Source organism: Pseudarthrobacter sp. SSS035 (genome assembly GCF_023273875.1).
GTDB lineage: Bacteria > Actinomycetota > Actinomycetes > Actinomycetales > Micrococcaceae > Arthrobacter.
This window is the reverse complement of the sequence record NZ_CP096882.1, coordinates 3306896-4229641: the sequence shown is the minus strand read 5'-3', so window position 1 is coordinate 4229641 and position 922746 is coordinate 3306896. Positions and strand designations below refer to the sequence as shown.

At 64.9% G+C, this 922746-nt stretch carries 838 protein-coding genes, 16 tRNA genes, 2 other RNA genes, 14 pseudogenes and 5 riboswitches (2 of these 875 only partly in view); of the genes and pseudogenes, 300 read left to right on the top strand and 570 right to left on the bottom strand.

Annotated features, from left to right (window positions below):
• Positions 1-295, top strand: the 3' portion of a protein-coding gene (locus MUN23_RS19610; protein WP_248760536.1) for a DUF3054 domain-containing protein. 101 nt of this gene lie to the left of the window's left edge; the window shows 295 of its 396 coding nt (coding positions 102-396); its start codon lies beyond the left edge, outside the window; it ends in the stop codon at positions 293-295.
• Positions 296-415: 120 nt separating this feature from the next.
• Positions 416-697 (top strand): Lrp/AsnC family transcriptional regulator, encoded by a 282-nt coding sequence (locus tag MUN23_RS19605; RefSeq protein WP_058932444.1) that lies wholly within the window; start codon positions 416-418, stop codon positions 695-697.
• A gap of 68 nt (positions 698-765) precedes the next feature.
• Here MUN23_RS19605 and trpD read toward each other — a convergent pair whose 3' ends face one another.
• On the bottom strand, positions 766-1824 hold the full coding sequence (gene trpD, locus MUN23_RS19600; protein ID WP_248760535.1) for an anthranilate phosphoribosyltransferase: 1059 nt from the start codon (positions 1822-1824) through the stop codon (positions 766-768).
• 111 nt (positions 1825-1935) lie between these two features.
• Here trpD and MUN23_RS19595 point away from each other — a divergent pair, with 111 nt between their 5' ends.
• From MUN23_RS19595 to MUN23_RS19580, 4 genes are all read left to right on the top strand, one after another.
• Entirely contained in the window at positions 1936-2610 is a 675-nt protein-coding gene (locus tag MUN23_RS19595; RefSeq protein ID WP_240484251.1) for a heme-copper oxidase subunit III, read from the top strand.
• Positions 2611-2697: 87 nt separating this feature from the next.
• Positions 2698-3486 carry a cytochrome c gene (locus tag MUN23_RS19590; protein WP_248760534.1) on the top strand — a complete coding sequence of 263 codons (789 nt, stop codon included), beginning with the start codon at positions 2698-2700 and terminating at the stop codon, positions 3484-3486.
• A 99-nt stretch (positions 3487-3585) separates the two neighbouring features.
• The gene (locus MUN23_RS19585; protein ID WP_248760533.1) at positions 3586-4656 is read left to right on the top strand and encodes a ubiquinol-cytochrome c reductase iron-sulfur subunit; all 1071 of its coding nucleotides are present in this window, start codon (positions 3586-3588) and stop codon (positions 4654-4656) included.
• A complete protein-coding gene (locus MUN23_RS19580; protein WP_248760532.1) occupies positions 4634-6310 on the top strand; it encodes a ubiquinol-cytochrome c reductase cytochrome b subunit in 1677 nt (558 codons plus the stop codon). Before MUN23_RS19585 ends, MUN23_RS19580 begins: the two co-directional genes overlap by 23 nt.
• 99 nt (positions 6311-6409) lie before the next feature.
• Here MUN23_RS19580 and MUN23_RS19575 read toward each other — a convergent pair.
• A pseudogene (locus MUN23_RS19575) lies at positions 6410-7202 on the bottom strand (GntR family transcriptional regulator).
• Positions 7203-7387: 185 nt separating this feature from the next.
• Here MUN23_RS19575 and MUN23_RS19570 point away from each other — a divergent pair.
• Entirely contained in the window at positions 7388-7681 is a 294-nt protein-coding gene (locus MUN23_RS19570) for an HPr family phosphocarrier protein (RefSeq protein WP_248760531.1), read from the top strand.
• A gap of 143 nt (positions 7682-7824) precedes the next feature.
• Here MUN23_RS19570 and MUN23_RS19565 read toward each other — a convergent pair whose 3' ends face one another.
• The 5 genes from MUN23_RS19565 to MUN23_RS19545 all read right to left on the bottom strand — a co-directional run bounded on the left by MUN23_RS19565 (position 7825) and on the right by MUN23_RS19545 (position 13040).
• On the bottom strand, positions 7825-8226 hold the full coding sequence (locus tag MUN23_RS19565; RefSeq protein ID WP_056340077.1) for a cytochrome c oxidase subunit 4: 402 nt from the start codon (positions 8224-8226) through the stop codon (positions 7825-7827).
• On the bottom strand, positions 8223-9950 hold the full coding sequence (gene ctaD / locus MUN23_RS19560; RefSeq protein ID WP_058932435.1) for a cytochrome c oxidase subunit I: 1728 nt from the start codon (positions 9948-9950) through the stop codon (positions 8223-8225). The genes MUN23_RS19565 and ctaD overlap by 4 nt, the downstream gene beginning before the upstream one ends.
• 10 nt (positions 9951-9960) lie before the next feature.
• The gene (gene coxB / locus MUN23_RS19555; RefSeq protein ID WP_058932434.1) at positions 9961-10833 is read right to left on the bottom strand and encodes a cytochrome c oxidase subunit II; all 873 of its coding nucleotides are present in this window, start codon (positions 10831-10833) and stop codon (positions 9961-9963) included.
• Between the two features lie 187 nt (positions 10834-11020).
• A complete protein-coding gene (locus MUN23_RS19550) occupies positions 11021-11410 on the bottom strand; it encodes an iron-sulfur cluster assembly accessory protein (RefSeq protein ID WP_056340087.1) in 390 nt (129 codons plus the stop codon).
• Between the two features lie 184 nt (positions 11411-11594).
• The gene (locus MUN23_RS19545) at positions 11595-13040 is read right to left on the bottom strand and encodes a dipeptidase (RefSeq protein ID WP_248760530.1); all 1446 of its coding nucleotides are present in this window, start codon (positions 13038-13040) and stop codon (positions 11595-11597) included.
• A gap of 54 nt (positions 13041-13094) precedes the next feature.
• Here MUN23_RS19545 and MUN23_RS19540 point away from each other — a divergent pair, with 54 nt between their 5' ends.
• Complete coding sequence (locus MUN23_RS19540; RefSeq protein WP_058932432.1) at positions 13095-13697, top strand: DUF3043 domain-containing protein; 603 nt, start codon at positions 13095-13097, stop codon at positions 13695-13697.
• A gap of 86 nt (positions 13698-13783) precedes the next feature.
• Here the strand turns inward: MUN23_RS19540 and MUN23_RS19535 are convergent, their stop codons facing one another.
• Entirely contained in the window at positions 13784-14857 is a 1074-nt protein-coding gene (locus MUN23_RS19535) for a quinone-dependent dihydroorotate dehydrogenase (RefSeq protein WP_248760529.1), read from the bottom strand.
• Between the two features lie 75 nt (positions 14858-14932).
• On the opposite strand from MUN23_RS19535, the gene MUN23_RS19530 reads away from it, so the two are divergent.
• Positions 14933-15943 (top strand): alpha/beta hydrolase, encoded by a 1011-nt coding sequence (locus MUN23_RS19530; protein WP_248760528.1) that lies wholly within the window; start codon positions 14933-14935, stop codon positions 15941-15943.
• On the opposite strand, the gene MUN23_RS19525 is transcribed toward MUN23_RS19530, so the two are convergent.
• The 3 genes from MUN23_RS19525 to leuA form a co-directional block, all read right to left on the bottom strand.
• On the bottom strand, positions 15898-16728 hold the full coding sequence (locus tag MUN23_RS19525; protein WP_248760527.1) for an isoprenyl transferase: 831 nt from the start codon (positions 16726-16728) through the stop codon (positions 15898-15900). The two genes, MUN23_RS19530 and MUN23_RS19525, sit on opposite strands and share 46 nt — an antisense overlap.
• A gap of 2 nt (positions 16729-16730) precedes the next feature.
• Positions 16731-17483, bottom strand: coding sequence for a DNA repair protein RecO (recO, locus tag MUN23_RS19520; RefSeq protein WP_056340103.1), 753 nt, complete (start codon positions 17481-17483; stop codon positions 16731-16733).
• An 84-nt stretch (positions 17484-17567) separates the two neighbouring features.
• A complete protein-coding gene (gene leuA / locus MUN23_RS19515; protein WP_248760526.1) occupies positions 17568-19307 on the bottom strand; it encodes a 2-isopropylmalate synthase in 1740 nt (579 codons plus the stop codon).
• A 254-nt stretch (positions 19308-19561) separates the two neighbouring features.
• Between leuA and MUN23_RS19510 the strand changes: the two genes are divergently transcribed.
• On the top strand, positions 19562-21514 hold the full coding sequence (locus tag MUN23_RS19510) for a M13 family metallopeptidase (RefSeq protein WP_248760525.1): 1953 nt from the start codon (positions 19562-19564) through the stop codon (positions 21512-21514).
• A gap of 87 nt (positions 21515-21601) precedes the next feature.
• On the opposite strand, the gene MUN23_RS19505 is transcribed toward MUN23_RS19510, so the two are convergent.
• The 5 genes from MUN23_RS19505 to MUN23_RS19485 all read right to left on the bottom strand — a co-directional run bounded on the left by MUN23_RS19505 (position 21602) and on the right by MUN23_RS19485 (position 27116).
• The gene (locus MUN23_RS19505; protein ID WP_248760524.1) at positions 21602-23176 is read right to left on the bottom strand and encodes an LCP family protein; all 1575 of its coding nucleotides are present in this window, start codon (positions 23174-23176) and stop codon (positions 21602-21604) included.
• Between the two features lie 98 nt (positions 23177-23274).
• Positions 23275-24249: a GTPase Era gene (gene era / locus MUN23_RS19500; RefSeq protein ID WP_248760523.1), complete on the bottom strand. Its 975-nt coding sequence runs from the start codon at positions 24247-24249 to the stop codon at positions 23275-23277.
• Positions 24233-25564 carry a hemolysin family protein gene (locus MUN23_RS19495; RefSeq protein WP_248760522.1) on the bottom strand — a complete coding sequence of 444 codons (1332 nt, stop codon included), beginning with the start codon at positions 25562-25564 and terminating at the stop codon, positions 24233-24235. Before MUN23_RS19495 ends, era begins: the two co-directional genes overlap by 17 nt.
• Entirely contained in the window at positions 25561-26034 is a 474-nt protein-coding gene (gene ybeY / locus MUN23_RS19490; protein WP_141140661.1) for an rRNA maturation RNase YbeY, read from the bottom strand. The genes MUN23_RS19495 and ybeY overlap by 4 nt, the downstream gene beginning before the upstream one ends.
• Complete coding sequence (locus MUN23_RS19485; protein ID WP_248760518.1) at positions 26031-27116, bottom strand: PhoH family protein; 1086 nt, start codon at positions 27114-27116, stop codon at positions 26031-26033. Before MUN23_RS19485 ends, ybeY begins: the two co-directional genes overlap by 4 nt.
• 368 nt (positions 27117-27484) lie before the next feature.
• Between MUN23_RS19485 and MUN23_RS19480 the strand changes: the two genes are divergently transcribed.
• Positions 27485-28441, top strand: a complete 957-nt coding sequence (locus MUN23_RS19480) for a GerMN domain-containing protein (RefSeq protein WP_371875940.1) — start codon at positions 27485-27487, stop codon at positions 28439-28441.
• A 21-nt stretch (positions 28442-28462) separates the two neighbouring features.
• Here MUN23_RS19480 and MUN23_RS19475 read toward each other — a convergent pair whose 3' ends face one another.
• The 3 genes from MUN23_RS19475 to hrcA form a co-directional block, all read right to left on the bottom strand.
• Positions 28463-29245: a 16S rRNA (uracil(1498)-N(3))-methyltransferase gene (locus tag MUN23_RS19475; RefSeq protein WP_248760517.1), complete on the bottom strand. Its 783-nt coding sequence runs from the start codon at positions 29243-29245 to the stop codon at positions 28463-28465.
• A gap of 2 nt (positions 29246-29247) precedes the next feature.
• Positions 29248-30375 carry a molecular chaperone DnaJ gene (dnaJ, locus tag MUN23_RS19470; RefSeq protein ID WP_248760516.1) on the bottom strand — a complete coding sequence of 376 codons (1128 nt, stop codon included), beginning with the start codon at positions 30373-30375 and terminating at the stop codon, positions 29248-29250.
• 77 nt (positions 30376-30452) lie between these two features.
• Positions 30453-31466 (bottom strand): heat-inducible transcriptional repressor HrcA, encoded by a 1014-nt coding sequence (gene hrcA / locus MUN23_RS19465; RefSeq protein ID WP_056340133.1) that lies wholly within the window; start codon positions 31464-31466, stop codon positions 30453-30455.
• Between the two features lie 147 nt (positions 31467-31613).
• Between hrcA and MUN23_RS19460 the strand changes: the two genes are divergently transcribed.
• Positions 31614-32462 (top strand): DUF3097 domain-containing protein, encoded by an 849-nt coding sequence (locus MUN23_RS19460; protein WP_248760514.1) that lies wholly within the window; start codon positions 31614-31616, stop codon positions 32460-32462.
• Between the two features lie 128 nt (positions 32463-32590).
• Positions 32591-33010: a DUF4870 domain-containing protein gene (locus MUN23_RS19455; protein ID WP_248760512.1), complete on the top strand. Its 420-nt coding sequence runs from the start codon at positions 32591-32593 to the stop codon at positions 33008-33010.
• Between the two features lie 127 nt (positions 33011-33137).
• Here the strand turns inward: MUN23_RS19455 and hemW are convergent, their stop codons facing one another.
• Together hemW and lepA are read right to left on the bottom strand one after the other, a co-directional pair.
• A complete protein-coding gene (gene hemW, locus MUN23_RS19450; protein WP_248760510.1) occupies positions 33138-34367 on the bottom strand; it encodes a radical SAM family heme chaperone HemW in 1230 nt (409 codons plus the stop codon).
• Positions 34368-34403: 36 nt separating this feature from the next.
• A complete protein-coding gene (gene lepA, locus MUN23_RS19445; RefSeq protein WP_248760508.1) occupies positions 34404-36257 on the bottom strand; it encodes a translation elongation factor 4 in 1854 nt (617 codons plus the stop codon).
• Positions 36258-36418: 161 nt separating this feature from the next.
• Between lepA and MUN23_RS19440 the strand changes: the two genes are divergently transcribed.
• Together MUN23_RS19440 and rpsT are read left to right on the top strand one after the other, a co-directional pair.
• Positions 36419-36958, top strand: a complete 540-nt coding sequence (locus tag MUN23_RS19440) for a type II toxin-antitoxin system PemK/MazF family toxin (protein WP_248760507.1) — start codon at positions 36419-36421, stop codon at positions 36956-36958.
• A 168-nt stretch (positions 36959-37126) separates the two neighbouring features.
• On the top strand, positions 37127-37387 hold the full coding sequence (gene rpsT, locus MUN23_RS19435; RefSeq protein ID WP_056340153.1) for a 30S ribosomal protein S20: 261 nt from the start codon (positions 37127-37129) through the stop codon (positions 37385-37387).
• A 120-nt stretch (positions 37388-37507) separates the two neighbouring features.
• Here rpsT and holA read toward each other — a convergent pair whose 3' ends face one another.
• The 3 genes from holA to MUN23_RS19420 are packed head-to-tail and all read right to left on the bottom strand — an operon-like array spanning position 37508 to position 41344.
• The gene (gene holA, locus MUN23_RS19430; protein ID WP_248760505.1) at positions 37508-38524 is read right to left on the bottom strand and encodes a DNA polymerase III subunit delta; all 1017 of its coding nucleotides are present in this window, start codon (positions 38522-38524) and stop codon (positions 37508-37510) included.
• Positions 38458-40455: a ComEC/Rec2 family competence protein gene (locus tag MUN23_RS19425; RefSeq protein WP_248760503.1), complete on the bottom strand. Its 1998-nt coding sequence runs from the start codon at positions 40453-40455 to the stop codon at positions 38458-38460. The genes holA and MUN23_RS19425 overlap by 67 nt, the downstream gene beginning before the upstream one ends.
• Before the next feature lies 1 nt (position 40456).
• Positions 40457-41344, bottom strand: a complete 888-nt coding sequence (locus tag MUN23_RS19420; RefSeq protein WP_248760501.1) for a ComEA family DNA-binding protein — start codon at positions 41342-41344, stop codon at positions 40457-40459.
• Between the two features lie 204 nt (positions 41345-41548).
• Between MUN23_RS19420 and MUN23_RS19415 the strand changes: the two genes are divergently transcribed.
• Complete coding sequence (locus MUN23_RS19415) at positions 41549-41971, top strand: nuclear transport factor 2 family protein (protein ID WP_248760500.1); 423 nt, start codon at positions 41549-41551, stop codon at positions 41969-41971.
• 84 nt (positions 41972-42055) lie between these two features.
• Here the strand turns inward: MUN23_RS19415 and MUN23_RS19410 are convergent, their stop codons facing one another.
• Together MUN23_RS19410 and leuS are read right to left on the bottom strand one after the other, a co-directional pair.
• Positions 42056-43081, bottom strand: a complete 1026-nt coding sequence (locus MUN23_RS19410; protein ID WP_248760498.1) for a DegV family protein — start codon at positions 43079-43081, stop codon at positions 42056-42058.
• Between the two features lie 57 nt (positions 43082-43138).
• Entirely contained in the window at positions 43139-45670 is a 2532-nt protein-coding gene (leuS, locus tag MUN23_RS19405; RefSeq protein ID WP_248760497.1) for a leucine--tRNA ligase, read from the bottom strand.
• A gap of 603 nt (positions 45671-46273) precedes the next feature.
• On the opposite strand from leuS, the gene MUN23_RS19400 reads away from it, so the two are divergent.
• From MUN23_RS19400 to MUN23_RS19385, 4 genes are read left to right on the top strand one after another with little or no spacing between them, the layout of a single operon-like run.
• Entirely contained in the window at positions 46274-49447 is a 3174-nt protein-coding gene (locus tag MUN23_RS19400) for an efflux RND transporter permease subunit (RefSeq protein WP_248760495.1), read from the top strand.
• A complete protein-coding gene (locus MUN23_RS19395) occupies positions 49444-49899 on the top strand; it encodes a hypothetical protein (protein ID WP_248760494.1) in 456 nt (151 codons plus the stop codon). Before MUN23_RS19400 ends, MUN23_RS19395 begins: the two co-directional genes overlap by 4 nt.
• Position 49900: 1 nt before the next feature.
• Positions 49901-53044, top strand: a complete 3144-nt coding sequence (locus MUN23_RS19390; RefSeq protein ID WP_256468653.1) for an efflux RND transporter permease subunit — start codon at positions 49901-49903, stop codon at positions 53042-53044.
• A 33-nt stretch (positions 53045-53077) separates the two neighbouring features.
• On the top strand, positions 53078-53980 hold the full coding sequence (locus tag MUN23_RS19385) for a hypothetical protein (RefSeq protein ID WP_248760490.1): 903 nt from the start codon (positions 53078-53080) through the stop codon (positions 53978-53980).
• Between the two features lie 78 nt (positions 53981-54058).
• Here the strand turns inward: MUN23_RS19385 and glpK are convergent, their stop codons facing one another.
• The 3 genes from glpK to MUN23_RS19370 all read right to left on the bottom strand — a co-directional run bounded on the left by glpK (position 54059) and on the right by MUN23_RS19370 (position 58291).
• The gene (gene glpK / locus MUN23_RS19380; RefSeq protein WP_248760488.1) at positions 54059-55573 is read right to left on the bottom strand and encodes a glycerol kinase GlpK; all 1515 of its coding nucleotides are present in this window, start codon (positions 55571-55573) and stop codon (positions 54059-54061) included.
• A gap of 44 nt (positions 55574-55617) precedes the next feature.
• Complete coding sequence (locus MUN23_RS19375; protein WP_248764147.1) at positions 55618-56370, bottom strand: MIP/aquaporin family protein; 753 nt, start codon at positions 56368-56370, stop codon at positions 55618-55620.
• Positions 56371-56464: 94 nt separating this feature from the next.
• The gene (locus MUN23_RS19370; RefSeq protein ID WP_371875939.1) at positions 56465-58291 is read right to left on the bottom strand and encodes a glycerol-3-phosphate dehydrogenase/oxidase; all 1827 of its coding nucleotides are present in this window, start codon (positions 58289-58291) and stop codon (positions 56465-56467) included.
• 123 nt (positions 58292-58414) lie between these two features.
• On the opposite strand from MUN23_RS19370, the gene MUN23_RS19365 reads away from it, so the two are divergent.
• The 4 genes from MUN23_RS19365 to MUN23_RS19350 are packed head-to-tail and all read left to right on the top strand — an operon-like array spanning position 58415 to position 62283.
• Positions 58415-59389: a sugar-binding transcriptional regulator gene (locus MUN23_RS19365; protein ID WP_248760486.1), complete on the top strand. Its 975-nt coding sequence runs from the start codon at positions 58415-58417 to the stop codon at positions 59387-59389.
• 10 nt (positions 59390-59399) lie between these two features.
• Positions 59400-60269, top strand: a complete 870-nt coding sequence (locus MUN23_RS19360; RefSeq protein WP_104060716.1) for an aldo/keto reductase — start codon at positions 59400-59402, stop codon at positions 60267-60269.
• Between the two features lie 11 nt (positions 60270-60280).
• A complete protein-coding gene (locus MUN23_RS19355) occupies positions 60281-61210 on the top strand; it encodes an alpha/beta fold hydrolase (protein ID WP_248760484.1) in 930 nt (309 codons plus the stop codon).
• Positions 61207-62283 (top strand): glycosyltransferase family 1 protein, encoded by a 1077-nt coding sequence (locus MUN23_RS19350; protein WP_248760482.1) that lies wholly within the window; start codon positions 61207-61209, stop codon positions 62281-62283. The genes MUN23_RS19355 and MUN23_RS19350 overlap by 4 nt, the downstream gene beginning before the upstream one ends.
• Positions 62284-62306: 23 nt before the next feature.
• On the opposite strand, the pseudogene MUN23_RS19345 reads toward MUN23_RS19350, so the two are convergent.
• The 13 genes and pseudogenes from MUN23_RS19345 to pyrR form a co-directional block, all read right to left on the bottom strand.
• Positions 62307-64461 (bottom strand): annotated as a pseudogene (locus MUN23_RS19345) (primosomal protein N').
• Between the two features lie 11 nt (positions 64462-64472).
• Complete coding sequence (metK, locus tag MUN23_RS19340; RefSeq protein ID WP_141140716.1) at positions 64473-65708, bottom strand: methionine adenosyltransferase; 1236 nt, start codon at positions 65706-65708, stop codon at positions 64473-64475.
• A gap of 78 nt (positions 65709-65786) precedes the next feature.
• Complete coding sequence (gene coaBC, locus MUN23_RS19335; protein WP_248760480.1) at positions 65787-67037, bottom strand: bifunctional phosphopantothenoylcysteine decarboxylase/phosphopantothenate--cysteine ligase CoaBC; 1251 nt, start codon at positions 67035-67037, stop codon at positions 65787-65789.
• 29 nt (positions 67038-67066) lie between these two features.
• Complete coding sequence (rpoZ, locus tag MUN23_RS19330; RefSeq protein ID WP_248760479.1) at positions 67067-67327, bottom strand: DNA-directed RNA polymerase subunit omega; 261 nt, start codon at positions 67325-67327, stop codon at positions 67067-67069.
• Positions 67328-67363: 36 nt separating this feature from the next.
• On the bottom strand, positions 67364-67939 hold the full coding sequence (gmk, locus tag MUN23_RS19325; RefSeq protein WP_248760478.1) for a guanylate kinase: 576 nt from the start codon (positions 67937-67939) through the stop codon (positions 67364-67366).
• 47 nt (positions 67940-67986) lie between these two features.
• A complete protein-coding gene (gene mihF / locus MUN23_RS19320; protein WP_168223552.1) occupies positions 67987-68304 on the bottom strand; it encodes an integration host factor, actinobacterial type in 318 nt (105 codons plus the stop codon).
• Positions 68305-68415: 111 nt separating this feature from the next.
• Positions 68416-69282, bottom strand: a complete 867-nt coding sequence (gene pyrF / locus MUN23_RS19315; RefSeq protein ID WP_248760477.1) for an orotidine-5'-phosphate decarboxylase — start codon at positions 69280-69282, stop codon at positions 68416-68418.
• Entirely contained in the window at positions 69275-72619 is a 3345-nt protein-coding gene (gene carB / locus MUN23_RS19310) for a carbamoyl-phosphate synthase large subunit (RefSeq protein ID WP_248760476.1), read from the bottom strand. The genes pyrF and carB overlap by 8 nt, the downstream gene beginning before the upstream one ends.
• Positions 72619-73866, bottom strand: a complete 1248-nt coding sequence (gene carA / locus MUN23_RS19305) for a glutamine-hydrolyzing carbamoyl-phosphate synthase small subunit (protein WP_371875938.1) — start codon at positions 73864-73866, stop codon at positions 72619-72621. Before carA ends, carB begins: the two co-directional genes overlap by 1 nt.
• 37 nt (positions 73867-73903) lie before the next feature.
• Positions 73904-74434, bottom strand: coding sequence for a hypothetical protein (locus MUN23_RS19300; protein ID WP_248760475.1), 531 nt, complete (start codon positions 74432-74434; stop codon positions 73904-73906).
• Complete coding sequence (locus tag MUN23_RS19295; protein ID WP_248760474.1) at positions 74434-75780, bottom strand: dihydroorotase; 1347 nt, start codon at positions 75778-75780, stop codon at positions 74434-74436. Before MUN23_RS19295 ends, MUN23_RS19300 begins: the two co-directional genes overlap by 1 nt.
• Positions 75780-76850 carry an aspartate carbamoyltransferase catalytic subunit gene (locus MUN23_RS19290; protein WP_248760472.1) on the bottom strand — a complete coding sequence of 357 codons (1071 nt, stop codon included), beginning with the start codon at positions 76848-76850 and terminating at the stop codon, positions 75780-75782. The genes MUN23_RS19295 and MUN23_RS19290 overlap by 1 nt, the downstream gene beginning before the upstream one ends.
• Positions 76847-77434 carry a bifunctional pyr operon transcriptional regulator/uracil phosphoribosyltransferase PyrR gene (gene pyrR / locus MUN23_RS19285; protein ID WP_056340241.1) on the bottom strand — a complete coding sequence of 196 codons (588 nt, stop codon included), beginning with the start codon at positions 77432-77434 and terminating at the stop codon, positions 76847-76849. Before pyrR ends, MUN23_RS19290 begins: the two co-directional genes overlap by 4 nt.
• A gap of 100 nt (positions 77435-77534) precedes the next feature.
• On the opposite strand from pyrR, the gene MUN23_RS19280 reads away from it, so the two are divergent.
• Positions 77535-78797, top strand: coding sequence for a PrsW family intramembrane metalloprotease (locus MUN23_RS19280; protein ID WP_248760470.1), 1263 nt, complete (start codon positions 77535-77537; stop codon positions 78795-78797).
• Positions 78798-78822: 25 nt separating this feature from the next.
• Here the strand turns inward: MUN23_RS19280 and MUN23_RS19275 are convergent, their stop codons facing one another.
• The 22 genes from MUN23_RS19275 to MUN23_RS19170 form a co-directional block, all read right to left on the bottom strand.
• Positions 78823-79668: a triose-phosphate isomerase family protein gene (locus MUN23_RS19275; RefSeq protein WP_248760468.1), complete on the bottom strand. Its 846-nt coding sequence runs from the start codon at positions 79666-79668 to the stop codon at positions 78823-78825.
• A gap of 6 nt (positions 79669-79674) precedes the next feature.
• Positions 79675-81033, bottom strand: a complete 1359-nt coding sequence (locus tag MUN23_RS19270; protein WP_248760466.1) for an MFS transporter — start codon at positions 81031-81033, stop codon at positions 79675-79677.
• 156 nt (positions 81034-81189) lie between these two features.
• Positions 81190-81957, bottom strand: coding sequence for an SDR family NAD(P)-dependent oxidoreductase (locus tag MUN23_RS19265; protein WP_058932366.1), 768 nt, complete (start codon positions 81955-81957; stop codon positions 81190-81192).
• 11 nt (positions 81958-81968) lie between these two features.
• The gene (locus tag MUN23_RS19260; RefSeq protein WP_248760464.1) at positions 81969-82937 is read right to left on the bottom strand and encodes a 3-hydroxyacyl-CoA dehydrogenase family protein; all 969 of its coding nucleotides are present in this window, start codon (positions 82935-82937) and stop codon (positions 81969-81971) included.
• 2 nt (positions 82938-82939) lie between these two features.
• Positions 82940-83422, bottom strand: coding sequence for a ribose-5-phosphate isomerase (locus MUN23_RS19255; protein WP_248760462.1), 483 nt, complete (start codon positions 83420-83422; stop codon positions 82940-82942).
• A complete protein-coding gene (locus tag MUN23_RS19250; RefSeq protein ID WP_248760460.1) occupies positions 83419-85209 on the bottom strand; it encodes a dihydroxyacetone kinase family protein in 1791 nt (596 codons plus the stop codon). Before MUN23_RS19250 ends, MUN23_RS19255 begins: the two co-directional genes overlap by 4 nt.
• Positions 85210-85217: 8 nt before the next feature.
• Positions 85218-86219 carry a sugar phosphate isomerase/epimerase gene (locus MUN23_RS19245; RefSeq protein WP_248760458.1) on the bottom strand — a complete coding sequence of 334 codons (1002 nt, stop codon included), beginning with the start codon at positions 86217-86219 and terminating at the stop codon, positions 85218-85220.
• Positions 86220-86316: 97 nt separating this feature from the next.
• Positions 86317-87051 carry a GntR family transcriptional regulator gene (locus MUN23_RS19240; protein WP_248760457.1) on the bottom strand — a complete coding sequence of 245 codons (735 nt, stop codon included), beginning with the start codon at positions 87049-87051 and terminating at the stop codon, positions 86317-86319.
• 126 nt (positions 87052-87177) lie between these two features.
• Positions 87178-87588 (bottom strand): transcription antitermination factor NusB, encoded by a 411-nt coding sequence (gene nusB / locus MUN23_RS19235; RefSeq protein WP_056340263.1) that lies wholly within the window; start codon positions 87586-87588, stop codon positions 87178-87180.
• A complete protein-coding gene (efp, locus tag MUN23_RS19230) occupies positions 87588-88151 on the bottom strand; it encodes an elongation factor P (RefSeq protein WP_056340266.1) in 564 nt (187 codons plus the stop codon). Before efp ends, nusB begins: the two co-directional genes overlap by 1 nt.
• Positions 88152-88328: 177 nt before the next feature.
• Positions 88329-88847: a tetratricopeptide repeat protein gene (locus MUN23_RS19225; RefSeq protein WP_248760456.1), complete on the bottom strand. Its 519-nt coding sequence runs from the start codon at positions 88845-88847 to the stop codon at positions 88329-88331.
• On the bottom strand, positions 88847-89938 hold the full coding sequence (gene aroB / locus MUN23_RS19220; RefSeq protein ID WP_248760455.1) for a 3-dehydroquinate synthase: 1092 nt from the start codon (positions 89936-89938) through the stop codon (positions 88847-88849). The genes MUN23_RS19225 and aroB overlap by 1 nt, the downstream gene beginning before the upstream one ends.
• On the bottom strand, positions 89935-90504 hold the full coding sequence (locus MUN23_RS19215; protein WP_256468651.1) for a shikimate kinase: 570 nt from the start codon (positions 90502-90504) through the stop codon (positions 89935-89937). Before MUN23_RS19215 ends, aroB begins: the two co-directional genes overlap by 4 nt.
• On the bottom strand, positions 90504-91703 hold the full coding sequence (gene aroC / locus MUN23_RS19210) for a chorismate synthase (protein ID WP_058932358.1): 1200 nt from the start codon (positions 91701-91703) through the stop codon (positions 90504-90506). Before aroC ends, MUN23_RS19215 begins: the two co-directional genes overlap by 1 nt.
• 26 nt (positions 91704-91729) lie before the next feature.
• The gene (locus MUN23_RS19205) at positions 91730-92590 is read right to left on the bottom strand and encodes a shikimate dehydrogenase (RefSeq protein ID WP_248760453.1); all 861 of its coding nucleotides are present in this window, start codon (positions 92588-92590) and stop codon (positions 91730-91732) included.
• Positions 92587-94239: an endolytic transglycosylase MltG gene (gene mltG / locus MUN23_RS19200; RefSeq protein ID WP_248760452.1), complete on the bottom strand. Its 1653-nt coding sequence runs from the start codon at positions 94237-94239 to the stop codon at positions 92587-92589. The genes MUN23_RS19205 and mltG overlap by 4 nt, the downstream gene beginning before the upstream one ends.
• Positions 94223-94834 carry a Holliday junction resolvase RuvX gene (gene ruvX / locus MUN23_RS19195; RefSeq protein ID WP_248760451.1) on the bottom strand — a complete coding sequence of 204 codons (612 nt, stop codon included), beginning with the start codon at positions 94832-94834 and terminating at the stop codon, positions 94223-94225. The genes mltG and ruvX overlap by 17 nt, the downstream gene beginning before the upstream one ends.
• Before the next feature lie 7 nt (positions 94835-94841).
• Entirely contained in the window at positions 94842-97520 is a 2679-nt protein-coding gene (gene alaS / locus MUN23_RS19190) for an alanine--tRNA ligase (RefSeq protein WP_248760450.1), read from the bottom strand.
• Positions 97521-97637: 117 nt separating this feature from the next.
• Complete coding sequence (locus MUN23_RS19185; protein WP_248760449.1) at positions 97638-97868, bottom strand: DUF6167 family protein; 231 nt, start codon at positions 97866-97868, stop codon at positions 97638-97640.
• 17 nt (positions 97869-97885) lie between these two features.
• Positions 97886-98260 (bottom strand): DUF948 domain-containing protein, encoded by a 375-nt coding sequence (locus MUN23_RS19180; RefSeq protein ID WP_248760447.1) that lies wholly within the window; start codon positions 98258-98260, stop codon positions 97886-97888.
• A gap of 145 nt (positions 98261-98405) precedes the next feature.
• Positions 98406-99032, bottom strand: coding sequence for a 30S ribosomal protein S4 (gene rpsD / locus MUN23_RS19175; RefSeq protein WP_058932352.1), 627 nt, complete (start codon positions 99030-99032; stop codon positions 98406-98408).
• Positions 99033-99320: 288 nt separating this feature from the next.
• A complete protein-coding gene (locus MUN23_RS19170; RefSeq protein WP_248760445.1) occupies positions 99321-100721 on the bottom strand; it encodes a replication-associated recombination protein A in 1401 nt (466 codons plus the stop codon).
• 75 nt (positions 100722-100796) lie between these two features.
• On the opposite strand from MUN23_RS19170, the gene MUN23_RS19165 reads away from it, so the two are divergent.
• Positions 100797-101471 (top strand): acVLRF1 family peptidyl-tRNA hydrolase, encoded by a 675-nt coding sequence (locus MUN23_RS19165; RefSeq protein ID WP_248760443.1) that lies wholly within the window; start codon positions 100797-100799, stop codon positions 101469-101471.
• A gap of 63 nt (positions 101472-101534) precedes the next feature.
• Here MUN23_RS19165 and MUN23_RS19160 read toward each other — a convergent pair.
• Together MUN23_RS19160 and aspS are read right to left on the bottom strand one after the other, a co-directional pair.
• Positions 101535-102390 (bottom strand): annotated as a pseudogene (locus tag MUN23_RS19160) (GNAT family N-acetyltransferase).
• A gap of 69 nt (positions 102391-102459) precedes the next feature.
• Positions 102460-104247, bottom strand: coding sequence for an aspartate--tRNA ligase (gene aspS, locus MUN23_RS19155; protein WP_248760441.1), 1788 nt, complete (start codon positions 104245-104247; stop codon positions 102460-102462).
• Between the two features lie 109 nt (positions 104248-104356).
• Between aspS and MUN23_RS19150 the strand changes: the two genes are divergently transcribed.
• A complete protein-coding gene (locus MUN23_RS19150; RefSeq protein WP_248760440.1) occupies positions 104357-105613 on the top strand; it encodes an APC family permease in 1257 nt (418 codons plus the stop codon).
• 133 nt (positions 105614-105746) lie between these two features.
• Here MUN23_RS19150 and hisS read toward each other — a convergent pair whose 3' ends face one another.
• Positions 105747-107132: a histidine--tRNA ligase gene (hisS, locus tag MUN23_RS19145; RefSeq protein ID WP_248760438.1), complete on the bottom strand. Its 1386-nt coding sequence runs from the start codon at positions 107130-107132 to the stop codon at positions 105747-105749.
• Between the two features lie 232 nt (positions 107133-107364).
• On the opposite strand from hisS, the gene MUN23_RS19140 reads away from it, so the two are divergent.
• Both MUN23_RS19140 and MUN23_RS19135 read left to right on the top strand, forming a co-directional pair.
• The gene (locus tag MUN23_RS19140) at positions 107365-108165 is read left to right on the top strand and encodes a peptidylprolyl isomerase (protein ID WP_248760436.1); all 801 of its coding nucleotides are present in this window, start codon (positions 107365-107367) and stop codon (positions 108163-108165) included.
• A 67-nt stretch (positions 108166-108232) separates the two neighbouring features.
• Positions 108233-109879, top strand: coding sequence for a DUF349 domain-containing protein (locus tag MUN23_RS19135; RefSeq protein WP_248760434.1), 1647 nt, complete (start codon positions 108233-108235; stop codon positions 109877-109879).
• Between the two features lie 691 nt (positions 109880-110570).
• Here MUN23_RS19135 and MUN23_RS19125 read toward each other — a convergent pair.
• From MUN23_RS19125 to pdxT, 9 genes are all read right to left on the bottom strand, one after another.
• Positions 110571-112964, bottom strand: coding sequence for a bifunctional (p)ppGpp synthetase/guanosine-3',5'-bis(diphosphate) 3'-pyrophosphohydrolase (locus MUN23_RS19125; protein ID WP_305886571.1), 2394 nt, complete (start codon positions 112962-112964; stop codon positions 110571-110573).
• Between the two features lie 137 nt (positions 112965-113101).
• Positions 113102-114124, bottom strand: a complete 1023-nt coding sequence (gene secF / locus MUN23_RS19120) for a protein translocase subunit SecF (protein WP_248760431.1) — start codon at positions 114122-114124, stop codon at positions 113102-113104.
• Positions 114124-115881: a protein translocase subunit SecD gene (secD, locus tag MUN23_RS19115; protein ID WP_248760430.1), complete on the bottom strand. Its 1758-nt coding sequence runs from the start codon at positions 115879-115881 to the stop codon at positions 114124-114126. The genes secF and secD overlap by 1 nt, the downstream gene beginning before the upstream one ends.
• Positions 115882-115992: 111 nt before the next feature.
• A complete protein-coding gene (yajC, locus tag MUN23_RS19110) occupies positions 115993-116382 on the bottom strand; it encodes a preprotein translocase subunit YajC (protein WP_056340327.1) in 390 nt (129 codons plus the stop codon).
• 182 nt (positions 116383-116564) lie between these two features.
• A complete protein-coding gene (ruvB, locus tag MUN23_RS19105) occupies positions 116565-117653 on the bottom strand; it encodes a Holliday junction branch migration DNA helicase RuvB (RefSeq protein ID WP_248760429.1) in 1089 nt (362 codons plus the stop codon).
• The gene (gene ruvA / locus MUN23_RS19100; RefSeq protein ID WP_141140748.1) at positions 117646-118290 is read right to left on the bottom strand and encodes a Holliday junction branch migration protein RuvA; all 645 of its coding nucleotides are present in this window, start codon (positions 118288-118290) and stop codon (positions 117646-117648) included. The genes ruvB and ruvA overlap by 8 nt, the downstream gene beginning before the upstream one ends.
• Before the next feature lie 90 nt (positions 118291-118380).
• The gene (gene ruvC, locus MUN23_RS19095) at positions 118381-118959 is read right to left on the bottom strand and encodes a crossover junction endodeoxyribonuclease RuvC (RefSeq protein ID WP_056340336.1); all 579 of its coding nucleotides are present in this window, start codon (positions 118957-118959) and stop codon (positions 118381-118383) included.
• A gap of 35 nt (positions 118960-118994) precedes the next feature.
• Entirely contained in the window at positions 118995-119750 is a 756-nt protein-coding gene (locus MUN23_RS19090) for a YebC/PmpR family DNA-binding transcriptional regulator (RefSeq protein ID WP_058932337.1), read from the bottom strand.
• Positions 119751-119753: 3 nt separating this feature from the next.
• Positions 119754-120464 carry a pyridoxal 5'-phosphate synthase glutaminase subunit PdxT gene (gene pdxT / locus MUN23_RS19085; RefSeq protein ID WP_248760428.1) on the bottom strand — a complete coding sequence of 237 codons (711 nt, stop codon included), beginning with the start codon at positions 120462-120464 and terminating at the stop codon, positions 119754-119756.
• A gap of 90 nt (positions 120465-120554) precedes the next feature.
• On the opposite strand from pdxT, the gene MUN23_RS19080 reads away from it, so the two are divergent.
• The gene (locus MUN23_RS19080) at positions 120555-121847 is read left to right on the top strand and encodes a Mur ligase family protein (protein ID WP_248760427.1); all 1293 of its coding nucleotides are present in this window, start codon (positions 120555-120557) and stop codon (positions 121845-121847) included.
• Positions 121844-122611: a type 1 glutamine amidotransferase gene (locus MUN23_RS19075; RefSeq protein ID WP_248760426.1), complete on the top strand. Its 768-nt coding sequence runs from the start codon at positions 121844-121846 to the stop codon at positions 122609-122611. Before MUN23_RS19080 ends, MUN23_RS19075 begins: the two co-directional genes overlap by 4 nt.
• A 36-nt stretch (positions 122612-122647) precedes the next feature.
• Here the strand turns inward: MUN23_RS19075 and MUN23_RS19070 are convergent, their stop codons facing one another.
• A complete protein-coding gene (locus tag MUN23_RS19070) occupies positions 122648-123919 on the bottom strand; it encodes a CapA family protein (protein ID WP_248760425.1) in 1272 nt (423 codons plus the stop codon).
• Positions 123920-124003: 84 nt separating this feature from the next.
• Here MUN23_RS19070 and MUN23_RS19065 point away from each other — a divergent pair, with 84 nt between their 5' ends.
• Positions 124004-126016 (top strand): M3 family metallopeptidase, encoded by a 2013-nt coding sequence (locus MUN23_RS19065; protein ID WP_248760424.1) that lies wholly within the window; start codon positions 124004-124006, stop codon positions 126014-126016.
• A gap of 228 nt (positions 126017-126244) precedes the next feature.
• On the opposite strand, the gene pdxS is transcribed toward MUN23_RS19065, so the two are convergent.
• The 6 genes from pdxS to MUN23_RS19035 form a co-directional block, all read right to left on the bottom strand.
• Complete coding sequence (pdxS, locus tag MUN23_RS19060) at positions 126245-127171, bottom strand: pyridoxal 5'-phosphate synthase lyase subunit PdxS (RefSeq protein WP_058932332.1); 927 nt, start codon at positions 127169-127171, stop codon at positions 126245-126247.
• Positions 127172-127312: 141 nt separating this feature from the next.
• Positions 127313-127936, bottom strand: coding sequence for a phosphatidylinositol phosphate synthase (gene pgsA, locus MUN23_RS19055; RefSeq protein WP_248760422.1), 624 nt, complete (start codon positions 127934-127936; stop codon positions 127313-127315).
• Positions 127926-128513 carry an HIT domain-containing protein gene (locus MUN23_RS19050; protein ID WP_248760420.1) on the bottom strand — a complete coding sequence of 196 codons (588 nt, stop codon included), beginning with the start codon at positions 128511-128513 and terminating at the stop codon, positions 127926-127928. The genes pgsA and MUN23_RS19050 overlap by 11 nt, the downstream gene beginning before the upstream one ends.
• A gap of 20 nt (positions 128514-128533) precedes the next feature.
• Positions 128534-130543 (bottom strand): threonine--tRNA ligase, encoded by a 2010-nt coding sequence (gene thrS, locus MUN23_RS19045; protein WP_058932330.1) that lies wholly within the window; start codon positions 130541-130543, stop codon positions 128534-128536.
• Positions 130544-130659: 116 nt separating this feature from the next.
• Positions 130660-134148: a DNA polymerase III subunit alpha gene (locus MUN23_RS19040; protein WP_248760418.1), complete on the bottom strand. Its 3489-nt coding sequence runs from the start codon at positions 134146-134148 to the stop codon at positions 130660-130662.
• Entirely contained in the window at positions 134145-134480 is a 336-nt protein-coding gene (locus tag MUN23_RS19035) for a DUF6504 family protein (RefSeq protein ID WP_248760416.1), read from the bottom strand. The genes MUN23_RS19040 and MUN23_RS19035 overlap by 4 nt, the downstream gene beginning before the upstream one ends.
• A gap of 154 nt (positions 134481-134634) precedes the next feature.
• On the opposite strand from MUN23_RS19035, the gene MUN23_RS19030 reads away from it, so the two are divergent.
• Entirely contained in the window at positions 134635-135024 is a 390-nt protein-coding gene (locus MUN23_RS19030; RefSeq protein WP_056340376.1) for a hypothetical protein, read from the top strand.
• Positions 135025-135114: 90 nt separating this feature from the next.
• Here MUN23_RS19030 and MUN23_RS19025 read toward each other — a convergent pair whose 3' ends face one another.
• Entirely contained in the window at positions 135115-135435 is a 321-nt protein-coding gene (locus MUN23_RS19025) for a chorismate mutase (protein ID WP_058933088.1), read from the bottom strand.
• A gap of 19 nt (positions 135436-135454) precedes the next feature.
• Here MUN23_RS19025 and MUN23_RS19020 point away from each other — a divergent pair, with 19 nt between their 5' ends.
• A complete protein-coding gene (locus MUN23_RS19020) occupies positions 135455-135877 on the top strand; it encodes a VOC family protein (RefSeq protein WP_058932327.1) in 423 nt (140 codons plus the stop codon).
• Positions 135878-135901: 24 nt separating this feature from the next.
• Here the strand turns inward: MUN23_RS19020 and MUN23_RS19015 are convergent, their stop codons facing one another.
• Positions 135902-136633, bottom strand: coding sequence for an SOS response-associated peptidase (locus MUN23_RS19015; RefSeq protein WP_248764144.1), 732 nt, complete (start codon positions 136631-136633; stop codon positions 135902-135904).
• A 148-nt stretch (positions 136634-136781) separates the two neighbouring features.
• Between MUN23_RS19015 and MUN23_RS19010 the strand changes: the two genes are divergently transcribed.
• The 3 genes from MUN23_RS19010 (at position 136782) to MUN23_RS19000 (ending at position 138846) form a co-directional block, all read left to right on the top strand.
• Positions 136782-137039, top strand: coding sequence for a mycoredoxin (locus MUN23_RS19010; protein ID WP_056340387.1), 258 nt, complete (start codon positions 136782-136784; stop codon positions 137037-137039).
• Positions 137040-137122: 83 nt separating this feature from the next.
• Entirely contained in the window at positions 137123-138208 is a 1086-nt protein-coding gene (locus tag MUN23_RS19005; protein WP_056340389.1) for an S-(hydroxymethyl)mycothiol dehydrogenase, read from the top strand.
• Positions 138205-138846, top strand: coding sequence for an MBL fold metallo-hydrolase (locus MUN23_RS19000; protein WP_248760414.1), 642 nt, complete (start codon positions 138205-138207; stop codon positions 138844-138846). Before MUN23_RS19005 ends, MUN23_RS19000 begins: the two co-directional genes overlap by 4 nt.
• A 28-nt stretch (positions 138847-138874) precedes the next feature.
• Here MUN23_RS19000 and MUN23_RS18995 read toward each other — a convergent pair whose 3' ends face one another.
• Positions 138875-139666: a biotin/lipoate A/B protein ligase family protein gene (locus MUN23_RS18995; RefSeq protein WP_371875937.1), complete on the bottom strand. Its 792-nt coding sequence runs from the start codon at positions 139664-139666 to the stop codon at positions 138875-138877.
• On the opposite strand from MUN23_RS18995, the gene MUN23_RS18990 reads away from it, so the two are divergent.
• The 3 genes from MUN23_RS18990 to MUN23_RS18980 all read left to right on the top strand — a co-directional run bounded on the left by MUN23_RS18990 (position 139659) and on the right by MUN23_RS18980 (position 142563).
• On the top strand, positions 139659-140048 hold the full coding sequence (locus MUN23_RS18990; protein WP_111907731.1) for a DUF2177 family protein: 390 nt from the start codon (positions 139659-139661) through the stop codon (positions 140046-140048). The two genes, MUN23_RS18995 and MUN23_RS18990, sit on opposite strands and share 8 nt — an antisense overlap.
• A 93-nt stretch (positions 140049-140141) precedes the next feature.
• Positions 140142-140846, top strand: a complete 705-nt coding sequence (locus tag MUN23_RS18985; protein WP_248764142.1) for an endonuclease/exonuclease/phosphatase family protein — start codon at positions 140142-140144, stop codon at positions 140844-140846.
• 22 nt (positions 140847-140868) lie between these two features.
• Entirely contained in the window at positions 140869-142563 is a 1695-nt protein-coding gene (locus MUN23_RS18980; protein ID WP_248760412.1) for a SulP family inorganic anion transporter, read from the top strand.
• Between the two features lie 67 nt (positions 142564-142630).
• On the opposite strand, the gene MUN23_RS18975 is transcribed toward MUN23_RS18980, so the two are convergent.
• The 8 genes from MUN23_RS18975 to MUN23_RS18940 form a co-directional block, all read right to left on the bottom strand.
• Positions 142631-143434 (bottom strand): thioesterase family protein, encoded by an 804-nt coding sequence (locus MUN23_RS18975; RefSeq protein ID WP_248764141.1) that lies wholly within the window; start codon positions 143432-143434, stop codon positions 142631-142633.
• A gap of 30 nt (positions 143435-143464) precedes the next feature.
• Positions 143465-143977 carry a DedA family protein gene (locus MUN23_RS18970; protein ID WP_248760411.1) on the bottom strand — a complete coding sequence of 171 codons (513 nt, stop codon included), beginning with the start codon at positions 143975-143977 and terminating at the stop codon, positions 143465-143467.
• Between the two features lie 3 nt (positions 143978-143980).
• A complete protein-coding gene (locus MUN23_RS18965) occupies positions 143981-144649 on the bottom strand; it encodes a heme oxygenase (biliverdin-producing) (protein WP_248760410.1) in 669 nt (222 codons plus the stop codon).
• Positions 144650-144711: 62 nt separating this feature from the next.
• On the bottom strand, positions 144712-145236 hold the full coding sequence (locus MUN23_RS18960; protein ID WP_248760409.1) for an NUDIX domain-containing protein: 525 nt from the start codon (positions 145234-145236) through the stop codon (positions 144712-144714).
• A 54-nt stretch (positions 145237-145290) separates the two neighbouring features.
• The gene (locus MUN23_RS18955; RefSeq protein WP_248760408.1) at positions 145291-145491 is read right to left on the bottom strand and encodes a DUF1918 domain-containing protein; all 201 of its coding nucleotides are present in this window, start codon (positions 145489-145491) and stop codon (positions 145291-145293) included.
• A gap of 53 nt (positions 145492-145544) precedes the next feature.
• Complete coding sequence (locus MUN23_RS18950) at positions 145545-146105, bottom strand: DNA alkylation repair protein (protein ID WP_248760407.1); 561 nt, start codon at positions 146103-146105, stop codon at positions 145545-145547.
• 69 nt (positions 146106-146174) lie between these two features.
• Entirely contained in the window at positions 146175-146537 is a 363-nt protein-coding gene (locus MUN23_RS18945) for a TraR/DksA C4-type zinc finger protein (RefSeq protein ID WP_248760406.1), read from the bottom strand.
• Between the two features lie 39 nt (positions 146538-146576).
• Entirely contained in the window at positions 146577-147869 is a 1293-nt protein-coding gene (locus MUN23_RS18940; RefSeq protein WP_248760405.1) for a lytic transglycosylase domain-containing protein, read from the bottom strand.
• 212 nt (positions 147870-148081) lie between these two features.
• A riboswitch (cyclic di-AMP (ydaO/yuaA leader) is annotated at positions 148082-148253 on the top strand.
• A gap of 3 nt (positions 148254-148256) precedes the next feature.
• Between MUN23_RS18940 and MUN23_RS18935 the strand changes: the two genes are divergently transcribed.
• Positions 148257-149108, top strand: coding sequence for a LysM peptidoglycan-binding domain-containing protein (locus tag MUN23_RS18935; protein WP_248760404.1), 852 nt, complete (start codon positions 148257-148259; stop codon positions 149106-149108).
• A 69-nt stretch (positions 149109-149177) separates the two neighbouring features.
• On the opposite strand, the gene MUN23_RS18930 is transcribed toward MUN23_RS18935, so the two are convergent.
• From MUN23_RS18930 to ribA, 4 genes are all read right to left on the bottom strand, one after another.
• Positions 149178-150641 carry a YdiU family protein gene (locus MUN23_RS18930; RefSeq protein WP_248760403.1) on the bottom strand — a complete coding sequence of 488 codons (1464 nt, stop codon included), beginning with the start codon at positions 150639-150641 and terminating at the stop codon, positions 149178-149180.
• 9 nt (positions 150642-150650) lie between these two features.
• The gene (locus tag MUN23_RS18925) at positions 150651-150887 is read right to left on the bottom strand and encodes a hypothetical protein (RefSeq protein ID WP_248760402.1); all 237 of its coding nucleotides are present in this window, start codon (positions 150885-150887) and stop codon (positions 150651-150653) included.
• A 148-nt stretch (positions 150888-151035) separates the two neighbouring features.
• The gene (locus tag MUN23_RS18920) at positions 151036-152007 is read right to left on the bottom strand and encodes a dienelactone hydrolase family protein (protein ID WP_248760400.1); all 972 of its coding nucleotides are present in this window, start codon (positions 152005-152007) and stop codon (positions 151036-151038) included.
• A gap of 73 nt (positions 152008-152080) precedes the next feature.
• Positions 152081-153943 (bottom strand): GTP cyclohydrolase II RibA, encoded by a 1863-nt coding sequence (gene ribA / locus MUN23_RS18915; protein ID WP_248760398.1) that lies wholly within the window; start codon positions 153941-153943, stop codon positions 152081-152083.
• 138 nt (positions 153944-154081) lie between these two features.
• On the opposite strand from ribA, the gene MUN23_RS18910 reads away from it, so the two are divergent.
• Positions 154082-154579: a MarR family winged helix-turn-helix transcriptional regulator gene (locus MUN23_RS18910; protein ID WP_248760397.1), complete on the top strand. Its 498-nt coding sequence runs from the start codon at positions 154082-154084 to the stop codon at positions 154577-154579.
• 99 nt (positions 154580-154678) lie between these two features.
• Here MUN23_RS18910 and MUN23_RS18905 read toward each other — a convergent pair whose 3' ends face one another.
• The 12 genes from MUN23_RS18905 to MUN23_RS18850 form a co-directional block, all read right to left on the bottom strand.
• The gene (locus MUN23_RS18905) at positions 154679-154954 is read right to left on the bottom strand and encodes a type II toxin-antitoxin system RelE/ParE family toxin (protein ID WP_248760396.1); all 276 of its coding nucleotides are present in this window, start codon (positions 154952-154954) and stop codon (positions 154679-154681) included.
• Positions 154951-155232, bottom strand: coding sequence for a type II toxin-antitoxin system Phd/YefM family antitoxin (locus MUN23_RS18900; protein ID WP_248760395.1), 282 nt, complete (start codon positions 155230-155232; stop codon positions 154951-154953). Before MUN23_RS18900 ends, MUN23_RS18905 begins: the two co-directional genes overlap by 4 nt.
• A gap of 91 nt (positions 155233-155323) precedes the next feature.
• Positions 155324-157111 (bottom strand): FAD-dependent oxidoreductase, encoded by a 1788-nt coding sequence (locus MUN23_RS18895; protein ID WP_248760394.1) that lies wholly within the window; start codon positions 157109-157111, stop codon positions 155324-155326.
• A 13-nt stretch (positions 157112-157124) separates the two neighbouring features.
• The gene (locus MUN23_RS18890) at positions 157125-157964 is read right to left on the bottom strand and encodes an aldo/keto reductase (protein ID WP_248760393.1); all 840 of its coding nucleotides are present in this window, start codon (positions 157962-157964) and stop codon (positions 157125-157127) included.
• The gene (locus MUN23_RS18885) at positions 157961-158830 is read right to left on the bottom strand and encodes a sugar phosphate isomerase/epimerase (protein ID WP_248760392.1); all 870 of its coding nucleotides are present in this window, start codon (positions 158828-158830) and stop codon (positions 157961-157963) included. The genes MUN23_RS18890 and MUN23_RS18885 overlap by 4 nt, the downstream gene beginning before the upstream one ends.
• On the bottom strand, positions 158827-160896 hold the full coding sequence (locus MUN23_RS18880; protein ID WP_248760391.1) for an FAD-dependent oxidoreductase: 2070 nt from the start codon (positions 160894-160896) through the stop codon (positions 158827-158829). Before MUN23_RS18880 ends, MUN23_RS18885 begins: the two co-directional genes overlap by 4 nt.
• A 9-nt stretch (positions 160897-160905) precedes the next feature.
• Positions 160906-162030, bottom strand: coding sequence for a Gfo/Idh/MocA family protein (locus MUN23_RS18875; protein ID WP_248760389.1), 1125 nt, complete (start codon positions 162028-162030; stop codon positions 160906-160908).
• 46 nt (positions 162031-162076) lie between these two features.
• Complete coding sequence (locus MUN23_RS18870; protein ID WP_248760387.1) at positions 162077-162820, bottom strand: SDR family NAD(P)-dependent oxidoreductase; 744 nt, start codon at positions 162818-162820, stop codon at positions 162077-162079.
• Between the two features lie 8 nt (positions 162821-162828).
• Positions 162829-163749 (bottom strand): shikimate dehydrogenase, encoded by a 921-nt coding sequence (locus tag MUN23_RS18865; protein ID WP_248760386.1) that lies wholly within the window; start codon positions 163747-163749, stop codon positions 162829-162831.
• Positions 163746-165131 (bottom strand): MFS transporter, encoded by a 1386-nt coding sequence (locus MUN23_RS18860; protein WP_248760384.1) that lies wholly within the window; start codon positions 165129-165131, stop codon positions 163746-163748. The genes MUN23_RS18865 and MUN23_RS18860 overlap by 4 nt, the downstream gene beginning before the upstream one ends.
• 167 nt (positions 165132-165298) lie before the next feature.
• The gene (locus MUN23_RS18855) at positions 165299-166201 is read right to left on the bottom strand and encodes a LysR substrate-binding domain-containing protein (protein ID WP_248760382.1); all 903 of its coding nucleotides are present in this window, start codon (positions 166199-166201) and stop codon (positions 165299-165301) included.
• A gap of 67 nt (positions 166202-166268) precedes the next feature.
• Positions 166269-167162 (bottom strand): ribonuclease Z, encoded by an 894-nt coding sequence (locus tag MUN23_RS18850; RefSeq protein ID WP_248760381.1) that lies wholly within the window; start codon positions 167160-167162, stop codon positions 166269-166271.
• A gap of 56 nt (positions 167163-167218) precedes the next feature.
• Here MUN23_RS18850 and MUN23_RS18845 point away from each other — a divergent pair, with 56 nt between their 5' ends.
• On the top strand, positions 167219-168283 hold the full coding sequence (locus MUN23_RS18845) for an FAD-dependent oxidoreductase (RefSeq protein ID WP_248760379.1): 1065 nt from the start codon (positions 167219-167221) through the stop codon (positions 168281-168283).
• Positions 168284-168289: 6 nt separating this feature from the next.
• Here the strand turns inward: MUN23_RS18845 and MUN23_RS18840 are convergent, their stop codons facing one another.
• The 6 genes from MUN23_RS18840 to MUN23_RS18815 all read right to left on the bottom strand — a co-directional run bounded on the left by MUN23_RS18840 (position 168290) and on the right by MUN23_RS18815 (position 174122).
• Positions 168290-168427 (bottom strand): hypothetical protein, encoded by a 138-nt coding sequence (locus tag MUN23_RS18840; RefSeq protein ID WP_248760377.1) that lies wholly within the window; start codon positions 168425-168427, stop codon positions 168290-168292.
• 350 nt (positions 168428-168777) lie between these two features.
• Complete coding sequence (locus MUN23_RS18835) at positions 168778-169941, bottom strand: zinc-binding dehydrogenase (RefSeq protein WP_248760376.1); 1164 nt, start codon at positions 169939-169941, stop codon at positions 168778-168780.
• Between the two features lie 70 nt (positions 169942-170011).
• Positions 170012-171583 (bottom strand): phosphonate ABC transporter, permease protein PhnE, encoded by a 1572-nt coding sequence (gene phnE, locus MUN23_RS18830; RefSeq protein WP_248760375.1) that lies wholly within the window; start codon positions 171581-171583, stop codon positions 170012-170014.
• Entirely contained in the window at positions 171580-172401 is an 822-nt protein-coding gene (gene phnC, locus MUN23_RS18825; RefSeq protein ID WP_248760374.1) for a phosphonate ABC transporter ATP-binding protein, read from the bottom strand. The genes phnE and phnC overlap by 4 nt, the downstream gene beginning before the upstream one ends.
• Positions 172401-173351, bottom strand: a complete 951-nt coding sequence (locus MUN23_RS18820; RefSeq protein WP_248760372.1) for a phosphate/phosphite/phosphonate ABC transporter substrate-binding protein — start codon at positions 173349-173351, stop codon at positions 172401-172403. The genes phnC and MUN23_RS18820 overlap by 1 nt, the downstream gene beginning before the upstream one ends.
• 99 nt (positions 173352-173450) lie before the next feature.
• Positions 173451-174122 carry a phosphonatase-like hydrolase gene (locus MUN23_RS18815; RefSeq protein ID WP_248760371.1) on the bottom strand — a complete coding sequence of 224 codons (672 nt, stop codon included), beginning with the start codon at positions 174120-174122 and terminating at the stop codon, positions 173451-173453.
• A gap of 159 nt (positions 174123-174281) precedes the next feature.
• Between MUN23_RS18815 and MUN23_RS18810 the strand changes: the two genes are divergently transcribed.
• The 5 genes from MUN23_RS18810 (at position 174282) to MUN23_RS18790 (ending at position 177862) form a co-directional block, all read left to right on the top strand.
• A complete protein-coding gene (locus MUN23_RS18810) occupies positions 174282-174998 on the top strand; it encodes a GntR family transcriptional regulator (protein ID WP_248760369.1) in 717 nt (238 codons plus the stop codon).
• Positions 174992-176140 carry an alpha-D-ribose 1-methylphosphonate 5-triphosphate diphosphatase gene (locus MUN23_RS18805; RefSeq protein WP_248760367.1) on the top strand — a complete coding sequence of 383 codons (1149 nt, stop codon included), beginning with the start codon at positions 174992-174994 and terminating at the stop codon, positions 176138-176140. The genes MUN23_RS18810 and MUN23_RS18805 overlap by 7 nt, the downstream gene beginning before the upstream one ends.
• A 244-nt stretch (positions 176141-176384) precedes the next feature.
• Complete coding sequence (locus MUN23_RS18800) at positions 176385-177248, top strand: SDR family NAD(P)-dependent oxidoreductase (RefSeq protein WP_248760365.1); 864 nt, start codon at positions 176385-176387, stop codon at positions 177246-177248.
• On the top strand, positions 177245-177517 hold the full coding sequence (locus MUN23_RS18795) for a hypothetical protein (RefSeq protein WP_248760364.1): 273 nt from the start codon (positions 177245-177247) through the stop codon (positions 177515-177517). The genes MUN23_RS18800 and MUN23_RS18795 overlap by 4 nt, the downstream gene beginning before the upstream one ends.
• Positions 177518-177541: 24 nt before the next feature.
• Positions 177542-177862, top strand: a complete 321-nt coding sequence (locus tag MUN23_RS18790) for a GyrI-like domain-containing protein (RefSeq protein ID WP_248760362.1) — start codon at positions 177542-177544, stop codon at positions 177860-177862.
• Positions 177863-177936: 74 nt separating this feature from the next.
• Here MUN23_RS18790 and MUN23_RS18785 read toward each other — a convergent pair whose 3' ends face one another.
• The 3 genes from MUN23_RS18785 to MUN23_RS18775 all read right to left on the bottom strand — a co-directional run bounded on the left by MUN23_RS18785 (position 177937) and on the right by MUN23_RS18775 (position 180478).
• Positions 177937-178545 carry a TetR/AcrR family transcriptional regulator gene (locus tag MUN23_RS18785; protein WP_248760360.1) on the bottom strand — a complete coding sequence of 203 codons (609 nt, stop codon included), beginning with the start codon at positions 178543-178545 and terminating at the stop codon, positions 177937-177939.
• Positions 178542-179591, bottom strand: coding sequence for a saccharopine dehydrogenase (locus tag MUN23_RS18780; RefSeq protein ID WP_248760358.1), 1050 nt, complete (start codon positions 179589-179591; stop codon positions 178542-178544). Before MUN23_RS18780 ends, MUN23_RS18785 begins: the two co-directional genes overlap by 4 nt.
• Positions 179592-179659: 68 nt before the next feature.
• Positions 179660-180478: a CPBP family intramembrane glutamic endopeptidase gene (locus MUN23_RS18775; protein WP_248760356.1), complete on the bottom strand. Its 819-nt coding sequence runs from the start codon at positions 180476-180478 to the stop codon at positions 179660-179662.
• 205 nt (positions 180479-180683) lie between these two features.
• On the opposite strand from MUN23_RS18775, the gene MUN23_RS18770 reads away from it, so the two are divergent.
• Together MUN23_RS18770 and MUN23_RS18765 are read left to right on the top strand one after the other, a co-directional pair.
• Positions 180684-181154 (top strand): DUF4383 domain-containing protein, encoded by a 471-nt coding sequence (locus MUN23_RS18770; RefSeq protein WP_248760355.1) that lies wholly within the window; start codon positions 180684-180686, stop codon positions 181152-181154.
• 147 nt (positions 181155-181301) lie between these two features.
• Positions 181302-182831 (top strand): FAD-dependent oxidoreductase, encoded by a 1530-nt coding sequence (locus MUN23_RS18765; RefSeq protein WP_248760354.1) that lies wholly within the window; start codon positions 181302-181304, stop codon positions 182829-182831.
• Between the two features lie 7 nt (positions 182832-182838).
• On the opposite strand, the gene MUN23_RS18760 is transcribed toward MUN23_RS18765, so the two are convergent.
• Together MUN23_RS18760 and MUN23_RS18755 are read right to left on the bottom strand one after the other, a co-directional pair.
• The gene (locus MUN23_RS18760; protein ID WP_248760352.1) at positions 182839-183240 is read right to left on the bottom strand and encodes a hypothetical protein; all 402 of its coding nucleotides are present in this window, start codon (positions 183238-183240) and stop codon (positions 182839-182841) included.
• Positions 183237-183620, bottom strand: a complete 384-nt coding sequence (locus MUN23_RS18755) for a cupredoxin domain-containing protein (protein WP_248760350.1) — start codon at positions 183618-183620, stop codon at positions 183237-183239. Before MUN23_RS18755 ends, MUN23_RS18760 begins: the two co-directional genes overlap by 4 nt.
• A gap of 149 nt (positions 183621-183769) precedes the next feature.
• On the opposite strand from MUN23_RS18755, the gene MUN23_RS18750 reads away from it, so the two are divergent.
• The gene (locus tag MUN23_RS18750; RefSeq protein WP_248760348.1) at positions 183770-184615 is read left to right on the top strand and encodes a YhcG family protein; all 846 of its coding nucleotides are present in this window, start codon (positions 183770-183772) and stop codon (positions 184613-184615) included.
• Positions 184616-184664: 49 nt separating this feature from the next.
• Here the strand turns inward: MUN23_RS18750 and MUN23_RS18745 are convergent, their stop codons facing one another.
• The gene (locus MUN23_RS18745; protein WP_248760347.1) at positions 184665-185687 is read right to left on the bottom strand and encodes a site-specific integrase; all 1023 of its coding nucleotides are present in this window, start codon (positions 185685-185687) and stop codon (positions 184665-184667) included.
• Positions 185688-185763: 76 nt separating this feature from the next.
• Complete coding sequence (locus MUN23_RS18740; protein ID WP_248760345.1) at positions 185764-186435, bottom strand: hypothetical protein; 672 nt, start codon at positions 186433-186435, stop codon at positions 185764-185766.
• A 537-nt stretch (positions 186436-186972) separates the two neighbouring features.
• Here MUN23_RS18740 and MUN23_RS18735 point away from each other — a divergent pair.
• From MUN23_RS18735 to MUN23_RS18720, 4 genes are all read left to right on the top strand, one after another.
• Positions 186973-188646 carry a Mu transposase C-terminal domain-containing protein gene (locus MUN23_RS18735; RefSeq protein ID WP_371875936.1) on the top strand — a complete coding sequence of 558 codons (1674 nt, stop codon included), beginning with the start codon at positions 186973-186975 and terminating at the stop codon, positions 188644-188646.
• Between the two features lie 2 nt (positions 188647-188648).
• Positions 188649-189557 carry a TniB family NTP-binding protein gene (locus MUN23_RS18730; RefSeq protein WP_248764139.1) on the top strand — a complete coding sequence of 303 codons (909 nt, stop codon included), beginning with the start codon at positions 188649-188651 and terminating at the stop codon, positions 189555-189557.
• A complete protein-coding gene (locus tag MUN23_RS18725; protein ID WP_248760343.1) occupies positions 189554-190756 on the top strand; it encodes a TniQ family protein in 1203 nt (400 codons plus the stop codon). The genes MUN23_RS18730 and MUN23_RS18725 overlap by 4 nt, the downstream gene beginning before the upstream one ends.
• 102 nt (positions 190757-190858) lie before the next feature.
• The gene (locus tag MUN23_RS18720) at positions 190859-191485 is read left to right on the top strand and encodes a recombinase family protein (RefSeq protein WP_248760341.1); all 627 of its coding nucleotides are present in this window, start codon (positions 190859-190861) and stop codon (positions 191483-191485) included.
• Between the two features lie 182 nt (positions 191486-191667).
• Here the strand turns inward: MUN23_RS18720 and MUN23_RS18715 are convergent, their stop codons facing one another.
• Positions 191668-192234: a hypothetical protein gene (locus MUN23_RS18715; RefSeq protein ID WP_248760339.1), complete on the bottom strand. Its 567-nt coding sequence runs from the start codon at positions 192232-192234 to the stop codon at positions 191668-191670.
• A gap of 387 nt (positions 192235-192621) precedes the next feature.
• Positions 192622-196527: an RHS repeat domain-containing protein gene (locus MUN23_RS18710; protein ID WP_248760336.1), complete on the bottom strand. Its 3906-nt coding sequence runs from the start codon at positions 196525-196527 to the stop codon at positions 192622-192624.
• Positions 196528-197350: 823 nt separating this feature from the next.
• On the opposite strand from MUN23_RS18710, the gene MUN23_RS18705 reads away from it, so the two are divergent.
• On the top strand, positions 197351-198517 hold the full coding sequence (locus MUN23_RS18705) for a protein kinase family protein (protein WP_248760334.1): 1167 nt from the start codon (positions 197351-197353) through the stop codon (positions 198515-198517).
• Positions 198518-198713: 196 nt separating this feature from the next.
• On the opposite strand, the gene MUN23_RS18700 is transcribed toward MUN23_RS18705, so the two are convergent.
• From MUN23_RS18700 to MUN23_RS18690, 3 genes are all read right to left on the bottom strand, one after another.
• Complete coding sequence (locus MUN23_RS18700; RefSeq protein ID WP_155855702.1) at positions 198714-198890, bottom strand: hypothetical protein; 177 nt, start codon at positions 198888-198890, stop codon at positions 198714-198716.
• A gap of 383 nt (positions 198891-199273) precedes the next feature.
• Positions 199274-201823, bottom strand: coding sequence for a tetratricopeptide repeat protein (locus MUN23_RS18695; protein ID WP_248760332.1), 2550 nt, complete (start codon positions 201821-201823; stop codon positions 199274-199276).
• 16 nt (positions 201824-201839) lie between these two features.
• On the bottom strand, positions 201840-202277 hold the full coding sequence (locus MUN23_RS18690; protein ID WP_248760330.1) for a trypco2 family protein: 438 nt from the start codon (positions 202275-202277) through the stop codon (positions 201840-201842).
• A gap of 477 nt (positions 202278-202754) precedes the next feature.
• Between MUN23_RS18690 and MUN23_RS18685 the strand changes: the two genes are divergently transcribed.
• Positions 202755-203531, top strand: a complete 777-nt coding sequence (locus MUN23_RS18685) for a DUF2510 domain-containing protein (RefSeq protein WP_248760328.1) — start codon at positions 202755-202757, stop codon at positions 203529-203531.
• Positions 203532-204240: 709 nt separating this feature from the next.
• On the opposite strand, the gene istB is transcribed toward MUN23_RS18685, so the two are convergent.
• Both istB and istA read right to left on the bottom strand, forming a co-directional pair.
• Positions 204241-204999, bottom strand: a complete 759-nt coding sequence (gene istB / locus MUN23_RS18680) for an IS21-like element helper ATPase IstB (protein ID WP_248760326.1) — start codon at positions 204997-204999, stop codon at positions 204241-204243.
• Positions 204996-206240 (bottom strand): IS21 family transposase, encoded by a 1245-nt coding sequence (gene istA / locus MUN23_RS18675; RefSeq protein WP_248760325.1) that lies wholly within the window; start codon positions 206238-206240, stop codon positions 204996-204998. Before istA ends, istB begins: the two co-directional genes overlap by 4 nt.
• Before the next feature lie 103 nt (positions 206241-206343).
• Between istA and MUN23_RS18670 the strand changes: the two genes are divergently transcribed.
• Positions 206344-207717, top strand: a complete 1374-nt coding sequence (locus tag MUN23_RS18670) for a beta-propeller fold lactonase family protein (protein ID WP_248760324.1) — start codon at positions 206344-206346, stop codon at positions 207715-207717.
• Between the two features lie 376 nt (positions 207718-208093).
• Positions 208094-208360 (top strand): annotated as a pseudogene (locus MUN23_RS18665) (PDDEXK nuclease domain-containing protein); the annotation flags it as partial.
• A gap of 26 nt (positions 208361-208386) precedes the next feature.
• On the opposite strand, the gene MUN23_RS18660 reads toward MUN23_RS18665, so the two are convergent.
• Complete coding sequence (locus tag MUN23_RS18660; RefSeq protein ID WP_248760322.1) at positions 208387-209124, bottom strand: VOC family protein; 738 nt, start codon at positions 209122-209124, stop codon at positions 208387-208389.
• Positions 209125-209313: 189 nt separating this feature from the next.
• Here MUN23_RS18660 and MUN23_RS18655 point away from each other — a divergent pair, with 189 nt between their 5' ends.
• Positions 209314-210528, top strand: a complete 1215-nt coding sequence (locus tag MUN23_RS18655) for an aminotransferase class I/II-fold pyridoxal phosphate-dependent enzyme (protein WP_248760321.1) — start codon at positions 209314-209316, stop codon at positions 210526-210528.
• Positions 210529-210595: 67 nt separating this feature from the next.
• Here the strand turns inward: MUN23_RS18655 and MUN23_RS18650 are convergent, their stop codons facing one another.
• The 10 genes from MUN23_RS18650 to MUN23_RS18605 form a co-directional block, all read right to left on the bottom strand.
• Positions 210596-210895 (bottom strand): DUF4352 domain-containing protein, encoded by a 300-nt coding sequence (locus tag MUN23_RS18650; protein ID WP_248760320.1) that lies wholly within the window; start codon positions 210893-210895, stop codon positions 210596-210598.
• 303 nt (positions 210896-211198) lie between these two features.
• Positions 211199-211603 (bottom strand): hypothetical protein, encoded by a 405-nt coding sequence (locus tag MUN23_RS18645; RefSeq protein ID WP_248760319.1) that lies wholly within the window; start codon positions 211601-211603, stop codon positions 211199-211201.
• 488 nt (positions 211604-212091) lie between these two features.
• A complete protein-coding gene (locus MUN23_RS18640; protein ID WP_248760317.1) occupies positions 212092-212565 on the bottom strand; it encodes a hypothetical protein in 474 nt (157 codons plus the stop codon).
• Positions 212566-213250: 685 nt separating this feature from the next.
• Positions 213251-214225, bottom strand: a complete 975-nt coding sequence (gene nrdF, locus MUN23_RS18635) for a class 1b ribonucleoside-diphosphate reductase subunit beta (RefSeq protein ID WP_024368367.1) — start codon at positions 214223-214225, stop codon at positions 213251-213253.
• Positions 214226-214321: 96 nt separating this feature from the next.
• Complete coding sequence (gene nrdE, locus MUN23_RS18630) at positions 214322-216442, bottom strand: class 1b ribonucleoside-diphosphate reductase subunit alpha (RefSeq protein WP_248764138.1); 2121 nt, start codon at positions 216440-216442, stop codon at positions 214322-214324.
• Between the two features lie 53 nt (positions 216443-216495).
• Positions 216496-216969 carry a class Ib ribonucleoside-diphosphate reductase assembly flavoprotein NrdI gene (gene nrdI, locus MUN23_RS18625; RefSeq protein ID WP_200950610.1) on the bottom strand — a complete coding sequence of 158 codons (474 nt, stop codon included), beginning with the start codon at positions 216967-216969 and terminating at the stop codon, positions 216496-216498.
• A gap of 56 nt (positions 216970-217025) precedes the next feature.
• A complete protein-coding gene (gene nrdH, locus MUN23_RS18620; protein WP_013601222.1) occupies positions 217026-217271 on the bottom strand; it encodes a glutaredoxin-like protein NrdH in 246 nt (81 codons plus the stop codon).
• A 353-nt stretch (positions 217272-217624) separates the two neighbouring features.
• The gene (locus MUN23_RS18615; RefSeq protein ID WP_248760315.1) at positions 217625-218998 is read right to left on the bottom strand and encodes a class I SAM-dependent methyltransferase; all 1374 of its coding nucleotides are present in this window, start codon (positions 218996-218998) and stop codon (positions 217625-217627) included.
• The gene (locus MUN23_RS18610; RefSeq protein ID WP_248760313.1) at positions 218995-219726 is read right to left on the bottom strand and encodes a DUF1365 domain-containing protein; all 732 of its coding nucleotides are present in this window, start codon (positions 219724-219726) and stop codon (positions 218995-218997) included. Before MUN23_RS18610 ends, MUN23_RS18615 begins: the two co-directional genes overlap by 4 nt.
• Entirely contained in the window at positions 219723-221105 is a 1383-nt protein-coding gene (locus MUN23_RS18605; protein ID WP_248760312.1) for an NAD(P)/FAD-dependent oxidoreductase, read from the bottom strand. The genes MUN23_RS18610 and MUN23_RS18605 overlap by 4 nt, the downstream gene beginning before the upstream one ends.
• Before the next feature lie 180 nt (positions 221106-221285).
• On the opposite strand from MUN23_RS18605, the gene MUN23_RS18600 reads away from it, so the two are divergent.
• On the top strand, positions 221286-222203 hold the full coding sequence (locus tag MUN23_RS18600) for a LysR family transcriptional regulator (protein WP_141140796.1): 918 nt from the start codon (positions 221286-221288) through the stop codon (positions 222201-222203).
• Between the two features lie 45 nt (positions 222204-222248).
• Positions 222249-222755, top strand: coding sequence for a DUF2004 domain-containing protein (locus MUN23_RS18595; protein WP_056341533.1), 507 nt, complete (start codon positions 222249-222251; stop codon positions 222753-222755).
• Positions 222756-222876: 121 nt separating this feature from the next.
• Here MUN23_RS18595 and metE read toward each other — a convergent pair whose 3' ends face one another.
• The 8 genes and pseudogenes from metE to MUN23_RS18555 all read right to left on the bottom strand — a co-directional run bounded on the left by metE (position 222877) and on the right by MUN23_RS18555 (position 231869).
• Entirely contained in the window at positions 222877-225216 is a 2340-nt protein-coding gene (gene metE / locus MUN23_RS18590; protein WP_248760311.1) for a 5-methyltetrahydropteroyltriglutamate--homocysteine S-methyltransferase, read from the bottom strand.
• Between the two features lie 56 nt (positions 225217-225272).
• Positions 225273-226238, bottom strand: a complete 966-nt coding sequence (locus tag MUN23_RS18585; RefSeq protein WP_248760310.1) for a methylenetetrahydrofolate reductase — start codon at positions 226236-226238, stop codon at positions 225273-225275.
• A 376-nt stretch (positions 226239-226614) separates the two neighbouring features.
• A complete protein-coding gene (locus MUN23_RS18580; RefSeq protein ID WP_371876045.1) occupies positions 226615-227274 on the bottom strand; it encodes a hypothetical protein in 660 nt (219 codons plus the stop codon).
• Between the two features lie 179 nt (positions 227275-227453).
• On the bottom strand, positions 227454-228479 hold the full coding sequence (locus MUN23_RS18575; protein WP_248760308.1) for a VWA domain-containing protein: 1026 nt from the start codon (positions 228477-228479) through the stop codon (positions 227454-227456).
• On the bottom strand, positions 228476-229519 hold the full coding sequence (locus MUN23_RS18570; RefSeq protein ID WP_248760306.1) for a VWA domain-containing protein: 1044 nt from the start codon (positions 229517-229519) through the stop codon (positions 228476-228478). The genes MUN23_RS18575 and MUN23_RS18570 overlap by 4 nt, the downstream gene beginning before the upstream one ends.
• Complete coding sequence (locus MUN23_RS18565; RefSeq protein WP_248760304.1) at positions 229510-229980, bottom strand: hypothetical protein; 471 nt, start codon at positions 229978-229980, stop codon at positions 229510-229512. Before MUN23_RS18565 ends, MUN23_RS18570 begins: the two co-directional genes overlap by 10 nt.
• A pseudogene (locus MUN23_RS18560) lies at positions 229970-230854 on the bottom strand (DUF58 domain-containing protein). The gene MUN23_RS18565 and the pseudogene MUN23_RS18560 overlap by 11 nt, the downstream one beginning before the upstream one ends.
• A gap of 7 nt (positions 230855-230861) precedes the next feature.
• A complete protein-coding gene (locus MUN23_RS18555) occupies positions 230862-231869 on the bottom strand; it encodes a MoxR family ATPase (protein WP_248760302.1) in 1008 nt (335 codons plus the stop codon).
• A 155-nt stretch (positions 231870-232024) separates the two neighbouring features.
• Between MUN23_RS18555 and MUN23_RS18550 the strand changes: the two genes are divergently transcribed.
• On the top strand, positions 232025-232228 hold the full coding sequence (locus MUN23_RS18550; protein WP_056341538.1) for a hypothetical protein: 204 nt from the start codon (positions 232025-232027) through the stop codon (positions 232226-232228).
• A gap of 19 nt (positions 232229-232247) precedes the next feature.
• Here the strand turns inward: MUN23_RS18550 and MUN23_RS18545 are convergent, their stop codons facing one another.
• The 8 genes from MUN23_RS18545 to MUN23_RS18510 form a co-directional block, all read right to left on the bottom strand.
• Positions 232248-232667, bottom strand: coding sequence for a hypothetical protein (locus MUN23_RS18545; RefSeq protein ID WP_248760300.1), 420 nt, complete (start codon positions 232665-232667; stop codon positions 232248-232250).
• Positions 232668-232686: 19 nt separating this feature from the next.
• Positions 232687-233571 (bottom strand): carbohydrate ABC transporter permease, encoded by an 885-nt coding sequence (locus MUN23_RS18540; RefSeq protein WP_371875935.1) that lies wholly within the window; start codon positions 233569-233571, stop codon positions 232687-232689.
• Positions 233568-234485: a carbohydrate ABC transporter permease gene (locus MUN23_RS18535; protein WP_248760298.1), complete on the bottom strand. Its 918-nt coding sequence runs from the start codon at positions 234483-234485 to the stop codon at positions 233568-233570. Before MUN23_RS18535 ends, MUN23_RS18540 begins: the two co-directional genes overlap by 4 nt.
• A gap of 3 nt (positions 234486-234488) precedes the next feature.
• The gene (locus tag MUN23_RS18530) at positions 234489-235838 is read right to left on the bottom strand and encodes an extracellular solute-binding protein (protein WP_248760296.1); all 1350 of its coding nucleotides are present in this window, start codon (positions 235836-235838) and stop codon (positions 234489-234491) included.
• Between the two features lie 120 nt (positions 235839-235958).
• Positions 235959-237161, bottom strand: coding sequence for an ROK family transcriptional regulator (locus tag MUN23_RS18525; protein ID WP_248760294.1), 1203 nt, complete (start codon positions 237159-237161; stop codon positions 235959-235961).
• Between the two features lie 181 nt (positions 237162-237342).
• Positions 237343-238503: a methyltransferase gene (locus tag MUN23_RS18520; RefSeq protein WP_248760292.1), complete on the bottom strand. Its 1161-nt coding sequence runs from the start codon at positions 238501-238503 to the stop codon at positions 237343-237345.
• Between the two features lie 17 nt (positions 238504-238520).
• Complete coding sequence (locus MUN23_RS18515) at positions 238521-239600, bottom strand: FAD-dependent oxidoreductase (protein ID WP_248760291.1); 1080 nt, start codon at positions 239598-239600, stop codon at positions 238521-238523.
• A gap of 18 nt (positions 239601-239618) precedes the next feature.
• Positions 239619-239972, bottom strand: a complete 354-nt coding sequence (locus MUN23_RS18510; RefSeq protein WP_082575780.1) for a zinc ribbon domain-containing protein YjdM — start codon at positions 239970-239972, stop codon at positions 239619-239621.
• A gap of 84 nt (positions 239973-240056) precedes the next feature.
• On the opposite strand from MUN23_RS18510, the gene MUN23_RS18505 reads away from it, so the two are divergent.
• Positions 240057-241376 (top strand): cyclopropane-fatty-acyl-phospholipid synthase family protein, encoded by a 1320-nt coding sequence (locus MUN23_RS18505; protein ID WP_248760289.1) that lies wholly within the window; start codon positions 240057-240059, stop codon positions 241374-241376.
• A 103-nt stretch (positions 241377-241479) separates the two neighbouring features.
• On the opposite strand, the gene MUN23_RS18500 is transcribed toward MUN23_RS18505, so the two are convergent.
• The 13 genes from MUN23_RS18500 to MUN23_RS18440 all read right to left on the bottom strand — a co-directional run bounded on the left by MUN23_RS18500 (position 241480) and on the right by MUN23_RS18440 (position 254791).
• Positions 241480-241555 (bottom strand) — tRNA-Ala (locus tag MUN23_RS18500).
• Between the two features lie 153 nt (positions 241556-241708).
• Positions 241709-241781 (bottom strand) — tRNA-Ala (locus MUN23_RS18495).
• Between the two features lie 100 nt (positions 241782-241881).
• Complete coding sequence (gene rsfS, locus MUN23_RS18490) at positions 241882-242283, bottom strand: ribosome silencing factor (protein WP_058932218.1); 402 nt, start codon at positions 242281-242283, stop codon at positions 241882-241884.
• A 47-nt stretch (positions 242284-242330) separates the two neighbouring features.
• Positions 242331-243599, bottom strand: a complete 1269-nt coding sequence (locus tag MUN23_RS18485; RefSeq protein WP_248760287.1) for a hypothetical protein — start codon at positions 243597-243599, stop codon at positions 242331-242333.
• A gap of 7 nt (positions 243600-243606) precedes the next feature.
• A complete protein-coding gene (gene nadD / locus MUN23_RS18480; protein WP_256468649.1) occupies positions 243607-244338 on the bottom strand; it encodes a nicotinate-nucleotide adenylyltransferase in 732 nt (243 codons plus the stop codon).
• Positions 244277-244507 carry a hypothetical protein gene (locus MUN23_RS18475; RefSeq protein WP_056340536.1) on the bottom strand — a complete coding sequence of 77 codons (231 nt, stop codon included), beginning with the start codon at positions 244505-244507 and terminating at the stop codon, positions 244277-244279. Before MUN23_RS18475 ends, nadD begins: the two co-directional genes overlap by 62 nt.
• A gap of 75 nt (positions 244508-244582) precedes the next feature.
• On the bottom strand, positions 244583-245947 hold the full coding sequence (locus tag MUN23_RS18470) for a glutamate-5-semialdehyde dehydrogenase (protein ID WP_248760285.1): 1365 nt from the start codon (positions 245945-245947) through the stop codon (positions 244583-244585).
• Between the two features lie 26 nt (positions 245948-245973).
• Complete coding sequence (gene proB, locus MUN23_RS18465) at positions 245974-247125, bottom strand: glutamate 5-kinase (protein ID WP_248760284.1); 1152 nt, start codon at positions 247123-247125, stop codon at positions 245974-245976.
• The gene (gene obgE, locus MUN23_RS18460) at positions 247115-248704 is read right to left on the bottom strand and encodes a GTPase ObgE (protein WP_248760283.1); all 1590 of its coding nucleotides are present in this window, start codon (positions 248702-248704) and stop codon (positions 247115-247117) included. The genes proB and obgE overlap by 11 nt, the downstream gene beginning before the upstream one ends.
• Positions 248705-248820: 116 nt before the next feature.
• Positions 248821-249084: a 50S ribosomal protein L27 gene (rpmA, locus tag MUN23_RS18455; RefSeq protein ID WP_056340543.1), complete on the bottom strand. Its 264-nt coding sequence runs from the start codon at positions 249082-249084 to the stop codon at positions 248821-248823.
• Positions 249085-249145: 61 nt separating this feature from the next.
• Positions 249146-249454 carry a 50S ribosomal protein L21 gene (gene rplU, locus MUN23_RS18450; RefSeq protein WP_018773353.1) on the bottom strand — a complete coding sequence of 103 codons (309 nt, stop codon included), beginning with the start codon at positions 249452-249454 and terminating at the stop codon, positions 249146-249148.
• 272 nt (positions 249455-249726) lie between these two features.
• The gene (gene thiD, locus MUN23_RS18445) at positions 249727-251325 is read right to left on the bottom strand and encodes a bifunctional hydroxymethylpyrimidine kinase/phosphomethylpyrimidine kinase (RefSeq protein ID WP_248760282.1); all 1599 of its coding nucleotides are present in this window, start codon (positions 251323-251325) and stop codon (positions 249727-249729) included.
• A riboswitch (TPP riboswitch) is annotated at positions 251308-251405 on the bottom strand. Its footprint overlaps the gene before it by 18 nt.
• A 101-nt stretch (positions 251406-251506) precedes the next feature.
• Positions 251507-254791, bottom strand: coding sequence for an Rne/Rng family ribonuclease (locus MUN23_RS18440; RefSeq protein ID WP_248760281.1), 3285 nt, complete (start codon positions 254789-254791; stop codon positions 251507-251509).
• Between the two features lie 454 nt (positions 254792-255245).
• Here MUN23_RS18440 and MUN23_RS18435 point away from each other — a divergent pair, with 454 nt between their 5' ends.
• Entirely contained in the window at positions 255246-255920 is a 675-nt protein-coding gene (locus tag MUN23_RS18435) for a vitamin K epoxide reductase family protein (RefSeq protein ID WP_248760280.1), read from the top strand.
• Positions 255921-256059: 139 nt separating this feature from the next.
• Here MUN23_RS18435 and ndk read toward each other — a convergent pair whose 3' ends face one another.
• The 5 genes from ndk to MUN23_RS18410 all read right to left on the bottom strand — a co-directional run bounded on the left by ndk (position 256060) and on the right by MUN23_RS18410 (position 263142).
• Positions 256060-256479, bottom strand: a complete 420-nt coding sequence (gene ndk, locus MUN23_RS18430) for a nucleoside-diphosphate kinase (RefSeq protein ID WP_248760279.1) — start codon at positions 256477-256479, stop codon at positions 256060-256062.
• A gap of 38 nt (positions 256480-256517) precedes the next feature.
• Positions 256518-256964, bottom strand: coding sequence for a DUF4233 domain-containing protein (locus tag MUN23_RS18425; RefSeq protein ID WP_248760278.1), 447 nt, complete (start codon positions 256962-256964; stop codon positions 256518-256520).
• 2 nt (positions 256965-256966) lie between these two features.
• Positions 256967-258325: a folylpolyglutamate synthase/dihydrofolate synthase family protein gene (locus MUN23_RS18420; protein ID WP_248760276.1), complete on the bottom strand. Its 1359-nt coding sequence runs from the start codon at positions 258323-258325 to the stop codon at positions 256967-256969.
• A 3-nt stretch (positions 258326-258328) separates the two neighbouring features.
• Positions 258329-261691 carry an isoleucine--tRNA ligase gene (gene ileS, locus MUN23_RS18415; RefSeq protein ID WP_248760275.1) on the bottom strand — a complete coding sequence of 1121 codons (3363 nt, stop codon included), beginning with the start codon at positions 261689-261691 and terminating at the stop codon, positions 258329-258331.
• A gap of 398 nt (positions 261692-262089) precedes the next feature.
• Positions 262090-263142, bottom strand: a complete 1053-nt coding sequence (locus MUN23_RS18410) for a glycerophosphodiester phosphodiesterase (RefSeq protein ID WP_248760273.1) — start codon at positions 263140-263142, stop codon at positions 262090-262092.
• Between the two features lie 214 nt (positions 263143-263356).
• On the opposite strand from MUN23_RS18410, the gene MUN23_RS18405 reads away from it, so the two are divergent.
• Positions 263357-264361, top strand: a complete 1005-nt coding sequence (locus MUN23_RS18405; RefSeq protein WP_248760271.1) for an endonuclease/exonuclease/phosphatase family protein — start codon at positions 263357-263359, stop codon at positions 264359-264361.
• Here the strand turns inward: MUN23_RS18405 and MUN23_RS18400 are convergent.
• Entirely contained in the window at positions 264358-265116 is a 759-nt protein-coding gene (locus MUN23_RS18400; protein ID WP_248760270.1) for an SDR family oxidoreductase, read from the bottom strand. The genes MUN23_RS18405 and MUN23_RS18400 overlap by 4 nt on opposite strands.
• 82 nt (positions 265117-265198) lie before the next feature.
• Here MUN23_RS18400 and valS point away from each other — a divergent pair, with 82 nt between their 5' ends.
• The gene (gene valS, locus MUN23_RS18395; RefSeq protein WP_248760268.1) at positions 265199-267817 is read left to right on the top strand and encodes a valine--tRNA ligase; all 2619 of its coding nucleotides are present in this window, start codon (positions 265199-265201) and stop codon (positions 267815-267817) included.
• A 343-nt stretch (positions 267818-268160) separates the two neighbouring features.
• Here the strand turns inward: valS and MUN23_RS18390 are convergent, their stop codons facing one another.
• From MUN23_RS18390 to MUN23_RS18365, 6 genes are all read right to left on the bottom strand, one after another.
• Positions 268161-268775 (bottom strand): DsbA family protein, encoded by a 615-nt coding sequence (locus MUN23_RS18390; protein WP_248760266.1) that lies wholly within the window; start codon positions 268773-268775, stop codon positions 268161-268163.
• Positions 268776-268843: 68 nt separating this feature from the next.
• Positions 268844-270124 (bottom strand): ATP-dependent Clp protease ATP-binding subunit ClpX, encoded by a 1281-nt coding sequence (gene clpX / locus MUN23_RS18385; RefSeq protein ID WP_056340575.1) that lies wholly within the window; start codon positions 270122-270124, stop codon positions 268844-268846.
• Between the two features lie 179 nt (positions 270125-270303).
• The gene (locus MUN23_RS18380; RefSeq protein WP_056340578.1) at positions 270304-270963 is read right to left on the bottom strand and encodes an ATP-dependent Clp protease proteolytic subunit; all 660 of its coding nucleotides are present in this window, start codon (positions 270961-270963) and stop codon (positions 270304-270306) included.
• 36 nt (positions 270964-270999) lie between these two features.
• A complete protein-coding gene (locus MUN23_RS18375) occupies positions 271000-271623 on the bottom strand; it encodes an ATP-dependent Clp protease proteolytic subunit (RefSeq protein ID WP_248764136.1) in 624 nt (207 codons plus the stop codon).
• Positions 271624-271847: 224 nt separating this feature from the next.
• Entirely contained in the window at positions 271848-273239 is a 1392-nt protein-coding gene (tig, locus tag MUN23_RS18370; protein ID WP_248760264.1) for a trigger factor, read from the bottom strand.
• An 85-nt stretch (positions 273240-273324) separates the two neighbouring features.
• Positions 273325-273399 (bottom strand) — tRNA-Pro (locus MUN23_RS18365).
• Between the two features lie 148 nt (positions 273400-273547).
• Between MUN23_RS18365 and MUN23_RS18360 the strand changes: the two genes are divergently transcribed.
• Positions 273548-273621: transfer RNA gene (locus tag MUN23_RS18360), tRNA-Gly, on the top strand.
• A 74-nt stretch (positions 273622-273695) separates the two neighbouring features.
• Here the strand turns inward: MUN23_RS18360 and MUN23_RS18355 are convergent.
• The 3 genes from MUN23_RS18355 to MUN23_RS18345 form a co-directional block, all read right to left on the bottom strand.
• Complete coding sequence (locus MUN23_RS18355; protein WP_248760262.1) at positions 273696-274616, bottom strand: Fpg/Nei family DNA glycosylase; 921 nt, start codon at positions 274614-274616, stop codon at positions 273696-273698.
• The gene (locus MUN23_RS18350) at positions 274616-275110 is read right to left on the bottom strand and encodes a ribose-5-phosphate isomerase (RefSeq protein WP_248760260.1); all 495 of its coding nucleotides are present in this window, start codon (positions 275108-275110) and stop codon (positions 274616-274618) included. The genes MUN23_RS18355 and MUN23_RS18350 overlap by 1 nt, the downstream gene beginning before the upstream one ends.
• 77 nt (positions 275111-275187) lie before the next feature.
• Positions 275188-276204, bottom strand: coding sequence for a hypothetical protein (locus MUN23_RS18345; RefSeq protein WP_248760258.1), 1017 nt, complete (start codon positions 276202-276204; stop codon positions 275188-275190).
• A 110-nt stretch (positions 276205-276314) separates the two neighbouring features.
• Between MUN23_RS18345 and pepN the strand changes: the two genes are divergently transcribed.
• Together pepN and MUN23_RS18335 are read left to right on the top strand one after the other, a co-directional pair.
• Positions 276315-278882, top strand: a complete 2568-nt coding sequence (pepN, locus tag MUN23_RS18340; RefSeq protein WP_248760256.1) for an aminopeptidase N — start codon at positions 276315-276317, stop codon at positions 278880-278882.
• A gap of 9 nt (positions 278883-278891) precedes the next feature.
• A complete protein-coding gene (locus MUN23_RS18335) occupies positions 278892-279365 on the top strand; it encodes an OsmC family protein (RefSeq protein WP_248760254.1) in 474 nt (157 codons plus the stop codon).
• Positions 279366-279391: 26 nt separating this feature from the next.
• Here MUN23_RS18335 and MUN23_RS18330 read toward each other — a convergent pair whose 3' ends face one another.
• Positions 279392-280384: an epimerase gene (locus MUN23_RS18330; protein WP_248760253.1), complete on the bottom strand. Its 993-nt coding sequence runs from the start codon at positions 280382-280384 to the stop codon at positions 279392-279394.
• A gap of 122 nt (positions 280385-280506) precedes the next feature.
• Between MUN23_RS18330 and MUN23_RS18325 the strand changes: the two genes are divergently transcribed.
• Together MUN23_RS18325 and MUN23_RS18320 are read left to right on the top strand one after the other, a co-directional pair.
• Positions 280507-281199, top strand: coding sequence for a mechanosensitive ion channel family protein (locus MUN23_RS18325; protein WP_248760251.1), 693 nt, complete (start codon positions 280507-280509; stop codon positions 281197-281199).
• 4 nt (positions 281200-281203) lie between these two features.
• On the top strand, positions 281204-281656 hold the full coding sequence (locus MUN23_RS18320; protein ID WP_305886570.1) for a globin: 453 nt from the start codon (positions 281204-281206) through the stop codon (positions 281654-281656).
• 52 nt (positions 281657-281708) lie between these two features.
• Here the strand turns inward: MUN23_RS18320 and MUN23_RS18315 are convergent, their stop codons facing one another.
• Positions 281709-282365: a hypothetical protein gene (locus MUN23_RS18315; protein WP_248760249.1), complete on the bottom strand. Its 657-nt coding sequence runs from the start codon at positions 282363-282365 to the stop codon at positions 281709-281711.
• A 63-nt stretch (positions 282366-282428) separates the two neighbouring features.
• Between MUN23_RS18315 and MUN23_RS18310 the strand changes: the two genes are divergently transcribed.
• Positions 282429-283409 (top strand): acyl-CoA thioesterase II, encoded by a 981-nt coding sequence (locus MUN23_RS18310; RefSeq protein ID WP_248760247.1) that lies wholly within the window; start codon positions 282429-282431, stop codon positions 283407-283409.
• 103 nt (positions 283410-283512) lie between these two features.
• Here the strand turns inward: MUN23_RS18310 and ettA are convergent, their stop codons facing one another.
• The 3 genes from ettA to MUN23_RS18295 all read right to left on the bottom strand — a co-directional run bounded on the left by ettA (position 283513) and on the right by MUN23_RS18295 (position 286507).
• Entirely contained in the window at positions 283513-285195 is a 1683-nt protein-coding gene (ettA, locus tag MUN23_RS18305; RefSeq protein WP_058932192.1) for an energy-dependent translational throttle protein EttA, read from the bottom strand.
• Between the two features lie 46 nt (positions 285196-285241).
• Positions 285242-285817, bottom strand: coding sequence for a hypothetical protein (locus tag MUN23_RS18300; RefSeq protein ID WP_248760245.1), 576 nt, complete (start codon positions 285815-285817; stop codon positions 285242-285244).
• A 108-nt stretch (positions 285818-285925) separates the two neighbouring features.
• Positions 285926-286507 (bottom strand): single-stranded DNA-binding protein, encoded by a 582-nt coding sequence (locus MUN23_RS18295; RefSeq protein WP_248764134.1) that lies wholly within the window; start codon positions 286505-286507, stop codon positions 285926-285928.
• 214 nt (positions 286508-286721) lie between these two features.
• On the opposite strand from MUN23_RS18295, the gene MUN23_RS18290 reads away from it, so the two are divergent.
• A tRNA-Arg gene (locus MUN23_RS18290) sits at positions 286722-286797 on the top strand.
• Between the two features lie 94 nt (positions 286798-286891).
• Here the strand turns inward: MUN23_RS18290 and MUN23_RS18285 are convergent.
• Together MUN23_RS18285 and MUN23_RS18280 are read right to left on the bottom strand one after the other, a co-directional pair.
• The gene (locus tag MUN23_RS18285) at positions 286892-287803 is read right to left on the bottom strand and encodes a site-specific integrase (protein ID WP_248760243.1); all 912 of its coding nucleotides are present in this window, start codon (positions 287801-287803) and stop codon (positions 286892-286894) included.
• A gap of 268 nt (positions 287804-288071) precedes the next feature.
• Complete coding sequence (locus MUN23_RS18280; RefSeq protein ID WP_248760241.1) at positions 288072-288434, bottom strand: hypothetical protein; 363 nt, start codon at positions 288432-288434, stop codon at positions 288072-288074.
• A 381-nt stretch (positions 288435-288815) separates the two neighbouring features.
• On the opposite strand from MUN23_RS18280, the gene MUN23_RS18275 reads away from it, so the two are divergent.
• The 13 genes from MUN23_RS18275 (at position 288816) to MUN23_RS18220 (ending at position 296499) form a co-directional block, all read left to right on the top strand.
• Positions 288816-289052 carry an AlpA family transcriptional regulator gene (locus tag MUN23_RS18275; protein ID WP_248760239.1) on the top strand — a complete coding sequence of 79 codons (237 nt, stop codon included), beginning with the start codon at positions 288816-288818 and terminating at the stop codon, positions 289050-289052.
• Positions 289010-289201 (top strand): hypothetical protein, encoded by a 192-nt coding sequence (locus tag MUN23_RS18270; protein ID WP_248764187.1) that lies wholly within the window; start codon positions 289010-289012, stop codon positions 289199-289201. The genes MUN23_RS18275 and MUN23_RS18270 overlap by 43 nt, the downstream gene beginning before the upstream one ends.
• A gap of 171 nt (positions 289202-289372) precedes the next feature.
• Positions 289373-289810, top strand: coding sequence for a hypothetical protein (locus MUN23_RS18265; RefSeq protein ID WP_248760238.1), 438 nt, complete (start codon positions 289373-289375; stop codon positions 289808-289810).
• Positions 289810-289932 (top strand): hypothetical protein, encoded by a 123-nt coding sequence (locus tag MUN23_RS23500; protein WP_256468646.1) that lies wholly within the window; start codon positions 289810-289812, stop codon positions 289930-289932. Before MUN23_RS18265 ends, MUN23_RS23500 begins: the two co-directional genes overlap by 1 nt.
• A 30-nt stretch (positions 289933-289962) precedes the next feature.
• Positions 289963-290658 carry a hypothetical protein gene (locus tag MUN23_RS18260; protein WP_248760236.1) on the top strand — a complete coding sequence of 232 codons (696 nt, stop codon included), beginning with the start codon at positions 289963-289965 and terminating at the stop codon, positions 290656-290658.
• Positions 290655-290837: a hypothetical protein gene (locus tag MUN23_RS18255; protein ID WP_248760234.1), complete on the top strand. Its 183-nt coding sequence runs from the start codon at positions 290655-290657 to the stop codon at positions 290835-290837. The genes MUN23_RS18260 and MUN23_RS18255 overlap by 4 nt, the downstream gene beginning before the upstream one ends.
• Positions 290834-291091, top strand: a complete 258-nt coding sequence (locus MUN23_RS18250) for a hypothetical protein (protein WP_248760232.1) — start codon at positions 290834-290836, stop codon at positions 291089-291091. Before MUN23_RS18255 ends, MUN23_RS18250 begins: the two co-directional genes overlap by 4 nt.
• Positions 291092-291283 carry a hypothetical protein gene (locus MUN23_RS18245; RefSeq protein WP_248760230.1) on the top strand — a complete coding sequence of 64 codons (192 nt, stop codon included), beginning with the start codon at positions 291092-291094 and terminating at the stop codon, positions 291281-291283.
• A gap of 9 nt (positions 291284-291292) precedes the next feature.
• Positions 291293-291517 carry a hypothetical protein gene (locus MUN23_RS18240; RefSeq protein ID WP_248760228.1) on the top strand — a complete coding sequence of 75 codons (225 nt, stop codon included), beginning with the start codon at positions 291293-291295 and terminating at the stop codon, positions 291515-291517.
• Positions 291518-291530: 13 nt separating this feature from the next.
• Complete coding sequence (locus tag MUN23_RS18235) at positions 291531-292373, top strand: hypothetical protein (RefSeq protein ID WP_248760226.1); 843 nt, start codon at positions 291531-291533, stop codon at positions 292371-292373.
• A gap of 2 nt (positions 292374-292375) precedes the next feature.
• Positions 292376-292546: a hypothetical protein gene (locus MUN23_RS18230; RefSeq protein WP_248760224.1), complete on the top strand. Its 171-nt coding sequence runs from the start codon at positions 292376-292378 to the stop codon at positions 292544-292546.
• Between the two features lie 183 nt (positions 292547-292729).
• The gene (locus MUN23_RS18225; protein ID WP_248760222.1) at positions 292730-293104 is read left to right on the top strand and encodes a hypothetical protein; all 375 of its coding nucleotides are present in this window, start codon (positions 292730-292732) and stop codon (positions 293102-293104) included.
• A 338-nt stretch (positions 293105-293442) separates the two neighbouring features.
• Complete coding sequence (locus tag MUN23_RS18220; RefSeq protein WP_248760220.1) at positions 293443-296499, top strand: phage tail tape measure protein; 3057 nt, start codon at positions 293443-293445, stop codon at positions 296497-296499.
• Positions 296500-296559: 60 nt separating this feature from the next.
• Here the strand turns inward: MUN23_RS18220 and MUN23_RS18215 are convergent, their stop codons facing one another.
• Positions 296560-296802 carry a hypothetical protein gene (locus MUN23_RS18215; protein ID WP_248760218.1) on the bottom strand — a complete coding sequence of 81 codons (243 nt, stop codon included), beginning with the start codon at positions 296800-296802 and terminating at the stop codon, positions 296560-296562.
• Positions 296803-297164: 362 nt separating this feature from the next.
• Here MUN23_RS18215 and MUN23_RS18210 point away from each other — a divergent pair, with 362 nt between their 5' ends.
• Positions 297165-297503 carry a hypothetical protein gene (locus MUN23_RS18210; protein WP_248760216.1) on the top strand — a complete coding sequence of 113 codons (339 nt, stop codon included), beginning with the start codon at positions 297165-297167 and terminating at the stop codon, positions 297501-297503.
• Between the two features lie 70 nt (positions 297504-297573).
• On the opposite strand, the gene MUN23_RS18205 is transcribed toward MUN23_RS18210, so the two are convergent.
• Positions 297574-297813 (bottom strand): hypothetical protein, encoded by a 240-nt coding sequence (locus tag MUN23_RS18205; RefSeq protein ID WP_248760214.1) that lies wholly within the window; start codon positions 297811-297813, stop codon positions 297574-297576.
• Positions 297814-297909: 96 nt separating this feature from the next.
• Between MUN23_RS18205 and MUN23_RS23695 the strand changes: the two genes are divergently transcribed.
• Complete coding sequence (locus tag MUN23_RS23695; RefSeq protein WP_371875934.1) at positions 297910-298143, top strand: helix-turn-helix domain-containing protein; 234 nt, start codon at positions 297910-297912, stop codon at positions 298141-298143.
• A 12-nt stretch (positions 298144-298155) separates the two neighbouring features.
• On the opposite strand, the gene MUN23_RS18200 is transcribed toward MUN23_RS23695, so the two are convergent.
• The 4 genes from MUN23_RS18200 to MUN23_RS18185 form a co-directional block, all read right to left on the bottom strand.
• A complete protein-coding gene (locus MUN23_RS18200; RefSeq protein WP_248760212.1) occupies positions 298156-298437 on the bottom strand; it encodes a hypothetical protein in 282 nt (93 codons plus the stop codon).
• Between the two features lie 327 nt (positions 298438-298764).
• Positions 298765-299622, bottom strand: a complete 858-nt coding sequence (locus tag MUN23_RS18195; RefSeq protein WP_248760210.1) for a sugar phosphate isomerase/epimerase — start codon at positions 299620-299622, stop codon at positions 298765-298767.
• Positions 299619-300833: a dihydrodipicolinate synthase family protein gene (locus MUN23_RS18190; protein ID WP_248760208.1), complete on the bottom strand. Its 1215-nt coding sequence runs from the start codon at positions 300831-300833 to the stop codon at positions 299619-299621. Before MUN23_RS18190 ends, MUN23_RS18195 begins: the two co-directional genes overlap by 4 nt.
• Positions 300833-302002, bottom strand: a complete 1170-nt coding sequence (locus MUN23_RS18185; RefSeq protein WP_248760206.1) for a Gfo/Idh/MocA family protein — start codon at positions 302000-302002, stop codon at positions 300833-300835. The genes MUN23_RS18190 and MUN23_RS18185 overlap by 1 nt, the downstream gene beginning before the upstream one ends.
• A 178-nt stretch (positions 302003-302180) precedes the next feature.
• Between MUN23_RS18185 and MUN23_RS18180 the strand changes: the two genes are divergently transcribed.
• Both MUN23_RS18180 and MUN23_RS18175 read left to right on the top strand, forming a co-directional pair.
• The gene (locus MUN23_RS18180) at positions 302181-303269 is read left to right on the top strand and encodes a LacI family DNA-binding transcriptional regulator (RefSeq protein ID WP_248760204.1); all 1089 of its coding nucleotides are present in this window, start codon (positions 302181-302183) and stop codon (positions 303267-303269) included.
• Positions 303270-303274: 5 nt separating this feature from the next.
• Positions 303275-303910: a GNAT family N-acetyltransferase gene (locus MUN23_RS18175; RefSeq protein ID WP_248760203.1), complete on the top strand. Its 636-nt coding sequence runs from the start codon at positions 303275-303277 to the stop codon at positions 303908-303910.
• Here MUN23_RS18175 and map (MUN23_RS18170) read toward each other — a convergent pair.
• Positions 303897-304664 carry a type I methionyl aminopeptidase gene (gene map / locus MUN23_RS18170; RefSeq protein ID WP_248760201.1) on the bottom strand — a complete coding sequence of 256 codons (768 nt, stop codon included), beginning with the start codon at positions 304662-304664 and terminating at the stop codon, positions 303897-303899. The genes MUN23_RS18175 and map (MUN23_RS18170) overlap by 14 nt on opposite strands.
• Before the next feature lie 140 nt (positions 304665-304804).
• Here map (MUN23_RS18170) and MUN23_RS18165 point away from each other — a divergent pair, with 140 nt between their 5' ends.
• Positions 304805-305566, top strand: a complete 762-nt coding sequence (locus MUN23_RS18165; RefSeq protein WP_248764133.1) for a DNA alkylation repair protein — start codon at positions 304805-304807, stop codon at positions 305564-305566.
• A gap of 15 nt (positions 305567-305581) precedes the next feature.
• Here the strand turns inward: MUN23_RS18165 and mptB are convergent, their stop codons facing one another.
• Positions 305582-307138, bottom strand: a complete 1557-nt coding sequence (mptB, locus tag MUN23_RS18160) for a polyprenol phosphomannose-dependent alpha 1,6 mannosyltransferase MptB (RefSeq protein ID WP_248760199.1) — start codon at positions 307136-307138, stop codon at positions 305582-305584.
• 161 nt (positions 307139-307299) lie between these two features.
• Between mptB and orn the strand changes: the two genes are divergently transcribed.
• The 3 genes from orn (at position 307300) to def (ending at position 308823) form a co-directional block, all read left to right on the top strand.
• Positions 307300-307932 carry an oligoribonuclease gene (gene orn / locus MUN23_RS18155; protein WP_082575783.1) on the top strand — a complete coding sequence of 211 codons (633 nt, stop codon included), beginning with the start codon at positions 307300-307302 and terminating at the stop codon, positions 307930-307932.
• A 129-nt stretch (positions 307933-308061) separates the two neighbouring features.
• Positions 308062-308134, top strand: a tRNA-His gene (locus MUN23_RS18150).
• Between the two features lie 116 nt (positions 308135-308250).
• On the top strand, positions 308251-308823 hold the full coding sequence (gene def, locus MUN23_RS18145) for a peptide deformylase (RefSeq protein WP_248760198.1): 573 nt from the start codon (positions 308251-308253) through the stop codon (positions 308821-308823).
• Between the two features lie 9 nt (positions 308824-308832).
• Here def and MUN23_RS18140 read toward each other — a convergent pair whose 3' ends face one another.
• The 4 genes from MUN23_RS18140 to rnpB all read right to left on the bottom strand — a co-directional run bounded on the left by MUN23_RS18140 (position 308833) and on the right by rnpB (position 312170).
• Complete coding sequence (locus MUN23_RS18140) at positions 308833-309630, bottom strand: HNH endonuclease family protein (protein WP_248760196.1); 798 nt, start codon at positions 309628-309630, stop codon at positions 308833-308835.
• Positions 309631-309755: 125 nt separating this feature from the next.
• Positions 309756-309959: a hypothetical protein gene (locus MUN23_RS18135; RefSeq protein ID WP_248760194.1), complete on the bottom strand. Its 204-nt coding sequence runs from the start codon at positions 309957-309959 to the stop codon at positions 309756-309758.
• Positions 309960-310036: 77 nt separating this feature from the next.
• Complete coding sequence (locus MUN23_RS18130) at positions 310037-311515, bottom strand: glyceraldehyde-3-phosphate dehydrogenase (RefSeq protein ID WP_256468645.1); 1479 nt, start codon at positions 311513-311515, stop codon at positions 310037-310039.
• A 268-nt stretch (positions 311516-311783) separates the two neighbouring features.
• Positions 311784-312170, bottom strand: an RNA gene (gene rnpB, locus MUN23_RS18125) — RNase P RNA component class A.
• A gap of 56 nt (positions 312171-312226) precedes the next feature.
• Between rnpB and MUN23_RS18120 the strand changes: the two genes are divergently transcribed.
• Complete coding sequence (locus MUN23_RS18120; protein ID WP_248760192.1) at positions 312227-312991, top strand: YaaA family protein; 765 nt, start codon at positions 312227-312229, stop codon at positions 312989-312991.
• 60 nt (positions 312992-313051) lie between these two features.
• Here the strand turns inward: MUN23_RS18120 and MUN23_RS18115 are convergent, their stop codons facing one another.
• On the bottom strand, positions 313052-313807 hold the full coding sequence (locus tag MUN23_RS18115) for a zinc ribbon domain-containing protein (protein ID WP_248760190.1): 756 nt from the start codon (positions 313805-313807) through the stop codon (positions 313052-313054).
• A 376-nt stretch (positions 313808-314183) separates the two neighbouring features.
• Here MUN23_RS18115 and MUN23_RS18110 point away from each other — a divergent pair, with 376 nt between their 5' ends.
• The gene (locus MUN23_RS18110; RefSeq protein ID WP_248760188.1) at positions 314184-315290 is read left to right on the top strand and encodes an IS110 family transposase; all 1107 of its coding nucleotides are present in this window, start codon (positions 314184-314186) and stop codon (positions 315288-315290) included.
• Positions 315291-315677: 387 nt separating this feature from the next.
• Here MUN23_RS18110 and MUN23_RS18105 read toward each other — a convergent pair whose 3' ends face one another.
• Positions 315678-316601 (bottom strand): Nif3-like dinuclear metal center hexameric protein, encoded by a 924-nt coding sequence (locus MUN23_RS18105; protein WP_058932139.1) that lies wholly within the window; start codon positions 316599-316601, stop codon positions 315678-315680.
• A 99-nt stretch (positions 316602-316700) separates the two neighbouring features.
• On the opposite strand from MUN23_RS18105, the gene msrA reads away from it, so the two are divergent.
• The 3 genes from msrA (at position 316701) to epsC (ending at position 318850) form a co-directional block, all read left to right on the top strand.
• Positions 316701-317225 carry a peptide-methionine (S)-S-oxide reductase MsrA gene (gene msrA, locus MUN23_RS18100; RefSeq protein WP_248760186.1) on the top strand — a complete coding sequence of 175 codons (525 nt, stop codon included), beginning with the start codon at positions 316701-316703 and terminating at the stop codon, positions 317223-317225.
• Between the two features lie 65 nt (positions 317226-317290).
• Positions 317291-318226, top strand: coding sequence for a cysteine synthase A (cysK, locus tag MUN23_RS18095; RefSeq protein ID WP_058932137.1), 936 nt, complete (start codon positions 317291-317293; stop codon positions 318224-318226).
• Between the two features lie 39 nt (positions 318227-318265).
• On the top strand, positions 318266-318850 hold the full coding sequence (gene epsC, locus MUN23_RS18090; RefSeq protein WP_058932136.1) for a serine O-acetyltransferase EpsC: 585 nt from the start codon (positions 318266-318268) through the stop codon (positions 318848-318850).
• Between the two features lie 16 nt (positions 318851-318866).
• Here the strand turns inward: epsC and MUN23_RS18085 are convergent, their stop codons facing one another.
• Positions 318867-319700 carry an oxidoreductase gene (locus tag MUN23_RS18085; RefSeq protein ID WP_248760185.1) on the bottom strand — a complete coding sequence of 278 codons (834 nt, stop codon included), beginning with the start codon at positions 319698-319700 and terminating at the stop codon, positions 318867-318869.
• A gap of 124 nt (positions 319701-319824) precedes the next feature.
• A complete protein-coding gene (gene gndA, locus MUN23_RS18080) occupies positions 319825-321261 on the bottom strand; it encodes an NADP-dependent phosphogluconate dehydrogenase (RefSeq protein ID WP_104060870.1) in 1437 nt (478 codons plus the stop codon).
• Between the two features lie 172 nt (positions 321262-321433).
• On the opposite strand from gndA, the gene MUN23_RS18075 reads away from it, so the two are divergent.
• Positions 321434-322162 (top strand): FadR/GntR family transcriptional regulator, encoded by a 729-nt coding sequence (locus tag MUN23_RS18075; protein WP_248760184.1) that lies wholly within the window; start codon positions 321434-321436, stop codon positions 322160-322162.
• 25 nt (positions 322163-322187) lie between these two features.
• Here the strand turns inward: MUN23_RS18075 and MUN23_RS18070 are convergent.
• From MUN23_RS18070 to MUN23_RS18055, 4 genes and pseudogenes are all read right to left on the bottom strand, one after another.
• Positions 322188-323259 (bottom strand): annotated as a pseudogene (locus MUN23_RS18070) (IS110 family transposase).
• 361 nt (positions 323260-323620) lie between these two features.
• Complete coding sequence (locus tag MUN23_RS18065) at positions 323621-324709, bottom strand: L-idonate 5-dehydrogenase (protein ID WP_248760183.1); 1089 nt, start codon at positions 324707-324709, stop codon at positions 323621-323623.
• Complete coding sequence (locus MUN23_RS18060; RefSeq protein ID WP_248760182.1) at positions 324709-325479, bottom strand: SDR family oxidoreductase; 771 nt, start codon at positions 325477-325479, stop codon at positions 324709-324711. The genes MUN23_RS18065 and MUN23_RS18060 overlap by 1 nt, the downstream gene beginning before the upstream one ends.
• Complete coding sequence (locus MUN23_RS18055) at positions 325476-326420, bottom strand: NAD(P)-dependent oxidoreductase (protein WP_248760181.1); 945 nt, start codon at positions 326418-326420, stop codon at positions 325476-325478. The genes MUN23_RS18060 and MUN23_RS18055 overlap by 4 nt, the downstream gene beginning before the upstream one ends.
• 73 nt (positions 326421-326493) lie before the next feature.
• Between MUN23_RS18055 and MUN23_RS18050 the strand changes: the two genes are divergently transcribed.
• On the top strand, positions 326494-327558 hold the full coding sequence (locus MUN23_RS18050) for a D-2-hydroxyacid dehydrogenase (RefSeq protein ID WP_371875933.1): 1065 nt from the start codon (positions 326494-326496) through the stop codon (positions 327556-327558).
• A gap of 215 nt (positions 327559-327773) precedes the next feature.
• Here the strand turns inward: MUN23_RS18050 and MUN23_RS18045 are convergent, their stop codons facing one another.
• From MUN23_RS18045 to MUN23_RS18015, 7 genes are all read right to left on the bottom strand, one after another.
• Positions 327774-329090 carry an MFS transporter gene (locus tag MUN23_RS18045; protein WP_248764131.1) on the bottom strand — a complete coding sequence of 439 codons (1317 nt, stop codon included), beginning with the start codon at positions 329088-329090 and terminating at the stop codon, positions 327774-327776.
• A gap of 215 nt (positions 329091-329305) precedes the next feature.
• Complete coding sequence (locus MUN23_RS18040) at positions 329306-330103, bottom strand: IclR family transcriptional regulator (RefSeq protein WP_104061272.1); 798 nt, start codon at positions 330101-330103, stop codon at positions 329306-329308.
• Between the two features lie 265 nt (positions 330104-330368).
• Positions 330369-330659 (bottom strand): hypothetical protein, encoded by a 291-nt coding sequence (locus MUN23_RS18035; RefSeq protein WP_248760179.1) that lies wholly within the window; start codon positions 330657-330659, stop codon positions 330369-330371.
• A 126-nt stretch (positions 330660-330785) separates the two neighbouring features.
• A tRNA-Val gene (locus MUN23_RS18030) sits at positions 330786-330861 on the bottom strand.
• Positions 330862-330961: 100 nt separating this feature from the next.
• Positions 330962-331882 carry an NAD-dependent protein deacetylase gene (locus tag MUN23_RS18025; protein WP_248760177.1) on the bottom strand — a complete coding sequence of 307 codons (921 nt, stop codon included), beginning with the start codon at positions 331880-331882 and terminating at the stop codon, positions 330962-330964.
• Between the two features lie 6 nt (positions 331883-331888).
• A complete protein-coding gene (locus MUN23_RS18020; RefSeq protein ID WP_058932125.1) occupies positions 331889-332383 on the bottom strand; it encodes a peroxiredoxin in 495 nt (164 codons plus the stop codon).
• The gene (locus tag MUN23_RS18015; RefSeq protein ID WP_248760175.1) at positions 332380-332799 is read right to left on the bottom strand and encodes a DUF3052 domain-containing protein; all 420 of its coding nucleotides are present in this window, start codon (positions 332797-332799) and stop codon (positions 332380-332382) included. Before MUN23_RS18015 ends, MUN23_RS18020 begins: the two co-directional genes overlap by 4 nt.
• Before the next feature lie 398 nt (positions 332800-333197).
• Here MUN23_RS18015 and aceE point away from each other — a divergent pair, with 398 nt between their 5' ends.
• The 6 genes from aceE (at position 333198) to MUN23_RS17985 (ending at position 341187) form a co-directional block, all read left to right on the top strand.
• Positions 333198-335966, top strand: a complete 2769-nt coding sequence (aceE, locus tag MUN23_RS18010; protein ID WP_248760173.1) for a pyruvate dehydrogenase (acetyl-transferring), homodimeric type — start codon at positions 333198-333200, stop codon at positions 335964-335966.
• Positions 335967-336150: 184 nt separating this feature from the next.
• The gene (locus tag MUN23_RS18005) at positions 336151-337395 is read left to right on the top strand and encodes a CdaR family transcriptional regulator (protein ID WP_056349053.1); all 1245 of its coding nucleotides are present in this window, start codon (positions 336151-336153) and stop codon (positions 337393-337395) included.
• Positions 337396-337483: 88 nt separating this feature from the next.
• Positions 337484-338413, top strand: coding sequence for an ACP S-malonyltransferase (locus tag MUN23_RS18000; RefSeq protein WP_248760171.1), 930 nt, complete (start codon positions 337484-337486; stop codon positions 338411-338413).
• Positions 338410-339471 carry a beta-ketoacyl-ACP synthase III gene (locus MUN23_RS17995; protein WP_248760169.1) on the top strand — a complete coding sequence of 354 codons (1062 nt, stop codon included), beginning with the start codon at positions 338410-338412 and terminating at the stop codon, positions 339469-339471. Before MUN23_RS18000 ends, MUN23_RS17995 begins: the two co-directional genes overlap by 4 nt.
• Before the next feature lie 81 nt (positions 339472-339552).
• Positions 339553-339798, top strand: a complete 246-nt coding sequence (locus MUN23_RS17990) for an acyl carrier protein (RefSeq protein WP_009359314.1) — start codon at positions 339553-339555, stop codon at positions 339796-339798.
• Between the two features lie 153 nt (positions 339799-339951).
• Positions 339952-341187, top strand: a complete 1236-nt coding sequence (locus tag MUN23_RS17985; RefSeq protein ID WP_248760167.1) for a beta-ketoacyl synthase — start codon at positions 339952-339954, stop codon at positions 341185-341187.
• 154 nt (positions 341188-341341) lie between these two features.
• Here MUN23_RS17985 and MUN23_RS17980 read toward each other — a convergent pair whose 3' ends face one another.
• From MUN23_RS17980 to MUN23_RS17905, 16 genes are all read right to left on the bottom strand, one after another.
• Positions 341342-341845 carry a DUF3145 domain-containing protein gene (locus tag MUN23_RS17980; protein ID WP_056349065.1) on the bottom strand — a complete coding sequence of 168 codons (504 nt, stop codon included), beginning with the start codon at positions 341843-341845 and terminating at the stop codon, positions 341342-341344.
• Positions 341846-342119: 274 nt separating this feature from the next.
• Complete coding sequence (locus MUN23_RS17975; protein WP_248760166.1) at positions 342120-343046, bottom strand: tyrosine recombinase XerC; 927 nt, start codon at positions 343044-343046, stop codon at positions 342120-342122.
• Between the two features lie 50 nt (positions 343047-343096).
• Entirely contained in the window at positions 343097-344281 is a 1185-nt protein-coding gene (gene dprA, locus MUN23_RS17970; protein WP_248760164.1) for a DNA-processing protein DprA, read from the bottom strand.
• Between the two features lie 14 nt (positions 344282-344295).
• Positions 344296-345840, bottom strand: a complete 1545-nt coding sequence (locus tag MUN23_RS17965) for a YifB family Mg chelatase-like AAA ATPase (RefSeq protein ID WP_248760162.1) — start codon at positions 345838-345840, stop codon at positions 344296-344298.
• Positions 345841-346197 carry a YraN family protein gene (locus MUN23_RS17960; RefSeq protein ID WP_111909355.1) on the bottom strand — a complete coding sequence of 119 codons (357 nt, stop codon included), beginning with the start codon at positions 346195-346197 and terminating at the stop codon, positions 345841-345843. It lies immediately after the preceding gene.
• Positions 346198-346319: 122 nt separating this feature from the next.
• Positions 346320-346646: a DUF2469 domain-containing protein gene (locus MUN23_RS17955; protein ID WP_056349080.1), complete on the bottom strand. Its 327-nt coding sequence runs from the start codon at positions 346644-346646 to the stop codon at positions 346320-346322.
• Between the two features lie 94 nt (positions 346647-346740).
• On the bottom strand, positions 346741-347469 hold the full coding sequence (locus MUN23_RS17950) for a ribonuclease HII (protein WP_371876044.1): 729 nt from the start codon (positions 347467-347469) through the stop codon (positions 346741-346743).
• A gap of 11 nt (positions 347470-347480) precedes the next feature.
• Positions 347481-348332 (bottom strand): signal peptidase I, encoded by an 852-nt coding sequence (gene lepB, locus MUN23_RS17945; RefSeq protein WP_248760160.1) that lies wholly within the window; start codon positions 348330-348332, stop codon positions 347481-347483.
• Positions 348333-349010, bottom strand: coding sequence for a signal peptidase I (lepB, locus tag MUN23_RS17940; protein WP_248760158.1), 678 nt, complete (start codon positions 349008-349010; stop codon positions 348333-348335).
• A gap of 84 nt (positions 349011-349094) precedes the next feature.
• Positions 349095-349454: a 50S ribosomal protein L19 gene (gene rplS / locus MUN23_RS17935; RefSeq protein WP_056349088.1), complete on the bottom strand. Its 360-nt coding sequence runs from the start codon at positions 349452-349454 to the stop codon at positions 349095-349097.
• 243 nt (positions 349455-349697) lie between these two features.
• Positions 349698-350573 carry a tRNA (guanosine(37)-N1)-methyltransferase TrmD gene (gene trmD, locus MUN23_RS17930; protein WP_248760156.1) on the bottom strand — a complete coding sequence of 292 codons (876 nt, stop codon included), beginning with the start codon at positions 350571-350573 and terminating at the stop codon, positions 349698-349700.
• A complete protein-coding gene (gene rimM, locus MUN23_RS17925) occupies positions 350574-351119 on the bottom strand; it encodes a ribosome maturation factor RimM (protein WP_248764129.1) in 546 nt (181 codons plus the stop codon).
• Positions 351120-351231: 112 nt separating this feature from the next.
• The gene (locus MUN23_RS17920; protein ID WP_056349097.1) at positions 351232-351474 is read right to left on the bottom strand and encodes an RNA-binding protein; all 243 of its coding nucleotides are present in this window, start codon (positions 351472-351474) and stop codon (positions 351232-351234) included.
• 1 nt (position 351475) lies between these two features.
• Positions 351476-351892, bottom strand: a complete 417-nt coding sequence (gene rpsP / locus MUN23_RS17915) for a 30S ribosomal protein S16 (protein WP_056349101.1) — start codon at positions 351890-351892, stop codon at positions 351476-351478.
• A gap of 212 nt (positions 351893-352104) precedes the next feature.
• Positions 352105-352542: a hypothetical protein gene (locus tag MUN23_RS17910; protein WP_248760155.1), complete on the bottom strand. Its 438-nt coding sequence runs from the start codon at positions 352540-352542 to the stop codon at positions 352105-352107.
• A gap of 113 nt (positions 352543-352655) precedes the next feature.
• The gene (locus MUN23_RS17905) at positions 352656-353531 is read right to left on the bottom strand and encodes a VOC family protein (RefSeq protein ID WP_248760153.1); all 876 of its coding nucleotides are present in this window, start codon (positions 353529-353531) and stop codon (positions 352656-352658) included.
• A 155-nt stretch (positions 353532-353686) separates the two neighbouring features.
• A riboswitch (TPP riboswitch) is annotated at positions 353687-353794 on the top strand.
• Positions 353795-353833: 39 nt separating this feature from the next.
• Between MUN23_RS17905 and thiC the strand changes: the two genes are divergently transcribed.
• On the top strand, positions 353834-355603 hold the full coding sequence (thiC, locus tag MUN23_RS17900) for a phosphomethylpyrimidine synthase ThiC (RefSeq protein WP_305886569.1): 1770 nt from the start codon (positions 353834-353836) through the stop codon (positions 355601-355603).
• A 4-nt stretch (positions 355604-355607) separates the two neighbouring features.
• Here the strand turns inward: thiC and MUN23_RS17895 are convergent, their stop codons facing one another.
• Positions 355608-356342: an alpha/beta hydrolase gene (locus MUN23_RS17895; RefSeq protein WP_248760151.1), complete on the bottom strand. Its 735-nt coding sequence runs from the start codon at positions 356340-356342 to the stop codon at positions 355608-355610.
• Between the two features lie 103 nt (positions 356343-356445).
• The gene (ffh, locus tag MUN23_RS17890; RefSeq protein ID WP_056349117.1) at positions 356446-358026 is read right to left on the bottom strand and encodes a signal recognition particle protein; all 1581 of its coding nucleotides are present in this window, start codon (positions 358024-358026) and stop codon (positions 356446-356448) included.
• A gap of 88 nt (positions 358027-358114) precedes the next feature.
• Here ffh and MUN23_RS17885 point away from each other — a divergent pair, with 88 nt between their 5' ends.
• Positions 358115-359518 (top strand): glucose-6-phosphate dehydrogenase, encoded by a 1404-nt coding sequence (locus MUN23_RS17885; protein ID WP_248760149.1) that lies wholly within the window; start codon positions 358115-358117, stop codon positions 359516-359518.
• A 129-nt stretch (positions 359519-359647) separates the two neighbouring features.
• On the opposite strand, the gene MUN23_RS17880 is transcribed toward MUN23_RS17885, so the two are convergent.
• Entirely contained in the window at positions 359648-359986 is a 339-nt protein-coding gene (locus MUN23_RS17880) for a P-II family nitrogen regulator (RefSeq protein ID WP_056349123.1), read from the bottom strand.
• Entirely contained in the window at positions 359983-361332 is a 1350-nt protein-coding gene (locus MUN23_RS17875) for an ammonium transporter (protein ID WP_248760147.1), read from the bottom strand. The genes MUN23_RS17880 and MUN23_RS17875 overlap by 4 nt, the downstream gene beginning before the upstream one ends.
• A 226-nt stretch (positions 361333-361558) precedes the next feature.
• On the opposite strand from MUN23_RS17875, the gene MUN23_RS17870 reads away from it, so the two are divergent.
• Entirely contained in the window at positions 361559-362800 is a 1242-nt protein-coding gene (locus tag MUN23_RS17870) for an MFS transporter (RefSeq protein WP_248760145.1), read from the top strand.
• An 87-nt stretch (positions 362801-362887) separates the two neighbouring features.
• Here MUN23_RS17870 and ftsY read toward each other — a convergent pair whose 3' ends face one another.
• The 7 genes from ftsY to coaD form a co-directional block, all read right to left on the bottom strand.
• The gene (gene ftsY / locus MUN23_RS17865; protein WP_248760143.1) at positions 362888-364096 is read right to left on the bottom strand and encodes a signal recognition particle-docking protein FtsY; all 1209 of its coding nucleotides are present in this window, start codon (positions 364094-364096) and stop codon (positions 362888-362890) included.
• Between the two features lie 55 nt (positions 364097-364151).
• Positions 364152-367742 carry a chromosome segregation protein SMC gene (smc, locus tag MUN23_RS17860; RefSeq protein WP_248760141.1) on the bottom strand — a complete coding sequence of 1197 codons (3591 nt, stop codon included), beginning with the start codon at positions 367740-367742 and terminating at the stop codon, positions 364152-364154.
• A 141-nt stretch (positions 367743-367883) separates the two neighbouring features.
• Positions 367884-368831 carry a bifunctional DNA-formamidopyrimidine glycosylase/DNA-(apurinic or apyrimidinic site) lyase gene (mutM, locus tag MUN23_RS17855; RefSeq protein ID WP_248760140.1) on the bottom strand — a complete coding sequence of 316 codons (948 nt, stop codon included), beginning with the start codon at positions 368829-368831 and terminating at the stop codon, positions 367884-367886.
• A gap of 8 nt (positions 368832-368839) precedes the next feature.
• Entirely contained in the window at positions 368840-369580 is a 741-nt protein-coding gene (gene rnc / locus MUN23_RS17850) for a ribonuclease III (RefSeq protein WP_248764127.1), read from the bottom strand.
• Positions 369581-369601: 21 nt separating this feature from the next.
• Entirely contained in the window at positions 369602-369805 is a 204-nt protein-coding gene (gene rpmF, locus MUN23_RS17845; protein WP_160671781.1) for a 50S ribosomal protein L32, read from the bottom strand.
• A 36-nt stretch (positions 369806-369841) separates the two neighbouring features.
• Positions 369842-370366 carry a DUF177 domain-containing protein gene (locus tag MUN23_RS17840; RefSeq protein ID WP_082576166.1) on the bottom strand — a complete coding sequence of 175 codons (525 nt, stop codon included), beginning with the start codon at positions 370364-370366 and terminating at the stop codon, positions 369842-369844.
• Positions 370367-370502: 136 nt separating this feature from the next.
• A complete protein-coding gene (gene coaD, locus MUN23_RS17835) occupies positions 370503-371003 on the bottom strand; it encodes a pantetheine-phosphate adenylyltransferase (RefSeq protein WP_248760138.1) in 501 nt (166 codons plus the stop codon).
• 43 nt (positions 371004-371046) lie between these two features.
• On the opposite strand from coaD, the gene MUN23_RS17830 reads away from it, so the two are divergent.
• Positions 371047-372276: an aminotransferase class I/II-fold pyridoxal phosphate-dependent enzyme gene (locus tag MUN23_RS17830; protein ID WP_248760136.1), complete on the top strand. Its 1230-nt coding sequence runs from the start codon at positions 371047-371049 to the stop codon at positions 372274-372276.
• Complete coding sequence (locus MUN23_RS17825; protein WP_248760134.1) at positions 372276-373064, top strand: spermidine synthase; 789 nt, start codon at positions 372276-372278, stop codon at positions 373062-373064. The genes MUN23_RS17830 and MUN23_RS17825 overlap by 1 nt, the downstream gene beginning before the upstream one ends.
• A 40-nt stretch (positions 373065-373104) precedes the next feature.
• Here MUN23_RS17825 and rsmD read toward each other — a convergent pair whose 3' ends face one another.
• Genes rsmD through thiL form a run of 4 tightly spaced genes read right to left on the bottom strand, consistent with a single transcriptional unit; the run spans position 373105 to position 378083 of the window.
• Positions 373105-373728, bottom strand: coding sequence for a 16S rRNA (guanine(966)-N(2))-methyltransferase RsmD (gene rsmD / locus MUN23_RS17820; RefSeq protein WP_248760132.1), 624 nt, complete (start codon positions 373726-373728; stop codon positions 373105-373107).
• A gap of 9 nt (positions 373729-373737) precedes the next feature.
• Positions 373738-376020 (bottom strand): ATP-dependent DNA helicase RecG, encoded by a 2283-nt coding sequence (locus MUN23_RS17815; RefSeq protein WP_248760130.1) that lies wholly within the window; start codon positions 376018-376020, stop codon positions 373738-373740.
• On the bottom strand, positions 376010-377020 hold the full coding sequence (locus tag MUN23_RS17810) for a DAK2 domain-containing protein (RefSeq protein WP_248760128.1): 1011 nt from the start codon (positions 377018-377020) through the stop codon (positions 376010-376012). The genes MUN23_RS17815 and MUN23_RS17810 overlap by 11 nt, the downstream gene beginning before the upstream one ends.
• Positions 377021-377042: 22 nt before the next feature.
• Positions 377043-378083: a thiamine-phosphate kinase gene (gene thiL / locus MUN23_RS17805; RefSeq protein WP_256468644.1), complete on the bottom strand. Its 1041-nt coding sequence runs from the start codon at positions 378081-378083 to the stop codon at positions 377043-377045.
• Positions 378084-378205: 122 nt separating this feature from the next.
• Between thiL and MUN23_RS17800 the strand changes: the two genes are divergently transcribed.
• Positions 378206-378709, top strand: a complete 504-nt coding sequence (locus tag MUN23_RS17800; RefSeq protein WP_248760126.1) for a DUF3515 family protein — start codon at positions 378206-378208, stop codon at positions 378707-378709.
• Positions 378710-378741: 32 nt separating this feature from the next.
• Here the strand turns inward: MUN23_RS17800 and MUN23_RS17795 are convergent, their stop codons facing one another.
• The 6 genes from MUN23_RS17795 to leuC all read right to left on the bottom strand — a co-directional run bounded on the left by MUN23_RS17795 (position 378742) and on the right by leuC (position 385270).
• Positions 378742-379890, bottom strand: coding sequence for a D-alanine--D-alanine ligase family protein (locus tag MUN23_RS17795; RefSeq protein ID WP_248760124.1), 1149 nt, complete (start codon positions 379888-379890; stop codon positions 378742-378744).
• A 2-nt stretch (positions 379891-379892) separates the two neighbouring features.
• Positions 379893-380942 (bottom strand): NAD(P)H-dependent glycerol-3-phosphate dehydrogenase, encoded by a 1050-nt coding sequence (locus MUN23_RS17790; RefSeq protein WP_248760123.1) that lies wholly within the window; start codon positions 380940-380942, stop codon positions 379893-379895.
• On the bottom strand, positions 380942-381709 hold the full coding sequence (locus MUN23_RS17785; RefSeq protein WP_248760122.1) for a 1-acyl-sn-glycerol-3-phosphate acyltransferase: 768 nt from the start codon (positions 381707-381709) through the stop codon (positions 380942-380944). The genes MUN23_RS17790 and MUN23_RS17785 overlap by 1 nt, the downstream gene beginning before the upstream one ends.
• Before the next feature lie 10 nt (positions 381710-381719).
• Complete coding sequence (gene murA / locus MUN23_RS17780) at positions 381720-383045, bottom strand: UDP-N-acetylglucosamine 1-carboxyvinyltransferase (RefSeq protein WP_056349177.1); 1326 nt, start codon at positions 383043-383045, stop codon at positions 381720-381722.
• Positions 383046-383203: 158 nt separating this feature from the next.
• Complete coding sequence (leuD, locus tag MUN23_RS17775; protein ID WP_248760121.1) at positions 383204-383806, bottom strand: 3-isopropylmalate dehydratase small subunit; 603 nt, start codon at positions 383804-383806, stop codon at positions 383204-383206.
• 9 nt (positions 383807-383815) lie between these two features.
• Entirely contained in the window at positions 383816-385270 is a 1455-nt protein-coding gene (leuC, locus tag MUN23_RS17770) for a 3-isopropylmalate dehydratase large subunit (RefSeq protein ID WP_248760120.1), read from the bottom strand.
• 113 nt (positions 385271-385383) lie between these two features.
• Between leuC and MUN23_RS17765 the strand changes: the two genes are divergently transcribed.
• The gene (locus MUN23_RS17765; protein WP_058932091.1) at positions 385384-386103 is read left to right on the top strand and encodes an IclR family transcriptional regulator; all 720 of its coding nucleotides are present in this window, start codon (positions 385384-385386) and stop codon (positions 386101-386103) included.
• Between the two features lie 47 nt (positions 386104-386150).
• On the top strand, positions 386151-386690 hold the full coding sequence (locus MUN23_RS17760; RefSeq protein WP_248760119.1) for a DUF1697 domain-containing protein: 540 nt from the start codon (positions 386151-386153) through the stop codon (positions 386688-386690).
• A 5-nt stretch (positions 386691-386695) separates the two neighbouring features.
• On the opposite strand, the gene MUN23_RS17755 is transcribed toward MUN23_RS17760, so the two are convergent.
• The 4 genes from MUN23_RS17755 to MUN23_RS17740 form a co-directional block, all read right to left on the bottom strand.
• Entirely contained in the window at positions 386696-388312 is a 1617-nt protein-coding gene (locus tag MUN23_RS17755) for a GTPase (protein ID WP_248760118.1), read from the bottom strand.
• Positions 388309-390024: a dynamin family protein gene (locus MUN23_RS17750; protein WP_248760116.1), complete on the bottom strand. Its 1716-nt coding sequence runs from the start codon at positions 390022-390024 to the stop codon at positions 388309-388311. The genes MUN23_RS17755 and MUN23_RS17750 overlap by 4 nt, the downstream gene beginning before the upstream one ends.
• Before the next feature lie 216 nt (positions 390025-390240).
• Positions 390241-390316 (bottom strand) — tRNA-Glu (locus tag MUN23_RS17745).
• A 144-nt stretch (positions 390317-390460) separates the two neighbouring features.
• Positions 390461-390532: transfer RNA gene (locus MUN23_RS17740), tRNA-Gln, on the bottom strand.
• 296 nt (positions 390533-390828) lie between these two features.
• Between MUN23_RS17740 and MUN23_RS17735 the strand changes: the two genes are divergently transcribed.
• A complete protein-coding gene (locus MUN23_RS17735; protein ID WP_248760114.1) occupies positions 390829-392223 on the top strand; it encodes a hypothetical protein in 1395 nt (464 codons plus the stop codon).
• An 8-nt stretch (positions 392224-392231) separates the two neighbouring features.
• On the opposite strand, the gene MUN23_RS17730 is transcribed toward MUN23_RS17735, so the two are convergent.
• Genes MUN23_RS17730 through MUN23_RS17715 form a run of 4 tightly spaced genes read right to left on the bottom strand, consistent with a single transcriptional unit; the run spans position 392232 to position 396131 of the window.
• The gene (locus MUN23_RS17730; RefSeq protein WP_248760112.1) at positions 392232-392969 is read right to left on the bottom strand and encodes an HAD family hydrolase; all 738 of its coding nucleotides are present in this window, start codon (positions 392967-392969) and stop codon (positions 392232-392234) included.
• Positions 392969-394483, bottom strand: a complete 1515-nt coding sequence (gene gltX, locus MUN23_RS17725; protein WP_248760111.1) for a glutamate--tRNA ligase — start codon at positions 394481-394483, stop codon at positions 392969-392971. Before gltX ends, MUN23_RS17730 begins: the two co-directional genes overlap by 1 nt.
• 20 nt (positions 394484-394503) lie before the next feature.
• Complete coding sequence (locus MUN23_RS17720; protein ID WP_058932084.1) at positions 394504-395280, bottom strand: fumarylacetoacetate hydrolase family protein; 777 nt, start codon at positions 395278-395280, stop codon at positions 394504-394506.
• 56 nt (positions 395281-395336) lie between these two features.
• On the bottom strand, positions 395337-396131 hold the full coding sequence (locus MUN23_RS17715; RefSeq protein WP_248760109.1) for an MBL fold metallo-hydrolase: 795 nt from the start codon (positions 396129-396131) through the stop codon (positions 395337-395339).
• A gap of 96 nt (positions 396132-396227) precedes the next feature.
• Between MUN23_RS17715 and MUN23_RS17710 the strand changes: the two genes are divergently transcribed.
• Positions 396228-396830, top strand: coding sequence for a hypothetical protein (locus MUN23_RS17710; protein ID WP_248760107.1), 603 nt, complete (start codon positions 396228-396230; stop codon positions 396828-396830).
• Positions 396831-396951: 121 nt separating this feature from the next.
• Here the strand turns inward: MUN23_RS17710 and MUN23_RS17705 are convergent, their stop codons facing one another.
• The 3 genes from MUN23_RS17705 to MUN23_RS23690 all read right to left on the bottom strand — a co-directional run bounded on the left by MUN23_RS17705 (position 396952) and on the right by MUN23_RS23690 (position 399617).
• A complete protein-coding gene (locus MUN23_RS17705) occupies positions 396952-398064 on the bottom strand; it encodes a branched-chain amino acid aminotransferase (protein ID WP_248760105.1) in 1113 nt (370 codons plus the stop codon).
• A 112-nt stretch (positions 398065-398176) separates the two neighbouring features.
• The gene (locus MUN23_RS17700; RefSeq protein ID WP_248760103.1) at positions 398177-399229 is read right to left on the bottom strand and encodes a 3-isopropylmalate dehydrogenase; all 1053 of its coding nucleotides are present in this window, start codon (positions 399227-399229) and stop codon (positions 398177-398179) included.
• Between the two features lie 43 nt (positions 399230-399272).
• A complete protein-coding gene (locus tag MUN23_RS23690; protein ID WP_371875932.1) occupies positions 399273-399617 on the bottom strand; it encodes a class F sortase in 345 nt (114 codons plus the stop codon).
• A 26-nt stretch (positions 399618-399643) separates the two neighbouring features.
• Between MUN23_RS23690 and MUN23_RS23685 the strand changes: the two genes are divergently transcribed.
• A complete protein-coding gene (locus MUN23_RS23685; protein ID WP_371875931.1) occupies positions 399644-399886 on the top strand; it encodes a hypothetical protein in 243 nt (80 codons plus the stop codon).
• A gap of 183 nt (positions 399887-400069) precedes the next feature.
• Here MUN23_RS23685 and MUN23_RS17690 read toward each other — a convergent pair whose 3' ends face one another.
• The 9 genes from MUN23_RS17690 to ilvD all read right to left on the bottom strand — a co-directional run bounded on the left by MUN23_RS17690 (position 400070) and on the right by ilvD (position 413879).
• A complete protein-coding gene (locus tag MUN23_RS17690) occupies positions 400070-400900 on the bottom strand; it encodes a hypothetical protein (protein ID WP_248760101.1) in 831 nt (276 codons plus the stop codon).
• A gap of 269 nt (positions 400901-401169) precedes the next feature.
• Positions 401170-402729 carry a methionine--tRNA ligase gene (gene metG, locus MUN23_RS17685; RefSeq protein WP_248760099.1) on the bottom strand — a complete coding sequence of 520 codons (1560 nt, stop codon included), beginning with the start codon at positions 402727-402729 and terminating at the stop codon, positions 401170-401172.
• A 34-nt stretch (positions 402730-402763) separates the two neighbouring features.
• Complete coding sequence (locus MUN23_RS17680; RefSeq protein ID WP_056349225.1) at positions 402764-403519, bottom strand: ABC transporter ATP-binding protein; 756 nt, start codon at positions 403517-403519, stop codon at positions 402764-402766.
• Positions 403516-406311: an ABC transporter permease gene (locus MUN23_RS17675; protein ID WP_248760097.1), complete on the bottom strand. Its 2796-nt coding sequence runs from the start codon at positions 406309-406311 to the stop codon at positions 403516-403518. Before MUN23_RS17675 ends, MUN23_RS17680 begins: the two co-directional genes overlap by 4 nt.
• 204 nt (positions 406312-406515) lie before the next feature.
• Positions 406516-408105 (bottom strand): phosphoglycerate dehydrogenase, encoded by a 1590-nt coding sequence (gene serA, locus MUN23_RS17670; RefSeq protein ID WP_056349234.1) that lies wholly within the window; start codon positions 408103-408105, stop codon positions 406516-406518.
• A 125-nt stretch (positions 408106-408230) separates the two neighbouring features.
• The gene (gene ilvC, locus MUN23_RS17665) at positions 408231-409256 is read right to left on the bottom strand and encodes a ketol-acid reductoisomerase (protein WP_058932075.1); all 1026 of its coding nucleotides are present in this window, start codon (positions 409254-409256) and stop codon (positions 408231-408233) included.
• 100 nt (positions 409257-409356) lie between these two features.
• Positions 409357-409869, bottom strand: a complete 513-nt coding sequence (ilvN, locus tag MUN23_RS17660; RefSeq protein ID WP_011692379.1) for an acetolactate synthase small subunit — start codon at positions 409867-409869, stop codon at positions 409357-409359.
• A 2-nt stretch (positions 409870-409871) separates the two neighbouring features.
• Positions 409872-411779, bottom strand: a complete 1908-nt coding sequence (locus tag MUN23_RS17655; protein WP_248760095.1) for an acetolactate synthase large subunit — start codon at positions 411777-411779, stop codon at positions 409872-409874.
• A gap of 378 nt (positions 411780-412157) precedes the next feature.
• Positions 412158-413879: a dihydroxy-acid dehydratase gene (gene ilvD, locus MUN23_RS17650; protein WP_248760093.1), complete on the bottom strand. Its 1722-nt coding sequence runs from the start codon at positions 413877-413879 to the stop codon at positions 412158-412160.
• 208 nt (positions 413880-414087) lie between these two features.
• On the opposite strand from ilvD, the gene MUN23_RS17645 reads away from it, so the two are divergent.
• The 3 genes from MUN23_RS17645 to MUN23_RS17635 all read left to right on the top strand — a co-directional run bounded on the left by MUN23_RS17645 (position 414088) and on the right by MUN23_RS17635 (position 416659).
• Positions 414088-415326 carry a hypothetical protein gene (locus tag MUN23_RS17645; RefSeq protein WP_248760092.1) on the top strand — a complete coding sequence of 413 codons (1239 nt, stop codon included), beginning with the start codon at positions 414088-414090 and terminating at the stop codon, positions 415324-415326.
• Entirely contained in the window at positions 415280-416467 is a 1188-nt protein-coding gene (locus MUN23_RS17640; protein ID WP_248760091.1) for a PQQ-dependent sugar dehydrogenase, read from the top strand. The genes MUN23_RS17645 and MUN23_RS17640 overlap by 47 nt, the downstream gene beginning before the upstream one ends.
• A 116-nt stretch (positions 416468-416583) precedes the next feature.
• Positions 416584-416659, top strand: a tRNA-Lys gene (locus MUN23_RS17635).
• Between the two features lie 271 nt (positions 416660-416930).
• Here MUN23_RS17635 and MUN23_RS17630 read toward each other — a convergent pair.
• The 3 genes from MUN23_RS17630 to MUN23_RS17625 all read right to left on the bottom strand — a co-directional run bounded on the left by MUN23_RS17630 (position 416931) and on the right by MUN23_RS17625 (position 419402).
• A complete protein-coding gene (locus MUN23_RS17630; RefSeq protein ID WP_248760090.1) occupies positions 416931-418619 on the bottom strand; it encodes a family 16 glycosylhydrolase in 1689 nt (562 codons plus the stop codon).
• Positions 418620-418658: 39 nt separating this feature from the next.
• Positions 418659-418787 carry a hypothetical protein gene (locus MUN23_RS23495; protein WP_256468641.1) on the bottom strand — a complete coding sequence of 43 codons (129 nt, stop codon included), beginning with the start codon at positions 418785-418787 and terminating at the stop codon, positions 418659-418661.
• 159 nt (positions 418788-418946) lie between these two features.
• Positions 418947-419402, bottom strand: coding sequence for a MarR family winged helix-turn-helix transcriptional regulator (locus tag MUN23_RS17625; protein ID WP_058932071.1), 456 nt, complete (start codon positions 419400-419402; stop codon positions 418947-418949).
• A 95-nt stretch (positions 419403-419497) separates the two neighbouring features.
• On the opposite strand from MUN23_RS17625, the gene bcp reads away from it, so the two are divergent.
• The 8 genes from bcp to MUN23_RS17585 all read left to right on the top strand — a co-directional run bounded on the left by bcp (position 419498) and on the right by MUN23_RS17585 (position 429567).
• Positions 419498-419971, top strand: a complete 474-nt coding sequence (bcp, locus tag MUN23_RS17620; RefSeq protein WP_248760089.1) for a thioredoxin-dependent thiol peroxidase — start codon at positions 419498-419500, stop codon at positions 419969-419971.
• A gap of 160 nt (positions 419972-420131) precedes the next feature.
• Positions 420132-420213 (top strand) — tRNA-Leu (locus tag MUN23_RS17615).
• 261 nt (positions 420214-420474) lie between these two features.
• Positions 420475-421146 (top strand): fasciclin domain-containing protein, encoded by a 672-nt coding sequence (locus tag MUN23_RS17610; RefSeq protein ID WP_248760088.1) that lies wholly within the window; start codon positions 420475-420477, stop codon positions 421144-421146.
• Between the two features lie 196 nt (positions 421147-421342).
• Entirely contained in the window at positions 421343-422965 is a 1623-nt protein-coding gene (locus MUN23_RS17605; protein WP_371876043.1) for an ABC transporter substrate-binding protein, read from the top strand.
• A 79-nt stretch (positions 422966-423044) separates the two neighbouring features.
• Positions 423045-424547, top strand: a complete 1503-nt coding sequence (locus tag MUN23_RS17600; protein WP_248760084.1) for a malate:quinone oxidoreductase — start codon at positions 423045-423047, stop codon at positions 424545-424547.
• Positions 424548-424626: 79 nt separating this feature from the next.
• Positions 424627-427875 carry an efflux RND transporter permease subunit gene (locus MUN23_RS17595; protein WP_248760082.1) on the top strand — a complete coding sequence of 1083 codons (3249 nt, stop codon included), beginning with the start codon at positions 424627-424629 and terminating at the stop codon, positions 427873-427875.
• Between the two features lie 112 nt (positions 427876-427987).
• Positions 427988-429097 carry an LLM class flavin-dependent oxidoreductase gene (locus tag MUN23_RS17590; protein WP_248760079.1) on the top strand — a complete coding sequence of 370 codons (1110 nt, stop codon included), beginning with the start codon at positions 427988-427990 and terminating at the stop codon, positions 429095-429097.
• Positions 429097-429567, top strand: a complete 471-nt coding sequence (locus MUN23_RS17585; RefSeq protein WP_248760077.1) for a MarR family winged helix-turn-helix transcriptional regulator — start codon at positions 429097-429099, stop codon at positions 429565-429567. Before MUN23_RS17590 ends, MUN23_RS17585 begins: the two co-directional genes overlap by 1 nt.
• Positions 429568-429629: 62 nt before the next feature.
• Here MUN23_RS17585 and MUN23_RS17580 read toward each other — a convergent pair whose 3' ends face one another.
• Positions 429630-430436 carry a transglutaminase family protein gene (locus MUN23_RS17580; RefSeq protein WP_248760075.1) on the bottom strand — a complete coding sequence of 269 codons (807 nt, stop codon included), beginning with the start codon at positions 430434-430436 and terminating at the stop codon, positions 429630-429632.
• 70 nt (positions 430437-430506) lie between these two features.
• A complete protein-coding gene (locus tag MUN23_RS17575; RefSeq protein WP_248760073.1) occupies positions 430507-431316 on the bottom strand; it encodes a hypothetical protein in 810 nt (269 codons plus the stop codon).
• Between the two features lie 94 nt (positions 431317-431410).
• Between MUN23_RS17575 and MUN23_RS17570 the strand changes: the two genes are divergently transcribed.
• The 3 genes from MUN23_RS17570 to MUN23_RS17560 are packed head-to-tail and all read left to right on the top strand — an operon-like array spanning position 431411 to position 433478.
• Complete coding sequence (locus MUN23_RS17570) at positions 431411-432073, top strand: DUF1684 domain-containing protein (protein ID WP_248760072.1); 663 nt, start codon at positions 431411-431413, stop codon at positions 432071-432073.
• Positions 432074-432120: 47 nt separating this feature from the next.
• The gene (locus MUN23_RS17565; RefSeq protein ID WP_248760070.1) at positions 432121-432969 is read left to right on the top strand and encodes a fumarylacetoacetate hydrolase family protein; all 849 of its coding nucleotides are present in this window, start codon (positions 432121-432123) and stop codon (positions 432967-432969) included.
• Between the two features lie 17 nt (positions 432970-432986).
• The gene (locus MUN23_RS17560; protein ID WP_248760068.1) at positions 432987-433478 is read left to right on the top strand and encodes a GtrA family protein; all 492 of its coding nucleotides are present in this window, start codon (positions 432987-432989) and stop codon (positions 433476-433478) included.
• Positions 433479-433556: 78 nt separating this feature from the next.
• Here MUN23_RS17560 and MUN23_RS17555 read toward each other — a convergent pair whose 3' ends face one another.
• From MUN23_RS17555 to MUN23_RS17530, 6 genes are all read right to left on the bottom strand, one after another.
• Positions 433557-434714, bottom strand: coding sequence for a cysteine desulfurase family protein (locus MUN23_RS17555; protein WP_248760066.1), 1158 nt, complete (start codon positions 434712-434714; stop codon positions 433557-433559).
• 7 nt (positions 434715-434721) lie between these two features.
• Positions 434722-435594: a carboxylating nicotinate-nucleotide diphosphorylase gene (nadC, locus tag MUN23_RS17550; RefSeq protein WP_248760064.1), complete on the bottom strand. Its 873-nt coding sequence runs from the start codon at positions 435592-435594 to the stop codon at positions 434722-434724.
• Entirely contained in the window at positions 435587-437395 is a 1809-nt protein-coding gene (locus tag MUN23_RS17545; protein ID WP_248760062.1) for an L-aspartate oxidase, read from the bottom strand. The genes nadC and MUN23_RS17545 overlap by 8 nt, the downstream gene beginning before the upstream one ends.
• Positions 437396-437448: 53 nt before the next feature.
• Positions 437449-438771, bottom strand: a complete 1323-nt coding sequence (gene nadA, locus MUN23_RS17540) for a quinolinate synthase NadA (RefSeq protein ID WP_248760060.1) — start codon at positions 438769-438771, stop codon at positions 437449-437451.
• On the bottom strand, positions 438768-439478 hold the full coding sequence (locus MUN23_RS17535; protein WP_248764125.1) for an NUDIX domain-containing protein: 711 nt from the start codon (positions 439476-439478) through the stop codon (positions 438768-438770). Before MUN23_RS17535 ends, nadA begins: the two co-directional genes overlap by 4 nt.
• A gap of 157 nt (positions 439479-439635) precedes the next feature.
• On the bottom strand, positions 439636-440115 hold the full coding sequence (locus tag MUN23_RS17530) for an Lrp/AsnC family transcriptional regulator (protein ID WP_248760058.1): 480 nt from the start codon (positions 440113-440115) through the stop codon (positions 439636-439638).
• A gap of 174 nt (positions 440116-440289) precedes the next feature.
• On the opposite strand from MUN23_RS17530, the gene MUN23_RS17525 reads away from it, so the two are divergent.
• The 5 genes and pseudogenes from MUN23_RS17525 to MUN23_RS17505 all read left to right on the top strand — a co-directional run bounded on the left by MUN23_RS17525 (position 440290) and on the right by MUN23_RS17505 (position 444136).
• Positions 440290-441669 (top strand): amino acid permease, encoded by a 1380-nt coding sequence (locus MUN23_RS17525; RefSeq protein WP_248760057.1) that lies wholly within the window; start codon positions 440290-440292, stop codon positions 441667-441669.
• Positions 441670-441697: 28 nt separating this feature from the next.
• Positions 441698-441898: pseudogene (locus MUN23_RS17520) on the top strand (biotin/lipoyl-containing protein); the annotation flags it as partial.
• 4 nt (positions 441899-441902) lie between these two features.
• Positions 441903-442730 (top strand): alpha/beta fold hydrolase, encoded by an 828-nt coding sequence (locus tag MUN23_RS17515; protein ID WP_248760055.1) that lies wholly within the window; start codon positions 441903-441905, stop codon positions 442728-442730.
• Between the two features lie 358 nt (positions 442731-443088).
• A complete protein-coding gene (locus MUN23_RS17510) occupies positions 443089-443397 on the top strand; it encodes a serine hydrolase (RefSeq protein WP_248760054.1) in 309 nt (102 codons plus the stop codon).
• Positions 443398-443488: 91 nt separating this feature from the next.
• Entirely contained in the window at positions 443489-444136 is a 648-nt protein-coding gene (locus MUN23_RS17505) for a phosphoribosyltransferase (RefSeq protein WP_248760053.1), read from the top strand.
• An 86-nt stretch (positions 444137-444222) separates the two neighbouring features.
• On the opposite strand, the gene MUN23_RS17500 is transcribed toward MUN23_RS17505, so the two are convergent.
• Positions 444223-445557, bottom strand: a complete 1335-nt coding sequence (locus MUN23_RS17500) for an MFS transporter (protein ID WP_248760052.1) — start codon at positions 445555-445557, stop codon at positions 444223-444225.
• A 302-nt stretch (positions 445558-445859) separates the two neighbouring features.
• Between MUN23_RS17500 and MUN23_RS17495 the strand changes: the two genes are divergently transcribed.
• Positions 445860-446585: an IclR family transcriptional regulator gene (locus MUN23_RS17495; protein ID WP_248760050.1), complete on the top strand. Its 726-nt coding sequence runs from the start codon at positions 445860-445862 to the stop codon at positions 446583-446585.
• A 43-nt stretch (positions 446586-446628) separates the two neighbouring features.
• Here MUN23_RS17495 and MUN23_RS17490 read toward each other — a convergent pair whose 3' ends face one another.
• From MUN23_RS17490 to MUN23_RS17475, 4 genes are all read right to left on the bottom strand, one after another.
• Entirely contained in the window at positions 446629-447918 is a 1290-nt protein-coding gene (locus MUN23_RS17490) for an MFS transporter (protein WP_248764124.1), read from the bottom strand.
• Positions 447919-448045: 127 nt separating this feature from the next.
• Complete coding sequence (locus tag MUN23_RS17485) at positions 448046-451123, bottom strand: AAA family ATPase (protein WP_248760048.1); 3078 nt, start codon at positions 451121-451123, stop codon at positions 448046-448048.
• Positions 451120-452301 carry an exonuclease SbcCD subunit D gene (locus MUN23_RS17480; protein ID WP_248760046.1) on the bottom strand — a complete coding sequence of 394 codons (1182 nt, stop codon included), beginning with the start codon at positions 452299-452301 and terminating at the stop codon, positions 451120-451122. Before MUN23_RS17480 ends, MUN23_RS17485 begins: the two co-directional genes overlap by 4 nt.
• A gap of 71 nt (positions 452302-452372) precedes the next feature.
• A complete protein-coding gene (locus MUN23_RS17475) occupies positions 452373-453371 on the bottom strand; it encodes an MIP/aquaporin family protein (RefSeq protein WP_248760044.1) in 999 nt (332 codons plus the stop codon).
• 142 nt (positions 453372-453513) lie between these two features.
• On the opposite strand from MUN23_RS17475, the gene MUN23_RS17470 reads away from it, so the two are divergent.
• The gene (locus MUN23_RS17470) at positions 453514-454596 is read left to right on the top strand and encodes an ADP-ribosylglycohydrolase family protein (RefSeq protein WP_248760042.1); all 1083 of its coding nucleotides are present in this window, start codon (positions 453514-453516) and stop codon (positions 454594-454596) included.
• On the opposite strand, the gene MUN23_RS17465 is transcribed toward MUN23_RS17470, so the two are convergent.
• The 5 genes from MUN23_RS17465 to MUN23_RS17445 form a co-directional block, all read right to left on the bottom strand.
• Entirely contained in the window at positions 454583-455101 is a 519-nt protein-coding gene (locus MUN23_RS17465; RefSeq protein ID WP_248760040.1) for a DUF4395 domain-containing protein, read from the bottom strand. The genes MUN23_RS17470 and MUN23_RS17465 overlap by 14 nt on opposite strands.
• 66 nt (positions 455102-455167) lie before the next feature.
• Positions 455168-456160: an exonuclease domain-containing protein gene (locus MUN23_RS17460; RefSeq protein WP_248760038.1), complete on the bottom strand. Its 993-nt coding sequence runs from the start codon at positions 456158-456160 to the stop codon at positions 455168-455170.
• Positions 456161-456248: 88 nt separating this feature from the next.
• Positions 456249-456935, bottom strand: coding sequence for a hypothetical protein (locus MUN23_RS17455; protein ID WP_248760036.1), 687 nt, complete (start codon positions 456933-456935; stop codon positions 456249-456251).
• A complete protein-coding gene (locus MUN23_RS17450; protein ID WP_248760034.1) occupies positions 456932-457864 on the bottom strand; it encodes an ABC transporter ATP-binding protein in 933 nt (310 codons plus the stop codon). The genes MUN23_RS17455 and MUN23_RS17450 overlap by 4 nt, the downstream gene beginning before the upstream one ends.
• Positions 457861-458262, bottom strand: coding sequence for a GntR family transcriptional regulator (locus MUN23_RS17445; protein ID WP_248760032.1), 402 nt, complete (start codon positions 458260-458262; stop codon positions 457861-457863). Before MUN23_RS17445 ends, MUN23_RS17450 begins: the two co-directional genes overlap by 4 nt.
• A 124-nt stretch (positions 458263-458386) precedes the next feature.
• Here MUN23_RS17445 and MUN23_RS17440 point away from each other — a divergent pair, with 124 nt between their 5' ends.
• Positions 458387-459160, top strand: coding sequence for a DedA family protein (locus MUN23_RS17440; protein ID WP_104061292.1), 774 nt, complete (start codon positions 458387-458389; stop codon positions 459158-459160).
• Between the two features lie 105 nt (positions 459161-459265).
• On the opposite strand, the gene rdgB is transcribed toward MUN23_RS17440, so the two are convergent.
• Complete coding sequence (gene rdgB, locus MUN23_RS17435; protein ID WP_248760030.1) at positions 459266-459928, bottom strand: RdgB/HAM1 family non-canonical purine NTP pyrophosphatase; 663 nt, start codon at positions 459926-459928, stop codon at positions 459266-459268.
• A gap of 11 nt (positions 459929-459939) precedes the next feature.
• Positions 459940-460698: a ribonuclease PH gene (rph, locus tag MUN23_RS17430; protein ID WP_058932038.1), complete on the bottom strand. Its 759-nt coding sequence runs from the start codon at positions 460696-460698 to the stop codon at positions 459940-459942.
• Positions 460699-460782: 84 nt separating this feature from the next.
• Here rph and MUN23_RS17425 point away from each other — a divergent pair, with 84 nt between their 5' ends.
• Positions 460783-461280 carry a group II truncated hemoglobin gene (locus tag MUN23_RS17425; protein WP_248760029.1) on the top strand — a complete coding sequence of 166 codons (498 nt, stop codon included), beginning with the start codon at positions 460783-460785 and terminating at the stop codon, positions 461278-461280.
• On the opposite strand, the gene MUN23_RS17420 is transcribed toward MUN23_RS17425, so the two are convergent.
• The 4 genes from MUN23_RS17420 to clpS all read right to left on the bottom strand — a co-directional run bounded on the left by MUN23_RS17420 (position 461277) and on the right by clpS (position 464159).
• Positions 461277-462074 carry an MBL fold metallo-hydrolase gene (locus MUN23_RS17420; protein ID WP_248760028.1) on the bottom strand — a complete coding sequence of 266 codons (798 nt, stop codon included), beginning with the start codon at positions 462072-462074 and terminating at the stop codon, positions 461277-461279. The two genes, MUN23_RS17425 and MUN23_RS17420, sit on opposite strands and share 4 nt — an antisense overlap.
• Positions 462071-463138, bottom strand: a complete 1068-nt coding sequence (gene murI, locus MUN23_RS17415; protein WP_248760027.1) for a glutamate racemase — start codon at positions 463136-463138, stop codon at positions 462071-462073. Before murI ends, MUN23_RS17420 begins: the two co-directional genes overlap by 4 nt.
• A gap of 69 nt (positions 463139-463207) precedes the next feature.
• Positions 463208-463774 (bottom strand): DUF2017 domain-containing protein, encoded by a 567-nt coding sequence (locus MUN23_RS17410; RefSeq protein ID WP_248760026.1) that lies wholly within the window; start codon positions 463772-463774, stop codon positions 463208-463210.
• Positions 463767-464159, bottom strand: a complete 393-nt coding sequence (gene clpS / locus MUN23_RS17405; RefSeq protein ID WP_248760025.1) for an ATP-dependent Clp protease adapter ClpS — start codon at positions 464157-464159, stop codon at positions 463767-463769. Before clpS ends, MUN23_RS17410 begins: the two co-directional genes overlap by 8 nt.
• A gap of 155 nt (positions 464160-464314) precedes the next feature.
• Here clpS and MUN23_RS17400 point away from each other — a divergent pair, with 155 nt between their 5' ends.
• Positions 464315-465643 carry a nicotinate phosphoribosyltransferase gene (locus tag MUN23_RS17400; protein ID WP_248760024.1) on the top strand — a complete coding sequence of 443 codons (1329 nt, stop codon included), beginning with the start codon at positions 464315-464317 and terminating at the stop codon, positions 465641-465643.
• Positions 465643-466275 (top strand): isochorismatase family protein, encoded by a 633-nt coding sequence (locus MUN23_RS17395; protein WP_248760022.1) that lies wholly within the window; start codon positions 465643-465645, stop codon positions 466273-466275. The genes MUN23_RS17400 and MUN23_RS17395 overlap by 1 nt, the downstream gene beginning before the upstream one ends.
• Before the next feature lie 3 nt (positions 466276-466278).
• On the opposite strand, the gene MUN23_RS17390 is transcribed toward MUN23_RS17395, so the two are convergent.
• The 8 genes from MUN23_RS17390 to MUN23_RS17355 form a co-directional block, all read right to left on the bottom strand.
• Entirely contained in the window at positions 466279-468063 is a 1785-nt protein-coding gene (locus MUN23_RS17390; protein ID WP_248760020.1) for a DEAD/DEAH box helicase, read from the bottom strand.
• The gene (locus MUN23_RS17385; protein WP_248760018.1) at positions 468063-468404 is read right to left on the bottom strand and encodes a DUF3039 domain-containing protein; all 342 of its coding nucleotides are present in this window, start codon (positions 468402-468404) and stop codon (positions 468063-468065) included. The genes MUN23_RS17390 and MUN23_RS17385 overlap by 1 nt, the downstream gene beginning before the upstream one ends.
• A gap of 122 nt (positions 468405-468526) precedes the next feature.
• Positions 468527-469309 carry a glucosamine-6-phosphate deaminase gene (nagB, locus tag MUN23_RS17380; RefSeq protein ID WP_248760016.1) on the bottom strand — a complete coding sequence of 261 codons (783 nt, stop codon included), beginning with the start codon at positions 469307-469309 and terminating at the stop codon, positions 468527-468529.
• Between the two features lie 44 nt (positions 469310-469353).
• A complete protein-coding gene (locus tag MUN23_RS17375) occupies positions 469354-470925 on the bottom strand; it encodes a transporter (RefSeq protein WP_248760014.1) in 1572 nt (523 codons plus the stop codon).
• Complete coding sequence (locus tag MUN23_RS17370) at positions 470907-471713, bottom strand: ABC transporter ATP-binding protein (RefSeq protein ID WP_248760012.1); 807 nt, start codon at positions 471711-471713, stop codon at positions 470907-470909. Before MUN23_RS17370 ends, MUN23_RS17375 begins: the two co-directional genes overlap by 19 nt.
• A gap of 72 nt (positions 471714-471785) precedes the next feature.
• Positions 471786-472883: an NADH:flavin oxidoreductase/NADH oxidase gene (locus MUN23_RS17365; RefSeq protein WP_248760010.1), complete on the bottom strand. Its 1098-nt coding sequence runs from the start codon at positions 472881-472883 to the stop codon at positions 471786-471788.
• Positions 472883-473890 carry a tetratricopeptide repeat protein gene (locus MUN23_RS17360; protein ID WP_248760008.1) on the bottom strand — a complete coding sequence of 336 codons (1008 nt, stop codon included), beginning with the start codon at positions 473888-473890 and terminating at the stop codon, positions 472883-472885. Before MUN23_RS17360 ends, MUN23_RS17365 begins: the two co-directional genes overlap by 1 nt.
• A 65-nt stretch (positions 473891-473955) precedes the next feature.
• Entirely contained in the window at positions 473956-475650 is a 1695-nt protein-coding gene (locus MUN23_RS17355) for a hypothetical protein (RefSeq protein ID WP_248760007.1), read from the bottom strand.
• A gap of 216 nt (positions 475651-475866) precedes the next feature.
• On the opposite strand from MUN23_RS17355, the gene MUN23_RS17350 reads away from it, so the two are divergent.
• A complete protein-coding gene (locus MUN23_RS17350; RefSeq protein ID WP_248760005.1) occupies positions 475867-477195 on the top strand; it encodes an AI-2E family transporter in 1329 nt (442 codons plus the stop codon).
• Positions 477196-477205: 10 nt separating this feature from the next.
• On the opposite strand, the gene MUN23_RS17345 is transcribed toward MUN23_RS17350, so the two are convergent.
• A complete protein-coding gene (locus MUN23_RS17345; RefSeq protein WP_248760003.1) occupies positions 477206-478006 on the bottom strand; it encodes an alpha/beta hydrolase in 801 nt (266 codons plus the stop codon).
• A gap of 98 nt (positions 478007-478104) precedes the next feature.
• Positions 478105-478461 carry an ATP/GTP-binding protein gene (locus MUN23_RS17340; protein WP_248760001.1) on the bottom strand — a complete coding sequence of 119 codons (357 nt, stop codon included), beginning with the start codon at positions 478459-478461 and terminating at the stop codon, positions 478105-478107.
• A gap of 37 nt (positions 478462-478498) precedes the next feature.
• Here MUN23_RS17340 and nucS point away from each other — a divergent pair, with 37 nt between their 5' ends.
• Both nucS and MUN23_RS17330 read left to right on the top strand, forming a co-directional pair.
• A complete protein-coding gene (nucS, locus tag MUN23_RS17335) occupies positions 478499-479194 on the top strand; it encodes an endonuclease NucS (protein WP_058933052.1) in 696 nt (231 codons plus the stop codon).
• 336 nt (positions 479195-479530) lie between these two features.
• Positions 479531-479734 carry a cold-shock protein gene (locus tag MUN23_RS17330; RefSeq protein WP_011692441.1) on the top strand — a complete coding sequence of 68 codons (204 nt, stop codon included), beginning with the start codon at positions 479531-479533 and terminating at the stop codon, positions 479732-479734.
• Here the strand turns inward: MUN23_RS17330 and MUN23_RS17325 are convergent.
• The 26 genes from MUN23_RS17325 to argS form a co-directional block, all read right to left on the bottom strand.
• On the bottom strand, positions 479731-479868 hold the full coding sequence (locus MUN23_RS17325; RefSeq protein WP_248759999.1) for a hypothetical protein: 138 nt from the start codon (positions 479866-479868) through the stop codon (positions 479731-479733). The two genes, MUN23_RS17330 and MUN23_RS17325, sit on opposite strands and share 4 nt — an antisense overlap.
• Positions 479869-479876: 8 nt before the next feature.
• A complete protein-coding gene (locus MUN23_RS17320; RefSeq protein ID WP_248759997.1) occupies positions 479877-482426 on the bottom strand; it encodes a bifunctional lysylphosphatidylglycerol flippase/synthetase MprF in 2550 nt (849 codons plus the stop codon).
• The gene (locus MUN23_RS17315) at positions 482423-483730 is read right to left on the bottom strand and encodes an alpha/beta hydrolase family protein (protein WP_248759996.1); all 1308 of its coding nucleotides are present in this window, start codon (positions 483728-483730) and stop codon (positions 482423-482425) included. Before MUN23_RS17315 ends, MUN23_RS17320 begins: the two co-directional genes overlap by 4 nt.
• Positions 483731-483734: 4 nt before the next feature.
• A complete protein-coding gene (locus MUN23_RS17310) occupies positions 483735-484166 on the bottom strand; it encodes a DUF2550 domain-containing protein (RefSeq protein WP_248759994.1) in 432 nt (143 codons plus the stop codon).
• 10 nt (positions 484167-484176) lie between these two features.
• Positions 484177-484461, bottom strand: a complete 285-nt coding sequence (locus MUN23_RS17305) for a F0F1 ATP synthase subunit epsilon (RefSeq protein ID WP_056349400.1) — start codon at positions 484459-484461, stop codon at positions 484177-484179.
• 1 nt (position 484462) lies between these two features.
• Complete coding sequence (gene atpD / locus MUN23_RS17300) at positions 484463-485917, bottom strand: F0F1 ATP synthase subunit beta (protein ID WP_141140965.1); 1455 nt, start codon at positions 485915-485917, stop codon at positions 484463-484465.
• Positions 485918-485998: 81 nt separating this feature from the next.
• Positions 485999-486892, bottom strand: a complete 894-nt coding sequence (locus tag MUN23_RS17295; protein WP_248759992.1) for a F0F1 ATP synthase subunit gamma — start codon at positions 486890-486892, stop codon at positions 485999-486001.
• A 74-nt stretch (positions 486893-486966) separates the two neighbouring features.
• Positions 486967-488604 (bottom strand): F0F1 ATP synthase subunit alpha, encoded by a 1638-nt coding sequence (gene atpA / locus MUN23_RS17290; RefSeq protein ID WP_248764123.1) that lies wholly within the window; start codon positions 488602-488604, stop codon positions 486967-486969.
• Positions 488605-488687: 83 nt separating this feature from the next.
• Complete coding sequence (locus MUN23_RS17285; protein ID WP_104061170.1) at positions 488688-489515, bottom strand: F0F1 ATP synthase subunit delta; 828 nt, start codon at positions 489513-489515, stop codon at positions 488688-488690.
• Positions 489515-490066 (bottom strand): F0F1 ATP synthase subunit B, encoded by a 552-nt coding sequence (locus tag MUN23_RS17280; protein WP_056349412.1) that lies wholly within the window; start codon positions 490064-490066, stop codon positions 489515-489517. Before MUN23_RS17280 ends, MUN23_RS17285 begins: the two co-directional genes overlap by 1 nt.
• 52 nt (positions 490067-490118) lie before the next feature.
• Positions 490119-490337, bottom strand: coding sequence for an ATP synthase F0 subunit C (atpE, locus tag MUN23_RS17275; protein ID WP_011775261.1), 219 nt, complete (start codon positions 490335-490337; stop codon positions 490119-490121).
• 80 nt (positions 490338-490417) lie between these two features.
• The gene (atpB, locus tag MUN23_RS17270; protein WP_141140967.1) at positions 490418-491218 is read right to left on the bottom strand and encodes a F0F1 ATP synthase subunit A; all 801 of its coding nucleotides are present in this window, start codon (positions 491216-491218) and stop codon (positions 490418-490420) included.
• A gap of 81 nt (positions 491219-491299) precedes the next feature.
• Positions 491300-491638, bottom strand: a complete 339-nt coding sequence (locus MUN23_RS17265; protein WP_058932011.1) for a hypothetical protein — start codon at positions 491636-491638, stop codon at positions 491300-491302.
• Positions 491631-492113 carry a hypothetical protein gene (locus MUN23_RS17260; protein ID WP_248759990.1) on the bottom strand — a complete coding sequence of 161 codons (483 nt, stop codon included), beginning with the start codon at positions 492111-492113 and terminating at the stop codon, positions 491631-491633. Before MUN23_RS17260 ends, MUN23_RS17265 begins: the two co-directional genes overlap by 8 nt.
• A 93-nt stretch (positions 492114-492206) precedes the next feature.
• Positions 492207-493319: an MraY family glycosyltransferase gene (locus tag MUN23_RS17255; protein WP_248759988.1), complete on the bottom strand. Its 1113-nt coding sequence runs from the start codon at positions 493317-493319 to the stop codon at positions 492207-492209.
• Positions 493316-494275: a glycosyltransferase family 2 protein gene (locus MUN23_RS17250; protein WP_248759986.1), complete on the bottom strand. Its 960-nt coding sequence runs from the start codon at positions 494273-494275 to the stop codon at positions 493316-493318. Before MUN23_RS17250 ends, MUN23_RS17255 begins: the two co-directional genes overlap by 4 nt.
• On the bottom strand, positions 494272-495045 hold the full coding sequence (locus MUN23_RS17245; protein WP_248759985.1) for a WecB/TagA/CpsF family glycosyltransferase: 774 nt from the start codon (positions 495043-495045) through the stop codon (positions 494272-494274). Before MUN23_RS17245 ends, MUN23_RS17250 begins: the two co-directional genes overlap by 4 nt.
• Positions 495042-495887: an L-threonylcarbamoyladenylate synthase gene (locus MUN23_RS17240; RefSeq protein WP_248759983.1), complete on the bottom strand. Its 846-nt coding sequence runs from the start codon at positions 495885-495887 to the stop codon at positions 495042-495044. The genes MUN23_RS17245 and MUN23_RS17240 overlap by 4 nt, the downstream gene beginning before the upstream one ends.
• A 15-nt stretch (positions 495888-495902) precedes the next feature.
• The gene (gene prmC / locus MUN23_RS17235; protein WP_248759981.1) at positions 495903-496772 is read right to left on the bottom strand and encodes a peptide chain release factor N(5)-glutamine methyltransferase; all 870 of its coding nucleotides are present in this window, start codon (positions 496770-496772) and stop codon (positions 495903-495905) included.
• 12 nt (positions 496773-496784) lie between these two features.
• Positions 496785-497858: a peptide chain release factor 1 gene (prfA, locus tag MUN23_RS17230; protein WP_058932004.1), complete on the bottom strand. Its 1074-nt coding sequence runs from the start codon at positions 497856-497858 to the stop codon at positions 496785-496787.
• A gap of 107 nt (positions 497859-497965) precedes the next feature.
• Positions 497966-500215 carry a transcription termination factor Rho gene (gene rho, locus MUN23_RS17225; RefSeq protein ID WP_248759980.1) on the bottom strand — a complete coding sequence of 750 codons (2250 nt, stop codon included), beginning with the start codon at positions 500213-500215 and terminating at the stop codon, positions 497966-497968.
• A 296-nt stretch (positions 500216-500511) separates the two neighbouring features.
• Positions 500512-501486, bottom strand: coding sequence for a homoserine kinase (gene thrB / locus MUN23_RS17220; protein WP_248759979.1), 975 nt, complete (start codon positions 501484-501486; stop codon positions 500512-500514).
• Between the two features lie 2 nt (positions 501487-501488).
• Positions 501489-502595, bottom strand: a complete 1107-nt coding sequence (thrC, locus tag MUN23_RS17215; RefSeq protein WP_141140976.1) for a threonine synthase — start codon at positions 502593-502595, stop codon at positions 501489-501491.
• Entirely contained in the window at positions 502596-503912 is a 1317-nt protein-coding gene (locus MUN23_RS17210) for a homoserine dehydrogenase (protein WP_248759978.1), read from the bottom strand.
• A complete protein-coding gene (lysA, locus tag MUN23_RS17205; RefSeq protein ID WP_248759977.1) occupies positions 503905-505407 on the bottom strand; it encodes a diaminopimelate decarboxylase in 1503 nt (500 codons plus the stop codon). The genes MUN23_RS17210 and lysA overlap by 8 nt, the downstream gene beginning before the upstream one ends.
• A gap of 5 nt (positions 505408-505412) precedes the next feature.
• Positions 505413-507062 (bottom strand): arginine--tRNA ligase, encoded by a 1650-nt coding sequence (gene argS, locus MUN23_RS17200; protein ID WP_248759976.1) that lies wholly within the window; start codon positions 507060-507062, stop codon positions 505413-505415.
• Between the two features lie 170 nt (positions 507063-507232).
• Here argS and MUN23_RS17195 point away from each other — a divergent pair, with 170 nt between their 5' ends.
• The 4 genes from MUN23_RS17195 (at position 507233) to MUN23_RS17180 (ending at position 510286) form a co-directional block, all read left to right on the top strand.
• Complete coding sequence (locus MUN23_RS17195) at positions 507233-507706, top strand: hypothetical protein (RefSeq protein ID WP_248759975.1); 474 nt, start codon at positions 507233-507235, stop codon at positions 507704-507706.
• 3 nt (positions 507707-507709) lie between these two features.
• Positions 507710-508576: an FAD:protein FMN transferase gene (locus MUN23_RS17190; protein ID WP_248759973.1), complete on the top strand. Its 867-nt coding sequence runs from the start codon at positions 507710-507712 to the stop codon at positions 508574-508576.
• Positions 508573-510135: a ferredoxin--NADP reductase gene (locus MUN23_RS17185; protein WP_248759971.1), complete on the top strand. Its 1563-nt coding sequence runs from the start codon at positions 508573-508575 to the stop codon at positions 510133-510135. Before MUN23_RS17190 ends, MUN23_RS17185 begins: the two co-directional genes overlap by 4 nt.
• Before the next feature lie 78 nt (positions 510136-510213).
• Positions 510214-510286 (top strand) — tRNA-Arg (locus MUN23_RS17180).
• 221 nt (positions 510287-510507) lie between these two features.
• Here the strand turns inward: MUN23_RS17180 and MUN23_RS17175 are convergent.
• Positions 510508-511911, bottom strand: a complete 1404-nt coding sequence (locus tag MUN23_RS17175) for an HNH endonuclease signature motif containing protein (protein WP_248759969.1) — start codon at positions 511909-511911, stop codon at positions 510508-510510.
• 224 nt (positions 511912-512135) lie between these two features.
• Between MUN23_RS17175 and MUN23_RS17170 the strand changes: the two genes are divergently transcribed.
• Entirely contained in the window at positions 512136-513194 is a 1059-nt protein-coding gene (locus tag MUN23_RS17170) for a M4 family metallopeptidase (RefSeq protein ID WP_248759967.1), read from the top strand.
• A gap of 59 nt (positions 513195-513253) precedes the next feature.
• Positions 513254-513577: a protealysin inhibitor emfourin gene (locus MUN23_RS17165; RefSeq protein ID WP_248759966.1), complete on the top strand. Its 324-nt coding sequence runs from the start codon at positions 513254-513256 to the stop codon at positions 513575-513577.
• A gap of 12 nt (positions 513578-513589) precedes the next feature.
• On the opposite strand, the gene MUN23_RS17160 is transcribed toward MUN23_RS17165, so the two are convergent.
• On the bottom strand, positions 513590-514558 hold the full coding sequence (locus MUN23_RS17160) for a GlxA family transcriptional regulator (RefSeq protein ID WP_248759964.1): 969 nt from the start codon (positions 514556-514558) through the stop codon (positions 513590-513592).
• Positions 514559-514639: 81 nt separating this feature from the next.
• Here MUN23_RS17160 and MUN23_RS17155 point away from each other — a divergent pair, with 81 nt between their 5' ends.
• Together MUN23_RS17155 and hrpA are read left to right on the top strand one after the other, a co-directional pair.
• A complete protein-coding gene (locus MUN23_RS17155) occupies positions 514640-514807 on the top strand; it encodes a hypothetical protein (protein ID WP_181037140.1) in 168 nt (55 codons plus the stop codon).
• 152 nt (positions 514808-514959) lie between these two features.
• The gene (gene hrpA / locus MUN23_RS17150; RefSeq protein ID WP_248759962.1) at positions 514960-518913 is read left to right on the top strand and encodes an ATP-dependent RNA helicase HrpA; all 3954 of its coding nucleotides are present in this window, start codon (positions 514960-514962) and stop codon (positions 518911-518913) included.
• A gap of 48 nt (positions 518914-518961) precedes the next feature.
• Here the strand turns inward: hrpA and MUN23_RS17145 are convergent, their stop codons facing one another.
• Genes MUN23_RS17145 through MUN23_RS17135 form a run of 3 tightly spaced genes read right to left on the bottom strand, consistent with a single transcriptional unit; the run spans position 518962 to position 521455 of the window.
• Complete coding sequence (locus MUN23_RS17145) at positions 518962-519390, bottom strand: HIT family protein (protein ID WP_248759960.1); 429 nt, start codon at positions 519388-519390, stop codon at positions 518962-518964.
• Entirely contained in the window at positions 519387-520571 is a 1185-nt protein-coding gene (locus tag MUN23_RS17140; RefSeq protein WP_305886568.1) for an NAD(P)-dependent alcohol dehydrogenase, read from the bottom strand. Before MUN23_RS17140 ends, MUN23_RS17145 begins: the two co-directional genes overlap by 4 nt.
• Positions 520568-521455: a sulfurtransferase gene (locus tag MUN23_RS17135; RefSeq protein WP_248759959.1), complete on the bottom strand. Its 888-nt coding sequence runs from the start codon at positions 521453-521455 to the stop codon at positions 520568-520570. Before MUN23_RS17135 ends, MUN23_RS17140 begins: the two co-directional genes overlap by 4 nt.
• A 93-nt stretch (positions 521456-521548) precedes the next feature.
• Here MUN23_RS17135 and MUN23_RS17130 point away from each other — a divergent pair, with 93 nt between their 5' ends.
• A complete protein-coding gene (locus MUN23_RS17130; protein ID WP_248759957.1) occupies positions 521549-522628 on the top strand; it encodes a PLP-dependent cysteine synthase family protein in 1080 nt (359 codons plus the stop codon).
• Between the two features lie 4 nt (positions 522629-522632).
• Here the strand turns inward: MUN23_RS17130 and MUN23_RS17125 are convergent, their stop codons facing one another.
• Entirely contained in the window at positions 522633-523289 is a 657-nt protein-coding gene (locus MUN23_RS17125) for an MBL fold metallo-hydrolase (RefSeq protein WP_141140991.1), read from the bottom strand.
• 110 nt (positions 523290-523399) lie between these two features.
• Between MUN23_RS17125 and MUN23_RS17120 the strand changes: the two genes are divergently transcribed.
• Positions 523400-523882 carry a Fur family transcriptional regulator gene (locus MUN23_RS17120; RefSeq protein ID WP_248764121.1) on the top strand — a complete coding sequence of 161 codons (483 nt, stop codon included), beginning with the start codon at positions 523400-523402 and terminating at the stop codon, positions 523880-523882.
• Between the two features lie 44 nt (positions 523883-523926).
• Here MUN23_RS17120 and MUN23_RS17115 read toward each other — a convergent pair whose 3' ends face one another.
• The 5 genes from MUN23_RS17115 to MUN23_RS17095 all read right to left on the bottom strand — a co-directional run bounded on the left by MUN23_RS17115 (position 523927) and on the right by MUN23_RS17095 (position 529132).
• Entirely contained in the window at positions 523927-524802 is an 876-nt protein-coding gene (locus MUN23_RS17115) for a metal ABC transporter permease (RefSeq protein ID WP_141140992.1), read from the bottom strand.
• Complete coding sequence (locus MUN23_RS17110; RefSeq protein ID WP_248759956.1) at positions 524802-525617, bottom strand: metal ABC transporter ATP-binding protein; 816 nt, start codon at positions 525615-525617, stop codon at positions 524802-524804. The genes MUN23_RS17115 and MUN23_RS17110 overlap by 1 nt, the downstream gene beginning before the upstream one ends.
• Positions 525614-526615: a metal ABC transporter solute-binding protein, Zn/Mn family gene (locus tag MUN23_RS17105; RefSeq protein WP_248759955.1), complete on the bottom strand. Its 1002-nt coding sequence runs from the start codon at positions 526613-526615 to the stop codon at positions 525614-525616. The genes MUN23_RS17110 and MUN23_RS17105 overlap by 4 nt, the downstream gene beginning before the upstream one ends.
• A gap of 115 nt (positions 526616-526730) precedes the next feature.
• Positions 526731-527801, bottom strand: a complete 1071-nt coding sequence (locus MUN23_RS17100) for a hemolysin family protein (protein ID WP_248759954.1) — start codon at positions 527799-527801, stop codon at positions 526731-526733.
• Positions 527798-529132 (bottom strand): hemolysin family protein, encoded by a 1335-nt coding sequence (locus tag MUN23_RS17095; RefSeq protein ID WP_248759953.1) that lies wholly within the window; start codon positions 529130-529132, stop codon positions 527798-527800. Before MUN23_RS17095 ends, MUN23_RS17100 begins: the two co-directional genes overlap by 4 nt.
• A gap of 500 nt (positions 529133-529632) precedes the next feature.
• Here MUN23_RS17095 and MUN23_RS17090 point away from each other — a divergent pair, with 500 nt between their 5' ends.
• The 5 genes from MUN23_RS17090 (at position 529633) to MUN23_RS23680 (ending at position 535937) form a co-directional block, all read left to right on the top strand.
• A complete protein-coding gene (locus MUN23_RS17090) occupies positions 529633-533433 on the top strand; it encodes a multifunctional oxoglutarate decarboxylase/oxoglutarate dehydrogenase thiamine pyrophosphate-binding subunit/dihydrolipoyllysine-residue succinyltransferase subunit (RefSeq protein WP_248759952.1) in 3801 nt (1266 codons plus the stop codon).
• Positions 533434-533554: 121 nt separating this feature from the next.
• Positions 533555-534154: a GDSL-type esterase/lipase family protein gene (locus MUN23_RS17085; protein WP_099093407.1), complete on the top strand. Its 600-nt coding sequence runs from the start codon at positions 533555-533557 to the stop codon at positions 534152-534154.
• 101 nt (positions 534155-534255) lie between these two features.
• Positions 534256-535098 (top strand): DUF4097 family beta strand repeat-containing protein, encoded by an 843-nt coding sequence (locus MUN23_RS17080; RefSeq protein ID WP_248759951.1) that lies wholly within the window; start codon positions 534256-534258, stop codon positions 535096-535098.
• Complete coding sequence (locus MUN23_RS17075) at positions 535098-535709, top strand: PadR family transcriptional regulator (RefSeq protein WP_104061139.1); 612 nt, start codon at positions 535098-535100, stop codon at positions 535707-535709. Before MUN23_RS17080 ends, MUN23_RS17075 begins: the two co-directional genes overlap by 1 nt.
• Positions 535710-535862: 153 nt before the next feature.
• Positions 535863-535937, top strand: coding sequence for a 50S ribosomal protein bL37 (locus MUN23_RS23680; protein WP_104061284.1), 75 nt, complete (start codon positions 535863-535865; stop codon positions 535935-535937).
• 165 nt (positions 535938-536102) lie between these two features.
• On the opposite strand, the gene rsrA is transcribed toward MUN23_RS23680, so the two are convergent.
• The gene (gene rsrA, locus MUN23_RS17070; protein ID WP_056343299.1) at positions 536103-536363 is read right to left on the bottom strand and encodes a mycothiol system anti-sigma-R factor; all 261 of its coding nucleotides are present in this window, start codon (positions 536361-536363) and stop codon (positions 536103-536105) included.
• The gene (locus MUN23_RS17065) at positions 536360-537169 is read right to left on the bottom strand and encodes a sigma-70 family RNA polymerase sigma factor (RefSeq protein ID WP_248759950.1); all 810 of its coding nucleotides are present in this window, start codon (positions 537167-537169) and stop codon (positions 536360-536362) included. The genes rsrA and MUN23_RS17065 overlap by 4 nt, the downstream gene beginning before the upstream one ends.
• A 316-nt stretch (positions 537170-537485) precedes the next feature.
• Here MUN23_RS17065 and MUN23_RS17060 point away from each other — a divergent pair, with 316 nt between their 5' ends.
• The 11 genes from MUN23_RS17060 (at position 537486) to MUN23_RS17010 (ending at position 546227) form a co-directional block, all read left to right on the top strand.
• Positions 537486-538022, top strand: a complete 537-nt coding sequence (locus tag MUN23_RS17060; protein WP_248759948.1) for a DoxX family protein — start codon at positions 537486-537488, stop codon at positions 538020-538022.
• 6 nt (positions 538023-538028) lie between these two features.
• The gene (aroA, locus tag MUN23_RS17055; protein WP_248759946.1) at positions 538029-539429 is read left to right on the top strand and encodes a 3-phosphoshikimate 1-carboxyvinyltransferase; all 1401 of its coding nucleotides are present in this window, start codon (positions 538029-538031) and stop codon (positions 539427-539429) included.
• Positions 539413-540528: a ribosome small subunit-dependent GTPase A gene (gene rsgA, locus MUN23_RS17050; RefSeq protein WP_248759944.1), complete on the top strand. Its 1116-nt coding sequence runs from the start codon at positions 539413-539415 to the stop codon at positions 540526-540528. The genes aroA and rsgA overlap by 17 nt, the downstream gene beginning before the upstream one ends.
• 52 nt (positions 540529-540580) lie before the next feature.
• On the top strand, positions 540581-541393 hold the full coding sequence (hisN, locus tag MUN23_RS17045; protein WP_058931973.1) for a histidinol-phosphatase: 813 nt from the start codon (positions 540581-540583) through the stop codon (positions 541391-541393).
• A gap of 159 nt (positions 541394-541552) precedes the next feature.
• A riboswitch (SAM riboswitch) is annotated at positions 541553-541666 on the top strand.
• Between the two features lie 35 nt (positions 541667-541701).
• A complete protein-coding gene (locus MUN23_RS17040) occupies positions 541702-543141 on the top strand; it encodes an aminotransferase class V-fold PLP-dependent enzyme (protein ID WP_248759943.1) in 1440 nt (479 codons plus the stop codon).
• 121 nt (positions 543142-543262) lie between these two features.
• Positions 543263-544021: a class I SAM-dependent methyltransferase gene (locus MUN23_RS17035; RefSeq protein WP_248759942.1), complete on the top strand. Its 759-nt coding sequence runs from the start codon at positions 543263-543265 to the stop codon at positions 544019-544021.
• A gap of 31 nt (positions 544022-544052) precedes the next feature.
• A complete protein-coding gene (locus MUN23_RS17030) occupies positions 544053-544766 on the top strand; it encodes a metal-dependent transcriptional regulator (protein WP_248759941.1) in 714 nt (237 codons plus the stop codon).
• The gene (locus MUN23_RS17025; protein WP_248759940.1) at positions 544767-545201 is read left to right on the top strand and encodes a CrcB family protein; all 435 of its coding nucleotides are present in this window, start codon (positions 544767-544769) and stop codon (positions 545199-545201) included.
• Positions 545198-545596 carry a CrcB family protein gene (locus tag MUN23_RS17020; protein WP_248759939.1) on the top strand — a complete coding sequence of 133 codons (399 nt, stop codon included), beginning with the start codon at positions 545198-545200 and terminating at the stop codon, positions 545594-545596. Before MUN23_RS17025 ends, MUN23_RS17020 begins: the two co-directional genes overlap by 4 nt.
• Before the next feature lie 43 nt (positions 545597-545639).
• Positions 545640-546008 carry a hypothetical protein gene (locus MUN23_RS17015; RefSeq protein WP_056343264.1) on the top strand — a complete coding sequence of 123 codons (369 nt, stop codon included), beginning with the start codon at positions 545640-545642 and terminating at the stop codon, positions 546006-546008.
• Positions 546009-546089: 81 nt separating this feature from the next.
• The gene (locus tag MUN23_RS17010) at positions 546090-546227 is read left to right on the top strand and encodes a hypothetical protein (protein WP_185260969.1); all 138 of its coding nucleotides are present in this window, start codon (positions 546090-546092) and stop codon (positions 546225-546227) included.
• Positions 546228-546231: 4 nt separating this feature from the next.
• Here MUN23_RS17010 and MUN23_RS17005 read toward each other — a convergent pair whose 3' ends face one another.
• From MUN23_RS17005 to MUN23_RS16940, 14 genes are all read right to left on the bottom strand, one after another.
• Complete coding sequence (locus MUN23_RS17005) at positions 546232-547209, bottom strand: S1C family serine protease (RefSeq protein ID WP_248759938.1); 978 nt, start codon at positions 547207-547209, stop codon at positions 546232-546234.
• A gap of 204 nt (positions 547210-547413) precedes the next feature.
• Positions 547414-547782, bottom strand: a transfer-messenger RNA (tmRNA) gene (gene ssrA, locus MUN23_RS17000).
• A gap of 87 nt (positions 547783-547869) precedes the next feature.
• Entirely contained in the window at positions 547870-548340 is a 471-nt protein-coding gene (gene smpB, locus MUN23_RS16995) for an SsrA-binding protein SmpB (RefSeq protein ID WP_056343258.1), read from the bottom strand.
• A gap of 87 nt (positions 548341-548427) precedes the next feature.
• Positions 548428-549834: a M23 family metallopeptidase gene (locus MUN23_RS16990; protein ID WP_248759936.1), complete on the bottom strand. Its 1407-nt coding sequence runs from the start codon at positions 549832-549834 to the stop codon at positions 548428-548430.
• A gap of 27 nt (positions 549835-549861) precedes the next feature.
• On the bottom strand, positions 549862-550776 hold the full coding sequence (gene ftsX, locus MUN23_RS16985; RefSeq protein ID WP_248759934.1) for a permease-like cell division protein FtsX: 915 nt from the start codon (positions 550774-550776) through the stop codon (positions 549862-549864).
• Positions 550773-551567, bottom strand: coding sequence for a cell division ATP-binding protein FtsE (gene ftsE, locus MUN23_RS16980; protein ID WP_248759932.1), 795 nt, complete (start codon positions 551565-551567; stop codon positions 550773-550775). The genes ftsX and ftsE overlap by 4 nt, the downstream gene beginning before the upstream one ends.
• A 175-nt stretch (positions 551568-551742) precedes the next feature.
• Positions 551743-552861, bottom strand: a complete 1119-nt coding sequence (prfB, locus tag MUN23_RS16975; RefSeq protein ID WP_058931963.1) for a peptide chain release factor 2 — start codon at positions 552859-552861, stop codon at positions 551743-551745.
• 63 nt (positions 552862-552924) lie between these two features.
• A complete protein-coding gene (locus MUN23_RS16970; protein ID WP_248764120.1) occupies positions 552925-553338 on the bottom strand; it encodes a pilus assembly protein TadG-related protein in 414 nt (137 codons plus the stop codon).
• Between the two features lie 64 nt (positions 553339-553402).
• Positions 553403-553795 carry a hypothetical protein gene (locus MUN23_RS16965; protein ID WP_371875930.1) on the bottom strand — a complete coding sequence of 131 codons (393 nt, stop codon included), beginning with the start codon at positions 553793-553795 and terminating at the stop codon, positions 553403-553405.
• Positions 553796-553886: 91 nt separating this feature from the next.
• On the bottom strand, positions 553887-554309 hold the full coding sequence (locus tag MUN23_RS16960; protein ID WP_248759930.1) for a TadE/TadG family type IV pilus assembly protein: 423 nt from the start codon (positions 554307-554309) through the stop codon (positions 553887-553889).
• 24 nt (positions 554310-554333) lie between these two features.
• Complete coding sequence (locus MUN23_RS16955; RefSeq protein ID WP_227008108.1) at positions 554334-554600, bottom strand: hypothetical protein; 267 nt, start codon at positions 554598-554600, stop codon at positions 554334-554336.
• Positions 554601-554681: 81 nt separating this feature from the next.
• Complete coding sequence (locus MUN23_RS16950; protein ID WP_248759928.1) at positions 554682-555623, bottom strand: type II secretion system F family protein; 942 nt, start codon at positions 555621-555623, stop codon at positions 554682-554684.
• Positions 555620-556474: a type II secretion system F family protein gene (locus tag MUN23_RS16945; RefSeq protein ID WP_248759926.1), complete on the bottom strand. Its 855-nt coding sequence runs from the start codon at positions 556472-556474 to the stop codon at positions 555620-555622. The genes MUN23_RS16950 and MUN23_RS16945 overlap by 4 nt, the downstream gene beginning before the upstream one ends.
• Entirely contained in the window at positions 556474-557697 is a 1224-nt protein-coding gene (locus MUN23_RS16940) for a CpaF family protein (protein ID WP_248759924.1), read from the bottom strand. The genes MUN23_RS16945 and MUN23_RS16940 overlap by 1 nt, the downstream gene beginning before the upstream one ends.
• A gap of 499 nt (positions 557698-558196) precedes the next feature.
• On the opposite strand from MUN23_RS16940, the gene MUN23_RS16935 reads away from it, so the two are divergent.
• Positions 558197-560113 carry a hypothetical protein gene (locus MUN23_RS16935; RefSeq protein ID WP_248759922.1) on the top strand — a complete coding sequence of 639 codons (1917 nt, stop codon included), beginning with the start codon at positions 558197-558199 and terminating at the stop codon, positions 560111-560113.
• Between the two features lie 9 nt (positions 560114-560122).
• Here the strand turns inward: MUN23_RS16935 and MUN23_RS16930 are convergent.
• The 6 genes and pseudogenes from MUN23_RS16930 to galE (MUN23_RS16905) all read right to left on the bottom strand — a co-directional run.
• A pseudogene (locus tag MUN23_RS16930) lies at positions 560123-560686 on the bottom strand (IS630 family transposase); the annotation flags it as partial.
• 88 nt (positions 560687-560774) lie between these two features.
• Complete coding sequence (locus MUN23_RS16925; protein WP_248759920.1) at positions 560775-561773, bottom strand: tyrosine-type recombinase/integrase; 999 nt, start codon at positions 561771-561773, stop codon at positions 560775-560777.
• A 1-nt stretch (position 561774) separates the two neighbouring features.
• Positions 561775-562752, bottom strand: coding sequence for a tyrosine-type recombinase/integrase (locus tag MUN23_RS16920; protein WP_248759918.1), 978 nt, complete (start codon positions 562750-562752; stop codon positions 561775-561777).
• Entirely contained in the window at positions 562742-563938 is a 1197-nt protein-coding gene (locus tag MUN23_RS16915; protein WP_248759916.1) for a tyrosine-type recombinase/integrase, read from the bottom strand. The genes MUN23_RS16920 and MUN23_RS16915 overlap by 11 nt, the downstream gene beginning before the upstream one ends.
• A gap of 159 nt (positions 563939-564097) precedes the next feature.
• Positions 564098-564631, bottom strand: a pseudogene (locus MUN23_RS16910) (IS630 family transposase); the annotation flags it as partial.
• Between the two features lie 205 nt (positions 564632-564836).
• The gene (galE, locus tag MUN23_RS16905) at positions 564837-565850 is read right to left on the bottom strand and encodes a UDP-glucose 4-epimerase GalE (protein ID WP_248759914.1); all 1014 of its coding nucleotides are present in this window, start codon (positions 565848-565850) and stop codon (positions 564837-564839) included.
• Between the two features lie 160 nt (positions 565851-566010).
• Between galE (MUN23_RS16905) and MUN23_RS16900 the strand changes: the two genes are divergently transcribed.
• The 5 genes from MUN23_RS16900 to MUN23_RS16880 all read left to right on the top strand — a co-directional run bounded on the left by MUN23_RS16900 (position 566011) and on the right by MUN23_RS16880 (position 572147).
• The gene (locus MUN23_RS16900) at positions 566011-567162 is read left to right on the top strand and encodes a glycosyltransferase family 1 protein (RefSeq protein WP_248759912.1); all 1152 of its coding nucleotides are present in this window, start codon (positions 566011-566013) and stop codon (positions 567160-567162) included.
• A gap of 88 nt (positions 567163-567250) precedes the next feature.
• On the top strand, positions 567251-568234 hold the full coding sequence (locus MUN23_RS16895; RefSeq protein ID WP_248759910.1) for a GDP-mannose 4,6-dehydratase: 984 nt from the start codon (positions 567251-567253) through the stop codon (positions 568232-568234).
• On the top strand, positions 568231-569238 hold the full coding sequence (locus tag MUN23_RS16890) for a GDP-mannose 4,6-dehydratase (protein ID WP_248759908.1): 1008 nt from the start codon (positions 568231-568233) through the stop codon (positions 569236-569238). Before MUN23_RS16895 ends, MUN23_RS16890 begins: the two co-directional genes overlap by 4 nt.
• Positions 569239-569521: 283 nt before the next feature.
• The gene (locus tag MUN23_RS16885) at positions 569522-569764 is read left to right on the top strand and encodes a hypothetical protein (RefSeq protein WP_248759907.1); all 243 of its coding nucleotides are present in this window, start codon (positions 569522-569524) and stop codon (positions 569762-569764) included.
• A 130-nt stretch (positions 569765-569894) separates the two neighbouring features.
• On the top strand, positions 569895-572147 hold the full coding sequence (locus MUN23_RS16880; RefSeq protein WP_248759905.1) for a GH25 family lysozyme: 2253 nt from the start codon (positions 569895-569897) through the stop codon (positions 572145-572147).
• 39 nt (positions 572148-572186) lie between these two features.
• Here the strand turns inward: MUN23_RS16880 and MUN23_RS16875 are convergent, their stop codons facing one another.
• On the bottom strand, positions 572187-573473 hold the full coding sequence (locus MUN23_RS16875) for a hypothetical protein (RefSeq protein WP_248759903.1): 1287 nt from the start codon (positions 573471-573473) through the stop codon (positions 572187-572189).
• Between the two features lie 158 nt (positions 573474-573631).
• Here MUN23_RS16875 and MUN23_RS16870 point away from each other — a divergent pair, with 158 nt between their 5' ends.
• The 3 genes and pseudogenes from MUN23_RS16870 to MUN23_RS16860 all read left to right on the top strand — a co-directional run.
• Complete coding sequence (locus tag MUN23_RS16870; protein WP_248759901.1) at positions 573632-574519, top strand: glycosyltransferase; 888 nt, start codon at positions 573632-573634, stop codon at positions 574517-574519.
• Positions 574520-574580: 61 nt separating this feature from the next.
• Positions 574581-575690 carry an NAD(P)-dependent oxidoreductase gene (locus MUN23_RS16865; protein ID WP_248759899.1) on the top strand — a complete coding sequence of 370 codons (1110 nt, stop codon included), beginning with the start codon at positions 574581-574583 and terminating at the stop codon, positions 575688-575690.
• Between the two features lie 531 nt (positions 575691-576221).
• Positions 576222-577069 (top strand): annotated as a pseudogene (locus MUN23_RS16860) (transposase); the annotation flags it as partial.
• A 140-nt stretch (positions 577070-577209) separates the two neighbouring features.
• Here the strand turns inward: MUN23_RS16860 and MUN23_RS16855 are convergent.
• The 5 genes from MUN23_RS16855 to rfbB form a co-directional block, all read right to left on the bottom strand.
• Entirely contained in the window at positions 577210-579408 is a 2199-nt protein-coding gene (locus MUN23_RS16855; protein ID WP_248759898.1) for an acyltransferase family protein, read from the bottom strand.
• Between the two features lie 223 nt (positions 579409-579631).
• Positions 579632-579979, bottom strand: a complete 348-nt coding sequence (locus tag MUN23_RS16850) for a DUF2304 domain-containing protein (RefSeq protein ID WP_248759897.1) — start codon at positions 579977-579979, stop codon at positions 579632-579634.
• Between the two features lie 32 nt (positions 579980-580011).
• Positions 580012-580677, bottom strand: coding sequence for a glycosyltransferase family 2 protein (locus tag MUN23_RS16845; protein WP_248759896.1), 666 nt, complete (start codon positions 580675-580677; stop codon positions 580012-580014).
• A gap of 119 nt (positions 580678-580796) precedes the next feature.
• The gene (locus MUN23_RS16840) at positions 580797-582203 is read right to left on the bottom strand and encodes a bifunctional dTDP-4-dehydrorhamnose 3,5-epimerase family protein/NAD(P)-dependent oxidoreductase (RefSeq protein WP_248759895.1); all 1407 of its coding nucleotides are present in this window, start codon (positions 582201-582203) and stop codon (positions 580797-580799) included.
• A gap of 4 nt (positions 582204-582207) precedes the next feature.
• Positions 582208-583206: a dTDP-glucose 4,6-dehydratase gene (gene rfbB / locus MUN23_RS16835; protein WP_248759894.1), complete on the bottom strand. Its 999-nt coding sequence runs from the start codon at positions 583204-583206 to the stop codon at positions 582208-582210.
• Positions 583207-583308: 102 nt separating this feature from the next.
• Here rfbB and rfbA point away from each other — a divergent pair, with 102 nt between their 5' ends.
• The 3 genes from rfbA to MUN23_RS16820 all read left to right on the top strand — a co-directional run bounded on the left by rfbA (position 583309) and on the right by MUN23_RS16820 (position 587407).
• The gene (rfbA, locus tag MUN23_RS16830; RefSeq protein ID WP_248759892.1) at positions 583309-584181 is read left to right on the top strand and encodes a glucose-1-phosphate thymidylyltransferase RfbA; all 873 of its coding nucleotides are present in this window, start codon (positions 583309-583311) and stop codon (positions 584179-584181) included.
• Between the two features lie 18 nt (positions 584182-584199).
• Positions 584200-586179 carry a DUF6541 family protein gene (locus MUN23_RS16825; protein ID WP_248759891.1) on the top strand — a complete coding sequence of 660 codons (1980 nt, stop codon included), beginning with the start codon at positions 584200-584202 and terminating at the stop codon, positions 586177-586179.
• Positions 586180-586276: 97 nt separating this feature from the next.
• A complete protein-coding gene (locus MUN23_RS16820; protein ID WP_248759890.1) occupies positions 586277-587407 on the top strand; it encodes a polysaccharide pyruvyl transferase family protein in 1131 nt (376 codons plus the stop codon).
• 471 nt (positions 587408-587878) lie between these two features.
• On the opposite strand, the gene MUN23_RS16815 is transcribed toward MUN23_RS16820, so the two are convergent.
• The 6 genes from MUN23_RS16815 to MUN23_RS16790 form a co-directional block, all read right to left on the bottom strand.
• On the bottom strand, positions 587879-588781 hold the full coding sequence (locus tag MUN23_RS16815; RefSeq protein ID WP_248759889.1) for a glycosyltransferase family 2 protein: 903 nt from the start codon (positions 588779-588781) through the stop codon (positions 587879-587881).
• Positions 588778-590406 (bottom strand): glycosyltransferase, encoded by a 1629-nt coding sequence (locus tag MUN23_RS16810; protein WP_248759888.1) that lies wholly within the window; start codon positions 590404-590406, stop codon positions 588778-588780. Before MUN23_RS16810 ends, MUN23_RS16815 begins: the two co-directional genes overlap by 4 nt.
• 42 nt (positions 590407-590448) lie before the next feature.
• A complete protein-coding gene (locus MUN23_RS16805; protein ID WP_248759887.1) occupies positions 590449-591177 on the bottom strand; it encodes an ABC transporter ATP-binding protein in 729 nt (242 codons plus the stop codon).
• Positions 591177-592043, bottom strand: a complete 867-nt coding sequence (locus MUN23_RS16800) for an ABC transporter permease (protein ID WP_248759886.1) — start codon at positions 592041-592043, stop codon at positions 591177-591179. The genes MUN23_RS16805 and MUN23_RS16800 overlap by 1 nt, the downstream gene beginning before the upstream one ends.
• Positions 592040-593227: a UDP-galactopyranose mutase gene (gene glf, locus MUN23_RS16795; protein ID WP_248759885.1), complete on the bottom strand. Its 1188-nt coding sequence runs from the start codon at positions 593225-593227 to the stop codon at positions 592040-592042. The genes MUN23_RS16800 and glf overlap by 4 nt, the downstream gene beginning before the upstream one ends.
• Before the next feature lie 129 nt (positions 593228-593356).
• Complete coding sequence (locus tag MUN23_RS16790; RefSeq protein WP_248759884.1) at positions 593357-593962, bottom strand: acyltransferase; 606 nt, start codon at positions 593960-593962, stop codon at positions 593357-593359.
• Positions 593963-594228: 266 nt separating this feature from the next.
• Between MUN23_RS16790 and MUN23_RS16785 the strand changes: the two genes are divergently transcribed.
• Entirely contained in the window at positions 594229-598233 is a 4005-nt protein-coding gene (locus MUN23_RS16785; RefSeq protein ID WP_248759883.1) for an FtsK/SpoIIIE domain-containing protein, read from the top strand.
• Positions 598234-598247: 14 nt separating this feature from the next.
• Here MUN23_RS16785 and MUN23_RS16780 read toward each other — a convergent pair whose 3' ends face one another.
• Positions 598248-598685 (bottom strand): hypothetical protein, encoded by a 438-nt coding sequence (locus MUN23_RS16780; protein ID WP_248759882.1) that lies wholly within the window; start codon positions 598683-598685, stop codon positions 598248-598250.
• A gap of 231 nt (positions 598686-598916) precedes the next feature.
• On the opposite strand from MUN23_RS16780, the gene MUN23_RS16775 reads away from it, so the two are divergent.
• A complete protein-coding gene (locus tag MUN23_RS16775; RefSeq protein WP_003804966.1) occupies positions 598917-599165 on the top strand; it encodes a WhiB family transcriptional regulator in 249 nt (82 codons plus the stop codon).
• A gap of 103 nt (positions 599166-599268) precedes the next feature.
• On the opposite strand, the gene MUN23_RS16770 is transcribed toward MUN23_RS16775, so the two are convergent.
• From MUN23_RS16770 to MUN23_RS16755, 4 genes are read right to left on the bottom strand one after another with little or no spacing between them, the layout of a single operon-like run.
• A complete protein-coding gene (locus MUN23_RS16770) occupies positions 599269-600738 on the bottom strand; it encodes a sensor histidine kinase (RefSeq protein WP_248759881.1) in 1470 nt (489 codons plus the stop codon).
• A gap of 28 nt (positions 600739-600766) precedes the next feature.
• Positions 600767-605620, bottom strand: coding sequence for an NAD-glutamate dehydrogenase (locus MUN23_RS16765; protein ID WP_248759880.1), 4854 nt, complete (start codon positions 605618-605620; stop codon positions 600767-600769).
• A gap of 57 nt (positions 605621-605677) precedes the next feature.
• Positions 605678-606985, bottom strand: coding sequence for a P-loop NTPase (locus MUN23_RS16760; RefSeq protein WP_248759879.1), 1308 nt, complete (start codon positions 606983-606985; stop codon positions 605678-605680).
• Positions 606982-607623 carry a hypothetical protein gene (locus MUN23_RS16755; RefSeq protein ID WP_248759878.1) on the bottom strand — a complete coding sequence of 214 codons (642 nt, stop codon included), beginning with the start codon at positions 607621-607623 and terminating at the stop codon, positions 606982-606984. Before MUN23_RS16755 ends, MUN23_RS16760 begins: the two co-directional genes overlap by 4 nt.
• 153 nt (positions 607624-607776) lie before the next feature.
• On the opposite strand from MUN23_RS16755, the gene MUN23_RS16750 reads away from it, so the two are divergent.
• Positions 607777-607992 carry a helix-turn-helix domain-containing protein gene (locus MUN23_RS16750; protein WP_104062208.1) on the top strand — a complete coding sequence of 72 codons (216 nt, stop codon included), beginning with the start codon at positions 607777-607779 and terminating at the stop codon, positions 607990-607992.
• 12 nt (positions 607993-608004) lie between these two features.
• Here MUN23_RS16750 and MUN23_RS16745 read toward each other — a convergent pair whose 3' ends face one another.
• Positions 608005-608577, bottom strand: coding sequence for a hypothetical protein (locus MUN23_RS16745; protein WP_248759877.1), 573 nt, complete (start codon positions 608575-608577; stop codon positions 608005-608007).
• A gap of 148 nt (positions 608578-608725) precedes the next feature.
• On the opposite strand from MUN23_RS16745, the gene MUN23_RS16740 reads away from it, so the two are divergent.
• Entirely contained in the window at positions 608726-609556 is an 831-nt protein-coding gene (locus MUN23_RS16740; RefSeq protein WP_248759876.1) for a LysM peptidoglycan-binding domain-containing protein, read from the top strand.
• Between the two features lie 43 nt (positions 609557-609599).
• Positions 609600-610067, top strand: coding sequence for an Rv3235 family protein (locus tag MUN23_RS16735; RefSeq protein WP_248759875.1), 468 nt, complete (start codon positions 609600-609602; stop codon positions 610065-610067).
• Positions 610068-610174: 107 nt separating this feature from the next.
• Here the strand turns inward: MUN23_RS16735 and secA are convergent, their stop codons facing one another.
• From secA to mtrA, 7 genes are all read right to left on the bottom strand, one after another.
• Positions 610175-612913: a preprotein translocase subunit SecA gene (gene secA, locus MUN23_RS16730; RefSeq protein WP_248759874.1), complete on the bottom strand. Its 2739-nt coding sequence runs from the start codon at positions 612911-612913 to the stop codon at positions 610175-610177.
• Positions 612914-612960: 47 nt separating this feature from the next.
• A complete protein-coding gene (locus MUN23_RS16725) occupies positions 612961-614226 on the bottom strand; it encodes a winged helix-turn-helix domain-containing protein (protein ID WP_248759873.1) in 1266 nt (421 codons plus the stop codon).
• 32 nt (positions 614227-614258) lie between these two features.
• Positions 614259-614984, bottom strand: coding sequence for a ribosome hibernation-promoting factor, HPF/YfiA family (hpf, locus tag MUN23_RS16720; protein ID WP_056343769.1), 726 nt, complete (start codon positions 614982-614984; stop codon positions 614259-614261).
• A 211-nt stretch (positions 614985-615195) separates the two neighbouring features.
• Positions 615196-616128 carry a ComF family protein gene (locus MUN23_RS16715; RefSeq protein ID WP_248759872.1) on the bottom strand — a complete coding sequence of 311 codons (933 nt, stop codon included), beginning with the start codon at positions 616126-616128 and terminating at the stop codon, positions 615196-615198.
• Between the two features lie 59 nt (positions 616129-616187).
• Positions 616188-617906 carry an LpqB family beta-propeller domain-containing protein gene (locus tag MUN23_RS16710; RefSeq protein WP_248759871.1) on the bottom strand — a complete coding sequence of 573 codons (1719 nt, stop codon included), beginning with the start codon at positions 617904-617906 and terminating at the stop codon, positions 616188-616190.
• Positions 617903-619654 carry an MtrAB system histidine kinase MtrB gene (gene mtrB / locus MUN23_RS16705; protein ID WP_371876042.1) on the bottom strand — a complete coding sequence of 584 codons (1752 nt, stop codon included), beginning with the start codon at positions 619652-619654 and terminating at the stop codon, positions 617903-617905. Before mtrB ends, MUN23_RS16710 begins: the two co-directional genes overlap by 4 nt.
• 145 nt (positions 619655-619799) lie before the next feature.
• A complete protein-coding gene (gene mtrA / locus MUN23_RS16700) occupies positions 619800-620474 on the bottom strand; it encodes an MtrAB system response regulator MtrA (RefSeq protein ID WP_056343773.1) in 675 nt (224 codons plus the stop codon).
• Positions 620475-620628: 154 nt separating this feature from the next.
• Here mtrA and MUN23_RS16695 point away from each other — a divergent pair, with 154 nt between their 5' ends.
• From MUN23_RS16695 to MUN23_RS16670, 6 genes are read left to right on the top strand one after another with little or no spacing between them, the layout of a single operon-like run.
• Entirely contained in the window at positions 620629-621900 is a 1272-nt protein-coding gene (locus MUN23_RS16695; RefSeq protein WP_248759870.1) for a hypothetical protein, read from the top strand.
• Positions 621890-622546 (top strand): DUF4129 domain-containing protein, encoded by a 657-nt coding sequence (locus MUN23_RS16690; RefSeq protein ID WP_248759869.1) that lies wholly within the window; start codon positions 621890-621892, stop codon positions 622544-622546. Before MUN23_RS16695 ends, MUN23_RS16690 begins: the two co-directional genes overlap by 11 nt.
• A 14-nt stretch (positions 622547-622560) precedes the next feature.
• Positions 622561-623814: a DUF4350 domain-containing protein gene (locus MUN23_RS16685; protein ID WP_248759867.1), complete on the top strand. Its 1254-nt coding sequence runs from the start codon at positions 622561-622563 to the stop codon at positions 623812-623814.
• On the top strand, positions 623811-624812 hold the full coding sequence (locus MUN23_RS16680; RefSeq protein WP_248759865.1) for a MoxR family ATPase: 1002 nt from the start codon (positions 623811-623813) through the stop codon (positions 624810-624812). The genes MUN23_RS16685 and MUN23_RS16680 overlap by 4 nt, the downstream gene beginning before the upstream one ends.
• Before the next feature lie 11 nt (positions 624813-624823).
• Positions 624824-626116 (top strand): DUF58 domain-containing protein, encoded by a 1293-nt coding sequence (locus tag MUN23_RS16675; protein WP_248759863.1) that lies wholly within the window; start codon positions 624824-624826, stop codon positions 626114-626116.
• Between the two features lie 41 nt (positions 626117-626157).
• Positions 626158-626871: a DUF4166 domain-containing protein gene (locus MUN23_RS16670; protein ID WP_248759861.1), complete on the top strand. Its 714-nt coding sequence runs from the start codon at positions 626158-626160 to the stop codon at positions 626869-626871.
• Between the two features lie 36 nt (positions 626872-626907).
• Here the strand turns inward: MUN23_RS16670 and MUN23_RS16665 are convergent, their stop codons facing one another.
• From MUN23_RS16665 to mnmA, 7 genes are all read right to left on the bottom strand, one after another.
• Complete coding sequence (locus MUN23_RS16665; RefSeq protein WP_248759859.1) at positions 626908-627918, bottom strand: hypothetical protein; 1011 nt, start codon at positions 627916-627918, stop codon at positions 626908-626910.
• The gene (locus tag MUN23_RS16660; protein WP_058931921.1) at positions 627909-628295 is read right to left on the bottom strand and encodes a chorismate mutase; all 387 of its coding nucleotides are present in this window, start codon (positions 628293-628295) and stop codon (positions 627909-627911) included. The genes MUN23_RS16665 and MUN23_RS16660 overlap by 10 nt, the downstream gene beginning before the upstream one ends.
• Positions 628296-628417: 122 nt before the next feature.
• Positions 628418-630133 carry an ABC transporter ATP-binding protein gene (locus MUN23_RS16655; protein ID WP_248759857.1) on the bottom strand — a complete coding sequence of 572 codons (1716 nt, stop codon included), beginning with the start codon at positions 630131-630133 and terminating at the stop codon, positions 628418-628420.
• The gene (locus MUN23_RS16650) at positions 630130-631143 is read right to left on the bottom strand and encodes an ABC transporter permease (protein ID WP_248759855.1); all 1014 of its coding nucleotides are present in this window, start codon (positions 631141-631143) and stop codon (positions 630130-630132) included. Before MUN23_RS16650 ends, MUN23_RS16655 begins: the two co-directional genes overlap by 4 nt.
• A complete protein-coding gene (locus tag MUN23_RS16645; protein WP_248759853.1) occupies positions 631143-632225 on the bottom strand; it encodes an ABC transporter permease in 1083 nt (360 codons plus the stop codon). Before MUN23_RS16645 ends, MUN23_RS16650 begins: the two co-directional genes overlap by 1 nt.
• Positions 632226-632318: 93 nt before the next feature.
• Entirely contained in the window at positions 632319-633959 is a 1641-nt protein-coding gene (locus MUN23_RS16640) for an ABC transporter substrate-binding protein (protein ID WP_248759852.1), read from the bottom strand.
• A 175-nt stretch (positions 633960-634134) separates the two neighbouring features.
• Positions 634135-635259 carry a tRNA 2-thiouridine(34) synthase MnmA gene (gene mnmA, locus MUN23_RS16635; protein WP_256468635.1) on the bottom strand — a complete coding sequence of 375 codons (1125 nt, stop codon included), beginning with the start codon at positions 635257-635259 and terminating at the stop codon, positions 634135-634137.
• Between the two features lie 208 nt (positions 635260-635467).
• On the opposite strand from mnmA, the gene MUN23_RS16630 reads away from it, so the two are divergent.
• Positions 635468-636739, top strand: a complete 1272-nt coding sequence (locus MUN23_RS16630; RefSeq protein ID WP_248759851.1) for an NAD(P)/FAD-dependent oxidoreductase — start codon at positions 635468-635470, stop codon at positions 636737-636739.
• On the opposite strand, the gene MUN23_RS16625 is transcribed toward MUN23_RS16630, so the two are convergent.
• Positions 636715-637947, bottom strand: a complete 1233-nt coding sequence (locus MUN23_RS16625; RefSeq protein ID WP_248759850.1) for a cysteine desulfurase family protein — start codon at positions 637945-637947, stop codon at positions 636715-636717. The genes MUN23_RS16630 and MUN23_RS16625 overlap by 25 nt on opposite strands.
• Positions 637948-638003: 56 nt before the next feature.
• Complete coding sequence (locus MUN23_RS16620) at positions 638004-638666, bottom strand: metalloregulator ArsR/SmtB family transcription factor (RefSeq protein WP_248759849.1); 663 nt, start codon at positions 638664-638666, stop codon at positions 638004-638006.
• Positions 638667-638755: 89 nt separating this feature from the next.
• Between MUN23_RS16620 and MUN23_RS16615 the strand changes: the two genes are divergently transcribed.
• On the top strand, positions 638756-639184 hold the full coding sequence (locus MUN23_RS16615) for a hypothetical protein (RefSeq protein WP_248759848.1): 429 nt from the start codon (positions 638756-638758) through the stop codon (positions 639182-639184).
• 9 nt (positions 639185-639193) lie between these two features.
• Here the strand turns inward: MUN23_RS16615 and MUN23_RS16610 are convergent, their stop codons facing one another.
• On the bottom strand, positions 639194-639814 hold the full coding sequence (locus MUN23_RS16610) for a hypothetical protein (RefSeq protein ID WP_248759847.1): 621 nt from the start codon (positions 639812-639814) through the stop codon (positions 639194-639196).
• 218 nt (positions 639815-640032) lie between these two features.
• Between MUN23_RS16610 and MUN23_RS16605 the strand changes: the two genes are divergently transcribed.
• From MUN23_RS16605 to MUN23_RS16590, 4 genes are all read left to right on the top strand, one after another.
• Complete coding sequence (locus MUN23_RS16605; protein ID WP_248759845.1) at positions 640033-640995, top strand: J domain-containing protein; 963 nt, start codon at positions 640033-640035, stop codon at positions 640993-640995.
• 66 nt (positions 640996-641061) lie between these two features.
• Positions 641062-641529, top strand: a complete 468-nt coding sequence (locus tag MUN23_RS16600; RefSeq protein WP_248759843.1) for a tRNA (cytidine(34)-2'-O)-methyltransferase — start codon at positions 641062-641064, stop codon at positions 641527-641529.
• A 189-nt stretch (positions 641530-641718) separates the two neighbouring features.
• A complete protein-coding gene (sigK, locus tag MUN23_RS16595; RefSeq protein ID WP_248759841.1) occupies positions 641719-642327 on the top strand; it encodes an ECF RNA polymerase sigma factor SigK in 609 nt (202 codons plus the stop codon).
• A 1-nt stretch (position 642328) separates the two neighbouring features.
• Positions 642329-643207 carry an anti-sigma factor domain-containing protein gene (locus tag MUN23_RS16590; protein WP_248759839.1) on the top strand — a complete coding sequence of 293 codons (879 nt, stop codon included), beginning with the start codon at positions 642329-642331 and terminating at the stop codon, positions 643205-643207.
• A 115-nt stretch (positions 643208-643322) separates the two neighbouring features.
• Here the strand turns inward: MUN23_RS16590 and MUN23_RS16585 are convergent, their stop codons facing one another.
• The 4 genes from MUN23_RS16585 to MUN23_RS16570 all read right to left on the bottom strand — a co-directional run bounded on the left by MUN23_RS16585 (position 643323) and on the right by MUN23_RS16570 (position 647708).
• On the bottom strand, positions 643323-644102 hold the full coding sequence (locus MUN23_RS16585) for a PIG-L deacetylase family protein (protein WP_248759837.1): 780 nt from the start codon (positions 644100-644102) through the stop codon (positions 643323-643325).
• A gap of 2 nt (positions 644103-644104) precedes the next feature.
• Positions 644105-645058 (bottom strand): electron transfer flavoprotein subunit alpha/FixB family protein, encoded by a 954-nt coding sequence (locus MUN23_RS16580; protein WP_248759835.1) that lies wholly within the window; start codon positions 645056-645058, stop codon positions 644105-644107.
• Positions 645059-645072: 14 nt separating this feature from the next.
• Positions 645073-645873, bottom strand: a complete 801-nt coding sequence (locus tag MUN23_RS16575) for an electron transfer flavoprotein subunit beta/FixA family protein (RefSeq protein ID WP_248764116.1) — start codon at positions 645871-645873, stop codon at positions 645073-645075.
• Positions 645874-646127: 254 nt separating this feature from the next.
• Positions 646128-647708 (bottom strand): S1C family serine protease, encoded by a 1581-nt coding sequence (locus MUN23_RS16570; protein ID WP_248759833.1) that lies wholly within the window; start codon positions 647706-647708, stop codon positions 646128-646130.
• 287 nt (positions 647709-647995) lie between these two features.
• Between MUN23_RS16570 and MUN23_RS16565 the strand changes: the two genes are divergently transcribed.
• The 3 genes from MUN23_RS16565 to MUN23_RS16555 all read left to right on the top strand — a co-directional run bounded on the left by MUN23_RS16565 (position 647996) and on the right by MUN23_RS16555 (position 652575).
• Positions 647996-650047 carry a TPM domain-containing protein gene (locus MUN23_RS16565; protein WP_248759831.1) on the top strand — a complete coding sequence of 684 codons (2052 nt, stop codon included), beginning with the start codon at positions 647996-647998 and terminating at the stop codon, positions 650045-650047.
• 112 nt (positions 650048-650159) lie between these two features.
• Positions 650160-650945 (top strand): PspA/IM30 family protein, encoded by a 786-nt coding sequence (locus MUN23_RS16560; protein ID WP_248759829.1) that lies wholly within the window; start codon positions 650160-650162, stop codon positions 650943-650945.
• A gap of 154 nt (positions 650946-651099) precedes the next feature.
• The gene (locus MUN23_RS16555; protein WP_248759827.1) at positions 651100-652575 is read left to right on the top strand and encodes a deoxyribodipyrimidine photo-lyase; all 1476 of its coding nucleotides are present in this window, start codon (positions 651100-651102) and stop codon (positions 652573-652575) included.
• On the opposite strand, the gene MUN23_RS16550 is transcribed toward MUN23_RS16555, so the two are convergent.
• The 5 genes from MUN23_RS16550 to MUN23_RS16530 form a co-directional block, all read right to left on the bottom strand.
• Complete coding sequence (locus tag MUN23_RS16550; RefSeq protein WP_248759825.1) at positions 652565-653497, bottom strand: cytochrome b/b6 domain-containing protein; 933 nt, start codon at positions 653495-653497, stop codon at positions 652565-652567. The two genes, MUN23_RS16555 and MUN23_RS16550, sit on opposite strands and share 11 nt — an antisense overlap.
• A gap of 130 nt (positions 653498-653627) precedes the next feature.
• Positions 653628-653704, bottom strand: a tRNA-Met gene (locus MUN23_RS16545).
• Between the two features lie 146 nt (positions 653705-653850).
• Positions 653851-653924 (bottom strand) — tRNA-Met (locus MUN23_RS16540).
• 81 nt (positions 653925-654005) lie between these two features.
• Entirely contained in the window at positions 654006-657017 is a 3012-nt protein-coding gene (locus tag MUN23_RS16535; protein ID WP_248759823.1) for a UPF0182 family protein, read from the bottom strand.
• 136 nt (positions 657018-657153) lie between these two features.
• Positions 657154-658347: a PDZ domain-containing protein gene (locus MUN23_RS16530; RefSeq protein WP_371875929.1), complete on the bottom strand. Its 1194-nt coding sequence runs from the start codon at positions 658345-658347 to the stop codon at positions 657154-657156.
• Positions 658348-658478: 131 nt separating this feature from the next.
• On the opposite strand from MUN23_RS16530, the gene MUN23_RS16525 reads away from it, so the two are divergent.
• Positions 658479-659900, top strand: coding sequence for a zinc-dependent metalloprotease (locus MUN23_RS16525; RefSeq protein ID WP_248759821.1), 1422 nt, complete (start codon positions 658479-658481; stop codon positions 659898-659900).
• A gap of 25 nt (positions 659901-659925) precedes the next feature.
• On the opposite strand, the gene MUN23_RS16520 is transcribed toward MUN23_RS16525, so the two are convergent.
• The 3 genes from MUN23_RS16520 to nudC all read right to left on the bottom strand — a co-directional run bounded on the left by MUN23_RS16520 (position 659926) and on the right by nudC (position 663760).
• Positions 659926-660537 (bottom strand): M48 family metallopeptidase, encoded by a 612-nt coding sequence (locus MUN23_RS16520; protein ID WP_248759819.1) that lies wholly within the window; start codon positions 660535-660537, stop codon positions 659926-659928.
• Positions 660534-662669, bottom strand: coding sequence for an ATP-dependent DNA helicase UvrD2 (locus MUN23_RS16515; protein WP_248759817.1), 2136 nt, complete (start codon positions 662667-662669; stop codon positions 660534-660536). The genes MUN23_RS16520 and MUN23_RS16515 overlap by 4 nt, the downstream gene beginning before the upstream one ends.
• A gap of 68 nt (positions 662670-662737) precedes the next feature.
• On the bottom strand, positions 662738-663760 hold the full coding sequence (gene nudC, locus MUN23_RS16510) for an NAD(+) diphosphatase (RefSeq protein WP_248759815.1): 1023 nt from the start codon (positions 663758-663760) through the stop codon (positions 662738-662740).
• Between the two features lie 169 nt (positions 663761-663929).
• Between nudC and MUN23_RS16505 the strand changes: the two genes are divergently transcribed.
• The gene (locus tag MUN23_RS16505; RefSeq protein ID WP_248759813.1) at positions 663930-665186 is read left to right on the top strand and encodes a macrolide 2'-phosphotransferase; all 1257 of its coding nucleotides are present in this window, start codon (positions 663930-663932) and stop codon (positions 665184-665186) included.
• A gap of 2 nt (positions 665187-665188) precedes the next feature.
• Here MUN23_RS16505 and MUN23_RS16500 read toward each other — a convergent pair whose 3' ends face one another.
• From MUN23_RS16500 to MUN23_RS16490, 3 genes and pseudogenes are all read right to left on the bottom strand, one after another.
• Complete coding sequence (locus MUN23_RS16500) at positions 665189-668749, bottom strand: ATP-dependent DNA helicase (protein WP_248759811.1); 3561 nt, start codon at positions 668747-668749, stop codon at positions 665189-665191.
• Positions 668746-672100, bottom strand: a pseudogene (locus tag MUN23_RS16495) (ATP-dependent helicase). Before MUN23_RS16495 ends, MUN23_RS16500 begins: the two are co-directional and overlap by 4 nt.
• Positions 672101-672108: 8 nt before the next feature.
• Complete coding sequence (locus MUN23_RS16490) at positions 672109-672525, bottom strand: MGMT family protein (RefSeq protein WP_058931890.1); 417 nt, start codon at positions 672523-672525, stop codon at positions 672109-672111.
• A gap of 63 nt (positions 672526-672588) precedes the next feature.
• On the opposite strand from MUN23_RS16490, the gene MUN23_RS16485 reads away from it, so the two are divergent.
• The 4 genes from MUN23_RS16485 to MUN23_RS16470 all read left to right on the top strand — a co-directional run bounded on the left by MUN23_RS16485 (position 672589) and on the right by MUN23_RS16470 (position 676053).
• The gene (locus tag MUN23_RS16485; protein ID WP_248759809.1) at positions 672589-673296 is read left to right on the top strand and encodes a 3'-5' exonuclease; all 708 of its coding nucleotides are present in this window, start codon (positions 672589-672591) and stop codon (positions 673294-673296) included.
• 305 nt (positions 673297-673601) lie between these two features.
• Entirely contained in the window at positions 673602-674537 is a 936-nt protein-coding gene (locus MUN23_RS16480; protein ID WP_248759807.1) for an ABC transporter substrate-binding protein, read from the top strand.
• 17 nt (positions 674538-674554) lie between these two features.
• A complete protein-coding gene (locus MUN23_RS16475) occupies positions 674555-675319 on the top strand; it encodes an amino acid ABC transporter permease (protein ID WP_056343886.1) in 765 nt (254 codons plus the stop codon).
• Positions 675316-676053: an amino acid ABC transporter ATP-binding protein gene (locus MUN23_RS16470; protein ID WP_248759805.1), complete on the top strand. Its 738-nt coding sequence runs from the start codon at positions 675316-675318 to the stop codon at positions 676051-676053. The genes MUN23_RS16475 and MUN23_RS16470 overlap by 4 nt, the downstream gene beginning before the upstream one ends.
• Before the next feature lie 153 nt (positions 676054-676206).
• Here the strand turns inward: MUN23_RS16470 and hemL are convergent, their stop codons facing one another.
• The 10 genes and pseudogenes from hemL to hemE form a co-directional block, all read right to left on the bottom strand.
• Positions 676207-677526 (bottom strand): glutamate-1-semialdehyde 2,1-aminomutase, encoded by a 1320-nt coding sequence (gene hemL / locus MUN23_RS16465; protein WP_248759803.1) that lies wholly within the window; start codon positions 677524-677526, stop codon positions 676207-676209.
• A gap of 94 nt (positions 677527-677620) precedes the next feature.
• Positions 677621-678739, bottom strand: coding sequence for an LLM class flavin-dependent oxidoreductase (locus MUN23_RS16460; RefSeq protein ID WP_248759802.1), 1119 nt, complete (start codon positions 678737-678739; stop codon positions 677621-677623).
• 73 nt (positions 678740-678812) lie between these two features.
• On the bottom strand, positions 678813-679793 hold the full coding sequence (gene hemB / locus MUN23_RS16455) for a porphobilinogen synthase (RefSeq protein WP_248759801.1): 981 nt from the start codon (positions 679791-679793) through the stop codon (positions 678813-678815).
• Positions 679790-680665: a uroporphyrinogen-III synthase gene (locus MUN23_RS16450; protein ID WP_248759800.1), complete on the bottom strand. Its 876-nt coding sequence runs from the start codon at positions 680663-680665 to the stop codon at positions 679790-679792. The genes hemB and MUN23_RS16450 overlap by 4 nt, the downstream gene beginning before the upstream one ends.
• Positions 680652-681635, bottom strand: coding sequence for a hydroxymethylbilane synthase (hemC, locus tag MUN23_RS16445; RefSeq protein ID WP_248759799.1), 984 nt, complete (start codon positions 681633-681635; stop codon positions 680652-680654). The genes MUN23_RS16450 and hemC overlap by 14 nt, the downstream gene beginning before the upstream one ends.
• Positions 681632-682898 (bottom strand): annotated as a pseudogene (locus MUN23_RS16440) (ferrochelatase). Before MUN23_RS16440 ends, hemC begins: the two are co-directional and overlap by 4 nt.
• Positions 682895-683596 (bottom strand): hydrogen peroxide-dependent heme synthase, encoded by a 702-nt coding sequence (gene hemQ / locus MUN23_RS16435; RefSeq protein ID WP_248759798.1) that lies wholly within the window; start codon positions 683594-683596, stop codon positions 682895-682897. Before hemQ ends, MUN23_RS16440 begins: the two are co-directional and overlap by 4 nt.
• A 121-nt stretch (positions 683597-683717) precedes the next feature.
• The gene (locus MUN23_RS16430; protein WP_248759796.1) at positions 683718-684515 is read right to left on the bottom strand and encodes a hypothetical protein; all 798 of its coding nucleotides are present in this window, start codon (positions 684513-684515) and stop codon (positions 683718-683720) included.
• A gap of 101 nt (positions 684516-684616) precedes the next feature.
• Positions 684617-686059 carry a protoporphyrinogen oxidase gene (hemG, locus tag MUN23_RS16425; RefSeq protein ID WP_371875928.1) on the bottom strand — a complete coding sequence of 481 codons (1443 nt, stop codon included), beginning with the start codon at positions 686057-686059 and terminating at the stop codon, positions 684617-684619.
• Between the two features lie 4 nt (positions 686060-686063).
• The gene (gene hemE / locus MUN23_RS16420; protein WP_248759791.1) at positions 686064-687182 is read right to left on the bottom strand and encodes a uroporphyrinogen decarboxylase; all 1119 of its coding nucleotides are present in this window, start codon (positions 687180-687182) and stop codon (positions 686064-686066) included.
• Positions 687183-687340: 158 nt separating this feature from the next.
• Between hemE and MUN23_RS16415 the strand changes: the two genes are divergently transcribed.
• Positions 687341-688654, top strand: a complete 1314-nt coding sequence (locus MUN23_RS16415) for a glutamyl-tRNA reductase (protein WP_141141076.1) — start codon at positions 687341-687343, stop codon at positions 688652-688654.
• A gap of 76 nt (positions 688655-688730) precedes the next feature.
• Here the strand turns inward: MUN23_RS16415 and MUN23_RS16410 are convergent, their stop codons facing one another.
• Both MUN23_RS16410 and moeB read right to left on the bottom strand, forming a co-directional pair.
• Positions 688731-689918 carry an IS30 family transposase gene (locus MUN23_RS16410; protein ID WP_371875902.1) on the bottom strand — a complete coding sequence of 396 codons (1188 nt, stop codon included), beginning with the start codon at positions 689916-689918 and terminating at the stop codon, positions 688731-688733.
• Positions 689919-690057: 139 nt separating this feature from the next.
• Positions 690058-691257, bottom strand: a complete 1200-nt coding sequence (gene moeB, locus MUN23_RS16405; protein WP_248759789.1) for a molybdopterin-synthase adenylyltransferase MoeB — start codon at positions 691255-691257, stop codon at positions 690058-690060.
• Between the two features lie 84 nt (positions 691258-691341).
• Here moeB and MUN23_RS16400 point away from each other — a divergent pair, with 84 nt between their 5' ends.
• The 3 genes from MUN23_RS16400 to MUN23_RS16390 are packed head-to-tail and all read left to right on the top strand — an operon-like array spanning position 691342 to position 692640.
• A complete protein-coding gene (locus MUN23_RS16400; RefSeq protein WP_248759787.1) occupies positions 691342-692007 on the top strand; it encodes a TetR/AcrR family transcriptional regulator in 666 nt (221 codons plus the stop codon).
• A gap of 51 nt (positions 692008-692058) precedes the next feature.
• Positions 692059-692283: a DUF3107 domain-containing protein gene (locus MUN23_RS16395; RefSeq protein WP_248759785.1), complete on the top strand. Its 225-nt coding sequence runs from the start codon at positions 692059-692061 to the stop codon at positions 692281-692283.
• A 54-nt stretch (positions 692284-692337) separates the two neighbouring features.
• Positions 692338-692640 carry a hypothetical protein gene (locus MUN23_RS16390; protein WP_104062155.1) on the top strand — a complete coding sequence of 101 codons (303 nt, stop codon included), beginning with the start codon at positions 692338-692340 and terminating at the stop codon, positions 692638-692640.
• Positions 692641-692717: 77 nt separating this feature from the next.
• Here MUN23_RS16390 and MUN23_RS16385 read toward each other — a convergent pair whose 3' ends face one another.
• The 4 genes from MUN23_RS16385 to thiO all read right to left on the bottom strand — a co-directional run bounded on the left by MUN23_RS16385 (position 692718) and on the right by thiO (position 695523).
• The gene (locus MUN23_RS16385; RefSeq protein ID WP_248759783.1) at positions 692718-693044 is read right to left on the bottom strand and encodes a 4a-hydroxytetrahydrobiopterin dehydratase; all 327 of its coding nucleotides are present in this window, start codon (positions 693042-693044) and stop codon (positions 692718-692720) included.
• A gap of 73 nt (positions 693045-693117) precedes the next feature.
• On the bottom strand, positions 693118-693933 hold the full coding sequence (locus MUN23_RS16380) for a thiazole synthase (RefSeq protein ID WP_256468633.1): 816 nt from the start codon (positions 693931-693933) through the stop codon (positions 693118-693120).
• A gap of 4 nt (positions 693934-693937) precedes the next feature.
• The gene (thiS, locus tag MUN23_RS16375; protein WP_058931870.1) at positions 693938-694174 is read right to left on the bottom strand and encodes a sulfur carrier protein ThiS; all 237 of its coding nucleotides are present in this window, start codon (positions 694172-694174) and stop codon (positions 693938-693940) included.
• Entirely contained in the window at positions 694171-695523 is a 1353-nt protein-coding gene (gene thiO, locus MUN23_RS16370) for a glycine oxidase ThiO (RefSeq protein WP_248759781.1), read from the bottom strand. The genes thiS and thiO overlap by 4 nt, the downstream gene beginning before the upstream one ends.
• A riboswitch (TPP riboswitch) is annotated at positions 695514-695634 on the bottom strand. Its footprint overlaps the gene before it by 10 nt.
• 27 nt (positions 695635-695661) lie before the next feature.
• Between thiO and thiE the strand changes: the two genes are divergently transcribed.
• The 4 genes from thiE (at position 695662) to MUN23_RS16350 (ending at position 700901) form a co-directional block, all read left to right on the top strand.
• Complete coding sequence (gene thiE / locus MUN23_RS16365) at positions 695662-696438, top strand: thiamine phosphate synthase (protein ID WP_248759779.1); 777 nt, start codon at positions 695662-695664, stop codon at positions 696436-696438.
• A 64-nt stretch (positions 696439-696502) separates the two neighbouring features.
• Entirely contained in the window at positions 696503-698032 is a 1530-nt protein-coding gene (locus tag MUN23_RS16360) for an RNB domain-containing ribonuclease (protein WP_248759777.1), read from the top strand.
• Positions 698033-698325: 293 nt separating this feature from the next.
• Positions 698326-700020 (top strand): DEAD/DEAH box helicase, encoded by a 1695-nt coding sequence (locus MUN23_RS16355; RefSeq protein WP_248759775.1) that lies wholly within the window; start codon positions 698326-698328, stop codon positions 700018-700020.
• Positions 700021-700028: 8 nt separating this feature from the next.
• On the top strand, positions 700029-700901 hold the full coding sequence (locus MUN23_RS16350) for a site-specific DNA-methyltransferase (RefSeq protein WP_248759774.1): 873 nt from the start codon (positions 700029-700031) through the stop codon (positions 700899-700901).
• Here MUN23_RS16350 and MUN23_RS16345 read toward each other — a convergent pair whose 3' ends face one another.
• Positions 700902-701750 (bottom strand): PHP domain-containing protein, encoded by an 849-nt coding sequence (locus MUN23_RS16345; RefSeq protein WP_248759773.1) that lies wholly within the window; start codon positions 701748-701750, stop codon positions 700902-700904. It abuts the gene before it with no gap.
• 71 nt (positions 701751-701821) lie between these two features.
• Here MUN23_RS16345 and MUN23_RS16340 point away from each other — a divergent pair, with 71 nt between their 5' ends.
• The 4 genes from MUN23_RS16340 to MUN23_RS16325 all read left to right on the top strand — a co-directional run bounded on the left by MUN23_RS16340 (position 701822) and on the right by MUN23_RS16325 (position 706923).
• Positions 701822-703420 carry an aminopeptidase P family protein gene (locus MUN23_RS16340; RefSeq protein ID WP_248759772.1) on the top strand — a complete coding sequence of 533 codons (1599 nt, stop codon included), beginning with the start codon at positions 701822-701824 and terminating at the stop codon, positions 703418-703420.
• A gap of 204 nt (positions 703421-703624) precedes the next feature.
• Positions 703625-704989, top strand: coding sequence for an ABC transporter substrate-binding protein (locus MUN23_RS16335; protein ID WP_248764113.1), 1365 nt, complete (start codon positions 703625-703627; stop codon positions 704987-704989).
• 33 nt (positions 704990-705022) lie between these two features.
• A complete protein-coding gene (locus tag MUN23_RS16330) occupies positions 705023-706009 on the top strand; it encodes a carbohydrate ABC transporter permease (RefSeq protein ID WP_248759771.1) in 987 nt (328 codons plus the stop codon).
• Positions 706006-706923: a carbohydrate ABC transporter permease gene (locus tag MUN23_RS16325; protein ID WP_248759770.1), complete on the top strand. Its 918-nt coding sequence runs from the start codon at positions 706006-706008 to the stop codon at positions 706921-706923. Before MUN23_RS16330 ends, MUN23_RS16325 begins: the two co-directional genes overlap by 4 nt.
• A 122-nt stretch (positions 706924-707045) precedes the next feature.
• On the opposite strand, the gene MUN23_RS16320 is transcribed toward MUN23_RS16325, so the two are convergent.
• Positions 707046-708032: a general stress protein gene (locus tag MUN23_RS16320; protein ID WP_248759769.1), complete on the bottom strand. Its 987-nt coding sequence runs from the start codon at positions 708030-708032 to the stop codon at positions 707046-707048.
• A gap of 77 nt (positions 708033-708109) precedes the next feature.
• On the opposite strand from MUN23_RS16320, the gene MUN23_RS16315 reads away from it, so the two are divergent.
• Genes MUN23_RS16315 through MUN23_RS16305 form a run of 3 tightly spaced genes read left to right on the top strand, consistent with a single transcriptional unit; the run spans position 708110 to position 711298 of the window.
• Positions 708110-709393, top strand: a complete 1284-nt coding sequence (locus tag MUN23_RS16315; protein WP_248759768.1) for a magnesium transporter MgtE N-terminal domain-containing protein — start codon at positions 708110-708112, stop codon at positions 709391-709393.
• Positions 709386-710159 carry a DUF1003 domain-containing protein gene (locus MUN23_RS16310; RefSeq protein ID WP_248759766.1) on the top strand — a complete coding sequence of 258 codons (774 nt, stop codon included), beginning with the start codon at positions 709386-709388 and terminating at the stop codon, positions 710157-710159. The genes MUN23_RS16315 and MUN23_RS16310 overlap by 8 nt, the downstream gene beginning before the upstream one ends.
• 11 nt (positions 710160-710170) lie before the next feature.
• Positions 710171-711298 (top strand): Mrp/NBP35 family ATP-binding protein, encoded by a 1128-nt coding sequence (locus MUN23_RS16305; protein ID WP_248759764.1) that lies wholly within the window; start codon positions 710171-710173, stop codon positions 711296-711298.
• A 32-nt stretch (positions 711299-711330) separates the two neighbouring features.
• Here the strand turns inward: MUN23_RS16305 and MUN23_RS16300 are convergent, their stop codons facing one another.
• From MUN23_RS16300 to sigE, 3 genes are all read right to left on the bottom strand, one after another.
• Positions 711331-711741, bottom strand: a complete 411-nt coding sequence (locus MUN23_RS16300; protein WP_248759762.1) for a Sec-independent protein translocase TatB — start codon at positions 711739-711741, stop codon at positions 711331-711333.
• Positions 711742-711810: 69 nt separating this feature from the next.
• Positions 711811-712704 carry an anti-sigma factor gene (locus MUN23_RS16295; protein ID WP_248759760.1) on the bottom strand — a complete coding sequence of 298 codons (894 nt, stop codon included), beginning with the start codon at positions 712702-712704 and terminating at the stop codon, positions 711811-711813.
• A gap of 8 nt (positions 712705-712712) precedes the next feature.
• A complete protein-coding gene (gene sigE / locus MUN23_RS16290; protein ID WP_248759758.1) occupies positions 712713-713330 on the bottom strand; it encodes an RNA polymerase sigma factor SigE in 618 nt (205 codons plus the stop codon).
• 227 nt (positions 713331-713557) lie between these two features.
• Between sigE and MUN23_RS16285 the strand changes: the two genes are divergently transcribed.
• On the top strand, positions 713558-714190 hold the full coding sequence (locus tag MUN23_RS16285; protein WP_056343985.1) for an O-methyltransferase: 633 nt from the start codon (positions 713558-713560) through the stop codon (positions 714188-714190).
• Positions 714191-714273: 83 nt separating this feature from the next.
• On the opposite strand, the gene MUN23_RS16280 is transcribed toward MUN23_RS16285, so the two are convergent.
• From MUN23_RS16280 to MUN23_RS16265, 4 genes are all read right to left on the bottom strand, one after another.
• Positions 714274-714456, bottom strand: coding sequence for a DUF3117 domain-containing protein (locus MUN23_RS16280; RefSeq protein ID WP_248759756.1), 183 nt, complete (start codon positions 714454-714456; stop codon positions 714274-714276).
• A gap of 235 nt (positions 714457-714691) precedes the next feature.
• On the bottom strand, positions 714692-715939 hold the full coding sequence (locus MUN23_RS16275; RefSeq protein ID WP_371875927.1) for a hypothetical protein: 1248 nt from the start codon (positions 715937-715939) through the stop codon (positions 714692-714694).
• Positions 715936-716334: a DivIVA domain-containing protein gene (locus MUN23_RS16270; protein ID WP_248759754.1), complete on the bottom strand. Its 399-nt coding sequence runs from the start codon at positions 716332-716334 to the stop codon at positions 715936-715938. Before MUN23_RS16270 ends, MUN23_RS16275 begins: the two co-directional genes overlap by 4 nt.
• 23 nt (positions 716335-716357) lie before the next feature.
• Entirely contained in the window at positions 716358-717140 is a 783-nt protein-coding gene (locus MUN23_RS16265) for a TIGR00730 family Rossman fold protein (RefSeq protein ID WP_056343990.1), read from the bottom strand.
• A gap of 117 nt (positions 717141-717257) precedes the next feature.
• Between MUN23_RS16265 and MUN23_RS16260 the strand changes: the two genes are divergently transcribed.
• The 4 genes from MUN23_RS16260 to MUN23_RS16245 all read left to right on the top strand — a co-directional run bounded on the left by MUN23_RS16260 (position 717258) and on the right by MUN23_RS16245 (position 720574).
• A complete protein-coding gene (locus MUN23_RS16260; protein WP_248759752.1) occupies positions 717258-718013 on the top strand; it encodes an amino acid ABC transporter ATP-binding protein in 756 nt (251 codons plus the stop codon).
• 73 nt (positions 718014-718086) lie between these two features.
• A complete protein-coding gene (locus tag MUN23_RS16255; RefSeq protein WP_248759750.1) occupies positions 718087-718974 on the top strand; it encodes a glutamate ABC transporter substrate-binding protein in 888 nt (295 codons plus the stop codon).
• 95 nt (positions 718975-719069) lie between these two features.
• On the top strand, positions 719070-719720 hold the full coding sequence (locus MUN23_RS16250; protein WP_056343998.1) for an amino acid ABC transporter permease: 651 nt from the start codon (positions 719070-719072) through the stop codon (positions 719718-719720).
• The gene (locus MUN23_RS16245; RefSeq protein WP_104062134.1) at positions 719717-720574 is read left to right on the top strand and encodes an amino acid ABC transporter permease; all 858 of its coding nucleotides are present in this window, start codon (positions 719717-719719) and stop codon (positions 720572-720574) included. The genes MUN23_RS16250 and MUN23_RS16245 overlap by 4 nt, the downstream gene beginning before the upstream one ends.
• A 65-nt stretch (positions 720575-720639) precedes the next feature.
• Here MUN23_RS16245 and dapE read toward each other — a convergent pair whose 3' ends face one another.
• Positions 720640-721776 (bottom strand): succinyl-diaminopimelate desuccinylase, encoded by a 1137-nt coding sequence (gene dapE / locus MUN23_RS16240; RefSeq protein ID WP_248759748.1) that lies wholly within the window; start codon positions 721774-721776, stop codon positions 720640-720642.
• 50 nt (positions 721777-721826) lie between these two features.
• On the opposite strand from dapE, the gene dapD reads away from it, so the two are divergent.
• Both dapD and MUN23_RS16230 read left to right on the top strand, forming a co-directional pair.
• Complete coding sequence (gene dapD, locus MUN23_RS16235; protein WP_248759746.1) at positions 721827-722867, top strand: 2,3,4,5-tetrahydropyridine-2,6-dicarboxylate N-succinyltransferase; 1041 nt, start codon at positions 721827-721829, stop codon at positions 722865-722867.
• Positions 722868-722874: 7 nt separating this feature from the next.
• Positions 722875-723732: a hypothetical protein gene (locus tag MUN23_RS16230; RefSeq protein ID WP_371875926.1), complete on the top strand. Its 858-nt coding sequence runs from the start codon at positions 722875-722877 to the stop codon at positions 723730-723732.
• A 54-nt stretch (positions 723733-723786) separates the two neighbouring features.
• On the opposite strand, the gene MUN23_RS16225 is transcribed toward MUN23_RS16230, so the two are convergent.
• On the bottom strand, positions 723787-724398 hold the full coding sequence (locus MUN23_RS16225; protein ID WP_248759742.1) for a hypothetical protein: 612 nt from the start codon (positions 724396-724398) through the stop codon (positions 723787-723789).
• Between the two features lie 94 nt (positions 724399-724492).
• Positions 724493-725104, bottom strand: a complete 612-nt coding sequence (locus MUN23_RS16220) for a TetR/AcrR family transcriptional regulator (RefSeq protein WP_248759740.1) — start codon at positions 725102-725104, stop codon at positions 724493-724495.
• Positions 725105-725168: 64 nt separating this feature from the next.
• Between MUN23_RS16220 and galE (MUN23_RS16215) the strand changes: the two genes are divergently transcribed.
• On the top strand, positions 725169-726182 hold the full coding sequence (gene galE / locus MUN23_RS16215) for a UDP-glucose 4-epimerase GalE (protein WP_248759738.1): 1014 nt from the start codon (positions 725169-725171) through the stop codon (positions 726180-726182).
• A 131-nt stretch (positions 726183-726313) separates the two neighbouring features.
• Here the strand turns inward: galE (MUN23_RS16215) and MUN23_RS16210 are convergent, their stop codons facing one another.
• From MUN23_RS16210 to fdxA, 3 genes are all read right to left on the bottom strand, one after another.
• Positions 726314-727597 (bottom strand): citrate synthase, encoded by a 1284-nt coding sequence (locus MUN23_RS16210; RefSeq protein WP_058931844.1) that lies wholly within the window; start codon positions 727595-727597, stop codon positions 726314-726316.
• A gap of 229 nt (positions 727598-727826) precedes the next feature.
• Positions 727827-728975, bottom strand: a complete 1149-nt coding sequence (gene dapC / locus MUN23_RS16205; RefSeq protein ID WP_256468632.1) for a succinyldiaminopimelate transaminase — start codon at positions 728973-728975, stop codon at positions 727827-727829.
• 13 nt (positions 728976-728988) lie between these two features.
• Entirely contained in the window at positions 728989-729315 is a 327-nt protein-coding gene (gene fdxA, locus MUN23_RS16200; RefSeq protein WP_056344030.1) for a ferredoxin, read from the bottom strand.
• 134 nt (positions 729316-729449) lie between these two features.
• On the opposite strand from fdxA, the gene MUN23_RS16195 reads away from it, so the two are divergent.
• Positions 729450-729695, top strand: a complete 246-nt coding sequence (locus MUN23_RS16195) for a hypothetical protein (protein ID WP_248759736.1) — start codon at positions 729450-729452, stop codon at positions 729693-729695.
• Between the two features lie 87 nt (positions 729696-729782).
• On the opposite strand, the gene typA is transcribed toward MUN23_RS16195, so the two are convergent.
• Positions 729783-731711: a translational GTPase TypA gene (gene typA / locus MUN23_RS16190; protein WP_248759734.1), complete on the bottom strand. Its 1929-nt coding sequence runs from the start codon at positions 731709-731711 to the stop codon at positions 729783-729785.
• A 270-nt stretch (positions 731712-731981) separates the two neighbouring features.
• Between typA and MUN23_RS16185 the strand changes: the two genes are divergently transcribed.
• Entirely contained in the window at positions 731982-732827 is an 846-nt protein-coding gene (locus MUN23_RS16185; protein WP_248759732.1) for an SGNH/GDSL hydrolase family protein, read from the top strand.
• 135 nt (positions 732828-732962) lie between these two features.
• On the opposite strand, the gene MUN23_RS16180 is transcribed toward MUN23_RS16185, so the two are convergent.
• The 5 genes from MUN23_RS16180 to MUN23_RS16160 form a co-directional block, all read right to left on the bottom strand.
• On the bottom strand, positions 732963-734669 hold the full coding sequence (locus tag MUN23_RS16180; RefSeq protein ID WP_248759730.1) for an ABC transporter ATP-binding protein: 1707 nt from the start codon (positions 734667-734669) through the stop codon (positions 732963-732965).
• A gap of 11 nt (positions 734670-734680) precedes the next feature.
• Positions 734681-735625, bottom strand: coding sequence for an ABC transporter permease (locus MUN23_RS16175; RefSeq protein ID WP_248759728.1), 945 nt, complete (start codon positions 735623-735625; stop codon positions 734681-734683).
• Positions 735615-736544: an ABC transporter permease gene (locus MUN23_RS16170; protein WP_248759726.1), complete on the bottom strand. Its 930-nt coding sequence runs from the start codon at positions 736542-736544 to the stop codon at positions 735615-735617. Before MUN23_RS16170 ends, MUN23_RS16175 begins: the two co-directional genes overlap by 11 nt.
• A gap of 125 nt (positions 736545-736669) precedes the next feature.
• Complete coding sequence (locus tag MUN23_RS16165) at positions 736670-738355, bottom strand: ABC transporter substrate-binding protein (RefSeq protein WP_248759724.1); 1686 nt, start codon at positions 738353-738355, stop codon at positions 736670-736672.
• A 278-nt stretch (positions 738356-738633) separates the two neighbouring features.
• Positions 738634-740397, bottom strand: a complete 1764-nt coding sequence (locus MUN23_RS16160; protein ID WP_248759722.1) for an ABC transporter family substrate-binding protein — start codon at positions 740395-740397, stop codon at positions 738634-738636.
• 131 nt (positions 740398-740528) lie between these two features.
• On the opposite strand from MUN23_RS16160, the pseudogene MUN23_RS16155 reads away from it, so the two are divergent.
• Positions 740529-740675: pseudogene (locus tag MUN23_RS16155) on the top strand (LLM class flavin-dependent oxidoreductase); the annotation flags it as partial.
• A gap of 1 nt (position 740676) precedes the next feature.
• On the opposite strand, the gene MUN23_RS16150 reads toward MUN23_RS16155, so the two are convergent.
• Complete coding sequence (locus MUN23_RS16150) at positions 740677-741195, bottom strand: DUF1877 family protein (protein ID WP_248759720.1); 519 nt, start codon at positions 741193-741195, stop codon at positions 740677-740679.
• A 226-nt stretch (positions 741196-741421) separates the two neighbouring features.
• Entirely contained in the window at positions 741422-742507 is a 1086-nt protein-coding gene (ychF, locus tag MUN23_RS16145; protein ID WP_248759718.1) for a redox-regulated ATPase YchF, read from the bottom strand.
• Positions 742508-742637: 130 nt separating this feature from the next.
• On the opposite strand from ychF, the gene MUN23_RS16140 reads away from it, so the two are divergent.
• Positions 742638-743846 carry a DNA recombination protein RmuC gene (locus MUN23_RS16140; protein WP_248759716.1) on the top strand — a complete coding sequence of 403 codons (1209 nt, stop codon included), beginning with the start codon at positions 742638-742640 and terminating at the stop codon, positions 743844-743846.
• A 16-nt stretch (positions 743847-743862) separates the two neighbouring features.
• Here MUN23_RS16140 and MUN23_RS16135 read toward each other — a convergent pair whose 3' ends face one another.
• Both MUN23_RS16135 and MUN23_RS16130 read right to left on the bottom strand, forming a co-directional pair.
• Complete coding sequence (locus tag MUN23_RS16135) at positions 743863-744942, bottom strand: 4-hydroxy-3-methylbut-2-enyl diphosphate reductase (protein WP_248759714.1); 1080 nt, start codon at positions 744940-744942, stop codon at positions 743863-743865.
• A 9-nt stretch (positions 744943-744951) separates the two neighbouring features.
• Positions 744952-745803: a hypothetical protein gene (locus MUN23_RS16130; RefSeq protein WP_248759712.1), complete on the bottom strand. Its 852-nt coding sequence runs from the start codon at positions 745801-745803 to the stop codon at positions 744952-744954.
• 203 nt (positions 745804-746006) lie between these two features.
• Between MUN23_RS16130 and xseA the strand changes: the two genes are divergently transcribed.
• Together xseA and MUN23_RS16120 are read left to right on the top strand one after the other, a co-directional pair.
• The gene (gene xseA / locus MUN23_RS16125) at positions 746007-747332 is read left to right on the top strand and encodes an exodeoxyribonuclease VII large subunit (protein WP_248759711.1); all 1326 of its coding nucleotides are present in this window, start codon (positions 746007-746009) and stop codon (positions 747330-747332) included.
• Positions 747313-747531: an exodeoxyribonuclease VII small subunit gene (locus MUN23_RS16120; protein ID WP_058931826.1), complete on the top strand. Its 219-nt coding sequence runs from the start codon at positions 747313-747315 to the stop codon at positions 747529-747531. Before xseA ends, MUN23_RS16120 begins: the two co-directional genes overlap by 20 nt.
• 133 nt (positions 747532-747664) lie before the next feature.
• Here MUN23_RS16120 and MUN23_RS16115 read toward each other — a convergent pair whose 3' ends face one another.
• From MUN23_RS16115 to MUN23_RS16090, 6 genes are all read right to left on the bottom strand, one after another.
• Positions 747665-748519 (bottom strand): polyphosphate kinase 2 family protein, encoded by an 855-nt coding sequence (locus MUN23_RS16115; protein ID WP_248759710.1) that lies wholly within the window; start codon positions 748517-748519, stop codon positions 747665-747667.
• Between the two features lie 49 nt (positions 748520-748568).
• On the bottom strand, positions 748569-749789 hold the full coding sequence (locus MUN23_RS16110; protein ID WP_058931824.1) for a pyridoxal phosphate-dependent aminotransferase: 1221 nt from the start codon (positions 749787-749789) through the stop codon (positions 748569-748571).
• A gap of 134 nt (positions 749790-749923) precedes the next feature.
• A complete protein-coding gene (locus MUN23_RS16105) occupies positions 749924-750877 on the bottom strand; it encodes an ABC transporter substrate-binding protein (RefSeq protein WP_248759709.1) in 954 nt (317 codons plus the stop codon).
• Entirely contained in the window at positions 750874-751620 is a 747-nt protein-coding gene (locus MUN23_RS16100) for an ABC transporter permease (RefSeq protein ID WP_248759708.1), read from the bottom strand. The genes MUN23_RS16105 and MUN23_RS16100 overlap by 4 nt, the downstream gene beginning before the upstream one ends.
• Positions 751620-752330 carry an ABC transporter permease gene (locus MUN23_RS16095; RefSeq protein ID WP_248759707.1) on the bottom strand — a complete coding sequence of 237 codons (711 nt, stop codon included), beginning with the start codon at positions 752328-752330 and terminating at the stop codon, positions 751620-751622. The genes MUN23_RS16100 and MUN23_RS16095 overlap by 1 nt, the downstream gene beginning before the upstream one ends.
• Positions 752330-753430 (bottom strand): ABC transporter ATP-binding protein, encoded by a 1101-nt coding sequence (locus MUN23_RS16090; RefSeq protein WP_305886567.1) that lies wholly within the window; start codon positions 753428-753430, stop codon positions 752330-752332. Before MUN23_RS16090 ends, MUN23_RS16095 begins: the two co-directional genes overlap by 1 nt.
• A gap of 230 nt (positions 753431-753660) precedes the next feature.
• Between MUN23_RS16090 and MUN23_RS16085 the strand changes: the two genes are divergently transcribed.
• Positions 753661-754701 carry a pirin family protein gene (locus MUN23_RS16085; protein WP_248759704.1) on the top strand — a complete coding sequence of 347 codons (1041 nt, stop codon included), beginning with the start codon at positions 753661-753663 and terminating at the stop codon, positions 754699-754701.
• Here MUN23_RS16085 and MUN23_RS16080 read toward each other — a convergent pair.
• Positions 754687-755664, bottom strand: a complete 978-nt coding sequence (locus MUN23_RS16080; RefSeq protein WP_371875925.1) for an N-acetylglucosamine kinase — start codon at positions 755662-755664, stop codon at positions 754687-754689. The two genes, MUN23_RS16085 and MUN23_RS16080, sit on opposite strands and share 15 nt — an antisense overlap.
• 78 nt (positions 755665-755742) lie before the next feature.
• Positions 755743-756729, bottom strand: coding sequence for a LysR substrate-binding domain-containing protein (locus MUN23_RS16075; RefSeq protein ID WP_248759702.1), 987 nt, complete (start codon positions 756727-756729; stop codon positions 755743-755745).
• Positions 756730-756820: 91 nt separating this feature from the next.
• Between MUN23_RS16075 and MUN23_RS16070 the strand changes: the two genes are divergently transcribed.
• Together MUN23_RS16070 and MUN23_RS16065 are read left to right on the top strand one after the other, a co-directional pair.
• A complete protein-coding gene (locus MUN23_RS16070) occupies positions 756821-758107 on the top strand; it encodes an MFS transporter (RefSeq protein WP_248759701.1) in 1287 nt (428 codons plus the stop codon).
• A gap of 121 nt (positions 758108-758228) precedes the next feature.
• Positions 758229-758732: an Lrp/AsnC family transcriptional regulator gene (locus MUN23_RS16065; protein ID WP_056344094.1), complete on the top strand. Its 504-nt coding sequence runs from the start codon at positions 758229-758231 to the stop codon at positions 758730-758732.
• Here MUN23_RS16065 and MUN23_RS16060 read toward each other — a convergent pair.
• Positions 758729-759973 carry an MFS transporter gene (locus MUN23_RS16060; protein WP_248759699.1) on the bottom strand — a complete coding sequence of 415 codons (1245 nt, stop codon included), beginning with the start codon at positions 759971-759973 and terminating at the stop codon, positions 758729-758731. The genes MUN23_RS16065 and MUN23_RS16060 overlap by 4 nt on opposite strands.
• Positions 759974-760140: 167 nt before the next feature.
• Here MUN23_RS16060 and MUN23_RS16055 point away from each other — a divergent pair, with 167 nt between their 5' ends.
• From MUN23_RS16055 to corA, 3 genes are read left to right on the top strand one after another with little or no spacing between them, the layout of a single operon-like run.
• Complete coding sequence (locus MUN23_RS16055) at positions 760141-760677, top strand: Lrp/AsnC family transcriptional regulator (protein WP_248759697.1); 537 nt, start codon at positions 760141-760143, stop codon at positions 760675-760677.
• Positions 760678-760686: 9 nt separating this feature from the next.
• Complete coding sequence (locus MUN23_RS16050; protein WP_248759695.1) at positions 760687-761112, top strand: DUF1761 domain-containing protein; 426 nt, start codon at positions 760687-760689, stop codon at positions 761110-761112.
• 1 nt (position 761113) lies between these two features.
• Positions 761114-762109, top strand: coding sequence for a magnesium/cobalt transporter CorA (gene corA, locus MUN23_RS16045; protein ID WP_248759694.1), 996 nt, complete (start codon positions 761114-761116; stop codon positions 762107-762109).
• A gap of 35 nt (positions 762110-762144) precedes the next feature.
• On the opposite strand, the gene MUN23_RS16040 is transcribed toward corA, so the two are convergent.
• From MUN23_RS16040 to galU, 5 genes are all read right to left on the bottom strand, one after another.
• Positions 762145-763740, bottom strand: a complete 1596-nt coding sequence (locus MUN23_RS16040; protein WP_248759693.1) for an ABC-F family ATP-binding cassette domain-containing protein — start codon at positions 763738-763740, stop codon at positions 762145-762147.
• Positions 763741-763811: 71 nt separating this feature from the next.
• Positions 763812-763884: transfer RNA gene (locus MUN23_RS16035), tRNA-Ala, on the bottom strand.
• Between the two features lie 138 nt (positions 763885-764022).
• Entirely contained in the window at positions 764023-764928 is a 906-nt protein-coding gene (locus MUN23_RS16030; RefSeq protein WP_248764109.1) for a hypothetical protein, read from the bottom strand.
• Positions 764929-765076: 148 nt separating this feature from the next.
• Positions 765077-765694, bottom strand: a complete 618-nt coding sequence (locus MUN23_RS16025) for a GNAT family N-acetyltransferase (protein ID WP_248759692.1) — start codon at positions 765692-765694, stop codon at positions 765077-765079.
• Positions 765695-765699: 5 nt separating this feature from the next.
• A complete protein-coding gene (gene galU, locus MUN23_RS16020; RefSeq protein WP_248759691.1) occupies positions 765700-766605 on the bottom strand; it encodes a UTP--glucose-1-phosphate uridylyltransferase GalU in 906 nt (301 codons plus the stop codon).
• Between the two features lie 107 nt (positions 766606-766712).
• On the opposite strand from galU, the gene MUN23_RS16015 reads away from it, so the two are divergent.
• From MUN23_RS16015 to cpaB, 3 genes are all read left to right on the top strand, one after another.
• Positions 766713-767333 carry a 5-formyltetrahydrofolate cyclo-ligase gene (locus tag MUN23_RS16015; protein ID WP_248759690.1) on the top strand — a complete coding sequence of 207 codons (621 nt, stop codon included), beginning with the start codon at positions 766713-766715 and terminating at the stop codon, positions 767331-767333.
• A 116-nt stretch (positions 767334-767449) separates the two neighbouring features.
• Positions 767450-767707, top strand: a complete 258-nt coding sequence (locus MUN23_RS16010; RefSeq protein ID WP_248759688.1) for an FmdB family zinc ribbon protein — start codon at positions 767450-767452, stop codon at positions 767705-767707.
• Positions 767708-767806: 99 nt separating this feature from the next.
• Positions 767807-768553 carry a Flp pilus assembly protein CpaB gene (cpaB, locus tag MUN23_RS16005; protein WP_248759686.1) on the top strand — a complete coding sequence of 249 codons (747 nt, stop codon included), beginning with the start codon at positions 767807-767809 and terminating at the stop codon, positions 768551-768553.
• A 19-nt stretch (positions 768554-768572) separates the two neighbouring features.
• On the opposite strand, the gene MUN23_RS16000 is transcribed toward cpaB, so the two are convergent.
• The 7 genes from MUN23_RS16000 to MUN23_RS15970 all read right to left on the bottom strand — a co-directional run bounded on the left by MUN23_RS16000 (position 768573) and on the right by MUN23_RS15970 (position 779507).
• A complete protein-coding gene (locus tag MUN23_RS16000) occupies positions 768573-772679 on the bottom strand; it encodes an AAA family ATPase (RefSeq protein WP_248759684.1) in 4107 nt (1368 codons plus the stop codon).
• A 129-nt stretch (positions 772680-772808) separates the two neighbouring features.
• Complete coding sequence (gene guaA, locus MUN23_RS15995) at positions 772809-774398, bottom strand: glutamine-hydrolyzing GMP synthase (RefSeq protein WP_248759682.1); 1590 nt, start codon at positions 774396-774398, stop codon at positions 772809-772811.
• A 100-nt stretch (positions 774399-774498) separates the two neighbouring features.
• Entirely contained in the window at positions 774499-774999 is a 501-nt protein-coding gene (locus MUN23_RS15990) for a DUF3817 domain-containing protein (RefSeq protein WP_248759680.1), read from the bottom strand.
• A complete protein-coding gene (locus MUN23_RS15985; protein ID WP_248759679.1) occupies positions 774996-775850 on the bottom strand; it encodes an SURF1 family protein in 855 nt (284 codons plus the stop codon). The genes MUN23_RS15990 and MUN23_RS15985 overlap by 4 nt, the downstream gene beginning before the upstream one ends.
• A gap of 119 nt (positions 775851-775969) precedes the next feature.
• The gene (locus tag MUN23_RS15980; RefSeq protein WP_058931803.1) at positions 775970-776458 is read right to left on the bottom strand and encodes a PTS sugar transporter subunit IIA; all 489 of its coding nucleotides are present in this window, start codon (positions 776456-776458) and stop codon (positions 775970-775972) included.
• A gap of 45 nt (positions 776459-776503) precedes the next feature.
• The gene (locus MUN23_RS15975) at positions 776504-778243 is read right to left on the bottom strand and encodes a glycerol-3-phosphate dehydrogenase/oxidase (protein ID WP_248759678.1); all 1740 of its coding nucleotides are present in this window, start codon (positions 778241-778243) and stop codon (positions 776504-776506) included.
• Positions 778244-778370: 127 nt separating this feature from the next.
• Positions 778371-779507 (bottom strand): GuaB3 family IMP dehydrogenase-related protein, encoded by a 1137-nt coding sequence (locus MUN23_RS15970; protein ID WP_248759677.1) that lies wholly within the window; start codon positions 779505-779507, stop codon positions 778371-778373.
• A gap of 125 nt (positions 779508-779632) precedes the next feature.
• On the opposite strand from MUN23_RS15970, the gene MUN23_RS15965 reads away from it, so the two are divergent.
• Complete coding sequence (locus MUN23_RS15965) at positions 779633-781618, top strand: S8 family peptidase (RefSeq protein ID WP_248759676.1); 1986 nt, start codon at positions 779633-779635, stop codon at positions 781616-781618.
• A gap of 94 nt (positions 781619-781712) precedes the next feature.
• Here MUN23_RS15965 and MUN23_RS15960 read toward each other — a convergent pair whose 3' ends face one another.
• The 3 genes from MUN23_RS15960 to MUN23_RS15950 form a co-directional block, all read right to left on the bottom strand.
• Positions 781713-783572 carry an ABC transporter ATP-binding protein gene (locus MUN23_RS15960; protein WP_248759675.1) on the bottom strand — a complete coding sequence of 620 codons (1860 nt, stop codon included), beginning with the start codon at positions 783570-783572 and terminating at the stop codon, positions 781713-781715.
• Between the two features lie 47 nt (positions 783573-783619).
• Complete coding sequence (guaB, locus tag MUN23_RS15955) at positions 783620-785131, bottom strand: IMP dehydrogenase (RefSeq protein ID WP_058931799.1); 1512 nt, start codon at positions 785129-785131, stop codon at positions 783620-783622.
• A gap of 222 nt (positions 785132-785353) precedes the next feature.
• On the bottom strand, positions 785354-787396 hold the full coding sequence (locus tag MUN23_RS15950) for an acyltransferase family protein (RefSeq protein WP_248764108.1): 2043 nt from the start codon (positions 787394-787396) through the stop codon (positions 785354-785356).
• Positions 787397-787573: 177 nt separating this feature from the next.
• Here MUN23_RS15950 and MUN23_RS15945 point away from each other — a divergent pair, with 177 nt between their 5' ends.
• Positions 787574-788542, top strand: a complete 969-nt coding sequence (locus MUN23_RS15945; RefSeq protein WP_248759674.1) for a DUF389 domain-containing protein — start codon at positions 787574-787576, stop codon at positions 788540-788542.
• Here the strand turns inward: MUN23_RS15945 and MUN23_RS15940 are convergent.
• The 4 genes from MUN23_RS15940 to MUN23_RS15925 all read right to left on the bottom strand — a co-directional run bounded on the left by MUN23_RS15940 (position 788511) and on the right by MUN23_RS15925 (position 793342).
• Positions 788511-789617 carry an NAD(P)/FAD-dependent oxidoreductase gene (locus MUN23_RS15940; protein WP_248759672.1) on the bottom strand — a complete coding sequence of 369 codons (1107 nt, stop codon included), beginning with the start codon at positions 789615-789617 and terminating at the stop codon, positions 788511-788513. The two genes, MUN23_RS15945 and MUN23_RS15940, sit on opposite strands and share 32 nt — an antisense overlap.
• On the bottom strand, positions 789614-789952 hold the full coding sequence (locus MUN23_RS15935) for a hypothetical protein (protein WP_248759670.1): 339 nt from the start codon (positions 789950-789952) through the stop codon (positions 789614-789616). Before MUN23_RS15935 ends, MUN23_RS15940 begins: the two co-directional genes overlap by 4 nt.
• A 110-nt stretch (positions 789953-790062) precedes the next feature.
• The gene (locus MUN23_RS15930) at positions 790063-791715 is read right to left on the bottom strand and encodes a helix-turn-helix transcriptional regulator (RefSeq protein ID WP_248759668.1); all 1653 of its coding nucleotides are present in this window, start codon (positions 791713-791715) and stop codon (positions 790063-790065) included.
• Positions 791716-791818: 103 nt separating this feature from the next.
• Entirely contained in the window at positions 791819-793342 is a 1524-nt protein-coding gene (locus tag MUN23_RS15925; protein ID WP_248759666.1) for an ATP-dependent DNA ligase, read from the bottom strand.
• 80 nt (positions 793343-793422) lie between these two features.
• Between MUN23_RS15925 and MUN23_RS15920 the strand changes: the two genes are divergently transcribed.
• Positions 793423-794025 (top strand): dihydrofolate reductase family protein, encoded by a 603-nt coding sequence (locus MUN23_RS15920; protein WP_248759664.1) that lies wholly within the window; start codon positions 793423-793425, stop codon positions 794023-794025.
• A 213-nt stretch (positions 794026-794238) separates the two neighbouring features.
• Here the strand turns inward: MUN23_RS15920 and groL are convergent, their stop codons facing one another.
• From groL to MUN23_RS15905, 3 genes are all read right to left on the bottom strand, one after another.
• Positions 794239-795849, bottom strand: coding sequence for a chaperonin GroEL (groL, locus tag MUN23_RS15915; protein WP_248759662.1), 1611 nt, complete (start codon positions 795847-795849; stop codon positions 794239-794241).
• Between the two features lie 77 nt (positions 795850-795926).
• Positions 795927-796223, bottom strand: coding sequence for a co-chaperone GroES (gene groES, locus MUN23_RS15910; RefSeq protein ID WP_018773735.1), 297 nt, complete (start codon positions 796221-796223; stop codon positions 795927-795929).
• 209 nt (positions 796224-796432) lie between these two features.
• On the bottom strand, positions 796433-796816 hold the full coding sequence (locus tag MUN23_RS15905; protein ID WP_248759661.1) for a hypothetical protein: 384 nt from the start codon (positions 796814-796816) through the stop codon (positions 796433-796435).
• 55 nt (positions 796817-796871) lie between these two features.
• Here MUN23_RS15905 and MUN23_RS15900 point away from each other — a divergent pair, with 55 nt between their 5' ends.
• Positions 796872-798101, top strand: a complete 1230-nt coding sequence (locus MUN23_RS15900) for a class I SAM-dependent methyltransferase (protein ID WP_248759660.1) — start codon at positions 796872-796874, stop codon at positions 798099-798101.
• A gap of 21 nt (positions 798102-798122) precedes the next feature.
• Here MUN23_RS15900 and MUN23_RS15895 read toward each other — a convergent pair whose 3' ends face one another.
• On the bottom strand, positions 798123-798941 hold the full coding sequence (locus tag MUN23_RS15895; protein WP_256468629.1) for a shikimate 5-dehydrogenase: 819 nt from the start codon (positions 798939-798941) through the stop codon (positions 798123-798125).
• Between the two features lie 50 nt (positions 798942-798991).
• Positions 798992-800443, bottom strand: coding sequence for a glycoside hydrolase family 3 N-terminal domain-containing protein (locus tag MUN23_RS15890; RefSeq protein WP_248764107.1), 1452 nt, complete (start codon positions 800441-800443; stop codon positions 798992-798994).
• Positions 800444-800784: 341 nt separating this feature from the next.
• On the opposite strand from MUN23_RS15890, the gene MUN23_RS15885 reads away from it, so the two are divergent.
• Positions 800785-801936 (top strand): glutamate--cysteine ligase, encoded by a 1152-nt coding sequence (locus MUN23_RS15885; protein WP_248759658.1) that lies wholly within the window; start codon positions 800785-800787, stop codon positions 801934-801936.
• Between the two features lie 90 nt (positions 801937-802026).
• On the opposite strand, the gene tsaD is transcribed toward MUN23_RS15885, so the two are convergent.
• The 6 genes from tsaD to MUN23_RS15855 form a co-directional block, all read right to left on the bottom strand.
• Complete coding sequence (gene tsaD, locus MUN23_RS15880) at positions 802027-803175, bottom strand: tRNA (adenosine(37)-N6)-threonylcarbamoyltransferase complex transferase subunit TsaD (protein ID WP_248759657.1); 1149 nt, start codon at positions 803173-803175, stop codon at positions 802027-802029.
• Positions 803172-803708, bottom strand: a complete 537-nt coding sequence (gene rimI / locus MUN23_RS15875; protein WP_248759656.1) for a ribosomal protein S18-alanine N-acetyltransferase — start codon at positions 803706-803708, stop codon at positions 803172-803174. The genes tsaD and rimI overlap by 4 nt, the downstream gene beginning before the upstream one ends.
• A gap of 2 nt (positions 803709-803710) precedes the next feature.
• Positions 803711-804382, bottom strand: coding sequence for a tRNA (adenosine(37)-N6)-threonylcarbamoyltransferase complex dimerization subunit type 1 TsaB (tsaB, locus tag MUN23_RS15870; RefSeq protein ID WP_248759654.1), 672 nt, complete (start codon positions 804380-804382; stop codon positions 803711-803713).
• Positions 804382-804984 (bottom strand): tRNA (adenosine(37)-N6)-threonylcarbamoyltransferase complex ATPase subunit type 1 TsaE, encoded by a 603-nt coding sequence (tsaE, locus tag MUN23_RS15865; RefSeq protein WP_248759652.1) that lies wholly within the window; start codon positions 804982-804984, stop codon positions 804382-804384. The genes tsaB and tsaE overlap by 1 nt, the downstream gene beginning before the upstream one ends.
• The gene (alr, locus tag MUN23_RS15860) at positions 804981-806231 is read right to left on the bottom strand and encodes an alanine racemase (protein ID WP_248759650.1); all 1251 of its coding nucleotides are present in this window, start codon (positions 806229-806231) and stop codon (positions 804981-804983) included. The genes tsaE and alr overlap by 4 nt, the downstream gene beginning before the upstream one ends.
• A gap of 78 nt (positions 806232-806309) precedes the next feature.
• The gene (locus MUN23_RS15855; RefSeq protein WP_248759648.1) at positions 806310-807401 is read right to left on the bottom strand and encodes a carbohydrate kinase family protein; all 1092 of its coding nucleotides are present in this window, start codon (positions 807399-807401) and stop codon (positions 806310-806312) included.
• A gap of 70 nt (positions 807402-807471) precedes the next feature.
• On the opposite strand from MUN23_RS15855, the gene MUN23_RS15850 reads away from it, so the two are divergent.
• Positions 807472-808902: a 6-phospho-beta-glucosidase gene (locus MUN23_RS15850; RefSeq protein WP_248759646.1), complete on the top strand. Its 1431-nt coding sequence runs from the start codon at positions 807472-807474 to the stop codon at positions 808900-808902.
• Here the strand turns inward: MUN23_RS15850 and MUN23_RS15845 are convergent.
• Positions 808899-809348 (bottom strand): GNAT family N-acetyltransferase, encoded by a 450-nt coding sequence (locus MUN23_RS15845; protein WP_248764106.1) that lies wholly within the window; start codon positions 809346-809348, stop codon positions 808899-808901. The genes MUN23_RS15850 and MUN23_RS15845 overlap by 4 nt on opposite strands.
• Positions 809349-809542: 194 nt before the next feature.
• Between MUN23_RS15845 and mshA the strand changes: the two genes are divergently transcribed.
• The 3 genes from mshA to MUN23_RS15830 all read left to right on the top strand — a co-directional run bounded on the left by mshA (position 809543) and on the right by MUN23_RS15830 (position 813581).
• Positions 809543-810808 (top strand): D-inositol-3-phosphate glycosyltransferase, encoded by a 1266-nt coding sequence (mshA, locus tag MUN23_RS15840; protein WP_248759644.1) that lies wholly within the window; start codon positions 809543-809545, stop codon positions 810806-810808.
• 53 nt (positions 810809-810861) lie between these two features.
• On the top strand, positions 810862-812544 hold the full coding sequence (locus tag MUN23_RS15835) for a formate--tetrahydrofolate ligase (RefSeq protein WP_248759642.1): 1683 nt from the start codon (positions 810862-810864) through the stop codon (positions 812542-812544).
• Positions 812545-812663: 119 nt separating this feature from the next.
• Positions 812664-813581 (top strand): DUF559 domain-containing protein, encoded by a 918-nt coding sequence (locus tag MUN23_RS15830; RefSeq protein WP_248759640.1) that lies wholly within the window; start codon positions 812664-812666, stop codon positions 813579-813581.
• A gap of 83 nt (positions 813582-813664) precedes the next feature.
• On the opposite strand, the gene MUN23_RS15825 is transcribed toward MUN23_RS15830, so the two are convergent.
• The 9 genes from MUN23_RS15825 to glmS all read right to left on the bottom strand — a co-directional run bounded on the left by MUN23_RS15825 (position 813665) and on the right by glmS (position 829347).
• Complete coding sequence (locus MUN23_RS15825; RefSeq protein WP_248759638.1) at positions 813665-814750, bottom strand: inositol-3-phosphate synthase; 1086 nt, start codon at positions 814748-814750, stop codon at positions 813665-813667.
• Positions 814751-814909: 159 nt separating this feature from the next.
• Positions 814910-815947 carry an L-glyceraldehyde 3-phosphate reductase gene (mgrA, locus tag MUN23_RS15820; protein WP_248759636.1) on the bottom strand — a complete coding sequence of 346 codons (1038 nt, stop codon included), beginning with the start codon at positions 815945-815947 and terminating at the stop codon, positions 814910-814912.
• Between the two features lie 82 nt (positions 815948-816029).
• Positions 816030-818738 carry a lipase family protein gene (locus tag MUN23_RS15815; RefSeq protein ID WP_248759634.1) on the bottom strand — a complete coding sequence of 903 codons (2709 nt, stop codon included), beginning with the start codon at positions 818736-818738 and terminating at the stop codon, positions 816030-816032.
• 128 nt (positions 818739-818866) lie between these two features.
• Positions 818867-820657 (bottom strand): malto-oligosyltrehalose trehalohydrolase, encoded by a 1791-nt coding sequence (gene treZ, locus MUN23_RS15810; protein WP_248759632.1) that lies wholly within the window; start codon positions 820655-820657, stop codon positions 818867-818869.
• Positions 820654-822996 carry a malto-oligosyltrehalose synthase gene (gene treY / locus MUN23_RS15805; RefSeq protein ID WP_248759630.1) on the bottom strand — a complete coding sequence of 781 codons (2343 nt, stop codon included), beginning with the start codon at positions 822994-822996 and terminating at the stop codon, positions 820654-820656. The genes treZ and treY overlap by 4 nt, the downstream gene beginning before the upstream one ends.
• Positions 822993-825248 (bottom strand): glycogen debranching protein GlgX, encoded by a 2256-nt coding sequence (gene glgX / locus MUN23_RS15800; protein ID WP_248759628.1) that lies wholly within the window; start codon positions 825246-825248, stop codon positions 822993-822995. Before glgX ends, treY begins: the two co-directional genes overlap by 4 nt.
• Before the next feature lie 72 nt (positions 825249-825320).
• Complete coding sequence (locus MUN23_RS15795; RefSeq protein ID WP_248759626.1) at positions 825321-826934, bottom strand: NAD(P)H-hydrate epimerase; 1614 nt, start codon at positions 826932-826934, stop codon at positions 825321-825323.
• Positions 826935-826971: 37 nt separating this feature from the next.
• Positions 826972-827319: a holo-ACP synthase gene (locus tag MUN23_RS15790; RefSeq protein ID WP_248759624.1), complete on the bottom strand. Its 348-nt coding sequence runs from the start codon at positions 827317-827319 to the stop codon at positions 826972-826974.
• Positions 827320-827454: 135 nt separating this feature from the next.
• Complete coding sequence (gene glmS / locus MUN23_RS15785) at positions 827455-829347, bottom strand: glutamine--fructose-6-phosphate transaminase (isomerizing) (protein WP_248759622.1); 1893 nt, start codon at positions 829345-829347, stop codon at positions 827455-827457.
• An 88-nt stretch (positions 829348-829435) separates the two neighbouring features.
• Between glmS and coaA the strand changes: the two genes are divergently transcribed.
• The 3 genes from coaA (at position 829436) to mscL (ending at position 831758) form a co-directional block, all read left to right on the top strand.
• On the top strand, positions 829436-830401 hold the full coding sequence (gene coaA, locus MUN23_RS15780; RefSeq protein WP_248759620.1) for a type I pantothenate kinase: 966 nt from the start codon (positions 829436-829438) through the stop codon (positions 830399-830401).
• A 5-nt stretch (positions 830402-830406) separates the two neighbouring features.
• A complete protein-coding gene (locus MUN23_RS15775) occupies positions 830407-831276 on the top strand; it encodes a D-alanyl-D-alanine carboxypeptidase family protein (RefSeq protein ID WP_248759618.1) in 870 nt (289 codons plus the stop codon).
• Positions 831277-831368: 92 nt separating this feature from the next.
• Positions 831369-831758, top strand: a complete 390-nt coding sequence (mscL, locus tag MUN23_RS15770; RefSeq protein ID WP_248759616.1) for a large conductance mechanosensitive channel protein MscL — start codon at positions 831369-831371, stop codon at positions 831756-831758.
• A gap of 65 nt (positions 831759-831823) precedes the next feature.
• Here mscL and glmM read toward each other — a convergent pair whose 3' ends face one another.
• Positions 831824-833185, bottom strand: coding sequence for a phosphoglucosamine mutase (glmM, locus tag MUN23_RS15765; RefSeq protein ID WP_248759613.1), 1362 nt, complete (start codon positions 833183-833185; stop codon positions 831824-831826).
• Between the two features lie 98 nt (positions 833186-833283).
• The gene (locus tag MUN23_RS15760) at positions 833284-835224 is read right to left on the bottom strand and encodes a DUF6541 family protein (RefSeq protein ID WP_248759611.1); all 1941 of its coding nucleotides are present in this window, start codon (positions 835222-835224) and stop codon (positions 833284-833286) included.
• Positions 835225-835313: 89 nt separating this feature from the next.
• Between MUN23_RS15760 and MUN23_RS15755 the strand changes: the two genes are divergently transcribed.
• The 4 genes and pseudogenes from MUN23_RS15755 to MUN23_RS15740 all read left to right on the top strand — a co-directional run.
• On the top strand, positions 835314-836552 hold the full coding sequence (locus MUN23_RS15755; RefSeq protein ID WP_248759609.1) for a bifunctional glycosyltransferase family 2/GtrA family protein: 1239 nt from the start codon (positions 835314-835316) through the stop codon (positions 836550-836552).
• Positions 836553-836686: 134 nt separating this feature from the next.
• A complete protein-coding gene (locus MUN23_RS15750; RefSeq protein WP_248759607.1) occupies positions 836687-838489 on the top strand; it encodes a glycosyltransferase family 39 protein in 1803 nt (600 codons plus the stop codon).
• Between the two features lie 436 nt (positions 838490-838925).
• Positions 838926-839801, top strand: a complete 876-nt coding sequence (locus MUN23_RS15745; protein WP_371875924.1) for an IS21 family transposase — start codon at positions 838926-838928, stop codon at positions 839799-839801.
• Positions 839788-840660 (top strand): annotated as a pseudogene (locus MUN23_RS15740) (IS110 family transposase); the annotation flags it as partial. The gene MUN23_RS15745 and the pseudogene MUN23_RS15740, both read left to right, overlap by 14 nt.
• A 66-nt stretch (positions 840661-840726) precedes the next feature.
• On the opposite strand, the gene MUN23_RS15735 reads toward MUN23_RS15740, so the two are convergent.
• Complete coding sequence (locus MUN23_RS15735; protein ID WP_248759606.1) at positions 840727-841863, bottom strand: acyltransferase; 1137 nt, start codon at positions 841861-841863, stop codon at positions 840727-840729.
• A gap of 370 nt (positions 841864-842233) precedes the next feature.
• Between MUN23_RS15735 and MUN23_RS15730 the strand changes: the two genes are divergently transcribed.
• A complete protein-coding gene (locus MUN23_RS15730) occupies positions 842234-843472 on the top strand; it encodes a bifunctional glycosyltransferase family 2/GtrA family protein (protein ID WP_248759605.1) in 1239 nt (412 codons plus the stop codon).
• 601 nt (positions 843473-844073) lie between these two features.
• Here the strand turns inward: MUN23_RS15730 and rpsI are convergent.
• Both rpsI and rplM read right to left on the bottom strand, forming a co-directional pair.
• Positions 844074-844580, bottom strand: a complete 507-nt coding sequence (rpsI, locus tag MUN23_RS15725; protein WP_056344277.1) for a 30S ribosomal protein S9 — start codon at positions 844578-844580, stop codon at positions 844074-844076.
• Positions 844581-844618: 38 nt separating this feature from the next.
• Positions 844619-845062 carry a 50S ribosomal protein L13 gene (gene rplM / locus MUN23_RS15720; RefSeq protein WP_058931751.1) on the bottom strand — a complete coding sequence of 148 codons (444 nt, stop codon included), beginning with the start codon at positions 845060-845062 and terminating at the stop codon, positions 844619-844621.
• A gap of 297 nt (positions 845063-845359) precedes the next feature.
• Here rplM and MUN23_RS15715 point away from each other — a divergent pair, with 297 nt between their 5' ends.
• The 19 genes from MUN23_RS15715 to MUN23_RS15625 all read left to right on the top strand — a co-directional run bounded on the left by MUN23_RS15715 (position 845360) and on the right by MUN23_RS15625 (position 861504).
• Positions 845360-846025, top strand: coding sequence for a prepilin peptidase (locus MUN23_RS15715; protein WP_248759604.1), 666 nt, complete (start codon positions 845360-845362; stop codon positions 846023-846025).
• Between the two features lie 277 nt (positions 846026-846302).
• A complete protein-coding gene (locus MUN23_RS15710; protein ID WP_248759603.1) occupies positions 846303-846494 on the top strand; it encodes a Flp family type IVb pilin in 192 nt (63 codons plus the stop codon).
• Between the two features lie 103 nt (positions 846495-846597).
• A complete protein-coding gene (locus MUN23_RS15705) occupies positions 846598-846792 on the top strand; it encodes a Flp family type IVb pilin (RefSeq protein WP_248759602.1) in 195 nt (64 codons plus the stop codon).
• Between the two features lie 92 nt (positions 846793-846884).
• Positions 846885-847292, top strand: coding sequence for a TadE/TadG family type IV pilus assembly protein (locus MUN23_RS15700; RefSeq protein WP_248759601.1), 408 nt, complete (start codon positions 846885-846887; stop codon positions 847290-847292).
• On the top strand, positions 847280-848323 hold the full coding sequence (locus tag MUN23_RS15695) for a pilus assembly protein TadG-related protein (protein WP_256468626.1): 1044 nt from the start codon (positions 847280-847282) through the stop codon (positions 848321-848323). The genes MUN23_RS15700 and MUN23_RS15695 overlap by 13 nt, the downstream gene beginning before the upstream one ends.
• Positions 848324-848371: 48 nt before the next feature.
• Entirely contained in the window at positions 848372-849100 is a 729-nt protein-coding gene (locus tag MUN23_RS15690; protein WP_248759599.1) for a Flp pilus assembly protein CpaB, read from the top strand.
• Entirely contained in the window at positions 849100-850299 is a 1200-nt protein-coding gene (locus tag MUN23_RS15685; protein WP_248759597.1) for an AAA family ATPase, read from the top strand. The genes MUN23_RS15690 and MUN23_RS15685 overlap by 1 nt, the downstream gene beginning before the upstream one ends.
• Positions 850296-851777 (top strand): CpaF family protein, encoded by a 1482-nt coding sequence (locus MUN23_RS15680; RefSeq protein ID WP_371875923.1) that lies wholly within the window; start codon positions 850296-850298, stop codon positions 851775-851777. The genes MUN23_RS15685 and MUN23_RS15680 overlap by 4 nt, the downstream gene beginning before the upstream one ends.
• A 248-nt stretch (positions 851778-852025) precedes the next feature.
• Positions 852026-852721: a type II secretion system F family protein gene (locus tag MUN23_RS15675; protein ID WP_248764103.1), complete on the top strand. Its 696-nt coding sequence runs from the start codon at positions 852026-852028 to the stop codon at positions 852719-852721.
• Positions 852722-852730: 9 nt separating this feature from the next.
• Positions 852731-853609 (top strand): type II secretion system F family protein, encoded by an 879-nt coding sequence (locus MUN23_RS15670; protein ID WP_248759596.1) that lies wholly within the window; start codon positions 852731-852733, stop codon positions 853607-853609.
• Positions 853610-853866: 257 nt separating this feature from the next.
• On the top strand, positions 853867-854058 hold the full coding sequence (locus MUN23_RS15665; RefSeq protein ID WP_248759595.1) for a Flp family type IVb pilin: 192 nt from the start codon (positions 853867-853869) through the stop codon (positions 854056-854058).
• A 155-nt stretch (positions 854059-854213) separates the two neighbouring features.
• Complete coding sequence (locus tag MUN23_RS15660; protein ID WP_248759594.1) at positions 854214-854588, top strand: TadE/TadG family type IV pilus assembly protein; 375 nt, start codon at positions 854214-854216, stop codon at positions 854586-854588.
• Entirely contained in the window at positions 854576-855616 is a 1041-nt protein-coding gene (locus tag MUN23_RS15655) for a TadE/TadG family type IV pilus assembly protein (protein ID WP_248759593.1), read from the top strand. Before MUN23_RS15660 ends, MUN23_RS15655 begins: the two co-directional genes overlap by 13 nt.
• Before the next feature lie 38 nt (positions 855617-855654).
• Entirely contained in the window at positions 855655-856413 is a 759-nt protein-coding gene (locus MUN23_RS15650) for a Flp pilus assembly protein CpaB (protein WP_248759592.1), read from the top strand.
• Positions 856410-857606, top strand: coding sequence for an AAA family ATPase (locus MUN23_RS15645; RefSeq protein WP_248759591.1), 1197 nt, complete (start codon positions 856410-856412; stop codon positions 857604-857606). The genes MUN23_RS15650 and MUN23_RS15645 overlap by 4 nt, the downstream gene beginning before the upstream one ends.
• Entirely contained in the window at positions 857606-859123 is a 1518-nt protein-coding gene (locus MUN23_RS15640) for a CpaF family protein (RefSeq protein WP_248759589.1), read from the top strand. Before MUN23_RS15645 ends, MUN23_RS15640 begins: the two co-directional genes overlap by 1 nt.
• Positions 859120-860055, top strand: a complete 936-nt coding sequence (locus tag MUN23_RS15635; protein ID WP_248759587.1) for a type II secretion system F family protein — start codon at positions 859120-859122, stop codon at positions 860053-860055. Before MUN23_RS15640 ends, MUN23_RS15635 begins: the two co-directional genes overlap by 4 nt.
• Positions 860056-860062: 7 nt before the next feature.
• The gene (locus tag MUN23_RS15630; RefSeq protein ID WP_248764102.1) at positions 860063-860947 is read left to right on the top strand and encodes a type II secretion system F family protein; all 885 of its coding nucleotides are present in this window, start codon (positions 860063-860065) and stop codon (positions 860945-860947) included.
• Positions 860948-861039: 92 nt separating this feature from the next.
• Positions 861040-861504 carry an Hpt domain-containing protein gene (locus MUN23_RS15625; protein WP_248759586.1) on the top strand — a complete coding sequence of 155 codons (465 nt, stop codon included), beginning with the start codon at positions 861040-861042 and terminating at the stop codon, positions 861502-861504.
• Between the two features lie 4 nt (positions 861505-861508).
• On the opposite strand, the gene MUN23_RS15620 is transcribed toward MUN23_RS15625, so the two are convergent.
• Positions 861509-862312, bottom strand: a complete 804-nt coding sequence (locus tag MUN23_RS15620; protein WP_248759585.1) for a response regulator transcription factor — start codon at positions 862310-862312, stop codon at positions 861509-861511.
• A 281-nt stretch (positions 862313-862593) separates the two neighbouring features.
• On the opposite strand from MUN23_RS15620, the gene MUN23_RS15615 reads away from it, so the two are divergent.
• From MUN23_RS15615 to MUN23_RS15600, 4 genes are all read left to right on the top strand, one after another.
• Entirely contained in the window at positions 862594-862914 is a 321-nt protein-coding gene (locus MUN23_RS15615) for a hypothetical protein (RefSeq protein ID WP_248759584.1), read from the top strand.
• An 18-nt stretch (positions 862915-862932) separates the two neighbouring features.
• Positions 862933-863826 carry a histidine kinase dimerization/phospho-acceptor domain-containing protein gene (locus MUN23_RS15610; RefSeq protein WP_248759583.1) on the top strand — a complete coding sequence of 298 codons (894 nt, stop codon included), beginning with the start codon at positions 862933-862935 and terminating at the stop codon, positions 863824-863826.
• On the top strand, positions 863775-864227 hold the full coding sequence (locus tag MUN23_RS15605; RefSeq protein ID WP_248759582.1) for a cell wall metabolism sensor histidine kinase WalK: 453 nt from the start codon (positions 863775-863777) through the stop codon (positions 864225-864227). The genes MUN23_RS15610 and MUN23_RS15605 overlap by 52 nt, the downstream gene beginning before the upstream one ends.
• Before the next feature lie 180 nt (positions 864228-864407).
• Entirely contained in the window at positions 864408-864701 is a 294-nt protein-coding gene (locus tag MUN23_RS15600) for a GIY-YIG nuclease family protein (RefSeq protein ID WP_371875921.1), read from the top strand.
• Positions 864702-864784: 83 nt separating this feature from the next.
• Here the strand turns inward: MUN23_RS15600 and MUN23_RS15595 are convergent, their stop codons facing one another.
• The 8 genes from MUN23_RS15595 to MUN23_RS15560 form a co-directional block, all read right to left on the bottom strand.
• Complete coding sequence (locus MUN23_RS15595; RefSeq protein WP_248759581.1) at positions 864785-865675, bottom strand: tRNA pseudouridine(38-40) synthase TruA; 891 nt, start codon at positions 865673-865675, stop codon at positions 864785-864787.
• Positions 865676-865707: 32 nt separating this feature from the next.
• Complete coding sequence (gene rplQ, locus MUN23_RS15590; protein WP_056344328.1) at positions 865708-866391, bottom strand: 50S ribosomal protein L17; 684 nt, start codon at positions 866389-866391, stop codon at positions 865708-865710.
• A gap of 77 nt (positions 866392-866468) precedes the next feature.
• A complete protein-coding gene (locus MUN23_RS15585) occupies positions 866469-867479 on the bottom strand; it encodes a DNA-directed RNA polymerase subunit alpha (RefSeq protein WP_056344331.1) in 1011 nt (336 codons plus the stop codon).
• Between the two features lie 132 nt (positions 867480-867611).
• Positions 867612-868013: a 30S ribosomal protein S11 gene (gene rpsK / locus MUN23_RS15580; protein WP_018769149.1), complete on the bottom strand. Its 402-nt coding sequence runs from the start codon at positions 868011-868013 to the stop codon at positions 867612-867614.
• A 51-nt stretch (positions 868014-868064) separates the two neighbouring features.
• Positions 868065-868439, bottom strand: a complete 375-nt coding sequence (rpsM, locus tag MUN23_RS15575) for a 30S ribosomal protein S13 (protein ID WP_028275004.1) — start codon at positions 868437-868439, stop codon at positions 868065-868067.
• A 176-nt stretch (positions 868440-868615) separates the two neighbouring features.
• Positions 868616-868729, bottom strand: a complete 114-nt coding sequence (rpmJ, locus tag MUN23_RS15570) for a 50S ribosomal protein L36 (protein WP_009358722.1) — start codon at positions 868727-868729, stop codon at positions 868616-868618.
• A gap of 69 nt (positions 868730-868798) precedes the next feature.
• On the bottom strand, positions 868799-869020 hold the full coding sequence (infA, locus tag MUN23_RS15565) for a translation initiation factor IF-1 (RefSeq protein WP_009358723.1): 222 nt from the start codon (positions 869018-869020) through the stop codon (positions 868799-868801).
• 179 nt (positions 869021-869199) lie between these two features.
• Entirely contained in the window at positions 869200-870183 is a 984-nt protein-coding gene (locus MUN23_RS15560; RefSeq protein ID WP_248759579.1) for a P1 family peptidase, read from the bottom strand.
• Positions 870184-870384: 201 nt separating this feature from the next.
• Between MUN23_RS15560 and MUN23_RS15555 the strand changes: the two genes are divergently transcribed.
• The 3 genes from MUN23_RS15555 (at position 870385) to MUN23_RS15545 (ending at position 873725) form a co-directional block, all read left to right on the top strand.
• Positions 870385-871365 (top strand): carbohydrate ABC transporter permease, encoded by a 981-nt coding sequence (locus MUN23_RS15555; protein ID WP_248759577.1) that lies wholly within the window; start codon positions 870385-870387, stop codon positions 871363-871365.
• On the top strand, positions 871362-872267 hold the full coding sequence (locus MUN23_RS15550) for a carbohydrate ABC transporter permease (protein ID WP_371875920.1): 906 nt from the start codon (positions 871362-871364) through the stop codon (positions 872265-872267). Before MUN23_RS15555 ends, MUN23_RS15550 begins: the two co-directional genes overlap by 4 nt.
• 111 nt (positions 872268-872378) lie before the next feature.
• Positions 872379-873725, top strand: a complete 1347-nt coding sequence (locus MUN23_RS15545; RefSeq protein ID WP_248759576.1) for an ABC transporter substrate-binding protein — start codon at positions 872379-872381, stop codon at positions 873723-873725.
• 64 nt (positions 873726-873789) lie between these two features.
• Here MUN23_RS15545 and map (MUN23_RS15540) read toward each other — a convergent pair whose 3' ends face one another.
• The 23 genes from map (MUN23_RS15540) to rpsJ all read right to left on the bottom strand — a co-directional run bounded on the left by map (MUN23_RS15540) (position 873790) and on the right by rpsJ (position 886870).
• The gene (map, locus tag MUN23_RS15540; protein WP_248764099.1) at positions 873790-874617 is read right to left on the bottom strand and encodes a type I methionyl aminopeptidase; all 828 of its coding nucleotides are present in this window, start codon (positions 874615-874617) and stop codon (positions 873790-873792) included.
• 71 nt (positions 874618-874688) lie between these two features.
• Positions 874689-875258: an adenylate kinase gene (locus tag MUN23_RS15535; protein WP_181037244.1), complete on the bottom strand. Its 570-nt coding sequence runs from the start codon at positions 875256-875258 to the stop codon at positions 874689-874691.
• Positions 875259-875263: 5 nt separating this feature from the next.
• Positions 875264-876574 carry a preprotein translocase subunit SecY gene (gene secY, locus MUN23_RS15530; protein WP_058931723.1) on the bottom strand — a complete coding sequence of 437 codons (1311 nt, stop codon included), beginning with the start codon at positions 876572-876574 and terminating at the stop codon, positions 875264-875266.
• Between the two features lie 219 nt (positions 876575-876793).
• Complete coding sequence (gene rplO / locus MUN23_RS15525; RefSeq protein WP_058931722.1) at positions 876794-877288, bottom strand: 50S ribosomal protein L15; 495 nt, start codon at positions 877286-877288, stop codon at positions 876794-876796.
• Positions 877289-877495 carry a 50S ribosomal protein L30 gene (gene rpmD, locus MUN23_RS15520; protein WP_056344352.1) on the bottom strand — a complete coding sequence of 69 codons (207 nt, stop codon included), beginning with the start codon at positions 877493-877495 and terminating at the stop codon, positions 877289-877291.
• 3 nt (positions 877496-877498) lie between these two features.
• Positions 877499-878236, bottom strand: a complete 738-nt coding sequence (rpsE, locus tag MUN23_RS15515) for a 30S ribosomal protein S5 (RefSeq protein ID WP_058931721.1) — start codon at positions 878234-878236, stop codon at positions 877499-877501.
• Positions 878233-878616, bottom strand: coding sequence for a 50S ribosomal protein L18 (gene rplR / locus MUN23_RS15510; protein ID WP_058931720.1), 384 nt, complete (start codon positions 878614-878616; stop codon positions 878233-878235). The genes rpsE and rplR overlap by 4 nt, the downstream gene beginning before the upstream one ends.
• Positions 878617-878618: 2 nt before the next feature.
• Positions 878619-879155, bottom strand: coding sequence for a 50S ribosomal protein L6 (gene rplF / locus MUN23_RS15505; RefSeq protein WP_056344361.1), 537 nt, complete (start codon positions 879153-879155; stop codon positions 878619-878621).
• 18 nt (positions 879156-879173) lie between these two features.
• Positions 879174-879572: a 30S ribosomal protein S8 gene (rpsH, locus tag MUN23_RS15500; protein ID WP_056344363.1), complete on the bottom strand. Its 399-nt coding sequence runs from the start codon at positions 879570-879572 to the stop codon at positions 879174-879176.
• Positions 879573-879651: 79 nt separating this feature from the next.
• Positions 879652-880233 (bottom strand): 50S ribosomal protein L5, encoded by a 582-nt coding sequence (gene rplE / locus MUN23_RS15495; RefSeq protein WP_056344366.1) that lies wholly within the window; start codon positions 880231-880233, stop codon positions 879652-879654.
• Entirely contained in the window at positions 880233-880592 is a 360-nt protein-coding gene (gene rplX, locus MUN23_RS15490) for a 50S ribosomal protein L24 (RefSeq protein ID WP_056344369.1), read from the bottom strand. Before rplX ends, rplE begins: the two co-directional genes overlap by 1 nt.
• Before the next feature lie 3 nt (positions 880593-880595).
• Positions 880596-880964, bottom strand: a complete 369-nt coding sequence (rplN, locus tag MUN23_RS15485; RefSeq protein ID WP_024366126.1) for a 50S ribosomal protein L14 — start codon at positions 880962-880964, stop codon at positions 880596-880598.
• Positions 880965-881499: 535 nt separating this feature from the next.
• On the bottom strand, positions 881500-881808 hold the full coding sequence (gene rpsQ, locus MUN23_RS15480) for a 30S ribosomal protein S17 (protein WP_056344371.1): 309 nt from the start codon (positions 881806-881808) through the stop codon (positions 881500-881502).
• Positions 881805-882134, bottom strand: coding sequence for a 50S ribosomal protein L29 (rpmC, locus tag MUN23_RS15475; RefSeq protein WP_058931719.1), 330 nt, complete (start codon positions 882132-882134; stop codon positions 881805-881807). Before rpmC ends, rpsQ begins: the two co-directional genes overlap by 4 nt.
• Before the next feature lie 2 nt (positions 882135-882136).
• A complete protein-coding gene (gene rplP / locus MUN23_RS15470) occupies positions 882137-882553 on the bottom strand; it encodes a 50S ribosomal protein L16 (protein WP_056344375.1) in 417 nt (138 codons plus the stop codon).
• Positions 882554-883396, bottom strand: a complete 843-nt coding sequence (gene rpsC / locus MUN23_RS15465; RefSeq protein ID WP_056344378.1) for a 30S ribosomal protein S3 — start codon at positions 883394-883396, stop codon at positions 882554-882556.
• Positions 883397-883762 (bottom strand): 50S ribosomal protein L22, encoded by a 366-nt coding sequence (gene rplV, locus MUN23_RS15460; protein WP_056344381.1) that lies wholly within the window; start codon positions 883760-883762, stop codon positions 883397-883399.
• A 38-nt stretch (positions 883763-883800) separates the two neighbouring features.
• Complete coding sequence (gene rpsS, locus MUN23_RS15455) at positions 883801-884082, bottom strand: 30S ribosomal protein S19 (protein ID WP_056344384.1); 282 nt, start codon at positions 884080-884082, stop codon at positions 883801-883803.
• A gap of 12 nt (positions 884083-884094) precedes the next feature.
• A complete protein-coding gene (rplB, locus tag MUN23_RS15450) occupies positions 884095-884934 on the bottom strand; it encodes a 50S ribosomal protein L2 (protein WP_056344386.1) in 840 nt (279 codons plus the stop codon).
• A 29-nt stretch (positions 884935-884963) separates the two neighbouring features.
• Positions 884964-885269: a 50S ribosomal protein L23 gene (rplW, locus tag MUN23_RS15445; protein ID WP_018773664.1), complete on the bottom strand. Its 306-nt coding sequence runs from the start codon at positions 885267-885269 to the stop codon at positions 884964-884966.
• Positions 885266-885889, bottom strand: a complete 624-nt coding sequence (rplD, locus tag MUN23_RS15440; protein ID WP_056344389.1) for a 50S ribosomal protein L4 — start codon at positions 885887-885889, stop codon at positions 885266-885268. Before rplD ends, rplW begins: the two co-directional genes overlap by 4 nt.
• A 4-nt stretch (positions 885890-885893) precedes the next feature.
• Positions 885894-886544: a 50S ribosomal protein L3 gene (rplC, locus tag MUN23_RS15435; protein ID WP_056344391.1), complete on the bottom strand. Its 651-nt coding sequence runs from the start codon at positions 886542-886544 to the stop codon at positions 885894-885896.
• A 17-nt stretch (positions 886545-886561) separates the two neighbouring features.
• Positions 886562-886870 (bottom strand): 30S ribosomal protein S10, encoded by a 309-nt coding sequence (gene rpsJ / locus MUN23_RS15430; protein ID WP_038464699.1) that lies wholly within the window; start codon positions 886868-886870, stop codon positions 886562-886564.
• Positions 886871-887304: 434 nt separating this feature from the next.
• Between rpsJ and MUN23_RS15425 the strand changes: the two genes are divergently transcribed.
• Positions 887305-888756 (top strand): GH1 family beta-glucosidase, encoded by a 1452-nt coding sequence (locus MUN23_RS15425; protein ID WP_248759575.1) that lies wholly within the window; start codon positions 887305-887307, stop codon positions 888754-888756.
• A gap of 42 nt (positions 888757-888798) precedes the next feature.
• Here MUN23_RS15425 and MUN23_RS23490 read toward each other — a convergent pair whose 3' ends face one another.
• The 9 genes from MUN23_RS23490 to MUN23_RS15385 form a co-directional block, all read right to left on the bottom strand.
• Positions 888799-888924, bottom strand: coding sequence for a hypothetical protein (locus tag MUN23_RS23490; RefSeq protein WP_256468624.1), 126 nt, complete (start codon positions 888922-888924; stop codon positions 888799-888801).
• Positions 888925-888954: 30 nt separating this feature from the next.
• A complete protein-coding gene (locus MUN23_RS15420) occupies positions 888955-893235 on the bottom strand; it encodes a hypothetical protein (protein ID WP_248759574.1) in 4281 nt (1426 codons plus the stop codon).
• A gap of 156 nt (positions 893236-893391) precedes the next feature.
• Entirely contained in the window at positions 893392-894582 is a 1191-nt protein-coding gene (gene tuf, locus MUN23_RS15415) for an elongation factor Tu (RefSeq protein WP_056344396.1), read from the bottom strand.
• Between the two features lie 244 nt (positions 894583-894826).
• Positions 894827-896941 carry an elongation factor G gene (gene fusA, locus MUN23_RS15410; RefSeq protein ID WP_058931715.1) on the bottom strand — a complete coding sequence of 705 codons (2115 nt, stop codon included), beginning with the start codon at positions 896939-896941 and terminating at the stop codon, positions 894827-894829.
• A 69-nt stretch (positions 896942-897010) separates the two neighbouring features.
• On the bottom strand, positions 897011-897481 hold the full coding sequence (rpsG, locus tag MUN23_RS15405) for a 30S ribosomal protein S7 (protein WP_011692813.1): 471 nt from the start codon (positions 897479-897481) through the stop codon (positions 897011-897013).
• A 1-nt stretch (position 897482) separates the two neighbouring features.
• On the bottom strand, positions 897483-897857 hold the full coding sequence (gene rpsL, locus MUN23_RS15400) for a 30S ribosomal protein S12 (RefSeq protein ID WP_011692814.1): 375 nt from the start codon (positions 897855-897857) through the stop codon (positions 897483-897485).
• 332 nt (positions 897858-898189) lie between these two features.
• Positions 898190-902089, bottom strand: coding sequence for a DNA-directed RNA polymerase subunit beta' (locus tag MUN23_RS15395; RefSeq protein ID WP_104062633.1), 3900 nt, complete (start codon positions 902087-902089; stop codon positions 898190-898192).
• A gap of 146 nt (positions 902090-902235) precedes the next feature.
• Positions 902236-905745: a DNA-directed RNA polymerase subunit beta gene (gene rpoB, locus MUN23_RS15390; RefSeq protein ID WP_058931713.1), complete on the bottom strand. Its 3510-nt coding sequence runs from the start codon at positions 905743-905745 to the stop codon at positions 902236-902238.
• 296 nt (positions 905746-906041) lie between these two features.
• A complete protein-coding gene (locus tag MUN23_RS15385) occupies positions 906042-906512 on the bottom strand; it encodes a hypothetical protein (RefSeq protein ID WP_248759573.1) in 471 nt (156 codons plus the stop codon).
• Positions 906513-906736: 224 nt separating this feature from the next.
• Between MUN23_RS15385 and MUN23_RS15380 the strand changes: the two genes are divergently transcribed.
• Positions 906737-907936: an acetyl-CoA C-acetyltransferase gene (locus MUN23_RS15380; protein WP_248759572.1), complete on the top strand. Its 1200-nt coding sequence runs from the start codon at positions 906737-906739 to the stop codon at positions 907934-907936.
• A gap of 16 nt (positions 907937-907952) precedes the next feature.
• The gene (locus tag MUN23_RS15375; RefSeq protein ID WP_248759571.1) at positions 907953-908450 is read left to right on the top strand and encodes an aminoacyl-tRNA deacylase; all 498 of its coding nucleotides are present in this window, start codon (positions 907953-907955) and stop codon (positions 908448-908450) included.
• Positions 908451-908584: 134 nt separating this feature from the next.
• On the opposite strand, the gene rplL is transcribed toward MUN23_RS15375, so the two are convergent.
• From rplL to MUN23_RS15330, 9 genes are all read right to left on the bottom strand, one after another.
• Positions 908585-908962 (bottom strand): 50S ribosomal protein L7/L12, encoded by a 378-nt coding sequence (rplL, locus tag MUN23_RS15370; RefSeq protein WP_160673147.1) that lies wholly within the window; start codon positions 908960-908962, stop codon positions 908585-908587.
• Positions 908963-909042: 80 nt separating this feature from the next.
• Positions 909043-909642, bottom strand: coding sequence for a 50S ribosomal protein L10 (rplJ, locus tag MUN23_RS15365; RefSeq protein ID WP_248759570.1), 600 nt, complete (start codon positions 909640-909642; stop codon positions 909043-909045).
• A gap of 296 nt (positions 909643-909938) precedes the next feature.
• Positions 909939-911057 (bottom strand): GNAT family N-acetyltransferase, encoded by a 1119-nt coding sequence (locus MUN23_RS15360; protein WP_248759569.1) that lies wholly within the window; start codon positions 911055-911057, stop codon positions 909939-909941.
• An 8-nt stretch (positions 911058-911065) separates the two neighbouring features.
• Positions 911066-912184, bottom strand: coding sequence for a GNAT family N-acetyltransferase (locus MUN23_RS15355; protein ID WP_248759568.1), 1119 nt, complete (start codon positions 912182-912184; stop codon positions 911066-911068).
• Between the two features lie 114 nt (positions 912185-912298).
• Positions 912299-913006: a 50S ribosomal protein L1 gene (gene rplA / locus MUN23_RS15350; RefSeq protein WP_058931708.1), complete on the bottom strand. Its 708-nt coding sequence runs from the start codon at positions 913004-913006 to the stop codon at positions 912299-912301.
• Positions 913007-913149: 143 nt separating this feature from the next.
• Positions 913150-913581: a 50S ribosomal protein L11 gene (gene rplK, locus MUN23_RS15345; protein WP_248759567.1), complete on the bottom strand. Its 432-nt coding sequence runs from the start codon at positions 913579-913581 to the stop codon at positions 913150-913152.
• A 130-nt stretch (positions 913582-913711) separates the two neighbouring features.
• A complete protein-coding gene (gene nusG, locus MUN23_RS15340; protein ID WP_248759565.1) occupies positions 913712-914563 on the bottom strand; it encodes a transcription termination/antitermination protein NusG in 852 nt (283 codons plus the stop codon).
• A gap of 116 nt (positions 914564-914679) precedes the next feature.
• A complete protein-coding gene (gene secE, locus MUN23_RS15335; RefSeq protein ID WP_056344431.1) occupies positions 914680-914964 on the bottom strand; it encodes a preprotein translocase subunit SecE in 285 nt (94 codons plus the stop codon).
• An 81-nt stretch (positions 914965-915045) separates the two neighbouring features.
• Positions 915046-915118 (bottom strand) — tRNA-Trp (locus MUN23_RS15330).
• A 274-nt stretch (positions 915119-915392) separates the two neighbouring features.
• Here MUN23_RS15330 and MUN23_RS15325 point away from each other — a divergent pair.
• The gene (locus MUN23_RS15325) at positions 915393-916610 is read left to right on the top strand and encodes a pyridoxal phosphate-dependent aminotransferase (RefSeq protein WP_248759563.1); all 1218 of its coding nucleotides are present in this window, start codon (positions 915393-915395) and stop codon (positions 916608-916610) included.
• Between the two features lie 83 nt (positions 916611-916693).
• Here MUN23_RS15325 and MUN23_RS15320 read toward each other — a convergent pair whose 3' ends face one another.
• The 3 genes from MUN23_RS15320 to MUN23_RS15310 all read right to left on the bottom strand — a co-directional run bounded on the left by MUN23_RS15320 (position 916694) and on the right by MUN23_RS15310 (position 920081).
• Positions 916694-917881 carry an IS30 family transposase gene (locus tag MUN23_RS15320; RefSeq protein ID WP_371875902.1) on the bottom strand — a complete coding sequence of 396 codons (1188 nt, stop codon included), beginning with the start codon at positions 917879-917881 and terminating at the stop codon, positions 916694-916696.
• Positions 917882-917967: 86 nt separating this feature from the next.
• Positions 917968-918666: a response regulator transcription factor gene (locus MUN23_RS15315; protein ID WP_305886566.1), complete on the bottom strand. Its 699-nt coding sequence runs from the start codon at positions 918664-918666 to the stop codon at positions 917968-917970.
• On the bottom strand, positions 918663-920081 hold the full coding sequence (locus MUN23_RS15310; protein WP_248759561.1) for an ATP-binding protein: 1419 nt from the start codon (positions 920079-920081) through the stop codon (positions 918663-918665). The genes MUN23_RS15315 and MUN23_RS15310 overlap by 4 nt, the downstream gene beginning before the upstream one ends.
• A 124-nt stretch (positions 920082-920205) precedes the next feature.
• Here MUN23_RS15310 and MUN23_RS15305 point away from each other — a divergent pair, with 124 nt between their 5' ends.
• The 4 genes from MUN23_RS15305 to MUN23_RS15290 all read left to right on the top strand — a co-directional run.
• Positions 920206-921747 carry a PspC domain-containing protein gene (locus MUN23_RS15305; protein WP_248759558.1) on the top strand — a complete coding sequence of 514 codons (1542 nt, stop codon included), beginning with the start codon at positions 920206-920208 and terminating at the stop codon, positions 921745-921747.
• A gap of 1 nt (position 921748) precedes the next feature.
• Entirely contained in the window at positions 921749-922033 is a 285-nt protein-coding gene (locus MUN23_RS15300) for a hypothetical protein (RefSeq protein WP_248759556.1), read from the top strand.
• Between the two features lie 3 nt (positions 922034-922036).
• The gene (locus MUN23_RS15295; RefSeq protein WP_248759554.1) at positions 922037-922288 is read left to right on the top strand and encodes a PspC domain-containing protein; all 252 of its coding nucleotides are present in this window, start codon (positions 922037-922039) and stop codon (positions 922286-922288) included.
• Positions 922289-922438: 150 nt separating this feature from the next.
• Positions 922439-922746, top strand: partial view of an ABC transporter ATP-binding protein gene (locus MUN23_RS15290; RefSeq protein WP_248759552.1) — the 5' end (the start) only. Its footprint extends 655 nt past the window's final position; the window shows 308 of its 963 coding nt (coding positions 1-308); the start codon lies at positions 922439-922441; the stop codon falls past the right edge of the window.

The following is a 922746-nucleotide window of genomic DNA, read 5'->3' as shown; positions in this document are numbered from 1 at the left end:
CAGGGATGCCCACCAGCGCGGCGACGTCGTCACCGGAGTGTTCCTCACCGCATGGCCGTTCCTGGCCGGGGCCGCCATCGCCTGGTTGGCGGGGCGGGCCTGGCAGCGTCCGCTGTCCATGGCAACCGGCGTCGTGATCTGGCTTGGCGCCGTTGCCGGCGGCATGATTCTAAGGGCCGTGACGGGACAGAGTGTGGTGGTGGCCTTCGTGGTTGTAGCGCTCTTGAGCCTGGGGCTGTTCCTGGTGGGCTACCGCGCACTTCTTGCGCTGGTACGCAGGCTTAGAAAGAGGTAATGTCGCCGCCGGCCACGCGTCCGGTCCACGCCTGTTGGACACGGCGCATGTAATAGGCTGGCATCACCACAGAGTCTTGCCGGGCACAGCTACGGCCAACAGATCCGGAAGGATTGAACAGTGATCACCGCATTCGTTCTGATCAAGACCGACGCCGCGCGCATCCCGGAAACCGCCGAGGAAATTTCCGCGATCCCAGGCATCAGCGAGGTCTATTCCGTCACAGGCGAATGGGACCTCATCGCCGTTGCCCGCGTCGCCCGGCACGAGGACCTGGCCGACGTCATTGCCGACAAGCTGTCAAAGGTGCCCGCGGTGGTTCACACCACCACACACATTGCCTTCCGTGCCTACTCGCAACACGATCTCGACGCGGCATTCTCTCTCGGCTTCGAACAGTAGGAACACTTCCCTGGAAACGACGCGGGCCCGGCTGTAAAGCCGGGCCCGCATCCTTTCCTGTACCTATATCAAGGCCGCGTCAGGGAAACCCACTTATCGAGGACCGCAGCGGCAGCACCGCTATCAATCGACTCTGCGGCCCGGGCAAGCGCCGAACGCATGCGGACCAGGAACGGGCCGTCGGACAACTCATCAAAAGCCACCAGCCCGGCGGCCGCATTAAGCAGCACCGCGTCCCGCGCTGCACCGCTCTTACCGGCCAGGACATCACGGACGACGGCGGCGTTCGCCTCTGCGTCCCCGCCACGGAGTTCCTCCACCGTCGCAGGACGGATGCCCAGCTCGGCCGGCTCAAAATTCAGCTCAGAGACAGCGCCGTCGCGGATTTCCCAAACGGTGGAGGGGCCCGTAGTAGTCAGCTCGTCCAGCCCGTCATTGCCACGGAAAACCAGCCCGCGGCTGCCCCGCTTCGCCAGGACGCCTGCAACCAGCGGAGCCATACGGGCATTCGCCACTCCCACCGCCGAGGCTTGCACCCGGGCAGGATTGGTCAGCGGGCCCAGGAAATTAAATGCGGTGGGGATGGCGAGCTCCCGGCGGGGCACGGCAGTGTGACGGAAAGACGGATGGAACACCTGCGCGAAGCAGAAAGTGATTCCAGCCTCCCCCGCGTTGCGTGCCACCTGGGCCACCGGGAGGTCGAGCCTGACCCCCAACGCCTCCAGCACATCAGCCGATCCGGAGGACGAAGACGCTGCACGGTTACCGTGCTTGACGACCTTCGCTCCGGCGCCCGCAGCAACAAGGGCGGACATGGTGGAAATGTTGACGGTATTGAGCTGGTCACCGCCCGTACCCACGATGTCCAGCTTCTGACCAGGAATATCGATGGGTGTTGCATGGCGCAGCATCGCGTCCACCAGGCCCGAGATTTCGTCCACGGTTTCGCCCTTGGCGCTGAGGGCAACCAGGAATCCGGCGATCTGCGCGGGGGTGGCCTCCCCGGACATGATTCTGTCCATAGCCCACGCGGTATTGTCCGCAGTGAGGTCAGTACCGTTGATAAGAGCCGAGATGAGCCGGGGCCAGGTGTTGCTGTCCGCCGGCGCGGTTGCCTGAGAAGTCACCTTCTGATGCTATCGAGCCACCCCGGACCTGACCAATGTGAACGTCGCCGGGAACTTTTCACGGTGATTTCGCGTCTTTGTAGAAAAAGTCCCCCGAAAAGGCGGTTCGCGTTGGGAACTACGGACTTTTATAGACATAATGTCTATGTGACATCTGCGACCCATGCCCCCAGTACCCCGGCGCACCCCACGCTGAACCGCCCCAATATGGTTTCTGTCGGAACCGTAGTCTGGCTGTCCAGTGAGTTGATGTTCTTCGCCGGTCTCTTCGCCATGTACTTCACGCTGCGCTCCACGAGCGGACAGATGTGGGCGGAAGAGACAGCCAAGCTCAACTTCCCCTTTGCGCTCGTCAACACGATCGTCCTCGTGGCCAGTTCCTTTACTTGCCAGATGGGCGTCTTCGCCGCCGAACGGCTGCAGCCCCGCAAAACAGGCGGCCCGTTCCAGTTCTCCCGCTGGGGCATGAACGAATGGTTCACGCTGACCTTCATCATGGGTGCGTTCTTCGTTGCCGGCCAGGCAACTGAATACGCAATGCTTGTTTCAGAGCACGTTTCGCTCTCATCCAACGCCTACGGCTCAGCGTTCTACATGACCACCGGCTTCCACGGCCTGCACGTTATCGGCGGCCTCATAGCTTTCCTCTTCATCATCGGGCGCTCGTTCGCAGCAAAGAAGTTCGGCCACTTCGAAGCAACCTCCGCGATCGTCACGTCTTACTACTGGCACTTTGTGGACGTTGTCTGGATCGGCCTCTTCCTGGTCATCTACGTACTGAAGTAGTCAAGCTTTGATTCCTTTTCTACAAGAGGCAGAATTTCAAGAAGCGGCTCACGGAGCCGGCGCACGATCGAATAAAGGAACCACCACGTGAAGGCTCTCTCGCAAAAGCGGCGTCACCCACTCGCAGTAATCGCGCTGCTACTGATGGGACTCCTCGTCACTGGTGGGCTGTACGCCGTTGCCACCACCGTCAACGAGGCCAAGGCATCCACCACCAGCTTCAGCGCCAATGACACCGCCGAGGGCGAAAAGCTCTTTGAAGCTAACTGCGCCACCTGCCACGGCATGGGCGCGAGCGGCAGCCAGGATGGCCCCTCGCTGGTTGGCGTCGGTGCCGCGTCCGTTGATTTCCAGGTCGGTACCGGCCGGATGCCCATGCAGATGAACGGCCCCCAGGCGTACAAGAAGCCCGCTCAGTTCAACGATGCCCAGACCCACCAGCTTTCAGCCTACGTAGCTTCCCTGGGAGCCGGCCCGGCGATTCCTGAAGAACACCTGCTTGATGAGCAGGGCGACGCCGCCAAGGGTGGTGAGCTCTTCCGCGTGAACTGCGCGATGTGCCACAACGCAGCAGCAGCCGGCGGTGCACTCACCCGTGGCAAGTTCGCTCCCGCCCTTGCCGATGTCTCCGGCAAGCACATCTACGAAGCGATGGTCACCGGACCGCAGAACATGCCCGTCTTCAGTGACACAAATGTCACCCCTGAGGGCAAGCGCGACATCGTCACCTTCCTGAAGCAGATCGAGGCCAACGGCTCCCCCGGTGGCGCTGACCTCGGCGCCCTCGGTCCCGTCTCTGAAGGCCTCTTCGTCTGGATTGCAGGCCTGGGTGTCATCATCGCCTTCACCATCTGGCTTACTTCCCGGACGTCTTAGGCGCAACGGGAATCTTAAGAACTTCTGCTGCCCAGTCAGCAGTTTGAAATTGAAAACTAACCCGGCAGACGCCGGGACGAGAGAAGGATGAGGCGAATTATGGGCAACCATAGTGACGGCAGTCCGAACCACTCGGGCACCGTAGCTACGGCTGGTCAGAATGAGGTGGAGAAGTTCCAGGATCCTGGAATTCCCCCGCACCGTTTGCGCCTGGCCGACACGGACCCGAAGGCCGCAAAGCGTGCAGAACGGCAGGTCGCCGTACTTTTCGGCGCGTCAGTTGTCGGCACCCTGATCTTCCTGGTGGCGTACTTCGCCATCGACTTGGGCGATGGCACAAGCATCGCCACCATACGGCTGCAGAACGCCCTGCTGGGCCTTGGCACCGCGTTTGCGATGCTCGGCATCGGCACCGGTATTGTGCACTGGGCCAAGGCCCTGATGCCGGACCATGAAGTCTCCGAAGAACGCCATCCCATCCGCACCGAAGAAGACCGCCTGGCGGCAGTCCGGATCGTGGATGACATCGTGGAGGAGACCGGCATCAAGCGCCGCCCGCTCATCCGCAACACCCTGCTCGGTGCTATGGCCCTGGCCCCGCTTCCCGCAATTGCGGTTTTCGGTGACCTCGGCCCCCGCCCCGACCGGGCGCTGGCCCACACCATGTGGGCACCGCAGGAAGGCAAGCTCAAGCGCCTCACCCGCGACCCCGACGGCACACCCATCAAGGCCTCTGACGTCACCATCGGGTCGGCTTTCCATGTTATTCCTGAGGGCCTGAACGAACTGCATGAAGGCAAGCTCAACGAAAAGGCCAAGGCAGTTGTACTGCTGATGCGCCTGGATCCCGCCTCGCTGAACCCCTCGGCGGGCCGCGAAGACTGGAGCTACAACGGTATCGTTGCTTACTCCAAGATCTGCACCCACGTCGGTTGCCCCGTTGCTCTGTACGAGCAGCAGACGCACCACCTGCTGTGCCCGTGCCACCAGTCCACTTTTGACCTCACGAACGAGTGCAAAGTGATCTTTGGCCCCGCCAGCCGGCCCCTCCCCCAGCTGCCGATTGCAGTGGACGCCGAGGGCTACCTGGTCGCAACCAGCGACTTCAATGAACCTGTAGGACCGAGTTACTGGGAGCGTGATGAGCATGAGCGCAGCATCAAGAGCTGAAGCCCCCGCCTTCGTCGCCAAGACTAAAGCCGGACGCATCACTGATTTTGTTGACGCGCGAGTTGGCGGATCAGGGATCCTGCGCGAATTCGGACGCAAGGTCTTCCCTGACCACTGGTCGTTTATGTTTGGCGAAGTAGCCCTCTACTCCTTCGTCATCCTCTTGCTTTCGGGCACCTTCCTGACCTTCTTTTTCGATCCGTCCATGGCGGAAACGCACTACGACGGGTCTTACCTGCCGTTGAAGAACGTCGAAATGTCCGTGGCGTACAGCACCTCGCTGGATATTTCCTTCGACGTCCGCGGTGGCCTGTTCATGCGCCAGGTGCACCACTGGGCTGCACTGCTTTTCGTAGCGTCGATCGCCGTCCACATGCTGCGCGTCTTCTTCACGGGCGCCTTCCGCAAACCGCGTGAAATGAACTGGGTTGTTGGCAGCGTCCTGCTGATCCTCGCCATGGCAGCCGGGTTCACTGGCTACTCACTCCCCGATGACCTGCTCTCCGGCAACGGCCTCCGGATCATCGACGGCGTTATCAAGTCCATCCCCGTGGTTGGAACCTACACTTCCTTCTTCCTCTTCGGCGGCGAGTTCCCGGGGACGGCTGTTATTGGCCGCCTTTACATGCTGCACATCCTGCTCGTACCCGCGCTCATCCTGTTGATGATCGTCCTGCACCTGTTCATGGTGGTTGTGCACAAGCACACCCAGTACCCCGGCCCGGGCCGCAACGACGGCAACGTTGTTGGCTACCCGCTCGGACCTGTGTACGCAGCCAAGGCCGGCGGCTTCTTCTTCATCGTCTTCGGTGTAATTGCCCTGATGGCTGGCTTCTTCACGATCAACCCGATCTGGAACTACGGCCCGTACGATCCCTCGCCGGTTTCTGCGGGCACCCAGCCTGACTGGTACATCGGGTTCGTTGACGGTGCACTGAGGCTTATGCCCGGTGTCATCGGTGATTTCCAGTTCGAGTACGTTGTCTTCGGCTACGTGCTGACGCTGAACGTCCTGTTGCCGGCCCTGGTGCCCGCAGGCATACTGTTCACGGTGATGTTCATGTACCCGTGGATCGAAAGCTGGATCACCAAGGACACCCGCGAACACCATGTCCTGGACCGTCCGCGGAACGCCCCCACGCGCACCGCCATCGGCGTTGCCGGCTTCGTCTGGTACTGCGTGATGTGGGCAGCCGCTGGTTCGGACCTCATCGCCACACACTTCCACGTGTCCTTGAATGATGTGACGTACTGGCTCCGCGCCCTGTTCTTCATCGGACCGGTCATCGCGTTTATGGTGGCCAAGCGGGTCGCCCTTGCCCTCCAGCGCAAGGACCGCGAAATCGCACTCCATGGCCGGGAGACCGGACGTATCGTCCGCCTGCCGCATGGCGAATTCATCGAGGTGCACGCGCCGCTGGATGAGTACAAGCGCTACAAGCTCGTCGGATTCGAGTCCCCCTCACCGCTGCCTGCGGTCCCCAACGACCACGGCATTGTGACGCGCAAGGAAAAGCAGCGTGCTTTCCTGTCAAAGTGGTTCTTCGAGGACCGTGTTGCGCCGGCGACGCCGGCAGAGCTGGAGGCCGCACACGGCCACCATGCCCACCCGGCAGTTGAGGCCGGCGAGGAAAGCAAGAGCCTCAGCCACTAACTCACAGCAGTTATGCTCCAACGGTAAAGGCCCGGTCCGCTTGGACCGGGCCTTTACCGTTGCTGGCTGCCGCCGCTGTCGTCAGCTGGCGGCCCGCTGTCAGTGGTTGCGGTAGCCCAGCGATTGGTTCCGGGCCGGCCTCGCACCTGGCCGCTGGAGGGGTACCCATAGCTTGTAGCGGTCGGCCCGGTAGTACGAAACTGAGTAGTCCACCATCGCCCGGGCAACAAAGGCGTGCCTCTGAATCTTGAGCAAGGGGGCACCGACGTCGACGTTGAGCAGGCGCGCCGTAGAGGGGGAAGCGGCCGTCGCCTCGATCATGTCCTCCCCCCACTCCATCACGAGGCCGAACTGCTCACTCAGAACGTTGTAGAGCGATGTTGGGGGGCTCGCCGTCCAAAAGACCCGGGACGCGCTGCGCCGGGATGAAGTTCTCGTCCACGCTCATCGGCTCACCGTCCGCCAGCAGCAGCCGACGGAACCGCACCAGCGGCGTCCCCTCCTCCACCTGCAGTTCGCGGGCCAGGAAGGCGCTGGCGCCGATCTGTTCAAAGCTCAGGACCTTGGCGGCCGGAACCATGCCGCGGCGTTGCATCTCTTCGCTGTACGAGGTGAGTTTCACCTGAAGATCCAGTTTGGGCTTCCGCACGAACGTGCCGAGGCCGACAACCCGCTCGAGGACTTCCTCGCCGACCAGGGCATCGATTGCCTGCCGGACAGTCATCCGGGCCAGCCCGAACCGCTGGGCAAGATCCCGTTCCGAGGGCAGGGCAGATCCGGGCGGACAGGAATCGCTGATGTAGGCCCGGAGGATCTCCCTGAGCTGGATATAGATGGCTGTCCCGCTGCTGCGGTCAATCTCGCCGGCAACGGCGCCGGCATCAGCAGCCACGGAGGTACGTCCTTGCTTCAGTTTTCACTATCCAAGCTTAAGGCAAGCAGCACCGCTGGACTAGACCAGTTCCGGCAACCGACCGGTCCCACTCCCCCGTTTCGTCGGGTGGCCATCCAGCCGGATATATTGGACAGGAAATTCAGCGATGACGGTGTGGGGTCCGTCAGGAGATCGGAGACCCTTTGCCAGTGCATAAGGCCGTTGTGTCAGCGTCAGTCGGCTTGCATGCCCGTCCCGCCGCAATGTTCGTCAGGGCAGTGACCGAAACCGGACTTCCTGTCACCATCCGCAAGGCCGGCATCCAGAGTGTCGACGCCCGCTCCCTCCTGGAAGTCATGATTGCCGACTTCCCCTTCGGCTGCGAAGTAGAGCTTTCAGTCCCCGAAGGCGCCCTCAGCGGCGCTGTCAGTCACCGCGACGCCGAGGCGGCCCTGCGGATGCTGGCGGAGCTCCTGGAGTCACAGGGCCCCAGCTAGCCCCTCCCAGGGGCCTATATACCCCGTGACTTCCCGCGCCAAATCGACGCGCCAACCGAATTGACAAGAACGACGTCGGGCCCCACCAGAAGGTGGGGCCCGACGTCGTAATTCATAAAATGTCTGCTGAAGCTCAGCGGCTCCTAGTGGGCGTGGTCCCCACGGCTGTACTCGAAGACCCAGCCGACGAGGGCTACGACTGCGAGGCCGGCTGCGATGAACAGGATCCACCAACCCACTGCCAGGCCCAGGAATCCACCCGCGCAGGCGAGGCCCAGGACCAGCGGCCACCAGCTCCAGGGGCTGAAGTGCCCCTGTTCGCCGGCGCCCTCGTGGATCTCGGCGTCATTGCGGTCCTCGGGACGCATTCCGACGCGCTTGCCGGTAAAGCCAAGGTATCCGCCGATCATTCCGGAGAGTCCGCCCACCAGGAGGATCCCGAGGGTTCCGACCCACTCATGCCAGTTGGTCAGGAAACCGTAGACCAGGGAAACCGGTACGAAGAAGAAGACTCCGGCTCCAAATATCCATGATTCGATTTTCACTTGGCGGTGTCCTTCTGGTCGGCGTTACCGAGCACCGCTGCTGCGGCTGCAGGCGATTCAACGGTATGTACCTGCGAGAGCTCCGGGTGGTGGAGATCCAAGGCGGGACGCTCCGAACGGATCCGGGGCAACGAGGTGAAGTTGTGGCGCGGCGGCGGGCAAGAGGTAGCCCACTCAAGCGACGCTCCGAAGCCCCAGGGATCGTCCACCTCAACGCGCTCAGAGCTGCGCCAGGTGATGTAGACGTTCCAGAAGAAGGGAATCAGGGACGCACCAAGCACAAACGAGGAGATGGTGGAGAACTGGTTCATCCAGGTGAAGTTGTCCTCCACCAGGTAGTCCGCGTAACGGCGGGGCATGCCTTCAACGCCCAGCCAGTGCTGGATCAGGAACGTGCCGTGGAAGCCCAGGAACAGCAGCCAGAAGTGGATCTTTCCGAGGCGTTCATTCAGCATCTTGCCGGTCCACTTGGGCCACCAGAAGTAGAAGCCTGCGAACATCGCAAACACCACGGTGCCGAACACCACGTAGTGGAAGTGCGCCACCACAAAGTAGGAGTCAGAAACGTGGAAGTCCAACGGCGGCGAAGCCAGGATGATGCCGGTCAGGCCACCGAAGAGGAACGTGATGAGGAAGCCGATGCTCCACAGCATGGGAGTCTCGAAGGTAATGGACCCCCGCCACATGGTGCCGATCCAGTTGAAGAACTTCACGCCGGTCGGGACCGCGATGAGCATGGTCATGAAGGCGAAGAACGGCAGCAGCACCGAACCGGTCACGTACATGTGGTGCGCCCACACGGTCACTGACAGGGCCGCAATGGCGATGGTGGCGTACACGAGGCCCTTGTAGCCGAAGATCGGTTTGCGGCTGAAGACCGGGAAGATCTCGGACACAATGCCGAAGAACGGCAGCGCAATGATGTACACCTCGGGGTGGCCGAAGAACCAGAACAGGTGCTGCCACAGGACCGCGCCGCCGTTCTCCGGATCGAAGATGTGGGCACCGAAACGGCGATCCGCGCCGAGCGCGAACAGTGCCGCAGCCAGCGGCGGGAAGGCCATCAGCACGAGGATGGACGTCACCAGGGCGTTCCAGGTGAAGATGGGCATCCGCCACATGGTCATGCCCGGAGCACGCATGCAGATGATGGTGGTGATGAAGTTGACCGCGCCCAGGATGGTGCCGAAGCCGGACAGCGCCAGGCCGAAGACCCACAGGTCACCACCGATGCCAGGGCTGAACGTCGTGTTGGACAGCGGCGCGTAAGCGAACCAGCCGAACGACGCCGCACCCTGCGGGGTGATGAAACCGGACACCGCGATGGTGGAGCCAAAGAGGAAGAACCAGAAGGCCAGTGCGTTCAGCCGCGGGAACGCGACGTCGGGGGCACCGATCTGCAGGGGCATGATGACGTTGGTGAAGCCGGCGAACAGCGGCGTCGCGAACATCAGAAGCATGACGGTGCCGTGCATCGTGAACAGCTGGTTGTACTGCTCTTTGGTCTGCAGGATCTGCATGCCCGGTTCGAACAGTTCAGCCCGGATGAGCAGAGCCATGACGCCGCCGAGGCAGAAGAACACAAACGACGCGATCAGGTACATGTACCCGATGGTCTTGTGGTCGGTGGAGGTGATCCAGTTGACGACGATGCGTCCCTTGGACTTAGGAACTACGGGAGCCTCAAGGGTTCCGGCAGGTGCGGTCTGGGTATAAGTAGCCACGTCGCTCCCCTTACTTAATTTCGTTCAGGTTCGGGTTGCGGTCATACTCTTCGCCGAGGAGTCCCGTGTTGCCATCTGCCTTGAGCTTGTCCATGTGAGCCTGGAATTCGGTCTCAGAGACAACCTTGACGCGGAACAGCATTTCAGAGTGGTACTCGCCGCAGAGCTCGGCGCACTTGCCGTCGTAGGTTCCCTCTTTAGTGGGCGTGAACCTGATGTAGTTGGTCTTGCCGGGGATCATGTCGCGCTTCTGCAGGAAGGCGGGAACCCAGAAAGAGTGGATGACATCGCGGGAGTTCAGTTCGAGGTCAACGGACTTTCCAACCGGCAGGTAGAGCGTCGGCAGCGCTTCCTTGTCGATGGTGTTGCCCGTAAGGTGTGCCTGGACTCCAGCTTCGTGGACATCCTCGGTTACGACCTCGCCGGACTTGTAGTTGAAGTCCCAGGCCCACTGCTTGCCGCGTACGTCAACAACGACGTCGGCCGGCTTGGAGCGGTCATCGATGGCCTGCTGGTCGCGGTCGGTGAAGTAGAAGAACACCAGGACCATGAACAGCGGGATGGTCAGGTAAAAGACCTCCAGCGGGAGATTAAAGCTGGTCTGCCGCGGGAAACCCGTGGTGCCCTTGCGGCGGCGGTAGGCGACAAGGCACCAAACGATCAAACCCCACGTGATGATGCCCACAACAAGGGCTGCAATCCATGAGTTGACCCAGAGGTCCATGATCCGGTCAGTGTGATTGGTGGTGCCACGCTCGGTGGGCAGCCACCCCTTCTCTACCTCTGGCGAACATCCAGTCAAAACCAACGCGCCGGCAACTGCCAAGCCTGAGATCGTAGTGATCGTTTTGCGTCGGCTGCCGGTTCGGTTCTGCGAACTCACAGACGGCCCTTCCTACTTGTTGCTGTTGCCCGGCCACCCAAGGGGCCGTCCGGGCACACTAAAAGTTTTACTACTCGGTGTAGAGCTTACCGCTCTGCCGGGCGTTTCGCCCACATGTCGGCGCCGTGCCTCCGTGCCGTTTTTGGCAGACGGAAAGCAGGCGCCGGCATCGGGCGAAAGAACCGGGTCAGTGGAAGGAATCACCACAGGCGCAGGAGCCACCGGCATTGGGGTTGTCGATGGTGAAGCCCTGCTTGGAGATGGTGTCCTCGAAATCGATGCTGGCACCGCTGAGGTACGGCACGCTCATCTTGTCCACCACAACTTCGACGCCGTCGTAGTCACGGACGGCGTCTCCGTCAAGGAGTCGCTCGTCGAAGTACAGCTGGTAGATGAGGCCGGAGCAGCCGCCGGGCTGGACGGCAACGCGGAGGCGGAGATCGGTCCGGCCTTCCTGCTCCAGGAGGCTGCGCACCTTGCCTGCTGCGACGTCGGTCAGTTTGACCTCATGTGCGGCCAGTTCATCGCTGGCAGCGCTGGTGGTCTCGGTGATGTTCTCGTTGGTTGCGGTGCTCATTTGGCCTACCTTAGGACGGTCCTGGCGGCCCCGCGTCAGCGGTGCCTGCCCCTACGGATACGGTACGGGCTATAGCTACATGCTACTTCGGTCAGCCCTGTAGCTCTAACTCCTGACGTAACCAAGCCTGTCCGCTGATTGTTCCCAACGGTGGAGGAATGCCGACATCAGAGGGACACGGGATTCAGGCCACGCCTTCTGCGTTAAGCCGGGCGAGCAGCAGCGCCTCGGCGACCACGGCGTTCTTGAAATCACCAATGTGAAGGGACTCGTTGGCACTGTGGGCACGGGAATCGGGATCCTCAACACCGGTCACGAGGATCTGGACGTCCGGATAGACGTCCATCAGGTCCGCAATAAACGGAATCGACCCGCCGATCCCCATCTCCACCGCCGGAACACCCCAGGCCTCCCCCAGCGCCCACATGGCGAACGTCGCCGCCTTGGAGGATGTATCAGCGAGGAACGACTTTCCGCTTTCCCCGGGAGTGAACACCACCTTTGCCCCAAAGGGCGCATTGGCCTGGACGTGGCGTTCAACGGCTTCCATCGCTGCCGCCGGATCCTGGCCGGGCGCCAGGCGCAGGCTGAACTTGGCACGCGCCCGCGGCAGGAGCGTGTTCGAGGCCACGTCCACGGCGGGCGCATCGAAGCCGATGATGGACAGCGCGGGCTTAGTCCACAGCCGTGCGGCGATGCTTCCGGTGCCGGCGAGCCGGACGCCGTCGAGAACGGAGGAATCAGCACGGTACTCCGCTTCGGTGAGCTCCACGCCGACGTTGTCATTCGATACGAGGCCTTCGATGGCCACGTTGCCGTCAGCGTCGTGGAGGGTGGCAATCAAACGGGACAGCAGGGTTGGCGCGTCCAGCACGGGTCCGCCGAACATGCCCGAGTGGACAGCATGCTCCAGCACCTGGACTTCAATGGTTCCGTCCACAAGGCCACGCAGGCTGGTGGTCAGGGCGGGTATGCCCACCTTCCAGTTGCTGGAGTCGGCCACCACGATCACATCGGCCCGCAGCAGTTCCCGGTGCGTTTCCAGGAAGGAACGGAAGGTAGGAGAACCGGCTTCCTCCTCACCTTCGAAGAAGAACGTCACGCCAAGGCCGAATTCCGTGCCCAGAACATCGGTCGCTGCGGCATAGGCCGCCACATGGGCCATGATCCCGGCCTTGTCGTCAGCAGCGCCACGGCCGTACAGCCTGCCGACGCGTTCGACGGCGGCGAAAGGCTCTGTTTCCCACAGCGCCGGGTCTCCGGGCGGCTGGACGTCGTGGTGGGCGTACAGCAGGATGGTCGGCTTCCCTTCCGCCGCCTGTCGGCGTGCGACGACGGCAGGGCCGCCGGGGGTGCCGTCGTCCTTGTTACTGCGCAGGACCTGGACATCCTCCACGCCGGCGGTGCGCATTAGTTCCGCTACGGCCTGCGCGCTGGCTTCCAAGGGCGCGGGATCGAAACTCGGCCAGGCGATGCCCGGAATGGCCACAAGTTCCTTGAGCCGGTCGAGGGTTGAGTCGAAGGAACCTGCAACGGACAGCCTGAGTCCGTCCGCGTCAATGGCCGGGGCAGGGTGTCCGGGGCCGGGGGTGTTGGCGTCGGACGGACTGGCTGCTGGAGTGGGAGTCATGGCGAACACAATACCCGCGCCGAATCTCCTTGGGCCGCAAGGTATTCTGTTCACGTGTTCGGACGTAAAAAGGAAGCGCCAACGGCGCAGCAATCAATAGACCAGCAGGCCGCTGAAGCGGCAGCCCGGCAGGATGCCGCGTTGGGCAAGGGTGCGCCCACGCCCAAGCGCAAAGCCCAGGAGGCTGCCCGCAAACGGCCCCTGGTGCCGGAGGACCGCAAGGCGTCCAAGGCCGCTGAGCGCCAGGCCATCCAGGACCAGCGCACAAAAATGCGCCAGGCGCTCGATACAGGTGATGAGAAATTCCTGCCTCTGCGCGACAAGGGTCCGCAGAAGCGTTATGCCCGCGACTACGTGGACGCGCGCTTCAGCCTGGGCGAATACCTGATGTTCGGCGCCCTGGTATTTGTCATCATTTCCCTCATTGTTCCGGCTTCCAGCGAACAGATGGTTTATGTCCTGGGCGGTTTTTGGGTGATGTTCCTGGCCGTGTTTGTGGATGTGTTCATTCTGTCCAGGCAGCTCCGCAAGAAGCTGACCGAGAAGTTCGGCGGGGTTGAGCGTGGCACGGTTTGGTACGGCTCGATGCGGTCCCTGCAGTTCCGCAAGCTGCGCCTGCCCAAGCCGCTCGTGAAGCGCGGCCAATACCCGTCCTGATGTGCAGGCCGGGTCAGACCCGGCAGCGCTCCTCCCTTAACAACAAAAACCCCGGTAGTCCAACCACCGGGGTTTTGTTGTCTGAGTCAACGGTTGCGTCGCGCTTTCGCCAGGTCGCGGTTGATCCGCGCCGCCCAGAACGGCCCCTCGTACAGGAACGCCGTGTAGCCCTGGACCAGCGTGGCCCCGGCATCCAGACGGTCCTGGACGTCCTTCGCCGTCTCGACGCCGCCGACGGCCACCAGCGTGATCGCGCCCCCGGTGGCCTCCTTGAGCCGGCGAAGGACTTCCAAGGAACGCTGCTTCAGCGGTGCCCCGGACAGGCCCCCGGCGCCGCATTCGACCACTTTCGCAGCCGGCGACGCCAGCCCCTCACGCCCGATCGTGGTGTTGGTGGCGATAATGCCATCCAGCTTAAGATCCAGGGCCAGCTTGGCGACGTCGTCGATGTCCTCATCGCTGAGGTCCGGTGCGATCTTGACCAGCAGCGGGACGTGCCGCCCTGCCGCTTTGTCCGCCTCGTCCCCCACCGCGGTCAGCAGCGGGCGGAGTGTCTGGACATCCTGGAGAAGGCGCAGCCCGGGCGTGTTGGGTGAGCTGACATTGACCACCAGGTAGTCCGCGGCCGGCGCCAGGCTCCGGGCGCTGATCAGGTAATCGGCCACGGCGTCGTCGAGTTCCACCACCTTGCTCTTGCCGATGTTAACCCCAATCACGGGCCGCACGTTAGGGTGCCTGCGCTGCAGGGCGGCGCGTGCCGCTTTGAGGCGCGGTTCGACGGCGGCCGCGCCATCGTTGTTGAACCCCATCCGGTTAATGACAGCCCGGTCCTCGATCAGCCTGAAAAGGCGCGGCTTCTCGTTGCCCGGCTGCGCCTGCCCGGTGATGGTCCCTACTTCGACATGGCCAAAGCCAAGTTCGGTGAGGGCCTCGACGCCGAATCCCTCCTTGTCGAAGCCGGCTGCGAGGCCGAACGGCGATGGGAAGGTCAGCCCGAAGGCAGAAGTCTGCAGGGAGGCCGCGGGTGCCGTGAACCGGTGCAGCAGCCGTCCTGCGCCGGAAGTATGGGCGAGCTTGATTCCCTTGAATCCGATCTTGTGGGCGCGTTCCGCGTCCATCCACGAAAAGGCCAGCCTGAAGAATGTCGGATATACGCGCATGGCTCTAGTTTTCCGTCTCGGACGGTCCAGACCAAACCGGGTCGCCATACATGCGGCTCCGGCTAGCATAAAGCCATGACGTGGCAGCCAGATATCCTCGGCGCTGGCTTCGAAGCCCGCACCTTCGAGGCAGGGGGCGAAGACGGCGTCCAGCGCACCGCCACGCTGGTGCGCTTCCGTCCGGCGAAGGAACCGGCAGCCACCCGCCGGCGCCGAACAGTGCTGTTCCTCCATGGTTGGAGCGACTACTTCTTCAATGTGGACCTGGCGCAGTTTTGGACACACAGCGGCTACGAGTTCTACGCCCTCGACATGCACAACCACGGCCGCAGCCTGCGCCCGGAAACGCCGGGCGGCTACGTGGCGAACCTGGCGGACTATGACGCCGAGATCGAAGCGGCCATCGCCATCATCCGGGCCGACACGCACACGCCGGAACTGGAAGCCAAGGCCTCCCTCACGCTGATGGGCCACTCCACCGGCGGCCTGGTGGCCGCCCTCTGGGTCAGCAACCACCCAGGAGCGGCCTCCCAGCTGGTGTTAAACAGTCCCTGGCTGGAGATGCACGGCAGCTCGCTGGTCCGCCGTGCTGCGTCCACGATGGTGGGACCCGTGGCGCGGTTCCGGCCGGAGGCTGTCCTGCGGCTGCCCGAGCGGGGGTTCTATTGGCGGACCATCAGCAGTTCAGCCGACGGCGAGTGGCCGCTTGACGACAGGTTCCGTCCGCCCATGGCATTTCCGCTCCGCGCGGGTTGGCTCAGCGCCGTCCTGGCCGGCCACACCAAGGTGGCCCGTGGCCTGGACATCGACATACCCATCCTGGTGCTGCTGTCCCGGGGAAGCGCCACCGGGCCGTTCTGGTCCGAGGAAATGCGGCGCACCGACGCGGTACTGGACGTCAACATCATCGCCCTCCGCGCCCTGACGCTGGGGCGCAGCGTCACGGTGGAACGGATCGACGGCGCGCTCCACGACGTCTTCCTCTCCCCTGCGAAAGTGCGGGCAGACGCCTACGCGCGGCTCGCCCGCTGGCTCCGGGGTTACGGTACGGCCGAACCCGGTGCGGCGTCGACGGCGCCGCCGTAGCGCCGGTCCCGCTGGGCGTAGATTTCGACGGCGTCCCACAGGGTCCGCCGGTCGACGTCGGGCCACAGCGTGTCCATAAAGACGAACTCGGCATACGCGGACTGCCAGAGCAGGAAATTGGAGAGCCGCTGCTCCCCGGAGCTCCGCAGGAACAGGTCCACGTCCGGCAGGTCCGGTTCGTCCAGGTACTTCTGGATGGTTTTCTCGGTGATGGCCCCGGGTTTGAGCCGGCCTGCGGCAACCTCGGCGGCGATAGCCGATACGGCGTCCGTGATTTCCGCCCGGCCGCCGTAATTAACACACATGTTCAACGTGCACGTGCTGTTGCCCGCGGTAAATTCCTCGGCCTCTTCCAGTTCGCGGATCACCGAGCCCCACAGCCTGGGACGCCGGCCCGACCACCGCACGCGGACACCCCAGTCGTCCAGCTGGTTCCGCTGCCTTCGTAGCACGTCCTTGTTAAAACCCATCAGGAAGCGGACCTCTTCGGGTGACCGGCGCCAGTTTTCGGTGGAAAACGCATAGACGCTCACGTATTCGATGCCTAGTTCGATAGCGCCCGCCATCACGTCCAGCAGGGCGGGCTCGCCGGCTTTGTGTCCCTCGATCCGCGGCAGGCCCCGCTGGTTGGCCCAACGGCCGTTGCCGTCCATCACAATGGCAACATGGCGGGGGATGAATTCTGCGGGGATCGCCGGGGCAACCGCGCCGGACGGGTGCGGATACGGTGCCACCACAGGGGTGGTCCGGTGCCGCGAAGGGCTCTTCTTTTTTCCCAAGGCCACTGTCAGCCACGCTCCACATGTTTGAGGGATTTCAGGACACGTTCAAGGTGCCATTGCAGGTATACGGCCACCAGCCCCGCAGCTTCCCGTCGGTGCGGCACGTCCGAGCCATCCGCCGTCGTCCAGTCCCCGGTCAGCAGGGCACCCAGGAGCACGACCGTCTCCGCGGCCGGCGCAGGCGAACCGGGTGGCCTGCAGTCCGCGCAGACCATACCGCCGAGCGGAGCCGAAAAGGCCGTATGCGGGCCGGGCCGGCCGCAGCGGGCGCAGTCGGTAAAACTCGGAGCCCAGCCGCCGGTGGAAAGGGCCCGCAGGAGATACGAATCCAGGATCAGTCCCGGCGCGTGCTCGGCCCGGGACAGCGAGGCCAGCGCCCCCACCAGCAGGTTGTACTGGGCGGTGCCGGCTTCGCCGTCGACGTCGGTCAGTTTTTCCGCAGTTTCGGTCATGGCAGCGGCAACGGTATACCGGCCATAATCTGCGGCGATGTTGCTGCCGTAGGCGCCCTTGGCAACAGCCTGCGTGACGATGTCCAGTGTCTTTCCGGAGACCAGCTGCAGGTCGGCAACCATAAACGGCTCCAGCCGCGCCCCAAACTTGCTGCTGGTCCGCCGCACACCCTTGGCGACGGCGCGGATCTGGCCGTGGTGCTTGGTCAGCAGCGTGATGATGCGGTCAGCCTCGCCCAGCTTGTGGGTGCGGAGCACCACGGCGTCATCCCGGTAGGACCGGGCAGCAAAGGATTGTTGGACCACGGTTAATCTTCGCACTGAGTTCCGGAAAGCCGGCAATGCCGGTGCGTTGCGCGCCGGGAATCCCGGCGCGCAACGTGTTCCGAATCAGGCCCGGGAATCCCGGATGGCACGGTTGACCGCGGAAATGACGGCCTTGAGCGAGGACATGCTGGTGTTGGCATCGATACCGACGCCCCACAGGACCCGCTCCCCCACGGCACACTCGACGTAAGCTGCGGCCATGGCGCTGCCGCCTTCCGACAGGGCATGCTCGCTGTAGTCCAGGACCCGGACATCGACGCCATCCTCGCGCAGGATGCTCAACAGCGCGGCGATGGGCCCGTTTCCGGTGCCCGTGCGACGGGCCTGGACACCGTCAACGGTGAGCGAGGCGTGCAGGGTCATCCCGCCGTCGTCATCGGTTTCGGTGCTGACAGAACCGAGTGAGTAACGGCCCCACTGGCCCTCCGCCTCGCTGGAGGGCAGGTACTCGTCCTGGAAGTGCTGCCACAACTGGGCGCCGCTGACTTCGCCGCCCACGGTATCGGTCTTCTTCTGGATCACGCCGGAGAATTCCATCTGGGCACGGCGCGGCAGGTCCAGGCTGTGTTCGTTCTTGAGCAGGTACGCCACGCCACCCTTGCCGGACTGCGAGTTGACGCGGATGACGGCCTCGTAGCTGCGGCCCAGGTCCTTGGGGTCAACGGGCAGGTACGGGACCTGCCAGGTGAAGTCCGCAACGTCCTTGCCGGCGGCGGCAGCATCCTTCTCGAGCGCTTCGAAGCCCTTCTTGATGGCGTCCTGGTGTGAGCCGGAGAAAGCGGTGAAGACGAGGTCGCCGCCGTAGGGGGAACGCTCGGCGACAGGGAGCTGGTTGCAGTACTCCACGGTGCGCCGGATCTCGTCGATGTCGGAGAAGTCGATCATGGGATCGATGCCCTGGACGAACATGTTCAGGCCCAGGGTGACGAGGTCCACGTTTCCGGTTCGCTCGCCGTTGCCGAACAGGCAGCCCTCAATCCGGTCCGCGCCGGCCAGGTACCCCAGTTCGGCGGCGGCCACGCCGGTACCCCGGTCATTATGCGGGTGCAGGGACAGGATGATGCCTTCACGCGGGTGCAGGTTCCGGCTCATCCACTCAATGGAATCGGCGTACACGTTCGGGGTGGCCATTTCCACGGTGGCAGGGAGGTTGATGATGACCTGGCTGTCGGCGGATGCCTCGAAAACGTCGGCGATGGCGTTGCAGACGCGGACGGCATAGTCCAGTTCAGTTCCGGTGAACGACTCCGGCGAGTATTCATAGGTGACGTGCGTGTCAACGAGGGTTTCCTCGTACTTCTTGCACAGTCTGGCGCCCTGGAGCGCGATGTCGAGGATGCCGTCCTGGTCCTGGTTGAACACCACACGGCGCTGCAGGACGGACGTTGAGTTGTACAGGTGGACAATCGCCTGCTTGGCGCCGACCAGGGACTCGTACGTCCGCTCGATCAGGTGCTCGCGGGCCTGGGTGAGGACCTGGATGGTGACATCGTCCGGAATGTGGTTACCGACGATGAGCTGGCGGACGAAGTCGAAATCGGTCTGCGAGGCAGAAGGGAAGCCGACTTCAATTTCCTTATAACCCATGCGGACCAGCAGATCGAACATCTTCATCTTGCGGGCAGGGCTCATCGGGTCGATCAGCGCCTGGTTGCCGTCACGCAGGTCCACGGCGCACCAGCGCGGGGCTTTGGTGATGACCTTGTCCGGCCACGTGCGGTCAGGCAGCTCAACGGTGATCTGATCCTGGAACGGACGGTAGCGGTGGGCTGGCATTCCGGAGGACTTCTGTGCGTTTCGCATTAGTATCGGGGCCTTTTCTGTGGTTCTTATCTGAAAGGTGGCCGGGCAACACAAACTCCGCGACGAGGGTGGGCCTTGCGCTAAATCGCGTCTGAGGCCTCGCCGCGGCAGCTAAGAAGAAGGAGCTCTGCGCGCACCATTTGAGGGTAGCACGCGTGCGTAAGATGAGAGAGCACCACCGTCCTTATCGTCCAACATGCAGACGCCGCGCCGGTGCCAGCGCCGGCCGCGGCACGTCACACGAAGGAGCATCTGTGCCCATCTCGGGGATCGACCTGTCCAACATTGACCACACCGTCAGGCCGCAGGATGACCTGTACCAGCACGTGAACGGGTCCTGGCTCAAGGCCACGGAAATTCCGGATGACCGGCCACTCGAGGGAACTTTCACCGCGCTGCGCGACGGAGCGGAGATCGCGGTCCGGGACATCATCGAGGAAGCAGCCGCCAAGGGTGAAGCCGCCAGCGGGATAGAACGAAAAGTGGGCGAGCTCTACAACAGCTTCATGGACGAAGCCACGGTGGAGGCCAAAGGCATGGAGCCCATCCGCGGGCGGCTTGGAGAGGTATTTGCCACCACCACGGTTGCTGATCTCGTGGCCCTGGCCGGGCGGCTGTTCCGGTCAGACGTGTCCGGGCTCTTCTACATCTACCCGGCTCCGGACGCTGGCAACCCGGACCGCATCCTGCTCTACACCGGCCAGGGCGGCCTGGGACTGCCGGACGAGTCCTACTACCGGGAAGAGAAGTTCGCCCCCATGGTCAAGGCCTATGGCGAGCATGCCAGGACCATGTTCACTCTGGCCGGAGTGGCAGATCCGGAGCCTGCGGCCGCGCGCGTCGTTGCGCTCGAAACCAGCCTGGCTTCCCACCACTGGGACAACGTCACCCTGCGCGACCCGCAGAAGACCTACAACCTCAAGTCCGCTGAGGAAGCGGCCACCCTGTTCCCGCTCCTTAACACCTGGTTCGAAGCTGCCGGGATCGACGCCGACAAGCGCAATGAGATCGTCGTAAGCACTCCGGACTTCTTCAGCGGGGCCGCCGGTCTGCTGGAGTCCGAACCGCTCTCCGTGTGGCAGGAGTGGCTGGCCCTGCGGGTCGTCAACGGCGCCGCGCCGTACCTGTCCTCCGAGTTCGTGGATGCCAATTTTGCCTTCTACGGAACAACGCTCAGCGGCACGCCCCGGAACAAGGACCGCTGGAAGCGCGCCGTCGCCGTCGTCGAAGCTGCACTCGGTGAGGCGGTTGGGCAGATTTACGTCTCGAAGCACTTCCCCGAAACCCACAAGGCCCGCATGCAGACCCTGGTGGCCAACCTGATCGAGGCCTACCGGCAGTCCATCACCGGTCTTGCCTGGATGGGTGAGGAGACAAAGGCCGAGGCGCTGCGGAAACTGGAGGCCTTCCGCCCCAAGATCGGCTACCCCGACAAGTGGATCGATTACTCCGCGGTGGAAATCGACCCGCTGGACCTTTTGGGGAATGTCGAGCGGGCCCACAATGCCGACGTCGACCGCCACCTGGATGAGGTGGGCAAACCGGTGGACCTTAACAAGTGGCTCATGACACCGCAGACGGTCAACGCGTACTATCACCCGATGCTCAACGAGATCGTCTTCCCGGCCGCTATCCTGCAGCCACCGTTCTTCACAGCCGACGCCGACGACGCCGTTAACTACGGTGGCATTGGAGCGGTGATCGGCCACGAGATCGGCCACGGTTTTGATGACCAGGGGTCGCAGTTCGACGGCGGCGGCGCGCTGCGGAACTGGTGGACCGACGAGGACCGGACGGCTTTTGAGAAGCTCACAGCCAAGCTGGTGGCACAGTACGACGAGTTGTCCCCGTATGCGGCGCCGGGGCACAACGTCAACGGCAAGCTGACGCTCGGGGAGAACATCGGCGACCTTGGTGGCCTGACCATCGCCTACAAGGCTTACCTGCTCAGCCTTGACGGCAAGGAACCGGAAGTGCTGGACGGACTGACGGGGCAGCAGCGGTTCTTCGCGTCCTGGGCAGCCGGCTGGCGGCAGGTGATCCGGTCGGAAGAGGCCATCAGGAGGCTCGCCACGGATCCCCACTCCCCCAACGAGTTCAGGACCAACGCCATCGCCAAGAACCTGGACGCCTTCCACCAGGCCTTTGGCGTGACCGACCAGGATGGCATGTGGATGCCGCAGGACGCTCGCGTCAGCATCTGGTAATCACCCTCCAGGGACACACAAAAGGCGGGGCCGTCTGGCCCCGCCTCTCGTGTGTCGACTGCGGTGCTGTCTTCTGTGGTACGGCCGTCAGTCCTGGACGATCAGCACAGGGTTGGCCTGCTGGCACACGGTATCGCCGGCTGTCTGGTTGACGATGTCCTCGGGCAGGGCGCCACCAGCACCGGCTCCGTAGGTTGCCCCGGTGGTGAAGTCAGTTCCAAGGTAGACCTGGACTCCGGCGACGCGGGGTGCCAGCTGGACCTGCGCGGCCGGGATCCCCAGCAGCGCAGCCACGTCAGCTGCGACGTCGGCGAATTCCGTACCGTAGTAGACGACGCTCTGCGCCACCGCCGTGGCTTCAAACGGCCCGGATTGGGTGAAGCCGCCGGTGATCAACGCCTGCACGATTTCCTGGGCGCGTCCCGGGACGCCGCTGCCGTTGGCCACGGTGACTGGTTGCAGGCCCTTGTCATACGGCGGCACCGCAGGGGCTGTTTCTGTTGGGGTGGCTGTTGTTTCCGTGGGCGCCGGGGACGGCGTGGTGGGTGCTGTCGGATCCGTGAGGTCCACGTCCTCGCGGAGGGCCGCAAAGAGCTGGGACCCTGCGGGCTCGGCAATCTGCAGGCGGTTGATGTCCGTGACTGCCGGCGTCGTGGGCACGGCCACAAACGCCACCTTGCTGATATCGATGTCCTTGAGCCGGCTACCGATACTCACGAGCGACGGCACGGAGGCCAGCCCCTCATCCACCGTGAGGTTCTTGGTCACAACATCGGCAATGGTCAGCATCTTAGAGGGGTCGGACAGTGTGCCGTCGTCCTTGATCTTGCGCGTGAGGGAGGACAGGAATCCCTGCTGTGCCCTGATCCGGCCCAGGTCGCCGCCGTCGGCAAAGGCATGACGGGTCCGCAGGAAGGCAAGGGCCATTTCGCCCTTGACGGCGGACGTACCCTTCGGCAGCCGCAGCCGGGAGTCAGGATCATAGACCGCGTCACTGATGCACACGTCAACGCCGCCCACCGTGTTGGAGAGTTCCTTCACGGCGGTGAAGTCCGCCATCATGAAGTGATCGATCTCCAGTCCAGTCAGTTTGTTGACCGTGTCCACGGCGCAGCCGATGCCGGCTTCATTCATGGCCTCGTTGATCATGACACCGCTGCGGGCAGGAAACGTCCGTTTGGTCTTCTGGTCGGTGCACTCCGGAATATCGACCAGCAAGTCCCGGGGGAAGCTGATGACGCTGACGCGCTTGTTGTCGGCCGATACGTCCATCAGCATCATGACGTCGGACTTGCCGTAACCTGTCGAGTCGTCCACAGCGCCGTACTCCGCGTTTGCGCCGTCCCTGGTATCCGAGCCCAGGATCAGGATCTGCATCCGCTCCGATTTGTCGGCCGATGGGTTCGCCACGCCACCGGCGTTCAGCGGGGCCGTGGTGATGTTCGACTGGAACCGCAAATACCAGTAGCCTGCGAAGCCTAGACCGCCGACCACCAGGATGGTGACCACCGCAGTGGTCACCTTCAGCCAGGCCGGCATCCGGCTCCTGGATCCGAGATGCCGGGCAACGCCGACGGCGGTAGCATCAGCGTGGCGGGACACCGGACCGGTCCCGGCTGACGCGTCAGCTCCGTACTCGCGATTGTCGCGGCCTCGCCCCATGTGTGGTGTACCTTCCTCGAAAAATTGAATCCGGCCTATTTTAGTTGCCCAGTCTGGGAACTTCCCGACGACCGGCCGGGTAAAGCAAAAAGTCAGCGTCAGAAGCCGAGCTTGACCAACTGCTTCGGGTCGCGCTGCCAGTCCTTGGCTACCTTCACATGCAGGTCAAGGTAGATGCGGGCACCGAGCAGCGCCTCGATCCCCTTGCGCGCATTGGTGCCGACTTCGCGGAGCCGTGCACCGCCCTTGCCGATGATGATGGCCTTCTGGGACGAACGTTCCACATAGAGATTAACCCGGACGTCGAGGAAAGGCCTGTCTTCGGGCCGGCCCTCACGCGGCACAATCTCATCGACGACGACGGCCAGGGAGTGGGGCAGTTCGTCGCGGACGCCTTCGAGGGCAGCTTCCCGGATGAGCTCGGCGATCATCACGGCTTCGGGTTCGTCCGTCAGGTGACCGTCCGGATAAAGGGGCGGCGACGCCGGCATGTGGCTGATCAGGACGTCTGCGAGGGTGTCCACCTGGAAGCCGTCGGTGGCGGAGACCGGGACGATGTCCTTCCAGCCGTCCTCGCCGATGACATCCCGGCCCAGTGCTGCGACGGCGAGCAACTGCTCGGTGAGCGCCTGCCGGTCCACGGTGTCCGCCTTGGTGACGATCGCGATGACCGGCTTGTTGCCGATGGCGGCGAGCTGGGCGGCGATGTACTTGTCGCCCGGGCCGATCTTCTCGTTGGCGGGCAGGCAGAAGCCGATCGCGTCGACCTCGGCGAGAGTGTCGGCGACGAGTTCGTTCAGCCGCTTTCCCAGCAGGGTCCGGGGGCGGTGCAGGCCCGGGGTATCCACCAGGATCAGCTGGGCGTCATCGCGGTGCACGATCCCCCGGATGGTGTGGCGCGTGGTCTGCGGCTTGGCGGAGGTGATCGCCACCTTCTGGCCCACCAGTGCGTTCGTCAGGGTTGATTTTCCCGCGTTAGGCCGCCCCACGAGGACCGCAAAGCCTGCCCTGTAGCCGCCGAAGTCGTTGGCGGCCGAATCCGGGTTGGCCGGACGATTACTTTTCTTGCTCACGTGGAACTCCCTGCTGGGTTGCTTTCGCCTCGTCGAGGAGGTCTTCAAGGTCAGTGTCTGCTTTTGGTACTGCTGAGGCAATGATGTGGCTGACGCGGTTGCGGCGGCCCTCGAGCCGTTCGGCGAGCAGCGAGATGCCGCCCACCTCCACGCGGCTGCCCACAATGGGAACGCGGCCCAGGGCCTTGGCCAGCAGCCCTCCCACAGTGTCAACCTCGTCGTCGTCGAGCTCTATGTCGAACAGTTCTCCGAGGTCGTCGATGCTCATCCGGGCGCTCACCCGGTAGGAACCGCCGCCCAGGGCCACGGCCTCGGCGCTTTCGGTGTCATACTCGTCCACGATTTCGCCGACAATTTCCTCGATGAGGTCCTCCAGGGTGACAAGGCCGGCCGTGCCACCGTATTCGTCGATCACGATGGCAACGTGTGTTGACTCCTTCTGCAGTTCCCGCAGCAGATCGCTCACCGGCTTGGACTCCGGGACGTACCGGACCTCCCGGGCCAGAGCTTCGACCGGGGGCTGTTCGTCGTCGGGTCCGAGCTCATGGAGTGTCGCCGCAACGTCCTTGAGGTACACGATTCCGAGGATCTGGTCGGTGTTGTCGCGGATCACCGGGATCCGTGAATAGCCCGACCGCAGGAACATTGACATGGCCCGCCTGAGGCTGGAGCCGGCGTCGATGCTGAGGATATCCGTCCGGGGCACCATCACGGCGCGCACCAGGGTGTCGCCGAAGTCAAAGACTGATTGGATCATTTCAGCTTCGGTGTCTTCGATCATGTCCGATTCGGATGCGCGGTCCACAAGTTCGCGGAATTCCTGTTCGCTGAAGAACGCGTCATCACCCGCCGGAGCGCCGGGAGCGGCGGCACTGCCCAGCGCCACGAGCCACCCCGGGATGGGTCCGAGGACCCACGTCAGGGACCTGATCAACGGTGCTGTGGAGCGGACGACGGCGGCCGAATGGAGCCTGCCGAGCTGCCGCGGGGAAACGCCGACGATGACGAAGCCGAGCAGGGCCATGATCCCGGTGGCGGCCAGCCCGGCCAGCCAGACGTTGTCCAGCAGGCTGTGGAGCAGGACGGCCACCGCTACGGCTGAAGCCATCTCGAACCAGACCCGCCAGAACCGCAAGGCCCGGATGTGCGCCACCGGCTGGGCCAGGATGCGCTTCATGGCGTTTCCGCGGCTTTTCAGCAGGGCGTCTTCGGCGTCATGCCGGGAAAGGAACGTGAACGCGGCCTCGGCTGCGGTCAAGAGTGCTGCGGTACCGAGGAACGCCAGGGCCATGCCGACAAGGAGCAGGGGCGTCACTGCGTGGTCTCGGCAGGTGCTTCTTTGCCGGTGAAGCCGGAAAGCAGCTGGCGCTGGAGGCCGAACATTTCTTCCTTTTCCTCTGGCTCTGCGTGGTCATAGCCGAGCAGGTGGAGGATCCCGTGAGTGGTCAGCAGCAGCATCTCATCCTGCAGGGAGTGCCCGGCGGTGACGGCCTGCACCTGTGCCACCTGGGGGCAGACGGCGATGTCACCGAGCATCCCTTGGGGAGTGGGCCGGTCCGGCGTGCCGGGGGTCAGCTCGTCCATGGGGACCGAGAGCACGTCGGTGGATCCCGGCTCGTCCATAAGCTCGATGTGGAGCTTTTCCATGGCGGGTTCATCCACCAGGAGAATAGAGAGTTCAGCCTGCGGGTGGATGTACAGCTGCTCAAAAACGTACCGGGACAGCGCCACGAGCTCCGCTTCATCAACCTGGATGCCGGATTCGTTGTTTACTTCAATGCTCACGCGCTTTCCCCCCGCTTTTCCCGGCTTACCGAGTGTTTTACTTTGTTCCGCTGGACATCATCCCAGAGACTGTAGGCACGCACGATGTCGCCCACAAGCCGGTGGCGGACCACGTCCGTGTCGTCCAGGAGGGTGAAGTTTACGTCCTCGATCCCCTGCAGGATCTCCTCCACGATCCGCAGCCCCGAGCGGGTGCCGAACGGCAGGTCCACCTGGGTGACGTCTCCTGTGACCACCATTTTGGACCCGAAACCCAAACGCGTGAGGAACATCTTCATCTGTTCAGGTGTGGTGTTCTGCGCTTCGTCCAGGATGATGAAGGCGTCGTTGAGCGTGCGCCCACGCATGTAAGCCAGCGGCGCCACTTCGATGGTCCCGGCGGCCATCAGGCGCGGGATGGACTCGGGGTCCATCATGTCGTGCAGCGCGTCGTACAGCGGGCGCAGATAGGGATCGATCTTGTCGCTCAGGGTGCCCGGCAGGAACCCGAGCCGCTCGCCGGCCTCGACTGCGGGCCGCGTCAGGATAATACGGCTGACTTCTTTCTGCTGCAGCGCCTGGACGGCCTTGGCCATCGCGAGGTACGTCTTACCCGTGCCTGCAGGGCCAATCCCGAAGATCACCGTGTTCGCATCAATCGCGTCCACGTAGTTCTTCTGGTTCAACGTCTTGGGCCGGATGGTCCTCCCGCGGCTGGAGAGGATGTCATGGGTGAGGACGTCCACAGGGTTCTGCAATGACTGGCTGCGGAGCAACGCGACGAGCTGGTGCAACACCGCGGGGCTGATGACTGTGCCACGGGCCACGAGGCCGCGCACTTCATGCAGCAGCCGCATGATGCGGGGAACTTCGGTGGCAGGGCCGCTGATGGACAGTTCGTTTCCGCGGACGTGGAAGTTAACGGACGGGAACTGCTCTTCGATGTAACGCAGGGCCTCGTCATGGCTGCCGAGCGATTGGACCATCTGATCGGAGTTGTCAAAGAGAACCACCTCCGTCCGGACACCGGGAAGTGAATGGGGGAATTCTCCGGCGGCGCGGTCAGTATTGAGCCGGCGCTTTCCGTTCGCTGATTCAGTCATGGTGCTGGCCCGCAGGCCCGTGGTCCCCTCCAGTTCGAAAATTAAGTGCGCCAGCTGCTGCGTGGGGGCTGTTGCCGAGCATGCAGGAGCCAGCGGAGTCCTTCCATCTTACGCCAGGAGGCACCTCCCGGCAGCGTCAGGCGGTCTCCGGCGAGGGTGCCCGTCACCGGCTTACTGCGGGACGGTTGGCGTCATTAGGTATCAACTTCATATCGGGCTCATATCGTTCCCGTTGCAGTTGGGCCGGCGGCCCGGATTCGGTCCTTTTGGCGGAGCTGGCTATGCGATGCTGGAAATCACAGCCGTCCGGGGACCGGCTCACGGGGCCCAGGCCTCGCCATTTCACAGCCGGAAAGGACAGGCCACGAGTGCCGGAAACAGCGACACCCCTCAGTGCCAGGCGCGTCGCGCCACGTTTTCGTCCGCAACGACTCCTGGGCCTGCTGCCAGCATTCCTCCTTCTCACCGGTTGTATCGCGGACCCCAGCCCTGAGCCCAACCTGATTGCAAACTCCAGCGCTGCCGCCACCGGCTCCCCCGGGGCACCTTCCACCAGCGCGCCCCTGGAAACTACACAGTCCTCGAATAAGGCACCGGTCTACTGGATTGGCCGAAGCAACAGCAACGTGTTCCTATACCGGGAGTTCCGGGACGTGCCGGAGCAGGAGAATCCAGTGACCCGCGCCCTGCGGGCCATGATGTCCGAGAAGCCGCTGGACCCGGATTTCTTCACGCCCTGGCAGGATCCCGAGAAACTCGCCTCGTCCATCTCCGGCAAGAACGTCATTACCGTCGACGTCTCGGAGGATGCCTTTAACAGCAACCTCGACGTCGACATGGCCGGCCGCGCCATTCAGCAGCTGGTCTTTACCGCTACAGCAGCGGCCGCGAGTTCCGGCCTGATCGATTCCGGCCAGCAGATCCAGGTCAGGATCCTGGTGGATAGCCACACCGATTACGTTGCCTTCGACCACGTCCAGCTTGGCGACCCCATGTCCCGAGCTGCCGGAATGGTGGCGCCCGTGTGGATCATCGATCCGCAGGAAGGGACTGACCTGGCCGGCGGAAGCGTCAAGATCACCGGCCGCAGCACCGTTCCGGGCGGTAAGCTCCGCTGGCAGATCCTGCGGGCCGAAGCGAACGGGAACAAGACGCCCTACCTGACCGGGGAGACCACTGCAGCTGCCGAAGCCGCCCAGACCGGAGTCTTTACGCTTGCCCTTAGCCTGTCCTCGGGGAACTACGAGCTCCGCGTTTCGCAAGTGGATGCGGCCGGCACCAGCCAGGAGCTGAACGTGGACACGCGGAACTTCAACGTCCGGTAACAGCCCGCGTAGCAGTCGGCCTCAGGATACCGGTGCTGTCCAGCGTCCCAGTACATCACTCGCCAGAACAACCGCTGCCGGTCCGGCTGTGGATGACCTCAGGACGTGGTGTCCCAAGAGCGCCGTCACGGCGCCGGCGTCGCAAAGCCGGGTGACTTCGCGGGGACTGATTCCGCCCTCCGGACCAACGATGAGCAGAATTTCCAGGGGTCTGGCGTCAGCTTGGGTGCCCTGCCATGATTCCAGGACAGACCGGAGCGGCCGGACCGCGTCTTCGTGCAGGATTACGGCCAGATCCGCTGCCGCCACGGCCGCCGCAAGGCCTGGCGTTTCGACGGCGGCGCGCACCTCGGGGATCCAGGCGCGGCGTGCCTGCTTGGCGGCGGCAGTGACCACGGACTGCCATTTTGCGTGGGCCTTGGCCGCGCGCTCACCCTTCCAGCGGACAATTGATCGCTCGGACTGCCAGGGAACTACGGCATCAATCCCGAGTTCGGTTGCCGTTTCCACGGCCAGTTCATCGCGGTCCCCCTTGGCCAGGGCCTGCACCAGCACGAGCCGGATGTCGGGCCGGCCCTCCACAACGAGGGCGGAGCATTCCACGGTGAGCTCCGCGGGCGACGCCGAGACAACAGTTCCCGTCAGCCGCCTTCCGGCGCCGTCGGCGATGTCCACTGCCTCTCCGGGAGATAGCCGTTTTACAGTCACGGCGTGGCGTGCCTCCGGCCCTTGAAGGACGAAACGGGCACCGGGCACCAGATCGTCCAGCGACCCGGCACCGCTGAAGAAAACGGGATTGCTCACCGCTACAGGTTACCGAACCGGTCCCGCAGCTTGGCAAAGACGCCACCGCTGGCAGCCAGTTTGCCTTCCGTGAACTGCTCGCCCCGCAGCTTCGCCAGCTGCCGCAGGAGATCCTCCTGCGCGGCATCCAGCTTGGCCGGCGTGTCCACCTGCAGATGGACCATCAGGTCCCCGCGGCCGTAACCGCGCAGGTGCGTCACGCCGAGTCCACGGAGCGTGATGATCTCCCCTGACTGCGTCCCTGCCTTGACGTCGATTTCCTGCAGCCCGTCAAAGGTTTCCAGTGACAGCTCGGTGCCCAGGGCGGCGGCAGTCATCGGGATGTGCAGCGTTGCGTGCAGGTCGTCACCGTCGCGTGCGTAGGTGGCGTCGTTGTTGACCCGGAGTTCCACGTACAGGTCCCCGGACGGTCCGCCGGCCGGGCCTGCTTCGCCCTGCCCGGAGAGCTGGATCCGGGTGCCCGTGGCAACACCGGCCGGCACCTTGATGGTGAGCGACCGCCGGCTGCGGATGCGGCCTTGGCCGCTGCATTCGTTGCAGGGGTCCTTGATGACCGTCCCGAAGCCTTCGCAACTGCCACACGGGGCCGCCGTCATGACCTGGCCCAGGATGGAGCGAACCGCGCGCTGGACCTGGCCGCTGCCGCCGCAGATATCGCAGCGCACAGGGTGGCTGCCTTCGCGGCAGCATGACCCGTTGCAGGTGGGGCAGGTGACGGCTGTGTCCACTTCGAGTTTCCGGTTGACGCCGAACACGGCATCGCGGAGTTCGATCCGTACACTGATCAGCGCGTCCTGGCCGCGGCGGACCCGGGAAGCGGGGCCGGAGGTGCCGCCTGCCCCGAAGAACGTGTCGAAAATGTCCTGGAACGCGAAGCCCTGGCCGGAGTATCCGCCGCCGCCGAACCCGTTGTCGGTGCCGTTCTCGTTGCCGGTGGTGTCATAGATCCGGCGCTTCTGCGGGTCCGAAAGTACCTCGTAGGCATGGGTCACGGCCTTGAAGCGGTCCGATGCATCGTCCCCGGGGTTCACGTCCGGGTGAAGAGTGCGGGCCAGCTTGCGGTAGGCCTTCTTGATCTCTTCCCCGGTGGCTTCCGGCGAGACTCCGAGGACGTCGTAGTGGCTGCTCAAAGTTCGTATCTCTTCCTTGTTGTACTGCCGGCAGCCGGGCTGCCGGCACTGCTCTTCGTGCCTGGACCGAGGTGCTGTTACGGACCCAGAATTCTTGAAAGGTAACGGGCTACTGCCCTGACGGCGGCCATGGTGGTGGGATAGTCCATCCGGGTGGGTCCGAGCACACCGATCTTGGCAGTGCTGTCTGGTCCGTAGCCCGTGGCCACCACGGAGGCTTCCGCGAGTCCGTCGTACGGGTTTTCACGCCCGATGCTGACTGCCACGCCCCTCGGATCCTGCGCCATGTCGCTCAGGAGGCGCAGCAGGACAACCTGCTCCTCAAGCGCTTCCAGGACCGGTCCGATACTGAGCGGAAAATCCACATTGGAGCGGGCGAGGTTCGCCGTTCCGGCCATGACCATGCGTTCCTCGCGGCTGCTGTGGGCGAGCGTTTCCAGCCCGTGGGCCAAGGCCTGGGCCGCCGCGCGCTGGCCCGGGCTGACGGACGAAACGACTCCCGGCAGCGAGGGGGTCAGCCGGCTCAGCGAGATGCCCGCGAGTGATCCGAGGAAGTGTGTCCGCAACGCGGCGATGGCGTCGTCGCCGAGGTCCTGGCCGACGTCGATCACGCGCTGTTCGACCTTGCCGGTGGTGGCGATGAGGACCACCAGGACCTGCCGGGGCGCGAGCAGGACGAATTCGATGTGGCGGATGGTGGCGCGGCTCAGATGCGGATACTGCACCACGGCGACCTGGTTGGTCAGCTGCGACAGCATCCTGACGGTCCTGTCCAGGACATCGTCCAGATCGTCTGCGCCCTCCAGCAGCGATTGGATTGCACGCCGTTCCGCATGGGAAAGCGGCTTTACCGCTGAAATCTGGTCCACAAACAGCCGATAGCCTTTGTCTGTGGGGATCCGTCCGGCGCTGGTGTGCGGGGCCGTGATCAGGCCGTCGTCTTCCAGGGCCGCCATGTCGTTGCGGATGGTGGCACTGGACACGCCGAGGTGGTGGCGTTCCACGAGCGCTTTTGAACCTACTGGCTCGCGGGAGTGCACATAGTCCTCCACGATGGCGCGCAGTACTTCGAGTTTGCGCGGCTCGCTCATACTCCACCTCCATCCGTGGTCACTACAGGGTTAGCACTCGACATGCCTAAGTGCTAACAGTCTAATATGAGTCACCCCGTTGTTAGCATTGGTACCGCTCCGGGCGAAATTCCGGGCCAGGATCTAGCGGCAAGGCGGAATCAATCCATGCAGTACCAGAACTGGGGTCCGCAGGAGATCACCGCGCCCGTGCGAAGCGAACTCCCTGAGGTCCCCGTGGAACGTGGCATGGTGCTCGAAGACGCCCAGTCAGGCTGGGTGGGGGCGGTGACCCGGGTGGAGAAGTCCGGTGGCATGCATGTGGTGGCCCTTGAAGACCGGCGCGGCAAGTCCCGGTCCTTCCGGCTGGGCTTCGGGTTCCTCCTGGAGGGGCAGCCCATCCGGCTCGTTCCGCCGGCGCCCAGGCAGGCCGCCCCCATCGTCGCCGGCCGTACCGCGTCCGGCTCAGTCCGCGTGGTTGGCCAGCGTGCCCAGGTGGCCAAGGCGAGCAGAATCTGGGTGGAGGGTAAACACGACGCCGAACTCGTGGAAAAAGTCTGGGGTGACGATCTCCGCGTGGAAGGCATCGTCGTCGAGCCTTTGCATGGCATTGATGACCTGGCGGGGGCGGTGGCCGCTTTCGGTCCCGGTCCGGGCCGCCGGCTGGGAGTCCTGGTGGACCACCTGGTGCCGGACTCGAAGGAGTCGCGCATCGCGGCTGCCGTGATGGCCTCCCCCGGCGCGGCCGGGAATGTCCTGATCGTCGGGCACCCTTACGTTGACGTGTGGCAGGCCATCCGGCCCGCTGTGCTGGGCATCGAACAGTGGCCGGTAGTGCCCCGCGGGCAGGACTGGAAGACCGGAATCCTGGCGGCGTTCGGCTGGCCGCACTCCACCAAGGAAGACATCGGGCTTGGCTGGCAAAAGCTGCTGGGCGCTGTCCGCAGCTACGCGGACCTGGAAGCATCACTGCTCGGGAGAGTGGAGGAAGTCATCGACTTCCTGACGGTGCCCTGACACCGGATCCGGCTCCTGGCGGCAGCATTTGGTGGCTGAACCAGTATTCTTGGTACTGCGGAGGCTGCAGTTGCTTCAGTCCGGCATTCTCCAACCCAGCACCATTGCACTTTCGAAGGAAGAAAACCGTGGCACAAAACGCACGCGAGCACCGGGACGACCACGGCGGCCAGGGCCGTTCCGAGTACCAGGGCGTGCCGGCGAATGCGCTGCCCCTGACGGCCAGCGAAGACCGCCAGTGGGCCACACTGGCACACTTCGGCGGGATCCTCGGCTGTGTTCCGTCACTGCTGATCTACCTGATTTTCCGTGAGCGCGGGCCGTTTACCGCCCAGGAATCGAAGGAAGCGCTGAACTTCAGCCTGCCGCCCACCATTGCGGCGCTGGTGGCCAATCTCCTGGTGTTCATTCCGGTGGTGGGAAATGTCTTCGCCGTCATCGCCACCCTGATCTGGATTGCCCTGACGTGCTTCTCCGTGGCCGCAGGCATCCATTGCAACAAGGGCCAGCCCCACCGTTACCAGTACAACCTGCGCTGGATCAAGTAGTCCCCACCCGCGCCCTAACCTCGCAAGTCCACACCGGCTCCCTGCACTCGCAAGCTCGTGCCGGGGCCCTCGCCGGAGCGGCTCCACGGCCAGGGAACCCGGCGGGCGTGGGCCCAGCACCCGCGGTTCAGTCCGGCAGGATCCTGCGGACCACGGCGTCGGCCAGCAGGCGGCCCTTCAGGGTCAGTACCAGCGTGCCGTTGAAGGCAGCCGGCGGCTCCACCAAGCCGTCGGCAATGAGCCCGGCCACGGCGTGACGGCCGTGGTCGCCCAGCGTTGACGTGGCCAGCCCCGACACGAGCCGGGCCTCAAGCATCACGCGCTCCACGTCGCGGGTTTCGGCGTCGAGGGTTTCCCGCCCGGCGGCCGGTGACAGGCCCTGAGCGAGCCGTCCGGCGTAGGCCGTGGGGTGCTTGACGTTCCACCACCGCACCCCGCCAACGTGTGAATGTGCACCAGGCCCGATGCCCCACCAGTCGTCCCCGCGCCAGTACGCGAGGTTGTGCCGGCATGCCTGCTCCGGCGTCCTGGACCAGTTGCTGACCTCATACCAGCTGAGGCCGGCAGCGCCGATCAGCTGGTCGGCGAGTTCGTATTTATCGGCGTGGTCGTCGTCGTCGATTCCCGGGACTTCACCACGGCGGATCTGGGCGGCCAGCTTGGTGCCGTCTTCCACGATCAACGCGTAGGCACTGATGTGGTCAGGCTGGTAGGAGAGGGCCGTCTCCAGGGAGAACCGCCAGTCCTCCAGGGACTCCCCCGGTGTCCCGTAGATCAGGTCCAGGCTCACGGCCAGTCCGGCATCGCGCGCCCACTGCACCACCTGCGGCACGCGGCTGGGCGTGTGCGTGCGGTCCAGGACCTTCAGGACATGGGGAACGGCAGACTGCATGCCAAAGGAAACCCGGGTGAAGCCGGCATCGGCCAGGACCTGAAGGGATGCCGGGGTGACCGAGTCCGGGTTTGCTTCGGTGGTCACTTCGGCGCCGGGTTCCAGGCCCCAGTGCCCGACGGCGGCCGTCAGGATCCGCGCGAGGTCTTCCGCAGGGAGCAGCGTGGGAGTGCCGCCGCCGAAGAAGACTGTGCTCAGCGGCCGGTCCGAGAGACCCGAGTTCCGCAGGACAGCGGCGGCAAAGTCGACTTCGGACACGGCCGTGGAGGCGTAGGCGTCCTGTGACGCTCCGCCGCCCAGCTCGGTGGCCGTGTAGGTGTTGAAGTCGCAGTATCCGCAACGAACAGCGCAGAACGGGATGTGCACGTACAGCCCGAAGGCCCGGTCCGCCGAACCGGCCACTGCCTGGGCGGGCAGCAGACCGTCCGACGGCGCGGGGTCGCCGAGCGGAAGAATGCTAGGCATTGCAGGGGCCTCCGGTGTTGCCGGCCACTGTCATCACTACTTCTTGGCCTTGTCCTTGGACTCGTCGGTGGTCAGCGCAGCGATGAAGGCTTCCTGGGGGACCTCAACGCGGCCCACCATCTTCATGCGCTTTTTGCCTTCCTTCTGCTTCTCCAGCAGCTTGCGCTTACGGGAAATGTCGCCGCCGTAGCACTTGGCCAGAACGTCCTTGCGGATGGCGCGGATGCTTTCCCGGGCGATGATCCTGGAGCCGATGGCAGCCTGGATGGGCACTTCGAACTGCTGGCGGGGAATGAGCTCGCGCAGTTTGCCGGTCATCATTACACCGTAGGCATAGGCCTTCTCGCGGTGCGTGATGGCGGAGAAGGCATCCACCTGTTCGCCCTGGAGCATGATGTCCACCTTGACCAGGTCGGCCACCTGCTCGCCGTCGGCCTTCCAGTCCAGCGAACCGTAGCCCCGGGTCTTGGATTTGAGGATGTCAAAGAAATCGAACACGATCTCAGCGAGTGGCAGCCGGTAGCGGATTTCGACCCTGTCCTCGGACAGGTAGTCCATGCCGCCAATAACGCCGCGGCGGCTCTGGCAAAGCTCCATGATGGCGCCCACGAACTCATTCGGCGCCAGGATGGTGGCAGCCACCATGGGCTCGCGGACCTCTGCGATCTTGCCGGAAGGGTATTCGCTGGGGTTGGTCACATGGACCACCTTCTTGTCCTCCAGCGTCACCTCGTACTCCACGTTAGGGGCGGTGGAGATCAGGTCGAGATTGTATTCGCGTTCGAGCCGCTCCCTGGTGATTTCCAGGTGGAGCAGGCCGAGGAAGCCGACGCGGAAGCCGAAGCCGAGCGCGGCCGACGTTTCGGGCTCGTACACCAGTGCGGCGTCGTTGAGCATCAGCTTTTCCAGCGCATCGCGGAGCACCGGGTAGTCCGTGCCGTCCAGCGGGTACAGGCCGGAGAAGACCATCGGCTTGGCATCGGCATAGCCGGGAAGGGAGGCCGTGGCAGGCTTGGCAAGGTTGGTGACGGTGTCGCCGACCTTGGACAGGCGGACGTCCTTCACACCGGTGATGAGGTAGCCCACTTCGCCAACCCCGAGACCCTTGGAGGGGGTGGGCTCCGGGGAGCTCACGCCGATCTCGAGGAGTTCGTGGGTGGCCCGGGTGGACATCATCTGGATGCGTTCACGAGGGTGGAGCATGCCGTCAACCACACGGACGTACGTAACCACACCGCGGTACGTGTCGTAGACCGAGTCAAAGATCATGGCGCGCGCGGGGGCGTTCGGGTCCCCCACGGGGGCCGGCAGATCGCGGACGATCTTGTCCAGCAGGACCTCGACGCCCATGCCGGTCTTGCCGGAGACGCGGAGCACGTCGTCGGGGTCGCCGCCGATCAGGCTGGCCAGTTCGGCCGCGTACTTCTCAGGCTGGGCTGCCGGCAGGTCGATCTTGTTCAGTACCGGGATGATGGTGAGGTTGTTTTCCATCGCCAGGTACAGGTTCGCGAGGGTCTGGGCCTCAATGCCCTGCGCCGCGTCAACGAGCAGTACTGCGCCTTCGCAGGCGGCCAGCGAACGGGAAACTTCGTAGGTGAAGTCCACGTGGCCGGGGGTGTCGATCATGTTCAGCGCGTAGCTGGTCCCGTCGAGTTCCCAGGGCATGCGGACCGCCTGGGACTTAATGGTGATACCGCGTTCGCGCTCAATGTCCATGCGATCCAGGTACTGGGCCTTCATATCGCGGGACTTAACCACCCCGGTGAACTGCAGCATGCGGTCAGCCAGGGTGGATTTACCGTGGTCAATGTGCGCGATGATGCAGAAGTTCCGAATGATGGCCGGATCAGTCGCGGCGGGCACCGGGGCGGTGCGGGCCATGGGAGACACGCAGGGTCCTTACTGTTGACATTCGTGCGACCCCGCCAGGACGCACCGAAGGCACCCTGCGGCTGGACCGCACATTTGGAACCTCCAGTCTCCCACGTCCGGGCGCATCGTATTGCATTCAGGTCAAACCCGGCACGGTGGCCCGGCGATAGTCTTGGCCCATGCCTATCAACCTCCGCTCCTTGGCCAACGCTGTCCGGAACTCCGTTAGGGTCCTGCAGAAGTTCCGTACCGGGGTAACCCGATCTGCCGGACCGCACACGCCTGCACCGGCGCGCCAGGCGGCGCCGGGCCCGCACGGCGTCTATCCTGGCGACTTTGCCGGCGCGGCGTCGATCCGGTACGCCCCGCAGCCCGACGGCAGTCCCGACCCCGGCGAGATTGTGTGGACCTGGGTGCCGTATGAGGAGGACCACACCCGGGGCAAAGACCGTCCGGTTCTGCTGGTGGGCAAGAGCGGACAGCACCTGCTGGGGGTAATGCTCACCAGCAGGGACCATGGCCATGCCGGCAACGGATCCGGAGAGTACGTGGACATCGGAACTGGCAGTTGGGACCGCCAGCAGCGGCCCAGCGAGGCGAACCTTAGACGGATCCTGCAGATCAGCCCGGACGCCATCCGGCGAGAAGGTGCAGTTCTGGACCGGAAACGCTTCGATCTGGTGGCTGCAGGCATACGGCGCCGACACGGCTGGAAATAGCCCGCCAAATGGCCAGCTTCCGGGGGGTCTGCTATTCTGTATAGCTGTGTGTCCGTGCAGGTCGACGGCCACTGATGGTTGGCCGCCATAGGTATCCCCACGCCGCTCAGTCAATGGCCAATCTGAAAGCCCTCTAGACCATTTCCGCATTAAAAAGAGAGTTCACACGTGGCTAATATCAAGTCCCAGAAGAAGCGCATCCTTACCAACGAGAAGGCTCGCCTGCGCAACAACGCAGTCAAGTCGGAGCTGAAGACGGCCATCCGCGCCGTCAACACCGCCGTTGAGTCCACCGACAAGGATGCAGCTGCCGCTGCCCTGCTTGTTGCCGGCCGCAAGCTGGACAAGGCTGTCAGCAAGGGTGTTCTGCACAAGAACAACGCAGCAAACCGCAAGTCGGCCATCTCCAAGAAGGTCAACGCGCTGTAAGGTTTCCAGTTCACCTGAACTGATGATTGTGGCCGGCACCCGATGGGTGCCGGCCACACATCTTTAAGCCGCCAGCGTCTCCGCGCCAGAGCCGCCTACCGCAGGCCCGATCAGCTGACGTCAGTGCCCTCGCACAGAGGTTGCGATGACGGTCACCGCATGTTCAACGGCATAGACGGGATCGCGCGAAAGGCCCTTGACCTGGGCATCGGCCTCGGCGGTGGCCTGGATGGAGCGGACCAGGCCCTCCGGGGTCCAGCGGCGCACATCGCGCTGGGCCTGCTCCACGAGCCAGGGCTGCATGCCCAGTTCCCGGGCGATCTGCGCCGGGGATCCCTGGGCGCCGGCAACTTTGGCCACCGTCCGCAGCTTGGCGGCCAGCGCCGCAACCAGCGGAACCGGATCAGCCCCGGTGGCCAGCGCGTGGCGAAGGGTGGACAGCGCCACTGGACCGTTTCCGGCCATGGCAGCGTCCGCGACCTTGAAGGCCGTGGCCTCAATCCGGCCACCGTAGTATCGGTCCACCAACTCCGGGGTCACTGCTCCAGTGGCATCCGCGATCAGCTGGCTGCACGCCGCCGCGAGCTCCGAAAGGTTAGCGCCGACGGCATTAACCAGCGTCTGCACGGCGTCCGTGCTGATCTTGCGTCCGGCGGCCCTGAATTCCGTTGCCACGAAAGTGGCCTTATCCGCATCCTTCTTCAGGGGCTGGCAGTCAACTACCGGCCAACCGCCGGCCTTGACGGCATCGAGGAGCTTCTTGCCACGGACTCCCCCGGCGTGGCGCAGGACGAGCACCGCATCCGGCTCCGGGCGGGCCAGATAGGTCAGTGCGTCGGCCAGGAAGGCATCGTTCATGCCTTCAACGCCTTCGACTTCGATCAGTTTGCGCTCGCCGAAGAGTGAGGGGCTGACTTGCATGGCGAGGGTCCCGGCTTCGTACGTGCCGGCCATGAGGCGGCTGACTTCCACGTCGGGAAACGCCGTCCGCACCTGGGCGCGGACATGGTCCATGGCACGGATGCCGAGGTATTCCTCCGGTCCGCCCACCAGGACGATTTCGGCAGGCGTCACGTCCCGCCAGGTGGCCGTGTTGGACGCCGGAGTCCTGGTACGTGTGGTCTGGGCTGCGGCCATGGTGGATTCCTCCCGGAAATTCTGGTGCAGTGTCTAAGCCTGCCACGGTGGGCCGCCGCCACCAAGCCGGGGCCACACCGGCCGGGCCCGCGCCGGTGCGGCCAGCACCGAGCCAACGTGGTCCCCAGGTGCCGTTCCAAGAGGTCCAACACCGATTCCGTCCGGGCGTGCAGTGCCAGGACCCACGGCAACACCTGACGCGGCCGGATGGTCAGCCACACACCGGCGAAGGTCAGCAGGGAGAGCAGCACCATGGTCAGGAGTCCGAACGGGCCCTCGGGCCAGGGCAGCGCAGCCCCGGGCAATCCTGCCGTGATCCGTGCGGTTCCTGCCACTCCGGCACTGAAAGTGCCTGCCACGGCGATCAGGACGGTGGCCGGCCACGGCGCGGCAACCACCAGCGGGACGGCAGCCGTTCCCAGCAATGTCACCGGTGCTACCAGCGGGGCTGCCATCAGGTTTGCAAGCAGCGAGTACGTGGAAAACTGGGGCTGCAGGAGCACAACCACCGGGCCGCACAGCAACTGCGCGGAGAGCGGGACGGCCCAGGCGGCGGCTGCCCAGCGTGGAATCACTGCCGGTGTCCAGTCAATCATCCGCCGGCCCAGAACGATGATGCCCAGGGTCGCGAGTACCGACAAGAGGAACCCAAAGCTGGTACCGAGGCCGGGGTCGGTCAGGAGCAGGCCCATCACCGCGAGGCAGAGGAAACTGAGTCCGCGGCCCGTCCGGCCGCCTGCCAGCGATGCCACGGCGATTGAACCCATCAGCGCGGCGCGCAGGACGCTGGCGTCCGGGCCCACGAGCACCACAAACATTGCCAGGCCGGTCAGCGCCAGTCCTGCCGCGGGCAGCCGGGGCAGGCGGAGGCTGCGTGCCGCGATCAGCAGCGCACCGAGGACCAGGCTGCAGTTGGCTCCGCTGACCGCGGTCAGGTGGGTCATGCCCACCGTTTTCATCGCCGCATTGAGCCCTTCGTCCAGGGCGCTGGTATCTCCGGTGACCATGCCCGGGAGGAGACCGGCCGGATCGGCGGCAAGGAAGGACGCAGCGGAGACATACCGAACGCGCAGGTCCTTCGCGACCAGCTGCCAGCCCGGGGCGTAGGCATCACCGACTCCGGCGCTGCTGCCGGTCCCGGAGCCGGCACGGGGTGGCAGCGAGGCTGACAGGACAGCGGTTTCCTGCTGGCCTGCGTCCGGTGCCTTCAGCTTGCCGGCGGTCCGGACCACCTGGCCGGGCACCAGGTCTCCCCAGCCCTTGCCGCCCATGACCACCACCGGGGCACGGGTGCGGATGACCCGGCTGCTGACGGTGACCTGCTCCGTCTGCGCCGTTACCGACCACCGTTGGGGCGGCCCCGAAGTTCCCGGAACCGTCATAGCCCGCGGGGATCCGGTGACTTCCAGGATGGCCACCACCGAGTTGCCGGCGGCTACAGCTTCGGCAAGCGGCCCGTCGTGGCGTTGCGACGAGGAGACGGCCGAATGGGCAGCGGCGGTCGCGGCCAACAGCAAGGCAACCGCAGTGGTTATATGAAAGCTCCGCCGGCCTGCCACCAGCGCCCGGCCGCGCGAGGCCCGGATCAACAGGCACGCGGCCATCAGGACCAAGCCGCAACAGAGCCCCACCAGAGCCACAGGGCTAAGCCAGACGCCGGCGACGGCGGCACTCCAGACGAGGATGGCGGGCAGTGCCAGCCTGACGTCGGTGCGCCGGCGCGGCGCGTCCATTGGTGCACTCGATGGCTCCTGGCCCCGGAGTTTCGTCCCGACGCGTTCACCCAGCCTGCGGACCTTCAGCCCCGCGGCCTGAACCCCGGCGGGCGTAGTCATGGCGGGCGCATCCACGGGTGCCGGGAGGGCTGCGGGAGCTCCCTGGCCCTGCACGGCTGAGTCAACAAAGCGGCTCCACGGGCTGCGCCTGGCCATCTCAGACGCCTACCAGGGGAAGGAGTGTCTCGAGCATCTTTGGACCCACGCCGTCCACGGCGTCGAGCTCCTCGATCGATGTAAACGGGCCGTGTTCCTTGCGCCAGTCCACGATCCGCTGCGCCAGCACGGGCCCAACCTTCGGCAGGGCGTCCAGTTCTTCGACGCCTGCTGTGTTGAGGTTGACCTTTCCTCCTTGTGACGCGGTCCCACCGCCGCCAGTCTCCTCCCCCGGTCCCCCGGGTGGGCCGGACGAACCGGCGGGGTTTTCTTCGCCGGCCTGGGGAACGTAGAGCTTCTGACCGTCCGCCAGCACGGCAGCAAGGTTGAGGCGGTTCAGGTCTGCTGTGGGCGTGCCTCCGCCTGCCGCGGTGACTGCTTCGTGAACCCGGCTGCCAGCTGGCAGCTGAACAATCCCCGGCACAGCGATGGCCCCGGCCACATGGATAATGACCGTGCCGGCCGGTGGACTTTCCGCGGGCAGTACAGGTGGCCCGGCCCCGTGGGGCTCCTGGCTTTGGGTTTCTTCCCCCGCGCTCAAGCCGCCCTGGGCAGAGATGTCAATCAGTGGCATGACTTCGGGCTGACCGGCGGCAACCTGTGACCAGAACCAGGCGCCGCCCAGCACCGCGACTGCGGCGATGAGCAGGGCGACCCGCGGGCCCACCCGCCATCTCAGCGCCGGTCCTGTCCTGCCTGTAGCGGCAGCGGACTCATCAGCAGCCCCCGAAACGGCGTCGTCACCGGACAGGTGAGTACCGCCGTCGTACTCAAAGACTTTTTCACCGTCGGTCAGCAGAAGCCCCGCGCCGACTCCCAGCGTGGACCGCAGCCGGTCCCGGGCATGCCGGGCCCCCTGGCGTACTGCTCCAGCGTCCCGGCGTGACATGCTCCCAACGCTAGGGATACAACGCCGCCGGTGACAGGCCGGGCCTGCCCTATGTGGAAACCGCTATGCGGAAACTGCGGGGAGCTCCTGCTCATGGGCAGCCACCGCCCGTTTGGAAGATTCAGGAGGCCGGTGACGGGCTGGGCATGGAGCCGCTAGGATTCGCTTAGCTTAGATGCCCCTATGAGTCAGAAGGCAGGACCAATGCAGCTTGACGAGGTCATCGACCAGTTTCATCAAGCGGTAAATCAGTTTGCTAAAGGCAATCCGGAACCCGCCAAGGCCATTTTCTCCCACAGCCGAGATGTGTCCCTTGCTAATCCCTGGGGCCCTCCGGTGGTTGGCTGGGAGCGAGTATCAGAGGCCCTCGACTCAGCGGCGGGGCGATTCAAAAATGGACGCGTCACGGCTTTTGATGCCCTCACCAAGCACGTCACTACCGATCTCGCCTGCTTCCTGGACATAGAACACTGGCAGGCCAAGGTGGGAGGAGCCGACAAAATATCGGCATTTGAGCTACGGGTTACGAGCATCTATCGCCTCGAAGGCGACACCTGGGCACTCGTGCACCGGCATGCAGACCCGATCACCACACCGCAGCCCCCCGACGCCGTCTTACGAAAATGATGCCCGGGAACCACACGATCCGAACGCACCCTGGCAGGAAAGCATCCCACCAATCTCAGGCCCGGCAGCGCGTAGGTGGAAACCCTATGTGGAAACCACGGGGAGCTCCGGCTCCGAGTTCCGCGCAGGCGGGCCGCTCTCCCCCACGATCACCGCGAGCACACCAAGTCCCGCGTGGGCTGCCAGGACGGCGGGCAAAGAGCTGATCTGGGCCGGCGGACAGCTTGGCAGGTCCGCGGACAGCCTGGCTGCCAAAGCTTCTGCCTCAGCCGGATTCCCGAAGTGGTGGACGGCGAGGCGGGCCTGGCCGCGAGGGCGCGACGCGGCGTCCGCTGCGGCCAGCTCCTCGAGCCGGGCAACAGCTTTTGCAGCCGATCTGACCTTTTCCAGCGGCACGATCTTTCCGTCGTCGACGGCAAGGATAGGTTTGATGGCGAACATGGTCCCCAGCAGCGACGCGGCCGCGCCGATCCGCCCGCCCCGGCGGAGCTGTTCCAGGCTGGGCACGTAGAAATAGACCTTGGTTCGCGCGAACTGCTCCGCCGCCGCGGCGGCTACTGCTGTGGCATCACGCCCTTCGGCGGCTGCTGCCACCGCGGCCTGCACACCCATGCCCAGGGCCATGCCCACAGTGCCGGAGTCGAGGATTACCACGGGGATGGTCACGCGGCTGGCCGCCAGCCGGGCCGCATCCGCGGTCCCGGACAAGCCACCGGAAATGTGGATGGAGACCACGCTTTCGTAACCCAGGCGTTCGGCGGCCAGGAAGACCTGTTCAAACTGTCCGGGTGACGGACGGGACGTCTTGACCGACGTTCCACTGGCGAGTGCCAGTGCAATGGTTTCGGTGATCTCGTCTTCGCCCTCACCGTAGATTTCCGCGCCCACCATAACAGGCATCGGGATGACGGTCAGGCGTCCGTCACCTGCACGGGCATGCACCCAGTCGGCCGGCAGAGCTGAGGCAGAATCGGTCACCACCGCGCTACGGACGACGACGGCAGGCGCCGCAGGGGCTGCGGTCAGTGGCGTGCCCTGGCGCGCCGCGGGTCGGAGGGCAGCCAAACGCTCCCGGAGCCAGAGCCACGCAGCGGCGTCACGGTCGGGCAAGGGTGCCTCCTGGTTTAGGGCCGGCCGCCGGTTGGGCCCGGCGGCCGGTGCCCCGGACTAGGCCGGGACGATGTTGACCAGTTTAGGCGCTCGCACGATCACCGTGCGGATGCCGCGGCCGTCGAGCGCGCGCTGGACGTTTTCGCTGGCCAGCGCCAGTTCCCGCAGTTCGTCCTCGCCGATCCCCGGCGAGACTTCGAGGCGGTCACGGACCTTGCCCTGGACCTGGACTACCGCGGTGACAGTGTCCTGGACCAGCAGTTCTTCGTCGTGCACCGGCCAGCCGGCGTTCGCTACGGACGCCGGGTGACCCAGCACGTTCCACATGTCTTCCGCGGTGTAGGGCGCGAAGAGGCTCAGGATGACGGCAACGGCTTCCGCCGCTTCACGGACGGCGGGATCGGCCCCGCCGGCGCCGGCAGCCGCATCTATGGTCTTGCGAGTCGCGTTGACCAGCTCCATCAGCTTGGCCACCACCACGTTGAACTTGTTGGTGTCCAGCAGTGCGGCGGCGTCAGCGATGGTGCGGTGCGTGACGGAGCGCAGTGCACGGTCACCGGCGGTCACATCGGCGCCAGGCTCGCTGGTGACGTCCTGGGCCAGGCGCCAGGCGCGGGCCAGGAACTTTGCGGAGCCCGACGGCGATACGTCCGCCCAGTCGACGTCGTCCTCCGGCGGGGAGGCGAAGATCATGGTCAGGCGCACAGCGTCCACGCCGAACTTGTCCAGCTGCTCGCTGAGGTCAACGCCGTTGCCCAGCGACTTGCTCATGGCCTTACCCCCGTTGAGGACCTGGCCCTGGTTCAGGAGCGCACTGAACGGTTCGTCAGCTTCGATCATGCCGAGGTCGTGAATGACCTTGGTAAAGAAGCGGGCGTACAGCAGGTGCAGGATGGCGTGCTCGACGCCGCCCACATACTGGCCCACGGGCATCCACTCGTTGATCTTCGCCGGATCGAACGGGCCTTCGGTGTACTGCGGTGAGACGAACCGCAGGAAGTACCAGGACGAATCCACAAACGTGTCCATGGTGTCGGTATCGCGCTTGGCCGGCCCGTGGCAGTTGGGGCACTCAACGTTGACCCATGCCTCGGCGGCGGCCAGCGGTGAGGTGCCCTTCGGGGACAGGTCCTCGCCGCGCAGGTCCGCCGGCAGCCGGACGGGCAGCTGCTCGTCCGGGACGGGAACCTCGCCACAGGCAGGGCAGTGGATGATGGGGATGGGCGTGCCCCAGAAGCGCTGGCGGCTCAGCAGCCAGTCGCGCAGGCGGAAGTTGACGAACTTCTCTCCGGTGCCCTGCTTTTCCAGGATCCCGATAGCGGCCGGGATGGCCTCCGCCTTCGGCAGACCATCGAGGACGCCCGAGTTGATGAGTGTGCCTTCGCCCGCGGTGGCCTTGCCGGAAACGGTGGGGTCCTCTTCACCGGTATCCAGCACGGCGCGGACTGGCAGGTCGAACGTCTTGGCGAAGTCGAGGTCGCGCTGATCGTGCGCCGGGACGGCCATGATGGCCCCGGTGCCGTAGTCCGCCAGGACGTAGTCAGCGGCCCAGACCGGCAGTTTTTCGCCGTTCAGCGGGTTGACGGCGTAGCGGCCGGTGAAGACACCGGTCTTTTCGCGTTCGGTGGACTGTCGTTCGATTTCGGTCAGCGCCTTGACCTGTTCGCGGTAGGCGTCCAGGGCCGCGGCGTGCTCTTCGGTGACGACTTCGACGGCGATCGGCGCGTCGGCGGCCACAACAAAGAACGTGGCACCGTACAGGGTGTCCGGGCGGGTGGTGAAGACGGTGACGTCCTTGGCGGGCTTGCCGCCGTCGGCTTCGATCACAAAGTTGACGTGGGCACCTTCGGAGCGGCCGATCCAGTTCTTCTGCATCGCCAGCACGCGCTCGGGCCAGTGGCCGCGCAGCTCGTCCATGTCATCGAGCAGGCGGTCAGCGTACTCGGTGATCTTGAAGTACCACTGGTTCAGGGACTTCTTGGTAACGGGCGTTCCGCAGCGTTCGCAGGCACCGTTGACCACCTGTTCGTTGGCCAGGACGGTCTGGTCCTTGGGGCACCAGTTGACCGGGGAATCCTTGCGGTACGCGAGGCCCTTCTCGTAGAAGCGCTTGAACAGCCACTGGGTCCAGCGGTAGTACTCGGGGTCCGAGGTGTGGACGCGCCGGGACCAGTCCGCGGAGATCGCGTAACGCTTGAACGACGCCGCCTGGGTGTCGATGTTGGCGTAGGTCCACTCGCTCGGGTGGGCATTGCGCTTGATGGCGGCGTTTTCCGCCGGCAGGCCGAAGGAGTCCCAGCCGATCGGGTGCAGGACGTCGAAGCCCTTTTGCCGCAGGTACCGGGCCACAACATCGCCCATGGCAAAAGCCTCGGCGTGGCCCATGTGCAGGTCACCCGAGGGGTACGGGAACATGTCCAGCACGTAGCGGCGTTCGCGGGAACCATCATCCACAGGTGTGAAAACCTTAAGGTCTTCCCACACCTGCGGCCACTTGGCCTCCATCGCCGCGAAGCTGTAGGCACCCTCTTCGGGTGTTTCCGCCGCCACTGCTGCTGTTCCGGTCTCTGTCTCCGGCTGAACGCTCACTGCTGCCCTCTTCTGTTCTGTTGTGGCATCGGTGCTGCCACAACGGTCTGATCCCCTCTGCTGCCGGCCCGGAAACATGCCCGGACACACAAAAGCCCCTCTCCATGGAGGGGCAGCCGCACGGCAATCCGGTTGTTTCCGGACACCGGGCGGCTAGCTAAGCAGAAGGATCGCACGCATAGGACTACTTTAGCCTACCCACTGCAGGTGGGCAGGCCCAGGCTAAGGGAACGCGCCAGTCCGGGCCGGGCCATGGGCAAGTGCGGGTGGTCGAGTGCCCCGAGGATTTCTCCAGTTCCAGACCGGCGAGATCCTCGTGGTCAGTGCCGGCACCGTCGAAGTGGACAGTGCCGACGGGCCCATTAGGTAGCCCCGGTCTCTTCGCCAAAGAGAACCCTGTACCAGGGTGGCTCAAGGGGGGTAGATTCCACCCTTGCCAAAGCGGCGCAATCGGGCCACAGTATTGTCAAGTCTGTGGGGAAACTAGACGGTCTCAGGTCGAGGAGCCTGACATGTATTCTTGGCGTCAATGTCCAGCACAACGATGTGATGGGCTGAAAATTCCGTCCATCACCCCTGCGAAGAACTAGCGAGGGACTGACCATGTTTGGCTGGGTTACCCGGTTCAGCATGCAGTTCCGAATCTTGGTCCTCGCCCTCGCTGCGGGCCTTATAACTTTTGGCGTCGTGAACGTTCCACATATGGCCGTGGACACCATGCCTGAGTTCGCCCCCGCACAGGTAGAGATCCAAACTGAGGCCCTAGGGCTCTCCGCTGTTGAAGTTGAACAGCTCATCACCGCACCGATGGAGGCAGACCTCCTCAACGGGGTCGCCTGGCTGGACGAGATCCGCTCGAAATCCGTCCCGGGGCTGTCGTCCATCGAACTGGTCTTCGAGCCCGGCACGGACCTCCTGCGCGCACGCCAGTTGGTCGCGGAAAGAATGACGCAGGCGCACGCGCTGCCAAACGTCTCATCGCCGCCGCTGATCATGCAGCCCATGTCATCCACCAGCCGCGTTCTGATGGTCAGGATGAACTCCAAGGAGCTCTCCGGCATTGAGATGTCGGTCCTGGCCAGATGGAAAATCAAGCCGCGGCTGATCGGTATCCCGGGCGTGGCGAACGTGTCCATCTGGGGCCAGCGCGAACAGCAGCTGCAGGTTGAGGTCACTCCGACGCAGCTCCGCGACAAAGGCATTACCCTTGAGCAGCTAATTAAGACCACGGGCAACGCCGTCTGGGTTTCGCCGTTGAGCTTCCTCGAGGCTTCGACGCCCGGGACCGGCGGTTTCGTGGAGTCGCCCAACCAGCGCCTTGGCATCCAGCACGTCCTTCCCATCCGCACGCCGGCCGACCTGGCCAAGGTCAGCGTGGAGGACACGGACCCGCAGTTGCTCCTGGGCGACATTGCCCAGGTCAAGGAAGACCACCAGCCGCTGATCGGTGACGCCGTTGGGGCGGACGCCGGCCTGATGCTGGTGATCGAGAAGTTCCCCGGCATCAGCGCCCTGGAGGTCACCCGTAGTGTTGAGGCGGCCCTTAAGGACATGGAGCCGGGCCTCACGGGCGTCCAGATCGATACTTCTGTCTTCAGGCCTGCGACCGGTGTTCAGGACTCCGTCAACAGCCTCGGCCTGGCGCTCCTGATCAGCCTGCTGATTGCGGTAGCCCTGTTTTGGCTGCTGTTCCGGTCCTGGCGGGTCGCCGTGATCGCACTCGTGGCCATCTCCACTACCGTCACGACAGCGGCGGTGGTGCTGTTCGCCCAAAACGCAACACTTAACATCACCGTCCTGATGGGAATTCTGCTCGGCACGTCCGTGATCGTGGGCGACATCGTGGAAGACGTCCAGGCCCACCGACGACAGCGCGCCGTCAGCGAGGCGACGGACGCCGAGGCTACCCCGAGGTCGCGCAGCAGCTACATCGTCCGCGGGGTCCGCACACCGCTGTTCCACGCATCGCTGATGATGGTGGTTGTCCTCGTTCCGACCCTCTTCGTGACCGGAGTAGGCGGCTCGTTTCTTTCGCCGCTTTTCTGGTCGTTGGCGCTGACGCTGACAGCCGCCCTGATCGTAGGCTTGTCCGTCACACCGGTACTGGCGTATTTCCTCCTTCCGTCCAAACCCGCGACCGACCGGGAACTTCCCGCCGTCGGACGGGGGAAGGCGTACTACGACCGCGCACTGGGCGGGGTCAACTCCCGGAAGCCACTGGCGATTGTGGCCATCGTGGTCGTGGGGATCCTTGGCGTCGCCGCCGGCTCGCAACTGGCAGGAAACCGGCCGCTCGTTCCCACCATGCCCGACCGGACCCTGTTGGTGCAGTGGGACACCATGGCCGGGACGTCCAATGACGAAGTCCGGCGGATCGCTGCCCTGGCCTCCGATGAACTCAGGGCCCTCCCGGGGGTTTCGGGCGTCGGCGGTCACGTGGGACGCGCCATCTCGGCGGATCAGGTGGTTGGCAACAGCTCTGCTGAGCTGTGGGTGTCGATCGCACGGGACGCGAACTTCAGCGAAACGGAGCGGGCGGTGCGGGACGTGGTCCAGGGCTACCCGGGCATCGCGCACAACGTGCTGAACTACTCGCAACAGACCGTCGGCGACATGCGCTCCAGCCTGGAGCCGGGATTCGCGGTCCGCGTCTACGGAACGGAAATGCCGGTGCTCCGTGAAAAGGCAGAAGAGGTCCGCCAGGCCCTCCAGAAGATTGACGGTGTGAACAACCCGACGATCGACGCTGCTGCCATGACCGCGATCGTAGAGGTCCAGGTCAATCTCGAGGCTGCCCAAAAGTTCGGCATCAAGCCCGGTGACGCGAGGCGCGCCGCTGCGACGCTGATGCAGGGCATCGTCGTCGGGAACCTCTTTGAGGAGCAGAAGGTGTTCGAAGTGGTTGTCCGCGGCGCGGTTGGCGTCCGGGATGACCTGACCAGCATCCGTGAGCTGCTCCTTGACGCTCCTAATGGCGGCCACGTCCAACTGGGCCAGGTCGCCGACGTTCGCATGGTCCCCAGCGAAGTTGTTATCCAGCACGATGCCACCTCGCGGCGGATCGACGTCGTGGCTGACGTCAGCGGACGCCCGCTGGCAGATATCCAGCGGGACATCGAAGCGGCTGTCAAGCAGATCCAGTTCCCGCTCGAACACCACGCCGAGATCCCCACGAAATACAGCCAGATGCAGGCCGCAGACACCCTGGTTCATGGACTCGGAATCGCGGCCATCCTGGCTGTGCTGCTTCTGCTTCAGACTGCAGTGCGGAGCTGGAAGCTTGCCCTCGCCGTCTTCCTGGCACTGCCGGCGGCGCTGGCGGGAGCAGCGGTCGCCGCATGGATCGGGGCGGAGTCCCTGTCCTGGCTGTCGCTGACGGCGTTTGCGGCCGTGGTGGCCATCGCTGCACGTAATGCGGCGCTCCTGTCCGCGCGTGTTGACGAACTCTGGCGGGAGTCCGGACAGATGTCACGCACTGACCTGGTCATGACGGCGGCCCGGGAACGGATATCGCCGATCCTGAAATCCGCCCTCATTACGTTCCTCGTGCTGATACCGCCCGCCTTCCTCGGCGGCGCGGTAGGCCAGACCCTGATCGTGCCCATGCTGCTGATCATAGCCGGCGGGCTCGTGACCACAACGCTCGTGGGGCTCTTTGTGCTCCCGCTGCTCACACTCTGGTTCGGTCCCCGCACCGAGCCGGAAGAGTGGTCAGAGGTCTACGAATCGGAAGTTCCAGTCACCCCTGTTATGCCGGAAAAGGTGGAAGTATCATGACCAGCAAAAGGACCCTGCGGCGCCTGCCAGTGGCGGCCGCTGCCTGCGCAGCACTGCTGTTTTCACTGCCCGCCTGTGCTCAACCCTCAGCCATGGCAGAAACCGCATCTGAAGCGGCTGCCAAGGTGGAAAAGAATGCCACCACCGGCATAGCACGCATCACGCTGAGCCAGCGGGCCATTGAACGGCTGGAGCTGCTCACTGATACGGTCAAGCCGGGTCCGGGGGGCGCAGGCGTCCTGTTCCCCTACGCAGCGCTGCTGTACGACGCGCAGGGGAAGACCTGGGTCTACATCAACGCCGAGCCACGGGTGTACGAGCGCCAGTCCGTCACGGTGACCAAAATCGAAGCGGGCGCGGTCACAGCCAGTGTCGGCCCAGCTGCTGGAACGCCTGTGGTGACAGTAGCCGCGGCTGAGTTGTTCGGCGCAGAGTTCGTTACGGGCAAATGACATGCGCCGGATAGTCGCGGCAAGCCTAAGGTTCAGATCGATCATCATTGCGATGGCGGCGGCGCTGATGATGGTGGGCGGCGCCCAGCTCAGCAGTGCCTCGGTGGACGTGTTCCCTGAATTCGCGCCGCCGAAAGTGGAGGTCCAGACAGCCTGCCTGGGACTTACCGCCGCTGAGGTGGAAGAACTTGTTTCGGTTCCCATGGAAGAAGCCTTCAACGGCATCGACGGCCTCCACCACATGCGGTCCAAGTCGGTACCGCAGCTGTCCTCGATTGTGATGGAATTCGAGAACGGCACGGATCTGCTCACCGCCCGACAGCTGGTGTCCGAGCGGATGGCGACGGTCATTCCGACGCTGCCCACCTGGGCGGCGCCGCCGGTCATGCTGCAGCCCCTGTCCTCCACCAGCCGGGTCATGAAGATCGGGCTGTCCTCGGACACCCGGTCCCTGATCGAGATGTCAATGATCTCCTACTGGAACATCAGGGCCCATCTGCTCCGCGTTCCCGGCGTGGCAAACGTGGCAATCTGGGGCGAACGTCTCCAGATGCTTCAGGTCCAGGCTGACCCGGCCAAGCTGGCCGCAAACAAGGTCAGCCTGGAAACCGTCATGAGCACCACCGCCAATGCCCTCGACGCCGGCCTGCTCCAGTATTCCTCCGGTGCCGTGATCGGCACCGGAGGTTCCCTGAACACACCCAGCCAGACAATTGGGATCAGGCACGTCCAGCCCATCACCACACCTGCGGACCTCGCGAAGGTGGCACTGGAGGATCGTGAGGGACAGCCCCCGCTCCAGCTGGGCGACGTGGCCAATGTGGTGGAGGACCACCAGCAGCTGATCGGTGACGCCGTCATTAACGGCGGACCGGGTCTGATGCTGATCGTGGAAAAACTGCCTTGGGGCAACACCCTCGAAGTGACAAAGGGGGTGGAAGAGGCCATGAAACAACTCGAGCCCGGCCTGACCGGAATCGCTGTGGACACGGCCATCTTCCGACCGGCAACCTTCATTGAGGAATCCCTCGACAACCTGGGCGTAGCCCTGCTGCTCGGATGTCTGCTGGTCATCCTGGTGTTGAGTGTCTTCCTCTTCCAGTGGCGGACGGCATTGGTCAGCGTTCTGGCCATCCCGTTGTCGCTGGTGGCGGCGGCCCTCGTGTTGTATTGGACCGGCGGCACGATCAATACCATGGTGCTTGCGGGGTTGGTGATTGCCGTCGGAGTGGTGGTGGACGATGCCATCATCGACGTCGAGAATATTGTCAGACGGCTCCGGCACCACCGGGCCAGTGGCGCCACCGGAAGCACCGCCAGGGTAGTGGTCAACGCATCGCTTGAGGTCCGCGGTCCTATTGTGTACGCCACGCTGATTATCGTCGCCGCCACGGTTCCGATCTTCTTCCTGGACGGGCTGACCGGGGCGTTCTTCCGTCCGCTGGCCACGTCCTACACCCTCGCGGTGGTCGCATCCATGCTCGTGGCGCTGACGGTCACGCCGGCAATGGCGTACATCGTCCTGCGAAATGCCAAGCTGGAGGACCGGGATCCGCCCGTGGTCAGGGTCCTGAAGCGTTGGTATGCCAACGCGCTCCGGCCCATTGTCCGCCGTCCTGTCCCCGGCTACCTGACCCTGGCAGCCGTGGGCGTCATCGGCATCGTAGCGGCGCCGCTGCTGGGCCAATCGTTGCTCCCGTCCTTCAAGGAGCGTGATTTCCTGATGCACTGGCTCACGCAGCCCGGCACGTCCAACGCCGAGGAAGTCCGCGTCAGCCAGCTGGCCTGCAAGGAACTCATGACCATCCCCGGAGTGAACAACTGCGGGTCCCACACCGGACAGGCATTCAACGCCGATGAGGTGGTGGGCGTCTACTTCGGTGAGAACTGGATCAGCGTCGACCCCGGGGTCGACTATGACCAAACCCTGGCAGCAGTGGCGGCGGTCGTGGACGGGTATCCCGGAATCCAACGGGACGTGCAGACGTATCTCAAGGAACGCATTCGCGAGGTACTCACCGGAACCGGTTACGCCGTCGTCGTCCGTGTGTACGGGGACGACCTTGCGACGCTGCGCCAGGAGGCTGACAAGATCAAAACCATTCTGGGCGGCATTGACGGAGCCATCGGCGCGAAGGTTGCCCTCCAGGCCAACATTCCGCAGATCGATGTGGAAGTGAACATGGACGCGGCGAACCGCTACGGGCTGAAGCCGGGCGATGTGCGGCGTGCCGCGGCGACCTTCGTTGCCGGTGAAGAGGTAGGCGACATTTACCGGGACGGGAAGGCCTACGACGTCCAGGTGTGGAGCCCGCCGGAGGCCCGGACGAGTGTCACGAACATTGAGAACCTTCCCCTCGATACGCCGAGCGGAGTCAAGATCCGGATGGCTGATGTCGCCACGATTTCGGTCAAGCCCACGCCCAACGTCATTGAGCGTTCGGAGGGATCCAGGCGCATCGATGTCAGTGCCAACGTTAAGGAAGGTGATCTGGCGAAGGTCGTGGAGAAGCTCAAGACCGATATGGAATCTGTTCAGTTCCCGGTCGGCTACAGCGCGGTTGTCCTCGGCGAATACGCCGAACGGCAGGCCGCAGCCCAACGGCTGCTGCTCTACTCCATTGGCGCGGTCATCGTCGTCTTCCTTCTCCTGCAGGCTGCCTTCAAGAGTTGGCGGCTGGCCACCCTGGCCATCCTGACCCTGCCGGTGGCGCTCGTGGGCGGGGTTATCGCCGCCCACCTCAGCGGCGGAATCCTGTCCCTCGGTTCGCTGGTGGGCTTCCTGACGCTCATGGGGATCGCGGCACGAAATGGCATCCTGCTCATCAACCACTGCCAGCACCTGGAGCAGTTTGAGGGGATGCCCTTCGGACCTGCGCTGGTGCTTCGGGGGGCTGCAGAGCGCTTGTCGCCGATCCTCATGACCACGCTGGCCACGGCTTTGGCTCTGGTACCGCTGGTGGTGATGGGGAACATCCCCGGCCACGAGATCGAGCATCCCATGGCAGTGGTGATCCTGGGCGGCCTCGTCACATCGACGCTGGTCAACCTGTTCATCGTCCCATCGCTGTACCTGCGATTCGCCAAAGGTGGCCGCGCCCACCGGCATCGGGCACATGAGCTCGAACCCGCGCCTTCGGTTTAGCTGGATCCGCCACGAGTAAGAAAGGAAGGCGAAATGGCTCTCCGGGCACGCCGGTTCACAGCATACGGGTCCGCATTACTGCTGGCCTTCGGATCGCTGACAGTGATGTCGGCAGGGACGGCGGCTGCCGCACCGCCGTCCCCGGAACTCTGCGGGCCCGGGTCCGCGATCAACTTTGACCGTTCGGATTTCCAGGCTTCCCCGCGGATCGATAACAAGTGGTTCCCGCTCAAGCCCGGCATGCAGTACACGACGACGGGGACCGTGACCTCCGCCGAAGGGACCAGCACACGCACCGTCGTGCATACAGTCACCGGGCTGACCAAGGTAATTGACGGCGTCAAGACCCGTGTCCTGTGGGACCGCGATTACTCGGACGGCGAACTGGTGGAATCCGAACTGGCCTTCTTTGCGCAGACTGGAAAGGGAACGGTCTGGCTATTCGGCGAATATCCGGAGGAATACGAAAACGGCGAGTTCGTTGGTGCGCCCAGCACTTTCATCAGCGGGCTTGCCAGGGCCCATGCCGGCATCGCCATGCAGGCCAGGCCCCGGACCGGCACGCCGGACTATGTCCAGGCCCATGCACCCAAGGTTGACTTCCTTGACTGCGGGACAGTGTTCAAGAAAAACCAGCACGTCTGCGTCCCGACTGGCTGCTACGACGATGTACTGGTGATCGATGAATACAACCCGCTGGAACCACCTGAGGCAGGCCACCAGCGGAAGTTCTACTCAGCCGGAACAGGGCTGGTGAAAGTCACCGCCGTCGGCGGTCCCGACCAGGAATTCATGGACCTGGTGAAAGTGAAGAAGCTGGGCGCCGCGCAGTTCGCGGCCGTCAACACCCAAGCGTTGGAACTGGATGGGCGGGCATACTCGGTCAGCAGAAGTGTCTATGCGAAGACACCGCCGGCTGAACTCGACGGACCCTGACCCGCACAAGACCAGGGAGGGCGGCACTCCTCGGGCCACCCTCCCTGCTCGTTGCTGTCCGGAGACCGGTTCGGAGTGCTAGCGCACGTCCTCGTCGACCCAATCCATGGACTTCGTCACGGCCTTCCTCCACAGGCGCAGCTGCCGGTCCTGCTCGGCCTGGTCCAGTTTCGGTTCCCACCTCTTGTCCTCGGACCAGTTGGACGAGAGTTCGCCGAGGTCCTTCCAGAAGCCGACGGCGAGGCCGGCTGCGTAGGCGGCGCCCAGTGCGGTGGTTTCCACTACCTTCGGCCGGATCACCGGAACGCCCAGGATGTCCGCCTGGAACTGCATCAGCGCGTCGTTGGCAACCATGCCGCCGTCGACCTTCAGTTCAGTGAGCGGAACGCCGGAATCCGCGTTGACCGCGTCCAGCACCTCGCGGGTCTGGAAGGCTGTGGCCTCCAGCGCCGCCCGGGCGATGTGGTTCTTGTTGACGAACCGGGTCAGGCCCACGATGGCGCCGCGGGCATCCGAACGCCAGTACGGGGCGAAGAGCCCCGAGAAGGCCGGAACAATATAGACGCCGCCGTTGTCCTCAACGGCCGCCGCCAGCGTTTCCACCTCCGGCGCGCTGCTGATCATGCCCAAATTGTCCCGGAGCCACTGAATCAGGGAACCGGTGACCGCAATGGAGCCTTCCAGCGCATAGTGCGTTGGGGCATCGCCGAGCTTGTACCCGACCGTGGTGAGCAGGCCGTTCTTCGAGTGAACAATCTCCTCGCCGGTATTGAAGATCAGGAAGCAGCCGGTGCCGTACGTGTTTTTGGCTTCACCGGCCTCGAACGCCGCCTGCCCGAACGTGGCGGCCTGCTGGTCACCCAGGATGCCTGACACGGGAACTTCGCGCAGCAGCTGGGAGGTGTGCACGGTGCCGTAGACCTCGGAGGAGGACTTGATGGCCGGCATCATGCTCAGTGGCACGCCGAAGATGCCCAGGATTTCCTCGTCCCAGGTCAGCGTGTCGAGGTCCATGAAAAGCGTTCGGGAGGCGTTGGTGACGTCGGTGACGTGCACACCGCCGTCCACGCCGCCGGTCAGGTTCCAGAGGACCCAGGCGTCGGTGTTGCCGAAGATCAGGTCACCGGCTTCCGCTTTGGCCCGCGCGCCGTCAACGTTGTCCAGGATCCACTTGATCTTTGTCCCTGAGAAATACGTTGCCAGCGGCAGCCCCACCTTCTGCTTGAACCGCTCCGGGCCGCCGTCCTTGGACAGCTCATCCACGATGTCCTGGGTCCGTGTGTCCTGCCAGACAATCGCGTTATAGACGGCCTCGCCGGTGGTCTTGTCCCAGACGACGGCGGTTTCGCGCTGATTGGTGATTCCGACGGCGGCGATATCGTGCCGGGTCAGGTTCGCCTTGGAGAGGGCGGAAGCAATCACCTCGCGGGTGTTGTTCCAGATCTCGGCAGGGTTGTGCTCTACCCAGCCCGCCTGCGGGAAGATCTGCTCGTGCTCCATCTGGCCCGAGGAAACGATGTTGCCGCTGTGGTCAAAGATGATGGCGCGGGAGCTGGTGGTGCCCTGGTCAATGGCGATGACGTATTGGTTCATGGTGACGTCCTTGTCTGTATTTTTGTGTGAGTTTGAAATGGTGACTAGCCGGCGATGGCAGGCATGATCGCGGGAACCCAGAAGGCCACCAGGCCGGCAAGGCTACCGCCGACCAACGGCCCTACGACGGGGATCCAGGAGTAGGCCCAGTCACTGGAACCCTTGCCCTTGATGGGCAGGATTGCGTGGGCGATGCGGGGCCCGAGGTCGCGGGCCGGATTAATGGCATAACCCGTGGGTCCACCCAGGGATACGCCGATGCCCACCACGAGCAGTGCCACCGCCAGCGGCCCAAGGCCCGAGGGCGTCCCGCCGAACGTCAGGATGACGAATACCAGGACAAACGTGCCGATGATCTCCGTGAGCAGGTTCCAGGGCGTGGAGCGGATGGCCGGACCGGTGGAAAACGTCGCCAGCTTGTTGGCTTCCACGGGTTCGGCATCGAAGTGCTGCTTGTATGCGACCCAGCAAAGGACAGCACCCAGGAAAGCGCCGAGCAGTTCACCGCCAAAGTAGGTGAAAGTTGAGGCCACATCTACCGGGACGCCGGGGGCATACTCCTTGCTCTGCTTGGCGAGTAGGCCCAGCGTGACAGCGGGATTGAGGTGGGCGCCGGATTTGGCGGCAACAAAAACACCCGCGAAGACGGCGATCCCCCACCCCCAGGTCACCATCAGGAACCCGCCGCTGTTGCCCTTTGTGCCCTTCAGGGCAACGTTGGCCACGACGCCGCAACCCAGCAGGGTGAGCATCGCCGTTCCGAAGACTTCGGAAAGAAAAACAATTCCAAGAGACATCATTGACTCCTCTATTTTCTATTGTGCGGTCCTTCGCGGGTTGAAGGACCGTTGAACCGGAGCGCTTTGACGCCCCGGCTGCAGCCTGGCCTGCCTAGGCCACCAGGCTGTGGATCTGCACGCCGTGGAAGCGCTCCAGCACCTCCCGTGCGCGTTGGATCTCGTCAGCCTTGGCGGCCGCGCCCCAGCCGAGCGGTGCGGAAAGGACTTCGGCCACCTCGACGAGGAGTTCACCGGTCACCAGGCCCCGGAAGGCAAGCGAGGTTCGCCGGACCAGGACATCGATGAGGTGCCCGATCTGCTCATTCCGGGCCATGAACTCCAGCTCACGGACGCTGAGTTCACGGGTGGAACGGAGCAGCCTGTCCGGGCCGGCATCAAGGTAGCGGATCACGTCGTCTGCCCTTGTGCCGTAGCGCGTCAGCAGGGCGGCGGAGCGGTCCGCGTCCCGGCCGGTGCCCATGTGTGCCTTGATCCATTTCTGGATCCCGGCATCGTCCTCGGGGAAGCCGGCCCCGCCTCCGATGGCGAGCTTCGCCGTCGAGACCTTCCGTTCCATCCCCAGCTCGGCGAGGACATCATTTGCCATGTGCTCGGCCAGAGCCCGGAAAGTGGTCCACTTACCGCCCACCAGGCTGAGTACGACGGCGGTTCCTGCGCCGGGTGCCCCGGCAGCCGGGGTGCGCCGTTCAATCCGGTAGTCGCGCGAGACAAACCCCGGCTGGGTGGCGTCGTGGCGTGGCAGCGGGCGGACGCCGGAGAACGTGTAGACGATCTGGTCACGCTGCACGGTGATGTCCGGGAAGACGTGGCCGATCAGGTTGAAGAAGTACTCGATCTCCTCCTCCGTGCACACTGCCTCCTGCGTCATGTCGGCAAGGACATCAGTGGTTCCCACCAGGACCCGGTCGCCCATGGGATAGATGAGGACGATCCGGCCGTCCGTGTGCTCAAAGAAGATCTCCCGGCCTTTGCAGGCCTCGAGCAGGACCGGGTGGTCCAGAACTATGTGCGATCCCTTAGTGCCGCCCATGAAGGCCGACGCCGCCCCCATGGCTTCGTTGGTCAGGTCCACCCAGGCGCCGGTGGTGTTGACAATGACGTCCGCGGTGAAATCAAACAGCTCGCCAGTCAGTTCGTCGCGGAGCTGGACCGTGGTGCCGGACTCTGTTGTGCCGGACTGCGTGGCAGCCCCGCCGAGCGAATGGAGTTCAAGGTAGTTGCTCGCCCGTGCTGTTGAGCTTTCCGGTCCGCCGCTGGCTTGCCCGGCTTTCTCGCCGTCCTGGAGCACATCGAGCGTAAGGCGCTCGGGGTTGTGGACCGAGGCGTCGAAGTAGGTGGCTGCGTATTTGATGCCCGGGTGCAGCTGCGGCAGTTCGGCGAGGGCACGCTTGCGTCCGCGGAACTGGTGGCGCGGCACGGAGCCGCCGTCCCGGGAGAACGAGTCGTACATGCTCAGCCCCAGTTTGATCAGGAAGGCGCCGCGCTCCTTGGGCTTGCCCTGCTGTTTGTGCGTGAGGAACCGCAACGGTGCGGACAGGACGCCTGAAAAGGTGCTGAAGATCGGGATGGTGGTCTGGAGTGGCTTCACGTAGTGCGGTGCGATCCGCAGGAGGCGGTTGCGTTCCACCACGGATTCGCGGACGAGGCGGAATTCCCCGTTTTCCAGGTATCGGATGCCGCCGTGAATCATATGGGAGGACGCACCGCTGGCACCCTGGCAGTAATCGCCACGCTCTACCAGGGCAACGTCCACTCCCTGCAGGGCGAGGTCACGGAAAGTTCCCACGCCGTTGATGCCTCCGCCGATGATCAATACCTTGGCATTCGGACGGTTCCGAAGTCCCTGCACCGATGCCCGCGGCACGGGGCTGTGGGCGGGCGTGGCTCCGCTGTGGCCGAATGAATCTTTGAGTCCCAACACTGCTCCCTGGGTTATTGGCGTGCCGGCATCCGCCGGACGCACCGTCGTTCTTCAACTATTGTTTGGAGTAATGGAAAATGGAGTCAAGCACTATGCACAAACGTGCAGAATGGAGTCAGAATGACGCCTTCCCGGCACTCAGATGCGCTGCGGGCTGCACAGATGTATTACCTCCAGGACCTGACGATGGACGCGATCGCCCGGGAATTGCGGACATCCCGGTCCACTGTTTCGAGGCTTCTGTCGGCGGCCAGGGACACTGGACTGGTCCAGATCCAGATCCGCAACCCGCTTGATACGGGCCCCGAACTCGAAAGCATGATCCGGCGCGAGTACAACGTGGACGTGCACGTTGTCCCGGTACTGGAGTCCTTGAACGAGGCGGAAACCCTGGACCGCGTGGCCATTCAGGCAGCCCGAACCATCGGCCCTTTGGTGGACTCCAATGCGATTATCGGTGTCGCGTGGGGTTCAACGATCAGTGCGGTCAGCAGGCACCTCACGCGCAAGATCACGCACGATACGGTTGTGGTCCAGTTGAACGGCGCCGGCAACATGCACACCACCGGTATCACCTACGCGAGTGACATCATGCGCCGCTTCGGAGGTGCCTACGGCGCACGCGTGGAGCAGTTCCCTGTTCCCGCGTTTTTTGACCATGCGGCTACCAAAACCGCCATGTGGAATGAGCGCAGTGTGCAGCGCATCCTGGACCTGCAGGCCCGGATGAGCATCGCGATCTTCGGCGTTGGGTCCGTGCACGCCGATTACCCGAGCCACGTCTATGCGGGTGGATACCTGGACGAGAGCGATCTCAAGATGCTGGCCCATTCAGATGTGGTGGGTGACGTGGCCACGGTCTTTTTCCGGCGTGACGGATCCTCTGACGGCATCGTCCTGAACGAACGCTCCACGGGTCCGGCGCTCGCCCAGCTGCGCCAGGTCCGGCGGCGGATCTGCGTGATTTCCGGGGCATCCAAGATCAACGGCCTGCGGGGCGCCCTCTCCGCCGGCCTTGCCACTGACCTGATCGTGGATGAAGCCACCGCGCGCCGCCTGGTGGGCTTTGGCGGTGTCGCCTGGCCCAATGGGTAAAGTCAATGCTATGAAAACCTCACCCCGGCTCAGCCTCAACAACGGTGTGCTGATCGACCAGTTGGGATTCGGGCTGTACAAAGTTCCGGCAGCGGAAGCATCCGGCCTGGTGGCCACGGCCCTCGGCACCGGATATCGCCACTTTGACACGGCAGCGATGTACGGCAACGAAACCGGCGTGGCGCGGGGGCTCGGCCCCGCCATGGATTCCGAAGGCAGAAGCGGCGGCTCCGGCGAATCCTCGCCCGGCCTGCGGCGCGAGGACGTATTTATCACCACGAAGGTCTGGAACGATGACCAGGGGTACGACTCAACCCTCCGTGCCTTCGATACCTCCATGGTCAACCTCGGCCTGGACTACGTGGACATGTACCTGATCCACTGGCCCTGCGCCAAGCGGGATCTGTTCACCGACACCTACCGCGCCCTCGAAACGTTGTACCGCGAAGGCAAAGTCCGCGCCATCGGTGTCTGCAACTTCCAGCCCGCGCACCTGGACCGGCTGCTCGAGAGCGCCGAAGTGGTGCCCGCCGTGAACCAGATTGAACTGCACCCGTGGCTCCAGCAGGCGGAGCTGAGGGACAAGCACCACGCCCTGGGCATCCGGACGGAAGCCTGGAGCCCCCTGGCGCGCGGACACGTTCTGTTGGATCCCGTGGTCCTGGCCCTGGCCGCCGAACACGGCAGGACAGCAGCCCAGATCATTCTTCGGTGGCACATCCAGCTGGGGAACATCGCCATTCCGAAGGCAAGCTCCGAATCCCGGATCCGGGAAAACCTGGACGTCTTCGGCTTTGAACTTTCAGACCGCGACATGGCAGCCCTTGCCGAGCTTGACCGCGGTCAGCGCACCGGGTCCCACCCCGACAACGTCAACTAGGACCGAGGGTCATGAAAACCGCCGATCAACAGCCATCCCCTGCGCCCTCCTTCTTCAGCGCCGGGCTGGCCGCCCGCACCCGGGCCGCCGACATCGTGATTAACGGCGGCACCGTGGCGTACTGGACTTACGAACCGATCCAGGCCACACCGGACACCCGCACCATCCTGGTCATTCATGGTTTCCGCGGCGATCACCACGGCCTGCTCCGGGTTGCAGACCAGTTGCCGGAAATGCGCATCATCATGCCGGACCTGCCGGGGTTCGGCAGCTCCGCCGCGTTTGTGTCCGGGAAACATTCGGTGGAGCAGTACGGCACTTTTGTCACCGACTTTATGGCGGCGCTCGGCCTCGGCCCGGACACCGTGCTGTTAGGGCACTCCTTCGGCTCGATCGTCGCCGCCCATTTTGTCGCCACCAACCCGGGTACCGTCACACCGCTGATCCTGATCAACCCCATCGCCGCGCCTGCCCTGGAAGGCCCCAAGGGCATCATGACCAAGCTGGCCGTCCTCTACTACCGGCTGGCGGCCCGGCTCCCCCGCCGGCTGGGACTGGCACTGCTGCGCAGTCCGCTGATTGTCAGGGTCATGAGCGAGGCCATGGCCAAGACGGCCGACACAGACCTGCGACGCTTCATCCACGGCCAGCACCATGCCTACTTCAGCGCTTTCGCGAACCGGGAAAGCCTCCTCGAATCGTTCACGGCCTCGGTCAGCGGCCATGTGGCCGAGGTTGCCGGGAAGCTGAGCCTGCCGGTGCTCCTGGTCGCCGGCGAAAAAGACGAGATTGCCACCCTGCCGGACCAGCACCGTCTCGCCGCGCTCCTCCCCGACGGCGTCCTCAAAGTCATTCCCGGCGTCGGCCACCTGATCCACTACGAAACGCCCGGCCCCGCCGCCGGCTTCATCCGCAGCTTCCTTAAGGACCACCCCGCGTGAAGATTGTCATCGATGCACGATTCACCCGGACCGATCATCACGACGGCATCAGCCGTTACGGGGCCAGCCTCATCGCCGCCACGGCAAAGGTGGCCGAGGTTTCCATGCTTATCAGCGACACGCGCCAACTGGCGCTGCTCCCGGATGTTCCGTACACATTGATCAACAGTCCGCTGTCCCCGCTGGAGCTGTTCGTGGCCCGCAGGATCAACCCGCTCGGCGCCGATGTTGTGGTGTGCCCCATGCAGACCATGGGCAGCTGGGGGCGCAAGTACGGCCTGGTCCTGACCCTGCACGACCTCATCTACTACGAGCACCCCGCTCCCCCGGGATTCCTGCCGGCACCCGTCCGCGTGCTCTGGCGGCTCTACCACAAGGCGTTCTGGCCGCAGCGCGTCCTCCTCAACCGGGCGGACACCGTGGCCACCATCAGCCGGACCACAGAAGCGCTCATGGCCAAGTACCGGCTCACCAAAAGGCCCGTGCGGATCATCAGCAACGCTCCGCAGCCCGCCCAGGAACCGCGTGATCCCGCCGCCGGGGCGGACCATTCGCTGGTGTACATGGGCTCGTTCATGCCCTACAAAAACGTTGAAACAATGGTGGCCGGCATGTCCGAGCTGCCGGATTTCACCCTGCACCTGCTGAGCAGGATCACCGCCGAGCGCCGGGCCGAGCTGGAGATCATGGTGCCGCCGGGTGCCACGGTGGTCTTCCACAACGGTGTCACCGATGACGAATATGCCGTCCTGCTCATGCGGGCCACCGCACTGGTGAGCCTCTCCCGCGCCGAAGGTTACGGTCTTCCGCTGGTGGAGGCCATGGCCCTCGGCACGCCGGTCATCGCCAGCGACATCCCGATTTTCCGCGAGGTGGGCGGCGACGCGGCAACCTACGTAGATCCCGCATCCCCGGCAGAGTTCGCCGCGGCCGTGCAGAAACTGCGGGACGACGCCCACTGGCAACAGGTGTCCCGCCGTTCCGTGGCACGTGCGCAGGAGTTCAGCTGGGACGAATCCGCGCAGCAGCTGGTGGACGTGGCCCACGACATCATGGCGCGGCGCAGCCGCTGACTGATGCCGCCAAAAGGAAGCCGCTAGAGGACGTCCACGCCGTCCAGCCTGACCTGGACCGGTTCCGTGGTCCTCTTGGCGGCGGCCGCAGCCTTTGTTGCACGTAACACCCGGGTGACAGTGGCTGCCTGCCCGTACGCGAAGAACAGCAGGGTCCGGGCGTCTTCCACGGCCCCCTGGGCACCCCCGGCTCCCCCGGCGGCCGCTGGACCGGTGAGGACCAGCGGAGCCGGTCCTGCGGTCCGCAGCGTCACGCCGGCGGCGGCCAGCTCCTTCTCCACGGTCCCGGAAAAATGTACGACGGCGGCCCGGGGGCCGGTGACCGAGGCAATCCTGACCGCCGGCGGCAGCTGGAGTTCCATCCGGAGTTCCAGCTCGCGCCTGGCGTACCCGGCCGGGTCCCACCGCAGCAACGCGCCAACAGCAACACTTTCCGTCGCGGTGATGACCACCAGTCCGCCGTCGGACGCCGGGCGCACCAAAGCCGCGGCGTTGAACCAGCGGCGCACCGTGTCTTCCCCGGCGCGAAGGTTCTCCCGGCGGAGCAGGGAGTCACCGTCCAGGAGCAGCGCCGCTGCGTAACCGCCCTCCGCCACGGGCTCGGCCCCGACGGTGGCCACCACCAAGGCCTTGGCGCTGCCAACGCCGGCCTTGATGTTGCCGCCCGAGGACGTAATGACGGTTTTTTCCGGGAAATGCCCTGCCCAGCTCTTCGGCTGTGCGCAGGACGCCGGTGGCGCCCTTACGGAGCTTGTGCCCCGCGCAATGGGCACACTGCCACTCCGGCGCCGGCGTGGAACACCAGCGGCATTGCGGGATCGCAGAGCTGCCGCTGGCTCCGGCCAGGGCAAGGGGACCTTGGCAGGCCTGGCACCGGGCAGGTTCGCGGCACGTCTCACAGACGAGCGACGGCGCGTAGCCGGCGCGTGCCACCTGCACCAGGACGGGCCCACGTTCCAGCCCGTCCTTGGCAGCCCGCCACGCGGCACCGGGAAGCCGCGCAACCAGGGCCAGGGGGTCGCGTTCCTGCTCGAAGCTGTCCGCCGTGTTCAGTACCCGGGGCACGGTCTGTCGTGCGAACGCCCGATCGGCCTCAACGGGCATGGCCCAGCCGGCCTCCACCAGCCGCTGGAGTTCCGTGCTCCTGGAATGACCGGCCATGAGGCAGGCTGTGCCTTCCTGGTCCGCGCGCAGCAGCAGCACGTCGCGGGCATGGGCGTACGGGGCACGCTGTTCGATGTGGAGGTCATCGCCGTCGTCCCAGCAGGCAACAAGGCCCAGATCCCGGACCGGGGCAAACGCTGCCGAGCGCGTGCCGATGGCTACGCGCGCGGACCCGGCAAGGAGGCGCAGGAAGTTCCGGTAGCGGGGGGTGGGGCCGTCGTCGGATGTCAGGCGGGCGATATCGTCGGCGGGCAGCACAGCCAGGAGCGCCTTTTCCAGCTGGTCCAGGTCCCGGTAGTCCGGCACCACCACTACGGCGCCGCGGCCGGAGGCACGGACTGCTGCCACGGCCGTTGCCATCAGGTGCGGCCAAGCTGCCGGGCCGAATCCCTGGAGCGGGTTGAAGACCGCCCGTGGAGATCCGCCGTCCCTCAGGTGGCGGACAAATGCCGGGCCGTTGCGGTACCCGGTCCAGTCTGCGTCAGTCCCGGCAGGGACGTCCGGGCCGGTCAAGGCCCCGGCGTCGGCGAGCGGATCCGGTGCCGCAGGCTCTGCTTCGGGGGGCGGGAGGAAGTCCTTCTCGAGCCTCGCCATGCGCGGAGGCACCGCGACGCGAAGGACGTCACTGACGGTCCCCGCATACCGGGCCGCGACTGCGGACACCAGATCCCGGACAGCCGGAGTCAGGACGACGACGGGAGAGACCACCTTCTGCAGGGGCACCAGGGTGTGGCCGGCGTCGGATTCTTCAGTCCGTTCAATGATGAACCCGGACAGGTCCTGGCCGTTGAAGCTGACCTTTACCCGGACGCCGGCCTGTGCGGCCCCGTCCAGTTCGGCCGGCACGCTGTAGTCGAAAGGCCGGTCCAGATGCGGCAGCGGCGTCTCCACGAGGACCCTGGCCACCGGAAGGTGCGCGGCCAGCGGGGGCCCGGACGGCCTGGCCTTCGCCGGGAAGCCCTGCAGCAGCGACAACTGGACGGCGCCGGGAGGGACAGACTCATCAGAGGCCATGGCGGACTGGCCTACGCGTTGAAGAAGGCCTTCAGGTCCTCCACCCGGTCCAGGCGCTCCCAGGTGAAGTCGGGATCGTCACGGCCAAAGTGTCCGTGCGCGGCGGTCTTCGCGTAGATGGGACGCTTGAGGTCCAGGGCATCGATGATGGCACGCGGGCGGAGGTCGAAGATCTCCGCGATGGCGGCGCTGATCCTGGCCGGGTCTACCGTCTCGGTGCCGAAAGTCTCGACGTACGTGCCCACGGGGCGGGCCTGGCCGATGGCGTAGGCAATCTGGATCTCGGCGCGCTTTGCCAGTCCGGCGGCCACGACGTTCTTGGCAACCCAGCGCATGGCGTAGGCAGCGGAACGGTCCACCTTGGAGGGGTCCTTGCCCGAGAAGGCGCCGCCGCCGTGGCGGGCCATGCCGCCGTAGGTGTCCACAATGATCTTGCGTCCGGTCAGGCCGGCGTCACCGACGGGCCCGCCGATGACAAACTCACCGGCCGGGTTCAGGATGTTGGCAGCCCGGGAAATGTCCAGGTTGGCTGCAGCCAGGACGGGCTTAATGACAAAGGCGGCGAGGTCCGCGCGCAGCCGGTCCAGGCTGGTGCCTGCGGCGTGCTGGCTGGAGATGACGACGGTTTCGACGGAAACCGGGACGTCCTTGTCGTAGCCGATGGTGACCTGGGTCTTGCCGTCGGGGCGGAGGTAGGACAGTTCCCCGGACTTGCGTACCTCGGTGAGGCGTTCGGACAGGCGGTGCGCGATCCAGATCGGCACCGGCATGTAGGACGGGGTTTCGTCGCTCGCGTACCCGAACATCAGGCCCTGGTCGCCGGCGCCCTGGAGGTCGTAGTCGTCCTCCTGGCGGCCTTCGCGGGCTTCGAGGGAGTTGAAGACACCCCCGGCGATGTCGTTGGACTGCTGTCCGATGGAGACGGACACGCCGCAGCGGGCACCGTCAAAACCGTTGGCCGAGGAGTCGTAGCCGATGCCGAGGATGGTTTCGCGGACGATCTGCGGGATTTCGACGTAGGCGTCGGTAGTGACCTCACCGGCAACGTGGACCAGGCCGGTGGTGGCCATGGTCTCCACGGCGACGCGGGACTCGGGGTCCGCGGCGAGCAGTGCATCCAGGATGGCGTCACTGATCTGGTCGCAGATCTTGTCCGGGTGGCCTTCAGTGACCGACTCGGACGTGAAGAGCCGGAGTGCGGAGGGCGTGGCCCCGTGGGTGTGGGGAATGTGCAGCGGTAAAGTCACTCAACTACCTTACTGGTTGGGAATCGGACGTCCGGCGGCGTGTGTCCCCGTGCTAAGGAAACGGTGCGTGGCTTTCGGTCAGGCGCGTGGCGAAACGTGGTTCAGCTCATAGCCGACCCGCGTGATGACGGCGGCCGAAACCTCTGTTTTGGTTCCGGCGGCCAGTTGTGGTTCGGCGCCGGAGCGGGCAAGGATGACTACCGAGTTGCTGTCCTGGCCAAAAACCTTGTCCGATCCCACATGATTGACCACCAGGAGGTCGCAGCCCTTGCGCTTGAGCTTTGCCTCCGCGTAGGTCAAGACGTCGCCCTGGCCGTCACCGGTCTCTGCTGCGAAGCCCACAATCAGCTGGCTGCGGCGGCTGGCCTCGTTTTCGGGAGCGTGGTCCCGGACCTCGACCAGTTCCTGGAGGATGTCCGGGTTCCGGACCAGGGAAATGACGGGGTCCGCGGTGTCATCACGTTTTTTGATTTTGGTCCCGGAGATCTCCGCGGGGCGGAAGTCCGCCACGGCCGCAGCCATGATCACGACGTCGGAATCCGCCGCGGCTGCCAGCATGGCCTCGCGCAACTCCAAGGCGGTCTCAACGGTCACCACGTCGACCCCGGCCGGCGCCGGGACCTCCATATGGGCGGCGACCAGGCGGACCGTGGCACCCGCGTTGCGGGCGGCGACGGCCAGCGCCACACCCTGCTTACCGGAGGACCGGTTGCCCAGGAAACGGACGGGGTCCAGCGGTTCCCGCGTTCCGCCTGCGCTGACTGTGACGGTCCGCCCGGCTAGCGGAAGCTGGTAATCGGACTGGCCCTGGGCGAGTGCCATGGCGGCGTCGAAAATGGCTTCGGGCTCAGGCAGGCGGCCCGGACCGGAGTCGGTGCCGGTGAGCCGGCCGCTGGCCGGTTCCAGGACGGCCACTCCCCTGCTCCGCAGCGTTTCAACGTTGGCGCGGGTGGCGGCGTGCTGCCACATCTCCGTGTGCATGGCGGGGGCAAAGAGTACCGGGCCGCTGGCCATGAGCAGCGTGTTGGTGAGGAGGTCGTTGGCTTGTCCGGTGGCCGCGCGCGCCAGCAGATCGGCCGTCGCGGGCGCCACCACGATGAGGTCGGCCTCATGGCCGAGCCTGACGTGGTTGACCTGGTGCACGTCGTCGAAGACGCTGTTGCTGACCGGGTTCCCGGAGAGGGCCTCCCACGTGGCGACACCCACAAAGCGGGTGGCTGCCTCAGTGGGAATCACCGTGACATTGTGGCCGGCTTCAGTAAAAAGCCGGAGGAGCGATGCGACCTTGTAGGCCGCAATCCCTCCCCCGACTCCGAGGACTATGCGCACGTGACCTCCGTCAACAGGGCAGTCTGAACTTACTCTGCGGGTTCGATCGGCGTGGAAACGAGCTTGCCTTCGTTGATTTCGCGCAGGGCGATGGACAGCGACTTCTCGTTCAGCTTGGTGTCGACCAGGGGGCCGACGTACTCGAACAGGCCCTCGTGCAGCTGGGCGTAGTAAGCGTTGATCTGACGTGCACGCTTGGCACCGAAGATCACCAGGCCGTACTTGGAATCAGCTGCCTGAAGCAGTGAGTCGATCGGCGGGTTGATGATGCCTTCAAGGTTCGTGGACACGAATTCTCCAAATTCTAACGGGCTGGCTGGTACCGGCTACTTGTGCGGGTGCGGGGTCAGCCCCATGAGTGAAACAAGCTCGTCCGCTGCCCGGCGAACGTCATCATTGATGACGGTGTGGTTAAACTCCGGTTCAGCGGCAAGTTCCAGTTTAGCTGTTTCCAGCCGTTGCTGCTGCTCCTGCTCGGTTTCCGTGCCGCGACCCACCAGGCGGCGGACCATTTCGTCCCAGCTGGGCGGTGCCAGGAACACAAACTGGGCGTCCGGAACGGCCTGCTTGACCTGGCGTGCACCCTGCAGATCGATCTCCAGCAGGACGGACCTGCCGGCGGCGATGGCCTCGTCCACGGAACTCCGCAGCGTGCCGTAGGTGTTCTGGCCGTGGACTACGGCCCATTCGAGGAACTCGCCGGCTGCAACGAGCGACTCGAACTCTTCCCTGGACTTGAAGAAGTAGTGGACGCCGTCCTGCTCACCGGGCCGCGGAGCGCGGGTGGTGGCCGATACGGAAAGCCAGACTTCGGGGTAGTTATCCCGGATGTAGGTGGACACGGTGCCTTTGCCAACAGCCGTCGGACCAGCGAGGACTGTCAGTCCCGGTTTCTTGCTCACGTATTCCTTTGCGGCGGAGTTTGGGTTCGGGCGCCCCTGGGAACGCCCTATTTCTCGTCTATAAAATCTACCAGCGCCTGGCGCTGGTGAATGCCCAGTCCGCGGAGCCGGCGGGACGCCGCTATGCCCAACTGCTCCATAATGGCTGCAGCCCTGACTTTTCCGATGCCCGGCAGGGCCTCCAACAGCTCCACCACCCGCATCCGGGCGAGGGCGTCATCCGCGGCGGCGGCACCGATAAGATCCGCTGCCGACGTCTTGCCGTTTTTGAGGCGCTCTTTGGCGGCCGCCCTGGCGGCCCGCGCGGCGGCCGCCTTGTTCAGGGCCGCCGCGCGTTCCGAAGGAGATAAGGGTCGCAGGCTCATGGAGGACACCCCCGGATTCATCGGCTGAGTCCAAGGCGACCGCCATTGGACTTGTCCTGAAACCTACCCCTTGGTGGGCGGCGAATCAATGGATGCCAGCATTGAGGGCGCCTATTTGCCGCGGAGCCCCTCAAGCGTGCGCAACGCAGCATCACGGAGACCCTGGGTCCCTGGACCGGCAGCCAGGATATCCCGGCTGGACGTCCCCAGGACCTGCGGGTACGCGGCACCGAAGGTCCGGCGCAGGTCTGCCGGTGTGGCCCCCTGGGCGCCCAGCCCGGGAGCCAGGATGGGCCCGCGGACCGCCGGCAGGTCCAGGTGCAGGTCAGTCAACGCTGACCCCACGGTGGCGCCGACGACGAGTCCAACGGACCCCAGGCTGCCGGCATAACGGCTGTTCTCTGCCGCTGCCGCCTCGACGATCCGCCGGGCCACGGAGTCGGCTCCGCCCACATGCTGAACGGAAGCCCCCTCCGGGTTGGAGGTCAACGCCAGGACAAATACGCCCCGGCCGTAGTCCGCTGCCAGGTCAAGGGCCGGGCGGAGCGACTCAAACCCCAGGTACGGGCTGAGGGTCACGGAGTCGGCTGCCAGGGACGAGCCGTCCCGCAGCCAGGCGTCCGCGTAGGCAGCCATCGTGGAGCCGATGTCCCCCCGCTTGGCGTCAGCAATGGTGAGCACCTGGCCATCGGCGGCGGCCAGCACTTCCTCCAGGACTGCCATCCCGGCCGAACCGTGGCGCTCGTAGAGCGCCACCTGCGGCTTCACCGCGGCAGCGAGCGAACCGACAGCCTCCAGGACCGTCAGCGAAAACCGCCTCAGCCCTGCGGCGTCGTCGGCCAGTCCCCAGTCCTTCAGGAGAGCCGGGTGCGGGTCAATGCCCACGCACAGCGGCCCGCGGGCCGCCATGGCCGCCCCGAGCCGGGAGCCGAAGGACTCCCGCGCGGGGCTTGATGGTGTGGAGGCGGCCTCAGGCATTCTGCGAAACCGCAGACTCGGCCGCCGCGTTCTCCGCAGCTGCCTTCTGGGACGCCACCAGGGCGGCGGCGTGCTCCTGCAGGCTGGTCACTGACCACTCGTAGGTGCGCATCGCCTCGATGGCCTGCACCGCCGCGTTGAACTCGGCCACCGTGGTGATGCAGGGGATGCCGATGGAGGTCGCGGCGGCGCGAAGGGCGTAACCGTCGCTGCGGGCTTCGCCGCCGGAGGGCGTGTTGAAGACCATGTCGATCTCGCCGGCGATAACGAGGTCTGCGATAGTGCCCTCACCTTCGGCACTGCTGCCCTCGGCGACCTTGCGGACCGTGCTGGCCTGGATGCCGTTGCGGCGCAGGACGTCGGCGGTGCCGCCGGTGGAGACGATCTCGAAGCCGAGGTCCGAGAGGCGCTTGACGGCCATGATGACCGCCCGCTTGTCCCGGTTGGCCACGGAGACAAAGATCTTGCCTTCGGTGGGCAGGGCGTTGTTGGCGGCTGCCTGGCTCTTGGCGAAGGCGGTGTCGAAGTGCTTGTCGATGCCCATGACTTCGCCGGTGGACCGCATTTCCGGGCCGAGCAGCGAGTCCACAACTTTGCCTTCCGGGGTGCGGAAGCGGCTGAACGGAAGGACGGCTTCCTTGACCGAGACCGGGGCGTCGAGCGGCAGGGTGGAGCCGTCACCGGTTTCCGGCAGCATCTTGTAGGCGGTCCGGAGCTGGTGGATGGTGACACCCGTGCCTATCAGCGCGGCAGCCTTCGCCATCTGGACGCCGGTCGCCTTGGAGACGAACGGCACAGTGCGGGAGGCCCGCGGGTTCGCTTCGAGCACGTAGAGAACGTCCGAGGCCAGCGCGAACTGGATGTTGATCAGGCCGCGGACGCCCACGCCCTCGGCGATGGCGCGGGTTGCCGTACGGACACGCTCGATCACGTTGTTGCCCAGGGTGATGGGAGGCAGGACACACGCGGAGTCGCCGGAGTGGATGCCGGCCTCCTCGATGTGTTCCATGATGCCGCCCAGGTACATGTCGGTGCCGTCGAAGAGCGCGTCGACGTCGATTTCGACGGCGTCCTCCAGGAACCGGTCGATCAGCACCGGGTGGTCCGGGGTGATTTCCGTGGCGTTGGCGATGTACCGGGAGAGGTTCGGCTCGTCGTAGACGATTTCCATGCCGCGGCCGCCGAGCACGTAGGACGGGCGGACCAGGACGGGGTAGCCGATCTCGTCGGCGATCTTCTTGGCGTCGTCGAAGGACACCGCCGTGCCGTTCTTCGGGGCGATCAGCCCGGCGTTGTCGAGCACGCGGGAGAATTCGCCGCGGTGCTCGGCGAGGTCGATCGCTTCCGGGGACGTGCCCAGGATGGGGACGCCGGCGTCGGCCAGCTGCTGCGCCAGCTTCAGCGGCGTCTGGCCGCCGAGCTGCACAAAGACACCCATCACGCCGCCGGTGCGTTCCTCGGCGGCGATGACCTCGAGGACGTCCTCCAGGGTCAGCGGCTCAAAGTAGAGGCGGGTGGAGACGTCGTAGTCGGTAGAGACCGTCTCCGGGTTGCAGTTGACCATCACGGTTTCGTAGCCGGCCTTGCGCAGCGCCATGGAGGCGTGGACGCAGGAGTAGTCGAACTCGATGCCCTGGCCGATGCGGTTGGGGCCGGAGCCGAGGATCAGGATGGAGGGCTTGGAGTGCAGCGCAATCTCGTCCTCCTCGTCGTAGGACGAGTAGTGGTACGGGGTGTAGGCGGCGAACTCGGCGGCGCAGGTATCCACGGTCTTGTAGACCGGACGGATCCCGAGGGCCTGCCGGACACCGCGGACCACGGCTTCGGAGTTGTGCGTGAGGGACCCGATCTGCTCGTCCGAGAAGCCGTGGCGCTTGGCGCGCTTGAGCATCTCCACGGTCAGGGCTCCGGCCTGGCGGATCTCGTGGGAGATCCCGTTGAGCAGCTGGAGCTGGTCCAGGTACCAGGGGTCGATCTTGGTGGCTTCGAACAGCTGTTCCACGGTGGCGCCGCCGAGCAGGGCGCGCTGGACCTGGTGCAGGCGTTCCGTGGTGGGCCGCTTGGACTTCTCGATCAGCTCCGCGACTTCCCATTCGGGGACGGAGCTGAAGTCCAGCTGCGAGCCCTTCTGTTCCAGGGAGCGCAGGGCCTTCTGCAGCGCTTCGGTGAAGTTGCGGCCCATGGCCATCGCTTCGCCCACGGACTTCATGGTGGTGGTGAGGGTGTCATCCGCAGCCGGGAACTTCTCGAAGGCGAAGCGCGGAACCTTGACCACCACGTAGTCCAGGGTGGGTTCGAAGGACGCCGGGGTCTTCTGCGTGATGTCGTTCGGGATCTCGTCCAGGGTGTAGCCGAGGGAGAGCTTGGTGGCGATCTTGGCGATGGCGAAGCCGGTGGCCTTGGATGCCAGGGCGGAGGAACGGGACACGCGCGGGTTCATTTCAATAACCACTACCCGGCCGGTGTCCGGCTCAATGGCGAACTGAATGTTGCAGCCGCCGGTGTCCACGCCCACCTCACGGATGACGGCGATGGAGATATCGCGCAGACGCTGGTATTCGCGGTCCGTCAGGGTCAGCGCCGGTGCCACGGTGATGGAGTCGCCGGTGTGCACGCCCACGGGGTCGAAGTTTTCGATGGAGCAGACCACCACGACATTGTCGTTTTTGTCGCGCATCATCTCAAGCTCGTATTCCTTCCAGCCGAGGATGCTCTCTTCGAGCAGCACCTCGGTGGTGGGGCTGTACTGCAGGCCCTGGCCCACGATGCGGCGCAGGTCGTTTTCGTTGTAGGCCAGGCCGGAGCCGAGGCCGCCCATGGTGAACGAGGGGCGGACCACCATCGGGTAGCCCAGGTCCTCGGCCGCGGCCAAAGCCTCGTCAATGGTGTGGATGATGTGGCTGCGGGCCGATTCGGCGCCGCAGCGTTCCACCACGCCCTTGAACTTTTCACGGTCCTCGCCAAGCTCGATGGCCGCGATGTTCGCGCCGATGAGCTCCACGTTGTACTTGGCCAGCACGCCGTTTTTGTCCAGCGCGATGGCCGTGTTCAGCGCGGTCTGGCCGCCCAGGGTGGGCAGGATGGCGTCCGGGCGCTCCTTGGCGATGATCTTCTCCACCACCTCGGGAGTGATGGGCTCGATGTAGGTGGCATCGGCGAACTCGGGGTCCGTCATGATGGTGGCCGGGTTCGAGTTCACCAGGATGACCCGCAGGCCCTCCTCCTTGAGGACACGCAGGGCCTGGGTGCCGGAGTAGTCGAACTCCGCGGCCTGGCCGATCACGATCGGGCCGGAACCGATGACCAGGACGCTCTTAAGGTCAGTTCTCTTGGGCATTACTTCTTGTCCTCAGTCTTGGAATCGGTGGTGTTCTCTGAGCCGGTTTTGGTGACGGCCATCAGGTCGATGAAACGGTCAAACAGGTAGGCGGCGTCGTGCGGGCCGGCTGCGGCTTCCGGGTGGTACTGCACCGAGAAGGCCGGGATGTCCAGGCACGCGAGGCCTTCGACGACGTCGTCGTTGAGGCTGATGTGGCTAACCTCAACGCGGCCGTAGCGCTCCTCGGGAGCCTGCGTGGCGCCGTCGAGCGGTGCGTCCACGGCGAAGCCGTGGTTCTGGGAGGTGATCTCCACTTTGCCGGTGCGGCGGTCCAGGACGGGCTGGTTGATGCCGCGGTGGCCGTAGGGGAGCTTGTAGGTGCCGAAGCCCAGGGCTCGTCCCAGGATCTGGTTGCCGAAGCAGATGCCGAAGTACGGCAGCTTCTCGTCCAGGACGGACCGGAGCAGCTTGACCTGGGCGTCTGCCGTGGCGGGGTCGCCCGGGCCGTTGGACATAAAGAAGCCGTCCGGGTTGACGGCCTTGACGTCCTCGAGGGTGGAGGTTGCCGGCAGGACATGGACGCGGACGCCGCGCTCGGCGAAGCGGATGGGCGTCATGGCCTTGATGCCGAGGTCGATCGCGGCAATGCTGAAGCGCGCCTCGCCGTCCCAGCCGTGGTCCTGGGGGTCCACCACATAGGCTTCGCTGACGCTGACTTCCTCGGCCAGACGGGCACCTTCCATCGGGGCGCTGGCCAGGACCGCGTCAACGAGTTCCTTGTCCGTGGCCTTGGCGGCCGCACCCGAGAAGATGCCGGCGCGCATGGTCTTGTGCTCACGCAGGTGGCGGGTGATGGCACGGGTGTCCACGCCCTGGATGCCGACAATCCCCTGCCCGATGAGCTCCTCGTCCAGGGAGCGTTCGGAGCGCCAGTTGGAGGGGCGGCGGGCGGCGTCGCGGACGATGTAGCCGGCCACCCAGATGCGGCGGGACTCGGCGTCCTCGCTGTTCACACCGGTGTTGCCGATGTGCGGCGCCGTCTGCACCACCAGCTGGCGGGCGTAGGAGGGGTCGGTGATGGTTTCCTGGTAGCCGGTCATGCCGGTGGCGAACACCGCTTCGCCCAGGGCCGTGCCCTGCGCGCCGTAGCTGGTGCCGCGGAACATGCGGCCGTCCTCCAGGACCAGCACCGCCGGTGTGGGAACTGTGGTGGAAAGGGCTGCTGGTGCCGCAGTCTCTGCTTTTGCTGTCGCTGTTTCTGTCACTACTGCTTCTGACACTTCGTTGGAGTCTGTCACTGTCTTACTTTCCACTCTGGGGATCCTGGGAATGTTCCTGGGGGGCGGCGGCGATCAATTGCTGAAGGGAGTCATAGAGGGCGTCCTTGTCGGCGGCCCGGCGGGTCCGGAAGCCCGTGTCGAGTTCGTGGGTCCCGAGGTCCCAGGTGAGGACCAGGAGCCCGTCCTTTTCCACGAACTTTCCGGCCATGCCGCTTTCCTGCCGGACGGCGGTCAGGCTGCCGGCCGGGATGTAGAGCGCCGGCGCACCGGTTCTGTCGAAGAGGACGCCATGCGGGTACACGCTGAGGACCGCATTGGTCCGGATGCCAAGCCGGTGTACCGCGATCCGGTCCAGCCAGTCTCCGGCGGTGGTGGACGCAACGTACTGGCCGTCGGCCCCGACGAGCGGCACGCCGGGCGCCTCTGGCACGTCGGGCAACCGGCCGACGTCGGCCTGCCGCCTGAGGCGGTTGCGCCAGCCTGCCCAGATCATCAGCAGGACGACGGCGATGACCGCGGCCGTGATGAGGCCGGTAAGGAGTTTGGTGTCCATCAGGAGGCGCCTGCCGCAGCCGGTTCGCGGTACGGCGTGTTGAGCTGGCCGTCCAGGACGGTGGGGTGGCCCTTGTAGAAGGTGGCCACCACCTTGCCCGGCAGCTCCAGGCCGGCGAACGGGGAGTTGCGGCCCATGGTTGCCATCTTGGCAGGGTCAACGGTCCAGCGGGCTGCGGGATCCACAAGGATGATGTTGGCGGGTTCGCCGGCGTCCAGGGGACGGCCCTGGTCCGTCACCCGGCCGATCTGCGCCGCGGCCGTGGAGGTCACCCTGGCAAAATCGGCCCAGGTCATGAGGCCGGTCTCGATCATGGTGTGCTGCACTACGGACAGAGCGGTTTCCAGCCCGGTCATGCCCATCGCGGCCTGCGCCCACTCGCATTCCTTGTGCTCGCTCGGGTGCGGGGCATGGTCGGTGCCCACCACGTCGATGGTCCCGTCAGCCAGGCCGGCGCGCAGCGCCTGCACGTCAGCATCGGTCCGCAGCGGCGGGTTGACCTTGTAGACGGGGTTGTAGCTGCGGACCAGGTCGTCGGTGAGCAGGAGGTGGTGCGGGGTGACCTCGGCGGTGACGTTGATGCCGCGTTCCTTGGCCCAGCGGATGATCTCCACGGAGCCGGCAGTGGAGACGTGGCAGACGTGCAGGCGGGAGTCAACGTGCTGCGCCAGCAGGACGTCACGGGCGATGATGCTCTCCTCGGCGACTGCCGGCCAGCCGGTGAGTCCGAGGACGGCGGAGACGGCGCCCTCGTTCATCTGGGCCCCGGCGGTAAGGCGGGGTTCCTGCGCGTGCTGGGCCACCACGCCGTCGAACGCTTTGACGTACTCCAGGGCGCGGCGCATCAGCACGGGATCGTGGACGCAGAGGCCGTCGTCGGAGAACATGCGGACCTGGGCACGGGAATCTGCCATGGCACCGAGTTCGGCGAGCTGCTCGCCGGCCAGGCCGACGGTCACGGCGCCGACGGGACGGACGTCCACCCAGCCGGCCGCGCGGCCCAGGCTGTGGACCTGTTCCACCACACCGGCCGTGTCCGCCACCGGGTTGCTGTTGGCCATGGCGTGGACCGCGGTGAAGCCGCCCAGTGCGGCGGCGCGGGTGCCGGTCTCGACGGTTTCGGCATCTTCGCGGCCGGGCTCGCGCAGGTGTGTGTGCACGTCCACCATGCCGGGCAGTGCCACCAGGCCGGCGGCTTCGATGACGGTGGCGCCGTCCGCGTCTTTGTGGGTGGCAGCGGCTGCGCCCCGGGCGGAGATGACGCCGTCACTGATGAGCAGGTCCTCGGCCCCGGCGCCCAGGATCGATGCACCGCGGATCAGGTAGGTTCCGTTGTTCTCTGCCATCAGTTGCTCTCCTTGGTGGAATGGGCGGCGTTTGAACGCGCTGCATTGGTGTGGGCTATGTTGGCGCGGGCTGTGTTGGTGGCCGCGCCCGCGGAGGCGGTTGGTTCGCGGGTATCCCCGGAGAGCAGCAGATAGAGGGTGGCCATCCGGACGGAGACGCCGTTGCGCACCTGTGCAAGCACGGTGGAACGGGGCGAGTCGGCGGCGGCGGAAGAAATCTCCAGGCCACGGTTCATGGGTCCGGGATGCATGATGATGGTGTCCTTCAGTCCCAGGCTATCCAGGGCCCGGAGCCGGTTGTCATCAAAGCCCCAGCGGCGCGAGTATTCGCGCGTGGAGGGGAAGAACGAGGCGTTCATCCGCTCACCCTGCACGCGCAGCATCATCACTGCGTCCACACCCTGCGCCAGGGTGTCATCCATGTCGTAGCTGACCTTGCACGGCCAGTGTTCGACGCCGATGGGCAGCAGGGTGGGTGGCGCCACGAGGGTGACTTCGGCGCCGAGCGTGCGGAGCAGCCAGACGTTGGAGCGGGCAACGCGGGAGTGCAGGACGTCCCCGGCGATGGCTACGCGCATGCCTTTGAGGTCTGCCCCGATGGACGAGGAGCCCGCCAGCTTTGACCAGTGCCGGCGCATGGTGAAGGAGTCCAGGAGGGCCTGCGTGGGGTGTTCGTGGGTGCCGTCGCCGGCGTTGATGACGGCGGCGTCGATCCAGTCCGTCGCGGCGAGCCGGTGCGGCGCGCCCGAGGCCCAGTGCCGGATCACGACGGCGTCCGCGCCCATGGCTGCAAGCGTCTGGGCTGTGTCCTTGAGGGATTCGCCCTTGGAGACGGAGGAGCCCTTCGCGGCGAAGTTGATGACGTCGGCGGACAGCCTCTTGGCGGCCGCTTCGAAGGAGATCCGCGTGCGGGTTGAGTCCTCGAAGAAGAGGTTCACCACGGTGCGGCCGCGGAGGGCCGGGAGCTTCTTGACTTCGCGGTCCCCGACGGCAGCCATTTCCTCGGCGGTGTCGAGGATGCGGATGGCGTTGGCCAGGCTGAGGTCTTCAGTGGAGAGGAGGTGTTTCACGCGCCGCCCTCGATAACCACTTCGTTGACAACGGAGCCGTCGGCGGCGGTGTCGGTTTCCTCAAGGCGGACCCGGACCTTCTCGGCGGACGAGGTGGGCAGGTTCTTGCCCACGTGGTCCGCCCTGATGGGCAGCTCACGGTGGCCGCGGTCGATCAGCACAGCCAGCCGGACGATCCGGGGACGGCCGAGGTCGATGATGGCGTCAAGGGCGGCACGGATGGTGCGGCCGGAGTACAGGACATCATCGATGAGCACCACAACCTTGTTATCGATTCCCGTGCGCGGGAGCTGTGTGGGGTACGGCGGCCTGGTGGGCTGGTGGGAAAGATCATCGCGGAACATGGTGACGTCCAGCTGCCCGACAATGGCCGTGGCGTCCACGGTGGGGTCCGCAGCCGCAATCTTGTGTGCGAGGCGGACGGCCAGCGGGTAGCCGCGGCGCGGAATGCCCAGCAGGACCAGGTCCTTGGACCCTTTGTTGGCCTCAAGGATCTCGTGGGCGATTCGAGTGAGTGCACGGTCAATGTCCGCCTGGTTGAGGACAACCCTGGCTGGAACCGGTGCGTTTGTGACAGAAGTCAAACTCTCGTCTCCCCTTTCCCCGCCTCTCGGGACGGAATTAAAAAAGGATCATTTGCGTTTCAAAATTACCACATCGGCAGGGGCATCATAGGCTTCCAGTATGTCCATGCACCCTCATCAGCCGGGTTCCGGCCAGGCCGGTGGGCCGGCCGGCCCACCGGATCCTTTCCCCACACAGGCGAACCCCAGCTGGATGGGCCGGGTTGAACCTGAGTACTACCGGCCCGCACCCGGATCCAACGCGGCCCAGCTGCCGCCGCTGGGGCCTCCACAGGCAACCCTGGCTGGCCGGCGGCCCGCAGGCCTCCTGGCACTCACGGTGGGCGGCGCCGCCCTTGTCTTCCTGAGCCTGTTCCTGGTGGTGCCGTTCCTAGTAGCCAACACCGGCGTGGGCGGGTTCCTGGCGGGGTTTGTGCTGTCACTGATCCCGCTGTCCGCGGTGCTCCTTGCGGTCTATCTGATCGACCGGTGGGAACCGGAACCCAAGCGGCTCCTGGTCTTCGCGTTCACCTGGGGAGCTGCGGTGTCCATCGCGGTCACGCTGCTCATCCAGCCGTTCTTTGCCCTGACCTTCCAGTTCAGCGAGGTGGCTGACTTCCAGACGTTTATGGCCACCGTCCAGGCGCCCGTGGTGGAGGAGTTCGCCAAGTCCCTGGGCCTGCTGCTGATCCTGCTGCTGGCGCGCAAACACTTCGACGGTCCGGTGGACGGCATAGTCTTCGCCTTCACCATCGCCGGCGGCTTCGCGTTCACCGAAAACATCCTCTACTTTGGACGGGCCATCGCCGAATCCGCCAACCCGGGAACGGATCTGGCCCAGATCTTCCTCCTCCGCGGCGTGATGTCACCCTTCGCCCATGCCATCTTCACGGGAACCACCGGCCTCATCATGGGTTTCGCCGCCCGCCGCTGGCACTCCGGAGCCTCGGTGCTGGCCTTTCTCATCGGACTGATCCCGGCGATGCTGCTGCATAACCGGTGGAACAGCATGGGCGCGGGGTTCCTGGCGGAATACATCCTGATCCAGGTGCCCATCTTTGTGCTGGCCGTTGTGGGCATCATCCTCCTCCGCGTCGCTGAAAACCGGCTCACCCGCCAACGGCTGATGGAATACTCCGCGGCTGGCTGGTTCAGCCCCGCCGAGGTGGAACTGCTGGCCACCCCGCGCGGCCGGCGGACCGCCCTGCAGTGGGCGGCCGGCTACCAACGCCGCCCGCAGATGAAGGCGTTCCTCCACGCTGCCACCCAGCTCGCCTTCATCCGGCAGCGCATCCTCAGCGGCCGCGACGTCCGGCTTCACCAGATGGAGGAGCAGCAGCAGCTGCAGCTGATTCTGTCCCTGCGCGCCGCCGTCGCGGGCTGACGTGGGCGCTGTTCGGTTCCTCCGGCTAGGTTCCCCGGAGAGCCTCCTGCAAAGCCGTCATTGACAGTGCCTCATCAAGGACTTTGCCGAAGTTCGCCGCATCGTGGGCGAACCGGCCCAGGAAGAGCCCGGAGACGCCGTCGAGCGCGGGCAGCAGCCCTGGCTTGGCCGACCCGCCATAGATAACTGGCGGGTCCCCCAACGCGTCGCCTGCCCCGTGCGAATGGGCGGCCAGCAGCGTCCGCAGTGAACGCACGACGGCGGCGACGTAGCCTGCGTCGGCGGGCTCCGTTGCTCCAATGGCCCAGACCGGTTCGTAGGCGATCATGAGCCGGGATGCCAAGTCCCAATCACCGCCGACCGCCTCGTCTATCTGCTGATGGACAAATGCCGCCGCTCCGCTGGCTCCGGTCCCGCTTTTTTCATTGCGTGTTTCCTCGCCCACGCACAGCAGCGGGGTGATGCCGGCGTCGTCGGCTGCCCTGACTTTCCGGGCGATCATGGTGTTGTCCTCGCCGAAGTGCCGCCGCCGTTCGGCATGGCCGATCTCCACGAGGCTTACCCCAAGCTCGGCCAGAAGCGACGGCGACACCTCACCTGTCCACGGTCCGTCCGCCCAGCCGCAGTTCTGGGCCCCCAGCAGAAGCGGTGATCCTGAGATGACGCCACCGGCGGCCGGAAGGACCGGGAAGGAAGGGATCACAAACGGGACCACCCGCCCGGCCGCAAGGGCCGGACGGGAGTCCACTTCATGCTGTATGCGGGCGAGCCAGTCCAGGCAGTCCCGGTATCCCATGTACATCTTGGTGCTGACGCCGATGTAGAGGATCTCCGGGGTGCCGCTCTGGTCAGCGCTGCTGCATTCAGTCATGGCCGGTCACTTGTTGTCGAGCAGATCGTCGGCCTTGTTGCGGAACCTCTTGGTGGCGTACATCATGATCGCCGCCACGAACGGAAGGACACCCAGGGCGTACACGCCCATGGTGCCGGTGTCCGATGCGGTGACCTGATTGACCGTGGTCCGCAGGATGGGGGCCACGAAACCGCCCAGGTTACCCAGCGAGTTGATCAGGCCGATGCCCGCAGCGGCCGCCGTTCCGGTGAGGAACGCCGTCGGGTAGGACCACGCGATGGGACCGATCGAGAGGAAGCTGCACACCGCCAAGGTGATGAAGATGATGCCCAGCGCCGGCAGGTGATTGGAGCCCGCCCAGGCGGAGCCGAAGATGCACAGGCCGGTGGAGATGAACAGGCCCGTGCCCCAAACGCGGCGGCGGACGATGGTGTTTGCCGCCTTGCCGATGAAGTAGCACGCGAAGATGCCGAAGAACCATGGGATGGCCGCTAGCAGGCCCACTTCGATGCCCACCTTCTGCCCGGTGAGCTGTGCCACCTGCTGCGGCAGATAGAACGTCACGCCGTAGACGGCGATCTGGAGGCAGAAGTAGATGGCGGTGAAGTACCAGACCTTGCGGTTCTTCATGGCGGCGACGACACCGCGGGGGCCGTCCTTTTCCTTGACCCCGTCCTCGAGGGCCATAACGTCCAGCAGCGCCTTCTTCTCGTCCTTGTCCAGGAATTTCGCGTCCTGCGGGGTATTGATGAGGAAGAAGTACGCCGCAATACCGGCGAGTACCGCCAGCATGCCTTCAACGAAGAACATGACCTGCCAGCCGGCAACGCCGGGAACCTGGTCGCCGATGTTGATGAGCCACCCCGACAGCGGGGCCCCCATCATCTGGGAGAACGGCTGGGCCAGGTAGAAGATGGCGAACATCTTGACGCGGACCTTGTTGGGGAACCAGGCCGCCAGGAACATGATGACGCCCGGGAACAGGCCGGCCTCGGTCACACCGAGCAGGAAGCGCAGGATGATGAAGGACGTCTCGCCCTGGACGAAAGCGAAGCAGGCGGAGACGATGCCCCACGTGATGGCGATGCGGGCCAGCCACATCTTGGCACCGAACTTGGTCAGCAGCAGGTTGGAAGGGATCTCGAACAAGGCGTAGCCGATGAAGAAGATGCCCGCGCCCAGGGCATACGCGCCGGCGGTGATGCCCCTGTCCACTTCCAGTGCTGCCTCGGCGAAGCCCACGTTGGTGCGGTCCAGGAATGCCACGACGTACAGGATGACGAGCATGGGCATCAGCCGGAAGGAGGCTTTGGAGATCGCAGATTTGAGGACCGGTGAATCCAGCAACTCCTTGGTGGCGTTTGTTCCAGTGGTGACAGTCATTCAAACTCCTCGTTGAGTAAGCAGGTGAGCAAATCAGTGGAAGGTGGAGCGATTAAAGCGAGAAGGCGATGAGTATTGCGCCGACCAGGCAGGCGAACACGCCCACGGCCAGGTAGATTCTGCGTTCCTTGGTCCAGGAGCCCATGGTGGTCCTTCCTAGTGCATGTAGAGTCCGCCATCCACGTTCAGCGTCTGGCCGGAGATGTATCCGGCGTCCTCGCTGATGAGGAAGGCGATGGCTGCTGCGATGTCGCGTGTGGAACCGACGCGGTTGACCACGAGGTCCTTGGTGAGTTCGTCTTTGCGTTCCTGGCTGAGGGTGCCGCCCATGATGTCCGTGTCGACGGGGCCGGGGGAAATGGCGTTCACCGTGATGTCGTACTCCCCCAGCTCGCGGGCGGTGGCGCGGGTCAGGCCGATGACCCCAGCCTTGGCCGCGGAGTACGGCGTTTTGGAGAAGGTGCCGCCGCCGCGTTGGGCGGACACTGAAGAGATGTTCACGATGCGTCCGATCCGGTTCTTCGCCATGGATTCAGCGACGCGGCGGGTGGCGTAATGGACACCGTTGAGGTTGATGCTCATAACGCGGTCCCATTCAGCGGCGTCCAGTTCAAGATACGGAACAGGTGAGCTGACGCCGGCCACGTTGGCCAGTGCGACGACCTGCGGCAGCTCTGCTTCGATCGAGTCGATGGCTGCGCGGACGGATGCTTCGTCGCCGATGTTGGCGCCGACGCCGTGGGCCTTCACGCCGTACTGCGCGGCGATTTCCTTGGCGGTGGCCTGGGACTGGGCGTCATCCAGGTCGATGATGCCGATGTTCCAGCCCTGGGCGGCAAGGTACCCGGCCGTGGCGCGGCCGATACCGCGTTCGGAGACGGCGCCGGTGATGATGGCGGTGCGTTCAGCGGGGAAAGTGGCCATGGAAATGCTCCTTAGTTGATGGGGGCCGGGCCGAGCTCGTCGATGAGCTTCTGCATGGCCACGTAGGCCCTGTTGCGGTAGGCGATGAGTTCCGGGGTGCGTTCGGCCGGGACGTTGAGGAAGCCGGCGCCGGTCTTGGTGCCGAGTTTGCCTGCTTCCACCAGGTCACTCAGGATCCTGGGCGTGGCGAAGCGTTCCGGGAACTCGGTCTGCAGTGACTTGTAGCAGAAGTTGTAGACGTCCAGGCCGGCCATGTCTGCGATGGCGAACGGACCGAAGAACGGCAGGCGGAAGCCGAAGGTGGTGCGGACCAGGGTGTCCACGTCCTCGGCGGTGGCGATTCCCTGCTCCACGAGCTGCGCGGCCTCGTGGAAGAGGGCGTACTGCAGGCGGTTCAGGACGAATCCGGTGACGTCCTTGACCACCGCGGTCTGCTTGTTGGCGGCATGGACCAGGTCCCGGACGGCACCGATGGTGGCGGCCGAAGTGCCGGCATGCGGGATGATTTCCACACCAGGGATGAACGGGGACGGGTTGGAGAAGTGCACGCCCAGGAACCGCTCCGGGTTGGCGACCGGCTCGGACAGCTCCGCGATGGAGATGGTTGACGTGTTGGAACCGATGACGGCGTCCGGCCGGGCGGCGGCGCTGATCCGCGCCAGCGTCTGGTGCTTGATGGCGATGACTTCGGGCACGGCTTCTTCGATGAAGTCGGCATCCGCCACGGCTTCCTCGATGTCCTTGGCCGCCCACAGATTCTGCTTGAGGATGGCCGTTGAACCCTCGGGGAACAGGCCGTCGGCGACGAACTGGTCCGATTCGGCCAGCAGCCGCTCATAGTTGTCCTGCGCCACCGCGGCGGAGACATCGGCCAGGGCAACCCGGGCTCCGCCCAGTGCCAGGACCTGGGCAATACCGCCACCCATGTATCCCGATCCGACGACGGCGATCTTGCGTGCGCTGTTGGGTGTTGTGGTCATGATCAGACTGCCTTCGTGTATTCGGGCTCATAGGAGCAGATGGCGTCGACCTTGTCGGCGGACGCTGAACTTTCATCAAAGCGGTACTCGAGCCACTCGCCCACGAGCTTCTTGGCGAGCTCCAGGCCGATGACCCGCTGGCCCAGCGTGAGGACCTGGGCGTTGTTGCTAAGGACGGAGCGCTCCACGGAATAGCTGTCGTGGGCCGTCACTGCACGGATTCCGGGTACCTTGTTGGCCGCGATGGCCACGCCCAGTCCCGTTCCGCAGATGAGGAGCGCGCGGTCCGCCTCGCCGTCCGCCACCTTGCGGGCGGCATTGACCGCGACGTGCGGGTAGGCGGTGGCATCGTTGGCCCCAACCCCGATGTCCAGCACGGAGGCAACGCGGCTGTCTGCCGTGAGCAGCGCCTTCAGTGCTTCCTTGTACTCGACGCCGGCCTCATCGTTGCCGATGACGATGCGCCAACCTGCGTGGGTGTTCATGTTGTTGCTCCTTTTTCGGCCGCGTAAGCCAGTTCAGAATGGACCAGCCCTGGCTCCGTGAAGTTTGGCTCCGCCAGGCCAGAGTGGATGTATGCGGCAATCCGTTCGGCGATCAGTCCAAAGGAGACCGCGCCGGGGTCAGGGTGCCCGAGGCTCTTTTCGGCCAGCGGACGGGCGCGGCCCTTGAGCGGGCGCAGTTCCGCCGTTTTCGCAGCCGCCGCCCTGGCAGCGGAGGCGGCAACGGTGAGGGCCTGGGCCAGTGTGGAGCCGCCGTCGAACTCCCCGAGGAACGCCTCCCGGAAAGGCAGGAGCGCGTCCACCATGGTCTTGTCGCCCGGCTCGGCCTTGCCGAGTTCAGTAATGGCGCCCACGAATGCGGTCACGGCGGCAATCGCGTCCTCATTGGTGTAGGTTTCCCGGCTGCCCAGGGCAAGTCCGGACGCGATGACCGCAGATCCCCACAGTGCGCCTGAGGTGCCGCCGGCCCGTTCGCTCCAGGCTTCGCCGGCTGCTTCAAGCACGCGTCCCACCGATGCGCCGGACGCTGCGGCCTGTGCCGCGGCGTCGGCTGCTGCCTCCACGCCGCGGCGCATGCCGATGCCGTGGTCGCCGTCGCCGGCTATGGCGTCCAGGTTGCCCAGTTCCTCTTCGTGTTCGACGACGACGTCCCGCACTTGGGCGAGCACGGCGGCTGCCAGCCGGCCCAGGTCCGCTGCTGCCGCCGTCGTTTCTTCCACGTCGCCGGCCACGGCGTCTTCCGGTCCGGTCAGCTGGCGGCGGGCACGCGGAGCCAGGTTGCCCTTGCGGTAGGCCGGTGAGTCTGCTGGCGCGGCCCAGTAGTGTTCGAGTTCCTCATCCAGCCAGAGCAGCGTGAGGGATAGCCCGGACATGTCCAGGCTCGTGACCAACTCGCCGCATTCCGGTTCCACCACGGTCAGTCCGGCGTTGACGAGGAGTTTCTCGATCTTGCCGAACAAAAGGAAAAGTTCGTCGTACTTGACGGTACCGAGGCCGTTGACGATGGCCACCACGCGGCTTCCGCGGTGATCCAGGGTGTCCGCGAGGAGGCGCGAGACCAGCAGTTCGGCGAGTTCGGACGCCGTCGGCATGGGATGTTCCGAGATGCCCGGTTCCCCGTGGATGCCCAGGCCCAGGGACATCTGGCCTTCGGGCACGTGGAAGAGCGGTTCGGCGGCGCCGGGCAGGGTGCAGCCGTCGAAGGCCACGCCCAGGGAACGAGTGCGGTCATTGGCCTTGATGGCGAGCCGTTCCACCTCGTCCAGGCTCAGGCCCGCTTCGGCGGCGGCGCCGGCAATCTTGAACACCGTGAGGTCGCCGGCGATGCCGCGGCGCTTGCCGATCTGGTCCAGTGGTGCACTGGCGATGTCGTCCGTGACGGTGACCGTGCGGGTCTCGATGCCTTCGGCGTTCAGGCGCAGCTGCGCCTGGCCGAAGTGCAGGACGTCGCCCGCGTAGTTGCCGTAGCTCAGCAGCACTCCCCCGCCGGCATTTGCCTCCTTGGCCACGCGGTAAATCTGCCCTGCGGCCGGTGAAGCGAACATGTTGCCGCAGGCGGAGGCTGTTGCCAGCCCCGGACCGACCAGGCCGGCGAAGGCCGGGTAGTGGCCGGAGCCGCCGCCGACGACGAGTGCGACCTGGCCGGCGGGCACCTCAGTCGAGCGGACCACACCGCCGTCCACGCGGGCAACGTATGCGCGGTTGGCAGCCACGAAGCCGTCAAGCGCCTCATCCGCGAAATCAGCGGGATTGTCAAAGATCTGCGTCATGGCTCTTCCTAGACTCCTGCCAGTTCCGCGGCGGGCTGTTGCCGCCCCTGTGACACCTGGCTCTGGCCCAGGGCGTAGCCGTCCCGCTTCGGCAGCACATGGCGGCGGAGGTATTCCTGGTTGCGTGCCGTAACGCTCAGGCCGTCCCCGCCGTAGTGCTCGGCGCAGATGATGCCCTGGTAGCCGGCGGCGAGTGCAACCTTGAAGGCTTCGCGGTAGTTGATGAGGCCGCTCTCCATCGGGGCGGGCATGGTGATGTAGCTGTCCCGCGCCACGTCCTCGTCCCGGATGTAGTTCTTCATGTGCCAGTAGTTCGAGTACGGCATGGTCTTGGCTACCATTTCGCGCCAGTCCTCGATGGGCCGGTGCAGCCGGATCAGGTTGCCGAGGTCCGGGTTGAGCCCAACATTGGCCAGGCCGATGTCCTGCACCAGCTGTACCGAGGAGTCCGCCGTGCCGAGGTAGGTATCCTCGTACATCTCCAGGGAGAGCAGGACGCCGGCGTCTGCTGCGTGCTTGCCCAGCTCACGGATGCGGGAGACTGCCTTGCCCCACACTTCCTTGTCCCCCACCGGGTCCTTGTAGCCCTCAACGGTCCAGAACCACAGCTGCTTCTGCTGCTCCGGGGTAATGGCCTGGTGCAGTCCGAAGGAGACTACTTCGCAGCCGAGCTCGGCGGCTGCGTCGATGGTCCGGTGGCTGTAGGCGAGGTTTTCGGCCCAGTCCGTCTCGTGGATCACGCTGCGGCGGATGGCGGAAATGACCGGGATCCCGATGCCCACATTCTCTGCGGTCTGCTTGAACTCGGCGAGCCGCTCTTTGCTCAGATCGCCGGGACGGACCCAGCTGTCGGTCAGGTCAGCGTTGGCGAAGCCGGCTTCCTTGACCTCGGTCAGGACTTCCGCCCAACTGGACGGGTCGGCGTCGTTGATCTGCGTGCCCTTGGCGTCTGTTCCCGGAAACTGCAGCAGTGCTGCGGTGATGGGCCAATTCTCAGCTGTGTAAGCCACGATGCTTCACTCCTTCACAATCCTCTTTCCTATAGGATCTACTATCAAAAAAGAGTTGTCAAGATCACATCACTGAGCGGCCCCACCCGGGCCGGGTTTAGCTTTCCGCGGCGTCGGCAATGGCCCGGGAACGGACCTTGCGGATGTGGTCCGCCATGGCTGCGGCTGCTTTGTCGGGATCGCCGGTAGTCACGGCAGCCAGGACTGCCTCGTGTTCCGCGATGGCGTAATCGGCATCCGTAATGCCAACGCCACCAAAGAGCCGGAACCGTTGGACCTGTCCCCCGAGGGCTGAGTAGGCGGCCTCCATAAACTGGTTCCCGGTTTGCCGCGCAATCAGCTGGTGGAACCGCTCGTCCGCCTCGAGGTAGTCCTTGAACTCGGCAAACGAAGGTCCCCGAGGTGCGGATTTCAGGTCCTCGACGGCCTTCCCGAGCTCGGCCAGGCCATGCTGGTTGATGCGTTCACAGGCCAGCCGGGCGTTGACGGGCTCGATTGCCAACCGCGCCTCCATCAGCTCCGCAAAATCCTCCTGCGTAAAAACGGGAGCCACGCGGTAGCCTTTCAGCGCCACCCTCCGGACCATTCCGGTGTGCTCAAGCCGTGCAAGGGCCTCGCGGACCGGAGTGGGAGAAACGTCCAGCTCGCGGGCCGTCCCGTCAATGCTGACGACGGCGCCGGGCGCCAGCCGGCCATCCATAAGGGAGGCCAGGAGCTCCGCGTAAACGTGGTCCGCCAGCACCTCGCGGCTGACCGCGCGGCCGGTCCTGCGGGGGCCGGTCCGGTCATCTGTACTGCTGCCGGCGCGGGGGCCTGTGGACGCGTTTTGCATAGTCAGATCCTATAGGAAGCGCCGGTCAGCGATCGTTTCCTGGGACGCAAAGAGCCCCGGCCAGGTGGACCTGGCCGGGGCTCTTCACGACGCCGTGCGCGGGCTCTTGGCCCGCGCCGTAACAGCTCAGGCCAAGAGGGAGGGCTTCAGCTGCTGCAGCCGGCCGAGGAGGCCGTTAATGAACGACGGCGATTCATCCGTTGAGAGCGTCTTGGACAGTGCCACTGCCTCACTGACCGCGACGCCGTCGGGAACGTCGTCGTTGTACAGCAGTTCCCAGGTGCCGATCCGCAGGATGATGCGGTCCACCGAAGGCATGCGTTCCAGGGTCCAGCCCTGGGAATAGGTCTCGAGGAACTCGTCGATGGCGGTCTGCTGGGAGACCACGCCCTCCACGATTTCCAAGGTGTACGGGTTCACGATCTGGTCGGTCAGTTCGCGCCGGGACCTGAGTACATCGAAGGCGGAAACCGAGCGCTGCTCAGCTTCGAAGAGGACATCCAGTGCCCTGTTACGGGCCTTACCGCGTGCGCTCACTACTCGCTGACCCGGCCGAGGTAGCTGCCGTCGCGAGTATCGACCTTGACCTTGGTGTTGTTCTCGACGAACAACGGAACCTGGATCTCGTAGCCGGTTTCCAGGGTTGCGGGCTTGGTGCCGGCTGAGGAGCGGTCGCCCTGCAGGCCAGGCTCGGTGTAGGTGATCTCGAGGACAACGCTGGGCGGAAGTTCGATGTAGAGCGGGTTGCCTTCGTGGATGGCGATGTTCACCATCTGGTTCTCCAGCATGAAGTTGGTGGCGTCGCCAACAGTGGCACCGGAGACGGTGAGCTGGTCGAAGTCCGAGGTGTCCATAAACACGAAGTCGGCACCGTCCTGGTACAGGTACTGGTAGTCCCGACGGTCAACCGTGGCGGTCTCGATCTTAAGGCCGGCGTTGAACGTCTTGTCTACAACTTTGCCAGACATCACGTTCCGCATCTTGGTCCGCACAAACGCGCCACCTTTGCCGGGCTTGACGTGCTGGAATTCAATGATGTTCCAGAGCTGGCCCTCGAGCTTCAGGACCGTTCCGTTCTTGATGTCGTTAGTGGTTGCCACTGGTATCCTCTGGTTTCTATCTGTCTGGTCAGTTGTCAGACGTTCTATGCCGGCCAGGCAAGCCGAACGGCCCGCCAGCGCGTGTTTATCAAAAATCCAAGAACCATTCTACCGGTAAAACCAGGGCGGCTTGCGTCCGGGCCTCCCGGCCACCCACCCCAGAACGTGACAGGCCTGTCAGCAGGCAAGATCCAGGACGTCGCGGGCCCGCTGAAGCGCCACGGTGGACGAGTAGATCTGTGCGGCATCAGCCGATTGTGCGACCCGAAGATCCAGCGCACGGGCAAAGGCTTCCACCGCGGCGGACGTGTGTCCGGCGGCGTATTGGGTCTTGCCCAGGTGTTGCAGGACCAGGGCTTCACGGTCAGTGCCTTGGAACTCCGCGAGCAGCTGCCGGAAAAGGTCAAGGGCACGGTCCGTACGGTGGGAGACGCGCAGCACCTCGGCCTCGAACGTGCGGAGCCGGAAGGACTCAGGGTCCTTGAAGCGGGCCTCTGCAAGCAGTTCGGCCGCCTCCGCAGCATGCCCCTCCACGATCAGGACGAAGATCTGGTCTGACGGGTCCGTGGACGCCGCCAGGGCCGCGCGGCAGGCGTCCTCGTTGATGATCTCCGGCAGCAGGGAGACCGGGTTGATCCGGATTCCGGGGAAGCCAGCCTCGGGCCAGTCGCTGGTGCCCGCCACGTTGCCCTGCATCAGGAGGCGATTTCCTGGTAGGCCGCGAAGAGCAGGGACGTGTCCGGGACATCCAGGATGCCCGGCTTGGCGATGCCGTCCAGGACCACAAAGCGCAGGAGGTCCCCGCGTGATTTCTTGTCGCGCCGCATGCCGTCCAGCAGCCCCTGCCAGCGGTCCCGCCGGTATGTGACCGGGAGGCCCAGTGTTTCCAGGATGCTGCGGTGGCGGTCGGCGTCCACGTCGCTGAGCCGGCCAACGCTGCGGGCAAGTTCAGCGGCGAACATCATGCCCACCGACACTGCCGCGCCGTGCCGCCAGGAGTACCGCTCCACCAGTTCAATGGCGTGCCCCAGGGTGTGGCCGTAGTTCAGGATTTCGCGGAGCCCGGATTCCTTGAGGTCTTCCGAAACCACTTTGGCCTTGACCGCGATGGCGCGTTCGATGAGTTCGCGCAGGGCGTCCGATCCGGGGTCGGTGGCCGCCGCCGGGTCCCTTTCCACCAGGTCAAGGATGGCCGGATCTGCGATGAAGCCGCACTTGATGACTTCAGCCATGCCGGAAATGATTTCATTCCTGGGCAACGTGTTCAGGGTGTCCAGGTCCACCAGCACGCCGGCCGGGGGGTGGAAGGAGCCCACCAGGTTCTTGCCCTCAGCCGTGTTGATGCCGGTCTTTCCACCCACGGAAGCATCCACCATGCCCAGCAGGCTGGTGGGCATGTGGATGACCTTCACGCCGCGGAGCCAGGTAGCCGCCACAAAACCGGCCAGGTCGGTGACGGCGCCGCCGCCCACTGCCACTATGGCGTCGGAGCGCGTGAAATCGTTCTGGCCCAGGACCTGCCAACAGAACGCGGCGACCTGGATATGCTTGCCTTCTTCGGCGTCCGGGATTTCCGCGGTCAGCGAGGTGAAACCCGCTGCAGCCAGCTCGTCGCGGACAGTGTCACCGGTGAGCCGCAACGCACGGGGATGGATGACCAGCACACGCCGGACCCGCTCCCCCAGCAACGCCGGAAGGTTCCCCAGCAGACCGCGGCCAACTACGACGTCGTAATTCTGCCCAGCGGATTCGCCGGTGACCTTGATGACTGTTGAATCAACGCTCAATTTTCAACTTCCTGTTTGGCGGCCGCGTAATCACGCAGCGCAACTTCGAGCCGGTGTCCCAGCTCGCTGACCGAGCCATGGCGGACATCCACCACGAGGTCGGCCAGCCGTTCGTAAACGGGTTTCCTGGTAACAAAGAGGGCGGACCATCGGGCCATGGCATCGCCGGCAAGCAGCGGCCGGCCCGAGTTCCGGGCGATGCGGACGGCCACGGTTTCCTCATCGCATTCGAGGTACACCACAGTGCAGCGGCCCAGGAGCTGCTGTGTGCCGGAATCCAGCACGGCGCCGCCACCCAAGGAAATCACGCTGGCCGCGCCTTCTGCATGCTCCACCGCGCTGGCAACGGTCCGGGCCTCGATCTCCCGGAACGCGTGCTCGCCTCGGCCGGCAAAAATGGAGGCGATGCTGCCATGGGCGTCCACGATCAGATTATCCGTATCGACGAAGGGCACGTCCAGCAGCTTGGCCAGCTCGTGGCCGATCGCGGACTTTCCCACTGCCATGGGTCCGATGAGGACAATGGGCCGGTTGCCAGGCACACCGGCCTTACGGCTCCCGGGCACTAGTGGCCGATCGAGTCCAGGGATGCCGGAATGTTGTCCAGGTAACCCTTGATGTTGCGGGCGGTCTCCGCCACGGAGTCACCGCCGAACTTTTCGGTGACGGCTTCCGCCAGAACCAGCGCGACCATCGCCTCGGCCACCACGCCGGCAGCCGGCACGGCACAGACGTCGGAGCGCTGGTGGTGCGCCTTGGCAGGCTCCCCCGTGCTGACGTCAACCGTGCGCAGGGCGCGGGGCACCGTGGCGATGGGCTTCATGGCCGCCCGCACGCGCAGGACGTCGCCGATGCTCATGCCGCCTTCAATGCCGCCGGCCCGGTTGCTGGTCCGGATGATCTTGCCGTCCGCGTCCTTGACGATCTCGTCGTGGGCCGCCGATCCGCGGCGCGCAGCTGTCAGGAAACCGTCGCCCACTTCGACGCCCTTGATGGCCTGGATGCCCATGAGGGCGGCGGCGAGCCGCGAATCAAGCCGGCGGTCCCAGTGGACGTAGCTTCCCAGTCCCGGCGGCAGTCCGTACGCGAGGACCTCCACCACACCGCCCAGGGTTTCGCCTTCCTTGTGGGCGGCGTCAACCTCTGCCACCATGGCATCGGAGGTCTCGCGGTCAAAGCAGCGCAAAGGATCGGCGTCGAGCGCAATCACGTTGGCCGGAACGGGCAGCGGACGGCCCTCGGGCACGGTCACGCTGGCGATGGAGACGGTATGGCTGACCAGTTCGATGCCGAGCGCCTTGAGGAACTGGGACGCCACGGTGCCCATGGCAACCCGCGTGGCGGTCTCCCGGGCGCTGGCGCGTTCCAGGACGGGGCGGGCCTCGGTGAACCCGTACTTTTGCATCCCGGTGAAGTCTGCGTGGCCCGGACGGGGCCGGGTCAGCGGTGCGTTGCGGGCCTGGTCGGCCAGGATTTCCGGATCCACCGGATCGGCAGCCATGATCTGCTCCCACTTGGGCCATTCGGTGTTGGCGACCTGGACGGCCACCGGACCGCCCTGGGTCAGCCCGTGGCGGACGCCGCCGAGAATGGTCACGACGTCCTGCTCGAACTTCATCCGGGCGCCCCGGCCGTAGCCAAGGCGGCGGCGTGCCAATGAATCGGCGATCTGCCCGCTGGTGAGTTCAACACCGGCGGGGACGCCTTCAATAATTCCCATCAGGGCCGGACCATGGGATTCACCGGCAGTCAACCAACGCAACATAATTTCCATCCTGCCACGTATGGCGGTCAGAACGCCCGTCGGGGAAGGCCGACTGAGTCGCACATCACATCTATGACAGACGCATTAACGTCGTCACCGCGGCCGGTGAACAGGCGTACCTGTTCCACCGCCTGGTACAACAACATTTCGAGTCCGGGCACCACAGCACCGCCGCCGGACTGCCACGCCGACGCAATCTGGCTGGGCCACGGATCATAGGCCACGTCCAGGAGGACACCGGGTGTTCCGGTTCCCAACGCGGCGATCTCCGCTGCCAGCCCGTCCGCTGCGCGCGGCGGGAGCGTGGAAATTACGACGTCGGCACTTGCGGTCGGAACGGCGGCTTCGGTCAGCGGCCGGACGACTATGGAAAGGCCTACTCCGGCCGCGGCGGCGCGTGCTTCGTCGGCCCGTGAGGTATCCCGGACGAACACCTGGGCGTGCTGCGTGCCCAGATCCTTCAGCGCGGCCACTGCGGCTGCGGCTGTACCGCCTCCGCCCAGCACCACGGCGGCGGGGCTGGCCGCTACTCCGGCGTTAAGGACAGCGTTGACGATGCCGGCGACGTCGGTGTTGTAGCCGATGCGCCTCACGGAGCCGAGGTCTTCCTCGAAGGCGACGGTGTTGACCACGCCCAGTGTCCGTGCCACGCCGCGGACTTCGTCCACTTCGGCAAACATGCCTGATTTCAGGGGCATGGTGACTGAGAGTCCACGCCAGCCCTGCTGCGTCCTGACCTGTTCCATAAAGGCGGGCAGAGCCTGCTCGGTCAGGTCCAGGGCCGTGTAGCCGATGTCCATCCCGAGTTTGCCGTACGCCGCCAGGTGCAGGGCCGGGGACTTGGAATGGCTGATCGGATGGCCCAGGACGGCGGCCCGGAGACTCATGTACAGCGGCCCACGTTGGCCTGGCACCAGGTGTTGTACTGGTCGACGTAGACGTTGTGTTCGTCGAGCGTCTTGGAGAACCTTGTCTCTTTCGTGTCCAGGTTGATGGTTACCCAGTACAGGTAGTCGTTGGTTTTGGGCTTCGCCGCCGCGTCGATGGCGGTTTTGCCCGGGGAACCGATGGGGCCCGGCGGCAGGCCGGGGTTGGCGTAGGTGTTGTAGAGGTTGGACTTGTCCTGGCGCTCTTCATCGGTGAAGTTGAAGCTCTTGGTGCCCAGCCCGTACGTCACGGCCGAATCCACCTGCAGGTAGCCGGAGGTCTGGTCATTCGGCTTGAGGCGGTTGTAGATGGCCCCGGCAACGTCGCCGTACTCAGCCTGTCCGCCTTCGGCCTGGACAATGCTCGCCACGATCACAGCTTCATACTGCTTCGCCGGATCGGTGATGCCCTGTGCCACAAGTTCGTCCGTGGTTACCTTCACCAGCGACTGGAGGATCTCCTTCGCCGGTGTGCCGAGCGGGAAGCGGTACTCCCCCGGAGCGAGGAAACCCTCAAGGTTTTTGGCGTTGGCTGGGAGCCCAAACTGTGCGGGAGCGTTGCTGAGCTCCTTCAGTTGCTGCAGCGACACACCGGAGCCCTCGGAGATGGCCTGCAGCGACTCGCCGACCCTGAGACCGGCACTCAAGGCGAAGTAGATGACCTTGCTCTTGTCGGTGCCGAGCAGGACGCTGACGGCGTCGGAATTCTTCATTTCCATCTTGAACGTGTAGTCCCCCGGCGACAGCGTTCCGCCGGACGAAGCAAAGGCCTGCAGGAAAGTGTCAGCGTTGGCCACAACTTTCCCGCTTTCCAGTTTGGTGGCCACGGAGCGGGTACCTTCACCGGGCTGGACCGAAACTATGACTTCGCCCGTGCCGGGGCCGGGGTAGTCGGCCGCCTTATCGTTTCCCAGCAGGGGCTTCAGGAACTGCGCGCCCACGGCGATCGCTGCCACGAAGACCACAAGAGTCAGGAACAGCGCCAGGAGTCGGCGCCGGCGCCGCACCTTCTTGGAGGGCTTTGCCACTACGGAACCCGTGGCTGCGCCGGCGAACAGGCTGGAGTCAGCATGGTGATCATCTGGAAAGTGGTCATCGACATGGTGATCATCAAGGTGGCCTGCATCGTGGTGTTCTTCGTCCGGATACTGGTGTCCGGCGTCATGTAGCGCTTCGTCAGGGTGGAGGTGCCCGGCGTCGTGCGCTTCATAAAAGTGCTGGTCGTCGGGGTGGTATTCCTGAACCTGGGCTTCGTCCGGCTGGTGGTCTGCGGCCGGACCGGCGTCCTGGATGGAAGGCGGCGTTTCCGGGGCTGTGGGGACAGCTGGCTGAGGCTCCGGATCCGGTTCAGGCGCCTGAACCGGTTCGGCCGCCTGGACCGGAACGGGGGCAGGCGCAGGAGCGGGGGCAGGCGCCGGAACGGGTGCAGCTTCGGGAACAGGAGCCGTGGCAGGTGCGGGCGCATCCTGCCCCGTTTCGTAGGCCTGCTCGGGAACCACATCGCTGCTTCCCGTGTGCTTCTCCAGGGCGCGGAGCTCTTTTCGGGTCAGCGGCCTGGCGCCATCGTTGCTCGTGGCGCCTGAGGCGTCGTCGTTATTGGACGGGCTCACTGTAGCCTTCCGTGTTCTGAGATCGGGTCATGCCTTCCGGGGCCGCGTGCTCGGGCTGGACTGCCGAACCTGCTCCGGATGGCCGAGTACGGGGCGGCGCGGTCACGCGGCTGCCAACGTCCGTTCCCCTGGCTTTTTGCATGTCGATGGCGTGCTGGAGGATGCCTGCCGCCGCGACCTGATCCACCACTTTACGGTGGTTCCGGCTGCTCATGCCAGCTTCGTGCAGGTTACGGTGCGCCGTAACACTGCTCAGGCGCTCGTCGACCAGGTTGACCGGAACATCCATTCCCCGGGCAACGAACTCCGCGACCAGCAGTTCGGCGTAGTCGGTGGCCATCCTGGCAGAGGCGTGTTCCTCGCCCTTCATGGTGCGTGGCAGCCCCACGAAGACCTGGACGGCGCCCAGTTCCCCAGCGAGGGACGCGATGACACGCACGTCGGAATTCTTCTTGACGTTGCGGTCCAGGGTCTTGTGCGGAGTGGCCAGGATTTCGTCCCGGTCGCAGAGGGCCACGCCCACGCGGACGGTGCCGACGTCTACCCCCAGTTTGATGCCCTGGGGGTAGACGGCGGCGCCAGCGGATTCTGTCACGGGTTCCCTAGCGCCGGGAGATGGCGTCCACAACGGCGGCCAGCGCCGGTGTGACCATGGCGGCGTCCGTGCCGCCACCTTGGGCGACGTCGTCCTTGCCGCCGCCGCCGCCGCCGAGGATTCCGGCCGCGAGCCGGACCAGGGCCCCGGCCTTCACGCCGGCTTCCCGGGCTGCCTCGTTGGTGGCCACCAGGATCATGGGCCGGTCATTGCTGACACCGGCCACTGCCACGGTGGATGCTGCCGAACCGAGGCGGTTGCGCAGGTCGAGGGCAAGGTTGCGGATGTCGTCAGCGCCGCCGATCTGGCCGGCGTCGTGTGCGATGACCTGGACGCCGGCTGCGTCCCGGGCTGTGCCCACGAGGTTTCCGGCCGCCGCGGCGATCTGTTCCTTGCGCAGGCGGTCGAGTTCCTTCTCCGTGGCCTTGAGCTTGTTCAGCGTGCTGGCGATTCTGTCGGCGAGCTGACCGGAAGGCACTTTGAGCATCTCGGTCAGTTCAGTCACCAGGGCGCGCTCGGCGGCCAGGTGACGGAAAGCATCCATGCCCACGAACGCCTCCACACGGCGGTTTCCTGAACCGACTGACTGCTCGCCGAGCAGCGACAGGCTGCCGATCAAGGACGTGTTGGCTACGTGCGTGCCGCCGCAGAGTTCCCGGGACCACGCGCCGTCGATCTCCACAACACGGACTTCGCTGCCGTAGTTTTCGCCGAAGAGCGCCATGGCGCCCAGCGCCTTGGCCTCTGCCAGGCCCATGACCTTCGTGTCCACGCGGAAGTTGTTGCGGATGGCGAGGTTGGAGACTTCCTCGATTTCCGAACGCGTGGCGGTGCTGAGGCCTTCGCCCCAGGCGAAGTCGAAGCGCAGGTAGCCGGCCTTGTTGTAGGAACCGCGCTGGGTGGCTTCGGGGCCGAGGACCTGGTGCAGTGCGGCATGGACGATGTGCGTGCCGGTGTGGGCCTGCTCGGCGGCGTGGCGCCGCTCGCGGTCCACGGCTGCGCGGACCAGTGAGTCGGAGCCGATCTCGCCTTCCCGGACGATTGCCTTGTGCACGCTCAGTCCCTTGATGGGGCGTTGGACGTCCAGGACCTCGACGACGAATCCGTCACCGGTGATGAGGCCGGTGTCAGCCGACTGGCCGCCTGCCTCAGCGTAGAACGGGGTCTCCGCCAGGACGAGTTCAATCTCGTCGCCGGTGGCGGCGTGCCCCACGTTCTGTCCGCGGCTGAGGATGCCCCGGACCCGGGACTCGCCATCCAGGTCGGTGTATCCGGTGAAGACAGTCTCGCCCTGGGCCAGCAGCTCCTGGAAGGCGCTGAGATCGGCGTGGCCGCCCTTCTTGCCCTTGGCGTCCGCCTGGGCACGCTGGCGCTGTTCGAGCATCAGGCGGCGGAATTCCGGCTCGTCGACCTTGAGTCCGGCTTCTTCCGCCATCTCCAGGGTGAGGTCGATCGGGAAGCCGTAGGTGTCGTGCAGGGCGAAGGCATCTGCACCGGACAGCGACGTGCCGGCGGCCTTGGACTCCGTGACGGCGTCTTCGAGGCGGGCGGTACCTGAAGCGATGGTGCGCAGGAAGGCCCGCTCTTCGGCGTAGGCGATCCGGCTGATGCGGTCAAAGTCCGTCGCGACGACGGGGTAGACGCCCTTCATGGCATCGCGTGAGGCGGGGAGCAGGTCCGGCAGGCAGGCCTTTTCGACGCCGAGCAGGCGCATGGAACGCACGGCGCGGCGGATCAGGCGGCGCAGGACGTAGCCGCGGCCCTCGTTGGACGGGGTTACGCCGTCGGCGATCAGCATAAGGGCTGAGCGGATGTGGTCACCGACAACGCGCATGCGGACGTCGTCCGTGTGGTGCGGATCCTCAGGTGTTTCGGCCGACGTGTACTCCCGGCCCGACAGCTCGGCAGCCCTGTCGATTACAGGCCGGACCTGGTCGGTCTCGTACATGTTCTCGACGCCCTGCAGGATCATCGCGAGGCGCTCCATGCCGAGGCCGGTATCGATGTTCTTTTTGGGCAGCTCGCCGACGACGTCGAAGTCGTCCTTGGAGCGGACGTTGTCGATCTGGTACTGCATAAACACCAGGTTCCAGATTTCAACGTAGCGGTTTTCGTCGGCGATGGGACCGCCCTCGACGCCGTAGGCAGGGCCCCGGTCGTAGTAGATCTCCGAGCAGGGCCCTGCCGGGCCCGGCTGGCCGGTGTGCCAGTAGTTGTCGGCCTTGCCCATGCGCTGGATGCGCTCGGACGGGACGCCGGTGTTCGTCAGCCACAGCTCCTTGGCTTCGTCGTCCTCTTCGTAGACCGTCACCCACAGCAGTTCCGGCGGCAGGCCGTAGCCGCCGTCGTCCACGCTCTTGGTGAGCAGCTCCCAGGCGTACTTGATGGCGTCTTCCTTGAAGTAATCACCGAAGGAGAAGTTGCCGCACATCTGGAAGAAGGTGCCGTGGCGGGCGGTCTTGCCCACCTCCTCGATATCACCGGTGCGGATGCATTTCTGAACGCTGGTGGCCCGGGCGAAAGGGGCCTCTTCGCGGGCAGTCAGGTAAGGGATGAACGGGACCATGCCGGCCACGGTGAACAGGAGGGAGGGGTCGCTGGAGACCAGCGAGGCGGAGGGAACCGCGGTGTGTCCTTTGCTAACAAAAAAGTCCACCCAGCGCTTTGTGATCTCCTGCGACTTCATGAGCTGATTACATACCCTTCTCGGTTCACGCGTTATGCCACGCATGACTTATTGATTCAGACGGCAGTGCCGGCAAGCGGCGGCTGCTGGTTTAATTCTCGCGCGTTTTTCCCGCGCTCAGCGGCGGGCTACGTCCTGGGAATCGACCCCGAGGGCGGCCCGCAGATCGGTCTCGCGCTCATGCATTCCGGCACGCACGGCATCGGCGAAGTCGTATACGCCGTCGGCCAGCCGGCCCACCGCGCGGTTCAGGCCCTCGGGCCCCAGGTTGGACTGGGCTTCGCTGATCTTGCGGAAAGCAATGACACCGATGGCCACGCCGATTCCCATCCAGACAAATCGTTTCATTTCAGTTCTCCGGTGGCTTAGCGGCTGCGGCGGCCGGGTGCGGGCTTCTTGCGGTTGGCCAGCGCTGAGCGCACGCCGTAGCTGAAGGCCGCCACCTTGATCAGCGGTGAGCCGACTGTCGCTGCAACGAGTGATGACAGTGCGGAAAGGTTTGCCGACGCATCCGAAACGTTGGAGGCGATGCCATCCACTTTCTTCAACTGCTGGTTGGTGGTGGTCACAGTCGCGGTGACTTCGTCCAGCAGGGGCGTGGCGCCATCGCTGAGGGAGCGGATGGAGGTCCGAATTTCCTCCAGCACACTGCCGAGCTTCAGGATGGGCACGGCGAGCAGCAGCACCAGGAGCGCGAACACCCCGGCTGCGATCAGGCCGGCAATATCGCCACCAGACATAGACGTTCATCTCCTTGAAACTGACGTGGATCTTTTACCTCCGCGCACGCTGCCTTGATGCGTTCCGCAGATGTCCCCCAAGTACCTTACATACAAAGAAGCCCGTGGCGCTTGCCACGGGCTTCTTTGGATACGCTGCTGGGATTTAGCGTGCGTAGAATTCGACGACGAGCTGCTCTTCGCAGGTTACGGGAACCTCGGAGCGCTTCGGGCGACGGACCAGGCGGGCTTGCAGGGCGTCAAGCTTGACGTCCAGGTAGGCCGGAACCTGGGGCAGGACGTCGCGGTGTGCGCCGGCTGCTGCAACCTGGAGCGGAACCATGGTTTCACTGCGGGTGTGGACGTGGACAAGCTGGCCTTCGCTGACGCGGAAGGACGGGCGGTCAACGCGGATGCCGTCAACCATGATGTGGCGGTGCACAACGAGCTGGCGGGCCTGGGCGATGGTGCGGGCGAAGCCGGCACGCAGCACGAGGGCGTCGAGACGCATTTCGAGCAGTTCGATCAGGTTTTCACCGGTCAGGCCCTTGGTGCGGCGGGCTTCTTCGAAGGCGCGGGTCATCTGGGCTTCGCGGATGCCGTACTGGGCGCGCAGACGCTGCTTTTCGCGCAGACGTACGGCGTAGTCGGAGTCCTGCTTCTTGCGGGCACGGCCATGCTCACCGGGGCCGTACGGGCGGCGCTCCATGTACTTGGCGGCCTTGGGGGTCAGAGCAATGCCGAGTGCACGCGAGAGGCGTGCTGTACGGCGAGCACGAGTGTTGTTAGCCACTTGTGTCCTTCCAATATCTGCGGTGTGTCAGTGTTACTGGCCTCCATAATGGAGAGCATCGGCCAACCGCTGCCTTTTGCTACTGGGCACAGGGCTACCCCAACGAAACAGCAGAAATACTGAAGGATGGGGAGATTGCGTCCGCGCCTTGCCAGACAACGAACAATCTTAGCAGGATTCGGCTGCATTCCCACACTCCGCCGGCTCCGGCCGCCGCTCCCCCGGTCACTCCCGTGGCGTCACTCCCGTCGCGTCACTGGCCGGGGCCCACTCCACCGACGACGCCGGTCAGTTGCCGCGGATGATCTTGCGCAGGCGTTCGAGGCGCACGGCGATGTCCCGTTCCGCGCCGTTGGCGGTGGGCTCGTAGTAGTCCCGACCCACCAGGTCATCCGGCGGGTACTGCTGGCTGGCTACCGAATGGGGGGCATCGTGGGCGTACTTGTAGCCGAGCCCGTGGCCCAGCTGCTTGGAGCCGGGGTAGTGCGCATCACGCAGGTGCGCCGGGATCCCGTTGCCCAAGCCGGCACGGACATCCGCGACGGCCTTGTTGATTCCCATGTACGCGGCATTGGATTTCGGCGCGGTGGCCAGATGCACCACGGCCTCGGCCAGGACGATCCGCCCCTCGGGCATGCCGATCAGCTGGACTGCCTGGGCGGCGGCGACCGCCGTCTGCAGCGCTGTGGGGTCCGCCATTCCCACGTCTTCCGCCGCGGAAATCACGATGCGCCGGGCAATGAACCTCGGGTCCTCCCCTGCCTCCAGCATTCTGGCCAGGTAGTGCAGTGCGGCGTCGACGTCGGAGCCTCGGACCGATTTGATGAAGGCGCTGGCGACGTCGTAGTGCTGGTCCCCGGCGCGGTCGTAGCGCACGGCGGCCACGTCGAGGGCGCGTTCGGTGTGCTTGAGTTCCACGGTGACCAGAGAGTCGGCAGCGGCGTCGTCCGCATCGCCGAAGGCCACGCCCGCTGCGGCTTCAAGGGCCGTCAGGGCGCGCCGGGCGTCGCCGCCCGCGAGCCGGACGAGGTGCGCCAGGGCCTCAGCGGTGAGCTCCACTTTTCCGTTCAGGCCGCGTTCGTCCGCCACGGCGCGCTGCAGGAGCCCTTCAATGTCCGCCTCCGTCAGCGGTTTCAGGGTGAGCAGGAGGGAGCGGGACAGCAGTGGCGAGACCACCGAGAAGGACGGGTTTTCCGTGGTTGCTGCTACGAGCACCACCCAGCGGTTTTCGACGCCGGGCAGCAGGGCATCCTGCTGGGCCTTGTTGAAGCGGTGGATCTCGTCAAGGAAAAGCACAGTGGTGGTCTTGTACAGGTCCCGCGCTGTCAGGGCTTCGTCCATAACCCGCCGGACGTCCTTGACGCCCGCGGTGATGGCGGACAGCTCCACGAACTTCCGCCCCTTGCCCTTGGCGATCACATGCGCCAGCGTGGTTTTTCCGGTCCCGGGCGGTCCCCAGAGGATCAGCGAGCTTGGGCCTGCGGGACCCAGGGCGTCGGTGCCGGCCGCCAGCTGCCGCAACGGTGATCCCTGCCCCAGCAGGTGCTGCTGGCCCACCACGTCATCCAGGGTGCGTGGCCGCATCCGCACGGCCAACGGACTGCGGGGCGCGGCGGTACGGCCGGACGACGACGGTTCGTCAGTGTCGTCGTCGTCATTGCCATGCCCTTGGGCGAAGAGATCATCCACATAGATAGGCTACTCATTAGTTCACTGCCCCACTTCCGTTCCTCCATTTCCGCCCGCCACCTAAGGGATCCCGCCATGAGCGCACGCAGTACCCCCGGCGTCGGCCGGCCGGGGTCCGTCAGGACCGCGTTTGTGCCCGGCGGACGCCTGGCCGGCTGGGCGGAACGCTTCGGTGCCTCGCACGGCGGCTTCCGGATCAGCGATGACGACGACGGCGTGCGGCTGCTGGCGGCCGACGGCACCACTGCGCTGCTTCAGGCTCCGTGGGCACCTGACGGACGGCCCGGACGCGGCGCTGATCCCCTGCAGCGCCTGGCCTCCGTCGCCGGCCAGCCCCGGACGGCTGGCCTGGTGCTTGTGCGGCGCGGCGGCTATGCGGTGGGTGTGGCCCGGGAAGGCATCCTGCTCGCGTCCAAGGCGGGGTCCCGCTACGTGCAGTCCCGCACCGCGGCCGGCGGCCAGTCCCAGCAGCGGTTCGCACGGCGCCGGGCCAACCAGGCTGATGAGCTGGTGGAGAAAGTGGCAGCCCACGCAGCCGCGGTCTTCGGTGGCCAACCGATCGAGTACCTGGCGCCCGGCGGGGACCGGACCCTTGCGGGGCTCGTCATGGACCAACCTGCCATGAAGCTGTATGCCTCAGTCCCCCGGCTGGACTTCCTGGATGTGCCTGATCCCAATGGCTCGGTGCTGCGGAAGGCCGCCGCGGATGTCTGCGCTGTCCGGATACAGGTCGCTGACGCACGGCCATAGTTATCCACAACCGGCCGTCGGTGACAAGCGCGGCCCGGCCAACAATCCGGATCTCCGGGCCCCTTAGCAGCCGGTCAAGTGCCGCTTGGGCCGTTCCTGCCGGTAGAGGTAGCGGCAGGCTTCCTGGAATCCTGCCTGGGCGTAGAGCTGCCGGGCCCCGGAGTTCGCTGCGGTGACCAGCAGCCAGTAGCCGGCCAGGTTGCGGGCGGCGCCTTCCTGCAGGAGGGCCTGCATGATCCGCAGGGCATGGCCGCGCCGCCGGGCGTCCGTTCGGGTGGCCATGCAGTAAAGCCCGCCCCAACTACTTGCCGATTCCCTGGTGGGAGGGAGAGCGAGCCGTCCGACGGCGGCGGGGACGCCGTCGTCGGACCTCACCAGGGCATAGAGCGACAGGCAGCCTGCAAGGATGCTGCGTGCGGTCTCGCGCTCGGCCGGGACGCCGCGGCCATCCACGCTCCACCACAGCTCAAGCCACTCATCGCTGGGGACGGTGGAAATCTCGACGACGGGTTGGGCCGCCGCAGTTTGAAGCACAGCAGGTTGGTCCATACTCTGCGGGTCCGCCACCTGCGCGCCGCTGCTCCGGCACATCACCAGCGTTTCGGATTTGGCGGGTGAAGCCTTCCCCGTCGAGGATGGCATTCAGTCCGGTGGAGCGGGGATCATCGAAGACCTGGAAAATCAGCGGCAGGCGCCGGCCGCGGTACCAGAGCCGCGCCGCACGCAAAGCCTCGTGCTGCCGGTGCATATCGCCCTCCGGCTCCCGCGGCCAGACGGAGTTGGCGCGCTGGGTCACGCCGGAGGCTGCGCGAAGCACCCAGCCGTCGGATTCCTCGCGGTCCGGGGCCGGCCAGGCGGCATCCATCAGCGCCTCAAGCCCAGGCAGGGCCAGGGCTGGTGCAGGACGTGAAACTGTCATGGCGTACCACTCTTCCAATGCGAAAGGCCCCCCGGTTTCCCGGGGAGCCCCTCGACTGCGGTGTTCAAATTACTCGGCCTTTTTGGGCTCTTCCGTTTTCGTTTGGGGCCTGAAGTCCACGCCGGCTTCCTTGCGCTGCTGCGCCGTGATCGGCGCGGGAGCCTGTGTCAGGGGGTCGTAACCGTTGCCCGTCTTCGGGAAGGCAATGACGTCGCGGATGGACTCAACGCCCGCCAGCAATGCCACCACACGGTCCCAGCCGAACGCGATGCCGCCGTGCGGAGGAGCGCCGAACTTGAAGCCTTCCAGCAGGAAGCCGAACTTGGTCTGGGCGTCTGCCTTGTCCAGCCCCATCAGTTCAAATACGCGTTCCTGGACGTCACGCTCGTGGATACGGATGGAGCCGCCGCCGATTTCATTGCCGTTGCAGACAATGTCGTAGGCGTAGGACAGGGCCGATTCCGGGTCCTTGTCGAACGTGTCCATGAACTCGGGCTTGGGCGAGGTGAAGGCGTGGTGGACGGCCGTCCACTTTCCGGCGCCAACAGCCACATCACCGGACGCCACCGCTGCGGCGGCCGGTTCGAACATGGGTGCGTCAACCACCCAGCAGAACGCCCAGGCGCTGGGGTCGATCAGGCCGGTGCGGTGGCCGATCTCCACGCGGGCAGCACCCAGGAGGGCGCGTGCCGCTGACTTCTCACCTGCGGCGAAGAAGATGCAGTCGCCCGGCTTGGCGCCCACGGCGTCGGCGAGGCCTGCACGCTCGGCCTCATTCAGGTTCTTGGCAACAGGGCCAGCCAGTTCGCCGTCTTCCTTGAAGAGGACGTAGGCCAGGCCCTTGTGGCCTCGCTGCTTGGCGAATTCCTGCCAGCCGTCCAGGGTGCGTCGCGGCTGGGAAGCGCCGCCGGGCATCACCACGGCGCCGACATACGGAGCCTTGAAGACGCCGAAGCCGGTGTCCTTGAAGAATTCGGTGAGCTCAGTCAGTTCCACGCCGAAGCGGAGATCGGGCTTGTCCGAGCCATAGCGCGCCATAGCGTCGGCGTACGTGATGCGCTGGATGGGCGTCGGGATCTCGACGTCGATCAGCTTCCACAGCGCCTTGACGATGTTTTCGCCCAGGGCAATGATGTCGTCCTGGTCCACGAAGCTGGCTTCGATGTCCAGCTGGGTGAATTCGGGCTGGCGGTCGGCGCGGAAGTCCTCGTCGCGGTAGCAGCGCGCGATCTGGTAGTACTTCTCGAAGCCGCCCACCTGCAGGAGCTGCTTGAAAAGCTGCGGGGACTGCGGCAGTGCGTACCAGGAACCCGGCGCCAGGCGGGCGGGGACCACGAAGTCGCGGGCGCCTTCCGGCGTCGAACGCGTCAGCGTGGGGGTCTCGATCTCGACAAAACCGTCCTGGTGGAGCAGTTCACGGGCAATCCGGTTGGCTTCGGAGCGCAGCCGGAGGTTACGGGCGGGGCCGGGGCGGCGCAGGTCGAGGTAGCGGTGCTTCAGGCGGGCTTCCTCACCGACCTCCACGTGCTCGTCGATCTGGAACGGCAGCGGATCGGAAGTGTTGAGGATAACAACCTTGTCCGCCATGACCTCAATGGCGCCGGTGGCCAGGGCGGGGTTCTCGTTGCCCTCCGGGCGCTTGGAGACGGTGCCGGTGATTTGCAGGACGTACTCGTTGCGCAGGCCGTGGAAGACCTCTTCCTCACGGACCACAACCTGGGCCACGCCGGACGCATCGCGCAGATCCACGAATGCAACACCACCGTGATCACGACGGCGGCCCACCCAGCCAGCCAGGGTTACGGTTTGTCCAATGTGCTCGGAGCGAAGGGATCCGAGGTCATGTGTGCGCAGCACAGCACGCCTTTCTGAAGACGACAGCAGGAAAACAAAAGATAAAACTGCATAGGATCGTTCCGGGAACAATCCCGTCTGAGTTTACCCGCTGGAAAGGCCCGCCTCCCCCATGCCCGAACACCAGCAGCTTCAACGCAGGCTGGGCGTGTTTGACGCCACGTCCATCGGCCTGGGCTCCATGCTCGGGGCCGGCGTTTTTGTGGTCTTCGCCCCCGCCGCGGGTCTGGCCGGAAATTTCCTGGTCCTGTCGGTCCTGATCGCGGGTGCCGTGGCCTACTGCAACGCGGTGGCCTCCGCGGAACTGGCTGCACGGTATCCGGCCAGCGGCGGAACGTACGTGTACGGCCGGAAGCGCCTGGGGGAATGGCCCGGTTTCCTGGCCGGCTGGGGATTTGTCAGCGGCAAGACGGCCTCCTGCGCCGCCATGGCGCTGACGTTCGGCCACTACGTGTCACCGGGCTACGCGGTGCCGGTTGCCATCGCTGCGGTGGTGGCGCTGACCGCTGTGAACCTGTTTGGCATTACCCGCACAGCACTCCTGACCAGGATCCTGCTATGTGTTGTCCTGGCCACCCTGGTGTTTGTTGCCGTTGCCGCGATCGTGGGGCCGCATCCAGCCGGCGGAACGTCCCTCGGGACGTCCGGCTCTGGCGGGGCCGGCGGAATCGAAGGAGTGCTGCCGGCCGCCGGCCTGATGTTCTTCGCCTTCGCAGGCTACGCGCGCATCGCCACCCTCGGAGAGGAAGTCAAGGACCCGGCCAGGACCATTCCGCGTGCCATCCTGGCGGCCCTCGCCGGCGCCTTCGTCATCTACCTGGCGTTGGCGCTGCTGCTCCAAAACCACTTGACCGAAGGCAAGCTGGCCGCCGCCACGGCCCCGCTGCTGGACGCTGTAGTGAATTCGCAGTTCGCCGCCGGTGCGCCGGTTGTCCAGGCCGGCGCGGCAGCGGCGTGCCTGGGCGCGTTGCTTGCGCTCATCACCGGAGTGGGCCGCACAACGTTGGCTATGGCGCGCGAACGCGATCTGCCGGCGCCCCTGGCCCGCGTGGGCGGCAAGCACACGGTGCCGTTCGTGGCAGAACTGGCGGTGGCCGCCGTCGTGATCTTCCTGATCCTGACCACTGACGTGATGACGGTGGTGGGGTTCTCCAGCTTCGGTGTGCTCATCTACTACGCGGTGACGAACGCCGCGGCGTACACCCTGGAGGAGCACCCGGCCCACGGCCCCCGGTGGCTCAATGTGGCCGGCTTCATCAGTTGCCTGCTGCTGGCTTTCACGCTGCCGCCCGCTTCAGTGCTGGGGATGGCCGCAGTCCTGGCCACCGGAGCGGCCGGCCGGTTCGTGGTGCTTCGGTTCCGCCGCTAGCTGCCGCCAGAGGCGCAAGCCGCGCCGTCGTGGGGCACTTTGGTGCACGAAACCAGAGAAAGAGACCCAGAATGCGGCGAGTCCGTGTCGAAGTGCCCCGTTTCGGCGCAGCTCGGCTCCCTCGCCGTCGGTGTCAGGCCGGCTGGGCTGCCGCCGCTGGCACCTGGACTGTTGTGACCTGGACGTTGAGGTCTTCCGACGGCGGCGTCCAGGTTGCGGGATCGGCGTCGGCCTGCTCGCCGGACCGGATGTCCTTGACCTGGTGCTTGCCGTCGTCGTCGGTGAACCAGACGAAGGGGATGCCGCGGCGGTCCGCGAATTTGATCTGCTTGCCGAACTTCTCGGCCTTGGCGGCCACTTCGGTGGCGATGCCCCGGCTGCGGAGCTGGGAGGCAACGTCCTGCGCGGCACCCCAACTCTCGTCAGTGGTGAGCGCCACCAGCACGGCGGTGGGCACCGAACGGGAAGCCTTGGCCAGGTCCTGGCTCAGGATGCGCGACACCAGCCTGGTCACGCCGATGGAGAGGCCGACGCCGGGAAACTTGCGGTTGCCCTTGCTCGCCAAGGCGTCGTAGCGGCCGCCGGAGCAGATGGAACCGAGCTGTTCGTGGCCCACCAGGACCGTCTCCACCACCGTGCCGGTGTAGTAATCCAGGCCGCGGGCGATGCTGAGATCGGCAACAACCTTGCCCGGCGCGCGCTGCACGGCGGCTTCGATCACCTGTTCCAGTTCATTGAGGCCCTCCTCGAGGAGGTCGTTCGTCACGCCGAGTGCGCGGACCTGGGCCACAAACGAGGTGTCCTCGGTACGGATTCCTGCCAGGTTCAGCGCTGCCTGCGCCTGGTCATCAGTAGCACCCAGTTCGGTCTTGAGCAGATCTGCGACCTTGGCTGCGCCGATCTTTTCCAGCTTGTCGATGCTGCGGAGCACGCCGGCGGTGTCATCCAGGCCGATGCCGCGGTAGAAGCCTTCGGCAAGCTTGCGGTTGTTGATCCGAAGGCGGAAGTCCGGAATCGGCAGTGCGCTCAAGGCTTCGGCAATGACCAGGGCAATCTCCACGTCATAGCGGAACGGCAGCTCGCCGTCACCCACCACATCGATGTCTGCCTGGGTGAATTCACGGGCCCGGCCTTCCTGCGGGCGTTCCCCGCGCCAGACTTTCTGGATCTGGTAGCGCCGGAACGGGAACGCGAGGTACCCGGCGTTCTCGACGACGTACCGCGCAAAAGGCACCGTGAGGTCGAAGTGCAGCGCGAGGGCATGGGGGTCCGCTTTGCCGGCCTTGCCCGCCTCGGAGGTGTCGGCGTCGTCGTCCTGAAGGCGGCTGAGGCCGTACACCTCCTTATCAATCTCACCCTTGCGCAGGAGCTGGGCCACGGTTTCCACGGCACGGGTCTCGATGGACGCGAAGCCGTGCAGCTCAAAAACCTTGCGAAGGGTGTCCAGCACGTGCAGCTCCACCAGCCGCTCCTCGGGAAGCCACTCGGGGAATCCGGACAGGGAGGCGGTGCGTGCCATGGTGGAAGTTCTCCTCTTGATGAAGGGTGCCTGGGACTTTGCCCGGCATTCCGCCCGAAACGGGCGGGGAACGGCGGCAGTCCGGCAACTCATGCATAAACTATGTGCGGCAGTCAGTTTATGCGTCATCCGCCGGCATCTCTAATACGGCGGCCGGCACCGCAACGCTGCCGGCAGACAACCGCCTCCGGATTCAGTTCCTACCGGACGCGGCCCGATACAAGGAGGACCATTGGCGGCCAGTTCACGCAGCGCCCGCGAAGCCAAACGGCGCATCCAGCAGATGGAGGCAAAGCGCGAGCTGCGGCGGGACCAGGAGAAACGCCGCAAGCGCGACAACCTCATCGCCGCCTGCGCCGGAACCGCCGCCGTCCTGCTCGCCGTCGTGCTTCAGTTCACTGCCTTTGCCGGCAATCCCACTGAACAGGAATTCGCCGCCGCGGAGGCTGGCCTGACCAGCCCAACCGACTCCCCCACGCCTTCCGCGCCCGCCACGAACGGCGCGAACATCCCGGCCCCGGACACTGCCGCCGGGAAGGTGTTCACCGGTGAACTGGCACTGAACGGGAACGTGCTCGGCGTCGAAATCGACGGTACCAAGGCACCCCAGGCTGCCGCGGTCTTCAAAGCACTGACGGACGAGGGCTTCTACAACGGCAGCGCGTGCCACCGGCTGACCACGGGCGAAACCTTCGGACTCCTGCAGTGCGGTGGCGCCACCGCTACTGCCGACCCCGAGTACACCTGGGGTCCCCTCGAAAACACGCCAGTAGACAACATCTACCCTGCGGGCACGATTGCCATCGCCCGGTCCGGCGACAACGCCTACGGTAACGGCAAGCAGTTCTTTGTGGTCTACAAAGACACGGTGATTCCCGCCGACTCGGCCGGGGGCTATACGGTGGTGGGCAAGGTGACTTCTGGAATGGAAGCAGTCAATGCCATTGCCGCCGCGGGAATCCAGCCCGGCTCCAGCGCATCAGACGGCGCACCTGTGCAACCAGTCACGATAGACTCGGTTTCTCTGAAGTAGGAAGCCAGGCCCTTACGGCCGCGGTGCAGTACGTGAGTATTTCCCTCCAAGCGAAAGACTTTTAGCGGTGACAGACAGTCAGAAATCCGACGAAACAGCAGCAGACCTGACCGAGGTAACGGCCCCCGTGGCTGACCAGGCAGACGCTGTCCAGGCGACCGCCGAACAGGCCACGGTTGACGAAACCGCGGCCGAAGCGGACGTGGATCCAGAGGGCGTGGCCGTCCAGGCCGAAGATGCCGAGGCCCCGGTGGCCCTGGCGGAACGTGCCGAGGTCCCGGCCGCACCGGTTGAAGAGAGTGCGGCCGGTGACGAGAGCGCGGCTGACGAAGCCCCGGCTCCGGCACCGGTGCCTGTTCCGGCAGCTCGACCCGCCCCGTCACCGGCAGCCTTCGCCGCCCGGCCCAAGCCGGCGGCAGCCGCACCTGTGGCAGCACCAGCTCCGGTCGCCTCCGCGACCTCGCTGGCGGAAGCCGCAAAGTGGGGCCGTGTCGAGGGTGACGGCCACGTATTCCTGACGATCGACGGCGACGAGCACCCGGTGGGCCAGTACCCCGGCGTCAGCAATGACGAAGCCCTTGCCTACTTCGCGAGGAAGCATGACGACATTGTTGCGCAGGTCCTGCTCCTGGAGCAGCGCATCAGCTCCAGGGCGCCCAGCACCGATATGCAGAAGACCGTCACGCACCTGCGCGAGCAGCTGGCGGAGCGGAACATGGTGGGAGACCTCCGTTCCACAGAAGCACGGCTCGACGCTGTTTCCGTGCAGATCGCAGAACTCGAAAAGGCAGAGAAGGCAGAACACGACGCCGTTCGCTCCGCCGAGCTCGCGGCCCGCGAGGCCATCGTGGCCGAAGCCGAAGAGATCTCGGGGCAGGATCCCGCACAGATCCAATGGAAGACCTCCAGCGCCCGGATGAACGATCTTTTTGAAAGCTGGAAGACAGCCCAGAAGGGCGGCATCCGGCTTGGCCGCAGCAACGAGGACGCCTTGTGGAAGCGGTTCCGTGCCGCCCGCACCGTCTTCGACCGTCACCGCCGCGCCTACTTCTCCCAGCTGGACAGCACCAACTCGGCCGCAAAATCGGCCAAGGAGAAGCTCATCACCGAAGCCGAGGCCCTGTCCTCGTCCACCGACTGGGGCTTTGCCGCCGGCGAATACCGCCGGCTCATGGATGAATGGAAGGCCTCACCGCGCGCCAGCCGCAAGGACGACGACGCCCTCTGGGCCCGTTTCCGTGCCGCCCAGGATGTGTTCTTCACGCACCGGCAGGCAGCCAACGAGGAGATCGACCAGGAATACGCTGCCAACCTCACGGTGAAGGAATCGCTCCTCGTCGAGGCGAACACCATCCTGCCGGTCAAGGACCTGGCCGCGGCCAAGAAGGCGCTCCAGTCTGTCCGGGACCGCTGGGAAGAAGCCGGCAAGGTGCCCCGCGCCGACATGGGCCGCATCGAAGCCGGCCTCCGCAAGGTGGAGGACGCTGTCCGCAACGCCGAAGAGGAAAACTGGCAGCGCTCCAACCCCGAGACGAAGGCCCGTACCAACAGCGCCCTGTCGCAGCTGGAAGCAGCCATTTCCGGCCTGCAGGACGATCTCGCCAAGGCCGAAAAAGCCGGCGACCAGCGCAAGATCAAGGGGGCCCGCGAAGCCCTCGAGGCGAGGCAGGCATGGTTGGACCAGATCCAGCGCTCGGCCAGCGAGCTTTCCTAGTCAGTAGTTTGTAGGACGCCTTTCGTCAGGCGCCTGTCGCAGGACGCATGGGCCCGGTCCCGGTTATCCACATAACCGGGGCCGGGCCTGTGCGCGTTAAGGGAAGACGCGGCAGGATGGGGGGATGGCCACCTCCCCACCACCCCAATACCCGGACCTGTATTCGCCGGGCAAGCCTTTCGCGTGGCCCGAACTCCAGTCGCTGGCAGCGGACGGTGTCCTGGCGCAGTTCCACCAGCGCGGCTTCACGTTGCCGGATGCTCCCGCGTCACCCCAGGTGCGGGCCAGAACGGTGGCCAACGCGGTTCCGGCGGCCGTCAGGCAACGCGTGGTGGCCGGGCGGATGACGGCGGCCTGGATCTACGGCTGTGCGGCTGAACCGGACCGGTTGGCCTTGCTTGTGGATGCGAAGCGGCGGATTTCGAGCCTCCGCAACACAAGGGGCTGCACGCTCCATGAAGTCCGGCTTGGGCCGTTCGACGTTGTCAGCATGGGCGGGCTGATGGTGTCGAGTCCACTGCGCACCGCCGTCGACATCGCCCTGCATGTCGACGCCCACCGGGCCTTGCCGGCGCTAGCGGGGTTGCTGGCCCGCCCGGAGCGGGACGTGCGGCTGCGCCTGCTGATCCTGGCCATTGAGGCCAGCCCGCGGGTCCCCCACAAACGGGCTGCACTGGAAAAACTGGCCCTGCTAGCTCCGGCGCTTGTTACCGGTGGTCCGGTAGACGTCGAACACGCCGTCGATGCGCCGCACGGCACTGAGAACGTGGCTGAGGTACTTGGGGTCGCCCATCTCGAAGGCGAACCTGGAGATGGCCACCCTGTCGGTGGAGGTGTTCACGCTTGCCGCCAGAATGTTGACGTGGTTCTCGGACAGGACACGCGTGACGTCGGAGAGCAGGGACTTCCGGTCCAGCGCCTCAACCTGGATCTCCACCAGGAAAACACTTGACTGGGTGGGTGCCCAGTCCACCTCGACAATCCTGTCGGGTTGGTCCCGGAGATCCGAAATGTTGGTGCAGTCCGTGCGGTGCACCGAAACCCCGGAGCCGCGGGTGACAAAACCGAGAATCGGATCCGGCGGAACGGGCGTGCAACAGCGCGCGAGCTTCACCCAGACATCGCCAACGCCGCGCACCACCACGCCGGAATCGGAGAACTTGGTTTTGGCCACCTGCGTGGGGATGCTGACTTCAGTGATGTCGTCGTCAGTGCTCTCGTTGCCGCCCAGGCTTTCAACGAGTTTCTCCATGACCGACTGCGCTGACGTATGACCGTCGCCCACGCCGGCGTAGAGGCCCGAGATGTCAAGGTACTTGAACTCTGCGGCTACCGCCGCGAGGGCCTCGTGCGTCATCAGGCGCTGCAGGGGCAGGTTCTGTTTGCGCATCGCCCGGGTCAGGAGTTCCTTGCCACGGTCGATTGCCTCTTCGCGGCGTTCCTTGCTGAACCACTGGCGGATCTTGTTCCGCGCACGCGCGCTCTTGACGAAATGCTGCCAGTCCTGGCTGGGGCCGGCGCCTTCCGCCTTCGAGGTGAAGATCTCCACCCAGTCGCCGTGGTTCAGCTCGCTGTTGAGCGGGACCAGCTTGCCGTTGACCCGTGCGCCGATGGTGCGGTGCCCCACCTCGGTGTGGACGGCGTACGCAAAATCCACCGGAGTCGATCCGGCGGGCAGTGCCATGACCTCACCCTTGGGGGTAAAGACAAAGACTTCGCGGGCGTTGATCTCAAACCGCAGCGAGTCCAGGAATTCTCCGGGATCGGACGTTTCCTGCTGCCAGTCCACCAGGGACCTCAGCCAGCCCATGTCACCGTCGCGGGGGCTGCCCGGCCCGACAGCCGTACGGCTGGGCTGATCCTTGTACTTCCAGTGGGCGGCGACACCGTACTCAGCACGGCGGTGCATTTCGTGGGTCCTGATCTGGATCTCCACGGGCTTGCCACCGGGTCCGATCACCGTGGTGTGCAGCGACTGGTACATATTGAACTTGGGCATGGCGATGTAGTCTTTGAACCGCCCCGGCAGCGGGTTCCAGCGCGAATGCATGGTGCCTAGGGCGGCGTAACAGTCCCGGACCGAATCGACGAGTACACGGACGCCCATGAGGTCGTTGATGTCGTCGAAATCCTTGTCCCGGACGATCATCTTCTGGTAGATCGAGTAATAGTGCTTCGGCCTGCCGGTAATGGTGGCCTTGATCCGGGCAGTACGGAGATCCTCAGTGATCTGGTCCCGGATGACGCCGAGGCTTTTCTCCCGTTCCGGGGTGCGGTCGCCCACCATGCGGACGATTTCCTCATAGACTTTTGGATACAGGGCCGCGAAGGACAGGTCCTCCAACTCCCATTTGATGGTGTTCATGCCCAGGCGGTGGGCCAGGGGCGCGAATATTTCCAGGGTTTCGCGGGCTTTTCGGGCCGATGACTCCGCGGAGACAAACCGCCAGGTCCGGGCGTTGTGGAGCCTGTCCGCGAGCTTGATCATCAGGACCCGGATGTCCTTGGCCATGGCCACAACCATCTTGCGGACGGTCTCTGACTGCGCGGCTTCACCAAAGCTGACTTTGTCCAGCTTGGTGACGCCGTCTACCAGCATGGCAACCTCTGGACCGAAGTCCCTTTTGAGGTCCGCCAGTGTGTAAGGGGTATCCTCGACCGTGTCGTGCAGCAGTGCCGCGGCGAGTGTGGTTCCGCTGAGGCCCAGCTCAGCGAGGATGGTTGCTACGGCCACGGGGTGGGTGATGTAGGGATCACCGCTCTTGCGCTTCTGCCCACGGTGGCTCTGCTCAGCCACCTCGAAGGCGCGCTGGATGAGATCAAAATCTTCTTTTGGGTTGTTCGCACGGACGGTACGCAGCAGCGGCTCAAGAATGGGCGAATAGGTTGCCGTGCCGCGGCCGGTCAGCCGGGCCAGGCGGGAGCGGGTTCGTTCGCGGCGTCCGGGAAATGTAGGGCGGGCGCCCGATTTGTCCACGGGAACAACTGGCGCCGGGCGTGCGGAAGCGGTCAGTCCGGTCTGAACCCCGTGTCCCGGACTGTTATCCCCGCCTGCCGTTGGCACCGACGCCGAACGTTCTTCCAATGAAGCACCCCTCACGACTGTTTAATTACCCCAGTCTATTCCCCCGCCAGTTCACTTATGTAACCGGCGCCTAAATGCGAAACGGACCGGGCGACGTCGGTATTCCGACACCGCCCGGCCCGCTTTGATGCAAAAGGTCAGGCCTCTGCGGGCTCAGCCGATTCTTCGGTCCGGGCGTTGTTGGCGGACCTGCGGTGTTCGACGCGTTTCGCCTGCTTCACAAGGTCAGGTTCTTTCTGGCGCAGCCAGGCATACATCGGGGCAGCGATGAATATGGTGGCCGCCGTACCGATCAGAATTCCGACGAACAGTGCCAGCGACAGGTCGCGCAGCGTGCCTGCCCCCAGGAGGCCGGCCCCGATGAACAGGATGGCACCGACCGGGAGGATGGCCACCATCATGGTGTTGATGGAACGCACCAGGGTCTGGTTGACGGCGAGGTTGACTTCCTCACCGAAAGTACGGCGCGTGGACGCATCGAGATCCGCGGTGTTCTCACGGATCTTGTCGAAGACCACCACCGTGTCATAGAGGGAGTAGCTGAGCACCGTCAGGAACCCAATGATGGCTGAGGGCGTCACCTCGAAGTCACTGAGGGCATACACGCCGGCGGTGATCATCATCGTCACCAGCATTCCAGCCATTGCAGACAGTGACATCTTCCAGGTCCGGAAGTACAGCGCCATCAGCACCGCGGCCAGGGCCACGAAGACGATCAGGCCAATCAGGGCCTGCTTGGTGACATCCGCGCCCCAGGTGGGTCCAATAAAGGTTGACGTCACCTCGTTGTTAGTGACGCCGTAGGCCGAGGTGAGGCCTTCCTTGATCCGGAGGGTCTCGTCATCCGTGAGCTTGTCCGTCTGGATCCGCATGGTGGTACCGGCGACATTGGCCACACGCGGAACGCTGCCGGCCACAACGTCTTCGACAACCTTTTCACCAAGGGCCGAGTCGGTGCTTTGCACGTTGGACACGGTGAACTCCGAACCGCCGCGGAATTCGATGCCAAGGTTGAAGCCACCCTTGGCAACCGGAATGAGGATGGACAGCGCCACTGCCACCGCGGCGATGATGAACCACAGTTTCTTGGCACCGACGAAGTTGTAGGAGCGCTTCCCGGTGTAGAGCTCGTTGCCGAAATTGGCGAAGCTGCTGGACATTACTTGTTCTCCTTGGCTGCGCTCTTGGAGGAGCCGGTGAGCTGCTCCTGCTTTTCCGCGAGGCGGCGTTCTGCGATGGTCATGCGTCGTTCAGCCTCGGCCGCCGCGCCGGTGTTCTTGGCGCGGACCACGGACGGCTTGGCCTCCGGCGTTCGCAGGCGCCCTGCACCACGGTAGAGCGGCACAACGCCCAGCCGCTTGGGGTCCAGGCCGGAGAGCGGGTGGCCCTCCCCGAAGAACTTGGTGCGCGCCAGGAGCCGCAGCGTCGGGTGCGTGAACATAAAGACCACTATGAGGTCGGCAATGGCTGTCAGACCCAGCGTGAAAGCGAACCCGCGGACGTTGCCGACGGCCACAAAGTAAAGCACCAACGCGGCCAGCAGGTTCACGGCCTTGGAGGCCAGGACAGTGCGCTTGGCCCGCTTCCAGCCGTTCTCCACCGCGGAGACCAATCCACGGCCTTCGCGGAGTTCATCGCGAATGCGTTCAAAGTAGACGATGAACGAGTCAGCGGTCTGGCCGATGGCGACGATGAGGCCGGCCACGCCGGCCAGGGAAAGCCGGTAGTTTTCGGTCCAGCCCAGGAGTGCGATGGCCAGATAAGTCAGGGCGCCGGCCACCACCAGCGATGCAATGGTCACCAGGCCCAAGGCCCGGTACTGGAAGAGTGAGTAGACCACCACCAGGAGCAAACCGATGATGCCTGCAAGGAGGCCCATGCGGAGCTGTTCGCCACCCAAGGTGGCGGAGATCTGCTGGTCGCTCTGGATCTCGAAGCTGATGGGCAGTGCACCAAAGCGAAGCTGGTCGGAAAGGACCTTGGCGGTCTGTTCGGTGAAGCCGCCGGTGATCTGCGGACGTCCGTCTGTGATGACCGCCAAGGAGCGCGGCGCGGAAATGACCTGGTCGTCGAGAACGATGGCGAACTGAGCCTTGGGGTCGTTGCCGGTCTCGCCGCCGGCTGCCACGTAGAACTGGTTCAGGCGTTCGGTGACCGACTTGAACTTGGCGGTGCCTTCGTCGTCGAACTGGATGTTGACGGCCCAGTCGTTGGTCACAGCGCCCTGCGCACCCTGCTGCAGCTGGAAGGAGGACGTGACAATGTTGCCGCCCTTGACCTCCACCGGACCCAGGATGTACTTGATGGCCGGCGTGGTCTCCGTTGCCGGTTCACAGGTAACCAGGGGTTTTGTCGGATCGGAGGCCTCCGGGCTCTCCGGCGCAGGATTGTTGCAGTCCATGGTTTCGAACTGCCGGTAGATGTCCGCGGTGATCCAGTTGATATCGCTGCCGTTGGCGGGCTCCGCCGTGGGCTTCGGAAGCTGGTCTTCGGGGGTGAGGGATTCCGTGGGAACGGGCGCGCCGTCGCCGTTCAGCAATACGGGACGGAAGTTCATGTCCGCGGAGGCCTGGATCAGGTCGCGGGTTTCCTTCGTGGGTGTACCCGGAAGGCTGACCACTACGTTGCGGCCGGACTGCGTGCTGATTTCCGCTTCGGCAACACCTGAACCATCCACACGTTGGCGGATGATGGCTACGGCCTGGTTGAGCTGCTCTTCATTGATGTCCGAACCGCCCTCAACCTTGGGCGCCAGGATCATCTGGGTGCCACCCTCGAGGTCCAGTGCCAGCTTGGGTGCCCAGCTTGCCTGTCCGGCGAGGTTGCCGCCGGCCAGGACGGCGGTCAGCACGGCGAGGACTACGCCGAGCCACACCAGTACCCTCAGGCCTGAGTTGTTAGGGCCAGTTCGTGCCATTGTCGATCTTTCTCTTATTTACGGAGGAACCACCGGCGGGAGCTATCTGTCCCACCGGCGGTTGTCCCCAGCCGTAGAGGTGTTGTAACGCGGGCTGCCGTACGGCGCGGACTAGTTGTCCTTCTTGCCTTCGTCGTTGAGGCGCTTCAGGGTCTCGTCCGGGGTTTCGGCGGATGCTGCCGGGGTGCCTGCTTCTTCAGTGGTGAGTGAGGAGGCGTCATCCGGGACGGCCGGAGTCTCGGCTTCGACGGGCGGCTCCACGATCTTGGTCACTGACTGGCGGTGGACGGTGGCCAGGTTCCCGGGGGAGAGTTCCAGGACAACCTTGTTCTCGGCGTCGTCCATGGAGACAATCCGACCAAAGAGTCCGAAGCTCGTCATAACCTCAACACCGGGCTCGAACTGGGACTGCAGCGTTGCCTGCTGCTCCTTGGTCTTCTTGTTGCGGCGGAACATCATGAAGATAAAGATTCCGAGCATTGCGAACAAGACGATGTTCATTGGATCCACAGGGAAGATTCCGTTCTGTACTGGCGTATCGGGTGTTTGGCAGCGTCCGCGTCGTTCCCCGTTGCAGAGAATCCTGCCTGGCAGGCAGCGGCTCCTCGGAGCCGTCGCGGGAACACAGACCCGAACGTGCCGGGTGTCATACCAGTCTAAAGGGAAAAGCTGGGAGGACAGTGCTATTGACCGTTCGGTGCCCATTCGGCCGCGGACTCGGCGCTGTCCGGGTCCGGTTCGAACAGATCAAGCGGCTCCTGCCCGAAAACTCCGGCCGGTACGGCGAAGCCCAGGTGGGTCCAGGCCGGAGCCATGGCGATGCGTCCCCTGGGCGTCCGGCCCAGCAGGCCTTCGCGCACCAGGAACGGTTCCGCCACCGTTTCCACGGTCTCGGTCTCCTCCCCCACCGCAATGGCCAGGGTGGAAAGTCCCACGGGTCCCCCGCCGAACTTCGTAATGAGGGCCTCCAGGACTGCCCGGTCCAGCCGGTCCAGGCCTCGCTTGTCCACTTCATACATGTCCAGGGCAGCGGAAGCGGCGCGGGCATCAATCTGCTCAATCCCATGCACGAGTGCCCAGTCCCGGACCCGGCGGAGCAGGCGGTTGGCAATACGCGGCGTACCGCGGGACCGGCCGGCAATTTCGCTGAATCCCGCGGAGTTGACCTTGAGGTCCAGCAGGCCGGCGGAGCGCCTGAGCACCAGTTCCAGCTCGGCCACGCTGTAGAACTCCAGATGCCCGGTGAACCCGAACCTGTCCCGGAGCGGTCCTGGCAGCAGACCGGCGCGCGTGGTGGCACCCACCAGGGTGAAGGGCGGGAGTTCCAACGGAATGGCGGTGGCCCCGGCGCCCTTGCCCACCACAATGTCCACCCGGAAATCTTCCATGGCCATGTAGAGCATTTCCTCTGCCGGCCTGGACATCCGGTGGATCTCGTCCAGGAACAGGACCTCCCCTTCGGAAAGGGAGGAAAGGATGGCGGCGAGGTCGCCGGCGTGCTGGATGGCCGGACCGCTGCTGATCCGCAGTGGCGCGTTCATTTCAGCGGCCACGATCATGGCCAGGGTCGTTTTGCCGAGGCCTGGAGGGCCGGAAAACAGTACGTGGTCCGCGCTGCGTCCCCGCATCCGGGAGGCCTGCAGGACCAGGGAGAGTTGCCGGCGTACCCGGTGCTGGCCCACGAAGTCATCCAGGTTCTTCGGCCGGAGGGCGGCTTCGATCACCCGTTCCTCGGGTTCCTCCCCCGCCGCCACCACCGAAGGCTCAGCCACGGCTGCCTACGCGGTTACCGGCCCGCGCACCATCCTGGCCCAGCCAGCGCAGCGTGGTCCGCAGGATCTCGGCCACATTGCCACGGAATTCCACCTCGGGATCGTCTGCAAGGGCCTTCTCGATGCTGGCACCGGCATCCTTTTCCGACCACCCGAGGCTGGTCATGGCCGCCACCACCTGGGGCTTCCAGGCCGCTTCGGCCGGAGTGGACACGCCGGCGGCACCTGCCGTTCCGTGGGGCACCAGCTTGCCGGCCAGTTCCAGCACAATCCGGCCGGCCACCTTGGGGCCGATGCCGGGCACCGTGGTGAACGTCTTGCTGTCACTCGTGTGCGCGGCAACCCTGATCGCTTCAGGCTCGTGCACGGCGAGCACCGCCAGCGCGAGCCGCGGACCTACGCCGCTGACGCTGAGCAGGACATCGAAGACCTCGCGTTCGTCGTCGGTGGCAAAACCGAACAGGGTGAGGGAATCCTCGCGCACGATCAGCGACGTGAAGAGCTTGCCTTCCTCGCCGGTTCGGAGGCGGCTGAGGGTCTGCGGCGTGGCGTTGACGCTCATGCCCGCCCCGTTGAGGTCGATCACGGCGGCGGAAAGGCCAACGTGCGCTACGGTTCCGCGAAGGAAACTGATCAAAGCCGGGCTCCTGGTGTACTGCCGGGCTCTTGGGGGTAGGACCGGCTATCCGAACATATCTACGAATACCCTAGCAAGCGCCCCGGACATTCAGCGTGCGCGGCGCGCTTTCGCCTCGGCATCGGCCCACGCGCGCTGGGCCGGCGTCAGCGACAGGCTGCCGGGGCCGGTGGTGGCCACCGCGGCTCCGCTGCCGGCTCGCCAGGCATGCGTGATGGCAAGGGCCAGGGCATCTGCAGCGTCCGCCGGCCGCGGCGGCGCGTCCAGCCTGAGGATTTTTGTGACGAGTTTGGTCACGGCTTCCTTGTTGGAGGTACCGCTGCCGGTCACCGCTGCTTTCACTTCCGACGGCGTATGCAGAGCCACCGGGATCCCGCGCCGGGCGGCGGCGGCAATCACCACACCGGAGGCCTGCGCCACGCCCATCACCGTACTGACGTTGAGCTGGGAAAAAACGCGTTCGACGGCGAGCACCTGGGGTTCATAGCGGTCCAGCCACTCGTCGATGGCCAAGGCAATAACCAGCAGGCGCTGGTCCAGGGTCTCCTCGGGAGAGGTACCCACCACTCCGACTGCCACCATTGTGGCGCGCCTGTTCCGCTCGACGTCGACCACGCCGATGCCGCACCGGGTGAGGCCCGGGTCAACGCCTAATACGCGAAGGGTCACCCTGGGACATCCGCCTTAGGCCACAAAGCGGAAAGTCACTCAGCTTCCAGGGCGGCCTGGACTTCGTCGCTGAGGTCGGCGTTGCTGTAAACGTTCTGGACGTCGTCGAGCTCTTCCAGGGCGTCCACGAGCTTCATGAACTTCTTGGCGGCATCGAGGTCCAGCGGCACCTGCATGGACGGCACAAACTCGGCCTCGTCGGTCTCGTACTCGATTCCGGCTTCCTTGAGGGCATCGCGGATGGCCTGGAGGTCGGTCGGTTCGGAGTGGATCTCGAAGCTTTCCCCGTTGTCCTTGACTTCCTCGGCTCCGGCGTCGAGGACGGCCATCAGGACGTCGTCCTCGCTCAGGCCGTTCTTCGGCAGCGAGACAACGCCCTTGCGGCTGAACAGGTAGCTGACCGAACCGGGATCGGCGATGGTGCCGCCGTTGCGGGAGATGGCCAGGCGGACCTCGGAGGCGGCGCGGTTCTTGTTGTCCGTGAGGCACTCGATCAGCAGCGCCGAACCCTGCGGTCCGCGGCATTCGTACATAATCTCGGTGTAGTCAACCACTTCGCCGGTGAGGCCGGCACCACGCTTGATGGCACGGTCGATGTTGTCGGCCGGAACGGAGGTCTTCTTGGCCTTGGTGACGGCGAGTTCCAGGCCCGGGTTGCCGGCGAGGTCCGGTCCGCCCATACGCGCGGCGACTTCGATGTTCTTGATCAGTTTGGCGAACGATTTTGCACGCCGGCTATCGAGGATGGCCTTCTTGTGCTTGGTAGTCGCCCATTTGGAGTGTCCTGACATGCTTTACGCGTCTCCTCTGATCATGCGGATAAAAAGTTCATGTACGCGTTTCTCCCCAGTCACTTCCGGGTGGAAGGAGGTGGCCAGCAGGTGGCCGGAACGCACTGCAACAATTCTAGCTGTCCCCGGCAGAGTCGCCGCGTGGGACGCGTGCTCAGGGTCTGCGGGCTCCACCTGGGCCAGTATCTCCACGCCGTCGCCGACGCGTTCCACCCAGGGGCCGCGGATGAACACGGCGTGTACTGGAGCCACACCGGATTCCGTGGCGCTGAAGTCCAGGCCCTTGAAATCCAGGTCCGTTTCGAACGACTCGCGCTGCCGGCCGAAGGCGTTGCGACGCACCGTGATGTCCAGGCCACCGAAGGTCTGCTGCGGGTGGCCGGCCAGGTCTGTGGCGGGATCGGCGATCTCGTCGGCGAGGAGGATCATGCCGGCACATGAACCGTAGACCGGCAGTCCGTCGCGGATCCGGTCCTTCAACGGTCCGGCCATCTCAAAGGCGCGGGCCAGCTTGTCGATGGCCGTGGATTCTCCGCCGGGAATGATGAGGCCGTCCAGGCCGTCCAGTTCGGAGGGGCGGCGGATTCCGACGCCGGCGGCACCCGCGGCTTCCACGGCCCGGAGGTGTTCGCGGAAGTCGCCCTGAAGCGCCAGGACGCCGATCCGGAGGCCCGAGCCCACGCGTGCAGAAGCAGCCGAAAGGGGGTTTGTCATCCAATCAGCATAATGTGCGCTGGTCCCGGGGCGGCGCCGGAAGCGCTTCCGGGAAGGGTTCTATGCCGTTGCTGGGATATATTACAGAGCATGCTTTACATCAGTGTTCCGCTCGGCAAGCTGGTCCGCCGGGTGTCCCGGCTCAGGGGCGGAGGGTCCGCGCTGCCCGGGCTGGTGGTCGAAAAAATCGATCCCGGCTTTATGCAGCGGACGCTCTCCACGCTCCCCCACGGCGTCGCCGTGGTGAGCGGAACCAACGGCAAAACCACCACCACCAAGATGGTGGTGGAACTCCTGGAAAGCCAGGGCCTGAAGGTCTTCACCAACCGCACCGGCAGCAATTTCACCCGCGGCGTGGCGGCCGCCCTGCTGGGCGAAGTGGACTGGCGCGGCAGGCTCAGGGCCGACGTCGCCGTGCTGGAGCTCGACGAAGCCCACGCCACGCATTTTGTGAACCGTGTTCCGCCGCGGTACAGCCTCCTGCTCAACGTCCTGCGTGACCAATTGGACCGGTTCGGGGAGATCGACAAAACGGCCCAGCTGCTGCAGCACATCGCCGACAAAACCACGGGAACAGTGGTCCTCAATCGGGAGGATCCGCGGGTGGCCCGCATCGCGGAAACCCTCACCGGCCAGGACGTCCAGTACTTCGGCCTGGACGATTCGCTCCTTAGCACCTTCCCCAACGACGACGACATGCGGGCAGCGCCCGGCAGCCCCGCCCCCGCAGCGCTCCCCCACAAGCCAGCGGCCGACGTCGTGCTCCGCAAAGTGGGGCCCGACACCGCCGATTTTGAGTACGACGGCGCCACGGTCACCACCGCGATGAAGCTCCGCGGCGTCTACAACATCTTTAACGCGGCTGCGGCGCTGACCCTGGCCCGCAGCATCTGTGGCGGCGGTGCCGCCACAGCCGACCACGCCACCCTGCTCACCGCGCTGTCCCAGGTGGAGCCGGCGTTCGGCCGCGGCGAAAGCCTCACGGTGGACGGCCAGCCCCTGGACCTTGTCCTGGTGAAGAACCCCAGCGGTTTCCGGCTGGGACTGAAGTCCTTCCCCGCGGGCGGTTACGCCACCATGATCGCCATCAACGACAATTACGCCGACGGCCGGGACATGTCCTGGCTCTGGGACGTGGAATTCGATTCGCTCCGCGACGGTGGCGTGGACCAGCTGACAGGTTCCCGCGCCTACGACATGGCGCTGCGGCTGCAGTATGACGACGTCCGGATTGGCGGGGTCCAGCCGGAGATCGCCCCCGCACTCGCCGCGTTCATCCGGGACGCCACGGGCAAACCGAAGCGGATCTTCTGCACCTACACAGCCATGCTGGCCATCCGCCGCGAGCTGTCCAAAATCACCACAGTGGAGGTGGTCTCATGACCGCTGAATCAACCGGCAGCGGGCCGGACGGCGTCGAACAGAATTCCAAGGGAACCATCCGGGTCCTGCAGCTCTACCCGCGGGACATGAATATCTACGGCGACTGGGGCAACGCCCTGGTGCTCAAGCAGCGGATCAGCTGGCACGGCTACACCCCGGAGCTGCTGGAGTACAACGTCGGTGACGAATTTCCCGCCGATGTTGACCTGATTGTCGGGGGCGGCGGCCAGGACAGCGGACAGCTGGTCATCAAGGACGACCTCCAGTCGCAGGCCGGCGTCCTCACGAAGCTGGCCGAGGACGGCGCACCCATGCTGGTGATCTGCGGGCTGTACCAGCTGTTCGGGCGCTTCTTCAAGACCCGGTTAGGCTCGGTCATACCGGGCATCGGTGTCCTGGACGTGGAGACACACGGCACGGACGAGCGCCTGATCGGCAACGTCCGGGTGGCCACCGAAGAGTTCGGCGAGGTGCTGGGATACGAGAACCACAGCGGGCAGACCACGCTGGGTGCGGGCGTCCGGCCGTTGGGGACCACCTCGAAAGGTACCGGCAACAACAGCAGCGACGGTCACGAGGGCGCACGCTACAAGAATGTGGTGGCCAGCTACCTGCACGGTTCGCTGCTGCCCAAGAACCCTGCCATCGCCGACTTCCTCATCAGGACCGCCGCCGAGCGTAAATACGGCACCTTCACGGCCGGCGCACCGGACGACCGCTACGCGGTGCTGGCCCGGGAGCACGCAACGCGCCGTCCGCGCTGAGTAGCGCTGCGCGGACGATTTCCCCGTCGAACTGTCTCAGGGATCCTTGGTGATCAGCAGTTCGTGCGCGCCGGCAGCAGCCGCGCCCATCGAGTCCACCACCGTGGCGGTCCTCACACTGGTAGCGGCGTCGGCCTCGGGAGTTGCACAGACGCCCTGCGGTGCGTCGGTTGCCACCGAGCACCAGCGGTACGGATCGCGGACAATCACCGAGGGGGCCCAGGCCAGGTCCGACGCCGTCCACTTGCCGGCTGCGTCCTGGCTGAACTGTGCCCGCACGAGCAGGCCCTCGTTGTTCACTACGTACCAGGGCGACAGTTCGGTGACTCCGTTGCCCAGGCCGTAGACGATCCAGGTTCCCTTGTAGTTTTCGATGGGCAGCACCGAGTGGGTGTGGTGGCCGTAGATCATGGTGAACTGGCCGCTGTCCACCAGGGCGTGGGCCACCTCCTGCTGCTGGGCGTTGGCTTCACTGGCATACTCGTCGCCGGCGTGCATGGCACCGAGCACGATGTCCGCGCCGAGCGCCCGTGCCTTCACGGCCTTGGCGATCATGGTGGGCGCGTCCAGCATGTCCACCTGCCAGTCGTATTCAGGGTATTGGCCGTTGAGCCCGTAGGTTCCCTGGATGATGGCAATCTTGGCGGCGGTGGTCTGCAGGATCAGGATTCCCTGCGACTCCGTCTGGGTGCGGTAGGAACCGGTGTGCTTCAGCCCCGCCGCATCCAGGGCGTCCAGGGTACGCAGTACTCCGTCCGTGCTTCGGTCGATCGTGTGGTTGCTCGCGGTGGTGCAGGCCTGGTACCCCACCGCCTTAGCGGCTGTGATGATCTGCGGCGGGACGTTGAATGACGGGTACGCGGAGAACGGGCCATCGGGCCCGGCCACGGGCGTTTCCTGGTGGCAGATAGCGAGGTCGCTGGCGTGGATGTACTTTCGTTGGCCTTCGAGGAGCGGGGTGAAGTCCAGCCCTGGTTTGCCTGCTGCGGAGGCATCGTCGCGGGCTTGTTGCCAGAGCTGGGTGTGGACCAGCATGTCGCCGGTCACGACGACGGACGTGCACCGCAGCGTGGGGCAGGCCGGCCCCGCGCCGGGGGTGGGAGTGGGCGTCGGGGTGGGGGTCGCCGTCGGGCTTGGCTGCCTTGTCCCGCCGCCGGTACTCGAAGCTGCACCGGAGGACGGAACAGTCTGTTCGGCGACCAGGCCGCATCCTGCCAGCAACGCCGAGGCCAGGACGCCGGCGGACACCGCAGCAGCGGAACGAACAGCAACAGCGCGCACCGAAGCAGCGCCCAACCTTTTCCCCATAGGCGTCATTGTAGGTCTGGCCGCCGCGCAAATTCGGCAAAGCCGCGCGTTGAGAAGCATGCGCCAGTATGAAAGGTTAGCGTGATGACGAATCCCCTCCTCAGCGCCAGCGCCCTGCCCTATGGGCTGCCGCCTTTTGCCCGGATCAAACCATCCGATTACGCCGATGCCATCGACGCTGGCCTGGCGGAACATCTCCTGGAAATCCAGGCGATCGTGGACAACCCGGCGCCGGCGGACTTCGCGAACACGGCCCTGGCCATGGAGAAGTCCGGCCAACTGCTCCAGCGGGCGGCCGACTCCTTCTTTACCCTTGCCTCAGCCGACGCCTCAGAAGAAATCCGTGACCTGGAAACCGAACTCTCACCCCGCATTTCGGCGCATCAGGACGAGATCTACCTCAATCGGGCACTGTTCGACAGGTTCGCGGCGATTGACACCTCCGGGCATGACGGTGAGTCCGTCCGGCTCGTGGAGGAGTACGTGAAGGAGTTCCGCCAGTCCGGGATCCAGCTCGAAAAGCCGGGCCAGGAACGGCTGAAGGAAATCAACGCGGAGCTGTCCAGTCTGGGCACGGAGTTTGGACAGCGGGTCAAGGAAGCCATGAAATCGGCTGCCTTGCTGCTGGACACAGCAGCCGAACTGGCCGGCTTGCCGGCAGATGATGTCGCCAGCGCCGCTGAGGCGGCCCGCGCCGTTGGCCACGACGGAAAATTCCTGCTGACGCTGATCCAGCCCAGCAACCAACCTGCCCTGGCTGCCCTCGAAAACCGGGACGTCCGCCGTCGGCTGTTTGAAGCTTCCATCGGCCGGGGCAGTGACGGCGGCAGCCTGGACGTCCTGGAACTGGCCAGGTCGACGGCACGCCTGCGCGCTGAAAAGGCAGCCCTTCTGGGTTTCGCCAACTATGCCGAACTCGTGGTGGACCGCCAGACAGCCCGCGACTTTGACGCGGTCCAGTCCATGCTGACCAGGCTGGCCCCGGCGGCTGTGCGCAATGCCGACGCCGAGGCTGCGGCCCTGACCGAGGCGGCAGGGCATCCGCTGGAGGCCTGGGACTGGGCGTTTTACTCAGCCAAGGTGCGGCGGGAAAAGTACTCCGTGGACGAGCAGGCACTCCGCCCCTATTTCGAGCTGGAACGCGTCCTCCGGGACGGCGTCTTCTTTGCCGCCACATCCCTCTACGGCATCACGTTCCACGAACGCAAGGACCTCGCAGGCTACCACCCGGACGTCCGCGTCTGGGAAGTCCGGGACCAGGACGGCAGCGGACTGGGATTGTTCCTGGGAGACTACTACACCCGCGAATCCAAGAGGGGCGGCGCCTGGATGAACTCGCTGGTGGACCAGTCGGGCCTGCTGGGCACCCGGCCCGTGGTGATCAACAACCTCAACATCTCCAAGCCGCCGGCAGGCGAGCCCACTCTCCTGACGCTGGACGAGCTGCGCACCACTTTCCACGAGTTCGGACACGCACTCCACGGCTTGTTGTCGAACGTGACGTATCCGCGGTTCGCCGGGACTGCTGTCCCCCGTGACTTTGTGGAATACCCGTCGCAGGTCAACGAGATGTGGATCCTGTGGCCGGAGGTGCTTGCCAGTTATGCCCGGCACCACGCCACCGGCGAACCGCTTCCGCAGCAGGTGGTGGACAAGCTGAACGACTCACGGCTCTGGGGCGAAGGCTTCGGGACCACGGAATACCTCGGTGCTGCGCTGCTGGACCTGGCCTGGCATGTGCTGGACGAAACCGAAATCCCCGACGACGTCCTGGCGTTTGAGGCGAAGTCCCTCGCGGCCGCGGGCGTGGCTCATGCCCTGATCCCGCCGCGTTACCGCACCGGCTATTTCCAGCACATCTTCGCGGGGGCTGGCTATGCGGCCGGCTATTACTCGTACATCTGGAGTGAGGTGCTGGATGCCGAAACCGTGGACTGGTTCACCGAGAACGGCGGCATAACGCGCACCAACGGCGAACGCTTCCGCCAGGAGCTGCTCTCCCGCGGCAACAGCAGGGACCCGCTGGAATCCTTCCGCGCGCTCCGCGGCCGCGACGCCCGGCTGGAACCCCTGCTGAAACGCCGCGGCCTCGACTGACCCTCTCCCTTAAAAGAACGACGGCGGGTGGCCGCCTTCGAAAAGGTGGCCACCCGCCGTCGTGCAGAAGGTGCGCAAGGCGAGGGGCGGTGTTATCCGGCAGCGCGCGTAAAAGGGGCCCCGCGCCGCGAGCAGCTACTCAGCTGCCAACATCGCGCGGGGAATAGCGCGCCGAGGATGACGCCGTCCGGCGCCCCACAGCGCCGCCAGGCGCCCCAATAAAGCGAGTTACCAGCCGCGCTCGGAGAGGCGGTGCGGCTGCGGGATCTCGTCGACGTTGATGCCCACCATGGCTTCGCCGAGGCCGCGGGAGGCCTTGGCGATGACGTCGGGGTCATCGAAGAACGTGGTGGCCTTGACCACGGCAGCGGCGCGCTGGGCCGGGTTGCCGGACTTGAAGATGCCGGAACCGACGAACACGCCGTCGGCGCCGAGCTGCATCATCATCGCAGCGTCGGCCGGGGTGGCGATGCCGCCCGCGGTGAACAGCACCACGGGGAGCTTGCCGGCGGCGGCAACTTCCTTGACCAGTTCGTACGGGGCCTGCAGTTCCTTGGCCGCGACGTAGAGCTCGTCCTTGGGCAGGGCGGCAAGCTTGGCGATCTCGGCGCGGATCTGGCGCATGTGTCCGGTGGCGTTGGAGACGTCGCCGGTGCCGGCCTCACCCTTGGAACGGATCATGGCCGCGCCTTCGTTGATGCGGCGCAGCGCCTCACCAAGGTTCGTGGCGCCACAGACGAAGGGAACCTTGAAGTTCCACTTGTCGATGTGGTGGACGTAGTCGGCCGGGGTCAGGACCTCGGACTCGTCAATGTAGTCCACGCCCAACGACTGCAGGACCTGGGCCTCCACGAAGTGGCCGATCCGGGCCTTGGCCATGACCGGGACGGACACGGCTGCGATGATCTTGTCGATCATGTCCGGGTCCGACATGCGGGACACGCCGCCCTGGGCACGGATATCAGCCGGAACGCGTTCCAGCGCCATCACTGCAACGGCACCGGCGTCTTCGGCGATGCGGGCCTGTTCAACGTTGACGACGTCCATGATGACGCCGCCCTTGAGCATCTCAGCCATGCCGCGCTTGACGCGGTTGCTGCCCGTGACGCTGTTCGCGGACGAACCGGCTTCGCTGCTTACATCAGGTGTAGACACAAAAACCCCTATGGGTAGATAGATGATCTTCGCCGGGCGTGAGGGCGGCAAGAAACCGAAAGTACACGCACCGGGTTGCCGGATCCATTGACCGGGCAGTCACAATACTAGTCCCACGGCAGGCGGCGGGCTTAATCAGGCTTAATCCGAGGCGGCGGACTCCGCAAAGGCCTGGCGATGGACGGTGGCTACGCGCTGGATGATCGTGATGAGGCTGGCCAGGGCCAGGAGTCCAAGCGTCACCAGAAGAACCACCGGGGGCAATCCCAGGCCGGTAAATCCGGTGACCACCAGCACCGAAACCAGTCTCTCGGCGCGCTCCGCGATGCCCACATTCGCCGTGAAGCCAAGGGATTCGGCCTTGGACCGCGCATACGAGACCACCATGCCCAAAACGAGGCACAGCATGGCGGCGACGGCGATGGCGTATTCGTCGCCCCCGGTGAAGAACCAGATGGCCACACCCGCGAACAGTGCGCCGTCGGCGATCCTGTCCAGGGTGGAGTCCAGGAAGTTTCCCCAGCGGCCGCCGGTGTCCCGTAGCCGGGCCATAATGCCGTCAAGCACGTCCGAGAAAATGAACGCGGTAATGAACAGGGTCCCCCACCAGAGCTGGCCGAGGGGGTAGAAGACCAACGCACCCACCACCACGCCGGCGGTTCCGATGACCGTCACAGCATCAGGGGAAACCCCGATTTTCAGGAGCCAGCGCGCAAGCGGAGTGAAAAGCGCGGTGAAAAACCCGCGCGCATGCCTATTCAGCATCCGTCTCCCCGGGCCAGGCCTCTGCAACCTGCTGGCGGACTTCATCCAGGGTCTGCGTGATGGCCTTGGTCTGGGCAATGATGGGGAAGAAGTTGCCGTCCCCGCCCCAGCGCGGCACGATGTGCTGGTGCAGGTGCGCGGCGATTCCTGCCCCGCCCACTACGCCCTGGTTCATGCCGAGGTTGAACCCGCCCGGGTTCGCCACCTTGCGCAGGACCCGCATGGCCGTCTGGGTAATCTCCGCAAATTCCGCAGTCTCCTCCGCCGTCAGGTCCGTGTAGTCCGGGACATGCCGGTACGGGCAGACCAGGAGGTGCCCCGGATTGTAGGGAAACAGGTTGAGGACCACGTAACAGGTCTTCCCCCGGTAGACGATCAAGGCTTCCTCGTCAGTCCGGCTCGGACCCACGCAGAAGGGACAGTCGTTCTCGTTCTTGAACTGGTGCTGACCGCCCTTAATGTAGGCCATCCGGTGCGGAGTCCACAGGCGCTGGAAAGCATCCGGCACGCCCGCGAGCTCAAAGTCATCTGTCACGCCGGCATCCCCTGGATAGCCTGCGCCTGTGTTCTCCTGCACCGTGTTCTTATCCGTTTCCGCTAGCTGGTCCGGTTACGGACGGCTTCCGTGATCCGCTTGACGGCCTCGGCCACCGGGACGCCGTTGTCCTGGCTGCCGTCTCGGAAACGGAAGGACACCGCGCCGGCCTCAGCGTCGTCGCCGCCGGCGATCAGGACAAACGGGATCTTGTCCTTGCTGGCGGTGCGGATCTTCTTGGGGAACCTGTCCGAGGACGTATCCACCTCGGCACGGATGCCCGCCGCCTTGAGCTGGTCAACGACGTCGAACATGTACTCGTTGAACGTTTCGGCGACCGGGATGCCCACCACCTGCACGGGGGAAAGCCACGCGGGGAACGCGCCGGCGTAGTGCTCGGTGAGCACACCCATGAACCGCTCGATGGAACCGAAGAGCGCACGGTGGATCATCACAGGACGCTGGCGTGTGCCGTCGGCTGCCTGGAATTCCAGCTCGAAGCGTTCCGGGAGGTTGAAGTCCAGCTGGATGGTGGACATCTGCCAGGTTCGCCCGAGTGCATCCTTGGTCTGGACGGAGATCTTCGGGCCGTAGAAGGCCGCCCCGCCCGGATCCGCGACGAGTTCCAGGCCGGATTCCTCAGCCACTTCGGCGAGTGTCCGGGTGGCTTCTTCCCAGGCTGCGTCTTCGCCGACGTACTTCTCCGGGTCCTTGGTGGACAGCTCCAGGTAGAAGTCGTTCAGGCCGTAGTCCTTCAGCAGGTCGAGCACGAACTTCAGGGTCTTGGTGAGTTCGTCCTTCATCTGCTCGCGGGTGCAGTAGATGTGGGCGTCGTCCTGTGTCATGCCGCGGACCCGGGTCAGGCCGTGTACCACGCCGGACTTTTCGTACCGGTACACCGAACCGAATTCGAAGAGACGCAGGGGCAGTTCGCGGTAGGACCGTCCACGCGAGCGGAAGATCAGGTTGTGCATGGGGCAGTTCATCGGCTTCAGGTAGTAGTCCTGGCCGGGCTTGCGCACGGTGCCGTCCTCGTTGAGTTCCGCGTCCACGTGCATGGCCGGGAACATGCCCTCCTTGTACCAGTCCAGGTGGCCCGAGACTTCGTAGAGGTGGCCCTTGGTGATGTGGGGCGTGTAGACGAACTCGTAGCCAGCATCGACGTGGCGCTGGCGGGAGTAGTCCTCCATCTCCTTGCGGATGATGCCGCCCTTGGGGTGGAACACCGGCAGGCCGGAGCCCAGCTCGTCGGGGAAGGAGAACAGGTCAAGTTCGACGCCGAGCTTGCGGTGGTCGCGCCGCTCAGCCTCGGCGATGCGCTCCTGGTAGGCCTTGAGCGCGTCCTTGGTGGGCCAGGCGGTGCCGTAGATGCGCTGCAGCTGCTGGTTCTTCTGGTTGCCCAGCCAGTACGCGGAGGAGGACCGGGTCAGGGCGAAGGCGTTGGAGATGAGCTTGGTGTTGGGCAGGTGCGGGCCGCGGCAGAGGTCGCACCAGACCGTGGTGCCCTCTTTGCGCTCGACATTGTTGTAGATGGTGATGTCGCCGGCGCCGACCTCGACGTTGACGCCCTCGCCGGCTTCGGCGGCGTTGTTCTTCTTGCCCAGGAGTTCGAGCTTGTAGGGCTCGTTCTTCATGGCCTCGCGGGCCTCGTCCTCGCTGACCACGCGGCGGACGAACTTCTGGTTCTGGTTGACGATCTTGAGCATCATCTTCTCGAGGGTCTTGAGGTCCTCGGGGGTGAACGGTTCTGCGACGTCGAAGTCGAAGTAGAAGCCGTCGGTGATGTACGGGCCGATGCCCAGCTTGGCGTCCGGACGCAGCTGCTGCACGGCCTGGGCCATGACGTGGGCGGTGGAGTGGCGGAGGACGTCCAGGCCGTCCGGGGAATCGATGGTGACGCCCTCGATCTCGGCGCCCTCGGGCAGCTCCTGGTCCAGGTCCTTCAGCTCGCCGTTGACGCGGGCAACAACAACATCGCGGCGCTCAAAGAAGAGTTCCGCACCGGTTGTCCCGGTAGTCACCTTGGTCTCTTCGCCATCGACGATGAGGGTGATCTGCTGGGCATCTGACACGGGTGTCTCCTATTCAAAGTTTTAGGCTTCATAGCTTGCGGCGTACGGGGACCACAGCCAGCCATCGTCAATGCTATCGGTTTCCCGGGAGGCCGACCAACGGGACCCGCGGCCGCTCAGCCGCCCATTCCGGTAATCGCCAGGCTTCGGCTGATCCCGTCCAAAGGATGCGGCACATCGGTGTTCTCCACCCGATCCGCCGCGAACGGCAGGGATTCCACCCTACTCAGGTCCCAGGCCATACTGGCGCTCAGGCTGATTCCCCGGGGACCTGTCCGCCGGGTGGTGCCCCGGATCAGCAGCAGCCTGGTGCCGAACAGCAGCAGCCCCGCCTGTTCCTGGGCTTCATGGAAGAACACGGAATCGACGCAGCCGGTGCCGTCGTCGATGCTGATGAACACCACCCGCCGGCCGCCGCGCATGGGCGGCGTCTGGGTGGCGATGCGCACCCCGGCCACCAGCACCTCGGTGCCGTTGCGCAGGCTCAACAGTTTGTCTGCAGTGGTGACCCCCAGCCGGTCCAGCATGGGCCGGTGGCTGTCCATCAGGTGCCCGCTGACATCTATGGCCATCAGGTCCAGTTCTGACCGGACGTTTTCCACCAGGGTGGGCGCGGGAAGCCCGGGCTTGACGTTCCGCAGCTCCACGTCCCCCAGCGGCAGGGACAGCTGCCCGTCCATGATGTCGATGCCCTTCCGGGTACCGCCCGCGGCCTGGAGCTGTTGCAGGTGCTGGACGAGGTCCGCGCGGTTGGCGGCGCCTCCCGATTCACGGTGCAGGGAGTCAAAGGCACCCAGCTGGGCGAGCCTTTTGATGCTTGGCTTGCTCAGCCTGGACCGGGCACGGAGGTCAGCCAGGGAGTCGTAGGGCTGGCCGGCGACAATCCGCTTGAGCTCGGTCCCGGACAGGCCATAGATGCCGTTAAGGCTCAGCCTGATCGCCAGCTTGCCGGCGTCCTGCCCGTCCGTCACCCGTTCCACCCGGTACTCGGCCTGGCTGCGGTTGATGTCCAGCGGCAGGATGGGGATGCCCAGCCTGCGGGCCTCGGCAACCAGCAGCCGTTTGGGGTACATGCCGGGATCGTGTTCCCACAGCCCGGCCAGGAAAGCCTCGGGGTGGTGGGTCTTGAGCCACGCGGACTGGTAGGTGGGAACGGCAAATGCCGCACCGTGCGCCTTGCAGAAGCCGAAGCTGCCAAAGGCTTTCAGGGTCCCCCAGACCTTGTCCACTACTTCCGGGGTGTACCCCTTGATCCGGGCCTCCTTTCGGAAGAACTCTTCCACTTTCAGCTCGTGGACCTCGTTGCCGAGCGCCCGGCGGAACTCATCCGCGCGCGCCAGGCCGCAGCCGGTCATCACGTGGAAGGTTTTCAGGATCTGCTCATGGAAAACAGTGACCCCATGCGTTTCCTGCAGCACGGGTTTCAGGTCGGGGTGCGGGTAGACCTCCGGTGCGAAGCCGTGCCGGTGCTCCAGGAAAGGCCGCACCATGTCCGATTTCATGGGGCCTGGCCGGAACAGCGAAATGTCGATGATGAGGTCATTGAACTCACGCGGCGCCAGCTTGCCGATCAGCTCCCGCTGGCCGGGCGACTCGATCTGGAAGCAGCCCAGGGTGTGGGTGCTGCGGATCAGTTCGTAGGTTGGTTCATCATCCAGCGGCACGGCGTTGAGGTCGATGTGGCCGTTCTCGGCGATGTAGTCCGGCCCGGTCCCGTCAGGACCTGCAGGGTGGGCCCCTGCCGCCACCACTTCCGCTTTGGAAGGATGGATCCGGATGACTTCCCGGACGGCAAACGCCATCGCGCTCTGCATCCTGACCCCCAGGACATCAAGCTTGAGCATGCCCATGGGATCCATGTCGTGTTTATCGAACTGGCTCATGGGCAGCCCCAGTCCGCTGGGCTGCACCGGGGTCCGGTCAAGCAGCGTGGCATCGCCCAGGATCACCCCGCAAGGGTGCATGGAAATATGGCGGGGCAGCCGGTCCAGCCGTTCCGTAAGGTCCACCAGCAGGTCAAGCTGCTGGTTTTCGGCGAAGTCCCGTTGTTCCACCCGGCCGGCGAACTCCCGCAACTCAGGTTTCTCAACCAGGGCCTCACGGAATTTCCGGGCCGAAAAACGCCACAGCTGCTTGGCGATCTCACCGACGTCGTCATCGTCCATCCCCAGGGCCATCCCGGCGTCGCGGACGGCACCGCGGGCGCGGTACCCGTTCTGCATGCTCATCAGCGTGACGCGCTCGGAACCGAAGCGGTCAAAGATCCGCCGGTACACGTTGTGCCGTTCGGCGCTTTCGACATCGATGTCGATATCCGGCAACGTGGCCCGGTCCCGGGACAGGAAGCGTTCGAAGATCAGGTCGTGTTGCAGGGGGTCCACCTGGCTGACATCAATCAGGTAGTTGACCAGGCTGGAGGCCCCGGAACCGCGGGCGGCTGCCCTTACCCCCATGTCCATGATCATCCGGGAGACCTCCGCGACCGTGAGGAAATAAGAGGAAAACCCGAGGTTCCTGATGATTCCCAGCTCGTGCTCCAGCCGCGAGCGCATGTCCTTGTGGGCTGAGCCTGATATTCCGGGGAAACGCCTGCTGATCCCGGCCTCACAGCGCTGCACCAGTTCAACGTGCGGGTCCTGGCTGATGCCAATGACCGATGCCTCGGGGACCACCGGCTGCTTCCAGCCCATGTCAGTCACCGGGTCAATCCGGCAGAAGTCGGCGAGCGCCTCGGTCTGTGCCATCAGCTGTTTGAGGTCCGCTGCGCCATACCCTGCGGCGCGGATGATTTCCTTGCCGAGCTGAAGCATCTGCGCTGATGATTTGAGCCAGGCCTGCCCGTTGGGCTGGAGCAGCGGTTCGGCCGCGAGTTCGGGGAGGGACTTCAGCGTCCGGGCGGAGTCGAGTACGTCAGCTGTGGCGGCCCCGTCCTCCGCGCAGTAGCGGACCGCGTTGGTGAGCACGGCCGGTACGTGGTGTTCTTCCGCGAGTTTGAGCATACGTACTGCGTGGGCGGTGCTCAGGGGCGCTCCGGGGGCAGTGAGCTGGGAAACGACTTCCGCCACCAGGGTTCTGGGGGGCATGGCGTCCAGCCAGCTTTTGAAAAGGGTGCGCGGACGGAGGTAGCGCCGGCCGCTCATGGCCCGTCCGACGTCGGAATCCGGGCCGATCAGGACCGTCAGGACCGGTTTCAGGGTTTTGGGGTCGAGCGTGCGGGAGGCGAGTTCGGCGCGGGTGACCGCCACGGGCACCGCTCCCCCGGCTTTGCCGGAGGTGCGGGCATGGGCATCGGACACCAGCCGGCACAGTGCGCGGTAGCCCGCCCCGTTGTTGTGGCCGCGGGCGAGCACCACTACCCTGCCGGCGAGCTGGGTGCGGTGGTCGCCGTCGTCGTCGAAAACCGCAAGGTCCACCCCCACGATGGGGTCGATGCCGGCTTCCATGCAGGCTTTGAGGTGTTTGATGGTGCCGTAGAGGCCGTCCCGGTCCGTGCACGCGAGCGCGGTTGCGCCGTCTGCGGCGGCAACCTGGGCCAGTTCGTCGGGCCAGGCAACGCCATAGTGTGCGCTGAAGGCCGTGGAAACGTGAAGGTGGGAGAAGCTCATGCTGTTTGCGGCCGGAGGGCGTCGTGGATCCGCAGGAGCCTCCAGCGGCCGCTGCCGGCATGCCTGCTCAGGTCCAGGGTGAGCGGCTCCCCTGCATCCCGGGGGCCGGCACTCCGCGGGTCCGCCTGCACTTGGACGCGCCAGATTTCGTGGTCCACCAGCCCCGGCCCGCTGCCGAGCGGCGCACGGCGTTCCTCGGCCCACCACTGCCGGCGTTCATACCACCGGACGGGCTCGGCGCACACCGTGTAGTGCCGTCCGGCCCACTGGAGGTTCAGCGGCTGGCCGGCGGGGGTGCAGACGACGTCCACGGACTCGCTGAACATACCCATGGGCGCCTCCCGGAACTGAACGGAGCTGATGCAAAATGCTGATGCAAAAGCAAGGTATTCGAATACATGTTCGAATACCTTGAGTCTACGACGACGCTCCGACAAAACCTAGACAGGGGTGGACGGACGGGCAGCAGGGAGGCAGGATTGTGGCATGAGCACCAATGACGCACTCCTCAAGCACGTAAGCATCAAGGCCCAGGACGAAAAGCTCGTGGCAACCTTTGATATCGACGGCAACATACCGGGGGCAGGTGCGTACGTAGTGGGACTGGTGGCGGCGAGCCCTGATTACTCATCGCAAAGACGTTTGGGCATTGAGTTCATGAACGGGGAGGCCATTGCCTTCTACTCGTTCAGCCATGACCAGAGCGCCGAGGAAAACTATGACCTTGGCGGCGTGACGCACTCGGGCAGCACCATCACCGGCAACTTCCCCGTCGCGGCCGTCCATGGCCTGGGCAAGGGCCACATCATGTCGGCCTTCAGCGAGGCTGACGGCCGGGAGTTCCAGTCGGGCGTCGCCGTCGACGAAGCGCTCTAGGTCGACGAAACGCTCTAAGTCGACGAAACGCTCTAGGGAACACCGCGGCAGGTGCTGCCGGAACCGTGTCCGGACAGCACCTGCGCAGCGTCAGCTGCTTTCTCTGTGGACCTTCATTTCGAGTTTGATGAACCCCGAGATCATGGCCCGGTAAGTTGATTCCACAATGTCCGGATCAATGTCCTTCTTTTTCGCGGCGGCCCGGACATGCTCGATCACCCGTTCCACCCGGCCGGGGGCGCGGACTTCAGCGTCGTCCCCCTTCAGGGTTCCGGCGATCCGGATCAGGCGTTCACGCCGCGCAATGAGGGTGACAATCTGCTCGTCAACTTCGTCTACCGCAATCCGAACGGCAGCGAGCTGTTCTTTGTCGGCCAAAGCGTCCCTATCGTTTCCTTGAATTGTTGCCATCTTCTGACAGTATCGAAGCATGCAGCCCAGAGTCGACTTCATCTCACTAGGCGTTCGCAGTGTTGACGCCTCCCGCCGGTTCTACGCGGAGGGCCTCGGCTGGCCTGTCCACCGCGAGTTTCCCGGTGATGTGGTGTTCATCCAGGTCAACCACGGCCTCATCCTTTCCCTGTGGGACGCCGCGCAGATGCACGCCGAGGCGGGGGTAGGTGTCCCCGGCCCGGTCCCCTGCATCACGCTCAGCCACAACCTGCCCAGCACCGAGGCGGTGGACCGGGTCATGGCGGAAGCGGCATCGGCCGGGGCCACTATCGTCGCCGCGCCGGTCACCCAGCCCTGGGGCGGGTACAGCGGCTATTTCGCCGATCCGGACGGCTTCCGCTGGGAAGTTGCCTACAACCCCACGTGGACAGTGGACGACGCCGGCAAGGTCACCGTTTAGGGGCATGCCGCCCCGGGTGCCGGTTTAGAACAAGGCTTCCACCGGCCGGATCAGTTCCGGGGAGTTGTTGCGTACGTTGCCCACCTCGGTGCCGACCGAATCCACATGCCAGTCGGCCGCGACTTCCTTCACGTGGGCCCGGACCAGGTCCACGAGGAAGGCGGCGTCATCGATCTGCGGATCAAGCCACGACGCCATGGTTGCGCGGTCCATGGGCAGCGGCACCCGGTCATGCAACTCCGTGAGCTTGCCGAACACCGTGGACTCGGTACCCGGGGGCGGGGTGTCTGCGGTCAGGATGGAGGTGGACAGCATCCAGCGGCCGGGATCGCCCTCGGCCTTGGACGGATCCTTCCACCACTCGTACAGGCCCGCGAACACCAGCCCGCTGCTTTTCCCTGGGTGGACGTAGTAGGGCTGCTTGGCCTTCCCTGTCCCCTGCTTCCATTCGTAATACCCGTCGGCCGGCACAGCGCAGCGCCGTGACTTCACAGCCTTGCGGAAGGCGGGCTTCTCCAGCACAGTCTCGCTCCGGGCGTTGATCATCTTGGGGCCGATACCCGGATCCTTGGCCCAGGACGGAACCAGGCCCCAGCGGGCCACATGCAACTGGCGCACAGTGTTGTCCTCGATCAGCCGTTCCAGGACGATGGGCACGCCGTCCGTGGGCGCCACATTCCATGACGGGGGAAGGTGCACTTCCTCTTCCAGCTGGGCATCAAATTCTGCCAGCAGGTCACCCACGGCCCGGGCCATCACATAGCGTCCACACATGGCTCCAGCATGCCATCAGCGTTATGTACTGTCATCCGGCACCGCATCCGCCGGGCCAGCGCGGGGAATAGCCCGCCCCGGGTTACCGTTGACGGGAACGAAACCCCTCAACGATTATCAGGAGAACTCCGTGGACTTTACCCCCGAGAACGGCACCATCACCATGTTTTCCACCACCTGGTGCGGCTACTGCAACCGGCTCAAGAAGCAGCTGGACGCGCAGGGCATCGGCTACACGGAAATCAACATCGAAGAGGTGGAGGGCACAGCCGACCTCGTGGAGAAGCTCAACGGCGGCAACCGCACCGTCCCCACCGTGCTCTTCCCGGACGGCACCGCCGCCACCAACCCCTCCGCTGCCGAGGTAAAGAGCCGCCTCGCAGCCTGACCACGGCAGCTCATGTGGTAGACAGAACGGGACCAACATCCGTGTTGGTCCCGTTCTGTCTATCTGCATTGAGGGAGCCTTTCGTGGTCCATAAAGTCAAAGGTGTCGTAGCCCGCTCCAAAGGGGCCCCGGTCACTCTGGAGACCATCCTGGTCCCGGAACCGGGCCCGGGCGAGGCCCTGGTGGACATCATCACCAGCGGCGTCTGCCACACCGACCTGCACTACAAACTGGGCGGCATCAGCGATGACTTCCCGTTCCTCCTGGGCCACGAGGCCACCGGAGTGGTCAGCGCCGTGGGCCCCGACGTCACGGACGTCGCCCCGGGCGACCGCGTGGTGCTCAACTGGCGGGCCGTCTGCGGCAACTGCCGCGCGTGCAACCGCGGCCAGGCACAGTACTGCTTCAACACCCACAACGCCACCCAGAAGATGACGCTTGAGGACGGCACCGAACTGTCCGCCGCCCTGGGCATCGGCGCGTTCATCGAAAAGACCCTCGTGGCCGCCGGCCAGTGCACCAAGGTGGATCCCGACGCCGATGCTGCCGCCATCGGCCTGCTCGGCTGCGGCGTCATGGCCGGACTGGGCGCCGCCATCAACACCGGCGGCGTCAAGCGCGGCGATACGGTCGCCGTCATCGGCTGCGGCGGTGTGGGAGTGGCCGCCATCGCCGGCGCCGCGCTCGCCGGCGCAACCACCATCATCGCCGTCGACATCGACGCGAAAAAGCTGGACCGGGCCAAGGGCCTCGGCGCCACCCACACCGTGGACTCCTCCGCCACGGACCCGGTGGAGAAAATCCGGGAACTCACCGGCGGCTTCGGCGCTGACGTGGTGATTGACGCCGTCGGACGCCCCGAAACCTACAAGCAGGCGTTCTACGCCCGCGACCTCGCCGGCACCGTGGTGCTGGTGGGCGTCCCGACGCCGGAGATGACCCTGGAACTGCCACTGCTGGACGTCTTCGGCCGCGGCGGCTCGCTGAAGTCCTCCTGGTACGGTGACTGCCTGCCGTCCCGGGACTTCCCCATGCTGATCAGCCTCTACAAGCAGGGCAAGCTGGACCTGGATGCGTTCGTGACCGAGCGGATCACCATCGACCAGGTGGAGGAAGCGTTTGAGAAGATGCACTCCGGTTCCGTGCTGCGCTCGGTGGTGGAACTGTGAGCCTCCGGATCGAGCGGCTCGTCACGTCCGGGACATTCTCGCTCGACGGCGGCACCTGGGATGTGGACAACAACGTCTGGATCGTGGGCAACGATGAGGAATGCGTGGTGATCGACCCCGCGCACGACGCCAAGGCCGTTGCCGGCGCCGTCGGTGGCCGGAAGCTCAAGGCGATCCTGCTGACCCACGGCCACGACGACCACATCCGTTCAGTAGGTGACTTCTGGGACCTCGTCCAGGCCCCGATCCACCTCCACCGGGACGACTGGATGCTGTGGCACAGCGTCTTCCCTGACGTGGAACCCGATGTCGCCATCAAGCACGGCGACGTCATTGAGGTGGCGGGGGCCAGCCTGACGGCCCTGCACACGCCCGGGCACTCGCCCGGCTCGGTGTCCTTCCACCTGGCTGACGGGCCCGACGGCGAGGGCTCGCTCTTCAGCGGGGACACCCTGTTCCAGGGCGGCCCCGGCGCCACGGGCAGGTCTTACAGCGATTTCCCCACCATCATCGAGTCGATCCGGACGTGGCTGCTCCCGCTCCCGGCCGAAACGGTGGTCCGGACCGGCCACGGCGACAGCACCACCATCGGAGCCGAAGCCCCGCACCTGGACGAATGGATCGCCCGGGGCCACTAAGAGCCCCGGCCGGCCCGGCAAGCGCGGGCTACGCCTCCCGAGTATCCAAACCTGCATAGCTGCTGAAGTCGGCATGCTGGAGGGAGGCGTGGCCCGCGTACGCGGCAATAACGGCGTCTTCAACATCCTGGACCGTGAGGCCGGGCACCAGATCGTTGGCCGCGCCGGCGGTGGCCGGGTCCCAATCCAGGCCCAGGGCTGCATAGCTGTCCATCAGGACGCTGCGGATGGGGGCGGAATTTTCCACCACGATCACGGAACTGAACAGCCACCCGCCGCTCACCACGCGCTGCGCTGTGCCCACAAGTTTGATCCGGTGCGCCGGGTCGGCCGGGTGGGTGCCGTGAACGCTGAACTCCCCGGGGCAGTACTCCCCCGGAATTTCGCCAACCGCTGCCTGCACACCGACGTCCCGCAGGGACTGCGCCAGGAGCTCACCAAAGAAGCTGAACCGGCCCTTGGAACCGGCAATGGCGTCCGCATGGGGCATGACGTGGTCCACCACCAGCGTGCCCTCGTGGTAGGCGGCGGCGCGTCCGCCGGCCTTCCGCACCAGGGGTTCAAATCCGTGCTCGCGGCAGGCCCGGGCGGCCGCGTCGAAGCCGGGCAGGCGGGTATCCCGCTGGCCGAAGGCAACAGTGGGCGCGGGCCGGTACAGCCGCAGCGTGGGGCCGATCCTGCCGGTCTTCGCCTGGGTCAGCAGTTCGAGGCCGAATTCCAGGTCACGTGCGGCGCCGAGGGAATGATCCTGCCGCACCACAGTGAGCGTCCGGAGTCCCGCTTCGGCGTCCTGCATATTGCTAAGCTCCCTTATGGTCATATTGCAATTCCTTGTCGTCGCGGCTGCGTTCGCGGTCATCGACGCCGTCTGGCTCAAGCTCATGAACCCGTTCTACCGCAGCCACATCGGTGACCTGCTCGCAGACAAGCCACACTTAGGTTACGCCGTGGCTTTCTATGTCATGTACATAGCGGGGATTGTCTTCTTTGCGCTGCGGCCGGCGCTCGACGGCGGCAGCTGGCTGACCGCCGTCGGCTATGGGGCCGCCCTGGGCGCCTTTGCGTATGCGACGTACGACCTCACGAATGCCGCCACGCTCAAGACATGGCCGCTGCAGCTTATTGTCGTGGACATCCTGTGGGGTGCCGCCCTGACGGGCCTGTCCACCCTGGCTGGGTGGCTGGTGTTCCGCTCCACCTGACATCCAGCGGAGTATTACTGCACCGTCCCCCATCGGGTGGCTAAACTCAGGAACTGGGCCCACCCGCTACTCCTCAGAAGAGGTAATCCACTGATACGCGTCATTAGCTACAACCTCCGCAAGCACCAGGCCAGTGGGGAACTGGTTGATCTTGCCCAGAATTTCGGCGTCGATGCCCTGTGCCTCCAGGAGTGTGACACCTCGGACCTGCCTGACTCGCTGGGTCCGCTGCAGCTCGCCGACTCCACCAAGGGCAACCGCCTGGGGCTGGCCATCTACTACCGGCCCGACCGGTTCACTGCCCACGGCACCAAGACCTTCGCACTCAAGAAGTCCCTGCACGACATGGTCCTGGCGCCCGCCCATGAGCGCCTTATCGGCACGCGCGTGCGGGACAACGAGACCGATCACGAACTGGTTATCGCCTCGTTCCACGCCGCTCCGCTGACCGCCACCAACTCGCTGCGGCGCAACCAGATCCACGCGGCCCACGCGGAACTCCTGGGTATGGGCACCGGCCTCATGACTCTGATGGTGGGTGACTTCAACTACCCCTTCTTCACCAAGAACCTCAACGAACACATGAAGAACACCGGCTACGAACTCTCCCTCAGTGACCGCAGGACCTACACCCGCTACAAAGTATTCAAGGGCCACTTCGACTTTGCCACGTCCCTGGGACTGAACATCGAGAATGTAGAAACCCTGCCCCGTGGCGCCTCCGACCACCTGCCGATCCTGGTGACCGCCGAATATGGCCAGGATTCGACGCCGTTCCAGGAGCCCCCCGCGTCCTGATTTCACCAATTTGGAGGCCCGAGTGCGGCACGACTGGATCAACAAGGCGCTACCGGGCGTTGGTGTTGCGCGTGGCTACAAACGGTCGTGGCTGAAGTCGGACCTGGTGGCCGGGGCGGCCTTGAGCGCAGCCCTGGTGCCGGCAGGGATGGCGTACGCCGAGGCCAGCGGGCTTCCTGCGGTGAACGGGCTGTACGCCTCCGTGGTGCCCATGATCTTCTATGCCGTGTTCGGGCCATCCCGGGTTGTCATTGTGGGGCCCGATTCAGCGTTGGCACCCATGATCGCGGCCGCCATCCTTCCGCTGGCCGGGCGGGATCCGGAGCAGGCGGTGGCCATGGCCGGAGTGCTGGCCATCCTGATCGGCGTCTTCCTGATAGCCGGCCGGATCTTCAAGCTGGGGTTTGTGACGGGATTGCTATCCCGGCCTATCCGCGTCGGATACCTGAACGGCATCGCATTGGCCGTCACGGTAAGCCAGCTTCCGCGGTTGCTGGGGATCGATGTCTCCGCCGATGGCGTCCTTAACCGCCTGACAGCCGTGGCCGGGGCGGTCTTCAGCGGCGGTATCAATCCCGTCGCCCTGGCTGTGGGTGCGGGCAGCGTGGCCGTCATTGTCGCCGGCCGCTTTCTTCCGTGGAAGGTGCCGAGCGTCCTGTTCGCGGTGGCCGGCTCCATCGCCGCAGTGGCCGTACTGGGCCTGGCCGGACAGCTGCCCATAGTGGGCGCCCTGCCGCAGGGACTCCCGGCCCCTGCGCTGGGCGGAATTGGCATGGACGACGTCCTGGCATTAGTGGGCCCTGCAGCAGGCATCGCGCTGATCGCTTTTGCGGACACCTCCACCTTGTCCAAGAGCCTCGCCGCGCGCCGCGGCGTGAGGGTCAACGGCAACGAGGAAATGGGGGCCCTGGGCATCGCCAACGTGGCAACGGGGGTGCTGGGCGGCTTTCCGGTGTGCGGAAGTTCCTCCCGCACCCCGATTGTGCTCGACGCCGGTGCGAAGACGCAGCTCAGCGGGGTGGTGGCAGCCTTGCTCGTGGTCGTTTTTATGGTCGTCGCACCGGGGCTGACTGCTTTCCTTCCCACCGCCACGCTCGCGGCCGTGGTGATCGTGGCGGCGTCTTCGCTGGTTGACGTCAAGACGCTGGTGCGCCTCGTCAGGATGAGCCGGATGGAGGCCCTCCTCCTGGTGGTTACGTTCCTGGGCGTCGCCTTTGTGGGGGTCCTGCCGGGCATTGCCGTGGCCATTGGCCTGTCCCTGCTGGCCTTTGTCCAGCGCGCCTGGGATCCGTACCGCACCGAGCTGGCGAGCCTGGCGGACGTTCCGGGCTTCCATGACCTTGACCGGCATCCCGAAGGCCGGCGGGTGGAGGGGCTGGTGATTGCCCGTTTCGATGCGCCGCTGTTCTTTGCCAACGGGGACGTTTTCGCCGAGCACATCCACGGCCTGGTGGACGCCGCACCCTGGCCGGTGAAATGGGTCATCGTGGCAGCCGAGCCGATCACCGGCCTGGATACCACGGCGCTGGATGAGCTCATCCAGCTCGACGACGAGCTGGCGAAGGACGGCATCAGCATGGTCTTCGCGGAAATGAAGGGACCGATCAAGGACCGCCTGATCCGGTTCGGGGCCAGCGCACGGTTCACAGCCGACCATTTCTTCCCCACCCTGGACAACGCGGTGCACAGCTACAAAAGCGTGACCGGCGCCGACTAGTCACAAAGGTCAGGTTGTCACAAAAGGTCGGGTAGTCACAGCGGTCCGGTAGTCACTGGCAAGGCCGTCAGGTCCGGCGAAGCGTCAGGATCTGTTCGGCGCGGCCGAACGGGCCCTGAAGATCGTGCAGGACGGTGGACGTGAGGCCAATCCCGTCGGTTCCGAAGGTGACGGCGTTGTCCAAGCCAAGCCATTCGCCCTCGGGCCTGCGGTACATGTGGATCTGCAGGTCCAGGTTGGGGAAGGCATAGCTGTCCTTGCCCGGCGGGACCCTGGCTGCGATCCCGTTGGCTGTGTCAACGAGGCCCATCAGGCGGGCCAGGTCGCCGCTGTCGGCTTTATCCGTCAGGGGGTGCTGCGTGCGGAGCCAGACGATGCCGGCGCCGGGCCGGTGGCCCTCGGCCACGCGCATCTCCAGGGACCGGATGTAGCCGCCTGGCCAGATGGCAGGGCCGTCGAGCGGTTTGCATTCATCCGGTGCCGGGATGGCGGTGTCCTCGACCGCGGCAACCGCGGCCGTGTCGCCGGTGATCATCCGCCATGCGGTGGCGCGGATGGCCACCCGCCCGTTGGCTACCAGTTCTGCCTGCAGGAGCTCGATGGTCCGGCCGGGGCGGAGTGTGGTGGTTTCGATGTGGAACCCGCCACCCGGGATCAGGCCCAGGATCTCGTAGCTCAGCCGGGCCATACGCATGTCGGCGCGGGGCTCGTGGCGCTCCAGGCTGTCCGCCATCAGGCCGGAAGCCGGCGCCATGTGCTGTTCGTGCTCGTTCCAGGCCCCCTGGGCGTGGATGGTGGAGCGGAAGCGCCCGCCGCCGAGCGACTGGTAGTAGTAGTCACCGTCGGCCAGTTCCGGGAGTGCAGCAGTCAACATTGACCCTTTCGCTTGTTCGTGTGCGGCTCAGCCCACCCTATCCGCATTGCCCGCCTCCGCCTGCTCGGCAGCGCTCCCCCTCGGCTGGCGCCGCCGTCGTACCAGCAGCCACGCGATAAGTCCGGCGGCCGCGACGGCCAGCACGGCAATTCCCCACGGGGACCCGGCAGCCAGCGCCAGCCACGCCTCCACGGCCGCGAGCCCGATGGTGGCATAGATCAAGGCCCAGAGGATGGAACCGGCGACGGCGGCGGGAAGGTAGCGCCGCAGCGGCATCTTCGCAGCACCGGCGGCGAGGTTGACGGCCGTCTGCAGGCCGATGGTCAGGAACGAAAGAGTTACGGCGAACGGTCCCCACCGGCGAACGAGCGCCTTCGCCTGGCCGGCGCGCTGGCCGTTCCAGGACGACGCGAACCGCGTGTGTTCCATCCCGGCTGCCGCTCCCCGGCCGATCCAGTAGGTCGCATTCACGCGCAGCATAACAATGGCAAACAGGCTGGCCGCCGCCACGCCGAAGGGCAGATCCAGGAACTGGTCCATGGGTCAGGCCGCGGGCTGCGGTCGGGCCCCGACGGCGGACTGCAGGTCCGCGAAGATGTGGCCGTTGAGCCGGAAGGCGTGGGCGGCGTGCGCGAGCACCTGCTCGGCCCGGTCCTTGTCCAGCGCCAGGGCGTCCAGCCGGAGCCGGTAGCCGTCCTTGTACTGCTTCATTTTCCCGATACCGGGAAAGAGGTAAAAGTTCAGGCCGTCGTCCGGGATCCCGTAGTGCCGCTGGACCAGGCGGTGGATAATCTGCCCGCCCGACAGGTCCCCGAGCAGCCGGACGTAGTGGTTGGCGAGCATAAACTCGGCACTGTGGTGTTCGCGGATCCGGGTGGCGTAGGCCGTGGTGGCCGGGACGGTGACAATCCGGCCGTCCGCCAGCCGGTCCTGCCAGCCGGCACCGTAATGGAACGCCATGTCCGCCTCGAGGGCAGGCATGCGTTCCAGGGCGGGGTCCAGGCACCCTGCCAGCAGCGGATCAGAACCGTACTCGGACCGCGCCACCGATTCCATGGCACCGTACACCGTGTAGAGCTGGGCAGTGAGGGCAGCGACGGCGGCCGCGTCCAGCCTGCCCTCGAGCAGGTCGCCCATGAACGGGGACGACTCAGCCTCTTCGTGGGCCGCACTGGTGGACTGTTTGAGCAACACGGAGAGCGGGCCGGTCATGTTCTTCCTCACGCGCAGCAGGGGGTCGGAACACCATTATGGCGCACCGCACTTAGGCAACCCTAATCTCGCCCTTCCAGCATGCGCGATCGCAGGTCCGGCCAAGATTTTGCGAAACCGGGATGGAGCTCCTTTGCGTCCACCTCGTCCAACCGAACCCACTGGAGTTCGAGACTTTCCGGATCGCTGATCACGGGCTCAAAAGGCGCGGTCACCAGCACCACAACGGTGGTGTAGGACCAGTAGCCGAAGTCCAGCACAGACGTGAAGAGGACGCTCACGTCCGCGGCCGGTACCGCGGCTTCCTCGTGCGCCTCGCGGAGGGCCCCGGTGACTGCGTCCTCGCCCTGGTGCAATGCTCCGCCGGGCAGTCCCCAGGTACCACCGTTATGGCTCCACAGCGCGCGGTGCTGCAGGAGAACGCCCTTGCCGGGGTCATAAGCCAGCACGCCGGCGGCACCGAACCTGCCCCAGAACTTGCCGCGGCCGCCCTCGACCCAGGCGTCACCGGGATCCTGCGGACCGGTCCGGACCGGCGGAATCGTGAGGTTCGCGTCAGGGGACGTGGCAGCCAAGGAGTGATCCATTCCTCCAGTCTGACAGGTGCCCGGTGGCCCGGACGCGCAGCCGCCCGCGGCTCGTCAGCCGGCTTGTCCCCCGTGACCGCGGTCGACGGCGAAATCACTGCCGGGGTACATCACGGTTTCGTGTCCGTCGTCAAAGCGGACCAGGTAGGGCGGATGACCTTCCTGACCACGGACTTCCACGATTACCCCGTGCCGGTCCGAAGATCCGACGGTCTTCCCCCGGACAATGATCCTGTCGCCCTGCGCTGCCTCCATGGCAATCACCTCCAAGCCCCAGAGTACGACTCAAGGGGACCAGGGAACAGGGGTCAGCCGTGTCCCTGGTCGCGGTTCCCGGAAATGCGCTGCAGGTCAGGTCCCTGAGACGCGACGAGCCGGGCAGCATGGCGCAGCGCGTCGTCGGGGTCCTGGCGCCAGCGGGTGATAACGACGTCGGCGCGCTGGCGCCCGCTTTCGCCCAGTCCCTGCAGCAACGGAACCACAACGTCGGCAATCAGGGGGTCCACCAGCTCACCGGTCTGCGCGGTTCTGATGAAGCCCTCCAGCCGGGTCAGGTCAGAGTGGCGAAGGAGGGCAACCTTGGACTGCAGCAGCACCACGGCGGCGAGCCGCCTCTCATAGACCGGCCGCCTGCCAGGACCGGGCCGGCCCCAGAGGAGGGATGCCAAAGCGGTCACTTCATCGTGGCCAAGGTCCTTGAACTTCCTGCTGGCGTCGCGGACGGTGCCGCGTACGGCTCCTACGGACGATCCGTAGGAGCCTAGGACACCGCCCACCCGGGACTCCACGTCCTCCGCCCGGTACCAGGCGCCCTCATTCTGCAGGGTGGCGTCGATGAAGCCGGCAGCGTCCTGCACGCGCCCGCTCACTGCACCCTCCCGCTCACGGCACTGGAAGTCACGGCACTGGAGTTCACGACATCTGGGTTCATGGCGCCGCTACCGTCCCTGCCGGCCGGCCGCGGCGTGGAGGATGCAGAACGGCGTCGACGGGCGGGCTTCGAGCCGTCCCTCCGCGATGGGGTCCCCGCACACGGCGCACGTGCCGTACGTGCCCGCTGCAATCCGCGCCAGGGCCGCATCCACCTGGTCAAGTCCCGCGCTGCTCTGTTTCAGGAGCGCCGAGGCCTGCGATAGCTCGAACGCAATGGTGGAACCCTCGGGGTCGTGCTCGTCATCCACGTTGGAATCCTGGCGGGCGGCGTTGGCCGACGAAATGTCCTCACGGAGGGCGGGGAGGAGCGCGAGTTTCCGGGTGCGCTCTTCTTCCAGCAGAACCCGGAACCGTTCAAAATCGGGCATGGGAAAAGCCTAGTGGTTTGGCTGCCGTCCCCCCGCAGGTCAGTACCAGTTGTTGGCCACGGAATGGTTCCACGCGCCGCACGGTGACCCGTAGCGGTCAGCGATATACGACAGGCCCCAATTGACCTGGGTCCGGTAGCTCGTGAGCCAGTCGCTGCCAGCGCTGGCATACTTGCTGGCCGGCAGCGACTGGGCGATGCCGTATGCGCCCGAGTACGGGTTGGTGGCGGTGGTCAGCCAGTTCGACTCCTTGGTCCACAGCGACGCCAGGCACGGAAACTGATCCTGGCCCCAGCCGTAGGCGCCCAGCTGCCCGGCTGCGTAGTTCTTGGCGCCCGCGGGGTCGTTCACAGCGCCTCCCGGAACGGAAGGCACGACGACGACGGGCGGCGGGACCGGCGTCGGGCTCGGGACTGGAGGCGGGGCGGGCACTCCCGGTACAGCAGGTGGGGCCGGCGCCGGTTTCTGTGCAGCGGCAAGGGCCGCCGCCTTGGCTGCCGCCTCCGCCTGTTGGCGCGCCTGTTCCTGCGCCGCGGCCCGCTTGGCGGCCTGCGCCGTTTCATACGCGGCCAACGCCACCTGGCCCTGCCGGAACTCCCCCTCCACCGCAGCCGTGGTGCCCTTGAGGGAGGCCAGCTGCGCGGTCAGTTCCTGGCCGTGCTCCTGCTGCTCCGCGATCTGCCGGGACATGGCCTGCTGGGCGGATTGGGCGGCGTCGAGCTTGGTTCTGGCTTCGCTGGACAGGCGCTCGCGTTCGGCCCTGGCCGCCTGCTCCTGATCGGCCAGGGCACGCGAAATGCGTTCGGCGCCTGCGGATTTGTTGACCAGGGCCGCAGTCTTATCGCTGACGATCTGGACGATATTCAGGCCTTGAATGCTGTTGTTCTGTACGGCGTCGAGGGCAACGAAGAAACCCATGTTGGTTCCACCAGTCTTGTACGACTGGGCCGCCAGGGCGCCGATTTCCTTCTTGTACTGTCCCAGTTCGGCCGCGGCGCGTGCCGTCTGGGCCGTGAGTGCGTCCACCGTGGAAGTGGCGGCCTGAAGTGCCGCTTCGGCCTTGGCATACTCCGCGGCGGACGTTACGGCCGCATTGCCCAGCGTCTCTGCTTCAGCCTGAAGTCCGCCCAGCAGCCCATTGATCCTGGCGACTTCTGCCGCTTTGCCAGCCTCGCTTTTCTTGGCGTTCTGCACGTCCTGCCACGAGGGATACCCGCCGGGCGGCGCGTCGTCTGCGGCATGCGAGGGAAGCAGCGCAGCCGACCCCACCAGGGCGACCGCCAGCAGGCCGGCGAGGGCGGGCAGCCGCATTTTTTGAACAATCCGGGACATAGTTGGTGAGCTTACCGGGCATATACGGATTACGGGGCCTGACCTGCAACATCGTTACCGAGGAGGGAGGGAATCCGAGATGAAGCACGGGTGGATTTCACGCCTACATTCCGTTACCGGAATGTGACATTGTCGATAACCGGAAGTTATGGTCAAACGGTGGCCCGGCTCAAGCCGGGACATTCCCGCCAGTATGCCGAGCCCTGCCGCTGACCGGGATCCAGTCGCTTTCCAGCTGGCAGGGACGGGGGAACCACGTTTCCACGGCTTTTCGAAGCCTTGGGGTTAAGTCGGTATCGCTCCGTCCCGTGCGGCGGCGCTACCGGCCGGGTATCTCCGACCCGAACCCGACAGCTCACCCCGCAGGCATGGGAGAGGCGATCAACCGTGTCCAAGAATTCCGCTGCCGCACGCCATCGTGCGGTTCCTGCCCGCTCCACCGTCCTTATTGGCCTGTCTACTGCGGCCACAACACACCCCCTGACGTTTGGCCGGCCGGCCCTGGTGGCTATTGCTGCATCCGGCCTGCTGTTCAGCATTGGCGTCCCGGCTCAGGCCGGCGTCCACGGCCCGGACAACTCCGGGACTGCCAACACCCAGGTCCAAACCAGTGCGGCGGCAGCGGCTCCGGCCGCTGTTCCTCCGGCTTCCGCTGCAGCAGCCCCCGCCGCGGCCACCGTCCACACAGTCGTTTCGGGTGACACGCTGGGCCAGATTTCCGCCACCAACGGCGTCCCGCTCAACGACGTCCTTGCTGCCAATGGACTCTCGCTGACCAGCATCATCTACCCCGGCGACCAGATCCGGATCCCCGGTGCCGGCTACACCGCACCGGCTCCCGCGGCGAAGGCCGCGGCGGCGCCGGCCTCTCCCACCAACACCGGCATCCGGCTGGCGGCAACGTCCGCACCGGCGGCCCAGGCACCGGCCGGCTCGCTCGGCGGGGCCATCCTGGCTTCCGCCAACTCCCAGCTCGGCATACAGCAGGACTGCACCGCCATGGTGGAGAAGGCGCTGCGCTCGGTGGGTAAGAGCGTGGGCGACCTGGCTCCCGGCCAGTTCTTCCAGTACGGCGCGGTGGTGGGCACACCTGCCGCGGGGGATCTGGTCATCACGGCCGGCCATGTGGGCGTCTACGCCGGCAACGGCCAGGTTGTCAGTGGCGGGGTGGACGGTTTCAAAACCGAAGTGCACTCCATCAGCTGGCTCGCCGGAGCGTCCTTCGTCCGCGTAGCGTGATCCGACCATGCCCGACGGCCGCGGGCGGCACCCAGCCCCGCGCCGCCGTCGTCCATCCCTGGTGTTCGCTCAGGTCCCGCAGAAGGTCCGGTAGCTCCCGAAGTCCTCAGGGGCGGGGCCGGCGTAGCGTTCCAGCCCGGGGCGCTGCGTGTACGGATCGGCCAGGACGTCCACCAACCGGTTGAAGGGGTCCAGGTCGCCCGCAATAGCAGCATCCAGAGCCTCTTCAACCAGGTGGTTCCTGGGGATGTAGACGGGGTTGGCCCGGTCCATCAGGTCCGTGTCCGGCGCCAGGGCAAGCCACCGTGCGGCCCAGGCGTCGTAGGCGCCCGGGTCCGCAAACATGGACCGCGCAGTTTCCGGGGTTCCGCGGGCCGCCGAGCCGAGGCTCCGGAAGAAGGAGGTGTAATCCACCTTGCCTTCCTGGAGCAGCGCCAACACGCCGTCCACCAGGGGCGACGCGACGTCGTCGTGCGTGTCCGGGCGCAGCCCAAGCTTGGACTTCATGCCGGCTGACCAGGCAGCACTGTACAGCGTGCGGAAGGCGCCGAGGGATTCCACCGCGAGCGCCACGGCCTGGTCCTGGTCTTCATGGAGCAGGGGCAGGAGTGCCTCGGCAAGCCGGGTGAGATTCCATTCGGCGATGACCGGCTGGTTGGCGTAGGCGTAGCGTCCGTCCGCGTCGATGGAGCTGTAGACCGCGCCGGGGTTGAAGGCGTCCATAAACGCGCAGGGACCGTAGTCGATGGTCTCGCCGGAGATGGCCATGTTGTCGGTGTTCATCACGCCGTGGACGAAGCCCACCAGCATCCATTGCGCCACCAGGGACGCCTGCGCGGCTATGACCGCCTCGAAGAACGCGAGATAGGGCTTGCCGGCGAGCGCCGCGTCCGGGTAATGGCGGCTGATGGCATGATCGGCCAGACGGCGCAGAAGGTCCGTCTCGCCGTTGACGCGGGCGAACTGGAAGCTGCCGACGCGCAGGTGGCTGCTCGCCACCCGGGTGAGCACGGCACCGGGCAGCATGGTTTCGCGGCGGACGGGCCGGCCGGTGGCCACCACGGCGAGGGACCTCGTGGTGGGGATGCCCATGGCATGCATGGCTTCGCTGACGATGTACTCGCGCAGCATGGGACCGACGACGGCGAGACCGTCACCTGCGCGGGCGAACGGTGTCCGGCCGGAGCCCTTGAGGTGGATGTCCCGAAGCTGCCCGTGGATGTCCGTGACCTCACCCAGCAGGAGGGCCCGCCCGTCGCCGAGCAGGGGTGAGTAGCCGCCGAACTGGTGCCCGGCATAGGCCTGGGCCACCGGCGTGGCACCTTCAGGAATCTGGTTGCCGATCAGCAGCCGCGTCCCCTCGGGCGTCCGCAGCGAGGACGGGTCCAAGCCCAGCTCGGTGGCCAACGGCTCGTTCAGGACCAGCAGGTGCGGGTCAGGTGCTTCTTCCGCCTGCCAGGGAACCGCCAGCTCCTCGAGTTCGCGCGCGAAACGCCCGTCGAACGTGAGTGTCCATGGGATTGCAGTGCTCATGGTTCAAGCCTACCCGCGCCGGAGGCGGCGTCGACGGCGTAAAATTTTGGGTACCGGTTCATCACTGCTCAGGGCAGTGACGGTCATGGGAAGGTCGCGGTCCTTATGGTCAAAAATCCGTTCGGGCATCATCAGCGCGAGGACGTAAAGGCTGCTGACGCAGCTAAGCGAACCCACCGGACCTGGCTGCGGCGGGAGGATGCGGGTTTTGAGCACGGGCGGAGCAGCCTGTTCCTCGTGGCTCATGATCTTCCCCAGCCTCCCACTGTGACCTGCATCCAGGGACATGAGGTCCGGGACGGGGAAACCACGTGCGACCACGGGCATCCAATCGGGTGACGGCAGCGGCCCCGGGCCGCTCAGTATTGCCGGCCCCGGGCCGCTCAGTATTGCCTCAGACGTGCTGTCCGAACCAGGCGAGGGTGTCGTTCCAGGCAGCTGTGGCCTGGGTTTCGTTGTAGCGCTCGCCGGTGTCGTTGTGGAAGGCATGGTCCACGCCGGGGTAAACGGTGAGCTGATGCGTCACTGTGGTGGCGTCCAAGGCATCGCGGAGGGCCGGCATCGCGCCGGTGATCCGCTGGTCACGTTCTGCATAGACCCCGAACGCCGCCGCCTTGATGGCCGGCACCTTGTTCAGGTCCGGCGCCGGCCCATAGAACGCGGCGGTGGCCTTCAGCCCGGCCAGCTCGGTTGCCGCCTGCCAGGTGATGCCGCCGCCGAAACAGTACCCGTTCATGGCGATGCGTCCGGAGTCCACGAAGTCCTGTCCCTGGAGGTAGTCAAAGGCAGCGACTAAGTCAGCAACGTGGCGTTGGGCGCCGGCGCTGGTCAGTGCACCTGACACGGCGTCGGAGTCGAGGCTGGCCGTGCCTCCCTCCCTGCTCAGCAGGTCAAGGGCCAACGCGGCATACCCGGCCTTGGCAAAGCGGCGGGCAACGTCCTGGATGTGCGGGGTCAGGCCGCGGTTCTCGTGGCAGACCAGCACCGCCGGGCCTGCTGCACCCGATTCGGGCCGGGCGAGGTAACCGCTGATTTCGGTGTCGCCGGCAGTGAACCGGACGGTCGCCGTCGTAAGCCCCGCGGCGCCTTCCGGGACGGAGAGCGGGCTCTTGGCCCCCGGAACAGCCCCGGCAGAAGCTGTGCCGGTTCCCGCCGTCGTCGCTGAAGGGGTGGGCATGGGGTCGGTGCTGCGTGGGACTTCCTCGGGGGTGCATCCGACAAGCAGCATCGCGCCCGATGCCGCCGCCATGCTCCCCATGATGAACGCGACCCTGCGCGTGAAGGTGCGGTGCGTCATTTCACCGGCACGGTAGTCGTCGAAGAATTCCTCGATCAGGTACCGTTCAAACTTTCCAAGCTGGAGCATGGATGGCCTCCTCGAGTGAGGCTCATATCCTTCTCCGATGCGGGCCGTCCTGCAAGGGGCCCATGCCCCCTGGTCAGAACTGTTCGGCCGGGACGCTGAACCCAAGGTCCAGAAGTCCACGGCCCGCCTGTTCCAGGATCGGGTCCATGGTCAGCGAGGCGTGGTTGAGCAGCACGTTGACATCGCGCTGGATCCGCTGCAGGGGGTGCGTCAAGCGGTGCACGCTGCCGCCGGAGCCCGTCAGGATGAGGCGGACAGCCTCGGCGGACGCCACGCCGCTGAGACCAAGCGAAAGCCGGTACTGCGCCCGCTCCTCATCGGTGAAAGCGACAGGCCGGCGGTCGTACGAGGCGGCCACTACGCTCACCGCTTCCTGCCAGTGCAGCCGCGCGGTGGCCACGTGCCCGTAGGCCTGGGAGAACCGGGCCTGCGCGAGCGGCGAATCGGCCTGCCGCGCCTGCGTTGTCTGTTTGACCTTGCGCACCGTCATCAGGTCCTGGAACACCTCCAAGGCGTGCTCGGCGGCCCCCAAAGCAGCGGCCGGGGCAACCATGTTCAGGAATGTGGCCATGGGGATGTGGATGTTCGGATCCGGGTGGATGCGGCTGCCCGGGTTGTCCGCGGCTGCCAGGCGGTTCCACTCGAGGACGCGGTGCGCCGGGACAAAGAGGTTTTCCGCGCGGAGATCGTTGCTACCGGTCCCCCGCAGGCCTGCCGTGTGCCAGACATCCAGGAGTTCAAGATCGGACACCGGGACCAGGCACTGCACGCGGACATCGCCATGCTGTACGGCAAGAAGCGCCCACTCGGAGTGCATCACTCCGGAGGCGAAGCTCCAGCGGCCAGAGATGGCGAACCCGCCGGGAACCTCTTCCGCTTTACCGGGAGGGGCGCCGGTCGCGGCAGCCAAGGGGGCCGGCCCGTTGGCGAAGACCTCGTCCTGGGCTTCCTGCGGCCACCGTGCCAGCATCCACACATGCTCTACCAGGTGCCCGACGGCCCAGGCCGTGGAGACACATCCCTGGGCGAGGCGGCGGACCACTTCCACATAGGTTTCGAGGCCCATGCCGAAGCCGCCCACAGCTTTCGGCGCGAGCATCTGGAACACCCCCGCTGCCTTCAGCTCAGCCATGGTGGCTTCCGGGATGCGGCGGATCTCTTCGGTTTCCGCCGCCCGCTCCCGCAGCCGGGGAACGAGGGCATCCACCCTGGCCAGCAGCTCGTCATGGGAAGGAATGATCTCCGCGGGCACCGCGGGCAGAATCTCGGCCGGCAGCTCGATGGTGTGTGCCGTGTGGCTGCGCTTCGCGGCCAGGTAGCGGTGATTGGCCGCCGAGAGGTGGACACCGGTGGGGACCTGCTCCGAGACGACCACGCCGAGGGCCGTCAGCTGCCCCACTTTGTCCGGGTTGTTGGTGAGGAGGCGGATCCGGCCCGCGCCGAGCGCGCCGAGCATCTGGGCGGCGGCGCTGTAGTCCCGCTCGTCCTCGCCGCGTCCCAGGGCCACGTTGGCTTCGTAGGTATCCAGTCCCGTGTCCTGCAGGGCGTAGGCGTCCAGCTTTGAGTACAGGCCGATGCCGCGCCCTTCCTGGCGGAGGTACAGCAGGAAACCCCCGACGGCGGCAATCTCCTCGACTGCCTCGCGCAGCTGGGGTCCGCAGTCGCAACGCTCGCTGCCGAACACGTCCCCCGTAAGGCACTCACTGTGTAGCCGGACCAGCGGCGCTTTACCTTCCGGACCCTGGTCCAGGAGCGTCTGCTCCCATTCGCCGAGGGCAAGCAGCAGGTGCTCCTTACCGTCGGCCAGTCCATGGAACGTCATGATCTCGGCTGTGGCCGTGAAGCCGTCAGGGAAGCGCAGCGGGACGGTGACTTGGCTGCGGACGGCGGCCGGGTGTTCGAATGGCCGCGCGACGGTCTCGGTCATAACGGTCATCTGAGCTCCTCAGGAAGTCGGTTCAGTCCGGGAAGTACTTGAATGTTTAAGTAAATGTATCGTTCATTAGTTCACGATGCAAGTGATTTGACGGGTCACAAAACTTCATTCATGAAGTAACTGACCTAGACTTGCCCCATGGAAGATGCCAAGGAGCCCCGCTGGCTGAGCAGCGACGAACACGACGTCTGGCTGACTCTGGTGGGCGTGATGATGAAGCTGCCCGCCGCCCTGGACGCCCAGCTGCAGCAGGACGCCGGCCTGAGCCACTTCGAGTACATGGTCCTGGCCGGCCTGTCCGAGGCCCCGGCCCGTACACGCCGGATGAGCGACCTGGCCAGCTTCACCGAGTCGGGGCTCCCACGCCTGTCCCAGGTGGTGGGCCGTCTCGAGAAGCGGGGTTGGGTGCATCGCTCCACGGACGCTTCTGACAGGCGCATCACGCTTGCCACCCTGACCGACGAGGGGTGGGAGAAGGTCGCCCAGATAGCTCCGGGCCACGTGGAGGCCGTCCGCAGCCTCGTGTTCGATCCCCTCACTAAGGCGCAGTCGCGCCAGCTGGGCAGCATCGGCAAGCGCATCATGAGCGCCATTGACCCGCAGGACCGCTGCCTGCGCGAAAGCGCCCCACTCTGAGACGAGCAGGGCGCTTCCGGACGGCTAAGCGCGGCTACGCGCGGCTAAGCGCGGCTAAGCGCGGCTAAGCGTATACGGTCTTTTCAACCATCCACTACATCAGCCTGATCTGTAAGCGTCCCGACGGTGAGCAATCGCGACCACCTCGATCAAAAGGATGTCGTCAATGATCCGGTAGATAACTCTGTATTCGCCGCGTCTGGCTGAATAGAGGGGATACAGAGGCTCATGTAGCTGCTTGCCCAGCCGGCGAGGATTCTCGCAGAGCGCACCCGTGATGAACTCGAATGCTGCCGCTGCCACCTTTTCCGGCAGGTCATGTGTCAGTGCGCGCCGTGCAGATCTGGAAAACCGGACGTCATACCCGGTGCTCATTCTTTTCCGGCTGCAGGCCGCATGGCAGCCTTAACCTGCTCGGCGTCAAACGTGTCGCCACGTTCGAGATCATGGAGGCCTTGGCCGATCTCTTTCACAAGCTCCGCGTCAGAGAGAATGGCCAGCGTCTCCAACATCGCATCGTAGTCATCGGCGCCCAGCAGCACAGCCGCCCGCAGTCCGTTGCGAGTAATCTCGAACCGCTCGTGCGTCTTGGACGCCTGTTCCACAAGGCGCGAGAAATTTGATCTTGCTTCTGCCACCGGAAGGGTTGTCATGTACATAATTCTAGCGCACACGAACGCGGTACTACCTGGTCGCTGGAGGCTACACAGCCCGTCTTACGGCAGGGGCATGACTAGCCTGTAGTCATGCCGGGGCGTCGTTTGTCACCGTTCCGGATGCCGGGCTGCCGTCGTCCTCGTAGTGGGTGGCATTGGCGAGATCGCGGCCGGCGATGTATCCGAAAGTCAGGGCCGGGCCGAGATTGATTCCTCCGGCCGGGTAGTGGCCACCCATGACTGAGGCCTGGTCGTTGCCCGCGACGTAGAGGCCGCCGATGGGCTGGCCGGCCTTGTCCAGGACCCGTGCACGGGAATCTGCCGCAAGGCCCGCAAACGTGCCGAAGGATCCGGGGACGATTTTGACGGCGTAGTACGGACCCTTTTCAAGGGGCCGCAGCGATGGGTTCGGGGTGTTCGTCAGGTCCCCTCCGTAGCGGTTGAATTCACTGGCGCCGCGGTCAAACTCCGGGTCTATTCCCCTGCGGGCGTTTTCGTTGAACTCGGCGACGGTCGCGGCGAGGGCCTGGGTATCGATGCTGCACGCTGCGGCGAGTTCCTCAAGGGTGTTGCCCTTCTTGAGGTAGCCGGAGCGCAAGTAAGGAAACAGCGGCATCGGCAGCGGCTTGGCCATGCCCAACGGGAACTTGCGCACGAATGCGGCGTCGGCGATCTGCCAGGCCTCAACGAGCTCGCCCTCGGGGGTGGCTTTGATCAGGCCTTCGACGTAGTCGTAGTAGCCATTGGCTTCGTTGACGAAGCGCTTGCCGTCCCGGCGGACACCGATGCTGCCGGGTTTGGCACGGTCCATGATGTGCGGGAATGTGCCGGTGCGTCCGTTCCGGTACGGGACCAGGGAGACCGGGCACCAGGCGGCCGGGGACTCCACATCCGTGTCGAAGCGGGCGCCCACCTCCTGGGCCATGGTGATGCCGTCGCCGGTGGTTTCCTTCGGTGCGAGCGTCCAATGCTCACGCCCTGTGGGGGTCTTGGGGAACAGCGCCTTGCGGCGGCCGACGTCGTTGGGGAAACCGCCGGCGGCCAGGACGACGCCGCGGGAGGCGTTGATCTGCACGTCACCGTCCGGGGAACTTACGACGGCGCCGGTCACCTTGCCGGACTCGTCGGTGAGCAGGTGCTTGGCGGGGGTGGAGACGCGGATATCCACCCCCAGGTCATCGGCTGATTTGAGCAGCCGGCCGGTGAGCGCCGTCCCGTTGACCAGCTGCATGTTGCGGCGGTGCGTGATGAGGTCCAGGAGGTGGAGTCCCACGCGCCAGCCTGCGTGGAATATGCCTTGGATGTTGCCCTGGGAGGCGGAGAGGAACTTAGTGAGGTCCGGACCTGCCATGATGCCCATGCCCAGGAACGAGGTCTCGTAGAGCTGGTGGCGCATCTTGGCGCGGAGCTCGGGCTTGATCCGGCGCGCGTTGAACGGTTTGGGGCCCACTGAACGGTTCCCGGTACCCGCGCCCGGTGTGCTGCCGTAGATGTCTTTGATCTTGGCTCCGGGCACGAACTGCAGGCTGGTCTTTTCCTGGAAGAAGCTCACCATGTGCGGGACGGCTTCCAGGAAGGCGTCCACCCGGTCTTCCTGGTAGTGCCTGCCGAGGCGGTGACGCAGGTAGGTGCGGAAAAGCTCGCGGTCCTCGTTCACTCCCGCTGATTTTGCCAGCGGGTTTCCGGGGGTCCACGCCCACCCGCCGGACCACGACGTGGCACCGCCGCACACCTCGGCCTTTTCAACGACCACAACTTTCAGTCCGTGGTAGGCGGCGGTCACGGCGGCGGAGAGACCGCCGGCGCCGGAACCCACCACCAGGACGTCGCAGTCCACGCTCGGGCGTACGGATGAAGTATGTAAGGGTGCAGTCATTATCAGTGCTTTCTCAGTGGAAATAGGTGTCGGAATCCAGGCGAGGCGGCGCACCGGTTTCGAGTGCGTTAATCGCATCGAGTTGCGCCTGTGTCAGGGCAAAGCTGAAGACGTCCAGGTTTTCGCGTTGACGTTGCTGGTCCGCGGACTTGGGTATGGCCACACGGCCCTGCTGGACATGCCAGCGCAGCACGATCTGGGCCGGTGTTTTGCCCAGCTCCCTGGCGGGGCCGCTCACTGCCGGGTGTCCCAAGAAGCTGCCACTGCGGCCCAACGGGCTGTAGGCCGCCGTCAGGATCCCGTTCTCGCGGTGGTAGCCCAGCTGACCGGGCTGGCCGTGCTCGGGATCAACCTGGACCTGGTTCAGCGGGACGTCCAGGCCCGTGTCCTGGACAAGACGCAGGTGGGCAGGCTTGAAGTTTGACACACCCCAGGCCCGGATGGAGCCGTCGTCAACAAGTTCCTGAAGTCCTTCGCAGGCTTCAACGAAGCGACCCTGGGCGGGGTTGGGCCAATGGACCAGGAAGAGGTCCAGATAGTCAGTACCGAGCCGCTTCACGGCTTCACCGAAGGCATCGCGGACTCCGCGCTGGCTGTGCCACCCGGTGTTGAACTTGGTGGTGAGGAACAGCTGCCCGCGCTCGATCCCGCTGCGGCGGATCCCCTTCCCCACAGCGGCCTCGTTGGCGTAGTTCTCGGCCGTGTCGATATGCCGGTAGCCGCTGGCGATGGCCGAGGACACCGCCGCGGCCGCGTCTTCGCCTGTCAGAGGCCAGGTTCCCAAGCCGATGAACGGGATGCGCACACCAGGCGTCACTTCCGCCGTCGTGATCTCTTCCGCAATGCCGCTCATTTCGCCACCGCAGTGTGAAGGGTTCCTGGTTTCCGAAGCGTGCCGGCCTCCGCCAGCACAGCGTCCAGGCCGGATTTGAGCCGGCGCGCCCACCCGAGCTCGCCGAGTTCAGCCACTCGCCGGTCCGACGGCGTCTCCACACTTACCGGGAGACCGTCTGGAAGGGCTGCCACCACCTCCGCAAGCCCGAACTCGCCCTCGCCGGGGACCTCCCGTTCCGAGCGGGATTCGATGACGAGCGTTTCGCGGCTGGTTGGCCGTTCCGCCGGGCCGTCGCACAGCTGGAGCAGCGGCACAAGGTCTGCGTTGGCTCGCAGTTCTTCCCGCTGGCGAACAGGCCCGGCACCGTTGTAGCGGTTGAAATGCAGGGTGTCCACGACGATGTGGCAGCCGGCCTGGCGGGCGATGTCAGCTGCCTTTGCGATCGAAGCAACGGGCTGATAGGAGATCGCTTCGAGGGCGGGGGTGATTCCGAACTCGCGGCCGTCCTCAGACATCCGGGCCAGGGTGTGGACCAGCCGGGCGGCGTCCGGATCGGCTCCTGCCACAGTGAGGGAGCTGGCCTCCAAAGCCTGGCCGGCTTCCATCATCCGCAGCCAGGCCTCCCGCTGGTCGCTGCCGTCAAGCAGCAGGAATTCGATGTCCCGCACGGTCACGCCGGTGTCCCTCATCCGGACCAGGGTCTCCCGCAGCATCGGCGAACCTGGCTGAAGATCGTAGGGCCGTTCAGCGGGCGTCACCGGGCGGACACGGACGCCGATGAAGTCAAAGCCGGCTTCTGCCGCGATGCCCACGAGGTCCGGCGGGGCGGTGTTGAGCAGGGACAGCTGGGCCAGGCCCAGCGGCCGGCGGGCGTTGCGGGTCATAATGGTGCTCCGTTCAGGCTCAGTTCGTTGGTGTCGGCGGACACGGTCGCCAGCAGGGCGGCGATCCGCTGTGCTGCGTCGTAGCCGCTCTTTACGGCATTGGATGCGATGGCCGGCGTCTGGTCCACCACGGTGCCGGCAAGCGTCACCGGCACTCCGCCCGAGCGGCTCAGTTCCGCATCGCGGTCCGGTGCCGGAACAGAGCCATCCAGCGGCACCACGGAGCGCGAGACCAAGAGCGGTCCGGGTGCGTCAAGCCATTCGCCGGCCAGCGGAAGGCCTGGACCGCTGATCCGGACGCGGGCGCCGTCGTACTGCTCGATAGCGGAGCCCAGCCGGATCCGCACGCGGGGGTTGGCCTCAAGCCGGGGTACAGCCAGGATCTTGGCCCTGCGGCCGGATTCGGGGGCGATGACCTCCTGCGGGCCGACCAGCAGGACAGCCGTTCCGCGGTCCGCCAGGGTGTCAGCGACGCTCATGGCGACCGAATCGGCGCCCCAAATGGTCACGGATTCCGGCAGGTCTGCGTTGGTAGCCGCAACACCGTCGAGGACCTCCGGATGCGCAGCGAGCCAGTCGCGTACATCCAGGACGTTCGGTGACTCGTCGCCGGGGAACCCTGCAGCCGGGCGGAAACCGCCGGTGGCGAGCACGACGGCGTCTGCAGCGGTTTCGCGGACCAGCTCGCCGAGGTTGGTGGTGTCCACCGTTGTGTTCAGCCGGACGTCGATTCCGAGCCGGGCATTCTCCTCCGCCGACCATTCGGCGAAGCGGTGGAAGTCAGGGGTGGACTTCATCCGCTCCGCGAAGGCGAACTGACCGCCGGGGCGGGCGCCGCCGTCGAACACGGTCACCTGCGCCCCTGCTTCGGCAAGCTCGCGGGCGGCGGTGAGGCCGGCAGGCCCGGCGCCCACCACCACCACGCGGGCACCATCACGGACGGCGGGCGTGGGGACGGGGACACGGGAGCGCCCCACCGCCGGGTTGACGGTGCAGGTGACCTGGCCGATTCCCAGGTTGTCGATGCAGACGTTGCAGGCGATGCACGGGCGGTAGCGCTCGCCGTGCAGGACGCCGCCCACGAAAGCCGGGTCGGCGTGGATGGCGCGGGCCAGGCTGACGAAGTCGCAGGTTCCTTCGCTGAGGACCTCTTCAATGATGGCCGGGGAGTTCAGCCGGCCGGCCATGCCTATGGGAAGGCCGAACTGCCGGTAGGCCTGGGCGTAGCCGGCGAGGATGCCCGGCTTCCATTCGCCGGACTGCACGATCCACTCGCCGGCTTCGTAGCTGCCGGCGGAGAGGTCCAGGAAATCCAGGTGCTCCAAGCGGGCTTTGGCGATGATGGCCACCTGCTGTTCGGCGGAGATGCCGTCTTCAGGGCCCTCCACCACGGAGACGCGCATGCCCACAATGGTGTCCGGGACTGCGGCCCTTACGGCGTCGATAACCAGGTTCATGAAATGTTCCGGCGCAGCGAACTCGTCCGTGCGGTGGTTAGAAATGGGCGACATGAACTGGTGGATCAGGTAGCCGTGGGCGCCGTGGACATTGATGACGTCGAAGCCGGCGTCCACGGCCCGCCGGGCTGCCTGGGCGTAGGCTTCCACGAGCTCATGACACTCGTCGATGGTGAGTTCCCGGGGGACCTCTCCGCCGGCCACCGCACACGGCACCGGTGACGGCGCCAGGTTCTTGAAACCGGAGACGGCTGTTTGGGCGGTGCGCCCGCCATGGTTGAGTTCGACGGCGGCGAGCGCGCCTTCTGCGTGCAGGGCGTCGGTGAGTTTCCGCAGGCCCGGGATCATGGCATCGCTGTGCAGGCCCAGCTGGTGCGCGCGGCCCTTACCGTCGGCTCGGACATAGGTGGCCTCGGTGGTGACCATCCCGAGTCCGGCCTTGGCACGGGTGACGAGATAGTCAATGTACTGCTCGGTGATACGGCCATCCGTGGTGCCATAGTTGCGTTCCATGGGCGCGGAGGCGAGGCGGTTCCGGAGGGTCTTGGGGGTGCGGCCGTTCCGGCCCAGTGTGATTGGGCGGGCCGCGTAGGGTGTGTTCTGTTTCATGACGGTTCCTTAGCCCGCAACCTGTGCGAGGGGCAGTGTTCCTTCAGGCAGCCGGGCGAAACGGACCGGAATGCCCGTCCGGGACGATTCGTAGATGGCCAGCAGGATCCGCAGGGCCTTGGTGGCGTCCTGGCCCGTGATGGCTGGTACACCGCCGTCCCGGACTTGCTGGACAAAATCGCGGACCTGGGCGGTGTGGTGCGGGATGAGCTGGCCGTTGATGGTGGCCAGGTCCACGTTCGGCTGGAGTCCCTCGGGGTGGGCTGCCTCGGTGGTGATCGACCCGTCCACGGCCCACAGATCCACGCGTCCGTCGCTGCCTTCGGGGAACTCCGTGAGGGAGGCCGAGGCGCCGGTCTCCCCGGTGACGCGGAGCTGTACGCCGAGGCTTGGGGACACCGCCGTCGAGGCTTCCAGGGTGGCCATGGCGCCGGAGGCGAAGGTGATGACGGCTGTCGCTGAATCTTCCACTTCGATGTGCCGGCCATGCTTGTAGGTGTTGATTTTGCCGTAGACCTCGGCCACATCTCCCATGAACCACTGCAGCAGGTCGATGTAGTGGATGGCCTGGGTCATCAGTACCCCGCCGCCGTCGCTGGCCCACGTGCCGCGCCAGGCGTCCCGGGAGTAGTACTCGGGTTCGCGGTGCAGCATCACCGAACACTGGCCCATGATGGGTCGACCCAATGTCCCGTCGTCGATCGCCGCACGGATGCGCTGGGCGGCCGGCCAGAACCTGCGTTGGAAGAGAACGCCGAGCTTCACGGCCGCCTCGCCGCAGGCCTTCACCATGCGCTCCGCTGACGCCAGGTCGATCGAGATCGGTTTCTCACAGAGGACGTGGACACCGGCTGCTGCGGCCTGCAGCACCACGTCTTCGTGGGTGGGGTGCGGCGTGCAGACCGAGACAATGTCCAGGTCCAGGTCCAGGAGTTCCTGGACTGTCGTCACGGCGGCCGGGATCCCCCATGCCGCAGCGGTGGCACGGGCGCGGTCCGGGTCGATGTCGCAGACGCCCACGATTTCGAGGTCATCCAGTGCGTGGAATGCCTCCAGATGGTTGCGGGAGATCGCCCCGCATCCTGCGATTCCAACGCGGGGGGTACGGGTGGTGACGGATGATGAGGTGGTCATCGTAGAGGGCCATCTTTCTGATGCTGGTGGGAAGCAGTGGTGCGGGCTAGTAGGTGGCCCGGCCACCGGAAAGGTCGAAAACGAAGCCTGTTGTGTAGGAGGCGGCCGGCGAAATGATGAATTCGATGAGCGAGGCTGCTTCGGCGGGTGTCCCGAACCTGCCCATCGGGATCCTGGTGGCCTGCGCCGCCTGTTGTTCTGCCGGAACTTCGGCAAATAGCGGTGTCATCACGTTGCCCGGGGCGAGGGCGTTGACCGTGACGCCGGAGAGTGCGAACTCCTTGGCGAGTGACTTGACCAGGCCCAGAATGCCGGCCTTGCTGGCTGAGTACGCGGGCATGTTGACCACGCCTTCCTTACCCGCCGTCGACGAAATGTGGAGCAGGCGCCCGTAGCCCGCTTCGGCCATCCTCGGCAGAACGGCCTGGGAGACGATGAATGCCCCCGTCAGGTTGATCCTCATGATGCGTTCGAAATCTTCGACCGAGAGGGCAAGGGCCGAGGCCACCGGTCCAAGGATGCCCGCACAATTCACCACCGCGTCCAGCCCGCCCATTTCCTGCGCCGCTGCGGAAACGGCTGCAGCAACGGACACTGGGTCTGTGACGTCCATGGCGATTGATGACGTGCCCGGTTCCCCGGGCCAGCTGGCTGACGGCAGGTCCGCTCCGACGACGGCGGCGCCGGATGCCCTCAGGCGTTCCGCCGTCGCCCGCCCGATTCCGCTGGCTGCCCCGACAACGAGGCAGCGGGACTCGGCGACGGTGCCGGGTGATGTCTTTGGATTCATGGTTCTCCTCAACGGACGGCTTGCCCGGCTGCTTGGCGGAACGTGGTGAGCATGCGGTCGGCATCGGCGGAGATGCCGGTGAAGAGCTCGAATGCTGCGGCTGCCTGCCCCACCACCATTCGTCCACCGTCAAGTACGGCGCAGCCCCGTTCACGTGCGGCCGTGATCAGCCCGGTTTCGAGCGGCCGGTAGATCACGTCCGCCACCCAAAGCCTTGGGTGGATCAGGGCGGGATCCAGTGGAAGGCCGGGGTGGCCGGTCATGCCGACTGGCGTGGTGTTCACCAATCCATCGGCTTCCCCGATGCTCCCGGCGACAGAGTCTGTCCGTGTCGCCGACACCTCGCTGTCCGGAAAGTGTGGGGCCAGCCTGGCCGCGAGGCTTTCGGCGCGGGACGGTTCGATGTCTGCGATGACCAGGTGCTGGGCTCCGGCGCTGAGGAGCCCGAAGGCTACTGCCGCTCCGGCTCCTCCCGCACCGATCTGCACCACCGAGTTGGTCGCGGCGGACGGGAGTCCGGCCCGGAGGCCGCCGATGAAACCGGTGTGATCGGTGTTATGACCCACTGCTTTGCCGTCGCGGAACGTGATGGTGTTCACCGCGCCGAGGATGCGGGCATCCGGGGAGAGCTCGTCCAGTCCGTCCTGCACCAGTTGCTTGCTCGGGTGTGTGACGTTGAGACCGTCATATCCGAGGTCACCTGCATTCCGGACGAGTGCTGCGGACCTGTCGGCATGCTGGCCCAGGACGTCGAGGTCGATGACGCGGTAGGTGTAGGCCAAGCCCAGTCTGTCAGCCTCCGCTTCGTGGAGGCCTGGGGTGACTGAGCCGCCGATGCCCGCGCCGAGCAATCCGACAACGAACCGGTGACTCGTATCGCCCTCACGCGGCTGAAACGCCCACGTGTCCGCCAGGGTTTGCTGGCTCACGCCCGTGCCTTATCTGCAGTGGCAGGTGCAGTGCCATCTGACGGGACGGACGACGGCGCGTGGTGCCGTGGGTCGGATTTCTTCAGTCCCAGAAGGGCCGTCGGAGTCTTGAACGTCTCGGGTGCCATGAGCGCTGCGATCGCGGACACGGCGCAAGCCAGGGCCGCAAACGTTGCCACGGGAACCCAGTTGGCCTTGTCGCCACCGATCAGCAGCTCAGAAATCACCGGGGCGAATCCGGCCAGAAGCAGGCCGAACATGAGGCTGATGGCCATACCCGAGTAGCGGACCTTTACGGGGAATTGCTCCGGGAAGTAGGCGGGGTAGATGGAGTTTGAACCGGTGTAGGCAACACCGATCAGCAGAATCCCGGTGAAGAAGATCAGGGGAACGTCCGCGGCTGACAGGGCCGAGAAAAACACGTAGATCATCCCCATCTGAAGCACCAGGGCGGAGACGAAGACGGGTTTGCGGCCGATCCGGTCCGAAAGGATGCCCGCCAGCGGCCCCATGGCCACTGCGGCCAGGTTGGCTACCGCGATGACGGTCAGCATCAGTCCTTTTTCCACGCCGATGACGGAGGTGGCGTAGGAGAGCGCGAAGACGTTGATGATGGTGTTGATGATGGTGAACAGCGACATCGCTGTGACACGGATGACGGTGACCCAGTGGTGCCGGAACAGGGTGACAATCGGAATCTTGACCACTTCATCGTGCTCTTTGACTTCCGCGAACACCGGGGGCTCTTCGAGGAGCCGACGGAGCACAAAGGCGACGACGGTCACTACTGCGCTGGCAAGGAAGGGGATGCGCCAGCCCCAGGCAAGAAGCTGATCCTCGGGCATGGACGCCACAGGAATGAAGACGAGGGTGGACAGCACGATGCCGAACATGATGCCGCTCATGGTCCAGCTCGTGTAGAACGCACGCTTCCGGTCGGGTGCGTGCTCAAGGGTGAGGGAGCTTGAACCGGGCGATTCGCCGCCGGCTGACAGTCCCTGAAGAAGCCGAAGAAGGACAATAAGGATCGGCGCTGCCATTCCGACCTGGCTGTAGGTGGGCAGGCAGCCGATGAGGAAGGTTGACGTGCCCATCAGCAGGAGGGTGAGCAGTAGTACCTTCTTGCGGCCGAATTTGTCGCCGAGGTGGCCGCAGATCACGGCCCCGAGCGGACGGGCGATGTATGCGACGCCGACAGTTGCGAATGACAACAGCATCGCCGAAGGGCCAGGGGCGAAGAACAGCTTTCCGAAGATCAGCGCCGCCGCTGAGCCGAAGATGAAGAAGTCGTAGTACTCAAGTGCGCTGCCCACGAACCCCGAGACTGCTGCGATCTTCGCATTGTTTTTCGGGCGTTTTGGCGCCGATGTCGACACTGACATGGTGTTCCTCTCGTGTGACCGGGACCGTCGCGAGGCACCTTGCGCGGGCCATGCTGCGAAACGGTTCGCCGCGATGCGCGGCTTCTCCATCCAGTGTGGCTCTCATCACTTTGTTAGTCCACGACTAAAATGATCTATCACTATGCTGTTATTGGACTATATTGCGCTCATCTGTTGATAGCGGGAAAGATCTCTTCCACGACGGCGAGCACGGCCGCCAGCACGGCGGAGTCATTCTCGGAGGACCAGGCGATGGCGTGATTCATGTAGTGCTGCGGCTCATCCAGGGCCACGTACGTCGCGCCAGAGGGAATGATGCCCGCAATTCCGCTGCTCATCAGCGTGACGCCAACACCGGCGGCCACAAAGGTCAGAACCATGTATGGATCCGACATCTCCTGGACAATGCGGGGGCGGAATCCCGCTGCCATGCAGGATGCGAGCATCACTTCAGTCATCGAGGACGATCCGTCCGTTGGCGGCGAGATGAAGTCGTCACCCGCCAATGCCTGCAGGGGTATCGACTTCTCCTGCGCCAGCGGATGATCCAACGGGAGTACCGCCCCGATTTCCTCGCTGGCAACCAGCCGCGTCATGACCGTGGGCACCGGGGATTCGGGAAGGCCGACGAAAGCAAGGTCAAGCGTTCCGTTTGCGACGCTTGCCAACCCATCGGCTGTCCGCACCCTGCTGGTGAGGTCCAGCTTGATGTCGGGGTGCCGCCGCCGCACAGCGCGGGTGAGGGGCGGGAGAGTCAAATGGTTCACCGCACCGGAGAAGCCGATTCTGATGTTGCCCCGGATACCGGCAACCTCTGCCTGGGCGGCTTCGCGGGCCAGCCGCATCTCCTGGAGCACGCGGTACGCCCGCGGAAGGAGGGCGTACCCCGCCGGCGTAAGCGCCACGCTTCTGGTGTTGCGCTCAAAAAGCCGCGTCCCGAGGTCAGTCTCGAGCTTCCGGATCGTCTGGCTCAGCGGGGATTGTGACGTGTGCAGACGCAGCGCTGCGCGGCCAAAGTGGAGTTCTTCCGCAACCGCAACGAATGCTTCAAGCCATCGGATCTCAGTCATGTACTCAGAATGTACACTCTGATGTCCGAAACGTACGAGGCACCAGGGCAGGACGTCCTGACTTGGATTAGGACCAGTGCCGCCGTTTGGGAAAAGCGATCCGATCCAGGTCATTTGCCGCTACCACGGCCGCCTCGCCGGCACGGGCCCTGGCCTGGTGGGCGAGCGCCGTAACGTCGTCGCCGTACCGTGACGAGAAGTGTGTGAGGACAAGCGTTCCGACGGCGGCGCTGGCCGCCAACTCCCCCGCCTGCCCCGCAGTGAGGTGACGGTACTCCTTGGCGAGATCGGCGTCGTCGTCGCTGAAGGTGGACTCAGCCACGAGGAGATCGACGCCGTCGGCCAGTTCCTCGGCACCGGCACACAGTGCCGTGTCCATAACAAAGGCGAAGCGCTGGCCGGGACGGGGAACGCTTACGTCCTCCAGCCGTACGCCTGCCAGGCTTCCGTCGCGGTGCAGGCGCCCGACGGCCGGACCCGAAATGCCGGCCGCCGCCAGCCTTCCCGAAAGGAGACTGCGCCCATCGGGTTCAGTCAGCCTGTAGCCATAGGTCTCTATGCGGTGGCGCAGCGGCCGGACCTCAAGGCCGGGTGAGATCGTTCCCGCGCCACCATGCGGGTGAAGCTTCAGGTCAATCCCCGGCGTGCTGATGGCTACGAGCGCGCGGACCACATCCTCACCCGAGGCGGGATAGTGCAGATGGACCGGATGACTCACGCCGTCCAGAGCCATGCGCGACAGCACGCCGGGTAGCCCGAAGCAGTGGTCACCGTGCATGTGGGTGAGGCAAATGCGCGTAATCTGCGTGGCCGACACGCCGGCACGGATCATCTGCCGCTGGGTCCCTTCGCCGGGATCGAAAAGCAGGCCCTCGCCGTCCCAACGCAACAAGTACCCGTTCTGGTTGCGGGTCCGCGTCGGGACTTGGGAGGCTGTGCCGAGGACGACAACTTCACGCATGAGAGCAATCCTCGCAGGTCCGGCGGCTTGGGTGGGTGGGTCTGTACCCTTGAGGCGTGGGACATTCAGCGGTCATCATCGGTGCGGGCATCAGCGGCCTGAGCACAGCACGGGCCCTGAAGCGTCACGGCTGGTCAGTGACAGTTCTGGAGCAGGCCGCGGCCCTGCCGACGTCGGGCACCATGCTGGGCATGTGGCCGGCCGCCATGAAGGCCCTCGATGGTATTGGTGTTGACGCCTCGCGCCGCGCTGTCGGCTGGGCGCATATTGCTGCTGGCGCAGGAACCCGACTGTGGACGCCGGCGGGGCGGACATTGCTGACCGCTCCCGGGGGCGCCGACGTGAACCTGGTCTCCCGGCCTGCGTTGCTCGCCGCTCTTGCCCGGGACATCGACGTAAGCTTCAACACGCAGGTCATCGAGGCCGAACAGCTGGACGATGCGGAGCTGGTGGTCGGTGCAGACGGCACGTTCAGCCGCACCCGGCAGCGGATGTTCGGTGACCGGTTCCCCGCCCGTTCCCTTGGAGCCGTCGCCTGGCGGGGCACCGTCAAGGGCGCTGTGGCCGAATACGGCGAGACCTGGGCCCCCGGGGCACTGTTCGGCATCACGCCAGCAGGCCCTGATGCGACCAACTGGTATGCATGCATCCGCGCCGATCGGACGTTTGACGGACCGCACCTGCCCCACATAGTGAACCATTTCGGCACCTGGCACGGCGGGGTGCGGGAGCTGATCGGCAGGATCGAAAAGACTGCAGTCCTGCATCACGGACTCTTCGAGACGCCAAAGTTGCATTCGTTTGTCACCGGGAACACTGCGCTTGTGGGCGACGCCGCCCACGCAATGGCGCCCTTCCTTGGACGCGGGGCCTGCGAGGCCATCGTTGATGGGGCCACGCTGGGGCGGGCCGTGGCACAGGCCTCCTCTGTCGAGGCGGGTCTTGCCGTGTTCGACAAGGAGCGACGGGCGCGGACTCAGCGGCTCGTACCGGCCTCGCGCCTGATGGGCCAATTCGCCATGATGGATACCGGCTCAGGAATCCGCAACGCCGCAGTTGGTACCGTCGGGCGACTGGTGAAGCCCAGGCCACGGCGGGATCCCACGCTCCCCCGTCACTAGGGGGCGTCAGTTACGCGGGCGCATCAGCGGCAGATTCAGCACGGCATGCGTGGGCTGGCCTGCCGTCGGGCGGGCCGTTTCGGCGAGCCTGAAGAGAGCTGTGGGGCGGCCGGCGTCGCCCGCGGTCATCCGCCAGATCTTCATCGGGCACGCCTCGCACCAGTCGGCCCGGTATCAGCTCACCGCCCCGGACGGCCAGACCGAACGGCAGTCCTCGTCCGGGGTGATCGTCTCCGCAGGCACAGGCACAGGCGCCAAGGCGGGTGCGCATCGATTGCCCTCGAATGCTGAGGCCGCGCCTTGCCGGCACCGGCTGACCCCAGCTCGCCTGGTTTGTCCGGGAGGCCTGGCCCTCCTCGATCACCGGAGTCTCCTTGACCGAGGGTGGGCTGGAGGCGGGCGAAACGCTCCGGTTCACGGTGGCATCCGACCAGCTGATGGTCTTCGGTGACGGCATGGACCAGACCGGCTGACCGCATCCTGGGGCCAGGAAATCACGGTGAGGTTGGGCGAAAGGCCGCTGCGGCTGGTGGTGTAAGTCCCCCGGACTGTTCTGGTCCAGGCGGTGATGTTTGCTCTCGACCACGGCGAAGGAAAGGCGTGACCGATGTTCGCAGCCGGCCACCCCGGGAGGGTTTCATCAGGGAGCCCAGCTCCGAAAGCGGGCGGGGCTCTTCCACGAGCGAATCCCAGTCATGTGTGTTCCGGGTCTCGTCGAGGAAGTCCATGGCTTGTTGAAGGTGTATAGGTTCGTAGTTGTGCACGCCGGTCACGGTGAGGAGGGACCGGACCATGCGTTCTGGGTCCATCGCGACCGCTGGTCCGGGAGAAACCGAGCCTGCGAGCACCAACCGGCCGCCGGTATCGAGCGCGGCGAGCGCTGAAGCAACAGCGGATTGTGCGCCGGAGAGTTCCACGGCGACGTCGTATGCGCCGCTGCCAAGGTACTCACCCGTAGTCGTGGTCCGGGTGGCGCCGAACTTGCGGGCAAGCTCCAGGCGTTCGGGATTCAGATCGCGGACCTCAACCGATGCCGCGCCGCGGGAGCTGGCCACAGCGCAGGCGACGATCCCCAGCATCCCGGCGCCGCTGACCAGTACGCGCCGGCCTTTGGGAGTACCGGCCGCCTCGAGGACGGCTATGACCGTGGCTGTCGCACAGGCGGAAGGTGCCGCGGCCAGATCGGAAATTCCGTCCGGAACCGATACCAGAGTGATGCCGCGAGGCAGGTGGATGTGCGAAGCGTAGCCACCGGACAGGCCCCAGGCACCGTCCAGCGGTTCGTGGCCTGTCTTGAGCAGGGTGCGGCATTTCGCCGTCATCCCCGAGGCGCAGCGGTCGCATTCGCCGCAGGCAACGGTCACGCTCCAGACCACCCGGTCTCCCAGCGTGAGTTCCCTGCCGCGGTGGTCACGGACGCCGCCCGGTCCGGTGGCGACGATGGTGCCCACCGCTTCATGCCCGAGGATCCCGGGGAAGGGCCCGGGCCGTCGGCCGGAGACTGTGTGCATGTCCGAACCACAGACAGTCGCCAAGTCGATTCTGGCCAGTGCCTCGCTGGGGGCGAGTTCCGGTGCCGGCAGGTCCTGTGGCTCGAAGTCCTGTCCGCCGGTCCAGACCTGGGCGGAGACGGTCAGCGGACGTGTGTGCGTATCCATGCGGAAAGCCTTTCGATCGCGAAGACGATGACGAAAATGATCAGGATGATCGTTCCGGCCACGTCGAAGTTCAGGCGCGGATGGACTCCATCAGAAGGAAGCCGATTCCGCCGGCGCCGACGATGCCCAGCACCGTGGAGGTACGGATGTTGACGTCCAGCATGTACATCCAGTGACCAACCAGCTGCGGCAGGGACTGTGGAATGACGGCTGAGAACAACTGGTCCCACCAGCCGCCGCCCACGGACCGGACGGCCTCGATGGGACCGGAGGGGATCTCCTCAATGGAGTCCGCCACGAGCTTGCCGAGAAAGCCGATGGTGCCGACAGCGAGCGCCAGGGCACCGGCCATGGGTCCGAGCCCGATCGCCGCGACGAAGATGACTGCCAGGATCAGTTCCGGGATGGCGCGGACCACCAGCACCACCGCACGGGCCGCCCAGTACACCGGACGGGAGGGCGAGATGTTGCCGGCCGCGAGGATTCCCACGGGCACAGCCAGGATGGCGCCCAGCACCGTGGCCACCAGCCCGATGGCCAGCGTTTCCACCACCGCGGTGAACAGCACCGCCTCCACTCCATCGATCGACGGCGGGAGCAGGCGTCCGAAGACGGCGATGAGTTCGCCGCCGGATGCGATGGGCGCCAGCGGGTTGATGCGCAGGTGGACGAATGACCAGACGATCGCCCCGACAGTTGCCGCGCCCGTGGCCGTGCGGATGATCCGGTCGCGCGTCCACGGCGGCCGCACGGAGGACGACGCCGGTATGGCCCGGGGTGCCGGGCCGCTGCCCGAGGCGGGGTCCAACAAGGTCCGGCGCAGGCCGATTGCCACAACCTCCATGGCCGCGATGATCACCAGGATGATCAGCACGATCCCCATCGCGCTCTCGTACATCAGTCCGCGCAGGGCGTCCTGGAGCGCAAAGCCGATGCCGCCGGCGCCGACGAAGCCGAGCACCACGGAGGTGCGCAGGTTGATGTCCACGCGGTAGATGAAAGTGCCGATCCACGCGGGGATGACCTGCGGCAGGACACCGGTGACCAGCTCGCTCAGGCGGGCTGCTCCCGTGGCACGCACGGCCTCGCGGGGGCCTTCGTCGATCTGTTCGATGGCGTCCGCGAAGAGCTTGGCCATCATGCCGACCGAGTGCAGGGCCAGCGCCAGGACACCGGGCAAGACGCCGATGCCGAGGGCCCGGACAAAGAGGACAGCAAAGACCAGGTCCGGCACGGCGCGGCACATGGTGATGATCATGCGCGCCGCCCGCTGTACCAGCGGGTGGGGGCTGGTGTTGGCGGCTGCCAGGAACGCCAGCGGGATGGACAGCACGGTTGCCAGAACGGTACCGAGCAGAGCCATCATGAGCGTTTCGAGGAGGAGCTCGCCAATTCGCGGGGGATCGCTAACCTCTGGCGGAAGCATGCGTGCGATCAGGTTGGCCACGTCTTCGAAGCCGCCGCCGAGGGCGCGCAGGTCGAACTCGATGTGGTTGGCGCTGATGGCGGTCAGCGGGATGATCGTGGCAAACAGGATCCACAGGGTGAGTTTCTCGCGGGAGAAGGGGGGACAGAGCGACGGCGATGGACTCACCGCGGGCGGGTACGGCTCGAGCCTGGCGCGGGTGGCGGTCTTGTTCACTGCTCCGGTCCGTCCGTGCTCAATTCCGGGTCGATCTGCTTGTAGATGTTCAGAACCTGTTCGCGGTCCAGCTGGGAGGCGGCCTGGTCCATGACCTTTTCGCCATTGCGCAGGCCGATGATGCGGTGGGCCCAGTTCAGGGCTAGGTCCACCTGGTGCAGTGTGCACACGACGGTAATCCGGTTCTCCAAGCACACCTGGAAGAGCAGGTCCATAACGTTGGCCGCGTTCTCCGGGTCCAGCGACGCGACCGGTTCGTCGGCGAGGATGAGTTCAGGTTTTTGCATCAGCGCGCGGGCGATAGCCACGCGTTGCTGTTGGCCGCCGGAAAGCGAATCCGCACGCTGGAAGGCCAGCTCGCCCAGGCCGACGCGTTCGAGGTGGGTCAGCGCCTCGCGGCGCTGGGCCTTGGTGTAGCTCAGGACGCCGTAGCGCGGTCCGCGGATCCTGCCGGTGGCGCCGATCAGCACGTTTTCCAGGCAGCTCAGCCGGCCTACGAGGTTGAAGTGCTGGAAGATGAAGCCGACGCGGGAGCGCAGGGCACGAAGGCGGCGGTTGTGTGACTCGTGGACCGGTTCGTCCAGCACCGTGGCTTCGCCGCTGGTGATGGAGTGCAGGCCGTTCAGGCAGCGCAGGAGGGTGGACTTTCCGGATCCGGAGAGCCCCAGCAGCACTGTCAGTTCGCCCTTGGCGACTTCAAGGTCAACGCCCTTGAGAGCTTGGGAGGCACCGAAGCTTTTTCGCAGGTTCTTGGTGCGGATGGAGATTTCGCGTTCAGGTACGGCTATTGCCGCCCGGGCTGGACGGGCGTCAGTCACTATTCGCACTTTTCGGACTTCGTGGCCGCGCAGACATTGCGGATGCCGTCGTAGTCGGCGTCAGCGGCCGGGACAACGCCCCAGGCGTGTTCGCCGGTGATCAGGCACTCGGCGCCGGTGCAGTAGCCTTTGGACTCGAAGTAGTCGGCGTTGGCCTTCTCGGTGAAGAGGGCTGTCAGCTTCGTGGTGGTTTCCTCGCCGAGACTGTTGCGGGCGGCGAAGACGGAGCCCGGAATCATGTCGGAAGTCCACACGGACTTCAGCTCGCCGGCCTGGAGTTCGCCCTTGCCCGGCAGGGTTTTCTCCACCATGGACTGCATGGCGAAGCCCACTTCGCAGTCGCCGTTCTTTACGGAGAGTGCGGACGCATCGTGGCTGCCGGCGTAGATGGGCTTGAGTGCTGCGCTGATGTCCGATTCCTTGCCGCTGGTGGCAACACCGGCCTTGATGAGGCCTGAAGACGGGTAGAGGAATCCGGACGTGGAGCCCGGGTCAACGAAGCATGTGTCCTTGCCTGCGAAGTCCTCGATGCTGTCCACCGAGGTGTTGTTGCCCTGGGTGATGCCCAGGGAGTAGTAGCCGGCGGGCTGGCCCTTCTTGGCTGCCAGGGCACCCAGCGGCTTGATGTCGGCCTGGTTGGTGGTGGCGATGACGTAGGAGAACGGGCCGAGGAAGGCGATGTCCACGCGATCCGCGATCATGCCTTCAACGATGCCGGCATAGTCGCTTGCCTGCTGAAGCTTGACCTTGGAGCCGGTTTCCTCTTCCAGCATCTTGATCAGTGGCTCGTAGCTGCTGGAGAGGTCGCTGGAGTTTTCGTTGGGGATGACGCCGACAACGAGCTCGGAAGGGAACCCGCCGGCATTTACTTCCGGCGCGGCAGGGGCGCAAGCGGAGAGGAGGGCGATGCTGGCGAGGGCGGCAGCGGCAGCAAGGGATATGCGCTTCATGATAGGGAACCTGTTCTGGTGAGGGTGTGGGGTGGCGCGAAGGAGGGGCGGGCTGGCCGGAGGGGGCGGCCCACCCGGTCTTGATCGGCTGCTGGCGTCTTAACCGAGGAGGGCAGGCAGTTCCGTGACGGACTCCAGGATGTGGGTGTGAGGCATGACGGCGAGTTCCTCCCGGCTGTGGGCACCGGTCAGCACGCCCGCCACCACGGAGGCACCGGAACGGGTTCCAGCCAGGAGGTCGCTGGTGGTGTCGCCGGCAGCGGCGACTTCGCGGACATCCTCAATGCCGTGGCGGATCATGGCGGTAAGGATCATGTCCGGGGCCGGGCGGCCGCGTCCGGCGTCCGCAGGAGAGAGCGCGTCATCCACGAGTTCCTCCCAGCCCAGGGCGCCAATCAGGCTGTCCCGGGTCTCAGGCGAGAAGCCGGTGGTCAAGACGACCTTGATGCCCTTGGCCTTGAGTTCCTTGATGGTTTCCACGGCACCGGGCACGGCAGTGACGCCCACGGAGGCGATGCTGCGTCCGTAGGCTTCTTCGAACCTGCGGTTGGCCTCCGCGGCGGCTGCGGCGTCCCCGCCGAAGATTTCGGTGAAGACCTCGATCTTGCTCTGGCCCATGGTCTCGATGGCGTATTGGACTGCCTTGCGGTTCTGCTCGGAGCCGGGGACCAGACCCATTTCGGCAACGGCCGTTTCGAAGGCTTCCTGCACTACGCCGCCGTCCAGCACGGTGGTTCCGGCCATGTCGAGGCACACAAGTTTGATCATCATTTGCTCCTGGGGTTCGTCCTGCGATGTGCAGCTGTATCCAGCATGCAGGCGCAAATCGATATTTGTCTAGACAGATTAGGGTCGTTTGCCAAACGTTCATATAGCGTTTCAACCGCGGTTTCATAAGGGATTGCTGTCACATTCGGCTATCATTGAGGGATGCAAGATGAACCCACCTATCTCAAGTTGTCTCAACAGATACTTGAGACGTATTCCGAACTGCCCCCGCACCAGCCGCTCCCCTCCGAACACATTCTGGGGGCAGCCTTCGGTGTCAACCGGCAGACCATCCGGGCGGCGCTGGACGAGCTGGAGCGTCGCTGGCTGATCCGCCGCGTCAAGGGCAGTGGCACGTTCCGCACGCAGCGCTACGAGTACCGGATCGGCACCGACATTGCTCCCTCCTTCACGCAGACAGTCCGTGCGGCCGGCGGGGACCCGCGCACCCATAACAGCAAGCCTGTAACCCGCCCGGCAACGGCGCAGGAACGGGAAATCCTGAGCCTGCCTGCCAATGCACAGGTGACGGTGCTGGACCGTGTCCGCTTCATCGACGGCGCCCCCGTGAGTACGGCAACCTCGGCGTTGCCTTCCGCCCGCGTGCCCCGGCTGGCAGCCACACTCCAGGACGACAGCTCACTGGACCAGGTGCTCCGCCGGCACTACGGCTACATCCCCGTTCGGCAATGGAGCCAAAGCCGGCTCTCCTCCCCTCCGGCCGAAGTGGCCGAAGCGCTGGGTCTGCGCGGGCGCCCCCCGCAGATCCTGCTGCGCGGACTCGTGTCCTGCGCCGAAACAGGGGAAAAGCTGGAATACGTGGAAAGCTACCTGCGTCCGGACGTTTTCGACGTAGTGACAGAAGTGGGAAAGTGGTAGCACGGTACAGCTTGGGACATGTCCGGGCGGTGACTCCGGAGGGCATCCTGGAGGACCAGCTGATCAGCATCGCCGACGGCGTCATCCAGGAGGTGCGCCAACACCCTGCCGGCGTCACGGCGGATATCGACGGCCGCGGACGGCTGTGCCTGCCGGGCCTGGTGGACCTGCATAGCGATGCGCTGGCACGGGAATACCGGCCCCGGCCGGGCGCTTCCCTACCCGTTGAACTGGCCATCCAGTCGGCCGAAGGAAATCTCCTCGCTGCCGGGGTGACCACGGCGTTCCATGCGGTGTCATTTCAACTGAAGTCCGCCGTCGGGATTCCCATTGGTTCCCCCCGCGCGCCGGAAGTCCATACCGCTGTGACCCGCTACCCGGAACCGCGGATGGACCACCGTGTGCTTCACCGCCTGGATGTGCGCAGCCGCGGTGGCGTGGACATGTTCCGCGAACAGCTCAACGGGGAGCAGACCCCGCTTGTCTCCTACGAGGACCACACCCCTGGGCAGGGGCAATACCGCGACCGCACAGTGATGGAACGCTGGCTGCAGGATGCCCAGCACATGGACCAGCGGCGTGCAGCGGAGCATGTTGACCAGCTGATCGCCTCACGGGACGAGGAACTTCCCTTCCGCGAGGAAATTCTCGCCTGGCTTGGCGGGCTCGCTGCGGCGAAGTCCATCCGGCTCATGGGCCACGACGCCGTCACCCCGGCAGAGATCGACGAACTGGCCGCCCGGAACGCGTCCATAGCGGAATTTCCCACCACCATCGAGGCCGCCCTGCACGCAAAGCAGCTTGGCATTGACACGGTTGCCGGGGCACCGAATGTGCTGCTGGGCGGATCCCACTCCGGGAACGTCTCGGCACTGGATCTGGCACGCGCTGGCTGCCTGAATATCCTGGCCTCGGACTACCTGCCGTCCAGCTTGCTGGCAGCGGCCTTTGAAATTGCCAGGTTAGGGCACGCGTCCCTGCCCGCTGCCATCCGCATGATCAGCGCCAACCCGGCTGCCGCCGTCGGCCTCGATGACCGCGGAGTTCTGGAGGCTGGCAGGCGGGCTGACCTGGTGGTTTGCACCGACGCACATTCCGGCCCGCGTGTGGTTCGGACCTTCACAGCGTTGGAGAACCCATAGCGTCCAGCCAGTGGTTTTGGGAATGCCGAGGCCCGGGTCCAGGACCGTCAGGCTGCCGGCGAGCCTCGACGGGACCGTCTGACCGCGGCTCAGATGCTTGTTGCGCTGGCCATATCCACGAGTCTGGTCAATCCGCTGCACATGTGCTGTGCTGTTGACGAGGTGAGAAACAGCGCTGGAAGCCCCCTCGGTCTCCACGGCAACCACATCGGCACGACAAGGAAGGGCGTCAGGAGGCGAGGCGATGGCATCCATGGACGGAACCGTGGCACTGGTGACAGGCGCGGCTGGCGGCTTGGGAGGCGCTGTGGCATCCGGCCTTGCACGCGAGGGTGCCTTTGTGGTCGTGGTGGGGCGATCAACAACCCGGGCGAGCGAGGCGATGGCGGGCATCCGCCGGCACGTTCCGGGCGCCAAACTTGAGCCACTGGTCTGTGACCTCTCCGACCAGTCCTCGATCCATGCGGCGGCGGCCGACTTCCTGTCTCGCCACGACCGGCTCGACGTGCTGGTCAACACAGCAGGTGTGTTCCGCAAGGAGCGGGACGTGACCGTCGATGGGCTCGAACTGACCTTCGCCACGAATGTGATGGCGTACTTCCTGCTGACCAACCTGCTGCTGGAGGCGCTCACGCACCGCGCAGCCGCACCACCCAGCAATTCCCGCATCGTCAACATCGCGTCGCGGTATGGCAATGCCAGGCTGAACTTCGACGACCTCCAGACGGCAGGCGGCAAGTACAGCTACCTTCGCTCGACACCGCCCACAATGCTGGCCCGGGTTCTGCTCACGCAGGAGTTCGCTGAGCGCCTGCGCGGTTCAGGCGTGGCCGCCAATGCCGCCCATCCGGGACTGGTCAAGAACACGACGCTGCTGCAGGACGTCGGGGGCCCATTCCGCTGGATCACGAACACGTTCGGAGCACCGGCAGAAAAGGCGGCAGATACACCGCTCTGGCTCGCCACATCACGCGAAACAGCGGGAGTCTCCGGAAAGCTATGGGCCAAGCGCAAGGAACTCCCGACGCCCGGAATGGGAGCGGACCCCGAAGCCCGGAAGCGCTTGTGGGACGCATGCGCGCACCTGGCCGGGATGGGGGCCATGTGAAAGATGCAGACCTGCGGGCCAGGCTGACGGAGTTGTACCTGCCACCCGTCACCGATTTCGTCCTGGTGGACGTGCCAGAGATGCGATTCGTTATGGTCGACGGGCGAGGCGGGCCAGACAGTCCTGCGTTCGCAGACGCCATCAAGTGGTTGTATGCAGTCATCGACCCCATGAAGCCTTTCGCCAGAAAACAAATGGGCAAGCACTTCGTGGAACCACCGCTGGAAGGCCTTTGGTGGGCGGACGATATCCAGGACTTCATCCACTGAAACCGAGACAAACTGAACTGGCGGATGATGATCGTCTTTGAACCGGGCTGGCTGACGGCGGCGATGTTTGAGGATGCCGTGGATAAGGCGAAAGCAAGCATGGGTGAACCGCCGGCCAGCCTGCGGATCGAAAGCTTTCACGAAGGCCTGTGCGCCCAGATCATGCACGTGGGGCCGAACAGCGGGGAGGTGCCGACCCTTGCCAGGCTGCACAGTAAGTTCCTGCCCGCCCATGACCTGGTTCCAAACGGGAACCACCACGAGATCTACCTGGACGACCCCAAGCGAGTGGCTCCGGGGAAGCTAAGGACGGTGCTGCGCCAGCCAGTACGTCCATCGGGATAGGTTGCGGCAAGCTCAACAACCAACATCCCTACGGCCGAGATGACTTTGTTTGGCCTTCGGCTTGCGGAGCGGCTTCAGAAGCCGTGGACCAGCCATTGTGCTGTGCGGACCAGCTCGGCATCGGAACCCTCCGCACGGAGGCCACCGATGACCGAACGCGTCACAGCCGCGCCCTCAAAGAGACTAACCACGGTGCTGGCCACTGCGTTGCGCTGTAGTTCCCCGACTTCGGGCCTGGCGCGCCCCACAAGATCAGCTACATGCTCGGCGTACTGGGCATAAAAGGCCCTGACCACCGCGGCAATCTGCTCGTCTGCCGCGGCAATGGCCCAGACCTCAACGTGCATACCGACTCCGGCCGGATCCGAGTGTTCAGCCAGGAGCGCGGTAAACAACCGCTCCGAGTGCTGCCGCGTCAGCAGCTCGCCTGCGCCCGGACCGTCTCCGACGCCGATCCCGGACATTTCCTTGAGCCGTTGAAGTGAGCGCTTGAGCGAGCGATCAAGAACGGCCCGGATCAGGTCTGCCCTGGTCGGAAAATAGTGCTGCAGGTGACCGACCCGGACCCCCGCCGCGGCCGCAAAATCCCTCATTGCGGAGCCGGCGTTGCCTTTGGCGACCAGTACTTCCTCAGCGGCATCAAGGATCGTGGTCTGTCTGAGGGCGCCCTTGGTTCCGGTCATGACCGCAATATTGTCACACCGTGCAGCTCCAGTTCGGCGAGCATTTCGGCCAGGCGGGGAGTGCTCTCCGGGAAGCTGACGCCAGGCCGTGAGTCCTGATGCAGGACATTGCGCAGCCCGAGGAACCCACCGAGCGCGGTGAGGTGGGCTTGACCGAGCGGGTCCGAAATCAGGGCGGTTCGGGTACCTTTCCGTCCCTGAACATCAACGCGGACATGAGCGATGCCGCCCTTGCCCGGCGAGTACAGGAGTGAGCGCCTGACGGACGTCCAACGCCTTCCTCGGCCCCAGCGGAAGAGCCCCACCGCCTTAGCCGCCAAGAGGGCCGACGTCGATGCGTTGGAGCTGAAGCCGATGCGGGTGGCGGCGGTCCCGGCGCCGAGGGTCATGGGGAAGGTGAACTGTTCGGGAGTGTCCAGCCGTGCAACTTTCGTACGGTGTCCGGCAATATCCACCGAGCGGGTGTCGCTCAACGGGCTGACGATCACTGGCCTGCCATCTTTCCGGACCTCGAAGTCGTGCCCCAGCCGGTCCATAAAGTCCACGGAGTCCGCCCCGGCCCGGTCATTGGTGTCGTAGCGGATGGCAACATCGACCTGTTGTGCACCGTCCGCATCTTCCGCCAACGTTGCTGCAACGAGGCTGATCACGCCGCCCATCCATCCGGAGGACAGCAGTACCGGCGCAGTCGGGCCGAGCAGCGTTGCCTGCGTGGCAGCCTTGGTGAGGCGGCTCGTCCAGCGGGTGATGTCCACATAGGGGATTCCTGCGCTGACGGCGGCCCGCAGAACCCGGTCATCGGGATCGTTGACAACGCTGATGACGGCCCGCGCCGGGGCGGCGAAAGGCGCAGGGTCGTCGAGGTCCCACTTCCGCACAGCCACGTTGTGCTCTTCGGCAAGAGCGGCTCCGCCGTCGGGATTTCTACCAGTCAGGACAAGGGGCCACAGAGGCGCGGCGAGCCCGGTAAGGGCTGTTCCAACAGTGCCGTATCCACCCACGATCAGGACGGGACCGCCAGGTTGATGTTCAAGAAAGTCGTTCATAGAGAAAAAGTCTAGGTCATATGACCTAAAAAGCTAACACTTAGAAACCTCATCACACGGGGGCAGCCTCAATACAAGAAGATCGGCAGCCAGTCGCGGTTGTGCGCGTGCACGAGTGCGAGGAACAGCACAAAGTCGAAGACCAAGTGCACCGTCACAACATAGGTGAACGACTTGGTCAGCTTGAAGGTGTACCCCTGCAGCAGCGCAAACGGGAACGTAAGGAGCGGTCCCCAGGCCATGTAGCCGATCTCCCAGAGAAAGGACGAGAAGACCACTGCCTGCAGGATGTTGGCGAGCCAGTCCGGGAAGTACCGCCGCAGCAGGGTGAATGTGGTGCAGATGAAGAACAGCTCGTCCCAAATTCCAACCGCGTTGACGCCGAGAAACAGGCGCCAGAAGATGGCGGGGTCGGAGGCGTCCGGCCAGTTCTGATACACCCCGGTGCGGATCAGGTAGACCGGCAGGATGAGGTAGCCGAGGGCCACAACAGCAATCAGGTACAGCTTTGCGCTCAACGGCCATTTGCGGCCCGTGTTCACCGGAAACTTGATGATCCTCTCGCGGTAGGCGAAACGAGACACCAGCCACGGCACCAGCACGGCCAACGCGAGGGCACCACCCATGAGCGTCATGTGCGGGATGCTCAAATCAGCGTTCAGCGGAACCAGGCTGATGATCACCATTCCCGCCGCAATCAGCGCAAGGTGCCGTAGGAATTCGCGGTCGATGACTGCGGCCGTGACGAGGCTCAACGCAAGCACGCCGTAGCCCATGAGGTCATACTCGACGCCGAATAGCAGCACTCCGGACACCGAGAGCAGGACCGCTGGCACCAGTTTCCAGGTGAGCGCGGTACGGGGTGGTTCGGTCAAGATCGAAGTCACCCTACCAGCATGTCAGCGACGGCGACGTCTGGGAAAGATGGCCGCGGCGGTCAACGCCTGGGTGAGGCCCCCAGGGCACTGTTACCCCTGCCCACCCGCGGTTTTCCGGAGTACGATGTGGGCGTCGGCAGGATTCCTGCGACTCCTTGCCGCAAGGCCGGCTCTCCATCTGAAGAGCCGGCAACCAGCGCGAAAGGGAGACAAAATGACTACCGCGTCACACCCTGCCCAACACCACATGATGGGGTTGACACTTCACAACACCGCCATCGGTATCGGTGCAGTTTTCCTGCTGGTTGGAGTCCTCGGATTCATCCCGGGAATCACCACCAATTACGGCGCCATGACCTTCGCGGGACATGAGTCCGGGGCCATGCTCCTCGGCGTCTTCCAAGTGTCAGTGCTGCACAACATCGTGCATCTGCTGTTCGGTGTGGCTGGGATCGTTATGGCCCGGACAAACCCGATGGCCCGCTGGTACCTGCTCGGCGGCGGCATCGTGTACCTGGTCCTGTGGATCTACGGCCTGGTCATCGACATGAACGCGGCGGCCAACTTCGTCCCGTTCAACACTGCTGACAACTGGCTGCACCTGGTTCTGGGCCTCGGCATGATCGGCTTGGGCCTCTGGCTGGGCAGGGATGCCATGGAGAAGACGAAGGGAAGCACCTCATAACTCCACGGTGTGTGGGAAACCGACGACGGCGGCCGTCCCCCTGGGTACACAATCCTCGGGACGGTCGCCGTCAGTCCCTCGGCGTCGGCTGCTGCTGACGCAGCCTTAACACAGCCGAGAAGTACCGGGTGATCCTGAGGTGACGCAGTGAATGACTCATCGAACAGTGGACGGCCGGAAGGTGAACCCCGCTCCCTCTGGGTCGCTACCGCAGGAACCACCGATTATCCGGTCCTGCGGGGGGATCTGGAGGTGGACGTCGCGGTCATCGGGGCCGGCATCGCCGGGCTGACCGCAGCGTTGGCGCTCAAACGCACCGGCCGGACCGTCGCGATCATCGAGACCGCCCGCGTCGGAACCGGCGTCACCGGCCACACCACCGGCAAGGTCACCTCCCTTCACCGCCTTGCCTACACGGAACTTGCGCGCCGACACAGCAACGACACCGCGCGTGTCTACGGGGAAGCCAACCAGGCCGCAGTCGAACACGTCGCGCAACTCGTGGCCGCCGAAGCCATCGACTGCGACTTCCGCCGCGTCGCCAACTACACCTACGCCGAATCCGACGACGCGCTCGGCCGCGTGCGCGCCGAAGCCAGCCTTGCCGCCAGCCTCGGCCTGCCCGCCGCTTTCACCACCGACGTGCCGCTGCCCTTCCCGGTCAAGGGTGCGGTCCGATTCGACGGGCAGGCGCAAATCCATGCCGTGAAATACCTCCGGGGTCTCGCTCGCGCGGTCAACGGTGAGGGCAGCTTCGTCTATGAGCAGACCCGGGCGCAGCAGGTCCACGATGGTTCCCCGGCCGTCGTCGATACCGAACACGGCACCGTCCGGGCCCGCGGCATCATCGTCGCTACGAATGTGCCGTGGGGCGGCCAGGGCCTGTTCTACCTGCGGTCGCATCCGCACCGCTCCTACCTCGTCGCCGGATGCGTGGACACGCCACCCCTGGACGCCACGTTCATCAGCGCCGACGAACCGATGCGATCCATTCTGACCACCAGCGTCAACGGCACAAGCTACGTGCTCACCGGCGGCGAGGGCCACCGCGTGTCCGAGTCCGGCGACACAGCCGCGCGTTACCGCAGACTCGCCACCTTCGCCCACGACCGCCTCGGTGTGGACAAGATCGACTACCGTTGGTCAACACAGGACGGCATCCCGCTCGACGGGCTGCCCTACGCCGGACTCATGTCCCCCGCCGCCAAACACGTGTACGTGATCACCGGCCTGCGCAAATGGGGCCTGTCCAATGGAACCGCTGCCGCCCTCATTCTTGCCGACACCCTCAGCGGCCGGGAAAACCCCTGGGCCTCGGTGTTCAACAGCAACCGGTTCACCCCGGCAGCCAGCGCGAAACGGTTCGCGGAGGAAAACTTCAAAACCGTATCAGCTGTCGTGGCCAGCAAACTCCGCGGCCGGCCCGGCCACACGGAACTGTCGCCAGGTCAGGGGAACGTCATGACCGTCAACGGCGAGAGCACCGCCGTCTACAAAGACGCAGACGGGCAGGTCCACGCCGTCTCCGCCACGTGCACCCATCTGGGCTGCACCGTCGGCTTCAACGCCGCCGACGCCACCTGGGACTGCCCGTGCCACGGCTCCCGATTCTCCACCGACGGCACCGTCATCCAAGGACCCGCCGCCAAGAGCCTCCCACCCGCGCAGATGCCCTGATCCCCCGCTAGTTGCCGGACCGGCGTTTGGGGGCGGTACGCACCAGGCCCACAGCGGCCAAAAGCGCTCCGGCTCCCTCAGCCACGGCGCTGAGGGACTTCTCAAAAAACCACACCGGCTCATACATGGCAGGGAAGGGTCCGAAGGCCGGGATATCCACATACCGGTACAACACCACGGCCACGAATGCGCTCAGGGCCACCACAAGGGCCAGGGCAAAGGAGGCTCTGCTTCCTCGGAACAGAACCCACAGCGCCGACAGCACCGCCGCGGCCGATTCGAGATAGAACAAGTTTCCTTGTCCGATTCCGCCAGGCGAAGCCGCCTGGTAGCCGGGGGCCAGATAAATATGTACCCCGGCATCGATGAACAATGCCAGTGCCGTCAGTACCCTGAGTGTCATGTTCATTTAACTATCAGCGTCCCGCGCATATTGGGGTGATAGGTGCAGTAGTAGGGGTAGGAGCCGGGTGCCGATGGCGCCGTGAACGTGGCCGTCCCGCCGCTTCCGCGGACATCCACGTCAAATGCCTGGCCCTGGTCCGCGGTGACGGTATGGCCCGCTGAATCCATGTTGGTGACCGTGACAATTGTGCCCGGCGCAACGGTCAGCGGTGCGCCGTACTCGAAGTCCTTGATGGTGATAACAGGCGCTCCAGGGGTGACCGCTCCCGTCGTCGCTGTCCCCGGCCCGGGGGACGCCGCGGGACTTCCGGTGCCGGAGCCGCAACCGCCCAAAAGGAGCGCCGCCATCAGCAGCACTGTGGCCTTGGCCTGAAACGCTCTCACGGTGACCGTCCTCGACTCCGGAAACCAGGGCCGGCCAGGCCCTGCCTGTCCCTATTATTGTGCGCGCATCAGACGGAAATGGCGCCTGCGGTTCGGTGAAGGGGGCCGACGGCGGTGAATGTCAGTGCCCGCAGATAGGTTCAGGGGAAATGACAGCCACGAAAGGTACCGCTCCACATGTCGATGCCAGCATCGTTGAAACAGCACCCACGGCGTCCAGCATGCCGGATTGGTACCCGGACTTGCTGGCGTCCGTCACGGGCAAAGTCAGGGCTGGCCGTTCCAAGGCGATCGCCGCTGCGAACCAGGAAATGCTGCGCAGTTATCTGGCGATCGGGCCGGACATTCTGGAACGCCAAAGTCTCGAAGGCTGGGGCGCCCGAATCGTCGACCGGCTCTCAATTGATCTCAAGCGGCAGTTTCCCGAAGCAACCGGATTCTCGCCGCGAAACCTGAAGTACATGCGGGCCTTCGCTGAAACATGGCCTACCGAGGCAATTGTGCAAGCGCCGCTTGCACAATTGCCCTGGTACCACCACCTCGCGCTGATCCATAAGCTCAACGACCCCGAAACACGGCTCTGGTACGCAGCTGCCGCCGTCGAGAATGGCTGGTCTCGTGACGTACTGGCACACCATATCGAGTCGAAACTCCACGAACGCTCCGGCAAGGCGATCACCAACTTCAAAGCGACGTTGCCGCCGGCGGACTCGGATCTTGCCCAGCAATCATTCAAGGACCCCTACGTCTTCGACTTCGTGTCCATGACAGGCAGGCGGAATGAGCGTGAACTCGGCCACGGGTTTGCCTTTGTCGCCCGGCAAGTCCGGTTGACTATCGGCGCCGATGAGTTTTTCGCCGATCTGCTCTTCTATAACTTCAAGCTGCGTTGCTTCGTCGTGGTCGAGTTGAAAGCCACCGCCTTCAAGCCGGAGTATCTGGGTTATGCGCAGCGGAACGTTATGCCGAGGTCTTCGTTCGTGCTGGCGTGTTGACAGCAGTCGCTGAAGGGGTTCTTGGCATAACGCCCCGCTGTGGTGGGGGTCAGCGTCCGAGGTTGGTCAGCCAGGTGAGCATGTCCTTGTCTTGGTGCCACAGGGGCATGGCATCGGGCGGGGTGAGGTTGGTGAAGGCGCTCTGGAGTGCCCGTCGCTTCATCTCGCCGTCAATTCGGGCGTAGATCTCGGTGGTCTTCAGATCGGCGTGGCCGAGGATGTCTCGGATGTAGACGAGGTTGACTCCGGCTTGAAGCAAATGCCTCGCTTTGCTGTGCCTGAGGGTGTGTGGCGAAATCGTGTCCGGCAATGCCACGGGGTTGGCTAACCTCGCGGCGGCCACATGCTTATCGAGGATGTAGGCGATGCCGCTTCGGGTCATTTTCTTTCCGCCGCGGTTGGGGAACAGGTGCGGGGACCTGCTGGCGGGCCCGGTGAGACCAGCGCCGTCGGCGTAACGCTGAACTAGTGCGACTGTCGGAAGCATCAGCGGCACGATCCTGGTCTTACCGCCTTTGCCGGTGAGTTTGACCGTGGCGGGAGGATCGGTCCGCAGGTCACCGAGGGTCAGGTCGGCGATCTCCTGGACCCTGGCGCCGGTGTCGTAGATCAACGCCAGCAGCGCGAGGTCGCGTCGCCCGGCGGGTCTGGTGGTATCGGGCTGGTCGAGGATCAGCCGGATCCCGTCGAGCGAGAGGTGGCGGGGTGGGGCGGTGGTGGTCTTCTTCTTTGGTATCGCCAGGACACGCTGGTACTGCCCGATCCGCTCGACGTCCCGGGCTTGCAGGTAGCGGCAGAATGACCGGATTGCGGCCAGCCGCTGGTTGCGGGTCGTTGCGCCGCAGCCCCGCTCGGCCTCCAGCCAGGCCAGGAATCGTTCCACGAGGTCTTTCGTCAACAGGTCACACGTCATGCGCTCGGGGGTGATGTCCTCGCGGGTCTTGCAGTACCTGAGGAGCAAGGTGAATGTGTCTCGGTAGGACATGATTGTGTTCGTCGCTGCGCCCACCGCGCCGGGCAGGAACCGGGCAAGGAACTCGCTGAGGAAGTGCTGGAAGTTGTGCGTGGTCATTCGGGCTCGCCTCCTGGGATCACGCCCGAGGCGATGGCGCTCACGGCGGCGGTGATTTCGGGGAACATGTCCGGGATCAGGCGGACGTACTGTCCGGTTGCTGTGACCGAGGCGTGGCCGAGGTAGGTGGCCAGGCTCGGCAGTGCCCAGTAGACATCGGCGCCCTGTGCGCAGGACGCACACCGTGTCGCCCTGTGCGCAGGACGCACACCATGTTGTAGATCGTCGGCAGCTCGTAGACCGCCAAGCTCTCGACGAACCCGTGAACATGAACCGGCTCCAGCCCGGAAATGTCCTCCAGGCCAGCGTGGTCCAAGAACGCCGCCAACCTCTCTAGGTAGGTGCTCGAGTTACGGATGTGCGCCGACGACATGCCCTTCGCCGCCATGTTGGCCACATACGCCTGGAACGGGGCGGCGGCTGCGCCGCTGAACACGAAGTTCCGTCCAGGCTTGCGGAGCGTCAGGACGCCGGTCCGCTTGAAGTCGCTCAACAGGTAAATCGCCTTCATCCACCGATAGGAGGTCGCATCGCTCAGCGGGTGCGAGCGGATGTGGAGCACGTCCTCCAAGAAGTCCATGCCGTGCTTAACGCTGAAGGCACCCACAGGCATCGCTCCCGAGTGCCCGCACAGCTTGTCCCAAACGATGCGGTATTGCTTGATGACGGATGGCTTATAGTTCCGCCGCTCCATCTCAGCGATGATCGCCCCCACGAGATCGGCCACCGTGACAATCTGGTTCTCCATTGCAGCCCTCCAACCTTGAGTTGTGGCGCTTATGCGCCACCCTTCAAGGTTGGATCGTTATGCCAAGCCTTCACCACCAGGACCGCCGCCCCAGGACCAACGATCGCGTCGCCGCAGGCATACCTGGCTTGTCGGTGAGTCTCGGGGCGTTTGTCGCCGACTTTCAGGATCATCCCGATTTCGGAAAGATTGATGTTTTCAAGACCACACCGTTGTCAGCAAGTTCGAACGTTGCAGTTGTCGCACCCTCACCGGGCATTTCATCGTTCGGGGCAAACGTACATCGCACTCATGCGGATGCGCTTGCTCGAATGTCATTTTCCGAAGGCGAGTACACGAATGTCCGAAGTCCTGCTCACCGAGTGTTTTTGTCAACAGTGGTCAGCACGGAATTTCAGGAGACCTCAGCACAATCCGCCGGTCCGTACCGATAATCCTTGATTTCCTGCCGGTAGGGAGAGGATCGTTGGACGTGGCCCGGTACGTGAGGTCGCGGCGTCGCCCGTAATTAAGTCCGCTGCACGAGTAGGGACTGGCTTGGAACCGGAATCAACACCGATCAGTGGGCACGGTTTGCTGACCATGCCGGATGCGGTCTGGGAACTGGCACGCCGGCGGGCTGAAGTCATCGCGCCGTTGGCGGGGTTGAGCATCATCGGTAAACAGGCGGTCGACGAAGCTTCCCGGGAGCTGGGTATCTCCAGGCGGCATGTGTATCTGCTCATCAAACGCTACCGTGAGGGCAGCGGTGTGGTGACGGATGTTGCCCCCGGACACTCCAGCGGAGGCCAGGGCAAAGGCCGGTTGCCTGAACGCGTCGAGGCCGTGATTGACGAGCTGGTCCGTAAGCACTACCTGACGCGGCAAAAGCTTTCCCGGGCGGCGTTCTATCGCGAGGTCGTTCAGGCGTGCCGGACCCGGGAGCTTCCTGTGCCGGCGCTGAATACTGTCACTCGCAGGATCGTCCGGCTGCATCCGGTGGAGGTCAGGCGCAGCCGCGAGGGCAGGGACGCCATCCGGCCCTTGCAGTCGGCCGGCGGGAACGTGCCGGCCATCGTGGCGCCGTTGGACCAGGTGCAGATTGACCACACCGTGATTGATCTGATCGTCGTCGATGACCGGGACCGGCAGCCCATCGGCAGGCCCTACCTGACGGTTGCCATCGATGTTTACAGCCGGTGCCTTCTGGGAATGGTCGTGACCCTGGAGGCGCCGTCGTCGGTGTCGGTGGGCTTGTGCATCGCGCATATGGCCTGCGACAAGCGGCCCTGGCTGGAAACACTGGGCGTGGACGCGGCCTGGCCGATGAGCGGCAAACCCAGGGCATTGTTCCTGGACAACGCCGCGGAATTTAAGAGCGAAGCGTTGCGCCGCGGCTGCGAACAGCACGGCATCAGACTCAAATACCGGCCGCCGGGCCGCCCGCACTACGGCGGCATCGTGGAGCGCATTATCGGCACGGCCATGCAGCGGGTCCATGAACTGCCGGGCACGACCTTCTCCAACCCCGGCCAGCGCGGCGGGTACGATGCCGACAAAATGTCCGCCCTGACCTTGATAGAGCTGGAACGCTGGCTGACATTGGCAGTGGCCGGCTACCACGGCAGCATCCACGGATCCCTGAACCAGACACCGGCCGGGCGCTGGCATGAAGGGGTGGGAGAGTTCGGAGCGCAGCCTGTCGTTGCGCACCCCGCGGCGTTTCTCGTCGATTTCCTGCCGGTCATCCGGCGCAGAATCACCCGGACCGGTTTTGTCATCGACCATGTCCATTACTTCGCGAACGTGCTCAAGCCGTGGATTGCGCGGCGGGACCGGGAGGAAAAATTCATCATCCGGCGGGACCCGCGGGACATCAGCAGGGTCTGGGTGCTGGAACCGGAGGGAACGGCCTATGTGGAAGTGCCGTACCGCACGGTTTCCCATCCGGCGGTGACGTTGTGGGAACACCGGCAGGCGCTGGCGCGGCTGCGCCAGCAGGGACACGACCAGGTCAACGAGGAAGCACTGTTCCGCATGATCGATCAGATGCGCGAGATCACCGCCACGGCGCAACGGGCAACACGCAGATCACGCCGGGATCTGCAGCGGCGGCGCCACCTCCCTGCCTCCGGGACCGTGAAGGCCCCGGAGGCGCCACCGGATGAGATGCTCCCGCCCACGAATGACACCGCAGCAGCCCGTCCTTTTGACGAGGTCGAGCAGTGGTGAGCATCGATGACTACCCGCCGCCGGATCTGTCCCACCTCCAGCCCTGGGCCCAGGCCATGGCCCGCCTGCCGGCGGAGGAACGGATCCGGCACATCCGGGCTGACCGCTGGATCGGGTACCCCCGGGCGGTCCAGACCCTCACCCGGCTCGAAACACTCTATGACTGGCCCGGCAAACAGCGCATGCCCAACCTCCTGCTGATCGGACCGACGAACAACGGCAAGTCGATGATCATCGAACGGTTCCGCCGCCAGCACCCGCCACACTCCGCCGCGGACCAGGAACACATCCCCGTGCTGTGCGTCCAGATGCCCTCCGACCCTTCCATCCCGCGGTTCTACACGGCCGTGCTCGCCGCGCTCGGTGCGCCGACGGGACCGCGCCGGCGCGTAGCCGACCTGGAACAGCTCACCCTCGGCCTGCTGCGCCGCGTCGGTGTGCGGATTCTGGTGATTGACGAACTGCATAATGTGCTGGCCGGCCGGGCCGATGTCCGGCGCGAATTCCTGAACCTGCTGCGTTTCCTGGGAAACGAGCTGCGTATCCCGCTGGTGGGGGTCGGCACCCGCGAGGCCTATCTGGCCATCCGCTCCGATGACCAGCTCGAAAACCGGTTTGAGCCCATGACGCTGCCCTTGTGGGAGGCCAATGCAGACCTCTCGTCCCTGCTGGCCAGCTTCTCGTCCTCCTTCCCGTTGCGCATGCACTCGACTCTGGCGGCCGAGGACATGGCCCGCTACCTTCTCACCCGCAGCGAGGGAACCATCGGGGAGCTCGCATCGCTCCTGACGGAAGCGGCAGTTGCGGCGGTGGACAGCGGCGAGGAATCCATCAACCACCGGACGCTGACCCTGGCCGAATACGACGGTCCCAGTGTCCGGCGCCGGAAATTCGAACGCGAACTGCGGTGAGACCGCCGGAACGCTGGCCCCTGCACCCGGCACCTGCAGAGACGGAATCGCTGTCCTCCTGGCTGCGGCGGATCGCCGCCAGCTATGGCATGTATTCCTTCGAGCTGCTCGAGCACGGACTCGGCCACCGGGAACTCCCTGACCCTGAGCTGGATCTGGACCCGCCGACGCACCTGCTGGAAGAGCTCGCTAGGCGCAGCGGCCTTGACCAACCCCGCGTGGGCGCCATGACCATGACCGGATGGGTGCCATGGCTCTTCGACAGTCTCGTCCCTGCCCCCGGCGCCTACGAAACGTATGTGCACCAGTTCTCGGTGCTCCTGCCGCCGAAGCGGCGCAAAATCTACGCTCCGCGGAAGTGGCTGCCCTGGCTGCCGGGAACCGGGGTGCGGCGGGGATGCCCGGAGTGTCTGGAATCCAGTCCGGCGGTGCTGCTCTTCTGGCAGTTGCCGGTCATGGCCAGCTGCCCGGTACACGGGCGACGGCTCGAAACCTATGAAGGACATCCGGCCGACTACATTCTGTGGACAACACCCACCAACGATCAGCGGGTGCTTCCGGAGCCGCTGTCCCTCATGGACCGGCGCACCTGGCAGGCGATAACGACAGGATCCGTCGATCTGCCCCGGCATCCGGTTCATGCCGGCATCTGGTTCCGGCTGCTGCGGACCCTCCTGGACGAACTCACCACCGCCCAGGGTGGTTACGGGCGGCAATTGGACGACGTGCGTCGTGTCTGGGAACACTGCGGTCACCCGTTCCGGGCAGGCCTGTATACGTGGCAACCGTTCGAAACCCTCCACTGGACCGCCCAGCAACAGCTGCTCGAAGCAGCAGCCGTCGCGATGGAACTGATCGAAGCCGGCTCACTGACTGCTTTGGGCACCTCCGCCCACCTACTCCTGCCCGAACCCGCCTCCAATGTCGGCGACGGAACCCGGCCCGCCGCACCGACAGCAACGGCCGGTGATCAAAAGGAGCCGACTCTGGATGAGCTGTGGGACCGGGTAGTCGCAGCATTTGACGCCGCCGTAGAAGCTGCCAGAGAAGACCCGGAGACCGCCAAAAAACTCTACGACTTCGCGCTATATGGACTCGGCAATCGAGGGTCGGGCAACGGAATCCGGGAAGCCTTCACCGAGCTCAAGATCCCCCTCGATTTTCTGTCACATTCGGATAATGGCGACCCCTTTGCATGACTTAGTATAAGTAACGGGTTAAGTGACAGTTTTCAGGATCGTCCAGATTTCGGATCTGGGTGTCACTTAAACGAACGTATAAATGACAAAGGGGAACTGGCTGTGCTGGTCGGATATATGCGCGTCTCAAAAGCCGACGGATCCCAAGCCACAGACCTGCAGCGCGATGCCCTCTCGGCCGCCGGCATCGGCACCGACTCTCTCTACGATGAACGGGCCTCCGGAAAGAACGATGACCGGCCGCAATTGGCCGCCTGCCTCAAAGCCCTGCGCCATGGCGACACCTTGGTCGTCTGGAAGCTGGACCGGCTCGGCCGGGACCTGCGCCACCTGGTCAACATCGTCCACGACCTGACCGAACGCGGCATTGGGCTGAAAGTCCTTACCGGCCAGGGCGCCGCCATCGACACCACCACCGCCTCCGGCAAACTCGTCTTCGGAATCTTCGCAGCCCTCGCCGAATTCGAACGCGAACTCATCTCTGAACGGACCATGGCAGGCCTTGCCTCCGCCCGGGCCCGCGGCCGGAACGGCGGACGTCCTTACAAAATGACGGCCACCAAGGTCCGTCTTGCCATGGCCTCTATGGGTAAACCGGAAACCAAGATCGGAGACCTCTGCACCGAACTCGGCATCACACGCCAAACCCTCTACCGACACGTCTCACCAACCGGGGAACCGCGCCCCGACGGGCAAAAGCTGTTGTCACGCCAGCTCAACAAGAACTAACGCGAACGGACCCTTCTGCGGCTCAAGGAATCGCTCCGGCCCAGAGAAAGCGACATGGCTGCCTCGGTCAGACGTGGTCAGTCACCAAACGGTCCCTTCACTGCCGGTGTGAACAGGTAGACCTCAGCGCTTTCCCCCTGGCAGTACAGAACACAATCGTGCCGGATAGAGCGACAAGAGTCCTAGTCTCCACCGTTTCCGTCGTAGGTGTAGGTGGACGCGCCGACCGGGGGTGTGGCGCAGGCTGCGGCGCCTGAACCGGTCCAGCAAAGCTGGTCAGCAGCGTTGTAGGCGGAACGGATGGTTGCTGTCCCGGTCTTCGCTGCAGTGCGCCGGTTGCCGTTCGCATCGTAGGTCCAGGCTTCTGTTTCATCCCCGCTGACGGCTGAAGTGAGCCGTTTCATGGCATCGTAGCCGTAGGTGGTGACGGTCCCGGCCTCGGTGGTCACGGTCTTGCGCAGGGAACCGTCCCGGGCAGTCGTGGGATGAGTGGTGTAAGTGTAGGCGCGTTTGGCCAGGACGGCCGCGGACGTATTGACCGCGGTGATCGAGGTGATCCTGCCGGCCTTGTCGTAAACGGTCGTGTTCATGACCCCGTTCGGGTACGTGGTGCCAGTCCGGCGGTTGTTGTCGTCGGAGGTGAAACCGGTGCACTTGGTGGCGTTAGGAAAGCTCGGGGTAGCGGGGCAGGATCCGCCCGGTTCGGCCAGCGCGGTCAGCCGGTTGGCGGCGTCGTAGCGGTAGTTCACAACCGAAAGGAAGCATGTCTGACGGCTTGGGGCTGAAGCGTTCAAGGATAGCCATGCCCTCAAAACGAAGATGGAGGAAGCGGGCAGGAAAGATGGAACCGACAAACCGGCAGTGAAACGGTACGCATGGGCCGTAAAGATATTCGGGTGACCATTTCATTTGTCGGTTATTCCCGTTTTTGTCGGATCCAATATATCCCCTGGCCAATAAAGCCCAAGCCAAAGACTATGAAGCAGACGCCAAAGAACCAATCTGAACGCGAGATCGAAAGGACCGCGTTGATCAGAAACACAATCGCAATGGCGAAGAAGGCGATTGCGAAAATCCTCCGGCTTGATGGCCCCGGTATGACACCCATATTGCTCGTTTCTCTCAGGAGTAAAGGTCTAGTTGCAAGTCCTGTTGGCATTCACCCCGGTTATGATGATCCCGAGAAACGAACTCGCGAAGAAAAACGTGGGGGCGAGCAGGATTCCGCCTGTGGCAATGGTCGCCAGAATTGCGCCCGCGCCGAGAATGAACCCGAGTCCTGCTCCTGCAACGGCAAATGCTGCGAATCCACAATCAGCATGGGACAGTCCTGTGACGTCGGTGTTGTTGCAGGGGTTGGCGCCTGCGTAGAGGTAGCGGTTGGCTTCTTGTCCGGAGGGGTCGGGTTGGGTGAAGCGGCCGCGGGCGGGGTGGTAGTAGCGGGCGCCGAATTTGATGCGGTTGCTGGTGGTGTCGTTGTAGCCGCCGGCGTAGGTCCAGGGGTTGGTGGCTGCTTTGGTTCCGGTCGTACTGGTGGCTTGTCCCCAGGAGTCGTAGCCATAGGTGGCGGCTTTGGCTTGGGCGCTGTCGGTGAGCAGGATGACGGAGCCGAGGGCATCAGTCGTGTAGTAGTAGCTGGCACCGGAACTGTCGCGCATGCTGATTAGGTTACCGTCGGGGTCTCGGATAAACGAGGTTGCCCCGCCGGTCCTGGTTAGTTGCGTAATGCCCAGGGAGCCGTTGAGGAACGAGGTTGAGCCTGCGGTGAGGCGTTCATCGTTGCGTGTTCCGGCGTAGGTGTAGTTCGTCACGGTGGTGCCGTTCGTGCCGGAGGTGAATTGGTCGAACTCGTTGTACGTCAGGTTTGCGGCGGAGCCACCATCGGTGAAGTTGCCGTTCGCATCATATGCATAATTGGTGGCCCCGGCAGGCGGAGCCGAGCAGTTCCCGGAGGTGCTGGCGTACCAGCAGAGCTGGTCCGCGGCGTTGTACGCGGAATGGACGGTGGCGGTCCCGGACTTGGCGTCGGTGAGACGGTTGCCGTTGAGGTCGTACGTCCAGGATTCGGTGACCGCGCCGGTAACGGCGGATGTCAGACGCCTCACGGCGTCATAGCCGTAGGTCGTCACCTCGCCGGTCTCGGTCGTCATGGTCTTCCGCAGGGCGCCGTCCCGGACCGGGGCGGTGCCCCAGGTGGTGTGCGTGTAGGCGCGCTTGGCCAGGACGGCTGCGGCGGTGTTGGTCGCGGTGATGGAGGTGATTCTTCCGGAGTTGTCGTAGACCGTGGTGTTTTTCACGCCGTTCGGGTACATGGTCCCGGTGCGACGGTTGTTGTCGTCGTAGGTGAAGCCGGTGCATTTGGTGCTGTTCGGGAAGGCCGGGGTCGCGGGGCAGGAGCCGCCGGGTTCGGCCAGGGCGGTCAGCCGGTCGGCGTTGTCGTAGCGGTAGCCCACGGTGCCGGTCGGGTCGGTGAAGCTGGTGACGTTGGAGGCCGGATCGTAGGTCAGGGACGTGCTCACCCCGCCGATGGTCTTGGACGTCGGCCGGTTCTGCACGTCATAGGAGTGCGTGGTGGTGCCGGAGCCGTCAACAATTGTTTTGAGGTTGCCGTTGGCGTCATAGGTGTAGGTCATGCAGGTCGCCGGGACACAGGTCGCGCCGAAACGGGTCTGCAGCATCCGGTCGTTACCGTCGTATGAGTAGATGGCGATCTGGTTCTTCCCGTCCGTGCTGGTCGCGACCCGGCCCGCGGCATCGAACGTCCTGGTCGTGGCCCCGAGCGGGGCCGGGGGTGTGATGGTGGCCGGGTTCCGGGCCGCGTCGTAGGTGATGGAGGTTGTGTTTCCGTTCCCGTCGATGGTTTTGCAGAGCTGGCCGCGCCCCGCCCCGCAGGTGGTTCCTGCCGCGTCGCCCTGGTACCGGTTCACCTTCGTCCCTGCCCCGGCCGCCCCACCCGGAGTGACGGTCTGGTAGGGCCAGCCCAGCACGGTGTCGTAGGTGTAGGTGGTGACCTGGCCTTCACTGTCGGTAGAGGAGACGGGCTGGTATTCCAGCCAGTGCTCACCGGCGGTGGGGGCGGGGTAGGTGTAGGAGACCTGCTTGCCGGTCCCGCCCGTCGCCCCCGCAGGTGTGGTGATGTTATTCATGGTGTTGTTCGGGTTATAAGTCGCGGTGGACAGGTTGCCCAGATCATCCAGTCGGCTTAGTCGGTTGTCGTGGGCGTCGTAAATGTCTGTGGTGACGTTGCCCAGCGGGTCGGTGATCGAGGTGATCTGGCGGGCGCCGTTGTACTTGTAGGTTGCCACGCGCCCGGCAGTGTCCGTCAGCGTGGAGGTGGTCGCATCAACGCCGGCGAGGTTGTGGGTGGTGGAAAGGGACGGGTCCTGGACCCGGTCGGCCTGTTCGGCGACTTGGCCGCCGGTGGTTTCCCACCGCTCGGTCCAGCCCGTGGGCGGGTTGGTGGTGGGGTTGGAGCTGTCAAACCCGAGGCCGCCGATCAGCAGGCCGCCGTCGCTGGCGGTGGTGATGCTGCCGACGGTGATGCTGGTCGCCGCGTAAGTGTCGTCCACCGCTGTTGCGACGGTGCTGTCCAGCGGTGTGGAGGTGTTCACCCCGGTGTAGGCGGTGATCCCGCCGCCCCACTTCACGGACTTGCTCATCGTCCAGGTGTAGTTGGCCGGGTCAGAGGCGCCGACCACCCGGTAGTACGCAAAGACGCGGGCGCCGGTATCGTTCGAGCTGTTGATGCCCAAGGCGTCCACGATCGCGGTCCAGCCTGTCGGCACGGCGACGGTGGGGTTCCTGTCAGCGGTGAAGGAGGCGACCAACACATCCCCCGCCACCCGTCCTGCCGGTGCGGGAATGGAGACCGTGGTGGTGGCAGTATCGGTGGACGCGGTGCTGAAGCTCCGCGGGTTGATCCCCGGTGATGCTGCGGGTTTGAGTGCAGTCCGCCAGGCACCGGCGGCTTTGGCTGAGGTGCCTGCCCAGTTCCAGGTGGCGGTCCCGGTAGGTCCTGCGGTGGCTGAGGCGTAGATAATCTTGGCGGCTTTGCCGTTGGCGTCGTAGGAGAATTCGTTCCGCGTTCCCATGCCGTCACGGACGAGGGTGAGCTTGCCGTTGGTGTATCCCAGCCCGGTGGTGGTCCCGGTGGCGTCCGTGACCGACGCCATCCGCCCGTCGCTGCCATAGTCGATCGAGATGACCCGGTTAAGGGTCTGGTCGGTGATCTTGCTGGCCTGGCCGGTGTTATCAGCATCGTTGTACTCGAACAACACCTGACGACCTGTGAAGGTGGTGATCGTCGATAACCGCCCGTCTGCGTCGTAGTCGTAGACCGTCGCGCCATTGTTGGAGTGGGTACTGGCATAGCCGAGCCTGAAAACACCGCCGCCTATCTGGTCGTAGAAATTCATGTCGCCGGTATCGTTGAAACGCAGCCCCGCCTGCCAGGCACTGAGCCCGATGATCGTGGCGTTCAAACCAGGCGGCATCGTCCAACCACCGCCCGTCTTCGGCACAAACTTATAGGTACCGCCGTCAGATGCCGTGTAGGTCACCGAGTTATCCGTCCCCACCACGAGAGCGCTTTCGGATGTTCCTACCGACAAAGTGGGCCGATCATCGTTAATGCTGTTGTACCGCCAGGACACATCAATGTCCGGGTGCGCGTCCGCGCCCTCCAAGTGCAGCAGCTTGCCTGTGACCAGGATGTTTCCCGTCGTTGGGTTCCACTCCTGCCTGATGGTGTCGGTCAGTTTGTGGCTGACCATCCCGGCCGCGGACCGGGAACCGGACAGGACGCCATTCGGGCCCGTGGCAGGAGCCAGGCCGTCATCAACCAGCGGCAGGCTCAGCGCGACGCCGAGATTTGCCGGAGCAGCAGATGCCGGCTCCAGAGTCGTGGGGGCGAGGGTGAACGCCGCGTCGCCTGGTGGTCGGGTCGCTGTTGGGGTTTGTGATGCGTCGGCCGGGACAGCAAACCCGGTCAAAACCACGGCGGAGAGAACGAGACCGGACAGAAGAGACCGTGCTGCAGCCATGCTGCGCCCCCAATATTTGTGCTCCCCAGTGAGCCGCTTCGCGCCCCCCAGTGAGCACAGGATGATCATCAGCCCATCTGGAATGCTTAGGCAAGCGATTGGAGTAAATGATTTTCCAAACCAGCAGCAAATGTCGGCGCCTACCCTGCCCTTATACGTTCGGTATGACAAGCCAAGGAGCGTCGAACGCCCGGGCGCGAAGAGTCCGAGACACGGCAAGACCTGCCGAAACAATCCCCGGAAACAAGCGCTGATAGTTGCGGTCCGGCCGCACTGCTGCGCGGCTTCATGCCGCAACTCAATGGTGCCCAACAGGGCGCCCTGTGAAGTGCTCTACAGTTTTGTCAACAAGGGGACCGGACGGCGCCGGGGCCGGAAAACCCATCCGGATGCGCCGATCGCCGTTCCTCCCAATCAGCCCTCTGATACAGAGCCTTGGCACCGGGTGAAGATGCACCAGAGACCACGATATTCATCGTCAGAAAGGCTGGCCAGCCCGCGACCAAAGCCCTGACGGCAGCGTTTCAACCACTCTTCGCTGTAATTCCAGCCCAGACACGTGGGTTCAGTTGAGACTGCGACTTACCGCTAATGTGGGCTCAATTCAGATTGACATTCTCAGCGGGTGCAGACGACTTCTGATATTCCGTGCAGACGACTTCTGAAACTGACAACACGGCGGCGGACTTCCGCGGTACGGTGATCGACCGGCTTACGGGCGCAGCCTTTACCGAAGACTCAGTCCGAGGCAGCATCGGAAACATCGCCCCTATCTACCTGAGAATAGGTGGATAGCCTTTTCATCGATGGGGGAACCTTGGTAGTGCCAGCAGACGTTTTTCAAGACATACAAAACAAATACTCGGCGTACCCATACGATGACCGGTACGCCCGCTACTACCAAGATCAAAGGGAGGCGCTTCGCCCCGCCTTTGCCTACTTCCACGACAAGCTCAACACGCTTCTAGGTCACATGAACCACAAACGGGAGCGGGGAGGGCACTACAACGCTGATCAGAGCAGGGACCTTCTTGAAGTCATTCGTGATCTGGGACAGCTAAGGACGAACCTCAAGAGGGTCGATGTTGAGGTCAGTCTGAGCAAGACCTATGAAGATGCGCTCGAACGCTGCCGTACCTTTTTATCCCCCAGCGGGGGAAGCCCCATGCCCCCGGATTTCGAAGAGATACCCATCGAGGACTACGAGGCCATCCTTACTATTGCGGCAGACATCGTCCGCATCGAGAAGGCCGGCAAAGAGTATCCGCTGAGGCCCCTTGGGGAGGGTTCCTACGCGATTGTCTATAAGTACAAGGATCTTGAATACAAGATGCCCGTCGCCGTAAAGGTCGCCAAGAAGAGTCTCGCGGAGAAAGAGCTGGATAGGTTCAAGGCTGAGTATGACGTTCTGGCCGAACTCAGCTCCCCTTACGTGTTGGCTGTCTACGGATACAACGAAACCAGAATCAGCTATGCCATGGAGTTTTGCGACTACACCCTCGGAAAATACATCTCCATGAATAACGGCAACCCGAAGTTCGACTTCAGCAAGCGGCAACGTATCGCACAGCAGTTCCTGTTCGGCATCAGTTACCTTGCATACAAGAACGTCCTTCACAGGGACCTGAGCTATACGAACGTGCTCGTCAAGACCTACGACGCCGGAGTAGTTCAGGTGAAACTGTCAGATTTTGGTCTACACAAAACTCAAAGTTCCTTGCTCACCCGCACAGGGACCGAGATGAAAGGGACCATCCTTGACCCAACTCTCACGAGCTTTAAGGACTACACCCTCAGCAACGAGATTTATTCGGTGGGATTCATCCTCTCCTTCATCTTCACCGGAAAGGAGGCCCCACACGTGGCAGGTGCCAAACTAGGGGCGATTGTCCGGAAATGCACAGACCTGACCGTTGAAAATCGCTACACCGGAATCCAAGAAATAATCGATGCGGTGGCCGCGCTGGACAGGGACAGCTTCCTGGCATGAGCTGGCCTCAGGCGCCTCTCGGCCCCTAAACCGACCACGCTCTCCCCTTGCCCTGAGACTGGCCAAAAGAGACCGACGGGCCATGGTGTGAGCGTCCGCAAGAGGCGAGGAGACACCCTCGACAGGTGCTGCTGAAGGGGAGAGAGCGGCGGCCGGGGTTTCGTGCGTCCGGAACCCCTACCGTCATCCGGCACGATCACCACAAATAGGATTGGCTCACGTCGTAGCCCAGACCCTCGAGGTAGGTGTTGAGTTGCTGTTGAGCATCGGCACGGTTCCGGAAGCCGGCGAAACTGAATCCGCTCATGTCGGCATCCTCGGGAACCCGAAAAATCATGACGGTGCCGAAGGCTGGGACGCTGATGTGGGCCATGCCGGGAGTCCTACCTGTTCGGGTTGTAGCTGCTTGACCCATTGTAATCTGTGCCCTTTACAAAAGGGTTTGCTGTGGACAGCTCCGCTCGATGTCGTCGTTTTCGCGCTGCTTCGCGTCCTGGCTGCGTCCCGCAAGCCGATCCCCTTGGGGCTGCACCATGCGCCAAATAGCGCAGTGAAAACGCCGCCATTTACCGCTGAAATTCACAGAGCGATCGACTCCGGGATTCTCGATTCGATGTCCTCTCGGAATCCTTCGTATATCGAGAACGATATGCTCTGCCTGTCCGTGAACTGAAAAGTGAGTCGGTCACCTCCACGACGCCGGGCGAGACGGGGGCCAGTCCAGCCGGCACTGGTTCGCTGACCTTTGGAAGGACCCTATTGGGACGCGCGGTGGTTTAGCCGCTGTCGACGGCGCGCCCGCCTGGGCGATGACTGCTTTGCGAGCAGCGCGCCCAGGCGGGCCGCGATCTCGGCCCGGAAGGCCACCATCGCCCTGTCCGTGTTGCCCGGCTCCTCGAGCAGCGCCCCGAGGTCGACCGCGGCCAGCGGGGCGACGTCGGGGTGGCGGCTGTCGACTGCGGCCTGGTAGGCCGTGATCGCCCCGTCAAGGTCGCCCTGCTCCTCGAGGAGCATCCCCAGGAGGCCCGCAGCCAGCGGGGCTCGTTCGGGATGGCCGCTGTCGACTGCGGTCTGGTAGGCGGTGATTGCCCGGTTCGGGTTGCCCTGCGCCTCGAGCAGCATCCCCATGCGGACTGCAGCCCGCGGAGCGTAATCGGGGTGGCGGCTGTCGACTGCGGTCTGGTAGGCGGTGATTGCCCGGTCCGGGTTGCCCTGCGCCGCGAGCAGCCTCCCCAGACGGACTGCAGCCCACGGGGCGTGTTCGGGGTGGCCGCTTTCGATGGCGGTCTGGTAGGCGGTGATTGCCCGGTTCGGGTTGCCCTGCTCCTCGAGTAGCATCCCCAGGCGGACTGCAGCCCCCGAGGTGACCACGGTGTGGTAGCTGTCGAGGGCGGCCTGGTAGGCGGTGATCGCCCCGTCCGGGTTGCCCTGCTCCTCGAGTAGCATCCCTAGTCCGAGCGCAGCCACTGGGGCGACTCCGGGGTGGCCTCTGTCGATGCCGGCCCGATAGGCGGCGTTGGCGACGTCGTTAACACCGGACTGAGCGGCGGTGTAAGCCAGTATCGCGATTGTCGCGGGGGCTTCAGCAGTCGTGGCGTGGTCGAGTGCAGCGTTCCATATGAAGGGAGGGATCTCTTGTAAGGGGTGAGCGACCAGGTAGTTCTCTGCCTGCAGCCGACCCTCAGTGCGGGTGACGAGCATGGTCGCAGTGTCGGGTATGGGTGCCAGTACCCACTTGAGTGCTTTCTTGAAGTCTTTGTGTCGTCCCTCGGGGTCCCTGTTGTTCACGACCAAGGCGTCCTTCTTGGACAAGTAGCTGGGCCACAGTTCCTCGGCGAGTCGCTCGGGGATGCCCTCGGTGAGCCCGGTGCGGGCCCAGTCAATGATGGTGAACGCCACCGCCTTCCGGCTGAACGGGTCGGCGTGGGCGAGACGGTTTTGGAGTTCTTCGGCCGCGCCGAGGACCTCCCCCAGGGAAAGGCCGGCGGCGACCTTGTTCCGAATCACCGGCTCGACGCCGGCCAGTGCTTGCTGGTCCTGTTCGGACCATTCACCGGGCAGCGCGAACCGCTCGACGAGGGTGTTGTCATCGACCACCGCCCAGGCCGGTCGCAGCTCCGGGCGGTCCAGGAAACCGCTGAGCAACTCGGACCGCAGGGTGGCCACGACCACAAGCCCGGGACGGGTCTCGCAGTAGCGCAGCACACCAGCATCCAGGCCCGTAAGAAATGTGTTGAGGTCATCGAGCCACAGCACTGCACCTTCTGGTGGGGCCAGATCAACGACGTCACGTAGATCAGCTCCGGAGGTGGGAATCAACAGTGCACGGTTGGACAGGACGGGGTGGCTTCTCACGGCTTGCGCGCCGGTACGGGACTTACCGCTCATGGCATCACCAACGAGCAGCAGCATCCGCGGGTCGGTGCCGTCAACGCGGCGGTCCAAAGCAGCGGCCAGGTCCTCGTCGAGATCCCGGTGAACGAAGGGGTAGTAGGGGTCGCCGTGGGTGTCGACGTCAGTGCGAGCCCTCCGGGCGCCGAAGAGGCTCAGCTGCGGAACCTGCCCGACCCTGTAGGGGCGTCCGGCCCCGTCCCCCACTGCCAGTAACCGTCTCACCCTCGGCGCGTTAACTGCTTCAAGTACCGAGGGTGCATCAACCATGGCCAAGGCCGCGGCGAAGCCAGCGTCGCGGTCAGGGTCCGGCAGGGGGCGGACGTAGAGCCGCCGGTGTTGGCGGTCGTCATCGGCCTTGAGGACCACACCAACAAGCCGGCCGGTGGCCCGGTCGCGGACCACGGCCCCCGACATCCCCTCCCACAGCGCGTGGTCCTCGGGCACGCTGCCATCGACGTCCAACGGCATAAGCCCGGATATTGCGCCCCCGGCCGGCCGCAACACCCCGGGCACCTGCTCCGGGTGCGGGAAGTGTTCTTCGATGGTGGCGTCCGGGTAGCCGACGGCCTCAACGTCCAGCGGGGCCGTGCCCGGCTCGGCCAGGCGCGGACCGGTACCCGCACCCACGGCGGCTGTCCAGGCATTCATTTGTTGCTGGTCCACGGCCAGCAACGCCAGATCGCGGTCCTTGTCCTGCCACACCACGGTGCAGCCGAACCCCTCCGCCCCCGGCCTCGGGTCAGGCACCGCCAGGCAAAAGTCCACCGTGTGGTCAAGGTATGGAGCGACCACGTGCCGCGCCGTGAGCACGCCCCGGGTACCTACTGCCCACCCGGCCCCTCGTTCCCCCGCCCGGACCTTCACCAGCCGGGGCTCGATCAGTCTGGCTCCCTCACCCTCGTCGTCGGCCATGTTCGAGGTCGCTGTCTCAGCGGTCGGGTGGGGGCTCGATGTCGCGCGCCCCCCGCGGGGAACCATCTGGGTCCGTGGACTCAGACGATTCCGCCGGAACATCGCCGGTGCCTGTCACCCCTGCCCGGCGCGGCGGCGGTTCGGTGTCCAGGGCCGAGACATCGAACTTCCCGCCCGGAGAGCGGGTGTCCCGGGGCGTCAATACGACATGAACCGTTGTGGTGGATCCCCGTGAGCTCTCGCGGGAGAACTCACCCGAGCCGCCCACTCCCCATACCTTCAGATCCAGCCCGCCGCCGACACCCGTGGTCCGGGCGACCTCGACCGCCACATCCAGCTCGACCGAACCGACATCGAACCGCAGCGGATGATCGACATCGACTCCATGGACCCATTCCAGTTCACGCCGCACCAGCCAAATCAACTGCCCCAAAGTCGGCTGTTCCTCAGCCATCAACACCACCCGATCCCCGTCATGGCCCAAAAGCCGGCAAATTGCCCGCAACAGACAGTATCCTCCGGCGCATCCGCACAATCCAGAGCGGAGGACAGAGCGACGCTAGGCATCCGCGTCCGACACGGGCTCCTCCTCCGGGAGGCAACGGCAAACCGCCGAAGTGGTCACACCAGACCAATGCCCTGGTTTCTTGAGCCAACAGCAGAAGCAGATATTCCTTCGTTTGATGCCCCGTCGAGAAAGTGCCGCTCAAGGTTCGGCTAACGGGCACCCGAGGCGACACTTAGCGCCGCGAAAATGCCGCCATTTATCGCTGCGATTCACAATCGACGTGTGTTCAGGACCTGCTGTGGCATCGATTCTCGATTCAGACCGTTCTCGAAATCCTTCGTTTTTGAGAATTCGTCATCCGGTTTGTGCATAGGTCCTGCTCTCCGTTTGCTTGGCCACCATGCTGTGGAGCACGATGTGGACATGGACATCATCATGGAGGGCGCTGCAGACGAACTGAAGTTCCGTCTTGAAGGAGTAGGGGTGCCGAGGGCAATTGCCTTCTCGATCAGCCAAGTGGCTTACGTCGAGCCAAAAGCCCTCCCTCATTGGGTGCCCCATCCGATAGTCGGAGAAAAAGAAGTGAGATGGCTTGTTCGTAAGTTCGAGCCCGAGCTTCAGCGTGTGACAGGCTCTCAGGCTAAATCGGCCCAAGTAATGCTTCTCTGCGTGAAGATCTTCGGCCCGATCGGAGGTGAGGTTGTATTCGCATCGGGGTACCCCGGCGCGCCCACGTCCGCACGCGGCCACCAAGCGCATCCGTCAAGCCTGAATGGGGGACAGCCTCTGCATGAGTCCGAAAGGCCCCTAATGAATAACCCATCGGCAGGTTGGTACAAGGACACTGACAACCCATCACAACAGAGATGGTGGGACGGCAAAACTTGGACTCAGCACACCCAAGCGATCGGCGGCCTTAGCAACACCATCGACGCTGCTGCCGGAACGAGCGGCACGGTCGGACCATCGAACCCAGCAGCAACGACTGGATTCAGTCTTGGCATCGCCGCCTTCTTCCTATTTAACACACCCATCTTTGGACTGCTTCTGTCGCTTGCTGCGGCGGTGGTCTCGGGGATCGGCCTGTCGAAGCAGTCATCCGCCATGGCAAAGAAATTTCGGGTGTTCGGGATTGTCGGCCTGATCCTTGGCATTGTTTATACGCTGATGGCACTCCTTGCTCTAAGCGGCGCCCTTTAGGAGGGTCAAAAAGCTGCGGGGTTGCTTCCACCACCGAGTTAGGCGAAAATGACCCCGCCCACGACCAGGGGCGCCAATGTGACCAGCAATTACCCCTCAGGGTAGGGAGAATACGAGACCCTGAACGGGCGCACGTTCGTGCAGCGAAATTCTGAAAGTGACAGCAAAGGCTCGGCTTACGCGTAGAAGTGCTGCCACGTTGGCATTGAGTGCAGAGGACTTCGGATATTCCGTGCAGGCGTCTTCTGAAAATGACATCGAAGTCGGTTGCACGGTGAACGACCGGCTTACGGGCGGGTCGAACTAGCCAATCTCGGTTGATGAGACGGGTGTCAATTTCGGTCTGCAACTCGATACATGATGGCCGTGCTTCGTGAGCGACTAAAGCGCCATTAGATGGGCTGCCGCCGACTCTCTCGGACCTAAAGAAACAGGTAGTGCCACCCAACAGACAGGTACCGACTACTGGTGACCGTAGTTTTGCCTGGTCTATAAACTCCGGATTGAGCCGTTATTTCGGCCAACCCGTTATGGGGGTGCCTGCCGGCACCGGTTGGTCTCGGCGCCGCGCCGCGCCGAGACGATTTCCGTCCGTCAATGAAGGCAGGTCATCTTCCCCAACGGCGCACGAACGCGACACTACATGTTAACGCCAACCGAAAATAGGGCCATTAGTGCCAATTGAAAACGGGGCCACGGGGTTGTGGTTCTATTGTGCCGTACTGGCGGCGGGTTGGTGTTTCTTGAGCCGGTAGCTGTTGCCTTTGAGGCTGATGACCTCGGCGTGGTGGACGATCCGGTCGATCATGGCCGAGGCGATGGTCAGGTCTCCGAAGACGTCGCCCCAGCGGGCGAACGGGAGGTTCGACGTCAGAATCATGGACGCGTGTTCGTAGCGGCTCGAGACGAGCTGGAAGAACAGGTTCGCCGCGTCCTGATCGAACGGGATATAGCCGACTTCGTCGACCACCAGGAGACTGTAGCGGCGGAGTTTGACCAGTTCCTGGGCGAGTTTCCCGCGGGAGTGCGCCTCCTGGAGCCGGGCGACCCAGCCAGTGGCGGAGTCGAAGAGAACCCGGTGCCCGGCCTTGGCTGCCTTGATGCCAATGCCGACCGCGAGATGGGTTTTGCCGGTGCCGGGTGGCCCGAGGAGGACCACGTTTTTGGCCTCGGAGAGGAACACCCCGGTGCCCAGATGCGCGATGAGGTTCCGGTCCGCGGAGGGCTGGTGATCGAAGTTGAACTCCTTGAGGTCCTTGTGGGCCGGGAACCTCGCGGCCTTGATCCGCGTCGCCGCTCCCGAAGCTTCACGTTCGGAGACTTCCCGGGAGAGGACAGCGGCCAGGTACTCCTCATGGGACCAGCCGGCGTCCCTGGCCTGGTCCCCGAGCCGGCGGAACCCATCACTGATCCGCGGTGCGCGCAGGGCCCGGGCGTAGTACTCGATCTGTGACGGAGTCCCGGTCATGAGGCCACCTCCAGAAGGGGCGCCGGCTGCTGGCCGAGGTCGATGCCGAAGATCTCGTCGTAGGCGGCCAGATCCCGCACCTCCACGACTTCCTCGGGTTCGGGGCGGTGGACTCTTTGGGTCCGGAAGTCCCGGCGCATCACCGCCGCGCGGGCCACATGGACCGGATCGGTCACTACAAGATGCCGGGCCCACGCCCGGACGTGCGTGGCAATGATGACACCCTCGTGCGTGACCCACACGGTGTCCAGATCAGCGACGATATCCACGATCCGCCCAATGAATGAAGGGTCCACGGAATAGTCGTTGGAGAACACCCGCACGTAGTAATCCCGCGGCAGGCGCACCGCGTTCCGGAACACCGCCTCCGGGCTCACCGGCGGCAGCTCCCGCATCCTCTCCCGGTCCAGGACGATCAGCTCGTCCGGGCGGCCGTGGCGGGACCGCGAATACCGGTGATTGGCCTTGGGCAGCCAGTCCTCCAGCTGGCCGTTGAAGTCCGCCGGGGAGCGAAAGTCCCGGCCCGGCATGAAGCGTTGCCGGAAGAACCTGTTCATCCGCTCGACCATGCCCTTGGACTCCGGATCCCGCGGCGGAAGCAGCTTGATCTCCAACCCCAGGGAGCCTGCGAACGCGGCCACCGGCTCCGTCGGTTTGCGCCTGCCAATGCCGGACTCGTTGTCCCACAACAGCCGCGACGGAACCGCCTGCGCGTCCTGCAGCAGCGTCCACATTCCGCCCAAAAGATCCGGCGTCGTCCGCGACGGCAGCATCCGTGCCTGGATGAATCCCGAGAACGCCGAGGTCATCACCAGCACCGGCGGCGTGTCGGACTGGCCCGCACCGACCGGCAGCGGCTCGTGCGGGAACCAAAGATCGCACTGGACCTGGAACCCCGGCTCGTGGACCAAACGGTCGGCCGGGTCCGGCGGGGCGTATTCCGGCCGGATCGCGGCGACCTTCGCCCGGAACAACGACGCGGAACCGGACCAGCCCACCCGCTCCGCCAGCGTCGCGGCCGGCATCGTCGGCGTCTTCACCAAAAGCTCCCGCACCCTGGGAGCAAACGCATCAAAACTCGATACCCCGGATGCCCGCTGATACTTCGGTGCCCGGTCCGACTCCAGCGCCCGGTCCACCGTTCCGCGGGAAACCCCCACGATCCTGCCGATCTCACGCTTCGAGTGCTTGCCTGTCGAAAACAGGTGGCGTATCTCCGCCCAATCATCCAAATTGATCACCTTCCATAATGGTCGGTGGCCCTATTTTCAGTTGGCGTTCCTGGCCCTATTTTCGGCTGGCGTTAACACTACAGACTTCGCTTTCCACATGCAGGAGGACTTGATGCGGTTCTTAACAGGATTGTCCCGGCGGTACCAGGGGCGGCGTTCCGCCCCGGACATGAAACAACTGGGAGCCGGCACACGCCGGTTCCGCCGGGGTAGACCCGCTTCCCTCGGGTTCCGGCGGCGTGCGGCCATCATCAGCACGATCCTGACGGCGCTCATGCTGGTCGGCAATATCCCGGCAACCGCCGCGGCCACGGTGACCTCCACGATCCCGGTCGGGACGCAACCGTACGGTGTTGCGTTCACCGCGGACGGGTCGACAGCCTACGTCACCAACGCCGGCTCCTCCACGATGTCGGTCGTCGATGTGGCGTCGGGCACGGTGACCTCCACGATCGACGTCGGGGCTACCCCACGGGGTGTTGCGTTCACCCCGGACGGGTCGACAGCCTACGTCATCAACTCCGATTCCGACTCGGTGTCGGTCATCGATGTGGCGTCGGGCACGGTGACCCCCACTGAGCTTGGCAACCCTGCCTACTTTTCGACGCCGTACGGTGTTGCGTTCACCCCGGACGGGTCGACGGCGTACGTGACCAACTTCGGCGGTTCCAACACGGTGTCGGTCATCGATGTGGCGTCGAGCACGGTGACCTCCCAGATCCCGGTCGGGCCGCATCCGTTTGGTGTTGCGTTCACCCCGGACGGGTCGACCGCCTACGTCACCATCCCCGATTCCGACACGGTGTCGGTCGTCGATGTGGCGTCGAGCACGGTGACCTCCACGATCCCGGTCGGGCCGCATCCGTTTGGTGTTACGTTCACCCCGGACGGGTCGACAGCCTACGTCACCAACGCCAATTCCGACACGGTGTCGGTCATCGATGTGGCGTCGGGCACGGTGACCTCCACGATCCCGGTCGGGACGGCTCCGTACGGTGTTGCGGTCACCCCGGACGGGTCGACAGCCTACGTCACCAACTCCGGTTCCGACACGGTGTCGGTCATCGATGTGGCGTCGGGCACGGTGACCTCCACGATCCCGGTCGGGCCGGAACCGGTCGGTGTTGCGTTCACCCCGGACGGGTCGACAGCCTACGTCACCAATTACGGTTCCGACACGGTGTCGGTCATCACGGTGAACCCGGTACCCCCGGTGTTCACTGCGGACACACCCCCGACCAAAGCGACCACGCGTGCCGCCTACAGCTACACGTTCACCGCCACGGGTGACCCGGCCCCCACGTTCTACGTGTCCTCCGGTGCACTGCCCGCAGGGCTGAGCCTGGACTCCAGCACGGGGGTCCTTTCCGGGACCCCGACCAAGGCCGGCAAGGCAACGTTTACGGTGACCGCCACCAACGGCATCAGCCCCGACGCAGTCACCCCACGCATCACGATCACCGTGACCAAGGGCAAGGGCCGCTGAGCATGACGATGTCTGGTTTGACGAATCGTTCATGCATGTCTGAGGGGACGCTGATGATGGGGAGCTCAACTCCACTCGGTTCGCCGTCCGGTGAAGGATCCCTTATCGTGCGTCCCGCTCGAACTTGTATGGGTTCAACAGCGATCTTTGCTGACACCTTGTGATGTTGGCTCTCGCCGGCATTCGACGCTAGAACCGCTGCACAGGCGCTCCTGAAAGTCGGCGACAAACGCTCCTGAAACTCACCACCACAGCGGGGCGTTATGCCAAGAACCCCTTCAGCGACTGCTGTCAACACCCCAGCACGAACGAAGACCTCGGCATAACGTTCCGCTGCGCATAACCGGCGTTATGGCCAGCTGCGCATAACCTCGGTCAGATCAACATGTACATGTCCGCTGTTGACGACCTCCTGAGTCATGCTGACGACGAGCCGACCATCGGACTGCTGCTGTGCAAAACGAAGAACAACGTCGTGGCCGAGTACTCTCTGCGGGGCTTCTCGAAACCGATCGGCATCGCCGAATGGGAATCCGCCGTTGTGGCGTCCTTGCCAGAGGAATTCGCCGCCACGCTGCCCAGCATCAGCGAAATCGAAGCCGAGCTTTCGCAAGACTTTTCACCAGGAGATCCGGTGAATTAGCCGGAATCATCATGAAAGGCTCCATGTCAGCCCGGTGTGAGGACGCAGAACTCGTTGCCCTCCGGGTCGGCGAGGCACACCCATGGCACATCGCCCTGGCCGACGTCGGCGTCAGTGGCGCCCAGCGCCCGCAGCCTGGCCACTTCTGCCGCCTGATCATCACCTGGGTACGGCATCAGGTCGAGATGGGCACGGTTCCACACGGTCTCCTCGTTAGTCGTGCGAAGTAGTTCCAGATACGGCCCGACGCCCTTGGCCGAACGCAGCCTCGCATGATCGTCGTTCACCTCGTGCACGGTCCAGTCCGTGGCCTCGCCCCAGAACCGGGCCAGGGCCCGCGGATCCGCGCAGTTGACCACCACCGTGGCGATCGGCCCGGTGTCCCGGTAGATCGGTCGCGGCTCCAGTACACAGAACACATTGCCTTCCGGGTCGGCCAGGACTGTCCACGGCACATCACCCTGGCCCACGTCGGCGGGCGTCGCGCCGAGTTCCAACAGGCGCGCGACCAGCTCCGCGTGATGGGCCGCATTGGTGGTGGCCAGATCGAGGTGCGCGCGGTACCTCACCGTCTCGGGGTCCGGGACGGTGACGACATCGATGCAGACGGCGGCGGGGTCCGGCCATGCGAAGTCCACAGGTTCAACATTCGTCACACCGGGTCCCTCGCTGGAAACACCCCAGCCGAGCGCCTCCGCCCAAAACCGGCCCAGCGTTGAGTCATCCCGAGCCTTGAAATTCACCTGAACAAGTCGCAGCGCCATACCGCCCGACCCTATACCCAGGTATTACCCGATAAGGGAGGCACGCCCTAGATCGGTCGCTATCGCGGAGTCTTTACTCCAAGGCGTCGTCGAGTCAACAATGGCTCTTACTACGGCCTCCGCCGGCTTGGCAGGGCGCCGCCCATCCGACTGCCGCCCCACCGGGCTGCCGTACACAGGAGCGCTGACATGAACGATCCGACATCCATATCCCAGACAACCTCGGCGGTATCTGATCGCGCTGCACGGCTGGCGTCGATCCCCTCCTTTCAGCGGGTTAACGCCTATATCCGGGAGTACAGTGCCCGCGGGCACAGGCAGGTGCCGGGCTGCGACTTCACCCTCGGCAATCCGCACCAGATGCCGGCCGACCGCTACGTGAATACGCTGCGGGACGCGCTGGCTCCTCAGAATGATCAGTGGTTCGCCTACCAGACCAACGGCGAGGCCGGCCGGGAAGCAGCCGCTCAATCCCTTCACAGGCTTCTGAATGTGCCCTTCCGGACGGAGGATATTTACCTCACCACCGGCGGCTTCGCCGCCATTGCCCTTGCGCTGAAGACCGTCGCCGATCCCGGCGACGAGATCATTTACAGCCTGCCGCCCTGGTTCCTATACGAGCCGCTGATCCTTGAAGCCGGGCTCGTACCGGTGAAGGTGAAAATCAACACAACCACGTTCGACCTGGACCTCGACGCGATCGAGGCCGCCATCACGGAACGCACCCGGGTATTGATCGTCAACTCGCCCAACAATCCCACCGGGCGGATTTATCCCCCCGAATTGCTGGCCCGGCTGGCCGAATTGATGGAGGCGGCCTCGGCGAGGATTGGACGGCGGATTTACCTCATCTCGGACGAAGCCTACAACCGGATCGTTTTCGACGGCTTGCGATTCCACAGCCCTGTGGAGTTCTACCCGCACACGCTCCTGGCCTACTCCTACGGCAAGACCCATCTCTCCCCGGGCGAGCGCGTCGGCTACCTGGCGTTGCCGCCCACCATGCCGCAGCGGGATGAGATGGAGCCGGCGATCACCGGCCTGCAGGTGGCGATGGGCTGGGTGTATCCGAACGCCCTGCTGCAGCACGCGCTTCCCGAACTGGAGAGGTTCACCATCGACGTCGGCCAGTTGCAGCGGCGCCGGGACCGTCTCGTCGATGTGCTCGGCGGCATGGGGTACCTCGTCCGGCGGCCGGAGGGCACGTTCTACCTGTATGTCACGTCCCCCATTTCGGACGACGAGGCGTTCGCCACCTCACTTGCCCGCCGGGATGTCTTCGTGTTGCCGGGCGTGCTGTTCGAGACGCCTGGCTTCTTCCGGATCTCCCTGACAGCCAACGAGGACATGATCGAACGCAGCTTGCCGGCATTCGAAGCGGCGATGAAGGAAAGCCGCCCGTGATTCATGCTGAGGGAGTCCTGCCGGCTGTAGTCGACAGGACTCCCTCCGCGTCCCGCTGAAGTTCCGGTTACCCCGGGATCTGGATCCGCGCCGATTCCTGCATCAGCGGGTCGGAGATCATCACGGTCGCCGCCCCGGGCGCCATGTCGAACGCGATATACCCTCGGGACTTGTCGCCCGGCAGGACGTCACCGGAACCAAGCTGGTTATCGGCAAACATGCTGAGGTCAGCCTTGCGGCCGCTTTCATCCTTGGCTGAGAAGTAGAAGGGATTCGAGCTCGTCTTCCCCGCCTCGGTCTCCCACAGTACGTCCAGGAGCCGGTACGTTCCGTTCTGCGGCGGCGACGCAAACGCAGTCGTGGTCACCGTGTCCGTCCGCACGGCGGAGACGATCGTCAGCGCGCCCGATCCCGTAGCCGATCAGGACCATCGAGGCGAGGACGAGCAGGACCCACGCGATGTTCCCGGCCCACCGACTGCCAGCTTCAGACATGGCCTTCACCCCCTACCCTGAGCTTAGAGCGGACCGTAGCCGAAATTGCCGGATGGGTCCCGCGAGGGGTCCTTCCACGGCCGTCCGCAGTCCAGGGTCCGCGCCGAGCCGATGGTTCCTCTCCTTTGGGATTTTTCGTTCAGGAAGCCCTTCTGGACACCTACTTTTGACGGAGTTTAAGCCACTGCAGTTTGGGCGGGCCGTGCCCTCATCCACTCCGGCTCGTTACGAAGACTGAAAGCCAGGAGTATCCACGCTGCACCGAACAGAGCCGATGCTGCTGCCCCGAATGCGAGAGGGAGGAGGGCTAAGGCGAACATCAGCGGGCGAAGTAGCAGGGTGAACACACCGGAGACCCCAAGCAGAATCAACGCCGCACCCAGCAGTCCCTGTCGCCCGCGCGATACCCTTCCATCCAAGACAGTGATCAACCCGCCAAGAAGCATTGCGAGGCCCAGCAGAGGAGTGCCCAGAGCCAACCCAAGGGTCTTCAGCGGATCGAACAGGATCACCTGCCCTACCAAGGCCACCACTCCAAACAGCGAAGCCAGCACCCCAAGAAGTAGGGCAGCGCGTTTCATTCTGTTGCGCCTCGTGGACACAGTGCGAAGGAACGACATGGAAGCCCAGAGTGTCAGCAACAGGGCCAGAACCCCTGGCAGATTGTAGACCCAATATAGGTCGTTGCTCAGGATTGGGGAATAGCCGAGGTCTTCCCGCCACACAACGTCGGGGCCCTGCGGGGTCATGAAACGGAAATATCCGTAGACGATCCAGAGGACTCCCCCACCGACCATGACCCAAAGGACTACGGGTCCGCGGCCCAGTAGCCTGCTTACGCTATTTCCAGTAGGAGCATTCACTGCCGGCCTCCTGCATTGGATTACTTGAACTTGGGGCGAGTGGCCGGGGCTGACCTGCGTGCCCGTGAGGTTCAGCGGGATGTGGCTCTCTGGGTTCGCTTTGACAGGGAGACGTGGTCTGACAGTATCCAGAGCCACGCCCCGGCGGTCACCACTCCTATAACCAGGCCTCCCAAGAGACCAGTGACGACGCGCTCGGTTCGCCACTAAGCCCCAGAAACAAGGACACGGCTGAGCCACAGCCCGGCGGACCACGACAAGGCGGATGCTGCCAGCCAGGTGAGACCGTACCGTGCAGGCCAGCGAACCGCCCACCACTGCAGGCCCCCAATGACCAGTCCTCCCAAATTGAACATCACGGGCAGTGCGACGCTGTCGGGAAACGTGTCTCCTACGCCGTGGATGAGCCACAGCGCCAAAATACTTACTGCCGCCCAACGCCACGAGTTCGGGATGATCTTTCGCATCAGATACCTCTGACTTATACCCACCAGACTGCCGGTCCCGAGCCCATTGACAACGGCCCCGGCGATCCCTGCCCAGTTAAACGCTTCCCCATTGTTGGGCGGAAACGAGCCTGGAAAGTGGAAGATGAAGCCGGAAATGCCGTAGGCAACCATCGTGATCAGGAACCACGAAGCTGCATAAAGCCATGCTTTCCGAGCCGATACCGCTTCCACCTCGCGCCTCCTGCTGGCCGGTCCCGCAACCATTGTCGGCGTTGCCCGGAACTTGGCGCAAGGCTGTGCGGCTGACCCCTTCAGTGTCGCTAGGGGGGCAAACCGTAACGCCTGCCGCATCCTCAGCGCCCGTCCCAGAGCGGCCGTACGGCCGCTGAGCTCTGTCCGCACTCTTCTCACAGTTGCTACTCGATGGCCCACCTTTTCGCCACAGCTCCCCTAGTCTGTATCCAGTGGACGCAGCGGCCGTCCTGACGGGGACGTAGGGAGGAATGTCATCAGCCAGGAACAGATAGCCAACAAGTTTGAGGCAGCATGGAGCCGGCCGCTAAGTTGGGCGAGGAGACGATCTTTGCCCAACCGCCAGCCAAACTCCGGCCTCACACTTGCGGGCTTACACACAGGCCCCGTGCGCCAACAGATCTAGTCGACTTGTCATGATCAAGTTGGTTGACTATCTCCAGTAGCTGGCGGCTCCGCGAGTAGTACGGGGCCGCCAACCGGGCTGTGTCTTCACCATGCCAATCAACTTGTCACTTGGGCCATATTAATTGGCGCTCGCCAACTAACCTGTCACTTGTGCCAAGTATCTTGGCAACTCACACAACTACGATGAAAGTGGCCATCTAAGTTGGGAAATGGCCAAGTACCGTGGAACCTCACAGTCGGGGTCTCACAAGTGGTCCTAGAAGTCCCAGTCGTCATCCTCAGTGTTGACAGCCTTGCCGATGACATACGACGAACCGGACCCCGAGAAGAAGTCGTGGTTCTCGTCGGCGTTCGGGGACAGGGCCGAGAGGATGGCCGGGTTCACGTCGGTGACGGAAGCCGGGAACATGGCCTCGTAGCCCAGGTTCATCAGTGCTTTGTTGGCGTTGTAGTGCAGGAACTTCTTGACGTCCTCGGCCAGGCCAACGGAGTCATAGAGGTCGTGCGTGTACTGGACTTCGTTTTCGTACAGCTCGAAGAGCAGTTCGAACGTGTAGTCCTTGATCTCCTGCTTGCGCTCCTCGGACAGGCCCTCAAGGCCCTTCTGGAACTTGTAGCCGATGTAGTAGCCATGGACGGCTTCGTCGCGGATGATCAGGCGGATCAGGTCAGCCGTATTCGTCAGCTTGGCCCGTGAGGACCAGTACATGGGCAGGTAGAAGCCCGAGTAGAACAGGAAGGACTCCAGCAGCGTGGAGGCCACCTTGCGCTTCAGGGGATCGTCGCCCTGGTAGTAGTCCATGACGATCTGGGCCTTCTTCTGAAGGTTCACGTTCTCGGTGGACCAGCGGAATGCCTCGTCGATCTCCTTGGTGGAGGCCAGCGTGGAGAAGATCGAGGAGTAGCTCTTGGCGTGAACGGACTCCATGAACGCAATGTTCGTGTAGACGGCTTCCTCGTGCGGGGTGATCGCGTCCGGAATCAACGACACGGCGCCGACGGTGCCCTGGATGGTGTCCAGCAGCGTCAGGCCGGTGAATACGCGCATGGTGAGCTGCTGCTCGTCCGGGGTCAGTGTGGCCCACGACTGGACGTCGTTGGACAGCGGGATCTTCTCGGGCAGCCAGAAGTTGTTGACCAGGCGGTTCCAGACGTCTACGTCCTTATCGTCCTGGATGCGGTTCCAGTTGATCGCTTCGACGTGGCTAAGCAGCTTGACCTTCTCGGTCATGTCATCCCCTAAAAGTTGGGTTGTTCTTTGAAGTTAAGCGTACGACGGCGGGCGGGCGCCCGCCGTCGTACTGTCAAGATTTAGTTGAAGCTACAACTAAAGCATGCAAGAAACGCAGTTGTCCACCTCGGTTCCCTCCAGCGCGAGCTGGCGGAGACGGATGTAGTAGATGGTCTTGATGCCCTTCTTCCAGGCGTAGATCTGGGCCCGGTTGATGTCGCGCGTAGTGGCCGTGTCCTTGAAGAACAGCGTCAGGGACAGGCCCTGGTCCACGTGCTGGGTGGCGGCGGCATAGGTGTCGATGACCTTCTCGTAGCCGAGCTCGTACGCGTCCTGGTAGTACTCCAGGTTGTCGTTCGTCAGGTACGGCGCCGGGTAGTACACGCGGCCGAGCTTGCCTTCCTTGCGGATCTCGATCTTGGACGCCACCGGGTGGATCGAGGAGGTGGAGTTGTTGATGTAGGAGATCGAGCCTGTCGGCGGGACGGCCTGCAGGTTCTGGTTGTAGATGCCGTGCTCCATAACGGAGGCCTTCAGCTCGCGCCAGTCATCCTGGGTGGGGATGTGGATGTTCTTGAACAGCTCCGCGACCTTCTCGGTCTGCGGCACCCACTCCTGCTCCGTGTACTTGTCGAAGAACTCGCCCGAGGCGTACTTGGACTTCTCGAAACCGCCGAAGGTCTGTCCCGTCTGGATGGACAGCAGGTTGGAGGCGCGGACCGCGTGGTACACCACCGAGTAGAAGTAGATGTTGGTGAAGTCCAGGCCCTCTTCGGAACCGTAGTGGACCCGCTCGCGGGCCAGGTAGCCGTGCAGGTTCATCTGGCCCAGGCCGATGGCGTGGGACTGGTCGTTGCCGCGGGCGATGGACGGCACCGAGGTGATGTTGGACATGTCCGAGACCGCCGAGAGGGACCGGATGGCCGTCTCGATGGTCAGGCCGAAGTCCGGGCTGTCCATGGCCTTGGCGATGTTCAGCGAGCCCAGGTTGCAGGAGATGTCCTTGCCGGTCTGGTCGTAGGACAGGTCATCATGGTACGTGGTGGGCTGGGAAACCTGGAGGATCTCCGAGCACAGGTTGGACATGATGATCTTGCCGTCGATCGGGTTTTCCCGGTTCACGGTGTCCTCGAACATGATGTACGGGTAGCCGGATTCGAACTGGATCTCGGCGAGGGTCTGGAAGAACTCGCGCGCCTTGATCTTGGTCTTCTTGATCCGGGAATCGTCCACCATCTCGTAGTACTTCTCGGTGACCGAGACGTCGGAGAACGGCATGCCGTAGACGCGCTCGACGTCGTACGGGGAGAACAGGTACATGTCCTCGTCCTTCTTGGCCAGCTCGAACGTGATGTCCGGGATGACAACGCCCAGCGAGAGGGTCTTGATGCGGATCTTCTCATCCGCGTTCTCGCGCTTGGTGTCCAGGAAGCGGTAGATGTCCGGGTGGTGCGCGTGCAGGTACACCGCACCGGCACCCTGGCGGGCACCGAGCTGGTTGGCGTAGGAGAAGCTGTCCTCGAGGAGCTTCATCACGGGGATGACGCCGGAGGACTGGTTCTCGATCTGCTTGATCGGGGCGCCCACTTCGCGGATGTTGGTCAGCGCGAACGCCACACCGCCGCCGCGCTTGGACAGCTGCAGCGCCGAGTTGATGGACCGGCCGATCGATTCCATGTTGTCTTCGATGCGGAGCAGGAAGCAGGAGACCAGCTCGCCGCGCTGCTTCTTGCCGGCGTTCAGGAACGTGGGCGTGGCCGGCTGGAAGCGGCCTTCGATGATCTCGTCCACCATCTGCAGGGCGAGCTTCTCGTCGCCACGGGCCAGGTGCAGGGCCACCATGCAGACGCGGTCCTCGTAGCGTTCCAGGAATCGATTGCCGTCGAACGTCTTCAGCGTGTAGGACGTGTAGAACTTGAACGCGCCCAGGAAGGTCTCGAAGCGGAACTTCTTCTTGTACGCGCGGTTGTAGAGCTCGCGGATGAAGTTCATCGTGTACTGGTCGAGGGTTTCGCGCTCGTAGTACTGGTTCTTCACCAGGTAGTCGAGCTTCTCTTCCAGGTCATGGAAAAAGACGGTGTTGTTGTTCACGTGCTGCAGGAAGTACTGGTGTGCAGCCTCGCGGTCGGCCTCGAACTGGATCTCGCCGTTCGGACCGTACAGGTTCAGCATGGCGTTGAGCTCGTGATAGCCCAGGCCCTTATAGGCGGCCGGCATCTCGGGCTTTTCGACGGCGGCGCCTGCGCGGGTGCCCTGGCCTTCGGCCCTGGTTACTTCTGTGTCTGCGACAGTCGTGTCCAAAACGTGTCCAATCCATTGTGTACGCGGGCCACGTCTTCTGGCGTGCCCATTAGTTCAAATCTGTAAAGCCGGGGGACGTTGCACTTGGCGGCAATAATGTCCGCGGCCATGCAGTAGTTGTCCCCGAAGTTTGTGTTGCCTGCACCGATAACCCCACGGATCAGTTGCCTGTTCTGCGGGTCGTTCAGAAAGCGGATCACCTGCTTGGGCACGGAGCCCTCTCCCCCGGTGCCCCCGTACGTCGGCACAACCAGGACGTAAGGCCGGGTGGCGAGAAGGGGTGCATCCTTTGCATGGAGCGGGATCCGTGCCAGCTCACATCCGAGCTTCGCGACAAAGCGGCTGGTGTTCTCGGAGGTGGAGGAAAAGTAGATGAGCTGGCTCTGTGTGGTGACAGGCGCCAACGGGGCCACCTGGGCCCTGGCTACTGCCAGTGCTGACACGGGAGTCACCTCATGTGTGCGGATTGAAAGTTGCCGGCTGGCGAAAGTGTAGGGCCTTAGGCCACGGAGGAAACGGCAGACAGTGCCAGTTCCTCGATCTTGTCCGGGCGGAAGCCTGACCAGTGGTCCTGGTCCGTGACTACAACAGGTGCCTGCATGTAGCCCAGCGCCTTCAGGCGCTCAAGGGCCTCGGCGTCCTGGGAGATGTCAACGCTCTGGTAAGTGATGCCCTTTTTGTCCAGCGCACGGTAGGTTGCGTTGCACTGTACACACGCAGGTTTGGTGTAAACCGTAACGGTCATTGTCCCTGTCCCCTTTATCGAAATCTTCGCTCGTCTTTGTCCTGCCCAAGCTGTACGTCGATACTACATGTAGTGCAGACGGCTCTTCGGAACCCCAAGATGATGTATTACAAGTATGTCATTTAATGCACTTTTAATCCACAGGCAAGCGCCCTCAAAATGTCCGGAATCCCGCCGTTTTTGCGGACGAAATCCACACCCTGTGGAGTACTTAGCCACAATTAACCCCCCGCGTGTCGCGTGTTGGACGGCGTGTCGCGCCTAGTGGGCGGACCACTATATCTAGTGCCGGGCACGCAAAAGGGGCCCTGAAGATGCCTTCAGGACCCCTGCGACGTGATGAACCTAACCAGCTACAGCTGGGCCTCCCGGCGGTCCAGGACAATCTGCTGCACGTCCAGGTAGCCGGACTGGAAACCCGCCCGTGAATAGCACAGGTAGAACAGCCACATCCGCTGGAAAACGGCGTCGAACCCCAGCCCGCCCACCTCCTGCGAGCGCGCGATGAACTGTTCCTCCCAGAGGCGGAGGGTCGCGGCATAGTGATCGCCCAGGCCCATCCGCTCCCGCACACGGAGTGTGGTGTGCTGCTGGGTCACACTTTCGATGGCCCGCACGGACGGCAGGAAGCCACCGGGGAAGATGTACTTGTGCACCCAGGTGTACGCGTTGCGCGTGGCCAGCATGCGGCCGTGCGGCATGGTGATGGCCTGGATGGCCACCTTCCCGCCCGGGGCCAGCACGCGGTCGATGGTCTGGAAGTAGATGGGCCAGTACTCATAGCCAACCGCCTCGACCATTTCCACTGACACAACGGCATCGAACTCGCCTTCCACGGCGCGGTAGTCCTGCAGCGCCACGGTCACCTGGTCTGCGTAACCGGCGGCTGCAATCCGTTCCTGCGCCAGCGCCCGCTGCTCACTGGAGAGCGTCACGCTGTAGACAGTGGCACCGCGGGCTGCTGCCCGGAGGGCCAGCTCACCCCAGCCGGTGCCGATCTCCAGCAGCCGCGTGCCGGATCCGACGCCGGCCTTGTCCAGCAGCCTGTCGATCTTGGCTTGCTGGGCTTCCGCCAAGGCGTCCCACGGGACCGACTCCAGCGCACCATCGCTCAGCGGGAAGAGCGCCGAGGAGTAGCTCATGGTGGTGTCCAGGAAGTTGGAGAAGAGCTCGTTGGAGAGGTCGTAGTGCCGCGAGATGTTGCTGCGCGTGTTGTGCTCTTCGTTGCGTTCCTGCCGCGGCGTCCGCGGCAGGTACAGGGTCCGCAGCCTCTGCAGCGGTGCGGGGATCAGCGTGTCCACGGACGCGGCGAAGACCTCCAGCACCCCGGCGAGGTCTGATGCTTCCCAGTCCCCCGCCATAAAGGACTCGCCCAGCCCGATCAGGCCGTTGTCACCGATCCGCACTTCGAACGCTGCAGGCCTGAGCATGGTCATCACCGGTGCGTCCGGGCCACCGGTGCCCAGCACCGAACCGTCCGGGTAGGCAACGCGCAGGGGCAGCCGGCGTACGGCGGCCTTGAACAACAGGCCGGCGGCCTTGCCCGCCACGAGCGCTTTAGTGCCCGACGGCGCGTGGGCAACACCGGGCCACACTTCCGGATCGATGGTGGCCGGCGACGCCGGTACCCCGGCAGCGGTCCGTTCCGTCACCGGGTGCCGTACGGCTGACTTCGCGGCGGAGACCTCCGCAGTCGCGGCTGTTCCGTTTTCATCGGTCATGGTCATTGGACTGCCTCCTGTGGGGGGTGATGTGGTTTTTTGATGACTGGAAGGCGTCGCGCCCAGAGTTTGATGCCCTGGACCCGGATCAGCGCCGATACCAGCAGCGGCGCGGCCGGGACGGCAACGGCCGCTGCCAGGATGTTCCTGACGGTGGCCGGGCGCCGGTCCCCGTCCATGGTCGCGGCGAACGGCCGCTGCCCTTCCCGCTCCAGGACGATGGAGACGGACAGCCGCTGCTCCGGGGCGGGCAGCTTCATCCGGTACTGCCCGTCAACGTCATTGAACGGTGAAACGTAGAAGGCCTTGGGCACGCTGGCCCGTCCGGAAGGATCCGTTTCCAGGAGATAACAGTGGCGTTCGCCGTAGGTGTTGTGGACCTCGGCGATGACACACTGCAGCTCCCCGGACGTCCGGTAGCACCAGAAGAGGGTGAGCGGGTTGAAGACGTGGCCGAAAACCCGGGCGCTGGTCAGCATCCGGATGGCCCCGCCGTCGGGCTCTATCCCCCGGGTCCGCAGGAACCGTTCCACGTTGCTGCGGATGGCGGCGTCGGGATCACCCAGGTGGTCGGCGGCTCGGAAGACAGCCAGCGGCCGCATGAGCCGGGGCAGAACCGGGAGCCGGTCCACGTCCACAAACCAGCTGTAGCTCCGGTAGGTGAACGCATTCTTAAGCGGCGTCTGGCGCACGTGGGAAATGGACGTGCGGTAGATGGCTGCGGTTGAGCTCATGCGCCCTCCGAGGCAGAGAGCAGTTCGGGCTCGGGTGCCTGAGTAGCGGGCGTATCCCAAGTTCGTCCCAGGCTCGCGGCGGCACGGACACCGGCCAGGGCGCCGTCCTCGTGGAACCCCCAGCCCAGGTAGGCGCCGGCGTAGGCGATGCGGTCGTCACTCAGGGCCGCAATGCGCTGCTGTGCCCGCAAAGATTCGGGGGTGTACTGGGGGTGTTCGTAGACCAAATGGTCCAGCACCCGGTCCTCCGCGATGAGCTCGGACTCCCCCAGGCTCACCAGGTACGGCAGGCCATCGGCAGGCTCCAGGCGCTGCAGCCGGGTGAGGTCGTAGCTGACCAGGACCATGTCCGGGCGGGCTTCGCAGTCCGGGAGACGGTAGTTCCAGGACGCCCTGGCATTGTCCGCGGCGGGCAGGACGGCCGGGTCCCGGTGGAAAACGGTGTGGTTGACGGAGTACGGCATCTGCCCCAGGGCTTCCTTTTCGGCCGGCGTGGCGTCCGCGAGGAAGCCCAGGGCCTGGGCCGGGTGCGTGGCAATGACCACGGCCTCGAAATCCTCCACTCCGCGATCGGTGTCCACTTCCACGCCGAGGGCGTGGCGCCGGATAGCGGTGACCGGACTGCTAAGCCTGATGTCCGGGAGCGTGGCGGCCAACTTCTCCACGTACTGCCCCGAACCGCCGGTGACCGTCCGCCACTGCGGCGAACCCTTGACGCCCAGCATGCCGTGGTGGCCCAGGAACGTGAAAAGGTAGCGCGCCGGATAGGACAGTGCCGTGGTGGGATCGCACGACCACACCGCGCTGACCACCGGCGTCATGAAATGGGAGATGAAGTACTTGCTGAAGCGTTCCTTTGCCAGGAAGTCACCGAGGGTCAGCTCCGCGCCGCCCGCACCAGGGCCGGCGTCGGACGCTGGAGCTGACTCAATCAGAGCGCGGGCCCTGCGGTAGAAGCGCATGACCTCCAGCAGCATCAGCAGGTAGCGTCCGCGCAGCAGGCTGGACGGGCGGGCGATGATGCCACGACCGCCCCCGCGGGCCCCGGCGTACTCCAGGCCGCAGCCATCACAGCGGACGGACATGCTCATTTCGGAGTCCTGCGTCTCCACGCCCAGCTCGGCGAACAGCCGCAGCAGGGTGGGGTAGGTCCGCTCGTTGTGGACGATGAAGCCGGTGTCGATGCCGAGGACGGATCCATCCGGCTGCGCGACATTGTGGGTGTGGGCGTGGCCGCCCAGCCTGCTGTCCGTCTCGAAAAGGGTGACGTTGTCGTGCCGGTTCAGGACATACGCGGCCGTCAGGCCGGCCACTCCGCTGCCCACGACCGCGATGCGCCGTCCCTGCGGCTTGAAGGTCGAGTTCCCTGCCAAAGACACTGTTCTGCTCCCCTGCTCGGACTGCATGTGCGCTTGCTCGGTGCAAACTCTCTAGGGGCAGTTCGACGCCGTGGGGCCGGTGGATGACTGAGTTTGCCGTAAATCTTTGTGCCAGAATGAAGCGGGCGTTCCATCCCCGGCACACCGCAGTGCCAAGGCGGCCCTGACCGAAGGACAGCGTTGGTAAATCCCGTACATCTGAAGACCCTCCTGGAAGTTACCCGGCTGGGCTCGTTCGCTGCGGCAGCGGCACGCCTGGGCTACACGGCGTCGGCGGTTTCGCAACAGATGTCCGCCCTGGAACGCGAGACCGGCGTGGTCCTGTTCCAGCGTTCGGCCCGCAGCGTGGTCCCCACGGAAGCGGCAGAAGTGATGACCCGGCACGCCGCGAAGGTGCTGACGGACATCGAAGCCCTGATGGCGGCAGCCTCGAAGACGCACAGCAGCACCAGCCAGGAGCTCCGGCTGGGAATCTTCCCCAGCCTGGCAACCTACGTGCTTCCGCGCATCCTGAAGAATCCGGCGTGGAAGGACCTGGCCATCGACCTCAAAGTATCGGTGGCCGAACCGGCCCAGACCATCCAGGGACTGCGCACCGGCGGAGAGCTGGACGTGGCGCTCGTTTTCCAGGTGGGCCAGTCCGGGCTCGCCTGGCCGCACACCATTAACCGGCAGTGGATCGGCGATGACAACTTCCGGGTAGTGCTCCCCGCGGGCTGGGGGTTCCGCACGGACGCCAAGGTGGCCGCTGACCATCTGTCCGAGCTGCCCTGGATCATGCACCACCCCGGGAGCCCCGACGCCGTGGTGATCGAACGGCTCTTTGCCAGCTGCAACCTGCATCCGCGCGTGGTGGCCCACAGTGACGACTTCCATGCCAGCCTCGAAATGGCGGCCGCCGGACTGGGCGCGGCGCTGGTGCCCGAGCTCGCATTGCGGAACCGGCCGGCCGGCGTCGTAGTGCTGGACGTTCCCGAGATCAGGCTGGCCCGGAACGTGTTTGCCCTGCTCATCAACGAGAAGAAGACCGCCCGGGTGCAGCTGTTTGTGGACCTGCTCGCCGAGACGATGGCTGCTGCGGGGTCCTCAGGCAATTAGCCCGGAATGCTGGAAAGCGCGGCACTTGGGGTCTATGTTGAAGGTATGAACAGGGTAGCGAGCCAGCACTTTGGAGAAATCGAGCTCAACCACGGCAGGGATCACAACATCGCCGCCAAACATGAGCTGGGTGGCCAGGTACTGGAACTTGACCTGAACATCAACGCACACGACCACTTTGACGAAGCGGCCATGCACAAGGTGGACTACCGGTTGCGGTTCCTCCCCGAGCTGGTGGACGAGGTGCGGCAGATGATCGCCGAGGAGCTGGAGCAGGAAGGCACCAGCCCCCAGGAATACCTCCACTTCCACTGCAGCGCCCTCAAGGACGAGCACCTGCAGAAAGTCTTCGGCGTGGAGGAACGCAGCCAGCTCACCAACGACGTCTTCCTCAAAGCCCTCAAGCTCGGCCACGTGGGCATTTTCCCCGGCCAGCCCGAGCGCTACTTCGTCATGGACTTCACCCTGGGCTCACACTTCACGGACGAGGTCCTGGTGGTAGCCGCCGACGAAGACGGCGTGGTGGACGACGAAATCCTCTGGGAGTCCTGAACCCTTAACGCACGACGGCGGCCGGTCACCTTTCGGTGACCGGCCGCCGCTGTTTGCTCGCTTCTCAAGGTCCGGTGCGCTGAGCTCACCGGACCTTGAGCCTCTGCGAGCTCTCTTATGGTTACTTCGCGGACTCCAGCAGGCCGGCGCGGACCGTCTTGGTGGCCTTGACCAGGTTGCGCAGGGACTCTTCGGTCTCGGCGTAGCCGCGGGTCTTCAGGCCGCAGTCCGGGTTGACCCAGAGCTGGCGGGATGGGACGTGCTTGACGGCGGTGGCCAGGAGTTCAGTGACCTCCGCTTCGCCCGGAACACGCGGCGAGTGGATGTCGTAGACGCCCGGACCAACGCCGCGGCCGAAGCCGTGGGACTCGAGGTCGTGGACAACCTCCATGCGGGACCGTGCCGCTTCGATGGAGGTGACGTCTGCGTCGAGGCCGTCAATGGCGTCGATGATCACGCCGAACTCCGAGTAGCAGAGGTGGGTGTGGATCTGCGTGGCGTCGGCCGCACCGGCGGTGGCCAGGCGGAAGGAATCCACTGACCACTTCAGGTAGGTGGCGTGGTCGGCCTTGCGCAGCGGCAGGAGTTCGCGCAGTGCGGGCTCGTCCACCTGGATGACCTTGATGCCGGCAGCCTCGAGGTCCGCGATTTCGTCGCGGAGGGCCAGGCCAACCTGGTTGGCGGTCTCGCCCAGCGGCTGGTCGTCGCGGACGAAGGACCAGGCCAGGATGGTGACCGGACCGGTGAGCATGCCCTTCATGGGCTTGCTGGTCAGCGACTGGGCGTACTCGGCCCAGGCCACCGTGATGGGGGCGCTGCGGGTGACGTCGCCCCAGAGGATGGACGGGCGCGTGCAGCGTGAGCCGTAGGACTGGACCCAGCCGTGGACCGTGACGTCGAAGCCTTCGAGGTTCTCGGCGAAGTACTGGACCATGTCGTTGCGCTCAGGCTCGCCGTGCACCAGCACGTCGTAGCCGAGCTCTTCCTGCAGCTCAACAACGCGCTTGATCTCGTCCTTCATGAGCTGCTCGTACTGCTCGTTGGTGAGGGCGCCCTTGTTGTTGCGGGCACGCGCCGAGCGGATCTCGGACGTCTGCGGGAAGGAGCCGATGGTGGTGGTGGGCAGCGGCGGGAGGTGCAGTGCCTCTTCCTGGGCGGCTTCGCGGACCGTGTAGGCGGAGCGGCTGAAGTCCGCTGCGGTCAGGGCCTCGGTGCGGGCCCGGACGTCGTTGCGGCGGACGCCTTCGGCGATGGCGCGGGCTGCGATGATGGCGGATGCCTCGTCGATGGCTGCCTTGGCTGAGGCCGGGTCGGCCAGGTAGGACGCGAGCGTCTTGACCTCCACGGCCTTCTGGTCGGCGAACGCGAGCCAGCTGCGCAGCTCCTCGGAGAGCTGGCCTTCTTCGGTGACGTCGTGCGGGACGTGCTGGGTGGAGGTGGAGGTGCTGACGGCGATCCGGCCGGCGGCAGCCTTCAGTTCGTCCAGCTTGGCGGCGGCGACGGCGAGGTCGTTGCGCCAGATGTTGTGGCCGTCCACAACGCCGGCAACCAGGGTCTTGTTGCCCAGGCCGGCCAGGGCCGCTGCGGACGGGACCGCGCCCTTGAAGGCGTCGATGTGCAGGGCGTCGATGTTGGTGGCGGCAAGTGTGCCCAGCTGGCCATCGAGGGCGCCGTACGGGGTGGAGACAAGGATCTGCGGGCGCTTGGCCGCACCGGAGAGGACTTCGTAAGCGCGGGCAACGGCTGCTTCGATTTCGGCGGCCGGGGTGTCCTGGTCAACAACCAGGGCGGGCTCGTCCAGCTGGATCCAGCTGGCGCCTGCGGCGGCGAGCTTCTCGAGCAGCTGCACGTAGACCGGCAGGACGTCTTCGAGGCGGGACAGCGGAGCGAAGCCTGCGGGGGCTTCATCCGAAGCCTTGGAGAGCAGCAGGTAAGTGACCGGGCCAACGATGTACGGGCGGGTCTCGATGCCGTTGGCCAGGGCGAACTCGAATTCCTCAACGATGCGGTTGGAGGCGAGGGTGAACTCGGTCTCCGGACCAATCTCCGGAACGAGGTAGTGGTAGTTCGTGTCGAACCACTTGGTCATTTCCAGCGGCTGCTGGTCCTTGGTGCCACGGGCCAGGGTGAAGTAGCCGTCGATGTCGAGCTGGCCTTCGGCGTTGAGGAGCTTGCCGAAGCGGGCCGGGACAGCGCCGAGGTGGGCGGTGGCGTCCAGGACCTGGTCGTAGTAGGAGAACGTGCCCGGAACAGCGGCGGCTTCGGTGAGGCCCAGTTCCTGCAGGCGCTTGGCGATGGTCAGCTGGATGCCCTTGGCGGCGGTGTCCAGGGCAGCAGCGTCGATCTTGCCGGCCCAGTAGGCTTCGATGGCCTTCTTGAGCTCGCGGCGGCGGCCGATGCGCGGGTAGCCGAGGAGTGACGCGGCCGGGAACGGAGTGACAGGGGTGTTCTGTTCAGTCATGGGAGATTCCTTGAGTGTTAGTGGAAACTGTGAATGGTCTGGCGGATGTTGGAAGGTCAGCTGGCGAGCTGGCGCCGGAGGGTGGCGCTGCGGCGGCCCACTGAACGGGACTGGCGCGGAAGTGCCAGTTTGTCCAGCACCTCCAGCGCGCTCTGGTGTTCGTTGAAGGTGTAGATGTGGATGCCCGGCGCTCCGGCCTCGAGGGCCGCGTTGGCCAGGTCCACCGTGGCCCGGACCCCGATCCGAAGTCGTTCGGAATCAGTGTCCGCGGCGGCGAGCCGAGCCAGGAGTTCCGGTGCCGGTTCAACGCCGGTCAGTTCGCCGAGCCGTGTGACCCGGCGCAGGCTGGTGAGCGGCATAACGCCCGGGATGATGGGGATGGTGACCCCGGCCCGGCGTGCGCGGCTGATGAGGTTCGCGTACTGCTCGGTGTGGAAGAAGACCTGGGTGATGGCAAAGTCGGCGCCGGAGCGCTGCTTGGCGAGCAGCACCTCGACGTCGTGGGCTTCACTGGGTGATTCCGGGTGCCGGGTGGGGTACGCGGCGACGCCCACGGCGATCTTGCCTGCACACAGCAGGGCCGACCGCCGCTGTTCAACCCGCCGGATGAGCTCGATCAGGTCCTGCGCATACCGCAGTGACCCTGCGGCGAGCGGTGCACCGTCCTTGGGCTGGTCGCCCCGGAGGGCCAGGATGCCGCGGACCCCGGTGTCCAGGAGGTCGCCGATGATCTCCGCCAGTTCCTCCGGCGTGCTGCCCACGCAGGTGAGGTGGGCGAGGGGCCGGAGCGTGGATTCCAGGAGGAGCCGGTTGATGAGTTCGACGGCGGTGTCCCGGTTCGAGCCACTGGCACCGTACGTGACGGAGACGTAGTCCGGCTCGGTGGTTTCCAGTTCCCGGATGGTGGTCCAGAGCGACTCGGCCGCGGCCGGCGAGCGGGGCGGGAAGAGTTCGTACGAAAGCGCCACGGGGGCAGTCTCGGTGAGGTTCGGATGCGTTTCAATAAGGCTTGGCGGTGACATTTGCGTCCTTGGCTTTGGGCCATTGCCGGCTACCGGTCAGCAAATGTGACGGTGAAGCCGGGAATGAATTTGAGTTTGGGAACACGAAAAACTCCACAGGGACGCAGCCGCGACTGTTACGCCTGTAATGAAGTTGTCCGTGAGCAAATGTCAGGCCCACATGGGGGCACCCACACCCTCCACAATCGGAGGATCGCTGACACGTTACCTCGGTAACTTGTATAGAACTCTAGGAGCCCGCGGGGCACCCTTCAAGTCCGCCGCCGAATTAAGACGCAGCTTTACGGCGTGTTTCGCATTCGTGCAGAATTTTCTTCGCCATATTGGTCAACGGATTCATCGGGGCATACTGCAGACCCGCCGCTGCCTTGGCCTGTTACCAGGGCCGGTCAACACCCGGCCCGAAGCCATCGTCCCGGAGGTACTCGTCCCGCTCCTGCCCGGAATTCCGCTGGCTTTGGGCTTCCCTGGCGCTGTCCCTGAGCTGCTCAAGCTGGCTCTGCCGGCCCGGATCCGCCGGAAGTTCGCCCTGCCCAGGCTCTTCCGGCGGTTGCGGGGTGGTGTTGTCCGCAGCCGCTGCATCGGCCTTTTGCTGCAGCCGCTCCGCTGCCTGTTTCAGTTGCTCCCCCGCGCCGGATTCGGCGCCAGCATCAGCGCCGGCATCCGCTCCGGAGGCAAAGCAGCCCTCCGGAGCAGCCTCCACTACCGCAACGCCTTCGGCGAACAGCCGGGCCGCCGCCGTCGGATCTGCTGTTTTGGCCGCGGCGTCACCGAGGCGTTCGATGGTGAGGGCCAGGTTGACCCGGACGACGCACTCGTCGGTCGTGCCCGCCAGGGACAGTGCTTCCTCGAAGCGTTGGCGGGCGGCAGCGAAGTCCCCGGCGAGGAACAGGCCGTCCCCCTCGGCGAACGGCGCCTTGTGCGGTTCGATGAGATTGGCGGTCCGCAGTCCGGCGGCAGCATCCGCCACGCCGCCGGGGTCCCCGGCCGCGAAGGACCGGGCGGCAGTGTCGGCGAGAATGCCCACGCTGAGCATCTTCGCGGACAGGCACAGGACCAGGAGCGCGGGCAGCGCCGACCACCACAACAGCCGACGGCGGCGCTCCCGCCGGTCCCGCGAGGTAACCGGCGGTGCCGGTTCCTGGCGTGCCGGTTCCTGGCGTGCCGGTTACTGGCGTGCCGGTTCCTGGCGTGCCGGCGCGAGCGTTGGCCGCATCATGTTCGAACTCCTGCTCCGGGTCGGAGCTGCCGCAATTGGCGCAACACCAGGAATGTCTCGCGGAGGGCCAGCAGGAACGCTCCGGCGGCAAGGAGCCAGTAGAGCTCCGTCCGCCCGGCGACGCTTCCATCCGCCGGTGCCCGTTGGAAGTCCCCGGGATCAGCGGCCTGCATCATCGGCGCCACCGGGTCTCCGGCCGAACGGTGGACATACGGCACCCCCAGCTGACCGGCAATCCCTTGCAGGCGGCCTTCGTCGATGACCGATAAAGCATCCTTGCCGGTTCCGGATGACCGGTCCTGGATGTAGCCGGCGCCGGCGTCCTGCCCCGAACCCTGCCCCGTGTTTTCCTTCATCCGGCCGCCGGCCGCGGTGCCGTAGCCGAGCACCGCGCCGCCGTCCACCAGGCCGCCGTCGAGCCTGATCGCCGCCGGTGCCTTGGCGCTGGTCTGTTCACCGTCGCCCAGGTAGTAGACCAAGCGCGGCCGTTTTGGATGGCTGTCCCGCGCGGCGCGCAGCCGCTCCGCCAGCAACGTTCCGGCAGCGGTGACGCTGCTGCCCTTCGAAAATGCCGTGACCTGCGGCTGCAGGACGGACACGCTGGTGTCCAGGGCGGTGGCGTCGGTGGTGAGGGGCATCCGGACAATGGCGTTGCTGTCGAACGTCAGGAGCGAAAAGCGGGCCCCGGCCAGTTCACCCGCGATGGCCATGATGTCCTGCCGCACCCCGTCCAGCCGGGGCGAGCCGTCGCCGTAGTCTTCGGCCACGATGCTGCTGCTGGTGTCCACTACGAAGAAAACGTTGACATCCGCCGCCGCGGCTTCGGAGCCTCCGCCGGGAACACCCGGCCGGAGCGCCGCGGCCAGGAGCAGCAGCACGAGGGCGCTCCTGAACAGCCAGTCGCGGAGTGTACCGGCGGAGCGTGCCCGCGATGCCTGGACGAGACGCCAGACCAGAAACAGCACGGCGGCGGCGACGAGCGGGACCATAACCCACCAGGGCAGGATCGGTTGCAGTGTCATGGCCGGAGCCTCCACGAGGCGCCCGCCAGTACCAGGCCGGACAGGAGCGCCAGCGTGAGGGGCAGCTCGGGCCGGTCCGAGACCACGGCCCGGGGTGCACCCTTCATGGCCGTGGCTTCGGTCTCCTGCACGGACCGGACGATGTCCGCCACGGCCTCCGGGCTGTCCAGTTGGTGGTACGCCCCACCGCTGGCTTCGGCCGCTGTGCGCAACCTGGCTCCGGGCTGGCCGGGGCCGGGTCCGTAGTCAAAGTCGCCGGGGTTCAGGGCGTAAATGCGCACATCGCGCTCCTTGGCCAGGGCGGCCGCCTGTTCCAGGGTGAAGATGGGATCGCCGGACAGGTAGTTGTCCGTTGCCAGGACGATGGACCGCGAGCGCCGCTGACCGGCGTCTGAGTTGCCGGTGTCACTCGTGCCGGTCTCCGCTCTGCGGGCATCCGCGGCGCCGGTGTCCGGGAACCCGCTGACGCAGGATGCCAGGCCGTCGCCGATCAGCGACGATCCGCGGCCGTTCCAGGTGCCGTCCAGGAATCCCGCACTGCCGGGACTTCCCTCGAACGCGTCTTGGGCCAGCTGGAGTTGTTCCTGGACATACGCGTAGTCGTCGGTGAGTGGGAAGACCTGGACGGCGCTGCTGTCGAAGACGGTGAGGCCGATCCGTTCGCCGTCGAACTCCTTCGCCAGTTCGGCAAACACCTGCACCACAGCCGCGTCGGCGCTGCTCATGGAGCCCGACGTGTCCAGGCACAGCATGATGTCCCGGTTGCGTTGCTCCGGCTGGATGGTGGTCAGTTCCACCGGACGGGCCGCCGCGGCCACGGCAGATACCAGCAGGGTTGTGGCCGCGACGGCGGCTACGGCCAGCCATCGGCGGTGCCGGCGGAGGGCCGCCTGGTATTCGGGCAGCGCGGTAAGGCGGTCCGCATTGGCCACCGGCCGCCGTCGAACGTTTGCGTGGCGGTCCGGGCGGAAGGCGCGCCATCCTGCCAGGGCCGCGAGGACCAGCGCCGGAGGGATCAGCCACCAGAACATCAGATCCATTGCCGCACCGCCTGGCGGGCAGTCGCGGCCGATTGCGGGACCGGCGGCAGCGGTTCCAGGCCGAACTCGCCCGGGTAGATCTTGCGGACGGCCTCGGCCACTGGGGGCAGCGGGTGCCCGTGCAGCTCCGCAAGGGTCATCCTGGGGGCGTCGATGCCGGTGACGTCGCGGGCGAACCGGCGGACCAGGAGGCTCAGTTCCTGGTGCGACTCCCGTGCGGTCAGCAGCCCGGCGGCGGCGTCTGCCGTGACGGCGTCGATCCTTTGCAGGTAGGCCTCCTTGAGGCGTGCAAGGTCCGACGGCGGACTGAACCGGGGCGCCTGCTCCGTCACCTTCGGTTTGCGCGTGCTCAGGAAAACGAACGCGTACCAGCCCAGGACCGCTGCCAGTAGGGCGAGTCCGGTCCACAGCCACGCCTGGCTGTACTGGAGGGGTCCGTAGATGCCCGGGTCAGCCTGCACGCCGGTGCCTTTCCAGGAGGGCGAAGAGCTCCGTCATGACCGCACTGCTGCCGGTCACGTGGCCTTGGGTAATGCCAGCGCGGCGGAGCATGGCGTGCCGGGCCGCGTCCCGATCCTCTGTTGCCTTGGCATAGGCCGCCGCGACTGCCGGGGATGCTGCCAGGTGTGCTGGCAGCATCGACGAGTCTGCCACGCTGAAGGCGTCCTGGCCGGTGTTTCCTTCCCCGGCCAAGTCAGCGTCCCGGATGGTGAGCCAAAGGACCTCATGCTGGGCACGGAGCCGGCGGAGCAGCTGTTCGGTGTCGGGGCCGTCGGCACGTTCGTCGGACACCACAAACAGCAGGAACCGGCCCTTGACGTTGCGGGCCACGTATTCCAGCTGGTCCTCGACCCTGCTCGGGCCTGAGTCCAGGGAGGTGGATGAGTCAACCTCCCGCAGGAGCCGTTCCAGATGCGGCTCACCGGCTTTGGCGGGAATGGAGAGTGTCCCGTTGCGGTCGCCGCAGACCAGGCCCACTACGTCGCCGTGCCGGTGCGCCAGGTAGCCCACCACGCCGAGTGCCATCACTGCGATGTCCTTTTTGGTTTCGCCGTCGCGGGACTCTGCAGCCATTCCCCGGCCTGTATCGGCAATCAGCAGGACGGTCTGGCGCCGTACGGCGACTTACCGTTTAATGAGCGGCGATCCGAACCGGGCGGAAGCCTTCCAGTCGATGTCGCGGACATCGTCCCCGGGGATATAAGCGCGCAGGTCATCAAAGTCGAGGCTGCGGCCGCGGAAGACGGAACCGTATTCGCCGTCGAGCATGCCGCGGGCTTTCCGGTGGGCGAAGATGGCCATCTTCGCCTTCACGCGCTGCAGGAGACTGGTCACCGCTGCCTCAGGGAGTCTGGACGGAGGCCACGACCGCGTCGATGATCGTCTCCACCGGCACCTGCTCGGCAACGGCGTCGAACCCCAGGATGAGGCGGTGCCGGAGCACACGGTGGGCGAGGGACTTCACGTCCTCCGGGATCACGTGGTCCCTGCCGTTGAGAAGGGCCACTGCCCGGGCGGCCTGGCTGAAGGCAATGCTGGCGCGCGGGCTGGCGCCGAACTCGATGAAGCCGGCGAGCCGCCGGTCGATGTACTGCCCGGCGTTCCGGGTGACAAACACCAGGCCCACGATGTAGTTGATGACGGCCGGGTCGATATAGATGCGCTTCACCAGCTCCTGCACGCCGACGACGGCGTCCAGCGAGGCGGCGGCCGCAGGCTTCTGCGCCTCAGTGAAGACCCCGGCGTCGATCCGCCGGATGATCTCCGTTTCCTCGGCCGGCGTGGGGTAGTCCAGCACGTCCTTGAGCATAAAGCGGTCCATCTGCGCCTCCGGCAGCTGGTACGTGCCTTCCTGCTCGATCGGGTTCTGGGTGGCCAGCACCATAAACGGGGACGGCAGCCGGTATTCCTCTCCCCCGATGGAGGTCTGCCGCTCCTGCATGGCCTCCAGCATGGCGCTCTGGGTCTTGGCGCTGGAGCGGTTGATCTCATCAAGCAGGACGATGTTGGCGTGCACCGGCCCCAGCTGCGTGATGAAGGTGCCCTTGGCGGCGTCGTAGATCTGCGTGCCCACGATGTCGCTGGGCAGCAGGTCCGGTGTGCACTGGATCCGGCGGAACTCTGCGCTCACTGCTTCGGCCACGGTCTGGGCGGCGGTGGTCTTCGCCAGCCCCGGAACGCTTTCGAGCAGGATGTGCCCACCGGTCATCAGGCCCACCAGCAGGGATTCACGCAGCCGCGCCTGGCCCACTACCTTGGCATCGAAACTGCGGGAAATGTTCGCCACCACCTGCTGTGCACGGGCCAGTTCCGCCGGTTCGATTCGTGCGGGCGCACTGGTCTGAAGCAATGGATTTCCCCCTGATGGCTGGTGGTCTACGGATGTTAGCCCGGGTGTGCTGCCGTGCGGCTGCACTCCGTCCGCCATCCTATCCAAGACACCTCCCGGTCCGGCCGCAATGGGGACCCCTCCCCATCGCGGCTCTGCAGGTCTATCCTTTTGCCATGAGTGAGCTTCCAGCCAGTTACAAAGAGTTTCTCGCCGACAAGAGCGAGCGGTTCATCCTTGCAGTCAAGCCTGTCCTGCAGCAGTCCGCTGCCGACAAATCCCATGGTGTCCGGGTTACCTACAACGCGGGTCCCACCGGCCACCAGGCCCACCTCGATGACAGCATCCCCTTCGGCGTGGTGGTCGAGGACATCGACTGAGGTTCCGGCCGGCTTCGGGTCAGGAGGATTGCGGCTTACTTGACCTCCGGTACCCCCGGTACGGGAGCCCGCGGATGAGCGCGGCCACCGCTAACGGGAACGCCACGGCTGCTGCGAGGTGCCGGATAAGGCTGGTGGGCGCCATCAGCGCAGCACCGCCAACCAGGATGGCGGGTGCCGCCACACAGGCAGTAACCCAGTATGGGTGGCCTCGGACGGCCGACCAGACAGCGGCCGCGAGCGATGCTGCCGATCCCGCCAGGATATACAGGCTGCCGACCCTCAGGTCCTCAACAAGCCTAGGATTTGGCGTGAAGCCGAAAAACATGGCACGCCACAGCCCGATGCACATAAGGATGATGGACGCCACGATGAGCAGCGCCCAGAGCACCGTTCCGGGCCATCCGTGCCGCTTTGCCGCTGTTAGTTCTTGACTCATTGAAGCCCCTTCAATTTTGTTAGCCCTTGACCGCACCCGAGAGCGCGAAGGAGCTGCCGGCGCCCCTGGCCACGATGACATAGAGAGCCAGCACCGGGACTGAATACAGGATGGAGAAGGCGGCCAGCTGGCCGTACGCCACTGCGCCGTGCTGTCCGAAGAAGCTGAAGATCGACACCGCCGCCGGCTGCCGGGCTTCGGACAGGAGCAGGACGAAGGGGACGAAGAAGTTCCCCCAGGCCTGGATGAACACAAAAATGAACACCACGCCCAGCCCCTGCCGCATCAGGGGCAGGACGATGGTCCGCAGCGCCGTTAATCCTGACGCACCGTCCACCCAGGCCGCTTCCTCCAACGACACCGGAACGCCGTCCATGAAGTTTTTGGTCATCCAGATGGCCATGGGCAATGTGGTGGTGGCCATAAAAAAGATTGTGGCGGGCATCGAATCCAGCAGTTGAAGCTGCACAAACAACCCGTACACCGGCACCATGATGGCCGTGATGGGAAGGCAGGTTCCAAACAGGACGGTGTACATAAACGGCTTGTTGAACCTGGACTGGTAGCGGGACAGCGGGTAGGCGGCGAGGACTGCTGCCACGAGGTTCACGGCGGCCGTGCCGGCGGACAGCACCATGCTGTTCCAAAGCGGCTGGAACAGCAGCCCCGGTGTCATGATGGCGGCAAAGTTATCCAGGGAAACCCTGCCCGGAAGCCTTGCCTCGTGTCCGGCGGAGGCATCAAGGGACGCAAACACGAGCCAGAGCAGCGGCAGGACAAAGCAGGCGCCGATCAGGATCAGGGACACATCCGCCGGCATCCGGGCACGCTGCCGGGCACGGGAAACCGCGCCCGTCCCGGACCGCAGCTGCCCCCCGGTGGAGGTCCCCGCCGTCGTCGTCATGGTTTGCTCCCCCGCAGGAGCCGGACGTAGGCGGCGCCGAACACCACGCCAATGAGGATCAGCACCGACGCCACGGCCGTGCCGTAGCCGATGTCGCCGAACTTGAAGGCCTCCACGTACGCCAGCACGGGCAGCGTAGTGCTGGCGTTGGCGGGACCGCCCGCCGTCATCACCCAGATGAGCGTGAACACCGCCAGCGTCTGCAAGGTGATGAGCATGAGGTTGGTGGCGATACTGCCGCGGATCATGGGGATGGTGATGAAGGCCAGCCGCTGCCAGCCGCCGGCACCGTCCATCAGTGCGGCCTCCGTGACCTCACCGGGGATGTCATTAAGCGCGGCGCGGTAGACGAGCATGGAGAACGCCGTGCCACGCCAGATGTTGGCAAGCAGGATGGCGACCATCGGGAACGAGTACAGCCAGTCGGCCTGCCCGACCCCCAGCCCGCCCAGCAGCTGGTTCAGGGTCCCGTCCCGGCTGAAATAGGCGTAGGCGGCGAAGGCGGCCACGATCTCGGGGAGCACCCACGCAGCCACCACCGCAGTACCGACGACGGCGGCCACCGTCCGGCGGGCCCGCCGCATCAGCACCGCGAGGGTGAGCCCCAGCAGGTTCTGGCCCAGGATGGCAGAGCCGCCCACGAACAGGACAGTCAGGCCCAGCGAGAGCGGCAGCATGGGGTCCGACAGGAGCCTGGCGTAGTTGTCGAACCCGATCCAGCCGGGACTGCGGGCATTGCGGCCGGTCAGGGCTGCATTGGTGAATGACGCGTGGAAGGCCCACAGCACGGGACCGGCCAAAAACACGAGCAGGAGAACCACTGCCGGGAGCACGGGGAGCAGCCGTGCCTGGCGCCGGAGTCCGGAGTGACGCCGCCGGTGGCCGGACCGGTCACGCCTGAGGGAAACCGCCACAGGTTACTGGGCGACGGTCTTGGCCTCACCCACGATGCCCTTCACCGCCGTGTCATAGTCGGCGGCCGCCTGCTCCGGGGATTTCGCCCCGGTGATCACAGCTTCCGTGGCCTCCTGGACGGCCGCGGAGATCCGGGGGTAGTCGGCAGTGGCTGGCCGGTAATGCGTGACGGCCACAAGCTCGGACACGTCCTTCACAAACGGGTTGGCCGCCTGGTAGCCGGCGTCGGCGGCGACATCCTTCCGCACGGCGATCTGGGAGCTGGCGATGTTGAAGGCCAGGGAGTTCTTCTGGTTCAGGGCCGTGGCGAGGAACTCAAACGCGAGGTCTGGGTTTTTGGTCTCCGCCCCTACCGCCAGGGTCCAGCCGCCGGACATGCTGACGCCGCCGGGTGCCTGGCCGTTCTGGGTGGGGAACGCTGTGACGCCCATGTCCTGCCCGTACTCGGCCCATTCGTAACTGCCGCCCTTCTGCCAGAAGGACGGCGTATAGGAACCCTCAACAGTGGCTCCCATCTTGCCCTGCGGCAGCCATTCGCCGAAGACCTTCTTCCACACATTCGCGTCAAGGGCCTCCGCCGGGGAGACGGCCAGTTTTTCGTCGTAGAGGGTCTTGAGGAACGCCAACGAGTCGGTGAACCCCGGGGCACCGACTACCCACTTCTTGGCGTCGGCATCGTAGAGTTCGGAATCCGTTCCGTAGAGCAGTTCGTAGAAGCTCTGCATTACGGTGCCTTCGCCGGTGGCCTTGCCGGCGTACATGTTGAACGGCACCACAGAGGCGTCACTGGCCTTGATTTTCCGGGCGGTGTCCAGGATGTCCTGCCAGGTGCGGGGCTCCCACGGGACGCTGACGCCCGCGGCGGCGAGCACCTTCTTGTTGTACCAGATAGCTCGGGTGTCGGTGCCCAGCGGGACCGCGTATGTGCCGCCGTCGTCCCCCAGGCCGGCGGCCTTGGCGCCATCATCGAAGGTATCCCAGTCCTTCCACCCCTCGAGGTGGCTGTCAAGCTTCAGGAGGTACCCGGCGTCGACGTCGGAACGCACCTTGAAGGTGTCCTCATAGAAGATGTCCGGGGCGGTGGAGGGCGAACGGAGGGCGAGGGCAAGCTTGGTGCCGTAGTCGTCGTCGTTCGCCTGGATGGGCTCCAGGGCAACCGTGACGCCCTGGTTGGCGGCCTCAAACTCCTGCTTGGCCGACTGGAAGAGCGTGTCCAGGGCAGTGAAGGAATCGGTCTTTTGATAGACCACTTTCAGCGTTTTGGTCTCCGCTTCGGGGGCGGCGGGGGAACACGCCGTCAGCACGAAGCCCGCTGCAGCGATGAGTGAGGTGATTTTGAGGGCCCGGCGCATTGGTGCTCCATTCAGTCAATGGCTGCCGTCCCCTGTACCTGCGGGCCCCAGCCGCGGCGATATCCACATGCTAGACGGGGCTCCGGCCAGTGGCAAGGAGACCCCGTTCAGACGTCCGGTTCATACTTCCAGGAGAAGCCGCTGCGCCCGGGGCGCCAGTGTATGCTCCAGGACCAGGCAGGCAGCTCCAACGGCGCCGACGTCCTCACCGACTCCGGTGCCGACAACCTCGATGGTGTGGATCAGGCGGGCCGCACTGTTGGCGTCCACCAGCGCCGGGATCTTCTCCAGGTAGCGGTCAGCGATCCGGCTCCAGAAGGGCCCGCCGAACACAACCCGCTCCACATCCAGCGTGTTGGCGACCACGGAGACGGCCCGGGCCACCAGCACGGCTGACTTGTCGATGATCGCGAGGGCCTTGGCGTCGCCGGCATCGGCAAGGTCGCACAGCTGGGAGAAGCTCTGCTGCACTTCGGCTCCGCTGGTGTGCTTGCCGGAGCCGTCCAGGATGCCGGCGGCAACGGCCTCCGCCACGAGCACCTGCGGGATGGCTGAGGACTTCACGCAGCCGCGCAGTCCGCAGTCGCAGGCCGGGCCATCGGGGTCCACCACGATGTGGCCGATCTCGCCGGCGTTTCCTGACGTTCCACGGACCACCTCATCGTTGAGGACGATGCCGCAGCCGATACCGGTACCCATGTACATAAAGATGAAACTGCCCGAGCCGCTGGGCCCGCCGGCCCAGGTCTCGGCGACGGCGGCGCTGGTGACGTCCTTATCCACCAGGACGGAATAGCCGGTGGCTTTGGCCAGGGCGTCCCGAAGTTCCACGCGGTCCCAGCCCGGCAGCAGCGGCGGGTCCACCACGGTGCCGTTGTCCAGGTCGATGGGCCCCGGAGCGGCCAGGCCCAGGCCGGCGATCCGGCTGGTGTCCACGCCGGACTCGGCAACGAGCTGCTCGATCTCGGTGGCCATGGTGGACATAACGGCGGCAGGATCATTCCCGCCGGGTGTCTTAATCCGTGAATGCTGTACAACGGCGCCCACAAGATCGAGGACCACGAACGTGGTGACGGCGGGGTCCAGGTGGACGCCGATGGCATACATGCCGCCCGGGTTGAGGCGAAGCATGGTGCGCGGTTTGCCGGGGCCGCTGCCTTCTTTGCCGGCTTCGACGATCAGGTGCTGGTCCAGCAGGCGGCGGGAGATGTTGGAGATGGTCTGCGGCGAGAGCCCCACAATCTGGGCGAGCTCCACGCGGCTGAGCCCCCCGGATGACCGGCGGATGGCATCCAGGATGACCGTGAGGTTGAAGTCCCCCATGCGCGGAAGATTAGTCCCGCGCCGTGGCGCCGAGGACTGGCGAATTTCTGGCACGGTCTCCCCTAGGTTTTCGGCCGCGTATTCATGATGTCTGAATGGTACGTTACCTCCTGATCAACGCCCAGAGCCGGAGGTGGGGCCGCGCCGCGGCCGGAGGCGCCACCATGCCGTGCAGGCACGCCTATGGCCGCCGGGTGCTGACCGCCACCGTGAACTTTGGATTGCCGCCCCGAACAGTGGTGGGACCCACCAGCCGCTCCAGCGCCGGGAGGTACTGCAGGTGCCGGTTGAACACCGTCCACAGCTCACCGCCCGGCGCCAGGACCCTGGCTGCCGCCTCGAACAGTTTGATGCCCGCTCCGGCATGCACACTGGCGCCCAGGTGGAAGGGCGGATTCAGCAGGACCAGGTCGGCGCTTCCGTCCGGGAGGGTGCTCATGGCGTCATCCTGGAGGGCGGTAATCCGTTCCTCGAGGCCGTTGGCCTGAGCCGTAGCCCGGGCGGACGCGACGGCGGCGGCGGACCGGTCCGTGGCCGTGACCCTTGAGGCCGGGTTCTGGCGGGCGTACATGGCGGCGAGGATGCCGGTGCCACAGCCCAGATCGATGGCGTGCCCGGCTTCAGGCATCTCCGGCAGGAAGGTCAGGAGGAACCTGGTCCCGATGTCCAGTTTCGCCCCAGCAAAGACGGCACCGTGCGCAGCAACGTCCAGGTCCAGCTCGGCAAGGCGTTCGACGGCGGGACTCCACTCGTGCGTCTCAGTTTGCCGGGCGCCGCTGGCCAGGATGATCCGGGACTTCTGCCGCGCCAGCTGCGGCTGGACCGTCTCGAAGTGGCGTTCCAGGACCGCGTTCATTCCCAGGGACATGTGTTTGATCCGCCCGCCGGCGAGCAGCACCACCTCAGGGGCGGCATAACGCGCCACGGCGGCTGCGATTTCCTCAAGCTCCGCCAGCGTCCGCGGCAGTTGAAGCAGCACCAGCTCCGCGCCGGACAGCAGTTCCTCCCCCAGCGGCAATTGTTCGAACCCAGTGGCGTCAATGGCTCCGGGATCCGCCGCTGCAAGCCCCATAGCCGCAGCGTTGTTCCGCAGGGCGCGCTCCCCCGTGATGAGATCCTCATGCACACGGACCCGGCGGACCCCCATAGTGCCAAGCGCACCGAGCGTGAGAGCACCGTAGCGGTCGCCGATCACTGCCAGCCGGGTACCCGGTTCCGTGCGCACTGCGGCGGCTTCGAGCAGCAGCCGGTCCGTGGCGTCCCAGGCCTGGAGGTTCGGGGCTTCGACATCCGGGTGGCGCCGGAGCGTGCCGAAGATGTCCTCAAGGTTGTTCTGTGCCACTGGTTCCTGCCGTCTGTTCATGTACTGGTTGTTGATGCGGTTGATGCAAGCGCGGGCAGTTTGAGGATGGCGGTGACGGCCGCCCGGCCCGCCCTGTTGGCGCCGATGGTGGACGACGACGGCCCATACCCGACCAGATGGACGCGCGGCTCGATTGCCACCTGGGTCCCTTCCATGGCGATGCCGCCACCGGGTCCCCGGAGATGCAGCGGCGCCAGGTGTTCGAGCTCGGCACGGAATCCGGTGGCCCACAGAATGACGTCGGCACGGAGCAGGCTCCCGTCGGCGAGCCGGACGCCGTCGGGCTCTATGGCGGTGAACATGGGGCGACGGTCCAGCGCACCCCGTTGTGCTGCAGCCCTCAGCGCCGGGGTCCAGATGAGGCCGGTCACGGCCACCACGCTTTGCGGCGGGAGGCCCTGCCGCACGCGCTCCTCCACGAGGGCGACGGCGTTGTGGCCGGCCTGGGCGTCGAACGCGGCGTCACGCCAGTCCGGTTCCCGCCGGGTGAACCAGCTCGTGCTGGTCACCTGCGAGACCTCGTCCAACAGCCCGACGGCGGAAATTCCGCCTCCCACGACGATGACGTGCAGGCCGCGGAAATCCTCGGCGGAGACGTAATCGGCAACGTGCAGTTGCCGGCCCCGGAACGTGGCCCGGCCCGGGTAGATGGGCCAGAACGGCCGGGTCCACGTACCGGTTGCGTTGATGACCGCCTTCGCTGACCAGCCGCCGCCGTCGGTGCTGATCCGCAGGCGCCCCGCCGGATCGGCGTCTTCCCTGGCCACCGAGGTGACCTTGACCGGGCGCAGGACCTCAATCCCGAGGTCCCGCTCGTAGCCGGCGAAGTACCGGCTCAGGAACTCCGAGCTGGGTTCCGTGGGATCCACGTCAGGCTTCGCGATGCCGGGAAGGTCACTGATGCCGTTGACCGTGGCCATGACCAGGCTCTTCCAGCGGTGGCGCCAGGCGCCGCCCGGACCTTCCTCCGCGTCGAGGACCCTGTAGTCCAGCGCCCGGCGCTGCAGGTGGTAGGCGGCGGAGAGTCCCGCCTGGCCCGCGCCGATGACCACAACGTCGGTGGTTCCGTAGTCCATGCCCCTGACCGGTTCCGGCTAGACCTTTTTCACCACGGAGGATTTGAGCTGCATCGGCCCCACGCCGTCCACCTTGCAGTCGATGTCGTGATCGCCCACACCGTCCATGAGCCTGATCCCGCGGACTTTGGTGCCTACCTTGATGACACCGGAGCTGCCCTTGATTTTCAGGTCCTTGATCACAGTGACCGTGTCACCGTCGGCGAGGATGTTGCCCACTGCATCCTTGATGACCCTCGGCCCGGCCTCTGCCGTCGCCTCCGCCGCCTGGGCGGACCACTCGTGGCCGCATTCCGGGCAGACCAGGAGCGCACCCATCTCGTAGGTGTAGGCGCTGGAGCATTCGGGGCACGGTGGCAACGTCTCATTCACTCCCCCATGATAATCGCGCCGCTGCGCTGACAGGCGCGCGCCGGCGTCGTACTGTTGGGCCTAGGCGGACGAAAGGCGAGGACCATGAGAACAGAAAAAGGGGCAGCGTCGCTGCTGGCGAACGCACTGGGCATCGTCCTGGGGACGACGGAGATACCGCTGAGGCTGCGGGCGTGGGACGGGTCCGAGGCGGGGCCGCCCGACGCCCCGGTCCTCGAATTCAGGTCACGCCGCGCCCTGCGCCGGATCCTGTGGTCGCCGGGGCAGCTCGGGCTCAGCCGCGCCTACGTCGCCGGGGACATCGTCGCCCCCGGCGACATCTTTGCAGCCTTCACGGCGCTCAGCTCGGTGGGCAAGTTTTCCGAGCCCGGCCCCTTCCGGCCCCTGACTCCGCGTGAACTGGCCACGCTGGTCAGCACGGCGGTCCGGCTGGGCGCGCTGGGCCCCAACCCGGCTCCGCCGCCGGAGGAGGCCAAGGTCACGCGGAAGGGCCGGCTCCACACCCGGCAGCGCGACGCCGCGGCCATCTCGCACCATTACGACGTCGGCAACGACTTTTACGCCCTCGTGCTGGGACCCTCAATGGTTTACTCGTGCGCTGTGTGGGCGGATGGACCCGGCGGCGGCGGCACCCTTGCCAGCCGCGGTCTTCCGGCCGGACTGGATGACGCGCAGAAGGCCAAGCTGGATCTCGTCTGCCGGAAGCTTGGACTGAAGCCCGGGATGAGGGTACTGGACGTGGGGTGCGGCTGGGGCAGCTTCGCGTTGCACGCGGCGCAGCATTACGGCGTCTCGGTGGTGGGCGTGACACTCTCCACCGAACAGGCCGTGCTGGCGCGCAAACGTGCTGCCGACGCCGGGTTGACCGAAAACATCGACATCCGGGTCCAGGATTACCGGGATATCGCCGACGGGCCGTTCGACGCCATCAGCTCCATCGGCATGTCCGAACACGTGGGCCGGGAACAGACACCCCACTATGTCGATGTGCTGCACGGCCTGCTTCGTCCCGGCGGCCGGCTGCTAAACCACGCCATCTCCTGGAATGCCGGCCTCATCAAGCCCGACCCGGATTCGTTCATTCCGCGCTATGTCTTTCCGGACGGCCAGATGATCAGCCTGGGCGAGATGGTCAGCGCGCTGGAGACCGGCGGGTTCGAAGTGTTGGACGTGGAGGCCTTGCGCCAGCACTATGCCCTGACCTTGCGGGCGTGGGTGCGCAGGCTCGAAGAGAACTGGGACGAAGCCGTTCGGCTCACCAGCCTGGGCCGGGCGCGGGTGTGGCGGCTCTACATGGCCTCAAGTGCCCTGGGCTTTGAAACCGGGATCACGGGCGTCAACCAGATCCTCGTCCAGCGTGCCGGCGGGGACGGGCCGCCGCTGCGCCGGACTGACTGGGTCTAGGCGCTCACTACTCGGCGCCCACTTCTCCGGGCTCCCTGCTTGGGAGACAAAAAATGAGCCACCCGACCGGGTGGCTCATTTTTTTGCGGACCTGCGTCCTGTTTGGTGGAGCTGAGGGGACTCGAACCCCTGACCCCCTGCATGCCATGCAGGTGCGCTACCAGCTGCGCCACAGCCCCAAACTTATGCTCCTCCGCGGTTCAGACCGCCCGAAGCAACCTGATCAGCTTAATAGAAAACTGCGCGCGGCGCCAATCGGGAGGATCATTTTCCTGCAACTTCCTGCAACAAAAAAATCCGCCGGAATCTTTCGATTCCGGCGGATTATCCGGTGGAGCTGAGGGGACTCGAACCCCTGACCCCCTGCATGCCATGCAGGTGCGCTACCAGCTGCGCCACAGCCCCGGACCTTCGTTACTCCGCGGTCTCCCCGGAGCAACTCAAATATCTTAGACCAGCTTTTCCGAAAATTCCAAATCGGGCATATTCGGGCCGGCAAGGCCTGCTATTCGGAGTCGGAGGCCGCCGTTGCCTTGGCTGAAGTGTCCTCGCCCAGCTGCAGGTCAACCACCGGGCAGTCCTTCCACAGGCGCTCCAGGGCATAGAAAACGCGGTCCTCTTCATGCTGGACGTGGATGACGATGTCCGAGTAATCCAGCAGTACCCAGCGCCCGCCGGAGCGGCCTTCGCGGCGTACCGGACGGAGGTCCTGCTTGGAAAGTTCTTCTTCGATGCCGTCAACGATGGCGTTGACCTGGCGCTCGCTCGGCGCGGATGCGATGAGGAAGACGTCTGCCAGTGCCAGCCGTTCGCTGACGTCGAGCGCCACAATGTCGTGGGCAATCTTGTCCGCGGCTGCCTTGGCGGCTTGGCGGGCAATGGCGATGGATGAATCTGTTGCAGTCATGGGACTCCTTGTAGTTTTCTAAAGCTTCGTAAAAGGGCGTTGCCTGGTCAGCTGGAGATGCCGCTGACGATGAGGATAACGCCGGAAATAAGGGCCACAATCCCAAAAGCCAGGACGAGGACCTGCATAACCCTGAGCCGCTTCGCACGGGCCAGGCCGGCCGTTGCCGCATCCAGCGGCTCCAGCCCGTGTGCTGACCGTGCCGGGATGCGCGGCAGGTCATCGAACAGATCGTCCGGCTCCCCCATTGGTGTATCGGCCACGTGGGGCTGGACGGGGACGACGCGCTTCGGTGCCGCGGCGGCCCTGGCAGCAGCTTCCGCACGGGCGATCACCCGGGAACGGCCCGAAGCGGCCGCCTGCGCAGAACCTGCGGCCGGCTCTTTGGACGTAGTGGACGGCCGGCGGCCCTTGCCGCCAGGCCGGACCTTAGGTCCGGAATGGGTCGCCAACGGCACGTAGGAGGTCGCCGGGGGTTTCATCACAGGACGGTCGACGCCGGGTACCTGCACGAATTCCAGCGGCGTGACCATGGCCAGGTTGTCGGCGGTGGCCGGGCCCGTCTGGGGAACGGATTGGGTGGCCGCGGCCTGCGGATTGGAACCCTGCGTGGGTACTGATACTGGCTGTGCAGGGGCGGCCTGCTCGGCCAGCTTCCGCTTGGCCATCGCCCGGCGGTTCAGCACCGCCGCGCGTTCGGCCAAGGCGATCTGTTCCGCAAGGATGTCCGGATCCACTGCTTCGGGGTCCAGCGAGGCGATGTGTTCCATCTTGGCCAGCTGGTTCTTGGCCTGCTCGGCAATAAGCGTGCGGGCTGCGAGTGCCTGCTCCACGCTCATGCCAGCCGGAACACCTGCACCGTTCGCCGGCGCGGCGGGCCCGGCCATATCGGCGGATACAGCAGTGTCTTGACCTGGCTTCGCTTGACCCGGCCCGGATTGGCTCGGCGCGGATTGGCTTGGCAAAGGCTGCCCCATGGGAGCGGGAATGATGGGATTGGCCGACGTGACGGCCTGTTCCTTCAGTTGCTGGAGCCGCAACTGCCTGCGCGTGGGAGGGCCTCCTGCGGAAAGCTGGCCCTCTTTCTCCTCGAGTTCCTTGATGGCACGCAGCGCCGCGCGGTCGCGGGCCCGGATCTGCGAGGACCGCTGCGCTTGGGACTGCTCAGGGACGGAATCCACCGCGGCGTCAGCCGCGCGCCGTTGTTTTGAGGCAGGCGAAACCTGGCCCGGGCCGTTGGACCCGGGAGCCGGGTTCTCATCTCTGGCCTGCCGCATTTCTCGGCGGCTGCGGACGGGGGGCTTTTCCTGACTCATTGAGGACTCATTCAGTACTGGCTGGCTCGTCTGTTTCGGTAGTTCGGACGTCCTCGGGATCTGATCCCTCGGCGTACAGACCATATTTGGCGATGTATTGGACCACTCCGTCCGGCACGAGGTACCAGACGGGGTTGTTCCCGGCTACACGGACACGGCAGTCCGTGGACGAGATGGCCATGGCCGGCACCTCAAGGAGGCTGACGTCCTTGCGGCCCATGCCATCAAGCACATGTCCCGGCCGTGTCACACCGACAAAATGGGCCAGTGACCACAGCTCGTCGATGTCCTTCCAGGACAGAATCTGCGCCAGTGCATCCGCACCGGTAATGAAGAACAGATCCGCATCCGGACGTTGGGTCCGGAGATCCCGCAAGGTATCAATGGTATACGTGCGACCGGGCCGGTCGATATCCACCCTGCTGACAGTGAAGCGGGGGTTCGATGCCGTGGCGATCACCGTCATGAGGTAGCGGTGCTCAGGCTCACTGACCTGCTTGTGCGACTTTTGCCACGGCTGCCCGGTGGGGACAAAGACCACTTCATCCAGGCCGAACTTGGCGGCCACTTCGCTGGCTGCAACAAGGTGGCCGTGGTGGATGGGATCAAACGTCCCGCCCATCACGCCCAGCCGCAGCCGCCTTTGCGCACCGTCACGGTGCAGAACACGGGAAATTTCAGTGGCCTTGGCCGTGGTCGTGCTTGTTGGGGTGCTGGCGGTGCGGATCGGCGTGCTCATCCGTTACGGTGTGCCGGTTGCCCAGGTTCGAGTAGGAGAGCGTAACGAACATCATCACCAGCAGGATGGCGAAAATGGATACGCCGAACACCCACGGCTCAGCCCAGATCGGAGCGGGTGCGTGTTCTCCGCCTTCGGCAACGGTCATGGCGATCTGCTGGAGCAGCATTTTCTCCCCTAAGGTTCAAGGATGTGGCAGCGGATTGTCCCGCCGTTCCGGACTTCTGTCTATATTACCGCGTTGCTACCCGCGGACCTGGCCCTCGCCCTGCACGATCCACTTAGTGGTGGTGAGCTCAGTCAGTCCCATAGGGCCGCGGGCGTGCAGCTTCTGCGTGGAGATGCCAACCTCGGCACCGAGGCCCAACTCGCCGCCGTCGGTAAACCGCGTGGACGCGTTGACGATGACCGCAGCAGAGTCAACCTCGGCGATGAACCGCTCCGCGTTGGCCAGGTCGTTGGTGAGGATCGCTTCGGTGTGGCCCGTGGACCAGGTCCGGATGTGCTTGACGGCGTCATCCAGGCTGTCCACCATTGCGACGGCGAGGTCCAGGTCCATGTACTCGGTTCCCCAATCCTCATCCGTTGCCGGCACGGACTCAACAGATGAAGGCAGCGCCGCACGGATGCGCTCGTCGGCGTGGAGGGTGACCCCGGCGCCGCGCAGCGCGGCGGCGACGGCGGGCAGCACGGTGGACCGCGAATGGACCAGCAGCGTCTCCACGGTGTTGCAGACACTGGGCCGCTGGGTCTTGGCGTTCAGCAGGATCTCCACCGCCATGTCCTCGCTGGCGGATTCGTCGATGAAGATATGCACGTTGCCCTCGCCGGTCTCGATGACCGGCACGGCGGCGTTCAACACCACGGACTGGATCAGGTCCCGGCCCCCGCGCGGAATCAGGACATCAACCCGGCCGCGCGCCCGCATCAGCGCATTCGCGCCTTCCCGTCCGTACTGGTCCACTGTCTGCACGGCATCGGCGGGAAGTCCCACGCCGTCCAGTGCTTCGCGGAGAACGTGGACCAAGGCGTCGTTGGTGGCTGCAGCGGCGGTGCCGCCGCGGAGGATAACGGCGTTGCCGCTCTTGAGCGCGAGACCGGCGATGTCAACGGTGACGTTGGGCCGAGCCTCGTAAATGGCTGCGACGACACCCATGGGCACGTTGATTTGACGCAGGCGGAGACCGTTGGGCAGCGTCTGGCCGCGGACCACGTTGCCCACCGGGTCGGGCAGGTTGGCCAGGTTTTCCAGGGCGTCAACGAGCCCGGTAATGCGGGCGTCAGTAAGCGTCAGCCGGTCCAGCATGGCCGCCGAGGTGCCGTTGGCCTTGCCGGCGGCAACATCCTTGGCGTTGGCGGCAAGGATCTGGTCCTTCCGCGCCAGCAGGGCAGCTCCGATGGCGCGCAGGCCACGGTCCTTCAAGGCCCTGTTGGCACTTGCCATCCGGCGGGCCGCGTGCTTGGAACGGTCGGCGACGGCATGGACCGCCGCTTCGACGTCCTCGGCGGACAACGGAACGGCAGCTGATGCAGGCGCTTCCGGGGCAGCGGGAACAGCAGTGGTATCCTCGGAAATCGCAGCAGTGTTGTGAATCAGTGCCTCAGTCATGATCCAAGTTTAGGCGAGCCGCAGGCTCAGACCAGCACCAGGTCGTCAACGTGAACAACTTCACGGTCATATCCGCGGCCCAGCGCCTTGCCCAGCTCCTTGGTGGACCGTCCCAGCATCTGGGGCAGTTCCGCGGCGGAATAGTTGACGAGGCCGCGGGCAATGACGGTGCCGTCGGCACTGACGATTTCGACGGCGTCGCCCGCCTCAAAATCGCCGTCCACCGCGGAGATGCCGGCCGGAAGCAGCGAAGTGCGGCGGTGGCGCACTGCCTTGACGGCGCCGTCGTCGAGAATCAGCCTGCCATGCACGGAGGCAAGGTGCTCAAGCCAGAGCAGCCGGACCGGCTTGCGGGCGCCATTGACCTTGAACCAGGTGCCAACGTCCTCGCCGGCCAGGGCGGCGGCGGCGTTGGCGGTGGACGTGACCAGGGCATGGATCCCTGAACCGGCCGCGATGGTGGCGGCTTCCACTTTGGTGGTCATGCCGCCGGTTCCGACGCCGGCTTTGCCTGCCTTGCCGATGGTGACGCCGTCGAGGTCGTGCGGACCTTCCACGAGCGGAATCCGCTTGGCACCGTGCGACGGCGGACCGTCATAGAGGGAGTCGACGTCGGAGAGGAGCACCAGCGCGTCGGCGCGGACCAGGTGGGCCACCAGGGCCGCAAGGCGGTCGTTGTCACCGAAACGGATCTCGTGCGTCGCAACGGTGTCGTTTTCGTTGACCACCGGTACCACGCCAAGGTTGAGGAGCCGGTCCAGGGCACGGAAGGCGTTGGTGTGCTGGCTCCGGCGCATCAGGTCATCGGCGGTGAGCAGCACCTGGCTGACGGTTACGCCGTGGGCGCCGAACGCCTGGGTGTAACGGGCCATGAGCAGTCCCTGGCCCACGCTGGCCGCGGCCTGCTGCGTAGCCAGGTCACGCGGCCGCTTGGCGAGACCCAGCGGTGCCAGGCCGGCCGCGATCGCACCGGAAGACACCAGGATGATCTCGGTCCCGGAGTTCCGCTTGGCTGCCAGCGCATCGGCGAGGGCGGTCAGCGATTCTTCCGAGATGCCGCCCTTGATGCTGGTCAGCGACGATGAGCCGACCTTAACAACAATCCTGCGGGCATCCGAGAGCACACTACGGTCCGCGGCGCGCTTCCGCGGGACCGCGGAGACGGAGCTACTGGTCATCTTCTGCGCCCAGTCCACTCTCCTTGACCGGCTTGGCAGCGCGGCGGCCGCTGACCGATTCGGTCCAGATCCCGGCCTTGCGCTCGGCTTCGAGCTCGGCGCGGGCGGCGGCCTTGGCATCCTTGCGTTCCTGCTGCTCGTCACGCTTCTGGCCACGGGTGGGGCGGTCGCCGACGTCCGCGAAACGGATATCCGTGCCGCGCGGTGATGCGAGCATTTCGGCTCCGGCGCTCATGGTGGGCTCCCAGTCGAAGACAACGCCGTCATCTTCGCCGATCACGACTGCGTCGCCCGGCTTGGCGCCTTGCTTGAACAGTTCGTTTTCGACGCCGAGCTTGGCCAGGCGGTCGGCGAGGTAGCCGATGGCTTCCTCGTTGGTGAAGTCGGTCTGCTTGACCCAGCGGAGAGGCTTGTCGCCCAGTACGCGGAAGAGCGGTTCGAGGTTCTTTTCCTCGCGGCGGATCTTGAAGCCGGCTTCGTTGACGGCGCGGGGACGCAGGATGGGCGGCTGGACCTTGGGTGGGGCGGCCGCGAGGGCGGCACGGGCGGCCTGGACGATTTCCGCCATGGCGAAGCCCAGCTGGCGGAGACCCTCGTGGCTGGTGGCCGAGATCTCGAAGACCCGGTAGCCGCGTGACTCCAGTTCGGGGCGGACGAATCCAGCCATGTCCTTGCCGTCCGGGAGATCCACCTTGTTCAGGGCGACCAGGCGCGGACGGTGGTTCAGCGGAACCACTTCGCCGTCGGCACCCGCGAAGCTCATGTCTACGGAGTACTTTTCCAGTTCGGCCTCGATGATGGCCAGGTCTGCCAGCGGGTCGCGGTCCGATTCCAGCGTGCCGCAGTCGAGCACGTGTACCAGTGCGGCGCAACGCTCCACATGGCGCAGGAAGTGGTGGCCAAGGCCCTTGCCTTCGCTGGCGCCCTCGATGAGGCCCGGAACGTCTGCAATGGTGAAGCGGACATCGCCGGACTGGACAACACCCAGGTTCGGGATCAGCGTGGTGAAGGGGTAGTCGGCGATCTTGGGCCGCGCGGCGGACATGGCCGCGATCAGGCTGGATTTGCCGGCAGAGGGGAAACCAACAAGCGCAATGTCGGCGATGGACTTCAGTTCCAGCACAACGTCACGGGCGTCACCCTCGATGCCCAGCAGGGCGAAGCCCGGGGCACGGCGCTTCTGCGAGGACAGCGAAGCGTTACCCAGGCCGCCCTGGCCGCCGGCGGCCGCCACGTATTCTGCGCCTTCGCCGACCAGGTCTGCCAGGACGGTGCCGTCCTTGGCTTTGACCACGGTGCCGTCGGGCACGGGCAGGACGAGGGTCTCGCCATTCTTGCCGCCGCGCCAGTCGCCCATGCCGGACCCGCCGTTGGTGGCGTGGCGGTGCGGGGAGTGGTGGTAGTCGAGCAAGGTAGTGGTCTGGTGGTCAACGCGCAGGATGACGTTGCCGCCGTCGCCGCCGTTACCGCCGTCGGGCCCGCCCAGTGGGATGAACTTCTCCCGGTGGACGGAGACACAGCCGTGGCCGCCGGTACCGCCGGATACGTGCAGTACTACCCGGTCTACAAAGCTCGCCACGTGGATCTCCTCAGTGCTGTTTCCTGGACGCCCACGGGCGCCAAGACGATTGTAATGCGGTTAAAAGAATAGTGGAGCGGACCAAATGGCCCGCTCCACCGTTTCAGAACTATTTGTTACTCTGCAGCTGCAGCAGCAACGATGTTGACTACGCGGCGACCGCGGCGGGTGCCGAACTGGACGGCTCCCGGGGCCAGGGCGAACAGTGTGTCGTCGCCGCCACGGCCAACGCCGGCGCCCGGGTGGAAGTGGGTGCCACGCTGGCGGACGATGATCTCGCCTGCGGAAACTACCTGACCACCGAAGCGCTTGACGCCGAGGTACTGGGCGTTGGAGTCACGACCGTTGCGAGTGGAACTCGCGCCTTTTTTATGTGCCATTTGAAATGCCTGCCTTTAAATTCTGGGGAATCTGCTGAAGAACCTGAACAGTAACGAAGAGTTACTTGATACCCGTGATCTTGACCTTGGTCAATTCCTGACGGTGACCCTGGCGCTTCTTGTAACCGGTCTTGTTCTTGAACTTCTGGATGACGATCTTCGGACCACGGAGGTCTTCGAGGATCTCAGCCGTAACCGTTACCTTGGCCAGGTCCGCAGCAGCAGAGGTGACTTTGTCACCGTCTACCAGGAGCAGTGCGGGCAACTCAAAGGTGCTGCCGGCTCCACCGGGGACGCGGTTCAGGGTAACGAAGTCTCCAACGGAAACCTTCTCTTGGCGGCCGCCTGCGCGGACAATCGCGTACACCACTTGGGAACTCACTTCTCTCGACGTTTATTACTAAATTTGCGTGCTGAACCCGATTCCATATTTGGCTGGGTTCTCGCTGTGCCTCAACGCCGTGGGGTCGTAACCCAAGTGTTGGCGTAAGCACCGAAGATCTAGAATACGCTAATTTTGCCTTCGGCCGCAAATGAGGCTGGTTACGGTCGGTTGTCTGTGATAGGACCCACAAGCAGGTACTGCACTGACAATCCAAAACCGTGCCTGACTATCGTACAGGCCGAACGGGCCGCAGCCTGTCAGGAATGAATTCGCGGCGCGTCGAAGAATTCCACTTCGAACCGGCACGACTGCCTGAAAGCCACCAGCATCGCCGCCCGTTCATCCGCGGAAGCACTCCGGCCGGCGTCGTCAGCGAAGGCGATGGCGTCACGTGTGGCCTGGGCGAAATCCTCGTCAGCATAGGCCCGCAGCCAGTCGGCATAAGGATGTGCTGCCGGTGCACCCGCAGCCAGGAACTCCGAGTGGAGGGTCTGTCCCACTTCGGCATACAACCAGAAGCACGGCAGCACCGCCGCAACGAGGACCGCGTAGCTGCCGGAAGCCGAGGCCGCCAGCAGGTGGTCCACGTAGGACTTGGTGACAGGTCCCAGGACGGAGTCCACTGTCCTGGTGCTTAGCCACGTGCGGTGCAGTTCGGACTCGACCTCAAGGCACTGCTGGGCCGACTTTGCCCAGAACAGCTGGGCGGCTTCCGTGGGCGCCAGCGCACTGGCCCGGGCGAGGACCCGCGAATAGCCGTTGAGGTAGATGGCGTCCTGGGCGAGGTAATAGGCGAACTGTTCCTCAGCCAATGTGCCGGCCGCCAGGTCTCGGATGAAATCCAGTCCGTAGATGGCTGCAAGATCCGGCTCCGACGCCCGGCGCAGCGTCTCTGCGAATTCACCGGCTGCCGGAACCTGTTGCATGTGGTGGAAGTGGTTGATGGGGCCGTTGCCCCCGCCCACCTCAAGTTGGTCAGCGGCCTGCAGCGCGCCCACCAGCCAGGGCTTCACCTGCCGCAGTGCGGCTTCCCAGTCCCCCAGCCGGGCCTGAGCTGTGGCCATGGCCGACGACAGCGAGCAGCCGGTGCCGTGGCTGTTGCGCGTGGGGATCCTGTCCCCGCTCACTTCCACCACCTCCTGGGCGAGCAGCCCGGCAGCGTTGACCAGGGCATCCGGGCACGCGCCGCCGTCGAGATGGCCGCCCTTGACCAGGACGGTGGCACCGGTCGCGGCGGACAACCGCTGCCCCTGCCCGAGCGCGTCGTGCCAATCCCTCGCCTGCGGCTCCCCCACCAGGATGGCAAGTTCGGCCAGGTTGGGGGTAATCAGGTCCGCGAGCGGGAGCAGCTCCCTCAGGGCCGCCTCGGCAGACTCCTGCAGCAGCCGGTCGCCGCTCGTGGCCACCATCACCGGATCAAGAACGACGACGGCGGGACGCACCTTGTCCAGCCAGTCACGGACCACACCTATCACGGCAGCGTCGCCCAGCATGCCGATCTTGACCGCGTCGATGGTGATGTCATCGCTGATGGCATCGAGCTGCTGGCCCAGGAAGGACGCAGGCGGGACGTGAACCGCCTGGACCCCCTGGGTGTTTTGGACCGTCAGCGCGGTGATGGCCGCCATGCCGTAGCCGCCAAGGGCTGCAATGCTTTTGAGGTCGGCCTGGACGCCCGCGCCCCCTGAAGGGTCCGATCCGGCAATGGACAGCACCCGCGGAACGTCACGCAGCACCCGGACCGCAGAAGATCGGCCTGGTGCGGGCCGGACCCCAGCCCGGGTTGCCGGGGTTTCCGGCAGAGCCGCCGCGGGTGTTGCAGGAGGAAGGACAGAAGTTGAAGCCAAAGGAGACATCCCTTCGCCGGTGCTAACCGGACAGGTTCAACGGGTGTGGATCTCAGCCGGCTCTCTGCGCGGCACCCCGTGTCAGTCACCAGCCTAGCGTTCCTCGCGACTTAACGCCGGACGCCCGGACGCAGCCTGTGATTCACAGGCACGTCCGGGCGCCGTTGTATTGGCTTGCCCTACTGCTTGGTCAGAGCTCCGAGGCCGGAACTCCTACGCCCAGGATGATGGGCGCGTTGGCGGCAACCGGTTTGTCGGCCACAGGAGCCTTGACGGGCTCCGGCGACTTGGCGGCGTGGGTGTGTCCGGCGGCAGCCGCCGGAGCGGCTTCGTGATGCTCTACGGACGTGGCATTGGCTGCGCCCTGGGCACGGCTGGCACTCCGGTTCCGCCGGGGACGGCGGGCGCGGGGCTCCTCGGTGTGGTCGGAGTAATCCTTCTCCGCCGCGGCTGGCTGCTGCTGGCGGGCAGGTTCGGCCGCCCGGCTTTCAGTTGCCTGGACTGCCGGCGGCGTGCTTTCCGCTACAGGAGCCGGCTCACCAAGGTGGGCAAAGGCCTCCGCGAGGCGGTCAAGTGTCAGGGCAGGTGCGTGCGGCTGGTCATCGTGGTGCGCAACGAACGGAAGCACCACCTGCTCGCCGCCGAATGTCAGCACCGCGGCCGGGCGGCCGTTGGAGTCCGTTTCGGACTGCCCAACCGGAGCCGGCACCGGAGCCGCAGGCTGCCGGCCCGCGGCAGCTGATGCATGAGCCACCTCGTCGTCATGCAGATGCGCAGCGTGGGCTGCGGCCGCAATGTTCGCAAGCGCTGCCCGCGTGGCCTCCGCCTTCGCATGGCGCTCGGCATCGCTGGCTTCCGGGTGGACCGTGTGGATCTGCACCGGAGCTGCCGGTGCCGTTTCCAGCGGCTGGCCGCCCCGTCCGCGGCGGCGCTTCCGGTCAGTGCGGCCACCCGGCTGGCTGTCCGGGCGCTGGCTGTCAGTCCGCACGCTGTCAGTGCGCTGTGCTTCCGGGCGGCTGTCAACCCGCTGCACGTGATGCTCCGCGGCTACCGTGTTGGCGCGGCGGTGTTCCACGGGGTCGTCGTGGGTGACAATTCCGCGGCCCGCACAGGTTTCACACTGCTCGCCGAAGACCTCCAGGAGCCCGGTGCCCATGCGCTTACGCGTCATCTGCACGAGGCCCAGCGAGGTCACTTCGGCCACCTGGTGTTTGGTCCGGTCGCGGCCCAGGCATTCCACCATGCGACGCAGGACAAGGTCGCGGTTGGATTCGAGGACCATATCGATGAAGTCGATGACGATGATGCCGCCGATGTCGCGGAGCCGGAGCTGCCGGACCACTTCTTCAGCTGCCTCGAGGTTGTTCTTAGTGACGGTTTCCTCGAGGTTGCCGCCGCTGCCGGTGAACTTGCCGGTATTGACGTCCACCACGGTCATGGCCTCGGTGCGGTCAATGACCAGCGAGCCGCCCGAAGGCAGGAAGACCTTGCGTTCCAGGGCCTTGTGGATCTGCTCATCGATCCGCCACGCAGCGAAGATGTCCTGGTCCTTGGTCCACTTTTCCAGGCGGCCCACGAGGTCCGGTGCCACGTAGGTGACGTAGGCCTCGATGGTGTCCCAGGCCTCTTCACCGGAGACGATCAGCTTGGAGAAGTCCTCGTTGAAGACATCACGGACCACCTTGATGGTGAGGTCAGGTTCGCCGTAGAGCAGCTCCGGCGCGAGGATCTTGGTGGACGTGGACTGGCTTTCGATGCCCTCCCACTGCGCGCGCAGCCGGTTGATGTCGTGCGTGAGCTCCTCTTCCGAGGCGCCTTCGGCAGCGGTGCGGACGATGACGCCGGCGTGCTCCGGGAGGCGGTCCTTGAGGATGCGCTTGAGGCGGTTGCGCTCGACGTCGGGCAGTTTGCGGGAGATTCCGGTCATGGAGCCGCCGGGCACATAGACCAGGTAGCGGCCGGGCAGCGAGATCTGGCTGGTCAGGCGTGCACCCTTGTGGCCCACAGGATCCTTGGTGACCTGGACCAGGACGGTGTCGCCGGACTTGAGCGCGTTTTCGATCCGGCGCTGCTTGCCTTCGAGGTTAACGGCTTCCCAGTTCACTTCACCGGCGTACAGGACGGCGTTGCGGCCGCGTCCGATGTCAACAAACGCCGCTTCCATGGACGGCAGGACGTTCTGCACCTTGCCAAGGTAGACGTTGCCGATCAGGGAGTCCTGCTGGGTCTTGGAGACAAAATGCTCGGCCAGGACGCCGTCTTCGAGGACGCCGATCTGGATTCTGTCGTCGCGCTGACGGACGATCATCTGCCGGTCAACTGATTCGCGGCGGGCCAGGAACTCGGCCTCGGTGATGACGGTGCGGCGGCGGCCGGTGTCGCGGGATTCGCGGCGGCGCTGCTTCTTGGCTTCGAGGCGGGTGGAACCCTTGACAGACGTGACGCGGTTGTTGACCGGCGCTTCGGTCGCGGCGCGCGGCGCGCGGACACGGGTCACCGTGTTGGGCGGGTCGTCGCCTTCTCCTCCGGTCAGTTCCAGATCCTGGTCGCCACGGCGGCGGCGACGACGACGGCGGGACGTCACGCCCTCATCGGCCTGCCCGGCGGATTCCTCATCAGTTTCTTCGGCTGCGCCTTCGTCGCCTTCGTTATCACCGTCAGCATCGCTTTCGCCTGTGCGGCTGCGTCCACGGCGACCACGGCTGCGGCGCCTGCGGCGGCCGCTGGCGTCGTCCGCTTCGCCGTCTTCGGCGTCGTCCTCTTCCGGCTCTTCAACCACGGCAGCAACCGGCGCGGGGCGGACCACGGTGCTGAGGTCGGGGGCCTGGAAAAGCACCGATGTGGTGGACGCCGGCTCAAGGAACAGTGAACTGAACGGGCTGGCAGTCTCAGCAGCAGCGGCCGGAGCTTCAGCCGGGGCGGCGGCAGCGGTAACGGGCGCGGCCGTGGTGGCTGCCGGCGCCGCGGGCTCAACCGCGGCGGCTTCCTCAGCTTCAGGGGCCGGCGTTGCCGCTGCTTCAGGAGCTGCCTGCTCCTCGGGTGCTGTTGGTTCAGCGGCCGCGGGGGCGACGTCGGGAGCGGAAGTCTTGCGCGTGGCCACACGGCGGCGGCGGACGGGCTTGGTCTCGGCTGCGGCCTCAGGCGCTGCGGCTTCGGCGGCGGGCTCGACGGCGGCAGCCTCGGGAGCTACGGCGGTCTCGGTAACTACGGCGGCTGGTGCTTCCAGAACCTCGGCAGCGAAGGCCGGCAACGGTTCGGCAGTGGCCACGGCCTTACGTGCGCGGGTCCGTCGGACCGGCGTCTTGGGTTCCGGAGCGGTATCCGTCGTAGGCTCAGCTTCGGCGGCGTCATTCACCGGTACGGCTTCTGCGGCCTTCGGCACTGCCTTCCGACGTGTCCGGGTGGCCTTCTTGGGCGCTTCCACCGCTTCGGCTGCAGCTTCATCATTAACGGCTGGTGTTTGTTCGTTTTCCATATGTGGCAACACTCCTGCCCCTGACGTACCGCCACATCCGGCACCCATTGGGGCACATATTGTCAAAACCCGCAGGCGTTGACAGAAGTCAAGTGGATACTCCCAGGTTCGCACCGGCAGAGGGGTGCGGCAGCCCGTGGGAGCCGTCGGCTGTGTCCTGAAACCCGTTGTTCTACACGCCACAACCAGGTGCCGACCAATGGAATTGCGGGAAGCCGGATCAGAGAATCCGAAGCCTGCCCTGCTCATCATTGGCGGTCTTGAAACAAGCCACCGGACCGGAGTCCGAATGTGGGTCGGCCTCCAGCCATGTTCATTCTCTCACACCCGGGCTGAAAGACGGCGGAACCAAGGCCAGCGGATCGGCACGTGCGGGCGATTACTGAATGCTGCTTCCAGTCACCGGCGTTACAATCGGGGCAAGGAGCACCCGAAGCAAAGGACGCCACACACCATGCCCAGCATTTCCTCCCACGGCACCGACACGCCGGCTGCCTCCCCGCCGGCAGAGCGGCTGCCCGCTACATCCGGGACTATGCCGCCGATGGCGCGCAACCGGCCTTTTGGCTGGCTGCTCGTCATCACCGGAGTCATTGGCTGGCTGGCCTCGGGAACACTGGTCCTGGAAAAGCTCGCCGTCCTCGAGGATCCGAATCACGTAACGGCCTGCGACGTTAATCCGTGGATCTCCTGCGGCCAGGTCATGCAGACGTGGCAGAGCTCGGCGTTCGGGTTCCCCAACATGTTTATTGGCATCGTGGCGTTCGCCGTCATCATCACAGTGGGCATGGCCCTGCTCTCCGGCGCCACGTTCGCCCGCTGGTACTGGGCAGGGCTCCAGGCCGGCGTGACGCTGGGCTTCGCGTTTGTGGTGTGGCTCTGGTCCCAGGCACTCTACGACATCCATGTCCTCTGCCCGTTCTGCATGATTGTCTGGGCCGCGATGATCCCGCTCTTCGTCTGGGTGACCATCCGCAACGTCGTCCACGGCGTCATCCCCGTCCCCGCAGGTTCTGCACGTGTACTGGGCGAATCGGGCTGGATCATCACGGCGCTGCTGTACGTGGCGGTCATCGCCACCATCTTCTTCGCTTTCATCCAGGTGTTTGCCGGAACCTCGGGCTTCTAACGCGAGCCCCGCACAAAACGCACAGAAGGCGCGAACGGACAAGCGCGAACGGACACTTGAGGCCCCGGTTTCCCGGGGCCTCAAGTGTCCGTTCGCGCTGTGGACTCAAGTGTCCGTTCGCCCAGTTCGCGGGTGGACGTTAGTCCTGGAACCAGATCTTGATTTCGCGCTCGGCCGAGTCCACTGAGTCGGAGCCGTGGACCAGGTTCTGCTGGACCTTCAGGCCCCAGTCGCGGCCGAAATCGCCACGGATGGTGCCGGGAGCCGCAGTGGTGGGATCCGTAGTGCCGGCCAGGGACCGGAAGCCTTCAATGACGCGGTGGCCTTCGAAGATCGCGGCCACCATCGGTCCGCTGAGCATGAATTCAACGAGGGGCTCGTAGAACGGCTTGCCCAAGTGTTCTTCGTAGTGCTGCTCCAGCAGTTCCCGGCTGGCGTCAACCTTCTTCAGTTCGGCGAGGGTGTAGCCTTTGGCCTCAATACGGCCCAGGATGGCGCCGCTGAGGTTGCGGGCAACGCCGTCGGGCTTGATCAGTACCAGGGTGCGCTCAATGGTCATAGCTGCTCCAATGCGTAATGGGTGGTTTCGGGACAATTCTACGAGGCTTCCGGGGTGTCCCCGTGCGACGCGTTCCACTCGGACTGTTCGCGTTCGCGCTTTGCAGCTTCTGAATCGATCCGGATGCCGGTGCGGATTCCATACCACCAGGCCAGGCCGAACAGCGCGCCAACCAGGAACATCATGGGCTCGAGTGTGCCCGTCAGGATCAGCACAATCTGCAGGATCCAGCCCAGTCCCACGCCCCAGGGCTTGGACAGCACCGCGCAGGCCAGGATCATCACTACGCTCAGTGCGATGCCGATGCCCAGGATCAGCGCCGGCGGAAACTCGCCGCGCCTGAGTCCAAAGACGGCCAGCGTTGCGAAAAAGACCACAAACGCCTCAAGCAGCAGGACGGTGGAGGCAAACATCACCTTGGTGGACCGGCGCTTCTTGGGCATTCCCGGGCGCCATTCACGCTGCGCTTTGGTCAGCTTCGCCACGGCTAGGCCTCCGTCTTTCCGAGCAGGATCCGGGCTTCCGCCACCAGGGTGATGGACCCTGTCACCAGCACGCCGCCGGAGAGGTCGTCGCTGGCTTCGGCGCGTTCCACGGCCCATTCGAGGGCGTCGTCGAGCTTCTCGGCAATGTGGATGTTGTCTTCGCCGAAGCCCATTTCCACCGCCAGTTCAGCCAGTTCGGCCGCGGGTACCGCCCGCGGCGAGTTGGACTGGGTGAAGCAGTATTCCTGGGCGATCTCGCCCAGGGATTCCTTGAGCTGGCGCAGGATCTCTTCTGCGTCCTTCTCCTTCAGGACGCCCACTACCGGCACCAGCCGGGTGAAGCTGAAGGCCTCCTGGATGGCCTCGGCCGAGACCCTGATGCCGTCCGGGTTGTGGGCCGCGTCAACAATGATGGTGGGCGCCGTGCGGACAACCTCAAGGCGGCCCGGGGACGTGACGGATGCGAAGGCCTCCTGGAGCACCTCGGCGTCAAGTTCCTTCTCGCCGCCGAAGAAGGCCTCGAGGGCTGCCACTGCCACGGCTGCGTTCTGGGCCTGGTGAGCGCCGTGCAGCGGCAGCAGCAGTTCCGGGTACCGGCCGGCGATGCCCTGGATGCTCACCACCTGGCCGCCCACGGCAACCGTCCGGGATTCGACGCCGAACTCCACGCCTTCAAACCGGAACGGGACTCCCACGTCCTTGGCTTTCTCGAGCAGCACCTGCGCGGCATCAACGGGCTGCGAGGCACTGATGAGGTAACCACCGGGCTTGATGATGCCGGCCTTCTCGTACGCAATCTCCTCGGTGGTATCGCCCAGCAGGTCGGTGTGGTCCAGGGAAATGGGGGTGACCACGGAAACCAGGCCGTCGCCCACGTTGGTGGCATCGGTGATGCCGCCCAGGCCCACCTCGATCACGGCCACGTTGACCGGCTGGTCCGCGAAGATCGCGAAGCCCAGGATGGTCAGGCACTCGAAGTACGTGAGCCGGGGCTCCCCCGCAGCGGTAAGTTCGTCGTCGACGATCTGCAGGTACGGGCGGATCTCGTCCCAGATCCGGACAAACGTTTCGTCAGAGACAGGGTGGCCGTCGATGCTGATCCGCTCGGTGACCTTGGACAGGTGCGGGCTGGTGTAGCGGCCGGTACTCAGGCCGTGCGCGCGCAGCCCGGCCTCGATCATCCGGGCCGTGGAGGTCTTCCCGTTGGTGCCCGTCACATGGATGATCGGGAACGCCTTGTTGGGCTCCCCCAACACATCCATGGCCCGGAACAGCGGCGCAAGACGCGGCTCCATCTTGTTTTCCGGCGCACGCCCCAGCAGCTCGGCGTAGACACTTTCCACGGAGAATTCGTCAGTCATGGCTCAAGCCTCTACTTTTTCGACGCGGATACCGTAGTTCGAACCATCGCCGTTGGCGAACTCATGGTCCTCGACCAAGACGACATCCCTGAATCTTAACGCGACAGACAGCGTCTCCCGCTTGATCATTTCAGCGTGTGCCTTCGCAGCCTCAAGCTCCTGTCCCGAAAGTCCGGCAATAACACTGCTCACCCGATCGGATACATGGAATGCATTGTCCTTTCGAACCGCTTGAATAGACCTGATCATGTCCCTAGCCAGCCCTTCAGCAGCAAGTTCGGGCGTGACCTCGGTGTTGAGCACCACAAAGCCGCCGCCCGGCAGGACAGCTACCGAAGCCGATCCGCCGTCGGATTCTGCCACCACGGTCTCCAGGGTGTACTCCTGGGTTTCCAGCTCCAGGCCTCCGGCGATGACCACTCCGGCGTCGGAAACCGACCAGTCGCCGGACTTGGCGCCCTTGATGGCCTGCTGGACGTTCTTGCCCAGGCGCGGTCCCGCGGCGCGTGCGTTGACCACGAGCTTCTGCTCGATGCCGAACTCCTCCGGGGAGGCGCTCTCGGCGTCCAGCAGGCGCACGGAGCGCAGGTTCAGTTCATCGGCGACGACGGCGGCGAAGCCTCCCAGCGCATCCGCGCCGGGTGCCACCACGGTCAGTTCCTGCAGCGGCAGCCGCACGCGGAGGTTGGCGGCCTTGCGCAGCGAGGATCCGGTGGAGCAGATCTGCTGCACGCGGTCCATCGCTTCCACCAGCGACGCGTCGGCCGGGAACAGTTCCGCGTCCGGCCAGTCGGCCAGGTGCACGGAGCGTCCGCCGGTGAGGCCGCGCCAGATCTCCTCGGAGACCAGCGGAAGCAGCGACGCGGCCACGCGGGACACGGTCTCCAGCGCGGTGTACAGCGCGTCGAACGCGTCAGCGCTCTCGTCAAAGAAGCGCTGGCGGCTGCGGCGGACGTACCAGTTGGTGAGCATGTCCAGGTAGCTGCGCAGTTCATCGCACGCCCCGGAGATGTCGTAGCTGTCCAGCTGCGCGGTCATGTTGCGGACCAGGTCACCGGTGTTCGCCAGCAGGTACTGGTCCAGGGTGTCGGCGTACCCGTCGTAGCGGAGCTTCGCGTCGTAACCGGAACCGCCGCCCGCGGCGTTCGTGTACAGCGTGAAGAAGCTGTACACGTTCCACAGGGGCAGGATGACCTGGCGGACGCCGTCGCGGATTCCCTGTTCGGTGACCACCAGGTTGCCGCCGCGCAGGATGGGGCTGGACATCAGGAACCAGCGCATGGCGTCGGAGCCGTCACGGTCCAGGACCTCGGAGACGTCCGGGTAGTTTCGCAGGCTCTTGGACATCTTCTGCCCGTCCGAGCCCAGCACAATGCCGTGGCTGATCACGTTCCGGAAGGCCGGACGGTCAAACAGCGCCGTGGACAGGATGTGCAGCATGTAGAACCAGCCACGGGTCTGCCCGATGTACTCCACGATGAAGTCCGCCGGGTTGTGCGTGTCGAACCAGGCCTCGTTCTGGAACGGGTAATGCACCTGGCCGTACGGCATGGAGCCGGAGTCGAACCAGACGTCCAGGACGTCCTCGACGCGCCGCATCACGGACTGGCCCTCTTCGGGGGTCCGGGGATCGTCAGGGTTGGGGCGGGTCAGTTCGTCGATGAACGGGCGGTGCAGGTCCACCTGGCCGGCCTTGTTCAGCGGCAGGCGGCCGAAATCGGCCTCGATCTCGGCCAGGGAGCCGTAGACGTCGGTGCGCGGGAATTCCGGGTCGCTGGACTGCCACACCGGGATGGGGCTGCCCCAGTAGCGGTTGCGGCTGATGGACCAGTCGCGGGCGTTGGCCAGCCACTTGCCGAACTGGCCGTCCTTGACGTTGCCGGGGATCCAGTTGATGTCCTGGTTCAGTTCGGACATGCGGTCCTTGAACTTGGTGACCTCCACGTACCAGGAGGACACGGCGCGGTAGATCAGGGGGTTGCGGCAGCGCCAGCAGTGCGGGTAGCTGTGCTCGTAGCTGGCCTGGCGGACCAGGCGGCCCTGGGCGCGCAGCACCTGGGTGATGGGCTTGTTGGCCTCGAAGACCTGAAGGCCCACGATGTCGTGCAGGTCGCCGTGGCTGAACAGCGGCAGGAACTTGGCACCTTCGTCCACGGACAGGACCACCGGGATGCCGGCTTCTTCACAGACCTTCTGGTCGTCTTCACCATAGGCGGGCGCCTGATGGACGATGCCGGTGCCGTCGGTGGTGGTGACGTAGTCGGCCACGAGGAAGCGCCAGGCGTTCTGCGTCCCGTACTTTTCGTCGTCGCGGAAGTCGTTCCACAGCGGCTGGTAGGCCAGGCCCTCCAGGTCGGCGCCGGTGTGGGTTGACGTCACGGCAGCCTCGGCGGAGTCCGCATCCTCGTAGCCCAGGTCCTTGGCGTACGCGGCCAGCAGGTCCGCGGCCAGGAGGAAACTGCCGGTGACTGGCGCGTCCGGCGAAGCGGCCTTGACGCCGTTGGGTCCGGCGGGGAGCACGGCGTAGGTGATGGAAGGCCCGACGGCGAGCGCCAGGTTGGTGGGCAGCGTCCAGGGCGTGGTGGTCCAGGCGAGCGCCTGGACGCCGGCGAGCTGCTTCGACAGCGCCGACTCCCCTGCCGTGATGGGGAACGTCACCGTGACAGTCTGGTCCTGGCGGTTCTTGTAGACGTCGTCGTCCATGCGGAGCTCATGGTTGGACAGCGGCGTCTCGTCCTTCCAGCAGTAGGGCAGCACACGGTAGCCGTTGTACGTCAGGCCTTTTTCGTGCAGCTGCTTGAACGCCCACAGGACCGATTCCATGTATTCGACGTTGAGCGTCTTGTAATCGTTGTCGAAGTCCACCCAGCGGGCCTGGCGGGTGACGTAGCTCTTCCACTCATCGGCGTACTTCATCACGGAGGCACGGCAGGCGTCGTTGAACTTATCGATGCCCATGGCCTCGATCTGGGTCTTGTCCGTCATGCCCAGCTGTTTCATGGCTTCCAGTTCAGCCGGCAGTCCGTGGGTGTCCCAGCCGAAGCGGCGTTCAACGCGGCGGCCGCGCTGTGTCTGGTAGCGGCCCACGAGGTCCTTGGCGTACCCGGTCAGGAGGTGGCCGTAGTGCGGCAGGCCGTTGGCGAAGGGAGGGCCGTCGTAGAAGACGAATTCGTTGCTGCCGGGCTGCCCGCCGGGGGCGTCGGCGCTTCGCTGGTCGATGCTGGCCTGGAAAGTGCCGTCCTGGTCCCAGTACTTCAGGATGCGCTCTTCGATCTCCGGGAACTTCACGGAGGCGGAGACACCGGCGGCAGCGCCGCTCGAAACTGCGGCCGAAGGGGAGGCTGAGGCTTTGGGGTAATACGTCATTCTCGACATCCTGGGTTGAGCTGGTGAACCACTCAGCCGTTGCCGGATGGTTCCGTTCAGGATGCGAGGACGGCTCGTGTGCTGTCCTGGGACTGCACGCTTACCGCGGTACCACCTCACTTACCGGCACTCCACCATGCTCCGGGGGAAGCTTGTTGGTGCGCCGGCCGCTCATTACTGCTGTGACGGGCTTACCCGTCCGGTTCTACCGGCCCTGGCGCGTGCTGATCCTTGCGCCGGGGCGTTCTTCCGGAAGCTCACCGGTGATGGCCGGGTCAAAGCTGATACGACGATGTTACCGGAGAAGTCACTGCGTTTCACTGCACACTGCCTTGAAGTACAGCGCGGTCCGCCGGGCAGCGAAACGCAGTGACGGCGGCTGGGCGCCCGGGCCGGTACTAGAAGCCGCGCGGCAGTTTCATCCCGGCAGCAGCCATGACATCGCGGAGCCGGTCCGGGTAGTCGGTGATGATCCCGTCAACGCCGGTGTCGATCAGCGCCCGCATGGTGGGCTGGTCATCGACGGTCCACGGGATGACCTGCATCCCGGCAGCGTGCGCACGCTCCACCATGTCCGCGGTGACGTAGGGGACGTAGCCCGGATCCGTCACTTTGCCGTTCTGCGGGGTGCCGTGCACGGGAGAGACGGCGTCGAAGCCGAGGGAGGACGCTGCAGCGATGAGGTCGCCGCCAAAGTCGTCGGCGTCAATCCCGCCAAGCCACGGCGAGCTGCCCGGCTGCCCGGCCTGGAGGAAGTCCTTGTTGGTCAGGGCCACGGTGCGGATCTGCGGGTCGCGCTGCTGGACGAGGCGCAGGGAGCCCCAGTCGAAGCTCTGGATAGAGACGCGGCTCTGCATCTGGGCGGCGTTGATTTCCCGGAGGGCGACGTCGATGAACTGCTCGCGCGGGGCGGTTTCCGCCGGAGCGCCGGCTTCGACTTTCGTTTCAATGTTGAACTTCACCTGGCTGGCGCGGTGTGCGTCGGCGAGCTCAAAAACCTCGGCCAGAGTTGGCATCTTGGCGCCGGGAGACACCGTCTGGCCCGGGAACTGCGGCTGGGTGAGCGAACCGCAGTCCAGGCTTCGGACCTGTTCGAAGGTCAGGTCCTTGACGTACTTGCCCACGTAGGGGAACTGCGGATCGTTTGGCGTGACCGGCGCGGTATCGAGGCACTTCTTGTTGCTGATCTTGCGATCGTGCGTGATGACTTCGCGGCCGTCCTTGGTGATCTGGAGGTCAAGTTCCAGGGTGGACACGCCGGTCTCGAGGCCTTTGGCGAAAGACGCCAGGGTGGATTCGACGGTCAGGCCGAGTCCGCCGCGGTGGGCCTGTAGATCAAAATGGTTGTCCGTGCCGTTGGGGTTCGTGTCAGCGGCTTGGGCCTGGACCGAAGTAGTGAGGAGCAGGGCTGCGCTGAGTACGGCAGCGCCAAGCTTCATCGGGGTGCGCATAGGAAGGAATCTCCACTCTGGTGGTGTGCAGTTTGCGCCTGCTACAGTGCCGTCCTGCGGCCAACGCCAGGCCACAGCGGGCTGGCCGGAGTGCGGCTGGACGGTAAACGTTGGGCTTCATCGCAAAGCCGATCCAATCAACGGGCGACGCCAGGGCGGCGACTCCATAGACTCGTGCCATGACAGTCTCCCGGGCGATTTGTTCCGGTCCCTGATGGGCCATCGTGCACACCACGGCTGGCTGTGGTCTGCTGGCCTGGTTGCGGCACCTGTTGTGGTGGTGTCCTGGTTCCGCGCCGTCCAGGCGCCGTGGCCGCCGCTTGTGGTGCAGGTCGTGGCCTTTACACCGTGGCTGGCATTCCTCGCCGCGGCCGCGGTGTTGCTGGCACTGCCCAGCCGGCGTGCCTGGGCTATCCTGCCGGCGGCAATCCTGCTGATCGCACAGCTTATCTGGCTGTTCCCGCCGGAAGTGTTCCTGGCACGGCAGGGAGGGTACCCCCAGGTCCGTGGGCCGGATGCTCCAGCCGCGGCGAAGCTGACAGTCATGAACCTCAATGCCCGGCTCGGAGGTGCTGATAGCGCCGCCATCGTCCGGCTGGTCCAGGACCACCATGTTGACCTGCTGACCGTCCAGGAGCACAGCCTGGAGTTGGAGAAGCGGCTGGCGCGTGCAGACTTGGGCAGCGTGCTTCCCCACCGTGTGTCCCATCCCCGGAACGGAGCGGCCGGCAGCGCCGTCTACTCGTCTTTCCGGCTCAAGGAGATGGGACTGGTCCCTGACACAGCGTTCAGTATGCCGGTTGTCCGGCTTGAGACCAGTGACTCGGGCGCCGGCCTGACGGTCATCAATGTGCACACGCACGCGCCCGTGGACATTGCCGTTCATCAATGGCGAAGTGACCTTACAGCTGTGGCCCGGGCAAACAGCGGAGCCGGTCCGACGCTTCTGGCGGGCGATTTCAACGCGACATATGACCACTGGGAATTCCGCGCGATGCTGGAGGGGGCCGGCGGCAGCCGGAAACTGGTGGATGTTGCAACCGCGTTGGGCAGCCGGCTCATCCCCACCTGGCCGATGCGGGATTACAGCCTTCCCGGCGTGACGCTGGACCATTTGGTGACCAGCCCGGACATTTCAAGTTCGGGTTACTCGGTCCACCCGGTCAGCGGCACCGACCACGCTGCAGTGATCGCCACCCTGGAGATCCAGCTTCCCTAACGCTTGCGGATCAGCTTGTGGGTGGCCGCCTGCGCAACGGGCCGGATCACGATCTGGTCCAGGTTGACATGGTGCGGCGCGCTGACGGCGTAGCGCACTACGTCGGCGACGTCGGCTGCGGTCAGGGGCTTCTCCACGCCCTCGTAAACCTTCTCCGCGGCGTCCTGGTCACCAAAGCGGTTGAGCGCGAACTCTTCGGTGCGGACAAGGCCCGGGGCTACCTCGATGACGCGGATGTTGTGCTCCGCCTCTTCCAGCCGGAGGGCACCGGTCAGCGCGTGCTGGGCAGACTTGGCGGCGTTGTAGCCGCCGCCGCCCTCGTAGGCCACCAGTCCGGCGGTCGACGTCAGGTTCAGGACTGTTCCTTCGCCGTTGGCGCGGAGCATCGGCAGGAACGCCCGGGTGAGCTTCACTGTGCCGAGGACGTTGACCCGGAACATCCATTCCCAGTCCTCGGTGTTGGCCTCGCCCACCAGGTCAGCACCCCGGGCCCCGCCGGCGATGTTGATGAGCGTCCCCACGCCGCCGGCTTCGGTGACGCGGGCAAGGAGCCTGGCGACGTCGTCGTCCTCGGTGATGTCAGCGGGAATTCCGACGGCGCCTGTTTCGGCTTCCAGCGCGGCCAGCCGTTCGGCGCGGCGTGCCACAGCGAATACCGTCCAGCCTTCTTCCCGCAATGCCCGCACGGTCGCCTCGCCGATGCCGGTGCTGGCGCCGGTTACTACTGCTGCCTTGTTCAGTGAATCTTCAGTCATGGCACCACCCTAACGGCCCCGTCCGGTAGCAAGCTTGGGCCGATGTCGCCGGATGAAGTCCCGGCCATGAAACAATTGCCAGATGGCTGAAGACACTCAGGGTACAGACACGCCCTCCACCGCCCCTATCAACGTTCCGGACAAGCCCGCCCTTGAGGGGCTCGAAGCTGCCCTCACGCAGCGCTGGCTTGCCGAAGGGACCTACAAGTTCAACCCGGACACCACCCGGGAGCAGGTCTACTCGATCGACACTCCCCCACCCACCGCGTCCGGCTCCCTGCACGTGGGGCACATGTTCTCCTTCACGCAGACGGACGTGCTGGCCCGCTACCAGCGCATGATCGGCAAGAACGTTTTCTACCCGATGGGTTGGGATGACAACGGCCTGCCTACCGAGCGCCGCGTGCAGAACTACTACGGCGTGCGCTGCGATCCGGCCATCCCGTACGACGCCGGCTACCGTGCTCCGGCCGAGCCCGCCAAGAACCAGCGCGACTTCGACGTCGTCTCGCGCCGGAACTTCATCGAGCTGTGTGAAGAACTTGCCGTGGAGGACGAGAAGGTCTTCGAAAGCCTGTTCCAGCAGCTCGGACTTTCCGTGGACTGGCAGCTGACGTACCGGACCATCGACGACGCCTCCCGCGAAGTCTCCCAGCGCGCCTTCCTGGCCAACCTGGCAGCCGGCGACGCGTACATGGCGGAGGCACCAACCCTGTGGGACATCACCTTCCGCACGGCCGTGGCCCAGGCGGAACTCGAAGACCGCGAAGTTGCCGGCGCCTACTACCGCTACCCGTTCTTCACCGAAGACGGCGAAAAGATCTACGTCGAGACCACCCGTCCCGAACTGCTGGCAGCCTGCGCCGCCCTCGTTGCAAACCCCGACGACGAGCGGTACCAGCCGCTGTTCGGCAAGATGGTCACGTCCCCGGTCTTCGGTGTTGAGGTTGAGGTCAAGGCCCACCCGCTGGCCAAGGCGGACAAGGGCTCCGGCATCGCCATGGTGTGCACGTTCGGTGACCTCACCGACGTCACCTGGTGGCGGGAACTCCAGCTGCCCACCCGTGCCATCGTTGGCCGGGACGGCCGCATCGTCGGCGAAACCCCGGAATGGATCACCACCGATGCAGGGCGCACCGCGTACGAAGCCATTGCCGGCAAGACCGTCTTCAGCGCCAAGGAAGCAGTGGTGGAGCTCCTGGCCGCCGAAGATCTGATCGACGGCGAACCGAAGAAGATCATGCACCCGGTGAACTTCTACGAAAAGGGCGACAAGCCCCTCGAGGTTGTCACCTCACGCCAGTGGTACTACCGCAACGGCGGCCGCGACGAAGAGCGCCGCGCCCGCCTGATCGCGCGCGGCCACGAGATCGACTTCCACCCGGCCTTTATGCGGTCCCGCTTCGAGAACTGGATCTCCGGGCTGAACGGCGACTGGCTCGTGTCCCGCCAGCGCTTCTTCGGTGTGCCCATCCCCGTCTGGTACCCGCTGGACGCCGAGGGCAACCCGCGGTACGACGCCCCGATCGTGCCCCTGGACGAGCAGCTGCCGGTTGACCCCGCGGCCGATGCCGCACCGGGTTACGACGAAGCCCAGCGCGGCGTTCCCGGTGGCTTCGCCGGCGACGCCGACATCCTGGATACGTGGGCCACGTCCTCCCTGACGCCGCAGATTGTGGGCGGCTGGAGCCGGGACGAGGACCTCTTCGCCAAGGTCTTCCCGTTTGACCTGCGCCCCCAGGGCCACGACATCATCCGCACCTGGCTGTTCTCCTCGGTAGTCCAGGCTGATGCGCTGCAGCACGCCGCGCCGTGGAAGCATGCCGCCATCTCCGGCTGGATCCTGGACCCGGACCGGAAGAAGATGTCCAAGTCCAAGGGCAACGTGGTGGTTCCCACCGACGTGCTGGACGAATTCGGCTCCGACGCCGTCCGCTACTGGGCCACGTCCGCCAAGCTCGGCGCGGATACGGCGTACGAGATCGCGCAGATGAAGATCGGCCGCCGCCTGGCCATCAAGCTGCTGAACGCCTCAAAGTTCGTCCTGAACCTGGGTGCGACGGAGAATTCCGTGGTCTCCACCGATCTCTCGGTCCTGACCAACCCGTTGGATCGGGCGGTGCTGGCCCAGCTGGCCGAGGTGGTGCGCCAGTCCACCAAGGCGTTCGAGAACTACGACTACGCCCGGGCCCTGCAGATCACCGAGAGCTTCTTCTGGCAGTTCACGGACGATTATGTGGAGCTCATCAAGGACCGCGCCTACGGTGCCGCAGGCGACGCCGAGCAGGCCTCCGTGCTGGCAGCACTCGCCACCAGCCTGGACACGCTGCTGCGCCTGTTCGCCCCGTTCCTGCCCTTCGCCACCGAAGAGGTCTGGGGCTGGTGGCGGAACGGCTCCGTACACCGTGCACAGTGGCCCACCGCGGTGGACGTGGACGGCGACACCACCCTGCTTGCCACCGTTGGCACGGCCCTGAGCGGTGTCCGCAAGGCAAAGTCCGAGGCCAAGGTCAAGCAGCGCACCGAGGTCCTCTCCGCCACCATCACGGCGTCGGAATCCCTGACCACGCAACTGAAGGCCGGACTTGGCGACCTGAAGGCAGCCTCGAACGCCCGCGAACTGACCCTTGTGGCAGGCGACGGCGAACTGACCGTCAGCGACGTTGTGCTGGCCGCTCCGGAGGAACAGCCCAAGGCCTGACCGGATTTAGGCCTGTTTTTGGGCGGCAGCCCTGTTTTTGGGCAAAGGGGAAGCCCCATCAGCGTTTTGCCGTTGGTGGGGCTTCGACTTTTCGGCCATCCTGGTGACGTCTTTGATGGTCTGGCAGGATCCTTGGATCTTCAGGTCTTCCTACCTCGTCACTGGTAGCTTGTATCTGACTTTGCCGATGGCTGCGTCGGATACATATCACTGAATCTTTGGTTCCTGCGTCCCGCTTCTTTCGAAGTGGGTAAGAACCATTGTTGTCCCGACGGTTTGGATGCGCAAGAGCCCCGGACAAACTACATCAGAGTAGTTCGTCCGGGGCCCTTTGCTGTCTGCGTCAGTTGAATTCCGGGCGTTCGCTGCGGCTGCGCTTGATCTCGAAGAAATGCGGGTAGGAGGCAAGCGTGACGGTGGCATCCCACAGCTTGCCTGCCTGTTCGCCGCTCGGGATGCGGGTCAGCACGGGGCCGAAGAAAGCAGTTCCGTTGAAGGCCACAACCGGCGTGCCGACGTCCTGGCCCACCAGCGAGATGCCCTCCTCATGGCTGGCCCTCAGCTGGGTGTCGAAGGCGTCCGTGGCGGCAACGTCTGCCAGACCGGCCGGGAGTCCGCACTCCGCCAGTGCCTTGCTGATGACGACGCCGAAGTCCTTCTCCCCGCCCTGATGAATCAGTGTGCCCATGGCGTCGTAGAGCGGCTTCACCACGTGGTCGCCGTGCTGCTCCTGGGCCGCGATGATGACCCGGACCGGGCCCCATGCCTTGTCCATGAGCTCCCGATAGCCGGCGTCGAGTTCGCGCCCCTCGTTGAGGACGCCCAGGCTCATCACATGCCACACGGTCTCGATATCGCGGACGGCCTCAACCTCGCCGATCCAACGCGACGTGATCCAGGCGAACGGGCAGAGTGGATCAAACCAGAAGTCGGCCTGGTTGATGGTTGTTTCAGTCATGCGTGAGTCCTCTGTTCCTGGGCATGCGGGGATGGAAGGCGGAAGTGTCAGGCGGGGTGGCGGACGTGTCAGGCGGACTTGCGTCGCTTGGTCACGTGCGGAATGAGGGTTGGCTCGGCCTTGCTGAGGACAACGTCGGCGGTAATGACCACGCTGGCCACGTCTTCGCGGCTGGGGAGGTCGAACATGACCGGGAGCAGCACTTCCTCCATGATGGCGCGCAGGCCACGGGCACCGGTGCCACGCTCCAGGGCCTGGTCGGCGATGGCATTGAGGGCGTCGTCATCGAAGACGAGTTCCACGCCGTCGATCTGGAACATCTTCTGGTACTGCTTGACCAGCGCGTTCTTCGGCGTGGAGAGGATCTGGATGAGGGCGTCCCGGTCCAGGCTGGAGACCGTGGTGATCACGGGAAGGCGGCCGATGAATTCCGGGATCAGACCGAACTTCAGGAGGTCCTCGGGCATCACTTCACCGTAGGAGTCCACCTTGTTGCTGGCATCGTTGAGTGGGGCGCCGAAGCCAATGCCTTTGCGTCCGGAACGCGAACCGATGATCTCTTCCAGCCCGGCAAAGGCGCCCGCCACGATAAACAGCACGTTGGTGGTGTCGATCTGGATGAATTCCTGGTGGGGGTGCTTGCGTCCGCCCTGGGGCGGAACGGAGGCTACGGTTCCTTCGAGGATCTTCAGGAGGGCCTGCTGCACGCCCTCACCGGAGACGTCCCGGGTGATGGAGGGGTTCTCGCTCTTGCGCGAAATCTTGTCGATTTCGTCAATGTAGATGATGCCCTGTTCGGCCTTTTTGACGTCGTAATCGGCCGACTGGATGAGCTTGAGGAGGATGTTCTCCACGTCCTCACCCACATAGCCGGCTTCGGTGAGTGCCGTGGCGTCGGCAACAGCAAACGGAACATTCAACCGCCGCGCCAGGGTCTGGGCAAGGTAGGTTTTGCCGCAGCCGGTGGGACCGATCAGGAGGATGTTGGACTTGGCGATTTCGACGTCGTCGTGGTGGCCGCCCTCGGCGAGGCTGCCGCTCTTGGGGGCGTGGCCGGCCTGGATCCGCTTGTAGTGGTTGTAGACGGCGACGGCGAGGGAACGCTTGGCAGGTTCCTGGCCGATGACGTATTCCTGCAGGAAGTCGAAGATCTCGCGGGGCTTGGGCAGCTCGAAGCTTCCCAGATCGGCGACTTCCGCGAGCTCTTCCTCAATGATCTCATTGCAGAGCTCAATGCATTCGTCGCAGATATAGACACCAGGCCCGGCAATGAGCTTGCGCACCTGCTTCTGGCTCTTTCCGCAGAAAGAACACTTCAGCAGATCCGTGCTCTCGCCAATCCGAGCCATATGTGAACCCCTTAAGTATCTTGCTGCCAGGCAGCTGTGCACCGTTGCTGGAATCATGGCGGGCCTGGGAGGACCGGCCGTGACATCTTCCACTCTAGGTCACAATTGCGTCCAAGGGTGGAAAGCGAAGGCCGGTGCGGCCCAAATTACTGGACCGCACCGGCCGTCGAAGAGGCTGGCTACCTGGTGATTGCCTGCGGCTTCATCTTGCGGGAATCAAGCACCTGGTCAATGAGGCCGTAATCCAGGGCCTCGGCGGCGGTCAGGATCTTGTCACGCTCAATGTCGTTGTTGACCTGCTCCGGGGTGCGGCCCGAGTGGTGAGCCAGCGTGTCCTCAAGCCATGCGCGCATCCGCATAACTTCCGCGGCCTGGATCTCCAGGTCCGAGGCCTGTCCACCCTGGCCGCCGGAGAGGGCTGGCTGGTGGATCAGGACACGGGCGTTGGGCAGGGCCAGGCGCTTGCCCGGGGTGCCGGCAGCGAGGATCACGGCGGCGGCGCTGGCGGCCTGGCCGAGGCAGACGGTCTGGATCTCCGGCCGGATGTACGTCATGGTGTCGTAGATCGCGGTCATGGCCGTGAAGGAACCGCCCGGGGAGTTGATGTAGAGAGTGATGTCGCGGTCCGGGTCGGTGGACTCGAGCACCAGCAGCTGGGCCATGACGTCATCAGCGGAGGCGTCATCGATCTGGACGCCGAGGAAGATGATGCGGTCCTCGAACAGCTTCGTGTAGGGGTCCTGGCGCTTGAAGCCGTAAGGCGTGCGCTCTTCGAACTGGGGAAGGACGTAGCGGCTGGTCGGAAGATTACCGGCAGTCGATCCGAAGTTGTAAGTCATTTTGTTGCTCCTGATCTAAGTGTTCTAAGTGCCGGGTTACTTCTCGGAGGCTGACTCGCCGGAGGTGGCGTTGGCGGTTCCGCCGCCGCCTGAGACGGAACCGGCGTGGGCCGCGATCTTGTCGAAGAAGCCGTATTCGAGGGCTTCAGGCGCGGTGAACCACTTGTCACGGTCGTTGTCCTTGAGGATGGTATCCACGGACTGGCCGGTCTGATCCGCGGTCAGTTCGGCCATGACCTTCTTCATATGCAGGATCAGCTCGGCCTGGATCTTAATGTCCGAGGCCGTGCCGCCGATGCCGCCGGAGGGCTGGTGCATCAGGACCCGGGCGTTGGGGGTGGCGTAGCGCTTGCCCTTGGTGCCTGAGGAGAGCAGGAACTGGCCCATGGAGGCTGCCAGGCCGGTGGCGACTGTGACGACGTCGTTCGGGATGAACTGCATGGTGTCATAGATGGCCATGCCCGCGGTCACGGAGCCGCCGGGAGAGTTGATGTAAAGGTAGATGTCCTTTTCCGGGTTTTCGGCGGACAGGAGCAGCAGCTGCGAGCAGATGGCGTTGGCGTTGTCGTCACGCACCTCGGAGCCCAGCCAGATGATGCGCTCCTTCAGGAGGCGGTTGTAGATGTAGTTGTCCTGGCTGGCCGGATCTACAGTCGCCATCCGGGGGGCCTCTGCGTGCTGTGACATGTGTACTTACCTCTCGCTGGTGACGGTGACATCACTGAACTTCACTACTTGGACACTAACCGGTTTGGTGGCCGATTTGTTCGCGGGAATCGCGCTGTTCGCTGACGGCGCACGATCCCTACGACTGCCCGTTAACCGAGGCAGCCCCCGGACCAATAGGTCCGGGGGCTGCCTTCAGTCGCACTGCCAGGTGCGTGCTAGAACTTCACGGCTGCCGGGTCGTCACTCGGGGTGGCCTCGGTCTCGGCGTTGGTGTCTTCAGCAGCCTCAGCCTCAACGGCGGGAGCCTCTTCTTCGCCGCCGGGGCGGACGAAGTCGCTGAGGTCAACGGTCTTGCCGTCGGTGTCGGTCACGGTGGCCTGGCCCAGAACAACAGCCAGTGCCTTCCGGCGGCGGACCTCGGAAACCATCATGGGAACCTGGCCGCTCTGATCGATGATCTGGGCGAACTGGTTCGGGTCCATGCCGTACTGGCTGGCGGCGCTGACGATGTAGTCGATCAGCTCAGCCTGGCTGACGTTGACTTCTTCCTTTTCGGCAATGGCGTCAAGGATGACTTCGTTCTGGAAGGCGCGGGCGGTGTTGGCCTTGACCTCTTCGCGGTGCTCCTCGGTGTCGTGTTCGCCTTCACCGTGGCCGTTGCCCTCCTTGAAGTGGGCGTCGACCTGCTCTTCAACCACGGAGTCCGGAACCGGAACCGCAATGAGCTCAACGAGCTTGTCCAGGACCTTGTCGCGGGCCTCAACGCCCTGCTCAACAACCTTGGAGTCGGCGGCCTGCTTGGCCAGGTCCTCGCGGAGTTCGGCAAGAGTGTCGAACTCGGAGGCCAGCTGGGCGAAGTCGTCGTCGGCCTCGGGAAGCTCGCGCTCCTTGACGGCCTTGACAACAACCTTCACCTGGGCGGACTCACCGGCGTGGTCACCGCCCACCAGGGTGGTTTCGAAGATGGCGTCCTCGTCAACGCTGAGGCCGGTCACGGCCTCGTCCAGGCCCTCGAGCATGGTTTCGGTGCCCACCTGGTATGACAGGCCGGACGCGGAATCAACGTCGGCGCCGTCAATGGTGGCGGTGATGTCGATGGTCAGGAAGTCGCCATCGGCGGCCGGGCGGTCCACGGACTTCAGCGTGCCGAAGCGGCCGCGCAGTTCGTCCAGGGCCTTGTCAACGTCTTCGTCGGAGGATTCCGCTGCGGCTACCTCGACCTTGATGCCGGCGTAGTCCGGGAGTTCGATCTCCGGACGGATGTCGACCTCGGCGTGGAACTTCAGTTCCCCGTCCGTGGAGGTGGGGTCCGGAACTTCGGTGATCTCAACCTCGGGACGGCTCAGGGGGCGGATGCCGGATTCCTGGACTGCAGCCTGGTACCAGCCATTGAGGCCTTCGTTGATGGCCGTCTCCAGGACGTAGCCGCGGCCAACGCGCTGGTCGATCAGCTTGGACGGGACCTTGCCCTTACGGAAGCCAGGGACCTGGATCTGCGAAGCAACAGTCTTGTATGCCTCGTCGATGCTGGGCTTCAATTCCTCAAAAGGGACCTCAACATTGAGCTTGACCCGCGTGGGGGTGAGGTTCTCGACAGCGCTCTTCACGGTCTAAGTACTCCTGGGTTTGTGGGATGGGTTTCTGCAAACGCATTTTTCTGCCCGGGCCGCTTGCACGGCCCGAGCCGCAGAGTCGGGGTGACAGGATTTGAACCTGCGACTTCCTGCTCCCAAAGCAGGTGCTCTAGCCAAGCTGAGCTACACCCCGTAAGTGCACAGGCAAGTCTACGTTCATCCAGGCGTTCTTTGCACATTTGACACGTGGGGCATGAATTAGGTTTAGTTGTATCCGGCTTCAACAGCCAGCCCGAAGAAACGCAGAGCAGCCCGACGCAACAGCTGAGCTGTATTTTTCCGGGGACGTAGCTTAGTGGTAAAGCCTCAGTCTTCCAAACTGATGATGCGGGTTCGATTCCCGTCGTCCCCTCCACATAAAGCAGGGCCCCTCGCTGAGGGGCCCTGCTTTTTTGTTTGGCTGACTTGGAAGCTAGCTGACTTTGTTGGCTACTGCTGGCAGCCGGGGCACCAGTACAGCTTGCGGCCCACCATTTCAGTGATGGCCACCGGCACGGCACAGACCCGGCAGGGCTGCCCTTCGCGCTTGTACACAAAGTGGGCGTCGTCGCCCGTGGGCAGGAGCGCCCCCGGCTTCCGGTAATCCGGCTCCCAATACACCGGCGGTGTGGTGATGATCCGCCCGTCGCGGACGCCGTCGGCCATTACTGCGGCTGTGTCGTCCCACAACAGGCCGGCGGCGCTGCTGGAGAGTCCGGTACCCGGCAGCCATGGATCCAGCCGCTGCCGGAACAGCACTTCGGCCCGGTAGACATTCCCGACGCCGGCAATCACCTTCTGGTCCATCAGCAGCGCCGCGATGGACGTCTTGCGGGACAAAAGGCCCGTCACAAAGCGGGTCCTGTCCGCGTGATGGTTGTGCAGCGGATCCGGCCCCAGCCGGGCCAGGACGGCCCGGGCTTCTGCCTCGGTGATGGCCGCGCAGGTGGTGGCACCGCGGAGGTCCGCCCAGCCATGCTTGCTGACCAGCCGGACACGCACGGCGCCGCGGGGCTCGGGAGGTCCCGCGTACTCAACCAACCCGGCGTCGTCGGTAATTTCGGGGTCCTCGAAAACCTCGCGCTCCCCGATCTTCCGCGGGGCACCGATGCTGGAGGCCCCGCTGAAGGTCGCGTCGCCGCCGAAGTCCCAGGCCCCGTAGAGCCCCAGGTGGACGTGCAGCACCACGGCGTGGTCAAAATGCAGGAAGAGATGCTTGCCGTGGGCCCGTGAATCCGTCAGGACCTGGCCGTCCAGCAGGGCTGCGCCGGCAACGAACCGGCCCTGCGGGCTGCTCACGGACAGCGATTCCCCGGTAAAGACGTCCCCGAACTGTTGCGCCAGGCGGCGGACTGAATGCCCTTCGGGCACTACTCGATGACCTCGCCGGTGGTTTCGTAAGCCGCGATCTTGCCGATGCGGCGGACGTGCCTTTCGTCGTTGCTGAAGGGCTCAGCCAGGAACGCCTCGATCAGTTCAGTTGCTTCCTCGACAGTGTGCTGGCGGCCGCCCACGGCCACCACGTTGGCGTCGTTGTGTTCGCGTGCCAAAGTTGCGGTGGAGTGGTTCCAGGCGAGGGCTGCGCGGACCCCCTTGACCTTGTTGGCGGCGATCTGCTCACCGTTGCCCGAGCCGCCCAGGACGATGCCCAGGGCGTGGATTCCTGCCTGCTGGTCAGCGACGACGGCGAGCGCTGCGTTGATGCAGAAGGACGGGTAGTCGTCCAGGGCGTCGTATTCCTTGGGGCCGTGGTCCACCACGTCGTAGCCCTTGGCCGTGAGGTGGCTGACCAGGTGGGCGCTGAGTTCCATGCCTGCGTGGTCGGTGGCGATGTGTACCCGCGGGAAGGCAGGGGAAGAAGTCACAGCAGTATCCGTTCGTTTCGGCGCCGGGGCCAGCAGTGCTGGATCGGGCCAGGGTCAGATCTTCAGGGACAAGGTTACTAGGACTCAGACTCCGGCGCGTGTTCGCCGGACGTGCCACCGTGCGCCCTGGCAGCCACCCGTGTCAGGACTTCCGCCAGGCGGGCCGCGGATGCCGGGCTGCCGCCGCTGACCGCAAGGTTGCGCCCATCTGTTTGATGAACGACGACGGCGGGGCCGCTGCTGACCAGCATCGCGGCGGTGCCGCTGTGGTTGCGGTAGCCCCACCCGCCGTAGTCGGCGGCGCGGACGTCCGCGGCACTTGCGGTGGAGATCGCGGCCGCCGGCACATCCATGACCGGCAGCACGCCGGCCACCAGGACACGCAGGCCGCGGCGGTCGGCCTTGACGCGGGCGCAGAGGAAAGCAGCGGCCACCACGGCGAGGGCAGCCACCAGGGCCCCGAGCCAGGGCAGCGCCACAGCGATCAGCGCGGCCGGGAACAGGCTGGCCACCGCGATCATCACAAAGACGGAGCTGCGGGCGTGCACCCACATCCGGAACGTGTCCCCCGCAAGCTCCGGGTCAAGCTCGCGGGCGAGGGCCTGCTCCAGGGCCCGGTCATCGTCAAGCGACCACTGCCGGTCGGCCTTGAACACGAAGCCCATGATGACACCCAGCGACAATGCCGCCCCGCTGCCTAAGGCGAGGACCGTGAGATCCACCCGGGACTCCCGGGCGTCCGCGAGGCCGGCCTGCCCCACCAGCCCGGCCGCCAGGACGCTGGTGATGAACAGGCTCAGGAACAGTCCCGTCCCCATCATCATCCGGCGCATCACAGCGGGCCGGGACAGCGGTGCCGCCTGGAACATCACCAGCCAGCCTGAGGCGATGATAAGCAGCGCGCCGCCGCCCGCATAGGCCCCGAACGGGGCAAAGGAGGCGCCGCCGTCGGCCGTCCAGCTGATGGCTACGGGGTCCGGAAGATCGGGACGCAGCAAGAAGGCGCAGAACACAAAAGCCGCCGCCAGGACCACGGGGAAGCCGACGGCGAAGCGCAGTGCCTTGGTATCCACCGAATCCCGGAACTTTCCCATGCATTAACGCTACTCCCGCCGGAGGCCGTGACAGAATGACTTCACTGTGCCGGTGCAGGCCACCGCCCGCCGGCAACCGCAACCCCTTCTGGAGGCCCCACTTGCCAGGTATGAACCTGACTCGCGCCGAAGCCCGCGAGCGTGCCGCACTCATCAACGTTGACTCCTACGATGTCATCCTCGACCTGACCAGGGGCGGGAAGGTCTTCGGGACCACCACCACCGTGAAGTTCACGGCAGTGCCGGGTTCCACCACTTTCATCGACGCCGTAACCCACGCCGTGCACAGCATTACGCTCAACGGGCACGCCCTGGACCCTGCGGCAGTGTCCGACGGTATCCGGATCCAGTTGCCGGACCTGGCCGCGGCCAACGAGCTCACGGTGGTGGCCGACGCGCCGTACATGAACACCGGCGAAGGCCTGCACCGCTTTGTCGATCCGGTGGACCACGAGGTGTACCTGTACACGCAGTTCGAGGTTCCCGATTCGCGCCGGATGTTCGCGGTGTTTGAGCAGCCCGACCTCAAGGGCACCTTCAGGTTCACGGTCACGGCGCCGTCGCACTGGGATGTCATCTCCAACTCCCCCACCCCCGCCCCGGTGGAAGCCACACCAGGGGACGACGGCGGCGCCCGCTCGGTCTGGACGTTCGCCGCCACACCGCGCCTGTCTTCCTACGTCACCGCCCTGATCGCCGGCCCGTACCAGTCGGTCCGCAGCGAAGTGGCCAGTTCCGACGGCCGCGTGATCCCGCTGGGAGTTTTTGCCCGGAAGTCCCTGATGCAGTATCTCGACGCGGACAACATCTTTGACCTGACCCGCCAGGGCTTCGAATTCTTCGAGGCGCAGTTCGGCTTCCCGTACCCGTTCGAGAAGTACGACCAGCTTTTTGTGCCCGAGTTCAACGCGGGCGCCATGGAGAATGCCGGCGCGGTGACCATCCTGGAAGGCTACGTTTTCCGGAGCAAGGTGACCGGGGCCCAGATCGAGCGCCGGGCTATCACCGTGCTGCACGAACTCGCGCACATGTGGTTCGGCGACCTGGTGACGATGCGCTGGTGGAACGACCTCTGGCTCAACGAATCCTTCGCCGAATACATGTCGCACCTCGCGGCCGTGGAAAACACGTCCTTCACCAGCGCGTGGACCACTTTTGCCTCGGTGGAGAAGTCCTGGGCCTACCGCCAGGACCAGCTGCCCACCACTCACCCGATTTTCGCCGACATCAACGACCTCCAGGATGTGGAGGTCAACTTTGACGGCATCACCTACGCCAAGGGCGCCTCAGTCCTGCGCCAGCTGGTGGCCTGGGTGGGACCGGAACAGTTCATGGCCGGGGTCCGGGAGTATTTCGCGAAGCACGCCTGGCAGAACACCGAGCTGAGCGACCTCATGGTGGAGCTGGAGAAGGCCAGCGGCCGCGACCTGGACCAGTGGGGCCGCCTCTGGCTGGAGACCGCCGGCGTCAATACGCTCAAGCCGGAGCTCTCCGTGGACGGCTCCGGGACGCTGACGTCCTTCACCATCGTGCAGTCAGCCGTCGAGGAGTGGCCCACTATCCGTCCGCACCGGCTCGCCGTCGGGTTCTACAACCTGAACAGCGCAGGCAAGCTGGAGCGCGTGCACCGCGAGGAGCTCGACGTCGACGGTGAGCGCACCGAGGTGCCGGAGCTGGCGGGCCTGGCGCAGCCTGACCTGATCCTGGTCAACGACGACGACCTCGCCTACGCCAAGGTCCGGCTGGACGAGAAGTCCCTCGCCACGGCAACGGCGCACCTGAAGGACTTCAGCGAGAGCCTGCCGCGCACCCTGGTGTGGAACTCCGCCTGGGACGCTGCCCGCGATGGCGAGTCCCCGGCGCGCCGGTACGTGGAGCTGATCCTGGCCAACGTGGCCGCGGAATCGGATTCGTCGGTGATCCTGGTCCAGCTGCGCCAGCTGGCCACCACGCTGAACTTCTATGTGGCCGAGGAGCACCGCGAGGCCACAACGGTCACCGCCGTGGACACGCTGTGGGACCTGGCCAGTGCAGCCCTTGGCGGGTCCGACGCGCAGCTGCAGTTTGTGAAGTCGTTTGCCCTGCTGGCCGGCAGCCCGGGCCAGCAGGACACCGTCGCCGGACTCCTGGATGGCACGGCGACCTTGGATGGGCTGGCCGTGGACCAGGACCTCCGCTGGGAGCTGCTGGCATCCCTGGTGGCCGGTGGCAGGCGGGGCCAGGCACAGATCGACGCCGAACTGGAGCGCGACAACACCGCGAGCGGACAGAACGCCGCGGCGCTGGCCACGGCGGCCATCCCCACCGCCGAAGCCAAGGCCGCCGCGTGGGACTCGGTCGTGGTCACGGGAGAACTCTCCAATGCGCTCCAGGGCTCAGCGGTCTCAGGCTTTATGCGGGTGCTGGACCGTTCGCTGCTCGAGCCGTACGCGGAAAAGTACTTCGAGGCTGTTCCCGGGATCGTGGCGGACCGCACGCACGCACTCGCCCAGCAGATCGTCGTCGGGCTTTATCCGGCGCTGCTGACCACGCAGGCAACGGTTGACCGGACGGATGCTTTCCTCGCCGGTCTTCCGGCCGACAGCAGCGCCCTGCGCCGCATGATGCTGGAAAACCGGGACGGCGTGGCCCGGGCGTTGCGGGCACGCGCGGCCGACGTACTGCCGGGCGAAGCCTAGGCCGGCGCCGTGGGCCTGGGCGAGCACCACTATTCCCTGACCGTGCAGTGGACCGGCAACCTGGGCGACGGCACGTCGTCGTACCGGGGCTACTCACGGGACCACGACATCCGGATCCCCGGGCTGCCGGTCCTGCCCGGTTCCGCCGATCCGACGTTCCATGGGGACCGTGACCGCTACAACCCGGAGCAGCTGCTCCTGGCGGCGCTGGCGCAGTGCCACATGCTGTCGTTCCTGCATGTGGCGGTGAAGCACGGTGTGGTGGTGACCGACTATCAGGACGACGCCACCGGTGTTATGCGGCTGAACCGCGACGGCAGCGGACAGTTCGAGTCCGTCACGCTGAACCCGCGGGTGACCGTGGTGGACGCGGCCCATGTGGATCTGGCGGAACAGCTTCACCGCGAAGCCAACGCGGTCTGTTTCATCGCCCGGAGCGTCAACTTCCCCGTGCATCATTCACCCGTGACCGAGGTGGCCTGAGACCCAACTGGGTAGCTCGGCCGGACTCAGCGGCTTCGAACAAGCTCGTCTGCCAGCCGTGTTTCGGTGGCGGGTGTGAGCCCTGCCTTGCGGGGGCGGTCCAGGCCGCGGCGGCGTTCGTCCTCCAGGGTGGCCGCCAGGGTTTCCCGCCAGGGCCTTATTGCGAGCCCGGCGGCCCTGGCGGCGTGGTTGCTGCGGTTGCAGAACCCTTCGTGGCCGGGCGGCAGCCACAGCGGGAAGGAGTCCGGTCCGGCCCAATAGTCGATCCCGGACTCCAGGAGCCAATCCTCGGGAGCCTTGAGGACCTCGCCTTGGTACCCGGCCACCGTTGTGGCCGCCTCGATGTACTCGCCAAAGGGCACGTGGTCCCCCACAGCGTTCAGCGGCCCTGTCACCCCGCGCTCGACAGCATCGAGGACCCAGGCCGCGAGGTCCCGGACATCAATGACCTGCGTGGCGTGGCCGGCGATGGCCGGGACCACGGCCGGGGCGTTGTCCCTTGCAAACCTTGCGGGCCAGTAGCCGTACCGGTCCGTTCCGTCGCCGGGGCCCCCGATCAGGCCGGCGCGGCAGAGGTGCGCCCTGTCGCCCACGGCTTCCAGGGTGGCCTGTTCAATCGCTGACTTGGATTCCCCATAGTTCTCGGGAGTGGATTCCGTGCCGGCCGGCAAGGGGGCCAGGAGTGCGGCGTCCTCGGACGCTCCCGGCGTCGAAGGGTCTGCGTAGACGGAGCAGCTGGACACAAATGTCCAGTGGGCAGCCCTGTGGGCCAGGGCGGCCAGCGCCCCGTTGGCCAGGTCAGGATCGCGGGCCACGTCAATGACCGCATCCCACTCCCCTGCCACTTGTGCGTAGCTGTTCGCGCCGAGTGAACGGTCCGCTTTTACCCACCGGACACCGGCTGGCGGTTCCGTCGCGGATCCGCGAGCCAGGCACGTGACTGTGTGACCTGCGGAAACGGCTTGCCCGGCGATTTCAGATGAGAGAAAGGCGGTTCCGCCCAGAATGAGGATGCGCATGGGGCCACGCTACGACGCTAGGGTTGAAAGAGAATAGAGCCTTATGCCACGGGCGAACCTGTGCATGGGCCGACGTCATCCCCCGGCCGCCGCCGGTGATCCCCCCAAGGAGTTTTGCCTCTATGTTCAGCACGATGTCGATTACACCCCCGCCCCTCACCTCGCAGCCCGACGGTGTCAGCATCACGGGCATCGCAATTAGCCTTGGCGTCGGAATCGCTGTGTGGCTGGTGGCGACGTTCGTGATATCGCGGATCACCAAGCGCGTGGCTGCGGGTACCAATTTCTTCAAGAAACCGCACTTCAAGTGGGTTGCCCCCGCCCTGCGTGCCCTGGATCATGAGCGCCGAGTGCAGCGGGCGGAGACCATCGGTTCCCTGCTCAACAGCATCGTGGGAGTTCTGGTGGCCGTAATCACTACCATGTATGTGCTGCAGAACCTGAACATCAACATCGCTCCGCTGCTGACCAGCGTGGGAATCCTGGGTATCGCCATTGGTTTTGGCGCCCAGCAGCTGATCCGTGACTTCCTCGCCGGCATCTTCATCACGATTGAGGACCAGTACGGCATCGGCGACGTCATCGAAACCAGCGAAGTAGTGGGTGTGGTCGAGTCCATGGGGCTGCGCATCACCCGGGTCCGCTCGGAGGACGGCGCCATCTGGTACCTCCGTAATGGCGAGATCCTTCGCGTCGGCAACCGTTCGCAGGGCAAGTACGTGCCGGTGCCGGACGTGCCGGTCGCCGCGCAGGACACTGCCCTGAGTGCGCCCGCCACCGAGGCCAAAAAGACCGAGCAAAAGGCCGGAGAATAGAGACATGACCATACCCGCCGAGCCGCAGCAGCCACGCCAGCTTATGCAGAACGATCCCTTTAGCCAGCCCGGCTACACAGACAACTTCTACGACGCCGTGGGCGGACACGAGACGTTCGTCAAGCTGATCGATGTCTTTTACGACGGCGTCGCCACGGACCCGCTGTTGCGCCCGATGTACCCGGAGGAGGACCTCGAACCGGCCAAGCGGCGGTTCCTGATGTTCCTGGAGCAGTACTGGGGCGGCCCCACCACGTACGGCGAAGAACGCGGCCACCCGCGCCTGCGGATGCGCCACATACCGTTCCGGGTCACGCCGGAGGCCAAGGACCGCTGGCTGTCCCACATGCGGACCGCTGTCGATGCCCTGGAACTGCCACCCTTGTACGAGGGAACGCTCTGGGACTACATGGAACGCGCCGCGCTGTCCATGGTGAACAGCCCGTCGGAGGCCTGACGCGGCCTTCGGGCTTAGCGTATGGGCGCGTACGACGGCGGCTGGCCGGGTTTTAGAGGCCGCTGCCGGTGCGTGCCAGGACGTGACCGCGTGGACCACTGAGGCGGAACCAACGGCCCGCCCGGTACAGCTTCTGGTCCGCGTCTGCGAGGAATCCCAGGGTGAGGGCCGCGAAGGCGGCTCCTGCCGGAAGGCCGGAGTCATCAAGGGCCCGGCCCCACACAGCGGCGCGTGCGTTGTTGACGATCAGCGCCCCCGGCTGGGCGGGCATAATGCCCGCCACTTCGGTGATGCCGGCTTCGGCCGCGCGCCGGAGTTCGGCATCCGGCAACGCACCCACCAGTTCCCAGCCGGTGCGCGGTGCGCCGACGCCTGTCCACGATTCGGTGACGGTGGACGGCGGAACCGGCAGCTCGACGTCGTCCTCCCCTGCCCTGGCAAGCCGGTCAAGGACGGCTGAGAGCGACACCGTCACGTCAATCGCGGAAGGTTCCGCCAGCGCCATGGTCCGCAGGCCCAGGATGGTGGGGGTGGATTCGCCCAGCAGGCGGGGCCGCAGAATGCACACGTAGGCCGCGAGAACGGAACCTGCGGCCTGAAGCCGGATGGCGCCGTCGTCGACCGTCTTGGCACGGGTGGTGAATGTGCGCAGATCGGCGAGATCACGCGGATCGGCGAACCGGAAGGACTTCGTAAGTAGGTCAGACACATTAAGAACACTACCGGCTGAAGCTTGGTTGAGCAGCGGCGGGGCGACGTCTAGAGTCAATCCATGACTGAAGCCGAAACCGGACTGCTGGCGCCACCCAGCGGCGACCCCACCGAAACGCTCATCCATCTCCTTGACCTTGGTGAGCTTGAGGGCGCCCGGACGGATGAGGACATCTTCCTCGGCCCATCGCAGCAGCAGCCCCGGCAGCGTGTGTTCGGCGGCCAGGTGCTGGCCCAGTCGCTGGTCGCGTCCATGAAGACGGTGGACCCGGAACGGTTTGTCCATTCCATGCATGGCTATTTCCTCCGGCCCGGCGACGCCAACAAGCCCATCACGTTCGGTGTCCAGCGCCTGCGTGACGGCAGGTCCTTCTCGGCCCGGCGAGTTCACGCGTATCAGGAAGGCGTGCCCATCCTTTCGATGATCGCGTCCTTCCAGGACCTGGACGAAGGCCTCGACCACGAATCCAAGATGCCCGCCGGCATTCCCGATCCTGAGTCGCTGCCCAGCACGGCCGACCTGCTGGGCAAGTTCGACCACCCCATCGCCCAGCATTGGGCTTACGAGCGGCCCTTTGACATCAGGCACGTCGACCCGCCACTCTACGTTTCGGCCAAAGGCAAGAAGGAGGCCCGGAACGCCGTCTGGATGAAGACGTTCGGGCCCATGCCCGATGACTCAAACCTGCACCGGGCTGCCCTGGCCTACGCCAGCGACTACACGCTGCTGGAATCCATCCTGCGCCGCCACGGGCTGAGCTGGATCACGCCCGGCATGAGTGTCGCCAGCCTCGACCACGCCATGTGGTGGCACCGTCCCGCCCGGGTGGACGAATGGCTGCTCTACGTCCAGGAATCCCCCAGCGCCCAGGGAGCCCGCGGCCTCGCCACGGGCAAAATCTTCAACCGGGCCGGGCAGCACGTTGCCTCGGTGGCACAGGAGGGCATGGTCCGGGTTCCCACCGACCTGAAAAACAAAGTAGTTGGCGCGTTCCAGTCCAAAGTCCTGGAGCACCAGATCCGCAAGGCCGGGCGGAACTGAGGCTGAGCGGGCTGACTAAGCCCGGCTGGCAGAGCGGGCTGACTGGCTTCCGGCAGGCAGCAGAAAGGCCGGCACCCTGACGGGGTGCCGGCCTTCTTTGCGCTCAGTCGCGGGTGAGGCGGCGGTGCGTCACGCGGTGCGGCTTGGCCGCATCGGGTCCGAGCCGCTCTACCTTGTTCTCCTCGTAGGATTCGAAGTTGCCCTCGAACCAGTACCACTTGGCGGGGTTTTCCTCGTCGCCTTCGTAGGCCAGGATGTGTGTGGCCACCCGGTCCAGGAACCAGCGGTCGTGCGATACGACCACGGCGCAGCCGGGGAACTCCAGCAGCGCGTTTTCAAGGCTGCTGAGCGTTTCGACGTCGAGGTCGTTAGTGGGTTCGTCAAGGAGCAGTAGGTTGCCGCCCTGTTTGAGCGTCAGTGCAAGGTTGAGGCGGTTGCGCTCACCACCGGAGAGCACCCCGGCCTTCTTCTGCTGGTCCGGACCCTTGAAGCCGAAAGCGGCAACGTAGGCGCGGGACGGCATTTCGACCTGGCCCACCTGGATGTAATCGAGGCCGTCCGAAACAACTTCCCACAGGGTCTTGTTCGGGTCGATGCCGCCGCGGCTCTGGTCCGCGTAGGAGATCTTGACCGAATCGCCGATCTTCAGCTCGCCGCCGTCGAGCGGCTCCAGGCCGATGATGGTTTTGAACAGCGTGGACTTGCCCACGCCGTTGGGGCCGATGACACCGACGATGCCGTTGCGGGGAAGCGTGAAGGACAGGCCGTCGATCAGGGTGCGGTCGTCGAAGCCCTTCTGCAGGTTCCTGGCTTCCAGGACCAGCCCGCCCAGGCGCGGGCCCGGCGGGATCTGGATCTCTTCGAAGTCAAGCTTGCGCGTGCGGTCAGCCTCGGCAGCCATCTCCTCGTAGCGGGCCAGACGGGCCTTGGATTTCGTCTGGCGGCCCTTGGCGTTGGAGCGTACCCACTCAAGTTCCTCGGTGAGGCGCTTGGCCTGCTTGGCGTCCTTTTTGCCCTGGACTTCCAGGCGGGCCCGCTTCTTCTCCAGGTACGTGGAGTAGTTGCCTTCGTAGGGGTACAGGTGGCCGCGGTCAACCTCGGCGATCCATTCCGCCACGTGGTCAAGGAAGTACCGGTCGTGGGTGACGGCAAGGACTGCGCCGGCATAGCTGGAGAGGTGCTGTTCCAGCCACAGCACGCTCTCGGCGTCCAGGTGGTTGGTGGGCTCGTCCAGGAGCAGGAGGTCAGGCTTCTGCAGCAGGAGCTTGCAGAGGGCCACGCGGCGGCGCTCACCGCCGGAGAGCAGTGTCACGTCGGCGTCCGCGGGCGGGCAGCGGAGGGCGTCCATGGCCTGCTCGAGCTGGGAGTCGAGATCCCAGGCCTCAGCGGCGTCAATGGCCTCCTGCAGCTGACCCATTTCTTCGAGCAGGACGTCGAAGTCAGCGTCGGGGCTGGCCATTTCCTCGGAGATCTCGTTGAAGCGCTGGATCTTGCCGTAGATCTCGCCAACGCCTTCCTGGACGTTGCCCAGGACAGTCTTTTCCTCGTTCAGTGGCGGTTCCTGCAACAGGATCCCCACGGTGTAGCCGGGGCTCAGCCGGGCCTCACCGTTGGACGGGATGTCCAGTCCGGCCATGATCTTCAGGATGGTGGACTTACCGGCACCGTTCGGGCCTACGACACCGATTTTGGCGCCCGGGAAGAACGACATGCTTACGTTGTCAAGAATGAGTTTTTCGCCAACTGCCTTGCGGGCATTGGTCATTGTGTAGATAAATTCCGCCATGGTTCCAAATCTAGTGGGTTGGCGGGCTTAACTCACATTCGAGGCGTCAGGCAGCCGCTCCCACGAAACACTTGCCGCTGGCCAGGACCGGCAGAACGATAACGGTGACGTTGCCATCGCGGACCTGTCCCACCACGCAGTCGGTGCCCTGCAACACAGCGGCCTCAATGGCATCAGCTTCCAGCCCGGTAGGAGTCCGGCTCGCCGACACTTCGAGCGCCGGCGGGGAAATCCCGGCGCCGGTCAGGGCATCTGTCACCTGGGCTGTGGCTGGCTTTGGCGTCCCCGCCGCCAGCTTCCCCAGCGCATCCGTCACAGTCTGTTTCATCGCCACGATGTCCGGATCCTCTGCCGGGGACGTGGCGGCCGGCTGGGTGGAGCCCGTCGTGGCCAGTTCCGTCGGAGCGGCCACTTCCGAGGGGGTGGCCATTTCGCCGGGGGTGGCAGCGGCCTGTCCCGCTCCCGTTGGGGAGCCGCCGGTGCAGGCTGCAAGCGCAAGAACCATCAGGAGGCTTCCTGCGAGCGCAGCGGGCGCCCGTCCCGCACGGAGCCCAAACCGCCGGGAACGGGTGGTCCGGCTGGTGATTGGGGTTGCCTGCCGTTTGTCCGTCGCGCGATTCATGCCGCCATTCTTCCACGCGGCCAAGCCTGGGACGGAACGGTCCCGGCGCGGGCGGACTGCCGGCCCCGGGCCCGCCCGCGTCCCGTGCGGTATCCAGCGCCAGCACTTTCAGACGGTGGCTCCGGCGAGCTCGCCTGTTTCAGCGTCCACCGGAATGCGGTTGCCGTCTGCATCCTCGTGGAAGACTCCCAACGCTGCAGCGTCGTCGTCCGTGTGCTCCCCTTCTTCCGGGTCTCCGCCGTCCTCGTCAGGATCAGCGGGGCCGACGCCGCTGCCCTCCGCTGATGCCTCCTGCCCTGCCGCGCTGTTGTCTGAGACGAGGTGCAGTCCGGTGTCGCTGGTACGGATGTAGTTGGCCGAACCACGCTTGAGGTCGTGACCCACGGAATCCGCATCGATTTCGGCCGAATGGTAGACCCGGCCGTCTTTCTCCCAGCTGCGCAGCTTGAGCCGGCCAACGACGATGACGCACTGGCCCTTCTTGATGCTGCAGGCCATGTTCCCGGCAAGCTGACGGTAGCCCTGGACGTTGAACCAGTTGGTGTGGCTATCCACCCAGGTACTGGTGGCCCGGTCAAAACGCCGCGCCGTTGAACCGAGGCGGAACGAGGCGGTGCCAACGCCGCCCGGAGTTGTGGAGGTCTTGATATCCGTGGCAACGAAGCCCCGGAATGTTTGGTAGTCAGTCATCATCTTGTCCTGTCTCGAAAGGTAGCGCCTTAGCGGCAGAACCAGCTTCGCGCGGACGGCACCGGGCCGCGAGGGCCAACTTCGCGTATGTGCACAACCCTGCCTGAAACCGCGTTGTTGAGGACAAGACTCGGCAGCGGGCGGAGCTGACGCGGCCGCACGTCGGGGCAATGTAGACTTTTTATGCGCCGGATTTCTGGTCGTGGCGCCACGTGCCCCAGTAGCTCAGGGGATAGAGCAGCGGCCTTCTAATCCGCCGGTCGGGGGTTCGATTCCCTCCTGGGGCACCACCAAAAGAGGCTCTGACCTGCGGAAACGCAAGTTCAGAGCCTCTTCTGTTTTGTCCGGGCGAAGGCATATCCACCACTTACCCACCGCTTTGACTCAAGAGCCGCTACCGAACGCCTGCAGCAGGGCCGTCATGTCCGGCGCCTCGTGGGTCTTCTGCACATAGTGCCGGCTGGTGATTTGTTCGCTCGAGTGGCCAAGCTGGGCAGAAGCCGAGGCCATGCCCTCCGCATTGGCCAAGAGCGTGCCCACGGACTTGCGGAACGTGTGCGGCGTGACCCACTGAAAGCCGATATCGTCCCGTGCGGAGCGCCATTGCTTCCGGAAGTTCCCAGGATCCCTCAGCGTGCCTGTGGAGGACGGGAAGACCACGTCCCACGGGTTGGACACCAGCTGCTGCACCTGGCGGCGGAGGAGCATATCCACAGCAAAGGGAGGCAGGTAGTACCGCTGCCGTGAATTCGTCGACTTGGGATGCTCCTGAATGGTCATCCCCTGGCCCTGCACATAGATGACTGTGCCGGTGACCGTCAGCGTGGGACGCACGGACTTTAGGTCTACGTCCTTCCAACGGAGCGCCAGCGCTTCGCCGATGCGGGCTCCGGTAGCGAGCATCACATCGACGACGTCCAGCAGGTCGTTGGGACGCTTCCGGCCGCGGGCTGAGGAGTCAAGCTGCCATTGGCGAAGACCGGCCCGGAGCGCGGCCGCCTCATCCACAGTGAGGGCCCTGACTTCCTTGCGGTTAGTGGGGACCTTGGCGACGTCGCGCAGCGGGTTGGCGCCTACGGCACCGTGACGGGCAGCTAGGCCCAGCATGGCGGACAGGACCGTCTTGGCCAGCTTTGCCGTGGCGTTCCCGTGCTTGGCCGTCGTCGCCTTCAGGAACCTGTCCAAGCGGGAGACGGTGGCTTCCCGGATAGTCAGTCCCCCAACCCCGGGGCAGACGTAGGAGTCCAGGACCTCGCGGTATCTGCGCTGGGTGTTGATGGCCCTGTCCTGGTCCATGAACTCAAGCCACCAAATCTCAGCTAGACGGTTCAATCGGCTGTCCGGGGTTATGTCGTCCCCCGCCGGCATAGCGCGGTCTCTGAGCGCGGCGATAAGGGCCTGTTCAGCCTTAGACCCCCGGTCATTCTTCGAGACGGAGACGGCCCGGGCCTCAACCTTGCGTGTAACGCCATCAAAGTCCCGGAAACGTGCCATCGCCCGCCACACGCCGGGCGTTACCTCGTCCCTGCTGATCTTCCCCCAAGTGCCGATCTGCAGCGGCGGCCTAGGCATCCTTGTCGTTCCAATCCGTAGTGAGGACGTCCTTATCGCCAAACCACTTATCAAAATCAAATGGCTCTTCAAGCCCGCGCCGCAGCTCGTTCATTAGAAGATCGAGCACGGTACGGTCGCGCTCAAAAACCGTTGCCGCAGCCTTATACGCGCGTTCGAGTTCTTGCACTGCCGGATGCTCCCACAGATCGCCGGGAAGTTCCTTGTGCAGCACTGGCGGGCGGTGAGGTCTCGCAGCTTTCTGAAAGTCCAATTGCTCCCGGGCCGTTGCGGCAGTCAGAGGAAGTTCTCCATCTGCCCACGTCCAGACGTCATCCATGGGCGCCGCCAGATCCTTGGTTATCTGGATATCCACGGGCCCCAGGAAACGCTCGGAACCGAAGAGTAGGACGTTGGGCGTGACTCCGAGAACTACAGCAAGGGCCACCAAATCCGCGGCGTCCAAGCGTCGGGCCTCGTTCTCGATCCGGCTAAGCGCCGGTACGCCGATTGGCCGTCCAATATCGGCCAGGCGCCTACTCACGTCTGCGAGCTCAAGGCCCCGTGCCGTACGTATCCGGTGGACATTTTTAGCCGCTCGCCGGCCAGCCGGACCGAGCTCAATAGGTGCGTTTGCCATGATCGCAACTGTATTTCATTTTTTGTTTGACGTCCATCGTCACTGTGTGTAAAGCTTGGTCCATCGCCAACTTGCGATTATCAAAAGCGACTTGCAGAAACGGCAACTGGAGGAAAAATGAGAAGTGAAGTCCTTGAGGGGGTCAGGCCCGTGGATACACACGCCACTGCTCGGCACTTGAGCGTTCGCGAATTAGCCGAGCGGGAAGCGGTCCCCGTGGCAACTGTCTACGCGTGGCGGGCTTCCAATAAGGGCCCCCGAGCGATGCGCATCGGGAAATTCCTTCGCTACAGGCTGGACGATGTCCTGGCTTGGGAAGAAACGCAGTTGGACCCGCAGAAGGCCACAGCGTGATCACCCGGGCGGAACTGGACGCCGCGTTGGCAGTCGCATGGGATCGAGGTTACTGGCGCGGCACCAGCCACGAGGGCCCCTTGAACGGCGCCATCGTCGCGGCCCGGAACCCGTATCTGCAAACGTCCGATGCCGAGGCTGCAGAGTGAGCAGCTGCGGTTGCGAGTGGCTCGGAGATTGCGCCTGCGAAATCCGGGAAATACCGGTAACCACACCGGCGAAGGCGGCAAAGATCCGCCTCAAGAACATGGAAGGCAGCGGCGCTCCCGTCAAAGAATCCGCCACTGCCTCAGAACCCACCAACAACAAGGAGTAGGTCCATGCAGCATCGTATCAAAGCCCCCACCACAGTCGCAGAGCTCGGAGACTTGGCCGAATGGCTGGGCATGGACATTGTGGAGGTCTGGGACCTGCTCGACGACGCACTTGGCGAGAAGTGGTGGAAACACGGCTTAGGGGAAGTTACCTTCACCTTCAGCAGCGCCGTTGCCGCGCCGCCACAGGCGCCCACGCCACCCTCCGGCTACGTCCGGTCCAAGAAGGGCTCTGAGCGCTGGATCGGGGACGACATAGTGAAGGGGCCCTGGATCGTCACGCCGGTATGGAATGCGGCCACCAATACCCACACCATCGAGTTGTGGATGGCGAACCATAAGCGGCCGCGGTACGCGCAGCTGAGCCCTGCCGACGCATACGATCTCGCAGCGGACCTAATTGCCGCCGCCAAAACAGCGCAGACGGCCGGGGGCACCAACTAGTGCGCCGCGGGATACAGCTGACGGTCCGGGCAGTGTTCTGGACGCTGGTGACCTGCCTCCTGTACCTGGCCTATGCCCTGCCCACCAGCCTCGCCAAGCTCATATTCGGCTCGCCGGTCTGAGCCACGGAAACCACGAACGGAACCGCCTAAATGGGAGCCACGAACGTCGCCAAGGTCTTCGCCAATTGGAGGCACCTCAGCCACCGGGAGGCGCGCGCCCTGTTGTTTATGGCGAACATGGCTCTGGACGCCGACAAGCCGCCTGTGTACTTCGGTGGCTGGCAGGCCGTGGCATCCGCCCTGGGGCTCGACTGCGAAGGCAGACGGAAGAGCGCCGAAGAGGTCTATCGGAAGACTCTTGCCTCGCTGGGAACCGCCGGCGCTGTGGTTTCGAGTGGTCAAGCGAAGCTGGGAGTCAGGGCCGAATACGCCTTGGCACTGGATCCGGCGATGACTTTTGAGCCTGCGGGAACCGGCCGAAATATCAAGTGGATTCCTTTGCCTAGGACCGGGCGCCCCAACGAAACGTTGCCCCAGGTGCCCCAACAGAACGTTGCCCCACTACCCAACGAAACGTTGGGGCACGTGCCCCAACAAAACGTTGGCACCAGCCCCAACAAAACGTTGCCCCCTAGGAAAACTGAGGAACCACAGGGAGGAGTACTTGAGGAAAAACGGGGAGGAACACAAATCGCCAAAGCTTCGAGTCTCACCAACGCGCGAGCGAGCGAATTACACGAATTGGATGAAAGGCCTTCGATAGAGGATGAACGGTCCCGTCAACTAGCGGCCATGGAGCAGCGAGTCGCCGAATACGCAAAGAGCCAGGAACGGAAAGCCTCATGACCGCGAAGCTCTCCCGCCAGGACCTTCTAGACCTCTGCGAAATCTTCAAGGCCAAAGCCCTCGAAGAGCACGAGCTGTTCCGCAAATGGCGGGACCGGGCCATCGAAGCCGAAAGCCGCCTCGCAATCTACGAACCCGGTGAGAACTCCACCGCACCGACAGAAGAGAAAACACCATGAGGAATGCCAGGGGCGAAACGGTCAATGTACCAACGCACACCATCATCGAAACCATCCGCCGAGCCAAAATCACACACGCAATCGCGGTCAAGAACACCACCACAGGCCAGCCGGCCGGCGCCGCACTGTTCTCTCACGCACACCTCCGCATCGTCCTGGACCCAGACGAAGTGCAAGCCGTGACGGACATACTCACCATCGCCGAAATGGAAGCCATGTTCACCAACCAAGACAACCCCGAGGAGAACCAGTAAATGGGAAAGCAAGCACACGACCTGGGCAGGCAAAAGCGCCGATACCGGGCCCAACCCCAACAACAAGTCGCCGACGGAACCAGCCTCGCCAGGGACCTAGTCCGGCGGGGCCTAGCAACCCCGAACATCATGGACGCCCAAGGCGGGGCAGACCACCAGCGCCGGCCCCACAACACCAACCGCGGAAAGTAGACAGGCGCCATGGAGAAAGCTTTCAAGACCCGCCCCGACAAGTACGCCGACAACGTCGCCCGAGCATCGATGCTCCGCGCCGGGCCCGGACTCCTCGTCAGCCCGGACGGCAACACCGAACCCGCCGTAGTCCTGTTCAGCGGCAACGGATTCCAATATGCCCTGGACAACACACAGGCCTACCAGCTGGCCGACTCCATCGCCAGCATCCTCCAAACCAACCGCCAGCTCTAAGTAAGGAAAACGAATGACTTACATTCCCTCAGCTCCCCGATTCCACAGCCCGTCAGCACCGCTCCGCGCCGCGCTGTCAGCCCTCCCCGGCTACGACGAGCACGTGGCCGCCGTCGAAGCACTCAAAGCCCCGCACGCCGCGGCCGTCCGCGAACAGACGTTCGCAAAGACCGCCCTCGACAACATCGCTGGGGACCTGGCGGACGCCCTGCTAGGCACCCCAGACGACGCGCCGGCCGCCATCGAAGCCAGCACCACCCAAGCCACAGCAGCGGCAGACGCCGCCCGCACCACCGCCACAGCAGTCGAACTGATTGAAGCTACAGAGAAACAGCTCGGCATAGACCTCGACGACATCATCCGGAGCGGATACGACCGGATCCTCAAGCACCTGAACGGGATACTCCAGGACGACTACGCCAAGTCCCGGAAGCTCGGACTACGCGGCATCCACGACGCAGAGCAGGCCATCGAAGCGGGCAAGGCGGACGCGTGGTCAGCGATGCTCGAAATCCGCGCCAACATCTTCCACGTCCGGGCAGCACAGTCCAGCATCGTCGGACGGCTCGGCTCCCACGAAACAGTCCAGCGCATCAACACCTTCGGCCTGCTAGCCAACTACGCCGAGCTCTGGCCCGGATGGTTCGAAAGCCAGGCCGGTGCACGCTGGGGCCGCGAAGACATCACCCCGCCGTGGCCCACCATCCGCGGAGACATCGACCCCGCCGAACTCCACGCCTGGATCCTCGATACCCCAGACGCCGAACCATGGGTACCGACCTCCGCCGAACTCACAGCAGCAGTCAAGGCAGCAGAGCAGGCAGCCCGAGAAGACCTCGCCAAGCAGGACGCATAGCCATGGCGGACGACACCCAAGACCAGACCATCAGCGCATGGGACAAGGGCAAGGCGGAGGCAGCCAAGCGGTTCGGCAAAGACAAGCCAGCAGCTGACGCACCAGCAACCGGAGCAGCCGCCGGCATAGCCGAAGCCCGCCGCAGGTTCGGACAGACAGCCGAGCAGGCGTAACCCAGTGGCTAACAGCACAGGTCGGGTCCATCACAGGGCCCGGCCTGTGCACGCCATCCACCCACCGCACAGGGGGGTGGGGAGGGGGGGCTTTGGCACCCTCCCGTCAACCACCGCCGGTGAGGTCTCTAGATGATGCGCCAACCGCTCAACCTCAATTGAACGACGAAAGGAGGCCCGTGAATGGGTACTCAGAGGAACACGACGAAGCCGAACTCCAGGGCCTACCGGCCACAAGCGGCGGCCATCCGGGCGGCTCTTGTGGAGCTGCCCGCGGAGGGCTGTTTAGAGGACGTCCCGGACCTTCCAAGGTCCCGGGAGTGGACGGACATCGAAGAAGAGCGCTGGACGGAGCTCTGGGAATCCCCACAGGCCACCCAGTGGGACGACTCCTACCGGGGAACCGTTGCGCTCCTGGTTCAGTACGAATCCCGCCTCCTCACCGGCGATGGCGGATCCGCATGGGTCGCGCAAGAATGCCGATACGCGGCGGAGGCGCTGGGCCTCACTCCTAAGGCCATGGCGTCGCTGGGGTGGAGGATCGCCGATGGCAAGTAGCAGACGGGCGGCCAGGGCCTCCCGGCACGTCCCAGAGCAGCCGTCAGCGGAGACCGTTACCCGCCGCCGACGTACCGCTCACGACTCCTTGGGTTTCCAAGGCATCATCACGTGGGAGAACGGCGTACCCGTGAGGGTGTGGAACATGCACGGCGCTGCCATCGAAGGCCCCAAGGCGCAGGAATTTGTCCACGCTTTGAGCCTCCCCCCAATCCGCCAAACCGTCACAGAAACAGAGCCCCCGTGGTGAGGCCCGGACAGATAAATAGCAGTTCCCGAGAAGCCTGCACATGGCGGGCTTTTTTGTACCCAAAATCAGACAGAAAGTTGGTATTCCCATGGCTGAACGCTCCGTAGTTGTCCGGATCCGGGCCGAGCTCGGTGATTTCCGCAAGAACATGCAGGAAGCCTCGAAGGTCACCCAGGAGGTTGGGAAGACCGCAACGGAGACGGCTGCCAAGTCCTCAACGGCGCTGGGCCAGATGGTGCAGTCCGCCCAGCGGCACGAGGAAGCCTGGTCGAAGTCCGGCGGAGCCCTCCTCGGGTTCGGCGCTGCCGTCGCGATCGGCGTCGGCATGGCGATAAAGTCCTATGCCGAGTTCGACAAGGCCATGTCAGAGGTCAAAGCCGCGACACACGCCTCGGCTGGCGACTTGGAACTGCTGCGGGGCGCAGCGATCAATGCCGGCGCCGATACGGCATACTCGGCCCGTGAAGCTGCTGAAGCGATCACGGAGCTTTCCAAGGCTGGCGTGACCACGAAGGACATCCTGTCCGGTGGGCTTGACGGCGCCCTGTCGTTGGCCGCTGCTGGTTCGCTTGAGGTCGCTGACGCGGCGGAGCTGGCTGCCACGGCCATGGTCCAGTTCAAGCTCTCCGGTGACCAGATCCCGCACCTTGCGGACCTCCTCGCCGCTGGCGCCGGTAAAGCCCAAGGCTCCGTGCAAGACCTCGGCGCAGCCCTAAACCAGAGCGGCCTTATCGCCGCCTCCACGGGGCTGTCGATCGAGGAAACCACAGGCGGGCTCGCCGCCTTCGCATCAGCTGGGCTACTCGGGTCGGACGCCGGAACCAGCTTCAAGACCATGCTGCAGTCGCTTACGCCCAACTCGAAGGAAGCAGAAAAGGAGATGGCCAGGCTGGGGATCTCCGCTTATGACCAGCAGGGCAAGTTCATCGGCCTGTCGAAGTTCGCCGGTGTCCTACAGGACTCCATGCGTGGTGTGTCCGACGAGTCACGCAACGCGTCGATGAAAATCATCTTCGGCTCAGACGCTGTTCGCGCCGCCAACGTCCTGTACGAACAGGGCGCAAAAGGCATCGCTGATTGGACTGCCAAGGTCAACGATTCTGGCTACGCAGCCGCCACAGCTGCTATTAAGCAGGACAACCTTGCCGGGGACATCGAGAAGCTTGGCGGATCCCTCGATTCGGTGTTCCTCAAGTCAGGATCCGGAGCTAATGAAGTCCTCCGTTCACTGGCGCAGAGCGCCGAGCGCGTGATCGACGTTGTTGGCGGCATCCCTGGCCCGCTGCTGCAGACCGGGCTTGGCTTGGCTGCCGTGACTGGTGGCGCTGCACTGGTTGGTGGGGCTTTCCTCACGACCTTCCCCAAGATCCTCGAAACCAAACGGGCGTTCTCGGAGCTGGCTGAGTCCTCACCTAAGCTCGCTGGCGGGCTTGGAAAGGTAGCGAAAGCGGCCGGCATCGCGGCCGCGGCCGTCGTCGGTCTGCAGATTGTCGGGGGCATCGGCAAGACCATGTTCGGTCAGGCAGCCAAATCAACAGAGGACTATGCTCAGGCTCTCCTGACCATCGGGCAGGGGACAGAGGACCTTGACGCAGTTTTTAGGGACGGAGGGCTCGGCACCCAGATCAACGGCGTTGGTGACGCCCTGGCCCGCATGTCCCAAAAGGATGTGTTCGATGACCTCAGCATCTCCATTGGAGACTTCTTCAACTCTGGCTCCAAGCTGAACACCATGCGTGACAACATTCAGGGCCTCGATTCCACCCTGTCATCGATCAGCAAGAACGGCGGAGCGGGGAAGGCCGGCGACGCTTTCGCCAAGATCGCCGCAGAGGCAGACAACTCCGCAAAGGCCCAGGGCCGCATGGGCATGTCCACTGCGGACGTCTTGAAGCTCATGCCTCAGTACACGGATGCCCTCAAGGGTCAGGCAACCGCGCTTGGGGTCAAGCTGGAGCAGCACGAGCTTGAAGAGATGGCCCTGGGCAAGATCCCGGCACGATTGGCAGCCGTGCAGGCATCCAGTGAGGGGCAGGCTAAGGCAGCCGAGTACCAAGCCAAAATGACGGAAGAGGCGACCAAGAAGCTCGACGACATGGGCATCGGCGCAGAGGGCGCCGTGCTCTCCCTCTCGAAGCTGTTGGATGCGATGTTCAAGACCGGGCTTGTCACCCTGTCCGCACGGGACGCGGAGGCCGCGTATCAGGAGACGCTGGATGGGCTGAAGGTCAAAATCGATGAGGTCAAGGCCTCGCAGTCCGCCGGCAACGCGGTGCTCGATGCCGCCACTGGCTCGTTTGATTTGACGTCAGCGGCTGGCCGTGGCGCAAACGACGTGTTCGGGGAACTGGCGCAGAAAGCCATTGCCACCACCCAGGCAATGGCCAACAACAACGCGACGCAGGACGAACTGGGCGTGAAACTCGGCCAGACCTACACCTCGCTGTACGACACAGCGCGGGCGTTCGGTGCTTCGGAAACCAAGGCTGACGACCTTGCCCGTTCGGCGCTGTCGATCCCGAAAGACGTGCCAATTGCTGTGGCGATCCAGAACTACGCGGACACCATGGCGAAGGCGCAGGGCATCAAGACCGCCATTGATGGGATCAGGGGCAAGGAAGTCGACGTGGTCGTCAACCACATCAACCGGCAGGCTGATGGAGGTGGCTATGCGGATGACCCGTCTATGACGGCTCTTGCCCCAGGCAGCCTCAACCGCCGTGATGGTGGGCTGATCAACTTCGCCAAGGGTGGCCAGTACAAGGGCTACGCCATGGCGGGTTACGTCCGAGGTCCCGGCACCGGGACTTCAGATGAGATCAACGCCCGGCTGTCCAACGGTGAGTACGTCATCCGCGCCTCGAAGGTCGCCCAGTACGGAGTCAAAACCTTTGACGCCTACAACAACGGGTATGCGGCCCCGTCGAAGTCCCTCACGGGCGGGTACGGGCAGGCCCAGTCGTTTAGCGGATACAACGGCCAGGACTCGGCACTGGCCGTTGCAGCACCCGTGCACATGGGCGACACCTACGTGCAGAACCCCTTCACGGGGCAATACTTGCTGGCCCAGGTTGATCACAGAGCCTCGGAGGTCCTGGCCAAGGCTGACAGTATGTCTCAGCACATGCGGAAGGGCCGCCGCTAAGCCCAAACGAGAGCCCCCGCCAGGATCATTCCCGGCGGGGGCTCTTTGCGTTTGCGCGGCTTAGTGTTTGGCGGCCGGTGATGCTTCGGAGACCGTATCGGCTGAGACGGTCAACGCCACGGAAATGCGCTTTAGGTAGCCCACGCAGATGATGAGCAATCCGAGGATCCCGCCGCCGCCCAGGATGTAGCCATTTGTTGCGCCGTTGACCGAGCCCATAATGAAGAGCAGCACGCTCAGGAAGCAGAAGATAATGCCTGTTCCGATAAGAGTGTCGCCCGGAAGTTTTGCGCTTTTCCCCAATTTTATCCCCATACGCTGATCTAACCACGGAAATCGGCAAAAGCGGTAGGGCGACCCAGAATGTCGAACCGACCTAGTCGACCGGCCGGAAGTTGTCCAGCGTGGCTTTCATGGGGTTGGACATGGGGCATTCTTTGTTGCTGCAGCGGGAGGGTACTCGCTGCTTAGCGGCCGGGAGGCGGCGGCCGACTTTCAGTCCCCTCGGCTGCACGAACTTCACTTCAGCGACGGATCCGCATTCCTTGCACTGCTCCAGCATGTGGAGGCCACCTGTCTATTTGGTCTGGCCGAGTTGCCAGTTGTCCGGAGCCTAGCAAGGGGCACTGACAGTATCGTCCGGAGGCATCTCATGGCATGCTTTGATGAACGTCGCCATTTCGGAGGCGAATTACAAAGTTGGGGGAAATACCGTGGATCTTTCCGGGGCAATACATAACCGCAATCTTGTTGCATTTCACTACGATGGGCACCCGCGTGTGGTTATGCCGGCGGCATTTGGGCTCCATGCCACGACTGGCAATGAAATCTTGCGCGGCTATCAAGTCGACGGCACAAGTAATTCGCGTCCCGTTCCGTTTTGGCATCTCTTCCTGACCGAGAAGATGTCCGATCTGAAGATTTTGGATGGCCAGTTTAGCGAAAATCCACCGGATTACAGCCGAGATGACGAGCACATCGACCCGATTCACGCCCAGCTGTAAGAAAAGCCCCGGACCTATGTCAGGTGCCGGGGCAGCTGCTGACCGATATGCCTAGGCCAACAGTAGGTTCTTATTCCTCAACCGATTCGATCAGATCCAGGAACTCAGCGCGGAAGGTTCGGACCTCGCCCGTTTTGTCGTCGCAGATGTCGATGAGCTGTATGTTGAGCTCGCGCCCGATGGTCGCGAGACGGCCAACATTTCGGCTGCCGTTACTGCTGCTGACGCCGGTTCCGGTGTCGCCGGTTGCTTTGACTTTGTAGCGCTGGATCCTACGTTCAGGTGTAGTGAAAATCTGGACGTTTGGCATGGTCTTCCCCAATGGCTCAGTGGACGTGAACTCTCTCAGTCTGCCTTACGCGTCCGCGGGCCGGAGGCCAGGTACGCGTGGCGTATCGTCTACTGCATGAAAGTTCCTCCCATGCTGACGGTCGCGGAGCTAGCTGCGCGCTTGAACGTGTCCCCTGACACGGTCCGTCGCATGTGCAACTCTGGCCAGTGGCCGCACAGCAGGATCGGCCGGCTCTATCGCTTCACCGAAGAGCACTACCAAGCCATCATTGCCACGCCGGAGTCGCCGGAGATGATGCCACGGTCTCAGAGAGACAACATAGCTCGGCTCCTTCGAATGATCAGTTAGGCGGATGCCAGGTCAGGCGCCGGCGTACTTGGCGCCGAGCCCCGCCAACGCCTTCCCTGCTTCGATCGCCTGGGACGGCGTGAGCCCGCCCTTCGAGTAGTCTCCGATGGCTGGCTGGATCTCTAACTCGATACCGTCCTCGAAGGTGAACGTGGCTTCGATCATCCAGCCGTCGCCGGTCTCGGTTGGCCCTTGGAAGTGGGTGGGCGGGAGGTCTGGCATCACATCCAGCATCACATCGGGGACCGGGACGAAGCCGGCGGGAACGGTGGGGTGGGTGGCGGTGCTTTTCATGGTGAGGCCGTCCTGCTTGGAGATTGTTAACGGCCGCGAGTCTAACGGATCACCCACCGCTTACCCACCGGAAACAACCAATAATGACGAGAAACACCAGTCATGCCACCCCGCCATATGGGGCGGTTTCCCCCGGAATCTAGCGGATAACAAGCATGGATGAACAAGGACGAAAAGCAGCAACCCCTAATCCGCCGGTCGGGGGTTCGATTCCCTCCTGGGGCACAAGTTGTTGAGCCAGCACCTCCGTTACGGATGGGCCGGTCAGCAAAAAACACCCCGGTCAGCAGACCGGGGTGTTTTTCGTTTGTGTGACCATGCCGCCTCTCAGGTGTATGGCAGGACGAGTTCCGCGTAGCGCGCCTTGACGGTCTCCATGACAGCATCTCCGTCGGCGTCCCAGATCTCCTGGTTGAAGATTTCAACCTCGATGTCCCCGGTGTACCCGGCGTCCCTGACCCAGGTGCTGATGGTGGCGAAGTCGATCACGCCGTCGCCCATAAAACCCCGGGACAGCAGCGGATCGGCCGCTATGGGCATGTTGAAGTCACACACCTGGTAGGATGCGATGCGCCCTTCCCTGCCGGCACGTTCAATCTGGGCCTTCAGGTCCGGGTCCCACCAGACGTGGAAGGTGTCGACGGCGACGCCCACCGCGTGCGCATTAAACGGGGCTGCAAGATCCAAGGCCTGGCCCAGGGTCGAGATGACGGCACGGTCCGCTGCGTACATGGGGTGCAGGGGTTCGAGCACCAGCCGGATGCCGTTCTCGGTGGCGAACCGGACAAGATCGGCGAGGCGGTCGGCAACGCGCTGGCGGGCTGCCACCACATCCTTCTCCCCCGGCGCCAGGCCGCCGACCACCAGGAAGAGTTCCCTGGTGTCCAGCGCAGCGGCTTCGAGGACGGCCGCGCGGTTGTCCGCCAGGGCGGCGGCCTGGCCCTCGGCGTCGGCCGCTGTCAGGAAGCCGCCGCGGCACAGGGAGGAGACCCGGAGGCCCGCGTCCTTGATCAGCTTCGCGGCCTTGTCCAGCCCCGCTTCTTCAACCCTGTCGCGCCACGGGGCGATCGCGGGGATTCCGGCGCGGACACAGCCATCAACAACTTCGGCAAGCGTCAGCTTCTTGGTGGTGGCGCTGTTCAGGGAAAGCCGTGAAAAAGGGGACGGTTCTGAATTGGATGTCATACTCCCACTCCGTTGATGCGCAGGTAGTCGGACATCCGGAACGCGGCGAGCGCCGGGTCCTTCAGCAGCCCTGCCTGGTCGGCAAGTTCGAAGGTCTTGGCCAGGTGGCAGACGGAGCGGCCCGAATGCAGGCCGCCCACCATCTGGAACCCGGGCTGCTTGCCGTTAAGCCAGGACATAAAGGCGATCCCGGTCTTGTAGTAGAACGTGGGGGCGCTGAAGATGTGCTTGCCCAGCTCGCGCGTGGAATCCAGGATGGCGCGCGCCTCCTCAGCCTTGCCGGCGTCGTAGTTCTGCAGCGCAACCGAAGCCGCCGGGTAGATCGCAGCGAAGATGCCCAGCAGCGCGTCCGAGTGGTGGCTGCCGTCGCCGTCGATCAGTTCCGGGTAGTTGAAGTCGTCGCCGGTGTAGAGGCGGACGCCTTCCGGAAGGGCGGCGCGCAGGGCAACCTCATGCGCAGCGTCCAGCAGGGACACCTTCACGCCGTCCACCTTGTCCGCGTGCTCGCGGATCAGCGACAGGAACGTCTCTGTCGCGGCAGCGACGTCGTCCGAACCCCAGTATCCGGCCAGCGCGGGATCGAACATGGTCCCGAGCCAGTGCAGGATGACGGGCTGGTCCACTTCCTGCAGCAGCGTCGAATAGACGTGCAGGTAGTCGTCCGGGCCGTTGGCCACGCGGGCCAGCGCTCGGGAAGCCATCAGGATGATCTTGGGTCCGGCTTCACTGACGACGGCGATCTGCTCGCGGTAGGCGTCCAGGACGGCGGCAAGACCTGCCGTGCCGGTGGGCAGTGTGGCGAGCTCCAGCTGGTCGGTGCCGGCACCGCACGAGACCAGGTCGCGGACGGTCTTGCCGGCGGTAGCGGGGCCACCGGCGGTGACCACCGAAGCGGCCTCCACACCGGTGCGCTTGATGAGCTGCTGGGTTGCGGCCCAGTCCAGGCCCATGCCGCGCTGGGCGGTGTCCATGGCATCCGCAACACCCAGGCCGTAGGACCAGAGTTCGTGCCGGTACGCCAGGGTGGCGTCCCAGTCGAGGCTGGCCGGGGCACCTGGCGTGTTGTCCGCCAGGACCTCGGGAATGACGTGCGCGGCCGCGTACGCGCGGCGCGACGTGAGCGGGGCGGTGGGGCGTGCCCACGACACGCCGCCCTGGAGGCGGTACTCGCGGGTGCCGCCGTCGTGGGTGGGAAGGATCAGGGAAGTCATCAGAGCGTGATCTCCGGGATGTCGATGGTGCGGCGTTCGTCGTTGGACTGCAGGCCAAGCTCGGCGAGCTGGACGCCGCGGGCGGCGGACAGCAGGCCGAAGCGGTGCTCGCGGCCGGCCACCACGTCGCGCAGGAACTCTTCCCACTGCAGCTTGAAGCCGTTGTCCAGCTCGGCGTTGGCGGGAACTTCCTGCCACTGGCTGCGGAAGGATTCCGTGACGGGCAGGTCCGGGTTCCAGACGGGCTTGGGGGTGTGGGCACGCTGCTGGGCTACGCACTTGTTCAGGCCGGCAACGGCGGAACCATGCGTGCCGTCGATCTGGAATTCCACAAGCTCGTCGCGGTAGACGCGGACAGCCCAGGAGGAGTTGATCTGGCCGATGACCGGCTCGCCTGCCGGCGTTTCGAGTTCGAAGATGCCGTAGGAGGCGTCGTCGGCGGTGGCCCTGTACTCCTTGCCTGCCTCGTCCCAGCGGGCCGGGACGTGGGTGGCGGTCTTGGCGTTGACGCTCTTGACCTTGCCGATGATGCCTTCCAGGACGTAGTTCCAGTGGCAGAACATGTCCGTGGTCATGCCGCCGCCGTCTTCCTTGCGGTAGTTCCAGGACGGTCGTTGCGCTGCCTGGACGTCGCCTTCGAAGACCCAGTAGCCGAATTCGCCGCGGATGGAGAGGATGCGGCCGAAGAAGCCTTCGTCCACCAGACGGCGGAGCTTGACCAGGCCGGGGAGGTACAGCTTGTCGTGCACAACGCCGGCGGTGACGCCGGCTTCCTTGCCGATGCGGGCCAGCTCGATGGCTTCTTCCAGGGATTCCGCCGTGGGCTTCTCGGTGAAGATGTGCTTGCCAGCCAGCATGGCCTTCTTCAGCGTGGCGGCGCGGAGGCTCGTCATGGACGCATCAAAGATGATGTCCACCGAAGGATCATTGATCACGGAATCCAGGTCCGTGGTCCATTCGGCCACCTTGTGCAGTTCTGCCAGCTCGCGGATCTTGGCTTCATTGCGGCCGACCAGGATCGGCTCCACCTGGACCTTGGTACCGTCCTCCAGCGTGAAGCCCCCGGCGTCGCGGATGGGAAGGATGGAACGCAGCAGGTGCTGGCGGTAGCCCATCCGGCCGGTGATGCCGTTCATGGCGATACGGATCGTCTTTGTTTCGAAGCCCATGTGTCCTCCACGGTGAGTGAGCAGTGTTACTCAAGCTGAATTGGGAAAGCGCATTCCCACTGCGTCCATCATGCACCGCTCCCCTTCGGGTTGGCAAGCGCTTTCCCAAAGTATCCTCAAACTGCCATACTGAAAGCGGCGCTAACGGCGCTGAACGTCTGTATGAACGGGAGAAGTTGTGGCTGCAAGTACCCTCACCGAGGTGGCCCGGCTGGCGGGCGTGTCGCCGGCCACCGCCTCCCGCGTGCTGAACGGCTCCGCCCGGATACCCGGCAAGGATATTGCGGACCGGGTGCGCCAGGCTGCCGAATCCCTCGGCTACATTCCCAACGCCCAGGCGCAGGGGCTGGCCAAGTCCAGCTCCGGGCTGATCGGGCTGATCGTGCATGACATTGCCGATCCGTACTTCGCAGCCATTGCCCGCGGCGTCCAGGATGCCGCGAGGGAACAGCACAAGATGGTGCTGCTGGCCACCACTGAAGGCGCTCCGGACAGTGAGAAGGAAGCCGTGGCTGCCTTCGCCGCACGCCGCGCCGATTCCATCGTGATCGCAGGATCACGGACCTCCCGCACCGAGGACCGGGAAGGCAACACCGAACTCGCTGCGGAACTGGACCGCTACTGCCGCAACGGCGGCCACGTGGGCGTGATCGGCCACGGTATTGTGGGCGCCGCGGCAGCCGACGGCTACCACGTGGTGAGTGTGCCCAATGAGGAGCTCGCCGCGCAGCTCGCAGCTGAGCTGGCCGCGTCGCGGGAAGAAGACTTCGTGATCGTCGGCGGCCCGGAAGGGCTGTTCACCTCCGACGACCGGATCCGTGGGTTCCAGCGCGGCCTTGCCAGCGCCGGCCTGCCTGCCGCGGACGTCATCCGCACGGACTTCACCCGTGCGGGCGGCTTCGAGGCCGGCCTCGCCCTGGCTGCACGGATCACAGCGTCCCAACCCGGGACCGAGACAAAACGGCTCTGCATCTTTGCCGTCAACGACGTTATGGCCATCGGGGCCGCCGCCGCACTGCTCTCCCAGGGACTGCGGATCCCGCGCGACGCCGCCGTTGCCGGTTTCGACGATATTGAGACTCTGCGCGATTTCCGGCCGGCCCTCTCCACGGTGCACCTTCCCCTGGAGGAGATCGGACGGCAGGCCGCCAGCAGCGCAGCCGGCCCGTCCGCCGACGATGCCGGATCGCCCCCGATATCCGGCCAGGTCATACTCCGGCGCAGCACCGAGGTGGCACACCCGAGCAGCGCCGAGTCGGTGGCCTGACCAGCATGACGGACGGGCCCGCAACCGGCCTGACGACGGCCGCGGCGGAGTGGAACGGGGTCGAGCGGCTGTTCGGCCGACCCGGTGAGCCGTCCCGCTGCTGGTGCCGGTTCTTTGCCCTCACGGGTCCGGAGTACTCGGCGCTGGATCCGGCCGCCCGCAAGGCACAGTTGAAGGAAAAGTTCGACGGCGGCTCCCCCGCCCCCGGCGTCCTCGCCTTCGTCGACGGTCAGCCCGTGGGCTGGTGCGCCGTGGAGCCACGGACCTGTTATCCACGTGTGCTTCGCTCCCGCGTGCTTCGGCAAGCGGAGGAATCAGCGCCGCCCGATTCCGAAACAGCACCACCGGATGCGGCCGACAGCGTGTGGTCAGTGACCTGCTTCGTGGTCGCCGCCGGCCACCGCCGGAGCGGTGTGGCAGCCGCGCTGCTGCGCGCCGCCGTCGAGCATGCCCGGCTCAATGGTGCCGACGTTGTGGAAGGCTACCCGGTGGACCGCGAGCAGCGGCCCAAAGCGGGACCCGCAGACTTTTACCACGGCACGCTGAACCTCTTCCTGCGCGCCGGGTTCACCGTGGCCAGCAGCGGCGTCCCAGGGCGGGCCGTGGTGCGCCTGAGCCTCACAGGACCTAAGGGAGCGTAAGGATCAGCGGGCCATCGGCAGTGATGGCCACTGTGTGTTCGCTGTGGGCGGCCCGGCGGCCGTTGGCGGAACGCAGCGTCCATCCGTCGTCGTCCTGATAGTAGTCGTCCTTGCGGCCCAGGATCAGCATGGGCTCGATGGCCATGACCAGCCCGTCGGTGAGCTTGATCCCGCGCCCCGGCCTGCCGTCGTTGGGCACCGGCGGTTCGGCGTGCATGGTGCGGCCGATCCCGTGGCCGCCGTGGTCAGCCAGCAGACCGTAGCCCGCCCGCCGCGCGGCGCCGCCGATCGCGTAGGCAAGATCGCCCATTTTGTTGCCGATCCGGGCTGCCTCGATCCCGCGGGATAAGGCGGCATCCGTGGCATCAATGAGGGCCTGGTCCACAGGATCGGGTGTTCCCACAATGAAACTGACGGCCGCATCGCCGCACCAGCCCTCCAGGAATGCCCCGCAATCCACGCTGAGCAGGTCACCGTCCTGGAGTTTGTAGTCGTCGGGGATTCCGTGGACCACGGCGTCGTTCACACTTGTGCAGATCACGCCAGGAAACGGAACTGCGGCCCAGCGCGGGTGGTAGTCCAGGAAGGCCGGTGTGGCTCCCGCCGTGGCAATCGTCTCGGCGGCCAGCGCATCGAGGTCACGCAGGGTGACACCCACTCCGGCGGCCTCACGCACCGCCGCCAGCGTATTGGCCACCACCCGGCCGGCTTCGCGCATGAGGGCAATCTGCTCGGGAGTCTTGATCATGGACATGCAGGGAACCTCCGACGTCGGGTGGCACGGTTCACGGGAACGTGCAGTTTGTCTGGTCCCACTCTAGAGCCGTCCCGCTGAGGATGGACCGGCCGACATCCAGGCCGCCGGCACCTCGCTAAAGTTGCACCATGGACCGAATGCCGCCGAATGACGAATCGCTGGACACGGACGCACCGGTCACGGAGACTCCGAACCGCGAGTTGTTGGATGCCGTGCGCGCGGCGCTGCGGGAGCGGACGGACCCGGTGCGGGCCACTGGCGCGCAGGCGTATATGAAGTCCACTCTGCCGTCACTGGGCGTCAGAGTCCCGGAAGTCAGGCGGCTGGCGCTGGCCGCTGCTTCCGTCCATCCCGTTACGTCGGCGGGCCAGTTGCGGGCCACGGTGCTGGAACTCTGGCGCGGCTCCACTGTACGCGAGGAACGCTATGCGGCCATTGACCTGACAAGCCTCCGGTTGGTGGCCCGTGACCAGCTGATGCTCCCTGTCTATGAGGAGATCATCCGCACCGGCGCGTGGTGGGATTTCGTGGATGGGGTGTCGCATCGTATCGGCGGGCTTCTTCAGGCCCACCGGCCCATGATGACCGAACTCCTGCTGGCCTGGAGCACGGACCAGGACTTCTGGATCCGGCGGTCGGCCATCACCTCGCAGTTGAAGGCCAAGGCCAGCACGGACCAGGACCTGCTGCGGGCTGTCATTGAGCCGAATCTGGCGGACCCGGAGTTTTTCATCCGGAAGGCCATTGGCTGGGCGCTTCGTGAATACGCCAAAACGGACCCGGAGTGGGTACACGATTTCGTGGTGGAAAAGGGCACGCGGTTGAGTCCGCTGTCCCGGAAGGAAGCCTTGCGGCATCTGGAACAGGGCACGACGGCGGGAATCACCGGCGCCGGATAACCGCGCCTGCGGAGACTAGATAACGGGGCGTTCGGTCACCGGTTCGGCCGGCTTCCGGAAAAGCCTTTTGGTGTCCGGATCCATGAAGATCAGGTACATGGCAAAAAGCAGGCCGGTAATCGCCGCCGCGAAGCGGGCCAGGACCAGGGCAAGTCCGAGGTCCTCGGTCTGGAGGTAGGGAAATACCTCCAGCTGGTCAGAAATGGCGTAGATCATGAAGAACGACACGATGAAATACAGGGCCTTGACCTGCCAGTCATTGCGGATGCCTGTCACCGCGAACAGCGGGATGAGCCACACCACGTACCAGGCCTGGATCATCGGCGCCAGCACCACGATGGCCGCAAAGCCCAAGGTGAGGCGGCGGATCAGCCGCTCATGCTCACCCCTGAAGATCTGGAAGGCGACGATGCCTACGGCAAGTAGTTTGCCGGCGTCGAACACCCAGTCGGCGAGCGTCCACCCGTCGAGGCCGAAGGCGTTCGACACGGAAGCGACCATCAGCCCCACCAAGCCCACCGGCGCGTACCAAATGAAGAGGCTGCCAGGGGCGGACAGCCCATTGATCCAGCCGAAGCCGAACCCGTTGACGAGGCTCAGGCCGTACAGAATGGCCAGGCTCAGCCCTCCGGTCAGTCCCCAGAACAGGAATTTCCGCGGCCAGCCGGCGTTCTTGCCTGCCCAGATCAGGCCGATGAACGGCAGGAAAACGATGGTGATGGGCTTGACGGCGATGGAAAGGGTCACGAGGACTATGCCCAGCACCACGCGCCTGGTGGCCGCGTAGTACAGCCCGGCAAGGGCCAACCCGATCATGAGGGCATCGTTGTGGACGCTGGCGATGAAGTTGGTGAGGAACAGGGGGTTGGCCGCGGTGAGCCACAAGGCGCGGTGCGGATTGACGCCGTGAAGCTCGGCCAGCTTGGGCACGTAGATGACACAGAGGACCACACCAAACAGCGCCACGAGCCTGAAAAGCATCACGCTGGCCTCGGGCTGGACGTTGGTGGACCAGACCACAAACTGCTCGATCCACAGAAACAGCTGGCCGTACGGCACGGGAGCTTCAGTCCACTGTTTGTCGGCGCCAAGCTGGAAATAGTTGGACAACGCCGAAATGCCGTTCTCGTAGGGGTTGAACCCCTCCACCATCAGCCTGCCCTGACCAATGTAGGCGTACACGTCGCGGCTGAAGAGCGGGACGGTGAACATCAACGGCAGGCCCCATGCTGCGATGGCCTGCAGCGTTGCCTTTCGCGCCGCCGGCCCCCATACGCGGACCCGCTGGCCGAGCCTCAGCCAGGAGCGGACCAGGAGCATGCCGCCTACCGCAACCAGCACGATGGCCAGGGCAACGCCGATGGCCTCCGTCCGCATCCAGATAAAGATCGGTACGCGGCGGAGTTCGGAAACGGGGGCCAGCCAGCCGACGCCGAGGGATCCGAACACCATCAGGACCGAGCCGACAAGACCGGCAAGGATGGGGGACCTGGCGTTATCCACTTCTGCCGCAGCGGGCTCGGGGATCACGCTGGCCGCCATCTCCCCCGTTGCAGGCACAGGCGCCGTCATCTCAGGATCGTCCAATCTCTTTACACTCGGCGCTTCAGTCCCGCGGGCGGCGGTGGCCGCCCGGGCCGCGCAGACACTGCACAGCGGCAAAATCCTCGCCCCATGTACCCGAAATCCTAGCATCGGACGGTTGCGCCGGAGCTAAACGGTAGGCTGGTCCGGTGCCTATATCTAACGAACGCATCGTCTGGATCGACTGCGAAATGACCGGCCTGGACATCAAGAACGACGCCCTGATCGAGGTGGCGGCGCTGGTGACGGACTCAGAGCTCAACATTCTCGGCGACGGTGTGGACGTGGTGATCAAGCCCGAGGACGCTGCCCTCGCCCAGATGAACGACTTCGTGAGGGACATGCACACCCGGTCCGGGCTGCTCAAGGAACTGCCGCACGGCAAGACCATGGCCGAGGCCGAAGCCGCCGTGATGGAATACATCGAAAAGTGGGTGCCGGACCCGCGCAAGGCACCGCTGGGCGGCAACTCCGTGGGGACCGACCGCGTCTTCCTGTCCCGCGACATGCCGGCCGTTGTGGAGCACCTGCATTACCGCGTGATCGACGTGAGCACCATTAAGGAACTTTCCCGCCGCTGGTTCGCCCGGGCTTACTTCCAGTCCCCCGCCAAGAAGGGCGGCCACCGCGCCCTGGGTGACATCCAGGATTCCATCGACGAGCTCCGCTACTACCGCGAGGCGGTTTTCGTTCCGGCTCCGGGGCCTGACAGCGCCACGGCCCGCGAAGTCGCCCAGCGCATCACTGCCTCGCCGGGCACAGCAGGTATTCCGAAAGAGTAATCTGCGCCACGTTTGGCGGAAATTTTCGCAAAAACCCCAAAAGTGGCGCAAGCACCCTCAAACAGCAGGTAAGCTATTTGAGTTGCCTTTCCAGAGCACCGGACCACCGGGAAATCTGTGGGGCACATGGTGGGCTTAGCTCAGTTGGCAGAGCGCCTGGTTGTGGTCCAGGAGGTCGCGGGTTCAACCCCCGTAGCTCACCCTCATAGGGCGGCAGTAAAAGCCGTCCATTTGGAGGCCGTACCGGATATCCGGTACGGCCTCCATTTTTTTGCATAACCGCCGGCGCCACGCCGCACGCACGAAGGGCCGCCTGACATGACAGTTCTGCCAATCACCGTCTGGGGTGAACCGGTGCTGCACCGCCGCGCCGCCGAGGTGGAGGTTTTCGACGACGAACTGCGCACGCTGATCGCGGACATGTTTGAAACCAACGAGGCTGCCAACGGCGTGGGCCTGGCGGCGCCGCAGGTTGGTGTGGGCAAAAGAATCTTTGTGTACAAGTACGCCAATGACGACGGCGCTCCGCCCATCGGGGTCCTGGTAAACCCGGTACTGACCCTGTCCAAGATCTCTGGCGCGCTGCCGGACCCCGAGGAAGAGGAAGAGGGCTGCCTCTCCTTCCCCGGCGGCGCATACCCGCTCAAGCGTGCGGAGTGGGCGCGGGTGGAAGGATTTGACGGCCATGGGCAGCCGGTGGAGTTCGAAGCGACCGGCTGGTTCGCCCGGGTGATCCAGCACGAATACGACCACCTCGACGGAAAGCTCTACGTCAACCGGCTGATGGACCGCTATGCACGGAAGGCCATGAAACTGGCCAAGAAGAGCGGCTGGGGTGTGCCCGGCCTGACGTGGATGCCCGGCGTGGATCCGGACCCGTTCGGCCACTGAGCCGACGCATTACCTCGCCGTAATGGTTGGCTGCTCCGGGCAGGAGTCCAGGACGCGCTTCATCGCATCCTTCTCCGGCTGCGTGACGCACAGTCCATAGGATGCCTTCACCGAGATCTGGCGGGCCACGTAATGGCAGCGGATGTTCTTGTTCTTCGGCAGCCAGGTGGCGGCGTCGCTTGCGCTCTTCTGCTGATTTGCAGGACCGTCTGCGGCGATGAGGTTTATCGGATCGTTGGCCAGGCTCTGGCGCTGCTGCGGGGTCAGCCCCTGAGCGCCTTTCTGCCACGCGTCACTGAGCGCCACGACGTGATCGATCTGGATTTCCTTGCTGCTTTCCGGGCCACGCCGGAACTCCATGCGTTTGCCCGTGTACGGCTCATGGATGGACCCTGACACTACCTTGCATTTGGAACCCTCCGTGAAACCCACAGCGGTGAGGTCCCGGCGGAGGATGTCATTGCGGGTGTCGCAGCCGTTCCGGTCCACGTCCAGCCAGGCCTGGCCGAAGGCCTCCCGCTGGTAATTGTCCGTGGGAGCCCGTCCCTTGACGGAAAGCCGCTCGAGGGCGGTCAGGGCACTCCCCTGCGGTACAGCGTGCACCGGGATCACGGGCTTCATCCAGGTCCCGTCGAAAACAGGCGCCTCGCGGGGCCCGGCGATTGCCGGTTCTGCCGCAGCGAACTGGCCCGCGGTGAAAAACCACCCCGCGGAGCCCACTGCAGACAGGGCCAGCACCGCCACCAGAGCCCAGGCCTGTCTCGAGCGGCGGCGGGCACGGCGGTAGGCACGCCAGCTGACGGTCATGGGCAACCGGCTCTTCCGGAAATGTAATGCACCAGAAGAGCCTAGGCCACCCCACTGACACCCATGCGGTTATCCACAATGGGGAGGACGAGTGGCCCGGGTGATCCGCCTACTGCTATGGCCGGCTACTGCTCCCGGGCTACGCGGCGCAGGTCTTCTTCGGCAACCTTGAGGAGCCCTTCGAGCTGGCGCACGCGGTGGTCGCCGACGTCGCCGGAAGCCCGGGACGCGCGGGCCTGCTCCAGGAGCCTGATGGCTTCTTTGTGGTTGGCCTTGGCGACGTCGAGGGCGTGTTCAAGGGTGGTCTCGTGGAGAGTCTCGTTATCCATGCCACCAGTGTGGTCCCGATTCCCGGCTGATTCCAGCGAATCAGCCGGGAATATCGGGCAGCCAACCCGCAAACGGCCTAGACGGCGATTGCGGCCAAGGCAGCAGCGGCTTCCTTGGCGGGGAAGGACGGCGGGTTGACGCCGGCCATCTCTTCCATGACCCGGACTACCTGGCAGCTGTAGCCGAACTCGTTGTCGTACCAGACGTAGAGGATGACATTCTTGTCATTGGAGATCGTGGCGAGACCGTCCACGATGCCGGCACGGCGTGAGCCGACGAAGTCCGTGGAAACAACCTCCGGCGAATCGATGTAGTCGATCTGCTTGCGCAGGTCCGAATGCAAGGACATCTGGCGCAGGTAATCGTTCACCTCATCCTTGGTGGTTCCGTTTTCCAGGCTCAGGTTCAGGATCGCCAGCGAAACGTCCGGCGTGGGGACCCGGATGGAACTGCCCGTGAGCTTGCCCAGCAGTTCGGGCAGGGCCTTCGCCACAGCGGTGGCCGCTCCGGTTTCCGTGATGACCATGTTCAGCGCGGCGGAGCGGCCCCGGCGGTCGCCCTTGTGGAAGTTATCGATCAGGTTCTGGTCGTTAGTGAAGGAGTGGACCGTCTCCACGTGGCCGTGGACCACACCGAACTTGTCGTTGATGGCCTTCAAGACCGGGGTGATGGCGTTCGTGGTGCAGGACGCTGCGGACACGATCTGGTCCGTATCCTCGATGCTGCCGTGGTTGATGCCGTGCACGATGTTCTTCAACGCGCCTTTGCCCGGTGCGGTGAGGAGAACACGGGCAACACCCTTGCTCTGCAGGTGCTGGGACAGGCCCTCAGCGTCGCGCCAGCGGCCGGTGTTGTCCACAACGAGCGCATCCTTGATGCCGTAGGCGGTGTAGTCGATCGTGGCGGGGTTCTCCGAGTAGATGACCTGGACCTGGACACCGTTCGCGGTGATGGTGTTGGCGTCTTCGTCCACACGGATGGTTCCCTCGAAGGAGCCGTGGACGGAGTCGCGGCGCAGCAGGCTGGCGCGCTTGGTGAGGTCCTTGTCCGAGCCGCGGCGCACCACGATGGCGCGCAGGCGCAGGCCGTGGCCGCCGCCTGCCTTTTCGATGAGGAGGCGCGCCAGGAGGCGGCCGATCCGGCCAAAGCCGTACAGCACAACGTCGGTGCTGGTGCGGTCATCGCCGCCGCGCTTGCCCACTACCTCGGCAAGCTCGGTGCGGAGGAACTCTTCCAGGGTGGCGCCGTCGCCTTCTGCCTTGAACTTCTCTGCCAGGCGGGCGACGTCGATGGCCGCCGCACCAAGTTCCAGCTGAGCCAGGATGTTCAGCAGCGGTGCGGTCTCTTCGAGCAGGAGCTCGGTGTTGCTCATGCGGCGGGCGAAACGGTGCGCCTTGAGGATGTTCATGGTGGACTTGTTGATCAGGCTGCGGCCGTGAATGCTGGTCACCACGTTGTTTTCGCGGTACAGCCGGCCAATCACCGGAATCATGGCCTCGGCGAGAGCCTCCCGGCCCATCCACGTATCAAGACAAGAATCTGACGTCTGGCTCACAGAACTACCTTCCTCGGTTCAGCCGCATACGTCGTCGTACGCGGTTGGCGGCCACCTGATGTTGTCCAGGGGCTCTGGCACCGGCAGGATGCGGTCCATCCCGGGTGCCGTGGAGAAGCGTAAAGAAAAGCCACCGGCTGCGAACGCAGACCCGGCGGCAGAACTTCTACGTTCGCTCTCTATTCTAGGCTGGAGCAACACCGCGGACCGCCGCAACCGGCGTGAAATCACTCACATGCGGGGCAGGTCCGTGCCCGGCGGGTGGTGTTGGATGGGTTGACCGATACGCCGGGTTCTGTGCTCCCGTGCCGTTACCAGCGCGGGAGTAGCGGCCATCCATCTACGGACGCCGTTGCCGACGCCCTCCAGCGGCCTACCCGGACACTCGGGCGGGCAGCCCTCAAACGTGTCCTGTCTGGCCTTGCTCCGGGTGGGGTTTACCTAGCCTTCCCGGTCACCCGGGAAGCTGGTGGTCTCTTACACCACCGTTTCACCCTTACCTGCTGAGCCTCCGTTGCCGGAAGACGCAGGCGGTCTGTTCTCTGTGGCACTGGCCTGCGGGTTACCCCGAGTGGGCGTTACCCACCACCCTGCCCTGCGGAGCCCGGACGTTCCTCGAGCCACTTGCGTGACGCGCGGCCGCCTGGTCAACCCATCCGCAGCCAGTCTACCGCCGGAAGGGGGCACCGCCGTCGCCGGTAGGATCGTACGGTGCTGATTCTGCTTCCCCCCTCCGAAGGCAAAACCCCCGCAGTCCGCGGGTCCGCCGTCGACTGGCCGTCACTGAGCTTTCCGGAACTCAACACCTACCGGGCCAAGGTCCTGGAGGCGCTGGGGACGGTGAGTGCGCATGAGGATGCCCTCGCGCTGCTGGGCGTCGGCGCATCGCTGCAGGACGACGTCGAACGCAACACCCGGCTCCACGCCGAACCGGCGGCACCTGCGCACCAGATCTATTCTGGCGTTCTGTACGACGCACTCGGCTACAGAACGCTGACCCCGGCGCAGCGCCGGAAGGCCGATGTTTCGGTGCTGGTGATCTCGGCCCTGTGGGGTGCCATCCGCTTCGCCGACAGTGTGCCCGCCTACCGGCTGTCGATGGGAACGGCACTGCCCGACGTCGGCCGCCTCGCCTCGTTCTGGAAGCCGCAGATTTCGGAAGCCCTCGCGGAGTCCGTGTCCGGGCACCTGCTCGTGGACTGTCGCTCCAGCACGTATGCCGTGGCATGGGCACCGCCGCCGGATCAGACGGTGGCTGTCAACGTATTCACCGAGGTCAACGGTGTACGCAAGGTGGTCAGCCACTTCGCCAAGCACACTCGCGGCGAGCTGGCACGGCACCTGCTTGCCCGCCGCGGCAACGCCCCGCAGACCCCGGTACAGCTGCTGAAGGCCACACGCGAGAAATGGGACGCGGAGTTGGTTGACGGTTCAGCGCGGAAACCGCACGCCCTGAACATCATCCTTCCCAACTAGGTAGCAGCAGATGTCGTTATGGGCGCCCGTAACGACATCTGCTGCGACCTACTTGGACTGCTAGGCAGTTGGGGCGGGCGTGTTCCACTCGGCGGAGCGCACCAGGATGGCACCCGAATCCGGGCAGAACACAATGTCGTCTTCGGCGGCGGCCTTGATCTCGGCGAGGTCTCCGGGGCTCAGCTTCATTCCGGAGGCCTCGGAGGTTCCGTGGAACAACCGGGCGGCGCCCACTCCCCGCTTGGCCAGCGTCTTTTCGTAGACAGCCAGCATGCCGGCGTCGAGTCCCTCTGCGAATTCGGCACGCTTGCCGCGGACAACGGTCGCTTCAGCAGCCACTTCGGCCAGGGCTGCATCGAGTTCGGCGCGGATGCCGCCGAACGAACCCTGGACGTTGTCCACGATGAGCTGCTGGGCAGCCTGACGCTCGCGCAGCGAATCGAGGCGTTCCAGGACTTCCAGCTCCACGTCTTCAAGGTCGGAGCGGCGCTTGTTGAGGGAGGCAATGTCCTTTTGCAGGGCCACGAGGTCCTTTGACAGCCCCGTTCCGCTGTTGAGCCGGGTTTCGTCCCGTTCGATGCGGGAGGCGACCTGTTCGACGTCGGCCTCGGCGCGCTTCAGCTCGGCTTCGGCGTCATGGACGGCCATCTTGGCGGAGCCGAGTTCACCGTTGGCGACGGACAGGGCAGATTGCAGGTCCTCGATCCGGGGATCGGTTTCCAGGGCGCGGCGGCGGTTGGACAGGGACCTGAGTTTTGCGTCCAGCCCCTGCAGTTCGAGCAACTTCAACTGTTCCGCCGGTGCTGCCTTGGCCACTATTTACCTCCGCTAAATCCAATCCGGCCGAAGCCGGGCACCGTATCGGCGCTGTATAGACTCTAGACGATATGAAGTGAAGGGTGCAGGTTCCGCCCGTCCGGGGTCGGCCATTATCGCCGGGCGGCCCCGCAGCGCCGGCTTGAGTGTAGGTCGCGTCGTCTGTGGGGGTGGGTGGCGCTGCGGGGCCTGATTCCCGGCGGTCATGTTCTGCGTCCCGGACGGGCAGGGAGAGAGTGGGATTCAAGGCTGGTGGGGGCCGGGGCCTTCTGTTTCACAGGGGTCCGTGGGTTGCCATTGACAAGCTCCCTTGGCCTGACGGCTCCGCGGGGGTGCAATGGTAGTGCCACATGTGAAGTTTGGGAGGTCCCGGCTTATGTTTGAGCATACTTTCATCGGGCTGGATGTTCACGCGGTCAACGTTGTGGGCCATGCACTGAACCCGGCCACCGGGGAAATCAGCAACCACACGATGCCCGCTGACCCTGCCATGGTGCTGGAGTGGGTCCGCCGGTTCGCCCCGCCCGTCAAGGTCGTCTACGAATCGGGACCGACCGGGTTCGTCCTGGCCCGGTACCTGCGCGCGGCGGGCATCAACTGCGTGATTGCGGCGTCCTCGAAACTGCTTCGCGCACCGGGTGATCGGGTCAAGACCGACCGGCGGGATGCCCGGGTGTTGACTGAGATGCTCGCGGTCGGCTCGGTCACCGAGGTGCGGATCCCGGCCCCGGAGGAAGAAGCGCTCCGGGACCTGTCCCGGTTGCGTTCGGGCACGGCCAAGGACCTGGCGCACGCCCGCCAGCACGTGAACGCGATCCTGCTGCGCCACGGCATCCGCTACCCCAAGGACACCAGATGGACGAAGGAACACAGCCTCTGGCTGCACCGTCAACACTTTGAGGAACCGGCGCTGCAGTTCACCTACGAGGCCGATGTCGAGCAGGCCGAACTCCTCGCCGGGCACCTGAAACGCATCGACAAACAGGTGGCCACCACGGCCGCTGCATGCCGCTACGGCCCAGTGATCAACGCATTGATGTGCCTGCGTGGCATCAAGGTCACGACCGCGTTCGGGTTGGCCGTGGAGATCGGGGACTGGACCCGCTTCACCGGTTCGTCTATAGGCTCCTACCTCGGGCTCGTGCCCAGTGAGGAGTCCTCGGGCCAGTCCCGGCACCAGGGCCCGATCACGAAGGCCGGGAACACCTATGCCCGCAAGCTCCTCATCGAGGCCGCCTGGCAGCACCGGCGCCCGTACACCCGGCCTGGCGAACGGCTGATCCGCCAGCTCGATCTCGTCGCCCCGGCAACCCGGATCCGCGCCCTCGAAGGAAACCACCGGCTCCACCGCAAGTGGGAACACTTCGATGAACGGCACAAAATGCCGGTCAAGGCCAACACCGCGATCGCCCGCGAACTCGCGGGCTGGTGCTGGTCACTGGCCGCCCCGCTTCAACAGGGAGAACGCATGAACGCGGCCTGAAGACGTGCCCCCGGAACGTGGTGAGATGCCGCGGCAGCACACGGAACTAACTCGAGATCGCGCTATGAGCAGACGGGTTCAAACCGTCGCCGCTCGATTCTAGACACCGATAAGCTCCAGCCGAACAAATCGTCATGCGGTAACCAACCCGCGAATGTCAGCCTGACACTGCAGTCGAGAAAGACTCGCCAGCACCCAGACCACGACCTGCCGGCACACGATGAGCGGCCCCCGGAACCAAAAGCCTGGAGCCGCTCACCTCTGCCCCTTGACAACCGGACCTACATATCAGCGCCTGGCGTGCTCCCCTGCCTCGCTACGTCCCCACCGGCTCCCAAACCTCGCTGCGCTCGGTGTGGGCCCGGCGACGGACTTCGCACGCCAGGCTTAGCCAGGAGTCAGAATGAAGTCCCACGGATCGCTGTTGGTGGTGCTTACCTGGATCTCGACGTCGTGGCCCTGATCGGCGAGCACATTGCCCAGTGCCGACGCCGCGGCAGGCAGCCAGAGCCATTCGCTGGCGAAGTGCGAAACGTCAATCAGGTACGGCCGGCCGTTCACTGCCGCTTCGCGGGCTTCGGACGCCGGATGGTGCCGGAGGTCGGCGGTGACATAGACGTCGGCATTGTTGGCCCGCACCTCGTTGAACAGGGAATCCCCCGCCCCGCCGCACACGGCTATGCGCCGCACCAGCCCATCCTTATCCCCGGACACGCGGACTCCCCCGGCCACCGACGGCAGGATGCCGAACACCCTGGCTGCGAAATCGCCCAGGCTCATCACGTCCGCCAGATCACCCACGCGTCCGATGCCTTCCTCGGGCAGGCCGTTCGCGGCAACGGTCAGCGGGACGACGCCCTCCAGTCCCAGCGCATCAGCCAGGACGTCGGAAACGCCCCCGACGGCGGAATCACCGTTGGTGTGGACGGTCAGGAGCGCGGTGCCAGACTCGATGAGACGGTGGATGGCCTGCCCCTTGGCGGTGGTGGCGGCCACGGACGTGACGCCTTTGAGGAGCAGCGGGTGGTGGGTGATCAGGAGCTCGGCACCCCATTCCACGGCTTCCTCGATCACCGTGAGCGTGGGATCAACGGCGAACATCACCCTGGTCACGGGCGCTGACGGGTGGCCGGCCACGAGCCCTACTTCGTCCCAGTTTTCGGCCAGCGACTCGGGCCAGAGTTCCTCGACCGCCAGCAGAACCTGGCCCAGCGTGGGAGCAGCCGGACCATCCGCTGCAGCGTCCTCCCCGGTAAGGGTGCCGTCGTCGTGCTTGTCCGCATCTGTAACGCCGGTGTCTGCAGATTCCATAGTCTCAGTTTTACCCCATCGGGCCGTTTGCCCGGCATCTTTCAAAGTCTCGTAGGGTGGTCAGGGAATCATCCGGCGCGCTCAACCATTGAAGAGGTCATGAAAACTTTTGTTCTTGGCGGGGGCTGCTTCTGGTGCCTTGATGCTGTCTACCAGAAAACCAAGGGAGTCTCCTCGGTGATTTCCGGCTACACGGGTGGCCATGACCCCCGGCCTGACTACTACTCCGTCTGCGGCGGGACCACGGGCCATGCTGAGGTCGTGGCGGTCACTTTCGACGAGTCCGTCATCCCGCCCGAGGTCATCCTGGACATGTTCTTCGCGCTGCACGATCCCACCACGCTCAACCGCCAGGGCTACGACGTGGGCACGCAGTACCGCTCGTCCATGTTCTATGAGAACACCGAGGAGAAGATTCTCTTCGAGGAAGCCATCGAACGGAACCAGGCCCTGTGGTCGCACCCGATTGTGACCGAGGTCAGCCGGCTGCCACGGTTCCATGTGGCGGAAGACGTCCACCAGGACTATTACGCCAAGTATCCCGAGCAGGGCTACTGCCAGGTGATCATCAATCCGAAGCTCGCGAAGGCCAGGAAATATTACTCTGCATGGCTTAATGCTTAGCAGCGGCCGCTCAGCCATCGTTAGGCTGACCTCAGCATTCACTCTTGAGAGATAGGCATATCTACATGGCACGGATCTATGACGATGTAACGCAGCTGGTCGGCGGCACTCCGCTGGTCCGCCTGAACCGGCTCACCGAGGGCCTGGGCGCCACTGTGGCGGTCAAGCTGGAGTTCTACAACCCGGCCAACAGCGTCAAGGACCGCATCGGCGTAGCCATCGTTGACGCCGCCGAGAAGTCCGGCGCCCTCAAGCCCGGCGGCACCATTGTTGAAGGCACCTCCGGCAACACCGGCATCGCCCTGGCCATGGTGGGCGCTGCCCGCGGCTACAAGGTCATCCTGACCATGCCCGAGACCATGTCCACCGAACGCCGCGTTATGCTGCGGGCGTTCGGTGCCGAGATTGTGCTGACCCCGGGTTCCGAGGGCATGCGCGGCGCCGTGGAAAAGGCCCAGGAAATCGTTGCCAACACGGAGAACTCCATCTGGGCCCAGCAGTTCGCCAACGAGGCCAACCCTGAGATCCACCGCACCACCACCGCCGAGGAAATCTGGTCCGACACCGACGGCAAGGTGGACATCTTCGTCGCCGGCATCGGCACCGGCGGCACCGTCACCGGCGTCGGCCAGGTCCTGAAGGAACGCAATCCTGACGTCCAGATTGTGGCCATCGAGCCGAAGGACTCCGCCATCCTGAACGGCGGCGCTCCCGGGCCGCACAAGATCCAGGGCATCGGTGCGAACTTCATCCCGGAAATCCTGGACACCAACGTCTACGACGAAGTCCTGGACGCCACCCTGGAGGATTCCGTCCGCGTCGCCCGTGAACTCGGCGTCAAGGAAGGCATCCTCGGCGGCATCTCCTCCGGCGCCATCGTCTGGGGTGCCCTGGAACTGGCCAAGCGTCCGGAGAACGCCGGCAAGCTGATCGTGGCGGTTGTCTGCGACTTCGGTGAGCGTTACATCTCCACCGTGCTCTATGACGACATCCGCGGCTGATCAGTCCGTTGTCGCCCCGTTTCCTGTAGAAAGAACTTTGTGGGCTTTTTCGCAAGACTGAAGGAAGACCTCGACGCCGCCCGGTCACACGACCCGGCGGCTCGAGGTTCTTTTGAGAATTTTTTCGCCTATTCTGGGCTGCACGCCATCTGGATCCACCGGCTGACGCACCGCATGTGGCAGACCCCGGGGCTGCGGTTCCCGGCGCGACTGGTGTCGCAGCTGGGCCGCTTCCTGACCGGAATCGAGATCCATCCCGGCGCCACGATCGGCCGGCGCTTCTTTATCGACCACGGCATGGGTGTGGTCATCGGCGAGACCGCCGAAATCGGCGAAGACGTGATGATCTACCACGGTGTCACGTTGGGCGGCCGCTCCCTGGCCAAGGTCAAGCGCCACCCCACCATTGAGGACCGGGTCACCATCGGTGCCGGGGCCAAGATCCTGGGACCCATCACCATCGGCCGGGACAGCGCCGTGGGCGCCAACGCCGTGGTGGTCAAGGACGCGCCGCCGGAATCGATTGTCACCGGGGTGCCTGCCAAGTGGCGCCACCGCGATGCCCAGCGCGAAACCAAGCCCGCAGTGGATCCAGCCGAGTACGACATCGAATACCGGATCTGACCCTTCGCTGCAGCCTCTACCCGGCAACACGCTTCAGGACTGCCATGACCACCGCGTCATAGAGCCGGTCCGGCAGGACGCGCCGCAGGCCCAGAATGGCTGCCGCTCCCCTGCCCACCGGATACCGGGTCCGGGGACGCGCGGCCGTGGCCGCGTGCAGTACAGCCGCAGCAATCACCGCCGGCTGCGTTGACGTTTCCGGCCTGTCCGTGGACGCCAGGACATCCGCCATGTGCTTTGCCTGGGCAGCGTACGGCCCCTCGCCGCTGCTGGCCAGCAGCCCGTCAGCGGAAATCCGGCCCCATTCGCTGAGCGTACTTGCCGGTTCAATGATGGCGACGTCGATGCCGTGCGGCTTGAGTTCCAGCCGCAGTGCATCGCTCATGCCCTCCACGGCGAACTTCGTGGCGTGGTACCAGGCACCAAGGGGTTCGTAGAATTTTCCGCCGATGGACGAGATGTTGATGATCCTGCCCCGGCCCGCACTCCGCATGGCCGGCAGGACCAGCTGGGTCATTCTGGCAAGGCCAAAGACGTTCACTTCGAATTGGCGCCGGCCTTCGGCCAGATCCACGTCTTCCAGCGCCCCATAGGAGCCGTAGCCGGCGTTGTTGACCAGAACGTCTATCCGCCCGCGCTCTTCCAGGACACGGCCGACGGCGGCACGCATCGAATCGTCGTCCGTCACGTCCAGTGCCAGGACCTGGACGCCAAGCGCTTTCAGCGGCTCCATCCTGTCCACGCGGCGGGCGCCGGCGTAGACGATGAAGCCATGGCTGCTGAGCTTCTTCGCCGCCTCGAAGCCGATACCCGTGGAGGCTCCCGTAACAAATGCGACTGGCTTGGGCATTCTGACTCCTTGGATGGACGGACACCGCGGCTGCTGCGGGAAACGCCAACGGCCGGCAGCTCCCAGAATATCCGGGAAGTGCCGGCCGCAGGGCTTGCAGCTTGATGCAATCAGAGCATGGGGATCAGTGCGTGTCCACTGCTTCGATTTCGGACTTGTCCTCGCCCCACAGGGTGTGGAACGTGCCCTCGGCGTCAACACGGCCGTAGGTGTGCGCGCCGAAGAGGTCACGCTGGCCCTGGATCACTGCGGCCGGCAGACGCTTGCGGCGCAGGCCGTCGTAGTAGGCCAGCGACGAGGAGAAGACCGGCACGGGGATGCCGAGCTGGACGGCGGTGGAGACCACGCGGCGCCATGCGGGCAGGACCTCGGCGATGGCCTTCGTGAACGCCGGGGCGAACAGCAGGTTGGCCGGCTTGTCCTCGGCGGCGTAGGCGTTGGTGATTTCCTTGAGCAGCTCGGCACGGATGATGCAGCCGCCGCGCCACAGCGAAGCAATCTCGTCCAGCTTGAGGTCCCAGCCGTATTCCTTGGCTGCCGAGGTCAGCATGTCCAGGCCCTGGGCGTAGGAAACCAGCTTGGACGCGTACAGCGCCTGGCGGACGTCCTCAACAAAGGTGTCCGGAACGTCGACGGCGATTTCCTCACCGGCGAGCAATTCCTGGGCGATCTTGCGCTGTTCGGACTGCGATGACAGGGCGCGGGCGAAGACCGACTCGGCGATGCCCGATGTCGGGGAACCAAGCTCCAGCGCGGAGATGACCGTCCAGCGGCCGGTGCCCTTCTGGCCTGCTGCATCCACCACAACATCGACGAACGGCTTGCCGGTGCGGGTGTCAACGTGGCCCAGGACCTCGGCGGAGATTTCGATCAGGAAGGAGGCGAGCTCGCCCTTGTTCCATTCTTCGAAGATCTTGGCCTGGTCTGCGGGTTCGATGCCGGCGCCGGAGCGGAGGAGGTCGAAGGCTTCGCCGATGACCTGCATGTCGGCGTATTCAATGCCGTTGTGGACCATCTTGACGAAGTGGCCGGCCCCGTCGGTGCCGATCCAGGCGCAGCAGGGCTTGCCGTCGACGTGCGCAGAGATCTTTTCGAGCAGCGGGCCGAGGGCGTCGTAGGACTCCTTGGAACCACCGGGCATGATGGACGGGCCGTTCAGGGCACCTTCCTCACCGCCGGAGACGCCGATGCCGACGAAGTGCAGGTCCTTCTTCGCCAGCGCGGCTTCGCGGCGGCGGGTGTCCTCGTAGTGGGAGTTTCCGGCGTCGATGATGATGTCGCCGGCTTCCAGCAGGGGTTCAAGCTGCTCGATGACCGAGTCAACCGGCTTGCCGGCCTTGACCATGATCAGGACGCGGCGGGGCTTCTCCAGCGAGTCAACAAGTTCCTGCAGCGTCTCGGTACGGACGAAGTCGCCGTCCGTGCCGTGCTTTTCGAGCAGCGCGTCGGTCTTTTCGACGGACCTGTTGTGCAGGGCAACGGTGAAGCCGTTGCGGGCCAGGTTGCGGGCCAGGTTGGCGCCCATCACCGCAAGGCCGGTGACACCGATGTGTGCAGACATCAAAACTCCAATTTCGTTGTGCAATGGATGTGCAGATGGCTCCGCGTTCGCTGCGAAGCACGCTGTCACGAACCGATGGATCCTAATAAAGCATATATATTCAATCGGCTTGAGGGAAGCGGTGCCCACTTTGTGGAACGGGGCCAGTCAATCCCAGTTTAGGCTTGAGTCCATGTCGACCAGCCTGCACCACCGTGCCATCGAGAACCTTGGCACGCGGATCATCACGGGCGAGCTGCCCACCGGACACATCATGCTGGCCGAGCACCTTGAGGAAGAACTGCAGGTTTCGCGTTCCGTGGTCCGCGAGGCCGTGCGGGTCCTCCAGTCCCTGGGCCTCGTGGAAACCACGAAGCGGGTGGGGATCCGGGTGCTGCCGCCGAGCCGCTGGAACCCCTTCGATTCCCAGGTCATCCGCTGGCGGCTGTCCAGCGACGCCCGCGGCGCCCAGCTGCGGTCACTGATCGAACTGCGTTCCGCCGTCGAGCCCGCAGCTGCCGAGCTGGCCGCGAACAATGCCCCGGCGCAGCTCCGGCGTGAGCTGGTGGACATTGCCCATGCCCTGCGCGACGCCGGCCACTCCGGGGACGCGCAGAAGTTCCTGGAGCTGGACATCGCGTTTCACTCCGTCCTCCTCTCCGGATCGGGGAACGAAATGTTCGCCAACCTGATGGGGCAGGTGGCGGAGACGCTGACGGGGCGCACGGTCCACGGACTGATGCCGGACCACCCCCATGAGGGGGCGCTGCAGTGGCACGTCGATCTCGCCGAAGCGGTTGCCGCCGGGGACGCCGCCACCGCCCGGGCCGCTTCTGAACAGATCATGCGCCGCACGACCTCTCGGCTGTCCGGAACGTGGACGGACCAGCCCAGGGTGTTCATCCCGGTCCGCCGGGCTTAAGCGCGAAAGGATCCTTCTATGGTTGTCAAGCGTGGCCGGGGTCTGGGTTTGCGGCGTTGAGTATTCGGTAGATCCGTCGGGCGAGATAGCGTTTCAGGCACCGGCGGATCTCCTTTTTTGTTCGTCCTTCGGCTTGGCGTTTCTGGACGTAGTCGATGGTGGCGGGCTCGAAGGTCATCCGGCTCAGGGCGATGATGTGCAGGGCCTTGTTCAGGGTTCTGTCGCCCGCCGCGGTTGAGTCTGTGCCGGACGGTGTTCCCTGACGAGGCGTGGATAGGGCTGGCTCCGGCCAGGGACGCGAAGGCGGCCTCGGAATGGACGCGTCCCCGGTGGGACCAGACGCTCAGGCAGATGGCGGCCGTGACGGGACCGATCCCGGTCTCCTTGAGGAGGGGTGCGGCTTCGCTGATTTCGACCAGTCCGGTGATTTGGTCGTTGTTGGTTTTGATGTCCGCGTCGAGTTCGGTGATGTGTTTGGCCAGCCGGACTGCTTCGGCGCGGGCAACGGACTGAGCCAGCGGTTCTTCCCGGGCCCGCCAGCGGGAGGCTTCGGTGATCTGGGTTCCGGTCAAGGGTTTGCGCGCATCCAGGCCAAGGTCGTTGACCCGGAGCAGGGCGGTCAACGCGTTCACGCCCCGGGTACGGTCGGTGGTCATGGATTCCCGTGCGGTGACCAGGATCCGCAGGGCAGCTCGGACTCCTTCGTTCAGCCGTGGCTGGCGCAGTTGCTGCTCATCCAGGGGCAGGACGGCTGCGGCGATCCGGTGCGCGTCGAGCGGATCTGATTTGCCGACCCCGTGATGGGCTCGGGCATCCATGCGCGCGGCTTCGGCGACCGTGTAGCCGGCGGCGTCGACGGAACCGGCCAGCAGAGCGCCGTAGGAAGCAGCACCCTCGATCACCCACAAGGTCGCCAGATCAGCGCCGGTGCGGCGCGCGACCCAGGCGATTGCGCGGGTAATGCCGGCCCCGGTGGTGGGGAAGTCCCGGGTGGCGGTCAGCTCACCGGTGTTGCCGGTGATGATGGCGTAGACATGGTTCTTGGCGTGCGTATCGACGCCGACGACAAAAGGGCGGGAATGAGCAACGATAGTCATAGCGGTTCTGGCACCTTCCTCTATTCGCGGATATGGTCAGGGCCGTACACGGCCGGTACCAGTCCGGGTAGAGGTCACTTCGGAACAACACTGTGACGAGCCACGCCCCCAAAGAGGCGGACAACCTTCTGATCAAGTTACCGAGGTGGGCCGGGTGGTACCGGCCGCCAACCCCGCGGATGGACAGATCCATTCAAAGACACCCCTTGCAGGGCCAAACACTTAATGAGTCACATCCCACGGGGCTGAACGGCCAATACCCACTCTGCCAGCCAGTCCCAGACCAGCCACCACAATCCTCACAGACACTTAAGCCCCCTTGAGCGAGGACTCAAGCGTCCGTTCGCGGCCAAACACTCAGCTATTCCGGTTGGAAGTTGAGGAGGACTTTTCCTGATGCGGCGGAGTTTTTGGCGGTTTCGAAGGCTTCGAGTCCTTGGTTGAGGGGGTATTCGTGGGTGATGACGGGGCCGATGTGCAGGGTGCCGTCGGCGAGGGCGGTGATGACGTCGTCGATCTCGTTGTTGAAGCGGAAGGATCCGCGCAGGTCCAGTTCCCGGGTGATGGCCAAAGCGATCAGGACCGGCTGGGGTCCGGTGGGCAGCAGCCCGACCATGACCACGGTCCCGCCCCGCCCCGCGCCCTGAATGGCTGAGGCCAGGCCGTGGTGGCTGCCGGAGGACTCGATGACGACGTCGGCCTGCACGGCGGCGATCGCGTCCGTGTCCCCGGCCTGCAGGGTGCGATCCGCTCCGACGGCGGCGGCGATCTCCAACGGTTTGGCATGGACGTCGACGGCGGTGATCCGGGCCGCGCCGGCACGTTTAAGGACCGCGACGGCCAGCGCACCGATCGGCCCGGACCCGATCACCAGCACACTCTTGCCCGCCACATCCCCGGCCCGTCCGACGGCGTGCCAGGCCACGGCGCCCGGCTCGATCAGCGCCGCGGTCCGCAGATCCACGCCCGCCGGGAGCGCCCGCAGCATCCTCGCGGGCAGGTTCACGTACCGGGCGAACGCGCCGTCGGTATGCGGGAACCGCGCCGCACTGCCCAGATAGGTGCAGCCCGGGGACAGGTTGGGCCGGTCCGCCGGCCACCGCACCTCCCCCGCACCCGGGCCCGGGGTGGCCGGGTGGACCGCGACCGGGGTGCCCGCGGCCGGGCCGGTCCCGTCCGCCGCGGCCCGGACCACGGTCCCGGAAATCTCATGCCCCAGCACCATCGGCGCCTTCAGGACGGATTCGCCCGCCGCCCCGTGCAGCCAGTAATGCAGGTCCGACCCGCAGATCCCGCCGTAGGAAACCTCGACCACAGCCTCGTCCGCGGACGGTGCCGCCAGCGGGACCTCCTCGATCCGCAGATCCCCGGCCGCATGCGCCACCACCGCCGCACCCGACACCGGCAGAACTGTTGCTTCGGTCCCCTGAGCCACTGCTGAAGTGCCCATCAGACCACCACCGTCATTCCGCCGTCGATAAAGATCGTCTGCCCGTTGACAAAATCCGAACCGTCCGAGGCCAGCCACACCGCCGGGCCGGCCAGGTCCTGGACCGTGCCCCACCGGTGCGCCGGGGTCCGGCCCAGGATCCAGGCATTGAACTGCTCATCATCGACCAGATTCTGCGTCATCTCGGTATGGATGTAGCCGGGGGCGATCCCGTTGATCTGCAACCCGGACCCCGCCCACTCCGCCGTCATCGCCCGGGTCAGGTTCCGCAGCCCGCCCTTCGCCGCCACATACGGGGCAATCGTGGGCCGGGCCAGGTCCGTCTGCACCGAACAGATGTTGATGATCTTGCCCCTGCCCCGCGGGATCATGTGACGGGCCGCCTCACGCCCCACCAGGAACGCGCTCGTCAGATCCGTCCTGATCACCCGCTCCCAGTCCGCGACATCGAGCTCCAGCATCGGCACCCGGTGCTGGATCCCGGCGTTGTTCACCAGGATCTGCAGCGGCCCCACGTGCTCCTCCACCCACGAAATACCGCGGGCAGCCTCGGCATCACTCGTCACATCAAACGCGACACTATGGACCCGCCCGGGCGCGAAGTCCGCGGCCATCGCCGTCTCCGCCGCCTTCAACCGCTCCGCGTTGATTCCGTTCAGCACCACCGTCGCCCCGGCCACGGCCAACGCCCGCGCCAACGCGTTACCAATCCCCCGGCTCGAACCCGTCACCAGGGCAACCCGCCCCGTCAAATCAAAAAGTCCACTCATGGTGCAGCTGTCCCTTTCGTTGCGGCATCCGCAGGTTCCGAGCTAGTGGTGTTGTCACTCATGTTCGAAATGGCCTGGCGGACCACGGCAAGGTCCTGATCGCCAAGGCCCTGGCGCTTCAGTTCGGCGTAAAGCTCGACGCCGGCCGTCGCCATCGGCACGGCAGCGCCGGCGGCCAGGGCTGATTCGAGCACAAAGGACAGGTCCTTATGCATAAACTTCGCCGGGCCCGTTGGTGTGTAGTCCTTCCGGACCAGACGCGGTCCCACATTCTCCAGCACCCGGCTGCCCGCAAGGCCGCCGGCCAGGACGTCGAACAGCGCCGCCGGATCCATCCCGGAGCGCTCGGCGAGCTCGGCCGCTTCGGCGAGCGCCGCCGTCGTGGTTCCCACAATCAGCTGGTTGCAGGCCTTGGCGAGCGATCCTGCGCCCAGGGGGCCCATGTGCCTGACGGTGGTTCCCATCGCGCTGAAGAAGGGCCCGAGCCGCAGGAAGTCTTCGGCGGCACCGCCGGCCATGATGGCCAGGGTGCCGTCGGTGGCGCCCTTGGTTCCGCCGCTGACCGGGGCGTCCACCACGGTGGCGCGGCCGTGGCTTGCCTCGTGGACCCGTCGCCCGAAGGCCTTGACCTTCGCCGGTGAGACGGAGCTTGCGACCACCACGGCAGTGCCGGACTGCGGCGGATTCGCATCCCAGCTCGCCAGCAGCCCCGCCGAGGCCTCCTCGATGAAGGACAGGTCCGGGAGCATAAAGGCGATGACGGGAAGGTCCCGCAGGGATGTAACGTCGGGCGCGGAGTGGCCACCCTGCGCCACGAACTCCTGGAGGGGACCTTCGGATCTGTTCCAGGCGGTGACCGCCCAGCCGGCACGGACCAGATTCGCTGCCATGGGCAGCCCCATCAGCCCCAGGCCTACAAAGCCCGCTGTTCTGTCTTCCATATCTAGGCCTCGACTCACATCGTTGTGTGGTTAATGAAGGGAAATCTGTCCAATATCCTAGCCGCTATTCAGTATGATGAACACTATGACGACTCTAACCACCGTCGCGATCGCCGTCCCGCTCGAAGCAGAGCTGGTGGACCGCATCCGCGCCGTAGACCCCTCCGTAACCGTCCTCTATGAGCCGGACCTGCTTCCGCCCGAGCGTTTTCCGGCCGACCACTCCGGGGATCCGGACTTCAAACGCACTCCCGCGCAGGAGGAGGAGTACTGGGCCATGCTCAACAAGGCGCAGGTTCTGTACGGCCTGCCCAATGAGAGCCCCACGGGCCTGGCCCGCATCGCGCGCGAAAATCCGCGGCTCCAGTGGGTCCACGCCATGGCAGCCGGCGCCGGCGGTGCCGTCAAGGCTTCCGGGCTGGACCAGGAAACCCTCCTCAAATTCAAGGTGACCACCTCCGCCGGCGTCCACGCCCTGCCGCTGGCAGAATTCGCTGCCCTGGGAATCCTCAACGGCTTCAAGCGCAGCGCCGAGCTTGCCCAAAACCAGGCCGCCAAGGTGTGGCCCGAGCTTCGGACCCCCACCCGTCTGGTCAGCGGTTCCACGCTGGTGGTGACCGGCCTGGGCGAAATCGGTCTGGAGACCGCCCGGATCGCCCGCGCCCTGGGTATGACGGTCAGCGGCACCAAGCGGAATGTTGAGCCGATCGAAGGAATCGAGCAGGTTGCCGGCAACGACGGACTGACCGGGCTACTCGCCTCGGCGGACGCCGTCGTCAATACGCTGCCCGGCACGCCGTACACGGAGAAGCTGTTCAACCGTGCAGTGTTTGCCGCCATGAAGCCGGGAACAGTGTTTGTGAACGTGGGCCGCGGCACCGTGGTGGACGAGGACGCCCTGCTGGAGGCCCTGGACAAGGGCCAGGTCTCCTACGCCTGCCTTGATGTCTTTGCCGTGGAACCGCTCCCCCAGGACAGCCCGCTGTGGAACCACCCCAGGGTCATGGTGTCGCCGCATACCTCGGCGCTCAGTGCCGCGGAGAACCGCCTGATCGCGGAGCGCTTCAGCAGCAACCTGCGCACGTTCCTCGACGGCGGCGACCTCCCCCACCTCGTGGACCCGGTCCACTTCTACTAAGGAGCAGCCCTGGGCTCGCACCTCAGTGCCCCTGCCGCGGATCCTGGAAACAGGAATCCGCAGCAGGGGCTCTTTTGTGTCCGGCAGTTGTGTCCGCGTGCCGTCAGCGGCAAATCAGTTACGCATTCTTGCTGGGCGGCGCCCAAATAACGAGCGGCACGGAAATAGGCGGCCTCCCGATCAAGGGGAGGCCGCCAATTGCGCGGGTGGAGTGCCTAGCGTGCGTCCTCCACCAGGAGCAAGTCCCGGCCGTTGGTTTCCGGGGTGAAGAAGGTGGTGCCGAAGGAGATCAGCGCCAGGACCAGGGAGTAGATGGCGGGAACCAGCCAGGAATGGCCTGTCGCAGCCAGGATGGCAACACCGATCATGGGTGCGAATCCGCCGGCCAGGACGGCAGAGAGTTCACGGCTCAGCGCCACGCCGGTGAAGCGGTGCTGGGAGCCGAAGAGTTCCGGCAGCATGGCGCACTGCGGCCCGAGCATGGACTGCACGCCGAGTGAAATGCCCACCACCATGACCACCCAGACGAGGGTGACGTTGCCGAGCGTGACCAGGTAGAAGGCCGGCAGGGCGATGACGGCCTGGAAGAGGGCGCCGTAGCGGTATACAGGAACGCGTCCGAAGCGGTCGGAAAGGGCGCCGAAGGTGACCACCATGACTGCTGCGAATCCAGCGGCAATGAGGAGGCCGGTGGGGCCGATGAACTTGTCGCCGGCGAAGATCCCGGCGGGCATGCTGATGAAGGACACCAGGAGGGCGGAGTAAATGGAGGAGTTTCCGTTTTCACCCATCCGCAGACCGATGCCGATGAGCACGTTTTTCTTCGAGTGCTTCCAGATCTCCACGACGGGGTTCTTGGCCACGGCTTTGTGCTTTTCCAGTTCCTGGAACACCGGCGTTTCCTTGAGCCGGAGCCGGATGAAGACCGCGATGACAATCAGGATGACGCTCGCCAGGAACGGAACGCGCCACAGCCAGCCCTGCAGCACTTCCTTGTCGGCCAGTGCCATCAGGGCGAAGGTGCCCGCGCCGAGCAGGGTGCCCAGCTGGATGCCGACGAACGGCAGCGCGGCGAAGAATCCACGACGGCGGCGCGGGGCCACTTCTGAGATCAGGGTGGTGGCGCCTGCCTGCTCGGCGCCGGCGCCCAGGCCCTGAAGGATCCGAAGGGCCACCAGGAGCACTGCGCCGACCATTCCCGCCTGTTCAAAGGTGGGCAGGAGCCCGATGGCGAAGCTGGCCATGCCCATCAGGCCGATGGTCAGGATCAGGACCATCTTCCGGCCGAACCGGTCACCGATGTAGCCGAAGACGATGCCGCCGAACGGGCGGGCTGCGAAGCCCACACCATATGTGGCGAACGACGCGATCACGGCGCCGCTTTCCCCCAGCGGTGAGAAGAAGAGCGGCCCAAAGATCAAGGCCGAGGCGAGGCCGTAGATATAGAAGTCGTAGTACTCCAGTGCGGAGCCTACTGAGCTGGCAAGAGTTGCCCTTCGCAGCTGCTCCGGATCGACGGCGGCGCCGTCCATGTCAGTCTGCGGTGATTTAGTACGAGTTGTCACAAGAACTCCCTCAAAAACACTCCAGGCCCCCGTTGGCCTGGTGGGATAGCGAGGACACGCCGTGGTGTCGATCACTATATTGAACAGAGTACAGCAAGTTGAACACGCAGCAAGAGGTTGACGGATATTTTGTTCACAACCGGGGTGACGAACGTTAAATAGGGCCGCCAGAGCGGGGGCACTCAGCCCATAGGGTTGCCCAGGGACCGCGCCAGCTCGTTCAGTTCCTTGACCATCTGGGAACCCTGCTCCGCGGAGTATGTGGCCTTAAGTGCCGTGACTGACAAACCAAGGCTCGGGCCGTGGGCACCGCGCGTAGGCACGGCCACAGCCAGGCAGACCACTCCAGTAGTGGATTCCTCATCTTCGAACGCATAGCCCTGTTCACGGATGGTTGTGAGCTGTGCCTTCAATTCGGCCCCGGTGCGGAGGGACTTCGGGGTCAGCACCGGAAGTTGGGCGTCATCGGAAAACATTGCGTCGACGTCGTGGTCATGAAGGCGGGCAATCAGGGCCTTGCCCACGGCACACAGGGACACCGGCATCTTGTCGCCGATGTTGGAGGTCAGGCGGACCGCCGGATGACCCTCATAGCGGGCCAAATAGATCACGTTGGTTCCGTCCAGCATGGCTATGCGTACCGTCTCCCCGGAAAGGGTCGGCGCCTGCTCGCAGAACCGGTAGAACTCCTGTACTTCGTCGAGCCGGCTGAGATAGGCGGCGCCGAGTTCCACGAGCTTGCGGCCCAGCGTGAATTCGGCGCCCTGGCGGCTGATCAGCCGGGCTTCTTCCAACGCCAGCAACAGGTTGGAGGTGGACGACTTGGGGATCCCCAGCTCGCGGGCCAGGTCGCTCAGTGTCAGCCGCCCCGTCGCCGAGGCTGACAAGGCGTCCATGACGGCGGCGGCACGCGTGACCGCCGGCGCCGGCGATGTGCTCCCCAAACCCTCGGAGGAGCGGGAGGTGCGGGAATCGGCCATGATTCTCCTTCGATCGGCACGCCGGGGCGCTTCGCGTAGATGCGTTCAATCTGCTGAACAGTAACCATCATAATGGCTTAGCGGCGATTCAGGGCCCGGGCCAAGGCGCTGTCCACCGCGCCACGCACCCTGGTTCGCGTGGCATTTGTTTGTTTCAGGAAGTTCACGGTATATTCATTTCAGACCCTCCACCGCGGCATCCCCCAATAGTCGCGGTGGAGGGTTTTCCAATGCCTGAATGTTGCCGTGGCCTGGGCTGCCGGGTTCAGGCGACGTCCACCACGGATTCCCTCAGCCTCCAGTCGCCACCAAGGCCGTCGCGCTCCAGCACCATGGTGGTCAACGCGGACCGGGGATTGCGGCCCAGCCGCACCTGGACCTGCAAGACCTCAACGTCCACGCGGCCCAGACCTTTGGGCATACGCCGCTGCGCCTCCCACCAGCTCACACGCTCAAACCATCTCACTGCGTCGGCACCGACGGCCCATTCCCTGCCGTTGCTGACCACGGCCGTCGGGCTGCCGTCCTTGGCCGTCTTGACCACCACATATTCCATAGCGGGAACACTAGGGACAGCCACCGACAATATGGCGCCCTAGCGGTATTGAGCCAGCGGGGCCATCTCGGGGCAACAAAAACCCCGTTGTTCCCGGCCACTCGGGCCAGGAACAACGGGGTTTGGTGGTGGGTCCTACCGGGATCGAACCGATGACATCCACGGTGTAAACGTGGCGCTCTACCAGCTGAGCTAAAGACCCAAACTGCCGGTTTTTCGCACCTCAGCGCGTCAACCAACGAACATAAACTCTACCTGACGGGCGGGACGAAAAGCCAATCGACACGGTCGGCCCCGAACGGTCAAAGATCGGGGAGTTCGGCGGCGAGCCAGGTCAGTGCCTCGCTGACGCCGGCGTCGAGCTTGATGGTGGCGTACTGGTCGCCCCGGGTACCGCCCCTGTTGATGATCACCACAGGCTTGCCGTCCTTCGCCGCGTGACGGACGAACCGCAGTCCGCTCATCACGGTCAGCGATGAACCGGCAACAAGCAATGCCTCTGCACTGTCCACCATCGCGTAGGCGGCTTCTGCGCGTTCTTTGGGCACGTTCTCGCCGAAGTAGACAAAGTCGGGCTTGAGCATTCCGCCGCAGGCGGGGCAGGCAGCGACCACAAAACTGCTGATCAGAGCAATGTCCTCAACAGTGGCGTCGGCGTCGGGCGCCATTTCCACGAGGCCGGAAGTTGTGGCGCGCGCCAGGAAGCCGGGATTGAGTTCTTCGAGCACCTCCGACAGCAGGCGGCGGGTGTAGGTGCGATTGCAATCGAGGCAGGCCACCCGGTCATAACGGCCGTGGAGGTCAATGACATTCCGGCTGCCGGCGTCTTCATGCAGCCGGTCGACGTTCTGCGTGATCAACCCGGTGAGCAGGCCCCGCCGCTCAAGTTCTGCGGCCGCCGTGTGCCCAGGGTTTGGATCTGCGTGCCGCAAGTGGGACCAGCCGATATGGTTCCGCGCCCAATAGCGCTGGCGGTTGGCGCCGTCGCGCACAAACTCCTGGTACGTCATGGGCGAACGTGGCACGGCGTCCGGCCCCCGGTAATCCGGTATGCCCGAATCGGTGCTCAGCCCTGCGCCGGTCAGTAACGCCAGCCGCTTGCCGGACAAAAGCTCCCGGACGCGTTCAAGCCCCTGAAGGTCCGCACTGGACAGCGCGGCAGGGTCAGCGGCCGGCAGGCTGGCGAAGCCCGTCAGGCCGATGCCGTGCCGCTGCTGGTCCATGCGGCCTCAGGCCTGTTCCAGACCTGCCAGAGCATCCTGGTACTCGGCGAGCTCGCGGGCCTGCCCGCGCGGATTCACCACGACATAGCGGATTGTTCCTGCTGCATCGATGATGAACGTCCCGCGCCCAGCCATGCCGCTCTCCGGGTCGAAGACTCCATAGGCGGAAGCGACAGCGCCGTGCGGCCAGAAGTCGGCCAGAAGGTCAAAGCCGTAGCTTTCCTTCTCGGCATAAGCCCGCAGGCTGAACTTGCTGTCCACGGACACGGCCAGGACGGTGGCCCTGGCATCCTCGAACGCGGCCAGGTTGTCCCGGATTTCGCAGAGCTCGCCGGTACAGACACCCGAAAACGCAAACGGATAAAACACCAGCACAACGTTCTGCCCGCGGAAGGTGGATAACCGGACAGGTTCTCCGAACTGGTTTACCAGCTCAAAGTCCGGGGCAAGCTCCCCCACCGCCGGAACAGTCTGCCCGGCTACAGCAAGAGCTGCCGTCACTTGTTCTTCCTGCTGACCAGGCGGGTGGCACTCCAGTCCTTTGACACACCTGCCGAGGTGGTGAGGTGCAGGCCCGCAGTGGGCGCCGCTTCCTGGATTTCCGCCGGCGACACGTACCCGGTGCGCCCGGACTTTGGCGTCAACACCCAGACAACCCCGGTTTCACTCAGGGTGGTCAGGGAATCCATGAGGCTATCGACCAGATCCCCGTCGCCCTCCCGCCACCAAAAAATGACGGCGTCAACAACGTCGTGATCGTCCTCGTCCAGGAGCTCGGACCCTGTCAGGTCCTCAATATCATCACGTAAGTCGAAATCGACGTCGTCGTCGTAACCGAACTCCTGAATCAGATCCCCGTTTTTGAAACCCAATTTTTCCGCCACATTTACCGAAGTGGCGGCGTCGGCCTCGCTCACGTGTTCCTCCAATGCCTAATACATGCAATGCGCATAGTGATTTCCATTACTCCCAGCCAACACCCTTTGTGCCTGCGCTTCAAGCTGCCACCACCGCGATCCGCCATATTCTGCGTCACATCCGGCACCGTCAGCCTGCGTTGCAGCGGCTTTCGTCACACAACCAGTATGACGGCGAAATACAACAGGGGCGCCACAGACGCGGCTACGCATCGCGTTGGAGTCACAGCTAGAGTGACTGGTGACAACTATGCCTGCGGGGCGACCGCCTGGAACTCAATGGCAGACATAGGCGTGATAGGACCCTGCCCGGCGCACATGACCGGGCTGTTGTAACCGATACGTCGCACACGTCGCATTCATGCCGGACAGTCACCCTGCCCGGCATGTGGGCGCCGATGCATGCGCGCAAAGAGAGGTTGGACGTGGCTGCAGGAGAAGATACCTCCCATATCCTCAGCGGGTTGACAAACCAGCTGCCTGATCGTGATCCGGAAGAGACCGCCGAATGGGTTGAGTCCCTGGATGCGCTGATCAGGGAACAGGGCACGGAACGTGCCCAATACATCATGCGGAGCCTGCTGCAGCGCGCCGGCGCGCAGAGCGTCGGCGTGCCGATGGTGACCACCACGGACTACGTGAACACCATCCCGGTGGACCAGGAAGCTCCGTTCCCCGGCAACGAGGAATTCGAGCGCCGGTACCGGGCGTACATGCGCTGGAACGCCGCCATCATGGTGCACCGGTCCCAGCGGCCGAACATCGGCGTGGGCGGGCACATCTCCACCTACGCCGGCGCCGCCACCCTGTACGAGGTCGGCTTCAACCACTTCTTCCGCGGCAAGGACCACCCCGGCGGCGGTGACCAGGTCTTCTTCCAGGGCCACGCCTCCCCCGGCATGTACGCCCGCGCGTTCATGGAAGGCCGGCTCGCCGAGGAGGACCTGGACGGATTCCGGCAGGAAAAGTCCAAGGAAGGCCACGCGCTCTCCTCCTACCCGCACCCGCGCCTGATGCCGGACTTCTGGGAGTTCCCTACGGTCTCGATGGGCATCGGTCCCATGAACGCGATCTACCAGGCCCAGTCCAACCGGTACCTGCACAACCGCGGCCTCAAGGACACCTCGGACCAGCAGGTCTGGGCGTTCCTGGGCGACGGCGAAATGGACGAGCCCGAGTCCCGCGGCCTGCTCCAGCTCGCCGCGAATGAGAACCTGGACAACCTGAACTTTGTGATCAACTGCAACCTCCAGCGCCTGGACGGCCCCGTCCGCGGCAACGGCAAGATCATGCAGGAACTCGAAGCGTTCTTCCGTGGTGCGGGCTGGAACGTCATCAAGGTCGTCTGGGGCCGGGAGTGGGATGACCTGCTCACCAAGGACTCCGACGGCTCGCTCGTGAAGATCATGAACGAGACCCTGGACGGTGACTACCAGACCTACAAGGCAGAGTCCGGCGGGTTCGTCCGCGAGCACTTCTTCGGCAAGACCCCGCAGACCAAGGACATGGTCGCGGACCTCTCCGATGACGAGATCTGGAACCTCAAGCGCGGCGGCCACGACTACCGCAAGGTCTACGCCGCGTATAAGGCAGCCACCGAGTTCAAGGGCAAGCCCACGGTGATCCTGGCCAAAACGGTCAAGGGCTACGGACTGGGACCCCACTTCGAGGGCCGCAACGCGACCCACCAGATGAAAAAGCTCACCCTCGATGACCTGAAGAAGTTCCGCGACCACCTGCGGATCCCGGTCACCGACGAGCAGCTGGAGAAGGACCCGTACCAGCCCCCGTACTTCCACCCGGGCACAGATGCGCCGGAGATCCAGTACATGATGGAACGCCGCGCCCAGCTGGGCGGTTCTGTTCCTGAGCGCCGCTCCAAGCACCAGGAGATCGCCCTCCCGGAGGCAAAAACGTACGAGGTCGCCAAACGCGGTTCCGGCAAGCAGCAGGCAGCCACCACCATGGCGTTTGTCCGGCTCCTCAAGGACCTCATGCGGGACAAGAACTTCGGCAAGCACATCGCGCCGATCATCCCCGATGAGGCCCGCACGTTCGGCATGGATGCGTTCTTCCCCACGGCGAAGATCTACAACCCCAAGGGCCAGAACTACCTGTCCGTGGACCGGGACCTGGTCCTGGCGTACAAGGAATCGGCCCAGGGCCAGCTGATCCACCCCGGCATCAATGAGGCCGGAGCGGTCGCGGCGTTCACGGCCGCCGGCACGGCCTACGCCACCCACGGCGTACCGCTGATCCCGGTGTATGTGTTCTACTCCATGTTCGGTTTCCAGCGCACAGGCGACGCCTTCTGGGCCGCCGGGGACCAGATGGCCCGCGGGTTCATCATCGGCGCCACCGCCGGGCGGACCACGCTGACCGGCGAAGGCCTGCAGCACGCCGACGGCCACTCCCCGCTGCTGGCCTCCACGAACCCGGCAGTGGTCACGTACGACCCCGCCTACGGGTACGAGATGGGCCACATCATCCGGGACGGCATCGAGCGTATGTACGGGCCGGATTCGGCTGACCGGAACCTGATGTACTACATCACGGTCTACAACGAGCCCATCACGCAGCCCGCAGAACCCGAAGAGCTCGATGTGGAAGGTGTCCTCAAGGGCATCTACCTCCTGGCTCCGGCGAAGATCGACGGTCCCCGGACCCAGATCCTGGCCTCCGGCGTGTCGGTTCCCTGGGCCATCGAAGCCCAGCGGCTGCTCGCCGAGGACTGGGGCGTCTCCGCCGACGTCTGGTCCGTCACGTCCTGGAACGAACTGCGCCGCGACGGCATGGCCGCCGAGGAAGAGGCGTTCCTGAACCCGGGCAAGCCCGCCCGTGTTCCGTTTGTGACCCAGCAGCTTGCCGGTGCCACAGGACCCGTGGTTGCGGTCTCGGACTACATGAAGGCCGTCCCGGACCAGATCCGCCAGTTTGTGCCGAACGAGTTCGCCACGCTGGGTGCGGATGGCTTCGGCTTCTCCGACACCCGCGCAGCTGCCCGCCGCTTCTTCAAGAACGACATCCACTCCATCGTGGTCCGTTCCCTGGAACTGCTGGCGCGCCGCGGCGAAGTTGATGCCCAGGCCCCGGCCCAGGCAATCGAGAAGTACAAGCTGCACAACGTCAACGCCGGTTCCACCGGCAACGCGGGCGGCGAGTCCTGATGACCTCCCGCTGACCTGCTGTCAGCGGAAATGAACGATGACGGCGACCCTCACCGAAAAGGCGAGGGTCGCCGTCGTCGTCCCCCTGCCTTTCTGGACAGGAGGCAGCCTGTGATCCAGGTCCAACAACGTTGTAGCCTTTGCACAAATGGAGCTTGCCGGGCAGGCACCGTATGCTCGTAGGATGCCAGAGCCAACCACCCCGCCCGTGAAGCGCAAGCCGTCCTCGCGCAGCATGACACCGGAGAAATCCGAAACCCTGAAAAAGCTCCGGGCAAGCGTGGGCCAGCTCTCCACCACCACCCTTCGCCAGCTGGAAAAGTCGCTGCCGTGGTATTCGCGGCTCAGCTCCGACGAACGCTCGGCCCTGGGCATGGTGGCGCAAAACGGCATCGCGGCGTTTGTCACCTGGTATGAGCGGCCCAGCTCACCGTCGTGGATCCTCACCGACGTTTTTGGGACGGCCCCCACCGAGCTGACGCGCTCCATCAGCCTCCAGAAGGCGCTCCAGCTCATCCGCATCGTGGTGGAAGTGGTGGAAGACCAGGTGCCGGTCATCGCCCCGGAAGCTGACCAGCCCTCCCTCCGCGAGGCGGTGCTGCGGTACTCACGGGAAGTGGCCTTCGCGGCGGCAGACGTCTACGCGCGGGCGGCCGAGTCCCGCGGTTCCTGGGATACGCGGCTGGAAGCGCTGATCGTGGACGCCATCCTCCGTGGCGAAAACACGGACGCGCTGCGGTCCCGGATCGCCGCGCTGGGTTGGAAGGCACAGGAGAGGTTCACCGTGATGGTGGGCAATTCGCCGTCTGAACCCAGTGCCAGCTACGTCAGCGAACTGCGCCGACTGGCAGGCCGCTACGCCGAGGATGCGTTGGTGGGCATCCAGGGCGACCGGCTGATCCTGATCCTTGGCGGCGTCCAGGACCGCGAGACCGCATACCTGAAACTCAGCGAAATGTTCGCCCCCGGCCCGGTGGTCTACGGTCCGGAAGCCGGCTCCCTCCTGGAGGCCAGCGGCTCAGCGCAGTCTGCCTTTGCCGGCCTGACCGCGGCAAGGGCGTGGCCCGCCGCTCCCCGGCCCGTGGCCGCCGATGACCTGTTGCCGGAACGCGTCATCTCCGGTGACGAAGCGGCGCGCCGCTCCCTGGTGAAGAATATCTACCGTCCGCTGGTCGCCGCCTCCAACGGGCTGGTGGAGACCTTGGGCACCTACCTGGAGTTGGGCCATTCCCTAGAGGCGACTGCCCGCGAATTGTTTGTCCACGCCAACACCGTCAGGTACCGGCTCAAGCGCGTCTGCGACGTCACGGGCTGGGATCCGCTGCTCCCCCGGGAGGCGTTTGTGCTGCAGGCGGCGTTGGTTGTCGGGCGGCTGTCGGCGCCGCCAAAAGCCCCGGCGGAGCGTCATCCGGCGCGGAATCAGCCGTGAGTCGTTGTAGACTTCCTACAACCTGACCCCTTGAGCTTGGTGCAGTGAAACACCGCTGGATGACCCCGTAATTTGGAAAGCTGGATACGTGCTTGCAATAGTCTGCCCTGGACAGGGCTCACAGACCCCGGGTTTTCTGGCCCCTTGGCTGGAACTGCCTTCGGTAGCAGGCCATCTGGCCTCCCTCAGTGAGATCGCAGGCATCGACCTGACAGCCCACGGGACCACCTCTGACGAGGACACCATCAAGGACACCGCCGTTGCGCAGCCCCTGATTGTTGCCGCCGGGCTGGTGGCCGCAAAGTCGCTGTTCGACGTCGAACTCGGCACGCTTCCCGTGATCCTTGCCGGCCACTCCGTCGGTGAAATCACCGCCTCGGCCCTCGCCGGCGTGCTCACCGAGCAGGAAGCCATGACGTTCGTCCGTGAACGCGCCAACAGTATGGCCGCCGCCGCTGCCGTGACCCCCACCGGCATGAGTGCCGTGGTGGGCGGGGACCCTGCAGAGGTCCTGGCCGCCATCGTGGCTACCGGCGCGACACCGGCCAATGTCAATGGAGCGGGCCAGACCGTGGCAGCCGGAACCTTCGAACAGCTCAAGGCCCTGGCGGACAACCCGCCGGCGAAGGCGCGGGTCATCCCGCTGAAAGTGGCCGGGGCGTTCCACACCTCACACATGTCCCCTGCCGTGAGCGCCCTCGAGTCGCTCAAGCCGGGCCTCAAGCCGCAAAAGCCGCAGGTGCCCCTGCTGTCCAACTTTGACGGCCGGGAAGTGACCGACGGCGGCGCCGCCGTCGAGAGCCTCATCGCGCAGGTCTCCCGGCCGGTCCGCTGGGACCTCTGCATGGAAACCCTTGTGCAGCGCGGCGTCACCGGTGTCATTGAGCTGGCCCCGGCCGGCACCCTGGCCGGGCTCGCCAAGCGCGGCATGCCCGGCGTCAAGACCGTTGCAGTCAAAACCCCGGACGACCTCACGGCCGCACTGGCACTCTTCGCAGAACTGGAGGGAAATGCATGAGCGTTCCCACGCTGAAACAGGTTCCCGTAAACGAATACAGCCGCATCATCGGCCTCGGGGCATTCCGGCCTGACGTCATCGTCACCAACGACGATGTCTGCCAGTGGATTGATTCCTCGGACGAGTGGATCCGCCAGCGGACCGGCATCGTGACCCGGCACCGGGCCGCTGCCGACGTCAGCGTCATCGATATGGCCGAGGGCGCTGCCCGGGAGGCCCTGCAGCAGGCAGGCATCGAAGCCTCCCAGCTTGGTGCCGTCATCGTTTCCACCGTCACCCACCCGTACGCCACGCCGTCGGCTGCCGCCGCCCTGGCTGACCGCATCGGTGCGACGCCGGCTCCGGCCTTCGATATTTCGGCCGCCTGCGCCGGGTACTGCTACGGCATCGCCCAGGGTGATGCCTTGGTCCGCTCCGGCACGGCCACCTACGTGCTGGTGGTCGGTGCGGAGAAGCTCTCCGACGTCATCGACAACCGGGAACGTACCATTTCCTTCCTGCTGGGCGACGGCGCGGGCGCTGTTGTCATCGGGCCCTCGGACACCCCCGGCATCGGACCCTCGGTGTGGGGTTCGGACGGCAGTAAGTGGGACGCCATCGGCATGACGCGTTCCATCCTGGATGTCCGCGACCTCAGCATGGCCGCCCGCCAGTCCGACGAGCCCGGCGACTTTGCCCTGCTCGAAGAAGCGCAGGAGCTCTACCCCACACTCCGCCAGGACGGGCAGACCGTCTTCCGCTGGGCGGTCTGGGAAATGGCCAAGATGGCACAGCAGGCTTTGGAGGCCGCGGGCGTCAAGGCTGAAGACCTCGTTGCGTTCATCCCGCACCAGGCCAACATGCGGATCATCGACGAGATGGTCAAGAAACTGAATCTTCCTGAATCCGTCACCGTGGCCCGGGACATCGCTGATGCCGGAAACACCTCGGCGGCCTCCATCCCCCTTGCCACCCACCGCCTGCTCAAGGAAAACCCTGAGCTCAGCGGCGGCCTCGCACTCCAGATCGGCTTCGGCGCCGGGCTGGTCTTCGGTGCCCAGGTAATCGTCCTTCCTTAGGAACGCCCCATACAGGCCGCATCCGCGGACTGCACCGTTTCCGGCACCCCCTGCCGGCAATAACAAGAAAAGGAGCCATCAATGGCTAGCAACGAAGAGATCCTGGCCGGCTTGGCTGAAATCGTCAACGAAGAAACCGGCCTTGCCCCCGAGGCTGTGGAACTGGACAAGTCCTTCACCGAGGACCTGGACATCGACTCCATCTCCATGATGACCATCGTGGTCAACGCCGAAGAGAAGTTCGGCGTGCGTATCCCGGACGAAGAGGTCAAGAACCTCAAGACCGTGGGCGACGCCGTCAGCTTCATCGCAGGCGCACAGGCCTAGCCAAGGCTTCAGCCCCTTAAGGCTGACTGGACTGCCGGTCCGTGCCCAGGCCGGACCGGCAGTCCACCACATTTTTTCGGCAGCCAGCTGCCCCACACGCGGGACCCCGCCGGACAACCGGATACGGCCTGCCCACCGACAGAGAGTGATCCAATGACACGCAAAGTAGTCATTACCGGTCTGGGTGCCACCACGCCCATCGGCGGCGACGTACCCACCATGTGGAACAATGCGCTGAAGGGGGTCTCCGGTGCCCGCACGCTGGAAGACGAATGGGTCGCCAAGTACGAACTGCCTGTCCACTTCGCTGCCCGCTGCTCCACTCCGGCCCTGGAGGTCCTGAGCCGCGTTGAGGCCAAGCGGATGGACCCGTCCACCCAGTTCGGCGTCATCGCTTCGCGTGAAGCCTGGGCCGATTCCGGCATCACCGAGATTGACCCCGACCGCCTTGCGGTCGCCTTCGCCACCGGCATCGGCGGCGTCTGGACTCTGTTGGACGCGTGGGACACGCTGAAGGAAAAGGGTCCGCGCCGCGTCCTGCCCATGACGGTGCCCATGCTGATGCCCAACGGCGTCGCAGCAGCCGTCAGCCTTGACCTTGGCGCCCGTGCTGGCGCCCATACCCCCGTTTCGGCCTGCGCGTCGGGCACCGAGGCCCTTCACCTGGGCCTGGAGCTGATCCGCTCCGGCAAGGCCGACGTGGTGATGTGCGGCGGCGCCGAGGCGGCCATTCACCCCATGCCCCTGGCCGCGTTCTCGTCCATGCAGGCACTTTCCCGCCGCAACGATGACCCCCAGGGCGCCTCACGCCCGTACGATCTGGGCCGCGACGGCTTTGTGATGGGCGAAGGCGCCGGTGCGCTGGTGCTTGAGGCTGAGGAGCATGCCATTGCCCGCGGCGCCCGCATCTACGCCGAACTGGCCGGCACCTCAGTGACGGCCGACGCTTACCACATCACCGCCCCGGACCCGCAGGGCCTGGGTGCCACCCGCGCGCTGAAGGCAGCCATGTTCGACGGCCGGATCCAGGCCGAAGACGTTGTCCACGTCAACGCGCACGCCACCTCCACTCCCGTAGGTGACAAGCCCGAGTACACGGCGCTCCGCGCATCGCTGGGGAACCACATCGACAACGTTGCAGTGTCCGCCACCAAATCGCAAATGGGCCACCTTCTGGGCGCGTCCGGTGCCGTGGAGGCAGTACTCACCGTCCTGGCCGTGTACCACCGCAAGGCCCCGGTCACCATCAACCTCGAGAACCAGGACCCGGAGATCCCGCTCGACGTCGTCACGTCGGCGAGGAATCTGCCGGCAGGCGACATCGTGGCGCTGAGCAACTCGTTCGGCTTCGGCGGCCACAACGCCGTGATCGCTGTCCGCAGCATCTAGCAGCAGCGCGGGAACAGCAAGTACCGCAGACGAAGCAGAGGCCCCGCCATGTGGCGGGGCCTCTGCTTTTGCTATGGAGCGCCGCCTTCCGATCCGGCACGGCTTCTGCCGGGACAGCGGACAGGAAGTACGACGTCGTGATGTCCGACGGCGGTCAGCCCACCTGGTGCAGCCAGCGGACCGGTGCGCCCTCGGCTGCGTGGCGGAACGGCTCTAGTTCCTCGTCCCACGCCTCACCCAAGGCCAGGGAAAGCTCGTGGTACACGGCGGAGGGATCGCCGGCACCCGATTCGTAGGCGTAACGGATGCGGTCCTCTGAGACCATGATGTTGCCGTGGACGTCCGTTGTGGCGTGGAAGATTCCCAGTTCGGGGGTATGCGACCAGCGGCCGCCGTCAACTCCCTGGCTCGGCTCTTCAGTGACCTCGTAGCGAAGATGGGCCCAGCCGCGAAGTGAGGATGCCAGCAGCGATCCGGTGCCCGGGGTTCCTGTCCAGGAGAGCTCGGCGCGGAACATTCCGGGCGCGGCAGGCTGAGGGGTCCACTCTAGATCCGTCCGCTTATCCACGACGGATCCAATGGCCCACTCCACGTGCGGGCACAGTGCTGTAGGGGCTGAGTGAACAAACAGCACACCGCGGGTCATTGCAACAGACATTCCATCCTCCATAGCTGTAGGTACGTCTTCCCCAACGACCTCTGCCTGGATGAAACTGCCCGTTGCTGTGTGTTCCAGCGGCGGTGTTCCCTGACTGCTTATTAAGCTGTGTCCGGACTCACGGTAACGCACGAAGCGAAAGAGCTTCAAGCGAAACTTGAAAGTTGCCGGACGTGACTCTTATTGTGCCGTACGCCGCGTAATTACGCCAGTGCGATTCACCACCGGTGGCAGGGTCCGTGATTTGCCCGGCATGGGCGGGAATCCATGGCCCTCACGCCCGGGGATGGGCCTGCTGGTAGCTGCTGCGGAGCCGCTCAACCGACACATGCGTGTAGATCTGCGTGGTGGCGAGGCTGCTGTGGCCCAGGATTTCCTGGACCGCCCGGAGATCCGCGCCGCCATCGAGTAGGTGCGTTGCCGCACTATGCCTCAGTGCGTGCGGCCCGGTTGCCGATGTGTCCCCCAAAGCTTCGAAGAGCGCGTTCACCACAGTCCTGACCTGGCGCTGGTCAACGCGGTTTCCCCTGGCACCCAGGAAAAGAGCCGGTCCGCTGTGACCCGTCGCCAGGAGCGGCCTGGCCCTTCGGAGCCAGTCGTCGACGGCTACAGCGGCCGGGACGCCGTAGGGAACAGTCCGTTCCTTGTTGCCCTTGCCGACCACCCGAAGAGTCCGGCGGTCCGGGTTGAGATCGTCCACATCCAAGGCGGCCAATTCGCCCACCCGCAGCCCGGTGGCGTACAGGAGCTCGACCATGGCCCTGTTGCGCACCGGAACCGGTGAACCATCGGCTGCGGCTTCCGCCAGGCTGTTTAGCAGCCTGTTGAGTTGTTGGGACTGCAGCACCCCCGGCAGTGACTTTTCCGCTTTGGGAGCCCTGAGCCGCAAGGCAGGGTCCGTCTCGATGAGCTCCTCCCGCATGGCCCACGTGGTGAAGGAACGTGCTGTAGCCGATCTCCGGGCCAGAGTGGCCCGGGATATCCCGGCCTGGCTCTGCGCCCCCAGCCAGCGTCGGAGGGTGCCCAGCTCCAGTTCCGGCAGATCCGTGACGCCCTCGGAGGTGGCGTATTCCAGGAGGCTTCGAAGATCGGACAGGTATGCCCGAAGCGTATGCCCGGACCGGGCCCGCTCGGCCGTCAGGTATCTGCCGAAGTCTGCAAGTGCCTGCTCAAATGCCCGGGACAGTTCCTGATTCTGCACTGTTCCACTGTCCCAGAACTCCGCGGGAATCCCGTGCCGGACACAGGCAACTACGCTAATTCCTTGGCCCGTTTCCAGCCGCCCCTTTCTGAAGCTGCGAGCCCCAGCAGGCCCAGCCTGCCCAACCCGGCCCGCACGGAGTCCGCACTGAGGCCGGCAACTGCGCAGAGCTTGTCCACGGACGTGGTGGACCGCAGCGGCAGGGCGTCCAGAAGGATCAGATCCTCCAAGGTCAGTCCGTCATGGTCGGCCGCATGCGCTGTCCCGGGCGCCGCAAGCCCCACGCCGCTTGGGGATGCCAGTTCGGCGATCTCCGCGGCGTCAGTCACGCAGACAGCCCCGCCATCCCGGAGCAGCCGGTGGCAGCCGGCGGAGTTGGCGCTGTGCACGGACCCCGGCACAGCGCCCACCGCGCGGCCAAGCGTCTCCGCGTGGTGGGCCGTGTTCAGCGCACCGGACCGCCAGCGTGCTTCCACCACCACCGTCACAGCGGCCAAGGCCGCGATCAGCCTGTTCCGCTGGAGAAAGCGGTAGCGGGTGGGCGCCGACCCCGGCGGCACCTCGGCCAGCACCGCTCCCTGGTTGCAGACCGCCCTCAGGAGATCCTCGTTGCCGGACGGGTAGAACCGGTCCACACCACCAGCCATCACCGCGATGGTAGGCACCGCCGCTGATCCCCCTGCCAGTGCTGCCCGGTGCGCGTGGGCGTCGATGCCGTACGCGCCCCCGGAAACCACGGTGAAGCCCCGCTGAGCCAGGGAGTAGGCGAGGTCCCCGGTCACCGAGGCGCCGTAGCTGGTGCTGTCGCGGGACCCCACCAGCGCCACGCTCCGGGCCGGACCGGGAAGCTCCTGTTCCAGGCCCCGCCACCAAAGACAGATGGGCTCCTGCATCCCAAGGTCCCCGAGCTGGGCAGGCCACAGATCATCCGACGGGATAATCAGCCGGCCGCCAAGGCGTGCCATGGTGGCCAGGTCACGCTCGGGCGCCAGATCCGGAATGCGGGGAGCCCAGCGTTTGAGGGAGGCAGCCATCCCCGCCCAGCTGGTTCCGGCGCCGTTGTCCGCCAGCAGTCCGGTGATCTCCCGCTCCAGTGCCGGGCCGGCGTCCGCCTGGCCCGTGGCGATTTTCAAGGCGTCGGGTGCGCCGGCGGCCTGTACTAGGGCCAGTCCGGCCGCGTCCTGCGGTTCCATGAGCCGCGACAGGGCGGCCCGGGCGATCCGTTCGTTGTCCATGTGGTTTTCTTCCTTCACGCAGCTGCCGAGGCAGCCTGCCGGAGGCCAAGGGCCTGGCCGATGTCGTTGGTGTCGGGCATGTCGCGGTGCGACAGGTCCGCCAGGGTCCAGGCCAGCCGGAGAACCCGGTCATAGCCCCTGGCGGTCAGCACGCCCCGCTCCAGTGAGTGGTCCAGGATCCGCGTGGCGCCGGCCGGCAGCCGCAGGGCGCCGCGCAGAATCCGGCCGGGCACCTGCGAGTTCGTTTCCATTCCCAGCGGCCGCAGCCGTTCGGCCTGGCACCGGCGTGCGTCGCCTACCCTCCGTGCCACGGCGGCTGTGTCTTCTTCGGCGCCCGCCTGGCCGAAGTCTGCCAGTGACACGCGCTCCACCTGCAGCTGGATATCCACCCGGTCCAGCAGCGGACCGGACATCCTGGCCACGTAGCGGCGCCGCATCATGGGCGTGCACGTGCAGTCAAGGCCTTTTCCCGAAGCCTTGCCGCAGGGACAGGGATTGGCGGCAAGGACCAGCTGGAACCGGGCAGGGTAGGCTGCTGTTCCTGCCGAGCGGTGAATGACCAGCTCCCCGCTCTCCAGGGGCTGGCGGAGGGCGTCCAGGACGCGCCGTTCGTATTCCGGGGCCTCGTCCAGGAACAGGACACCGCGGTGCGCCCGCGACGCCGCACCCGGGCGCGGCAACCCCGATCCCCCGCCGATAATGGCGGCGGCTGTGGCCGAATGATGCGGGTTTTCGAACGGCGGCCGCCGCACAAGCTGAACGGCGGATGAGGGAAGGCCGCAGAGGGAATGGATGGCAGTGACTTCCATGGCCTCATTGTCGGCAAGGTCCGGCAGGAGACCGGGAAGTCTTTCGGCCAGCATGGTCTTGCCCGCACCCGGAGGTCCGGTCAGGAGCAGGTGGTGGGCCCCGGCAGCGGCCACCTCGAGTGCACGTCTCGCTTCGCCCTGGCCGGAGACGTCGGCCATGTCAGGAACAGCCTGGGCCCCCGGTTCGGAGTCCCCGTGACCGGCCTCGTCCTCCGGCTCGAAGTCCAGTGCGAGCTCTTGCGGGTCTGCACCGAAATCGAGCGCCAGCCGCGCCAGCGTGCGGTACCCCTTGACGTTGGCTCCGGGGACCAGCGATGCTTCGCCGAGGTTGGCGTGCGCGACCACCACGTCCGGATAGCCGGCCTGCACCGACGCCATCACTGCCGGCAGGATGCCGCGCACCGGCCGTAGCCGGCCATCCAACCCGAGTTCGGCGATGAAGACGGTCCGGCCGGTGGGCTTGATGTCATTTGCGGCCCTCAGGACGGCCATGGTCACGGCAAGGTCGAAGCCGGAACCGCGTTTGGGCAGCGACGCAGGGATGAGGTTGGCCGTGATCTTCCGCCGGCTCAGCGGGATTCCGGAATTTTTGGCCGCGGAACGTATGCGTTCCTTGGCCTCGTTGAGGGCGGCGTCCGGGAGGCCAAGGATCACGAATGCCGGCAGGGTCTGGCCAATGTCGGCTTCTACCTCGACGATGTACCCGTTCAATCCCACCAGCGCCACGGAGTAGGCCCGGCCCAGCGCCATCTACCCCACCCCCTTGAGGTGTTCCACCAGGGGTTCGCCGCCGCCGTCGTCCACCACGGCAATGACGTCCACGCGCCGTAGCGGCATCCGCAGCTCCCGGTCCCGACACCATGCCGAACCAAGCCGATGCAGCCGGGCGAGTTTGTCCGGCCCTACAGCTTCGAACGGGTGCCCGTAGTCCAGCGAACGGCGGGTTTTCACCTCTGCGATGACCAGGGCGTCGCCGTCCAGGGCCACAATGTCTATTTCACCTTCGGTGCAGCGCCAGTTGCGTTCCACCACCAGCATGCCGAGCGATTCAAGATAGCCGGCCGCGAGTTCCTCGCCGCGCCGGCCCAACAGGTCTTTGGATTTCATTTCTACCTCCGCAACCAGCCTGCCGTGGCAGGACAGCGGAGGACAGCCAGCTATTCGCGTATGTGGGCAACCCGGGAAACCCGCCCCATACAGCGGGGCTGTGGAGGAGCAGTGGGCCGGCGTCAGTTGCCGAGGTCAGCGTCCTTCGGCAGGGCGAGTTCCTCGTTGCGGGGCAGTTCTTCGACGTTGACATCCTTGAACGTCAGGACACGGACTGTCTTCACGAACCGTGCCGAACGGTACACATCCCACACCCAGGCATCCTGGAGCGTCAGATCGAAGTAGACCTCGCCGTCGGCGCTTCGGGCCTGCAGGTCAACGTGGTTTGCGAGGTAAAAGCGGCGTTCGGTCTCGACAACGTAACTGAAGAGCCCGACAACATCGCGGTATTCACGGTAGAGCTGCAGCTCCATGTCGGTTTCATAGTTTTCAAGATCCTCTGCACTCATGCTTCCATCTTGCACCATCCAGGGCGCCGCAGTCGCAGCGGTGCGCGCCGCATGAGCCCCACACCAGTACGGCAGGCACTGGAGCGGCACGGAATCAGAGTTCACCGCCCAGGAGGTTCCAACTTACCCGGTGGTGCGGTGTGGCTCCCACGGCGCGGAGCGCGTCCCGGTGAATTGCAGTGGCGTAGCCCTTGTTGACGTCCCAGCCAAACTCGGGGTATTCACTGTGCAGGCCGCGCATCTGCTCGTCGCGTTCCACTTTCGCAATCACGCTGGCTGCGGCCACGCTCAGGCACTGCATGTCCGCCTTGATCTTGGTGTGGACCGGGGCAAGGCACGCGAAATCCACGGGTGGCTCGTCAAACAGGGAAGGCTGCCCGGCGGGCGAGAGCCAGTTGTGGCTGCCATCGAGCAGCACCACATCCGGGCTGATGCCGGCCGCAAGGATGTCCTGCCAGGCGCGCGTACCGGCCAGCCGCAGCGCAGCAATGATGCCCAAAGCGTCGATCTCCCGGGCGGAAGCGTGCCCGACGGCGGACGCAACACTCCAGCGCCTGACCAGCGGTTCCAGCCGTTCCCGTTCGGCGGGGCTGAGGAGCTTGCTGTCCCGCACACCGGACAGGGGCTTCTGGGTATGGAGGTCTACGACGGCGATCCCGACGCTCACCGGTCCTGCCAGCGCCCCGCGGCCGACTTCGTCCACGCCGGCCAGGTAACGGGCGCCCTGCGCTTTGAACGTCCGCTCATGCCGGAGCGTCGGTGCTTTGGAGCGGACCCCGTCCGTCTGGCGGGCTGGAGCCTTGGACCCGGTGGCCGGTATCACTGCGGACACCCCTAGCCTCCCGCAGGCACGTTCCGGAAGACGGCCGGATAATTGTCAAGGACAGTGATCCGGTTCAGCGGCCATGCGATGACGGCGGCTTTGCCCTCTACGTCCACGAGGTCGACGAATCCGCCATTGGATTCCAGGTGCGAGCGCGAATCCGCGGAGTGATTCCGGTTATCGCCCATGACCCAGACCTTTCCTTCCGGAACAACGACGTCGAATGCACGGATCTGCGGTTCCTCAGCCCCGTTGACATAGGTTTCATCCATAGGAGATCCGTTGATGGTCAGTTTACCGCCGTCGTCGCAGCAGATCACTTTGTCACCGGGAAGCCCGATGACACGTTTGACGAGGTGCTGCTCGGAGTTGTCCGGCAGCAGTCCCACAAATGTCAGGCCGTCCTGGACCCAGGTGAAAGGTCCATTCGGTTCCTCCGGTGCGGTGCTCAGCCAGCCCTTGGTGTCACGGAAGACCACAACGTCGCCGCGTGAGAGGGAAAACGGCTCCGGAACCAGCAGGTTCACGAAGATGCGGTCGTTGACGTCCAGGGTGCTGACCATGGACTCGGACGGAATATAGAACGCGCGGAACAGGAACGTCTTGATCAGGAAGGACAGCACCACGGCGATCACCACTACCGTGGCAACCTCCTTCAGCCAGACAAAGAGCTGGCTGGGGGCGGCGGGCTCGGAAGTCGGTGCCGCGGATCGCCTACCGGACTGTGGCGCCGACGGGCTGCCATCCGCCACGCCGTCGGATGTGCCGTCGCCGGAAATCGCATTGGCGGACATACCGTCGGTGTCGGCACCGTGGGCGCCGTCGCGAGGCGGCTCAGGTGTCCGGGGATTGTTCTCGGGCATTTACTGTCCGTCCTCTGTTGTTGATCCTGCCGCTGGCGGCCGTAGTACTGCAGCAAATCTATCAAGTGGCCAAACGATCTGGACCGGCCTGCCGATGACACGGTCCATTGGCACCATGCCTCCGCCGGGCGCACCGAGCAGGCTGCGCGAATCAGCGGACGCCGAGCGGTGGTCACCGAGCAGCCAAAGTCTTCCGTCGGGCACCACGGCGCTGAAGACTTGCACGCTTGGGCTGTCTCCGTCGAACAGATACGGCTCGTTGAGTGCCCGGCCGTTGACGGTGATCTTTCCGTCGGCATCGCAGCAAACCACGGTGTCCCCCGGCATGCCGATGACACGTTTGACGTACGTGGTGTCACTGCCGGCCAGGCCTAGCCACTGCCCGGCCACTGCCAGGGAATCCACAAGGAGGCCCTTCCCACTGTGCAGGGGAGCAAAGGAACCCCTGCCGTCGAAGATCACAATGTCGCCCCGACGGATGGGTTCGGCATGGAAGTCTGTCCTGGAGACCAGGATGCGGTCCCCGTTCGCAAGGACCGGCTCCATGGATTCGGACGGTATGTAATAGACATCCAGCCACAGGGAACGGACCAGCCCGCTGATAGCCACGGCCAGGAGAACTGCCAGGGACGCAAAACGCCAGCCCATTCTTCTGGGCTGGCGTTTTGTCTGGTCCATGATCCGTATTCCTGGGGCGCTGTTGCGAAGGGCTCCGGCGCTGGCCTGGTGCGGCTGGGGCCTGCTTTGTAGGTCCCTGGGGACTTACTTCTTGGGCTGGAAGTCGCGCTTTTCCTTGATCTTCGCAGCCTTGCCGCGCAGGTCGCGCATGTAGTACAGCTTCGCGCGGCGCACGTCACCCTTGGAGACAACTTCGATCTTGTCAATGATCGGGGAGTGCACCGGGAAGGTACGCTCCACACCGACGCCGAAGGAGACCTTGCGGATGGTGAAGGTTTCGCGAAGACCGTCGCCGTGGCGGCCCAGGACGAAGCCCTGGAATACCTGGACACGGGAGTTCTTGCCTTCGATGATGTTCACGTGAACCTTGAGGGTGTCACCCGCGCGGAAGACAGGAACATCGGTGCGCAGCGAGGCTGCATCTACGGAATCGAGAATATGCATAATTGCACTCCTGGTGAACGCCACAGGTCATTCACTTTGGGTCACGGCGGGCAAGCCCGGAAGTACCGGAAATTACCGCCGAAAATTAAGTGGGGCCGGTTCCTTCACTGATTGAAGGTCCCGGGGTGTCCAGCTGTTGGTTGCGCTCCCCCTGTGGCAGGTGCGGACCCAGCAGACACAAAGACTAATTTTGCCACACTCGCGGGCCTACAGCCAATCGCCTTGGACCACAGACGCGCCGGTTCAGGTTGAGGCGTCGGTTCCGGTGTCCGTGCTGGTATCGGCCTGCCGTCGCGCCAGGAGGTGACCGTCGACGACGTCGTACCCGAGGTCGGCGAAAGCCGTCCGGTCGGCACGTGGCAGCTTCCCGGCGTCGAACGCTTCCAGCAGGTCCGGACGGCGTTCCGCCGTCCGCCGGTACTGCTCGTGGCGGCGCCACTGCGCGATCTTCCCGTGGTTGCCGCTCAGCAGCACTGCCGGGACATCCCGGTCCCGCCAGCTGGCGGGCTTGGTATACACGGGGTATTCCAGCAGCCCGTCCGAATGCGACTCCTCCACCAGGGAATCAGGGTTGCCCACAACGCCCGGCAGCAGCCTGCCGATGGCTTCGACCATGGCCAAAACGGCCACTTCGCCGCCGTTCAGCACATAGTCACCAAGGCTCATGGGGCGCACCGTGAAGTGCTCTTCCGCCCACTCGATGACACGCTCATCGATGCCCTCATAGCGGCCGCAGGCAAATACCAGCCGGTCCTCTTCTGCGAGCTCATGGGCCAGGGCCTGGTTGAAGCGCTCCCCTGCCGGCGACGGGACAATCAAAACCGGCTTGGCGGGCTCGGCCGCCGTGGCCCCGGCGCCCCCTGCGGCTTCACCGGCTCCGGCGACAGCAGCAGCTGCGGCAACGGCAGCCAACGCCTGCGCCCAAGGCTCAGGCTTCATCACCATGCCGGCGCCGCCGCCGTACGGGGTGTCGTCCACTGAGCGGTGCTTGTCGGTGGTGAAATCACGCAGGTCATGGACGCGCAGGTCCAAAAGGCCGTCCTGGCGGGCCTTGCCTATGAGCGAGAGCTCCAGGGGCGCCAGGTACTCCGGGAAGATACTGACGACGTCGATTCTCATCTACGCGTTTTCCTCCGCTTCACCGGGGCCGGCTTCGCCGTCGTTGACCTCAAAGAGACCCTCCGGTGGCGTCAGCAGAACGAAACCCTCGGCCACATTGACCTCCGGAACGATCTGCTCCACAAACGGGACAAGGATTTCCTTGCCGTCCGGCGTTTCAACCACGAGCAGGTCCTGGACGGGCAAGGTGTGCAGGGCGGCGATCTTGCCGACCACCTGCGACCCGACGCGCGCCTCGAGCCCTACCAGTTCGTGTTCGTACCAGCCTTCGTCGTCGTCCTCGTCCAGCTCTTCGGTTTCGATGAAAAGCTTGGCGCCGCGCAGGGTCTCTGCCTGGTTGCGGGTCTCGATTCCTTCGAATGCGAGCAGCAGGATGTCCTTGTTCCAGCGCGCACCCTCAACAATGAGCGGGCCAGCCGATGCAGGCTCCACCACAAACTCGGTACCGGGAACAAACCGGTCCCCCGGAGCGTCGGTCAGCACCTGGACCGTCACTTCGCCGCGGATTCCATGCGGTTTGCCGATTCGTGCCACCTGAAGCTGCATCTGTTCCTCTGTTTCGGTTGTGGATTCTCCACGGTCTTGTGGTGAAAGCACTCCGGCCCCTCCACCGTTGCTGGTGGAAGGGCCGGAGCAAAAAACTGATGTTGCCGAGCGCTTAGCGGCGGCGGTCGGTGTCGACGACGTCGACCCTGACCGGCTCGCCGTCTGCCAGTGCCGCCACAACGGTGCGCAATGCCCGTGCGGTGCGACCCTGGCGGCCGATCACCCGTCCCAGGTCATCCTGATGAACACGAACCTCGAGGGTGTCCCCGCGGCGGTTGTTCTTCGAGCTGACCTTGACATCTTCCGGCGAATCAACGATTCCCCGGACGAGGTGTTCGAGCGCTTCTGCCAGCAATCTACTCAGCCTCGGTGGTCTCTGCCTCGGCCGGGGCCTCGGCTGCGTCAGACTGCTTCGACTTCTTGGTGATGGCTTCCGGGATGATCACGGAACCCTTTTCCGGGGCAACAAAGGCAGCCTTCGGAGCTTTGGTCTTCAGGGTGCCTTCCTGGCCCGGCAGGCCCTTGAACTTCTGCCAGTCACCGGTGATCTTCAGGATCGCGGCAACCTGCTCGGACGGCTGTGCGCCGACGCCGAGCCAGTACTGGGCACGGTCCGTGTCCACCTCGATGTATGAGGGCTCTTCGGTGGGGTGGTACTTGCCGATCTCTTCGATGGCACGGCCGTCACGCTTGGAGCGTGCGTCCATGACGACGATGCGGTAGTACGGTGCGCGCATCTTGCCAAAGCGCTTAAGGCGAATCTTTACGGCCACTTTTGTGGTCACTCCTGTTTCAGAAAAGGGGTGAACCGACGTTCTGCACCCGTGGGGCGGGCCATACTTGAGGGTTCGAAGGACAGGATCCGGACGCGGAGAGAGGGGCCACGCAGATCGAGTACCTGTTTATTGTGCCAGATCAGCGTCCGGATTTCGACTTGACACGTCGGGATGGGGCAGCCGGGCGGACCCGGCGGGCCACGGCCGGCCTACGACGACCAGACATACACGCCGGTGCGTGCGGCGTCATCGACGGAGTTGGCAAGCTCAGCGAACTGCTGGACATACGTCCGGGCCTCGGCTGCGCCGAACGGCATGTCATCCTGGGCGGCCCACTTTTCAGCGACGTCGTCCAGGACATTGCCTTCGCCTTCAGTCTCGTAGCTGAGCAGGTCGGCGAGCGCACGCACCATGGCACGCGGGACCCCGAGGAGGGAATCACTGGCCACGTCAACCATGGCCAGTTCGTAGTCCGCGCCACCGGCGTGCACCGCAACGCCGGCAAGATCGCCAAGCTGCTCGATTTCGAAATCGCTGATTCCGGGAATCCGCAGGGCCTGGCCCGCCGGGGAGCCGCCTGCATCCAGGACGTCCGCCCGCTTCAGCGCGGCATCGTGAGTGGAAACAAAAATTTCAGTGAAGCCCATGGGAACAGCCCTCATTCCGTCGACGGTGCGGCCTGGAAGGGCAGCAGCAAGTGCCGCCCCGGCCGTTCAGAATCAGCCTAGTACAAGGCAGGCCGCACATTTGGCATCCGCACTCAGCGGACGGCGACACGGATATTGTTGCGCCACGGGTCCTCGAAGCGAAGCTCGGCGCCCGTGTGGTGCGAGGCCACACCGGCGACCTTCAGGCGGTCGGCGAGCGCTCCGACGTCATCCCCGGAAGGGACCTCGATGAGCACTTCACCGAGGCCCAGGGTGTCCTTGCGGGGACCGGCTCCGCGGCTGTTCCAGACGTTCATGGCCATGTGGTGGTGATACCGGCCCGCAGAGACAAACAGCGCCTGCCCGTGCCAGCCGGCGGTCTTTTCGAAGCCCAGCGTGCCCACGTAGAAATCGTGCGCTGACTGGACGTCGCCCACCTGGAGGTGGACGTGGCCCACTCCGGCTTCGCTGGCCCGCTGGCCGGCCACGGATTCCTGGGTCAGGTGCTGCTCGAGGAAGCGCTGCGGCGGCAGTGCCAGGCTGTCCATCACTACATCCTTCCCGTTCCAGGACCAGTTTTCGCGGGGCCTGTCCCAGTACAGTTCGATGCCGTTGCCTTCGGGGTCATTGAAGTAGAAGGCCTCGCTGACGAGGTGGTCGGCGCTGCCTGTGAAGGACCGGGGTTCGTACTGGGCGGCGGTGGCTACCGTGGCGGCCAGCGAAGCCTGGTCGTCAAACAGCAGTGCGGTGTGGAACAGCCCGGCCTCTCCCCTGCCAGGCAGATTCAAGGACGGGGCGGCCGCGAGATGGACCAGCGGGCGTTGAAGGCGGCCAAGATAGACGCCGCCGTCCTGTTCCGCGACGACCTCAAGGCCGAGCGCACGCTGGTAGTAGCCGGTCATCAGCTTCATGTCGCCCACCTTCAGCATCACGGTGCCCATGGAGAGGTCGGCGGGAAGGAGATCCCGGCTGGTGGCTTCTGCAGTCATTTGAACACTCCCGGTCCGTTGGCCTTCGGATGGAAGGCGGCTATGGCTCCAATTTACTTGAAGCTTCAATTTGATTCAAGTGGCGGAGCAGACAGATTGCGACCGCTTTCCCGTGATTGCTGTCACCAATCCACCCTCGGCCTGTGGTAGCTTCGACTTGACCACACGGGAGCCCTTGCAGGGGCTGAGATCGGGCTGACGCAGCCTGCGACCGTTGAACCTGTCCGGGTAATGCCGGCGAAGGAAGTGAGTATTCATTGAATACACAAGAAACACAGCTGATCCCTGCCCAAAATGCCGACGTGGATCAAACGCTCCAGCCTGAAACCCAGTCACTGAAGTCCCACTCGCTGGCGTTTATCCACGATGAGGCCACCGGGATCCGGGTTCCCGTGACCGAGATCGCCCTCGAACCGTCGCCAAACGGCGAGGCGAACGGGCCTTTCCGGACCTACCGCACGGCGGGACCGGGCAGCGATCCGGTGGTGGGCCTCAACCCGTTCCGCTCAGAGTGGATCGCCGCCCGCGGAGACACCGAGCCCTACAGCGGCCGGGAGCGGAACCTGCTCGACGACGGCAAGTCGGCCGTGCGCCGCGGCGCAGCCTCTGCGGAGTGGAAGGGCGCCCAGCCGGTGCCCCGCCGCGCCGTCGGCGGCCGGACCGTCACCCAGATGCACTACGCGCGGCAGGGCGTCATCACCCCCGAGATGCAGTTCATCGCCCTCCGTGAAAATTGCGACGTGGAACTGGTCCGCAACGAGGTGGCGGCCGGCCGGGCCATCATCCCCAACAACATCAACCACCCGGAATCCGAACCCATGATCATCGGCAAGGCCTTCCTGGTGAAGATCAATGCCAACATCGGCAACTCGGCCGTGACCAGCTCCATCGCCGAGGAAGTGGACAAACTCCAGTGGGCCACGCAGTGGGGAGCTGACACGGTGATGGACCTGTCCACCGGCGATGACATCCACACCACCCGGGAATGGCTCATCCGCAACTCTCCCGTGCCCATCGGTACGGTGCCCATCTACCAGGCGCTGGAGAAGGTCAACGGCGAGGCCAACGCCCTGACGTGGGAGATCTACCGGGACACGGTCATTGAGCAGTGCGAGCAGGGCGTGGACTACATGACCATCCACGCCGGCGTGCTGCTGCGTTACGTGCCGCTGACGGCCAACCGCGTCACCGGCATCGTCTCCCGGGGCGGCGCGATCATGGCCGGCTGGTGCCTGGCCCACCACCAGGAGAACTTCCTGTACACGCACTTCGACGAGTTGTGCCGGATCTTCGCCAAGTACGACGTCGCGTTCTCCCTGGGCGACGGACTGCGCCCGGGAGCGACGGCGGACGCCAACGACGCCGCCCAGTTCGCCGAGCTGGACACCCTGGCCGAACTGACCCAGCGGGCGTGGGAATTCGATGTGCAGGTCATGGTGGAAGGTCCCGGGCACGTCCCGTTCCATCTGGTGCGGGAGAATGTGGAACGCCAGCAGGAGCTCTGCAAGGGCGCCCCGTTCTACACCCTGGGGCCGCTGGTTACTGATATTGCCCCGGGCTATGACCACATCACGTCCGCCATCGGCGCCACGGAAATCGCCCGGTACGGCACGGCAATGCTTTGCTACGTCACGCCCAAGGAACACCTAGGCCTCCCGAACAAGGACGACGTGAAGACCGGTGTGATCACGTACAAGATCGCCGCCCACGCAGCAGACCTTGCCAAAGGCCACCCCGGCGCCCATGAACGGGATGATGCCCTGTCCAAGGCCAGGTTCGAGTTCCGCTGGCGCGACCAGTTCGCGCTGTCCCTGGACCCGGTCACGGCGGAGGCCTTCCATGACGAGACGCTGCCCGCCGAACCGGCCAAAACCGCCCACTTCTGCTCCATGTGCGGCCCGAAGTTCTGCTCCATGAAGATCAGCCAGGACATCAGGGACGAATACGGTTCCGCCGATTCGCAGGCGGCCATCGCCGAGGCCTACAGCGGGATGCGCGAAAAGAGTGCGGAGTTCCTGGCCGCCGGCGGCAAGGTCTACCTCCCCGAGCTTCGGACCCCGGCCGGGAGCTGACGGCTCAGGAAGCCTGAACCGAGCGTGACCTGCCGACGTCGGCGATGAAGGACCGGATGGCACGGTCACCTTCGGCAGAGTCCTGGGGCCGGTGTCCTCCCGCAGCGATGCGGTGCAGGGCACCGGTTTCCTGCAGATATCCGGCGATCTCCTCGTAGAGCGGTTCCCACCCACCCGTCAGGACCAGCGTGGGGACGCCCGGAACAATATGCAGCGGGGCCTCCCAGGACGGCGCCTGCAACCGGAGCCGGCGCGCCGACCGCTTTTCCTCCGGCGTGGCGGGCTCCTGCAGGTCCGCCGCGAACATTCGCCGCACGAACTCCCGCTGGAAGTCTTCATCGCTGAGCTGGTGCCGGACGTCGAACAGCGGTTGCATCAGGGCGCGGTGTGCGGCCGTGGCCGGCAGTTCGGCGGTCAGGGACAAACACGCCGGTTCTACCAGCGTGAGGGAAAACACCAGATCGGGGCGTTCGACGGCAGCCATCATGGCCGCAATCGCGCCCTCGGCGTGGGCAACAACATGGCCCCCGGCGGCCCCGCGACCGTCATCGGCAAGTGAGCGCAGGATGATGGCGGTATCTTCGGAGAACGAGGACTCCACGGGTTCAGCGACGGGATCAAAGCCGTGCCGCCGCAGGAACAGGGCGTCGTACGTCAGGGCCATTCCGTGCTGGCGGGGCCACGCCGCGGCACCGAACGGTCCGGCGCCGTGCACGAACACTACCCGCTGTTTGAACATGACCCAACCCTATTCCACGGCACCGACATCCCAATTGGGCAGCAGCCAGTGTCGTTATGAGTGCCCACAACGACGCCTGCTGCTACCCAGTCGGGAGCGGTGGTTACTTGCCGAGGAACTTGTCGAATCCCTTGGGCAGGTTCAGCTGCGACGGGTCGAAGTCGCCGCCCTGCTGGCCGAACGCTGCCCCCGTGGGGAGCGCCTTCGCTGCCCCGGCCCGCCGGGCCTCGGCGTCCTTCAGCTCCTGGGCAGCCTTGGCAGGGTTGCCTGAGCGGGCCTTCTTCTTCGGGGCGTTCTTGCCGCCCTTCCGCGCACCGCCGGGGCCGCCCATGCCAGGCATCCCGGGCATTCCGGGCATGCCGCCGCCCTGGGCCATCTTCTTCATCATCTTCTGGGCCTGGCCGAAGCGCTCCAGCAGGCCATTGACCTCGGAGACATGCACGCCGGAACCCCGGGCAATGCGTGCCCGGCGGGAGCCGTTGATGATCTTCGGGGCGACGCGTTCGTGCGGCGTCATGGAACGCACGATCGCTTCGACACGGTCGATCTCGCGCTCGTCAAAGTTCTCCAGCTGCTCGCGGATGTTCTGCGCGCCGGGCATCATCATGAGCATCTTCTTCATGGAGCCCATGTTGCGGATCTGCTGCATCTGGGAGAGGAAGTCATCCAGGGTGAAGTCTTCCTGGTCGGCGAATTTCTTCGCCATCCGGGCGGCTTCGTCCTTGTCCCAGTTCTTTTCGGCCTGCTCAATCAGGGTGAGGACGTCACCCATGTCCAGGATGCGGGAGGCCATGCGGTCCGGGTGGAACAGCTCAAAGTCATCCACGCCTTCGCCGGTGGAGGCGAACATAACCGGCTTGCCGGTGACCGACGCAACCGAGAGTGCGGCACCGCCGCGTGCGTCGCCGTCGAGCTTTGACAGCACGATTCCGGTGAAGTTCACACCCTCGTCAAACGCCACAGCCGTGTTCACGGCGTCCTGCCCGATCATGGCGTCGATCACGAACAGCACTTCATTGGGGACGATGGCGCGGCGGATCTCGCTCGCCTGCTCCATCATCTCGGCGTCAACACCGAGGCGCCCGGCGGTGTCAACAATCACGACGTCGTGCAGCTTCTGGCGCGCTTCCTCAACGCCGGCGCGGGCGACGGCGACCGGGTCACCGGCCGGGTGCTCCAGTTCCGAAGTGGCTCCGGGGTGCGGCGCGAAAACGGGCACGCCGGCGCGGTTGCCGACAACCTGGAGCTGGGTGACGGCATTGGGCCGTTGGAGATCACATGCCACCAGCAGGGGGCTGTGGCCTTGGGCCTTGAGCCATTTGGCGAGCTTGCCCGCCAGGGTGGTCTTACCGGCACCCTGGAGGCCGGCCAGCATGATGATGGTGGGACCGGTCTTGGCCAGGCGGATCCGGCGGGTCTCGCCACCGAGAATCTCAACGAGTTCCTCATTGACGATCTTGACGATCTGCTGGCTGGGGTTCAGCGCCCCCGATACCTCTGCCCCGAGGGCACGCTCGCGGACGCGGGCCGTAAACTCACGCACCACGGGCACGGCGACATCGGCATCCAGGAGGGCGCGGCGGATCTCCCGGACTGTGGCATCGACGTCGGCCTCAGTGAGGCGGCCCTTGCCACGGAGATTCTTGAAGGTTGCTGTCAACCGGTCAGAGAGTGAATTGAACACGCGCCGCGCACTTCTTTCAGTGGATTTACAGGGGGGACTCGACTATCTAGGGTACCAAGCCGGGCTTGCCGGATGGCATGCTGGCAGGGTGACCAGCCAAACAAGTGTAAAAACCCTGCTCATTCTGGGTGCCTCAGGCGATCTGACCGGCCGCCTCCTGCTCCCGGGACTGGCCCGGCTGGTGGCGAGCGGCCGCGCCGATGGCCTGGCCCTGGTGGGCGCCGGCTCCGATGCCTGGACGCCGGACCAGTGGCGGGCCAGGGTCCACGAGGCCTTTGCCCCCGCCGCGGAGGCCGCCGACACGGCTGGAAAAAAGGCCCTCACCGCCATGGCTAAGGCCACGGCTTACCACCAGCTTGATGTTACGGCGGACGGAGCCCTCGCGGCACTGTTGGCCGGACTGGAAGGCCCCACCGCGATCTATTTTGCGTTGCCTCCCCGTGTCAGCCAGCTGGCCTGCGAGTCGCTGCACAGTGACCAGGTTCCGGCCGGAACGCGGCTGGTCATGGAGAAGCCCTTCGGCTCGAGTGAAACCTCGGCCCGTTCCCTCAATCACACACTCGCCGCGCTGGTGCCGGAGGACCACATTCACCGGGTGGACCACTTCCTGGGCAAGGCGACGGTGCTCAACATCCTGGGCCTGCGCTTTGCGAACAATTTCCTGGAACCCGTCTGGAACCGCGAGCATGTGGAGAAGGTCGAGATCATCTTCGACGAGGACCTGGCACTGGAGGGAAGGGCGCGGTATTACGACAACGCCGGCGCCCTGCGTGACATGATCCAGAGCCACCTGCTGCAGATCATGGCCCTGATGGCCATTGAGCCGCCGGCCACCATCGGGGAGCGGGACCTCCGGGACGCCATCGCCGCCGTGCTCCGCGCCAGCAGCATCAGCGCGCCGTATGCGAACTCCACCCGCCGGGCCATCTATACGGCGGGTTCGATTGCCGGCCGGAGCGTCCCGGACTATGCGCAGGAAGAAGGGGTGGACGCAGCCCGCGGGACAGAGACCCTGGCGGAAGTCCGGGTGGACATCGACAACTGGCGCTGGAAGGGGGTCCCGTTCATCCTGCGGTCGGGCAAGGCCCTCGGGGTGAAACGCAAGGAAGCCGTGGTCACGTTCCGCCCTGTCCCGCATCTGCCGGCAGGATTCACCGGCGTGGACTCCCCCAACCAGCTGCGGATCGGGTTCGGACCGGATACCCTGGCGTTCGACGTCGACGTCAACGGCCCCGGCAGCATCTTCAGCCTGAGCCGGACAACGCTGAATGCGGAGCTCAGCGCTTCTGAGCTGCTGCCCTATGGCGAAGTGCTGGAGGGCGTCCTGAGCGGCGATCCGTTACTCTCGGTGCGCGGCGACACGGCGGAGGACTGCTGGCGGATTCTTGAGCCCGTGCTGAAGGCCTGGCAGCGGGGCACGGTGCCGCTGGAAAAGTACGACGCCGGTTCGGCCGGACCCGCCGGATGGCCGGGTTCCGCGCCGGCTGGCTAAGTGCTGGCTGGCTGAGCGGCGGCTCTGTAGGCCCCAACAAACAGAGCGGGCAGGGAGCCTTTTGAGGTTCCCTGCCCGCTCTGTCGTGTGGAACAGTCTGCTTTGCCGATCAATCAGCTTCCGGAACTGCTAGATGGCGGCGACGCCGCGTTCTCCCGTGCGGACCCTGACTGCTTCGAAGACGTCCACGGTCCAGACCTTGCCATCGCCCGCGCGGCCCGTGTTGGAGCTGGCGATGATGACGTCGAGGATGTCATCTGCCTGTTCGTCCGTGGCGAGGACTTCAACCCGGATCTTGGGCAGGAGGTCCACGTTGTATTCAGCCCCGCGGTAGACCTCTGTGTAACCTCGCTGGCGGCCGTAGCCGCTGGCCGCGCTGACCGTCAGCCCCTGGACGCCGTAGGACTCCAGGCCTTCCCGGATGGCTTCGAGCTTCTCCGGGCGGACGATAGCTGTGATCAGTTTCATGCTTCCACGCTTTCCTTGCCCGCTGCCGGTTCGGTCTTCTTGGCGCCGACTGCTCCGCCGTCAGTGGCCGTTCCCTTGCCCGTGATCAGTTCGTGGAGCGGCTGGAAGCTCCCGCCGTGGCCGCCCACTCCGAACTCGTACGCCGTCTCGGCGTGGAGGCTGAGGTCAACACCAACAACTTCCTGCTCCTGCGAGACGCGGAAGCCCATGGTCTTGTGGATGGCGTAGGCGATGATCGCCGTGAGGATTGCCGAGTACGCGATGGCGATGCCTGCCGCTGCGAGCTGGGCCCAAAGCTGGGCCGGACCGCCGCCGTAGAAGAGGCCGCCGCCCACACCGTCGGTGGGGAGTGCGATGAAGCCCAGGGCAACCGTTCCGATGACGCCGGAGACCAGGTGCACGCCCACAACATCCAGGGAGTCATCGAAGCCCCAGCGGAACTTGAGACCGACGGCCAGGGCCGAGGCGACACCGGCGATGACGCCGAGTCCCAGAGCGCCCACCGGGCTGACGTTGGCACAGGCCGGGGTGATGGCGACCAGGCCGGCAACCACACCGGAGGCAGCACCAAGTGAGGTGGGGTGGCCATCGCGGATGCGTTCGGTGACAAGCCAGCCGAGCATTGCCGCGGCCGGGGCTGCGAGGGTGTTGACCCAGATCAGGCCGCCCTGCTCAGCAGTGGTGGCCGCGCCGCCGTTGAAGCCGAACCAGCCGAACCACAGGATGGCTGCACCGAGCATCACAAACGGGATGTTGTGTGGGCGGTGGTTGGGGTCCTTGCCGAAGCCGCGGCGGTTGCCGATGATCAGGACCAGGACGAGGGCTGCCACACCGGCGTTGATGTGGACCACGGTGCCGCCGGCGAAGTCGATGGCCGGGCCGAGGGCCTGGCCAATGGCGCCTTCAGGGCCGAAGAGGCCGCCGCCCCAGACCATGTAGGCCAGGGGGCAGTAAACGAGGGTGACCCAGACGGGGACGAAGAGGGCCCAGGCGCCGAACTTGGCGCGGTCAGCGATCGCGCCGCTGATGAGGGCGACGGTGATGATGGCGAAGGTGGCGGCGTAGCCGACCTTGATGAGCCCGTCCGGTGTGGTGATGCCTTCAAGGCCGAAGGTGGCGAACGGGTTCCCGACGATTTGCAGGAAGCCCTCGCCGGAGCTCATCGAAGCGCCCCAGAGGACCCAGACCACGCCGACCATGCCGATGGAGATGAAGCTCATCATCATCATGTTCAGTGCAGCTTTGGCGCGCGTCATGCCGCCGTAGAAAAATGCCAGACCTGGTGTCATGAACAGCACGAGTGCTGCTGCCACCATGAGCCATACGTGACCTGCGGTAAGTTCCATGGTGCACGTCCTCCCTATGATCGATGCTGCGGAATGCTCCGCCTTACTAACGCCTTTTGCGTCCTGCATCGAGTCTGTCGCTGCAGTGTTTCGCCCGCAGAGGATTTACATTGCCGGCTTGTTACAACAACCTCCCGGAAGTAAATGGTGCATATCTGGCTTGTTACGGTTATGTTTCACCACTGCCGCCGGCCACTCGGCTGCCTACTTCGCAAGGAACCCGCCCATGACGGCACCATCACGCGTGAGCCGCGCCACAACGCGGATCTTGTCCGTTATCCGCCCGCAGAGGCCCACGCTTCCGCGCGACATCAAGGTGATGCTCGCTGCGGCGTTCCTGATTGCCCTCGGTTTTGGGCTGGTGGCACCGGTCTTGCCCCAGTTCGCCACCACTTTCGATGTCGGGGCCACAGCCGCCGCCGTGATCGTCAGCATCTTCGCCTTTATGCGGCTGGTGTTCGCGCCGGCAGGCGGGGCCCTGATTGGCCGATGGGGTGAGCGGCCCGTATATGTGGCGGGGCTGCTGATTGTGGCGGTATCAACGGCGGCGTGCGCTTTTGCCCAGGACTATTGGCAGCTGCTGGTCTTCCGGGGGCTCGGCGGCGTCGGCTCGGTGATGTTCACGGTGGCCTCCATGGCCCTTGTGGTGCGGCTGGCGCCGCCGGAAAGCCGGGGCAGGGTATCCGGCGCTTACGCGTCCGCGTTCCTGATCGGCAGCGTCCTGGGCCCGGTGATAGGCGGGCTGCTCGCCGGATTCGGCTTGCGGGTGCCGTTCCTTTGCTACGCCGCCGCGCTGATCCTTGCTGCCGCGGTGGTGCAGACCCAACTCAGCCACGCGCCGTCCGCGGACCGGTCCACAGTGGGCCGCGCCCCGGACATGCGCTTCGCCGAGGCCTGGGGAGTTGGTGTGTACCGCTCGGCGTTGCTGTCCAGCTTCGCCAACGGCTGGGCCACATTCGGTGTGCGGATGGCCACCGTCCCGCTGTTTGCCGTTGCTGCGCTGGGTGCCGGTCCCGAGGCCGCCGGTCTTGCGCTGGCCGTCTTCGCCGCGGGCAATGCCGCCGCACTGACGTTCTCCGGCCGGCTGGCGGACAGCCTGGGCAGGCGGCCGTTGATGGTCGTGGGGCTCCTGGTCGCCGGGCTCGCCACGGCCGCCATCGGCTTCACGTCCCACCTGGGCTGGTTCCTCGCCGCATCGGTTGTGGCCGGGGTGGGGTCCGGCCTGCTGGGACCTGCCCAGCAGGCCGCAGTCGCGGATGTCATTGGCAATGAGCGGTCCGGCGGGCGGGTCCTGGCGGCCTACCAGATGACCTCGGACGTCGGGGCCATTGCCGGACCGGTGCTGGTGGGCGTCCTGGCGGACCGGCTGGGCTACGGCTGGGCATTCGGCGTCACCGGCGGTGTGCTGGTGCTCGCGGCGGCCTGCTGGTCCGTGACGCACGAGCCGCTGAAACGCATCGAGGGGTGAGGTCCCGCTGCCAAAGCCTGCGCTTAGCGGCGGGAACTCACCCCTCGATGGTGTCGACCCGGTGTAGACCCGGTGTAGACCCGGTCCCTAGTTCAGCAGGGCGTCGACAAAGCTCTCAACTTCGAACGGAGCCAGGTCATCGGCGCCTTCGCCAAGACCGATCAGCTTGACCGGCACGCCGAGTGATTTCTGGATAGCCACCACGATGCCACCCTTGGCGGTCCCGTCCAGCTTGGTCAGGACGATGCCGGTGATGTTCACTACCTCGGAGAAAACGCGGGCCTGGTTCATGCCGTTCTGGCCGGTGGTGGCGTCCAGCACCAGCAGAACCTCATCCACCTCGGCCAGCTTCTCGATGACGCGCTTGACCTTGCCGAGTTCGTCCATGAGGCCGGTCTTGTTCTGCAGGCGGCCCGCCGTGTCAATCATGACAACGTCGACTTCCTGCTCAATGCCCGCCTTGACCGCCTCATAGGCGACGGACGCCGGGTCCGCGCCGTCGACGTCGGACTTCACGGTGGGAACACCCACACGCTGGCCCCACGTGGCCAACTGCTCCGCGGCTGCCGCGCGGAACGTGTCCGCCGCGCCCAGCAGGACGTCCTTGTCCTCGGCAACGAGCACGCGGGCGAGCTTGCCCACGGTGGTGGTCTTGCCCACGCCGTTGACGCCTACCACCAGCACGACGGCCGGCTTGTCCGCGTGCCGGTCGGTGCGCAGGGCGCGGTCCATCGTGGGATCCACGAGCTTGATCAGTTCCTCGCGGAGCAGTGCCTTGACCTGCTCAGGGGTCCTGGTGCCGAGCACTTTCACGCGCTCCCGCAGGGCGTCGACCAGCTGCATGGTGGGTTCAGTGCCGAGGTCGGCCAGCAGGAGGGTCTCCTCCACTTCGTCCCAGACGTGTTCATCGATCTTGTCGCTGGACAGCAACGCGAGCAGGCTCTTGCCGAGGATGTTGTTCGACCGGACCAGGCGCTCACGGAGGCGGGTCAGGCGGCCGACGACGGGAAGGGGCGTCTCAACCTGGATGGTTTCCAGGCCCGCGACGTCATCAGGTACATCGGTGACTTCGAGGTCTTCGAGGTCGACGCCGGCGGGAGCGTTCCGCTCGGCCGGAACCACCGCCGAGTCCTCGATCAGCGTTCCCGCGCCTTGCGAGGTGGCGGGATCGTTGGCGTCGCGCGTCCCGGGGTACTGGGTGATGTTCTTCCGCGTCTTCAACAGGACCGGGATCAGCCCGCCAATAACCGCCAGGGCAGCAACAATGGACAGAATAATGGGGAGGATGTCATTCACTCCCCTAGCTTCTCACAAACGCGGCAGGCGTTAGGGGCTGCCACCTGCGCGGACGCTAGACGTCGGCGCCCAGCCGCTGGCTGATGACGGTGGATACGCCGTCCCCGCGCATGGTGACGCCGTACAGCGCATCAGCCACTTCCATGGTCCGTTTTTGGTGGGTGATCACGATCAGCTGGCTGGATTCCCGGAGCTCTTCGAAGATGGTGATGAGCCGGCCGAGGTTGGTGTCGTCAAGGGCCGCTTCAACCTCGTCCATCACATAGAACGGCGAGGGGCGGGCTTTGAAGATAGCAACCAAAAGGGCGACGGCGGTCAGCGACCGTTCGCCTCCTGACAACAGTGAGAGGCGCTTGATTTTCTTGCCGGCAGGTCGCGCTTCGACTTCGATTCCGGTGGAGAGCATGTCCGAAGGGTCCGTCAGGACCAGCCGGCCTTCGCCGCCGGGAAAGAGGCGCTCAAACACGTGGACGAACTGGTCCCGGGTGTCCTCAAAGGCCTCGGTAAAGACCCTCTGGACGCGGTCATCCACTTCCTTGATGATGTCCAGCAGGTCCTTACGGCTGGACTTCAGGTCCTCCAACTGGGTGCTGAGGAACTGGTGGCGTTCCTCCAGGGCCGCAAACTCCTCCAGCGCCAGCGGGTTGACCTTGCCCAGGGCTGACAGGTCCCTCTCGGCTTTCCGGAGCCGCTTCTCCTGCTCCTCGCGGACAAAGGGCTTGCCTTCGGGGACCGGTGTGCCGTCGTCGTCCACGGGTGTCCGCAGTGCCGCCCATTTGTCCCCACTTTCCTCCGCGGGGACGGGCACGGGAACGTCGGGGCCGAAGTCCGCCACCAGCACGTCGGGGGTGATCCCGAGTTCCTCGATGGAACGTGTTTCCAGGGCTTCAATCCGTGCCCGCTGCTGGGCGCGGGCCAGTTCGTCCCGGTGAACCGAGTCGGTCAGCTCTGCCAGTTCGCGGGCCAGCGCATCATTGGTTGTCCGGGTCGCCAGCAGCGCACGGTCCCGCTCCTCCCGGTTCTCTTCGGCGAGGTCACGTTCATGCCGGGCCAGCTCAACAGAAACATCGATGAACCGGATTGCCAGCTCCACCGCAGCGGAGACGGCGGCCGCCCGTCGGGCCTGGATCCGACGGCGGCGCGCCCGTTCGGCTGCCTCTTCACGCGCCCGTCGTTCGGTGGCCGCTGCCCGCTCCAGCGAGAGAGCCCGGTTGCGGGTGGCGGTCAGCTGCTCTTCGGTGCTGCGCAGCGCGAGCCTCGCGTCCATCTCCGCAGCCCTGGCCAGAGATGCAGCCAATGCGAGCGCATCGCGCTGTTCGGTGGAGGGTTCCTCTTCGGCCGGCACCTCCTGCGCCGCAGCCAGCCGCGCCGCAACGGCGGCGAGCGCCTGTTCCTCGGTAACAACATTGGCCTCGGCCCTGGCCAGCGAAGTGGCCAGCCTGTCGCTTTCGCCGACGGCGCTGCGCAGGATGGAGTTCAGGTGGCCGAGCTTTTCGGCCACGGCCGCGAGCCGGGCGTCAGAATCGTGCAGGCGGCCCAGGGCAGCTTCTGCCCTCGTCCGGGCCGCGGCGCGCCGGACCTCGGCGCCGGCCAGGGCGAACCTGTTCCGTTCCAGATCCGCGGTGACACCGGCCAGCCGCGCCTCAGCGTCGTCCACGGCGGCCTGCACCTCCAGCAAGGACGGCGCCTTCGCCGAGCCTCCGGTCACTGTGAGGGCGGTAAACACGTCCCCGGCCCGGGTCACGGCTGTCAGGTCCGGGCGTTCGGCAACCAGCAGCCCCGCACCATCCAGGTCTTCAACAACTGCCACCCCGGTCAGGAGCGCGGCCACGGCGGGTGCGGTCACGCCCCCGCCGGATGCCAGGTCCACAGCCCAGCGTGCGCCTGCCGGCAAGGGTCCGCCCGTGCCGGAGTTTGCGTCCCGCATGGGCACAGCAGACGCCAGCAGCAGGGAAGCACGCCCCGCATCGTCGTCCTTCAGAAGTTGCACCACGACGGCGGCCACGGCTGGATCCCGGACCACTATCGCTTCGGAGGCGTCGCCCAGTGCCGCGGCAATAGCCGTCTCATAACCCGGCTGAATGGTGAGGCCCGAGGCAAGCGTGCCCACAACGCCATCCAGCCCGGAGTTGAGGGCGTGCGCCGCGCCGTCTTTTCGGTTAAGGCCGAGTTGCAGTGCGTCCCGTCGGGCCACGAGGGCGTCACGTTGGCGGACAGCTTCTCCCCCTGCGGAGGTCAGATCGGCAATGTCCTGGACGACGGCGTCGAGCTCTGCGCTGGCGTCCTCGTAGTCGGCGTCGAGGCTTTCCTCCCCCTCTTCGACCCCCGCCACCTGGGTTTCCAGGGCGGTGAACTCCGATTGGGCGCGGCGGCGGCGTTCCTGTCCGGCGGCGAGTGATTCCCGCAACCTGCCCAGTTCGGCCTGCGCTGATTCAACCCGCGATCTTGCCGCACCAACGGCTCCGGCAAGTTTCGCCAGGCCCTCGCGCCGGTCCGCTGCGGCCCGCAGGACGGCAGTGAGCCTTTTTTCCTCGGCAGACGCCTCAAGTTCGGCCCCGGTCTTCGCAGCCGTCGCTGAGTCCAGCGCGCTGCGCCGGTCCAGGATGTGGCGCTCCAGCTCCGTCAGCTCGTCCCGGACCCGGACGGCCTGCCGTTCCAGCTGTTCAGGATCCCTGCCCGAGTACGGTTCAGCGTCAACGGCGCCCAGCAGCCGTCCGCGTTCCTGGGCCAGTGAGCCCAGCGAACGGAGCCGTTCCCTGGAAGCGGAGAGCCGGTACCAGGTATCCCGCGCGGCGTTGAGCTTTGGCGTGGCCTCGGCGGCGAGCTGTTCCACAGCTGCCAGCTGGCGGCGCCCCTCCTCCAGCTGCTGCTCCACTACGGCACGGCGGGCCTTCAGCGCCGTTTCGTCAGCCACGTCCTGCTCGAGTGAACTCTGCTGCTGGACGAGGTCGTCGGCCAACAGCCGTGCGCGTGCGTCCCGGACATCGAACTGGACCCGCTGGGCGCGGCGCGCCACATCAGCCTGCTTGCCGAGTGGTGTGAGCTGGCGCCTGATCTCCCCTGTCAGGTCGCTCAGCCGTTGCAGGTTCGCCTGCATGGCCTCAAGCTTGCGGACCGTTTTTTCCTTGCGGCGGCGGTGCTTGAGGATCCCGGCCGCTTCCTCGATGAAGCCGCGGCGGTCCTCCGGAGTGGCGTGCAGGACCTTGTCCAGCTGCCCCTGGCCCACGATGACATGCATTTCGCGGCCCATACCGGAATCCGAGAGCAGTTCCTGGATGTCGAGCAGGCGGCAGCTGGCGCCGTTAATGGCGTATTCAGAGCCCCCGGTGCGAAAGAGGGTCCGCGAGATGGTGACCTCGCTGTATTCGATGGGCAGCGCCCCGTCAGCGTTGTCGATGGTCAGGGACACATGGGCCCGGCCCAGCGGCGGCCGCCCGGAAGTCCCGGCAAAAATGACGTCCTCCATTTTGCCGCCGCGGAGCGTTTTGGCCCCCTGCTCCCCCATCACCCAGGAGAGGGCGTCCACCACGTTGGACTTGCCGGAACCGTTCGGCCCCACCACTGCCGTGACTCCGGGCTCAAAATCGAAGGTCGTGGCCGACGCAAACGACTTGAACCCACGGACGGTAAGGCTTTTGAGGTGCAAGGTGTTTCTGGTCTCCTGAATGGCTGAAGCGGCTGCTTTGCTGCCCCAAATCTACTGCGTCCCTGCGGGTTTCCACGGATTTCCGGGTGTCTGTCCCTGCACCGGGCAGCGCCCGAACATGGCCGGCAGGGCGACGGCGGCCTACCACCGGCCGTTGCGCGGGCGCGGCTGACAGACCGGGCAGGTGTAGGACGATCGGTTCATGAACAGCTCGCGGCGGAGTATGGAGTTAATCCCGACGGCGGCGCAACGGCTGCAGGGTTTCCCTTCCCGCCCGTAGGCGTTCAGGGAGCGGTCGAAGTAACCAGAGGCCCCGTTGACGTTGACGTACAGCGAATCAAAGCTGGTACCGCCGGCGGCAAGTGCGTCCAGCATGACTTCGCGCGCGCTGGTGATGAGCCGTTCCGCGTCGCCGCGTCGCAGCGTATCGGTGGGCCTGGCGTAATGCAGTTTTGCCCGCCACAGGGACTCGTCGGCATAGATGTTGCCAATGCCCGATACGAGGCCCTGGTCCAACAGGGCGCGTTTGAGGCCCGTCTTGCGCTTCCGCAGCCGGCTGTAAAAAAGGTCAAAGGAAAACGCCGGGTCCAGGGGATCCCGGGCGATGTGGGAGGCTTCCTCGGCGATGAACGCAACGGGAGATTCCGCCTGGCCACCCGGGCCGCCGTCGTCCGTGGGAACCATGCCGGTGACGAACAATCCGCCGAAAATCCGCTGGTCCACAAACCGGAGCTGTTCAGGCATACCGGCCACGGGACTCAGGCGCAGCCTGACCTTGAGGTGTTTCTCGTCGGGCACGTCCGCGTCCTGCATCAGGAGCTGGCCGCTCATCCCGAGGTGGGCCATCAGTGCGACGGTCGGTGTGCCAGTGGCGCCGGGTGTCTCACTCAGCGGCATCCAGAGGAATTTTCCGCGGCGCACCACGTCCACAACCGTGGCACCCTGGAGGTTGCCCCTGAAATCCTCGGTGCCCAGGGTATGGCGGCGGAGGGAGCGAGGGTCCAGTACGTCCACGGATGTGATGGTCCGGCCGCGTACCCAACTCACGAGTCCGCGGCGGACTACTTCGACTTCAGGCAGTTCGGGCACGGCTCAGCCTAGACGCTGCGGGAGGACTCTGGTGATGCGTCCTCCGCTGCTGCGGCAGCCGCGGCTCCCGCTGTTGGGGAGAGTTGACGCCAGGCGTCCGCGGCAGCTTCCTGCTCCGCTTCCTTCTTGGAATGGCCTGATCCGTTGCCGTACGGTTTGCCACCGATGTTCAGGACAGCTGTGAAAGTACGGGCGTGGTCCGGCCCGGCCCCCTCAACGGCGTAGTAGATAGTGCCCATCTGCCGGCTGGCTGCCAGTTCCTGGATGCTGGTCTTCCAGTCCGTGCCGGCGCCGAGTGCGCCCGCATCCTTAAGGAGCGGCCCAATCAGGCGCATGACCAGCTGGCGGGCAGTCTCAATGTCGTTGGACACGTACGTGGCACCAATGAGTGCCTCCATGGTGTCCGCCAGGATGGAGGCCTTGTTCTTGCCCTCGGTGAGCTTTTCGCCCTGCCCCAGGTAGATATAGTCCCCGATGCCCAGGCTGCGGCCGATGCCGGCGAGGGCGCGCGTGCTGACAACCGCAGAGCGGCGTTTGGCGAGGTCGCCTTCGGGCAGTGTGGGGTTGTCCCGGTACAGGGCATCGGTCACGGAGAAGCCCAGGATGGAGTCGCCCAGGAATTCGAGCCGCTCGTTGGTGGGGATGCCGCCGTTTTCGTAGGCGTAAGAACGGTGTGTGAGAGCAAGACGAAGCGTCCCGGCGTCAATGGAGACACCGAGACGCTTCAGAAGCTCTTCAGTTGAAGACATCATGTCAGCCCAAGCGGCCGATTAGACGTCTGCTACCTTGCGGCCCTTGTACTCAAGGAACAGCGCGGTGCCAGCCGAGTCGGTAACGACCTTTGCCTGGTGCGGCAGGCTGTAGGTAACCTGGCCGTTTTCGACAGTCTTCACCAAGTGGGGGGCAGTTGCCTTCCACTGGGAGCGGCGGGAGCGGGTATTCGAGCGAGACATTTTCCGCTTCGGGACAGCCACGGCTAACTCATTTCTCTCTAGACAAACACGTACAAATCAGTTTTGCCGGTCAGGCTTAGCCAAGTCGGCTAGGGCGGCCCAGCGAGGATCTACGATCTCGTGGTGATGCCCCGGCTCGTCTTCCAGGCGGACTCCACATTCGGAGCAAAGGCCCTGGCAGTCTTCCCGGCACACCGGCTGGAACGGCAGCATGGTTACAACTGCGTCCCGCAACACCGGCTCAAGATCGATAACATCGCGCTCGACTCGATATTGCTCTTCTTCGTCTTCTTCGTCCGACAGCACAACGCCCTCGTAGAAGAAAAGTTCTTGCACATTGACCTCAAGGTCATACGCAAGGGGATCCAGGCATCTGCCGCATTCGCCTTTTACTTCGGCGACTGCGGTTCCTGATACCAGGATTCCTTCGTGTACGGCCTCAAGCCTCAGATCCAGCTCGATGTCCGAGCCTTCCTGAACGCCAATGAGTGCCACACCAAGATCACTTGGTGCGGGTACATGTTCCTTCAGTGTCCGCATGCTGCCCGGGCTGCGCCCGAGATCCTTGACGTCGAACGCCAAGGGCGAACTAGCATCTCGTTTAATGAGAACTCCTGTTGAACATATGACCGACGTACCATCTTAGCCTGAAGAACCGCAGGGACTCAAACCAGGCCTGCGAACCACAAGGCAGCGGACGTCGAAGTACCGGACTAGCCTACCCTCTTGGCGGCTGATCGGGCGCAGACCCGCCCGCGAGCAACCTTTTATGTACCGACCGGGGCACATAGTCGGACACGCTGCCACCCAGACTGGCCACCTCTTTGATCAGGGTGGATGACAAATGCAGGTAGTGCGCCTCCGCCGGCAGGAACACCGTTTCCACGCCGCTGAGCTGGCGGTTCATCGTGGCCATCGGTAGTTCGTAGTCGAAGTCTGAGGATGAGCGGAGACCTTTGACGATCGCGGAGACACCGCGCTGGCGGCAGTACTCGGCCAGGAGACCGTCGCCCACCGGTTCCACCACAATGCCTTTGAGGGATGCCAGGGTTTCGCGCGCCATATCCAGACGGTCCCCCAGGCTGAACATGTACTTCTTCGCATAGTTGGTCGAAACCGCCACGATCACCTCATCGAAGAGGCCGGCGGCACGGGCGATGACCTCGAGATGGCCGTTGTGAATGGGGTCAAAGGATCCGGGGCAGACAGCGCGTCTCATGCACCGAACCTACCGCATGGGACGGCCGGGATACCATGACTGGATGCATCCACCACGGGACCTTTCCATGCCCAGCGTGCCTGCCCCGTGGCAGCGCACCGCCTCAGGCGCCAATCTGCTGGGACCTGCCGGCCAACTGGGCGTCACCATCTTCGAGGAGATGACCACGCTGGCGGCGCAGACCGGCGCCATCAACCTCGGGCAGGGCTTTCCCGACGAGGACGGACCGCGGGAAATCAAGGCGGCAGCGATGGCCGCCATCGAGGCCGGGGCCAACCAGTACGCGCCCGGCAAGGGCATCCTGGAACTGCGTGAGGCCGTGGCTGCCCACCAGGAGCGGTTCTACGGGCTGGCCCCGGACCCGCACACAGAGGTCATCATCACTACCGGCGCCACAGAGGGGATCGCCGCAACGTTGCTGGCGTTCGTCGGCCCTGGCGATGAGGTGCTGACGTTCGAACCGTTTTATGACTCGTACGGCGCCGTCATCGGCCTGTCAGGCGCCACCCACGTCACCGCCCCGCTGCTGGCCCCCGACTTTTACCCGGACATGACGGCCATGGAGGCGGCCTTCACCGACCGCACGAGGGTGGTGCTGTTGAACAACCCGCACAATCCCACCGGCGCCGTCTTCCCCCGCCATGTTCTGCAGCGCGTCGTTGAGCTTGCCGCAAAGCATGACTGCCTCATCATCACCGACGAGGTGTACGAGCACCTCACCTTCGGCGCCAGGCACATTCCTGTCGCCACCCTGCCGGGTGCAGCGGAGCGGACGATCACCATCTCGTCCGCCGGAAAGACCTTCTCCTTCACTGGCTGGAAGATCGGTTGGCTGACCGGCCCGGACCATCTGGTGGCGGCTGTCCGGACGGTGAAGCAGTTCCTGACTTACAGCTCCGGGACACCGTTCCAGGCGGCCATTGCCGCCGGCCTGGCACTGCCGGATGAGTTTTACCAGGGCGTTGCGGCAACTCTCCAGAAAAAACGGGACATCCTCAGCGAAGGCCTTCGCGCCGCAGGATTCGACGTTTACACGCCGCAGGGAACCTATTTCGTCAACGTGGACACCGCACCCCTCGGCATTGGCGACTCCGTGGACCTGGCCCGCAGGCTGCCCGGGCTGGTGGGAGTGGCCGCGATCCCCGTCCCCGTCTTCTGCCACCCGGAGGGCGCGGAACGGACACGGAGCCTGCTCAGATTCGCGTTCTGCAAGAAAGTGGAGCTCCTCGAGGAAGCCGCCGCCAGGCTGGCGACCCTCAGCGGAAAGCTCTGATGGCGGAGCCCGGCGGCACACGTTCCACGCGGTTCCTGCGGACCACGGGACAGCACGCGTCCATCGAGCCCGATGCTTTCACCGACGGCGGCTACGTCCTGAGCATCGGCGGGGCCGAGCAGTCCCATGTTAACCTGGCGCATCCTGAGGAGATCTTCTACGAGTACCTGCGACGGATCGGCCACATTGTGGACCTCGCGGCTCCCGAAGGCCGGCCAATCACTGCGCTCCATCTTGGGGCCGGAGCCCTGACCCTTGCGCGCTACATCCAGGCGACGAGGCCCGGATCCGTCCAGTATGCGGTGGAGCTGGAACGCGAGCTCCTCGACTTTGTCCTGCAGCAACTCCCCCTGCCTGACGGTACCGAGCTGCACACTGTCATCGGCGATGCCCGCGACGCCCTGGCGGACCTGGACGCGGAACTTCTGTTCGACGTCGTGATCCTGGACATCTTTTCGGGTCCGGAAGCCCCGGCCCACATCGCCTCTGAGGAGTTCTACCAGGAGGCCCGTGCACGCCTTGCACCGGAAGGCTTGCTGATCGTCAACGTGGGCGATGAACCCGGCCTGACCCTGGTACGAAGCCAGGCCGCCGCCATGCGCCGCGCCATGACCGACGTGGCGGCCTTCGCCGAAACCGGGATGTTCGCGGGCCGCTACCCCGGCAACATCATCCTCGCCGGAACGCAAACGCCCTGGCCCGAAGCCTGGACAGCCGAATTGACGTCACGCGGCCCCCACCCCGCGGAGGTTCTCGCCGGCGTGGACCTGGATAAGCTGGCCGGCTGAGCCGCAGACTCCCCGCGTCCCAGGCGTCCCGGGCCAGGCCCTAAACCTGCTTCGCCGACTGCTCCTCAATAAAGACGTCCGGCGCGATGGCGTCCGGCACAAATGGCTCGGCGAACCAAAGCCGCGTTTCGCCGTACTTCTTCTCGGCAAACCGTTCCAGGCCGGCGGGCCAGAACGGCTCCGGTGAACGCGAGGACCGCTCCACCACTACCACGGCCGCCGGAGCCAGATGATCGGCGAGTTTGCCCAGCACCGCCGACAGGGCAGGGTCATCCAGCGGATAGGGCGGGTCCAGGAACACCAGGTCCCAGCTGGCCGTCTCCGCCGTGCGCTCCAGGAAGGACTCCACCTTGGACCGGTGGACCGTCACTGCCTTGCGGCCCAGCACGCCGTTGATCAGGTCCGCGTTGCGTTGGCACACGGAACTGGCCTTGGCATCGAATTCCACGAGGTCGACGGCCTCAGCGCCCCGGCTGCCGCTCTCCACGCCCAACGATCCGGACCCTGCGTACAGGTCCAGGACCCGGGCACCGGCAATGATCCCGAAGGCGTCGAGCCGGGAGAACAGTGCTTCCTTCACGCGGTCGGTAGTGGGCCTGGTCAGGGAGCCGGGGACGCTGACCAGGGGGGTCCCGCCTGCGGCGCCCGCGATGATGCGGCTCATGGCCGCCTCCTATCCGCGCTCAAGGAACGCCTCCTTCTCGGGGTTCAAGTACTCGTCAATGGCCTCCGCCAACCGCGGATGCCGCGCCAGGGCCGGATCCGAGCCCACAATTTCCTGGGCGTCCTGGCGCGCCTGCGCAATGATGTCCTCGTGTTCCAGCACGCGCAGCAGTTTCAGGGTGGAGCGGCCGCCGGACTGCGACGCGCCCAGGATGTCGCCCTCGCGGCGCAGCTTCAAATCCTCCTGCGACAGCTCGAAGCCGTCCGTGGTTGCCGCCACGGCATCGAGCCGGCGCCGGCTCGGGTGCCCGCGTTCGAGGTTGGTGACCAGCAGGCACGTACCGGGAAGCCCGCCACGGCCCACCCGGCCGCGCAGCTGGTGCAGCTGGGAAATGCCGAAGCGGTCGGCGTCGAGGATCACCATCAAGGTGGCGTTATGGACGTCGACGCCGACTTCGATAACGGTGGTGGAGACCAGGAGCTTGGTCCGGTTGGCGGTGAAGTCGGCCATCGCGGCGGACTTCACTGCGGTGTCCAAACGGCCGTGCATCGGCCCAAGGGGCACACCGGCCAGGGCCGGCACCTGCTGGAGATGTTCGACGACGGCCGTCACCGACGCGAGCTCCCGCCCACCGCCGTCGCCCGCCAGGTCAGCCGCGGAAGGTTCCGCTTCCCCCGGGCTGAAGTCGCCGTCGTCGTCCGTTCCGATCCTGGGGCACACCACGTACACCTGGTGCCCGGCGTCGATCTCCTCACGGGAACGGGACCAGATGCGGTCTGCCCAGCCGGGGTTCTCGGCGAGGCCCACCACATGCGTGGAAATCGGCGCCCGGCCGGCCGGGAGCTCGTCCAGGACGGACGTTTCGAGGTCGCCGAAGACCGTCATGGCCACCGTCCGCGGAATGGGCGTGGCCGTCATGACCAGCAGGTGCGGCGGTTTGTTGGCCTTTGACCTGAGGACGTCCCGCTGCTCCACACCGAACCGGTGCTGTTCGTCCACCACGATCAGGCCAAGGTCGTAGAACGCGACGTTGTCGCTGAGCAGCGCGTGCGTGCCGATCACAATCCCGGCGGCGCCGGATGCGGCGTCCAGCATGGCCCGTTTCCGGGCGCCGGTGGGCATGGAGCCGGTGAGGAGGGTGACCTGCACCGCCCCTTCGGCGAGGCTGCCCAGCAGCCCGTCCGCGGACAGCATCGGATCGCGGGACAGGGAGCCCAGGGTCCGCCGGATGGATTCGAAGTGCTGGGCGGCGAGGACCTCGGTGGGCGCCAGGAGGGCCGCCTGCCCGCCGGCATCCACTACCTGCAGCATGGCCCGCAGCGCGACGATGGTTTTGCCCGAGCCCACCTCACCCTGCAGCAGCCGGTTCATGGGGCTGTCCTGCGCCAGCTCCGTGGCCAGCGTTTTTCCGACGGCGGCCTGGCCGCCGGTGAGCGTGAAGGGCAGCTGCCTGTCGAACGCCGCCAGCAGCCCGTCCGTGGCCGGGCGCCGCGCCGTGGCTTCCTCGGCCGCAAGCTGGGCACGGCGCCGCGCCAAGGCCGCCTGCAGGACCAGGGCCTCCTGGTAGCGCAATCGCTCCTGGGCCTTCATCCAGTCAGCCTGCGATTCCGGCCTATGGATGAGCCGGTAGGCCTCGGCCACGGGAAGGAATTTCTCCCTGCGGGCCACCGCCTCCGGCAGCGGATCCGGCAGGGCATCCAGATCCACGGTTTCCAGGAGCGTGGAGATGACTTTCTGAATCGACCAGCTGGTGAGCTTTGCGGTGGCCGGATACACAGGGATCGGCATGGCGGCGAGCTTTTCGGGGTCCATGGCCGGCATGTCCGGGTCCTCGTCGAGGAGGTGGAAGTCCGGGTTGGTCAAGCCCAGGGACGCTCCGTAGCGCGTCACCTTGCCGGAGAACATCACGCGCCGGCCCGGCAGGAGCTGCGCCTGTGCCCGGTGTCCGCTAAAAAAGGTGATCTTGAGCGTGCCGTGCCCGCTGCCGGGGCCTACCGCGGAAAGGCGCGGACGGCCGTGGGAGGCGGCGTCGTCGGTGATCACAACGTCGGTGATGGAACCACGGCGCGTATGCATCTTGCGCGTGCTGTTGGAGAGCACGCGCGCAAAAAGCGTGACCTCTTCATCCAGCGGCAACTCGCTGATGGGCGTCAGTTCACCGCGGTTCAGGTAGCGGCGCGGGAAGTAGTTCAGGAGGCCGCCGACTGTGGCGATGCCCAGGTGCTTCTCAATGGCCGACGCTGACCGCTTTCCGATCAGGCGTTCCAGGCCCAGGTCCAGTTCAGCGCTCATGCCCACTGGAGTTCACCGGAGCTGGTTCGGGTTCGCGGGCCAGGGCGAGTTCGCTGACCGAAATGTCGCTGGGCTCGCCGAGGGAACGGATCAGGGCGACCGCGGGTGCGGCGTCGGGGACGTGGACATGGACGCGCCACCGGTAGCTGCCCTCAGCATCGGCCATACTGTCCACCTGGCTCATGATGACGGACTCGCCGACCTCGTCGAGCCGCTGGCGCAGCGTGGCCGCGCTGAGCGGCGAAAGGCTGATGGTGCACATGACCTCAACGCCGTCGTCAGCCGGCATATCAGCGTGGATGTGGGGGTCCTGGACGTCAAAGCCGTGCAGCCCATCGAGGAGTTCGCCCTGCAGCTCCTCGCCAAGAACGGCGGAGCGAAGGCAGTCAAGGATGAGCAGCATACCAACGCCCCCGGCATCGACCACATGCGCGGCTTCAAGGGCGGCAAGCTGGCTCTCGGTGCTGATAACTGCTCTCAGCGCGCCGTTGACGGCAGCATCGAGGGCTTTGCCGAGTGCCTGGTTGCTGTCGTCGCCGTTGTGCCCCGCGTCCACTGCCGCGGCGGCCCGGGCCGCGGCTTCCATCACCGAAAGCATGGTGCCTGGCACGGGGTCGCTCAACGCGGACCAGGCCCGGATCTGGGCACGGTTCAGCGCGGCGGCCAGAAGGGTTGACGTCAGGCGGGTGTGACCGGCCAGGGGTTCAGCCGCGGCGCAGAGAAAGACTGAGAAGAGGGTTCCGGAATTGCCGCGGGCCTGCTCCATCGCGGCCCTTCCGGCACGCGCCAGCACCGCTCCGACATCCGCCTGGCCGGCGTCAGCCGGGACTGCCGCGCCTTGGACCGCCGGGCCGCTGTGCAGGGCACGGGCGGCCGCCCGAACGGTGAGGTAAAGGTTGGTGCCGGTGTCACCGTCCGCCACGGGGAAGATGTTGATGGCATTGAGGCGGTCGCTGTGGTTGGCAATGGCGGTTTCAGCCTTGTCCAACCACCGCTTCATCGCTTGCGCGTTGGCGGCAACCTTAGTCTGCAAAGTGATCCCATCCCCCGGTGCCAACGGCGTGGCCCGCAATTGTGACGCCCGGAAGTGTGGCGCTTCCCAAGGCTTGTACTGAGCCTATCGCAGTGAATCCGGCAGGCAGCTGAACGCCGGCCGGGAATGTGGCCAGCAGCCCGTGGTCCTCTCCCCCGCCCAGCACCCAGGCCATGGGGTCAGCGCTGAGAAGGTCCGACGCCGGACGCAGGGCTTGCGCGAGAGGCTTCAACGCCGCGGGGTCAAGGTCAAGGACGACGCCGCTGGCGGCGGCGAGGCGGCCGCCGTCGCGCACCAGGCCGTCCGATATATCCAGCATGGCAGTGGCTCCGACTGACCTAGCCAGCGGCCCCGCGGACAGTGGCGGCCGTGGCCTGCACTGCACTTCCACGAGCGCCCATTGCGCGGGCGCCAGGGATTGCACAGCAACCTCTGCTTCCAGGAGCGCAAGCCCGGCCGCGGCCCGGCCCACCGTACCGGCCAGGGCCACAACGTCTCCGGCACGGGCCCCCGACCGCAGAACCGCGTTGCCGCCAGCCAACGAGCCCAGCACGGCGACCGTCACGGAGATTTCCCTGCCGCGGCCCAAATCGCCCCCCGCCACCGAACAGTCTGTTGCCCCGAGTTCCCGGATTCCCGCAGTCAGGCCGTCGGCCAGGTCCGCCACCCAGCTGACAGGGGTGTCGGGGGGCAGCGTCAGGCTCACCACCAGCGACGTGGCCACGCCGCCCATGGCGTTGATGTCGCTGAGGTTTTGGGCCGCCGCCTTCCAGCCGACGTCGAAGCCCGTGGTGCGGTACCCGTTGGGCCATTGGAGCCGGAAGTCCTGGTCCTGCACCTGGGTATCGATGCTGATTACTGTCCTGCCATCCGGAGCGGCGATAATGGCGGCGTCGTCGCCCGGGCCAAGCAGGGTTGCCGAACCGTGCGTTCCGGCCATTTCCAACCGCGGAAAGATCCGGGCCAGGAGTTCGGCTTCGGACAGCGCGGCGACAATCAGCGTTTCTTCAGTCAACGGAATTTCAGGCACGCCCCTACGCTACAGCGCGGCACCGACATTGCTGGTCCGCCCCTTGTTATGGAGGTCCCCGCGACGGGCTTCCGGTCCTTCCTGCGTCCCGCTCCATTCGGCGTCGACGCTAGGCTGGATGGATGCACAATCCCCGTTTTCCCTTGCCTGTCCGCGTGTCCGGAATCCTGCTGACCGCGGCCCTCACTGCAGCCGCTTTGTCCGCCTGTGCCCCGACTGTGGATGTCACCGCCGCAGGCGACGCGGCGAACCCGGCCTGCGCCCCGATGATGGTGGCCCTCCCGGACGCCATCGGCGATGCTGCCCGGCGGAAAACCAACAGCCAGGCCACCGCCGCCTGGGGGGACCCGTCTCAGGTGATCCTGCGCTGCGGCGTCAACGTTCCAGGCCCGACGACGGACCGGTGCGTGAGTGTCAACGGCATCGACTGGGTTATCAAGGAGGGCGATCCGGTGTGGACGCTGACTACCTTCGGCCGCGAACCCGCCACGGAAATCCTGATGGATCCGGAGAAGATCAGCTCCGCAACTGTCCTGGCGGATCTTTCCGCCTCAGCCGGAAAGATCCCGGCCAGCCGGAACTGCGTGGGTCAGGAAGACCTGCAGAACCTGCCCACCAGTAAATAGGTCTCGACAGGCTCAACCACCGGGCCGCCGCGTCAGCGGAGGCCGGTCTTCCGGTTCAAGGCCAGATGGATCAGCTCATCAATCAGGTCCGCGTAATTCAGGCCTGATGCTGCCCACATCTGCGGGTACATGCTCTTGGGCGTAAACCCGGGCATGGTGTTGATCTCGTTGATGATCAATTCGCCGTCGGGCGTATAGAAGAAGTCCACGCGGCTCAGGCCTTCCGCACCCACAGCGTCGAAGGCAGCTGCCGCGAGTTCCCGGACCCGCACGATGGCTTCCTCGGGAATGTCGGCGGGGCAGCTCAGCGCGGCGGCGTCGTCCTCAACATACTTCGCGTTGAAGTCGTAGAATTCGTGCGTTCCGGCGGCGACGGAAATTTCGCCCGGCATGGACGTCCGGGGGGAATCGGTCCCGCGTCCTTCCAAGACCGCACACTCAATCTCACGCCCTACGATGCCAGCCTCGATGACCAGTTTGAGGTCGTGGCGCCGGGCTTCCTCGACGGCGGCGTCGAGTCCCTCGAGCGAGTCCACTTTGGAGATCCCCATGGACGAACCCGCCCGCGCCGGCTTGACGAACACGGGAAAGCCGAGCTGGTCCACCTGCTTGCGGACGGCCTCCGCGTCCTTGACCCACTGACGGTCCGTGACGGCAATGTAGGGCCCCACGTGCAGCCCGGCGGCCTCGAACACAACCTTCATGTAGTGCTTGTCCATGCCCACAGCCGACGCAAGCACGCCGGCGCCGACGTAGCGCGTGTCGGACAGTTCCAGGAGCCCCTGGATGGTGCCGTCCTCGCCAAAGGGACCGTGGAGAAGGGGAAACACAACGTCCACCGTCCCGAGTTCCTGCGGTACCTGGTTCGGTGAGGCGACGATCAGCTGGTGCTCGCCGCCGATCTCGGCCAGTGTCACCGTTTCCGACGACGGCGGGACCTCCGGCAGCGACGACGCGGACAGCGACCACTGGGCTGTATCCCCGGCAGCCAGCACCCACTGCCCCGACTTGGCGATGCCGATGGGGATGACATCGTACTTGTCTTTGTTGATGGCGCCCAGAACGCCGGCGGCGGTCACGCAGCTCACGGCATGTTCGCTGGACCGGCCACCAAAAAGGACCGCGACGCGGGGTTTGGCCCGGGGGGCGGAGTCCGCTGCGGTCAGGTTATCGTCGGACATCGTCAGTAATCGCCTTCGGGTTTCAGGTCCCGGGCCAGCAGCAGCGGCCCCAGTTGGTCAACGGACAGTTTGCCGGCCAGGACGGCTACGACGGCGGCAGTGATGGGCATTTCGACGCCCAGTTTCCCCGCAAGTTCATGCACAGCCTGGCCGGATTTGATGCCTTCGGCTGTTTGTGTCATCTGCTGCGCCAACTGCTCAAGGGTAAGTCCCTGGCCCAGCATCCGGCCGGCCGTATGGTTTCGCGACAGAGGCGAGGAACACGTCGCCACCAGATCCCCCAGGCCCGCCAGCCCGGCCATGGTCCGCGCCTCGCCACCGAGGGCAAGGGCAAGCCTGGATGTTTCGGCCAAGCCCCGGGTGATCACGGAGGCCTTGGTGTTGTCCCCCATCTGTTTACCTTCACAGATGCCCACGGCCAGCGCTATGACGTTCTTGACGATGCCGCCAATTTCCACACCGACGACATCCGCCGTGGTGTACGGACGGAAGTACGGTGCGGTGCAGCTCCTCGCGATCCAGCCCGCGGTGGCCGCATCGGAACAGGCCACCACAGAAGCAGTCGGTTCCTCCCGGGCGATCTCCATGGCCAGGTTGGGACCGGAAACCACGGCAATGCGGTCCGCGGGAATCCCCAGTTCGTCGCTGATCACCTCACTCATCCGGGAGTCCGTGCCGAGCTCCAGGCCCTTCATCAGGGACACCACCACGGCGTCAGCGGCGATCAGCGGCTTCCATTCACGGAGCTGGAGTCGCAGTGACTGTGCAGGAACGGCCAGGACCACCAGGTCCGCGCCCGCCAGCACCTCGCTGACGTCTGTGGACGCTGTGATGCTGGGCGGCAGCTCTGTGTCCTTCAGGTACTGGACGTTCCGGTGCGTGCTGTTGATCTGCTCCACCACTTCGCTGCGCCGGCCCCAGATCCGGATGCTCCGCTGTTCCCCTGCTGCCCGAGCCGCATCGGCGAGGATCTTGGCGAATGTGGTACCCCAGGAACCGGCGCCCACGACGGCGACAGACCGGGCGGAACCCTGACGGCTTCCGTCAGCCATCAGATGGCATCCGCAGCGTCGTCAGGATTTTCCCGCACAACGAAGCGACCGTGCGTGGCTTGATTGTGTTTGGAAGGGTCCCAGCGTTCAGCGGGCGGCTCCTCCCCGCGGATGTCGGCCAGCAAACCGGTCACGGCATCCATGATCTTCTCGGTTGCCGCGGTCAGCGTTGCTTTGTCCAGTGGCCGGCCCATGAACTGGCTGAGGTCAACGGGCTTGCCCACCATCACCCTGGACGTCCTGCGCGGGAAAAGGTGGAACCGCTTCGCATAACGCGGGAACACCTCATGGGCGCCCCAGTGCGCGATCGGTACCACGGGAATGCCGCCTTCCAGGGCAAGGCGGGCAGCGCCGGTGTGGCCCTTCATCGGCCACAGCGCGGGATCGCGGGTGAGTGTGCCTTCGGGGTAGATGATGATGGCCCCGCCGTCCGCCACAATCTCCTGGGCGAGCTGCAGCGAGCGGTTCGCTCCCGCCGTCGAGCGTTCCACCGGGATCTGCCGGGTGGCCCGCAGGACCGCGCCCAGGACCGGAACCTTGAACAGCCCGGCCTTCGCCAGGAAGTGCGGGGCGCGCTTCTGGTTGTAGAGAATGTGCCCCACGATCAGCGGATCGATTTCCGTGCAATGGTTAGGCGCGGCAATAAACCCGCCGGCGGGGAGGTTCTCGAGGCCTTCCCACTTCTTGTTCATCATTGCGTTCAGCACCGTGCGCACTATGGCCGCGACCACAACGAATGTGGCCTGGCTCTTGGCCGTTTCCTTCACGTACCCACCGTTACTTTGTCGAGGTGATGTCGAAGTCGGCGCCGAGGCCGGACAGCTTTTCGGTGAAACGTTCGTAGCCGCGGTTGATGATGTCGATCCCGGTCACGCGCGACGTGCCCGAAGCGGCCAGCGCCGCGATCAGGTGGCTGAAGCCGCCACGCAGGTCCGGTACGTCGATGTCGGCGCCCTTGAGCTGGGTGGGACCGGAGATGACGGCGGAGTGGAGGAAGTTGCGCTGGCCGAAGCGGCACGGCACGCTGCCCAGGCACTCGCGGTGCACCTGGATGCTCGCGCCCATCCGGATGAGCGCGTCGGTGAAGCCGAACCTGTTTTCATAGACGGTCTCGTGGACGATCGACACGCCTTCGGCCTGGGTCAGTGCCACCACCAGCGGCTGCTGCCAGTCGGTCATAAAGCCGGGGTGCACATCCGTTTCCAGGACCAGCGGGTTGAGCTTGCCGCCCCGGTGGTAGAAGCGGATGCCGTCCTCGCCGATGTCCATGCCGCCGCCTACCTTCCGGTAGGTGTTCAGGAACGTCATCATGTCCCGCTGCGAGGCGCCTTCGACGAAGATGTCACCGCGGGTCACCAGTGCTGCCGAAGCCCACGACGCCGATTCGTTGCGGTCCGAGAGGGCACGGTGGTTGTAGCCGCCCAGGTCCCGGACGCCTTCAATGCGGATGGTCCGGTCGGTCTGGACGCTGATGATGGCGCCCATCTTCTGCAGCACTGCTATGAGGTCGATGATCTCGGGTTCCGTGGCAGCGCCGGAAAGCTCCGTGATCCCTTCGGCGCGGGTAGCGCTGAGCAGCACCTGCTCCGTGGCACCCACCGAGGGGTACGGCAGGTTGATCTTGGCGCCATGCAGGCCCTTGGGCGCAGAGATGTGAATGCCGCCCGGGCGCTTTTCCACCACGGCGCCGAACTGGCGGAGTACGTTCAGGTGGTAGTCGATGGGCCGGTCACCGATCTTGCAGCCGCCAAGGTCCGGAATGAAGGCCTCACCGATCGCATGGATCAGGGGTCCGCAGAGCAGGATGGGGATCCGCGAATCACCGGCGTGGGCATCGATCGCCGTGCTCGGGGCGGTTTTGGCCGCCTTCGGATCCAGGGTGAGGTCACCGCTGACGGGATCCTTGACCACCGTCACTCCGTGCAGCTGCAGGAGCGAGGTGACAACCTCGACGTCCTTGATCTCCGGAACGTTCCGCAACACCGACGGCTCGTTGCCCAGTAATGCTGCCACCATGGCCTTGGGAACAAGGTTTTTGGCCCCCCGGACGCTGACGCGGCCTGTAAGCGGGACTCCGCCGCGGATTGTCAGAACACTACTCATATACCGGTTTCCTTACGATTACTCGCCCCAAAATCCTTGCAAAGGCTCCAGCTAAGCATAGGAGGTTGCGTTACCGAACCGAAATACGGGCGCCGAAAGCCTCCGGCGCGGCGCCGTTCAGGCGGCTCCGTCCGGGGCGGGAAATTCCGCGCTCGCGCTCAGGAAAGGCGGGCCGGAAGCGTTGTGGGCATAAAGGCCGGACGGGTGGCCTCGAAGGCAGTGATGTCCTCTTCGTGCTGGAGTGTCAGGCCAATGTCGTCCAGGCCCTCCAGGAGGCGCCAGCGCGTGTAATCGTCGATTTCAAAGGGTGCCACGATGGTGCCGCAGATGACAGTTTTGGAGACGAGATCAACGGTGACTTCGGTGCCGGGAGCGTTCTCGAGCTCTTTCCAGATCAGCTCTATGTCGTCCTGGGCGAGCTCAGCGGCCAGCAGACCCTGCTTGCCGGAGTTGCCGCGGAAAATATCAGCGAAACGTGAAGACAGGACGGTCTTGAAACCATAGTCCTTCAGCGCCCAGACGGCGTGTTCACGGGACGAACCGGTGCCGAAATCCGGGCCCGCCACCAGGACGGAGCCGGCGTTGAACGGCGCCTGGTTCAGGATGAAGGCCGGGTCCTTGCGCCAGGCGGAGAACAGTGCGTCCTCGAAGCCGGTTCGGGTGATCCGCTTGAGGTAGACCGCGGGGATGATCTGGTCCGTGTCAACGTTGCTCTGGCGCAGCGGCACGCCGATGCCGGTGTGGGTGGTGAACTTTTCCATGGCGGCCTCCTAGGCTGCGTCGGTGCGGATGGCGGCGGATTCGGGAGCCGGATCGAGGTCCGACGGCGAACTCAGGGTGCCACGGATGGCCGTGGCCGCTGCCACCACCGGCGATACCAGGTGGGTGCGGCCGCCCTTGCCCTGACGGCCTTCGAAGTTTCGGTTGGACGTCGAGGCGCAACGCTCCCCCACCTCCAGCTGGTCCGGGTTCATGCCCAGGCACATCGAGCAGCCGGCGAAGCGCCACTCGGCGCCGAAGTCCTTGAAGACCTTGTCCAGCCCTTCGGCCTCTGCTTCCAGCCGCACGCGGGCCGAACCGGGCACCACCAGCATCCGGATGTTGGGGTCCTTCCGGCGCCCGCGGATGATGTCCGCAGCGGCCCGGAGGTCCTCCATGCGCGAGTTGGTGCAGGAGCCCAGGAAGACCGTGTCCACTCGGATGTCTTTCATGGGCGTACCGGCGGTCAGTCCCATGTACTGCAGGGCGCGTTCGGCGGCAGCCTTGGCGTTTTCGTCGCCGAAGTCCTCCGGGGACGGGACCCTGGCGGAAAGCGAAACACCCTGCCCTGGGTTTGTGCCCCAGGTGACGAACGGCTCCAGCGTGTCGGCGTCCAGGGCCACCTCGACGTCGAACGTGGCGTCGTCGTCGGTCCTCAGCGTGTTCCAGTACTCGACGGCGGCATCCCATTCGGCGCCCTGTGGGGCGTGCGGGCGGCCATTCATGTAGTCGTAGGTGATCTGGTCCGGGGCCACCAGGCCGGCGCGGGCGCCGGCTTCGATGGACATGTTGCAGATGGTCATGCGGGCTTCCATGGACAGCGCGCGGATGGCGGAACCGCGGTATTCCAGGACGTAGCCCTGGCCTCCGCCGGTGCCGATCTTGGCAATCACGGCCAGGATGATGTCCTTGGCGGTAACGCCCGGGCGCAGCGTGCCTTCGACGTTGATGGCCATGGTTTTGAACGGCTTCAGGGACAGCGTCTGGGTGGCCATGACGTGCTCCACTTCGGACGTACCGATGCCCATGGCCAGGGCACCGAACGCGCCATGGGTGGACGTGTGGGAGTCACCGCAGACAACGGTCATGCCAGGCTGTGTGAGGCCAAGCTGCGGGCCAACCACGTGCACAATGCCCTGTTCCGCGTCGCCGAGCGAGTGCAGGCGGACGCCGAACTCTGCGCAGTTGTTGCGCAGCGTCTGGATCTGCGTGCGGCTGGTGAGATCGGCAATGGGCTTGTCGATGTCCAGCGTGGGAGTGTTGTGGTCCTCCGTGGCGATGGTGAGGTCCGGCCGGCGCAGCTTGCGGCCCGCCAGGCGCAGGCCCTCGAAGGCCTGCGGAGAGGTCACCTCATGGACAAGGTGAAGGTCAATGAAGAGGAGGTCGGGCTGGCCATTGGCTCCTTCGCCCTCGCCTTTGCGCACCACATGTGCGTCCCAGACTTTCTCGGCCAGTGTCTTTGCCACGGCCATCTCCCTTCACTGCTGTTTGGCTGTTTGGTTCCACTGAACCAGCAGGGCTGCATTTTGTGCCAGCCCAAAGATTTGCATCTCAGATAATGAGACGGCAATATCATTACATGGACAATTCTAGTGGAGTCGGTGTCATTGATAAAGCGGCCCATGTGCTTGATGCATTGGAGGCCGGCCCCACCACGCTGGCACAGCTGGTGGCCGCCACGGGCCTGGCCCGGCCCACCGTGCACAGGCTCGCCCTGGCCCTGATCCATCACCGGCTTGTAAGCCGCGACATCCAGGGCCGGTTTGTCCTCGGCAGCCGCCTGGTGGAGCTGGCCTCCGCCGCCGGCGAGGACCGTCTCATCGCTTCCGCCGGGCCGGTCCTGATGCAGCTGCGCGACGCCACCGGCGAAAGCTCCCAGATCTTCCGCCGCCAGGGCGAATGGCGTATTTGTGTCGCCTCCGCAGAACGCCCCATCGGCCTGCGCGACACCATCCCCGTCGGCACCAAGCTTTCCATGAAGGCCGGCTCCGCCGCCCAGGTGCTGCTGGCCTGGGAAGACCACGACCGGCTTCTCGAGGGCCTGCAGGCCGCCCGTTTCACGCCCACCGTGCTGGCAGGCGTACGACGGCGGGGCTGGGGACAGAGCCTCGGCGAACGCGAGCCCGGGGTCGCCTCAGTCTCGGCACCGGTCCGGGGACCGTCCGGACGCGTGATCGCCGCGGTCTCGATCTCCGGCCCCATCGAGCGGCTCACCCGCCAGCCGGGCCGCCTCCACGCCGAGGTGGTCTGCAACGCCGCGCGGATACTCACTGAGGCCCTGCGCAAGGGCAACGACTGAAGGCTCGCCCCCGTCCAGGCCTGGCTGCCCCCGGCTAGGCTGTCGGCATGAACAGGTACGCAGTCTTCCTCCGCGGGATAAATGTCGGCGGGATCAACATCAAGATGGCGGACCTCAAGACTGCGCTTGCAGCGCAGGGGTTCGCGGACGTCAAGACACTGCTGGCCAGCGGCAATGTGGTGCTTGCCAGCGCCGAGGATCCTGCCGCGGTCAAGCAGACGTTTGAAAAGTGCCTGCGTGACGCCTTCGGCTACGACGCCTGGGTGGTTGTCCTCACGGCACGGCGGGTCTCCGAACTCGTGGCGGCCTGCCCGTATCCGGCGGACGACAAGGCAACGCACACCTACATCACGCTGGCATCGGACACCGCCATGCTCGATGAGCTTGAAGCCGCCAGCGCAGCCTTTGAAGGTACCCAGCAGAAACGCCTCGGCCCGGAGGCATTGGCCTGGCTGGCTCCGGCCGGCGGGACACTGGACAGCCCGTTCAGCAAGATTTCGTCCAAGGCCAGGTTCAAGGCAACCACTACCACCCGGAACCTGCGGACGCTGATCAAGGTCAGGGACGCCGCACCCGCACTGGCGTAACTACCTTAGTTTCCGCCCGCAACCTTCAGTGCGGCGTTGAAGGACGCGAGCCTGCTGACCTCAATTTCAACCGGCTCCACCACGAAGTCCCGGGCAACCTCGCCCACCGCTGCCCGCAGCCGTTTCCTGGCCCGGGCTGCGCGCGCCCTCGCGGCTCCTGACCCAATGAATTTTCCAGTCAGCGCCAGGAAAATCCCCAGCACCACGCCGCCGCCAATCAACAGCGTCGGCACCGGCCAGCCCTCCACCTTGGGAACCTCGGGGACGGGCAGCTGGAGATATCCGAGCCCTGCCAGCCCACCCAGCCAGCCCAGGCCGCCCAGGACTGTCAGCAGCGCGAGCCACTGGACCACGTTAAACATGCCCCACCACCAGGACTTCCGGGACGCCATCAGGTCCGTGCCTGCGATGGCCTGGTCCAAGGCATCCGGCAACGCCTCCCGCCCTTCCCGGGCAGCACCCCTGATCGCGGCACGCCACGGTCCGGGTGCGCCCGCACTCGCCGCGTCCGCAAACTCACGGACGGCAGCATCCGTCCGGGCGCGTTCCGGGGCGCCAGCGGCCGGGAGCGAGGTCCGGTTAAGTTGGGACGGTGAAGAACTTCTCAGATTGAGCCGGCGGAGCGGATCCGGCCGGAACCGCACCAGCCACCGCGTCACCGGCCAGCCCGTGCGGCGCGTCGACTCGATGCGGTAGGACCGGGCGACTGCGTCCACCACCACGGGCATGTTGGCGGCCGTTGCCAGCTCATCGGTAAGGCGGGTTTTCGACGCCGGCCTGACACCGGCGGCTTCCCCGGCACCGGCGGCTTCCCGGAGCTGCCCGGAGGCCCGCGAAACATCCGCGGCAAGCCGCTGCGAAAGTGCCTGGCGCTGCACCACAACACCGCGGATCGCGCCCCGGACCTTGTCCACGCCGGTGCCCTTCAGGGCGGATGCGCCCAGGACCTGCACTTTGCCCAGCCCGTCGCGGGCAAGGATCCCTTTCAAGGACTCCAGCACAGGCTGCACGTCCCGTTCGGGCAAGCGGTCCACCTGGTTGAGGACCACCAGGGTCACGGCGCCATGGGCGGACAGGGGCGCCAGGAAATCGTTGTGGACCGCCGCATCGGCGTACTTTTGCGGATCCAGGACCCAGACCAGGACATCAACCAGGCCGACCATGCGCTCCACGATCTCGCGGTTCGCGGCCCTGGTGGAATCGAAGTCCGGCAGGTCCAGCAGGATCAGCCCCGTGCCCTCGTCCGCGAAGCCTGCCACTGGCTCCGCATGGTGGCGGTTGCCCACCTCGAGCCAGTCCAGCAACGGCTCACTGCCGTCCGCTCCCCAGACACCAGCCAAAGGTTCCGATGTTGTGGGCCGGCGGGCGGCCGCCGTCGCGATTTCAGCGCCGCTGACCGCGTTGAAGAGTGACGATTTTCCGCTGCCGGTGGCACCGAAGAACCCAACAACGGTGTGATCAGCCGACAGTGACCGCCGGGAGCTCGCGCGTTCGAGGAGCTTGTACACCTCCTCGAGTGCAGCATCCGGCAAGACGCCTTCGGCGAGTTCGCGGGCATCATTGAGGGCTTCGAGCCTGCGGTCCAGCTGCGACGCTTCGCGGGCTACGCTGTGGCGGCTCATGCGTTGTCCGTCAGTCGGGCCAGGGCAGCGGCGTGGTCGGTCAGGATCCGGCCGGTGTCCGCGCCGCCCTCCGGCAGGCGTTGGAGGAATTTCTGCTGCTCTGCCTGCAGCAGCCGCTGGCAACGGGCATGGAGGTCATCCCGCGCAGTCTGCGCCAGCCGGCGGACCGCGTCTTCGCCGAACACTGCCTCGAGCAGTTTCTGGCCGACGACGGCGGTCCCGCCCGCCACGCCGATCTCCAGCCCGGTGAGGCCGGCGGTCATGGAAAACACCACGATCATCAGGGCTGCACCCAGCCCGTTAATCCCGAAGGAAAGCCATCTGGCCTGCGTCCGCTTGCCCTGCCCTTCCGTGCGGATCAGTTCCATCAGGCCGGCCTGCCAGGCCCGGATCTCCGCAGCGGCCACCTCGGCGAAACCTTGGCTGGTGCCGGACAGATCGTCTGTGCCCAGGAGCTCGCGGCCGGCCGGGTCCGAGCGCCAGCGCTGGTCAGTTTCTTCGCCGGCGTTGGCGGACTCGTCCAGGATGACGGCCTGCAGCCCTGTTTCGATGGCGGCCTCAACCCGGACGGCCGGCGTTGGCTCGCCCCGGAAGAACGCTCCCACGCGGTCCCGCAGCCGTCCGATGTTCTGTTCCAGCGCCCGGAAGAACTCCCCGGTTCCGACGAAGTCCTGCCAGCGCGCCAGGACTTCCCCGCGAAGGAGGGCGCCGTCTTTTGTTGCATCCAGGATCCGGGTTCCGGCATCGCGATAGGCAGCCTCAGCGTCTGACCGGAGCGTGGCTGCGGCACGCTCCTGCCCCTGGACCGCGTGCGCCACGGCGCGGACCCGCCCGGCCAGCGCCTTCACCGTCCCGTTGAGGGTCCGGCGGGCAATGTCGGACCGTCCCGCGGCGTCGGCTGCCAGTTCCTGCAGCCAGCGCCGCAGCGGCTCCACGACACTCGATGGCAGCATGCCAAGACTGTCCAGGTCAGCCTCCGGCACAATGAACAGTCCGGCTTCGCCGAGGCCTTCCTTCTGCAGCATGGCGCGGAGATCGGCGCTGACTTCGGCTTCCGCCTCTGCCGGTACACGATCCAGGACCACGGCCACCAAGATGTCCCGCGAGGACGCGTCCAGGAGCAGCTTCCACGGGACCGCGTCTGCATAACGGTTGGCGGTGGTCACAAAAACCCAAAGGTCTGCTGCGGCCAGCAATTGACCGGCGAGCCTGCGGTTGTCGTCGGATATGGAGTCGACGTCGGGGGCGTCCAGCAGCGCGATCCCCTGCGGGACGGCCTGGTCCGCCACCAGCACCAGGGAGGAAATGGCCTCCGCGTCCGGCGTTGCGCCGGCCCGGCTGGCCGGGACAGGTTCCGTGGAGACGGTGCCCCGGATCCGGTTGAGCGTGGGCAGCACACGGTGGCCTTCGAACCAGCCGGCATCGGCCGGGTGGTGCAGCAGAATGGGTTGCCGGGTGGTGGGCCTGATGGCGCCGGAGCGGGTGACCGGGTGCCCTACCAGGGCGTTGACCAGTGTTGACTTGCCGGCACCTGTGGAACCCCCGACGACGGCAAGCAGCGGTGCGTCCAGGCTCCGGTACCGCGGCAGGATGTAATCGTCCAACTGGGAGACGGCGTTCCGCGTGTCCTGGCGTGCCTGTTCCACGTCCGCAAGGGCAAGCGGCAACGACACCGCGGAGAGATCCTGACGCACCGCCTCAAGCAAGGCCACGGCTGGCTCCGACGCCGCGTCGGGCCGGCCCGGCTGCGTTCTCGGTGCGCGCTTAGGCGGCGGAGGCTGCGTGGGACGAGGCCCGTCTGAGGAGGTCACAGGATCATCATGCCAGCTGTGCCGGCTTTTCCACCGGGCCCCGGTTTTGTCCTATAACCCGCAGCGCAGCCTCCACAACGAAAAAACGGCCCCGGGCTGATGCCCGGGGCCGTTCGTTGGTGACCCCAGCGGGATTCGAACCCGCGTTACCGCCGTGAGAGGGCAGCGTACTAGGCCGCTATACGATGGGGCCGCGTACTTCCAGGAAGTTTTCACTTCCAACCGGCGCCAGGCCGGTTTTGCTAAGTGAGTATTTCATACACTCAGCGCGCGTTTCAAATCGGCGAACCGATCTGAAACCACTGATTTGCCGCGGTTAGCCTGCGACCAAACAGAGCTGGGATACCAGGACTCGAACCTAGAATGACGGTACCAGAAACCGTAGTGTTGCCAATTACACCATATCCCAATGATACTTTCGGGCCGGAGTTTCGGGCTTCAAGCCGCGCTCCGTGCGCCTCAGCACGAGAAATTACTTTACCCGAGACTTTGGGCTGGCACAAATCGGCGCCGAAGTCCCGAGCTCCGGACCCCTTGCCAGATCACCCGGAATAAGTTTACTCTCGGTAAGTTACCCGAGAGTAACCACCCTCTGCCTTCGCTGCAGGCGCTTCGGAATTTTGGTTTTGCGTCCGGACTGCCGCCCCTGGTTCAGGTGGGTGGCCGGCAGCTTTCACTGCCGGCAAACCGTCGAGAGGACCCTCCGTGACACAAAGTCGTGCCGCCGCGCCCACCAAGACCCGAACCCGGGCACAGCAGCTCTCCATCGCCGCCCTGGCCCTGATGCTTATTGCGTTGCTTGGGTTTTACACCCTCGTCACCGGAAAGATCACTGACGGATCGGCCAAACTCCTGGACGGGGCGGGGCAGGCTTCGGCCGGCGCTGAAAAGCTCAGGGACGGCGCCGGTCAGCTGGCGGCCGGCGCGGGCATGGCGGACACCGGGGCCGGCAAGCTCTCTTCCGGCGCCGACAAAGTCTTCCTGGGTGTCAGCGAGAAGCTGGCCCCGGGCGCTGAAAAACTGCAGACCGGTGCAGACAAGCTCGCTGAGGGCGCGGTCAAGATCGAAACTGACGTCAACAACAAGCTCGCGCCGGGTGTCTACAAAGTGGACGATGGCGCCCGGAAGCTCGCGGCCGGCGCCACCCAGCTCGCCGCGGCACTGACGCCTACGGCCGCCGGAAACGCCGAGAACAACCTGGCGGACGGCGCGACTGCGCTGAATGCGGGTGCGGGCCGCCTGTCCTCCGGAACCGGCGAGCTGGCCGCCGGAACGGCCCAGCTGAAAGGCTACCGGGGAGCGAACAACTCACCCGAGGCAGGCACCGGCACGGCGGCCTTGGCACAGGCCCTTGAGCTGCTGGAAGCGGCAGCGTCGGACCCGATTCAGGGGCTGGTTCCACTGGCCGTTGTCAAGGACAAGATCGCCAAGATCACCGCTGGAGCCCACAAGCTCGACGCCGGGGCGCAGCAACTGCAGGCCGGTGCCGGGAAACTCAATGAAGGAGCGGCACAGCTGCACACGGGAACAGGGCGCCTCACCGCTGGCTTCGCCACGCTGGGTGAAAGGCTCAACAGCCGTGATCCCAACAACCCCGGCGTTGTGCTGGGTACCGAACTGCTGGCCGCCGGAACGTCCCAGATCCGCACCGGCATGGATGGCGTGCCTGGCAATGCCGACCGCCCGGGCCTGGTCAAAGCCGTCGCCAAGATCACCGAGGGCAGCTCACGCCTGGCGGACGGCACGATGGCGTTGAATGCCGGGATCAAGGGCGATCCGGCCGATCCCTCAAACCCCGGCCTGCTCCACGGCTCCCAGGCACTGGCTGCGGGCGCTTCGGAGCTGGCCACCGGCAACACCAAGCTGGCCTCGGGATCGACAGAGCTGGCCACCGGTGCCGAGAAACTTGCTGATGGCAATGCCCGGATTGCGGATGGCACGGACACCCTGTACACCAGCGCAGCAGCCATCTCGCCCACCAGCATGGTGGGGACGTCGGATACCGCCGTTGCCCTCTGCCTGGTTGCTGTGCTGGTGCTCGGATCAGCGAGCATCTACCTGGTGCTGTGGAACAGGCGAAGGCTGCAGTCTGCGGAGTAAGCGGCCGGTCAGCCCAGCAGCTGTGACAGCGAGGTGATCTTGTGACCGGTGAAATCCGGGGCAGGCTCCCCCACCCTGTTGAGCCACACGCCTATCAGGCCCGCCGCCGTCGAACCGTCTGCGTCCAGCATTCTGTTGTCCCCAACGTAGAGCGTCTCCTCCGGGGCAGTCCCCAGCAGGCGGACACCTTCGAGGTAGATGGCCGGCTCGGGCTTGGCAACGCCTACCGTGTCTGTGCCAACGAGGCGGCGGACGCGTTCCAGGCCGGCGCCGTCGAGCTTGGCCCGCTGGTAGTCGTGCACGTTGTTACTGACGGCACCGTAGGGGATGCCGGCAGCGTCCAGCAGGTCCAGAAGCGGCAGCACGTCCTCAAAGGCACGCACATACGTGGGCTGCAGCCGGCCGTAGGCCGAGAGCCACCCGTGCGCTTCTTCGCCGTCGGCAAGTTCCACTCCGAAGTGCCCCAGGGCGGCGCGTCCCCGCAGCAGGCGCTGGTCGTTGAAGGTCAGCTCCCCTGCCAGGTACCGGTCGTAGTAGTGCGTGGTCTCGTGCGTGAAGATCCTGCCGAAACGCTCCCACCCGGTCTGGTCCAGACCGGGCAGGAGGTGCTCGCTGACCTCACGCAGGGCGGTGGTCATGGCGTATTCGAGGTCCACCAGGGTGTCGTCGATGTCGAAGAGGACGCCCCGGATGGACCCGAAACGTGTGCTCAGGACTCCGTCAGCCGTGGTGCCGGTGGTAGGCATCAGCCGCGGAAGGTGCGGAGCCGGCTCAGGGACGAGCCCTTGCCCAGGATCACCATGGATTCGAAGAGCGGCGGCGAGATCCGGCGCCCGGAGATGGCCGTGCGGACAGGACCGAAGGCCAGCCGCGGCTTCAGCCCGAGGTCCTCCACGAGTGCCTGCTTCAGGGCCGTCTGGATTTCCTCCGGGTTCCAGTCCTGAATGGGCTCAAGGGCCGCCAGTGCGGCGTCAAGTACTTCGGTCAGGTTGGCGGGCAGGCCCTTGCGGGCGTCGTCTGCGACGTCGATCGCGTCGTCGGCCTTGAAGAGGAAGGCGAGCATTTCGGGGGCCTCCCCCAGCAGGGTGATCCGCTCCTGGACGAGGGGTGCGGCCTCGGTGAGGATCTCTTCCTCCCGGTCCGTGAGGATCTCTCCTACCAGGTCCGCGGCCCGGAGGTACGGCACCAGGCGCGCGCGGAAATCGGCGGCCTCAAGCAGCCGGACGTGCGTGCCGTTGATGGCCTCTGCCTTCTTCAGGTCAAACCGTGCCGGGTTGGCCAGCACATCGTGGATATCGAAGTGCTCCACCAACTGCTTGACGGTGAAAATGTCTTCGTCGGCGCTCAGGGACCAGCCCAGAAGGGACAGGTAGTTCAGCAGGCCCTCGGGGATGAAGCCGCGTTCGCGGTGCAGGAACAGGCTGGATTCGGGATCCCGCTTGGAGAGCTTCTTGTTGCCCTGGCCCATGACGTAGGGCAGGTGGCCGAACTCCGGCATGTACTCGGCCACGCCAATGGCGTAGAGGGCACGGTACAGGGCGATCTGGCGGGGCGTGGAGCTGAGCAAGTCTTCGCCGCGCAGCACGTGGGTGATTCCCATCAGGGCATCGTCCACTGGGTTTACCAGCGTGTACAGCGGCGCGCCGTTGGCGCGGACCACCGCGAAGTCCGGCACGGAACCGGCCTTGAACGTGATCTCGCCGCGGACCAGGTCCTTGAACGTGAGGTCCTCGTCCGGCATCCGCAGGCGCAGCACGGCCTGGCGGCCTTCTGCCTTGTACTGGGCCAGCTGTTCCTCGGTGATGTGCCGGTCAAACCCGTCATAGCCCAGCTTGGGGTCGCGGGACGCCGCACGGTGGCGGGCTTCGATTTCAGCCGGTGTGGAGTAGGACTCGTAAATGTGGCCGCCGGCCTTCAGCCGCGCGATGACGTCCTGGTAGATGTCGCTGCGCTGGGACTGCCGGTACGGCTCGTGCGGGCCGCCCATTTCGACGCCTTCGTCCCAGGTGATGCCCAGCCACTTGAGCGCGTCAAGCAGCTGGTGGTAGCTTTCCTCGCTGTCCCGCGCCGAGTCCGTGTCCTCGATGCGGAAGACCAGGGTTCCCTTGGTGTGCCGGGCGTAGGCCCAGTTGAACAGCGCCGTGCGGATCAGGCCGACGTGCGGGGTGCCCGTGGGTGACGGGCAGAACCGCACCCGGACCGGGGTTTCGGCAGTGACGGACGGGATGGCGGCAGGGTTCAGCGCGGAGGCAGTAGTCATAGTGGTTCCAACTTTACCCGTCAGCGGCGGACCACCGGGTTGGACAGGCGGCCGATGCCCTCGATCTCAACGTCGTAGCGGTCCCCCGCGGTGACGAGGTCGACGCCGGCGGGCGTGCCTGTCATGATGACGTCCCCGGGCAGCAGGGTGAAGGCCTGGGACACGATGGAAACGATTTCGCGGACGCCGCGGATCATCTGGCTGGTGCTGCCGTCCTGGCGCAGTTCGCCGTTGAGCCAGCCCTTGATGGCCAGGTCTTCGGTGTCCAGCTCGGTCTCGATCCAGGGTCCGAGGGGTGCAGACGTGTCGAAGCCCTTGGCCCGGGCCCACTGCAGGTCCGTTTTTTGGACGTCGCGGGCGGTGAGGTCGTTGCCGCAGGTGTAGCCGAAGATGACGTCGTCGACGCGGTCTTCGGGGACGTCCTTGCAGATCCGGCCGATGACCACGCACAGCTCGGCCTCGAACGAAACTTCGTCGGAGAACTCCGGCAGCACGATGGGGTCACCCGGGCCGATGACCGAGGTGTTCGGCTTCAGGAATAGCAGCGGCTGCTGCGGGACTTCGTTGCCCAGCTCGGCGGCGTGCTCGGCGAAGTTGCGGCCCACACCGATCACTTTGCTGCGGGGAATGATCGGCGCCAGGAGCCGGACGTCTTCGAGCTTGTGCTTGACGTGGGTACGCTCCACCCCGTTGAAGAAGGGGTCGCCGTTAATGACAGTGATTTCCTCACTGCCGGGCTCGCCTTCAACAACGCCGTAGAGGGGATCAGAATCGACTACAAACCTGGCAATACGCATGGTTGCTAGCCTACCGTCTTGAGCCGGCGCCCCTGCCTTTGCGTCACGTGGTGTGGTCAGGCGCCGGAGAGCCCACGGAGGTAGTCGAGCTGCGCGGCCACCGACATTTCGGCTGCCCGCCGGACGGAAGGGTCGACGTCGGCGTACACGGCGTCTACCACGTCAACCACTGTCGCGTCCCGGCCAACCCGGACGAGTGCCGCGCGGATCTGCGCCAGCCTCTCGTGCCGGTGGTCGCGGTAGGCGCGGGTGATGGCCTCCAGGGAGGGCAGCACCGGACCGTGCGCCGGCAGGACCGTGGCGGGGCCAAGGGCTTCGAGCCTGTCGAGGGACTCGAGGTAGTCCCCCAGCATTCCGTCCGGGTAGTCCAACATGGTGGTGCCGCGCCCCAGGATGGTGTCGCCGGTCAGCACGGAACCGTGCGGGCCGTCGTCGGGAAGGTGCAAGCAGATGGAATCCGAGGTGTGGCCCGGCGTGGCCAGGACCTGGAGCGTCACTCCTGCCGCCCGGATGGTTTCGCCGTCCTGCAGCGGCTCGCCGCCGTGGCAGTGCCGGGGATCGGCCGCACGGACCGGGGCTCCGGTGAGCTCATGGAGCCGCAGGGAGCCCGCAGTGTGGTCGGCGTGCCGGTGGGTGACCAGGATGAGTTCCACGGGGCCTGCGTCCGCGAGCCGGCGGAGGTGGCCGTCGTCCGCGGGGCCCGGATCCACCACCACGGATGCGCTGGCCCCGGGGGCGGAGATAACGTACGAATTGGTGCCGTCCAGGCTCATGGGCCCCGGGTTGGGCGCCAGGATGAAGGCCGTCAGTGGGCTGCAGGTATGGAGAGAGCCGCTCGAGGTGGAGTTCACTGCACCATCTTCGCATCCGACCTGCACGGAATAACCGTACCCCCGGGACGGGTTGTGGCTGGTGAACCCACCGCCCAGAGAGAGCAGCCTGGCACCATGAGCACTTCACCCACCATCTCGTTGTCCGAACTGTTGTCCGGCGCCGACGCCGCGGGCCACGACCACGGATTGACGGAGAAGAACAGCGGCCTGCAGCACATCCACAACCACGCGACGGGCACCATTGTCTGGTTCCCCACATGGCAGAAGTTCCGTGAGACCACCGATTGGCGCGAGGCGGTGGACGGTGTCGCCGAGGATTTCCGGTCACATATCGAAGACGTCGACGAATGGGCGGCCACGTTCCTGGCTGAAGATCTGGCCATACTCCTGGAGCGCGCTGCTGCCTCCGGCGACGCAAACGTTTTTGTCCAGGACAATCTCACGCACCACCTGACCCGGACCTGGGCTATTGCCGACGCCGTTGCCGAGGCAACAGGGAAGGACCTGCCCACTGGCGGCACCAAACAGACCATCTTTGCTGACTACCCCTACGACGTTTACGCCCAGGACGGCGGTGCCTTCGCCACCGCACTCTGGAACGACGTCATCGATGCCCGCCGCAACCGGGCGCTGGCCGACGAAGCGGCGCGGAAGGCGCTGAAGCCGGTCTCGCGCAAGGCCCTCAAGAACGCTGCCCGGAAGGCCGCCCGCCGCTGAGGGTGCGGCTTCCTTTCTACGGAAGACGAAGTTAACGGACGACGGCGGCTGCCCGGCACTGTGTCGAACTGCCCACAGTGCCGGCCAACCGCCGTCGTTTGTTTCTTACGTGCGTTGCTGCCTAGGCCAGTCGGGTCAGCCAGCCGTGGGTATCCGCCACGGTTCCGGTCTGGATGCCGAGGAGCTGTTCGCGGATGGCCATGGTGGTCTCCCCCGCCTTCGCGTCCTCGGAGCCGATGAATTCGGTGGTGTCCTTGAGGACACCGATCGGGGTGATCACCGCTGCGGTGCCGCAGGCGAAGACCTCGGCGATCTCACCGGAGGCCACGCCGTCGCGCCATTCGTCCAGGGTGATCTTGCGCTCCGTCACTTCACGGCCCATGTCCTTGGCCACCTGGATGACGGACATTCTGGTGATGCCTTCCAGGATGGTTCCACTCAGCGCGGGCGTCACCAGCGAGCCGTCCTTCATCACGAAGAACACGTTCATGCCGCCGAGTTCCTCTACGGCATTGTCATTGAAGTGGTCCAGGAACAGCACCTGCTTGCAGCCGTTGGCTTCGGCTTCCTGCTGGGCGATCAGGGAGGCGGCGTAGTTGCCGCCGCACTTGGCCGCACCGGTGCCGCCGCGGCCTGCGCGGGCGTACTCGCGGGAGATCCAGATGGACACGGGCTTGAGCTCGCCGCCGAAGTAGTTGCCGGCGGGCGATGCGATCACCCGGAAGGACACCTCCCGCGCTGCCCGGACACCCAGGAACGCCTCGGTGGCGATCATGAACGGGCGCAGGTACAGGGCCTCGCCGTCACCGGCGGGAACCCATTCCTTGTCCGCCTGCACCAGTTCCCGGATGGCGCCGAGGAAGTATTCCTCGGGCAGTTCCGGGAGTGCGAGGCGTCGGGCCGACTTGTTCAGGCGGGCCGCGTTGGCCTCCGGACGGAAGGTCCAGATTGAGCCGTCAGCGTGGCGGTATGCCTTAAGGCCTTCGAAGATCTCCTGGCCGTAGTGCAGCACCGCGGCAGACGGGTCCAGGGAGATGGGTCCGTAGGCCTCAACGCGCGCGTTGTGCCAGCCACCCTCGCCTTGCTCGTCGACGCTGTAGTCGACGACGGCGGTGTGGTCGGTGAAGTAGTTGCCAAATCCCGGGTTGGCCAGGATGGCTGCACGCTCTTCAGCTGGCTTCGGGGTTGCCGAGAGCTGCTGGTTAAATTCGACGCCATGGGCGGTCTGAGTCATGGTTCCTCCACGATCGGCTGCCTTCTGAATGTGGTTCAGCACTGAACCGCAGGGCAGCATTTGGTGATTCGAAACTAGCTTACGCCGGTTAACCGAGTCTCAAGAGCATGGTTTAGAGCGCTGCGGCGATGGCGTCCCCGACGGCGCTGGTACTGCGGGCGCCGCCGTCGCGGGTTTCGACGTCGGCGATCACCGCAGCTTCGATCCTGCGGGCCGCGGCGGTGTAGCCGAGGTGGTCCAGCAGGAGCACCGCCGACAGGATGGCCGCGGTGGGATCTGCCTTCTGCTGTCCGGCGATGTCCGGGGCCGAACCGTGGACCGGTTCAAACATGGACGGGGCGGTGCGGTCCATGTTGATGTTGCCCGACGCCGCCAGCCCGATGCCGCCGGTGATGGCTGCAGCGAGGTCAGTGAGGATGTCGCCGAAGAGGTTGTCGGTGACAATGACATCGAAGCGTGAGGGGTCGGTGACCATAAAGATGGTGGCCGCATCAACGTGCAGGTAATCGTGGGTGACCTCGGGGAATTCCCGGGCCACTGCCTCGACGGTGCGCTTCCACAGGTGGCCGGCGTAGACGAGAACGTTGTGCTTGTGCACCAGGGTCACATGCTTGCGTTCCCGGGCGCTGGCGCGGCGGAAGGCATCGCGGACAACGCGCTCCACGCCATATGCCGTGTTCAGTGAGACCTCGGTGGCCACCTCGTGGGGTGTGCCGGTGCGAAGCGAGCCGCCGTTGCCCACATATGGGCCCTCGGTTCCCTCACGGACGACGATAAAATCGATGGTGCCGGGATTGGCCAGCGGGCTCCCCACTGTTCCGTACAGCCGCGACGGCCGCAGGTTGACGTAGTGGTCCAGGCTGAAGCGGAGCTTGAGCAGCATTTCCCGCTCGATGATGCCGGACGGAATCCGGGTGTCGCCGGGGGCGGCACCGACAGCACCGAAGAGGATCGCGTCCCGTGTACGCAGGTCGGCGAGGACCTCATCCGGAAGGGTCTCGCCGGTGGCCAGCCAGTGCTCGGCACCGAGCCGGTAGTGGGTCTGCTCGAGGACAACGCCTTCAGCGGCGACAGCCTTCTCGAGGACCTTCAGTGCCTCGGCAATGACCTCTGGGCCAATGCCGTCACCGGGAATGACAGCGAGATTGATCGTGGATGCGCTCATGCTCCAAGAATATTTAGATCATCCGCATGCCGGACAATCAGTCTCATTTACTGAGACGGAGGCGTGGGTCCTCCGGTGAGGCCACCACCACCACGTTGGTGCCCCAGGCATCACCCGTATAGCAGGAAATCAGGACCAGCCTGTTGGGTGCCACCTGCCAGATGGGGCTGTCTTTGAGCCCGGATTTTTCGTAGGTAGTCACTGAATCCACCAGGTAGGCCACTTCGCCCGTGGCTGTGGCCACGGTCAGCCTGTCACCTGCCGCCGTGTGGGTACTCAGCCGGTTGAACGGCGCATCCCGGTCCGTCCAGCTGTGCCCGGCGATGTACGTGGTGTTGACCGAGCCCGCGCCGGGGGCGCCGTAGGGCGACAGCCAGTAGCCGTCCATGGTGGGGGGGCGGCACGATGGTCTGGGTGGCCTGGTCCTCGCCGGTGGGTTCGAGCGGATGGACCACCACATCGATGTCTGCGGCCGGGTACACCAGCCGCCGCGGCGGCGACGCTGCCGGACCGGCCGGGACCGGGTCTCCGGTGTCAGTGGAGGGTGTGGGGGTGGACGGCGCTGGGACCTGGGTGGTCGGCTGCACAGCAACCCCGGTCACGGTCGGCGACGGTCCCGGCCCGGCCAGGAAGGGCAGAAATGCGAACGCCAGGTAGGCCAGCACGCCGCAAAGCACCACGAAGACGATGCTTTTGGTGGTAAAGAGCCTTCGATCGCTGTCCATGGTTACCCCGCTTGTGAGTCGGATTTGCCTGGTTTGCCGGCAGGCGCCGTGCCCTTGCGGCCACGGCGCCTGCCGGTGATTCAAACAGCGCCCCTGCGGGCGCCAGCAGCCGGCGTTATTCCTTCCGGGGCCGGGATACGGTACCGCTGGCTGCCAGGGTCCTGCGGGCAGCCACTCCCGCTGCAGCGAGCAACATCACGACGATGCCAGCGGCCCAGGGGGCGATGGCAACGTCAGTCGAACCTGCCATTGCAGTCTGGACATTGAAGCCAGGGTTGTTGGCAGCTACGGCACCTTGACCACCCGCCGGCGCACCCACAACAGCACCTCTGGGAGTTTCGCCCGGCGTCACCGGAGTAACAGCAGGCGGGACCACCGGAGGAACAACAGGCGGCACTACTGGCGGCACGGTCGTGGGAACGCAGTTGTTGTAGTAAGTAGCCTGCCCCTGAGCCGTCCAGTTCTGGCCTGCAGGCAGCACGTTGCCGTTGTTCGGCGGGATGATGTCTTCAGTGTGCTGGTGGTTGGCGTTGGCGTGGCCGTTGAGCCCCTGCAGGGCGATCGTATTCGACTCGTACGGGTTCTTGTCCGAGCCGGTGGCGTGGCAGATGGTGATCTTGTGATCGCCGTTGCCGTTACCATTGCCGTTACCCTCGCCTGGTGCGGCGCAGCCTGCATTCCAGATACTGGCCTTGTCAAGGTTCTGGCCGCCGGGAAGAACTTTCCCGTCGTTGGCCGGAATGATGTCCTCATGGTGCTGGTGGCCCATGTGGGCGTTGAGCGCATTGAGGCTGATGGTCTCCGGCCTGTAGGGATTGCTTTCCGAGCCGGTGGCGTGGCAAATGGTGATCTTTTTCTCGTCCTCAGAAGGCGACGCGGTGGCCGGCGCAGTGGCACCCAATAGCGCAAGACCCGCGACACCAAAAGCGGCAAGGATCCGTTTCATTTCCGTCTCCATCCATTGTCTGGTCCAAACTGATCAGACAGGTGGAAGAACGGCGCCATCCCCGACGCGGAGGGCTAAAGGCAAACGGACAGCATCGGGGCGACGGTTCTCCCAGATGCGAATCATCAGTTTGCTAACCAGATAAGGCTAGACAGGCGGACACCATGATGTCTCCAGTACTCAGTACCCGCCTTACAAGGCGGGCCCTACTGACGGGCCCCGGAACCGTACTCAGTCCGCGTACCGGCAAGTAGCCAGCAGGGACATACCTAGGCTTCGGCCGGTTCCTCATACTTGGGGAAGACGGGCGCCGGAGCCGGCAGCGGAGTTCCGGCGACAATAGGTGTGGTGAGCGCGGAGAAGTGGCGGGATCCGCCGTCGGGCTGTCCCAGAGTGTCCAACAGCGCGGCCGTGGCGGTGGGCATCACTGGCTGGGCCAGGATAGCCACGATGCGCAGCACTTCCAGCGTCACGTACAGCACGGTGTTCATGCGTTCGACGTCAGTCTTCCGCAGTACCCAGGGAGCCTGCTCGGCAAAGTAGGCGTTGGTGTCCCCCAGGACGCCCCAGATGGCCTCGAGTGCGCGGCTGAATTCCTGCTTTTCGAAGGCGGCCCGGGCGGTCTCAAGGAGCCCGTTGGCCTGTGCCAGGATCGCGGTGTCTTCCGCCGTGAAGGCACCCGGAACCGGGACCCGGCCCTCACAGTTCTTGGCCACCATGGACAGCGAACGCTGCGCCAGGTTGCCGAAGTTGTTGGCCAGGTCCGAGTTCATGCGGCCCACGATGGCCTCATGGTTGTAGCTGCCGTCGGCGCCGAACGGGACCTCTCGGAGGAAGAAGAACCGTACCTGGTCCAGCCCGTACTGCGCCACGAAGTCTGCCGGTGCCACCACGTTTCCGAGCGACTTGGACATCTTCACACCGTTGTTGTGCAGGAAGCCGTGGATCATGACGCGCTTGGGCAGCTCAATGCCGGCGCTCATCAGGAACGCCGGCCAGTAGATGGCGTGGAACCGTGAGATGTCCTTGCCGATCACATGCACATCGGCGGGCCAGAACTTCCTGAACGATTCCGATTCGACGTCCGGGTAGCCGACGCCGGTCAGGTAGTTGGTGAGCGCGTCCACCCAGACGTACATCACGTGCTTGTCGTTGCCGGGGACGGGGACACCCCAGTCGAACGTGGTGCGGCTGATCGACAGGTCTTCGAGGCCGCGCTTGACGAAGCTGATGACCTCGTTGAAGCGGGACTGCGGTGCCCCGAACTCCGGCTGGGCCTCGTACAGCGCCAGCAGGCGGTCCTGGTAGGAGGACAGCCGGAAGAAGTAGCTCTCCTCAGCCGTCCACGTCACCTCGGTGTCCGTCTCCTTGGAGTACCGCACGCCGTCGTCCTTGACCAGGGTGTCGTCCTCCACGTAGAAGGCCTCGTCCCGGACGGAGTACCAGCCCTCGTACTTGGACAGGTAGATATCGCCGTTGGCTTCCATCTTCTTCCAGATGGCCTGCGACGCTGCATAGTGGTCAGCGTCCGTGGTCCGGATGAAGCGGTCGTAGGTGATCCCCAGCGCGGCGTGGGCAGACTTGTAAATTTCCGCGTTGCGGTCCACCAGCTCCTTGGGCGTGAGGCCTTCCTTCTCGGCCGCCTGCGCAATCTTCATGCCGTGCTCATCCGTGCCCGTCAGGAACATCACGTCAAAGCCGTCCAGCCGCTTGAAGCGCGCCATGGCGTCGGTGGCGATGTACTCGTAGGCATGCCCGATGTGCGGAACACCGTTCGGGTAGGTGATGGCCGTGGTGATGTAGAACGGGGTTTTGGCTGTTGCGCTCACGTGCGGACGTTACCTTTGGTGCGGAGGGGCAGGGCTAGATCAGTTCAGTCAGCGTATCGCTCAGGCGGACCAGTTCGTGGTCGTGTGAAGCGACCAGTACTGCGATGCCGTCCGAGGTGGTGTCCTTGAGGATGCTGATGATGCGGTTTGCGGAGGCCCTGTCCAGGCTGGCCGTGGGCTCATCAACCACCAGGACGCGCGTACCCAGGATCAGGGCGCGGGCGATCGCCACACGCTGGCGTTCACCACCGGACAGCTGGGCCGGACGGTGCCGCATCCGGCGGCCCAGGCCCACCAGGTCCAGGAGGTCCTTGGCCATGTCGCGGCGCTGGTCCACCTCGCCGTCGGGCACGGCCGGCAGGAGGACGTTCTCGAGGGCGCTCATGCCGTCGATCAGGGCGCCGCCCTGGTCAACGTAACCGATCAGGGCCCGACGGCGGTCGGCGATTTCGTCGTCGCCCATGCTTTCGAGGGAATCACCTTCCCAGAAGACACGGCCCGACGTCGGCAGGGTCAGTCCCGCACCCACTGTCAGGATGCTGGTCTTGCCGGATCCGCTTCGGCCGGCGACGCAGTGCATCTCGCCGGCGTGCAGCGTGAGGTCGAAGTTCTCCACAACACTGACGGCTTCGGCACCGCTCTTACCGCCGCCATAGCGGATGGTGATGTCGCTCAGTTCCAGCGGGGTCCCGTGGTCCGCGGCCTTGACGATGGTGTTGGCACGGGTCTGCAGGGGCGACTCAGCCGAGCCGGACCTCCGGCTCCGGTAAACGTTCGTCTCGTTTGTCATTGGACCACTTTCGTTGCAATCGGTATCCAGCAAAGTACAGCCACGAGGCCGGCGACGCCGGCCCATAGCGCGGCATACGGGGCAAGGAGGAGCCCGATGCCCAGCGCGCCAAGGACGCCCAGCGGCAGGGCCACCGTGCCTACCAGCGCGTTTTCGAAAAGACGGACCTGGCGGAGCATGTCCGGGTTCCAGCCCATGGCCTCAAGGATGCCCAGGTACTGGCGTTTGGCGTTCAGCTCAAACCGGCCGGTGACCAGGGTCAGGACCAGCCCCACTGCGACGCCGGCGAGTGCCAGGAGCATGCTGGGCATGGCCACGCTTGCTGCGGCCAGGCCGCTGAGGGCGCTCGCTCCGGCAGCACGGGGGATGTCGATGAGCAGGGCAACCAGCCCGCCCACCGCGGCTCCGAAAACGCCGACTGCGACGGCCAGGGACAGGGTGTTGAACTTGTTTGTGCTGAGCTGCCGGTTGGCAAAGGTCAGCGGGGAGTCCACCGGGATCAGCCGCTCGTCGTGCTGCGGTTCCTGGTCCACCTCATCACGGTGGCGCAGCTGTTGGGCGGCGAAGAAGGCCGCTGCCGCATACAGGACCAGGACGGAGGCTGAGACGATGGCTGTGGTCACGCTCCAGCTGACCAGGCTCAGGACGATCCCGGCTACCGCGAGCAGCGCGGCGCCGACACCGAATTCCTCAAGCACCCAGTTCCTGATGCGCACTTGGGTCCAGCCCATGGCGCGGAGGGTCCCGGCTTCACGTTTGCGTTTGCGGATGTAGCTGACGGTGGAGGCGCCGGTCAACAGCGCGGCTCCGCACAGCGTCAGGAAGAGCAGTGTCACGTTGGTCCCGGTGAGGGAGCCGGAGACTGCGTCCGCTGCATTCTGCCGGACCCAGGACTGCTGGACAGTGCCCAGCGCTGATTCCTTGCCGGCGTCGTCCTTGGAGTATCCGGGGACAAAGATGCTGGCGTCCTCACGGGCGGAACCGGCCACGACAGTGGCTTCCAGGCCCATTTCGCGGATCTCGCTGGCGAGCTTTTCGACGTCGGGCTGGGCTTCCTTCCAGCTGCCGGGGGCCTTGGCACGGACACGTACGGCATCGATCACGGCGGCGTTGTCCTTGTAGCCGCGGGCGGCGGCCAGACCGTAGAAGTCGGTGATGGCACCGGCCGACTGGCTTGCCAGTCCGGTGGCACTGAGCGAGGGCTTGAGTTCGGTATCGGTGACCGTCTTGCCGTCGGCGTCCTTCGTGAGGGTGAGCGGGGTGGGGTCGTAGCCGCCCAGCGGGAGGCGGTTGACGTCACCGGCGGCCTTCTCGACAGCCGCGGCATCGAAGGTGCCGTAGACCATGGCGAGCGGAGCCGCGAGCTTCTCTCCCGTGGCCAGGTCTTCGCGGTAGGAACGCTCGTCCACGGGCTCACGCTGGGTCTGGTCCACCGGGGCGCCGTTGGCACCCTTCTCCGGCAGCCGGTTGACGGTGACCCAGTCCCCGGGAACGGCGGTCTTCTGGACCGCACCATTGGCCGCGGCTTCGCCGTCGGTGTACTTCGGCGCGGCAGCGAAGTCGGTGCTCCACGTAGCCGGGGTGTAGAGGCCCTGGTTGAAGTTGCCGGCGCTGCCGAGGAGACCGGAGTGGTCGGTGGAACCGGGCCAGGACAGAGCGAACGGGTCCTTGGAAACAAACGGCAGGTAGTCCTTACCGAGGGAACGCGTGGCGGTGCCGACGTCCTTGACAACCTTGCCCGCGGCGTCGATCTCCTCGATCTTCACGTTGTACTTAAGGTCCAGGGACGTGCCGGAACGGACAACCAGGGGAATGGCCTGCGAGTCCGCGGTCAGCTGTCCGCTGCGCTTCGCCTGCTGGTACTGGGTCATCAGCGGTGCCCAGTACTTGAGCTTGACGCCGAGGAAGTCGGGGCCCTCTTTGAGTTCTTCCTGGCTGATGCCGTTGGTGAAGAGGCTTTCGAAGTGCCGGCCGATGGCACCCGCGTTCCGCGCGTCAGCGGGCGGTGCCTTCTCCAGGGGGGCGAGGAAGTCGCCGGCTGTGCCGAGCAGTGCGCGCTCGGAGACGGGGTCGACAGCGACCACGGACTCGGTCACTTCGGGAGACAGCGGCAGTGACACCGAAAGATTGAACAGGTTGTGTTCGGAGCCGCCAGCTGGAGCGGGGAATTTGATGCCCGTCTCGCCTGCGGGAGGGGCAATCCGGATGCTGGTGCCGCCGGCCGTCTGCTCTTCGATCAGGCGGGCCTTGCCCAGGCTGCCCTCGGCGGAGGACTTGAACAGGGTCTGTTCGGAGACACCGTCGGAGCTGACGGCACTGGCGGTCAGGCGGTACTTCTTGGCGGTGTCGCCGAGCACGGACTCAGCAGCGGGCCATTTGCTGGGGTCCGTTGCGCCGGCGGCCTGGTCTGTAGTGGCTGTGCCTGCCAGCCCCGAGTTGTAGCCAAGATAGTCCATGGCGTCGAGCCGTGGCGCTTCCAGGTTCTGCGTCACGCGGGACACGAGGCTGATGGGGGCCGCCACGGACGTTCCGGAAAGCTTCCGGATGCTCTCGAGCTGGTCAAAGCCGATGCCGCCGCCGCCGTTGGCGATCTCCGGCTGCATCAGCGCCCCGGAGCCTGCCTTGGCCTGGACCAGGACGTCGTAGAGACCCCGCGAGTTCTCATCTACCGTTCGGTTGAGTGCGGCCTGCGACTGGCCTTGGACGAGGACCGACAAGCACATGGCTGCGATCAAGATGGCCGCGGTCAGCAGCAGCACTTTGCTTCTGATGAACCTCTGGACGGCGTTCATTGGGCTCCCTGAAACCTGGATTGCGTGCGCACACCGGGATCCGCAGGCGGCGGATATATAGGATTTCCTGCCTGGTGTGCAAAAAGTATTGGCCGGTCTGCCGGCGTGGTCCTGAAACAGGACCTAGCCATTGTAAGCAGACCGGCCAATCATACGTGGCCGACGATAAGGTTCGGTCACGCGTAGTTGATGGCGGTGCGGTTCTTAGTCCTCGAGGTCCACTTCGCGGACCATTTCGGCGCCGATGCCTGCCTTGATGGCGTCTAGCACCTGCTGCGGAACGGAACTGTCGATGGTCAGCAGTGCCAGAACCTGGCCGCCTTCCGCCTGCCGTGCCACCTGCATGCCGGCAATGTTGATGTTGTTCATACCCAGGATGTGTCCGATGGTTCCGATCACACCCGGCCGGTCGGCGTAGGCCACCACCACAAGGTGCTCGCTGATGGGGATCTCAACGTCGTAGCCGTTGACGCCGACGAGCTTCTGGATCTGCTTCGGACCCGTGAGCGTACCTGCCACGGAGATCTGGCTGCCGTCGCTCAAAGCACCCCGGATGGTGAGGACGTTGCGGTAGTCCTCCGCTTCCGCCGTCGTGATGAGGCGGACGTTGATGCCGCGCTGTTCGGCGATAACCGGGGCGTTGACGTAGGAGACCTGTTCGGTCACCACATCGGCGAAGATGCCCTTGAGCGCGGCCAGTTCCAGGACCTTGACGTCCAGCGCCGCGATCTCGCCGGCCACCTCGACGTCGATCTGGGTCAGGGAGGCGTGGGTCAGCGCGGTGAAGATCCGGCCCAGCTTTTCGATCAGCGGGATGCCCGGACGGACATCGGAGGCGATCACGCCGCCGGCCACGTTCACGGCATCCGGTACAAGTTCGCCGGCCAGCGCCAAACGCACGGACTTGGCAACCGAGACGCCTGCCTTCTCCTGGGCTTCATCGGTGGATGCGCCCAGGTGCGGGGTGACCACCACGTTGTCCAGGGCGAAGAACGGAAGGTCCGTGCTGGGTTCCTTGACGAAGACGTCCACGGCTGCGCCGGCGATCTGGCGGTCCTGCAGGGCTGCGTAGAGAGCCTCTTCGTCCACGAGGCCGCCACGGGCCACGTTAACCACGTAGGCGGTGGACTTCATCTTGGTGAACGCGTCAGCGCCGAGCATGCCGACGGTTTCCGGCGTCTTGGGCATGTGGATGGTAACGAAGTCCGACTGGCTCAGGAGTTCATCGAGGGTGACGAGCTTGACGCCGAGCTGCGCGGCGCGGGCCGAGGTGATGTACGGATCGTACGCGAGGATTTCGGTGTCGAAGCCCTGGAGGCGGGCAGCAACGAGGGCGCCGATGCGGCCCAGGCCGATGATGCCGATCTTCTTCTCGAATAGTTCGATGCCGGTGTACTTGGAGCGCTTCCATTCACCGTTTTTCAGGGCGGAGCTGGCCTGCGGGATGTGGCGTGCGAGGCTCAGGATGTGGCCCACCGTCAGTTCTGCTGCCGAAATGATGTTCGACGTCGGGGCGTTGACCACCATCACGCCGGCCTGTGTGGCGGCTTTAATGTCAACGTTGTCCAGGCCAACGCCGGCGCGGGCGATGACCTTGAGGTTCTTCGCGGCGGCAATGGCTTCGGCGTCCAGGTGGGTGGCGGAGCGGACCAGGATGGCGTCCACGTCCGCGATGGCGGCGAGCAGCTGGGACCGGTCGGAGCCGTCAGTCTGGCGGATCTCGAAGTCCGGGCCGAGGGCCTCGATGGTGGCGGGCGAAAGTTCTTCGGCGAGCAGTACTACGGGTTTTGACACGAGTGATCCTCTGCGTTGCAGTCCTTGGGATGGAACAAGTCTAGGCGGACGGAAAGGCCGGGCTCACATTGTTAAGTGAACCCGGCCTCATGATGGCACCCCGGGGGGGCACCGGCACAGCAGACTTAGCGGGCTGCGGAGCCCTCTACGTAGTCCTCGTCCGTCTGCTGCCAGGCGAACAGGGAGCGCAACTCGCGGCCAACGGCCTCGATCGGGTGCTGCTCAGCCTTGGCACGCAGGGCCTTGAACTCTTCGCCGCCGTTGTCCTGGTCGTCGATGAAGCGCTTGGCGAACGCGCCGCTCTGGATGTCGGCGAGGACAGCCTGCATGTTTTCCTTCACCTCGGGGGTGATGACGCGCGGGCCGGAGACGTAGTCGCCGTACTCTGCGGTGTCGGAAACGCTCCAGCGCTGCTTGGCGATGCCGCCTTCCCACATGAGGTCAACGATGAGCTTGAGCTCGTGAAGGACCTCGAAGTAGGCGATCTGCGGCTGGTAGCCGGCTTCGGTCAGGGTTTCGAAGCCGTACTGGACCAGCTGGGACACGCCGCCGCAGAGGACGGACTGCTCACCGAAGAGGTCGGTTTCGGTCTCTTCGGTGAAGGTGGTCTTGATGACGCCGGCGCGGGTGCCGCCGATGGCCTTGGCGTAGGACTTGGCCAGGTCCCAGGCTGCGCCGGTGGCGTCCTGCTCCACGGCGATGATGTCAGGGATGCCTCGGCCGGCTTCGAATTCGCGGCGCACGGTGTGTCCCGGAGCCTTCGGGGCGATCAGGATGACGTCAACGCCCTCCGGTGCCTCGATGTAGCCGAAGCGGATGTTGAAGCCGTGGGCGAAAGCCAGGGCCTTGCCCGGGGTCAGCTTGTCCTTGATGGAGTCGTTGTAGATCGAGCGCTGGTACTGGTCCGGTGCCAGGATCATGATGACGTCGGCCCATTCGGCGGCGTCGGCAACGGTCAGGGCCTTGAAGCCGGCTTCTTCGGCCTTGGCGATCGACTTCGAGCCTTCCTTGAGGGCGATGACAACCTCGACGCCGGAGTCGCGCAGGTTCAGCGCGTGGGCGTGGCCCTGGGAGCCATAGCCAACAATGGCAACCTTGCGACCCTGGATGATCGACAGGTCGGCGTCGTCGTCGTAGAACATTTCAGTCACTTGGGTAACTCCTCTTGAGTGATTCACTGGGTAATTAGTCTGGGGTGTTGCGGTACTGCACGGGCATTGCGCCGCAGGCGGGGCCGTGCCCCGCCTTTAGCTAAGCGCTGCGCAAAGCCCTGTCACTCATGGAGCGGGATCCCCGTCCAACGGCCAGGGTGCCGGACTGCACAATTTCGCGGATGCCGAAGGGCTCAAGCACTGAGAGCAGCGCCGTGAGCTTTTCGGGGTGGCCTGTTGCTTCAATGACCACGGAGTCTGTGGAGACGTCAACCACTGAAGCACGGAACAGGTCTGCAGCCTGGGTCACCTGCAGACGAGTCGCGGCATCCGCACGTACCTTGACCAGGATGTGGTCTCGCTGCACGGAAGATTCGGAGGTGAGCTCAACAATCTTGATCACGTTGATCAGCTTATTGAGCTGCTTGGTGACCTGTTCAATCAGGTCACCGTCGGCGTCGACGACGACGGTCATCCGGGACATGCCCGGAACTTCCGTCGGGCCCACGGCCAGGGAGTTGATGTTAAAGGCGCGTCGGGCGAACAGGCTCGCGACGCGGGTCAGTACACCGGGCTTGTCTTCAACCAGAACGGACAATGTGTGGCGGGTCATGTTCAGTCCTCCTCTTCCCATTCCGGGGTCATGTTGCGGGCAACCTGGATCTGGTCGTTGCTCACGCCGGCGGGCACCATCGGCCACACCATGGAGTCGGGGCTCACCACGAAGTCGATGACCACAGGGCGGTCATTGATTTCGAGGGCCTTCTGGATGGTGGCATCAATGTCCTCGTCCCGCTCGCAGCGGAAGGAGGCGCAGCCGTAGGCCTCCCCCAGCTTGACGAAGTCCGGGATCCGGACGGTCTCGTGGCCGGTGTTGAGGTCCGTGTTGGAGTAGCGGCCCTCGTAGAACAGGGTCTGCCACTGGCGGACCATGCCCAGCGAGGAGTTGTTGATGATGGCAACCTTGATGGGGATCTTGTTGATGGCGCAGGTGGCCAGTTCCTGGTTGGTCATCTGGAAGCAGCCGTCGCCGTCGATGGCCCAGACCACACGGTCTGGCTCCCCCACCTTGGCGCCCATGGCAGCCGGTACGGCATAGCCCATGGTGCCGGCGCCGCCGGAGTTCAGCCAGGCGTGCGGGCGCTCGTACTTGATGAACTGCGCAGCCCACATCTGGTGCTGGCCAACGCCGGCAACGTAGATGCCTTCGGGGCCGGTCAGTGCGCCGATGCGTTCGATGACGCGCTGCGGGGCGCTGAGCCCGTCCTCCGGCTCCGTCCAGCCCAGCGGGTAGGTGTCCTTGAGGTTGTTAAGGAACGCCCACCAGGTGGTGAGGTCCGGCGTGCCGGCGGCTTCGAACTGCGAGCGGACAGCCTCGGTGAGCTCGGGGATGATTTCCTTGACGGATCCCACGATCGGCACGTCGGCGGTACGGTTCTTGGAGATTTCGGCGGGGTCAATATCCGCGTGGATCACCTTGGCGTTCGGCGCGAAGGTCTTCAGGATGCCGGTCACCCGGTCATCGAAGCGTGCGCCGAGCGTGATGAGCAGGTCGGACTGCTGCAGCGCGGTCACGGCGGAAACGGTGCCGTGCATGCCCGGCATGCCCACGTGCTGCGGGTGGGAATCGGGGAACACGCCCCGTGCCATCAGGGTGGTGACAACCGGGGCGCCGGTCAGTTCCGCCAGTTCGCGGAGTTCCGCGGCAGCATGCGCCTTCACCACACCGCCGCCCACGTAGAGCACCGGCTTGGTGGCCGATGCGATCAGCTTGGCTGCTTCGCGGACCTGCTTGTTGTGGCCGCGCGTCACCGGGCGGTAACCGGGGAGGTCGATCTTCGGCGGCCAGGAGAAGGTCATCTGACCCTGCTGGGCGTCTTTGGCGATGTCCACGAGGACCGGTCCCGGACGTCCGGACGAGGCCAGGTGGAAGGCCTCCGCCATAACGTGCGGGATGTCGTTGGGGTTGGTCACCAGGAACGAATGCTTGGTGATCGGCATGGTGATGCCAACAATGTCGGCCTCCTGGAACGCATCGGTGCCGATCACACCGCTGGATACCTGGCCGGTAATGGCCACCATCGGCACGGAATCCATGTGGGCATCCATGATGGCGGTAACGAGGTTGGTGGCACCGGGTCCCGAGGTGGCGATACAGACGCCCACCCGGCCGGTAACCATGGCATAGCCTTGCGCGGCGTGGCCGGCTCCCTGTTCGTGACGGACCAGTACGTGATTCATTCTGGAGGCCATCAAGGGGTCATAGGTAGGCAGGATCGCGCCACCAGGCAAACCAAAAATATCGTCGACGCCGAGTTCTTCGAGCGATCGGACAATAGCTTGCGAGCCGGTCATCACCGTTGGGGGTACAACGTTGTTCGGCCCAAGGACAGGAGAGACAGCGGCAAGATCAGCGACGACGGCGGCCTGGTCAGCCGTACGGTCGGCGCGTTCCGGAGCCTTGGGGGCTCCAGCGGACTTAGTAGCCATCAGCGAGGGGCTGATCGGCGATCCTTTGCTCATCGGACTCTTCCTTGTGGATCATCTGTGTACTCGGAAATGCGGAAATAAAAAAACCCCTCAGCCTGGCGGCTTTTCGAGGGGTTGCGCGTGACGGTTCGTTACCAGTCGGGCTAGTGAGCCACGCGCTTGGTAAGGACGACGGCTGCATCTGCAGCGGCGCAGCTGGTAACGAATGCGATCATGCGTTCAGTTTTCCCTCTGTGTGAGATACATGTCAACGAGGACTGTGCGCATCTCACAGTGTGGACACCATTGTCCACTGGTTGGCCACGTTCCCCAACTGGGTCGCAGTAACTGTAGTTATGAGCGCTCATAACGACAGTTGCTGCTACCCAGTTGGGCTCAACCAGCGGCCGGAGGTTGAGCAACGAAACCGTGCTACCCGCAGTATGCGCCCGTGGAGGCGCTGTGGACCAGCTTGGCGTACTTGGCGAGGACACCCTTGGTGAACTTGGCTGGGAGGGGCTCCCAGCCGATCTTGCGGGATTCGAGCTCGGCCTCACCAACCAGCAGGTCGAAGCTGCGGGCCGCGATGTCCACGCGGATCCGGTCCCCGTCCTTGACGAAGGCGATGGGGCCGCCGTCGACAGCTTCCGGTGCCACGTGGCCTATGCAGAGGCCTGTGGTTCCGCCGGAGAAACGGCCGTCAGTGAGGAGCAGGACGTCCTTGCCGAGCCCCGCGCCCTTGATGGCGCCCGTGATGGCGAGCATCTCGCGCATGCCGGGGCCTCCCTTGGGGCCTTCGTAGCGGATGACTACAACGTCGCCGGCCTTGATCAGGCCCTCATCCAGGGCGGCCAGGGCACCCTGCTCGCGCTCGAAGACGCGGGCAGTGCCCTCGAAGACGTCGGCGTCGAAGCCGGCACTCTTCACCACAGCACCCTCGGGCGCCATCGTGCCGTGCAGGATGGTGATGCCGCCGGTCTTGTGGATCGGGTTGTCCATGGCACGGAGGATCTTGCCGTCGAGGTCCGGCGGGTTGATCGCAGCGAGGTTCTCGGCCACGGTCTTGCCTGTGACGGTGAGGCAGTCGCCGTGCAGCAGGCCGGCGTCGAGCAGTGCGCGCATGATGACCGGCACGCCGCCGATCTTGTCAACGTCCGTCATGACGTAGCGGCCGAAGGGCTTGAGGTCACCCAGGTGCGGGATCTTGTCGCCGATGCGGTTGAAGTCCTCCAGGTTCAGCTCGACTTCAGCTTCGCGGGCGATGGCCAGGAGGTGCAGGACGGCGTTGGTGGAACCGCCGAATGCCATGGTGACGGCGATGGCGTTTTCGAACGCCTTCTTGGTCATGATGTCCCGGGCGGTGATGCCAAGGCGGAGCAGGTTGACCACTGCCTCGCCGGACTTGCGGGCAAATTCATCACGACGGCGGTCTGCCGAGGGCGGGGCGGCGGAGCCGGGGAGGGACATGCCCAGGGCTTCGCCGATGCAGGCCATGGTGTTGGCGGTGTACATCCCACCGCAGGCGCCTTCGCCGGGGCAGATGGCCTTTTCAATACGGGTCAGGTCTTCGAGGCTCATCTTGCCCGCGGCGCATGCACCGACGGCTTCGAAGGCGTCAATCAGGGTGACTTCCTTTTCGGAGCCGTCCTCAAGCTTGACCCAGCCCGGCATGATGGATCCGGCGTACAGGAACACACTGGCCAGGTCCAGGCGGGCGGCAGCCATGAGCATGCCCGGCAGGGACTTGTCACAGCCGGCGAGCAGGACGGACCCGTCGATGCGCTCGGCCTGCATGACGGTTTCCACGGAGTCGGCAATGACCTCACGGGAAACGAGCGAGAAGTGCATGCCTTCGTGGCCCATAGAGATGCCGTCGGAGACGGAGATGGTGCCGAACTGCATGGGGAAACCGCCACCTGCGTGGACACCTTCCTTGGCGCCCTGGGCCAGCCTGTTCAGGGAGAGGTTGCAGGGAGTGATTTCATTCCAGGAACTCGCAACGCCGATCTGGGGCTTCGCGAAGTCGTCGTCGCCCATGCCGACTGCGCGGAACATACCGCGCGCGGGGGCGGCATGGATCCCGTCAGTGACGACCCGGCTGCGGGGTTTGATGTCGATCTTGTTCTCGGTTGCTGTTTGGGTGTCCTCACTCATGGGTCAAAGTCTATGACTCCGATCGGGACGCCAACGACCCGAACAGCCCGTTTGGCCCATTTTCAGGAATATTTCGATCAAATGGTGGACTCCCGTCTCAAATTTTGAGACTGGCCCTTACCGGTCCGCCGGAACCTAGACAGTCCCGTTCGCGCCGACGTACCGTCAGGGAACGGCAACCATGCCATCCGGACTGAAGGGCCCTGCTATGGATTTTGTCTTCTGGATTATCCTCATCGTGCTGATCGTAGGCGTTGTGTGGTGGCTACTGAACCGCAGCAACTCCTCGAGCACCAGCGACGCCACGCCGATCCGGGCGGACGGCGGCCTCGCCGGAGGAAGCGCAGCCGCCTCGGCCGAAGCCGCGGGCACGGCGGGCATCCCCAGCGCTGCGGGCTTCGGCGCCTCTGAGCCGCCACCACCGACGACGGCGGACGAGGCGCCCGAGCGGTCCAGCACGGCAGAACCCCAGGAAGCCGTCGCCGGGCACAAAGCCGGCGGTGAAGAAATCAGCGTTGAAAAAGACGCCAGCGTCGGGCAGAACGTCGTCGCTGAACCCGACGTTGCCGGTTCCACTGCTACTGCTGGTGCCACAGATACCGCTGGTGCCACAGACACTTCTGGTGCCGAAGATGCCGCTGCAGCTGATGCACCGGAACGCCCGTCCGCCGAAGAACTGTCATCCCCCGAGTCGGCTGGCTCTGCGGAACCCGGTCGACCTGAGCAGCCGGCTGGGCAAGAGGAGCTTGCTCGCCCGGAGTCGATAGCAGCCCAGGAACCTGGCAGCAAGGAGAGTGTGAGCCGGCAGGCAGACGAAGCCGAGTGGGAAACCCAGTGGTCAGAGGCAAGCGCACCAGCCCAACCCGCCGCCAGCCACCGGCCGGCAGGCGACGCGTCCACCGTAATTGCCGACACCCCAACGTCCGTAGCACCACCGGCCCAGGGCGCCGGATTTGTGCATCACCCGGAATACACGGAGCCCCATGCACCCACGCTGCCCGGCGCAGAAACGGCCGCTGCGGAAGCTGAATCTGAAGCCGCTGGTATGCAACCCGAAGTGGCCGCCGATTCAGCCCCGCCCACGGCAAGCGCGGCTCCCGTGCAAGCTGCGGGATCCATGGATGCCGCGGTAGCCACAGAGGCTGCAGTAGCCACAGAGGCTGCTGAAGCCCGGATCATGGAGCCGGCAGCCGTGGCGGACTACGAAGCTGCACCGGAACCGACCGGGCATCTGGCCGCGGACCAGCCCTACGGCGCCGGTTCGGCGTCGCCCGGCCCGGACGGCAGCGGCCCTGCGGATTTCGACGTCAAGGCCGACGCCGGAGCGATGGTCTATTACGAGGAGGGGCATCCGGACTATGAGCAGACGAAAGCCGACGTCTGGTTTGAGTCGGCGGCCCATGCGGAAGCTGCCGGCTTCCGGGCTCCCCGGCGGACCCGTATCTGACCGGACGCAAGCATCCTTTCGGGCCTCCGCGGCGGCCAAGCCCACCGCGGGCGCCTTCGTAGTGTGCCTGGCCGTTCTGCTGTCGGGCTGCACGGGGGACGCCACCGATGCCCCCACCGGCAGCATCACAGGAACCGGGACCAGCACAGGAAACGGGATCGGGACCGGCCCGGGTAACGCCACGCCGCCGGAGGTCGTGGCGCGGCTCGATCTCCAGCTCGACATTCCCTGGGCCGCGGTATTCCTGCCGAACGGGACCGCCATCATCTCCGAGCGAGACTCAGCTCAGCTGAAGGCTGTCCGTGATGGCAAGGCGGCCACCATCGGCCAGGTCCCCGGCGTTGCTCCTGGCGGTGAGGGAGGCTTGCTGGGATTAGCCCTCTCCCCCGGCTTTCCGTCCGACAACTACCTTTACCTGTACTTCACCTCGGCACAGGACAACCGCATCGCCCGGCTGAAGCTGATGGAACAGCCTGACGGATCCCTAGACCTTGGCGACCCCGAGATGGTCTTTTCCGGAATCCCGAAGGCATCAACCCACAATGGCGGCCGGATCCGCTTCGGCCCGGACGGGTTCCTGTACGTGGGCACAGGCGACTCCCAGCGCCGCGAACAGCCACAGGACCGCAACGCTCTGGGCGGGAAGATCCTGCGGCTGACTCCGGAGGGTGACCCCGCACCTGGCAACCCTTTCGGCAATGCCGTGTACAGCCTGGGGCACCGAAACGTCCAAGGACTGGCGTGGGACAGTGCCGGCCGGCTCTGGTCCAGCGAGTTCGGCCCGGACGTCAACGACGAGCTCAACCTCATCGAGCCGGGAGCCAACTACGGCTGGCCCGCAGTAACCGGCGCACCGCACCGGGAGGGGTACCGCGACGCGAAGGTGGTTTGGCCTTCGACGGCGGACTCCTCACCCAGCGGCCTGGAAATTGCCGGGTCGACGGCCTACCTCGGCGCCCTGCGCGGCCAACGCCTCTGGACGGTGTCCTTGTCCGGCGAGGAGGCAAGCGCTCCTGTGGCCTATTTCACACGCGAATACGGCAGGATCCGGGACGTCATCCGGACTCCCGACGGCGGCTTCTGGCTGCTCACCAACAACAAAAACCCTGATTTTGTGCTAGTTCTGGCCCCTCACGGCTGAACCTGGGGAGCATCGGGGCCTCGATTTCACATGGGTCGGAAGTTCGTGTAGAGTTTCATGTCGTTGCGGAGATCAACCGGGAAAGAAAAAGCCCGGAAGGTCACCACATAAGAGATGCACCTCTAGCTCAATTGGCAGAGCAATTGACTCTTAATCAATGGGTTCCGGGTTCAAGTCCCGGGGGGTGCACCAAAGAAACCCCGTCTTCATGGCCACAAGCCGTGAAGACGGGGTTTCCTTTTTGCCCCTCGATCGCTGTGGGGTATCTACGGGCTATTTATTCCCTGCTGCTCCGGGGAAAGCGCTGGGACACGTCGACATCACAGCCGACTGCCGCGAGACTCCGAATCCAACCACCTTTCAGTTCCGTGAAAGAGCTGGAAGAATCTATGGAACACTAGCGTGCGGAATGTGGCGGTACGTCCCTCATGGTGCCCGAACCCGCGGGACCGGAACCGAGGAATTAGCCATTGCTTCGAGACCCGCTGTCAGTCTGCATTCCGCCAGACACGGGACGGAAATCCCACGTATAAGAGCCATCAGCCTTGAGGCTCATCCGTAGGTGACCCCAGGTGTCGCTAAACTTCCGCTGCACATAAGAGGGGCTGCTGGTAAACGCCCGGAGGCCGATTCCACCAGTGGACACCTGAAATTGCTGCATCCCGTCCGCAACGCACTGGTCCTCGTTGTTTATCGGGCAGGTCCGCTCATAATTGTGCTGTGAGCCGGACAGCAACACACGAACGCGGTTCGCCCAGAACACGTCAATCCACGGCTTCGCCTTAAGGAAGCGGGTATGGCTCGATGTGTTGCTGGTGAAATACGGATCATGGTAGATAACCGCCAGATGCTTTCCAGCGGCCTTCGCCGCTTTCAGGTTGGCATCCATCTCCGAGGTCATCGCTTGCGCCCGCGTAGCGTTATAACGCCATGTGGCCGTAGGCGCTACAAGAATGTGCCAGTTACCCTTGTCGAACGAATACCAATCAAGAGCGTCTTGGAACCGTACAACATCGGAGCTGGTCGCGCTCTTCACCGTGGAAACGCACTGCCCATCCATGTACCGGTCAACGTCGTCATTCTCGCCGGGTTCAACATCATGATTCGGGCCAGCGGTCCAGTACGTCTTGGCCTTAGCCGGACCCCATAACTGGTTGTAAGCCTCGAGCGCGGTACAGGTGCCGTTGTCATACTGGAAATCGCCCAGCGCAAAGAAGTTGTCCAGCGAACCGTCGTTGAGACCGGCGATGATACTAGCCGCGTTCTTACCACTGTGCGACGTGGCCGACGTGTTACCCGCAGGGTTTATATCCCCGGTGGCGGCGAACTCAAACGACTCACCGGATTGCGGCAGAGTTAGAGTAGTATCGGCTGCCGCATAGACGCGAACCCAATCCACTCGCATCTCGCCAGCGCCGTTCGCAGTGCTGTCTGGGAACCAGTCCAGTTGTAGTGTCTGGTGCATCGAGCCGGGAGGCTGGTGCGCGGAGTTGTTGTCCTCAAACCACTTCACCCCATCGATGTAGCCGACCATCCCATTCGGAGACCAGTCAACCGCGTAGTTGTGGAACTCACCAACGTCCAGAGCCTTGGACGCCGACGTCAATGAGTTCGAACATCCATAGTGGTGGAAGAACTTGATGACGTTCCAGTCACCCATCGTCTCCGCGTAGTTAACTTCGCCGTCACACGGCCAATTCCCACTATCCGGCCACAGGATCGACACCATGTGGTACTCATTGTCACCCGATCCTGCCGCGCGGACCTCCCACCGGCCGTACGTCTGCCGCGCAAACTTCGCGCTCATTCCAGCGGTCGTGCCGTCCGGTGTTCCAGTCATGACCATTTTGGAACCGTCTACCGTGACCTGCTGGGGACTCCGAATGCCATTCCCCGCGTGCCCGGCACTGTTGTACACGGACCACTTCGCGGCGTCCGGTGCGCCGGTGTAATTGAACTCGTCGCCAGCGGTCGGCGTGCCCCAGTTCAGATCTGTCGCGGCCGAGCCTGTCGTTGGCGTAGTAGGCGTCGGCGTGGCTGATGCTGATGTGGCGGCCGGCGCCGCCTCCGTTACTGCCGGTTGAGTTGAAGGGCCCGAGCAGCCGGCCAGGAAGATTGCCGCCACCCCAAGGGCGACCAAGTGTTTCCGCATACGTCAGATGATAAGGGCATCGCGCGGCGAGACCAATGGCTAGATGCCGCTGATGATGTTGAAGAGTTCATCAAGGAACTCCGCCGCGTCAGCGGTTTCCAGGACAAGGTCCTGGAAACGGGAGACGATCCAGCCCTCAGCCGCTGCAGGTCCTTGTGAAGCCACCATCGATGCACCTCCTGAAAGTGCGCCCTGAACCGCTGCAAAATCACGCGGCCAAGACGCCCACTTCTTGACTTTCCCGTCTCAGGTACAACCAAAAAAGGCACCACCACTGCGGAATTTGCAGTAATGGTGCCCGTCAGATTTACCGGATTCCCGGGATTGCTAGCTGAGCGGGGCACCGTCCACCAGGGCGCGGGTTGACGGCGAGGCGAACTGGCTGGCCAGCTCCCTGACCACAGCCTGGAGCTCCTGCCGCAGGGCGTCAGGGTCAATAGTTGCCGCGGCAAGCACCGAGCGTTCCATCTCAACGGCTGCGGCTGCGGCTTCCCGTCCGCTGTCCGTGAGGGACACCACCTGGCTGCGGCGGTCCGAGGTGCTGCGGACGCGGGCAATGTGGCCGTGGGACTCCAACCGGCTCAGGGTTTTACCCATGGTCTGGGCCTGAACGCGCACATATTGGGCGAGTTGGGCCTGTGTCATCGGCCCCTGTGCTGAGAGGACTTCGATAGCGATCACGCCGGCGTGCGTCAGTCCGATGGCGCTTAGCTTTTCGTTCCAGGAGTGTTCTACGAGGCGTGCCGCAGTGGACAATAGGCGCCCAGTGGGCCAGCGATCCATGTCAGGCATACCAGCAAGTATAGCTAAGGCTGGTTAGCACCGGTCGTGGATGCTTACTAAACTGGTGTGTTCCGCCTGCAACGAGGAGATTAACAGTGGCTGACAGACTCTTGACCGGCGACGTGGCGCCCGGCTTCACCCTGAAGGATTCGTCGGGTAAAGACGTCAACCTGGCTTCCGGCCACAGCGGCAGCACCATCGTGTATTTCTACCCAGCCGCCGCCACCCCCGGCTGCACGAAACAGGCCTGCGATTTCCGCGACAGCCTGGCATCCTTCACGTCGGCCGGTTATCGGGTCCTGGGCGTCTCCCCCGATTCCGTGAACAAACTTGCTGCCTTTGCCGCCAACGAGGAGCTGAGCTTTCCGCTGCTTTCAGACGAGGACCATGCCGTGGCCGAGGCCTATGGCGCCTGGGGCGAAAAGAAAAACTACGGGCGGACCTATGAAGGACTCATCCGCAGCACTGTGGTGATCGATCCCGAGGGCAAGGTGGCGCTGGCCCAATACAACGTCCGGGCCACCGGCCACGTGGCAAAACTGCGGCGCGACCTCAAACTCGACGAATAACGCATCATGCAACGCCTGGGGAGGCGCCGGCCCCTGACGGCGGGATCCGGCTGACCGGAACCCCGCCTGCCCGAGGCTACAATGGAAACTGGCATCCGCCGTCGTACGTTTTTCCGTTGGCCATCCGGCCACCGTCGAAGACTGCGGCAGCAACTGCCAAGCGCGAGTGGTGAAATTGGCAGACACGCAGGATTTAGGTTCCTGTGCCTTCGGGCGTGGGGGTTCAAGTCCCCCCTTGCGCACACTGAGACAGAGATCCCGGGCCCACAGGCCCCGGGATCTCTGTCATTTAACTGTCATTCGGCTGCGGCGGACTGCCGCGTTTCCCACCGGTTTTCGCTAATTTCAAAAACTCTTGACGATCCACCCATCCGTTTCCGTGCACCGGCCGAATACCCATTGAGACACCAGCCAAGGGCAGGTGCCCAACAGTCGGAAAAGGCCACGCGGCAGGCAGAAAGTCTGCAGCAGGGAAGAAATCGGCACAAACAAGGAGAACCGAAATGCAGTCATTCAAGCGCACATCCCTCACCGTCGCAGGCGTTGCAGCTGCAGCCCTGTTGAGCCTCACCGCTTGCGGTGGAACCGCGACAACAACCCCGAGCTCCTCGGCTCCGGCCGCCGCACCGTCAGCAACGAAGATGGCCCCGTCACCGTCCGCCAGTGCCAAAGCCATGGATCCGGCCGCAAACCTCGTTGGCGCAGGCTGCGCCGGCTACGCAGAGAAGGTCCCCACCGGGGCAGGCTCGGTTGCCGGCATGGCACTTGACCCGGTAGCGGTCGCGGCATCCAACAACCCCATCCTGACCACCCTCACGGCAGCTGTCTCCGGCAAGCTGAACCCGAAGGTTGACCTGGTTGACACCCTTAACGGTGGCGAGTTCACGGTCTTCGCTCCGGTGGATGACGCCTTCGCCAAGATCGATGCCGCCACCATCGAAACGCTCAAGACGGACGATGCCCTGCTGAGCAAGATCCTGACCTACCACGTGGTCCCCGGCCAGATCACCCCGGACAAGATCGCCGGCACACACGCCACGGTCCAGGGCGGATCGGTCACCGTGACCGGCAGCAAGGACGCCCTCATGGTTGATGGCGCCAGCGTGATCTGCGGCGGCGTCCAGACCAAGAACGCCACCGTTTACCTGATCGACTCGGTGCTGATGCCCAAGTAGTCCGGCTTTCAAGCCCAGAGGCCTGTTCCGCACCCGGAACAGGCCTCTGGCGTGTGTCCAGGGAGCACCGGGGTGTGTCAACTAGACTGTGTCCTTGGCCCGCAGTCCGCGGCGCCGGCCAGAAGCAGCCAGAGGTGATAGACGAGTGCCCAGCAGTACTTCGCGGCGAACGGTCATCAAGACCGGCGCCGTTTTTATGGCGTTAGGCCTGACCTCCTGTACCGGCAACCCACCGCCTTCGCCCTCGGCAACGTCTCCTTCGACGGCGCCCGCCGGCGCTGAACCCACCGAAACGTTCACGTTCGGCACGGCGTCCCAGCCCCTCGGCCTGGACCCCGCGCTCTCGAGCGATGTGGAAAGCTACCGGATCACCCGGCAGATCCTCGAAGGCCTGGTGGGTGTGGACCAGACCACGGGCAAGCCCACGCCGCTGCTGGCAACGGAATGGTCCGAGGAAAACGAAGGCCGCTCGTACACGTTCAGACTCCGCAGCGGCGTCTCGTTCCAGGACGGCACGCCCTTCAACGCCGACGCCGTATGTGCCAACTTCAACCGCTGGTTCGCCTTCTCGTCGGAACTGCGGCGGCAGGCGCCGGGAAGCTCGTTCAAGAGCGTGTTCAAGGCACATTCCGACGACGCTGTGCTCTCCATTTTCAAGAGCTGCACGGCCCTTTCCGCTGACACTGTCCGGATCGACCTGACCCAGCGCTTCACCGCGTTCCTCCAGGCGCTCACCCTGCCGGCGTTCGCCATCGCATCCCCGGCCGCCCTGACAGCGGGCACGGCGGATGTCCTGGATCAGACCCGGGGCGGAAACCCGGTCTCCCGGTTCGCTACCAACCCCGTCGGCACAGGACCGTTCAGCCTGGACGCCTGGGACGAGGCAAGTGTCCGGCTCATCAGCCACAAAAACTACTGGGGTGACCGCGGGCAGATCTCCACCATTAATTTCGTCACGTACGACCACCCCCAGACGCGGCTTCAGGCCCTCCTGGACGGCAAGATCGACGGCTACGACGCCGTCACGGTGGGCAACTTCGATCAGCTGGTCAAGCGGGGCATGCAGATCGTCCAGCGTGATCCTTTCTCGGTGATGTACCTGGGCATCAACCAGGAAATTCCGGTCCTGCAGAACGAAAAAGTGCGGCAGGCCATTGAGCTGGCCATCGATAAGGAAACCCTGATCCGCAAGTTCTTCATCGACAACACCGCCAAGGCCTCACAGTTCGTTCCTCCGAAGATCAGCGGTTTCAATAACGACGCTCCCGCGCTGGGCCACGATCCTGTCAAGGCCAAGGCCTATCTGACCGAGGCCGGCTACACCGGGGAAGAGCTCAGGTTCTACTATCCGCTTAACGCCACGCGCCCGTATCTGCCCACGCCGGAGAAAATCTACGCCGAAATCAGCAGGCAACTGACCGCCGTCGGCTTCAACATCAAACCCGTCCCGGTGGACTGGTCCGAAGGCTATCTCCAGAAAGTGCAGTCACCCGGAGACCACGGGCTCCACCTGCTCGGCTGGAATGGCGCGTATGCCGATGCCGATAACTTTGTGGGCCCGCTGTTCGGCGAAAAGAACGGCGAATTCGGCTACCAGGACCCGCAGGTCTTCTCCAAGATCAACCGTGCCCGCGGCCTCCCTGCCGGCAAGGAACGCGACGAGCAGTACCACACCATCAACGCCCAGATCGCGGCCACTGTGCCGGCGGTTCCCATCGCCTTCCCCATCTCGGCACTCGCACTCTCGGACCGCGTCAGCAGCTACCCGGCGTCCCCGGTACTGAGTGAAGTTTTCACAAAGGTACAGCTAAAGCCTTGACGGCCCGGCCCAATTTCAGTATGCGGGCCGCCCGGGGATATTCTTTGACAGCCAGAGCCGCTGCTATCGGAGACTGATTGTGACCTTCATATCCAAGACCCAACATGCCGACGTCGTACTGATTGGCGGCGGCATCATGAGCGCCACGCTCGGGGCATTCATCAAGCAGCTTGAACCGAACTGGACTATCTCCCTGTTCGAACGTCTGGACCAGCCCGGGCTGGAAAGCTCCGACCCCTGGAACAATGCAGGAACGGGCCATGCCGCCCTGTGCGAGCTGAACTACTCCCCCGCAGCCAAAGACGGCTCGGTGAACCCGGCCAAGGCCCTGCTCATCAACGAACAGTTCCAGCTGTCCCGCCAGTTCTGGTCCCATCTTGTGGAGGAATCCCTGATCGGCTCGCCGAAGGGCTTCATCAACACCGTTCCGCACATGAGCTTTGTCATCGGCGAGGACAACACCAAATTCCTCAAGACCCGCTACGAAGCGCTCAAGCCCCACACGCTGTTCCGCAGCATGGAGTACGCCGAGGACCACGCTCAGATCGCCAAATGGGCGCCGCTGATCGTCAGAGGCCGCGACGCCAAGCAGCGCATCGCCGCCACGCGGGCCACCGAGGGGACTGACGTCGACTTCGGGGCACTGACCCGTGAGCTCACCACCTACCTCGGGAACAACGGCGTCGAAATCAACTACGGCCATGACGTCAGCGGCATCTCCAAGGCGTCCGACGGCGGCTGGGACCTTTCGATCAAGCACCCGGCTTCCGGGGAACACGGCAAGATCCACGCCAAGTTTGTGTTTGTAGGCGCCGGCGGCGGCGCCCTGCATCTCCTCCAGGCCTCCGGCATCCCGGAGAGCAAGGGCTTCGGCGGCTTCCCCGTGTCCGGCCAGTTCTTCCGCTGCACCGACGAGAAACTCGCCGCCCAGCACAGCGCCAAGGTCTATGGCCAGGCTTCGGTGGGCGCGCCGCCCATGTCAGTCCCGCACCTTGACACCCGGTATGTCGACGGGAAGCGTTCGCTCCTGTTCGGCCCCTATGCCGGCTTCTCCACCAATTTCCTGAAAAACGGCTCGTACCTTGACCTGCCGCTGTCCATCCGTCCCAGCAACATCATCCCGATGCTGGCAGTCGCCAAGGACAACATGGACCTCACCGCGTACCTCGTCAAGGAAGTTGCCAAGCGCCACGGGGACAAGGTGGAAGCGCTGCGCGAGTACTACCCCGAAGCCAAGGACGGCGATTGGGAGTTGATCACCGCCGGCCAGCGTGTGCAGATCATCAAAAAGGACCCGAAGCGCGGCGGCGTGCTGCAGTTCGGCACGGAAGTCATCGCCGGACGCGACGGCACCATCGGAGCGCTTTTGGGTGCGTCGCCCGGCGCTTCCACAGCGGTGCCCATCATGATTGAGCTGCTGCAAAAGTCCTTCCCCAAGGACTTCAAGGGCTGGCAGGGCAAGCTCAAAGACATGATGCCGGGCTACGGCGTGAAGCTGGATGAGAATCCGGATCTGGCTGCCGAGCTCGAGACGGCAACGGCCAAGGCATTGCAGCTGGAGAGCATCTCCGCCAACCACTGACGCCCGGCATTCCGGCCGGCAGGCCCGGCTGGACGGTCCGGACCGCAGGAGTCCGTCAACCCCACAGGAGAGACACGCGATGTTCCGGCTGGCACAACTTTCATTGGCAAACCGGGCGCTGATCGCGCTGATCACCGTCTTCGCGACGGTGTTCGGCGTGATCACCATGTCATCGCTGAAACAGGAACTCATCCCCTCCATTGAGTTCCCGCAGATCACGGTCCTCTCCGCCATGCCCGGCGCGTCGCCCGAGGTGGTGGACAAGCAGGTCAGCGCACCGCTGGAAACCGCCCTGAACGGCGTCGAAGGCCTGGAGTCCACCTCCTCGACGTCACGCAACGGCGTCTCGCAGATCTCCATGGTGTTCACCTACGGGACAAACCTCGACCGCGCCCGGAACCAGATCGACCGGGCCATCTCCAACGCCAAGCGCTCCCTGCCGGAGGACGTGCAGCCGCAGGCCATCGCGGGCAGCATCAGCGACTTCCCCATCGTGTTCCTGGCAGTGTCCTCGGACAAGCCCCTCAGCGAACTGAACGCCGACCTGGCACGCCTCTCCGTTCCCCGGCTCCAGAAGATCGACGGCGTCCGGGGAGCCGACGTGACCGGCGGCGCCACCCAGCACATCGAGATCCTCCCCCGGCCCGAGGCGATGGCCGCCACGGGCACCACGATCGAGTCCATCCGGAACGCCCTCTCCAACAACGGCGCGCTGATCCCGGCCGGGACCATCCAGGAGCAGGGCAAGACGCTATCCCTCCAGATCGGCAGCCCGGTGGATTCCCTGGATGCCATCAAGGCGCTACCCGTGGGCGGAGCCAAGGATGCCGCGACGATCGGCACGGTGACCGACGTTAGCCTGCGGGATGACGAACGGACCTCCATCACGCGGACCAACGGCCAGGAAACGCTGGCGGTGTCCGTGACCAAGAAGCCCGAGGGCGACACCGTGGGAATCTCCCACGCCGTGAACGACTCGTTGGCGGCCCTTGAGGCTGAGCTGGGGTCCAACGCAAAGTTCACCGCCGTGTTCGACCAGGCCCCGTTCATCGAGAAGTCCATCAAGGACCTCACCACCGAGGGCCTGCTCGGGCTGGGCTTCGCTGTCGCCGTCATCCTTGTTTTCCTGATGTCAGCCCGCTCCACCCTTGTTACCGCGGTCTCGATTCCGCTGTCGCTGCTGATCACGTTCATTGGCCTGTCCGCGACAGGCTATTCACTGAACATCCTGACCCTGGGCGCGCTGACCATTGCGATCGGCCGGGTGGTGGACGACTCGATTGTGGTGATCGAAAACATCAAACGCCACCTCAGCTACGGGGAGGAGAAAGTCCCCGCGATCCTCACCGCAATCCGGGAGGTTGCCGGCGCAATCACCGCCTCCACCTTGACCACCGTGGCGGTCTTCCTGCCCATTGCCTTCGTGGGCGAGCTCGCCGGCGAACTCTTCCGGCCCTTCGCCCTGACAGTCACCATGGCGCTGCTGGCGTCCCTGGTGGTATCGCTGACCATCGTTCCGGTCCTGGCCTACTGGTTCCTCAAGAGCCCTGCCGGTTCCGCCGCCGGTTCGGCCGCTGCAGGTTCGCCCGCTGCCCGCGAAGCTGCCGCCCGTGCCACTGCCGCCGCCCGTACCCAGGCACAGGAAGCCGAACAGAAAAGCCGGCTGCAACGTGCCTACCTGCCCGTCCTCAGCAAGACCCAGAAGCACCCGGTGCTGACCCTGGTCGCCGCCGTTCTGGTGCTCGGCGCCACGGCCGCCATGACGCCGCTGCTTTCGACCAACCTACTGGGCGATTCCGGCCAGAACAGCATGACTGTCCGCCAGGTGATGCCCGCGGGGACAAGCCTGGCCGACACCAGCGCAGCCGCCATCAAGGTCGAGGACGTCCTGCGGGGCATCGAGGGTGTCAAGAATGTCCAGCTCACCTCCGGAAACGCGCAGGCAGGTTTTGCCGCCCTGACGTCTTCCGGAGCCGCCAACTCCACGTTCACGGTGGTGACGGATGAAAAGGCCAAGCAGGCAAAGCTCCAGGAAACCGTCCGGACCGAAGTGGGCAAGGTAGCCGGTTCCGGGAAAATTACCGTCGGCACGCAGGGGGGTGGCTTCGGGACATCCTCCACGGTGGACATCACCATCAAGGCGGCAACGTCCGAGGACCTCCGGACGGCCAGTGACGCCATGGTTCAGGCCATGACCGGCGTGCCGGAGACCAGCGAGGTGACAACCAACCTCGCGGCCAGCCAGCCGGTAGTCCAGGTCAAGGTTGACCGGGCCAAGACCGCGGCAGGCGGGCTCAACGAGGAACAGGTAGCCGGCGTCCTGGCTGCCACCGTCAGCCCCATCCCCGCCGGTACGGTCCGGATCGACACCAACGATTTTCCGGTCCAGATCGGCAAGGGCACCCGGTTCACCAGCATCGACGCGGTGCGCAACATCGCACTCCCTGCATCCGGCGCCCCTGTCACCCTGGGCAGCATTGCGTCCGTGGAACAGGTGGACGTGCCGGTCTCCATTACCGCCAGCAACGGCCAGCGGACCGCCAAAGTGTCAGTCACGCCGTCGGGCTCCAACCTTGGTGCGGTGAACGCGGAGGTGCAGAAGCGCCTCACGGAGGTCAGCCTCCCCGCTGGCGTCACCGCGGAACTCGGCGGCGCCACCACCCAGCAGGCCGAGTCCTTCCAGCAGCTGGGCCTGGCGCTCCTCGCGGCGATCGCGATTGTCTACGTCATTATGGTGGCCACGTTCAAGTCGCTGATCCAGCCCCTGATCCTGCTGGTATCCGTCCCGTTCGCCGCGACAGGCGCCGTCGCGCTGCTGCTGGCCACGGGTGTTCCGCTGGGCCTGCCGTCCCTGATCGGCATGCTGATGCTGGTGGGGATTGTGGTGACCAACGCCATTGTGCTCATCGACCTCATCAACCAGTACAGGCAGCCACGGGACGGCCGCGGCGGGATGAGCGTGGCGGACGCAATCACCCATGGCGCCAGGCAGCGGCTCCGCCCCATCCTGATGACCGCGCTGGCCACCGTTTTCGCCCTGACACCCATGGCGCTTGGCCTGACCGGGGGCGGTGGCTTCATTTCGCAGCCGCTGGCCGTGGTGGTGATCGGCGGCCTGGTTTCTTCCACGGCGCTGACCCTGGTGCTGGTTCCCGTGCTGTACCGGCTCGTGGAGGGGCGGCGGGAAACAAAAGCGCTGCTCCATGCCATGCAGCAGCGCCCGGAGTTTGCGGAAGCGGACGACGTCGATGCCGAGTTCCGCGACTGGACCACCGGTATGGTGCCCCGCGTCAGCGGCCGCCGCGCCGCTCCGGGCGACCCCCAGTAAGCCTGGAATATTCTCGCCGGGGAGGCGTTATATCCGTCGATACATGCAAATGCATGAAAATCGGGTATAGTTGGACCCAAGTCCAGAGAGTCCAGGAAACGGAAGGCACACCATGCAGATCGGCGTATTCAGCGTCAGTGACATCACCACTGACCCCACCACCGGCCGGACGCCCACGGAGAACGAACGCATCAAGGCGGCCGTGGCAATCGCCAAAAAGGTCGAGGAAATCGGCATGGATGTCTACGCCCTCGGCGAGCACCACAACCGCCCGTTCTTCTCCTCATCCCCCACCACCACGCTCGCGTACATTGCGGCGCAGACCGAGCGGATCACCCTCTCCACGGCCACCACGCTGATCACCACCAACGATCCGGTCAAGATCGCCGAAGACTTCGCCATGCTGCAGCACCTGGCCGACGGCCGCGTGGATCTGGTCCTGGGCCGCGGCAACACCGCTCCGGTGTACCCGTGGTTCGGCAAGAACATCCAGGACGGCGTGGAACTGGCCATCGAGAACTACAGCCTGCTGCGCCGGCTGTGGGACGAGGACACGGTGAACTGGTCCGGCAAGTTCCGCACGCCGCTGCAGAACTTCACCTCCACCCCGCGGCCGCTCGACGGCGTGGCCCCCTTTGTGTGGCACGGCTCCATCCGTACGCCGCAGATCGCCGAAGTGGCCGCCTACTACGGCGATGGCTTCTTCGCGAACAACATCTTCTGGCCGAAGGAGCACTACCAGCAGTTGATCGGCATGTACCGTGAGCGCTACGAGCACTACGGCCACGGCAAGGCGGACCAGGCCATTGTGGGCCTCGGCGGCCAGTTCTTCATGCGCAAGAACTCCCAGGATGCCGTGAAGGAATTCCGGCCCTACTTCGACAACGCGCCCGTCTACGGCCACGGCCCGTCGCTGGAGGACTTCACCTCCCAGACACCGCTCACCGTGGGCAGCCCGCAGGAAGTCATCGAAAAGACCCTGACATTCCGCGAGTACTTCGGCGACTACCAGCGCCAGCTGTTCCTGATCGACCACGCAGGCCTGCCCCTGAAGACGGTGCTGGAGCAGCTTGACCTGTTCGGCGAGGAAGTCCTCCCGGTCCTCCGCAAGGAATACGCTGCCCTCAAGCCCGCCCACGTGCCGGATCCGCCCACGCATGCCGGCCGCGTTGCCGCCCTGATGGCTTCACCGGCGCCCGAGACTGCCCCTTCGGAGGCGTGATGGCTGCCGACGGAAACGAATCACCCATCCGCCTGGCGGCGGAAACCTGGGAATCCCTGTTCCGGGCGCAGGTTGCGGTCATGCGCAGGCTGCAGGCCGGTCCTGCCTTCCGAAAGGTGGCCATCAACGAGTACGACGTGCTGTTCACGCTGTCCCGGTGTCCGTCCGGCTGGCTCCGGCTCAATGAACTCAATGACCATGTACTGCTGAGCCAGTCGAGCCTCAGCAGGCTGGTTGAGAGGCTGGAAAAGCGCGGGCTTGTGGTCCGAATGGCAGCCCCCGACGACGGACGCGGCGTGCTACTGAAGCTCACCGAGGAGGGGTCTGCCCTGCAGAAGGAGATCGGCCGGGAGCACGTGCGGGACATCTCCATCCTGGTGGGGCCGGCCCTGACGGCTTCCGAGCAGAGGGAACTCCAGCGACTAACCGAGAAACTCCGGCATTCCGTGGGAGCGCGGCCGGCAAAGTAACTGCCTGGGAAATATCTGGCCGGGAAGTAACGGCCCGCCAGTAACAGAGCCGTGCGGGAATCTCAGCCCAGCATGACCAGCTTGGCCGGATCTTCCGGCGGCAACTGGCCGTTGACGACAGCGCTGACGCGCAGCTCGTTCAGTGTCAGGCGCCCGCCCACGGTGGACAGGAACGCGGTGTCGGACGAGTCCCGGCCGGCGGTGATCCGCAGCATCGACTCCCGCGGGGCCAGCCCCGTGGGGTCGATGACGTGCCAGGCGCCATTGACATGGGCCTCAGCTACCGCGTGAAAATCCATGGGGCTCAGCCCCGGTGCGTACACGGCGGTGAGCCGGGCGGGGACGTCCTTGGAACGCAGCAGGGCGATGGCCAGGTGCGCGAAGTCCCGGCACACTCCCCTGCGGTGCAGGAGGGTTTCCACGGCGCCGTCAGTTCCCCTGGAGGAACCGCTGATGTACCGCAATTCCCCGAAGACCCAACTCCGCACGGCCTGGAGCAGCTCGGCACCGTGCAGGCCGCCGAATTCGGCATAGGCCGTGGGCAGGAGCCGGTCCGACTCCGCGTAGCGGCTTGGCCGCACGTACCGGATGAGCTCAGCCAGGGTGGCTTCTTCCGGGACGGCCTGCCCGGCCACCGTCGCTGAGTACTCGACGGTGACCTCGGCGGGTTCAGTGAGCTCCATGTAGTGCAGGCGGCCGCCATGATGGTCCGCGAGTTCCTGCAACGGAACCGGCTGACCGTCGGCCGTGACAGTCAGGGATTCATCAAACGAGGTATAGCCGGGATTCTTGGCTACAGCGATGGCCAGGGCTGCCTTCGTGTCGGCGATGGTCCTGAAAACCATACGTGCTGAAACGGTGCGTTCCATGTATCTCCGGGGTGTGAGGTAGTGGTAGAACTTCCCGCGCTGGCCCGGGGTTGAGGGGCAAGGGGCAGGACTAGTTTTTGATCTCCAGAGACATTAGCATCCGTTGGACGTTCGCGAATTCCGAGCTCTCGTCCACGTACTTTGCGGCCTGGCCCAGGGTGTCAAACGCCTTCGCCGGGGCCACCTTCTCATCCGGGGCGAAGGCCCTCAGGACTCCGAGGTCACCGAACGAGTAGTCCCCTTTTCCGGCCGGGCCACGGACCACATTCCGCAGTTCGCAGGCCTGGCCGTCAGCCCCGCCCACAATGTTGGTGATGCCGTAGGAGCCGAAGTAGCGGTAGCCCTGGATGACGCGGAACACCACGTGCGGGGCGATGGTGCCTTCCCCCGTCAGGCCGGGAAGCTCCACCGGCACGCTGCTGATCACAACATAAGGTTTCCGGGCAGTCTCGGGGCACTCGGACGACGACGGCGGCAGTCCCGTCCGCAGAGCAGCCACCACCGTGCCGTCCTGCTTTTTCACCTCGATCTTCAGGGCACGCGGCAAGGTCCCGTCCTCGGGCGTGACGGACTGGGCGATCCATTCCTCCGGCAGGTCGAAACTGACGGTCTTCGCCGGATCGGTAAAGGTCTTCCACGCAGCCGCCGTGGCCGCCGCTGAGGGTGATGCGGACCCCGAGGCACCTGCCGTGGCAGAAGGATCCGGCGACGCGGTGGCACCGGCGGTGGTGCCGGTACTGGCACCGGGGCTGGCCGAGGCGTCCGGCTGAGCTGTCCATGTGGACTCGCCGCCGCCGGGCGCGCTGCACCCGGCAGCCAGTACTCCGGCCATCAGCAGCGTTGCAGTCCGGACTCCCCACATTGTCGCCTTCTGTGTCATGCAGCCAGCCTAGCGGCGGACGACGGCGGCCACGGGCGGGAGGCTCGTGTCGCCGTCGGACATTCCCCACACGCAAGGGACTAGGCTGGTGCACATGGCGGATGAGCAGTACGGTGCGGACCTTGAGAGCCTGGCAGACATCTCTGCCATCGACATTGCGGACTGGCGGCTGCGGACGTTTGCCCTGTACGACACGGTACGGAAGGTTGCCGCTGAAGATCCGGCGGAGGCCCATTCCCTGTGGCGGCATGAACGCGACCGGATGTTCGCAACGCATCCGGCCTCGGCCCTCAGCGCTAGGGACAAATCGCAGTTCTCCGGCCTGAAGACGGCCGATTACGATCCCATCTACCGCTTCTATGTGCCGCTGACCCTTGAGGGAGCCGGCCGGGAAATGACCGTGGAAACCGCCACCGACGGCATGGTCCGGTTTGTCCGGCTGGGCACGTTCGATCTTCCCGAACTGGGCCAGCTCGGTGTGTGGAAGCTGCACGGCTACGGCGGCGGGATCTTCGTTCCGTTCCGGGACGCCACGGCTGGCCAGCCCGGCGGAACATATGGCGCCGGCCGGTACCTCCTGGACACCATCAAGGGCGCGTTCCATGGGGTCCATGGCTCGGGGGCGGGCGCGGAGTTTGTCCTGGACTTCAACTTTGCCTACAACCCGTCCTGCGCGTACAACGAGGCTTGGGCCTGCCCGCTGCCCGGCCCGTCCAACCGCCTGGCCGTGGAGATCCCGGTGGGCGAGCTGTACTGAGCCTGCCGGAGCCGGCCACCGGCCGCCGGAGGACGTAGGATGTCATCATGACTGCCAGCGCTCCCCGCCGCCTTGCCCGTGTCCGCCCCCTGTCCCCGGCTGTTGCCGACGAACATTTCTTCGTGGCCAACGACGCCCCCGACTTCGGCTCCGACGCCGGCCGGTCCTGGACAGTTGTCGATTCCCCCTTCGAGGCGTCCCGCGCAAACGCCAACCACCGGGCCCGGCCCGGCTGGGAAACCGGCACTGTAGTGGACCAGGACTCGTTCACGTTCCTGGCGCCGTCGGTCCCCCTCAACGTCTTCGGCATGGCGCACAACACCGGCCAGGCCGGCCGGGACCTCCCGCCGCAGGCTTTTCACAAGGCGGCATCGAGCGTCATCGGCCCCGGCGACGCTATTGAGCTGAGCTCAGCAGTGGGCCACGTGGACCCGGAAGCCGAGCTGACCGTCGTCGTCGGGCGCACCGTCCGTGGCCTGACGCTGAAGACTGCCCGCAGCGCCATCCTTGGATTCACCATCGGCAACGATGTCTCGGCGCGCGATCTGCAGAAGTCGGACGAGCTGTGGATCAGCGCCAAGAGCCAGGATACCTTCACCCCCGTGGGCCCCTGGATCGTGACGGATCTCGACGACTCGGACCGGTCCATCAGCATCGTCCACAACGGCGCCGAGCTGAAGGCCGCCAGCAGCACCGAGCTCGGCTGGAAGGTGGACGAAATTCTCGTCTACCTGACGTCCTTCATGACCCTGCACGCCGGCGACCTGGTCCTGACCGGCTTCCCGGCGGAGTGTGCCCGAATCCAGCCCGGGGACACCGTGGTGTGCCGCGTGGAGGGCATCGGCGAACTCAGCAACCCGGTCAAGGCTGCCTCCTGGGAGGAAACCCCCGCCTGATATGTCAGGCTTGACCCATGGAGACCCCTGCTGCGCCCGCTGCCCAGCTGACGCAGCAGCCCACGCGCGGTGCGCCGGCCACCAAGCATTACCGCGGAATCTTCAGGTTTCCGCTGGTGCGGCAGCTCCTCCGCTTCACGGGCGTCGGCATCATCTGCACCGCCACGTCCCTGGCGCTCTATGCGTTGCTGCGCCCATGGCTGGGACCGCAGCTGGCCAACGCGGCCGCCCTCGTGCTGACGTCCTTGATGAACACGGCACTGAACCGCAGGCTGACGTTCAAGATCTCCGGGCAGCGCCGGATGGCCCGCGACCACCTCAACGGCGTGATCGTCATCGCCGTGGCGCTGGTCATTACCGGCGGCAGCCTGGGCGTGCTGCATTGGCTCCACCCGGACGCCACCGTGTCCGAGGAGCTGTGGACCACCACCCTGTCAGGCTTCGTGGCCACCGCCGTGCGGTTCACGATGCTGCGGCACTGGATCTTCCGCCGCGCCCGCCACATCTAGCTGCCAAGTGGCTCGCATTTAACGTCGTCATTCGCGATTTTGACGACGTTAACTGCGAGCCACTTGGGTTGCGGACCGCTAGCTGCGGCCGAGGGTCCAGACATTCCCGACGGCGGTGCCCACGGCCGCCGCCGCCTGCTCCAGTTCCTCGGATGTCACGGTTGAGGTGAAGCTGAACCGCACAGCTGTCTGCGCGACCTCGGCGTCGTAGCCCAGCGCCGTCAGCACCGGCGACGGCGCATCCGAGCCGGCGGCGCATGCCGAACCACTCGAGCACACCACACCCTGCCGCTCCAGCTCCAACAGCACGGATTCGCCGCTGGTACCAGGGAAACAGAACGACGCTACTGACGGCAGCCGTTCCGTGCGGTGTCCGGTGAGCAGGGCACCGGGGACCGTGTCCAGGACGGCGGCGATGAAGTCTTCGCGGAGCCCTGCCACACTGGCGGCCCGTTCCGGCCGTTCGGCGTGGGCAAGCGTCAGCGCGGTGGCCAGCGCCACGGCGCCGGCAACATTTTCGGTCCCGGACCGGCGGCCGCGTTCCTGCCCGCCGCCGTGCACCAGGGGCTCCACGCGGGTCCGGCCGCGGACGTACAGCACGCCGCAGCCTTTGGGTGCGCCGAGCTTGTGGCCGGAAATGCTCAGGGCATCCACGCCCAGCGCCTTGACATCCAGGGGCAGCCAGCCGGCGGCCTGGACGGCGTCGGTATGGAACGGGATGCCCCTCGCGGTGGCCACTGCAGCCAGTTCCGCAACCGGCTGGATGGTGCCTACTTCGTTGTTCGCGTACATAATGCTGACGACAGCGGTCTCGGGCCGGAGCACGGCGGCGAGCGCCGCGGGCACCACCCGGCCGGCGCTGTCCACGGGAACCACATCAACGGCGAAGCCGTGGAACCGCTCCAGGTACCGGGCGGATTCTTCCACGGCGGGATGTTCGACGGCGCTGATCACCACGCGGTTCACCGACGGATCCGCAGCCTGCCGGGCCAGGGCGATGCCCTTCACGGCAAGGTTGTCCGCCTCCGTACCCCCCGAGGTGAAGGTGACCTCACCCGGCCGGCAGCCGAGCACCTTGGCCACGGCGGCGCGGGCGCCTGCGAGCGCCAACGCAGCGGCCTCGCCCAGCGTGTGATGGCTGGAGGGGTTGCCGAACTCGCCGCTCAGGTAGGGCCACATGGCCTCGAGGACTTCGCGGCGGACGGGCGTGGTGGCGGCGGCGTCGAGGAAGATCATGGCCGAATCAGCCGGCCCTCAGTTCGACGTCCAGGCCCAGGTCCAGGGCAGCCACGCTGTGCGTAAGGCCACCGATGGAGATGACGTCCACGCCCGCGGCGGCGATGTCCGCCACGGTGGCGAGGTTGACGTTGCCACTGGCTTCCACAATGGCCCGCCCGGCCACCTGCCGCACGCCGGCCCGGAGCTCATCGATGGTGAAGTTGTCCAGCATGATGGTGTCAACGCCGGCGGCGAGGACAGGCTCGATCTGCTCGGCGCTGTCCACCTCCACCTCGAAGTGCGTGGTGTGCCCCAGCTGGGCCTTGGCCGCGACAAGCAGGGCGGTGAGCTTGGCGGGGTCGCCGCCGGTCATGACGGCCAGGTGGTTGTCCTTGGCCAGCACGGCGTCGGACAGGCTGTAGCGGTGGTTGGCTCCCCCGCCGCAGCGCACCGCGTAGCGCTCCAGCACCCGCAGGCCGGGGGTGGTCTTGCGGGTATCGGTGATGCGCGCTTTGGTACCTTCGACAAGCTCCACGAATTCCGCGGTCTTGGTGGCGATGGCGCTCATGCGCTGGACCAGGTTCAGCGCGACCCGTTCGGCCAGAAGCACGGAGCGGGCGCTGCCCCTCACCCGCGCGAGATGAGTGCCGGCGTCGAACGCTTCACCGTCTGCAAGCAACAACTTCACGTCCGTCTCCGGATCAATGAGCTTCATGGCGTCGCGGAAGACGGTTCCGCCGCTGAACACGCCGGGCCCGCGGGCGTTGAGCACGGCGGTGGCCCGGGCCTCCGCCGGGATCAGCAGCTGGGAGGTGATGTCACCGCTGGGCGCGTCCTCGGCGAAGGCCCGCTCCAGGATGTCCCGGACGGGTGTTGCGGGGAGGGTCAGGCTAGTCATTAACGAGGCTCGCTTTCCGGCTCATGGTGTAACGCTTGTCAAAATGTTCGACGGCGGCATCCGCGGGCACGCTGTCGCTGCGGTAATGCGCCCCCAAGGATTCCCGCCGCTCCCGCGCGGCGTGCACCAGCAGCTGCGCAGCCAACAAAAGATTGGCATCCTCATGCTCCCGAGGATCGAGGGAATCAGGAACATTGATGGGAAAAACATCGGCCCCCCAAGCCCCAAGCACAGCCCCTGCCTCCCGCAGCAATCCGCCATCCCGCAAAACCCCAGCGTTAGCAGTCATCACCCGCCGAAGAGCAACCCGAGAAAACGGCTCCGCCTCAGCAAAGGATGTTTCCATGGGCCCAGCCGACGGAACCATTTCAAACTGCCAGGAAATGGACGCTGACGCGTCGTTAAGCATCACCGGCAGTTCCGGAGGTCCCGATAGCGCCGTTGTTGCGTGAGCGGCCGGACCGGCCGCCGAGCTTGCGAGGCGATCGCCGGTGCGAGGCGAGAGCGCAGGCGCCGAGGGATCTGTGGAACTGCCGGCCAGGAACGCAGCAACAGCCCGCCGCCCAAAGACAAGGCCCTCAAGAAGGGAGTTACTGGCAAGCCGATTAGCCCCTTGAACGCCGGTGCAAGCAACCTCACCGGCGGCAAGCAACCCAGGCACCGAGGTCCGCCCGTAGAGGTCGGTATGGACCCCGCCCATCCAGTAGTGCGCGGCCGGTGCCACGGGGACGAGTTCCCGGGTCCAGTCGACGCCGGCTTCGCGGGTGCGTTGGGTGATGGTGGGGAACCGCTTGGCCAGATAGCCCATGCCGTGCCGGGCCTCGACCACCATGGCGTCGAGGTACACGTGCCCGTTGGGATCCCCGAGGGTGGCCAGGTGCAGGGCGATACTGCGGGAGACGACGTCGCGCGGGGCAAGTTCTGCGTCGGGGTGGTAGGAGGGCATAAAGCGTTCGCCGTGGGCGTCCAGCAGGATGGCGCCTTCGCCGCGGACGGCTTCGGAAATCAGGAGCGGTTCAGTGCCGTTGCCGGCGGCCTCGAGGGCATCGGCAGGCAGCACCATGCAGGTGGGGTGGAACTGGAAGAACTCGAGGTCCGCCACGGCGGCTCCGGCCCGCCAGGCGAGCGCCAGCCCGTCGGCAGTTGCCACGGCAGGGTTGGTGGTCTGGGCGAACAGCTGGCCCGCTCCCCCGGTGGCCAGGAGCACGGCATCGCCGTGGACGCCGAGTTCCCGCCCGTCGTGGAGGAAATTCACACCCGCCACGCGGCCTTCGCTCTGTGACAGGGACGTGACCTGGGCGTGCCCGATGACCTGGATCCGGCCAGCGGCCTGCGCATCCAGGACAGTCCTGATGAGCGCCCTGGCCACGCCGGCACCGGTTGCGTCGCCGCCGGCGTGCAGGATCCGCGGCGCGGAATGGGCGGCTTCGAGCCCGAGCGAGGGGTCGCCGTCGTCGTCCAGGTCGAAACGCACGCCGAAGCGTTCCAAGCCGGCGATATCCAGCCGGGCCTCCGTGCAGAGGACGCGGACGGCCTCCTCGTCGCAGTGCCCGGCCCCGGCCTTCAGTGTGTCTGCGATGTGCGCGGCCACAGTGTCCCCGGGCGCGGGCTCGTCGAGGACGGCGGAGATGCCGCCTTGGGCGTAGTACGTGTTGCTGTCCGCGAGCGCGCCCTTGGTCAGCAGCACCACCTCGGCGCCGGCATCGGCGGCAAGCAACGCGGCGTACAGTCCCGCGATGCCGCTCCCGACGACGATCAGCCGCCGGGGTGCCGGACCACCGGCTGGGCTCTCTGCGCTCATGTGGGGCTCGTTTCGGTTTCCGGGGTTACAGGAGGTGGACTACAGCGGAGGGGCTACAGCGGACGCGAAGCGAGCATACGCTCGAGCGCGGTCTTGGCGTTGTCCTGGACGGAATCGTCCACGCTGATGCGGTTGACGATGCGGCCTTCGACGAGTTCCTCCAGGACCCAGGCGAGGTAGCCGGGGTGGATGCGGTACATCGTGGAGCAGGGGCAGATCACCGGGTCCAGGCAGAAGATGGTGTGCTGGGGGTACTCGGCCGCGAGCCGGTTCACCATGTTGACTTCCGTGCCGATCGCGAACGTGGTCGGTTCGGTGGCGGCTGCGATGGCCTTCTTGATGAAGTCGGTGGAGCCGGCGGAATCGGCGGCGTCCACCACCTCCATGGGGCACTCGGGGTGCACAATCACGTTGACGCCGGGGAACTCGGCGCGGGCCTTTTCGATCTGCCCGACGTTGAAGCGCTTGTGGACCGAGCAGAAGCCGTGCCAGAGGATCACGCGGGAATCGAGCAGGGCCTGTTCGTCGTTGCCGCCCAGTTCCTTGCGCGGGTTCCACATGGGCATCTGCTCCAGCGGCACACCCATGGCTTTGGCGGTGTTGCGGCCCAGGTGCTGGTCGGGGAAGAAGAGGACCCGCTGGCCCCGTTCGAAGGCCCATTCCAGGACCACTTTGGCGTTGGAGGAGGTGCAGACGATGCCGCCGTTCCGGCCGCAGAAAGCCTTCAGGGCGGCGGAGGAATTCATGTAGGTGACAGGAATGACCGGAACCCGCCCCTCGGCGTCGGCCTCGGTACCGAAAATCTCTTCGAGCTGTTCCCAGCACTCCTCCACGGAGTCGGTGTCCGCCATGTCCGCCATGGAGCAGCCGGCAGCGAGGTTGGGCAGGATGACGGCCTGTTCCGGGGTGGAGAGGATGTCCGCGGTCTCGGCCATGAAGTGCACGCCGCAGAAGATGATGGCCTCAGCGTCGGGCCGGGTGAGGGCGGCGTTGGCCAGCTGGAAGGAGTCGCCCACAAAGTCGGCGTACTGGATGACTTCGTCGCGCTGGTAGAAGTGGCCCAGGATCACTGCCCGGTCCCCGAGCTTTTTCTTGGCCGCGCGGATACGGACATCGAGCTCGGCATCGCTGGCGAGCTTGTATTCCTCCGGAAGCTGGCCCTGGCGCGGCGTGGCGGCCGGGGCAACGTCCGCGCTGGAGGCGCCGGGTCCGTAGGCAGGGGCACCCGCGAGGGCTTCGGCAAGGTCGTATTCCCACGGGCCCTTGGCGAGCGCCGGGCTGCAGGTGGCCGCTGTTTTGCCTGCTGCCGCGCTTCGGGCCGCGCTTTCGGCTTGTTCGCGCGTGATCAGCTGGATGGCTGTGTTGACGCTGCTCATGGTGTGCTCCTGTTATCGGGGTCAAGGCCGGGACGGCCGGTGAAGCGGTAAAGACGTGGCGGGCGGTGCTTGCCGCCCTGGAGGTATTCGCCGGTTTCTTCGATCTCCGGCGTGGATTTGAGCTGGCGGCGGAAGTTGGCCGGGTCCAGCCGGGTGTCCAGGACGGCTTCATAAACTTCCCGGACCTGGGCGAGCGTGAAGTACTCCCCCAGGAAGTGGTAGGCCACCGAGCCGTAGGCCAGCTTGTTCCGCAGGCGCCGGAGCGCGTACTCAACAATGGCGTTGTGGTCAAAGGCCAGGTCCCCCACCTTGTCTGCCCTGAACCACTTCACGTTCTCCGATTCGTCGGCCAGGGCGGCCTCGGTGGGCTGGACCAGCGCCCAGTAAACGATCGACACCACGCGCTGGGTGGGTGAGCGGTGCAGCCCGCCGAACGCGTAGAGCTGCTCCAGGTAGCTGGGCGTGAGTCCGGTGGTTTCCCGGAGGTTCCGGGACGCGGCGTCCTGCAGGGATTCAACATGCGTCAGCGGTCCGCCGGGAAGGGCCCAAAGGTCCTTGTACGGCTCACGGATCCTGCGGACCAGGGGAAGCCAGAGGGTGGGCCGGCCCGAGGACTCGCTGGGCCGCAGGGCGAAGATGACGGTGGAGATCGCGAGCGAGGGTGCAGCGCTGGCCCGTTCGGAGACGTTCGCTGAGCTGCTGTACACGGTCACTCACCCGCTCCCTGCTCCTGTGCTTCATTGCCATCAATTAGTTATAGTCATTTTGACTAGAACTGATTCTACGGCCACCTTCCTCTGATTCAAAATGTTTCGCCGCTCCGCGCGACTGGACGAAGGCTCCTTGGGCGGGTCCCCGGAGACCTTACTCCGGCGGCCTGGCGGCCGCGGCTTCGAGCAGGTTCAGCGTCCTGCCCTGGAAATGGGTGTTGAGGACAATCACGGACGACGCGCGGAGCACGGTTCTGGTGGCGATCATCGCATCCAGAACACGCTGCAGGTCCGGATTGGACCGCGCGGCGATCCTCGCCATAAGGTCCGAACTGCCCGAAACGGTGTGGACCTCGATCAGTTCCGGGATCGCGGCCAGCGCCTCGGCAACCGCACCGTGGCCCAGGTCCTGGTTGATGGTCAGTGAGCAGAAGGCCACCACCGGGAAGCCGAATCTTGCCGGGTCAGGCCGGGGCACCCACGAGCTGATTACGCCGGCCTCCGCCATCCTGTCCAGCCGCGATTGGACGGTGGCGCGGGCGACGCCCAGGACCCTCGAGGCCTCCAGCACCGAGCCCCGCGGAGTGTCAGTAAAGAATCGGACAATTTTGGCATCCAGGGTATCCACGTTCATACAATCTCCTTCATGCACCGCCATGGGGTAAGCAAGTTGCTAGCCAATAGTCGTCCTAGTGACTCAAAGTGCCACCATCGTTCCACAACCGTTGCCCGCGGGCAGCGACTTAGGCGGTAAATTCAAGTGGTCCCCGCGGGGGCACCAACCCCAACCCCAAGAAGGTTCTCAGGCATGACATCGAAGTCCACGGCAGTGCGGCCGGAATCCCACCTCGGCCACACCATGAAACCCCGGCAGCTCACCATGATGGGACTGGGCAGCGCCATCGGCGCCGGCCTGTTCCTGGGTTCGGGGGCCGGAATCCAGGCCGCGGGGCCCGCCGTGCTGATCTCGTACCTGGTCGCCGGGACGCTCATCATCCTGGTGATGTGGGCGCTGGGCGAGATGGCCGCTGCGAATCCCACCAGCGGCGCGTTCTCCGTCTACGCCGAGCGGGCGCTCGGAAAAACCGCCGGCGCTGCGGTGGGCTGGCTGTGGTGGCTCCAGCTGGTGGTGGTCATCGCCGCGGAAGCCCTGGGCGCAGCGGGCCTGCTGTTCTCCGTCTGGCCGGTTATCCCCGTCTGGGCCCTGGCACTCATCTTTATGGTTGTGTTTACGGCCATCAACCTCACGGGCGTCAAGAACTTCGGCGAGTTCGAATTCTGGTTCGCCATCCTGAAGGTTGCCGCCATTGTGGCGTTCCTGGCCGTGGGGGCGGCCCTGCTGCTGGGCCTCCTGCCCGACGTAGCTTCGCCTGGACTCGCTAACATCACCACTGATTTTGCCCCCGCCGGGCTTGGCGGAATCGCCACGGCATTGTTCGTGGTGATCTTTGCCTTCGGCGGAACCGAGATCGTGGCCGTGGCCGCCGCGGAAACGGAGGACCCGGAGCACAGTGTGGGCAAGGCGATCCGGACGGTGTTGTGGCGCATCCTGGTCTTCTACATCGGGTCGGTTTTTGTCATCGCGGCCGTCCTGCCGGTCTCCTCCGAAGGACTCGCCTCGCCATTTGCCGGCGTGCTCGACGCGGCCCGGATCCCGGGCGCCGGCACGGCGATCACCCTCGTTGCCGTCGTCGCGCTTCTCTCGGCACTGAACGCCAACCTCTACGGCGCGTCCCGCATGGTGTACTCGCTCGCCGAACGCGGCGAGGCTCCCGGGTTCCTGGCCAGGCTCAGCGGCGCCAGCGTGCCGATGATCGCCGTAGGCGTGTCGGTGGCGTTCGGTTTCTTCGCCACGGTTCTGGAGCTGCTGTTCCCGGACCGGATCCTGCCGGCCTTGTTCCAGCTGGTCGGATCCACGTGCCTGGTGGTCTGGGGCACGGCCCTTGTTTCGCAGCTGATCCTCCGGCGCCGGGCGGACCGGGAAGGTGCCGAACTTCCGCTGCGGATGAAGGGTTTCCCGGGCCTGACTATCTTCGGATTGGTCCTCCTGGGCCTGATCTTCGCCGTCGGCTTCAGCGCGGATAGCAGCCGCGGACAGCTGCTGAGCACGTTCGTTCTGGTCGCCTGTCTCGCGGCGGCGTGCTGGCTCGGCGCCCGGCTGACCACGCGCGATCGCCAGCCAATGTAGTTGGCAGCAGATGTCGTCATGAGCCCTCAAATCCGCTGTTGAACTGCCCAGTCCGCAGGCAGGTAAAGTGGTCCGTATCTTCGGTGGGGCAGGCGACAGGATCAATGTCGGCGAACCCCTGATCGTGTTCGAGGTGCCGGACAACACCGCCGGAATCGTGGGCACGGTCCCGAAGGACGAGGCACCGACGCGCCGGGTCCGCCTGAGCGCCGTACTTGATGAGGACTGACACCATGAGCGGCAGGCACACCGGCGAGATGCATTCCCACACCGTTGAGGGCACGGACCCCCAACTTTTTGTGGAGGTGCACGACCCCCAGAACGACGCCGGACTGCGCCCTGTGCTGCTGCTGCACGGCTTCTCCTCTTCCAGCAAGCTCAACTGGCATGACACCGGCTGGGTGGCGGCCCTGCTGGCGGCTGGCCGCCGCGTCATCACCGTGGACCTGCCAGGACACGGCCGCAGCGGCGCCCCCGAAGACATGGACTCCTACTCCCCCAGCCGGATCCGCGCAGATCTGCTGCAGATAGCGTTCGACGCCGGCGTGCGGCCATTGCACGACGGTGACCCCACTAGCGGGATGGACGTTGTGGGCTATTCGCTGGGCGCCCGGCTCGCCTGGGAATTCGGCGCCACCCAGCCCGAGATCGTCCACCGCCTGGTCCTGGGCGGACCGAACATCGCCGATCCGCTGGCAGCCTTTGACCTCATCGCCGCCCAGAACTACCTCGCAGACGGAACCCCCATCGCGGACGGGTCAACGGCCGGCCTGCTCAAGATGGCCATGCTCCTGCCGAGCAACAACATCTTCGCGCTGCTGTCCCTTGTGGATGCCATCAAGGCCGAGCCCTTCGATCCTGCCGAAGCCGTTCCCCACATGCCGATGCTTCTTGTGGCCGGCGACCAGGATGAACGTGCGGCCACCATGCCGCAGCTTGCCGAACTCGGAATCCGGGCAGGGTCCATGGCTGAACAGCTGACGTTGCCCGGGCGAAACCACACCAACGCCATCACCAGCCGCGCGTTCAAACAGGGCGCCATCGCTTTCCTAGGGGTCTGACCACTGCCGCCTACGTACTGGCGCCTGCCCGGCCCGTGCAGGGTGCGGCATCGCGCACATCAATTGGCATCGACACCTTTGCAAGCTCCGCCCCGATTGACGCGGGCCTGGACGCAGCCATCGATGCCATCAACGGCGCCAAACAGCCAGTACCAGGTGGGTGTTGCGCTGATGGCTACCGACGGCGGGGACGTGCACCAGTACGGAGTGGAGTAACCGTTCGAGGCAGCGAGCACGGCCAAGATCCTGACCGCCGCGGCCTATTACCACCTCGTGGAGGAGGGTTCAGCGTCCCTCGATGATCGGCTGGGCGCGTTCTCTTCGGAGTTCCAGGTGAATACGCTTTCGACCGCCCGAGATGGCCCATATCCTGGCGGAACTGTTCGAGGGCCGGCTCCTGGACCAGGAGCATACGGAGCAGCTCCTGTCCTACATGCAGGACACCAACTACGAAAACCTCATTCCGGCCGCAGTTCCGGACGGGGTCACCGTCTTCCACAAATACGGGCTGCTCGATAACGAACTCCACGACGCCGCCGTCCTCTCGATGTCCTCCGGCAGCTACGTGCTGGTGGTTTTAACGAAGGGTGCCGACCTGAGCGACATCCCTGAACGGACTGTGGTGATCCAGGAAATCACCAAGGCTGTTACCGCCGCCCTCCCGTAACTGAGCAGCAGTGGGAGGAAGTATCCCCGGTTCCCGGCGCGGCAGCAGAAGGTAGGCTGGAAGCGTGGCGGAGACAGCCGGAGAGGGAACAATGAGCACGCGTTTTGAAGACCGCACCGATGCCGGTGAACGGCTGGCGGCGGTGCTCACGCAGTTCCGGGAACGCCCCGACACCATCGTCCTGGGGCTGGCCCGCGGCGGCATCCCTGTGGCCGCCGCGGCTGCCAAGGCCCTGTACCTGCCACTCGGCGCCGTTCTGGTCCGGAAACTCGGCATCCCCGGCCACGACGAAACAGCGTTCGGTGCGCTGGCCTGGTCGCGAGGCCGGATAGTGCGCCTGCTCAACCGTCCCTTGATCACCCGCATTCTGGACCACGGCGTCCGCCAGGAGTGGCTGGACGAAGTGGAGAAACGCGAGAGGGCCGAGCTGCTCCGCCGGGCCGCGACTTACCCGGGGATCAGCAACGACCTCACCGGTCAAACAGTTCTACTGCTCGACGACGGCCTGGCCACCGGAGCCACCATGCGCGCTGCCGCCGAGGCAGCCCGTTCCGGTGGTGCGGCACGGGTCGTCGCCGCAGCGCCGGTGGGTTCGGTGGAAGCCTACACGGCCGTGTCGCGGGTGTGCGACGCCGTGCTGTGCCTGCATCTGCCGGGCAAGTTCCGCGCCGTTGGCAGCTTCTACCGGCACTTCGAACAATTGGCCGATGAGGACGCCATCAGCCTGCTGAACCAGTAGGCCCGACGGCAACACCGGGCCCGGAAAGCCAAACGGCGGGTCCAGGCCAGATGGCCCGAACCCGCCGTTCTACGATGCGTACAACTTTAGTGGTGGCTGCTGACGCCGAGCGGGTTGCCCTTCGTCTCCTTGGCAAGCACAACCCCGACAGCCGAAATCACGCACAGGATCATGATGTAGATGCCGATGGATCCGGTCCATTTGGTGCTCTGCAGCAGCGTCTCGGCAATGGTTGCGGCGAAGGCACCACCCAGGATCGCACCGAACGCGTACCCGATGGAGATGCCCGAGTAGCGGACATTGGCCGGGAACATCTCGGCGTACATCGCCGACATGGGGCCGTATGAGAGACCGAGTCCGATGGTCAGGACGAAGAGCGCCACGCCGTAGAGCCAGATATTCCTGGTGTCGATCAGGGCAAACATCGGGATCATCCAGACGAAGATGATCGCATACCCGATCAGGAACGTCTTGACCCGGCCGATCCGGTCTGAGAGCCAGCCGCCGGCGAGCGTGAAGATCAGCCAGCCGAAGGAGGCGAGGGTGGTGGCGAGCAGGATTTCCGGGACCGGCATCTTCAGCGTCCTGGTGGCGTAGGAGATGAAGAAAGCGATCAACAGGTAGCCAGCGGCATTGTTGGCGATGAAGATCATGGTCGAGTAGAGGACTGGCCTCTTGTGGCTACGAATGAGCTCGCTGAGCGGCGCCCTGCTTTCGGCCTTTCGGGCCGCCATCTCCTGGAAGACTGGGCTCTCGGCCACGGCCCGCCGGATCAGGTATCCCACCACAATCAGCACGATGGACAGCAGGAACGGAACGCGCCAGCCCCACGAAGCAAAGTCTTCCTTGGACATGTTCGAGTTGAGTATGAAGAGCAGGCCGGTGGCCAGGATCATGCCGACCGGGACGCCGATCTGCGGGTACGCGCCGAACACGCCGCGCCGGCTCTTGGGGGCGTGCTCCACTGCCATCAGGGCAGCGCCGCCCCATTCACCGCCGGCGGAGAAGCCCTGGGCAATGCGGAGGATGATCAGCAAGATGGGGGCCCAGACGCCGATCTGCGCGTAGGTCGGCAGCATGCCGATCAGAGAGGTGGCTGCGCCCATCATCAGGAGGGTGAAGACCAACATGGCCTTGCGTCCGAGCCGGTCACCGAGGTGGCCGGCAACCACTGCACCCAGCGGGCGGAACAGGAAGCTGATGCCGATCAGCGCGAAGGACAGGATCTGGGCCAGGCCCGGATTGGATTCGTTCAGCGGAGCCAGGAACAGCGGGGACAGCAGGGTACCCGTCAGTTGGGCGAAGATGAAGAAGTCGTACCACTCGATGGTGGTGCCGACCAGCGTTGCTGCGAGGACCTTGCGTTCCTCGTGCTTGCTGCTCGGGCCCGCCTCGGAATCGACGCGTGAAGTTTCGGTCATTGGAACTCCGTGGCTTGGGGCAGCCTGGTTGGGGATAACGGCTGCCGACGGTGGATTTAGGCCGTCCGATTTACTGATCGAACGGTCAGTTAGTATGACGTTACGCGAAGATGTGATGAAACGCACTATTTTTTCTTGATTCTCCGCACGGATCAGTTCCATAGTTGACGCGAGTCAGTTCCATAGTTGAACTTCCTTTTCGGAATCAGCACAGAGCTTTTCGAAATCCGCACACAGTCCTGGTGAGGGAAGCACCGTCACGGCACCCGGGCAGCGCCCGTGCAGCCGCCTAGGATGGGACCATGACGCCCACCGCAGTCCCCGCCGGAGCAGCTCAGGCTTCGCCGTCCCAGACCCTGTCGCGCGGAATCCGTGCGCTGGAAATCCTGGCGGCCGCGGAGACTCCCTTGACCATTGCGGAACTTGCCGACGCCATGGGGGTTCACCGTTCCGTGGCCTACCGGATCCTGCGGACCCTGGAGGATCACTCCTTGCTGGTGCGCGATGACGCGGGCAGAGTCCAGCCGGGGCCCGGGCTGGCTGTCCTGGCGCGGGGGGTTGCCCGCAACCTGCAGACGGCGGCGCTGCCGGAACTGACGCAACTCGCGAACTCCCTGACCATGAGTGCCTTTGTGGCCGTCTGGGACCGCGATGACTGTGTCACGCTGGTCACCGTGGACCCGCGGCATACCGGGGCCGCCATCGTCCAGCACCCCGGCTCCCGGCATCCCATAAGCGCGGGTGCCCCCGGCATTGCGATCCAGTCCGCCTATTCAGCACCTGAGTGGCATGCGGCAGCCCCGGGAATCCCCTACCGGCCCGAGGCGGGAACCGCGCGGCAGCTGGGCTATGCCGCCAGCCACGATGAAGTCATCGCCGGGGTCTCCTCCGTGGCAGTTCCGGTCAGGGTCCCTGCCGGCCGGCCAGCCGCGCTGGCCGTCGTCTATATCCGGGCAGCCCAGAATCCGGACGAAATCGCCGCTGCGCTGATGGCGGGCGCCGCGCGCATTCAGGCCCAGCTGGGCTGACCATTGCACACGCCGTCTGGCCATGACCAGCACCCGGCGTCGATCAGTGGCGTTTGCGGAGAATGACGGCGGCCGCGGCACCAAGCACCAGCAGGCCGCCGGCGGCAATCACAGGCACAATGAAGGCGGCGTGGTAGCCGTGGGCCTGCGCCAGCTGGCCACCAACGGCGGCCCCCAGTGCGGTACCCGCCACGATCCCGCTTGCCAGAGCTGTCATCACAGTGCCCAGCCTTTCCACCGGCGCCACCAGGCCTCCGATCGCGAAGACTGTGACCATCACGGGGCCCACGGGCAATCCCAGGACCAGAAGCACCGCAATCATGCCGCCCAACGATCCGGGCACCAGCAGCAGCAACGCGAGCACCGTCATGAGTGCCGAGCTGACCAGCCACCGGGCGGCGGGAGCGAAGCGCTGGGGCCAGTACGCCACGGACAGGGCTGCGGCGGCCGAACTCAGTCCCATGACCGCATACAGCAGTCCGGCGATTTCCGAGGTGGCGAAACTGGCGGAGAAGGAGCTCAAAGCAGTCTGGGCGGACCCGAAGAAAGTGCCCATGGCCACCATCGCCAGGACGGGCAGTGCGACGACAGCAGGAATCCTCGCAGCCTTGCGCGAAGCTGCCGAGCCCCGGTTCAGGGGAACCGCCTTGTGCGTGGAGTGCACGGCAAAGGCGGGCACTAGCGTGATGGTAATGGCTGCGGCCAAGGCCAACGGCAGCCAAGGGGCCACCAGGCTGGCCAGGATACCCACCAGAGCCGGTCCCAGCACGAACGTCAGCTCATCAGCCGTGCCTTCGTACGACAGGGCCGTGTCCAGATCCCTGCCGCCCTTCGCTCCCTTGCCCCGCGAGGTGAGCGCCATCCAGCGCACCCTGGCCAGCGGCCCTACCTGCGGACAGCTGGCCCCAGCAAGGAATGCGGCGGCGATCAGGGCCACGGGAAAAGACCCGGCTTCGGGCGCAGCCCAAGCCGTCCCGATCAGGGCCAGGACAGCCAAAGTGTTGAGCACCGCCGCCACCAGAAGTACGGGCCGCTGCCCCCTGCGGTCTGCGAGGGCCCCAAAAACCGGGGCGCCGAGGGCCGAGCCGATCCCCACAGCACCGGCCGCAGTGCCACCCAGCGCGTAGGAGCCCGTCACGGACGTAACAAGGGTCAGGGCACCGACGGTAAGCATGGCCAATGGCAGCCGGGCGAACAGGCCCAGGGGGATAAAGCTGCGGCCTGCGAGGTGCGGGAGCCTGGCGAACCGCCCGGTGGGCGGAGCCGGCGCAGCGGAGGCAGGCGCACTGTCAGAAGAAAGCGGCGCTTCCAGGGAAGCGGGCAGGGAGGACATTGTTGAAGAGTTCAAGGTTCCGGGCTCGTTCAGTAATGCGCATCGTCCCTCCTCCCGATGCGCGCAACCCGGTAACTATCCAATTATAGAGGCCGGCTGGGGCCAGTCCAGCCCGGCATGACCGCCGTCACACCAGCGCTTCGGCGGCGTCGGAAATGCGGAGGGTGGAACCGTTCCGGCCCTTGAGGACCTGGAGCTGGGTTCCGATACGCTGTTTCATTTCCCCCACATGACTGACGAGACCCACAACGCGCCCGCCGTCGCGAAGGCCTTCGAGGGCATCCATCACCTGTTCCAGGGATTGTTCGTCCAGGCTGCCGAAACCCTCGTCCACAAAGAGCGTCTCGATCTGTATGCCGCCGGATTCCTGCTGCACAACGTCTGCCAACCCCAGGGCGAGTGAGAGGGACGCCATAAAGGACTCGCCGCCGGACAGTGTGGAAGTATCCCGGCGGTGCCCGGTCCACTGGTCCACGACTTCAAGGCCCAACCCGGATTTCGCGCCCCGCGCGGCCTTGGCGTCTGAATGCTGGAGCAGGTAGCGGCCATCGCTCATGGCCACCAGGCGTTCGGAAGCCGCCAACGCCACCTGTTCAAGCCGTGCCGCGAGGACGTAGCTGTTCAGGCTCATGCGGTACGTGTTGTCTCCTCGGCCTGCGGCGGTATCAGCCAGGGCTGTCAGCAGCTGGGCGCGTTCCCGCGGAACCCGCCCGGAACCGGCAAGCCGTTCGTAGTCCTTGCGGACAGCGGCCAGCGATTCCGCACAGCGCACGGCCATGCCGGCGGCGAGATCGGCGGCGCGTGCCTCCTCCCCGGCCTGCTCCGCGGCGGTTTGCAGCTCGGCAATGAGGGCTTCGTCCACCGCGGGATGGGCTGCGGCTTCCATCCGTGCCAGCAGCAGATCCTCGGATGCGAACAGCTCGGCAATCCGCGCCTGTTCGTCGTGGCCGGCCCGGACGTCAGCCAGCAGGGCGTCGGCGTCGGTGTCCGACAGCAGCTGCGCCCGGGCCTCAAGGTCAGAACTGAAACCAGCCTCAGGCAACGCCAGGTCAAGCTGGATCCGCGCTTCCTCGGCCCTGGCCCTGGCCCTGCTGAGCAAGGCCTGGGCCTCCATGGCCTTCTCCAGTGTGGCAGCAGCGTCCTGCAGCGACCGCAGCCGGTGTGTGAGGCTGCGGTGGCCGCCACGCAGGGCGGAGAGCGCCTCGTCAAGCGACGCCAGCTGGTCCACCAGTCCCGACAATTCAACGGTGGCCTGCGCGAGTTCGGATGCTGCTCTGTGCCTGGCGGAATCCGCTGCGGTCAATCTGGCTTCGGCTGCCTCCAGCTGCTGCCGGAGGTCAGCGAGGTTCTTCACCGCCAGCTGAGACTCTCCGGCGGCGGTGCGGGCAGTCTCGAACGCTGCAATTGCATCCTCTTCGGGGGTGTCCCCGCCCTGGCCTTCAAGAACAGCCACCAACTGGTTCGCGTCGCCCAACTCACGGGCCCGCGCCGCCAGGTCTTTCTCCGCAGACTCATGGTCGTGCTGGGCGGCTTCCTCGGCCTGGCTGAGGCCCAGCGCTGACGCAGCAGCCTCCGCGGGAGCCGGGTGGTCCGCACTGCCGCAAACCGGGCAGGCTTCCCCCTCGGCCAGCTGGGCGGCGAGTTCGGCGGCGGCGTTGGCGAGTCTTTCCTCGCGCAGGTCCAGCCAGCGGAGTTTCTTCTCGAGCTGGATCTCCCGGGACCCCGAGTGGCGCCCGGTGGCGAGCCCCTGCGCCGCGCGGGCGGCCGCGTAGCGCCGAACGACGTCAACTAGTTCCTCTGCCGCAGCGGCTTCCTTGGCGCGCAGGATGGCGGCTGAGGCCAGTTCCGCCAGGGGCTCGAGGCCCGCCGTCAGGGTTTCCTGCTCCGAGCGGAGGGCCTGCAGCGAAACGCCCAGGTCAATGTCCTTTTGGGTGAGTTCCTGCTGCTTCGTGCTGAGTGCGGCACGCCTGGCAACGAGTGAATGGAGGCGTTCTTCGTCCGGCAATCTTGCTTCCACAACGGCCAACAAGGACCGGAGCCGGCTCAGCTCACCAGCGACGTCATTGGCCCCTGCGGCGGAGAGCCCGCCATCGGAGGGGTCCGCATCCAAGGCGCCAAGGTCCAGCTGGTCCAGTTCGGGGTCTTCATCCGCGGCCATCCGCAGCAGTGTGATGGCGGATTCCATGGCTCCGGCTGCGTGCCGGACCTGGGTCTGGCTGGACTGAACCGCCTGCAGCTGGCCCGTGAGCACCTCGGCGCGGCGGTGCTGTGCGAGCCGGGCGGCATGGACCTCCAGTGACGGCTGGGTTGCCTCTGCGGCCGCCTTCCGGGCCTCGGCGGCTGCCAGTTTGCGGTGCCGTTCCCGCCGCGCGGACTCGCCCTCCAGCAGGCCGGAGGTGTGCCTGCTGACAGTTGCTGCGGCCTCCGCCGCGACAGCCAGTTCCGCTGCGCGGCGGGCCACTGATTCCTGCAGCCATTCGATCCGGGCAGACGATTCTTCCTGGGCAGGAGCTCCGGAATCGTCAATGGCCAGCGCGGCGGCTTCGGCTTCGGCCCGCGCCGCCAGCAGCTCAAGCTCCGCGTTCAGCCGGGCAACATCGTTCCGCGCGGCCTGCGCCTGCGCCGCCAATTCCTGTTCCAGGGCCTCAAACCGCTGGGTGCCGAAAAGCTTCTGCAGCAGTTCCAGGCGATCGGCTGCCTTGGACCGGAGGAAGGCGGCAAAATCGCCCTGTGGCAGCATCACCACGCGCGTGAACTGTTCCCGGTCCATTCCCAGCAGGGCGGTGATTTCAGCGCCGGCTTCGTCATTGCGTCCGGATCTCTCCGTCCACGTCCCGCTGATGCGTTCCCGGAGGAGCGTTTTGGCCTGCTGTGTGGTGAAGCCGTTCTTCCCCCGGGCACTGGGTTTATCCCAGGCCGGCGACCTGGTGACTTCGAAGTGCCGGCCCTGGGCGGAAAACTCGCAGGTTACTGCCGGTTCGAGCGACGGCTCAGCATGGTCGCTGCGCAGGCGCTTACCCTCCTGGCGCGCCCCGGGCACGGATCCGTACAGCGCAAAGCAGACGGCGTCCAGCACGCTGGTCTTCCCTGCCCCCGTAGGCCCGTTAAGGAGGAAGAGTCCGTGGGCGCTCAACCTGTCGAAGTCGATTTCCTCGGTACTCGCAAAGGGCCCGAAGGCGGAGATGGCAAGACGGTGGATCCTCATAGCGATGCCTCCGTCAGGCGTACGTTATCCAGCGCCGCGGCGATGGCCGACCGCTCGGCGTCGTCCGCGTCCCGCCCCCGCACATGATCGAGGAATCCGCAGCAGAGCGAGAGATCATCCTGGGCTTCGGCGAGCCGGCTGCTGTAGCTCTTGGACGCCTTGACGGCGCCGCCCTGCGGATCAAAGCCGAGGACCAGCGTGTCCGGAAACCGGGCCCGCAGCCGCTCCATGGCCTGCGCGGGCCGCTGCTCATCCGTCAGGGTGATCTGGCAGTACGCACCTTCGGCCCAGGAATGTTCCGCGGACTCCAGGAGCTCCGAGATATCGCCGCGGAGCACGGCCAGCTTCCGCGGGGCTTCCCACGACAGTTCCGATACGCCGGTCACGCCGTCCGGGCCGACGTCGATCAGCCAGCTTCCCTTGGTGTGCTTGGCTTCAGAGAACGAGTAGGCCAAGGGCGAACCCGAGTACCTGACCTGCGGCGACAGGGTCTGGCGGCCGTGCAGGTGCCCCAGCGCGGTATAGCTGAATCCGTCGAAGAGGTCCAGGGGCACCGCTCCGACTCCCCCGATGCTGAGGTCCCGCTCGCTGTCGGAGCTGATCCCTCCGCTGGCGAACGTGTGGGCCAGGACCACTGAATGGACGGTTCCCGCAGCGCTGCGCTCGGCGAGGTCTGCCCGGATGCGGTCAGTGGCGGCGCGGGTGACTTCGAAGTGGCTGGCTGCTTCCGCACCGAGTTGTTCGGCGACGAGGCGCGGTTCCAGCCAGGGGATTCCATAGATGGCCAGGACGGCGCCGGGCGTCCGGCCGTCACCCGTCTCAAGGGGCAGGACGACGGGCTGGTCCAGGTCCGCCAGCCGGGTCCGCAAGTGGACGCCGCCACGTTCCAGCAGCCGGGAGGCGAAGCCCAGCCGGATGGCGGAGTCGTGGTTGCCGGATGTCAGCACCACCGTGGCGCCAGCCGCCGTGAGCCGCACCAGGGCATCGTCCAACAGCCCCACGACGTCGACGCCGGGCAGGGCGCGGTCGTAGACATCGCCGGCGATCAGGACAACGTCGACCGCATTTCCGGTGACAGCGCTGACGAGCTGATCAACAAATGACCGCTGGGCGTCCAGCATCCCGACGCCGTGGAAGGACCTGCCCAAGTGCCAGTCCGATGTGTGCAATAACCGCATATTCTTACGCTAGCGGCTGCCACCGACAGTTTAGGAAACTGCCGCAACAGGCCGTTGCCCAGTCAGGCCAGCTAACCGCGCTTTCCGTCGAAGAATTCCTGGGCCTCGTCGCGGTTGTCCGGCTCGTCCGCGGCGGCATGAGCCGGTGCGGGCTCGGCCGGAGCGGCTGCCTTGGCGGGCACCTCAGCGGAGTCGTCGGCGACGTCGGCATCCTCGTCGTCGAAATCCACAACATCCTCGGCGGCACTGCCGTCATCTACTGACCCGTCAGCGGCTGATCCAGCGGCCGAAGCAGTATCCGCAGCAACCGGCTCGGCGAACCCACGGAAGACCAGCCCGGCGATGGCGGCGCCCGCCAAGGGAGCAACCCAGAAGAGCCACAGCTGCTCAAGGGACCAGCTGGAGCTGAAGACGGCCGACGCCGTGGCGCGGGCGGGGTTGAACGGCGCATTGCCCACGGACAGGCCCAGCTGCAGCAGGACCGCGAAGGCGAGGCCCACGGCTACGGCAGCTGCCGTTTTGTTGATGTTGTTGCGTGCGGTGGTGCCCAGGAAGACTGCAACCAGGATGGCGGCTCCGAGCACTTCCAGCAGGAGCACGCCGGCGAGGGGCGCCTGGATGATGGAATGTTCGCCGAATCCGGCAGTCACGGTGTCGAACGCCGTGCGGCTGTCCTGGATGCCCGGCAGTGTGCGCAGGATACCGAAGAGTGCGAGGGCGCCGAGAAGCCCGCCCACCAGCTGCGCGCCGATGTACGCGGCGGCGTCACCGAGCCGGATCCGGCCGGCGACGGCGTGGCCAACGGTCACCGCCGGGTTGAAGTGTCCGCCGGAAACGTAGCCGAAGGCCAGCATCGCCGCGGTTACCGCGAGGCCTGCTGCGAGCGCGGCCGGCAGCGGGCTGGACTGCGGGATGGAGAACAGCGGCACGCCCAGGCCTGCCACCACGATGAAGAGGCTGCCAAAGGCTTCGGCAGACAGCCTGGACACCAGCCCGTGCCGGATTTCGGCACCGCTGCCGGCAGTCAGCCCGGGGGCGGGATCACGGTGGACGGGCACAGGCGTGGTCATGGTGGGGCAATCCTTATCGTTGGGGTTTGGTGCCTTTGCATTCTGCCAAGGGATTCTGGGCTTTGGCTGAGTCCGAGCTTAGTGGACGGACGGCGTGGCGCCCCGGCGCGTTCCACCTTCGCCCCACGGTAAATTTACTGTCATGAGCATTGAACCGGGCGCCGTTGCCGCGCCCCCGCTGAAGTCCCGCATCCACGGCTGCCTCCTGGGCGGCGCCCTGGGCGACTCGCTGGGCTACGCGGTGGCGTTCGACCCGATGGAGGCCATCCGCCGACGCTTCGGCCCCGCGGGCCTGACAGACCTGGCAGCGCTCGACGGCGGCAGCCACTTTTCGGACGACACGCAGCTGACGCTGTACACCGTGGACGGACTGGTGGAGGTGCTCGAATGGGCCAATGACGGCGTGGGCGCCGATACGAACGCCTGCGTGTGGCTGGCCTATCTCCGCTGGCTGGACACCCAGGGTGAATCTGTACCGCCGCAGGCCCCGGCACAGCCGCCACGGTGGATCGACGGGAACGAGGTGCTGAGGCACCGCCGAGCCCCGGAAGAAACGTGCATCAGCGGCCTGGCCACCGGCGAAATGGGGACGGTCTACCGGCCGGTGAACCCGGAGTTGAATGGCCGTGGAACGGTGATGCGGTCGGCCCCGTTCGGCCTGATTCCCTACATAGCGTCCGACGCCGTCTATAAGTTGAGTGCCGACGCCGCCTCCCTGACGCACGGCCATCCGTCCGCACGGCAAAGTGCCGGCAGCTTCAGCCTGCTGATCCACCGCCTGGTGGCCGGTGACACCCTGGCGGACGCCGCTGCGGCGGTCCTGGAGGAGGTGCGTGGCCTGAAGGATGTGGCGGCGGAACTTCCCGAGCGGCTTGAAGCAGCCATCCGCTGTGCGGGAACAGGCGTCCTGTCGCCGGAGGACCTGGTTCGGCAGCTGGGCGAGGGCTGGGTCGCGGAGGAGGCGTTCGCCGTCGGGCTTTACGCTGTCCTGGCCACAGCGCCGGATGCGGACTCCACCCTGTCGCCGCAAGACCATTTCCGGGCAGCCGTGGCGCTGGCCGTCAACCACAGCGGCGCCAGCGATTCCACGGGATCCATCGCCGGAAACATCCTTGGCGCCTACTACGGCGAAGTGTGCCTGCCCCCGGAATGGCTCGACGCCCTCGAAGGGCCGGACGTCATCCGCGGCATGGCCGATCTGCTGGTGGGCGTTACAACCGCTTGAGCGCGACGTTGTTGCAGGCCTCGCAGATGTCCTCCGGGATCAGGCCCCGGCGCTGCAGCACTCCGAAGATAACGCAGCCCAGGCAGAATCCGGCGAAGGCCTCCAGCGAGGCTGCAGCGATGAGTACCGCGAGCGCAATCCAGGCTGCAGGGGCGGCCCCGGCAAGGAACAGGATCAGCGCCGTCGTGGACACCGCCGCTCCCATGCCCTGGGCAAAACGCTTGGGCGGTCCGGGAACCAGGCGAACGCGGCCCAGTCGGGGTGCCAGGACCTTGACGGAGAGCAGGGCCAGCGGCGAAATCCGTGGGCCGAAGAGCACACGCAGCCAGAAGCCCGCGGCGATCAGCACGAGTCCCCAAACGGACCCGCTCAGCAGTGTGGCGCCCGCGAGGAGCACCACCAGGCCGGCGGTGATCCGGGCCGCGTATTCATTGACGGGGTTGGGAAAGGCGAACACGGCGGACCAGTTGATTCCGGTTGTTTGGCCGTCCGTTAGTTTGCTCATCCTGCAAGGCTAGGAGCCGGGCACGCCGCAGGGAAGATTTGTTGCGCCGGATGAACACCGGACGGCTCAGCCACCCACCATCTGCAGGAACTCGCCTTCGGAGAGTACTTCGATGGGCTGGCCGCGGTCGTGGAGCTCCAGGACGCGCCGGGCCTTGCCGGTCAGCCTACCGGACCGCAGGTCCGCGGCAACAAAGCCGTCACCCACCACCAGCACCGTGGTGCGGGCCGTCACCCGGCTTTCCGGCCGGGCACCCAGCTCGGCCGAACGCACCTTCGCTTCCGGCCGGGCCATGGAGAGCTCGCCGGTGAAGACAACGGTCTGGCCGTACAGCGGGTGGGAGGGTTCGGCGTCGGCATTGGGGACGGGATTGTCGCCCTCCTCCGGCCACCCGGACTGGAACGGGCGCACCAGCGCGGCGCTGCCTCCGCCAGCGGCACCGGCAAGGGCGGTAAGGCTGGCTTTGGACAGGACATCGTGCGCAGGGTCAAACGCCTCCTGATGCGGCAGGACCAGGCCCAGCGACAGGTAGAGCTCGGCAATGCTGTTGGCGTTGTTCCGCGCAGCGATGTCGATCAGGATGCCGGCGCAGGCGCGGGCGTCTTCTGCGGCGTCGTGGTGGTTGACCAGCGGCACGCCGGCTTCCTCCGCGGCGAACGGCAAGGAATTGGAGACCAGGGAGTAGCAGCGCCGGGCCAGCATCACGGTGCAGACGTAGTCGTAGGCGGGGCCGGGCAGGCCGGAGACCTCAAGCCCTGACCGGATCACTCCCAGGTCAAAGGCCGCGTTGTGCGCCGCCAGGATGTCGTCCCCGATGAAGGCGCCAATTTCCGGGAACAGTTCACCGAAGCGGGGACGGCCCGCGACGTCCGTGGCTTTGATGCCGTGGACCCTGACGTTGTGGTACTCGAAGTGGTCGTGGTTGACCGGAGGCCGCATCAGCCACGACGCCTCATCCACCACGCGCCCGCCGCGCACTTTTGTCAGGCCAACCGCGCACGGTGAACCCCGGAAGCCATTGGCCGTCTCGAAGTCGATCGCCGTAAAGTCCAAACCCACGGCCCATACTTTACCGCCGGACAGGCCCGTTCCCGTGTCACCAGGGCGGCCCTGTCGCGGATATCACGCGTCCGACGCCGGTGGCGGGTTAGGGAATCGCCCGCCGCAGCGTGAGGTAGGAGCCGCCGGCAAGCACCACACACAGGGCGGCAGCCCAGGCGCCCATGGTCAGCGGTGTCTGCTGGACGAACCAGGAGCCGATGCTCCCCCACCACTGGTTCAGCGTCGCCAGCGCCACAATGCCAAGCAACAGCACGGCCGAGCCGATCAGGGAGATCAGCATCCCGATGGTCCCCCAGCGTTTGTAGATCGTGGCGAACCAGAAGCCGATGATGAACATGAACATCATGATGGTGAAGTAGAACACCGCCGTGCCGTACCAGGGCCCGTCCGCGACCCAGGGGAGGGCGAAGAAGAATCCATTGACGCCCCAGCCGCTGGTGGCCCGTTCAACGATGCCGCCCAGGAGGTAGATGGCCGTCATGGCCACGGCCAGCACGGAAAACAGGCCCAGGGTGCCCAGGTAAAAGGCCCGGCGGCTCACGCTCAGCGCCTGCGAAAACGGGAAAGCCAGCGTCATGCTCTGGATGCCCAGCACCATAAAGTACCAAAGCGGAGCCTGGCTGCCGCCGCCGAACTTGGGCTCGTCCACCGGGATCAGGGCGAATATGGCGATCGAGAGGAGAAAGGCCGCCGCGAGTATGACCAGCGGGTTCCCCAGATATGTCCATTTGGTGACGAGTTGCATCCGCGCCACCGCCATTGCCTTGCTCATCGTGCTGCCTCCAATGCATCGCGTTCCGGTCCGTCACCTGGCGCCTGGCGCCGGGTGTGGTTGTCCACGGTCTTCCTGATAACGAGCTGCTGGAGGGACACGGGAACCACTTCCAGTCCCACCCTGGCGGCTTCCGCCAGCTGCACGGGGCTGAGGGCTTCGTCAACAGTGACCGACGCCAGCGAGGCCATGGTCTCGCGGTGCAGGACCTTCCTGCCCGCGAGGAACGCGTCCACCTTGCCTGCCGGGCCCACCAGCGTCGTCGCGGACCCCCTCAGCGCATCCGCCTCGGCATCGATAAGGATCCTTCCCGCGTCAATCACAATGACGTGGTCCAGGAGGTTTGCCACTTCGTCAATGAGGTGGGAGGACAGGATGATCGTGCGCGGATAGTGCGTGAAGTCGGCCAGGAGCCGGTCGTAGAACAGTTGCCGGGCAACCGCATCAAGCCCGAGGTAGGGTTCGTCAAAGAACGTCAGCTCCGCCCGTGACGCCAGGCCGATGATCACGCCCACGGCGGACAGCTGCCCCCGGGAGAGCTTCTTGATCCGCCGCTTGACCGGGAGTCCGAAGTCACTGATGAGCCGTTCTGCAAACGCCTGGTCCCAGTTGGGGAACAGCAGCCGCGCGGCTTTGAAGGCATGGAACGGCGTGAAGTCATCGGGGTATTTCTGCGATTCGCGGATAAAGCAGACCCGGGACAGGACCCTGTCATTTTCGTACGCCGGCTCGCCGAAGACCAGCGCCTCCCCCGAGGTGGCGAACGCCTGCGCCGTCAAGACGGACATCAGGGTGGTCTTGCCGGCACCGTTACGTCCCAGCAGGCCGTAAATCCGGCCCCCTGAAAGACTGATGCTCACGTCGTCGAGTGCCAGGACATCCCGGTACCGTTTTGTGAGATTCCTTGCTTCAACCACTGTTTCGTTCATAATGCCGCGCTCCTTTCCTGGTTGCCGTCCGCTGCCGTCGCGGCCTCTGCGCCGCGTGTGATCATGCGGCTGAGCTCGTCCGGTGGAATGCCCAGCTTGCGTGCCTCCGCTGCGAGCGGCCGCACGTACTGCTCAAAGAATTCCTGGGTCCGCCGCGCCACCAAAGCCGCCCGGGCACCCGTGCAGACAAACATGCCGATCCCCCGCCTTTTGTAGAGGATTCCCTCCTCCACCAGGAGGTTCACACCCTTTGCTGCCGTGGCCGGGTTGATCCGATGGAACGCCGCGAACTCGTTGGTGGACGGGACCTGGGATTCCTCCGGGAGGTTGCCGTCCACGATGTCGTTTTCTATCAGTGCGGCAATCTGCAGGAAGATCGGCCTGCTGTCGTCTATCACTGGCGCCGCCTTGATCCTCATCCACGAGGCCGGAAAACCTCACTGGTTAGTTACTTGTGTAACTAACCATACAACCAGGATGCCCGGGTGCGTCAAGTACCCTGAGGAGGTGAACTTTCTTGCGATCAGCGACCTTGCCGCGCCCATGCTGGGTGGTGCAGGACCGGTCCAGCCGCAGCTGGCCTCCTTCCTGCCCGACTGGCTGAACCCCCAGATTTTCCTGGCCGATCCCGCACTTGCGCCCTGGGTGGTGCTGCTGGTCTGCGGAATTGTCTTCGCCGAGACCGGCCTGCTGGTGGGATTCTTCCTTCCCGGCGATTCGATGCTGTTCACGGCAGGGCTGTTGGTGGCAACGGACACCATCCAGTTCAATGTCTGGCTCCTGGCGCTCCTGATCACCATTTCCGCCATCATCGGCAACCAGACCGGCTACCTGATCGGCTCCAAGGCCGGTCCCGCCATATTCAACAAGCCGAACTCCCGCCTCTTCAAGCGCGAAAACGTGGAGAACGCACACGCCTTCTTCGAAAAGCACGGCGGCAAGGCGCTGATCCTCGCCCGCTTCGTGCCGATCATCCGGACCTTCGTGCCCGTGATCGTTGGCGTGGCCCAGATGAACAAAAAGAAGTTCTTCCTGTTCAACGTGATCGGGGCGGTCCTGTGGGGCAGCGGCGTCACGCTGTTGGGCTACCTGCTCGGTGACAGGGTCCCGTGGGTCCGGGAGAACCTGGACATCATCTTCATCGTCATCGTGCTGGTCTCCGTGATTCCGATCGGCATCGAAGTACTCCGCGGAATTTCCGCCAAGCGCCAGGCGGCTAAGTTCGGCACCGACCCCGTTGACGAATTCATTGAGGAGCACGAACCCGAAGCCGAACGGAAGACGCACCGGGACTAGTACCTTGAAGCGCCGCCGGCCGGCGCTGGCACCAAAGACAAAGCTAAGGGAGCCCCACCATAGTGGGGCTCCCTTAGCTGTTAGAGGGCGTTTCGGGTGTGTGCCCTACTGCCGCGCGAGTGCCTCGACAATGGCCGGCAGGAGTGCCCGGAAGGCCTTCGCACGGTGGCTGATCGCGTTCTTTTCCGCCGCTGACAATTCAGCGCAGCTGCGGTCCTCGCCGGCCGGCTGCAGCACGGGGTCGTAGCCGAAGCCGCCGTTGCCGCGGGGTTCGCGCAGGAGGGTCCCCTCAAGCTGGCCGTACTCCACCACTTCGCGGCTCCCGGCGCCCGGTCCCGGGACAGCCAGGGCCGCAGCGCAGACAAACGCGGCTCCACGGTGCCCGTCGGGGACATCGGAGAGCTGGTCCAGCAGAAGCTTCAGGTTGGCGGCGTCGTCACCGTGGCGGCCGGACCAGCGCGCGGAGAAGATTCCGGGCGCCCCGCCCAGCACGTCCACGGCCAGCCCCGAATCGTCGGCGATGGCCACCAGCCCAGTGGCCTCCGCAACGGCGCGCGCCTTCAACAGCGAGTTTTCGGCGAACGTCACGCCGGTTTCGACGACGTCTGGCGCACCCACCGCCGCGGCGTCCACCACTTGCGTGTCGACGTCGAGCCCGGGGACCTGTCCGCGCAGCAGCTCCCGGAGCTCCCTGAGCTTGCCCTTGTTGTGCGTGGCCAGGACGAGGCGCGGTACGGGCGCGCCGTCAGGTTCAGCGTTCGGGGTCACAGCGTCCTGGTTCACAGTGCGTCGGCGAGGGTTTCGCGCTGGATCGCCGCCAGGGCGGTGGTGCCCAGGAGGGCCAGGTCCAGCAGCTGGTTCAGCTCGTCCCGGTCGAAGGGAGCACCCTCTGCGGTGCCCTGGACTTCCACGAACTTCCCGGATCCGGTGACCACCACGTTCATGTCGGTTTCGGCGCGGACGTCCTCAACGTAGGGCAGGTCCAGCATGGGCACGCCGTCGATGATGCCCACCGAAACCGCCGCGATCGTGTCGATCAGGGGCTGGGCGTTCTTGGCGATCAGCTTGTTGTCGCGGGCGAAGCGGATGGCGTCCGCCAGTGCCACGTAGGCGCCGGTGATGGCCGCGGTGCGCGTTCCGCCGTCGGCCTGGAGGACGTCGCAGTCCAGGACGATCGTGTTTTCGCCCAGGGCCTTGGTGTCAATGATGGAACGCAGCGAGCGTCCGATCAGCCGGGAAATCTCGTGGGTCCGCCCGCCGATTTTCCCCTTGACAGATTCGCGGTCGGAACGGGTGTTGGTGGCCCGGGGAAGCATGGCGTACTCCGCCGTGACCCAGCCGCGGCCTTCGCCCTTGAGCCAGCGCGGCACGCCCGCCGTCAGGGACGCCGTGCACAGGACCCTGGTGTTGCCGAACTCGATGAGGGCCGATCCCTCGGCCTGCTTGGACCATCCGCGGGTGATACTGATGGGGCGGAGCTGGTCGGGGGCGCGGCCATCGGCACGCACTACGGGCACTGCAGTTGCTTCAGAAGTCATGCCTTTAGCTTATCGACTCGCCGTGGGACGTCCTGCCACGGACAGCCCTTCCCCCCGTCCGGTGCAGCATGTCATCGTTGCAGCATGCAGACGGTGTACGAGGCTGCCGGCAGTGCCGACTTTTTCCTGAGGCTGGCCAACGCCTGGCATGCAAGGGTAATGGCCGACGAGGTAGTCAGCCACGCGTTCAGCCACGGATTCCATCCGCAGCACAGCCACCGGCTCGCAGCCTATTGGACGGAGGCGTTGGGTGGCCCGCCCGTGTATTCAGACTCGTATGGTGACGAGACATCAGTGATTCGGCTGCACAGCGGCAACGGCCCGCACGAGGACATGGACCGCAGGGCGGTCGCCTGCTTCGACCAGACGCTGGCCGACGTCGGGCTCGCTGATGACGATCCGGTGCGCAAGGTGCTGCACAATTACTTCACCTGGGCGGCCACCACCACGATGTCCCGTTACCAGCGCTCTGCAGAGGACGTGCCGGACTGGCTCCGCATCCCGCACTGGTCCTGGGACGGCCCGGTCGGTGAAACAGGTTCCGGCGGTGCAGACAGCAGGCCGTCGGCCAAGGGGCCCTAGACGGTGTAGTGCACACCGGCCACGGCAACGGCCACGTCGCCGCCGAACACGGGGCGCGCTTCGGCCATAACAGTGGTGGGCGATGTCCAGACGGGGATGTGCGTGAGCAACAGCCGGCGTGCGCCCGCGCTCTCCGCGGCCTCGCCGGCACGCTTTCCGGTCAGGTGGACATCCTTGATGTCGTCGTCGCGGCCTTCCTCAAAGGCGGCCTCGCACAGGAACAGGTCAGCGTTCTTTGCCGCTTCCTCCAGCCCGGCGCAGGAATCGGTGTCCCCGGAATACGTCAGGATCCGGCTGACCGCGTTGCCCTGCTTGTCCGGTTCGGTCACTTCCACCCGCAGGGCGTAGGCCTCCTTTACGGGATGGTTCACCGCGAACGGCGTCACCGTGAACGGCCCCACCGTGACGGATTCCCTTTCGGTCCAGTTGGTGAAGTCGAATTCCTCGTGCATCCCCGGATCGAGCTCCAGGCCGTAGGCGGTGGCCATCCGGTCCGCCGTCGCGGCGGGGCCCCACACCGGAATCCTGCCGCGTCCCCAGCCGCCGGGCTTCCAGCGGACGGCCACGTGCAGGCCGCACAAGTCCATGCAGTGGTCCGGGTGCAGGTGGGTCAGGAAGATCGCGTCGATGTCCTCAAGGTCCGTGTATCGCTGGATGGCGCCAAGGGCTCCGCTGCCAAGGTCCATCACGATCTTCCACGTCCGCTCGCCGTCGCTGGCGGTCAGGAGGTAGCAGGACGCCGGGGAGCTCGGGCCGGGAAACGAGCCGGTGCAGCCGACGATGGTGAGCTTCACAGGGCAGGTCCTCCGGCCCGGTGGGCGCCCACAAAGTTCGAAATCCGAGGTCCCGACGACGACTGCCGGGCGCTGGCGGTCTGCGCAGCCGCGATCATCTCGGGGGTGATCCGTGCCAGGCTGCCGGTGGGGTATTGGGCCGCCACATGGTCCACATGCCGGACGGACAGGACCTCCGGCCCCAGGAAACGGCGGGCCAGCGTTTCGAACTGGCCGGCGTCACCGGTGGCGATGAAGTGGTGTTCCGGCGGTGTTACCGCAGTGCGCTGAAGGTCGTGGGTGGCGAGGGCCCGGTACACGTCCTTCGCCGTTTCCTCCGCGCTGGACACGAGCGTCACGGCGTCGCCCATCACGAACGAGATGACGCCGGTCAGCAGCGGATAGTGCGTGCAGCCCAGCACCACGGTGTCCACGCCTGCCGCCTTCAGCGGCGCCAGGTACTCCTCGGCAATAGCCAGCAAGGCGGGTCCGGTGGTGATCCCGGCCTCCACGTAGCTCACGAACTCGGGGCAGGCCACAGACGTGATCGCCAGGTCCGGCGCGGCGGCGAACGTGTCTTCGTACGCCCGTGAACCAACGGTGGCGGAGGTTCCGATGACGCCGATACGCCCGCTGCGGGTGGCAGCGACAGCCCGCCGGACGGCCGGCTGGATCACCTCGATGACGGGGATGCCGTATTTCGCCGTGTACCGCTCGCGGGCGTCCCTCAAGACAGCGGCCGACGCCGAGTTGCAGGCAATGGTCAGCAGCTTGACGCCGGAGTCCACCAGTTCGTCCATCACGCCCAGGGCGTTGGCGCGGACTTCGGCAATGGGCAAGGGCCCGTAGGGGCCGTTGGCGGTATCCCCTACATAGAGGATGGACTCGTTGGGGAGCTGGTCGATGATGGACCGCGCCACGGTCAGTCCGCCGACACCGGAATCAAAGATGCCGATGGGGCGGGACCCCACCTGGGCGGTGGTGCTGCTGGCTGCGGAGTCCGATGCGGCTGCGCCTGACGGATCCATGCTCGAGGCTGTAGTCATGATTATTCGAGGATAGGTCTTCCCCGGGGCCGCAGCCATCACATTGTGGCGCCCGACTCATGTCAAATTTGTCACATTGGCGGTCGAATCCCGGAACAGGACAGCAGTTCAGGCCCGTGAGTCCAGGGACTGGAGCATCGCCTGAACCAGTGATTCCTGCAGCCACGTGGTGAAGTTGTACACCAGGGCGAGGTAACTTTCCACGTCCTCGGCCTGGGACCAGTCCTGCATCAGGTGCACGTGTTCGGCGTCCTCTTCATCCCGGATATCCAGGCGTTCCGCCAGCACCAGGCGCACATCGTTCAGGGCCATGGACCAGAACCTTGCCCCTTCGGCGGTGAGGACCACTTCGTCCCTGTCCAGGTCCAGGGCGGCGGCGCGCAGCGCGCCGATCTTGGTTTCCCGCAGCGAGCGCTCGGTGAGCTGGCGGAACTCCAGGGACGCGCCGTCGTCGTTCTTCGTCACGTTGGGCAGCAACCGCTTAACGGCACGGTCCGTCGGTTCCTGGACGTCCATGTCCAGTCCGATCAGGGCGGCCAGCGGATCCTGGCTGGTGTGTTCGGCCGGCTGGAGCATGGAGATGACGTCATCGATCAGGCTGCGGAGCAGTTCCCGTTCGGCGGGTTCCAGGAACCCGGTGATGCCCTTGAGCCCGTATTTGAATGCCTTAGCCACGTTTCCCCTTGCCCTGCCCGGACCCGCCGGATTTTCCTGAGTTTTTGGAGCTTCCACCGTTTCCGCCGGTGGCCCTCTCCACGGTGGCCCAGAGTCCGAAGCCGTGCATGGCCACGGCATGCCGCTCAACCTGTTCCTTGCTGCCGTGGGCCACAATGGACCGGCCCTTTTTGTGGACTTCCATCATCAGCTTGTTGGCTTTGGACTCGGAGTAGCCGAAGTAGCTTTGGAAGACATAGCTGACGTAACTCATCAGGTTGACGGGATCGTTCCAGATCACCAGGTTCCAAGGGATGTCCGGGGCGGTCAGGGAGTCCGTGGACGCCTCTGTCCCGGTCCGGGTGCCCTCCTGTGTATCAGGGCCGAGCGCAACGCTTAAGGTCATCTGTCCATTCTATGGGGAGCATGGGCCCACGCCGGATGGGCCCACAGCGGCGAGGGCCCCGCGGCGAAGCGAAGCGAGACGTGGGAGCCGGTGGGGAGGGCCCCGCGGCGAAGCGAAGCGAGACGGGGGAGCCGGTGGGGACTAGAGTGAATTTTGTGAGTACCTCCGCCAGCTGGGACCATCCCCGCACGTCCTTTTACACAGACCACTACGAGCTGACCATGCTGCAGGCGTCCCTGCACTCGGGCGCCGCACACCGCAGGTCGGTCTTCGAGGCTTTTGCCCGGCGCCTGCCGGACGGCCGGCGGTACGGGATTGTGGCGGGAACGGGCCGCCTGCTGGAGGGCATCGCCGACTTCCGGTTCGGCGAAGCCGAGCTGGACTTCCTGGGACGGACCGGCGTGGTCAACCGGGACACCCTGGACTACCTGGCGAACTACCGCTTTTCCGGTGACATCTGGGGCTACCCGGAGGGCGAGGCGTACTTCCCCAATTCCCCCATCCTGATTGTCGAATCAACGTTTGCCGAAGCCTGCATGCTGGAGACCTACCTGCTCTCTGTCCTGAACCATGACAGTGCCATCGCTTCCGCCGCCTCCCGCATGATCACCGCTGCCGGCAACCGGCCCTGCATTGAAATGGGATCCCGGCGGACCCACGAGGAATCGGCAGTCGCGGCAGCCCGCGCCGCCGTCATTGCCGGGTTCGACAGCACCTCCAACCTCGAGGCCGGCTTCCGGTACGGCATCAAAACGGTAGGGACCGCCGCGCACTCCTTCACGCTCCTCCACGACACCGAGCGGGAAGCCTTTGAGGCGCAGATCGCCTCCCTCGGACCCGGCACCTCGCTGCTCGTGGACACGTACGACGTCGAAGCAGCGGTGCGTGCCGCCGTCGAGTTGGCGGGGCCCAGGCTGGGGGGCGTCCGGCTCGACTCCGGCGACCTCGTGGCCCAGGCCCAATGGGTCCGGCGCCTCCTGGACGAGCTCGGCAACGTGAACACCAACATCGTGGTCACCTCGGACCTGGACGAGTTCGCCATCGCCGCGCTGCAGTCCGCCCCGGTGGATTCCTACGGTGTGGGCACCTCGCTGGTCACCGGTTCCGGTGCACCCACCGCGAGCATGGTCTACAAGCTCGTCAGCCGCACCGACGATGCCGGCAATTTCGTCTCCGTGGCAAAAACCGCCAAGAACAAAACCAGCATGGGCGGCCGGAAGTACGCGCTGCGCAAGCTCAACGAGCGGGGGGTGGCCACCCAGGAAATTGTGGGCATCGGCCACCGCCCCGAAGACGACGACAACGACCGGCCGCTGCTTCAGCAGTTTATGAAGAACGGCGAGCTGCTGCCGGGCTGGACCGGACACGAGGGTGTGGTCCGCGCCCGCCAACGGCACGCGGACACCATGGCCGAACTGCCCGGCGTCGTCAACCGCCTGCAGCGCGGCGAGCCTGCCATCCCCACCATCTACGAGGAGAACTGATGTCCCGCGCCCTGATCATCGTTGACGTCCAGAACGACTTCTGCGAGGGCGGCTCCCTTGCCGTGGCCGGCGGTGCCGGTGTTGCCGGAGCCATCAGCGAGTACGTGGACGCCCATCACAACGAGTTCGACCACATAGTTGCCACCCAGGACTGGCACATTGATCCCGGCGCGCATTTTTCCGACACGCCCGATCACAAGGACAGCTGGCCGCGGCACTGCGTGGCCGGCACCCGCGGCGCAGAACTCCATCCGGACCTGGACAGCGAATATATCCAGGCCTACTTCCAGAAGGGCCAGTTCGCCGCGGCGTACTCCGGCTTTGAGGGCCTGCTGGCACCTGAGGATGCCGTCCCCACCGGGGAACGCCAGCCGGGCGCCATGCCCGCTGACGCGGATGCCTACGCACCCGCGGACAACGCCATCGGACTGGACGACTGGCTGCAAAGCCACGACGTGGAGGACGTTGTAGTGGTGGGGATCGCCACCGACTTCTGCGTGATGGCCACCTCGCTGGACGCGGTCCAGGCCGGCTACTCCGTCACGGTCATCCGCTCACTCACCGCCGGCATTGCCGAGGACCTGGAGGATGCCGTCGCCGAAATGGAGCTGGGCGGCGTCGAAGTCGCGTAAGTACTACTTCCGGCCGATGAACCAGTCCTGGAGCTTCCGCAGCCTGGACTGAAGCTGTTCCTCGTTCGCCTGGGCCACCGGAGGGCCGCCACAGACGGTCCGCAGCTTCGTGTGCACCACGCCGTGCGGGGTTCCGGTCCGCGCCGACCAGGCCGCCACGTTCTTGGCCAGTTCGTTGCGCAGGTCCATCAGCATCCGGTGGTCCGGCATGGCCGGCGCCGCGGCGGCCGGCTCGGCTGCCGGTGCGCGCCGGTTCTTGCGGTTGAGCTGTTCGTGCTGGCGCTGCCGCAGCAGCGTCCCCACCTGCTCGGCATCCAGCAGTCCGGGGATGCCCAGGAAATCCAGTTCGTCCTCCGAGCCCACTTCTCCCCCGGTGCCGAACTCGCCGCCGTCGAACAATACCCGGTCGAAGGACGCCTGCGAGTCGAGGGCCTCGAACTTGCCCTTGGTAAGGCTGTCGGACGCCTTGTCCTCCCGGTTGGCCTCTTCCATCAGCGAGTCCTCGGGATTGAACAGGCCGTCGCTGTCCTCTTTCTCGGGGCGGTCCAGCGCGTGGTCGCGTTCGGCCTCCATCGAGTTGGCCAGGGCCATCAGTGTCGGCACAGACGGCAGGAAGACCGAGGCCGTTTCGCCGCGTTTCCGGGCGCGCACAAAGCGGCCCACGGCCTGGGCGAAGAACAGCGGCGTGGAGGTGGACGTCGCATAGACGCCGACGGAGAGCCGGGGCACGTCCACGCCTTCTGACACCATCCGGACGGCCACCATCCACCGCTTCTCGCTGACAGTGAATTCCTCGATCTTGCTGGAGGCCTTGGCGTCGTCGGAAAGGATCACGGTGGGCGATTCGCCGGTGATCCTTTTCAGCTGCCCGGCATAGGCCCTGGCATCCTCGTGGTCCGTGGCGATGACCAGCCCGCCGGCGTCCGGAACGGTGCGGCGCACTTCGCTGAGGCGTTTGTCCGCCCCCGCCAGGACAGCGGGAATCCATTCCCCGGCCGGGTTCAGCGCCGTCCGCCACGCCTGCGACGTGATGTCCTTGGTGACCGCGGACTCGCCCAGTGAGGCCGCCATTTCCTCGCCGGCACTGGTGCGCCACCGCATCTGGCCCGAGTAGGCCATGAACATGACAGGGCGCACCACGTGGTCACGCAGGGCATTGCCGTAGCCGTAGGTGTAGTCCGCTTTCGAGCGCCGGATGCCGTCCTTGTCCTGCGCGTATTCAACAAACGGGATGGGCGAGGTGTCGGAGCGGAACGGCGTACCGGTCAGGGAGAGCCGCCGTGCCGCAGGGTCAAACGCTTCGCGGAGGCCGTCGCCCCAGGACAGGGCTTCGCCGCCGTGGTGGATCTCGTCAAGGATCACCAGGGTGCGGGCGGCCTCGGTCTTGGCGCGGTGCAGCATGGGTTTGCTGGCCACCTGCGCGTACGTGACAGCCACGCCGACGAAACCGCGGCCGTGCTGGCCATCGGAGTTCTTGAAGTTGGGGTCGATGGCGATGCCCACCTTGGCAGCGGCATCGGCCCACTGCCGTTTCAGGTGGTCCGTGGGCGCCACGATGGTGACCCGGTTGACCGCCCCGGATTCGATGAGCATGGAGGCCACGCGCAACGCGAACGTGGTCTTGCCGGCGCCGGGAGTTGCTACGGCCAGGAAGTCGCGGGGGTCGGTCCTGAAGTAGAGGTCAAGGGCCTGCTGCTGCCAGGCACGGAGTTTTTGGGCGGTTCCCCAGGCTGCGCGTTCCGGATAGGCCGGTGGCAGGGTGGGGCCGCCAAAGAGCGTCTCCGTCACTACTTGTTGTTGCCCGAGTCCCCTCCGGGACCCTTGCCGCCGTCGTTGCCCGGGCGGAGGCCATCATAAACCTCTTTGCACATGGGGCACACCGGGAACTTCTGCGGATCCCGGCCCGGCGTCCACACTTTGCCGCAGAGGGCAATGACAGGATCACCCGTCAGCGCGGATTCCATGATTTTTTCCTTGCGCACGTAGTGCGAGAAGCGCTCCCGGTCACCGGGCTCCACTTCCTGGCGCAGCTCTTCGCGCTCGATGGTCGCCGTGGACGTTCCAGCCCCGGAAAGCTCGCGCATCGGGTCGTTTTCGAGAGGGTCCGTCATGCTAGTCATGCCATCCATCTTAGCGTCCCGGGACGGAGGACGTTCGACGGCGGGAGGACCGTTTTGCACTCACCGCACCCGCCGCCGTCGTCCGTTCCGCGCAACGCCGGTACCCGCCCGCCCATGGTGTGTGGCCGGAATTACAGCTCCTGCCAGGCAGGCTTGTGATCGTACGTGTGCCGGTAGAAGTCGGCGAGCTTCAGCGACGATGCCGCGGCCTGATCCACCAGGATGGTGGCGTGCGGGTGGAACTGGAGGACCGAGGCCGGGCAGATGGCGGCGACGGGCCCCTCCACAAAGTCGCGGACGGCCGGTGCCTTCTGTGCCCCGGTGGCGATGAGGACAACGTGCCGGGCCTCGAGGATGGTGCCCAGCCCCTGGGTCACCACATGGTGCGGCACCTCTGCCAGGCTGCCAAAGAATCTGGCGTTGTCCCGGCGCGTCTGCTCGATCAGCGTCTTGATGCGGGTCCGGGAGGCGAGCGAGGAACCGGGCTCGTTGAAGCCGATGTGGCCATCCGTACCCACGCCCAGGAGCTGCAGGTCCACTCCGCCCGCTGCCCGCATGGCCTCCTCGTAGGCGGAACAGGCCGCGGGCAGGTCCGCGGCCGCCCCGTCAGGCGTATGGACGTTGCCTTCGGCGATGTTGACCCGGCTGGTGAATTCCCGCCGGATGACTTCCCTGTAGGACTCCGGATGCCCGTGGTCCAGCCCCACGTATTCGTCCAGGGCAAAGGCATGGGCACTGCTGAAGTCCAGCCCGTCACGCTGGTGCCGCGCCGCCAGCTCGTCGTAAACCGGCAGCGGCGATGACCCTGTGGCGAGGCCCAGGACGGCGGTGGGCTTGCGCCGGAGCAGGGCTTCGATCGCATCGGCGACGAGCTGTCCGATCTGCTTGCTGCCCTGGAGGATGACAACTTCCATGTCCGGCCGCCTTTCTGGTGCTTTACGTCTGGTGCTTTACGGAGTCAGCGGTTGACGGTCAGTTGGGCCAGCAGCTCGGGTCCGCGGGCGTCAAGCCACTTTCCACCCAGCCGAATTCCCGCACCAAACAGCGCCAGTCCCAGCATCAGGCCGACGGCCAGGTTGGCCCACCCGAACATGGCATTGCCCGTGACCAGCTGCGCGATGAGCAGGCTCACCTCGGGCAGGACCAGCAGGCTCAGGACGCCCATGCCGGCAAACTGCACCACCAGGGTCTGCCCTACGTTGCCCGGGGGTTTCTTGAACGGGCTGTCCCCGGGCAACGGGACGGCCACCGTGTAGCGTGCCGACACCACGGACGACAAGCCAAGCCCGGTGAAGAGGATGCCCAGGCTCAAGCCCAACTGGCCGGGCAGTTCCGACCAGCTGCCGGTAAAGAAGTACTGGCCCACTGCAAAGATCAGCACCACGGGCAGGGCAAAAGCCAGGCAGGCCAACGCCCTGCCCAGCCGGTCGTCCACACCGCGGACGCCCGTGGCCACATGCAGCGCGAATGCCGTGTTGTCATAGGAGACGTCCGCTGAGATGGACCAGGCCAGCAGGAAGGCAGCCAGCGGTGCAGCCACCGCCAGTACCCCGTAGTCACCGGACTGGCTGCCCTGGAACACCAGCAGGATGGGGAGCAGCGGGACCACCACCAGGGAACCGGAATAGCGGGGATCGCGCAGCCAGTAGGTCAGCGCGCGCGCTGTTACTGCACCGGCCGGTGTGGCCGGCAGCAGGTCGAACAGCCCCAGTTTGCCACCCTTGCGGCTCCCGCTGCCGGCGTAGGGCGGGTTGACCAGGGCCCGTTCAAGGAGCAGTTTCCAGCACCAGGACAGGACTGCGAGGGTTGCAGCGGCGATCACGAGTTTCAGTGCGGCCGCTCCCGGGCGGCCAACCGCAACATCACCACCGAGGGACCACGCGGCACCAAGTGGTGTCCAGGACAACGTGGCAGCCAGCTCCGGCAGGAAACCCGTCGAGGCGCTGATGCCCCTGCCCACGCCAGCGACAATCGGGCCCATCAGGACCAGCGGGACCATGAAGGCGATGGCGCTGACATCCTTGAACCGGCGCGACGACGCCAGGCTGGCGGTGGCGGTGGTGACCACTTTGGACAGGACAATACATGTCAGAACGCCGACGGCGGCGCCCACCAGTGCGGCAACCGCGGGAAGGGGGCCACGGGCCCAGGTCCACACGGTGGCGAGCGCTGCGAGCGCGGTGGCCAGGCCGGGGATGCCGATCAGCCCGCCGAGGGCCAGTCCCGTGAGCAGTTGGCGCATGGGGATGGCGGAGGTGGTGAAGCGGGCAGGGTCCAGGGTCAGGTCCGCGGCGGACGCGACCACCGGAATGAGGCCCCAGCCGAGGAGGGCCGCTGAACCACCAAGCACCACAACCGTCTGGGCCAGTTCGGGGTCTCCAGTGCGCAGCAGGATCAGTGCCGCGACCACTATGCCCACCAGCCCCAGGGCATAGAGGCCGCCGAACGCCAGGCCGACGAGCTGCCAGGGGCTGCGGCGAAGGCCGTTCCGCAGCAGGGTCAGTTTGAGCCTTAGGAGGTGCGCAACCATTCCAGGCCTTCCGTGTGGTTGCGTCCGCCCACCAGCTGGACAAACCTTTCTTCCAGCGTTGCGCCGGCGCGGACTTCGTCCACGGTCCCGGTGGCGAGGAGCCTGCCGGCCGCCACCACGGCGACGTGGTCGCACATACGCTGGACCATGTCCATAACGTGGCTCGAGACGATCACCGTCCCGCCGGAGGCTACATAGCTGTCCAGGATGGACCGGATGTTGGCCGCCGAGACGGGGTCCACGGACTCGAAGGGTTCATCGAGCACCAGCAGCCGCGGGGCGTGGATCAGGGCCGAGGCGAGGGCGATCTTTTTGGTCATGCCGGCGGAATAGTCCACCACGAGGGTCCCGGCGTCCTGATTCAGGTCCAGGGCGGATAACAGCTCCCCCACGCGCGAGGCCACCACGTCTTTGTCCATGCCACGCAGCAGCCCCGCGTACGTGACCAGCTGTTCGCCGGTGAGCCGGTCAAAGAGGCGGACACCGTCAGGGAGGATGCCCAGCAGCTTCTTGGCCTCCAGCGGCCGGGCCCAGACGTCCACCCCGTGGACAACGGCTGTCCCGAAGTCGGGCCGCAGCAGGCCGGTGGCCATCGACAACGTGGTGGTCTTGCCGGCGCCGTTGGGCCCCACGACGCCAAAGAATGAGCCTGCCGGGACGTCGAGGCTGATGCCGTCCACGGCGATTTTTCCGCCGAAACGCTTGGCGAGGCCGCGGATGGACAAGGCAGGAGCGGGCCCGGCGTGCACCACCGGATCGGAGTGGGGATCAGGATGCGCAGCAGTCATGATGCCAGCCTAGACCCAGGGCCCTGCCGAAGGGGTCCTCCCGCGGGAGTAGTGCCAAAGGCGTAGGGAACCCTAGAACGAATGCCGCGGCATGGCCCGTTCGTACTGCGGTGCCCAGGGGAGGTCATGCCCCAGTTCAAACGCCGCACGGAGCCACCAGTGCGGATCCCGGAGCGCGGCCCGGGCAATAAACACGCCGTCGGCCTGCCCGGTGGCCACGGCATGCTCGGCCTGGCCTGCGGAAGTCAGCAGGCCCACGGTGCCTGTGGGGACACCGGCTTCCCGGCGGATGCGTGCGGAGAAGTCCGTCTGGTAGCCCGGACCCGGCCTGATGTCCTGATGGGCCACGGCCCCGCCGCTGGAGACGTCGATGAGGTCCACTCCGTGCTCCGCCGCCTGGGCGGCCAGCCGGACCGAAGCCTGGACATCGACGCCGCCCGGCGCCCAGTCGGTGGCTGAAATCCGCAGCAGCAGGGGCATGGCTTCGGGGATGACGTTGCGGACGGCATCAACGACGGCGAGCATCAGCCGGTTCCGTCCGGCCTCATCCCCGCCCCAGGAATCGGTCCGGGTATTGATCAGCGGGCTTTGGAACTGGTGCAGGAGGTAGCCGTGCGCGCCATGGATCTCCACGGTGTCGAAGCCGGCGTCCACGGCACGTGCTGCAGCGGCCGCGAAATCGGAAATGACGTCCTGGATCTGAGCCTCGGTCATCGCGGCGGGTTCGGCAAAGCCGTCGAAGGCAAGCCGTGACGGCCCCACCGTGGGCCAGCCGCCGTCGGACTCCGGGACGCTGCCCCGCTGCCCGGCGAACGGCCAGTAGGCAGACGCTTTCCGGCCGGCGTGGGCAAGCTGGGCGCCGATCTTCGCTTCCGCGGCACCGTGCCGGTGCACAAAGGACGTGATCCGCTGCCAGGCCTCGGCCTGTTCGTCGTTGTACAGCCCGGCATCGCGGGGACTGATCCTGCCGGCCGCGTTCACGGCGGCCGCCTCGGTGAGGATCAACGCGGCGCCGCCCGCGGCGAAGGAGCCCAGATGCATCAGGTGCCAGTCGTTCGGAACCCCCGGGGCGCCGTCGGGACCGCAGCTGTACTGGCACATGGGTGATACCCAGCCGCGGTGCGTGAGCTCCAGGGAGCGGAGCTTGAGCGGCTGGAACAGGGCCGGCACTAGAACAGGACCCTGGCGAGTCCTTGGCGTGCCTTGGCAACACGGGGGTCGGACGTGCCCACCACGTCAAAGAGCTCCAGGAGGCGTACGCGGGCAGTCTCCCGTTCCGGGCCGAAGTTCCGGCCGATGAAGCTCACCACGCGGTTCAGCGCGTCCTCCACGTGGCCGCCGGACACGTCCAGGTCCGCCACGCCCAGCTGGGCGGCCAGATTGTCAGGTTCGTTGGCGGCGAGGGTACGCAGGGCTTCCGACTCCTCGGCGGAAAGCGGTTGGAGCCGGGCCATCAGCTCCACCTGGGCCAGGCCTGCCTTGGCCTCGGCGTCGGCGGGCATTTCCAGCAGGGCCTGCCGGTAGGCCACGGCGGCGGCCTCATAGTCGCCCGTTTCAATGGCGTCGAACGCGGCCTGGTGCAGCGGCGGAAGAGGTGCTGGTTCAGTCTCCATGGGCGCACTGCCCCCGCCGAGGCTGCCCGTAACCCCATTGGCCGCCGCGACTTTCAGCAGTTCATCCAGGAGGGGACGGATCTGGGATTCCTCGGCGCCGCCCTGGAAGAGCGGTACGGGCTGGCCTTTGAGGACGGCGACGGCCGTGGGGACGGCCTGGACCTGGAAGGCCTGTGCCAGCTGCGGGAAGGCTTCGATGTCCGCCGCCCCCAAGACCAGGCGGCCGCCGTAGCTGTTGATGACCCGCTCCAGCGAGTCGAGCATCGCGGCGGATTCCGGCGAGTACGCGGCCCATAGCGCGAAGACCACCGGAACCTGGGCGGAAAGCTCCACGAGTTCCTGGAAATTGCCTTCGGTGACAGTGACCCGCAGCGGTGCCGCGCCGTCGTCGGGCGTTAACGCACCGGCTTCTGCGCTGGCACCCGCATCCCCGGAAACAGGCGGATTGCCGGGAGCCGCAGGCGGCGCCTGGCGCTGTTTCAGGGATGAAAGGTCGACGGCGCCACGCAGGTTAAGCAGGCTGGCAGCGGCGGGAGGGACTGGGCGGGAAGCTGGCGAACTCATGCTTTCCACTCTAGCCACTCCGGCCGCTGCCGGGGGTACTGCATCCGGGACTGGACCCTGCGGGCCTATTTGAAGCTTGCGCCTACCAGCCCGCGCGTTGCGGCCACCAGCTTGATGGGATCCGTAGAACCTGCCGGCGGAACGTAGACCGCCATTGATTCAGCAAAGTCCAGGACCATGCCGGTGGTGGTTTCCTTGCCGCCGGCGAGCGCGGCGGCGTCGTCGCCGATGGTGAGCTTGTCACCGGAGGCCTTGGGCGTGCCATCAAAGCCGAAGTTGATCCGGCCCAGCACCAGCGCCCCGCCATCGGCCGTCCGGAACACCACAGTGCTTTCCGGTACCACTTTGTGGGTGAAGGAGAAGTTGCCGTTTTCGCCGGACTTGACTACCTCGGCCTGGTAGGAGAGCGTGTCGGCGATGTACGGCGAGGATGCGCCCTCCACGAGCTTGTCCTTGAAGCTCGACTCTGAATTCGTCAGGCGGTCGGCCAGCCCGGCCAGGGCTTCTTCGCCGCTGTACAGCAGGCCGGATTTGTCGTTGGCGGCCAGCGTGTCGGTGCCGTTCCGGCCGATGGCGGGGAACGTGGTTCCCGGCTGCAGCGGGGTGGTTTCGGTCAGCTTGTAGTTCTCCCGCGGGGAGGGCTGGACCAGGGTGAGCAGCTGCGGGACGACGTTGCCGTCACCCTGCGTAACGGCGAGGACTGAACGCGGCCAGGTGCGGTCGCTGGTGACCACCGTGGTGAGGAGCTTTGTGGAACGGACGGGCATCCGGGCTTCATAAGTTCCCACCTGGGAACGGATCTTGTAGTTCTGCGAACGGACCTCAAGCTCCGTCCCGGCTACGCGCTCTGCGAGCTTGGCTGCGTCCTTTGCGGCGTCACCGGCGTCGGCGGTGCTGGAGACCTGCTCCAGGATCCTGCGGAACTGGGCGTCCAGGAGGACCGGCGCGGCCGCCTGGGCGGCCTCCGGCGATGCTGATTCGGGAGCCGGCGCGGGCGTGGTGGCAGCGTTCGCAGCAACACCCGTTCCGGCCACAACAAGGGCGGTCACTGCGGCGGTGACCATGCCGCCGGACACCATGCCGAGCCGTGAGGCGGACCTTGCCTCGGCCTTGGCCCGGGCGCGCCGGGCGAACAGGCTTCCCGTGCCGTTGCCTTCGCCGTCCCGCTTGCGTGCGGACAGGACCACCAGGGCAATGCCGGCGAGGATCAGCAGGCCGCCAATCACCATCAGCGGGATGGCCCACGGGGTGGAGGTGTCATTCGGGAACGTCATGGAGATCGACGACGGTGCGGGCTTGGTGCCATCGGACGCCAGCAGCAGCGACCATTCGCCGTCAGCGGGCGGCGTCCATGAGTACTCCAGCTCGCCGCTCGCGTTCTCAGTGGATACCCAGAGGTCGGATCCTGACGGGTTCGGCGCCGTGGCGTCGCCGTCGGCGTGCTCAACCTGCAGGGATTTGTTGTCCTCGGAAACCCCTGTGATGGTGTTGTGGGCCGTCGGGCCCACCCAGGCGTCCACGTCGTCAGGCCGGCCGGCCGCGAGCATGAAGTTGCCGTCGCCTTCGATCTTGATCTTCACCGTTCCGCCCTGCGCGGTGCGCAGGTTCTGGTCGATGACGGTCAGTGGCGCCTCCGCGGCATCTGCCGGGGCGGAAGCCGTAAAGGTCTCGGAGGGAGCCCAGATTGTCTTCTGGCCAATACCGGCCAGAAGTGTCAGGAGGCCGAGCAGCACGAGTGCAACTGCAGTCTTGAAGCGCAAAGGAAACACCTATCATTCGCGGGGGTTTACTTTCAATAGTAACCGTTTTGTTACCAGAACCCCCGTTTGGGCGCCAGCGGAGTCCGGAATCGGCGGCGCCCGGGCGGCCCGGCGGGCGCCCTCGCTCCTGTTGGCAAGGCTGCTGATAGTGTTTGCGATGATCATCACACCGGCCCGCAAATGCGGCGCCACGCACGGAACAGGCCCCAGAATCCAGTGACTGACAAGACGGAAGAGTCCTCCACGGGACACGAAAATCAACCGGCCGCTGGCGCTTTGGAATCCTCGCCGGACACGCCTGCGACGGCGAAGCGACGGGGCTCCGCAGCTTCGGCCCTTGGCCAGCTTGTTCGGCGCCTGCGCCAGCCGCTGCCGGGCGCCCAGCCCAGGCTCCGGTTTGAGATCCCGCCGGAATACAACCACACGGAAGAACCTGCCGCCACCGAAGACGACGGGGCTGGCGGTGCCGGCGGGACAGCCGCGCAGTTTGGCCGTCCGGGGCCCCGGATGTCGATGCAACATCCCCTTTACATGGGCTTCATGGGCACCGTAGGGGTCGGCCTTGCACTGCTGGTCTACTGGATCGGCTCCAACACCACCCAGTTGCTGCTATGGATTGTTGCTGCCCTGTTCATTGCCCTTGGCCTGGAACCCGTGGTGGGCTGGCTGGAGAACCGCCGCATTCCCCGCCCGGTCGGCATTCTTCTGGCCGTCCTTGTCCTGGTAGTGGCTGTGGGAGGGTTCTTCGCCACCCTCATTCCCACCATCGTGGAACAGGTCACCCAAATTGTGGTGCAGGCACCCACCTGGGTACGGGACTTCATCGACTCTGAGTTCTTCCGCAACCTTGATAACGAGTTCGGGGTCCGCGACCGCATCAACGAGGAACTCGACAAGTTCGTCAATGATCCGGCGGCGATGGGCGGGATCTTCGGCGGGGTGGTGGGCTTCGGTTCCACCCTGGCCAACGGTCTCTTCGGCACATTGATCGTCCTGGTCCTGAGCCTCTACTTCCTGGCCGCCCTCCCGGCCATGAAGAAGTGGGGCTACCGGCTGGCCCCGCGGTCCCGCCGGGCCCGGGTGGAAGCCCTCTCCGAGGAGATCACCCGTTCCGTCGGCAACTACGTGATCGGGCAGGCCTGCGTGGCATTGCTCAATGCCACGTTTGCTTTCATCGTGATGTCCATTGTGGGTGTCCCGTTCGCCCTCTTGCTGGCCTTCGTGGTGGCCCTGCTGGCTTTCATCCCCTTGGTGGGCGGCATGATCGCCGGCATCGTGGTCCTGCTGATCGCCTTGACCGTCGGCTGGCAGACCGCCGCCGTCTACGGCATCTGCTACTTTGCCTACCTCCAGTTCGAGGCCTACTTCATCTCGCCGCGCATTATGCAGAAGGCCGTGGCCGTGCCCGGCGCCGTGGCCGTGATCTCCGTGATTGCCGGCGGCAGCCTGCTGGGAGTCCTGGGGGCGCTCATCGCCATCCCCACGGCGGCCGCCATCCTGCTTCTGGTCAAGGAGATCTACATCGTCCGCCAGGACAAGCACTAGCGTTCAGGCACTAGGCGGCCGAGGTAGCCACCGGGCCGTTCCACACCTGCGGCAGGCCTTCGGGTCCGGAGCCCGCTTCCGTCACGTCGTCGACGATTTCATTGAGCACGCGGGAAGCGTATTTCTCCCCCACCCAAAGGTGCTTGGCGCCGTCGACGCCTACCACCCGGGCCTGTGGCACCAGGCTGAAGCGTTCAGCGGCGGCCGCGGGCTGGAGGTAGTCGTCATGCTCCGGCACAAGCACGGTGAGCGGCTTGGCGGAGTCCGCCCAGAGGCGCAGGTGGGCGTCCGTTGCGCGGTGCAGCGGCGGTGACAGCAGGACAGCACCTTCAACCTGGCTCGCCACCGGCTCAACGGCACCGTACATCAGCGCCAGCTCGGTGCCGAAGGACCAGCCCACCAGCCAGCGGTTGGGCAGCTGGCGTTCGACGGCGAAACGCACCGCCGCCTCAACGTCCTGCCGCTCGCCGATGCCCTCCTCGAAGGAACCTGCGCTGGTTCCCCGCGGCGACTCCGTCCCGCGCGTGTTGAAGCGAAGCACGGCCACGCCGGCCAGCGCCGGAAGCCGGTAGGACGCCTTGCGGTACACGTGCGAGTCCATAAAACCGCCGTGCGTCGGAAGCGGATGCAGGGTGATCAGCGTCGCGGTGATCTGGCCGGACTCGGGCAGCGCCAGTTCCCCCACCAGCGTGTGGCCATCCTCCGTGCGGAGCTCGATGTTCTCCCGCCGGGCCGGCAACACTGTTGAGGCGCGGATGGGTGCGGGCCCTGTTGGCTGGCTGAATTCGTACGACGCCGGATCAAAAGTCATGCCTGCCAGCTTAGCGACTCCCGCCGTCCGCCAGGCGCAGTGCGCTGGCTCTAACGCGGCTTCTCCGGGGCGGAGCCGTTCGCCCGGGCTATTCGGCATCAGCGGTAACGGTACGTCCGGGACAGCCAGCAGTTGGTGTGCCAGTGGCGGCGCTCAGCCAGGCCTGCGGCCGCACCGAAGATGTGATCGTCCTTCCAGACCACCAGATGGGCGACGCCGGGGACCACAACGGTGGAACAGCCGGGGCAGATGTAGGTCTTTTCCGCGTTCCTGGCGGTCATGGTCCTGACCATCCACTCGCCGTCGGGAGCGCTTTCCCGGCGGGCGATTCCAGCCCGCGCCCGCTCCAAATCCAACTCCGGAACGTCGCCGTTGCCCTTCTTGCCTACCGGCTTTCCGCCAGCAATGCCCGGCTTTCCGGAGGCAGGGCGACGGGGACGGTTGGAACGCGGCATGCCTCCATTCTGCCCCAGCCCCGGTAGTGTGTACGGCGTGCGACTTGTCATAGCCCGATGTTCAGTTGATTATGTTGGCCGGCTCAAAGCCCATCTCCCCCTTGCCACCAGGCTCCTGCTGGTCAAGGCCGACGGCTCGGTGCTGGTTCATTCCGACGGCGGCTCCTACAAGCCGCTGAACTGGATGAGCCCGCCTGCCACCCTGCGGGTGTCCTCGCCGGAGGACATTGACCTGGAGCTTGGCGTCACGGAACAGTGGACCGTCCAGTCCGCCAAGACCGATGACCGCCTTATCATCAACATCCACGAGCAGCTGCACGAGTCCTCCCACGACCTCGGGGTGGACCCCGGTCTGATCAAGGACGGCGTCGAAGCCGACCTCCAGCGCCTGCTTGCCGATCAGATCGAGACGCTGGGCTCAGGTTTTTCGCTCATTCGGCGCGAGTACTTCACCGCCATCGGCCCGGTGGACATCCTGGCCCGTGACGCGAGCGGGGCCACCGTGGCCATCGAGCTGAAGCGGCGGGGCGACATTGACGGCGTGGAGCAGCTCACGCGCTACCTTGAACTACTCAACCGCGATCCGCTGCTGGCCCCGGTCCGTGGCATCTTCGCTGCCCAGCAGATCAAGCCGCAGGCCAAGGTGCTGGCCAACGACCGCGGCATCGACTGCATCACGCTGGACTACGACGCCATGCGCGGGGTGGACGACAGCGACTCCCGGCTTTTCTGAGGCCCGCCATCCGCTTTTATGACGCCGAGTTCCGCCTTTCTGACGCCGGATATCCGCACCGGTGACGCCTTCGGCCCCCTGACAAGGGGATTCATCCTTTTTATACGCAAAATTTGCCGTATTGGCCGTTCAGACCGTTGACCTGACGGAATCGGCGTGAAATTCTTAGACCAGTCTTTGTGTAGGTGTTTTTCATGCTCGCAAGACATGTTGCGAGCGCGAAGCTCCTGCAGCGCAGGTTCCCAGGAACGGCATTGAAGGATTCTTCTCGCGGAGTGACCGAGTCCGGCACGAGGTGTGCCGGACTTAGACAAGTTCCATAATGAGGAGAAATAAATGGCACAGGGAACCGTCAAGTGGTTCAACGCTGAAAAGGGCTTCGGCTTCATCACCCCGGATGACTCCGATGGCGATGTCTTCGTTCACTACTCGGAAATCCAGACCGGTGGCTTCAAGACCCTCGACGAGAACCAGCGCGTTCAGTTCGAAATCGGTCAGGGTGCCAAGGGCCCCCAGGCTACCGGCGTAACGCTGGTCTAGTCCCCCGCCCGGCGGCCGCCGTCTGCGTGGCCTCCAGCGAAGAAAAGATCCCCGGCATCCGTGCCGGGGATCTTTTCTTTGTCCGCAATGTCTTTGACCACCGTGACTTTCCAGTCGCAAATCGCTCGGGCCACTGTGGGGATCAGTTTCCCTGGCCCACCAGGCCCCGGACCAGCCGTGCCCCCTGCCGCAGCGAAAGGCCGGGCAAATAGGCCCGGGTGAGCGCCCGTCCGATCGCCGGCAACTGCAGCGGATCCTGGTAATACAGGTAAAGGGTTCGGTACTCGGGTTTGAAGCGTGATTTGAAGGCCGCCAGGGACCGGAATCCGTAGACCGGTTCGAGGGCGTGGCCCACCACATCGAGGATGCGGACGAGGTTCTCTGCCGGCACCGGCTTCCCCGGCGTTTCGTCGCCGGGCCGGCTGGCGAGCGGGGACCCGGAGAGCGAGATTACCTCCACGGATTCGCGCAATTCCAGGACCGCCGAAGCAATGAGGAACTCCATCACCCCGGGGAATCCGTCAGCACCCCGGCGCATAACGTCCAGCGTGCGGCTGACCAGTGTCCCGCCGTCGTAAACGGGCAACCAGCTTGTTACCCCGTGCACGTGGCCGTCGCCGTCCACCGCCAGGCAGCAAAGCACTTCGTCGTCCATCAGCTCATCCATGCCGCCCAGCGTGAATCCCATTTCCGGAACTGATTTTCCTGCCGCCCATTCCTCCGACACTTCGCTGAGCCGGGCACGCAGGGCGGACGGCAGCCCGTGGTACGTACCCCAGACGGCTTTGACTCCCATCTTGGCGGCGCGGTTGCGTGCAGTCCTGACGTTCTGCCATTCCTTGCCCGTGAATTCAAGTTGCCGGACGGACAGCCGGGTCTCCTGCGCTACCGACACGCGCTGGAAGCCCCGGTCCTGCAGCAGGGGCCACAGCGTGTCATCACACGAGTAGAACGCCGGGATGAGCGCGCGGTTGCCGCAGTAGGAAAGAAACCCTTCGGCAGTCCGCTGACGGGAGTCTGCCGCACCGAAGGGACCGGCCAGCGTCAGGGCGACACTGCCGTGCAGCTGGTAGGCGACGGCGCCGCGTGCATCCGGGCTGAACCAGTACCGGTTGGGCTCCCAGAGGGCCATCCACGACAGTGAATCGCCGCCCTCGTGCAACAGCTTCCGGGCCGCGGCCCTTTCGTCGTGGCCCGAATCGCTGCCATGGTGCCGGCCCAGGAGCACGGACCAGACGCCGGCTAAGGCAACAAGCCAGAAGACCGGTCCGGAATAGCCAAAAATCAGGGACTCGAGGCCGTTCCGTTCAGCAAAAACCCGGTGGTAGAGATTCGGAAGTGGAACCGGCAGATACTGCCGGGACAGTTCAGCCAGCAAGCCCAGCAGGCCGCCGTCGCGCGCCATTCCCCCAGCGGCAAACCAGGACAGGGCGTAGCTCCCGGCGAGGAGGAGCCAGACGCCACCCACCACCGCCAAGAGCCGACGACGGGCGGCAGGGATCGTCTCGACGCGGAACTGGCGGCGGTTACCCCAGAGCAGGACCGCCAGCAGCAGCGGGACGATCACCAAAGGCAGGATGTGGGCAAAACCGGAACCCATGGCGGCCGTGTGAGGCCGCGCCGGATAGTGCGGGATCAGCGCGAACAGGGCCAGGTAGACGGCGGCCATCGCCGTGACCGCCAACTGAAGGGCCAACGTGATGCGCAGTGCCATGCGGCGGCCGCGGCGCATTCCGTCAGCACAGATGAGGAGCAGAACCACCGGTACCACTGCCAGGGCGAGGCCAAAGGGTCCGGCGAAGCCCGTCCGCCCCATCTCCAGGCAGGATGCCTCGACTGTTGCTCCGCAGTTTGCTTCGAGCTGGCCCAGCGTGGGCATGGGATTCAGCACCACGTCCCGGAGCAGCGCCAGCGGGCCGGTGGGCGTCCGGGCAACGGCGGTAAGGATGGGGCCCACGGCGAACACGGCCACCGTCAGGGCCAGCAAGTTCCTGGTTTCCCTCCCGCTTGAGCGGGGCGGATGAAGCTGGCCGTGGTCGCTCTGGTTCCACCAGCTGGCCGCGAGACCCACCGCTGCACCAACCAGGCCGATGACGGTCTCGGCATGCCCCACGTACAGGACCAGCAGGAGTGACACCGAGAGCAGCGCCGTGCGCAACCGCCGCCGCCACAGGACAGGGATCCTGCCGCTCGCGGCCAGCGAAGCCGCAAGGACAGCAGCGTAGGGCCCGATCAGGCTGTAGTCCGCCATCAGTCCCAGCCAACCGTCTCCCGCATACCTCGCCAACTGGGTCAGGAGCAGGAAGACTGTGACAGCAGCAAACTGGCCACCGAGGAAAAACGCTGCCGCCTGAAGGGACCCGAGGTTCTTCTCGGCCAGGCCCAGCAGCAGCAGGATCATCAGGGACGCCACCAGATAGGCCAGGGGGTTGGTGGCAAAGAACAGTGACGTCACCAGGGACCACCAGTTGCCGGCCTTCAGGCCCGGGGCGCTGACGCCTGCGAGCGATAGCAGCTCCTCCGGCGGCCCGCTGAGGAAGCTGCCGGTTGCCGCCCCGACCAACAGGAAAATCCCGAGGATACTGAGGGTCAGTGGCACGGACCGCAGGTAGCCCCACATTCTTCGGACAGCCGGAAGCAGGACTGTTGACCAGAGCAGGGCCGGCGCACGGGATTCGCCAGCTTCCCTCATTTCGCCCACCCCCACTGTGCGGACAGCAGCTCAAGCCCATTGTCCATGCCGGGAGTCAGCACGTCCCACGAATGGCCGGTGTGAGCCACCACGTCCGAGCCCACAGTGAAACCTGCCCCGCGGGCCGCCGCCTCAAGGATCCGCAGATTTGCCACGAACTCCGGATCTGTGGCCCCGGCCGCGAAATACGCCACGCTGCCAGGATATTTGCGCTCCTTCAACAGCGTCAGCGGTATCTGGGCATCAAAGGCAGCGGTGTCGCCGTGGAAGGCCGCATCAACCGTTTTCTGGCGTTCCTTGGCCAGCGCAGGCTCGCTCTCGCTGGAAAAGGCGAGAACACCCGTGTACAGCTCCGGGTGGCGGGTGGCCATCTGAACAGCGCAGGTGGCACCAAAACTGAAACCGCCGATGGCCCATTGCCGGTGGTCGGAGTCCACGTCCAACGTTCCCGAGATCCATGCCGGCACGTCCACTGCGAGGTAAGTGTCTGCCTGGGCGATGGCGCTGTCCATGCAGAGATTGTTCGCTGACTGGTTGCCGTTGGGATCAACCACCACAACAACAGGCGCCACTCCCCCATGCCGGGCGGCGAAACTGTCCATGCGTGCCGGAAGCGACCCGCCGGTCAACCAGTCGGCAGGGCCGCCGGGCTGGCCGGGCACCAGAACCAGGACCGGAAGGCTGGGACGGTTCGAAGCAAAGTAGGCCGGTGGCAGGTAGATGTACGAGTCGCGTGTCTGGAGGCCCGAGGACGTTCCCGGGATGGATGCGGTGCGAACAACGCCGTCGGCAGGGATCTCATTGGCGGGTTTCCATCCGTCCAGGGGCGTGGCAGGGCTGTCCGGCCGGCGCATCAGCTCCTGTTCCAGGGCCGGGATGCGGATCAGCGCCGTTCCAGTCAGGTCCGCAACTGTCCGGTTGAGGCCGAAATACGCGTTGATCTGCACAGCGGCCAGGAGCACCACGGCCAGGAGGGCGAGCACATCCAGCGCTCGGCGACGCCACGACGCCGTGGGGAGCCGGAGCAACACCAGCAGGAGGGCGGCCACGGCCGCAAACACCCAGGCCAAGACGTCGAACGGCAGTTCTTCTGGAAAGGTTGAGGCCCAGTAGATGAGGACCCAATGGACCAGGAGCACCACGACGGCGGCGGCGGCCGATGCGGCGGCAACGCTGAGCAACCAGCGGCCGCGGCCAAGGGCGCGCGGGGGCCAGACCAGGGACAGCGCGGCGGCGGCACCAAGAACCCAGGCGGCCCAGTACACCGGTCCGTCGGTCAACCGGATATCAGCAATCCAGTCCACGTGGCTAGCGCCAGGTACCCACGCCGATGACCGGCCCGGCTTCCAGCCAGGAGGACAGTCCCGTGTAGGCATCGAATTTCATGGCCAGCCGCAGATCCCGGCCTTCGTACCGCAGCTCGACAATCACGACGTCGGGCTGGACCTTAACGGCCTCGGCCTCGGTGGGCTTGCGGCGGCCCAGCAGCTCCAGGGAGCTGCGCTTGAACTTATGTTTGGGACGCACGCTCAGGGACAGCAGGCGGAACCATTCAAGGTCGTTGTCCTGGTAACGACAAACCCCCATCTGCCAGCTGTTTCCAGCAACGCAAATGGAGGCGTCCACTGTGCCAAGGGCGCGCCGCAGATTGAAGCGGCGCACCCCCGAAAGGCACAGTGCGAAAATCAGCAATCCGAAAACGATTGCCAAGGAGATGAACGTAAGAGTCGGAGCGTCCATCAAGGTCGTGCTAGCGGATCCCAGCAGTAGCCGCGTCACCCAGTTGGGCGTTGTCAGCAACAATCACCACGCGGTTGTTGTCGACGGAGAAGAATCCGCCGTCAACAGCCACGGCAATACGGTTCCCGGAAACCGGCTCGATGGCCAGTTCACCTTCGGCCAGGATCGCCAGCAGGGGCGAGTGGCCGGGCAGGATTCCGATCTCACCATCGCTGGTGCGGGCCTTGACCATCTTGGCCGCTCCGGACCACACGAAGTGATCCGCTGCGACAATCTCAACCTCAAGCTCAGCCATATTACTTGGTCTGTTCCTGGATCTTGGCCCACTGGCGCTCAACATCGTCCAGGCCGCCGACGTTGAAGAACGCCTGCTCTGCAACGTGGTCAAGTTCGCCGTCGCAGATAGCGGTGAAGCCTTCAACCGTGTCCTTGATGGTCACGGTGGAGCCCTCGACGCCGGTGAACTGCTTGGCGGTGTAGGTGTTCTGGGAGAGGAACTGCTGGATACGGCGTGCACGCGACACGACGATCTTGTCCTCTTCCGATAGTTCGTCAACACCGAGGATGGCGATGATGTCCTGGAGTTCCTTGTTCTTCTGCAGGATCTGCTTCACACGGACAGCCGTGTTGTAGTGGTCCTGACCGATGTACTGCGGGTCCAGGATGCGGGACGTCGACGTCAGCGGGTCAACGGCCGGGTACAGACCACGGGAAGCAATTTCACGGGAAAGTTCCGTGGTTGCGTCGAGGTGTGCGAAGGTCGTGGCCGGGGCCGGGTCGGTGTAGTCATCTGCGGGAACGTAGATGGCCTGCATCGAGGTGATCGAGTGGCCCTTGGTGGACGTGATGCGCTCCTGGAGGAGACCCATCTCGTCAGCCAGGTTGGGCTGGTAGCCCACGGCCGACGGCATGCGGCCGAGGAGGGTGGAAACCTCGGAGCCTGCCTGGGTGAAGCGGAAGATGTTGTCGATGAAGAGCAGCACGTCCTGGTTCTGCACATCGCGGAAGTACTCCGCCATGGTCAGGGCGGACAGTGCAACGCGCAGACGCGTTCCCGGCGGCTCATCCATCTGGCCGAATACAAGGGCGGTGTCCTTGAGGACGCCTGCCTCTTCCATTTCAACCCAGAGGTCGTTACCTTCACGGGTACGCTCGCCAACACCGGCGAATACCGAGGTACCACCGAAGTTACGGGCCACACGGGTGATCATTTCCTGGATCAGAACCGTCTTGCCCACGCCGGCGCCGCCGAAGAGGCCGATCTTTCCACCCTTGATGTACGGGGTGAGAAGGTCAATGACCTTGATGCCGGTTTCCAGCATCTCGGTGGAGCCTTCGAGCGTTGCGAAGGCCGGGGCCTTGCGGTGGATCGGCCAGTAGTCCGCAGCCTGGATCTCGGACTCGTCAACATCCAGCGGCTTGCCGAGGACGTTGAAGATGTGGCCCTTGACGCCGTCGCCGACGGGTACGGTGATCGGAGAACCGGTGTCCACTACGTTGGTGCCGCGGACGAGTCCGTCGGTAGCCTGCAGGGCGATGGCGCGGATGAGGTTGTCGCCCAGGTGCAGGGCAACCTCGAACGTGATGGTCTTGGTCTCACCGTTGAGGGTAATCTCCGTGGTGAGGGCGTTGTAAATCGAGGGGATTGCGTCAGCCGGGAATTCGACGTCGACAACCGGGCCAATAACACGTGCAATACGGCCGGTGGCACCGGACGTTGCGGCTACGTGTTCGGTAGCAGTGGCAGTCATCTCTCTCACTTCACTCAGTAGATGGCGTGGGGGTTTAAGTTTGTTCTTTGGTGCAGGTACAGCTGGACCGGACCGTGCAGGCTAGGACGCGTTCAAGGCGTCGGCACCGGCAACAATTTCGGAAAGCTCCTGCGTAATTTCAGCCTGACGGGCAGTGTTGCGCAGACGCGTGTACTTCTTGATGAGGTCCGTGGCATTGTCACCGGCGGACTTCATCGCCCGCTGGCGGGCTGCGAGCTCGGAAGCTGCTGCCTGCAACATGGCGGCGAAAATGCGTGACTCGATGTAGCGCGGGAGCAGGGCATCAAGAACCTGCTCCGCTTCCGGCTCGAATTCGTAGAGCGGCAGGAGGTCCGACTCGGACGCCGCCTGCTCTTCGACAACTTCAAGCGGAAGAAGACGGATAACCGTCGGCTCCTGCGTCACCATGGACTTGAAGCGGGTGTAAACGACATGGATCTCGTCCACGCCGCCCTCTTCGTAGTCTGCAGCGAAGGCTTCGAGCAATGCCGCGCCGACCTCACGTGCAGTTCCAAACTCCGGCGCGTCAGTGTTGCCGGTCCACACGCGCTCGTAAGAAAGGTTGCGGAAGTCGAAGTACGCCTGGGCCTTGCGGCCCATCACGTACGTCTTGACTTCTTTGCCCTCCTCGTGGAGCAGCTCGGTGAGACCGACCGCCTGCTTAAGCACGGTCGCCGAGTAGGATCCTGCAAGGCCGCGGTCTGCACTGATAACCAGGACAGCTGCCCGGCGGATTTGCGTCGGCTCGGTGACCAGCGGGTGGTCGATTTCGCTCTGGCTTGCGACAGCAGAAACGGCACGCGTAATCGCGTTTGCGTAAGGCAGTGAAGCCGCTACGCGTGCGCGGGCCTTGCCAATGCGCGAGGTAGCGATCAGTTCCATCGCCTTGAAGATCTTGCGCATCGACGTGGTCGAGCTGATCTTCTGGCGGTAGACCCGAATCTGGGCTCCCATACTTTTCCTTTCCTAAGATCCCGGTGGCCGGGACTGCCGGAACCTCGGGGTTCCGACAGTCCCTGCCAGCGAAACTAGCGCTTCTGCTTGACGATCTTTTCCTGGTCTACATCGGCTTCCGAGATAGCTTCGTGCTCCTCGTGGCCGGCGCCTACCAGGCGGTTGTCACCTTCACCGAAGAAGCCCTTTTTGAAGGCCACAATCGCGGTCTTCAGTGCAGCAGCGGTGTCATCGTCCATAACGTTGGTCTGCGCCAGCGTGGTCAGGATGGAGGACTTGTGCTTGAGGTGCTCCAGGAATTCGGTCTCGAAGCGGTTGATGTCCTCAACGGGAACCTCGTCGAGGTGGCCGTTGGTACCGGCCCAGATGGACACAACCTGGTTCTCGATCGGGAACGGTGAGTACTGGCCCTGCTTCAGCAGTTCCATCAGGCGGGCGCCGCGGGTCAGCTGCTGGCGCGATGCGGCATCGAGGTCCGATGCGAACATGGCGAAAGCCTGCATGTCGCGGTACTGGGCCAATTCCAGCTTCAAAGTACCGGAGACCTTCTTCATGGACTTGACCTGCGCAGCACCACCCACGCGGGACACAGAGACACCCACGTCGACGGCCGGACGCTGGTTGGCGTTGAAGAGGTCCGACTGCAGGAAGATCTGGCCATCGGTAATGGAGATCACGTTGGTCGGGATGTAGGCAGAGACGTCGTTTGCCTTGGTTTCGATGAGCGGCAGGCCGGTCATCGAGCCGGCACCGAGCTCGTCGGAGAGCTTGGCACAACGCTCCAGCAGGCGGGAGTGCAAGTAGAAGACGTCGCCCGGGTAGGCTTCGCGTCCCGGCGGGCGGCGCAGCAGCAGTGAAACTGCACGGTAGGCCTCGGCCTGCTTGGAGAGGTCATCGAACACGATGAGGACGTGCTTGCCGCCGTACATCCAGTGCTGGCCGATGGCCGAACCGGCGTACGGTGCCAAGTACTTGAAGCCTGCGGGGTCAGACGCGGGGGAAGCCACAATGGTGGTGTATTCCAGTGCGCCGTTGTCCTCGAGGGTCTGACGGACAGCCGCGATGGTGGATGCCTTCTGACCGATTGCCACGTAGATGCAACGCACCTGCTTGGTCACATCGCCGGAAGCCCAGTTGGCCTTCTGGTTGATGATGGTGTCGATGGCGATAGCCGACTTGCCGGTCTGGCGGTCACCGATGATCAGCTGACGCTGACCGCGGCCGATCGGGATCATGGCGTCGATAGCCTTCAGACCGGTCTGCATCGGTTCGTGGACCGACTTACGCTGGGTCACGCCGGGCGCCTGGAGTTCCAGTGCACGGGTTTCGGTGGTCTTGATTTCGCCGAGGTCGTCGATGGGCTGGCCCAAGGGGTCAACCACGCGGCCGAGGAAGGCGTCGCCTACCGGTACGGACAGAACCTGACCCGTGCGGTGGACTTCCTGGCCCTCTTCGATTCCGGTGAAGTCACCGAGTACGATGACACCGATCTCGCGGACGTCAAGGTTCTGGGCCAGGCCCAGGGTGCCGTCTTCGAAGCGAAGCAGCTCGTTCGCCATGACCGAGGGAAGGCCCTCAACACGGGCGATGCCGTCACCTGCGGTTGTTACACGGCCAACCTCTACGCGCTCAGCGTTTCCGGGTTCGTAGGACGCCGCGAACTCGTTCAACGCAATACGGACGTCGTCGGCGTTGATGGTCAATTCGGCCATCTGCAGTCCCTGCTCTCCTGTTTTCGTGATCATCGTTGCTCACGATGACCGGGGTTTCGTTTCGTTAAGTTGTGCTTGTCCGGCTATCCGGCCAGTTGGCGGTGAAGCTGTCCCAGACGGGTGATAACCGAAGCGTCGAGCACTTCGTCACCCACCTGGACACGGATTCCGCCGATCAGTTCAGGATCAACGGTGAGGTTGATCTTGAGCTCGCGACCGTACAGGGAATTAAGCCCTGCCTGGAGGCGAGCGAACTGCGTCTCCGTCAAGGGACGGGTGACGCTGACCGTTGCAATCCAGCGCTGCTGCCGTTTGGCTGCCAGCTCGGCGAACCGGGCTACGAGCCGCGTCGCCTTGATGCCGCGGGGCTGGGAAACTGCCTGCGCGATGAGGACTTTTGCTTCCTCGCCTGCGCCGGGATGCAGCTTCTGCGCCAACGCGGTCTTCGCTGCAGCACTGGCCTGCGGCTCCGACAGAGCACGTTGTACCTCGTGGTTGGAGGCAACGGCCTGGTTGAAGGAGAACAAATCGTTCTCCAGCTCTTCCAGCCCAGAGATTCCGGAGGCAGAAACGGCCGACTTGTTTTCAGCAACGGCGATAACCACCGTTGCGGCAAGCGTCTCGAGTGCATCGCCGATATCTCGGGCCGATGCCCAGCGTGAACTGGCCAGTCCGCCCGCGATGTCCGCAGCCTCAGCGGAGACTTTTCCGCCAACAAGCTGCCTGACAAGCGCCGACTTTTCGTCACCGGTGCGGGACGGGTCAGTCAGGGCGCGGCGCAAGCCAGCCGAGCTGTCCACCGTTCCCAGGATTCCGAAGAGTTCCTTAGCCAACTGCAGCGAGGCCAACGGAAGCTTTGCTTCCAGTTGGGTCAGCGCCGTGGTCAGCGATTCGCTCGATACACCTGACATTACTTAGCTGCACCTGCGTTCTGGTTCTCCAGATCTGCCAGGAAGCGGTCAACAACACGGGCGGAACGCTCGTCATCGTTGAGTGCTTCGCCAACGATGCGGCCTGCCAGCGTGGTGGCCAGCGTGCCTACCTCGGAGCGCAGGGACACAACTGCGGCCTGGCGCTCCGATTCGATCTGCACGTGTGCCTGTGCCGTGATGCGGGCAGACTCAGCGGCAGCCTTTTCCTTCAGATCTGCAAGGATCTGGGCGCCTTCAGCACGGGCTTCCTCGCGGATGCGGTTAGCTTCCGCGCGGGCGTCCGTAAGCTGCTGCTTGTATTCTTCGAGGGCGGCTGATGCTTCTGCCTGGGCCTTTTCAGCCTTGGCAATGCCGCCTTCGATTGCCTCAGCGCGCTCTGCAAACGTCTTCTCGAACATCGGGACAACGAACTTGACCACGATGAACATGAGGACAGCAAAGCCGGCGAGGACAACGCCCATTTCCCAGACGTTGGGTACCAGTGGGTTAGTCTCGCCCGCAGTGGCGGCTGAGATGATCACCTGGTTCATAATTCACCCGTCCTTATCTACTCGGTTCTGGATGTTCGCTTGGTTCTGAGGACTAGCTCAGGACGAAGGCGAAGACCAGGCCGAGGATGGCGAGGGCTTCAGTCAGCGCGAGGCCGAGGAACGCGATCGGCTGCAGGACGCGCTGGGCTTCCGGCTGACGTGCTACGCCGTTGATGTAAGCAGCGAACACGAGACCAACACCGATACCACCGCCGATTGCGGACAGTCCGTAGCCGATGAGGTTGAGGGAGCCGTTGATGGTGCCTTCCATTTTTCTTCCTTTCAAGATGCCACCCATGTGGCAGGTTGTTTGGGTTGCTTCATCCCCGTGAGGGGAAGTTTTGTGGGTGCCTAGTGGCTGTCCGCGTGCAGGGCGCCTTCGATGTAAATGGCGGTCAGCAGCGTGAAGACGTAGGCCTGCAGGGCCATGATCAGTGCTTCCAGCATGTACATGGCAACTGCGCCGGCGATGACCAGAAGGGACGTTCCCTTGAGCAGGATGTTCTCCTGCATCACGAGGTACTCAATGCCGGAACCGGCGATCATGACGATCAGGTGTCCTGCCAGCATGGTGGCGAAAAGACGGAGGCTGTGTGTGACCGGCCGGACCAGGAAGTTCGAGATGATCTCGATCGGGATCACAATCGGGAGAATGTACACCGGGACGCCGGACGGTACGGTGGCCAGCTTGAAGTACCTCAGGCCGTTCTTCTTGATGCCGATGGCAATCCAGGTGACGTACACAATGCCCGCGAGGACATAGGCGCCACCGACGTGCGAGAAGCTCGGGAGCTGGATCACGGGAATGGCGCCGTAGATGTTGTTCACCAGAATGAAGAAGAAAAGGCTGAACAACAGCGGGACATACTTCATGAAGTCTTTGCCGCCGATAATGTCTTTTGCAATGCCGTTTCGGACAAAGCCATAAGCCATTTCACCAGCGAACTGGAGCTTGCCGGGAACAAGCTGCTGCTTCCGCGCAGCTAGCAGAAAGAATGTGGCGATAATGACGACCGACAGGATTACGAGCAGCATCTGCTTGGAGAATCCGTCAGCCACCCCCCACGGCAGGATTGCCGGCAGGTGCATTTCTTCAATTCCAGGAGGATTAAACTCTCCTGAATCTTGGGCCGGGAGCGCAAGCGCGATCAACGCGTTTCCTCTCTGCAGTGTCCATCATTGGGCGTTGGTCGAGGACCCGCGGAATTGTGCTCCGCGGCTCCCCCTGTGAAATTATTTGGCATTTGTGTTTCCGTCCGCGGACGGGCCGCTGTCTGCGCTGCTCTTACCGGCCGTGGTTCTGGAACTGGTAAGGCCATGCATGTGGGAAAGATAGAAACCTCCGAGAGCTCCAAGCAGAGCGCCTGCGAGCACGATCCAGCGGGTTCCCCACAGATAATCCAGACCCCACCCTATCAAACTCCAGACGATGATTCCGCCAATAATGTAGCTAAAGACGGCCATTCCGGCGTTGTATCCGCCGTCATTGTTTTCGGCCGACACCCCCGGCGTGGGCGCGGCGTTCTTGGGCACGGAGGAACTGTTTTTCGCTGTTCGTTTCCGATCAGGCATCGTTCGGCTCCTTGGGCTCGGGGTCGTTGTAAATCTGCAGGCGCGCCTTGCTGAAGCCATAGACTTCGGCAGCCTGCCAGAAGACAACAGTGGCAACGGCGCCAATCAGGAACCATCGGTCGTGCAGCCAGGCAGGTGCTCCGATCACAAACAGGACAACCGCGAAACCCACGACCTTGACAACGTAGGTGGCCGCGAACATTCCGATGGCACCGGAGGGGTTGTTGCGCCCCATGAAGTGGCCTACGAGAAGACTGATGGCGAAGAAGAGCATCACCAGGAGGCCGCCCAAAGTACTGGACAGGACGCCGCTGGGGCCGTTCAGGATCACAGCCGGGATGCCCGCCAGAATCAGGGCGCCTGCACCGGCAGCTGAACTGAGTGCGAGGAGGCGAAGCCACAGCGAGCGCGTGGGACCGGAAACACCAACGGGTCCGCTGCCGGACGAACGTCCGGGTTCGGCGTTGGAGGTCATGAGATCCCAATCGTCGGCGCCCTGGGGCTGGGTGGAGGGGCAGCTTGGGCTGCCCCTAAATTCTACACGAGATAGAAATAAATCCGAACGCCGTTACGCCGGCGACTGGTCACTGTGGCGGCGCAGGTAAGGCCAGGCCGTAATCAGGCCCATGACCAGCGTGGCGAAGATGTCGGCGGCCAAGACAACTTGCCAGGGGAAGACTGCAAAGGACAATCCCCCGAAGGACAGGATGGCGGTCCAGAGGTACATCAGGATCACGGCCGTCCGGTGCGAGTAACCAATATCCAGCAGCTTGTGGTGGAGGTGGCCGCGGTCTGCGGACCATGGCGAACGTCCCCGCGCTGTCCGGCGGACGACGGCGAGGCCCAGGTCAAGCAGTGGCAGGAACAGCACGGCGAAGGGCAGCAGTATCGGTATGACTGTGGAGATACCGTTGGCGCGGTCGTACAGCCCTGACGTGATCTGGCCGGTGGAGACGATGCCGGCGGCTGCCATCAGCAGGCCGATCAGCATGGCGCCGGAATCGCCCATAAAGATCTTGGACGGGAACCAGTTGTGCGGCAGGAAGCCGATGCAACTGCCAACGACGATGGCGGTGAGCAGGGTGGCCAGGTCCGAATAGTCCAACAGGACGGCGTTCCGGTGCACCCAGTACGCCGTGAAGAAGAAGGCAGTTCCGCCGATGATGGCCACGCCGGCGGCCAGCCCGTCGAGGCCGTCAATGAAGTTGAAGGCGTTCATGGTGGTGACGATGAGCCCGGCCGTCAGCACGACGCGGAGCAGTTCATTCTCCAGGTAGATCGGTTCCGGAACCCACGGGACTATGGTCATCCGGACGCCCCAGATGGCCACCACCAGGGCTGCGGCGCTCTGGCCGATTAGCTTCACCCACCATCGGATGTCCAGGAGGTCATCCGCGATCCCCACGAGCACGATCAGTGCCGCGCCCGCCAGGACGCCCCATGGCGAGAAGTTGTTCCGGTAGATGTCCTTGACGAAGAAGGACTGGCTGGCGACGAGGAGGGCCACCAGCACGCCGAGGAAGATGGCCACACCTCCCAGCCGGGACACCGGCGTCGTATGCATGTCACGGCTGCGGATGGGGGCGTGGAGTTCAAGCCGGTGCCCGATGACCCGGGCACCCCAGGTGGCTCCGTAGGACACGACGGCAGCCGTCAGCCCCATAAGCAGGTACATAATCATGTGACGGGTCCCCCTGCACGCCGCACATCGCGGAGCGGATAGATTCCGCTGAGGACCTGCTCGTTGCTCCGGGGCGCCTTCATTCCATGCAGCAGCCCGCGCAGGAGTCCCTTGATGAGGAGTCCCTTGTTCGGCGAGCCGGCAATGGTCCGGGTCCAGTTGCGGGCGGAGGCGCCCGAGTACAGCACCTTCTCCCGTGGTGTGAGCGCCTCGGAACGTGTGTAGACCCAAACTTTGTTCCGCACTTCGTAGTAGAAGCGTGCACCGGGATCGGCGCCGGCATCCCCGAAGGACTTCGTGTGGTGATTTGCCACGGAATTTTCAACGGAGATGGCATTCCGGCCCCGGGAGATCCGAGCGGTGTACTCCAGATCGTCATTCCAGATGAAGTAGTCGGCGATAGGAAGGCCATGCTGGCGTATCTGCCCGGCTTCGATCAGGATCGAGACGAAGGAGGCGGTCCTAATCTGGACTCCCCCGGCCCGCCCGGCGATCCCGCGGTCGTCCTCGCTGGCACCCAGCCGTGGACGCATCCGGTTCATCGGATGCTCCCGCCCGTCGGTCCAGACCACCCGGCTGGCAACAAAGCTGGGCTCCCCGCCGGATTCAGCAGCGTAGGCCTGTGAAGCTGAAAGGGCTTCTTCGAGCGTCCGGAGCTGCGGTTCCGTGTCGTCGTCCATGATCCAGACATAGTCGGCTGCATGGTCCAGGACCGCGCGCTCCATGCCCACCACAAACCCGCCCGCCCCGCCGAGGTTCTGCGGGAGCCTGATGGTGTCAGTGGGAACAGGTCCGGTGTATGCGGCCAGGAAACCCTGGGTGCCGTCCGTGGATGCGTTGTCCACGATGACGATCGTGGAAGGCAGAACTGTTCCGGAGGTGATGCCCCGGAGGGTGGTCTCGAGGAGGTCCCGCCGGTTGTACGTGACAACCACGGCGACGACGTTCTTTGTCATTTGCTTGCCTCTGTATCCGTGGATCGAAATTTGCGGCTTGCCAGGACAGCGGCCAGCTTCCAGGGCTCAATGAACACGCGTCCGAAGACCCTCCGGGGTGAGTGAATGAGACGCCACAGCGATTCAAAGCCCAGCCGGCCCAACCACCGCGGGGCGAGCCGCTGGTGGCCGGAAACCTGGTCCACTGCGCCGCCCACCGCACCATACACCGCGTCGGGGAGGTCGTCGCGGCGCTGCCACAGGAAGGTTTCCTGCAAGGGCATGCCCAATCCTACGAGGACGAGGTTCGGCCGGAACGCCCAAAGTTCATCCACAACGGCGCGTTCCCGCTCCGGGCCCCAGTTCTCCCCGGCGAGCCCCAGGACCTTCGCTTGGGGCAACTGCATCGCCAGCCGGCGGCAGGCTTCCGCATTGCTGAGGCTGTTGGTCCCCACCACGGCCAGCCGGTCAAGGCCGGTCACGGACGCCAGATGCTTGATCCAGTCCGTGGAACCGACGCGGAAGCTGGAATCGGCCACCGCGGCTGTTTCTTGCCGCTTCCAGAGCGCATATACCGGTGCGCCGTCCATCAGCACAACGTCTGCGGAGTCGTACAGCGCCCTGAAGCCGGGAAGCGTGTGATAGAGGTAGCAGCTGTGCAGGTTATGGCCCACAACAGTGCGTCGGCCCCCCTTGGCAATGAGATCGCTGAGGACTTCTGCCATGCGGTGTTCGGGCAGCGCAGTGACCTCAACGTCCAGGAGTCTTAGGCGGTCGCGGCCAACGATCATGCCTCCGGATCCTTCTTGGCGGGCGCTGAGGGCTCCCGTGTTGCGGATGCGTCTTCGTGGGCCGCTGCGGCTTCTTCAGTCGCTGCGGCGTCCTCGGTCACGGCTTCTTCCATCGCTGCCGCTTCCTCGGGTTCAGGCACTTCATCAGGTTCAGATTCTTCCTCGGGCTCAGCCATCGGGATCTCGCCCAGGCCCAGGACGCCCGGAACGTGCTCCCGGAGTTGCTCCAGGGACACAGCGCCCGTACGCACGACGCGCAGGAGGTGACCGGTGGCATCCACGATCGTGGAGGGCACGGCGTCGGTTCCTTCCACCGGCCGGAAACCGCCTTCGAGGTAGACCTCCACGGATTCCGCCAGCTGGGCACGTGCCTCCGCGGCGGTCTGTGCCGGCGGCTGGCCGGTCCGGTTGGCGGAGGATACGGCCAGCGGACCGGTCAGCGTCAGGAGTTCCTGGGCCACCTCGTCGGCGGGCATACGCAGGGCCACCGTTCCCTGGGTCTCGCCCAGGTCCCAGTCCAGTGACGGCTGGGCGTGCAGGATCAGGGTCAGTCCCCCCGGCCAGAACGCCTCGGCGAGCTTGCGGGCATCAGCGGAAACATCTGTGGCCAGGCCGTCCAGCGCGTTGATCCGGGGAATCAGTACCGGCGGCGGCATGGTGCGGCTGCGACCTTTGGAGGCCAACAGCATGGTGACGGCCTGCGGCGAAAAGGCGTCGGCGGCAATTCCGTAGACCGTGTCCGTGGGGAACACCACGCACTTCTTTTCGCTGATGGCACGCTGGGCATGCTCCAGGCCAAGGGCGCGCTGGTCCTCGGACGTGCAGTTGTAGGTTGTTGTCACTGGCCTATTCTTTCATCACTCGTGGTGCGGACCGGCAAGGACGGCGCTGGTGGCGCGTTCCTTGCCGTTGAGGTCCAGATGCGTGGTGATATCCCGCCAGGCACCCGTCCGCTGCATCATGCCGGCGATCCAGCCGGCCTGGACTTCCGCGTGTTCCATCACGAAGTAGCCGCCGGGAACCAGCAGCCGGGCAGCCGAGGCGGCCGCCGCCGTCGGAAGTTCCATGCCGTCCGCTCCCCCGCCGTACAGGGCTTCGGGAGGGTCGTGCAGGGAAACTTCTGGTTCATTCGGGATGGCTTCGGCGGGAATGTAGGGCGGGTTGGAGATTACGACGTCGAAGGTTCCGTTAAGTTCCGGCAGCGCGTCGCGGAGGTCCCCCAGTACCAGCTTGACGCCCAGGGGCGCCAGGTTCCGGGCCGCCCACGCGTGCGCGAACGGACTGTATTCCACGGCGTGGACTTCGGCGCCGGGCACCTCATGGGCGATGGAGCCGGCGATCGCGCCGGACCCCGTGCCCAGGTCCACAATCCGCGGGTGCGCCATCCCCTTGACGTGGTCGATGACCAGTTGCACCACGGACTCTGTTTCCGGCCGTGGGATAAAAACCCCCGGCCCGACGGCGAGCTCCAGATACCTGAAGTGCGCCACTCCGGTGATGTGCTGCAGCGGGATCCGTTGGGCCCGTTCAGCGACAAGTTCGGCATAGCCAACAGGTGCTGGAGTGTCCCCCAGCATCATCGCCCGGAGCCTGCCGAGCCCCACGCCGAGCAGGTGGTCCGCCAGGAGTTCCGCGTCGACGCGGGGGCTGGGGACCCCGGCGTCCCGGAGGATCACCGTGGCCTCGCTGACGGCAGCCGCGAGGGACTGCTCCGACCCGAGTGTCATGGGTGCCGGCGGCTAGTCGCCGATGGCGTCCAGGCGTGCCTGTTCGTCCATCTCGATGGCGGACTGGATGACCGGTTCCAGGTCCCCGTTCATGACCTGGTCCAGGTTGTACGCCTTGTAGCCGGTGCGGTGGTCCGCAATCCGGTTTTCCGGGTAGTTGTACGTGCGGATGCGTTCCGAACGGTCCATGGTGCGGATCTGGGATTTACGCTGGGCCGAGTTCTCGGCGTCGATGATTTCCTGCTGGTGCGCCAGGATGCGGGCGCGGAGCACGCGCATGCCTGCTTCGCGGTTCTGCAGCTGGGATTTCTCGTTCTGCATGGCCACCACGATGCCGGTGGGAAGGTGCGTGATACGGACAGCGGAGTCCGTGGTGTTCACGGACTGGCCACCGGGACCCGAGGAGCGGTAGACGTCGATCTTGAGGTCGTTTTGGTTGATGTCCAGCTCTTCTGGCTCGTCAACTTCGGGGAGGACCAGGACGCCGGCGGCGGAGGTGTGGATGCGGCCCTGGGATTCGGTGACGGGCACACGCTGCACGCGGTGGACGCCGCCTTCGAACTTGAGCCGTGCGTAGACGCCCTCGGCAGGATCGTTCGAGTTGCCTTTGACGGCCATCTGGACGTCTTTGTAGCCACCAAGATCGGATTCGTTGGCCGAGATGAGTTCAGTCTTCCAGCCGCGGGATTCCGCGTACCGGGTGTACATCCGCAGGAGGTCGCCGGCGAAGAGCGCTGCTTCGTCGCCGCCTTCGCCGCCCTTGACCTCAAGGATCACGTTGCGGGCGTCGTCGGGGTCCCGCGGGATGAGGAGCCTGCGCAGCTTTGCGGAAGCCTGCTCCAGCGCTTCCTCCAGCACGGGAACCTCGGCAGCAAACTCAGGGTCCTCCGAGGCCATTTCCTTCGCAGCGGCGAGGTCGTCCTCCAGGGCATGCCACTTGTTGTATGCCTCCACGATGCCATTGAGCTGCGCAGAACGCCGCCCCAGCTTCCGGGCCAGCCGCTGGTCTGCATAAACGGCAGGATCACCAAGCTGCGCCTGTATAGCATCATGCTCATCAAGCAGGCCCTGTACGGACTCAAACATTTCAAAACCTCTTTCGACTCTTACAAGTCTAGTTTCACGGGACTTAACGACGAACCGCCCAAAACATGCCGACCATCAGGCCGGCATGTTTTGAGCGGTGAGCGCAGCTACTTGTCGTTATCCGACTTCGCGCCAAGCGTTGTCTTCTGGACCTGCATGAGGAACTCGACGTTGCTCTGGGTCTCCCGGATCTTGTTGGTCAGCAGCTCAAGGCTCTGCTGCGTTTCGAGTCCGGAAAGGACGCGGCGCAGCTTCCACATGATCTTGACTTCCTCGGGGGAAAGCAGGTTCTCTTCGCGGCGGGTACCGGACGCGTTGACGTCCACGGCCGGGAAGATACGCTTGTCCGCCAGCTGGCGGGACAGGCGGAGCTCCATGTTGCCGGTGCCCTTGAACTCTTCGAAGATGACCTCGTCCATCTTGGAACCGGTCTCCACGAGCGCGGTTGCCAGGATGGTCAGCGAGCCACCGTTTTCGATGTTGCGGGCTGCACCGAAGAAGCGCTTCGGCGGGTACAGCGCGGCAGAGTCGACACCACCGGACAGGATACGGCCGGAGGCCGGTGCTGCCAGGTTGTAGGCGCGGCCCAGGCGGGTCATGGAGTCCAGGAGGACCACCACGTCCATGCCCATTTCCACGAGGCGCTTGGCGCGTTCGATGGAGAGCTCGGCCACCGTTGTGTGGTCATCCGCGGGACGGTCGAAGGTGGAGGCAATGACCTCACCCTTGACGGTGCGCTGCATGTCCGTCACTTCTTCGGGGCGTTCGTCAACAAGCACCATCATGAGGTGGACCTCAGGATTGTTGGTGGTGATGGCGTTGGCGATGGACTGCAGGATGAGCGTCTTGCCGGCCTTCGGCGGGGAGACGATCAGGCCGCGCTGGCCCTTGCCGATCGGGGCAACCAGGTCGATGACGCGGGGGCCGATCTTCTTGGGATCCGTCTCAAGGCGCAGGCGCTCGGACGGGTACAGCGGAACCAGCTTGGCGAACTCGACGCGGTCCTTGAGCTCTTCCGGCGTCTTTCCGTTGACGGAGGTGACGCGGACCAGGGCGTTGAACTTCTGGCGTGCGGTCTGCTGGCTGCGGTCTTCGCCTTCACGCGGTGCACGGATGGCACCGACGCAGGCGTCGCCCTTGCGCAGGTTGTACTTCTTGACCTGGGCCAGGGAGACGTAAACGTCGTTCGGGCCCGGCAGGTAACCGGAGGTGCGGATGAACGCGTAGTTCTCCAGCACGTCCAGGATGCCGGCGACGGGCAGCAGGACGTCATCCTCGGTGACCTCGACGTCGTCGACGTCCGGTCCCTGGGTGCGTCCCCGACGGCGGTCGTTGCGGTCGCGGAAGCGGTCGTTACGGGAGTTGTCCCGGCTGTCCTGGCCGCCACCGGAGCGGTCGCTCCGGTCATTGCGGTCGTTCCGGTCGCGGCGGTTGCGGCGGTTGCGGCGGCTGCCGCCGTCAGTGTCGTCGCCATCGCGGGCGTTGTCGCGGCTGTCATCGCGACGGGCGCCGTCACGCTGGCCGGCGTCACGCTGGCCAGCGTCACGGCTGCCTGCGTTGTCGCGCCCACCATCGGTGGTCTCGCGGGCAGTGGTGTCACGGGCGGTGGTGTCACGGGCCGTGGTCTCGCGGGCCGTGGTCTCGCGGGCGCCACGGGTGCGGCCGCTCTCGCGGCGGTCAGCACGCTGGCCGTCGCCGGATTCGGCGCCCTGGGTTTCCGTGCGCTGGGAATCAGCACGCTGGGTTTCGGTGCGGTCAGCCTGGCGCTGTTCAGCGGCGGGCTGCTCGGCCGGAGCCTCAGTGGCTTCTGCCTGCGTTGACGTGGCGGCCGCATCGCCGCGGCGCCTGTTCCGGGTGCGCGGCTGGCGGCGTTCGCCCTCAGCTGCTGCGCCGGCCTCAACGGGCGCTGACGCCGGAGCCTCAACGGGTGCGGCGGCCGGAGCTTCAGTGGCCGTTGCCGCGGCGGGGGCCGCAACTACTCCGTCACTGACAGCGCGGCGGCTGCGTCCACGGCCACGGGCACGGGTCCCCTCAGCGGCCGGGGCCTCCGAGGTTTCGCTGGCGGCAGCCACCGGTGCGGCAGCGGCCGGGGCTACGTGGTTTTCGGTCGCCTTCTCGGCAGCCTTGGCCGGGGCCTTGCTGGCTGACGTGCCTGCGCGATGGGCGGAAATGGCGGTCACCAGATCCCCCTTACGCATGCGGGATCCACCGGAAATCCCCAGCTGGCTGGCAAGTGCCTGCAGCTGGGCGAGCTTGAGGCCGGCGAGGCCACTGCTCTTGGCGGGTGCGGCCGTTGACGATCCGGCAGCAGAAGTTGATGGTTCCACAGCTGAAGACAGCTCAGTGGTTTCGGTCACGAAGGATCCTTCCCCCTCGACGGCGTCCAGACTGGGAGCTGGACGCGATGATTTGATCTGGGCTGCAGTTCAGATCTGCAGCCGCATTTTCGGTCTTGCCGGTTGGATTTCGGCCAGCAGGGCCGGATACTGATTCACCTCACGCACCGATTAATGGCGGGGCGCTGGGCTGACGATTCAGGGGCAGACAATTCAGCTGCAGATTCCTGCGACAGACCAAGCAGGCGGCACCGGAAAATATTGCGCAGTAGGAGATCACTAACAACTGAATGCAGCTGCCGATCAGATAGGCGGAATTACCGCCGGTGCAAGTCCACCTTAGCACCTTCGACGTCCACTGCCAGCTTTAGCACGCGCCAGCCGATGCCCGGCGTGTTCGCCTCTGTAAAGGACTCAATAAACCCAAGGACCTCGGCGGCATCGGCTTCACCATCGGCGAGAACCAGGACCGTAGGCCCGGCACCCGAAACCACGGCCGCGTGGCCCGCGTTGCGCAGTGCCCTGATGAGGGCCGCGCTGGGCCTCATCGCCTCGGCCCGGTAGCTCTGGTGCAGGTAATCCTCGGTGCCGGCGTGCAGAAACTCGGGCTTCTGGGTCAGCGCATGGATCAGCAGCGCAGCCCGTCCGGAGTTCATGGCCGCGGCATGGTGGCCCACAGACGCCGGCAGCAGGGCGCGCGCGGCCTCGGTGGACAATTCAAAATCGGGGACGGCAACGATGGGAATCACGGAACCGGCCACGGTAGCGCACGTGCTGCTGTACCGGTCACTGTCCTGCCATGACAGCGCCAGTCCGCCGAAAATCGCGGGCGCGACGTTGTCCGGATGGCCTTCCATCTCGCTGGTCAACTGCAGGATCCAGTCCCGCCCGCGACGCGCCGCTTCGGGCAGCATGGCATTGGCGGCCGAGACGGCCGCCACAACTGCCGACGCCGATGATCCCAGGCCCCGGCCATGGGGGTTGACGTTCGTCGCCGTGATCCTGAGGCCCCCGTGCCGGTAACCAAGCCGGGCAAAGGCAGCCTCCATCGCCCTGACCACCAGGTGGCTGGCGTCCTGCGGCAGCGTGTCCGCCCCCTCGCCGCTGAGCTCGAAGATGAGCTCAGCGGATTCGAGGCTTTCCACCGTCAGGGTGTCGTGCAGTGCCAGGGCGAGGCCCAGGCTGTCGTAACCCGGTCCGAGGTTGGCGCTGGTGGCCGGGACCCTGACAGTGACGCGCTGGCCTGCTTCGATGACGGGCAGGTCAACGGCGGTGGGCGAGGTGGTTTCCAAGGCTACTTTTCTTCCAGTCCCAGTTCAGCTGCGACCGTCACGACGTCGTTCGAGACCTTGACCGGCTGCACTTCACTGCCGTCCTCGGTCCGGAGGGCCCACTGGGGGTCCTTGAGGCCGTGGCCGGTCACGGTGATGACGATGGTCTTGCCGGTCGGAACTTCACCGGCGGCGTGCTTCTTGAGCAAGCCAGCCACACCGGCGGCGGAGCCGGGCTCCACAAAAACGCCTTCGCGGGCGGACAGCCAGCGGTGGGCATCCAGGATCTGTTCGTCAGTCACGGCGTCGATGAATCCGCCGGACTCGTCACGGGCCGCGATGGCACCGTCCCAGGACGCCGGGTTGCCGATCCGGATGGCAGTGGCGATGGTGTCCGGCTCCGTGATGGGATGCCCCGCCACGAACGGTGCCGCGCCGGCGGCCTGGAAGCCCCACATCTGGGGGGTCTTGGTGGACACAGCGGGCAAGGTTCCGGCCGTGTCGGATTCGAACGGGGCCGAGTACTCCTTGTAGCCCTTCCAGTACGCCGTGATGTTGCCGGCGTTGCCTACGGGCAGGACGTGGATGTCCGGAGCATCGCCGAGCGAATCAACAATCTCAAACGCGCCCGTCTTCTGGCCCTGGATGCGGGCCGGGTTCACGGAGTTGACCAGGAACACCGGGTAGGACTCCCCCAGCTTCCGTGCAATGTCCAGGCAGTTATCGAAGTTGCCGTCTACCTGGAGCAGCGTGGCGCCGTGCGCGATGGCCTGGCTCAGCTTGCCCATGGAGATCTTGCCTTCGGGGACCAGCACGGCGCATTTCAGTCCCGCTGCGGTGGCGTAGGCCGCGGCGGAGGCTGAAGTGTTGCCGGTTGACGCGCACACCACGGCCTTGGCGCCGGACGCGACGGCGGCGGTCATGGCCATGGTCATACCACGGTCCTTGAACGAACCGGTGGGGTTCATCCCCTCGACCTTCAGGTACACCGTGGAACCGGTGAGCTCGGAGAGCTTCTGCGCGTGGACCAGCGGAGTGCCGCCTTCGCCCAGCGTGATGACCCTGGTGGATTCCGTTACGGGCAGCCGGTCAGCGTATTCGCGGATAACGCCGCGCCATTGGTGAGCCACTTAGACTCCTTCTACCCGCAGAACGGATGTCACTGAATTGATGACGTCCAGGCCCTTGACGGCCTCGACGGTTGCTGCGAGGGCAGCCTCTGATGCGCGGTGGGTAACGATCCGCAGTTCGGCAGACTCCACGTTGGACTCTGCGTCCCGGTGGATGGTCTGCCGCATGATTTCGATGGACACACCGTGCTCCGCAAAGAGCTGGGCGATCCTGGCCAGAACGCCGGGCTGGTCAGCGACGTCCAGGCCGATGTAGTAGCTGGTGATGGCTGAGTCGATGGGCAGGGCCGGGACGTGGCCGGTGGTGGTCTCCGTGCGGCCGGGTCCGCCCAGCACAATGCGGCGGGCGGCTGAGACAAGGTCACCCAGCACGGCGGACGCCGTCGGAGTTCCGCCGGCACCCTGGCCGTAGAACATCAGCTCGCCGGCGTTTTCCGCCTCGATGAAGACTGCGTTGAACGCGCCGCGGACGGCGGCCAGCGGGTGCTCGCGAGGCAGCAGCGTGGGGTGCACCCGCACGGAAACGCCTTCGCCGCCGTCGGCATCCGTGAGCTTTTCGGCGATGGCCAGCAGTTTGATGACAAATCCGGCGTCCTTGGCAGCGGCGATGTCCGCCGCGCTGACGGACGTGATGCCTTCACAGTGGACGTTCTCCAGGGCGAAGCGGGTGTGGAAGGACAGCGACGCGAGAATGGCGGCCTTGGAGGCGGCGTCGTGGCCTTCGACGTCGGCGGTGGGGTCAGCTTCGGCGTAGCCAAGGCGCTGGGCCTCGGCGAGGGCGTCAGCGAACTGCGCGCCGGTGGAGTCCATCTGGTCCAGGATGAAGTTGGTGGTGCCGTTGACGATGCCCAGCACGCGGGTGATGCGGTCTCCGGCCAGGCTGTCCCGGATGGGGCGCAGGATGGGGATGGCACCGGCGACGGCGGCCTCGTAGGACAGCTGCACGCCGGCCTTGTCGGCCTCTTCGTAGAGGGTGGGGCCGTCCTGGGCGAGCAGGGCCTTGTTGCCGGTGACAACACAGGCGCCATTGCGCAGCGCGGAGAGGATCAGCGTACGGGCAGGCTCGATCCCACCCATAAGCTCGATCACCAGGTCGGCGTCCTTGACCAGGGTGTCGGCGTCGGTGGTGAAGAGGTCCTGCGGCAGGTCCACATCCCGCTTGGCATTGACGTTGCGCACCGCGATGCCGCTGAGCTGCAGGCGGGCCCCGGTACGGGCGGCAAGGGCGTCGGCGTCCTCAATGAGAATCCGCGCAACCTGGGCCCCAACGTTGCCACAGCCCAGCAGGGCCACTTTCAGGGTTCGCAATTCAGTCATTCGGCACTCCCATGTCGCGGTTAAGCAGATCTTCTTCGGTTTCCCCGCGGACAATCAGCCGGGCAGATCCGCCGCGCACCGCGACAACGCCCGGCCGGGCCAGATAGTTGTAGTTGCTTGACAGGGCCCAGCAGTAGGCGCCGGTCCCCGGTACAGCAAGCAGATCACCGGCTGCCACGTCCTCGGGCAGATATACATCTCTAACAACTATGTCGCCGCTCTCGCAATGTTTGCCCACCACGCGGGACAGCTGCGGGGACGCCGCGGACGTGCGGGAGGCCAGAATCGCCGAATAATCCGCGTCGTAGAGCACCGGGCGGGCGTTATCGCTCATGCCGCCGTCCACTGACACATAGCGGCGCGGATGCGTAACGTTCTCCTTGGCCTCTGAATCCCCCGGCGCGTCGACGCGGACAGTTTTCAGGGTACCCACCTCGTACAACGTGAAGGTGGTGCTGCCCACGATCGCGCGTCCGGGTTCGATCGAAATCCGGGGGGCGGTGATGCCCAGCTCAGCACACGTGGAACGCACGACGGCGGCCATCGCCTGCGCGACGTCAGCTGCGGGGCGCGGGGTGTCCACCGGGGTATAGGCAATGCCGTAGCCGCCGCCGAGGTCCAGCTCGGGCATCACGATGGAGTACTTTTCCTGCATGGCGGCGTGGAAGCGCAGGAGCTTCTGCGCGGCGAGTTCAAAGCCGTCCGGCTCGAAGATCTGCGAGCCGATGTGGCAGTGGAGGCCCAGCAGTTCGATGCTGGCGTATTCCGTGGCCGCAGCCACGGCCTCCTCCGCTGCTGACAGTCCGGCCTGCTCGGTGGTATCCCCGGCCATGGAGAGGCCGAACTTCTGGTCCTCGTGGGCGGTGGCGATGAACTCGTGGGTGTGCGCGTGGACGCCGGGAGTCAGGCGCAGCATAACGTTGGCAATTTCGCCGCGGTCCGAGGCGATTTTGGCAACGCGGTCCAGCTCATCGAGGCTGTCCACCACGATTCTTCCCAGCTTCATATCCAACGCGCGGTTGATCTCGGCGTCGGATTTGTTGTTGCCGTGCAGGCCCAGGTTTTCGCCCTTGATGCCGGCCCGGGCCGCCACCGCGAGCTCGCCGCCGGAACACGTGTCCAGCCGGAGTCCTTCGTCTGCCACCCAGGCGGCTACGGCGGTGCACAGGAAGGACTTGCCCGCGTAGTAGACGTCCACTCCCCCGCAGATGTCGGCAAACGCGGCATCAAAGGCGTCCTTGAAGGAACGTGCGCGGGCCCGGAAGTCTGTCTCGCTCATCACAAAGAGCGGCGTGCCGAACTGCGCCTTGAGTTCGCTGACGGCGATGCCATCGATGGCGAGCTCACCGGCGTCGTTCTTCCGCACATCCTGCGCCCACATGGGTTCGTGGAGCGCATTCAGGTCCGAGGGAACGGCGAGCCACTCGGGTGCCAGCGGGGATGGGCTGTTGGTGTCGTGTGCTGAGTCCAGTGCTGAAATTTCCTGTGCCGACATCAGTTTCACATCCGTTCCGGCGCGGATACGCCCAGCAGGTCCAGGCCGTTGGCCAGCACCTGGCTGGTGGCGTCGTTCAGCCACAGGCGCGTGCGGTTAACGTCGGTCACCGGTTCGTCACCCATGGGTGCGATGCGGCAGGCGTCGTACCAGCGGTGGTAGGCGCCGGCGATGACCTCAAGATGGCGGGCCACGCGGTGCGGCTCACGCAGTTCCGCGGCCTTGGCCACGATGGACGGGTAGCTGCCAAGGTAGGAGAGCAATTCGTTTTCTGTGGCATGGTCCAGCAGGGAGGCCTCGAACGCGCTGCGGTCCACGCCTGCAGCCACGGCGTTGCGGGCCGCGCCGCGGGTACGCGCATGGGCGTACTGGACGTAGAAGACCGGGTTCTCGTTGCTGTGCTTCTTCAGCAGGTCGGGATCCAGGGTGAGCGGGGAATCCGCCGGGAAGCGGGCCAGGGAGTACCGCACGGCGTCCTTGCCCAGCCAGTCGATAAGGTCCTTGAGCTCGATGATGTTGCCGGCACGCTTGGACAGCTTGGCGCCGTTAACAGACACCAACTGGCCGATCAGCACCTCGATGTTCACCTCGGGATCATCGCCTGCACAGGCCGCAATGGCCTTGAGGCGGTTGATGTAACCATGGTGGTCCGCGCCCAGGAGGTAGATCTTTTCGGTAAAGCCGCGGTCCTTCTTGGAGAGGTAGTACGCGGCGTCCGCGGCAAAGTAGGTGGGTTCGCCGTTCGCGCGGATCATCACGCGGTCCTTGTCGTCCCCGAAGTCGGTGGTGCGCAACCAGACCGCACCGCCGTCGTCGAACACGTGGCCCTGCTCGCGAAGGCGGGCGACGGCACTTTCGATGTGGCCGGCGTCGTGCAGTTCCTGTTCTGAGAAGTAGACGTCAAACGCAACGCCAAAATCGGCAAGGGTGTCCTTGATGTCCTTCATCTGGGCCTTGTAGGCGGCGGCGCGGATGACAGGAAGTGCGGCGACCTCGGTGAGTTCCCGGATGTCGGGGTGCTGGGTGAGGACGTCGTGGCCGAGGTCGGCGATGTACTGGCCCGGGTAGCCGCCGTCCGGCACCGGAAGTCCATGCAGCCGTGAGTAAACAGAGTTCGCGAACACGTTCATCTGCGAACCGGCGTCGTTGATGTAGTACTCGGCGGTGACCTCCGCGCCCGAAGCACGGAGCACACGTGCGATGGCATCGCCCAAGGCTGCCCAGCGGGTGTGGCCGATGTGCAGCGGACCGGTGGGGTTCGCCGACACAAATTCCATGTTCACCACGTGGCCGGCGAGCGTGGTCGTGGTGCCGTAGTCACGTCCGGCTTCCACGATGGCCTTCGCCAGGGCACCCGCAGCGGCGGCGTCCACGGTGATGTTCAGGAAGCCGGGGCCGGCGATATCCACGGCTGCGACGCCGTTGATGGACTTCAGCCGGGCGCTCAGGATGGTGGCGAATTCGCGCGGGTTGGTGCCGGCCTGCTTGGACAGCTGGAGGGCTATGCTGGTGGCCCAATCGCCGTGCTCCCGGTTCTTCGGTCGCTCCACGCGCACCTCATCAGGGACAGCTGATGCGGAAAGCGCGATTTCGCCAGCGGCGACGGCGTCTTTCAGGCAGGCGGATATGGCGAGGGAGAGTTCTTCGGGAGTCACCCCTCTAGCCTACCGGGGGCCGCCACTGGGACGAATTTGGGGGTCGTGCGTGACTGGTTCCGAACTACTTTTCTCACAGCGGACGCAATGCTGATTCACAGGGTGAACCATTACGCTGAATCCGACGTTGAGTACAGCGTAAGCACCCAGCCCACGAAACGAGCCCCATCATGAGACCGTCAGTCCGCAAGAGTGTTTTCGTCGGCATCGCCGGCCTGTCCCTCGCTGGAACGGTGGCCGGCTGCGCGCCCTCGGCCACGCCCGCGGCGCCCGCTGCGACTTCCGACAGCACGTCCGGCGCCACCACGGCCCCTTCCGGCACGGCATCATCGCCGGCCAGCAGCGCCTCCCTCTACCAGGACGGCACCTACAGCGCTGACGGCACCTATGTTTCCCCCAACGGGACCGAAACCGTGGGGGTTGAGCTGACGCTCGCCGCGGGCACGGTCACGGCCGTGAACATCACCCAGCACCCCTCGAACCCCAACACCCGGAAATTCCAGGGCGAATTCGCGGGCGGGATCGCAGCGCAGGTTGTGGGTAAGAGCATCGACGAACTCAACGTCTCCAAGGTGGCAGGATCCTCGCTCACCAGCGGCGGCTTCAACCAGGCCCTGGACAAGATCAAGGCCGAGGCCCAGTAGGCCGTGCCGGACCCGGAGGACTTTCGCTTCGACGGGATCGGAACCCGTTGGGAAATCTCCACCCCCCGTCCGCTTGACGCCAGCGTCCGTGCCCGGCTGCTCGCCTTGGTGGAGCGGTACGACGGCGGCTGGTCCCGGTTTAGGTCCGATTCGACCGTCGGTGCCATGGCCCGCCAGCCCGGGCGGTATGAGCTGCCGCCGGAAGCGGCGGACCTTGGCCGGCTGTACCGCACGCTGTATGAGGTCACCGGCGGTGCAATGACGCCGCTGATCGGCGGCAGCCTGGAGCGCCTCGGGTACGACGCCGCCTATTCCCTGCGGCCGGCAGGGAACGCGCTTCCGGCACCCCGCTGGGAGGACGTCCTGACGTGGGACGGCAACGTGCTGACCACCACCGCTCCCCTGGTCCTGGACATCGGTGCCGCCGGTAAGGGGCAGCTGGTGGACCTTCTCGCTATTGAGCTCCGCTCCTGCGGCGTGGACTCCTTCGTGATTGATGCCAGCGGCGACCTGCTGCACCGCGGGCCTGATCCGGTCTCCGTGGCGTTGGAGCACCCGTACGATCCGGCGAGGGCCATCGGGACCGTGCCGCTGGCAGGCGGCGCATTGTGCGCGTCAGCCTCAAACAGACGGGCGTGGGGCGACGGCCTGCACCATGTGCTCGATGGCACAACAGGGCTGCCCGTCAGCACGGCGGTCGCCACGTGGACCATGGCAGAAAGCACCATGGTTGCCGATGCTCTGGCCACCGCCCTGTTCTTTGTCCCCGGCAAAGAGCTGGAACGGAGCTTCGACTTTTCCTGGCTGACGGTTTTTTCTGATGGAGCTGCTGCCTACTCGGCCGGATTTGAAGGGACACTGTTCTCATGAGCCCCGTTGACGCCCCCAAGGCAACTGCCGTTTTCACTGCCGGCCGGCTTGACACCCTATTGGGCAAGTACACGATGTACCGGCTGATCCTGCTGGTTCTGGCAGCCCTTGCCGCGTACAGCCTCCTGCTCAATGCCCTTGGCTGGCTCACGTTCGGCATCCCGCAGATGCTCGTCCACTTGGTGCTGTGCCTTGGCCTGACCTACGTGTCCAACCGCGGGCTGGCTGTGCTTTTCCACGTCCGCCCGCATTCCGAGTCGTCGCTGATCACCGGCCTGCTGCTGTATTTCCTCTTCTGGCCCTCCTTTATGCCCCTGGATATGGCGGGGGTGGCCCTGGCCTGCGTGCTGGCCTCCGCCTCGAAATACGCGCTGGCCTGGCGTGGCCGGCACATCTTCAACCCCGCCGCCGCCGGGGCGTTTGTCACCGGGCTGACGGGGCTGAACATCGCAACGTGGTGGGCCGCCACACCTGCCATGCTCTGGCTGCTGGTCCCTGGCGTCCTCCTGGTGCTCTACCGGACGCGTAAGTTGCTCATGGCGGCCGTCTTCCTTGTGGTTGCCACATCAATTGTGAGCGCTGAGCTGCTGCAGGCTGGGCTTACCCTGGGCAGCGCACTCTGGCAGGCCCTAGCGCAGCGGCCGCTGCTGTTCTTCGTCGGCTTTATGCTGACGGAGCCACTCACCCTCGCGCCGCGCCGCTGGCAGCAGCTCGCGCTCGCCGCACTGGTTGGTGTGGTGTTCTCGGTGCCGTACAACTTCGGCTTTATCGCCAACTCGCCGGAGCTGGCCCTCCTGGTCGGCAACCTGCTGGCGTTTCTCGTGGGCCAGCGTGGCGGGCTCAGGCTCCGGTTCGCTGGCTCCCGCCCCCTGACGCCCAGCACCACAGAGTTCGCCTTTGAACCGTCCCGGCCCGTCCGGTTTGTGCCGGGGCAGTACATGGAACTGGATCTGCCGCACGCCAAGTCTGACGGCAAAGGCCGACGCCGGGTGTTCAGTTTGACCAGCGCCCCCGGTTCGGAGACGGTGAAGTTTGGCGTCCGGACGGCGGAGCCCCTGTCCGCGGCGAAGAAAGTCCTGCTTGACCTGAAGCCTGGTGATGAGGTGGCCGCCACGTCCGTGGGCGGAGATTTTGTCCTGCCCCGCGATCCCCGGGCCCCCGTCCTTCTGATCGCCGCGGGCATCGGCATCACGCCCTATCTTGCGCATCTGGCTTCCGGCGCCGCGCAGGACCGGGACGTCATTCTCCTGCTGCTGGCGCGCAATTCTGCGGAAATTGCCTACACGGCCGAGCTGCAGGCGTCCGGGGCGCGCATCCTGGCACGCCTCGCAGACGGTTCCGTCCCGCCGTCGTTCATCACCGACACCGGGACGCTGGAATCCGGGGGCGCTGCAGCCGGCGCCCGGCTGGACGGAGATTCCCTGAAGGCCCTCGTTCCCGACATTGCCGGCCGCGCTGTCTACATCTCCGGGTCCCCTGCGAGCGTCGCTTCGTTGCGCCGCGCAGCCCATAAGGCCGGCGCGCGCCGGGTGCACGTGGACTCTTTTTCGGGCTACTGAACAGGGCCGTTTTTCCTTGCAGGCACCTTCCTGCTAAGCTCTAGGACGTCCCGCTGGCAACGGCAGGATCCCTGAATTGCCCTCGTAGCTCAGGGGATAGAGCGTCTGCCTCCGGAGCAGAAGGTCGTTGGTTCGATTCCAATCGAGGGCACATATGAAACCCCCGCCGCTTGCAAAAGCGGCGGGGTTTTTCTGCGTTCCTCCCCCACAGGCGCGCGCGGACACTTAAGCGCCACCGAACAAGCTCGAGTGGACATTTGAGGCCCTACCGAGCTTGCACCTGCGGACACCGCCGCTGTGAAAGCGACGCGGCTGTCGCACGCCGACCTTCAGACTCCGCCGCTGAGGCCGATGCTTCGCCACGCAGCCCAGCTAAGGCGGCGTGGTACTCGATGCACTTGTCGTCTGCGGCGCTGGCCAGTGTGGTGCTTCCCAGTCGGGGTGTTCGCTTTGGTAGTGGCGGCCGGTGGGTGATATCCAGCCCGGGGGCTCGTTCTTGGTAGCTGCGGTGGGTTTCCAGGCTGTGGTGTGTCTCAGTCTGTGGTGTTTGTGGCAGGGCTGGCCGAGATTGCTGATGCCGGTGGATCCTCCGTGGGCCCAGGCGAGGAGGTGGTCGGCTGCGTTGTCGAGGGAGTGGTTGCTGCAGCCGGGGAACGGGCATTTCCCGTCGCGCAGCCGTAGCCATTGGCGTTGGGCTTTCGTGAGCCGGTAGCTGGTCCGCCCGATCTCCAGCGGTGCACCGTCCCGGGGGTCGACCAGAACCCGGTGGAACGACTCGGCGCCGTCAGCGACCAGCTGGCGGGCCATGGACGGCGGGATCGGCCCGTACCCATCCAACATGGCCGATTCATCCGTGACACCCAGCAGCGACATCACAGGGACCATGATCAACACCTGCGCCCGCGGCGAGGGACCACCGCCAGCAAGACCGCTGCGCATTTCCCCGCTCCCATCACCGGTTCCGCCGAGCAACCAGGCGACGATGGTGTCAGCGCGGAGCTGGGTGAGGGTCCGGCCCTCATCCGGTCCTTGGAGGGCGCGGGCTGCGCTGGTGGTGCGGTCCCAGATCCCGGCAGCCTGATCGGCAGGGAGGTAGGCGGAGAGCCAGGCCATCCCGTCCCGGTCCGGGGCATACTCCACCCGCCGATCCGCGGCACTGCGTGCGTGGCGTTTTTCGATACTCACCGGGTGATGCCGCTCCCGCCAGGTCCGGGCTTTGTGCCGGAACCGGCCGGGGATGAGCTCACCGGCCGGGCCACGTGCCGGATTCTCGGCGGCGGGGTCCAGGAAATGCGCTTCGAGGGCTTGGGCGCCGGCAGGGTCAAGGTTCACGGTTTCGTCCACCATGATCCGGGCGTGCTGCCAGGAAATCTGCCCGGCCTGCAGCGCCGAGAACGTCAGCGGCAAGGCCGTGGACAGCGCGTGGGCTTCGGCGAGCAGGGCACCGGCACTGCGTTCACTCACCGTCAGGGCGCAAGCGACCTCAGCGACCACAGCCATCTCCTGACCGGTGTGGTCCTGCGGCGACTCGGCCGGCCCGGCCAGGGCCTCGGCAGCGGCGCTGTAGCCGGCGGCCAGCCAGACCTTCAGGGCGGCACTTTTCGCCTCCAACCGTGAGATCTCCGCCAGCCCGTCCAAGAAACCACCCGCCACCCGGCGCAACGGATCAGCCTCCCAGGATCCGGAAGATTCGGCAGCTTCACCGATCACAACAGCCAGCTCAGCGAAAGACACCGCAAGTGCCTCCGCCGTCGCCACAGCCGCTCTGCTATCCATACTCAAAGCATCCCAGCAGGGTCTGACAATAACGGCGAGGCTGAACGGCTATGTGGATAACTCCGCTCGCGTCCTTGTTGAAGTGTCGGCGGAGCCGGGATGGGGCATAAATGTCCCCTCGCGCACTGGGCCTCGACTGTCCGTTGGCGCTGGATTGAGTGCGCCTTCATCAGATTGTCGGCACCCCCTCGTAGGCTGATTCAACGAACTCGAGGGGGTAGGCCATGCACGTTCCAGCTACATTCTGTTCCATCATTCCGCCTTACATACTGCGGCGGTTGGCCCGCCTGGACGAGCCTCGGTTTTCTGCCGCCGCGCGGGCCGCCAAGGAAGCACTAAGCCACGTCCGGTCAGTCCAGTCAGCCCGCACCCAGCCGGCTCCGGCCGCTCCCCCTGCACTGCGCGACGTCCGTCCGGGCCCGCCCAACAGGAGCATCTACGATGCCGGCGGATCCGAGAACCTGCCCGGAAAGCTCGTACGCAAGGAAAGCGAACCGGCGTCCGGCGATCAGTCCGCTGATGAGGCGTACGACGGCCTTGGGCACACCCATCGCCTGTTCGCCGACATCTTCGGCCGTAACTCCATCGACGGCGAAGGCCTGCCGCTCGATGCCACGGTGCACTTTGGCAAGCTCTACGACAATGCGTTCTGGGACGGCCGCCAGATGGTCTTCGGCGACGGCGACGGCGAAGTCTTCGAACGATTTACGCGGTCGTTGAGCGTCATCGGGCACGAACTCACGCACGGCGTCACGCAGTACTCGGCGGGGCTGGCTTACCGCAACCAGGCAGGTGCCATCAACGAATCCATGTCCGACGTTTTCGGCGCGCTCGTGGAGCAGTACCTGAACAGCCAGTCCGTAACCGACGCCAGCTGGCTGATCGGCGAAGGACTTTTCACGCCCCAGGTTCAGGGTTCGGCTCTCCGATCCCTGAAGGCCCCGGGCACAGCGTACGACGACGACGTGCTGGGTAAGGACCCCCAGCCGGATTCGATGGACTCGTACGTGCGGACCAGCGCGGACAACGGCGGCGTCCACATCAACTCCGGGATCCCCAACAGGGCCTTCTACCTCACGGCGGAGACCCTGGGCGGCAATGCCTGGGAGGCGCCGGGACGGATCTGGTACGACGCACTGACGGGTGGCTCGCTGCCTGCCACCGCCACCTTCCGCGTCTTCGCGAGGTCGACGGCGGCATCCGCCGTCGACCTGTACGGCACCGATTCGCCGGAGCATGACGCCGTGCGGCAGGCGTGGGAAACTGTGAAGGTCAAGCTTTAGTTGAACGCCTGCCCGCCGCGAGCCGGCGGCCAGGCTGCAGGAAAGCCCAGGACCAGGCCATGAAGATCAGTGTGGAGCGCAGCGGCGGCATTGCAGCCCTGACCCGCGTATGGACAGTGCATGCCCAGACCGCGAGCGCCAAAAGCCAGTGGCAACCCATTGTGGAAGCATGCCCTTGGGACGCTGTACCCAAGACCGTCCGGGCCGCAGCCGCGGAGGTGCAGGACAACCAGCCGGACCGATTTATCTATTCGATCCGGGCCGGCCAGCGGCGGGCGGCGCTGCCGGAGCAGGCTGTCACAGGACCCTGGCGTGTGCTGGTGGACACCACCCGGGCGGCAGCCGAGGACAACCCCGACCGGCGGGGTCCTGTGCAGGCTTAGCTGCGTCTCCAGTCAGCCTGCTGTTACCAGTTGCCCCCGGAACGCCCGGCGGTAGGACTGCGGGCTGGTGTCCAGCACCTTGGCAAAGTGATGCCGGAGCAGGACGGGGTGGCCAAAGCCGGATTCCCGGGCAATTTCGTCGATGTTCAGGTCAGTGGATTCCAACAGCTCCTGCGCCCGGAGGACCCGCTGCGAGTTCAGCCAGGCAGCGGGTGTGGCCCCGGTTTCGGACCGGAAGCGGCGGGCGAAGGTCCTGGCTGACATGTGGACGCGGGACGCCAACTCCACGACCGTGTGCTCCTGCTCCAGGTTCTGCACCATCCAGCGCAGCAACTCTTCCATCGGTGCCGATCCACAGGCAGGCACGGGCCGGTCGATGAACTGAGCCTGGCCGCCGTCGCGGTGCGGCGGCACCACCATGTCCCGGGCAATGGCGGCTGCCACATTGGCGCCCAGCTCAACGCGCACCAGATGGAGGCAGGCATCAATTCCTGCCGCTGTTCCGGCGCTGGTGATCAGGTTGCCGTCCTGCACATAGAGCACGTTTTCATCGACCTGCACTTCCGGGTACCGGTTTGCGAGTTCGTGGGAATAGTGCCAGTGCGTGGTGCAACGCCGCCCGTTCAGCAGTCCGGCGCGGGCCAGGGCAAAGGCTCCGGAACAGATGGACATCACCCAGGCTCCACGGGCGTGCGCGGCGCGCAATGCCTCCAGCACGGATTCCGGAACGTCGTCGTCGCGTCCGAAGGGGGTCATGATCACGAGGTCCGCGTCCGCCGTTGCCTCCAATCCCAGCGAAACATTCAGGGAGAGTCCCGACTTCATCCGGACGTTACCCGGTTCGGGTGTGCAGACCCGGAAGTCGAAAGCGGGGACGTTGCTGCTGCGTCCTGATCTGTCGATGCCAAAAACCTCGCAGGCGGTGGCGAACTCGAAGACAGAGAAGTTGGGAACTACGATGACTGCCACTGATTTGAGCATGCTTCCATTATGGCAGAAATTAGAGCTTTTTGGGCATTTCTGCCACTGTTTCTTCACCGCGCATGGGAGCAGCATTGAGTCATGGAAATCTTCGGAATCGCCCTAGTGGTCCTGCTCCTCGTTGTTCTCGCCGCCACCGTCTCAGCGCTCCTGCGTGATGGCCGCGGCCACACCCCGCCCATCACCTCCGACCAGCCCTGGTCCGCACTGGACCTGCCCAGCGTCAACTACACCCTGCGCATTTTCTAACCAGAAAGCATGCCTCAACCCGCCATTACCAACCCACCAACACACAAAAAGGACCCGGCTCATAAAGAGCCGGGTCCCTTTTCATGTCTGGTCTCGGGTTGCCAGCAGCAAGCACGGGAATCACGCCCCGCCCCAGTAGACTGGCTGCAGCCATGACATTTCATATCTCCTACCCTGCTGAGCTGCCCGTTTCCGAGCGCCGCGAGGACCTGAAGGCTGCCATTGCAGCGAACCAGGTGACCATCATCGCCGGCGAGACCGGCTCCGGCAAGACCACCCAGATCCCCAAAATGTGCCTCGAGCTGGGCCTGGGCGACAACGGCCTGATCGGGCACACCCAGCCGCGGCGGCTCGCAGCCCGCACCGTCGCTGAGCGCATCGCCGAGGAACTCGGTGTGGAGATCGGCCAGGAAGTCGGCTTCCAGGTGCGGTTCACGGGCGAAGTCAGCCGCGCCACCAAGGTCAAGCTCATGACCGACGGCATCCTGCTCGCCGAGATCCAGCGGGACAAGCTGCTGCGCAAATACAACGCCATCATCATTGATGAAGCGCACGAGCGCAGCCTCAATATCGACTTCATCCTGGGCTACCTCAAGCGCATCCTGCCGCAGCGGCCGGACCTGAAAATCATCATCACCTCGGCCACGATCGATCCGGAGCGGTTCGCCAAACACTTCGGGTCCGACGACGAGCCCTCCCCCATCATCGAGGTGTCCGGGCGCACGTTCCCGGTGGAGATCCGGTACAGGCCGCTGTCCCAGCCAGCCGGCGGACCCGCCGATGGCGAAGATGCAGACGCCTCCGACGACGAACTCGAAGAGGACCGCGATCCGCTCGACGCAGTCTGCGACGCCGTGGACGAACTCGCCACCGAGGCCCCCGGCGACATCCTGGTCTTTTTCTCCGGCGAGCGCGAAATCCGCGACGCAGCAGAGGCACTCAACGCCAGGATCCAGTCCAACCGGCGCCTGGCTGGCACCGAGGTGCTCCCCCTGTTCGCCCGCCTGAGCCTGCAGGAACAGCACAAGGTGTTCCACCCCGGCAAGAACCGCCGGATTGTGCTGGCCACCAACGTGGCCGAAACGTCCCTGACGGTCCCCGGCATCAAGTACGTCATCGACACCGGCACGGCCCGCATCTCCCGCTACTCGCACCGCACCAAGGTCCAGCGGCTGCCCATCGAGCGTGTGTCGCAGGCTTCGGCGAACCAGCGCTCCGGCCGGTGCGGCCGCGTGTCGGACGGCATCGCCATCCGGCTCTATTCAGAAGAGGACTTCGAGTCCCGGCCGCTGTTCACGGATCCGGAAATCCTGCGCACCAACCTGGCGGCAGTCATCCTGCAGATGACCGCCATGGGTGTGGCCCGCGGGCCCAAGGACGTGGAGAACTTCCCGTTTGTCGAGCCGCCGGACTCGCGGGCAATCAACGACGGCGTGACGCTCCTGCGCGAGCTCGGCGCCTTGAATGCCGTTAGACCAGGTGACGCCAAGAGCGGCGGGCTGACCGCCGTCGGACAGCAGCTTGCCCAGCTGCCGGTGGATCCCCGCCTCGGCAGGATGATTGTGGAGGCCGGCAAGCGCGGCTGCGTCCGCGAGGTAATGATCCTGGCCGCGGCACTGACCATCCAGGACCCGCGCGAACGTCCAACGGACAAGCAGCAGCTCGCCGCCGAGAAGCATGCCCGCTTCCGTGACGAAAACTCTGACTTCACTGGCTTCCTGAACCTGTGGAACTACCTGCAGGAGAAACAGCAGGAACTCTCGTCCACCCAGTTCCGCCGCCTGTGCCGGACCGAGTTCATCAACTACCTTCGGGTCAGGGAATGGCAGGATCTCTTCGCCCAGCTCCGCCAGATGGCCCGCCCGCTCGGGATCAGCCTGGACAACAAGCGCCTGGCCGATCCCGTGGGCAACCACGAGGGCATCCACGTGAGCCTGCTGTCGGGCCTCCTCAGCCACATCGGCATCCTGGACGAGCGCAAGCGCGAATACGCCGGTGCCCGCGGCAGCCGCTTCGCAATCTTCCCCGGCTCGTCGCTCTTCAAGAAGTCCCCCACGTTTGTGATGGCTGCCGAACTCGTGGAGACCAGCCGCCTCTGGGCCAGGGTCGCAGCCAAATTCGATCCCGTCTGGGCAGAACAGGTGGCGCCGGACCTCGTTAAGCGCAGCTACAGCGAGCCGCACTGGTCCACCAAAATGGGCGCAGTCATGGCCTACGAGAAGGTCACCCTGTACGGCGTGCCCATCATCCCGCAGCGCCGCGTCAACTACAGCCGAGTGGATCCTGTGCTGGCCCGCGAGCTGTTCATCCGGCACGCCCTGGTGGAAGGCGACTGGAAAACGCACCATAAGTTCTTCCACCGCAACCGCGCCCTCCTCCTTGAAGTGGAGGAGCTCGAGGCCAGGATGCGCCGCCGCGACCTGCTGGTGGACGACGAAACGCTGTTTGAGTTCTACGACGCCAGGATCGGCCGCGATGTTGTGTCCGAACGGCACTTCGACAAATGGTGGAAGGAGGCCCGGCAGCAGAGCCCGGACCTTCTGGACTACGACAAGTCGCTGCTGCTCAACAACGACGCCGATGGCCTGGACGAAGCCGCCTATCCGAAGACGCTGCTGCACAAGGGCTTCGAGCTGCCGCTCAGCTACGAGTTCCACCCGGTGGCGCCCGGATCTCCCCCCAACCCGTCCGACGGCGTCACAGCCGAAGTCCCGGTGCTCTTCCTGAACCAGCTCGATGATGCCGCCTTCCGCTGGCTGATCCCCGGCCAGCGCGCGGAACTCGTGGCTGCCCTGATCAAGTCACTCCCCAAGCAGGTCCGCAAGAACTTTGTCCCCGCCCCGGATGTGGCCCGGCAAGCCGTTGCTGCCCTGGAATCGGACTTCGATCCGGCGAATGATGAGCTGGAAGCTTCACTGGAGCTGGCCCTGCGCCGGATCCGCGGCCACGTCATCCCGCCCGGTTCCTGGAACTGGGACGCTGTGCCGTCCCACCTGCGGGTGAGCTTCAAGGTTGTCGATACCCAGGGCAAGGCGCTGGATGAGGGCAAGGACCTCGCAGCCCTGCAGGAGCGGCTGGCCCCGGCAACACGCCGCGCCATTGCGGAATCCCTGGGGGCGACACCCGGAACCACCGCGCCGCAGTCTCGGGGAAATTCGAAGTCACCCGGAAAGTCCGGCGGGAACGTACCCGCGTCATCGGCGGGCGGCAATTCAGCGGGCAGCGGCACAGGCTTCCAGGAACAGACCGGCCTGACCGAGTGGGCCTTCGGCACGGTCCAGCGGCAGGTCAGCAACACCGTCAACGGCCACATGGTCACCGGCTATCCAGCTTTGGTGGATGAAGGAACATCCGTGGCGCTGCGCGTCTTCCAGACCTCGTCGGAGCAGCTCGAGGCCATGCGCGGCGGTGTGATCCGGCTCCTCGCCCTGAGGGTGCCGGCACCGGACCGCTACGTCCTGGAGCACCTCAACAACACCGAAAAGTTGACGTTCAGCCAGAATCCGCACGGTTCAGTGTCGGCCCTCATTGCCGATTGTGCCCTGGCCGCCGTGGACAAACTGACCCCGGCGGAACTCCCGTGGGACCGCGCGTCCTTCGACGCCCTCTACGAGCAGGTCCGGGCGGAACTCATCGATACCGTCTTCAGTGTGACGGCCGTGGTGGAGCGCGTCCTGGCCAGCACCCGGCGGATTGAGAAACAGCTGAAGGGCACCACCAGCCTGGCGCTCATCAGCGCCCTGAACGATGTCAGGAGTCAGCTCGAGCAGCTCGTGTTCCCGGGATTTGTGGCCCGCACCGGCTACAAGCAGCTGAGCCAGCTCCCGCGCTACCTTGCCGCCATCGAGAAACGCCTCGAAAAGCTCCCTGGCAACGTCCAGCGGGATGGGCTGAGCATGGCCGCGGTCCAGCGGCTGGAAGACGATTACGACGACGCCGTGTCGGCCCTGCTGCCCGGGCGCCGGGCGGGTGCCGAACTGATCCAGGTCCGCTGGATGATCGAAGAGCTGCGGGTGAGCCTCTTCGCCGTCGAACTCGGAACGGCCTATTCCGTCTCCGAAAAGCGGATCCGGGCTGTCCTGAACAAGGCGCTCGCGCCGGCCTAGGCCCGCCAGCAAAGTCCTGGACGGGCCAAACCGGCGCGAGCGTCAGGCTCAGCTGGCGGGAACGAACTCCGCGTAGCCGGCGGCCCGAAGCCCGGCGCGCAGCTTTTCGGCGTTCGCGTCCAGCACCGCGGGATCCGGGTTCTGGTTGGCCGAGGCGAAATCGAAATCAGCCATGGTCCTGGACGGCCACACGTGGACGTGCAGGTGGTTGATCTCGTACCCGGCCACAATCAGCCCCGCCCGCTCGGCGGGGAAGACGTCCAGCTGCACCGCACCGATCCGGCGGGCCACTTCCATCACCTTCGCGAGGGTTTCCGGGGACGCATCCGTCCAGCGGTCCACCTCCTCGGTGGGGACCACCAGGGTGTGCCCGTCGGCCAGGGGACCCGTGGTCAGGAAGGCCGCAACGTCAGCTTCCCGCCAGACGAAGCGTCCGGGGATCTCGCCATTGATGATTTTGGTGAACAGGGTGCTCATGCGTCTGCCTTCTCGGCCGGAGCCTGCAGGGTGCTGGCGTCCAGCACAAACCGGTACTTCACGTCGCCTGCCACCATGCGGTCGTAGGCCTCATTCAGCTGGTCTGCGCGCACCAGTTCGATATCCGCCACTACTCCATGCTCCGCGCAGAAGTCGAGCATCTCCTGAGTTTCGGCGATGCCGCCGATCAGCGAGCCAGCGTACGCGATCCGCCGCCGGATAAGGGCCCCCGGATTCACCGGCGGCATGGCGTCGGATGGCAGGCCCAGCTGGAACAGGGCACCGTCCACGCGCAGGGTGCGGAAGAACGGGTTCAGGTCGTGCGGAGCGGCCACGGTGTCGATGATGAGGTCGATGGTGCGGTCCGCGGCGGCCATGGCATCCTTGTCCCGGGACAGGATCACGTCGTCCGCTCCGAGTTCCAGTGCGGCCGGCACCTTGGCTTCGGAGGTGGTGAAGACCACCACCCGCGCCCCCATGGCCTTGGCGAGCTTCACGGCCATGTGTCCGAGCCCGCCGAGCCCCACCACGCCCACCACGTCGCCTTCCTCCACGTCGAAGTGCCGCAAGGGAGAGAACGTGGTGACGCCTGCGCAGAGCAAGGGGGCGACGGCGGCCGGGTCCAGGTTGCCGGGCACTCGGACCACGTAGCGCCGGTCCACCACCACGGCGGACGAGTAACCGCCCTGGGTGATGGCATCGCCGTTGCGCGGATCCTTGGCGCCGTACGTCCCGATCAGCCCGTTTTCGCAGTACTGTTCCAGGCCGTCCAGGCAGCTCTCGCATTCGCGGCAGGAATCAACCATGCATCCGACGCCCACGCGGTCCCCCGGGATGAAGTCAGTCACGGCCGAGCCGACGCGGCTGACGGTTCCGACGATCTCGTGGCCAGGGACCAGGGGATATTTCTGGCTGCCCCATTCGCCTCGCGTGGCGTGCACGTCCGAGTGGCAGAGGCCGCAGAATTCGATGGCGATCTCGACGTCATCTTCTTTGGGGGCACGCCGGGCCAGCGTCAGGGGTGCCAGGCCGCTGTCGGCGGAAGCCGCGCCATAGGCGGCTGCCAGCACGCCGGTGCGGGGAACGGTGTCCAGGTCCGCAGCAGGATGAGCAGCAACAGCATCGTCGTTCGGCAATACGGGGCGGGCAAGGGGCGGCGGTACGGGGCGTCCTGGGGTCATCCTTCGACGCTACCCCCGCGGGCCGCCGCATGGCCATTCGGCTGGCTGCCCGTCGCCACCGGCAGGGCCGGATTGTTCGACCATTCCGAGAAGGATCCAGGATAGAGGGCGGCCCGGAATCCGGCGATTTCAAGGGCGGCCACCTCATGGGCGGCGGTCACGCCCGAGCCGCAGTACACGGCCACCGGGACGTCGCCACGGACGCCGAGGTCCTCGAACCGGCGCCGCAGCAGGTCCACCGGCAGGAAATGCCCGGCCCCGTCCATGTTCTCCGTTGTGGGTGCGCTCCGGGCGCCCGGAATGTGGCCGGCGCGGGGATCGACGGGTTCAAATTCGCCCCGGTATCTTTCGCCGGCCCGGGCGTCCAGGAGGACGCCGGTTGCCGGCCAGTCCGCCGCTCCGGCCGCGTCGATGCTGGGCATCCTGCCTCCGGCAGGGGAAACGTCAAAGGAAACACGCCCGACGGCGGCGTCCACGGGTCCGGTGTCCAGCGGCAGTCCGGCGTCCCGCCAGGCGGCCAGTCCGCCGTCGAGCAGGTACACGTCCTGTAGCCCGGCGTTGCGGAGCATCCACCAGAGCCGGGCGGCAGCCATGTTGCCGCTGTTGTCATAGGCCACCACAACGTCGCCGTTGTTGATCCCCCAGCACCTGGCAGTTTCCTGGAATTCCGCGTCGGTGGGCAGCGGGTGCCTGCCGCGGGCTGGGGTGGCCGGCGTCGCCAACTCGGTGGCGAGGTCCACAAAAACTGCCCCCGGGAGGTGCCCCTCAAGGTAGTGTTCCCGGCCGTGCGGGTCCCCCAGCGCCCAGCGGACGTCCAGCACCACGGTTCGCTGGCCGGCGTCGAAACGCGCCGCCAAAGCCGGGACAGCCATCAGTGGACCCATCGTTCTCCTTGCAATTGTGGGGTGTGCAGTCGCTGATCCAACTCTAGCTGCGGCAGAACGGCTGGCGGGGAGCGCCACCGGTAAGCTGATCCGGTGAAGAACGCGAGCGCGGACCGGGCCTGGGCTGACGAGGCCATCAGAAAAGTCAATGCAGAAAACAACCGGTCCGCCGATACCCATCTCTACTCGGTGCCGCTCCCGGAGCACTGGGGCGTCCAGCTTTACCTCAAGGACGAATCCACGCACCGTTCGGGGAGCCTCAAGCACCGGCTGGCCCGCTCGCTGTTCCTCTTCGGCCTGGTCAACGGCTGGATCCGCGAAGGTACCACCATCGTGGAGGCGTCCAGCGGCAGCACCGCTGTTTCGGAGGCATATTTCGCGCAGCTCCTGGGCCTGCCGTTCGTAGCGGTCATGACCCGCACGACGAGCCCGGAGAAGATCGCGCTGATCGAACAGTTCGGCGGCTCGTGCCTGTTGGTTGACCACGCCTCAGAGGTTTATGCTGCGGCGGCGGACGTCGCCGCCACGTCCAACGGCCACTACATGGACCAGTTCACCTACGCGGAGCGGGCCACGGACTGGCGTGGCAACAACAACATCGCGGAGTCCATCTTCGGGCAGCTGGCGCTGGAGGAACACCCCGTCCCCCGCTGGATCGTGGTCGGTGCCGGGACCGGAGGCACGAGTGCGACCATTGGCCGCTACCTGCGCTACCGCGGCCACGACACGCGCCTTGCGGTTGTAGACCCGGAGAATTCCGCGTTTTACCCCGGCTGGCTGAGCGGTGCGGGTGAGGCCAGCACCGGCCTGCCGTCCCGGATCGAAGGCATCGGCCGGCCGCGGATGGAACCGAGCTTTGTGCCCGCCGTCATCGACCACATGATCCAGGTTCCCGATGCCGCCTCCATCGCAGCCATGCGGCACCTGCGCACGGTCGCCGACCTGCATGCCGGACCGTCCACGGGCACCAACCTGTGGGGTGTCTGGCAGCTTGTGGCGGAAATGGTGGCCAAGGGACAGCGCGGCAGCATTGTGTCGTTGATGTGCGACGGCGGCGACCGCTATGCGGGCAACTACTACAATCCCGCGTGGCTGTCAGGGCAGGGCCTGGACCCCGAGCCGTATGAGGAAGTCATCCGCCGGTTTTTCGAGACCGGCGTCTGGAACGCGTAGCCGGTCAGACCTCCACTGACTCCCGCGGGGCAAGGCGGGTGTACTCGGTGCCGTATTTCCGGCCCAGCCGGGCAACATGGGATTCTGCGACCTTCAGGCCCGTTTCGTTGAGCAGCCCGTCGTGGATCTGGAACGCACGCGGGGCCCGGACGGCAATGACAAAATCCACCACCTCGCTGACCTTGCTCCACGGCGCGTGGAGCGGAACCAGCAGTGTCTGCACGCTGAGACCGTCCGGGATGATGAACGAGTCCCCCGGGTGGTAGACGTTGCCGTCCACCAGGTAGCCGATGTTGGCCACGATGGGAACCTGCGGGTGGATCAGTGCGTGCTGTCCGCCGAAGCTGCGCACGTTGAAGCCGGCCGCGTCAAAACTGGAACCGGGTTCAACGGTGTGGATCCGCACTGCGGCCTGCGGCGCCTCCTCCCGCAGATGGGCGGCCACTCCGGCCGGCGCGAAGACCGCCAGGACGTCAGAGCGGCGCAGTGCGTTGACCATGGCCGGCACATCCACATGGTCGGCGTGCTCGTGCGTGATGAGCACGGCCTGCGCCCCGGCCAGGGCTTCGGCCGTCTCGGAGAATGTTCCCGGATCCAGCACCAGCACCCCGCCGTCCTTCTCAAGCCGGACGCACGCGTGGGTGTATTTTGTCAGCTTCATAGCGCCAGCCTAGGGTCCGGCCCCAAGCCTGTCCAAGGGGCGTCCGGCTGTTCAGCCGCGGCTGGTAATCTTGATGATTGCCACCGTCCCTCAGGGAAGCGAGTACCTTCATGCCGTTCGGCACCAAAGCTGACGCCACGCCGTCGACCGCTGCATCCGGCGCAGGCACCGCCAGTGTGCCTGGCAAGGAGCAGCGCGTCACCAAGCAGCGTGTGGCAGTCAGCGCTGCCCTGGACGAGCTGGATGACTTCGTCAGCACGCAGGAGCTGTACCGCATCCTGCAGAACAAGGGCGTCTCAGTTTCCCTGGCAACGGCGTACCGGATCCTGCAGTCCCTCGCCGACGACGGCCTCGTGGACGTGCTGCGTAACGGTGAGGGCGAAGCCGTTTACCGGCGCTGTGCCGTGACCGGGCACCATCACCATCTGCTGTGCCGCAACTGCGGGAAGGCCGTGGAAGTCGAGGCCCCGGCGGTGGAAACCTGGGCCGCCAGGATCGCCACCGAACACGGCTATACCGAGGTGGCGCACACCGTGGAGATCTTCGGCCTGTGCCCGGAGTGCACAGCCCTTAGGGCCGCCGGCAAGCTCTGACGGCCTGCGCCGCCGCAACCGGAAGCATCCGGCGTGTGCCCGTTTCAGCGGGCGTGCACCAGCCGGCCGTTGATGCCCTTCTTGGCCCGGACACTGCCGACGACGCGGCACACCACGTAGATCAGGAATGACAGCGTGGTGACGTAGGGGCTGATGGGGATCCGGCCGCCCAGGGCCAGCAGGATTCCGCCCACCGTGGCCGTGACGGCGAAAACAACGCTGAGCGCCACGACGGCCACGGGAGCGGACGTCACGCGGAGCGCCGCGGCTGCCGGAGTGATCAGCAATGCGAGCACCAGGAGCGCCCCCACCACCTGGATGGATAGCGCTACGCTGACTCCCAGCAGGACCATGAAGATCAGCGCGAGCGTCCGTACGGGCACCCCGCGGGCTTCGGCCAGTTCGGGATCAACGCTGGCAAAGTTCAGCGGGCGCCAGATGGCTGCCAGGGCTGCAATGACCAGCACAGCGGCGCCGGCAAGGACCTGGAGCTGGACGGTGTCCACGGACACGATCTGCCCCGTGAGCAGGCCGAATTTGTTGGCGGCCCGGCCTTCGTAGAGCGACAGGAACAGGATTCCGAGCCCCAGGCCGAAGGGCATGATCACCCCGATGATGGAGTTTTTATCCCGGGCCCGGACGCCCATCAGGCCCAGGAGCAGCGCCGCCGCCACCGAGCCGATGAGCGAGCCAAACACGATGTCCGAGCCGATCAGGAGCGCAAACGCCGCCCCGGCGAAGGAGAGCTCCGAGATGCCGTGGACGGCGAACGCCAGGTCCCGTTTCATCACGAAGGTGCCCACCAGCCCGCCCAGCAGGCCCAACACGGCCCCGGCCCAGATGGAGTTCTGGACCAGCACCAGCAGCTCGCCGTAGTTCTCGAAGCTGAAAATCGCTCCGATGATGCTGTCCGCATCCATCAGGCCACCTCCCCCACCGTGGCGTGGACATCGGCGTGATGGTGCGTGGTCGCGTCGGGCAGGCCGATGACGACGATGCGCCCGTTCGCGTGGATGACTTCCACGTGGCTGCCATAGAGCTCTGACAGGACCTCGGTGGTCATGACCTCTTCCGGGGTCCCCACGCGGAACCGCCCGCCGACCAGGTACAGCACACGGTCAACGTAGTCGATGATGGGGTTGATTTCATGGGTGACAAAAACCACCGCGCTGTTCTGGGCGTGGCACTGCTTGTTGATCAGGGCGCTGACGGCCTGCTGATGGTGCAGGTCCAGGGACAGCAACGGTTCGTCACAGAGGAGGACCTTGGGGTCCGTGGCCAGCGCCTGGGCCACCCGGAGGCGCTGCTGCTCACCGCCGGAGAGCTGGCCCACGGGGACTTTGGCGTAGTCACTGGCGCCCACCAGTTCCAGGAGCTCATCGATCCTGCGGTTTGTCCGGGACTTGCCCAGCCGCAGCCCCCAGCGGTGGCCGTCCACGCCGAGCCCCACCAGGTCCCGGGCACGCATGGGGGTGTCCGGAGCGAAGGATTTCTGCTGCGGAATGTAGCCGATCAGGTTGCTGCCCCGCTCCACGGGACGGTCGCCAAGCGTGGCCTGGCCGGACTGCAGTTCCTGCAGGCCCAGGAGAACTTTGAGGAAACTGGTCTTTCCGCTGCCGTTGGGGCCCAGGACGGCGAAAAACTCACCGGGCCTGATGTCCAGGTCGAGATCCTCCCAGAGCAAGCGTTTGCCGAACTGCAGGGACGCCCCGCGGAGGCTGACCACCGGTTTCAACTATTTTTCTCCAAAACTTTGCTGACGTTGTCAACATTGTCCGTCATCCACTGCAGGTACGTCTTGCCTTCGGGCAGGGTTTCGCTGAAGTCAATGACGGGAACGCCGGCTGCTTCGGCTGCCTTTTTCAGCGCCTGTGTCTGGGGTCCCTCTGTCTGCGCGTTGTAGGCCAGGAACCTGATGTCCTTGGATCCCGCCAGGTCCGTGGCTGCCTTCAGCACCGCGGGCGGGACGTCCGAGCCTTCCTCGATCGCGGCGGTGTAGTCGGCCGGAGTCTTGTTCTCCAGCCCGGCTGCCTCGAGCAAGTACAGCGGGACAGGTTCCGTCACGGCCACGGCTGCGCCTGTTCCGTTGGCCTTCAGTGCGGCGAGCTTGACGGCCAGGCCGTCCACCCCGGCTTTGAAGGTTGCGGCATTGGAAGTGAACAGGGCGGCTGATCCCGGTTCGAGTTCACCCAGTTTTGCCGCCAGTGAATCAGCGAGCTTACCCATGGCATCCAGGCTGTACCAGGCGTGCTCGTTGAACTCACCGTGCTCGTGGTGGTGGCCGTCAGCTGACTCGCTCGCCGCCGACGACGACGAATCGGCGTGGCCTTCCTCCGGAGCCAGGCCAGCCACTTCGACGGCCGTGACGATATTGCTGTGCGGGATGTTGCTGTCGTCGGCCATCTTGTGGAGGAAGGCGTCGTAGCCGCCGCCGTTCTCGATCACCAATTCCGCTTTGGACACCAGCAGCCGGTCCTGCGCGGTGGCCTCGTACGAATGCGGGTCCTGGCTGGTCTTGGTGATGAGGGAGGTGACGTTGACTTTGTCCCCGCCGATGATCGCGGCGATGTCCCCGTACACGTTGGTGGACGCCACCACCTCGACGACGCCGGCGGATGACTCCGGGCCGGACGTCGCCGACGGTGCACCGCCTCCGGGGCCGCAGGCGGTGAGCAGCAGGCTCACGCCGGCGAGGGCTGCGAGGGACGTTCGGATGGCGGCGGGGTGGCGCACGGAAACCTCAGTTCAGTACAGGGATGGACTTTTGCGTCTCCAAAAAGCTTACCCCCAAATGTGAATGATTCCTATTTAGGATAGCCGGGCCGGTCGCTAGCGGACCCGGGCGCGCTCAGTCACCGTTCGGCTCGCCCAGCCTCCTGATGCCGGTGGCCTGCGTGGCGTCCCGGATCTCTCCCACCAGCTGCTCGATCACGTCTTCCAGGAAGAGGACGCCATGGGTCTGCCCGTCCGTGCCGATCACGCGGGCCAGGTGTGAGCCCGTGCGCTGCATGACGGACATGGCCGTTTCAACCTCGTCGTCCAGCGCAAGGTTGGCCAGCGAACGGATCCTGCTTTCGGCGATGGGGTGCTGGTAGTCCGACTCAGGAATGGACAGCACATCCTTCACGTGGAGGTATCCGGACAGCATGCCGTCATCGTCCAGCATCGGGAACCTCGAAAAACCGGTCCTGCTGACGGCTTTTTCAAACTCCACCGGTGTGGTGGCCGCCTTCAGCATGACCAGGTTGTCCAGCGGAACCATGATGTCCGACGCCGTGTATTCGGAAAATTCCAGGGCGCCGGTGATCAGGCCCGCGTCATCATCCACCAGCCCGTGACGGGTGGATTCCTGCACGATCGACTGGACTTCTTCGAGGGTAAAGGACGAGTTCACCTCATCCTTGGGCTCAATCCGCAGCAGCTTGAGGATGTGGTTGGCGGACCAGTTCAGCGCGACGATGGCCGGGTTGACCAGCTTCGCAACAAACATCAGCGGCGGCGCCAGCAGCAAGGCAGCCTTGTCCGCCACCGATACGGAGATGTTCTTCGGCACCATCTCGCCGAACGTCACGTGGAGGAAGGTCACCACCATCAGGGCAATCGCGAACGCCGCGACGTCGGCAACTTCCACCGGCAGCCCGACAGCTTCCAGGGGAGCCGCCATCAGGTGGTGGATGGCCGGTTCGGCCACCTGCAGGATCAGCAGCGAGCACACGGTGATACCCAACTGCGCACAGGCCAGCATCAATGAGACATTTTCCATGGCGCGCAACGTGGTCTGTGCCCGTTTGGAACCGGCCTCGGCCAGGGGTTCGATCTGGCTGCGCCTGGCCGACATCACGGCGAACTCGGCGCCGACAAAAAACGCGTTACCCAGCAGGAGGACAACCAGCCAGGCAATTCCGGCCCAGTCACTCATCGTTCCCTCTCGTCTTCCGGAGCAGGCTCCGCTGCAGGCGCCGCCGGATGGAAGGAGATCCGCTCGATCCTTCGGCCGTCCATCCTGGTCACGCTCAGCGTGCCTCCGCCTACGTCGACGGTGTCCCCCACTGCGGCGATCCGGCCCAGTTCACTCATGACGTACCCGCCCACGGTTTCGTAGGCGGCTTCGTCCGGAACAGTCAGCCCCGGGATCTGTTCGGAAAGCTCGTCGGGGCGCAGCAACCCGGGGAAGTACCAGTCCCCGGAGGCGCTCTGGAGCAGTCCCGGGCGTACCTTGTCGTGCTCGTCGGACACTTCACCGACGATTTCCTCCACCAGGTCCTCAAGGGTGGCGATGCCTGCGGTTCCGCCGTATTCATCCAGGACAATCGCGAGCTGGAGGTTTCCCTCGCGCAGCTCGGCCAGGAGGGCATCGAGGTGGATGGTCTCCGGCACGCGGAGGACATCGGTCATGATGGCTCCGGCCTCCAGGTTGGCCCGCCGGTCCCACGGCACGGCAACGGCCTTCTTGACGTGGACCAGGCCCTTGATGTCGTCGGAGGACTCCCCGATGACGGGGAAGCGGGAGTACCCGGTGCGCCGGGCGGCGTCCAGGATTTCCGAGACAGGCTGGTCGGCGTCGATGGTTTCCATCCGGATCCGGGGCGTCATAACGTCGGCGGCCGTCCGGGCCGAGAAGTTCAGGGTGCGGGCCACAAAGTTGGCCGTCCCTGCGTCGAGCGTTCCCATGGCGGCGGAGCGCCGCACCAGGGAGGCGAGCTCGGCCGGCGTCCGGGCACCGGAAATCTCCTCCTTGGCCTCCAGGCCAAAGACGTTCAGTACCTTGTTGGAAAAGCCGTTGAGCACCACGATGGCGGGCTTGAAGATGGCGGTAAACACCAGCTGCGGCCGCGCCAGCGCCTTGCCCACTTGGAAGGACAGCGCAATGGCCATGTTCTTGGGCACCAGTTCGCCAAGCAGCATGGACAACAGCGTGGCCAGCGCCATGGCGATGACCAGGGAAACGGACGCGGCAGCCACTTCGGGAATTCCGACGGCGGCCAACGGGCCCTCGAGGAGGCGTCCTACCGACGGTTCCATCACGTAACCGGTCAGAAGGGTGGTCAGGGTGATGCCGAGCTGACAGCTGGAAAGCTGGGTTGAGAGGGATTTCAGGCACTTGAGCAGGGGGACGGCACCCGTGTCACCGTTATCGATGGCACGTTGGACCGTGGCCTGGTCAAGGGCAATCAGGGAAAATTCGACGGCGACGAAAAAGCCGGTGCCGGCGATCAGCAGGAGGCCTGCCGCGAGGAGCAACCACTCCATTCAGCATCCCGCCCGAAAGTCGGGAGAAATTGTGTGAAGCCGGGGGAAACGGACCGGCGGAGGATGATCGGCCGAAGCCGACGCTGTTTCCATAGGGGCTCCGCCGGGGTGGGCTGACGGAGAATGATGGGCGCGTGTTCGGGGTTTGCCGGCTCTGCGGGTGGACTGCGCGGTGCTGTACGTCGTGCTCCGCTGACAGCCCCCAGGCCGGCACCTAGATTTACTGTCCATAAGAATGTCAGTCTACAGGAGCAGATTGCGGCTTTCGGATGGCCGCACTGAGGTCACGGCGCACCCGCTCCGGGACGGTTTCCGGACGCCACAATCCGTGATCTCCGCGTCATTGCCATGATTTGGGTCACCGTTATTGGCAGTTAACACAGAATGCTCATTAGACTGGCAACGGTCCGGGTTCAGGACGCAGAGACTGGTTCGAATGTTGTGCTGCGGCACCGTGGCGGCCAGAGAGAAATCAAACTCATGGAAGAGGCGTATTTCAAGTGCCAGAGCAGCCTAGCCACCGTCTACCAGAGGAATTTGGCGGAAATGAGTGGCTCGTTGACGAACTGTACGAGCAGTATCAGAAAGACAAGAACACGGTGGATACCAAATGGTGGCCCCTTTTCGAGTCCTTCGATTCAGGCAGCGGTTCTTCTTCCAACGGAAGCACGGCGGTAGCCGTGGCCCACCCAGCAACCCGCGAAATGCCGGCTGTACCGCCGGCACCTCCGGCTTCTGCAACTGCTGCACCGGCAACGTCGCCGGCCGCACAGCCCGCAGCGCCGGCCACCGCCCCCGCGGCGGCAAAGAAAGCTCCCGCTACGGTCGCCCGCGATGGCGCGAAGAAGACCGAGCCCGGAACCGGCGCCCAGCCGATTCCCGCCCAGCTTCCCAAGAACGTCAAGGCACCCACGGCTCCGGAAGAGGACGTGGTCTCCGTTCTTCGCGGCCCGGCCAAGGCCATCGCCACCAACATGGTCACCAGCCTTGAGGTCCCCACGGCCACCAGCGTCCGGGCCATTCCGGCCAAGCTGCTGATCGATAACCGTGTGGTCATCAACTCCAACCTGGCCCGTGCACGCGGCGGCAAGGTTTCCTTCACGCACCTCATCGGCTACGCCGTGATCCGGGCACTCGCCCAGTTCCCCTCGATGAACGTCTACTACGACGAAATCGACGGCAAGCCCAGCGCTATCCAGCCGGCCCACGTCAACTTCGGCATCGCCATTGACATGCCCAAGCCGGACGGCACCCGCCTGCTTATGGTGCCCAACATCAAGAAGGCGGAGACCCTCAACTTCTCCGAGTTCTGGCACACCTATGAAGACCTGATCAAGCGTGCCCGTGCCGGCAAGCTGACCGCTGATGACCACTCCGGCACCACGGTGTCCCTGACCAACCCAGGCGGCATCGGCACCGTTCACTCCGTGCCGCGTCTGTCCAAGGGACAGGCTGCCATCATCGGAGTCGGCGCGCTGGACTACCCGGCCGAGTTCCAGGGCGCCAGCGAAAAGATCATTGCGCAGAACGCCATCAGCAAAGTCCTCACGCTGACATCCACCTATGACCACCGCGTCATCCAGGGAGCCGGCAGCGGCGAGTTCCTGAAGCTTGTGCACCAGCTGCTGCTCGGTGCCCAGAACTTCTACGACGAAATCTTCGAGTCCCTGCGCATCCCGTACGAGCCCGTGCGCTGGAGCCCGGACCTGCAGGTGGACCCGGCCGACGAGATCAACAAGGTTGCCCGGATCCAGCAGCTGATCCACTCCTACCGTGTGCGCGGCCACCTGATGGCAGACACCGATCCCCTGGAGTACGTCCAGCGCAAGCACCCGGACCTTGACGTCCTCACCTATGGGCTGACCCTGTGGGACCTGGACCGCGAGTGGCCCACCGGCGGTTTCGGCGGCGCGCCCATGCTCAAGTTCCGCGACATCCTCGGTGTCCTCCGTGACGCCTACTGCCGCACCACAGGCATCGAATACATGCACATCCAGGAGCCGGAGGAACGCAAATGGTTCCAGGACCAGCTGGAGCACCCGTACTCGAAGCCGAGCCGCGAAGAGCAGCTGCGCATCGTGTCCCGGCTCAACGCGGCAGAGGCGTTTGAAACCTTCCTGCAGACCAAGTTCGTCGGCCAGAAGCGCTTCTCCCTGGAAGGCGGCGAATCCCTGATTCCGCTGCTCGACGCCATCATTTCCGATGCCGCCGACGACGGACTGGACGAGGTTGCAATCGGCATGGCCCACCGTGGCCGCCTGAACGTCCTCACCAACATCGCCGGCAAGACCTACGCCCAGGTGTTCCGCGAATTCGAAGGCACCCAGGATCCCCGCTCCGTGCAGGGCTCCGGCGACGTGAAGTACCACCTCGGTACCGAAGGCACGTTCACCTCGGAAAACGGCAACGAGACCAAGGTCTACCTCGCCGCCAACCCGTCCCACCTCGAGGCTGTCGACTCGGTGCTGGAAGGCATCGTCCGCGCCAAGCAGGACCGCCTGGACCAGGGCGAGGCCTTCCCGGTCCTGCCCCTGATGGTCCACGGCGACGCTGCGTTTGCGGGCCAGGGCGTGGTTGCCGAGACGCTGAACCTGTCCCAGCTCCGCGGCTACCGGACCGGCGGCACCATCCACGTGGTGGTCAACAACCAGGTGGGCTTCACCACTGCTCCATCGTCGTCGCGTTCATCCACGTACTCCACGGATGTCGCCAAGATGATCCAGGCACCGGTGTTCCACGTGAACGGTGACGATCCCGAGGCAGTGGTGCGCATTGCCCAGCTCGCCTACGAGTTCCGCCAGCGGTTCCACAAGGACGTTGTGATCGACATGGTGTGCTACCGCCGCCGTGGCCACAACGAGGGTGACGACCCCTCGATGACCCAGCCCATGATGTACAACCTGATCGAAGCCAAGCGCTCCGTCCGCAAGCTGTACACCGAGGCACTCATCGGCCGTGGCGACATCACCGAGGAAGAGGCCGAGCAGCTGCTCCGCGACTACCAGGAACGGCTGGAGCGGGTCTTCGCCGAAACGCACGCGGCCCAGACCTCGCCCATCCCGATCATCACCGCGGACTCCGCCGCCGTCTCCGACATTGAGCGTCCCATCGCCCAGCAGGCTGACTTCGGCACCAACGCCCCGGCGTCCACTGCCATTTCTCCGGAGACCCTGGCACACATCGGCAAGGCCCACGTCCAGATCCCCGAGGGCTTCACCGTCCACGCCAAGCTCAAGCAGCTCCTCGAAAAGCGCGAGCAGATGTCCCGCGAAGGCGGCATCGACTGGGGCTTTGGCGAGATCGCGGCCTTCGGTTCGCTGATCATGGAAGGCGTTCCCGTCCGGCTTGCCGGCCAGGATTCGCGCCGCGGCACGTTTGTGCAGCGCCACGCGGTGTTCCACGACCGCGCCAACGGCGGCGAGTGGCTGCCCCTGGGCCACCTCTCGGATGACCAGGCGAAGCTGTGGATCTACGACTCCCTGCTGTCCGAATACGCGGCCATGGGCTTCGAATACGGCTACTCGGTGGAACGCCCGGATGCCCTGGTGCTGTGGGAAGCGCAGTTCGGTGACTTCGTCAATGGTGCGCAGACCATCATCGATGAGTTCATCTCCTCGGCCGAGCAGAAGTGGGGCCAGCGCTCCTCCCTGGTCCTGATGCTGCCGCACGGCTACGAAGGCCAGGGCCCGGACCACTCGTCGGCACGCATCGAACGCTTCATGCTGATGTGCGCCGAAGAGAACATGATCGTCGCCAACCCCACCACGGCGGCATCACACTTCCACCTGCTGCGCCGCCAGGCGTACAGCCGGCCGCGCAAGCCGCTGATCATCTTCACGCCGAAGCAGCTGCTGCGGCTCAAGGCAGCCGCGTCGTCCGTCGAGGACTTCACCACGGGCTCCTTCCGCCCCGTCATAGGTGACCACGAGCAGCTGGCGGCAGACGCCGTCGAACGCGTACTGCTGGTCTCCGGCCGCCTGTACTACGATCTCCTGTCCACCCGGCAGAAGACCGGTGACAAGACCACCGCGATTGTCCGCGTGGAGCAGCTCTACCCGCTGCCGCACGAAGAAATCGCAGCGGAACTGGCCAAGTACCCGAACGCGGAGGTTGTCTGGGCACAGGACGAGCCCGCCAACCAGGGACCGTGGCCGTTTATGGGCCTGAACCTCCCGGAGGCGCTGGACCGGCGCGTCCGCCTGGTGTCGCGTCCCGCATCGGCCTCCACGGCGGCCGGCTCCATGAAGCGACACGCAGCTGAGCAGGATTCACTGCTGAAGCAGGCATTTGCACGGAAGTAGTCCCAGTGGCTGCCCGGCCGGACGTCGAAATACCAGACTCCGGCCGGGCAGTTCTGTTTAATGAAGATGGATCATAGCCACGCCGATTGGCCTGAATCGGCACGGACGTAAAGAGGGACTTGTGGAAGACAGGAAGCTACGGATCGCAGCTGTTGGAGATGAACTGCTGGCCGGACTGGGCGATCCCAGGGCCCTCGGCTGGCTGGGCCGCGTGTTGGCCCGCACTCCGCAGGACGGCATGGTCATGGAAGCGTATGCCCTCCCCTGTCCCCAGGAAGGAACGGAGGGGCTGGCTGCCCGCTGGCAGGAGGAGGCCGGGCGGCGGTTCGGCGACCAGCACGAGAACCGCCTGGTGATTGGCCTCTCGGGCCGGGACATCGAGTTCGGCCTGTCGACCGCCCGCAGCCGCCTGAACCTGGCCAACATCCTGGATACCGCCACGCAGAACCGGATCGAGGTGTTTGTGGTGGGCCCGCCGCCCACGCTGGACCCGGTACAGAACCGCCGGCTCGCCGATCTGAACACAGCCTTCGCTGACGTCACCACCAGGCGCAAGCACCTCTATGTGGACACGTTCTCCCCCCTGCTGAACCACGAACAGTGGCGCCAGGACCTTGCGGCCAACACCGGCACGCCCGGGCAGGCGGGCTATGGCCTGATGGCCTGGCTGGTCCTCCACCGTGGCTGGTTCCAGTGGCTGGGCATGGACGCCCCCGAGTAAGCATCCCCAACCCTTCCAGTCGCGATATATCTTGACTGCTCCCGGTGGCCCGTTATATCTTGGACTATTAGTCACGATATATCGCGGTTTTGGAGGATTTCATGACAGAGGACAGCTGGACCGTCACAGGTCCGCAAACCATCGACGTTGACCACGTCAGGTCTCTGAAGCTGGGCATGGTCCGCGGCCGGTTCGACGTCGTCACCCATGCCGACGCCGTTGCCCGTGTGGAGATCAACGACGTCCAGGGCGATCCCGTGTCGGTGACACTGACAGACGGCCGGCTTGAGGTCCGCCATCAGCTGCACGGCCCGCAGGGCTGGTTCAAGAACCTGATGGGCACGGTCAACCACAACAGCAACAACTCAGCGGTGATCAGTATTGCCCTGCCGGCCGGCGTCGACGTGGAGGCCGGTACGGTCAGCGGCGATGGCCTTGTGTCCGGCATCAGCGGGCACACGCGGCTCAATACCGTCTCGGGTTCTGTGATGGCGGACGGCACGTCCGGGGAACTTCACGTCAACACCGTCAGCGGCGAGGTCATCGCGCGAAACCACGACGGCGTCCTGACCGCCAAGAGTGTCTCCGGCGAGGTCACCGCATCCGGCCGGTTCAGCAACATCCGGGCTCACACGGTCAGCGGCGACATGAGTTTTGACCTGCTCGGCTTTACCCACGACTTCGGTGCCAATTCAGTCTCCGGCGACCTCACCATCAGGCTGCCCCATGACGTCGGGGTGGACATCGTGGCGAAGTCTGCCAGCGGCGTTGTGGTGATTGATGACCAGCAGTACTCGCAGCCCGGCGGCAAGGTGGAAACCATTGCCGGACCGGACGGGAAGCTGATGCTTGTCCGGACCAACTCGGTGTCCGGCAAAACGTCCATCTTCCATGGCCAGCCGGCCCGCAGTGACGACGCAAGTAGCCCGGAAGCGGGGCACTGATGCCTCCGGTGTTTGCCCACGGTGCGCTCCGGCTGTACCTGCTCGCACTGCTGGAGTCAGGGCCTAAACATGGCTATGAACTGATCAAAGCCCTCAGCGAGCGATTTGGCGGCACGTACTCCCCCAGTGCGGGAACCATATATCCGCGGCTGGGGAAGCTGGAGGAAGAAGGGCTCGTCGCCACCGAGCCTGTTGGCCGCCGCACCAACTACCGCATCACCGCGGCGGGGCTTGCCGAACTCAATAAGCGCCGGGAGGAACTCGCCGGCGTCGAGAACGACATTTCCGCTTCCGTCCGCCGGCTGGCGGACAACCTGCGGGCGGATATCCGCGCCAACATGCGCGGGTTGCGGGCAGACCTGGCAGCCACCGCAGAGGCGGCCCGTTCCACTGCGCGGGCCGCCGATTTCCGGAAAGCCGGCCGCCAGTCTTCGGAAGGGTTCCGGGAGCTGAAGGAAGCGGAGATGCTGCTGCAGGCGTTCCGGGACGATCTTCGTGTGGAACTGCGGCTGCAGGCCACCCGGCAACCGCTCAGCGCCGTCACGCTGGAAACTGTCAGGACCGTGCTGGACCAGGCGCGCATCTCCATCCGCAACTCGCTGCCCGGCTGAGGCGCCGGGCTTGGCCACCGGCTCAGCCGCCAGACTGAGCCGGTGGTTCGGCGTTGCCCCCGGTCACAGCCCGTTTCGGTTTCGCGGCGTGTCCCATGGTGTGGGAGACTTGAGGGCAGCTCTTTTGAGTACCAACATTTAAGGAGGCCAGCTATGAGCAAGCGTGCACGTAAACGTCGTGACCGTAAGCGTGGCGGCGCGAACCACGGGAAGCGCCCCAACGCCTAAGCTAAAGCTTGGAAAACGGTTTAAGCGAAGGACCCCGGAAGCCACACGGCTTCCGGGGTCCTTCGTCTTTGCACCGATCTTTCACGCCTGCGGTACTGCTGACAGGCATCGACGCAGCCAGGCGTCCACGCGGTCAGGTGTCCCTTCAAACGGCTACCGCTTGTGTCAGGCGTCCACCGGGCGGATCGCGTGGATCCGGTCCAGGATGGCGTTCTTCAGGTTCTCCGGAGCGGCCTCGGTGCACGAGCGCTTCACCATGGTGCGGATCACACACTCCAGGTCGTACTCCTCCGTGCACTCAGGGCACTCATCAAGGTGGGTCTTGATTTCCGTGATGTCCTCGCGGGTCAACGCCCCGTCGAGGTATTCGTAGATGCGTTGCATCCGGGCGTCATCGCAGTCGCCCAATCCCTGGCAGTCGCTCATTTCCTGTTCTCCTGTTTTGTGGTCGCGGCCGTGTCCTGTGATTCGACGGCGCCTTTGAATCCTCGTTCGACGGCATAGTCCGCCAGCATGTCCCGCAACATTTTCCGGCCGCGGTGCAACCGGGACATCACTGTCCCGATCGGCGTGTTCATGATGTCCGAGATCTCCTTGTACGCGAAGCCTTCGACATCGGCGAAGTACACCGCCAGCCGGAACTCCTCGGGAATGGCCTGCAGCGCCCGCTTGACGTCCGAGTCCGGCAGGTGGTCCAGCGCCTCAGCCTCGGCCGAGCGCAGGCCGCGGGACGTGTGCGACTCCGCCCTGGCCAGCTGCCAGTCCTCGATGGTGTCCGAGTTCGACTGCAGCGGTTCGCGCTGCCGCTTGCGGTAGAGGTTGATGTACGTGTTGGTCAGGATCCGGTAGAGCCAGGCCTTGAGGTTGGTGCCGGGCTTGTACTGGTGGAACGCTGAGAACGCCTTGGTGTAGGCCTCCTGGACCAGGTCTTCCGCATCCGCGGGGTTCCTGGCCATCCGCATGGCGGCCGAGTAGAGCTGGTCCACGTACTGCATGGCATCACGCTCAAAACGGACCCGGCGTTCTTCCGCTGATTCGGTGGCCACATCCACGGGCTGCTCGGCGGGCGCAGGCTCAGTGGGCACAGGGACATCCCCTGCAGGCTGCGCGTCTGCCGGCCGCGAGTCACTCCCTGCCGGCGCATCGCTGCTGGCATTGGCTTCGCTGCTTGTTTTGGCTTCGCGTTCGGAGGCCTCATACATGGCCTCGAGGGCCGGATCCAGGGTGCTCATTGCGTTCAAGTCTACTGTGACGGCCTTGGCGCGCGGCGATCCGTACTCCGGAGGATCGGATTCCAGAGTCTGCAGTGCTACGGGTCCGGCGGGCTCCGTCCCGTCCTTCAGTAACCTCAAGGGCAACTCCAGTCTGTGTCAGGCCATAGTGTTCCAGGCAAATACCTGCCGGGGAATCCATGATGAGTCAATTCGTCCGGTGTTCGGCGGACCCGCAAACCATAACCGCTGGCGGCAGGCAAATATTCCCCAAAAGTGCAAGACTAGAACGGACTCCGCCGCATCCGGTGCGGTTCGTCCAGCCAGGAGGAAACCCATGTCCTTTGTCCGTACTCTCGCCCGCCCCATGCTGGCTTCCAGTTTCGTAGTCGCCGGACTGGACAAGCTGAAGAACGCCGATGACACCGCCACCCAGCTCTCGCCGCTCCTGCAGAAGGCAGCCGCGTCGCTGCCGTTCCAGGCCGACGAAAAGATGCTGGCACGGGTGATCGGCGGAACGCAGGTGGGTGCCGGCGTGCTGTTCGGCCTGGGCAAGTTCAGCCGCCTCTCGGCAACACTGCTGACCGTCATCTCGCTCCTGAACACCTTTGTGGAATGGCGCAGCGCAGACATCAGCACCAAGGAAGGCCGAGAAGCCCGCCGGAACCAGCTGCTCAAGAACATTTCCCTCAGCGGCGGCGCCCTGCTGGCCTCGGTGGACACCGCCGGCAAGCCGGGCCTGGCCTGGCGTGCCGAGCACCTCGCCGCGGACGCCCGGAAGAGCGCCGCCGGCGCCCGCAAGACCACCGGCCAAAAGTTTCACAAGGCAGACAAGGCCGTGCGCCGCGCCGTCGAACACGCAACGGGGGCGTAAGGACGGATGACCGGTTCCACCCCGCCCGCTGCCACCGGCTCACACAGCTCCATCGGCACCGTTCCGCACTGGCCGGCCCCCTTCGCCAGTAGGCCCATCAACGCCACCGTCACGGTGCCGGGTTCAAAATCCCTGACCAACCGGTTCCTGGTGCTGGCTGCGCTGGCTGACGGGCCGTCCCGTCTCCGCGCCCCCCTGCATTCCCGGGACTCTGCGTTGATGATCGACGCCCTCCGCCAGTTGGGAGCCACCATCACGGAGGTGCCCGGCGACGGCGCGTTCGGGCCGGACCTTGAGGTCATGCCCCTGAGCCAGGAGGCGCCGTCGTCAAGGACGCACATTGACTGCGGCCTCGCCGGCACAGTGATGCGTTTTGTTCCGCCGCTTGCGGCGTTGCGCAACGGCGTGAGCGTGTTCGACGGCGACCCCCACGCCCGGAAGCGTCCCATGGGCACCATCATCGAGGCCCTGAAGGCCCTCGGGGTGGCCCTGACCGCGGACGACGGCGGGACCCCCTCGTCGCTGCCGTTCACTGTTGCAGGCACCGGGGAAGTCCGGGGCGGCCACCTGGTGATCGATGCCAGTGCGTCGTCACAGTTCGTCTCGGCCCTCCTGCTGGTCGGCGCCAGGTTTACCGACGGGCTCCACCTTGAACATGTGGGCAAACCGGTGCCGAGCCTGGACCACATCAACATGACCGTTGCCGTACTCCGCGGCGTCGGTGTATCAGTTGACGATTCCATGCCCAACCACTGGGTAGTGGCACCGGGCCCCATCCGCGCCTTTGACCAGCGCATTGAGCAGGACCTCTCCAACGCCGGCCCGTTCCTGGCCGCCGCGCTGGCCTCCGGCGGCACCGTCCGGATCCCGGACTGGCCCGCCGGCACCACCCAGGTGGGAGACCTCTGGCGCAGCATCCTGGCGGACATGGGCGCGGACGTCAGCCTGGCTGACGGCGTCCTGACCGTCACGGGCGGGCCAGAGATCAAGGGTGCGGATTTTGACGAAACCAGCGAACTCGCCCCTACCGTGGCGGCCCTCTGCGCCCTGGCCAGCGGACCTTCACGGCTGACCGGCATCGCGCACCTTCGCGGCCACGAGACGGACCGGTTGGCCGCGCTGGTCACCGAAATCAACCGCCTCGGCGGCGACGCGGAGGAGACCAGCGACGGCCTGGTGATCCGCCCGGCAAAGCTGCACGCCGGCGTCGTCCACAGCTACGCGGACCACAGGATGGCCACCGCCGGTGCCATCCTCGGCCTCGCGGTGCCGGGCATCGAAGTCCAGGACATCGCTACCACTGCCAAGACCATGCCGGAATTCCCGCAGATGTGGGCCGACATGCTGGCCCAGGGCGCTGCTGCCGACAAGCGCACGGAAGGTCCCACTGGTGGCACGCAGCACTGATTCCTGGGACGAGTCCGACGTCCGGATCCGGCCCAGCAAAAAGGGCTCCCGGCCGCGCACGAAGGACCGCCCCAGCCACGACGACGCCGTCACGGGCCGCATCATCACAGTGGACCGCGGCCGCTACACCGCCGTCGTCGGCGAAGACTCGGGCGACGAGCGGATCATCATCGCAGCCAGGGCCCGCGAACTCCGCCGCTCCCCCGTGGTTGCCGGCGACTTCGTCTCCCTCGTTGGAGATGTCTCCGGCGAACCCGACACGCTGGCCCGCCTGGTCCGGATCCAGGACCGCAGGACCCTGCTGCGCCGCAGCGCCGATGACACTGATCCGATAGAGCGTGCGGTGGTGGCCAACGCAGATCAGCTGGTAGTCGTGGTGGCCGCCGCAAACCCGGAGCCGCGCACAGGCTTCATCGACCGCGCCCTCGTGGCCGCTTACGACGCCGGCATTGAGCCGCTGCTGCTCGTCACCAAGGCGGACGTCAAGGATCCGGCGGAACTGCTGTCCAACTACGAGCACCTGGACTTCCCGGTGATCATCAGCCGCACGTCGGACTCCGAAGCCTCAGGTATCGATGCCCGCTCCGACGACGGCCTCTCTGCCCGCTTGGACAGTGACGCAGTTTCGCAGCTCCGCGCGTACCTTGAGGGCAAGGTCTCGGTGATGCTGGGTCATTCCGGCGTGGGCAAGTCCACTATGGTCAATGCGCTAACCGGGGCCGAACGGGCCACCGGTGGTGTGAACGCGGTGACCGGCCGCGGCCGCCACACGTCATCGTCGGCCCTTGCCCTGAAGCTGACCGGAGCTCCCGCCGGAAGCTGGATCATCGACACCCCTGGCATCCGTTCGTTCGGCCTGGCCCATGTGGACCCTGACCGGATCCTGCGGTCCTTCCCCGACCTGGAGCCGGGTACGGATGCCTGCGAGCGTGGCTGCAAGCACAACACCGCGGCCGTCAACTGCGGGGTGGATGCCTGGGTGTCCGCCGGCAACGCGGGCCCCACCGGCCCGGCCCGGCTCGCGTCCCTGCGGCGGCTGCTGGGCACGGATCCCCGCCTGGTGGGCCAGGAAACCAAGGAACTGGGCAGCATCGGCTAGACGGGACGCCGATGTCCCCAACACTGCGGCCCTGAGACGGTAGTTTGGAACCATGATCCAACCCGCTTCGAGCTACAACGATGACTTGCGCCTTGCCCATGTGCTGGCAGATTCCGTGGATGACCAGACCATGAGCCGCTTCAAGGCACTGGACCTCCGCATCGAGACCAAGCCGGACCTGACGCCGGTAACGGACGCGGACAAGTCCGCGGAGGAAGCCATCCGCGGCCAGTTGTCCCGCTCGCGTCCGCGCGACGCCGTGCTGGGCGAGGAATTCGGCAGTTCGGGCCATGGCTCCCGCCGCTGGATCATTGATCCCATCGACGGCACGAAGAACTTTGTCCGCGGCGTCCCGGTTTGGGCCACCCTGATCGCCCTCGTGGACGAAGGCGAACCCGTGGTGGGAGTGGTCAGCGCGCCCGCGCTGGGCAAACGCTGGTGGGCCGCCAAGGGTTCCGGCGCGTACATGGGCAAGTCCCTTGCCGCCGCAACGCGGCTCCGCGTCTCGGACGTCTCCAAACTTTCGGATGCCTCCCTGTCCTACTCCAGCCTGGGCGGCTGGAAGGAACGCGGCAACCTGGATGAGTTCCTGGGCCTGACCGAGGACGTGTGGCGCACGCGCGCCTACGGCGATTTCTGGTCCTACTGCATGGTGGCCGAAGGTTCCGTGGACATCGCCTGCGAGCCCGAACTGAACCTGTACGATATGGCTGCCTTGGTGCCCATCGTGGTGGAAGCCGGCGGCCGCTTCACCTCCTTGGAGGGACAGGACGGGCCGTTCGGCGGCAACGCCCTGGCCACGAACTCCATTCTGCACTCAGAGGTGCTCAAGCGTCTGAACCCGAATCTGGACGATCTCCTCTAGGCACTTTCTTCGAATTATCGACGGCGGACGCCTCCTCAAGGGGGCGTCCGCCGTCGTATCTTCGACAAATGAGACTGTTCCTCAAACGCGCGTAACAAAGTCCTTAACATTGGGCCGGGCTTCCTTTCTGCAGCGGCGGATGTTCTACGCTTCTTAACAGGTCACGAGTGCCAGCGCTAAACCCCGGTTTGCTGGCCGGCAACCCTCCATTCGCGGTGGGGTGCCCCGGGTGACGACCAGGCCGGTCCGGAATGGACACGGCAAGCGCGGGTTCCCGTTACCGGGAGTCCTTTTAGAGTGAGGTCTCCGTGACAACTGCCACCGTCTCCCCCAACACTGTTTCTCCCGACAGCGCCGCCCCCGCCAAGGCCGCTGCGCTGTTCAACGATGCCGCCGCCATTGCCGGCCGCCCCCTCTCTGCCGTCACTGGCGCGGAAATCCAGGCACCGCTGATCCAGGGCGGCCACATCCGGTACGCAAACCTGGACTACGGCGCATCCGCTCCCGCCCTCTCCGTGGTGTCGGCCTACCTCAACGAGATCCTGCCGTTCTACGCCAGCGTCCATCGCGGCGCCGGCTACGCATCGCAGATCAGCACGTCCGTCTATGAGAACGCCCGGGACATCGTGCGCGACTTTGTGGGCGGACGCCCGGACGACTCCGTCATCTTCACCCGGAACACGACCGACTCGCTGAACCTGCTGGCGGGTTGCCTGCCGGCGACGGACGGGCGGCCCAATGGCGATGTCCTCTACCTGGACATCGAACACCACGCCAACCTCCTGCCGTGGCAGGGAGTCCCGCACCGCAGCGTCGTCGCCGCGGACACCATCGTGGGCACCCTCGAGGTCCTCCGCGCCGAACTTGAGCAGGGCAACGTCAGCCTCCTCGCGGTCACGGGCGCCTCCAACGTCACCGGCGAGATCCTCCCGATCAAGGCCCTGGCCGCCCTCGCCCATGAGTACGGCGCGCGGATCGTGGTGGACGCCGCGCAGCTGGCGCCGCACCGGCGCATCAATATCAGCACCGACGACGTCGACTACCTCGCCTTCTCCGGGCACAAGCTCTACGCGCCCTTCGGCTCCGGGGTCCTGGTGGGCCGCACCGACTGGCTCGACGCCGGTACTCCCCACCTGGCCGGCGGCGGCGCCGTACGCGAGGCCAGGCTCGACGGCGTCAGCTGGGCCACCGGTCCGGCCCGGCACGAGGGCGGCTCCCCCAACGTCCTCGGCGCGGCCACACTGGCCCGCGCCGCCCAGGTCATCGCGTCCCTGGACCACGACCGCTGGCACGCCCACGAGGCGGCCATCCGGTCATTCCTGGTGGAAGGGCTCGGGAAGATCGACGGCGTCACCGTGCACCAGATCTTCTCGGACACGGACGCTGAAACGGGCACCATCGGCGTGGTGAACTTCTCCGTGGCAGGGTACGACGCCGGGCTTGTGGCCGCGTACCTGTCGGCCGAGCATGGCGTTGGCCTCCGGGACGGCCGCTTCTGCGCGCACCCGCTGCTCAAGCGCCTCGGCCTTCCCTCCGGTTCCCTGCGGGCCAGCTTCGGTGTGGGCTCACGGCTGGAGGATGCCCAGCGGCTCCTTGCCGGCCTGGAGCAACTCCGCCGGACCGGCCTGGGCTGGGACTACGTGGTGGACGCGGGCCGCTGGGTTCCGGCCAACGACACCCGCACGTACCCTCACTGGGCTCCCAACACGCCGGGCACCGCCGGCGCGGCTCCGTGCCTTGACGACTGACTGACGCTTTCCTCCCTTGGTTCCTGACCTGGCTGCCATCTGACTGCCGTCTGACCCAGCGGCTGCGGCCCATGCGGTAAATTCGAAGGATACCGATGGGCACAGTTGAAGGAGGCCGCACGTGGCACGGGGTGGCCCCAGGCTTGAGCACGGACGCCGTCTGGAACTCGGACGGAGTTTCCAGGATGGCGGCGAACATTACCAGCGCGTACGCCCTGGCTACCCTGCCGACTCAGCGGACTGGCTGATCCCTGCCGGGGCCGCGGACGCCGTGGACGTGGGCGCCGGAACCGGCAAGTTCACCGCCCTGCTGCTGGAACGCAGCCTGGCGGTTTCCGCCGTGGACCCGTCGCCGGACATGCTCGAACAGCTGCGGAGCCACTACGCGGCGGCGGACGCGACGCAGGGGACGGCAGAGGCGACGGGACTCGCTGACTCCTCGTTCGACGTCGTAAGCGTGGCGCAGGCCTGGCACTGGTGCGATCCGCTGCCGGCGAGCACCGAACTGGCGCGGATCCTGCGGCCCGGCGGAACGCTGGGGCTGATCTGGAACCAGCTGGACACGTCCGTTCCGTGGGTGCACCGGTTGTCCCGCATCATGCACGCGGGCGACGTCTACAAGCCCGGGTTCCGCCCGGTGGTGGGGCCGGAGTTTGAAGGCCTCGAGAGCCACGTGACGCGGTGGGAGGACAGCCTCAGCACGGCGGACATCATGGAACTGACGAAGTCCCGCAGCTACTACCTGCGCGCCGGCGAAGCCACCCGAAGCAAGGTCCTGGCCAACCTGGACTGGTATCTGCACGAGCACTTGGGGCACGCCGTGGGAGAGGACATCAGACTGCCGTACCTGACGCTGACGTGGCGGGCCACGAAGGCGTGAGGGGCGCGGACCACCGGGTAGGCTAGGAGACGTGAAGACCAGCGCGCCCTCCTCCTCGATCGAGGACTACGTCAAGGTCATCTACGGCTTCACGGAGTGGCAGGACAAACCCATCACGTCCTCCCAGCTCGCGCAGCGCCTGGGGGTGGCCAACTCATCGGTCTCGGAGATGGTCCGCAAGCTCAAGGACCAGGGCCTGGTGGACCACAAGCCGTACAGCGCCATCACCCTCACGGACTCCGGGGTCCGGCTGGCGTTGTCCATGGTGCGCCGGCACCGGCTCATTGAGACCTACCTGGTGCAGGAGCTCGGCTACAGCTGGGACGAAGTCCACGACGAAGCCGAACTGCTGGAGCACGCGGTGTCGGACACGTTTATTGAGCGCATGGCGGCAAAACTGGGCAACCCGCAACGCGACCCGCACGGTGACCCGATCCCCGCCGCGGACGGCACGGTGCTGCTGCCCGAGGCCCATCTGCTCGGCGAACTCGATCCCGGGCACACCGGCCGGATCACCCGCATCAGCGACGAGAACCCTGATTTGCTGCGGTATCTTTCCGCCGAGGAAATTGACCTCGACGACGAGGTGGAGGTAGTGGGGCGTAAGCCGTTTGGCGGAGCGCTGGTGGTGCGGATCAGCAACGCGGGCAGGAAGCGGGACTACGATCTCGCGGATGAAGTCACCGCCGCGCTCTGGGTCCACAGCGACCACCCCCACACCGGCTGCACCCTCAGCGACAGCTGAATGACCAACGCCCGCGTGCCGCACTGGCGGGCCTGGCTGGCAGTGGCGGCAGGCGGCCTGGCCGGAACGGAACTACGGTACGGGCTCGGACTCGCCTTTCCGGAAACCGCTGGGGCAATGCCCTGGACCACCCTGGGAATCAATGTGGCCGGAAGCTTTGTGCTGGCCGCCCTCACCACGGTGTGGATGGCGCGGCCGCAGACGGCATTCTGGCTGCGCGCCGGCCTGGGGCCAGGATTCCTGGGCTCGTTCACCACGTTCTCTGCAGTAGTCTTCTCGATTGACCAGCTGGCCAGGGCCGGCGAACATCCCGCGTGGATCGCCTACCTGGGGCTCTCCCTGCTGCTGGGCCTGGGCGCCGCGGCCGGTGGCTGGCGGGCCGGGCGGCTGCTCACCGACCGGCTGCAGGGTGACCGGGCGGGGACAGCGCCGTGACGGGCGCGGTCCTGGTGGGAGTGTTCGGCATGGCGGGCGCCCTGCTGCGCTTCGCCATCGACAGCTGGTTCGCCCACCGCGAGGGGCTCCGCACGGCCGTCAGCCCGAGCGGTAGGCCGCGGCACTGGCCGTGGGCCACGCTCACCGTCAACGTCAGCGGGTGCCTGATCATCGGACTGTCCATCGGCATGACCGGACGGCTCGGCCTTGCCCCCGAGTGGCAGACGGCTGTCGCCACCGGCCTGGCGGGCGGTCTCACCACGTTCAGCTCCTGGACCACCGCCACGGCGCGGCTCCTGAGCGAGTCGCGGTTCGGTGCCGCCGCCCTGAACATCGGCGCCAACCTGACCGCCGGATTTGCCGCGGCGGCTGTGGGCATCGCACTGGCGTCGTAAGGGACTCATTCAGGTTTGTCCCGGTCCCGTATCGTTGACTCTGATGATTAGCAGACGCGACGCGGCAATTGCCCTTGATGTACCGATGGAAATGGCCCAACGCCATGGCATCCCGAAACGACTGACCGAGGCGGAGCTGGGCGAAATCCTGGACAACCCACCGGCATGGCTGATCCAGTCGCGGGCCAACCGGACCGGCAAGCGTCCGGTCTGGGTGCACCTGGAATGTGCCGTCTGCGGCTACGAGGAAGCGGCCCGGCCCAAAAAATGGTGGCCGGAATTCACGTATGTGGTGTGCGAGCACCATGCCCCGGACGAGGTGCCGCCGCTGCGGCCGGGCCTCATCAGGAGCGAGTTCGACGGCGTCGGGACCCGTTTCGTGGGCATCGCGGACGTTGCAGTTCCGGACTGATTCGGGGCATTACATTCGGGGCTGAACAGGCGTATTTTACGAAGTGGGACGCAGCCTGTCCCCCGTTGTAAGGAGCACGCCATGCCGGACAAGTCACCACACCAGCAGCTGCACAAGAAGCCGGTCAAAACCATCAAGGAAAAACGCGCGGAGAAGAAGGCCAAGAGCCCGATTGAAGGCCCTCAGGACCCAGTAGCGCACCTGAAGAAGCGCCGGTAGCGGTTTACCCGTTCCCGGCCATCTCTTCGGGCACTGCCACAATGTCCACTTCCTGGCCGTCCCTCAGCACTCGAATCAGCAGCGGCTGGCCGATCGCATCGGCGAACAGTAGCTTCTGCAGGCTTTCGGCGTTGCTGACGGGGCGGCTTCCGGCTGTCAGGATGACGTCACCCGCACGCAGGCCCCCGCGATCTGCAGGCGAACCGGCCAGGACCTCCACCACGCGCAGCCCGTCCCGTTGTCCCGTCCTGATCACCGCGCTGGCATTGAGCCGGAAGGGTGTGCTGACAACACCGAGATAAGCCCGCCTGACGCGGCCGTCCTTCAACAGCGCCGAGATGATGCGCCGCGTGGTGGTGTTGATGGGCACGGCCAGGCCCAGCCCCGCTCCGGCCACGGCGGTGTTAATTCCCACGATGCGGCCGTGGGTATCGGCCAGGGCTCCGCCGGAACTGCCGGCATTGAGTGCTGCGTCGGTCTGGATGACGTCCTCGATCACGCGCCGGTTGCCGCTGGACCACACCGGAATGGCACGGCCCAGGCCGCTGACCACACCCGCTGTAACTGATCCGGCCAAGCCCAGCGGATTTCCCACCGCGATGACCAGCTGGCCCACCCGCAACGTCTCGGCATCGCCGAACTGCGCCGGGGCCACTTTCGGCGCCCTGCCGTGGACCACCGCAAGGTCGGACAAAGGATCCGCCCCCACCAGTTCAAGATCGGTCCGGCTCCCGTCAGCAAAGGCGGCATGGCCTTGATGGGTGCCGGCCACCACGTGCGAATTGGTGAGCAGGTAGCCGTCTTCAGTGAAGAGCACCGCGGAGCCTGCGCCCATGCGGAACCGGCCGTTACGGCGGTTGCCGGTCATTTCAATGGCCGCAACATGCGGGGTCACCGTCTCAGCCACGCGCATGACGGTCTCCGAATACGAGTCCAGCCGACCGTCGTCGGCCGCTGCATTGGGTTCCTGCGCCTGTTCCATGGCACACCTCCTGGCTGGCGTTGCTGCCTCCGGCTTCCAGACCTGCTGCTGCGCCGGAGCTTACTGGGGACAACCACGCGGTGGCGCCCGGTAGTCCCGGAACGGCTACGCCGTGGGTGAACAGGGCACTCAACACGGCGCTTAAATGCCAGAAGACCCGGACGCGGGGTCCGGGCCTTCTGGCAATGTCTTGCGACATTCAAAATGTGGAGATGGGGGGAATTGAACCCCCGTCCGATGTTGTGTTAACAGGGCTTCTCCGGGCGCAGTTTGCGTCGGACTTTCTCGGCCCCAGCCCTCCTGCAAACAGGTGGCTGATCCGGGCCCAGTCATCTAAGAGTCCCGTTTGCCCCGATGACGGAGGCAAGCAGCAGTGGCTATCTAAATGACGCCAGGATCCGGGGCAATAGCAACCTCGGGCTGACGGACTGTCTTACTGCTTAGGCAGCGAGAGCGAAGTCAGTGCGGTTTGATTTGGCACTTATTGGTTTGCAGACAGCGTTTACGAGATAATTCTGCATCCTCGGCCCGCTTCACCTGTCGCGACTAACATCGTCGAAACCGATCATCCCCGTATTTTGTTTTCAAACCGGCCGGGCTGTGCACGCACAAATCCCTGCCGGACTACCTATCATAACGCATGCCCGGCGGAAATCATTCCTACCTGCGGTTGCGTTCCCGGACCTCGCGAAGGGCTTCGCGGTTATCCTGCTGCTCGCGCAGGGTCTGGCGCTTGTCGTACTCCCGCTTACCGCGTGCGACGCCGATCTCGACCTTGGCCCGGCCATCGAGGAAGTACAGCTGCAGCGGCACCACTGTGAAGCCGGACTCCCGGATCTTCACGGAGATTTTGTTGAGCTCCTCACGGTGCAGCAACAGCTTCCGACGGCGGCGTGCGGAGTGGTTGGTCCAGCTCCCCTGGTTGTACTCGGGGATATGGATGCCCTCCATCCACAGCTCGTCGTTGTAGAACGTGCAGAAGCCGTCCACCATGGAGGCGTGGCCTTCGCGCAGGGACTTGACCTCGGTCCCCATCAGGGCGATGCCGGCCTCGTACGTATCCAGCACGTGGTAGTCATGCCGAGCCTTGCGGTTGGTGGCCACAACTTTACGGCCACTTTCTTTGGGCACGGTGGAACTCCTCAGTTCGTGGATCCTGGTTGGCTCCGGCCGTTCCGGCGCGGAGTCATACCAGTGTACGGCAGGCGCGGACCGGCGTTACAGCAGGCGCATCGGGTCAACGGCAGCCCCGTTGAGCCAGGTTTCAAAGTGCGCATGGCATCCGGTGGAGTTGCCGGTGTTGCCCGAGTAGGCGATGAGCTGCCCTTGGGAAACCTGCTGGCCATTGGAGACCACGACGCTGCTGTTGTGGTAGACGATCGTGGTCAGGGAGTTGCCCTGCACCACACCGTGGGACAGCTTTACCCGCCAGCCGCCGCCATCGGCGGAACTCCAGCCTGAGGAGAACACCTCGCCGGCCGCCGCAGCGTAGACGGGGGTGCCGCAGGCGGCGCCGAAGTCAATGCCGGTGTGGACATACCCGCCCTGCCCGTAGAAATCGATGGTTCCCGGCGGAGTTGACCGCCAGCCGAAGCCGGAGGTGATCGGAACGTCACCGGAGAACGGGTGCCGCAGGCCAAAGGCCGACGGCGATCCGGTCACGGGGGCGTACGGCTGCTCGGCCTGGCCCTGCGCCCGTGCCGCGGCAGCGGCCGCCTCCGCTAGCCGGCGCTGTTCGGCCTCCCAAGCCTCGCGGAGCCGGCGGTCACGTTCGGCGATTTCGTTGGCAACGGAGTTCTGGCTCGCTGCAACCGCCGCCATTTGGGACTGGATGCCTGGTTTCGCTGCCTGGAGTTCGGCATCAAGTCGCACGGTGTCGGCGATCAGCTGGTCAACCTGGGCCTTCTTGGCAGCCGCCTCGTCACGGGCAGCCTTTTCCCGTTCCAAGGCGGCGTCTGCCTTGGCTTTGAGGTCCCTGATTTCTGCCTCAACGGCTTCGAGCCGGGCCTGCGAGTTCACATTTGTGGCGCTTTGCTGGGACAGCTTGTCCATGGCGGCGTTCTGGCTGCGCATGGCCTGGTCCGCGAGGTCCATGGTGTCGGTCAGGCTGCCGCCGTTGTTTGCCCCGAAGAAGAGGGTCAGGTTCGACGGCACTCCTCCGGACTTGTAGGCCTGGGTGGCGATCTGGCCGATCAGCTTCTTGGTCTCCGCGATCTTCTGCTTGTCAGCCTCAAGCTGCTGGGTGATTTTGGCCTTGTTCTGCTGTGCAAGATCAACCCGCGCCGTCAGGGCTTCGACTTCCTTGACCGCACTGGCCACGCGCCCCTGGGCCTCCAGCAGTGCCTGCTGGGCGCCGGGCAGCTGGCCCTGATAGATCACCAGGTCGCCGGCGGCCTTCGCGATGCGTGAGTCAACGAATTCCAGGGACTGCTGAACCCGGGCCGCCTCAGCTTCAAGGGCGGCACGCTTGTCATCGAGCTCATCGGCGTGCGCCACCGGGGCTGACGCACCCATGCTGGCGGCGAGGAGCAGGGCCAGGACGCCGCTGATCAGGCCGGCGCGGCGGCCTGCAGTTCGTCGGCGTTCGGCCCGGTGCCGGGGCGCAGTTCGGTGCAATTCGTTCATAAGGATTCCTTGTTCGGTTTCCACAGCCTAAACCTTCAGATATCTGCGTAAGGTCAAGAGAGACGAAATTCCTGCCAAAGATCCGCCAAGGATCAGCAAGGCTGGCGCAAGAATCAGCGTCTGGCCCGGCGAGATAAACGCCGTGTCCGGATACTGCTTGGACAAGTACTCGCCCAGGAAGAAGTGCGCCACCGCCCACAGCGTGCCGGATGCCAGGGCGGCGCCGATCACCGCTGCAATCACCCCTTCAAGGATGAACGGCAGCTGGATGACGAGCTTGGACGCGCCCACCAGGCGCATGATCCCGGTTTCGCGGCGGCGGCTGAAGGCCGAGAGCCGGATGGTGGTGGCGATCAGGAGAATGGCACAGATAATCATCACGCCGGCGATGCTGACCGCAACCAGTGAGGCGGCATTCATGGCCGAGAAGAGCCGCTCCAGGAGCTGGCGCTGGTCAATGACCGTTTCGACGCCCGGCTGCGAGGAGAACGTCTCGCTGATGATCTGGTATTTTTCCGGATCCTTCATGTTGATGCGGAACGATGAAGGGAGCTGGTCCGGCGTGACGGAATCCACGATCGGAGAATTCGAGAACTGGTCCTTGAAGTGCTTGTAGGCCTCTTCCTTGGACTCGAACTGGAAATCGTTGACGTATTGCGCCACGGCGGGTGATTCGAGCAGAGTCTGCAGGTTGTCCTGCTGCTCCGGCGTGACCGGCCCGGTGGCGCAACCGGCCGCCGTCGAACCGTCACTGCAGAGGAAGATGGCAACCTGGACTTTGTCGTACCAGTAGCCCTTCATCTGGTTGATCTGGAGCTGCAGCATGCCTGCGGCACCCACGAATGTCAGTGAGACAAAGGTGACCAGGATGACCGAGACCACCATGGAAACGTTGCGGCGCAAGCCGCTGCCGATTTCGCCGAGGACAAAGGCGAGCCTCATCGCTGCTCCTCCCCTGCGCCCGGATTGCGTTCCCCTGATGCGGGCGGCAGGGATTCGTCCCGGCCGCTGGCGTCCCTGAGCCGGCGGGACTGGCCCACCACGGGGATCATGGAGGTGTACAAAGCTTTGGCCTCGTCGCGGATGACGATGCCATTCCTGAGCTCTACAACGCGCTTGCGCATCTCGTTGACAATGTCGTCGTCGTGCGTGGCCATGACCACCGTGGTGCCGTTCTGGTTGATCTTGTCCAGCACGCCCATGATGCCCATGGAGGTGGTGGGGTCCAGGTTGCCGGTGGGTTCATCGGCGAGGAGGATGCCGGGGCGGTTGACTACCGCACGGGCGATGGCCACACGCTGCTGCTCGCCGCCGGAAAGCTCATGCGGAAGGCGGTTTTCCTTGCCTTCCAGGCCCACGGTCTTCAGGACTTCGGGGACGGTGTCGCGGATGACGCTGCGGCTCTTGCCGATGACCTGCATCGCGAAGGCTACGTTGGCGAACACGCTCTTCTGCGGAAGGAGCCGGAAGTCCTGGAAGACCACGCCGATGCCGCGGCGGAGCCTGGGCACGCGCCAGCTGGAGATCTTGGCGACGTTTTGCCCGGCGACGTACACGGCGCCCGAGGAGGCCCGGTCTTCCTTCAGCACCAGCCGCAGGAAGGTGGACTTTCCGGATCCGGAAGCGCCGACGAGGAAGGCAAATTCACCACGGTCAATCTCAAGGCTGACATCGTCCAGCGCAGGCCGGGCCGTATGGTCGTAGACCTTGGTGACATTTTCGAATCGGATCATGGCCCTAATTACCCTGCAGGGCACGGCTGATACAGCCCAGATCTGCAGCCGGCGCACGGGCATTCGTTTGGGGGAAGTAGAGCTCCGGCTCCTCGACTATACGCAGGCTTTTGGCCTGTTTTCGGGGGCTTCGGGGGTGTGTCGCGCGATCAGGCCTACCGGGTAGGCACTGCAGCTACGACTTCTCGGCGTTCCGGTTGTCGGTGCGCCAGCGGATCCCGGCGTCGATGAAGTCGTCAATTTCGCCGTCGAACACGGCGGAGGTGTTGCCTACCTCGTGTTCGGTCCTGAGGTCCTTGACCATCTGGTAAGGGTTCAGGACGTATGAGCGCATCTGATCGCCCCAGGATGCCTTGACATCGCCGGCGAACGCCTTCTTTTCGGCGTCCTCCTGCTCCTTCTTCAGGAGAAGGAGCCGGGACTGCAAAACGCGCAGGGCTGCTGCCCGGTTCTGGAGCTGCGACTTTTCGTTCTGCATCGACACCACGGTGCCGGTGGGGATGTGGGTCAGCCGGACGGCGGAGTCGGTGGTGTTAACCGACTGCCCGCCGGGACCGGAGGACCTGAACACGTCCACGCGGATCTCGTTGTCCGGTATGTCGATGGAGTCCGTTGACTCGATGAGCGGAATGACCTCGACGGCGGCGAAGGACGTCTGGCGGCGGCCCTGGTTGTCAAACGGGCTGATCCGCACCAGACGGTGGGTTCCGGCTTCGACGCTGAGCGTGCCGAACGCATACGGTGCCTTGACTTCGAACGTTGCGGACTTCAATCCCGCCTCTTCGGCGTAGGAAGTGTCCATGACGGTGGTGGGGTACCCGTGGCGTTCGGCCCAGCGAAGGTACATACGCATGAGCATTTCGGCGAAGTCTGCGGCGTCAACGCCGCCGGCCCCGGCCCTGATGGACACCACGGCTTCACGTTCGTCGTATTCTCCGGAAAGCAGCGTCACTACTTCGAGTTCCTTCAGGGATTTCCTGATGGACTCCAGCTCGGTTGCAGCTTCGCCCATGGAATCGGCGTCATCCTCGTCCTGGCCAAGCTCCACCAGCACTTCAAGGTCATCGATCCGCGATACCAGCCTGTTCAGCCGCTCCAGCTCTGACTGGCGGTGCGACAGGCGGGAGGTGATCTTCTGCGCCGCGGCGGGGTCATCCCACAGGTCCGGCTCGCCGGCGCGTTCGCTCAGTTCGGCGATGTCTTCCTTCAGAGCCTCAACATCGCTGACTCGCTCGATGGAGGTGTAGGTGGCGCGAAGAGCGCGGATTTCTGCGGAAAAATCAATATTGGCCATGGTTGTTTAAGCCTACGCCATCCGGCCGGAGTGCCGGACTTCTCCTGACTTCTCCGCTTCCGGTCAGCGCGTGAGCCGGGAACGGGCCGTGGAGGCCGCTTCAATCCTGATGCCATCAGGCACCAGGAAGTTCACCATCGGCGGGTGGACAACAGCGCTGAGAACCACGACGGCGGTGGACCCGTCAGGGCTGCCGGTCGCCGCTGAAACGGCTAACCCGTCGAACCGGGCCGACGACGGGCTCCGCGCGATAAAGTCGGCCGCAACGCTGCGGACGCGTCCAGGGCCCAGTACGGCTGAGGGGCTCCCGCTCTCTCCCCCGACCTCGCCCAAGGTGTAGCTGTCGGCGGCGGCCAGCGAGGCTCCGTCGGCCAGGGACAACAGCCGCTTGTGTTCGAGGTAGACGCTGGAGATGCCGATGACTACTGTGACCACCAGGAGGGCCAGCGCGACGTAGCCGATGATCATGACGATCATCTGGCCGCCCTCACCGGGATCGCTCTGCGTGGCTTCGGGGATCGCTTTGTGCGTCACCTTTGGGTCACCGGAACCTGCCCACCAGTTGGGTGGACGAGGCTTCCACTTCGCTGGCCTTGAGCCTGAAGTCCTCGTTGAACGGCACGAAGGGCAGCGGCACAGTGAGGTTGACCGTGACGGTGATGGCCGTGCCCGCAGCCTGGCAGTCGGCAGGGTCGCAGCGGGTGGATACGCGTGCCTGCTCGGCATCGTGGCCGAAGTCCGCGAGGGCGATGAGAGCTGCCTGTTCGGCAGCAGCCTGGGCAGACACTGCATCCGGTTGGGCGACGAACACCTTCGCGGCCTGGTCGGCGGCGCCGACCACGGCGAAGGACCCACCCTGGATCTGGCCCACGGTGATGATGAAGTAGACCAACGGGACCATCAGGAGCAGCGCGAGGAAGGTGAATTCGACCACTGCACTCCCCTCGTCCCTGTGGCCGTTGCGGAGCGCCTCGCTGAATCGCTTCTTGAGGCGGGCCCTGATATCCAGTCGGGCCCGGAAAGCGTTAGGGCTGGATGGCCGCATGGCCTTTCACCTCCAGCAGGTCCCGGGGGCCGATCAGCCCGATGACGGGCATGGGAGCCTTGATGGTCACTTCGAGGGTCCGCAGGCCCTGGAACATCACTTCGGCAGTTGTGATGTCCTGCGCGAACTCAGCGTTCAGGGAAGTCTCGATGAGCGTCGCCGCCCGTTCCTGGGCATCTGACGCTCCCCGGTCTGCGAGGGTTCCATAACGTGCCCCTGAGGCTGCCGCGTCGATCAGTGTGTTGCGGACGTGCAGGACCAGGGTCAGCTGGATTATCGCCAGAAAAAACATGGTGAGCAGGCCGCCCACGAGGACGAAGTCCACGACGGCAGAACCGCGTTCATCCGTGCGCCAGCCCGGCTCAGCGCCGATCCGGGACCGGCACGGTTCCCGGTTGGGCATGCATTGGCTGGCGCCCAGCATGACTTACTTTCCGACCTTGTCCATGGCCTGGTTGAACATCGTTTCGAGGGCTGGGCCGGCGAGAGCCAGCAACGCCGCCACCAAGACTGCGGACATTAGGGTGATCATCACCCAACCGGGGACGTCGCCACGTTCCGGGTGGTCTTGGGCCGGCACGTCGGGATCTGTCGCTGCGTACCTCCGGCCTGACACAGTTTCACTGGTCCGTGCCCACAGGCCAGCCAGCAAAGCGAGGAGCAGCAGGCTGCCCGAGATTCCCATGTTTTTCATTTCGGTCCCATTCGTTGTGTAAATGACGCGGTGGAAGTCATGTGGCGGTTAGTGGATATGACGGCTTGGCGATGCTCATGGCTAAAGTCCAAGGCTGATGGCCGCGATGCCGGGGAACACTGCGAAAACCACTGTTAAGGGCAGGACACCAAAGACCAAAGGAACCATCATGGCAATTTCCTTCTTGCCCGCCGACTCCATGAGGTCCCGTTTTGCGGTGTCCCGGACGTCCTGGGCCTGAGCCCTCAGCACATCTGCCAAGGGTGTGCCCCGCTCGACCGCGACGATGATTCCGTCGACAAATCTGACGAGCGGCCCCAGATCTGTCCGCGAGGAAAACTCCTGGAGCGCTTCCACCAGCGGTTTTCCTGCTCTGGTCTCAGCAAGAATCTTGGAAAACTCCTTGGCCAGCTCCCCACTGGCACTGCGACAGACGCGGTCCAGGGCACCCGTGGCACTTTCACCGGCCCCCACAGCCAGGGCCATGAGCTCGGCAAGGCTGGGAAACTCCGCCATCATCCGGGATTCCCGCCTGCTGATCTGGACGCCCAACCAGAAGTCACGGAAGAGAAAGCCGCCGAGCGCGCTTCCGAGGACGGCCACAACCGCGAGGAATGGACTGAACCGGCCGGCTACCGCGCCCAGCACCACGGCGGCCACGGCGGCGGCGAATCCAGCGGCGGCCCAGAGGAGCTGTTCAGCCCTGAAATCTATGGGTGATTTGTTGATGCTGGCTTGGGCGAGCCTGCGGGTCAGCGCCTTTGACCCGAGGTTCAGCTTCCCCAAGGCTGCGAGTCCGTCGTGGAGCAGGGGACGCACGATCCGTTCCAACGGTCCGAATGGCGTGGCGTTCTGTCCGCTGGCCCGCAGCAACCGCGATTCAAGGTTTTGCGATTTCAGCTGCGGATCGATGCGCTCGACGAATGTGAGCGGCCGCATAAAGGGCAACCGAACGAAGATCAGCCAAAGGCCCGTACCGAGGACTATGCCGCACACAATCGCAGTCGCCGAGATCCCGTTCATCGCAGCACCCGTTCGTCCTGCGGAAGGGCGCCGATGCGGAGCATGATGGAGTAGCAGACCAGCGACACCACGAGCCCGCCGAGGAGGACGCCGGCTCCCATGGGCGTGTTGTAAGCGTTCACGGCTTCAGGCCTGGTGGCCAGGAGGAGCATAACGATCCAGGGGGCGGCAACCGCGAGCCTGGCGGCGTTGACAGTCCAGGACTGCCGGGCCTCGAGCTCGCTGCGTGTCCGCGCATTTTCCCGGAGAAATTCCGCAAGGGTGCCCAACAGCTTCCCCAGGTCCGAACCGCCCACTTCACGGGTCAGCCTGAGTGCCTCGACGATCCGGTCCGCCACCGGGTCCGCCAGCCGGTCCTTGAGTTTATTAAGAGAGGCATCGAACTGCCCGCCCGCGCGGTAGTCGGCTCCGAAGTCCCGGAAAACATGCCGAAGCTCCTCGGGGCCTTTCTCCCCCAGCTGGATCAGGGCCTCCGGCAGTGAAAGCCCGGCGCGGATGGCCGAGCGCAGGTGGTCCACCACGTCCGGCCAGAGCTGGCGTAGGACGGCAGTTCTCCTGGTCGCCCGCCACCGGACAATGCTGACGGGCAGCCAGGCGCCGAAAAGTCCGAAGCAGACGGATATAGGCCATGACCGGCTGACCACATAGAGGATGAGAGCCACAAATATGCCCAATCCCAAGCATGAGGCCACGAGGCCCGTCCCGGTGACCTTTTCGATTCCGGCGGAGGCCAGCAGGTCCTCGAGGCGGCTGGCCCGCGGGCGGCGCTTCAGCGCTGCCGGCTTTTCCCAGAACGACCACCAGATCAGGAAGAGCCCGGCGCCCGCAAGCACCCCTACCAGAGGCGCCATCAGCGCGGGTCCAGCAGCGCCGCGACGTCGTACCCTGCCCGGGAAAACTTCTCCGCCGCGGGCATGGAGTTGGCCCGCGGCTGCAGCTGGCCATCCTCCATGGCGAAAACCATGGAGGATTCGATGACGCCGTTTTCCACGCGCCGGCCGAGGGAAAGGATCTCGGTTACCTGGCGGCGGCCGTTGGCGTGCCGGCTGCAGTGGACGACGAGGTCGATGCAGGACGCCACCGTGGGGACGACGAAGGCAGACGAGATATTTTCACCGGCGAGTAGCGGAAGGGTACAGATCTTGGTCACAGCGTCGTGAGCTGAGTTTGCATGGACGGTGCACATCCCCGGAAGTCCACTATTTAAGGCGATCAGCATGTCCAGGCTTTCCGCTTCCCGTACCTCTCCCACCACTAGTCTGTCCGGGCGCATCCGGAGGGCTTCCTTTACAAGCCTGCGCAGTGGGATCTCGCCTTCGCCTTCGAGGTTAGGCTGCCTGCATTGGAGTCCGACGACGTCCCGGAGCGGGAACTGGAGTTCGAAGATTTCCTCGACCGTAATGACGCGCTCACGGCTGCCGATGCTCGCGGCCAGGCAGTTGAGCATGGTGGTCTTGCCCGCTTGGGTTGAGCCCGACACGAGGATGTTCAGTCCGCTGGACACCGCGGCACAGAGGAATCGGGCGGACTGAGGTGTCAGGGTTCCAAGCTCGACCAGGTGCTCCAGGCGGCTGGCCTTCACCACGAACTTGCGAATATTCACGGCCCAGTGCCTGCGGGTGACATCTGGAATAACTACGTGGAGTCTCGAACCATCAGGCAAGGCTGCGTCCACGAAGGGCGATGACATGTCCAGGCGGCGGCCGGAACTCTTCAACATGCGTTCCACGAGATCGCGAACCTGCTGGTCCGTGAGGCTGAGTGAGGTCAGTTCCGACTCGCCGTTCCTGGCGACGTAGATTTCGTTGGGCGCGTTGATCCAGACTTCCTCGATGGTCGGATCGTCCAGCAGCGGCTGAAGGACACCGAAGCCGGCCACCGCGTCAAAGACAAACCTGCGTGCGGCCTCCAGCGGACCAATCGGAGGGAGCGGCCCCATCAGGGCCCGTTCGTCGTAGTCGCTGACAGCCGCCTCTACGAGACGACGGACCTCGCCCGCCTGCCGCAGTGGATCAAGACCCCGACGGCGGATCAGCTCGCGGACTTCGTCTTCCACGATTCGCACAGCGTCCATGTAGTTCCCCAATACAACTGCCGCCCCCGGCGGAGGCAGTTCAACTGGGTACAGCCTAGGGACGCTACACCACGGCGCCAAGTCATATGAGGCGGGCTGTGGATAACAGTGACGGAATGCCATTTCTGGTCGGTCATCTTCCACGGAGGCGTTCGGCAAGACCTGAACGCAGTGTCCCGCCCACTAGAATGATTCGTGGTGCTTATCCGTCTGACGCCTGCCGAGTGAAACGCTAGAGGTTGTAACGTCCAGGCTAGCCTCAACTGGGCGCGGCGGAAGAGCCACCTCTCCAGCCCTTAGTACACCGAGGGCAGGCCAAGACATCAAAGGCTTGACCGCTAGCACAAAGCAATGCACGTGCGGGCACTGCCTCCTGTATTCAACCCCCGGAGTATAAGTGCATCAGTCCCAAGTGATCGCCTCACGGCGCCAATCACGCAGAGTCACGTCCAAAGGGCCCTCCGCCAGTCGACGCAGAATTTTCGGAGCGACTGCCGGGTTGCTTGTTCTGGCGGGCTTTATGTGGTTAGGACATCATGGGCTGCTGGACGGTTGGGGACTATTGGCGTTCACAGCACTGCTCGTGATTGCCGTTCCAACTTCAAGGGCTTTGTCATGGCGCATAGTCATCGCTGGTGCTTTCTTTTTCGGTGCAGTTCCTCTGCTTTGGTGGGTTCAACGTCCCGATGCCCTGTACAGCTGGGGCCATGTCTTGGTCGGTGTACTTCTGTCCGGGCTCGTGGTGCGAGTAGTCTCATCTGTCAATCGGAGGGCAGCAGTGATGTCGCTGGTGCCTTCAGCCAGTCGGGCCGACTATTTCATACTGATCGCGGCGATTATGGCCTCCGCGGCGCTAGCGCCCTATCTTTTCGTTTTCACCGGCGAACAGGCCTTGGGAGTACTGCTAACGAGTTGGGACAACTCTTCACATTTCGATATGTACTACATGCTCCGGAACCATGGAACGGTAATCCCCGTAGCCAGCCCTCCAGCCGCCGGCCACGTGTGGAGCTTCATTGAATATCCAGAGGGATTCCATGGCGCCCTTTCCACTATGGCGGAACTCGTGGTGGGACGTGATCCAGGGACTTTGGCGCAGGAGTTAGTGGCCTATAGCCGACTGAGCTCGTTGGTGGCCGTGGCTTCAGCCGTCGTAGTGACCGCAGGAATAACATCGCTCCCTTGGATACAGCGACGCCCGCTGGTGAGTGCACCGTTCATCGTTCTAGTCATTACGGCATGGTCGTTCGGCACGGCTTCCCACGCGACGTTCTCGGCGTTTCAGAACTTCCTGCTAGGCGTGGCGTTGTTGGGCTGTCTAATGTTCATAGCGGCGTTTGCGGACTCTTTGTCCAAGCCGGTAGTTTTCGCCGCTGCCGCTGCCGCAGTGGTGGGAATAGCAAATACCTGGTCCTTGCTACTATTGCTCGCATTGCCTGCAGTAATTCTTGCGATTTTCCCTTTCATCCGTTCGCGCTGGCAAACGACGCGGACGTGCTGGTTGGCAAATCTGGGGACAACCCTGGCGGCACTTGTGGGTCTTTTTCTCGTAGCCCAGCAGATATCCCGCATCGGGACAGGGGACGTTGTGACCGCTCTGGGAAAGATTCAGAGTTCAACGCACGGGGTAGAAATCGCGACCCTCCTCGTTGCGTTAGCATCCTCAATGCTTCTGGTGCACGGAAGTTTCCAGCAGTTTGTTAGTGGGCGAGGAGAACGCCACGCAGCAGCAAGGATGATCTTAGTTCCGACGCTGGGACTCGTTGCCGTTATTTTCTTGGGCTTCTATCAAATTAGCACCACGGGAAGAGTCACCTACTATTCGCTCAAGCTTGCTTTGGCCGTTGAACTGCTCTTGCCCATCGTGGCCTGCATCACAGTAACTGCTCTCGTCGACCGTTGGCTAACCCGTCACAAGTACGTCCACCCACGGGGACTCGCCGTCATGTCGGTCCTGACAGCGCTGGCAGCCACTCAGGTCTTCGGGCTCACCGTACCTGACACCAGACCTTTGGGGATGGATCCGCTGGCACCGTACCAGCAGGGAATGTCAGCAATTGCGGCCCAAGCCAACGCAAACGGTCACGCCGCCGCCGAACTATTGCACGCCGCCGAGTCCTTCAGGCCTGATCAGGGAGATACAGTCTTTATCACAAACTCCGACCAGATGGATCCTCTCTTGGCAGGGACATGGTATCTGTCATTGACTGGAACCCATACAGACAATACGAACAGGCTCGTCGGCGAACTGAGGCCGCTGTATAACGGCTACACCGGGAACCTGGTGCGTACTGTCGAGAACATCCTGGACGCAGATTCGGGAGTGTCGATCGTCCTAGACAGTAATCTGCGTGAATTCTTGGAATCGAATACGATGCCAGAGCCCTTGCTCTCGCGGGTGATCAGCCACAACTAGTGGTCTGTCTCAGTTTTGTTTGATGGTTTCGAGGGCGACGCGGCCGCGGGCTACTTTTTTGAGGATTGAGTCTGCGGTCGCGGTCCAGACCAGGGGTTTGGGTTCCGTGTTGTGGGCGGCGAGGTATTCCTCGATCTTGTTGATCAGGTCCGGGACGGAATGGAATGCCCCGCGGCGCAGGGCCTTCTCTGTCAGTTCCCGGAACCAGCGCTCGACCAGGTTCAGCCACGAAGACGAGGTCGGGGTGAAGTGCAGCTGGAACCGGGGATTTTTCGCCAGCCACGCCTTTACGTCCGGGTGCCTGTGGGTGGCGTAACTGTCCAGGATCAGGTGGACATCCAGGCCCTGCGGGACTTCCTTATTGATGGTCTTCAGGAACACCAGGAATTCTTCGTGGCGGTGCTTGGGCAGGCACGAGCCGATGACTTTCCCTGTCGCCACGTCCAGGGCCGCGAACAAGGTGGTGGTGCCGTTGCGTTTGTAGTCGTGGGTCATCGTTTCCGCCCGACCCTTCGTCATCGCCAGGGTCGGCTGGGTGCGGTCCAAAGCCTGGATGGACGACTTCTCATCTGATGTGAAGTCATCGGTTATGTGAAGTTTGTCGGTGTTTGGGGTGGTGAGCGGCTTGACGGGCGCCGACTTCTTGGCATAACAGGTGGATTCAGATCGCTTGGCGGAGCCAGGCCAGCAGATCCCGCCGGGCGGTCTGGTCGTAGTTGCTTGTTCCGAGTACCTTCGCGGCGGCTGCTTCGATGGCTTGGCGTTTCATTTCCGGGCTGGCTTTGGCGTAGATCTCGGTGGTGATGACGGAGGCGTGGCCGAGTATGTCGCGGATGTAGATCAGATTGACGCCGTTTTCCAGTAGATGCATGGCCTTCGAATGGCGCAGGACATGGGGCGAAACGGTCGTGGGGACGAGTTCGGGACGGTCGGCGTGCGCGGCCTGGGCGCTTTTGGCGAGTATGTAAGCGGCGCCGGCGCGTCCCAGCCGTTGATTGGCTCTGTTGGCAAACACCGGACCGGAGGGGTCTTGAGGCAGTGTGCCGACGTGCTGGGCAAGGATCACGGCGGCCTGTTGTGTCAGTGGAACGACCCTGGTTTTGCGGCCCTTTCCGGTGAGAGTCGCGCTGGCGGGTTTGTCGAGATGAAGATCGGCATATGACAGATCGCAGGCTTCCTGGACTCTGGCCGCGGTGTCGTAAAGGGTCGTCAGCAGCGCCAGGTCGCGCGGTCCGCGACGTTTGGCGTGCTCCAGCAGCAGCCCGATCGCTTCCAGGGGCAGGTAGTCTATGGCGGGCTCGGGAGCTTGGGCGGCTTTGAGGCTGAAGACTTGTTGGGCCTGTGCGATTTGCTCGGGGGCTTCGGTTTGAACGTATCGGAAGAACGATTTCAACGCCGCCAGGCGCTGGTTGGCGGTGGCGGAGGAGCAGCCCCTGTCGGTGCGCAGCCAATCGAGGAAGGCCGCCACGTTCGGCGTGGTGAAGTCTGTGAAGGAGACCCTGTCCGGCGGGATCGCCAACCGGTCTTCCATGAACCGCAGGAACAGCGTGAACGCGTCCCGATAGGCGGAGATGGTGTTCCTGGAACAGTCCCGGGTGACGGGCAGGTGGACGGTGAGGAACCGGGCCAGCATGTCGGCGAAAGGGCGGGCGGCAGCCATCTCACACCTCCTCGTTGGGGAATACGCCCGCGTAGGCGCCTTCCATGACCTGATCGATGCTGCCCCAGGCTGACGGGTCGAGGCGCAGGTAATACTCCGCTGAGACGATGTCGGCGTGTCCCATATAGGTCGCCAGCAAAGGCAGTGCCGCGTAAACGTCCACCCCGGAGGCCTGCATCTTCCCCAGGCAGGCCACCGCATACGAATGCCTCAGGTCATGAGAACGCGGAGCACGACCCGAGGCGGTAGTGACGTCCGCTTGGAGCATCAACCCCTGAATGTGCGCGGTGACCGAGCCCGGGTTGTAGCGCCCGCCTCGTGGGGAGGGGAAGAACCACGCCCCCCGATCTTCGGGGATAAGGCCGACAGCAACCACGTAGCGGCGGGCGTATGCCGCCAAAGACTCGGACATCGGCACCAACCTGGTCCGGTTGTGCTTCGCTTTGTGGACGGTGATGACGGCATCGGCCAGGTCCACGTCGCCGATCCGCAGAGACAGCGTCTCGCCGATCCGCAGCCCGCAGCACCACAGCAAGCGGACAACCATCGCGTAGACCGGCTGGGTTTGCGGTCCGCACCGCGATGCGGGACGAGCGTCGGCGCAGGCGATGATCCGGGCCATCTCGTCAGCCGTAATGATCCGGGGAATGAACGCGCTGGATTGGCGCGGCCGCACTCGGTCCGGCAGCACCCATGCCTCGATTCCCTTCCACCGGAGGAACAAGGCGAACTGACGGACGATACCGCGCCGGCCCGCGATCGACCCAGTGGACTCTCCATCGCCCGGCCGGACGAAGACCTCGACCGCGTCCCTGGTCAGCACCCGCTCGTCTCCGTCTTGCCCGGCGAGGAATCTCGACAGGCGCCTGACGAGGTAGAGGCGGCTTTTCGGATAGACGTAGCCCAGGTTCCTCTTGTACTCGACGAACTCGCTGAACAACTCTGGGAACGCCCCGTCGGGAATGATCTCAACGGCCATTGGGCACCTCCAACGCCAACGGGCGAAGGTCGGCGACGTTGACCCTGAGATATCTGCGAGTGGTGTTCGCATTGGCATGGCCCAGCACAGCGCCGATCACCGGATAAGGTGTCCCAGCCTCGAGCATCCCGACCGCGACAGAATGCCGCAATGAGTGCAGGCCGCGGTGCCTGCCAGCTGTCTCGACCCCAGCACGGTCGAAGCACCCGGCAACCACCTGGTGAAAGTGGTTGCCCGCCGTGGGCGGTTGGTGCGGGGCTCTTTGGCGCACCAGCAGGTGCGGATCCTCGACCTGCCGGCGCTCGTTCTTCCAGTAGTCGATGATCGCCAGCGCGCATTCCTCCGGAAGTGGCAGGTCGAGCCGCTGGCCGCTCTTATGCTGGATCAAGGACAGCCGCCGGTTCGCCCAGTCGATCTGGTCGAACCGCAGTCCCTTGATGTCTCCCGATCGCATCCCCAGCAGCGAGGCGAGCAGCATCACCACCCTGTCCCGCAGCGGTGACTCGGACGCGCTCCCGGCCTCCGCCAAGGCCCCGGCGACCTCGCCCCGCCGGTAGACCGAAGGCAGGACCGCGTCCTTGTCGGTGACGATCACCGGGAACATGGAGCCCAGGGCAGGATCGGCGCCGTGCTGTCGCACCGCGAACCGCAGATACTCGCGCAGGAAATACAGCTGGCCCGCGCGACTGAAGGCGGCCATCGGCGCCAGCGAGCGGACGTAGGCGGACACGTCCAGGACGCTGAGCGCCGCCACCTCCGGCACCCCCAAATCCGCCAGGAACGCCAAGAACCGGCGCAGCATCCCGGTCTTGCCGCGGATGGTCGCCTCGGCCAGCCCGCATCCCGCCAACTGCGCGGCATACACCTCGAACTCCGCCGTGAACACCTCGGGCACCGGGATCTTCCCACGCCCGGCCCGCAACGCAAACCGGCCCGTCTCTGCCACATCGAACAAGCAGCCCACCGCCCGGCGGCAGAACACCTGCCACTGCTCAACGCCATCCGCGCCGGCAGCCACGCAGAACCGAGCAGCGGCCTCCCGATCCGGATGTCGAATCCCGCTTTCGGCGCAGTACTCCCCGAACTGATTCCACACCCGCTGGTAGCTGGCGCGAGAGCCAGGCGAGTAGCCGGCCTGCACCATGAACGCGGCCGCTTGGGCCGTCAACTCGCTAACGTCAGACATCAACGATCAACCTCCTTGATTGAATACCATGACCAATCAAGGAGACCTCGGTTATGCGAAGAAGTCGGCGCCCGTCAAGCCGCTCACCACCTCAAACACCGACAAACTTCACATAACCGATGACTTCACATCAGACGAGTTATGCGAAGCTTCGCATAACTCATCCATGCACAGCACGATCGCCTTCTCCGGCGGGTTCAGATTCAGACCGACAACATCAATGAGTTTTTCCTCGAAACGCGGATCGTTCGAGAGCTTGAAGGTATCCACCCGATGCGGCTTCAAGCCCCGGGCCGCCCAGATCCGCTGCACCTGCGCCGGGGACACGCCGACCCTCGCCGCCATCGTCCGCACCGACCAGTGCGTCTGCCCGTCGGGCCGGGAATTCAGCGTTAGATCAACGATCTCATCGATCGTGGACTGCGGAATGACCGGCTTGCGGCCACGCCCGGCACGCACCTCGCCCAAATGGGACAGGCCCTCTGCCCCGAACCGGGCCCGCCACGACCTCACCGTCCCCGGGCTCGTCCCCGCGACCTTCGCGATCGATTCATTAGCCAACCCCTCCGCGGCCATCAACAAAACCTGCGCCCGCTGCACCTCACGATGCGACGCCGTCTGCGATTTCGACAGCGCCTCCAGCAGAGCACGCTGGGAATCAGAAACCACCAATGCACGAGCTATATTCGCCATGACACGAGCTTAACACTCAAAGCATCAACTATTTTGGAGACACACCACTGGGCAGTGTCTTCACGGACTGTGCGTGGAGTCCGAGGTGTGGGAGTCGGTGGCGCATACAACGGTGCTGAGCAAATCAGAAGTCCAACATTGAACTCGCGGGCGAGTGCAAACGGGCGACGTGTCTCTGCTTCAGCAAATCATGAGATGGGTCTGTCTATTGCTGGTAGCCCATCGGGTTTGCGTCTTGCCAGCGCCAATGGTCCTGACACATCTGTCGGAGATCGCGGCGCGCCGACCAGCCCAAGTCGGCCAAGGCAGCCGATGGGTCCGCATAGCTGACGGCTGAGTCTCCGGGCCGACGGTCCGCAAACTCGTATGGAATAGTCCGGCTTGCCGCCGCTCCGAAGGCCTCGATAACCTCCAGCACTGATGATCCCCGGCCGGTACCGAGGTTCCAGCGGAAAACCCCCGTCTTTTCAGCCAGGTAGTCGAGTGCGGCGAGGTGCCCGGTAGCAAGGTCCATCACATGAATGTAGTCGCGCACGCCTGTTCCGTCCGGCGTCGGGTAATCGTTCCCAAACACCTTCACTTTGTCCCGGCGGCCTATGGCAACCTGCGCCACGAATGGAAGCAAGTTGTTGGGTATGCCTTGGGGATCTTCGCCGATTAGGCCCGACTCGTGTGCCCCAACAGGATTAAAATAGCGAAGCAGCGCGATGCTCCATCGCGGATCGGCAGCCCCGAGATCCGAAAGTATGTCTTCAATCTGCTCTTTAGTGCGGCCGTAGGGATTTGTGGCATTGAGCGGGGATTTCTCGACTAGCGGGACCTCTTCAGAGTCACCATAGACGGTTGCGGACGAGCTGAAGACCAGACGACGAACTCCGAAGGCTTCCATGCTGTGCAACAAGTTAAGGGTGCCTACTACGTTGTTCTGGTAGTACATAAGCGGCTTGGCAACTGATTCCCCGACCGCTTTCAGCCCTGCGAAGTGAATGACTGAGTCAAAGCCACCTTCTGCAAGGACACGGTTTATGGCACTTACATCAAGCAAATCGAGTTCGCGGAAATCGACGCGCTTCCCGGTGATCCGCTCGACCCTGCTCAGCGACTCAGGGCTCGAATTCATCAGATTATCGACCACTACGACCTCGTGGCCCTCCCCAAGGAGACAGAGCGTTGTGTGCGATCCGATGTAGCCGGCACCGCCGGTGACCAATATCTTCATAGAATCCAGTCTAGGGGGCGTTGCATACGGCCACACGCGGGTCCAATGTGGACTAAGAGTGGCGAAACCCGCGAACAAAGGAAGCGACCGGCGGCCGAAGGCCAGGCCCCGAACGCTCGTCCGCAATCCTCGGACCGTGCCCGACGTTAGGATATTCAGCATGACAAACCCCGAGCCAGGCCTTTCCCCCGATCCTCAGCCTGCGCGCACCGACGCTTTGAATGTGGGGGTCTCCATGCTCACGCTCGTCCCCGGAGGGATGGGCGGCAGTGAGACTTATGCCCGTGAGTTGACACGCCAGCTCGGCGCTTCGAGCACTGTCAACGCGACGTGCTACGTCAATGAATCTGCGCGAGGATTCTGCGACAAGACGGACGAGGTGGTGGTTCCGGGGCTAAACGGTGGTGCGTCAACCCTCTCGCGACTGGCTACCTTGGCGAGAGGGATAGTGAATCGGAAGACTATTTTGCGCATGATGCGCCCGATGGATGTATTCCACGTGCCGTTCACGGTTCCCCTGCCTAGGCCACCGAGGGGAACGCCCTTCGTTCAGACGCTGCTGGATGTCCAGCATCTCGACCTCCCGGAGCTCTTCGGAACACTCGACAAGCTTTATCGCAAGGTCTTCTATGAGAAAGCGGCGCGCGAAGCCGACGCAATTGTGACGATCAGTGACTTCGCGAAGGAAAGCATCGTCAACCACTTGGGGATCGCGGCCGAGAAGATCTTCACCGCCCATCTCGGCGTCAACGCCGAAGAATTTACCCCGAATTTCGGCCCCCGCAAAAATTTCATTATGTATCCGGCGAGGGGGTGGAAGCACAAGAATCACACCAACCTCTTCGAAGCCATGAAGCTTCTTGAAACCTCGAACCCTGAGCTGCGACTCGTCCTCACGGGTGGAGCGCTGGACACGCTTTCGGATATTCCCGAGAACGTGGAAGTTCGCGGTCTGGTCCCGTTGGCGGAGCTCAGGGAGCTCTACCGAGACGCTGCATGCATGGTCTTCCCGAGCCTCTATGAGGGCTTCGGGCTTCCCCCACTGGAGGCCATGGCGTCCGGCTGTCCAGTGGCGAGTTCGACGGCGGGTTCGTTGCCTGAGATAGTCGGTGACGCCGCCGTGCTGTTTGATCCGGAAGACCCGACGGCCATTGCGTCTGCAATCCGGACCGCAATCGCCAGGAGCGAAGAGCTCCAGGAACTCGGACTGGCTCAAGTCCGCAAATTCACCTGGGAGCACTGCGCCAAAGTCCACGAGCAGGCATACCGCTACGCGCTCGATCAAAGATCGGGAGCCAAGACTTCTGCCTGAGTCATCCGTCGATGACGCCCCAATGATCAATCCTCCAGCCATATATAGTGGCTTTAGCCCAGCAAACAGAACCAAAGGACCTTTTCCCATGCCCCGTGCGCTAATCACCGGAATCACTGGCCAGGATGGCCTTTACCTCGCCGAGCTTCTTGTCTCGAAGGGCTACGAAGTTTTCGGCCTCATCCGAGGACAGAACAACCCGAAGCATGACCTGGTCCGTCAGACTGTGCCCGGCGTCAAGCTGCTCACCGGCGACCTCACCGATGTCTCCTCGCTAGTGCGAGTGCTCGGCGTTGCCCAGCCGGACGAGGTCTACAACCTCGGGGCAATTTCCTTCGTGGCTTACTCCTGGGAGAACGCGTCACTGACCACTGACGTCACCGGCAAGGGCGTCCTGAATATGCTCGAGGCAACCCGCCTGTATGCCGGGGACGACATCTCCAGGGTGCGCTTCTACCAGGCGTCCTCGTCCGAGATGTTCGGAAAGGTTCAGCAGGTGCCCCAGACCGAGGAAACCCTCCTTTGGCCCCGTTCCCCCTACGGCGTAGCCAAGGTCTTCGGCCACTACATGACAATCAACTACCGCGAGTCCTACGGCATGCACGCATCAAGCGGCATCCTCTTCAACCACGAGTCACCACGCCGAGGTCCGGAATTTGTCACCCGCAAGGTTTCCATGGCGGTCGCACGGATCAAGCTCGGACTCCAGGACGAAATCGTCCTTGGCAACCTGGACGCCAAGCGCGACTGGGGCTTCGCAGGGGACTACGTGGAAGCCATGTGGCTGATGCTGCAGCAGCCCGAAGCTGACGACTACGTCATCTCTACCGGTGCAACGCACTCCATCGAAGAACTCCTCCAGGCTGCCTTTGACGCCGCGGGCCTGGACAACTGGCGGAAGTATGTCCGGCAGGACCCCAAGTTCATGCGCCCCGCCGAAGTCGATCTGCTGATCGGTGACGCGTCCAAGGCCCAGGAAAAGCTCGGTTGGAAGCCGAAGGTCTCCTTCAACGAACTCGTCAAGATGATGGTTGAGAACGACATTGCCGAGCAGTCTGCCTTGATGCGGTGAACCCGCTCAGCGAGGCGGGGCCTGCTCCCGTCGGCACCGCCTTCCTTACCGGGGTAACGGGCCAGGACGGGTCCTACCTGGCCGAATCCCTGCTCTCCCGCGGCTGGGAAGTCCATGGCCTCGTCCGCCATGCGCTGCAGCCGGGAGCGCATGAGGGGGAAACAACCGTGGACGGGGTGGAGTACCACCTCGGCGATCTTTCCCGCCCGGACGATGTGGGCTCCATTCTCGAATCGGTCAAACCTGACCTGGTCTTCAACCTCGGCGGCATCAGTTCGGTGTACCAGTCGTGGCAGCACCCCTACGACACGGCGCTGATCTCAGGTGCCTCGGTCGTCTCAATGCTGGAAACCATCTGGCAGCTACAGCAGGCCACCGGCAAAGAAATCCGCTTTCTCCAGGCTTCGAGTGCCGAGCTGTTCGGTGAGGCGGAGTCGGCGCCGCAGAGCGAGTCCACCCCAATCAGGCCCATCTCCCCCTACGGCGCCGCGAAGGCGCTGGCGCATCACGCCGTCAGCGTCTACCGGAGCCGCGGGATGTTTGCTTCCTCTGCGATTCTCTACAACCACGAGTCGGTGCGGCGGCCGGCAAAATTTGTCACGCGCAAGATCACGTCGGGAGCCGCTGCCATCGCGGCGGGCAAGCTGGACAAGCTTTCGCTGGGAAACCTGAACGCTATCCGGGACTGGGGCTGGGCTCCGGACTTCGTCGACGCCATGGACAGGATTATCCACGCTGCCGAGCCCGACGACTTTGTGGTCGCAACCGGCGTCTCGCACTCCGTCCAGGACTTCGTGGAGGCGGCCTTCAAAGCTGTCGGCATTGACGACTGGCCCGCGGTGGTGGACGTTGACGAATCCTTGGCTCGTCCTTCCGACGCGACAGAGATGAGGGGCGACATCTCCAAGATTTCGTCCCGGCTGGGTTGGCGTCCGTCCGTGGATTTCGATGCCCTGGTTACGGCTATGGTTCGGCACGACCAAGCACTTCTCGCAGACAAATAGGCTCCCACTAAGCTCACATTGGTAACAACTAGCACTCTGGTTACACCCGTAACATTGGTGCTACATTGGCCGGGTCATGAAGATGATCTGGAAACGGCTCAGCTGTCCCCACCGTCCGAAATGACAAACCACTAGGTTTCTAATTTCGCGATGCGTGGGGATCTGCGCGTTGCCGGCCGGAGCAGAACATGAGTCTCAGCAAAGTCACAAGCGCCCGTGCGGGCGCAACCACCTCCTTCGGCGGACGGGTACTGGCCGCGGCCCTTCTGACCTCAGCCCTGGTGTGCAGTTCCTTCGTGCCGGCCTTGCCGGCATCTGCCGACGAACAAGTCCTGCCGGCGCCGTCGTCGACTCCGGTTCAAACGACTGGCGCCATACCGGCGCCCGGCTCCCCTGCGGCGCCGACTACGGCCACTGCGACGGAAAGTCCGACGGCGCCCGCACCGGCCACGTCGTCGGGCGAAGCAACAGCGCCCAGCCCGGCTCCGAACGCCACCGAGTCCGTTCCGCCGGGATCAACAGTTGACGCAAAGATGCTGGCCCAACTCAAAGCCGCACAGGGGGCCCATGGCGCGCACATGGGCCAAGGGCTGCAGCAAAAGCTCGGGATCAGGGCAGCCACCGAATCAGCCGGGGCTTCGACACAGGCCACATACATGCCGCCCGGCATCCAGGGGCTCGACGTCAGTAGCCACCAGGGAGCGGTGAATTGGCAGGAACAGCGAAACATGGGCGGGCTGTTCGCCTACGTGAAAGCGTCAGAAGCCCTCAGTTATCTGAATCCCTACTTTTCCAGTCAGTACAACGGCTCCCGCAGCGTCGGCATGATCCGGGGCGCTTACCACTTCGCGATCCCTAATGTTTCTTCCGGCGCCGCGCAGGCGAATTACTTCGCGTCCAACGGCGGTGCCTGGAGCGGCGACGGAGGCACCCTCCCTCCCCTGCTGGATATCGAATACAACCCATACCCAGAACTGGGCAACACCTGCTACAACATGTCCCAGAGCCAGATGGTCCAATGGATCGCAGACTTCTCCAACACGATGTACACACGGACAGGACGCTATCCCGCGATCTACACCACCACCGACTGGTGGACACAGTGCACGGGTAACAGCCCGGCGTTCCGAAACCAGCCGCTCCACATCGCGTCATACCGAACCGTCTCACCGGGCGTGCTGCCGGCCGGTTGGACCAAATACGACATCTGGCAGTACAGCAGCCGGGGACCTTTCGTGGGCGACTCGAACGTGTTCAATGGAAGCTACGCCGAACTCCAGGCGCTCGCAACAGGCTTCGACCCTGTCCTCAACAAGTACAACTCTTTGGGCGGCGCTTCCAGCCGGCTGGGGGCCCAGACGCTCCCACTGTACTGCGGCTTGCCATCCGGTGGATGCTACAGGCAGTATGCTGGCGGCCAGATTATCTGGCACTCCAACACCGGCGCCAAGGCCGTATACTTCAGCTCCATCGGCGGTACATGGCGCGAGTGGGGCGGCGTCGGCGGCCGCCTCGGATACCCTACGTCTGACGAAGCCTGCTCTGCCTCCGCCTGCTCACAGGATTTCCAAGGCGGCAGCATCTACTGGTCCACGTCCACCCCCGCAGTGGCCGTATTTAGTGGCGGTATTGGCGCTAGGTGGAGCGTGATGGGCGGAACGTCCGGCGTCCTCGGCTATCCAACGGGCAGTGAGACGTGTTCGACTACTGCATGCAGTCAGATGTTCCAAGGAGGCGAGATTCTTTGGACTGCAGCATCTGGCCCCTGGGCAGTGGTCCCCGGAAAGGTGGCAAACGCATGGGAAGCCTTGGGCGCCGAAAACGGTAGACTCGCCTATCCCATGGAAAACCAAACGTGTACAAGTTCTCAGTGCACGCAAGGATTCCAGGGCGGCATCATGGTATGGACCTTGGACACAAATGCCTTCCCTGTATGGCGGACACTCATCGGCGCCAAGTGGCAGTCCCAAGGATCATTATCAGGACGGCTCGGCGCGCCACTTGCCGCCGAATCATGCCAAGGCTTGACCTGTAGGCAGTCATTCGCGGGAGGCGAAATCTTCTGGACGCCGGAGTCCGGAGCATGGGTCATCACGAACGGCGAGATATATGAGAAATGGAAAATTCTTCAGGCAGACAATGGACGCTTCGGCACTCCGGCTGGCGATACCCAGTTCTGTGGGAGTGTGGAATGCTTCCAGGACTTCGCGGGGGGCCGGATCCTCAACGATCCAGCGACGACGGCTTCGGCGTTCGGAGTAATCAAGGGAACCGGAATTGGGTCGCTTTGGTACGGTATGGGTGGCCAAGACACCCGACTCAGCTATCCTTCCTCGGACGAAACATGCGCCGGAAATACATGCAAGCAGGGCTTTCGAGGTGGAACGATCTACTGGACGGCGGACTCGGGACAGTGGGCCGTTTACAACGGCGCTATCGGCGGCCTCTGGCGCACGCTCGGAGCCGAGAATGCTCGCTTGGGCTTCCCCGTTAGCAACGAGACCTGCCTCGTCAGCACCTGCCGCCAGAGTTTCGCGGGAGGCGACATCCTGTGGTCCCCCACAACCGGTACTGCAGCGGTGTTCTCCGGTGGCATCGGATCCTTGTGGCGCTCACTCGGGTCCGAATCGGGCCGGCTCGGTTTCCCTACGACGACGGAAACTTGTGCCGCAACCTCATGCACGCAGTCGTTCGCAGGCGGCGAGATTCTGTGGGCATCCGGCGTGGGCATGGGAGCTGTCTACAACAGCGGCATTGGCGGCGTATGGCGGAGCAACGGGGCCCAGCAAGGCTTCTTCGGATTCCCCACCAGCACCGAAACCTGCGCCGGGGATGGTTGCGTACAGTACTTCAGGGGTGGTTCGATAAAGTGGAGTGCGGCGGCGGGCTACACAATTACCCGCTACTGAGTTCCCGCTCCACGGCACCAGACTATGGGCCCCGTGCGGCTACACCGACGGAACAGCAGTGCGGCGAGACAGTGCCACTGTGTGGATGGCAACGCCCAGCAACGGGCCTATTAGCAGGGACGCAACGGCCCGGAAGTCCGCCTCCAGCGGCAGCAGGAGGACCAGCAACGTAAGGGCGCCTGCGCTCACCCAGCCGACAGAAGATACTCGGTGCCGGTTAAGGGCTACACACATACCGCCGGTGAGGGTGAGCAGCGCCAGCACTGCGGCGGCAGCGGTCAGCCCAGCCAGGATCCACGGCGCTACGTGGTAGTCCGGGCCGAACAGCAGGACCATTAGCCGGGGCCCCAGGAAGTACGCCGCCACGGCGCCCACAAGCGCGACGCCGGTAATTGCGAGGGCGATCGGCCGGAGTGCCGTAAGGCCGCGGTCGCGGTGCCGGACGAAATGGGCGATGGCGACGCTCTGGAAGGTTCCCAGCGGAACCATCAGCGGTGCCCTGGTCAGGAGTATGGCAAGCAGCAGAGGAGCCGACGCGAGGTACACGTCAGCCGGTGTCGTGATCCGATACAAGATCGGGAATCCGACAACGAGTGACGCGCTGGCGGCCGTCGAGATGCTGGCGTGGCCCACTTTCCGTGCAAAGTCGCTGACGGGAACGGCCAACGGCATCCTGAACGCGGACCGCAGCTCGGGGCTGAAGACGGCTACCAGCCCCCAGGCGAGGGCGCCGGCAGCTGCCGCTGCTGCCAGCCCGGCAGTGGAACCCGCCAGCAAACCGACGATGAGGACAAGGACCAGCCGGAACGAGGACTCGGAAGCGACGAGGGCTGAGAAATTGCCCCAGAGGTGCCGGCCGCTGAGGACGCCCGCCAACGCGGCGTGGACGGAGAAGGCCACGCAGGCACCGGCGAGGACGAAAACCAGCACCACCCAGTGGGGGCCCAGCACTGCGCGGCCCCATAGCAGTGACGTCATCACCAATACGAGGGCGACCCCGGCGGCAATGCCGAAGACCACTGCGAACAGAGGCACCGTTCGGGGCTGCTCCGTGCCGCCGCGGGGCTTGCCGGCAGGGTCCGTGCCCAACGCGGTCACGTACCTAATGATCTCCGTTTGAAGGCCGCCGAGAATACCGAACAACAGGAAGAGCGCTGACCAAAAAGCCAGGAACTCGGCGTTATCTGCCTTGTTCAGTACCCGCGGCACAAACCAGATGACCAGGTACCCGGCTGCAGCAGAAGCAATCGACGCCAATCCCACAGAAGCCGCCTGGCGTGCAGCAATAGTCGACTTCCCCGGCGCCCTGCCTTCAGTGTGCGTCATCCGTTAAGAACCGGGGCTGCGGGGGTCAATGGCCGGATAACTTGGGAGGTCATGGCAACATATTAGTGTCGGATACGGACGGGCACTCAATTGAAGCCGCCGCCCCGGCACCCGTGAACGAGCTCAGTTGAGCTACGACAACCCGTGGAAGTTGGAAAATGCCGCTCGATATTTTTGTACCGTACTGGGGCGATCCTTCGCTGCTCAAGGAAACAGTCGCGAGCGTCTTTGCACAAACCAACGGGGACTGGATACTCACGGTCATCGACGATTGCTACCCCGACCCCTCCGTGAAGGAGTACTTCGCGACGATCGATGATGAACGGGTCTCCTACCAGCGGAACGAATCCAACAAGGGCATCACGGAGAACTACCGCACATGTGTTTCCGAGGCCACGCAGGACCTCATGGTGATCCTCGGCTGCGACGATGTGCTCCTGCCGAACTACGTGGACGTCGTCCTGCAGGCCCACCGCGATTTTCCGGACGCTTCCGTGATCCAGCCCGGCGTCCAGGTCATTGATGAAACCGGGCGGATTGTCAGGTCCCTTGCCGATTCCGTTAAGCGGAAGTTCGTCGGACCCAAAACCAACGCCACAACCGTTCTGGCCGGGGAATCCCTCGCCGTCAGTCTCTTGGGCGGCAACTGGCTGTACTGGCCTTCCCTCGCCTTCCGGACGGATGCAATCCGCAAGGTCAGCTTCCGCGACGGCCTCCCCATCGTCCAGGATCTGGCGCTGGTCATGGACATCGTCCTGCAGGGCGGATCGCTGGTTCACGTCCCCACGCTGGCGTTCTCCTACCGCCGCCACTCCGCAAGTGCCTCGGCTGCGACGCTGACCGACGGAACGCGTTTCGCAGGGGACCGGGAGTACGCCCGCATTGCCGAGGACCTTTGCCGGGCGAAGGGCTGGAAGAAGGCCGCGATGGCAGCCCGTGTGCGCTGGACATCGCGCCTGCACGCCATCACCCTCATGCCGGGAGCCCTGCTCTCCCGCAATCCGAAAGCGGTCAAAGCAGCATTCGGGCACGCGTTCGGTCACTGAGCCGCGCCAGTCCTATGAGAAACTGGACCTTGCAGATGTCCGCCCCAGAAAGGCCTCACTAGTGACCCCCTCAACGTCATCAACAACGTCCACTGCCAAACGGGGTACTGTCCTCGTGACGGGAGGCGCCGGGTTTATCGGATGCGCCATTTCCCCGGCCCTGGTGGCGGGGTTCGACCGAGTGGTAGCTGTGGACAGCCTGCACCCGCAGATCCACGCCAGCCAGTCTCGGCCGGAGGAACTCGATCCCGCCGTCGAGCTGATAGTTCGTGACATCACTGAGGCTCAGACCTGGGACGAGGTGCTCGCTGGTGTCACGCCCGACGTCGTGATTCACCTTGCCGCCGAGACCGGAACCGGACAGTCGCTGGAGGAATCCACACGACATGCTATCGCCAACGTGGTGGGCACCACGCAGATGCTGGATGGCCTGAACCGCAGCGGTAAGCTGCCGCGCCGCATCGTCCTGACGAGCAGCCGCGCTGTATATGGAGAAGGTGCCTGGAAGTCGGACGCAGACGGAGCCCTGTTCTATCCCGGCCAGCGATCAAACGAAATCCTGTCACGCTCACAGTGGGATTTCCCCACGGCCCAGCCCGTGGCGATGTCTGCTTCGGTCGTTGCCCCGGCTCCGGTCAGCGTGTACGGCTCCACGAAGCTCGCCCAGGAGAACATCCTGGAGTCGTGGGCCAAGTCGTACGGGGTCGAAGCCGCCGTGCTGCGCCTCCAGAACGTTTACGGTCCAGGCCAGTCCCTTATCAACCCGTACACCGGGATCATGTCCCTCTTCTGCCGGATGGCAAAAGCCGGCAAGTCCATCCCGCTTTACGAGGACGGCGAGGTGCGCCGCGACTTCGTGCTGATCGACGACGTCGCCGCAGCTGTGGTTGCAGCCGCTGTCGCTGACGAGGCACATGATGGTGCCCTCGATATCGGCTCGGGTGAATTCCAGACCATCCGCACGGCCGCTGAGATCATCAGCCGCCACTACGGCGCACCGGAGCCGCACGTCACGGGCCAGTTCCGCCAGGGCGACGTCCGGCATGCGTGGGCTGATGTGGAGCCGGCCAAGGCCGCGCTGCCGTGGGAACCCCGCTACGACCTGGAGGCCGGCATTGCACGTCTGGCTGAATGGATCGACGGGCGCCTACCAGCAGAGGCTGAGCTTTAGCCGTAGAGCCCCACCCCCAAGGACCTTGCTTCTAGAATTACAAGGGTCTTTGGGGGTGTCACTCTTCAGCTTCACTTCTTGACCAAATGGTCCCCGATGGGGGCGGACCTGTTGTCGGAGTCCAAGGACCTCGGCTCTTGCCAAGCCTCCCGAGACACCTGCCCCCGGTAACCGTCGCCAAATGAGTCGTTGCGGAGTGTCCACGGCAGCGCGGAGGCTTTCAAAGTCGAGCAGCAAGAGTAAGCCCTGTATCCGGACGCCGAACTTGACACTCCTGACCACAAGACATCCTGCGCATGTACAATGTCCTCCCGGATTTCGTGTGCCACGGGACTGTCGGCGGGGACTGCCCGTTACCTTTTTCGAAGCCCCAGTTCTGTTGCAGGATGAGGGGTCTGCTGGCCTGCTGGCCCCGGCATGATTGACGACCCCAGTCGTTCATGACCCGGGGCGTTGTCACCGGGGTCCGGTAGTGGCCCGAGAGGCGGCTAATGGAGGCGGGACAGTTTAGGATCGTCGCGTGTAACGTGGATGCCGGGGTCTGACACCGCGGACAGTCCAGCAGAAGTATCAGCTGCTATGACTGGGAGGTACAGGTGATCGGAAATCACGAAATCACTGATCTCTGCATCGGCCTGGACGTTGGCAAAGCGAGCACGACGCCGTGCCGTGGACCGGGCAGAGAAGAAGCTTTCAACAAATGCCTTGCCCAACGTCGAGCTCAGGCTGCGCGAGATCTTTGACTCTTTGAATAAGCACGGCACCATCCTGCTCGTGGTTGACCAGCCAGCCACCATCGGTACACCCCCCGTCGCGGTCGCCTAAGCTGCCGGTGTCACGTCGGATACCTGCCCGGTCTGGCGATGCGCCGAATCGCGGACCTGCACCCTTGCGAAGCGAAAATCGATGTCCAGGACGCGTCCATCATCGCCGAACGCGCCGGGCCATGCCGCACACGCTGCGATCCATCCACATCGCTGACGAACAACTCGCTGAACCGACCGTGCTCTGCGGCTTCGACAACGACCTGGCCAAACACGTCACTGCGACGTCGAACCGGACCCGAGGCCTACTGACCCAGATCCACCCGGCACTGGAGCGGGTCCTTGGCCCGCGCCTGGACCATCCGGCTGTGCTGGATCTGCTGCCGTGTGTGTGACCTGGCCGATCCCCGAATCCCTCCTGCAAGCCGGCCGGCGTCGGATCGGGAACCGGCTGACAAAGCTCGCGCCCAAGGATAGGTGAACGCCTTTGACGGCGAGATCATCGTCGCTCTGGACCAGCAAACAGTGACCGTGGTCGGAACCAACGCTATGCCCATCGTGCCAACCCAGCTCGCCCGGATGCCCGCGGACATCCGCGAATCGCGGGACACGATGGTTGGACCATTAGGACATCTACACGCTCGTTCCTTACCGGCTGCGTACCCCAACGCCTGTATTCGGGCACAAGTCGCTGATCGATGCACTCCCTAACGCTCGATTGCCTGCACCCACTGGGTCTAAGAGAATTTAATCATCTAGTCAAGCCTCAGGAAAAGACGCAAAAATGGCGCCAGGTGAGTCGAAGCCGGCTCGCTAATGTGATTCACGTCAGCGTACGTTCCAACGGATCCGATGAATGCCGGGCACTTACCTTCTACGCAGAACAAGCCCGATATCGGAACGAACAGTGCCTTTTCTCCGGCAGATGCCGTCGCCGACCGCAGGACTTCTGTTTGGCGCGAATAGTCGGCGGAAAGGGTGGTGATGCAATCCGAAGGCTTACTGAAGCGGGTAATGCACTGGCTAGGCTCGACGCGCGCTGAGGGCGGCGCCTCAAGCATTACGTATTTGGACGTGTGGTGAACCATGAAGTTCGCGGTGTCGGCCACCTCTCGGTGCCACTCCGCGTCAGCTTCCGTGCCGGTCTTTTTGTTCGCCAGCTGAGCATCATTTCGCAAAAATGACGAGACGACCATCGTCGGCGTTTTGCTGCTGATCTCGTCCTGAACCCAGTTCTTGAAGCGTTTGCACTCCTCTGTGGACCCATCCACGCCGGCCGTGTTGACGATGGTAGGCGTGCAACCCCCAACTGTATAGACGTAGACGACCCAATCCTCGCGCTGCAGCGCAGCTCGGATGCCTGGCACGAAGCTCATAGTGGTGGAGTCGCCGTAAATAACCATCGAGTTCTTGGCCATAGCGTTGCCGTAGACACAGCTCTTTGCATTCTCTATTACATCGTCCAAGCGTCGCTGTGGGACGATTGTTCCGCCAAGGCACCCGTCCTTGATCCACTCCGAAGGCTTGGCGTTAGCGCCATCCGGTCCCATTTCTGCAGCATTGGGGCGAAGCTCCGGCCACGCATCGGCGCGAAGCGCCGTCTGGAGCGATTCGTGCCTGTCGTCGACACTTTCGTCGCGGTCCCCACCTGACGCTGAGGCCGCGTTCGAGAGGGTCTTGGCGGGGCTGAGTACCGCAAAAGCGACTGCTGGCGGAACTATCACAAAGCAGCTCAGCAGCGCGAGGACTAGCAAAGAATTTCGGCGGCCTTGCGGCTGGCGGAAATCACCCCACCGGGTGGGACTCGATACTGCTTTGGAGAGTTTGATCCGACGTAGAGGGTCCTCTACGTACTTGAAGGACAGCGCCGCAAGGACGCAGAAGATCACGATGGACAACAGCAGGTGCCGTTTCGAGCCGGCAGGCAGTATGACCCCCAGGAGCACAATGACGGGGAAGTGCCACAAGTACAGCGAATACGAGATCTTCCCCAGATATTGTGATACCGGGTTGGTCAGGACCCATGCAGTGCGGTTATGCCTATCCGGTGCCTGCTCCCCCGCGACAAGTATCAGCATCGTCGAAACGACAGGAAGAGTTGCGTATGGAGCCGGAAAGGGTGTCCCGGGGCCGATCACGAAAAGGGAGATTCCGATGCCAGCGAGGCCGGCGTACAGCAAAACGGCTCGTAACCATTGAGTGAGGTTCCTGAAGTATGCGGCCCCAGCAGCCAGGGCCGCTCCGACCGCCAGTTCCCAGGCCCGCGCGAATGTCGAGAAGTACGCCACTGTCGGGTGGCTCGCAGTCTCGTACATGCCAAATGCGAAGGAAAGGACGGCGACGAGAACGATCGCGGCCAACAGTAGGAGCCGCTTTCCCCGTGCGTTCATTCCGAGTCTTAGTGCCAGACCAAGAGCTGCCATGAGCACCCACGGCCAGAAAACGTAGAACTGCTCTTCCACAGCCAACGACCAGAAGTGCTGAAGCGGGGAGACGGATGCACCAGCTTGCATGTAATCCGTGCCCAGTAGCGCGAAGCGCCAGTTCGCAGAAAACAGCAGCGCCCAGAACGCATCTGCCGCGATGGCAGCGGCCTGTCCCGAATAAAACAGAACATATGACGCGGTAACTGTCATGGAGAGAACTACAGCTGCGGCTGGCAGTATCCGTTTGGCGCGTCGTATATAGAAGCCCCGGAAATCAACCTTGCCCTTGCTCTGCACCTCCCGAATCAAAATGCCAGAAATCAAATACCCGGAGATGACGAAGAAGATATCCACACCAATGAACCCGCCCGTGGGCCAATGGATCAAGTGATCCATAATCACCACGCCGACTGCGATAGCCCGCAGGCCCTCGATGTCCAGTCTCCGGCCTTTAGCGGTGGCCTTCTTTGAGGGAGGAGCAGCCTGCGTGGTTTGCGTTGGAAAGACGACACTGGCGATGCCGCTCATGCGGCGTGCCCCCGAGGCGCAGCCAATGTCCAGCCAAGACCAAAGTTAGTCTCGCGGCAACGCCAAGATAATGTCAGTCGGATTGCCGTATTCATTGTGAGGCCAAATCTTTTCATCAAAAGTTCCAATAATCGTCGCCAAGGGCTTTGCGTTTCCAGGGAGCTTCGCCCATTTGCCTCCATGACGAAGGCAAGCTGGAGGAATCAACGCAGTCCCTTGGGTGCTAGCTCAGCTGCCCGGGTTTCTCGGCTTCATCGATCGCGATGCGCCGCGAGAGCTTCGTGAGGGCGTTTTCAGCGTGGCGGAAGCGCTGGTAGGTCGTAGCCATGAAAACGAACAGGGAAACTACCGCGCCGTAGAGCACCAGGTCGGTTCCTCGTCCGATGCCAAGGAAGCCAGCGACCCGGGTGAGGGCTTCGGGAAAGAACACCGACAGCGCCGCGACGACTGCGAAGGACATCAGCAGGATGCGGCGTACGGCCAGGTGCCGGGCGTTGGAACCGCCGCGCATCAGGGCGAGCGAGACCACCATGACGGCGGAGACGAGGACAATTTGGACAATGATTAGCAATCCGACACCTTGGCTTGTTGAAGAACTGGGGGCTATTTGAAGAACAGTTCGGCCACGATATTGACCGAGTTCAGCAGGGACTGTCCCTTGGATTTGGAATAGTCCGTGTATATGATCTCTACGGGGTGCTCAGCATATTTCGGTTTGAGCTTGGCCAGCTGGTTCACCAACTCGGAGGCATGTGCCATCCGGTTCTGGGTCAGGTGGATGTTGGAGGCGACCCGGGGGTTGAAGGCGCGCAGCCCGTTGTGTGCGTCGGTCAGATTCATACCGGTGGCCAGCCTGGACTGAATGGCCGCCGTCTTGAGAACGAGCCGTTTCGCGGGCGAGAGCTTTGTACGGTCGTCCAGAAAGCGCGAGCCGAGGATGATTTCTGCCTCCCCCGATTTCACCCGCGCCGCCATGGCCATGGCGTCGTCAACCCGGTGCTGGCCGTCCGCGTCAAACGTTACGATGCACTCCAGTTCCGGATCCTGCAGGGCGAACTCGATGCCGGTCTGCAGGGCGGCACCCTGGCCCAGGTTGATGGGGTGCTGAACAACAACTGCGCCGGCCGCCCGCGCCTTCTCCTGTGATCCATCCGTGCTGCCGTCATCAACGCAAACGACGTAGGGGAACTGCTTCCGCAGCCCATCGATGACCGAACCTACGACAGTAGCCTCGTTGTACATGGGGATTACGATCCAGGTGCGACTCACAGATCAATTGTTGCATATGGCACGACTCCGGCTTGTTAGCGGCACCGGAGCCCGATGCCGCCGCGAAGGCCTTGAGTCCGGCAATTCATGCCCGGTCCAGTCCGCGCCGGCCCCTTTGGCTAGCTCAAGTAGTCCTTCAGCCTACTGGCGACACTGGCCGGATGGAAGCCTGTGGACTGAATTTTCGCCAGGTCCAGCACACTGTTCAGCGGCCGCGGCGCTGCGTCCTTGCCTTTGAAGTATTCTTCGGTGCTGACGCCGGTGACGGCGGTCCGGGTGTGCCCTGAGAGCTCGTATACGTCGGCGGCGATGTCCGCCCATGACTGCGGTTCGCCGTCGTTGCTCAGGTTATAGGTGCCGTAGGCGGCGCCGGACGCCAACAGGTGCTGGATCCCCGCCGCGATATCCTCGGTGAAGCTGAGCCGGCCGATCTGGTCGTTGACCACGGAAGGTTCGATGCCGCGGCCGGCGAGGGACGCCATGGTGCGGACGAAGTTGTTGCCTTCGCCGATGACCCAGCTGGTCCGCGCGATGTAGTGGCGGGGAACGACGCTGACGACTGCGTCGCCAGCTGCTTTGGTCTGACCGTAGACACCCAGCGGGGTGAACGGTTCAGCCTCGTCGTGGCCCTCGCGGACGCCGTCGAAGACGTAGTCCGAGGAAACGTGCACCAGGGTGAAGTCATGTTCGACGGCGGCCCGGGCCAGCCGCGCCACAGCGCTGACGTTGACGGCCCATGCAGCAGTGCGGCCCTCCGCGGTTTCCGCGGTGTCGACGGCGGTGTAGGCGGCGGCGTTGATGACCGTCGAGTAGTTCCTCCAGTTCCGCTCCGCGAAGGCAGCTTCACTGGACAGATCGAACCCGGCCCGCCCGGCGAACTCGACACTCGCGTCGCCGTCGTACAGTTCCCGCAGCGCCTTGCCCAGCTGTCCGTCGGCACCGACCACAAGGATCTTCTTCGCCGGCATCGGCACGACGTCCGCGAGGCGCGGGTGCGCCTTGTCCTTATCGGACAGCTCAGCGTCCGCCAGCGGGACCGGCCAGACGATGGCGGCGGTCTCGTCCGCGAGGTTCAGAAACGTGTACTGGCCCTGCGCATCCGCGGACCAGTGATCGTTGACCAGATACGTGTAGGCCGTGTTGTCCTCCAGCGTCTGGAAGGCATTGCCCACACCCCGGGGAACGAAAATGGCCCGGCTCGGGTCCAGTTCGGCAGTGAAGACGGCACCGAACGACGGTCCTTCGCGCAGGTCCACCCAGGCACCGAAGATCCTGCCCGTGGCGACCGAGATGAACTTATCCCACGGTTCAGCGTGGATGCCGCGGGTCGTGCCGGCCTTTTCGTTGAACGAAATGTTGTTCTGCACCGGCTTGAAATCAGGCAGCCCGATCCCCAGCATCTTTTCCCGCTGCCAGTTTTCCTTGAACCAGCCACGGTTATCACCATGGACCGGCAAATCGTAGAGGACAACGCCGGGGATCGGCGTTTCGTGCACGGTCAGCTTCTTGGAGAACTCGATCGACATTGCTCTACTGGCCCTGTTCCTTGTATTTGGCTTCGGTCTGGGCTTTCTGCGGCCGCCACCAGTTTTCGTTGTCGCGGTACCAGGCGATGGTGTCCTCGATGCCGGCGTCGAAGTTGGCGAACTTCGGTTCCCACCCGAGCTCGTCGCGGAGCTTGGTGGAGTCGATGGCGTAGCGCAGGTCATGGCCGGGCCGGTCCACGACGTGGTCGTAGGCGTCCGGGGACTCTCCCATGTGCTTGAGGATGAGCTCGACGACGTCCTTGTTGTTCTTCTCGCCGTCGGCGCCGATCAGGTAGGTTTCCCCGATCCGGCCCTTGGCGATGATCGCCAACACGGCCGAGGAGTGGTCGTTCGCGTGGATCCAGTCCCGCACGTTCTCCCCCTTGCCGTAGAGCTTGGGGCGGATCCCGTCGATCACGTTGGTGATCTGGCGCGGGATGAACTTCTCCACGTGCTGGTACGGGCCGTAGTTGTTCGAACAGTTGCTGATGGTGGCCTGCAGACCGAAGGAACGCACCCAGGCACGCACCAGCAGGTCCGAGCCGGCCTTCGTTGAGGAGTACGGGCTGGAGGGGTTGTACGGGGTGTCCTCGGTAAACCGCTCCGGGTCATCGAGTTCCAGGTCCCCATAGACCTCGTCGGTGGAGATGTGGTGGAACCGCCTGCTGTGCTTCCGGGCCGCCTCGATCAGCGTGTACGTCCCGATGATGTTCGTGTCCAGGAACGGGCGCGGGTCATGCAGCGAATTGTCATTGTGCGACTCGGCCGCGTAATGAACCACCACATCGGCGTCAGCCACCAGACCGTCAACCAGCCCGGCATCGCAGATGTCCCCCTGGACAAAACGGAAACGGCCATTGGGAAGCCCTCCCAAAGACTGTACGTTGCCGGCATACGTCAGCTTGTCCAACACCGTCACACGGTCATCAGTGTTCTCCAGAACATAGTGGACGAAATTGGAACCGATGAAGCCGGCACCACCGGTGACGAGAAGATTCTGCATTCAGCCAGCTTAGCGCGCGCCTGCAGCCGGGACTTTCAGCGACGGGCCCTCCGCAACAGGTCTGGTTTGCTGGCCGTGCCAATGCACGCAATGATAGAGCGCATGCGTGGAATCATCTTGGCTGGCGGCACAGGCTCGCGGCTGCACCCGATCACTCTTGGCTCAAGCAAGCAACTGGTGCCTGTCTACGACAAGCCCATGATCTACTACCCGCTCTCCACCCTCATCCTGGCCGGCATCCGGGACATCCTGATTATCACCACGCCCCACGACGCCGAACAATTCCAGCGCCTGCTCGGCGATGGTTGGCAATTTGGCGTCAATATTACCTACAAGCAGCAGCCGAGTCCTGACGGACTCGCGCAAGCATTCGTTCTCGGCGAAGAGCACATCGGCAATGAGCCGGTGGCCCTGGTACTGGGCGACAACATCTTCTACGGCCAAGGGATGGGAACCCAGCTTCGCCGCTTCAAGGATATCGAGGGCGGTGCTGTATTCGGGTACTGGGTCTCGGATCCGACAGCCTACGGTGTCGTGGAGTTCGACGGCAGGGGACAAGCGATCTCCCTCGAAGAGAAGCCGGAAAAGCCACGCAGTCACTACGCCGTTCCCGGACTGTATTTCTATGACAACGAAGTCATTGCCATCGCCAAGGACCTCAAGCCTTCCCCCCGCGGCGAACTCGAGATCACGGACGTCAACCGCACTTATCTGGAACGCGGCCAGCTGAAGGTTGAAATCCTTCCCCGCGGCACGGCGTGGCTGGACACCGGCACGTTTGACTCGCTCAACGATGCCTCCAACTTCATTCGTACCGTGGAGCACCGCCAAGGCCTCAAAATCGGAGCACCCGAAGAAATCGCGTGGCGGCTCGGATTCCTTAGCGATGAGGACCTCCGCGAACGCGCCGAACCCCTGGTGAAGAGCGGCTACGGAGCTTACCTGCTGGAACTTCTCCGCAGCGCAGACAGCTAAGAACAGGTATAGCCCTTCATGTCCTGGTGGAACGCCCTGCCCGCATTTGCCGTTGCTCTCCTCATCACTTTCGGCCCCGGCGGAGTGCTTGCCTACTTCATGGGAGCCCGGCGGCTGCCGCTTCTGTGCCTTGCGCCCCTGCTCACTGTCGGCATCATCGGAGTAGCGGGAATCGCTGCCGGCGCTGTGGGCCTCCGATGGAACCTCCTCCCACTGCTGCTGACCACGGCGGGTGCCTCCACCGCCGCGTGGTCCCTGCGACGCTTTGTGCTTAAGGCCAAGGTTGCAGCCCAGGAACCGACACCTTTCCGCGCCTGGGCGGGAGCCGCCACCGGCATGGCCTTTGGCGCATTCCTAACCGCACGGCGACTCGCAGAGGTCATTGGCACCCCGGAGAACTTCGCTCAGCGTTTTGACAATGTGTTCCACCTCAATGCCATCCGCTACATTCTCGAAACCGGCAACGCATCCTCACTGACACTCGGAGGCATGGCGGGAGGCGAAGGCGGCGGCGCGATCTACCCCTCCGCGTGGCACTCCACAGCGGCCCTGGTCGCTCAGCTTTCCGCCTCTGACGTGGTTGTTGCTGAAAACGTCTTCAACATCATCATTGGCGCGGTGGTCTGGCCGGCCGCGCTGATCTTCCTGGTGCACCAGATCGTCGGGCCACGGCCCGTGGCCCTGGCCCTCACGGGCGTCTTCGCCGCAGGGTTCACGGCATTCCCGATCTCCATCATGGACTTCGGCCCGCTGTACCCAAACATCCTGTCCTACGCCCTGCTGCCGGCGGCCTTGGCACTCGTCATTGGACTGTGCCGGGTTGGGTTCGACAAACGTGAAGACCCGAACACGTTGTGGATGGCCCTGGCCGTGGCCGTCCCCGCGCTGGCGCTGTCACAGACGAACGGGCTCCTGTCCCTGGTCGCGTTCTCGCTCCCCCTCGGCCTGTGGGTCGCTGGCCGCGAGCTGTTGGGACTTCGTGATCGCAAGTTCCGTCCGGTGCAGCCGCTGATCATCATCGGGGCAACCGGTGCGGGACTGCTGGTGTTTGCCCTGGTCTGGCGGGTTTTACGGCCGCTCGTTGAATACGACGGGTGGGCGCCGTTCACGAGCCAGACCGGCGCGGTGGGCGAAGTCATTTTGAATGCACCCATCGGGCGTCCAGTCGCATGGGCCGTGTCCATCCTGACCCTCATCGGCCTGCAGCGCGTACTGCGGAACTCCCGGGACCTCTGGATCGTCCTGTGCTGGCTTATGCCGGTGATCCTTTACATCACCACCGCGTCCGCCCCCAAGGGCATTTGGCGGATGACGCTGACAGGGGGCTGGTACCAGGACAGTTATCGGCTGGCAGCGCTTCTGCCCATTTTCACCGTCGTCTTGGCGTCGATTGGAAGCCTGTTCCTGTGGGACGCATTCAAGGTGCCTGTGGTTCATATGTTGGGCCGCGTTGCACGATCGGTCAAGATCCACCCTCGCGTAGCGGCGCAGGCCACGGCCGCATTCGTGTTCATCATGGCGATTGGCCTGTCGACCCAATGGGGAACCATGGGGGGAATCACGCAAGAGGCCAAGAAGGCATACGTCATGGACGCTCAGGCACCCATTGTAGATAGTGAAGAGCTGGCCTTGATCCAGCGCTTGCCCACCAACGTGCCTGAGGACGTGGTTATTGCCGTGAACCCGTGGAACGGCGGCTCTTTGGCGTACGCCTTGTCAGGACGAAAAGTTACTACTTACCACATGTTTTCCGCTAACGACGACGAGTTGCGTCTGATCGATCAGGAGATCGGAAGCGCCTCCGCCGGTTCCGACGCATGCCGGATCGCTTCGGAACGGAAAATTGAGTTTATTTTGGACTTCGGTTCGAGGTACCTAGCCAATTCGGCTGCTGCCACCGGATTCCCCGGACTTGTCGACGTGTCATCGCCGACCACCACGGTCGTTGACAGCGAAGGCCACGCCCGGCTCCTCAAGGTAACCTCCTGCCCTAGCTGATGTTGGCCCTTGCGGCGTCAACGTCGCCGACGGGCGTCGTCGTGGCGGGACCTGGGATCGGTTGGAGAGCCAGCAACCAAAGTGTTAACCTTGGCCGATGACTGAGAATATCTACCTCGTCGCTTCGGGCGGAAATCCGAACTACGGCGACGAGCTGATCGTGGCTTCGTGGCTACGATTCTTGGCCCGTGTACGTCCCAAGTCTCGCGTCTGGTTGGACTGTCCCAATCCTGGCACGGCAAGTGCACTATTCGACGGTATTCACCCGGATTTTCATGCGACGAACACACTTTGGCGCTACTGCTTCGAGGCACCTGACCAGTCGGCGCACGGGGTCTGGGACCACGTCGACCATCTAGTTACACATGGCGGTACTCCGATGTATGACGTGGCGGTCACGGAGCTGGGTCAGGCTCAGTCAGTCCATCTACTCGGTGGCGGCTACATCAACGGAGTCTGGCCGGACCATGTGGGCCTCGTGTCCGGGATGGGCGCCGCTGCGAGGCTGATCGGATGCCGTCTGCTGGGCTCCGGGCTGGGGTTGATGCCCCCACCCGACAACGGCAAGCAGCTCAAGGAAACGTTCTCTTCGTTCGACAAAGTCAGCGTACGAGATTCTGCCAGCGCCGCAGCATTCGGCATTGAGATTGGCCTCGACGACGTGTTCCTGGGCCTGCCGTTCGAACTGACGCGGCTTCACTCCCCGATCGTTACCGAGCGGGCCAAAGATGTAATGCTCTGCATCCAAAGCGATATGACGCGCGACGAGACGTTCACACGGCTGCGGGACAAGCTTCATGTAGTGGTGGAGTCAGCACTTGCGAAGGGCCTGTCCGTCGGCTACGTCGAGGCGATTCCTGGCTCCGACCGAAGGATGTTTGACGCCCTTGAGGGCTTGATTCCCGAGGAAAACTTTGTTCCGTTCGTTCATGTCTGGAGGGACGGTTTGCCGGCCCGCCCTGGTCAGTCCTGGTACACCTCACGATTCCACCCGCACATGGTTGCCGCTGCGGCCGGCGCAAGTGGGGTTGCCATCGGCATCCTCGATGACTACTACGACATCAAACATCGGTCACTGCTGAATCTCGGCACAGGGTGGACATATGTGTCGGCCAACGACGGTTCCGCTCTTCCGGAACCCAGCACTGATCCAACATTCCCATCGAAGGCCCTGCGGCTAGCCGCCAAAAAACGGGCCGAGGCCTTTTCTTTTTACCCGTCTCTATAGACTTCCCAAACAACAATTAGAGCGCTAACTGCCCTAGCCACGGAGCGGTCCAGCTACAAAGACGCCTTTTGAGCCATGCGTCGTTCGCCCGATCCGGAAGTAGCCGGGGTCCGCGGCCGCGAACGAGCACACGAGTCCGCAGTCTGTGAATTTGTGCATGCTGGCGCTGCCCGACTCGTGTGTCCTCTAATCGGCGGGAGACTGAGTACGGACCATTTTCCCAGCTATCAGAGATAACGGACGCTGGCTGGGGACGTAAAGTACATACGGCTCGGTAAGACGTTGGAAGGGCAAGAACGTGGCCCGACCTTATTTCAGCCGCAAGTCGTCTGAAACAAAACGGACGCCGCGCTGGTACTCCGATTTCCCTAACCAATACGAATCTGCAAAGAATCCGTCGACTGCTCCATCAATTCAGGTCGCAGTCGCCTTGGGGGCTCCTTCATTTGCGTGCTTCGCAGGAAGCGCCACTTAGCGGACGGTACGAGCGAATTTCGGCTGCGGATTGAACTTGACGCCTTCAAGGATCTTGCCCGCGACAGCCAACTGGAGCCTACGGCCGACGCCACCCTTGACCATCCAGCCATAGGTGGTCAGTACAAACTTCAGCCATTCGAGCTTGTTGTCATGGTGCCAGCGGTATGAGGACTCGTTTCGAGCGCCATAGAAGAACTTCCAGGCATTTCCCGGATTCAGGTCTCCAAAGTTCACTCCACGGTTATCCGGCATATCGTGCGTAACGACACTGTCCAGAATCTGGACCCCAGGACCGTCAGCACTGATCCTCAAGGTGTACTCCATGTCATCGAACCAGATGAAGTACTCAACTAGAGGGAGACCAAACCTCGCGATAGTGCGCCTGGGAATCAGGACGGACACGAATGAGCAGTTGGTGACCAAGACCGTGTTCTGATCCCTGGCAATGAGCCTAGCCCAGTCCCAGGTGGTGCCCGGGTTGTTCATTTCGCAGATTGAGCCGTCAGTGTAGCGGACGAGCGAGCAACTGTATGGAACGGCTCTGTCCAGTTCCTTTTCGGCGGCCTCATGTCCGCTGAACAGCCGCTCAAGAGCCGATTCCTCGGTGTAGCAGTCGTCATCCATAATCCACACCCAATCAGCACCGCGCTCAAAGGCCCTTTCCATCCCAGCTGAGAACCCGCCGGCTCCGCCCGTGTTCGTCTCAAGCCGAAGTATCTCGACGCGGGGGTCGTCGGCATACACAGACAGCAGTTCCGGGGTGGAGTCGGTGCTGGCATTGTCGACGACAATGAGCCTGTCGACTGGGCGGCTCTGAGCGAGGATCGAATCGAGAACCCGCCCGAGCTTGTCGACCCTGTTGTAAGTGACAACAACGGCTGCAGTTTCTTCGGTCATTCTTTCCATCCTTCGTAAAGTGCTTTGGTCCAGGCGCGCGCATCGGGTAGTTCTTTGAGCGCTGTGATCTTTTCACCCTGCTCAGCGATGATTTCTTGGCGCAGCTCCTCGGACGCCATGATCTCCTTGGTCAACTTCACAGCCGCGCTGACGAAGGCGAACGGCTGGCGTGGCACGAGCGCTTTGCCGGACACCAAGGAAGCCTGGGAACCGACGTCCGTGGAAAGCACCGCGACGTTGCGCTCCGTGGCCTCGAAGGTGGTCAATGTCAGGCCTTCGTTGTCCGACGAGATCACCAGAAGGTCTGCTTCGGCCAGCGTGTCGTCCACAGAACGCGGGGGACGGCGCAGTTCAATGCAATCGGCCAGGCCGTAATGGCGCACCAGCCGGTTGGTCTCGTCGGAGAGGATCCCGTCTCCGTGGAGGACAAATTGAACGTCGCGGTCTGCCGCGCGGCGGAGCGCGGCCGCATAACGGAGGAATAGGTATGGGCGCTTCTGCTGGCTGAGCCGCCCCACGAAGGCGATAGTGAACGGGCGATGAGTCTCAGGAGCCGCGGAGACTGCTGGGCGTCCGCTGTTCAGACCATAGAGAGGTGCCAGGGCCACGCGGTCCTTTGGCACGTCCCGTTGGAGGGTTAGGTAGTCCCTAAGCTGCGGTGAAATGACATGGTGCAGGTCGATGGTGTTCGAAAGCTTGACGGCCACCTCCGCGAATCCTCCGGTCCGCCATTCAATTATGTGGAGGGAGTCCACTATCTGAATCGACGGGTCCATGGCCTTGAACCACGCCAGTCTGTGATACAGCCAGCCGTTGTGGTGCACGTGGATCCCACGGATAGAAAATTCCGATAGCAGAGTCAGCATTAGGTCAGCGTCCGCAGTTTCGGGAAGCGGGGTGCTAAGGGGCAAGACCAGGGCGCCATCAAGTTCAGCACGGTCAATCCACGGATGGGATGAGTCACGGTCCGTCACGACAATTGGCAGGAATCCAGCTTCCTTGGCCAAGGCAATGGTTTCAAACGCCCACTTCTCGGCCCCGCCCATTTCCAGCCAGTGCAGTCCAAATAGGATTGCAGGCTGACGGTTTCGTGAAGAGGGGTTTACAGATGACGGGATTGACTGAGGCGGCGCCATTCGGGTAGGCCGACGTTTAGGCGTGACGTGTTTCTCGTATACGTCGGTGAGCCCCTGACGTAGGACGTCGAAGGCGATCGGAGCGCCAAAACGCGCTTTGCTGAAGATTCTGCCTTTCAGGCCCGATCGGTCGTAGAACGGAGTTCCGCCTTCCGCACCTTTCCCACCCAAGTCAATAACCAGGGGCACCAGGGCAGTGTTGCCTTCCGGTCCTCCGCCGACAGTGCTCCGTATGTCAACAGTGCACATAACCACTCGGTTAGCCTCCCACACAAGGCTGTGGCAGGCTTTCCCTGTCAGTTTTGGAATTTCTTCCTCCGGCCCGCGCAAAACGACAACCTTGAATTCGCGGCCAGGTTGGACCAGAGAGTGGTAATTGAGGGCGCCGACAAGCAGGCCGAGCTCCCGGCCTGAGAGGCGGCTTTCGCCGCCGGCGAGGCCCGAACCGCCGTCATCGACTACTTCAAAGAGCTTGTGGGCATTATTCATGAAGGTTCCCCGCTGCAATCACGTTCATTTGCTTATTTCCGTTCAACTTTCCCGCAGAACGCGGACCGCATCTTCGATTGGGCCATCAGCAATCTTGATGCCCTGGCGGAGTACCACCCCGCGGTCACAGACCTTGCTCACCATATCCAGATCGTGGCTGACTACCACCAAAGTGGTGCCCGAATCCCGAAGCTCCTGTATCCGCGCCAGGCACTTCTTCTGGAAAGGCTCATCGCCGACCGAAAGTATCTCATCAATCAGGAAGACGTCGGGCTTGGTGTGGACCGCGACTGAGAAAGCCAGACGGAGAAACATCCCAGACGAATAGAACTTAACTTCAGTGTCGATGAACTTTCCGATTTCGGAGAACTCGACGATCTCATCGAATCTATCGGCCGTTTCCTGTTCCGACATTCCCAGGATCACCCCGTTGAGGTAGACGTTCTCACGTCCGGTAAGATCTGGGTGGAAACCGGCGCCGACTTCGATGAGGCCTGCAACTTTTCCCCGTGTTCGGATGCTGCCCGTATCGGAACTCATTACACCTGAAATGAGTTTCAGTAACGTCGATTTGCCTGACCCGTTGAACCCGAGCAAGGCCACTGACTCACCGGAGTCCACCTTGATGTCGACTCCGTCCAACGCCATGAATGTTGACGATAGGTCGCCCCGGCGCCCTTTGAACAGCCAGACGACTGTTTCCTTCAGGGAACGGGTGTGCCGGAGGTTAAACCGCTTGGAAACGTTCTCAACGACAATAGCTTCTGCCATCACAGCTCCTGTGCAAATCTGCCTTCGAGGCGTCGGAACACAGACTGTCCCAAGGCCAGTATTAACAAGGAAATAATCAAGCCCACGGGCAGCCAGATGGACAGGAGATTATCCGGCAAACGGGCACCCTCCGGTGCCATCCTCACGGCGGCTGTTGGTGACCAGAAAGCAGCATGGAAGATCTCCACCGCAATAGTCATCGGATTCAGCTGATAAAAGAAATAAAACGTTTCCCCGAGCGTATCGCGCACTAAGTACCAGGCGTAGAGGACCGGAGAAAACCATGTGGCCATCATCAGCATGAGATCAACGATGTTCTCAGAGTCACGGAACATCACGTTTGCCGCAGCAAACAGGAGGCCGAGGCCAAGCGACAGAATGGTCACCATCACAAAAGCCCCCACGGCTCCGATCAGCTGCGCCACGCTGGGCGTCCAGCCGAAGAAGAAGCATGCGCCCAGCAAGATCAGGAATTGTGGGAGAAAATGCACGATGGCGACCCACACTGACGCAACCGGAAACAGCTCGCGAGGAAGGTAGATTTTTTTCACCAGGGCGCCGTTGGCTACTACAGAACGCGTGGCCTGCCCGAATGCTTCAGAGAAGAAGTTCACTAAGATGATTCCCGAGAACATGTATATGACGAAGTTCGGCTGTTTATTGAGCCCGAGAAAAACACCTAGCGCGAAATAGAAGACCACGAATTGCACTGCGGGGCGGACGTAGGACCAAAGCAGGCCCAGAACGGAGCTCCGGTATCTGACCTTGAGTTCTTTACGGACGATCAGGCGGAGCAAACCCCTGCGGCGAATGACGTCAAGGAGCCCGCCGCCGTTGTCGGGGGCGGCAAGCAACTCACCGCTCATGCGTCCACGCCTCCGCTTTCGATCATGGCCCCGCCTTCGAAATGCGGACGAATCTGGTTGTCGAACATGGTCAGGGCCGAGCCGATGGCCATGTGCATGTCGAGGTACTTGTACGTGCCGAGCCGTCCGCCGAAGAGAACGTTCTTTTCGGCTGCAGCCAGGTCCCGGTACTTCTGCAGGCGTTCCCTGTCCGTGGGCGTGTTGATCGGGTAGTAGGGCTCGTCGCCCTTCTCCGCAGCCCTGGAGAATTCGCGCATGATAACGGTCTTTTCCGTCTGGTAGTCGCGTTCAGGGTGGAAGTGGCGCGGCTCGATAATGCGGGTGTAATCCACATCGGCGTCGTTGTAGTTGACCACCGAAGTTCCCTGGAAATCAGCAACGTCGAGAACTTCTTCTTCGAAGTCGATGGTGCGCCACGAAAGGTCGCCCTCGGCGAAGTCGAAGTACCGGTCAACAGGGCCTGTGTAGATCACGGGGATGTTGCCTACGACGTTTTCCTTGCTGTACTCGTGCGACTCGTCGAAGAAGTCCGTGTTCAGTCGTACTTCGATGTTCGGGTGTTCCGCCATCTTTTCGATCCAGGCCGTGTACCCGTTGGTGGGCAGGCCCTCGTACTTGTCGTTGAAGTACCGGTTGTCGTAGTTGTAGCGCACCGGGAGCCTAGAGATGATACCGGCCGGCAGGTCCTTGGGATCAGTCTGCCACTGCTTGCCGGTGTAGTGCTTGATGAAAGCTTCGTAGAGCGGCCGCCCGATGAGCTGGATGCCCTTGTCGTTCAGGTTCTGCGGATCAGTTCCAGCGAGCTCGCCAGCCTGTTCCTGGATCAGGGCCTGGGCCTGGGCCGGCGTCAGGTTGGCGCGGAAGAACTGGTTGATCGTGGCCAGGTTGATGGGCAGGGAATAGACCTCGCCCTTGTGTACGCCGTAGACCTTGTGGACGTAATTCGTGAACGTGGTAAACCGGTTCACGTACTCCCACACGCGCTCGTTCGAGGTGTGGAACAGGTGTGCGCCATAACGGTGCACTTCGATCCCCGTCTGCTCTTCTTTTTCGCTGTACGCGTTTCCACCAATGTGGTGGCGGCGGTCGAGGACGACCACCTTCAAGCCGAGCTCAGTGGCGGCCTGTTCTGCGATTGTCAGGCCGAAAAAGCCCGACCCTACGATGACGAGGTCAGCGGTCACAAAATCTCCTGGTTCGAAAGCGGGCAGCGCAATGTTGCGCATTGTCTGCTGCACCAGCCTACCCGAGACCCCATCGTGACCTACTAATCCAGTGAGGCAGGACTCGCCCCAGCCGCCACCAAATGGCCGCTAATCCGCCACTTCCCGGAGCCCGCCGTCGTGCTCCTCGTAGCGGCTCCCGGTGTGCGGGCACACCCACCATCCATTGTCCCCACGCAGCGGAAGTCCCGCTTGACCCACCCAGCCAATGCGTTTGGCTGGGACACCCGCCACCAGAGCGAAGTCGGGCACATCGCGCGTCACCACTGCGCCGGCGGCTACCGTGGCCCAGGCACCGATGGTCACCGGCGCAATGCATACGGCGCGGGCTCCGATCGCGGCCCCTTCTTTGATAGTGACGCCAACCTTGTCCCAGTCGTCCTCGGTCTTGAGCGTCCCGTCGGCGTTGATGGCCCGTGGAAACACGTCCTTCGTCAGCACCACCGCCGGCCCAATGAACACACACTCCCCAAGCACCGCAGGCCCGTAGACCCGTAGACCCGTAGACCCGTAGACCCGAGCATAGCTCTGCAGCTTGCAGTTGTTTCCCAGATGTACGCCGGGACCGATGTAGGCGCCGCGGCCGATGATGCAGTTCTCCCCTAGCCTGGCGCCCTCGCGGACCTGTGCAAGGTGCGAGATCCTGGACTCGTTTCCTGTCTCGGAGCTGGCTGAAACGTCTGCGCTTGCTTCCACTGAACTTACGGGAACCGTTCCTTCTGGTGGAGGGCTCCAACATTGCGTGCGGCGTAGTGCCACTGACCCTAACCGGGGCCCGCGGCCTACGGACACGATCCGGTGGCGAAGTCCGCTGCCTTTATCCACATACGGCCCTCACCCCCGCGACACGCTCCAGCCTGACGACTAGCTTGAAGGGAGCAGCCGACCGTTAGGACTCTCACATCATGCCGCTGCACTGCACGCTCGTTCGGAGCCCGGGCGCAGCTCAACAGGAACCACCCGTGGAGCTGACCATTGAGGGTCCGCACGGGGCTGCCGGTGCGGAACTGCAGGCCGCGCTGGCGGCAAATTTCGGGACCGGAATTGTCTCTGTCGGCAGCCAGAACGTTGCTGAGCTCAGGCTCGGACGTCCTCCGCTTGTCAACGGAGCCACGCTCGTCGACGGGGCGGACCTCACAGCGCGCAGGTTCCGGCCGCGCACCTCCGAGCCTCCGGCGTCACTGGCATTGGCCGTCCACAGCGGTTCCGGCGCGGGGACGGTTGTGCCGCTGCGGCGGGGCACGTACACAATCGGCCGTAGCAATGCCGACATTCTCATCCCAGACGCCGACGTTTCGCGGGCCCACGCACACCTGGTGGTCACCGAGACAGCCATCACGATTGTTGATCTGGACAGCGCCAACGGCACCGATGTGGACGGCGAGCGCGTGCGGAATGCCGTGATTTCGACGGGCTCCACCATTCGTTGTGGCAACTCCACCATGTCGTTGGTGTTCCTTGAGCGTTCGGGTGACGGCCTGGCGGACGCGGGCATGGATGTCCACGAGCCGTTGGTTATCAGCCGGCGCGACGATCCCATGAACCGCGCCGCACTGCTTCTGACGGCTGTGCTGCCGGTGGTCATTGGTGTGGGGCTTGCCGTCGTAACCGGAATGTGGATGTTCCTGGCTTTCACGGCCGTCTCGGCGATCTCCATCCTGGTGCCGGTGATCGGCGGGCGCCGGCAACGCCGCGAACTCGCTGCCGCGGTCAGGGCCGCGGTCACCCAGGACCAGGAACGACGACGGCGGGCCGCGCCGCCGCTCTCGGACCTGACCATCGGGGATCCAACAGGGAGGGACCGTGCCGGGCCGCGCACCAACGAGGGCATCTGGCTGCGGCTGGGCCAGGCAATCCAGCCGGCCAACCTCCGGTTCGAGCCCAGGGATCCGGGACGCGCTGTCCCTTCAGCCGGCATGCTGCCACTAACGTTGAGTCCGGCCAGACCCCTCACCACCATCCGCGGGCCACGCGCCGCCGTCGACGGGCTGGTGCGCTCACTCCTGATGCAGATTGCCGGTTATCCGCTGGGCCGGAATACCCGGGTGGTCGTCCATGGCAAGGCGAAGCAGCTCCCCCTGGCCGCACGGTATCTGGACGGCGTCACCCTTTCCAGTAACTCGAGTACCCTCGGGACCCTGCTTAAGCGAGGCTTCGGACCTGCCCATGGACACGGCCTGCTCCTTCTTATGGACGGCACGGAGTCCTCGGCCAGGATCACGGCAACGGCCTTGGAACACGGGTGGCAGGTCATCCATGCCCCCGAAGGCGGGTCCGCGCTGACGAATGCTGACGTAGAACTCGGTGAACGCTCGTCTGTGTTCAATGACGGCATCCGATTCGCTCCTGATCTGGCGCCCGTTGACGTCTTCAACAGGTTTTGCCGTCGACTGGCGCGGGAGGCAGACCAGCCAGTTGGTGCGGGACGGTCCATCCCCACGTCCTGCCGGCTTGTAGAGCTGCTCTCCCACTCCACGCCCGAAACATCCAGGCGGTGGTCAGCAAACAACAGCTTGCCCGGGCTTGCCGTTCCCATCGGGCGCGGTCTTGAGGGTGTCCGGACACTCGATCTCCAAAACGACGGACCCCACCTGCTGGTCGCCGGGACCACTGGCTCAGGAAAATCCGAACTCCTGCGCAGCATCACGGTTGCTCTCGCCCTCAGCTACGCGCCGGACCGCATCAACTTCCTCTTTGTGGATTTCAAGGGCGGCTCCGGACTCGGACCCCTGACCGGGCTCCCGCACTGTGTGGGTATGCTCACCGACCTGAGCAGCCATGAGCTCCAACGCGCCCTGCAGTCCCTCCGCGCCGAGATCAAATTCCGGGAACAGAGCCTTGCGATAGTTCAGGCACCGGACCTGACGTCATTCCGGGCAACGTCGGCGGGCCGCGCGTCGCCGCTCCCCCATCTTGTAATTGTCATAGATGAATTCCGGATGCTGGTGGAGGATGCTCCCGAATCGCTCCGGGAATTGATGAGGATCGCCGCCATCGGCCGTTCCTTGGGTATCCACCTGATCATGGCCACACAACGGCCCCAGGGCGCGCTGACGGCCGACATCCGCGCCAACGTCACCACCAGCATCGCGTTGCGCGTCCAGTCGGAGATGGAATCCGTGGACATCATCAATTCGAAAGCCGCGGCCGGGATCGGCGTCGATACTCCGGGCCGGGCTTACCTGGCCCGCGGAACGGAGGTTCCGCTGGAGTTCCAGGCCGGATCCCTGACAGCCGGAGCCATCCGATCCGAACCCGCCGGAATCTCGGTATGGTTGGCCTCCGAGTACATCGATGCCCCTGCAGTGCTGGGGGGTTCCGGATCCGCCAGGCACGAACCGACGCCTGCCGAGGCAACCGCCCCGTTAATAGCTTCCATGTCCGCGTTGTGGGAGACCATGAACCGTCCGGCCATCCGGAAGCCGATTGCTGCACCGCTCCCCTGTCTCCTCCCCGAACCTGCAGGCTCGTCCACCCCCGGGACCGCAGAAGGCGACGCTGACGACGACGATGGCGCCAGTGACAGGACCAAGGCCGACGCCGGTGCCACCAATTGGTCCGTGACGCTCGGCCTGATGGACCTGCCTGCCGAACAGAGAACCGCACCCTTGATCTGGGAACCTGCCGGCCACGGACACCTGGCCCTTATTGGCGGACCGGAATCAGGAGTGCCCGAGGCCATCCGGCTGGCAGTCCTCGGCTTGGCATCCCACGCCCGCGAATCCCACTTGTATGTGCTGGACCCGGACAGGTCGTTCGTGGGGTTGGCTTCCCACTGCAGGGTGGGCGCCACGGCAGGACTGCACGAGCTTCGCCGTGCCGTACGCATCCTGGAGCGTCTGGCACGGGAGCAGTCACTCCGGCTGGGACGTCCCGCCGGTGACGACGACATGCCGCTCGTGCTCGTGATCGCTGGCTGGGGATCCTGGCTCTCGGCCTTACGTGCCGGGCCGTTGGCGTGGGCCGAAGACGTTCTCCATGACCTTGTCCGGGATGGAAACCGGGCCGGTATCACGGTGATCATCTCGGGACACCGGGAACTGGTCACTTCCAGGTTCTTCCCAGCCATTCCCAACCGGGTGTACTTCCCGACCGGATCCAGCGAGGACAGCCGGATTGCCTGGCCGAAACTGCCTCCGACAGCGCCCGCGGTGGGAAGGGGCGTCGCTGTGGGCGCGCTGTCGGGTGGAAGAACTACAGTCTGCCAGTTCTACACGGCTGCCGGCGCTGAGGCCGCAGATCCGGGGGTAGCCCAAGCGCCGGAGCCCTCCCCGCGGCGTCGACCATTCCGAGTGGAGCCCCTGCCGGCCGTGGTTCCGGCGGCCCGGATCCTGAACCGGGCGGCCCCTCAGATCCAAGCTGAACCGAAAGGCAGGATCCCGCCGGGGCAGCGCGTCCTCCGCATCGGCGTAGGCGGCGACGAACTTGAACCGATATCCGTCCGGGCTCCCGCGGGTGGAGTGCTGGCCGTGCTGGGCGGCCCTTCGTCTGGCAAGTCGTCTTTTCTCCGGCTCCTGCCAAACGTCAACCCTGAAGCAGGACCGTGGCTTATGCCGGAGCAGGACACCGAACCGGGTGCCTATTGGTCCGGGATCCTGCGCCAAGCCACCACGGGCGGCCTGGAACGGAACTCGGTGGCATTGGTTGACGATGCGGACCTGCTGCTGCAGGACGTCACCCGTGACCTTGCCGACCTCAACACGCTAGGAATCACGGTGGTTATGACCGTGGGATACAGTCCGATACTCGCCCAGCGGGTTCCACTGGCGCTCCAGGCACGCAACTTGGGCTGCGGCATCCTGATCGCGCCCCGGACCTTTATGGACGGAGACCTCTTAGGGGTCCGCTTCGAGGCGGAACCCAACCCGCCACCGGGACGGAGCGTTCTCATCCAGAACGGCCGCGCCACCGCCGTCCAGCTGGGCTGGGTACCGCCGGATCAGTTGAAGGACGGATTGGCCGCCTAAAGTGCCGGTGGTGCCTAGAACGCCGGAGGCGGATCGCCTGTCCGGGATGCGTAGCTGATGACGCGTTTGTCGAACAGGAGCACTATGGCCGCAAGCGCCGGCACCACCATGGCGATCCCCGCCCAAATGACGCCGCCGGTAAGGGTCGGGACGCCGATAGTAAGGACAAACAGCTGGGCGACCAGCGCCGCTGCCCTCGTCCACCGGCGCCCTCGGAAGAGGAAGTGCCCCACCGAATAGAGCCAGGCCGAGAAAGCGAGCAAGAGGACCAGAGTAAATACGGCTCCCCAAAAAGACAGGACCGGTGCACCGGCCAGGAGTTCGTAGCCGTACCAGGCGCCGGCAACCAATAGCGCGGTGGCCTCGGCGGCAACAACAAGGGCTATCGCCACAATGCCGCGCGGGCGCGTGGATGGCGACGGATCTGCAGGGTTCGTGGGGGGTCTTGACACACTGGCACCCTACCGGAGATAGTCGGACAGTGGCGGGGGTCGGCAATGCCCGTGTGATGTATCGCTCAGCTATCCGGGGATTTCAAGCTGTATTACCCCTTGTTTACACAGCGTTAACATGACAGGCTTGACTGAGATGACCAAGGGGGCCCCTCAGGGCCCTTTTCCTTTGTAGCTACTAGTGAATTATTTCACAAAGAGCTCTTCCCAGAATTGGAGCAACTGATCAGCATGGATTGGCGTAACCGCGCGGCGTGCCTCGACAAGGACCCGGAACTGTTTTTCCCCGTAGGAAACACAGGGCCTGCCCTCCTCCAGATTGAGGAAGCCAAAAGCGTTTGCCGCCGCTGCCCCGTCGTTGACACGTGCCTCCAGTGGGCTCTCGAGTCCGGCCAGGACGCCGGCGTCTGGGGCGGCATGAGCGAAGACGAACGCCGCGCCCTTAAGCGCCGCGCCGCACGCGCCCGCCGCGCCTCCTAGGCTCGGTCCTTAAGGCCCTAGCACCAACAGCCTCACACAACGATGGCCGCAACCCTTCCGGGTTGCGGCCATCGGCTGTTAAGTCACGTGCAAGGTCCCCGGGCTACCTGGCCGCCAGGCTGAGGCGGATCTGGACAGCCGTCCCGCCGCCGTCGCGCGGGTGCCACGCGATGGTGCCGCCCAGCTCACTGGTAACCAGCGTGCGGACAATCTGCAGCCCCAGCCCTTCGACGTGCGGAGTCTCCGGCAGCCCCACACCGTCGTCGGCAATGGTGACGGTCAGCAGTTCCTCGCCGTCTTCCTCTTCGGAACGGTCCGCGATGAGCCACACGGTGCCGGTCCGTCCTTCGAGCCCGTGCTCGACGGCGTTGGTCACCAGTTCATTGATGACCAGTGCCAGCGGGGTGGCGAAGTCGCTGGGCAGTTCCCCAAACAGTCCCGACCGCTCGGTCTTGACTTGCTGCGATGGCGAGGCGACCTCTGCGGAAAGCCTGAACTGGCGGCCGATCAGCTCGTCGAAGTCAACGCTCTGCGCCAATCCCTGTGAAAGAGTCTCGTGGACCAGCGCGATGGTGGCCACGCGCCGCATCGCCTGTTCCAGGCCCTGCTTGGCCTCGTCGCTGACCATCCGGCGGGACTGCATACGCAGCAGGGCTGCAACGGTCTGCAGGTTGTTTTTCACCCTGTGATGGATCTCGCGGATGGTCGCATCCTTGGTAACGAGTTCCATCTCCCGGCGCCGCAGTTCGGACACGTCCCGGCACAGCACCAGCGCACCAAAGCGCTGCTGCTCATCCCGCAGCGGGATGGCCCGCAGCGACAGGCTCACACCACGGGATTCAATCTCACTACGCCACGGCATCCGCCCCGTCACCACCAGCGGCAGCGTTTCGTCAACCAGCCGCCGGTCCTTCAGCAGGCCGGCGGTCACCTCCGCCAGGGAACGGCCTTCCAGCGACTCGCCGTCGCCCAGCCGCCGGAAAGCCGATACCCCGTTGGGGCTTGCGTACTGCACAATTCCCTCGGCATCGAGCCTGATCAGGCCGTCCCCCACACGAGGCGCGCCGCGGCGCGAACCGGTGGGCGAGGCAAAATCAGGCCACAGCCCCAGCGTTCCCATCCGGAGGAGATCGTAGGCGCACTGCCGGTACGTCAGCTCCAGGCGGGACGGCATCCGGGAACTGGACAGGTCCATGTGGGTGGTCACCACAGCCAGGGTCCGGCCGTTGCGCACCATCGGCACAGCCTCCACACGCAACGCCATGTCAGTGCTCCAGTTGGTCTCGCTGGACCGCTCGATGGCACGGCTGCTCCAGGCCTTGTCCACCAGCGGCTGCAGGTCCTGCCGGATGGGCTCGCCCACAAAGTCGCCGTGGAACACGGTGTGCGTGGTGGACGGCCTGACGTGCGCCAGCGCCACATAGCCGTGATCCGGGTGCGGGAACCACAACGCCAAGTCGGCGAACGCCAGGTCAGCGACCATCTGCCAGTCGCCCACCAGGAGGTGCAGCCATTCGGCATCGCCCGGCCCGAAATCAGCGTGTTCCCTGATGGGGTCCGTAAAGATTGCCACTGCACCTCCAGTTACGACGCCGGGATTCCTAGCGTCGGACGATTGACCTCAAGAGCCTCAATGCTACCGACAGTGAGGCCATGTCGTCGGCCTCGAGCGAGTTGACCTCGTCAAACATGCTCTTTGCCCTGCCCAGCTGCTCGGCATTCTGGCGTTCCCAGTCCTTCAGCCTGTCCTCCGCGGAGTCTCCGGACGCCGTCGACTCGAGTACCGCCGTCGTCATGTCCGAGACGGTGGAATAGAGGTCATCCCGGAGTGCGGCCCTGGCCAGTGCCTGCCACCTGTCCTGGCGCGGCAGGCTGCTGATCCGTTCCAGCAGCGAGTCAGCGTGGAAGCGGTTGAACACTGTGTAGTAAACGGCCGCAATCTCCTCCACCGGCTCCTTACGGGCATGCACGATCGTGGCGATGTCCAGCAGGACAAAGCTCTCGAAGAGCTCCGCCCACCGGAAGGCAAGCCGCTCCGGGAGTTCCCACGCACGCGCGGTCTCCAGCCAGTCCGCAACGCGGTCACGGTCATCACCACGCAGGTAGTCCAGGAGCCGGGCCCGCATCGGGTCCAGGAGCGGCTTGAACTCGGCCACGGTGTCCGCGATGGGCCGGGACGTGCCGCCCTGCGCCAGCAGCCACCGGACAGCGCGGTCCAGCAGACGCCGGATATCCAGGTGGACGGTGCTCCAGTGCTCTGTGGGGAACGACGCCGGCAGGCTGTTCAGCTCCCCCACCATGGTGTTGAGGTCGAAAATCTCGCGGAGCGCCACAAATGCCTTGGCCACAGCCACTTCCGTGGCCGAGGTTTCCTCCATGGTCCGGAAGGCGAACGTGATGCCGCCCAGGTTGATCATGTCGTTGGCCACCACCGTGGCAATGATCTCGCGCCGCAGCGGATGGGTGTCCAGCTCGGCGTCGAACCGTTCGCGCAGCTGCTGCGGGAAGTACGCGCGCAGCGTCCCGCGGAACCACGGATCGTCGGCGAGGTCGCTGTCACGCAGCGCCGAGGCCAGCTCGATCTTCGCGTAGGCAGCCAGCACGGACAGCTCCGGCGACGTCAGCCCCTGGCCCTGGCCCAAACGCTCGCGCAGGGTTTCGGTGCTGGGCAGCGCTTCAAGGTCACGCTTCAGGTCAGCCGACTTTTCCAGCCAGTCCATGAGTCGCTCATAGCTGGGGCTCCACTCGGCCACCCGCATCCGGTCGTTCAGGAGCAGGATGTTCTGGTCCACGTTGTCCTCGAGGACCAGCCGCCCCACCTCGTCCGTCATCGAGGCGAGGAAGCCGGCCCGTTCCTCCGGGGTCAGCTTGTCCGCAGCCACCATCCGGTCTACAAAGATCTTGATGTTCACTTCATGGTCGGAGCAGTCGACGCCGGCCGAGTTATCGATCGCGTCGGTGTTCAGGATGACCCCTTGCAGGGCGGCTTCGATGCGGCCGCGCTGCGTCATGCCCAGGTTTCCGCCTTCGCCAACCACCTTGACCCGCAGGTCCTTGCCGTCCACGCGAATGCTGTCGTTGGCCTTGTCACCCACGGAGGCGTTGGACTCAGTGCTGGCCTTGACGTACGTTCCGATCCCGCCGTTATAGAGCAGGTCTGCGGGGGCGAGCAGGATAGCGCGGAGGAGCTCCGGCGGACTGAGTTCGGTGGTCGCCTCGGGCAGGCCCAGGGCCGCCCGGACCTGCCGCGAGACCGGAATGGACTTGGCCTGGCGGGCGTACACGCCGCCGCCTTCGCTGATGAGGGATTTGTCGTAGTCGTCCCACGAGGACCGCGGCAGTTCGAACAGCCTCCGGCGTTCCACGAACGACGATTCCGTTTCCGGTGCGGGGTCAAGGAAGATGTGCCGGTGGTCGAACGCTGCCAGCAGCCGGATATGCCGGGACAGGAGCATGCCGTTGCCAAACACATCGCCTGACATGTCGCCCACGCCCACAACGCTGAACGGCTGGGTCTGGGTATCGACGTCGAGCTCGCTGAAGTGACGTTTGACCGACTCCCAGGCGCCACGTGCCGTGATGCCCATGGCCTTGTGGTCGTAACCCACGGAACCTCCGGAGGCGAACGCATCACCGAGCCAGAACCCGTATTCTGCGGCCAGCCCGTTGGCGATGTCCGAGAACGTGGCCGTCCCCTTGTCCGCCGCCACCACAAGGTAGGAATCGTCGTCGTCGTGCCTCACAACGTCCGACGGCGGCACTACAGTTTCGCCTTCAGCTCCGGTGACGAGGTTGTCAGTGAGGTCCAGCAGGCCCCGGATGAACGTCTTGTAGCTTTCAACACCCTCCGCCATCCAGGCGGCACGGTCCGCGGCGGGATCGGGCAGCCGCTTGGCGAAGAAGCCGCCCTTGGCCCCGGTGGGAACGATGACCGCGTTCTTGACGGTCTGCGCCTTCACCAGGCCAAGGATCTCCGTCCGGAAATCCTCGCGCCGGTCAGACCAGCGCAGGCCGCCGCGGGCCACCTTGCCGAAGCGAAGGTGGACGCCCTCAACCCGCGGGGAGTACACCCAGATTTCGAACATCGGCCGCGGGAAAGGCAGGCCCTCAATCCGGGCAGGATCGAGCTTGAAGCTCAGGTGCGTCTTGTACTGGAAGTAGTTGGTGCGGAGGGTCGCCTCGATCAGGTTCGCCAAAGTCCGCAGCACACGGTCGGCGTCGAGCGTTGCCACCTCTTCAATGGCGGCTGACAGCTCGCCGCGGACTTTCTCCTGCGCCGCAAGGCGCTCAGTCCCGCTCAGGGCGGGATCGAACCGGGCCGCGAAAAGAGCCGTCAGGGCCTTGGTGACATCGGGATTGGCGAGCAGCGTGTCCGCCATGAAGCCCACCGAGTTGGTATTTCCCATCTGCCGCATGTACCGGGCATAGGCCCGCAGGACCGTGATCTGACGCCATTGCATCCCCTCACGCAGCACCAGCCGGTCAAAACTGTCCGACTCAACGGCGCCGGATAAGGCGGCACCGAACGAGTCAGCCAGCAGCTGTCCCGTGGCCAGCGGATCAATGCCGGCAGGGTATTTCAGCCCGAGGTCATAGAGGAAGAAGTCCCGCTGGTCGGCCGTCTCGATCTCAAAGGGCCGCTCATCCAGCACCTCGAGTCCCAGATTGTGGAAGAACGGCAGGATCTGGCTCAGGCTCTTGGGCTCCAGCATGTACAGCTTGACGCGGGCATCCTCCTCCAGGACTTCACCGGCGCCCTTGGGCAAGTACACATGGACGCCCGGCCGTTCCTGCCTGGCACCGGCCGTGCGCTCGGCTTCAGCCCCATATTTCTCGAACCGGGCGATGTCCTCCAGCGCGTCTTCGACCTCGTAATCCACCCGGTAGCCGGCCGGAAAAGCCTCCGACCAGATCGCGGCAAGCTCCTTCGCCTGCTCATCGGCGCCGCGTTCCCGCAGGACTTCAGCGATGCCCTCACTCCACGAACGGGCTGCCCGGACCAGCCGCGCTTCAAGCTCATCGGCGTTGAAGTGGCTGACCTCGCTGCCCTTGGGCAGGCGGATCCGGAAGAACAGGCGGGCGAGGGCCGATTCGGTCATCCGCGCTTCGTAGTCGATGGACTCGGCCTTGAACGTGGTCCGTAATTCTTCCTCGATGCGGAGCCGGACATTGGTGGTGTACCGGTCACGCGGAAGGTAGACCACCGCGGACATAAAACGGCCGTAAATGTCCGGCCGGAGGAACAGCCGGGTCCGCCGCCGCTCCTGCAATTTCTGGATGCCGGTGGCGGTGGCCGCCAGGTCCTCGGTCTCGATCTGGAACAGCTCGTCGCGCGGGTACGTCTCCAGGATCCCCAAAAGGTCCTTGCCGGAGTGTGAGTCCGGCGGGAAGCCGGCATTGGCGAGCACGGCGTCCACTTTTTCGCGCACGACGGGGATGTTCCGGACGGATCCGGCGTAGGCACTGGTTGCGAACAGGCCGATGAAGCGGCGCTCGCCGTTGACGTTGCCGGCCGCGTCGAAACTCTTTACGCCGATGTAGTCAAGGTACGCGGGGCGGTGGACGGTGGACCGTGAGTTTGCCTTGGTGATCACCAGCGCCCGCTTTTCGCGGGCCTTTTTTCGGCCGGCGTCGGTGAGGTGCTGCATATGCGGCGCGCCCGGCTTCGCCCGGAGCAGTCCGAGGCCGCTGTCCTCACGCAGTTCCAGTACATCTTCACCGTCGACGGTAACGAGGTCGTACTCACGGTATCCAAGGAAAGTGAAGTTGCCGTCGTCGAGCCAGCGCAGAAGATCCTGCGCCTGCCGCAGTTCGGCAATCTGGGCCGGGTGGGACACCTGGTCCAGGCTCGCGGCAATCTGTTGGGCCTTGTTGCGCATCTTGGGCCAGTCTTCGACGGCGGCGCGCACGTCTCCGAGGATGCGGTCCAGCCCGTCCAGCAACACCGCCTTGGCCTCGTCGGAGACGCGGTTGATTTCCACGGCGATCCACGACTCCATGTGGGAGGCGTTTTCGCCCTGCGCGATGAGGTGCGACAGCATGGGCATCGCCGCCGTATCACCGCTGGACAGACCGATGTGGGAGGGGACGCGGTCAACTTTAACCAGCTGCCCCGTTTCCCGGTTCCGGGTCACCACGAACAGCGGATGAAGCACAAGCCCGATGGCGGCGTTCTGGCGCACAAGCTCGGCGTTGACCGAGTCGACGAGGAAAGGCATATCGTCCGTGACGACATAGACGACGCTGCTGTCCGCCTCGTTAACGATGGAAACCTGCGCCTGGCCCGGCTGCCGGTTCGCGGCCACACCCCGGTGGGTTTCCGCCCGGCTGGCCAGCGCCTCCGGGGAATAGGTCCGGGCATCCTCTTCAGCCAGATGCTGGTAGTAGTCCGCGAGGAATCCCTCCCGGTCACCAATGGCCAAGGCTTGATCCTCCACGCTGGATCCAGACGACATCAACAAACGCCTCCATCACAAGTTTGATGCTGCACCGTCGCAGCTCCTACGGCGAGCCTAGCCCTTTCGGCGACGCCTCGGTGTGGAAGAAAATACAGAGGATCGCGAAGATCGCTGTACAGGTGCACAAACCAGTTCAGCGATCGCCTGCCTGAGCTTGGAATCCGGCGCCGTTTCGAGCAGCAGCGAGCCGCCGAGCAGCGCCGCATCAGCTGCGGGGCTGTCCGCCGGCAGGAAGACCTCGATCTGCGACGACGGACCATACCGTTCCCACGCATCCTTCAGCTGGCGTTCCGGGGACCTCCCCACCGCCGCCGCCCGGACCTTGTTCATCACCACAACAGGCGACACCTGCGGGACTGCCATCTCAAGCTCCGCGAGTCCGCGGACCAGCCGGGGAACCCCCACCGGATCGGCGGCCCCCACGGCATAGACGGTGTCCGCCAGTTCCAGGGTCCGCAGGGTCGCGGCATTCCGGCGCGGAGCCATCGTGTCGAAGCTGAGTTCCTCATCCGCCTCCAGGCAGAAGCCGGTGTCCACAACCACGATGTCGGCAATCTCCTTCGCGCGCTCCAGCACCAGCGACAGGGCTGCTGCCCGTAGTTCGGTCCACCTGTCCGCCCGGGTGATCCCGGTCAGGACTCGGAAAGTTCCAAGTTTGGTGGTGACGGGTGTGGCCACCTTCAGCAGCGCATCGGCGTCGAGCAGTCCCTGGTCCGCAAGCCGGCAGGCCTGCGCGATCCCCGCAGATTCATCCAGCAGGCCCAGGACTGCGGCGATGCTGGCCCCGTAACTGTCGGCGTCGACGAGGAGCACGGATTTCCCATCCGCAGCCAGTTCCCCTGCGATGTTGGCCGCGACGAAGGTCCGGCCAGGTGAACCGGCGGGACCCCACACGGCAATGATCTTGCCCTCCCCGGAGGCCGGCGGCACGTCCGCCTGGTCTGCGGGACGCTGACGCAACGCAGCGCTGGTGTCCCCCAGCCCGCTCCCGAACGTTGCATCCCTGGCGGTGCCTGTCAGCTGGGCAACGGCCTCGGCAATCCTGCCGGCCAGGGCGGCGGACTCTACGCCGGTCAGTGCGGAGGCCACACCGATCCCGCGCAGCCTGGCAGCCTCGTCGGCGTCATCCGTGAGGGCGATGATCGCCACGCCCACGGCACCGAGCCGATCAACGAGCGAAGCAGTCAGGCCCTCGCAGCCGTCGGCCACAACCGCGGCCCGTGCCAGGCCGCTCTGGCAGGCCGCCAGCAGTTCCGTCAGTTCGGTGCAGCGACGGACCACCGTGACCGGACCGTGGAGCCGCTCCAACCCGCCCACCACGTCCTCGCGGGCCTGGCCCACGGTGACCACGGGGATGCTCATGAGGCCCCGCCCGGGTTCCATACCACTGAAATCTTGGCCTTGTTCGCCTGCGCGCCGAGGATGGCCGGCATCTGGCCGTCGGCAACCAGCACCATCAGCACCGTATTGCGGGAGGACCCCAAGGCCGTGGAGCCGGCGGTCACCTGTGCAATTTCTGCGCCGGGCAGCAGGAGCTTCGGCTCACTGAAGCCGTTGCGGGCATCCGGCAAGGCAACCCAGACGTCCACCCGGGTCCCGGCAACCGCCTGCGGCGGCAGTGCTTCCTCAATGGTCACGGCTACTGGCTTGCGGTCCAACGAATCCACAGTGGCCAGACTTTCCTTGGGCACCAATTGGTTCTTGCCGATTCTTTGGACTGCGACCAACCCGTCGGGGAGCCCTGCTTCAACGGTGACGTAATGCTGTTCAGTCTCACCCAGGCGGACCTTGGCCCGGACCACATTGTCCGCGGTCAGCTTCTCACCCACCGCAATGGAGTCCCGGGCGGCGTAAATCTCGGTGGTCTGATCAGCGCTGCCAACCAGCGAGATCACTCCCACCACCGATGCCAGGACCAGCAGCACGCCAACCAGCAGCCGGGGATCCTTCCACGACGGCGGTTTCAGCCTGGCACCTGTAGTAACAGCATCGTGGCTCATGCTCTTCTCCCCCTAGCTCCGGTCCAGGCGGCTGGCTGCGTCCCGGACACCTCATTGTTACGGCATGGGCCCCGGAACAAAAGTCAAAACACCAAACAACATCAAACTGTGGATAACCGCACCAGATGACGCCTTCAATGGCAAAATGGAGCTATGCCCAGATTCCTGACTCTCGCCGATGTTGCTGAACAGCTGCAAATCAACTCGCCGGCGGCCTATGCCTTGGTCCGTAGCGGAGAACTGAAGGCCATCCAGGTGGGTGGCCGCGGGCAGTGGCGCGTCGAGGAAAAGATGCTGGAGCAATACATCGAAGAGCGTTACGCCGAGGCCAGCCGCATGATCCAGGAAGCCAAAGCCAAGCAAGGCTGATCCGGTCCGCGGCTATAGTTCCCCGGCACTCCGTGACCGCAGGGCACCCAGCGCCTCAAACGGAATCGTGGCTACCTGCCGGACCTGTGATGCCCGCCGGGACTCCCCGGGGCTGACAAGCGCCAGGTCCAAAAAGTCAGTGCCCACTCGGTCGATGACTCCGGCCAGCCCGGTATCCCTTTCCGGCGCGTGGCGCAGAGTGACTGCAAGTTCGGCCCGGTCCCGCGCCAGGCCCCGCAGCGCATGCGCCAATCCGATCCGGCGCCGCACCTGCGAAGTCTCGGCCACGGAGCCGCGGCCAAGGCCCGCATAGCGTGCCACGGCGCCGTACGGGACCAGGACCTGGTGACGCAACTCGTTCAGGACCAGCGCATCGGCGCCGGCATGGCTCAGGGTTCCTTCGAAGGCGCGCCCACACGCCAGATACACGGCCACGTGGCTGTTCAGGGAACCCCGCAAGCGGTCAGCCAGAGCGACGGAGGCTGTTTCCGCTCTTGCCCGCTCAGAGATCTCGGCATCGACGGCCAGCCGCTCGCCCTCGGCGAACTGTGCCTCCATATCACTAAACAGAGCATCCCAACGCATGGGGCCAAGCGTAGGGTGCGGGTTTGTTCGCGGTCAATTCACCAACGACTTCACTCCAGTCTCTGGACAAATCCAGCACAGCTGCGTCAAACTGAACCTAGATTCATCAAACGGCATCAAACAGCATCAAACATGAGATAGGAACATCATGACGGCAGCTACAGCACGTGGGCTCCGCGCAGACGCCGTCATGGCGGCGTCCATCCTCCTGTTGGGATTCTTACTCTGCGTTGCCGGCGGGGACATGGTGGGTCGATGGCAACTGTCCACAGCACGCCGGCAAGGCCCGGACCTCGATGACCTACTTGGTGCCGTGGCTGTCGCCGCTGGGCTGGCCATCGTGGCGTGGTGGATCTTCTCGATGGTTTTGGCGTCAGCGGCTGCCGTCCTGGGCAGGTGCGGCAGGCGGCGGGCCGCCGACAGGGCCGGCAAATGCTGCCCGGCATTTATGCGCCGGCTCGCTGTGGCCGCACTGTCGGTGCAACTGCTGTCGGCACCGCTGGCTCACGCGGCCGTCCCACCGGCCGGACCCGCCTGGGTACCAACGCAGGAAGTGGCGCTCCAGGACGTACCTGTCCACGGGGCAGCCATCCAGGCCCAGTGGTCTCCCACAAGCGGCCACCGGCAGCTCAGGGAACCGGAGGGCAAAAACCCCGCAGACACCGGACAGACCACCGAAACTCCTGCGGCGGCGGTCCGGCCAGACTGGCGTCCCAGCCCGCCGGTCCCGGACCCCGGCCTGCTGGCCGCCCAGCCCGTCCGGGCGGAACAGGGCCCACCGGAGCCATTGAGTGAGGTCACGGTACTGGCGGGCGACACACTCTGGGACATCGCCTCCCGCCACTTGGGCCCGGCGGCTTCGGATGTGGATGTCGCCTTGCACTGGCCCCGCTGGTACGAGGCCAACAAATCCCGGATCGGCGAAAGCCCGCATGTCCTGCTGCCCGGGCAGATTTTGAAAGCACCTTCCACGGCCTAACCGACGTTCCGATATTCATCAGCTCACGATCAAGGGGAATCACATGTACGCAGTTACGCCAATCCGCTCCGCCACGGTCAACCCGGGCGGCACGGCAGCCGTCCGCCAGGTTCCTCCGCGCACCACGACCGCGCCGGTCGTGCCGCTGCGTGCGGCAGACGAAGCCTCCGAAATCCTGGCGATCACACGCAATACCGTGCAGGCGGCCATGGAAGTCCTCGCCGGCATCCGACCGATCCACCAGCTCGCCCGCCGCCTGGATCCGCGCTGCCTCGCCGTGCTGCAGCACCGTGCGGCCTTGATCCGCCGCGAACAGTCGCGTTCTGCCTCGCCGTCCCTGGCCCGGCTGCACAAGAACTCCATCGTGCGTTCAGTCCGCGCCTGCGAGGTCGCCCCGGGCATCTATGAGGCAAGCGCCGTGGTGGTTGATGACATCCGGGCACGGGCTGTAGCGGTCCGGCTTGAGCGGAGCAAGCAGGTCTGGCGCGTGACCGAGTTTATGATCGGCTGAGCCGCTTGCCTACGAATGCAGAAGTGCCCGGAGCTGAGGCCCCGGGCACTTCCAGTGTCGAACTATTGCAGTGCCGATCTATGGCTGATCAGCCTCGATCCCTGCTGTCAGCGGCGCTTTTTCCTGGCCGGACGCTTGGTGGCGTCCTGCGCTGCAGCCTTTGCGGGATTTCCGGACCGTGAAGAGACACGACCTTCCACCCGCGTCTGGGATGCGCCGTCTTCGCCGGGAGCTGTGTACTGCAGCTGGGCCGGCTTCTCCGGCGCCTCCAGGCCGGCAGCGTGGATCTGCGGCTCAACGTGCTCGGTGTGGCCACCTGCTGCGTCGGGCACCACCACATCCTGGGCCGGAGTCACCTCAACTTCAAGGTTGAACAGGAAACCGACACTTTCCTCGCGGATGGCCTCCATCATGCTCTGGAACATAACGAAGCCCTCGCGCTGGTATTCCACCAGCGGGTCACGCTGTGCCATGGCGCGCAGTCCGATGCCTTCCTTGAGGTAGTCCATCTCATAGAGGTGTTCCTGCCACTTGCGCCCGATGACCGACAGCACCACACGGCGTTCCAGCTCGCGCATGCTCTCGGCACCGATGGTCTCTTCCCGGGTCTGGTAGACCACGCGGGCGTCGGAGAGCAGCTCCTCCTTGAGGAATTCAACGGTGAGCTTGGACTTGCCACCGGCTTCCTCGATGATCTCGTCCGCTGTGACGCTGACGGGGTAGAGCGTCTTGAGGTTGGTCCACAGCTGGGTGTAGTCCCAGTCGTCGCCGTTGCCTTCGGCCGTGGCGGAATCGATCAGGGCAGTGATGGTGTCCTCAACGAAGAACTGGACCTTTTCGTGCAGGTCGTCACCTTCGAGGATCCGGCGGCGGTCACCGTAGATGGCTTCGCGCTGGCGGTTCAGGACGTCGTCGTACTTGAGGACGTTCTTGCGCTGCTCGGCGTTGCGGCCTTCAACCTGGCCCTGCGCAGACGCGATGGCCCGGGAAACCAGTTTCGATTCCAACGCCACATCATCAGGGACGGAACTGTTCATCAGCCGTTCGGCCGCACCGGAATTGAAAAGCCGCATCAGGTCATCGGTCAGGGAGAGGTAGAAGCGTGATTCGCCGGGGTCGCCCTGGCGGCCGGAACGGCCACGGAGCTGGTTGTCGATGCGGCGGGACTCGTGCCGCTCAGTTCCCAGGACATACAGCCCGCCGAGGCTCAGCACTTCCTCGTGTTCGTCCTTCACGGACTGCTTGGCCGCCTCCAGGGCAGCCGGCCAGGCGGCCTCGTACTCTTCGGAATTCTCTTCCGGGTCCAGCCCGCGCTTGGCAAGGTCGGCCACCGCGGTGAATTCGGCGTTGCCGCCCAGCATGATGTCAGTGCCTCGGCCTGCCATGTTGGTGGCCACCGTGACAGCAGCCTTGCGTCCGGCCTGCGCAACGATGGCCGCCTCACGGGCGTGGTTCTTGGCGTTCAGGACTTCGTGCCGGATGCCCTCCTTGGCGAGCAGCCCGGAGAGGTATTCGCTCTTTTCGACACTCGTGGTGCCCACAAGGATCGGCTGGCCCTCTTCGTGACGCTCGGCAATGTCCTTCACGACGGCGTCGAACTTCACCTTTTCATTCTTGAACACGAGGTCCGACTGGTCGAGCCGCGTCATGTCCCGGTTGGTGGGGATGGCCACCACGCCGAGCTTGTATGTGCCCATGAACTCGGCGGCCTCAGTCTCGGCCGTGCCGGTCATGCCTGCCAGCTTGGAGTACATCCGGAAGTAGTTCTGGAGCGTCACCGTGGCCAGCGTCTGGTTTTCGGCCTTGATTTCCACGGCTTCCTTGGCCTCGATGGCCTGGTGCATGCCCTCGTTGTAGCGGCGCCCGGCCAGGATGCGGCCGGTGTGTTCGTCAACGATCAGCACTTCGCCGTCGAGGATGACGTAGTCCTTGTCCCGCTTGAACAGTTCCTTGGCCTTGATGGCGTTGTTCAGGAACCCGATGAGCGGCGTGTTCGCGGATTCGTAGAGGTTCTGGATGCCCAGGTAGTCCTCCACTTTTTCGATGCCGCTTTCGAGGACGCCAACGGTGCGCTTCTTCTCGTCCGCCTCGTAGTCCTCGCCGGCCTTGAGGCGCTGCACCACCTTGGCAAATTCGCTGTACCACCGGTTGGTGTCGCCCTGGGCAGGGCCGGAAATAATCAGCGGCGTGCGGGCTTCGTCGATGAGGATGGAGTCGACCTCATCAACAATGGCGAAGTTGTGGCCACGCTGGACCAGTTCTGACTGGTCCCACGCCATGTTGTCGCGCAGGTAGTCAAAGCCGAATTCGTTGTTGGTGCCGTAGGTGATGTCCGCGGCGTACTGCTGCCGGCGTACCGCGGGATCCTGGTTGGACAGGATGCAACCGCTGGTCAGACCGAGGAAACGGTAGACCCGGCCCATAAGGTCTGACTGGTATTCGGCAAGGTAGTCGTTCACCGTGATGACGTGGACGCCATTGCCGGTGAGGGCATTAAGGAAGGCGGGCGCGGTGGCCACGAGGGTCTTGCCTTCGCCGGTCTTCATTTCGGCGATATTGCCGAGGTGGAGCGCGGCGCCACCCATGAGCTGGACGTCAAAGTGACGCATGCCCAGGGTGCGGGACGAGGCCTCACGCACGGCGGCGAATGCCTCCGGGAGGAGATCGTCGAGGTGCTCGCCGTCCCGGTGTCGGGCGCGGAGGTGGTCGGTTTCCTCCCGGAGCTCAGCATCCGTGAAGGTTTTGAACGAGTCTTCGAGCGCATTGATGGAGTCGGCATAGTTCCGCAGTTGCCGCAGGGTTTTTTTGTCACCCGTGCGGAGAAGTTTTTCGATAAGTGATGCCACGTGAAGATACTCCCAGTCTTATGCTGCCGAATTCTGGCGTTTTTAGTCTACGGGAGAGACACAGGCCACGCGGCCGGTGTTCCCTGAGAGCGGAGCGGACCGGCGCGGTGACGCAGTGCGGCGCCGAGGGACTCCGCCAGGTCCCCGATCGGGCTGACCACAATGTCTTCCAGCTCCAGCCATTCGGCCATCAGTTCCAGCTCGGCGGCGAGCTCGACGGCGGTCCCTGGCGGTGCGTCCGGCTCACCGTAGGCGGACCTGACCAACAGATTTCCTGCCGCACGGTCCGCTTTAAGGTCCACTCGCGCCACGATGGTGTCACCCAGGAGGAAGGGCAGGACGTAGTACCCGAAGCGTCGCAGGTGCGCGGGCGTGTAAATCTCGATCCGGAAATGGAACCCGAAGAGCTCCTCAAGCCGGCGCCGATCGAAGACCAGGGAATCAAAGGGACTGAGCAAGGCCCGCCCTGCCGCCCGCCGCGGCATTGTGGCGTCGGCATGGAGGAATACCTTCCGGTCCCAGCCGGCGACAGCCACCTGCTCCAGCCTCCCTATGCTGACCAGATGGTCCACAGAGGCGGCGGCCGCCTTGACCGGTGTACGGAAGTAGTCCGCGAAGCACTTCACGGTTCCGATGCCATGGGCTTGTGCGGCCGCGTCGATGAGCCGATGCATGGCCTCAACAGGGTCCGGGGTGGGCTCGAGGGCCAGCCGGCGCGGCAGCACCCTTGCCGTCAGGGTGTACTTTCGCTCGAACTGTTCGGTTCTGGACGCCGCGGAAATGGTGCCCGCCTCGAACAGGTCTTCGAGCACGCGTTTGACGGCGTTCCAGTTCCATCCCCAGTTGTCGTCCCGCCGGTCCTCCACGTGCCCGATGCTCACCGTCAGTTCCGCCGCCGTCATGGGCCGCCCTGCGGCGAGGGCGTCGAGGATCTTTCCTGCCACCGCGTCGCGCAGTTCCGGGTCGAGGGCGGACGCACCCACCCACGTGCGTTTCTGCCACAACCGGAGGTCCAGGAAGTGCTCGGGCCGGATGAAGCTGGCCTCGTGGGCCCAATACTCCATCATCCGCCTGGGAGGCGAGCTGGCCATCCGCTGAAGGATGGTGCGGTCGTAGTTGCCGAGCCTTGAAAAGAAGGGCAGAAAGTGACTGCGGGACAACACGTTGACGGAATCGATCTGGACAAGCTGGATCCGGGCAAAGGTCCGGCCCACCGTCCGTGAGGTCACGGGGCCGGCGGGCCGTCCTTTGTCGAGTCCCTGAGCTGCCAGGGCGATCCGCCGGGCCTGGTTAAGGCTCAGCGTCGCTGGCACATCAGTCCTTTCATTGAGGGGTGTAAACCGCCCTAGACTTTTGCAGCCTCGTCATCGGAACGGTAGGCGAGGATTTTTTCTTCGACGGCCGTCTCCCCCGGTTCGCATTCGTGGTCCAGGGTGATCACTCCGTACGTCCAGCCACGGCGCCGATAGACCACCGAGGGCGTGTTGGTGGCCTTGTCCACAAACAGGTAGAAATCGTGGCCCACGAGCTCCATGTTGTCCACAGCATCGTCAAGGGTGAGGGAGGCCGCAGGGAAAACTTTGCGCCGGATCAGCACCGGGGAGTCCCCAGCCGGAATGTCGTTCTCGACGTCGTAGGGCGATCGTTCAACAGGTGCTGCCTGGGGTTCGCTGCGATGGCTCGCCTCGACATAAAGGGGCTCACTGGTACTCGCGGGTTCCAGTGATGCGGTGGCCTCACGTACTGCCTTGGGGGTGTGGCGCCCGTGGTGGACCTTCTTGCGGTCCTTGGCGCGGCGGAGACGTTCCAGCAGCTTGGTGTAGGCGAGATCGAACGCAGCGAATTTGTCTGCGGCGCTGGCTTCGGCACGGATTACGGGTCCCCGGCCCAGAACCGTCACTTCAACGGTGAGCTGGTCGCCGGTCTGGCGCGCATTCGTTTCCTTGGAAACCTTCGCGTCAACCCGCTGGACCTTGTCGCCAAGTGACTCGATCTTCGAGATCTTCTCACCGGCGTATTCGCGGAAGCGGTCTGAGACCGTCAGATTTCGTCCGCTAATCATAAACTCCATGGTGCCCTCCAAATGACTTCGGTGACACGACGGCGGCACATCCCACGGGCCGATCTGCTTGACAGTCGAGCCCCTTTCCGAGCCGCCATCGAAAGGTACAACTTGTTCTTGGTACCCACAACCGACGTTAGTTCATAGCCACCTGTTATTCATCCTTTCTTCGTTTATTTTTTTCTAAGACGGGCAGCGTTCCGCCAGCTCCCGGGGCGGGCTATTCGCCGCCAGCTGAATCCGGCGGGCGTGTCGCGGCAAGGACCACCGCCCCCACCACCACGGCACCGCTGACGTGCAGCGCGCGGGCGGCTTCCGCGAGTGTGGCCCCCGTGGTGAGGACGTCGTCGACAATGATGCAGCGGCGTCCGGCCACCCGCGCGCGCTGGCGTTTCGGGACCTTCATGGACCCCTTGACCCGGCTCGCCCTGGCTCCGCGGCCGAGTCCCTTTTGGCCTCCAGGCAGCCGCTCCAGTGCGGCGCGGCGCCGGGATTTCCGGATCACGTCCACCACCGGTGTACCGCGGATGGTGGTCCCCCGACGCAACTCTGCGAGCAGGAGGTGGACCGGACTGAACCCTCTTTTGATGAAGCCGGCCGTACTGCTGGGCACCGGAACCAGGCAGACGCCGTCGACGCCGGCCACGGACGCGGCAATGCCCTGCCCCAGTCCGCGAGCCAGGACTGACGTGAGCTGGTGCTGGCCATGGCTCTTGAACGAAAGCACGGCCTGCGCCAGCTCCTCGCGGTACACCCCGGCCGCCACCACGGGAAGGATTAGGCCGCCGTCGACGTTCATCAGGGCCGGCGCCTGCTCCTCTGCCCGGAACGGGTGCCTGGTCAACAGGCGGACGTGGCGTTCGCACATGACGCACAGGGCCAGGTCCTCCGCACCGCAGCAGACGCAGTCCACAGGGACGGCAAGTGCCAGCAGCTCCGCGGCGGCCACGCCCATCTGGTCGGCGGCCCGCAGCCAGCAGCGGCGGTGGCCGCCGCGATGCTTGGCGGACTGCAGCGGAGGCGGCAGGAGGTCCGGATCCAGGCTCGCCGCATTTCTGGCGGGACTTCCCCCGGAGCGGCCCCCACCGCGGCCCCCGGACCGGCGCGAATGCGCGTGGCGGGCAGGAGGACGTCCGGGCTGAATTTCGGTCACACCCCATGGTGGCTTGCGTATCGCAGCCCCGGAACCGCTGGTCCGCGCTATGTGGAAAGCTACCCGGGGAATGAGGGGTCGATGGGGCCCTTCAGCTGGGGCGACCAGCCGTTGCCGAGCCGCTGGAAGATGCCCTCAGCCGACTGGCCGTAAATTTCCTCCAGCCCGTTGCCGGCGCTGAGCCACACAAGGCCGGGCCACGGCGCCAACTGCTGGGGTTGTCCGGAGGTGAGGGACAGCAGCTCCGGCGTGACGTTCGAGCCTGCCGAGGCTTTCATCACGGCGACCGTGGTGTCGTTCACCCAGACGCCCTGGTCCGGGTCACCGGAAGCCACCAGCGTGATCGGGGCAGTCAGTTCCCGGGGCGTCCCGTCGGCATTCCGGATGATCCCGGCAATCTGCACCTTCGTCTTGCCGTTCTGTTCCGAAATGACCAGCGCGCGGACGCCCTCGCGGGAGACCCTCAGCTCCTTGACGGTTCTTCCGGCCAACCACGACGGCGTTAGCGTAACGGTGGGAACGGCGGCACCTTCGGCAACTCCGATGGGCCGGTAGGCCACCACCTCCGTACCGCCGGTAGCTCCCGGCCCTGCGGCCCACACCCAGTCATGAATACTGAAGGACGGGTGCGTAATGGTGCTGCGCGTTGTCAGCGCACGGGCGGGCTGTCCCGGCACCATGCTGTAGAGCGTCGTCCGGCTTTCGTTGAGGAAGGCAACGGTCTGGGACACCGGGGATTCCGACGGGTAGCGGGGCCCGAGCGATGAAACTGGCTGCATATCCGGCAGCGGGGACACCCTGTTGTTTTCGTAGCGCACCAGCTCATTGCCGCTGACGGCGATCTCGCGGACCGGCACGTTTTTGTCCCGCACCGGGGGCAACACCGAACCGTTGTCTTCGACGCGGACCAGGTCCTGGTTGGCATGCAACTCCACATTAACGACGTCGGGCTGGCTGCGGAACGTGAGCGAAAGCTGCGTCTGCATCCGGAGCCTGTCCTCCGTGGACGCCTCCGTGAGTTCCTTGGCGGTGAGGTCCACCTGCGCGGCGCCGGACACCACCGGAACTGATTCGCGGGCGAGTTTGATGCCGGACGGGAAGGCGCTCACCACCGCGCCGCGAAGGTACGGCGCGGGGCCCGCCAGCAGGGCACTGGTCATGGCTTTGACGGTCTTGTTCTTGATGAACCAGCGGACGTCAGGCACGGCATAGCTGAAGCTGGGATCGTAGAAGTAGATAGGGTAGGCGCCGTAGATGACCTTGAAGGTTTCCTCCGGGATCGCTGTTCCGTCCGGGATGGCTGAGATCCGCCATTCGCCGTCCACCTGGGTGAGAGTGGCCGGAATGTTCTCGATGGTGCCTTCGGGCATCTGGGTGGCGATGCCGTCAACATCCACGCTGTACGCAACGTCCAGCTGGTAGTTGTAGACATTGTCGACGCCGGTGCCCACCACTTTCGCCTCGCGGTACACCAGCGCGCGCTGGTCGGGTTTCCAGGATACTGACGCTGCCTGCGTCAGGTATTCGCGGGCCACCGCGTAGTCCCCCTCGTATCCGGTACCGGCACGGTAGAAGTAATCAATGATGTTTTCCGGAGTGGCGCCGGGCTGGGGAGCGGCCGGGAGGAACACCGGTGCGTTGACGTTGCCGGCGCTGCCTTCCGCGCTCTTCCCCACCGGCCCGGCCGTGGGAATGCGCGCGCAGGAGGCCAGCACCAGGGCAACGACGAACAGCACAGCGCTCCTCTTCAGCATCGCCCGCACTTTTCGTCCCGTCATGAAGACTCCTTCGGTGTTGCGCCCGTCCCGGCAGGGGTGCGCCCGGCGCCCTGGCCACGCCCGCCGCCAACAGGGACATCAGGCGCCCCAGCGGGGCCGGGCCCCAGGACCAGCACGTTTTTCGAATATGGGACGTCGGGGAGGATGATGTCCTCCGGCTCAAGCTGCACAGGTGAGCGGTCGATCTCCGCACCCTGGCGCAACGGAATGGTCAGCCGGAAGTTGGCCCCTCTACCCTTGTTTCCCCATGCCTGCAGCCAGCCGTTATGGAGTTTGGTGTCTTCCATCGCGATGGACAGGCCCAGTCCGCTGCCTCCGGTGGTGCGGGCCCTCGCCGGATCCGCACGCCAGAACCGGTCAAAGACCCGGGCGGCCTCGGCCGGGGTCATGCCGATCCCCTGATCCCGGACTGCAACTCCCACCGCTGACTGGTTGGCTGAGACAGTCACGGTGACCGGCCTGCCTTCGCCATGCTCCACTGCATTCAGGATGAGGTTCCGCAGGATCCTGTCGATCCTCCTGGCGTCCATCTCCGCGACAATTCCCACGGCGGGAGCCCGGAGGATGATCTCCGAGCCGTATTCGGCCGCGACGGGCGCTGCCCCGTCAATGACATGGGCGATCACCTGCAGGATGTCCTCGGGCTCGGCGTCAAGCATGGCCACGCCGGCGTCGAAGCGGGAGATCTCGAGCAGGTCCGCCAGCAGGGACTGGAACCGCTCCACCTGGTTGTACAGGAGTTCCGCGGAGCGCTTGTTGATGGGGTCGAAGTCGTGGCGGGCGTCGTACAACACTTCCGCGGCCATCCGGACGGTGGTCAGGGGCGTGCGGAGCTCGTGGGAGACGTCCGAGACAAACCGCTGCTGCATCTGGGACAACATGGCCAGCTGGGTGATCTGCTCCTGGAGGCTGGCGGCCATGTGGTTGAACGATGCCCCGAGGCGGGCAACCTCGTCTTCGCCTTTGACCACCATCCGCTCCTGCAATTGGCCGGCAGCGAGCTTCTCCGACACCAGGGCAGCGTGGCTGACCGGGCTGACAACATTGCGGGTGACGTACCAGGCGATGGCCCCGATCATCAGCACCAGCACCGCGCCGCCGGCCAGGAGGACGCCCTGGATTTCGTCGAGCGTCTGCTGGGCGGTGTTGACGTCATAGATCAGGTAGAGCTCGTACACGGTCCCGTTGAAGGTCACCAGGTTGCCCACGGCGATGCCCGGCCTGTCCTCGGTACCTACTGGAATCACGGTGGAGGCCCAGTACTGGTCCTTGCCTGAATCCTGTACGGCCGTACGGAGGTCAGGCGGGATGACGCTGACGGTCAGCTGGTCCGAGGCCCGCGACTCCACCCAGCGGTTCCGAGGCTTGGTCTGTTCGGGCTTGGCTTCGAAAACGTAGCGGCGCTGGATGACGGAGCCGCGGCCCTCCACTGCGTTCAAAGTGTCGTAGACCAGGGTGATGACGCTGGACTGGTCGGTGACCTGGGCGCCGTCGAACGTCTCCTGGACCTGCTTGACGTAGTAACGGGTCTCGGATTCGGCCTGGGTGAGGCGCTCCTGGAACAGGTTGTTGGCGATCTGGTTGGACAGGTAGGCGCCCACGGCGCCAAAGGATGTCACGGCCAACAGCAGCGTGGTGAGGACTGTCCGGAACTGCAGGGACCGGCGCCAGCGTCGACGCATGGCCCGCCCGGCAAAACGGACGGCAGGGAAGAAACGGGTCACGCCGAGACGGACAAGGCGGCCCACCCGCAGCCCAACGATTACTCCACGGCGCCGCCAGATCCGTGCCCGGAATGGCAGCGTTGCCAGCTCCGACGGCAGCGCATCCGTGTGCTCCGGGCCCTTGGCTGCGGGAAGGTCCGGGGCGCGGTGCGCTTCTGGTCCTGAGGGCTCAGGAACCTGCTTTGTAGCCGACACCACGAACCGTCAATACAACTTCGGGAGCTTCCGGATCCCGTTCAATTTTTGACCGGAGGCGCTGGACGTGGACGTTGACCAGCCGGGTGTCCGCCGCGTGGCGGTAGCCCCAGACCTGCTCCAGCAGCAGCTCGCGGGTGAACACCTGCCATGGCTTCCGCGCCAGGGCTACGAGGAGGTCAAACTCCAGGGGCGTGAGGGAAATCCGCTCATCGGCACGCTTGACGGTGTGGCCAGCCACGTCGATGGTGATGTCAGCGATCCGCAGCGTTTCAGGCGCCTTCTGGTCCCCGGGCCGCAGGCGGGCACGCACGCGTGCCACGAGTTCGGCGGGTTTGAACGGCTTGGGCACGTAGTCGTCTGCGCCGGACTCAAGGCCGCGGACGACGTCGGACGTATCCGACTTGGCCGTGAGCATAACGATGGGCACGTCCGATTCGGAGCGGATCTGCCGGCAGACCTCGATGCCGTCCACGCCGGGCAGCATCAGGTCAAGCAGCACGAGGTCAGGCTTCGATGAACGGAAAATATCCAGCGCCTGGCTGCCATCGGCGCAAAAAACCGGCTCAAAGCCGTCATTGCGCAGAACAATCCCAATCATTTCGGCCAGCGCTTCGTCATCGTCAACTACCAGAATGCGTGCCTTCATAGTTATATATTCCCTTATTGAACAGGGTTTGTCCTGTTGAACGGCCTTACGGCATGGCGCCACGCTATGACGCCCGACGCCGGAACTATAGGCTGGCAACACGCGGACAGTCCCGCACGGGGGAAGGAACAGGGTGCCACACCAGGATCCGAACATGCAGCAGCCGCATCCTGCCGGCGAGGCTGGGAAGGGCCAGCCGTCAGGGAACCAGCCTCCATGGGGGCCGCAGCCCGGGCCGGCACAGCAGCCCTGGGGCGGCCAGCCGGTGTGGGGACCTCCCCCGGGTGGCCCGCCGGCTTGGGGCACGCCGCCGCACAACCCCTACGGCGGTCCGCCGCCCCACCAGCAGCCGCGTTATGTTGCCCCGCCCAAACCCGGCATCGTTCCCCTGCGGCCGCTGATGTTCGGCGAGATCCTGGACGGCTCCTTCCAGGCGATCAGGCGCAACGCCAAAGCCATGCTGGGCGCCGCGCTGCTGGCGCACACCCTCGCCGCAGTGCTCACGGCAGTTCTCAGTTCATTTTCCGCCACGTCCGCGGCGTCACTTGAAGCCTGGGCGGCGGGCCTGACGGAGCAGGACATGGTCCCGCTGGTGGTGACCTTCGCGTCCGGGATCCTGCTCGTCTCGGTGCTCACCGTTTTTCTGTCGGCGGTGCTTCAGGGCGCCATGGTGGTTCCGGTCGCCAGATCCGTCCTCAACCGCCCCACCGGCTTCAGGCAGATGTGGTCCCTGGCGCGGTCCCGCGCTGGTGCCCTGATCCGCCTTGCGGCCCTGCTGGTGGGCTGCGGGCTCCTCGTTGCGCTGCTGTTTGTGTCGCTGGCAGTGCTGCTGGTCAGCACCGTGGGCGGACTTGGCGCCCTGATCCTCATGCCGCTGGGGCTGGTGTGCTTTGTGCTGTACGTATGGATCTACATCAAGCTCCTGGTGGCGCCGGCCGCCGTTGTGGTGGAGGAACTCGGGGCGATGGCCGGCATCCGGCGCTCCTGGGAACTGACACGCAGCAATTGGTGGCGGCTGCTGGGCATCACGCTCGTGGTGGGCATCATGGTGGGAGTCATCGCCCAGGTCGTCATGATTCCCGTCACACTGCTCACCGGCTTTTACACCGGCGTGGTCTCACCCCACGGCGGTGCCGAACAGGCCATGACGGCGGCCGTGGTGGCGGGCGTTGCCACCGCGGTCGTTACCGCAGTGGTCGCCGCAGCGGGCTTTGCCTTCCAGACCTCCGTGATGGCGCTGCTCTACCTCGACCTCAGGATGCGCCGGGACGGACTGGACATCGCCCTGCTCCGGCTGCTGGAATCCGGAGCAGATCCCGACGGCGTCCCGGGCCGAGGGGTCCCGGTCTACCGGGCGGGACCCGGCCAATATCCGCGGCCGCCCTACGGGGCAGCGCCAGGCGGGGCATGGCCGGATGGCCGCTGAACCACCAGTCCTGCCTGGCCGCGACGAGGCCCGCCGCTGGGCAGAAGAAGAACTTGCCAAGCCGGAATACCGTGACGCGGCCCCGGGCTGGCTGGACACTGTGTGGGCCGACATCCTGGACTGGCTGCGGTCCCTGGACGGCGGCGCCGGCCCGGACACCACCGTGGCGGCGCTGTGGATCGGTGTGGCCATCGCCGTGCTGATCGGCGCCGCGGTCGTCCTGGCCCGCCCGCGCCTCAACGCGAAGGCCAAGCGTGCCGGAGACGTATTCGACGCCGGCACAACAGTCAGTGCCGAGGCCTACCGTGGGCGCGCGGCGGCCGCTGCCGCAGCCGGCAACTGGAGTGCCGCCGTCGTGGACTGTTTCCGTGCGCTGGTGCGCACGGCCGAGGACAGAACGCTTTTCGACGCGCGGCCGGGCCGGACCGCGGACGAGGTGGCGCACGAACTGACCACACCGTTTCCGTCAGAGGCCAGCCGCCTGACGGAAGCTGCGCGGACTTTCGACGGGATCCGCTACGGAAATGAGCCCGCAGGCCAGGCTGACTTTGCCGCGGTGCGCGACCTGGACATTGCCCTGCAGTCCCTCACGCCGGCGAGCGCCGCCCTGCCCGCTGAACGTTACGAACCGGCGGTTCCGCGATGACGCAGGGTCCCACGATGCAGAAACCTTCGCCGGATCCTCTGACGCCCAAACTTCCGACGTCGGGTGCGCCGGAGGCGCAGCCGGGTTCCGCCCCGGCACTCCGATCCGGTTCCGGGTCCGGTGCCGGTGCCGTGTCCGGTGCCCGTGCCTGGCTCCGGCGGCACCGCGGCGGGGCAGCGATCGGCGCGGCGGCCGCCGTCGGACTGGCGGTGGTTATTTCCACCCAGCTCGCGCCAAAGGGCGATTCCCTGCCCTTATCCGTGCATAACGCCGGGCCGGGCGGCGCCAGGGCGGTCAGCGAGATACTGGGCCGCCACGGTGTCGAGGTCCAGGATGTTGAATCCTTTGACTCGGCCACGGCAGCACTCGCGGACCGGCCGGGTGCCACCCTCCTCCTGTACGACCGGAGCGGATTCCTGGACCAATCCCGGCTGGACGAGCTGACCGCAAGTGCGGGACGCGTAGTGCTGGTGACGCCGCGGCTCGGCACGCTGAAGGCCCTCGATACCGGCATCAGCCAGGCCGGTGTGGTGCCGGAGTCAACGGCGCTCCTGGAACCGGGCTGCGATCTCACCGATCCCGCGGCGGCAGGTGCTGTCTCCGGAACCGGCGGATTCCTGTACGACGGCGGCACGGTGTGCTTCAGCCCGCCGGGAAGCACCGCCGGGCTGCTTGCCCGCACGGATGACGGCGGCCTGACCGTCCTGGGCAGCACCGCCCTCCTCAACAACGGCGGGCTTGCCGGCCACGGCCATGCCGCACTGGCCCTGCGGACGCTGGGCGGCTCAGAGGTCGTTGTCTGGTACCTGCCCGGACTGGGCGACGCGGCCGCTGCGGAGTCAACGCAGACACTTGATGACCTCGCCCCTGGCTGGGTGGCGTTCCTGGGGCCCTGGCTGGTCTTTGTGGCCGTGCTGGCCATTGTGTGGCGCGGGCGCCGCCTCGGCCCGCTCGTGTTTGAACCACTCCCCGTGGTGGTCAAGGCCGTGGAAACCGCCGAAGGCCGCGCGCGTCTTTATCAGGATTCCCACGCACTGGACCGGGCACGGGACAACCTTCGGGCCGGCACGCTGGTTCGTCTGGCGCAAGCCCTTCGGGCCGGATCCCAGGCCACTGCCGACGACGTGGTGCAGGCAGTGGCCCGGCACCTGGGCCGGCCGGTCAGTGATATCAGCGGCCTGATCCAGGAACGCCCCGGTACCGCAACCAGGCTGGTGCATTGGTCACAGGAACTGGACAAACTAGAGAACGAGGTCAGGACCCGATGAACGAACCGTACGGCGCCCCGCAGATCATGGATTCCTCCCCGCGGACGCTGGATCCCGCCCGGCAGGCGCTCCTGGATGTCCGCCACGAGGTTGCCAAAGCCGTGGTGGGCCAGGATGCCACCGTCACGGGACTCCTTATCGCGCTGCTTTCCCAGGGGCATGTGCTCCTCGAAGGCGTGCCCGGTGTGGCCAAGACACTCCTTGTCCGTGCCCTGTCCGCCGCGCTGAGCCTGGACACCAAACGCGTACAGTTCACCCCTGACCTGATGCCCGGCGACATCACCGGTTCCCTGGTCTATGACTCGCACACCTCGGAATTCAGTTTCCGCGAGGGGCCGGTCTTCACCAACATCCTGCTGGCCGACGAAATCAACCGGACGCCGCCGAAGACGCAGGCCTCCCTGTTGGAGGCCATGGAAGAGCGGCAGGTCTCGGTGGACGGGGTGTCCAGGCTGCTGCCGGCGAACTTCCTGGTGGCGGCAACCCAGAACCCCGTGGAGTATGAGGGAACCTATCCCCTGCCCGAAGCCCAGTTGGACCGGTTCCTGCTCAAGCTCACCATGCCGCTGCCCGGCCGGACTGACGAGGTGGAAGTGATCCGGCGGCACGCGGCCGGCTTCAATCCCCGGGATCTTGCTGCGGCCGGTGTCCGGGCGGTGGCCGGCGCCGAGGACCTCGAACGGGCGCGGCAGGCTGTGGCCACCGTTGCCGTCGAACGGGAAATCATCGGCTACATCGTGGACCTCGTGCGCGCCACCCGGCAGGCGCCGTCGTTCCAGCTGGGCGTTTCGCCGCGCGGCGCGACTGCATTGCTTAATACGTCCCGCGCCTGGGCCTGGCTGTCCGGCCGCAGCTTCGTCACCCCTGACGACGTCAAGGCTTTGGCGCTGCCGTGCCTGCGCCACCGGGTGGCCCTGCAGCCGGATGCCCAGATGGACGGGGTCCGCGTGGACGATGTCCTGGGCAGCATCCTGGCGTCCGTCCCGGTCCCCCGCTGATCCGCTTGCACATGGCACTCTCCGGACGGTTCGTGTTGCTGGCACTGCTGGGCCTGGTGCCGGTGCTGCTGTTTCCTGGCGGGGGAACGGTCCTGGGCGTGGTCGTGGCACTCGCTGCTCTCCTGGGCCTGGACCTTGGCCTGGCCGCTTCCCCGCGGGCCATCATCGTCACGCGCGCCGAGCCCGGCAACGTGACGCTGCACGGCACGGCCGCTTCGGTCCTCACGCTGCGCAACAGTGGCCGGCGGCGACTGCGGGCCACCGTCCGGGACGCGTGGCAGCCGTCTGCCGGGGCCGTGAATCCGGTCCAGGACCTGGACATTCCCGCCCTGGAAAGCCGCCGGATGACCGTCCGGTTACAGCCGGTCCGCCGTGGCGACGTGGGCGCCCGGCACGTCACTGTGCGCTCCCATGGACCCCTTCGGCTCGCGGCACGCCAGCGCACCTTTGACTGTGCCGGCCTCCTGCGGGTCCTTCCGCCGTTCCATTCCCGCAGGCACCTCCCTTCGAAGCTCAGGAAACTCCGCGAACTCGACGGCAAGGCCGCCGTGCAGATCCGGGGTGCCGGCACCGAATTCGACTCGCTGCGTGACTACGTCCGCGGGGACGACGTCCGGTCCATCGACTGGCGCGCAACCGCCCGCCGGTCCGCCGTCGTCGTCCGCACCTGGCGTCCGGAACGCGACCGGCGCGTGGTGATCATGCTGGATACCTCCCGCACGTCAGCGGCGAGGATCGAGGACGAACCACGGCTGGATACCGGCATCGAAGCGGCGCTCCTGTTGGCGGTCCTGGCCGAGCGTGGCGGTGACCGGGTGGACTTCCTGGCCTACGACCGACGTCCGCGGGCAAGGGCCGGTTCCGCCACCACCGGCAATCTCCTGGGGCAGCTGGTGCAAGCGATGGCGCCCCTCGAGGCGGAATTGATTGAGCTTGACTGGTCCAGCCTCCCGGGACAGATCCGGGCGGTCTCCGCCCACCGGTCCCTGGTGGTGCTGCTGACCTCGTTGGACGGCGGGGCCCCGGAGGAAGGGCTCATTCCCGTGGCCGCGCAGCTCGCGCAGCAGCACGTTGTGGTGGTGGCCGCCGTCCGTGATCCCATGCTGGGGCGGATGCTGCGGGAGCGTGAGAACGCCGCCGGCGTGTTCCGGGCGGCAGCGGCCGAACGCGTACTGCTGGAACGGGCGGCGGTCAGCGCCGAACTCCGGCACCATGGGGTTGAAGTGGTGGATGCGGAGCCACACCAGCTGCCGCCGCAGCTTGCCGACATGTACATCCGGCTCAAGGCGGCCGGTAGATTGTGAGTCGCCGCAGCGCCGCTGACGGCACCGTCCAGGAGGTCACCATGAACGTCCCTATTTACCGGCAGGCCCTGGGCGAGGACTTCCACCGGCTGCAGCCTGAGCTGCAGGAGTACTTTTCCCTGGCGCCCGGCTCGGGGCACTACGGCGTCGGGGAGGGCGTGTTCGACGTTGTGGGCTGCCGGCAGGCGTGGCTGCGGCCGCTGCTCAAGCTGACCTCCGGGGAGGACGCGTTTTTCCCGGATTACGGGGAAGGCATCCCCTTCCGGATTGAAAACCATGCCCACCAGGATCCGTTCGGCCGCTCCAGCCTGACAGCCCGGCGGGAAATCCGTTTCCCCGGGCACATGCGGATATTCCAGGACACCACCAGCCTCGTGGATTCCGAGGGCGGCCCGCGGCTGGTGGACTACCTGGGACGTTTCCGGCGTATGGTGACCGACCTCAAGCTCAGTGTGACGAACGATGGTAGGCTGCGCGGCGTTTCCGAAGCGTCGCGGCTGTTCCTGGGCCCCCTCCGCCTGCCGCTGCCGGCCACCGTGGATGCCAGGGCTTACGCCGAGCAGTGGTGGGACGGCGCCGCAGGCGAGCACGGACAGCACCGGATCCAGGTCAAGGTCATCCAGCCGCAGATCGGGCTGGTCCTGGTCTACGCGGGCGGTTTTGACTACCGCCTGCGTCCCTATATCGGCGGCAGTTCGGCGCAGAGTTTCCTGCCCCGCTACGCCCAGCCGGACCGTTGGGAAAACCGGACGTAGGAGTCTTGCCCTTAGGTCCGCTCAGCGGTGGGCCGATCAGCCGTGTGCGCGCTGGTTCAGGCCGTCGGCCACCTGGGTGAGCCGGCCCAGCACCGCTGTGGCGGTGACCGGGGTGTGGCCGGCAAGTCCCGCCGAGGGGGTGACCCGGATACTGCCCAGGGACGACGCCGGCAGCCCCAGCTCGTGCCATGGCCGCCAGACGGACTCCACAACGTCGGCCACCCTGGGCAGCGTGCCACGGCTAACGTCCAGGGCGCCGGCCCAGATCCGCTTGCCGGCCTCCACTGCCGTGGCCAACTGCTCCCACTGCCGTGTGGTCAGGGCCCTCAGAGGAACGGCCACGCCGTCGGCGCCGGCGGCAATGATCCGGTCGATCGGGGCCTCAATTTCAGGCACCGAGACAACGATTTCGGCGGCGCCAGCCGCACGGAGCGCCTCGATCACCACCTGCCAGGACTCGGTGACCTCCTGGCCACCCACCGCCCGCAGCGTGCGGTAGCCGCTCGACGTCGGAATGGTGCCGGCCAGTACGGCGGCGATATCAGGCTCGTCGATCTGGACCACCAGCCTCGCGCCCGGAACCGCACTGGAAATCCGGGACAGGTAGCCGCCAACCCCTGCGGCCAGCGAGTCGGCAACGTCCCGGCGTGCGCCGTAATCGATCAGCGCCCGTTCGCCGTTGTGCAGGTGCAGTCCGGCGGCAAGACTCAGCGGTCCCAGCAGCTGGACCTTGAGTTCGGGGGCGCGGGTGTCCTCGGCGCCGGCAACGTCAGCCAGGACGTTGATGTCGGTGGACAGGGCCGACGCGGCCCGGCGGAAATCCTTGCCGGGACGGTCCACCAGCCGCCAGCCATACGGCTGGACATCCACGGCCATTTCAACCAGGAGTGCGGCCGTCCGCCCCAGGGCGTCGGAACCGACTCCACGGTCCGGAAGCTCTGCCAGGAACGGCAGGTGCGGGCTTCCAAGCTCGCCGCGGATAATGCGGGCAGCCTCCGCGGGGTCCTCCCCCGGCCAGGGCCCAAGCCCGGTGGCTGTTACTTCCACTCTGCAGCGGCCTGGTGGTCCTCGGCGATGGCTTCATGATGGCGGATGACCTCGCCGATGATGAAATTGAGGAACTTCTCCGCAAACGCGGGATCGAGGTGTGCATCCTCCGCCAGCCGCCGGAGACGGGCGATCTGGGCGGATTCCCGACCTGGATCCCCCGCCGGGAGCCGGTGCGCGGCCTTGAGGAAGCCCACTTTCTGGGTGGCCTTGAACCGTTCGGCCAGGAGGTACACCAGGGTCGCATCGATGTTGTCGATGCTGGAGCGGATGGACAGCAGTTCCGCCATCACCGAGTTGTCCACGTGGCCTGCCAGCGAACTCGCGGCGGCATCGTAGGTGTCGGTGTCGGGAACATCGTGGTTTTGCTGCGTCATGGTCCAAGTCTATGGGGGCGCCCGCGGAAATTCTTCCGGTGTTAAGCGGCGGACGGACACCCCGCCGGGTGGGGCGGGATGTCCGTCTGGTGGCGCCGCGGCTGTGGGGTCGCCGGTGGTGCCTAGTGGGCCAGCAGCGCCCGGTGCGCTTCCCGGCGTCGTGCCTGTTCGTCCGGATCAGGGACCGGCAGCGAGGCAATCAGCCGTTTGGTGTAGTCGTGCTGCGGCGCGCCCATCACCTGGCTGCCGATGCCCTGCTCCACTAGCTTGCCCTTGTACAGGACGCCCACCCACTGGGACAGGATGTCCACCACCGCGAGGTCGTGGCTTATGAACAGTGCCGCGAACCCGAACTCGGCCTGGATTTCCTTGAAGAGTTCCAGGACCTTCGCCTGCACCGAAACGTCCAGGGCCGACGTCGGCTCGTCAGCGATCAGCAACCGCGGGTTCAGGATCAGTGCCCGCGCCAGCGACGCCCGCTGGCGCTGCCCGCCGGACAGCTCGTGCGGGTACCGCTGGGCGTACGACGCCGGCAGCTGCACTGATTCAAGCAGCTCAGCAACGCGTTTGCGCGCCTGCGCCGGGCTCGGGTTGGTGTGAATGATCATGGGCTCCGCTACGCAGTCGCCGATGGTCAACTGGGGGTTGAAGGACGCAGCCGGATCCTGGAACACAAAGCCAATATCCTTCCGGAGGGGCTTGAACGTCCGCTCCTTGAGGTTCAGCATCTCGTAGCCGAGTACCTTCAGGCTGCCGCCCGTGGTCCGGTTCAGGCCCGCGATGGCCCGGCCGATGGTGGTTTTCCCTGATCCGGATTCGCCTACCAGTCCAAAGACTTCGCCCTGGGACACGGTGAAGCTGACCCCGTCCACGGCCTTGAAGGCCGGAGTTCCCAGCCTGCCGGGGTACTCGATGGTCAGGTTGGTTGCCTCCACCAGCACCGGCGAACCCTGGTGGGCGCGTTCCCGCAGGCCCTCCGACGCCGAGTTCCGGCCCAGGTGGGGCACGGCGGCCAGCAGCTTCTTGGTGTAATCCTGCTTGGGTTCAGCAAAAAGCACGCGCACCGGCGCCTCCTCCACCACATCACCCTGGTACATCACCACTACGCGGTCCGCGAGATCGGCCACCACGCCCATGTTGTGGGTGATCAGCACGATCGAGGTGCCGTACTTGTCCCGGAGGTCCCGGAGCAGCTCCAGGATTTCGGCCTGGACCGTGACATCCAGGGCTGTGGTGGGTTCATCGGCGACAATCAGTCCCGGGTTCAGGGCCAGCGCGGCCGCGATCACCACGCGCTGCTTCTGGCCGCCGGAGAACTGATGAGGGTAGTAGTTGACCCGATGCTCCGGATCCGGGATCCCCACTTTGCGCAGCGCCTCAATGGCGCGGGCTTTGGCGTCCTTGGCCGAAACCCGTTTCCCGCCGGCACCGCCGGCGTGGGCACGGATGCCCTCGGCAATCTGCCAGCCCACGGTGAACACCGGGTTCAGTGCCGTGGAGGGCTCCTGGAACACCATGGCCACATCGCGGCCACGGATCTGTCTCAGCTTGGAGGCGCTGACGCTGATCACGTTGTTCCCGTTGATCAGGACAGCCCCGCCGCTGGTGGCTGTCTCCGGCAGCAGCCCAAGGATGGTTTTCGCGGTCACGGTCTTGCCCGAGCCGGATTCGCCTACGATGGCCAGGACTTCGCCGGAGCGGACGTCCAGGCTCACATCCTTCACGGCGTAGACGTCTCCGCCGTCGGTCGCGAAAGTGACTTTGAGGTGGTCGATCTCCAGTACGGGCTGGTCTGCCGGCCTGGACTGGTCAGATGCCGAATCAATATTGATGGTCACAGTCCTCTCACATCCGCTGCGATGGCGGCGTTGGCGGCCGCGGTTGATGGTCCCGGCGCGCCCTTGGCACCGGCAGCCTTGCGTCCGCGCAGGCGCGGATCGTTCAGGTCGTTGATGCTTTCACCCACGAGGGTCAGGCCAACCACCGTCAGCACGATGGCGAGGCCGGGGAACACACCGGTCCACCAAATGCCTGAGGAGGCGTCGGACATCGCCTTGTTCAGGTCAAAGCCCCATTCAGCGGCGGAGCTTGGCTCGATACCGAAACCGAGGAAGCCCAGCCCTGCCAGGGTGAGGATGGCTTCGGAGGCGTTGAGCGTAAAGATCAGCGGCAGGGTCCGGGTCGCGTTGGAAAAGATGTGCCTGCTGATAATCCTGGCGCTTGAGGCGCCAACAACCTGGGCTGATTCCACAAACGGTTCAGCCTTGAGCCGGATGGTTTCAGCACGGATCACCCGGAAGTACTGCGGCACAAACACTGCCGTGATGGCAAACCCGCAGGCGAGGATTCCGCCCCAGAAGCCAGACTGTCCCTTATTGATGGCAATCGACATCACGATAGCCACAAGGAGTGTCGGGAAGGCGTAAATCGCGTCAGCAATCACCACCAGCACTCGGTCCAGCCAGCCGCCGAAGTAGCCGCTCACCAGTCCGAGGAACACTCCCAGGAATATGGACATCAGCACGGCAGCAACAATCACCGCCATGGCTGTCTGCGATCCCCAGATCATCCGGGACAGCACATCGTATCCGCCCACGGTTGTTCCCATCAGATGCTTGCCACCGGGTTCGGCCTGCGCCGGGAAGGAACCGGCGTCATCGGAAATCTGGGAATACCCGTAGGGCGCCAGCACCGGCGCAAATATCGCGGCCACCACAAAAACAGCGCAAAGGACGACGCCGATGAGCAGCATGGTCCGTTGCAGGCCAACGCTTTGGCGGATGTGGGACGAGACCGGAAGCCGGTCCAGCAAGGACTTCTTTTTCGGTTCCAAAACTGTGGTGCCCATCAGTACCTCACTCGCGGGTCAATCAGGGCAGCGGCAATATCCACCACGAAATTGGTGATCGCCACAATGACGGCCAGCAGCATCACGATGCCCTGGACAGCCACAAAGTCACGCGCGGTAAGGTACTGCGCCAACTGATAGCCCAGGCCCTTCCACTCGAAGGTGGTTTCGGTCAGCACCGCACCGCCGAGCAGCAGGGCAATCTGCAAACCCATGACCGTAATGATGGGGATCAGCGCAGGCTTGTAGGCATGCTTGGTCACCAGGCGGTATTCACTGACACCTCGGGACCGGCCTGCCTCAACATAGTCCCTGCCCAGCGTGCCGATCACGTTGGTGCGGACCAGACGGAGGAAGACGCCCGCGGTCAATAGGCCCAGCGCGACGGCCGGCAGGACTGCGTGGTGGACGATGTCGCCAAAGGCTGCCAGATTGCCGCTGCGAAGGGCGTCCAGCCAGTAGACGCCAGTGGGCGCTGCCAGCCGGCCCATCGCCAGTTCCGTTGTGGTGGATGCACGGCCAGCCACGGGGAACCAACCCAGTCCTACAGAAAATGTCAGCTTCAGCAGCAGGCCGGCAAAGAAGACTGGGGTGGCATAGCAAAGGATGGCGAACATGCGCAGGACAGCGTCCGGAACCTTGTCGCGTTTGTGGGCGGCGAACATACCCAGCGGTATTCCCACGAGCAACGCCACTATCACGGCGTTGATGCTCAGTTCCAGCGTGGCCGCACCAAACTTGACGAGCATCTCAACAACGGGGCGGCCATCCGAGATGGTCCGGCCGAAGTTTCCAGTGGCGATGTGGCCAAGGTACTCGATGTACTGGATGAAGAGGTTCCGGTCGTAGCCGGCCTGGTGCACCAGGGCGTCGATTTGTTCTTGCGGAAGGCGGCCGCCCTGGGCCGCCGTAATGGGATCGCCGGTGATCCGCATTAAGAAGAAAACAAGGGTGACGAGGATGAAGATCGTCGGGAAGATCAGCAGGAAGCGAATCAGGATATACCTCCCGAGGCCACCTCCCGCGGATTTGGATATGGGGGCCGCCACCGTTGGCGGCGGCGCATCTATCAAAGTGGCCATGCTGAACCTGCTTGGTCTGGAAATCGAAAATGTGGAGCTAACGCGTAGGAGGCAGGACCGGCCGGCCCCACCCCCTACGCATGTATTTAGCTGTTACTTGGAAACGGTGCCGAGCCGGAACTTGAACGACGCATCAAGAGTCGAGTCCACGCCCTTCACCTTGGTCCCCGAAACGGCAACCTGGGCGCCCTGCAGCAACGGCAGGGTGGAGATGTCCTTGGCCAGAAGGTTCTGGACCTCCTGGATCGTCTTCTCGCGCTCTGCCTTGTCAGCCGTGACGAGCTGCTTGGCGATCAGCGATTCGACCTCAGGGTTGGAGTAGTGGTTGTTCATGAAGCCACCGCCCACGAAGAAGGGTGTCAGGTAGTTGTCTGCATCGCTGAAGTCCGGGAACCAGCCCAGCTGGAAGACGGGGTAGCTGTCTTTCTTCGACGCCGAGTTGTACGTGACCCACTCGGTGGACTGAAGGTCCACAGTGAACAGCCCGCTCTTCTCCAACTGGTCCTTGACCATGGCGTATTCGTCACCGGATGACTTGCCGTAGTGGTCCGGGTTGTACTGCAGTTTGATGGTCACGGGACCGGAGATGCCGGCGTCGGACATGACCTTCTTGGCCTTGTCCAGGCTGGGTTTGCCGGAGCCATCCCCATAGGCCTGCTTGAACGATTCGTTGGCGCCCACGAAACCGGACGGGACGTTGGACCACATGGGCAGGTACGTGCCCTTGTAGACCTGATCCGAGATGGCCTGGCGGTCAATGAGGTCAGCAACCGCCTGACGGACGGCAAGCGCCTTCTTCGGGTCCGCTTCCGGGGCCTTGGCTCCGTACGGCATGGTGTCGTAGTTGAAGACGATGTACCGCATCTCGCCGCCGGGTCCGAGATGGACCGTGACGTTGGAGTCCTTCTTGAGGTCATCGATGTCCGTGGCGCTCAGGATGCGGCCGGCAACGTCGATCTGCCCGCCCTTGACCTCCAACTTCATGTTGGTCTGGTCGGTGTAGTACTTGATGGTGGCCCCTGCGTTGGCGGGCTTGCCAAGCACTCCCTTGTAGTCCGGCCAAGCCTTCAGGCTGACCAACGTGTTCTTGTTGTAGGAGTCGATGATGTACTGGCCGTGGAAGGCATTGGCCTTGACAATTTCCTCGTCGCTGAGGAGCTTGTCTGCCGGGAAGACTTCATCGTCAACGATCGGGGCGGCCGGGCTGGTCAGAATCTGCGGGAACGTCTGGTCGTTGGCATTCTTCAGTGTGAAAACCACGGTGCTGGCATCAGGTGTGGCGATGGAATCGATGTTGGACAACAACGAAGCCGGCCCGTTGGGATCGTTGATGGCAGTCTGGCGATCAAAGGAGAACTTGACGTCTTTGGAATCCAGCACGTGCCCGTTGGCCCATTTGAGGTCACTCTTGAGTTTGACGGTGAATTCGGAGGGCTTCGTGAACGACGACGATTCGGCCAGGTCCGGCACGGGATCGGCGCCACCGGGTTTGGAGTTCAACAAGAACGAGTAAATCTGGTTCATCACCATGAACGAACCGTTGTCGTACGAGCCCGCGGGATCCAGTGCGGTGACTTTGTCTGTGGTGCCGTACGCAATGACGCTGCTGGCATTCTCCGATGCTGTGCTGCCACCGCCGCCGCCACCCGAGGGGCCCGTGCAGGCCGTCAATGCGAAGGCGGAAACGCCTGCGAGCGCGATTGCGCTGCGCAAGGCTTTAGTGCTCTTGGTCATCTGTGAACTTTCTGTTCGATGAGTACGCGCTCGCCGCCCGCAAATGGGTGTCTTGGCTTGAGCGGGCAGCGCGCTGTCCTGATGCCTAGATTCAACCAGACGCCGGACTCATCAACCGGCTTTTTTGTGAGTTGAGACACAAAATTTACCTGACCGGGGGTAAATTTGCTCCGCCTCAGAGCTCCGCGCGCTGCAACGACCGGGCAGCGTCGATGGTGGCCTGGCCCAGGACGCGGCTGCCCTGGTAGAGGACCACTGTCTGGCCGGGTGCCACACCGCGCAGCGGATCGGTCAACGTGACCAGCAGCTGGGGTGCACCATCGCCGGGCAGCATTCGCGCAGTTGCCGGCACGGGGTCCCCGTGGGCGCGGACCTGGGCATAGCAGTCAAACTCGGCGCCCGTTTCGATTTCCGCGATGGGCAGGCCGGCCCACGAGACCTTGATGCCGCGGATCTCGTCAATGGCCAGCAGCGCCTGGGGCCCCACCACTACCTTGTTTTCCTTGGGCCGGATCTCCAGGACGAACCTGGGCTTGCCGTCCGCTGCGGGTGTGCCGAGCTTCAGGCCGCGGCGCTGTCCCACGGTGAACGCGTTGGCTCCCGGGTGCTCGCCCACCTTCGTGCCGGTCTCGTCCACAATGTCACCGGTGGTCATGTCGATCTTTTCGGCGAGCCATCCCGCGGTGTCGCCGTCGGGAATGAAGCAGATGTCGTGGCTGTCGGGCTTGTTGGCCACCGACAGTCCACGGCGCTCGGCCTCGGCCCGCACCTCAGCCTTGGAGGGCGTGTCAGCCAGCGGGAACATGGAGTGCTTGAGCTGCTCGTGGGTCAGGACACCCAGGACGTAGCTCTGATCCTTGGCCCAGTCCGCGGCCCGGTGAAGTTCGGGGTTGCCATCGGCGTCCTTGGTGACCTTGGCGTAATGCCCGGTGCAGACGGCGTCAAAGCCCAGGGCTATGGCCTTTTCCAGCAGGGCGGCGAACTTGATCCGCTCGTTGCAGCGCATGCAGGGGTTGGGCGTCCGCCCGGCAGCATACTCATCGATGAAGTCCTGGACCACGTCTTCCTTGAAGCGCTCCGAGAAATCCCAGACATAGTAAGGAATGCCCAGCACATCGCAAGCCCGCCACGCATCGCGCGAGTCCTCGATGGTGCAGCAGCCGCGGCTGCCCGTCCGCAGGGTGCCGGGCATCCTGGACAGCGCAAGGTGAACGCCGACGACGTCGTGCCCGGCTTCAACGGCACGTGCTGCGGCAACGGCGGAGTCGACTCCACCGCTCATGGCTGCTAGAACTCGCATGCTGGCTTTCTTTAGGGTTCGGGGGATGCCGGCAGCGGGCGGCTGCCATTAAAACCGGCGGCCGCAGGAATAGCACAATGCCTGCCGCACCATTCTATCGCCACGCCGAATCCTCCCCAAAAGACGCTTGACCCAGCGGGCCTTCCCTTCTAAAGTCAGACTTAACGGTTTTAGACTTCGAGCACGCACCAGCGGGAATCGGGCGGACATGGCTGAGGACATTGCTACTGCGGGGGACATTGTGATTGCCGGCGGCGGCCTGGCCGGTGCCACCGCGGCAAAGACCCTGCGGGCGGAAGGGTTCAAAGGCCGGGTGGCCATCATCGGCGCCGAGCGCCATCCTCCCTACCTGCGGCCGCCGCTGTCCAAGGAGTATCTGCTGGGCAAGGCCGCCGAGGACACCGTCCCGGTGGTGCCGCCGGGCTGGTACGCGGAGAACGACGTCGACCTCCGCCTGGGTGCCCGCGTTACGGGCATCCGGCCGGACGCCAGGACGGTGGAGCTGGACGACGGAAGCACGCTGGCATACAGTTCCCTGCTGCTCGCCACCGGTGCGGCGCCCCGCACCCTGCGCCTACCGGGAAGCGACCTTGCCGGCGTCTCCACGTTCCGCACCCTGGACGACAGCCGTCGGTTGCGCAGCAGTCTGGCGGCGGGCGGCAGGAACGTGGTGATGATCGGCTCCGGCTGGATTGGCATGGAACTTGCTGCGGCTGCCGCCACATACGGCAACAAGGTCACGCTCCTCGGCCTGGAAGAGATCCCCCTGGCCGGGGCCATCGGGCCTCACCTCGGCCGGTTCTTCCGCAGACTCCACGAAGCCAACGGCGTGAGCTTCCGGCTTCCTGCCTCCGCTCGGGAAATCACCGGCGACGGCGGGGCTGTCACCGGTGTGATCACCGATTCCGGAGAAGTGGTCCCTGCGGACATCGTGGTCATCGCGGTCGGCGTGGTTCCCGAGACCGGACTCGCGCAGGCGGCCGGCCTGGCCCTGGACAACGGGATCCTTACGGACGCGTCCCTGCGGACCAGCGCGCCCGGCATTTTTGCCGCCGGCGACGTCGCCAACGCCTTGCACCCCTTCACCGGCCAGCACCACCGCAGCGAGCACTGGTCCAATGCCCTGAACGGCGGAAAGGTGGCCGCCAGGGCCATGCTCGGCCAGGATGCAGTCCTGAGCACTATCCCCTACTTCTACACCGATCAGTACGACGTCAGTATGGAGTACTCGGGCTTCCCGGCCCTGGCGGCGGGCGCTGAGCCGGTGATCCGGGGGTCACTGGAGGCCAAGGAGTTTATCGCGTTCTGGCAGCAGGATTCCAGGGTGGTGGCCGGGATGAGCGTCAACTGGCCGCGGAAGCCACAGCCCGGCGCGCAGAAGACCATCAAGGCCCTCATCTCGGCCAGGACCCGAGTCACAGCGGAGCGCCTGGCCGACAACTCCGTTGGGCTCGATCAGCTACTGCCGGAGGACGCCTGACGCGCTACCGTTCCCGCAGTCTGGATCGAGGATTCGTGCCCGGCCATCCCTGCCTGGCGGGCGCGTTGATACGCGCCGGGGAGGGCTGCCAGCAAGGCATCCACGTCCGCGTCGCTTGAGGCATGTCCCAGCGTGAAGCGCTGCGCGCCGCGGGCTGTCGCCTCGTCCAGTCCCATGGCCAGCAGCACGTGGGATGGGCGCGGGACACCGGCCGTACAGGCCGATCCCGTGGAGGATTCCACTCCCGCCAGGTCCAGCAGGAACAGCAGCGAATCACCTTCGCAGCCGGGGAACGTGAAATGCGCGTTGCCGGGCAGCCGCCCCTCCCCCGCGGCTCCTCGGAGCACGGCTTCGGGCACCCGCTCAAGGACGCCGTCGATGAGCCTGTCCCGCAGGGCCGCGATCCTCGCGGACTCGGCCGCAAGCCGTGCGGTGGAGGCTTCGGCAGCCGCCGCGAACGCGGCGATGGATGCCGTGTCCAGCGTCCCGGAACGCACGTCGCGTTCCTGGCCACCGCCGTGCTGCACCGGGGTCAGCTTGACGGCCCGCCCCAACAGGAGCGCGCCGACTCCCACCGGTCCGCCGATCTTGTGCCCGGATACGGACATCGCGTCCAGCCCGGAGGCCTTGAAATTCACCGGCAGCGAGCCGAACGCCTGCACTGCATCCGAATGGACCGGAACCCCAACGGCGTGTGCCAGGTCCACGATCCTGTGTACCGGCTGGATGGTGCCCACTTCGTTGTTGGCCCACATGACCGTCACGAGCGCTATGCTCTCGGGATCCCGGGCCAGCTCCGCGGCGAGGACATCAAGGTCCACCACGCCCTCGCCGTCCACCGGAAGCCAGGTGGCAATGGCGCCCTCGTGCCGCTCCAGCCATTCCACGGTGTCCTGCACGGCATGATGCTCGACGGCGGAGCAGAGTATACGGCGCCGGGCCGGGTCTTCGCCGGAACGGGCCCAGTACAGGCCCTTCACGGCAAGGTTGTCCGACTCCGTGCCCCCGGACGTAAAGATGACCTCGGAGGGATGGGCGCCGGCCGCCGTCGCGATGGCTTCCCTCGCGTCCTCCACGGAGCGGCGGGCACGGCGGCCCGAGCCGTGCAGTGACGAAGGATTGCCGGTGCGGGCAAGTTCCCGCGTCAGGGCTGCCAGCGCCTCGGCAGAAAGTGGCGTGGTGGCTGCATGATCGAGGTAGACGGGCACGCCTCAATTCTAGCGGCGCCCAGGGCGGCACACCCGCGGCCCCGGCCCATCAGGTGTCAGGGCGGGGTGATCCTGGCGCAGCACTGGCCAGGCTCGCTGTTCGGCGCTATACGTTCCTCCGGCTCCCCGCACGCCGCAGCCGCGCCCTGCAGAAAAGATCCGTTCATGGCGCAGACCACTTCCGGGTGCCCGTCCGAGAGCCGATGGAACGGGCAGTTCACCAGCACAAAGCCGCCGGCGCCGTCAGGCCGGGGCTCGTAGCCCTCCCCCGCCATGAAGTCCGCCAGGCTTGCGGCGCCGGCGGCCAGCGCCTGGCCCTTGCTGTACGACGCGGCCAGCAAGGAATTGCCCACGGCTCCGCCGGTCGCTGTGGAGTGCTCGATCGCTGCGACCAGCAGCTCAGCGGCGAGGTCATAGTTGCGGTCCGGCACGGAAGCGCCGACTTCACTCGCTGATTGCCGGTACATCTTCGCCGGCCGCCCGGAGCCGGGACCTGACTTCCCGGCGGCCTTGTGGAATTCCACCGCCAGGAGTCCGTCCTGGACCAGCCTGTCAAGGTGGAAGGACGCCGTGCTTCTTGGCAGGCCGAGGGCCAGCGCAGCCTCATCGCGCCCGACTGCAGCCTCGGAAGCGGCAACCAGTTCAAAAAGCTGCCGGCGCTTGTCGTCGCCCAAGGAAGCCACGGCCGCCATGCGGCGGCCCCACGGAAGTCTGCGCACCCTGTACCCCTACTCTAAAAACAACATCCATTGCTTAATGGTGCTAATCTTTCTAAAATAATCATACATACTTTTAGAAGGAGTCCACCATGACAACCAACGCGAAAATCACCGCAGGCAGTCGTCTACAGGCTATGGCACCGGACAGGCAGGCCTTCTTCCTGCTGCGCACTGTGTTCACCGTCGCACCGATTCTCTTCGGGCTGGACAAGTTCACCAACATCCTGATCGACTGGACCATCTACCTCGCGCCGGTTGCCACCTCCGTGGTGCCGGTGTCGGCGCAGACCTTTATGTACATCGTCGGCGTCGTGGAGATCACCGCCGGTATTGCAGTGGCCGTCCGGCCCCGGTTCGGTTCCCTGCTGGTCGCCGTCTGGCTGCTGGGGATCATCATCAACCTGCTGGTCCTGGGCAGCTTCTACGACGTTGCCTTGCGGGACTTCGGCCTGCTCGTGGGCGCACTGGCCCTGAACCGCCTTTCCCCCGCCGGGTCCTGGCGCCGGCATGGTAAGTAACCGGCACCGCTAGTTCGACGGCGGAACCACACGGAGGCGTTCTGCGACGTCGGCCCGGGCGGCTGCCAGTGTGGCATCGTCCGGGCAGGCCACCGAAATGTAGACCGACGATGCCGCGGTGCCGAACACCCGGGCCATAACGGCGGTGGCCCTGACGCCCGCTTGGCCGGGTTTCTCCAGCGCCAGCACTTCGGCCGACGGCCCCGGCTTGCCGGCCTCCCCGCCCCACCGCAGCGTCGCTGTCTTCAGATAGCCGGGCAGGATGGTCGGGTCCAGGTACGTGAAGAGGCCAACAGTCGACTCCTTGTCGTCCTGAAGCGCCAGCGGGGCCTGGTTGGTGCGGACCTTGGCCGCCACCAGACAGCCATCGGCCTTCACGAATTGACTCTCGCCGGCCACGTTCTCCTTGACCTGCTGCCAGCCGGGTGCATCCTTGAGTCCGTCCGAGATCCCCACGGGGAACCCGGCGGCCAGGGAACCGCCCGCGGAGAACGGCATGTCCTTTTCTGCCACCGCTTCTGCGTCGTGGCCAGGGGTAATAGTGGGCGTGGCCAGGGTGGTAACGATTGGCTCCACTTTCGGGGCGGCCGGATCGGGCACATCAACACTGCAGCCCCCCCGTGTGCTCACGCCAAGCAGCGCCCCCGCCACGAGTACAGCCGCCTGTGCCTTCACGTCCACCCCAATAAGTTCGCCCCGGACGGCCAGCCTGCCGTCCTCCTGAAAGAGTCTAGACGCCGGGCCGCGGGAACCACTGGGGCGTGCGCAGACGTTGTGTGGGCAGGCCGTAAACTGGGGCCCACCGGGCTGCATGCCGTGGACTGGCCAGCGAAGAAAAGGATGAGTGCTTGACCGAGAGCAGCAACTCCTACTACGAGGTGCTCCGCGTCGCCGTGACGGCCACCGACAAGGAGATCAAGGTGGCCTACCGCCGGGCCGCGCGAAAGGCCCATCCTGACCATGGCGGGGACGCCGCCGCTTTCCGGCAGGTGACGGCAGCATACGAAACCCTGATAGACCCGAAGCGCCGGAAGGCCTACGACCGCTCGTATGCCGCAGGAACATCCCGCAACACCGACGAATCCGCCGCGGGGCCGCACTTTGATGCGCCAGCGGCGGGCAGCCATGCCTCGGCCACCGTGCACCGGACCACAACGCCCCGGAACACCGCGGGTGACCCGCCCCTGTACGTCCCGCCCTACGATGCTGCGGCCTTCGAGGCGTCCGGCACTGTGCCGCTCATCCCGTTCGCCCAGGCCAGCCAGCAGGTCCACGGGATGCCGCGCAAACGGGGTATTTTTGGCGCCGAGGCCCGAATCCAGCGCGAACTGCGCACGGTGCAGCTCATCACCCGCCAGGTTCTGCCCGCGATTCCTGCGGCCCGGCTGGTCAACGGCCTGCAGTCCCCGGCCGATAACAGCCACATCGACCACGCACTACTGTCCGGCTACCGGCTGGCGCTGATCGGGTCCATGCTGCTGCCAAAGGGCGCCTACGCCTGGGACGGGCAAACCCTGAGGCACGGCGGACGTTCCATCGCGCCGCCGCAACTGGCCCACGTTGTCCGGGCCATGCAGGACATCTTCCCGGAACTGAACGTCACCGGCTGGACAGTCATCCACAGCGCCGACGGCAACCTCCACGAACCCGTCATCGACCGCCACCGGCGAACAGCCGGCACGTCCGAAACCATCCAGGTGGTGAACGCGGCAGGCCTTGTCCGCGGACTCAAACACTTCCTCTCCTCCGGCCCCACGCCCAACACCGTCAATGTGTCCGTGCTGGCCAGGCTGCTTCGCGGCATGCACTGAACTGTTGCATGCGTTGGGTACCATGCACTGAACCGTTGACCCGGATTGGTTGACTAGGATTGGACGGTGTTCCGAATCCTCTTCCACGCCCCCGAAATCCCCGGCAACACCGGCAGCGCGATCAGGCTGGCGGCCATAACCGGCGCCGAACTGCACCTGGTGGAACCCCTTGGCTTTGATTTCTCCGATGCCAAGCTCCGGCGCGCCGGACTGGACTACCACGACCTCGCCGTCGTCACCGTCCACAAAAGCATCGAGGATGCCTGGCGCGTACTGCAGCCGGACCGCGTGTACGCGTTCACCTCGGACGGCACCACCAGCTACGCGGACATTACCTACCGTCCCGGGGATGTGCTGATGTTCGGCCAGGAATCGGTAGGCCTGCCGGAACACCTCAAAAGCGATCCGCATGTCACGGCCACCGTGCGGCTTCCCATGCTGCCGTCCCTCCGTTCGCTGAACCTGGCCAACGCAGCGTCCATTGCTGTCTACGAGGCCTGGCGCCAGCAGGGATTTTCCGGCGCCCAGATTTGAGCGCCCGCGGCCCATCCGGACGGCTGCCTGCACCGAATCACTCCTGACAGCAATTCCAGGGCGAGGAAGGAGCGGCAGGTGACACGGCTAGCGACCAGGCGGGCGGCGCCGTCGGCTCTCCCCTTTCCCCGGGGCAGCACCGGCCGCGATGCTCGGGTTTCACCGCCGGGCGACTTATGCTGGGTAGTGATGGAAACTCCCAACGCGCCAAACTCCGAGGCCCCGGCCGCAGTCACTGACTCACCGGCGGATCTCAGCAAGCGCTTGGCCGGGCTGCTCGCCCGCATAGCCGGCGGCGACCAAGCCGCGTTTGCCGCGTTCTACCAATTGACATCGCGCAGGGTGTTCGGCATGGCGCGGCGAGTGCTCATCGATCCCGAACTCAGCGAAGACGCCACGCAGGAGGTTTTCCTCCAGGTCTGGCAGAACGCCGCGAAGTTCAACCCGGAAGCAGGCAGTCCGCTGTCGTGGCTGATGACCATTTCACACCGCCGGGCCGTGGACAAGGTCCGTTCCTCGCAGTCGGCCACCGACCGAGAGGCCAAATACGGCGCCAGCAGCCAGGACGTGGACCACGACTCCGTCTCCGCCGAGGTGGACAGCAGGCTCGAAGCCGAGGCGGTGGTCCGGTGCCTGGAAACACTGACCGAAACACAACAGGAATCCGTGCGGCTGGCCTACTACGGCGGCCTCACCTACCGCGAAGTCGCGGAAAAGCTAAACGCAGCAGTACCCACCATCAAGTCCCGCATCCGCGACGGACTGATCCGCTTGAAGACCTGTCTGGGGGTGAGTTGAGATGACAGAAATGAATAGTCAGGGAGGCACCCGCCGTCCAGGCTCGTTCGGAACTGAGATCGCCGCCGACCTGGAATGCGGGCGGGCCGTGGATCTCGCCGAGCTCTATGCCCTGGACGCGATCAGCGATGCCGAACGCGCCGCCATAGACCGCTACATCTCCGCCGCGCCCGACGCCGAGCGCAGCGCCTTCTTTGAGCGTGTCCGCCAGGCAAGGGAGACTCTCGCGGCGTCCTTTACGGCTGAGGCGGAACCTCCCGCGGATCTTTTCGCACGAATCGTGTCGCAGTTGCCGTCGCTCGCGCAGCTGCCGGCCGATTCGCCCACCGAAGTCATTGCTGCGCCTGCCGCGGCAGCCACGCCGTCCGCACAGGCGCCGGCAGAAGCCATGGATGAGCTCGCCGCTGCCAGGGTCCGCAGGGAAGAACGACGCCGGCCCGCCGGCGCCCGCCGCTGGCTCACCGCGGTCGCAGCCGCCGCCGTAATCGCCCTCGGTGGCGTGGGCGTGGGTGCCTACATCACGGACCAGAACGACCCCCTGAACCAGGTCGTCCGGGCCGGCGACGTCCGCGAAGCCTCCGTACCCGTCTCCGCCGGCGGAACTGCCACCGTGCTGATTTCGTCGTCGCGGGATGCCGTGGTGGTCAAGATGAACGGTGTACCCGCGCCGCCGGCCGGCAAGGTTTACCAGATGTGGCTGATCCCGAAGGACGGCTCGGCACCGGTATCCCAGGGCCTGATGGACGAGGCAGCCCTGTCAAAGCCTGCCGTGGTGAAGGGCATAGCATCCGCTGCAGCGCTCGGCATCACCGTGGAGCCCGTGGGCGGTTCGGCTACGCCGACGTTCCCCACCGTGGCTGCCGCACCGCTGGGCGCCTGAGCCCCCGGTTCCTGTCCCATACCCGAGTTTTTGTCCAGATAACGTGGTTCAAACCGCGTTTAGGGCACGTTATCTGGACAAAAAACTCATGGGGAAATCCGCGGCCGCGGACGTCCTAGAATCCGGCGATGGTCCCCGGGCCGTTGACGGCGACCACGTGGAAGGCTTCGGCGCTGCGGCCCTCAGCAAAGCCCGCACGCCGCGCGTTCAGGTGCATGCCGTTCCGCACCGCTGCTTCCATGGCCGCAACGTCGGGATGCTGGCTCACGTGCACGTGGATCGCGTCGAGCTTGGCGTCCACATGGTCGGTGACATCCACAAAGTGGTTCTCCCGCTCGTCCGGTCCGGCATAGAGCCACAGCCACGGCAGCTTGTAGGCCACGAGGCCTGCCGCGGCCAGCTCCGGATAAGCGAACGGGTTTTCGACCGCAGGGTATACAGCCCGGGTCACGGCCTCCCCCACGGCAAGGTGGTCCGGGTGGCTCTTCTGGAGGCGGTTCCAGTTCCGTTCCGGATGCATGGCGAGCACGACGTCGGGACGGACTTCCCGGATCAGCTTCACCACACCTTTCATCACCTCGTGCGTCGGTTCCAGGTAGCCGTCGCGCTCATGGAGGTAGTGGATGTCGGTCACGCCCACGAGTTCGGCTGCCCGGCGCTGCTCGGCCGCCCTGAGGGCGATGATCTCGGCCCGCTGCGCCGGGTCGAAGCCGCCCGCGTCGCCGTCGGTCATGATGCAGTAGCTGACGTGGATTCCCGCGGCCGTCCAAGCGGCGATGGTGCCGGCCGCACCGAAGTCGATGTCGTCCGGATGGGCGGCGAAACAGAGCACCCGCCCAATCCGGTGGATGTCCGGGTTGAACGGGCTCTGTGCCGGGGCAGCGGAGTGCGCCAAGGTCAGCCTTTTCGCTTCTTGATTTCTTCGGTGGCCTGCGGAAGGACGTCGAAGAGGTCCCCGATAATGCCAAAATCGGCGATTTCGAAAATCGGCGACTCGGCGTCTTTGTTCACGGCCACGATGACCTTCGCTGTCTGCATCCCGGCTTTCTGCTGGATGGCACCGGAAATGCCGGCCGAGATGTAGAGCTGGGGCGACACGGTCTTGCCGGTCTGGCCCACCTGGGCGTCGTGGCTGATCCAGCCGGCGTCCGTGGCTGCACGGGAGGCCCCGACGGCGGCACCGAGGGCGTCCGCAAGCTGCTCCAGGGGGCCGAAGTCGCCGTCCACTCCGCGTCCGCCCGCCACCACGATGCGGGCGTCCGACAGATCCGGGCGGCCGCTGGCGGCCTTCTGCTCGCGGGCGGTGACGCGGGCCGCCGTGGCCGTACCGTCGGCCGGAACTTCGACGGTGGACGTCTCCGGGGCGGAAGCCACGGATGCCGGCTCCGGCATGACGTTGTTGGCCTTCACCGTCAGCACGGAAATCGCCGTGGTGGCCCTGGCTGAGGTGGTGTAGGACCCCGCGAGGACCGACTTGTGGGCTGTACCGTCGGCGTCGACCGCCACAACGTCGGTGATGACGCCGGCGTTCAGCCGGATGCCGAGCCGTGCCGCGATCTCTTTGCCTTCGGGCGAGTTGTCCAGGAGGACCGTGCCGGCACCGGCGGCACCCGCGGCGGCCGCGAGATAGGCTGCCTTCGCCGAGACCAGATAGTCATCCAGGTCCTGGGCGGAGGGCCGGAAAACGGCGGTGACGCCGTATTCGGCGAGCGTGGCCGAAACATCCTGATGCAGATCGCCGTTCACGGCAACAGCGGTCTCTCCGAGGGAACGTCCCAGGGTGAGCAGTTCGAGGGTGCTCTTCTTCAGGGCATCGCCGGGGTTGTCAATGAATACGAGTACGTTTGCCATGTCTGTGATCCCTCTTAGAGCAGCTTCTGGGCGGCCAGGAAGTCGACGAGCTTGATGCCGGCGTCGCCTTCGTCGGTGATGATGGTTCCGGCGGTGCGCGGCGGGCGTTCCACGGCAGCGGTCACCGTGGTCCAGGATCCGGCGTGGCCCACGTGCGCGGGATCGACTCCGATGTCGGCCAGGGACAGGGTGGTGATGCTCTTGCGCTTGGCCGCGATGATGCCCTTGAAGTTGGGGTAGCGCGGCTCGTTGATCTGGTCCGTCACAGAGACCACCGCGGGAAGCGTTGCTTCGACGGTCTCCGAGTAGGTGTCGGCGTCGCGGCGCGCGGTGAGCCGGCCACCGTCGACCGTCAGCGAGGACGCGAAGGTGACCTGCGGCAGACCGAGGCGCTCGGCCAGCTGGGCCGGGACCAGGGACGTTTCTCCGTCGGTGGACGCCATGCCCGTGAGGACAAGGTCCACCGGCGCGCCGGTGCCAATATGGCGGATGGCGGCCGCGAGCGCGAGCGACGTGGCGGCGGCGTCTGAGCCGGCCAGTGCACTGTCCGTGAGGTGCACACCTTCGGTGGCGCCCATCTGGAGCGACTTCTTCACCGCGTTCACGGCACCGGACGCGCCCATGCTCAGCGCAATGACCTGGTTGCCGGCCTTGGCCCCACCGCGGGCCTCAGCCAGCTGCAAAGCCGCCTCCAGCGCGTATTCGTCCAGCTCGGAAAGGATGCTTTCGTCACGGTCCGTGGTGTAGCCCTCGCCAGTGAGGTGTCGGTCGAACTGTGCGTCCGGTACATGCTTGACCAGGACGATGATCTTCAATGTCTCTTCCACTGTTTTTACAGCAGCCTTCCATGCTTGTGGACAGCCAGCCGGATGGGGTCATGGCCTCGGAACGCCCGGGGTACGGGTAGATCCTAGCTAACCATATAGCCGCCCACCGTTGCCGTCCCGTTAACGCCTGTGTCACGGCGCTGCCCGGGCGCGCGGCGAACACGTACGACGACGACGGCGATCACCTTTGGTGACCTCCGCCGTCGTCGTTGATTGTTTGCCGTGCGCTCTGCTGTTCAGGCCTACTGGTCCGCCGCGGTGCCGAGCGTGACGTCCAGCGTCTGCTCCTGGCCGTTGCGCAGGACGGTGAGCTTGACGGTGGAGCCGCCGGCCTGCTCACGGACGGCCGCTGTGAGCTGGTTAGGCTCGCTGATGACCAGGTCGTTGAACTTGATCACCACATCGCCCACCTTGATTCCGGCCTTTGCGGCAGCTGAATTCGGCTCGACCGTTGCCACGTCGGCACCTACGGAGAAGCCCGAGGACGAACTGCTGGACGACTTTTCCTTGACGCTGACGCCCAACTGGCCGTGGGAGGCCTTGCCGGTATCAATGATCTCCTGTGCCACCCGTTTTGCGTGGTTGATGGGGATGCTGAAGCCCACTCCGATATTTCCGCCGGTGGTCGAAGAATCGGAGCCGGCGGACGCGATGGCGACGTTGACGCCGATGATCTCGCCCTTGCTGTTGACCAGCGCTCCGCCGGAGTTGCCGGGGTTGATGGCGGCATCAGTCTGGATCACGTTGATGGAGATGGAACCCTGGTTGGCGGTGCTTTGGCCTTGGCCACCGTTTGGCGGGGCGAACTGGAAGCCCTGATCGCCGCCCTGCGAAGTGTCGCCTTCCTTCGGTGCCGCCGAGGACGCCACACTGATGGTCCGGTTCAGGGTTGAGACGATGCCGTCAGTGACTGTTCCGGTCAGGCCAAGCGGGGAGCCGATGGCGATGGCCGTGTCGCCGACGTTGAGCTTGCCCGAGTCACCGAGCGTGGCTGCAGTCAGCCCGGACGCGTTGTCCACCTTGATGACCGCAAGGTCAGAAAGGGGGTCAGTGCCCACCAGTGTGGCTTTGAGGACCTTGCCCGCGCTGGTCCGGACCTCCAGGGCTGCGTTGGCGCTCTGGCCATCGAGCGTCACCACGTGGGTGTTGGTCAGGATGTGCCCTTCGTTGTCCATAACGATGCCGGAGCCCGTGCCGCCCGAACTGCCGCTCGTGGCACTGATGGTCACCACGCTGGGCGACGCCTTGAGCGCCGCCGCCGTGATGGCGTTGACGTCGTCCTTGTTGTTGACAATCACGGTCTCAGACTGGCTGCCGCTGCTCGCGGCCGACGGCGAGCCATTGTTGAAGAGGTTGCCCGAACCGACCGTGGCCACGCCACCACCCACGAGGCCGGCGGCGAGGATGCTTGCCACCAGGGTCCCGACGCCGAAGGACGGTTTGCGGCGCGGAGCGTCGGCCGGGTTCGGGGCAGCGTTGTACTGGCCTGCATAACCCGGAACAGCGGAATGCGCTCCGTGCTGGCCGTATTGCTGGCCGCTGGGCTGGGCGGCGCCGTACGGACCGGAGGTCTGCTGGCTCAGTCCTTGCTGGCCCGGTGTCTGCTGGCCGTAGAACGGCTCGCGGGGAGGATAACCCGGACGGGGTGCACCAGGCAGCGGCTGCGTGGGGTTCCCGGGGGCCCCGGAGCGGTCCAGCTGCTCGGTCGGATTAGCCTGACCGACAGCGTCGCTGCGGACCTCCGCAGGCTTCTGGTCGGGATTCCGGTTCTCGTCCGGATCCCGGTTCTCAGGCGCTGCACCCTGGGTTGGGTTTTCAGTCATTGGACTTCCTTTCATCCTCGTCTGCATTAACTATGTACCGTCTGGCTGGAACTGGGGCGAACGTTCGCTGGGAGGTTCCTGAGAGACTGAAAATCCCTGCACACCAGCGCTTTCGAGCGTTTCGCTGGTGGCATATTCGTCCGTGTGGACGCACCATAAGGTGCACCATAGAATCAAGAGGAATTGCCACAGCGACCTGCGGCTTTACATCACGCGTGGGGGCGCTGCTGCATTCTGAGACGTTGATTCGTCCCGAATCGGTGTCAGGCGTGCTGAAGGGTTGCACAATGCGGTCAAAGTTCAAACGTATCCTCGCCGTGATCGGCCTGACCGGGCTGCTCGCGGTTCCTGCCGGCGCGGCTTGGGCTGAGGATCCGGTGCCGATCCCGTCCGGAACGAACGTTGTGGACAAAGCCAACGTTCTCGGCGGCCGCAGCGGCGAAGTCCAGGAAGCCATCCAGAAGCTCCTGAAGGACCACAAGTACAACCTCTATGTGGTGACTGTGGACACGTTCACCAACCCAACCGTTCCAGCTGACTGGGCCGCGGCCGTTGCGACGAACAAGGGCATGGGCAGGTCCGACGCCGTCCTGGCGATAGCCAAGGATGACGGCAAATTCAGCTTCGTCCTGAACTCTGCCAGCCCCATCAAGTCCAAACAGGGAGCCATCAGCCAGAACGCCGTCACGGCCAACCTGGCTGGCGGCAAGAAGGACTTCGCCCAGGCTGCCATTGACACCGCTGGAGCCATCGGCGATGCAGCAGGCGGCGGCAGCGGCAATGTCCCCTCGGGTGATGGCGCCGGAGCAGCCATCCTCGTTGGCACGGGCTTAGTTGCCGCCGGCGGGGCTGGCGCCTACCTGTACTTCCGCAACCGGCGCAAGAAGGCCGCCCTGTCGTCCAGCGCCAGCTACGGACCCCAGGGTGCCGAGCTCGATCCGCTGGCTTCACTAAGCATCGAGGAACTCCGGCGCAAGAGCGGCTCGCTGATCATCGAGGCCGACGACGCCATCAAGTCCAGCGAACAGGAACTCGGATTCGCGGAAGCCCAGTACGGCGATGCCGCGGTGGGGAACTTCACGAAGGCCCTGGCCGAAGCCAAAGCCCACATGACCGAATCCTTCAAGCTCCAGCAGCAGCTTGACGACCACATCCCGGACACGGAAGAACAGCAGCGCAGTTGGCTCGGCGAAATCATCCGCCGCTCAGAGGCGGCGCTCGGCTCGCTCCAGGAGCAAAAGGCCGACTTCGACTCGCTCCGCGAACTCGAGAAGAACGCCCCGCAGGCACTGGCCGCCATCAGTGCCGGAGCGCACGACGCGGATGCCAAGATTGCCAGCGCCGAACAGTCACTGACGGCATTGCGCGCCAAGTACGCGGACAGCGCACTGGTCCAGGTCGCTGACAACATCACCCAGGCCAAGGAACGCCTGGCCTTTGTGCAGAATGCCACGGCCACCGCCCAGGAGAAGCTCAGCGAAGGCGAGGGAAGCCTTGCAGCAGTCGCCGTGCGGGCATCTGAAGAAAGCCTGCACCAGACCAACGTTCTGCTGGACGCCATCGCCAAGGTGTCCACAAGCCTGGACGAAGCCCGCAACGGCCTGGAGGCGGCCGTCGTCGAAACCTCCCAGGACCTCGCGCAGGCGAAAGCCATGATCCAGTCCGGCGAACACCCAGAACTCGCCGGCCCGGTAGCCGGCGTTGAGGCCGCCCTGGGCCAGGTCAAAGCCGAAATCCAGGGCGGGAAAATCGATCCCATCGCCACCCTGCAGCGCGTTGAAACAGCACATCAGGCCCTGGACCAGTCCCTCACCGGCATCCGGAACCAGCAGGACCAGGCCCGCCGCGCCCAGGCGTCGCTGCAGCAGACCATCATGTCGGCGCAGGCGCAGATCAGTGCCACGTCGGACTACATCACCGCCCGCCGCGGCGGCGTAGGCACCGAGGCCCGTACACGGCTCGCCGAGTCCCAGCGCAACCTCGACTACGCACTGTCCATCTCGCGCAACGATCCCGTCACCGCGCTGACTTACGCCCAGCAGGCCCACGCCCTCGCGGCCCAGGCAGCGCAACTCGCCCAGGCTGACGTCGACAACTTTGGTGGCTACGCCAACCAAGGCTTCGGCGGCGGTGGCATGTTCGGCGGGCGCGGCGGAGGCGGCGGCGGCCTCGGGGGCGCCATCCTTGGCGGTATCCTCATCAACTCCATCCTCAACGGCGGCAGCGGCGGAGGCTGGGGCGGAGGCCACAGCGACGGCGGCGGCGGCTGGGGCGGTGACTCCGGCGGAGGGGACTTCGGCGGCGGAGATTTCGGCGGCGGAGACTCGGGAAGTTTCTGATCCGACAAAAGGCTAGACGCCGACAGGAACCAACCTGCCGGCGAAAAGAAGCGGTACAACAACTGTTCACTGATCTCAGTGGCCACCATTGAGCAGGACGAAAGGTAACACCATGGTTAAGCAGTCCATTTTCGGCCGGATCGCACAGCTGGCAAAGGCAAACATCAACACTTTGCTGGACAACGCTGAGGATCCGCAGAAGATGCTGGACCAGATGGTCCGGGACTACACCAACAACATTGCGGAGGCTGAGTCCGCCGTAGCCCAGACCATCGGCAACCTGCGTATGCTCCAGGATGACTACCGCGAGGACATCAAGAATGCCCAGGACTGGGGCAACAAGGCCCTTGCCGCATCTCGCAAGGCTGACGAATACCGCAGCGCCGGCGACAGCGTAGACGCCGAGAAGTTCGACAACCTCGCGAAGGTAGCGCTGCAGCGCCAGATGTCCGCGGAAAGCGAAGCCAAGGGTGCTGAGCCGAGCATCGCCTCGCAGACCGAGGTAGTGGACAAGCTCAAGTCGGGCCTGGACCAGATGAAGGGCAAGCTCAACGAGCTCACTAGCAAGCGCAACGAGCTGGTTGCGCGCTCCAAGACGGCCGCGGCACAGTCGCAGGTGCACGACGCCATCAAGAGCATCGACTTCATGGATCCCACCAGCGAAGTTGGCCGCTTCGAAGAGAAAATCCGCCGCGAAGAGGCCAAGGTCCGCGGCCAGCAGGAGCTTGCCGCGTCGAGCCTGGACGCCCAGTTCAACCAGCTGGAAGACCTCGGCGAGCAGGTGGAAATCGAAGCACGCCTGGCAGCCCTGAAGTCCGGCGGGGCCAAGCCGGCCATCGGCGCTTCCGGCGCGAGGTCCGAGTCCACAGTCGACGAAGCCGACTTCGACAAGCTGTAGCCAGCCGGATCCGCCGCTGAGCGGGCCAGCAGTGGCCGGGGTTCATCACGAACCCCGGCCACTGCTATGCCCGGACAGAAACCTGCAAACGGCAGTGCAACCCGTAGTGCAAACGTCCGTGCGGCCGCTGTCGCGGATGTGTAGCGTGGAGGACATGGTCTCCCCCGTTGCGTCCTCCATTGTCTGGCTCCGTGATGACCTTCGACTGGACGATAACCCCGCTCTGTCCCACGCGGTCGAACTCGGCCTGCCGCTCACCGTGGTCTACATTCTCGACGAGGAATCCCCCGGAATCCGTCCCCTGGGAGGCGCGGCCCGCTGGTGGCTGCACCACTCGCTGACATCGTTGGCGGGGGCGCTTGCTGAGGCCGGTTCCGCACTCATCCTCAGGCGTGGACCTGCCAGCCGTGTGATCCGGGACCTGGCTGCGGAGACCGGCGCAAAGCACGTGCTGTGGAACCGCCGCTACGGCGGTCCCGAGCGGTCCCTGGACGCGGACATCAAGGCCTGGGCGGCGGAGAACGGCATCGAAGCCGCCAGCTTCCAGGCCAACCTGCTGTTCGAGCCGTGGACCATCACCACCGGCAGCGGCGGACCCTACAAGGTGTTCACGCCCTACTGGCGGGCCTGCACAGCGTCCGGCGAGCCACGCCGCCCGCTGGATGCCCCGGCCGCTCTGCCCTCCCCTGCCGCTGCCGGGTCGAAGAACCCGGCTGGCAGCGACACACTGGCGGAGTGGTCACTGCTGCCCGTGTTGCCGGACTGGAGCGGCGGACTGGCTGAGACCTGGGAGCCCGGGGAGGCCGGGGCGCACAGCAGGCTTGAGGACTTCCTGGACGGGCCCGCACAGGAGTACGGCACCGGGCGCGACGTACCCGGAGTGGAAGGCACGTCCAGGCTGTCCCCCCACCTCCGTTTTGGTGAAATCAGCCCGTTCCGCGTCTGGCATGAGCTCCGCCGCCGCTTCCCCCGGGAGGCGACGCCCGACGTCGGGATCTTCCGGTCCGAGCTGGGCTGGCGGGAGTTCTGCTGGCAGCTGCTTTACGCCAATCCCCAGCTGGCTACCCGAAACTATCGGCCGGACTTCGACCGGTTCGAATGGCAGCAACCCACCGCGGCGGAACTGGGCGCCTGGCAGCAGGGCCGGACCGGCTACCCGCTGGTGGACGCGGGGATGCGGCAGCTGTGGCAGACGGGCTGGATGCATAACCGGGTCCGGATGGCCGCGGCGTCCTTCCTCGTCAAAAACCTCCTGGCCGACTGGCGCCTGGGCGAGGCGTGGTTCTGGGACACCCTGGTGGATGCCGATGCTGCCAGCAACCCCGCTAACTGGCAATGGGTGGCGGGCTCAGGCGCCGACGCGTCCCCGTACTTCAGGATCTTCAACCCGGTGACGCAGAGCAAGAAGTTCGACGCCGAGGGCCGGTACCTTCGCGAGTTCATTCCGGAGCTGGCGTGGATGGACCGCAGGGCCATCCACGAACCGTGGACGCAGCCCGATGTCCAGGGCTACCCCGCCCCCGTGGTGGGACTGCCCGAGTCCAGGGAGCGTGCGCTGGCCACCTACCAGAAGCTTCGGGAGGACCAGCAAGGCCAGGACGACGTCACCGGCCCGGAAATCAGCGGCTGACTTTGCCCATCAGGGAGGCGATGGGGCGAAGGAAGAGGGGACGGGCCAGGAACCAGGCTGCCACCATGGCGGCAACCGAGGCGACGAAGACCCAGAAGCCGAACCAGCCGGCGTCGTCGCTCCCGCCGTACATGTGGTTCAGGTTCCGCAGCGCACCGGTGGCGAGGACCAGGAAGACATGCACCACGATGAACGCCACGAAATAGATCATTACCGGGAAGTGGATGGCCCGCGCGAGCTCAATGGGGTAGGCCTTGTTCAGGGCCGTGGCCTTCTTGGGCCAGGCGGAGGACGTCCGGATGCCGGAGATGAAGGCAAGTGGTGCGGCAATGAAGACGGTGGCGAAGTACGTCAGTAGCTGGAGCGCGTTGTAGTTGACCCAGCCGTTGTCGGTGGGCCAGTTCAACGAGGCGTACTGCAGCGCTGCGGAGAGGGCATTGGGGATGACGTCCCAGCTGGTGGGCACGATCCGCATCCATTGGCCGCTGGCGAAGAGCAGGATGGCGAACACCAGGCCGTTGAGGACCCAGAGCGCGTCCAGCGTCAGGTGCAGCCAGAGCTCCAAGGTGATCTTGGTGGGCGCGTTCTTGGTCTTGATCAGCCCATTGTTGTTGCGGGTCCAGTGGCCGCTGGGCCGCGTGGTGGTCCGCACCTGCCAGCCGGTCCTGATGATGAGCAGCAGGAAGAAGCCGTTCAGGAAGTGCTGCCAGGCCAGCCAGGCCGGGAATCCCACGGGCGCGCCCTCAGGCAGTTCCGAATGGCCCGGATAGTCAGCCAGGAACGAGGCGACAGCTGGATGGCCGGTCATCCACTTGGCCAGCAGCACCACGAGCACCAGCGCTACAAGAACGGCAGGAACACCCCAGTAGAGTCGGGACCGCTTGCCCGTCGCGGAGCCGGGCTTCTTCGTGGGTGTGGACATCGAACAACATTCCTCTCGAGAATGACTGACCAGGTGCTCAAATGGCTTTGCGAACGAGAATACTAGGAACCGGGAGTAATCGGGCAAAAGAAGACCCCGGCCGGCGTAATGCCGGTCGGGGTCTTCTACATGGTTGCGGGGACAGGATTTGAACCTGTGACCTCTGGGTTATGAGCCCAGCGAGCTACCGAACTGCTCCACCCCGCGTCGCAAGATCAACACTACCGTACTTTGGAGTAGGTAAAAACCAATCGCGATTGAGGGTCGCCACAACCCCGGACTCCCGGCTTAGGGCAGGTGCGCTTAAACCAAAAAGTCCGGATTCTGTTTCCAGAATCCGGACTTTTCGCCAGTTGCGGGGACAGGATTTGAACCTGTGACCTCTGGGTTATGAGCCCAGCGAGCTACCGAACTGCTCCACCCCGCGTCGCAAGATCAACTCTACCGTTCGGTGAACGGGAGGCCAAATCCTGATGGCGTGATGTGCGTCTCGCTGGGTCAAACCCCTTTAGTTGCTGGCCGCCGGCGAGGGCGTCGCCGTCGGTGTGGCTTCCGGCGACGGCGTCGCCCCGGGCGACGGAGTCGCTTCAGGGGCCGGCGCCGGGATCTTGCCCTCGGCGTCAATAGCCTTCTGCAGGGCCGCCGCGAGCTTCTTCTGCTCTTCCCCGTAGGCTGCAAAGTCGCCAGCCGCCAGGGCTGCCTGGCCCGCCTTGATGGCGGCGTTGGCCTCATCCAGCGCGGCCTTCAGGTCTGCCTGGGCACCTGCACTCACCGGCGGTGTTGTGCCAGGAGCAGGCGGGGTCTGGCCGGTGTTGCCGGAGTCGCCCGCGGCAGCGCCGGAGTCGCCGCCGAAGAGTTGCTTCAGGGCTCCGTCGAGGGTCGGCGCAAAGCCGACCTTGTCGCCGAAGGCCACCAGCACACGCTGCAGTGTGGGGTAGGACGTCTCACCGGTCGACTTGAGGTAAACCGGCTGGACATACAGAATGCCGCCGCCCACAGGCAGTGTCAGCAGGTTGCCGTTGAGCACTTCGGAGGCACCCTGCCGCAGAAGGTTCAAAGCCTGGGACACCGTGGGATCTGAGTTGAACTTGTTCTGGGCCTGGCCTGGCCCGGGAACCTGTGTTTCCGGCGGAATCTGCAGCAGCCTCAGCTTGCCGTAGCTTTCAGCTTTGACGCCCTTCTCGTTTCCGGCGTCAGAGTCGGCGGCCAGGAAGCCATAGAGGACGTTCCGGGCAGTGCCGTTGACGATCTGCGGGATGAAGGATGAGGTGAGCTGGAAGGCCGGCTTTTCCTGGTCAGGCATCTGCAGTGACATATAGAACGGCGGCTGCTTGATCCCTTCAGTGTCTACGGTGGGATCGTTCGGCACGCTCCATACTTCGTCACTCTTGTAGAAGCTCACTGGTTCCGTGACGTGGTAGCGGCCCAGGAGCTCCCGCTGCACCTTGAACAGGTCTTCCGGGTAACGGACGTGGCTCATAACATCGCCGGACATCTCCGAGTACGGCTTCACTGAGGTGGGGAAAACTTTCTGCCAGGCCTTCAGGACGGGGTCCTGATCGTCCCATGCATAGAGGGTCACCGAGCCGTCATAGGCGTCGACCGTGGCCTTGACCGAGTTCCTGATGTAGTTCACCGAGCTGTTCGGCAGGGCAACCGTCCGGCCTGAAGTGGTCTGGGAGTCCGCGGTGGCAGCCGAGAGCTGCTCCTGCTGCGAGTACGGGTAGTACTGGCTAGTGGTGTACCCGTCCACGATCCACTTGACGCGGCCGTCAACAACGGCCGGATAGGAGTTGCCGTCAACGGTGAGGTACGGGGCAACCTTCTCCACGCGGTCACGCGGACTGCGGTCGTACAGGATCTGGGATTCGGCGTTAACTCCGTCGGAGAGGAGGAGGTCCGAGGACTGGAACTTGATGGAGTACAGGACCTTGTTGAAGAAGCTGCCCACGTTGGGCCCGCCGTTGCCGGTAAAGGTGTACTGGGTTTCCCCGTCCCCTTCCTTGCCGGAAGGCCTGTCCTGTTCGCGGTGAGGTGATCCCGAAGGCGCCCCGACAATGGAGTACTCCGGGGAGTCTTCGCCGAAGTAGATCCGCGGCTCGTAGGTGGAGTCATCGCCAAGTACACCGGTGGACGGGATACCCGACTGGAGGAACTCCGGCTTGCCGTCGACGGTGAACTTGTTTCCCTTGGCCGCCACCACGCCGTAGCCGTGGGTGTAGACGACGTGCTGGTTGAGCCAGCCCTGCTGGTTGGTGGCAACGTTCGCCGGGTTCAGCTCGCGCACGGCGATGACCGTGTCCTGGATCTTGCCGTCAACCTCGTAGCGGTCGACGTTCAGTGCCTCCGGGAACTGGTAGTACGGGCGGTACTGCTCCAGCTGGGAGAACGCATCGGAGATCAGGTTGGGGTCCAGGAGCCTGATGTTGGCCGTGGTCTGGGCGTCCGGGGCCAGCGCCCCGGTGCTGGCAGTGTTCGTCGCGTCATAGCGGTCCACCTGAATCTGGTCCAGGCCGTAGGCCGCCCGAGTCATCTCGATGTTGCGCTGGATAAAGTCCTTCTCCAACGTCTGCTCGGAAGGCCGCACCTGGAACTGCTGGATAACCCAGGGGTACACGCCTCCGGCCAGGATCGAGGTGATGATCAGCATGGCCGTGCCGATGACCGGCAGGCGCCAGCGGCCAATCACCGCCGCAACGATAAAGAGGATGGCCACGAGCCCCGCCGCCACGGCGAGGATCGCCTTGGTGGGGATCACGGCGTTCACGTCCGTATACAGCGCACCGGCCCAGCGCCCGCCGTTGCCCTGCAGGGCGGCGTAGCGGTCCAGCCAGAAGTTTGCGCCGAGCAGGATCAGGAAGGCTGCGCCGGTTACCGCGAGGTGGATCTGTGCCGCGCGGCTGGTGAACACGCCGCGTTCCATCAGCCGGATGCTGCCGTAGAGGTAGTGCGTGAGGATTCCGGCGATGCCGGCCACCACAACCACGCTGATCAGGAAGCCTGTGACGAATCCCAGGAACGGAAGAGTCATGAGGTAGAAGCTGATGTCCAGGCCGAACTCAGGATCGCTCTGGCCGAACGGTTCCTGGTTGAAGAACAACAGCACTTTCTGCCATTGGCTGGCCGCGGCGCTGCCCGCGAACAGCCCGAACAGGATGGGCAGGCCCACCATAACGACGCGGCGGACCGGTTCAAGCTGGGCCTGGTAGCGGTTCAGGTTGTCGCGCATCTCGGAGTCCGGCGCGTACACGGGCCGTGCGTGGTAGGCAACCCGGATGGCAAAAAAGACGGCCACAAACATAAGCGCGAAGCCGGCGAGGAAGATCCCGATCCGCGAGAGGTTTTCTGTCACAAACACTTCGAAGTAGCCGAGCTGCCGGTACCAGAGGACGTCAGTCCACACATTGGCGAAGAAGATGAAGCCCACCACTGCGATGGCAACAACAATCAGCGTGGGCGTTAGGGCACCGCGTCGCGAGGGGGGTCTTCCGGGCGGGATGGGGCTGGTAGGACGGGACAAACTCGGTACCTCATAGCTGGTCGTCAGGTTTACATGAGAAGCGTGCGTGCGGTTGACGTCCGGCACCGGTCAAGCGTGTGGCAACGTCCGTCATATCTGCCACGAGTGGCGGTAAAGCTTAGTTCCTGGCCTCAGTCTAGTTGCTGGCGCAGACCGGCAAAGCGCCCGTGTCCTGCCCGGATCCGGCGAGTTCGACGGCGTGACGCGCCTCTGCGATGTTCTCCACTTTGAGCACCTGAAGTCCCTCCGGCACATGGCCCACAACTTCGTCGCAGTTTTCTGCCGGGGCGAGGAATACGGTGGCTCCCCCGGCACGCGCGCCCAGCATCTTCTGCCGGATGCCGCCGATGGGACCTACGGTGCCGTCGGGGGTGATGGTCCCCGTTCCGGCGACATGTTTGCCGCCAGTCAGGTCCCCCGGCGTCACGGTGTCGATGATGCCCAGCGAAAACATCAACCCGGCACTGGGTCCGCCAACCTTGTCCAGTGAAATCTTCACGTCGAACGGAAACGTGAACAGGTACTTGAGCATGACTCCGAGAATGTAGCGGCCTGCACCGTTGTTCATGGGGGTGATGGTCTGAGTGACGGATTCCCCTGCGCGCTGCACCACCAGGGTGGCCGGCGCTCCCTGGCCTGCGGCCAGTTCCTCCTGCACTACGGCGAGCGATGTGATGGGTTTGCCGTTGATCGATTCGAAGATGTCGCCGTTTTCAACCTTGCCGGCGGACGGCGAACCATCGGGCAGCCCCGCGGCCTGGAGCTGCTGGCCGAAGGGAATGTTGAGCTCCTTGAGTGCTGATGCCACCGCATTCTCCTGCGACGACGTCATGGCCACGGAGCTCTGCTCGTCAGCCTCCTCCTTTGTGGTGCCGCTGGGGTAAAGCATCTCCACCGGATGAACGGACTTGGACCTGTCCAGCCAGGCGGTGAAGGCACCCAGGACGCTCACCGGGCCGTTGGGACCGCCGTCGACATAAACGGTGGTCAGGTCCAGATTTCCCTTGGCGGGATAGGTTTCGCGGCCCGTCACGCTGATGACAGGGCTGCCCTGGCTCTGGCCGAGGGTGTTGAAGGTTGGTCCGGGCGATTCCACAACATAAGGCACCGGTACGGTGACGGCCGCGATCCCCAGTCCCAGCGCCAGGACGCCGGAAAGCATCATCACGGACACCCGCCGGTCCCCGGGCGGGGAGCTGCGGGGGTCATTCTGCCCTGTTGGCGGGGGGCCGACTATACCCTTTCCGGGCGCTGCGGCACTCGCTGTGGTGCCGGCGTCGAGCTCTGGAGCGTGGTCCTCATGCGGATGATCGCCGCGGGTTGTAGTCACTGAATCAACACTACGCGGTGCCGCCCCCGGCCAGCTCTTTGCCTACAGCGAACGTGACGCCTGTCCGGCAGACAGCCGCCCCTGCCCGGGGTACCGTGAAGTGAACAGTCACACCGACGATCGGCGGGATCATGACCTCCAACCCACTCAATCCGTCCAACGGCGACGATACGCCGAAGGATCCGTTGACCGAGATGCTGCAGAACCTGATGGGCGGCAAGGGCATGGAAAACTTCGACCCCGCCGAACTCGCAAAGGCAGCCGGCCTGCCGAACGACCCCAATCTCCTGGCCCAGATGTTCTCCCAGGTGCAGGCCATGATGAGCGCCCCTTCCGAAGGGCCCGTCAACTGGCAGCTCGCGCACGAGAACGCCCGCCGGGTCGCTGCCAGCAGCGCCGACCCGTCCGTCACGTCCCTGCAGACCCGCGAAGTCGACGAGGCACTGCGGCTGGCCGAATTGTGGCTCGATCCCGTGACCGAGCTTCCTGCCACCGGCCTGATCGGCCGTGCGTGGTCGCGTGCCGAGTGGGTGGAAGCCACACTTGGAACATGGAAGCGGCTGACGGAGCCCGTAGCCAACAGCATCGCCAACGCGCTCTCCAGCGCCATGACCGAACAGATGCCCGAAGAGATGAAGTCCATGATGGGCGGTGCTTCGTCCATGCTGCAGAACATGGGCGGCGCGATCTTTGGGATGCAGCTGGGGCAGGCGATCGGTGCCCTGTCCGCCGAGGTAGTCAGCTCCACTGACATCGGTGTTCCCCTGGCCGACCTGGAAATGGCCCTCCTGCCGGCCAACGTGACCAAGTTCGGGGAAGGCCTGGGCCTACCGGAGAACGACATCCGGCTGTTCCTGGCCGTCCGCGAAGCAGCCCATGCGCGGCTGTTTGTCCAGGTTCCCTGGCTGCGCGGCCACTTGCTCGGCGCCATCGAGGCCTACGCCCGCGGCATCCATATCGACACTTCCAGGATTGAAGAGCTGGCCCGCGACCTGGACCCCAGCAACCCTGAAGGCATCCAGGAAGCGCTGTCCCAAGGTGTCTTCATGCCGCAGCGGACCCCTGCTCAGGAGCAGGCGCTTGAAAAACTTGAGACGGCCCTGGCCCTCGTTGAAGGCTGGGTGGACGAGCTCACCGCTTCGGCCACAGAGAAACTGCTGCCCTCCGCCGGTGCGCTCCGGGAAACAGTCCGGCGACGCCGTGCCACAGGCGGTCCGGCGGAACACGCTTTCTCTTCCCTGGTGGGACTCGAACTGCGCCCCCGCCGCCTGCGCGAGGCTGCCACGCTGTGGGCCACGCTGAAGGACGAACGGGGCATTGCCGGACGCGATGCCATCTGGCAGCACCCGGACCTTCTCCCCACCGCCGAGGACCTCGATGACCCGCAGGGGTTCAGTGGCCGCCGCCAGCTGGCCGAGGCCAGCGACAGCGAAGTGGACGACGCCCTGCAGAAGCTGCTGAGCGGCGGCTTCGACAACGCGCCGCAGGATGATTCCGAAGGCCGTGACGACGGCGACCAGCCCGCCGGCGACGGTGAGCAGCCCAAGGGTTAGCTAGACCGAGGGGTGGACGACCCCGCTAGTCGGCGTCGGCGGGCTCTGAATCATTGCTTCCCGCGGTCAGGCCCCGGGAGGTGGCGAACGAGACGCCTTCCAGGAAAGCCTTGGCCCGCATCGTGTCGGGGTAAGCCTCCAACAGCTTCCAGAACGCGGCGTTGTGCCCGGCCACCAGCAGGTGCGCGAGCTCATGCAGGAGGACATAGTCGATGACCCACTGCGGCATGGGCCGGAGCTTGTCGGAGAGCCGGATGGATCCTTCCGACGGCGTTGCGGAGCCCCAGCGCGAGTTCTGGTTGCTGACCCAACGGACCGACGTCGGGACTGCCCTGCCGCCGAAGTACCGGGCCGAAAGGGCTGCGGCGTGGGTGGCCAGGGCAGTATCAGTGGCCGGCTGTTTGCTTCCTTTGCGGGAGCGCCGCTCCCCCTGGCGGTGCAGCTTCTCCAGCATGCGGTGCACCCATTCCGACTCCTGCGCGGCGGTGAACCGGGCCGGAATGGCCACCACTGCCGTCCCGTTCTCCCAGAAGGCAGCCACGGTCCTGGTCCGGCGGGCCGACCGCCGCACCTCAACCGGTGATCCGTCCGCCGTGGTGACGGGAAGGGTGTCCTGTCCTGCCGGCCGGCGGGTCACAGGGTGGTGCTTTCGACGAGCACCCGCAGCACGTCTTCGCCGTAGCGTTCCAGTTTGGACGGACCCACGCCGGCCAGTGCCGCGAGTTCCTCCAAGGTGGACGGTTTGGCCTCTGCGATGGCCGTCAGCGTGGCATCCGTGAAAACCACAAATGCCGGCACCTCGGCCGCCAGTGCTATTTTCTTCCGCCATTGCCGAAGGGCATCGAATGTCTGCTCTTCGTAGCTGGGCGGACAGTCGTTGCAGCGGCCCACCTTGCGTTCGGCGCCGCTGGCCAGCATGCTCCCGCAGACCCTGCAGGTGGCCGGGGCCGCCGATTTCCGGCGTGGCGCCGGCCCTTTTCCGCGTGCGCTGGAGCTGGCCACCGAGTTGGGCCGGAGCCCGTCGAGGAAGCGTGAGGGTTTCCGGTTGGCCCGGCCGCCCGGTGTCCGTGCCGTGGACCAGGACAGGGACAGGTGCTCGCGGGCGCGGGTGATGCCCACGTAGAGCAGCCGGCGCTCCTCATCCACGGATTCGGGTGTGTCCGCGAAGGAAATGGGCATCAGGCCTTCGCACAGGCCCACCAGGAACACGGCGTCCCATTCGAGGCCCTTCGCGGCGTGCAGCGATGCAAGCGTTACGCCCTGGACAGTGGGAGCGTGCTGCGCCAGCGACCGTTCCTGGAGTTCATTTACAAAGTCACTGAGACTGAACTGCTCGCCGCGGACGTGGACGAGCTCGTCCGCGAGCGCCACCAGCGCTGCCAGGGACTCCCAGCGTTCGCGCAGCGCGCCGCCGTTGTGGGGCGGGGCGTCCGTGTAGCCGAGCGAGGCCACGATATCGCGGACCAGCTGGCCGAGCGGTTCCGGCGTCGCGGTTTCTGCGACGGCCCTGGTTGCCGCGCGCAGCTGGAGGATGGCGTCGCGCACTTCCTTGCGGGCGAAGAAGCGCTCACCACCGCGCAGCTGGTAACTGATGCCGGCGGCCGCAAGCGCCTGTTCGTAGGCCTGGGACTGCCCGTTGGTGCGGAAAAGGACAGCCACCTGGCTGGCGGGAGTGCCGGCGTCGAGCAGTTCCTGGATCTTGATGGCGACCGTGGCAGCTTCGGCTTCATCGTCGGAGCACTCGGTGAACTGTGGGACAGGCCCCGCCGGCCGCTGCGCCACCAGCTGCAGCGGAGCTGCCCAGGCAGCATCGGCCACCGGCCCGCCGCCACGCCGTGCGGCCAGGAGATCGTTGGCCAGCTTGACCACCTGCGGCGTGGAACGGTAATCCCGGATCAGTTTCACCACATTGGCCTCAGGGTACTGGGCCTTGAATCCCAGCAGGTGTTTGGGCGAAGCGCCGGTAAACGAGTAGATCGTCTGGCTCGCATCGCCCACAACGCACAGCTCGTCCCGCCCGCCCAGCCACAGCTCGAGGAGGCGCTGCTGCAGCGGCGAAACGTCCTGGTACTCATCCACCACAAAATGCCGGTACTGCTCACGAACGGTGGCCGCGACTTTCTGGTCCTCCTGCAGAATCCCCACCGTGATCAGGAGTACGTCCTCAAAATCAATGACGTTGCGGTCCGTCTTGACATCCTCATAGGACTGGAAGACCCGGGCGACGGCGGTGAGGTCGAACCCGCCGGGCGTTCCCCTGCCCTGCGCGTTCTCCAGGTAGTTGGCCGGGGTCAGCATGGAGACTTTGGCCCACTCAATTTCGGAGGCGAGGTCCCGGATGGACGCGCGGTCAGTGCTGAGCCGCAGGCGGCGGGAGGCTTCGGCGATCATCTGGGCCTTGTGGTCCAGCAGGTTGGGCAGCGTGCCGCCGACCGCCTGCGGCCAGAAAAACTGCAGCTGCCGCAAGGCGGCGGCGTGGAAGGTGCGCGCCTGGACATTGCCCACGCCGAGATCCCGCAGCCTGCTGCGCATTTCCGCGGCGGCCCGGGCCGTGAACGTCACAGCGAGGAGCCGCTGGGGACTGTACACCCCTGAGTGCACGCCATACGCAATCCGGTGCGTAATGGCCCTGGTCTTGCCGGTGCCGGCACCGGCAAGGACGCACAGCGGCCCGTTCAGCGTGCTGGCGACCTCGCGCTGTTCAGCGTCAAGTCCCCCAAGGATTCGTTCCTCAAGGGACTCTGCACTGTCAAAATTCTCTGTGGTCACTTCTGCTGCTCTGTTGTCGCGACTGCCACGTACTGGCGTCTGGCCAATGGTGATGCCTGTTCCGGGTGTCAGGTGTCCGTGCTGTCCATGATCCGGCCGCCATACCAGTGCTCAATCAGCGAGCGTGCAATGGACAGCCGGCTGGAGATGGTGATTTCGCCGGTGAGCACGGCGTCCTGGAGTTCCTCCCGGCTGAACCAGCGCGCACGGGTTACCTCCACGCCGTCGGGCTTTGCCACGGCGTCTTCGGTGATGGCGGTAAATCCAAGCATAAGGGAGGCCGGGAACGGCCATGACTGCGAGCCCAAGTACTGGCAGCCCGTGACCCGGACGCCCACTTCCTCGTGGATTTCCCTGACGACGGCCTGTTCCAGGGATTCGCCTGGTTCGACGAATCCAGCCAGCGTGGAGTAATTCTTCGCGTCAACCGGCCCGCCGCCACCGAGCAGCAGCCGTCCGTCCGGCCCCACCACCGTGACGATAATGGCCGGATCCGTCCGGGGGTAGTGTTCCGAGCTGTCCTGGGGGCAGCGGCGGACCCAGCCGCCGGCCTCCACGGCAGTTCGGGCCCCGCAACGGGGACAATGCGTATGGCCGCCGTGCCAGTTGGCGATGGCGCTGGCTTCGACGAACAACGCCGTATCAGTGGGGTTCAGGACGGCGGCGATGTCGCGGAAGCCGGCCCACTGCGCGTCGGCCGGGATTCCGGCGGTGCCGGGCTCGGCAGGTTCGGGAAGGACGACAAGGACCACTTCGGTCCCGGCGGCGAGGTCCGAGCCGTTCAGCGCGGCGCCAAGATAGATGACCTGTTCCGGGGCTGAGCCACGGTCCCGCAGATCAACCAGCAACTGGGCGGCCGCGGGCAGTAGAAGCTCGCTACCCCGCACCAGGGCCTGCCTCCCGGCAAGGACCACTGCCCGCGTGTGCTCGCTGTCCAGCAACTCCTCAACCATGCCCGGCCGGACACGGTCAGCGGAGCCGCGGTCCACGGCAGCCGGGAGGACCGGCAGTACGGTATCGAACAGGTGGTTGGCCGGCAGCTGGACTGCCTGCGGCTGGTAGGCCGGTATAGCGGACTCCGCATGACTCATGTGTCCACCGTACTGACTCGGACTGACAATTTACATTCGGCAGGGACATTCGGCCGGGACATGTGATGTGGCCCTCCGGGTGGGCTGAGGGAGCCGACTTTTGCAGCATATCTGGAGACTCGCCGCCGCACATCGTTGTCTTGGACGCCACTCAATCTACCGTGGAACGGTGAGAAGAAAACCGATCGAACTGGCAGCCGTAGCAACAGCGGCAGTCCCCGGGCTGACCCCAACCGCCGTTAGCTCCGCTGCGGACGATCCCGCGGATTTTGACTCCGCGTTGCTGCTGGATTCGGAAGACAAACAGTGGCGGGTCAGGTCGCCGCGGCATGCGGAAGCAAGCGCCAGGCTCGAGACGGAGTTCCTCGTCCTCCGGGCATTCGTTCCGGCCATCCGGGCCGAGCTGCCCTTCCTGATGCCCACGGTGGCCGGCAGCGTCCGGCTTGGTAATCTCAGCACCTTTGTGTACTCCCACCTGGCCGGGAGCACACAAAGCGTGGAAGAACTCACCGCGGGTCCGGCCGCGCTCGCCCGGGAAATCGGGACAGCGCTGGCGGCCATCCATGATCTTCCGCACTCCCTGGTCAGCAATGCCGACCTGCCCAGCTACACACCCAACGAATTCCGCCAGCGCCGGCTCAACGAGCTCGACCAGGCGGCCACAACCGGAAAAATCCCGGCGTCGCTGCTGCTCCGCTGGGAACATGCCCTTGAAGACGTCTCACTGTGGCGGTTCAACCCGTGCGTTGTCCACGGGGACCTCCATGAGGACAACCTGCTCGTGGAAAGCGGCCGCGTCACGGCCGTTACGGGCTGGACGGACCTGCGGATCGGGGATCCCGCCGACGACTTCGCTTGGCTGGTTGCCTCGAACGAACAGGATTTCGTGGACGCCGTTCTTGCCAGCTACACCGGGAGCCGCCGCGACTCCCCGGACCAGCACCTGCTCCGGCGAGCTGCCCTGTCTGCCGAGTTTGCGTTGGCGCAATACCTGGTCAAGGGCATCGCTGCCGGCGACGCGGTGATGGTTGCCGAAGCCGAAGGCATGCTGGAAACCCTCGCGGCCGACGTCGAAGAGCACGGCGGCCAGGCCATCAGTGTCGAGCCGCTGCCAGCTCCGGCTGCCTCGGCCGACGACGCCGCCCGGTCCCCGGCAGCCCAGTCCCACGCGGTGAGTGTGGCCGCCGCTCCGGCGGTGACCGTCGTCCCCGTGCCGGTCCCGTCGGTGGAGCCTGTTCCGGTGCCCGCGGTGGAAGTCAGCCCTATCCCGGCCGAACCCATCAGCTCCGACGAAGCACCGGCGGACGAAGACTCTGCCGGCCAGGATCCGGCCAACGAAGCACCGGCCGACGAACCGTCCGTACGCCGGTCCGCCGAGGACACGTCCACCGCGGCCATCAGCATCGTCGAAGTCAGGAAGCACTGACCTCAGGAAGCACTGACCTCAAGGGCGGCGGCCACAATCTGTTCGAGCTCCTCAGCGGAGCCCAGATTGTGCGGCCGCACCACCTGGTTGTCCGCAACGTAGAAGAAAGCGGCCCTGACGTCCTCCACGGCCACACCCTTGAGCCGGGCCCAGGCCAGCCGGTACGCGGCAAGCTGCACCGACTTGGCCCTCAGCTGGGCGGCAGAGGGCCGGCGTCCGGTTTTCCAGTCCACGAGGTCCCACCGCCCGTCCGCGTCCTGGAAGACGGCGTCGATGCGTCCGCGGACCACCACGTCGCCCACCCTCGTTTCCACCGGCACTTCGACAAATGCCGGTGACCTGTCGGCCCATTCCGAGGCTTTGAAGATGGCCACCATGGTGTCGAGGTCGTAGGCGGCGTCGATGTGATCGTCGGAGCCGGGGGCCTCGCCGATATCCAGCATCCCGGCCGCGCCGAAGTACTCTTCAACCCAGGCGTGGAAGGCTGTCCCCTTTCTCGCCGACATGCCGGGCTCACGCGGTACAGGCCTTCGCAGCCTGCCCACTACCCCTGCCGGGTCCTCGCCGAGGTCCACCAGCGTGGACGCAGAGATGTGGCCTGGCAGGTGGACGTCCTGCCCGGAGGCGCGCCTGGACCGCCGTTCCAGCAGCAAGGCAGCTTCCCTGGCCCAGCCCGCCGCAGTGCCCCGGAGCCTTGGCCGGGATTCATTGTCGGATGCAGGGTCAAGGAAGGGCCCGGAGTCCTCGGAAATCAATGGCTCCAGGGCAGCCCGGACGCGTGCCGCGGCGCCCTCCATGGCCAGCCGCCTGCCGGGAACAACCCGCAGGCGCTCCCCGGTCCGCGCATCCACGGGACCTTCGAGGGGGTCATAGGGCCATCCGGCCACCTCCGTTTCCGTGGTCAACGGGCTCTTATCCGGCAGGGATAATTCCTCCACTGACGCCGGATGGACCACGGCGGGAGAGATTTCCGCGGCGTCCGCCGGGGCCGTGTCAGGGCCGGACCCGGACCCGGGGCCGGACCCGACAAGCTGCTCCAGTTCAGCGAGGAACGGTGACATCTCGGCACGCCCTGCCCTGGAGCCCACCCATGCTGCGCTGGAGACCCAGAGGACGTGCTTTGCCCTGGTGTAGGCCACGTAGGCAAGCCGGCGTTCCTCACCCTCACCGTGGACCTGGACCGCTGATTTGAAGTCCTTTTCGGCGTCCAGCCAGCCCTTCTGGTCCGGCTGGTCGGTATCCCATTGGGGCAGATCCGAACGGTCCCCGCGCAGCGGCCACGGCAGTGCGGCCGCGCCGCTGCTCCAACGGGAATCCTTGTTGCTGGGGAAGGCGCCGGCGTTGAGGCCCGGAACAAAGACGACGTCCCATTCCAGGCCCTTTGACGCATGGACGGTCAGCAGTTGCACAGCCTCGCGATTGATATCCGACGGCGGAGCTTCGAGTCCGTTTTCCTCGGCCGCGGCAGCTTCCAGCCAGGCAAGGAAGGCGAGGATGTCCACCCGGTGCGAGGTCCGGAGGAAGCCGGCCGCCGCGTCCTGGAAGGCGTCCAGGTTTCGGCGGGCCTGGTGGATACTGGTCCCCGGGCGTGCTGCCACTTCGATGTCGAGCAACATGGCGCGTTCCACTTCGCCGAGCAGAGTGGTGAGGTCGTCCCCGAGGTAGCCGCGCAGCTGCCTGAGCTCCGTCGAAAGCCTGCCGAGGCGGTCGCGGGCCACTTCGGTCAGGGACCGACCGTTAGAAGAGGTCCAGTCTTCGCGTGGCAGCCAGTCCAGCGCCTCGACCAGGCTGGCGCCGTCAGTCAGGTCGCTTTCGATGACGGCCTCGTCGGACGCGTCAGCGGGCCCGTCCTCCGGCGTGGCCGCGCCGGCCGGGCGGCCGCGACGGCGTGCGAGGTGGCTGGACCAGTCGCGGAAGGCCATCAGGTCTGCCGGTCCGATCCGCCAGCGGGCGCCGGCCAGGAGGCGCATCAGGGAGTCCGAGCGTCCGGGATCGGCAAGCACCCGGAGCGTGGCCACCAGATCAACGATTTCGGGAGTGTCGAGCAGCCCGCCGAGCCCCACGATTTCGTAGGCAATCCCCCGCGCCTCGAACTCCCGCCGGATGGTTTCCATCTGGGCGCGCCGCCGGCACAGGACAGCCAGTGCTGGCGGCACGGGTGTGCCGTCGGCCTCACGTTCAAAGTCCGTGACCCGGTACTTCATGACGTCCGCGGCAAGGGCGGCGGCTTCGTCGAGGTCTGTGCCGAAGCGGCCCAGTACCACCCGTCCGTCCACCGCGAAGGGACTGGGCTGCAGGGGCGGCACATTCGCCGCCGCGGTAGCCGTGCCCGCGGGCATTGCACCTGCCGCGGCGGCGCCCACAGCGGCGCTGCCGGCAGGGGCCTTCTGCGCCTCGGCGCGCCCTAAGGCCTCTGACATGATGTTGGCGGCGGACAGGATGGCCCGGCCGTTGCGCCACGCCGTCGTCAGGTAAGACGTAGGGGCCAGCGTGAAGCGGCCCGGCCCGTCGTCCCCGTCCACACGGACAGGGAATTCACGGACAAAGTGGAAGAGCTGGCCTGCCGAAGCACCCCGGAAGCCGTATATCGACTGGTTGGGGTCCCCCACGGCGGTGACCGCGTGGCCCTCGCCGAAAAGCCGCGAAAACAGGACCAGCTGGGCATACGACGTGTCCTGGAACTCGTCGAGGAGCACCACTTTGTAGCGCTGGCGTTCCATGTCCGCAGCAAGGGGGATTTCCCTGGCCACACGGGCCGCGAGTGCCACCAGGTCGCCGAAGTCCAATGCCCCCCGTGACTTCTTGGCGGCGGCGTAGCGGCCCACCATGTCGGCCACGCTTGCCCTGGTGCGCAGCATCGCGGCCAGCTCACCGGCTGCCTGGGGGGCGTTCTTGTTCGCCCCGGCCACGTAGGGACGTTCTTCAAACTCAGACAGCCGCGCCAGAAGCCAGGCCTCGACGTCGGCCGGTTCCTGCAGGTGCTCTGCGCACTCCCCCGCGAGCTGGATGACTGCCTTGACCAGTGTGGACTTGGCTGCCTTGAAGTGGCTGTACTCGCCGTCGAACGCTTCCACTACTTCGCTGGCGAGCTGCCAGGCCTGGGCTCCGCCGAGCAGCACAACGTCGCGTTCCACGCCCAGCCTCAGCCCGTAGTCAGAAACGATGCCGCTGGCAAATGAGTGGTAAGTGGACACCTTGGGCTCCAGGGCGTCGCTGCTGAGCAGCCCCTCGGGGAACACTTCGTGCCGTGTGTCCTGGGCAGCGACCCGCTGCAATGCGGCCAGCTTGGCCCGGATCCGGGTGGCCAGCTCGCCGGCCGCCTTCCTGGTGAACGTAACGCCCAGGACTTCCTCTGGCCTGACCCAGCCGTTGGCAACGAGCCAGACGACGCGGTCGGCCATGGTGGCGGTCTTGCCGGAACCCGCCCCCGCGATCACCAGCCGGGGAGCCAGGGGTGAGGAAATGATGGCCGACTGTTCGGGGGTAGGCGTGTTCTTTTCACCCAGCAGCCTGGACAGCTCCTCTGGGCTAAACAGGGGCTCTGGAACCTGGGGCTGGCTCATTCGGTGACCTGCTTTCCGCGGACACAGAGCGGACAGACCTCGGGGAGCCTGCAGCCGTGCCCCCCGTGGCTGCTTTTTGCCGGGTCGTGCCGGGCTTCGAAGCTGCTGCCGGACATGACGGCGGCCGCACCGGTGACCATGTCCAGGGCCCAGTTATCCTGGGCCTCCAAGGGTTCCTGTTGCTGGACGCCGGGACTTTTGGTAGTTGTTCCGAGCTGCGCCAGTACTGCGCCGCCCGGTACGGTTGCACCGTCCTGTACCTCCGTGAAACCGCCAGCCAGGACCGCCGCTTGGTAGGCCCCCAGCTGGGGATGGCGGGACAGCTCGGTCTTGCCAGGCTGCCTTTTGCCCGTCTTGAGGTCCACAATGACCAGCCTTCCTTCGGGGTCGATCTCCAGCCGGTCAACCTGGCCGCGGAGCACGGCGGCCCGCGCATCGCCGCGCTGGCCATCGCCCGAGTCCGTCGCCGCCGGCGGAACGTCGGGCAGCCGGACCTCAAAGTCCTGCTCGACGCCCAGCAGGCTCCGGCCCTCGCTCCGCATCACCAGGACATACTGCGCGAGCTTGCGCACCATCGTTTCGGCACGCTGGAAGTCGAGTTTGCCCTCCCAGTTGTCCTTCATCCCCAGGGTTGGCCACCGGCGGATGAGTTCGGCGACGTACTCGCCTCCGGAGGCCTCCGGCAGGTCCTGCGCGATGGCGTGCACCAGGGTGCCCAGGCTCCGGGCGAAGTCGGTGGCGGCCTCTCCGCCAGCCGCCTGCACAAACCAGTCGAGCGGTGATTTCTGCACGGATTCCACCTTCGACGGCGAGACGTAAACCGTCCCTCCGGGCGGGACAACCGGCTCCGATGTCGTCAAAGGAGGCAGGCCCCACCAGCTGTCCGGATGCGCTCCCGCGACCGCCGGTTCCGCAGCGGCAAGTCCGGCCAGGACCCTGGCGGCCTCGGCGGCTTCGGGCTCATACTTTCCATTCAGCTGCGCGTATTGCCGCAGCTCGGCCACCAGGGCACGCAGCGTCATGGGCCGTTCCACCGGCGTGAACCCCCTGCCCTCGGCGCCCGGCTCTAGCGGCGCCACATAGTCGAGGAAGGACGACGGCTGGTCGTCCTCGGACGAAACAGCGGTGCAGATCAGCATCTCGCAGGCCCTGGAAACGGCCGTGGAGAAGCTTCGGAGTTCGTCGTAGCGGATCTCCCGCAGCCGGCTCAGCGGGTCCAGCTGTAATGCATAGCTGACCCCATGCTCGACGGCGTCAGCGTACAGGCTGCTGCCCAGCAGCTCACCGCGGAGCCTGGTATTGGGCCAGACGCCTTCCTGCAGCCCCGCCACAATGACCACCGGCCACTGCCGCCCGGCAGCACTGGCCGGGGTCATCAGCTCGACGGCGTCGTCCACCTGGGCCCGCGCGGCCAGGGTATCCATCGGCAGCTCCTGGTTCAGGAGGTACTCAAGGAACTGCTCCGGCCCGGCGCCCGGCATCTGGTCCACGTAGCGCTCGGCTGTATGGAAGAGCGCCATCATGGCATCAAGATCCCGGTCGGCTCGGGCTCCGTGGGAACCGCCGGTGAGGGCAGATTCGGTCCAGGCGTTGGCCAGTCCGGTGGAATGCCACAGGGCCCAGAGAACGGTCTCGGCATTGGCGCCGGGCTCGCCGGCGGCGCTCCGCCCTGCCTGGATCATGCGGGCGGTCCGGCGCGCTGAACGGCCTTCCAGGCCCAGCGTCGCCAGGGCGCCGGGTTCCAATAATGCCTCAACCAGCAGGGCGTCGCTGGTCCGTCCGCCGCCGCCCAGCAGCTCCTCCCGCCTCAGCGACTGGCGGAGCCGGCGCAATTCAATGGACGTGGCACCCCCGATGCGCGATGTCAGCAGCGCAACGGCGGCTTCCGGAGTCAACAACTCGGGATCCAGGGCTATGGCGTAGGCGTCCAACAGCGGACGCACGGCCACCTCATCGCGGACCGCGGACTCGGCCACCGGAACACGGACCGGGATCCCCTGGCCCGTGAGGTAGCGCTGCAGCTCACTGAGTTGGCCGCCGTTACGTACAATCACGGCGATCTCGGCCAGGTCGCGGCCATGGTTGACGTGCTGGTCCAGGATGCGCTGGGCAACATACCGGAGTTCGTGGACCGGGGACGGTACCAGGTGTGCTTCCACCGTGCCGGCGGACTGCGGTTGGGGTTCGACGACGGCGGTGGGCCCGTGCCCGGTTCCGGCCCGGGGTTCGGGCTGCTCAAGCCGCCTTGCCAGCTGGCCGCCCGCACGCTGCGATATTCTGCCCGCGACGCCGAGCCAGGCCTCGGCAATGGCGGGGGGCGTGCCGATGGGTGTGCCACAGCGGCCGCTCGATGACGCCGGCTTTCGCAGAAAGCAGGCGCGGCAGCTCCGCAACGAGGTCGGGTCTGGCCCCGCGGAAGCCCTGCACAACGGTGTCCGCGGAGTAGGCGACATAGCAGTCCTTGCCGGCGGCGATATCGGCGAGCAGTTCGAACACGGCAGGGTTCGCCTCCTGCACATCGTCCACCAACACGAGCTGGAGGCGATCCCGTTCCGCGGCCAGGAAGTCAGGCGCGTCCTGGAAGATCTGCCGGGCCGTGGTGATGATGCCGGCGGGGTCGAAGGCCTCCGGCATGCGCAGGTCCAGGACGTCCCGGTACTCGGCGTACAGCGCCGCGGCGGCGATCCAGTCGGGCCGGCCGCACTGGTGGCCCAGCTCCTCCAGGTCACCGGCGGTCCGGCCGGATTCGATGATCCGGTCGAAGAGTTGGCGTACCTCGTGGCGGAAGCCCCGCGTCTCAAGTGCCGCTTCCAGGTCCGCAGGCCATGGAAGTTCCAGGCCTGGCATCCGGTGGCCCTCCAGGAGTTCGCGGATGATGAGGTCCTGTTCCGGGCCTGACAGGAGCCGTGGCGCGCGCGGAAGCGTAAGGATTCCTTCCGCTTTCGCCCGCCGGATCAGGTCAAACGCATAGGCTGCCCAAGTCCGGGCCGGCGTGGTGCTCAGGCTCCTGTCCAGCCGTGCGGTGAAGCGGTCGCGGAGTGAGTCGGCGGCGAGGCGTCCGGGCGCCAGGATGAGGATCCGTTCCGGGTCCACGCCGTCCTGCAGGGCCCGACGGACGGCAGCTTCGATCAGGACCGTTGATTTTCCGGTTCCGGGTGCCCCGGGAACCAGGACGGGCCCGGAGCCGTGAGGCACGTCGACGGCCCCGCGCTGGTCCGCAGACAACGCCGGCACGTCGGCGTGCAGCTGCCGCGGCGGGAGAAGCCGGAGGCCCGTTCCGCCGGATCGTCCGGCCGCGGACGCGGGCCTCGCTGACGTGCGTGCGGACTCGGCGGTATCAACATCGGGGATTGTTACGGTCACACAGACATTTCATCATCAGCCACCGACAATCTATGCAGCCGCCGCTCCAGCTGCTCCGCAATGGCGTCAATCCGGTCGAAGTCATCCTCGCCCGGTGCCCAGCGTGCTGCCATCAGGTCCACCCGCCATTTGCCTTCGCCGGTGCGCAGGAAGGCATCGTGGTTGCCGAGCAGCGGCGTCCCCTCCTGCAGGTAGTGGCGGAGCGCTTCGGCCTCATGGCCTTCCGGACCCTGGCCGTTCGCCTTCAGGATGCGCCACCACGCGACCTGGCTGCCGTAGTGGCTCATGGCGTGGCCCACCTGCCGCGGACCGCCGGACCCCAGCAGCTCAGCCACATCACCGTAGGCCAGTGCGGTGCCGGGTGGAACCAGCTCGACCAGCGCGAGCACCGCCTCAATGTACTCAGTCCGCATACCTCAAGGTTACCGGCAGTGGCGCTGCGCGATCCTGTCGGTGCTGGCCGGTAGCGTTGAGGCATGACCACCTGGAACACCCTTCCCCGCGCAGCCTTCGATCTCGAAACCACCGGACGGAATTCGCGTGCCGCGCGCATCGTCACGGCGTCGGTCACCGTGGTGGACCACCAGGGGGACGTGATCACCGAACACGAATGGCTGGCCGATCCCGGCGTCGAAATCCCTACCGAGGCCAGCGATATCCACGGCATCACCACGGAGCATGCCCGGCGTGAGGGACGGCCGGCCCATGAAGTCACCGGGGAGCTCGCAACTGTCCTGCAGGACCTGTTCGACGCCAGGATTCCGGTCATTGCCTTCAACGCCAGCTACGACTTCACCGTCCTGGCCGCTGAGTCCGCCCGTTACGGCGTCAGGCAGTTGAGCCGGTTCCCCGTCCTGGACCCGTTCATCATGAACAAACAGGTGGACCGCTACCGCAAGGGTAAGCGCACACTGACAGCCCTGTGTGAGGAATACGGCATCACGCTGGACAACGCCCATACGTCGGCCGCGGATGCTTTGGCCACGCTCCGGATGCTGGATGCCATGGCCATCAAGTTCCCCAAGCTCAAGATGCCGGCCAGCCAGCTTCACGAACTGCAAAAGGACTGGGCTGTCAGCCAAGCGGCGGACTTCCAGAACTACCTGCGCAAGACCAAGCCCGCCGCCGTGATCGAAGGCGAATGGCCCGTCCTACCTCCGGAAGACGCCAGCGGCGACTTCTAGTTGAGAGCTAACTCACATTTAGCCCGGAACCGCTGACTGCGGCTGCCGGAACCCGCGGATTCGGCCGTGCGGGCAGCATTCATTCATCAGATGTTCAGGAAGAGTCAACTTCAGCCACTAATTCGGCATGGTCGCATTGAAGCAAGGTCTTATTCGTCCGAAGGCGCTGAAAGCCGGAAATGAGATGATTAAGTTCAGCGGTAATCCCGCCCCGGCCGGCCGGCATTTGGGAGCAAGGCGCCAGGCGCCTGACGCGCAGCCTTCGGCCCGGTTGATCTTATGACTCTGATGAAAGTGACTTTCTCATGAAGACCAAAGCCATGAAGTGGCTGACCAGCGTTCCGGTCGCGGTTGCGCTGGCTGTCTCGCTGGCCGCCTGCGGTAGCGGAACCGCCCAGCCGAGCGGCACGCCCACCGATGCCCTCGCCGGCAGTGACCAGCAGACGCTGGACAAGTACACCACCGCCGACGTCACGCCGTTGGACCAGATCGACAAGACCAAGCTGGGCCTCAACACCGAAGGCAAGCTTGAAGTTGGCACGCTCTCCGACGCCCCGCCGAATATCTTCATCGACCCCGCCGGCAAGTTCACCGGCTACGACAACGAGCTGCTGCGCGCCGTTGCCGGCAAGCTTGGCCTCGAGGTTGAGTTCGTGGCCACCGATTTCTCGGCGCTGCTCTCCCAGGTACAGACCAAGCAGTTCGATGTGGGATCGTCCTCGATTTCCACCACTGACGCCCGCCGCGCCAACGTGGGCTTCACCAACGGCTACGACTTCGGCTTTATGGCTGTCGTTGCCAAGACGGACAGCGACGTCAAGGGTTTCGCAGACCTGGATGCCAATGTCCGCATCGGCGTCGTCCAGGGCACGGTCCAGGACGATTACGTCACCAACACCCTGAAGCTCGAGCCGGTCCGTTTCCCGGACTACGCCACCGTGTATGCCAACGTGCGTAACGGCCAGATCGACGCCTGGGTAGCCCCCTCGCAGCAGGCCACCGGCCAGGTTAAGGAAGGCGACGGAACTATCATCGCCGAATCCGTGGTCAACACCCAGAACTTCACCGCCTACGCCGTGAACAAGGACAACAAGGCCCTGATCGACGCTTTGAACTCCGGCCTGGACGCTGTTATTGCGGACGGTACCTGGTCCAAGCTGACCAAGGAATGGTACCCGGACCGCGAGACCCCCGCCGACTGGAAGCCGGGAAGCAAAGCTGCTCCGGCTCCCCAGAGCTGATCTGGGCCTAACCGCTTATGGATCTCCTGGACCAGCTGGGTGAAACGTTCCTCAACTGGGAGGAAATGGCGAAAGTCGTTCCTTCCCTTCTCACGGTGGGCTTGCCCAACACCCTGATCCTGGCCTTGGCATCGGGCATCCTCGGCTCCTTGCTGGGGCTGCTGCTCGCGCTCATGGGCATTTCCCGGAATCCCGTGGCCCGCTGGGCAGCCCGGATCTACACCGACCTGTTCCGCGGCCTGCCCGCCATCCTGGTCATCCTGGTGATCGGCATTGGGCTCAGCCCCATTGCCCGGGAACTCACCGGAAACCGGAACCCCTATCCGCTCGGGATCCTGGCGCTGACCCTGATCGCCGGCGCCTACATCGGTGAGATCTTCCGCTCCGGTATCCAGAGCGTGGAGAAAGGCCAGCTGGAGGCCTCGCGTGCCCTTGGCTTCAGCTATGGCAAGTCCATGCGCCTGGTGGTGGTGCCGCAGGGCATCCGCCGCGTGCTGCCTGCCCTGGTGAACCAGTTCATCTCGCTGCTGAAGGATTCCTCCCTGGTGTTTGTGCTGGGCCTGGCTGCCTCCGACCGCGAGATTTTCCGGATCGGTAACGATGCCATGGCCAACACGGGGAACCTTTCGCCGCTGGTGGCCGCCGGCGTTCTGTATCTGATCCTGACCGTGCCACTGACACACTTCGTGAACTTCATCGACAACCGGCTCCGTACGGGCCGGCCGGAGAAGAAGGAACCGGACGAGTTGGCGGCACCTATCGGCAAGGGGGCACAGGCATGACGGAATTTACTTCCGGTACCCTGACCGGCAAGAACCTGCACCTTTCGTTCGGGCATAACCATGTGCTTCGCGGCATCGACCTCCACGTGGAGAAGGGCACCACGGCTTCGGTCATTGGTCCGTCCGGCTCCGGAAAGTCGACGCTCCTGCGGGTCATGAACAGGCTGATCGAACCGGACCAGGGCGACATCCTGCTGGATGGCCGGTCGGTCCTGAAGGACAACCCGGACGAGCTGCGCCAGCGGATCGGCATGGTCTTCCAGCAGTTCAACCTGTTCCCGCACAAAACCGTGCTGGACAACGTCTCGCTCGCGCTGCGCAAGCTCCGGAAGCTGTCCAAGGACCAGGCGCACGCCGAAGCCCTGGAACAGCTGGACCTGGTGGGCCTCAAGCACAAAGCTGATGCCCGCCCGGCCAACCTCTCCGGCGGCCAGCAGCAGCGTGTCGCAATCGCCCGTGCGTTGGCCATGAAGCCTGAGGTGATGTTCTTTGACGAGGCCACCTCCGCCCTTGACCCGGAGCTCGTGAAGGGCGTCCTGGCGCTGATGGCCGACCTCGCCAAGGGCGGCATGACCATGGTGGTGGTGACTCACGAAATGGGCTTCTCCCGCAACGTCTCAGACACCGTCACGTTTATGGACGCCGGCGTGGTGGTCGAATCGGGTCCGCCCGAGCAGATCTTCACGGCGCCCGCAACGGACCGCCTGAAGGGCTTCCTTTCGGACGTGCTGTAGACGCACCAGCAGGAAATCCCCGTCTCCCGAAATTTGTCCGGGTGGCGGGGATTTTCTGTTGGATCCACCGCTGAGTTGGCATTTCGCGGCAGTCCCAGGCGGGCAGACTACCGCGAAGTGCCATCTCGCGCGGGTTAATTGCCGACGGCGGCGCTAGGCTTTCGCGGCAGCTGCAGCCTTCGCGGCGGCCGGGAGGGCGTCAAAGATCCGGTTCATCGCGGCGTCGTCGTGGGCGGCCGAGAGGAACCAGGCCTCGAAGACCGACGGCGGCAGGTAAACGCCGGATTCCAGCATGGAGTGGAAGAACGGCGCGTACCGGAAGGTTTCCTGGGCCTGGGCGTCAGCGTAGTTGTGGACGCCGTTGGCGGAGGTGCCGAAGGCCACGGAGAAGAGGTTTCCGGCGAACTGGATCGAGTGGTCCACGCCGGCGCTGTCCAGTGCGGCGGACAGCGCAGAGGAAAGCTCCAGCGAGCGGGCGTCCAAAAACGAGTAGACGTCGCGGGTGGCGTGCGTCAGGGTGGCTACGCCGGCTGCCATGGCCACGGGGTTCCCGGAGAGTGTTCCTGCCTGGTACACCGGGCCGAGGGGCGCGAGGTAGTCCATAACGTCGGCACGCCCGCCGAGGGCCGCCGTCGGCATTCCGCCGCCGATGACCTTTCCGAAGGTGAGCAGGTCAGGGGTCCACGGGTCCGTAGCGTCAGCAGCGCCGCCGGTGAGCCCCCAGTACCCGGAGTAGCCGGTGCGGAAGCCGGTGAGCACTTCGTCCACGATCAGCAGGGCCCCGTGCTCGCGGGTGATGCGGGACAGCCCCAGGTTGAAGCCCTCCCCAGGTGTCACCACGCCCATGTTGGCGGGGGCGGCTTCGGTGATGACGGCCGCGATGTTCGGCCCGTGCGCAGCAAAGGCGGCTTCGACGGCGGCGAGGTCGTTATAGGGGAGGACCAGCGTTTCGGCGGCAGTGGCTTCGGTGACGCCGGCCGAGCCGGGGAGGGCCAGGGTTGCAACACCCGATCCTGCAGCAGCCAGCAGGCCGTCCAGGTGGCCGTGGTAGCAGCCCGCGAACTTGATGATGAGGTTCCGGCCGGTGAAGCCTCGGGCCAGCCGAACTGCCGTCATGGTGGCCTCGGTGCCGGTGGAGACCATACGCACGCGTTCGGCGGCGGGCACGCGCTCCTGGACGATGGCTGCCAGATTGGCTTCGTCCGGGGTGGACGCGCCGAAGGAGAGGCCGCGGTCAACAGCCGCGTGTACCGCCTCCAGGACGGCCGGGTGGGCGTGTCCCAGCAGCGCCGGGCCCCAGGAGCAGACCAGGTCCACGTATTCTTTGCCGTCGGCATCGGTCAGGTAGGGGCCCTTGGCCGACACCATAAACCGCGGGGTTCCGCCCACCGAGCCGAAGGCGCGGACGGGTGAGTTGACGCCACCGGGCATCAGGGTCTGGGCACGGGCGAAGAGGTCTTCGGAACGAGTCATGCCCCTATTCTTCCATCCCGTGCGGTGGCATCCGGCGCCACGCCATGGTGCGGGCGCCGGATACAGTAGCTGCCGGATCAAGTGGCCGCCTGACTCAGCGGTCCGCGAGCATGTCCGCAAGCTTGTCTGCAACGAGCGGCGCCACCTTGGAACCGAACAGTTCGATGGAGCGCATCATCTGCTCGTGGGGCAGCGTGCCGCTGCTGTACTTCATCTCGAAGCGGTCCGCACCGAGGGTGCCCTTGAGCCGGGCGATCTTTTTCGCCACGGTCTCCGGGGAACCAACGAACAGGGCGCCGTCCTCGTCAGCCGCGGCTTCGTATTCGCCGCGCCCGGCCGGTCCCCAGCCGCGTTCCGCGCCGATCTTGTTCCGCGTGGCGAGCCAGTGCGGGTAGTACTCCTCGAGGGCCTGCTCGTCAGTCTCGGCCACATAGCCGGGAGAGTGCACTGAGAGGGCCTGCGGTTCCTTGCCGGCTTCGGCAAGCGTGCGCCGGTACAGATCGGCGTAGGGACGGAAGCGCTCGGGTTCGCCGCCGATGATCGCCAGGACCATGGGGTACCCGTAGGTGGCCGTGCGGACCACGGACTGGGGCGAACCGCCCACGCCGATCCAGGTGGGAAGCAGGCGCCCCTCCACGTGCGGGTACACCATCTGGCCCCGCAGCGACGCCCGGGTGCGGCCGTCCCAGTTCACCGGGTTCTGGGACCGCGCGCGGTCATAGATGTCCAGCTTCTCCTCGAACAGGGCGTCGTAGTCGCCCAGGTCGTAACCAAAGAGCGGGAAGGACTCGGTAAACGAACCCCGGCCCAGGATCACCTCGGCGCGACCGTTGGAGATGGCGTCGAGCGTGGCGAAGCGCTGGAAGACGCGGATGGGATCATCCGAACTCAGGACGGTGACCGCACTGCCGAGCCGGATGTTTTCCGTGGCCGTGGCGATGGCGGCCAGCACCACGTCCGGCGCGCTGACGGCGAAGTCCCTGCGGTGGTGCTCCCCAACGCCGAAGGAGTGAAGTCCGACGGCGTCGGCCACCCTGGCCTGTTCCACCACCTGGCGCAGAACCTCGGCGTGGTGCTTGGGTGCGCCGTCGGCAGCCAGGTCAACGTCGCCGAAGGTGCTGACGCCCAGCAGGATGGTGTCAGCGGGGACGGGGGCGGTGGGGTTGCCCGGGGTTGACGGAGTGGTTACGGAAGGCTCGCTATTTTCATGCATACGCATACAAACCAAGGACTGCCCGGAAACATTCCCGGCCCATCAGGATTCCTGGAGCCAGGAGTCCCGCCGGTCAGGAGTCCTTGAGCCAGCCTGCTACCTCGGAGGCCCAGTAGGTCAGCACGGTGTTGGCGCCGGCCCGCTTGATGCCGAGGATGGATTCCGTAATGGCACCCCGCCGGTCGATCCAGCCGTTGGCGGCGGCGGCCTCGATCATCGCGTATTCGCCGGAGATCTGGTAGGCCGAGACGGGCACGGGACTCATGGCGGCGACGTCGGCCAGGATATCCAGGTAGCTCATGGCCGGCTTCACCATCACCATGTCCGCACCTTCCTCAAGATCCAGCTCCACCTCAAGGAGGGCTTCGCGGCGGTTGGCGGCGTCCATCTGGTACGTGCGGCGGTCGCCCTTGAGCTGCGAATCCACGGCTTCCCGGAAGGGACCGTAGAAGGCGGAGGCGTACTTGGCAGCGTAGGCCAGGATGACGGTGTTTTTGTGGCCGGATTCCTCAAGGGCCTGGCGGATCACGGCGATCTGGCCGTCCATCATGCCGGAGGGCCCCAGCACATGGGCGCCGGCGTCGGCCTGGGCCACGGCCATCTGGCCGTAGATCTCCAGCGTGGCGTCGTTGTCCACATAGCCGTCGGCGTCGAGGACGCCGCAGTGGCCGTGGTCGGTGAATTCGTCCAGGCAGACGTCGCCCATGATGACCAGGTCATCGCCCACCTCGGCGCGGACGTCGCGGATGGCTTTATTGAGCACACCGTCCGGGTCCAGGGAGGCGGTGCCGCGGGCATCGCGCACGGCGGGAACGCCGAACAGCATGATGCCGCCGACACCCAGTTCCACGGCTTCCGCGGCGGCGCGCTTGAGCGAATCCGTAGTGTGCTGCATAACCCCGGGCATGGAGGTGATGGGCGATGGTTCGCTGAGGCCTTCGCGGATGAACGCGGGCAGGATCAGGTCGGCAGGCGCCAGGCGGTATTCGGCTGTGAGCCGGCGCATGGCGGGCGTGGTGCGGAGGCGGCGCGGGCGGTGGTTCGGAAAGCTCATCGGGTGTTCCCTTCGTTGGCAAATACGGTGCCCAGCGCGGCCACAATGCCGTCCGGGGTGGGGACTTGGGCGGTGGCGGCCACCGGGATGCCAAGGGCGGCGGCTTCTGCCGCCGTCGGGCGTCCGATGGCGATGAAACGGCAGCGGCCCAGCGGCAGGAGGGTCGCTGCAATGCGCCGCGCGGCGCTTGGCGAGGCGGCCACGACGGCGTCGAGCGTCCCGGCGTCGAGCTCCCTGCGGGTCTGCGACTGGCTGAGCTCCCGGGGAGCGACAGCGTGGGAGATTCCGACGGCGGACGGCAGTTCCGCCTCCAGGCGGAGTTCTTGCCGGGCCGGGTAGTCCACGGTGTGGTAGGCCACAACTGCGGTGACGTCGGCGCCCTTGGCTGCCAGGCCATCGCGCAATGCAGGGGCCGCGAAGTCGGCCTGTGGCAACAGCACGCGCGCCGGCGCGGCGGTCCACAGTTCCACGAGCCCTTCGGCGGATTGGATATCCACCGGGGCCAGCGCCACAGGAATGCCCACGGCTTCCAGGATCCGCCGCGAAGAGGGCCCGATCGTGGCCACCCGCGTTCCCGCCGGCAGCAGTGCCGCCGCCGTGGTGCCGCGCTCAACCGCTTTTTCCACGAGCACACGCACCGTGGTGATGCTGCTGACCACCAGCCAGTCGAAGCCCCCGGCCACCAGATCATCCAGCGCGGCATCGAGGGCCGGCTGGTCCGCGGCCCGTTCAAAGTCGATGAGCGGCAGGAGCAGCGGTTCGGCCCCCAGGCCGCCGAGCAGTGCGGCCAGCGGCCCGGCACGGTCGGCGCTCCGGGTGATCAGGACGCGCCGGCCGCCCAGAGCGCCCGCCAGGTCATCAGGAGGCGGCAAGGTCCGCGATCTCCGCGGCGCCGGCAGCCAGCAGGAGCTCGGCCACCTCGATGCCGAGCAGCGTGGCACCAACCTCGGTGAGACCGTCGGTTGCCTTCTTTTCGCGCACAGTCTTGGTGCCGTCCACGGCGCACACCGCCGCCTCGAGGTACAGCATGCTGCCCTTGCGGTACGCGAAGGCACCCACGGGGGCGGCGCAGCCGGCCTCGAGGCGGGCCAGCACGGCACGCTCGGCGGTCACGGCGAGGCGGGTGTCCTCATCGTTGAGCGCCGCCAGGGCCTGCGCCAGAACACCCTGCGAACCCTGGGTGGAACCTGCCTTGCGCGGGGCGTCAGCCGTCCGGCATTCGATGGCCAGCGAACCCTGTCCGGGCGCCGGTAGCATCACGTCCATCTCGAAAAATTCGCTGACGGCGTCCAGGCGGCCGATGCGTTCCAGGCCTGCCGCGGCCAGTACGACGGCGTCCAGGTCACCCGGTGCGCCGGCGGCGTTTCCGGGCAGGCCGGGCACGCGGCCCAGGCGGGTATCCACATTGCCGCGGATGTCCTGGACGTCCAGGTCAGGACGGGCGGCACGCAGCTGGGCAGCGCGGCGCGGCGAGCCGGTGCCCACCTTGGCGCCGTGCGGCAGATCAGCCAGTTTGAGGCCGTCGCGGGCGCACAGGACATCCCGCACGTCCGCACGCTTGGGCGTTGCGGCGATGGTGAGGCCCGGCGCGGCGCCCGTGGGAAGGTCCTTGAGCGAGTGCACGGCGACATCACAGGTGTCCTGCAGCAGGGCATCGCGCAGGGCGGCGACAAACACCCCGGTGCCGCCCATCTGGGACAGGGACCCTGTCTTGACGTCGCCCTCGGTGGTGATGTGCACCAGCTCCACGGGGAAGCCTCCGACGGCGGCCAGCTGGTCCGCCGTCTGCTGGGTCTGGGTCAGGGCGAGTTTGCTGGCCCTGGTTCCGATCCGTACGGTCACGGGGTTCCTTCTCTCCCGGGAGCGCCCGCAGATGCGGCCGGGTATGCGTCGTGTCCGGTGCCGACGGTGGTGTCGGCTCCGGCGATGGTGGGCTTTTCGCCGCGGAAGTTCGCGCAGCATCCCGGCCGGCAGACGTCGTACCAGGGGCCCAGGCCGGTCACGGCGGGCCGGTCGCTGATGTTGTTGGCGAGCGTCCGTTCGGAGATGAGGTCCACCAGGCCGTTCACAAACTTCCGGTGGTTGCCGGGGGTGGGTACCCGCGACGCAGCCAGGCCGAGGTTGCGGCAGGTTTCCAGGGCTTCCGTATCCAGGTCCCAGACAACTTCCATGTGGTCGCTGACGAAGCCCAGCGGGACGATGACGATGCCTTTGATGCCCTGGTCCGCCAGACCGGCGATGGCGTCGTTGATGTCCGGTTCCAGCCAGGGCACGTGCGGCGCGCCCGAGCGGGATTGGTAGACGAGGGACCAGGGTGCGGTCAGCCCTGACTCGGCCTTAACGCGTCTGATTACTGCGGCGCCGGTGGCCAGGTGCTGGGCCACGTAGGCGGAACCTTCGTCGAACTCGCGCGGTTCGTCCGCGGACCGTCCGGCGGCCTCGGCATCCCGGGTGGGGATGGAGTGGGTGGCAAAAAGGATGTGCACGGGGGGCGTCCGGCGTTCCGGCCGCAGTGAGCTGCGCCCGCACGTCCGCCAGCCCGGCTGCGGTGCCTTCAATGAAGGGCTCCACAAAGCCGGGGTGGTCGAAGTACTGGCGGACCTTGTCCACCTCAAGCCGGCCGTACAGTCCTGTTTCCGTCAGGGCGATGCCGATGTCCTCGCGGTACTGGCGGCAGCTGGAGTAACAGGAGTAGGCACTCGTGGTGACCATCAGCAGTTTGCGGTGGCCGGCGTCGTACGCGTCCTGCAGCGTCTGCGGAATGTAGGGGTCCCAGTTGCGGTTGCCCCACAGCACGGGAAGCTCAATGCCGCGGGCGCTGAGTTCCGCTTCCAGGGCTGCCTTGAGCTCGCGGTTCTGTTGGTTGATGGGGCTGATGCCGCCGTTGGCCCGGTAGTGGTGGGAAACCTCTTCGAGCCGCTCGTCCGGGATGCCGCGGCCGCGAGTGACATTGCGCAGGAACGGGATGACGTCGTCCTGGCCCTCGGGCCCGCCAAAGGAGGCCAGCAGGACGCCGTCATAGTCTTTGGGCGCCATCCGGCCGGCTTCGGTGACCGGGTTGATTCCGGTGAGCACGGCGCCCGCCGCGGGCTCGGACTGGGTCATGCGAGGACCTCAGCGACCTCGGCTGCGGTGATGCGGCGGCCGGTGTAGAACGGGATTTCCTCCCGTACGTGGTTGCGTGCTTCGGTTGCGCGGAGGTGGCGCATGAGGTCCACGAGGTCCACCAGTTCAGGGGCTTCCAGTCCCAGGATCCATTCCCAGTCGCCCAGGGCGAAGGAGGATACCGTGTTGGAGATGACCTGCGGGAACTCCCGGCCCAGCATGCCGTGATCGCGCAGCATCTTGCCGCGTTCGTCCTCGGGCAGGATGTACCACTCATAGGAGCGCACGAACGGGTAGACGCAGAGCCATTCGGCCGGGGCCACACCGCGTGAGTAAGCGGGGGTGTGGTTCTTGGCGAACTCGGCTTCCCGGTGCACGCCCATGGCGGACCAGACAATCTCGGTTCCGGCGAAAAGCGTGCTGCGGCGGATGTCGCGGATGGCCTGCTGCAGCGCTTCGGGCTTCGGGCCGTGGAGCCACACCATGACGTCGGCGTCGGCGCGCATCGCCGAGACGTCGTAGCTGCCGCGGTGCGTCACGCCCGCCTCGGCCAGGCGGACCAACAGGGCATCGAAATCGGCGGCAGCGTCAGCGCTGCGCACCAGGTCCTCGGACCGCTTGAAAACAGTCCAGAGAGTGAAGAACTGCTCGGCTGATTCTTCGGTTTTAGTGACAGATTCGGCAGAAGTGTGGCTCATGGTTACCAGTTTGCCCCTTCCCTACCGCCAAGTCGAAACCAGCGACTTCTACAAGACGTAGAAGTGCTCAATGTCACACGTTCGGCGCAGCATGGGTTGTGAGCCTGATCCGGCACCGAGGTCAGATCTGGCGGATCCGGGCAAAAAGGAGGCCAGCGGCTCCGGCGGACCCCACCAGTCCCACACCCAGCCAGACCTTCGCGGGTTCGGCCGCCGCGGCTGCTGCCGTGGCGGACGCCATGTTGTCCCGGCTGGCAGGCGCGTTTCCGTGGCGCCCCGGTCCCGAAACAGGCGTGGCGTTGGTGCCGTGGGTGTCCGTGGGCTGGTCCGCAGCACGATCGGCTTCCTGGCCGGCTTCCTGCGTCGCGTCGGCGGGGGCACCGGGCTGGCCGTTCGGCTGCGTGCCTGCCGCTGAACCTGCGGCATCCGGGGACGTGCTGAGCGGCGCCGGAGCGCTCGACGGCGGGACGGCACCTTGGGGAGCCGTGCCCTGCGGAGTGGTGCCCTGCGGAGTGGTGCCCTGCGGCGCTGGGCTGGCAGATGTCGACGGAGCGGACGACGTCGGCGCAGTTGATGTGGGGGCCGTGGACGTGGGGGCCGTGGACGTGGGGGCCGGAGACGGTGTGACCGTCGGAGTGGAAGATCCTGAGGGGGCGGGAGTCGGTTCGGGTGAGGCTTTGGTCTGTCCGCCGGAACCGCCCAGGAGGCCATTCAGCAGGCCGCTGACCCCGGCGAGGTCCCCGTCGGCCGCAACCGCGGCGGACTCTGTGGGTTCGGCGCTGCCGTCAGCCGCCTGGGATGCCGGAACGCCGGCGGACAGGACCAGTACCGCTCCGACGGCAGCCGCTGCAGCGCCACGCCGGAGTCCCCCATGGATACTGGTCCGGGAACGGGAAGATTCGGACCTGTAAATAACCATAGTTATCGACCCTAGCCACATGAGGGGGTGGATTGAAAACCGGAAACTACACCCCGGAGTGGTCCTTTCAAGGCCCATATTCCACTGAACAGGAGCGATGGTCAGCTGAGCAGGCTGCGAATTTCTTTTCGGGTATCGGCCACCACGGCGGCGAGTCCGTTGCCGGCCACCCATCCGCCCACAATGCCGAGGCCAGCCTCTGCCGCGCAGAGCTTCCTGACCTCGGCCACCCGGGCTTTGTGTCCCACGGCCGCGAACGGCAGGGCCCCTTGCCACCTGACAACATCCCAACCGACTACGTCCGTCCCCCGCACCGGGACGTCCAGCAGCGCCGAAGCGTCACGCAGGGCAGCAGCCAGTAATTCCGCGTCGAGGGCAGGGGCGGAGCCGTCGGTTTCTGGGGTCGCGGGTTTCGCGGCTTCCAGGCGGCCGTAGGAGAGCCGCAGCACGTGGGTCCCGGGACCTGCCGCAGCGGCCAGCCAATCCCACTTCGCGGTGGCATGCGTGAGGGCTTTTGCCTGGATACCCGGAGTCTGGGGGGCCACCAGGATCCCGGTGCCCCGCGGCCTGCGGTCCAGTTCGGGCAGGTCCACCACCACGGTGACGAGCCGGACATCCGGACCACTTTCGGGGCTGCTGCCGGCGAGGGCGGGGACGGCCGCCTGAAGCAGCCCCACTGCGGCCGGGCCGGGCAGCGCCACCACCAGCAGGCCGCCGTCGTACGCTGCGTCACCGGCGGTGACGCGCCACCCGTCCGGCGTCCGTTCGACGGCGTCCGCGGCTGTTCCACTCACCAGGGTGACACCGCGGCCGCGGAGATCGCTGAGGAGGGCCGAAACCAGGGTGTGCATCCCGCCGTCGAGGCCGGCGACGGCGGAACCCGCCTTCGCGACGGACGGCTGGGTGGAGCCGCGCCGCTGGGCGGCCACCGCGGCTGCGAGGGAACCGTGCTCTCGGATTCCGGCCCGGAGGCCGGGGGCCACCATGTCCACGTCCAGGAGTCCGGGGTCCGCGGAGTGCACGCCGCCAACCACCGGGGCCACGAGGCGCTCCAACACGCGGCGGCCCATCCGGGCCCGCACCAGCGCCGCGACGCTGGTGACGTCCGCCGACGCGCCGATCGACGCTGGCATGTACTTGTCCAGCGACGCCCGCAGCGAACCCGCAAATCCGAGGGACCGCCTGACCTCCGGGTCCCAGGGGTTGGCGGGAATGCCCAGGACTCCGGTCTTGGGCAGTTCGCGCGGGCCGTCCGGAAGCTGCACCCAGGCGCCGCCCGGGCGGGGCGCCACAATCTTGCCGCCGAGTCCCAGTTCAGCAGCAAGTTCCGCCACGGCGGTCGAGCGTGTGGCGAAGGACTCTGCTCCGCTGTCCAGCGTGAGGCCGGCCACCACGTGGCTGCCCACGCAGCCGCCCCAGGATGCTGTTGCTTCCAGGACGGTGACGGTGCGTCCGGCAGCTGCCAGCTCGCGGGCGGCCAGCAGGCCGGAGATGCCGCCGCCCAGGACGACGGCGGTCTGGGCCGGTCTCACGGAACTGCCCACGGTCCTACTCCGGGGAAATGGAGTGGATGAGTTCTACAACGCGGGTCAGGACCGTGGGGTCGGTTTCCGGCGGCACCCCGTGTCCAAGGTTGAGCACGTGGCCGGGCGCAGAAGCGCCGGCCGCAATGACCGCACGGACATGGGCTTCCAGCACATCCCACGGCGCGGACAGCAGCGCGGGGTCGATGTTGCCCTGCAGGGGCACCGTTCCGCCCAGGCGCCGGTTGGCCTCATCCAGCGGAAGGCGGTAATCCACTCCCACAACGTCCACGCCGACGTCGCGCATGGCAACAAGCAGTTCGGAGGTTCCGGTACCAAAGTGGATCAGCGGCGCGCCGCTGTGGCGGACATGGTCCAGCGCACGGGCCGAGGCCGGTGCCACGAACTTGGTGTAGTCGGCCAGGCCCAGCGACCCTGCCCAGGAATCAAACAGCTGCCCGGCGGAGGCGCCGGCTTCCAGCTGGGCGCGGAGGAACATCCCCGAGGCGTCGGCGGCCCAGTTGGCCAGCGCCGTCCAGGTTTCCGGGTCCGCGTGCATCATGGTGCGCGGGCCCAGGTGGTCACGGGAGGGTTTGCCCTCCACCATGTAGGCGGCGAGGGTGAACGGGGCACCGGCAAAGCCGATCAGCGGGGTTTTGCCCAGCTCGGCCACGGTCAGCCGCACGGCTTCGCGGATCGGTTCCAACGCTTCCCAGGTCAGCTGGGGCAGGGCAGCCACGTCTGCAGCCGTGCGCACCGGTTTGTCCAGCACGGGGCCCACGCCCGGCACAATGTCCACGCCGACGCCGGCGAGCTTGAGCGGAATAACGATGTCGGAGAAGAAAATGGCAGCGTCCACGTCATGGCGCCGGACGGGCTGCAGCGTGATTTCGGCCGCGAGCTCGGGCCGCAGGCAGGAATCCAGCATGGCCACGCCTTCGCGCACCTTCAGGTATTCCGGCAGGGAGCGCCCGGCCTGCCGCATGAACCACACGGGCCGCCGCGACGGCTTGCCGCCGCGGTAGGCGGTGATGAGCGGCGAATCTGCGGTTCGGCCGTCCATCAGCGGATGGCCGGCAGCGAGAGCCCTGTCGTCAGACGGGACACTGGGCACGGCATTGGACACGGCGGAGCTGGAAGTCATGCCTTTGATTGTGCCCAAAATCGGCCCTAAAAGATAACGACAGCCTGTCACCTGGAGCCGTCCTGGACGCGCCGTGGCAGGAATCACGGCCCGCTGCCGGCCGTTGCCGTTTGGCGGGTTGTTCTACCGGGCCACGAAAAAGCTATGATTGATCCGCTGTGGTTCTTTTTTCATTGGTGGCTACACACGCCGACATCGACCTTGAAACCGTTGCTCAACTGAGCAACGGTGCTTCCGGGATCGCCACATCCGCACTCTCCGGATCGCCGGCAGTGACGGGTGCGATTGTGCTTGCCACCTGCAACCGGTACGAAATCTACGGTGAAGCGCCGCACGCTGACGATGTTGAGGCTGCCCGTGCGGCCCTCGTTTCCGAGATCAGCGGCCTTAGCGGCCTCAACGAACAGCTCGTGTCCCGCTCCTTCAGCACACGCACCGGCCCCGAAGTCAGCCAGCACCTTTTCGCCGTCAGCGCCGGGCTGGACTCCGCCGTCGTGGGTGAACGTGAAATTGCCGGCCAGGTCCGCCGCGCACTCATCACCGCCCAGCACGAGGGCACGGCCAGCTCCGGCCTGGTCCGCCTCTTTCAGGCCGCCTCCAAGACAGCCAAGGATGTCGGAGCACAGACCGCCCTCGGTTCCCGGGGCCTGTCCATCGTTTCAGTGGCACTGGATCTGGCCACCGATCTCTCCGAAAGCCCCGACTGGTCAGCGAAGAAGGTAGTGGTGTTCGGCACCGGCGCCTACGCCGGCGCCACCATGGCTCTGCTCCGCGAACGGGGCTGCACCGACATCTCCGTGTTCTCCTCGTCGGGACGCGCCGAAGCGTTTGTCGCCACGCGCGGCGGAACAGCGCTGGACAGCGAATCCCTGCCGGTAGCCGTAGCTGCGGCCGACGTTATGATCGGCTGCAGCGGCTCCGACACCCGGGTCGAGGCCGGCGAACTTGCCGAGATCCGCGCGGACTCTCCCCAGCCGCTGATCGCGATCGACCTCGCCCTCACCCATGACTTTGACCCCGAAGTCGGCCAGCTCGACGGCGTTGAGCTGCTCACGCTGGAATCCGTGCGTTTGGCGGCACCCCAGGAACAGGCCGAGTCCCTCACCCAGGCCAGCGGCATTGTGTCCGGCGCGGCCCAGGCCTTCGAACAGGAACGGGAAGCCCGCTCGGTGGATTCCGCCATCGTGGCGCTCCGCCGACACACCATGAACGTCCTGGATGCGGAAATGGAACGCGTCCGTGCCCGCCACGGCTGCACCGCCGCCGCCGAGGAAGTGGAGTTCGCCCTCCGCCGGATGGTCAAGCAGCTGCTGCATGTGCCCACTGTCCGTGCCCGTGAGCTCGCCGCCAACGGCCAGCAGGACGACTACGTGTCGGCGCTCGAAACCCTCTACGGCATCACCGTGGAACAGCCGGCCACCGCAGCGCAGGCGGAGTGCCCCGTGGACCACCGGGGCCTCGAAACCGCCTGACCCCCCCCAGCGACGCTCTCTCACTTTTGGCTCGAATTGCCTCGGCAAAGTCAAGTAGTCGGAGCAACGCGGGGGTTTATGCCGCGTGTAGCAGCTGGTTCAGCCGGTTGGCTGGGGTCTCGAGGTTAAGGGTGGGCCGGGGCCGGCGGTTGAGTTTCGCGGCGACCCGGCGGAGGTCCTCCGGGGTGTGAACGGAGAGGTCAGAGCCTTTCTCGAACCAGAACCGCAGGAGCCGGTTGGTGTTCTCGTTGGTCCCGCGCTGCCAGGGTGAGTGCGGGTCGCAGAAGTAGAGCGTGGTCTCGAGTGCGGTCTGGATTTGGGCGTATTCGGCCAGTTCCGTGCCGCGGTCCCAGGTGATCGACCGTCGCAGGTGATCCGGGAGCTGGCCCATCTCCCGGATCATCGCGGCGGCGACAGTCTCAGCGGTGTGGTCCCCGGCGAGGTGGAGGAGGATCGTGAACCTGGTCGAGCGTTCCACGAGTGTTCCGATCGCGGTCCCGTCGCAGCCGATGATGAGGTCACCTTCCCAATGCCCCGGCACTGCCCGGTCCTGGACCTCGGCCGGGCGCGCACTGATCTTGAACGCCTCCTTGTAAGGGCTGTTCTTGTGCCGGTCCGCGGCGTGGGGAACGCGCTGCTTCCGCTTCAGGCTGAGCTTCTCGGCCAGATCTGCCCGCAGACTTCCGCGGGATTGAACATACAGCGCCTGGTAGATCGTCTCGTGGCTCACCTGCATAGTGTGATCACCGGCGAAGTAAAACGCCAACATCGCCGAGATCAGTTTCGGACTCCACCCGTCATCCATCCACACGCCGATCAGCCGGCACAGATCCTCGTCCTCGACCAGCTTCAACGCCTTGGGCCGGCGCCTGGCCTGATGCGCCCTCGTATGGGCGACCGAGGCGTAATACACCCCGTCCGCGCTGGCGTTCCGGTTCACCTCCCGCCAGACCACCGACTTGTCCCGACCAATCGCCTCACCAATGTCGGCATAGCTGAGTCCCTTCCGCCGACCCATCTGGATCATCCCCCGATCAGCCAAGTTCAACGCCCGGCCACCCGGACCGTCCGCCGTCGGTGCCGGATCCGAAAGACCCCCAACAGCGCCCATGTTCACAGTCATCATGTGGCCAGACTGGGCCCACCAGTTCCTCCCAGCCCCATGCGTGACTCCGACACGCCGCGCGGCAGCGACAATCGACATCCCGCCACACACCATGTCAACGAACTCGGTGCGGGTATTCGGAGGAAATGATCTGGCCATGAAAACGCTCCATCAATCAGAGCGTTGCTACGACCGTATGACTCTGCCCTCAACGCTCTCTCACTTCTTTCAAGAGACTGAGGGAGCGTCGTTGAATTAGGGGCGAAAAGTGAGAGAGCGTCGTTGCAGGGCGACAGGGTCAGTAGACCGGCTTCTGCGGCTCGACGTCGCGCACCCAGGCCAGGATTCCACCGTCGAGGTGGCTGACCCGCTGGTAGCCTGCCTTCCGCGCAGCCTCCAGCACGTTGGCTGACCGCGTGCCCGCCTTGCAGTGGAACACAATGTCCTTGTCCTGCGGAAGTTCCGCCCAGGCCTCCCCGGCGAGGATCCTGCCCTGCGGGATCAGCACCGAGCCGTCGATGCTCACGATGTCGTGTTCGCCGGTTTCCCTGACGTCCACCAGCTCGAAGTCCTTCAAGCCTGCCTTCCGGGACGCCAGCATGGTGGCCAGCTGGGTTGCCGTCACTGTGTGCTCCGTGTCGGCGGAGGCGGCGGGGGTGATGCCGCAGAAAGCTTCGTAGTCGGTCAGTTCCGTAATGGGCTCGGCCGCCGGGTCCTTGGACACTCGGATCTCGCGCCAGCTGCCGCCCAGCGCATCAAACAGTGCCACCCTGCCCAAGAGTGAACGTCCGACGCCGGTGATCAGCTTCACTGCCTCGGTCACCATGAGTGAACCCACAGCAGCACAGAGCATGCCGAAGACGCCGCCCTCGCCGCAGGAGGGCACGGATCCGGCGGGCGGCGCCTCGGGATAAAGGTCCCGGTAGGTGGGTCCGTGCTTTTCCCAGAACACGCTGACCTGACCGTCGAAGCGGAAGATCGATCCCCACACATAGGGCTTGCCGAGGATGGCGGCGGCATCGTTGACCAGGTAGCGGGTGGCGAAGTTGTCCGCCCCGTCAAGGATCAGATCGTAGTCCGCGAACAGCTCCAGTGCGTTGGAGGCATCCAGCCTGACGTTGTGCAGCCGGACCTCCACAAGCGGGTTCAGGGCCGCGATGGCGTCCCGCGCGGATTCGATCTTGGGCCGTCCTACGTCGGCGACGCCGTGGATCACCTGGCGTTGCAGGTTGCTGAGGTCAACGGCGTCGTCGTCGATGATTCCCAGGGTCCCCACGCCCGCTGCCGCCAAGTAGAGCAGGGCGGGCGAGCCCAGTCCCCCGGCGCCGATAACAAGTACCCTGGCGTTCTTCAGCCGCCGCTGCCCCACCGCTCCGATTTCGGGAATGATGAGGTGCCGCGAGTAGCGTTCCACCTCGGCCGGCGTCAGTTCACCGGCGGGCTCCACGAGCGGGTTAAGCGAGACAGAGGAATCATTTGCGGTCAAAGTCGAAGCCATACTTCAATGTATGCCCCGAGATACCGCCCGGTCATATTACCGCGCAGTATTGTGTAGGTAACGGCAAGGGAAAGTAGGGCAACTGTGGTCCATGAAGCACGGGCTGACCGGGCGTCCGGCGGCGAACCGGCCGCACCTCAACGCACTGCAGGCCAGCGGTCCGCCCGGCTTCCCCGGGACGAGCGCCGGGCGCAGCTCCTCGCTGCGGCGCAGGAGGTTTTTGTCGCCAACGGCTACCATGGCGCCGCCATGGATGAAATCGCCGAAACGGCCCATGTCAGCAAACCGGTGTTGTACCAGCACTTCCCGTCCAAACGCGAGCTGTATCTTGCCCTGCTGGACAGCCACCTCGCGTCGCTGACGGACCTGATGCTCGGTGCGTTGAGCTCCACCACCGACAATGACGAACGTGTCCAGGCCGTGATGCGTGCTTATTTCCGCTTCATCGCCAGCGATGACCAGGCCCACCGCCTGGTCTTCGAATCGGACCTCATCAACGATCCCGACGTCAGTTCACGCCTCGAGACCTTCAACAAAACCTTCGCGGACGCCGTTGCCCGCGTGATTGCCGAGGACACCAAGCTGCCCCACCTGGAGGCGCAGCTTCTGGGCCGCGGCCTAGCCGGAATGGCCCAGGTCAGCGCGCGTTACTGGCTGGAAACGGACGGGAACCTGGACCTCGATGTGGCCAGCGACCTCATTTACCGTTTAGCTTGGCGCGGAATCTCTCGATTCCCCAAAGAGTCCTAGACTACAAATAAGAGAACCCAAGAAAACTTTGATTGGCTGGGAGGCCCCCTTTTGGAAATTAAGATCGGCATTCAGAACATTGGCCGCGAAATCGTATTGGAATCGGCTCAGGATGCTGACGCTGTAGCCACGGTCGTTGAAGAAGCCATCACCAAGGGCACAGAACTCCGCCTCACGGACGACAAGGGACGCATCATCATCGTTCCCGGCAACGCCCTGGGTTACGTGGAAATCGGCGCCGAAGAGGCCCGCAAGGTCGGTTTCGGCCAGTTCTAGCACGTCCGCGGCCAGCCGCCTTGGCGGTTGGCCGCTGCTTTCCGAGGAGATTCCATGCTTTCGCTGACCATCGTTGTCCTGGTCACAGCAGCCGCAGGCTTTGTTGTCTGGGCGAATGACAAGCGCCATACGCGGTACGGCACAGGGTTGCCCGCAGGGGTTGCCGTGGTGGTGGGCGCGGTCAGCTGGATCATTTTCATCGCGGCAGGTTTTGGCTACCAGCCGGGCCTGACGTGGATTCCGTGGGTCCTGCCCATGGCGCTCGGCACCGTCGCTGCCATCGGGACGGTCATCTACCTGGGCCGGACGCGCGAAAGCCACGATACGCGGCGGCTGACGCAGGCGCTCAAGCTTTAGGCCGCGCCCTTTTTCCTTAAGAACCCGTGACCACCACCCCAGCAGGGTGCGTGGTCACGGTCCTTTAACCCGGCGGCTTAACCCACCGGCTGGGCTGTGGCGCCGAGCCGAACGGCAGCAGCACTCACGGCCGCGGCAGCAGCGGCATCCCGCTCAGTGACCTCGCCGCCGGCGTCGTGGGACGTGTAGCGCAGATGCACCCTGTTGTAGCGCCAGTCAAGGTCCGGGTGGTGGTTCTGTTCTTCCGCCAGGCGTCCGACGGCGGCAATCAGCTCCAGAGCGGCGGCCGCCGTCGGCGTCTTATAGACAGCGACGAGCCCGCCCAGCCGGTACTGCCAGTTGGGCAGCGCGGCCAGGACGGCGTCGATCCGCTCCCGCGTGAGTATGTCTTCCTTGCCGGCCACAGCGGCCTCCTAGGCTCGTCCGGTGAGCCCGCCCCGGCGTTTGGCCGAGGGCGCCAGGCGTGGAGAAAGCGGCCTAGAGAAACTCTGCCCGGCCTTCCATGGCCGATGACGCCAGGGCGTGCTCGCGGCGCGGAATCCTGCCGGCCGCTTTCGCCAGCCTACCGGCGATGACGGCGTGTTTGAAGGCCTCCCCCATGAGTGCCGGATTCTGCGCACGCGTGACCGCGGTGGCCAGCAGCACGGCATCACAGCCAAGCTCCATGGCCAGGGCGGCATCGGATGCCGTGCCGATGCCGGCGTCCAGCACCACGGGCACCGAGGCGCGGGAGACGATCAGTTCGATGTTGTGTGGATTCAGAATTCCCAGGCCGGTGCCGATGGGCGCCCCGAGCGGCATGACCGCGGTGGCACCCAGGTTTTCCAGCCGCAGGGCCAGGACCGGGTCATCGTTGGTGTACGCGAACACTTTGAAGCCCCGGTTTACAAGCTGTTCCGTGGCGTCCACGAGCTCCACGGCGTCCGGCAGCAGGGTTTGTTCGTCGGCGATGACTTCCAGCTTGAGCCAGTCGGTTTCCAGCGCTTGGCGGGCGAGTTCCGCCGTCATGACCGCGTCCCGGGCGGTGAAGCAGCCGGCGGTGTTGGGCAGGATCCGGATCCCGTGGTCCACCAGGAGCTGGAAAAGGGACCCCGATTCAGCCGGCGAATAGCGGCGCATGGCCACCGTGGTCAGCTCGGTTCCGGACGCCAGCAGGGCGGCGCCCAGCCCGTCGAGGCTGGGGGCGCCACCGGTGCCCATGATGAGGCGGGAGCCGAGCTCGACGCCGTCGATGACCAGCCTGTCTGCGCCCTCGGGACGGTTATGTGTGCTGATGTTGCTGGTTACTGTCATGGTGTCAGCCTCCCTGGACTGCTGTGACCAGTTCGACGTCGTCACCTTCGGCGAGCGCCGTGACGAACCACTGGCTGCGGGGTACTACTTCGGAGTTATGGGCGACGGCGACGCCGAGTTTCTGCCCGTCTGTTGCCTGGCCGTTGGCCGCGAGGGGACGGCCAGTGATCTGGCTGATGAGGGTGGTGATGGAGGCGTCGTCCGCCACGGAATGGCGCGAGCCGTTGAGGGTGATGTTCATGCTGATTCCTTCTGTGGGTCGAGGTCCTTCGTGCTGCTGATGTCCTTGTCTGGGGACTGTGTGCCGGCTACGTGGTGCTTTCCTGAAAAGCGGGCCGGGCTGAGGGCCCCCCATCGCGGGTCCGTCCGGCCGTCCAGCAGGTCCCGGCAGATGGCCGCCGCCGCCGGAGCCAGCAGCACTCCGTGTCGGAAGAATCCGGTGGCAACCATCAGCCCGGCAATGTTCGCCGTGTTCCCCCTCCGTGGCGTTAGCGCGGAAACCGGTACGCGGCCGAGGAGAGGCGCATTGTCCGGGGTCGCCGGTCTTGCCCGTGCCGTGCATTCCAGGAGTTCAAGCTCCGAGACGGCCGGCACCAGGACCTGGGCGTCACGCAGCAACTGGTAGACGCCGCCCGCCGAGACAGCGGCTTCGCCCGACCCGGCGAGCGCGTCTTCTCGCTGCGTAGCCCCGATCACCACCGTGCCGTCCCGCCGGGGAACGATATAGACCGGCACACCATGGACCATTCCGCGGACAGTGGAGGTGAGGAGCGGGCGCAGGTGCCGCGGAACAGCCAGCCGCAGGATGTCACCGTAGACGGGCCGCAGGGGCAAATGCAGTCCACCCGGCAGGCCCTCCAGCGACGCCGCCTGCAATCCGTTGGCCACGATGGTCTCCTTGGCCTGGACAGTTCCGCCGTGGGCGAGCCTCACGCCGATGACGCGGCCGCCCTCCCAGAGCAGGGCAGCGGCACGTTGGTCAACGGCGAATCCCGCGCGGGCACCTGCCACGGCTGTTCCTGCTCCCGGTTCGTGGATGGCCAGGACTTCCTGGAGGCACGCCACGAGTTTCCGTGGATCCACCTGGTGGTCGGCGGGGATGTCCAGGGCGCAGGATATGGCCGGGCTGAGCAGGGATTCCCTGGTCCTGGCCTCACGGACAGTCAGGGGTTCCACCACCAGGCCGCTGGCCTGCTGCACGGCCCGGAGGTCCATCAGTGCCCGGCGGTCCGCAGCGTCCGCGCCGATGGCCAGGGTCGGCGTCGTCAGATATCCGGTATCGCCAGCCCCGGCCAGGGCGAGGTCCGCCGCAAAGGCAGGCCACAGGCCGGAGGATGCCAGCATCAGCTCAAGGAGGTCTTCCTCCTGGTAGTGCAGTTCGCTCACAGGGGCCAGCATGCCGGCGGCTGCCCAGCTGGCGCCGTTGCCGGGAGCATCATCGATCAGCACGACCGAACGGCCGGACCGCCGGACTTCCCAGGCTATGGCGTGGCCGATGACTCCGCCGCCGATGACGGCCACGTCGGCGTGCAGGGCGGTGGCCTGGCTGGCTCGTGCGGACTCAGGTGGGCTGCTTATTGCGGGGGGCATATGTTCCTTCCCTACGCCGGTACTAGCCGGATCAGGTCAAGCGGTCGGCTCTGACGCCCTCTCAGCCCGGCCGCTTTGTGACGGCTGCAACGGGCTCCCGCAGTACCCGCCCAGTTTAGGGGACTTAGGCTGGTTTCCATGAACGCGCAATCCTTCGCCGCTGCAGGCACGCCCTCTGTCCCCTCCGCCGCTCCCGAGTCCTTGACCGGAACAGACCCTGCCGGCGGCATAAACACCGGCCTCCCGCACAGCGCCAGGCTGTACCTGTGCACCGACGCGCGCCGGGACCGCGGGGACTTTGGCGAGTTTGTGGACGCGGCGTTTGCCGGCGGCGTGGACATCATCCAGCTCCGGGACAAGGCGATCGAGGCGGCGGAGGAGCTGGAGCTGCTGGCCGTGCTTCAGGCCGCGGCCGAACGCCACGGAAAGCTGTGGGCAGTCAATGACCGTGCCGATATCGCGCTGCTGTCCGGCGCCCCCGTCTTCCACATCGGGCAGAAAGATCTGCCTGTCGCTTCCGCCCGCACGCTGCTCGGGGCACCAGCCGCGATCGGCCTTTCCACGCACACCGCCGAGCAGATCGAAGGCGCCATCCGGCTGTCCGGTGGGCTGACTGACCAAGGCGGCCTGGACTACTTCTGCGTAGGACCGGTCTGGGCCACTCCGACGAAACCGGGCCGGGCCGCCGTCGGCCTTGACCTGGTGCGGTACGCGGCCGAAGCCGTCCGCGCTGCCGGTGGCACCCAGGCCACGCTGCCCTGGTTTGCCATCGGAGGCATCGATCTCGGCAACGTGGAGCAGGTGGTGGAGGCCGGCGCCGGCAGGATTGTTGTGGTGCGTGCCATCACCGAAGCCCCGGACCCCGCAGCGGCGGCCGCGGCACTCCTGGCGACCCTGGACGCCGGCGCATCCTGACGATCCCCCGCGTGGCGGGCGGCGGGCGTGCACGATCCGTGGAAATCGAGCTAACCTGATTTTCGTGTCACATCATAGGTTGGCCCCCAATGTCCACGAGCAGACGAACGACCTCGCGGCGGCGCTGAGCGCCCTGCGGACCGAGCTGGAACTGCCGGGGCCCTACCCGGCGGAGGCGGTCCGGGACGCGGAAGCGGCAGTGGCCGCACACGAGTTGCCGGGTGCTGACCTGACGGAAGTGGCCTTCCTCACTATCGATCCGGCGTCGTCCACTGACCTGGATCAGGCGCTGTTCATCGAGCGTGCGGGCAATGGCTACCGGGTGCTGTACGCCATCGCTGATGTGCCGTCCTTTGTCCGCCCCGGCGGCGGACTGGACGCAGAGACCCGGCGCCGCGGCCAGACGTTCTACGCCCCTGACGGCCGTATCCCGCTGCACCCGGAAGTCATCAGCGAAGGGGCAGGCAGCCTTCTCGCCGGCCAGCTGTGTTCCGCCTACGTGTGGGAGTTCGGGCTGAACGACACCGCACAGGTCTCCACGGTGAGCGTCCGGAGGGCCACCATCCGCAGCCGGGCCAAGCTGAGCTACAAGGGAGTCCAGGCCGAACTCGACGCCGGAACGGCCGGTCCTGTCCTGCAGCTCCTGAAGGAAGTGGGCCTCAAGCGCGTTGAACTGGAGCGGCAGCGTGGCGGCGCCAGCCTGAACATGCCTGAACAGGAAATCGTGCAACTGCCCGACGGCGGCTACCGGATTGCCGCCGCGCCGCAGCTGCCGGTGGAGGACTGGAACGCCCAGATCTCCCTGATGACGGGGATGGCGGCGGCAGACCTGATGCTGGCGGGAAAAGTGGGCATCCTTCGCACCATGCCCGCCCCCGACGAGCGCTCCCTGCGTCACTTCCGCCTCCAGACCGAGGCCTTGGGCAAGCCATGGGACGGCAAGATCAGCTACGGCGAATACCTCCGCAGCCTTGATCCGACCGCGCCCCGGCAACTGGCCATCCTGCACTCCGCCGGCATGCTGTTCCGCGGCGCCAGCTACACGGCGTTTGACGGCACAGTCCCGGAAGCCGCCATCCAGGCCGCCATCGGCGCTGCCTATGCCCACACCACGGCACCGCTCCGGCGTCTGATCGACCGCTTTGTCCTGGTGATCTGCGAAGCCCTGAGCAACGGCAACCAGGTACCGGACTGGGCGCGGGAAGCCCTACCGTCCCTGCCGGAGATCATGGCCGGATCCGACCAGCTGGCATCGCGGATGGAACGCATGGCGCTGGACACCGTGGAGGCCGCGCTCCTGGTCAACCATGTGGGACAGGAGTTTGATGCGATCGTGATTTCCGGCTCCAAGCCGCAGAAGGACAACGGCAACGGGAAAAACGGCAACGGCAGGAATGGCAACGGCACCAAGAACGGCGCTGCGAAAAACGGAGCCGCAAAAAATGGAAACGGCCCCTCGGGGATCATCCAGATCGCCGAACCCGCCGTGACGGCCCGGTGCGGCGGCGACCTGGAATCCGGCACCAAGGTGCGGGTCCGCCTGATCTCTTCCGATATCGCCGCCCGCAAGGTCCACTTCGAGCTGCTGGCCTAGAGGTTTTGCGCGCCGCCTGATCGGCCCAAAGCCGGGATTCAGGGTCCGTGCGGCTAGACTGAAGAAGTAGATATGGATGCCCGGTCGTTGATTTCCTTGATTTTGAATTCAACAAGCCCGCCCCTACGCGATCTTGAGATGCACCCGTTGGTCACCAGTGCCAGCATTTTGATAGCCCGCGATCGGCTTCCACTGGATTTGCTTGCGCGCTTCGAGCGTGCTCCGGAACGGCCACGTTGGCCGGCCCGTTGAGCAGGCAGCGCCAATGCCCAAATGAATAAGGAAACTCCCCTGTGAGTGAATTGCATACCCACCAGATCCTGACTGACGACTCCGGCATCGAGACGATCGAACCCGAAGAAACCATCATCTCGGACGAGAAGCCGCACGAGATCGAGGAGAAATCCTTCGCTGACTACAACGTCCGCGCCGATATCGTGGAGTCCCTCGCCGACGCCGGGATCACCCACCCCTTCCCTATCCAGGCCATGACCCTGCCGGTGGCGCTTTCGGGCCACGACATCATCGGGCAGGCCAAGACCGGCACCGGCAAGACCCTCGGTTTCGGCATTCCCGCCCTGCAGCGCGTGGTGGGTCCGGATGACGCCGGCTATGACAAGCTCGCCGTTCCGGGTGCACCTCAGGCCCTGGTCATCGTGCCCACGCGCGAGCTGGCCGTCCAGGTGGCCAATGATCTCCAGAACGCTTCCCGCAAGCGGAACGCCCGTATCACCACCATCTACGGCGGCCGTGCCTACGAGCCCCAGGTGGAGGCCCTGCAGAACGGCGTCGAGGTAGTTGTCGGTACTCCCGGCCGCCTCATCGACCTTTACAAGCAGAAGCACCTGGTCCTGAAGAACGTCAAGATGGTCATCCTTGACGAGGCCGACGAAATGCTGGACCTCGGCTTCCTGCCGGACGTGGAAACCCTCATCGCCGGTACCCCTGCAGTCCGCCAGACCCTGCTGTTCTCTGCCACCATGCCCGGCCCGGTCATCGCCATGGCCCGCCGCTACATGACCCAGCCCACCCACATCCGGGCCGCTGATCCGGACGACGAGGGCCTCACCAAGCGCGACATCCGCCAGCTCATCTACCGTGCCCACAGCATGGACAAGATCGAGGTTGTTGCCCGCATCCTGCAGGCACGCGGCCGCGGCCGGACCATCATCTTCACCAAAACCAAGCGCACCGCCGCGAAGGTTGCCGAGGAGCTCGTGGACCGTGGCTTCGCCGCCGCCGCCATCCACGGTGACCTGGGCCAGGGCGCCCGCGAGCAGGCGCTCCGTGCCTTCCGCAACAACAAGGTGGACGTCCTGGTGGCCACTGACGTCGCCGCCCGCGGCATCGACGTCGACGACGTCACGCACGTCATCAACTACCAGTGCGTTGAAGACGAAAAGATCTACCTGCACCGCGTGGGCCGCACCGGCCGCGCGGGCAACAAGGGCACAGCAGTGACCTTCGTCGACTGGGACGACATGCCGCGCTGGGGCCTGATCAACAAAGCCCTGGGGCTCAGCGTCCCGGAGCCCGTGGAAACGTACTCCTCCTCGCCGCACCTGTACGAAGAGCTGGACATCCCGGAAGGCACCAAGGGCCGCCTGCCCCGCAACAAGCGCGTGCTGGCCGGCGTCGACGCCGAGGTCCTCGAGGACCTGGGCGAGACCGGCAAAAAGAACACCCGTCCCAGCGGTGGCCGTGACAGCGGGCGCGACAGCAACCGCGACGGCGGCCGCTCCGGTGCTCGCGACAGCAGCAGCCGCCGCACCAGCGAGCCCGGCGGACGCTCCGGTGACCGCCGTCGTCGTACCTCTGATGCGGCGACCGCCGGCACCAGCCCGGCCCCCGAACCGGCTGCTGCGGCTCCGGCCGAAGGCGAAGTGGACCCCCGTGCCCGCCGCAGCCGGACCCGCACCCGCCGCCGCAACGGCGAAGTGGTGGCCGGTGCCGACAACGGCCCGCAGCAGCGCAGCACCGAGGCATAACAGCCTCGATGACTGACACCCGCTGGGCGCCGGACGGCAGCAACCTGGTGGTTCACGCGGACAACGCGGAGTTCCTCCCCTCGCTGCCGGACGGCGCCTTCACCTTGATATACGTTGACCCGCCGTTCAACACCGGCAGGGTCCAGAAGCGCCAGGAAACGCGGATGGTGCTGAACACCGACGGTGACGGCGACCGCGTGGGCTTCAAGGGGCGTTCCTACGACACCATCAAGGGCGCCCTGCACCGGTACGACGACGCCTTCAGTGACTACTGGTCATTCCTGGAACCCCGGCTCGTGGAGGCCTGGCGGCTGCTGGCTGACGACGGCACGCTGTACCTCCACCTGGATTACCGGGAGGTCCATTACGCCAAGGTGATGCTTGACGCGATCTTCGGCCGGGAATGCTTCCTCAACGAGATCATCTGGGCCTACGACTACGGTGCCCGCGCCAAGTACCGCTGGCCCACCAAACACGACAACATCCTCGTGTACGTCAAGAACCCGGCGAAATACCACTTCGACAACGCCGAGGTGGACCGCGAGCCGTACATGGCGCCTGGCCTGGTGACACCGGCGAAGCGGGAGCTCGGGAAGCTGCCCACCGACGTCTGGTGGCACACCATAGTCTCCCCCACAGGCAAGGAAAAAACCGGCTACCCCACGCAGAAGCCCGAGGGCCTCATCCGCCGTGTGGTGTCGGCGTCAAGCCGGCCCGGTGACTGGTGCCTGGACTTCTTCGCCGGTTCCGGGACCCTGGGCGCCGTGGCGGCCAAACTGGACCGGAAGTTCGTGTGTGTGGACCAGAACCAGCCGGCCATTGACGTGATGGCCAAGCGGTTGGGGGCCAAGGCAACCTTTACGTCGTTCCCGCCCGTCTGATCAGGGGCGGACGACGGCAGTTCCCGTGCCGAGTTCCTCAATCCGCGCCAGCACATCCGCGGTGGTCAGGTTTTCTCCCAGCAGGTTCGGTTTGCCCGCTCCGTGGTAATCCGAAGAGCCGGTGATCAGCAGCCCATGCTTGGCTGCAAGACCCCTGAGGAATTCCCGTCCCTCCTCGGGGTTGTCGCGGTGGTCGATCTCCAGGCCGGCCAGGCCGGCGTCGATCATGTCGCGGTAGGTGCGCTCCCCCACGATCCGGCCCCGGCCGGACGCCACGGGATGCGCAAACACGGGAACACCACCAGCGGCACGGACCAGTTCGACGGCGGTGGCGGGGTCGGGTGCGTAGTGCTGGACAAAGTAGCGCGAATGGGACGTCAGGATGGACGTGAACGCCTCCGAGCGGTCTGCCACCACACCGGCCGCCACCAAGGCATCAGCGATGTGCGGCCGGCCCAGGGTAGCCCCGGGAGCCACATGGTGGATGACGTCGTCCCACGTCAGCGGGTAGTCTTCGGCGAGCAGGGTCACCATGCGTTCGGCCCGCGTGAGGCGCGCGTCCTTGGCCTTGGTGATCTCTTCAAGCAGCCCAGGGTGGGCAGGATCGTGCAGGTAACTCAGCAGATGCACACTGATGCCTTGCGCGGTCCGGCAGGAGACCTCCATGCCGGGGACCAGGGCCACCCCGTTTTCCAGCGCCGCGAGGGACGCTTCGGCCCAGCCGTCCGTGGAGTCGTGATCGGTTAGTGCCACCACGTCCAGGCCCGCCCGGGCAGCCGAAGCCATCACATCGGCGGGGGTTTCGGTGCCGTCCGAAACGTTCGAGTGGGCATGCAGGTCAATCCTCACTTGCCCAGCCTAGTTGACCGCGTCCGCGCCGGTATTGGCCCTAGTCTCGGTGCTGGTGAGACGATGGTGCCGTGAACGATGCCGAAAATACCCTGACCTCTGCCTCCCAGCCCCTCGACGAGCGCGTCAACAACCGCTCTCAGCGGCCCAGTTCCGCCGCCTTCAAGGCCTTTATGGCCAGCAATTGGGCGCCTTCCGAGCAACAACTTCCGGCGCTCGACCCCGTGGCCCACTACGCCGCGGCCCGGCGCAAGGCCATCTCGGAGAAGTTCAAAGGCGAACGCCTGGTCATCCCCGCCGGTCCGCTGAAAGTCCGCTCCAACGACTGCGACTACCGGTTCCGTCCGCATTCCGGCTTCGCGCATCTCACCGGCCTGGGCCTGGACCACGAGCCGGACGCCGTGCTCATTCTGGAACCCGCCGGCGAAGGAAAGGGCGACGGCGGCAGTCACCACCGTGCCACGCTGTACTTCCGTCCGCTGGCCGGCCGGGATACCGAACAGTTCTACGCTGACTCCCGTTCCGGCGAGTTCTGGATCGGTGCACGGCCCACCCTGGCCGAGTTCGAAGCGCGCCTGGGCCTGGCCACCGCCCACATCGATGGACTTGAATCCGCGATCACCAAGAACGTGGGTGCCCCGGAGATCGGCGGCATCTCCATCCGGCTGGTGCGCAAGGTGGACGAGAACATCGACGCCCTGGTGGATACTGCCCGGTACAACACTGCCAAGGACCCGGACAACCTGGACCTTGCTGTCCTGGATGCACTGGATGAAAAGCTTTCCGAAGCGCTGTCTGAACTCCGCCTCCTGAAGGATGAGTGGGAAATCGAACAGATGATGACTGCGGTGGCTGCGACTGTCGAGGGCTTCGTGGAGGTAGTCAAGGCCCTGCCCCGCGCCCTGACCCATGCCCGCGGGGAGCGCGTGGTGGAAGGTGCGTTCTTTGCGCGTGCCCGCGAGGTAGGCAACGAACTGGGCTACGACACTATCGCCGCCGCCGGCAACAACGCCACAGTCCTGCACTGGACGCGGAACACCGGCAGGATCAACGCCGGCGAACTGCTGCTGCTGGACGCCGGCGTTGAAGCGGACTCGCTCTACACCGCCGACGTCACCCGGACCCTGCCAGCCAACGGCACCTTCACCGCAGTCCAGCGCAAGGTCTACGAGGCAGTCCTGGATGCTGCCGACGCCGGATTCGCCGCTGCCCAGCCGGGTGCCAAGTTCCGGGACATCCACACCGCGGCCACCACCGTACTGGCGGAGCGTCTCGCCGAGTGGGGGCTGCTCCCGGTGAGTGTCGAGGAAGCCGTCAGCACGGAAGGCCAGCAGCACCGCCGCTGGATGCCGCACGGCACCAGTCACCACCTTGGCCTGGATGTCCACGACTGCGCCCAGGCAAAGCGCGAACTGTACCTCGACGGCATCCTGACGGAGGGCATGGTCTTCACAATCGAACCCGGCCTGTACTTCAAGAACGAGGACCTGGCCATCCCGGCGGAGTACCGCGGGATTGGCGTGCGGATCGAGGACGACATCCTCATGACGGCCGATGGTCCGGTGAACCTCAGCGCCGCACTGCCCCGCAAGGCCGACGACGTCCAGTCCTGGATGGCAGGCATCTACCAGGAGCTGGACGGTGGTTTGGCAAGCGGAGACTTCCGCTAGAGGTCTTTGCGTCCAGCGCATCTCGGCAGCGATGCGCTGGACGACCCTACCCCTTGGTGAAACTCTCATAACAGTTCTTGGCAATCGCTTGCCAAAAGTTGGCATTGATGAATACGCTAGCCGCAGAGAAAGAAAATCGTAGACTGAGTTTTAGTCTCGGGTCTCTGCCGCAATGTATGTCTTCAAAGGAGAAGTCTCATGGGTATGTCCAAACCGCGTCGCCTCGGCACCATCGCCGCAGCGGCCATTTCCGTCCTGATGCTTGCCGCGTGCGGCGGCTCGGGCGGCACAGGCGGTACCACCTCCGGCGCTTCTGGCGGCAAGGTGGACGGCACCGGAAAAACACTTAACGTCCTGATGAGCGTCACTGCGCAGTACCCGCAGGAACAACAGGCCTGGTTCAAGGAAATGAGCGCCAAGTTCAAGGCGGAAACCGGAGCCGACATCCAGTGGGAAACGTTCGCCAGCGCCAACGACGAGATGACCCGGATCCAGACGTCAGTCGTGTCGGGCCAGGGCCCGGACGTTTACGGACTCGGCACGACGTTCACGCCCACGGCCTACTCCACCGGGGCGTTCGTGAAACTGGGCGACAACGAATGGAACCAGCTCGGCGGCAAAGACAAGTTTGTTCCCGCAGCCCTGGGCATCTCCGGGCCGGATGAGGGCAACCAGATCGGTATCCCGTTCGTCAGCCGGCCGTTCGTGATGGCCTACAACACCGAGCTGCTTGCAGCTGGCGGCATCGAAAAGCCTGCCACCACCTGGGATGAATTCACCGAGCACGCCAAGAAGCTCACCACGGGCGACCAGTACGGTGTTGCCGTGGCTTATAAGGACAACTTCGACCCCTGGAAGTACATCTGGGGCATGTCCATCCAGGCCGGCAACCCCATCATTGACGGCAGCAAGGTCCGTCTCGATGACCCCATCACCAAGAAGGCCTACGAGACCTACTTCGGTTGGGTGACCAAGGACAAGGTGGTTGATCCATCCTCCGTTGGTTGGGCCAACCCGCAGGCCCTGGCAGCCTTCGCAGCCGGCAAGGCAGCGTACTTCCCCATGACGTCGCCTCTGTCCATCCCCGCCCTGGATGCCTCGGCCGTCAAGGGCAAGTACAAGTACGCCCTGATGCCCACCGTTCCTCCGGGCGAGACCTCCAACCCTTCCGGCGCTAAGCCTGCCACCAGCATCCTCTCCGGTGACAACCTCGTGGTGGCTGACTACTCAAAGCAGAAAGACCTCGCCTTCGCGTTCGTCAAGATGATCACCGAGAAGGACGTCCAGCTCAACTACTTCAAGGTCTTCGGCCAGCTTCCCGCGAACCAGGCAGCCGCGACGGAACTTGCAAGCAACGAAGTGATTGCTCCGGCCCTTGAGTCGGGTGCCAAATCCGTTGCGACGCCGTTCAGCGGTGCCTGGGGCGATGTCCAACTGTCACTGACCAACGTGGTTGTCCAGTCCATTCCGGATCTTTCCTCCGGTGCAGTCAGCGAATCCAACCTGTCCCAGCGGCTCAAGGACGAACAGACCAAATCGCAGACCGCACTGGACCGGGCCAAGAAGTAAGACCGAGCCACCAACTGCGGAAGGTTACGGAAAATGGCTAGCAGCGTTACCGAGCCCCGGCCATCGGACAGCAGTCCGATGGCCGGGGAGGCCGCCGGACCCGGCGAAACCACACCCCCTGGGAAGCAACGAAAAGGGCTCAGCGAGAGGAACCGGCCTCTTTGGCTCCTGATTCCCGGCGGGCTGCTGATGACGATCGTCATCCTTATCCCCCTGGCCATGGGCATCTGGATGTCCCTGATTGATCTGGATCAGTACACCCTTCGCCAATGGGTCAGTGCCGAATTCATCGGCATCCAGAATTACATTGAAGCGGCGGTCAGCAGCGACTTGCTTCGCTCCATCTGGCTTTCTGTTTCCTTCGCGGTGATTTCCACGGTGGTGACCATCCCGCTGGGCGTGGCCGCCGCCGTCGTCACCCAGAACGCCTACCGCGGCCGTGCCGTGGTGCGCTCCATCTTCCTGATCCCCTACGTGCTGCCGTCGTTTGTAGTAGCCAGCGTCTGGCGGACCATGTTGCAGCCGGATGGAATCGTGAATGTGACACTGACCAACATGGGAATGGACGGCGGCTTGTGGCTTAACGGCCCGAACGCCTACTGGACCCTGGTGTGGGTGGAAATCTGGGCGGCCTGGCCGTTCATCTACCTGCTGGCACTGTCCGGCCTGCAGGCAGTGGACCACGAGGTCCACGAGGCATCGGCCCTGGACGGGGCCCTGTGGTGGAACAAACTGCGGTACGTGATCTTCCCTTACCTGAAGGGACCGGTTTCGCTCGCCTTCCTGCTTGCCACGTTGAACCACATCAACAACTTCACACTCCCGTATGTTCTCTTCGGCGCGCCGGCGCCATCCGATGTGAATGTGCTGCCGATCCTGGTTTACGTCACCAGCTTCCAGAGCTTCCGGTTTGGCCTCAGCGCCGCGATGGCGGTCGTTTCGCTCGTACTGATTGCCATTCCTCTCTTCATCTACCTGCGCGCGGTCCGGCTTGACGTGCACGAAGGAGGAAAGAAATGACCATCGACGCAGCAAATCCGATCGATCAGCAGCAGAAACAGCCCATCCGGCGTGATGCCGCCCTGGAGGTCACCCGCCTCCTGCCCCGGCCTCTGCTGGCCACGCTCACTGTCCTGCTCTGCGCCCTGGTGCTGGTTCCCATCCTGTATATCTTCCTAGCCTCGCTGAACACGGATGTGGGCGTCGCCAGCGGCGAGTTCTGGCCGAGCAGCTTCTCGCTGGAGAGCTACACCAAGATCTGGGACTCCGTGGGGCTGGCGAAAGCAATCGGCAACAGCCTGATCGTTTCCGGTGCCACGGCCATTGTCTCCGCGATCATGGCCATTGGCACGGCGTACGTGCTGGTGCGGTTTGAGTTCGTCGGCCGCCTGACGGTGCTGCGCGGGCTGCTGGGTCTCCAGTCCATCCCGGGAACCCTCATGCTGCTGCCTGTGTTTGTGCTCTTCTCCTCCGCAGGCACTTATTTGGGTGTGACCGTCATCGGCACGCTCTGGGGCCTGTTTATCGCCTACCTGACGTTCGCCTTGCCGTTTTCAACCTGGGTGATGGTCACGTACATCCGGGGGCTGCCGCGGGAACTGGAGGAGGCGGCGCGCATCGATGGTGCCTCCAACGTCGGGATCCTGTTCAGGATCATCATTCCGCTCAGCTGGCCCGGGATCATCGTTTCCGCAATCTTCGCTTTCCTGCTGGGCTGGAATGACGTGCTTTTCGCGTCGGTGTTCACGCGCCCGGACACGCATACGGCCGCAGTTGCGCTGCAGGTGTTCGGTTCCGCCGTTGAGGGTGGTGCGATTCCCGTGTATTCGCAGCTGATGGCGGCCTCGCTGGTCTGTGCCGCCCCTGTGGTGGTGCTCTACTTCATGTTCCAGCGGTACCTGGTGGGCGGCCTGACCGCCGGCGGCGTCAAGTAAAACAGCTTCGAACAACAAACAACTCCGCCCGATACAGCAGTTGCTGTTCCGGGCGGAGTTGTTTTTTTATTGCGGGCCCTGTTCCTCGGGCCGTGGGTCAATCTGGCCTCCGGCGGCGCCGCTTAGGGTGTGGATTCGCCGGAGTCCTTGGCGGAGTCAGGCTGGGTCTGCGTCCGGGACCGATCTGCCGCGGGCTGTTCTGAGCCCGACTGTTCCGTGCCGGGCTGTTCCGTGCCGGGCTCGCCTGCGGTGGCCTGGTCCGTGACGCGGACGCCGTACTGCGGCCGGCCGTCAGGGAGGTCCGGGTAGCGGACGGCGGCAGCGGGAGCCTTCGCCGGCTGGGCCGCTGCCTCCGGCTGCGTGACCTGGTCCGGGCCGGCGACCTGGCCCGCACCTTGGGCTGTCCCTTGGCCCGAAGTTCCGGCACCCTGCTGTCCGTAGGGGTCATTCCAACTGGCAGGGCGTGCGGGTGCCGGACCAGGCTGATTGCCCGGCTTGCCCGGCTGGCCCGGCTCGCCGCGGTGCTGACCCTGCTGGCCCGGCTGGCCGTACTGCTGGTTCTGGTAGCCCTGGGGATTGTATGGGCCGGCTGCTGCGTCCGAGCGGGTCATGGGCAGTTGCTGGAGCAGCCGGCGCGCATCATGGGCAGCTTCCACCGACACCACAACGTCGTAGCTGGTGGCCACTACCTGGCTGGTGGAGGTGAAATCCCGCTTTCCGCGCTGCATGGCATACGTGACGATGCCGAACAGCATAAAGAAGGCAGCCCCCATCAGCACAGACGCCAGGATGGAGAAGTAGCCGGGCGATGGTGCGAAGAAGGAAAGCATGACGCCAACGAAGAGGCCGAACCACATACCGCTGAGCGCCCCGGAGAGAGCCACCCGAGGGTAGCTGAGGCGGCCGGTCACCCGCTCAACCATCTTCAGTTCGTTGCCCACGATGGAAACCATCTGGACCGGGAACTGCTGGTCGGCGAGGTAGTCCACCGCCTTCTGGGCGTCCAAGTAAGAGGTGTACGAGCCTACGGTGTCACCGGTGGGCACCGTGCGGGCGTCGTCGGGCCCACTGGGGCCACCGGCCTTGGGAGCACCAAAAATGTTTGACATACATCCATTCTTGCCCATCAGCATGTATGCCGCCTGTAAATTCAGCTAAAAGAGAGCAGACTCGGTAGCCTGTAGACGTGAGTACAAATCTTTCGCGCGTCTTCGTGGCCCGCCTGCTGGGTCTTGACGTCTTCGACCCCTTGGGCGACCGCCTGGGCAGGTTGCGCGATGTAGTGGTGCTCTCGCGTGGCAGCCGCGGCGCCCCGCACGTGGTGGGCATCGTCGTCGAAGTTCCCGGTAAAAAGCGCGTCTTTGTGCCGATGACACGCATTACCTCCATCGACCAGACACAGATCATCTGCACGGGTCTGGTCAACCTCCGGCGCTTTGAGCAGCGCGGCGCGGAGACGCTGGTGGTCGCGGAAATGTTCGACCGCCGCGTGACGCTCCGTGACGGCAGCGGCGACGCCACCATCGAGGACATCGCCATGGACCAGCACCGGTCCCGCGACTGGTTCGTGAGCAAGCTGTTCGTCCGCCGGGGCCACTCCCTGTCCCCGCTCAGCCGGCTGCGCCGGAACGAGACCATGATCATCGACTGGGCCGACGCCCTCCAAGGTGCCCGCACCGAACCCCAGGCAGCCACCCAGTTCGTGGCCAACCACGAGGACCTCAAACCCGCTGACTTCGCCGAGGCGCTGCAGGAAATGAGCGACAAACGCCGCTTCGAAGTGGCCAGCGAACTCCAGGATGAACGCCTGGCCGACGTGCTGCAGGAAATGCCCGAAGACGACCAGGTGGAAATCCTCTCCGCCCTCGACGTCGAACGCGCGGCGGACGTCCTGGAGGAAATGGACCCCGACGACGCCGCAGACCTCCTCGCCGAGCTTCCTTCTGCACAGGCGGAGGAGCTTCTCCGCCTCATGGAACCCGAAGGCGCCGAGGACGTCAGGCGGCTCCTCGAATACGACGAGGACACGGCCGGTGGCCTGATGACGCCTGTTCCGGTGATCCTCCCCCCGGAGGCAACTGTCGCCGAGGCACTGGCCCACGTCCGCCGTGAGGAACTCTCCCCCGCCCTCGCCTCGTCCATCTTCATCACCCGGCCCCCATTGGAAACCCCCACGGGACGGTTCCTGGGCGTTGTGCACATCCAGCAACTGCTCCGCTATCCGCCGCCGGAACCTCTGGGCAACCTCGTGGACAAGAGCCTTGAGCCGGTCTCCGACCAGGCCCACATCAGCGAGGTGGCGCGCACGCTCGCCACCTACAACCTGAACTGTCTTCCCGTGGTGAATGACGCAGGCCGGCTCGTAGGGGCGGTGACTGTTGATGACGTTTTGGATCATCTGTTGCCGGATGACTGGCGCGCCTATGATGGCGAAGCCCCGATAAGAAAACTGGGAGGCCGCATTGGCTGACACCGGCGCCCCCAAGAATCCCAGCAAGAAGGCGGCGGCCAAGGGCGGACTCGACACACCCCTGAGTGGCCGCCAGCGCATCCTGCCGAAGTTCTCACCCGACCCGGATGCATTCGGCCATGCGACGGAAGGCTTCGCCCGGTTTATGGGCACGCCGCAGTTCCTGGTCTACATGACGGTCTTCGTCGTCATCTGGCTGGTCTGGAACACGTGGGCACCGGCGGAGTGGCAGTTCGATTCGCGCCTCCTGGGCTACACCCTCCTGACACTGATGCTTTCGCTGCAGGCCTCCTACGCGGCCCCGCTGCTGCTGCTGGCCCAGAACCGGCAGGACGACCGCGACCGGGTCTCCCTCCAGCAGGATCGCCAACAGGCGGCACGCAACCTGGCCGACACCGAGTACCTCACCCGGGAGCTGGCGTCGCTGAGGATCGCGCTGCGCGAGGTTGCCACCCGCGACTACGTCCGGGCCGAACTACGGACACTCCTGGAGGACATGCTGGAAGCGCAGGAGGAACTGCGGACCCACGACCCCGCGGGATCCGGCAGCCACGAGTCCCCGCGTGAGAAGGTCAAGGAAAAGCTGAAGGAAAAGCGCGACAAACAGCGGAACCCCCGCACGCAGCAGATTCCCAAGGTCAAACCCAGCCATGCCGCCGCCAACGACACTGTCGCCAAGGACGCCGTCACCAAGGGCACTGCCGCTACCGACCCCGCAATCCAGGACCCGGCCGTCCCCAAGCACATCCCCACCACCGAAAGCTGAGCCCCGCCCGCATGAGCGCCTCCCTGGAGCAGGCAGTCCACGCTGCGCTGGCCACCGTGATCGATCCTGAGCTCCGCCGTCCCATCACGGAACTGGGCATGGTGGAGTCCGTGGATGTCGCTGCGGACGGCCGGGTCAGGTTGGCTGTCCTGCTGACCATCGCGGGCTGCCCCCTGCGCGGGACCATTACCGCAGACTCCGAGAAGGCGTTGTCCGCAGTTCCGGGCGTGACCGCCGTCGAGGTTGAACTGAAAGTGATGAACCAGGCCCAGCGGGACGCCCTGAAGGAACAGCTCCGCGGCGCCTCCGGGCAGCGCGGGATTCCGTTCAACGAGCCGGGGTCCCTGACCAAGGTGTTCGCGGTGGCAAGCGGAAAGGGTGGGGTGGGCAAGTCATCGCTGACCGTCAACCTTGCCTGCGCCCTGGCCGCGCAAGGCCTGCGTGTGGGCATTGTTGACGCCGACGTCCATGGCTTCTCGGTTCCGGCCCTGATGGGCATCACGCAGGCGCCCACCCGGGTGGACGACATGATCCTGCCGCCGGTGGCGTACGGCGTAAAAGTGATTTCCATCGGTATGTTCGTCGCCGGAAACCAGCCGGTTGCCTGGCGTGGGCCGATGCTCCACCGGGCCCTGGAACAGTTCCTGACGGACGTCTACTTCGGCGACCTCGACGCCCTGTTCCTCGACCTACCGCCCGGCACCGGTGACATCGCGATTTCGGTGGCCCAGTTGCTGCCGAAGGCTGAGATCCTGGTGGTCACCACACCCCAGGCCGCAGCTGCCGACGTCGCCGAGCGCGCCGGTGCCATCGCCACCCAGACAGGTCAGACGGTGGCCGGCGTCATCGAGAACATGTCATACCTGGAAATGCCCGACGGCGGGAGGATGGAGCTGTTCGGAAGCGGCGGTGGGGCGGTCCTCGCCGAAAGGCTCACAACGACGGTGGGCACCGATGTGCCGCTCCTGGGACAGATTCCGCTGGACATCCTGTTGCGGGAAGGCGGCGACGCCGGCGCGCCCATCGTGCTTGGCCGGCCAGAGACTCCGGCGGCCATTGCACTCACCGAAATTGCCGGAAAACTTGCTGCCAGGCCCAGGGGCCTGACGGGGATGAAACTGGGCCTGCAGCCGCGTTAACGCAGCGGTTGCCGACCAGAGGCAGCGGGGGCCTAGGTGGCTTCGGTATCGAACGGCGCGGGTTCGCCCGGAGGCAGCGACTGGACTACACGTTCCGGACGGGAGGGAGCCGCCCCGCCTGTGGCAGCCGCCCCTGCACCGGCAACGGCAGCCACGGCTGCCGGAGCGCCGGCACTGACGGGTTTGGCGTCGTCGTCCAGGAGTGCTTCCTTGATGATGCGCCGCGGATCGTACTGGCGGGGATCGTACTTCTTCCAGTCGACATCGTCGATGTCGATGCCCACTTCTTCCTTGATCTGCTCCCGGGCACCGGAGGCCATCCGGCGGACTTCCTTCACGAGATTCGCAAGTTTCTGGGTGTATTCGGGCAGGCGCTGGGGACCGATCACCAGGATGCCGATGATCAGCAGGAGGAAGAACTCCGGGCCGTTGATTCCAAACACTTTAGGAAGATTACCCTCTCCGGAGCCCCACTGACGATTCCTGCCCGCCAGCGTCGCAAAGTGCCTGCATCACGGAGCCAGCATCTCCCCGAGTTTGCGGATTCCCCGCTCCAACCGGGCGCCTGGAGAGTCGTCCGCTGCGGTCACCGGGGACTCGCCAGGCGCGGTGCTGGCACCCGCGTTGATTCCTTCTAAGGCGAGGACGCTGAGCCGCTGCAGCACTGGAACGGCGTCATCGGCCTGCTCCGCCGGGAGGTCTGACTCGACAGTGAAAGTTCCTGCAGTGGTCTCCACGGTGGCCGTCCAGGGCGCCAAGCTGCTGACCAGCAGCTTCCCCTCGTTCTCACCAGAGTTCTGTTCGGAGTTCTGCTCGGCGTCCTGACCCGACTGCTGCCGGGCGTCCACGGGATGCTGTTCCACGATGGTGGCATAGTGTTGCCCATCAGTCAGGTGCATTTCCACCGCTGGCCGCCCGTTCAGCGTTATGGCATTGGCGCTCCGGATGTGGAAGCCAAGTTGCTCCAGTTCCGGACAGACCCAGCCTTCAGAGCGTAGGGCCAACAACTGCGGAGCACTGATCTCCCTGCCGTCGGCCGGTAGCTGGGCCGTATGCTGCAACAGGCTTCCGTTGATGGCCGATTGGGCGACGGGCAGGCTGTCCCCCGCCAGCGCAAACGCGCTGACGGCAAGAATTCCAGCGGCTGCTGCTGTCCCGCCGGCGGCAAGTGCCACGGCTCGCGCGGCCCGGTACGGGCTCGGGGCTGACTCGGCCGCGGCCGCGAGCAGCTGCGTCCTGACCAGCAGCCGGGCCGTCAGGTCCTCGCTGGCAGGCGGCACAGCCGCGTCACGGAGCCGCTCGATGTACTGGCGTTCACGCTTCAGCGCCGCTGCACATTCTGCGCAGGTCCGCACGTGGTCGGCGCCGCGGTGATGCCGGCGGCCGAAGGGGTTCTGGGGCGTCATGGTGCCGATCAGAGGATACTGGCGATGCGCGGCAGCGAAAGCTTTGGCGTGCGTCCTTGCTGTGGCCTGGGATCGCGGTGGGCCAGCTTTTCGCGCAGCATGGTCCGGCCCCGGTGGATACGGGAACGGACGGTACCCAGTTTGACGCCGAGTGCAGCGGCCACTTCGTCGTAGGACAGGCCTTCCAGGTCGCAAAGCACGACGGCGGCGCGGAAGTCCGGGGGCAGCTCCTCCAAGGCAGCCTGCACATCAAGGTCCAGGTTGTTGTGTTCGAAGCTCTGTTCCGGTCCGGGTTCACGCCCGGGGATCCGGGACTCGGCGTCTTCGGCCAGCGCGTCAAACCGGATGCGGGTTTTCCGGCGCGCCTGGTCCAGGAACAGGTTGGTGGTGATGCGGTGCAGCCAGCCATCCAGTGTCCCTGGCTTGAAATTCTCCAGTGACCGGAAGACGCGGACGAACACCTCCTGGGTGAGGTCCTCGGCGTCGAACTTGTTCCCCGTCAGGCGGTACGCCAGCCGGTAGACCTTGGCGGAGTGGTTGGCCACCACTTCCTCCCAAGTGGGCCTGACCCATTCAGCGGCGGAATCTTGCGTCGCAGGGACAGGCGCCATACCTGATGCTGACATCGTCCACTCCCATCGTGGATTGCTATCGCCCGGATACTGTTGACATCTCTTGTTCGGCGCCGATCACCTCACGGATGACCGGATATCCATCATTTCAAAGTTGGCTGGGAATTTCCTGACCGGGGCGGTTCTTCAGCCAGAGGCACAACGATTCCCTTCCGCGGCTGGCACCCCCGCACACAGTAGGCTGTACTAAACACTCCCCTGCCGCCCAGAAAGCGAATCACATGAGCGCCGACAAATCCACGAGCTGGTCCTATGCAGAAGATCTGCCCGCAGAGGATGAGGTTATGCTTCGTGCCAGGGAGCGCTCTTTCGAACTGGGCGTGACGCCCATCGGCGCAGGTGTTGGTGCGGTCCTGACGGTGTTGGCTGCGGGCTCGAAGGCCCAGACCGCCGTCGAAATCGGCACAGGCGCAGGCGTCTCGGGGGTATGCATCCTGCGGGGGCTCGGACCGCAGGCCGTGCTGACCACCATCGACGTGGACGTCGAACACCTGAAGGCGGCACGTGAAGCTTTTTCGGAGGCCGGCAGTCCGGCCAACCGCACCCGTACCATTTCCGGCCGCGCCGGTGACGTCCTCCCGCGCCTGACCGACTCCGCTTATGACCTGGTGTTTGTTGATGCCGACAAGCCCGGCCTGCCCGGCTACGTGGAACAGGCCGTCCGGCTCCTGAAGGCCGGCGGGCTGCTCATCATTAATGACGCACTGGACAAGGACCGCGTGGCCAACCCGGCTGTCCGGGAGTCCAACACTGTGGTGCTCCGCCAGGTGGGCAAGGCAATCCGCGACGACGACCGCCTGGCGTCCGCGATGCTTCCCACTGGCGACGGCCTGCTGGTCGCGGTTAAGAAGTAGATCCACAGCAAATAAGCCAAGGTCCGCAGCCGGTTGGCTGCGGACCTTGGCCCTGCGGGATTATTCGGCAACGCCGACCTGGATTATGCCGACCTGGATGATTCAGTCACGCCGACGAGGCATTCCTTAAGGTTGGCCGCCTCCGCAGCGTTCAGTTCCACCACAAGCCGTCCGCCGCCTTCGAGCGGTACGCGCATGATCAGGCTACGGCCCTCTTTGGTGACTTCCATAGGGCCGTCGCCGGTGCGTGGTTTCATAGCCGCCATGAGGAATTTCCCCTCCATTTAGTCCCAGGACATATCAGCCCGGATGGGCTGTGTCCGCATGGTCAAATCAAGCCGCTATGGCGGCCCGTACTGATGCCGCCATGGCTGAACATTTCTGAATGCTTTTTGTCCCTGCTTACTTACTATTATCCCGTAATGACCCGCACGTAGCTAATCGATGGACATTTACGGCCGCGTCGGATTCCCCAATCCGCCGGCCAGGCGCCGCCTGCGATCACGGTGGATAATCGCCGCCGCCCGGAAGCTGCGCCCATGCCCACAGCCAGACGATCCACACGATTTGGAGCAGGACAAACATTGTCAGGACCGTGCCGCGGTATGCCTTCGACCGGGACAAGAGCGCGGCAGCCAGGGCCAGCGGGAACAGCGGGAGCAGCATCCGGAAAGTACTGGTCTGGGGGTGGAGAAACACCAGGAGGTAGCCCATGTAGCAGGCGCACCACAAGCGCAGCTCCACACCAAGGCGGACCACCGGCGGGGAGAACAGCAGGAACGCAAAGAGGCCCGCAAAGACGAATGGCGCCACGATCCCCAGGACGGGGCCAAAGAGGTCGACGCCGGCGTCGAACCAGGGCTTGAAGGGCACCAGGTCATGGCCGCGCCACACTGTTTCGGTTTTGGTATACGCCTCAATATCTCCGGTGGCGGCCCAGGCCGCTGCCGGCCACAGCAGTGCCGAGGCACCGCACACCACGGTAAGGCCCGCCAGGGACGCCAGCTCCCCGAGGCTGTGGGTGCCCGGCCGCTCCCCGCGCCCCCGTTCGACCAGTCGCCAGAGGAAGAGAAGCCCCACCATGGCGGCAAAGGGAACGCCCACGGGTCGGGAGAGGCACAGCAGCAGGACCACCGGCATGGCAACGAAATAGTGACGCCTGATGACGAGCAGCAGGGCGGTGGCCAGCAGGAAAACGGTAAGGGGCTCCGCGTACGGGACCTGGAGAATGGCGGACACCGGAAAGGTCGCGAAGAATGCCACGCCCCAAAGCGCCGCGGTGTGCGAAGCCTTGTGCCTGAACAGGCAGTACAAAACCAGCGCCGCACCCAACCCCGCCAGCATGGCGACGACCGTCAGCGCCACGGCAGGGCTGATTCCGGTCAGGCCTGCGAGCGCACGGCCCAGGGCCGGGAAGAGCGGATAGAAGGCCCACGCATTTTCCTGCACGTTGCCGGCGGCATCCGTTGGAAGCGGTGAGGGATAACCGTCGGTGATGATCCGGCCGTACCATCGCGCATCCCAGATATTGATGAAGTTCCAGTAGTCGGGGCCGGCCGGAAACCACGGGTTGGGTCCTTGGTGCAGGGCTGCTGCCATAAAGATGCAGGCGCTGACCAGCCGGGCAGTGGCGTAGAGGGCGGCAACCTGTAGCCACCAGGGCCAGCGTTGGACCGCCCACCTGGCGCGGGCGCCGAATGCGGTGATCAACGCCGTCGGGCCCGTCCGGTCCCCCGTGTCAGTGCTCAAGCGCCGGCCTCCGGGTGCGCCGCCCGTTCCGATTCCAGCAGCCGTGCCCGGAGCCTGCCCATTTCTTCGTCTTTGGCCGCGATCTGGTCCCGCAGTTCGTCGAGGACCTGGTCCACCTGGTCCATCCGGTACCCACGCAGGCCGAGGGAGAAGCGGACGCGGTCGACGTCGGCAGGTGCAGCGTCCGCGGGCAGCAGCACCGGCGGAAGGTTGGCGGGCGGCTGCCCGAACCCCTGGTAGAGAATCGGATTCTCCGGGACCTCGGAGCCTGTGGCCGGTTCACTGCCCCGGCGGCGGCTGCGCAGAATGCCGCGGCGGCCACCGGCGCCTGCCCACAGGGTGGCGGCGATCAGCACGATGGCGAGGTAGACCAGGAAAAAACTCACAGCACCCATCGTGCCAGATATGGGCCGGCTGCCTATTCGGGCCGTTGCTCGCCGTTGGTGGAAACCGGGGGCGTCCAGTGCAACACCAGTTGCACCGCTTCGGCGGGATCGTCCACCACCTGGATCAGGTCCAGGTCCTTTGCGGAGACCATTCCCTCGGCCACGAGGGTGCCCTTGATCCATTCGATCATCGGCCCCCAGAAGTCGACGCCGAGGAGCACGATCGGGAAGGAGGTCACCTTCCGGGTCTGGACCAGGACCATGGCTTCGAAGAGTTCATCCAGCGTTCCCAACCCGCCGGGAAGAACGATGAAGCCCTGGGCATACTTGACGAACATGGTCTTCCGGGCGAAGAAGTAGCGGAAGTTAATGCCGAGGTCCACCCACTGGTTCAGGCCCTGCTCGAAGGGCAATTCAATGCCAAGGCCGACGGAGACGCCGTTGCCTTCCACGGTCCCGCGGTTGGCGGCCTCCATGGAACCCGGACCGCCGCCGGTGATGACGGCCACGCCCGCGGCTGCCAGCTTTCGGCCTACTTCCATGCCCATTTCGTAGTACGGGCTGCCGGGCTTGGTGCGCGCCGAGCCGAAAACACTGACGGCGGGCCCCAGATCGGCAAGCGCCCCGAACCCCTCGACGAACTCGCTCTGGATCCGGAGGACACGCCAGGGATCTGAATGGACGAACTGTCCTGCGCCTTTGGTATCAAGCAAATGCTGGTCGGACATTTCCACAGCCGCCTGCTTGCGACGGAGTTCAAGGGGCCCCTTACGGCGCGGCTGGGAAGTTTTGGCCGGATCTGCGTTGATGCTCATCCCCCAAGGCTAATGCCAAGGGCAGCGTGCCTGTGGCAGGTATCTCTTGAATCACGATCCGCGCGAACTTGGCGTGATTCACCTCATAACCAGCCAATGTTCGCTAGATTCTTCTTTATGACTACTCATGTGCCCGGCGATGCGCTCGTCTCCCTGAATGGTGTGAATAAGCATTACGGTCAGTTGCACGTTTTGAAGGACATCAATCTCCACGTCCGTAAGGGCGAAGTGGTGGTGGTCATTGGCCCGTCAGGCTCAGGAAAGTCCACGTTGTGCCGTGCCATCAACCGTCTGGAAACCATCGAAGGCGGCACCATCAGCATTGATGGAAAGGTGTTGCCGGAGGAGGGGAAGGAGCTGGCCCAGCTCCGCGCCGACGTCGGGATGGTCTTTCAGTCCTTCAACCTCTTCGCGCACAAGACCATCCTTGAGAACGTGACCCTTGGTCCCATCAAAGTCAAAGGCGTTGCCAAGGCCCAGGCCGACAAGGAAGCCATGGCATTGCTGGAGCGCGTGGGCGTGGGGCACCAGGCCCCCAAACTCCCGGCGCAGCTCTCCGGCGGCCAGCAGCAACGCGTGGCCATCGCCCGCGCCCTGGCGATGAAACCAAAGGTCATGCTCTTTGATGAGCCCACCTCTGCGCTGGACCCCGAGATGATCAACGAGGTCCTTGACGTCATGATCCAGCTGGCCAAGGAAGGCATGACCATGGTTGTGGTCACACACGAAATGGGCTTCGCCCGGAAAGCCGCCGACCGTGTGGTTTTCATGGCGGATGGCCAGATTGTGGAGGATGCCACGCCGGAAGAATTCTTCACCAAACCGAAGAGTGACCGCGCGAAGGACTTCCTGTCCAAGCTGCTCACCCACTGATTTTCCATCAACGAACACACCCTCCAGTTCGCACCCAGGCCGTGACCCACGGCCCACCAATGAAAGGAATGTCATGAAGGCATTTATGACCCGCCGGAAGTCGTTCTTCGTGGCGGCTACTGCTGCCCTGGCGTTGTCCCTGAGCGCATGCGGCGGCACCACCCCCGGCACCACCAGCGATCCCACTGTTGCCGACAAGCCGACTTTTGCCGCCGGCACCACCATGGCCAAGTTGTCCGCCGCAGGCACCATCAAGATCGGCACAAAGTACGACCAGCCGCTCTTCGGACAGGTGGGGCTGGACGGCAAGCCGGTGGGCTTCGACGTCGAGATGGGCAAGCTGATCGCAGCCAAGCTCGGCATCGCTGCGGACAAGATTGAATGGTCAGAGACTGTCTCGGCCAACCGCGAACCCTTCATCGAGCAGGGCAAGGTGGATATTGTCATCGCCACCTACACGATCAATGACAAGCGCAAGCAGGTTGTCAGCTTCGCGGGCCCGTACTACGAGGCCGGCCAGGCGCTGATGGTGAACAAGGACAACACGTCCATCACCAAGCCTGAGGACGTCGCAGGCAAGAAGGTCTGCTCCGTCACCGGTTCCACCCCGGCCGCCACGATCGTGGAGAAGTACGGAGCTATCCTGGCTCCGGCCCAGACGTACTCCGCCTGCCTTGAGCCGCTGCGCAACAAGCAGGTCGAAGCGATCACCACGGACAACGTGATCCTGGCCGGCTTTGTGGACAAGGAACCGGATGCCTTCAAGCTGGCGTCGGATCAAACCTTCACCAAAGAGCCGTACGGCATTGGCCTGAAGAAGGACGACACCGAGTTCCGCAACTGGATCAATGACCAGCTTGAGGCGTTTGGCAAGGACGGGTCCTACAAGAAGGCCTGGGAAGCAACTGCAGGTTCGGTCATCAAGACCGCCCCTGAACTTCCCGCCGTCAACCGCTACTAGGCAGCCACGGCGGCTTCCGGGGAATTCGTTGAACGTGTTCCCCGGAAGCCGCCAGCCTGCTTTTTGACCCCCTACGCCCAGAGCCGAAGGATCCTATGGAAGTCATCATTGAAAACCTCCCCCTTTATTGGGAAGGCCTTCTCCGCACTCTTTTCCTGTCCGTCGTCTCCGGGATCATCGCCCTTATCCTCGGGACACTCCTGGCGGCAGCCCGCGTTTCCCCCGTTGCAGCACTCCGGGGATTCAGCACCGTCTACGTGGAAATTCTCCGGAACACCCCACTGACCATTGCTTTCTTCTTCGCGGCGATCGTCCTGCCCCGCCTCGGCGTGACATTCCAGCAGTTCGAGGTCGCAGCGATCATCGCCCTCAGCGCCTATACAGCGGCTTTCATCGCTGAAGCCGTCCGCTCAGGCGTTAACAGCGTCCCGCTCGGCCAGGCTGAGGCCGCGCGCAGCATCGGCATGAACTTCGGCCAGGTCCTGAATCTCATCATCCTGCCGCAGGCGCTTCGGACCGTGATCCCGCCGCTGATCAACATCCTGATTGCCCTCGTCAAGAACTCCTCCGTCGCCGGCGCGTTCTTTGTCCTGGAACTGTTCGGCTACGGCCGCCAAATGGCCAATGCCAACGGTGACCAGGTCATGGCAGTACTGCTCGGCGTAGCGTTCTTCTATCTGCTCCTCACCATTCCGCTGGGCATCCTTGCCAGCACGGTGGAACGAAAGGTGGCGATTGCCCGATGACTTCAGTCCTCTACGACGTTCCCGGCCCCAAAGCGCGCCGGGTCTCGCTGATCGGTTCCGTGGTTGGAACCGTGCTGATCCTGGGACTTCTGGCATGGATCGGCATGACTCTTGCCCAGCAGGGCATTTTTGAAGGTCGCCGCTGGGCGATCTTCACCCGGGGCGACGTCTGGACGCTGCTCGCCAATGGCCTCGGCGCAACGCTCACCGCAGCCGCCCTCGCCGCAGTGATCGCGTTTCCCCTCGGCCTGATGTTCTGCCTGCTGCGCATCTCACTCGTCGCCTGGATCCGGATTCCCGCCCGCGTGGTCCTAGAGTTCCTGCGCGGCATGCCGGTTGTGCTGATGATGCTCTTCGTCCTGCTGGTGTTCGGGACGAGTTCCTTCGTCGCAGTAGTGGCCGGGCTCGTCCTCTACAACACCGCTATCTTCGCGGAGATCATCCGGGCCGGCATCCAATCACTGCCGAAGGGACAGCGGGAGGCGGGCCTGACCATCGGCCTGACCAGCTTCCAGTCCCGGATGCTCATCGAACTGCCGCAGGCTGTCCGCCGTATGATGCCGTCGCTGGTTGCCCAACTCGTGGTGCTCCTGAAGGACACCTCCCTGGGCTACATCGTGGCGTACGGTGAACTTCTGCGCGCAGTGCAGGTCATGGCGGACTTCCTCGGGAACGCGTTCCTGTTCCCGATCTTCTTTGTGGCTGCTGCTATCTACATTGTGATCAACATCTGCGTTTCCCGGCTCGCAATCTGGATCGAGCGCCGCGGTTCCACAAAGACGGCAGGCGGAGTTGCCAAAGCGCCAACCGCAGTGGTCGCACCGGAATTACCGGATGTACGCGAATCCAAGTAGCCACATCCACCCCACACGCAGAAGGGTCCGCAGCCAGCACGCTGCGGACCCTTCTGCTTCCCGGCTTACTCCGCGAGCCAACTCCGAAGCGCCCGCAGGCACTCCCGGATGGCGTCGGCGTCGACGTGCTCGTTGTCCTTGTGGGCCAGCAGCGGATCGCCGGGGCCGAAGTTCACTGCCGGGATCCCCAGTTCGCTGAAACGCGCGACGTCGGTCCAGCCGTATTTCGGTTTCGGCTCGGCTCCGACGGCGGCCACGAAGGACGCGGCGGCCGGGTGGTTCAGTCCCGGGCGCGCACCAGCGGCGGCGTCCGTGCGGACCACAGCGAAGCCCGCCAACAGTTCCCGGACGTGCGCCTCCGCCTGGTCCGGCGTCTTGTCGGGGGCGAAGCGGTAGTTGATTTCGACGACGCAGCGGTCCGGGATAACGTTGCCGGCCGTGCCGCCATTAATCTTCACGGCGTTGAGGCTCTCGCGGTAGTCGAGGCCGTCCACGTTGATGGTCTGCGGTTCGTAGGCTGCCAGCCGGGCCAGGATGGGTGCCGCTGCGTGGATGGCGTTGCTGCCCATCCACGCACGGGCAGAGTGTGCTGCCTCGCCCACCGTCGTGGCCTCAAAACGGCTGGTGCCGTTGCAGCCACCCTCGACGGTGCCATGGGTCGGCTCCAGGAGGATGGCAAAATCGCCGCCCAGGAGGCTGCCGTGGTTGCGGACCAGGCGGCCCAGACCACTCTTGACCGCTTCCACTTCCTCGTGGTCGTAGAACACGAAGGTGACGTCCCGCTGCGGCGCCGCGCCGCCGTCGAACATTGTGGCCGCCAGCGCGAGCTGCACGGCGACGCCGCCTTGCATGTCCGTGGCCCCCCGTCCGTAGAGCACGCCCTCCCCCGGGATGCCTGAATCCCAGCTGGACGGGACGGTACCGCGCGCGCCTTCAGTAACCGGAAGCGGCACTGTGTCCAGGTGTCCGGCGAGGATGACGCGTTCCGCCCTGCCGAGTTCCGTGCGAGCGATGATGGCGTCACCGTCGCGGACCACCTGGAGTTCCGGGATGGCCCGCAGCGCCACTTCGACAGCGTCCGCCAGTTCCGTCTCATTCCCGGAGACACTGTTGATGTCCATCAGGGCGGCGGTCAGCACGGAGACGTCCTGGCGGAGGTCCAAAGGCACGGTGATCGATTCAGGGGCGGTTTCGGCAGTCACGTTGCCAGTCTAGTTCGAACCCGGTGCCCGCCTCTCGGTACACTGGGGCCATGACTGAGACCGCTACCTCCGCCGCGCCCAAAGACCAGAACGCAATTTCCGAAGCCCGCTCCGCCTACGGCTTCGGGTTGGCAACCATCGCCAGTGCCACGGGCGGGGAAAGTGCCGAAGCCACCGTCCTGGACGTCTGGTTCCCGGCGCCCGCCCTGGGCATCGCGGCCGATAACCTGCGTGCCGTGGAGAATGCGGACGAAACCCTGGTCCAGCTCGCCGAGAGCGGCACCGACGCTGACCGCGGGACCGAGCAGAAGGTGGTCTTCGTCCAGATCAACCTTGACGAAGCTCCGGCTGACACCGCAGACGCGTACCTCCGGCTGCACCTGCTCTCCCACCGGCTGGTCCGGCCCAACACGATCAACCTGGACGGCATCTTCGGCAAGCTGCCCAACGTGGTGTGGACCAACTTCGGCCCCGCCGCGGTGGAAGGCTTCGAACTGACCCGCGCGAAACTTCGCCGCCGTGGTGCCGTCACCGTCTACGGCGTGGACAAGTTCCCGCGCATGGTGGACTACGTGGTGCCCGCCGGCGTCCGGATCGCCGACGCCGACCGCGTCCGTCTCGGTGCCCACCTGGCCGAAGGCACCACCGTGATGCACGAAGGCTTTGTGAACTTCAACGCCGGCACCCTGGGCGCCTCCATGGTGGAAGGCCGTATCTCGGCCGGCGTCGTCGCCGGCGACGGCAGCGACGTGGGAGGCGGCGCGTCGATCATGGGCACCCTCTCCGGGGGCGGCAAGGAAAAAATCGTCATCGGTGAGCGTGTCCTGCTGGGCGCCAACTCCGGCGTCGGCATCAGCGTCGGCGATGACTCCGTGGTGGAGGCAGGCCTCTACGTCACCGCCGGAACCCGTGTGCTCGTTCCCGGGCCCAAGGACGAGAATGGCGAGGACACCGCCAAGATCGTGAAGGCAGCCGAGCTGTCCGGCGTCCCCAACCTCCTGTTCCGGCGCAACTCCACCACAGGCGCCGTCGAGGCGCTGCCGCGCAAGGGCCAGACGGTGGAACTCAACGACGCCCTCCACGCCAACTGACCCGTCGGTGGCACGTGGACGCAGTTTCGTTCGCCCCACCGTGCTGCTGCTTACCCTGGCGCTGGCGGGCGCCGGCATCTACACAGCGGTCTCCTTCCTGCAGCGCTCCGAAACCCTGGTCTCGGAGCGCTGCACGGCCGACGTCGGGACCCAGAGCGCAGAGCTTGCAACGGACCAGGCGGTTAATGCCTCACTGATTACAGCGGTGGCGGTGCAGCGCGGGCTGCCTCCCCGGGCAGCCAGCATCGCCCTTGCCACCGCCATGCAGGAATCCAAGCTGCGCAACATCGCCCATGGCGACCAGGCCGGCCCTGACTCCCGCGGACTCTTCCAGCAACGTCCCTCGCAGGGGTGGGGAACCGAGGCCCAGGTGATGGACCCCTACTACGCTGCCAATGCTTTCTACGATGCCCTGGTCAAGGTTCCCGGCTACGAGTCCCTGGAAATCACCGACGCCGCCCAGCGTGTCCAGCGCTCGGCCTACCCCCTCGCCTACGCCCAACACGAAGATATGGGCCGGTCCTTTGCGTCCGGCCTGACCGGCCAAGCGCCCGCCTCCGTGCTGTGCACTTTGCGCGCCCCGCAGGAACCGGGCATCCCCGCCGCCGTCGAGTCCGAGCTAGCCCTGGCGTACGGGCCGCTCGCCATCACCACGGAGAATGATTCGCTCGTGGTGGCAGCTGACGGCACCCAGGCCTGGTCCGTGGCGCAGTGGGCAGTTGCCAACGCCAAGGGCCTGGCGGTGACGCGCGTGGATGTAGCAGGCCGGAGCTGGGACCGTGAGGATCAGGGCGGCTGGCAGGAATCCGACGCGCCCGCCGGACAGGTCCGCATTACAGTGGCACCGGCCGGCACCGGCAGCTGACGGCCTTAGTGCTGATGCGCGCCTGCTGACGGCCCGGATGCTGACCGCGCCGCCTCAGACCAGGATGTCCACCACGGGCTGGACGTAGCTGCGGAAGAGCTCCGGCGCGGACATGAGGTTATGGCTCATGATGATCTTGTCCGGCTCCACATACCACGCCCGCTGTTCGTTCAGCGGCAGTTCGATGATGGTCAGGGTGAAATCCCGTGACCCCCGGCCCACCTCCAGCAGGCGGTCATCCACCATGTCGCCCAACAGCTGGTCCGAACCGCTGGCCACCCGTTCTGCTTCCAGCCGGACGTACTCACTGCGGCGCTCCCGTGCCCAGGTCAGGGCGGACCCGAAATGCGCCTGCAGGACGCGCTGGAGGGCGGGGGAATTTCCGAATTCCCCAAAATCCGGCGGGGACAGCTCCGGTGACGTCTGGGGGTGTGCCTTCAGCAGCTGCTCCCACCAGGCTTCCCATTCGGTTTTGAGCGCACTCTGCCCGCCGACGTCGGAGGTGAGATGCGAGTGGTCGGCATGGCGGATCTTCGGCGCGGCATGCGACAACGCGGGGTGGCCGGCGCCGTCGAGTCCTGCCGCATCACGGACAAAGAGCGCGATCATCAGAGGCCCGGACGTATCCGTAGTAATCTGCCAGCCGGAACCACCTGTGTGATGCATCCCTACTCCTCCTGTGGCCTGCCTTTACCGGCCTGACCAGCCGGTTCCGCTCCCCCGGCTCCCAGTCTATTCCCGATGCCACCGGACGGTAATGTCAGGCGGCCAGGCTCTTCAGGTGCCGGTCCAGGACGTCATGGCACATCTGTGCCGTCATCCAGGCGGGCTGCAGGAGGGCGTGCATGCACAGCCCGTCCAGCGTAGCCAGCAGCCTCTCCGCCTCGACCGCCAGCGACTGCTGCCCGTCGCCGTCGTCCGGTACCAGGGCGGTGATGACCTGCCCGACGACGGCGGCCACCTCGCGGTGGCTCCGATCGGCCTCGGCCGCGAGGAAGGGACGGATCCTGGCCGCGTTCTTGAAGGCCATCCACACACAGGCGTCCACGGCCCGTTCCTCGTCGAGCGGCAGAAATTCACCCAGCAGGGTTAAAACCGTCTCACGGTGCGGGCCGGTCCCGGGTTCGTTGGCGGCCATCGCCGGCAATGCCGCCGCGAGCCGGCCTGTGATGCGGTCCACAACGGCGGCAAAGGAATGGCTGAGCAGTTCTTCACTGCCGGCGAAGTAGTGCCGGACGGAGCCTACGGCGAGGCCTGCTTCGTCCGCCACCTCCCGCAGTGACGCCCGCTCGAGGCCGTCGACGGCGATGATCCTGAAGACCGCTTCAACGATTTCTGCACGCCGGGCTTCGGCATCAACAATTTTGGGCACTCCTATTATTTAGCACACCCGTGCTTAAATCCACGCATCCGCGGAATTGGGATAGCGTGGGGGCATGAAAATTCTGGTCACAGGTGGCACCGGGTACATCGGTTCGCACACAGTCTTGTCCCTGCAGGAAGCCGGCCACGATGTGGTGGTGATCGATAACCTGGTGAACTCCAGCGAGGAGTCACTGCGCCGGGTAGCCGAACTGAGCGGCAAGACTGCCGAATTCCACAACGTGGACCTGGTGGACGAAGCCGCAGTGGAAGGCGTCTTTGCCGCCCACACGATCGACGCCGTGATCCACTTTGCCGGGCTCAAAGCCGTGGGCGAGTCGGTCCGCGAACCGCTCAAGTACTACTACAACAACCTTGTGGGCACGCTGAACCTGATCCGGGTGATGGACCGCCACGACGTCCGCTCCATCGTCTTCAGCTCCTCCGCCACGGTGTACGGCGAGCACAATCCCATCCCCTACGTGGAAAAGATGGAGATCGGCGCCAACAACCCCTACGGCCGCACCAAGGAACAGATCGAGGACATCCTCGCCGACCTGGGCGCCGCTGACACCCGCTGGCACATTGCCCTGCTGCGCTACTTCAACCCGGTGGGCGCGCACCCGTCAGGCCGCATCGGCGAGGACCCGCAGGGCATCCCCAACAACCTGGTGCCCTTCATCGCCCAGGTGGCCGTGGGACGCCGCGACAAGCTCATGGTGTTCGGCGGGGACTACGACACCCCTGACGGCACCTGCCTGCGGGACTACATCCACGTCGTCGATCTCGCCGAAGGCCACGTGGCAGCCCTCAACCACGTGGCGGACCGCTCAGGCGTCTACCGCTGGAACCTGGGCTCCGGAAAGGGCTCCTCCGTGCTGGAGGTCCTGCGGTCCTTCGAGAAGGCCGTGGGCCAGCCCATCCCCTACGAGATCACCGGACGCCGCGCGGGCGACCTCCCGGCCTTCTGGGCCGACGCCACCTCCGCCCTGGCCGACCTGAGCTGGTCCACCACCAAGTCCGTGGACCAGATGTGCGAGGACCACTGGCGCTGGCAGAAGAACAACCCCCTGGGTTACGACTCCTGATCGGTCCGGTGGTTGGGCTGGTCGAAACCTGGATCTCGACAAGCTCGATCACCGGCAGCACAACAAAGCGGCCGGTCACCTTCGTGGAGAAGGTGACCGGCGGCCGCCGTCGTTATTTAGTCAGGGCCGGCTCAGCGGACCGGGTAGTCGCGCTCGGGCTCGCCGATGTACAGCTGGCGCGGGCGGCCGATCTTGGTGTTCGGGTCGCTGATCATTTCACGCCACTGGGCGATCCAGCCCGGCAGGCGGCCGATCGCGAACAGCACGGTGAACATCTTCTCCGGGAAGCCCATGGCCTTGTAAATCAGGCCGGTGTAGAAGTCCACGTTCGGGTAGAGCTTGCGCTGGATGAAGTAGTCATCGTTCAGGGCTTTCTCTTCCAGGCGCATGGCGATCTCGAGCAGTTCGTCGTTGCCGCCGAGCTTGCTGAGGATCTCGTGGGCCGTGGCCTTGACGATCTTGGCGCGCGGATCGTAGTTCTTGTAGACGCGGTGTCCGAAACCCATGAGGCGGACGCCGTCTTCCTTGTTCTTGACCTTCTCCATGTAGTCCTCGGGCTTGGTGCCGTCGGCCTGGATCTGGCGGAGCATCTTCAGCACGGCTTCGTTGGCGCCGCCGTGGGCCGGGCCGAAGAGGGCGTTGATGCCGGCTGACACCGAGGCGAAGAGGTTGGCGTTGGAGGAGCCCACCAGGCGCACGGTGGAGGTGGAACAGTTCTGCTCGTGGTCGGCGTGCAGGATCAGGAGGAGATCCAGCGCCTTGGCGATGACGGGGTCAACTTCGTACTGTTCGGCCGGAAGGCCGAAGCTCAGGCGCATGAAGTTCTCCACGAGGTTGTGGGAGTTGTCCGGGTACAGCATCGGCTGGCCAATGGACTTCTTGTGCGCGTAGGCGGCGATGACCGGCATCTTGGCCATCAGGCGGATGGTGGAGACCTCCACCTGCTCGGCGTTGAACGGGTCCAGGGAGTCCTGGTAGAAGGTGGACAGCGCCGAAACAGCCGAGGACAGCACGGGCATCGGGTGCGCGTCGCGCGGGAAGCCGCTGAAGAAGCCCTTGAGCTCTTCGTGCAGGAGGGTGTGGCGGCGGATCTTCTGGTCGAACTCTTCCAGCTCCGTGGGGGTCGGCAGGTTGCCGTAGATCAGCAGGTAGGACACCTCGAGGAAACTGGAGTGCTGTGCCAGCTGCTCGATGGGGTACCCGCGGTAACGCAGGATGCCGGCGTCACCGTCGATGTAGGTGATAGCGGACGTGGTTGCTGCGGTGTTCATGAAGCCGGGGTCAAAGGTGACTGCGCCCGTCTGCTTGAGCAGCTTGGAAACGTCGTAGCCTTCGTTTCCTTCAACAACCTGGATGCGCGGGAGCTTGAGCTCGCCTCCTGCATGGTGCAGGGTTGCGCTGTTGGTCTCAGTCATGGAGTCCCCTTCATGAGGCGCGTGGGCCTCTGTCGAAAGCTTGATCCAACATCCGGTGAGCCGTGGCAGTGACCCTGTTCATCCAGGAATCCAACACCCGGGCTGCCTTCTTGTAGAAAGCCACCATTGATAGTCACTTAAAAAGTACCGCCCGATTGCGGGTGTCACTAATCGGAGGCGTGCGAAACCCCCGTAAAATGCCGCCTTTGTGGTGCGAGTCACATGATTGTTACGGCGTCGTGGCCAGTCTGGCCACTGCGGCGTCAATCCGTTCATCCGTGCCCGTTAATGCGACACGCACAAACCGGTTGCCGGCTTCGCCGTAAAAGACGCCTGGCCCCACCACGATGCCCCGCTCAGCAAGCCGGGCCACGGTGTCCCAGGTGCCCTCTCCGGCGGTGGACCAAAGGTACAGTCCGGCGTCGGAATCCTTGATCTCCAGCCCGAAGCCCTGCAAAGCCGGCACCAGGCGCTCCCGGCGTCCGCGGTAGAGGTCCTTCTGGGCCTGGACGTGGGTGTCCTCGCCCAACGCAACCCGCATGGCTTCCTGCACGGGGTAGGGGACGATCATGCCGGCATGCTTGCGGCTGTTGACGAGGTTGGCCATGATGGCCGGGTCACCGGCCACAAACGCTGCGCGGTAACCTGCCACGTTGGACTGCTTGCTCAGCGAGTACACCGCCAGAAGGCCCTCGTGGGACCCGCCGGAAACGCGCGGATCCAGGATGCTGGGCACGGGCTCGCCGCCGCGCTGTGCGTCCCACGCGCCCCACCCGAGTTCGGCGTAGCACTCGTCCGAGGCCACTACGGCGCCCAGTTCGCGGGCCTGGGCCACAAGCGCTTTGAGGGACTCAACATCCCTGACGCTTCCTGTGGGGTTGCCCGGGGAGTTTACCCAGATCAGCCGCACGCGTGCGCGGGTGGCATTGTCCAACTCGTCGAGGTGGTCGGTAGCGACGGAGGTGACGCCGGCGAAAGTAGCCCCGATGTCATAGGTGGGGTAGGCAACTTTGGGGCGGACGACGACGTCGCCCGGTTTCAGCCCGAGCAGGAGCGGCAGCCACGCCACCAGCTCCTTGGAGCCGACGGTGGGCATGATGTTCTTAGGGTCCAGGCCGGGGACGCCGCGGCGCCGCTCGAACCACGCCGCAATGGCTTCCCGCAACGGAACGGTGCCGTGGACCGTGGGGTATCCCGGGGCGTCCGCGGCGGCCCTGAGGGCATCCTGGATCAAAGCGGGAGTGGGGTCGACAGGCGTGCCGATCGACAGGTTCACGGCCCCGCCAGCGTGCTCGGAGGCTTTGGCCAGGTACGGCGCCATGGCCTCCCACGGGTAGTCGGGCAGGCTCAGGCCAAAGCTGTTCACGGCTGCGGTCAACGCGGTGCCCGGCTCAGTGGTCTTGGTTCTGCAGCGGCAGGGCGGCGATCATCGGGTGATCCTTGCCCGTGTTGCCCACCTTGGCGGCGCCACCCGGCGAGCCCAGGTCATCGAAGAATTCGACGTTGGCCTTGTAGTAGTCGGCCCACTCCTCGGGGGTGTCATCCTCGTAGTAGATGGCCTCCACCGGGCACACCGGCTCGCAGGCACCACAGTCGACACACTCATCGGGGTGGATGTACAAGGAACGCTCACCCTCATAGATGCAGTCAACGGGGCATTCCTCGATACATGCCTTGTCCTTGACATCTACACACGGCTGCGCGATTACGTACGTCACGTCCCTTGCCTCTCCACGATATTTCCCGGCAGTGGCCGGCACTTGAATCCGGCACCGGCCGGACTATTGACTTCTGAGCCTATTATCTCCCAGCCCGTCCACGCGAACCTAGCCGGCCGCCTTAGTATGAACTGGTGAGTCCCGCCCAGCCTACGCCCCGAGAATTTCTGGCCACCGCCGCGCCCGGAACGCGGGTTGTAGTGCGTTACCGGATCGACGGCGGCCTGACGGACGCCCTGGGGCACCTGGTGGCCACTGACGACGGCGGCTGCACCGTCCGTACGCGGAAGGCCGACGTCGTGATTCCCCTGGACCTCGTGGTGGCTGCCAAGGAAGTGCCGCCGGCGCCCGAGCGGCGCCCAGCCCGCGTCCGCAACTGACGGTTTTCCTGACACAAAGAAACTGCCGGCACGACGGCGGTGTTCCCGCCTGCCGTACCGGCAGCTTCAGTGACCTGCTATTGAGGACTAGGCCTTGGCGCGTGCCCGGGTGGACTTGGCGCGTTCGCTGGCGTCCAGGATGAGCTTCCGGATACGGATGGACTCCGGGGTCACCTCGACGCACTCGTCTTCGCGGGCGAATTCCAAGGATTCTTCCAGAGTCAGGTTGCGCGGCGGCGTCATGTTCTCGAAGGTGTCCGAGGACGCTGCACGCATGTTGGTGAGCTGCTTTTCCCTGGTGATGTTCACGTCCATGTCATCGGCGCGTGAGTTCTCGCCAACGATCATGCCTTCGTAGACCTCGGAGGTGGGCTGCACGAAGAATGACATGCGTTCCTGGAGCTTGATCATCGCGAACGGGGTGACCACGCCAGAGCGGTCAGCCACGATCGAACCGTTGGTGCGGTACTCGATGGGGCCGGCCCACGGCTCGTAGCCCTCGGCGATGGAGGCTGCGATGCCGGCGCCGCGGGTGTCCGTGAGGAACTTGGTGCGGAACCCGATCAGGCCGCGGGCCGGAACGATGAACTCCATGCGGCACCAGCCGGTGCCGTGGTTGGCCATGTTGGTCATGCGGCCCTTGCGGGCAGCCATCAGCTGGGTGACGGCACCGAGGTACTCTTCCGGCACGTCGATGGTCATGTGCTCCATCGGCTCGTGGATCTTGCCGTCGACGGTCTTGGTGACAACCTGCGGCTTGCCGACAGTCAGTTCGAAGCCTTCACGTCGCATCTGCTCAACCAGGATGGCCAGCGCCAGCTCGCCACGGCCCTGGACTTCCCAGGCGTCGGGACGCTCGGTGGGGAGAACCTTGATGGAGACGTTACCGATCAGTTCCTTGTCCAGGCGGTCCTTGACCTGGCGGGCCGTGACCTTGGCGCCCTTGACCCGGCCGGCCAGCGGCGAGGTGTTGATGCCGATGGTCATGGAGATGGCGGGATCGTCAACGGTGATCAGCGGGAGCGGCTGCGGGTTGTCGACGTCGGTCAGGGTCTCACCAATGGTGATTTCCTCGATACCGGCAACGGCGACGATTTCGCCCGGACCTGCAGACTCGGTGGGAACACGGTCCAGTGCCTTGGTGGCCAGCAGTTCGGTGATCTTGACGTTCTTGAGCTCTCCGTTGGCGCGGGCCCAGGCAACGGTCTGGCCCTTGCGCAGGGTGCCGTTGTAGATGCGCAGCAACGCGAGGCGGCCCAGGAACGGGGAGGCGTCCAGGTTGGTGACGTGGGCCTGGAGGACACCGTTCGGGTTGTACGTCGGGGCCGGGATGTGCTCGATGATGGTCTTGAACAGCGGCTCAAGGTCTTCGTTGTCCGGAGCGGAGCCGTCGGCGGGCTGGTCCAGGGAGGCGCGGCCCACCCTCGCTGCTGCGTAGACAACCGGAACTTCAAGGATCTTGTCCAGGTCCAGGTCCGGAACTTCGTCGGCGAGGTCCGAGGCGAGGCCCAGGAGGAGGTCCATGGACTCGTGGACAACTTCCTCGATGCGGGCGTCGGGGCGGTCCGTCTTGTTGACGAGGAGGATAACCGGCAGGTGCGCGGCCAGGGCCTTGCGCAGCACAAAGCGGGTCTGGGGCAGCGGGCCCTCGGAAGCGTCCACGAGGAGTACAACGCCGTCCACCATGGACAGGCCGCGCTCTACTTCGCCGCCGAAGTCGGCGTGGCCGGGGGTGTCGATGACGTTGATGGTGATGGTTTCACCGTTGGAGGACGGTCCGTTGTAGGCCACGGTGGTGTTCTTGGCCAGGATGGTGATGCCCTTTTCGCGTTCCAGGTCACCGGAATCCATGACGCGGTCTTCGAGGTGGTTGTGTTCGGCAAAGGAGTTGGTCTGCTTGAGCATGGCGTCGACCAGAGTGGTCTTGCCGTGGTCAACGTGGGCCACGATCGCGACGTTGCGGAGGTCACTGCGCGATGCAGTGGCTACCGCGGTGTTGGTGGTGGTTTCAGACATGCGTGATTGCTCGATTCAGTGGTGAAGTCAGCTGTTGTTTCGCGACATTTCCAACCGGAACGCACGACGGATTAGCCCAATAACACAGGGCTCCTTCCCTCATTCTAAACGCTGAGCCTATTGTTGGCCTAAAAATCTCGGATCGGCCCAGTCCGGCCGGTGGATAATTCCGGCGCGCCGCGGCCCAAAGAGTGACCAAGCTCACTGGATTTTTGTGACTTGATGCACCATCATGGCTGTGATAACCACAGCAAGCCCGGAGAATCCCTGATGCGAAAAGCCTCGGCTCTGACCCGCTTTGTCGCCTCTGGAATCGCGGTAGCCGCGCTCCTGGGCGGCTGCGGACAGACCCCAGCAGCCACACCGGACTCCGGCGCGCCATCCCCGGCGCAGGCGGCCGCGGCCGGCGCTTACCAGGCCCGCGGTGGCGATCCGCTCGGCCTGCCTGCCGGTTCTGTGTACCGCAACCCGGCCAGCGGGCGTGACGAGGTGGTGGTGCCGGACATGCGGCACACTGCCCTCCTGATCGGCGATTCCCAATCCGAACCTACTGACGGGTGGCCACGCCTTGGCCTTGCCGCCGTTGGTTACAAGGTCCACTTCTGCGGGCTCGGAGGAACGGGATTCGTGGCATCAAACGGCAAGACGGGCAACTACATCGACGCCTTGCAGCGCGGCGACTGGAAGCTGCCGTACGGGACGCCCGCGCTGATCGTCATCCAGGGCGGCGGCAACGATGCCTCGCACGGCGCTACCGATGCCCAGATCGTGGCCAACGCCGACCGGCTGATCGGCGCACTCCGGGAACGCTACCCAGGCGCCAGGATGGCCATGATCGGCACCCTGGCCCGCGGCGCCAACTACGGTGGCGGGCGGAGGACGCAGGTAGACGCGCTGCTGGGCACGGTGTCCGCCAGGAACGGCATACCCTTTGTGGGCGTGGGCGACTGGCTGTCGAAGTACAACCTCGCGAAGAACCTGGCAGATGCCGTCCACATGGACGCCGCAGGCCGCAGGTCATTGGGCGGGCTGCTTGGATCCAGGCTCAGGCAGCTGGGGCTCGAAGGCCCACCGCTGGACGGAACAGCCCCGGTGGCAGCCACCCCAGCGGACTGAACAGACTTTTTAGCGGGCGGAACTCGCCCTGGGCGCGCTGAACAGGCCGTTAAAGGCAACAGAGCCGTTAAAAGGAATGGAGCCGGCGCCCTGAAGGCGCCGGCTCCATCCTCAGCCCGGGATACCGCGGTCTGATCAGGCCACTTCGGGCGGAAGCATCAGCTTCGCACCGGGAATGGCATTGAGCAGTGCTTTGGTGTACTCCTGCTGAGGGGACTCGAAGACATCGTCCGTGGAACCGGTCTCCACCAGCTTGCCCTTTTCCATCACACAGACGTGGTCGGCAATCTGCCGCACCACAGCCAGGTCATGGGTGATGAAGAGGTACGTCAGCCCGAGGTTGGCCTGCAGGTCCGCGAGCAGGTTCAGCACCTGCGCCTGGACCAGCACATCCAGGGCTGACACTGCTTCGTCACAGATGATCACTTCCGGATCCAGTGCCAGAGCACGGGCAATGGCAACGCGCTGGCGCTGGCCGCCGGAGAGCTCGTTCGGGAACCGCTGCATGCTTGATTGCGGCAGCGCCACATGGTCGAGCAGCTGGCGGACCTTCTTCTCCCGGCTCGCTTTGTCGCCGATCTTGTGGACGCGCAACGGCTCTTCGATGGTGCGGAAGATGTTGTACATCGGGTCCAGGGAACCGTACGGATCCTGGAAAATGGGCTGCACCCGCCGCCTGAACTTGAAAAGTTCAGGCGCCTTCAGCAACGACGTGTCGACGCCGTCGAAAAGGATCTTCCCATCGGTAGGCTTTTCGAGCTGAAGCACCATTTTTGCCACGGTGGACTTGCCCGAGCCGGACTCCCCCACGATAGCGGTGGTGGTACCCCTTTTGACGTCGAAGCTCACCCCGTCAACGGCCGCGAAGTCCGTCGTTTTTCCTAGCCCCTGGCGGAGCTTGTAGACCTTGCGCAGGTCCTGGATCTGCAGGACGTTGTCCGCGGCAGATGCCTCCGCAGCAGGAGCCAGCAGGTCTGACGGTTCGAGACCCTGCTCCTTGGCGACCTGGATCCTTCGGCTCGCCAGTGACGGCGCAGACTCAACCAGCCGCTTGGTATACGGATGCTGCGGGTTCTGGAGCAAAGCCAGCGAAGGACCTGCCTCCACCACCTGGCCCCGGTACATCACCACAACTTTGTCCGCCCGTTCTGCGGCCAGCCCCAGGTCATGGGTGATCAGCAGGACTGCTGTGCCCAGGTCCGTGGTCATGGAGTCCAGATGATCCAGGATCTGCCGCTGGACGGTGACGTCCAGTGCCGACGTCGGCTCATCCGCGATCAGGAGGCGCGGCTGGCAGGACAGCCCGATGGCAATGAGGGCGCGCTGGCGCATACCCCCGGAGAACTCATGCGGATACTGCTTGGCGCGCCGGTGGGCATCCGGCAGTCCCGCCTCGGACAGCACTTGGGCGATATCATCCGGTCCACTGGGCCGGCCGTTGGCGCGAAGGGTTTCCTTGACCTGGTAGCCGATTTTCCAGACCGGGTTCAGGTTGGACATCGGGTCCTGCGGGACCATGCCGATCGTATTGCCCCGCAGTTCGATCATCCGCTGCTCCGTGGCGTGGGCAATGTCCTCGCCGTCGAGCAGGATCTGCCCGGCGGAAACGCGGCCGTTGTTGGGCAGCAGGCCGATGGCAGCGAGTGCCGTCGTCGACTTGCCCGAGCCCGACTCCCCCACGATAGCCACTGTTTCGCCCGGCATGATGGTCAGGTGCGCGTTGCGGACGGCCTGGACTTCACCGCTGCCGGTGGTGAACGTGATGGCCAGGTCTCGGATTTCCAGCAGCGGTTTCACTCCCGCATGCCCGGCCTCATCGATGTGGATTTCTGGAGTGGTCATCTCTTTCTCTCTCATCGCTGGCGGCTCTTCGGATCGAGGGCGTCACGTACCGCGTCGCCGAGCATGATAAAGCTCAGAACGGTAATGGACAGCGCCGCCGCCGGATAGAGCATGATTTCCGGCCTGGTTCGAATGGAAGCCTGTGCACCCGCGATGTCGTTGCCCCAGGACATGATGCTCTGCGGCAGGCCGATGCCCAGGAAGGACAGGGTGGCTTCCGCGACGATGAAGACGCCCAGTTCCAGGGTGGCCAGGACGATAATCGGGGCCAGGGCGTTAGGGAGGACGTGGCGGACCAGCGCGCCAAACTTTGAAACGCCCAATGAGCGGGCGGCCGTCACAAAGTCGGCATTGCGCACTTCAATGACCGCGCCGCGCGTGATGCGTGCCATCTGCGGCCAAGCCAGCAGCGAAATGACAAACACAACACTCCAAACGCCCTTGTTTTCACGGAAAAAGGGCAACTGGGTGATCACCAGTGCACCAAGAATCAGGGGCAGGGCAAAGAAGATGTCGCCGAGGCGGGCAAGCACCGCATCGATCCAACCGCCGTAGTAGCCGGCAAGGGCTCCAACGGTCACACCGATAACCAGGACGCAGAGCACGGAGAGCAGGCCCACTGAAAGCGAAGCCTGGGTTCCGTGGACGACGCGGGAATAGATGTCGCAGCCCTGGAAGGTGAACCCGAAGGGATGCCCGTCCGTGGGGCCGCCTTCCGAGTTGGCCAGTACGCAGCCGTCGTTCGGAGCGACGGACGAAAAAAGGCCCGGGAACAGCGCCACCACGGCAAGTGCCAGGATGAGAAGCGCCGAAATAATGAACAGCGGACGACGGCGGAGCTTGCGCCAGGCATCGGCCCACAGGCTCAGCGGAGCTTGGTCTGTCCTGACGGTGTCGGTTGCCAGCAACGGAGTTTCGTCGATGGGCGCCACAAAGTGGCTGTTATTACTGGTCATAACGGATCCTCGGGTCAAGCCAGGCATACAGGAGATCAACGAGCAGGTTGGCCACCACGAAGACCAGCACCAGGACGCTGACGATGGAGACGATCGTGGGGCCTTCGCTGCGCAATACGGCCTGGTAGAGCTTGTTGCCGACGCCGGGGACGTTGAAGATGCCCTCGGTCACGATGGCACCGCCCATCAGACCGCCAAGGTTTGCGCCCAGGTACGTCACCACCGGGATCAACGAGTTGCGCAGGATGTGTGCGATGACCACGCGCGGCCGCGACAGGCCTTTGGCGGTGGCAGTTCGAACGTAGTCGGCGTTCATGTTTTCACTGACAGAGGCGCGGGTCAGGCGAAGAACATAGGCGAACGACACCAGGCCGAGGACCACTGCAGGAAGCAGCAGGCTGCCCCAGTCGGCGTTGGCGCCGACCGTGGGTTTCGCCCACCCGAGTTGTACGCCAAAGACGAGTTGAAAAACAAAACCCAGAACAAATGTGGGGACCGCGATGACGACCAGCGAGACCACCAGGATGGTGGAGTCAAACCAGCCGCCGCGGCGGAGGCCGGCGAAGACGCCGAAGGCAACGCCGAAGATTGCCTGGATGGCCAGTGCTTCAACGGCGAGCATTGCCGTCACGGGGAAGACCCGTGCCAGGCTGGCCGCGATGGGCTGGCCGGTGAAGTCGTTGCCGAGGTTGAACGTGAAGAGGTTCTGCAGGAAGAGCCAGTACTGGACCCAGAAAGGTTCGTCCAGGTGGTACTGGCTGCGCAGGGTATCGATGACCGCTTGCGGGGGCTGACGGTCTCCGAAGAGCGCCGCAATGGGATCGCCGGGAAGGGCGAAGACCATGTAGTAAACCAAAAGCGTGGTGCCTATGAAGACGGGGATCACTTGGAGGAGTCGTCTCAGAATAAAGCGGACCACCGGATCACCAGCCTTCCGGATGCGAAGAGAGGTGTTTCATTTGTGCCTTCCTGCCGTGCAGGACAATGGGGGCCCGGCGTTGTGCCGGACCCCCATTCGCCTGGCGGCAAGTTAGATCCTGGAGACTACTTGGCCGTGATGTTGTAGTAGAGGATTCCGCCATTCCAGCCGGTTTCGGCCTTCACAACGTTTTCGCTCCATACGATCGGCTTTGCCTGGTCCCAGAGCGGCAGTCCGGGCAGGTCCTCGAAGAGGATCTCCTGGGCCTGGTTGAACTTGTCGTTCGCCGCATCGGTGGTCTTGGCGGCAAGTCCTTCTTGGAGCAGTTTGTCGAACTCGGGGTTCGAGTACTTCTCGTAGTTGGAGGATGCGCCCGTTGCCCAGACCGGTCCGAGGAAGTTGTAGAGCGACGGGTAGTCGCCCTGCCAGCCGGCGCGGCTCAGGCCCGGGAGGGACTGGGACTTGCGCAGGTTCAGTACTTCAGCGAACTTGGCGAAGGGCTGGATTTCGGCCTGGATGCCGAGGTTGTTCTTGAAGCCGTTGGCTACGGCGTCGATCCATTCCTTGTTGCCACCATCGGTGTTGGAGGCAATCTGCAGGGGCTTGGAGGCGTCGTACGGCTGGATCTTGTCAGCCTGGGCCCACAGGTCCTTGGCCTTGGCAGCGTCGAACTTGAGGACCTCACTGCCCTTGAGGTCTGCCTTGAAGCCGTCGATGACCGGCGGGGCGAAGGCCTTGGCCGGGGTGCGGGTTCCGTTGAAGACTACCTTGGCGATCTCTTCGCGGTTGATGGCGTAGGACAGAGCCTGGCGGCGCAGCTTGCCGGCTTCACCCTGGAAGTTCGGGTTGTAACCCGGGATGTTCAGGGTGGAGTCGGTGGCCACGGCCTTGGTGGCGTTGCGGTCCTGGAAGTCCGTGACGTAGGTCTTCAGTGCGTTGGACGGCAGTACATCGGTGACGTCCAGGTTGTTGCCCTGAAGATCCGTGTATGCGGGGCCCGGATCGGTGTAGAACTTGAAGGTCACGCCGCCGTTCTTCGACTCGCGGGGACCGCTGTAGTCGGCGTTCTTGACGAGGGAGATCGACTGGTCGTGTACCCAGGATCCGGTCTTTTCGAACTTGTACGGACCGTTGCCTACGGGGTTTTCGCCGAAGGTCTTCGGATCCGCCAACGCTGCGGACGGCAGCGGGAAGAATGCCGAGTAGCCAAGGCGGAGCGACCAGTCAGCTTCCGGCTGCGCCAGCTTCACCGTAAGCGTCGAATCGTCTTTGGCCGTCAGCCCTGACATCGTTTCGGCGGTGGGCGCCGGCGTGGTGGTCGTCTTGCCATCAGCCGCTTTTTCGGTGGTCACGGCCGAGACATCTGCATAGCCATCGATGGACTCGAAGAAGAATCCGTTGTTCTGCAGGTTCTTGGAGTTCGCGGCGAAGTTCCAGGAATCAACGAACGTCTTGGCGGTGATCGCTTCGCCGTTCGTGAACTTCTGGCCCTGCTTGATCTTGATCGTCCAGTTCTGGGCGTCAGGCGACTCAATGGACTCTGCAAGCGAGTTGACCGGCTTGCCGTCGGCGTCGTAGCTGCGAAGGCCTTCGAACAGCAGCTCGACAACGCGACCGCCGTAAACTTCGTTCGTATTTGCCGGCAGCAAGGGGTTCTGTGGTTCGTTGCTGTACGCGGTGATCACCTTGTTGGGATCGCCGGCCGACTGGCTGGCACCATCATTGCTGCCGCCTCCGGCGCCGCAGCCGGTCAGGGCAAGGGCAGCGATCGCCACCATGCCGAGTGCTTTGGAAGTGCGCGTGAAACGCATTCCGCCTCCTATGAGTTGTGGGAGATATTCAGGGGAAATCTTTTGCTCCCCGGCAGGCCGGTCACAGGTTCTCACTGTGACGTGGCCTACATATACGAGTAGCCTAACCGCACAAAGTCCAAATACTGGTACTCCGTTGTCAAACCGTAACCAGTTAACCGCCAATAACTAGCCGGTGCCTGGAAGTTGCGCAAGTCACATGCTACTCGTTGGTAGGGGATGCTGCGAATCGAGGACGGGGGCGGGCTCCCACAACGGCGGCAAGCCCCCGGGAGGGCCTATTTCAGGCGCCACTCCCACACATTCCACCAGACGCCCAACGGGCCTGAGCTGGGCTTGATACCCGTCACGCGGCTGCTGAAAGCCACGGTTCCAGTGGTCTGGTACAGCGGCAGGCCGTAGGCGCTGTCCCACACGCGTTTGTCGATGTCAGCCAACAGTTCGTCCTGCTTTGCAAGGTCCGTAGTGCCGGACAGTTGCTCCATGGCTTTGTCCGCGTCGCCGTCGGAGAATCGGCTGAAGTTGCTGCCGCCACCGGTTTTGAAGATCTGCGGGACGCGGCTGACGCCGACCCCGGGTCCGATGGAGCCGAGGATGGCGGCGTCGTAGCTGCCGCCGCCGAGCGCTTTCGCCCAGTCCGAGCTGCCGAGGCCCGCGTCTTCGACGGTGAATCCGGCGAGGCGGGCGGAGTCGCGGATCAGGGAAAAGGCCCGCACACGGTTGGGGTTGTCCTTGTTGTACAGGATGCGGACCCTCGGAGCAGCATCCCGCAATTGCGACTTCGCGCCTTGGATGTCCACGTCGGAGTATTCGGCCGAACCGTTGTTCTTCACGGTGTCCGGATACTTCGGATGGGGTGGCAGGAAGACGTGTGAGTCCAGGGGTTTCGCGTCGGCGACGAATCCGCCCACCACGTCATCCACGATCTCCTGCCGCGGAACAGTCTTCAGGAACGCCTCCCGGACATCCTTGCTGGCGAACGGTCCCGAAAAGTTGAGATCGAGGTGGTCGTAGCCGGACTGGCTGAAGCGCTGGACCGTGTTGCCCTGCTCCACCAGTCCGTCGAAGAGGCTTTCGGTACCGGCAGAGGGTTGCGGGGCGATGATGTCGGCCTGGCCGTTCCTGAGCGCGGCAATGGCGGTTGAGGCGGCACCGGTGAACCGCACGGTGATGTCATCGAGGTAGGGCTCCGGTCCCCAGACATAGTCCCTGTTCCTGACCAGCCGGATCGAGGCGTCCGGAACGATGTCCCGGACGATGTAGGGGCCGCTGGAAAGGTACATGGCCGGGTCATCAGGAAGCGTTTTGGTGTCGAAGCCTGAGTTCCAGAAGTCGCTGACCCGCTTCAGCGGGGCGTTGACCGCTGGCTGTTCGGTGTCGCCGCGGGGCGAGTCCCTGATCAGATCAACAAGATCGCCTTCGTCATTGAGGCCGCTTTTGGCGGCGACAACATGGGCGGGGAGCCCGACGTCGAACGCTACTTCCCAATCAGCGTACGGCGCGGCGTATTCCAAGGTGATGGAACGCCCGTCACTGCCGATCTCCGGGAGTGTGGTGGCCGCCAGGCCGCTCTTGTCAGCTGCGGCCGAAAAGTAGGTAGTGCCGGTCCCCGACTGGGGTTCAGCGTCGTCGAAGTAGCCCGAGCCGGCGGCCCAGGACAGGAGGAGGTCGCCGGCGTCGATGGCTTCACCGTCGGACCATTTCACACCCTCATTGACGGTGTACTTCACCTTCAGCGGCTTGTCGGAGATTTTCTCGATCCGGCCGAATTTCTCGTTCCGGACTACCTGTTCGGTGTCATCCACGTAGTAGAACCCGGAGTGGGTGATGTGGCCGATCTTGGTGTTGATGTCCGTGTTTCCGTCGGCGCTGAACGGGTTGAAGGACGTGAAGGCGTTCACCTCGGCCACGGTGGCGCTGCCGCCGCGGGTCGTCTCACCGACCACCACCGGCGGCGCACCCCCGGAAGCGGAGCACCCCGAGGTAACCAGCGCCGCAACGATGGCCCCGGTGATGACCTGAATCAGACGCCTCAGGGGCATGCCGTCTCCTTTGCCTGTCCGGAATCAGACGTTGAATGTCCGTGTTTTCCTTGAATTCTAGCGGTTCAGGGCGTCGGCCAATGTCGGCCTATCATGAGCATCAGCCGCACACCGATCCTTGAAGGAAACCTATGCCCGACTCCTCGCGACCGTTACGCAAGCTTGGATTCCTCACGATTGGCCTGTTCGATTCGGCGGATCCGGCCGCGGGTCACGAATCGACGTTGCAGGTTTTCGAACTTGGCGAACGGCTTGGATTCGACAGCGCCTGGCTGCGCGTCATCCGATCATGTAGACCATGCCGCGTCCCTCGGCAGCGAGGTTCGCCGTAAAGGTTCGCGCCTGCCGAAGGTAGCTAACGACATAGTCGAACTCACCCTCAAAGTCCCGATTGAAGCAATGCGATTCCCGCAGCCGCAACTCCACGTCCTCGTCGGAGACATCTACCAGGTCCCTTGCGACAGCCAAAACCTCCAGTGGGGTCAGTGTCCGCACCCAAGGCTCCCAACCCATATCGTTCATGACCACTGCGCCCTCGAACATCCGATAGGCACCACGGGCGATCAGGCCTGGTTCCGCTGGTGCAGTGAGGCACTGCAAATGCCGCCATGCTTTGTCGAGGTACAGCATGTCCCGCTTAGGCACCGCTTGCTCGAACGTCGGGGTGCTGATCGTGGCGCCATGTTCGAATCCCCATGCATCGGCGAGCGGATCATCGGAGAGAAAGCTGAGAGGATCGGCAAGCGCTTGATCGGTCAGGTTGCCGTCGAATGCGTACGCGTAGTATCTGATTCCCATTCGCCAAGCATCGCCGGACTACGGGCTGCATGTAACCGCCACATTCGGGTATGTGGATAACCATGTGGTTCCTTGGCAGCAAAGGCCGGCTCTCTCCTGGTGGCATGTTTTATGGCCACCAAAACGACTAACGCGATCGGCAGCACTATGTACCAGTACCCCACCGTCAGTGCCAACACGAGAATCGCGCCCAGGCTGTGCCAAGGCGCGATTCTCGTAGATGGGGCTAGACGTTGAAGCGGAACTCCACTACATCGCCGTCAGCCATCACGTACTCTTTGCCTTCAATGCGTACCTTGCCACGGGACTTGGCTTCCGCCATGGAACCGGCCTCGATGAGGTCATGGAAGGAAACCACTTCAGCCTTGATGAAGCCACGCTGGAAGTCGCTGTGGATGACGCCTGCTGCCTGCGGCGCGGTGTCGCCCCGGTGGATGGTCCAGGCGCGTGTTTCCTTCGGACCGGCCGTGAGGTAGGTCTGGAGGCCCAGGGTGTGGAAGCCGACGCGTGCCAGCTGGTCGAGGCCGGACTCGTCCTGTCCGTTCATTTCCAGCATTTCGCGCGCTTCTTCCTCGTCCAGCTCCACGAGGTCGGATTCGAGCTTCGCGTCCAGGAAGATGGCGTCCGCCGGGGCCACCATGGCCCGCAGTTCGTCCTGCTTCTCCGGGCTGCCCAGGATGCCTTCGTCGGAGTTGAAGACGTAGATGAACGGCTTCGCGGTCAGGAGGCTGAGCTCCTTGAGGTGCTCCATCTCCAGCTTGTCGCTCTTGATCGAGGAGAAGACGGTGTCCCCGCGTTCCAGGACCGCCTGCGCAGCCTTGATGGCTGCCAGTTCGGCGGCTTCCCGCTTCTTGATCTTGACTTCTTTTTCGATCCGGGGAATGGCATTTTCGATGGTCTGAAGGTCAGCCAGGATCAGCTCGGTATTGATGGTTTCCATGTCCGAGCGGGGATCCACTTTGCCGTCGACGTGGATGACGTCGGGATCATCAAACACCCGGACGACCTGGGCGATGGCCTCGGCCTCACGGATGTTGGCAAGGAACTTGTTGCCCAGGCCTTCGCCCTCCGAGGCACCCTTCACGATGCCGGCGATGTCCACGAAGGACACCGGAGCGGGCAGCAGGCGCTGCGAGCCAAAGATGTCAGCGAGCTGCTGGAGCCGGGGATCCGGCAAGTTCACGACGCCGACATTGGGTTCGATGGTAGCGAACGGATAGTTCGCAGCCAGCACCTGGTTCCGGGTCAGTGCGTTGAAAAGAGTTGATTTGCCGACGTTGGGCAGTCCGACGATGCCAATAGTAAGAGCCACGAGCATTGATTCTACCGGTTGCCGGACACATGGGCCCCAGGCGGTCCCCCGCAGTGTCGGCACATGGTGGAACGCCTGGCCGAATATGTCGGTTCCGTAAATTGTCACAGGGGCATGCCACAGTGAGGATATGGATGCTTTAGCCCTGATTCTTGCCCTGTTGATGCTGCTGGTGGGAGCCGTCGCCGGCGCCGCCGCCACCTACTTTTCCCTCCGCCGGCACAGTCGTGCCCTGGAGGACGACTTCGACGCCGTCTCGTCGCGGCTTTCCGAGGTCAGCGCCCAGTTCGCCGCCGCGGACGCGGAGCGCCGCCTGCTCTCGATGCAGAACCGGGAACTCGGCGAGTCCCGCAACCAGGACGGGAGCGTCCTCCGGGCACTCGCCCCCGTGGCGGAAAAGCTGACCGCGGTGCAGCAGCAGGTGGCACTGCTGGAACGCGACCGCCTGGAGCAGTACGGCCAGCTGGCGCAACAACTTCAGGAAGCCAGGCTTTCCGATGCCCAGCTGATCCGGTCCACGCACGCCCTCGAGTCAGCGTTGCGCTCCAACAGTGCTCGTGGACAGTGGGGCGAAGTTCAACTGCGCCGCGTGGTTGAGGCATCGGGCATGCTCAAGCATGTGGATTTCCTGGAGCAGGTCCACAGCGCCGGGGCCGATTCAGCGGTCCGTCCCGACCTCGTGGTCCAGCTGCCGGGCCAGAAGCAGCTGGTGGTGGACGCCAAGGTGCCGTTGTCCTCCTACCTGGAGGCCCAGGAGCTGGGTGCGCGTCAGGAAACGGGTACAACCGGGAATCCCGGCGGCCAGCAATCCCTGCTGGCCGCCCACGCCAAGGCGCTGCGGGCCCACGTGGACTCGCTCAGCAACAAGAAGTACTGGGACATCCCCGGGAACTCCCCCGAGCTGGTGATCTGCTTCCTGCCGGCAGAATCCATCCTGGCCGCCGCCCTGACCGCCGATGCGACGCTGTTGGACCACGCGCTTTCCAGGAATGTGGTTCTTGCCTCGCCGAGTACGCTGCTCGCAGTGCTCAAATCGGTGGCTTTCACGTGGCGCCAGGACGTGCTGACGGACAGTGCGCGGGAACTGTTCGACCTCGCCCGCCAGCTGTACGAACGCATGGGAACGCTCGGCGAAAACGTGGGCAAGCTGGGTTCGTCCCTGAAGTCCTCGGTGGACCGGTACAACGCCCTGATCGGCACCCTGGAAGCGCGGATCCTGCCTACCGCACGGAAGCTCAATGCCATGGATGAATCCGGGCTGCTCACTCCGCCGGCACTCGATGTCACGCCGCGTTCGCTGGCGGCCCCGGAGTTTCAGCAGGACGAAGCGGCCGCCTGACGTTGCCTGAGACTGGTCAGTCGCGGGAGCGGCGGCCGCCGAGCGCCCGGCTGACGTCTCCGGCTTCCTTCAGGGTTGCGCGGAGTTCCTTAGGCAACGAGAAAAGCAGGTCTTCTTCGGCCGTGACAACTTCTTCCACGGAGCCATAGCCGTAGTCGGCCAGCAGTCGCAGGACGTCCGTGACGAGGATCTCCGGCACAGAAGCCCCTGATGTGACTCCGACTGTTGCCACGCCTTCAAACCACGCCTCGTCCACTTCGTTGGCGAAGTCCACACGGTAGGAGGCCTTGGCACCGTACTCCAGCGCGACTTCCACCAGGCGGACCGAGTTCGAGGAGTTGGCCGATCCCACGACAATGACAAGGTCAGCCTGGGGGGAGATCTTCTTGATGGCCACCTGACGGTTGGTGGTGGCGTAGCAGATGTCGTCGCTGGGCGGATCCTGCAGGGTGGGGAACCGATCCTTCAGCAGGCGGACCGTTTCCATGGTCTCGTCCACGCTGAGGGTGGTCTGGGACAGCCAGATGACCTTTTCCGGATCCCTGACGGTTACCTTGTCCACTTCATGGGGACCGTTAATGATCTGGATGTGTTCCGGCGCTTCGCCGGCGGTGCCCTCAACTTCTTCGTGACCGTCGTGGCCGATCAGCAGGATGTCGAAGTCGTCCTTGGCGAACCTCACGGCTTCCTTATGAACCTTTGTCACCAACGGGCAGGTGGCGTCAATGGTGCGCAGCCCGCGGTCTTCGGCTGACTGGACGACGGCCGGGGATACCCCGTGGGCGGAAAAGATCACCAGGGCGCCCTCTGGGACCTCGTCCGTCTCGTCGACGAAGATGGCCCCCTGGGCCTCCAGCGAGCTCACCACGTGGACGTTGTGCACGATCTGCTTCCGGACGTAAACCGGCGGACCGTAGTGTTCCAAGGCCTTCTCGACGGCGATCACGGCTCGGTCCACACCGGCGCAATAGCCGCGGGGCGCAGCCAGGAGCACCTTTTTGGGACCGGTCACCGGAGCCGCGGCGGCTACCTCCTCGGGCGAGCGCCGCCTGCGCGGGACAGTTGGCATCGAGAGGGACACAGCTGAGGAAGTCATCCCTCCATGCTACCGGGTGGGGGCCCGCCGCCCCGGCGAAGCGATCCGGATCACAACGGCGGCAGCGACCAGCACAGCGCCGGTTATCGCGGCACCACCGATCCAGGATTGGAAGCTGTTGGAAGCGGCCGCCACAAACGCATCCTTGAACATGTCCGCAAGCCCGTTGCCGCTCGCCGTCGCCGCCACGGCATCCTTGGCAAGCTGTGAGCCGGCGGACCACAGGCCAGCCAGCGCCAGCGCCGCAAGTCCCACAGCGAACACGACCGACCAGCGGCGGCGGGCGGAAACCAGAGCCAGCGCAAAGGCGATTCCCGCTCCAATGGCAAGGGAGTACCCGAGCGGCGCGTAGGCGGACACCCTCTCGACCATTTGGCGTTGCCCAGGCTCTCCAACGTTGACCAGCGTCTGCTCCGGCGCAGTCAGCGGGAGCCCGGTGGTACGCGCGAGCTCCTCCGTCGCCAGCGCCACCAGGGGTGCCACGTCCAAGGTGAGCGACGACGGGGAGTCAGGTTCGGCAGGAACTGACGCGGGTGCGGCGAAGCTAAGCCGGTGGCTCTTCCGCAGCGTCTCCTCCCAGGCCGCCGGGTAGCCGGGCAAGGCTGTGAGGGAACCGGCAGCCGCCTCAAGCACCGGCGTGACCAGACCTGCCAGGGCGTCCGGGATGGCCCCTGTATCGATGGTGCCCACAGCGGCCGCGGCGAGCCGCTGCTGGAATTCTGTGTCCTGCCCCAGGGGAGCGGCCAGGGCCACAAAGCCATCCTCCTGAACCACGTTACGGTCAAGCCAGATGGCTGGTACGGCCAGGGCGGACAGCAAAACGCCCACGACGACGGCGATGGCTGAAACGAAGGTGCGCAAAACGGGTCCTCACGGGTTGGCGGCAGCACAGCCATCATAGGGCTGGTGTCTGGACAAAGAATGTCAGTCTCGGGTGATACAGCTTATGGATAAGGTTGAATGGCAACCGCCAGCTCACCGGCGGCCGCCATCCAAGCACGAACCGCTACCAGCCGAACAAAGGACCACCATGCCGCCACCCACAGTTTCCCGGGGCGGCGGACATGTCTGAACAGGCTGCGCTGCCGGGCACAGCTGCCACCACGTTGCCTGCCACGGCCGCCGAGACCAGCCCGGACAATCCATGGCCGCTGCAGTTGCTGTCCCAGAAACTCAAGGCCCATATCGATCGCACCCCGTCCGCATGGGTCGAAGGCCAGGTCATCGAAATGAACCGCCGCGGGGGTAACGCGTACCTCACCCTCCGGGACGTGGACGCCGAAGTTTCCCTGCCGGCGTCGGTCTGGACCAAGGTTCTGGACCGGCAGAACATGCCCCTGGAGCGTGGCTCCCGCGTGGTGGCCTTGCTCAAGCCGGAGTTCTGGCTGAAGACCGGGCGGCTCAACATGCAGGTTCGGGACATCAGGCCTGTAGGGCTTGGCGACCTGCTGGCGCGGATCGAACGGTTGCGCCAGGCCCTCTCCGCCGAGGGGCTGTTTGCCGATTCACGGAAGAAACCACTGCCGCTGCTCCCGCACCGTATCGGCCTGATTACCGGACGGGACTCCGACGCCAAAAAAGACGTCGTCCAAAACGCGGCACTGCGCTGGCCCGCAGTTGAATTCGAGATCCGGGAAGTGGCGGTCCAGGGCAACACCGCGGTCTCGCAAATAATCCGCGCCCTGCAGGAACTGGACAGCCGCCCCGACGTGGACGTCATTGTCATCGCCCGGGGCGGCGGAGCCTTGGAGGACCTGCTGCCTTTCAACAGCGAGGAACTGATCCGTGCTGTCGCGGCCACGGCCACCCCGGTGGTCAGCGCCATCGGACATGAGGCGGACCGTCCCCTTCTCGACGACGTGGCGGACCTGCGCGCGTCGACGCCCACTGATGCGGCCAAGCGGATCGTGCCTGACGTTGCCGAGGAACTGGCGGGCGTGCGCCAGGCACGGGAGCACCTGCGCAGGAGCATCGGCAGGCTCGTGGACAGGGAATCGGACCGGTTGTCCGCACTCCATTCCCGGCCTGTTCTGGCCACCCCGGAAGCCATGGTCACCGGACGAGCGGAGGAAATCGAACGCCTCCTGCGGAGATCATCGGCCGCTGTCAGTTCAACGGTGGTACGGGCAGCTGACCAGCTGGTTCACCTGCAGGCCCAGGTCCGTGCCCTGTCACCGCAAAAGACGCTGGACCGCGGCTATGCCGTGGTCGAACTGGCCAACGGCCGGCCGGCCCGCGCCACTGAAGCTGCCGGCCACGCTGTGGTCCGAGACCCGTCGGAGGCGCCGCCGGGAACTGCGTTGTCCGTACGCGTGGCCCATGGCCTGTTCGGCGCCACTTCCACTGGGGAACTTCAACAAGGAGAAGCACATGCCCGAAACAAAGCCTGACCCGGAAATCCAAGCACTGAGCTATGAGGAAGCCCGCGAACAACTGGTGCAGGTGGTGGGGAAGCTTGAGGCGGGCGGCGCCAGCCTCGAGGAATCCCTGGCACTTTGGGAACGCGGCGAAGCCCTGGCAAAGCGCTGCGAAGAGTGGCTGGAGGGCGCCCGCAAGCGGCTCGCTGCCGCCCGCGACCAGCCGCTCTGACCAGTCACTGACCAGTCACTGACCAAAGGCTCCCATGTAAGTAGCAGCACATGTCGTATTGAATGCTCAAAGCGACATTGACTGCTACCCAGTTGGTGAACAGAGGCGCAGACCGGCCCCGCCGGGCGGCAGCCTAGGACCTTTCGACGAGCTCGCGTTCCACACCGAGGTCGAACTCCGCCTTTGGCCATTCCAGCTTCATGTCAGACAGAGCGCCCAGCACCAACTGCTGCACCGCAATCCTGGCGTACCATTTTTTGTTGGCCGGAACCACATGCCAGGGTGCCGCGTCCGTGTTGGTCTCGTCGAAGGCAGCCTGGTAGGCGCCCATGTAGTCGCCCCAGAACGCCCGTTCCTTGAGGTCACTGCTGCTGTATTTCCAGTGCTTGGCGGGGTTGTCCAACCTGGCCAGCAGCCGTGCCTTCTGTTCATCTCTGCTGATGTTGAGCATCACTTTGATGATTTTGGTTCCGGCATCGGTCTGGCGCGCCTCGAACTCGTTGATGGCCCGGTAGCGGCGCTCGAGTTCGTCGGGCGTCGCCCAGTTGTGGACTCTGTGGATCAGGACGTCCTCATAGTGGGAGCGGTCGAAGATCCCCACCATGCCCGCTCCGGGCACCACCTTCTCGATCCGCCAGAGGAAGTCATAGGACTTCTCCTCCTCGGTGGGTGCCTTGAAAGCCTTGAACTGGACGCCCTGCGGATCCATGGTGGCCATGACATGGTTGACGATTCCGCCCTTGCCCGCGGTGTCCATGGCCTGCAGGATCAGCAGAAGCCGTTTTCTCCCGCCAAAGCGCGACTCCGCGAAGAGCCTCTCCTGCAGCCGAGCCAGTTTCCCGTCGAGGTCCGCCAACAGGGCCTGGCCGTCGGCCTTGTTGCCGCTGTAGCCGGGGGTGGAATCCGGGTCGACATCCACCAGGGCGAAGCCATCCCCTACCTTCAGCGTTTGGGACGGGTGCTGCTTGAACTCAACCAAGCCGGCCATGGCATTCCTTTGTCCGCAGTTACCGCGCCGAAAGGCGCGTCACCACAGGCTAGTTCCCCTGGTACCGGCTAAGGAAGTCCCCCATGCGTCCGATCGCTTCTTCAATGTCCTTGACGTTCGGCAGCGTGACCATGCGGAAGTGGTCGGGCCGGACCCAGTTGAACGCCCGGCCGTGGGACACCAGGATCTTCTGCTCCTTCAGCAGGTCCAGGACAAACTTCTCGTCATCCCGGATATGGAAGACCTCCGGATCCAGGCGCGGGAACAGGTACAGCGCGCCACGGGCCTGCTGCGTGCTCACACCAGGGATGGCGTTGAGCATGTCGTAGGCCTTGTTCCGCTGTTCCAGCAGCCTGCCGCCGGGGAGGATGAGGTCGTTGATGCTCTGGTAGCCGCCGAGCGCGGTCTGGATGGCGTGCTGGGCGGGCACGTTGGCACAGAGGCGCATGTTGGCCAGGAGGCTGATGCCCTCCAGATAATCGGAGGCATCCTTCTTGGGGCCGGAGATGGCCATCCAGCCTGCACGGTAGCCGCAGACGCGGTAGGCCTTGGACAGCCCACTGAACGTGAGGCAAAGGACGTCGTCGCCCGTCAGCGCGGCCATATTGATGTGCACGGCGTCCTCGTACAGGATCTTTTCGTAGATTTCATCGGCGAAAAGGATCAGGCCGTGCTTCTCGGCCAGCGCAACGATCTTCTTCAGCGTCTCTTCCGGATAGACCGCGCCCGTGGGGTTGTTGGGGTTGATCACCACGATGCCCTTGGTGCGCGGCGTGATCTTGGCTTCAAGATCCTCAAGGTCCGGCTGCCACCCTGATTCCTCATCGCAGAGGTAGTGCACGGGCTTCCCGCTCGCCAGGGCAACGGAAGCGGTCCACAGCGGGTAGTCAGGTGTGGGGATCAGCACCTCGTCGCCGTCGTTGAGGAGCGCCATGAGGGACATGGTGATCAGTTCGCTAACGCCGTTGCCCAGGTAGATATCGTCCACATGGATGTTCTGGATGCCGCGGGTCTGGTAGTACTGGGAAACCGCGGTCCGGGCCGAGAAGATGCCCCGGGAGTCGCTGTAACCCTGGGCATGGGGCAGATGGCGGATCATGTCCACCAGGATCGCGTCCGGGGCTTCAAATCCAAACGGCGCAGGGTTTCCGATGTTCAGTTTGAGGATCCGGTGACCCTCCGCCTCCATCTGCTGGGCGGCCTGAAGAATCGGTCCACGGATGTCGTAAAGGACGTTGTGAAGCTTGGTGGACTGCTTGAATTCTGCCATCCATCAAATATGCCATATGACGGATGTTCTTCCGTTGAGACCTCAGACACAGACGTGTAGAGAGCGGACGACGGCGGCTGCCGACCCGTGTGGGTCCGGCAGCCGCCGTCGTGATTGCGTTGTGGAGTCAGGTGTTACTTGACGATGCCCTTGTCCTTGAGCCAGGTGGCGGCGGCGTCTTTGGCATTTTGCTTCTGGCTGCCGCTGACTGCGCGATTGAGGTTGACCAGGTCATCAGTGGTCAGGATCTTCGATACGGCGTTCAGCGCGTCCTTGGCCTTGTCGGTCATCTTTGCCTTGTTGTAGAGCGGCAGGACCTGCTGGGCCTTGAAGTTGTTCTTGGGATCCTCCAGCACCACCAGGTCGTTGTCCGCGATGGACGGTGTGGTGGTGTAGATGTCAGCCACCTGGACGTCGTCGGTCAGCAGTGCCTGCAGGGTCAGGTTGCCGCCGCCGTCGCTGAAGGGCTTCAGTGACTTGAGTTCGCAGCCGTAGTTTGCTTTGAGTCCGGGCAGGCCATAGGCACGGGTTTCGAACGTGGCCGGCGCCGCCATGGTCAGGTCCTTGCAGACCTTGGCGAGGTCCTCAATGGACTTCAGCTGGTACTTCTCCTGGGTGGCCTTGGTGACCACCATGGCGTCCTTGGACTCGGCCTTGGATGCTTCCAGGACTGCCAGTCCTTCGGGGAGCTTCCCCGGCAGGGCCTTGTAGATGTCGTCGGCCGAGACCTCGGCAGCTTCAGGATCCACGTGCGAGAGCAGGTTGCCGGAATAATCCGGGACAAGGTCAACCGAGCCGTCCTGGACCGCTTTGAAGTAGATTTCGCGGGCACCGATGTTCGGCTTGGTGGTTGCGGTGACCCCTGCCGCAGTCAGCGCGCCGGCATAGATCTCAGCGACGATCTGGCTCTCCGGGAAGTCAGCCGAGCCGACCACCAAGGAGCCGCCGCCGGCGCTTCCGGCGCTGGTGCTGGGGGTCTTCAACGGATCACTTCCGCCGCAGGCCGTCAGCGCGACGGCCAGGCCGACGCCGGCAGCCATGCCAGCCAGTCCCCGGCGGGTAAGGGTTGTCCTGGTGTTGTCTTTCATGGGGTACCTCCTTGAAGAGCAGCTGGCGCAGGCGCGGCAGCTGGGAGATCAGCGGCGGCCTTTTGGCCACCGTGCAGATCGGTTTTGAGGCCGGGCGAAAGAAGGGCTCTTTGCACCGCGGCCAGGATGAGGTCAACAGCGATGGCCAGGCCTGCAATCAGCAAGGAGCCGGCAAGCATCCGCGGGAAGTCCTGCAGCGCCAGGCCATCAAATAGGTAGCGGCCCAGACCGCCCAAAGGCAGGTACGCAACCACGGAAACCGTGGCGATGACCTGCAGCACGGCGGTTCGGACGCCGCCGAACATAACCTGCAGTCCGTTGGGCAGCTCAACCTTGAACAGGATCTGAAGTTCGGTCATACCCATGGCCCGGGCCGCATCCACCACGGACCTGTCCACACTCGAAATACCCGCGTACGTACCGGCAAGGAGCGGCGGCACGGTCAGGATGACCAGTGCCCACACCGGCGGCATCAGGCTGCTGCCCGCCAGGAGGGCGAAGAGGACCAGCAGGCCCAGTGTGGGCAGAGCCCGCAGCGCACCTGCCACCGCGACGGCCACCACGCGCCCTCGGCCCGTGTGCCCGATGTAGAGCCCTGCCGGAACAGCGATGGCAGCGGCAATGACGAGGACCAGCCCGCTGTACTGGAGGTGCTCCAGGAGCCGGACGGGGATGCCGGAACTGCCGGTCCAGTGCAGGGGATCGGCAATCCAGGCGAGGGTGTCTGTAAAGACGTTGCTCATCAGCCGGCTCCCGCATGGACCTGGTATTCGGACATGAACCCTGCCCCCGGCTCGTTTTCAGTCTTTGCTGAGGCGCCCGAGGCGCGGGTCCACGGCGTCAGCAGCCTTTCCAGGACGACCAGTACAGCATCCATCAACAGCGCGAGCACCAGGATGGCGATGATTCCCACCACCACTTCCGTAACGAAGTTCCGTTGCAGTCCGTCCGTAAACAGCATGCCCAGGTTCCCCACCCCCAGGAGTGCCGCGACGCTCACCAGGGAGATGTTGCTGACGGAGACCACCCGCAGCCCGGCGAACATCACCGGAAGGGAGAGCGGCAAGTCGATCTGGACAAAGCGGAGCCATGGCTTGTACCCCATGGCGATCGCAGCCTGCCGGAGATCCTCCTCCACGGAGTCAAAGGCATCCAGGGCGGCCCGGACCAGCAGCGCCACCGCATAGATGGTCAGGGCCACAATGACGTTGAGGGGGTCCAGGATCCGGGTTCCGAGAATCGAGGGCAGGATGATGAACAGCGCCAGCGACGGGACGGTGTACAGCAATGAACTGGCGGTCACCACCACCGACCGAAGCGCCGGGTGGGTCCGCGCCAACTGCGCCAGCGGAATGGAAATAACCAGCCCCAGGACCATCGGGATGAGGGCCAGGACCAGGTGCTGGCCTGCCAGTCCCATGACCATGCCGCTGTTTGCCAGGAACCACTCCATCAGAGCGCAGCCTGCCGTTCCTGGCGGGCTTCCTCAATGACACCGAGGACTTCCTGTGCCCTGACGGTCCCCAGGACCTTGCCGTCGCCGTCCACCACCACACCTTGGCCGGACGGGGACGAAAGGGCCGAGTCCAGCGCCCGCCGAAGCGTCTCGCCGGGGCGGAAGAGTGACCCGCCGGGAATGAGCTCTGAGTCCGTCCCCGGCCTCGCCCAGCCCAAGGGGCGCAGGTCCGGATCCACCACGAGCTGCCAGTCGGTCACCGCAGCGGGATCGCCGGCGAACTGGCCGGCACTCATCACGAGCGTGGGCACCGGGTGGATGGTCACGGCGTCGGACGTGGTGAACCCGAGGTGGCGGAAGCCACGGTCCCGCCCCACGAAGGACGCCACAAAATCATTGGCCGGTGCCCTGAGGATTTCCTCAGGGGTGGCGTACTGGGCCAGCCGGCCGCCTACGGCGAAAACGGCCACCTTGTCGCCGAGAATGGTTGCCTCGTCGATATCGTGGGTGACGAAAACGATGGTTTTTGCGAGGTCCTTCTGCAGCCTCAGGAGTTCCTGCTGCAGTTCGTCACGCACCACGGGGTCAACGGCGCTGAACGGTTCGTCCATCAGCAGGACTGGCGGATCGGCGGCGAGCGCCCGGGCCACACCGACGCGCTGCTGCTGGCCGCCCGAGAGCTGGGAGGGGTACCGTTTCCCGAGCGCGGAAGCCAGCCCGACGACGTCGAGCAGTTCCATGGCGCGCTTGCGAGCCTCAGCCTTGGAAACGCCGTTGAGCCGGGGCACGGTGGCGATGTTGTCCAGCACGGAACGGTGCGGCATCAGACCGGAGGACTGCATGACGTAGCCCATGGACCGTCTCAGCTCCGCCGCAGGAACCGAGGTCACGTCCCGCCCGTCCACGGTGATCACGCCGGAGGTCGGTTCCACCATGCGGTTGATCATCCGCAGCGAGGTGGTCTTGCCGCAGCCGGACGGCCCTACAAAAACGGTGATGGAGCCCCTGTCGATGGACATGGTGAGCTGGTCCACAGCGGGCTGTCCGCCCTGATACTGCTTGGTGACGCTCTGGAACTCGATCATGGCTTGGTCCATTCCCGGACTTACCTGTTCTGTTGGACGGCATCGGACAGTTTTGGGTCATAAGCTCACTGATATTTACGGTAACGCAATCCGTTCACAGCGTAACCGGATCCGGAGGCAATCCGGGCAAGAGAATCCCTACTGTAACCATTCGTTGAACAGCCGCCCGCGGATGGGTCCTTCGATCACAAGGTGCCCGTGCTGCGCTTACGCCCGGCTCTGCCGGCGCCTAGAGTTGGACTGTGACCAACTTGGAAGTGGCTCCGCAACAGGAACTTTGTCCGCCCGCAGGCCCTGAGGGGACGTCCGGCCCGTGCCTGCAGCTCTGGCCTGAACGGGAGGTTCCGCTGGGCGGCGTGCGGGCCATGAACGTCCGGCGCACACTCCCGCAGCGCGGCCTGCCCACTATCGGCGCCTGGTGCTTCCTGGACAGTTTCGGCCCGGACCGCATCGCCATGTCCGTACTCCCCCACCCGCACACGGGGCTGCAGACGGTCACCTGGCCGCTTGCGGGGAACATCCGGCACCGGGACAGCGTGGGCAGCGATGTTGTGGTCCGGCCAGGTGAGCTGAACATCATGACCGCCGGGCACGGGGTGTCCCACTCCGAGTTCGCCGTCCTGCCAGATTCCGATGCGGGTCCCGACGCCGGCGCGCCGCTGCCCGTGCAGCGCGGCCTGCAGCTCTGGGTAGCATTGCCGGACTCGGAACGCCGCCGCGAGCCCGCGTTCGAGCAGCACCGGGAACTGCCCTCCGTGACCGGGCAAGGTTTCACTGCGACGGTGATGGTGGGCGAATTCGCCGGGGCGGTGTCACCGGCCACGATGTACTCCCCCATCGTCGGAGCAGACATCTCCTGCGACGGCCGGGCCGTCCTGCCGCTGAACGCTCACTTTGAGCATGCCGTCCTGGTGCTCGACGGCGGGCTGACGCTGGACGGGCAGGAGGTCCCGCCCGGGCCGCTGGGCTACCTGGGCGCGGGACGTACGACGCTGGAGTTCCAGGCCCGGCCCGGCACACGGTTCCTCCTGATCGGCGGGGAGCCGTTCCAGGAGGAACTGCTGATGTGGTGGAACTTCGTGGGCCGCACGCACGACGAAGTGGAGCAGGCCCGTGCGGACTGGGAAGCCCAGGCCGCACTGCCTGACGCTGCTGCCCGCGGAGCCCGCTACGGGCTGGTTGAAGGGCACGGCCCGGATGCGGGCGCCGAAGCCGGACGCATCCCCGCCCCCATCATGCCGGCCGTCAGGCTGACACCCCGGAAGCGGTCAGTGGGCCCCTGACGCTTCCGAGACCAGCTTCAGGACGCCAAACACAGGGTCTTGGTCCAGGACACGGACATCGGAGACGCCGGCGGCGGCCAGGTGGCTCCGGAAAGAGTCCTGCAGCGGAATCACGTTCATGCCCAGTCCGCTGCCGAGAATTACCGGGCCGTCAATTCCAAGCTTCCGCAGGGCCTGCGCAGCCAGGCCGGCAAGATCCTTGCCGGCCTGGTCCAGCAGCTCCTGGCTGACCGTGTGGCCCGCCGCTGCCGCGTCCACCACCAGGCGTGCCTGCTGGGCCCAGTACCGGCGGCCGGTGTCCGGGGAATGGAAGAGCGCAATCAGCCTGTTGGGGTGGTCCACTCCGCACGCGGCAATCAGCGCAGCAGTCAGCTCGTCCGCCGGGAGTCCCTGGTTCATCCTGCTCAGGCTGTGCCGGACCGCCTCACGGCCGAGCCAGTAGCCGCTGCCTTCATCCCCAAGCAGGTAGCCCCAGCCGCCGGCCCGGGCCTCGTCGCCAGCGGCATTCCGTCCCCAGGCCGCAGAGCCGGTTCCCGCGATCACGGCCACACCGCTACTGGCGCCGCCCGCGGCCAGCAGCAGCCGTGAATCGTGGACCACAGTGACTTTGGCTCCCGGAACATGGGGTTCGATCAGCGCTGCAAGGGCTGCGGCGTCGTCGTCGGTGTCAATGCCACCGGCCCCGGCATACACCTGGGCCACCTGGCCGCCGCCGATCCGGGAGAAGAGATCCGCGAGGTTCAGTGCAGCCTGCTCGCGGCTGACGTTCTGGACGTTGGAACTGCCGGCGGACTCGTCGGCCACGGCAACCCCGTCCTCAAACCTGACGCCGCGGGTTTTCGTGCCGCCGATGTCCAGGCCGATGATGACCCCCGCGAGGGGACCCGGGGCGGCCGGGGACGCGGCGCCGCCCAGCGGGTGGTGTCCGGAAGTTGTGGTCTGGGGGTGTTCGCTGTCAGTCACGTCCCCCAGCCTACTGAAACGATGGCGGCGAATCGCTGCCACGCCGCGGGACGCCGTCGTGTCCCAACACCGCGCCGCCTATCCCCTGCCTGAACGGGCGGCCACGAGGCCCGCCAGCAATAGCGGGCCCTCCTGCAGGACCATCTCCCGGAAGAAGCGGACAGGATCGGGCTCGGCGTCGGGGCCGGGTTTCCGGCTGCGCCAGCCCAGCCCGATTTCGCGGAACGCCAGGCCCGACTCCAGGGCAAGTTCAACCCAGCCCAGGTTGCCGGTTTCCGGGCTGATGTGGCGCCCCGGGGCATTGCCGCCGGGCGGCAGGATGCTGACGCCAAGTCCCGCGGCGACCAACCCGCGGGCGGTGTGGGTGTCCTGGCTTTCGAAGGCGATCCGCGGCCGGAAGCCTGCCTCGCGGAACAAGGCATCCGTCAGTGACCGCATGCCGTACCCCGGCTCCAGCGCGACGAAGGGGTCCCGGCGGATGTCCTGGATCCTGACGGTGTCCCGTCCGGCCAGCGGGTGCCCGTGGTGAACCACCAACCGGAGGGGCTCACGGTAGAGCGACGCCGACAAGATGGTGCTGCTTGCCGCCGGAACTGGGGCTGTCAGTGCCAGGTCCGCCTGGCCGGAGGCGAGTTCCGCCAGGCAGGTGTCCCGCGCCCCCTGGCTGAGGATGAAGCCGGCCTCCGGGTGGCGGCTGCGGAAGGCACTGATGAGCAGGGGCAAGGTGGCCTCCCCGAACGTGTGCTGAAAGGACAGCGACACCTTCCCCCGCACCACGTCCGACTCGTGCCGGACCAGGTCCAGTCCGGCCTGGAATTCGGTCAGGGCCGACTCGATGTACGGCAGCAGCGTCCGGGCGGCCGCTGTGAGGCGGATGCCCCGCCCGTCCCGGATCAGCAATTCTGTTCCGACGACGGCGCTGGCCCGGGACAGCGCCCGGCTCACCGTTGACTGGGGTACTCCCAGGAGCTCAGCCGTTTCGGTGACGTGCTGGGTCCGGCCCAGTTCAGCCAGGATGGGGAGCAGCGGCAGGAGCTTCACCAGCTGTTTGTGGTCCGTGTGCATGGGCTCCGCCCTTCAAACGTTGCATTCTTGATATCAATCGTAGCCAAAAGATGCATTGGAAGCATATATTTGAGCGGCCTACCCTTGAGCTATGCCACAGAATGCCGCAGCCCCCGGAACCTTCAGTCCAGCGCAGGATCACTGGGCGGGACATCCCAAAGGCTCCGCTGCCTACAACAAGATTCTGGCCGGCCTGGCCTTCGCAGGCGTGGCAACGTTCGCCCAGCTCTACTCCACCCAGGCGGTCTTGCCGCTCCTGGCGGCAGACCTGAAGGTCACTGCGGCAGAGGCCGCGTTGACCATTTCGCTGGCCACCGTGGGCCTGGCCATCACCGTCATTCCGTGGTCCTTCCTCGCGGACAGGATCGGCAGGGTCAAGGCCATGGCTTGGGGCATCTCCGCCGCCACTATCCTGGGCTTGCTGGTACCGCTCGCCCCCACTTTCGGCGCCCTGCTTGCCTTGCGGCTGCTGGAAGGCATGGCGCTGGGCGGGATCCCGGCCATCGCCATCGCCTACCTGAACGAGGAAGTGAACAGGGCGCATGCGGCCATGGCCGCAGGCAGCTACGTTGCCGGAACAACGCTGGGCGGGCTGGCCGGCCGGCTCGTGGCAGGCCCGGCAGGTGAGCTGTGGGGCTGGCGCACAGCCGCACTGGCCGTTTCCCTCCTGGCAACAGTGGCCGCGGTACTCTTCCTGGTTCTGGTACCGCAGGCGAAGGGATTCACCGCCGCCAAAGCCGCCGGGCTGCGCGGTGCCATGGCGACGCTCGGCGGCCATGTGCACAATCCCCGCCTACTGGCGCTCTACATCCAGGCCTTCCTGATGATGGGCGGGTTTGTGGCCGTCTACAACTACCTCGGCTTCCGGCTGTCCGCTGAGCCGTTCACGCTGCCTGCCACCCTGATCAGCCTGATCTTCCTGGCGTACCTTTCCGGAACGTTCTCTTCCCGCTGGGCCGGCGGGTTGACGGCCAGGTTTGGCCGCAGGAATGTGCTGCTAGCCGGCATTGTCCTGATGGTGGCCGGGCTGGCGCTGACGCTTACGCAGCTGCTCGCCCTGATCCTTGCCGGCCTGGTGATCTTCACCGGCGGCTTCTTCGCCGCCCACAGCATCGGCGCAGGCTGGACCGCAAGCATCGCCACCACCGGCCGCGCCCAGGCATCCTCGCTCTACAACCTGGCGTATTACCTGGGCTCGAGCGTCATCGGCTGGGCGGGCGGACTGGTCTTCCAGTCCCTGGGCTGGACGGCGCTTGCCGTGGCAATCATGGCCCTGGCGTGCATCACGGCGGTGACAGTCGCCGTCGTACATCCCCGGGGGAACGACGAAACCGCACGGGCCGCCACACAAGGGCAGGCGGAAGCCGCGCGGCCGTAGAACTATCCGCCATTAAATGGCACGTGTGTCTGGCGATTGTTCGGCAGGGAAGGTTGCGTTCCGGGGTGATCAACAGGAATCCGGCGTCTAGGATGAACTGACGGACATTCAAGGAGATTCCATGAGCAGCAACCCAAAAAGCATCCGGCCGGCCAGCCACTTTGAGCCGCTGGATGCCATTGATGAACGGCTTCTGGCCGCCTTGGTGGACGATGCACGGATCTCCAACAAGCAGTTGGCAGAACTTGTGGGCATTGCACCGTCCACCGCGCTCATGCGGACCCGCGCTTTGTCCGAACGTGGCATTGTCCAAGGATTTGAGGCGAAGCTCAGCCTCTCGGCCATCGGCAGGTCCGTCCAGGCGCTTGTGGCAGTCCGGTTGCGGGCCCACGACAGAGACCAGATCGACCGCTTTACAGCCCGTGTTCCGCACCTGCCCGCGGTCCTCTCCACTTTCCACACGTCAGGCTCCGTGGATTACCTGCTGCACATCGCCGTTGCCAGCACCGAGGACCTGCGGGACTGGGTCCTGGACAATCTCGCCACCGACCCCGTGGTGGGCCACACCGAGACCACCCTCGTCTTTGAGCACATCCAGGGGAACCACGGCCCGCTGCCGGACTAGGCTGTCCGCCGCTGCAGGGCCGTCCGAAGCGTGACGGCGGACAGCGCCAGTGCGGCGGCGCTGCACAGCACCACGAAGCCCGCGACCGCCGTCGGCAGCCCGAACACCGCGGTGGCCCAGCCCAGCCCGATGACCGGCACGGCGCTGCCCAGGTACGTGATGACATAAACGGTGCTGATGACCTGGGCGTGCTGTGACGATTCCACCTTGGCGGCCACATCATTAAAAACCGTCCGGAAGGCGACCCCCTGGCCCAGCCCCGCGCAGACGCTGGCGGCGGCGAGCAGCAGCGGACTGCTCCAGGCGGCCGCGGCAGCCAGGAGCAGCACCGAGGCGCCCAGGACCGCCAGGCCCGCGGGCACCACAAAGCGGCCCCGCACGGACAGCACCTGGCTCAGCGCGGAGGCGGCGAGCGTCATCCCGGCCAGGGCGCCGATCAACGGCCGTGAATCGGTCTGAAGGATCGGGGCGAAGTAGGCCGGTGCCAGCGACAGGCAAAATCCAAAGACGGAGAAGCTGAGGAAGCCGACGGCGGCCGCAAGCCAGAAAGCGCCCCTCGCCTCGGTGGATACCGAAGGCCGGCGGGGAGCCAGGACCAGGACGGGCCGCCGGCCGACCGGAGGCTTGATGGCCGGCCGGGCCTGAAGCAGGTACAGCGGCACGAGCATTGCCGCCAGGACGAGCGAGTGAACATAGTACGGGGCCGTGGTGGGCCCGGGCAGCAGCGACAGCAGGCCGCCGATGACGGGACCGGCTGCCACGCCTCCCGCCGTCGCCAGCAGGGTGAAACGGGTGGCCCACTCCGGCCGGGTCGGGAGCAGTTCCCGCAGTGCGGCGGCGCTGGCACCCGTGGCCAGGGCAACGGCCACACCCTGAAGGGCCCGTCCGGCAGAGAGCGCCACCAGGTTTTCGGCCTGCGAGAAGACCCAGCTGCCCGCCAGTCCGGCGAGTACAGCCAGGATGAGCGCCGCCCGCCGGCCGATGTGGTCCGACCAGTGCCCGGCCAGCATCAGCGTTGCCACCAGGGCCAGGACATAGCTGGCAAAGGCCGCCGTGACGCCAAGTGCCGAGAGGCCAAGGTTTGCCTGGAGCAGCGTATACAGGGGCGTGGCCAGGTTCGCACCGACCAACAAGGTGAAGATGACGGCGCCGGCCATCACCAGCCGTGCGGTGGTGGATGCATCCCAGCCCTGGCGCCCGGCGGTGGCCGGACGCATGCGGAGTTCATTGAAGACTGTCATTGGCGCTGCCTTGGCGTCGACCGGGGAGGGAGGTCCTTGTGGGAGGCCGCCCCGGGGGAAATTGATACCTAAAGAATGCTTCATTGCTGACTGATTCGACGTTTGTTAGTGGAATACTTGATCAAAATCCGCAAATTCCGGTATGTCCAATAACTGAAAGTGACAGTTTGCCTACCCTTGACCCCACTGACCTGAAGATCCTGCTCGAACTCATCCACGATCCCCGCATCCAGATCGGCGAGTTGGCCGAGGCGCTGGGGATTGCGCGCAACACAGCGCAGTCGCGGGTCCGGCGCCTGCTCCGGGCCGGGGTGCTGCACGACGGCGGCCGCGAGATCGACCTCGAGGCCGTGGGGTACGACGTCGTCGCCTTCGTCACGATCGAAGTGACACACCGGGAGCTGGACGGAGTCGTGGGCGCCCTCCGGCTGCTCCCCCAGGTCCTGGAAGTCCATGAGATCTCGGGGCGAGGTGACGTGTGGTGCCGTGTGGTGGCCACCGATACGCACAACCTGCAGTCCGCCCTCCGCCAGATCCTCCGCATCAAGGGCGTCATCCGGACCGAAACTGTCCTGGCTCTCCACACCCATATTCCTTACCGGACCGAACCCCTGATCAGGCGCCTCGCACAGGCCGTGCCCGGTACCCCAACACGGCCCAAGCAATTGACCGGGCGCGGCGGCGGGCCCGCCGAAGGCAGTTAGGATTCGAGCATGGATTGGCTTTCGCATATTTCACAGATCAACTGGTTCGCCGTGGCGCTGGCCTTCATTTCGAGCATGGCCATCGGCTTCGTCTGGTACCTGCCGGCCGTGCTGGGTAAGCGGTGGATGGCCGCCATCGGAAAGACTGAAGAGGACCTCAAGAACATCAGCGGCGGCGCGGGAATCTGGGTTCCCATGATGTTCACCGCTGCCCTGACCGCCGTCCTGCTGGCCGTCCTGATCAGCAAACTGGGCCTGGACAACGCCGCGGCGGGCGGCGGGTTCGCCCTGGTGCTCGCGCTGGTGTTCCGCGCCGGCGGGCACGTCATCCATAACGGCTTCGCCGGCCGGCCGACGACGGTCACCCTGATCGATTCCGGACACGATCTGCTCGCCATGACGGTGGCCGGTGCGATCATCGGGGCAATGTCCTGACGTGACCATCATCGACAATGCCGTCTACGTGGACGGCGTACGCAGCGCGGAACCCGAGAGCCTGGAACAGACTTTCGAAACCCTCGCCGAGCACGGGGGCATGGCCTGGATCGGGTTGTACCGGCCCACGGCGGCGGAAATGACGGCCGTTGCCACCGAATTCGGGCTGCACGCCCTGGCGGTGGAGGACGCCATCTCGGCGCACCAGCGGCCCAAGCTTGAACGCTACGAGGACAACCTCTTTACGGTGCTCCGCCCGGCGCGGTACCTGGACGCCACCGAGACCGTGGAGTTCGGCGAGCTGCACATCTTCACCGGCCGGAATTTTGTGGTCACCATCCGCCACGCCGAAATGGCCGGCGTTGCCCGGGTCAGGCGGCGCCTGGAAGGCCGACCCGACCTGCTCCGGCACGGCCCGGAAGCCGTTCTCTACGCGCTGCTGGACCTGGTGGTGGACGACTACGCACCGGTAGTGGCCGGGCTGGAAAACGACATTGACGAGATCGAGGACCAGCTCTTCAGCGGGGACAGCACCGTCTCCCGCCGCATCTATGAACTGGCCCGCGAAGTCATCCAGTTCCAGCGCGCCATCCATCCCCTGCCGGACATGATGCAGCAGCTCAAGCGTGGCTTTGAAAAGTACGGCGTGGACTCTGAACTGCAGCACAGCCTGCGGGACGTGGAGGACCATGTGGAGCGGGTCATCTCGCGCGCCGATTCATTCCGTGATCTGTTGCAGAACGCCCTCACGCTGGACGGAACGCTGACCGCCAACCGGCAGAATGAGGCCAGCGCCAAACAGAACGAACAGGTGAAGAAGATCTCCTCCTGGGCGGCGATCTTCTTTGCACCGTCCTTCGTAGCAGGGGTCTACGGAATGAACTTCGACCACATGCCCGAACTCCACTGGGTCATTGGCTACCCGATGGCTATCGCGCTGATGGCGGGCACCGCAGGCCTGATGTACGCCATTTTCAAGAGGAAAGGCTGGCTGTAGGCCCGCGGCCGCGGGCCCCCGGGCTCCGCCGGGCCTCAGGCGACGTGGAGTTCCACACTCCCGTGACCTGAGTCTGCAGCGCTGAATACCAGCCGGCGGTTGGCAATCTTGTCGGTGAAGAAGCGGTCGTGGCTGACCACCACCACTGCTCCCGGGAAATGCAGCAGGGCACGCTCCATAACCTGGGTGCTGGAGAGGTCCAGGTGGTTGGTGGGCTCATCCAGCAGCAGCACCGAAGCACCCGAGAGCAGGCATTGGGCCATGGCCACGCGGGCACGCTGGCCGCCTGAGAGGTTGCCGATCTTCTGCTTCAGATCAGCTTCGGAGAACTGGAACATGGCAAGGAACCTGTTCACCGACTTCTTCGTCGCAGTCAGGGCCAGGCTGTCAGGCATCGCGTTGACCGCATGGGTGACCGTGTCGTCGTCGTCCAGTTCCTCCAGCACCTGGTTGTAGGAGACCATTCCGGCGCCCTTGGCCCAGGCCACGCTGCCAGAATCGGCCGGCTCTTCGCCGGTGAGCGCCCTGAGCAACGTGGTCTTGCCGCTGCCGTTGGATCCGACGACGGCGATGCGGTTACCGCGCCCGATCTCGAAACTGAGGCCGCTGAACAGCGTCCGGCCGCCGTAGGCCTTGCTCAGGGACTCCACCCGGCACAGGACATCCTTGACGTACAGGCCGCCGTATATCTCCGTGATGATCTGGTCCACGGGCCGGGGCGCCCGGGACTTCTTGATCCTGGCCAGCTGGTTTGCCAGTCCCTTGCCTGCCGCCTTGGCCGCTTCCCGCCGGTCGGAGATGCCTTCGGCCTCGAAGGCCAGCAGCTCGGACTCGTGAACGAACTGGCTCTCCAGGCTCTTGAGCTTGAACTGCTTCGCCACCACGTATTCGGCGAAGTTGCCCGGGTATTCGTGGAGGTGGAAGTTCTCCACTTCGATGATCCGGGTGACAACGGAGTCCAGGAACTTCCGGTCGTGCGAGACGATGATCGCAGCGCCTTTGAAGGTCCGGAACCAGCCTTCCAGCCATTCGACGCCGGCCACGTCAAGGTAGTTGGTGGGTTCATCAAGCAGGAGGACATCCGGGGCTTCCAGCAGGATCTTTGCCAGCGCTGCCCGGTTCCGCCAGCCGCCGGAGAGTTCATCGATGGCGCAGGTGCGGTGGTGGTCGCTGAAGCCGAGGGTGGTGAGCACTTTGTCGATGCTGCGCTGGTAGTCCCAGCCATCCAGCCTGTCCATCGCCTCAAAGAGTTCGGACTGGCGGTGGATCAGTTCATCCAGCCGTGCTGCGTCCGAGGAGTCGGCGGCGATGGCCGCGTCGATGCCTGCGAGCTCGGCTTCGATCTCCTTCACATGGGCGAACAGCCCGTCCAGGACCTCCGCGATGGTGGATTCGCCGTTCAGCTCCGAGAACTGGGAGAAGTAGGCGGCCTTGGTTCCGAGCTCGACGGCGACGGTCCCGGAATCAGGAGCCACCTGGCCCTGGATCAGCTTCAGGATGGTGGACTTGCCCGAACCGTTCTTGCCGATCAGGCCGACCCTGTCCCCGGCTTCAAGCTTGAAAAAGGCTTCGCGGAGAACCTGGGTTTTGTCAAAGCTCACGTTGACGTCGTTCAGCCGGATCAAACTCATTGATGGTGTCCAATCCAGTGCTAGCTAGCTGCGGGCCTGCGAAACACAGTTCTGGCCAGACAGATGATGTGTGGAGCTAAGGAGATTCGAACTCCTGACCTCTTCGATGCGAACGAAGCGCTCTACCAACTGAGCTATAGCCCCGGAACAGTCTGGGTCCCTGGGAAGGAACGGCGGTACCGGTGACCTTAGGCTACAAATTTTCGTCCCGCATTGCGAATTGACACTCCGCGCCCGGACTGATGGGCGGTTGGGTCTGCTTCGGGCGAACCCGGTGAGGTATCAGGCGCGGCGGCGCTGCAGGACGTCGTCGAGGTTGCTCAGGGCGCTCTGCGCCTTGGTGAGGGGTTTGGCGGCGGGCGCGCCGGGCGCGGCTGCGGGAACGCCCTGCTTCAGGGACGGCTTACCGACGGCTTTGGGCGCCTCGGGAAGGTCAAGCGGCTGGGGCGCCGGACGCTCGGCCTTGGCAGCCTCAACGTACACCGGCCTTGGCACGTCCACCGGTTCCCAGGTTGTGACGGCCGGCGCCAGCGAAGCGGCGGCGGCGCTGGCATCTCCGGCGGCTACCGCAACAGCCAGTGCGGCTTCCCGGAGCTCCATCGCGGTAAGGGGCTTAGGCTTCGGCTTGGGCTGGTGGGCCTCTGCATCAAAGAGCCGGCTTTCCAGCCGGGCTGCCGGACGCGCCGCGGTGTCCGTGGCGATAGATCCCTGACGCCGCACGGGGGCACTCATCGCTGAGCGGAACGCGGCGTTCACCTTTGCTTTGCGGTCCCGAACTGCCAGGGAGCGGAGCAGGGCCACAGACGCAACCGTAACTGCAAGGCCGGTGACCGGCAGCAGGGCGCTTCCGATTCCGAACGGCAGGAGAACACCCGAAACAAACGCGGTCAGCAACGCCAGGACACCAACGAGGGCGATCCCTGTCCTGCCATAGCGGATCCGGAACGTACCGCGCGTCGTCGCATTGCGGGACGTTTCCGTGGCGGTTTCGGGGCTCTTCCTGATCTCCATGGCTTTCTCCTGCTGGGCGGCGATGTTCAATACCGTCCCGGCTCTCGGGTCCGATGATTCAATGGCTGGCACTTCCGAAAGGAAGTCGCCAGCGGCCTGGGCCTGGTGCCGGCGGTTCCGCAGAACGTAGGGCGCAACCCATACGATCCAGAGCACAACGGCAACCACAAGGATCACTGAGCTGCTTAGGGGGAAGTCCACAATCAAAACCGTATGAGCATTAGGGCAGCCGCCCCCGCATTAGCCACGGTGTGTCGCCGGCAACGTGGCAATTCATTGGATTTATGACCTTGGGAGTACCCATGGCCGGTTCAGGTCCGGCGGGTCAGGACCGGGACGCGAGCCACGGGGCGAGCAGCCCCTCCGGGACCTCGTCAGCGGTCAGCGCGAAGGACCGGTGGTCCGCCCACTCCCCGTTGATGTGAAGGAAGCGTGGACGGTAGCCTTCGTCGCGGAATCCCAGCTTCTCAACCACGCGCAGGCTGGGGCCATTCTCGGGCCGGATGTTGATTTCCATCCGGTGCAGGCCCAGGGCTTGGAAACAATGGTCAGTGGCCATGGCCACCGCCGTGGGTGCGATGCCGTGACCCGCGCGCGACTGGTCAACCCAGTACCCCAGTGTCGCCATCATGGCCGAACCCCACACAATCGAGGACACAGTCAGCTGGCCAACGATGACCGGGGCGGCCAACCTGGGTGTGCGCTCAGTGATCAGGAACGGCAGGGCCGTCCCCTGGGCGGCCTGGATCTTCAAGGACCGCACCATCTGCCGGTAATCAGGCAGCGCACCTCCGGGTGCCGGGTTGGATGCTTCCCAGGGCGCCAGCCACTCGCTGTTGCGCCCCCGGACGTGGGTCCATTCCTTCTTGTCCCGGTACCGGATGGGGCGCAGGAGCAGGTCGCCGCATTCGAGTGTTACGGGCCAGATGGGTCCGGGGCGCACGGCAGCTATTTAGCGAGGCTGGCCGTGAAGCCCGGCAGCCACTCCCGCAGGCCGGGGCCGAGGTCGTCGCTGTCAATGGCGAGCTGCACGCAGGCCTTGAGGTAGCTGAGCTTGTCACCGGTGTCGTAGCGGCGGCCGCGGAAGACCACGCCGTAAACTCCGTAGCCGTCACCTTCGCCGGCTGCCAGTTCCTGCAGGGCGTCGGTCAGCTGGATTTCCCCGCCCCTGCCGGGGCCGGTGTGCTCGAGTACATCAAAAACTGCGGGGTGGAGGACGTAGCGGCCGATGACGGCCAGGTTTGAGGGCGCCTCGTCCACGCTGGGCTTTTCGACGAGCTTGTTGATCCTGACGTAGTCTTCACCGGCGATCTCCTGCACGTCGGCACATCCGTAGGCACTGATCTGGGAGGGTTCCACCTCAATGAGGGCCACCACCGATCCGCCGGTCTTGGACTGGACTTCGATCATGGTGCTGAGGAGTTCGTCCCGGGCATCGATCAGGTCATCGCCGAGGAGCACGGCAAACGGTTCGTTGCCGACGTGCTGCTTTGCACGCAGTACTGCGTGGCCCAGGCCGTTGGGGTCACCCTGGCGGACGTAGTGGATGTCACCGAGGTTGCTGGCTGCCTGGATAGACTCAAGCTTCGCCAGATCGCCCTTGGCTTCCAGGGTGTCCTCCAACGAAGGAACCCTGTCGAAGTGGTCCTCCAGGGCACGCTTGTTGCGTCCCGTGATCATCAGGATGTCGTTAAGGCCAACATTGACAGCCTCTTCAACCACGTACTGGATGGCCGGCTTGTCCACAACCGGGAGCATTTCCTTGGGCATGGCTTTTGTGGCCGGCAGGAACCTGGTGCCGAGTCCGGCAGCGGGAATAACGGCCTTGCGTACTGTCTGCTGAGTGGTAGTCACTGGACTAATCTAACGGAGGGGCTGACCATTCAGTAATTATTGGTGGCTCCTGAGCCGGCGCGGCGCAGACGCTGCAACGGCCACCCTAACGGCAGAGAAGGAGCGGCATGTCCCAAGGAAGCAGCGAAGCCAAGGCGGACATCCGCGCACAGCATCGTGCGCGCCGCGCCGCGACGGAACCCACGCAACGGGACGCGGCGGGCGCCGCTTTGGCCGTCCACGGCGTTGCTTGGGCTGAACAGCTCACCGGTGGGACGCCGTCGACCTTTTGTGCCTACCTGGGCGTGGCCCCAGAGCCGCCTACGCTGCCCCTGATCAGCGAACTCCAGCGCCGCGGCCACACCATCCTGCTCCCTGTCTGTGAACCCGGCCGCAGGCTGAGCTGGACGTACTGGACCCCCGGCGTCGAGTTTGTCCGCAGCCGCTATGCACCGGTGCTGGAACCTGCTGGACCTCGCCTTGACCTCGGCATCATGGCGTCCGTTGCTGCCCTCTTCATCCCCGCCACGGCCGTGGACAGGGACGGCAACCGCATCGGCCAGGGCGGCGGCTACTACGACGTTCTGCTGGGGTCCCTCGCCGGGGACGGCCTTGAGATCCCGTTTGCTGCCGTCGTCTTCGAATCCGAGCTGCTTCCGGCCGGAAGCATTCCCGCCGAAGACTTCGACCGGAGGGTTCCGGCCGCGCTCACACCCTCAGGTTTGATCCGGCTGCCGGACCCGGCCTGAGGGAGGGCTACTTTCCGAGGGTGATAGAATTGGCACTCAGGCCCTGCGACTGCTAATGGACGGTTTCCGCTCAACGCAGTACAGGACCTCTCGTTTGCCCCCGAGGAGGATCACCAGTGCCCACTTATGCTTACGCCTGCAAGGATTGCGGCCACGCCTTCGACGTTTTCCAGTCGTTTACCGACAGCACCCTGACTGCATGCCCGGAGTGCCAGGGCGCCTTGCGCAAGAAGTTCAACAGCGTGGGTGTGGTCTTCAAGGGCTCCGGTTTCTACCGGACCGACTCCCGGGATGCCAAGGGAAGCACCGTTTCGGCTGCCCCTGCCGCGGCCGCACCGGCGCCGGCCCCTGCCACCGCCGCTGCCGCCAGCTGACTTCCGGTCTAAAAAGACGTACGACGCCGGCGGCACCGTTGTCCACATAGGCACCTTCGCTTCTGTCGGACGTGGTTGCCGGTACGTAGCGTGGTCCGTATGCCCGCTACCCTCTTTCGTTCCAGCCGCGGATCCGCCCCGCCGGGACGCCCGGCCCGCCGCCCGCTCCCGTCAGCACGCACCCAGGGCGCGCCCGGCCACAGGCTGTTGTCCTGGCTGGGCCGGAACCGGCGCCTCGCAATAGCGCTCCTGCTCTGCCTTGCTGCCGGGATCACGGTCCATCAGCTCACTCCCCCGCCCGCCGATACGGTCTCGGTGTTGGCGGCGGCGCGGGATCTCCCCGCAGGCACGGCCCTGACAGCCACGGACCTGACGGCAGTCAAGATCCCGCCGGGGATGCTCACTTCCGGGTCGATGTCCGACACCAGTGACGCTGCGGGAAAGCAACTGGCAGCCCCATTGCGGACGGGCCAACTGGTGACGGACTCCCTGCTGCTGGGTCCCGGCCTCCTGACCGGAACGCCACCGGGGTCCGCAGCCGTGCCCTTGAGGATGGCCGATCCCTCCTCCATCCAGCTGGTATCGCCCGGGCAACTGGTCAACGTGGTCCTGACCGGGGCGAACGGCTACGACCAGCAATCCCCCTCAGAAGTGCTGGCTTCATCCGTTCCCGTCCTGTGGACGTCAGGACAAGGCGGCAAGACTGGTCAGTGGTTGGGCACCGGCGAAACCGACGGGCTGATCGTCGTGGCAGCAGCCCCGGAGCAGGCTGCCCGGCTGGCGGGGGCCTCCACACAGGGCAAGCTGTTCTTCGTCCTGGTGGGTCCCCAGGGCGGTGCCGGGTGACGCCGCTGCAGCCAGGAGGTCAGCCCCAGTGCGGCGGCTTGTTTTCCTTCAGCCATGCGTCGTGATCGTTGTCAGGGCCATCGCCCCAGCGCTTCGGGTCATCCTCCGCAGCCTTGTTGGGCAGGATGCCCGTGGCCCCAGGCAGCTGGCGCTCCGGCACAGCCGCGTTCCCGTTTCGTGCGGCGTCCGCCTGGTCGTTACCGTGCGTATCTGCCTGATCGGCGTTCCGTGGGGTCACAACAACCGCCTCCTCACTGGCCAGGCGTCCGGCCTGGTCGTCGTTCCTGTCGTTTCCTTCGCTCGCAAGCGCGAGCGGGTCCATGTCCTCGTCAAAGAACCCACCCGAGGCCGTGCCGCGTCCGGGCGGCAGGACATTCTCAAGGCCCAGGTAACCCGCGATCCGGTCCGCACAGGCGGACGGGTCCGTGAAGACTTCGATGGTCCACAGCGGCAGGTACCGCCAGCCCATCCGTTCCAGCAACTGCGGACGGAGCCGGCTCCGCTCACGGACACTCATGGTGCGGTACTGCTCCGTGCCATCCGATTCGATGGCCACCGGCCGCGGAATCTCGGCGTCGTCCTGACCCATGGTGCTGAGCGGGTCTGCTGCGGCCACCACGTCAATCACGCCGTCGTACTGGTGCCAGACGCGGGCACCGCGGGCACGCAGCCGGTCACCAAGATCGGCGACGAGGGGATCGGCCCCAAGCGCCTGCTCACTGGCGGCGGCACGCGAGGCCGGAGTTCCGAGATCAGTCTTTCCCGCAATCTCACGGTTCAGGAGCTCATAGAAGTCCACCGCGCCGTAGGACAGCCGCGTGTGATCGAGGTCTTCGGGCTGGAAACACGTCAGCACGTGGAGCGAACGGCGGGCACGGGTCATGGCCAAAGCGAATTTTTCCCGCCCGCCCTCAGCGGACAGTGGTCCGAAGTTGTGCAGTGCCCGGCCGTGCGGAGTACGGCCGAAACCGGGCGAGAAGATCACGTGGTCACGGACCAGGCCCTGCGCCCGCTCAAGGTCAACCACCCGGAACGACTCGGACCCGGCGCTGAAGTAGCTGGCCAGCCCCGGGTGGTTCGGCAGCTGAAGACGGATGGACTCACCGATCCGGGCAGCATGGCGCAGGCTGGCGGTGACCACTGCCAGCGACGTGCGCGGCCGTGTCCGGGCGTGCTCAAAGACCAGCTGCACCACCCGGTTAACCTCGGCCACTACGGATTCGACGCCTTCGTGGTCGGCACTGGGCAATCCGGTGCCGTCGGGAAGGTACTCCACCAGGAGCGCCCTATCCAGGCCCGTGGCGGACTGTCCCTCGGGGAGCCTGCGGAGGGCGCCGTCGTACGAGTTCTTGCTCAGCTGCAGGACCAGGTCCTCGTCAACCGCGCGGTAGACAAAATTCATCCGCCAGACAGGCAGGATGGCAGACAGCGCCGAAAACGCGCTTTCGACGCGTTGGTGGGCCGCTTCACCGGCGGCCAGCCGCTCAACACCCACGGTGAACGTCCGGGGGCTGGCAATCTTGGCATCACCGAAAGCGATGACCTGCCTGGCGCGTGCGATGGCGGGCAGGACGGCCTGCAGCGACGTCGCTTCGGCGTCCAGGATGACCACGGCGTCGAAGCGCTGTTCGGCCGGCAGGAGCCCGGTCATGAGGTAAGGGCTGACTGACCAGACCGGCACCAGCATGGGGACCAGCTCGGCGGCCTGGGCCGTCAGCGCGGCGAGGGTAACCCGGCCGTCCTTGAGCAGGCTCCTGAGGAGTTGGGCCTGGCGCGGGTGTTCCGCAAGCGCGGCCCGCCACCGTTCGGACAGGTCCCAGCGCAGGCGCGCCGCGCCGCTGGCAATATGGGCGTTGTCCGCGAGCCGGTATTCGGCCTCAAGCTGCCGGAGTGCGTCTCCGTCAGACATGGCCAGGTAATCGTCGCCGCTGATCATCGCTTCCAGCGCGGACTGCCACCAGGCCAGCTCAAGCTCGGCTGCGACGGACTCTGCGGGAACCTCCCGCTCCGCAAGATCTGCGAGGAGCTCCCCCAGGCCGTGCTCGCGCATGTTTTCCACAAGCAGCGTGCGCTCGGGCAGCGTTTTCAGCGTGTGGGTGTCGGCCACGAGCCGCTCCAGCCGCTCCATGAGTTCCTCATAGGGGGCCGTGGCCAGCGAACCGCCGGCCTGCGTGTGCCGGAGGGCTTCCCCCAGCTGGGTCAGCTCCCGGTCCAGGGACCGGTACATCACGTTCATTTCGGCAAGGCCCGAGGGGACGGCCGGATGGCGCTGCGAGGTGGCGTAGCCGGACCAGAGGGCACGCTGGTCCTGCACCAGCACCAGCGAGCTGTGGAGATCGGTGATGTGGACGCCCGGACGGACGTACTCCTTCGCGACGCGGCGCAGGCGGGAACGCTGCATTGAGGCCATGTCGACATTCCGCTCCCGGCGCCAGGCGGAGGACGCCGTGGCGGAGATGAGGTCGTTGACCGGCCTGTCGAAGATGTCCGGTGTGAACTTGTCGAGGCTTTCGCGGACAGCCATGAGGAGTTCGAGCTGCTCTCCCCACTCCGAGAAGGACGTGCCAAGCCGGATTTCGGCATGTTCGGCCACGCTGTTCATCCGGTCGCGCAGGACAGGAAGGTTCCTGGCCACTGACCGGGCGAGTTCCTGGGCCTCCTCGGTCTCCTTGCGGGTGAGCAGCCGGGCGCCGTGCCACGGGCTGGTAGTGGAGGCGCGGCTGAAGCTGCCAAGCTCCGCAGCGCGGCGAAGCCTCCCGGCGAGCTCGTTGCGGTCGCGGATGCTGTCCAGCACACTGCGCTTGAGCCGCACGGTGGTGGCGGGGGCGGGGTGGATGGAGGTCAGCTCGGCCAGTGATTGCATGGCCTGATACGGCGAGCAGCCCCAGCGCTGGCGCACGTTATGCAGGGACGCTACGTGGTCCATCAGGGCGTGCCGGTGCTCGGTGAGGGTCCGGTGGAGGTTCCCCAGCTGCGGTTCGAGTGACTTCTCGTTCCGTACGATGGCCCGCACGAGCTGGGCCTTGAGCTGCTGGGGTGTGGCTGTGCCGGAGAGCTGGAACAGGATGGATTCAAGTCCAAGCGATTCCAGTTGTGCCGATACTTCATTCAGGCTGGCCCGGCGGTCACCCACCACCAGGACTGACCGCCCAGCGTCCACCAGTGCACCGATGGTGTTGATGGCCGTCTGGGTCTGTCCCGTGCCCGGCGGGCTGCTAACCACCAGCGAGTCTCCTGCGCGGGCGGCATCAATGACGTACTGCTGGTCCGGATCGGCGTCGAGGAGGAGGAGTTCGTCGTCCGGGTGGCGCGCGTCCACGCTCGGGAAGCGGGAGGGGTCCGGCGCAGGTACATCAATGACTTCACCGCTGGCCGCCTTGGCCAGGGCGGCGACCAGCGGGTTGCCCTCATTGATCCAGGGATCGTCCAGGTTGCCGGAGAGGTCCGCAAAAGTGGACACCAGCAAATTGTGCTGGGCCTCGGCGCCATGGATGGGCCGGATGAGGGTTGCGAGCTTATCCAGGACAGGTTGGGGATCGAAGCGTGCGGTGCTGTACGCGAGGCGAGTCACGGCGTTGACGTCAAAAACAATGCCATGGATGGTCTTCAGGTGCCGGACCAGGGCCGGGTTGATGTTGGCCTGCTCGGTGAGCTGCAGTTCGTAGTCGTCCTCACCCGGGCGGACCGTGAGCGAGATTGCGGTGAGCATCACCGGCGCGGAAACCCGCTGGGGTTTGCCGCCAACAGCGGAGGTCCACACAACGGTGCCTGCGGAAAGGTAACCGGCATCTATGCCACGGTCATTACCGAGTTCGAAGATTTTCGAGCGGATGTTCCGCGATGCCCGGGCCGCGACGACGTACTGCTGGTGGTCGCGGATGAGTGTGGACAACCGTGTGCGGCGGCCGGCCATGAGCTGGGCCAGACCGGACGGGTGCGCATGGGTCAGGTCAATGGACCCTTCGGGGGTCTTGGTGAAACGCAGCATGGTGTCTGCCCCGGTGACGGGTTTAAGCCCGGACAGCCATTTTCCGAGCTCCTCAGAACCCTCCGCGTGGCCTTGACCAACTGACACTACTGCCTTCTTTTCTGCGTTTGCACGTGACGCCCTGGACCATACCGGCATACTTTCGAGCGTAGCCGCAAAGGAGCCGGGATGAGAGACCGCAACACTGGATCAGGCCAAATTGCGGCGGATTTCAACGGATGACAGCAATGGCCGGCCTCCGCTGACGGAGACCGGCCACTCACACTGTTATTCCCACTCGATGGTTCCCGGCGGCTTGCTGGTCACGTCCAGCACCACGCGGTTGACGCCTTCCACCTCGTTAGTGATCCGGTTCGAAATCCGGGCCAGGAGATCGTACGGCAGGCGGGACCAGTCCGCCGTCATGGCGTCCTCCGACGAAACGGGGCGGAGCACAATCGGGTGGCCGTAAGTGCGGCCGTCACCCATGACGCCCACACTGCGGACGTCGGCCAGCAGGACCACAGGCATCTGCCACACCTCGTTGTCCAGCCCGGCCGCGGTCAGCTCGGCACGCGCGATGGCGTCCGCCTTGCGGAGCAGGTTCAGTCGCTCCTGGGTGATGTCGCCGACGATGCGGATTCCCAGGCCGGGGCCGGGGAACGGCTGGCGGCCGACGATTTCCTGCGGCAGGCCCAGCTGGGCGCCCACGGCACGGACCTCGTCCTTGAACAGTGCCCGGAGCGGTTCCACCAGTTCGAACTGCAGGTCCTCGGGAAGGCCGCCGACATTGTGATGGCTTTTGATGTTCGCAGCACCTTCGCCGCCGCCGGATTCGACGACGTCCGGGTACAGCGTGCCCTGGACCAGGAACTTGATCTTCTCGCCATGGGCCGCGGCCTCGGCGATGATGGCCAGCTCAGCCTCTTCAAACGCGCGGATGAACTCGCGGCCGATGATCTTGCGCTTGGTTTCCGGATCGCTGACGCCGGCCAGGGCGGACAGGAAGCGCTCCTGCTCGTTGGCTACATACAGCTTGACGCCGGTGGCGGCCACGAAGTCGCGTTCCACCTGCTCGGCTTCGCCTTCGCGCAGCAGGCCGTGGTCCACAAAAACACAGGTCAGCTGGTCGCCGACGGCCCGCTGGACGAGCGCCGCTGCAACGGCGGAGTCAACGCCGCCGGAGAGCCCGCAGATAACGCGGGCGTCGCCGATCTGCTTACGGATCCGGTCCACTTGCTCCTCGAGGATGTTCCCCGTGGTCCAGTTGGGCTCCAGCTTGGCGCCCTTGAACAGGAAGTTTTCCAGCACCTGCTGGCCATAGGCCGAGTGCTTGACCTCGGGGTGCCACTGCACGCCGTAGAGGGCCTTCTCTTCGTTGGCGAAGGCAGCCACTTCAGCGCCGGCCGTCGTCGCCAGCACTTCGAAGCCTTCGGGTGCCTCATGCACGGAGTCGCCGTGGCTCATCCAGGTGTTCTGGTCCTGCGGCATCCCTTCGAGGACGGAGCGGCCCTCGCCGAGGATGGTGGTCTGGGTGGAGCCGTACTCGCGCAGGCCGGTCTTGTCGACCTTGCCGCCCAGGGCGTTGGCCATGGCCTGGAAGCCGTAGCAGATGCCGAAGACCGGGATTCCGGCCTCAAAGAGGTCGGCGCCGACGGAGGGTGCCCCGTCCGCGTAAACGCTGGAGGGGCCACCGGAAAGGATGATGGCGGCGGGGTCCTTGGCCAGGAGCTGCTCGGTGGTGAAGGTATGCGGAACCACTTCCGAATACACATTCGCTTCCCGGACGCGGCGGGCAATCAGCTGCGCGTACTGGGCACCGTAGTCAACAACCAGCACCGGCTTCTGGGAAGTCTGGGATGCAGTGGGAGTAGTCACCGTACTAGCCTACTTTGCAGCGTCGCTCCCCCGCACATTCAGGACCGTGGGTGTGACGCAGTGAACGTCCGACGGCGGGACTCCCCCACCGCTGCAGTGTTCAGTACCGCTGTGCGGCCTGCGGGTTCGCGGCCAGTTCGGCTTCCACCTCGGCGTGGAACTTCTTCTCCACTATGAAGGACAGGAACGGCACCACGCCGCCCAGTGCAAGGAGGATCAGCTTCATGAAAGGCCACCGCATCAGCGCCCACAGGCGGAAGTTGGAGATCAGGTACACCACGTACATCCAGCCGTGCACGATCAGCACGGCGACGGAAAGGTTAACCCCGCCCTCCACACCCTTGGGCTCGGCGTCGGCAAAGCCGAAACCGAACGGCTGCCCGGTCACGGCGTTTGTCCCGCCCGCGAACAGGTACTGGCCAAAAGCGTAGCGTGCAATGAGTTCGGCGCAGAGCAGCAGCAGCATGCCGCCGGTCATGTATGCCAGCACCTTGTAGAACTTCAGGGCGGAACGGATCTGCCGCTCGGTACCGCCGAAGCGGCGCTTCTTGCCCTTGCCCTGCGCAGAATCCTGCTGGACGGCCGGTTTCGGTTCGATCATGGCTTTACCTTTTGTTGGAGCTGTTCAGAAGTTGCCGGGGTGGGCAGTGCGGGCGGAGCATCCTGGTCGTCGTCGTGTTCCTCTTCGAGGTCCCGCCGGTAGTCGTCCTTGACCAGCCGCCACCAGATAAACAGGGCGAAGCCGGCGAAAACCACCCATTCGAGCGAGTAGAACAGATTGAGCCAGTTGACCTGCTGCGCGGGCGGCTGGGGGCCGATTTCCAGGGGTTTCAGGGCACCATCAACCGCCGCGGCGGACAGGTCGGACCCGGCCGCCAGTTCGGAAGCTGCGGCCACGAATCCCGGGTACATGCTGACGTCCCAGTAGTTGATGAGTTCAGCAACAGACACGGCGGAGGCGCGTCCGGGATCCGGTGCGGTGGACGGCAGCGGCGATTCTGACGGCAGCAGCCGTCCGGTCAGGTTCACCACGCCCGACGGCGGTGCGCCGGCGTCGTCGGGATCCGCCACCCAGCCGCGGGCTACCGGAATCCACGTCTGGGGGGACGCTGCGGTACCGGTGAGCGTGGGCGCCCCGGAGACGGCGAAGGCGGAAACCACCCAGTAGCCGTTCTCGCCATTCTTCAGGCGCCCCGGCACCAGGACCTGTTTGGCGGGGTCGTAGGTTCCGTCGGCGGAGACCATCTGGTCTGACACTGAACCGGGGAAGAAGACCCCGGGCTCAAGGGTTTCCGTGAGTGCCCTGACGTCTTCGGTGGCGGGATTCACCGCAGCTTCGGGCTGCGTGGACCGCCCGAACTGCCACTGGCTGAGCAGGACAAACACCCCGGAGACCACGATCGCGAAGACCAGGCCTGCGATCCATCGGGGCTTAAGGGCTGTTTTCCACACGTGTTAACCGTACTTCGTTCTTCTGTAGAACAACTAAACGACCAGGTACGTCCCGGCCTTGGAGTGGCCAGCAGGGTCCCTACGCGGCGACGGAGTCGACCCGAAAGGGCCTGCCCCACTCAGTGGTCGAAGAACACCAGGCTGGAGTTGATGAGCTCGGCGATGACTTCGGCATCGTAGGCCCGCCGCAGCGACTCCCGGAAGGACTCCTTGGACAGGGAGCGGGCCAGGGTGGCCAGGACTTCCAGGTGATCGGAAAACGAGCTTGCAGGGGTGGCGATCAGCAGGATGACGGTGGCCGGACCGTCGGCGGCACCGAAGTCCAGTGAGTGGCCGTACTTGGTGATTCCCACGGCGATGGAGGTCCGCGAGACGAATTCGCTGCGGGCGTGCGGGAGGCCGATCCCGCCCGGCAGGCCGGTGGCGAGCTGGTGTTCGCGGGCGTTGACGTGTTCCAGGAACCGCGGCAGGTCAGTGACCCGCCCGGAGGCGAAGAGGCGTTCCGCGAGTTGCGCCGCGGCGTCCGACTTGTCCGTTGCCTCCAACTCCAGAATCACCAATTCGGAGGTGGTGAGATCGGCATCGTACCGGTCAAGTGGTTCCGCCAAGGCGTGTCCCTTCGGTCAGGAGAATTGCTGGTGTGCGGTGCCGCCTCAGCGCAAAGGGACGATGTCCTCCACGCCCAGCCGTGCGGCGTCGGCGGATTCGTCATCCGGCTGCTGCTGGCTCAGCCGTTCAGCTTCAACGCGTGCTATGTAGTGCTTTATTTCGCTTTCGCGCTGTGCATCGCTCCAGCCAAGGACTTCGCCCATAAGTTTAGCGACAACCGGCACCGCCGACACGCCACGGTCCCAGGCTTCGATGGAGATGCGCGTCCGCCGGGTCAGGACGTCATGGACATGCCGGGCGCCCTCGTGGGTTGCGGCGTAGACGGCTTCGGCCTGCAGGTAGTCGTCAGCACCGGGCAACGGCTCCGCCAATTCAGGATTCCGGGCGATGATGTCCAGCACCTCCGGAGTCATGGACCCGTAACGGTTGAGCAGGTGCTCTACCCGGGCCACGTGCACGCCGGACTCTTCAGCGGTCCGGCTCCGGCGGTTCCAGGCCGCCTTGAAGCCACTGGCGCCCAGCAGCGGAATGGTTTCGGTGCAGCTCGCCGGGACCCGCTCATCCATGGTGCGGGTGGCCTCGTCCACGGCGTCCTTGGCCATAACCCGGTAGGTGGTCCATTTGCCGCCTGCCACCACCACCAGGCCCGGTACGGGGTGGGCCACGATGTGTTCACGGGACAGTTTCGCCGTGGAATCGTTCTCCCCTGCCAGGAGCGGGCGCAGTCCGGCGTAGACGCCTTCAACGTCCTCCCTGGTCAGCGGGCGTTTCAGGACCCGGTTGACGTGCTCGAGGATGTAGTCGATGTCCTTGCTGGAGGCCGCCGGGTGGGCCTTGTCGAGGTTCCAGTCGGTGTCCGTGGTGCCGATGATCCAGTGCCGGCCCCACGGAATAACGAACAGCACGGACTTTTCGGTGCGGAGAATCAGCCCCACCGTGGACTGGAACCGGTCGCGGGGCACTACGAGGTGGATGCCCTTGGACGCCCGGACCTTCAGCTGCCCGCGGTCGGTGACCATGGCCTGGGTTTCATCGGTCCACACCCCGGTGGCGTTGATGACCTGTTTGGCTTTGATGTTGAATTGCGAACCGTCTTCGTGGTTGACCACTTTGGCACCCACCACGCGTTCACCTTCACGCAGGAAATCCACCACCGCCATCTGGTTCACCGCATGCGCGCCGTAGTGCACTCCCGTGCGGACGAGGTTTGCCACGTACTTGGCGTCATCCACCTGGCCGTCGTAATAGCGGATGGAGCCCACAAAGGCGTCTTTTTTCAGGCTGGGGGCGGCCCTGAGGGTGCCCCGCCTGGTGAGGTGTTTGTGGAACGGAACGCCGCGGCTGTGCCCGCCGGTAATGGACATGGCGTCGTAGAGGGCGATCCCGGCGCCCACATAGGGCCGCTCCAGAAACGGTTTGGTCAGCGGATACAGGAACGGCACAGGCCGGGCCAAGTGCGGGGCCAGGACCGAAAGAATCAGGCCACGTTCGTGCAGCGCTTCCTTAACAAGCCCAAAATCCAGCATCTCCAGGTAGCGCAGGCCGCCGTGGATCAGCTTGGATGACCGTGACGACGTGCCGGCCGCCCAGTCGCTGGCCTCCACGATCCCCACACTGAGGCCGCGGGTCACGGCATCCAGCGCCGCGCCGGCGCCTACGATGCCGCCGCCGACGATCAGGATGTCCAGTTCGTTGCCGGGTTCCGAGGTGGCCCTGAGCCTGGCAATCGATGCTTCCCTGGCCGCCGGACCAAGGACCCCGCCTTCGTTTGGAACAGTGTTCACTGAACGCCTCCCTTGCCGCTGCTGCCGGTAGTAAAACCACACTACTTCCTTGCCGCACAGTTGGGCAGGGCGGGTTCAGCGGGAGGCATCCCGTCAGGGGCCGCCGGCCCCTGTCAGTAAGAGACTGTCAGTTGCCCGTGTACGGAGAAACTACGACGTCGACGCGCTGGAATTCCTTCAGGTCCGAGTAGCCGGTGGTCGCCATCGAACGGCGGAGTGCGCCGATCAGGTTGGATGTGCCGTTGGTGTGGTGGCCGGGCCCGAAGAGCACCTCTTCGAGCGGTCCGACGGTGCCGACGTTGGCGCGGTCTCCGCGGGGCAGTTCGAGGTGGTGGGCCTCCTGGCCCCAGTGCCAGCCCTTGCCGGGTGCCTCTTCGGCCCGGGCGAGTGCGCTGCCCAGCATCACGGCGTCGGCGCCCATGGCAATTGCCTTGACGATGTCACCCGAGGTGCCCATGCCGCCGTCGGCGATTACATGGACGTACCGTCCGCCGGATTCATCCATGTAGTCACGGCGGGCGGCCGCGACGTCGGAGATGGCGGAGGCCATGGGCGAGTGGATGCCTAGGGCGCGCCGCGTGGTGGCCGTGGCGCCGCCGCCGAAGCCGACCAGGACGCCGGCCGCACCAGTGCGCATCAGGTGCAGTGCGGGCGTGTAGCCTGCCGCGCCGCCCACAATCACGGGGACGTCCAGTTCGTAGATGAACTGCTTGAGGTTCAGTGGTTCGTGGTCTTTCGAGACGTGCTCGGCTGACACAGTGGTCCCGCGGATCACAAAGATGTCGACGCCGGCAGCCACCACGGTCTTGTAGTGCTCCTGGGTGCGTTGCGGGGTCAGTGAGCCGGCCACCGTCACGCCGGCGGCACGGATCTCCGCCAGGCGGGATGTGATCAGTTCCGGCTGGATGGGAGCGCGGTAGAGCTCCTGCATACGGCCGGTCACGGCGGGGCTGTTGACCTCATCCTGGAGGGCGCCGATCTCGTCAAGGATGGGCTGCGGGTCCTCGTAGCGGGTCCAGAGGCCCTCAAGGTCCAGCACGCCGAGCCCGCCCAGCCGGCCCAAGGCGATGGCCGTCTCCGGGGACATGGCCGAATCCATTGGGGCTGCAATCACGGGCATGTCGAACTTGTAGGCATCGATCTGCCAGGAGACCGACACGTCCTTGGGGTCGCGGGTACGACGGTTAGGGACAATCGCAATGTCATCCAGGGAGTAGGCACGACGCCCACGCTTGCCACGGCCAATCTCGATCTCGTAAGTCACGTGACCACTTTACTTGACCACGCGGGATGCGGTGGGGCGCCTCCTCTTGGGTTCATCCTGAAACTGATAGTCCACACTTTATTGACATGTTTTGTCAACCATTTACAAGTTTTGAAAATACCTTTATGTTTACTCTCGGTTACCACCTGATCCACCACGTGACCACCCTCACTCCCCTTCATACGGGCCACACCTGTGCCCGTTCCGAGAAAGAAGCCCCTATGGGACGTTCATCAATCAGGCGCCACCGCATCGTGGCCCTGTCGCTCGCCGCAGCAGTCGGCACCCTGGCCTTCGCCAGTTCGCCGGTCTTCGCCACCCCCGAAGACGGTGACGGCACTGCGGTGCACGACGTGGCCGCCGGAGAGGCCTACACGAAGTTCATCGTCGAATTCAAGGAGACCACCGCGAACGCCACCCCGAACGGCCGCGCCAACGCCTGGGGCAAAGCAGCCAGGTCACAGGGCGTGAAGGTGCAGGAACTACGCACCCTGGCCACCGGCGGAACGCTGATCGAGGCGGACAGGGCTCTGTCCGGGCAGGCTGCCGAAGACTTCATGGCCGAGATTGCGGCGTCCGGATCGGTCGACTACGTGGAACCTGACGCCCGCATGACGGTGGCTCTCACGCCCAACGACCCACGCTATGGCGAGCAGTGGGATTTCACTGGCACCAACGGCATGCGGGTTCCGGGGGCTTGGGACGTTGCGACCGGCACCGGCGTGACGGTGGCCGTGATCGACACCGGAATCACGGCCCATCCGGACCTCGACGCGAATGTGATGCCGGGCTACGACTTCGTCTCCGACGCCACCGCAGCGCGTGACGGCAACGGACGCGACGCGAATGCGCAGGACCAGGGCGACTGGTACGCCGCCGGCGAGTGCGGCCAGGCGACGGCCGGCAACAGCTCCTGGCACGGCACGCACGTCGCCGGTACCGTTGCAGCCGTGACCGGCAATGCCACCGGTGTGGCGGGCGTCGCACCCAACGCCAAAGTGGTGCCGGTGCGCGTCCTGGCCAAATGCGGCGGGTCACTGTCCGACATTGCCGATGCGATTATCTGGTCAGCCGGCGGGGCCGTTCCGGGCATCCCGGCCAACGCCAATCCCGCCACGGTCATCAACATGAGCCTGGGCGGGTCCGGTGCCTGCGGCAGCACGTACCAGGCAGCCATCAACTCCGCAGTTTCGCGGGGGGCCACCGTGGTGGTGGCGGCCGGCAACAGCAACCAGGATGCTTCCGGATTCCGCCCGGCCAACTGCAGCAGCGTTGTGAGCGTGGCCGCCAGCAACCCGAGCGGCAGCCTCTCTTACTACTCCAACTTCGGCTCCACGGTTGACCTGACCGCACCCGGCGGCGACGTCCGTGTAGCGGGCGGCGGAATCCTCTCCACCATCAACACCGGTACCTCCACACCGGGCTCCGCCGGCTACGCCAGCTACCAGGGAACGTCCATGGCAGCTCCGCACGTGGCCGGGCTGGCCGCACTCATGAAGTCCAAATCGTCCACGCTTACCCCGGCCCAGGTGGAGTCCACGCTCAAGCAGGGAACCCGGGCAATGCCGGGCGGCTGCACCACGGGCTGCGGCACAGGACTCTCGGACGCCACCAAGACCATGGGCCTGCTGGGCGGGGCCACTCCCCCGCCGTCCGGCAACCTGCTGCTGAACCCGGGCTTCGAATCGGGCGCAGCCTCCTGGACCTCTGACCACGCCGACACGTTCGAGACCGGAACGAATGCCAGGACCGGTTCCGGCTTCGCCGGCCTCAACGGCTGGGGCCAGACAACGTCCTACATGCTCGACCAGGCGTTTGCAGTCCCGTCCACGGTGGCCACCGCGTCGCTGTCCTTCTACCTGAAAGTGCAGTCGGACGAGACCACATCCAGCGCGGCCTATGACACCCTGAAGGTTCAGGCGGTCAGCAACGGTGTGACCACCACGCTGGCCACTTACTCCAATCTCAATGAGTCCGCCGGCTATCTGCAGAAGCAGCTGGACCTCTCCGCCTACAAGGGCAAGAGCGTGACGCTGCGCTTCCTGGGTGTTGAGGACTCGTCGCTGGGGACGTACTTCTACCTCGACGACACAGCGGTGACCACCTCTTAACCTCGGGGCCGCACGAATCCGGGACCGCCGGCCACGCTTTGCAGCGCGGCCGGCGGTTCCTGCGTGGAGTGGGTCACACTACGCCCTGCCGTCGTCAGACGCCCTCGGACTCCTCCACCGTCAGCTGGGATTCGAACATCCTGAAGTAGCGGCCCCGCAGCGCCACCAGTTCCTTATGGGTGCCCTGTTCCACAATCCGCCCGTCCTCGAGCATGTAGACAATGTCGGCCTTCTCAATGGTGGCAAGCCGGTGGCTGATGGCAATGATGGTGCTGCTGCGGTCCGCGAAAAGCCGGGTGAAGATCCGGTGTTCGGCCAGTGCGTCGATAGCGGACGTCGGCTCGTCCATGACCATGAAGGCGGCGTTGCGGTAGAAATTCCGGGCCATCGCGAGCCGCTGCCACTGGCCGCCGGAGAGCCCGCTCCCCTTCCGGCCGCGCGGATCTTCCATCCAGTTGCTGACGTAGTTGTCCAGGCCGTTGGGCAGCTTGTTGATGAACTCCAACGCTTCGGCGTCGCTGGCTGCCTGGCGGATCCGTTCGTCGTCACGGGGCGGGTCCACGTCGCCAAAGCGGATGTTGTCGGCAGCGGTGGCGAATTCGTACTTCAGGAATTCCTGGCTCAGGACGGCCAGGTGGCGGTGCCAGGACTTAACGTCGACGGCGGCGAGGTCGACGCCGTCGAGCATTACCTGCCCGGAATCCGGGCGGTAGAGGCCGGCGAGGATCCGGATCAGTGTGGACTTCCCCGCCCCGTTCTCACCTACGACGGCGATGTGCTGGCCTTCGCGGATGGTCATGCTGATGCCGCGGATCACCTCGGTGTCGCCGCCCGTGTAGGTGAAGCGGATGTCCCGCAGTTCCACTGTTTTGGGTGCCTGGAGCAGCGGCGGTGAATGGTCCGAATGCACCGGCATTGCCATGAACAGCTCGTAGTCCTTGAGGTTGGCGAGATCCTCGTCGATCGAGCTGAGGGAGGACACCAGGCTGTTGGCTGTGGACAGTGCGCGGCTGACGATCTGCTGGACATAGAGGAACTGGCCAACGGGCTGGGCGCGGGCGATGATCTGGCCCACCACCCAGATCAGGGAGATCACCTCGGCGCCGTACTGCAGGGCGTCGGCGGCGAGCTGCTTGGGGATGTAGCGCTTCTGGAAGTCCAGGCGGCGCCGCTCATCAGCATCGCGCAGCCTGGAACGGAAGTCCATCAGGTAGCCCACGATCCCGTAGAGCCGCATTTCGGCGATGTGCTGGGGGCGGAGCAGGTTGGTTTCGATCATCCGGCGTTGCCGGCGGGAGTCCACCTGGGTGTTCCAGTGGGCGATCTGTTCGCGCGAGAGCTTGAACTGCAGGTAGACGCTGGGCACAATCGCCACCAGGACAATCACGGCGATCCACCAGCTGACCAGCATCAGGGCCCCCACGGCCAGGATCACGGAGACCAACTGGGTGAAGATGGCCGCGATCCTGTCCAGCACGCGGGCATAGGAATCGGAAAACCGTTTGGCCCGGTCGTAGAGGTCCACGGTTTGCTTATCGTCATAGCGCCAGAACTCCAGCGCCAGGAAGCGCTCGTACATCTGGTCGCCCACGATGGCGCCCACCTTGAAGCTCATAAGCTGCTGGATATAGCGGTCCACGCTGCTGAAGCCGCCCCAGAAGAGCCCCAGGGCAGCCGTGATGATGACGTACACAATGGCCTGTTGGCCTGCTGCGGAATCACCGGAGTAAGCGGCCGCCAGCGCCGTGGTGGTCAGCGCTGCGAAGTACGTGGTCACCAAAGGCAGCGTCGCCGAAATGAGCGAACCGACTACTTTCATTACGACGGCGGCTGGCGAGGCCCGGAAGCTGACCCGCAGCACCTGCGCCACGGCCCGGGCGTAGGGCCTCAGGGCCAACCGCCGCTGAGGGTCCTTTTTTGGGTTCAGTTCGGCGGGATGGCGTGGTTGGGACATGGCTTCAGCCTAGTTCCGCCCGGAGGTCGAGCCTGTCGAGATCGGGGTCAGCGCGAACCGTAGTTCGGGGCCTCAACGGTCATCTGGATGTCGTGCGGGTGCGATTCCTTGAGGCCGGCCGGGGTGATGCGGACGAACCTGCCGCGGACCTTGAGCTCCGGGATAGTGGGCGCACCGGTGTAGAACATGGTCTGGCGGAGGCCGCCCACCAGCTGGTACGCCACCGAGGCGAGCGGGCCGCGGTAGGCGACGCGGCCTTCGATGCCCTCGGGGATGAGCTTGTCATCACCGGAGACATCCGCCTGGAAGTAACGGTCCTTTGAGTAGGAGGTGTTCTTGCCGCGGGACTGCATGGCGCCCAGCGAGCCCATGCCGCGGTAGCTCTTGAACTGCTTGCCGTTCACGAAGATGAGCTCGCCCGGGGACTCGTCGCAACCGGCGAGGAGGGAACCCAGCATGACGGTGTCGGCGCCGGCAACCAGCGCCTTGCCGATGTCGCCCGAGTACTGCAGGCCGCCGTCGGCGATCAACGGAACGCCGGCCGGGATGGCGGCCTTGGCGGACTCGTAAATGGCGGTGATCTGCGGGACGCCCACGCCGGCCACCACGCGCGTGGTGCAGATGGAGCCGGGGCCCACGCCCACCTTGATGCCGTCGGCACCGGCGTCGATCAAGGCCTGGGCACCTTCGCGGGTGGCAGCCTGGCCGCCGATGATGTCCACGTGCGCTGCTACGGGATCGGACTTCAGGCGGCGGATCATGTCCAGCACACCCTGGGAGTGGCCGTTGGCCGTGTCAACGAACAGGGCGTCGACTCCGGCGTCGACCAGTGCCATGGCGCGTTCCCAGCCGTCACCGAAGAAGCCGATGGCGGCACCGACGCGGAGCCGGCCCTCATCGTCCTTGGTGGCCAGCGGGTATTGCTCGGCCTTGGTGAAGTCCTTGGTGGTGATGAGGCCCTTGAGCCGGCCCTGCTCGTCAACGAGCGGAAGCTTTTCGATCTTGTTCGTGGCCAGCTTGTGGGAGGCTTCCTCACGGCTGATGCCTACGTGCCCGGTGATCAGCGGCATCTTGGTCATCACGTCGCTGACCAGCCGCAGCGGGAAGTCGGCTTCTGGCACAAAGCGGGTGTCGCGGTTGGTGACAATACCGAGGAGCCGCATGCCCTCGTCCACCACGGGGAGGCCGGATACCCGGTACTGCGAGCAGATCTCATCCAGTTCCGCCAGCGTGGCCTCGGGGCCGATGGTCAGCGGGTTGGTGATCATCCCGGATTCGCTGCGCTTCACGCGGTCCACCTGGTCGGCCTGGTCCTGGATGGACAGGTTGCGGTGGATGACGCCCAGGCCGCCCTGGCGTGCCATGGCAATCGCCATCCGGGATTCGGTGACCGTGTCCATGGCGGCGGACAGCAGCGGTGTGTGAACGGTGATCCGCTTGGAAATCCGCGAAGACGTGTCAGCCTCAGACGGGATGACGTCCGTGTGGCCCGGGAGGAGCAGGACGTCGTCGTAGGTCAGGCCGATGAAGCCGAAAGGATTGTGCTCGGGCTGGGTCATGAGTGCGCCTCTTACCTTGGTTACGGGTTCACGGGTAGGGGTTGCAGCTAATGACCAGCCCGTCATTACGGGACTGGTCCGTGCAGGGCCTTAGTACATTCGGGTGCCTCATGCGCGGTCACCGCGCAGAAAGCTTTGAGTAAATATTAGAACCTCCACGCCGATCCCCCTATTCCGGGAGCACATTGTGAGCAACGGCACCCAATAACCGGAAGCCGCGTGTCAGTTCCAGCCCGTCGCCGCCAGCAGCCGCTCCTCAAACATGGGAATCATGCTTTCCACATACGTCCGGCTCAGGTGGTTGTCGTCCTTGTACACGTAGACGTTGCCTACCACGGCCGGGCAGATGCCGCCGGCGCAGATGAAGTCGCTCAGGTCCATCAGGTGCAGCCCGTCCACCTTCCGGCGGTAACTCTCCAGCGGTGACGGCTCCACCAGGGATTCGTTCAGCGGCGGGTTGCACGCCGGGGCGTCCGCCCTGTGGCGCTGGACGCACTCGGGCATGTTGATGGTGAAGCGCGGGTTGTCCCGGATGCCGACGATCTCGATGCCGGCATCCGCGATGGGCTGGATGCCTTCGAGGTAGGCCGGCACGTCGGTCTCGAACGGGGCTTCCTCATGGGTCAGAGTGGCCACGGTGAAGACGGCATCCGGCCGGTGCTCCAGCACGTACGCTGCGCTGGCCCGGTTGTAGGCGTTGCATTCGGCAGTCCGGGTCTCGGATTCGGCCCCGAAACGGCAGGCCGGCATCAGCAGGGTGACCAGCTCCCAGCCGCGGGCTTCCGCGATGGGTGCCAAGGCGGCCAGATACTGCTGGGCATGGGAATCGCCCAGCACAACGATCCGTTTGGTGGGTTCGCCTTCGGGGAGCGCCTGCCGGCAGCCTTCAAGGACAGGGTCCCCGGTGGCATTCGCTCCTGTACAGGCCTGGTGGATTCCGGCCCAGTCGTTGTCCAGGGCGGTGGGACCAGGAATGATCCTGCCCTCCGGTGCCGGTGCTCCGGCGTTACCCGGGGTCAGCAGGGCCGCTCCCGGCGCCAGCTCGCGGGGCTGGGCGGCGGTGGCGGCTTCCTCCGCGGTGAGGCTCGTCTGCAAGACCGCCACGGGTCCGGCCAGCAGGGCGCAGCAGGCAACCACGACGACGGCGGTGCGCCAGGTGCGCACCTGCGGCCAGCGCCATTCCCGGAGGGGTTTTTCCACAAAGCGGGTGGTGAGGACGGCCAGGACCACCGACGCGGCGATGATCGCGGCGCCCTGGATGAGGGTGGGTGCCTCAACGCCGGTAGCGGCCAGCGCCAGCACCAGGACGGGCCAGTGCCACAAATAGAGGGCGTAGGAGTTGTCCCCCAGGGAAACCAGCGGCTTCCAGCCCAGGAGGCGGTCCACACCAAACCGGCTCCCGCTCTGCCCGGCCACAATGATCGCCGCGGCAGCCAGCGTGGGCCACAGTGCCAGGAATCCGGGGAACGCCCGGTCCACGGTCAGGAGCAGACCACAGGAGACCATGGCCGCCAGGCCGGCCCAGCCGAGTACCACACGCAGGAGTTTCCCGGGCTTCAGGTGCGGCAGGGCAAGGGCCAGCAGCGAGCCCAGCGCGAACTCCCAGAGCCGCGTCCGGGTGTCGAAGTAGGCGTAGGCCTGGTTTGTGGCCGTCTGGTCAATCGAGAACGCGAGCGAGGCAACGAGGATGCCGGCGAACGCGGCTGCCACCACGGCGCGGTAGCTGGCGTTGAACCGGTGCCGGAGGAGCCGCCACACAACAGCGGAAGCGGCGAAGACGAGAGGCCACAGGATAAAGACCTGTCCTTGGATGGACAGGGACCAGAAGTGCTGCAGGGGGCTCGCCCCGGCATGCTGCTGGGCGTAGTAATCCACGGCGGTATCCGCCAGCAGCCAGTTCTGCCGGTACAGCAGCGCCGCCCAGGCCTGGTCCAGGATGACGGGCCAGCGGCCTTGCGGGAGGACCAGCCAGGTGCCTGCCAAGACCCCGAGGATCACCACGACGGCGGCCGGCAGCAGCCGCTTGAAGAGGTGCAGCCAGTGCCGGAGGAGATTGAGGGAGGTGCCGGCCTCCACCTTCCGGACGAAGGACAGCGTCAGCAGGAAGGCCGAGATCAGGAGGAAGATATCCACCCCGCCGGACACCCGGCCAAGCCACACATGGTAGGTCACCACCATCAGGACGGCGAGCGCGCGGAGGCCTTGGACTTCGGGACGGAAGGTCGGTTTCCGGGCAGGCTTCCGCTCGCCGGTCTTTGCGTCCAGCGCAGTGCGCGGAGCAGCCTCGGCTGGTGCACTGGACACAGAGGGCCTCTCCAAGCGGGTAAGCAAAGCATCAAGCCTACGGAGCCGCACGGCCGATGGCCAATCAACGGCCGCCTTCGAGCCCCGTCGGAGCGCGCCACAAACTATGCTGTCCACAGGCCGGCGAAGGGATACCAAGTGATTGTCCAGCTGCGGATTTGTGTGCCCAGTGAACTGTCGGCAGTGACGCTGGACGCTTGCAAGGAGCACACGGGAACCGCCGAGGTAGCGCTCTTTACGGGAGCATCCGTTTCGCCGCGGGGCGATGTCATCGACGTCCAGGTTGCCCGGGAAGCGGTGGAGGAACTGCTTGAGAAACTCCACGTCCTGAAGGCGCAGGAGGTGGGATCCATTGCCATCTCCATGCCGGAACTCGTCCTGTCCCGGCGCGCGGACAAAGCGGAGGCGTCTGCCCCCGGAGACGGCGCAGACGCCTTGATCTGGGACGAGGTCACCCGCCAGACGGGCGAGGACTCCCGGCTCACGTGGAGCTACCTTGCCTTCCTGATACTGGCCACGCAGCTCGCCGCCATCGGCATCGTGACGAATTCCACCATTGCCATCGTGGGGGCAATGGCCGTGGGGCCGGAGTTCGGCCCCCTGGCGGCGCTGGCAGTGGCCTTGGCCCGGCGCCAGTGGGCCCTCGGCCGGAGTGCTGCCCTGGCGCTTGGCGTGGGGTTCCCGGTGGCCATGCTGCTGGCGGCCTTGACCACGTGGGTCTCCGCGGCACTGGGCCTCTTCGCGGACAACACACTGGACACAGGGTCTGCGGTGGAGTTCATTTACCATCCGGGACCCTATTCTCTGATCGTGGCCGTTCTGGCCGGCACGGCGGGCATGCTGTCCGTCATCAGCCGGCGGTCGGCGGCACTCATCGGTGTCTTCATCTCCGTGACCACAGTTCCCGCTGCCGGGTTTGTGGCCGTGGCACTCGTGCTGGGCGAGTTCGAGAAAGCAATGGGGTCGGCCCTGCAGCTGGCGCTCAACTTGATGGGCATCGTGGCGGCGGCAGTTCTGGTGCTGGTCTTCTACCGGCTGGTTTCCCGGCGCTTGCCCGAAGCCGCCGCCCGGCGCCTCAGATGGCAGCTGACGCGGCCTCGCGGGTGACCGGAACCGGGATCCTGCCGGCCAGGTACCGGGCATCACGGCTGGCACCCGGAAGGGTTGCCGACGCCGCCGCGTACATGAATTCCTGGCCCAGGAAGAACAGTCCAGGGGTATCAAGTGCCACGCCGCGCCGCTGCCTGGGCAGCGCCCCGCCGTCGAGCATTACCGGATCCATCCAGCCGAAGTCATCCCGGAACCCGGTGCACCAGATCACGTTTGAAACTTCCAGCCGGGTCCCGTCCGCGAGGACCGGCAGCCCGTTCTCCACCCCGGCGATCCGCGGCACAAGCCGTACGCCTGCGGCGGCCAGGTCCTTGGACTTCGTCCTGATCAGAGGCGCCGCGTGCGCTTTGAAGGACGGTGCCGCTTTGCGGCCGATCGGGTTGCTGAGAGTAAGGACGCGGAGTCCTACAAACCGCACCACCGGCAGGAAGTACCGGGCCGCCGTGCGTCCGTGCTTGACCGGAATCTCACCGCCGGGCTTGCCGGCCACGATGGTGGGATGCGTCCGGGACACTTCAAGGCCAATCTCCGCTCCCGAGTTCCCCAGCCCTACTACCAGGACGGGGCCTTCCTGCAATTGCCCCAGGTTGCGGTATTCACTGGAATGGAACTGGACGACGGCGGCGTTCAGTTCCGCCGCGAAGTCCGGTGTCTTCGGCGCTTGGCTGCAGCCGGTGGCCACCACCACGTTGTGCGCCTCCCAGCGCCGGCCGTTGGAAGCGGCGACGAACCGGTTCCCGTCCCGCCACAGGTGTTCGATCCGCACACCGTTGAGGACGGGCAGGTCGAACCTTGCGGCGTAGCCCTCAAGGTATCCGGCAACGTCATCCTTGCTGGGGAAGGACAGCGGGTCCGCCGGGAACGGCATTCCCGGCAGTCCGTCGTATTTTGCGGGCGTAAAGACCCGCAGCGAATCCCACCGCTGGCGCCAGGCGTCGCCGGTTCTTGGATGTGCGTCCAGGATGAGGAACGTCCGGTTTTGCTCTTTCAGGTAGTGGCCTAGGGCTATGCCTGCCTGCCCGCCACCGATGATCAGGGTGTCCAGCGTGCCGGTCACGCCGTTGTTGGTCATGACTGCTCTCCTTTGATATCCGAAGGGATGGTGATGGCTGAACCTTCCGTGGGCTGGCTACCCGGACCACCCTGGCCGCCGTCCCGGTACCGGAGCCACCATGCAAGCATCAGCGCGGATGCCAGGAGGTAGGCCAGGTGCAGGGCCCAGATGGGTCCGGCCGGGAGGTTGAAGACGTAGACGGAGTGGACGGCGTTGGCAACATTGGTCAGCAACAGGTTCCCGAGGCTGTAGGAAGCCAGGTCCTTGGTGCGGGCCGCCTTGACCAGCATCGGCAGCATTCCGGCGGCGAACAGCACCGTCGAAAGTATGCCGGCAAGGACTGGAAGGTTCATGCTTTGAGGCTATGGCCGCGCAGCTGCTGGCCGCGTCGGCCGAATCATGCAACTTCAGTCACGGCGCGGCTGGGTATTTCTATGTAGTCAGAGCGGTCCTATGTGGGCCGTCAGCCTGCGAGCCCGTGTTCATAGGCATAGCTGGTGGCGGCTGCCCGTGACGACAGGCCCAGTTTCAGGAAAATGTTGCTGATGTGCCGGGCCACGGTCTTTTCGCTCAGGTAGAGCTCGCCGGCGATGGCCCGGTTGCCCTTTCCGGTTGCCACCAGCTGAAGGACTTCAAGCTCGCGGCGGGTGAGGAGGCTCGCCGTGCCTGGCGTGGCCCCGCTGTCCAACATGCCTTCGTGCAGCAGCGATGCCGCCCAGGTTGCCGCCGGCGCCGCGCCCAGGTCCAGGAGCGCAGCGTGGGCTGCCTCCAGGTACATCAGTGCGGAGGCCTCGTCGCCAAGTGCGCGGCAGGCACTGCCAGCCAGCGCCTGGCAGCGCGCCGCTTCGTACGGAACACCGAGCTCCTGCCACAGCCTCCACGCCTCCCGGAGCGGTTTCAGGGCAGCGGAGGGGTCGCCGCCGGCCAGGCGGACCGCGCCGTCCGCCTGGCCGGCAACGGCCCGGATCATGGGCATAGGGCATTCGCGGGCCAAGGCTTCCAGATCCTCAACACCTCGCCGCGCGGCTTCAACGTCGGAGGCGGCCAACTCGACCTCCACGAGTGCAGGCAGCATGTTCCGGCGTGTAGCGAGGTCTGCCGCGCCAGCTGCCCTCCGGATCATCGCTTGTGCCTGCTGCACATTTCCCCGAGCCAGCCAGAGCAGCGCGAGGCCAGGTTGTGGCTCATAGCCGGAGCGGGCGGCCTGCCGATAGGAAGCTTCGGCGTCGTCCAGTCTTCCACTCAACCGTTCCACCTCCCCCTGCTGGTAATAGCCTCCATAAAGCGCCTGGGCGTCACCCCTTATGGCAAGTCCCTGGGCAGCCGCAGCCGCCATCAGCGCCTCGGCCCAGGCCCCGTGGAGCATAAAGAGTTCGGCGCGGTGTGACTGGCACTGGCCGCTGAACGACACCATGTCAGGGCGGGCACTGCACCAGCGGTCCAGAACAGCCGTCCATTCCAGGGCCCTCTCCAGATCGAAGGCCAGGTGGCAGTTGCCGATGACCGCGCAGTAGATAATCCCGGACGGAATCGGGGAGAGTTCACCTGCCGTGACGGCCACCATGACCTCGTCGAACATTTTGAGTCCCTTGTCAGGGTGACCAAGCATCAGGGTGGCCTGCCCTGTGCCGAGGAGGCCCAGCGCGGACAGGTCTTTGTCGTGGAACAGCTGGCCGAATTCGGCAACGCGGGAGAAAGCCTGCAAGGCGCCCGCCGGATCACCGCCGTAAAGTTTGCCCAGGCCCTCCGGGAGGAGCAGGAGGCCCTGCACAGCGCTCGGCTCGGCCAGTTCATCCACGAGCCGCTGGCCGCGGGCAAACCACCCTCCGGCCCGAGCCTGCTCCCCGAGGAACATCAGTTGCATGCCCATCCAGGCCGCGCACCGTGCGGCACCCTCGACGTCGCCCATCACCAGGTACTCCTCGTGGGCACGGGTGAGGGACTCCAGCCCTGTGGTGCTTTCACCTGTCAGCATCTCGGCCGTCGCCAGCCGTTCGAGGTCGGCGGCCGGCAACCCGCCGCGCCTATCGGCTTCACGGAACGTCTGGTAGGCCTCGGTCCAGCGATGTTCCTGGAAGGCTGACCTGCCCTGGTCAATGCCTGTTTCAGCTGACATCTGGTCCCTTCCGGATACCAACCGCCCAACCTGTTGGTCCGCCGCACGCTGGGCGCCGCGGCACTTAAGCGCCACGGTACGCCCGGCGGAGAAGCGGCACAAGCTAGAGACGCAGCAGCGCGCGCAGCGTCTGAATCGTGTCGGCCGCCGCCGCCGTCTTGTCGTCGCGGTAGCGCTTGACGCGTGCGAACCGCAGCGCGATTCCGCCCGGATAGCGCGGGGAACGCTGCACGCCGTCGATCGCGATCTCCACAACGGTGACGGGCTCGACCCAGACGGTGCCCGCCGTTCTCCGCACCTCCAGCTCCTGGAACCTCTCGGTCTGCCAGCGCAGCAGCACATCGGTGATGCCTTTGAAAGTCTTGCCCACCATCACGTAGCCGCCGGGTTCGCCGAACTCGCCGGCCGGGTCGAGGGCTCCCAGGTGCAGGTTCGACAGGAACCCGGTCCGCCGTCCTGACCCCCACTCGCAGGCAAGAACCACCAGGTCGTAAGTGAGTACCGGCTTCACCTTGATCCAGTTGGAACCACGCCTGCCGGCCGCGTAGGCCGATCCCACCGCCTTCACCACCACGCCCTCATGGCCCGCGGCGAGCGCATCGCGCGACACTCTCTCGGCAACGGCCGCATCTGCCGTGATCTCCCCCGGGATCCGGTGTTCGGGCGCGATGCGCTCCAGCACGCCGAGGCGCGTCAACAATGGTTCGTCGAGCAGGTCGCGACCGTCGATGTGCAGCACGTCGAAGAACCACGGATGCAGCACCGTGGCACGCACCGCATCCGCCCCGAACCGCGACATGGTCTCCTGGAACGGTCGCGGGCCGCCGTCCTCGTCGAGGGCTAGGGTCTCGCCGTCGAGGATCACATCGCGTACCGGCAGCCCTCGCACCACCTCCACCACCTCGGGCAGCCGGTGGGTCACCTCGGCCAGGGTGCGGGTGTAGATGCGCACATCGTCGCCGACGCGATGCACCTGGATGCGCGCACCGTCCAGCTTGTATTCCACGGACGCCTCCCCCGTGACCTCCAGCGCCGCGGTAGCGCTGGCCGCGGTTGCGGCGAGCATGGGCTGCACGGGACGGCCGACGACGAGGCCGACGGCGTCGAGCTCGGCCGCCGTTCCCGTGATCGCAAGCAGGGCGGTCCCGCCGAGATCGCCGGAGAGCATCGACGCGCGGCGTACGGCTTCGGCGGGCCGATCGGCGGCGCGGGCAACGGCATCCGTCAGCACCCCCTCGAGCGCGCCGGTACGCAGTTCACCGAGCAGCACGCCGGCGATGAAGGCCTGCTCGCGCTCGGTGGCTGCCGCCGTGAGCAACCGGAGGGTCGCGGCGCGCTCCGCGGCTGATCCAGCGCCTGCGGTGACGAGCAGCCGATCCAGCGCAGCGTCGAGGTCGGCCACGGTCAGGCTGGGTTCGGCGGCCGGCTCCCCCATGGCTGCTCCCATACCGCGCCAGCCAATCCCAACACGGCCCTGTCGCGGCCTGGCGATGAGCAAGCCGACCGCGGCCGCGATGTCCACGGGCTCGAGCCGGCGCAGCAGATCGGCCAGAGCGTCGACCTTCGCGAGTCGGGAGCGGGTCGACGCGACGGCATCCGTGGTTTTCACGAGCTCGTCCAGCAGCATGGCATCAGTCTGCCACGCCCGCCGACGCCGGACAGTGAAGAACGCTGGACAGCACCGGGACGCCGTTCCAGAATGGACGCGTGGGCATCATCGTGGCGAACCTGTTCATCACTCTTGACGGCGTCTACCAGGCGCCCGGCGGTAGCAAGGAGGACACCGAGGGCAGCTTTGCCTTCGGTGGCTGGCAGATGCCGGTGTCCGATGACGAAGCCGACGCGGCCATTGGCGCCGAGATCGCCCTCATCGACGCCCTGCTTCTGGGCCGGAAGACCTACGACATCTTCGCGTCGTACTGGCCGCACCAGTCTGACGACATCGGCGGGACACTCAACCGGGTGCCCAAGTTCGTTGTCTCCAGCACCCTGACCGATCCAAGCTGGGCGGGCACCACGGTGCTGTCGGATGCCGCCGCCGCGGGACGGCTCCGCGAGGAGTACAACCAGGTGCACATGTTCGGCAGCGGCGTCCTCATCCGTTCACTGCTGGCGGCAGACGTGATCGACCGCCTCCACCTCTGGCTCTATCCGATCACCCTCGGGCAGGGCAAGCGCCTCTTCGACGACGGGACTATCCCCGCCTCGTTCCGTCTCGCCGAGCCGGCGCGCACCTTCCCGAAGGGGGCGGTGTCGCTGGTCTACGAGCGTGCCGGCAACGTTGAAACACAGGACATGCCGGGCGCATAGCGCGGGAAAGCTCACCGCGAATGATTTGTGGCACAAAAAACCGGCCCAGCCGAAGCTGGACCGGTTCTTTGTGCAGAGACTTGATGCAGAGGCCTGGGCCCACGCCGTCAGGGTTCCCTGACCGCGCGAAGCGCGGTGAGGGAGACGGGTGGGTGGGCCCACACCGGCGAGGGACCCAGGTCGAGCGAAGCGAGACTTGGGAGCCGGTGGGGACTAGTGGCTGTGGCCTGCGTGCTCGTCTTCGTTGGCGGGCTTCTCCACCACGAGGGTCTCGGTGGTGAGAACCAGCGCTGCGATGGATGCCGCGTTGCGCAGGGCTGCACGGGTGACCTTGACCGGGTCGATGACACCGGCGGCGATCAGGTCCTCGTACTCGCCCGTCTTGGCGTTGAAGCCGTTGTTGGTTTCGAGCTCGGCAACCTTGGCGGTGACAACGTAGCCGTCGAAACCGGCGTTCTGGGCGATCCAGCGAAGCGGCTGGACCAGCGCGCGGCGGACGATGCCCACAGCAGCGGCGGCGTCGCCTTCGAGTGCCTTGACTGCAGGGTCCTCGTCGAGGGCCTTCAGTGCGTGGATCAGTGCGGAACCGCCACCGGCCACGATGCCTTCTTCGAGGGCGGCGCGGGTGGAGGACACTGCATCTTCGATGCGGTGCTTCTTTTCCTTCAGCTCAACTTCGGTGGCTGCGCCGACCTTGATTACACCGATGCCGCCGGCCAGCTTGGCCAGGCGCTCCTGGAGCTTTTCCTTGTCCCAGTCGGAGTCGGTGCGGGTCAGCTCGGCGCGCAGCTGGGAAACCCGGGCTGCGACGTCTTCTGCGGAACCGGCGCCGTCAACGATGGTGGTGTTGTCCTTGGTGACCGTGATGCGGCGGGCGGTACCCAGCACCTCAAGGCCAACCGAATCCAGGCTGAGGCCCAGTTCCGCGGAGATGACCTGCGCACCGGTGAGGGTGGCGATGTCCTGCAGCATGGCCTTGCGGCGGTCGCCGAAGCCCGGAGCCTTGACGGCAACAACGTTCAGCGTGCCGCGGATGCGGTTGACGATCAGCGTGGACAGGGCCTCGCCCTCAACGTCTTCGGCAATGATGAAGAGCGGCTTGGAGCTCGCCAGCGCCTTCTCCAGCAGGGGCAGGAAGTCCTGCACGGAGGAGATCTTGCCCTGGTTGATCAGGATAAGGGCGTCTTCGAGGACGGCTTCCTGGCGTTCGGAGTCGGTCACGAAGTACGGGGACAGGTAGCCCTTGTCGAACTGCATGCCTTCGGTGAGGACCAGCTCGGTCTGCGTGGTGGAGGACTCCTCGATGGTGATCACACCATCCTTGCCGACCTTGCCGAATGCCTCGGCGAGGAGCTCGCCGATTTCGTCGCTCTGGGCCGAGATTGCTGCCACGCTGGCAACCTGCGTGCCTTCAACCGGGCGTGCGTTCTCGAGCAGGCGGGCTGCAATGGCTTCTACGGAGACCTCGATGCCACGCTTGATCTGGCCCGGAGCGGCGCCCGCCGCAACGTTGCGGAGGCCTTCCTTGACCAGGGCCTGGGCGAGCACGGTGGCCGTGGTGGTGCCGTCGCCGGCAACATCGTTGGTCTTCGTGGCTACTTCCTTGGCCAGCTGCGCGCCAAGGTTTTCATACGGGTCATCAAGCTCAATTTCGCGGGCGATCGTGACGCCGTCATTGGTGATGGTGGGTGCCCCCCACTTTTTGTCGAGGACAACGTTGCGGCCGCGGGGGCCGAGCGTCACCTTGACAGTGTTGGCGAGCTTATCGATGCCGGCTTCAAGCGACCGGCGTGCAGCGTCGTTAAACGCAAGCTGCTTTGCCATGGTTTTGTCCTTTCAAAGACAGAACCCCGTGCTGTTGTTCAGTCAGGGACGGAACAGCAGCACGGGGATCCAAAGAGTTACTTTACGACGATCGCCAGAACGTCGCGGGCGGAAAGCACGAGGTACTCGGTGCCACCGGTCTTGACTTCAGTTCCGCCGTACTTGGAGTAGATAACAACGTCGCCAACGGCAACATCGATCGGAACGCGGTTGCCGTTGTCGTCAAAGCGGCCGGGGCCTACTGCAACAACTTCGCCTTCCTGCGGCTTCTCCTGTGCGGAGTCCGGGATAACCAGGCCGGAAGCCGTGGTCTGCTCGGCTTCGAGCGGGCGGACAACAATACGATCCTCAAGAGGCTTAATAGAGACCGACACTCGGACCTCTCCTTCTACGTCAGCAAATTCATGGACAGTTGAGCTGCTTCGCCGTGGCTGGCAAACCGTCGTCGCGGTGCCGGCAGCAGCCTGGCTGGCAGCTCTTCATGTGTTAGCACCCTCCTAGGGAGAGTGCTAATGATGACTCTATGTATTGGTTAGCACTCGGTCAAGGCGAGTGCCAGAATTATGTCGCCGGCGAACAGCTGTTACCGGCCGGTGAGGTCCTCGAGATCGACGTCCTCGTCGCCGTCGTCCCCTTCCTCAACGGTGCCCCGCCGCAGGTACAGCACCACGGCGCCGCCCACGGCAGCCAGCAGCGAGACCACCAGCAGGATGATGCCGCCTATGCGCGCCCCGGCGTAGAGGCTGCGGATCTCCTGTGCCTCGTCCGTGGCGTCCTGGATGTTCTTGCCGCCCACGGAATAGACGGTGGCGTTGAACGTGTCCAAGAAGAGGATGATTACCAGCAACGCGACGCAGACCACGGCCACTGCGGATCCTGCAATCAGTGCGGGACGGGCAAACTTCACCAGGTCCGGCTTTCTTGCTTGGGGTAGTCCGGACGGCTGGGTCCCTGCGCTGTCTTCCATGCCTTCAACCCTAGCGGGAACTGGCCGCCGGGCTACCTCCACTAGGCTTGAACCCATGGCTCAAGCACCGCAGGACCAGATCGCCCCACTGCTCACGAGCGAAGGCTGGGAGCTCCTGGCGTCCCTGGGCCCGTACCGCGAGGACAAGTCCTTTGAGCTCAACGCGGCTCTCCGCAAGGCCGGGCACTCCCCCGCACTGGTCTCCGCCGTCCTCACCCAGTCCCGGCTGCGCACTAAAGCCGAGCTGAAGTTCGGCGAGTTCGCCCGGAGCATGCTCTTCACGCAGGCCGGGCTGGAACAGGCCACGCGCCTCACCGTGGCCGCCCGGCATGCCGAGCGCTTTGCGCAAGCCGGCGTCCGCCACGTGGCCGACCTCGGCTGCGGCCTTGCGGCGGATTCCCTGGCCCTGGCATCGATGGACATCACGGTCACGGCCGTGGAAATGGACGAAACCACGGCCGCCTGCGCCACGGTCAACCTCATCCCCTTCCCCAACGCCACCGTAGTGCATTCGGACGCAACTACCGTCCCGTTGGACGGGGTCGACGGCGTCTGGCTGGATCCCGCACGACGGGTCACCTCCACCTCGGGTACCAAGCGGATCTGGGATCCTGAGGCGTTTTCGCCGCCGCTGTCCTTTGTCGAATCGCTCGCCGCCACCGGGCGCGCCGTTGGCGTCAAAATGGGCCCCGGCATGCCGCACGAGTCGGTTCCCGCCGGCTGCGAGGCGCAGTGGGTATCGGTGGGCGGCGACGTCACCGAGGTGGCCCTGTGGTTCAACTCCGTGCGCCGGCCGGGAATCCGCCGCGCGGCGCTGCTGCTCGGCCCGCAGGGTGCCGCCGAGCTGACCAGCGCTGAAGATTTCGACGGCGGTCCCGCCGCGCCGGTGGGTCCGGCAGAGGGCTACCTGTATGAGCCCGATGGCGCGGTGATCCGCGCCGGACTGGTGGCGGACGTCGCGCTTCAACTGGGCGGGCACCTGCTGGACGAGCACATCGCCTACATCTGCGCTCCGGAGCTGGTGGACACGCCGTTCGCCCGCGCCTACAAGGTCCTGGAAGTGATGCCGTACAACGTCAAGGCGCTCAAGGCCTGGGTGAAGGAGAACGGCATCACGGTGCTGGACATCAAAAAGCGCGGGACCTCGGTAACTCCGGAGGAACTGCGCAAGCAGCTGTTCGCCGGAAGCAAGGTGGCCGGAAAGAATGCCGGACAAAAAACAGCCACCCTGGTCCTGACCCGCATTGGGGAGGACCGGGTGGCCATCTCGGTGGAACCGGTCTAAGACCTGTCCTGCCGGTGCGTCCTACTGGGCGCGCATAAAGTCCTCGGCGGCCCGGACCTGCTCATCGGTGGGCCGGACACCGGTGTAGAGCACAAACTGCTCGAGCGCCTGGATGGTGGCCACTTCCGCGCCCGTGATCGCCTGTTTCCCGGCGCCGCGGGCCGCCTTGATCAGCGGCGTCTCCGCAGGCAGCGCCACGACGTCGAAGACCACCTTGGCTGCGGCGATCGCAGCTTCCGGGAAGGACAGTGAGTCCACTTCAGGGCCGCCTGCCATGCCGATGGGGGTGACGTTGATGATCAGGTCCGCCGTCCCGCCGTCGAGCGTTGCCCGCCACTGGAACCCGTACTGCTCTGCGAGCGCCCGGCCGGTGTCTTCGTTCCGGGCGATGACGGTGACATCCGTGAAGCCGGCGTCCCGCAGGGCCGCGACGGTGGCCTTGGCCATGCCGCCGGCACCCTGGACCAGCACCGAGTAGTCCGTGGGCACGGCGTTGCTTGCGAGGAGCTGCTCGATGGCGGTGTAGTCCGTGTTGTAGGCCTTCAGATGCCCGTCGGTGTTCACGATCGTGTTGACCGAATCGATGGCTTTGGCGGACGGATCCAGTTCATCCACGAGGGCCATCACGTCCTCCTTGTACGGCATGGACACCGCACAGCCGCGGATCCCCAGGCCCCTGACGCCGGCGATCGCCTGGGCCAGGTCGGTGGGGGCGAAGGCCTTGTAGATCCAGTTCAGGTCCAGCTGGTCATAGAGGTGGTTGTGGAACCGGGTCCCGTTGTTGCTGGGCCGGGCCGACAGCGAAATACACAGGGTCATGTCTTTATTCAGAATGGGCACCTGTCCATTAAAGCGCCGTTGACCGATTCGGCGATGTGTTGCGTGCCAAGTTACGGGCAGCCCGTCCCGGCTGGATGGCTTCCGACGGCGGCGGGCAGCTTCCCCGGGGCAGTCGCCTTCCCTGCCAGCACGGCAACGAGGGCGTCAAAAGCGCCAGGCGTGCGGCCGTACAGCGCAATCTTCACCGCGGCAGTGGAATCCTGCAGCGGCCATGGCGCATCCAGGGCTACGGCAATGTCGCCCCCAACCGGCCGCCCGGCGTAACCGATGAGGCTGACCAGCGGGCCAGCCCCGGTGCCGAGCCCGGCCTTCGCTGCGGCACCCTCAAACCGCGCCCGGTCCTGCGCTGATCCGCCGGCAATCCGGATGCTTCCCTCGACGATTGGCGGGCCGCAGTGTCCGGACAGCACCGTGACGGCGGCCGCGGAGACCCGCGCCGAGATGTCGGCACCGCTGCCGGGGGCTGCGCTGGCGGGGGCCGAACCGGCAGGCGGCGACGTGGTGCGGCCGCGCCAGGTCAACATGGTGGCCACCCGGGTTGCTGCTTCGTCCAGGCGGGCCGTCGGCAGTGTTCCGGCCGCGACAGCGCTCACGATGGCTGCGTGGGCCTGCCCCACGTCCGTGGGCATCAGGAGCAGGTCCGCGCCCGCGGCGAGCGCTGCCGTTGCTGCGGAGCCGCCCGGGTATTGCTGCTGGACTGCGCCCATGTTGAGGGCATCGGTCACAGCCACACCCTTGAAGCCCATGCCGCGCAGCGCAGCATAGGTGGGGCCGGACAACGACGCCGGGACGCCGGGTTCCAAGGCCGGTACGGCGATGTGCCCGGTCATGACCATGGGCATACCGGCGGCGATGGCCGCCCGGAACGGCTTCCAGTCCCGGGCCTCGAGTTCCGCGATGCCCGCGGGCTGCACCGGGAGGTCCTGGTGCGAGTCAACGGTGACGGAGCCGTGGCCGGGGAAATGCTTGACGGCGGGCAGCACGCCGGCCTCCTGCATGCCCTGGGAAAACGCCACCGCCAGGGCTCCCGCTGCGTCCGGGTTGCCGGACATTGACCGGGCACCGATGGTGGGATCTGCCGGGCCGATAGTCACGTCCGCATCGGGGGCGAAGTCCACGGTGAAGCCCAGCGACGCGATCTCCGCGGCCAGAGCGCGGCCAGCGTCCTTGGCGAGTGGCGCATTGCCGGCGGCCCCGTAGCTCAGGGCCGTTGGCCATTCGGTCAGGGGCGCACCCAGCCGCGCCACAATCCCGCCCTCCTGGTCCACGCCGATGAGCCCGGGCCAGGGCCTGCCGTCGGCCGTGGCGGCCTGGGCCAGCCGGGCGTTGACAGCAGTCATGGCAGCCGGATCCGCCTGACCGCGCGCGTCGAGCGGAATGTTGTCGCCCATGATGATTGACCCGGCCAGATGGAGGCGCTCAATGGTGCCGGCCTGGGCTTCGGCGTCCGTGCCGGCGTACACGGGCATCAGCACCTGACCGGCCTTCTCCTCGACCGACATCGCCGCCACGGCGGCCGCGGCGACATCCTGGTCCCGCTGCTCGGGGCCCCAGCCCAGCGGCAGCAGCCCGGGGTCGGGTGAGGGAGAAGCGGACGGAGGTGCCGTCGTCGGCCGCTCTGATTCCGGGGTTGAGGCCGGCGCAGGGCCGGAGGTCGCCGGGGCGGTGGCGGGAACCGCCGTGCAGGCAGTCAGGGCGGCCACGGCAGCGGCCGCAATGAGGAGGGTGGTTTTGTGAACACTGTCACGGGTCCAAAGGAACAAGGCCATCAAGACGATGCTACCCCTGCATTAGACTTGAATGCGGCGCGTGCCCAGGGATATCTGAACAGTTAGGGGAACGCATGAAGATTGATTTCGCTTCATCGAAGCAATCAACTCTTGGTGTGGAATGGGAGCTGGCCCTGGTGGACGGCCAGACCGGCGAACTGGCATCAGTGGCCAACGAAGTACTCAGCGGCGTGGTTGCCAAGCACCCCGAACTCAACGAAGACGACGAACACCCGCACATCAAGCAGGAACTCCTGCTCAACACCGTGGAGCTGGTCACCGGCATCTGCGAGACTGCCGCCGAAGCCAAGGAAGACCTCAACCGGTCCCTGGCCGCGGTGCGCGAAATCACCGACCCCATGGGCGTGGAGGTTTTCTGCGCCGGCAGCCACCCGTTCAGCCCGCCGCAGCTGCAACCCGTGACGGACAAGGCCCGGTATGCCAAGCTGATCGACCGCACCCAGTGGTGGGGCCGGCAGATGGTCATCTACGGCGTGCACGTCCACGTGGGCCTGGACCGGCGCGAAAAGGCACTCCCCGTGCTGGACGGCCTGGTCAACTACTTCCCGCATTTCCAGGCACTCTCCGCGTCGAGTCCGTTCTGGGGCGGCGAGGACACCGGCTACGCATCGCACCGCGCCCTGATGTTCCAGCAGCTGCCGACGGCGGGCCTGCCCTTCCAGTTCCCGTCCTGGGACGAATACGAGTCCTACGTCCAGGACATGTTCACCACCGGTGTGATCGACACCCTCTCCGAGATCCGCTGGGACATCCGGCCCGTTCCCAACCTCGGCACCATCGAAATGCGCATCTGCGACGGCCTGGCCACCCTGGAAGAGGTGGGCGCCATTGCCGCGCTCACGCAGTGCCTGGTGGACGAATTCTCCACCACCCTGGACAACGGCGGCACCATCCCCACCATGCCGCCGTGGCACATCCAGGAGAACAAGTGGCGTGCCGCCCGCTACGGCATGGAGGCCATCATCATCCTCGACGCGGCCGGCAACGAACGGCTGGTCACCGACCACCTCCTGGAGACCCTGAACCGGCTTGAGCCGGTGGCAGCGAAGCTCGGCTGCCCCGACGAACTGGCCGACGTCGAGAAGATCATCCGCCGCGGCGCCGGGTACCAGCGGCAGCGCCGCGTCGCTGCAGAGCACGGCGGCGACCTGCAGGCCGTGGTGCTGGACCTGGTCAAGCAGATGCGGAACGGCCCGACGGGCTAACCCTTCCCCGTTGCTCTATCAGTTGTGGTCCCTAAACCGGCGGTTTGGGGACCACAACTGATAGAGCAAGTTGGGTTTTCGGCAGTCGGGTCAGGCGGGGAGTGAAACCTCGGTGACGGGCATCGAGGAGTCCGGGGCGAAGCGGATGCCGCTGGGCCCGATCCCGGCCATCACCAGCTGCGCACCGAGTGCCGCCACCATGGCGCCGTTGTCTGTACACAGCTCCAGCGGCGGCACGTGGAGTCTGATTCCGGCGGACGCACAACGCTGGCCGGTGAGTTCGCGCAGCCTGGAGTTGGCCGCCACGCCCCCGCCCAACAGCACATCTTTTATGCCATGCTCGCGGCAGGCCAGAACGGCCTTGGACGTGATCACATCCACCACTGCTTCCTGGAAAGCTGCGGCGATGTCGGCCACCGGCACGTCCTCGCCGCGGGCCTCGAACTGCTCGACACACCGCGCCACCGCCGTCTTCAGGCCGCTGAAGGACCAGTCGTAGCGGTGTTTTCCCGGTTCCTCGGCGGTGCCCATGTACTTGGGCTGGCTGAGGCCGCGCGGGAAACGGATGGCTTTGGCGTTGCCGGTGCGGGCCAGCCTGTCGATGGCCGGGCCGCCCGGGTAGCCGAGGCCCAGGATGCGGGCCACCTTGTCGTAGGCCTCGCCGGCGGCGTCGTCGATGGTGGAGCCGAGGAGCTGGACGTCGCTGGTGATGCTGTTGATCTTCAGGATTTCGGTATGCCCACCGGAGACCAGCAGGGCGCCCAGATTCTCCGGGAGACGGCCGTCGGGGCCGAGCCCTGCCGCGAGGCTGGCGGGCCGGCCGGCCCCGCTGCCGGCGGCAGCACCGCCGTCGGGGTTTCCGTCCAGCAGCCCGACGCCGACATGCGCCACCAGGTGGTTGATGGCATACAGCGGCTTGCCGGTGGCCACGGCCAGGGCCTTCGCGGCGCAGACCCCCACCATCAGGGCGCCTGCGAGCCCCGGTCCGGAAGTGACGGCAAGGGCGTCCACATCCTCAAGGGTCACGTCGGCGTCGGCGAGGGCCTGGCGCAGGGTGGGCACAAAGGCGTCAAGGTGTGCGCGGGAGGCGATCTCGGGGATCACGCCGCCGAAGCGGACGTGCTCGTCCATCGAGGAGGACACCGTGTTGGTGAGCAGCGTGGTGCCGCGTACGATGCCGACGCCGGTTTCGTCGCAGGAGGATTCGATGCCCAGCACCAGGGGCTGCGAGCGGTTCATGGCTGGCCTGCTTCTGTTGTGTGGTCCTGGGCTGGTGCGTGACCTGGTGCGGCGTCGGCTGGTGCGCCTTCGGGGGCCAGCTGCAGCCGCATGATGAGGGCGTCAACGCCGTCGCGGTAATACCCGCGGCGGACGTGGATCTGTTCAAAGCCGAACCGCACGTACAGCTGCTGCGCCCGGGGGTTGTCCGCACGGACCTCCAGGAGGACGTCCGCGGCTCCTCGGAGCCGGGCTTCCGTGATCAGCCGGGTCAGGAGCGTTGAGCCGATACCCCGGCCTTCGAATTCAGGCACGACGGCGATGGTCTGGACATCCGCGATGGGCTCGATGCACATCAGGCCGGCGTAGCCCACTATCTCCCCGCTGCTTTCCGCCACCAGGTAACGGCGCGTTTCCGGCTGGGACAGTTCGGACAGGAACATGTGCAGCGGCCAGGCGTCCGCCGGGAACAGCCGCTGTTCGAGGGCATCCACCGCGGGCACGTCCTCCAGGGTCATGTCCCGGAAGACCACTCCATCAGCGCTCGCCGGCATGCTCACAGGGCCCGCTTCCGCGGGCCGGGGACCTGGGCGTCGGATTCCCGGAGGTACAGGGGCGTGGAGTCGAGCAGCTTCCCGCCGGCTGCCAGCCGGGCCAAGGCGAACTGTCCAAGGTACAGGGCGTCGGGCTGTTCGTTGCTGAAACCAGGGTCCGCGCGGAGCACATCACTGTAGAGTCCGGCGCCGGCGCCGTAGGCCGGGAGGTCCGGCAGGTCGGCCGCGAAGCTGACGTGCGGGCCGTCCTCGAGCTGCGGCAACTGGCCGTCGGCGAGGCTGTACCGCGCCCAGTAGACCTCTTTGCGCCGGGCATCCGTGACCACCAGGAATTCGGCCGCGGCATCGGTGGACTCAGCCACTTCCAGTGCCACGGCGTCCAGGCTCATCAGCCCGTACAGCGGTTTGTCCCAGACGAAGGCGAGCGTCCGGGCGGTTGCGATCCCCGAGCGCAGACCGGTGAACGGGCCGGGGCCCACGCCTGTCACGATCGCGTCAATGTCCTGGCCGGTGACGCCCGCAGAGACCAGCAGGTCCTCGATGCCGGGCGCAAGCACTTCGGCGTGGCTGCGCGTGTCCTCGGTGGAGAAGCTGGCCACCACGCCTTCGAGGGCGTCGTCCGAGACCAGCGCAGCACTGGCCACGGCGGAGGTGTCGATGGCAAGAATAAGCATCACGGTGTCCCTTCGAAGGCGCCGCCGAGGACAGGTTTCATGCTCCAGCGGGGACCAAACCCGCGCAGCACGATAGTGCGGGGTTCGTCGAGGTCCTCGGTGTCAAAGTCGAGGATTTCGGTGTGGCCGGGCATTGGTTCCGCGGCCCCTATGGCGTCCAGCCCGATCGCCCGGTGCAGGTCCACTTCCAGCCGGCTCTCGCTCAGGTGCTCCACCCGGCCGCGCCCCCACTCCACGACGGTCACGGACGAGTCCAGCGTGTTTTCCAGGTCAATATCGTCAATTTCCGACGCCGACCCCAGCCGGTACGCGTCCACGTGCACGAGGTCCGGGCCACCGGGCCGCGGGCCGTCGGGCAGGTTGGGATGGATGCGGACCAGGACAAACGTGGGAGAAATAATTCCTGCGCGCACGCCCAGGCCTTCGCCGAGCCCCTGCGTGAAGGTGGTCTTCCCGGCACCCAGCTCGCCGGTCAGCACCAACAGATCCCCGGCCTGCAGCTCCGCCCCTAAAGCGGCACCGAGCGCGTGCGTCTCATCCGCCGTCGTGACTCTCAGCGTCTGTTCCCAGGTGGGCCGCTCCGCCACCCCCGGCACGCTCACGGTGTCGCCTGCCCGGCGTCGTGAGCGTCGCCGTCAGTGCGGCTGTCGGAAGGCTCGACGGCGGGACTGTCGTTAATGTACCGGCGGGGCACCCGCGGGCTGATCCGGGTCACGATCTCGTAGTTGTTCGTGCCGGCGGCGACCGCCCATTCATCCGCGGTGGGCCCGCCGTCGTCCCCGTTCCCGAACAGCACCGCCTCGGCGCCGAAGAGCTCCGCACCCGCGGGGCCGATGTTGCCGAGGTCGATGACCATCTGGTCCATGGCGATCCGGCCCACCACGGGGTAGGTCCGGCCGGCCACCCGGACGGGACCGCCGGTTGCAATGCGGGGCACACCGTCGGCGTAGCCCAGCGGGATCAGCGCCAGGGTGCTGGGGCCGCTGGTGCGGTAGCGCAGGCCGTAGGAGACGCCCTGCCCGTCGGGGACCTGCTTGCACTGGGACACCAGCGTCCGCAGCGTCATCGCGGGGCGGAGGCCCAGTTCGGCGGACGTCTGGCCTTCAAAGGGCGACAGGCCGTAGATGCCAAGGCCCACGCGGACCATGTCAAAGTGAGTATCGGGGCGGGACAGCGTGGCGGGGGTGTTGGCCAGGTGGCGGACTTCGGGGTCCACACCGGCGTCCTCGGCCACAGCCAGCACCTCGCGAAAGGCCGCCAATTGTTCATCGGTTTCCGGCCGTTGGGGTTCATCTGCCACGGACAGGTGGGAGAAGATGCCCACCACGCGCAGGAGGCCCTGGTCCTGGTACTCCATGGCTTCGCCCAGCAGCTGGTCCCAGGCATCGAGCGCTACGCCGTTCCGGCCCAGGCCCGTGTCCACTTTCAGGTGGATCCGGGCGGGACGTTCCTGGTCCCGCGCGGCGGCCACAATCCGGTCCAGTTCCCAGCCGGAGCAGCCGATGTCGACGCCGGCAGCCACCGCTGCGGCGAAGTTGCTTTCCGCCGTGTGCAGCCAGGCCAGCAGGGGGGCGTCGATGCCCGCGGCCCGCAGTGCCAGCGCCTCGGAGATGTGCGCTACGCCCAGCCAGGATGCGCCGGCTTCGAGGGCGGCCCGGGCCACCGGAACCGCGCCGTGTCCGTAGGCGTCGGCCTTCACCACGGCCATGACCTTCGCGGGTGAGGCCGCGTCCGCCAGCCGCCGCACGTTGTGGCGGATGGCGTCCAGGTCAATGACGGCGGACCGCTCGTACTGAGGATCAGGTCCTGAGGCCGCGCGGAAGTCACCGGTTGTTACGGGATAAGTCACCCTAGTGATTCTAGTGCGGGGGCTCGGGGCGGGATAATCGCGCCGCGTTCCGGGCGCACTGTTCCGGGCGCCACGGTGTCAGGCGTCGGACAGGTGCGCGATGGTGGCGGTGGCCCGGCGCTGCGCTGCCAGCGGGACGTCGCTGACAATGTCTTCCAGGAAACCGAAGCGGCGAAGCCACTGGCTGCTCTGGCGTTCCGGCCGGGAGTTGGCCCGCTTCCACCAGTCGGCGATGTCTCCCCAGCCAGGCGCCGCCAGCGATCCGCCCACCTCCTGCACGGCCAGGGAGGCGCAGAGGTTGGCAAAGCGGAGCCGGTTGCCCAGCGGCCAGCCGGCCAGGCTGCCCACGATGAAGGCCGCGTCGAAGCAATCGCCGGCCCCGGTGGGATCGTAGGCGGCCACCGGCAGCGACGGCACCCACTCTTCCTCTCCGGTTTCCGAGTCCACGGCCATGGCACCCTGCGCGCCGAGCGTCACCACGGCCACGGGCACGCGGTCCGCCAGCGCGTACAGCGCGGACCACGGATTGTCCTTCCCCGTGAACGCCATGGCCTCACGCTGGTTGGGCAGGAAAGCATGGAAATACTGCAGGTTCTCCAGCCGCACCGGAGCCCACTCCCCGCTGGGATCCCAGCCCACGTCCCCGAACAGCTTGACCCCCGCCTGGTGCGCGGCCACCGCCCACGGCTCGATCTCAGCGTCCAATGCGGCAATGCCGGCGAGCGCCTGCGGCGGCGAACCGATCAGTTCCGACGACGTCACGGGGGCCGGGTGGCCATGCGTCACCAGCGAACGGTCGTTCTGGACGCTGAGTGAGACGGTAACCGGGGAATGCCACCCAGGGATGCGGCGCGACAGGCTCAGGTCCACGTGTTCCTGCCCGGCCAGGATTTTCCAGTTGTAGTCGCCGTAGCCGTCGTCGCCGAAGGCGGCTGCGAGTCCCGTGCGCAGTCCCAGCCTCGCCGCCGCAATGGCCTGGTTCGCGACGCCGCCGGGGCAGCTGCCCATGCCTTCGCTCCAGATTTCCGTGCCCGGCTCGGGCGCGTGCGGCAATCCGGTGAAGATGATGTCTTGGAAAACCGTGCCTGCCAGCAGCAGGTCGAACCCGCCGTCGGACGGTGCGCGGACGGTTGAGAGCGGATCGAAGCGGCGGTCCGGGATGGCGTCCATGTCCGGCAGACTACGCCCTGCCGCGGCCGCACGGTAGGGGCGCGCCCGGCGGCCCCCTAGACTGCTGACTATGCGGCTTATGATTGCCGGCGGCGGCGGATTCCGCGTGCCGGTTGTGTACCGGGCTCTGGCGTCCCGCGCGTTTGCGGGGCTGGTCAGCGAACTGGTGCTGTTCGACGTCGACCCCGCCCGCCTCAGCGCCATCAGCGCGGTACTGCGCGCCATGCCCGAATCCGACGGCGGTGCTTCCGCCGGCGCCAACGCTCGTGCCCAGCCACCCACCGTGCGCACCACCACCTCCCTGCCGGAGGCCCTGGCGGGTACAGACCTGGTGTTCGCGGCGATCCGCCCGGGCGGCACGGCCGGCCGGATCAACGACGAACGCGTGGCCCAGGACCTTGGCCTGCTCGGCCAGGAAACCACCGGCGCGGGCGGCATCTCCTACGCCCTGCGAACCATCCCCGAGATGCTGCACCTTGCCCGGCAGATGCAGGAACACTGCCCGGACGCCTGGCTGATCAACTTCACCAACCCGGCCGGCATGGTCACCGAAGCCCTGCTGCCGGTCCTTGGCCGGAGGGTCATCGGGATCTGCGATTCCGCGGGCGGGCTGGTGCAGCGGGCGGCCCGCGCCGCCGGCCTGGCGCTGCCGGACGGAAGGCTCGACGGCGTGGGCTACTACGGGCTGAACCACCTGGGCTGGCTCTACCGGCTGGAGTCCGGCGGCCAGGATCTGCTGCCCGCACTGCTGTCGGACCCCGGCGCCCTCGGTACCTTCGAGGAAGGCCGGCTCTTCCCGCAGCCGTTCCTCAAGGAACTCGGCGCCCTGCCCAACGAATACCTCTATTACTACTACCAGCGGGACGGCGCCGCCGCGGCCATGCGCGCCATGGCCCAGACCCGCGGCGAGTCCATCCACCACCAGCAGGCCGAGCTGTACCCGCGGCTCGCCTCAGCCGGAACGGACGCCTACGCGTTGTGGGACGCCGCCCGCCGCTCGCGGGAGGAAGGCTACCTCGCCGAGGCCCGGACCCACGGCGAGCAGCGCGACGAGGCCGACCTTGCCGGCGGGGGCTACGAACGCGTCGCCCTGGCCGTGATGCGCGCGCTGGCAGGGGCCGGGGACGCCCAGCTCATCCTCAACACGCCCAACACTCTTCCGTCCGATCCTGGCGGGGTGACCGCCCACGGCAGCACCTCCGCGGAACCGGCCATTCCGGGACTGCCGGCGGACGCCGTCGTCGAGGTCCCCTGCACGGTAACGCCCGACGGCGCGGTGCCGCTTCCGCAGTCAGCTCCGGGAGCGGAGCAACTCACCCTCCTCCGGCGCGTCAAGGACGTTGAGCGGCTCACCGTCCGGGCAGCGACGCACGGCGACCGGGCGGCCGCCGTCGACGCTTTTGGCCGGCATCCCCTGGTGGACTCCCCTGCCCTCGGTGCCAAGCTGCTGGCCGGCTACGAGCGCGAGTTCCCTTCGCTGCTGGGGCTTTGGCGCGGCTAGAGCTTCCGGTACATCACGTGCAGGCCCACATATCCCAGCGTCGGGTGCTTGAACGCCTCAGGAATGGTGGCGAGGATTTCGAAGCCCATCCCCTGCCAGACGGCCACCGCGCGGACATTGATTTCCACGACGGCGTTGAACTGCATGGCCCGGAAGCCCGCGTCCCGGGCCGCCTCCAGGGAGTAGGCGCACAAAGCCCGTGCCACGCCTTTGCCGCCGTGGCCGCTGTGGACCATGTAGCCGGCGTTGGCCACGTGGCTGCCCGCGCCGCCCTGGTTGGGATGCAGCTCGCCGGTGCCGATCACGCCGCCGTCGGCCGTCACGGCCACAAACGCCTGGCCGGGGGCATCCTTGAACCAGCGGGCCCGGGCGTCGTCCTCCGTGGTGTCCCGGTCCCAGGTGAACGTCTCGCCCGACCGGATGACTGGCTCCAGCACCTCCCACATGCCTGGCCAGTCGGCGTCCGTGGCGGGGCGGATCGAATATTCTGCGGAACTGGGCGGGGATGTGGCTGCATACACACGCGCCACGTTAGCAGCCAGCCACGTGCCGGGAGGCCGCCCGGGAGCGGCTGGAGTAGTGTTTTACCGAGTGGGCAACAGCGGGGCCCACGCCGCGCCAGCGGTGGGAAGGAGAAGCCATGACATTGATCCGCAGGGTCGCGTTACTCTCCCTCCACACCTCCCCGATGGAGCAGCCAGGCTCCGGCGACGCCGGCGGCATGAACGTCTACATCCGGGAACTGGCCTCCGCGCTCGCCGAGACCGGCGTAGAGGTGGAGATCTTCACGCGCTCCACGTCAGCCAAGCAGGCTGCCGTCGAACATCCGGATCCCGGTGTGTGCGTCCACAACGTGCTGGCCGGGCCGCCGCGGAAGATCCCCAAGGAAGAACTGCCGGGGCTGCTGCACCATATGGTGGCCGAGATCGAGCAGATCCGCCAGCGCCAGCCGCACGGCCGCTACGACGTCATCCATTCGCACTATTGGGTGTCCGGGATCGCCGGCCTGGAGCTCTCGGAGCTCTGGGGTGTGCCGCTGGTCCACACCATGCACACCATGGCAAAAGTCAAAAACCTCCTGCTGGAGTCAGGCGAACAGCCAGAGCCGCGGCGGCGCGAAGAGGGCGAGCACCGGATCGTCGACGGCGCCGCCCGCCTGATCGCCAACACCACCGCCGAAGCCGAAGAGCTGGTGTCCCACTACGATGCCGATTACGACCGGATCGACGTCGCACCGCCGGGCGTGGACCTCAGCACCTTCACTCCCGCCTTCCGCGCGCGTTCCCGGGCCGAACGGGGAGTTCCGCCGGAGACATTCCACCTGGTCTTCGCCGGCCGCATCCAGCGGCTGAAGGGCCCACAGGTACTGCTCAAGGCCGCCGCATTGCTGCGGGCCCGGCGGCCCGAGATCGCCATGCGGCTCACCATTTTGGGTGCCCTCAGCGGGAACAAGGATTTCAACCTCCGGCACCTGATCGCTGAGTCCGGAATGGACGACGTCGTCACGCACCTTCCCCCGGTCAGCGCGTCTGACCTGGCCTCCTGGTTCCGGGCGGCCGACGTTGTTGTGATGCCTTCCTACAGCGAATCGTTCGGGCTGGTGGCCATCGAAGCGCAGGCCTGCGGAACCCCCGTGGTGGGCACCCGGGTGGGCGGGCTGTCCCGCGCCATCTGCCACGGCCGGACCGGGCTGCTGGTGGACGGGCACCATGCCAAGGACTGGGCGGACGCGCTCGAGGCTATGTACGACGACCCGGACACCCGCGCCGACATGGGGCGGGCGGCGGCCATCCGGGCGGAGAACCTGGGGTGGAACCGCACTGCCGCCATCACGCTGGAAACGTACCACGCCGCCGTCGAACAGCAGCTGGCCAGCCGGCTGATCCCGGCGGTGCCGGCACCCTGACTCGGGCAGCCGCCGTCGGCCTTTAGTACCCCGCCTCCAACCAAAGGACAAGGATGTCTGAACGGAATACCCTCAGCGACCTCGAGATCGCACGGCAGGCCACCATGAGGCCCATCGAGGAGATTGCGGCTGCCGCGGGCATCAACGCCGCCGCCCTGGAACTCTACGGGCGGTACAAGGCGAAGGTTGATCCCTCCCTCCTGACGGCGCCGGAGCCTGCAGGGAAAGTGGTGCTGGTCTCGGCGATGTCGCCGACGCCCGCTGGGGAGGGAAAGTCGACCACCACGGTGGGGCTCGCCGATTCACTGGCCCGGGCCGGGCACAAGGTGATGATCGCGCTGCGTGAACCGTCGCTGGGCCCCATCCTGGGGATGAAGGGCGGGGCTACCGGCGGCGGCTACTCCCAGGTGCTGCCGATGGACGAGATCAACCTGCACTTCACCGGTGATTTCCATGCCGTGACGTCTGCGAACAATGCCCTGATGGCGCTCGTGGACAACCACATCTATCAGGGCAACGAGCTGAACATCGACCCCCGGCGGATGACGTTCAAACGGGTCCTGGACATGAATGACAGGTCGCTCCGCGAGGTGATCATTGGCCTGGGCGGGCCCACCCAAGGCGTCCCCCGGCAAGACGGCTTCGACATCACGGTGGCCTCGGAGATCATGGCGGTTTTCTGCCTGGCCACCAGCCTGGCTGACCTCCGCGAGCGCCTGGGCAGGATCACGTTCGGCTACACGTACTCGCGGGATCCGGTCACCGTGGCGGACCTCGGCGTCCAGGGTGCCCTGACCCTGCTCCTGAAGGAAGCCATCAAGCCCAACCTGGTGCAGACCATCGCCGGCACTCCCGCGCTGGTCCATGGCGGGCCGTTCGCCAACATCGCGCACGGCTGCAATTCGCTGATCGCCACCCAGACGGCCCGGCGGCTCGCGGACATCGTGGTCACCGAGGCCGGCTTCGGCGCCGACCTCGGCGCCGAAAAGTACATGGACATCAAGGCACGGATCGCGGACGTGGCGCCGTCGGCCGTGGTGGTCGTGGCCACCGTCCGTGCGCTCAAGATGCACGGCGGCGTGCCCAAGGACAGGCTGACGGAACCCGACCTCGAGGCGCTGCAGGCCGGCGTCGCGAATCTCCGGCGGCACCTACACAACGTGGAGAAGTTCGGGGTGGCGCCGGTCGTGGCCATCAACAGGTTTTCGTCCGACACCGAGGAGGAATTGGACTGGCTGCTGGAATGGTGCGCGGCGGAGGCGGTCCAGGCCGCCGTGGCGGACGTCTGGGGCCGGGGCGGCGGCGGAGACGGCGGAGACGAGCTGGCCGCGAAGGTTGCGTCCGCGGTTGCTGCGCCGAACAGCTTCCACCATCTGTATCCCTTGGACCTGCCTGTGGAGGAGAAGATCCGGACCATAGCGCAGGAGATCTACGGCGCCGACGGTGTGGACTTCTCCGTCCCCGCCCTGAAGCGCCTGGCCGAGATCGAAAAGAACGGCTGGTCCGGGCTTCCCGTCTGCATGGCCAAGACCCAGTACTCGTTTACGGATGATGCCTCCCGGCTGGGGGCTCCCAAAGGCTTCACCGTGCACGTCCGCGACCTTATCCCCAAGACCGGGGCGGGCTTCATCGTGGCCCTGACCGGCGCCGTCATGACGATGCCGGGCCTCCCGGCCGCCCCCGCCGCAATGCGCATGGACGTGGACGACGCCGGCAATCCGGTGGGCCTCTCCTGACACACGTTGCTCTATCACTTTGAGGTCCTATTCCGGGGGCAAAGCGACCAAGAGTGATAGAGCAACTGTCCCTGTGGATAACTTCTGCGCGCGAGATTGGCTTCGGGTAACAATGGCACATGCGCGCATCCTCGCCACTGCCGGATCATCTCACGTCCGTTCCGTTCACTGTCCATGAGGCGCGAGCTGCCAACCTGAGCAGCGGCAGACTTCGTTCCTCCGACCTCGCCTCAGCCGGACGGTTGCTGTATCTGCCCACGGGCTGGGACTTTGAGATCCGAGGACTTGCCAGGGCACTCTCAGCTGCCACACCGGGCGCCTGGATCTCTCATCTGACGGCCGCCGTCGTGCTCGGGCTCTGGCTTCCTAGCTGGTTCCGCGACTGCCGGGAACTCCATTTGAGCAAGCCCAGGAACCTGCCGCCTGTGCGGCGCGAGGGCGTAGTCGGCCACACTGTCCTGGCCTTTGATGGGGAGGTCATGGTGCTGGACGGGATGCGGATCTCCACCCCGGCCCGGACTTGGCTTGACCTTGCCAGCCTCATACCGCTGGAGGATCTGGTGGCTGTTGGTGACCAGCTGATCCGTCAGCCCCGGCCCGGCCTCGAAGCCCGGCTGGCGCCGTGGTCAACGCTTCCCGAGCTGCACGAAATGCTGAAGCGGCACCCGAAGCTCAAAGGTATCGTGAAGGCTAGGGAGGCCGCCGAGCTCATCCGTTCCGGAGCCGATTCCGCGCCTGAGACGTTCCTACGCCTCGCCTTGACTTCCGCAGGCCTGCCGGAGCCGGAACTGCAACTGCGGATTGTGGAGTCTGACCCCTACTCGCCGGCGGCAGACCTGGGCTACCGCGCCCAGCGGATCGCCATACAGTACGACGGCGGCCATCACCTGACCCGCGAGCAGCAGTCGCGCGACAATCGCCGCGACGAACTCTTCAATGCCGCCGGCTGGAGGTACTTCAAATTCAACGGAGACGATTTGGCTCACGACTTCCGCCGTGCCGTCAATCAGGTCCGGCTTGCGCTCCAGTCCTCTTAAATGCCTGTTGCCCTATCAGTTGTAGTCGCCAAACCATAGATTTGAGGACTACAACTGATAGAGCAACTAGGGGTGGAGCTTGGTTAGCGCTCGAGGTCGCCGCGGATGAAGGCCTCTACCTTTTCACGGGCGAGGTCGTCGTTGAACTGCTCCGGCGGGGACTTCATGAAGTAGCTCGAGGCCGAGAGCAGCGGGCCGCCGATGCCGCGGTCCAGGCCGATCTTGGCGGCGCGAATGGCGTCGATGATCACGCCGGCGGAGTTCGGTGAGTCCCAGACTTCGAGCTTGTATTCGAGCGACACGGGGGCATCACCGAAGTTGCGGCCCTCGAGGCGGACGAAGGCCCATTTGCGGTCGTCGAGCCACTGGACGTAGTCGGACGGGCCGATGTGGACGTTGCGCGGCGCAATGTCGGCTTCAACGTTGGAGGTCACGGCCTGGGTCTTGGAGATCTTCTTGGACTCGAGGCGGTCGCGCTCCAGCATGTTCTTGAAGTCCATGTTGCCGCCGACGTTCAGCTGGTAGGTGCGGTCCAGCGTGACGCCGCGGTCTTCGAAGAGCTTGGCCATAACGCGGTGCGTGATGGTGGCACCGATCTGGCTCTTGATGTCGTCGCCCACGATCGGCACGCCGGCGGCGGTGAACTTGTCGGCCCATTCCTTGGTGCCGGCGATGAATACGGGGAGGGCGTTGACGAACGCCACGCCGGCGTCGATGGCAGCCTGCGCGTAGAAGTGCGCTGCATCCTCGGAACCAACCGGGAGGTAGCAGACCATAACGTCGGCCTTGGATTCGCGGAGCGCGGCGACGATGTCAACGGGCTCTTCGGGTGACTGTTCGATGGTCTCGAGGTAGTACTTGCCGAGGCCGTCCAGGGTGTGGCCGCGCTGGACGGTCACGCCGGTGGGGGGCACGTCGGCGATCTTGATGGTGTTGTTCTCGCTGGCCAGGATGGCGTCGGCGAGGTCCACGCCCACCTTCTTGCCGTCAACATCAAAAGCGGCAACAAACTGGACGTCGTTGACGTGGTACTTGCCGAACTCCACGTGCATCAGACCCGGGATCGTGGCCTGGGGATCGGCGTCACGGTAATACTGCACGCCCTGGACGAGCGAGGCGGCGCAGTTACCCACACCAACGATGGCAACACGAATCGGATTTGCAGACACGGAACTCCTTTGAAGACAACTTCAGCCGCCAGGACGGTCAGTACCGGAAAAGTACGACGGCGGCACGCTGGCAGTGCGCCATTCGGCGCCTTTTCATCTTACCCAACCAAGCGGGGGCCGGGATTGTTCCCGGCCCCCGTCAGTTGAAGCGTTACGTTGTTACTTCTGCTTCCACAGGTTGATGTCCGACTCGACGGCGAACTCGTCGATGGCATTGACCTCGTCTGCGGTGAAGTCCAGGTTGTTAATGGCGGACAGGGTGTCTTCCAGCTGCCGGACGCTGGAAGCGCCAACGAGTGCGGATGTCACGGCGGAGCCCTTGCCCTGCTCGCGGAGGATCCAGGCGATCGCCATTTGCGCGAGGGTCTGGCCCCGGCCCTCGGCGATCCGGTTGAGCCCGCGGACGCGGTCCAGGTTCTCGTCCGTGATCATGGCTTCGTCGAGTGACTTGTGCTGCGCTGCCCGGGAATCCGCGGGCACGCCGTTGAGGTAGCGGCCTGTGAGCATTCCCTGGGCCAGCGGCGAGAAGGCGATGCAGCCGGCGCCCACCTGCTCCAGGGCCTCGTACAGGTTGGGGCTGCCGTTCTCGGTCCAGCGGTTCAGCATGGAGTAGCTCGGCTGGTGGATCAGCAGCGGCGTACCGAGTTCCTTCAGGATCCGCGCGGCCTCGAGGGTCTGCTCCGGGGTGTAGGACGAGATGCCCGCGTACAGCGCCTTGCCCGAGCGGACGGCCTGGTCCAGCGCGCCCATGGTCTCTTCCATCGGCGTTTCCGGATCCGGACGGTGGCTGTAGAAGATATCCACGTAATCCAGGCCCATGCGCTCCAGGGACTGGTCCAGGCTGGCCAGCAGGTACTTGCGGGAGCCAAAGTTGCCGTACGGGCCCGGCCACATGTCGTAGCCGGCCTTGCTGGAGATGATGAGTTCGTCGCGGTACGGCTTGAAGTCGTCCTTGAAGTGGCGGCCGAAGTTCGTTTCGGCGGCGCCGTAGGGCGGACCGTAGTTGTTTGCGAGGTCGAAGTGGGTGACGCCCAGATCGAAGGCGCGGCGCAGGATGGCGCGCTGCACTTCGAAGGGCTTGTCGTCGCCGAAGTTGTGCCACAGTCCCAGGGAAATGGCCGGCAGTTTCAGTCCGCTGCGTCCGACGCGGCGGTAGGGCATGGATTCATAGCGGTCTTCCGCGGCTGAATAAGTCATACATACCATCCTGCCATCTGTGACGCGCGCTACAGACCGCAAGGCCCCGGGTTACGTGTTCGGAGCCGGCGGTGCCGGCAGATCAGGTGGAAATCAACGCGTTCCTGGCCGTGGTGTACGCAGCCGTCGACAGGTAATTCCCGTGAGTCGCAACTTCCTCCATGTAACCGCCGGGCTCAAACTCCTCGGCGATGCAGTCCCGCTGCCCCGGGCCGGTGCAGAAGGAATCGATGGGAAAACCCAGATAGTCGGTGCGGCGCCAGATATTGATCCAGTGATTTCGTGGCGGGCCGGGTTCTGCATTACCCCAATCCCCGTTGAGCAGGGACGCCAATGTGTATTTTCCATGCTCAGTCACGTGCATTTGGTTGGCCAGGACGAAATCCCGTGAAACCTGCGTGATCCACGGATCTGCCCAACGTAAGGCGGGACCTGCCGACGGCGCTGTGCTGACAACGGCTGGTCCCAGCAATTCGGGAAAGAACCGCCCGAAGTAGGACCGGAGCTGGACCCCGTACGTGAGCAGGCGGATCCTCGTGAAGTCCGTTTCCGGCGACGTCGCCTTCAGATGAAACAAAGCAGCGATGGCCAGGACGGCACCCAGGCTATGTGCCGAAACCACAATCTGGGCGTTTTTCCGGTTTGCCGGCTGTAACCATGCGGCCATCCTGTCGCTGAGTTCCGGTACCACCCGTTCGCCATAGCAAGGGGGTGCAAAGGGATGCGCTGCCCGGGGAAGGAAACAGATGATGTCCCAAATGAGCGATAGCGGCCGGTCCTTGGAGGACGCGGCGTTTCCGATGGCGAGACCCAGCACCAAGACAGCACCTGCCACGACTCCCCAGCCGGCGAGATTCAGGTTCACGAATACGGCAACGTCATTAAGCCACGCCTGCATTGCGGAATCGTTGGGCGTGCGGCCTCGCGCCGCGCTGGCGGCCAGGCTGACTGTCACTGCCAACCACACCAGGAGGACCACAATCCAGACGGCAGGCTCACCGCGCTGCGCCAAGGAGGACCAGCGCTGCCTGTCTGCCACCCTTTGTAGGCGCGGCTCAAGCGATTCCGGCATCTTGCGGGGCCTGAACTCCCCCGGCTCGCCGGGAGGCATCCCGACGCCGGAATCATAGGCGCTCGGGTACGCAATGATGCGGCGCTTGAACAGATGCACCACGGCCCAAAAGGCGACCACCGCCACAGCAACCACGATGGCCACCAGCAGGACACCCGCAAACATCCGGTACGCCGTGGGCACAGTGATTTCTCCCAGCGCGGTGCTCTCGGTGACAGATCGCCATACCGGATTTGGCGCGAGGACCTGACCCACAGTTCGCGGACTCCGCAGAAATTCGGCGACGCCCACCACAAGGCTCCCGCTAAGGAACGAGGCAAACATGACCGCCAGGAGCATGAATACCCCGGGCCCAAAACCGAACCAACCTTCGTGCTCGAAAACGGCAATGCTGCGCCGGCGCATTCTGAGGAGGTCCACGGCCAGCACCAGCCCCGCCACAACTGGAACTAGAAGAATGAGGTCGTTTCCGGGGATGAGCGACCAGGCCAGCAAGGCTGCGGTGGAAATCGAGATCAGTACGAACGCCCTGCTCGCCCGCACCCCTGAGCGCGTCACAGCAGCCGACAAACTCAGGATGGTCAGCAGCGCGAGGAGTACTAGAGGCGCCACGCGGGTGCCGGCGAAGGCTCGGGTGACGGTGTCGTCCGGCGTTGCGAAGCAGGCGATGCCGAGTGTTGCAGCCAGATGCAGCACCACAGCCACCATTACTAAGCCCGCGGCTTGCTTGCGCTTGAGCGCCGTTTCGACCGGTGCACGGACTTCCGATGACCACGCCACGACCAAAACGACCACCATGAGCAGCAAAAGACCGCCTGCCACGAGGAGCGCCATTTCCAGCGCACGTTCACCAGTGCGGCTCAGGGTTTCAGAAATACAGCCGGGGTTGAACCACTGGCCTGCACCGGTGCATTCGGGTGACCGCACAGCGGCGACGGAGTCTGCGTTTATCAGTAGCGCTACGAACGAAAAGCACGCCGCGATGTGAACCACTCCTGTGGACGAGGAAACGAACCTTCGATCCCAGAATCCGGAAGCGGCAAGAATGGGCGGCTTGACGGCGCCAGCTACAGTTTCCTCCGAGCCGCGAGCTTCGGCACGCAGCGTAGGCCGTCGGTATTTGGCGTTGGACAAAAGGGAAATTGCGAACAGGAGACCCATACCCAGCAACGGCGCTGACGCCATAACTGTAAGTCGCTGCCCTCGAGTCATGTTCCGAAGCATGTCAGCAGGACCAGGAAGTTGGTTGCAGACCGACATGCCCGGCACATCCTCGAAGCGGCGGAAGCATTGCACCGCCAGCAGGTCGAAGGCCACCGTGCACAGCGCCGCGGTGTAGAACACACTCAGAAGCAAGGCAAACAGTCGCACCGTTCCCGCTCCGTTGCCTGCCGCGAGTTGGCTGCCTCCCTTTGGCCCGTCCTTTTGTAGTCGGCGCGCCCAGTAGGCCGCATTAGCCAGACCGAAGGGCAGCAGCAAAAACCAGGCCAGATTGCTTGCAACAGCTCCGATCTTGCCAAAAGTACTGGCGACCGGCGCCGTCCGTGCCAGCTTTCCCCAGCTGTAGGCTTCCACATAGGTTGGCCCCTCAGAGGGAGACTTTGTCGTAAAGAAACCGCCGAGTTCGTCGCCCTGAACCCTGGTAGCGTCGGCGACTTCGCAACGGAGGAGCTCGTGGGGCGGGGTGTTGCGGATGCCATGGATCCGCAATTCAAGCATGGGCGGAACCTTCGACGCGCTATCCGCTGGGTCACCCATGACGGCCTCCATCGCCCGCACACCACCGAGCCGCCCATCACGGCTGGTCAGTACGCGAATAGTATGCCCGGGTAACTCCAGTGTCTACGCTAACTCGAGGTTACTTCTGCCCCAGTAGTCAGAACGGCCCCACTGTGTGCCGGAAGCAGCAACGCATCCGCGTCCAGCGAAGAGTCCTGGTCCGTCGAAAGCAGCACCGTGCCCCGCACACCGTCCAGCCGCACCGGCACTGCCGAGAAGTTCAGCAGCACCTCCATGGACCCGCGCCGGAAGCGCAACCAGCCGGCGTCGTCGTCGAACGTCACGTCCGTTTCCGCGAACCCCAGGCCGGCCAGTTCGGGGTAAGCGCGCCGCAGCGCGGTCAACGAGCGGTGGAGCGAGAGGAGGCGCGCGTGGTGACCGTCAGCAGCCTCCGCCCAGTTGAGTTTGGAGCGCCGGAACGTTTCGGGATCCTGCGGATCGGGGACGACGGCGGGATCCCACCCCATGCGCTCGAACTCGCGGATCCTGCCCTCCGCCGTCGCCTTGCCCAGCTCCGGCTCGGGGTGCGAAGTGAAAAACTGCCAGGGCGTGGAGGCACCGAATTCCTCGCCCATAAACAGCATGGGCGTAAACGGCGAGGTCAGCGTCAGCACCGCGGCCACAGCCAGCGGACCGTACGGCAGGGACTGGGACAGCCTGTCCCCGATGGCCCGGTTGCCGATCTGGTCGTGGTTCTGGCTGCACACCACCAGGGCAGCGGGGTGGACCAGCGAGCTGTTGATGGGCCGGCCGTGATGGCGTCCGCGGAAGCTGGAGTAGCTGCCGTCGTGCAGAAAACCGTCCTTGAGGACCTTGGCCAGGACGCCCAGCGACGCGAAGTCGCCGTAATACCCAGCGGTCTCGCCGCTGACGTTGACGTGCACCGCGTGGTGGAAGTCGTCGCTCCACTGCCCGGCGAGGCCGTAGCCGTTGGCGTCGCGGGGGTAGATCAGCCGCGGATTGTTGAGATCCGATTCGGCGATGAGGGTCTTGGGAAGCCCGGTCTCCGCCGAAATGACATCGCCCAGCGCGCCGAACTCTTCCAGGAGGTGCACGGCCCGCTCGTCGCGCAGCGCGTGGACGGCATCCAGGCGCAGGCCGTCCACGTGATAGTCGCGAAGCCACAGCGCGGCGTTGTCCAGGATGTATTCACGCACGACGTCGGACCCCGGGCCGTCGAGGTTGACCGAATCGCCCCACGTGTTGGCGTCGCCCTGCTTGAGGTACGGGCCGAATCTGGACAGGTAGTTGCCGCTGGGTCCCAGGTGGTTGTAAACCACGTCCTGGATGACGCCCAGCCCGGCAGCGTGGGCGGCGTCCACAAAACGCTGGTAGGCCGCAGGACCGCCGTAGCCTTCGTGGACCGCGAACCACTGGACGCCGTCGTAGCCCCAGTTGTGGGTGCCGTTGAACCCGTTGACCGGGAGCAGCTCCACAAAATCGATGCCGAGGTCCGCGAGGTAGCCTAGTTTGTCCGCGGCAGCATCGAGTGTTCCCGCGGGCGTGAAGGTTCCCACGTGGAGTTCGTAGATGACCGAGCCGCGCAGTTCCTTCCCCTGCCAGCCGGCGTCCTGCCAGGCGTAGGAGGCGGGATCGTAGGTGCGGGACAGCGCGTGGACGCCGTCCGGGAGGCGGCGGGACCGGGGGTCCGGCAGCGGGTGGGCGTCGCCGTCGAGCAGGTAGCCGTAATCCACATCTGCGTCAGCCGGCGCTTCCGGCGCGGACCACCAGCCATCTGCGCCGGGGACTCCCGCCCCCTGCTTCATGGGGTATTGGTGCCCGTTGGCGAGCAGCGAGACGGCCGAGGCGTCCGGGGCCCAGACATCGAACCGGCCGGAACCGTGGTGCGTCAGGCTCATGCGTTGTCTCCGATCACGGGCGCGAGAAGCGCCACAGGGTATTGCTGGAGGATGCCGGCCACCGGCACCGGGCCGGGGCCGTGCGTCCGTCCCGTGAGTTCGTCCCGCATGGCGGTGGAAAGTTCGACGGCGGTATCCCGCCACCCGCCGGCGCGTTCCAGTCCGACGGGAAGCCGCGTCGCCAGGGTCAACGCACCGGGCGCGCCGCCAGTTCTGCTGCTGTCCGCCCCGCGGTCGAAGGCCACCAGGTGGTCCGCCGCAGCGTGGGAAGCCAGAACGGGCCGGTAGCCCTCGAAGAGTTCGGGCCGATCCCGGCGGAGGCGCAGCGCCCGGGAGGTCAGCAGCAGTTTCGCGGCCTCGTCCCGGAAGTCCGCCGGACTTGTGCCGGCATCCAGTGCGGCAAGGGCGGTTTCGCGGCGCTTGAAGTCAACTGCCCGCCTATTGTCCGGGTCGGCCAGCGAGCGGTCCCGGAATTCGGTGCCCTGGTAGACGTCTGGCACTCCCGGCATGGTCAGCTGGAGCAGCTTCAGGGACAGCGAGTTGGAAGCGGCAAAGGCATCCGTCCTGGCGACGAAGTCCTCGATCGCCGTAGTGACCCGGGCGTCGTCGAACACTGCGTCCACCGCTGCCTTAACCCGTGCTTCGAACTTTTCGTCCGGATCCGTCCAGGTGGTGGAATTGGCTGCTTCCCGGGCAGCCTTCTCGGCATAGGCATGCAGCCGTTCCCGCGACGCCGGCCACGCACCGATGACCGCCTGCCACAGCATGTTCTCGAACGGGCCGTCGGGCACCGGGGCGAGCCCGCGAAGGGTGTCAAGGGTTGCGGCCCACTCGTCCGGCAGCTCAGCGATCACGGAGATCCGTGCCCGGGTGTCCTCGCTGCGTTTGGTGTCGTGGGTGGTCAACGTGGTCATGGACAGCGGCAGGGACGCCTGGCGCTCGGCCATTCGCCGGTGGAATTCGTCCGGGGCGAGCGAGAAGTGGGACGGGTCTGCTCCCACTTCGGTCAGTGTCCCCAGCCGGGTGTAGCGGTAGAAGGCCGTGTCCTCCACGCCCTTTGCCATCACCATGCCGGACGTCTGCTGGAAACGTCGGCCCAGTTCAGTCTCAGGCTTGAGCAGCAGTGGCAACAGCACGTCCAGCACCTCAGCCAAGTCAGGGCGCTGGCGGGCCGCTGCCGCGCAGGCCTCGCGCAGCACGTCCTCACCCGTGGGCAGGTACGTGCGGTACACGGGGAAGGCCGCGATGACCTGGGCCAGGGCATCGGCCGCGACGTCCTCGGACAGACTCGCGGAAGCGGGAACCAGCCGGGCCAGCCGCAGGATCTCGGACCGCAGCATGCCGTCTGCCACGGCACGCTTTGTCCCCAGGATCATGGCCGTATAGTCCGCAGGTTCGCCGGAGCGCAGCTGTGCATCCAACGCGTCCAGCGCAGCCTCGCCGGCCGGGTCCACCAGCAGGCGGTCCAGGTCGGCCAGGGCGTCGTAGCCGGTGGTGCCTTCGCAGGCGAATTCCGCCGGCAGCTCCTCCCCCGGCTCCAGGATCTTCTCCACCAGGACGTAGGCTCCGCCGCTGAGGTCCTTGAGCCAGCGAAGATACCCGGCCGGATCCGCCAGGCCGTCCGGGTGGTCCACACGCAGCCCGTCAACCAGGCCGTCGTCGAACCAGCGCTTCACCTCGGCATGGGCCTGGCCGAAGACCCAGGGGTCCTCCACCCGGATGCCCGCCAGGGTGTTGACCGCGAAGAACCGCCGGTAGTTCAGCTCGCTGTCCGCCCGGCGCCAGGAGACCAGTTCGTAGTGCTGCCGGTCGTGCACAGCTCGCGGAGAGTCGCCGTCGGCGTATGAACCTGCCGCCAGCGGAAAACGGTGGCCGTAATAGTGGAGTTCGCCATCTGCAACCGCCAGCACGTCAAGGTCGTCATCACTGCCCAGGACGGGGATCCGGATCCGGCCGGCACCAAAGTCCCAGTCGACGTCGAACGCTTCCGCGTAAGGTGAGCCGCGCCCTTCCTGCAGCAGCGACCACCACCACGGGTTCTGCGCCGGCGAGGCGACGCCCACATGGTTGGGGACGATGTCCACCAGCACGCCCATGCCGTGCTCCCGGGCGGCCCTCGAAAGGGAAAGCAGGCCTTCCGGGCCGCCCCGCTCCGGGTCCACCGACGACGGATCCGTCACGTCATAGCCGTGATCGGACCCGCGCTCCGCCGTCAGGATCGGAGACAAATAGACCCAATCAACACCCAATGACTTCAGGTACGGAACGGTGGCGGCGGCATCAAAGAGCGTGAAACTGCTGCGGATCTGGAGCCGGTAGGTGGATGCCGGAGCCTTCACTTTGCGGCGGCCTTCCGGGCCCCGACTTTCGTGGTCTTCCCGGGTTCGGCCACCATGGGTGAACTCAAGGACTCGGTCTCGCTGGTGGCGGTCTGCGACAGCGCGGCGAGCGACGCGGCCACGGAATGGTCCGGTTCAACATCGGGAACGGTGTGGGCACGGAGGACCACCAGCGACTTTGCGTCCACCGGCAGAGCGTCACCGGCCCTGACGGGTTCGGTGTCCGCATTGTGGCCGGCGGTGTCGATGATGATGTCCCAGGCCGGCGCGTACTCGTCGGCCGGCAGGGTGAACTTGACCATGTCATCGTGGGCGTTGAAGTACAGCAGGAAGTTCACGTCCGTGATCCGGCGGCCTCGGGCATCCTGGCCCCGGATGCCGTCGCCGTTGAGGAACACACCCACCGAGCGACCGAAGCCGCTGTCCCAGTCCTCCGGCTGCATGGTGCTAGCATCCACGTCGAGCCATACGATGTCCGGCAGGCGTTCGCCTTCGCCTCTGCGTACGGGACGGCCGTCGAAGAACCTGCTCCGGCGGAACGTGGGGTGCTTGGCGCGCAGCGCGTTGACGGCGGCGGTGAATTCGACGAGGGGCTGGTCGATGTTCTCCCAGTTGACCCAGGTCAGTTCCGAATCCTGGCAGTAGCCGTTGTTGTTGCCCTGCTGGGTGCGTCCCATTTCGTCACCGTGCAGCAGCATGGGCACACCCTGGGACAGGAGCAGCGAGGCGATGAAGTTCCGCTGCTGGCGGGCGCGCAGCCCGAGGACGGCGGGATCGTCGGTGGGACCTTCAGCCCCGCAGTTCCAGGACCGGTTGTGGGATTCGCCGTCGTTGTTGTCCTCACCGTTGGCGTCGTTGTGCTTCTCGTTGTAGGACACCAGGTCAGCAAGCGTGAAGCCGTCATGGGCGGTGACAAAGTTAATGGAGGCCACGGGCCGGCGGCCCGAGTGCTCGTACAGGTCGGCGGAGCCGGTGAGGCGGGACGCGAATTCGCCCAGTGTGGCCGGTTCGCCACGCCAGAAGTCCCGGACCGTGTCGCGGTACTGGCCGTTCCACTCCGTCCACTGCGGCGGGAAGTTGCCCACCTGGTAGCCGCCGGGACCCACGTCCCAGGGCTCGGCGATGAGCTTGACCTGGGACACCACCGGATCCTGCTGGATGAGCTCGAAGAAGGTGGAGAGCTTGTCCACGTCGTAGAACTCGCGCGCCAGGGTGGAGGCGAGGTCGAAGCGGAAGCCGTCCACGTGCATTTCGGTGACCCAGTACCGCAAGGAATCCATGAGCAGCTGCAGCGAGTGCGGCTGGCGGACATTGAGCGAGTTGCCCGTGCCCGTGTAGTCCATGTAGTGCTTCTCGTCGCCCTCCATCAACCGGTAGTAGGAGGCGTTGTCGATGCCCTTGAAGGACAGCGTGGGGCCCAGGTGGTTACCTTCGGCCGTGTGGTTGTACACCACGTCAAGGATCACTTCGATGCCTGCGCGGTGCAGCGTGCGGACCATGGCTTTGAAGTCCTGGACTTGCTGCCCGGTGTCGCCGGTGGAACTGTAGGTGTTCTGCGGCGCGAAGAAGCCGATGGTGTTGTAGCCCCAGTAGTTGCTCAGGCCCTTGTCCTGCAGGGTTCCCTCATTGACGAACTGGTGCACCGGCATCAGCTCGATCGCGGTGATGCCCAGTTTCTGGAGGTGCGCGATGACGGACGGGTGTGCCACGCCGGCGTAGGTGCCGCGCTGCTCCTCGGGGATCTCCGGGTGGAGCTGGGTCAGGCCCTTGACGTGGGCCTCGTAAATGACCGACTTGTGGTACGGAATGCGCAGGTTGTGGTCGCCGTCCCAGTCGAAGAACGGGTTGATCACCACGCCCATCATCATGTGTGGCGCCGAATCCTCATTATTGATGGAGTCGGGCTCGCCCAGGTTGTAGGAGAAGAGCGCCGGGTCCCAGTCCATCTGCCCGTGCACGGCCTTGGCGTAGGGGTCCAGGAGCAGTTTGTTGGGGTTGAAGCGGTTGCCGGAGTCCGGGTCGTAGGGCCCGTGGACGCGGTAGCCGTATTTCTGGCCCGGCTGGACCTGCGGGATGTAGCCGTGCCAGACGTAGCCGTCCACCTCGTCGAGCCTGAACCTGGTTTCCACGCCGTCGTCATCGAAGAGGCACAGCTCGATCTTTTCGGCGCGTTCGCTGAACAAAGCGAAGTTCGTGCCGGTCCCGTCAAAAGTGGCGCCAAGCGGATATGCCGTTCCGGGCCAGATTTCCATGCGTGCTCCTCATCGTTGTTCGACAGCGGGTGCGTGGACACAAAACCGCCCCTGCCGGTACAAAACCTATGCCTACGGTAGCGGGTGGGTGTGACTATTACGTTTCCGGCCCGCCTGCTTACTAAGCAGGCTGACTTTATACCAAACGTCTGGTACGGCGTCCGCAATCCGGCCGGCCGTCAGCGGTCCGCCGCCGGAGGCGGCCGCTCCCGCGAGGCCGTGGAGGCTGGCCCCGAGGGCGGCAATAGCTGCCCAGCGCTCGTCGGGATCGATGCCCGCATCACGGAAGCGTCCGACGTCGGACCCCAGTTGGGCGAGCAGCGCACCGATGATGCCGGCCAGGACGTCGCCGCTTCCGGCGGTGGCGAGCCACGCCGTGCCGTCCGCCTGGCTGTAGAAATCCTGGAAGGGCGACGCGACCAGGGTGGTGGCACCCTTCAGCAGCACAGTGGCCTCGGTGAGCACGGCGGCATGCCGGGCCGCGCCAAGGGTGGAGGATTCGACGGCGGTACGGTCCGGGGTGGGATCAAAGTCCGGGCTGTCCGGGGAAGACGCCAGCCGCTGGAGTAGCGATGCCAATTCGCCGGCGTGCGGTGTGAGCACCACCTGCGGCGCCAGGATCGAGGGCAGGGCGGGAAGCGCTCCGGCGTCGGCGATCACTGGCAGACCGGATTCCACGGCGTCACGGGCGCGCTGGAGCTGTTCGGTATCGCCGGGTCCCATGCCCGAACCCACCAGCCACGCCTGGACGTGCGTCTCCGCGACAGAGCCCGTGCTGCACACCACCTCCGGGCACGACTGCCGCACCAGGTCGGCCACCTCGGGCGGGCCCAGGTAGCGGACCATCCCCGCGCCGGCGGCCAACGCACCCCGGCAGGCCAGCACGGCGGCGCCCGGATAATCGGCGGATCCGGCCACGACGCCCAGGACGCCGCGGGAATACTTGTGCGAGCGCCTTCCGGGCTGCGGCAGGAGCCGGGCCAGGTCCACCGGTTCAAACCTGCGCAGCGCCGGCCAGGGCAGTTCGTCTTCGATGCCGATGGGCACCACGTGGATGTGGCCGGCGTGATCGGCGCCCGGGTCCGCCAGCAACCCCACCTTGGCGGCGGCGAAGGTGACGGTCAGGTCCGCGGACAGGACCGGCACATGGGCTTCCCCGGTGTCGGCGTCGACGCCGCTGGGAATATCGCAGGCCACCACAATCCCCGCATCCGCAGACGACAGCCGCAAATCCGAAAGGCCGCGCACCAGGCCGGCGGCCGCGCCTCTAAGGCCGCCGCGGGCGCCCGTCCCCAGGATCGCGTCAATTACGACGTCGACACCCGCCACGTGTGCGGCCAATTGGCTGGCGTTGGATTCGGTGAGGAGGTGTACGCGCCCCCCGGCGCGCTCAAAGGCAGCCAGCGCCTCGGCGTGGGCCGTTCCGGCGGTGAGTACCGCCGTCGTACGCATTCCCCTGGCCGCCAGGAGTGACGCGGCGAAGAGGCCGTCTCCCCCGTTGTTGCCTTTGCCCGCCAGGACGGCCACGCTGGCGCCGTAATGCCGCTGGCCGCGTGACTTCAGCTCGTGGACCACCGCGTTGGCGAGCCCGTAGGAGGCCCGCCCCATCAGAACATCGCCCATCCCGGCAGCCAGGAACGGCTGTTCTGCTGCCCTGATCTGGGTTCCGGTATAGGCACTGATCATGGTGTCAGGTCCGTCGTTGGGCTGAGCAGTAAGTGGTTCAGCCTTCGGCCAGTACCGTGGAGGTGGCAATGCCGCCGTCGTGGCTCATGGAGACGTGCCAGCGTTTGACGCCCTTGGACTCGGCCACCGCCAGCACAGTTCCTTTGACCTGGATGGTGGGTCCGTGCTGGTCCAGGCCGATCCAGCAGTCTTGCCAGTTCATGCCGGCCGGCGCGCCGAGGACCTTGGCCACGGCCTCCTTGGCGGCGAACCTCGCGGCCAAGGAGCGGGTGTTCAACTCACGTTCCGCGGGCACGAACAGCCGGTCCCGGAGCCCCGGAGTGCGCTCAAGCTGGCGGCCGAACCGCTCGATGTCTACAACGTCTACGCCAATGCCAACAATCATGGCGCTATTCTACGGGGACACTCCGCGCCTGCCGCGCACAGCGCGCTGCGCGGCAGACAACAAAAGCCCCGAGCCTAAGGCTCGGGGCTTCCATTTCGCTGGGTACTGACCGGCTCTTGGCCGGCCGGCCTGCGGTTACTCTACGGTGACGCTCTTGGCGAGGTTGCGGGGCTGGTCCACGTCGTAGCCCTTGGCCGAGGCGAGGGCCAGGGCGAAGATCTGCAGCGGGACCGTGCTGAGCAGCGGGGCCAGCAGCACGGGGGTCTCCGGGATGTAGAAGACGTGCTCGGCGTAGGCCTTGACTGCCTCGTCGCCTTCTTCGGCGATCACAATGGTCTTGGCGCCGCGCGCCCGGACTTCCTGGATGTTGGAGACAACCTTGGCGTGCAGCGAGTCGCGTCCGCGCGGGGACGGGACCACCACAAACACCGGCTGGCCCTCCTCGATCAGCGCGATGGGGCCGTGCTTCAGCTCACCGGCGGCGAAGCCCTCGGCGTGGATGTACGCGAGTTCCTTGAGCTTCAGCGCACCTTCCATGGCCACCGGGAAGCCGACGTGGCGGCCCAGGAACAGCACGGACTTCGCGTCGGCCATGGACTCGCCGAGTTCCTTGATCTGCGCCTCGTTGTCCAGGATCCGCTGGATCTTGGCCGGGATCTTGTTCAGGTCCGCCAGGATGTCCTTGATCTCGCCCTGGAACTTGTTCCCGCGCAGCTGCGCCAGGTACAGGCCCAGCAGATACGCCGCCGTGATCTGCGCCAGGAACGCCTTGGTGGAAGCCACGGCGATTTCCGGGCCGGCGTGTGTGTAGAGCACGGCGTCGGATTCACGCGGGATGGTGGAGCCGTTGGTGTTGCAGATCGAGACCGTCTTGGCGCCCTGTTCCTTGGCGTAACGGACAGCCATCAGCGTGTCCATCGTCTCCCCGGACTGGGAGATCGAAACGATCAGGGTGTTCTCGTCCACGATCGGGTCCCGGTACCGGAACTCGTGGGAGAGCTCCACCTCGGTGGCAATCCGGCACCAGTGCTCGATGGCGTACTTGGCCACCTGCCCGGCATACGCCGACGTCCCGCAGGCCAGCACAATGATCTTGTCGACGTTCTTCAGCAGCTGCGGGTCAATACGGAGCTCATCCAGGGTCAGCCTGCCGTTGACGTCCGAGCGGCCCAGCAGGGTCTGCAGCACCGCGTCGGGCTGGTCATGGATTTCCTTCTCCATGAAGGACGGGAAACCGCCCTTTTCCGCCGATTCCGGATCCCAGTCAACGTGGTATTCCTTGCCCTCGGCCGGGGCGCCATAGAAATCGGTGATCTCCACCGTGTCAGCGGTGATGGTGACAATCTGGTCCTGGCCCAGCTCCACCGCACGGCGGGTGTAATCGATGAAGCCGGACACGTCCGAGCCCAGGAAGTTCTCGCCATCGCCCAGGCCCACCACCAGGGGTGAGTTGCGGCGGGCGGCAACCACGACGTCGGGCTGGTCCGCGTGGACCGCCAGCAGCGTGAACGCACCCTCAAGGCGCTGGCAGGCGTACTGCATCGCCAGCGTCAGGCCGCCGTCGGACGCCACACCACCGAGCTTGTTGCGGAAGATATCGCCCAGCAGCACGGCCGCGACCTCGGTGTCCGTCTCGGACTCGAACGCGTAGCCCTTGGCCACCAGCTCCAGCTTCAGCTCGGCGAAGTTCTCGATGATGCCGTTGTGGATCAGGGCCAGCTTGCCGCCGTCGGACAGGTGCGGGTGCGCGTTCTGGTCCGTGGGGCCGCCGTGCGTGGCCCAGCGGGTGTGGCCGATGCCGGTGAACGTCTCCGGCAGCGGGTGGGCCTCCAGCTCGGCGAGGAGGTTGCTCAGCTTGCCGGACTTCTTCCGGGACTCGATGGACCCCTCGGAGACCACCGCGACACCTGCAGAGTCGTAACCCCGGTACTCCAGACGGCGCAATCCCTCAAGGACTACATCCAACGCACTGTGACCGGCATTCACACGGCCAGCAGAATGGCCCACATATCCAACGATTCCACACATGGGCTCCAGCTTATCGGCAGCCGGGTTGAGATCTAAACTTAGGGTGCTCCATTTCGCTCTCAGCCGCGCGAGGGGCAGAATCTCTAAAGTGACTTTGCAACGCAATGAAGCGAACGGTGAGGGTGTCTCCCCGTTCGTTGAGCTGGACCGCCAGACCTGGTCCCGGCTCGCCGCCCAGATGGAGCAGCCCCTTAACGAAGAGGACATTGTCCGTCTGCGTGGCCTCGGCGATCCCCTGGACATGAAGGAGATCCGCGAGGTCTACCTGCCCCTGTCGCGGCTCCTGCACCTTTATGTGGAGGCCGCGGGCCAGCTTCATTCGGCCACCACCACCTTCCTGGGTGAGCAGACCCAGCGCACCCCGTTTGTCATTGGCGTGGCCGGCTCGGTGGCCGTGGGCAAGTCCACAATCGCCCGCGTGCTCCGGGAGATGCTGCGGCGCTGGCCCGGCACCCCCAATGTTGAGCTGATCACCACCGACGGCTTCCTCTATCCCCTGGCTGAGCTCAAGCGCCGCCAACTGCTGGAACGCAAAGGTTTCCCCGAGTCCTACGACCGCCGCGCGCTGCTGCGCTTTGTGAGCGAGATCAAGGGCGGCGCGGAGGAAGTCCGGGCGCCCTGGTACTCCCACGTCACGTACGACATCGTTCCGGACAAGGAAGTGGTGGTCCGCCGCCCGGACGTGCTGATCGTGGAGGGCCTGAACGTGCTGGCCCCCGCCCGCCCGCGCCATGACGGCAAGCAGGGCCTGGCCCTGAGCGACTTCTTCGATTTCTCCATCTATGTGGACGCCAAGACCTCCTACATCGAGGAGTGGTACGTGGAGCGGTTCCGCAAGCTCCAGAGCACCGCGTTCGCGCAGCCGGAGTCCTACTTCCACCGCTATGCGACGCTTTCCGACGAGGAAGCCGAGCGCACCGCCCGGGACATCTGGAAGCGCATCAATGAGCCCAACCTGGAGGAAAACGTCCTCCCCACCCGTGGCCGCGCCCAGCTGGTTCTGTCCAAGGACGCGGACCACTCCATCCGCCGCATGCTCCTGCGGAAGGTTTAACACACGTGTGCCATGACTGCGTGGCAGGCGGCCCCTCGGGGGCCAGCCGCCGCTCCTTCACCCGCTTCCTCGCCGCCGGAGCCGGGCTGACGGTCCTGGCAGCGTGCACGCCGGAGGCACCCGCCGCGGTGACGCCGTCGTCCTCCTCCCCTGCACCTGGGGTGACTTCCGCATCCCCCACGGCCGTCGCGGTCCCTTCAGTGGAAAGCACGACGGCGGCAGCTGAGCCGCCGCCGCAGGCTCCCGTACCGCCGTCGGCAGCGCTGCCCCGTCAGTTCTCGCTGACGGATCCGGGCAGCCCGTGGCTGGTGGTCAACAAACACCGTCCGCTGGCGCCGGCGGACTACGTTCCGGCGGATCTGGTCCAGCCCAACGTCACGCTGGCCGTTTCGGGCGAGGCGGCCCTGCTGAACAGCACGACGGCGGCGGCCGCGGACGCGATGTTCGCCGCGGCCGCGCAGGACGGAGTCGTCATGACGCTCGCCAGCGGTTACCGCTCCTACGGCACGCAGGTGACCACGTACAACGGCTATGTGGCAGCGCGCGGACAGGCCGATGCCGACACCGCAAGCGCCCGCCCCGGATACTCGGAACACCAGACCGGCTGGTCCTTCGACATCGGCGACAGCGGCGGGGCGTGCGCGTTCCAGCCGTGCTTCGCCGATCAGCCGGCGGCGGTATGGGCGAAGGCGAACGGCCACCGCTTCGGTTTTGTGGTGCGGTATCCGTGGATGTTCCACCCGATCACCGGCTACTACTACGAGCCGTGGCACCTGCGGTACATCGGCGTGGAAGCCGCCACCGATATGGCGACCCGGGGCATCAGCACCGTGGAGGAGTACTTCGGTGTGGACGCGGCGCCGGGATATCCCTAAACGTAAGCTACGCATACTTAGTTCCCGACACGCCCGCAGGAATTTACAGATCCGTCATGTGCGGCTCAGGTTGGTGAGCTAGCTTGGTTTGTATGTTGACAGGATTCAAGAATTTCATCATGAAGGGCAATGTCGTAGACCTTGCCGTCGCCGTCGTGATGGGTGCCGCTTTTGGCGCCGTCGTGACCTCAATCGTCGAAGGCCTGCTCACACCGCTGATCGGCCGCCTGTTCAGTGCCAAGGGCATTGCAGAAATGCAGTGGGAGGGATTCATGTATGGATCCGTTATTTCCTCAATCATTTCGTTCGTATTGGTGGCCGCTGCCATCTACTTCGTGGTTATCATGCCGATGAACCACATGATCGAACTCCGCAACCGCAAACTGGGCATCAACCCCGAAGTCAAGGAAGAGGCTGCAGAGGATCCGCAGATCGCCCTGCTGACCGAAATCCGGGACTCGCTGCAGCAGCGCACCCCGTAACCTCACCGCAGACACGTGTGGCCCGCTTCCTGACGGAGGCGGGCCACATTTGGTTGTGTTGTGGATCAGTCGGTGACCAGCTCGAGCGCGAGCTCGGTGCGGACAACCTGGGCCAGGCGTTCAGCGATGGAGTGGGCTGTTGCCTCATCCCCTGCTTCCACCATGACCCGCACTACGGGTTCGGTGCCTGAGGGGCGGAGCAGGACACGTCCGTTATCGCCCAGCTCGGCTTCGGCCAGGACCACGGCCTGCGCCAGCGCGTCGGAACTACCCACGCGCGTGCGGTCAACGCCCTTGACGTTGATGAGTACCTGCGGGAGCTTGGTCATCACAGTGGCGAGCTGTTTGAGCGGCCGGCCCGTCAGGGCGACCTGCGCGGCAATCTGGAGCCCGGTGAGGACGCCGTCGCCTGTGGTGGCGTAGTCAGCGAAGATCACGTGGCCGGACTGCTCGCCGCCGAGGTTGTATCCGCCGTCGCGCATCTCCTCAAGGACGTAGCGGTCCCCGACACCTGTTTCGCGGATCGTGATGCCTGCTTGGCGCAGTGCGATCTTGAGGCCGAGGTTGCTCATCACGGTGGCCACCAGGACGTCGTCGATGAGCTTGCCTGAGGCTTTGAGGGCGACGGCCAGGATCGCCATGATCTGGTCGCCGTCCACTTCGGTGCCTTCGTGGTCCACAGCGAGGCACCGGTCGGCGTCGCCGTCGTGGGCGATGCCGAGGTCGGCCCCGTGCTTCAGCACCGCGGCTTTGAGCGGACCGAGATGGGTGGAGCCCACTCCGTCGTTGATGTTGTGGCCGTCCGGCTCGGCGCCGATCACGATTACGTCGGCGCCGGCGTCTTTGAAGACCTGGGGTGAACAGCCGCTGGCGGCGCCGTGGGCGCAGTCCAGGACTACCTTCAGCCCGTCCAGGCGGTGCGGGAGGGTGCCCAGGAGGTGCACGATGTAGCGGTCCTCGGCATCGGAGAAGCGCTGGATCCTGCCAACATCGCTGCCGACGGGCCGCTGCGGCTCCTTACCCATCTGCTCCTCGATGGCGTTCTCCACGTCATCAGGAAGCTTCTGGCCGCCGCGCGCGAAGAACTTGATGCCGTTATCAGGGGCCGGATTATGCGAGGCCGAAATCATGACGCCGAAATCGGCGTCGAGGTCTGCCACGAGGTAGGCCGCGGCCGGCGTCGGGAGAACACCGGCGTCGTAGACATCGATACCGGAACTGGACAGCCCTGCCTCTACGGCGGCAGCGATGAATTCCCCGCTGGCGCGGGGGTCACGCGCCACCACGGCGCGGGGCCGGGTGCCGCTGGTATTGCGGTCATGACCAAGCACGACGGCGGCCGCCTGGGCCAGGTTCATCGCCAGCTCGGCAGTCAACAGGCCGTTAGCCAGGCCCCGGACACCATCTGTTCCAAATAATCTAGACATCGTGGACAAGTCTAGAGGATGGATGCTTGGCGGCCGGCGTTGGTTCTATCGTCACGCTTGGCAGCGAGGCCACTACTATGCGGTCGTGCGCTTCACTTCTAAGTGTCACAGCCAACAAATCTATACAGGACAGCCACGCCTTGCTGGTCAATCTTGACGAACGCTGGTGAACTATCTGCTCCGTCCAAGCCTGGGAAGTCATTGACTTCCTTGCGTTCCGGATCAATGTAGCGGCCGCCGAAATCGAGGAGGAATCGAACGTTCTCACGCTTTGCTGCCGCGCAAACCTCGGATTCGGGACGGGCCTGGTTCAATTTCTCCGATGTCAGCAGCCGGTCTTCGTTGGATCCCGTAGACGCATGCGCGAACAGAACACGGCGATCCGCAATTGCATAGGCCGTGGAACTCCCATTCCACGGGTTATTGGCCATAACAGCGTCCGCCGGCACATGGTCTCTCAGCCGCTTCAACAATTCGAGTTCATCTGGGCTCAACAGCGGCGAGGCATCAGTCAGAGCGTACGTATTCTCTCGACCGGGCGTCGTTTGCGAATTTGTGGGCCAGATGATGATGGATGCGGCCAAAGCTGCGACGCCAGCTGAAACTATCCACTGAATCCGGCGCTGGGAGATATTTTCGAGTATCCAGGCACCTGCCGCGCCGGCAAGAACTGCCCAGAACATGGGCAGGAGCGCAGCTAGGCGAGGCGGATCACCATACCACGCGCCGATTACGATTTGCCTGACAATTGGATCTGGAACCGCTGCGGACACGACGTAGAGCACAACCGCACCGGCGTAGGACGCCAGAAACCACCATTCAGTACGTCTCCGGACCAGCACCACCGTTCCGAGCAGCGTCAATGCGGCGAGCCCCCATTGGACGGTGCCATGCGTTGGTGCGTTTAACAGGACGCTCCCGGCGGCGGCCGGCAGTGAGTCGAATGGGTCCCAGGTGGTGGTCCAAGGACGCACCACAGCCCAGACGACTAGACCGGAACTGAATGCGCTGATCCAGAGTGCTGTCCACTTCAAGTAACCGAAGAGATCCGACTGCCGTTGCTTGAGGGTTCGGAAGGACCGCCCCGCAGCCATGGCCGCAAAAATCGAAGACAGGCCAACAAGAGCCACTAGACCTGACATATGCGTGAGTACAAGGCCTGGTATCCCTGCGCCCAGCGTCGTTGCGGCCAATGGCCAGGGCATGGGGCTAATCTTTCCAAACCTCAATGCTGACGCCAGAACTGCGACGAGCGGCGGCAACAAGGTCACCGCCAGCATGTAGGGAAAGAGCGGACCGAAATCGCTCTTCTGGCTCTGCATGACAGTGAACGGGAAGGCGAAGAATCCGGCGCTAGCAACGGCCGCACAGAGCAGCCCAACAATCTTCGGCCCGACCACCAAGTGGACCAACAGTAGTACGCCAAGCGGCCAGGCAACGGCCACGATCGCAAGATTAAGGGCATTGGCGGCCTCAATTATGGGCAAGCCCGTCGCCTCAGTAGTCAATGCCGCCAGCGCGTGCCAGATCTGCGGATACAGTCCGGACGATTCACCCATCAAAGAACGCACGGCGAACGGCGACCCGTCTCCGTCATTGACGATCTCTCGTACCAGATTGAGGTGAAACGGCGTATCAATCCCCTGGTTGATGTTGCCCGGATGCTCGACGATTTGGACGTAGCGCCAGGACAGTAGGGACACCGCCGCCAGAACAGCGAGCCAGTACCCTGTGCCTGGCTTGTGCTCGACCGCGGACCATGAAAAATTGGCCGGCCAGCGCTTCCTAGCGAAGCGGACCGCCACCAGAACAACCCCGCCAACCATCACTGTGACAACAGCGAAGCTCACCACGTTCCAATGTATCCGCAACCACCAGAAGGTGAGCGTGGAAACTGCCACAAGTGACGTCGTCATCAGGGGTGCAAGTGAAATCACCCAAACGTGCCGAAGTCCTAGCGTCCAGCCCAAGAGGAGCCCGGGAATCATGAGTATGGCAATTGCCCCAAAGAGACCCGGCAGGGCCGCAAACCATTCCATCAAGGATTACCCAAGTATTTCATCAATAATTCCCCAAGTTTCCACTCACCGCTAGCAAGTCACCCACGCGTGCCTATAGCATACACAGCATGAAACCTTGCCATGGGGGCCTGGCGCTTGAAATTGTTGTACCGGTTTTCAACGAGGAAACTGTACTCGAAAAGAGCATCACTACGCTCGCGAACTATCTGACACTTGAAATGCCATCGTCATGGCAAATCACAATTGCTGACAACGCCAGCACGGACAATACGCCGAGTATTGCCACTCGCTTGGCCGAAGAATTGCCTAACGTCACTTACCGGCGTTTGAACGCAAAGGGACGCGGCCATGCGCTTCGCGACGCTTGGAGCGCATCCAACGCCGAGGTCCTAGCGTATTTGGATGTTGACCTCTCAACAGATCTTGCGGCCCTCCCCCCCCTGGTCGCGCCTCTGCTATCCGGCCATTCCGATATCTCCATCGGGACAAGACTCGGTCAAAACTCCCGCGTCAGCCGCGGTCCGAAGCGCGAGTTCATCTCCCGCTCGTACAACTTTCTACTGAAACGCACAATGCAGGTGCGGTTCTCCGACGCGCAGTGTGGATTCAAGGCCATCCGCGCAGATGTTGCCAGAAGATTACTTCCTCACGTGGAGGACAACGGCTGGTTCTTTGATACTGAACTCCTGATTATCGCGGAACGATCGGGCCTTCGGATTCATGAGATCCCAGTGGACTGGGTAGATGACCCCGACAGCCGAGTGGACATCCGGCAGACTGCGATCGATGATGTCCGCGGACTCGTACGCGTCGCGGGATCGTTGGTAAGGGGCTCGATTCCCGTTCAAGCAATCTACGCCGAGCTCGGGAGACGTCCTATTGTCCCGCAGTCACGGCCCAGCTTCTTTGGCCAGGTTGTTCGCTTCGGCATGGTTGGAGCCATATCCACTATGGCGTTTGCCCTTCTGTTCATGCTGTTACAAGGGCCTTTCGGAGCGCAGGAGGCCAACTTCTTGGCTCTCCTTCTCACAGCTGTTGGCAACACAGCAGCCAACCGCCGCTTCACGTTCGGCATTAACGGGCCAGAAAAACTGTTCACGCAGCAGTTCCAGGGTCTGGTTGTGTTCGCGCTAGCTTGGTCAATCACGTCGTCGTCGCTAATGGCCCTCCATGTCATCTCGCCGGATGCTTCAGCGACCATGGAGCTCGTGACCCTCACTGGCGCCAACGTACTCGCGACGCTCATGCGCTTCGTACTGCTTCGTATCTGGGTATTCCGTGTTCGTAGCTCGGAGGGCACCTCCAAAGTTGCTGCTGCTGGCGTCCAACCGGCCCCAGTCGCTTGAATGCTTCTACCGAGGGTCCGGTTGGATCCCCCAGTCAAGTGTCCGGGGAGCTAATCTCTGCGTCGAACTCTGCCCTTGAACGTCCTCGATTTCCTGCGCAATGGACAAAGCTGTCATGGCAGCGTGGTGCGCTGTTGGCACTGCTGACGCTAACGGGCTTGCTGTATGTGTGGGGCCTGGATCATAACGGCTGGGCGAACTCGTACTATTCTGCGGCAGCCATGGCAGGTTCACAGGACTGGACAGCTTTCTTTTTCGCGTCGTCTGACCCAGGCAACGCAATAAGCGTCGATAAGCCTCCGCTCAGCCTTTGGGTGATGTCCGCGTCGGTGTGGGCCTTTGGTCTAAGTCCTTGGAGCATTCTGGTTCCGCAGGCCGTCATGGGTGTCGCCAGCGTCTATTTGCTGTACCGAATGGTTCGAACTCATGTCAGCGCTGCCGCTGGGCTCCTGGCAGCTACATTTTTCGCTGTGACCCCCGTAGCAACGGTGATGTTCCGGTACAACAACCCGGATGCGCTCCTCACATTGTTGATGATCGGAGTAGCGTCTGCGGCGCTGGAATCGATCCGCCGTAGCAGCCCCACGTGGCTCGTCATGGCCGGAGCACTCACCGGGGCAGCGTTGATGACCAAGCAACTTCAAGTAGCACTAGTGCTGCCCGCTGTGGCAGTGGCGTACCTGATCTTCGCCACTGCGCCCATCATATGGCGCACGCTTCACCTTTTGGGCGCCCTTCTCACGGCGGCCGTTACGGGGGGCTGGTGGTTCCTGCTGGTACAGCTGACACCCGCTTCCAGCCGTCCGTTCGTTGGAGGGTCACGCCTAAACAGTGCCGTGGAACTGACGCTTGGATATAACGGCTTGGATCGACTTAGCGGAGAAGACGCAAGCCGCACCATGTCCCCCAGCGCGGCGGCCAATTTGGCGGAGAAACTGGACCCGGGATTCCAGCGATTCCTTCAGCCGCAGTTCTCTGGACAATTCGGGTGGTTTCTGCCGCTGGCTATCGCTGGCCTGTGCATTGCCGTCTGGCAGGTGCGACGACGCAGCGGCAGCACGGCTTACCGAGCATTCCTTGTACTCTGCGGAGTCTGGTTGTTGTGCTCTGCCACCGTTCTGGCCTTCATGTCCGGCATCGTCCATCCGTACTACGCTCTCACGGCAATTCCCCCGTTGTGCGGTCTCGCTGCCGTTGGTCTGATGCACTTGTACCGCCTCCGTCACCGCCGGAATACGCGGATCGCGCTAGCCGCCTCTTTCCTCGGAACCATGATCCTCGGCTTCGTTTCCGCCAGTCGATCAACCGCGGATTTCCCGGGAGGCCCTGAATTCGTCCTGGTCCTGTGGTCAATTACTATCGCGCTGCAGCTTCTCCTTCCGCCCACGCCTACCCTTCGGACCATCTCCGCGGGCCTCCTCGCAGTCACGCTCATGGCGGGACCTGTACTGTGGTCCGTAAACACAGTTCTAAGCCCGCACGCGGGCGCCGGAGTCGTTTCTGGCCCAAGTATTCTGGGTATCCGAACCGACCATCCAGATCGCCAGCAACTCGGATCGGATGTGCCAGCAAGCTTCGTGGCGGTGATGTTCGGTGACCTGCCCGAAGAGGGTGTCGTTTCCCGGCTCTATGCCGCACCCACCAGCACAGAGTGGTCGGCCGCAATGGTGGGATCAGAGACTGCAGCGAACTACCAACTCGAGAGCAGGCGATCGGTGCTGCCCATTGGTGGCTTTGACGGCACGGATCCCTTCCCCACACTGGAACAGTTTCAGATTATGGTGGACGGCGGACAGGTTGGCGCATTAGTCATCCAGGAACTTCCTCCTTTGACGCTGGAGGGCCGAGGCGAGTCCGCGAGAATCGTCAGTTGGGTCAGAGCTCGCTATCCTGCGGAGCAAATCGGCGGCGCCCAGTACTACAATCTGCTTCCATAGCGAGCGCTAAAATGACCAAGTAGGGTCGGGGTTCGCGGCCATTCTTCTGCGCGCGCGTCGTGATCCGGGGTCCGGGACTGTGTCTCGAAAGCTGTTGTATTCCAAGACAGCAGTGGCGATCATTAACGGTCGACCGTATGTGTGTCGGGCACGCCAGCTTGCGGAACGTCGCCTGACCAAGCTGCACATTGCCGCACCCGCTGCGTTATGTGCTGGCGCCGTCGGAGTTGGATCCGCGGACTTTGTTCCCAGTGACACCGAATCTCCTGAATCAATACGCACGCGAGGGTCCAGAGAGCACTTAGGTGGTCCTCACGTTGTAGGTGCTGTAGTTGTCCGGTTCGGCCGTGAATTTGCCGCCTTCTGGGACAGAGAACGCATAAGAGTCCCACCTGTTAAAGCCAACTGAAAATAGGGCCATCGACCATTATGGAAGGTGATCAATTTGGATGATTGGGCGGAGATACGCCACCTGTTCTCGACAGGCAAGCACTCGAAGCGTGAGATCGGCAGGATCGTGGGAGTTTCCCGCGGAACGGTGGACCGCGCGCTGGAGTCGGACCGGGCGCCGAAGTATCCGCGGGCAGCCGGGGTATCGAGTTTTGATGCGTTTGCTCCCAGGGTGCGGGAGCTGTTGTTGAAGACGCCGACGATGCCGGCCGCGACGCTCGCGGAGCGGGTGGGCTGGTCCGGTTCCGCGTCGCTGTTCCGGGCCAAGGTCGCCGTGATCCGGCCCGAATACGCCCCGCCTGACCCGGCCGAACGTCTGGTCCACGAGCCGGGGTTCCAGGTCCAGTGCGATCTCTGGTTCCCGCACGAGCCGCTGCCCGTCGGTGAGGGCCAGACCGACACGCCGCCGGTGCTGGTGATGACCTCGGCGTTCTCGGGATTCATCCAGGCACGGATGCTGCCGTCGCGGACGACGCCGGACCTTCTGTGCGGAATGTGGACTCTGCTACAGGACGCGCAGGCGGTTCCGTCCCGGCTGCTGTGGGACAACGAGTCCGGCATCGGCAGGCGCCGGCCCACGGAGCCCGTGGCCGCGTTCGCCGGGTCCCTGGGATTGGAGATCAAGCTGCTTCCGCCGCGGGATCCGGAGTCCAAGGGCATGGTCGAGCGGATGAACAGGTTCTTCCGGCAACGCTTCATGCCGGGCCGGGACTTCCGCTCACCCGCGGATTTCAAGGGCCAGCTGGAGGGAGGACTGGCTTCCCAAGGCCAACCACCGGTACTCCCGGTCCCGCCACGGCCGCCCGGACGAGCTGATCATCCTGGACCGGGAAAGGATGCGGGAGCTGCCCCCGATTCGTGAACTGCGGGACCTGACCCGGGCCAGGACCATCATCAACCGGGAACGGACCCGGGAGATCCAGCGGCTGGAAAAGCTTCTCGAGGACGCCTGCATCAAGCTCTCCTCGGTAGCCTCGGACATCACCGGGCTCTCCGGACGGCTGATGCTCCAGGGACTCATCGAAGGCCAGCACGACCCGGGGGTCTTGGCGGAGCTGGCCCACGGGCGGATGCGGTCAAAGATCCCCGAACTCACTAACGCGCTCACCGGCCGGTTCAGCAGCCACCACCGCTACATGACGGAGCTGTATCTGCACCGGATCGATGCCCACACCGCCGACATCGACGCCCTGAGCGCAAGGATCGAGGAGGCGATCGCGCCCTTTCGCCTCGCCCGGGAACTCCTGATCAGCATCCCGGGATTCAGCACCACCCTCGCGGAGATTTTCATCGCCGAAACCGGAGCCGACATGACCGTGTTCCCCACCGCGGGACACCTGGCCTCCTGGGCCGGCACCTCCCCGGGATCCAACGAATCCGCCGGACGGGTCAAGTCCACCAAAACACGCCCCGGCAACCGATACCTCAAAGGAGCCCTCGGCATCGCAGCCCTCTCGGCAGCAAGCTCGAAGAACACGTACTTCTCCGCAAAATACGGGCGCCTCGCCGCCCGGCGCGGACCGATGAAGGCACTCGTCGCGGTCGAACACGCCATGCTCACCGCGGCCTGGCACATGCTCACCACCGGCGAACTCTACAGCGACCCCGGAGCCGACTACTTCACGCGGCAGACACCCGCCAAGACCAAGGCCCGCGCGATCGGACAGCTCGAATCCCTGGGCTACCAGGTCACCCTCGAACCCCTCCAACAGACCGGATAACTCAGCCTCGTGACGGTGACCCGCCAATTCCCCTAGTCAGGAAGACACGTCACCGCTATTTTCATGTCAGTGTCGCTTAGTTACGACTTCTTTCCGGCGACGAGCGCGATCTGTAACCGCCCTCCCGACCAATCCAGAGAGCCGGTGACTCGGGTGCTCCACAAGGCGAAAGAAGACTTCAGCTGCCAAAAGCGAGAGCGGCACTGCGAACAGCGCAACTTCGAGCGGGTTGGATGAGCGCAGTGCGAAGGTTACGGACAGCACGATAGGTTCATGAACCAGGTAGAGGCTGAAGGACCGTATTCCAAGCCAGTGGATCAGGGAATTGTTCCCCAATGCGATTGTTGGCTGCCATGCGATGAAGGCAAAGATCAGCAGTGCGCCGCCGATGGTGGCCACGGCAATGGACACCGGTAGCTGCGGGAACAGCCAACGTGAACACAGTAAAACTATTGATGCCACAAGCAGACCCGCCCAGCCCCAGCGTCCGAACTTCCGGCCCCACCGCTGCAGTACGTCCCGCCGAGCGGCAACCATGGCCCCAACGCCGAACATGGAAAGGTACACCGGAAGGGCGATGTTCATCAGGTTTCCTGCCGCGATAAGCAAAAGGAGTCCCGTAACGCCGAGAAGCCACAGGCGCCGGAAACGTAAGGCTGCGACCACATAAAGCGGCAAGAGCAAGGAGAAAAGCATCTCCCACTGGAGTGACCAGAGCGGCGAGTTGAGAGGACCGGCGCCCCGAAGCAATATGGCGTCGCCGAGCACATTCGGCGCCGCGTCATGCAGGTTCACCCAGGAACTGAATGCCGGGTCAGCCACCCGCGGAAACGCCCCGGCCATCAGCAGCGCGAAAATCAGCGAAAACCAGACCGGCATATAGATCCTGACGATGCGCTTCGGATAGTAGGCGAGCCAGTTTGGTCGAGAGGCTCGGACGAAGGGAAGAGTCAGAACGAAGCCCGACAGGATAAAGAAAACGTAGACCGCTTCCTTGCCGGCCCAGATGAGATGCAGCGGTGTAAAGGTTGTCCACCAAACCCACGATTCGAACGGCCCCACCCCGTTGCTGGCCACCGCGTCCACGAGCTGAGGCGATACCAGGAAGCAGTGGTGTACGACCACGACAAAGGCAGCAAGACCCCTCAACCCATCGAGTGACGTGTAGCGGGAGGTTGTGCGAATGCCATTGGAGTCCTCCATGCCCAAACAATAGGGGCAACGCACAGCAGCGCACCCGAGTAGTCAATACCTGTTTGTGGACCATATGTTTTCTCGCGGGCAACGGCCCTTCTACACATGCGCTCGACCGAATGTTCTGTGCCTGGCAAGAATCCATAACCCGCAAAGACCCAATCCTGCTCATTGAACTCAGGCACCAGCGCTATGTCGCCTAGAAGGGTCGAATAGCTCCTGGATCGGTGACGAGCGCCTCGCTCCCACTTGCCAGGACGCCCCCACTACCTACCCCTCAGCCCGGCCAATCGTGTGGCCTACTTGGTTTTCTGAGGCGGTACCTGTCTTTGCCAAAAAGCCTCGCCACCCGTCTTAAGCCACCCCTACTATTCGATGCATGACACCTAGCTATGGGGGCTTGGCGCTCGAAATTGTGGTACCGGTTTTCAATGAGGAAGCGGTACTCGAACACAGCATCATAAGGCTCGCCGAATACCTAACGCTCGAAATGCCTTCGACGTGGAAAATCACCATTGCGGACAATGCAAGCACTGACAAGACTCCAGTCATTGCAGCTCGGCTCAGCGAGCATTTGCCCAACGTGGAGTACCGCCGGCTGGAAGTCAAGGGACGAGGGTACGCCCTCCGGGATGCTTGGGGAGCTTCAGAGGCGAAAGTCGTTGCCTACCTGGATGTTGACCTGTCCACTGACCTCGCTGCGCTGCCACCATTGGTGGCACCGCTGTTGTCCGGGCACTCTGATATTTCCATTGGCACACGACTCGGGCAAGGCTCCCGCGTCAGCCGCGGTCCGAAGCGGGAATTCATTTCCCGTTCCTACAATTTCCTGCTTCGCCGGACCATGCAGGTCCGCTTTTCCGATGCGCAGTGCGGATTCAAGGCAATTCGCACTGATGTGGCGAGACGACTGCTTCCGCATGTTGAAGATAAAGGCTGGTTCTTTGATACCGAACTGCTGATTATTGCCGAGCGTTCCGGGCTGCGCATCCACGAAATTCCAGTCGATTGGGTGGATGACCCCGACAGCCGCGTGGACATCAAGCAGACAGCCCTGGACGACATCCGCGGCGTGGTCCGGGTGGCGTGTTCGCTGGTCAAGGGATCGATTCCCGTTCAGGCTATCTATGCCGAGCTTGGGCGGCGCCCGATCGTCCCGCCAGGCCGGCCAAGCTTCTTTGGCCAGGTCATCCGTTTCGGCCTGGTGGGAACCGTTTCAACCCTCGCTTTCGCACTGCTCTACCTGGTTCTCCAGGGCCCGTTCGGGGCGCAGCAGGCGAATTTCCTGGCGCTCCTGCTGACGGCCGTCGGTAACACCGCGGCCAACCGCAGGTTCACCTTTGGCATCAGCGGCCCGGAGAAACTGTTTACCCAGCAATTTCAAGGCTTGATTGTCTTCGTGCTGGCCTGGGCCATTACGTCGTCGTCGCTGTTGGTCCTTCATTCCGTAAACCAGGATGCTGCGCCCAGCATGGAACTTCTTATCCTGACTGCAGCCAACATCTTCGCAACGTTGATGCGGTTCGCACTTCTCCGGATCTGGGTCTTCAGGGTCCGCCTCAGTGACGAACGGTCCGCGGCCGTTGAGCTGCTGCCTATGAGGGAATCGGCACGCTGAGGACCCACGCGGCACTGGACTTCTCGTTGGCGTCAAGTACTGCTTGGTGCCGATCCATCCCCTCAGTGGGAACGGCCGGCGCTCGCAGCATTGAGCAGGAGTCAACGCCGTCCCGAGCATTCTCGGCATACGCAGTGACCATCCTAATCAGGATCAGCTGTCCGAGGACCTCCCCCGCGAGCTTTGTCGCGGTGATGTTCGGGGATATCCCGCGGCCTGGCATTGTGCAGCGTGCTAAGGAGACCGCGGAACCCGTAACCTGGGCAGCAGCAGCCATAGGCTCGGAAACGGCGGCCAACCTCCAGTTGGATAGCGGACGCGCCATTCTGCCTGTCGGTGGCTTCGATGGCACATTCCTATCCCGCGGGTCGAAGACTTCCCGGGGTGGGTGAAAGACGGCCTCGTAGGCGCCATTGTACTCAAGAACTTGCCTCCTCTGACCTTGGAAGGTCGAGGGAAAAATCAGCAAGGACAGTCGAATGGGTCAGGAGCCACTATGTGGTTGACGTGATAGAAGGCACTGAACTTTTTATGACCCGCTGAAAAGGCAAGACAGAAGCCCGCCCCGCCAATGGCGGGACGGGCTTCCATGCAAGCGGGTTTAGCGCTTGGAGTACTGCTGAGCCTTACGGGCCTTCTTGAGACCGGCCTTCTTACGCTCAATGACGCGTGCGTCACGGCGCAGGTAACCGGCCTTCTTCAGGGTGGCGCGGTTGTTCTCGGTGTCGATCTCGTTCAGTGAACGGGCGATGCCGAGGCGCAGGGCACCGGCCTGGCCGGAGATGCCGCCACCGTGGATGCGGGCGATGACATCGTAGGCGCCGTCAAGATCGAGGATCTTGAAGGGCTCGTTGACGTCCTGCTGGTGCAGCTTGTTCGGGAAGTAGTTGTCCAGCGCGCGGCCGTTGATGGTCCACTTGCCGGTGCCGGGCACGATGCGCACGCGGGCTACAGCTTCCTTGCGACGGCCAACTGCGGCGCCGGCAACGGTCAGTGCCGGGCGTTCCTTCTTCGGCGCTTCTGCTTCCGCAGGACCGCTCTCCGAGGTGTAGCTGGTCGGGTTTTCCTCAGCCACAACGGCCTCGGTGGTCTCTTCGTTCTGAGCCACGATTCTCCTTGTATAGATAAGTTGTTTGGTGGCCAGGACTACTGGGCGACCTGGGAAATTTCGAACGTCTTGGGCTGCTGGGCGGCATGCGGGTGCTCTGCACCGCGGTACACCTTCAGCTTGCCCAGCTGCTGTGCAGCGAGGGAGTTCTTGGGGAGCATGCCCTTGATGGCCTTCTCAACGGCGCGGACCGGGTTTGACTCCAGGAGTTCCGCGTAGTTGACGGAGGTCAGGCCGCCCGGGTAACCGGAGTGGCGGTATGCGCGCTTCTGCTCCAGCTTGGCGCCGGTCAGGGCTACCTTCTCAGCGTTGATGATGATGACGAAGTCGCCCATGTCCATGTGGGACGCAAAGGTGGCCTTGTGCTTGCCGCGCAGCAGGATTGCGGTCTGGCTCGCGAGACGACCAAGGACAACGTCTGTGGCGTCAATTACGTGCCACTGGCGGTTGATATCGCCGGGCTTCGGGGTGTACGTACGCACGGTTTTTGCCTCGTTCTTGTTCTGGCGTTCTTGTTTAGGTGTCACTCAAGCGTGTGCACCTACTATCTATGCGCTACCGGAACAGAGGTGAGGGCTCTATGTAACCAGTGATCCTGAAGTCCCGAATGTGCTCGTTGAGTAGTTATCCTGCAACCGGATTCTCAAGCGGGCACGCATCATCGAGAAAGGACACGCACAACGACTACCAATGTTAGCTTGAACCAGGCCTCAGGGTCAAAATGGGGTAGTCGGCCGCTCACCCTTCAATCCGCCGGCACGACGCAGGCAGGGGATGCAGTGACTTCTTGGGGCGACGCCGGCTCTTCCGGGCTGCTGTTCGTGGCCACAATCGGACTCTTGGGAATCATTCTCTCAGCCCTGACTGAGTTGCTCATCGCCAAGCATCTCCCCCGCGTCGGTCCGCTGCCTGCCATCGGCGCGAGGATTACGACGGCGGCGATCACCGCTGCCCTCTGTGCTGCGTTCGCATTCCGGTTCGGCGCCGGTCCAATTCTTCCGGCATTCATGCTTTTGGCCATACTTGGTGTCCAGCTCGCGAGAATCGATATTTCCTTGCATCTGTTGCCGAATCCCCTGGTTCTTTCGCTAATGCTGGCCGGCCTCTTTTTGTTCCTTGTGCCGATATTTTCGGGGTCGCAGTGGGCCAGCCTCCTCCGCGCATTGGCGGGCACCGCAATTCTGTTCTTCATATACCTGATTCTTGCCTTAATTTCGCCAGGCGCCATCGGAATGGGCGACGTCAAGCTGGCCGCGCCGCTCGGGCTCTACTTGGCGTACTTAGGTTGGAGCCAACTGCTCTACGGCGGCCTGCTGGGGTTTGTAATAAACGGCATTGTCACCCTGCTTGTAGTACGCACGAACCGTATTGAACGGGCCTCAGAAGTAGCTCACGGGCCCTCTATGCTCGCCGCAGCCGCTGGCGTGGCGCTCTTCATGCTCTAGTCCAAGATCGCTCCCAGGCGTCACTCCCCCCTGTTCGCTGGAGTCAATCCAAGTAGTGCTCGCTTCGTTGAATCAATTTATCTGAGTACTCACGCAATGGTTTCGAGTATGCCTTGAAAACGCGCTCAAGAAAGTCGAGTACTGCTACGCATTGTTGCTCCGGAACGCCGGTGCCAATCTTTCCTTAGCGAAGTCCAGCCGCTAAGAATCATGGGGGCAGCTGGAAATTCGTTGAAAAAAATATCCCAATCAATTTCATCGAATTAAGGAATCCGAAATGACTTCTCTTATGGTCTCAATGACTGCTTTCATTGCCGGCGTCAAGAACCGTCTCACGTCAGAAAAAGGCGCAACCATGGTTGAGTACGGCATCATGGTCGCCTTTATCGCCGTCGTCGTGATGGCTGCGGTCATCGTTCTCGGCCCGCAGATCGCCGGCCTCTTCACCCGGGTGTCAAATTCTCTCTAGGCTCCTACGCCGGCGGTGGGCGAGCACCGAATCGTTGGCTCGTCCAACCGCCGGCCCAAAATCCGTCAATAATTCAGACTTCCTGCATCCAAAGGAACAAGACATGAACGCTTTCATCGCCACCATCAGTTCCGTTTTTCATACCGCCAAGGTCCGGCTCAACTCGGACGAAAAGGGCGCCACCATGGTTGAGTACGGCATCATGGTCGCCTTTATCGCCGTCCTGGTCATGGCCGCCGTCATCATCCTGGGTCCGCAGATCGCCGGCCTCTTCACTTCAGTTTCCAACGCAATCTAGCGCTGCAGCGGCTCTGGTGGTGGCCGCTTACGTCACCACCAGAGCCCACAAACTAGGAATCGACATCAATCGGACATGCTGGGGAGATCGTTATGAAATCACGTAGGAAGGAACGAGGCGCTGTAGCAGTCGAGATGGCAATTGTCCTTCCACTGCTGCTGCTGATCCTCTTAGGAATCATAGAGTTCGGCCGGGCCTACAACGTTCAGGTCTCCCTTACCCAAGCCGCCCGCGAAGGCGCGAGGTATGCAGCCATTCACTACAACGACGCAAGCCTGGACGTCGAGGCTGCGGCACTCGGAGGGGCGCCGGCCCTTGCAGGCCTGGGGGTAACAGTGGCAGATAACGCAAGCGGCTGCCCCTCAAGTTCCGACGTCGAGGTAACGACGCGAGTGACCTTGCCGTCGCTCACCGGCTTTCTTGATGCCGGTTTCTTCGGCGCACCGCGCATCTTTCCATTGTCCATGACAGGAGTAGGGGTGATGAGATGCGGCGGCTGACCCGGCGATCTCGCAGTTCTTCAAGCAAGGTTCAAGAATCCCAAAAGGGCGCGGCATCCATCATGGTCGCCGTCCTTGTGGTGGCGCTCTTGGGCTGTGCGGCCCTGGCAGTGGATGTCGGGGCCATGTACTCGGAAAAGGCGCAGCTGCAAAACGGTGCCGACTTTTCTGCCCTAGCGGTCGCCCAGGACTGTGCGAACGGAGACTGCGGCGACTTCATGGCAACAGGGAACGAGTTGGCCAACGGCAACGCCAACGATAGTTCCAGCGGAATCGCAGCCATAACCTTCCCGGACGCCAACACGGTCCGCGTCGAAACGAACGCCCGTGAGGCTGGCTCCGGGGATGATCACTTCTCACTCTTCTTTGCCCGGGTTATGGGAATCGACACTGCGGAGATCACCGCCGCCGCTGAAGCTTCCTGGGGCCCACCGAGCATTGGTTCCACGTTGCCATGGACCGTCAGTGAGTGCGTCTTTAGAAAGCAGCTCTCCGCGAGCCAGATCGCAGAATTGGACTCCACTGGCGATTTCACCGGAGATCCCAGCGCAACCCACATTCTGCTGCGGTATGACACCAACGCACCCACCGTTCCAGGTTGCGCCGCACAAAACGGATACCGGCCTGGTGGCTTCGGATGGTTGAACGTTTCCCACGGCTGTTCGGCGGACATTGACCTTAATTCCGACGTTAACGGTCAACCCGGAAACCACTTTCCTACGGAACACGAGTGCGACGCGGTTCTGGCCACCATCATGGATCGGCCTGCGTTGATCCCACTCTTCGACTCGAATTCCGGCAACGGCAACAACACTGTCTACTCCCTAATCGGCTTCGCAGCTTTTCAAGTAACGGGCTACAAGTTTGGCGGCCCGTCAGTCACTCACGTCGATCCCGCCGCCCCGAGCTGCACAGGTAACTGCCGAGGACTTCAGGGCTTTTTTGCCCGCTTCGTTTCGCTTGGGGAGTACTCCCTGTCGCAGGGCGGTGGTCCCAACTACGGAGGCACCGTGGTGGCACTTACGGAATAACGGAACGTAGTTTCTCTCACCGATCACATCTATGAAGGAGTTACTGAAGTGAAATCACGCCTACTGGGAGGCTTAGCTGCATTGCTGTTGGCAGTAGTTGGCGCCATTCTCCTCTTTGTTTACGTACAAGGCGCGGCCGCCCGCGCCCAAGAAGGGCTTGAACCTGTAAACGTCCTCGTCGTTACTGAACGCGTTCCTCTTGGAACGAAAATCTCGGACCTCGCGGGAAAAGTCAAGACCGAGGCCCTGCCGAAATCGGCGGTGCCGGAAGGCGCTCTCGTCACGTTGGATGGCCAGGACGGTAAGGTCACCTCCGCTGGGCTTGAGCCAGGCGAGCAATTGCTGGCGGCGCGCCTCGTCGATCCCCGCGAGTTGGTCCCTGGGACCGTACCCGTACCGGACGGATTGGAAGAAGTGACCCTCCTGCTGTCGCCCGAACGCCTCCTTGGTGGCCGGCTGGAAGCAGGAGACACGGTCACTGTCTATTCATCGTTCGATAGCGGAGACCAGCCTTCCACAGGAATTCTTTTCCACGACGTCCTGATCACCGCTGTGCAAAAGGCCCCGTCCCAAACGAAAAACAGCTCAGGCTCGGGTTCTTCCGAACCCGCAGTTGAGATGCCCACTGGATCCGCCTTCATCACCTTCGCCAGAAGCGACGCCGAGGCCTCCAAACTCATCTACAGTGCCGAATTTGGACAGCTCTGGCTCGCCAAGCAGACCGACACCACCGCGAAGACCGATCCTCCCCTCACCACCTTCGGAGGGCTGTACTGATGAGCCGTTTTGTGGCCATCACAGCCGTCCGCGATTTCGAGGGACGTGTCCGCCAGGCCATCACAGGGGCGCTCCACGGCGAGCTGCAGACCCTTTCTCCCGAAGTGTTGGCAGGCGGCCCTGACGATGTCTTCAAGCAACTCAACGGGGCCCCCCCGGAGGTACTCATTCTGGGCCCGGGGGTAAGCCCTGACGATGCCCTGAAGCTGGCAACCGTCTTCGACCTTCAGTATCCCGAGATCAGCCTGCTACTCGTCGCAGAACCCAACCCCGAGCTCGTACTTAAGGCGATGCACTCGGGAATCCGAGACGTTGTCACCTCGGAGATCGGCGTAAACGAGCTTCGAGTCCTCCTGGAAAGGGCCTGTCTTGCATCTGCCAGCCGGCGCCGTGGAATGGGTCCGGCGGCTGAAGGAGGCCATGATCGAGGAAGGGTCATCGCAGTGATGTCGCCAAAAGGCGGCGTCGGCAAGACCACCATCGCGACGAATCTGGCGATCGGTCTGGGCAAAGTCGCTCCCATGAGCGTGGTCATAGTCGATTTGGACCTGCAGTTCGGTGATGTAGCGTCGGGCCTGCTCCTTGAGCCCGAACACTCGATCACGGAGGCGGTTCACGGGGCAGCGTCACAGGACTCCATGGTCTTGAAGGCGTTCCTGACCGTCCACCCTGCCGGGATCTATGCATTGTGCGGACCGAGGACGCCAGCGGAATCGGACTACATCACGGCAGACCACGTCAGCCGGCTCTTAAATCAGCTTGCCAGCGAGTTCAAGTACGTAGTGGTTGACACGGCCCCGGGACTCGGCGAGCACTGCCTGGCCACTCTTGAACTGGCGACGGACGGGGTCTGGGTCTGCGGGATGGACGTGCCCAGTATCCGCGGCCTCCATAAGTGCTTTTCAGTCCTTAGAGAACTTCAGCTACTCCCCCAGGGCCGGCACACCGTCCTGAATTTTGCCGACCGCAAGAGTGGAATAACTGTGCAGGATGTTGAAGCAACAATTGGCGTGCCAATTGATGCAGTGATTCCCCGCTCCCGGTCGCTTCCGTTCTCAACCAATCGCGGCGTACCAATACTCCAGGGCTACTCCAGGGATTCAGCCTCCAAGGGCCTCAGGAAACTGGTCGATCGGTTTGATCCGGCCTGGGTTTCTTCCACGCATAACAAACTGCACCGACGGGTGGTTGTCTCGTGAAACTGTCAGATCGCCTTTCCAAGATAAGCAACATCAACGTTGAGGTGTCCACGCCGTCCGGACCCGAAACAGAGCCACCCGTAGCTGCTCCAGTCCCGTCCTTGCTCCCGGCACCATCGTCGCCATCCCCCGTTCAGGGACTGCTCTCGACGTCGGCGTCCTCAAATGGGGGCCATTCCACGCCTGCAGTAGATGCCCTCGCCGGACTCAAGCAACGGGCCGCACAAGCGCTGTTTGAGCGCATGGGCACGCGCTTTGGTGATGCGACGTCATCCGAGGATGGACTTCGCGCCAAAGCGGTAGAAGAACTTTCAGCAGTCATCGACCAGGAACAGGTTCCGTTGTCTCCTGAAGAGCGGCGGCGGCTGATCCGCGAGATTGCGGACGAGGTAATGGGCTACGGCCCCCTGCAGCGTCTGCTTGAAGATCCGTCCGTCACCGAAATCATGGTCAACCGATTCGACCAGATCTACGTCGAACGTCAAGGGCACCTCACATTGACTGGCTCGCGGTTCAGTTCCGATGACCACCTCAGGACAGTCATCGAACGGATAGTGTCCAAAGTGGGACGCCGAATCGATGAAAGTTCGCCTTTGGTCGACGCCAGGTTGGAAGACGGCTCCCGCGTCAACGCCATCATTCCGCCGCTTGCGGTCAATGGGCCTTCGCTGACCATCCGCAAGTTTAGCCATGTGCCGTTGACTGTGCAGAATCTCATCGACTGGGGCTCTGTGACTCCGGAAATGGCTGAACTACTGAGCGCCTGCGTTCGGGCGCGCTTGAACATCATCGTTTCTGGTGGCACGGGCACAGGCAAGACGACCTTGCTGAATGTCCTGTCATCGTTTATCCCGGAAGAGGACCGCATCGTCACCATTGAAGATGCGGTCGAGCTTCAGCTACAACAGGAACACGTCGTCCGGTTGGAAAGCCGCCCGCCGAACATCGAGGGCAAGGGCGCAGTCGCAATTCGCGACCTCGTCCGCAACTCTCTTCGCATGCGTCCGGACCGGATCATCGTCGGTGAAGTTCGTGGCGGTGAGTCCCTGGACATGCTCCAGGCTATGAACACCGGTCACGATGGCTCATTATCAACCGTCCACGCCAATTCTCCCCGGGATGCGATCGCTCGCTTGGAGACCTTGGTGCTGATGGCGGGAATGGACCTGCCACTGCGCGCCATTCGGGAACAAGTGTCATCCGCCGTGGACCTGATTGTTCAAGTCACCCGCCTGCGGGATGGGTCCAGGCGCGTCACTCACGTGACCGAGGTCCAGGGGATGGAAGGCGAAATCGTCACGTTGCAAGATGCCTTCCTCTTCGACTATTCCGCTGGAATGGACGCACAAGGGCGCTTCCTCGGGAAACCAGTTCCCACCGGCATACGCCCACGATTCTTGGATCGATTCTCTGAACTTGGGATTGGTGTCTCTCCTGCGGTGTTCGGCGCTGCAGTGGCGCCTACAGGGAGGCGATAGCGGTGGATACGCCCGTCGTTTTCGTCGTGGCGGTTGCGCTTTGCCTCATCGCCCTGGTTCTAGTGATCTTCGTCGTATTCAAGCCTCGGTACGGATCAATCCCCGCGGATCGCAGGCGCCCCAGTACGGAGCCAGATCAGTCCGCAGTGTCAAAGATGTCCCAGTCAGCCGTTAGCGCAGTTGAAGGTGTCATCGGAGATTCAGGAGGGCCGTACAACCGGGAAGTACTCTACAACGCGGGCGTGAAGATGGCGCCCGCTGACTTCACCGTGGCCGTTGCCGTTGCTTCGATACTCGTGGCCGCATTCGGAGCCTTGATAACACATCCCGTTCTCGGCGTCTTGCTCGGCGTCGCGACGCCATTCCTGGTGAAAGTCGGACTCACTGTCTGCCGGGACAAACGACGGGCTAAATTTGAGACTCAGCTCACCGACACCATCCAAATGCTCATTGGTGGTTTGCGTGTTGGACACAGCGTCCTGCGCTCCGTCGAGGCCGCTGCCCAAGAGGCAGACGCACCTACCTCCGAGGAATTCCTACGTATCGTGAACGAAACCAGGATCGGCAAGGACGCACGTCAGGCATTCGATGATGTAGCCGACCGCATGGACAGCGAAGATTTCCGGTGGATCGCGCAGGCGATCCAGATCAACCGCGAAGTCGGCGGGGATCTGGCAGAAATACTCGAGCAAGTTGCGGGAACCATACGGGAACGAACCGAGATCAAGGGCCAGATTCGTTCCTTGAGCGCAGAAGGAAAGATGTCCGCTTATGTCCTGATGGCCATGCCAGTTGGGGTGGCCGTCATACTCGCCTTCATCAACCCCGGATACCTGAACGTATTCGTTGAGCATCCTATCGGCCTGGTGATGCTTGTGGGGGGCCTGCTGATGTTCGCGGTTGGCGGCTTCTGGATGAGCCGCGTCGTCAAGATCAAGTTCTAGGGGGACCAAATGACACCGATAGCCTGGCTGCTTATTTCACTCGTCGTATTGCCTTCGTCTTATCTCATATGGGCGCTCGTCAGTTCGGACCGGAAAGCAATACTTGCCGTTCAAGGCAACCTGTCACAGGGTTTTACCCAGGAAGGCAGCGTGTCCGCGCGGCGCGCCCCGGTTCTGTTGGATCTTTCGAAAAGACTGACGCCGGCGGGCTACGAGGCCAAGCTCGACCGCTGGCTGTCCCTGGCAGGGCGACCTACCTCCATGCCGCTGGACAGGCTGGTTATTGCAAAACCATTACTAGCGCTGACGGGAGCAGCCTTCGGACTGCTCTTGTACTCCAAAGCCCCCACGCCGCAGAACATCGGTTTAGGGCTCTTCCTGGCGGCGTTCTTCTACTTCGTGCCGGACTTACTGATCTACAACAAAGGCATCAAGCGCCAAAAGGATATTGAGCAGGAGCTTCCTAACACCCTCGACCAGATGCTCATTTCGGTAGAGGCCGGGCTGGGCTTCGAAGCTGCCATGGCAAGGGCAGGCGGCTATGGGGGTGGGGCACTGGCGCAGGAACTCATGCGCACCCTGCAGGACATCCAGGTAGGACGCCCGCGCCAGGAGTCTTACGAGGCGATGGCGGCTCGTTCTTCCGTTCAGGATCTTCGTAGCTTCGTGAGAGCGGTGGTGCAGGCGGACAAGTACGGGATCGGCATAGCCAGAGTTCTGCGGACACAAGCCAAGCAAGCGAGAGTTAAGCGCCGTCAGCGCGCTGAAGAGAAGGCGATGAAATTGCCAGTCAAGGTGCTCTTTCCGCTCCTCCTCTGCATCTTCCCGGTCCTGTTCATCGTGCTCTTGGGACCGGCAGCGATAAAGATCATCGAAGCCTTCAGCTAAGACGCTCCGCGCCTTCCGGCGCCCAAATACCGGACCCCCTTGGAACCCAGAACCGAGGGGGTCCGTTTCGTGCGCCCGGGGAACCACGCATCCCTAGCTTCCCCAGAGCAAGAGCGAAGGAAAAGCGCAGGAGATGCGCAGCGAAGACAGGGTTTACGCAGGATGTTCCAAGATCCGATCAACGTTATATCAAGGGTTGTTAGCTTCGTACTAGAGCTGGTGCAGGGCCAGCCATCCGACTCGCTCAGGAGTACGAAATGCTTTCTCTTATCGCCACGCTTCAGACCCTCGGTTTCAACATTAAGAACCGCCTTAACAACGAGAAGGGCGCAACAGCCGTTGAATACGGCATCATGGTTGGCCTCATCGCCGTCGTGATCATCGTCGCTGTCAGCCTTTTGGGCACAAAACTGGATGGCCTCTTCGACCAGGTCAACACCGCCATCTAAGCCGCCAGTTCCCGGGAACAAATTGGGACTTCGGACCTGGCGACGTAACCACGCTCAAATAGTTGTGCGGCGCAGCGCAAAACTGCGCCGCACAACCTGTTTCCAAGCCCCGAAAACCGTGCAGCTCACTGGCATAGAAGAGAGGGATGCAGCGGATGCGTGAACCATCAGAGCGCGGGGCGGCCGCCGTCGAGTTCGCGATCCTGTTGCCTGTTCTCCTCATGCTGGTGTTGGGAACCATCGAATTCGGCCGAGCCTACAACGCACAGATCACCCTCACGAACGCCGCCCGCGACGGCGTCCGCGTCATGGCCATCGCCAACGACCCCGCCGGTGCGAAGACCGCAGCCAAGAACGCCGCAGCGTCCGTCAGCACAGCGATTCCGACATCCGACGTCACGCTCAGCACCACCGCATGCAGCACCGGCGCTCAGGTGACATTGACCATCAAGTACAACTTGTCCACCATCACCGGCATCGCCGGCCCGTTTCCGATGACAGGAAAAGGAGTCATGCTGTGCGGCGGCTGACCGGGGATATGCAAGCCACGGAGCGCGGCGCCATCACCGTTATCGTGGCTCTCCTCATGGTGGTCCTCCTTGGATCGGTGGCGATCGCCGTCGACGTCGGGGTGATCCACTCCGAACGCGCTCAGCTTCAGAGCGGCGCGGACGCCGCCGCCATCGGCATGGCTCAGAAGTGCGCTCGGGATGCCAGCGATCCGCTATGTTCGACGACGTCGACGCTCGCAACCAGCCTCGCGAACCTGAACGCCCTGGACAGCGTCAGCAAGGTCTACTCCATCGCCCTGGACAAAACAGCCCGAACACTGACCGTCCAGACATCGGCCAAGGAAACCGGCGGCACCGACAACTCGGTGTCCCTGTTCTTCGCAGACATCCTCGGGGTCCCCACCAAGGAGGTCGGAGCCCGGGCTTCTGCGGTTTGGGGCAGCCCCCAGGCTGGACGGACCGCCTTTCCCCTCGCCTTCTCGGTCTGCCAAGTCAAGGACCACGTGGGTGGCGCGCTGCAACTCCTCCAGGAACACGGCAACAACGCCAACGCCGACTGCAACTACGGACCATCGGGCGCCGCGGTGGCGGGCGGCTTCGGCTGGCTGACTCCCGATACCGGAAAATGCGGCGGCACCATCGACCTTGCCCTCAGTGAAGCCGGCAGCGACACCGGCAACAACGCGCCCGGTCACTGTGTCGCGGAGCTCAACCATTGGGCCAGTGAAATCACGGCAGGCAGGGAAGTCATCGTCCTGCTCCCCGTTTTCAACAAGGTAGTTGGGTCCGGCGCAGGTGCCGTCTACAGCCTGGTCTCTTTTGCCGCCTTTAAAGTGACCGGCTGGAAGTTCAGCGGAAACAAGGATCTCCCCTACGAGTTCCGCAGCGAGAAATCGACGGCTACCGGCGTCACCGCCGCCACCGAGTGCAAAGGCGACTGCCGCGGAATCATCGGCAGCTTCATAAAGTACGTCTCTCTCGCCGACGGCTATTCCCTCGGGCCAGTCGACGAATACGGCGCCACCATCGTCCGCATGACCCTCTAATCCATCCGCACCCGCCAATCCCAAACCAGGAGTACAAAGTGAAGTCTCGCCTGCTGGCAGGAACGGCTGCGATTGCGTTGGCGATTGTGGGCGCCCTTCTCATCATCTTCTACGCCCAGGGCGCCGACCAGCGAGCCATGGCCACCACCAAACCGGTGGATGTCCTGGTGGTCAAGACAGCCATTCCCGCCGGCACCCCCGTCAACGAGATGGCCGCGTCCCTGGTCATTGAGAAGGTTCCCGCGGCCGGAGTCGCCGACTCCGCGCTCAGCAGTCTGGACACCAAGGCCGGCACGGTCAGCGCCGTGGCCCTCGTCCCTGGCGAGCAGCTCCTCGCCGAACGACTCGTCGCCCCCGAAGCGGTCAAGTCCGAGGGTTCCGTGAAAGTACCGTCCGGCTTCCAGGAGGTCTCCTTCGAAGTGGAGCCAAAAAGGGTGGTGGGCGGACGGATCGACGTCGGCGACCACGTGGGTTTCTTCCTCTCGTTCGACAACGGAGCCTTCAAAGCCAAACCCGAAGACGCGACCAGCCAGTTGACTGTTCGCAAGGTCCTGGTGACCGCTGTCCAGCGCGCACCGCAGACCACCCCCGCCGAAAAGCCGGCGGAAGGCGAACCCAACCCCCAGGACACCACCCTCCCGGAGGGCTCGCTCATGCTCACCGTCGCGGTCAACGACGTCGACGCCGGGAAGATCGTTTTCGCCTCCGAGTTCGGCCGCATCTGGCTCACCAAGGAACCCCTCGACGCCCAGGACAACGGACCCCGCATCGAGCGCAAGGAAGTGGTGTACAAATGAGCCGCTTCGTCCTCCTCTCCCCCAACACCGATTTCGACCACAAACTCCGCCAGGCCGTGGCGAACGGGCTCCGCGGCTCGGTCCAGACCATCGCCTCGGACATCCTTCCCGCCGGCCCACAGGAGCTCTTCGCCCTCCTCAACCAGGAACAGCCCGAGGTCCTCATCATCGGGCCGGACGTCTCCCCGGACGAGGCCCTGCGCTTCGCAAAGGTCTTCGACGTCCAGCTGCCCGGCCTCAGCATTGTGCTGGTCAGCGACGCCGATCCCGCCGTCCTCCTGCACGCCATGCGGGCCGGGATCCGGGACATCCTGAGCCCCGGAGCGGATGCCGCCGAGATCCGCGTCCTCCTGGAGCGTGCGTGCCAATCCTTCGCTACTCGGAACCGGACCTTCGACGCGCCGCAGGCGGAAAACGGTGGCAAGGGACTCGTCGTCGGCATCTTCTCGCCCAAGGGCGGCGTCGGCAAGACCACCCTCGCCACCAACATCGCCATCGGCCTGGGCCAGATCGCCCCCATGAGCGTGGTCATCGTGGACCTGGACCTCCAGTTCGGCGACGTCGCCTCCGGCCTCTACCTCAATCCCGAGCACACCGTCACCGACGCGGTCAGCCCTGCCGCGGCCCAGGACTCCTTGGTCCTCAAGGCGTTCCTGACCGTCCACCCGGCCGGGATCTACGCCCTGTGCGCGCCGGCGACACCGGTGGACGCGGACCACATCACGCCCGAGCAGATCACACATCTGTTGGACCAACTGGCACGGGAATTCCAGTACGTGGTCCTGGACACCGCGCCCGGCCTCCCCGAGATCGGCATCGCGGCCCTGGAACAGTGCACCGATGTGGTGTGGGTCAGCGCCATGGACATCCCCAGCCTCCGCGGCCTGAGGTCCGGGCTGGAAGTCCTCCGCCAGCTCGAGATAGCGCCCGAGTCCCGGCACGTGGTCCTGAATATGGCCGACGCCAAATCCGGCCTGACGGTCCAGGACGTGGAGTCCACCATCGGCGCACCCGTGGATGTCAGTATTCCCCGTTCCCGCGCCGTGGCCCTGTCCACCAACCGGGGTATCCCCGTCCTCCAGGAATCCAAGAAGGATCCCGCCGTCAAAAGCCTCAAACAGCTGGTTGAGCGTTTCAACCCCGTCTGGCGGACCCAGGCCCAACGCAAGCTGCACCGAAGGGTGGTCATCTAGTGAAACTCTCCGAACGGATCCAAACTGTCCAGGACAGGAACCAGGCCGCCCACCCGGCGGTCGCCCTGCACCCTGCCGGTGCAAGTACGACGGCGGGACGCACCACTGTGCCCCAACGCACCGCGAGTGCAGCGCGAGTTGCGGAAACCGCCGGAACACAACCTCCCGCCGTCGTACATTCGCATGCCGGTTCACCGGACCTGGCTCTCCAGGCACCCAAGGCGCAGCCGGTGGATGTCTTTGCCGCGATGAAACTCCGTGCCGCGAGCGCCCTCTTTGAACGCATGGGCGCACGGTTCAACGACGCCACAGTGACCGAGCAGGAGCTGCGGAGCACCGCGAAGGAAGAACTCACCCTGATCATCGACGCGGAACAGGTACCCCTGTCCGCGGAGGAGCGCATCCGGCTGGTCCGCGACGTCGCCGACGACGTCCTGGGTTACGGCCCGCTGCAGCGGTTGCTGGACGATCCGGCCGTCACGGAAATCATGGTCAACCGGATGGACCAGATCTACGTGGAGCGCAAGGGCAAGCTCACCCTGACCGAATCGCGCTTCAGCTCCGAAGAACACCTGCGCAAGGTGATTGAGCGCATCGTGTCCAAGGTCGGGCGCCGGATCGATGAGTCCTCGCCACTGGTGGATGCCCGGCTCGAAGACGGTTCCCGCGTCAACGCCGTCATCCCGCCCCTGTCCGTGGGCGGATCATCCCTGACCATCCGAAAGTTCAGCAAAGTCCCCCTGACAGTCCGCAACCTGATCGACTTCGGCACGCTGACCCCGGAGATGGCCGAACTGCTGGACGCCTGCGTGAAGGCCAAGCTGAACATCATCGTCTCCGGCGGCACCGGCACCGGCAAGACCACGCTGCTCAACGTGCTGTCCTCCTTCCTTCCGGCAGACGAACGGATCGTCACCATCGAGGACGCCGTGGAGCTGCAGATCCAGCAGCAGCACGTGGTCCGGCTGGAAAGCCGTCCTCCGAACACTGAAGGCAAAGGCGAGGTGACCATCCGCGAACTCCTCCGGAACTCGTTGCGTATGCGCCCCGACCGCATTGTGGTGGGCGAGGTCCGAGGCGGCGAATCCTTGGACATGCTGCAGGCCATGAACACCGGCCACGACGGTTCCCTTTCCACCGTGCACTCCAACTCGCCGCGTGACGCCGTTGCCCGCCTGGAAACCCTGGTGCTGATGGCCGGCATGGACCTGCCGCTGCGTGCCATCCGGGAACAGATCGCGTCCGCCGTAAACTTGATCGTCCAGATTTCACGGCTGCGGGACGGGACGCGCCGTATCACCCATGTCACCGAAGTCCAGGGCATGGAAGGGGACATTGTGACCCTGCAGGACGCGTTCGTTTTCGATTACTCCGCCGGGATGGACGCCCATGGCCGGTTTCTTGGCAAACCCGTGGCCACCGGCATCAGGCCACGCTTCATCGACCGATTTGAAGACCTCGGCATCCACGTGTCCCCTGCGGTCTTTGCCGGCTCTCTCTCCCCGGTTATGAAATGACAGCTCTTTACATTGGGGTCGCCGTCCTGCTCGTGGCTGTCAGCCTCCTCGGCATCGCAGTACTGGCCCCCGGGGCCCCCGAGGTGCCGATGGACCGCCGTCGTCCGTTCGAATCAAGCCCGCCCACCACGTTGACGCGCTTCGCAGCGTCCGCTGTGACCTCCTTCGAACGGATGCTGGGAGGACGCAACGTCCAGCTCTTCTCGCGTGCCCAGCTGGAAAACGCCGGTCTCCGGCTGAGCCAGTCCGAATTCTTCATCCTGGTGGCGGCCGGCATGTGTGTGGGGTTCCTGGTTGGCATTGTCACCGTGGGGCCGCTCGTGGGGCTCCTGCTGGCAATCCTTTCTCCTTTCGTGGGGAACATGGTCCTGGGGTACCTAGCCGGGAAACGGCGGGCCAAGTTTGATACCCAGCTCGTCGATACGCTTCAGCTCCTCTCGGGAGGTTTGCGCGCCGGCCACAGCATTCTTCGTGCGATCGATGCTGCCGCGGCGGAATCCCAGAAGCCCACGTCGGAGGAGATGCGCCGTGTGATCACCGAGACGAGCCTGGGCCGCGACCTCCTGGCAGCACTCAATGACACGGCACTCCGGATGAAGAACGAGGACTTCGTCTGGGTTTCTCAGGCCATCCAGATCAACCGCGAAGTGGGCGGAAACCTCGCTGAGGTGCTGGACCAGGTGAACGAAACCATCCGCGAGCGCAGCGAGATCAAGGGCCAGATCAAGGCGTTGGCCGCGGAAGGCAAGTTCTCCGCCTACATTCTTATTGCCATGCCGTTCGGAATTGTGGCCATGCTGCTTTCGGTCAGCCCGAACTATATGAATTCAATGTTCAGCCATCCTCTGGGGTGGGCCATGATCGGCGCGTCGTTTGTCCTGATGACCATCGGGTCGTTGTGGATGCGCAAGATCATCGACCTGAAGTTCTGAGGACATGATGAACCCCCTGATTCTCCTTTCCGTGGTCCTGGTCTGCGTTCCCGTGGCTGGCTTGACTTGGGCCCTTTTGACCGCAGATCAGAAAGGTCGCGTGGCTACCGCGGAGCTATTGAGCCGAGGCGCGGCCCTGTCCGGAGTTGTGGGGCCGCCCAGGACCAGCTTGCTCGAATCCATCGGACGCCGTCTGACCCCGCCAGCGTATGTGGCGTTCCTGGACAGACTGCTTTCGCTCGCTGGCAGGCCGCTCTCCATGCCCTTGGGAAAAGTCCTGGGCTCGAAGCTGGCCATCGGCCTGGCGGGTGCCTCGCTTGGGATCTACCTGAGCGCCGTCGGCAGTACGCCCATGATGAAACTCGCAGGCATCTTCCTGCTGTTCCTCGGCTATTTCATCCCAGACCTAATGCTCTATAGCAAAGGCACGGAGCGCCAGAAGGCCATGCAGCTGGAACTGGCCAACACCCTGGACCAGATGCTGATCTCAGTGGAGGCCGGCCTTGGCTTCGAAGGGGCGATGGCCCGCGCCGGCGAAAACGGCAAGGGCCCGCTGTCCGACGAACTGGTCCGCACCCTGCAGGACATGCAGGTGGGCCGCAGCCGCCGCGAGTCATATCAGGCCCTGGCCGAGCGGACCAGCATCCCGGAACTGCGGAGCTTCGTCCAGGCGGTGGTCCAGGCCGACACCTACGGCATCGCCATCGGCCGGGTCCTGCGGATCCAGGCCAAGGTCATGCGGGTGAAACGCCGCCAGCGGGCCGAAGAAAAGGCCATGAAACTTCCCGTCATGATCCTTTTTCCGCTGCTGTTCTTTATCTTTCCCGTGCTGTTCATCGCCATTCTGGGTCCAGCTGTTGTCAACACGGTGATCAGTTTCAGCGGCCAATGACGGCGGATACTCAAAGTCAAGGATCACTCAAGGTTTCCACAGGATAGACCGAAAACGGACTCGGAAGTAACTACAGGAAGTAGCCTTGAAGCATGGATAGTCCACCACTCACCTCCAGCAGCGGGGGTGTCCCTGCCGAATTGTCAACGGCGGGGACTGCTGCGGGCGTGGGCGCTGGCGTGCAGCAGGCCGGCAATGACGCCGTGCGCTGGGTCGAACCGGACATCCTGGCGGAGCTGGAAGCAGAGCTGGACGGCCCCGAACTTGCCCTTGGATTCGCCCGCGACTACGCGTCTTTGTGGGACCAGCGTTTCAGCCGGCTGGCGGCAGCGGTCCACACCGAGGATCGCCCCATTGCCTTGGACACTGTCATCAGCCTGCGGATCGCATCAGCCATGGTGGGCGGGATCCGTTTGTCAGTCCTGGCTCAAGCACTGGAGGATGCCATCCGGCGCAGCGACTTCGTCCAAGGCCAGGCACTGCTGGCAACCCTGGCCGAGCACGGAATGCGTACAGTCTCAGAGCTCCAAGCGAACTACATCCTGAAAAACGACTAGCCCTTCAGTGACCAGCCCCCGGCCAGCCGTTCAGGTCAGTCCTGTTCGGTGCGAGCCGGTAGCCCACTCCCCGCACGGTCTGAAGCCAGCGCGGTGACAGCGGATCCTCCCGCAGCTTGCGGCGCAGGTTCCCGACGTGGACTTCCACGGCCCGCTCGTCAGCCTCACTGATATAGGCATCCGGCTCATAAAGGTCACCGCGGACTGCTCGCACCAGATCGGACCGCGTACACACCGCACCCTCGCAGCTGAGCAAAGTATGCAGGAGGTCGAACTCGCTGCGCGTGAGCCCGAGGTTGACCTCACCAATCACCACCGTGCGGGTCCGGTAATTCAGAATGAGCCCGTTGTGCTGGAGAACTCCCGCGTGGGTGAAGGTTGCCGGCGCGGCCGGTGGTGAAGCCCATGCAGCCGCCTCGGGTGGACTGGTGACCTCATGGCGGGGCCTGCGCATCATTGCCGCCACCCTGGCCCGGAGTTCACGCGGCCGAAAGGGCTTGGCAATGTAGTCGTCCGCCCCGGCGTTCAGGGCCGAGAGCAGATCCGGCTCCTCGGTCCGGCCGGTCAGCATCACAACGTAGGCATCACTGAAATTCCTGATCCGCCGCAGGACCTCAAACCCGTCGATGTCCGGAAGGCCGATGTCCAGCGTGACCACCTGGGCCTTGTTATGTCGCACCACCTCAACGCCCTCCCGCCCTTCGGCGGCGGTATGGACCTCAAAGCCTGCCTGGCGCAACACTCCTTCGAGGAGGTTCCGCACATCGGCGTCGTCTTCAATTACTACTGCAACCCCAAGATCTTCCATATCAGTCCCCGTTGCCAGGTGGAAGAGGCCCCCATCAGCCCAGCGCCAATCCCTCATCCACTCCAACTCTCTATACGGTACAAGTATGAACGGCGGATAACACGCCTTCTAGAGATTAGTTTTGGAAAGTCAATTACCATGACAACACATGCATATCCGGATTCTGAAGATAGACCGCGTCAGCCTTCAGATATTCGGCTGCATCAATTCATTGGGGACGGAATGGGGGCCGTCACGAAAGTTGGAGATCCCCTATGGCTATGCGTCCCTCGCCCCGGGGTGTGGCACTCTATTTCAGGAAGCTCGGCCCCCGCACCCAGGTGGCCCTGTGCCAGCTTCCGCTGTCGCTCATTGTCGTCGTCCTCGGCGTGATGACACCCTTCACCTGGCCATCCCTGCTGGTCAGTCCGCTTTACATGGCAGCAATCGCCCTTCATCTCATTCTTTTCGTGGCCTGTTTCCTCACTCCCTGGGAGCGCCTGCCCCATAGCTCGTACTTGGTAATTCCGGTTCTTGACCTGCTCGCGATCGCGCTGCTGCGCATCGGTGCCGCGCCCCTTCTCCCGGGCCTGGCAATTCTGGTCGTATTTCCGGTCATTTAGCTGGCCGCTTCCGGGATCATGGTCCGCACAAGCCTCGTTCTGAGCGGTCTGGGACCGCTCCTGATCGTGCTCCCCACAACGGCCGGAAAATTCCCCAACCTCACGGCGTCGGACATTACCGCACTCATTCTTTTCCGGCTTGTCATGCTGGCTGTTTCGCTCGCAATCCGATTCGCCAGCGTCAACATGCGCGTCCCGCAGCGAGAGCTGCAGGCCATGGGCCAGGAACTGCGGGAGCTGCTCGCCGCGAGCCGGGAACGCGAGGAACTCCTGATGACCATCCTCGACGCCACCGACGTCGGCATTGTTGCCGGCGATTCGAACGGTGACCAGCTGCTGGCCAACAACATGATGCGGCGTTGGCAACAGACCGCCGCACCGGCCGGCGTCGCGCCTGCCGACCACAGCGAACAGCGGGTCTTCGCCCAGGACAAAGTGACTCCCCTGCCACCGGACAAACGTCCCCTTCGGCGGGCCATCGAGGGAGAATCGTTCGCCGACTATCTCGTCTGGATCGGTGATGTCCCGCAGCAGCGTGCGGTGTCCACCGCCGCCAGGCCGATAACGGACGACGGCGGCCGCCTCACCGGAGCGGTGGTCGTCTACAGCGAGGTGACGGGGCTCGTTGAAGCCATGGCCGCGAACGAGGAACTGGTTTCGAACGTCTCCCACGAATTCCGGTCGCCGCTGAATTCCATCCTGGGCAACATCGACCTGGTGCTCGAGGACAGCGACGGGCTCTCCACCCTCACGGTCCAGCGGCTGGACGTGGTGCAGCGCAGCTCCGAACGGCTGCTTGCCCTGGTCTCGGGCCTGACGCTTGAGGCGTCCGCCCGAAACGTACCGACATTTCCGGCCTGGTGGAGACCACCATCGGCTCAGCCCAGGCACACGCAGAACGGTCAGCCGTAGCCCTGGTGGCCGATGTGCCCTCACCGCTCTGGGCCTACGCCGACCCGCTGCGGATCGGCCAGGCACTGGACAACCTCGTGTCGAACGCCATCAAGTACTCCCTCGACGGCGGCACTGTGACCATCAGCGCAGCCGGCACCGAGGACTGGGTCAAGCTTGTTGTCCGGGACACCGGGATGGGCTTGGCACCGGAGGATGCGGCCAAGGTTTTCAGCCGGTTCTTCCGCGCCGAGTCGGCCCGGGACGCGGCCATTCCCGGCGCCGGGCTGGGCCTTTCCATCACCAAGACCATCCTGGAACGCCACGGCGGTGCCATCGCGTGCGCCAGTGCCCTGGGTGGCGGCAGCACATTCACCATGACCCTGCCCGTCGAAACCGGTGGTCGAGCCTGGCCTCGGTGATTGAGCCTGTCGAAATCCCGGTGGTCAAGCCTGGCCTCGGTGATTGAGCCTGTCGAAAATCCCGGTGGTTGAGCCCGTCGAAAGCCCCGCCCCGGTGATTAAGCCCGTCGAAACCGAGCAGTTTTCCACATAGGTATTCTCCGGCCCGCGCCGGCTCAGAATGCGGTGCAGAATCGCTACATGCCATTCGCGTACATGCTCCGATGCTCAGACAGCTCCTACTATGTGGGCAGCACGGTGAATATGGAAATGCGCTTCGCGCAACATCAATCGGGTGAAGGTGCCGCCTACACGCGCCGACGTAGGCCTGTGGAGCTCGTTTGGATTGAAGAGTTCAGCCGTGTTGATCAGGCTTTTGCGCGGGAGAGGCAGGTTCAGGGTTGGAGCCGTGCCAAAAGGGAAGCCCTTGTAAGCGGGCGATACAGCGACTTGCCGGGACTATCGGCCGCTCCGGGAAAGCGAACGATTCCGTAGGATTTCGACAGGCTCAATCACCGGGCTCGGTTTCGACGGGCTCAATCACCGGGGCGGGGGTTTCGGCAGGCTCAACCACCGAGCTACTTGCGGACTGCCCTCGTCAGCTCCGCGCGGGCCAGCATCTCGTCGTCTGACGGGTACGCCACTTCTTCAAGGACCAGCGGGTGCGGGGCAGCCAGGACGGACTTGGCGTCGCGCTTCTTCGCCAGCAGGCGATCATGCAGCCACCCCGGCTCCTCGATGCCCTCCCCCACGAACAAGGCCGAGCCAACCAGGGAGCGCACCATGTTGTGGCAGAAGGCGTCGGCCTGAACGGTGGCCACAATAACGCCGTCCTCCCCGCGGTGGAACTCGAACCGCTGCAGCTCACGGACGGTGGTGGCACCCTCCCGCGGCTTGCAGTAGGACAGGAAGTTCTGCAGACCCAGCAGCTGCCCGGCTCCGGCGTTCAGCAGGTCCACGTCCAGGGGGCTTTGGTGCCAGAGCGTGAAGTACCGTTCGAGTGGATCCCAAAGGGCAGGACCGTCAGCGATGCGGTAGCTGTACCGCCGCCAGAGAGCCGAGAACCTGGCATCGAACCCCACGGGTGCCAAGGAAACCAGGTGAACTTCGATGGACCCGGTCAGGTCGCCCAGCCCCCGGCTGAGGGCGCCACGGATCCGCCGCAAAAGCGCGACGGCGGGATCCAGTTCGTGCCCGCGCGGCAGCTTCAGCCACTCGGCCTCGGTCAGGTCCAGGTGGACCACCTGGCCGCGGGCGTGCACGCCGGCGTCGGTACGTCCCGCCACGGTCACCCGGATGGGTCGGCGGATCAACAGCGCCAGCGCCTCTTCCAGGATGCCCTGGACAGTGCGCAAGCCCGGCTGCACGGCCCACCCGTTGAACGGGCCGCCGTCGTACGATAAATCAAGCCGGACACGCAAAAACCCGCCGCCCCCCAAAACGGGGGCAGCGGGTTTTTGGTCGTTCATAGACATAAGTCTACTGGAGCGTCAGAGACTGATTACTCAGCTTCGACGGCCTGCGCAGCTTCGCCACCGGCAGGCACGAAGCCTGCGGCTGCGGCGGACTCTGCAGAGTCGAACCAGACTTCAGCAGTCGTGGCGTCGTACCAGCGTGAGCCGGGAACGTGGTACTTCATGGAGTCCTCGTTGCCCTTGACCTCGAAGCCCTCAGGGGCGACGTTGTCAGCCGTAGCAGGCTTGGAGCCGGCGTACTTGGCTTCAGCAGCTTCGGTCTCGGCAGCTTCAACCGGAGCTTCTTCAGCAACCGGAGCAGCCTTGGCGGCAGCCTGGGTAGCCTCGGCCACAACGGCCTGCTTGGCGGAAACCGGCTCGAGAACCAGTTCGATGACAGCCATGGGAGCGTTGTCGCCCTTGCGGTTGCCGATCTTGGTGATGCGGGTGTAGCCGCCGTCGCGGTTCTCCACTGCCTGTGCAATGTCGGTGAACAGCTCGTGGACGATGCCCTTGTTGCTGATCAGGCCGAGTACACGGCGGCGGGAAGCCAGGTCGCCACGCTTGGCGAAAGTCACCAGACGCTCGGCGTACGGCTTCAGTCGCTTGGCCTTGGTCACCGTGGTGGTGATCCGCTTGTGCTCGAACAGTGCGGCGGACAGGTTCGCGAGCATAAGACGCTCGTGAGCCGCTCCGCCTCCGAGGCGCGGACCCTTAGCGGGGGTAGGCATAATAGTTTCTCCTCATATGGAAGCCAGTGGGCTGCGCACACCGTGGTGCATCCAGCCAGCCGGCCAAGATCTGTTTGTTAGAGTTCGTCGTCGCCGAAGGCGGCGTCGTCCTCTTCAATTGCTGCGGCGCGTGCTGCGAGGTCAAAACCGGGAGGCGAGTCCTTGAGGGACAGGCCCAGTTCAACCAGCTTTGCCTTGACCTCGTCAATGGACTTCGCACCGAAGTTACGGATGTCCATGAGGTCAGCCTCGGAGCGTGCAACGAGTTCACCCACGGTGTGGATGCCCTCACGCTTGAGGCAGTTGTAGGAACGGACGGTGAGGTCCAGATCCTCGATCGGCAGTGCCATGTCTGCTGCCAGGGCAGCATCCGTCGGCGACGGGCCAATCTCGATACCTTCAGCTGCGGTGTTCAGCTCGCGGGCCAGACCGAAGAGTTCCACCAGGGTGGTACCTGCGGAAGCAACAGCATCGCGCGGGGCGATGGCCTGCTTGGTCTCGACGTCGACAATAAGCTTGTCGAAGTCGGTGCGCTGCTCAACACGGGTTGCTTCCACGCGGAAAGTAACCTTCAGGACCGGCGAGTAGATCGAGTCGACCGGGATACGGCCGATCTCGGAGTCGCCGGACTTGTTCTGAGCTGCCGAAACGTAGCCGCGGCCGCGCTCGATGGTCAGTTCGAGTTCGAACTTGCCCTTCGAGTTCAGCGTGGCAATGTGCAGATCCGGGTTGTGGAATTCGACGCCGGCCGGCGGAGCGATGTCCGCGGCGGTGACGACTCCGGGGCCCTGCTTGCGCAGGTAAGCCACAACCGGCTCGTCGTGCTCGGAGGAAACCGACAGGCTCTTGATGTTCAGGATGATCTCAGTGACATCTTCCTTGACACCCGGAACCGTGGTGAACTCGTGCAGTACGCCATCGATCCGGATGCTGGTTACAGCGGCACCGGGGATGGAGGAGAGCAGGGTACGGCGGAGTGAGTTTCCGAGGGTGTAGCCGAAGCCGGGTTCCAGCGGTTCAATGATGAAACGCGAGCGGTTATCGGAGACTACCTCTTCGGAGAGGGTGGGGCGCTGTGCAATGAGCACTTAGGTTTCCTTTCGGCGAGCATCCGCTATATGACGCAACACAGGTGGTGGAAATTCGGTCTGAAGACTTAACGCGGCTGGGCTTGCCCGGACCATTGACGGTCCGGGCAAGCTCAAGCTGCTGGAAAAGCCTTAGACGCGGCGGCGCTTCGGCGGACGGCAGCCGTTGTGCGCTGCGGGGGTGACGTCCTGGATGGAGCCAACCTCCAGGCCAGCGGCCTGCAGCGAGCGGATTGCGGTCTCGCGTCCTGAACCCGGTCCCTTGACGAAAACGTCAACCTTGCGCATGCCGTGCTCCTGCGCACGCTTGGCAGCAGCTTCGGCAGCCATCTGGGCTGCGAACGGGGTGGACTTGCGTGAGCCCTTGAAGCCAACCTCACCTGAGGAAGCCCAAGAGATAACAGCGCCGTTCGGGTCCGTGATGGACACGATGGTGTTGTTAAAAGTGCTCTTGATGTGCGCCTGGCCCAGCGCGATATTCTTTTTGTCCTTCTTACGCGGCTTGCGAACCGCGCCACGAGTCTTCGGGGGCATTTTTTCTCCTACAGAAAGTTATTGGGGGAAGACGAGTCAATCCCGAGGGATTTAACGAGCCTTCTTCTTGCCTGCAACGGTGCGCTTCGGACCCTTACGGGTACGTGCGTTCGTCTTCGTACGCTGTCCGCGCACTGGCAGGCCCTTGCGGTGGCGAATACCTTCGTAGCTGCCGATTTCAACCTTGCGGCGGATATCAGCTGCTACTTCGCGGCGAAGGTCACCCTCAACCTTGTAGTTGCCTTCAATGTAGTCACGAAGCTCTACCAGCTGGGCATCGGTGAGGTCCTTAACGCGGACGTCAGCGCTGATGCCAGTGGCAGCCAGGGTTTCGTGTGCACGGGTCTTGCCCACGCCGTAGATGTAAGTAAGCGCAATTTCCAACCGCTTTTCGCGGGGAATGTCTACGCCAGCGAGACGAGCCATAGAGGCAGTGCTCCTTGAATAAACCGGAGGTCGTAGGCAGTACACCCGCACGTTCTGTGCGGCCCCAGCCTCCGACCGGGGGTTAGCTGTCCGGGCTCATACGTCCCAGTTCAGCTTGTGCTGCCTTTTATTTACTTGCGTGGGTTAGCAACCCAGGATTTCCCTCAAGAGGGAAATTAGCCCTGGCGCTGCTTGTGGCGCGGGTTCTCGCAGATCACCATGACCCGGCCATTACGGCGGATCACTTTGCACTTTTCGCAGATCTGCTTGACGCTCGGCTTGACCTTCATGGCATTCCTTTGCGTGTGGCAGTTGGTCAACTGGAGCAGCCGTCAGCTCATGCTGAGGCCGCCCAGAATTTACTTGTAGCGGTAGACGATACGACCCCGAGTGAGGTCATAAGGGCTCAGTTCCACCACTACCCGGTCCTCAGGGAGAATCCTGATGTAGTGCTGGCGCATCTTGCCTGAGATGTGCGCGAGTACGATGTGCTTGTTGGTCAGCTCAACGCGAAACATCGCGTTAGGCAGCGCCTCAGTCACAACGCCTTCGATCTCAATGACCCCGTCCTTCTTGGCCATACCCTCCGCTAACTGTTGTTGCCGCAGCCCTGCCGGATTGCACCGGACATGACCACGAACGTTTTTGTTGGATCGGTTATCGCCTCCGGCCCCAAACAGGGCACAGCTGGGCAGACAACCAACAAACCACTTTACTGTAAGTGGGTAGAAAGTCCAAACTAAATATGAAAGTACACACCCTACCCGGAAATTGGACTTCCCGAAATCCCATCCAGGATCGCCAAACGTACGACGTCGGCTGCCGCACTCTGCAGGGTAATGAGACTCACCTGCCGGGCAGTTTCAGTACTCCGGTCCAGTGCCACGTCACCGGTGGCAAGGCAGAACACAGTATCCCCGTCAGCCAACGTGTGAGAAGGGTTCAGCGCCCGAGCCAAGCCAGCATGCGCAGCAGAAGCAGTCCGATAGCACTCGGCGGGGTCCAGCACGGCGTTCGTCGCCACAACAACGAGTGTCGTGTTGAGTCCTTGTGGTTCCGGCGCCGCCGGCGCTGCAACCCTCGGCGTGCTCGCTCGTTCCTCGCTTAGACGCACGCTGCCGGGTCCCAGCCCCGTCTGCTCGGGCCCAGTCTCAGCGGCCGCGTCTCCCACGGCAAATGGCAGACCCAAGGCGTTCACGATGGCCAGCGCGCCGACAATGACTCCGCTGTCCAGCGTGACCGAAGCCGTACCCACCCCACCTTTGAACTGTCCGCGTCCGATTATTGCTCCGGTGCCGGCGCCCACAGTGCCGCGTCCGACGTCGTGCCCGTTCGTTTCGGCAGCAGCGGCAACGGTGGCCGCGTAGCCCATGTCCGCCGTCGGGCGCGCTGAGAAGTCGCCTCCCCGGCCGAGGTCGAAGATCGCGGCGGCGGGAACGATCGGCACCACTCCCCCGGTGACGGCGAAGCCCCGGCCGTTCTCTTCGCACCAGCGCTGTGCACCGTGGGCCGAGACGAGCCCGTAGGCGCTGCCGCCGGTGAGGACCACCGCGTCCACCGTGGACACCAGCGTGGTGGGGTCCAGCGCGTCAGTCTCATGCGTGCCCGGGCCACCGCCACGGACGTCCACCGACCCGACAGTGCCCCGCGGCGGCAGCACCACGGTGACTCCCGTCAGCCAGCCGTCGCCGGTCTTCTGCTCATGGCCAACCCTGATCCCAGGCACATCCGTGATTGCTCCCATGGCTCCATTCTGCCCTGCGTTCACCGGCAGACTGTGGGCTCCATCACCGGGGAAACGAAACGTTCCGTGAACGGGCTTCGAAGCCTGGGACAACAATTCGCTGGGCGGCCGCATCTGGTCCGGTCCGGCATCGACTATGTGATGGAGTGATCTCAAATCCGTTCCACAGCCCTGCCATCACAGGCCTCCCGATTGAGATCCATGACACCACAGCTCACCGCCAAGCCGGGCAGTTCCCCGGCGCAGTCGGCCACCGGCAGGGCAAAAGACCAGGCCGGCGCCCTGCTCCGGAAGCGCAATCGCTGGTCGCGCCGGAAACGCCAGGACTTTTTCGTCTTCCTCGCGCTGGCCCTGCCGAACCTGCTGCTCATCGCGGTCTTCACCTACGTCCCGCTGTTCAACAACCTCTACTACTCCACGCTGAACTGGACGCTCGGCTCGGCGTCCGCCACCGTCGTCGGGCTGGATAACTACGTCACGTTCTTCACCAGCGCGGACGCCGGCCGCGTCCTTGGCACCACTGCCGTATTCACTGCCGCAACCGTGGGCGGCTCCATGGTGCTGGGCCTGCTGGTGGCGCTGGCCCTGAACTCGAAGGTCCGCGGCACCACCTTTGCCCGGTCTGCCGTCTTCGCACCGTATGTACTGTCCGGGGTTGGCGTTGGCCTGGTGTGGCTGTTCATCTTTGATCCCGGCTACGGCGTGCTCGCGTGGATCCTGCGGGGCCTCGGGCAGCAGAGCCCGCAGTGGATCAACGATCCGGAGCTCTCCCTGGTGATGGTCATCATCGTGTACGTGTGGAAGAACCTGGGCTACTGCGCGGTGGTGTTCCTGGCCGGGCTGCAGTCCCTGCCGCAGGACGTGATGGAGGCGGCGTCGCTGGACGGTGCCAGCGGTTTCCGGCGCTTCGTCAGCATGTCGCTGCCGCTGCTCTCCCCCACCACGTTCTTCCTGCTGATCACCACCATGCTCAGCTCGCTCCAGGCCTTCGACCTCATCCGGATCATGACGCCCCTGGGCAGCGGCACCAGCACCCTCATCTACGAGGCGTACCTCCAAGCCTTCGGCGCCTACAACCGCGCCGGCTATTCCGCCGCCATCTCGGTGGTCCTGTTTGTCATTCTGCTGGTCATTACAGTGCTGCAGCTGCGGTTCGTCGAAAAGAAGGTGCACTACTCGTGAACGCTCCCGCCGTCGTCCTTCCGGACCCTTCAACGTCCGACGCCGTCCCTCGCCGCGAGCGGCCGTTCTCCCGTGCCAACCTGGCCAGGACCGTCGCTGCCGGGTATGCGCCGCTGGCCGTCGCCGTCCTGGTGGTCTTCCTGCCGCTGCTGTGGATGGTGCTGAGCTCGTTCAAACAGCCCGGCGAAATCGTCACCCTGGATCTGCAGGTGCTCCCGGCAGCCCTGGACCCGGAGAACTATCGGGTGGCCATGACCACGGTCCCGTTCGGTCAGTTCTTCCTGAACAGCACCATCGTTACCGTGGTGGGCGGCGGCATCAAAGTGATCCTTGCCCTGCTGACCGCGTATGCCCTGGTGTTTGTGCGCTTTCCGTTCAAGAACCTGATCTTCGTCCTGATCCTCGTGGCCCTGATGGTTCCCGCGCAGGTGTCCATCCTGCCGAACTACATCCTGATCGCCGGAATGGGCGGGAAGAACACCCTGTGGGGCATCATCCTGCCTGGCCTGGGCACTGCCTTCGGCACGTTCCTGCTGCGCCAGCACTTCCTCACCCTGCCCGGGTCCATCCTGGAATCGGCAGAGATCGACGGCGCCGGCCACTGGCGGCGGCTGTGGCAGATCGTGGTGCCGGTGTCCGTTCCCTCGATCGCCACGGTTGCCCTGGTCACCGTGGTCAGCGAATGGAACGAGTACATCTGGCCGCTGATCATCACGGACAAACCCGAAAGCATGACCCTTCCAGTCGGCCTGACCCTGCTGCAGAACTCCGAGAGCAACGGCGCAGGCTGGGGAATCATGATGGCCGGCGCCGTCCTCGTGATCGTCCCCATCCTGGTCATCTTCGCCATGCTCCAGCGCTACATCGTCGCGGGCCTGACCCAGGGCAGCGTGACGGGCTAGCCTCCGGCGAGCACCGCCGTCGGGCCTTACCGGCGGGCACTGCTGGCGGGCATCCAAACCATCCATCCACCGCATCCAGCACCACCGAGGCACACAACGAAAGGCAGCACCATGTCCTTTACCCTTGATCGACGGTTCTTCCTCACCCTGGCCGGCGCCGGGGCAGGCGCCGCAGCTCTCTCCGCCTGCGGCGGCCCGTCAACAACACCCGGAGCCGCGGCGACAACCGCTGCCAGCATCGACTTCAGCAGCGTCAAGCCGGCCGCCTCCATCGACTTCTGGTCCAACCACCCGGGCAAGTCACAGGACGTGGAAAAGAGCATCATCGAGAAGTTCCACGCCAGGTACCCGGACATCAAGGTGAACCTGGTGACGGCCGGCGCCAACTACGAGGAAATCGCCCAGAAGTTCCAGACCGCCCAGGCCGCCAAGTCAGGCCTGCCGTCCCTGGTGGTCCTCTCCGACGTCTGGTGGTTCCGCTACTACCTGAACGAGAGCATCATCCCGCTCGACTCCCTGGTCAAGCAGCTGGACGTCAAGCTGGACGACTTCCGCACCTCACTGGTGGACGACTATAAGTACGACGGCAAGCAGTGGGCACTCCCCTACGGCCGGTCCACACCCCTGTTCTACTACAACAAGGACCACTTCGCCGCAGCCGGCCTGCCGGACCGCGCCCCCGCCACCTGGCAGGAATTCGCCGGCTGGGCCCCCAAGCTCAAGGCAGCTTCCGGCGCACAGTACGCGTTTATGCACCCCGCCCTGGCCGGGTACGCAGGCTGGACCCTGCAGAACAACCTGTGGGGCGAAGGCGGCGGCTGGTCCAAGGAATGGGACATCACCTGTGATTCAGCCGAGTCCGTGGCGGCACTGCAGGCGGCCCAGGATTCCGTGTACAAGGACGCTTGGGCCGGCGTTTCCTCCAAGGAATCCGCCGACGACTTTGCCGCCGGCCTCGCCTCGGCCACGTTGTCTTCGACGGGGTCACTGATCGGCATCCTGAAGTCCGCCAAGTTCAACGTGGGCGTCGGCTTCATGCCGGGCGGCTCAAAGGTCACCACAGGGGTGTGCCCCACCGGCGGCGCCGGCCTGGGCATCCCCAGCGGTGTCACCAAGGAAGAGCAGCTGGCAGCAGCGATGTTCCTGCAGTTCATGACCGAGCCGGAGAACACTGCAGCGTTCTCGGCCGCGACCGGCTACATGCCCACACGCACGTCCGCCGACATGACCGCCGTGCTCGCCAAGACGCCGCAGATCAAGATCGCCATGGACCAGCTGGCCGTGACCAAGGTCCAGGACAACGCCCGTGCGTTCCTCCCCGGCGCCGACCAGGAGATGGCCAAAGCTGCCGCCAAGATCCTGACGCAGGAGGCCGACGTGAAGTCCACCATGACCGAGCTGAAGGCCACGCTCGAGGGAATCTACACCAAGGACGTCAAGCCCAAGCTCAAGGCCTGACCCTCCCACCCGGATTTCGACAGGCTCAATCACCGGTCCGTCTGGTGGTTGAGCGTGTCGAAACCTACGGGATCGGGACGGGTACGACGCCGAGCGGCACCAGCTGCTCCGCTCCGCCGTCGGGGGCTGAGAGTACCCAGATCCCCTTTTCGTGGACGGCAACCGAGTGCTCCCATTGGCAGGAGCGCTTGCCGTCGGTGGTCACCACTGTCCAGTCATCCTCCAGCACGGCGGTGTCGATGCTGCCGCGGACCAGCATGGGCTCGATCGCCAGGCACAGTCCGGGCTTGATCTTGGGACCGCGGTGGCTGGTGCGGTAGTTCAGGACATCCGGGGCCATGTGCATCTCGGAGCCGATACCGTGGCCCACGTAGTCCTCCAGGATGCCCAGCGGCTTGCCCGGCACGGACGAGACGTAGTCGTCGATGGCTGCGCCGACGTCGCCCACATGGCTTCCCGTGGCCAAGGCGGCGATGCCGCGCCACATGGCTGCCTGGGTGACGTCGGAAAGCCGCTGGTCCTCGGGGTCGGCCTGGCCCACGATGACGGTCCGTGCAGAATCGGAATGCCAGCCGTCAACAATCGCGCCGCCGTCGATCGAGATGATGTCGCCGTCCTTGAGGACCTTGCCGCCGGGGATGCCGTGCACCACTTCCTCGTTCACGGAGGTGCAGATGGTGGCGGGAAAGCCGTGGTAGCCGAGGAAGTTCGACTTGGCACCGGCCTCGTTCAGCACTGCGGCGAAGACGTCGTCCAGCTGCTTGGTGGTAACGCCTGGAGCGGCTGCGGCCACCGCTGCGTCCAGCGCACGGTTCAGCACCAGCCCGGCGTCGCGCATGATGCGCATCTGGGCGTTGGTCTTGTATTCGATACGGGGCTGGCCGAAGGCCATGGTGTGTCCTCTCAATGGCTGAGGCTCCTCCCGGATGCCGGGAGGAGCCTCGGAAAAGCATGTTGCGGGGCTTAGGCGGCCTGGGCTGCCTTGATGGCCTGCATCACGCGGTCGGTGACCTCGTCGATGCCGCCGATGCCGTCAACCTGGGTCAGGATGCCGCGTTCGGCGTACTTGGCCACAACGGCCTCGGTCTGCTCGTGGTAGAGGTCAAGGCGGTGGCGGATCACGGCTTCGTTGTCGTCGCTCCGGCCGGTTTCCTTGGCACGGCCCAACAGGCGCGAGACGAGTTCCTCGTCGTCGGCCGTGAGCTGCAGGACGACGTCGAGCTTTTCTTCGCTGTTCGCGAGGATCCCGTCCAGGTAGTCCACCTGCGCGGTGGTGCGCGGGTAGCCATCCAGGAGGAAGCCGTTTTCGACGTCGGACTCGCTGAGGCGGTCGCGGACCATCTTGTTGGTGACGCTGTCCGGAACGAAGTCCCCTGCGTCCATGTACTTCTTGGCCTCGATGCCAAGAGGAGTTTCGCCCTTCACGTTGGCGCGGAAGATATCACCGGTGGAAATCGCCACGACGCCGAGGCGCTCGGAAATACGTTCCGCTTGCGTTCCTTTTCCGGAACCGGGGGGTCCAATAATCAACATTTTCGTCATCGCAAAAGCCCTTCGTAGTGACGTTGCTGTAGCTGCGCATCTATTTGCTTGACGGTTTCAAGGCCAACGCCCACCATGATCAGGATCGAGGTGCCACCGAACGGGAAGTTCTGGTTCGCGTTGATCAGTACCAGTGCCACCAGCGGAATCAGTGCCACGAAGCCCAAGTACAGGGCGCCGGGCAGCGTGATCCTGGAGAGCACGTACTGCAGGTAGTCCGCGGTCGGTTTTCCGGCACGGATACCCGGGATGAAACCGCCGTACTTCTTCATGTTGTCCGAGACCTCTTCAGGGTTGAAGGTGATCGCGACGTAGAAGTAGGTGAAGAACACGATCATGGCGAAGTACAGCGCCATGTAGATCGGGTGGTCTCCTCGGGTGAGGTTGTTGTTGATCCACTCAACCCACGGCGCAAGCGCCTCGCCCGCTTTGGGCTGGTTGAACTGTGAGATCAGTCCCGGCAGGTAGAGCATGGACGATGCGAAGATCACGGGGATCACGCCAGCCATGTTCACCTTGATGGGGATGTAAGTGCTGGTGCCACCGACGGTCCGGCGTCCGATCATCCGCTTGGCATACTGCACCGGGACACGGCGCTGGGACTGCTCCACGAAGACCACGAGGGCAACCGTCACTAGCCCGATGACCAGGACCATAAAGAACGTGCCCGGGCCCTGTGAGCTCCAAATGGCGCCCAGGGACGTGGGGAAGGTCGCCGCGATGGACGTGAAGATGAGCAGCGACATGCCGTTGCCCACACCCTTTTCGGTGACGAGTTCGCCCATCCACATGATGAGCCCGGTGCCGGCGGTCAGCGTGATGATCAGCAGGATCGTGGTGATGATGCTGTCGTCAGGAATGATCGGCAGGGCACAGCCCGGAAGCAACTGGCCTGAACGTGCCAGCGACACCAGCGTCGTGGCATTCAGCAGGCCCAGGGCAATGGTGAGGTACCGCGTGTACTGGGTGAGTTTGGACTGCCCGGAGGCGCCCTCCTCGTACAGCTCCTGGAACCGGGGAATGACCACCCGGAGCAGCTGCACAATGATGCTGGCCGTGATGTACGGCATGATGCCCAGCGCGAAGATGGACACCTGAAGCAAGGCACCGCCGCTGAACAGGTTGACGAGCTGATAGAGCCCGCCAGCGGTCTGACCGTTCTGCAAGCATTGCTGGACATTCTGGTAGTTCACACCAGGCGAGGGGATGAATGCACCCAAGCGGAAGATTGTGATGATTGCCAGCGTGAACAACAACTTGCGTCGCAGATCAGGCGTGCGAAAGGCCCGGCCAAATGCGCTAAGCAAGCGTCCTCCTGTGGTGTTTATGAGCGTGGTGTGATGGGGGACAATAATCCCAACAACCGAGTCTAACGGGTGGATCGGCCATGCGAATAATCCGCAAACCCGCGTTTGCGGCGAACGGGCGGAAATACTCGGCAGGCGGATGCGAAAAAACTCCCGGTGTGCAGGGCCCTGGGGGCCCTGCACACCGGGAGTTCACAACGGGCGTCCGCCCACCGTCTACTAGAGAGCGGTGGTGCTTCCGCCTGCTGCTGCAATCTTTTCTGCGGCGCTGGCCGAGAATGCGTGGACGGTGACGTCAACCTTGACGGTGATGTCGCCGGTGCCAAGCACCTTGACGGGCTGGTTCTTGCGAACAGCACCCTTTTCGACCAGGTTCTCCACGGTGACTGCGCCACCTTCGGGGAACAGCTCGTTGAGCTTGTCCAGGTTTACAACCTGGAACTCAACCCGGAACGGGTTCTTGAAGCCGCGCAGCTTCGGCAGGCGCATGTGCAGCGGCAGCTGGCCGCCGGCAAAGCCAGCCTTGATCTGGTAGCGGGCCTTTGTACCCTTGGTACCGCGACCAGCGGTCTTACCCTTGGAACCTTCACCACGACCAACGCGGGTCTTGGCGGTCTTGGCACCCGGGGCGGGACGCAGGTGGTGAACCTTCAGTGCGTTCTGCTTCTCAGCAGCGGCGCCCTGAGCCTTTTCGGCGGTGTTCTTCTCTGCCATTTACTTCGCCTCCTCTACCTTTACCAGGTGCGGAACCGTGTTGAGCATTCCAACAGTCACGGCGTCGGCGGTGCGGACAACGGTGTGTCCGATCCGCTTCAGGCCGAGGGACCGAAGGGTGTCGCGCTGGTTCTGCTTGCCGCCAATGGCGGACTTGATCTGAGTGATCTCCAACTGAAGGTCGGAGGGAATCAGGTTCTTAGCCATGGCTTAGACACCCGCCTTCTGGTTCAGGATTGCCTTCACCATTGCCGGCGGAGCAACCTCGTCCAGCGGCAGGCCGCGGCGTGCTGCCACTGCTGCCGGCTCTTCGAGCTGCTTCAGCGCAGCAACAGTCGCGTGAACGATGTTGATGGCGTTGGAGGAACCCAGCGACTTGGAGAGGATGTCGTGGATGCCCACGCACTCCAAGATGGCGCGGACCGGACCACCGGCAATAACACCGGTACCGGCGGAAGCCGGACGCAGCATTACGACGCCGGCAGCGGCCTCACCCTGAACGCGGTGCGGGATGGTGTTGCCAATGCGGGGAACGCGGAAGAAGGACTTCTTAGCCTCTTCAACGCCCTTCGCGATTGCGGCAGGAACTTCCTTAGCCTTGCCGTAGCCCACGCCGACCATGCCGTTACCGTCACCAACGACGACCAGAGCGGTGAAGCTGAAGCGACGACCACCCTTGACCACCTTGGAAACGCGGTTGATGGTGACAACGCGTTCAATGAACTGGCTCTTCTCGGCTTCGCGGCCGCCGTCACGGCCACCACGGCCACCACGGCCGCCATCGCGACCGCCCTGGCCCTTGTCGCCACGCTCGCCACGACGAGCGCCACCACGGCGGTCATCAGCAGCAGCTGCGGGCGCAGTGGTCTCAGTGGCCGGAGCAGCTACGGCTTCAGTAGCCTTCTGATCTGCAGACACAGTGTCCTTTTCCTTGTTTGCTTCCGTCACAGTGACAGCCCACCTTCACGTGCGCCGTCAGCGACAGCAGCAATTCGGCCGTGGTACTTGTTACCACCGCGGTCGAAGACAACTGCTTCGATACCGGCAGCCTTAGCACGCTCGGCGACGAGCTCGCCAACGCGCTTGGCCTTGGCGGTCTTGTCACCTTCGAATGCACGAAGATCGGCTTCCAGCGTGGAGGCGCTTGCTACGGTCAGGCCCTTGGTGTCATCGACAACCTGGACGAATACGTGGCGTGCGGAGCGGTTGACGACCAGACGAGGACGTACAGCCGTGCCGGAGATGCGCTTGCGGATACGAAGCTGGCGGCGGCTGCGCGAAGCAGACTTGCTCTTGTTCGTACGCTTCTTGTTAATTGAGATGGCCATGGTTACTTACCAGCCTTTCCGACCTTGCGGCGGATGACTTCGCCTGCGTAGCGAATGCCCTTGCCCTTGTAGGGGTCCGGCTTCCGCAGCTTGCGAATGTTGGCAGCAACCTCGCCGACCTGCTGCTTGTTGATACCTGAAACAGAGAGCTTGGTCGGGGTCTCAACTGCAAAGGTGATGCCGTCCGGTGCGGTGACATTTACCGGGTGGCTGTAGCCGAGAGCGAACTCAAGGTCAGATCCCTTGGCCTGAACGCGGTAACCAGTACCAACGATTTCAAGCTTCTTCTCGTAGCCCTTGGTAACGCCCTCGATCATGTTGGAGATCAGGGTGCGGGTCAGGCCGTGGAGTGAACGGGAGGCGCGCTCGTCGTTCGGGCGGGCGACAGTCAGGGTCTCTGCTTCCAGGGAAACCTCGATCGGGCTGGCCACAGTGTGGTTCAGCTCGCCTTTGGCACCCTTGACGCTGACGACAGAGCCGTCAACCTTGACCTCAACGCCGGCAGGAACGGTGATGGGGAGACGTCCAATACGTGACATTATTCTCTTCCTTTCCCGTTACCAGACGTAGGCGAGGACTTCGCCGCCCACGCCCTTCTTGCCGGCTTGCTTATCAGTCAAGAGGCCGGAAGAGGTGGACAGGATTGCGACACCCAGGCCACCGAGCACGTGCGGGAGGTTGGTGGACTTTGCGTAAACACGCAGGCCCGGCTTGGAAATACGGCGAACGCCAGCGATTGAACGCTCGCGGTTCGGTCCGAACTTAAGGTCGAGGGTCAGCTTCTTGCCAACCTCTGCGTCTTCTTCTTTCCAGGAGGCGATGTAACCTTCAGCCTTCAGGATGTCGGCAACGCGTGCCTTGAGCTTGCTGTACGGCATGGACACGGAATCGTGGTACGCCGAGTTTGCATTGCGCAGACGCGTAAGCATGTCTGCGACCGGATCAGTCATTGTCATTTGGGCTCTTGCCCTTCCTCATAACGGTTTCCTCGCTGCTGCATGAAAGCATCAGCGAAGGACCTGTTACGTAGTTAGATTAGTCTTCGGCCTTGAACGGGAAACCAAGCGCCTTGAGCAGCGCGCGGCCTTCGTCATCGGTCTTGGCGGTGGTTACAACCGTGATGTCCATGCCGCGTACGCGGTCAATGGAATCCTGGTCGATTTCGTGGAACATAACCTGCTCGGTCAGACCGAAGGTGTAGTTGCCGTTGCCGTCGAACTGCTTGCCACTGAGGCCGCGGAAGTCGCGGATACGGGGCAGAGCCAGCGTGACCAGACGATCCAGGAATTCCCACATGCGGTCTCCACGCAGAGTTGCGTGTGCGCCGATGGGCATGCCTTCGCGCAGCTTGAACTGTGCGATCGACTTGCGGGCCTTGGTTACCTGCGGCTTCTGGCCGGTGATCAGGGTCAGATCGCGGACAGCGCCGTCGATCAGCTTGGAGTCCTTAGCGGCATCTCCAACACCCATGTTCACAACGACCTTCACCAGGCGGGGAACCTGGTTAACGTTGCTGTACTTGAATTCCTCAACGAGCGTGCTCTTGATGGAATCGGCGTACTTGGTCTTCAGACGAGGAACGATCTTCGCTGCCGGAGTCTCGAGAGTCTCAGTCATTAGATGTCCTTCCCGGAGCTCTTGGCCACGCGGACACGCACGTCGCGCTTCACGCCATTGCGCTCCACGGTCTCGGTGCGGAAACCAACGCGGGTGGGCTTCTTGGTGGACGGGTCAACCAGAGCCACGTTGGAGATGTGGACCGAAGCTTCTACGACCTCGATGCCACCAGTCTTGGTGCCGCGCTGCGACTGACCGGCCTTCGTGTGCTTGGTTACGCGGTTAATGCCTTCGACCAACACGCGGTTGGTCTCCGGGAATACGCGCAGAACCTTGCCCTGCTTGCCTTTGTCGCCGCCGCGCTCAGCCTTGGCGCCAGTGATGACCTGAACGAGGTCACCCTTTTTGATCTTAGCCATGGACTAGAGCACCTCCGGAGCCAGAGAAACGATCTTCATGAACTTCTTGTCACGAAGTTCACGACCAACCGGCCCGAAGATACGGGTACCGCGGGGGTCACCGTCAGCCTTCAGGATCACAGCTGCGTTCTCGTCAAACTTGATATAGGAACCATCCGCACGGCGGCGTTCCTTCTTGGTACGGACGATGACTGCCTTAACAACATCGCCCTTCTTTACGTTGCCGCCCGGAATTGCATCCTTGACGGTAGCGACGATGACGTCGCCAATGCCTGCGTAGCGACGGCCAGATCCACCGAGAACGCGAATGGTAAGGATTTCCTTAGCACCCGTGTTGTCGGCGACCTTGAGTCGCGACTCCTGCTGAATCACTATTTACTCCTTGCGTCGCGCCGGTTCTCAGACCGAAAATCTTCCTACGGAATGAGCCTTGCGGAACGGTTGATCGGGGTGTCTCTTGACCTGCCTGGATTTTGCCAGACCAGGCCTAAACGCCCGTGCCAAAAACATTTGCTTCCCAAGCGGATCCGGACAGGTCCGAAACACGAGGGGGCACTATGCCGTGGCACGATTGTTTACGAGGTTGATGACGGCGCACAGAGGGCGCCATACAAACTCAATATCCTAGCACAGTTGGGGCCATCTCCCATATCACACGGCGGCAGCCACAGCACAACCGCTGCCCTCCAGAGCCGGCAACGCACGACGGCGTCACGCCCGGCACGCTGTAGGCCCACCGGCGGTGCCACTCCCCCGGAAATCCGGCGTTCCGCCGTCGGCCGTCCCCCAAAAACCTGCTCCGCGTGACACACCCAGCGAGCCCACCCACCGGGAAATGCGGAAAACCCCCGCTCCCAAAAGGGAACGGGGGTTTCCAGTGCAGTACCTGCAAGCAGGCTGCGGGGTGTTACTTGGCCTTTTCGAGGATCTCGACCAGACGCCACCGCTTGGTAGCGGACAGCGGGCGGGTCTCGGCGAGGAGAACGAGGTCGCCGATGCCGGCGCTGTTCTCTTCGTCGTGAGCCTTGATCTTCGTGTTGCGGCGGATGACTTTGCCGTACAAAGCGTGCTTTACGCGGTCTTCTACCTGGACAACGATGGTCTTTTCCATCTTGTCCGAGACTACGTAGCCACGCTTCGTCTTACGGTCACCGCGTTCGCCAGCCGTAGCTGCTGCGGAAACAGTTTCCGTCACGTTCTCGTCCTTTTCACTCACTTGGCATCCTCCTCGGCCTCAACCGTTTCAGCCGTTTCGGCCTTCTTGGTTGCAGCCTTCTTGGACTTCTTCTCTTCCTTGGCTTCCACAACCGGTGCGGCAACCTCGGCACGAATGCCCAGCTCGCGCTCACGGAGAACGGTGTAGATGCGTGCGATGTCCTTCTTTACCGCGCGCAGACGACCGTGGTTCTCCAGCTGACCGGTGGCGGACTGGAAACGCAGGTTGAACAGCTCTTCCTTAGCCTTCCGGAGTTCTTCAACGAGGCGCTCGTTGTCGAACGTGTCCAGCTGTGCGGATGCAAGTTCCTTGGATCCTACTGCCATTTCTATTCACCACCTTCGCGACGCAAAATGCGTGCCTTCAACGGGAGCTTGTGGATTGCCAGGCGCAGGGCCTCGCGAGCTACCGATTCCTCGACGCCGGAGATCTCAAAGAGAACCCGGCCCGGCTTGACGTTTGAGACCCACCATTCCGGTGAACCCTTACCGGAACCCATGCGGGTTTCGGCAGGCTTCTTGGTGATCGGACGGTCCGGATAGATGTTGATCCAGACCTTGCCGCCACGCTTGATGTGGCGGGTCATCGCGATACGGGCAGACTCGATCTGACGGTTGGTGACGTATGCCGGGCTCAGAGCCTGGATACCCCACTCACCGAAGGAGACCTTGGTGCCGCCCGTAGCAGCGCCGGAACGACCCGGGTGGTGCTGCTTACGGTGCTTGACTCGACGTGGGATAAGCATTTAAGCCTGTCCTCCTTCTACTGCAGCAGGTGCAGCCTCAACTGCCGGAGCCTCGGCAGCCGGAGCTGCCTCTGCTGCCGGACGGTCGGTACGACGGCGGCGGTCACCACGGTCCGCGCCGCCGGCGCCACCCGGGCGGCCCGGACGGTCGCTGGGACCGCGGCCACGGGACGGAGCAGCAGCTGCCTGCTGAGCCAGTTCCTTGGCGGTGACGTCACCCTTGTAGATCCAGACCTTCACGCCGATGCGGCCGAAGGTGGTCTTGGCCTCGTAGAAGCCGTAGTCGATGTTCGCGCGGAGGGTGTGCAGGGGCACACGGCCTTCGCGGTAGAACTCCGAGCGGGACATTTCTGCGCCACCCAGTCGACCGGAGCAGGCGATACGGATGCCCTTGGCACCTGCACGCTGGGCGGACTGCATGGCCTTCTTCATCGCACGGCGGAAAGCCACGCGGGAAGTCAGCTGCTCAGCAACGCCCTGGGCAACAAGCTGTGCTTCCATCTCGGGGTTCTTGACCTCAAGTATGTTCAGCTGGACCTGCTTGCCCGTCAGCTTCTCAAGCTCGCCGCGGATGCGGTCTGCTTCAGCGCCGCGGCGGCCGATAACGATACCGGGACGTGCCGTGTGGATATCCACGCGGACACGGTCACGGGTGCGCTCGATCTCAACCTTGGCGATACCGGCGCGCTCCATGCCGACTGACATGAGCTGGCGGATACGGATGTCTTCGCGAACGAAGTCCTTGTACCGCTGTCCGGGCTTGGTGCTGTCAGCGAACCAGTGCGATACGTGATCGGTGGTGATGCCGAGTCGGAACCCGTGCGGGTTAACTTTCTGTCCCACTTAGCGAGCCTCCTCTTTCTCAGGTGTAGCGACTACCACAGTGATGTGGCTGGTGCGCTTCTTGATCTGAAATGCACGACCCTGAGCACGCGGCTGGAACCGCTTCATGGTCGGGCCTTCATCAACGAACATTTCGCTGATGATGAGGTCGCTTTCGTCAAACGAAACACCGTCGCGGTCCGCGAGGGACCGGGCGTTTGCGATTGCCGACTGTACTACCTTGAATACCGGCTCCGAAGCTGCCTGGGGGGCAAACTTCAGAATTGCCAGAGCCTCATTCGCTTGCTTACCACGAACAAGGTTGACGACGCGCCGGGCCTTCATAGGCGTTACGCGGATGTGACGCGCAATTGCCTTGGCTTCCATTGCTTTCCTTCTCTCGTCTTTGACGTAAGTGCAGGCGCCTAGCGGCGCTTGCCCTTACGGTCGTCCTTGACATGGCCGCGGAATGTCCGCGTGGGAGCGAATTCGCCGAGCTTGTGCCCGACCATCGACTCAGTGACAAACACCGGAATGTGCTTGCGTCCGTCGTGTACGGCGATCGTGTGCCCAAGCATGTTGGGGATGATCATCGAACGGCGGGACCAGGTCTTGATGACGTTCTTGGTGCCCTTTTCGTTTTCCCTGTCCACCTTTACAAAGAGGTGCTGGTCAACGAAAGGACCTTTTTTCAGGCTGCGTGGCATGTGTCCAGGCTCCTATCGCTTGTTCTTGCCAGTACGACGGCGACGAACAATAAGCTTGTCGCTCTCTTTGTTGGGACGCCGGGTGCGGCCTTCCCGCTTACCGTTCGGGTTGACGGGGTGACGTCCACCGGACGTCTTACCCTCGCCACCACCGTGCGGGTGGTCAACCGGGTTCATCGCGACACCACGGACGGTCGGGCGAACGCCCTTCCAGCGCATGCGGCCGGCCTTACCCCAGTTGATGTTCGACTGCTCGGCGTTGCCGACCTCGCCGACGGTTGCGCGGCAGCGCACGTCAACGTTGCGGATTTCGCCGGAAGGCAGACGCAGCTGGGCGAAGCGGCCTTCCTTGGCTACAAGCTGGATCGATGCGCCGGCGGAGCGGCCCATCTTGGCGCCGCCACCCGGACGCAGTTCAACTGCGTGGATTACGGTACCAACCGGGATGTTGAGCAGCGGCAGGTTGTTACCGGGCTTGATGTCAGCACCGGAACCTGCCTCAACGACGTCACCCTGGGAGAGCTTGTTCGGGGCGATGATGTAACGCTTGGTGCCATCAACGTAGTGCAGGAGGGCGATGCGAGCCGTACGGTTCGGATCGTACTCGATTTCGGCAACGCGGGCGTTGACGCCGTCTTTGTCGTGGCGACGGAAGTCGATCAGACGGTACTGGCGCTTGTGGCCACCACCCTTGTGACGGGTCGTGATCTTACCGGAGTTGTTACGGCCGCCCTTTTTGGGCAGCGGACGTACCAACGACTTTTCCGGCGTCGACCGCGTGATTTCGGTGAAGTCCGCTACGCTCGAGCCACGACGGCCCGGGGTAGTCGGCTTGTATTTACGGATTCCCATAATTTATTTCCTCGTTAAAGTGGTCTCCGCTACGAGAGCGGACCGCCGAAGATGTCGATGGTGCCTTCTTTGAGGCTCACAATTGCACGCTTGGTGTTCTTGCGGGTACCCCATCCGAATTTGGTGCGCTTGCGCTTACCGGCACGGTTGATGGTGTTGATCGATTCGACCTTGACGGAGAAAATCTTCTCCACGGCCAGCTTGATCTCGGTCTTGTTCGAGCGGGGGTCCACCAGGAAGGTGTACTTGCCCTCATCGATCAGGCCGTAGCTTTTTTCCGAAACGACGGGTGCAAGCACGACGTCGCGCGGGTCTTTGATGGTGGCTGCACTCACTTGGCATCCTCCTCGTTCTTTGCTACTGCCCGGTCAGCAACGAATGCTTCGTAGGCAGCCTTGGTGAAGACAACGTCGTCAGAGACGAGTACGTCGTAGGTGTTCAGCTGGTCTGCGTACAGAACGTGAACACCGGCGAGGTTGCGCACGGAAAGTGCTGCAACATCGTTGGCGCGCTCGATGACAACCAGCAGGTTCTTGCGCTCGGAAACTCCGCGCAGCGTTGCCAGTGCGTTCTTGACGGACGGCTTGGTGCCCTCCACCAGTTCAGCAACAACGTGGATGCGTCCGTTGCGTGCCCGGTCAGAGAGTGCGCCGCGCAGTGCAGCAGCAATCATCTTCTTGGGGGTGCGCTGGCTGTAGTCACGCGGTGTGGGACCGTGGACTACGCCACCACCGGTCATGTGAGGAGCACGGATTGAACCCTGACGGGCGCGGCCGGTGCCCTTCTGCTTGAACGGCTTGCGACCTGCACCGGAAACCTCGGCGCGGGTCTTGGTTTTGTGGGTACCCTGGCGAGCAGCAGCGAGCTGGGCTACGACGACCTGGTGCAGCAGCGGCACGTTGGTCTGAACGTCGAAGATCTCTGCAGGCAGGTCAACCTTGACAGTGCTAGTCATTGAACTAGGCTCCCTTCACGGCGGTGCGTACGAGTACGACCTGGCCGCGGGCGCCGGGAACGGCACCCTTGATGAGGAGCAGCGACTTCTCGACGTCAACTGCGTGAACCGTGAGGTTCAGCGTGGTGTGACGAACGGCGCCCATGCGGCCGGCCATTTTCATGCCCTTGAAGACGCGGCTCGGGGTGGATGCGCCACCGATTGAACCGGGCTTACGGTGGTTCTTGTGAGCACCGTGTGAGGCGGGAGCACCGTGGAAGCCGTGACGCTTCATAACACCGGCGAAGCCCTTACCCTTGGTGGTGCCAATAACGTCGATCTTCTGGCCGGCTTCGAAGAGCTCAACTGAAAGCTCCTGGCCCAGCTCGTAAGTGTCAGCATCTGCAGTGCGCAGTTCGACGACGTGGCGGCGAGGCGTGACGCCTGCCTTTTCAAAGTGACCAGCCAGCGGCTTGGTGACCTTGCGGGGATCGATCTGGCCGTAGCCGATCTGAACAGCTACGTAGCCATCAGTGTCTGCGTTGCGCAGCTGCGTGATGACGTTCGAATCTGCCTGGACCACAGTGACGGGGATGAGCTTGTTGTTCTCGTCCCAGACCTGGGTCATGCCGAGCTTCGTGCCCAGCAGGCCCTTTACGTTACGGGTTGCGGTCATAGTCTCTCAGCACCTCCCTACAGCTTGATTTCGATGTTCACGTCGGCCGGCAGGTCGAGACGCATAAGCGAATCAACAGCCTTCGGCGTGGGATCGATGATGTCGATAAGACGCTTGTGCGTGCGCATTTCAAAGTGCTCGCGGCTGTCCTTGTACTTGTGCGGAGAGCGGATAACACAGTAAATGTTCTTCTCCGTCGGCAGCGGCACGGGGCCAACTACCGTGGCGCCTGCGCGCGTGACCGTCTCAACGATCTTCCGTGCTGAAACGTCAATGACCTCGTGGTCATATGACTTCAGCCGGATGCGGATTTTTTGTCCCGCCATGTCGCCTGACTCTCTTTCAGTTAGTGCTGCTCCCGGTGAGGGCTGCTCTGTTCACTTTCGTGTTGCATGTGGCTGCCGAAGCATTTGAAGTCTGAACTACCACCCGCCGCACAAGCTGAATCCGGATGAATCCGGGTTCCTCAACCTGCCGACGTAACCGACCCCCGCGGTCGGGCGTGTCGCGCTTAGCACGCATACAAATCCGCAGTTCCATGGGGAGTGGGTTATGTTTGGGCTTCCACTTGGACCCTGACACCCGGCATTATCCGGATCGGGACACGAAGAAGCGCTTGAACAACTCATCTAGTATGCCGGATATTATGCCCAGAAGCGAATCTGCAGGCTGACGCCTCCCCGTCCGGCCCAGTGCGCATTCGGGCCCTGCGCGACCTGGGGTCATTGCCTTCGGCAACATCCGAATGGATGATGGGGGAATGACCGTCGAAAATGACGTTTCCGTCCAGGATCTGGCCGACCAACTGCCCAGCTCGTTCACACTCGGTGTTGCCGCGGCCGCCTTCCAGATCGAAGGCTCGCTCGCCGCTGACGGACGGGGTCCCTCCGGCTGGGACGCCTTCGCGGAGAAACCCGGCGCCATCATCGATGGACACTCCCCAGCAGTGGCCTGCGACCACTACAACCGCTCGCCCGAAGATGTGGCTCTAATGCGGGACCTCGGCGTGGATTCCTACCGCTTTTCCATCTCCTGGCCGCGGATCCAGCCGGACGGCCGCGGCGCGTTCAACAAACAGGGACTGGACTTCTACGACCGCCTGATCGACCAGCTGCTCGAAGCAGGCATCTCCCCCATGGCCACCCTCTACCACTGGGATACGCCACTGCCCTTGGAGCACCGTGGCGGCTGGATGAACAGGGCCACCGCCGAACGCTTTGCTGAGTACGCAGGCGAGGCCGGCCGGCGTTTCGGTGATCGCGTAGACCAGTGGGTAACCCTCAACGAACCAGCCTCGGTAGTCCTCAACGGCTATGCGCTGGGCGTCCATGCCCCCGGACGGGACCTACTCTTTGATGCCTTTCCTGCTGTCCACAATCAGCTGCTTGCCCATGGCATGGCCGTCCAGGCGCTGCGCGCAGCAGGCGTCCGCGGCGGAATCGGAGTGACCAACCTCCACTCCCCCGTCCGGCCGGCCACGCGAAAAATCACGGACAAATACATCGCGCTGGTTTTCGACCTGATGCTCAACCGCATCTATGCCGATCCGGTCCTCCTGGGCCGATACCCCCGTCCGCCGCTCATCGCCAAGCCCTGGTTCCGGTCGTTCGGCAGAATCCCCGACGCCGACCTCCGCACCATCCACCAGCCCCTGGACTTCTACGGCGTGAACTATTACTACCCCACGAAGGTGGCGGCCGGACGGGGTCCGGCCGAAAGCCCCACCGGTCCTGCCGAGGCGATGGTGCGGGTGCCGTTCCATCAGGAGCCGTTCCCCGAATACGGCACCACGGGTTTCGGCTGGCCGGTAGCACCGGAGCACCTTGGCATCCTGCTGCGCGAACTAAAGGACCGCTATAAAGGGGACCTGCCCCCGCTGTACATCACCGAAAGCGGCGCCAGCTTCCCGGAGCCCGACCATGTGAGCGGCCCCATCCAGGACCTGGGGCGGATCAATTACATCGCGGACCACCTGCGGCACGCGCTGGAGGCGACGGCACCGGGCGGAATCGCCCACGACGTGGACCTCCGCGGCTACTACGTCTGGACGCTGATGGACAACTTTGAATGGGCAGCGGGGTACTCACAGCGGTTCGGCCTGGTGCACGTGGATTTCGACACCCTGGAGCGCACACCCAAGGAATCGTTCTACTGGTACCGGGCGCTCAGTCAGGCCCGGAAATCACTGGCGGGCGAAGGCCAGCCCGGCTGAACACCGGCGAACACTCCTGCCGGCCGAGGCCCAGTGGCCTTGCTACTTGTCCTTGTTTGCCCGGTTGATGCGTTTGGCGCGGTCAATCTCGGTGCGGAAATGCTTCTTGGCCCAGAAAACTCCGGCGACCACGGCGACCACGATGATCAGAAAAATCAGCCATTCCATGATGTACTCCTCTCGCTGTCTGCAACAGTATCAGTGCCGGCGTGACGGTTCCCTGCCGTCGCGGGACTGCGGGCTGGACTCAGGACCCGGGGACACCTCTGGTCCTGCCTCCGGCGCCTGACCGGCCGTTCCACGGTTCAGCCGCCAGACGGCAAAGACGATCAGCCCCACAGCGATGAACGCCAACAGCAGGAACGTGTACTGCCGCATGGCCCACAGAATGCAGACGGCCACCCCTGCCGCGCCCCACCAGACGAAGAGCCGTTCCCCCAGTCCAAGGCCGGCCATGAGCAGCAGGGCGAGGAGCACCAGGACCCATAGCTGCTGCCCAGCGTTCGCGCCGAGCACTATGCCCAGGCCGCTCAGCGAGAGCAACGCAGAGGCCGCGCCCACCAGGAACCGGCCGGCAGCTTGGTTGCCGGCGAAGTAGCGCAAGCCACCGAGGACAGCGGCCAGGACCACGTACCACTGGACAACCCAGAAGGGACTGGGAAGGTCGGTCAGTAGCCGGCCTGTGCGACCTTCAGGCGCGTCCAGTTCGAAGATGGCAGCACGCTGGATGGCTACGGTCAGGAGCAACGCACCCACTTCGAGGGCGATCCGTCGCGCCCTTGCGGGCGCCTCCCTGTAGGACACCCCAACTGCGGCGGCCAGCACGGCGGCCGCCGTCCAGGACGTTGCATCGTGCCGGATTCCGACGAAGACCACCAGCACGAGGCCGAGGAACGCCGCACCGGCAAGCGACCAACGACGCACCGGCTCGGCCTGCAACGTGCCGCTGCGCATGAGCCGCACGGCATAAAGGGCGGCCGAAGCCACGCCCGCGCCGGTCAGCCATGGCAGGAATCCGTCCCAGACGCCGGGGACATCCTGATACGCCTCCGCCGCCAAGGCCACGGACCCGCCGAGCGCGGCCACGGCTGCCGGCGGATACAGGACCGGCAGCTCGTCGATATGCGACGCGGTAAAGCACACGGCTGACAGGACCAGGACCGCCGCTCCCGTCACCCAGTCGGCCGCCAACGCCGAGATCAGCAGCCCAACACCGGCAAACGAGCCGGCGGTAACCAGCCAGAGCCAGTGCTCGACGTCCGCGTTGCCAGCGGTCTGTCGGTGAGCATTCTGCTCGTGCCCGTTCTGAGTGAGCCCGTTCTGCCGGCCCGCGTTCTGCCGGTGCCGCAGGATGCCGGCAGCGGTTGCGAGCAGCGCACCACCCAGCAGAGTCACGGCAGTGCCGGTGTGGCTCAGGACCGCGGTCACAAGGAACGTCCCGCCGAACGTGAACAGCGGGCCCAGGGCGAGCACGCCGAACAGCGCAGCAAACACAGCGAAGTAGCGGGCTCCGTTGGCACTGAAGAGTATCCTGGCCACCAAAGCAGAGACCAGCAGCAACAGTAGTTCCAGCAACACCACCCAGCGGCCGCCGTCGGCGTCCTGCGCCAGCAGCCCGACGCCGCCCGGCCTCGTCACGTAGACCAGCGGCAGCAATGCTTGCCCGGCCAGGGTGATCCAGACTGCAGCCTGCTGGAAGGGGATGTCAGCCAGCCGTGAGCGCAACACCCAGCGGACGGCATGCTGGGCTGCGAGCACCAGGGCAAAGGTCACCGAAACCACAGTGGGCGACGCGGTGATGTCGTAGCTGAGGACCACCGCGAGGCCTGCCGTCAGCACGCGGGCCGCCACAAAGTACCAGCCTTTCCTGGCCCGCTGTCGCTCGGCCACCACCATCAGCGTGGAGTAGACCGCGAAGATACCCAGGATCAGTTCCACCCGAAGTAGGTCGCCATCGCTGAAGACCAGCAGCACAACAAATGCAAACGGGGCCAACCAGACTGCACCCGCCACTCTGCGAAGGAAGTACCCCGAGGCCGCCGCGCCTAGGGCCACGAGTCCTGCAGCGGTTTCCTGCCAGTCTGCGGAACCTGACTGCAAGAGGCTGGCAATGCCGGCCAACTGGAGAAGGAGCACTGCGCCCGCGTCAGCAAGTATCCCGCGGGGAGCACGACGGCGCCCCGCAGCAACCAGCGGAAAGCACAGCTGGAGTGCCAGCACGGTCACCAGGAGCGTTGCCGGGTGGACCACTTCGTCCGCGATGACCACCGGGCCGCCGTCCCGCTGCAGCTGGTGAAAAGCTGTCAGGACAAGTACGGTGGCTGCCGCCCTGGCGAACCACCAGTAGGCCCAGCGGTGTTGGCGCAGGGGCAGACGAACCCCAGTGATGAGCAGATATGCCACCACCAACAACAACGCCGCGTTCCCGGCGCCTTGTGAAACGGCTTGGAACGCGACCGTCGCGGCGACCACGGACATACCCAGCGGCAAGGCCTCCCACACCGTTGCAACCCAGTCCGGTTCCGAAGCCGGCCGTGGAACCACCAGGGCTCCGATGACAAAAGCTGCAGCAAGCTGGATGGTCACGCAGACGGCTGTCAGGCCGTGGTCCGGCGAGGTCTCAATGAACGGCATCCCGACCAGAACCAGTGCACCCCCGGCACCGAAGACGCCCAAGGTTGCCTCGGGCGCCAACGTCCGCACGCCCGCTCGTTCCAGGAGCGCTGTCAGGAGTTGCTGGCACACGAGTGCCAGCAACAGCGCGAACACGGACGCCTCGGCCCGCCCGGGGCTGTCATCCATCACGGCCGCGACAGTTACGGGGACCGCACAGGTGAGTCCCAACCGGGACCCCAGAACCAACCGGCCGCGGAAATCACCTGCCGCGAAAACCCCACGGATCGCCCAGAAGCCGGCCGCGGCGAGCAGCATTCCGGCGAGCGGCCACGCGCCCATCGAAGGCGAAACTGTGCCGGCCAAGACCAGTGCGGCCACTGGCGCCCATTCGGCCCGGCCGGCCCCCTTGGGTGCCAGCACCATGCCCGTGGCCAACGATAATGCCACCGGCACCCAGAGCGGCACCGTGGTACCCGCTGCGACAGAACCGTAGCCGTCCATAGCGCGGAAGAAGCCGACAGCGGTCGCCTGAACGCTGAACGCCGTGGTGGCAGCGAGTTGCAGAGCAAACGTCGCCCGGGCATCAACCTGCCAGCGTTCTCCAGCGGCGTTTGGGCTGTTGCCGGCGGTGGACGAGCCTGCCTGCTGCTGGGGAAACCAGCCCGTCAGCCTGGCCGACAGGAACGCCAGCCCCGCTGCCTGGGCGGCGAACAGTACGCCGGCGGCGAGCAGGGCATTGTTCCCCCGGCCGGTCAGGTGCCAGATCTCGACGGCGGCAGCTACAGTCAGGGCCGCCCGTGCCGCATAGAAGTTGATCAGCCGGAACCGCCCCGGAACAGCGGCCATAAGGGCAAAATAGACTCCGCACATCCCGATGACCAGCGCGTACTCAGCTTTGTCCAAGTGCAACGGAACGCAGGTCGCGGCGACGGCAACGGCCGGAACCACCAAAGGGTGCAGGACCATCAGCGGCCTGACATACACCGGCGGCAGCCAACGCGGCCGGGCAAGGGCAACGCCAGTTAGCAGCACGGCGACGGCTATGAGCGCAGCGAAATACCAGACGAGCGCGCCACCCAGGATGGAAACGCCCGAGAACGCTGTGGAAGTCACAAACGTGAAGGAAAGGTACACGAGAACCCTGCTCTCCAGCCGGACCGCCGCCGCAGCATAAGCCGCGGTACCGATCAGCGACGTGATCAGCCAGGCAGACGGGCCGTGATGCAATGCGAAGTTGTACAGTGCCAGCCCGGTCACAGGAACCAGGGCAAGCCCGGTGCCGGTGAACGCCACGGCAGCAGGGTTCAGCCGCGGGACCCGGGCGTGCAGTACAAATCCAGCGCCATAGAAAAGCGCCGTGACTGCGCAGACGCCGGCAAAGCGCAACATGGGCGGAAGGCTGGTGCCGATGAAGAGTGCTGCGGCAGCCACCAGCAGCAGGCTGGCCACGTACAGCGTGATGTTGATGTTCTGCCGGTCCCGCTTTTCACGGCGGGCCTGGCGCTCAGCCGGTGTCTCCGGATATGTCTGGAACGAGGCGGCCGGAGACTGCGGCGGAATCCTCGGTGGCACCGACGTGGTGGGCGACGGCGGCGATAAGGGCGCCGAAGGCGACGCCGGCACCAGGGAGATGCTGACGTCGGCGGGCACTGGCGTGGCCGGCGTGGGCACACTGCTGGCTGCCGCCGTCGTACGCTGCCCCAGGGGCGGGCCCTCCCCCAGCCGTGAGTCGGCGTCAGCAGAACTTGGCGATTGTGTGGCCCCCGGACTCGGCTGCCCTGAAGCCTGGAGCTTGGCCACGGCGTCAAGCCACCCCTGAAGGTGACCGGCGCGGTACCCCGCTTCATATGATTCGTCCCTCACGGCGGTCCCTTTCCAAAGGGCAGGCTTGCCTGCACAATTACTCCATTGATTGGATTAATTGTAGCAAAGAACAGCCCCGCTGCACTAGCAGCGGGGCTGTTCCAAACTTTGCCTCAGGCCGTCAGACGGCCATCAGCTCCGTAATCAACAAGTAAATTACTTGATGATCTTGGTAACGCGTCCTGAACCAACGGTGCGGCCGCCTTCGCGGATAGCGAAGCCGAGGCCCTCTTCCATGGCGATGGGCTGGATGAGCGCAACCGTCATCTCAGTGTTGTCGCCAGGCATAACCATTTCCGTGCCTTCCGGCAGGGTGATAACGCCGGTTACGTCCGTGGTGCGGAAGTAGAACTGCGGGCGGTAGTTCGAGTAGAACGGGTTGTGGCGTCCGCCTTCATCCTTGGAGAGGATGTAGACGTTGGCCTCGAAGTCGGTGTGCGGGGTGATGGAACCCGGCTTGACGACAACCTGGCCACGCTCTACGTCATCGCGCTTCAGACCGCGGAGCAGGAGGCCACAGTTCTCGCCGGCCCATGCTTCGTCGAGCTGCTTGTGGAACATCTCGATACCGGTAACCGTGGTCTTCTGGACCGGGCGGATGCCGACGATCTCGACCTCGGAGTTGATGGCGAGGGTTCCACGCTCGGCGCGGCCCGTTACAACGGTGCCACGGCCGGTGATCGTGAAGACATCTTCGATCGGCATCAGGAACGGCTTGTCACGGTCACGTACGGGGTCCGGAACGGACTCGTCAACGGCTGCCATGAGGTCCTCGACGGACTTGACCCAGATGGGGTCGCCTTCGAGTGCCTTCAGACCGGAAACGCGAACAACGGGAGCTTCGTCGCCATCGAAGCCCTGAGCCGAAAGCAGCTCACGAACTTCCATTTCAACGAGGTCCAGCAGCTCTTCGTCATCAACCATGTCGGACTTGTTCAGCGCAACCAGCAGGTAGGGAACGCCAACCTGGCGGGCAAGCAGAACGTGCTCGCGGGTCTGAGCCATCGGGCCGTCAGTGGCGGCAACCACGAGGATTGCACCGTCCATCTGTGCAGCACCGGTGATCATGTTCTTGATGTAGTCAGCGTGACCCGGAGCGTCTACGTGTGCGTAGTGGCGCTTCTCGGTCTGGTACTCAACGTGGGAAATGTTGATCGTGATACCACGCTGGCGCTCTTCCGGAGCAGAGTCAATCGACGCGAAGTCGCGCTGCTCGTTGAGAGTCGGGTACTTGTCGTACAGCACCTTGGAAATGGCGGCAGTCAGCGTCGTCTTACCGTGGTCAACGTGACCAATGGTGCCGATGTTGACGTGCGGCTTAGTCCGCTCGAACTTTGCCTTTGCCACAGGTTCCTCCTAGAACGTTTTCAAATGACTTACCCTTCAACCGCGCTTATCGCGGCAGAAACTCAGGCAAGTCTACTTGGGGGGCTTTGGATTGGTGAAATTGCAGATTCAGGAACTAATACTAGTCCCTCGAGCCTGTTCGTGCAGATGGCCGGGGCCCGGCATGACCGGACCCGGCCACCTGCACCAGGTGAGCTTCCGTCAACCGGAAACGCACCCGAGTTTTGCTGCGAAAGTCGGAAGACTACTCGCCGCGGTTCTTCTGGATGATCTCGTCGGCAAATGCCTTCGGGACCTCGGCGTAGCTGTGGAACGTCATGGAGTACACAGCGCGGCCCTGGGTCTTCGAACGCAGGTCACCGATGTAGCCGAACATGCCGGACAGCGGGACGTGCGCACGGATGACCTTGACACCCTGTGCATCTTCCATGGACTGCATCTGGCCACGGCGGGAGTTGAGGTCACCGATTACTTCACCCATGTATTCCTCAGGGGTGCGGACCTCTACATCCATCAGCGGTTCGAGCAGGATGGGGTTCGCCTTGCGTGCGGCTTCCTTGAAAGCCATACGGCCGGCGATCTTGAACGCCATTTCCGAAGAGTCAACATCGTGGTACGCGCCGTCAATCAGCGTCGCCTTGATGCCAACAACCGGGTAACCGGCCAGGACGCCGTCATTCAATGCATCCTGGATACCGGCGTCAACCGACGGGATGTATTCGCGCGGAATACGGCCGCCGGTGACCTTGTTCTCGAACTCGTACAGCTCGCCCTCGGAAGTGTCCAGCGGCCCAATGGCAATCTGGATCTTTGCGAACTGACCCGAACCACCGGTCTGCTTCTTGTGCGTGTAGTCGTGACGCGCAACAACATTCTTGATGGTTTCGCGGTAAGCGACCTGCGGCTTGCCGACGTTGGCCTCGACCTTGAATTCGCGGCGCATGCGGTCCACCAGGATATCCAGGTGGAGCTCGCCCATGCCGGCGATGATGGTCTGTCCGGTGTCCTCGTTGAGGGAGACCTGGAAGGTCGGGTCCTCAGCGGAGAGCTTCTGGATAGCCAGTGAGAGCTTCTCCTGGTCACCCTTCGTGTTCGGTTCGATGGCAACCGAGATCACGGGCTCCGGGAAGCTCATGGACTCGAGGACGATCTGGTTGCTGGAGTCACACAGGGTGTCACCCGTGGTGGTGTCCTTCAGCCCGATCGCTGCGTAGATGTGGCCGGCGGTAGCGCCCTCAACGGGCATTTCCTTGTTGGCGTGCATCTGGAACAGCTTGCCGATGCGCTCCTTCTTGCCCTTGGTGGAGTTGACCACCTGAGCACCCGCTTCGACGTGACCGGAGTACACGCGGATGAAGGTGAGCTGGCCGAAGAAGGGGTGCGCGGCAATCTTGAACGCCAGAGCCGAGAACGGCTCCTCGGAGGAAGGCGCGCGCGTGAGTTCCTTCTCTTCGTCGCGAGGATCGTGACCGATCATCGGCGGGACGTCGAGCGGGTTGGGCAGGTAGTCAACGACGGCGTCAAGCATCGGCTGAACGCCGCGGTTCTTGAACGCGGAGCCACAGAAGACCGGGTAGAGCTCAGAGTTGATCGTCATCTTGCGGATGCCGGCCTTGAGCTCCTCGACGGTGAGTTCTTCACCCTCGAGGTACTTCTCCATGAGCTCTTCGGTAGCGTCAGCAACCGTCTCAACGAGGGCAGCCCGGTATTCCTTGGCCTTCTCCAGCAGATCCGCGGGGATCTCCTGGACCTCGTACTTGGCACCCATGGTGACGTCACCCTTGGAGTCGCCCGGCCAGACCAGCGCGCGCATTTCCAGGATGTCGACGACGCCGACGAAGTCGTTCTCGGCACCGATCGGCAGCTGCATAACAAGCGGCTTGGCACCGAGGCGGCTGATGATGGTGTCTACCGTGTAGTAGAAGTCAGCGCCGAGCTTGTCCATCTTGTTGACGAAGCAGATACGCGGAACGTTGTACTTGTCAGCCTGGCGCCAAACGGTCTCAGACTGGGGCTCGACACCTTCTTTACCATCGAACACGGCAACGGCGCCGTCGAGGACGCGCAGTGAGCGCTCAACCTCGACGGTGAAGTCAACGTGGCCGGGGGTGTCAATGATGTTGATCTGGTTGTTGTCCCAGAAGCAGGTCACGGCGGCAGACGTGATGGTGATGCCGCGTTCCTTTTCCTGTTCCATCCAGTCAGTCGTCGAAGCGCCGTCGTGCGTTTCGCCGATCTTGTGGTTCACACCTGTGTAGAACAGAATGCGCTCGGTGGTGGTGGTCTTGCCAGCATCGATGTGGGCCATGATGCCGATGTTGCGGACCTTACTAAGGTCTGTAAGCACGTCCTGTGCCACGGTGTCTCCCTTTCGGATGGACTACGCGTTCGCCGCCGGCTCAGTCGAGCCGGCGGCGTCCGGGAAGTATTACCAGCGGTAGTGTGCGAAGGCCTTGTTGGACTCGGCCATCTTGTGGGTGTCTTCGCGACGCTTGACAGCGGCACCGAGACCGTTGGAGGCATCCAGGATTTCGTTCTGGAGGCGCTCGGTCATGGTCTTTTCACGGCGGGCCTTGGAGTAGCCAACCAGCCAACGCAGGGCGAGGGCGGTGGAGCGGCCCGGCTTGACCTCAACCGGAACCTGGTAGGTAGCGCCACCAACGCGGCGTGAGCGGACCTCAAGGGAAGGCTTGACGTTCTCCATGGCCTTCTTGAGGGCTGCTACGGGGTCGCCGCCGGACTTGGCGCGGGCGCCCTCGAGGGCACCGTAAACGATGCGCTCTGCGGTGGACTTCTTACCGTCAACCAGCACCTTGTTGATCAGCTGGGTAACCAGCGGGGAGCCGTAAACGGGATCTAGTACGAGCGGCCGCTTGGGGGCCGGACCCTTGCGAGGCATATTACTTCTTCTCCATCTTTGCGCCGTAACGGCTGCGTGCCTGCTTACGGTTCTTCACACCCTGGGTATCGAGGGCGCCACGGACGATCTTGTAGCGAACGCCGGGGAGGTCCTTCACGCGACCGCCGCGAACGAGCACAATGGAGTGCTCCTGCAGGTTGTGGCCTACACCGGGGATGTAAGCGGTAACTTCAACGCCACCGTTGAGGCGCACACGTGCAACCTTACGAAGAGCCGAGTTCGGCTTCTTGGGGGTGGTGGTGTAAACGCGGGTGCAAACACCGCGGCGCATCGGGCTGCCGTTAAGCGCGGGAGCCTTGGTCTTTTTGACCTTAGGCGTGCGGCCCTTGCGGACCAGCTGGTTAATCGTAGGCACTCTCGTGTTCTCCGTTGGTTTGATCTCTACCTTCACGCTCAGGCGCCAGCCTGAACACAATGGTTTTGGCGTTGCTCCTTGCAGAGGCCTGTCGGTAACTTGCGTAGGCGTGCAAAAGCGTGGCATTCGTTGCGCACCTTACCCGCAACCCGGAAACAAGCTCCACCCAGCATCATGAGAACAAAACCAAAATGATGCTGCGGCGGCCTTCATCCACTGCCACACAGAACAATTACACAAAGTTTAGCACGGCTGGACCCGGGCCCTTAATCGGGGGTAGACGAAAGGCCCCGCCTCCACAGAGTGGAAGCGGGGCCTTTCAGTGCAATCGACTAGCGGAAATCGTTGCCGAGATCGTAGTCATCCAGCGGGATGGCGTGGAACTCAGGAGCTCCGTCGCCGCCCAGGGAGTCGTACGAGAAGTCACTGAATGCGCTGGGGCCGGTGAACAGGTTGGCCTTCGCTTCCTCAGTGGGCTCCACGGTGACCTCGGTGTAGCGCGGGAGACCCGTGCCTGCCGGGATCAGCTTACCGATGATGACGTTCTCCTTGAGGCCGAGCAGCGGGTCGCTCTTGCCTTCCATGGCCGCCTGCGTCAGGACGCGGGTGGTCTCCTGGAAGGAAGCTGCCGACAGCCAGGACTCGGTGGCCAGGGACGCCTTCGTGATGCCCATGAGTTCAGGACGTCCGGAAGCCGGAGTCTTGCCCTCGGACACAACGCGGCGGTTGGCCTCCTCGAAGCGGCTGCGCTCGGCGAGCTCGCCGGGGAGCAGATCCGATTCGCCGGACTCGATGACCGTGACGCGGCGCAGCATCTGGCGAACGATAACCTCGACGTGCTTGTCGTGGATACCGATGCCCTGGCTGCGGTACACGCCCTGGACCTCGTCCACCAGGAACTTCTGCGCGGCACGGGGACCCATGATGCGCAAAACCTGCTTGGGATCCACCGGACCGTTGATGAGCTTCTGGCCCACTGTGACGTGCTCGCCATCCTCAATGAGGAGGCGTGAACGGCGCAGTACCGGGTAGGCGATCTCTTCAGAGCCGTCATCCGGAGTGATGACCAGGCGCATCTGACGCTCGGACTCTTCGATGGCGATGCGGCCGGCTGCTTCAGCAATCGGTGCGACACCCTTCGGAGTACGGGCTTCGAAGAGCTCCTGGATACGGGGCAGACCCTGGGTGATGTCGTCGCCACCGCTGGCGGAAACAGCACCACCGGTGTGGAACGTACGCATGGTCAGCTGGGTACCGGGCTCACCGATGGACTGTGCGGCGATGATGCCGACGGCCTCGCCGATGTCCACGGTCTTGCCGGTGGCCAGTGAACGGCCGTAGCACAGGGCGCAGGTGCCGACGCTGGACTCACAGGTGAGTACGGAGCGGACCTTGACCTCAGTGATGCCGGCTGCGAACAGCTCAGCGATAACGACGTCGCCGCAGTCGGTGCCGCCGGCCGCAAGGACATTGCCCTTGGAGTCCACAACATCAACAGCGAGCGTACGGGCGTAGGCGCTGTTCTCGACGTTCTCGTCCAGGACCAGCTCGCCGTTGGCGTCCGGCACGGCGATTGCCGTGACCAGGCCGCGCTCGGTGCCGCAGTCCTCTTCGCGGACGATGACGTCCTGCGACACGTCCACCAGACGACGGGTCAGGTAACCCGAGTTGGCGGTACGCAGCGCGGTGTCAGCCAGACCCTTACGGGCACCGTGCGTGGCGATGAAGTATTCCAGCACCGACAGGCCCTCGCGGTACGAGGACTTGATGGGACGCGGGATGATTTCACCCTTAGGGTTGGCCACCAGGCCACGGATACCCGCGATCTGACGGACCTGCATCCAGTTACCACGTGCACCGGAGGACACCATGCGGTTGATGGTGTTCATCGGCGACAGGTTGTCACGCATAACCTGGGCGATCTCGTTGGTTGCCTTGTTCCAGATCTCGATCAGTTCCTGGCGACGCTCGTCGTCGTCGATCAGGCCCTTGTCGTACTGGCCCTGGATCTTGGCAGCCATGGTTTCGTAGCCGGCGAGGATCCGCGGCTTGTCCTTGGGTACCTCGATGTCCGAGATGGCGACGGTAACGCCCGAGCGGGTGGCCCAGTAGAAACCGGCGTCCTTCAGGTTGTCCAGCGTTGCCGCCGTGACCACCTTCGGGTAGCGCTCGGCGAGATCGTTGACGATCGTGGACAGTTCGCCCTTGTCCGCAACGTTCTCAACCCACGGGTAATCCGCCGGCAGCGTCTGGTTGAAGATGACCTGCCCCAGGGAGGTCTGGACGATTACCGGCTGGCCGGCTTCCCAGCCTTCCGGAGCTTCCCAGCCGGCGTACGGAACGAAGCCTTCGAGACGGATCCGGACCTGCGAGTTCAGGTGCAGCTCGCGGAGGTCGTAGGCCATGATGGCTTCGGCAACCGAGGAGAAGACGCGGCCTTCGCCAGCTGAACCGACACGCTTGGTGGTCAGGTGGTAAAGACCGATGATCATATCCTGCGAAGGCAGGGTGACCGGACGGCCGTCGGACGGCTTCAGGATGTTGTTCGAGGACAGCATCAGGATGCGCGCCTCAGCCTGGGCCTCGGGGCTCAGCGGCAGGTGGACTGCCATCTGGTCGCCGTCGAAGTCAGCGTTGAAGGCGCCACAAACCAGCGGGTGGAGCTGGATTGCCTTACCTTCAACAAGCTGCGGTTCGAACGCCTGGATGCCAAGGCGGTGCAGGGTAGGTGCACGGTTGAGCAGCACCGGGTGTTCGGTGATGATCTCTTCCAGCACGTCCCAGACCTGCGGACGGTAACGCTCAACCATGCGCTTGGCCGACTTGATGTTCTGTGCGTGGTTGAGGTCAACCAGGCGCTTCATCACGAACGGCTTGAAGAGCTCCAGTGCCATCTGCTTGGGCAGACCACACTGGTGCAGCTTCAGCTGCGGGCCGACGACGATGACCGAACGGCCGGAGTAGTCAACGCGCTTGCCGAGGAGGTTCTGGCGGAAACGGCCCTGCTTGCCCTTGAGCATGTCGCTCAGGGACTTCAGCGGACGGTTGCCAGGACCGGTGACCGGACGGCCGCGACGGCCGTTGTCGAAGAGGCTGTCAACAGCTTCCTGAAGCATGCGCTTCTCGTTGTTGACGATGATCTCCGGGGCACCGAGGTCAAGCAGGCGCTTGAGGCGGTTGTTGCGGTTGATCACACGACGGTAGAGGTCGTTGAGGTCGGAGGTCGCGAAGCGGCCACCGTCCAGCTGGACCATCGGGCGCAGTTCCGGCGGGATCACCGGGACAGCGTCCAGCACCATGCCGAGCGGGCTGTTGTTGGTGGTCAGGAACGCGTTGACCACCTTCAGGCGCTTCAGGGCGCGGGTCTTACGCTGGCCCTTGCCGTTGGCAATGATGTCGCGCAGCAGGTCAGACTCGGCCTGCATGTCGAAGTTCTCAAGACGCTTCTTGATCGCTTCGGCACCCATGGAGCCTTCGAAGTACATGCCGTAGCGGTCGCGCAGCTCGCGGTAGAGGCCTTCGTCGCCTTCGAGGTCTGCGACCTTCAGGTTCTTGAAACGGTCCCAGACCTGCTCGAGGCGCTCGATCTCGGCGTCGGCACGCTTACGCACGTTGGCCATCTGACGGTCCGCGGAGTCGCGGGCCTTCTTCTTGTCGGCAGCCTTGGCACCTTCACCTTCGAGGCGCGCGATCTCGTTTTCGAGGTCACGGGCGATCGTGGCGATGTCGGAGTCGCGGTTGTCGATCAGCTGCTTCTTCTCGATGTCGTGCTCAACCTGCAGGTTGGGCAGTTCCTCGTGGCGGCTGTCGGCGTCGACGCTGGTGATCATGTAGGCAGCGAAGTAGATGACCTTTTCGAGGTCCTTCGGTGCCAGGTCAAGGAGGTAGCCCAGGCGGGACGGAACACCCTTGAAGTACCAGATGTGCGTGACCGGGGCGGCGAGCTCGATGTGGCCCATGCGCTCACGGCGGACCTTCGCACGGGTGACTTCAACGCCACACCGCTCGCAAATGATGCCCTTGAAGCGCACACGCTTGTACTTACCGCAGTAGCATTCCCAGTCACGGGAAGGGCCGAAGATCTTCTCGCAGAAGAGGCCGTCCTTCTCGGGCTTGAGCGTGCGGTAGTTGATGGTTTCCGGCTTCTTAACCTCGCCGTAAGACCAGCCACGGATGTCATCCGCGGTGGCGAGGCCGATCTGCATGAGGCCGAAGGAGGATTCGCTGGACATATGGTCCCTGTTCTCTCTTGTTCTCTAAATTCTGAAGTCTTGAGGGCACCTGGGTCTCGACAAGCTCGACCACCGGTTGCCCCGGTTACGGGAAGAGGGAGGTGACTTACGACGGCGGGTGCGAACCCGCCGTCGTAAGTCCCCTGCTAAACCTCTTCTACGGAACTGGGCTCTGCACGAGACAGATCGATGCCCAGTTCTTCCGCAGCCGTGAAGACTGCGTCATCAGAGTCACGCATTTCAATTGTGGTTCCGTCCGTGGAGAGTACTTCCACGTTCAGGCACAGCGACTGCATTTCCTTGATCAAGACCTTGAAGGACTCAGGAACGCCCGGCTCGGGGATGTTCTCGCCCTTGACGATTGCTTCGTAGACCTTGACACGACCGTGGATATCATCCGACTTGATGGTGAGGAGTTCCTGGAGCGTGTACGCGGCGCCATAAGCTTCCAGCGCCCACACTTCCATCTCACCGAAGCGCTGGCCACCGAACTGTGCCTTACCACCCAGCGGCTGCTGCGTGATCATGGAGTACGGGCCAGTGGAACGGGCGTGGATCTTGTCGTCCACCAGGTGGTGGAGCTTCAGGATGTACATGTAGCCGACCGAGATCGGATCCGGGAACGGCTCGCCGGAGCGGCCGTCGAAGAGGCGGGTCTTGCCTGAGGAGTTGATCAGGCGGTCGCCGTCGCGGGTGACGTTGGTGGAGTCGAGCAGACCCGTGATTTCCTCTTCACGGGCGCCGTCGAACACCGGCGTTGCAACAGTGGTCTGGCCACTCTCGCGCGGCAGGTTCGGCAGCTGCTTCATCCACTCGGGCTCGCCTTCGATCTTCCAACCGGTCTTGGCAACCCAGCCGAGGTGCGTTTCCAGCACCTGGCCGACGTTCATACGGCCCGGAACACCCAGCGGGTTCAGGACGATATCAACGGGGGTACCGTCGGCAAGGAAGGGCATGTCCTCGATCGGGAGGATCTTGGAGATAACACCCTTGTTGCCGTGACGGCCGGCGAGCTTGTCGCCGTCGGTGATCTTGCGCTTGGCGGCCACGTAGACACGCACCAGCTGGTTCACGCCCGGGGGCAGTTCGTCGTCGTTGTCGCGGTCAAAGACTCGGACGCCGATGACGGTGCCGGACTCGCCGTGCGGAACCTTCAAAGAGGTGTCGCGCACTTCGCGGGACTTCTCACCGAAGATGGCGCGCAGCAGGCGCTCTTCCGGGGTCAGCTCGGTTTCACCCTTCGGGGTGACCTTTCCGACCAGGATGTCGCCGGCTTCAACTTCGGCACCGATGTGGATGATGCCGCGCTCGTCCAGGCCTGCCAGGACTTCCTCGGACACGTTGGGGATGTCACGGGTGATTTCCTCGGCACCAAGCTTGGTGTCGCGGGCATCGATCTCGTGCTCCTCGATGTGGATGGAGGAAAGGACGTCCTCGGCAACAATGCGCTGCGAGAGGATGATGGCGTCCTCGAAGTTGTGGCCTTCCCATGACATGAATGCCACGAGCAGGTTCTTACCGAGGGCGAGTTCGCCCTGGTCCGTTGCCGGACCGTCGGCGATGATGCCGCCGACCTCGAGGCGCTGGCCTTCGTTCACCAGGACACGGTTGTTGTAGCAGTTGCCCTGGTTGGAGCGTGCGAACTTGTTGATGCGGTAGTTAGTTTCCGTACCGTCGTCGTTGAGCATGATGACGAGCTCAGCGGAGACCTCGGTAACCACACCGGCCTTCTTCGCAATGGTGACATCACCGGCGTCGACGGCTGCGGCGCGCTCCATGCCGGTACCCACGAACGGGGCCTCGGAACGGACCAGCGGCACGGCCTGGCGCTGCATGTTGGCACCCATGAGTGCGCGGTTAGCATCGTCATGCTCGAGGAACGGGATCAGGGCCGTAGCCACGGACACCATCTGGCGCGGGGAAACGTCCATGAACTCGACCTCGCCGGCGGGAACGAGCACAGGCTCGCCTCCACCACCACGGGCGCGGACCAGGACGGTCTCTTCGGCGAACTTCTTGTTCTCATCCAGCGGAGCGTTGGCCTGTGCGATCAGGACCTCTGCCTCGTCGTCGGCCGTGAGGTACTGGACTTCATCGGAGACAACGCCTTCAGCGACGAGACGGTAAGGAGTCTCGATGAAGCCGAACGGGTTGATGCGGCCGTAGGATGCCAGCGAACCGATCAGACCAATGTTCGGGCCTTCAGGGGTTTCGATGGGGCACATACGTCCGTAGTGGGACGGGTGAACGTCTCGAACTTCCATGCCTGCGCGGTCACGGGACAGACCACCCGGGCCAAGCGCGGACAGACGGCGCTTGTGGGTCAGACCCGACAGCGGGTTGTTCTGGTCCATGAACTGCGACAGCTGGGAAGTTCCGAAGAACTCCTTGATGGCTGCAACGACAGGGCGGATGTTGATCAGTGTCTGCGGCGTGATGGCCTCGACGTCCTGGGTGGTCATCCGCTCGCGGACAACGCGCTCCATACGGGACAGGCCGGTGCGGACCTGGTTCTCGATGAGCTCGCCGACGGCGCGGATACGACGGTTGCCGAAGTGGTCGATGTCATCGATCTCAACGCGCAGCTCGTGGTCCTGGCCGTCGCGCTTGCCCGTGAGGGTCTTCTCGCCGGCGTGCAGGGCAACCAGGAACTTGATCATGGCCACGATGTCTTCAACGTGCAGGACCGAAGCTTCCTTGTCGCCAAGGGAGCGGTCGATGCCAAGCTTGCGGTTGATCTTGTATCGGCCAACCTTGGCCAGATCGTAGCGCTTGGAGTTGAAGTACAGGTTGTCCAGGAGGGACTGGGCAGCCTCGACTGTGGGCGGCTCGCCCGGTCGCAGCTTCCGGTAGATGTCCAGCAACGCGTCTTCGCGGGTCTCGGTGGCGTCCTTCTCCAGCGTTGCGCGCATGGAGTCGTACTGGCCGAACTCTTCGAGGATCTGGCCTTCGGTCCAGCCGAGGGCCTTCAGCAGAACGGTGACGGACTGCTTGCGCTTGCGGTCGAGGCGAACGCCGACCTGGTCGCGCTTGTCGATCTCGAGTTCAAACCATGCACCGCGGGACGGGATGATCTTGGCAGTGAAGATGTCCTTGTCACTGGTCTTGTCGGCGGTGCGCTCAAAGTAGGCGCCCGGTGAACGGACCAGCTGGGAGACGACCACACGCTCGGTGCCGTTGACGACGAAGGTGCCCTTCTCCGTCATGAGGGGGAAGTCGCCCATGAACACGGTCTGCTGCTTGATTTCGCCCGTGTTGTTGTTCATGAACTCGGCCTTGACGTACAGCGGCGCCGAGTACGTTGCGTCCCGGTCCTTGCACTCGGCCATGGTGTACTTCGGGTCAGCGAACTCCGGATCGGAGAAGCTCAGGGACATGGTGCCCTGGAAGTCCTCGATCGGGGAGATCTCTTCAAAGATGTCCGACAGTCCGGACGAGGTGGCGACGCTGAGATCGTTTTCTTCGACGGCCTTCGCTACGCGCGCCTGCCAGCGTTCGTTTCCGACCAGCCAGTCGAAGCTGTCCGTCTGCAGGGCAAGGAGATTCGGAACGTCCAGCGGTTCGTGAATCTTTGCGAATGAGAGCCGGCGAGTGGCACCATCAGTGCTGTCGGCGGTGTTAGCGGTTTCGTTATTAGAGGTGCTCGAGGCGACCAAGAGGGATCCTTCCACAGACCTTCAGGCGTTTTCAGATCTCCCCCGCTGTGCACCCTGCGGAATGACTCCGCAGTGCTACCATCCGGTTCCGCTATATGACCCGGGCCGGGGCTTTCCATACAATGACGTTGTTGACGGCACGTTGATGGTCAGCTGCCAGGCAAAGCCCACCGCTATATGAAGGCTGAAGGTAAACAGGGAAGACGCAAATATCTACGATACGGCAAAACCAATTACGTGTCTACCCCACAACCGGACTTATTGCAAGCACTGATTTTTTGATGCCGGAAGCGGCATCAGAGCCGGAGCGTAACGTCCTCAGCCGTGCAGGCCTGGGCGTTTGCGAAGACAGCATCACGCACGCCATCCTTGGAAGCCTGCTCCGGCTCGCCGCCCTTTTTCGCGGCCGCGGAGTGGTCAAGCGCGAGAACGCTGAGCGAAGTAAACAGTCCCTCCAGGTTCCCCGACACCGTGTCCTTGGCGTCCTGCGCGGCAAAGTAGATGTCCTCGTAGGCGTTGGAATCGTCCTGGATGGCCTTGTAGTCGGCGTAGAGCGAGTTGAACGTCTCGCAGGCTCCCTTAACACCTCCGGCCTGGGGCGCTGCTGACGGACTGGAAGAGCGCGACGGCGACGCGGTGGACGGTGCGGACGTGGACGCAGTGGGGGCCGCTGTGGATGAAGTGCTGTCCGGCGCAGGAGTGGCAACGCTGCAGGCGGTGAGTCCGGCGAGGCTGGCCATGGCTGCTGCGGCGAGGATTTTCTTCAAGATGCTGCTGCTCCCTGTTTAGCGTTGCTCTGTTGCTTTCGTCTTCGCCGTCCACCCTACGCACCACCGCGACCTCGCACACAACCGGCGGATGGGTAGTTCTCCCCTGGTGGCCACGGCCGGCACGGTTGGAATCATCGGCACCCCTGCGGCGTTTGGATAAATAGGTGACATGCCTCACGGTAGCCTTGGAAGTACATCGATTCAGAGCGGAAGAGATCACAATGGGCAACTCCAACGACAACACTGACGTGGTCATCCTGGCCGGTGCACGCACCCCGCAGGGCCGGCTCAACGGGCAACTGGCGAGCTTCACCGCCGTCGAACTGGGAGCGCACGCGATCAGGTCCGCGATTGCAGCGAGCGGCGTGGACGCCGGCCAGGTGGACGCCGTCATCATGGGCCAGGTACTGCAGGCCGGCGCCGGACAGAACCCCGCACGCCAGAGCGCCATCGGAGCGGGAATCGGCTGGAACGTTCCCACGGTCACCATCAACAAGGTGTGCCTGTCCGGGCTGACCGCGGTGATCGACGCCGCCAGGATGATCCGCAGCGGCGACGCCACCGTGGTGGTGGCCGGCGGCCAGGAATCCATGACCCGTGCGCCCCACCTGCTGCCGGGTTCGCGCCAGGGCTGGACCTATGGCGCCATCCAGGCGCTGGATGTTGCGGCGCACGACGGCCTCACGGATGCGTTCGACGGCCAGTCCATGGGCCTGTCCACCGAGACCAAGAACCTGGCTCTCGGCATTGACCGGACTTCGCAGGACAACGTGGCCGCCCACTCGCACCAGCGTGCGGCGCTGGCGGCGAAGAACGGCGTCTTCGACGACGAGATCGCGCCCATCAGCGTCAAGCAGCGCAAGGGAGATCCCATCGTTGTCTCCACCGATGAAGGGGTACGGCCCAACACGTCCATCGAGTCCTTGGCCGGGCTCCGGGCAGCTTTTGTCAGCGACGGAACCATCACCGCCGGCAACTCCTCTCCCCTGTCCGACGGCGCCTCCGCACTCGTGCTGACATCGCGCCGGTTCGCGGAGGAGAACGGCCTGGAATACCTGGCTGTGGTGGGAAAGCCCGGACAGGTTGCCGGTCCGGACAATTCCCTGCATTCGCAGCCGTCCCACGCCATCATGAACGCACTGCAGCGGGCGGAATGGAGCACCGCAGACCTGGACTTCATCGAAATTAACGAAGCGTTCGGTTCGGTCGCGGTGCAGTCGCTGAAGGACCTGGACTACCCCCTGGAGAAGTGCAACATCCACGGCGGCGCCATTGCCCTGGGCCACCCGATCGGGGCGTCCGGTGCGCGGTTGGCGCTGCATGCGGCCCATGAACTCAAACGGCGGGGCAGCGGCAAGGCCGCGGTCTCCCTGTGCGGCGGCGGCGGTCAGGGCGAAGCGCTCCTGCTGTACCGCGACTGATGGCGGGCAGGGACTGATGGCGGGACAGGCGGGCGACGGAAGCGCCGCCGTCGGACGTCAGCGCTTCCTTGCTGACGCCGCCACGCGCGGCTTGGACGTGCAGCTGGTGGAGCGGCTGGCCGCGCGGAGCCTCGAGGAGGCTGCCGGGATTCTGGGCATCACGCCCGCGGACATCGTGAAGTCCCTGGTGGTCAAGCACAAGGACGGGACGTTCCTGTTCGCGCTGATTCCGGGCGACCGGCAGATCTCCTGGCCAAAACTGCGGACCCTGGTGGGCGTCAACAAACTCTCGTTGCCGCCCGCGGACGTGGCGCTTGGTGCGACCGGCTACGAACGTGGAACCATCACCCCGCTCGGCAGCACCACCGCGTGGCCGGTGTACGCGGACGCCACCATTGCCGGCCGCCGGATCTCCATGGGCGCCGGCGAACACGGCTACAGCGCGTTTGTGGACGCCGACGCGCTCACCGCAGCACTGGGCGCCGTCGTCGCCGATATCTCCGAACCAAACTAGGCACCACACGCAAGTAGGTCGCACTAACTGTCGTTATGAGCGCTCATAGCGACAGTTAGTGCGACCTACTTGGGTTAAATGCAGGAAAACCCCGCCCACCGAAGTGGACGGGGTTTTCCGTGAAGCGGCGTGAGTTACTTGAGGGTAACGGTTGCGCCGGCAGCCTGGAGCTGCTCCACTGCCTTTTCGGCAGCTTCCTTGGTGACGCCTTCGAGAACAGCCTTCGGAGCGCTGTCAACAACGTCCTTAGCTTCCTTGAGACCCAGGGAAGTGATGGCGCGAACTTCCTTGATCACTGCGATCTTCTTCTCGCCAGCGTGCTCGAGGATAACGTCGAATTCGGTCTGCTCTTCAGCTTCTTCAGCGGCGCCGCCACCGGCGGGGCCAGCAACAGCAACTGCAGCTGCAGTAACTTCGAAGGTCTCTTCGAAGAGCTTGACAAACTCGGAGAGCTCGATGATGGTCAGTTCCTTGAAAGCTTCAATGAGCTCTTCGTTGGTGAGCTTCGCCATGGTGTGGCGTCCTTCCTATAGGTGGTGCTTGGCGGCCTGGGCCATTGCCTTCACACCGGAGTCTGGTGGGTGAAGAGAAACTAGTTCTCTTCGGCAGCGGGTGCATCGGCGGGAGCCTCTGCAGCTGCTTCGGGGGCTTCGTCTGCGGCCGGAGCTTCTTCAGCGGCGGGAGCCTCGGCAGCTGCCGGTGCACCGTTCTCTTCTTCAAGCTTGAGGCGCAGCGCGTCAATCGTGCGCGCAGCGGCGGCAGCAGGAGCCTTGAGGATGCCTGCAACCTTGGCGAGCTGCAGCTCGCGGGACTCGAGTGCTGCCAGGGCAGCGACTTCGCTCGCGTTCAGTGCCTTGCCCTCGAAGTAACCGGTCTTGATGACCAGCTGCTTGTTGGCCTTGGCAAAATCCGTCAGGCTCTTGGCAGCGGCAACTGCGTCACCCTTGATGAACGCGATTGCAGTAGGGCCGGAGAGCTGGTCGTTGAATGCTTCGACACCAGCTTCCTTGGCTGCAATGGCGGTCAGGGTGTTCTTGACGACCGAGAACTTGGTGTCCTGGCCGAGAGAAACACGCAGCTGCTTGAGCTGTGCAACGGTGAGCCCGCGGTATTCGGTCAGGACAGCGGCGTTCGATTCCTTGAAATCGTTAGTGATCTCAGCTACTGCTGAAACCTTTGTAGGCGTTGCCATAACCCTCCTTCCGGGGATAGTGCCGGTATGCGACGGTCCCCGCTCAGATGAGCTAAAACTAAAAAACGCCCCGCGCAGATGCACGGGGCTTGGCTCAACACGGCATTCACCGTGGAGCGTTGCTTCGTTCACCTGCGCCGGCCGCCCTATGTTCAGGGTCCTTCGTCCAGAAATACATTTGACCTCCCGCACGCAACTGCAGAGTTGAGCTGCGTTCAGGAGAATGGATTTCCAACAACCGACGGTCTTTGGTAGTTCAAGCTTACGGGACGGGCTGCCGGACCACCAAATCGGCCTCAGCTCTTGCTGGTCCCCAGGTATGGGAGCTCTTTCTGCCAGATGCCGGTCACGCCGGCCGTGGTGAAGCCGAGCTGCTGGTTGACAGTCAGCAGGTACCTGTTCTCGGGGGCGTTCCAGGTGTAGATGACACGGGCATCGGGGAACTGCTCGGTGAGGCGCTCCATGTTGGCCACCTTGATGAGCAGCCCCAGCTTGTTCCCCCGGTGCTCCTGCAGGACCAGGGTGTCGTCCTGGAACACCACATCGGGCCGGTGGGCCAGGACGCTGATGGTGGTCAGGCCCACCAGGGCCCCGGTGGCCAGATGCTCGACGGCGGTGACCACCGTCCGCCGCCCCTGCGCGATGGTGACCTCTTCGGCCTCGCGGAGGATGCCGCCGTCGAACACCATGTCCTGCTCAACGGGAGTCTCAAGGGAAGGATCGACGTCGGCGCCCGCCTGGTTCTCAAGCACGGCCACGGCTTCCAGCCACTCATCCGGGCAACGGTCCGTCCAGTGATGGAGCCGGTACCGCCCGTTGTTGGCTTCATCCGCCTCGGCCTGGAGATCGGCCACGAGTTTGCTGTCCAGCGGCAGTGCACAGGAGCTGAACTGTTCGATGTGCTGAAGTGTGTAGCCGGTCCGGCGCGCGAATTCGACTTCCCGGCTGTCCAGCGGCACAAAGCCCTGGCCTGAACCCGGCACCAGCTGGGCCGTCTCGAACTCGTGCAGGGACGCGCCGGGATGGTTGGTGTCAACGAGGATCAAAGTGCGGCCCTCGCTGCGCGCCAGGTGTTCGGCCGCGAGGAGCAGCTTGCGGCCCACCCCCTGGCGCTGGAATTCCGGCAGGATGTCCAGGGTGAACTCCGCCATGTCCAGGTTGTCGGTCAGCGGCAGGGCAATATCCACCGTGCCGATGATCTGTTCTCCGGCCTTGGCCACCAGGATGACTTGGCGCTCATAGGGATCCGCCAGCTCCAGCAGCTTCTCCAGCGGCGTGTACGCGAGGTCATCGCTGCCCCAGGTCTGCATCCGTACCTTGCGGCCCACCTCCACGGCAGCCAGGAAATCCACCGCGTCAGGTGCGTCCAGGGTGTCCGGGATCCACAACTGCTCGATCCGTACGTCTTCTGCCATAAGGTGCGTCATCCCAGCCGTTTCTGCCATTCGCCCTCATAACCAGCAGGTTTGAATCCAAGCAAATTATTTATCGCCAGCATATGCCGGTTTTCCGCGGCGTTCCATGTCAGCACCGATCGCGCCGCGGGCCACCGATGCTGGGCGGCTCGGAGGTTCGCCGCCTTGATCAGCAATCCCAGCCTCTTCCCGCGGTGCCCGGAAGAAACCAGGGTGTCCTGCTGGGCAATGCTGGCAGGAATGCCCGGCCGCCAGTTCAGGACCGTGTAGGCCACGAGCTTGCCGGTAGGCCTGTGCAGCGCCGCTGCGACCTGGCTCTGCAGGCCGCTGCGGCTGTTCGACTGCTCCTCCTGCCGGACCCTGGCAGGGTCCCAGTCCTCGGCTTCCCAGTCCATCCCGGCAATGGGGACATCCGTGCTCATTCGGTTCTTGAGGACTGCATATTCAGTCACGAGTTCGTCAGGACAGGTATCAGACCAGCCCACCAGGACGTAGCCGGCTGCCCGTACGGACGCCTCCATCTCCAGTGTGTCGAGTTGATTCGCCGGGACCGGCAGCGTGAGCCGGCTGGCCCTCTCCACCTGCTCGAGTTCGTAGCCTGCACCGGCCGCAAAGGCCACGGCGGGATCATCGGCGGGGAGCCCGCCCGCCCCCGATTTGGCCGGGATCAGCCTGGCCGCGTTCTCCACCGGCCCGGCGGGCAGCTCACAGTAGGCATCCAAGGAAGTGCGGCCGCTTTCCGCGGCCACAGCCTCGGCGTGCTCCAGCAGCCGGCGGCCCCAACCCTGGCGCCGGAAGGCTGCCGCCACGTCCACCATGATCCCTGCCGTGTAGGTGTTCTCACGCAGGGGCAGGGTGACGGAGCAGGTTCCCACGGTTTCCTGGCCCAGCCGTGCTATGAAGAGCCGGCGTTCCTCATACTCATTGCCGCGCCAGTATTCCAGGCTTTCCATGGCCGTGGGGCAGCGGTCCAGGTCGCCCCATTTCTCCAGCTCATGCTTTTCGCGCAGGGCGTGGCACACGTGGAAGTCCATCACGCCGCCGGTGCCGGCGGCACTTTGGTCCGTCCCGGCGTCGAGCGTTGCAGGAATAGCGACTGCGGTGATCTTCAGCTGCTGGCCGGTCATGCCCCATCCTAACCATCCGCACGGTTTAGTGGGGTTAAACCAAAGGACCGTCCGGCGCAGTGCCGGACGGTCCTTAGGTGTGCCGGAATAACCCGGCCGAAGTGCTGTTGAGGACTAGACCTCGGTCAGGACCTTCGTGACGTTGGGGTCGACGGAGATGCCGGGACCGAACGTGGTGGCCACGGTGGCCTTCTGGATGTAGCGGCCCTTGGAAGCGGACGGCTTCAAACGAAGCACCTCTTCCAGTGCTGCTGCGTAGTTCTCGGCCAGCTTGATGGCGTCGAAGGAAACCTTGCCGATGATGAAGTGCAGGTTCGAGTGCTTGTCGACGCGGAAGTCGATCTTGCCGCCCTTGATGTCGTTGACAGCCTTGGCCACGTCTGCGGTCACGGTGCCCGTCTTCGGGTTCGGCATCAGGTTACGGGGACCCAGGACCTTACCAAGACGGCCAACCTTGCCCATGAGGTCAGGGGTGGCGACGGCTGCATCGAAGTCGGTCCAGCCGGCTGCGATCTTTTCGATCAGGTCATCGGAACCAACGAAGTCGGCCCCGGCAGCGATTGCTGCCTCAGCCTTGTCGCCCGTTGCGAAGACCAGGACGCGGGAGACCTTACCGGTGCCGTGGGGCAGGATAACGGTGCCGCGGACCATCTGGTCAGCCTTGCGAGGGTCAACGCCCAGGCGGAAGGCAACCTCAACGGTGGCGTCGAACTTGGACGGGTTGGTGTCCTTGGCGAGCGTTACTGCCTCGAACGGCGCGTAGAAGTTCTCCGCGTCGATCTTGGCGGCTGCTGCCTCATATGCTTTGCTGCGCTTTGCCATGCTGCTTATTTCTCCTTGTGCAGTTGTGGTCTGCGGACCGCGCTGGGCCCTGCCACAGCCGAGGATCCAGGAAGGACCCTGCGGCATTACGGTTTTGTGCCGGTCGTCCGGCAGTGGTGCCGGTTTCCCGACGGTGAAGGCTATTAGCCTTCTACGGTGATACCCATGGAGCGGGCGGTACCGGCGATGATCTTCGCTGCGCCTTCGAGGCTGGTGGCGTTGAGATCTTCCATCTTGGTGGTGGCGATCTCGTTGACCTGGGCCTGAGTCAGCTTGGCAACCTTGACGGTGTGCGGGGTGGGTGAACCCTTGGCAACGCCTGCAGCCTTCTTGATGAGCTCTGCAGCCGGCGGGGTCTTGGTGATGAACGTGAAGGAACGGTCTTCGTAGACCGTGATTTCCACGGGGATAACGTTTCCGCGCTGGGATTCTGTGGCAGCGTTGTACGCCTTGCAGAATTCCATGATGTTGACACCGTGCTGGCCAAGCGCAGGACCGATCGGCGGGGCCGGGTTAGCGGCGCCTGCCTGGATCTGCAGCTTGATGAGGCCGGTGACCTTCTTCTTGGGAGCCAATGTAAGGTCCTTCTCTCAATATCTTCCTGGGACACAGGAGCGTGCCTCAGGTTTTTGGCCGCCATGGCGAGGCGACCGGCCGTTCCGGGGCTGCTAAGCGGGCAGTCCGGAACGAATTCTGTGCGGGTAACTAGATCTTGCTGACCTGGTTGAATGCCAGCGTGACCGGGGTTTCGCGTTCGAAGATCGATACCAGCACCACGAGGGTCTGGGATTCAACCTTGATCTCGGAGATCGTGGCGGGGAGGGTCTCAAACGGACCTTCCTTGACGATGACCGATTCGCCGACCTCGAAGTCGACGTCAATCTGGGCGGCAGCATGCTTGACGGGCTTGCCCTTTTCGGCCTGCTCTTCTTCGAAGACCGGCGCGAGCATGGAGAAGACTTCGTCGAGGCGCAGCGGCACCGGGTTGTGGGCGTTGCCCACGAAGCCGGTAACACCGGGAGTGTGGCGGACGGCGCCCCAGGAGGCATCCGTCAGGTCCATGCGGACCAGGACGTAGCCGGGGATCCGGACGCGGTTGATGACCTTGCGCTGAGCGTTCTTGATCTCAACGACCTCTTCCATGGGCACCTGGATTTCGAAGATGTAATCTTCCATGTCCAGGGTCTGGATGCGGGTCTCAAGGTTGGCCTTGACGCGGTTTTCGTAGCCGGCGTAGGAGTGGATGACGTACCAGTCACCCTCCTGGCGGCGCAGCTTGGCTTTGAATTCGTCGGCGGGGTCAACCTCGGCCTTGGCGGCCGCGGCTGCCAGGGCGTCTGCATCAGCGTCGTCGCCCTCCGCGTCGCCTTCAGCAGGTTCGCCTTCTACGGCGTCATCCTCTGAATCGTCGGAATCGTCGGCGGAATCGGCGTCGGCGGATTCGGGCGCAGCGGACTCAACCTCGGACTCTTCACCGGCTTCAGCCGTGGGGGCCGCCGTGTTGTCCGTGGACTCTTCCAGCTCAGTCTCGGTTACCTCGAGCTCCTGCTCAGACACTTGGTCTCCTGCTTCCTCATTGCCTAACATGCCTATTTAAATGGCTCAATTCCGCACACCGCGTGGATTCTTCCGGTTTACCCGGACAAGGCCACGCGGCCTGCGGACGATTCGCCCTAGCGGTCCCCGGGAGCGATCCCGCCGAAGACCCAGCTGACAGCGGTTCCAAAACCGATGTCCAGCAGGCTGACGATCACCATCATGATGGCCACGAACACCAGCACCACGAGCGTGTAATTGATCAGTTCCTTGCGGGTTGGTGCAACAACCTTCTTCAGTTCGCCGATGACCTGGCGAATGAAGAGTGCAATACGAGCGAAGAAGTTAGCCTTGGCGTCCTTCTTAGCTGGGCGGCCCTTGGAGCTGCTGGCAGCTGTTTCGGTCACCTGGTCCTCGCTCATCTTTGCAATGTTGGATTACCCGGTTCTGATCAGAACCATGGTTGCTGCGCTTGCTCCGGCATTCCGCCGGAACAGCTTGCGCAGGGCAGACAGGACTCGAACCTGCAACCTGCGGTTTTGGAGACCGCTGCGCTACCAATTGCGCCACTACCCTATGGATCGAAAACAGCATCCTGACAAACTTCCGCAGTTTGCACTGGGGCGCACGTCATCATCCGTGTTTTCAACACCGGAGAACCAGTCTACGCAACAACTTCGTCTACGTCGAACCAGCCCCATTCCGGACCGTCCAATCCGCCCTCGTGGGTGAGTTGACCTGCAGTCACATCCACGCCGGCAGCCCGAACGATCCGCTGAACAGCATAGAGTAGATCACGTCGAATTCCACCATTCAGCCTCCTGGCTACAAGCGAAGAACGGACCCTGCCATGTCTGCCGCCCGCGTTTCCAAGCGCATTTCCGCAATTGCCGAATCCGCAACCCTGGCTGTTGATGCCAAGGCCAAGGCGCTGAAGGCAGCTGGCCGGCCGGTTATTGGCTTCGGGGCAGGGGAACCGGATTTCCCCACTCCGGACTACATTGTCAAGGCATCCATTGAGGCCGCCGGCCAGCCCAAGTACCACCGCTACTCCCCCGCCGCCGGCCTGCCGGAGCTCAAGAAGGCCATCGCCGAGAAGACCCTGCGCGACTCCGGCTACGCCGTGGATCCGTCCCAGGTCCTGGTGACGAACGGCGGCAAGCAAGCCGTGTACAACACCTTCGCCACGCTGGTGGATCCGGGCGACGAAGTGATTGTTCCCACGCCGTTCTGGACCACCTACCCGGAGGCCATCAGGCTCGCCGGCGGTGTCCCTGTTGAGGTGTTCGCCGGACCTGAGCAGGACTACCTGGTCACCGTTGAGCAGCTTGAGGCCGCTGTGACGGACAAGAGCAAGATCCTGCTGTTTGTCTCGCCGTCCAACCCCACAGGCTCCGTGTACAGCCCGGAGCAGGTGGCCGAGATCGGCAGGTGGGCCGCCGCCAAGGGGCTCTGGGTGGTCACCGACGAGATCTACGAGCACCTGACGTACGACGGCGTCCCGTTCACCTCCATCGCCACGGCAGCCCCGGAACTCGGCGACAAAGTGGTCATCCTCAACGGCGTCGCCAAGACCTATGCGATGACCGGCTGGCGGGTCGGCTGGATGATCGGCCCGGCCGACGTCATTAAGGCTGCCACCAACCTGCAGTCACACGCCACCTCCAACGTTTCGAACATCATGCAGATTGCGGCCCTCGCCGCCGTCTCCGGACCGCTGACCGCCGTCGACGAAATGAAGGTGGCCTTTGACCGCCGCCGCAAGGCGATCGTTGCCGGCCTGAACGCGATCGACGGTGTTGAATGCCCGACGCCGAAGGGTGCGTTCTACGTCTACGCGGACGTCCGTGCGCTGCTGGGGAAGGAATTCCCGACGGCGGCAGGCACCGCAACGCCGTCGACCTCCGCCGAACTGGCTGCTTTGATCCTGGATGAGGTTGAAGTAGCCGTGGTGCCGGGCGAGGCGTTCGGACCCTCCGGCTACCTGCGGCTCTCGTACGCCCTGGGCGACGAGGACCTGGCCACCGGCGTCGCCCGGCTCCAGGACTTCCTGGGCAAGGCCAAGTAGGCACGCCCTCTCACACCCGATGCTCTATCACTTTTGGTCCCCATTCGAGCGGCAAAGTCAAGTAGTCGGAGCAACGCGGGGGTTTATGCCGCGTGTAGCAGCTGGTTCAGCCGGTTGGCTGGGGTCTCGAGGTTAAGGGTGGGCCGGGGCCGGCGGTTGAGTTTCGCGGCGACCCGGCGGAGGTCCTCCGGGGTGTGAACGGAGAGGTCAGAGCCTTTCTCGAACCAGAACCGCAGGAGCCGGTTGGTGTTCTCGTTGGTCCCGCGCTGCCAGGGTGAGTGCGGGTCGCAGAAGTAGAGCGTGGTCTCGAGTGCGGTCTGGATTTGGGCGTATTCGGCCAGTTCCGTGCCGCGGTCCCAGGTGATCGACCGTCGCAGGTGATCCGGGAGCTGGCCCATCTCCCGGATCATCGCGGCGGCGACAGTCTCAGCGGTGTGGTCCCCGGCGAGGTGGAGGAGGATCGTGAACCTGGTCGAGCGTTCCACGAGTGTTCCGATCGCGGTCCCGTCGCAGCCGATGATGAGGTCACCTTCCCAATGCCCCGGCACTGCCCGGTCCTGGACCTCGGCCGGGCGCGCACTGATCTTGAACGCCTCCTTGTAAGGGCTGTTCTTGTGCCGGTCCGCGGCGTGGGGAACGCGCTGCTTCCGCTTCAGGCTGAGCTTCTCGGCCAGATCTGCCCGCAGACTTCCGCGGGATTGAACATACAGCGCCTGGTAGATCGTCTCGTGGCTCACCTGCATAGTGTGATCACCGGCGAAGTAAAACGCCAACATCGCCGAGATCAGTTTCGGACTCCACCCGTCATCCATCCACACGCCGATCAGCCGGCACAGATCCTCGTCCTCGACCAGCTTCAACGCCTTGGGCCGGCGCCTGGCCTGATGCGCCCTCGTATGGGCGACCGAGGCGTAATACACCCCGTCCGCGCTGGCGTTCCGGTTCACCTCCCGCCAGACCACCGACTTGTCCCGACCAATCGCCTCACCAATGTCGGCATAGCTGAGTCCCTTCCGCCGACCCATCTGGATCATCCCCCGATCAGCCAAGTTCAACGCCCGGCCACCCGGACCGTCCGCCGTCGGTGCCGGATCCGAAAGACCCCCAACAGCGCCCATGTTCACAGTCATCATGTGGCCAGACTGGGCCCACCAGTTCCTCCCAGCCCCATGCGTGACTCCGACACGCCGCGCGGCAGCGACAATCGACATCCCGCCACACACCATGTCAACGAACTCGGTGCGGGTATTCGGAGGAAATGATCTGGCCATGAAAACGCTCCATCAATCAGAGCGTTGCTCCGACTACTTGACTTTGCCAGCCTTATGGGGACCAAAAGTGATAGAGCATCTTTGGGTTAGAGGAGGCGGCGTTCGGCGGCCCACTTGGTCAGCTCGTGCCGGCTGGAGAGCTGGAGCTTGCGCAGCACCGCCGACACGTGGGTTTCCACGGTTTTGATGCTGATGAACAGCTCCTTGGCCACCTCCTTGTAGCTGTAGCCGCGCGCGATCAGCCGCATCACTTCGAGTTCGCGGGCAGACAGCCTGTCCAGCTCGTCGTCGGCAATATCGGCCGGAGCGGTGCCGAAGGCGTCCAGCACGAAGCCCGCGAGCCGGGGCGAGAACACAGCGTCGCCGCCGGCGACTCGGAACACGGCGTCGGTGATCTCGGCCCCGGAAATCGTTTTGGTGACATACCCCCGGGCACCGGCGCGGATGACTGACACCACGTCCTCGGCGGCGTCGGAGACGCTCAGGGCCAGGAACTTGGTGGTGGCCAGCAGTGCCGCGGAACCCGCGATGACTTCCCGGCCGCCGCCGCCCAGGCCACCCGGCAGGTGTACGTCCAGGAGCACCACTTCCGGACGCTCCTGCGCGATCACGGCGATGGCCTGCTCAACCGTTGCCGCTTCCCCCACTACCTGGATGCTCTCCGAGAGGTCGGCTTTGAGTCCCGAGCGGAAGATGGCGTGGTCGTCCACGATGACCACCCTGACCGGCGTTGCGGGGCGGATGGGCCCGGTCCCCTGCATGCCGGTCCCCTGTGCGTTGTTCATGATTTCCCTTCCGCGTTTTCCGTTTGGAGCGCCGGCATTCCCAGCCGCACCTCAGTGCCGTTGGGCGTGCTGGTGATGGAGGCCGACCCGCCGTGGCGTTTCATGCGTCCGATGATCGATTCGCGGACACCAAGACGGTCTTCGGGCACCTCCTGCAGGTCGAAGCCCGGCCCCCTGTCCTTGATGAAGATTTCCGTCCGACCATCGGAAACTTCGAGGTAGACAGAGACGGTCCCGCCGCCGTGCCGGGACGCATTGAGCATCGCCTCACGGCTGGCCTGGACCAGGGCTTCATGGGATTCGGTCATGGCTGTGTCCCCGACGCTCACCACCTCCACGGCGTTGCCGAGCGAGTCTTCCACCTCGGCACCCACTGCCTTGATGCGGTCCGAAAGCTGGCCCGCCTCCTTACCCGGGTCCTGGAACAGCCAGCTCCTGAGCTCACGTTCCTGCGCCCGGGCGAGCCGGACAACGTCGTGCTCGTTTCCCGCCCGCCGCTGGATCAGGGCGAGGGTCTGGAGGACGGAATCGTGCAGGTGGGCGGCGATCTCGGCCCGCTCCGTTTCACGGATACGGCCCGCCCGCTCAGTTTCCAGGTCCCGCCAGAATTTGAGGGCCCACGGAAGAAGTACCAGCACCACGCCGCCCAGCACCGCCACCGATGCCAGCAGCGCCAGCCAGGTCTGTTCCCAGGATCCGGAGCCGGACACCATCACCAGCACGCCGGCAACCACCAGCGCCAATCCGGCGGCCAGGCGCGCCCAGCCGCCTGCCTGATCGGCCTTGGTTTTGTCCACGAGCCCCGCGCGGCGGGTTTCGTCGAGCTGCATCCAGGCGATGGCTGCACCGCCCAGCACGGCAGCCGCGGGGATAAGGGTCTCCAGGGGCACGTCCACGCCCAGAAGCCGGGCAATCATGATGCCCGCCACCAGGAGGAGGCCGGCGCCCAACAGTATTTCCTTGCCGTACCGCATGCTGCGGACCCGGAACCACGGAGGCCGCACAGCGGCCCCGTAGCCCGACCCGTAGCCGGCAGCGGGCGGGCCGGGGGAAACCCCCGGGGCGCCAGCACCGGCGTCGGGATTTCCCCACCAGGGAGCGGCTGCGGGCGAGCCCTGCGACGGCGCCGCTGAGGGCGGCCCGGCGCTGAATGCCGGGTCAAGGCTGACGGCCGGGGCAATGGGCGACGCCGGACGCCTGGCATTGCGCCGGGCACTTTCGTCGGCGGTGGGGACCATGATCCACAGCCACGCATAGAAGGCCAACCCGGCGCCACCGGCGAGGGTCGCGAGCGCCATGCCGATCCGCACGCTTTTCACCGGCCAGCCCAGATGCGCCGCGAGGCCGGCACATACGCCCGCGATGACGCGGTCGCTGCTGCGGACAAGCGGTGGGCGGGTGAGGGCGGTGGTCATGTGTCAATCCAAGCACGGATCAGGGTTCCCCGGACCCGATTCCGGCCTGAACCGGGGGTAACTCAGGGGCGAGTCAGGGTGTTCCCCAGTAGAGCTGCGCCGCCCCGGACGGCAGGATCGAAGTATGAACTCCCAGACCCCCACCCCAGATGACGGCCAGCCCACGGAACCGCTCCCCCCTCGCGACCCGGACCAGCCAACCGAACCCCTGCTGCCACCCCCGGCTGCTTCGCAGGACACGCCCCCGGCCGCCGGCCCCTATGACGGCCCGTATGCCGGTCCCTATGCAAGCCAGTATTCCGGCCCGTCCGCAGGCCCGTACTCCAGCGCCAAAGCGCCGGGCCAGTCCGGTGACTTCTTTACCTGGGTCCGGAGCCACGGTATCCAGCGCGGACGCGACCGGTGGATCGGCGGTGTCTCCAGCGGCATCGCGCACAGGATGGGCATCGATCCGCTGATTGTCCGCGGCATCTTCATTGTCCTCACCCTCTTCGCCGGAATCGGCGTCCTGCTCTACGGCCTGGCGTGGGCATTCCTTCCCGAACCCGACGGGCGCATCCACGTCCAGGAAGCCGGCGCCGGCCGCTGGTCCAGCGGCATGACAGGCGCGCTGATCACCACCGTGGTGGGACTCACCGGGCTGGGCGGCGGATTCTGGGGCTGGAGCCGCAACGGCTTCGGCGGATTCCTCTGGACCGTCTTCTGGGTGGGCGGCGCCATCTACTTCATCTACTACCTGACCCAACGCAACAAGGCCCGGAATGGAGCTCCCATGAACGCGACACCGCAGCCGGCCGGCGGAGACTCCGGTTACTCGGCCTCCTATCCCACAACCCCCTATGCCGCGCCGTTTGCGGCCACGGACTCTGCTTCGACCCGCACGTCCGGCACGTCCGGCAGCGCACCCTACCTTCCGGTCCCGCCGTCGAGCGTCAACCCGCCTTACGGCGGCGGCAGCTACGGTGGGGGCGGCAGCGACGGCGGTGCCTACGGCGGCTACCAGCCACCGCAGGGCCCGGCCCGGGCACCCAAGGTCCGCCCCTCCGGCCCCGGTGCCCCGGCAGTAGCCATTACAGCCGGAACGGCGCTCCTGGTGGGTGGCGGGCTCAAGGCCCTGGACGCCGGCAACGTGATCAACCTCGGCGACGCCGCCAACGCGATCGTCTGGGCCAGCGGTGCAGCCGTCCTGGGCCTGGGCATCCTGATCGCGGGCCTGCGCGGCAGGACGTCCGGAATCCTCGGTTTCTTCGCCGTTGTTGCCCTGGTGATCGGCGGCATCTTCAACGTTGTGGGCAACGGCGACAGGGTCCGCTTCACCCAAGTCGACTGGGCACCGGCGAGCCAGCAGCAGGCGGCCGATGGCTTCAGCGTCACCGGCGGCCGGGGAACCGTTGACCTCACCCAATTGGCCGCGCAAGCCCCGCTGGACTCAGAAGTCGTAGTTCCCCTGGACATCACGGCAAGCAACGTCACCGTGATCCTCCCCAGCAACATTCCCGTGGACGTGAGGGCAGACATGACGCTGGGGAATCTCAACGAAGGCACCAACCACCGGGGCGGCATTACCTCCCAGGAAACCAGCTACAACACCGACAAGCCAGGCGGCCACCTGATCATCCGGATCGACGGCACCCTCAGCAACGTCACCATCCAGGAAGGAAACTGACATGAGCAGCTTCGATCCGGCACCGGATTCGTCTACCCCTCAAACCCCGACGACGGTGCACACCGACGCGGCCGGACCCACACCCACCCGGGTGGGAACGGTAGTCTGGGGCCTCATCGTGATGGCGCTGGCCGCCCTGATCATCATCGCCCAGTTGGGCGTGGTAACCCTGAACGGCACCTACGTACTGATCGGCCTTATGATCGGCGCCGGCGCCGCGCTGGTGATCGGCGGGCTGCTTTCGGCCCGAAAGCGTGACAACGAACCCACAACAGGGAAGTCTTGAACCATGGACAAGTTCTTCAGCATCGTCAGGGGCTTCGGCCTGAAACGTGGACCCCAACGCTGGCTGGGAGGTGTGTGCGGCGGCATTGCAGCAAAGCTCAACGTGGATGTGGCGTTCGTCCGGATCGCTTTCCTGGTCTTCTGCCTCCTCCCCGGCCCCGCCGTCGTCCTCTACATCGCAGCGTGGCTGGTCCTTCCTGACCAGCAGAACTCCATCCCGCTGCAGAACTTCCTGGACCGCCGCTCCATCAGCTGACCTCAGTCAGGAACCGCAAGGCCCTCGCTCCCCGGAGAACCCTTCCCCGGAGCGGGGGCCTTTCTGCTGTCCTTGTCCACCGGCCGGTGGACAACAGATTCAACCGGCCGGGCCTGTTGACCAGCGCCCCGGGACTGCAACGCTGGAAGCATGAACACGTCCCTCATCCCCGGGCAGCGGCAGTCCCCTGATGCCATCACCGTGCGCGGCCTCAACAAAACGTACCGCCTGCCCAAAGGCGGGACCCTCACGGCCGTGGACCAGCTGGACCTCACCATCCGCACAGGCGAAACCTACGCCCTCCTGGGTCCCAACGGCGCTGGCAAGTCCACCACCATCGAGATCCTGGAAGGCCACCGGAAACCGGACAGCGGCGATGTCATGGTTTTGGGAACGCGCCCCTGGAAGGCGGCACCGTCCTTCCGCGCCCGGATCGGCATCGTCCTCCAGGAGGCCAC

Excerpts from the sequence above, each read along its gene's own strand:
- MUN23_RS19585 (WP_248760533.1), top strand. The coding sequence starts at position 3,586 with ATGGGCAACCATAGTGACGGCAGTCCGAACCACTCGGGCACCGTAGCT.
- MUN23_RS19580 (WP_248760532.1), top strand. The coding sequence starts at position 4,634 with ATGAGCGCAGCATCAAGAGCTGAAGCCCCCGCCTTCGTCGCCAAGACT.
- MUN23_RS19550 (WP_056340087.1), bottom strand. The coding sequence starts at position 11,410 with ATGAGCACCGCAACCAACGAGAACATCACCGAGACCACCAGCGCTGCC.
- MUN23_RS19545 (WP_248760530.1), bottom strand. The coding sequence starts at position 13,040 with ATGACTCCCACTCCAGCAGCCAGTCCGTCCGACGCCAACACCCCCGGC.
- MUN23_RS19535 (WP_248760529.1), bottom strand. The coding sequence starts at position 14,857 with ATGCGCGTATATCCGACATTCTTCAGGCTGGCCTTTTCGTGGATGGAC.
- MUN23_RS19530 (WP_248760528.1), top strand. The coding sequence starts at position 14,933 with ATGACGTGGCAGCCAGATATCCTCGGCGCTGGCTTCGAAGCCCGCACC.
- leuA (WP_248760526.1), bottom strand. The coding sequence starts at position 19,307 with ATGCGAAACGCACAGAAGTCCTCCGGAATGCCAGCCCACCGCTACCGT.
- MUN23_RS19505 (WP_248760524.1), bottom strand. The coding sequence starts at position 23,176 with ATGGGGCGAGGCCGCGACAATCGCGAGTACGGAGCTGACGCGTCAGCC.
- MUN23_RS19485 (WP_248760518.1), bottom strand. The coding sequence starts at position 27,116 with ATGACTGAATCAGCGAACGGAAAGCGCCGGCTCAATACTGACCGCGCC.
- hrcA (WP_056340133.1), bottom strand. The coding sequence starts at position 31,466 with ATGAGCGAGCCGCGCAAACTCGAAGTACTGCGCGCCATCGTGGAGGAC.
- MUN23_RS19460 (WP_248760514.1), top strand. The coding sequence starts at position 31,614 with ATGCAGTACCAGAACTGGGGTCCGCAGGAGATCACCGCGCCCGTGCGA.
- hemW (WP_248760510.1), bottom strand. The coding sequence starts at position 34,367 with ATGCCTAGCATTCTTCCGCTCGGCGACCCCGCGCCGTCGGACGGTCTG.
- MUN23_RS19440 (WP_248760507.1), top strand. The coding sequence starts at position 36,419 with ATGCCTATCAACCTCCGCTCCTTGGCCAACGCTGTCCGGAACTCCGTT.
- holA (WP_248760505.1), bottom strand. The coding sequence starts at position 38,524 with ATGGCCGCAGCCCAGACCACACGTACCAGGACTCCGGCGTCCAACACG.
- MUN23_RS19425 (WP_248760503.1), bottom strand. The coding sequence starts at position 40,455 with ATGGCCAGGCGCAGCCCGTGGAGCCGCTTTGTTGACTCAGCCGTGCAG.
- MUN23_RS19420 (WP_248760501.1), bottom strand. The coding sequence starts at position 41,344 with ATGTCACGCCGGGACGCTGGAGCAGTACGCCAGGGGGCCCGGCATGCC.
- MUN23_RS19415 (WP_248760500.1), top strand. The coding sequence starts at position 41,549 with ATGCAGCTTGACGAGGTCATCGACCAGTTTCATCAAGCGGTAAATCAG.
- MUN23_RS19400 (WP_248760495.1), top strand. The coding sequence starts at position 46,274 with ATGTTTGGCTGGGTTACCCGGTTCAGCATGCAGTTCCGAATCTTGGTC.
- MUN23_RS19395 (WP_248760494.1), top strand. The coding sequence starts at position 49,444 with ATGACCAGCAAAAGGACCCTGCGGCGCCTGCCAGTGGCGGCCGCTGCC.
- MUN23_RS19390 (WP_256468653.1), top strand. The coding sequence starts at position 49,901 with ATGCGCCGGATAGTCGCGGCAAGCCTAAGGTTCAGATCGATCATCATT.
- MUN23_RS19385 (WP_248760490.1), top strand. The coding sequence starts at position 53,078 with ATGGCTCTCCGGGCACGCCGGTTCACAGCATACGGGTCCGCATTACTG.
- glpK (WP_248760488.1), bottom strand. The coding sequence starts at position 55,573 with ATGAACCAATACGTCATCGCCATTGACCAGGGCACCACCAGCTCCCGC.
- MUN23_RS19375 (WP_248764147.1), bottom strand. The coding sequence starts at position 56,370 with ATGTCTCTTGGAATTGTTTTTCTTTCCGAAGTCTTCGGAACGGCGATG.
- MUN23_RS19365 (WP_248760486.1), top strand. The coding sequence starts at position 58,415 with ATGACGCCTTCCCGGCACTCAGATGCGCTGCGGGCTGCACAGATGTAT.
- MUN23_RS19360 (WP_104060716.1), top strand. The coding sequence starts at position 59,400 with ATGAAAACCTCACCCCGGCTCAGCCTCAACAACGGTGTGCTGATCGAC.
- MUN23_RS19355 (WP_248760484.1), top strand. The coding sequence starts at position 60,281 with ATGAAAACCGCCGATCAACAGCCATCCCCTGCGCCCTCCTTCTTCAGC.
- mihF (WP_168223552.1), bottom strand. The coding sequence starts at position 68,304 with ATGAGCCTGCGACCCTTATCTCCTTCGGAACGCGCGGCGGCCCTGAAC.
- pyrF (WP_248760477.1), bottom strand. The coding sequence starts at position 69,282 with ATGCCTGAGGCCGCCTCCACACCATCAAGCCCCGCGCGGGAGTCCTTC.
- carB (WP_248760476.1), bottom strand. The coding sequence starts at position 72,619 with ATGCCCAAGAGAACTGACCTTAAGAGCGTCCTGGTCATCGGTTCCGGC.
- MUN23_RS19300 (WP_248760475.1), bottom strand. The coding sequence starts at position 74,434 with ATGGACACCAAACTCCTTACCGGCCTCATCACGGCCGCGGTCATCGCC.
- MUN23_RS19295 (WP_248760474.1), bottom strand. The coding sequence starts at position 75,780 with ATGGCAGAGAACAACGGAACCTACCTGATCCGCGGTGCATCGATCCTG.
- MUN23_RS19280 (WP_248760470.1), top strand. The coding sequence starts at position 77,535 with ATGTCCATGCACCCTCATCAGCCGGGTTCCGGCCAGGCCGGTGGGCCG.
- MUN23_RS19275 (WP_248760468.1), bottom strand. The coding sequence starts at position 79,668 with ATGACTGAATGCAGCAGCGCTGACCAGAGCGGCACCCCGGAGATCCTC.
- MUN23_RS19270 (WP_248760466.1), bottom strand. The coding sequence starts at position 81,033 with ATGACTGTCACCACTGGAACAAACGCCACCAAGGAGTTGCTGGATTCA.
- MUN23_RS19265 (WP_058932366.1), bottom strand. The coding sequence starts at position 81,957 with ATGGCCACTTTCCCCGCTGAACGCACCGCCATCATCACCGGCGCCGTC.
- MUN23_RS19260 (WP_248760464.1), bottom strand. The coding sequence starts at position 82,937 with ATGACCACAACACCCAACAGCGCACGCAAGATCGCCGTCGTCGGATCG.
- MUN23_RS19255 (WP_248760462.1), bottom strand. The coding sequence starts at position 83,422 with ATGAACACCCACGCAGGTTGGCGCATCGTCATCGGCAACGATGAGGCC.
- MUN23_RS19250 (WP_248760460.1), bottom strand. The coding sequence starts at position 85,209 with ATGACGCAGATCTTTGACAATCCCGCTGATTTCGCGGATGAGGCGCTT.
- MUN23_RS19240 (WP_248760457.1), bottom strand. The coding sequence starts at position 87,051 with ATGCAAAACGCGTCCACAGGCCCCCGCGCCGGCAGCAGTACAGATGAC.
- MUN23_RS19225 (WP_248760456.1), bottom strand. The coding sequence starts at position 88,847 with ATGCAGGGCAACGTGGCGGGCACCAGCGACTGGCCCGAGGCTGGCTTC.
- aroC (WP_058932358.1), bottom strand. The coding sequence starts at position 91,703 with ATGTTGCGTTGGTTGACTGCCGGTGAATCCCATGGTCCGGCCCTGATG.
- MUN23_RS19205 (WP_248760453.1), bottom strand. The coding sequence starts at position 92,590 with ATGAGTCTCCGGGCCGCCGTCCTGGGCCATCCGATCAGCCATTCCAAG.
- alaS (WP_248760450.1), bottom strand. The coding sequence starts at position 97,520 with ATGAAGTCGCAGGAGATCACAAAGCGCTGGGTGGACTTTTTTGTTAGC.
- MUN23_RS19185 (WP_248760449.1), bottom strand. The coding sequence starts at position 97,868 with ATGAAACGATTTGTCTGGATGGGAATCGGCGTGGCCATCGGTGTCATT.
- MUN23_RS19180 (WP_248760447.1), bottom strand. The coding sequence starts at position 98,260 with ATGTCTGGTGGCGATATTGCCGGCCTGATCGCAGCCGGGGTGTTCGCG.
- MUN23_RS19165 (WP_248760443.1), top strand. The coding sequence starts at position 100,797 with ATGAGCGCACGCAGTACCCCCGGCGTCGGCCGGCCGGGGTCCGTCAGG.
- MUN23_RS19150 (WP_248760440.1), top strand. The coding sequence starts at position 104,357 with ATGCCCGAACACCAGCAGCTTCAACGCAGGCTGGGCGTGTTTGACGCC.
- hisS (WP_248760438.1), bottom strand. The coding sequence starts at position 107,132 with ATGGCACGCACCGCCTCCCTGTCCGGATTCCCCGAGTGGCTTCCCGAG.
- secF (WP_248760431.1), bottom strand. The coding sequence starts at position 114,124 with ATGTCCAGCAGCTTCGCCAATTTCGGCAACGAGCTCTACACCGGGAAG.
- secD (WP_248760430.1), bottom strand. The coding sequence starts at position 115,881 with ATGGCACGAACTGGCCCTAACAACTCAGGCCTGAGGGTACTGGTGTGG.
- yajC (WP_056340327.1), bottom strand. The coding sequence starts at position 116,382 with ATGAACATCGTCTTGTTCGCAATGCTCGGAATCTTTATCTTCATGATG.
- MUN23_RS19090 (WP_058932337.1), bottom strand. The coding sequence starts at position 119,750 with ATGTCAGGACACTCCAAATGGGCGACTACCAAGCACAAGAAGGCCATC.
- pdxT (WP_248760428.1), bottom strand. The coding sequence starts at position 120,464 with ATGACAAACCCCCTTTCGGCTGCTTCTGCACGCGTGGGCTCGGGCCTC.
- MUN23_RS19080 (WP_248760427.1), top strand. The coding sequence starts at position 120,555 with ATGCTTTACATCAGTGTTCCGCTCGGCAAGCTGGTCCGCCGGGTGTCC.
- MUN23_RS19075 (WP_248760426.1), top strand. The coding sequence starts at position 121,844 with ATGACCGCTGAATCAACCGGCAGCGGGCCGGACGGCGTCGAACAGAAT.
- MUN23_RS19070 (WP_248760425.1), bottom strand. The coding sequence starts at position 123,919 with ATGGGGAAAAGGTTGGGCGCTGCTTCGGTGCGCGCTGTTGCTGTTCGT.
- MUN23_RS19065 (WP_248760424.1), top strand. The coding sequence starts at position 124,004 with ATGACGAATCCCCTCCTCAGCGCCAGCGCCCTGCCCTATGGGCTGCCG.
- pgsA (WP_248760422.1), bottom strand. The coding sequence starts at position 127,936 with ATGCTGAATAGGCATGCGCGCGGGTTTTTCACCGCGCTTTTCACTCCG.
- MUN23_RS19040 (WP_248760418.1), bottom strand. The coding sequence starts at position 134,148 with ATGAGCTTCTCCCACCTTCACGTTTCCACGGCCTTCAGCGCACACTAT.
- MUN23_RS19035 (WP_248760416.1), bottom strand. The coding sequence starts at position 134,480 with ATGGGTATGTTCAGCGAGTCCGTGGACGTCGTCTGCACCCCCGCCGGC.
- MUN23_RS19030 (WP_056340376.1), top strand. The coding sequence starts at position 134,635 with ATGAGCACCAATGACGCACTCCTCAAGCACGTAAGCATCAAGGCCCAG.
- MUN23_RS19025 (WP_058933088.1), bottom strand. The coding sequence starts at position 135,435 with ATGGCAACAATTCAAGGAAACGATAGGGACGCTTTGGCCGACAAAGAA.
- MUN23_RS19020 (WP_058932327.1), top strand. The coding sequence starts at position 135,455 with ATGCAGCCCAGAGTCGACTTCATCTCACTAGGCGTTCGCAGTGTTGAC.
- MUN23_RS19015 (WP_248764144.1), bottom strand. The coding sequence starts at position 136,633 with ATGGCCCGGGCCGTGGGTGACCTGCTGGCAGAATTTGATGCCCAGCTG.
- MUN23_RS18990 (WP_111907731.1), top strand. The coding sequence starts at position 139,659 with ATGGTCATATTGCAATTCCTTGTCGTCGCGGCTGCGTTCGCGGTCATC.
- MUN23_RS18995 (WP_371875937.1), bottom strand. The coding sequence starts at position 139,666 with ATGACCATAAGGGAGCTTAGCAATATGCAGGACGCCGAAGCGGGACTC.
- MUN23_RS18970 (WP_248760411.1), bottom strand. The coding sequence starts at position 143,977 with ATGGACCAGTTCCTGGATCTGCCCTTCGGCGTGGCGGCGGCCAGCCTG.
- MUN23_RS18965 (WP_248760410.1), bottom strand. The coding sequence starts at position 144,649 with ATGACCGGCCCGCTCTCCGTGTTGCTCAAACAGTCCACCAGTGCGGCC.
- MUN23_RS18960 (WP_248760409.1), bottom strand. The coding sequence starts at position 145,236 with ATGGATCACTCCTTGGCTGCCACGTCCCCTGACGCGAACCTCACGATT.
- MUN23_RS18955 (WP_248760408.1), bottom strand. The coding sequence starts at position 145,491 with ATGGAGGCAGCGCAGGGCGACAGGATCATTGTCCGGGGGAAGACCGTC.
- MUN23_RS18945 (WP_248760406.1), bottom strand. The coding sequence starts at position 146,537 with ATGCCCGATTTTGAACGGTTCCGGGTTCTGCTGGAAGAAGAGCGCACC.
- MUN23_RS18940 (WP_248760405.1), bottom strand. The coding sequence starts at position 147,869 with ATGTCCCGGATTGTTCAAAAAATGCGGCTGCCCGCCCTCGCCGGCCTG.
- MUN23_RS18930 (WP_248760403.1), bottom strand. The coding sequence starts at position 150,641 with ATGAGCACTGCAATCCCATGGACACTCACGTTCGACGGGCGTTTCGCG.
- MUN23_RS18925 (WP_248760402.1), bottom strand. The coding sequence starts at position 150,887 with ATGAGCCACGAGGAACAGGCTGCTCCGCCCGTGCTCAAAACCCGCATC.
- MUN23_RS18920 (WP_248760400.1), bottom strand. The coding sequence starts at position 152,007 with ATGCTCCAGCTTGGAAAGTTTGAACGGTACCTGATCGAGGAATTCTTC.
- ribA (WP_248760398.1), bottom strand. The coding sequence starts at position 153,943 with ATGACCGTTATGACCGAGACCGTCGCGCGGCCATTCGAACACCCGGCC.
- MUN23_RS18910 (WP_248760397.1), top strand. The coding sequence starts at position 154,082 with ATGGAAGATGCCAAGGAGCCCCGCTGGCTGAGCAGCGACGAACACGAC.
- MUN23_RS18905 (WP_248760396.1), bottom strand. The coding sequence starts at position 154,954 with ATGAGCACCGGGTATGACGTCCGGTTTTCCAGATCTGCACGGCGCGCA.
- MUN23_RS18900 (WP_248760395.1), bottom strand. The coding sequence starts at position 155,232 with ATGACAACCCTTCCGGTGGCAGAAGCAAGATCAAATTTCTCGCGCCTT.
- MUN23_RS18895 (WP_248760394.1), bottom strand. The coding sequence starts at position 157,111 with ATGACTGCACCCTTACATACTTCATCCGTACGCCCGAGCGTGGACTGC.
- MUN23_RS18890 (WP_248760393.1), bottom strand. The coding sequence starts at position 157,964 with ATGAGCGGCATTGCGGAAGAGATCACGACGGCGGAAGTGACGCCTGGT.
- MUN23_RS18885 (WP_248760392.1), bottom strand. The coding sequence starts at position 158,830 with ATGACCCGCAACGCCCGCCGGCCGCTGGGCCTGGCCCAGCTGTCCCTG.
- MUN23_RS18880 (WP_248760391.1), bottom strand. The coding sequence starts at position 160,896 with ATGAAACAGAACACACCCTACGCGGCCCGCCCAATCACACTGGGCCGG.
- MUN23_RS18875 (WP_248760389.1), bottom strand. The coding sequence starts at position 162,030 with ATGACCACCTCATCATCCGTCACCACCCGTACCCCCCGCGTTGGAATC.
- MUN23_RS18870 (WP_248760387.1), bottom strand. The coding sequence starts at position 162,820 with ATGAATCCAAAGACATCACCCGGCACCGTCGCCGAGTCCCGCTGCCTC.
- MUN23_RS18860 (WP_248760384.1), bottom strand. The coding sequence starts at position 165,131 with ATGTCAGTGTCGACATCGGCGCCAAAACGCCCGAAAAACAATGCGAAG.
- MUN23_RS18855 (WP_248760382.1), bottom strand. The coding sequence starts at position 166,201 with ATGACTGAGATCCGATGGCTTGAAGCATTCGTTGCGGTTGCGGAAGAA.
- MUN23_RS18850 (WP_248760381.1), bottom strand. The coding sequence starts at position 167,162 with ATGCGTGAAGTTGTCGTCCTCGGCACAGCCTCCCAAGTCCCGACGCGG.
- MUN23_RS18840 (WP_248760377.1), bottom strand. The coding sequence starts at position 168,427 with ATGAAGATCTGGCGGATGACCGCGGGCGACGCCGGCCGCCCCACAGCT.
- MUN23_RS18835 (WP_248760376.1), bottom strand. The coding sequence starts at position 169,941 with ATGGATACGCACACACGTCCGCTGACCGTCTCCGCCCAGGTCTGGACC.
- MUN23_RS18820 (WP_248760372.1), bottom strand. The coding sequence starts at position 173,351 with ATGAAGCGCATATCCCTTGCTGCCGCTGCCGCCCTCGCCAGCATCGCC.
- MUN23_RS18815 (WP_248760371.1), bottom strand. The coding sequence starts at position 174,122 with ATGATGATCAAACTTGTGTGCCTCGACATGGCCGGAACCACCGTGCTG.
- MUN23_RS18810 (WP_248760369.1), top strand. The coding sequence starts at position 174,282 with ATGCAAGATGAACCCACCTATCTCAAGTTGTCTCAACAGATACTTGAG.
- MUN23_RS18800 (WP_248760365.1), top strand. The coding sequence starts at position 176,385 with ATGGCATCCATGGACGGAACCGTGGCACTGGTGACAGGCGCGGCTGGC.
- MUN23_RS18790 (WP_248760362.1), top strand. The coding sequence starts at position 177,542 with ATGATGATCGTCTTTGAACCGGGCTGGCTGACGGCGGCGATGTTTGAG.
- MUN23_RS18785 (WP_248760360.1), bottom strand. The coding sequence starts at position 178,545 with ATGACCGGAACCAAGGGCGCCCTCAGACAGACCACGATCCTTGATGCC.
- MUN23_RS18780 (WP_248760358.1), bottom strand. The coding sequence starts at position 179,591 with ATGAACGACTTTCTTGAACATCAACCTGGCGGTCCCGTCCTGATCGTG.
- MUN23_RS18770 (WP_248760355.1), top strand. The coding sequence starts at position 180,684 with ATGACTACCGCGTCACACCCTGCCCAACACCACATGATGGGGTTGACA.
- MUN23_RS18760 (WP_248760352.1), bottom strand. The coding sequence starts at position 183,240 with ATGAACATGACACTCAGGGTACTGACGGCACTGGCATTGTTCATCGAT.
- MUN23_RS18750 (WP_248760348.1), top strand. The coding sequence starts at position 183,770 with ATGACAGCCACGAAAGGTACCGCTCCACATGTCGATGCCAGCATCGTT.
- MUN23_RS18745 (WP_248760347.1), bottom strand. The coding sequence starts at position 185,687 with ATGACCACGCACAACTTCCAGCACTTCCTCAGCGAGTTCCTTGCCCGG.
- MUN23_RS18740 (WP_248760345.1), bottom strand. The coding sequence starts at position 186,435 with ATGGAGAACCAGATTGTCACGGTGGCCGATCTCGTGGGGGCGATCATC.
- MUN23_RS18710 (WP_248760336.1), bottom strand. The coding sequence starts at position 196,527 with ATGGCTGCAGCACGGTCTCTTCTGTCCGGTCTCGTTCTCTCCGCCGTG.
- MUN23_RS18700 (WP_155855702.1), bottom strand. The coding sequence starts at position 198,890 with ATGGCCCACATCAGCGTCCCAGCCTTCGGCACCGTCATGATTTTTCGG.
- MUN23_RS18695 (WP_248760332.1), bottom strand. The coding sequence starts at position 201,823 with ATGGCCGACGACGAGGGTGAGGGAGCCAGACTGATCGAGCCCCGGCTG.
- MUN23_RS18690 (WP_248760330.1), bottom strand. The coding sequence starts at position 202,277 with ATGGCTGAGGAACAGCCGACTTTGGGGCAGTTGATTTGGCTGGTGCGG.
- MUN23_RS18685 (WP_248760328.1), top strand. The coding sequence starts at position 202,755 with ATGGACATCATCATGGAGGGCGCTGCAGACGAACTGAAGTTCCGTCTT.
- istB (WP_248760326.1), bottom strand. The coding sequence starts at position 204,999 with ATGACCGGGACTCCGTCACAGATCGAGTACTACGCCCGGGCCCTGCGC.
- MUN23_RS18670 (WP_248760324.1), top strand. The coding sequence starts at position 206,344 with ATGCGGTTCTTAACAGGATTGTCCCGGCGGTACCAGGGGCGGCGTTCC.
- MUN23_RS18660 (WP_248760322.1), bottom strand. The coding sequence starts at position 209,124 with ATGGCGCTGCGACTTGTTCAGGTGAATTTCAAGGCTCGGGATGACTCA.
- MUN23_RS18655 (WP_248760321.1), top strand. The coding sequence starts at position 209,314 with ATGAACGATCCGACATCCATATCCCAGACAACCTCGGCGGTATCTGAT.
- MUN23_RS18645 (WP_248760319.1), bottom strand. The coding sequence starts at position 211,603 with ATGAAACGCGCTGCCCTACTTCTTGGGGTGCTGGCTTCGCTGTTTGGA.
- nrdF (WP_024368367.1), bottom strand. The coding sequence starts at position 214,225 with ATGACCGAGAAGGTCAAGCTGCTTAGCCACGTCGAAGCGATCAACTGG.
- nrdE (WP_248764138.1), bottom strand. The coding sequence starts at position 216,442 with ATGCCGGCCGCCTATAAGGGCCTGGGCTATCACGAGCTCAACGCCATG.
- nrdH (WP_013601222.1), bottom strand. The coding sequence starts at position 217,271 with ATGACCGTTACGGTTTACACCAAACCTGCGTGTGTACAGTGCAACGCA.
- MUN23_RS18615 (WP_248760315.1), bottom strand. The coding sequence starts at position 218,998 with ATGACCATGACCGATGAAAACGGAACAGCCGCGACTGCGGAGGTCTCC.
- MUN23_RS18610 (WP_248760313.1), bottom strand. The coding sequence starts at position 219,726 with ATGAGCTCAACCGCAGCCATCTACCGCACGTCCATTTCCCACGTGCGC.
- MUN23_RS18595 (WP_056341533.1), top strand. The coding sequence starts at position 222,249 with ATGAACAGGGTAGCGAGCCAGCACTTTGGAGAAATCGAGCTCAACCAC.
- metE (WP_248760311.1), bottom strand. The coding sequence starts at position 225,216 with ATGACTGAACAGAACACCCCTGTCACTCCGTTCCCGGCCGCGTCACTC.
- MUN23_RS18585 (WP_248760310.1), bottom strand. The coding sequence starts at position 226,238 with ATGTCACCGCCAAGCCTTATTGAAACGCATCCGAACCTCACCGAGACT.
- MUN23_RS18580 (WP_371876045.1), bottom strand. The coding sequence starts at position 227,274 with ATGCTCAGCGTGGGCATTCTCGCCGACACTGCCGCCCGGTCCTTCGCG.
- MUN23_RS18575 (WP_248760308.1), bottom strand. The coding sequence starts at position 228,479 with ATGACACTGCAACCGATCCTGCCCTGGTGGGTTATGGTCCCGCTCGTC.
- MUN23_RS18570 (WP_248760306.1), bottom strand. The coding sequence starts at position 229,519 with ATGGATCTGATGTTCTGGTGGCTGATCCCTCCGGCGCTGGTCCTCGCG.
- MUN23_RS18550 (WP_056341538.1), top strand. The coding sequence starts at position 232,025 with ATGAGTGAGCTTCCAGCCAGTTACAAAGAGTTTCTCGCCGACAAGAGC.
- MUN23_RS18545 (WP_248760300.1), bottom strand. The coding sequence starts at position 232,667 with ATGAGTCAAGAACTAACAGCGGCAAAGCGGCACGGATGGCCCGGAACG.
- MUN23_RS18540 (WP_371875935.1), bottom strand. The coding sequence starts at position 233,571 with ATGACGACGACGGCGGGGACCTCCACCGGGGGGCAGCTGCGGTCCGGG.
- MUN23_RS18530 (WP_248760296.1), bottom strand. The coding sequence starts at position 235,838 with ATGCGCCGGGCCCTCAAAATCACCTCACTCATCGCTGCAGCGGGCTTC.
- MUN23_RS18525 (WP_248760294.1), bottom strand. The coding sequence starts at position 237,161 with ATGGGGGACTTCAACCTCACGGTCATCCTGGATGCCATCCGCCGGTCA.
- MUN23_RS18515 (WP_248760291.1), bottom strand. The coding sequence starts at position 239,600 with ATGGACTACGGAACCACCGACGTTGTGGTCATCGGCGCGGGCCAGGCG.
- MUN23_RS18505 (WP_248760289.1), top strand. The coding sequence starts at position 240,057 with ATGAGAACAGAAAAAGGGGCAGCGTCGCTGCTGGCGAACGCACTGGGC.
- rsfS (WP_058932218.1), bottom strand. The coding sequence starts at position 242,283 with ATGACTGCAACAGATTCATCCATCGCCATTGCCCGCCAAGCCGCCAAG.
- MUN23_RS18485 (WP_248760287.1), bottom strand. The coding sequence starts at position 243,599 with ATGAGTCAGGAAAAGCCCCCCGTCCGCAGCCGCCGAGAAATGCGGCAG.
- nadD (WP_256468649.1), bottom strand. The coding sequence starts at position 244,338 with ATGAGCACGCCGATCCGCACCGCCAGCACCCCAACAAGCACGACCACG.
- MUN23_RS18475 (WP_056340536.1), bottom strand. The coding sequence starts at position 244,507 with ATGCTGCTCCAGCAGATCGCCATGACCGTTGCCGAAGGCGGAGAACAC.
- MUN23_RS18470 (WP_248760285.1), bottom strand. The coding sequence starts at position 245,947 with ATGACTGAGGCACTGATTCACAACACTGCTGCGATTTCCGAGGATACC.
- proB (WP_248760284.1), bottom strand. The coding sequence starts at position 247,125 with ATGACCAGTAGCTCCGTCTCCGCGGTCCCGCGGAAGCGCGCCGCGGAC.
- rpmA (WP_056340543.1), bottom strand. The coding sequence starts at position 249,084 with ATGGCACATAAAAAAGGCGCGAGTTCCACTCGCAACGGTCGTGACTCC.
- thiD (WP_248760282.1), bottom strand. The coding sequence starts at position 251,325 with ATGTCTCCTTTGGCTTCAACTTCTGTCCTTCCTCCTGCAACACCCGCG.
- MUN23_RS18440 (WP_248760281.1), bottom strand. The coding sequence starts at position 254,791 with ATGGAAAACGAACAAACACCAGCCGTTAATGATGAAGCTGCAGCCGAA.
- MUN23_RS18435 (WP_248760280.1), top strand. The coding sequence starts at position 255,246 with ATGCCCAGCATTTCCTCCCACGGCACCGACACGCCGGCTGCCTCCCCG.
- ndk (WP_248760279.1), bottom strand. The coding sequence starts at position 256,479 with ATGACCATTGAGCGCACCCTGGTACTGATCAAGCCCGACGGCGTTGCC.
- MUN23_RS18420 (WP_248760276.1), bottom strand. The coding sequence starts at position 258,325 with ATGACTGACGAATTCTCCGTGGAAAGTGTCTACGCCGAGCTGCTGGGG.
- ileS (WP_248760275.1), bottom strand. The coding sequence starts at position 261,691 with ATGACGTATTACCCCAAAGCCTCAGCCTCCCCTTCGGCCGCAGTTTCG.
- MUN23_RS18410 (WP_248760273.1), bottom strand. The coding sequence starts at position 263,142 with ATGCGCACCCCGATGAAGCTTGGCGCTGCCGTACTCAGCGCAGCCCTG.
- MUN23_RS18405 (WP_248760271.1), top strand. The coding sequence starts at position 263,357 with ATGGGCCATCGTGCACACCACGGCTGGCTGTGGTCTGCTGGCCTGGTT.
- MUN23_RS18400 (WP_248760270.1), bottom strand. The coding sequence starts at position 265,116 with ATGACTGAAGATTCACTGAACAAGGCAGCAGTAGTAACCGGCGCCAGC.
- valS (WP_248760268.1), top strand. The coding sequence starts at position 265,199 with ATGGCTGAAGACACTCAGGGTACAGACACGCCCTCCACCGCCCCTATC.
- MUN23_RS18390 (WP_248760266.1), bottom strand. The coding sequence starts at position 268,775 with ATGACTGAAACAACCATCAACCAGGCCGACTTCTGGTTTGATCCACTC.
- clpX (WP_056340575.1), bottom strand. The coding sequence starts at position 270,124 with ATGGCTCGGATTGGCGAGAGCACGGATCTGCTGAAGTGTTCTTTCTGC.
- MUN23_RS18380 (WP_056340578.1), bottom strand. The coding sequence starts at position 270,963 with ATGACTTACAACTTCGGATCGACTGCCGGTAATCTTCCGACCAGCCGC.
- MUN23_RS18375 (WP_248764136.1), bottom strand. The coding sequence starts at position 271,623 with ATGGCGACTGTAGATCCGGCCAGCCAGGACAACTACATCTACAACCGC.
- MUN23_RS18345 (WP_248760258.1), bottom strand. The coding sequence starts at position 276,204 with ATGGGAAAGTTCCGGGATTCGGTGGATACCAAGGCACTGCGCTTCGCC.
- pepN (WP_248760256.1), top strand. The coding sequence starts at position 276,315 with ATGAACCTGACTCGCGCCGAAGCCCGCGAGCGTGCCGCACTCATCAAC.
- MUN23_RS18330 (WP_248760253.1), bottom strand. The coding sequence starts at position 280,384 with ATGCGCATCCTCATTCTGGGCGGAACCGCCTTTCTCTCATCTGAAATC.
- MUN23_RS18325 (WP_248760251.1), top strand. The coding sequence starts at position 280,507 with ATGTTCAGCACGATGTCGATTACACCCCCGCCCCTCACCTCGCAGCCC.
- MUN23_RS18320 (WP_305886570.1), top strand. The coding sequence starts at position 281,204 with ATGACCATACCCGCCGAGCCGCAGCAGCCACGCCAGCTTATGCAGAAC.
- MUN23_RS18310 (WP_248760247.1), top strand. The coding sequence starts at position 282,429 with ATGACTGAAGCCGAAACCGGACTGCTGGCGCCACCCAGCGGCGACCCC.
- ettA (WP_058932192.1), bottom strand. The coding sequence starts at position 285,195 with ATGGCGGAATTTATCTACACAATGACCAATGCCCGCAAGGCAGTTGGC.
- MUN23_RS18300 (WP_248760245.1), bottom strand. The coding sequence starts at position 285,817 with ATGAATCGCGCGACGGACAAACGGCAGGCAACCCCAATCACCAGCCGG.
- MUN23_RS18295 (WP_248764134.1), bottom strand. The coding sequence starts at position 286,507 with ATGACTGACTACCAAACATTCCGGGGCTTCGTTGCCACGGATATCAAG.
- MUN23_RS18285 (WP_248760243.1), bottom strand. The coding sequence starts at position 287,803 with ATGGACCAGGACAGGGCCATCAACACCCAGCGCAGATACCGCGAGGTC.
- MUN23_RS18275 (WP_248760239.1), top strand. The coding sequence starts at position 288,816 with ATGAGAAGTGAAGTCCTTGAGGGGGTCAGGCCCGTGGATACACACGCC.
- MUN23_RS18265 (WP_248760238.1), top strand. The coding sequence starts at position 289,373 with ATGCAGCATCGTATCAAAGCCCCCACCACAGTCGCAGAGCTCGGAGAC.
- MUN23_RS18260 (WP_248760236.1), top strand. The coding sequence starts at position 289,963 with ATGGGAGCCACGAACGTCGCCAAGGTCTTCGCCAATTGGAGGCACCTC.
- MUN23_RS18255 (WP_248760234.1), top strand. The coding sequence starts at position 290,655 with ATGACCGCGAAGCTCTCCCGCCAGGACCTTCTAGACCTCTGCGAAATC.
- MUN23_RS18250 (WP_248760232.1), top strand. The coding sequence starts at position 290,834 with ATGAGGAATGCCAGGGGCGAAACGGTCAATGTACCAACGCACACCATC.
- MUN23_RS18245 (WP_248760230.1), top strand. The coding sequence starts at position 291,092 with ATGGGAAAGCAAGCACACGACCTGGGCAGGCAAAAGCGCCGATACCGG.
- MUN23_RS18240 (WP_248760228.1), top strand. The coding sequence starts at position 291,293 with ATGGAGAAAGCTTTCAAGACCCGCCCCGACAAGTACGCCGACAACGTC.
- MUN23_RS18235 (WP_248760226.1), top strand. The coding sequence starts at position 291,531 with ATGACTTACATTCCCTCAGCTCCCCGATTCCACAGCCCGTCAGCACCG.
- MUN23_RS18230 (WP_248760224.1), top strand. The coding sequence starts at position 292,376 with ATGGCGGACGACACCCAAGACCAGACCATCAGCGCATGGGACAAGGGC.
- MUN23_RS18225 (WP_248760222.1), top strand. The coding sequence starts at position 292,730 with ATGGGTACTCAGAGGAACACGACGAAGCCGAACTCCAGGGCCTACCGG.
- MUN23_RS18220 (WP_248760220.1), top strand. The coding sequence starts at position 293,443 with ATGGCTGAACGCTCCGTAGTTGTCCGGATCCGGGCCGAGCTCGGTGAT.
- MUN23_RS18210 (WP_248760216.1), top strand. The coding sequence starts at position 297,165 with ATGAACGTCGCCATTTCGGAGGCGAATTACAAAGTTGGGGGAAATACC.
- MUN23_RS18205 (WP_248760214.1), bottom strand. The coding sequence starts at position 297,813 with ATGCCAAACGTCCAGATTTTCACTACACCTGAACGTAGGATCCAGCGC.
- MUN23_RS23695 (WP_371875934.1), top strand. The coding sequence starts at position 297,910 with ATGAAAGTTCCTCCCATGCTGACGGTCGCGGAGCTAGCTGCGCGCTTG.
- MUN23_RS18200 (WP_248760212.1), bottom strand. The coding sequence starts at position 298,437 with ATGAAAAGCACCGCCACCCACCCCACCGTTCCCGCCGGCTTCGTCCCG.
- MUN23_RS18195 (WP_248760210.1), bottom strand. The coding sequence starts at position 299,622 with ATGACATCCAATTCAGAACCGTCCCCTTTTTCACGGCTTTCCCTGAAC.
- MUN23_RS18190 (WP_248760208.1), bottom strand. The coding sequence starts at position 300,833 with ATGACTTCCCTGATCCTTCCCACCCACGACGGCGGCACCCGCGAGTAC.
- MUN23_RS18185 (WP_248760206.1), bottom strand. The coding sequence starts at position 302,002 with ATGGGCTTCGAAACAAAGACGATCCGTATCGCCATGAACGGCATCACC.
- MUN23_RS18175 (WP_248760203.1), top strand. The coding sequence starts at position 303,275 with ATGACGGACGGGCCCGCAACCGGCCTGACGACGGCCGCGGCGGAGTGG.
- map (WP_248760201.1), bottom strand. The coding sequence starts at position 304,664 with ATGTCCATGATCAAGACTCCCGAGCAGATTGCCCTCATGCGCGAAGCC.
- MUN23_RS18165 (WP_248764133.1), top strand. The coding sequence starts at position 304,805 with ATGCCGCCGAATGACGAATCGCTGGACACGGACGCACCGGTCACGGAG.
- mptB (WP_248760199.1), bottom strand. The coding sequence starts at position 307,138 with ATGACGGCGCCTGTGCCTGCAACGGGGGAGATGGCGGCCAGCGTGATC.
- def (WP_248760198.1), top strand. The coding sequence starts at position 308,251 with ATGACAGTTCTGCCAATCACCGTCTGGGGTGAACCGGTGCTGCACCGC.
- MUN23_RS18140 (WP_248760196.1), bottom strand. The coding sequence starts at position 309,630 with ATGACCGTCAGCTGGCGTGCCTACCGCCGTGCCCGCCGCCGCTCGAGA.
- MUN23_RS18135 (WP_248760194.1), bottom strand. The coding sequence starts at position 309,959 with ATGGATAACGAGACTCTCCACGAGACCACCCTTGAACACGCCCTCGAC.
- MUN23_RS18110 (WP_248760188.1), top strand. The coding sequence starts at position 314,184 with ATGTTTGAGCATACTTTCATCGGGCTGGATGTTCACGCGGTCAACGTT.
- MUN23_RS18105 (WP_058932139.1), bottom strand. The coding sequence starts at position 316,601 with ATGGAATCTGCAGACACCGGCGTTACAGATGCGGACAAGCACGACGAC.
- msrA (WP_248760186.1), top strand. The coding sequence starts at position 316,701 with ATGAAAACTTTTGTTCTTGGCGGGGGCTGCTTCTGGTGCCTTGATGCT.
- cysK (WP_058932137.1), top strand. The coding sequence starts at position 317,291 with ATGGCACGGATCTATGACGATGTAACGCAGCTGGTCGGCGGCACTCCG.
- MUN23_RS18085 (WP_248760185.1), bottom strand. The coding sequence starts at position 319,700 with ATGCCCAAGCCAGTCGCATTTGTTACGGGAGCCTCCACGGGTATCGGC.
- gndA (WP_104060870.1), bottom strand. The coding sequence starts at position 321,261 with ATGTCTGCACACATCGGTGTCACCGGCCTTGCGGTGATGGGCGCCAAC.
- MUN23_RS18075 (WP_248760184.1), top strand. The coding sequence starts at position 321,434 with ATGTCGACCAGCCTGCACCACCGTGCCATCGAGAACCTTGGCACGCGG.
- MUN23_RS18065 (WP_248760183.1), bottom strand. The coding sequence starts at position 324,709 with ATGGGCACTTCAGCAGTGGCTCAGGGGACCGAAGCAACAGTTCTGCCG.
- MUN23_RS18060 (WP_248760182.1), bottom strand. The coding sequence starts at position 325,479 with ATGAGTGGACTTTTTGATTTGACGGGGCGGGTTGCCCTGGTGACGGGT.
- MUN23_RS18055 (WP_248760181.1), bottom strand. The coding sequence starts at position 326,420 with ATGGAAGACAGAACAGCGGGCTTTGTAGGCCTGGGGCTGATGGGGCTG.
- MUN23_RS18050 (WP_371875933.1), top strand. The coding sequence starts at position 326,494 with ATGATGAACACTATGACGACTCTAACCACCGTCGCGATCGCCGTCCCG.
- MUN23_RS18045 (WP_248764131.1), bottom strand. The coding sequence starts at position 329,090 with ATGGACGGCGCCGCCGTCGATCCGGAGCAGCTGCGAAGGGCAACTCTT.
- MUN23_RS18040 (WP_104061272.1), bottom strand. The coding sequence starts at position 330,103 with ATGGCCGATTCCCGCACCTCCCGCTCCTCCGAGGGTTTGGGGAGCACA.
- MUN23_RS18035 (WP_248760179.1), bottom strand. The coding sequence starts at position 330,659 with ATGGAATATGTGGTGGTCAAGACGGCCAAGGACGGCAGCCCGACGGCC.
- MUN23_RS18025 (WP_248760177.1), bottom strand. The coding sequence starts at position 331,882 with ATGGACCAGCAGCGGCACGGCATCGGCCTGACGGGCTTCGCCAGCCTG.
- aceE (WP_248760173.1), top strand. The coding sequence starts at position 333,198 with ATGCATGCGCGCAAAGAGAGGTTGGACGTGGCTGCAGGAGAAGATACC.
- MUN23_RS18005 (WP_056349053.1), top strand. The coding sequence starts at position 336,151 with ATGCCAGAGCCAACCACCCCGCCCGTGAAGCGCAAGCCGTCCTCGCGC.
- MUN23_RS17995 (WP_248760169.1), top strand. The coding sequence starts at position 338,410 with ATGAGCGTTCCCACGCTGAAACAGGTTCCCGTAAACGAATACAGCCGC.
- MUN23_RS17990 (WP_009359314.1), top strand. The coding sequence starts at position 339,553 with ATGGCTAGCAACGAAGAGATCCTGGCCGGCTTGGCTGAAATCGTCAAC.
- MUN23_RS17985 (WP_248760167.1), top strand. The coding sequence starts at position 339,952 with ATGACACGCAAAGTAGTCATTACCGGTCTGGGTGCCACCACGCCCATC.
- MUN23_RS17980 (WP_056349065.1), bottom strand. The coding sequence starts at position 341,845 with ATGTCTGTTGCAATGACCCGCGGTGTGCTGTTTGTTCACTCAGCCCCT.
- dprA (WP_248760164.1), bottom strand. The coding sequence starts at position 344,281 with ATGGACAACGAACGGATCGCCCGGGCCGCCCTGTCGCGGCTCATGGAA.
- MUN23_RS17965 (WP_248760162.1), bottom strand. The coding sequence starts at position 345,840 with ATGGCGCTGGGCCGGGCCTACTCCGTGGCGCTGGTGGGATTGAACGGG.
- MUN23_RS17960 (WP_111909355.1), bottom strand. The coding sequence starts at position 346,197 with ATGAAATCCAAAGACCTGTTGGGCCGGCGCGGCGAGGAACTCGCGGCC.
- MUN23_RS17955 (WP_056349080.1), bottom strand. The coding sequence starts at position 346,646 with ATGAGTGCAGAGGATCTTGAAAACTATGAAACCGACATGGAGCTGCAG.
- lepB (WP_248760160.1), bottom strand. The coding sequence starts at position 348,332 with ATGCCCGAGAACAATCCCCGGACACCTGAGCCGCCTCGCGACGGCGCC.
- lepB (WP_248760158.1), bottom strand. The coding sequence starts at position 349,010 with ATGGACCAGACAAAACGCCAGCCCAGAAGAATGGGCTGGCGTTTTGCG.
- rplS (WP_056349088.1), bottom strand. The coding sequence starts at position 349,454 with ATGCATATTCTCGATTCCGTAGATGCAGCCTCGCTGCGCACCGATGTT.
- trmD (WP_248760156.1), bottom strand. The coding sequence starts at position 350,573 with ATGAGAATCGACGTCGTCAGTATCTTCCCGGAGTACCTGGCGCCCCTG.
- rimM (WP_248764129.1), bottom strand. The coding sequence starts at position 351,119 with ATGCAGCTTCAGGTGGCACGAATCGGCAAACCGCATGGAATCCGCGGC.
- MUN23_RS17910 (WP_248760155.1), bottom strand. The coding sequence starts at position 352,542 with ATGGGCTTCACTGAAATTTTTGTTTCCACTCACGATGCCGCGCTGAAG.
- MUN23_RS17905 (WP_248760153.1), bottom strand. The coding sequence starts at position 353,531 with ATGACTGCAGAAGCCACCAGCCGGGATCTCCTTCCCGCCGACCTCTCC.
- MUN23_RS17895 (WP_248760151.1), bottom strand. The coding sequence starts at position 356,342 with ATGTTCAAACAGCGGGTAGTGTTCGTGCACGGCGCCGGACCGTTCGGT.
- MUN23_RS17880 (WP_056349123.1), bottom strand. The coding sequence starts at position 359,986 with ATGAAACTGATCACAGCTATCGTCCGCCCGGAGAAGCTCGAAGCCATC.
- MUN23_RS17875 (WP_248760147.1), bottom strand. The coding sequence starts at position 361,332 with ATGGAACTTACCGCAGGTCACGTATGGCTCATGGTGGCAGCAGCACTC.
- MUN23_RS17870 (WP_248760145.1), top strand. The coding sequence starts at position 361,559 with ATGACGGCACCATCACGCGTGAGCCGCGCCACAACGCGGATCTTGTCC.
- rnc (WP_248764127.1), bottom strand. The coding sequence starts at position 369,580 with ATGTCTTCAACTGAAGAGCTTCTGAAGCGTCTCGGTGTCTCCATTGAC.
- coaD (WP_248760138.1), bottom strand. The coding sequence starts at position 371,003 with ATGAGACGCGCTGTCTGCCCCGGATCCTTTGACCCCATTCACAACGGC.
- MUN23_RS17830 (WP_248760136.1), top strand. The coding sequence starts at position 371,047 with ATGCATCCACCACGGGACCTTTCCATGCCCAGCGTGCCTGCCCCGTGG.
- MUN23_RS17825 (WP_248760134.1), top strand. The coding sequence starts at position 372,276 with ATGGCGGAGCCCGGCGGCACACGTTCCACGCGGTTCCTGCGGACCACG.
- rsmD (WP_248760132.1), bottom strand. The coding sequence starts at position 373,728 with ATGAGCCGCATCATCGCGGGCGCCGCAGGCGGGACCCCCCTGGTCAGC.
- MUN23_RS17815 (WP_248760130.1), bottom strand. The coding sequence starts at position 376,020 with ATGAGCGCTGAACTGGACCTGGGCCTGGAACGCCTGATCGGAAAGCGG.
- MUN23_RS17810 (WP_248760128.1), bottom strand. The coding sequence starts at position 377,020 with ATGAAGCGGTGGTTGGACAAGGCTGAAACCGCCATTGCCAACCACAGC.
- MUN23_RS17800 (WP_248760126.1), top strand. The coding sequence starts at position 378,206 with ATGCACAATCCCCGTTTTCCCTTGCCTGTCCGCGTGTCCGGAATCCTG.
- MUN23_RS17795 (WP_248760124.1), bottom strand. The coding sequence starts at position 379,890 with ATGTCCGACGATAACCTGACCGCAGCGGACTCCGCCCCCCGGGCCAAA.
- MUN23_RS17790 (WP_248760123.1), bottom strand. The coding sequence starts at position 380,942 with ATGGCTGACGGAAGCCGTCAGGGTTCCGCCCGGTCTGTCGCCGTCGTG.
- murA (WP_056349177.1), bottom strand. The coding sequence starts at position 383,045 with ATGAGTAGTGTTCTGACAATCCGCGGCGGAGTCCCGCTTACAGGCCGC.
- leuD (WP_248760121.1), bottom strand. The coding sequence starts at position 383,806 with ATGGAAAAGTTCACCACCCACACCGGCATCGGCGTGCCGCTGCGCCAG.
- MUN23_RS17765 (WP_058932091.1), top strand. The coding sequence starts at position 385,384 with ATGGACAATTCTAGTGGAGTCGGTGTCATTGATAAAGCGGCCCATGTG.
- MUN23_RS17760 (WP_248760119.1), top strand. The coding sequence starts at position 386,151 with ATGAACAGGTACGCAGTCTTCCTCCGCGGGATAAATGTCGGCGGGATC.
- MUN23_RS17755 (WP_248760118.1), bottom strand. The coding sequence starts at position 388,312 with ATGAGCCGCCACAGCGTAGCCCGCGAAGCGTCGCAGCTGGACCGCAGG.
- MUN23_RS17730 (WP_248760112.1), bottom strand. The coding sequence starts at position 392,969 with ATGCCTACCACCGGCACCACGGCTGACGGAGTCCTGAGCACACGTTTC.
- gltX (WP_248760111.1), bottom strand. The coding sequence starts at position 394,483 with ATGACTACTGCCTCCGCGCTGAACCCTGCCGCCATCCCGTCCGTCACT.
- MUN23_RS17720 (WP_058932084.1), bottom strand. The coding sequence starts at position 395,280 with ATGCGTATTGCCAGGTTTGTAGTCGATTCTGATCCCCTCTACGGCGTT.
- MUN23_RS17710 (WP_248760107.1), top strand. The coding sequence starts at position 396,228 with ATGAGCACTTCACCCACCATCTCGTTGTCCGAACTGTTGTCCGGCGCC.
- MUN23_RS17705 (WP_248760105.1), bottom strand. The coding sequence starts at position 398,064 with ATGACTCAGACCGCCCATGGCGTCGAATTTAACCAGCAGCTCTCGGCA.
- MUN23_RS17700 (WP_248760103.1), bottom strand. The coding sequence starts at position 399,229 with ATGAGCGCATCCACGATCAATCTCGCTGTCATTCCCGGTGACGGCATT.
- MUN23_RS23690 (WP_371875932.1), bottom strand. The coding sequence starts at position 399,617 with ATGGACGGCTACTGGCTGTCGCCCTACGGCGCCCCCGGCGCGGGCTCG.
- MUN23_RS17690 (WP_248760101.1), bottom strand. The coding sequence starts at position 400,900 with ATGAAACGGATCCTTGCCGCTTTTGGTGTCGCGGGTCTTGCGCTATTG.
- MUN23_RS17680 (WP_056349225.1), bottom strand. The coding sequence starts at position 403,519 with ATGACAAACGAGACGAACGTTTACCGGAGCCGGAGGTCCGGCTCGGCT.
- MUN23_RS17675 (WP_248760097.1), bottom strand. The coding sequence starts at position 406,311 with ATGAACGCCGTCCAGAGGTTCATCAGAAGCAAAGTGCTGCTGCTGACC.
- ilvN (WP_011692379.1), bottom strand. The coding sequence starts at position 409,869 with ATGACCCGCCACACATTGTCCGTTCTGGTTGAAGACAAGCCCGGTGTA.
- MUN23_RS17655 (WP_248760095.1), bottom strand. The coding sequence starts at position 411,779 with ATGAGCAAAGGATCGCCGATCAGCCCCTCGCTGATGGCTACTAAGTCC.
- ilvD (WP_248760093.1), bottom strand. The coding sequence starts at position 413,879 with ATGAGTGAGGACACCCAAACAGCAACCGAGAACAAGATCGACATCAAA.
- MUN23_RS17645 (WP_248760092.1), top strand. The coding sequence starts at position 414,088 with ATGGATTTTGTCTTCTGGATTATCCTCATCGTGCTGATCGTAGGCGTT.
- MUN23_RS17640 (WP_248760091.1), top strand. The coding sequence starts at position 415,280 with ATGCGGAAGCTGCCGGCTTCCGGGCTCCCCGGCGGACCCGTATCTGAC.
- MUN23_RS17630 (WP_248760090.1), bottom strand. The coding sequence starts at position 418,619 with ATGCGGAAACACTTGGTCGCCCTTGGGGTGGCGGCAATCTTCCTGGCC.
- MUN23_RS23495 (WP_256468641.1), bottom strand. The coding sequence starts at position 418,787 with ATGGTGGCTTCACAAGGACCTGCAGCGGCTGAGGGCTGGATCGTCTCC.
- MUN23_RS17625 (WP_058932071.1), bottom strand. The coding sequence starts at position 419,402 with ATGGATCGCTGGCCCACTGGGCGCCTATTGTCCACTGCGGCACGCCTC.
- MUN23_RS17610 (WP_248760088.1), top strand. The coding sequence starts at position 420,475 with ATGCAGTCATTCAAGCGCACATCCCTCACCGTCGCAGGCGTTGCAGCT.
- MUN23_RS17605 (WP_371876043.1), top strand. The coding sequence starts at position 421,343 with ATGGCGTTAGGCCTGACCTCCTGTACCGGCAACCCACCGCCTTCGCCC.
- MUN23_RS17595 (WP_248760082.1), top strand. The coding sequence starts at position 424,627 with ATGTTCCGGCTGGCACAACTTTCATTGGCAAACCGGGCGCTGATCGCG.
- MUN23_RS17590 (WP_248760079.1), top strand. The coding sequence starts at position 427,988 with ATGCAGATCGGCGTATTCAGCGTCAGTGACATCACCACTGACCCCACC.
- MUN23_RS17585 (WP_248760077.1), top strand. The coding sequence starts at position 429,097 with ATGGCTGCCGACGGAAACGAATCACCCATCCGCCTGGCGGCGGAAACC.
- MUN23_RS17580 (WP_248760075.1), bottom strand. The coding sequence starts at position 430,436 with ATGGAACGCACCGTTTCAGCACGTATGGTTTTCAGGACCATCGCCGAC.
- MUN23_RS17575 (WP_248760073.1), bottom strand. The coding sequence starts at position 431,316 with ATGACACAGAAGGCGACAATGTGGGGAGTCCGGACTGCAACGCTGCTG.
- MUN23_RS17570 (WP_248760072.1), top strand. The coding sequence starts at position 431,411 with ATGGCGGATGAGCAGTACGGTGCGGACCTTGAGAGCCTGGCAGACATC.
- MUN23_RS17565 (WP_248760070.1), top strand. The coding sequence starts at position 432,121 with ATGACTGCCAGCGCTCCCCGCCGCCTTGCCCGTGTCCGCCCCCTGTCC.
- MUN23_RS17560 (WP_248760068.1), top strand. The coding sequence starts at position 432,987 with ATGGAGACCCCTGCTGCGCCCGCTGCCCAGCTGACGCAGCAGCCCACG.
- MUN23_RS17555 (WP_248760066.1), bottom strand. The coding sequence starts at position 434,714 with ATGATCTTCCTCGACGCCGCCGCCACCACGCCCGTCCGCCGCGAAGTC.
- nadC (WP_248760064.1), bottom strand. The coding sequence starts at position 435,594 with ATGACTAGCCTGACCCTCCCCGCAACACCCGTCCGGGACATCCTGGAG.
- MUN23_RS17545 (WP_248760062.1), bottom strand. The coding sequence starts at position 437,395 with ATGAGCGCAGAGAGCCCAGCCGGTGGTCCGGCACCCCGGCGGCTGATC.
- nadA (WP_248760060.1), bottom strand. The coding sequence starts at position 438,771 with ATGAGCAGCGTCAACACAGCCATCCAGCTGATCACGCGCGAACAAGCC.
- MUN23_RS17530 (WP_248760058.1), bottom strand. The coding sequence starts at position 440,115 with ATGAACGTGGATACCCTGGATGCCAAAATTGTCCGATTCTTTACTGAC.
- MUN23_RS17525 (WP_248760057.1), top strand. The coding sequence starts at position 440,290 with ATGACATCGAAGTCCACGGCAGTGCGGCCGGAATCCCACCTCGGCCAC.
- MUN23_RS17515 (WP_248760055.1), top strand. The coding sequence starts at position 441,903 with ATGAGCGGCAGGCACACCGGCGAGATGCATTCCCACACCGTTGAGGGC.
- MUN23_RS17510 (WP_248760054.1), top strand. The coding sequence starts at position 443,089 with ATGGCCCATATCCTGGCGGAACTGTTCGAGGGCCGGCTCCTGGACCAG.
- MUN23_RS17505 (WP_248760053.1), top strand. The coding sequence starts at position 443,489 with ATGAGCACGCGTTTTGAAGACCGCACCGATGCCGGTGAACGGCTGGCG.
- MUN23_RS17500 (WP_248760052.1), bottom strand. The coding sequence starts at position 445,557 with ATGACCGAAACTTCACGCGTCGATTCCGAGGCGGGCCCGAGCAGCAAG.
- MUN23_RS17495 (WP_248760050.1), top strand. The coding sequence starts at position 445,860 with ATGACGCCCACCGCAGTCCCCGCCGGAGCAGCTCAGGCTTCGCCGTCC.
- MUN23_RS17490 (WP_248764124.1), bottom strand. The coding sequence starts at position 447,918 with ATGTCCTCCCTGCCCGCTTCCCTGGAAGCGCCGCTTTCTTCTGACAGT.
- MUN23_RS17485 (WP_248760048.1), bottom strand. The coding sequence starts at position 451,123 with ATGAGGATCCACCGTCTTGCCATCTCCGCCTTCGGGCCCTTTGCGAGT.
- MUN23_RS17480 (WP_248760046.1), bottom strand. The coding sequence starts at position 452,301 with ATGCGGTTATTGCACACATCGGACTGGCACTTGGGCAGGTCCTTCCAC.
- MUN23_RS17475 (WP_248760044.1), bottom strand. The coding sequence starts at position 453,371 with ATGACCACGCCTGTGCCCGTCCACCGTGATCCCGCCCCCGGGCTGACT.
- MUN23_RS17470 (WP_248760042.1), top strand. The coding sequence starts at position 453,514 with ATGAGCATTGAACCGGGCGCCGTTGCCGCGCCCCCGCTGAAGTCCCGC.
- MUN23_RS17465 (WP_248760040.1), bottom strand. The coding sequence starts at position 455,101 with ATGAGCAAACTAACGGACGGCCAAACAACCGGAATCAACTGGTCCGCC.
- MUN23_RS17455 (WP_248760036.1), bottom strand. The coding sequence starts at position 456,935 with ATGAGCAAGGCAATGGCGGTGGCGCGGATGCAACTCGTCACCAAATGG.
- MUN23_RS17450 (WP_248760034.1), bottom strand. The coding sequence starts at position 457,864 with ATGAACGAAACAGTGGTTGAAGCAAGGAATCTCACAAAACGGTACCGG.
- rph (WP_058932038.1), bottom strand. The coding sequence starts at position 460,698 with ATGACTTCTGAAGCAACTGCAGTGCCCGTAGTGCGTGCCGATGGCCGC.
- MUN23_RS17425 (WP_248760029.1), top strand. The coding sequence starts at position 460,783 with ATGCAGACGGTGTACGAGGCTGCCGGCAGTGCCGACTTTTTCCTGAGG.
- murI (WP_248760027.1), bottom strand. The coding sequence starts at position 463,138 with ATGGCTGCGGCCCCGGGGAAGACCTATCCTCGAATAATCATGACTACA.
- clpS (WP_248760025.1), bottom strand. The coding sequence starts at position 464,159 with ATGACCTTAAGCGTTGCGCTCGGCCCTGATACACAGGAGGGCACCCGG.
- MUN23_RS17395 (WP_248760022.1), top strand. The coding sequence starts at position 465,643 with ATGTCCCGCGCCCTGATCATCGTTGACGTCCAGAACGACTTCTGCGAG.
- MUN23_RS17385 (WP_248760018.1), bottom strand. The coding sequence starts at position 468,404 with ATGGATGGCATGACTAGCATGACGGACCCTCTCGAAAACGACCCGATG.
- nagB (WP_248760016.1), bottom strand. The coding sequence starts at position 469,309 with ATGGAAGTTGTCATCCTCCAGGGCAGCAAGCAGATCGGACAGCTCGTC.
- MUN23_RS17375 (WP_248760014.1), bottom strand. The coding sequence starts at position 470,925 with ATGGTTGCGCACCTCCTAAGGCTCAAACTGACCCTGCTGCGGAACGGC.
- MUN23_RS17370 (WP_248760012.1), bottom strand. The coding sequence starts at position 471,713 with ATGACTGCTGCGCATCCTGATCCCCACTCCGATCCGGTGGTGCACGCC.
- MUN23_RS17360 (WP_248760008.1), bottom strand. The coding sequence starts at position 473,890 with ATGAGTTCGCCAGCTTCCCGCCCAGTCCCTCCCGCCGCTGCCAGCCTG.
- MUN23_RS17345 (WP_248760003.1), bottom strand. The coding sequence starts at position 478,006 with ATGACTTTTGATCCGGCGTCGTACGAATTCAGCCAGCCAACAGGGCCC.
- MUN23_RS17340 (WP_248760001.1), bottom strand. The coding sequence starts at position 478,461 with ATGCCGCGTTCCAACCGTCCCCGTCGCCCTGCCTCCGGAAAGCCGGGC.
- MUN23_RS17330 (WP_011692441.1), top strand. The coding sequence starts at position 479,531 with ATGGCACAGGGAACCGTCAAGTGGTTCAACGCTGAAAAGGGCTTCGGC.
- MUN23_RS17320 (WP_248759997.1), bottom strand. The coding sequence starts at position 482,426 with ATGAGGGAAGCTGGCGAATCCCGTGCGCCGGCCCTGCTCTGGTCAACA.
- MUN23_RS17310 (WP_248759994.1), bottom strand. The coding sequence starts at position 484,166 with ATGGACGCTCCGACTCTTACGTTCATCTCCTTGGCAATCGTTTTCGGA.
- MUN23_RS17305 (WP_056349400.1), bottom strand. The coding sequence starts at position 484,461 with ATGGCTGAGCTTGAGGTTGAGATTGTCGCAGCGGATCACTTCGTGTGG.
- atpD (WP_141140965.1), bottom strand. The coding sequence starts at position 485,917 with ATGACTGCCACTGCTACCGAACACGTAGCCGCAACGTCCGGTGCCACC.
- MUN23_RS17295 (WP_248759992.1), bottom strand. The coding sequence starts at position 486,892 with ATGGGAGCCCAGATTCGGGTCTACCGCCAGAAGATCAGCTCGACCACG.
- atpA (WP_248764123.1), bottom strand. The coding sequence starts at position 488,604 with ATGGCCGAATTGACCATCAACGCCGACGACGTCCGTATTGCGTTGAAC.
- MUN23_RS17285 (WP_104061170.1), bottom strand. The coding sequence starts at position 489,515 with ATGTCAGGTGTATCGAGCGAATCGCTGACCACGGCGCTGACCCAACTG.
- MUN23_RS17280 (WP_056349412.1), bottom strand. The coding sequence starts at position 490,066 with ATGAACCAGGTGATCATCTCAGCCGCCACTGCGGGCGAGACTAACCCA.
- atpE (WP_011775261.1), bottom strand. The coding sequence starts at position 490,337 with ATGGAAGGCACCATCAACGGCTCCCTCAACCTCATCGGCTACGGACTG.
- MUN23_RS17265 (WP_058932011.1), bottom strand. The coding sequence starts at position 491,638 with ATGCCTGATCGGAAACGAACAGCGAAAAACAGTTCCTCCGTGCCCAAG.
- MUN23_RS17260 (WP_248759990.1), bottom strand. The coding sequence starts at position 492,113 with ATGACCTCCAACGCCGAACCCGGACGTTCGTCCGGCAGCGGACCCGTT.
- MUN23_RS17255 (WP_248759988.1), bottom strand. The coding sequence starts at position 493,319 with ATGATTATGTACCTGCTTATGGGGCTGACGGCTGCCGTCGTGTCCTAC.
- MUN23_RS17250 (WP_248759986.1), bottom strand. The coding sequence starts at position 494,275 with ATGACAAAGAACGTCGTCGCCGTGGTTGTCACGTACAACCGGCGGGAC.
- MUN23_RS17245 (WP_248759985.1), bottom strand. The coding sequence starts at position 495,045 with ATGATCGTTGGCCGCGACCGCCTAAGACTCCTGGACGTTGAGGTCACT.
- prmC (WP_248759981.1), bottom strand. The coding sequence starts at position 496,772 with ATGACACTCGGGTCGGAGCAGTCCCTCGCGGCTGCCGTCAGCGAGGCC.
- prfA (WP_058932004.1), bottom strand. The coding sequence starts at position 497,858 with ATGTTTGAGTCCGTACAGGGCCTGCTTGATGAGCATGATGCTATACAG.
- MUN23_RS17210 (WP_248759978.1), bottom strand. The coding sequence starts at position 503,912 with ATGACTGAATTGCGAACCCTGAAAGTGGCCCTGCTGGGCTGTGGCAAC.
- lysA (WP_248759977.1), bottom strand. The coding sequence starts at position 505,407 with ATGTCGGCACAGGAAATTTCAGCACTGGACTCAGCACACGACACCAAC.
- MUN23_RS17195 (WP_248759975.1), top strand. The coding sequence starts at position 507,233 with ATGAGACCGTCAGTCCGCAAGAGTGTTTTCGTCGGCATCGCCGGCCTG.
- MUN23_RS17185 (WP_248759971.1), top strand. The coding sequence starts at position 508,573 with ATGAGCCCCGTTGACGCCCCCAAGGCAACTGCCGTTTTCACTGCCGGC.
- MUN23_RS17175 (WP_248759969.1), bottom strand. The coding sequence starts at position 511,911 with ATGGATAGCAGAGCGGCTGTGGCGACGGCGGAGGCACTTGCGGTGTCT.
- MUN23_RS17170 (WP_248759967.1), top strand. The coding sequence starts at position 512,136 with ATGCACGTTCCAGCTACATTCTGTTCCATCATTCCGCCTTACATACTG.
- MUN23_RS17165 (WP_248759966.1), top strand. The coding sequence starts at position 513,254 with ATGAAGATCAGTGTGGAGCGCAGCGGCGGCATTGCAGCCCTGACCCGC.
- MUN23_RS17160 (WP_248759964.1), bottom strand. The coding sequence starts at position 514,558 with ATGCTCAAATCAGTGGCAGTCATCGTAGTTCCCAACTTCTCTGTCTTC.
- MUN23_RS17155 (WP_181037140.1), top strand. The coding sequence starts at position 514,640 with ATGGAAATCTTCGGAATCGCCCTAGTGGTCCTGCTCCTCGTTGTTCTC.
- hrpA (WP_248759962.1), top strand. The coding sequence starts at position 514,960 with ATGACATTTCATATCTCCTACCCTGCTGAGCTGCCCGTTTCCGAGCGC.
- MUN23_RS17145 (WP_248759960.1), bottom strand. The coding sequence starts at position 519,390 with ATGAGCACCCTGTTCACCAAAATCATCAATGGCGAGATCCCCGGACGC.
- MUN23_RS17140 (WP_305886568.1), bottom strand. The coding sequence starts at position 520,571 with ATGACCCCAGGACGCCCCGTACCGCCGCCCCTTGCCCGCCCCGTATTG.
- MUN23_RS17135 (WP_248759959.1), bottom strand. The coding sequence starts at position 521,455 with ATGGGTCCACTGATGGCTGTCCCGGCTTTGGCGGCGCGTTTCGACGCC.
- MUN23_RS17125 (WP_141140991.1), bottom strand. The coding sequence starts at position 523,289 with ATGAAGCTGACAAAATACACCCACGCGTGCGTCCGGCTTGAGAAGGAC.
- MUN23_RS17120 (WP_248764121.1), top strand. The coding sequence starts at position 523,400 with ATGCCGTTCGGCACCAAAGCTGACGCCACGCCGTCGACCGCTGCATCC.
- MUN23_RS17115 (WP_141140992.1), bottom strand. The coding sequence starts at position 524,802 with ATGGATGCGGACAGCATCATCGGAGCGATTTTCAGCTTCGAGAACTAC.
- MUN23_RS17100 (WP_248759954.1), bottom strand. The coding sequence starts at position 527,801 with ATGAGTGACTGGGCCGGAATTGCCTGGCTGGTTGTCCTCCTGCTGGGT.
- MUN23_RS17095 (WP_248759953.1), bottom strand. The coding sequence starts at position 529,132 with ATGGAGTGGTTGCTCCTCGCGGCAGGCCTCCTGCTGATCGCCGGCACC.
- MUN23_RS17080 (WP_248759951.1), top strand. The coding sequence starts at position 534,256 with ATGACAGAGGACAGCTGGACCGTCACAGGTCCGCAAACCATCGACGTT.
- MUN23_RS17075 (WP_104061139.1), top strand. The coding sequence starts at position 535,098 with ATGCCTCCGGTGTTTGCCCACGGTGCGCTCCGGCTGTACCTGCTCGCA.
- rsrA (WP_056343299.1), bottom strand. The coding sequence starts at position 536,363 with ATGAGCGACTGCCAGGGATTGGGCGACTGCGATGACGCCCGGATGCAA.
- MUN23_RS17065 (WP_248759950.1), bottom strand. The coding sequence starts at position 537,169 with ATGAGCACCCTGGATCCGGCCCTCGAGGCCATGTATGAGGCCTCCGAA.
- MUN23_RS17060 (WP_248759948.1), top strand. The coding sequence starts at position 537,486 with ATGTCCTTTGTCCGTACTCTCGCCCGCCCCATGCTGGCTTCCAGTTTC.
- aroA (WP_248759946.1), top strand. The coding sequence starts at position 538,029 with ATGACCGGTTCCACCCCGCCCGCTGCCACCGGCTCACACAGCTCCATC.
- hisN (WP_058931973.1), top strand. The coding sequence starts at position 540,581 with ATGATCCAACCCGCTTCGAGCTACAACGATGACTTGCGCCTTGCCCAT.
- MUN23_RS17025 (WP_248759940.1), top strand. The coding sequence starts at position 544,767 with ATGACCAACGCCCGCGTGCCGCACTGGCGGGCCTGGCTGGCAGTGGCG.
- MUN23_RS17015 (WP_056343264.1), top strand. The coding sequence starts at position 545,640 with ATGATTAGCAGACGCGACGCGGCAATTGCCCTTGATGTACCGATGGAA.
- MUN23_RS17010 (WP_185260969.1), top strand. The coding sequence starts at position 546,090 with ATGCCGGACAAGTCACCACACCAGCAGCTGCACAAGAAGCCGGTCAAA.
- MUN23_RS17005 (WP_248759938.1), bottom strand. The coding sequence starts at position 547,209 with ATGGAACAGGCGCAGGAACCCAATGCAGCGGCCGACGACGGTCGGCTG.
- MUN23_RS16990 (WP_248759936.1), bottom strand. The coding sequence starts at position 549,834 with ATGAACGAATTGCACCGAACTGCGCCCCGGCACCGGGCCGAACGCCGA.
- ftsX (WP_248759934.1), bottom strand. The coding sequence starts at position 550,776 with ATGAGGCTCGCCTTTGTCCTCGGCGAAATCGGCAGCGGCTTGCGCCGC.
- ftsE (WP_248759932.1), bottom strand. The coding sequence starts at position 551,567 with ATGATCCGATTCGAAAATGTCACCAAGGTCTACGACCATACGGCCCGG.
- prfB (WP_058931963.1), bottom strand. The coding sequence starts at position 552,861 with ATGGCCAATATTGATTTTTCCGCAGAAATCCGCGCTCTTCGCGCCACC.
- MUN23_RS16970 (WP_248764120.1), bottom strand. The coding sequence starts at position 553,338 with ATGATCGTCATGATCATCGGCTACGTCGCGCTGGCCCTCCTGGTGGTC.
- MUN23_RS16960 (WP_248759930.1), bottom strand. The coding sequence starts at position 554,309 with ATGCCCAACCGGGAACCGTGCCGGTCCCGGATCGGCGCTGAGCCGGGC.
- MUN23_RS16955 (WP_227008108.1), bottom strand. The coding sequence starts at position 554,600 with ATGAAAAACATGGGAATCTCGGGCAGCCTGCTGCTCCTCGCTTTGCTG.
- MUN23_RS16950 (WP_248759928.1), bottom strand. The coding sequence starts at position 555,623 with ATGAACGGGATCTCGGCGACTGCGATTGTGTGCGGCATAGTCCTCGGT.
- MUN23_RS16945 (WP_248759926.1), bottom strand. The coding sequence starts at position 556,474 with ATGGCGCCTCTGGTAGGGGTGCTTGCGGGCGCCGGGCTCTTCCTGATC.
- MUN23_RS16940 (WP_248759924.1), bottom strand. The coding sequence starts at position 557,697 with ATGGACGCTGTGCGAATCGTGGAAGACGAAGTCCGCGAGCTGATCCGC.
- MUN23_RS16925 (WP_248759920.1), bottom strand. The coding sequence starts at position 561,773 with ATGGCTGCCGCCCGCCCTTTCGCCGACATGCTGGCCCGGTTCCTCACC.
- MUN23_RS16920 (WP_248759918.1), bottom strand. The coding sequence starts at position 562,752 with ATGGCCGTTGAGATCATTCCCGACGGGGCGTTCCCAGAGTTGTTCAGC.
- MUN23_RS16915 (WP_248759916.1), bottom strand. The coding sequence starts at position 563,938 with ATGTCTGACGTTAGCGAGTTGACGGCCCAAGCGGCCGCGTTCATGGTG.
- galE (WP_248759914.1), bottom strand. The coding sequence starts at position 565,850 with ATGAAGATATTGGTCACCGGCGGTGCCGGCTACATCGGATCGCACACA.
- MUN23_RS16900 (WP_248759912.1), top strand. The coding sequence starts at position 566,011 with ATGACAAACCCCGAGCCAGGCCTTTCCCCCGATCCTCAGCCTGCGCGC.
- MUN23_RS16895 (WP_248759910.1), top strand. The coding sequence starts at position 567,251 with ATGCCCCGTGCGCTAATCACCGGAATCACTGGCCAGGATGGCCTTTAC.
- MUN23_RS16880 (WP_248759905.1), top strand. The coding sequence starts at position 569,895 with ATGCCGCCCGGCATCCAGGGGCTCGACGTCAGTAGCCACCAGGGAGCG.
- MUN23_RS16875 (WP_248759903.1), bottom strand. The coding sequence starts at position 573,473 with ATGACGCACACTGAAGGCAGGGCGCCGGGGAAGTCGACTATTGCTGCA.
- MUN23_RS16870 (WP_248759901.1), top strand. The coding sequence starts at position 573,632 with ATGCCGCTCGATATTTTTGTACCGTACTGGGGCGATCCTTCGCTGCTC.
- MUN23_RS16855 (WP_248759898.1), bottom strand. The coding sequence starts at position 579,408 with ATGAGCGGCATCGCCAGTGTCGTCTTTCCAACGCAAACCACGCAGGCT.
- MUN23_RS16840 (WP_248759895.1), bottom strand. The coding sequence starts at position 582,203 with ATGTCGATCGAGTTCTCCAAGAAGCTGACCGTGCACGAAACGCCGATC.
- rfbB (WP_248759894.1), bottom strand. The coding sequence starts at position 583,206 with ATGCAGAATCTTCTCGTCACCGGTGGTGCCGGCTTCATCGGTTCCAAT.
- rfbA (WP_248759892.1), top strand. The coding sequence starts at position 583,309 with ATGCGTGGAATCATCTTGGCTGGCGGCACAGGCTCGCGGCTGCACCCG.
- MUN23_RS16825 (WP_248759891.1), top strand. The coding sequence starts at position 584,200 with ATGTCCTGGTGGAACGCCCTGCCCGCATTTGCCGTTGCTCTCCTCATC.
- MUN23_RS16820 (WP_248759890.1), top strand. The coding sequence starts at position 586,277 with ATGACTGAGAATATCTACCTCGTCGCTTCGGGCGGAAATCCGAACTAC.
- MUN23_RS16815 (WP_248759889.1), bottom strand. The coding sequence starts at position 588,781 with ATGACCGAAGAAACTGCAGCCGTTGTTGTCACTTACAACAGGGTCGAC.
- MUN23_RS16810 (WP_248759888.1), bottom strand. The coding sequence starts at position 590,406 with ATGAATAATGCCCACAAGCTCTTTGAAGTAGTCGATGACGGCGGTTCG.
- MUN23_RS16805 (WP_248759887.1), bottom strand. The coding sequence starts at position 591,177 with ATGGCAGAAGCTATTGTCGTTGAGAACGTTTCCAAGCGGTTTAACCTC.
- MUN23_RS16800 (WP_248759886.1), bottom strand. The coding sequence starts at position 592,043 with ATGAGCGGTGAGTTGCTTGCCGCCCCCGACAACGGCGGCGGGCTCCTT.
- MUN23_RS16775 (WP_003804966.1), top strand. The coding sequence starts at position 598,917 with ATGGATTGGCGTAACCGCGCGGCGTGCCTCGACAAGGACCCGGAACTG.
- MUN23_RS16765 (WP_248759880.1), bottom strand. The coding sequence starts at position 605,620 with ATGTCGTCTGGATCCAGCGTGGAGGATCAAGCCTTGGCCATTGGTGAC.
- MUN23_RS16760 (WP_248759879.1), bottom strand. The coding sequence starts at position 606,985 with ATGAGCATCCCCGTGGTCACCGTGGGCCAGGCCCGCGAGGACGTGGTG.
- MUN23_RS16755 (WP_248759878.1), bottom strand. The coding sequence starts at position 607,623 with ATGAGCCACGATGCTGTTACTACAGGTGCCAGGCTGAAACCGCCGTCG.
- MUN23_RS16750 (WP_104062208.1), top strand. The coding sequence starts at position 607,777 with ATGCCCAGATTCCTGACTCTCGCCGATGTTGCTGAACAGCTGCAAATC.
- MUN23_RS16745 (WP_248759877.1), bottom strand. The coding sequence starts at position 608,577 with ATGCGTTGGGATGCTCTGTTTAGTGATATGGAGGCACAGTTCGCCGAG.
- MUN23_RS16740 (WP_248759876.1), top strand. The coding sequence starts at position 608,726 with ATGACGGCAGCTACAGCACGTGGGCTCCGCGCAGACGCCGTCATGGCG.
- MUN23_RS16735 (WP_248759875.1), top strand. The coding sequence starts at position 609,600 with ATGTACGCAGTTACGCCAATCCGCTCCGCCACGGTCAACCCGGGCGGC.
- hpf (WP_056343769.1), bottom strand. The coding sequence starts at position 614,984 with ATGGAGTTTATGATTAGCGGACGAAATCTGACGGTCTCAGACCGCTTC.
- MUN23_RS16710 (WP_248759871.1), bottom strand. The coding sequence starts at position 617,906 with ATGACGGGACGAAAAGTGCGGGCGATGCTGAAGAGGAGCGCTGTGCTG.
- mtrA (WP_056343773.1), bottom strand. The coding sequence starts at position 620,474 with ATGAAGGCACGCATTCTGGTAGTTGACGATGACGAAGCGCTGGCCGAA.
- MUN23_RS16695 (WP_248759870.1), top strand. The coding sequence starts at position 620,629 with ATGCAGCAGCCGCATCCTGCCGGCGAGGCTGGGAAGGGCCAGCCGTCA.
- MUN23_RS16690 (WP_248759869.1), top strand. The coding sequence starts at position 621,890 with ATGGCCGCTGAACCACCAGTCCTGCCTGGCCGCGACGAGGCCCGCCGC.
- MUN23_RS16685 (WP_248759867.1), top strand. The coding sequence starts at position 622,561 with ATGCAGAAACCTTCGCCGGATCCTCTGACGCCCAAACTTCCGACGTCG.
- MUN23_RS16680 (WP_248759865.1), top strand. The coding sequence starts at position 623,811 with ATGAACGAACCGTACGGCGCCCCGCAGATCATGGATTCCTCCCCGCGG.
- MUN23_RS16675 (WP_248759863.1), top strand. The coding sequence starts at position 624,824 with ATGGCACTCTCCGGACGGTTCGTGTTGCTGGCACTGCTGGGCCTGGTG.
- MUN23_RS16670 (WP_248759861.1), top strand. The coding sequence starts at position 626,158 with ATGAACGTCCCTATTTACCGGCAGGCCCTGGGCGAGGACTTCCACCGG.
- MUN23_RS16660 (WP_058931921.1), bottom strand. The coding sequence starts at position 628,295 with ATGACGCAGCAAAACCACGATGTTCCCGACACCGACACCTACGATGCC.
- MUN23_RS16650 (WP_248759855.1), bottom strand. The coding sequence starts at position 631,143 with ATGGGCACCACAGTTTTGGAACCGAAAAAGAAGTCCTTGCTGGACCGG.
- MUN23_RS16645 (WP_248759853.1), bottom strand. The coding sequence starts at position 632,225 with ATGGCCACTTTGATAGATGCGCCGCCGCCAACGGTGGCGGCCCCCATA.
- MUN23_RS16640 (WP_248759852.1), bottom strand. The coding sequence starts at position 633,959 with ATGACCAAGAGCACTAAAGCCTTGCGCAGCGCAATCGCGCTCGCAGGC.
- mnmA (WP_256468635.1), bottom strand. The coding sequence starts at position 635,259 with ATGCGAGTTCTAGCAGCCATGAGCGGTGGAGTCGACTCCGCCGTTGCC.
- MUN23_RS16630 (WP_248759851.1), top strand. The coding sequence starts at position 635,468 with ATGGCTGAGGACATTGCTACTGCGGGGGACATTGTGATTGCCGGCGGC.
- MUN23_RS16615 (WP_248759848.1), top strand. The coding sequence starts at position 638,756 with ATGACAACCAACGCGAAAATCACCGCAGGCAGTCGTCTACAGGCTATG.
- sigK (WP_248759841.1), top strand. The coding sequence starts at position 641,719 with ATGGAAACTCCCAACGCGCCAAACTCCGAGGCCCCGGCCGCAGTCACT.
- MUN23_RS16590 (WP_248759839.1), top strand. The coding sequence starts at position 642,329 with ATGACAGAAATGAATAGTCAGGGAGGCACCCGCCGTCCAGGCTCGTTC.
- MUN23_RS16580 (WP_248759835.1), bottom strand. The coding sequence starts at position 645,058 with ATGGCAAACGTACTCGTATTCATTGACAACCCCGGCGATGCCCTGAAG.
- MUN23_RS16570 (WP_248759833.1), bottom strand. The coding sequence starts at position 647,708 with ATGACTGAAAACCCAACCCAGGGTGCAGCGCCTGAGAACCGGGATCCG.
- MUN23_RS16565 (WP_248759831.1), top strand. The coding sequence starts at position 647,996 with ATGCGGTCAAAGTTCAAACGTATCCTCGCCGTGATCGGCCTGACCGGG.
- MUN23_RS16560 (WP_248759829.1), top strand. The coding sequence starts at position 650,160 with ATGGTTAAGCAGTCCATTTTCGGCCGGATCGCACAGCTGGCAAAGGCA.
- MUN23_RS16555 (WP_248759827.1), top strand. The coding sequence starts at position 651,100 with ATGGTCTCCCCCGTTGCGTCCTCCATTGTCTGGCTCCGTGATGACCTT.
- MUN23_RS16550 (WP_248759825.1), bottom strand. The coding sequence starts at position 653,497 with ATGTCCACACCCACGAAGAAGCCCGGCTCCGCGACGGGCAAGCGGTCC.
- MUN23_RS16525 (WP_248759821.1), top strand. The coding sequence starts at position 658,479 with ATGACCTCCAACCCACTCAATCCGTCCAACGGCGACGATACGCCGAAG.
- nudC (WP_248759815.1), bottom strand. The coding sequence starts at position 663,760 with ATGAGTCATGCGGAGTCCGCTATACCGGCCTACCAGCCGCAGGCAGTC.
- MUN23_RS16500 (WP_248759811.1), bottom strand. The coding sequence starts at position 668,749 with ATGAGCCAGCCCCAGGTTCCAGAGCCCCTGTTTAGCCCAGAGGAGCTG.
- MUN23_RS16490 (WP_058931890.1), bottom strand. The coding sequence starts at position 672,525 with ATGCGGACTGAGTACATTGAGGCGGTGCTCGCGCTGGTCGAGCTGGTT.
- MUN23_RS16485 (WP_248759809.1), top strand. The coding sequence starts at position 672,589 with ATGACCACCTGGAACACCCTTCCCCGCGCAGCCTTCGATCTCGAAACC.
- MUN23_RS16480 (WP_248759807.1), top strand. The coding sequence starts at position 673,602 with ATGAAGACCAAAGCCATGAAGTGGCTGACCAGCGTTCCGGTCGCGGTT.
- MUN23_RS16475 (WP_056343886.1), top strand. The coding sequence starts at position 674,555 with ATGGATCTCCTGGACCAGCTGGGTGAAACGTTCCTCAACTGGGAGGAA.
- MUN23_RS16470 (WP_248759805.1), top strand. The coding sequence starts at position 675,316 with ATGACGGAATTTACTTCCGGTACCCTGACCGGCAAGAACCTGCACCTT.
- hemL (WP_248759803.1), bottom strand. The coding sequence starts at position 677,526 with ATGACTCGTTCCGAAGACCTCTTCGCCCGTGCCCAGACCCTGATGCCC.
- MUN23_RS16460 (WP_248759802.1), bottom strand. The coding sequence starts at position 678,739 with ATGCATGAAAATAGCGAGCCTTCCGTAACCACTCCGTCAACCCCGGGC.
- hemB (WP_248759801.1), bottom strand. The coding sequence starts at position 679,793 with ATGAGCTTTCCGAACCACCGCCCGCGCCGCCTCCGCACCACGCCCGCC.
- hemQ (WP_248759798.1), bottom strand. The coding sequence starts at position 683,596 with ATGAGCCACACTTCTGCCGAATCTGTCACTAAAACCGAAGAATCAGCC.
- MUN23_RS16430 (WP_248759796.1), bottom strand. The coding sequence starts at position 684,515 with ATGGTTATTTACAGGTCCGAATCTTCCCGTTCCCGGACCAGTATCCAT.
- hemE (WP_248759791.1), bottom strand. The coding sequence starts at position 687,182 with ATGACTTCCAGCTCCGCCGTGTCCAATGCCGTGCCCAGTGTCCCGTCT.
- MUN23_RS16410 (WP_371875902.1), bottom strand. The coding sequence starts at position 689,918 with ATGGCCAGATCATTTCCTCCGAATACCCGCACCGAGTTCGTTGACATG.
- moeB (WP_248759789.1), bottom strand. The coding sequence starts at position 691,257 with ATGGCTTCGACTTTGACCGCAAATGATTCCTCTGTCTCGCTTAACCCG.
- MUN23_RS16390 (WP_104062155.1), top strand. The coding sequence starts at position 692,338 with ATGCTTTCGCTGACCATCGTTGTCCTGGTCACAGCAGCCGCAGGCTTT.
- MUN23_RS16380 (WP_256468633.1), bottom strand. The coding sequence starts at position 693,933 with ATGACAGTAACCAGCAACATCAGCACACATAACCGTCCCGAGGGCGCA.
- thiS (WP_058931870.1), bottom strand. The coding sequence starts at position 694,174 with ATGAACATCACCCTCAACGGCTCGCGCCATTCCGTGGCGGACGACGCC.
- thiO (WP_248759781.1), bottom strand. The coding sequence starts at position 695,523 with ATGCCCCCCGCAATAAGCAGCCCACCTGAGTCCGCACGAGCCAGCCAG.
- thiE (WP_248759779.1), top strand. The coding sequence starts at position 695,662 with ATGAACGCGCAATCCTTCGCCGCTGCAGGCACGCCCTCTGTCCCCTCC.
- MUN23_RS16350 (WP_248759774.1), top strand. The coding sequence starts at position 700,029 with ATGACTGACACCCGCTGGGCGCCGGACGGCAGCAACCTGGTGGTTCAC.
- MUN23_RS16335 (WP_248764113.1), top strand. The coding sequence starts at position 703,625 with ATGTCCAAACCGCGTCGCCTCGGCACCATCGCCGCAGCGGCCATTTCC.
- MUN23_RS16330 (WP_248759771.1), top strand. The coding sequence starts at position 705,023 with ATGGCTAGCAGCGTTACCGAGCCCCGGCCATCGGACAGCAGTCCGATG.
- MUN23_RS16325 (WP_248759770.1), top strand. The coding sequence starts at position 706,006 with ATGACCATCGACGCAGCAAATCCGATCGATCAGCAGCAGAAACAGCCC.
- MUN23_RS16320 (WP_248759769.1), bottom strand. The coding sequence starts at position 708,032 with ATGTCAAACATTTTTGGTGCTCCCAAGGCCGGTGGCCCCAGTGGGCCC.
- MUN23_RS16305 (WP_248759764.1), top strand. The coding sequence starts at position 710,171 with ATGAGCGCCTCCCTGGAGCAGGCAGTCCACGCTGCGCTGGCCACCGTG.
- MUN23_RS16295 (WP_248759760.1), bottom strand. The coding sequence starts at position 712,704 with ATGACGCCCCAGAACCCCTTCGGCCGCCGGCATCACCGCGGCGCCGAC.
- sigE (WP_248759758.1), bottom strand. The coding sequence starts at position 713,330 with ATGTCAGCATCAGGTATGGCGCCTGTCCCTGCGACGCAAGATTCCGCC.
- MUN23_RS16285 (WP_056343985.1), top strand. The coding sequence starts at position 713,558 with ATGAGCGCCGACAAATCCACGAGCTGGTCCTATGCAGAAGATCTGCCC.
- MUN23_RS16280 (WP_248759756.1), bottom strand. The coding sequence starts at position 714,456 with ATGGCGGCTATGAAACCACGCACCGGCGACGGCCCTATGGAAGTCACC.
- MUN23_RS16270 (WP_248759754.1), bottom strand. The coding sequence starts at position 716,334 with ATGGGTGCTGTGAGTTTTTTCCTGGTCTACCTCGCCATCGTGCTGATC.
- MUN23_RS16265 (WP_056343990.1), bottom strand. The coding sequence starts at position 717,140 with ATGAGCATCAACGCAGATCCGGCCAAAACTTCCCAGCCGCGCCGTAAG.
- MUN23_RS16260 (WP_248759752.1), top strand. The coding sequence starts at position 717,258 with ATGACTACTCATGTGCCCGGCGATGCGCTCGTCTCCCTGAATGGTGTG.
- MUN23_RS16255 (WP_248759750.1), top strand. The coding sequence starts at position 718,087 with ATGAAGGCATTTATGACCCGCCGGAAGTCGTTCTTCGTGGCGGCTACT.
- MUN23_RS16250 (WP_056343998.1), top strand. The coding sequence starts at position 719,070 with ATGGAAGTCATCATTGAAAACCTCCCCCTTTATTGGGAAGGCCTTCTC.
- MUN23_RS16245 (WP_104062134.1), top strand. The coding sequence starts at position 719,717 with ATGACTTCAGTCCTCTACGACGTTCCCGGCCCCAAAGCGCGCCGGGTC.
- dapD (WP_248759746.1), top strand. The coding sequence starts at position 721,827 with ATGACTGAGACCGCTACCTCCGCCGCGCCCAAAGACCAGAACGCAATT.
- MUN23_RS16225 (WP_248759742.1), bottom strand. The coding sequence starts at position 724,398 with ATGCATCACACAGGTGGTTCCGGCTGGCAGATTACTACGGATACGTCC.
- galE (WP_248759738.1), top strand. The coding sequence starts at position 725,169 with ATGAAAATTCTGGTCACAGGTGGCACCGGGTACATCGGTTCGCACACA.
- MUN23_RS16210 (WP_058931844.1), bottom strand. The coding sequence starts at position 727,597 with ATGACTGAGACCAACAGCGCAACCCTGCACCATGCAGGAGGCGAGCTC.
- typA (WP_248759734.1), bottom strand. The coding sequence starts at position 731,711 with ATGTCTGAAACCACCACCAACACCGCGGTAGCCACTGCATCGCGCAGT.
- MUN23_RS16185 (WP_248759732.1), top strand. The coding sequence starts at position 731,982 with ATGCGAAAAGCCTCGGCTCTGACCCGCTTTGTCGCCTCTGGAATCGCG.
- MUN23_RS16180 (WP_248759730.1), bottom strand. The coding sequence starts at position 734,669 with ATGACCACTCCAGAAATCCACATCGATGAGGCCGGGCATGCGGGAGTG.
- MUN23_RS16175 (WP_248759728.1), bottom strand. The coding sequence starts at position 735,625 with ATGACCAGTAATAACAGCCACTTTGTGGCGCCCATCGACGAAACTCCG.
- MUN23_RS16165 (WP_248759724.1), bottom strand. The coding sequence starts at position 738,355 with ATGCGTTTCACGCGCACTTCCAAAGCACTCGGCATGGTGGCGATCGCT.
- MUN23_RS16160 (WP_248759722.1), bottom strand. The coding sequence starts at position 740,397 with ATGCCCCTGAGGCGTCTGATTCAGGTCATCACCGGGGCCATCGTTGCG.
- MUN23_RS16150 (WP_248759720.1), bottom strand. The coding sequence starts at position 741,195 with ATGGGAATCAGATACTACGCGTACGCATTCGACGGCAACCTGACCGAT.
- MUN23_RS16140 (WP_248759716.1), top strand. The coding sequence starts at position 742,638 with ATGGATGCTTTAGCCCTGATTCTTGCCCTGTTGATGCTGCTGGTGGGA.
- MUN23_RS16135 (WP_248759714.1), bottom strand. The coding sequence starts at position 744,942 with ATGACTTCCTCAGCTGTGTCCCTCTCGATGCCAACTGTCCCGCGCAGG.
- xseA (WP_248759711.1), top strand. The coding sequence starts at position 746,007 with ATGTCTGAACAGGCTGCGCTGCCGGGCACAGCTGCCACCACGTTGCCT.
- MUN23_RS16120 (WP_058931826.1), top strand. The coding sequence starts at position 747,313 with ATGCCCGAAACAAAGCCTGACCCGGAAATCCAAGCACTGAGCTATGAG.
- MUN23_RS16115 (WP_248759710.1), bottom strand. The coding sequence starts at position 748,519 with ATGGCCGGCTTGGTTGAGTTCAAGCAGCACCCGTCCCAAACGCTGAAG.
- MUN23_RS16110 (WP_058931824.1), bottom strand. The coding sequence starts at position 749,789 with ATGGCAGAATTCAAGCAGTCCACCAAGCTTCACAACGTCCTTTACGAC.
- MUN23_RS16105 (WP_248759709.1), bottom strand. The coding sequence starts at position 750,877 with ATGAAAGACAACACCAGGACAACCCTTACCCGCCGGGGACTGGCTGGC.
- MUN23_RS16100 (WP_248759708.1), bottom strand. The coding sequence starts at position 751,620 with ATGAGCAACGTCTTTACAGACACCCTCGCCTGGATTGCCGATCCCCTG.
- MUN23_RS16095 (WP_248759707.1), bottom strand. The coding sequence starts at position 752,330 with ATGGAGTGGTTCCTGGCAAACAGCGGCATGGTCATGGGACTGGCAGGC.
- MUN23_RS16090 (WP_305886567.1), bottom strand. The coding sequence starts at position 753,430 with ATGGACCAAGCCATGATCGAGTTCCAGAGCGTCACCAAGCAGTATCAG.
- MUN23_RS16075 (WP_248759702.1), bottom strand. The coding sequence starts at position 756,729 with ATGCACACGGACCACAAACAGCTGGTGAAGCTCCTGCCGCTGCTCCCC.
- MUN23_RS16070 (WP_248759701.1), top strand. The coding sequence starts at position 756,821 with ATGCCACAGAATGCCGCAGCCCCCGGAACCTTCAGTCCAGCGCAGGAT.
- MUN23_RS16065 (WP_056344094.1), top strand. The coding sequence starts at position 758,229 with ATGAGCAGCAACCCAAAAAGCATCCGGCCGGCCAGCCACTTTGAGCCG.
- MUN23_RS16060 (WP_248759699.1), bottom strand. The coding sequence starts at position 759,973 with ATGACAGTCTTCAATGAACTCCGCATGCGTCCGGCCACCGCCGGGCGC.
- MUN23_RS16050 (WP_248759695.1), top strand. The coding sequence starts at position 760,687 with ATGGATTGGCTTTCGCATATTTCACAGATCAACTGGTTCGCCGTGGCG.
- MUN23_RS16040 (WP_248759693.1), bottom strand. The coding sequence starts at position 763,740 with ATGAGTTTGATCCGGCTGAACGACGTCAACGTGAGCTTTGACAAAACC.
- MUN23_RS16015 (WP_248759690.1), top strand. The coding sequence starts at position 766,713 with ATGTCCCAAGGAAGCAGCGAAGCCAAGGCGGACATCCGCGCACAGCAT.
- cpaB (WP_248759686.1), top strand. The coding sequence starts at position 767,807 with ATGCCCGCTACCCTCTTTCGTTCCAGCCGCGGATCCGCCCCGCCGGGA.
- MUN23_RS16000 (WP_248759684.1), bottom strand. The coding sequence starts at position 772,679 with ATGCCGGTATGGTCCAGGGCGTCACGTGCAAACGCAGAAAAGAAGGCA.
- MUN23_RS15990 (WP_248759680.1), bottom strand. The coding sequence starts at position 774,999 with ATGATCGAACCGAAACCGGCCGTCCAGCAGGATTCTGCGCAGGGCAAG.
- MUN23_RS15965 (WP_248759676.1), top strand. The coding sequence starts at position 779,633 with ATGTTTACTCTCGGTTACCACCTGATCCACCACGTGACCACCCTCACT.
- MUN23_RS15960 (WP_248759675.1), bottom strand. The coding sequence starts at position 783,572 with ATGTCCCAACCACGCCATCCCGCCGAACTGAACCCAAAAAAGGACCCT.
- guaB (WP_058931799.1), bottom strand. The coding sequence starts at position 785,131 with ATGACCCAGCCCGAGCACAATCCTTTCGGCTTCATCGGCCTGACCTAC.
- MUN23_RS15940 (WP_248759672.1), bottom strand. The coding sequence starts at position 789,617 with ATGACCAACAACGGCGTGACCGGCACGCTGGACACCCTGATCATCGGT.
- MUN23_RS15935 (WP_248759670.1), bottom strand. The coding sequence starts at position 789,952 with ATGAACCTTCCAGTCCTTGCCGGCATACTTTCGACGGTGCTGTTCGCC.
- MUN23_RS15930 (WP_248759668.1), bottom strand. The coding sequence starts at position 791,715 with ATGTCAGCTGAAACAGGCATTGACCAGGGCAGGTCAGCCTTCCAGGAA.
- MUN23_RS15925 (WP_248759666.1), bottom strand. The coding sequence starts at position 793,342 with ATGCTGCTGGACGAGCTCGTGAAAACCACGGATGCCGTCGCGTCGACC.
- groL (WP_248759662.1), bottom strand. The coding sequence starts at position 795,849 with ATGGCAAAGCAGCTTGCGTTTAACGACGCTGCACGCCGGTCGCTTGAA.
- MUN23_RS15905 (WP_248759661.1), bottom strand. The coding sequence starts at position 796,816 with ATGGAAGACAGCGCAGGGACCCAGCCGTCCGGACTACCCCAAGCAAGA.
- MUN23_RS15900 (WP_248759660.1), top strand. The coding sequence starts at position 796,872 with ATGGCTCAAGCACCGCAGGACCAGATCGCCCCACTGCTCACGAGCGAA.
- MUN23_RS15890 (WP_248764107.1), bottom strand. The coding sequence starts at position 800,443 with ATGTCGGTCGAGGAGAAGGCCGGTCAGGTGCTGATGCCCGTGTACGCC.
- MUN23_RS15885 (WP_248759658.1), top strand. The coding sequence starts at position 800,785 with ATGAAGATTGATTTCGCTTCATCGAAGCAATCAACTCTTGGTGTGGAA.
- tsaD (WP_248759657.1), bottom strand. The coding sequence starts at position 803,175 with ATGAACCGCTCGCAGCCCCTGGTGCTGGGCATCGAATCCTCCTGCGAC.
- rimI (WP_248759656.1), bottom strand. The coding sequence starts at position 803,708 with ATGCCGGCGAGCGCTGATGGAGTGGTCTTCCGGGACATGACCCTGGAG.
- tsaB (WP_248759654.1), bottom strand. The coding sequence starts at position 804,382 with ATGCTTATTCTTGCCATCGACACCTCCGCCGTGGCCAGTGCTGCGCTG.
- MUN23_RS15855 (WP_248759648.1), bottom strand. The coding sequence starts at position 807,401 with ATGGACGCCATCCCGGACCGCCGCTTCGATCCGCTCTCAACCGTCCGC.
- MUN23_RS15850 (WP_248759646.1), top strand. The coding sequence starts at position 807,472 with ATGCGGCTTATGATTGCCGGCGGCGGCGGATTCCGCGTGCCGGTTGTG.
- MUN23_RS15845 (WP_248764106.1), bottom strand. The coding sequence starts at position 809,348 with ATGTGGGAGGTGCTGGAGCCAGTCATCCGGTCGGGCGAGACGTTCACC.
- mshA (WP_248759644.1), top strand. The coding sequence starts at position 809,543 with ATGACATTGATCCGCAGGGTCGCGTTACTCTCCCTCCACACCTCCCCG.
- MUN23_RS15835 (WP_248759642.1), top strand. The coding sequence starts at position 810,862 with ATGTCTGAACGGAATACCCTCAGCGACCTCGAGATCGCACGGCAGGCC.
- MUN23_RS15830 (WP_248759640.1), top strand. The coding sequence starts at position 812,664 with ATGCGCGCATCCTCGCCACTGCCGGATCATCTCACGTCCGTTCCGTTC.
- mgrA (WP_248759636.1), bottom strand. The coding sequence starts at position 815,947 with ATGACTTATTCAGCCGCGGAAGACCGCTATGAATCCATGCCCTACCGC.
- MUN23_RS15815 (WP_248759634.1), bottom strand. The coding sequence starts at position 818,738 with ATGCTTGAATTGCGGATCCATGGCATCCGCAACACCCCGCCCCACGAG.
- treZ (WP_248759632.1), bottom strand. The coding sequence starts at position 820,657 with ATGAGCCTGACGCACCACGGTTCCGGCCGGTTCGATGTCTGGGCCCCG.
- glgX (WP_248759628.1), bottom strand. The coding sequence starts at position 825,248 with ATGGAAATCTGGCCCGGAACGGCATATCCGCTTGGCGCCACTTTTGAC.
- MUN23_RS15795 (WP_248759626.1), bottom strand. The coding sequence starts at position 826,934 with ATGATCAGTGCCTATACCGGAACCCAGATCAGGGCAGCAGAACAGCCG.
- MUN23_RS15790 (WP_248759624.1), bottom strand. The coding sequence starts at position 827,319 with ATGATTGTTGGCATTGGCGTAGACGTTGTAGACATCGAGCGGTTCGGC.
- glmS (WP_248759622.1), bottom strand. The coding sequence starts at position 829,347 with ATGTGTGGAATCGTTGGATATGTGGGCCATTCTGCTGGCCGTGTGAAT.
- mscL (WP_248759616.1), top strand. The coding sequence starts at position 831,369 with ATGTTGACAGGATTCAAGAATTTCATCATGAAGGGCAATGTCGTAGAC.
- glmM (WP_248759613.1), bottom strand. The coding sequence starts at position 833,185 with ATGTCTAGATTATTTGGAACAGATGGTGTCCGGGGCCTGGCTAACGGC.
- MUN23_RS15760 (WP_248759611.1), bottom strand. The coding sequence starts at position 835,224 with ATGGAATGGTTTGCGGCCCTGCCGGGTCTCTTTGGGGCAATTGCCATA.
- MUN23_RS15755 (WP_248759609.1), top strand. The coding sequence starts at position 835,314 with ATGAAACCTTGCCATGGGGGCCTGGCGCTTGAAATTGTTGTACCGGTT.
- MUN23_RS15735 (WP_248759606.1), bottom strand. The coding sequence starts at position 841,863 with ATGGAGGACTCCAATGGCATTCGCACAACCTCCCGCTACACGTCACTC.
- MUN23_RS15730 (WP_248759605.1), top strand. The coding sequence starts at position 842,234 with ATGACACCTAGCTATGGGGGCTTGGCGCTCGAAATTGTGGTACCGGTT.
- MUN23_RS15710 (WP_248759603.1), top strand. The coding sequence starts at position 846,303 with ATGACTTCTCTTATGGTCTCAATGACTGCTTTCATTGCCGGCGTCAAG.
- MUN23_RS15705 (WP_248759602.1), top strand. The coding sequence starts at position 846,598 with ATGAACGCTTTCATCGCCACCATCAGTTCCGTTTTTCATACCGCCAAG.
- MUN23_RS15700 (WP_248759601.1), top strand. The coding sequence starts at position 846,885 with ATGAAATCACGTAGGAAGGAACGAGGCGCTGTAGCAGTCGAGATGGCA.
- MUN23_RS15695 (WP_256468626.1), top strand. The coding sequence starts at position 847,280 with ATGCGGCGGCTGACCCGGCGATCTCGCAGTTCTTCAAGCAAGGTTCAA.
- MUN23_RS15685 (WP_248759597.1), top strand. The coding sequence starts at position 849,100 with ATGAGCCGTTTTGTGGCCATCACAGCCGTCCGCGATTTCGAGGGACGT.
- MUN23_RS15675 (WP_248764103.1), top strand. The coding sequence starts at position 852,026 with ATGGCGCCCGCTGACTTCACCGTGGCCGTTGCCGTTGCTTCGATACTC.
- MUN23_RS15670 (WP_248759596.1), top strand. The coding sequence starts at position 852,731 with ATGACACCGATAGCCTGGCTGCTTATTTCACTCGTCGTATTGCCTTCG.
- MUN23_RS15665 (WP_248759595.1), top strand. The coding sequence starts at position 853,867 with ATGCTTTCTCTTATCGCCACGCTTCAGACCCTCGGTTTCAACATTAAG.
- MUN23_RS15660 (WP_248759594.1), top strand. The coding sequence starts at position 854,214 with ATGCGTGAACCATCAGAGCGCGGGGCGGCCGCCGTCGAGTTCGCGATC.
- MUN23_RS15645 (WP_248759591.1), top strand. The coding sequence starts at position 856,410 with ATGAGCCGCTTCGTCCTCCTCTCCCCCAACACCGATTTCGACCACAAA.
- MUN23_RS15635 (WP_248759587.1), top strand. The coding sequence starts at position 859,120 with ATGACAGCTCTTTACATTGGGGTCGCCGTCCTGCTCGTGGCTGTCAGC.
- MUN23_RS15630 (WP_248764102.1), top strand. The coding sequence starts at position 860,063 with ATGAACCCCCTGATTCTCCTTTCCGTGGTCCTGGTCTGCGTTCCCGTG.
- MUN23_RS15625 (WP_248759586.1), top strand. The coding sequence starts at position 861,040 with ATGGATAGTCCACCACTCACCTCCAGCAGCGGGGGTGTCCCTGCCGAA.
- MUN23_RS15620 (WP_248759585.1), bottom strand. The coding sequence starts at position 862,312 with ATGGAAGATCTTGGGGTTGCAGTAGTAATTGAAGACGACGCCGATGTG.
- MUN23_RS15610 (WP_248759583.1), top strand. The coding sequence starts at position 862,933 with ATGGTCCGCACAAGCCTCGTTCTGAGCGGTCTGGGACCGCTCCTGATC.
- MUN23_RS15600 (WP_371875921.1), top strand. The coding sequence starts at position 864,408 with ATGCCATTCGCGTACATGCTCCGATGCTCAGACAGCTCCTACTATGTG.
- MUN23_RS15595 (WP_248759581.1), bottom strand. The coding sequence starts at position 865,675 with ATGAACGACCAAAAACCCGCTGCCCCCGTTTTGGGGGGCGGCGGGTTT.
- rplQ (WP_056344328.1), bottom strand. The coding sequence starts at position 866,391 with ATGCCTACCCCCGCTAAGGGTCCGCGCCTCGGAGGCGGAGCGGCTCAC.
- rpsK (WP_018769149.1), bottom strand. The coding sequence starts at position 868,013 with ATGCCCCCGAAGACTCGTGGCGCGGTTCGCAAGCCGCGTAAGAAGGAC.
- rpsM (WP_028275004.1), bottom strand. The coding sequence starts at position 868,439 with ATGGCTCGTCTCGCTGGCGTAGACATTCCCCGCGAAAAGCGGTTGGAA.
- rpmJ (WP_009358722.1), bottom strand. The coding sequence starts at position 868,729 with ATGAAGGTCAAGCCGAGCGTCAAGCAGATCTGCGAAAAGTGCAAAGTG.
- infA (WP_009358723.1), bottom strand. The coding sequence starts at position 869,020 with ATGGCCAAGAAGGACGGGGTCATTGAGATCGAAGGCGTTGTGACTGAG.
- MUN23_RS15560 (WP_248759579.1), bottom strand. The coding sequence starts at position 870,183 with ATGGGAGCAATCACGGATGTGCCTGGGATCAGGGTTGGCCATGAGCAG.
- MUN23_RS15555 (WP_248759577.1), top strand. The coding sequence starts at position 870,385 with ATGACACCACAGCTCACCGCCAAGCCGGGCAGTTCCCCGGCGCAGTCG.
- MUN23_RS15545 (WP_248759576.1), top strand. The coding sequence starts at position 872,379 with ATGTCCTTTACCCTTGATCGACGGTTCTTCCTCACCCTGGCCGGCGCC.
- map (WP_248764099.1), bottom strand. The coding sequence starts at position 874,617 with ATGGCCTTCGGCCAGCCCCGTATCGAATACAAGACCAACGCCCAGATG.
- MUN23_RS15535 (WP_181037244.1), bottom strand. The coding sequence starts at position 875,258 with ATGTTGATTATTGGACCCCCCGGTTCCGGAAAAGGAACGCAAGCGGAA.
- rplO (WP_058931722.1), bottom strand. The coding sequence starts at position 877,288 with ATGGCAGAGAAGAACACCGCCGAAAAGGCTCAGGGCGCCGCTGCTGAG.
- rpmD (WP_056344352.1), bottom strand. The coding sequence starts at position 877,495 with ATGGCTAAGAACCTGATTCCCTCCGACCTTCAGTTGGAGATCACTCAG.
- rplR (WP_058931720.1), bottom strand. The coding sequence starts at position 878,616 with ATGGCCATCTCAATTAACAAGAAGCGTACGAACAAGAGCAAGTCTGCT.
- rplF (WP_056344361.1), bottom strand. The coding sequence starts at position 879,155 with ATGTCACGTATTGGACGTCTCCCCATCACCGTTCCTGCCGGCGTTGAG.
- rpsH (WP_056344363.1), bottom strand. The coding sequence starts at position 879,572 with ATGACAATGACTGATCCGGTCGCAGACATGCTTACGCGTCTGCGCAAT.
- rplE (WP_056344366.1), bottom strand. The coding sequence starts at position 880,233 with ATGACTGAGACTCTCGAGACTCCGGCAGCGAAGATCGTTCCTCGTCTG.
- rplX (WP_056344369.1), bottom strand. The coding sequence starts at position 880,592 with ATGGCTAAGATCAAAAAGGGTGACCTCGTTCAGGTCATCACTGGCGCC.
- rpmC (WP_058931719.1), bottom strand. The coding sequence starts at position 882,134 with ATGGCAGTAGGATCCAAGGAACTTGCATCCGCACAGCTGGACACGTTC.
- rplP (WP_056344375.1), bottom strand. The coding sequence starts at position 882,553 with ATGCTTATCCCACGTCGAGTCAAGCACCGTAAGCAGCACCACCCGGGT.
- rplV (WP_056344381.1), bottom strand. The coding sequence starts at position 883,762 with ATGGAAGCCAAGGCAATTGCGCGTCACATCCGCGTAACGCCTATGAAG.
- rpsS (WP_056344384.1), bottom strand. The coding sequence starts at position 884,082 with ATGCCACGCAGCCTGAAAAAAGGTCCTTTCGTTGACCAGCACCTCTTT.
- rplB (WP_056344386.1), bottom strand. The coding sequence starts at position 884,934 with ATGGGAATCCGTAAATACAAGCCGACTACCCCGGGCCGTCGTGGCTCG.
- rplD (WP_056344389.1), bottom strand. The coding sequence starts at position 885,889 with ATGACTAGCACTGTCAAGGTTGACCTGCCTGCAGAGATCTTCGACGTT.
- rplC (WP_056344391.1), bottom strand. The coding sequence starts at position 886,544 with ATGACCGCAACCCGTAACGTAAAGGGCCTGCTGGGCACGAAGCTCGGC.
- rpsJ (WP_038464699.1), bottom strand. The coding sequence starts at position 886,870 with ATGGCGGGACAAAAAATCCGCATCCGGCTGAAGTCATATGACCACGAG.
- MUN23_RS15425 (WP_248759575.1), top strand. The coding sequence starts at position 887,305 with ATGACCGTCGAAAATGACGTTTCCGTCCAGGATCTGGCCGACCAACTG.
- MUN23_RS23490 (WP_256468624.1), bottom strand. The coding sequence starts at position 888,924 with ATGGAATGGCTGATTTTTCTGATCATCGTGGTCGCCGTGGTCGCCGGA.
- rpsG (WP_011692813.1), bottom strand. The coding sequence starts at position 897,481 with ATGCCTCGCAAGGGTCCGGCCCCCAAGCGGCCGCTCGTACTAGATCCC.
- MUN23_RS15395 (WP_104062633.1), bottom strand. The coding sequence starts at position 902,089 with ATGTCCAGCGAATCCTCCTTCGGCCTCATGCAGATCGGCCTCGCCACC.
- MUN23_RS15380 (WP_248759572.1), top strand. The coding sequence starts at position 906,737 with ATGGGCAACTCCAACGACAACACTGACGTGGTCATCCTGGCCGGTGCA.
- MUN23_RS15375 (WP_248759571.1), top strand. The coding sequence starts at position 907,953 with ATGGCGGGACAGGCGGGCGACGGAAGCGCCGCCGTCGGACGTCAGCGC.
- rplL (WP_160673147.1), bottom strand. The coding sequence starts at position 908,962 with ATGGCGAAGCTCACCAACGAAGAGCTCATTGAAGCTTTCAAGGAACTG.
- rplJ (WP_248759570.1), bottom strand. The coding sequence starts at position 909,642 with ATGGCAACGCCTACAAAGGTTTCAGCAGTAGCTGAGATCACTAACGAT.
- MUN23_RS15360 (WP_248759569.1), bottom strand. The coding sequence starts at position 911,057 with ATGGCAGAAGACGTACGGATCGAGCAGTTGTGGATCCCGGACACCCTG.
- MUN23_RS15355 (WP_248759568.1), bottom strand. The coding sequence starts at position 912,184 with ATGACCGGCCAGCAGCTGAAGATCACCGCAGTCGCTATTCCTGCAACG.
- rplA (WP_058931708.1), bottom strand. The coding sequence starts at position 913,006 with ATGGCAAAGCGCAGCAAAGCATATGAGGCAGCAGCCGCCAAGATCGAC.
- secE (WP_056344431.1), bottom strand. The coding sequence starts at position 914,964 with ATGAGCGAGGACCAGGTGACCGAAACAGCTGCCAGCAGCTCCAAGGGC.
- MUN23_RS15325 (WP_248759563.1), top strand. The coding sequence starts at position 915,393 with ATGTCTGCCGCCCGCGTTTCCAAGCGCATTTCCGCAATTGCCGAATCC.
- MUN23_RS15320 (WP_371875902.1), bottom strand. The coding sequence starts at position 917,881 with ATGGCCAGATCATTTCCTCCGAATACCCGCACCGAGTTCGTTGACATG.
- MUN23_RS15315 (WP_305886566.1), bottom strand. The coding sequence starts at position 918,666 with ATGAACAACGCACAGGGGACCGGCATGCAGGGGACCGGGCCCATCCGC.
- MUN23_RS15310 (WP_248759561.1), bottom strand. The coding sequence starts at position 920,081 with ATGACCACCGCCCTCACCCGCCCACCGCTTGTCCGCAGCAGCGACCGC.
- MUN23_RS15305 (WP_248759558.1), top strand. The coding sequence starts at position 920,206 with ATGAACTCCCAGACCCCCACCCCAGATGACGGCCAGCCCACGGAACCG.
- MUN23_RS15300 (WP_248759556.1), top strand. The coding sequence starts at position 921,749 with ATGAGCAGCTTCGATCCGGCACCGGATTCGTCTACCCCTCAAACCCCG.
- MUN23_RS15295 (WP_248759554.1), top strand. The coding sequence starts at position 922,037 with ATGGACAAGTTCTTCAGCATCGTCAGGGGCTTCGGCCTGAAACGTGGA.